This is a genomic window from Pseudomonas gorinensis, assembly GCF_042015035.1.
Lineage (GTDB): Bacteria > Pseudomonadota > Gammaproteobacteria > Pseudomonadales > Pseudomonadaceae > Aquipseudomonas > Aquipseudomonas gorinensis.
Window position 1 is genome coordinate 1,546,155 of the sequence record NZ_CP167125.1, and the last position, 909,705, is coordinate 2,455,859.

Below are 909,705 nucleotides of genomic sequence, written 5' to 3' on the forward strand. Positions count from 1 at the left end.
GTCGGGTTGATCTTTGGCTGGCTGCTGTTCGCGATTTTCCTGACCGGCACCTTGTCCTATTTCAAAGACGAGATCACCCATTGGATGCAGCCTGAAGTGCAGGTGCATGGGGTGGATGACGCCCGCAGCCTCGCGGTGGCGCAAGCCTATCTGGAGCGACAGGCGCCTACCGCTGCGCGCTGGTTTATTACCCTGCCCGACAGCCGCGATCCCGGCTTGTCGGTGATGTGGCAGGACAAGGTCGACCCCGGCAAGCGTGGCAACTTTATCCAGAAAGTCCTCGACCCGGTCAGCGGTCAACCGGTGCAGGTCCGTGAAAGCATGGGCGGCGAATTCTTCTATCGCTTCCACTTCCAGTTGCAAATGCCTCACCCGTGGGGCCGCTGGCTGTCGACCTTTGCCGCGATGGTGATGTTTGTCGCCTTGATCACCGGCATCATCACCCACAAGAAAATCTTCAAGGACTTCTTCACCTTCCGCCCCCGCAAAGGCCAGCGTTCCTGGCTCGATGGGCATAACGCGGTGGGCGTGCTGGTGTTGCCCTTTCACCTGATGATCACCTACAGCAGCCTGGTGATTTTCATGAGCATGGTGATGCCGGCGCCGATCGTGGCCTCTTATGGCGACGACACCCGGGCGTTCTTCAGCGAAGTGTTCCCGGCCACCGACAATGCGCCGGCCCTTGGCCAGCCAGGTAAGTTGCTGCCCCTGGGGCCGATGTACGCCCAGGCGCGGCAGCAATGGGCGGGTGGTCATGTCGGACGTGTGGCGGTGAATAATCCCGGCGACGTGAATGCGTCGGTGAATGTGTTCCGCGCCGGTTCCGACAGCGTGGTGCATGACTTCGGCAGCATCGTGTCGTTCAACGGCACCACGGGAGAGCAGGTGCGTGTCAGTGGCGAGCCGTCGTTGCCCGCTGTTATCGGCGGCAGTTTCTACGGCTTGCACATGGGCCATTTCGCCGGCCCGGTGCTGCGCTGGTTGTACTTTATCTGCGGCCTGGCGGGCACGGCCATGATTGGCTCCGGCCTGGTGATCTGGCTGGGCAAACGCCAGCTCAAGCACGTCAAAAGCGGCGTGATGCCGTTCGAGCTGAAACTGGTGGAGGTGCTGAACATCGCCAGCATGTCCGGGCTGATGATCGCCATCGCCGCGTTCTTCTGGGCTAACCGTTTGCTGCCGGTGAGCGTCGCCGAGCGTTCCACCTGGGAAGTGCAGGTCTTCTTTATTGCCTGGGGCCTGAGCCTGTTGCACGCCATGTTGCGTCGAGGTCGCCAGGGCTGGGTCGAGCAATTGAGTGTCGGTGCGCTGTTGTTTGTCGCCGTACCCTTGCTCAACGCAATCACCACCTCCGAACACCTGGGGGTGTCCCTGGCCAGGGGCGATTGGGCCATGGCTGGCTTCGACCTGACGTGCCTGGGCAGCGGTGTGTTCCTGGCTTGGGCGGCCTGGAAGATGCAACGCCGTGCCGCGCTTCCATCCAAGGCCGAGGGTGTGCCTTCGCTCAAACTCAAGCCGGAGGCGCACTGAATGCTCGTTGCTCTGCTGATGTGTTACGCCGGGTTCACCGCGTTGTGCCTGTCCACCGATCGTCACCATGGCGAGTTGCTGCACAGCAAACCCTCCCCGCGTCGGCGCTTGGGGTTACGCGCCGCCGGCTGGTTGCTGCTGACGGTGTCGATTTGGCCTGCGGTGGTGATCGCGGGGTGGGGCCAGGGCCTGGTGCAGTGGTGCGCGGTATTGATGCTCAGCGCATTACTGCTGGTGTTGCTGTTGCCGTATCGGCCAAGGCTGGCCATGAACCTGGCGGGCATCGGCCTGCTGGCCTGCCCCGTTGCAGCCGTCGCCACGCTCTGAGCCCGCCATGATGATCAGCCCGCCACCCGAACCCCAGGACAGCCCGCACACCGATGCGGCGGGTGGGCGCGCACATTTTCTACAGGTGTTCCTGTCCCAGCGTTCGCAGATGGAAGCCCTGGTCAGCCGTCGCGTGGGCTGTCGCGCGACGGCGGCCGACCTGGTGCAGGACCTGTTCCTGCGCTTCTGGCGCCGGCCCCTGGTACAGGTTGAAGAGCTCAGTACCTACTTGCTGCGCTGCGCCGGCAATATCGCCATCGACCACTTGCGCAGCGAAGGCGCCCGCGTGCGCAGCAACGAAGGCTGGCTGCCGGAGCAGCAGGATAACCAGGGTTCAGAACCCCAGGCGGCATTGGAGGCGGGCAACGACCTGCGCCATGTCGAGGCCGCCTTGCGCAGTTTGCCGGAACGCACCCGGCATATTTTCCTGCTTAACCGCATCCATGGCCGCAAGTACGCGGACATCGCCAAGGCCATGGGGCTGTCCCAAAGCGCGGTGGAAAAACATATGATGCGTGCCCTCGAAGCCTGCAAAGCCAGCCTTCGTGAGCCATCGCCTCCACGCACGCCAGGGAAAGCACCGTGAACGTCACCCCCACGCCCGACCAGGAACACGCCGCACTGGCCTGGCTGAGCCTGCTGCACGACCAGCCCAGCAGCGGCGACCAGGCTACCTTCAGCCGCTGGCTGCGGGCTGACCCGGCGCATGTGGAGGCCTATGCCCAGGCCCAGGTGGTGTGGGAATTGAGCGAAGTGCCGGCGCGCCTGTTGGCCGACGAAGAGGCCCTGGCCTTGCAGGGCTATCTCAATGCCATGAGCGCCAGCAGGCGTTCGCGAGTGGTGCGCTGGTCCGGTGCGCTGGCCACGGCCGCGTGCCTGCTGGTGATGGTGTCGATGGCCGCGGGTTGGCAGCCGTCGCGCTGGATCGATGACTTTGGCGCCGATTATGTGAGCGCGCCGGGGGAAGTGAAGACCGTCACCCTGGCCGACCAGTCCCAAGTCACCCTGGATGCCGACAGCGCCATCGCCGTGGATTTCAGCCAGGGCGAGCGGCATATCCAGCTGCGGCGCGGCGCGGGCTTTTTCAGCGTGACGCACACGGGTGAGCCATTCGTGGTGGCGGCGGGCAGTGGTGAGGCGCGGGTGCTGGGCACGCAATTCGAAGTGCGCCTGCAAGCGGCAGGGGCTCAGGTCACGGTGTTGTCGGGACGGGTGGGTGTGACACCTTCCAGGCAGGCTCAGCAGCAAATTCTTACGGCTGGGCAGCAAGTGGCCTACGCCGAAGGCGTCGCTGAGCCCCTGCACGCGGTCGACAGCGAATCGCGCCTGGCCTGGCGCGACGGCTGGCTCAACTACTACAAGGCGCCCCTGGCGGATGTGCTCAAGGACCTGGGCCGTTACTACCCTGGCCGCATCGTGCTGCTCAACGACGAGATGGGGGCCAAGCGGGTCAGCGGCAGCTTCCCGAGCAAAGACCCGCAGGCAGTACTGAACGCGTTGCAGGCGGTATTGGGCTTCGAACAGCACAGCCTGCTGGGGCGAATGATCGTGGTGCGCTGATTACTTCAGCGCGGCCATGATCTTCTCGGGGCTGTACTCGCGGATCAGCGTGCCGTTCACCGCCACGAACGGAATCCCGCCGCCGCCCAACGCTTCATAGGCCTGGCGTGCCTGGGCGTCCTTTTCGATATCGAGCGCCTGGTACGGAATGCCTTTCTGGTCGAGGAAGCGGCGGATCTGCTTGCAGTAGCCACACCATTGGGTGGCATACAGCACAACGTGGGCCGAAGCCCGCGTCTGCTCCGAGACCACCTGGGACGGGTTGAACAGCCGTTCGACCTTGCCCCAGTTCTGGATCACGACCACCACCAGCAACACCAGCAGGACTTTTTTAAAGACCCCGCCGAGCATCAGTTACGGCGCTTGAGCTGGTCGGTCAGTTGGGTCGGCAAGCCCTTGATGATCAAGGTGCCGGCGGCTTCGTCATACTCGATCTTGTCGCCCAGCAAGTGCGCTTCAAAACTGATGGACAGGCCCTCGGCGCGGCCGGTGAAGCGGCGGAACTGGTTGAGCGTGCGCTTGTCGGCGGGAATTTCCGGCGACAGGCCGTAATCCTTGTTGCGGATATGGTCGTAGAACGCCTTGGGCCGATCCTCATCGATCAAGCTCGACAGTTCTTCCAGGCCCATGGGTTCGCCGAGCTTGGCCTGGCTGCTGGCGTAATCCACCAGGGTCTTGGTTTTTTCGCGGGCAGATTCGTCCGGCAGGTCTTCGCTTTCGACGAAGTCGCTGAAGGCCTTGAGCAGGGTGCGGGTTTCGCCCGGCCCGTCGACGCCTTCCTGGCAGCCGATAAAGTCGCGGAAGTACTCCGAGACCTTCTTGCCGTTCTTGCCTTTGATAAACGAGATGTACTGCTTGGATTGCTTGTTGTTCTGCCACTCGGAGACGTTGATGCGCGCCGCCAGGTGCAGCTGGCCCAGGTCCAGGTGGCGCGATGGGGTCACGTCCAGCTCATCGGTCACCGCCACGCCTTCGCTGTGGTGCAGCAGGGCGATGGCCAGGTAGTCGGTCATGCCTTGCTGGTAGTGGGCAAACAGCACATGACCACCGGTGGAGAGGTTGGATTCTTCCATCAGCTTCTGCAGATGCTCGACGGCGGTGCGGCTGAACGCAGTGAAATCCTGGCCACCTTCGAAATAGTCCTTCAACCAGCCACTGAACGGGTGCGCGCCGGACTCGGCATGGAAGTAACCCCAGGCCTTGCCTTGTTTGGCGTTGTAGCTCTCGTTGAGGTCGGCAAGCATGTTCTCGATAGCGGCCGACTCGGCAAGCTCGGAGTCGCGGGCGTGGAGAACTGCGGGTGTGCCGTCGGGTTTTTTGTCGATCAGGTGGACGATGCAATGACGGATCGGCATAGGCTTCTCGGCTGGTTGAGCGGGGAGCGGTTGGCCTCCCCGAAAAGTTGCCCAGTGTACCGCACCCATTGGCCAAGACACGCGTCGAAGGGGTTTTGGATGCTCTCCGACGGGGTATATGCCTTTTTTTCACGGTTTAGAGCGATAAAGCTGACCAAATGGCTAGGTAGAAGCGGATATTTCCCCGTCTCTGTGCTAGTTTTGCCCCGTCTTACGCCATGACTCGGCGTTAAGCGTGCATTCAGCATCTGTCAGGTCGAACCAATCCCCGTTTCAAGCATCTATAACCCCGATCTCCGTGGTTATAGCCGGGGGTGCCAGGCCATGACGGTCGGGCTCGACGGCTGACACTGCACTCTGCAATATCCATATGAATTTGATAGGGAAGGAACACCACAATGGCTTTGACTAAAGACCAACTGATCGCTGATATCGCTGAAGCTATCGACGCGCCAAAAACCACCGCGCGCGCAGCTCTGGACCAACTGGGCCAGATCGTTGCTGATCAGCTGGAAAACGGCGGCGAAATCACTCTGCCAGGTATCGGCAAGCTGAAAGTGACCGAGCGTCCTGCCCGTACTGGCCGTAACCCTTCGACTGGCGCTGCCATCGAAATCGCTGCCAAGAAAGTTATCAAGCTGGTTGTGGCCAAAAGCCTGACCGACGCTGTTAACAAGTAAGACGCAGCAAAAAAAAACCGTGCTCCGGAGCGATCCGGGCACGGTTTTTTGTTGCCTGCGATTTTTTACCTGTAGGAGCGAGCTTGCTCGCGAAGGCCGTTAACGATAACGCGGCCATCCCGGATGAATGCGGTGTCTTGGCGTTTTTCGCGAGCAAGCTCGCTCCTACAGGTTGGCGTCAGCGCACCCAGCGCTGGCGCCAGATCTGCTGTTCGTTCTTGGTCTGGAAGGTCCAGGCGACAAACCGGCTGGTCTTCTGGCCTTGGGACATTTCCACTACGCGGCTTTCCAGCACGCCGGCTTTTTTCAGTGCCGTTTCGATCGCGGGCAAGTTCGATGCTTTTGATACCAGGGTGCTGAACCACAACACCTTGTGGGCAAAATTCGCGCTTTCGGCGATCAGTTGCGTCACAAAGCGCGCTTCGCCGCCTTCGCACCACAGCTCGGCCGATTGGCCGCCGAAGTTCAACACCGGCAATTTGCGTTTTGGATCGGCCTTGCCCAAGGCGCGCCATTTGCGTTCACTGCCCTTGGTGGCCTCGTCCATGGACGCGTGGAACGGCGGGTTGCACATGGTCAGGTCAAAGCGCTCGCCCGGCTCCAGCAGGCCCAGCAGGATGTGCTTGGGGTTGGTCTGCTGACGCAGTTGGATCACCTTGTTCAGCCCGTTGGACTGCACGATGGCCTTGGCGGCTGCGACGGCTGTCGGATCAATCTCCGAACCGAGGAAGTGCCAGCGGTAGTCGCTGTAGCCAATCAGTGGGTAGACGCAGTTGGCGCCCATGCCAATGTCCAGCACCTTGACCGGCGCACCACGTGGGATCACACCTTCGTTGACGCTGGCCAACAGGTCGGCGAGGAAATGCACATAGTCCGCACGCCCCGGTACGGGGGGGCACAAGTAATCCGCCGGGATATCCCAGTGCTGGATACCATAGAAGGCTTTGAGCAGCGCCCGGTTGAACACCCGCACGGCGTCGGGGCTGGCGAAATCGATGCTTTCCTTGCCGTAGGGGTTGATGATCACGAATTGCGCCAGTTCCGGCGTGGTCTTGATCAGCGCCGGGAAGTCGTAACGACCCTGGTGGCGGTTGCGCGGGTGCAGGGTGGCCTCTTTACGCGGCACCACGGGCTTGGCCGTGGCGGCGGTTTTAGGCTTCTTGCGCGGAGGTTTGGGCGTGCTGGGGGCGGTCATGATGATTCTGGTGTTGGCTCAAAGTGGTGGGCATTGTCACACATTCTTGCGGTGCCCTCGGTCAAATGTGGGAGGGGGCTTGCCCCAAAACCTGTCAGCTAAGGAGGAACACTGTCACTGTGGTGAGCGGGCTTGCCCCGCGTTGGGCTGCGCAGCAGCCCCAAAACCTGGCGATTTAATATGCCTGGATAAACGCGGCGGCCTTATTGGGGCCGCTTCGCAGCCCAATGCGGGGCAAGCCCGCTCGCCACAGGTTGCTGTTTGCTCGCTCTATCTCTTAACTGACTGGCATTAGGGTAAGCCCCCTCTAGCATTGCCTGTATTGTCAGCCAGGGGTTGGGTCGTTCCAGGCAAAAAAAAAGAGACCCGAAGGTCTCTTTTTTACACGGCTCACACCTTACAGGCTGGAAATCCGCGCATGTTGCTCCGCCAATTTGCCCAGGGCCTGTTCAGCCTCGGCCAGCTTGGCGCGCTCTTTCTCGATCACTTCAGCCGGGGCCTTGTCGACGAACGCCGCGTTGGACAGCTTGCCGCCCACCCGCTGCACTTCGCCTTGCAGGCGTGCGATTTCCTTGTCGAGACGGGCCAGTTCCGCGCCCTTGTCGATCAGGCCGGCCATCGGCACCAGCACTTCCATGTCGCCGACCAGCGCGGTGGCGGACAACGGCGCTTCTGCACCTTCAGCCAATACGGTGATCGACTCCAGCTTCGCCAGCTTCTTGAGCAGCGCATCGTTTTCGCTGAGGCGACGCTGGTCTTCGGCACTGGCGTTCTTCACGAACACCGCCAGTGGCTTGCCCGGCCCGATGTTCATCTCGGCGCGGATGTTGCGCGTGCCGAGCATCAAGGTCTTGAGCCATTCGATATCGCTTTCGGCAGCCTCATCGATGCGCGCTTCATTGGCCACTGGCCAAGGTTGCAGCATGATGGTCTTGCCTTGGATACCGGCCAGCGGCGCGAGTCGCTGCCAGATTTCTTCGGTGATGAACGGCATGAACGGATGCGCCAGGCGCAGCGCCACTTCCAGCACGCGTACCAGGGTGCGGCGGGTACCGCGCTGGCGTTCGATCGGTGCATTCTCGTCCCACAGTACCGGCTTGGACAGTTCCAGGTACCAGTCGCAATACTGGTTCCAGATGAACTCGTACAAGGCCTGGGCAGCCAGGTCGAAACGGAACTGGTCGAGCTGGCGGGTCACTTCGGCTTCGGTGCGTTGCAACTGCGAGATGATCCAGCGGTCGGCCAGGCTCAGTTCGACGGCTTCGCCGTTCTGACCGCAGTCTTCGCCTTTATCCAGCACGTAGCGCGCGGCGTTCCAGATCTTGTTACAGAAGTTGCGATAGCCTTCGACGCGGCCCATGTCGAACTTGATGTCGCGGCCGGTGGACGCCAGTGAGCAGAAAGTGAAGCGCAGGGCGTCGGTGCCGTAGCTGGCAATGCCGTCGGCGAATTCGTCGCGGGTCTGTTTCTCGATCTTCTTCGCCAGTTTTGGCTGCATGAGGCCCGAGGTGCGTTTCTGTACCAGGGTTTCCAGGTCGATGCCGTCGATGATGTCCAGCGGGTCGAGGACGTTGCCCTTGGACTTGGACATCTTCTGGCCCTGGCCATCGCGCACCAGGCCGTGGACGTACACGGTCTTGAACGGTACCTGCGGGGTGCCGTCTTCGTTCTTGACCAGGTGCATGGTCAGCATGATCATCCGGGCAACCCAGAAGAAAATGATGTCGAAACCGGTGACCAGCACGTCGGTGGAGTGGAATTTCTTCAGGAATTCGGTCTGTTGCGGCCAGCCCAGGGTGGAGAACGTCCACAGGCCGGAGCTGAACCAGGTGTCCAGTACGTCATTGTCCTGTTGCAGCGCAACGTCCGCGCCCAGGTTGTGCTTGGCGCGTACTTCGGCTTCGTCGCGGCCGACATAGACCTTGCCTGACTCGTCGTACCAGGCCGGAATGCGGTGGCCCCACCACAGTTGGCGGCTGATGCACCAATCCTGGATGTCACGCATCCAAGAGAAGTACATGTTTTCGTATTGCTTGGGCACGAACTGGATACGGCCGTCTTCCACGGCGGCAATCGCCGGCTCGGCCAGCGGTTTGGTGGACACGTACCACTGGTCGGTCAGCCACGGCTCGATCACGGTGCCGGAGCGGTCGCCCTTCGGCACTTTCAGGGCGTGGTCGTCAACGCTGACCAGCAGGCCGGCGGCGTCGAACGCGGCGACGATCTGCTTGCGCGCTTCAAAACGGTCGAGGCCGGCGTATTCAGCCGGGATCTTGCCGTCGATGCTGTCGTTCAGCGTGCCGTCCAGGTTGAACACCTGGCAGGCTGGCAATACGGCGGCGTTCTTGTCGAAGATGTTCAGCAGCGGCAGGTTGTGGCGCTTGCCGACTTCGTAGTCGTTGAAATCGTGGGCCGGGGTGATTTTCACGCAGCCGGTGCCGAACTCCGGGTCGCAGTAATCGTCGGCGATAATCGGGATGCGGCGGCCGACCAATGGCAGTTCGACGAATTTGCCGATCAGCGCCTGGTAGCGCTCGTCGTTCGGGTTCACCGCGACGGCGGCGTCGCCGAGCATGGTTTCCGGACGGGTGGTGGCGACGATCAGGTAGTCGTTGCCTTCAGCGGTCTTGGCACCGTCGGCCAGCGGGTACTTGAGGTTCCACAGGAAGCCTTTCTCGTCGTGGTTTTCCACTTCGAGGTCGGAGATCGCCGTGTGCAACTTGGTGTCCCAGTTGACCAGGCGCTTGCCACGGTAGATCAGGCCGTCTTCATGCAGGCGCACGAAGGCTTCTTTCACGGCTTCCGACAGCCCGTCGTCCATGGTGAAGCGCTCGCGGCTCCAGTCGACGGACGAACCCAGGCGACGGATCTGGCGGCTGATATTGCCACCGGACTGGTCTTTCCACTCCCAGATTTTTTCCAGGAACTTCTCGCGGCCCAGGTCGTGACGGCTCTGGCCGGTGGCTTCGAGTTGGCGTTCCACCAACATCTGGGTGGCGATACCGGCGTGGTCGGTACCCGGCTGCCACAGAGTGTTGCGGCCCTGCATGCGGCGGAAACGGATCAACGCATCCATGATCGCATTGTTGAAGCCATGGCCCATGTGCAGGCTGCCAGTGACGTTCGGTGGCGGAATCATGATGGTGTAGGACTCGCCCGCGCCTTGCGGAGCGAAATAATTCTCGGACTCCCAGGTCTGGTACCAGGAAGTTTCAATAGCGTGCGGCTGGTAGGTCTTATCCATGCGCGGCGGGACCCTAGTTGGCATTAATTCAGGAAAGCCGGCAAGTATAACGAGGGATAAGGCGCAGGGCGAGGCGAAGACAGGCTTAAGGCGCATGCGATCAAGTGTGGGAGGGGGCTTGCTCCCGATGGGGGCGTGTCAGTCGCTGCATGTATTGATTGACCCAGCGCTATCGGGAAGCAAGCCCCCTCCCACAGGGGGGATGCGTAGGGCTCAGGACTGGTATTGGCTGAGCAACCGCTCCATCCGCGCATCCAGCCGGCGCTTGATCTCGGTTTCGATGTGCGGGGCGAAGTCGTCGATCACGTCCTGCATGATCAGTTGCGCGGCGGCGCGCAGTTCGTTGTCCAGGTGCAACAGCAGGGCATCAGGCGCCTTTTCGGTCGCTGGCGCAGCGGGCGCGGTCTCGACCACGGGGGCCACGGCGACAGGCTCCGCAGCGGCAGGATTGCCCCCGACCATGTCGAACAGCAGCGGAATCTGGGGCTCGCCGCTGACGGTCTCGGTTAACAGCGGCGGTTGGAGGTTGTCATCACCCAGCAACTGACGGATCGACTCCAGGTCGTCCAGCAGGTGGTCATCTTTTTTTAGAGGGTTGGGAGTGTCCATCATGTGCTCAAAGTCGTTGTAGCCGGTGATCTTGCAGAGGATAGCCCTGTTCGCGATAGAAACGGAAACTCTCACGCGCGGCCTGACGAATAGCCGGGTCTTCCACCACCACTTCCGCCACGCGGGCGAATGCCTTGGCAAAAACCGGTACTTTCAGGTCGAGGTTGACCAGCAGGTCATGGTGGTCGCCGCAGCTGTCCCCCAAACCCAGGACGACCTGGCCTTCGGGTTCTGATTCGGCGGGACCATGGGGCACGAAGCTCTCGCCCTTGAAGCGCCACAGGCGGGCGTCCAGTTCGTCGCGTTGGCCGGCATCGCTGCAATGCAGGTAGATGCGGTGGCCCATGCGCCAGGCTTTTTCGGTGAGCTTGCAGGCAAAGTCCAGGCGCGCGAGCGGATCGGCGCTGGGCAATATATAGAAGTCAACTTGGGTCATTGCGGTTCCTGGAGCCCGAGGCGGCTATTGCGCCGCCCCGAGGTCACGGTTTTCAGGCCTTGGCGCGATCCAGCAGGTATTGGGTCAGCAGCGGCACCGGACGGCCGGTGGCGCCCTTGTCCTTGCCGCCGCTGGTCCAGGCGGTGCCGGCGATGTCCAGGTGCGCCCAGTTGAAGTTCTTGGCGAAGCGCGACAGGAAGCAGGCCGCGGTGATGGTGCCGGCTTTCGGCCCGCCGATGTTGGCGATGTCGGCGAACGGGCTGTCCAGTTGTTCCTGGTATTCATCGAACAGCGGCAATTGCCAGGCGCGGTCGTCGGCGGCCTTGCCGGCGCTGAGCAGTTGCTCGATCAACTCGTCGTTGTTACCCAGCAGGCCCGAAGTATGGGAGCCCAGGGCAACGATGCAGGCACCGGTCAGGGTGGCGATGTCGATCACGGCCTGTGGCTTGAAGCGCTCGGCGTAGGTCAGGGCATCGCACAGCACCAGGCGGCCTTCGGCGTCGGTGTTGAGGATTTCCACGGTCTGGCCGCTGAGGGTGGTGACGATATCGCCCGGACGGCTGGCACCGCCGCTCGGCATGTTCTCGGCGCAGGCCAGGATGCACACCAGGTTGATCGGCAGCTTGAGTTCCAGTACGGCGCGCAGGGTGCCGAACACGCTGGCGGCGCCGCCCATGTCGTACTTCATCTCGTCCATGCCCAGGCCCGGCTTGAGGCTGATACCGCCGGTGTCGAAGGTGATGCCTTTACCTACCAGGGCATAAGGCTTCTCGGACTTCTTGCCGCCGTTGTATTGCATCACGATCAGGCGGGGTGGCTGGTCGCTGCCCTGGCCCACGGCATAGAACGAGCCCATGCCCAGTTCCTTGATCTTCTTCTCATCCAGGACTTCGACTTTCAGGCCCTTGAACTCTTTGCCCAATGCCTTGGCCTGTTCGCCCAGGTAAGTCGGGTGGCAGATGTTCGGCGGCAGGTTGCCCAGGTCGCGGGTGAACGACATGCCGTTGGCGATGGCCTGGGCATGGCTCACGGCGCGTTCGACTTCAGCCTGGGCGGCCTTGATGGTCAGCAGGGTGATTTTCTTCAGGGCACGGGGTTCGGCTTTCTGGCTCTTGAACTGCTCGAAGCTGTAGCTGCCGTCCACCAGGCTTTCGGCCAGCAGGCGGGTCTTGCCGTAGCTGTCGCGGCCCTTGACGATGATTTCATCGAGTGCCAGGGTCGCATCGCTGCCGCCCAGGCCCTTGAGGGTGTTGAGGATGCCGCTGATGATCTTGCGGAACGGGCGGTCGCCGAGCTCAGCGTCCTTGCCCACGCCGACCAGTAATACGCGGTCGGCCTTGAGGTTGGGCAGGCTTTGCAGCAGCAGGCTCTGGCCGACTTTGCCGGCCAGGTCGCCGCGCTTGAGCACGGCGCTGATGGCGCCCCCGCTCAGTTCGTCGAGTTGTTTGGCGGCGACGCCGAGCTTGCGGCCTTCGCCGATGGCGACCACGAGGGTGGCGGTTTTCAACGTTTCGGGGCTAACGCTTTTTACAACCAATTCCATTTTTCGGGTCCCTTATAAAGGTCGGTGAGCCTGGCGTGTGTACCCAGGCTTTAAAGCTTGGCGGCCAGTAGACCGCCAGCGACAAAGGCCGCAGTTTGAACCTCGCCGGCGGAGCCTGACAACCCTTGCAGCGCGCTTTGTGCATGCGTATGAGCAAGCTCCGTGACAGGCGTGGTCAATCACAGGATAATGCGCCATCTTTTTAGCCGGCCTGCATCAAACGGGCCGACTCAGTAAGCTTGCTTGTTTGGCCGCCTTAGCCTGACAACCCTGGAGTGTCTGGTTTGATCGTCTTCCGTTATCTGTCCCGCGAAGTCCTGTTGACCCTGAGTGCCGTGAGTGCGGTGCTGCTGGTCATCATCATGAGTGGTCGTTTCGTCAAATACCTGGCCCAGGCTGCCTCCGGCGCCCTCGACCCAGGCTCGCTGTTCCTGATCATGGGCTTTCGCCTGCCGGGCTTTTTGCAACTGATCCTGCCCCTGGGCCTGTTTCTCGGCATCCTGCTGGCCTATGGCCGTCTGTACCTCGAAAGCGAAATGACCGTGCTCTCGGCCACCGGCATGAGCCAGCAACGCCTGCTGGGCATGACCATGATCCCCGCTGCCGGTGTCGCCCTGATCGTGGCCTGGTTGAGCCTGAGCCTGGCTCCCCAGGGCGCCATGCAATTCCAGCTGGTGCTGAACAAGCAGGACGCCATGACCGAGTTCGACACCCTCGAACCGGGCCGTTTCCAGGCGCTCAATGACGGTTCCCGGGTGACCTACACCGAGACCCTGAGCGACAACCGCGCCAACCTCGGCGGCGTGTTCATTTCAGAGAAGCGCCTGGGGCAGGACAAGAAAGACCGTGGCATTTCCGTATTGGTCGCCGATTCGGGCCGCCAGGAAGTGCGTCCCGACGGCAGCCGCTACCTGATCCTGGAAAACGGCTATCGCTATGATGGCAGCCCGGGGCAGGCTGATTACCGTGCCATCAAGTACGACACCTATGGCGTGATGCTCGCCCGTCCGGATGTCAGCGACGAGGTCACCGATCGCGATGCCATTCCTACGCAGGAATTGCTCGGCAGCAAGGAGTTGCGCTCCATCGCCGAGCTGCAATGGCGCATTTCCCTGCCGCTGCTGGTGTTTATCGTGACCCTGATGGCCGTGCCGCTGTCTCGCGTCAATCCGCGCCAGGGCCGCTTCCTCAAGCTGTTGCCGGCGATCCTGCTGTACATGGCTTACCTGACCATCCTGATTTCCGCCCGTGGCTCCCTGGAGAAAGGCAAGCTGTCGCCGATCCTGGGCCTGTGGTGGGTACATGGGATGTTCCTGATGATCGGCCTGGGGTTGCTCTATTGGGAACCCATACGCCTGAAAATGAAGAGCCGTAGTGGCCAGAAGGAGTTGGCTCGTGGCTAAGCTCGATCGCTACATTGGTAGCAGCGTACTGATCGCCATCCTGGCGGTATTGGGCATCATTCTGGGCTTGGCGTCGTTGTTCGCCTTCATCGATGAAGTGGGCAACGTCAGCGACACCTACACCGTGTGGGACGTGCTGAGCTACGTGGCCCTTACCGCGCCCCGTCGTCTCTACGACATGATGCCCATGGCCGCGCTGATCGGTTGCCTGATCGGCCTGGGCAGCCTGGCCAGCAACAGCGAGCTGACCATCATGCGCGCCGCTGGGGTTTCCATCGGCCGTATCGTCTGGGCGGTGATGAAGCCCATGCTGCTGCTGATGCTCTGCAGCGTGCTGATCGGCGAATACGTGGCGCCACCGGCCGAAACCACCGCCCAGGCCAATCGCGCCCTGGCCCAGGGGTCGGGGGATGCGCAAAGCTCCAAGCACGGCCTGTGGCACCGCCAGGGGAATGAGTTCATCCACATCAACGCCGTGCAGCCAGGTGGGCTGCTGATCGGGGTGACGCGCTACACCTTCGACAAGGAACGCCACATCCTGTCGTCCAGCTTTGCCAAGCGCGCCCAGTTCGCCAATGAACAATGGCAACTGACCGACGTCACCACCACCTATTTCCGCAATGTCGGCCAGGGCACCAAGACCACCACGGAAGTGATCAATGTGCCGTCCGAACAGTGGGACATCGCCCTGAAGCCGGAACTGCTCAATACCGTGGTGATGATCCCGGAAAGCCTGCCGATCTCCGGGCTGTGGGGCTATATCCACTACCTCAAGGACCAGGGCCTGAACAATGGCCGTTACTGGCTGGCATTTTGGGTCAAGGTGTTGCAGCCAGTGGTCACCGCTGCGCTGGTACTGATGGCGATTTCGTTCATCTTCGGCCCATTGCGCTCCGTAACCCTGGGCCAGCGGGTGTTTACGGGTGTGCTGGTGGGCTTCACCTTCCGCATCGCCCAGGATTTGCTCGGCCCCTCCAGCCTGGTGTTCGGTTTCTCGCCGCTGTTTGCGGTGCTGGTGCCGACCGCCATTTGCGCCCTGGCCGGGTTCTGGCTGTTGCGGCGCGCCGGTTGATGCTGCGCTTATGAACAAAAAATGCCCCGTTCGCAAGACCGGGGCATTTTTGTTCTGGTCAGCAAAGATGACGTTTGGCCTGAGCTTCAGGTACAATTCCCGGCTATTTTTCAGCGGGCAATCTGCCTGCAGCCTTTTTGAGTGTTGATCCGTGAGTGATTTGAGTCATATCCGCAATTTCTCCATCATCGCCCACATTGACCATGGTAAGTCGACGCTGGCCGATCGATTCATCCAGATGTGCGGCGGCCTTGCCGAGCGTGAAATGGAAGCCCAGGTTCTGGACTCCATGGACCTCGAACGCGAGCGCGGGATCACCATCAAGGCCCACAGCGTTACCCTGTACTACACCGCCCGAGACGGCATCAAGTACCAGCTGAACTTCATTGACACCCCAGGCCACGTTGACTTCACCTACGAAGTCAGCCGGTCCCTGGCGGCCTGCGAAGGCGCGTTGCTGGTGGTGGACGCGGGGCAGGGCGTGGAAGCCCAGTCCGTGGCCAACTGCTACACCGCCATCGAGCAGGGCCTGGAGGTCATGCCGGTGCTGAACAAGATCGACCTGCCCCAGGCCGATCCGGACCGCGTGAAGGAAGAAATCGAAAAAATCATCGGCATTGACGCCACCGACGCCGTCGAGTGCAGCGCCAAGACCGGCCTGGGCGTCGACGAAGTGCTCGAGCGCCTGGTCAAGACCATTCCCGCGCCGACCGGCAATATCGAAGATCCGCTGCAAGCGTTGATCATCGACTCCTGGTTCGACAACTACCTGGGGGTTGTCTCCCTGGTACGCGTGCGCCACGGCCGTGTGAAGAAGGGCGACAAGATCCTGGTCAAGTCCACCGGCAAGATCCACCTGGTGGACAGCGTCGGTGTATTCAACCCTAAGCACACCGCCACCGTTGATCTGAAAGCCGGCGAAGTGGGCTTCATCATCGCCGGTATCAAGGACATTCATGGTGCCCCAGTGGGTGACACCCTGACCTTGAGCTCCACCCCTGACGTCGACGTGCTGCCAGGCTTCAAGCGCATCCAGCCGCAGGTCTACGCGGGCCTGTTCCCGGTCAGCTCCGACGACTTCGAAGACTTTCGCGAAGCCCTGCAGAAGCTGACCCTCAACGATTCGTCGTTGCAGTACACCCCGGAAAGCTCCGACGCCCTGGGTTTCGGCTTCCGTTGCGGCTTCCTCGGCATGCTGCACATGGAGATCATCCAGGAGCGCCTCGAGCGCGAATACGACCTGGACCTGATCACCACCGCGCCAACCGTTATTTTTGAGTTGCTGCTGAAAAACGGTGAAACGATTTACGTCGACAACCCGTCCAAGCTTCCAGACCTGTCTTCGATCGAAGACATGCGCGAACCGATCGTGCGCGCCAATATTCTTGTGCCGCAGGAACACCTGGGCAACGTCATTACCCTGTGTATTGAAAAGCGTGGCGTACAGCACGACATGCTGTTCCTCGGTACCCAGGTACAAGTGACCTACGATTTGCCGATGAACGAAGTGGTCCTGGACTTCTTCGACCGTCTCAAATCCACCAGTCGCGGCTATGCTTCGCTGGATTACCATTTCGATCGTTACCAATCGGCTAATCTGGTGAAACTGGATGTGCTGATCAACGGCGACAAGGTCGATGCCCTGGCACTGATCGTGCACAAGGACAACGCGCACTACAAAGGTCGGCAGTTGACCGAGAAGATGAAAGAACTGATTCCGCGCCAGATGTTCGACGTCGCGATCCAGGCCGCCATTGGCGGGCAGATCATTGCGCGGACTTCCGTCAAGGCACTCAGAAAGAACGTACTGGCCAAATGCTACGGTGGCGATGTCAGCCGTAAGCGCAAGCTGCTTGAGAAGCAAAAGGCCGGTAAAAAACGCATGAAGCAAGTGGGCAACGTGGAAATTCCACAAGAAGCCTTCCTTGCGGTGCTCAGGTTGGATAGTTAGGTCCTATGTCGCTAAATTTCCCGCTGTTGCTGGTCATCGCCGTTGCCGTTTGCGGTCTCCTGGCGTTGCTCGATCTGGTGTTCTTCGCCCCGCGTCGGCGGGCGGCTATCGCGTCCTATCAGGGCAGCGTCAGCCAGCCCGATGTCGTGGTGCTCGAGAAGCTGAACAAAGAACCGTTGCTGGTTGAATACGGCAAATCGTTCTTCCCGGTGCTGTTCATCGTGCTGGTGTTGCGCTCGTTCCTGGTGGAGCCGTTTCAGATCCCTTCGGGGTCGATGAAACCGACCCTGGACGTGGGTGACTTCATCCTGGTGAACAAGTTTTCCTACGGGATTCGCTTGCCGGTGATCGACAAGAAGGTCATCGAGATCGGTGACCCGCAGCGCGGCGACGTGATGGTGTTCCGCTACCCAAGCGATCCGAACGTCAACTACATCAAGCGTGTCGTGGGCCTGCCGGGTGACGTGATTCGCTACACCAGCGACAAGCGCCTGTTCGTCAATGGCGAGTCGGTGGCGGAGAAATTGATCGGCACCGAGCCGAACACCTTGGGCAGCGCCGAGCTGTACCGGGAAAAGCTCGGTACGGTAGAGCACGAAATCCGCAAGGAAATGAGCCGCTACCGCGCAATGCCTGATGGCGAGTGGAAAGTGCCTGCCGGGCACTACTTCATGATGGGCGACAACCGCGACAACTCCAATGACAGCCGCTACTGGGATGACCCTACTATTCCCAAGGATCTGCTGGGCATGGTTCCCGACCAGAATATCGTCGGCAAGGCCTTCGCGGTCTGGATGAGTTGGCCGGAACCCAAGCTCAGCCACCTGCCGAACTTCTCGCGGGTCGGGCTGATCAAGTAAGACAGGCGGCGCTGTGATCACAGCGCCGAATGCTTTTCTGGGGCTTGGACATTTCCGGCCTCATGCAGCATCAACCAGGATTTGAATTTGAACACTGCGTCAATCGTCGATGGCCGCCGGTGCCACCAAACAGATATGGGTAAACCGTGAGCGTTTCTTTAAGTCGTCTCGAGCGTCTGCTCGGCTACACCTTCAAGGATCAGGAATTGATGGTCCTTGCCCTCACACACCGCAGCTTTGCAGGGCGTAATAACGAACGCCTGGAATTCCTCGGTGATGCCATCCTCAATTTCGTCGCCGGTGAAGCCCTGTTCGAGCGCTTCCCCCAAGCCCGTGAAGGCCAGCTGTCGCGCCTGCGCGCGCGCCTGGTTAAAGGCGAGACCCTGGCCGTGCTGGCCCGTGGTTTCGGCCTTGGCGAGTACCTGCGCCTGGGGTCCGGTGAGTTGAAGAGCGGCGGTTTCCGTCGTGAGTCGATCCTGGCCGACGCCCTTGAGGCGTTGATCGGTGCGATCTACCTGGATGCTGGCATGGAAGCGGCCAAGGAGCGGGTGACGGCCTGGCTGACGTCGGAAATCGAAAGCCTGACCCTGGTCGACACCAACAAAGATCCCAAGACCCGCCTGCAGGAATTCCTGCAGTCCCGCGGGTGCGAACTGCCACGTTACGAAGTGGTGGATATCCAAGGTGAGCCCCATTGCCGCGTGTTCTTCGTGGAATGTGAAATCACCTTACTGAATGAAAAAAGCCGAGGTCAGGGTGTGAGCCGTCGTATTGCCGAACAGGTAGCGGCCGCCGCAGCACTGATTGCCCTGGGCGTGGAGAATGGCCATGACTGATTCAACCGCAACACGCTGTGGCTATGTTGCCATCGTCGGCCGCCCCAACGTGGGCAAGTCCACGCTGCTGAACCACATCCTCGGCCAGAAGCTCGCGATCACCTCGCGCAAGCCGCAGACCACTCGCCACAACATGCTGGGCATCAAGACCGAAGGCGCCGTGCAGGCGGTCTACGTCGACACTCCAGGTATGCACAAAGGCGGCGAGAAGGCCCTGAACCGCTACATGAACAAGACCGCCTCGGCCGCGTTGAAAGACGTCGACGTGGTGATCTTCGTGGTCGACCGCACCAAGTGGACCGACGAAGACCAGATGGTCCTCGAACGCGTGCAGTACGTCACCGGCCCATTGATCGTCGCGCTGAACAAGACCGACCGTATCGAAGACAAATCCGAACTGATGCCGCACCTGACCTGGCTGCAGGAACAACTGCCCAATGCCCAGATCATGCCGATCTCGGCCCAGCACGGGCATAACCTCGAAGCCCTGGAACGCGTGATCGCCGGCTACCTGCCGGAGAACGAGCACTTCTTCCCGGAAGACCAGATCACCGACCGCAGCAGCCGTTTCCTCGCCGCTGAACTGGTGCGCGAGAAAATCATGCGCCAAATGGGCGCAGAGCTGCCGTACCAGATCACCGTTGAAATCGAAGAGTTCAAGCAGCAGGGCAAGACCTTGCATATCCATGCGCTGATCCTCGTCGAGCGTGACGGCCAGAAGAAAATCATCATTGGCGACAAGGGCGAGCGCATCAAGCGTATCGGTACCGAAGCGCGCAAGGACATGGAATTGCTGTTCGATTCCAAGATCATGCTCAACCTGTGGGTGAAGGTGAAGGGTGGTTGGTCCGATGATGAGCGCGCATTGCGCTCCCTGGGTTACGGCGACCTGTAAGGTCTTGAGTACACCGCAGGACTGAAAGTGTGGGAGGGGGCTTGCCCCCGATAGCGGTGGGTCAGTTGATAGATAAGTGACTGAACCACCGCCATCGGGGGCAGGCCCCCTCCCACATTGGGTTTATGTTGTTTTCAAGATTGCCGTCAGCCGTGAGAACCCCATGTCCTCAACCCCACCTCCTAGCCAACTCGCCTACGTCCTGCACAGCCGCGCCTACCGTGAGACCAGCGCCCTGGTGGACTTCCTCACGCCTCAAGGTCGCCTGCGTGCGGTATTGCGTAGCGCACGGGGCAAGGCGGGCACATTGGCACGGCCCTTCGTGGCGTTGGACGTGGAGTTTCGTGGCAAGGGCGAGTTGAAAAACGTCGGCCGCCTGGAAAGCGTCGGCACTTCAGCCTGGCTCAATGGCGATGCACTGTTCAGCGGCCTCTACCTCAATGAGCTGCTGATCCGCCTGCTGCCCGCCGAAGACCCGCACCCGGCGGTCTTCGATCACTATGCTGCCACCTTGCTGGCCCTGGCCGAGGGTCGCCCCCTGGAGCCATTGCTGCGGGCATTCGAATGGCGCCTGCTCGATGACCTGGGCTACGGTTTTGAGTTGAACAACGACCTGCATGGCGAGCCCATCGCCGCCGACGGCATGTACCGCCTGCAAGTCGATGCTGGCCTGGAGCGCGTGTATCTGTTGCAACCGGGCCTGTTCCAGGGCACCGAACTGCTGGCCATGAGCGAAGCCGACTGGAGCGCCCCCGGCGCCTTGTCCGCCGCCAAGCGCCTGATGCGCCAGGCCCTCGCGGTCCACCTGGGCGGACGGCCGTTGGTCAGTCGCGAGTTGTTTCGAAAGCCCTGACATCCCCGTGTATGCTGTGCACCGTTTCTTTCCCTTTTCAGGAGCGCTTCCGTGACCACCAGCAATCGCATTCTTCTTGGCGTCAACATCGACCACGTCGCTACCCTGCGCCAGGCCCGGGGCACCCGTTACCCTGACCCGGTCAAGGCCGCGCTGGACGCCGAAGAAGCGGGCGCCGACGGCATCACCGTGCACCTGCGCGAAGACCGCCGTCACATCCAGGAGCGCGACGTGTTGCTGCTCAAGGACGTGCTGCAAACCCGCATGAACTTCGAAATGGGCGTCACCGAGGAAATGATGGCGTTCGCCGAACGCATCCGCCCGGCTCACATCTGCCTGGTACCGGAAACCCGCCAGGAACTGACCACCGAAGGCGGCCTCGACGTGGCCGGCCAGGAAGCGCGGATCAAGGCCGCCGTGGAGCGCCTGTCGAAGATCGGCAGCGAAGTGTCATTGTTCATCGACGCCGATGAGCGCCAGATCGAAGCCTCCCGTCGGGTCGGCGCGCCGGCTATTGAACTGCACACCGGCCGTTACGCCGACGCCACCACACCGACCGACGTGGCGGATGAACTGCAGCGCATCATCGACGGTGTGAACTGCGGCCTCACCGAAGGCCTGATCGTCAACGCCGGTCATGGCCTGCACTACCACAACGTCGAAGCCGTGGCCGCGATCAAGGGCATCAACGAGCTGAACATCGGCCATGCTCTGGTGGCCCACGCATTGTTCGTCGGTTTCAAAGGCGCCGTCGCCGAGATGAAAGCCCTGATCCTGGCGGCCGCCAAGCACTAAAAACAGCGAAAATCCAATGTGGGAGGGGGCTTGCCCCCGATGGCGGTGTATCAGTCAGCAAGTCTGTACCTGACCCACCGCTATCGGGGGCAAGCCCCCTCCCACATGAGAAGTCTTACTGTTTAGCCGTTGCAGGTGTATCGTATCTGCCCTTTGCAGGCCCTGCGCCTGCGGCAGATACGTGAGGTTGTTGTGTCCCGATCCTTTTCCCGTCGACAAATCCTGGGTGGTCTTGCAGGCCTGGCCGTAGTGGGCGTCGGTGCCGGTGGCGCCTACCGCTACTGGCTGGGGAAGGTCGCCGAAGCCGAAGCAGGGCACGATTACGAACTGATCGCCGCGCCGCTCGATGTGGAACTGGTGCCGGGGCACAAAACCCAAGCCTGGGCCTTCGGCCCGTCAGCACCGGGTACTGAACTGCGTGTGCGTCAGGGCGAGTGGCTGCGAGTGCGCTTTATCAACCACCTGCCGGTCGCCACCACCATCCACTGGCACGGCATTCGCCTGCCGCTGGAAATGGACGGCGTACCCTACGTCTCGCAATTGCCGGTGCTGCCCGGCGAGTACTTCGACTACAAGTTCCGTGTGCCGGACGCCGGCAGCTACTGGTACCACCCCCATGTGAACAGCAGCGAAGAGCTCGGCCGTGGCCTGGTCGGCCCGCTGATCATTGAAGAGCGCGAACCCACGGGTTTCAAGCACGAACGCACCCTCAGCCTGAAAAGCTGGCACGTGGACGAAGAGGGCGCGTTTGTCGCCTTCAGCATTCCACGCGAGGCGGCGCGGGGCGGTACGGCGGGGCGCCTGTCGACCATCAATGGCGTGTCCCAGGCGGTGATCGACTTGCCGGCCGGGCAGATCACCCGCGTGCGTTTGCTCAACCTCGACAACACCCTGACCTACCGCATCAACATCCCCGACGTCGAAGCGCAGATCTACGCGCTGGATGGCAACCCCATCGAGCCGCGCCCATTGGGCAAGGAATACTGGCTGGGCCCGGGCATGCGCATCTGCCTGGCGATCAAGGCACCGCCGGCGGGCGAGGAGCTGTCGATCCGTAACGGACCCGTACGCCTGGGCACTTTCCGCTCAGTCGCCAACACCGACGCGCCCACCGAGTGGCCACCGGCGTTGCCGGCCAACCCGATTGCCGAGCCCGACCTGGCCAATGCGGAGAAACTCAACTTCAATTTCGAGTGGGTCGGTTCGGTGTCGGTCAACGTCGACAACGGCAAGCCGCCGAGCCTGTGGCAAATCAACGGCCAGGCCTGGGACATCACCGACAAGACCTGCGCCGACCGCCCGATTGCCAAGCTGGAAAAGGGCAAGAGCTACATTTTCGAATTGAAGAACATGACCCAGTACCAGCACCCGATCCACTTGCACGGCATGAGTTTCAAGGTCATCGCCTCGAACCGCCACAAGGTGATCCCGTATTTCACCGACACCTACCTGCTGGGCAAGAACGAACGCGCCCGCGTGGCGTTGGTGGCGGATAACCCGGGGGTGTGGATGTTCCATTGCCACGTGATCGACCACATGGAAACCGGCCTGATGGCCGCGATCGAGGTGGTGTGATGCGCCAGTTTCGCCCCACGGCGATCATCGACCGCAGCCGCGACCAGGACTTCATGCGCGAAGCCCTGGCGCTGGCCGCCCAAGGCGCGGCGCTGGGCGAAGTGCCGGTGGGCGCGGTGCTGGTGCAGGACGGTGAAATCATCGGTCGCGGTTTCAACTGCCCGATCAGCGGCAACGATCCCAGCGCCCATGCGGAAATGGTCGCCATCCGCGCCGCCGCCCAGGCCGTGAGCAACTATCGCCTGCCCGGCAGCACGCTGTATGTGACCCTCGAACCGTGCAGCATGTGCGCCGGCCTGATCGTGCATTCGCGGATTGCGCGGGTGGTGTACGGCGCGCTGGAGCCCAAGGCGGGAATTGTGCAGAGCCAGGGGCAGTTTTTTACCCAAGGGTTTCTCAATCATCGGGTGTTGTTTGAAGGCGGTGTGCTGGCCGAGGAGTGCGGCACGGTGTTGAGCGAGTTCTTCAAGGCCCGCCGAGCCAAGCCCCAAATCTAACCAACACTGAAAATCCAATGTGGGAGGGGGCTTGCCCCCGATAGCGGTGTATCAGCCATAGATGTGTTGGCTGACCGACTGCTATCGGGGGCAAGCCCCCTCTCACATTTGGATTTCTGTTGTTCCAGGAAGATCAGCGGTTACTTCTTGGCGATGATCACCGCCCGCATCGGTGCCGGCAGCCCTTCAATGGTCTTGCTGTGGTCCTCGGGATCGAGGAAGTCACTCAACGACTGATACTTCATCCACGCCGTCCCGCGCTGTTCCTGCACCGTGGTCACGCTCACATCCACGCAGCGCACATCACTGAACCCGGCCCGGCGCAACCACAGCATCAGCGCCGGCACCGACGGCAGGAACCACACGTTACGCATCTGTGCATAACGGTCTTCCGGTACCAGCACCTGTTGTTGATCGCCTTCCACCACCAAGGTTTCCAGGACCAGTTCACCGCCCTTGATCAAGGTGTCCTTCAGCGCCAGCAGGTGTTCGATCGGCGAGCGACGGTGATAGAAAACCCCCATGGAAAACACCGTGTCGAAGCCTTCCAGGTTCGCCGGCAGGTCCTCGAACGGGAATGGCAGGTGCCAGGCCCTGGGTTCGGACAGGTAACGCTGTACGGCCTGGAACTGGCAGAAGAACAGCCAGTTCGGGTCGACGCCGATCACGCTGTCGGCCCCTGCGCCGAGCATGCGCCACATGTAGTAACCGTTGCCGCAGCCCACATCGAGGATGCGCTTGCCTTTCAGGTCCAGATGGGGCGCCACGCGCGACCATTTCCAGTCCGAGCGCCATTCGGTGTCCACATGCACGCCGAACAGATGAAACGGGCCTTTGCGCCACGGGCTCAGGCCCATCAGCGCGGTGTGCATTTGCGCGCGGGTGGCGTCGTCGCAGGCGGTGTCCAACACCAGGCCATTGAGCAGGTCGATCTCGGTGGGCTGGATCTTCGGCAGTGCATCCAGTGCGCTCTGCCAGCGCTCCAGGTCGCCATGGCCCTTTTCCATCTTGCTATCGAGCTGCGCTTGCAGGCCCTGGGCCCAGACAGCCAAGGGAGTGCCGACCAGATGGCGGGCGAGGGGGGACAAATCAATCATGGCAAGGCAATCAACGAGGCAAAGTTAAGACACTGGAACCACGGCACGACTTTCGAAAACCCGGCCGCCAGCAGGCGTTCGCGGTGTTCTTCAAGGCTGTCGGGCTTCATGACGTTTTCGATGGCGCTGCGCTTCTGGGCGATTTCCAGTTCGCTGTAGCCGTTGGCGCGCTTGAACGCGATATGCAGGTCGGTGAGCAGTGCGTGCTCTTCAGGATCATTGAAACGCAGCTTTTCCGAGAGGATCAACGCACCGCCCGGCAGCAGTGCCTGGCGGATGCGCCCAAGCAACGCCAGGCGCTGCTCGGGGGCGATGAATTGCAGGGTGAAGTTCAGGGCCACCACCGAGGCGGGTTGGAATTGCAACCCGAGGATATCGCCCTCGATCACCTCCACCGGCAGCAGCTCCTGGAACATCGAGTCCTGGCCATTGAGGTATTGGCGGCAACGCTCGACCATCGCCGCCGAATTATCCACCGCGATCACCCGGCAGCCGTCAGTGCGCACATGGCGACGCAGGGCCTGGGTCACCGCGCCCAGCGAAGAACCCAGGTCGTAGAGCACGCTGTGGGGCTGGGCAAACTGCGCCGCGAGTACACCGAGGTTTTCGACGATGGTCGGGTAACCGGGCACCGAACGCTTGATCATGTCGGGGAATACCCGCACCACGTCCTCGTTAAAGGCGAAGTCCGGCACCTGGGGCAGGGGCTGGGCGAATAGGCGATCGGGTTCTTTGCTCACGGTTGTTCCGGCGACGAGGGGGAAAGGCCGGCATTTTAGCCAAGTTGCTCATCGGATGCGCGGGTTGTCTGATTTGTGGTAATGAGCGGGCTTGTCGAATCGTCGCACCGCCCCCATCGGGCTGCGCAGCAGCCCCGGACTATCAAGGCCACCGCGGCTTCTGGGTGAATGCCGATGCGGTGATGCCCCACTGTCCCAGCCAGTAAGTCACGATCAATAAATAGGGCGCGGCCTCGAATGACACCACAAATCGATTGATACCGATCAGGGTGTCGGAAAACACAAACGACGCGGCCCCTGCCGCCGCCAATGCGGCTGAACGCTTCGGCACCTCACTGCCCAGTCGGGCCAACGCACGCCAGAGCATGGCGCTGATCACCAGCGCGTAAATCACCACGGGTATCAGCAAATCACCGAGGCCGTGGGCAATCAGAATGCTCAACAAGATCGCGCCCACAGCGAGTGCCAGTACCAGCGGCAGCAGTGCCAGGCGGCGGCAGTCGCTGAAATACGCCTTGAGGTATGCCAGGTGGGCAAACAGAAACGCGCCGAGGCCGAAGATAAAGAGATCGCCCGGCCATGCCAGCAGCACATCGCCGGCCAGGGAAAAAATCAGCCCAAGGCTGATCCAGCGTCGGTAGTCGGTCGGCGGTGCATCATGTAACCAGCCCAGCAGCGCCAGTACCGGCAATGGCTTGACCAGCAAGCAAAGCAGGGTGGCGTGGGTGCTCAGGCCATAGATAAAGGTACCGGCCCCCATCAGCGCAAGAATCAGCCATGGCATATCAGTTCACCGTGATGGCGCAGTCGAAGGTCTCGGCGGGTTCGGCTTCCGGTTCCCAGGGTTGCTGGGAGGTCAGGCGCAAACGTCCCTGGCCGGTGGCAAAGGCCTGGAAGCGCCAGGTGGACTGGCCGCCACCGCCGATCACGCCGGACTCTTTGCTGTTGTAGACCTCGGGGCTCAGGGCACGCAGCACGCCACCCGCCGAATCCTGGATTGCCCAGCGGTAGCCAGTAGTGGGGTTGCTCGGCAGGGTGAGGATCAGGTTTTGCCCAGGTTTAAGCTGGAGCGGGCAGGCGCTCTGTTCTTCCACGGTGACGTTTTGCTTGGGGGCACTGGCGCACGCGGCCAGCAGGGCAAGGCTCAAGGGGAGAAGCAGGCGGGCAGCAGTCATGGGGGCTCCGTTCATTCACGACGAAGGGCGAGCATAACCGAAGATGAGACAAGGTGTGACAAGAGGCAGCAGAGTGCCCTTTGTGGTGGGCACGCTTGTTGTGGTGGGCACGCTTGTTGTGGCGAGCAGGCTTGCCCTGCGTTGGGCTGCGAAGCAGCCCCTCTTAAAAAGACCCCATTCTTCCTGAAAGAATGGGGTCGTTGGTTTTGGGGCTGCTTCGCAGCCCAACGCAGGGCAAGCCTGCTCGCCACAGAGGCCAGCTCAGGGGCTAGAGGTTTATCAGAAGAGCACCTTCGCCACATCCGCAAAACGCTTGGCAAAGTGCACGGTCATCCCTTCCTTCAGATACTCCGGCAATTCCTCGAAACTGCCACGGTTCGGCTCCGGCAGGATCAGCTCGTGGATCTTCTGGCGCCGCGCGGCGATCACCTTCTCGCGCACTCCGCCAATCGGCAGCACATGCCCGGTCAGCGTCAGTTCACCGGTCATCGCCACGCCTTTTTTCGGCGGCTGGTTGCGCGCCAGCGACAGCAGCGCACTGGCCATGGTTACCCCAGCGCTTGGGCCGTCCTTCGGTGTGGCACCTTCCGGCACGTGCAGGTGCACGAAGGCTTCGTCGAAGAATTTCGGGTCGCCACCAAACGACTTCAGGTTGGAGCTGATGTAGCTGTAGGCGATTTCGGCGGACTCCTTCATCACATCACCCAACTGCCCGGTGAGCTTGAAGCCGCGGTTCAGCGTGTGGATGCGCGTCGCCTCGATGGGCAGGGTCGCGCCGCCCATGCTGGTCCAGGCCAGGCCGGTGATCACGCCGGTGCCGGACAGCACTTGCTCGTTGCGGAACACCGGCATGCCCAGGGAGGCCTCCAGGTCCTTGTTGCCGATCTTGATCACCGAGTTTGGCTCATCCAGCAGCTTGACCACGGCCTTGCGTACCAGTTTGCCCAGCTGTTTCTCCAACTGGCGCACGCCGGCCTCGCGGGCATATCCGTCGATCAAGGCGCGCAGGGCGCCGTCGCTGATGGACAGGCTGGTTTTCGCCACGCCGGCTTTTTCCAGCTGTTTGGGCCACAGGTGGCGCTTGGCGATGGCGACTTTTTCTTCGGTGATATAGCCCGACAGGCGAATCACTTCCATGCGGTCCAGCAACGGCCCGGGGATCGAGTCCAGGGTGTTGGCTGTACACACGAACAGCACTTTGGACAGGTCCAGGCGCAGGTCGAGGTAATGGTCGAGGAATTCGACGTTCTGCTCCGGGTCGAGGGTTTCCAGCAGCGCCGAGGCCGGGTCGCCCTGGAAGCTTTGGCCCATCTTGTCGATCTCGTCGAGCATGATCACCGGGTTCATCACTTCCACGTCTTTCAACGCCTGCACCAGCTTGCCCGGCAGGGCGCCGATGTAGGTGCGGCGATGGCCCTTGATCTCGGCCTCGTCGCGCATGCCGCCGACACTGAAGCGATAGAACGGCCGGCCCAGGGACTCGGCGATGGATTTACCCACGCTGGTCTTGCCCACGCCCGGCGGGCCCACCAGCAGCACGATGGAGCCGGAGACCTCGCCTTTGTAGGCGCCCACGGCGAGGAACTCGAGGATACGGCTCTTGATGTCATCCAGCCCCGCGTGGTGCTTGTCGAGCACCTTGCGCGCGTGTTTCAGGTCCAGCTTGTCCTCGCCGTACACGCCCCACGGCACCGAGGTGGCCCAATCCAGGTAGTTGCGTGTGACCGCGTACTCCGGTGAACCGGTTTCGAGGATCGACAGTTTGTTCAGTTCTTCATCAATGCGCTTTTGCGCCTGGGCCGGCAGCACCTTGCCTTCCAGCCGTTGCTCGAATTGTTCGACGTCCGCGCTGCGGTCGTCCTTGGTCAGCCCCAGTTCCTGCTGGATGACCTTGAGTTGTTCCTTGAGGAAGAACTCGCGCTGGTGCTCGCCGATCTTGCGGTTCACCTCGGCGGAGATTTCCTTTTGCAGGCGCGCGACTTCGACTTCCTTGCGCAGCATCGGCAGCACTTTTTCCATGCGCTTGAGCATGGGCACGCAGTCCAGCACTTCCTGCAACTCGTTACCGGTGGCCGAGGTCAGCGCGGCGGCGAAGTCGGTCAGCGGCGACGGGTCGTTGGGGCTGAAGCGGTTGAGGTAGTTCTTCAACTCTTCGCTGTACAGCGGGTTGAGTGGCAACAGTTCCTTGATCGCATTGATCAGCGCCATGCCATAGGCCTTGACCTCATCGGTCGGCTCGGTGGGCTGGTGCGGGTATTCGACTTCCACCAGATACGGCGGGCGGTGGTGCTTGAGCCAGGTGCGAATCCTCACGCGGGTCAGGCCCTGGGCGACGAATTGCAACTTGCCGTTCTCACGGCTGGCGTGGTGCACCTTCACCAGGGTGCCGTACAGCGGCAGGGCGGAGGTGTCGAAGTGCCGTGGGTCTTCCGGCGGGGTGTCCATGAAGAACAGGGCCAGGGAGTGGTGATCGGATTTGCTCACCAGTTCCAGGGTTTCGGCCCACGGCTCTTCATTGACGATCACCGGCAGCACTTGCGCGGGGAAGAACGGGCGGTTGTGGATCGGGATGATGTAGACCTTGTCCGGCAGGTTTTGCCCAGGCAGCGCCAGGCCTGTGTTGGTCGAATGGGATTCAGCGTTTTCGGGGTCGGCGTAATCTTGGAGGTCGATATCCGGCAATTCTTGCTGGTCGCTCATGGGGCACCTGCATAAGTAAGTATGCAGGTTAGATGGGGCGGGTCAGTGGTGGTTTCAATGGCGGGGGCGAGATAGCAACATATTGCATGAAATTACTGCGGCGGCTTGGTCAATGGGAAGGGGAAAGCCCCCTCCCACATTGGGTTCGTGTTGAGTCAGCTGATTTTGTGCAGGTAGACGGGGAGTGGCTGTTCGGGAAGTACCGACAGCACCTTCAAGCGCTGCAACATCCGCTGCCGCGCCCGTTGCAAATGCTCACGCAGGTTCAACGCCGCGGCATCGAATGCGCCATGCAGCAGCAGCTCCAAAATCAAGCGATGTTCGGCGAGCATTGCCGGATCTGCGCCGATCCCCAGCAACCGATAGAAAATCCGGCTGATGATCATCGGGCTCTGGCCCTGGCGAATCAGCGCGGCGATCTTGCGGTTTTGCAGGCCGGCGAGGCAGCGCTGGTGCAGGTCCTCTTCGATCTGCTCGATAGCTTCCAGGCTGCATTGCGGGCTGTCCTGAGCGTCCAGCACGCGTTGCAACATGGCTTCGAGCACCTCGCGGTCGAGGTTGGGCGCGCTCTGGCGCAGGGCTTCGGGTTCCAGGCAGGCGCGCAGTTCGTAGTCTTCGGTGACTTCGCGGGCGGTCAGCGGCCCGGCCAGCCATTGCGAGTAGGGCTCTTTTTCCACCAGGCCACGGTCGCGCAGGCGCATCAGCGCTTCACGCACCACTGCGCGGCTGACGCCGTAGTGGTCGGCGGCGGCCTGTTCGTCCAGGCGGTAATGGCCGAAGGCGATGCAGGTGGAGAGTGCCGCGCCGATTTCCTCGACGATGCGCTCGCCCAGCGGCCGCGTGTCCACCAACTCATCGTCGCCGTTCAGGCCCAGGTGCGCATGGCTCAGGGGCAGGCGCAGCGGCTCCAGGTCCAGCCCCTCGGGGTTGATCAGGTAGCCTCGGCCATTGAAGCGGCAGATCAGCCCCTCGGCATGCAGCAGGTCCAGCGCCTTGCGCACGGGCACGCGGCTGGTGCCGAACAATTCGGCCAGCGGCGCTTCCAGCAGCACCAGGCCATGACGGGCGGTGCCATTGACGATTGCATCACGCAACACCTGGTGAATCATGGCGTACCGGGAGGCCGAGGCGGACACTGCTTTCATCGATTTCTCAAGGGCGTGTAGGACGATGGCCGGGGATTCTCTCATAGATGGGTCTGTCACTCTGCGCCACATCAAGGGCACTTTTTTGGGGCCTTGCCTGTAGGAATGTTACTTTTTGCACCAAAATGTACTTATTAATAAAATATACGTTATTGGGTTAAGGGTTCGCGCCTAAAAGGTGAACCCTTTTTTTTGCCGTGTCGAAAGCATCTATACCGCAGCTCTGGACGAAAAAACCGAATCGCTCTCGCTCACGCACTGACAGACTGGCACGAAAGCTGCCTTTGTAAAATGTACATTTTATTAATATGTACGTTTTATGAGGTTCATGCTGATGTCAGACGCCACTTCACTGGCCGAGGATTTCGCCAGCGGTCGCAGCGACCCGGTGCAAGCCCTCGAACAGGCACTCGATCAAGCGAGCCAGTCGGCGGCTGTGTTTATCTGCCTGACCGCCGAGCGTGCCCGTCGCGAAGCCGAAGCCGCCGCCGCGCGCTGGCGTGCTGGCCAGCCCTTGAGTGTATTCGACGGCGTGCCCCTGGCTTGGAAAGACCTGTTCGACGTGGCCGGCAGCATCACCACCGCCGGTGCTGCGTACCGGCGTCATGCGCCGGCCGCTTTGCTCGATGCGCCGAGCGTGGGCCTGCTGTGCCGCGCCGGCATGGTCAGCGTGGGCAAGACCAACCTCAGTGAGCTGGCCTATTCCGGGCTTGGCCTGAACCCGCATTTCGGCACCCCGCATAACCCCCATGGGCGGGATCAGCCGCGTATTCCCGGTGGCTCGTCTTCGGGGTCGGCGGTGGCTGTCGCCGCCGGCATCGTGCCAATCGCCATGGGCACCGACACCGCGGGTTCCATCCGCATCCCCGCGGCCCTCAACGGCCTGGTGGGGTACCGCAGCAGCAGTCGACGCTACAGCCGCGACGGGGTGTTCCCCCTGGCCCACACCCTCGACAGCCTGGGCCCGTTGACCCGCAGCGTGCGCGATGCGTTGGCCATCGACGACCTGCTCCATGGTCGCACTTCCAACCACCGCGTCCGCAGCCTCAAGGGCCAGCGCTTTGTACTGGAACAGGGCCTGCTGGCCGACGTTGAACCTGCCGTGCGCAATAACCTGCTGCGCGGGGTGGAACGCTTGAAGGCCGAGGGCGCGTTGGTCGAGATGCGCCCCTGCGCCACCTTCCAGGCCACCTTGGCACTGATCCAACAGCAAGGCTGGCTTGGCGCCTTCGAAGCCTTCGCCCTGCATGAAACCCTGCTCGACAGCGCCGACGCCGAACAGCTCGACCCGCGCGTACGCCGCCGCCTCGAAGCCGCGCGTTCCCTGCCGGCCAGCCGGTTGATCCACCTGATCGAGGCCCGTCAGCGCCTGCAACAACAACTGATCGATGACCTCGACGGCGCCCTGCTGATCACCCCCACCGTTGCCCATGTCGCCCCGGCATTGGCAGCGCTGGAAGCCGATGACGACCTGTTCGTCAGCACCAACCTCGCCACCCTGCGCCTGACCATGCCCGGCAGTTTGCTGGACATGCCCGGCGTGACCTTGCCCAGCGGCCATGATGCCCAGGGCCTGCCCACCGGGTTGCTGCTCAGCGCCCCGGCGGGGGAAGACGCACGCCTGTTGCGCGCGGCGTTGTCCGTCGAATCCCAACTGACTATCTAAGGAGACACCCCATGGCTAAAGACATCCTCTGTGCATTTGGCGTCGACGTTGACGCCGTCGCCGGCTGGCTCGGTTCCTACGGCGGCGAAGATTCGCCCGACGACATCTCCCGTGGCCTGTTCGCCGGCGAAATCGGCGCGCCGCGCCTGCTCAAGCTGTTTGAACGCTACGGCCTGCGCACCACCTGGTTTATCCCGGGCCATTCGATGGAAACCTTCCCTGAGCAGATGAAAGCCGTGGCCGACGCCGGGCATGAAATCGGCGTGCACGGCTACAGCCACGAAAACCCGATCGCGATGACCGCCGAGCAGGAAGAAATCGTGCTGGACAAGTCCATCGAACTGATCACCCAGGTCACCGGCAAACGCCCTACCGGCTACGTCGCTCCGTGGTGGGAATTCAGCAAGGTCACCAACGAGCTGCTGCTGAAAAAAGGCATCAAGTACGACCACAGCCTGATGCACAACGACTTCCATCCCTACTACGTGCGCAAGGGGGATACCTGGACCAAGATCGACTACAGCCAGCACCCCGACACCTGGATGAAACCCTTGGTGCGTGGCGAAGAAACCGACCTGGTGGAGATCCCGGCCAACTGGTACCTCGATGACCTGCCGCCGATGATGTTCATCAAGAAAGCCCCCAACAGCCACGGCTTCGTCAACCCGCGTCACCTCGAAGAAATGTGGCGCGACCAGTTCGACTGGGTCTACCGCGAACACGAACACGCGGTGTTCACCATGACCATCCACCCCGATGTGTCTGGCCGCCCGCAAGTGCTGTTGATGCTGGAGCGCTTGATCGAACACATCCAGAGCCATGCCGGCGTGCGCTTCGTCACCTTCGACGAAATCGCCGACGACTTTATCCGCCGCCAACCGCGTACCTGACCCCAACCCTGTAGGAGCGAGCTTGCTCGCGAAAAGCCTGAGAGCACTGCGTGCATTCAGGATGCCCGCGTCATCGTTGACGATTTTCGCGAGCAAGCACGCTCCTACAGAAAGCCCACTCCACCTCCCGAGGCGCGATTATGTCCATCTACAACAAGCTTGACCTGACTGGCTGGAAACCCCGGCAACTGACGTCCCAGGAAGTGCGCTTCGCCACCTGGATCGCGTTTTTCGCCTGGGTATTTGCGGTGTACGACTTCATCCTGTTCGGCACCTTGCTGCCGGAAATCGGCCGGCATTTTGGCTGGGGTGAGGTGGAACAAGCTGAAATCGCGACCTGGGTGGCGGTGGGGACCGCCGTGGTCGCCCTGGCCATCGGGCCAATCGTCGACAAGCTGGGGCGCCGCAAAGGCATCATCTTCACCGTGGCCGGCTCCGCGCTCTGCTCGGCGCTGACCGCCATCGGCGGGGCATGGGGCAAGTCGCCGCTGATCCTGATCCGTTCGCTGGGCGGCCTGGGGTATGCCGAGGAAACCGTCAACGCCACCTATTTGACCGAGCTGTATGGCGCGTCAGAAGACCCGCGACTGACCAAGCGCCGCGGCTTCATCTACAGCCTGGTGCAGGGCGGCTGGCCGGTCGGTGCACTGATCGCCGCAGGTTTGACCGCGCTGTTGCTGCCGGTCATCGGTTGGCAGGGCTGCTTTATCTTCGCCGCGATCCCGGCGGTGGTGATTGCGATCATGGCGCGCAAGCTCAAGGAGAGCCCGCAGTTCCAGATCCACCAGCGCATCAGCGAGTTGCGCAGAAGTGGCGCGGTGAGCGAGGCACAGAACGTCGCCGTGACCTACGGCGTGGATTACGACGAACACAGCAAGGCCGGCCTCAAGGCCGCATTCCGTGGCCCGGCCCGTCGCGCCACCCTGGTGATCGGCGCCGCGCTGTTGCTCAACTGGGCGGCGATCCAGGTGTTCAGCGTGCTCGGCACGTCGGTGATCGTCAGCGTGCACCACATCTCGTTCGAGAACTCGCTGATCATCCTGGTGCTGTCGAACCTGGTGGGTTACTGCGGCTACCTCAGCCACGGCTGGATGGGCGACAAGATCGGCCGCCGTAACGTGATCGGCCTGGGCTGGATGCTCGGCGGCCTGTCGTTTGCCGGGATGCTGTTTGGCCCGAGCAACATGGCGATGGTGGTCGGGCTGTACAGCCTGGGCCTGTTCTTCCTGATCGGGCCCTACTCGGCGGCGTTGTTCTTTATCAGTGAAAGTTTCCCCACCAGCATCCGTGCCACCGGTGGCGCGATCATCCATGCGATGGGCCCGATTGGTGCCGTGGTCGCCGGGTTTGGCGCCACCCAGGTGTTGTCCGCCGGCAGCGATTGGCAGACCGCCGCGCTGTGGTTCGGTGCCGTGCCGTGCTTTTTGTCTGGCGTCCTGATGTTTGCCGCGCGCCATGTGCGCCCGGAAACCGTTCAGTAAGGAGTGATTGATGAGCCGTAAAGTTGCCTTGATTACCGGTGCCGCCAGCGGCATCGGCCAAGCCCTCGCGGTGGCCTATGCGCGCTGCGGCGTGGCGGTGGTGGGTGGGTATTACCCGGCCGACCCCCATGACCCGCACACCACGGTGTCCCTCGTGGAAAACGCCGCTGGCGAATGCTTGATGCTGCCGCTGGACGTGGGCGATAGCGCCTCGGTAGACGCGTTGGCCGCCCAGGCGGTGCAGCATTTTGGTCGCCTCGACTACGCGGTCGCCAACGCCGGCTTGCTGCGTCGCGCACCGTTGCTGGAGATGACGGATGCGCTGTGGGACGAGATGCTCAATGTCGACCTGACGGGGGTGATGCGCACTTTTCGCGCGGCGACGCGGCATATGAAGGAAGGCGGCGCGCTGGTGGCGATTTCGTCGATAGCCGGCGGCGTCTATGGCTGGCAGGAGCACAGCCATTACGCGGCGGCCAAGGCCGGTGTGCCGGGGTTGTGCCGGTCGCTGGCGGTGGAGCTGGCGCCGTTGGGCATTCGTTGCAATGCGGTGATTCCGGGGTTGATCGAGACGCCGCAGTCGCTGGATGCGAAGAGCTCCCTGGGGCCGGAGGGCCTGGCCAAGGCGGCGCGCGCGATTCCATTGGGTCGGGTGGGGAGGGCGGATGAAGTGGCCTCGCTGGTGCAGTTTTTGACCAGTGATGCGTCGAGCTATCTGACCGGACAGAGCATCGTCATCGACGGTGGCCTGACTGTGCGCTGGCCTGACTGATGTACTCGATCCTAATGTGGGAGGGGGCAAGCCTCCCTCTGATCGAGCATAAATAAGGATTAAATCTTTTCATTAATCGACCGAATTTTTGTGGCGAGCAGGCTGTTGTGGCAATCGGGCTGTTCTGGTGAGCGGGCTGTTGTGGCAATCGGGCTGTTGTGGCGAGCGGGCTTGTCCCGCGTTGGGCCGCGAAGCGGCCCCTGACAAAGACACCAGCGCTGTGTCAGGTACGCCTCAGAGGCTGGTTTTGGGGCCGCTTCGCGGCCCAACGCGGGACAAGCCCGCTCGCCACAGAGGTAGTGGGAGCTCCCACATTGAAACTGTGTTTGATTCAGGAGAATTACCTATGCCCCAACTCACCCATCGCCGCGCCGTGATCACCGGCGCCGGCAGCGGCATCGGTGCCGCCATCGCCCGCGCCTACGCGGCTGAAGGCGCACGCCTGCTGCTGGCCGACCGTAATGCCGCCAGCCTTGCCGAAACCGCCATCGCCTGCCGCAACCTCGGTGCCGAGGTCTTCGAATGCCTGGCCGATGTCGGCACTGTCGAAGGCGCCCAGGCCAGTGTCGACCGTTGTGTCGAACACTTCGGCGGCATCGATATCCTGGTCAACAACGCCGGTATGCTCACCCAGGCGCGTTGCGTCGATCTCTCGATCGAGATGTGGAACGACATGCTGCGCGTCGACCTCACCAGCGTGTTCGTCGCCAGCCAGCGTGCCTTGCCGCATATGCTGGCGCAGCGTTGGGGGCGGATCATCAACGTCGCCTCGCAACTGGGCATCAAGGGTGGCGCCGAACTGACTCACTACGCCGCTGCCAAGGCCGGGGTGATCGGCTTTACCAAATCCCTGGCCCTGGAAGTGGCCAAGGACAACGTGCTGGTCAACGCCATCGCTCCCGGCCCGATCGAGACGCCGTTAGTGGGCGGTATCAGCGACGATTGGAAGCGCGCCAAGGCCAAGGAACTGCCCTTGGGGCGCTTCGGCCTGGCGGACGAAGTGGCGCCCACCGCCGTGCTGCTGGCCAGTGAACCGGGTGGCAACCTGTTCGTCGGCCAGACCCTGGGCCCGAACTCCGGCGACGTGATGCCATGAGCGGGCGATAACCATGTGCGGACTCTGCGGACTGCTCGGCGAAGACCTGCACTGGAGCGACCCCCTGGGCGACGAGCTGCCCCGGCGCCGAGAACGCCTGCGCCGGATCGCCGCGATCAACCAGGTACTGGCGGCGTTCCGGCTCAAGGTCGAAGACTTTCAGGGGGCCTCCTACCTGCTGCTGGGCGCTACCGGTAAACAGGCATTGGCCAGCGGGCTGGATCAACTCTGGCAGGCGGCCGAAACCATGCTCGGTCGCCCGCTGGATCCCCTCGACCCCCAACTGCTCGATCACTTGGAAAACAGCCCCCTGTAGGAGCGAGCTTGCTCGCGAAAAACGTCAACGATAACGCGTGTTTCCTGAATGAACGCGGCGCCTGTGAGTTTTTCACGAGCAAGCTCGCTCCTACAGGGTGCGGAGATAAATATGAGCATCGCACTGAATGTCATCACCGGCTTCCTCGGCAGCGGCAAGACCACCTTGCTCAAGCGCCTGCTGCACGGCGAAAGCCTCGGCGACACCGCGTTGCTGATCAACGAATTCGGCGACGTCGGCATCGACCATCTGCTGGTCGAAGAGGTGGCCCCGGACACCGTGCTGCTGCCCAGCGGCTGCGTATGCTGTTCGATCCGTGGCGAGTTGAAAGACGCGCTGCTCGGCCTGTTGCAACGCCGCGAGCGCGGCGAAATCCCGGCCTTCAAACGGGTGATCCTGGAAACCACTGGCCTGGCCGACCCGGCGCCGATCCTGGCCACCCTGAACAACGACGTGCAACTGCGTGGGCGCTTTCACATTGGCCTGATGATCACCCTGGTCGACGCCTGCCACGCCGCCCTGCAAGAACGCCTGCACCCGGAATGGCTGGCCCAGGTCGCGGCGGCGGATCGCTTGCTGCTGAGCAAGACCGACCTGGAAGGCGACTGCGCGCCCCTGCGCTCGCATTTACAGGCGCTCAATGCCGGTACGCCGATCCTCGATACCCATGACATCCACAGCGGCGACCAGTTGCTGCTCGGCGAAGGCTTGCGCAGTGCCGAACCCGTCGTGGAGGTCAGTCGCTGGCAACTGCACCAACCCACGGCCGCCACCCACGGCGCTGCGCAAGTGTGCTGCCTGACCTTCGACCAGCCATTGGATTGGGTCGGCTTCGGGGTCTGGTTGTCGATGCTGCTAAGATGCCACGGCGAACGAATCCTTCGCGTCAAAGGACTGCTCAACGTGAACGCAAGTTTGGCCCCCATCGTTATTCATGGTGTGCAGCACTGCCTGCATGCCCCGGTCCACCTGCCGGCCTGGCCAGGTACCGAGCGGCAATCGCGCCTGGTGTTCATCCTGCGCGGCCTGGACCCGGCGCAGTTGCGTCGCTCGTTCGACGTGTTCTCACGGCGGTTCGCTGCATGATCACATTGCGCGTGCTCGGTACGTCGGTAACGCTGCTCGAATGCCTGCGTGTGCGGGCCGAACAGGAGTTGGGCATTCGCCTGGTGTACCAGGTGCACGATGTCGAACAGGCCCAGCGCATCGCAGTGATGCAGCCCGATAGCTACGACCTGTATGACCAGTGGTTCCACAACGTCGACTTCGTGTGGCCGGCGCGGGCAATCCAGCCCATCGACACCCGGCGCATCGCCCTGTGGCACGAGATCAACGACCTGCCCAAGCGTGGCCGCCTTTCGGCCCATGACCGCCTGGGCAGCGGCAGCGTGCCCAGCGAGCGCCTGTTCGTACAGCACGACGGCAGCCTCGGCAGCACCGTCACCGAACGCATCAGCATGTTGCCCCTGACCCACAATGCCGACAGCTTTGCCTACCGCCCCGAGCGCCTGCCCGAAGGGTTCAGCCACGGCAATGAAAGCTGGGGCTGGCTGCTCGACCCCGCCTGGAGCGCGCGCACCGCGTTGCAAAGCGACGCCGCCATCGGCGCCCTGGACGCCGCGCTGGCGGTGCAGGGCGCCGGGCTGGCGACGTTCAAGGACATCGGCAACATGAGCATCGAAGAGATCGATGTACTCGCTGACATTCTGGTGCGCAAGCAGAAGGAAGGGCACTTCGCGGCGTTCTGGTCGGACGATGAAGAAGCCGCGCAATTGATGCTCAGCCCGAGCATCGATATCCAGAGCCTGTGGTCGCCCACGTTGATGCGCTTGCACCGGGCGGGGGTGAAGTACCGTCTGGCGGTGCCCCGCGAAGGCTATCGCGCCTGGTTCGGCGGCCTGTCCCTGTCGCGGCATGCCCAGGGGGCGGTGCTGGATGCGGCGTATGCGTATCTCAATTGGTGGTTGTCCGGTTGGCCGGGCGCGGTGATGGCGCGCCAGGGTTACTACATCGGCAACCCGGCGCGCAGTCGCGACCACCTGAGCAGCGCCGAATGGGATTACTGGTATGCCGGCAAACCTGCCCGTGAGGAATTGCTTGGCAGCGATGGCTTGCCGCTGATTGATATCGGCGAAGTGCGCGACGGCGGTTCCTATGAGCAACGCATGGGGCATATCGCCGTGTGGAACTCGGTGATGGATGAGCACAACTACCTGGTGCGTCGTTGGGGGGACTTTATGCGCGCCCGTGGCTGACGGCCCGCCCAACGTTTGTCGCCAATAAAATGACAGCGAAGTCCCCGGTTTTATTGGGTGCACTTGTCCTTGCTCCCAGCTAATCTGCTAAAACTGAATATCCATCGACGATGGATATTTTTTTGACGCCAGGTCAGCAGTTCGCGAGGGACGCGCTATGACACAGGGACGCAGTGGCATAAAACGACGAACGCTGCCAGAGGGCACGGCAATGGCGTGGCGCCACACGTTTCAAACTCGTATCGCCGGAGTGCTGGTGTTGCTGCTGCTGGTGGTGGTCGGCGCCACCTACCTCGCCGTCAAGGCCGCCACCTCCCAGGCTGTGGAAAACCAGGCCCAGGTCCAGTTGAAGACCGGCAGCCAGGTCTTCGAACGCCTGCTGGAACTGCGGGGTCGCCGCCTGCAATACGGGCTGGATTGGCTGACCGCCGATGGCCCCTTCAAGCAAGCCGTGGCCGAGGGCCAGGCCACACCGATTCTGGCCGCCGTGCGCCGCCACGACAGCGGTATCCGTTCCAGCCAGGTGTTTGTGCTGGGGCTCGACGGCAAGGTGATCGCCAGTACCTTGCCGCTGCTGAGTCGCGGTCAGCTGTTTCCCTACGATGCGGCGTTGCGCCAGGCACGGCGCAGTGGCTTGCAGATGTTGATCGTGGCCATGGACGGGCGACCCTACCTGCTGGTGCAGGATGAAGTGCTCGACCCGTTGCCCATTGCCCGAGTGGTCATGGGCTTCCCCATGGACAAAGGGTTCGCCCATGAATTGCGCTCCATGAGCAACCTTGAGGTGTCGTTTCTCAGTGTGCAGGACGGCCGTCCCGGCACGCTGTTCAGCACCCAGCCCGACGCCTACCAGGCCACTGTGTTCAACCTGTTACGCGACACACACCTCAAGCGTGACGCACAGATCACGTTGTTTTACGGGCAACGCGTGCTCAGCCAAGTGCTGCCGCTGGCCAATAACGGCGATGGCGATGGCGATGGCGATGACGTGCGCGTGCTGCTGCAAAGTCCGTTGGACCATGCGCTGGAGTCCTTTGCCCCGCTGGACCGGCAGTTCCTCGGGATTGCCCTGGCGGTGCTACTGGTGTCATTGGCCGGCGCGCTGTTCCTGGCGCGCCGTGTGTCACGACCGCTCAATGCGCTGGTGGAGGCGGCCGGACGCATTGGTGCCGGTGATTACCGCACGCCGGTGCGGGTGCGCAGCCACGACGAATTCGGCCTGCTGGCCCGCGCCTTCAACGCCATGCAAAGCGGTATCGCCGTGCGCGAGCGGCAACTGGCGCATAACGCCTTGCATGACCCGCTGACCGGCCTGCCCAACCGCGCCCTGGCCATGGAGCGCCTGGGCAGTGCGATCAGTGCAAGGCGGCCCGTGGTGTTGCTGTACCTGGGCATCGAGAACTACCGGGTGATCAACGAAGGCTTCGGTCCCGAGGGCGTCGAGGAAATGCTGCGCGAAGCCAGCCGCTGTCTGTCCATGAGCCTGTTGGCCAGCGACACGGCCGCGCGCATCACCGGCAGCGAATTTCTGCTGCTGCTGGAAAACACCGAGATCGACCGCGCCGTGGCCCGCGCCGACCGGCTGTATGCACTGCTCACCGAGCCCCAACGCATCGGCAATGACGAACTGCGTCACGAAGTCAGTATCGGTATCGCCGCGTACCCCGCCGATGGCCAGCAGGTGGAAGAGTTGATCGGTCGCGCCGCCATCGCTCGTCACGATGCGGCAGCGCTGCCAGGCTACCTGCAGATCTACCAGCAGGACCGCGACCTTGCGCACCAACGTCAGATCACCTTGATCCGCGACTTGCGCCGGGCCGCCGTCGAAGGCGAACTGTTCCTCTGCTACCAGCCCAAGCTCGATCTCAAACAGGGCGACGTGCGCCAGGCCGAAGCCCTGCTGCGTTGGCAGCACCCGAGCCTGGGCCTGGTGTCTCCGGCCGAATTCATCCCCTTGGCCGAGCGCACCGGCAGCATGCGCGGCCTGACCCAGTGGGTGATCGAAGAAGCCATCCGCCAGGTGGGTGAATGGGCACAGCGCGGTATGTCGATCCAGCTGTCGGTGAATATTTCGGTGGATGATCTGGGCGATGATGACCTGGCCACTCGAGTCACCACCTTGCTGCTGCAATACGGCGTATTGGCCCAGCAGTTGATTTTCGAGATCACCGAAAGCGCGATCATGCACAACCCGCAACAGGCCCTCAGTGTGCTGGACCGGTTGCGTGGTTGCGGCATCAGCCTGTCGGTGGATGACTTCGGCACCGGTTATTCGTCGTTGGCGCAATTGCAGCGCCTGCCGGTGCAGGAGTTGAAAATCGACCAGTCCTTTGTACGCAACCTCGACAGCACCAGTGGCGATGGAGTGATCGTGCGTTCCACCATCGAAATGAGCCACAACCTGGGGCTCAAGGTGGTGGCCGAAGGGGTGGAGTTCGAGCCGAGCCTCAAGCTGCTCAAGCTGTGGCATTGCGACACTGCCCAGGGCTATCTGATCAGCCGGCCGCTCAGTGCCATGGCGTTCGAGATGTGGATGCGGCGCGAGCGGGTACCGCTATAACGACGGGTGCAGTCCACCGCCTCTCCCATATTTTGATTTTCTTCGCTCATGAAAAAGGCGGCTACCTGTGAGGGTAGCCGCCTTGGTTTGCCGCCGATACAGCTTAATCCGGCAGTTTGAACGCCATCACGTAGTCACCCTGCTTGGTGCCCAGGGAACCGTGACCGCCGGCCATGACCAGCACGTATTGCTTGCCGTCCTTGCCGGTGTAGGTCATCGGGGTGGTTTGCGCGCCGGCTGGCAGGCGACCTTCCCACAGTTGCTTGCCGTTTTTCACGTCATAGGCACGCAGGTACTGGTCGAGGGTACCGCTGAGGAACGCCACGCCACCGGCGGTGGTGAAGGTGCCGCCCAGGCTAGGCACGCCCATGGTCAGGGGGATTGGCACGGGCGAGCTGTCGCGCACGGTACCGTTCTTGTGCATCCAGATGGTTTTGTGGGTGGTCAGGTCGACCGCTGCCACATAACCCCACGCCGGTGCCTGGCACGGCAGGCCCATGGGCGACAGCATGGCTTCGAGGATCACGCCGTAGGGCGCGCCTTTGTTCGGCTGTACGCCTTGGGTTTCGCTGATGCGCGGGCCTTGCTTGGCGATATCGGCGGCCGGGATCAGTTTCGATTTGAACGCCATGTAGCTCGGGTTCACGAAGGCAATCTGGCGTACCGGGTCGACGGAAATGCCACCCCAGTCGAACACGCCGAAGTTACCTGGGTACACGATCGAACCTTGCAGCGATGGCGGAGTGAAAGCTCCGTCGTAGCGCATGGACTTGAAGTCGATACGGCACAGCAGTTGGTCGAACGGTGTCACGCCCCACATGTCGCGCTCTTTGAGCGGCGGTGGCATGAAGTTCAGGTCGGACTTCGGTTGGGTCGGCGAGGTATGGTCGCCAGCGACTGCGCCTTGCGGCACTGCCACTTCGTGGATCGGCACCACCGGCTGGCCGGTTGCGCGGTCCAGGACGTAGATGCTGCCTTGCTTGGTCGACGCCATCACCGCTTGCTTCACGCCTTCAGCGGTCTTGATGTCGATCAGCGAAGGCTGGCCGCCCACGTCCATGTCCCACAGGTCATGGTGGGTGAACTGGAAGGTCCACTTCACATGGCCGCTGTCGATGTCCAGGGCTGTCAGGCCGGCGCTGTATTTTTCCGAGTCTTCGGTACGGTCGCCGCCGTATTGGTCAGGCATCTGGTTGCCCATCGGCAGGTAGAGCATGCCGAGCTTTTCATCCACGGCGAACATGGACCACATGTTCGGCGAGTTGCGGGTGTAGGTCTTGCCCTCGGCCAGCGGCGTGGTGTCGTCGGGGTTGCCGCTGTCCCAGTTCCACACCAGCTTGCCGGTGTGCACGTCGAACGCGCGGATCACGCCGCTGGGTTCGTCGGTGGAGACGTTGTCGGTGACGTGGCCGCCGATCACCACCAGGTTCTTGGTCACGGCCGGTGGCGACGTGGAGTAGTAACCGCCTGGGGCGAAGCTGCCGATATTGGCACGCAGGTCGACCTGGCCTTTGTCACCGAAGTCTTCGCACATCTTGCCGGTGTCGGCGTTCAGGGCGATCAGGCGTGTGTCGGCCGTCGGTACGAAGATGCGTTTCGGGCAGGCATTCGGCGCGACGGCGGGGCTGGCGCTTCCGGTGGGGCTCTGCTCGGACGCGTAGACGGCGTCATCGTGATACGACACGCCACGGCAGGTCATGTGCGCCCAACCCTTGAAGTTCTCGGCACCTTCGGTGCTGATCTTCGGATCGAAACGCCAGATTTCCTTGCCGGTATCCGGGTCGAGGGCGATGACTTGGCTGTGCGGGGTGCATACGTAGAGCATGCCGTTGACTTTCAGCGGGGTGTTTTCCGCCGTGGTCTCACCCGGGTCGTTCGGGCCGGGGATGTCGCCGGTGCGGTAGGTCCACGCCGGGACCAGCTTATGGGCGTTTTCCGCTGTGATCTGCGCCAGGGGCGAGTAGCGATCGCCATAGGCGGAACGACCGTAGGAGTTCCAGTCGCCATCGGCCTGGGCCGGTGCCGCGCTGGCCATGCCCGGTACCGCGTCGCGGTCCAACTGGCCTTTGATCTCACCGGGGTTGGTGAACTGGCTGGCGATGGCTGCGGCGCCCGCCAGAACCACGGCCACGCTCAGCGCGCCGGTGCCCAGCGGGGCCGGTTGGCCACGCAGCAACGGACGGCGAAACCATGGGAGCAACATGACGATACCCAGGGCGAACAGCAGTGCCAGGCGCGGCACCAGTTGCCACCAGTCCAGGCCGACTTCCCAAAGTGCCCACACGGTGCTGGCGAACAGCACCAGTGCGTACAGGCCCAGCGCAGCGCGGCGGGTGGCCAGCAGCAAGAGGCCGGTCAAGGTGATGCCGATACCGGCCAGCAGGTAGTACAGCGACCCGCCGAGCATCGTCAGCTTGATACCCCCGGCCAGCAAGGCCAGGCCCATGATCAGCAGCAAGACTCCAAGCAGCCTGGGCAGCAGGCGACTTGGACTTGAGGCACCGTCAGTGCTCATAGTTGTGTTTCTCCGTTACGTTGGAATTATGTAACCCCGTGCTTCACTGTAGATGACGATTCGGCGCGGGCTTGGTTCAGCGTTCATTCGGGTTTTTCTGTGGATAACTGGGTTATCCACAGGCGGGCGATTTATACCCAGGCGCAGGTCGGTGCAAGACAGCGCTGTCTCTGTTGCGAGGGGAATTCTGCAAGATGGGGTCGACCGGAGAATGAAACGTTTCAGTTTATTGCGGCAAGGATAATGGGAGGACGCGCCGAGAGAAAGCGCAAATCGCAAGATGCATCATTTCCGATTTGGTAACAGTGATTGTGGCAAGCCCGAATGCCGTTCAGTTAAGGCAGAACACCGTAACTGTGGCGATCGGGCTGGCCTGTGGCGAGCGGGCTTGTTGTGGCGAGCGGGCTTGCCCCGCGTTGGGGCGCGAAGCGCCCCATTACAGGCAATGTGTTTTTAACTGACACACCGCGTTGCCTGGTTTTGGGGCTGCTGCGCAGCCCAACGCGGGGCAAGCCCGCTCGCCACAACAAGCCCGCTCGCCACACCAAGTCCGCTCGCACAACAAATCCGCTTGCCACACCAGGCCGGCTCGCCAGCTCCCACAGGTAGGATTCGCGGGTTTTTTTAGAAGGTGGTGCGTATGCCGAATTGCACGCTACGCCCCGGTGCCGGTGCGATATCACGCAGGATCGAGCTGGCGTACCGCACGGTCTGGTTGGTCAGGTTCTCACCGTTGACGAACGCCAGCCACTGGCTGCCTCCCACATTGAAGCGATACCCCGCGCTGGCGCCCAGGGTGGTGTAGCCATCGGTGCCGCTTTCGTTATCTGGCACACGGCCTTGGCCTGCGGCATGTTCCAGGTCGATGCGCGCCTGCCAGCGGTCCAGTTCCCATAGCAGGCCGCTGTTCAAGCGCAGCGGTGCAATACGCGGTAAGGCTTCGCCGGTGTCGAGGTTGGTGGCGCGGGTGTAGTCGCCCGACAGTTCCAGCGCGAACTTACCGTAGGCGCTTTCGCCGAGCTTCCAGTGATCCTGGGCTTCGAAGCCGGCGAAACGGGCGCGCACGCCGGAGTATTCATACTCAGGGATGCCGCCTGCGTCTTCTTCGCCTTCGTCGTTTAGCGTACGACCCGTTCCCAGCAGCCCGATGTAGTTGGAGAAGCGGCTGTAGAACACACCGAAGCTGCCCTTGTGGGTGCCATTGTCAAAGCGCAGCGCCAGGTCGCTGGACACCGCTTTTTCTTTCTTCAGGTTGGCATCGCCCAGTTCGTAGGTGCCGGTGGCGACGTGGGCGCCGTTGGCGTACAGCTCATAGAAGGTCGGTGCGCGTTCGGTGTAGCCCAGGGTCGCGGCCACGGACCAGACGGGTGTGAGGGTGTAGACCGCCCCGGACGACAGGCTGCCGGCGGTGAAGTCATTGGCCTTGTCGGCATTGGCGAAGCGCGCGTTGCCTTTGGCGTCCGGGTCCACACGGGTGTGTTCCAGGCGCCCGCCGAGACTGAGTTTCAGGCGTTCGGTGGCCTGCATGTCCTCAAGGATAAACAGCGCGCCAGCGTTGGTGTCGGTTTGCGGTACGAAGGCTTCTTCACCCAGGGCCGAGAACTCATTGCGAGTCACTTGCGCGCCGACCACGCCGTCGAACGGGCCGATTGGCTGGTGGCGCGCTTCAACCCGCGCTTCATAGCCCTTGTTCTTGAAAATCGTGCCGGTTTCACCGCCTTCGATTTCGCGGTGTTCGTAGTCGGTGTAGCCGGCGTCGAGTTTCACCGAGGTAAACGGGCCTTGCAGGTTGCGCATCTCGGAGGCGAACGCGTAGTGATCCTGCTTCATGCGGATGCGCACATCCTGCTCGGCGGGGGAGCCGTAGTTACTGTCATAGCTGCTGTAGGACAGCCCGGCGTAACCATCGTCCCAGGTGTAGGAGCCGCCGACTGCACCGCCGTCCTGGCGCCCGTCACTGTTGCCCAGACGGCCATTTTTACCGGGGCCATCTTCGTTCTCAGGCGCATGGCGGCTGCGGGCAAAGCCTGGGATTTTCAGGTCGTTGAATTCCCGCGCGTTGGCGTCCAGGTGCAGGGCGAAGGTGCCATTGCCGGCTTCCAGTTTGCCGGCGCTGCTGCGCGTGGTGTCGGCGCCGCCGTAGCGCAGTTCACCGGCACCGTGGATGCCTTCGATGGCTTCGGTGGGGATGCGGTTGTCGAAGGTATTGACCACGCCGCCGATGGCGCTGCCGCCATACAAGAGGGCGGCCGGGCCACGCACGATTTCAATGCGCTCGACGTTGACCGGGTCCAGCGGCACCGCGTGGTCGTAGGACAGTGACGACGCGTCCAGCGCGCCGACGCCATTGCGCAGGAGGCGAATGCGGTCGCCGTCCTGGCCGCGAATGATCGGCCGGCTGGCACCGGGGCCAAAGTAGGACGACGACACACCCGGCTGCTTGTTCAGGGTTTCGCCGAGGCTGCCTTTTTGTTGCAGGGTCAGGTTATCGCCTTCGAGCACGGTGGTCGGCGACGCGAGTTGTTCGTTGCCCAGCGGGTTGCCGGTGATGACCTGGGAGGGCAGTTCCAGGGCGTGGGCTTCGGCGCTGATCAACAGGGCGGCGGCCAGGGGGGACAGGCGCCAGAGAGGGGAGCGGGACATCATACATTCCTTGGCAAAACAGCAAAAAAGAGAAGGCTGAAACGGTAGTGAAAGGCTGGATTTTGGTAATTATTGTTACAATATAACATCTCTTTTTTGGCTGAAAAGGGGAACTTTTTCCCAGGGGCTATATTCAATGCGGTGCTTCCACCTGTACGCCCCGTCGGCTAAGGTGCGCGGCTGTGTTTCCTCTTTTTGCAAAAGGCCCGGCATGACCGCGACAAGCAACGACCCCCTCCACGGCGTGACCCTTCAGCACGTCCTCACCACCCTGGTGGAACATTACGAATGGGCGGGCCTCGCCGAGCGCATTGATATCCGCTGCTTCAAGAGCGACCCGAGCATCAAGTCCAGCCTCACCTTCCTGCGCAAGACCCCCTGGGCGCGCGAAAAAGTCGAAGGGTTGTACGTCAAGTTGATGCGCACCAAACGCCCGCTGGACTGATGACATGAAGCGGTATGTGGCGGCAGCGGCGCTGGCCGGTTGGACAGGGTTGGCGATTCAGCAGTACCTGATTTTCTATTCGCGCTGGCAAGCCGGTGCCAGCCTGTTGGGCGGGTTGATCAACTTTTTCAGTTTCTTCACTGTGCTCACCAACACCCTGGTAGTCGTGGTGCTGAGCTATGCGCTGGTCAACCGCGAGTCTGCCGCGAAGCGGTTTTTCCATTCACCCAGGATCAGCAGCGCGATTGCCGCGAGCATCATCGTGGTAAGCCTGGCGTACAACCTGCTGCTGCGGCATTTGTGGAGCCCCACGGGCTTCCAATTCATCGCCGACGAATTGCTGCATGACGTGATGCCGGTGTTGTTTTTTATTTACTGGTGGCGCTGTGTGCCCAAGGGTAGCTTGCGCGTCAGGCACATCGGCGCATGGGTGGTCTACCCGTTGGTGTACTTCGCCTATGCGCTGCTGCGCGGTGACCTGCTCGGGCAATATCAGTACCCGTTCATCGATGTGAGCACCCTCGGTTATCCACAGGTCTTTGTGAACGCGGGGGGGATCCTGGCGGGGTTCGTGGCAATCGCCCTGGGCCTGGTGGGGCTGGACAAAGTCATCAAGCCCCGGTCCTGACTCATTCTTCTTCAGTGCCTTCGGCACGCCAGTAACCGACGGCCTTGAAGAACGCTTGCATCGCCCTGGATCAAATCGCTTTCCTCCAGAAAAGTCAGCGTCGGGTAGATCACGCCTGAGCTGGGGGTGTACGCGCCATCGAACAGGCTTTCGATCTGACAAATCAGCTCATAGCCATGACACGGCTGTTCGACGATCAATGCCGGCAGCAGCAGCTTAAGGTCGCCGGGCAAGCACCTCTGTGTGTATCAATATATAACTTGAGATATATCTTGTTATCTGTCCAAGGGCTACCCGCAGGTGGTCTTGGGAGGGGTGTTAATTATTTAACGCTTAAAGGCAATTAATACCGTCAACGCCCGTGTTTTTTTATCTTGGTGAGAACTTTCTTACATATTCGTTCTGCAAGTCATTCAGATTAATCTTCGAGTAGGCTGTTTCTTACAGTTTATTTTGATGATTTGATCGTGTTCGTTAATTTTCCTACTTCTCTTGGTGTTGCGGGGCTACGCAATGATGAGAAACGTACGGCTTACATAAATCCAATTGTAATAGAAGCTTTCCTGGCCTTGAGCGTGTCCTGATTTGCAATACAAATAATTGGAAAAGTAGTTTTGCGTGCTATTGCATGAATCGCACTTTTACCAAGAGGGAATCAGATACAGACACCTGTTCGGCGCTTGTTTGATAAGTCCTGCGCACTACTTCGGCAGGGTTTCCTTATGACGTTCATTGATGTGTGAGTATTGGCAAATGAAAACCAAAATGAAAACTGCGCTGTTGTCTATTGGCTTGTTGGTAGGGGCGACCTCCGTTGCTCACGCCGCAGATGGAACAGTGACGTTCATCGGTTCGGTCCACTCGGGCGCCTGTTCGATCAAACCTGACTCGGTGGATCAGACCGTTCAACTGGGGGCGATCGCAAAGCATCAGTTGCAGTCGGGAGGGAAATCTACTGCCCGGCCTGTGCGTATTGAACTTGAAGGCTGCGACTTGACCGGCCTTACGGATAAGACGGTGACCACCACCTTCACCGGGGCACCGTCCAGTGCCGTGCCGGGCGCAATCGGCACTGTGGGTGGCGCGGGCGGTGTGGGCGTCATGATGACCCATGGCGGCAAACTCATCGAACTGGGCGTCCCTACAACGCCGCAGGCCATTGGCGTCGGTGACAACACCCTGGAGTTCGGGGCCTACGTACAAGGCGCCGCTACGGATCCGATCATCCCGGGTAGTTTCAGTGCGGTAACCAACTTCACCTTGGCTTATCAGTAAGTTGTTCCCCCGCCACTCAGGTGGCGGGGGACACTGGCGGGAGATAACGGTGAAAACATTCATAAACCTCGCTATCACCTCTTCATTGGCGATGTTCATCAGCCCTTTGGTTTTCGCGCAGGCACCTGCACAAGGTGCTGGAGTCGTCACACTCGGTGGAGAGGTCATCGACTCAGCGTGCGGGCTGGAACTGGCCAGTGTCGATCAATCCATCGAGATGACGCCCGAGCCCATTGGCCGGCTCTTGCGGAACACGATAGGAGCCCCCCACCCCTTCCAGCTACGCCTGGTCAACTGCTCATTGACTCGACCTGACCCGTCGCGTCCGGGGGCAACGCTGCCTGATTGGCAGCACCTGCAAGTCACGTTCGACGGTCCTCGCGATAGAAACGGGCGCTCGTTTGCCGCCCTCGGTGATTCACAGGGGATTGCCATTCATATCTGGGATGCGGCTGGCCAAGAGAGTGTTCCGGGCGAGCCGATGGCTCTGCTTCCGTTGGCGGAAGGTGACATGACACTTCACTACACGCTTCGCCTGGTCGGAAACGGACTGCCGCTGATGCCTGGTGCTCACAGTGCCGCGGTGCGATTCAAGTTGGACTACTTTTGAACAGTGATGGGTTGCTTTCATGTTGAATGCGTCGAAGATCAAAAATAACCTCCGCCCGAGTCTCTTTGGCGGGTTGATGTCCCTGGCAGGCACTGTAGTAGCGGCCGGTGATATCGAGTTCAATACCGATGTTCTTGATCTCAGTGATCGCACCAATATTGACTTGTCTCAGTTTGCGCGTAGCGGGTTTATTCTGCCGGGCACCTACTCGATGGTTGTACAGGTCAATAGCCAGCCTATCGCTGAGCAGTCGGTGGCGTTTTATCCCCCTGACGATGATCCCAAGGGCAGCCAGGCGTGCTTATCGCCCGATCTGGTGGGGCAACTGGGCCTCAAAGAGTCTGGCGCCGCCCCGCTGACGTGGTGGAAAGGCGGCGAATGCCTGGATATTCAGGGGCTGCCGGGCATGGAAGTCAGTGGCGATCTGGCGAGCTCCACGCTGAATATCAACCTGCCCCAAGCTTACCTTGAGTACAGCGCCATCAACTGGGATCCGCCCTCGCGTTGGGATGACGGGGTGCCGGGGTTGCTGGTTGACTACAACGTGACCGCACAATCCAACCACGAGAAGAATGACAGGGTTCGCCATAACGTCAGCGGTAACGGAACATTGGGGGCCAATGCCGGGGCTTGGCGTCTGAGGGCGGATTGGCAGGGACGTGTCGACAAAGACCGCGAGCGCGCGTCCAGCCAACCGAAGCTGGAGTGGAGTCGTTACTACGCGTATCGCGCCATTCCCGAGTTGAAGGCACGACTGGTGGTGGGGGAGGACTACCTGTATTCGGACCTGTTCGACAGCTTCCGCTTTACCGGTGCCGCGCTCAATTCGGATGAAAGCCAGCTACCGCCGAACTTGCGAGGTTATGCGCCTGAAGTGGTCGGCGTGGCCAAAACCAATGCAAAGGTCATCATCAGCCAGCAGGGGCGTGTGCTGTATGAAACGCTGGTGGCGGCAGGACCGTTCCGTATCCAGGACCTTCACGACGCAGTCAGCGGCAGGTTGGATGTGCGCGTGGAAGAGCAGGACGGTTCGGTACATACCTTTCAACTTGATACGGCAGGCGTTCCTTACCTGACGCGTCCGGGACACATTCGTTATAAGTTGGCGAGTGGACGCCCGTCCAATCTTCAGTACGGGGCCGATGGCAATTTCTTCGGCAGCGGCGAGTTTTCTTGGGGGATCAGCAACGGCTGGTCTCTGTATGGCGGCGGTATCACCGATAACAACTACCATGCGGTATCGGGCGGGGTCGGTCGTGACCTGTTGGCGTTCGGCGCCATATCGCTGGATGCGACTCAGTCCCACGCCCGTGTGTGGAACGAGACACTCTCCGGCAAATCGTACCGACTTCAATACTCGAAGAACTTTGAGCAATACGACAGCCAGATCACCTTTGCCGGGTACCGCTTTTCCGAGAAAAACTATTTGAGCATGAGTGAATACCTTGATGCCCGTCATTACGGCAGGAATGGCGAGCGCGCGGGGCTCAATGAGTATGGTGAGTACAACGGAAGTTGGAAACCTATTGGCGGTAGCAAGGCACTTTATACCGCGACGATCAATAAGCAGTTTCGCGACTTGGGCGCGACTGTGTATGCCAGTTACAACAAACAGACTTATTGGTCGCGCCCGGCCACCCATCGCTGGAACTTGTCGGCGTCACGTTATTTTAATGTGGGGAGCGTCAAGAACATGAACATGTCCCTGAATATGTTCCGCACCCAGGAATATAACTATAAGGATAATGGCATGGCGCTGACGGTCAGCCTGCCATTGGGTCCCTCCGGCACGCTGTCGCTGGACGCTAACAGGATTGCCGGCAAGAACAACTTTTCAACGCGCTACAGTGATCGCCTCGATGAGCGTAACAGCTACCAGCTCAGCGCAAGCGACAACGCCGCCAGTGGCTACCTGAGCCATATTGGCGACCAGGCCGACATCGATCTCAGCGTCAGTACACAAGAAGGCAATAAAAGCAGCATCGGTATGTCCGCGCGCGGCGGCGGCACGCTCACGCCTTACGGTGCGGCCCTCCATCGTACCAACAGTACGGGAGGAACACGCCTGATGGTCGATACCGCCGGGGTACCCGATGTGCCTGTGCGGGGTTACGGCACGCCGACCCGTAGCAATGCGTTTGGCAAGGCGGTCATCTCCGATATCGGCAGCTATCAGCGTACGGCGGCCAGTATCGACCTGGAGCGTTTGCCCAACATGGTCGAAGCCACTCAGTCGGTCACGCAACTGACGCTCACCGAAGGAGCTATCGGTTATCGATCCCTGGACGTGATTTCCGGTGCAAAAGCCATGGCAGTGCTTCGCCTGCCTGATGGCAGTTCACCGCCCTTCGGCGCGACCGTGAAAAACACAAAGCAGCAAGACACCGGGATTGTGAACGACGGCGGCAATGTCTACCTCAGCGGTATTCAGGCCGGCGAGCAGATGACTGTCAGTTGGGCAGGGGCCGAGCGATGCGTCCTCACGCTCCCGGTCGTTCTACCGGCTGATGGCTTGACCGATGCCCTGCAACTGGGCTGCCGCATGGTCGCCGCTGATCAATCCTTGCCCGAACCCGCGGACCTGACCGGGAAGCACATCCATACGGAGAACACATCCTCATGATGCTGAATACGCGCCTCACACGCCAGGCTTTCACGCTGCTGGCCCTGGGCTTGAGCCAGAGCGCCCATGCCGCTGTCGGCCTGGATCGTACCCGAGTGATTTTTGATGGTGGCAAAGATGCCACCAGCGTGAACATCACCAATAACAACACGCAGCTGCCGTATCTGGCCCAGGGCTGGATCGAGGATGAAGAGGGCAAGAAAATCACCACGCCCCTGATCGTCCTGCCGCCGGTTCAACGTTTGGAGCCCGGCAAACAAAGCCAGGTGAAAGTTCAGGCGTTACCCGCGGCCAAGTCGCTGCCCCAGGATCGGGAGACGGTGTTCTACTTCAACCTGAGGGAGATTCCACCGCGCAGCGATAAAGCCAATACCCTGCAAATTGCGCTGCAGACCCGGATCAAACTGTTCTATCGACCGCAATCCATTGCGCCCAGCCAGCAAGACTTGTCCAACCCCTGGCAGGAAAAGCTGATCCTGACCCGCGCAGGCGAGCGTTATCAGGTCAACAACCCTACGCCTTACTACGTGACCCTCGTGGATGCACGCAGCACCAAGGACGGCAAAACCGTGCCGGGCTTCGAACCCGTGATGGTCCCGCCCAAAGGTTCGTTGGACCTGGGGCCAACGGCCCAGGTACTCGGCACGAGCCCTTACCTGGCCTACGTGAATGATTACGGTGGCCGTCCGCTACTGGCCTTCACCTGCAGTGGCGACACTTGCAAAGTGAACGCGCACGCTTCAACGCCCAATGAGTAGGGCCTGCTGCCGGAGAACGTCATGAAGTCGCACACTGTGAAGGCCTTGGGTGGCCTGTTGCTGGCCTTTGTGGGGGGCGTGCACGCCGCGGATGATGTCGAAGGCATGAATGGAATGCTGAACATCTCCGGGGCCATGCATGAAACGCCCTGCAGCCTGGAGATGACATCACTGCATCAAACGATTGATCTGGGCGCTGTGTCGACCAGCCGGTTGCAACGCCCCGGCGATCAGGCCACTCCCGTGGCATTTCAACTGCGTTTTACCGACTGCCACCGCACCGCCGGCAGCATCCGTAATGAACGGACGGGGAACCTGACATGGAGTGCCTTTCAACCCGTACTGTCGGTGGCGTTCCTCGCGCCCGCCGATGCCGATGACCCCCGGCTGGTCAAAGTGCAAGGTATCACCGGGATGGGGCTGCGGCTGACCGATGCACTGGGGCGTGACGTGCAGCTGGGGTCAAGGGGCGAACCTTTGTTCTTGCCCCTGGGCGGTAACACCCAGACCTGGCATGTACAGCCCACCCGCACTCCCGCGCCGCTGAGCAGCGGGGCATTCAGGGCCGTGGTGGATTTCAGGCTCAATTATGAGTAGGGGGAGAACGATGGCAACCGCAACCGGCCCGTGGGCCATTCTTATCGGTGCTGGGCTGCTATGGGCGCTTGGCCAGGGTGTGCAAGCTGACACCAGTTTGACCATCCGCGCGACCATCATCGCGCCGCCACCGTGTGTGATCAACAGCGGCAGTACGCTCAATGTGCCGTTTGGCAATGACCTGCTGACGTCGAGGATCGACGGCGTGAACTATCGCCGGAATGTGCCTTACACCGTCAGGTGCGACTCGCCCTTCAGCAACGCGTTGACGCTGGAGCTCAAGGGCACCGGGGCTGCGTTCGACAATCGTGTGCTCGTGACCCGCAAGGCGGACCTGGGGGTCAAGCTGTTCGTCAACGGCGCTGACTGGCCGCTGAATACCGCCGTGAACTTTACCTACCCCAACGTTCCGGTCGTGCAGGCGGTCCCCGTCAAACGCGCGGGCAGCAAACTGACGGGAGGGGCATTCGATGCGGCTGCCACTCTTGTGGTCGATTACCAATGAAGAGAAACGATCAATGACATGTTGGCAGCAGCGAGCGTTGCTCGCCTTGTGGTCGCTCGGCCTTTGCAGTGGTGCATCGGCCAACCTGACGTTCAGCGGAACGCTGAATGAGCCCCCGCCGTGCACGATTGATGCGGGCAACACGATTGAAGTCGATTTTGGCGATGTCGGAATAAAGCGGGTCGACGGGGTGAAATACCGCAGAGGGGTGGGTTACACCATCAGCTGTGGCGCCGACACGCTTCCCTGGCAACTGAAGCTGAGTGTCAACGGTACGGCAACGGCTTATGACCGCTCAGCGGTGCAGACCAGTGTGCCGGCGTTGGGCATTCGGATTTATCAGAACAACCTGCCATTTCAACTCAATACGCCATTGGATATCAGCCTGTCGTCACCGCCGGTATTGGAAGTGGTGCCTGTCAAACAGCCCGGCGCGACCCTGCTTCCCGCAAGGTTTGCCGCGGTGGCCACGCTATTGGCTGAATACGAGTAGGAGCTGAGTCCATGGGACATGAACGCGTTCATAGGGCTTGGCCATGTGCCGGGCTGGTATTACTGCTGACCTTGGGCCTGATGCCCCAGGGGCATGCGGCGGACAACCTGAGGTTCAAGGGCAATCTGGTTGAAGAGGCCTGCACGATCCGTCCGGGTGATGAGGCCATCACGCTGGAACTCTGGGACGTTACCAGCAAGCACCTTTATATCAACACACGTACACAGGGCCGGGGGTTCAAGCTGCACCTGGAGGACTGCGACACCACGATTGGCAACACGGTCACCATCACATTTGGCGGCAGAGAAAACGCCGAGCTCCCCGGATTGTTCGCGCTGGATGGTGGAAGTGGTGCCTCCGGTATCGGGATCGGTTTAGAGACGCCGAGCAACAAGCCTTTGCCCCTGAACACCGTCAGTGACGAACAGCGGCTGAGTAATGGCAGCAACGTGATTGAACTCAAGGCCTATGTGCAGGGTGAGCCTAAGGCCATCAGGGATCAAACCATCGGGCATGGTGCGTACCGGGTGACCTCGACTTTTACCCTGGACTATCCGTAGGTGTGAATCGTCATCCGTAGGCTGGAAATGACCTTAGCCAAACTTCAAATCCCTTCTGGACGGCCAAGGCATGGACCGATGTCCTGCGGGCAGCGTTTGGGTAGAGAAACGACGAGAGATCAACATGAAACGACTATATGGAGTCATGGGGCTTCTTATACTGATGGGTGTTGCGACGACCGTGAGAGCAACTGATTGCCGAGTGAACGGCGGGGTGTGGACATTTGTAGGGGCCGGCGGGACGCTAAACCTGCGAGTTCCCGTCACCGTCCGACTGGGGGCGGACAGAACCCGCATCGTGCTTGAAGGGGTGAGGCTGGAGTGCCGGTTCTCTGGCTTTGGTGGTAGCCAACCCTGGTATACGGATTACTGGGCAACGTCGGCAAGAGTCGGCCCCGCGTGGGTGCCCGGCCCAAAATTCACTCGCGAAGGCACCGGCTTGCGCATCAATGGGACCCACTATAACTCTCCGGTGCCGAACGGTATCCGCATGACGACCATGCCTAATAACGGCGTGGGTTACCCGGTCGATGTCACGCCCTATATTCTGGTACGCAACAGCCCAACGAACCCTATTGATGTTCGAATAGGCGATGTCCTCGGAGGGTTAAATCTTGAGCAGACAAACAATTATAATACCGGCAGCGCAGCGCTTGCCCTGACCTACACTGCCGCCAACAACTTCTCCATCTCCCCATCCACGTGCACGATCAACAATAACAATCCAATCGACATAGACTTCGGCAACGTCCACCAGCGCGCAATCGGCACCGACCCACTGACAACCACCATTCGCAGGGACCGCCGGCTCACCTACTCATGCCCGGATGGCGGCATCAACACACCGATCACCATCAGCTACAAAGGCACCCCATCGGCGTTTGATACACGGCTCCTCAGGATGAGCAATCCGGACGTGGGCACTGCCCTGGTTCGTGGCGGTTCTGCGGTGCAGGTCGGCGGTTCGTTCCTGACCCGTATTACCAACAGCGGGGGCGGTGACGATGTGACGTTTACGCTCGTTCGGCGAGCCGGGTCGCTGCCTGCCGCTGGAGCCATAAGTGGCACCGGCGTACTCGTGATGGGGGTGCCGTGAGCCACGAAGAGGTCAGGTGTTTTTACGCTGGACTCGCGCACTTGTGAGCCTTCATTCATAGGCTGAAAACAGCCTTCGTCAAACTTCAAATCCCTTCCGGGCTGCTTAAAGCCCGGACAGATGTTCCATGGACGGCGTTTGAGTATAGAAACAACGAGAGGTCAAAATGAAACGACTCTGTGGAACCACAGCGCTCCTTATGTTTATGGCGGGGGCTACGAGCGTGAAGGCTGCTGAATGCCGTGTGAATGGAGGCTCGTGGCGGGTGATAGTCGGGGAACTCCCCCTGCAGGTCCCGGTTACAGTTACCCTGGCCGCAGATCGTACGAGGATCATGTTGGAAGGTGCACGGCTTGAATGCAGATTTTCCCGAGGCTCGCAAAGCCCGTCTTCACGACAGGACTACTGGTCAACGGGCAGTTCAACGGGCACGCCCTGGATACCGGGCATCAAATTCAGCGGCGAAGGGGCCGGTTTACGAATCAATGGAGCGTACCGAAATATCCCTATCCCGAGTGGAATACGGGTCACTACGCTGCCTGACAACATTACGGGTTATCCGATCGATATCACGCCTTATATTCTGGTGCGCAACAGTCCGTCCAATCCGCTCGATATTCGAATAGGCGATAATCTCGGACGCCTGCATCTCACTGTCACCAATAACTACAACTCAAGCACAGGCAGGATCAACATTACCTACAACGCTGCCAACAACTTCACCGTCTCCCCATCCACGTGCACGATCAACAATAACAATCCAATCGACATAGACTTCGGCAACGTCCACCAGCGCGCAATCGGCACCGACCCACTGACAACCACCATTCGCAGGGACCGTCGGCTCACCTATTCATGCCCGGATGGCGGCATCAACACACCGATCACCATCAGCTACAAAGGCACCCCATCGGCGTTTGATACACGGCTTCTCAGGATGACCAATGCGGACGTGGGCACTGCCCTGGTTCGTGGCGGTTCTGCGGTGCAAGTCGGTGGTTCGTTCCTGACCCGTATTACCAACAGCGTGGGCGGGGACGATGTGACGTTTACGCTCGTTCGGCGGGCCGGGTCGCTGCCTGCCGCTGGAGCCATCAGTGGCAGCGGCGTACTCGTGATGGGGGTGCCGTGATCCACGGCAAGGCCAAAGCCACCGGTGACCCACGCCGGTGGCTTTGGCATTCCGTTCCGTGAATGCCGCAGGGGCACATCGACGGTGATGGGGCATGAAACGTTATCGAGCTTCACCCTTGCTTCACACTTCGTCGCTGCCGTCGGCGCGCCAATAACCGACTGCCTTGAGGTACGCCTCATCGACGTGATGCGTGTCCAGCAGCACCCGACGTACCTGGCGCGACAGCTTGGTTTCGGTCGCGACAAAACTGTACAGCGAGCCGCCCGGCAGGGTCAGGTTGCGCACCGTATCGAGCAGGTCATCCTGGCCGCGTATCACCCAAATCACCTCCACATCGGCAGCACTGTGCAACGCTTGTTGTTCTGCAGTGTTGTCGATTTCGATTACCGCCAGCACCTTGCGGCCCGCCGGCAATTCTTCCAGGCGCCTTGCGATAGCCGGGATCGCGGTTTCATCACCGATCAACAAGTAGCTGTCGAAGATATCCGGCACGATCAACGAACCCCGTGGCCCGCCGATGTACAGGTGCTGGCCGACCTGTACCTGCTCGGCCCAAGTGGACGCCGGGCCATCGCCGTGCAGCACGAAGTCGATATCCAGCTCGCCGATGCTCGAGTCAAAACTCCGGGGCGTGTAGTCGCGCATGGCCGGTTGCGGGCCATCGCCCTTGACGTTGAAAGTGGGACTTTCCAGCGCGGCTTGTTCGGCGGCGTTCTGCGGGAACAGCAGCTTGATATGGTCATCGGCGCCCAGGCTCACAAAACCTGCCAGCTCAGGCCCGCCCAGGGTGATACGCCGCATGCGCGGGGTGATATCCACCACCCGCAACACTTGCAGGCGACGGCGTTTGATTTCGTGGCTGACGCGATGGATGGTTTGCGTATTCATTGGTTTTTTCCGTCTGCGATGGCTTGAGCGGTGCCGTTGAGCAGTGCCGCGACACGTACGATTTCTTCCGGGGTCCAGCGCCCGTGGTGCAGTTGCAAGGCGTGGCGCAGGTTGTGCACCGCTTCGTGGATCTGTGCCGGTCGATCATGGCCGCGCAGCGAACGCTTGCTCACATCAATGCGCATGCGCACGCCCTCCAGCGCCACGGCCTGCTCATTTAAAGAAAGACGACCGGCGTCGGTGATGGTGTAGCGTTTTTTTCCACCTTCGGCGTCGCCGCTGACCAGCTCGCTTTCTTCAAGGAAGGTCAAGGTCGGGTAGATCACGCCTGGGCTGGGGCTGTAGGCGCCGTCGAACATGGTTTCGATCTGGCGGATCAGGTCATAGCCATGGCACGGCTGCTCGGCGATCAGGGCCAGCAGCAGCAGTTTCAAGTCGCCGGGGGCGAAGACGCGGGGGCCACGTCCGCCGCGTTCGCGGCCGGGGCGTTTCTCGAAGCCGTCACCGTGCTCATGGGGTTCGCGGTGGTGGGGGTGATGCTCTCTCATGGGGATACCCTCTGTTGTCTTAAGATACAACGTAAGATATATCTTTAGCCCGTGCAAGCCTTCGCGACCGACGGTTCACGCTTGCACGGCCAGCGTTGGCATTCTGGGCTAAAAGTTATTATTAGAGTCATTATTCAGGTCGTTGACCCGGTTGAATAAGTTAATGCTTTTTGGCTTAATATCGTAATTCTTGTATTGTAAGTTTCTCCAGTTTGCCCACATGTACTTAGCAAGTAGTCTTGTTCCTACAGTTGAGTTTTAAGTTTTGGCTAAGTGCCATGTTTTTCTATCGAGTGGCGTCTGGCTTGGGCTACGCCTTCATGGGAAGTAGACTGCTTACTTGTGTTTCAACTCCGTGGATGATCTTCTCTCCCCAACTAATGCTCTTGGGGGGAATATGCCGATTTCAAAAAAACATTTGATGTTGGTAGTCCTAATTTGAATAACAGGTAACTTGCTATGTTCAAGAAGTTTGCACTTTCCGTTCCTCTGGCTGTTATGGCGATGAGTGCTTCAGTCACCTTCGCGGCGGGCGAGGCGAGCCATACCGTCACCCTCAAGGCCAACATCCCGACGACCGTGTTCCACGTTCAGCCACGTGACCCCAACTGGGGCCGCGACGAAACCATGAACTACAACCTGGTGAGCGGTGAGCTGGCACCGCTGAGCGCGATTTACGACATGCGTAATACCAACGGTTCCATCCATGCCTACATCGAAGGTGGCCCGGCCGTGCTGTTCAACGGTGATACCACCCAGAACATCCCGCTGACCACGACCCTGAACGGCGTCACCCTCACCGGCACCCCCCAGGAAGTGGTCAATGATGCCGACTCCACACCGGGCATCGGCGCTGAGTTGCGTATTGCAGCAGCCAAGCCTGGCGCCAGCCAGCGTGGTGCCTACACCAGCGTCATGCCATTGGTGTTTGACGCGGTACTGCCTGTAGGCCCTTGAAGGTGACGGGGGCCTGCTGAGTTCCGTGCTCGCAGGTGATGGTTTACAGGTCGGCCGATATTCCCCGGTCTGGCCGGCCTGTTTTTGCCTTGCAATCTGGTAATTAGAGTATCCGTCCATGTTCCCGATGACACCCATCGCGGTTGCCCTTGCGCTATTGATTTGCACGGGCGCCTTGGCGGCGCCGGCCACGCCCGCCATGGCGCCCGGCAGTCTGGTCGCCCAGGCCCAAGGCTTGCCAGCGGGTTTTACCGAGCATTTTTTTGAGGTTCCGCTGGCGGTACGCGTGGAGCTTGATCAGCAACTGTTGGGCGAGGCGTTGATCGTTCTGTCTAAAGACGATCGCGTGACACTGCTTGAGTTTACCGACACGCAGGGCAGCCCGGTGGCCGCGGCAACTCGTGACACCTGGCAAGCGATTCTGGAACAAGGCATTGCCTTGGGCGCATGCACTCAGTCATGCCCGCAGCAACTGGTGTCGGCGTTCTACAGCCTGGAAAGCTCCCAGCTGTCGATCATTACCCAAAACGTGGAGCGCGATGGGACAGCCCCGCGCTTTTACGAACTGCCCGTGGATGGCAGTCGGGGTTTGATACTCAACAACCAGCTCAACCTCAATGGCGGGCAGAGCCAGGATATCGGTGGGCGCTACGGCCTGCAGGCCAGTTCCAGCCTGGGCAACTGGACCCAGATGTTCAACCTGCAAGTGGCACGTCAGAGCGGCGACGAAGAGCACCTGCGCCATGCCATCCATGAGCTATATACCCAGCGTGAGCTGGAAGGGCGCTTCCTGCGCCTGGGCCACTTCACACCCAATTCCGATGGGCTTACCCGCCAGTTGCGCACCTTCGGCGCCAGTCCGGACACCGCGCTGGGCGTGATGTATGGCAGTTCCGACAGCCTGGCCATCAACAGCGCCAGGCCCAGCGTTTACCCGATCTACGTCACCGCGAACCGCCAGGCGGCCGTCGAGATTTATCGTAATGGTCTGTTGATCAATACCCAGGCGGTGGCCGCCGGTTTGCAGACGCTGGATACGCGGCCTTTACCGGGCGGGATATATGAGGTGGAGGTCCGCATGATCGAAGACGGCTTGACCGTCGGCACCACCCAAGAGCTGGTCTATAAGCCGAGTAATTGGCGCAACGTCGAAGACCGTTGGCGCTATAACGTCTTTGCCGGGCGCGAAACCAAACTGTTCAGCAATTGGGACGACCAGGCCTCGGGTGCGCTGACCACGGGCGCGTCGGTCAACTACCTGCTGCATCCACGGGTCATTCTCGGGTTGTCGGCTCGCGAGGTGCGTGAGCAATTGCAATACGGTGGTTCGATAGACTGGACCCTCTCCAACTACTCCAGCGTCTATGCGAACCTCTACAAAACCCAGGACCATGGCACGGGGCTGGACTTGCAGGGCCTGTATACCTTCGGCGCCACCAACCTGGTGTTCAGCCACAATCGCAGCTGGCTGGATACCCGCGATACCTTCGAAACCCTGCCGGACGGCACGCGTTTACGGCGCAACACCTTCGTCGGTGAGGCCAGTAATACGGCGCTGTCGGTGAACCACCGTGTCGATGAAAAAAACACGCTGAATGTGCGCATGGCCTACAGCGAAGGCAACGTCGAAGGCGCCGGCCTGGACCTGGGCTGGAGTCGCCGCGACACACTGCTGGGCAGTGATGCCAACTGGCGCTTTGCGGTATTTGATCGTCCTGGTTCCAGTGCCACGAACGAACAGCGCAACCGGGGGGTGGATATCACCCTGAGCCTGGCGCTGGGCAGCGATGGCCGGCAGATTTCCGGCAGCGTCGGTACCCGCACGGCCCGCGACGGTGGGCGTGATAACAACGCGTCGGTCACCGTCCGACAGGATCTCACCGATCATGTGCTGCAGAGCGTGTCCGCCACCGCCATCACCGACACCTATGGTGTGGGCCTTTCAGGCATGGCCAGTTTCAGTACCGATTCAATCGGCGGCGATGGTTTTATCCAGCGCAGCTCCTTCAATGATGAGCTCACCGGTGGCCTGAACCTGAACAGCACCCTTGTGGCCGGTGCCGGCAAAATGGTGTTGAGCAATCAATACCAGGGCAACGGTGCGGGCATGATCGTCGATGTCGAAACCGACCTGGACGATATTGCCATACGGGCCGATGACCTGAACGGTGGCGGCACGCTTCTGCGTCCAGGGCGTAACTACATGCCGGTATCCGCCTACCGAAGCAGCAGCCTGAGTTTCGATTTCGAGGGCAACCACCCACCGGCGGCCAATATCCAACCGGCGCGCTCCGCTTATCACTTGAACAAGGGCGGCGTGGATTACCGCAAAGTCACGGTGATGAAAACCGTCAGCGTGTTGGGTCGCCTGTTGGACGCCCACGGCACGCCGCTCAAGGGGCATCAGGTGATCAACCACGCCAGCCGAGGCGTCAGCGAAGTGGACGGTTTTTTTTCCATGGAAATGACCACCAGCGCGCCGACCCTGGAAGTGCGTTACCAGAGCCAGTTGTTATGCCGGTTCCGCCTGGACCCGAATAACACGCCTGCCGAAAACGATGTGTTGATGATCGGTGACCTGCGTTGCACGCCCGATTCACTTGCCGACGCCACTCTTCAGGGCGCAACCGCCGGTTGATGGCGACCCAGACACTGCCAGTGGAATTTCTATGAGCCTATTCACAACCCTGAAAAAAACCTCAGCGCCGAGTGCATTGGCGTTGGCCCTGGTGTTTTCAAGCCCATTGGCGCTCGCCTTCGTCGAAGAGGTGACGGCGGTGTTTCGTCCGGATCCCTCCAACCCGATGAGCAACAAGTTTAAAAACACCACCCCGGAAGGCGGCGTGTGCGCCTGGCATCCCCCGGCTATTCCCAAATGCAGGGCGTTAAACATTTTCGGCATCCGCAATACTGGCTTTAGCGCCAGTTCCAGTGGGCCGATTCTGGCCAATCCCACCGATCCACGTCAGGGCGCCTATTTCAAAGTGCCTTCCGAATGGCGTGATCTGCAAGTGACCCATGTGGGTACCGGCGAGGTGGAAACCGTACAGATGCGTATCGCCGGTGTCGGCGCGCGCTGGAATCTGCCACGTCCGCCGGGTGTGTCCGCGTTTATGACGGCCGAGACGCCCGGTTGGTCCACTTACTGGTATGGCGCCCCGGAGCCGTGCCAGCCGATAAACTATTTGGCAGCAGGCAACAACTTTGCGTTGTTTTTCTGGATCGTGCCGGAGGGCGCGGGGGCTTGCAGCGTAAAAAACGGCACCGAAATTCCGTGGTTCACCTATACGCACCTGGAGTACGCCTACGAACTCAAGACCCCCAACCCGCTGACGATGAATACGGGGGAGTACCGTGGTTCACTCACCTATTCCATGGGGCCGGGTGGGGATTTTGACTTCGGCGACATCATGAAACCCGGCGACACAGTCGCCACCTTCAACTTCACCCTGAGCGTTGAGCACCAACTCAAAGTCGATATTCCGCCGGGAGGCAACCGTATCGAACTGTTGCCCCAGGGCGGCTGGCAAGCCTGGCTCAATGCTGGCCGCCGGCCGGACAGGCTGTACCGGGACCAGACGTTCCGCCTGTCGGCGTCCTCGCGTTTCAAAATGCAGATGGAGTGCTCGCTGGTAATCGGCAACACCTGCGGCCTGCGTAACGGCAATGGCGACGAAGTGCCCTTGCAGGTTGCCGTGAGCCTGCCCTATGGCCTGCAGGATGGTCACGACCAAGCGGTGAACAAACGGCCATTGCGCCTGGATGGCAGCGGCACCGAACTGTTCCAGCCGTTGCAGTACGTCAACGATCGGCCCGCCATTCTGCATTTTGAAGTGGACCGGGCGAATGTGAGCCAGATGCTTGAACATCCCGGCACCACCTATTCGGGTGTCGTCACCGTGATTTGGGATTCCCAGGTGTAGGGCCGTTATTCCTACAGTCCATTTATGAGGCGTCGTTGAAATGAAGCATGCAGTGTTGTGGATCGGTGTGTTGCTGTTGTCCGTCAAGGCCCATGCGGGGCCGATGATCAATGTCGGGGTGGTGTATGACTATCTGGAGGCGGATCGCAGTTCCTTTCTCAAGCGGGTATTCAATGGGGGAACCAGCACCGCGTTCGTGAAGGTGGATGTGCTGGAAATCCTCTACAACGCCGATGGCACTTCCCAGGAAGTCGCCCTCCCGTCCCTGGCCGATGCTCAGGGCAACACCACTGGGCGCGATGGCTTGATGGCCAGCCCTGCGCGGTTGATCGTGCCCGCCGGTGGCCGCCAGGGCACCCGGCTGTTGTATAGAGGGGAGCGGGATAAGGAGCGTTACTTTCGGGTGCGGTTCATTCCGGTGGTCCCGCAAAAGGAAGACGATTTTGCTGTGACCGAGCAGGAACGCGCCGACTATAAAAACAACCTGGCGGCGGGCGTGAACGTGATGGCGGGTTATGGCACGGTGTTTTTCGTGCGCCCCAAACAGACGCGTTTCGACACGCAGGTCGACGAGACCGCCAGCGAGTACCGGTTGCACAACGCAGGCAACAGCGTGGTGGTGCTGGACGAATTTCGCGACTGCGCCATCGCTCGGGCCAGCGATTGCGCGCCCACTACCAAGCACCACATTCTGCCTGGCCGGCGCTTGACGTTCGAAAAGAAACCCGATCGTCAATACAGCTTTCAAATGATTGAAGGGCAGCAGAAACAGTCGATGACGGTCAAGGTTAATGGGTGAATACGATGCTCAAGCAACTGACAACCCTTGTCCTTCTGACCTTGCCGACAGTCCCCGTGGCGTGGGCGTCTTTTATTCAGGAACGCCATAGCTTCGACGTGTCGGTAACCATTCCGGTGCGCGACGCTTATGTGCTGCCCTCGGAGTCCAACTGGATGGGCCAGGAGCAAGAGCTGGCCTGGAACCTGGTCACCTCGCAGCTCAGTCGCTTGCGCAAGCACTTCGACGTCAAGAACCTCAGTGGCGGTGTGGCCGCACGGTTGCTGGATACGCCCTATCTGCACAGCGGGCGACACCGTATCGACCTGCAGGTGATGTTCAATCAGGTTCCGCTGACGCTGGACAGCACCGAAGTGGTCGGCGCCGAGGTGGCCAGGACAGGCACGCGCGCCGAGCTGGAGATCGCGGCGATACAGCCCGACGACGGTTACCAGGGCGGCAGCTATTACGGCACCGTACACCTGATGTTCGACTTCCTGGCGCCTTAGGGCGTGTGCCCACCCGGTTGCAAATAGGGCATCAGGATCGGCGCCATGCCCTTGAGCACCTGCACGGGCAGCGCCGAGGTAAACGTGAAGTGCTGCGCCGAAGCGCCGGGCACAAAGGCGGTGAGGGTGCCGAAGTGATGCTCACCGATGTAAAACACAAAGGTCGCGGTGCGGTTGATGGATTTTGAGCTCAGGATCCGGCCGCCGCTGCCCATGGCTTCGATACGGTTATCGCCGGTACCGGTCTTGCCGCCCATGGCCAGCGGCGTGCCGTCGGCCAGGGTGAAACTGCCGGCCACGCGCTTGGCCGTGCCGGCGTCCACCACTTGTGACAACGCGCCGCGCAAGGCGGTGGCCACTTCACTGGGCATTACGCGCTTGCCACGGTTCGGGTCGTTGACCACGTAGGTTTCATACGGCGTGCCCTCGGCAAAGCGCAGGCTGTCGATACGCAGCACCGGCAGGCGTACGCCGTCGTTGAGGATGATGCCCATCAGTTCGGCGAGGGCGGCGGGGCGGTCGCCGGAGCTGCCGATGGCGGTGGCCAGCGATGGCACCAGGTGGTCGAACGGATAGCCCACGGCTCGCCAGCGCTCATGTATCTCCAGGAACGCTTCGATTTCCAGCATGGTGCGGATGCGGCTGTCCCGCGCGCTTTGGTGCCGGCTCTTGAACAGCCAGCTATAGACTTCCTGGCGCTCGAATTCGCTGGCCTTGACGATCTCGCTGAAGGTCGCGTCCGGGTGGTTGAGCAGGTAGCCCAGCAGCCACAGGTCCAGCGGGTGCACCTTGGCGATGTAGCCTTGGTCCGGCAGATCGTAGGCGCCGGGGCCGTAGCTTTGGTAGAGCGTGGCCAGGCGTTCGTCGGTGAGCTTGTCGGTGGTCTTGATGCTTTTCAGGTGTGCGCGCACGAAGCTGTTGAAGCTTTCCTGGCTGGCCTGGGGCATCAGGTAGCGGTGCACGGCGGCCAGGCGGATCGCGGTGGGGTGCAGGCTGTCCATGAAGGTGTCGAGGCGCGACTGGGTGTCTTTGTTGCGGTACTTTTTCCAGAACTTGAGCAGGAACGCCGTACCTTCGTGGTCGGCGAACCTGGCCAGGTATTCCTGGCGGCGCGGGTCGTTGTCGTCTTTGAGCAAGCGCGCGCTGTTGTCTTCGCCGGAGTAGGTGGTGTAGCGCACCAGGTCGCGCATCAGGCGAATGAAGGGCAGGTTGATCGACTCGCGCAGGGCATCGCGCAGGGTCGGGGTGCGGCCGTTGTCTTCGTTGCGAAAGTTATGGAAACGGTGCAGGCCGCCGCCGGTGAAGAACGCCTCGCCGGGGTTGGCCGAGTAGGTGCGGTCGAGGGCGGCGTCGAGCATTTTCGACAGGTCGCGGTCAGTGTTGCGGATCAGGTAGTCCAGGGCCCAGCGGGAGAGTGGGTCTTGCTCGGGGACCGTGACTTTTTTCAACTCGGCGGGTGTCTGTGCGCGGTAGCGATCATGCAGTTCGGTGATAATTTGCAGGTAAGTGGTCAGCACCCGCAGCTTGGCGGTGGAGCCCAACTCCAGCTTGCTGCCTTCGTTGATGTCGAACGGTTGATCGGTGTTGTCGGTTTGCACCCGCACGCGCGCGCCATCGGGTGTCAGTTCGAACAGGGTGAAGCTGTAGCGCACCTGGGGCGTACTTTGCGGGGTGAGCAAACGCGGGCCGAGCAGGCCCGTTTGCCCGGCGAATACCGGGTCGGCCAAGTGCTTGAGGTAGTCGGTGGCCTGGGTTTGCAGGGCGTAGTCAAGGGTGCTGGAGGCGGCCAGGTCAAGGCGGTCGAGGTCATACAGCGGGCGGTTGAGCAAGGTGGCGAGACGGCTGCGAGCGACGTTGATCGCTTTGTTGGTCTCGACCGGTTGGATCGTCGGTTGCTGCTGCCAGTCGCGATAGGTGACGTGGCTGGCGAGGGCGGCCTTGGCCAGCGCCGGATCGATCACGTTGTTCTGCGCCAGCAGGCGGATATGGCTGTCGGTCAGTTGCGCCAGCTCCTCGCGGCCCTTGGTCAAATAATGCGAGGGTCGACGCTGGGCGATCATCAGCGACAGTACCTGGCGCAGCGCCAAGCCTTTTTTGGCCAGGTCTTGCGGTGCGTTGCCGGCCAGCAGGGCATTGACCTGGTTGAAGTCGGCGCCGTACCACACCCGCAGGCCTTCGGCCATGCCATGTACTTCGCCATGGCCCGGCACGGCCGACAGCGGCACGCTGTTGAGGTAGTCGCGCACGATATTCTGCCGGCTGCCCAGGGTGTTTGGCCCTGGCTGATAGGCGCGGACACTGGCGGAAATCATCTGGCGGATTTTTTCGCCGCCCGACAACGTCAGGCCATCGGGTGAATGACGATACTTTTCCAGTTGCGTGGCCAAGGTGCTCCCCCCCGCGGTTTGCCCAGGCAAATGCAGGAGTTTGGCCACCTGCGACCAGGCGGCCTTGGCGAAACGCGGCCAGTCCACCGCCGGGTTGGCCAGGGGTTGCCGGGGATCGAGCAGGTCACGGTCCTCGATAAACAACAGCGCTTGCACCACCAGCGGCGGGACCGCGGCGAAGCTGGGGTAGAGCTGTTGCGGGTAGGTGAAGGCGTACAGCGGCGTGCCGCGACAGTCAGTGATGCTCAGGCCGGCCTGGACTTTTTCCGCGTAGGGTACGAACAGCCCGTGTCGGGCGTAGTCCATTAACGCCGGGGAAAAACGCGCCTGCGCCTGGACCAGGTAATTGTGCTTGAGCAGGCGCGGTAGGAATTCATCGAGGGCGCTGTAACCCAGGCGCCGGTCAAACGGCCCGTCCCCCGGATAAACAACCGCATCGCTGGGGCCGGGCTCCACGCGATAGGTCAGCGATGCCGCAAACGAACTCAGGTATTCGGCTTGCAGGCGCGAGGTGCGCATTTCCTGGTTGGCGGCCCAGGCCAGGGCCACCAGCGCGAGCAGCAGTACCAGCCATGCCACTCGCCACCACATGCTGTGCAAGCGGGGGCTTCGTGGCAATGGCGGTTGATCCGCGCTGTCGGCGTGTGCCACAGCGGGTTTCGAATCGGTTTGCCATAAAGCGCCCATAGTCGATTGATCCATTCACGCAGATTGATCGGACTTGGTTGAAGCTTAGTCGCTGCTGGCGCGGCGTGAAAATATTGTCCAGTCAGGTCTGTGGGCGTTTCAGGGCGGTGCGCAACAAGGTCAGCCAGCCGCGGTCGTGGGCCTGGACCCAGCGATAGGTGCCTCGGTCATTGAAAAATATGGACATGTCCTGAAGATACCAAGTGTGCATTTTGATCGTGAGCTGCGCCATGTAATCCCTGGCAGGGCTCACTATCCCCGCCCATGGATCGCAGATCCACAGGTCCGTCCAGGCGGCCTCACTGAAATCCACCGTGGGCGCCAGTGTTGGCGGCGGTGTACCCACGACCACGAACGCATGGGCGGGTGGCGTCATACCCCATACCCGCGCGGCGCCGCCGTTGAGCCGGATCAGCTCCGTCGCAACGTGGGCCATCTGGTCGCAATTGCCCGCGCCGGTCCTGAGGATCACCTCCGTAAAGTTGGGCTGGCCCACCCGGCTGTACTGCCACATCACCACGGATTCAGCGATATCCAGGCGCGCCATTTCTCCCGCGCCGACTCCGACGACATTGGACGGCCCGATACCGGTACTTTGAAGCAGGGCCACGGTGTGGGTATGGGCCTGTGTGGCGAGGTACTGGTTCAGCGTGTGCCCCGATTGAGGCGCGTAAGGTGCCCAGGTTTGCAGCCGTATCGGTTCGACCGCCACGCTCATCCCCAGGCGCCGGCCTTCGTCGCTGGCGTTCAGCAGCAGTTCGCGCTGCTTTATCACCCGTAACTGGCTGGCTTGTGCGCGAAGGAGTGCAATTTTTTCAGGCGTGAAATTGCGTTTGCTCAACTGCGAGTACAGCACTTCCAGGGTTGGCAGGTTGACCAGGGGGCGGCTTTGGATAAAACCACCGGCGCTCAGATAGTCGAGCTTACGTTTGCAGTACGCTCTGATCAGTTGCTCGTGTACGCCGCCCAGGCTGAAGTCCAGGCGATCGAGCCGCAGCGACGGGGCTGGATCGATGGCGATGACGTCGTAGAAGACGCCGGCATCGGCCTCCACTACCGTTCGCGACCTGGGCGCTGCCCCCGGAGGGTTGAGGTCGATCACCAGTGCGCGCAGGGTCCGGCGGTCATCGACAGCGTCAACCAGCCCCTCCAGTTCGACTACCCGGGTGTCGCGGGTGAGCAGATTGTCCACTTGATTGATGGGCAGGCCAAATTGCGGTTCATTTTCTATGAGTCGCCCGTTTACCTGGGCTTTATAAGCCAGCGGTGCGTTCATGGCCACCGGCGTCATTTCGAAATCGAGCACCTGGGGCGTTGCCTCATACAGCCTGCGGTTGTACACCAGTTTACGTTTGTCGGGGCCGACGGCGGGCGCGGGTATCAGGCGGATGTGCTCGATGGCCTGGGCCCTGCGCTGATGGATCGAGCTATTGAACGCCGCGAGCTTCTTGGTGAAGCAGATCAACGGGATCGGGCTGCGTTTGGTTCGAGTGGCGGCACAGGTGCTGTCGAAACCGTCCGCGGCCTTGAAGTAGGCCGGTGATGCCAGGTCGTCCAAGTGGGTGGGGGCGCGGTGATCGAGGCGCCGCACGGTGTTGCCGTGCAACAGGTCGGTGGCGTCGGAGCGTGGGATGAGCAGGGGCTGAGTCCCGAATAGACGGTCGGTCACCAGCGCCTCATACCCGTTGCTGGTGTGCATTGGGGTCACGCCGAGGGCGCTGTCCAGCCGGAAGTTATCCACCGCAGGGCCATAGGGCTTGGCGCTGAAGGGATGGCAGGCGTGCCAGCGGTTTTTGTGCAGGATGGCGTTGAGGCGTACCAGGTCGCTGGTGTGCAACAGCGAACCGCTGCCAATGTCGGCGCGGGCCAGCAGTTTCAGGTGATCGAGCAGCGGGATGTCGGCTACCAGGCGTTGAACTTGCCCAATGGCCGTATCGAGGATGCGGCGTGCGTCGACGCTGAGCTGGATCAGGCCGTTACGGGCCAGCCGGTAGAGGCCGGGAAGGCCATCCAGGGGGTTCAAGACGCTATGGAGAAAGGCCGTGCTCAAGCGACCTAGTTGGAGCAGCTTGATCGGCAGGGGCATCGTCCTTTTCAAGACCGCCAACGAGGCCTTGAGATAGCGCTGGGTGGGGAACAGCATCGTCAGCAGGTCGATAAAGCACGCATAACTTCCATCGATCATCCGGCGGGTGTCTCTGGAGGCGATGTCTTGGCTGCAGGACCAAAAGGGTACCAGGGATTTGAGACGGTCCAGCACGCGGTCCCAGCGTTGTTGAATGTGTTCGCGCTGTGTCGATCCCCGTGCTTGCCGACGCAAGGCATCGACTTCGAGGAAGAAATGCTGTTGCACGATGGCTTGGGCAATGGCGCGATTGACCGTTGAACCGTAGGTGAGCGGTGCCAACACGAGCGGGTCGGCAGGTGTCGAACGGCGCGACCACAATGTGTGGACGATGACCTTGGAGCGCACTCCCGGCCTGGGCTGGCGTCCGGTCGCGTACGCCTCCCAGTCCAGGGGCAGCTCATTGCCCTGCATCAGTGTGGTGATCGGACGGGTCGAGTGGGCGCCGCCGGTGGTCACCGGTATCGGCGTGCCTCCCTCATTGAATACCAGGGGCGGGCCACGGCGCTTGAGTGCGCGGTTCAACAGCGGGAAAAGCTCGTATTCGCACACCGTGGTGGGGGAGGTGCCGCGCAGGATCACGCCCATGCGGCCAATGCGGGCGATTTCCTGCTCCGGGCTGAGTAGCACGAGATCCTTGCCTGGTTCTTTTTTCAGTATCAGCAGCTGCAAGTCAGCCTGTTGCAGATGCAAGCGGTCGGCCAGGGGCAATTGCGCCAGCAGGTCTTCAATCGTGGCGCTGTAGGCCTCCTTCATGCGCTCGATATAGGCACCGAAGGCGTCGTCGAAGCGCTGATTGATGTCGCCCAGGCGCCCAAACGATTGACGCAGTTTCGCCAGGTCCACCTCAGGGTTGATGGACTGCCAACGGGTGTCGTCCAGCAGGCCATCCAGGTGCAACTCCAGCAGAGAATGCAGGCTGTAGTTGCTGCGGTCGTGATGATGCATTGGGAAGCGTAGGCTGCTGCCGGCGATCGGCGCGACGGGGCGCCATAGGCAGGCCGTGTCCAGCATCGGTTGCCCTGGAAAGACCTTTTCCAGGTCGGCCAGGGCAATGCCGCGACGGGTGGGCAGCTCGCTGGCGAAGGTGATCAGCGCATCTTTCAAGGCCTGCAGGCGCTGAGTGAGGCGTCTTTTCAGGGCCGTGATTTCGTCCACCAGGTAGTGCCCATTCTCGCGCTCGGGCAGTTCGCCCTGGGCGATGGCCCAGTCCAGTAGCGTGCTGGTGGCGGTGTAGTCGCGCCACTGCTGTTGCTGGAGGGTCGCGGGCGGCTGGGACGCCAGGGCGATCATGTCATCGTAGGTCATGTGCTGCGTTGAACCGGGCGCCAGCGCCTGCGCCATCATCACGCCCTGCCTGAAGGTCATCCAGGTGATCGAGGTGCGATAGCGTAGGGTCATGGGCAGCGCCTGCACCAGAAACTCCGGCGCGACGCCGGCCAGCAACAGATGGGCCGCCAGTGGCGCGGCGGCGCTCGAGACTTTACAGGTGCGCACCAGGTGCAGCTCCAGGTCGCGGCGCAGATCGACAGGGGAGTGACCCCAGTGCGTGTCGGCGGCCAGGTTGAAACCGGCCAGTGTGTAACCGCCGTTGCCGGCCCCAGGGTCCAGGTCGAGGATCAGCGCGCTCAGCACCAGCAGGCCAAGGCTTGTCTGGCTGGCTGATTCGTCCGGGTGCTGGCCATACCAGTGCAGCGCCTCGATCAGTTGCTGGCCCAACCGACGCGCAGGCTCGAGGCTCAACAGGTGGGAGAGCAGGGCGTCGGCCTGCCGACGCACCTCGTCAGTGCTTTTGTCGTTCAGCAGCGTGCCGCACAGCCTGTCGAGCAGGCGTGGGGCGTTCTCCGGTTGCCCGTGGTTGACGCGTTGCACAATCGTTTCTCGTGCTTCGGTATTCAGCCGTACCGGGGACGGCGCCGTGGTGCTGAGCAGTGCATGGTAATCGCCGTAGAGGGAGCGTCGGGGCAGGTTCATTCGCAGGCTTTGCAGGGTGTCCTGAGCGTCGCCGGCCGTGTCCGGCGGGTCGAACTGGTGATGCTGCAACAGCTGTTCGAGGGTGAAGGGGCCACAGGCGGGACCGGCAGTGATGGCCGGGTGGCGCATGACACCTGGGTGAAGCACGCTGGAGTTGCGGGCGGGGGTCAGTTCCACGCTGGCGGTATCGATAAGGGCGTCGCTGGGTTGGCCATCGATCAGGCCCGCCAACCCCACGGCCATGATGTCGCGGTCCTGGTCCATGGCCAGCCATTGCAGGTGCTGCATCAGCGCGAGGTCGGAGTCGGCGAGGTCGTTGACCGGCAGTATCGCCAGCGGCGTCGACTGGCGTAGCGTGTTGACCAGTGTGCGGGCCTCTTCCGGGGTGTCGGGCACCGGCAAGTCGTGGCACCTCAGCAGTTGGGCGAGGCTGAACAGGCCGCTCTGGTGGACGAAGGTGCCGAGTTGTTCGGCGACACTGATCAACGAACTCAGCCCGGCTTCTTCGGGCAGCTTCACCAAGTGTTCCACACCGATATCCACCAGCGTGCCCCAGGCGTTCTTGCCGCTGAGGCGCCGCGTGGCGGGATCGAATGTATACGCGCCGGGTTGCAGGCCCTGCACCAGGCCCAGGGCCAGAAATGCCGGTGTAGTGGTCAGGGTGTCGAGCAGGGCTGCACCGGTTTGCTGATGGGTGGCCCAAAACGAACCGGAGTCGAGCTTGAAGTAGGTCTTGTAGGAGGAATACAGGCTGAAATCTTCATCGTCGATCAAACCCTCCAGGCGGTCGGCGATCTGGCGCAGGTCCTGGTCCAGTCGCTTGAGCTGATCGTTCAGGCCCGACCTGGGGTGGGCGAAGGTGTCCAGTTGGTCCAGGGCCTGGGCGATGACCATCCGTTGCCCGCGATGCCGGGGATGGGGGTAACCGTAGAAATTCAGCACCTGTTGCGCCGGCAATTTCAGCTGGGTGGCGTCGCGTTCCACGCCCAGGCTGGCCAGGTCCAGTGGCAGTCGCGTGCGCACGTTCGGGCGGTCGAGCGTTTGCTGGTAGAGCCGCAGCCAGCAACCCAGTGATGAGTGGGCGGGTACCTCCACGGGGGTCGTGCGGGCATTTTTCAGGTGGTGGATCAACTCGGCCATCAGGCTACGGTCGGCTGCCTGGCGTTGTGCCTGGCCCTGCCTGAATACCTCGAGGATGTCTTGCATGGTGTGCCTTCCTGGCAATTGTGAGTCGCCATCGTGAAGGGCCGGCGCCGGGCTGGATATCGCGAAGGTTCCGGTTTGCCTGTGGTCGGGTTCGGTGTTGTCAGTGTGAGGAGCCGGGTTTTATCGATGCCGGGTTTGACAGGGGCAGAGGCATGACTGTGCACCATTGCTGTGCAATACTCGCCGCCGTTTCCGGACGGCCAGGATTCGCTCCTCAAGCAAAAGCACTGGGTAAAAAGCGCTTTTGCCGCGACTTCCCGCTGAATCTTGTCGTTTATAGAGTGAAAAAAACTGGGTTGAGCTTTTTATACTGCCCCCCCACCGATCTGGCCCGACCAGACGCGTTCGCCCACGAGGCGCGCCCGGTGTGATGGCGTCATGGCAAACCCGTCGTGACGTCGTGCACTCGGTGACTCAATCCAATAACAAGACGAGGTTGTACCCCTATGCCAGTTGGCAACCACCTGCCCCATGGCGAGACCGCTCAGGGCGGTCCGCTCAAACGTGAATTGGGCGAACGGCATATCCGCCTGATGGCCCTCGGCGCCTGCATCGGTGTCGGGTTGTTTTTAGGCTCGGCCAAGGCCATTGAAATGGCCGGCCCGGCAATCATGCTTTCCTACATCATTGGTGGCCTGGCGATCCTAGTGATCATGCGCGCCCTCGGTGAAATGGCGGTGCACAACCCTGTCGCGGGTTCTTTCAGCCGTTATGCCCAGGATTATCTCGGCCCGTTGGCAGGCTTCCTTACCGGCTGGAACTACTGGTTCCTGTGGCTGGTGACCTGTGTCGCCGAGATCACCGCGGTGGCGGTGTACATGGGCGTGTGGTTTCCCGACACCCCACGCTGGATCTGGGCCCTGGCGGCCTTGATCAGCATGGGCGCCATCAACCTGATCGCGGTCAAGGCGTTCGGCGAGTTCGAGTTCTGGTTCGCCCTGATCAAGATCGTCACCATCATTGCGATGGTGATCGGCGGTGTCGGCATCATTGCGTTCGGCTTCGGCAATGACGGCGTGGCGCTGGGCATTTCCAACCTGTGGGCCCATGGCGGCTTCATGCCCAACGGTGTGCAGGGGGTGTTGATGTCCCTGCAAATGGTGATGTTCGCCTACCTGGGGGTGGAAATGATCGGCCTCACCGCCGGCGAAGCGAAGAACCCGCAGAAGACTATTCCGAATGCCATCGGTTCGGTGTTCTGGCGCATCCTGTTGTTCTACGTCGGCGCATTGTTCGTGATCCTGTCGATCTACCCCTGGAATGAAATCGGCACCCAGGGCAGCCCGTTCGTGATGACCTTCGAGCGCCTGGGCATCAAGACCGCCGCCGGCATCATCAACTTCGTGGTGATCACCGCGGCGCTGTCGTCCTGCAACGGTGGCATCTTCAGCACCGGGCGCATGCTCTACAGCCTGGCGCAGAATGGCCAGGCCCCGGCGACCTTCGCCAGCACCTCCAGCAACGGCGTACCGCGTCGCGCATTGCTGCTGTCGATCGGCGCACTGCTGCTGGGTGTGTTGCTCAATTACCTGGTGCCGGAAAAAGTCTTCGTCTGGGTGACCTCCATCGCCACGTTCGGCGCGATCTGGACGTGGGTGATGATCCTGTTGGCGCAGCTTACGTTCCGTAAACGCCTGAGCCCGTCGGAACAGGCCGGTCTGAAATACCGCATGTGGCTGTACCCGGTCAGTTCGTACCTGGCGTTGGCGTTCCTGGTGCTGGTGGTGGGCCTGATGGCGTACTTCCCCCAGACCCGTATCGCGCTGTACGTGGGGCCGGTGTTCCTGCTCGTGCTGACGGTGTTGTTCTACGTGTTCAAGTTGCAGCCGACGCAGACGGCCCAGAGTGAGGTCCGCCCGGTTTAACCGCGTGATCCGGGCGGGGTCATTGTCCAGGGGCAGCCACGGCGGCCCCTGGCGTGGTCACGGACGTCGCATGGCGTGAACCGCCGCTTCGGTCAACTGCCTGATCAGGCGCTGGCGTTCGGCGGTTTCCAGGTCGATCAGCGCTTGCAACCGGTCCAGGTATTCATCCGAATGCTTGTCGGGCACTTCCCGGTTCAACTGCTCTTTTTGGTACCGGGTCACGTTTTTGATCGTCATGAACGGTTCGGGGAACCGGCGTTCCAGGTACCTGAGCCAGAAGTCCCGAGTCTTGTACGACTCCAGCAGCAACGAGGGCGTGTCCAACGCGCGCAGCGTCTGTCGGGCGGCGGTGATATCGGCTTCGCGCACACCGTAGGTCTCCACGGTGTACAGCATCTGCTCGGTGGCAATGGGCAGGTTGAATTCCTCGCGTAGCCTGACCCGATAGAACAGTATGATTTCTGCCGGGTCCGGCGGGGTGTAGCGGGGTGTGTCGGCGTACGCTTGATTCAATCGACCGATGTGATTTTCGGCGAGTCGATCCAGGTGCTCGAGGAAATACACCTGCCTGGCCAGGCCCAGCAATTCCCGATCGATCCGATCCTTGTCGTGGCGAGCGAGGGTCTGGTGAGTACGGTACATCAGTTCCATGTTGCTGAAGGTCAGGATGGCGCCGTCGCCACAGGTACCCGCCGCATAGGTGTTGAGAAACACCGTTTCCCGCAGTTCGGTGGAGTCTCCCAGTGCATTGAGCAACCGCCAGACCCGCAGGCTCAGGTTCTTTTTGATCTGCCCGCCTTGCCTGTAATCCAGCGATTGGGTCAAGTCTGCCAGGACGCTGAATACATCATCGGATCGAGCACCTTCATGGCTGGCCAGTGCTTGCCAGAGTTCTGTCGCCGTTCCCCACTGAACCCGGTCCAGGGCATCGAGCCACGGCGTGACATCAGGCGCCACGGCCACGAGGTCCGCCGCAGCGCCCTGCATGCTGTTGCCCATCTGGGCGTTGTACCGCGCGATACGTTGCCGGGTTTGATCCGACAGCGGGTTGCCGCGCAGCTCGATATTGCGGTTTCGCAGGAACGCCCCTGGATGGGTAAAGACCGCTTCGGGGATATCGGTGATCAGATTGTCCCGCAGGTTCAGGCTGGACAACTCGTCATGTGTGGCGGCGCCCACCGGCCATTGGCTGATACCGGTTTCCCTTAGATCGAGGGTATGCAGTTGGGGCATCCGAGTGATATCGGGAGCAATGCCCAGGGGGTTGCCGCTGAGCTGGAGGGCCTTCAGGTTGACCATGCCTGCCAGGCGGGTGGCGGAGTCTGGGGTCAATACAATCGCGTTATCGCTCAGGTTCAGAATGGTGAGGCTGGTCATGTCGGTGACCGAGGTGGGCAGCTCGGTTAACAAGCAGTCGAGGTGCAGGTAGCGAAGCCCGGAAAACTTGGCGAGGAACGCATTGCCGTTGGCGGGGAAGCGGTTGCCTGAGAGCCTCAAGTGTTCGATATGACTGAAACCGGTGGTTCCCGTGAGAAAGGACGCTGGGGGCAGATCGTTCTCGTCGAGCTGCAGTTGCAGCGACGAGGTATACATCAGGTGTTCCACGTATTGCTGCGGTTCTTCGCATCGCCAGGCCCGGCGCAATTGGTTGGCGATGTAGCGACGTTGGCCGAGGTTCAAGCCCAAGGGGTCTACCTGCGGGTCATCGATGGCTTGCGGCGTGTCGCTCCAGCGGGACAGCTCGATGTCCATGGTGCGGAATTCGGCCTGCCGCCGGTCCAGCTCGATCAACAGATCGGGTTCACTCAGGCCCAGGCCGCGGATCAGGGCATTGGCGGTAGTGTTGTCGAACCGGGGATACAATTCCTGCACCCGGCTCACCAGGTCTGGCGCTCGTTGGCCACCGAATGGCCAGAGCCAGCTGAAAACGGGATACGCCAGGAATGAGCGGTCCAGGCCCATGGCCGGTTGCAGCCAGGGTTGCAGATGGGGCAGGCCCAGCAGGCTTTTCATTTCTACGCGCTGGGAGAATGCCAGGTTGGCGATCTGCGCCTGGAGCTCGGAAAGGTCGAGTTCGTCGGTGATCCCCAGTGATGTCCGTTCGCTAGCGCCCAGGGTCTGGACGATGGCCGGGAGCAGGTTGCTGCCGCTGCCGAGCGGAGCGGTAAGGGCCGTGCCTTGAGGGCTGTAGGGGTGGTAGACCGCGCCTTTCTTGACCAGCACTTTGCGGTTCGTGCCGGCCGCGTGTCCCGCACCTTCGATGCTGGGGCCGTTGAAATGCCTGTCGCGTACCTCAATGCGCAGGTCCGCGGGCCAACCGGTTACAGCCTTGAGCAGGTGCAGGGTGATCTTGTCGCTGTCCGGGTTGACCAGGCTGTCCATGTACAAGCCTTCGAAGGCGCGATTCAAGCGCACTTCGTGGGCGGTCAGCCGGGCTTGTTCGGTCAGGCGCAGGCTGGTCTTGCCGTGTTCATGCAGTTGCTTGAGTTCGCGAGGGGTTGCATGGCCCAGGATGCCCTCGATAGCGCTGTTGGGGAGTTCGGCATGTTGGGTCTTGAATTGCTCTCGCAGTGCATGGGGACGGTACTGTTCACTTTCCTTGTAGAGCGAATCGAAGAGTTGGTTCGTGTGATCCTGTGCGAACGTGACGACTTTTTGCACCAGTTTGAACAGCCGCTCGTCAGCCAGGCTGGGCAACTCCCCGAGCAAGGCGTTGATCAGCGCGTCGTGGCGGGTGAGTTCGTTCAGTAACCGGCCTTCTTTGTAGTGTTGCTCGGTCACGTTGATCGTTTCAACGTTGGTCGCCTGCGTCGCGGGGTATTGGTAGCGCACCTGGTTCCGAGGGCCGAGGATCTGCAACCTGTGGCTGTCTGGCCACCCCGGCAACCCGGAGATAATCAACAGTTGCAGCTCCGGGTTGGCGTCCTTGCTGTTGGGGTCCACCCGCAACGCGTCGATGAAGTGTTGGATCTGTTGTTCGATCTTGAAGCGTTTGCTGGTGTCGGCGAGCAAGGGCGGTGCCGGGTGACCGGCGTGGTGGACCTCGCGCAGGACATGCGCCGGGGTGTCGGTCAGGGCCAGGATGCGGTTGGCCTGTTGCTGGGTGACCGCGTAGTGCGGGTGGCCCAGGCGATGGAACAACTGATGAGTGTCCCATACCATCGGCTGCTCGCTGGCCAGCCGCCAGGCGCCCTGGCCGTTGTGCTCCAGAAGCGGGGTGTCGACCCCGAGTTTGCTGGGGTGTTTAAGCCGCCACTTGAACAGGGTTTTATCGAACGTGACCTGGTAAAGGCGGCCCGAAAGTGGCAGGTAGTCCTTGCCCTCAAGGGTGAAAAGCCCGTTGGCGCTGGGCGGGAGGTGCGATGGCAGCATCAGGTCGTGTTCGTACTGCATTAACGATCCATTGAGCAGGCTGACGAAACCTTCGGGGTTGCGCCGGGCGCTCATGGTATCGCCCAGGGTTTTGCGCAGGCCCTTGGCATCGGTGGCGCTGTTCATGCCCAGTAGTTCGCGCTCGTGAGGCTGGAGCACCGAGGCAATGGCCAGGTAAAAACTGTCGTGGGCGGGCGAGACCGGGATCTCTCCACCATTGGCAATGTCGTAGGCCTGGTAGAGACCGTTGGGGTAAAAGCGCAGGTTCACCGTGCGATCGTCCGGGCCGCTGGGCACGTAGGGTTTTCCCAGGGCGACCTCGGTGATCACGAAGGGACGCTTGAGTGTGCCGCGTATCAGGGAGCCGGCGATCTCCCTGGCCCATAGGTCAGTGTCTGCATTGAATTCGCGTGGGTGGTACAGGGCGTCGATGATCGCGTCGATGCGCAATGCGGTGCGGTGATGATCGATGACGTCAACAAACGCAGTGGGCAGTGTGCCGCCCGCGAGAAAAGCCTCCTGCTGGCGCGCCGTCAACGGGTGTTGGCCCAGTATCAGATCCAGGTTGGCGGCGGTCAGGGGCGGGTTGAGGTCGCGCAGTTTTTTCAGCAAGGGCGTGAGGGGGGCCAGGGAACGTGACACCTTGATCGGCAGAAACCGTCGGGCGCCGGGGGCGACGCTCAGTTCGGCTTTTTCGTAGCCCCAGTAATTGAACAGGGCCGAGAACAGGGTGAGCCTCTCGGTGCGTGCCAATGCCGCGACCTGTTGGCGCACGGTGCTGATGCGCTGGGCTTCGGAGGCGCCGGGCTGGCCTTCCTTGCCCAGGCTCGAACCCCCTGGCTGCTGGCGAATGATCAGTTCAAGCAGGTGTTCGTTGCCTTCGGGGCCAATGCTCTGTGGGCTCAGGCCCGTGTAACTGCCATCGTCACGGCGCTTGAGGTTGATGGTGTGCGGGCGCGATGGTGGTTGTCCGGTCTTGCCATAAGTCTCGATCAGCGTGCCTTGTGGGTCGTGGATGTTGAGCAGCGTGTCGGCCGGCCAGCCGCTCAATTGCGTCAGCAGGCAAAAGACCGCGCTGTCGGCATGCGCGGGCCATTGGCCGGGCAAGGGGAACTGCTCGATGACGTGCTGGATGACACGGTCGACTTGCAGGCGCCTGACCCCTTCGATCAGGTTCAGTGGTGCCGCCTCGGCGCGCCAGACGTTATCCAGGGTGGCGCGCGTGGTGGCGGTGCTGCGCAGCATATGTTCAAGGTCTTGCGGAGTGGGGGGCGACGCGCCGTTGGGCAGCATGCGTTGCACCAACTCAAGGTTGGAGAGGGTATGGGCGTTCTGCAAATCGAAGGTCCACGCCTGGGTCGCCGGGTCGAAGACAATCGCCGGGGTATATCCGTCGGTGGCTTTGATGAGTACGTAGCGTTTGCTCAACGGGTCGAACCGGACCTCGACCAGCACGTCCATTTCGCCCTGGCACAGTTTGGCGTAGTGGCGTGCATTGAACGTATAGATGCCCAAGGCGTTGGGGGTGGTCCCGTCGACCAGGCGTTGATTGTCATGGGCATAAGGCTGGGCGTCGGGTTTCCATAGCCCATGGGTGCCGTCGGGACGTGTGATTTTTTGTGGGTGACCGAGTTTTTCCAGGTATTGGAGCATGCGCTGGCGATGGACGCGGCCCGCCGTTGAGATCAATTTGCCGCTGATCGCCAGGTCGGCGACATCGGCCAGCGCCGAGGCAAATCCACTGGCTTCGCCTTTGGCCAACTCATTCACGCCCTGGGCGACGCTGTAGGTCAGGCTGCCCATCACCGCGAGTTGCATGACCCGGTTCATGCCCGTGACGCCGCCGGGCAGGGGTGTCAGCAGCAATTGCAGCACTTCTGCGGCGATGGCTGCCACCGCGTCCTTGAGCGCTTGCCAGTCCTTCTCGGCGCGTGTTTCGGCCAGGGTATCCAGGTCTGCCTGAAAGCGCTGGACCTGCCGGTAGGTATAGGCCTGCACCAGGGAGACTTCACGACTGGGCTTGATATCAGTGCTGAAGCGGATGTTGTCGAGGGTTTTTTTCGGGAACGCGCGGTGAAATGCGTTATAGAGGCTCCCCCCCAGCCAGTTGAACCGTGTGAGCGGCTCCTGTTTGTCGATCAATGCTTTGAACACCGACATGCCGACCAGGGGCAATTGCCGGGCGAACCAGCTCAGGTCTTTGTGCTCGTGACTCTGGTGCAATTGCTCCCGAAACGCGCGTTCGGCAGCCTGGGCGTCTTCGTGGTAGCGCAGCGCGCCGCCGGGGCGGAAGGGGAAATAGGACAGCACGCCCAGGCTGGCCACCCGGATCAAGAACAAGGGCGTGGGTATGCTGGTTTCCCAGGGCACGAAGGGCACCGCGATGATGGGGGTGACGCCGGAACTCAGGCTCAGGGTGTCGAACGGCAACGGTGGGCCGTCGCCGCTGATGGCGGCGTCCAGTCGGTTGAAGTGCTCCAGGGTGACGCCGGTGGTGGCGCGGTTGCGGTAGGCTTCGATGGCCTCGAAGCGCAGGCTGGCTTTGGCGCAAGCGGCGAATAAGGGGCGCAGCGGGCCATCGGCGGCCATGGCGATTTTGGTTTTGTCACGCAATTGGCCGCCCAGATCCAGTTCACGAGCGACCTTGATAAAGGTTGCCGCGTTCAGGCTTCTGTCATTGTCCGGCCCGACCACATAGCTGGCTTCGACCACGCTGAAACCCGAGTCGCCGGGGATGGCGTGGGTGAAGCCAAAGTTCAGACACGCGGCCTCCCACAGCGACAGCTGCTTGAGATGATCGATGTAATGAAAGTCGTATTGGGCCCGACGCCGTCGGGTGGTTCTTCGGGTTAACTCTTCCCTGAGGCTTATCGCCTCATCGGGTGGGTCCCAGGGGAAGGGTTGCTCGCGTTTCTCCTTGTAGCGGGTGAACAGGGTGTATTGCTCGGGGTCGCGCCCACCGAGCTTTTCCCGCAATTGCGCCAGGCCCTCGGCCTTGAAGTCCTGGGTATGGGCTTGCTGGGCGTCTTCCAGGGCCTTGTGGGCGTCCAATGCCTCGCGCTGCAAGGTGAGGTATCGCGTTCGTTCCTGCGCATTCAAGCTGCTCAGGGCTTGAATCACGTTGTGCTGGATCTGCTCGAGGGCCTGTTGTCGGGACCAGGACGCGCTGGATTGCAAGTTTCCTGATAGCCCATTGAGCAGTTGATAAGTGGACATGTGCCATAACCTTTCACGAAAGTGGAAAGGTTCATGGAAGCATCGCCCGCGGCCTCGCTGGCGTTAACTATTTGTTAGGTGGGCCGCGCGGGTGCGCAATGTTTCATCCAGGCACTTGTTGTAGTCCAGCCAGGCCGCCAGCAACGCCATGATCAACACGCCCGATAGCGCACTGAACAACTGCATGGCCAGCGCGTCGCCGGCCAGGGCATTGAGCATGTCAGCCAGCGGTGCCAACAGCACCCCCAGGCAGAACACCTCCAGGGAATAACGGCCCATGCGGCAGCACTGCTGCGCCAGCCAATGGTGGGCCCAGCGGTCATGGGGCAAGAGTTTGGCCGTGACATAAGCCAGGGCCAAAAAGTGCAAGAGACGCACGGGCGACAGGTCGGTTTTGCTGATGGGGTACAGCAGGTCGCCGAGTGCCGCTGGCATCAGGGCGTCATGGAACTCGGGCCAGCGCCAGGAGAGGGTCAGGAGCCCGGCCAGCAGCAAGTAGAGGGCGGCTGCGACAAACAAGGGCTGACGAAGCCGACCCGGGGTTTGCGCCGGATGTGGCTGGCTGGAATGAATCGCCGCAGCGCCGCCGAGCACAAACAGCAACTGCCAGGTGACGGGGTTGAAGTACCACACACCGTCGGCAATCGCCCGCAGATTCCAGCCCAAATGCGGGGCCAGCAGGTAGACCGCCAGCGACACACTGACTACCGCCCACGTGTTGCGCAGCAACAGCGGGAGCACCAGCGGCAACCCCGCCAGCAGCACGATATACAACGGTAGCGGGTCCATCAGGTTGGGCTTGAAGCGCAGCAACAGTTCATCGGTGAGGGCTTGCTGCGGGTGGGTGACGAAGTGCGTCAGGCCCATTTCTTCGACCAGGTCGCGGGTCTCCACATGGCTGTTGGCGAAGAAGACGATGCCCATCAGCATCGCCAACAGGAAGATATGCACCACGTACAACACCCAGGCGCGGCGCAGGATTTTCAACGAAGCCAGCCAGTAGCCGTCGCGTCGCAGGATCTTGCCGTAGGCCAGCACGGCGGCGTAACCGGCGAGGAACACAAACACTTCTGCCGCGTCGCTGAATCCGAAATTGCGCAGGGTGATTTGGCCGAGAGGGTTGTGGGGGACGTGATCCCAGAAAATGAAGATCAACGCCAGGCCCCGAAAAAAATCGATGCGTGGGTCGCGTCCGTTCAGCATGGCAGCGGGCTCTTGAACAATAGGTTTAGTAATGACCGGTGCAGGTGGGAGTTGTCATACGCCGCACGTCGGGCGGGCGCAGGTTGGCGGTATTTGTAAGCAATTGCAAAGGCTGGGTATTTCTGAATGTCTCAAGTCTACGGGTGGGCTACCTGTTAAGTCTGACAGTAGACGTATCGCGTTTGCCGTGGCCTGCTGGAACGGGACGCGACAGGGCAACGGTATGACCAGACTGTGGAAGGGATTCTCCCGCTATACGGCAATTGGTATCGCCAATACGGTGATCCATTGGCAGCTGTTTTTTGTCTTCAGGGTGGCGTTTGAACTCAATCAGGCTGCGAGCAACTTTTTCGCGTTTTGCGCCGCTGCGTCCTTCTCCTTCTATTTGAATGCGATTTACACCTTTGCCATGCCGGTGTCGCTGCCGCGTTATGCACTGTTCATGCTGTGCATGGGAGGGGTGAGCCTGGCCGTGGGTTGGCTTGCCGATCGCTGGCGCCTGCCGGGGCTGGTCACGGTGGTGGCGTTCTCGCTGGTGAGCCTGGTGTGCGGTTTCCTGCTGTCGAAGTGGGTGGTGTTTCGTGAGCGTGGGCAATGAAACTCTCTCTGGTGGTGCCGCTGTTTAATGAAGAGCAGGCGGTGAAAGTGTTTTACCAGGCTGTTCGACAAGAGCCCGCATTGCGCGATTACACGGTCGAGATCGTATTTATCAACGACGGCAGCACCGATCGCACCGCCGAAAACACCCGGGCGATCGCCTTGGTCGACCACGACGTGGTGTTGATCAATTTATCGCGTAACTTCGGCAAGGAAGCAGCACTGTTCGCCGGGCTTGAACATGCCAGGGGGGACGCCGTCATCCCCATGGATGTCGACCTGCAAGACCCGGTCGAAGTGATCCCGCAACTGCTGGCCGAATGGCAGAAAGGCGCGGATGTGGTGCTGGCCAAGCGCCGGGACCGCTCCACTGACGGCTACCTCAAGCGTCACAGTGCGTCGCTGTTCTATCACCTGCTCAACCATATCGCTTATCCCCACATCGAGGAAAACGTCGGCGACTTCCGGTTGATGGACCGCAAGGTCGTGGACGTGATCAAGGCCCTGCCCGAACAGCAGTTGTTCATGAAAGGCGTGTTGTCCTGGGCCGGTTTTGACGTGGCCATCGTCGAATACAACCGCGCCCCGCGTGTAATTGGCCAGAGCAAGTTCAACGCCTGGAAACTGTGGAACCTCGCGCTGGATGGCATCACCTCGTTCAGCACCTTGCCCCTGCGGTTATGGAGCTATATCGGTGGCTGTATTTCGCTGCTGGCATTGGTGTATGCCGGGTACCTGGTGCTCGACAAAGTGCTGTTCGGCAATGCGGTGCCGGGGTATCCGTCGTTGATGACGGCGATCTTGTTCTTGGGCGGCGTGCAGCTGATTGGGATTGGGATATTGGGCGAGTATGTGGGGCGGATTTATATGGAGGCCAAGCATCGGCCGAGGTATGTGGTGAAGGACGTGATACGGAGCAGAGCGACCGAGGAGGGCATGCGTCATGTGGAATGAACCGGTATTGACTAAAAAACAGGTGGTGGTGTTCTTCAGTGTGGTTTCACTGATTTATGTGTACCCCGTCATTCGCGCGGACTATGCCTATATCGATGACAGTTGGCGCTCTTTATTACTGGCGGGAGACGGTTGGAAAAATCAGGGACGAATCTTGCTTGAAGTGCTGCATAAGTTTTTAACCTTCACCGGCGGCACCACCAATATATTTCCTTTGCCATTATTGATTTCTGTATTTGCCATGGTTTTGGCTATGACACGCCTGACGTGCTGGTATTTTCCGACGCCAAGTTGGGTTGCCTGTCTGGTGGTATTGCCTGTTCTATGTAATCCGTTCTTTCTGGGTAATATCGCCTATCAATACGATGGTCCTGGAATGATACTGGCGGTGGCGGCGGTTATTTATGCGATCACCTGTACAGTCGAAAACGTGTTTCTGCGCGGGCTGGTGGCGGCAGTGTCGATGGCTGTAACGCTGGCGTTATATCAGTTGACGATTACCCTGTTCATCGGCCTTTGCTGTATTGAGTGCTTGTGGGGGGTGAGAAACAGGATCGAGGTCAATAGCATCCTGTATACATTGCTCCAGCGCGGGTTGCAGTTGCTCTGCGCAGGCTTGATCTACTATCTGACGGCTTATCAGTTCATCACCAGTCATCGCGGTGACAGTATCCTGTTCGACGCGAACTGGCTCAGTGTCGTACAAAGAAAGTTCCTATTTTCCATGGGTAGTATTTATTCACTGGCGAATGCCTGGAACGCTGCTTTGTTTGTGGGTTTGCTGGTTGTCGCTAGCGTGGGGTTATTATCCTGGCTTGCAAGTATCGCTACGCTGCAAGGCCGTCCGCTGGGGAAAATAGTGGTCTTGATTGCGTGCCTGGGCGTTCTACCGGTTTTGTTGTTATGTGTGCCAGGGGCTATCTTGTTTTTGGCCGAACCTAACTTGGATGCCAGAAACTATATTGGTTTTTCTGCCGTGTTGGTTTTGTTGCTGTTACTGAGTTACGACGTATTAGGCCGGGTCTGGAAACCATTGCGCGTGCTGTTAGTGATGCCGGTGCTGTTCATGTTTTCATTCTGCTACGCCTTTGGGCAGGTATTAATAGCCAAAAAAGAGCTGGAGACGGCCGTGGCCCAATACATTGCCTATGACATTGTTGCTCACGAGTCACTGAGCGCCGCACCGATTTTTTATTATGTCGGTCCCCTAACGGCGGGTAACTGGTTGCCACGAGGTCACGCGGCAATGACGTACATGCCATCCCTGAGGTATCTATTGAGTGATGCTAATACCTTGCTGCATCCTCAATTCATGACCCGGTTAGGCATCAATAATGTGGTGGAGGGTGACCGGGAGAATTTTGAGGCTGCCATCGCTGCTGGCAATCGCTATAGCCGAGTGGTGGACAGAAAGTTCTATTCGATTTACCTGACGGAGCAGGGCGGTTTTATTGTGTTCAAGGAAATTCTCGACCCTGAAGACTACACCCTGCAACTCAATGAAAAATGAGCGCAGGCATGGGCGCCGAAAGCCGGCGTCCATGCCTCTTTAAGCGGCCGCCACCTCATGGGCCTCAAAACTATCCGCCCGCGCCATCTGCCACATGCGCGAATAAAACTCGCCGTTCACTTCCCCAGTCAGCAACTCCCCCGGCTTGAGGAACACATGCAACTGCGAGAACAGCTTGATCTCGGTGGCCGACATGCGTCGCACCAAGTGCTTGGCTGACAGCTGCGACGGATGGTCCAAACCCGCGGCAGCGAGCATTTCGGCGAGGGCCTTGAGGGTGTTGCGGTGGAAGTTGAATACGCGCTGGGCCTTGTCCGGTACCACCAGGGCGCGTTGGCGCAGTGGGTCCTGGGTGGCGACGCCGGTCGGGCATTTGTTGGTGTGGCAGCTTTGCGACTGAATGCAGCCGATGGCGAACATGAAGCCCCGCGCCGAGTTGGCCCAGTCAGCCCCGATGGCCAGCACGCTGGCGATATCGAATGCGCTGACGATCTTGCCGCTGGCGCCCAGCTTGATCTTGTCGCGCAGGTTCAGGCCCACCAGGGTGTTGTGTACGAACAGCAAGCCATCACGCAGCGGTACGCCGATATGGTCGGTGAACTCCACGGGCGCGGCGCCGGTGCCGCCTTCCTTGCCGTCGACCACGATAAAGTCCGGGAGGATGCCGGTCTCCAGCATGGCCTTGGCGATGCCCATGAATTCCCACGGGTGGCCCAGGCAGAACTTGAAGCCCACCGGTTTGCCGCCGGACAGTTCGCGTAACTGGGCGATGAACTGCATCAACTCGATCGGTGTGGAGAACGCGCTGTGGCGCGAGGGCGAGACGCAGTCTTCGCCCATCAGGATGCCGCGTGTCTCGGCGATCTCCTGGGTCACTTTGTGCTTGGGCAGGATACCGCCATGGCCGGGCTTGGCACCCTGGCTCATCTTGATTTCGATCATGCGCACTTGCGGGTTCTGCGCCTGTGCGGCGAAGCGTTCTGGGTCGAAGCGGCCGTCACTGGTGCGGCAGCCGAAGTAGCCGCTGCCCAGCTCCCAGGTCAGGTCACCGCCGTTTTCACGGTGATAGGGGCTGATGCTGCCTTCGCCGGTGTCATGGGCGAAATTGCCCAGCTTGGCGCCCTGGTTGAGCGCGCGGATCGCGTTGGCGCTCAGGGAGCCGAAGCTCATCGCCGAGATGTTGAACACCGACGCGGAATAGGGCTGCGTGCATTGCGGGCCGCCGACCATCACGCGAAAGGTGCTGGGGTCGCTCAGTGGCGCCGGACGCATGGAGTGGCCGATAAACTCAAAGCCCGACTGGTACACATCGATCAGGGTGCCGAAGGGTTTGTCGGCGGTTTCATTCTTGGCCCGTGAGTAGACCAGCGAGCGCTGGGCGCGTGAGAAGGGCAGGGCGTCGCTGTCGGATTCCAGCAGGTACTGGCGGATTTCCGGGCGAATCGCCTCCACCAGGTATCGGATATTGCCCAGGATCGGGTAGTTGCGGCGCACCGCGTGGGGGCTTTGCAGCAGGTCGAACAGGCCGATCAGACTGAGGATGCCGGTGACTATCGTGATGGGCCACAGCCATTCATATTCGATAAAAGGCAGGCTGGCGAGGGTGAAAATGACGCATACGGCAAAGAAGGCGTAACGGCTTAGCAAGGACAGGCTCATACGGTTACCTTGGGTTCGGACTCTTCAGGTCGGTGCCGCATTCTGCTCCCGGAGGGAAAGCCTGGACAACCGCCAAGCGCATTCAGCGTCTGAGCTGCCTCGGGATGGCGGGGCCAAGCGCATGCAGGCGGCGGCTGTCGGTGACCTCAAAGGTGGCTTGATTGTCGGTCGTGGAACTGCCGCCGACGAATAGAGTAAAGGTGCCGGCTTCGACCACGGGCAACAAGTCATCGTCGAGCAGGGCAAAGTCTTCCGGGCCAAGGGTGAACTCGACGATCCGGGCTTCGCCAGGGGCCAGGTGTACTTTGCGAAAGCCTCGCAGTCGGCGGACCGGGCGCGCCACGCTGGCGACATCATCGCGTAGATAGAGTTGGACGATTTCGTCTCCCGCCCGCTGGCCCGTATTGGTCACCGTGACGCGGACGTTCAGGGACTGGGTCGAGGCGAGGCGTTCGGTGCTCAGTTGGGGGGCCGAGTAGGCGAAGGTGGTGTAGCTCAAACCAAAACCAAAGGCATACGCGGGCGTCGAGGGCAAATCCAGGTAGGTGGATTCGTACGGGTTTTGGCCTGTGGCCGGGCGCCCGCTGTTCCTGTAGCCATAGTAGATGGGGACTTGCCCCACACTGCGGGCAAAGGTGATGGGCAGCTTGCCGCTGGGGTTTACATCGCCAAACAGCACGTCGGCCACACCCTGCCCCATTTCACTGCCAAGGAACCAGGACTCCAGAATGGCCGTTGCCTGTTGGGCGCTGTTCGAGAGCGACAGCGGGCGACCGTTCATCAGGATGATCACCACGGGCTTGCCGGTTTCCAGCAGCGTTTGCACGAGCGCGTCCTGGGCGCCGGGCAGGCCAAGGTCGGCGCGACTGGCGGCTTCTCCACTCATGTCGGCGGTTTCGCCGAGTACGGCCACCACCACATCGGCCTTCTGGGCGGCCTGTTGTGCCGCTGCTATGCCTTGGGTGTCCAGGCTGGTAGGCGATGCTCCGGGGATGTAGGTCACTTGGGTAGCAGGGGAGACAGTGCGCTGTATGCCTTCCAGTATCGTCACGCTGTCATTGGCATTTCCAGCCAAGGCCCAAGCGCCCAGCGTGGCTTGGGCATCCGTGGCCAGGCTGCCCACCACCAGCAACGTGTGCAGGTCCTTGGGCAAGGGGAGCAGCGCGCCTGAATTTTTCAGCAGGACGATGGATTTCTGTGCCGCCTCGCGAGCCAGGGCACGGGTTTGCGGGGTCAGGGTCTGGGCGCGTTCTCGAGCAGGGTCGCTGTAGCGATAGGGATTTTCGAACAGGCCCAGCCGCTGCTTGGCCCTGAGGATATGGCGTACGGCCTCATCCACGGTGGTCAGCGACACTTGGCCGTTGCGCACCAGGTCGGGCAGGTTTCGGCTATAGGACTGGCTGACCATGTCAATCTCGACACCGGCGTTCAATGCCTTGCGCGTGGCATCCGCTGGACTGGCCGCCACGCCATGGGGGATGAGTTCATGCACGCCCATCCAGTCGCTGACGATGATTCCGGTAAACCTCCATTGGCCGCGTAACAGACCTTTGAGGAGGGGCGCGTTGCTGTGCATGGGAACCCCCGCGAGTTCCTCGAACCCTGGCATCACGGCATCCGCGCCGGCCTCTACGGCCGCCTGGAACGGCGGCAGGTAGACCTCTTGCAAGGTGCGTTGTGACAGGTCGGCGCTGTTGTAGTCACGTCCGCCTTCGGCGGCGCCGTAAGCGACAAAATGTTTGGCGGTGGACAGCATGAAGGACGTGTTGGGGGGCCCATCGCCGTGAGTCCCTCGGACTCTTGCCACCGCCAGTGCCGAACCCAGGAACGGGTCTTCCCCGGCCCCCTCGACCACCCGCCCCCAGCGTGGGTCGCGGGTGATATCGAGCATGGGGGCAAAGGTCCAATGCAGGCCGCTGGCCGAAGCCTCCATGGCGGCTGCATGGGCAGTGCGTTGCGACAAGTCGGGGTCCCAGGCCGCCGCCTCGGCCAAGGGCACCGGGAATAGGGTGCGAAAACCGTGGATCACATCAAATGCAAACAACAGCGGGATATGCAGGCGCGAACCTTCTACGACGCTCTGCTGCAATTGTCGGGTCCGTTCGGCACCGTAGATGCCGAGCACCGAGCCCACAGTCTGCATCGGCGGGTGGGTCAGGCTGCCCTGGTCAATCACCGGGCCGGTGACGGTGTCCACTGTCCCCAACTGGGTGAGCTGGCCAGCTTTTTCCTCTAGCGTCATTTGCGCCAGCAGCAATTCAACCGGGTCAGTCTGTGCCGAGGCCGATAGCGCAAGGCAGACGAGTAGCAATGCCACGAGACGAATAGCCATGACAGCCTTCCCTGGCGGACAGTGTTTTTTGAGTGTCCAACGGGTGGGCGAAGCCGTCTACTGTCAGAAATGACAGTGCGGGACGGTTTTTTGAGTGGCGTCTGCCGGCGTGGTGTGAGTGGGCGGGGCCGGCTCCTGCTGTTGCCGGTCATTGGTCTTGTGGCGGCTTGTGGTTGAGGGGCCGCCTCGATCGCGTGGCGATTTACCTAGGCTTGGTTTGCGCTTTGGCGTTATTGCAATCGATCTAAAAAAGCCGAGCTGTACGGGGCGACTAGGCCGTCTGCCGAATGGGCAGCACCACCCGGAAGGTGGTGCCTTTGCCCACTTCGCTGCTGACCGTAATAGTCCCGTGATGTTTCTTCACAATCCCATACGACAGCGAGAGCCCCAGCCCCGTCCCTTCACCCACCGGCTTGGTGGTGAAGAACGGGTCGAAAATCTTTTGCAGGGCCTGCGGGGCAATCCCGCAGCCGTTGTCCGCGATTTCCAGCCAGATGGTGTCGCCTTCCACGCCGGTGCTCAGGGTGATGGTGCCGCGCTCCGGCCCCATGGATTGGGCCGCATTGATCACCAGGTTCATCACCACCTGGTTGAGCTGCGAGGCCAGGCACTCGATGTCCGGCAAGGGCTGGTAGTGCTTGACCACGTCGGCCTTGTACTTGAGTTCACTGGCGACGATGTTCAGCGTCGAGTCGATGCCTTGTTGCAGGTTGGCCCACTGCCAGGTCTGGTCGTTGTCCACCCGTGAAAAGTTTTTCAGGTCCCTGACGATCTGCACCACGCGGTTGATGCCTTCCTTGGATTCATGGATCAGGACCGGAATATCCTCCTTGAGAAAATCCAGCTCCAGGCTTTCGCGCAAAGCCTTGAGCTGATCACGCTGCTCGCCCGATTCGATCATCTCCTCAGCCTGCCGGTAAGCGCCCAGCATCTGTTGCAGTTGGCTGAAGTAGCTGTCGAGGGTATTGAGGTTGGACGAGATAAACCCCACCGGGTTATTGATCTCATGCGCGACCCCCGCCGCCAGTTGCCCAAGCGACGCCAGCTTTTCCGACTGCACCAGTTGGCTTTCCAGGTGTTTGCGTTCGTCGATTTCGATTTGCAGCGCCTCGCTGGCGTGGGTCAGCGCCTGGGTGCGCTGCACCACCAATTGTTCCAGGTGGCTGTTTTGCAGCGAGGCACGGCGGGCCATGTCCCATTTGTTGGTCAGGGTGTTGGCCATCTGCTGGACTTCGATGTTGTCGAAGGGTTTTTTCAGGATCAGCAGGCGGTCATGGGCTTGCAGCCGGGCGAGCAAATCTTCCCAGGAATAATCCGAATACGCCGTGCACACCACCACTTGCAGGTCGGGGGCGACTTTCCATAGCTCCTCGATCGTCTTGGCACCGTCCCAGCCCTGGGGCATGCGCATATCGACAAAGGCCAATGCATAGGGACGTTGCTTGGCCATGGCGGTGACGAGCAATGCCAGTCCCTCTTCGCCGCCATAGGCCGAGTCCAGCTCGAATGCCGGGGCGGCCGGTTGGGTACTGTCGCCGAACAGGGCTGACTCCATTTCATCGAGCACCTGGTTGGTCTCGATCGGTGGCGTCAGGATCTTGCGAAAATCGTCGTGGATCGACGGCGTGTCATCGATCAGCAAAATGCGCCGGTTAGGTGGTTGGTTCATGACTGACTTCCGGCCGGGTAAGAGGAATCTTCAAGGTGAATATAGCGCCTTGGCCCGGCCCATCGCTGTGGGCGCTGAGCTGGCCGTTCATTTCCAGGGCGGCCAGGGCACAGCTGTGCAAGCCGAAGCCGTGGCCTTCCTTGCGGGTGGTAAAGCCGTGGGTGAAGATCCGTGTCATGTTCTCTGCGGGTATACCTTCGCCGTCGTCCTTGACGCTGATCTGCAAGGTGTCGCCATCCACGGGCGTGACGGACAGGGTGATGCGGCGTGGCCGGTCGCTCAGGTTGGCCATGGCGTACTTGGCGTTGCTGATCAGGTTGACCATGATCAGCAACAGGCGATGTTTGTCCCCCAGGATCTGCGGCACGGCTGCGTATTCCTTGATCACCGTGACGTTATGACGGCTCAGGGCGCCTGCGTTCATGCGCAAGGCATCTTCCATCAAGGCACTGATATCCAGCGGTTCCAGCAGGCTGGATGCGCCCGCATAGGATTGCTGGGTGGAGACGATGTCCTTGATGTGGTCGACGCTCTTGCTCAGTTGTGCCAGCTCGTCCGTAAGCCCTTGCTGTTCAACGGCAATGGCGTTTACCAGTTGGTTCAGGTAGCCGGGCAACAGCTTGCCCTTTTCATCTTCGGTGAGGAAGGTGCCGAGGTCACCCTGGTGCTCGTTGATCAATTGCATGGCCTTGCCCAGGCCCTGTGCCTTGCTGCTGCGCAGTTTACGGGCAACCAGGTCGGCGGAGATGTTCACGCTGTTGAGCACGTTGCCGACGTTGTGCAGCACATTGGTCGCGATCTCGGCCATGCCGGCCTGGCGGGCATTGTCCATCAGCTCGCTCTGGGCATCCTTGAGCTGTTGAGTGCGCCGCTCGACGCGTTGTTCCAGGGTTTCGTTGGCGGCCTGCAAGGCGCGATTGACGCGGTTTATCTCGGCGACGCTGCGCAGCAGTCGAATCGCCAGGTACAGCAACAAGGCGACCAGCAGGGTCGAGAACACCAGCAGGTAGCGATGGTATTTCTGGTCGATGCGGTCGGCGGCCTGTTGATCCTGATTGAGGTGGGTGGTCAGTTCATCCAGGCGTTCGGCCACCGGGATGGCGGCGATCTGTTCGAGCAAGGTGTTGACCACCGGCTGCTCGCGCAAAATCAGTTCGATGTGATTGCTCAAAATGTCCACGGGGGCCTGGAACGCGCTGGGCAACAGTTCTTTGTTGACGTTCAGCTTGCCCAGGCCGACGAGGATGTCGGCGGCACGCTCGTCACTGGTGATCTGGGCGAACTCCATGCTGCTGAGCAGCAAGTCGTAGGTGTCGGTGGCCACGCTTTGCAGTTGCAGTTTGGCGGGCCCGTTCACCTGGTTGAACTGCGCCTGGATATCGTCTTCGGCCGTCGGCAGGAAGGCCAGGGAGTTACGCAACACCGCATTGTGGGATTTGAACTGGTCGACCCGCCGGGCTTTTTCCTGGATCGCCTCCCGGTAGGCTTGTTGGCTGGCTTGCCAGGCGCGCAGGTCTTCAGGGTTGTGGTATGAGTCATGTGCTTCCAGCTCGGCCCACAGCTGGGTCATTTTTGTGAGGGGCGTCACCAGCGGGTCGTAATTGTGGGTGATGGCGATCCTGGCCTTGAGCACCTCGCTGTCCCACTGCGCGTTGAGTTGCTGTAACTGGCGGATCAGGTCGCGTGACTGGGTGTAGGAGGCGGCCTGGTCGTTGGAGGACTTGATGTACAGAAAGACCAGTATCGAGGCCAGCAACATCGTCATGCACCCCAGGAACAATTGGCTGGCGCGGCGGCGGGAGAGGGTCATGATGGTCGGCTCATAGCGGTTTACCTGCCCATTCGCCGGTCAGTGTCTTGAGAAACTGGATGATCAGGTCTTTATCCTCCGCGGACGGGATACGGCCCAACTGGTACTTGAACATCACGTCGACGGCTTCCTCCAGGGTCTTGGCCGAGGCGTCGTGGAAATAGGGGGCCGTGACCGCGACATTGCGCAGGCTCGGCACCTTGAACACGTGACGGTCCTCTTCATCCTGGGTCAACAGGTAGCGCCCCAGGTCCGACTCGACAGGGTTGCCGCGCGCCTTGAAGTAGTCGCCCATCACACCGAACTTCTGGAACATATTGCCGCCGATGTTGATCCCCTGGTGGCAGGCAATGCAGCCGTAGTCCTTGAAGCGCTGGTAGCCGTACTTTTCCTGGATCGTCAGGATCTCGGTGTTGCCCAGCAGGTATTGGTCAAAGCGCGAATTCGGGGTGAGCAGGGTTCGCTCATAGGTGGCCAGGGCGTTTTGCACGTTGGCCGCAGTCACGCCATCGGGGTACGCGCCTTTGAACGCCGCCTGATAGGCGGGCAGGGCGGAGAGGTTCTGCACCACGGTTTTCCAGTCGTTGCCCATTTCCACCGGGCTGATGACCACTTGTTCGATCTGCGCCTCCAGTGTGTCCACCCGGCCATTCCAGAACTGCTTGAAGTTCAGGCTGGCGTTGAACACCGTTGGGGTGTTGATCGCCACGGGCTTACCGTCGAAGCCCAGGGAGAACGGCTTGTTGTCGGCACCACCGGATTCCAGGCGATGACAGCTGGCACATGACAGGGTGTTATTGACCGACAGGCGCGGCTCGTTGAACAACTGGCGGCCCAGTTCGACCTTGGCCGGGTCGAGTTCCGGAACCGGCGGTAACGGTTTGAGCGCTTCGTCCAGCGGCGCCGCCACCAGCGGGGCTCCTGCGCCCATCCATAACGTGAGCAGGAGGCCAAGACGGTAAATTGGAACTTCGCTCAAGCGAGCACTCCTTGCAGGCACGGGGCTATTGACGGGGCATCAGCGAGTCGCAACCCACCCGCAGCAACTGGGCAAAGTCCTTCGCGGGCAGGGCCTGGCTGAACAGATACCCCTGGCCCTCTTCACATTGGAGCGCCTTGAGGACATTCAACTGTTCGATGGTTTCCACCCCTTCGGCGATGATGTTCAACTCCAGGCTCTTGCCCAGGGCGATGATAGCGCTGATCAGCTGTTTGTCCCGGCTGTTTACAGTCAAGCCGTGCACGAATGATTGATCGATCTTCAGCACATCGATGGGGAAACGGCGCAGGTAGCTGAGGCTGCAGTAACCGGTGCCGAAATCATCCAGCGCCAGGCGCACCCCCATGGCCTTGATTTTCTGCAGGGTTTCGACGGTGTCGTCGACATTCTGCATCAGCACGCTTTCGGTGATCTCCAGCTCCAGCTGGGCGGGCGGCAGGCCGGTCTGTTCGAGGATGGCGGCCAGGTTAGCGACAAAATCCCGCTGGCGGAAGTCGAGGGCCGAGATGTTCACAGAGATGCACAGGGGAAACTGGCCCATCGAGCGCCAGGCCTGTGCTTGCGTGCAGGCTTGGCGCAACACCCATTGGGTGAGGGGGATGATCAGGCCACTGTCTTCGGCAACGGGTATGAAATCGGCTGGGCCGATCCAACCCGATTGCGGTTGAAACCAGCGTAAGAGTGCCTCGGCCCCGACGATGCGGCCGGATGTCAAATCCAGCTTGGGTTGGTAGTGCAGCACAAACTCGTCGCGTTCCAACGCCTGGTGCATCGCGCTTTCCAGGTCTTGCTGGTGCCGGGCGCGCAGGTTCATGTCCTCGGTATAAAACCTGAAGTCGTCCGGGCCATGTTCCTTGCTGGCGTGCATGGCGGTTTCCGCGTGCTTGATCAGCTCGACCGCCGTACCGCTGTCATTGGGATAAATACTGATGCCCAGGCTCGCGGTGACGCTCAGGTCATGGCTCGCGATATGCCGGGTGATGTTGATCGCCTTGAGCAATTTTTGTGCGACGTGCTGGGTTTGCCGAGGGTGCTGAATATCGTTGAGCACGATGACGAACTCGTCGGAGCCATACCGGAACACCGAATCCGACTCACGCACCGCTGCCACCAGGCTTTGGCTGACATGCTTGAGCACCTCGTCACCCACGGGATAACCCAGGGCGTTGTTGATGCGCTTGAACCGGTCCAGGCCAATGAAGATGACGGCCAGTTGAGTGTCGTGACGCCTGCCGAGGGCAATGGCCTGGGTCAATCGGTCGCCCAGCAGTGTGCTGTTGGGCAACTCGGTCAGCGCGTCGTATTGCAGCAGGTGCGACACCTTCAGCAGTTCCTGCACCCGTTCTTCAATGGTGCGCTCCAGGCCAATGACCTTGAGTGCGACGTCCTGGGCGAGCTGCCATTTCCAGGTGAGAGCGCTGGCCATCTGGCGTATTTCCAGGTGGTCGAACGGCTTTTTCAGGATCAACAGTTGGTCGTTGTACTTCAACCGCGCTTCGATCGCTTCAAAGGAATAGTCGGAATAAGCCGTACACAGGGCAATTTGCAGGTGGGGGTCGACGTTCCACAGTTGTTCAATGGTTTGCAGGCCATCCCAGCCAGGCGGCATGCGCATGTCGATGAACACCATGGCATACGGGGCGTCGGCCGCCAGGGCTTGATTGACCAGGGCAAGCGCCTCCTGGCCCTGGTAGGCGGAGTCCAGCTCGAAGGCCTGGCGCAGCACTGGCGCGGTGCCGAACAGGGTTTCCTCGAGGCTGTCCATGGACGGCTCGCCGTTTGGATCGGCACACAGGATCTTGCGGAAGTCCTCATGGATCGAGGCCGAGTCATCGACGATCAGAATGCGACGGTTGGCCCGTCCTGAATCCGGGCTCATGGCGCACTCCCCAACTGCAAACGACTCGACGACATAACGACCCCTTCCCTGAGACTACGTTTAAGCACAGTGTTGGCCTTCGGTGACAGCATAGTCGAGCGCGCTTGAATTTGATGGCCAGTTGGCGTCAAATCACCCCGGTTCCTGCTGCACGATAGGCAACGCCAGTCGACCAGGCACCCGGTGACGGGTCAAGGTGTGACATAAGGGTTCAAGTTCGCTCAATTTTGTTTTATTCGAAGGCAGAGTCGCCATGGACGCACAACTCGCTACGACATCGCCCTATAAACCCACCATTCTGCTGGTTGACGACGAAGAATCGATCCTCAACAGCCTGCGTCGCCTCCTGCGCGGTCAACCCTACGAGGTCATGCTGGCCAGCAGCGGTGCCCAGGCCCTGGACATCATGGCGGCCCATCCCATCGACCTGGTGATGAGCGATGCACGCATGCCGGGCATGAATGGGGCCGAGCTGCTGGCCAGGGTCCATCAGTTGTACCCATCGACCGGTCGCATCCTGCTGACGGGCTACGCTGACCTTCCGACCATCGTCAAGGCGATTAACGATGGGCAGATCGATCGCTATATCAGCAAGCCCTGGAATGACGATGAGTTGCAGTTGACCCTGCGCCAGTGCGTTGAGCACCAGCGCCTGGAGCGCCTGACCCGCGACCAGAACGAGCAATTGAAAGTGCTCAATGCCACCCTGGAAAAACGCGTGGCGGCGCGCACCGCCGAGTTGCAACAGACCGCCGACATGCTCGACCTGGCCTACGACGAGCTCAAGCGCAGCTATGTGACCGGCACCGAGGTGTTTTCGCTGTTGGCCAACCTGCGCTTACCCAAGCAGAAGCAGACCAATCGCCAGTTGATCGAATTGATCCGGGTGTATTGCAGGGCCCAGGCGATCGACGAAGCCAGTGCCCGCGACCTGGCCATGGCCGCCGCGCTCTACAACATTGGCAAGTTGAGCTGGAGCGACAGCATGATGGTCGCGCCATCGGACATGCTGCACAGTACCGATCGCGAGCGTTATCGGGCCTATCCGACCCAGAGCGAGTCGTTGCTGATGACCCTGGAGCCGATGAAGGACGCGGCACGCTTGATCCGCCATCACCAGGAGCGTTGGGACGGCACCGGTTTCCCCGACCACCTCAAGGGCGAGCAGATCCCCTCGGGGTCGCGGTTGTTGAAACTGGCCGTCGACTTTATCGAGTTACAAAAGGGCTTGATCCTCGAGCGGCAGATGAACAGCGATGAAGCGCTGCTCTTCATTCGCAAATATGCCGGCAAGCTCTACGACCCAGATATGCTGGAGGACTTTATCCACGCGTGCGCTGCCTTCCTCAGCGACGTGACGTTGGGCGACCCGAGCGTGAAGGCGCTGACCACCCGCGAACTGACCGAAGGCATGGTGCTGGCGCGCAATCTCAATGCCGATAACGGCATGTTGCTGCTCAACGCCGGCAAGGTGTTGAACCTGCCGCTGGTGGACAAGCTGATTGCGTTTGAAGCGATGGAAGGGGCCAAGTACACCGTGTTTATCAAAGACCCTGAAGAAGGTGCGCTGCTTTCCGATTGAGGCGCTTTCTGTGATCCTTGCGGCCCTTTCATTCGAGGCAGCCTGTACATGACCACTACGATTCGAATCGCCGCGGCCCTGCTGATCGGCGGCGACGGCCAAACCCTGCTGGTGCGCAAGCGTGGCACCCAGGCTTTCATGCAACCCGGCGGCAAGATCGACGCCGGTGAGCAACCTGTTCAAGCCCTGGCCCGTGAGCTGTACGAAGAACTGAACCTGCAGATTGACCCCGGCGCGGCCGTGTACCTCGGCCGCTTCTCGGCCCCGGCTGCCAACGAGCCGGGTTTCACCGTGCAAGCCGAGTTGTTCCAGGTACACATTGATGTACCGGTGAGCCCCGCCGCTGAAATCGAAGAGGTGCGCTGGATTGACCCGGCCGGTGATGGCGGCCTGGCGCTGGCGCCGTTGACCCGTGACCTGATCCTGCCGTTTTATCGCGAATCCCTGGCCAGCACTGTCTGAAGGGGAGAGGGGTTCAGCGCACCGCGCTGACCCCGTCCAGCGTGGAAAACGAAGTGTCCTTGGCCGTCAGCAGGAAGTCGCGCATGTACGGCGCATCCAGCATGTCCGCACGAATCCCCGCATACAACGTGGCAAACAGCCCTTTCTCGCCCAGGCGCTTGGCCTTCACGTAACCGCGCGAGCTGTATTCATGCAGCGCCCAATGGGGCATGCCGCACACGCCACGACCGCTGGCCACCAGTTGCATCATCATCACCGTCAGTTCCGAGGTCCGCACCTGGGCCGGTTCCACGTCGGCCGGCTCCAGGAAGCGGGTGAAGATGTCCAGGCGGTCACGTTCCACCGGGTAGGTGATCAGGGTTTCAGTGAGCAGGTCTTGCGGCACGATGTAGGCTTTGTTCGCCAGCGCATGCTGGTTGGCCACGGCGAGCATCGCTTCGTAAGTGAACAGCGGCACATAGGTAATGCCCGGCAGTTCCAGTGGGTCAGAGGTCACCACCAGGTCCAGGTCGCCGCGAGCCAGGGCCGGCAGGGGGGCGAAGGCAAACCCCGAGGCCAGGTCCAGTTCGACTTCGGGCCAGGCGTCACGGAACTGGTCGATGGTCGGCATCAACCATTGGAAGCAGCTGTGGCACTCGATCGCCATGTGCAGGCGCCCGGCGGTGCCGCCGACCAACCGCGCGATATCGCGCTCGGCACCCCGCAGCAAGGGCAGGGTGGCATCGGCCAGTTGCAGCAGACGCAGGCCGGCGCTGGTGAAACGCACGGGTTTGGTCTTGCGCACGAACAACGGCATGCCCAGGCGCTCTTCCAGCTCCTTGAACTGGTGGGACAGCGCCGATTGCGTCAGGTGCAGGCGCTCGGCGGCTTCCACCAGGCTGTCGGCTTCGCGCAGGGCGTGCAGGGTCTTGAGGTGACGGATCTCGAGCACGGGCTCTCCATGAGGATAGTTTGTGACAAGTTGCGATAGCGTGAGTTTGTCTCATGTTCGCGGGCCTGTCGACCACGACCACCGGGCACTCTTCATCAAACTGTCATGGAAGTGTGGCAGCGCGCTTGAACAAACTTCATCAGACTCGCGCTCTACTGGGGTTCTGCGTTTCGGTGTTTTTCATGCGCGTGTTGTTTTTACTGGCCGCTCTACTATTCGGCCTGCCGTCTTTTGCGGCTTCTCGATGTGATGTCAATGTCCCGACCCAAACGGTCGACCTGGCTCAGGTGAGCATCGCTTACCAGAGCATCGGCCGTGCGTCCGATCCTGCATTGCTGCTGGTGATGGGCCTGGGCGGGCAGTTGATCCACTGGCCGGATGAAGTGGTCGTCGCCCTGTGCCAGCAAGGTTTCCGGGTGATTCGCTACGACAACCGTGACGTTGGCCTGTCCACCTGGCGCCAGGCACCGGCCAGCGCCAACCTGACCTTCGAAGTGCTGCGCTACAAGCTCGGCCTGCCGGTGGCCGCGCCCTACACCCTGACCGACATGGCCGACGATGCCCTGGGCTTGATGGACGCGTTGCAGATCCGCCAATTCCATGTGCTGGGCGCGAGCATGGGCGGCATGATCGCCCAGCACCTGGCCGCCATGGCGCCGCAGCGCGTGGAAAGCCTGACGCTGATCATGACCAGCTCTGGCGCTGAAGGCTTGCCGGCCCCGAATGCAGCGCTGGTGCAGTTGTTGTCGCGACGCAGCGCGCCGAATCGTGAAGTGGCGCTGGAGCAGCAGGCGGATTTGCTCGCGGCGTTGGGCAGCCCGAACGTGAAGGATGATCGCCAGGCGTTGTTGCACCAGGCGGCGCTGTCCTACGACCGCGCCTTCAACCCGGAAGGCGTGAAGCGCCAGATCATGGCGATCCTCGCCGAACCGAGCCGCGTGCCGCTGCTCAACCAATTACGCGTGCCGACCCTGGTGGTCCACGGCACCGCCGACCCGTTGCTGCCGGTGATGCACGGCGTGCACCTGGCGGCGCATATCCAGGGCAGCCAATTGAAGTTGATTCCCGGCATGGCCCACCGTTTCCAGGAAGCGTTCAAGGCGCCGCTGCTGACGGCGGTTCTACCGTACCTGCAAGCCCATCGCGAAGATGCTGCACATTGGGCGCAGATTGACCTGGGCGAGCCTTCGAAGGTGTTGTGACATTGGTGTATCGTGCAACTTTTGTGGCACATGAATGCCAGCGAGGTTGCCTACCATGAGTACTCCCCTGAAAATCGATTTCGTCAGCGACGTGTCCTGCCCCTGGTGCATCATCGGCCTGCGTGGCCTGACCGAAGCCCTCGACCAACTGGGCAGCGAGGTGCAGGCCGAGATCCATTTCCAGCCGTTCGAACTGAACCCGAACATGCCCGCCGAGGGGCAGAACATCGTCGAGCACATCACCGAGAAATACGGTTCCACCGCCGAACAGTCCCAGGCCAATCGTGAGCGCATCCGTGACATGGGGGCCGCGCTGGGCTTTGCCTTTCGTACCGACGGCCAGAGCCGTATCTACAACACCTTCGACGCCCATCGCCTGCTGCATTGGGCCGGGTTGGAAGGCTTGCAGTACAACCTCAAGGAAGCGTTGTTCAAGGCCTATTTCACCGATGGCCAAGACCCGTCCGACCACGCCACCCTGGCGATCATCGCCGAGAGCGTCGGCCTGGACCTCAAGCGCGCGGCCGAGATTCTCGCCAGCGACGAATACGCCGCAGAAGTCCGCGAGCAGGAGCAGTTGTGGATCTCCCGTGGCGTGACGTCGGTGCCGACCATCGTGTTCAACGATCAATACGCTGTCAGCGGTGGCCAGCCGGCCGAAGCCTTTGTGGGGGCGATTCGCCAGATCATCAACGAAGCCAAAAACTGAAGTCGAACCCTGATCCAAATGTGGGAGGGGGCTTGCCCCCGATGGCTTAGTGTCAGCCGACAAAGATGTTGAATGTGCCACTGCTATCGGGGCATGGGTATCTACACAATTTCCAGTGGTCTGTGGCGAGGGAGCTTGGTCCCGTGGCGGCCTTCGGGCCGACCGCTTTTTTGGAGTTTTAGCGAGTACATATCCGTTGCTGCGGTAACGGCGGCTGGCGGTTCCGCCCTTACGGCGGGTCACTTTGGAAAAGAGCCCCAAAGTAACCAAAGGGCTCTTGCCCACCACTCGGCACCTCGCCTAGGCTCGGTGTGCCCTTACTCCGGCTTGAATCCGTGGGCCGCCGTCATGGGCCATCCCTGGCCCAGGACGGCTAACCCGGCGTCCTGCCGGGTTACCCACGGATTCAAGCCTGCGTTCGGCCAGCGTGGTTTAACGGGGCGCCTAAGATCAAAAGCCAGAGCAAAAGCAGAGCAAAAGCAGAATGAGGTCTACCTGACTTATGGAGATATCTGACCTGTGGAGACCCAAATGTGGGAGGGGGCTTGCCCCGATAGCGCCGGGTCAGTTAACAAATAAGTGGCTGACACTCCCTCATCGGGGGCAAGCCCCTCCCACATTTTTACCGAGTACACCAGCTACAAATCCGGTCGGCTCTAAGGCCGCCGCGCTTTGGCTTTTGATCTTCGGCGCCCCGTCAAACACGCTGGCCGAACGCAGGCTTTGGAGCGTGGGTAACCCGGCAGGACGCCGGGTTAGCCGCGCTGGGCCAGGGATGGCCCATCGCGGCGGCCCACGCTCCAGAGCCTGCGTTCGGGCACACCGAGCCTAAGCGAGGTGCCGAGTGTTGGGGCGAAGCGTTTTTGGTTACTTTTGGCGCTCTTCCAAAAGTGACCCGCTGTAAGAGCGGAACCGCCAGCCGCCGTTACCGCAGCAACGGATATGTACTCGGTCAAATCCAACCACATGGTCGGCCCGAAGGCCGCCACGGGACCAAGCTCCCTCGCCACAGACCGCTGAAAAAAGTTGTGTAGATACTTATGCCCCGATGAGGCCGCCATCGGGGCAAGCCCCCTCCCACATCAGTTCTGCGCAGGCTTCAAGCCTTCGCTCGTTCACCCGCTGGCCCGCCCCTTGCATTGACCCCCTAAAGCCCAGCCGGTATCCGGTTGGGCGCTGCCATTAGGGGTGAAACACTACCTTGAATATTCTTGACCTCGACCACAGCCTCACCGGTCAGGCGCCGATTGCCCAACGTTTGGCCAGTGGCCGCGCCAACCGTATCGACTTGCTGGACCTGGGCCCTAAATTACGCCTGTGGTCCACCGAAAAAACCTGGAAGCGCTTCGCCGAACGCCTGGCCCACCGGCCGCGGCCCACCAATGCGCGGCCGGAAATTCTATTTGTCGGCTCCGGCGATTATCACCACCTCACGCCGGCATTCCTCGCGGATTTGAAAGAACCTGTCAGCCTGATCCACTTCGACAACCACCCCGACTGGGTGCGCCTGGCCCCCAAGCGGCACTGTGGTTCGTGGGTCAACCGTGCGCTGAAAATGCCGGCGATCCAACGTATCGTGACCCTCGGCCCGTGCAGCGACGACCTGCATAACCCGCAACTGCGCGGTGGCAACCTTGGCGCCCTCAAGCGCGGGAAATTGCAGCTGTTTCCGTGGCAGCACCCGCCATCGAAGGTCTGGGGCCGGGTGGGCGATGGTGCTGGCCACCAGCAGCAGGAAAACTACCTGCACTGGCGCAACCTGGCGGAGCTCGACTGGGCGGCCTTTCTGGACCAGATGATCACCAGTCTGCCCACCGAGGCGATCTGGATCACCATCGACAAAGATGTGCTGGCCAGTGAAGACGCAGCCACCAATTGGGACCAGGGCGGCATGCGCCTGACCCACCTGCTCCAGGCGCTGCGGGCCCTGGCGGCGCGCAAGCGGATCATCGGCATCGACGTGTGCGGCGAGTTCGCCACGCCGGTGTTCAGTAACGCGTTCAAGCGTTGGGAGGCCAAGTCCGACCAGCCGCCGCCGGAGCGTTGGAGCACGGAGGATTTGCAGCGCAACGCCGCCACCAATGAAGCCCTGATCAACCTGTTTGAGGAGCTGTTCCCGTGACCCTGACCGTGGTGTTGCTGGTGGCCTTTTCCATCGTGCTCGATGTGATCGGCCAACTGTGTTTCAAGATCGGCCTGGACCGCCTGCCAGCGCTGGAGGGTGAGTTTCGCCTGAATGCCTTCTGGGGCCAGGTGTTCAATGCGCCGTTGCTGTGGGCCGGGATCGGCGCCTATGCCATCGAGTTCTTCGTCTGGCTGGAAGCCTTGTCCCGTGCGCCGTTGAGCCTGTTGTTCCCGGCGGCGGCGCTGGCTTATTGCGGGGTGGTGCTGGCAGGCAAGCTGGTGCTCAAGGAAACCGTCAGCCGGCGCCGTTGGCTGGGAACCCTGGTGATTACCCTGGGGGTGATGTTGGTGGCGATTGGGAGTCAGGCATGAATACGCAGGATGTTGTGGTAGTGCGCCCAAGTGGCTGGTTGCACGGGCGCCTCGGCACCGTGGTGCTGTGGGCCTTGCTGATTTGTACCGAAAGCGCCGGGCAGTTGTTTACCAAGGTGGCTGGCAACCAACTGGGCCAGATGGATTTCAACTGGCAGTGGTTGTCCGAGGTGGCGCGCAACCCAGGGATTCTGGCAGCGATCGCCAGTTACATCGGGGCGTTTTTCGTGTGGATGCTGATTCTGCGGCGCAGCAGCCTGTCCCTGGCGTTCCCCCTGAGTTCGTTGGTGTTTGTGGTGGTGCTGCTCGGTTCGTGGCTGGGGCTGGGGGAACACATCAGCCTGCTGCATTGGGTGGGGGTTGCGGTGATTATCGGCGGGATCGCCCTGCTGGCCGAGGGCGAAGAAAACTGAAATCGCCCTTCCCGTAGCAGCTGGGTCACACAGCTGCTACGGGAGGGAGGTCAGGGTTTGCGGTGTGCAACCAAAAAGCCCAGGCCGTGTGACACTGGAATCGACTTGACCCCCGCCGCACGTTGTTGCTCGGCAATCTCCCGATGAAACGCCTTCATCTTGGTCCAGTGCATCTTGGGCCGGTAGTGGTGTTCGGCGTGGTAGCCGTTGTTCATCCAGATCAGGTTGTACAACCGGCTATAGGAACTCACGCCCCAAGCGATCGGCAGGTCCGGGTTGCCGCCGAAGTGCTCATAGTAGCCATTGAGCGATGACAGGCACTGGCCCAGGTACCAGAACGGCAATAACCACAACACCGCCTGCCAGTTGTAGAACGCCAGGGCGATGTAGAACGCCACCGTCACGCCGATCTCGACCTTGACCCAACGCGCATCCGCCGGGCGCTTGCGCTTCATTTCGTCGTAGAACGGCTTGGGGTCGTCACGGAAGAAACTGAGGAAGGTATAGGCCCAGGGATTCTCCGGCTGCCCATCCTTGCCGCGCTGGTAGATCGACAGGGGGTCGATGGTGTGCCCATCCGGCCCCGGCAGATCGGCGTTACCGCGATGATGGCGGTTGTGGATATCGCGGTAGAGCGTCTGGGAAAAGCCGATGGTCACCGACAGCAACAGGTCGAAGGCGCGGTTCATCGCGCGATGGCTGAAGTAGGCGTTGTGGATCTGGTTGTGCGAGATGCTGTTGATGCTCCACGACAGGCTCACCGCGTAGAGCAGCGCCAGGGGCAACAGGGCCCACCCGCTCAGGCTATGAAAGGCGGTCACCAGCCAGATGACAAAAACGAAATGGGCCAGGCCCATCGTGATGGGGACCAGGTCCCAGAGCGAGTGGTGCAGCAGGCGGTAAGCGGGGCGAGCCATGAATAGCGTCCTGAAGAAATGAATTCCGGGGCGTCATTGCAAGGCTCAGACCAGTTTGTAAGAAGGTGTGTGCTTATTAGTCGAACTTGTAGCTGATGGCTGTCTGTACCTGGCCCTGGTTCACGTCCCCGGTCGCCTTGACGATAGTGCTATTGGCCGCCGAGCCCACCAGGTGCACCCAACTGGCGCTGGTCAGCAGCGACCAGTGGGACGCCAGGGGGAATTCAAAACTCTGGGTCAGCGTCATGTTCTGGAAGCCCGCGCTGGCGTTGTAGGCGCGAATGCCGGAGGCCGCGGATTCGTTGGCGTCCACGCCGAAATAGGTCTGGGTCTGGCGGGCGTCGGCAAAGTGCGCCATCAGGCCGGTGCTGCCAATAATCCCGCTGCCCAGTGGGTAACCCAACTCACCGCCGAGCTTACCCAGTACGCCACTTTGATCATGCCCGCCGCCAACGGCCTGGCCCACCTGGGCATACACACGCCAGAAATCGACCGGGGCGTATTGAACAAAGCCACCGATTTCGGCCATGTCCGAGACATTGCGCAGGCCGCGCAGTGAGCCGTTGGCCGTACGCCCCTGCAGGTAATTGATATAGGGGCCGGCGGTAAAACCGTTGGTATTGAGGGCGCTCCAGGTCAGGCCGTCATCGGTGCCCAGGCTGACGCTGCCCCAGTCGAGGTCCACGTAGGGGATTGGCCGCGTTTCGTAGCGACTGCCGGTCGGGTCATGGGGTTGATAAGCGATACCTGCGCCGACTTCGCCAGTGATGCCTTCTGCCAGGGCTGCGCTGGAAAAGCCCCAGAGTCCCAATAAACCGGCGAATACAGCAGAAGTAACCTTGAACATGGAGCGTTTCCTTATCTGGCCATGCGCGCATGAACGCGCGAAGGGGGGCCCTGGCGCAAGCACTCATCTTGTTTGTAGCAAGCTACAAAAATTGTAGCTCCTGCGACACATATCGCCCGAATTACCCGCCAAACCCCCAGCCCTGCTGGGCCCAGGCCAGTTGGCACAGTCCCTGCTCTACCCCTTCTGCAAGCGCACACAGCGCGCTCTTCTTCAAGCCCTCCAACTCAAGGACAGGCAGATGATCCACTGGCATATCGTGTGTGACTTCGACGGGACCATTACCCCCACCGATGTCATCGACAACGTCCTCCAACGCTTCGCGGGTCCCGAATGGGAAACCATCGAGCAGGAATGGTTGGATGGGCATATCGGTTCACGCGAATGCCTGAGCCGCCAACTGGCGCTGATCAAGGCCACCCCCAGCGAACTGCTGGCGTATTTCGACAGCGTCGAGATCGACCCGGACTTCCCGGATTTCGTTGATCACGTCATCGGCCTCGGGGCCTCCGTCGAAGTGGTCAGCGACGGCATCGAGCAGGGTATCGCGCGGATTCTGTCGCGCAACTACGTGACCCTGCTGCCGATCCTCGCCAACCGCCTGCGCCAGGTCGACCAGGACAGCTGGCGCATAGACTTCCCGTATTCCAGCGATGCGTGCCGCGCCGCGTCGGGCAACTGCAAGTGCAAGTCCACGCCGCGCAACAAGCGCGTGCTGGTGATCGGCGATGGCAAGTCCGACATGTGCGTCGCGTCCACCGCCGATTTCGTCTTCGCCAAAGGCAGCCTCGCCCAGTACTGCGAAGCCAACAACATTCCCCACGCGCGCTTCGACACCTTCGCCGAAGTGACCGCATTGCTGGCCAGGCTGCCCCAGGGCATTGCCGCCAACGCCACCACCTTTGCTGCGACTGACCTCTCTATTGAAAATCAGGAACTCTTCCACCATGTCTGATATCCGTATCGCTACCGCCGAAGACCAGGTGCTTCTGGATAAAGAAGCCAAGTACTGCTCGTACGGCGACACTGTCCACTACATCGAGCCGCCGCGCATTTTCAGCCGCTGCGAAGGCTCCTACGTGTGGGACACCGAAGACCAGGCCTACCTCGACCTGCAAATGTGGTACTCGGCCGTCAACTTCGGCTATGCCAACCCGCGTCTGAACAATGCGCTGAAACAGCAGATCGACACACTGCCGCAAATCGCCAGCCAGTACCTGCACAAAGGCAAGATCGAGCTGTCGGAAATGATCGCGGTCGATGCCAAGAAGAAATTCGGCCTCGACGGTCGCGTCCACTTCAACGTCGGCGGTTCGCAGTCGATCGAAGACTCCCTGAAGGTCGTACGTAACGCCACCAACGGCAAGAGCCTGATGTTCGCCTTCGAAGGCGGCTACCACGGGCGCACCCTCGGCGCTTCGTCGATCACTTCCAGCTACCGCTACCGTCGTCGCTACGGCCACTTCGGCGAGCGTGCGCAGTTCATCCCGTTCCCGTACCACTTCCGCGGCCCTAAAGGCATGACCAAGGAAGAATACGGCAGCCACTGCGTGCAGCAATTCGCCCGCCTGTTTGAGACCGAATACAACGGCGTGTGGGACCCGAAAGTCGGCCAGAGTGAATACGCCGCGTTCTACGTCGAGCCGATCCAGGGCACCGGCGGTTATGTGATCCCGCCGATGAACTTCTACAGCGAGCTGAAGAAGGTTCTCGACCAGCACGGCATCCTGATGGTGTCCGATGAAATCCAGATGGGCTTCTATCGCACCGGCAAGCTGTGGTCGATCGAGCACTTCGACGTCAAGCCAGACATCATCGTGTTCGGCAAGGCGCTGACCAACGGCCTCAACCCGCTGGGCGGTATCTGGGCCCGTGAAGAGTTGATCAACCCGAAGGTCTTCCCGCCAGGTTCGACCCACTCCACCTTCGCCTCCAACCCATTGGGCACGGCGGTGGGCCTGGAAATGTTCAAGATGACCAACGAAGTCGACTACGGCGCGATGGTCATGGCCAAGGGCAAATACTTCCTGGAAGGCCTGCAGGACTTGCAGAAACGTTTCCCTATCATCGGCGACGTCGACGGCCTGGGCCTGGCCCTGCGCTGCGAAATCTGCGGCCCGGATGGCTTCACGCCAGACAAGGCGACCCTGGACTACATGGTCGAGGAAGGCATGAAAGGCGACATGGTGGTAGACGGCCGCAAGCTGGGCCTGATCCTCGATGTGGGCGGCTACTACAAGAACGTGATCACCCTGGCACCGTCCCTGGAAATCAGCTACCCGGAAATCGAGCTGGGCCTGAAGCTGCTCGAGCAATTGCTGGTGCGGGCGACCAAACGGTGAAACCGGCAGAGATCGACCTCGGTGAAGGTGATGCCGGCTTCGTTCTCGGTGAAGGTCCGGTCGGGATCCTGTTGATCCACGGCCTGACCGGCACTCCGACGGAACTGCGCCAGGTCGCCAAGGGCCTGGCCAAGGTGGGCAATTGCACGGTGTACGTGCCCACCCTGGCCGGGCACTGCGGTGACAACAGCGACCTGCAGGCTACCGGCTGGCTGGACTGGTACGAAGGTGTGCGCAAGACCTTCGCCCAGGTCAAGCAGCGCCATGCACAGGTGTTTGTCGGTGGCTTGTCCATGGGGGCGGTGATGTCGATGTACGTCGCCGCCGAACACCCTGGGCAAGTCGCCGGGCTGCTGATGTATTCCACGACGTTGAAGTACGACGGCTGGAGCATCAACAAGCTGGCGTTCCTCACGCCGTTGCTGATGAAGATTCCGTTCGGCGTGCATATCTGCCGCTTCGAAGAGAAGCCGCCGTATGGCATCAAGAACGAGCGCCTGCGGGCGATTGTCGAGCGGCAGATGAAGGAAGGGGAGAGCAGCGAAGCCGGTTTGTTGACCATGGAAGGCATCACGGTGCGCGAGTTGCACCGTATGAACGCCGTGGTCAAGAAGCGCATGCCCGAGGTCAAGGTGCCGGCGCTGGTGTTGCATTCCATCGAGGACGACATCACCAGCCGTTGGAACGCTGACTACGTGGAACGCCACCTCGGCGGGCCGGTGACCAAGATCCTGCTGGACAACTGCTACCACATGATCACCGTCGACCTGCAATACCGCCGCGTGATCGAGTTGAGTACGGAGTTTGTCGAGCGACACTCCGCACTCTCCAGCGAGCTGGCGGGTTGTGGTGAGCTGGCTGCTTGTGGCTAACGGGGTTGTTTGCCCTCATGCCGTTCAGTTAAGCGGACATCGCCTTCTGTAGGAGCGAGGGGGACGCCTAGTTCTTGCTCGCGAAAAACGTCAACGATAACGCGTGTTTCCTGAATGAACGCGGCGTCTGTGAGTTCTTCGCGAGCAAGCTCGCTCCTACAAAAAACCTTAACTGAACGGCATTAGGGCAAGCCCGCTCGCCACAACAAGCCTGATCACCATAGCCACAACGCGTCCGCTTGGCACAGGCCATAACAAGGGAAATGATGTGATCACCACCCAAGCTTTCCCGACCGTCCGGGCCATCCCGCGCAGTGCCTGGAACGACTGCTTTCCCGGTGCGCTGGAGGACTGGGACTATTACGTCGCGGTGGAACACGCGGCCATCGCCGATTTTCAATGGCGTTACCTGGCGGTTTTTGAAAACGGCACGCTGGTGGCTGTGGCCGCCGCGTTCATCACCCATTATCGGCTCGACACCACGGTGTCGGGCGCCGGCAAGCGCTTGACCGAGCGTCTGGAGCGACTGTGGCCGGGTGTTTTGCAATTGGGCCTGTATGCCATTGGCTCGCCGGTGGCCGAGCGTTGCGACGCCGGGTTTGCCAGTGACGTGCCGCAGGGGCGACGCCCGCTGTTGCTCCAGCATTTGCTCCAGGCCGCCCGCCAGGATGCCGATGCGTTCGGTATCGGCCTGGTGGCGGTCAAGGATGCGCCGGCCAATGATCCGCACTGGGCCGACAGCTGCCGGGCGGCTGGTTTCCAGAGCATGCCGAGCCTGCCCACCGGGGTATTGCCGCTGCCCTATGGCTCGGTGGACGCCTACCTGGGGTCGCTGGGCAAGTCCACGCGCAAGGATCTGCGCCGCAAACTGCGCGCACCGGGCCCACGTGTCGAGTGGCGACGCAATATCGACGACGTGCTGCCCGAGGTCATGCGCCTGTACGAGGCCACGCTCACCCGCGCCGACCTGCAGTTCGAGCGCCTGCCCGCCGGCTACTTCACCGGCGTGCTCGAACGCCTTGGAGAGCGTGCGGTCTGTGTACTTTACTGGGTGGACGCGCAGTTGGTGGCGTTCAACCTGATCCTGGTAGACCAGCATCGGTTGGTCGATAAGTTCTTCGGGCACGACGTCGAGTACACCCGTGACTACAACCTGTACTTCCGCAGTTGGCTGACCAATGTCGATTACTGTATCCAGCACAATATTGCAGTGTATGAGTGCGGCCAGGCCGGGTATGCCAGTAAGCTGCGCCTGGGGTGCGAGTTCGAAGGCAACAGCCTGTTCTTCCGCCACCGCAATCGGCTGGTGAACACCCTGCTCAAAGTAGTGAAGATTTTTATCCGACCGGATCGTTCCGACCCTGCCATGGCTGCTGCGATAAGCGAAACCTGATGATCACCAAGACCCGCCAGAAAGCCCGTCCCTTTGCCATTTCGCGCTGGAGTGTCCAGCGCAAGCTGGTGCTGGCGTTCTGGTTGGTCAGCGTCATCCCGACCATGATCGCGGCTGAGCTGGCCGCCACCACGTTGTCGCAGATTTTCGACAGCAACGTGCGCATCTGGCTGCAGGAGTCGACCAAGATCGTCAAGGACGAGATCGGTGACATCCTGCATGACAACGCGCGCATGGCTAAATTGTTCCTGCGCTACACCAGCCCGCCCTCCAGCCGGCAGGCAGCCAAGCACGACCGGCTGACCGCCGATATCGCCCAGGCGACGGATATCGACGTGGTGGCGCTGATTCGCACCAGCGACCACAAGCTGGTGTTCAGCACCGCCGCCGACGACATCGTCAAGCAGATCAGCCTGACCAGCAACGCGGTGTTGCAGACCGTGCAAGTGGCGGGGGTGAGTACCGGTATCGTGGTCTCGACCTTCGAGACCACCCGCGACGATGTCGACTATGTGTTGCTGGTGGCGACCTACCTGGACAGCAGCTTCCTGACCAGCGTGGCCGACGTGCATTCCCTCGACCTGCGTTTGTACCTGGCTAATCCGGGCGGCTTTACGGAAATCTTCTCGACCCAGCGCTTTCAGGATCACCCCTCGCGCATTCCGAAGAGTGTCGAGGCCGCATTGCGCAGCACCCGCCAGCCCAGCGAGCAGTTCACCAATAACTACAGCGGGTTGTACTGGCCGATATTCAATGACAATGGCGAGCTGCAAGGGGTGATCTTCAGTGGCCTGCTGCGGCATACCAGCCTGGTGGGGCTGGTGAACCAGAGCAATCTGTTTGTGCTGATTTTCCTGCTCAGTTCGGCGTTGTCCCTGGCGGCGGGGGTGCTGGTGTCGCGGCGCCTGACCCAGCCGTTGCGTGACCTGTCCCAGGGCGTAAGCGCAGTGATTTCGGGCAACTACACACACCGGGTGGTGGTCAGCGGTGGCGATGAGCTGGCGCAATTGAGCAGCACCTTCAACCATATGACCGAGCGCCTGGGCGAGCTGCATCACCTCGAGGCCCAGCTGCGTCGGCGTGACCGCCTGCATGCCCTGGGCGAGGTCGCCATGGGCCTGGCCCATGAAATCCGCAACCCGCTGGGCATCATCAAGACCGCCACCCAGTTGCTGCATCGTCGCTCCGACCTGCCGGAAAGCGACAGGCGCCATTTGGAATACGTGATCAGCGAGGTCAGCCGGATCAACGACCTGATCACCGAATTCCTCGACTTCGCCAAACCCAATCCGCCCTTGCGCGTGTTGCAGGCGGCGCGCCCATTGGTCGAAGAAATCCTCGGCTTCTGCGGCCCGGAGCTGGCGACCCACAACATCCAGGCGCAGATCGACGACCAGGCCCCCGGCGCGACGATCTATGCCGACGCCAAGCAGCTCAAGCAGGCGTGCCTGAACCTGATCCTCAACGCCATCGATGCAATGCCCGAAGGCGGGCGCCTGACCCTGGGCATTCGCACGGTCAACGACAACACCGTCATCAGCATCGCCGACACCGGGCAGGGCATTGCGGCGGATATGATCGAGCGCATCTTCACGCCATTCGTCACCACCAAGGCATCCGGCACCGGCCTGGGCCTGGCTAAAGTCTATTCGATCATGGAAAGTCATGACGGCAGCATCGAATGTGTCAGTGAGAACGATGCGGGCGCCACCTTCAGCCTGTACATTCCGGCTCATGGTGAAGACGACGCTGATGATGAGGAAAGTCATGACGCATAACGTATTGGTGGTCGACGACGAGCCCAAGCTCTGTGACTTGCTGTCCTCCGCCCTGGGCCAGAACGGCATCCAGGTGTTCACCGCGGGCAACGGCCTGCATGCGCTCAAAGTGCTGGAGCAGGAAGACATCGACCTGGTGATCAGTGACTGGCGCATGCCGGGCATGGACGGGCCGGCGCTGCTGGCCGAAATCAAGGTGCGATTTCCCCAGGTACCGGTGATCGTGATGACCGCCTACAGCACGGTAAAAAATGCCGTGCAGTCGATGCGCAACGGCGCCTACGACTACATCGCCAAGCCGTTCGATATCGACGAGCTGGACATCACCGTGGCCAAGGCCCTGCAATTTCGCGACATCATGCGCGACAACGCGCGCATGCGTGCCGAGCTGGATGAACACGCGCAGTTTGACAGCCTGGTGGGCGATAGCCCGGCGTTTCGCAAGGTACTGCACGCCGTGGATTCGGTGCGTGACAGTACCGCAACCATCCTGCTGACCGGCGAAAGCGGCACCGGCAAGGAGATGGTCGCCCGCGCCATCCACAAGCACGGCAGCCGTGCCGACAAGCCTTTCGTGGCGGTCAATTGCGCGGCGATCCCCGAAGGGCTGCTGGAAAGCGAAATGTTCGGTCATCGCAAGGGCGCGTTTACCGGCGCCGTGTCTGATCGGGTAGGGCGCTTTATGCAGGCCGACAAGGGCACGCTGTTTCTCGACGAAGTGGGCGATATGCCCCTGGCGTTGCAAGCCAAGATCCTGCGTGCCTTGCAGGAGCGGGTGATCGAACCCGTGGGTGACCCCCGCGAGCGCAAGGTGGACGTGCGTGTGATCGCGGCCACCAATAAGAACCTGCTGGAGGCGGTGGCCAACAAAGAGTTTCGCGAAGACCTGTACTACCGTCTCAATGTGTTTCCGATCCCGCTGCCGGCCCTGCGTGAACGTGTGGAAGATATCGCACCCCTGGCCCGGCATTTCGCCCAGACCCTCAGCGCCACCGCCGGCAAACGCATCACCGGCTTCAGCGCCGAAGCGTTGCAGGCCATGGCGGCGTATCACTGGCCGGGCAATATCCGTGAGCTGCAGAACTGCGTTGAGCGGGCGACTATCGTGGCCGCAAAGCCGGTGATCGAGGATATCGACCTGCCGGGTTACCTGTTTGCGTCCAAGCCAAGCGAGGGCGGTGTGACGGCGATCCTCAGCGACGGGCCGGGCATTCCCCAGGACCTGGATGCGGCGCTGGCCGAGGTCGAGAAAGCCTACATTCTTGCGGCGTTGCACGAGTGCCATGGCGTGCAGGCTGCGGCGGCGGCGAAGATCGGGATTTCCGAGCGCAGCTTCTGGTATCGGTTGAAGAAACTCGGGATCCAGATCGACAAGATAGTCCGCTGACACAACCGGGATAAAACGGTGGGAGGGGGCTTGCTCCCACAGTTGGATTGAGTGGTGTCAGGCGTGGACGCGTACCCACACGCTGACTAACACCGTCGCGGCCATCAGCCACGCTACCGCTGCTACGGCTAAAGAGGCCTCCAGCCGCATCCGATCCACCATCACGTACAACGTCGCCAGGTACACAAAATACGGAATGATCGACCACATCCCAAACAGGATCGTGGTCTTCAAATCGTCCACCGAGCGGCCCTTGCCGACGATGTAATGGGCGATCAGCGCGAAGGTCGGAAACAGCGGCACCAGCCCGGCGATGTAGTAGTTTCTGGTCTTGGCCAGCGCCGCCAGGATCAGCACCACTGCCGCGCCCAGTGCGGCCTTCAATACAAGATCCATCAGTGGCTCAACCCGTATTTCTTGACTTTGTCGAACAGCGTGGTCTTGGCCATCCCCAGTTCCTGGCTGGCCTGGGTCAGGTTGCCGCCGCTGCGTTGCAGGGCGTCGTTGAGCAGGTTGCGCTCGAAGGCTTCCACGGCCTCGGTAAAGGCCAGGCCCTGGCCGCCGCTGCTGGCGCCGCTTTTCTTGAAGGCGGGCAGGCCCAGGGCGAAGCGTTCGGCGACGTTGCGCAGTTCGCGCACGTTACCGGGCCAGTCGTGGCTCATCAGGCTGGACAGGGTCTGGTTGTCGAGGTCCGGCACGCTGCGGTCAAAGCGCAGTGATGACTGCTGCAGGAAGTGCTCGAACAGTTGCAGGATGTCTTCGCGGCGTTCGCGCAGGGGCGGCAGTTCCAGGGTGACCACGTTGAGGCGGTAGTACAGGTCGCTGCGGAACTGGTTGGCGCGGCTCAGTTCATCGAGGTTGGACTTGGTGGCGGCGATCACCCGGCAATCCACGGCCACGCTCTGGTTCGAACCCAGGCGTTCCAGGGTGCGCTCCTGCAACACGCGCAGCAACTTGATCTGCAGGTTGATCGGCATGCTTTCCACTTCATCGAGAAACAGCGTGCCTTGGTGGGCGTGTTCGATCTTGCCGATGCGACGTTTGCCGGCGCCGGTAAAGGCGTTGGCTTCGTGGCCGAAGATTTCGCTTTCGAACAGGTTTTCCGGCAGGCCGCCACAGTTCAGCGCAACGAACGGGTGATCGTGGCGCCGGCTGAAATCATGCAGGCAGCGCGCGACCAGTTCCTTGCCGGTGCCGGTCTCGCCTTCGATCAGCACGTTGGCCGAGGTGTCGGCGACGTTGGCGATCAATTCGCGCAGGTTCTGCATGGCCGGCGAACGGCCGATGATGCGGCCTTCAAGGGAATCGCGCTCGGCCAACTGGCGGCGCAGCGACCAGACTTCCCGCGCCAGCCCGCGTTGTTCCAGGGCGCGGCGGGCCACATCGACCAGGCGCTCGGGGGAGAAGGGCTTTTCCATGAAGTCGTAGGCGCCGTTGCGCATGGCGCCGACAGCCATGGAGATATCGCCATGCCCGGTGATCAGCACCACCGGCAGGCTTTTATCCAGGGCCTTGAGGCGGGTCAGCAGTTCCAGGCCGTCGATGCCCGGCAGGCGAATATCGCTGATGACGATGCCGGCAAAGTTTTCGTCGACGTGCTTCAACGCCTCTTCGGCACTGGCCACACCGACGCTGGGGATGTCCTCCAGCGCGAAGGCTTGCTGGCAGCCGAGCAGCACATGGGGGTCGTCTTCGACGATCAGGACGGTCAGGTCAGTGTTTTTTTCTACGTTCATGTCGACTCAGTTTTTTGAGCGCCCGCCAAAGGCAGGCAGAGGACAAAGGCCGTACCACCACTGGCTGGGTGTTCCACGGCGAGGTTGCCACCCGTGGCCGCCGCGAGGCTGGCGGACAGGGTCAGGCCCAGGCCGAGGCCTTGCTCGCCGGGTTTGGTGGTGAAGAACGGTTCGAACAGATGCTTGCGTGCCTCGGGGTCGATGCCGTGGCCGTTGTCGCGCACAAGCAGGCGATATTTACCGTCGGCGCTGCTGCCTTCGAGCCACAGTTCGGGGGCAGGTTGTGCCTGCATCGCATCGAGGGCATTGCCGATCAGGTTGACCAGGATCTGTTCCAGGCGCGTCTGGTCGATCTGCAAAAGGGCAGGGGAGAAGTCGCGGTGCAGGGTCAGCGGCAGGCTGTCCAGGCGTGCGCCGAGCACCTGGAACGCGGCGTCCACGGCCTTGCCCAGGTTGGCTTCGCCCTGGTCATCGCCCCGCCGGGCAAAGGAGCGCAGGCTGGCGGTGATGCGGCCCATGCGGTCGATCAGTTCGTTGATGGTCTTGAGGTTGGCGCTGGCGGTATCCAGCGCCCCGCGTTCGAGGAAGCGCACCGTGTTGCCGGACAACGTGCGCAGCGCGGCCAGGGGTTGGTTCAGTTCGTGGGCGATGCTGGTGGACATCTGGCCGATGGCGGCGAGCTTGCCGGCCTGCACCAGTTCATCCTGGGCGCGGCGCAGGGTCTCTTCGGCCTGGCGCCGTTCGCGAATCTGGCCCTTGAGCCGTTCGTTGCTGGCGCGCAGGTCGGCGGTACGTTCGGCAATCCGACGTTCCAGCTGGCTGTTGGCTTCCTGCAATGCCTCCCGAGCGGCGAGGCGGGTGGCGATGACTTTGCGCCGCTCGTTCCAGGCAATCAACAGGAATGCCACCAGGCCAAAGGCGACGGCCACCAGGATGCCCTGGTTGATTGCGGCGCGGCGCAGGTCGTTGAGCGGGGTGAGCAGGGTGAAATTCCAGGGTGTGTCGCTCAGCGGTCGAGTCTGGGCGAGGTAGCTGACCTCCCGCTCGTCCGCCACCACTTCGCTGTTGGCCGGGAAGGTCAGTTTTTCGGTGCCTTCGTTGAGGCGCTCGCGGGCCAGGGGTTCCAGTTCGTTGAGCGTGGCCCAGTAATATTGCAGGCTGTGGGCCAGGCGTTCCTTGGTCTCGTCACTCAGCGGTCGCACGGCCTTGAGGCGGCGGGCCGGGTCGCTGGAGAGGATGATGATGCCGTTCTCATCGCTGACAAATGCTTCGAGGCGTGCGCGCTGCCAGCGTTCTTCCAAGGCTTCGAGGCGCACCTTGACCACGGCGACGCCGATGATCTTGCCGTGCTCTTCCAGGCCGTGGGCCAGGTAGTAGCCGGGTTCGCCGTTGGTGCTGCCGATGCCGTAGAAACGCCCTGGCTGGCCGCGTACCGCGTTCTGGAAATAGGCCCGGAAGGACAGGTCTTCACCCTGGTAGCTGTCGGCGTCGCGCCAGTTGCTGGTGGCCAGCACCCTGCCGGTGGTGTCCATCACGTAGATGGCCCGGCTGCGGCTGCGTCGGTTCAGGCCTTCGAGGTAGTCGTTGACGGTTTTGCGGGTTTCCTGGTTTGGGTCGGCCAGCAGCTTGGAGACACTGGATTCCAGTTCCAGGAGGCTGGGCAGGTAGGTGTATTTGCTCAGTTCACTTTCGACCGTGCGGGCGTGCAACTCCAGTTGGCGCTCGCCGGTATCGCTGAGGGTGCGGATACCGTAGTACTCACTGATCCAGAAGCCGATGTAACCCAGGCCGACCATCAGGGCGATGATCAACGGCGGCAGGAACAGTTGGCGAATCAGGCGGGGCTTCACGGCAAGTGATGGCGGCGCGGCGCGATAGAGGTTGGGGTCGCATTTCATCACAGATGCCTTGGGTCAACCAGTTATGGTGACGATGTTTGTCCTGCTGCGAGCGGACTGATTGTGGCGAGCGGGCTTGCCCCGCGTTGGGCCGCGAAGCGGCCCCAGTACTGAGGAATGCGGTGTGTCAGGCAATCCTCAGTAGCTGGTTTGGGGCCGCTCCGCGGCCCAACGCGGGGCAAGCCCGCTCGCCACAACAAGCCCGCTCGCCACCACAAGACCGCCCGCCCTCGCAGAAGGGAGCGCTGCTGTTTTTAGTGCTGCAGGATTTTCTCAAGGAAGTGCTGCGCACGCTCGGAGCGGGCGCTGATGTCGCCGAAGAATTCTTCTTTCGGGCAGTCTTCGATGATCTTGCCGGCGTCCATGAAGATCACGCGGTCGGCCACTTTGCGGGCGAAGCCCATTTCGTGGGTCACACACATCATGGTCATGCCTTCCTGGGCCAGTTGCACCATCACGTCCAGCACTTCGTTGACCATTTCCGGGTCGAGGGCGGAGGTCGGTTCGTCGAACAGCATGACGATCGGGTCCATGGCCAGGGCGCGGGCAATCGCCACACGTTGCTGCTGGCCACCGGAAAGCTGGCCAGGGTGCTTGTGGGCGTGGGCCGACAGGCCAACACGATCAAGCAGTTGCAGGCCTTTCTTGGTGGCTTCTTCCTTGCTGCGGCCGAGCACCTTGATCTGCGCAATGGTCAGGTTTTCGGTGATGGTCAGGTGCGGGAACAGCTCGAAGTGCTGGAACACCATGCCCACGCGCGAACGCAACTTCGGCAGGTCGGTCTTCGGATCGGCGATGGACGTGCCGTCGACGATCACATCGCCCTTCTGGAACGGTTCCAGCGCGTTGACGCATTTGATCAGGGTGGATTTGCCCGAACCGGACGGCCCGCACACCACGATCACTTCGCCTTTCTTGACCTCGGTGCTGCAATCGGTCAGCACCTGGAAGTCGCCATACCACTTGTTGACATTCTTGATAGAGATCATACGGCAAACCTTTTTTGCAGACGCTTGACCAGCAGCGAGGCGGAAAAGCTGATGATGAAGTAGACGACACCGGCGAAGATCAGGAACTCATTGGAGCGGCCAATGATGTCGCCGTTGGAGCGGGCGGAGTTGAGGAAGTCCACCAGGCCCACGGTGTAGACCAGCGAGGTGTCCTGGAACAGGATGATGCTCTGTTGCAGCAGCAACGGGGTCATCTTGCGGAACGCCTGGGGCAGGATGATCAGGCGCATGGTCTGGCCGTAGGTCATGCCCATCGCTTGTGCGGCGGCCATCTGGCCCTTGGGGATCGACTGCACGCCGGCCCGTACGATCTCGCAGAAGTACGCCGCCTCGAACATCATGAACGCCACGACGCAGGAGGTGAATGCCCCGATTGGCGTGTCCTGGCCGGTGATCCAGCGCAGTACGAACGGTACCGCCAGGTAGAACCAGGTGATCACCAGCAGCAGCGGGATCGAACGGAAGTAGTTCACATAGGCGCCGGCCACGCGGGACAACAGCTTGTTGGACGACAGGCGCATCAGGGCCAGGACGGTGCCGATGATGATGCCGCCGACCACGCCCATGACCATCAGCTTCAAGGTCATGACCATGCCGTTCCACAGGCCCGGGATGGCGGGGATGATGCCGCTGAAATCGAATTCCATTATTTACCCCCCACGGAGATCAGGCCGGGCACTGCGACTTTCTTCTCGACCACGCGCATCAGCAGCATCAGGCTCATGTTCAGGGTGAAGTAGATCAGCGTGGCCAGGGTGAAGGCCTCGAACAGGTTGGCCGAGAACTCGGCGGTCTGCTTGGTTTGCGCCAGCAGTTCCATCAGGCCGATCAAGGACGCCACGGAGGAGTTCTTGAACACGTTGAGGAATTCCGAGGTAAGCGGCGGAATGATGATCCGGTAGGCCTGGGGCAGCAGCACGTTCCAGTAGATCTGCGGCAGCTTGAAGCCCATGGCGCGTGCGGCCGCTTCTTGGCCACGTGGCAGCGCCTGGATGCCGGTGCGCACCTGTTCACACACACGGGCGGCGGTGAACAGGCCCAGGCACACGACAACGCTCAGGTAGGCCGAGGTGGTCGGGTTGAGGTCCTGCTTGTACCAGTCCTGCAGGTTCTGCGGCAGCAGGTCGGGTATCAGGAAGTACCAAATGAACAGCTGCACCAGCAGCGGTACGTTACGAAACAGTTCCACGTAGCAGGTCGCGATGCCCGATACGAGACGGTTTGGCACGGTGCGCATGACGCCCAGAATGGACCCCAGCAGCAAGGCGATAATCCATGCCACGACAGCGATGGCGATGGTCCAGCCCAGGCCGGCGATGTACCAGTCGAGATAAGTCTCGCTGCCCACGCCGGTGGACTTGAAGAACACGCCCCAGTCCCAGTTGTAATTCATTAGGGTCTCCCCTCGAGATCGATCGATGTACAAGCACCCGCTTGGGGAAGATCCTTTCCCGCCTGACGACGAACGTCAGGCACACGCGATCGGCTCGAAAACCGCCAGGTCGAGTGTTCCAAAATACAGCCAGCAGGTAGTAACAGACGCCTGAGGGAGCGTTGGCTCCCTCAGGAGATAAGGTTAGTCAGTATTTAGATCTTTACTTCCGGCGCCGGCTTGTCGGTCGGGTTCTTGATCAGTTCCTTGACCTTTTCGCTCATCGGGAAGTTAAGGTTCAGACCTTTTGGTGGGATCGGGCTTTCGAACCACTTGGCGTAGATCTTGTTGATTTCGCCGGACTTGTACAGGCCGACAATGGCGTCATCCACGGCTTTCTTGAAGGCTGGGTCGTCTTTGCGAACCATGCAGGCATAGGCTTCAAAGGACTGCGGTGTACCGGTAATGACCCAGTCATCCGGCTTCTTGGCCTTGGCCTCTTCACCGGCCAGCAGGGCGTCGTCCATCATGAACGCTACGGCACGGCCGCTTTCCAGCATCTGGAAGGACTCGCCGTGGTCTTTGGCGGAGATGACGTTCATGCCCATCTGCTTGTCGGCGTTCATCGCCTTGATGATGCGCTCGGACGTGGTGCCGGCGGTGGTCACGACGTTCTTGCCTTTCAGGTCGGCAAAGTCGGCGTAGCTAGGCTTGCCTTCCTTGTCTTTCTTGACCAGCAGGCGAGTGCCGATTTCGAAGATGTTGGTGGTGAAGGCGACTTGCTGGGCGCGTTCGGCGTTGTTGGTGGTGGAACCGCACTCGATGTCCACGGTGCCGTTCTGCACCAGCGGGATACGGGTCTGCGAGGTGACCAGGTTGTACTTGGTCTGCAGGTCGGGTTTGTTCAGGTCTTTTTTCAGGGCTTCGACGATGGCCAGCTGGATGTCGTGGGAGTAGCCCACTGGCTTGCCTGAAGCATCCGCAATGTAGGAAAACGGAATGGAGCTGTCGCGGTGCCCGAGGGTGATGGTGCCGGAGTCGTTGATTTTCTTCAGTGTGCCGGTGAGTTCGGCGGCGAAAACTGGAGTGCTGATCAGAGCAGCAGCGATAGCTGCGCCCAAAATATGGGGAACGATGCGCATCAATACTTCCTCGACATTTGTTTTTTTTATGAAGCCGGCTAGACGGCTCTCTTGTACGGCGAATGCCCGTGACGGCTCCTGAGGCGTCCAAGGCAATCGTGAGAGAGTGTAGAGCATGAGTCGTGCCAGACCGGGAGGAAAAGGTTAACCGGTTGATTTATATCGAGATTAACTTTGCGTGACGGCAAATTTGCAACGGTTCGATCCGGTAAACCGAATCGGATGATGGATTGCGTTCGGAAAACCGAATGTGGAGGCCGGCATGAAAAAGCCCCTGGGCCACAGGGCGCAGGGGCTTTTGTACGACGGGTCCGTCAGGCTGCCTGGATGCGGCTACGGTTCTGTTCAACCTTGGACAGGTAACGTTGCACGTTGTCCTGTTCTTCCGGGGTGGTGAACAGGCCGAGCTTGGTGCGGCGCCACAGGATGTCCTGGGGTTGGGTCGCCCACTCTTCGGCACACAGGTAGTCGACTTCGCGGGTGTACAGGCCGCCGCCCAGGTGGTCACCCAGGTCGGCCAGGATGTGCACGCCTTCCAGCAGGCGCCAGGTACGGCTGCCGTAGGTGGTGGACCAACGGCGCGCGATCTCGCTGGGTACCCAGTCGAATTTGGCGCGAATGGCCTCGGCCAGCGCTTCTGGCGTGGTCATGTCCTCGCCACCGGGCAGGCTGGCCGTGGCAGTCCAGCTTGGGCGCATCTGGGTGAAGTACGGTGCCAATTGCGCCATCGCCGATTCGGCGAGCTTGCGATAGGTGGTCAGCTTGCCGCCGAATACCGACAGGATCGGTGCTTCGCCCGTGCCGCCGGAGAGGGACAGGGTGTAGTCGCGGGTGATGGCCGAGGGGTTGTCCGACTCGTCATTGCACAGCGGACGCACCCCGGAATAGGTGTGGACGATGTCGTCGCGGCTCAGCTGTTTCTTGAAGTGGGCGTTGACGACTTTGAGCATGTAGTCGGTTTCGCCTTCGGTAATCGCCACTTTTGCCGGGTCGCCGGTGTACTCGCGGTCGGTGGTGCCGATGATGGTCAGGTGGTTCAGGTAGGGAATGGTGAAGACGATACGCTGGTCTTCGTTCTGCAGGATGTGCGCGTGGGCGCCTTCATACAGTTTCGGCACGATCAGGTGGCTGCCCTGGATCAGGCGGATACCGTAGGGCGAATCGAGCTTCAGGTCTTCCTTGATGAACTTGGCGACCCATGGGCCGGCTGCATTCACCAGCGCCTTGGCGCGGATCGAGAACAGGCTGCCATCGGCGCGTTCCATGTTCATTTCCCACAGGCCCTTGCTGCGGTGGGCGCTGACGCAACGGGTCTGGGTGTGGATATGCGCGCCTTTTTCACGGGCGGCCATGGCATTGAGTACGACCAGGCGGGCGTCATCGACCCAGCAGTCGGAGTATTCGAAGCCTTTGGTGATTTCGCTTTTCAGCGGGCTGTCAGGGCCGAACTTGAGGCTTTTCGAACCGGCGAGCTTTTCCCGCTTGCCCAAGTGGTCATACAGGAACAGGCCGGCACGGATCATCCACGCCGGACGCAGGTGCGGGCGGTGTGGCAGCACAAAGCGCATCTGTTTGACGATGTGCGGTGCCTTGCCCAGCAGCACTTCACGTTCGGCCAGGGCTTCGCGCACCAGGCGGAATTCGTAATGTTCGAGGTAGCGCAGGCCGCCATGGATGAGCTTGCTGCTGGCGGAAGAGGTGTGGCTGGCCAGGTCGTCCTTTTCGCAAAGGAACACCGACAGACCGCGCCCGGCTGCGTCTGCTGCAATGCCGACGCCATTGATCCCGCCACCGATAACGGCAACGTCATAGACTTCGGCAAGCGGTGGAGCAGGCAAGGTAGAAGGGTTCATCGGCTGGCCTCGCGATCTTTTTCGTATTGGAATTCGAACATTAATGTTCATTTGCGAAAATGGTAGCTGATAAACGCGCCCACAGCCACCCGACTTCGATTGAAAAAACTCATCGAAGGGGCGAGAAAAGAAAATTTGTGAACATGAAACCGAGGCAGGCTTAGGTAATGGCCTGTCAGATAGATCGCCATCGGGGGCAAGTCGAATCGTCGCACCGCCCCTCCCACATTTGAGCGGGTTCACACATCAAAGGTGGGAGGAGCTCGCCCCCGATGGCGTCAATGCAGGCGCTAGACCACTTCCAGGCGAACCTTATGCTGGTTCAACAACTGCACCAGCGCCGGCACGGGCTGCTGGTCGGTCACCAGGCAGTCCACCAGGCTGATCGGCCCCAGGCGAATCATGGCATTGCGCCCGAACTTGCTCGAGTCCGCCGCCAGGATCACCTGGCGTGCATTGGCGATGATCGCCTGTGACACCCGCACTTCCTGGTAATCGAAGTCGAGCAGGCTACCGTCCTCGTCAATGCCGCTGATACCCACCAGGGCGAAGTCGACTTTGAACTGGTTGATAAAGTCCACGCTGGCCTGGCCCACCACGCCGCCATCACGGCGCACATTACCGCCGGTCAGCAACACATCGAAGTCGTCCTTGGCACTGAGCATGGTGGCGACGTTGAGGTTGTTGGTGATGATTTTCAGGTGATTGTGGTTTAACAGCGCACGTGCGATGGATTCGGTGGTGGTGCCGATGTTGATGAACAGCGACGCGTGATCGGGGATTTGCGCGGCGATGGCTTCGCCGATGCGGTGTTTCTCGTCGCGCATCTGGTCGGCACGCATGGCGTAGGCGGTGTTTTCGACACTGGAGTCATAGGCCGCGCCGCCGTGGTAGCGGCGCAGCAGATTGGCGTCCGCCAGCTGGTTGATATCGCGGCGGATGGTTTGCGGGGTGACAACGAATAGCTGCGCCATTTCCTCGATACTGACGTAGCCGCGTTCGCGGACCAGTTCGAGGATTTGTTGCTGGCGGGGAGGCAGATTCATGGGGCGTCCTTTGGGCTGCCATACAAAAGTGGCCCATGATGACGCAGGAATCTGCTCCCTGCCAGTTACAACCCTATATGGGTCCTGCGCTTGGCTTATTCAGCGCCTTCGTGGGGTTCCCAATCGCGGGTGCGGCTCACTGCTTTTTGCCAGCCGGCGTAGAGTTTCTCTTTGGCGGCTTCTTCAAGCTGAGGTTCGAATTCGCGCTCGATCACCGCCTTGCCACGCAGTTCGTCCAGGCTACCCCAGAACCCGCAAGCCAGGCCCGCCAGGTAGGCCGCGCCCAGTGCAGTGGTTTCGCGCATTTGCGGGCGCTCGACCTGGGTGCCGAGGATGTCGGCTTGGAATTGCATCAGGAAGTTGTTGGCCACTGCGCCGCCATCCACCCGCAGGGATTTGAGGCGTTCGCCGGAATCCTGCTGCATCGCGTCCAGTACGTCGCGTGTCTGGTAGGCAATCGACTCAAGGGCTGCACGAATAATGTGATCCACGCGTACGCCACGGGTCAGGCCGAACAACGCGCCACGGGCGTAGGGGTCCCAGTAGGGGGCGCCCAGGCCGGTAAACGCGGGTACCAGGTAGACGCCATTGCTGTCCTTGACCTTGCCGGCGAAGTATTCGGTGTCGTGGGCGTCGTTGATGATTTTCAGCTCGTCACGCAGCCACTGCACGGTGGAACCACCGTTGAATACCGCGCCTTCAAGGGCGTAGGCCACTTCGCCACGCGGGCCGCAGGCGATGGTGGTGAGCATGCCGTGCTTGGATTTCACGGCCTTGTCGCCGGTATTCATCAGCAGGAAGCAGCCGGTGCCGTAGGTGTTCTTGGCCTGGCCCGGTTCAACGCACATCTGGCCGAACAGCGCGGCCTGCTGGTCACCGGCGATGCCGCCGATGGCAATGCCGCTCTTGGTGCGACCATAGATTTCCGACGACGACTTGACTTCCGGCAGCATCTCGCGCGGCACATCAAGGATTTCCAGCATCTTCGCGTCCCACTCCAGGGTGTGGATGTTGAAGAGCATGGTGCGCGAGGCGTTGGTGTAGTCGGTGACGTGGGTCTTGCCGCCGGTAAATTTCCAGATCAACCAGCTGTCGACGGTGCCGAACAGCAGTTCGCCGTTGCGCGCACGTTCGCGGCTGCCTTCGACATTGTCGAGGATCCACTTGAGTTTGGTGCCGGAAAAGTACGGGTCGGTGACCAGGCCGGTGGTGTCGCTGATGTATTGCTCGTGGCCGTCACGCTTGAGCTGCTGGCAGATTTCGGTGCTGCGGCGGCACTGCCAGACGATGGCGTTGTAGATCGGGCGACCGGTGACCTTGTCCCAGACCACGGTGGTTTCACGCTGGTTGGTGATACCGATAGCGGCAACCTGGTCATGGTGCAGGCCAGCCTGGGCCAGCGCCTCGACCATTACCGCGCTCTGGGTGGCGAAGATTTCCATCGGGTCATGTTCGACCCAGCCCGCCTGCGGGTAGTGCTGGACGAATTCACGCTGGGCGGTGCAGACCACGTTGGCGTCACGATCAAAGATGATCGCCCGCGAACTGGTGGTGCCCTGATCAAGGGCAATGATGTAGTTCTTATTCTGAATGTCGGTCATGTCGATTGCCTTGGACGAGAAATAAGGGAGTGGGAAACGGCCTGGATCACTAAAAGGGCAGTAGGGCCCAGGCGGTTGCTATCAGGAAATACGCGTTTCGCCGTTGACGGCGGCTTCTTTGGCCTCCGCTGCGGCAGGTGCGGCGCTTGGCAGATGGCGGGCAATCAGCCCGCGATAAGCTGCGGCACCGAGGCAAGCACCGACAATCGGCGCGAAAATCGGAACCAGGAAGTAGGGAATGTCGCGTCCGCCAGTAAAGGCCATTTCACCCCAGCCGGCGAAAAAGGTCATCAGCTTGGGCCCGAAATCCCGCGCAGGGTTCATCGCAAAACCGGTCAATGGGCCCATGGCGCTGCCGATGACTGCGATCAGCAAGCCAATCAGCAGCGGAGCGAGGGGGCCGCGTGGCAAGCCGTTGTTATCGTCGGTCAGGGCCATGATCACGCCCATCAGGATGGCGGTGATGACCATTTCCACCAGGAACGCCTGAGCGGTGCTCAACAGCGCATGGGGGTAGGTCGAAAACACCGAGGCTAGTTCCAGGCTGGCCTGGGTCCCACGCACCAAATGGTGGGTTTGTTCGTAATCGAAAAACAGATTGCTATAGAGCGTGTACACCAGCGCCGCGGAGCAGAAGGCACCGGCGACCTGGGCGAGGATATAGAAGGGCAGTTTACGCTTGTCGAAATCGGCGAAAAGACACAGGGCAATACTCACCGCCGGATTGAGGTGAGCCCCGGAGATACCGGCGCTCAGGTAGATCGCCATGCTGACGCCGATCCCCCAGATGATACTGATTTCCCACAAACCAAAGCTGGCACCCGCGACTTTGAGGGCAGCGACACATCCTGTACCGAAGAAGATCAGAAGCGCAGTCCCCAGGAATTCGGCCATGCATTGGCTCGAAAGTGAAGGCTGTTGAAGTGCAGTTGTCATGGAAAACCTCAATTTGTTGTTCTTGTCAGGCGTCGGGCCTCAACGGGCCTTGCGCGATTTTCACCGTGTCGAGGATCCCCATCCTCGGCGCGGCTTACTGCTCGAATACTGCGGCTGTATTCCTACAGTATTCGGAAACGAAAAAATATAGACAAGAATGACGCCTGTCAAAGGTCGAAAGTGAACTATTAGTCATTTTCCAACTATAGGTTTGATGAATGATCACGCTCGTCACCGCAAGTGTTGACGGGAGTCAGGGGCGTACTAGAGCGTTTTGTGTGGGCTTGGCCTAGAATCTGTCCTCTGTTTGCCACGCCTGGAGCATGCATGACCCCTGCACTGGATTTGTTGAAAAAAGTTCGCGCCGAACATCGCATTCACAGTTATGAACACGATCCCAAAGCGTCGTCGTATGGTCTGGAGGCCGCGGAAAAGTTGGGTCTTGACCCGGCTCAGGTGTTCAAGACCCTGTTGGCGAGCAGCGAAAAAGGCGAGTTATTGGTGGCGGTGGTGCCGGTCGTCGGAAGTCTGGATTTAAAAGCCTTGGCCCATGCGGCCGGGGTGAAAAAAGTCGAGATGGCTGACCCGGCGGCGGCGCAACGGTCGACGGGCTACCTGTTGGGCGGTATCAGCCCGCTGGGGCAGAAAAAGCGCTTGCGCACGTTTATCGATACGACGGCGCAGCCGTTCGCGACGATTTTTGTCAGTGCGGGGAGACGGGGGCTGGAAGTGGAATTGTCCGCCGCAGTGCTGGCGGAACATACCCAGGCCAAATTCGCGCCGATTGGCAGGGCTTGATCAGTTACTTCCTGATCCTGCGTATTGCCTGTAAACCATGCCCCTGGGTTGTACCGGGGCAAGCCCTAATGCCGTTCAGTTAAGCGTACATCGCATTCTGTAGGAGCGAGGGGGACGCCTAGTTCTTGCTCGCGAAAAACGTCAACGATGACGCGTGTTTCCTGAATCAACGCGGCGCCTGTGAGTTTTTCGCGAGCAAGCTCGCTCCTACAAAAAAGCCTTGACTGAACGGCATCAGGGCAAGGGGAGCAGTTTGCTGTGCGACGGTGCTAAGTCGGGGGCCTCCCACATTTCGACCCGGTTTCTTCAAATACTGCTGGCCGGGCTGTAGCGCCGTACGCCTGACTCGGACCGTGGTACCTGCGCCGCGACGCTGCCGCAGGCCTGGAACAGCACCAGGTGTTCAGCCGCGACGCGAATCCCGACATCCGCACCGACCTGATGGTCGGCATGGCTGGGAAAGATCGATTCCAGTTGTGCGCCGGTCGGCAGTTGCAAGCGGTACAAGGTCGATGCGCCGAGGAAGGTCTTGCCGACAATTCGCGCTTTCAAAGCGCTGTCCGGCGCGTAGACGATGTCGTCCGGGCGCAGCAACACGTCCACGGCGCCGCCGGTCGGCCAGGAGTAGGCACGGTTGCCGCGCAGTTCGCCCAGCTCGGTATTGACGGATTCCGGGGTGCTTAGCTGGCCACGAATGAAATAACCCTGGCCAATGAAGCTGGCGACATAGGGCGTCAGAGGTTCGTGATAGAGGTTGTAGGGCGTATCCCACTGCTCCAGGCGGCCTTCTTTGAATACGCCGACATGGTCGCTCACGGCGAAAGCTTCTTCCTGGTCATGGGTTACCAGGATCGCACTGGTGCCGCGGGCTTTGAGGATGTCGCGCACCTCGTGGCTGAGCTTGCGCCGCAGTTCGCCATCAAGGTTGGAGAACGGCTCATCCAGCAGCAGCAGTTGGGGCTCCGGCGCCAAGGCACGGGCGAGGGCTACACGTTGCTGCTGCCCCCCGGAAAGCTCGTGGGGGAAGCGCTTGCCCAGGTTCTTCAGATTGACCAGCTCCAGCAGCTCGGCGACCACGCGGTCTTTCTGCGGGTGCTTGCGAATGCCGAAGGCGATGTTGTCGGCCACGCTGAGGTGAGGGAACAGCGCGTAGTCCTGGAAGACCATGCCAATGCGACGTTTCTCTGGGGCAAGGGTGAAGCCGGCGCTGGAGATGACTTCGCCTGCCAGGCTGATTTCACCGTCGTGCACCGGTTCGAACCCGGCAATCGCGCGCAGGGTGGTGGTCTTGCCGCACCCCGAGGAACCCAGCAGGCAGCCGATGTCGCCGGCATTCAGGTGCAGGTTGAGATTCTGCACCACCCGTTGGTCTTGATAGCCGCATGCCAGATTGCGCAGGTTCAGCAGTAAGGACTGGCTCATGCGTGGTGGTACGCCGGCTCGACCAGGAACTCAAGCAGGGCCTTTTGCGCGTGCAGGCGGTTTTCAGCCTGGTCCCAGGCGACCGAACGTTGATCGTCAAGCAGGTCGAGGCTGATTTCTTCGCCACGGTGGGCGGGCAGGCAGTGCATGAACAGCACATCCGGCGCGGCCAGGTCGAGCAGGGCGCGGGTTACCTGGAATGGCGCAAACAGCGCCAGGCGCTTGGCGGTTTCGTCTTCCTGGCCCATGGAGGTCCAGACGTCGGTGCTGACCAGATGCGCACCGATCACCGCCTCGCGCGGGTCGCGCACAACGGTGACGCGGTCACCCGCCTGTGCCAGGAAGCGGGCGTCAGGCTCGTAGCCTTCCGGGCAGGCGATACGCAGTTGGAAATCGAACTGGATCGCCGCTTCTATATAGCTGTTGCACATATTGTTGCCGTCGCCGATCCAGGCCACGGTCTTGCCCTGGATCGAGCCACGGTGTTCGAGAAAGGTCTGCATGTCCGCCAGTAACTGGCAAGGGTGCAGGTCATCGGACAGGCCGTTGATCACCGGGACGCGTGAGTTGGCGGCAAATTCAGTCAGGGTGCTGTGGGCAAAGGTACGGATCATCACCGCATCGAGCATGCGCGACATGACGATCGCGCAATCGCTGATCGGCTCGCCACGGCCCAGTTGGGTGTCGCGCGGCGACAGGAAGATGGCCTGGCCACCCAGCTGGATCATGCCGGCTTCGAAGGACAAGCGGGTGCGAGTCGACGACTTCTCGAAAATCATCCCGAGCACGCGGTTTTTCAAAGGCTCGAACAGTACGCCGCGGTTACGCAGGTCTTTAAGCTCAATGCCTCGACGGATCACGCTGACCAGCTCTTCGGGCGTGCAATCCATCAGGGAGAGAAAGTGCCTTGCGCTCATCATTAACTACCTTTTTGCAACAGACCGCAGATACTCAAAGCCTTGTTTATTGTGACAACGGGCGAGACCTGCGGCGAAAGCCGCACGGGGCGACGAAATAGGGGAAGGCGCGATCTTATAATTAAATGTCGCGTCTTACCAATAGGGCTACGGTTTTTAGGGGTGTTCAAGAAGGGCGCGAGAGCGCTTTTGAAGACGATTTCCTGACAGCAGCGGGTCATTTGTACACTGGCGTTACGACCTTTTGCAATCTGCGAGGCCGGGCACAGGCCAGGCTGCGTCGCTTTCAGGGGCTGCGCAGGCGTTTTCTGAAACATTTGCTCACGCTTAGCCATGGCTTAGCCTGATGCTCGTCGATTCACAGGACGAACGTTGCTGGCGCCTCTGGCGGTCGCGGCCCATAGTTGGGCCAAAGCCCAATAAAGAGACTGGCCATGACCAAGACTCTCCATCACCGTGCCTGCCATCTGTGCGAAGCCATTTGTGGCTTGACCCTGGAAACCACCCGCGCCGACGACGGTAGCCTGGCAATTACCTCGATCAAGGGGGACCCGCAGGACACGTTCAGTCGCGGCCATATCTGCCCCAAGGCCGTGGCATTGCAGGATATCCAGAATGACCCGGACCGCCTGCACCAGCCTATGTTGCGAGTGGGCAGCGAATGGCAGCCGATCCCCTGGGAAGACGCCTTTGCCCTGGTCGCCGAGCGACTGGCGGGGATCCAGGCGCGGCATGGGCAGAATGCCGTGGCGGTGTATCAGGGCAACCCCAGCGTGCACAACTATGGGCTGATGACCCACAGTAACTACTTTCTCGGCCTGTTGAAGACGCGCAATCGGTTTTCCGCAACCTCGGTGGACCAATTACCCCATCACCTCACCAGTCACCTGATGTACGGCCATGGCCTGTTGCTGCCGATCCCGGACATCGACCACACCGACTTCATGCTGATCCTCGGCGGCAACCCCCTGGCGTCCAACGGCAGCATCATGACCGTGCCTGATGTGGAGAAGCGTCTCAAGGCCATCCAGGCCCGGGGGGGCAAAGTGGTGGTGGTCGATCCGCGGCGCAGCGAGACGGCGGCGATGGCCGACCAGCACATTTTCGTGCGGCCTGGCGGGGATGCGGCGCTATTGTTTGGCTTGCTCAACACGCTGTTTGCCGAGGACCTGACCCGCGACAGCCATTTGCCGGTTGAGGGCCTGGAAGAGGTACGCCGCGCTATCGCCGGATTTACCCCAGAGGCCATGAGCCGTCAGTGTGCGGTGCCTGCCGGGCAGATTCGCCAGTTGGCGCGGGACTTCGCCGCGGCGGACAAGGCCGTGTGTTACGGACGGATGGGGGTTTCGACCCAGGCGTTCGGCACGCTGTGCCATTGGCTGGTGCAATTGATCAACCTGGTGACTGGCAACCTCGACCGCGAGGGTGGTGCGCTCTGCACCAGCCCTGCAGTGGATCTGGTGGCCTCCACCGGCGGTGGGCATTTCAACCGCTGGCAGAGCCGGGTTTCCGGGCGCCCGGAGTACGGCGGCGAGTTGCCCGTGTCGGCACTGGCTGAGGAAATGCTCACCGAAGGCGAAGGACAGATCCGCGCCCTGGTGACAGTGGCCGGTAACCCGGTGCTCTCGACACCCAATGGGCGTCAGTTGGAACAGGCTCTGGACGGGCTCGAGTTCATGGTCAGTGTCGACCTCTATATCAACGAAACCACGCGATACGCCGACCTGATCCTGCCGTCCACCTCGGCGCTGGAAAACGACCATTACGACACCACGTTCAATATGTTCGCCGTACGCAATGTCACCCGTTTCAATCGCGCGATCCTGCCCAAGCCTGAGGGCGCGCTGCATGACTGGGAAATCTTTGTCGGGTTGGCCAAGGCTTTTGCGGCGCGGACCGGTGTGGCACTCAAGCCGACCCTGCCGCCGGCGCAGATGATCGATTTCGGGCTGCGCGCGGGTGCCTACGGTGATGCGTCCGCTCACAAATTGTCGGTGGCAATGCTGGCGGACCATCCCCATGGCGTGGACCTGGGGCCGCTCAAGCCCAATCTTGCCGCGCGACTGAAAACGACCAACGGCCGGGTGCAGGCGGCCCCTGCGGTGATCCTGGCAGACCTGGCGCGTTTTGCGGCGCAGCCGGTACCCGTGGACGACGAACTGCTGCTGATCGGCCGCCGCCATGTGCGCAGCAACAATTCCTGGATGCATAACTATCATCGGCTGGTGAAGGGCAAGCCGCGCCATCAGTTGCTGATGCATCCTGATGACCTGGCCAGCCGTCGGTTGAGTGATGGGCAGCGGGTGAGGGTCAGTTCGCGTATCGGCATGATTGAGGTGGAGGTCGTGGCCAGTTTGGACATGATGCCTGGCGTCGTCAGCTTGCCCCATGGTTGGGGGCATGGGCGTCCGGGGGTACAGATGGCTATCGCCAGCACTCAGCCTGGGGCCAGTGCCAACGACCTGACCGACGAGCGGCAGTTGGATGAGCTGTCGGGGAACGCGGCGCTCAATGGCGTGCCTGTACAGGTCGCGGCCGCATAAGGTGCCCGAGCACCGCGCTGGAATTTTGCGTTACAATGCGCCACCGTGCCGACCTGTGAGTCGCAAAGTTCCAGCCGAGGTGTTCCATGGATATCATCGAAACGATCAAAGAGCAGATTGCCAACAACACCATTCTGCTTTACATGAAGGGCGCCCCAAACGCTCCGCAGTGCGGTTTCTCCGCGAAGGCGTCCCAGGCCGTCATGCAGTGTGGCGAGAAGTTCGCCTACGTGGATATCCTGCAAAACCCGGAAATTCGCGCCAACCTGCCTAAGTACGCCAACTGGCCGACATTCCCACAGCTGTGGGTTGACGGTGAACTGGTCGGCGGCAGCGATATCATCACTGAAATGGCCGCTGACGGTTCGTTGCAGACGCTGATCAAAGACGCAGCGGCAAAAGCGGCAGCCAAGACTGAAGCTTGATGCTGGTGTAAAAGCGCGTAATAAAAAGCCCCGCTTCTCCTGAGAGAGCGGGGCTTTTTTGTACCTGTCGCTAAGGGTTATTCACCCATCTGCGATTGCAGGTAGTTCTCCAGGCTGACCTTGTCGATCAGACCCAGTTGGGTTTCCAGCCAGTCGATATGTTCTTCTTGGTCTTCCAGGATATCTTCCAGCAGTTCACGGCTGCCGAAGTCGCCTTTGGTTTCACAGTGGGCAATGGCGGCCTTGAGGTCGCTGTGGCTCTTGCGCTCGAAGCCCAGGTCGCTGTTGATCATTTCCTGGGTGTGTTCGCCGATGTTCAGCTTGCCCAGGTCCTGCACGTTGGGCAGGCCTTCCAGGAACAGGATGCGCTTGATCAGCGCGTCGGCGTCCTTCATGGCCTTGATCGATTCTTTGTATTCGCGTTTGCCCAGCTTTTCGAGGCCCCAATCGTCATACATGCGTGCATGCAGGAAGTACTGATTGATCGCGACCAGTTCATTGCCAAGGATTTTATTGAGTTGCTGGATGACTGAGATGTCGCCTTTCATGACTGGGGTCCTGCCCTGTAATAGCTGTATATAGGGCGGAGTTTGAGTGTCGAAACCCCTACTGTCAAACCTAAGTTATTGAATAATAAATGAAAATTAATAGGAATAAGAATGTTTGTGTTCCGCGTCTTGACGCTAACTAATTGAAATACGGGCATAAAAAAACCGGACACTCTGTCCGGTTCTTTAAAACACGCTTATTTAAGCGTGTGTAAATTCTGCTGAGTAGGGGAGCGCGGCCTGGGCTGTTTGCAGCTGCGTCAGGGTTTCCCGTACCACTTGCTTGGCGAGGCAGGCGCATTTGCCGCATTGGCTGGCAACGCCGGTGGTTTCACGCACTTCTTTGTAGCTGCAGCAACCTTCATAGATTGCTTCGCGGATTTGTCCGTCGGTGACGCCAGTGCAGAGGCAGACATACATAAGGGAGAACCGTCGCGGGTTGAGGCTTAAGTGCGATGGATCTTAATGTTAACGAGAATGATTGTCAAAGTAGAATCGTAGGTCTTTAGGCTAAACGCCCGCGCGCTGACGAACGGTTTTTTCAGTGTATGATGTTCGGTCTTCACGAAGCGTGACTGCGTCACAGGTCTGTCGCTTAGGTGCGACAGACTCGAGCCCGGTCCTTTTACTTCAATCGTCACCCCTACATCAGGAGATAACCCATGAGCGTACTCGTCGGTAAACAAGCCCCGGATTTCGACGTCCCAGCCGTCCTCGGCAATGGCGAAATCGTTGACAGCTTCAAATTGTCTGAAGCCATCAAAGGCAAATACGGCCTGGTGTTTTTCTACCCGCTGGACTTCACCTTTGTCTGCCCTTCGGAACTGATCGCCCTGGATCACCGCATGGCCGATTTCAAGGCGCGCAATGTTGAAGTGGTCGCCGTTTCCATCGACTCCCATTTCACCCACAACGCCTGGCGTAATACTGCCATCAATGATGGCGGCATCGGCAAAGTCCAATACACCATGGCTGCCGACATGAAGCACGACATCGCCAAGGCCTACGACGTTGAGTCCGAAGGCGGCGTGGCTTTCCGTGGCGCGTTCCTGATCGATGACAAGGGCGTTGTGCGCTCGCAGATCATCAACGACCTGCCGCTGGGCCGTAACATGGAAGAGCTGATCCGTCTGGTCGACGCCCTGCAATTCCACGAAGAACACGGCGAAGTCTGCCCTGCCAACTGGAAAAAAGGCGATAAAGGCATGAACGCTTCGCCTGAAGGTGTTGCGGCTTACCTGACCGAGAACGCTGGCAAGCTGTAAGCCAGATTCCGGGTAAAAAAAACCGGCCTGAGAGGGCCGGTTTTTTTATGCGCGGGCGATGAACTCAGTCGCTGAAGTCTTCCCAGCCACCCATCTGTTTCCAACGGTTGACGATACCGCAGAACAGTTCGGCGGTCTTTTCAGTGTCGTAGCGGGCCGAATGGGCTTCGCGTCCGTCAAAGTCGATACCGGCCGCCTGGCAGGCTTTGGCCAAGACGGTCTGGCCATAGGCCAGGCCGGCCAGGGTCGCCGTGTCAAAGCTGGAGAACGGGTGGAACGGGTTGCGCTTCATGTCCAGGCGTGCCACTGCGGCGTTGAGGAAGCCCAGGTCGAAGCTGCTGTTGTGACCCACCAGGATCGCGCGTTTGCAGCCATTGGCCTTCAATGCCTTGCGCACGCCACGAAAGATATCGGTCAGCGCCGCTTCTTCACTGACTGCCATGCGCAACGGGTGATCAAGCTTGATCCCGGTGAACTCCAGGGCCGCGGCTTCGATATTGGCGCCTTCGAACGGTTCAACCCGGAAGAAGTGCGTGTGTTCCGGGAACACGAAGCCCTGTTCATCCATGCCAATGGTGGTGGCCGCGATTTCCAGCAGGGCATCGGTGGCGCAGTTGAAGCCCCCGGTTTCTACGTCGATGACAACCGGCAGATAGCCGCGAAACCGCTCGGCCATCGGGTGACGGGAACCGCCACCGCTATGTTCGTGTTCGTCGTCGTAATGGTCTTCACTCACTTGCTTTCCTCCAGCAGGCGCCAGCGCAGTGTTTCACCGGCGCGCAGCGGGATAACAGTCAGCTCGCCAAACGGCAGGCTGGCAGGGGCGGTCCAGTCTTCACGGACCAGGGTAATGCGATCGGTATTCGCCGGCAGGCCATAGAAACGTGGACCGTTGAGGCTGGCGAAGCCTTCGAGCTTGTCCAGGGCATTGCGCTGTTCGAATGCTTCGGCATACAGCTCGATGGCGGCATACGCGGTGTAGCACCCGGCACAACCGCATGCGGCTTCCTTGGCGTGCTGGGCATGGGGAGCCGAGTCGGTACCGAGGAAGAACTTCGGGTTGCCGCTGGTGGCGGCGTCCAGCAAGGCCACCTGGTGGGTATTGCGCTTGAGAATCGGCAGGCAATAGAAGTGCGGCCGAATCCCGCCCACCAGCATGTGGTTGCGGTTGTAGAGCAGGTGATGCGCAGTGATGGTCGCGCCCACGTTGGCCGAGGCCTCGGTGACGAACTGCACGGCATCCGCCGTGGTGATGTGTTCGAACACCACCTTGAGCGTGGGGAACAGCTCGACCACGCGGCGCATGTGCTCGTCGATGAAGATCTTCTCGCGATCGAACACGTCGACGTCGCCACGGGTGACTTCACCGTGGATCAACAGCGGCATTCCAACTTCAGCCATGGCCTCGATGGCGGGCAGGATCTTATCGATGCTGGTCACGCCTGAGTCGGAGTTGGTGGTTGCGCCCGCCGGGTACAGCTTGGCGGCGTGCACGAAACCGCAGGCCTTGGCCTCACGAATTTCTTCGGGCTGGGTGCGGTCGGTCAGGTAGAGCACCATCAGCGGTTCGAAGCGGCTGCCGGCCGGCCGCGCAGCGAGGATACGCTGGCGATAGGCGTCGGCTTGCTCGGCATTGCGCACCGGAGGTACCAGGTTAGGCATGATGATGGCGCGGCCAAACGTACGCGCTACATCGGCCACGGTTTGGGGCAACGCAGCACCATCGCGAAGATGAATATGCCAGTCGTCGGGACGCAGCAGGGTCAGGCGGTCGGACATTGGGGATTCCAGGCGGGTCAATCTGGTGGGAATGCTACCGGAAAAGACTCTTGCAGGCACTCGCTATCAAGTTTTGCAGGATGCGACCGATATCCCTGGGTATGCCTTAACGATGTATGACGCTTTGAAGTGTTGTAGAAACCAGTGGAGCCTCCCGTGCGCCAGCATTATCTAGCCCTGCTCAGTGTGTTCGCCAGCCTGCCTGCGATGGCCCTCACGTTCCAGACACGTCTGGAAAATATTGAGTGGAAGGTGGAAGGCGACCAATTCGAGTGCCGCCTGACCCAGCCGATCACCGATTTCGGCTCGGGTGAGTTCGTGCGCCGGGCCGGCGAGCAGGCCACGTTCCGTTTGAAAGCCTACAGCGGCGCGTTGGGCGCGGGCTCGGCCACGTTGCTGGCGGCCGCTGCGCCCTGGCAACCGGGCCGGGGCGATATCAACCTCGGCGCCGTGCACGCGGGCAGTGGCGATGTTCTGTTCAACAGTTCCCAGGCCCAGGCCGGGCGCCTGTTCACCGGTTTGCTCGAGGGGCGCAGCCCGACCGTGCGGCATTACGCCCGCGAGGGCGGCTATTCGGAAATTCGCCTGTTACCGGTGAAATTCAACAAGGCCTATAACGACTATCAACTGTGCACCGCCAAGCTGTTACCGATGAATTACGATCAGGTCAAACAGACCGAAATCGGCTTCCCTGGTGGAGGCATCGAACTGGATGCTGCGGCCAAGCGCAAGCTGGCGGTGATTCTCGCGTTCATGAAAGCCGACCCGACGGTGAACCATATCGAGTTGAACGGCCACTCCGACAACAGCGGCAATCGCCTGACCAACCGCGATGTGTCGCGCCGGCGTGCCCTGGCGGTGATGGACTACTTCAAGGCCAATGGTATCCAGGAGTCGCAGATCACGATGCGCTTCCATGGCGAAAGCTACCCCCTGGCGCCTAATACCAACGCCGCCAACCGCGCCCGTAACCGCCGCGTGAACATTCAGCTCGAGCGCGTTGCCGTTCCGGACAAAACGGCGCCCCAGGCCAAGGCCCCCAGCAACCCTGCTGCCACGTCATAAGGTGCGACCATCGGTCGCTCGGTCGACATAATCTGTCGCTTTATCTTCATTTGCTGTCGCGCCCCTGTAAATTCACGGTTTTGGTCGGTAGAATCGACGCCTTTCCGTAAAACCCCGTGGAGTGATGGCATGGCCGACGTAAACAAGGTCGTTCTCGCGTATTCCGGCGGCCTGGACACTTCGGTGATCCTCAAGTGGCTGCAGGATACTTATAACTGTGAAGTGGTGACCTTCACCGCTGACCTGGGTCAGGGCGAAGAGGTCGAACCTGCACGTGCCAAGGCGCAAGCCATGGGCGTGAAAGAGATCTACATTGACGACCTGCGCGAAGAGTTCGTCCGCGATTTCGTTTTCCCGATGTTTCGCGCCAACACCGTCTACGAAGGTGAGTACCTGCTGGGTACTTCCATCGCACGCCCGCTGATCGCCAAGCGCTTGATCGAAATCGCCAACGAAACCGGCGCTGACGCCATTTCCCATGGTGCCACCGGCAAGGGCAACGACCAGGTACGCTTCGAATTGGGCGCCTACGCGCTGAAGCCTGGTGTGAAAGTGATTGCTCCTTGGCGTGAGTGGGACCTGCTGTCCCGTGAAAAGCTGATGGATTACGCTGAAAAGCACGCGATCCCGATCGAGCGTCATGGCAAGAAGAAATCCCCGTACTCGATGGATGCCAACCTGCTGCACATCTCCTATGAAGGCGGCGTGCTGGAAGACACCTGGACCGAGCACGAAGAAGACATGTGGAAATGGACCGTCTCCCCGGAGAACGCTCCCGACAAGCCGCAATACCTGGAACTGACCTACCGCAACGGCGATATCGTCGCGCTGGACGGTGTCGAAATGACCCCGGCCACCGTGCTGGCGACCTTGAACCGTATCGGTGGCGCGCACGGTATCGGCCGTCTCGACATCGTCGAGAACCGCTACGTGGGCATGAAGTCCCGTGGCTGCTATGAAACCCCGGGTGGCACCATCATGCTGCGCGCTCACCGCGCCATCGAATCCATCACCCTGGATCGCGAAGTGGCTCACCTCAAAGACGAGCTGATGCCCAAGTACGCCAGCCTGATCTACACAGGCTACTGGTGGAGCCCTGAGCGCCTGATGCTGCAACAGATGATCGATGCTTCCCAGGTCCACGTGAACGGCGTTGTACGTCTGAAGCTGTACAAGGGCAATGTGATCGTTACTGGTCGTAAGTCGGATGAATCGCTGTTCGACGCCAATATCGCCACCTTCGAAGAAGATGGCGGCGCCTACAACCAGGCGGACGCGGCAGGCTTCATCAAGTTGAACGCACTGCGCATGCGCATTGCGGCCAACAAGGGTCGCAAGTTGTTCTGAGTCTTTAAGATGGTGTGAAAGATGGCCCCTTTTTCAAGGGGCCATTTTTTTTGCCTTGAAAAAGGTGGGAACCCCATATGTTTAAGCAGTGTTTAATGCGGAATTTTAAGCGCTTAAAAAGTTGAGTTTGCGGGCGTAGCTGTTTTTAAAGGTATGAATGAATTATTTACACCTGATCAGGAACTATGTCTTACAGAAAGTTCACTCACAAAAGTGCGGGGCAGTTGTAAGACGCAGAAAGTTCTGTAGGAAAATTAGGGTGTAAGTAGATATGTTAAATGGAACTGAAAGAGTCAGGCTTTTTTTGCCAGCTCGTACGCGTGAAGGCGACAAACAAGGGGCGTTTCCTGAAACTCCTGTGCGCCACGTTTACCTTCACCCCCTTATGTATTGGATATTTCACTCAAAATATGTGTGCCCCCGGAAAGGTCTGAAAGGCTCCATAAAACTCGATACATCCGCGTTGGTGATTTTTTGTAGGTTAATTCCTATCTGGTTGTGGGTTGGGTCTCTGCTTGCTGTTGCTCAGGGGGGAATGCTATGCCAACTAGGAAACGACTAGGCTATTGTGCTTGCTCTGAATAATTCGAACAGCGAAATTGGACTTTCTCATGAATAAAGTGCTGATCGTGGATGATCATCCCGTCATTCGTCTTGCTGTGCGTATGCTAATGGAACGCCATGGTTATGAGGTCGTTGCCGAGACCGATAACGGTGTCGATGCGTTGCAACTTGCGCGGGAGCATATGCCGGACATTGTCATACTGGATATTGGAATTCCCAAACTGGATGGTCTGGAAGTTATCTGTCGACTGTCCTCCACCAAACAGGCCACGCCGTTCAAGGTGCTGGTGCTGACATCGCAGGCACCCGGGCATTTCTCCATGCGTTGCATGCAGGCAGGGGCGGCCGGCTACGTGTGCAAGCAGCAGGACCTGACCGAGTTGCTGAGTGCTATCAAGGCGGTGCTCTCCGGCTACAGTTACTTCCCGAATCAGGCGCTGAACTCGGTACGTTCCACCATGGGCAACGCCAGTGAGGCGGACATGGTCGAGCGTCTCTCCGGCCGGGAGATGATGGTATTGCAGCAATTGGCGCGTGGTAAAACCAACAAGGAGATTGCCGATGGCATGTTCCTCAGCAACAAGACCGTGAGTACTTACAAAACGCGCTTGCTGCTCAAGCTCAATGCACGCTCCCTGGTCGACTTGATCGAGTTGGCCCAGCGCAACGGGCTGGTATAGGGGAGGGCGTCATCAAGGTAGATCGGCAGAAAAAAGCCTCCGCAAGGGAGGCTTCCGGCCGTCATCGGCTCTATCAGAGGTCGAAATCGTAGTCGGCCAGCTGTTTTTGCAAGCGTCGCTCTTCCAGGAGATTGTCGATAGTGCGGCGTTTGCTTAGATTGGTCTTGGCCACCTCTACTACAGGTGTTTCTGCCCCGTCGTCATCCGACTCAACGAGGTCGTCATCCACTTCCAGTTGTTCTTTGCCAGTGCTCATAAGGTTAACTCCGGGCTAAGACTGCCGTTGGCGCTCCTTATAACGATAATCCATGGATGGGTAAAAAAGATTTTTTCAATCGACTGATCGTAAAAATCAATGATTCCTCAATCGTCGGAGGTTTTTTCCTTGTACTCGCATAGGTCCTCGATGCGACAGCTGCCGCAGCGTGGCTTGCGCGCCTGGCAGACATAACGCCCGTGCAGGATCAGCCAATGATGCGAATCGAGCAGATAGGGCTTGGGAACAAACTTCATCAGCTGCTTTTCCACTTCCACCACGTTCTTCCCGCGTGCAATGCCGGTGCGGTTGCTGACACGAAAAATATGTGTGTCCACGGCCATTGTCAGCTGGCGAAACGCCGTATTGAGCACCACATTGGCCGTCTTGCGGCCCACGCCGGGCAGCGCTTCCAAGGCTTCGCGTGTTTGCGGTACTTCACCGCCATGCCGCTCCACCAGCAGGCGGCAGGTCTCGATGACATTCTTGGCCTTGCTGTTATACAGGCCGATGGTCTTGATGTACTCGGACAAACCCTCAACGCCCAGGGCATAAATCGCCGCGGGTGTGTTCGCCACAGGAAATAGCTTGGCCGTGGCCTTGTTGACGCCCACATCGGTCGATTGGGCCGAGAGAATCACGGCAATCAGCAACTCGAATGGCGATGAGTAGGCCAGTTCGGTCTTGGGTTCCGGATTGTCTTCGTGAAGCCTGCGAAAAATTTCCAATCGTTTTGCGGCGTTCATGGGGCGAGCGGCTCCTTGCTGGCGGTCAGCGTGATTTCGAGTAGTGGGCCCAGGCTTGGCACCCTGCGAGCAGTAACCCGAGCAGGATAAACCCGGCAGGCATGAATGTGGTGGCGGTACCGGCGCGTAGCAACCCCAGCAGTATCAGCAGGGCGGCGAAAAGGCCAAACAGCCGCAGGCGTGCCTTGTGCTGGCCGGCCGCGAAGAAGCCGCCGTGTTCCAGTACTACGCATTGCACGCTGATCATGGCGAGATAGAGGCCCAGTTGCTGATAGGTCGTGAGTGCAAATGCCTGCAACAGTAACTGCACGACACTGACCAGGGTCGCGGCCAGCATCAGGCTGGCAATCAACCGTAAGGGGGCGCTGAGACGGGATCGCACACCTGCCATGACCAGGCCATACAGCGTCACGACTAGCACGGACAGCCCCAGGAAACTCAGGGCCTTGGGCAGCGTGTCACTCACTCCGATCAACGGTGTCAGCATCAGCGTATTGGCCAGGCCAAAGGCTTTAGTCATGGGCCGCGTGCTCCAGCAATGCAGATCGATGTTCGTCGAAAAAACGCAGCGCATCGTGGGCGGCATTGGACACCGCGCGGGAAGTCAGGGTCGCGCCTGCCATCTGATCGAATGTCGGGTCTTTCAGGTCGCTGCGGGTGCGGCCTTTGAAGGCGGCCAGCCAAGGGTTGCCGGGCTCACTGATATGGCCACCAAGGCTTGGGGTTTCCGAGTGCGCCAGCGGTTTGATTGCCAGCAGCTTACCGTCGCGGTCGATGGCCACCAGCAGTTCAATCGGCCCGCCGTAGCCGTTGGCTTGTAACCGCAGGATCACGGCGCTTGCCTGGCCGGCCAGGGTTGCCAGGTAGCCACCTTGAAGCTGGCTGTTTGACAGGGGTTGGGGAGCGATCGCCAGCGCCTGGTCCAAGGGCTGGTTGTCGTAGCGGTCCGCGGGTAGCAGGTCGAGCAGGGCCTGACGCTGTTGCGTCTGGGCTTGGAGCGCGGCATGGCCGGCGGTCAGGTGCTGCAGCCCCAAGGTCAAGGCGATGCCGCCCATGCTAATCAGCAGCGCCAACAGCAGGCCTCGGGTGACTCTCATGCATTCACCTGCGGCTGTTTCGGTGCTACCAGGCGCTCCAGCGCGGGCACGGCCAGGTTCATCAGCAGTACTGCGAAGGCTACCCCGTCCGGGTAACCGCCCCACGTGCGAATCAGATAGGTCAGCGCGCCTACGCCCGCGCCAAAGAGCAGGCGTGCCCGCGGGCTCCTGGGGCCCGACACCGGCTCGGTGATGATGAAAAAGGCGCCGAGAAGGGTGGCGCCGGTCAGCAGATGAAACAGCGGCGAGCCATGGGAATCCGAACCCGACCCGTTCCAGCACAGCAGGCTTATCACAAATAGGCTGCCCAGCATGCCAACGGGTGCATGCCAGCTGAACACGCGCTGCCATAACAGCCAGAGGCCACCCATGAGATAGGCCAGGCCGACCCACTCGCTGGCCCTACCGCCGAAATGCCCAAATGCCGGGCTGCGCGCGAACAGCTCGTCGATGGTCAGGCTCTTGTTGATTCGCAGGGCATCCAAGGCGGTGGCCTGGGCCCAGGCATCCGGCGCCGCGCCGTGCAGGCCCAGAACCTGATTGACGCCGGCCAGCAGGTCCAGGCCATGGGGCGCGGGCCAGTGGCTCATGGGTTGGGGAAAGGCCACCAGCATCAGGGCGTACCCGACCATGGCCGGATTGAATGGGTTTCGATTGCCACCATACAAGTGCTTGCCCAGCAGCAACCCTCCGGTGACAGCGGCTACACACAGCCACCAGGGACAATAGGGTGGCAGGGCCAGGGCCAGCAGTGTGGCGCTGACCAGGCTGCTCAGGTCACGAACGCGCCGTCCTCGCAGGCGGTCGACACCCGCGTCCACGAGCAGCGCGCATCCCCCAGCCAAGATCAAATTGATCAACACCCCCCATCCGTACCACCAGCACAGCGCCACGACGCCCGGCAGCGTTGCGAGCAACACGCGCTGCAAGGCCAGCTGCGGATCAGGCGTTGTCATGGGCGTCCACCAGGCGCTGTGCCTCATCCAGCTTGCCTTGCGCCTCGGCCAATTGCTGCGGGTCGGCCTTCTGATCCTGGGCTCTCTTCAGCTCTGCGCGGCGCATGGCCAGTTGGATCTTGGCGCGCTTGAGTTCGGCGGTATTGCTGGGGGCTGCAGCCTTGGGGGTGCTGTTCAACTCCAGCGCGGCAAGTGCCTGCTCTGCGGCCTCGAAGTGCTGTTGCAGGACGATCAATTGCGACTGCTGCTCAAACGTCGGTGGATGCCCGAACGCCTTCAAGGATTTGTGCAGTTGGGCGCGACTCATGGCCACGCTGATTTTCGCTTGCTTGACCGCTGCCTCCCTCGCCGCCTGGGCTTTATCGACCTGCACTGGCTCCGGCGCAGCGGTGTGTCTGGTCCGGGCCAGGCGTTCGGCGATCTTGAGCGCTTCTTCCCGTCGCAGACGTGCATTGCGTTGCTCAAAGCGCCGTCGTGCACGATCACGCTTGAGGCCGCGCTGACGGCGTTGGTCTTCGTTGGTGGCGAGGCCTCCGACGATGGGTAGCGCCGTGAGCAACGGGTGCATTTCGATGCAATCGACCGGGCAGGGCGCGACGCACAGGTCACAACCCGTGCATTCGTCGATGATCACCGTGTGCATCAGCTTGGCGGCGCCGACGATGGCGTCCACCGGGCATGCCTGGATGCACTTGGTGCAACCGATGCACTCGGCTTCGCGGATATACGCAACCTGCGCGGGTGCCTCGCCCCGCGTGGCGTCCAGTTCCAGCACCGGCACTTTCAGCAACTGTGCCAGCCCGGCGATGGTTTCCTGCCCACCCGGTGGGCACTTGTTAATCGCCTCACCTTGAGCAATACCTTCGGCGTAAGGCTTGCAGCCTGGGTGGCCGCACTTGCCGCATTGAGTCTGCGGCAGCAGCGCGTCGATACGTTGAATCAGGTTCATGCTTTGAACATTGCGTTGAAGCCGAAGAAAGCCACTGCCATCAGCCCGACGCTGATCAGTTCGACCGGCAGGCCGCGAAAAGGCAGGGGGATGTCGTTGTCGGCGATGCGTTGGCGCAAGTCGCTGAACAGGCTCAGCACCAGCCAGAAACCGAGCCCGGCGCCCAGGCTCAATGCGGCCATGTGCACCACGCCTTTATCATTTTGTGTGCCCATCACGACCACGGCCAGTACGCCGGCGTTACCCAGCAGCAGTGGCCACAGACCGTTGGTTACCAGGGCGGGGCGCACGCGCGTCAGCAGGCTGAGCACCGGGTGGATCAACAGCGCGGTCAGCGGCAAAAACACAAATAGCCGCAGTGTCGTCAATGCGAACGGCTGCAACAGATAGTGGTCCAGCAGATAACCCAGCACACCGCTGAGCACCATCAATAGGGTGGTGGCGATCCCGAGGGCATGCAGCCGCTGGCGTGAGGCCAGGGCCAGCACCGGGTCGACCGCCAGCGGCATCTGCAACACGAAGTTGCTGATCAGGGCCGCGCTGACAAGGGTGAGGAACATATCGGTCATGGTCATGCCGGTTAAGCAAACAGGGCCTGATTATCCGGCAAGCGAGAAGGGGGTACTAGCTGAAAAGCCCCGTCGCCGTAACGACAGGGCTGTTTCGCCGGGCTTACTTGATGCGTTGACCCGGCTTGGCGCCGCTGTCAGGGCTCAGCAGGTAGATTTCTTCGCCGCCAGGGCCAGCCGCCATCACCATGCCTTCGGAAACACCGAACTTCATTTTCCGCGGCTTGAGGTTGGCGATCATCATGGTCAGGCGACCATTGAGCTTGGAAGGGTCCGGATAGGCGCTCTTGATCCCGGAGAACACGTTGCGTTGCTCGTCACCGATATCCAAGGTCAGGCGTAGCAGCTTGTCGGCACCTTCAACGGCTTCGGCCTTGACGATCAGCGCAACGCGCAGGTCCACGGCGGCAAAGGCGTCGAACTCGATCTCCGGGGAGAGGGGGTCCTTGGCCAGTTCACCGTTGCCCGCTGGCGTCGATTCGCCGGTATCGGTCTGGCTGGCGACCAGGTCTTCTTTCGAAGCGTCGGTCATGGCCTGGACTTTTACCGGGTCGATGCGGGTCATCAGCGGCTTGAACTCGTTCAGCGGGTGGTTGCCGAGCAGGGTGGCGTGGTCATTCCAGGTCAGCGGCGCGACGTTGAGGAACGCCTCGGCGTCGGCGGCCAGCAATGGCAGCACGGGCTTGAGGAAGATCACCAACTGGCGGAACAGGTTGACGCCGGTGGCGCAGATCGCCTGGACTTCAGCCTGCTTGCCTTCCTGCTTGTTCAGCGACCACGGTGCCTTGTCGGCGATCCAGGCGTTGGCGCGGTCGGCCAGGCCCATGATCTCGCGCATCGCGCGGGCAAAGTCGCGGGCCTCATAGGCATCGGCAATGCTTGGCGCGGCGGCCAGGAAGGCCTCGGTCAGTTCCGGCGCGGCATTTTCCGCCACCATCACACCGGCGTTGCCCTTGTGGATGAACCCGGCGCAACGGCTGGCGATGTTGACGACTTTGCCCACCAGGTCGGAGTTGACCTTCTGTACGAAGTCTTCCAGGTTCAGGTCGAGGTCGTCGACGCCACGGCCCAGCTTGGAGGCGTAGTAGTAGCGCAGGTATTCCGGTGACAGGTGGTCCAGGTAGGTGCGCGCCTTGATAAAGGTGCCACGGGACTTGGACATCTTCTGGCCATTGACCGTCAGGTAACCGTGTACGGCGATGCCGGTTGGCTTGCGGTAGCCCGAACCTTCGAGCATGGCTGGCCAGAACAGGGCGTGGAAGTTGACGATGTCCTTGCCGATGAAGTGGTACAGCTCGGCGGTGGAGTCCTTGCCCCAGAAAGCGTCGAAGTCCAGCTCCGGCGTGCGGGCGCAGAGGTTCTTGAAGCTGGCCATGTAGCCGATCGGCGCGTCCAGCCACACGTAGAAGTACTTGCCTGGCTCGTCGGGGATTTCGAAGCCGAAGTACGGCGCATCGCGGGAGATGTCCCACTGTTGCAGGCCGGCGTCCAGCCATTCGGCGATCTTGTTCGCCACGGCGTCCTGCAGGGTGCCGCTGCGGGTCCAGGTTTGCAGCATCTGCTGGAAATCCGGGAGCTTGAAGAAGAAGTGCTGGGAATCCTTGAGCACCGGGATGGCGCCGGAGATAGCCGAACGCGGGTTCTTCAGGTCAGTCGGTGCGTAGGTGGCACCGCATTTTTCGCAGTTGTCGCCGTACTGGTCTTCGGTGCCGCATTTTGGGCAGGTGCCCTTGATGAAACGGTCGGCCAGGAACATTTTCTTTTCCGGGTCGAAATACTGCGTGATCGAACGCGTGGCAATGTGCCCGGCGTCGCGCAAGCGCTTATAGATCTGGCTCGACAGCTCGCGGTTTTCGTCGGAGTGGGTCGAATGGAAGTTGTCGAAGTCCACCAGGAAGTCGGCAAAGTCGGCGCTGTGTTCAGCCTGCACATTGGCGATCAGTTGTTCCGGGGTGATCCCTTCCTTTTCGGCGCGCAACATGATGGCCGAGCCGTGGGCGTCGTCCGCGCAGACATAGATGCATTGATTGCCGCGATGCTTCTGGAAGCGCACCCACATATCGGTCTGGATGTACTCAAGCATATGGCCAAGATGGATGGAACCATTGGCATAGGGCAGGGCGCTGGTGACGAGGATCTTGCGTGGCTCGGACATGGGGCTCGGCTACTTGATGAAACGGAGGTCGGCCACTATAAAGCGCCGGGAAATTTATTTCACCCCGTGGCGTTGTTTCAGCATCTTCCCTGTCTTCGAAAGCATGCCGTTAAGCCGCTGGAACGGTTAGGATAGCCGCCTGTTTCAGTCAGTCTTTTTTCGGGAGTAGCCCATGAGCGCCGTCAATCGCGCAGCGGTGGAAGCCGTTCTTCGCCAATACACCGACCCCTATTTGAACCAGGACCCGGTCAGTGCTGGCTGTGTACGCGCCATCGAGGTCCAGGGCGATCAGGTGTCGGTCCAGATGGAACTGGGTTATGCCGCCGGCCTGTTCAAGAGCGGCTGGGCGCAGATGCTGCAAATGGCCATCGAAGGCCTGGACGGCGTGGGGGCGGCCAAGGTCGACATTCGGTGCGTGATCGCGCCGCACAAGGCCCAGGCGCAGATCCCAGGCCTGGCCAACGTCAAGAACGTGGTCGCAGTGGCGTCCGGCAAGGGCGGTGTGGGTAAGTCCACCACGGCGGCCAACCTGGCCCTGGCCCTGGCGCGTGAAGGTGCGCGGGTGGGCATTCTTGACGCCGATATCTACGGCCCGAGCCAAGGCGTGATGTTCGGCATTGCCGAGGGCACGCGGCCGAAGGTCAAGGACCAGAAATGGTTCGTGCCGATTGAGTCCATGGGCGTGGAAGTGATGTCCATGGCCTTCCTCACCGATGACAATACGCCGATGGTATGGCGTGGGCCGATGGTGTCCGGCGCACTGCTGCAACTGGTCACGCAGACTGCCTGGGGCGACCTGGACTACCTGGTGATCGATATGCCGCCGGGCACGGGCGATATCCAACTGACCCTGGCGCAAAAAGTCCCGGTGGCTGGCTCGGTGATCGTGACCACGCCCCAGGACCTGGCGCTGCTCGACGCGAAGAAAGGCGTCGAGATGTTCCGCAAGGTCAATATCCCGGTGCTGGGCGTGGTGGAGAACATGGCGGTGCACATCTGCTCCAACTGCGGCCATGCCGAGCACTTGTTCGGTGAAGGGGGAGGCGAGAAGCTGGCGACCCAGTATGGCGTCGAACTGCTGGCCTCATTGCCGTTGTCGATGGGTATTCGCGAGCAGGCCGACGGCGGCAAGCCTACCGTGGCGGCCGAGCCCGATGGCCAGATCGCGATGATCTATCAGGAGCTGGCCCGCCATGTCGGCGCACGAATCGTGCTGCAAGAGGCTGCGACGCAGGCCATGCCGACTATCACTGTCAGTGAAGATTGAGGGGGGCAGGATCGAGTCGGGACTGCCAAAGCGGCGAATTGCGCTTTTACGCAATGGCGCGTGTAAGCATTCGCTTACTTTTACGTAAGTGTTTGGTTTTTTTGCCCGCCCGTTGCGCCTCTAAATACCGGAGTGTTTTTCTATCTGATTGAAATATAACAACTATTTATTGTGTCTCGAGCAATGATAGCTGTCAGTCCAGCGGTTGGATCGCGTTGAACTTCGCCGGGAACTCTCTAAGATCAGCCCTGTGTCCACGGATTGGCACGGCCATCAAGGAACGATGGCTTGAAGGAACGTCGCAGGATGCGATTCATCAGGATGATGAAAAGGAATAAAGGGACTAGGGAAAAAATGTGGGCGGGTCATACCGCCCCTTTTTTTTGCCTGAAGAAAAGTGAGCGTCTACCCCTGAACGCAAAAAAGGCCCGGAAGGGCCTTTTTTTTGGACTGCGACGCTGTCAGCGCTCGAGTTCTTTGATCTTGCCTTTTTTGCCATCCCACTCTTCCGCGTCCGGCAGCGGTTCTTTCTTCTCGGTGATGTTCGGCCAGATTTCAGCCAGCTCGACGTTCAACTGGATAAATTCCTGCATGTCTTCCGGGACTTCGTCCTCGGAGAAAATAGCGACGGCCGGGCATTCAGGCTCACACAGGGCGCAGTCAATGCACTCGTCCGGGTGGATGACCAGGAAATTCGGGCCTTCGTAGAAGCAGTCCACCGGACACACTTCTACGCAGTCGGTGTACTTGCACTTGATGCAGTTGTCGGTGACGACGAAGGTCATTTCTAATTTTCTCCTCAGGCGGCGGCAGCGAAACCCCTTATGGTGGGGCTCGCGAGGTTCGAGAGCGATAGTCTGCGGACCAGGCTAAAAGCCCGCAGCATCCCAAACCGCGCGAGATAATATCAGCTTGCAAGCGTCTGCGTTAGACCCGTGTCTTCAGTGTATAGAGCATTTCCAGCGCTTTTCGCGGCGTCAAGTCGTCCAGGTCAAGCTTTGCCAACTCCTCCAGTACCGGATGGGGCAGGGTGGCGAACATATCACTCTGGTGTGGCGCGCTGGTTTTGCTGTTGGTTTTTTTCGGGCTCGCGACCACGGTTTCGTGGGGCAGGGCCGTGGCCTCCAGGCGGCTGAGGTGCTCGCGGGCGCGGGCGATTACGTCGTTGGGCACGCCCGCCAGTTGCGCCACGGCCAGGCCGTAACTCTGGCTGGCCGGCCCTGGCAGCACATGGTGCAGGAACACGATGCGCTCGTTGTGCTCGGTGGCATTGAGATGCACGTTGGCCACCAACGGCTCGCTTTCCGGCAACACGGTCAGTTCGAAATAGTGGGTGGCGAACAGCGTATAGGCGCGCAGGTGCGCCAGGCGTTCGGCCGCCGCCCAAGCCAGGGACAGGCCGTCGAAGGTGCTGGTGCCGCGACCGACTTCGTCCATCAGCACCAGGCTGCGGTCGGTGGCGTTGTGCAGGATATTCGCGGTTTCGCTCATTTCCACCATAAAGGTCGAACGGCCACCGGCCAGGTCATCGCTGGAGCCGATCCGCGTGAAGATGCGGTCCACCAGGGACAGTTCGCAACTGGCTGCCGGTACGAAGCTGCCAATATGCGCCAGCAGCACGATCAGGGCGGTTTGGCGCATGTAGGTGGATTTACCGCCCATGTTCGGACCGGTGATGACCAGCATGCGCGTATCGTCATCCAGCGACAGGTCGTTGGCGACGAACGGCGTGGTGAGTACCTGCTCCACCACCGGGTGGCGACCTTGCACGATGCGCATGCAAGGCTCGCTGACAAACCGCGGGCAGTTCAAGTCGAGGTTCAGCGCGCGTTCGGCAAGGTTGCTCAGTACATCCAGCTCTGCCAGGGCAGCGGCGGTGTCCTGAAGCGGCGCCAGTTGGCTGATCAGGTCTTCAAGCAGGTTTTCATAGAGCATCTTTTCCCGGGCCAGGGCGCGACTCTTGGCCGACAGCGCCTTGTCTTCGAATTCTTTCAGCTCTGGCGTGATAAAGCGCTCTGCGCCTTTGAGGGTCTGGCGACGCTGGTAATCGATGGGCGCCGACTCGGCCTGCTTGCTCGGCAACTCGATAAAGTAGCCATGCACGCGGTTGTAGCCGACCTTGAGGTTGGCCAGGCCGGTGCGCGCTTTTTCGCGGGCTTCCAGGTCGATCAGGAACTGCCCGGCGTTTTCGCTCAGGGACTGCAATTCATCCAGTTCGCTGTCGTAACCGGTCTTGAGTACGCCGCCATCGCGGATAATTGCCGGCGGGTTGTCGATAATGGCCTTTTCCAGCAACGCCGCGAGTGCCGGGTAGGTGCCGGCTGTGACGGCGAGTTGTTGCAGGTGGGGCGTGTCCAGCTCGGTCATTGCCACTTGCAACTGCGGCAGCGCGCTGAGCGCGTCGCGCAGGCGCGCCAGGTCACGGGGCCGCGCATTACGCAGGCCGATCCGCGCCAGGATGCGCTCGATATCGCCGATTTCCTTGAGCTGCGGTTGCAGCTTTTCAAAGCGATAGCCGTCCAGCAGGCAAGTAATCGACGTCTGGCGCGCTTGCAGGACGGTCAGGTCGCGTAGCGGGCGGTTCAGCCAGCGGGTCAGCAGGCGGCTGCCCATGGCGGTCTGGCAGCGGTCCACTACCGATTGCAACGTGTTGTCGCGGCCACCGGCCAGGTTGGTGTCCAGCTCCAGGTTGCGACGGCTCGCGCCATCGAGCACCACGGTGTCGTCCAGTCGCTCATGACGCAGGCTGCGCAAGTGCGGCAGGGCGGTGCGCTGGGTTTCCTTGGCGTAGCTGAGCAGGCAACCGGCGGCGCCGATGGCCAGGGTCAGGGTTTCACAACCAAAGCCCTTGAGGTCTTGCACCGAGAATTGCTGGCACAGGCTTTTCAACGCCGAATCACGTTCGAAATCCCACGGCGCGCGACGCTTGGTCCCACGACGCTTTTCTGCCGGCAAGTCTTTTGGCCAGTCATCCGGGATCAACAACTCCACCGGGTTGATGCGCTCCAGCTCCGCCAGCAGGTTCTCCCAACCTTTGATCTCCTGCACGCTGAAGTTGCCGCTGGTGATATCCAGTACGGAAAGGCCGAACAAACGCTCATCGCCCAGGACGGCGGCGATCAGGTTGTCACGTCGCTCATCCAGCAGCGCCTCATCACTCACCGTCCCCGGCGTAATAATGCGCACCACCTGACGTTCAACCGGCCCCTTGCTGGTGGCCGGGTCACCGATCTGCTCGCAGATCACCACCGACTCGCCCAGCTTCACCAGTTTGACGAGGTAGCCTTCCAGCGAGTGGTAAGGAATCCCACACATCGGAATCGACTGCCCTGCCGACTGCCCGCGCGCGGTCAGGGTGATGTCCAGCAATTTGGCCGCCTTCTTCGCGTCTTCATAGAAGATCTCGTAGAAGTCGCCCATGCGATAGAACATCAACTGATCAGGGTGCTGGTTTTTCAGGCGCCAGTACTGCTGCATCATCGGGGTGTGGGAGGACAGATCGGACGTGTTTTTACTCATTGGATAGTAGGCAAATTCGTTGAAAGTGGTGGGGCAAAGGGGGCGCTCGGCCCAGCATTTTTTGCGATGGGCGCAAGGTTAACACGCGAGGTCCGGGGTTCGCAGGTCGCAAGCGGGTAGGCGCGGCGGCATGGCATGTGCATAAAATATGCAAATTAGCATTTGCAAACCCAAAAAACTCCCGTCACTATCCGCGTTATGCAAAAACGCAACGTTTCTATCGTCTTAAGAGAGCTGCTGGACCGCGACCGGATCTCCCCCACGGAGCTTCACCGGCGTACCGGCGTGCCTCAATCCACACTGTCCCGGATCCTCAGCGGCAAGATCGTTGATCCGTCGGACAAGCATATTTCCCGCATCGCCGAGTATTTTCGCGTCAGCACCGACCAACTGCGCGGGCGCGCAGCGGTGGGCGCTTTGCGTGATGATGGACGCGACCCGATGCATTCGGAACTCAAGGATATAAGCCTGTGGGATGACGACACCCCTGTGAATGACGACGAGGTGTCGATCCCCTTTCTGCGCGAGGTTGAATTGGCTGCTGGATCAGGAAGATTCGTCATCGAAGAAAGTGAAAAGGCCAGCCTGCGTTTTGGAAAGCGCAGCCTGCGGCATAACGGTGTGCAGTTCGACCAGGCCAAATGCGTGACGGTACGCGGCAACAGTATGTTGCCGGTGTTGCGCGATGGCGCGACGGTGGGGGTGAATGCGGGCAAGAGCGCCATTGGAGACATCGTTGATGGCGACTTGTACGCCATCAATCACAACGGCCAACTGCGGGTGAAACAGCTCTACCGCCTGCCTTCCGGGATTCGCCTGCGCAGTTTCAACCGCGATGAGCACCCGGACGAGGACTACAGCTTCCAGGACATCCAGGATGAGCAAATCAGCATCCTGGGTCATGTGTTCTGGTGGGGCATGTACGCCCGTTAACCACCTTGTGTAAGACAAAGCCCGCTATCGAGCGGGCTTTTTTTCGCCTGCACAAAATCGTCAAACCCTTTGCCCATAAGGCTGAAAATGCATCTATGCATTTCTTTGCTGAAAATAAATGCATTTGTGCATTGACTGTATATGCATACATGCATATTCTTTGTTCCAAGCCAGCCAACAAGGCCTGGTGGAGGCGGCAAGGATGCTGCCAAGGAAGACAAGGAAGGCACGCAACATCGGCAAGGACGCCATCAGAGCGATGGCAAGGATGCCAGGCAACACCGGCAAGGATGCCGACGCTCTTTAGTGACACCGCTTCAACGAACAGGCAGCGATGAATCGGCCTCAACGGTTCAGAGGGTTGGCAACTGACCCGGGTGTGCAGCGTAAAGCACCAGAAGCAGTTATCCGGCAGACAGGGATCGTGGTCGGAAAAACATCGAGGAAAGGTCCGTACCGCGCCAGTAGCGCCGAAAGACCGAGGACCGCATTACTGAAAAGCCCGGGTAACCGGGCTTTTTGGAATGCCTACCTACACATGGAATTACCCAAGCGCCGGCACTCTGCCGGCATTGTTCAGCCAGGAGGCGTGACATGACAAACGAGCAGCAAGCGTTAGCGGAAATGCCTATCTGGCTGGTGATCGTACTGGCCCTGGTCGGCGGGGTCTCCGGCGAAATGTGGCGCGCCGACAAGGAGGGCGCGCGGGGCTGGTCGCTGGTGCGGCGCCTGGCCCTGCGGTCGGGAGCATGCATGGTCTGCGGGGTGTCGGCATTGATGCTGTGCTACGCCGCGGGGATGTCGATCTGGACTGCCGGCGCCATTGGTTGCCTGACCGCCATGGCGGGGGCCGACGTTGCCATCGGCCTCTATGAACGCTGGGCGGCCAAGCGCATCGGGGTCAACGAGACCCCGCCTTCCCGCCCGGATCAGCCGTAACCGTTGCAAGGACGCGACTACATGACACTTATCGAAAAACCTTCCCAGCTCCCCGTGGCGATTGGGGAAGCGCTCAAGCGCGCCTTTCCACTATTGCGCGTCGGCAATCATCAAGACTTCCAGGGCGCCAGCGACAGAACCGGTGTGCTGATTACCGTGGAGCGCAACGGCCCCGACGTTCGCTCCTTTGAAGGGCGCAAGGCCCACGCCTTGGCGGTTTCACTCCGCGTCACGGTTGCCAGCGGGGCTACTGCTTTTGACGCCTGTGACCTGGCCAGCCAATTGATGGACCTGGCGTTGGATAACCGCTGGGGCCTGCCGCCTGATCAGTGCGACCTGCCCACGGCCATCGTCGCGGCACCGACGGTACTCACCGGTAACGAAACGGATTACGACAGCTGGACCGTGTCCTTCACCCAAAACCTCTATTTCGGCCCGTCGCTGCTCGAAGATCCCACAGGTACGCCGTTGTTTGCCTGCACCTGGGAAGTCTCGGACATCGACGATCCGGATCAATATCGCCCGTTGCAGGAGTAGGCCATGTTCGACGCATTGTTACGCATGCAACTGGGGCCGATTATCGAGCGCCTGGCGGAAATGGAAGCCCAGCTCGAAGACCTGTATCGACGCGCGGATAGTTTCTGCCGCATTGGCGTGTGCCAGGAGGTCGACGCCGCCGGCAATACCTGCAAGGTCAGCCACGGTGAGTTGCTCAGCCCGGCGATCCGCTTCTTCAACCCCAGTGCCGGGGCGCAGAGCGAAACCCGCATTCCTTCCGTGGGGGAGCAATGTCTGTTGCTCAACTATGGCGGTGGAGAGGGCGGTGCGCAGTCTGTAGCCCTCTTCGGCCTCAACAGTAGCTTGTTTCCGCCGGTCTCCAGCGTTGCGTCATTGACCCGACGCCGTTATCAGGACGGTACCCAGAGCGATTACGACGACGCCAGCCACACCTTCAACTGGGCCAACGGCCCCACGACCCTCAGCGGTTCCCGCGAACAGGTCGAGGTGAAAGTCGGCCCCGCCACCCTGCAAATGACGGCCGATCACATCGCTGTGCAACTCGGTGCCGTCGGCCTGCTGCTGGACGCTGGCGGTGTGCACTTGAGCGGCCCACTGGTGGATCACCAGGGCCGTGTGATCAGCAGCGCATAAGGATTTGCCATGATCGGAATCGATAGGAACACCGGGGCAGCGGTCGATGACTGGCTGCAATTTGTACAGCGTGCCACCCGAGCGCTGACCACCCCCGTGGGCACTCGCCAGAAGCGCCCGTTGTACGGCTCGCTGATCCCGCAATTGCTCGGCCAGAACCTCGGTGACGATCTGCTGATCCTCGCCCAAAGCCACGCCGCGCAAGCGTTCTACACCACCCAGAACGGCATCGCCGATTTCCAACCTCAGGTCATTGTCGCCACGCGCCAGGGCGCAGGTTTATTGCTGCGTTTTGCCGGTACCTGGAAAAACCGCCAACAATCCTTCGAGGTCGTGACATGAGCATGCTGATCCCTGGCCAGAACCAACTGGCGGAGCCGGCGATTATCGCGGTCGATGAATTCGAACCGCTGCTGGCGGAGTTCAAGGCGTTCGTCGTCGACTACGTCGCCACCCGCGCGCCGCAAACCGCAGCCAAGCTCAAGGTCAGCCTCGATAACGAAAGCGAGCTGCTGACCCTGGCCCTGGAAGCGTTTTGCGTTCGGCTGCAAACTCATGAGCGCAAATACAACGCCCGTATCAAGCAGATGCTGGCGTGGTGGGCCACCGGCAGCAACCTGGATGCGCGCCTGGCCGACATGGGCCTGGAGCGCCAGGTGCTCGACCCCGGCGACCCGGCCGCCTTCCCGCCGGTGCCACCCACCCTGGAAAGCGACGACGATGCGCGCCTGCGCTATTATCTGGCACCCCATGCGCCGGCAGCGGGTTCGCGCATGCAGTACCGCCGCGAAGTGTTCACCCTCGGCGAGCGGCCGTCGGTCAAGGTGCAGAGCGCCACGCCGGGCGTGGTGACCGTCACCTACACCTTCGACCCGGACGGCTACGCAGCCCAGGTCAAGGATGGCAACGGGCGACGTACGGCACCTGGCGAAGTAACGGTCACCGTATTGTCCAGGGACGGGGATGGCACACCTTCCGCCGATTTACTCGACGGCGTGCGGCGACATTTCGCACGGCCGGATGTACGACCGGAAACCGATCTGGTCACCGTGCAGGCTGCGCAGATTCAACGTTACAAAATTCGTGTGGTGGCCAAGATCAATGCCGGACCGGATTCGGGCCTGACTCAAGTGGCTGCGCAGCAACTGCTGCAAACCTACGCCGACTCCTGTCATCGCCTGGAAGGCCGGGTCGACCCAAGCTGGATCGACTACGCCATCCACAGCGCCGGCGCGGCGCAACTGCACATCCTCGAACCGCTGGAGCCGATCATCAGCACGGCGTTCCAGGCCCCGTATTGCACGGGTGTCGAGGTGGAGGTGCGCACGCTATGAGGGATCCCAAAGCAAGCCTGTTGCCGGTCAACAGTTCGCCGCTGGAAAAGGCGTTGGACCTGGGGTTTGGCTATTTGCTGGAGCGCGTTACCCCACCGTTTCCCGAGCTGATGGACCCGGCCCGTACACCCGCGGCGTTCTTGCCTTACCTGGCGGCAGACCGCGCCGTCAACGAATGGAGCAGCACGGCCCCGGAGGCTGAGAAACGCTTGACCGTCAAACTCGCCTGGCCCACCGCGCGCCAGGCGGGCACCCGCCAAGCCCTGGAAAACGCCGCCAGGGGCCTGCAACTCACGCCCGAGGTGCGCGCCTGGTACGAGCAGGAACCGCTGGGCGTGCCCTACAGCTTTGCCGTACGGGCCTGGACCGAATTGCCCTACGGCGAGGTTATCGATGCCCGACTCGACCGCCGCCTGGCCGATGCCAAAAGCGAGCGCGACATCCTGTCGATCTCCGTGGGCCTGAGCGCCTTTGGCCGTCACAGCATAGGTGCCGCCACGCTGTGCGGTGAACTGACCACGATTTATCCCAACGTGCTGGCAGGGGTCGAGGCCTCGGGGCGCGCCTTTATGGCGGCCGGTCTCTACACCGTCGAAACCACCACCCTTTATCCACAGGAGCACTAAATGGCTGACTATTACACCCTGCTCACCAACGCGGGGATCGCCTACGAAACCGCCTGCAAGGCCGCCGGCGTACCGATCAAGCTGGCGCAGATTTCCGTCGGTGACGGCAACGGCGCCGTCTATAACCCCGACGCCAGCGCCAAGGCCCTTAAACGCGAAGTCTGGCGCGGGCCGCTGAACGCGCTATTCCAAGATGAGAAAAATGCCAACTGGCTGATGGCCGAAGTCACCATCCCGTCGGATGTTGGCGGCTGGTATGTACGCGAGGCCGGGCTGTGGACGGATACCGGGATCTTGTATGCGATCGTCAAATACCCGGAGTCGTATAAGCCGGTACTGGCGACGTCGGGATCGGGGAAAGAGTTTTATATTCGCTCGATTTTTGAGACGAGTAATGCGTCGATCGTGACGTTGTTGATTGATGACACCGTGGTGAAGGCGACGCGGGCTTGGGTGATGGATTACCTGGGCGAGCAACTGGCGAAGGGGACTTATACCAAGGCTGAGATTGAGGCGATGATTGCCAAGGCTTCGGCGTTGCCGGTGGGGGTTATGGTGCCGTTTCCACTGGGGACGGTGCCGCCGGGGTATTTGGAGGTGGATAACAGTCTGTTCAAGGATGACCTTTATCCGGATCTTGCGGCGTATTTGGCGAAGAGGTTTAACGTTACTGGTGATGCGGTGGGTTACACACGGTTACCGGAGTCGCGAGGGGAGTTTTTTCGGGGATGGGATCATGGACGCGGTATGGACCCTGGTCGAGCGGTCGGCAGTTACCAGGCTGATGCGTTCAAGAGTCATACCCATACGCCTCCAAATCAAACAGGAATCAGCTCTGCATCAGTCCCGACTGGCGCCAAGTCTCTCGGAGGCAATAATTACGACACGCTCTACAACGTAGGTTTTACAGGCGATACGGAGACCCGACCGCGTAACCTGGCAGTGATGTGGTGTATTAAGGCTTGGAACGCGCCAATCAATCAGGGATATATTGATATTGCAGCTTTGGAAAGTCAGATACGAGAACTCAGCCGCACACTAACAAATCAATTCAAGACAATATCTGATGTTAAGGCATCTAGGGCGATTAACGTCACCTATACCAATGCCACAGAAAGACCCCTCTACGTCAATATTGCCTTTGTTGCTACTGCCGTAAACCAAACTGCTTCAATTGTGGTTGATAGCACTTTGTTTATAGGGTCTTCATTTCCGAGCGCCGGTTTAAGTATGGCGATTTCCGCAATTGTTCCAGCAGGCTCCACTTATAAAGTCCCGTTGGGTAGCTACACTATTAACACATGGACGGAAATGCGCTGATGAACTATTTCATTAATGAAATTGGAGAGATATTTGCTTTTGATCAGGGAGTAAGTGCGCCTGATGGCTTTCGCAATATCTCGGAAGCCGAGGCTATGGCGCTGGCTGCCGGCCCCTCTCCTGCTTTTGATCTTGTAGTTGTTGAGCGAGCATGGCGTGATGATGAGTTGTTGGCGGTGACATGGCTGCGTGACCGTCATCGTGATCAGTTAGAAATGGAGGCGTCTACAACGCTTTCTGATGAGTACTTCATGCAGTTGTTGGTCTATATCCAGGCTCTTCGCGACTGGCCTCAATCGCCCAATTTCCCTAAAGCCGAACTTCGTCCAGTTGCTCCAATCTGGCTCGCTGAGCAAACCGAATAAACCCCATTCATCTGCCCCCCCCAAACCGCCCTTCGCGGTTTTTTTTCGCCTGGAGATTCTCTCTTATGCCCACTCGCCAAACCTACACCGTCCTCATCCCATTCCCCACCCACGCCGGCCACTGGTCCGTCGTCGGCGAGGAATTGGACCTGCTGGACATCGAAGCATCCGCCCTGCGCACCGCTGGCCGCCTGGAACTGACCAGCGTGCTCGCCGCGAAGGACACCACCCCGGCCAAAAAGGCCACCACCAAGAAGGCTGACTAATCATGGCTGAGGTTTTGAACTTCGAGCACAACGGCATCACCGTGAATGCCACTGAATCCCCCGAGGCCATGGGTGGCCTGGGTGACAACGTAATCGGCCTGGTCGGCACCGCGCCGAATGCCCATGCGTCGATCCCGAAAAACGCGCCGTTTCGCATCAACAGCTTCACCACCCAGGCGTTGCTGGACCCGACCGGTGCCGAGACCGGCACGCTGTTCCATGCCGTGTACCAGATCCTCAAAGTGGTGAAGGTGCCGGTCTATGTAGTGATCGTGGAGGAGGGCGCGACCCCGGCCGATACCGTCAACAATGTGATCGGCGGCAACGAGCCGGTCACCGGTCGCAAGTTGGGCCTGGCGGCACTGGCCAGCGTGCCGGAAGACTTGACCATCATCGGCGCCCCAGGCTTCACCGGCACCAAGGCGGTGGCCGGTGAGTTCGCCGCGTTCGGCAAGCGCATCAAGGCCCGCGTGGTGCTGGATGGCAAGGACGCCTCGGTGGCCGACCAGGTGACCTACAGCGGCGAACTGGGCGGTGCCGACCTCGGTTTCGACCGTTGCCTGCTGGTGCACAACATGCCGTCGGTGTACTCCAAGGCGGCGAAGAAGAATGTGTTCCTGTCGCCGTCGTCCCTGGCCATTGCGGCGTTGGCGAAGGTTAAGCAATGGGAAAGCCCAGGCAACCAGGTGACGTTCGCAGAGGACGTTTCCCGCGTGGTCGAGTACAACATCCTCGACACCTCCACCGAAGGCGACCTGCTCAACCGCTACGGCGTGAGCTACTACGCCCGCACCATCCTGGGCGGTTTTTCGCTGCTGGGTAACCGCTCCATCACCGGCAAGTTCATCAGCTACGTCGGCCTGGAAGACGCGATCAGCCGCAAGCTGGTCAAGGCCGGCCAGAAAGCCATGGCCAAGAACCTCACCAAGTCCTTCATGGACCAGGAGGTCAAGCGCATCAACGACTGGCTGCAAACCCTGGTCGCCGACGAAACCATCCCTGGTGGCAGCGTGTACCTGCATCCGGAATTGAACAGTGTCGAGAAGTACAAGAACGGCACCTGGTTCATCGTCATCGACTACGGCCGCTACGCGCCGAATGAACACATGATTTATCAACTCAATGCCCGCGATGAAATCATCGAGCAGTTCCTGGAGGACGTTCTCTAATGTTTACCAACCGAGTCAGACAGGCCATCGCGGCCACCCTTCAAGGCCTGCCGTTGTCCGCGACGGTGGAGGAGTTCACTCCGCCGAAGATCGAGTTCGACATGGAGCCCATGTCCGGCGGGCGCTTTATCGCCGAGGAAATGGCCAAGAGCGGCAAAGTGCTCGGCGCCACGCTGGTGCTGCAAGGCGCCGGCCCGGAAGTCATGCTGGCCCTGGGCGTGCGCCTGGGCGACGACATCCTGCTGAACGTGCGCGAAGCCGGCCAGGACCAGGATGGCAAGACCTACTTCACCTATCACACCGTCGGCGGCAAGCTCAAATCCCTGGCCGAGGCGAAGCTGAAGATGGGCGACAAGCCCACCACCACCCTGGAGCTGTCCTGCCGCACCTACAACCGCTTGGAAAACGGCATTCCGGTGATCGACATCGACGTGCGCACCCAGAAGTTCGTGCTCAACGGCGTCGACATTCTCGGTGATGCGCGCCGTGCTGTGCTGATGCCTTAACCCTTGGGGGCGGGAGTGCTCGCCCCCTATTTCACCAAGGAATAGCCCCATGGCCTGGATGCCACCGCTGCACCTGCTGCTGTCCCCGATCACCGCCGATACCGGCGCGGTGATCGACAAGATTCAACTCAAGCCGCTGTTCTACGCTGCGCAAAAAGAAGCGCTGGCCCGGGCCGGTGACGACGAGGACGACCAGTTTTTCGAACTGGCGAAACTCGCCACCGGCCTGTCGGAAAAAGAGCTCGACCAACTCAAGCGCCCGGACTACGTCAGCATTGCTCAGTACGTACACGAAATGTCGACGCGCCCTGCGTCGTTCTTTCTGGATGAGCGCCAGGAAGTGACCCACGACCAGCCTGTCCATTTGCTGCTGCCTCTCGAGGCCGCCGGTCGCACCCTGACCGAGTTGCCTCTGGAAATGCCTGCGCTGCGCGCCACCAAGGTGATGAAAAAACTCGCCACCAACAAAGAGCGCGCCGAGTTCATCACCGCTCACTGCACCGGCCTGATGATCCCTGACCTTGCCGGCCTGACCGTGCCCGATTGGACCGAATTGCAGGAGCGCATCGACGATTTTTTAAATCAACCGGCGGCCTTCTTTCGCAACGCGACATCGACGTGATCCTCGATGTGGTGCCGCTGGTGTACTCGGTCAATGAAGCGGAGATCCTGGAGTGGGACGCCGCCAAAGCATTGCGCCGCTACGACATTGCGATCACTCGCCTTGGCGTTAAACAGGAGTAGAGCGGGATGCAAGAGACTAAATATGGGATCAAGCTCGCCCAGGAAGACTACCGCTGGATGATCGGCGACGCCGATCTAGGCAATGTGCTTGCACCGTTTTCCACAAGCGCTGTGGCACCCGTGAGCCTGGATGCCGCAGCGCAGCCGCCGTTGGAGCTGCGCTCTGCGTTGGTCACACTTAGTGTGGATATCAACGCATTGACCCAGGAGCAGGTGCGGCTGCGTGAGGCGTTGGAGGCGCTCAACAGCACATTGTTCATCAATGGAAATTCCCTGGCGCCCAAGCAGGCCGACGTCACCGCGAGCGCGCCGGAAGAGAAGGCGAAGGAGCCCGCCGATGGCCCTGTGATGAGCGCGATCAAGGAGTCTGGAGGCGAATTGTGGGACGCGTTCAAAAGCAAGCTCGCCGAAAAAGCCATTGATTTTGTCGCAGGTTCCCTTGGCAAGGTGTTCAAAGGGCGCAAAAACATCAGCGGGCGTAATACAGGATTACGTCGCCTGTTCGAGCAACCCGGCCAGGCTTTGGGCGGCTCGCCAATGGGTTTTCATTCGGGCGCGCCCTCACAAAACTATCCAGCTTTTGCCATGGCTAACCCGCCAGCGTCCGCGGCCAACCTGCCCTCGGGGGCCTTGACCGATGCCCTTGGCAAATTCGAATCCCTCGGCATCCGGCGGCTTGGGCCATTTAGGGTCGCCGAAGCCTCCCTGGACGTGATCCAAGGTGTACGCAACGGCGATGCACATGCCATCGGCTCAGGCCTGAGCACCGCCGGTGGCGCCTGGGCCGGCGCCTCCGCAGGTGCGGCCATTGGCACGATGGTTTTCCCCGGCGTTGGCACCGCTGTCGGCGGCGCAATCGGCGGCCTGCTGGGCAGCGAGGCAGGCGCTTGGATCGGAGACAAATTGTTCGGGTCAAGTGATCGCCTGCCAACACCCGGTGCGGTGAGTAAGGAACTCAGCAGTGCGCGCACGGACAACGTGCAAGTGACCCTCGCCCCGAGTATCCAGATCACCGGCGTCAACCCCGCCGATGCCCAGCAGGTCGTCAACCAGGTGATCCAGGCGCTGCAGTTTCAGTGTCTGCCGATGTTCAGCGACGCCCTCGGCATCCGACGCAATGCAGCACTGGCCGATTCTCCTGGAGGTGATTGATGCGACAACAAATGGTGCTCGGCGACTTTATTTTCGGTTTGTCTCGAGGATTTGCCTATTCCTCGTTGGTCCGTAACAGCGACGGCGGCTGGAGTGACCTGGCTATTATTGCCAGCAAGTCGCAGTCGCGGCAGAGCGGTCAGAAACTGGAAAAACTCACATTCAGCGGCACGGCCATGTACGGCGTAGGCATGCAGCGCCTGGACGAATTGCGCGCGCTGCAAAATGCGCGGGCTCCGTTGCCCCTGGTTGATGGCATCGGCCGTAACTGGGGCTTGTGGCGGATCAATTCGATCGTGGAAACGCAGAGCAATGTGATCGATGACGGCACCGCCATGGTCATGGCCTGGACGCTGGAATTGGAGGAATTCGTCAATGCGTAGAGTGCGAAGTATCGCCGGTGATTCGGTCAACCTGTTGCTTTATCGGGAATTGGGCCGTTGCGATGACGCGGCGGAAGAAACCCTTTGGCGCTTGAACCCCGAGCTTGCCGAATATGGCCCGGTGTTACCGGCCGGCGTGTGGGTGATCGTGCCTGAAATGCACGCGCGGCCGGTGGCGGTTCGCCCCGTTTTGGCCTGGGATTAAGGAGGCTGCATGGCACAGGGATTTACGCCTATCGTGGAGTTTTATGGCGCCAATGCGGCGCTGCTCAATCAGCGCTTGATGCGCTGGATCCACACCGACGCGGCGGGCATTGAGACTGACCGGCTGGAGCTGACCCTCAATATCGAGGGCTTGGACGGCCTGCCCACTCTGAACGGCAAGATCGGCTTGCGTGTCGGTTACCTGGAATCGGGGTTGGTGGAGAAGGGCGAGTTTGTCGTCACCCAACGCACCCCGGTGCTGTTTCCAATGCGCTTGATGATCGTGGCCACGGCAGCGCCCTTCAGCGTGGTCGATGCAACGGGTTACCGTCAGCGTCGATCCGCCAGTTACGGCCCGACAACCCTTGGCGCGCTGTTTCGCCAACTGGTCAGTCGTCACGGCTATTCACCGCGAGTTGCGCCCGCGCTGGAGGGGATTGCGATCGCGCACATCGACCAGTCCAACGAAAGTGACATGGCGTTCATTTCGCGCCTTGCCCGCCTCTATAGTGCGGTCACCAAACCGTTTAACGAGCTCTATGTGTTGGCCGAAGCCGGCCGAGCCAAGTCGCTCTCCGGCCAGTTACTACCGGAAGTGAAGCTGTCGGTGACTGAGGATAACCACCCCGGTGAGCAGAGCTTCATCACCGCCAAGCTCGACGAAAAATCCCGCTCGAAATACGAAGGTTGCCGCGTCAGTTGGTGGGATGCCGCCGCCGGCAGGCAGCGTGTGGTTCAGGTGGGGAATGCTCCGTTCAAAACCCTGCGCCAACGCTACCAGAACGAAGCCGAAGCCCGCGCCGTTGCTGAAGGCGAACTACGCCGTGTGGGGCGTGAAAATTTGAAGTTGGTGATCGATTGCCCGGGCAATCCATTGTTGGCCGCGGAAGGGCTGTTGGTGCTGGATGAGAGCTGGCCGTCTTATATGCAGGGACGATGGTCGATAAAGCAGGTGGTGCATGTCGGCGATCCGGCGACGGGATACCGCAGTTCGATCACGGCGGGTGGGTTGTCGATATAGAGACTTTTCGAGAGTAAAACCAATGGTGATAACACTCCCCCAGCTGCTTGGCGTTATGCCGGATGCCCGCCTGAGAGCGGGCGTTTTTTTAACGCCCTTGAATGCGGCTTTCGTTCGCTTCGAGATTGACCGTGCGAAGCGCATCGCCGCCTTCCTCGCTCAGATCGGCCACGAATCCGGCGAGCTGCGTTACGTCCGTGAACTGGGCAGCGATCAATACCTGAGCAAATACGATACCGGCGGCCTGGCCGTACGCCTGGGCAATAGCCCCGAAGCGGATGGCGATGGTCAGCTGTACCGGGGCAGGGGGCTGATCCAAATTACCGGCCGGCGCAATTACCTGGCCTGTAGCCAGGCCTTGTTTGGCGATGATCGTTTGTTGCGTCAACCGCAACTGCTGGAGCAACCGCAATGGGCTGCCGAGTCGGCCGCCTGGTTCTGGCAGAGCAACGGCCTGAATGAGCTGGCCGACAAGGACCAGTTCACCACTATCACCCGGCGCATAAACGGTGGGCTCAATGGTCTGGAAAACCGCTTGCAGCTATGGGCGCGGGCGAAGGCGGTCTTATGCGTTACCTGACGGTTTGCCGGCTGATCGGCGCTTGCCTGTTGATCGCGCTGACTTGGCAGGTGCAGGCCTGGCGCTATGGTGCGCAGATTGAGCGCGAGGCGTCTGCCCAGGCGCGGGCGTTGAGCCAGCAGCATCTAGTGGCTTTGCGTCAACAACAGGCGGAGAACGACAAACGGCAGGCGTTGGAACAACAGCTCAGCGCCAGCGATCAACAACACGCTCGGGAGTTAAGCGATGCCCAACGTACTCAAGCAGCTCTGCGCGACCGCCTGGCCACTGCTGATGTGCGGTTGTCAGTCCTTCTCGACGCCAGCGACCCCGCCAGAGGCAGTACAATGCCCGCCACCCCCGCCTCCGGCGGCGTGGTTCATGCAGCCCCGCGAGCCCGACTTGACCCGGCGCATGCTCAGCGAATTATCGCCATCACCGACGACGGTGATAACGCCGTGATCGCCTTGCGTGCCTGCCAGGCCTATGTGCGTGCCGTTGCGCGTTAGTCTCTGGATACATGCTGCAACTTGCATGGTCGATAGGCTCCTGTAGGGTAGGCAAACGCCCGCCCACTCCAGGAGACGACCGTGAAAGAAATCACCCAACTTGCCGCTGAACTGGGTCGCCGTTTACAGGTGCTCAATGCCCACGTCACCACGGCTGAATCCTGTACCGGTGGCGGTATTGCCGAGGCTATTACGCGGATTCCAGGGAGTTCGGCGTGGTTCGAGGCTGGCTATGTCACCTATTCCAACCGGCAAAAGACCCGCCAGTTGAACGTGCCTGAGGCGCTGTTCGCCAAAGTCGGCGCGGTCAGCCAGGAAGTGGTGGAGGCGATGGTCCGCGGCGCCCAGGAAAAAAGCCTGGCGCGTTTTGCCGTGGCGGTCAGTGGCGTGGCGGGGCCCGATGGCGGTTCGCCGGAAAAACCGGTGGGCACGGTGTGGCTGGCCTTCGGCGTCGGGGACGAGGTCACCGCTGAGCTTGCGCACTTCCCGGGTAACCGCGACGAGGTCCGCCGACAAACGGTAAAGGCCGCGCTGGAGGGCTTGTTGCGACGAGCTGCAGCAGAAATAGAAAATCAGGGGTAGGCGATCTCTGATCTTTGTGGAACAATACTGTCTACTTATACAGGTGTTGGCCGCCAGGCCTTATTGATTACGTGAGGACTTTAATGGACGACAACAAGAAGAAAGCCTTGGCTGCGGCCCTGGGTCAGATCGAACGTCAATTCGGCAAGGGTGCCGTAATGCGTATGGGCGATCATGACCGTCAGGCGATCCCGGCTATCTCCACTGGCTCTCTGGGTCTGGACATCGCGCTCGGCATTGGCGGCCTGCCAAAAGGCCGTATCGTCGAAATCTACGGTCCTGAATCTTCCGGTAAAACCACCCTGACCCTGTCGGTGATTGCCCAGGCGCAAAAAATGGGCGCCACTTGCGCGTTCGTCGACGCCGAGCACGCCCTTGACCCTGAATATGCCGGCAAGCTGGGCGTCAACGTTGACGACCTGCTGGTTTCCCAACCGGACACCGGTGAGCAAGCCCTCGAAATCACCGACATGCTGGTGCGCTCCAACGCCATCGACGTGATCGTGGTCGACTCCGTGGCTGCCCTGGTACCGAAGGCTGAAATCGAAGGCGAAATGGGTGATATGCACGTGGGCCTGCAAGCCCGCCTCATGTCCCAGGCGCTGCGTAAAATCACCGGTAACATCAAGAATGCCAACTGCCTGGTGATCTTCATCAACCAGATCCGGATGAAGATCGGCGTCATGTTCGGCAGCCCGGAAACCACCACCGGTGGTAACGCGCTGAAGTTCTACGCTTCGGTTCGTCTGGACATCCGTCGTACGGGCGCGGTGAAGGAAGGTGACGAGGTTGTCGGTAGCGAAACCCGCGTCAAGGTCGTGAAGAATAAAGTGGCCCCGCCATTCCGTCAGGCCGAGTTCCAGATTCTCTACGGCAAGGGTATCTACCTGAACGGCGAGATGATCGACCTGGGCGTGCTGCACGGTTTTGTCGAGAAGTCCGGTGCCTGGTATGCCTACAACGGCAGTAAAATCGGCCAGGGCAAGGCCAACTCGGCCAAGTTCCTGCAAGACAACCCGGATATCGCGGCGACCCTTGAGAAGCAGATTCGCGACAAGCTGCTGACCCCTACGCCAGACGTGAAAGCGGCCGCCAATCGCGAGCCGGTTGAAGAAGTAGAAGAAGTCGACACTGACATCTGAAGCAAACGATGACTGTTGTACTGGATACACTTGTCGCCGTTCGGCGCACCGCAATGGACCTGCTTGCTCGCCGCGAGCATGGTCGAGTCGAGCTGACGCGTAAACTGCGTCAGCGCGGCGCGGAGCCTGAGATGATCGAGACCGCCCTTGACCGTTTGACGGAAGAAGGGCTGCTGTCGGAGTCCCGCTACCTCGAAAGCTTTGTCTCCTACCGAGCCCGTTCCGGCTACGGCCCCGCGCGGATTCGCGAAGAGCTGAGCCAACGCGGTTTGCAGCGCGCCGATATAGACATTGCCCTACGTGAGTGCGGTATCAGTTGGCAGTCGCAACTGGAGGACACCTGGCGCCGCAAGTTTGCCGGTCACCTTCCAATTGATGCCAGGGAACGCGCGAAGCAGGGGCGCTTCTTGAGTTATCGCGGTTTTTCGATGGAAATGATCAGCCGCTTACTCAGTGGCCGAGACATGGACGACTGAGCACCTTGCTGTGTGTTGAACAGGCTTGTTGTATGGCGAGCGGGCTTGCCCCGCGTTGGGCTGCGAAGCAGCCCCAATAACCTCACCCTCAATCTAAACCTGAACCACCAAAAACTGCCCCAAAAAAAGGCCCGCTATGAAAATAGCCGGGCCTTTTTGCGTTTCTGGATTCTGCGTCGCGTTTCTGGATTTCACGCCGGCTGCGGCGCTACTCGCTGTTGCGTCTTCCCCTGGGACTGCGCCCAGTTCTCTGGCAAGTTGATGTAGTCCACCAACTCCCGCAGCCGGCCCTGATCGCGTCCGTTGAAGTTGAACACCAGTCGCGTCAAATGGCTGAACCTCGGTTCATCATGCTCCTCGCCGGTATAGGCAAGCTGCTGGAACTCTCCACTCAACCGTAGGCTGGCGAACTCGTTCTGCAAATGAGCCAGCGCACGCTCGCTGAGCGGGTGATTCATGCGCACCACGAATTCACGCTTCAACCAGCGTGTGGAATGGAAGTTGGCATAGAACTGATTGATCTCTTCGACGGCCTCTTCAGCGCTGTACACCAGGCGTATCAGCTTGAGGTCAGTGGGGAGGATATAGCGATTGGCTTCCAGTTGATTGCGGATAAAGTCCAGGGCGCCCTGCCAGAAACCGCCTCCAGGTGCGTCCAGCAGTACCACGGGTACCAGTGGGCTTTTGCCGGTCTGGATCAACGTCAGCACTTCCAGCGCTTCATCCAGCGTGCCGAAACCGCCCGGGCACAGCACCAACGCGTCGGCTTCCTTGACGAAGAACAGCTTACGGGTGAAGAAAAAGTGGAAGGACAGCAGGTTCTCGGTACCATCGATGGTCGGGTTGGCGTGCTGTTCAAATGGCAGGGTGATGTTGAACCCAAGGCTATGTTCCAGGCCTGCGCCTTCGTGAGCCGCCGCCATGATGCCGCCGCCGCCACCGGTGATCACCATCAAGTCTGATCGGGCCAGCGCTGCACCGACTTCACGGGCCAGGGCATACAGCGGGCTCTCTACAGGCGTGCGTGCCGAGCCGAACACCGTGACCTTGCGCCGGCCCTTGAACTGCTCCAGTACACGGAAAGCGTGGTCCAGCTCGCGGATCGCCTGCAAGGTGATCTTGGCGTTCCAGCGGCTACTGTCGTCCTGGGCCATGCGCAGAACGGTCAGGATCATGTCGCGATAAAGGGGGATGTTAGGGCTGTCAGGCGCAATCAGCTGGAGTTGAGCGTCGACCTGCTGTGTGAGGTCAGCTCCGTTTGCTTCAAAATGCTGAAGCAGGCGGTCATTCGGTTCGTAAGGCATTCAACGTCTCCTTCTTCACAGAGGCCAGGTCAACGACGAGATATTCGTCCGTCGCCACGACACTGCATGTGTCGCTGCATGCCCAAGGCAATGAACAATGTTCGCCAAGCGGCAAAGCGGGCTCTGTATGTTCCTTGTGATGTAAAAACCTTTGCACTGCAAGTTGCAGGAGGGCAACCCTCTTTTGCCCTGAAAATGTTACAGGACGGCGTGAAGACCGCTGTAGAAGGGCTGCTGGGATGACTTGATCATGGGCCGAAAAACCCTTGGCTGGCAACCGCTTATTGGTCGCTCATCACGGTAGTTTGACTGCCGCTGGAAACGGAATCGGGGAAATCGGCGCGCCGCTGGACAGCCGCGCGCGAGGGCCAAGCCACATTACTTTTTCTTTTTCGCCGCAGCCGGTGCCGGGCAATCTGCTTCCACGAACTTCACTGATGCCACAGGACGGTTGGTCTTGTTCTCGGTGATTTCGTAGCGCATCACCGCGCCCTTGGCCATCAGCTCGCGGTAGCCCTTGTTCAGGCATACGCTCTGACCCAGCTGGAAATACACTGCCTTGGGGTTGGCGCGCATCTGTTCGGCGCGATCAGGCAGCACGCTGAGGTGGTCGATCAGTTGCATTCCCTCAACGGTGTAGGCCACTTCCAGGGTTTTTTCGTCAATTTCCCGGGGCAGCTCCTTGTTGCTTTCGGCCGCGACGCTTTGCAGCTTCTTGTTCATTTGCGCCTCCAGCAACGAGGCTGCCTGGGCGCCCACAGGCAGGACCAACGCGAGCGCGACGGATGGGGCAACAAGACGCAGCATGGAACGCAGCATGAAACTCTCCTGATTCGGTTACTGGTGCATAGACCAGCCACTGCGCTATGCGTTCAGTGGCGCGCAATTATAGTGGACCCCTTGCCATGACAGCCAGGCGTATCGATGGGAAGTACGACGGGCTCTGGTAAACTGCGGCCACTTAAGCCCTTCTCGAGTTCCCCCAGTGTCGATTTCCTCTTCCGTGTGGCGCATCCAATGAGCCATGCCGTCTCCCGCCTGCGCACCCAACGCCTGGCGCGGGCCGTCAGGCCTTTTGTCAACCGTGGCTCCCGCGCCGAGCGCTGCCCCGGCTGCCGGGTGATCCCGCAATACTGCCTATGTGCCTGGCGGCCTCAGGTCGAGGCCCGGTCTGCGATGTGCCTGTTGATGCACGACGTCGAACCGATGAAACCGAGCAACACCGGCTGGCTGATCGCTGATGTCATCGACGACACCCGTGCATTTGCCTGGTCGCGCACCGAGGTCGATCCTGAACTGCTCATCTTGCTCGCAGATCCGCAATGGCAGCCGTATATCGTATTCCCTGGCGAATTTGTCGCACCTGAGCGAGTGGTCAGCGAAGTCGTCGTAGGGGAGGGCAAGCGCCCGCTGTTTATCCTGCTGGACGGCACTTGGAGCGAAGCGCGCAAGATGTTTCGCAAAAGCCCCTATCTGGAGCATCTGCCTGTCCTGAGCCTGGCCCCGGAGCAACTGTCGCGCTATAAACTGCGGCGTTCCAAGCGGGATGATCACTTCTGCACCGCCGAAGTGGCCGCGCTGTGCCTGGAGCTGGCCGCCGACCAGGCCGCGAGCGAAGTGCTGGATGCTTATCTCGACGTGTTCAGCACCCATTACCTGGCCGCCAAGTTCCAGTTACCGCTGGACTTGGCAGACATCGTCCATACTCGTCTTGCACCCTATATCCCGGCGGTATAACCAGACGACGTTTGCATGATGGCACTGCAGCCCCACAACTCGCTAAAATGCCACGGGCGTAGTGCTTGACCCCCCAGGCTGCGCTGGGCATGCTGGGCGCCGATCAGGGCGCAACCGTGAGTTTTCAACGTCGTTCCAGGTGTTTTTGACGTTGAGCCTGCCCTGTGGCGATGGCTGCCTGGCCATCGCCTTGTGTACTGGCGAACCCTGAACCCATCAGGGCTGCCATAAAAAACAGGATCATTTAATCAATGGCCACATACGAAATCCTGATAGCCGATGACCACCCGCTGTTTCGCAGTGCATTGCATCAGGCGGTAACCCTGGGCCTGGGCCCCGATGTCCGCCTGGTCGAAGTGGCCAGCATTGCCGAGCTGGAAACCCGCCTCACCGAAAAATCCGACTGGGACCTGGTGCTGCTCGACCTGAACATGCCCGGCGCCTATGGTTTCTCTGGGTTGGTGCTGCTGCGCGGGCAATACCCGCAGATTCCGGTGGTGATGGTCTCGGCCCAGGAAGAGGCCGACGTGGTGGTGCGCTCCAAGGAGTTTGGCGCCAGTGGTTTCATTCCCAAGTCCAGTTCCATGGAAGCGATCCAGCGTGCCGTGCGCGCGGTGTTGGAGGGCGATGTGTCCTGGCCGCCGCAAGCGTTTGAAGAAATCAACGTGTCCGACGAGGCCAAGGCCGCCCGTGATGGCTTGGCCAGCCTGACACCCCAGCAGTTCCGGGTGTTGACCATGGTCTGCGAAGGCCTCTTGAACAAGCAGATCGCCTACGAGTTGAGCGTGTCGGAAGCGACCATCAAGGCCCACGTGACAGCCATCTTTCGCAAGCTGGGCGTGCGGACGCGTACCCAGGCAGCACTGCTCTTGCAACAACTTGAGTCAATTTCGCAGCATTAAGCGGTCATTGCTTCACGCTTTTTTGACTTTGCTTGATCTAGTTTCCCCACTCCTTTGGTTCAGTTGCCTACATCTATGTCGCCTTTCAAGGGTCAAACCGGTATCAAACGTATCTTCAATGCAGGGGGCTACTCCCTGGATGGCCTGCGCGCAGCTTTCACCGGCGAGGCGGCTTTCCGTCAGTTGGTGTTGTTGAACGTCATCCTGATCCCACTGAGCTTCTTCCTGCACGTCAGCCGCGTCGAGCGTGCGTTGCTGATTGCGGTATGCCTGCTGGCCTTGATCGTTGAATTGCTCAATTCGGCGGTAGAGGCGGCGATCGACCGCATTTCCCTGGACCGTCATCCCCTGTCGAAAAACGCCAAGGACATGGGCAGCGCCGCGCAATTCGTGGCCCTGACCATGATCACTCTGGTGTGGGCCGTGATCCTGATCTAAGGCTCAGGCAATGCTCGGCAGCACGATCTCGTCGCTGCGCTGTACCCCGGCGGTAAAGGCGCGGCACAGTTCGAGAAACTCGCGCATGGCCGAGGTCTGGTACTTCTGTTTATGCCAGATGAAGTAGAACTGCCGGGCCAGGTCCAGGTCCGGGGTTTCCACGGGCACCAGGCTGCCCCGGCGGAAGGCATCACGCAGCGCCAATCGGGAAATACAGCCAATCCCCAGCCCGGACTCCACTGCACGCTTGATCGCCTCGGTGTGTTCCAGCTCCAGGCGGATATTCAGCGCGCTGCGGTGATGGCGCATGGCCTGGTCGAAGGTCAGTCGTGTACCTGAGCCTTGCTCCCGCAGGATCCAGGCTTCATGGGTCAACGCTTCCATGGTCGCTATGCCGCGCTTGGCCAGGTGGTGCTGCGGCGCGCAAAACACCACCAGTTCATCCTCTACCCAGGTTTGCACCTCGATATCCGGGTGGCTGCAATCGCCTTCGATTAGACCCAGGTCAATTTCATAGTGGGCCACCTGGTGCACGATATTGGCTGTGTTCTGTACATGCAGCTTCACCTGGCTTTCGGGGTGCTGCTGCATAAAGCTGCCGATCAGCAGGGTGGCCAGGTAATTGCCGATGGTCAGGGTTGCGCCGACCGCCAGGGAGCCGAAACCGGACTTGCCGTTGAGCAGGTCCTCGATTTCCTTGGCCTGGTCCAACAGGGCCACCGCCTGGGGTAACAGCTGGTGCCCGAGGGCGTTGAGGCTCAGGCGTTTACCGGCGCGGTCGAACAATTGGCAGCTGGATTGACGCTCCAGCTCGGTAATCGAAGTGCTGGCGGCGGATTGAGATAAGGCCAGGAGACCAGCAGCGCGGGACACGCTTTCCTGCTGGGCGACGGCGACGAAAACTTGCAGTTGACGGAGAGTAAATCGCATATCGATATAACCGATAACCCTTATCTTAATAATCCAGTTAACAGATATTGTCGCCGCCATTAGAATGCTGTGCAATTGCGCACCTATCATTTGGCGCAGACCCATTTCCAGGAGTCCCCCGTACATGAGCAACATGAACCACGAGCGTGTCCTCAGTGTTCATCACTGGAACGACACTCTGTTCAGCTTCAAGTGCACCCGCGATCCGGGCTTGCGCTTCGAGAACGGTCAGTTCGTGATGATCGGCCTGCAACAGCCCAACGGCCGCCCGCTCATGCGCGCATATTCCATTGCCAGCCCGAACTGGGAAGAGCATCTGGAATTCTTCAGCATCAAGGTGCCGGATGGCCCGCTGACTTCCCAATTGCAGCATTTGAAGGAAGGCGACGAGATCATCATCAGCAAGAAACCGACAGGCACCCTGGTGCTTGACGATCTGAAGCCGGGCAAACACCTGTACCTGCTCAGCACCGGTACTGGCCTGGCGCCGTTTATGAGCGTGATCCAGGATCCGGAAACCTACGAGCGTTTCGAAAAAGTGATCCTGTGCCACGGCGTGCGTTACGTCAACGAAGTTGCCTACCGCGAATTCATCACCGAGCACCTGCCGCAGAACGAATTCTTCGGCGAAGCCCTGCGTGAAAAGTTGATCTACTACCCGACCGTGACCCGTGAGCCGTTCGAGAACGAAGGCCGCCTGACCGACCTGATGCGCAGTGGCAAGCTGTTCCGTGACATCGGCCTGCCACCGATCAACCCCGAGGACGACCGCGCCATGCTGTGCGGCAGCCCAAGCATGTTGGACGAGACCAGCGAAGTGCTGAACAGCTTCGGCCTGAAAGTTTCGCCGCGCATGCGTGAGCCGGGTGATTACCTGATCGAGCGCGCGTTCGTCGAGAAGTAAAGCAGTCAGGCCATGTGCTGACTGGGCAACACAGAAGATCTGAATGTGGGAGGGGGCTTGCCCCCGATGACGGTGATTCAGTCAACTTACATGTCGACAGACCCACTGCCATCGGGGGCAAGCCCCCTCCCACATTGGGTTTCCGGTTTATCCAGCCGGCACCACTTCCAGCACACAAATCATCCCAGCCTCGGGATAGTGCCAGCGCACATCCACATCCCAGAACTGCGCTCCATATTCGCGTTCAGGCCCAGGTGTCTGGTACGCCGGCCGTGGATCCTGCGCCAGGCACTGATCGATCAACTCCACCAACGGCTCCCCAAGGCGCTGGGCGTGGCCTTGTGCCTGTTGCAGCGCCGTCTTCAGCCATTGCACCGGAATCAGTTGCGGCGCACCACTGGCGATGCTGTTGGTGGCCGTGTCGATGATGTCGGCGTAGGGCACATACGGCTTGATATCCAGCACCGGTGTGCCATCGAGCAAATCAATCCCGGAAATCCATAGTCGCCCCGGCTCGACCTTGTCCAGCTTCACCACCGACTGGCCAATCCCATTGGGCCGATGGGTGGCGCGGGTGGCAAATACGCCCATGGACGTGTTGCCGCCCAGGCGCGGCGGGCGCACTTTCAAGCGTGGCTTGTCTTCCAGGGCCTGGTGGAACAGAAACAACAGCCAAACATGGCTGACCTGCTCCAGGCCCTGCACCGCCTCGCCCTGGTCGAACGGCGCGACCAGTTCCAGCACGCCCCGTGCGGCAGGCGCCAGTTGCGGCTGGCGCGGAATGGCGAACTTCTCCTTGAAACAGGAGCGCACGAAGCCGACGGGCGAGACGTGGTAACTCATGGTTTACGCGCGAACCCGCAGCGTCAGGCCCTTGAGGAAGTTACGCAGCAACTGGTCGCCGCACGGACGGTAGTTAGTGTGGCCGGCCTTGCGGAACAGCGCGCTCAGCTCCGGCTTGGACACCGGGAACTCGGCGGCCTTGAGGATGGCATGCATGTCGTCTTCCTTCAGTTCGAAGGCCACGCGCAGTTTCTTGAGGATGATGTTGTTGGTCACCGGGGTTTCGATCGGCTGTGGCGGACGGCTTTCGTCCTTGCCACGCTTGAAAATCACCAGGCCATCGAGGAAATGCGCCATGACCTCATCCGGGCAGAACACGAAGCCCTCTTCCTCGTCTTTCTTGAGGTAAGTCAGCAGGTCTTCCTTGGTCACGTCCATGCCGCCGAGCTTGATGATCTCGACCATCTTGTTGTCGCTGATGTCGAGCATGTAGCGCACGCTGCGCAGTACGTCATTGTGAATCATGGTGGGCAATCCTGGTTTTCAACAGTGGGCGCCGCCGGGTGGGGCGGCGCCTGGAAAGGGGGAGTGGCTTAGAACTTCTCTTTGCCGGACAGATAACGCCATTGACCTACCGGCACCTTGCCGATGGACACGCCGCCGATGCGGATGCGGCGGATGGCGATGACCTTCAAGCCAACCGCTTCGCAGAACAGGGCGATCACGCCCGGTTGCGGGTTTTTCATCGCAAAGCGCAGGCGGTTTTCGTTCTGCCAGCTGGCTTTCACCGCCGGCAGCTCTTTGCCTTTGTAGGTTAGGCCATGGTTGAGGCGGTTCAGGCCATGGGCAACCATGTCGCCCTCGACCTCGACCACGTATTCCTGCTCGATCTTGGCGGCATCGGCGGTCAACTTGCGCAGTATCTTCCAGTCCTGGGTGAACACCAGCAGGCCGCTGGCCTTGGCTTGCAAGTCGGCGCTGGCGGTCAGGCGCAGGAAATGCCCCTTGAGCGGGCGCTTGCTGAAGCGGTGCTCTTCGGACAGCGTTTCGGCGCTGATCGAGGCCATGGCCGTCTCGGCATCCACGCCAACCGGCGCGTGCAGCAGGATAGTCACCGGCTCCGGCGCGGTGGCCTTGGCGTCGGGGTCCAATTCGACCTTTTGAGTCGTGACCTTGAACTGCGGCTCGTCGATCACTTCACCGTCCACCGAGACCCAGCCGCCTTCGATAAACAGCTCAGCCTCCCGACGGGAGCAACCGACCAGTTCGATAAGGCGTTTGGAGAGGCGTATGGGGTCAGTCATGACAAGGGCCGTAGCAAAAGGGGGCGGCTATTGTACCTGCCTGGAGCCGGTTAATCCCGGCTCCATTTCATTTAACCCTGGCGCGCCTGCTGCGGCGCCTGGCGCAAACGCAAATGCAGCAACGGATAAGGCTGCCCCAGGCCATCATGCTCTGTGCGTCCGATCACCTCGAAGCCTTGTTTGAAGTAAAAGCCCAGGGCCTGGGGGTTCTGTTCGTTGACGTCCAGCTCATCGGCATTCATGCATTCGATCGCGTACCGCAGCAATTGCCGGCCCAGCCCCTGGCCACGGTATTGCGGGTCGATAAACAACATCTCGACCTTGCCTGCGGCCACCCCGGCAAACCCGGTAATGCGCTGGCGCGAGTCCTTGGTGCAGATCAGCATCACCGAGTCCAGGTAGCGGGTCAGCACCAGGTTTTTCAGCAGCTCGATATAACTGTCCGGCAGGAAATCATGGGTGGCCCGCACCGAGGCCTCCCAGATCCTTGCCAAATGCGCGTAGTCGCTGGTTCTGGGTGTATGGATAACCGAATGCTGACGCATGCCCGCTGCCCCTTGCCGAAATTGGCGTCGATGGGCAAAACGATAGACCTAAAAAAGCCCCGCATCTTGTCCAGAGGCAGGGCTTTTGCACTTTATTTACAGGCGGAAGCGATCAGTCGCGTTTTTCAGCCCACAGGTCGTATTCGTCGGCGTCGGTCACGGTGCACCAGACCTTGTCACCTGGCTTCAAGCCCGTGGCATCGTCGATAAACACGTTGCCGTCGATTTCCGGCGCATCGAAGAAGCAACGGCCAACCGCGCCTTGTTCATCGACTTCGTCGATCAGCACTTCGATTTCCTTGCCGATGCGCAGTTGCAGGCGCGCCGAGCTGATCGCTTGCTGATGCGCCATGAAGCGCTCCCAACGGTCCTGCTTGACGTCATCCGGCACCACGGCCAGGTCCAGCAGGTTGGCCGGGGCACCTTCCACCGGCGAGTACTGGAAGCAGCCGACGCGGTCCAGCTGGGCTTCGGTCAGCCAGTCGAGCAGGTATTGGAAGTCTTCTTCGGTTTCGCCGGGGAAGCCCACGATAAAGGTCGAACGGATGATCAGGTCCGGGCAGATTTCGCGCCAGTTCTTGATGCGCGCCAGGGTCTTGTCCTCGAAGGCCGGGCGTTTCATGGCCTTGAGCACTTTCGGGCTGGCGTGCTGGAACGGGATGTCCAGGTACGGCAGGATCTTGCCGGCGGCCATCAGCGGGATCAACTCGTCCACGTGCGGGTACGGGTAAACGTAGTGCAGGCGCACCCACACACCCAGGCTGCTCAAGGCTTCGCACAGTTCGGTCATGCGGGTTTTCACCGGCGCGCCGTTCCAGAAGCCGGTGCGGTACTTCACGTCGACGCCATAGGCGCTGGTGTCCTGGGAGATCACCAGCAGCTCTTTTACGCCGGATTTGACCAGGCGCTGGGCTTCGTCCAATACATCACCCACGGGGCGGCTGACCAGCTTGCCGCGCATCGACGGGATGATGCAGAAGCTGCAGCTGTGGTTGCAGCCTTCGGAAATCTTCAGGTACGCGTAGTGACGCGGGGTCAGCTTGATGCCTTGCGGCGGCACCAGGTCGATCAGCGGGTTGTGGTCCTGGCGCGGTGGCACGACGTCGTGCACGGCGTTGACCACCTGTTCGTACTGCTGCGGGCCGGTCACCGCCAACACGCTCGGGTGCACATTGCGGATATTGCCTTCTTCCACACCCATGCAGCCGGTCACGATGACCTTGCCGTTTTCCTTGATGGCTTCGCCGATCACTTCCAGCGACTCTGCCTTGGCCGAGTCGATGAAGCCGCAGGTATTGACCACCACCACGTCCGCGTCCTGGTAAGTGGACACCACGTCATAACCTTCCATGCGCAGTTGGGTCAGGATGCGTTCGGAGTCAACCAGGGCCTTCGGGCAACCCAGGGAAACAAAGCCAACCTTGGGGTTGGCCTTTGCGATGGTGGTGGACATGTCTAACCTCGGTATTGAATGACGCCGCCAGTCGGGCATGACAGGGCTGCGGACGGGCGCTTGCTGCGCCTCTGATCAAAAAGTGCGCAATTCTAGCGACGGGCAACGCACTTGACCAGCTTTATGCAGGGAAATGCGACGAGTGCTGCGCTATGCTTCGCGCCGTTGCTCGCGGGGAAAGCCCTGGGTCAATAAAACGTCTGTTACGAGAAGTAAAACAGCGCATGCTAGGGTCAGCTTAGGCGCGTTGTTTATAAAAGACCTCAGGTCAAAGGGCAGGAGTGGTTGATGGGTCAGGCAAGTAGTCAGGCAGCGGGTGCCGAGCATTCAAACGCCAAGCCGATAGGCATGCTGGTGGCGGCGGTCGGGGTGGTGTACGGCGATATTGGTACCAGCCCGCTCTATACCCTTAAAGAGGTGTTTGCCGGGGGGTATGGGGTTTCAGTCAATCATGACGGGGTCTTCGGCATTCTGGCGTTGATTTTCTGGTCGTTGGTCTGGGTGGTGTCGATCAAGTACGTGCTGTTTATCCTGCGCGCCGACAACCAGGGCGAGGGCGGCATCATGGCCCTGACGGCGCTGGCGCGGCGGGCGGCGTCGCCGTATCCCAAGTTGCGGTCGGTGCTGGTGATTCTCGGCCTGATCGGTGCCGCGCTGTTCTACGGCGATAGCATGATCACCCCGGCAATCTCGGTACTCTCGGCGGTAGAGGGCCTTGAACTGGCCTTTGATGGGCTTGAGCGCTGGGTCGTGCCGTTGTCGCTGGTGGTGCTGGTGGGCCTGTTCCTGATCCAGAAACACGGCACCGACCGTATCGGCAAGCTGTTCGGCCCGGTCATGGTGTTGTGGTTCCTGGTGCTGGCGGGCCTGGGGGTGCATGGCATCAGCCAGCATCCGGAAGTGCTCAACGCGCTGAACCCGGTCTGGGGTGTGCGCTTCTTTGTCGTCCACCCCGGCATGGGCGTGGCGATTCTTGGCGCTGTGGTGCTGGCCTTGACCGGTGCCGAGGCGCTGTACGCTGACATGGGCCACTTCGGGCGCAAGCCCATCGCCCGTGCCTGGTTCGCCCTCGTGCTGCCGGCGCTGGTGCTCAACTATTTCGGCCAGGGCGCGTTGTTGCTGGAAAACCCCGAAGCGGCGCGCAACCCGTTCTACCTGCTGGCGCCGAGCTGGGCGTTGATTCCGCTGGTGGTGCTGTCGACCCTGGCGACGGTGATTGCGTCCCAGGCCGTGATTTCCGGTGCGTTCTCCCTGACTCGCCAGGCGATCCAGCTGGGCTACATCCCCCGTATGCACATCCAGCACACCTCCAGCGCCGAGCAAGGCCAGATCTACATTGGTGCTGTGAACTGGTCGTTGATGGTGGGCGTGATCCTGCTGGTACTGGGCTTCGAGTCCTCCAATGCCCTGGCTTCCGCCTACGGTGTCGCGGTGACTGGCACCATGCTGATCACCAGTATCCTGGTGTCGGCGGTGATGCTGTTGCTGTGGAAGTGGCCACCGCTGCTGGCGATTCCGGTATTGATCGGTTTCCTGCTGGTGGACGGTCTGTTCTTCGCCGCCAACGTGCCGAAAATCGTCCAGGGCGGTGCGTTCCCGGTGTTGGCGGGGATCGTGTTGTTTATCCTGATGACCACGTGGAAACGCGGCAAGGAACTGCTGATGGATCGCCTCGACGAAGGCGGCCTGCCACTGCCGATCTTTATCGGCAGCATCCGTGTGCAACCGCCCCATCGTGTGCAGGGCACCGCGGTGTTCCTCACCGCACGGCCCGACGCCGTGCCCCACGCGCTGTTGCACAACCTGCTGCATAACCAGGTGCTGCACGAGCAGGTGGTGTTGCTGACGGTGGTCTATGAGGATATTCCGCGGGTGCCGGCCGCACGGCGCTTCGAGGTGGATGCCTATGGCGAAGGTTTCTTCCGCGTGATCCTGCACTTCGGCTTTACCGATGAGCCGGACGTGCCTGAAGCGTTGAAACTGTGCCATCTGGATGAACTGGATTTCAGCCCGATGCGCACCACGTACTTCCTCAGCCGCGAAACGGTCATCGCCTCGCGGATCAAAGGCATGGCGCGCTGGCGCGAGGGCTTGTTCGCGTTCATGTTGAAGAACGCCAACGGCAACCTGCGTTTCTTCAAGCTCCCGGTCAACCGGGTGATCGAGCTGGGCACCCAGGTCGAAATGTAAGAGGCCACACCACGGGAGCCGGCAATCGGCTCCCGTTTTCGTTTCTGAACCCTGTGCAATCCAGCGTTGTCGACTAGGCTCTAAGCACTGTTGTGTAGGAGCGGGCTTGCCCGCGAAAAACGTTAACGGTAACGCCTCGATCCTCGATAAACGCGGTGTCTATGAGGCTTTCGCGAGCCAGCTCGCTCCTACAGAAGTGCCCAAAAGCCAAGAAGAGGTGCGCCATGAGTCAGCTGCTCGAACCCTATACCCTGCGCCAATTGACCCTGCTCAATCGCATTGCCGTGTCGCCGATGTGCCAATACTCCTGTGTCGATGGCCTGGCTAATGACTGGCACCTCGTCCACCTTGGCAGTCGTGCCGTCGGCGGCGCCGGGCTGATTTTTACCGAAGCCACCGCGGTCACCGCCGATGGCCGTATCACCGCCCAAGACCTGGGCCTGTGGAACGATGAACAGATCGCACCCTTGCAACGCATCACCCGCTTTATCGCCGCCCAGGGCGCGGTGGCCGGCATTCAACTGGCCCACGCCGGGCGCAAGGCCAGCACCCATCGGCCGTGGATCGGCAAGCATGGCAGCGTCAAGCCGGAAGACGGCGGCTGGGTGCCGGTGGGGCCGTCGCCGATTGCCTTTGACCCGAACCACACGCAACCCCGGCAACTGGATGACGCTCAGATCCAGCAAGTGATCAGCGACTTTGTCGCCGCCGCCAAACGTGCGTTGACCGCGGGTTTCGAGGTGGTGGAAATCCACGCGGCGCATGGTTACCTGTTACATCAATTCCTGTCGCCCATCAGCAACCAGCGTCAGGACCAATACGGCGGGTCCTTTGAAAACCGTATCCGCCTGGTGCTGCAAGTGACCGAAGCGGTGCGCGAAGCCTGGCCCCAGGAGCTGCCGTTGTTTGTGCGGGTTTCGGCCACCGACTGGGTGGAAGACGGCTGGAACCCGGATGAAACCGTGGAACTGGCGCGTCGCCTCAAAGACCTGGGCGTGGACCTGATCGACGTGTCCTCCGGTGGCACCGCCGCCAATGCCGAGATCCCCACGGGGCCGGGCTACCAGACACGCTTCGCCGAGCGTGTGCGCAAAGAGTCGGGCATCGCCACCGGCACCGTCGGCATGATCACCGAACCGGCCCAGGCCGAGCACATCCTGCGCACCTGCCAGGCCGATATCATCTTCCTCGCCCGTGAACTGCTGCGTGACCCGTACTGGCCGCTGCATGCCGACGATGATCTCGGTGGGCGCAAGGCAATCTGGCCGGCCCAGTACCAACGGGCGACTCATCGGGACCAGCCGATTCATGAGTCTGATCTCAGGGATTGAGCCTTCATCCGCGCTCACAAAACCCACCCTGGCCCGGTGGGTTTTTTTTGCCCGCAACTGTGGGACAGGGCTGTAGGTATTTATTCCTGACCCAATTATTTAAGTGAATACTCTAAAAAAATCCCACACGTCACGAGATTGTTTCTACGCTTAGGGTAAGTCTGATTCCTGGCCCAGGGAGTCAGCCGGTTTGTCTGCCGAAGCATTGCGCTTCACGGGAGGCGGGTAATGGGCACACGGAGTTTTGATCGATATCAGGAGAAACAGTCCATGGCCAAGTCCTATGGTGTAGCCGGTGTGGTGGTGTCTTTTCTGACCCGCAGGGTGTACTCGCGCGCCCAAAGGTTGAGTTCCGATGAAGCTGAATTGCTGGCGCAGTATCGCGCCCTGACCGAAAGCGATCAGGTGGCGATGCGGTATCTGATTGGCGCGATGAAGAGCGTGTCGCGGTTCTGATTCGCCGCTGAACATGGGTGCGGGCTTGCTGCGGTGAGCAAGCCCACGCCCATGCTCAAGTCAACGCATCATGTGTACTTACGCTGGTCCGGTGCCGGCGGGAAGTACTGGTACAGCCAGGTTTCGCTCAAGGTGCGGTCCTGGGTGCGGATAAACAAGCGCAGTTCCACCGGCTCCACGCTGTCGCTGGTCGGGTACCAGTCGAACAGAATGCGGTAGCCCTTGATGTTGTCGAGCACCAGCACGCTGAAGTCTTTCACTTCACCATGGGAACAGGTGACCACGGGCTCGATACCGGTGCCGGGTGGCAGGCGATCCAGGCCGCCGCCCTTGAAGTCCACGGCGAAACGGCGTGCCCAAACTGGCGGGTAATGCTCGCCCGGTGCCCACCCTTCGGTGAAACCGCCCATGCCGGAACGAGTCGCATCGACTTGCGCCAGCGGCGTGCTCACCGGCGGCAGGGCGCTCCAGTACAGTTTGTAGCCATAATTGAGCGAATCGCCGGCCGCCACGGGTTTTTTCGGCGTCCAGAAGGCCACGATATTGTCGAGGGTTTCGCCGGTGGTCGGGATTTCCAGCAGGTCGATCGAGCCTTCGCCCCAGGCGGTGGTGGGTTCGACCCACAGGCTTGGGCGCTTGCTGTACCAGTCCACGGTGTCCTGGTAGCTGGCGAACTCATGGTCGGTCTGCACCAGGCCGAAACCTTTCGGGTCGGTGTCGGCGAAGGCGTTGAATTGCAGCTTGGCCGGGTTGTTCAATGGGCGGCAAATCCACTCGCCATTGCCACGCCACATCGCCAGGCGGTCCGAGTCGTGGATTTGCGGGTGGATGGTGTCGCACATGCGCCGTTCGTGGGTGCCGCAACTGAACATGCTGGTCATCGGCGCGATACCCAGTTGTTCGATGGCGGTGCGCGCATTGATATTGGCGTCGATGGCCATCACCACCTGGTTGGCCTGGCAGTCGATATCAAAGCGATAGGCGCCGGTGGCACTCGGTGAGTCGAGCAGGGCGTAGACCACGAAACGCGTGGCGTCCTTGTCCGGGGTTTCGAACCAGAACTGCGTAAAGTCGGGGAACTCCTCGCGCTTTTTCGCGTAGGTATCAATCGCCAGGCCTCGTGCGGAAAGGCCGTACTGGCCGGTGGAATCCACCGCGCGGAAGTAGCTGGCGCCGAGAAACGACAGCACGTCGTGGCGATCCAGTTCCGGTGCCTTGAACAGCTTGAAGCCAGAGAAGCCCAGGTCGCCGGTCAGTTGCTGAGTGTCGACCGTGGTTTTTTCATAGTTGAACAGCGAAGGGCGGAAATGCACTTCGCGGGCTTCCCGGGTCTTCGGGTCGACACTGTGCATGCGCACCGGCGTCTTGAAGCCCATGCCAACGTGGAAGAACTGCACGTCCAATTGGCCGTTCAACTCCTTCCACAGCGAATGCTTGCCGTCGTAGCCGATGGCATTGAAATTCTGCGGGGTCATGGTCGCCAGTGTCGGCGGCAGCACCTGTTTGGTGTCTTTATATGCGGTCCCGGCGAGCTGTTTGGCCTGGGCCTTCAGCGTTTCGAAATCGAACGCCACGGCCTTGCCGTCGGCGGCACGGTTCCCGGCCCAGGCCTGCGCGGCCAGCAGGCCACTGGCTGACAATCCGGTGTAAGCCGCAATGGCCATGGATGCTTTAAGCAAATTCCTGCGGTGCATAGACACAACCTGTCGTGAGCAAATCCAGCGCCGTTCCTGGCACGTAACGGATCAAAAATAACGGTTCGGACATGCCTTCGACCAAACGCAACGGACATTAAACAGACGCCGGATAGCTTAAGCGGTTCTATGACGTAGGAAAAATGATTGATATCGGGGTGATGGCGCCGCATATGAAACAAGACATTTCCGGGCTGTGAGTGAACACATTACCCAACCATTATGAAGATCCAAAGGTGGGAGGGAGCAACCGGTATAAACCGGGGACATCGTTTACATCTCTAACCGGGGGAGGGAGATGGCGACGTCGTTGAGGACGTCGCGGTGGGTGATGTCCATGGGGGAAACCTGGGTTTTATCGCTGTAGGTGTTTCAACTGTAGGAGCGAGCTTGCTCGCGAAGAACGTCAGCGATAACGCGGACATTCTGATTGACCGCGGTGCTCTTGCGTTCTTCGCGAGCAAGCTCGCTCCTACAATTAAAGCGTTAAAGCGTTGAAGCGTTAAAGCGTTAAAGCGTTTGGGCGTGGATCAGTGCTTGAACATCACATGGCGAACCGTGGTGTAGTCCTCCAACCCATACATGGACATGTCTTTGCCATACCCCGACAGCTTCTGGCCGCCGTGGGGCATTTCGCTGACGAGCATGAAGTGGGTGTTCACCCAGGTGCAGCCGTATTGCAAACGAGCGGCCAGGCGATGGGCGCGCCCCACATCGGCCGTCCATACGGATGACGCCAGACCGTAGTCCGAATCATTGGCCCAGCCCAGCACCTGCGCCTCATCGGTGAACTTGGTCACCGACACCACCGGCCCGAACACTTCGCGGCGCACGATCTCGTCATCCTGCTGCGCATCAGCCAACACCGTCGGCTCAAAGAAGAAACCGTTGCCTTCGACCGCCTTGCCGCCGGTGACCAGGCGAATATGCGGCTGCGCCATGGCGCGTTCGACAAACCCGGCGACACGGTCGCGGTGCTGTGCGGTGATCAGCGGGCCCAGCTCGGTGCTGGGGTCATCCTGCAAGCCATACTTGATGCTGGCGACGGCGGCGCCGAGCTTTTCGACAAAGGCGTCGTAGATATCGGCCTGCGCATAAATGCGGCAGGCGGCCGTGCAATCCTGGCCAGCGTTATAGAAACCGAAGGTGCGAATGCCCTCGACGGCGGCATCGATATCGGCGTCATTGAAGATGATCACCGGGGCCTTGCCCCCCAGTTCCATGTGCATGCGCTTCACGTTGTCAGCAGTGCTGGCGATGATATTCGCGCCGGTGGCGATGGAGCCGGTCAACGACACCATGCGCACTTTCGGGTGAGTCACCAGGGGGTTGCCCACGGTAGGCCCTCGACCGAAAACCAGGTTGAGTACGCCGGCCGGGAATATCTCCGAGGCGAGCTCGACCAGGCGCAGCGCGGTCAGCGGAGTTTGTTCCGATGGCTTGAGCACTACGGTATTACCCGCAGCGAGGGCCGGGGCGATCTTCCAGGCGACCATCATCAGCGGGTAGTTCCACGGCGCGATGGAGGCGATCACGCCCACCGGGTCGCGGCGGATCATCGAGGTGTGGCCGGGCAGGTATTCGCCGCCGGCCGAACCGCTCATGCAGCGGCTGGCGCCGGCGAAGAAACGAAACACGTCGGCAATCGCCGGGATCTCGTCGTTCAGCGCCGCGCTGTAAGGCTTGCCGCAGTTGTCCGATTCCAGCTTGGCCAGCTCTTCGCCATGGGCTTCGATCACGTCCGCCAGTTTGAGCAGCAACAGCGAACGATCCTTGGGCGCGGTCTGCGACCAGCTTTCAAAGGCCGCATCGGCGGCGCGCACGGCGGCGTCGACCTGGGCTTCGCTGGCTTCCTTGATTTCCACCAGCACGCGGCCGAGTGCCGGGTTGAAGATGGCTTGGATCGGGCCTTCGCCTTCGACCAGGTGGCCGTTGATCAAGAGTTTGGTTTGCATGGTTCAATCCTCCTCAACACTATTGTTATGTCACTGAAAGAACCGGGTTCACATGTGGGAGGGGGCTTGCCCCCGATAACAGTGTGTCAGTCAACACATGGGGGGCTGATGTACCGCCATCGGAGCAAGCCCCCTCCCACATTTGAGCGCGGTGCCTTCAATAAAAAAGTTATTTACCGCCACTACCGGCCACGCTTTCACCGCCGCGCGTCAGGTAATAGGCCCCCAGAATCGGGAACATCGTCACGATCATCACCAGCATCGCCACCACGTTGGTCACCGGTACATCCCGTGGGCGACTGAGCTGGTTGAGCAGCCACAGCGGCAAGGTGCGCTCGTGCCCGGCGGTGAAGGTGGTGACGATGATTTCGTCGAACGACAGCGCAAACGCCAGCATGCCGCCGGCCAGCAGCGCCGAACCGAGGTTGGGCATGATGATGTAGCGGAAGGTCTGCCAGCCGTCGGCGCCCAGGTCCATCGATGCTTCGATCAGGCTGTGGGAGGTGCGGCGCAGGCGAGCGATGACGTTGTTGTAGACGATCACCACGCAGAAGGTCGCATGGCCGACGATGATGGTGAACATCCCAGGCTCGATGCCCAGGGTCTTGAACGTTGCCAGCAGGGCGATACCGGTGATGATCCCCGGCAGTGCAATCGGCAGGATCAGCATCAACGACACGCCTTGCTTGCCAAAGAACTCACGGCGATACAGGGCGGCCGACGCGAGCGTGCCGAGCACCATGGCGATCAGGGTGGCGATGCCTGCAATTTGCAGCGACAGCTTGATCGCTTCCAGCACGTCGGGCCGGGCGAAGGCCACGCTGAACCACTTCAGGGTAAAGCCCTGGGGCGGGAAGCTGAACGCGGCTTCTTCGGTGTTGAAGGCGTAAAGGAAGATGATCAGGATCGGAAAGTGCAGGAACACCAGGCCGCCCCAGGCTGCAATCTTCAAGCCGAGTGATGATTTCTCAGAGTGCATCGAAGGCCCCCAGGCGTTTGACGATGGACAGGTACACCGCGATCAGCACGATCGGCACCAGGGTGAACGCCGCGGCCATGGGCATATTGCCGATGGCGCCTTGCTGGGCATACACCATGCCGCCGACGAAGTAACCCGGTGGGCCGACCAGTTGCGGCACGATGAAGTCGCCCAGGGTCAGCGAAAACGTGAAGATCGAACCGGCGGCAATCCCCGGCACCGACAGCGGCAAGATCACCTGCATGAACGTCTGGCGCGGCTTGGCGCCCAGATCGGCCGAGGCTTGCAGCAGCGACGGTGGCAAACGCTCCAGCGAGGCCTGGATCGGCAGGATCATGAACGGCAACCAGATATAGACGAACACCATGAACCGGCCCAGGTGTGAGGTGCTCAAGGTGCTGCCGCCCACGCCGGGAATGCCCAGCACGAACTGCAACACCGGCTCCAGGCCCAGGTGCTGCACGAACCACTGCGCCACACCGCCCTTGGCCAGCAGCAAGGTCCAGGCATAGGCCTTGACGATATAGCTGGCCCACATCGGCATCATCACCGCGATGTAGAAGAACGCCTTGGTCTTGCCCGTGGTGTAGCGCGCCATGTAGTAGGCAATCGGGGAGGCCACTATCGCGCTGGCGATCGACACCACGATCGCCATGCTCAGGGTGCGCAGGATGATGTCGAAGTTCGACGGCTGGAACAGCGCGGCGAAGTTGGCCAGGGTCAGGTCCGGGGTGACCGCCATGGTGAAGTCGTCAAAGGTATAGAAGCCTTGCCACAGCAGGGTCAGCAACGAACCCAGGTAGATCGCGCCGAACCAGATCAGCGGCGGCACCAGCAGCATCGCCAGGTAAAGGTTGGGCTTGCGGTACAGCAGGTTGGAAAACCTGCGCATCGGTGGTTGGGAAAGGGCCTGGCTCATGTCAGACCTCGCCTGCGATATCGGTCAGCGGAGTCATGGCTCCCCGCGCCCAACGGGCGGTGATGGGCTGGCCGACCTGATGGCCGCTGCTGATGTCCAGCCACTGGTTGTTGGCCTGGCTGATGTTCAGCGCCTGGCCGTTTTCCAGTTTCAATTCATAGCGGGTGGCGCTGCCCTGGTACTGAATGTCATGCAACAGGCCGCTGATCTCCACGTCGCCAGCCCCCAACGGGCCTTCGGCGAACCGCACGTGTTCCGGGCGGATCGAGAACGGCTGCGCACTGCCGCTGAGGCGCTGGGCCAGTTCACCGCGAATCACGTTGGAGGTGCCGACGAACTCGGCGACGAACACGGTGGCCGGCTTCATATAGAGATTGCGCGGCGTATCCACCTGCTCGATGCGACCCTTATTGAACACGGCCACGCGGTCAGACATCGACAGGGCTTCGGTCTGGTCGTGGGTGACGAAGATAAAGGTGATGCCCAGTTGGCGTTGCAGCTTTTTCAGCTCGCTTTGCATCTGCTCGCGCAGCTTGAGGTCGAGCGCACCCAGGGGTTCGTCCAGCAACAATACGCGCGGGCGATTGACCAGGGCGCGGGCAAGGGCCACGCGCTGGCGTTGCCCGCCGGAGAGTTGCACCGGCTTGCGCTCGCCATAGCCACCGAGGGCGACCATGGCCAGGGCTTCTTCGGCGCGCTCGAGGCGTTCGGGCTTGCCCACGCCTTTGACTTTCAGGCCATAGGCCACGTTGTCGAGCACGTTCATATGGGGGAACAGCGCGTAATCCTGGAACACGGTATTGACGTCGCGCTGATACGGCGGCAAGCCCGCGGCTTCCTCGCCGTGAATACGGATCGAGCCTGCGCTCGGCTGCTCGAACCCGGCAATCAGGCGCAGGCAAGTGGTCTTGCCGGAGCCGGAAGGGCCGAGCATGGAAAAGAACTCGCCGTCCTGGATATCGATGGAAACCCGGTCAACGGCTTTCACTTCGCCGAACTGCCGGGAGACGTGGGTGAATTGGACTGCAAGCGTCATGGTGCGGTGCTCCCAAAAGGCGCGGGTCGTCGCAGCGGCCCGGCCTGGACTTCTGAAAAATCAAAACATCTATGAATGCGGTCAATGTGGGAGGGGGCTTGCCCCCGATAGCGGTGGTTCAGTGACAGATAGGTTGGCTGACACATCGCAATCGGGGGCAAGCCCCCTCCCACAGGAGACCTATGTTGTCTGGGAAGCCTCAGCGGCCGCCCATGATCGCGATGTAGTCCTGGGTCCAGCGGCTGTACGGCACGAACTTGCCGCCTTCAGCCTGCGGGGTTTTCCAGAAGGCGATCTTGTCGAACTGGTCGAAGCCGTTGGTCTTGCAACCCTCGGCACCCAGCAGTTCGCTGCCGGTGCAGGCCGCCGGCACCGCCGGCAGCGAGCCGAACCAGGCCGCGACATCGCCCTGGACCTTCGGCTGCAGCGACCAGTCCATCCACTTGTAGGCGCAGTTCGGGTGCTTGGCCTCGCTGTGCAACATGGTGGTGTCGGCCCAGCCGGTGGCGCCTTCCTTGGGAATAGTCGAGGCGATCGGCTGCTTCTCGTTGACCAGGCCGTTGACCTGATAAGGCCAGGCGCTGGAGGCCACCACGCCTTCGTTCTTGAAGTCACTCATCTGCACGGTGGTGTCGTGCCAGTAGCGGTGGATCAGCGGTTGCTGGGCGCGTAACAGCTCAAGCACGGCCTTGTACTGGGTTTCGGTCAGCTCATACGGGCTCTGGATGCCCAGTTCCGGCTTGGTCGACTTGAGGTACAGCGCCGCATCGGCGATGTAGATCGGGCCGTCATACGCCTGCACGCGACCTTTGTTCGGCTTGCCGTCCGGCAGGTTCTGCGCCTCGAAGAGCACGCTCCAACTGGTGGGTGCGGTCTTGAACACGTTGGTGTTGTACATCAACACGTTCGGGCCCCATTGGTACGGCGTGCCGTAGGTTTGCTGCCCGACCACGTACCACGGCGCATCTTTCAGGCGCGGGTCGATGCTCTTCCAGTTGGGGATCAATGCGGTGTTGATTGGCTGCACACGCTTGCCGACGATCAACCGCAGCGACGCATCGCCCGACGCGGTGACCAGGTCGTAACCGCCCTTGGCCATCAAACTGACCATTTCGTCAGAGGTGGCGGCGGTTTTCACATTGACCTTGCAGCCGGTTTCTTTCTCGAAACCTGTGACCCAATCGTAGGCTTTGTCGCTCTCGCCACGTTCGATATAGCCGGGCCAGGCGACGATATCCAACTGGCCTTCACCAGCACCCACCGCCTTGAGCGGCTCGGCGGCGTGGAGACTGACGCTCGTCAGCAGCGCGGTGGTCAGGGCACTGAGCAGTGCGGTCTTGTGCGCGGACATGGGGGTTCCCTCTTCTTTAATTATGGTCGGGGCAGTTTTGTGCAACCGGTGACGCATGAGCTTAGTTGTTGTTTTAGAGGTGCTGGCCGTGGCGCGCCATGATGTGGCGCACCACGCTGTAGTCCTGTAGCGAATCACTGGACAGATCTTTCCCATACCCCGAGCGCTTCAAGCCGCCGTGGGGCATTTCGCTGACCAGCATGAAATGGCTGTTGATCCAGGTGCAGCCGTATTGCAGGCGCGCCGCCACTTGCATGGCCTTGTCCAGGTTCTGGGTCCACACGGAGGAGGCCAGGCCGTATTCCGAATCATTGGCCCAATCCACCGCCTGTTCCAGCTCCTCGAAGCGCGTCACCGTGACCACGGGGCCGAACACTTCGCGCTGGACGATTTCATCGTGCTGCTTACAGCCGGCGAGCAAGGTCGGCTGGTAATAAAAGCCTGCGCCGGAATGCACGGCGGCGCCGGTGATCCGCTCGATATGCGGTTGGCCGAGGGCGCGTTCGACAAAACTGGCGACGCGGTCGCGCTGGCGCGTACTGATCAGCGGGCCGAGTTCGTTGTCGGCATCGCGCTTGCCCGCAAAGCGCAGGCTGCTGACGGCGGCGCCGAGGTCGGCGACCAGTTTGTCGTGAATGCCCGCCTGGGCGTAGATGCGGCATGCCGCAGTGCAATCCTGGCCAGCGTTGTAGTAACCGTAGGCGCGCACGCCCTCGACCACGGCTTGCAAGTCGGCGTCGTTGCACACGATCACCGGCGCCTTGCCGCCCAATTCCAGGTGTGTGCGTTTCAGGGTTTTGGACGCGGCTTGGAGGATTTTCTGCCCGGTGACGATGTCGCCGGTCAGTGACACCATGCGCACCTTCGGGTGGCTGACCAGATGGCTGCCCACCCCTTCGCCGCCGCCACACAGAATATTGATCACTCCGCGTGGCAGCAGCGCTTTAAGGACCGGGGCAAGGGCGAGGATCGACAGCGGCGTGTGTTCCGAGGGCTTGAATACCAATGTATTACCCGCGGCGAGCGCAGGGGCGATCTTCCACGCGGCCATCATCAGCGGGTAATTCCATGGCGCGATGGAGGCAACGACGCCAATCGGATCACGCCGCACCATGCTGGTGTAGCCCGGCAGGTATTCGCCGCTGAGCTGGCCGGTCTGGCACCGCACGGCCCCGGCGAAGAAGCGGAACACATCGACGGTGGCGCTCAAGTCATCCTGGCGCGCCAGGTGCAACGGCTTGCCGCAGTTCAGGGATTCGAGGCGGGCCAGGTAGTCGGCCTGTTTCTCGATGGCTTCGGCAATGCCCAGCAGGATGTTCGACCGCTGCTGCGGCGTGGTCCGCGACCAGCCGGCAAACGCCCGGTGGGCGGCGAGGATGGCGCTTTCGACCTGCTCGGCGCTGGCTTCGGCGATCTGGGTGAGTACTTCGCCGGTGGCCGGGTTGAGGATCGGCTCGGCAAAACCCTGGCCCTGGACCAGTTCGCCGTCGATCAGCAACGCAGTGAGCAGCGGGGTGGGCGCGCCGGACATTTTTCGCGATCTCTTTTCTTGTGTGGCCATGGGCGTTCTCTTACGAGGGCCTGACCTTTCTCTTAGGGGATGAACAGAGACTAGAGGTCAGACGCGAGGTCAACAAATACTAAATACTGAATGCCGCATTCGATTAAATAGATGGCTTGCGCGGGTGTGGCTGCTCACGCGCGACGGTCAGGAACGGATCGACCAGCGCCGGTCGCGCCGTGCCGCGGCGCCAGGCCAGGCCGACGTCAAGGGTCTGGCTGAGGTCGGCGATGGGTCGCGCTTCAATAATGTCGCCTTCCAGGGACCAGGGGCGGTACGTCATATCCGGCTGGATCGACACACCCAGGCCCGCCGCCACCAGGCTGCGCACCGCTTCGGTGGATGCCGTGCGCAGGGTCACGCGCGGATGCAGGCCGGCACCGGCCCATAGGCGTTGGGCGTTGTGGCCCATTTCATCGACGTTCAACTGAATCAACGGCTCGCGCGCGACATCGGCGAGGTTGATGCTGTCGTGCTCCAGCAGTGGATGTTGCGCCGGCAGCCACAGGCGGTGGGGCGAGTGGGTGAGCACTTCGGTCTGCAGGGCGTGGCGGTCTTCGAGGTTGGAGAGGATCAGCACCCCCACATCGATCTCGCCGCTGACCAGCAAATGCTCGATGTACGGGCGCTCGTCTTCCATTACGCGGATTTCCACATTGGGGTAGGCGCGTTGGAAACGGGTGAGCAGGTCGGCCAGGTAGTAGCCGGCCACCAGGCTGGTCACGCCGATGATCAATTGTCCGGCGACCTGGTCGGTGCTCTGTTGCAGGCTGCGCTTGGCGTTGTCGACGGTGGCCAGGATCAAGTGCGCCTGGCGCAGGAACTGATGACCCTGGTGGGTCAGGGTCATGCCCTTGGCGTGGCGGTTGAACAGGTTGACGCCGATTTCCTGCTCCAGTTGCTGGATCGCCAGGGTCAGTGTGGACTGGGAAATGAACGCGGTCTGCGCGGCGGCGGAGATCGAGCCGGTCTCGGCCACGGCGATGAAATGGCGGATTTGACGCAAGGTCATCATGCTGGAATTACCAGTGGGGTGTTTTTATCGATTTTCTCGAGTGTATATCGATTTAACCGAAGGATAGCCGCGTTACATCTGGAAGCACTCTAGATCGGGGGTTTTTGGCACTTAGTTTTACGCTGGGAGCCTATTGGTCCTATGAACCCTAGTGTCTGGAGGCTACGAATGAATACCCGTGGATTGCTCGATCAGTTGCTCAAGTCTGGCCAGGACATGTTGCAGAACAAGGCCAGCGGCCAGCGCAAGTCGGACGACAAAGGTGCCCTTGGCGGGTTGCTCGGCGGTGGCGGGCTCGGCAGCCTGCTCGGCGGCGCGGGCGGCGGCGCCCTGGCGGCCGGGGCCATGGGGTTGTTACTGGGTAACAAGAAAGCGCGCAAATTCGGCGGCAAGGCCCTGACCTATGGCGGGCTGGCGGCGCTGGGTGTGATTGCCTACAAAGCCTACGGCAACTGGCAAGCGCAGCAGGCCAGCGCGCCCCAAGGCGAGCCGCAGACCATCGACCGCCTGCCACCGGCCCAGGTCGAACAACACAGCCAGGGTATCCTCAAGGCATTGGTGGCGGCCGCCAAGGCCGACGGTCATGTAGATGAACGCGAGCGCGCGCTGATCGAAGGGGAATTCACCAAGCTGGACAACGACCGCGAATTGCAAAGCTGGCTGCATGCCGAGCTGAACAAACCCCTGGACCCGGCCGATGTGGCCCGTGCCGCCAGCACCCCGGAAATGGCCGCCGAGATGTACATCGCCAGTGTGATGCTGGTGGATGAGGAAAACTTTATGGAGAAGGCATATCTGGATGAGTTGGCGCGCCAATTGAAGCTTGAGCCTGGCTTGAAGGTTGAGTTGGAAAAACAGGTGAGACTCAACTCGTAGATACAAGGCGTACGTCGTTAAACCTGTAGAAGGGCCCACTCCCTCTTCTACTGGACTCCCTGTAGAGAGCAGGCCTGCTCGCCACAACCGCTCGCTCGCCACAAAAATACGGTCGTTTAAGCAAGATTTTAATTATTTAAAATCAATAACTTATTTTATGTTTGAGCAGGGGTGGCTGGCTCCCGATGGCGCTGCCCCCGTTTGTAGAGACTTCAACTGAACCACCGCTATCGGGAGCAAGCCCCCTCCCACAGGTTTTTTTTTTTACGTTCTGCGCGCGCCACATCAAAACCCATTGATAAATGAGGGCTTCTGCTCAGCTATACTCCCCTCCATTTGAATGGCCCTTCGAGGAAATACTGTGAAGAATTGGACCTTGCGCCAGCGAATTTTGGCGAGCTTTGCGGTCATTATCGCGATAATGCTGCTGATGGTCGTGGTGTCCTACTCACGGTTGCTGAAGATCGAAGCCAGCCAGGAATCGGTCCGCGACGATGCGGTCCCCGGGGTTTACCTCAGTTCGATGATTCGCAGCGCGTGGGTCGACAGCTATTTGCTGACTGTCGACATCATTGGCTTGCGCGACGAAAAGACCCTCACCAGTTCCGACAAGACCGACTACAAGTCCTTCGAAACGCGCATTGAACTGCTGATGGCCAGCTATGAAAAAACCGTTCATGGCCAGGCTGACCGCATGGAGTTCGATAACTTCAAGGCGTCGCACATCAACTACAACAAAGCGCTGGCCGAGGTGCTGGCTCGGATTGAGGCCAACGACCTGCCGGGGGCGAACGTGTTGCTTGAAGAGCAATTGACGCCGATCTGGACCGAAGGGCGCATGAAGCTCAACGACATCATCACTGAAAACAAGGACGTATCCGACCGGGCCACGGCGGCCATCGACGACGCGGTGCTGTCCGCCAAGATCAGCATGGCGGTGTCGCTGATCGTTGCCATCCTCGCCGCCGGCCTGTGTGGCCTGTTATTGATGCGCGCGATCATGGCGCCGATGCACCGCATCGTCGAGATCCTCGGCGTCATGCGTACCGGTGACCTCAGCAAACGCCTGAACCTGGCGCGCAAGGACGAGTTCGGTGAGGTGGAGACCGGCTTCAACGACATGATGACCGAGCTGACTGCCCTGGTTGCCCAGGCACAGCGTTCGTCGGTGCAGGTCACCACCTCGGTCACCGAGATTGCCGCTACCTCCAAGCAGCAGCAGGCCACAGCCACTGAAACCGCGGCAACCACCACCGAAATCGGCGCCACTTCGCGGGAGATCGCGGCCACCTCCAAGGACCTGGTCCGTACCATGACCGAAGTGTCCACGGCTGCCGACCAGGCTTCGGTCGCCGCCGGTTCCGGCCAGCAGGGCCTGGCGCGCATGGAAGAGACCATGCACTCGGTGATGGGCGCCGCCGACCTGGTCAACGCCAAGCTGGCGATCCTCAATGAGAAGGCCGGCAACATCAACCAGGTGGTCGTGACGATCGTCAAGGTCGCCGACCAGACCAACCTGTTGTCCCTCAACGCGGCCATCGAGGCCGAGAAAGCCGGTGAATACGGTCGGGGCTTTGCCGTGGTGGCCACCGAGGTACGGCGCCTGGCCGACCAGACCGCCGTGGCCACCTACGATATCGAACAGATGGTGCGCGAGATTCAGTCGGCGGTGTCCGCCGGGGTGATGGGCATGGACAAGTTCTCCGAAGAAGTGCGCCGGGGCATGTTCGAAGTGCAGCAAGTGGGCGAACAACTCTCGCAGATCATCCATCAGGTGCAGGCCCTGGCGCCGCGGGTGTTGATGGTCAACGAAGGCATGCAGGCCCAGGCCACGGGTGCCGAGCAGATCAACCACGCCCTGGTGCAACTGGGCGATGCCAGCAGCCAGACCGTCGAGTCCTTGCGCCAGGCCAGCTTTGCCATCGATGAGCTGAGCCAGGTGGCGGTCGGTCTGCGCAGCGGCGTGTCGCGTTTCAAAGTCTGATGAGCGACCTCGCGGCTAAACGCGGCGCCGTCCCGGCAGCGAAAAAGGCCTTGTTCCTGGTGTTCCACATCGGTGACGAGCGTTATGCCCTCAGGGCCACTGAGGTGGCCGAGGTGCTGCCGCGCCTGTTGCTCAAACCCATCGCCCATGCACCGCAGTGGGTCGCAGGCATCTTCGCCCATCGGGGCGCGATGGTGCCGGTTATCGACCTGAGCGCCCTGGCCTTCGGCAAACCGGCCCAGGTCCGCACCAGCACACGCTTGGTGCTGGTCAATTACCAGCCCGAACCCTGGCTCCAGGCGCGCTGGCTGGGGCTGATCCTGGAACAAGCCACGGACACCCTGCGTTGCGACCTGGGGGAGTTCAAGCCGTACGGCCTGGACAACCGCGCGGCGCCGTACCTGGGGCCGGTGCGTGAAGATGCCTTGGGCTTGATGCAGTGGATCGGCGTCAACGAATTGCTCACCGATGAAGTGCGCGCCTTGCTGTTTTCCGCCGAGCAGAGCCTATGAGCAACGACCCACGGTTTTTTGCGTTCCTGAAGCAACGCATCGGCCTGGACGTCGCTTCGGTCGGCGAGGCGATCATCGAGCGTGCCGTGCGCCAGCGTAGCCAGGTGAGCCAGGCGCAGACGGCGGATGAATATTGGCAGCACCTGCAACGTTCCCATGATGAACAGCAAGCGCTGATCGAAGCAGTGATCGTCCCCGAAACCTGGTTTTTCCGTTACCCCGAATCCTTCGCGACCCTGGCGCGGCTGGCGGTCGCCCGCCTGGCCGAGATCAAGCAAATGCGCGCATTGCGCATCCTCAGCCTGCCGTGTTCCACCGGCGAAGAGCCCTATTCGATCGCCATGGCCTTGCTCGACGCCGGCCTGGCACCGCACCAATTCAAGGTGCAAGGCATCGACGTCAGCCCGCTGTCGGTGGAGCGTGCCCGGCGCGGCGTATATGGCAAGAACTCCTTTCGGGGAGGGGACCTGGCCTTTCGTGAGCGCCACTTCGTGGAGCACGCCGACGGGTTCCATATCGCCGACCGCGTACGCGAACAGGTACGCCTGCAAGTCGGTAACCTGCTCGACCCCGGATTGCTGGCGAATGAGCCCAGCTACGACTTTGTGTTCTGTCGCAACCTGCTGATCTATTTCGACCAGCCGACGCAAAAGCAAGTGTTCGACGTGCTCAAGGCCCTGACCCACGTGGACGGCGTGCTGTTTATCGGCCCGGCCGAGGGCAGCCTGCTGGGCCGCCATGGCATGCGCTCGATTGGGGTGCCGCAGTCGTTCGCCTTCAGTCGGCAGGGCGCGCCGGACCAACCGGAGCCGGCCTTTGTGCCAAGGCCCATGCCGGCGCCGCCGCGCAGTGCTGCACCGATTCCGCTCAAGCCACGCCCCTTCAGCACGGTTCGCCCCCATGGCGTGCCGATCAAGGCGCCGCCATCCGAGGCCGGTGACTTGCTCAGCCAGATCGCCACCCTGGCCAACGAGGGCAAAAGCGCCGAGGCCCGTGCGGCCTGTGAACGTTATTTGAATGCCCACCCACCGGTCGCTCAGGTGTTCTACTGGTTGGGGCTGCTCAGTGATGTGGCCGGCAGCGCCCTGGAAGCCCAGGGGTATTATCGAAAAGCCTTGTATCTGGAACCGCAGCACGCGCAGGCCTTGATGCACCTGGCTGCGTTACTCGAATCCCAGGGCGACAGCGCGGGGGCACGCCGCTTGCAGGCGCGTGCTGCCCGTAGTGAGCGAGCTGACAGTGAGTCCAAACGATGAGTAGCCCTGACGCGCTCGACACCGCCGGCCTGGACCTGACCCTGGCCGACACCCAGGCCATCGATGATTGCTGGAACCGTATCGGCATCCATGGTGACAAGTCCTGCCCACTGCTGGCCGATCATATTCACTGCCGCAACTGCGCGGTGTACTCCGCCGCCGCCACGCGCTTGCTGGACCGCTACGCCCTGCAACAGGACGACCACCGCCGGGCAGCGGTCGAACTCGATCAGGATATCGTCACCCGTTCGTTGCTGATGTTCCGCCTCGGCGAAGAATGGCTGGGTATCGCCACCCGTTGCCTGGTGGAAGTGGCGCCGTTGCAACCGATTCACTCCCTGCCGCACCAGCGCTCCCGGGCGTTGCTCGGTGTGGCCAATGTGCGCGGCGCGCTGGTGGCGTGCCTGTCGCTGGTGGAACTGCTGGGCCTGGACGCCGCCGGCACCAGCGCCAGCAATGGGCGGAGTATGCCGCGCATGTTGATCATCGCCGCGCAGGATGGTCCGGTGGTGGTGCCAGTGGATGAAGTCGACGGCATCCACGCCATCGATGAGCGTACCTTGAAGGCAGCCTCGGCCTCCGGCACCCAGGCCAGCGCTCGCTTCACCCAAGGGGTGTTGCAGTGGAAAGGCCGCAGCCTGCGTTGGCTGGATGAGGCGCAATTGTTGTCTGCCGTGACCCGGAGCCTCACATGACCCCCGACCAGATGCGTGATGCCTCGCTGCTGGAACTGTTCAGCCTGGAAGCCGATGCGCAGACCCAGGTCTTGAACGCGGGCCTGCTGGCCCTGGAGCGCAACCCGACCCAAGCCGACCAGCTCGAGGCCTGCATGCGTGCCGCGCACTCGCTCAAGGGGGCCGCGCGGATTGTCGGTGTGGACGCTGGGGTCAGCGTGGCGCATGTCATGGAGGATTGCCTGGTCAGCGCCCAGGAAAGTCGCCTGTACCTGCAACCCGAACATATCGATGCGCTTCTTCAAGGCACCGACCTGCTGATGCGTATCGCCACCCCGGGCAACACCGTGGGGCCGGCAGATATCGAGGCCTATGTGGCGTTGATGGAGCGCTTGCTCGATCCGTCGCAGCCCGTGGCGAAAGTCGCCCCACCGCCGGAGCCGGTACCGGTTCCCGCCCCTGTGGTCGAGGCGCTGCCGCCTGAACCCGAGCCCGCGCCGCCTGTTATCGGCGAGCCACCGCGCCACAACAAACGCATGACCGAAGGGGGCGAGCGGGTCTTGCGGGTCACCGCCGAGCGCCTGAACAGCCTGTTGGACCTGTCCAGCAAATCCCTGGTGGAAACCCAGCGGCTCAAGCCTTACCTGGCCAGCCTGCAACGCCTCAAGCGGATCCAGAGCAACAGTGCGCGCGCCCTGGACCATCTCGATGGCCACCTCAAGCCCCTCGGCTTGCCCCTCGAAGCCCTGGAAGCCCTGGCTGACACCCGGCGCCTGTTGAGTGAAGCCCAGGCCCTGCTCGCAGAAAAAACCGCCGAGCTGGATGAGTTCGGCTGGCAGGCCGGGCAACGCGCCCAAGTGCTCTACGACACCGCGTTGGCCTGTCGCATGCGTCCGTTTGCCGATGTGCTGGCCGGGCAGGTGCGCATGGTGCGCGACCTCGGCCGCAGCCTGGGCAAGCAGGTGCGCCTGGAAATCGAGGGCGAAAAAACCCAGGTCGACCGCGACGTGCTGGAAAAGCTCGAAGCGCCGCTGACCCATCTGCTGCGCAATGCCGTCGACCATGGCATTGAACTGCCCGAACAGCGCCTGCTCGCGGGCAAGCCGGCAGAGGGCTTGATCCGCCTGCGCGCGTCCCATCAGGCTGGGCTGTTGGTGCTGGAGTTAAGCGACGACGGCAGTGGCGTCGACCTCGAGCGCCTGCGCGCCACCATCGTCGATCGGCACCTGGCCCCGCTGGACACCGCCCTGCGCCTGAGCGAAGAAGAACTGCTGACGTTCCTGTTCCTGCCGGGCTTCAGCCTGCGGGACAAGGTCACCGAGGTGTCCGGGCGCGGGGTCGGCCTGGACGCGGTGCAGCATATGGTGCGCCAATTGCGGGGGGCGGTGGTGCTGGAGCAGACGCCGGGGCAGGGCAGTCGTTTCCACCTCGAAGTGCCGTTGACCCTGTCGGTGGTGCGCAGCCTGGTGGTGGAAGTCGGCGAAGAAGCCTATGCCTTTCCGCTGGCCCACATCGAGCGCATGTGCGACCTGGCCCCCGACGACATTGTGCAACTGGAAGGGCGCCAGCACTTCTGGCACGAAGGCCGGCATGTCGGCCTGGTCGCGGCCAGCCAGTTGCTGCAGCGCCCGCCGGGGCAAAGCAATGACGAAACCCTGAAGGTGGTGGTGATTCGCGAGCGCGATGCGGTGTACGGCATTGCCGTGGAGCGTTTTGTCGGCGAGCGCACCCTGGTGGTGTTGCCGCTGGATGATCGCCTGGGCAAGGTCCAGGATATTTCTGCCGGCGCCTTGCTGGACGATGGCTCGGTCGTCTTGATCGTCGATGTCGAAGACATGCTGCGTTCGGTGGACAAACTGCTCAACACCGGCCGCCTGGAGCGTATCGCCCGGCGCAGCCGGCAGGCCACCGAAGCGCCACGCAAGCGGGTGCTGGTGGTCGACGACTCGCTCACCGTGCGCGAGTTGCAACGCAAATTGCTGCTCAATCGCGGTTATGAAGTGGCCGTGGCGGTCGATGGCATGGACGGCTGGAACGCCTTGCGCTCGGAAGACTTCGACCTGCTGATCACTGACATCGATATGCCTCGCATGGACGGTATTGAATTGGTCACACTCCTGCGGCGTGACACGCGCTTGCAATCGTTGCCGGTGATGGTGGTGTCGTACAAGGATCGCGAAGAGGACCGACGTCGGGGACTGGACGCTGGCGCCGACTATTATTTAGCCAAAGCCAGCTTTCACGACGACGCCCTGTTGGACGCCGTGGTGGAACTGATTGGAGGGGCCCGGGCATGAGGATTGCGATCGTCAATGACATGCCCATGGCCGTGGAAGCCCTGCGCCGTGCCTTGAGTTTCGAGCCCGCGCACCAGGTGGTGTGGGTTGCCAGCAATGGCCTCGAAGCGGTGCAGCGCTGCGCCGAACTGACGCCGGACCTGATCCTGATGGACCTGATCATGCCGGTGATGGACGGTGTGGAGGCCACCCGGCGGATCATGGCCGAGACCCCGTGCGCGATCGTGATCGTCACGGTCGACCGCCAGGCCAATGTCAGCCGTGTGTTCGAGGCCATGGGCCATGGTGCCCTGGATGTGGTGGATACACCGGCGCTCGGAGTGGGCAACCCCAAGGACGCGGCGGCGCCGTTGTTGCGCAAGATCCTCAATATTGGCTGGCTGATTGGCCAGCGTGGCAGCCGCGTACGCGCCGAAACCGCAGCCCCGCGCAGCACCGGCAAACGCCAGAGCCTGGTGGCGATCGGTTCCTCGGCCGGTGGGCCGGCTGCCCTGGAAATCCTCCTCAAGGGCTTGCCCGGGGACTTTCCCGCCGCCATTGTGCTGGTGCAGCATGTGGACCAGGTGTTCGCCGCCGGTATGGCCGAGTGGTTGAGCAGCGCCTCCGGCCTGCCGGTGCGTCTGGCACGCGAAGGCGAGCCGCCACAAAGCGGCGTGGTGCTGCTGGCCGGCACCAACCACCATATACGCCTGTTGAAAAATGGCACGCTGGCCTATACCGCAGAGCCGGTGAACGAAATTTACCGGCCGTCCATCGACGTGTTTTTCGAAAGCGTCGCCAGCCACTGGAATGGCGATGCCGTCGGCGTATTGCTGACCGGCATGGGCCGTGACGGAGCCCAGGGCCTCAAATTGATGCGTGAACAAGGATATTTGACCATCGCCCAGGACCAGCAGAGTTCGGCGGTGTATGGCATGCCCAAAGCGGCGGCGGCGATTGATGCTGCTGTTGAAATTCGCCCATTGGATAGAATTGCGCCCCGATTGCTGGAGGTGTTTGCAAAATGATCCGTACCTCCGGCTGCTGGTTTGCAGGCAGTAATTCAGGTGACTGCACATGAATGACTTACAGATCGACGACATCAAGACCGACGAAAACGCCGCCATGGTGTTGCTGGTCGACGACCAGGCGATGATCGGTGAAGCCGTACGACGCGGCCTGGCCCACGAAGAAAACATCGACTTCCACTTCTGTGCCGATCCGCACCAGGCGATTGCCCAGGCGATCCGCATCAAGCCCACGGTGATCCTGCAGGACCTGGTGATGCCCGGCCTGGATGGCCTGACCCTGGTGCGCGAATACCGCAACCACCCGGCCACGCAAAACATTCCGATCATTGTGCTTTCCACCAAGGAAGACCCCCTGATCAAGAGCGCGGCGTTCTCGGCCGGGGCCAATGATTACCTGGTCAAGCTGCCGGATAATATCGAACTGGTGGCGCGTATTCGCTACCACTCGCGCTCGTACATGACCTTGTTGCAGCGTGATGCGGCGTACCGCGCGCTGCGGGTCAGCCAGCAACAGTTGCTGGACACCAACCTGGTGCTGCAGCGCCTGATGAACTCCGACGGCCTCACCGGCCTGTCCAACCGCCGCCACTTCGACGAATACCTGGAACTGGAGTGGCGCCGCGCCTTGCGCGACCAGACCCAGTTGTCGCTGCTGATGATCGATGTGGATTTCTTCAAGACCTACAACGACAGCTTTGGCCACGTCGAAGGCGACGAAGCCTTGCGCAAGGTCGCCGCCAGCATCCGTGAAGCCAGCAGCCGCCCCTCGGACTTGCCGGCGCGCTATGGCGGCGAAGAATTCGCCCTGGTGCTGCCCAACACCTCGCCCGGTGGTGCGCGCTTGGTCGCGGAAAAGCTACGCATGGCCGTCGCGGCCCTGAAAATCCCCCATATCGCTCCGACCGAAGGCTCCAGCCTGACCATCAGCATCGGCCTGTCGACCATGACGCCCGTGCAAGGCACCGATTGCCGACAACTGATCATGGCGGCGGACAAGGGGTTGTATACGGCCAAGCATAACGGGCGTAACCAGGTGGGCATCGAGTGACCTGAGGCCGCAACCGATCAAAATGTGTGAGAGGGCGTACCCCCTCCCACATTTAACCCTGCGTAGTCTGCCTTTTCGCCAAGCGGACTGCCGTTTGCACCCGTTTGCCGTTATACTCGCCGGCTTTCAAAAGTTCGCCAACGAGTGCTGCCCGCCATGGAAATCAACCCGATCCTTAACACCATCAAGGACCTGTCCGAGCGCTCCGAAACTATTCGGGGGTATCTTTGACTACGATCAAAAGCATGAGCGTCTGACCGAAGTCAATCGCGAGCTTGAAGATCCGAGTGTCTGGAACAAACCTGAATACGCCCAGGAACTGGGCCGCGAGCGTTCTGCGCTGGCGCAGATCGTCGATACCCTCGACGAGTTGAACACCGGTCTGGCCGATTGCCGCGACCTGCTGGACATGGCCGTCGAAGAGAACGACGAAGGCGCAGTGGGCGATGTCGTCGCCGAGCTGGCCCGTCTCGAGGAAAACCTCGCCAAGCTTGAATTCCGCCGCATGTTCAGCCACGAGATGGACCCGAACAACGCCTACCTGGATATCCAGGCCGGTTCCGGCGGCACCGAAGCCCAGGACTGGGCCAACATCCTGTTGCGCATGTACCTGCGCTGGGCCGACAAGCGCGGTTTCGACGCCACCATCATGGAGCTGTCGGCCGGTGAAGTCGCGGGTATCAAGGGCGCGACCGTGCACATCAAGGGTGAATACGCCTTTGGTTGGCTGCGTACCGAGATCGGCGTACACCGCCTGGTGCGCAAGAGCCCGTTCGACTCCGGCAACCGTCGCCACACCTCGTTCTGCGCAGTGTTCGTCTCGCCCGAGATCGATGACAAGGTGGAAATCGAGATCAACCCGGCCGACCTACGGATCGACACCTACCGCTCCTCCGGTGCCGGTGGCCAGCACGTAAACACCACCGACTCGGCTGTCCGTATTACCCACGTCCCGACCAACACCGTGGTCAGTTGCCAGAACGAACGTTCCCAGCACGCGAACAAGGACACCGCCATGAAAATGCTGCGGGCCAAGTTGTACGAGCAGGAAATGCAGAAGCGCAACGCCGCTTCCCAGGCGCTGGAAGACACCAAGTCGGATATCGGCTGGGGCCACCAGATCCGTTCTTATGTGCTTGATGCGTCGCGGATCAAGGATTTGCGCACTAACATCGAACGCAGTGACTGCGACAAGGTGCTCGACGGCGATATCGACGAATACCTGGAAGCCAGCCTGAAATCGGGGCTGTAAACCGTCAGCCCGACCTCAAGTCCCCCGTCATTGGCGGGGGCAACGAACCTGTGATGGAAAATCTAAAGACATGAGCGACCAACAACTCGACCCGCAAGCCCTGCAACAGGAAGAAAACTCCCTGATCGCCCTGCGCAAGGAAAAGCTTGCTGCCGAGCGCGCCAAGGGCAACGCCTTCCCCAACGACTTCCGTCGCGATGCCTACTGCGAAGACTTGCAGAAGCAATACGCGGACAAGACCAAGGAAGAGCTGGCAGAGGCTGCGATCCCGGTCAAGGTGGCAGGTCGCATCATGCTCAACCGTGGCTCGTTCATGGTGATCCAGGACATGTCCGGGCGCATCCAGGTCTACGTCAACCGCAAGACCCTGCCGGAAGAAACCCTGGCCGCCGTGAAAACCTGGGACCTGGGCGACATCATCGCCGCCGAAGGCACCCTGGCCCGTTCCGGCAAGGGCGACCTGTACGTTGAAATGACCAGCGTGCGCCTGCTGACCAAATCCCTGCGTCCGCTGCCGGACAAGCACCACGGCCTGTCCGACACCGAGCAGCGCTACCGCCAGCGCTACGTTGACCTGATCGTCAACGAAGATGTGCGCCACACCTTCCGCGTGCGTTCGCAAGTGATTGCCCACACCCGCGCCTTCCTGATGAAGCGTGACTTCCTGGAAGTGGAAACCCCGATGCTGCAAACCATCCCCGGTGGTGCCGCAGCCAAGCCGTTCGAAACCCACCACAACGCGCTGGACATGGAAATGTTCCTGCGCATTGCGCCTGAGCTGTACCTCAAGCGGCTTGTTGTTGGCGGGTTCGAAAAGGTGTTCGAGATCAACCGCAACTTCCGTAACGAAGGCGTCTCGACGCGTCACAACCCTGAATTCACCATGTTGGAGTTCTACCAGGCCTACGCCGACTACGAAGACAACATGGACCTGACCGAAGAGCTGTTCCGCGAGCTGGCGCAACTGGTCCTGGGCAGCACCGACGTGCCATACGGCGACAAGGTGTTCCATTTCGGCGAGCCATTCGTGCGCCTGTCGGTATTCGATTCGATCCTCAAGTACAACCCTGAGCTGACCGCCGACGACCTGACCGACATTGACAAGGCCCGTGCCATCGCCAAGAAAGCCGGGGCCAAGGTGCTGGGCTTCGAAGGCCTGGGCAAGCTGCAGGTAATGATTTTCGAAGAACTGGTGGAGCACAAGCTGGAACAGCCGCACTTCATTACCCAGTACCCGTTCGAAGTGTCGCCGTTGGCCCGTCGCAACGATGACAACCCGAACGTCACGGACCGTTTCGAACTGTTCATCGGCGGTCGCGAAATCGCCAACGCCTATTCCGAGCTCAATGACGCGGAAGACCAGGCCGAGCGCTTCATGGCGCAGGTGGCCGACAAGGATGCCGGTGACGACGAAGCCATGCACTACGACGCAGACTTCGTGCGAGCCCTGGAATACGGCATGCCGCCAACGGCCGGTGAAGGCATTGGGATCGACCGCCTGGTGATGTTGTTGACCAACTCGCCGTCGATCCGCGATGTGATCCTGTTCCCGCATATGCGGCCACAAGCGTAACCGTAGCGAAATCCGAAGCCGCCTTTTATAAGGCGGCTTTTTTATGGGGCGTCTATAAGCGTCAAGCAAACAGCGCCAGGTTTTTGAACTGTTCAAGGATGTGTGTCGTGAACCGCGTAACCGCTCAAGAAGGCGCCGCCGGCATTGCCGCTGCCGTGGCTGAAAGCGTCCAGTACCAGGGCCGCAAGGCCAGCCGTCGGGGCAGCGAGCAACGCAGGCAAGACATTCTCGATGCGGCCATGCGCATCGTGGTGCGCGAGGGCGTGCGTGCCGTGCGTCACCGCGCGGTGGCGGCGGAGGCGGGCGTGCCGCTGTCGGCCACCACTTACTACTTCAAGGATATCGACGACCTGCTCACCGATACCTTCGCTCAATACGTTGAACGCAGTGCCGCCTTCATGGGCAAGCTGTGGGTACGTAACGAAGGTTTGTTGCGCGAGATGGTTGCCTACGGCGATGGCAGCCCGCAGTCACGCTCGCAACTGGCGGACGACATCGCGCGGTTGACTGCCGACTACGTGCAGCGCCAACTGACCAACCGTCGTGAGTACCTGATGGCCGAGCAGGCGTTTCGCCAGGAGGCCCTGCTCAACCCGCGCCTGGCTGAGCTGGTGCGTTCCCACCAGCAGATCCTGTTGCAGGGCACCGGGCAGTTTTTTCAGGTATTGGGCTCGCGTGAGCCGCAACAGGATGCCAAAGTGTTGACGGCGATAATCGGTCGGATGGAATATCAGGGCCTGCTTGGCGGGCCAGAGCCTCTGGCCGCCGAAGAGATGCTTGAGATTCTCAAGCGTTACATGCATTTGGTGTTGGCCTCGGTCTGACACCGGGGGATGTTTGATGAATGCCTGGCGTGTCGCGGTAATCGCCTTGTCCTTCCTGCTGCTCAGCGGTTGCCTGGTGACCTTCAAGGACCCGCTGCCGACCCGCGAGGCAGCACCGCAGGCCCTGTTGGGCCAGTGGGCCAGCAAGAATGCCTGGGGCGAACCTCTCAACCTGCGCATCACCCGTGCCGGCGAACACCGTTACAAGGCCGTGAGCTACCCTACAGCCAAGCCCGGCCAGCGTGATGAATACCTGTTCAGCGTGTCGCGCCATGGCAATCGTTGGTACCTGTCGGCGCCGTTACCCGCCAAGTTCGGTGGGCATTATTTCCTGGCAGGGTTCGAGTTCGACGAAAAGCACGAATTGGTGGTCTATAACCTCGACCTTGAGCAAATTCACCAAGCGATAGGCCAGCACGCCTTGCATGGCAGCACCGTGGACACCGTCGAGGGCCCCGGCGTGCAGGTGGACAGCCCCATGGACCAGGTATTTGCGTACCTGGATGACCCGGCCAATGCCGATGTGTTTGTGGAAGCCGTGCGCTACCGGCGCGTGGGCAAATAACGTTTAAAGGGGAAGCACCGGGTGGACGATTACCAGCAGACGATACGCACCTTGTCTGATCGCATTGTGCTGGCGCAAACACCGATCCGCGTCCTCGACGCCGTGAAATGGGACGAGAACATTCGCCAGGGGTTCCTCAAGGCCAAGGGCAAGGCCATGCCCGCCGTGGACCGCGACTACTACCTGAATCGCCCGCTGTCGTTCGATTCCAGCGCGGTCAAGCTGGAGTTCCAGAACATCGAGCGCGATATCACCCGCCGCCTCGGCCAGTTCAGCCCGGTGGGGCAGATCATGCGTCGCATGTGCCGCGAATACCGCATGGTGGTGCGTATGCTTGAGGCCCGTGGCACCGAGGATTTCGGCCTGATTTCCCAGGAACTGTACGGTGCCGCTTCCGATGCCTTCCATGCCGGTGACCCGACCCTGGCCGACCTGGGCCTGATGCTCTCCGACTACCTGAACAATATCGATGGCCGTGGCGACCTCAAGGACGAGGCCAAGACCCTTACCGCCAAGGATGCCGTGGCGTTGCTGCAGACGCGCTTGAACAAGGTGTTTGGCGAGGCCGAAGAAACCATCCGTGTCTTCGAGTCCGACGGGATCGTCGCCGACGCGGCGGCAGGCGCCGACTACATCAAGATCCGCGCCGATGCGATGTTCAATGAGCGTGATGTGCGTGCCCTCGAAGTGCATGAGGGCCTGGTGCACGTCGGCACCACCCTCAATGGCCAGAACCAGCCGATCTGCACCTTCCTGTCCAAGGGCCCGCCGTCTTCCACCGTGACCCAGGAAGGCCTGGCGATCCTGATGGAGATCATCACGTTTGCCTCCTACCCGAGCCGCCTGCGCAAACTGACCAACCGCACCCGCGCCATCCATATGGTGGAGGAGGGCGCCGATTTCCTGCAGGTGTTCGAGTTCTTCCGCGAGCAAGGCTTTGAAATGGCTGAGAGCTATGGCAACGCCAGCCGGGTGTTCCGTGGTTCGGTGCCTGATGGCCTGCCGTTTACCAAGGATTTGTCCTACCTCAAGGGCTTTATCATGGTCTACAACTACATCCAGCTGGCCGTGCGCAAAGGCAAGCTGGAACAAGTGCCGCTGCTGTTCTGCGGCAAGACCACCCTGGAAGACATGCGTACCTTGCGCCAACTGGTCGACGAAGGCCTGGTGGTGCCACCCAAGTACCTGCCCGAGCAGTTCCGCGACATGAACGCGCTGGCGGCGTGGATGTGCTTCTCCAACTTCCTCAACCACCTGAGCCTGGACCGGATCGAGGCGGATTACTCGAATATCCTGTAAAGGATGTACTGACGAAGCCGGCTCGAGAATCTGTGAGGGGCGGTGCGACGATTCGACTATCAGCGAGGCTTCAACGGATGAGAATCCTCGGCATTTTTTGCCTGCTACTCACATTGAGCGGTTGCAGCTCCTTGTTGTTCTATCCCGAGCCCGGCCTGCCGTTCACGCCGGAAAAAGCTCATCTGCCATATCGCGACGTCACCCTCACCACGGCCGACGGGGTCAAGCTGCACGCCTGGTGGCTGCCGGCCAAGCCCGGTGTGCCGCTCAAGGGCACCGTGCTACACCTGCACGGCAATGGCGGCAACCTGGCCTGGCACCTCGGTGGCAGTTGGTGGTTACCGGAGCAGGGCTATCAAGTGCTGCTGCTGGACTATCGCGGCTATGGGCTGTCCGAAGGCAAGCCCTCGTTGCCGGCGATCTATCAGGACCTGGATGCCGCCTTCGCTTGGATCGACAAGGCGCCCGAAACCCAGGCCCAACCCTTGATCGTCCTCGGCCAAAGCTTGGGCGGCGCACTGGCGGTGCATTACCTGGCTGTCCACCCGGAGCGTCAGGCCCGGCTCAAGGCCCTGGTACTGGATGGCGTACCGGCCAGTTATCGTGACGTAGGACAATTCGCCCTGAGCACCTCCTGGTTAACATGGCCGTTTCAGGTGCCGTTGTCCTGGCTGGTCCCAGACGGCGATAGCGCGATCCATGCGATGCCCAAGCTGACCGGTGTACCGAAATTGCTGTTCCACAGCCTGGATGACCCGATCGTGCCGCTGTCCAATGGCATCCGCCTGTATCAGGCCGCGCCGCCGCCGAGGGTGCTGCAACTGACCCGAGGTGGGCATGTGCAGACCTTTGCCGACAAGACCTGGCAAACCGTGATGCTGCGCTACCTGGATGACCCGCAACACTTCAATGGCCTGCGTCGCCTCGGCGAAATTCCGAACTACCCCATTCCTAAAGTTGACTCATCAGAGAGCCCGCAATGAGCGAAGAACGCAACATGATCCCGCTGATTCTCACTGGCATCGGCACTATCATCGGCACCGTTGGTTGCCTGTGGTACTACGGCTACCTGCACTTCGCCAAGCCGGAAGATGCGTTGCTGCTCAGTGACTTCACCATGCTCAAGACCGTGCCGGGCGAGGACTACAAGATCTCCCTGACCCCGGCCGCCCAGGTGGCGCAGTGCGTCGATGGCGTGTTGGTACTGTTTGATACCGAACAAAAAGGCCTGACGGGTGTATTGGTGAATAGCAAGAAACAGGCGGTGCGTTGCATGGGCCAGGAAACGCCACAGTTGCAGGAGTAGGGCCGAAATCTGCTGCCACCGTGTGAGAAACCGGCTTGGAGTGCTAGGAGCAAGAGCCCAAGTAAACCGCAGGTTTATAGTTCAAGGCATGTCAGAACCGAGAGTCGCCGGAACCATTTACAGTCGATTACCACAGATTTCGGACTGATCAGCGTCGCTGAATCGGTTCGTTCTAATTCATTAATCCGGAGTCGACTATATGAGCATAGGTGGTGTTGGCGGCAATTCTCCAATGGACGGTGTCGGTTCTCAGGGCAGTGGTTCGGGCCAAAATGAACTCGGCGCGCTCAAACAGCTGGCTGAGGCGCTGAAAAAGCAGATTGAAGCGATGCAAAGCCAGGGAGGTGGGGGCGCCGAAGGCGGTGGCGAACTTGATGAACTGAAGAAACTGCTCAAGGAGCTGATGGAAAAGATCGAGAAGCTGCAAGGCGGCCAAGGCGCCGATGGAAACAAGTCTGGTGCAGAAGGTGATTCAGGCAAAGTCCAGGCGACGGTCGAGCAGAGTAAAGTGTCGATCGCTTTCTGATGAATGTATCGTCACCAAGAACCCCGCCTATTGGCGGGGTTCTTTATGCTGCGTCAGACGATCAGTAGGCGACGGACGAGCGCGGCTTGACCGGCTGGTTATCGTTGGAGATGGTCACTTCAACGCGGCGGTTCATGGCGCGGCCCGACACGCTGCCGTTATCGGCAACCGGGTATTCCTTGCCGTAGCCGGTGGTCACGATGCGGCGTGGGTCAACGCCCATCTTGATCAGTGCAACCTGCACCGAAGCGGCACGGCGCTCCGACAGGCTCTGGTTGTAGGCATCACTGCCGGTGCTGTCTGTGTAACCTTCGACGATCACCTGGCGATCCGGGTTTTCCTGAAGGAACTGAGCCAGCTTGTTGATGTTGACCAGGCCGCTGGCCTTCAGGTCGGCCTTGTTGGTAGCGAACAGCACATCACCAAAGGTCACCAGGGTGCCGCGCTCGGTTTGCTTGGCGTTCAAGCTGTCCTGAAGTTGCTTGATCTGTGCATCACGGGCTTCGAGCAGTGCACGGGCACGTTCGTCTCCAGCGTTTTTCAGCTTGGCTTCGGATTCGCGCAGCGCGATGGTGTCTTTGGCCACTTCAACGCGCTGGTTGGTCAGGTAGGCCAGTTGGTCAACTTTCTTCTGGTCTTCCTTGTCGCGGTAAGCCTTGTCGGCTTTGTCCAGCCAATCCTGGGCGTCCTTGGTTTCCAGGGCCGCTACTTTGGTGGCATTCGGGTTGGCTTGCAGGGCCGAGAAATTGGTCCGTGCGTTTTCCAGGTTCGCGTTTGGCGGGGTGGAGCAGGCCGCCAGGGCAACGCTCATCGCCAGCAGGGCAGGGATCATCAATTGTTTACGCATAGTCGTGTCGTCCTTTCAATTCGATATCGGGTGCAATGCAATCAGGTGCGGCGCTTTATTTCTGCTGGATAGCAGCCGGGCGCATGCCTTCCTGACGCAGCTCCTGAACAGCTTTCTGGGAATCCTTCACAGCCTGTTCGGCCTTGGCGGCCTGGGCTTTACGCTCGGCGACGCGAGCGTCCCACTCAGCTTGTTCGGCCAGGCGACGGGCTTCGTCGTAGTTCTTGTCGTGCATGGCGATCTCGGCTTGCTTGAGCTTGTCCTGGGCCGATTTCATTTCAACTGCTGCGTACTCGGTGCCGCCGGCGCTGACTGCGCTGTTTACCGCGGACTGAGTCACCGCGTATTGCTCGGTTGGCGGGTTGCCGGCGCAACCAGCCAGAACGAAGCTGGTGCCGATCGCCAGCGCGGCCAATTTAAGCCCGCGCAGGTGGTTAAACGAGGATTTGGCTGTGCTGGTCTTCATCGTCTTCAACTCCATTGGATAACTCCTGAAAAACATCAAAATCCATGTCACTGGTCAGTGGTTGCGGCGGCTGGCGGTAAAGCAACCAGTGCCCTTTCAAACGACTGTTCCAAGTGATGGCTTACTGGTTGTGACCGGAGGCTTTTTTCAAAAGTTCAGACGAGATGGCTATTTGCCTAAAAATAAATCTGACCGATTGGTCAGCGAATAAAAGATGGAACTTTTGCCGCGCGCAGGGGTACGCCGAGCCTCTGAGAGGCCCGGAATACCGGGGTTAAACGGGGGAGGAAAGGAGGGGGCTCAGTGCTTCTGCTCGTCGGTACTGGCCGACAAATCGTGCAGATAGCGTCGCGATAGACTCAGGAAGCGCGGGGTCGGGCCGACGTCTTCGTACAGCGGATCGCCCTCTTCGTCGGTGGCAATCACATGCTGGCCCTTGATGTAGGGAAAGCTGGCTTCCAGCTCTTCGAGGGCGGCACCGATCAGCTCGCCGAGCAGTTCTTCGGTGTTGCGTTTGGGGTACATTTCGGCAATGGCCGCCAGCCTTGCGGCGGCCTCCACATCCAGATGGATCGCATATTCGGTCTTGGTCAAGCGACCCTTGGCGTTCTCTTCCCAATGCTGGGCCAGTTCTCGAATTTTCATGGCAACCTCAATAAAGCCTGCGGTAGCGGGCGGTGATGAGTGACCAGTCGCTCGCATGGATAACGCGACGACTCACAGTTGAGACTAGCTGCAAGTCACAAGGTTTAAAGTCTTGTCATAAAACCAGGCTGGCGGCACTCTGACAGATCTGCGCGTCCCGGATTTCTGGCTGGAGATTGGCTGATGAGTGATATCGATGCACGCTTGCGCGAGGATGTTCACCTGCTGGGTGAGCTGTTGGGCAATACCATTCGAGAGCAGTACGGCGATGATTTTCTCGCCAAGATCGAGCAGATCCGCAAAGGAGCCAAGGCTGACCGGCGCGGCGCCGTCTCGGATAAAACGGCTGGCGATGAACTGAGCAGCAGCTTGAACCAGTTGCAGGAAGACGAACTGCTGCCCGTCGCCCGGGCCTTCAACCAGTTCCTTAACCTGGCCAATATTGCCGAGCAGTACCAATTGATTCATCGGCGCGATGAGTCGCAACCGGCGCCCTTCGAAGCACGCGTATTGCCGGAGTTGCTGGCCCGCCTGCAACGCGAAGGCCACAGCAACGAGTCGCTGGCCCGCCAATTGGGGCGCCTGGAAATCGAGCTGGTGCTCACCGCCCACCCCACTGAAGTGGCGCGGCGCACCCTGATCCAGAAATACGATGCGATCGCCGCGCAACTGGCGCTGCAGGATCACCGCGACCTCACCACGGCCGAGCGCGAGCAGATCCGCGAGCGCCTGCAGCGGTTGATCGCCGAAGCCTGGCACACCGAAGAAATCCGCCGTACCCGGCCCACTCCGGTGGACGAGGCCAAATGGGGTTTTGCGGTGATCGAGCATTCGCTTTGGCATGCGATCCCCAATTACCTGCGCAAGGCCGACCATGCGCTGCATGCGGCTACCGGCCTGCACTTGCCACTGGAAGCCGCGCCGATCCGCTTTGCGTCCTGGATGGGCGGCGACCGTGACGGTAACCCGAATGTCACCGCGCCGGTCACCCGTGAAGTGCTATTGCTGGCCCGCTGGATGGCCGCCGACCTGTATCTGCGCGATATCGATCAATTGGCCTCGGAACTGTCGATGCAGCACGCCAGCCCGGCGTTGCAAGCCAAGGTCGGTGACAGCGTCGAACCCTATCGGGCGTTACTCAAGCAACTGCGTGACCGCTTGCGCGCGACCCGCAGTTGGGCCCAGGCCTCGCTGACTGTCGCCACCCCGGCGAGCGCAGACGTGTTGCAACACAACCGTGACCTGCTCGAGCCGCTGGAGCTTTGTTACCAGTCGCTGCATGAGTGCGGCATGGGCGTGATTGCCGATGGCCCATTGCTCGATTGCCTGCGTCGTGCGGTCACCTTCGGCCTGTTCCTGGTCCGCCTGGACGTGCGCCAGGACTCCAGTCGGCATACGGCGGCCATGACCGAGATCACCGATTACCTCGGCCTGGGTCGTTATGAAGACTGGAATGAGGAGATGCGCATCAGCTTCCTCATGAAAGAGCTGGCCAACCGTCGCCCCCTGTTGCCGGGCTATTTCAAGCCGTCGGCGGACACGGCCGAAGTGTTGAATACCTGCAAGGAAGTCGCCGCCGCACCGGCCGCTTCCCTGGGTTCGTACGTCATCTCCATGGCCGGGGCCGCCTCGGATGTGCTGGCGGTGCAACTGTTGCTTAAAGAGTCGGGCGTGCAACGGCCGATGCGGGTGGTGCCGCTGTTCGAAACCCTGGCCGACCTGGATAACGCGGGCCCGGTGATCGAGCAACTGTTGCTGTTGCCGGGTTACCGCGCACGGTTGCAGGGCCCGCAGGAAGTCATGATCGGTTACTCGGACTCAGCCAAGGATGCCGGCACCACTGCCGCTGCCTGGGCGCAGTACCGTGCCCAGGAACGCTTGGTGGATATCTGCCGTGAGCAACAGGTGGAACTGCTGTTGTTCCACGGTCGCGGTGGCACCGTGGGCCGTGGCGGCGGCCCGGCCCACGCGGCGATCCTGTCGCAGCCACCGGGGTCGGTGGCGGGGCGTTTCCGTACCACCGAACAAGGGGAAATGATCCGTTTCAAATTCGGCCTCCCAGACATTGCCGAGCAGAACCTCAATCTCTATCTGGCTGCCGTGTTGGAAGCGACGCTGCTGCCACCGCCGCCACCGGAGCCTGCGTGGCGGCATTTGATGGATGAATTGGCGGCAGACGGTGTCAGCGCCTATCGCGCCGTAGTGCGGGAAAATCCGCAGTTCGTCGAGTACTTCCGCCAGTCGACGCCGGAGCAGGAACTCGGTCGCTTGCCTCTGGGCAGCCGCCCGGCCAAGCGCCGTGCCGGTGGTATTGAAAGCCTGCGGGCGATTCCGTGGATCTTTGGCTGGACCCAGACCCGCCTGATGTTGCCCGCCTGGCTGGGCTGGGAAGCGGCCCTGAGCAAGGCGCTGGAGCGTGGCGAAGGCGAACTGCTGGGGCAAATGCGCGAGCAGTGGCCGTTCTTCCGCACCCGCATCGATATGTTGGAAATGGTGCTGGCCAAGGCCGATGCCGACATCGCGCGGCTGTATGACGAGCGCCTGGTGCAGCCGGACCTGCTGCCATTGGGTGCGCATTTACGCGACCTATTGTCGCAGGCGTGCCAGGTGGTACTTGGCCTGACTGGCCAGTCGCAACTGCTGGCGCATAGCCCCGACACCCTGGAGTTCATCCGCCTGCGCAATACCTACCTGGACCCTTTGCACCTGTTGCAGGCCGAACTGCTGGCACGCTCCCGTCAACAGGAAGCGGCGCAGGACAGCCCTCTGGAACAAGCGCTGCTGGTGTCCGTGGCCGGTATCGCCGCCGGGTTGCGTAACACCGGCTGAGGTTTTTTGCGCGTTCTCGACGCCTTGCCGGTAAACCGTGACGACCGCCCTGAACGGGCGGTCGTTGTTTGAGCGGCCGGGTTGCACCCAGGCACACCCTACCTATGACGTATGCGCGGCGCGGGTTCCTCCGACTTTTGGCGGCTTGTGTGGTTAGGGCCTGCTGTGTATCTTGATCAGCCTTTGGCCGTTTGGGCGGCTTGGGCCCATATTTTTATGAGCCATATTTTTACGAGATTGGCCCCACGCGGCGAATCCGAGCGTCATCTCTATAAAAAATTGAGGAGCACATCGATGCGCGTCATTCTGCTGGGAGCTCCCGGGGCCGGTAAAGGTACTCAGGCAAAGTTCATCACTGAAAAATTTGGCATTCCACAAATCTCCACCGGTGACATGCTGCGCGCTGCGGTAAAAGCAGGCACCGAGCTGGGCGTTAAAGCCAAAAGCATCATGGATGCCGGTGGCCTGGTGTCCGATGACCTGATCATCGCATTGGTCAAGGACCGTATCGCGCAACCTGACTGCGCCAAGGGTTTCCTGTTCGACGGCTTCCCACGCACCATTCCCCAGGCTGAAGCCCTGGTGACGGCTGGTGTCGAGTTGGACGCCGTGGTCGAAATCGCGGTTGAAGATGAAGAAATCGTCCAGCGTATTGCTGGTCGTCGCGTTCACGAAGCCTCGGGGCGCGTGTACCACACCGTCTACAACCCGCCGAAAGTGGCAGGCAAGGACGATGTCACCGGTGAAGACCTGGTGCAGCGCAAGGACGACACCGAAGAAACCGTGCGTCATCGCCTGTCCGTCTACCATTCCCAGACCAAGCCGCTGGTGGATTTTTACCAGAAGCTGTCGGCTGCCCAAGGCAAGCCGAAGTACAGCCATATCCCTGGCGTTGGCTCGGTTGAAGCCATCACCGCCAAGGTGCTGCAAGCACTGAGCTGATCAAGTGATCGGCTTCATCGACAACGGCCCGCTTGCGGGCCGTTGTTGTTTATACTGGCGCACTTTTTTTCGACTTGGACACCGACACCGATGAGCACCCTGCTGGCCCTGGACACCGCGACTGAAGCTTGCTCCGTTGCCTTGCTGCACGATGGCAAAGTTACAAGCCACTACGAGGTGATCCCGCGTCTGCATGCGCAGAAGCTGTTGCCGATGATCAAGCAATTGCTTGAAGAGGCGGGCATTACCCTGTCTGCCGTGGATGCCATTGCCTTCGGCCGTGGCCCGGGGGCCTTTACCGGTGTGCGTATCGCCATCGGCGTGGTCCAGGGCCTGGCCTTTGCGCTGGAGCGCCCGGTATTGCCGGTGTCCAACCTTGCGGTGCTGGCACAGCGCGCCTTGCGTGAACACGGCGCGCAGCAGGTCGCGGCGGCCATCGATGCCCGCATGGATGAAGTGTATTGGGGCTGCTACCGCCAAATCGCTGGCGAAATGCGCCTGGTGGGGGTGGAAGCTGTACAGCCACCGGAGGCAGCGGTTTTGCCGGAGGATGCCAGCGGTGATTGGTTCGGTGCTGGCACTGGTTGGGGGTATGGCGAGCGCATGGGTGTGCCGCTGGTGGCCCAGGATGCCACCATGTTGCCCCACGCCGAAGACCTGCTGACCCTGGCGCGCTTTGCATTCGAGCGTGGCGAGGCGATTCCGGCCGATCAAGCCGCGCCTGTGTACCTGCGCGACAAGGTGGCGCAAACCAAGGCTGAGCGCGGGATAATTTGACGCCAAAAATGATGGCAATTTGGGGCAAAAGTCGCCAATCGTCAGAATTTGCCCGCGTTTTTAAACCTTTTTCAAATTATGTGTTCTAGTTATCACCAGAGCATTTGCGCGCCACGGATCGCGCCACTAAAATGCCATCACCGATACCGAGTTCGCATGTATGCGCATAGACGGCTTTTCCTCACAGTCCTACCCCCTCAAGCGTAAGCCACGTAAGGCGAACGTCACGGTAGACGATTCCGTTGAGGACTCGCCGGACTTCATCGATGTCCAGTCTGAGGCATCGTCCAGCGCCCAAGGCTCCGCCAGCGCCCGTACCAGCGGTCTTCCCGCCCGTCAGCAAGATATGGTCTTCCCTCGCTCCATGAGCAAAAGCGTTGCCACCGCACTGGCCAGCTACCTGACCACCGCCGGTTTTGTTGAATGGGATATGGAAGTGCTGGGCCTCGATATTCATATCTGATGCGCCTGCCTTACTACATTGGCTGCCCGTCCTGGAGCGAAAACGCCTGGCGCGAGTACCTGTACCCTGTCGATGCGCGTTCCAGCGATTACCTTGCCCTGTATTCCCAGGTCTTCAACGCCGTTGAAGGCAATACCACGTTTTATGCTCGCCCCTCGGCCGCCACTGTGCAGCGCTGGGCCGAAATCATGCCTGGGGATTTTCGTTTCACCGCTAAATTCCCGGGTGATATCAGCCATGGCGGCGACTTGCGTGAGCAGTTGCCGGCGGCGGAAAGTTTTGTCGGCCTGATGAGCCCGCTGGGTGAGCGCGTCGCGCCACTGTGGCTGCAACTGTCGGCGAGTTTTTCACCGCAACGCCTGGGCGAACTGGCCGGGTTTATCGATGGCTTGGAGCGGCCCATGGCGGTGGAAGTGCGGCATCCGGAGTTCTTCGCCAAGGGCGATGCCGAGCGCATGCTCAACCGCCTGCTGCGTGACCGTGGTGTCGAGCGGATCTGCCTCGACCCGCGCGCCTTGTTCAGTTGCACATCCACCTCGGCTGCGGTGCTGCACGCACAATCGAAAAAACCCAAGGTGCCACCACGCCCGGCGGCACTGACGCTGTTTCCCCAGGTACGGTTTATCGGTCATCCGGAGCTTGAGGCCAACGACCCGTTCCTGCTCCCGTGGGTGGAAAAAATCGCCGGTTGGATTGAAGAAGGGCGCACGCCCTACATGTTCCTGCACACCTCCGATAACCGCCTCGCCGCGCAGTTGGCCCTGCGTTTTCACGACCAGCTGATGGCGCGCTTGCCGGGCCTGCCAGGCTTGCCGACCTTGTATCGGGAACCCGCAGCGGAGCAACTGGGGTTACTCTAGGGCTCCTTTCCCCGCCAGGAGTCAGTCATGGATGCCCAAACCCTTCGCGCCGAAACCTTCAAGGCCCTGCACGAGCGCGATCGCGCGTTCGTGATGCCCAACCCGTGGGACGCCGGCTCGGCGATCATGCTCGCCAGCCTCGGCTTTGAAGCCCTCGCCACCACCAGTGCGGGTTACGCGTTCAGCCTGGGCCGCCCGGATGCCGAGGGTGCATTGTCATTGGACGACACCCTGGTGAATGCCGGCATGATTGCCTGGGCCACAGCGTTGCCAGTGGCAGCCGACCTCGAAAACGGTTTCAGCGACACGCCCGAAGGCTGTGCCCAGACCATCCTGCGTGCGGCGGCGACCGGTATCGTCGGCGGCTCTATCGAAGATGCCACGGGCATTGCCGTCGACCCGATCTATCCTTTTGATTTGTCTGTCGAGCGTGTGGAAGCGGCTGTTGCCGCGGCCCGTAGCCTGCCGTTTCCCTTCATGCTGACGGCGCGCGCAGAAAACCTGCTGCATGGTCGCCTGGATCTGCCCGATACCCTGCGCCGCCTGCAAGCCTACGCCGAGGCCGGCGCCGACGTGTTGTACGCACCGGGCCTGCGCAGTGCCGAGGAGGTGCTGGCGGTGGTCAAGGCCGTTGCGCCCAAGCCGGTGAATGTGCTGATGTCCGGCGGCCTGAAACTCAGCGTGGCGCAACTGAGCGAGATGGGCGTCAAGCGCATCAGCGTTGGCTCCGCCATGGCGTTGGCGGCCTATGGTGAGTTCTACCGGGCGGCGCAGGAGGTGTTTGAGTCGGGCACTTTTACCTTCACCGAGCGTTCGATGTCGTATAGCCAGGCCAGCCAATTCTTCAAGAAATGATCGGGGCGTTGTTTCAAGTTCACGCGTGGGCTGCTGTTGCTGGCGGCTGCCTGCGCGTTGGGCTTACGCCGCCAGGCGCAGGTTCTGGGTGACCAGTGGGCGTGCCCAGTAGTAGTCGAAGTCCAGGGCCTTCTGCTGGGCCGCGAGTTCTTCGCTCGGGTACGGCGTGGCCGGTGGTGGCAGCAAGTCCAGTTCGAACTCGGCAATCGGCAGGTGCAGTGGACGCGGTTCCGGCGCTGGGCCTGGCTCGGGTAGCGGCTGGCCTGCGGTCAGGACAAGCGGGCGTACCCAGCTGCTTTCAAAGTCTTGCTGGCGCTGCTGGGCGACGATTTCTTCCGCTGGAAACGGGCTGGCCGGCGGGGGCAGCAAGTCGGTTTCGAATTCCGCGATCGGCAGGAACAATGGCTCAGGTGGGGCGATTTCGGTGTCTTTTACATCGCATTCACGCTGGGTGAGGATTTGCGACAACAGGTCCGCGCCTTCGCTGGGTTCAACCGCAGGATCCACCGGAGCCGGCGCCTTGGCGGCGAGCGCGTCCGGCGTATCGCCGAGCTGCTCGGCCAACGCTCGGGCGAAGAAGTCCTGCCATACATGACTCACCCCGGCCAGCGCTTGAGTATTGCGCAGGCCGTAGTGGTTATGGGTGGGCAGTACACCGATGGTTAGGGGAAGAATGTCTGACATTTTTCTCGGTCGACGCTCAGCTCTGGCAAAATACCTGACTGTTGTTTTTATCGGCCGTTGTTTGCCGATCCTTAATATTTTTGAGCGTAGCGATTGATGAGCGAACAACCAGCGGCCAGCCGCATTCGGGTCGAGGCCTTGGCCGAGGGTTTCCAGGCCCGCGCCGAGCAGTGGGCTGAGCAGCTTGGCTTGCCTCTGCAACTGACGGAGGCGGATTTCTCCCTGCAAGTGGGTGAGCATGGCCTGCAATTGCAACAGCTCGGGCCCGAGGCGCCGGGGCCGGTGCGTGTGGATTTTGTCGAAGGGGGAGCGGCCCATCGGCGCTTATACGGCGGGGGCAGCGGGCAAATGATCGCCAAGGCCGTGGGCGTTGCCCAAGGCGTGCGCCCACGGGTGCTGGATGCTACGGCGGGGCTGGGCAAGGACGCGTTCGTACTCGCCAGCCTGGGTTGTACCATGAGCCTGATCGAGCGCCAGCCGCTGATCGGCGCCTTGCTCGAAGATGGCCTGGCGCGCGGTGCGCAGGACTTTGAAGTGGCGCCGATCGTGGCACGCATGGCGTTGCTCAAGGGCAATTCCATCGATGTAATGCTCAATTGGCAGGGCGAGCCGCCTCAGGTGATCTATCTCGATCCGATGTTCCCACACCGTGAGAAAACTGCCCTGGTTAAGAAGGAAATGCGCTTGTTCCGGCCATTGGTGGGGGATGATCCGGATGCGCCGGCCTTGCTCGCGGCGGCGCTGGCGCTGGCCAGCCATCGGGTGGTGGTCAAGCGCCCGCGCAAGGCTCCATGTATCGAAGGACCGAAGCCGAGCCATGCGTTGGATGGCAAGTCCAGCCGGTATGACATTTATCCCAAGAAAGCGCTCAAGCCTTAAACGTATCCAGAGTGTCTTTGTGGCGAGCGGGCTTGCCCCGCGTTGGGCTGCGCAGCAGCCCCAGTAAGAACACCACGTTTACTCAGGTAGACCTAGGCGTAGGGTTTTGGGGCTGCTGCGCAACCCAACGCGGGGCAAGCCCGCTCGCCACAACAAGCCTGCTCAAGCCCACTCAAGCCCACTCAAACCCACTCAAACCCGTTCAAGCCTGCTCACGCCCGCTCAAACTCTATAGGCCCGCATAAACAACCCCACTACCTCCTGCACATGAGCTTCGGCCGCTTCTTCGCTCAGCCGGTCACCACAGCCATACAGCAAACAGAAATTCGCCGCGCCCTTGAGCAGGCAGAAGAAGTGCTCGGCCGCGACCAGCGGTTTATCGATGTTCAGGGCACCGCTCTGATCAATCCGGCTGAGCAGGCGCTCCATGCCCTGCAACATGCGCATGGGCCCGGCTTCAAAGAAAATCTGTGAGAGTTTCACGTCCTGGTTGCCGGTGGTCATCATCAGGCGATGCAGGTTCACCGACTCCTCGCTGTTGATCAGTCGATGGAACCCGCGCGCGATATTCAGCAGCACCGTCTGCACAGGCACGCCCTCCGGCAGCTCGAAATACATTACCGGCAACTGTTCTTCGCACTTGGCCACCACGGCCGCGGTGAACAAGGTCTCTTTGTCGGTGAAGTGGCTGTAGACGGTCAGTTTCGACACGCCGGCCTCAAGGGCCACGGCATCCATGCTGGTGTTGGCGTAGCCATTGCTCAAAAACAGGATTTTCGCTGCTTCGAGGATTGCCTGGCGTTTTGCCATGTCCTTGGGACGCCCAGGGCTATTGGTGGATACAGGATTGTCGGACATTTTTACCTTTAATACTGGACTGGCGAGTTTGGTATTAATAACATACCGGCAAGTATAATTATTCCTAGCTCCATTTGCGAAAGGTCCTTCAGCATGCGCAGCTCTTTCCTGCCTCTTGCGTTGCCAGCCAGCCTGGTCTTCCTATTGGCCGCCTGTGGCCATGAAGAAGCGACCCCAACGTCCATTCGCCCGGCCATGGTGGTGCAACCGCAGCCATCGGCGCAGGCGATGGACAGCTATCCCGGGGAGGTGCGCGCCCGTTATGAGCCTGACCTGGCCTTTCGCATCGGCGGCAAAGTCAGCAAGCGGCTGGTGGAGGAGGGCGAGCGCGTCAAGGCCAACCAGGCGCTGGCGGAACTCGATCCCCAGGATGTGCGCCTGCAATTGGAGGCCACCCGTGCCCAAGTCGCGGCCGCCGAGGCCAACCTGAGCCTGGTGCGTGCCGAGCGTGATCGCTACAAGACCCTGATGGACCGTCAGATGGTCAGTCGCTCCCAGTACGACAATTCGGAAAATCTCTACCGCTCAGGTGTTGCACGCCTCAAGCAGATCAAGGCCGAGTTCGACGTGGCCAATAACCAGGCCGGCTACGCCGTGTTGCGTGCGCCACAGGACGGTGTGGTCGCCAAGCGCGTGGTGGAAGTCGGCCAAGTGGTATCCGCCGGCCAGACCGTGTTTACCCTCGCCACCGACGGTGAGCGGGAAGTGCTGATCAGCCTGCCCGAACAAGGCTTTGGTCGGTTCAAGGTCGGCCAACCGGTAGCGGTCGAGTTGTGGAGCCAGCCAGACCAGCGGTTTGCCGGACGTATACGTGAACTGTCCCCCGCCGCCGATCCAAAATCACGCACCTTTGCCGCCCGAGTCGCGTTCACCAGCGGCAAAGTCCCGGCCGAACTGGGCCAGAGTGCTCGCGTATTCATACAGGCCGACGGCGTTGTTCCGCTGTCGGTCCCGCTGTCTGCCCTCAGCGCGGAAAACGGTGCTTCCTACGTCTGGCGCGTACTGGCGGACAACTCCCTTAAGCGCACCCCGGTTCGCATCGGCGCCTTCGGTGAAAAAAACGTGCCGGTTCTGGAAGGGCTGAGCCCCTCTGACTGGGTGATTGCCGCCGGCGTGCACGTGCTCCATGAGGGCCAGCAAGTGCGCCCGGTGGATCGCTCCAACCGTGTCGTGAACCTGGCGGCCAACAAGGAGTAGTCCCCGATGGGTTTCAATCTTTCCGAATGGGCGTTGCGTAATCGCCAGATCGTACTGTTCCTGATGATACTTCTGGCAGTGGTCGGCACCTTGTCCTACACCAAGCTGGGGCAAAGCGAAGACCCGCCGTTTACCTTCAAGGCCATGGTGATCAAAACCAATTGGCCGGGGGCCACCGCCCAGGAAGTCTCGCGCCAGGTTACCGAGCGCATCGAGAAAAAGCTGATGGAGACCGGCGAGTACGAACGCATCGTTTCGTTCTCGCGCCCCGGTGAGTCCCAGGTCACTTTTATCGCCCGTGACGCCATGCGCTCGGCGCAGATTCCCGAGCTGTGGTACCAGGTGCGCAAGAAGATCAGCGATATTCGCCAGACCTTGCCGCCGGATATCCAGGGGCCGTTTTTCAACGACGAGTTCGGTACCACGTTCGGCAATATCTACGCCCTGACTGGCGACGGCTTCGATTACGCCGTGCTCAAGGACTACGCCGACCGCATCCAGATTCAGCTGCAACGCGTACCCGATGTGGGCAAGGTGGAGCTGCTGGGCCTGCAGGACGAGAAGATCTGGATTGAACTGTCCAACCTCAAGCTTGCCACCCTCGGCTTGCCCCTGGCGGCGGTGCAACAGGCGTTGCAGGAACAGAATGCGGTCTCCACCGCCGGTTTCTTTGAAACGCCGAGTGAACGTGTGCAGCTGCGGGTCTCCGGCAACTTCAAGACGGTCGAAGAGATCCGTGATTTCCCGATTCGTGTGGGTGATCGGACCTTCCGTATCGGCGATGTCGCCGAGATCCACCGCGGCTTCAACGACCCACCGGCACCGCGCATGCGCTTTATGGGCGACGACGCCATCGGCCTGGCGGTGGCGATGCGCGACGGTGGCGACATCCTGGTGCTGGGCAAGGCGCTGGAAGGGGAATTCGCACGCTTGCAGAAGAATCTCCCGGCAGGCATGCAGTTGCGCAAGGTGTCGGACCAGCCGGCGGCGGTGAAAACCGGTGTCGGAGAATTCGTTCAGGTGCTGGCCGAAGCGTTGGCCATTGTATTGCTGGTGAGTTTCTTCTCCCTCGGCGTACGCACTGGCATGGTGGTCGCCCTGGCGATTCCGTTGGTGCTGGCGATGACCTTTGCCACCATGTATTACCTCGGCATCGGCTTGCACAAGATTTCCCTCGGCGCCTTGGTATTGGCCCTGGGCTTGCTGGTGGATGATGCAATTATCGCCGTGGAAATGATGGCGATCAAAATGGAGCAGGGCTACGACCGGCTCAAGGCCGCCAGTTTCGCCTGGACCAGCACCGCATTCCCGATGCTCACCGGTACGTTGATCACGGCGGCCGGCTTCCTGCCCATTGCTACGGCGCAATCGAGTACCGGCGAATACACCCGCTCGATCTTCCAAGTGGTGACCATTGCGCTGCTGGCGTCATGGGTGGCGGCGGTGGTGTTTGTGCCGTATCTGGGGGAAAAACTCCTACCGGACCTGGCGAAGATTCATGCGGCCAAACACGGCGTCGACGGCCCGGATCCCTACGGCACGCCGTTCTACCAGCGCGTCAGGCGTTTGGTGGAGTGGTGCGTGCAGCGGCGTAAAACCGTCATTGTGCTGACCCTGCTGCTGTTTATCGGCTCGGTGGCGCTGTTCCGTTTTGTACCGCAACAGTTCTTCCCGGCTTCTGGCCGCCTGGAACTGATGGTCGACCTGAAACTCGCCGAAGGCGCTTCCCTGAGCAGCACCGCCGACCAGGTCAAACGGCTCGAAGCCTTGCTGAAGGAACATGCCGGCATCGACAACTACGTGGCCTATGTGGGCACCGGTTCGCCGCGGTTCTACCTGCCTCTGGACCAGCAATTACCCGCCGCCAGCTTTGCCCAATTTGTGGTGCTGGCCAAAACCATCGAAGAACGCGAAAGCCTGCGCACCTGGCTGATCGAAACCCTCAACGAACAATTCCCCGCCCTGCGCTCGCGCGTTACCCGCCTGGAGAACGGCCCTCCCGTGGGCTACCCGGTGCAGTTTCGCGTGACCGGTGAACATATCGAAGAGGTCCGCGCCCTGGCACGCAAGGTGGCGGCCAAGGTGCGCGAAAATCCCCACGTGGCCAATGTGCACCTGGACTGGGAAGAGCCGAGTAAAATCGTCTACCTCAATATCGACCAGGACCGCGCCCGTGCCCTTGGCGTGAGCACCGCCAACTTGTCGAAGTTCCTGCAGAGTTCCTTGACCGGCTCCAGCGTCAGCCAATTCCGGGAGGACAACGAGTTGATCGAAATCCTCCTGCGCGGCACCGTGCATGAACGTACAGAACTGTCGTTGCTGCCGAGCCTCGCCGTGCCCACCGACAACGGCAGGAGCGTGGCCCTGTCGCAGATCGCGACCCTCGAATATGGCTTCGAAGAAGGCATCATCTGGCACCGCAACCGCCTGCCGACGGTGACCGTGCGCGCGGACATCTACGGTAAGGAACAACCGGCGACCCTGGTCCAGCAGATCCTGCCGACCCTGGAAGGCGTACGTGCCGAGTTGCCGGACGGCTATCTGTTGGACGTCGGCGGTACCGTCGAAGACTCCGCCCGTGGGCAGAACTCGGTCAAGGCCGGCGTGCCGCTGTTCATCGTGGTAGTGCTGACCCTGCTGATGCTGCAATTGCGCAGTTTCTCACGCACGGCGATGGTATTTCTGACGGCGCCGTTGGGCTTGATCGGCGTGACATTGTTCCTGTTGGTATTCCGCCAACCCTTCGGTTTTGTGGCCATGCTCGGCACTATCGCGTTGTCGGGGATGATCATGCGTAACTCGGTGATCCTGGTGGATCAGATCGAACAGGACATCAAGGCTGGCCTGGCGCCGTGGCAGGCGATTATCGAAGCCACCGTCCGACGCTTCCGGCCGATCGTTCTCACAGCGCTGGCGGCGGTGCTGGCAATGATCCCGCTGTCTCGCAGTGTGTTCTTCGGGCCGATGGCGGTGGCGATCATGGGCGGGTTGATTGTGGCGACGGCGTTGACGCTATTGTTCCTGCCGGCCCTGTATGCTGCGTGGTTCCGAGTGAGGAAGGACGACGCGTAATCATGTTGGCCACCGTTTCAGCCTTGATGTTGCTACTGCTTGCCCCTGGCCCCACCAACACCCTGCTGTTCCGTGCCGGGGTGTTGTTCGGGTTCAGGGCGTCATGGCGGTTGGCGTTTATCGAATGCCTGGCTTACCTGCTGCAGGTCACGGTATGGGGCGTTGCATTGCTCTATCTGGCCGCCTATTCACCGTGGGCGCTGAAGGCGACACAACTGGCCGCGGCTTGCTACCTGCTGTATGTGTCTTGCAAGCTCTGGCAACGTAAAAGCAGTGACGTGGGTGCGGGCAAGGACCGCTTCACCGGGCTGTATTTCTTTGCCATGACGGTCATGAACCCAAAGGGTTTGCTGATGGTGTCGTTTATTGCGCCAGCCGACGCCTTTACTACTGCGCCAGGCTATGTCGCCTTCATGGGGACTTTGGCGTTGGTGGTGGTCCCGGTGGGGGCTGCGTGGGTGCTACTGGGAAGCCGATTCGAAGGGATGCCGAAGAGCTGGCTGACGCCATTGAAGATCAACCGTGCGACATCGGTTGCGATCGGTTGCTTCGCCACCCTGATGATGGGGCGACTGGCTGATTCGGTCATGCATTAGGATCGTTCCCCGTTGCAGGGAACGATCCTCTCGCAGCTTACAACGCGCCAAACACCTTCTTCGCCAAACTGGTGGCCGCCGCCGCCGGGTTCTTGCGAATGGTTTCTTCCTGTTGCGCAATCATCTTGAACAAACCGTCCAGCGCCTGCTCGGTCACGTAGTTCTCGACATTGGCGCTCTTGGCGTCGACCGCACCGAAGGCCGCAGCCTTGCCAGCCAGGGCGTTGTACTGCTGGGCCACGCCGACCTTGTCGGTGGCGGCCTTGACGATCGGCAGGAACTTGGCGCGAATTTGTTCGCGGCTGCTTTTGTTCAAGTACTGGGTGGCCGAGTCCTGGCCGCCGGTGAGGATGCCCTTGGCGTCGGTCACGCTCATGTTTTTCACGGCGTTCACCAGGATCGGCTGGGCTTGGGTCACGGCCGTTTCAGCCGCTTTGTTCATGCTGTCTTCCAGTTGAGTGACCTGATCACCCAGCCCGAACATTTTCAGCTTGTCGGCGACTTTGCCCAGCTTGCCCGGCAAGCCGATCTTCACTTCGGGGTTGTTGCTGAAGCCACCGGGCACGCCCAGCTGTTTCACGGCAATCTGTGCGCCTTGGGTCAGTGCGTCCTTGAGGCCGCCGCTGGCGTCGCCCTGGGACAGGCTGCCAAGGTCCAAGGCCATGGCGTTGGCGCCGAGCAGCAGGCCGGCGCACAGGGCAGTGAGGCGAAGGGAGTTACGGAGCATGGGCGCTTCCTTATGTTCGATGAATTCAGTGAGCGACCGCGTCAACCCGCAGGCGCAGCGGTTGTGGGTCTTGGCCGTTGAGCTGCACGGCGTGCCGTTCGGTGGTGATAAACAGTAGCTTGCCATCCAGTTCGATGCGAGCGCTGAGCGAATAACTGTGGCCGGGCTTGACCTGGGCGGGGTCGTAGCTCAGGTGAAACGGCAACGGCACCTGGCCTTTGACCGGGCCTTTTTGCTCGGCCAGGGTCACGGCGGGCGCATCCGCCAGGGACGCGTCCTGCAGGCTGACACTCAAGGTCGCGGTCGGCGGCAGGGCGATGCGTTGCAGGTAGAAGACCTCGCCGTCGAGGCTGGCCTTGGGCGCAGGGTGCATGGATTGGCAGGCTCCGAGCAGGGCGGTGAGGCCCAGGAGAATGATTTTTTTCATGGTGCGGCTCCTTGTAAGCGGCACCGGAATCCTTCCGGCACCTTATTCAATCTAGCGGCTTTCTTCAGGCTTGAGCGGGGCAGGTTCGACTGGCGCCTCCCCAGCACCATCCACGCGATGCAAGGCCACCTGGCGGATCGACAAGCGAATTTCGGCCGGCAGCACGCGCTTGGCGGCGCCTTCAGCCAGTTCGCCGAGCAGGTCGTGATAGCTCAATTTGCCGGCTTCATCGCGGCGCAGCACATCCTGCTCCAGCAGCGTCTGGATAAAATGTCGGAAAAGGCTCTTGTCGAAGAACTCCGGAGCATTGAGGCCATGCAGGATCGACAAGCGCTGGGCCATGATCGTGCACAGGTCTTCCAGCTCTTCGGCGCTGATACTGTTCTGGCCACTGTTGAGCAACAGCGAGATCGCCATGTAGAAGCGTTGCAGGGTCTGGGCGATGCTCTTGGACAGCAGCGTCAGCAATACAAAGTGCCGTGAACTCGGTGCCGGGCGCAGGTATACGTCGTTTTCGAAGCGCAGCAGCCCTTGCTCGATGAACGCTTCCAGCCACTGGTCGATCACCGTATCCAACTCTTCCAGCGACCAGCGGATAAACAGCTCCGATTGCAGGTACGGATACAGCGCGTGGGTGTAGCGCAGGATCTGCTCGCGGCTCATGCGCGAACTGCTCTGGAAGAAGCTCGCCAGCAGCGCCGGCAGGGCGAAGATGTGCAGTACGTTGTTGCGGTAGTAGGTCATCAGGACAGCATTCTGCTCGTCCAGGTACAGGATTTTGCCCAGGGCATCGCTCTGTTCCGACAACAGGTCCATGTCCTTGACGTGCTTGATCAGCGCCATGCCGTCGCCTTCGGGCAGCGTGGTATGGGGCGAGTAGGGCACGCGGCGCAACAGCGCCAGGTACAGGTCCAACTGACGGGCCATGGCCTGTTCGTCCAGGGCCAGGCGCGTGGTGGACAGCAACGCCAGGGCCACCAGGTTCACCGGGTTGACTGCCGCGGCTTCGTTCAAATGCCGCGCTACCTGTTCGCCGAGGCGGTTGGTGGTTTCGTTGAGCCACGCCGGCTTGTAGTTCGGGCCGAGCTCCTGGGCGCGCCAGTCGGGTTGCTCGGCATCGAGGAATTCCGCCAGCTTGATCGGCTCGCCAAAGTTGACCGCGACTTGGCCAAAACGCTGCTTGAGCGCGCCGACCACTTTGAAAATATCGAAGATCGATTCTTTCTTTTTGCTCGCGCCACGCAGTTCGCCGAGGTAAGTGCGGCCTTCGAGTACGCGCTCATAGCCGATATACACCGGCACGAACACAATCGGCATGCGCGAGGAGCGCAGGAAGCTGCGCAGGGTGATTGCCAGCATGCCGGTTTTCGGTTGCAGCATGCGCCCGGTGCGCGAGCGCCCGCCTTCGACGAAGTACTCCACCGGGAAGCCCTTGGTGAACAGGGTGTGCAGGTATTCGTTGAACACCGAGGTGTACAGCGGGTTGCCCTTGAAGGTGCGGCGCATGAAAAACGCACCGCCACGGCGCAGCAGGCTGCCGATCACCGGCATGTTCAGGTTGATCCCGGCGGCGATGTGCGGCGGGGTCAGGCCGTTCTTGAACAGCAGGTAGGACAGCAGCAGGTAGTCGATATGGCTGCGGTGGCATGGGACATAGATAACTTCGTAGCCCTGGGCAACTTTTTGCACGCCTTCGATGTTATTGACCTTGATGCCGTCGTAGATCTTGTTCCAGAACCAACTCAGCACCACTTCCAGGAAGCGGATCGCGGTGTAGGTGTAGTCCGAGGCAATCTCGTTGCCATAGCGCAACGCCTGGGCCTTGGCCTTTTCGGGGCTGATCTTTTCGCGCTCGGCTTCGTCGGCGATGGCTTGGCGCACCAGCGGCATATTCACCAGGCCCTTCACCAGGTTGCGGCGGTGGGACAGGTCGGGGCCGATGACAGCGGTTTTCAGGTTACGAAAGTGCACACGCAGGATGCGCTGGGCCATTCGCACGGTGCGTTCGTGACCTTTATTGTGCTCGATCAATTCACGCAGGTTGATGGGCGCGGAGAATTGCACGCGGGTCTTGCGCCCGAGGATCAGGATGCTCAACAAACGACGCAGACGCCCGGTGACCGCCCAACTGTCGGCAAACAGCAGTTTCCACGGGCTGGACTCGCTCTCGGGTGACTGCCCCCAGAACACGCTGACCGGAATGATTTGTGCATTCTCTTCGGCGTGCGCGGTGAGGGTGTCGACCAGGCGGGTCAGGGTTGGCGGCGCGCCGCGCTTGTCCTGGCGGCCGAGCCAATCGGGCTCGGGCGTGAGGTAGAAGAATGCCGCGGGCTCCATCAGCGGGCCCACCGACACCGGCAACACCGGGCGCGGCAGGCCGGCCTTGGTGCACTCGGCGTCGACTACGGCCAGTTCGGTCAGGGAGGGCGATTGCAGGACATAGAACACCGGTCGGCTGCGGTCGAGGTTAAGGGTTAGGGACGACTGGTTGATCGTCTCCGAGCGAACCCAGAGGTACAGCAGTCGGCGCAAGGTGCCAAACACCAGACGGCGGAACGGGGAGCGGGTCATAGGCGAGCTGCTTCAAGTGGGAAAAACCGAGCAGGCGCTCGGGCGGGTAGTGTGCCGTATTCGCCGAAAATCGGCAAAAAAGCAGCGATGTAAACTTGAGTTGATCGTTTTTGAGCCTGTCTTATACTCGGCAGTTCAACGCGACCGACTCAACAATAACAATCAAGTGGGGGTGAACAGATGGCAACGCGTGAAACCGGTAATGTGAAGTGGTTCAACGACGCCAAGGGCTATGGCTTTATCCAGCGTGAAGATGGCAAGGATGTGTTTGTGCACTACCGCGCCATTCGTGGCGAGGGCCATCGTTCCCTGGCCGAGGGCCAGCAGGTGGAATACGCCGTGGTGAGCGGCGAGAAGGGCTTGCAGGCAGAGGATGTGGTCGGTTTGTAATGCGGATTTGTTACACCGCAGGACCCATGTGGGAGGGGGCAAGCCCCCTCCCACATGTTGATTGTGGTTTACCGCTCAGGCTCAGGCAGTTTTCCAGGTGATCTGCTCTTCACCGTCTGTGCTGATGCGAATCCAGGTGTCGGCGCTTTCCTCACCTTCCTCCTCGACCCAGCTCCCTGGCGCGCAGCGCACTTCCACATTCAGCGCAGCAAACGCAGCGCGGGCGCAGGCAATGTCGTCTTCCCACGGCGTCTGGTCACTTTCCAGATACAGGCTGTTCCACTTGCCTACGGCTTTCGGCAGCCAGGTCACGGGCACGTTGCCGGCCTTGCACTTGTAGGTCTGACCCTTCTGCACCCAGTCGCTGCACGGGCCGAGGGCGGCGCCCAGCCAGGCGGCAATGGCCTTGTGGTCGACGTCGGCGTCCTTCAGGTAAATCTCGATATCGGGTTGGCGCATGGATGTTCCTCGTTGCGGGATTCGAAAATCCATTCGCGGATGTTTAAAAGTCGGTTATTGAAGCACGAAATAATCGTAACGCATCGATACGGTGACCCGCAGCGGTTCGACGGCCTCAATCACCTCGCTACGGCGCTCGGCACTGGCGCGCCAGCCGTGGGGCGTCATGGCCAGCAGGTTAGCGCGGTCCTTGGGCTCAGCCAGGCTAAGGGTGAACTCCAGGGTCTCGCTGTGCGCCAGGCTCATGCCGTCCGGTACCAGGGCCAGGTGCTTGTCGTCGGTGTATTCGCGCACTTCGTCGTACAGACGCTCGCGCAGTTCCATCAGGTGGCCGCGGGTGGGGCCGACTTTCATCAAGCCGCCGCCGGGGCTGAGCAGGCGTTTGGCCTCTTGCCAGTCCAACGGGCTGAACACACTGGCGAGAAACTGGCAGCTGGCATCGGCCAAGGGTACGCGGGCCATGCTGGCGATCAACCAGGTCAGCGCCGGGTTGCGCTTGCACGCACGCTTGACCGCTTCCTTGGAGATATCCAGGGCGTAGCCGTCGGCGTGGGGCAGGGCGTCGGCGATCTGTGCGGTGTAGTAACCCTCGCCACAGCCGATATCCACCCAGCGTTGCGGCGCGCGTTCGGCGGCCAGTTCGGCCAGGCGCTTGGCCACCGGGGCGTAGTGCCCGGCGTTGAGGAAGTCGCGGCGCGCCTCGACCATCGCCAGGTTATCGCCCGGGTCGCGGCTGTTCTTGTGCTGCACCGGCAACAGGTTCAGATAACCCTGGCGCGCACGGTCAAAACGGTGCCCGGCGGGGCACGCCACGCCATTGTCCACCGCGTTGAGCGGTGCGCTGCAAATGGGGCAGGCCAGCATCAGGCGAGCAACTTGATCAGGGTCTGGTAGTAGATTTCGGTGAGCACGTCGAGGTCGCTGGCCAGGATGCGTTCGTTGACCTGGTGGATCGTCGCGTTCACCGGGCCCAGTTCGACCACCTGGGTACCCAGCGTGGCGATGAACCGTCCATCGGAGGTCCCGCCGCTGGTGGACGCCTGGGTCTCACGGCCGGTGATCGCCTTGATGCTCGCCGACACGGCGTCGAGCAGCGCGCCTGGCTCGGTGAGGAACGGCAGGCCCGACAGCGCCCATTCCACATGCCAGTCCAGGCCATGCTTGTCGAGAATCGCCGCGACCCGTTGTTGCAGGCCTTCGACGGTGGATTCGGTGGAGAAGCGGAAATTGAACACCGCCGTCAGGTCACCCGGGATCACGTTGGTGGCGCCAGTGCCGGAGTTGAGGTTGGAGATCTGGAAGCTGGTCGGCGGAAAGAAGGCGTTGCCGTTGTCCCAATGCTCGGCGGCCAGTTCAGCCAGGGCTGGCGCGGCCAGGTGAATCGGGTTCTTTGCCAGGTGCGGGTAGGCCACGTGGCCTTGTACGCCGCGCACGGTCAGGGTGGCGCCGAGGGAGCCGCGACGGCCGTTCTTGACCACGTCGCCCACCAGAGCAGTGCTCGACGGTTCGCCGACGATGCACCAGTCCAGGCGTTCCTTGCGTGCCGCCAGGCGCTCGATCACGGCCTTGGTTCCGTGGTGCGCCGGGCCTTCTTCATCGCTGGTGATCAGGAAGGCGACCGAGCCCTTGTGGTCCGGGTAGTCCTTCACAAAGCGCTCGGAGGCAACCAGCATCGCGGCCAGGCTGCCTTTCATATCCGCCGCGCCGCGCCCGCAGAGCATGCCGTTTTCGTCGATCAGTGCGTCGAACGGGTCGTTTTGCCACGCCTGTACCGGGCCGGTCGGCACCACGTCGGTGTGGCCGGCAAAGCACAATACCGGGCCGTCATGCTTGCCGTGGGTGGCCCAGAAGTTGTCCACGTCTTCGATGCGCATCGGCTCCAGCGCAAAACCGGCGTCGCCCAGGCGCTGCATCATCAGCTTCTGGCAATCGGCGTCGATCGGCGTCACCGAGGGGCGACGGATCAGGTCGATGGCAAGTTGAAGGGTCGGCGAAAGATCGGCATGGGCCGTCATGGTAAAACTCCGGAAAGCGTGTAATGGGCGCAGGACGTAGGGTGGCGCAGATTCAGTGTGGGAGGGGGCTTGCCCCCGATGGCTGAGTGTCAGTCACTGCATCTGTTGACTGGCCCACCGCCATCGGGGGCAAGCCCCCTCCCACACAAAGCATTGGCCGAGGCCAAGACTCATAAAACGGCCGTTATCTTATAGCAAAACGGCGGCCAGAGGCCGCCGTTTAGTGCATTGCGCAAGTTTTTACGCGACGGTGACAGGCTCCACCTTCGGCGCCGGTTTCGGCAGCGACGACAGGAACGCCATGATCAATGCCGCCACGTACGGCAGCGATTGCACCAGCAGCATCACCACCCAGAAACGCATGTCATTGCTCGGCAGGCCCTGCACCAGGTAGATCCCCAGCGCCGCGCCCCACAACAGCAGCATGATGAACATTTCTTCGCGCGCTTCGGAAATCGCGACCCAAAAGCCGTGGTTATCCGCGTTTTTCGGTGTGCGAAAGAACGGAATGCTGGTGGTGAAGAAGCCATACAACACCGCCTTGGCGATGGTGTGGGACAACGCCAGGCCAGCCAGTGCGGCGCAGAACGCATCCTTGAGGTTCACCCCTACCGCACGGCGATACAGGAAAATGATCTTGCCAACCTTGAACACAAACAACGCCAACGGCGGGATCGCGAAAATCAACAGCGGCGGGTCGACCCGCGTCGGCACGATGATCATCGCCGCCGACCACAACAGTGCGCCGACGGTGAAGAAGATATTCATGCCATCTGCCACCCACGGCAACCAGCCCGCGAGGAAGTGGTAGCGCTGGCCACGGGTCAGCTCAGTGTCCTTGCCGCGCAACAGGCTGGCGGTGTGACGCTTGATGATCTGGATCGCGCCATAGGCCCAGCGGAAGCGCTGTTTCTTGAAGTCGATAAAGGTATCCGGCATCAGGCCCTTGCCGTAGCTGTCGTGGTAGTACGCCGCCGACAGGCCTTTCTCGAATACCCGCAGGCCCAGTTCGGCGTCTTCGCAGATGCACCAGTCGGCCCAGCCCAGTTCTTCGAGCACCGAGCGTCGGGTCATGGTCATCGTGCCGTGCTGGATGATCGCGTCGCGGTCGTTACGGGTGACCATGCCGATATGGAAGAAGCCTTTGTACTCGGCGTAGCAGAGCTTCTTGAAGGTGCTTTCGTTCTGGTCGCGGTAATCCTGCGGCGACTGCACCACGGCGATTTTCGGGTCAGCGAAGTGCGGCACCATGTGCTTGAGCCAGTTCGGCGACACGCAGTAGTCCGAGTCGATCACGGCGATCACTTCGGCATCCTTGGCGGTGTGCGGGATCAGGTAGTTCAGCGCGCCGCCCTTGAAGCCGGCCAGTGGGGCCACGTGGAAGAACTTGAAGCGCGGGCCGAGGGTGGCGCAATAGTCGCGCACCGGTTCCCACACGGCCGGGTCCTTGGTGTTGTTGTCGATGATCAGGACTTCGTAGTCCGGGTAATCGAGGGCGGCCAGGGCGTCGAGGGTCTGTTTGACCATATCCGGCGGCTCGTTGTAGCACGGCACATGGATCGACACTTTCGGGCGGTAGTCCGAATCCCCCACTACCGGCAGGAATTCACGCCGACGCTTGTGGGTCCATACCGCTTCTGCCAACTCGTGGGCTTCGGTCAGCAACACGATGAACACGCCCAGCGCGCCCAGGGCCAACAAGATGCCGACGGTCACGCTGAACCAGGTGCTGTATTGCTGGCTGTAGTCGTAGCCGATCCACACCAATACCGAACCGCAGAGGAACGCGATAAAGGTCAGGAAGGTGCGGCCACGCTGGCGCAGGGCCGAGCCGTCGATCATCAATAGGGTCAGGGACAGCAGTGCAAGCACCACCGATCCGATCGCCAGGACGCGCCATTGCGGGATCGCAACTACCGGCCCTTCGAAGTTGAACTTCTGCTGGCGCGCGGCGTTGTACACGCCCCAGTAAGCGCCGGCCGAACCTTCGTCGCTGACTTTCCAAGGCTGGTCGAAAGCCTCGATCACGAAGTAGTTATAGCCCTGGCGGTTCAGCTTGTTCACCAGCGTACGCAGGTAAATCGCCTGGTCTGCCGGGGACGATTCATTACCTCCGCGCATACGGCCATTACTTGGCCAGCCAACTTCCGACAATAGCAGCGGCTTTTTCGGGAACAATTTCTTCAGATCCCTGGCGCGGTCGAGTACGTACTGGCCGGCCTTGTCCATCGGGATGTATTCCCAGAACGGCAGGATGTGCGCGGCAATCAGGTCGACGTGCTTGGCCAGTTGCGGGTTCTTTTCCCAGATATGCCATTGCTCGGAAGTGGTCACCGGTACTTTTACGGCGGCGCGCACCCGATCCAGCAGCACAATCAGCGCCTCGGGGGTGATCTCTTCACGGAACAACGCTTCGTTACCCACGACAACCCGCACGACGCTGCGCGAGCTGTTGGCGATCTCGATAGCCCGCTGGATTTCACGCTCGTTGCGTTCCAGGTCCGGGCTGATCCAGATCCCCAGCGTTACCCGCAGGCCGAACTCTTCCGCCAGCTTGGGGATGTCCCCCAGGGTGCCGTCGACCGAGTAGGTACGGATGTTGTCCGTCAGCTTGCTCATGATCTCCAGATCGCGACGCATCTGGTCGTCGGTCGGGTATTGGTCTTTCTGCGGGTACTGGCCTTGTTGAAACGGCGAGTAAGAAAAACCGGAGATCTGTTCAGGCCAGTTGGGGGTAGTGACCGGGCGGTTGATCAGCGCCCAGAAGCCGGTGAATAGCGCGGCAATTGCCAGCACCACCACCAGGTTGAGTCCAAATTTACGCGATGACATGGCGATTTCGGGTTCCAAAGGGTGTGGAACGAAAAGAGGTGTCGGCCTGCGCCGAACGGCGCGCATCCTACACCGGCGTCTCACTGAGCGTATAGCGGACAGCGAAAAGCCGGACGTTAGTCCGCGAATGTTCACCTAAGTTCTTTACTTGTAGCTTGAAGCTTAGAACTTGTCGCGGTGTGGCCCTATAATGCGCGCCGGTTTTTGGGGTAATGGTCATGAGCACAGAAGATCCGCGGTTTGCAGGCGTCGCCCGTTTGTATGGCATTGAAGGCCTGGACCGCTTGAAGGCGGCCCATGTGGCGATCGTCGGCGTCGGCGGTGTCGGCTCTTGGGCGGCGGAAGCCATCGCCCGTTGCGGCGTAGGAGAGATATCGCTGTTCGACCTGGACGATGTCTGCGTCAGCAACAGCAATCGCCAGTTGCACGCTCTCGACAGTACCGTGGGCAAGCCCAAGGTCGAGGTCATGGCCGAGCGCCTGCGCGGCATCAACCCGGACTGCACCGTGCATGCGGTAGCAGACTTCGTGACCCGTGACACCATGGCCGAGTACATCACGCCGAACATTGATTGCGTGATCGACTGCATCGACGCGGTCAACGCCAAGGCCGCACTGATTGCCTGGTGCAAGCGCCGCAAGATCCAAATCATCACTACCGGTGGCGCCGGCGGGCAGATCGACCCGACGCTGATCCAGGTGTGCGACTTGAACCGTACCTTCAACGATCCCCTGGCCTCGAAAGTGCGCTCGACCCTGCGCCGTGACTATGGTTTCTCGCGTACCGTGACTCGTCATTACAGCGTGCCGTGCGTGTTTTCCACCGAGCAACTGCGCTATCCGAAGCCGGACGGCAGCATTTGTTTGCAGAAGAGCTTTGTCGGTGATGGCGTGAAACTGGACTGCGCCGGCGGGTTTGGCGCGGTGATGATGGTGACCGCGACCTTCGGCATGGTCGCGGCGACCAAGGCGGTGGACAAGATCGTGGCCGGGGTGCGTAGGCCCTCGGAGCGGGTCAAACCCAGCTGAATCTCAGAACTTTACACCGTTCAAAATGTGGGAGGGGCCTTGCCCCCGATGAGCATGGGTATCTACGCAACTTTTCAGCCCCTGACAAATCTCCCTGTGGCGAGCGGGCTTGTCCCGCGTTGGGCTGCGAAGCAGCCCCAAAACCAGCCGCTACAGAGTGTCTGATACACCGCGTTTTTCTTGACTGGGGCTGCTTCACAGCCCAACGCGGGACAAGCCCGCTCGCCACAACAGCCCTATCTGCCGCGCGTTCAGCGTTGAGCCAAAGTTGTGTAGATACCCATGCTCATCGGGGGCAAGCCCCCTCCCACATTCAGTTGTGTGTATGGCTGAGTTCGCGCATGCGCTGCAAGACCGCGTTCAGCCCATTGCTGCGCGACGGCGACAGCTGGCGGGAAAGCCCCAACTGATTGAACCAGTCGGGCAAGTCGACCGCCTGCAATTCAGCCGCCGATAATCCGTTGACCCGCGCCAGCAGCAACGCCACCAAGCCACGGATCATCCGCGCATCGCTGCTCGCGGCGAATTGCCAATGACCCTGCTCCAGGCGCCCCACCAACCACACCAGGCTCTCACAGCCCTGCACCAGGTTGGCATCGACCTTATCCTCATTCGCCAATGCGGGCAGACGTTCACCCCACTGCATCAACATTCGCGCGCGTTGTTCCCAGCTGCCGACAGACTGGAAGGCTTCCAGCGCAGCCAGCGCATCCACTGGCAGGCTCACCGCAACATATCCAGCGCCTGGTCCAGGGCTTCAAAGAAGCGTTCCAGGTCATCGGAGTCGTTATACAGCGCCAGGGATACACGGATCGCTCCCGACAAATGCATCGCCTTGAGCAGCGGCATTGCGCAATGATGGCCGGCGCGCACTGCAATGCCTTGCTCAGTCAGCAGGTGGGCAAGGTCGGCGTTGTGCACGCCTTCGACTACAAAGCTGACCAACGCCACCTGTGGCGCTCCCAGTACGCGTACGCCGTTGCGAGCTTTCAGCCCGCGCAGCAGGTAGTCATGCAGGGCCGCTTCATGGGCGACCACCGCCGGCAGATCCAGGGAGTTCAGGTAGTCCAGGGTCGCGCCCAGGCCAATCACGCCGGCAATCGGCGGGGTACCGGCCTCGAAACCCAGCGGGGCAGGGCGAAAGCTGGCGCTGTGGTAGTCGGCCTGTTGCACCATTTCGCCGCCGAATTGCCAGTGGCGCAGGTGATGCAGGGCTTCGTTGCGGCCATACAGCACGCCGACGCCATCCGGGCCATACAGCTTGTGACTGGAAAATACATAGAAGTCGCAACCCAGGGCCTGCACATCATGCCGGCCATGGACGATGCCCTGTGCCCCGTCCACCACCGTCAGGGCGCCGTGGGCGCGGGCCAGCGGTAGCAGGGCTTCCAGCGGCTGCCAGGCACCGAGGACGTTGGATAACTGGCTCACCGCCAGCAGTCGCGTGCGCGGGCCGATCAATGCGGCGGCGGCTTCAAGGTCAATCACGCCATCATCGCCCAGCGGCAATACCAACAGTGTGAGCGCGCGGCGTTTGGCCAACTGCTGCCAGGGCAGCAGGTTGGCGTGGTGTTCCAGGGCGCTGATGACAATTTCATCGCCCGCGTTGAATAAGTGCTCAAGGCCATAGGCCAGGAGGTTCAGCGCCGAGGTTGCGCCGTGGGTAAAGATAATTTGCCCGCTGTCGCCTGCATTCAGCCATTGCGCGACCTTGCTGCGGCTGTCCTCGAACGCCTGTGTTGCATGGGCCCCCGGCAAATGCTGGGCACGGTGCACGTTGGCAGCGCCATTGACGTAGTAATGGCCGATGGCATCCAGCAGGGCTTGAGGTTTTTGCGTGGTGGCGGCGTTATCCAGATAGGTCTGGTCTTGCCGTTGCAGGGTGGCGATGGCCGGAAAGTCGGCGCGCCAGGGAGAGGGCACAAGCATGGGGTCAAGACTCGTATAAGCGAACCGCGCCTCGAAGGCGCGGCCCGCTAGTGGCATCGAGTGGCTGCTTAGTTGTGAGCGTGCAGCGCTTCGTTCAGTTCGATGGCCGATTTGTGGGTTTTGCATTCCACGGCACCGGTCTCGGAGTTACGGCGGAACAGCAGGTCCGGTTGGCCGGCCAGTTCGCGCGCCTTGACCACCTTGACCAGTTGGTTCTTCTCGTCGAGCAGCGCAACCTTGGTGCCGGCGGTCACGTACAGGCCAGATTCCACGGTATTACGGTCGCCCAACGGGATACCGATACCGGCGTTGGCGCCGATCAGGCAGCCTTCGCCGACCTTGATCACGATATTGCCGCCGCCCGACAGGGTGCCCATGGTGGAGCAACCGCCGCCCAGGTCCGAACCCTTGCCGACGAACACACCCGCCGACACACGGCCTTCGATCATGCCCGGGCCTTCGGTGCCGGCATTGAAGTTGACGAAACCTTCGTGCATCACGGTGGTGCCTTCGCCCACATAGGCGCCCAGGCGGATACGCGCGGCGTCAGCGATACGCACGCCGCTCGGCACTACGTAGTCGGTCATTTTCGGGAACTTGTCCACCGAGAACACTTCCAGCACTTCGCCGCGCAGGCGTGCTTCCAACTGGCGTTCGGCCAGTTCATTGATGTCGATTGCGCCCTGGCTGGTCCAGGCCACGTTCGGCAACTGTGGGAACACACCGGCCAGGCTCAGGCCGTGAGGCTTGACCAGGCGATGGGACAGCAGGTGCAGCTTGAGGTAGGCCTCAGGCGTGGAGGTCAACGCGGCGTCTTCGGCCAGCACGGTGGCGACCAGCGGGTTGTGGCTTTCCGCCAGGCGGCTCAGCAAGGCTGCCTGGGTGGCATCGACGCCTTTGAGCGCATCCGCCAGTTGCAGGGCCTGGGCGACGGTGAAGGTGATCGCCTGGTTGCCTTCGCTGTAGCCAAGGATCGGCGCGATGGCGGCAACGATTTCGGCCGATGGGTTGAGCAAGGGTTGTGCGTAAAACACTTCCAGCCAAGCACCTTGGCGGTTCTGAGTGCCGACGCCGAAGCCCAGGCTGAACAGGGAATTGGACATGCTGTTACCTCTACAAAAATGGAAGGGCTGGCCTACTTGAGGGCCGCCGAATAACTATCTGGCTTGAAGCCAATCAGGGTTCTGTCACCGAGATCAAGCACCGGGCGCTTGATCATCGAGGGTTGTGCGAGCATCAGTTCAATGGCTTTCGACTGATCGAGATCGGCTTTGCGTTCGTCTTCGAGTTTGCGAAAGGTGGTGCCCGCACGGTTCAAAACCACCTGCCAACCGTGCTCGTTGCACCATTGGGTCAAGTGTTCGCGGTCGATGCCGGCCGTTTTGTAGTCGTGGAACTCATAGCTGACACCGTGCTCATCGAGCCAGGTGCGCGCCTTTTTCATGGTGTCGCAGGCTTTGATGCCGAAAAGGTGCAACGTTTTGCTTGAAGCGGTCAAGGAATTGCCCCCTTTTGGACAAATGAAACTGAAAGGTCACGGATTATGCCACGACCAGCGGCTTTGGGTGCCGCTCGTCAGCACCGTGCGACTATTGTGCAAAAGCCAGCACGCAGCATAGGTGGGTAACATACCCAGGTAATATGGCACTTCAACGGCCAGTTGTTGCCTGATGTGTGTCGTTGCAAGTCGATCGTCCGGGAAACCCGCGTTATGCAAACCGCCTACACCGTTCTTATCCTGCTGATGCTGGTCAGCGTTTCGCGTCTGGTGGGGCGCATCATCCCGCTGCCGTTACCCCTGGTGCAGATTGCGGCGGGTGCCTTGCTGGCCTGGCCCACGCTGGGGCTGCATGTGGCGCTGGACCCGGAGTTGTTCCTGTTTCTGTTCCTGCCACCGTTGTTGTTCTCGGATGGCTGGCGCATGCCCAAGCGTGAGTTGTGGCGCCTGCGTGGCCCGATCCTGACGTTGGCGGTGGGGCTGGTGCTGTTCACCGTGGTCGGTGCTGGCTACTTCATTCACTGGCTGTTGCCTGCGATTCCGTTGCCGGTGGCCTTCGCCCTGGCGGCGGTGTTGTCGCCGACGGACGCCGTGGCGGTGTCGGCCATTTCCCAGAACCGTTTACCTACACCCCTGATGCATATGCTCCAGGGCGAGGCGCTGATGAATGATGCGTCGGGCCTGGTGACCTTCAAGTTCGCCCTGGCGGCAGCGTTGACCGGCGTGTTTTCACTGGCGGATGCCAGCCTCACCTTTGTCCTGGTGGCCATGGGTGGGCTGGCGGTCGGGGTGGCGTTGAGCTGGCTGGTTGGCCGATTGCGCGCCTGGATGATCGCCCGCGGTTGGGATGATCCGGCCACCCACGTGGTTTTCATGCTGCTGCTACCGTTTGCCGCGTATGTGCTGGCCGAACGCTTGGGGGCTTCGGGGATTTTGTCGGCGGTGGCGGCGGGCATGATGCAAAGCTGGCTTGATCTGCTGCCGCGCCAGACCAGCACGCGCTTGCTCAACCGCAGTGTGTGGTCGTTGCTGGAATTTGCCTTCAATGGCCTGATCTTCCTGCTGCTCGGCCTGCAACTGCCAGACATCATCAAGGCCGTGGTAAGCCATGAAGCCACGCTCTGGCCGACGTTGTTGTACCGCTGCCTGGACGTGATCGCGATTTTCCTGGTGCTGCTGGTGTTGCGATTTATCTGGGTACAGAGCATATGGCGGCTGTCGGGCCTGTTGCGGCGGCTACGGGGGAAAAGCGAGCTGACGTTGGTGCCTACTGCCCGTTCCTGTTGGCTGTTGACCATCGGCGGTGTGCGCGGGGCGGTGACCTTGGCCGGTGTGATGTCGGTGCCTTTGCTGTTGGCGCCGGGGCATGACTTCCCGGAGCGTGACCTGCTGATTTTCATCGCCGCCGGGGTGATCCTGCTCTCGCTGATCGCCGCCTGCATCGCCTTGCCGTTGTTGCTGCGCGGCATCGAAAAGAGCCCGGATGAAAAGCGCCACAACGAAGTGCGTGAGGCCTGGAAAAAAACCGCCGTCGCGGCCATCCATGCCCTGGAGGCAGATGAACCCTCTGAAACCGAAACCCAGGATGCCGCCCAGGCCGCGCTCGCCACTGAGCTCAAGGCGCGGTTGATGTCGGAATACCGTCATCAATTGGAGGTGTTCAACGATTCGGCCGAGGCCCAGGCGCTCGCTCAGCAGATGGATCTGCTTGAGCGCAAGCTTCGGCTCAAGGCGCTGCGTGCGCAGCGCTTGGAGTTGTACAGCTTGAGCCGTCATCACCAGATTGGTGATGACGTCTTGAGGGAGGTATTGGCGGATCTGGATATGAGTGAGGCAAACCTGGGTCAAGTGAAATGACCCGTGAGGGGCTTACCGGCGACGCTGAATGAAATCCCGAATCCGCTCGGCCGCTTCCACGCACTCGGCCAATGGCGCAACCAGCGCCAGGCGCACACGGCCGGCGCCGGGGTTGAAGCCATCCACTTCGCGTGACAGGTACGAGCCCGGCACCACGGTGACGTGTTCTTCCACGAACAGGTCGCGGCAGAATGCAGCATCGTCGCCTTCCACGTTCGGCCACAGGTAGAAACCACCGTCCGGGCTTTGCACGTCCAGTACCGGCTTGAGGATTGCCAGCACCGCGTCGAATTTCTCGCGGTACAGGTCACGGTTGGCCTTTACGTGGGCTTCGTCGTGCCAGGCGGCAATGCTGGCCAATTGGGTCTGCACCGGCATTGCACAGCCGTGGTAGGTGCGGTAAAGCAGGAATGCCTTGAGGATATCGGCGTCGCCGGCGACAAAGCCGGAGCGCAGGCCTGGCAGGTTGGAGCGTTTGGACAGGCTGTGGAACACCACGCAACGCTTGAAGTCCTCGCGGCCCAGTTCCACGCAGGCGCTGAGCAGGCCTGGCGGCGGGGTTTGTTCGTCGAAGTAGAGCTCGCTGTAGCATTCGTCGGCGGCAATGACGAAGTCATACTCGTCGGCCAGCGCGATCAGTTTTTTCAGGGTTTCAACCGGGATCAGCGCGCCGGTCGGGTTGCCGGGGGAGCACAGGAACAGGATCTGGCAGCGTTTCCAGATGTCCGGCGACACGGCGTCGAAATCCGGGTTGAAACCGTTCGCATCCAGGCATGGCAGGTAGTGCGGCTTGGCCCCGGCCAGGAAGGCGGCGCCTTCGTAGATCTGATAGAACGGGTTGGGGCTGACCACCAGGGCATCGTCGCCGCGGTTGACCACGGTCTGGGTGAAGGCGAACAGTGCTTCGCGGGTGCCGTTGACCGGCAGGATATTGCGCGCCGGGTCGAGCCAGCCCTTGGGTACATTGAAGCGACGTTCGCACCAGGCACCGATGGCCTCGCGCAATGCCGGGAGGCCCAGGGTGGTTGGGTAGACCGCCATCTGGTCGAGGTTATCTGCCAGCGCCTTGGCCACGAATTCCGGGGATTTATGCTTCGGTTCGCCGATGGACAGCGCGATCGGGCGTTTGCCTGGGTTGGGCGTGACGCTGCCGAGCAGGGCGCGCAGTTTCTCGAACGGGTAGGGCTGCAGCTGGTTCAGGGCGTTGTTCATCGGTGGATCTCGTGCAAGGCGTTAAAAACTGGGGGCGGCGCTTTAAATGGTCAGTCGTGTCAGTTCGACACCGGGTTCCTGGGTCACGCTCAGCTGCTGGACGATCGCGTCCTGCAGGCGACGGCACAGCTCCGGGTCGGACAGCGGCTGGTTATCGGCGTCGGTGATGAAGAACACGTCTTCCACGCGCTCGCCCAGGGTCGCAATCTTGGCATTCTGCAACGACAGGTCGAACTCCAAAAAGATGCCGCCGATCCGTGCCAACAGGCCCGGACGGTCCGGCGCGCTGAGCTCCAGCACGGTCACCGGGCGCTGTGCATCGTTGGAGATGGTCACCTGGGGGGCGAAGGCAAAATGCTTGAGCTGGCGAGGTACCCGGCGCTGGATGATGGTCGGGTAGTCATCCGGGTTGCGCAGCGCTTCGGTGAGCCCTTCGCGAATCTTTTTGACCCGCGCCGGGTTGTCGCCAATCGACTCGCCTTCGGTGTCGAGCACGATGTAGGTGTCGAGGGTGAACTGGCTGCTGGAGGTGATCACACGGGCGTCATGGATGTTCAGGTTGAGCTGGTCCATGGCGGCCACGGTCACGGCGAAGAAGTCGTGCTGGTCGGGCGCGTAGATGAAGATCTGCGTGCCGCCCTCGAATTCGCGCTGGGTGGTTTCTTTGATCAAGACCAGCGGGCCGCCATCGGCGGGTTGCTGGAGGATGGCGTCGCTGTGCCAGGCCACATCGCCGGCAGTGTGGCGCAGGAAATAATCATCACCCAGTTGCGACCAGAGCTGTTCGACGTCGTCCGGGTCGTTGCCGCCGCGCACCAGGATATCCAAGGCCGCGCTTTGGGTACGGCGGATCTGTTCTTCGCGGTCCACCGGGTTTTCCAGGCCGCGACGCAGGGCGCGCTTGGTCTCGGTGTAGAGTTGGCGCAACAGGCTGGCGCGCCAGGAGTTCCACAGCGTCGGGTTGGTGGCGTTGATATCGGAGACGGTCAGTACGTACAGGTAGTCGAGGCGGGTTTCATCGCCGACGATCTGTGCGAAATCGTGGATCACCTGCGGGTCGGATAAGTCCTTGCGCTGGGCGGTGGTCGACATTATCAGGTGGTTCTGCACCAGCCAGACAATCAGGCGGCTGTCCCACAACGGCAACTGATGGCGCTGGCAGAAGGCCTCGGCGTCAACCGCACCGATTTCCGAGTGATCGCCATGCCGGCCTTTGCCAATGTCGTGATACAGGCCGGCCAGGTAGATCAGCTCGGGCTTGGGCAGCTTGGCCATGAGCTTGCTGGCCAGCGGGAATTTTTCTGAGACCTGGGTGTACTGCAACTTACGCAGGTGCTTGATCAGGTTCAGGGTGTGGGCGTCCACCGTGTAGATGTGGAAGAGGTCGTGCTGCATCTGCCCGACGATAAAGCCGAACTCCGGCAGGTAACGCCCGAGGATCCCGTAGCGGTTCATCCGCCGCAGGTTGCGGTGGATGCCGATCTTGCATTTGAACAGTTCGATAAACAGGCTGGTGTTGCGGATGTCATTGCGAAAATCATCGTCGATCAGGTGACGGTTTTCCCGCAACAGGCGGATCGTATCGGCACGCACGCCTTTGATTTCCGGCTGCTGGGCCATCAGCACGAAGATTTCCAGCATGGCGAACGGGGTGCGGCGGAACACGTTGTCGCTACGCGCCTCGATATAGCCGTCGTGCAGCTGGAAACGCGCATTGATCGGCTGCGGCGGTGCTTCGTCTTCCGGGGCCAGGATCACTTCTTCGAAGTGCTGGATGATCAGGTCGCTGAGCTGGGCAATGCTCATGACCACCCGGTAGTACTGCTGCATGAAGCTTTCGATGCTGGTCTTCGCGTCTTCGCCTTCAAAACCGAGCAGGGTGGCGATGGACCGCTGGTGGTCGAACAGCAGGCGGTCTTCGGAGCGCCCGGCGAGCATGTGCAGGGCGTAGCGCACTTTCCACAGGAATTCCTGGGACGAGGCCAGCAGGGCGTTTTCGCTTTCCACCAGAAAACCCTCGCCGGCCAGGGCGCGCAGGTTCAGGGTGCCGTACTGGCGGCGGGCGACCCACAGGATGGTCTGGATGTCCCGCAGCCCGCCCGGCGAGCCTTTGACGTTGGGTTCCAGGTTGTATTCGGTGTCGTTGTACTTGTGGTGCCGGGCTTTCTGCTCGGCACGCTTGGCCAGGAAGAAATCCTTGCTGGGCCACATGTGTGCGGTGCTCGTGACTTCGAGCATGCGCTGGCGCAGGCGCTCGGGGCCGGCGATGGTGCGGCTTTCCATCAGGTTGGTGATGACGGTCAGGTCGGCACGGGCTTCTTCGGCGCATTCGTCGACCGAGCGCACGCTCTGGCCGACTTCAAGGCCGATATCCCACAACAGCGTCAGAAAACGCTCGATGGAATCGCGAAAGATCTCATGATCGGCACTGTCCAGCAGGATCAGCAAATCGATGTCGGAGTAGGGGTGCAGTTCACCACGGCCATAGCCGCCGACCGCGACCAGGGCGATATCGGCGTCTTCGCTCCAGGTGAACTGTTCCCAGGCCTTTTGCAGGATGTTATCGATGAACCAGGCGCGATCCTCGATCAGCCGGCGAATGTCCCGGCCGCTGCGAAAGCGCTCGTCGAGCACCTCGCGGGCCTGGCGGATAGCCTTCTTGAAGGCGGCGATAGGGCTCGCCTTCAGCGCCAGTTCGGCCTGGAACTGGCCACGGTCGAAGAGTTCGGGATCCACCTGGGGCATTGATCGGCTTTCCTTTCTATCTATCAGTCAGTCAGAACACAGTGGGGGAAAACCTGGGCAGCCGTTACGCCGAAGCCGCACCCGAAATGCGTGGGATCGTGTCGTCCGCACGCAGGGTGAAGATTTCGTAGCCGGTGTCGGTGACCAGCAGGGTGTGTTCCCACTGGGCCGAGAGCTTGCGGTCCTTGGTGATGGCGGTCCAGCCGTCGCCCAGAACCTTGGTGTCGGCCTTGCCCTGGTTGATCATCGGCTCGATGGTGAAGGTCATGCCTGCCTTGAGTTCCATGCCGGTGCCGGCGCGGCCGTAGTGCAGGATCTGCGGTTCTTCGTGGAACACCTTGCCGATACCGTGGCCGCAGAATTCGCGGACGACCGAGAAACCGTTCTTTTCCGCGTGCTTCTGGATCACTTCACCGATGTCGCCCAGGCGGCAGCCAGGCTTGACGATCTCGATGGCCTTGTACATGCATTCCTGGGTGACCTGGGACAGGCGCTCAGCCCAGACCGGTACGGTGCCGACGTGGAACATGCGGCTGGTGTCGCCGTGGTAGCCATCCTTGATCACGGTGACGTCGATGTTCAGGGTGTCCCCGTCTTTCAACGGCTTATCGCCGGGAATCCCGTGGCATACCACGTGGTTGATCGAGGTGCAGATCGACTTGGGGAAGCCCTTGTAGTTCAGCGGCGCAGGGATGGCCTTTTGCACGTTGACTATATAGTCGTGGCAGATACGGTCCAGCGCTTCAGTAGTGACGCCTGGCTTGACGTGTTCGGCGATCATTTCCAGCACGTCGGCAGCCAGTTTGCCGGCAACGCGCATGCCTGCGATGTCTTCGGCGGTTTTCAAAGTGACGGTCATACAGGCTCTCTCTAGCGCGACGCGCTGAAATCAATACGGTTTGCGGGCGTGCGACAAAAGGTTACAGAATTCGCACAAGCCCAAAAAACGCGATTCTACCAGACGCGGGTGGCAAATCATGAGCGTCTGGTGATCGGTTCTCTCTATAAGGTGGGGCTATATTGGCTCTATTCAAAGGCTTGCGCAAAAGACGTCGTTGGCAAATGTGATTGCGGGTTTCGTTTTCGCCCTTGCTGTGGTATAAAATGCGCCGCTTTCCGGGGATACCCCGCAAAGCTTAAATCCACACACGTGTCGACACGATGACCTGGGTGCCGGAGGCCTTGATGCCGCTGGTTGGTCATTGGGATACGTGGAGGCCAAACCCGACTTATTAAGGAACTATCATGTCCCAAGTCAACATGCGCGATATGCTGAAGGCCGGTGTGCACTTCGGTCACCAGACCCGTTACTGGAACCCGAAAATGGGTAAGTACATTTTCGGCGCGCGTAACAAGATCCACATCATCAACCTTGAAAAAACCCTGCCAATGTTCAACGAAGCGCTGACTTTCGTAGAGCGCCTGGCCCAGGGCAAAAACAAGATTCTGTTCGTTGGCACCAAGCGTTCCGCTGGCAAGATCGTTGCTGAAGAAGCAGCACGTTGCGGTTCGCCGTACGTCGATCACCGCTGGTTGGGCGGCATGCTGACCAACTTCAAAACCATCCGTGCTTCCATCAAGCGTCTGCGTGACCTTGAAGTGCAAGCCGAAGACGGTACTTTCGCCAAGCTGACCAAGAAAGAGGCGCTGATGCGCACTCGCGACCTGGAAAAGCTCGATCGTTCCCTGGGTGGTATCAAGGACATGGGCGGTCTGCCTGACGCACTGTTCGTTATCGACGTTGATCACGAGCGCATCGCGATCACCGAAGCCAACAAGCTGGGCATCCCTGTTATCGGCGTAGTCGATACCAACAGCAGCCCGGAAGGCGTTGACTACATCATCCCAGGCAACGATGACGCCATCCGCGCTATCCAGCTGTACATGGGTTCGATGGCTGACGCTGTTATCCGTGGTCGCAACCACGTTGCTGGTGGCACCGAGCAGTTCGTTGAAGAAGCTCCGGTAGCCGCAGCTGAGTAATTGACGCCCTGGCGTTGACTCAGTAAGCAAAAAGGGGGCTTGGCCCCCTTTTTGCCACCTCGAAAACCATTTGTCGGCAGCGCAGCTACATCATCTGTAACGTGCAGCGGCCTACAAGGGAGATTCGGGAAGAATTGATCGCCCGTTTGATCGGGTGGAATGGTTGAAAACCTATCCAAGAGGATTTTGAAATGGCAGAGATTACTGCAGCGTTGGTCAAAGAACTGCGTGAGCGTACCGGCGAAGGCATGATGGATTGCAAAAAGGCCTTGACCAAGGCCGGCGGCGACATCGAAAAAGCCATTGATGACATGCGTGCTTCCGGCGCCATCAAGGCTGCCAAGAAAGCAGGCAACGTTGCTGCTGAAGGCGCTATCGCCCTGAAGGAAGACGGTAAATCCGCAGTCCTGCTGGAAGTGAACTCGCAGACTGACTTCCTGGCCCTGCAGGACGACTTCAAGGCATTTGTTGCTGCCAGCGTTGAGAAAGCGTTCGCCGACAAACTGACTGACGCCGCTCCGCTGATCGAAGCTCAAGAAGCAGACCGTCTGGTACTGGTCGGCAAGGTTGGCGAAAACGTCAACATTCGTCGCCTGGTTCGCGTTGAAGGTGATGTTGTTGGTGGTTACCTGCACGGCAACAAGATCGGTGTAGCTGTTGTTCTGAAGGGCGGCACTGTTGAGCTGGCCAAAGACATCGCTATGCACGTAGCGGCCAGCAACCCTGAGTTCCTGCTGCCATCGGAAGTGTCTGCTGACGCAATCGAGCGCGAAAAAGCTGTGTTCCTGAGCCTCAACGCTGACAAAATCGCTGGCAAGCCAGAGAACATCGTTGAAAACATGATCAAAGGCCGTATCAGCAAGTTCCTGGCTGAAGCAAGCCTGGTTGAGCAGGCGTTCGTCAAGAACCCTGAAATCAAGGTTGGCGAACTGGCCAAGAAAGCCGGTGCTGAAATCGTTTCCTTCACTTACTTCAAAGTAGGCGAAGGCATCGAGAAGCCGGTCGACAACTTCGCTGAAGAAGTTGCTGCCCAGCTGGCTGCCGCCAAGCAATAAGACAGGTTCCAACTGTCGCCCGAAAGAGGCTGCCCGCTCACGCGCGCAGCCTCTTTTCAAATGGGAAGGCTAATTTTATTTGGCTTCCCCTCGGAACTGGCTTACAAAGCCGTGATCCGATGGCGCTGTGATAGCGTCCAGCTAGAGTGAACGCAAGCCGTAAACGGCTCGCCAAGAATTTTTAAAAATACGCCGCAGGAGAGATTCGCAATGGCTCAGCAGGGCAGTGGTTATCAGGCTCGCTATAAACGCATTCTACTCAAGCTTAGCGGCGAGGCCCTGATGGGCTCGGAAGAGTTCGGGATCGATCCCAAGGTGCTCGATCGCATGGCGCTGGAAGTCGGCCAACTGGTCGGCATCGGTGTCCAGGTCGGCCTGGTGATCGGGGGTGGTAACCTGTTCCGCGGCGCGGCACTGAGTGCGGCCGGTATGGATCGGGTCACGGGTGACCACATGGGCATGCTGGCCACTGTGATGAACGCCCTGGCCATGCGCGACGCCCTGGAGCGTGCCAATATCTCGGCAATCGTGATGTCGGCTATTTCCATGGTTGGTGTGACCGATCACTATGATCGCCGCAAAGCCATGCGTCACTTGAACTCCAAGGAAGTGGTGATCTTCGCCGCCGGTACTGGCAATCCATTCTTTACCACGGATTCGGCTGCTTGCTTGCGCGCCATCGAAATCGATGCTGACGTAGTGCTCAAGGCCACCAAGGTGGATGGCGTATACACCGCAGACCCATTCAAAGACCCGCATGCCGAGAAGTTCGATCATCTGACCTACGATGAAGTGCTGGATCGCAAGCTGGGCGTGATGGACCTGACGGCTATTTGCCTGTGCCGCGACCATAAGATGCCGCTGCGCGTATTTAACATGAACAAGCCCGGCGCCCTGCTGAATATCGTACACGGCGGCGCGGAAGGGACTCTGATCGAGGAAGGCCAACAATGATCAATGACATCAAGAAAGACGCCCAAGCGCGTATGCAGAAATCCCTGGAGTCTCTGAGCCACGCATTCGGCCAGATTCGTACCGGCAAGGCGCACCCGAGCATCCTGGGTAGCGTGATGGTGCCGTATTACGGCGCCGACACCCCCCTGAGCGGTGTGGCCAACGTAACCGTAAAAGATTCGCGCACCCTGCAAGTCGTGGCTTTCGAGCGCAACATGCTCGCTGCTGTCGACAAAGCCATCCAAAGTGCCGGCCTGAACCTCAACCCGACCAACCTGGGCGAGTTGTTGCTGATCTCCATGCCGGCACTGACCGAAGAAACCCGCAAGGGCTTCACCAAGCAGGCGCGCAGTGCTGCTGAAGACGCGCGTGTTGCCGTGCGCAACATCCGTCGTGATGCGTTGGGTGACCTGAAGAAGCTGGTCAAGGACAAGGAAATCAGCGAAGACGAAGAGCGTCGCGCTATTGCCGATATCGACAAGCTGACTAAAGAAGCCGAGGCCCAGATTACCAAGGCTACCGAAGAAAAAGAAAAGGACCTGATGGCCGTATAAGGGGTCAGGACGCCTTCATGGAAAAGACCAAGCAGACTGTGCCCTCTGTGGTGCCGCGCCATGTCGCGATCATCATGGATGGGAATAATCGCTGGGCGAAGAAACGCTTTCTGCCTGGTGTCGCCGGGCATAAAGCGGGTGTCGATGCGGTGCGGGCGGTGATTGAGGTGTGTGCCGAGGCCAAGGTCGAAGTGTTGACCCTGTTCGCCTTCTCCAGTGAAAACTGGCAGCGGCCTGCCGAGGAAGTCAGTGCCCTGATGGACCTGTTCTTCAAGGCCTTGCGTCGTGAGGCCAAGCGTCTCAACGACAATAAAATCAGCCTGCGCATCATCGGTGATCGTTCGCGATTCCATCCGGATTTGCAGGCCGCCATGCGCGAAGCCGAGGCGATCACAGCTGGCAGCGACCGCTTTGTACTGCAGATCGCCGCCAACTATGGCGGCCAGTGGGATATCGCCCAGGCTGCGCAGCGGCTGGCTCGCGAAGTGCAGGCCGGCCATCTGCGCCCGGACGACATCACGCCCGAACTGTTGCAAACCTGTCTGGTGACCGGCGACCTGCCGTTGCCGGACCTGTGTATCCGCACCGGTGGTGAGCACCGCATCAGTAACTTTCTATTGTGGCAATTGGCCTACACCGAGTTGTACTTCTCCGACCTGTTCTGGCCGGACTTCAAACACGATGCCATGCGTAAAGCGCTGGCCGATTTCGCTTCCCGTCAGCGTCGCTTCGGTAAAACGAGCGAGCAGATCGAAGCTGGAGCCCGGGTTTAAATGCTTAAACAACGAATCATCACAGCACTGATCCTGCTGCCGATTGCCTTGTGTGGATTTTTCCTGCTCGACGGTTCCGGCTTTGCGCTGTTTATTGGCCTGGTTGTAATCCTCGGGGCCTGGGAATGGGCGCGCCTGGCAGGGTTCAGTACGCAGTTGCCACGCCTGGTCTATGCGGCGGTGGTAGCGCTGTTGCTGTTCCTGATGTACATCCTGCCGGACATCGCGCCCTGGGTATTGGGGGCGGCGGTGTTGTGGTGGGCGCTGGCGACGTTCCTGGTGCTGACCTATCCGCGCACCAGTGCCCAGTGGTCCAGTGTCGCCTGCAAATTGGTGATTGGCTTGCTGATCCTGCTGCCGGCCTGGCAAGGGCTGGTGGAGATAAAGCGCTACCCGATTGGTAATGAGCTGATCCTCGCGGTAATGGTGCTGGTCTGGGGGGCTGATATTGGCGCCTACTTTTCCGGCCGGGCCTTTGGCAAGCGCAAGCTGGCACCCGCCGTCAGCCCGGGCAAAAGCTGGGAAGGCGTGTATGGCGGCCTGGCGTTGACACTGGTGATCACGCTTGTTGTTGGTGTCGTGCGCGAATGGTCGATGAAGGAAGTCTTCCTGGCCCTGCTGGGTACGGCCATTGTCGTATTCATCTCGGTGGTGGGTGACCTCACTGAAAGCATGTTCAAGCGCCAGGCCGGGATCAAGGACAGCAGCAACCTGCTGCCGGGTCATGGTGGCGTGCTGGATCGCATCGACAGCCTCACGGCCGCGATCCCGATCTTTGCCGTGCTGTTGTGGATGAGCGCCTCGTGAGCCGCCTGCAACAGGTCACCGTGCTGGGCGCGACCGGTTCGGTAGGGTTGAGCGCCCTGGACGTGATTGCTCGTCACCCGGAACGCTATCAAGTCTTCGCGCTGACCGGCTTCAGCCGCTTGAGTGAGTTGCTGGCCCTGTGCGTGCGCCATGCGCCGCGCTTTGCCGTCGTACCCGAGGCTACGGCTGCGCGGGGTTTGCAGGATGATCTGCGCGCCGCGGGTTTGGCTACCCAGGTGCTGGTGGGGGAGGAAGGTTTGTGCCAGGTCTCGGCCGATGCCGAGGTGGATACCGTTGTCGCTGCTATCGTCGGTGCTGCTGGCTTGCGCCCGACCCTGGCGGCTGTCGACGCCGGCAAGAAGATCCTGCTGGCTAATAAAGAAGCGCTGGTGATGTCCGGCGCATTGTTTATGCAAGCGGTGCGTAAGAGCGGGGCGGTGCTGCTGCCCCTCGACAGTGAGCACAACGCGATCTTCCAATGCATGCCGGGCGACTTTGCTCGCGGCTTGAGCCAGGTCGGCGTGCGTCGGATCTTGCTGACGGCCTCGGGTGGTCCTTTCCGGCAGACGCCGTTGACTGAGCTGGAGCATGTCTCTCCGGACCAGGCTTGCGCCCATCCGAACTGGTCCATGGGGCGCAAAATTTCCGTCGACTCGGCGAGCATGATGAACAAAGGCCTGGAGTTGATCGAGGCATGCTGGCTGTTCGACGCGCGGCCTGAGCAGGTCGAGGTGGTGATTCACCCGCAAAGTGTGATTCATTCCCTGGTCGACTACGTGGACGGTTCGGTATTGGCGCAGTTGGGCAACCCCGATATGCGTACGCCGATCGCCAACGCCCTGGCTTGGCCGGAGCGTATCGACTCGGGTGTCGCGCCTCTGGACCTGTTCGCTATTGCCCGCCTGGACTTCGAGGCGCCGGACGAGCAGCGCTTTCCCTGCCTGCGTTTGGCGCGGCTGGCGGCCGAGGCGGGTAACAGCGCACCGGCAATGCTCAATGCGGCCAATGAAGTTGCGGTGGCGGCGTTTCTCGAACGGCGCATCCGCTTTCCGCAGATCGCGAGTATCATCGAGGATGTTCTAAGTCTTGAACCCGTGGTGGCAGTGAATGATTTGGGGGCAGTGTTCGAGGCGGATACCAAGGCCCGGACCCTGGCCGAACAATGGTTGAACCGCAACGCGCGTTAGTCTTTGGGCGCGTTTTAGCCTTCAGGCACTGGATTGGAATGCGGAGAAATTAGATGAGTGCGCTTTACATGATTGTCGGCACCCTGGTTGCTCTGGGTGTGCTGGTTACCTTCCACGAATTCGGCCACTTCTGGGTGGCGCGTCGTTGCGGCGTCAAGGTACTGCGCTTTTCCGTTGGTTTCGGCATGCCGCTGCTGCGCTGGCACGACCGCCGTGGCACCGAATTCGTGATTGCGGCGATCCCCCTGGGTGGCTACGTCAAGATGCTCGATGAGCGCGAAGGCGAAGTGCCGGCGGATCAGCTCGATCAATCCTTCAATCGCAAGACGGTTCGTCAGCGTATTGCGATTGTCGCTGCTGGCCCGATCGCCAATTTCCTGCTGGCCATGGTGTTCTTCTGGGTCCTGGCCATGCTCGGTAGCGAGCAGATTCGCCCGGTCATCGGTGCGGTTGAGTCGGACAGCATCGCCGCCAAGGCTGGATTGGTCGCCGGGCAGGAAATAGTTTCCATTGATGGCGAGCCGACCACTGGTTGGGGTGCGGTCAATTTGCAGCTGGTGCGTCGCTTGGGTGAGAGCGGCACCGTCAAGGTGGTGGTACGCGAGCAGGATTCCACTGCCGAGTCCCCGCGTGAGCTGGCCCTGGACCATTGGCTCAAGGGGGCCGACGAGCCGGATCCGATCAAGTCCCTGGGGATTCGACCCTGGCGCCCGGCCTTGCCGCCGGTCCTGGCCGAGCTGGACCCGAAAGGTCCCGCCCAGGCCGCAGGTCTGAAAACCGGTGATCGCCTGTTGGCCCTTGATGGTCAGGCGCTGGGCGAATGGCAGCAAGTGGTCGACCTGGTGCGTGTACGCCCTGATACCAAAATTGTGCTGAAAATTGAGCGCGATGGTGCTCAAATCGACGTCCCTGTCACCCTGGCGGTGCGGGGCGAAGCCAAGGCGGCCGGGGGTTACCTCGGTGCCGGCGTGAAAAGTCCGGACTGGCCGCCATCGATGGTGCGCGAGGTCAGTTTCGGGCCAGTGGCCGCGATTGGCGAGGGTGCAAAACGTACTTGGACCATGAGTGTGCTGACCCTCGAGTCCCTCAAGAAAATGTTGTTCGGCGAGCTCTCGGTAAAAAACTTGAGTGGGCCGATAACCATTGCTAAAGTGGCGGGCGCTTCTGCCCAGTCGGGTGTCGCGGATTTCCTGAATTTCCTGGCTTATCTGAGTATTAGTCTTGGGGTTCTGAATTTGCTGCCCATTCCGGTATTGGATGGGGGGCATCTGTTGTTTTATCTGGTCGAGTGGGCGCGTGGTCGCCCCTTGTCGGATCGGGTGCAGGGTTGGGGGATACAGATTGGTATCAGTTTGGTGGTCGGGGTGATGTTGTTAGCCTTGGTCAACGATCTGGGACGTCTGTAACGCTTCGCTGAATTGCGAATCTGCCGCATTTTGCGGCAGTTTGTTTATTGCCAGTTGGAATAAGAAAGGACTTCATGAAACGTCTGCTGCTAACTGCGGTTCTCACCGTATTGATGATCGCCGAAGTTCACGCCGAGTCCTTCACCATCTCCGATATTCGCGTCAACGGCCTCCAGCGGGTTTCCGCGGGTAGCGTCTTTGGTGCCTTGCCGTTGAACGTCGGGGAACAGGCTGATGACCGTCGCCTGGTGGAATCCACTCGTGCGCTGTTCAAAACCGGGTTCTTTCAAGACATCCAACTGGGTCGCGAAGGCAACGTCCTGGTCATCACCGTCGTCGAGCGACCCTCCGTCGCCAGTATCGAGATCGAAGGCAACAAGGCGATCTCCACTGAAGACCTGATGAAGGGCCTCAAGCAATCCGGCCTGGCCGAGGGCGAGATCTTCCAGCGCGCGACGCTTGAAGGTGTGCGTAACGAGCTGCAACGCCAGTACGTTGCCCAGGGTCGCTACTCCGCAACCGTTGAAACCGAAGTGATCCCGCAGCCTCGTAACCGTGTGGGCCTGAAGGTCAACATCAACGAAGGCACCGTGGCGGCCATTCAGCACATCAACGTGGTGGGTAACACCAAGTTCGCTGATGAAGACCTGATCGACCTGTTCGAACTCAAGACCACCAACTGGTTGTCGTTCTTCAAGAACGACGACAAGTACGCTCGTGAAAAACTCTCCGGTGACCTGGAACGCCTGCGCTCCTACTACCTGGATCGCGGCTATATCAACATGGATATCGCTTCGACCCAGGTGTCCATCACCCCGGACAAGAAGCACGTCTACATCACAGTCAACGTCAACGAAGGCGAGAAGTACAAGGTTCGTGACGTCAAGCTCAGCGGCGACTTGAAAGTGCCTGAAGACCAGGTCAAGGCGCTGTTGCTGGTGCAGAAGGACCAGGTGTTCTCGCGCAAGCTGATGACCACCACCTCCGAGCTGATCACCCGTCGCCTGGGTAACGAAGGCTATACCTTCGCCAACGTCAACGGTGTACCGACCCCGCACGATGATGACCACACCGTGGATATCACCTTCGTGGTCGACCCGGGCAAGCGTGCCTATGTGAACCGCATCAACTTCCGTGGCAATACCAAGTCAGCGGACGAAGTGCTGCGTCGTGAAATGCGCCAGATGGAAGGTGGCTGGGCGTCGACTTACCTGATCGACCAGTCCAAGACCCGTCTTGAGCGCCTGGGCTTCTTCAAGGAAGTGAACGTTGAAACCCCGGCCGTACCGGGTGTCGACGACCAGGTTGACGTGAACTACGCCGTAGAGGAACAAGCATCGGGCTCGATTACCGCCAGTGTCGGTTTTGCTCAGAGTGCCGGTCTGATCCTGGGCGGTTCGATCACCCAGAACAACTTCCTCGGTACCGGTAACAAGGTTTCCATCGGCCTGACCCGAAGCGAATACCAGAGCCGCTATAACTTCGGTTATGTCGACCCCTACTGGACAGCTGACGGTGTGAGCCTGGGCTACAACGCCTTCTATCGCACCACCGACTACAAAGACCTCGACGTTAACGTAGCAAGCTATGCGATCGACAGCCTGGGTGCGGGTGTCAACATCGGCTACCCGATCAGCGAGACCTCGCGCCTGACCTTCGGCCTTACCGCGCAGCAGGATGAGATCAAGACCGGTGTGTACACCGTGGATGAGATCTTTGACTTTACCCGTCGTGAAGGCGATAAGTTCCTGAACTTCAAGGCCTCTGCCGGCTGGTCCGAGTCGACCCTGAACAAAGGTGTACTGGCAACCCGAGGTCACTCCCAGAGCCTGACCCTGGAAACCACCACGCCTGGCAGCGACCTCTCGTTCTTCAAGCTCGACTACCGTGGCCAGTTGTTCCAGCCGCTGAGCGATAACTACACCATGCGCCTGCACACTGAGCTGGGTTATGGCGACGGCTATGGTTCGACCAACGGCCTGCCGTTCTATGAGAACTACTATGCCGGTGGTTTCAACTCGGTGCGTGGCTTCAAGGACAGCACACTGGGCCCGCGTGGTACCCCGAGCCGTGGCGCTGCCGTGACCGGTAACACCGGAACCGTGGCGGACACCGATACTAGTGCGCTGCCATTCGGTGGTAACGTGTTGATCCAGGGTGGTGCGGAAATTCTCTTCCCTCTGCCGTTCGTCAAAGATCAGCGGTCCCTGCGTACTTCGGTTTTCTGGGATGTGGGTAACGTGTTCGATTCCAAGTGCGAGCAGGTCACCAACCCAACGGGCGTGAAGTCCAACACCCAATGTAACGATGTGAGCCTGAGTAACATGGCGAGCTCCGTGGGTGTCGGCGTGACATGGGTGACTGCGCTTGGTCCGTTGAGCTTTGCTCTGGCCATGCCGATCAAGAAACCGGATAACGCTGAAACCCAGATTTTCCAATTCTCCCTCGGCCAGACGTTCTAAGCGTCTGACCCAAGATAACGACAACGGATTCTGTAGGAGTACATCGTGCGTAAGTTGACTCAATTGGTTCTGCTGGCAACTGTGCTGGTAGCCACCCCGGCCTTCGCCGAAATGAAAATTGCCGTCCTGAACTATCAGATGGCCCTCCTGGAATCCGATGCGGCCAAGAAGTACGCAGTGGATGCAGAGAAAAAATTCGGTCCGCAACTGACCAAGCTGAAAACGCTGGAAAGCAGCGCCAAGGGCATCCAGGATCGTCTGGTAGCCGGCGGTGACAAAATGCAGCAAGGCGAGCGCGAGCGTCTGGAGCTTGAATTCAAGCAAAAGGCTCGTGACTACCAGTTCCAGTCCAAGGAGCTGAACGAAGCCAAGGCTGTTGCCGACCGCGAAATGCTCAAGCAGCTCAAGCCCAAGCTCGACAGCGCCGTGGAAGAAGTCATCAAGAAAGGTGCCTTTGACTTGGTGTTCGAGCGTGGCGCCGTGATTGACGTCAAGCCTCAATACGACATCACCCGCCAGGTGATCGAGCGCATGAATCAGCTGAAGTAAGCCATGACCGCGACTATCAAGCTCGGCGAGTTGGCCGAGTTCCTGGGAGCTACCTTGCGTGGCTCCCCGGAGAAAGAAATCACTGGGCTAGCCACCTTGCAGGAGGCTGGCCCAGCTCAGTTGAGCTTCCTCGCAAATCCCCAATACCGTAAATACCTGGTCGACTGCCAGGCCGCAGCCGTGTTGCTGAAGGCCGCTGACGCCGAGGGTTATGCCGGGGATGCGCTGGTAGTAGCCGACCCATACCTGTCGTACGCGAAAGCATCGCATCTGTTTGATCCGAAGCCCAAGGCCGCTGGCGGTATCCATCCGTCGGCGGTGATCGCCGATGATGCCCAAGTCGACCCTGCCGCCAGTATTGGCGCGTTTGCAGTGATCGAGAGTGGTGCACGCATCGCTGCCGGTGTGACGGTCGGCGCACACTGCTTTATCGGTGCACGCTGCGAAATCGGCGCCGATGGCTGGTTGGCTCCGCGCGTTACCCTGTACCACGATGTGCGTATCGGGCAGCGCGTAGTGATCCAGTCGGGCGCCGTGATCGGTGGCGAAGGTTTTGGTTTTGCCAACGCCAAAGGTGTCTGGCACAAGATTGCCCAGGTTGGCGGTGTATTGATTGGCGATGACGTGGAAATCGGCGTCAACACGGCTGTCGATCGCGGGGCCCTGGCCGATACCGTGATCGGTAACGGCGTGAAGCTCGACAACCAGATCCAGATTGCCCACAACGTGCAGATTGGCGATCACACCGCCATGGCAGCCTGCGTGGGGATTTCCGGCAGCACCAAGATCGGCAAGCATTGCATGCTCGCTGGCGGTGTAGGGCTGGTAGGGCATATCGATATTTGCGACAACGTCTTCATCACCGGCATGACCATGGTCACCCACTCGATTACCGAGCCCGGTGCCTATTCTTCCGGTACTGCCATGCAGCCTGCGGCTGAATGGCGCAAGAGTGCAGCACGTTTGAGGCAGCTCGACGACATGGCTCGACGCCTCAAGCAGCTGGAAAAGCGTGTTGGGGACGTGACCCCTGGCGGTAATGCTTCATCAGAAGGCTGATACCATTTCCATATCAAGTGTGCACAGCCGCTAGACTGCCTCCTTGATTTGCTAGCGGGGCGTGCGTTTAGTTCGCTCGCCCCCAATCTTTATTACAGGCTTCCCCCCGAAATGATGGACATCAACGAGATTCGCGAATACCTGCCTCACCGTTACCCGTTCCTGCTGGTGGACCGTGTAGTGGACCTGAACATTGAGGAAAAGCGCATTCGTGCCTACAAGAATGTCAGCATCAACGAACCATTCTTCAATGGTCACTTTCCCGCGCATCCGATCATGCCCGGCGTGTTGATCATCGAAGCAATGGCCCAGGCTGCCGGTATCCTTGGTTTTAAAATGCTCGACCTCAAGCCTGCCGACGGCACGCTTTACTATTTCGTGGGCTCCGACAAGTTGCGTTTCCGCAACCCCGTCACCCCGGGTGACCAGCTGATCCTGGAAGCCAAGTTCATCAGCTGCAAGCGCCAGATCTGGAAGTTCGAATGCCAGGCCTCGGTGGATGGCAAGCCGGTGTGCTCCGCAGAGATCATCTGTGCGGAACGCAAACTATGAGTTTGATTGACCCTCGCGCAATCATCGATCCGTCGGCCGTTCTGGCCGCCGACGTTGAGGTCGGCCCCTGGTCGATCATCGGCGCAGGTGTGGAAATCGGCGAGGGGACTGTCATCGGGCCGCACGTGATCCTCAAAGGTCCGACCCGCATTGGCAAACACAATCGCATCTACCAGTTCTCCTCGGTAGGCGAAGACACCCCGGACATGAAGTACAAAGGTGAAGAGACGCGCCTGGTAATCGGTGATCACAACATCATCCGTGAAGGCGTGACCATTCACCGTGGCACCGTGCAGGATCGTGCCGAAACCACGCTGGGTGATCACAACCTGGTCATGGCCTATGCCCACATCGGCCATGACAGCGTTATCGGCAACCACTGCATCCTGGTCAACAACACTGCGTTGGCGGGCCATGTGCATGTTGATGACTGGGCGATCCTGTCCGGCTTCACCCTGGTGCATCAGTACTGCCATATCGGCGCCCACAGCTTTTCCGGCATGGGCACTGCCATCGGCAAGGACGTCCCGGCATTCGTCACGGTCTTCGGCAACCCGGCCGAAGCCCGCAGCATGAACTTCGAAGGCATGCGCCGTCGTGGTTTCAGCGAGGAGGCGATCCACGCCCTGCGTCGCGCCTACAAGGTGGTTTACCGCCAGGGGTTGACGGTCGAACAGGCCTTGAATGAACTGACCGAGCCGGCTGCGTTATTCCCGGAAGTCGCGGTGTTCCGTGACTCGATCCAGGCGTCGACTCGCGGCATTACCCGCTGATCATGGCCAATCTGCGTATTGCGTTGGTCGCCGGAGAAGCTTCCGGCGACATCCTGGGTGCGGGCCTTATGCGGGCGTTGAAGGCCCAGCATCCGGCGGTGGAGTTCATCGGTGTGGGAGGCCCGCTGATGCAGGCCGAAGGGCTCACGTCATACTTCCCCATGGAGCGCCTGTCGGTCATGGGGCTGGTGGAAGTGCTGGGCCGTCTGCGCGAGCTGCTGGCTCGACGCAAGCTGTTGATTCAGACGCTGATCGAAGAAAAGCCCGACGTCTTTATCGGTATCGATGCACCGGACTTCACCCTCAATATCGAACTCAAGCTGCGTCAGGCCGGGATCAAGACCGTGCATTACGTCAGTCCGTCGGTGTGGGCGTGGCGGCAGAAACGTGTACTGAAGATCCGTGAAGGCTGCGACCTGATGTTGACCTTGCTACCGTTCGAAGCCAGGTTCTACGAAGAGAAGGGCGTGCCGGTACGGTTTGTTGGCCACACGTTGGCCGATACCATCCCCCTGCAGGCAGATCGCGCCGCAGCGCGTGCCGAACTGGGCTTGGCCGACGGTCCGCTCGTTGCATTGATGCCCGGCAGTCGCGGTGGCGAAGTCGGTCGCCTGGCCAGTGTGTTTTTCGATGCGGCCGAGCGCCTTCAGGCGCTGAAGCCTGGCATACGCTTCGTATTGCCGTGTGCCAGCCCGCAACGTCGTGCGCAGATCGAAACACTGCTGGAGGGGCGCAACCTGCCGCTGACGCTGCTTGACGGCCAGTCGCACCTGGCCCTTGCGGCGTGTGACGCGGTGCTGATTGCCTCGGGCACCGCGACCCTGGAAGCCTTGCTCTACAAGCGTCCGATGGTCGTGGCCTATCGCCTGGCGCCGCTGACCTATTGGATTCTCAAGCGCATGGTCAAGAGCCCCTATATCTCCTTGCCCAACCTCCTGGCCCAGCGCCTGTTGGTGCCGGAGTTGTTGCAGGACGATGCAACGCCCGAGGCGTTGGCACAAACGCTACTACCCTTGATCGACGGCGGCGAAGAGCAGACCCGTGGTTTCGATGACATCCACCGCACCCTGCGCCGTGATGCTTCGAACCAGGCGGCTGATGCCGTGCTGACCTTGATTGGCCAACAACAGGAAGCCTTATGAGCACGCAAATGGGCCTGGATTTCAGTCTGGTTGCCGAAGCCCATGCGCTGGTGGCTGGCGTTGATGAAGTCGGGCGTGGCCCGCTGTGTGGCGCGGTGGTCACCGCGGCGGTGATCCTAGATCCGAGTCGCCCGATCCTGGGTCTCAACGATTCGAAAAAGCTCACCGAAGCGCGCCGTGAAAAACTCTACGACGAGATCTGTGAAAAAGCCTTGAGCTGGCATATTGCCCGGGCCGAAGTCGAAGAGATCGACGAACTGAATATCCTCCACGCCACCATGCTGGCCATGCAGCGCGCTGTCGAGGGCCTGCATATCACGCCCAAACTGGCGATGATCGACGGCAACCGCTGCCCGAAACTGGCGATGCCGGCCGAAGCGGTGGTCAAGGGGGATAGCAAGGTGCCGGCGATTGCCGCAGCTTCGATCCTGGCCAAGGTCAGCCGCGACCGTGAAATGGCCGCGTTCGAATTGATCTACCCCGGTTATGGCATCGGTGGTCATAAAGGCTACCCGACCCCCGTTCATCTGGAAGCCCTGGCTCGCCTCGGTCCCACCCCGATCCACCGGCGCTCGTTCGCCCCGGTGCGCCAGGCCTACGAGCTGCGCGAGAGCCCCAGCGAGGTTTAGTCGCGAGGCTGATGTTTTTGCCCAGGCCCGGTACAATCCCGGGCCTTGTTGTTTCTAAGTTTCTGGACAGGATCACTATGCCGGCTTCATTCGTTCACCTGCGCCTGCACACTGAATACTCCCTGGTCGACGGCCTGGTACGGATCAAACCCCTGGTCAAAACCCTGGTGGGCATGAATATGCCCGCGGTGGCGGTTACCGATCAGAACAACATGTGCTCCCTGGTCAAGTTCTACAAGAACGCCATGGGCGCTGGTATCAAGCCGATCTGCGGCGCCGACCTGTGGCTGTCCAACAAAGACCCGGATAACCCCCTGAGCCGCATCAGCCTGTTGGCGATGAATGGCGTGGGTTATCGCAACCTCACCGAATTGATCTCCCGCGGCTTTATCGACGGTCAGCGCAACGGCTCGATCATCATCGAGCGTGAGTGGGTAGCCGAAGCCAGCGAGGGCTTGATCATGCTCTCGGCTGCCAAAGAGGGCGAAATCGGTATCGCGCTGCTTGGCGGCAACCCGCAGGAAGCTGAAGTGCTGGCCCGCGAGTGGATGGCTGTCTTCCCCGACCGTTTCTACCTGGAAGTCCAGCGTACCAACCGTCCCAACGATGAAGAGCATCTGCACGCCGCCGTGGCGCTGGCCGACAAGCTGGGTGCACCGTTGGTGGCGACCAACGATGTGCGCTTTATCAAGAAGGAAGATTTCGAAGCCCACGAAACCCGTGTGTGCATCGGTGAAGGCCGGGCCCTGGATGACCCGCGTCGCTCGAAGAACTACAGCGAAGAGCAGTACCTCAAGAGCGCCGAGGAAATGGCCGAGCTGTTCAGCGACCTGCCCGAGGCCCTGGAAAACTCCGTCGAGATTGCCAAGCGCTGCAATATCGAGGTGAAGCTGGGCAAGCACTTCCTGCCCAACTTCCCGATTCCCGATGGCATGACCATCGACGAATACTTCCGCAAAGTCTCGTTCGATGGGCTTGAGGAGCGGCTCTCGGTCCTGTTGCCCAAGGACACCACCGAAGATTACGAAGCCAAGCGCCAGGTCTACGTCGACCGCCTGAATTTCGAGCTGGATATCATCATCCAGATGGGGTTCCCCGGTTACTTCCTGATCGTGATGGACTTTATCCAGTGGGCCAAGAACAACGGCGTGCCGGTAGGTCCGGGCCGGGGGTCAGGTGCCGGCTCGCTGGTGGCCTATGTGCAGAAGATCACCGACCTCGATCCGTTGGAGTATGACCTGCTGTTCGAGCGGTTCCTCAACCCGGAACGGGTCTCCATGCCCGACTTCGACGTCGACTTCTGCATGGACGGTCGCGACCGTGTGATCGAGTACGTGGCCGAAAAATACGGCCGCAACGCGGTCAGCCAGATCATCACCTTCGGTTCGATGGCCGCCAAGGCGGTAATCCGCGACGTTGCGCGGGTACAAGGCAAGTCCTACGGCCTGGCGGATCGCCTGTCCAAGATGATCCCGTTCGAAGTCGGCATGACCCTGGAAAAAGCCTACGAACAGGAAGAAATCCTGCGCGACTTCATCAAGGTCGATGAAGAGGCTGCCGAAATCTGGGAAATGGCGCGCAAGCTCGAAGGCGTCGTCCGTAACGTCGGTAAGCACGCCGGTGGTGTGGTGATCGCACCGACCAAGCTGACCGACTTTTCGCCGATCTATTGCGATGAAGAAGGCGGCGGCCTGGTCACCCAGTTCGACAAGGACGACGTCGAGGCTGCCGGCCTGGTGAAGTTCGACTTCCTCGGCCTGCGAACCCTGACGATCATCGACTGGGCGCTCAAGACCATCAACCGTGACCGTGCCAAGGTCGGTGAAGAACCGCTGGATATCGCGTTTATCCCGCTGGACGACAAACCGACCTATTCACTGCTGCAAAAAGCCGAAACCACGGCGGTATTCCAGCTGGAATCCCGTGGCATGAAGGAGCTGATCAAAAAGCTCAAGCCCGACTGCCTGGAAGACTTGATCGCACTGGTCGCCCTGTTCCGTCCGGGCCCGCTGCAATCGGGCATGGTGGATGACTTCATCAACCGTAAGCACGGTCGCGCCGAACTGGCCTACCCGCACTCCGACTACCAGTACGAAGGCCTCAAGCCGGTATTGGCGCCGACGTACGGCATCATCCTGTATCAGGAACAGGTGATGCAGATCGCCCAGGTGATGGCCGGCTACACCCTGGGTGGTGCGGACATGCTGCGTCGCGCCATGGGTAAGAAAAAACCCGAGGAAATGGCCAAGCAGCGCGGTGGTTTCATTGAAGGTTGCGCCACCAACAATATCGACGCGGACCTGGCCGGTAACATTTTCGACCTGGTGGAAAAATTCGCCGGTTACGGTTTTAACAAATCCCACTCCGCCGCCTACGGCCTGGTCTCATACCAGACCGCCTGGCTGAAAGCCCACTACCCGGCGCCCTTCATGGCGGCGGTACTCTCGGCGGATATGCACAACACCGACAAGGTCGTGACCTTGATCGAGGAAGTGCGCACGATGAAGCTGCGTCTCGACGCGCCGGACGTGAACGCCTCGGAGTTCAAGTTCACGGTCAACGACGAGGGCCGTATCATCTATGGCCTAGGCGCGATCAAGGGCGTCGGCGAAGGCCCGGTGGAAGCCATTACCGAAGCGCGCCAAGACGGCCCGTTCAAGGACCTGTTCGACTTCTGTGCCCGGGTCGACCTCAAGCGCATCAATAAACGTACCCTTGATGGCTTGATCCGCAGCGGCGCACTCGACCGTCTTGGCCCGTACTTCCATGATGAGCCGAAGGCCTACCAGGCCAATATCGACCGTAACCGCGCGGTGCTGTTGACCGCCATGGAAGAAGCGATCAAGGCCGCCGAGCAGACCGCCCGTACCCACGACAGCGGCCACGCCGACCTGTTTGGCGGGCTGTTCGTCGAAGACGACGCGGATGTCTATGCCAACCATCGCAAGGCCAAGGAGCTGACCCTCAAGGAGCGCCTCAAGGGTGAAAAAGACACCCTGGGCCTGTACTTGACCGGTCACCCGATTGACGAATACGAAGGTGAAATCCGTCGTTTCGCCCGTCAGCGCATCATCGACCTGAAACCGGCGCGCGACACCCAGACCGTCGCCGGCATGATCATCGCGCTGCGCGTGATGAAAAATAAAAAGGGCGACAAGATGGGCTTTATCACCCTCGACGACCGCTCGGGCCGGATCGAAGCATCGCTGTTTGCCGATGCCTTCCACTCCGCCCAGTCGCTGTTGCAGACCGACGCCATGGTGGTGGTGGAAGGGGAGGTCAGCAACGATGACTTCTCCGGTGGCCTGCGCCTGCGGATCAAGCGGGTGATGAGCATGGAGGATGCGCGCACCAACCTGGCCGAAAGCCTGCGCCTGAAGGTGAAAACCGAAGCGCTCAAGGGCGATCAGCTACGCTGGTTGGGTGACCTGCTAAAACGTCACCGTGGCGCGTGCCCGGTGACCATGGAGTACACCGGTAACGACGCGAAGGCGATGTTGCAGTTCGGCGAGACCTGGCGAATTGATCCCGCTGATGGCTTGATTCAAGCTTTGCGTGACCAGTTTGGGCGAGACAACGTCTTCCTCCAATACCGTTGATGGCTCGGTAGATAGCCAGTTGCTGGCAATGAGCCTGATTGACGAAACATTTAATCTCGACCTAGACGCGCCTCTCCCTTAAGGTAGGGCGCGAATAGATAACCGGCTGGCCAGGCACCCCTTGGCCGTCGACCCAAGACGGACGCTTATGAACCCGAATTTTCTTGATTTCGAACAGCCGATCGCTGACCTGCAAGCCAAGATCGAAGAACTGCGCCTGGTCGGCAATGACAATTCGCTGAATATCGGCGATGAGATCGCTCGCCTGCAAGACAAGAGCAGCACGCTCACCGAAGACATCTTCGGCAAGCTGACCAGCTGGCAGATCGCGCGCCTGGCCCGCCACCCGCGCCGTCCCTACACCCTGGACTACATTCAGCACATCTTTACCGAATTCGACGAGCTGCATGGCGACCGCCACTTCTCCGACGACGCGGCCATCGTGGGCGGTATCGCCCGCCTGGACGGCCAGCCGGTGATGGTGATCGGTCACCAGAAAGGCCGTGAAGTGCGCGAGAAAGTGCGTCGCAACTTCGGTATGCCGCGTCCGGAGGGCTACCGCAAGGCCTGCCGCCTGATGGAAATGGCTGAACGCTTCAAGATGCCGATCCTGACCTTCATCGACACCCCGGGTGCCTACCCGGGTATTGACGCTGAAGAGCGCAACCAGAGTGAAGCGATCGCCTGGAACCTGCGGGTCATGGCCCGCCTGAAAACCCCGATCATTGCCACTGTGATTGGTGAAGGCGGTTCCGGCGGTGCGCTGGCCATTGGTGTCTGCGATCAGCTGAACATGCTGCAATATTCGACCTACGCGGTGATCTCGCCAGAAGGTTGCGCGTCGATCCTGTGGAAAACCGCCGAGAAAGCGCCGGACGCCGCTGAAGCGATGGGCATTACCGCTGATCGCCTCAAGGGCCTGGGGATTGTCGACAAAGTGATCGCCGAGCCATTGGGCGGTGCTCACCGTGACCCAGTTGCCGCTGCCGCGACCATCCGCGCCGAGCTGGGCTCGCAACTGGCGATGCTCAAGAAGCTGGATAACGAAGCGCTGCTGGCCCGTCGTTACGAGCGGTTGATGAGCTACGGTCTCTAAGACCGCCGCAATACCAACATGTGGGAGGGGGCTTGCCCCCGATTGCAGAGTGTCAGTCAATGTAGCCAGTGACTGACTCACCGCTATCGGGGGGCAAGCCCTCTCCCACATTTGCTTTGTGTATGCTTGGCGAACGTATTCCAGATCAGAGGCGGTAACCTGTTATGAAACCGGCTCTGCCCGCCAGACTCTTGCAAACCCTGGCGCCCTGGCGCAACGCTCCGGCCTGGCATATCGCATTCTCCGGTGGCCTTGATTCCACTGTCCTGCTGCACCTTTTGGCCACCCTGGCAAAATCCGAAACATTGCCGCCCCTCAACGCTATCCATGTCCACCATGGCCTGCAGGCTGTCGCCGACGCCTGGCCAATTCATTGCCAGTCGGTGTGCGACAGCCTGGGCGTACCCTTGCGGGTCATGCGCGTGCAGGTGCAGTCCGGCGCCAGCCTTGAGCGTGCCGCCCGTGAGGCGCGTTACCAGGCGTTTACCGAGGTGACTGGGGTGGGGGAGGTGGTACTCACCGGCCAACATCGCGATGATCAAGCCGAAACGCTGCTGTTTCGCCTACTGCGCGGCGCGGGGGTGCGAGGGCTTGCCGCAATGCCTGCGCATCGCCCGTTGGCAGGTGGTTATCTGGCGCGGCCATTGCTGGATGTCTCGCGCGCCGAGTTGGAAGCCTATGCCAGTGATCATCAGCTCAAGTGGATTGACGATCCTTCCAACGCCGACCCACGCTTCTCCCGTAATTACCTGCGTCACCGCGTGATCCCAACGCTGACCGAACGTTGGCCTCAAGCCGTCTCCAATCTGGCCCGCACGGCCGAACACCTCAGTGAAGCCCAGGCGTTGCTGGGCGAGTTGGCCTGCATGGACCTGCACGCCGCCGATCAGCCTTCAGCGTTTCCTTGGCTGGTTTTGCCGTCATTGGACCTCGGCCCACTGCGCGAACTTTCCGATGCCCGCCAGCGCAATGCCCTGCGCCACTGGCTGACACCGCTGACGCGCTTGCCAGACAGCGACCACTGGGCAAGTTGGTTCTCTCTGCGAGATGCCAAGGCCGACGCTCAGCCCCTTTGGCGCCTGGCCGACGGTGAATTACATCGTTGCGGCGAGCGCATTTGGTGGCTGCCCTCCACTTGGTCGGATTTTTCCGACGCATCGGTGAGCTGGTCGCTGCCGCAAAACCCGCTGGTGTTACCCGGCAATGGGCGGCTGGAATTTATCGGCAAGGCGCCCGACGGTCCTCTGGAGGTCCGTTATCGCCGCGGCGGTGAAATGCTTGAGGTGCCGGGGCGTGGCCGGCGTGACTTGAAGCGTCTGCTTAACGAAAGCGGGCTGCCAGGCTTTGTCCGTGGCAGATTGCCGCTGCTGTACCAGGGCGAGCAATTGCTGGGTGTGCCCAGCCTCGCGGGGCTCTGGCCAGTAGCGAGTGATAGCTGGCAATTGCACTGGATGCCACAGACCTGCGATCAAGGTTTGAGCTGATAGAGCCTTTCCGGTAGACTACGCTCCCTTCTTGATACAACTTCTGTGGATTCGCCTGAATCGCAGCAGTTGCCGATTACCAAGCAGTCTTTGCTGGGCGATTCCAAAAAATGTGTAGCGATCAACGTACCGGTGTTTCATTGCTGGTCTGTCACCACGCGGCGGTTTTTTTGAAAGGTGCACTGTGATTAATGCAGGTGATCGGGGGCTTCGGCCTTCCTTCGCTTTCCCCGGCGGCTCGGACCGCTTTAACGCAGACTTCTAGGGTTTTTCATGACGCGCTACATATTCGTCACGGGCGGTGTTGTTTCTTCATTGGGGAAAGGCATTGCCTCCGCTTCATTGGCGGCCATCCTGGAGGCGCGGGGACTTAAGGTCACCATGCTCAAGCTGGACCCGTACATCAACGTTGACCCGGGCACCATGAGCCCGTTCCAGCACGGTGAAGTGTTCGTCACCCACGACGGCGCCGAGACCGACCTGGACCTGGGCCACTACGAGCGGTTCATCCGCACGACCATGACCCAGAACAACAACTTCACCACCGGCCGTGTCTACGAACACGTGCTGCGCAAGGAGCGTCGTGGTGACTACCTGGGTGCAACCATCCAGGTGATCCCGCACATCACCGACGAAATCAAGCGCCGTATCATCAAGGGTGCGGGCGATGCCGACGTGGCGATGGTCGAGATCGGTGGCACCGTGGGTGACATCGAATCCCAACCGTTCCTCGAAGCCATCCGCCAGTTGCGTTTCGAAGTCGGCGCCAAGCGCGCGATGCTGATGCACCTGACCCTGGTGCCGTACATCGCCACCGCGGGCGAGACCAAAACCAAGCCAACCCAGCACTCGGTCAAGGAACTGCGTTCCATCGGCTTGCAGCCGGACGTGCTGGTGTGCCGCTCCGATCACCCGATCGATATCTCCTCGCGTCGCAAGATCGCGCAGTTCACCAACGTTGAAGAACGTGCGGTGATTGCCCTGGAAGACGCCGACACCATCTACAAGATCCCAGGCATCCTGCATTCCCAGGGCCTGGACGATTTTGTGGTCGAACGTTTCGGCCTGCAATGCAGCGGTGCTGACCTGTCCGAGTGGGAAGCCGTGGTTGACGCCAAGCTCAACCCTGAGCACGAAGTCACCATCGCCATGGTCGGCAAGTACATGGAGCTGCTGGACGCTTACAAGTCGCTGATCGAAGCGATGAGCCACGCCGGCATCAGCAACCGTACCAAGGTCAACCTGCGCTATATCGATTCCGAAGACATCGAGAACCAAGGCACCGCGCTGCTCGAAGGCGTTGATGCGATCCTCGTTCCCGGTGGTTTCGGCCTGCGTGGCGTGGAAGGCAAGATCACTGCCGTGCAGTACGCCCGTGAGAACAAGGTGCCGTACCTGGGGATCTGCCTGGGCATGCAGGTGGCCGTTATCGAGTTCGCCCGTAACGTGCTGGGCTGGAAGGACGCCAACTCCACTGAGTTCGATCACTCCAGCGGCCACCCGGTCGTGGGTCTGATCACCGAGTGGGAAGACGCCACCGGCGCCGTTGAAACCCGTACCGAAACCTCCGACCTGGGCGGCACCATGCGCCTTGGCGCACAGGACTGCCTGCTGGAAGCGGGTTCGTTGGTTCACGACTGCTACGGCAAGGATGTGATCGTCGAGCGTCACCGTCATCGCTACGAAGTGAACAACAACCTGCTGCCGCAGATCAAAGCCGCCGGCCTGAAAATCTCCGGTCGCTCGGGTGATGGCAAGCTGGTTGAAGTGGTCGAGGCGCCGGATCATCCGTGGTTCGTGGCCTGCCAGTTCCACCCTGAGTTCACCTCGACACCGCGCGACGGTCACCCATTGTTCAGCGGTTTCGTCAAAGCAGCACTGACGCAACATCAGAAGAAGGCGTAAACCTGATGGCCCAGAAGATCATTCGCGTTGGCGATATCGAGATTGCCAACGACAAGCCCATGGTGCTGTTCGGCGGCATGAACGTGCTGGAAAGCCGCGACATGGCGATGCAGGTCTGTGAAGAGTACGTAAAGGTGACCCAGAAACTGGGTATCCCTTACGTGTTCAAGGCCAGCTTCGACAAGGCCAACCGCTCGTCCGTGACCTCCTACCGGGGCCCGGGCCTTGAGGAAGGCATGCGGATCTTCCAGGACATCAAGCAAGCCTTCGGCGTGCCGATCATCACCGACGTCCACGAGCCTGAACAGGCTGCCGTGGTCGCCGAGGTGTGTGACATCATCCAGTTGCCGGCCTTCCTGTCGCGCCAGACCGACCTCGTGGTCGCCATGGCCAGGACCGGCGCGGTGATCAATATCAAGAAAGCCCAGTTCCTCGCGCCTCAGGAGATGAAACACATCCTGAACAAGTGCGTGGAAGCGGGTAACGACCAGTTGATCCTCTGTGAGCGCGGTTCGAGCTTCGGCTACAACAACCTCGTGGTGGACATGCTCGGTTTCGGCATCATGAAACAGTTCGAATACCCGGTGTTCTTCGACGTGACCCACGCGCTGCAAATGCCAGGTGGCCGCGCCGATTCCGCGGGTGGGCGTCGTGCCCAGGTATTGGACCTGGCCAAGGCGGGCATCAGCCAGTCCCTGGCCGGGCTGTTCCTGGAAGCCCACCCGGACCCGGACAACGCCAAGTGCGACGGCCCCTGCGCCCTGCGCCTGGACAAGCTGGAGCCATTCCTGGCCCAACTCAAGCAGTTGGACGAACTGGTCAAGAGTTTTCCGACGGTAGAGACCGCGTAAGCGCCATTTCTCCGTGTAGGAGTCGAGCTTGCTCGCGATGAGGCCCGATAGGGCACTATTACTGGCAAGTTTGTTCCAAGTATTGCAATGTGCGCGACAAGTTAAATCGAGCGGTATAGAGCGTTTTCGTCAACTTTGGAGTGTTTACAACAATGGCAAAAATCGTCGACATCAAAGGTCGTGAAGTTCTCGACTCCCGTGGCAACCCCACCGTCGAAGCCGACGTGCTTCTCGATAACGGCATCATCGGCAGCGCCTGCGCGCCGTCCGGTGCTTCCACCGGTTCGCGCGAAGCGCTGGAACTGCGTGATGGCGACAAGAGCCGTTACCTGGGCAAAGGTGTACTGAAAGCGGTAGCCAACATCAACGGCCCGATCCGTGACCTGTTGCTGGGCAAGGACCCGCTGGACCAGAAAGCCCTGGACCACGCGATGATCAAGCTCGACGGCACTGAAAACAAAGGCAGCCTGGGCGCCAACGCCATCCTCGCCGTGTCCCTGGCCGCTGCCAAGGCCGCCGCCCAGGACCAGGATCTGCCGTTGTACGCCCACATCGCCAACCTCAACGGTACTCCAGGCGTGTACTCCATGCCGGTGCCGATGATGAACATCATCAACGGCGGCGAGCACGCGGATAACAACGTTGATATCCAGGAATTCATGGTGCAGCCGGTTGGCGCCAAGACCTTCTCCGAAGGCCTGCGCATGGGCACCGAGATTTTCCATCACCTCAAGGCTGTACTGAAGGCCCGTGGCCTCAGCACGGCGGTGGGTGACGAAGGTGGTTTCGCACCGAACCTGGCGTCCAACGAAGATGCACTCAAAGTGATCTCCGAAGCCGTGGCCAACGCAGGCTACAAGCTGGGCACCGACGTGACCCTGGCCCTGGACTGCGCGGCCAGCGAGTTCTATGAAGACGGCAAGTACAACCTGTCCGGCGAAGGCCAGGTGTTCAACTCCGAAGGTTTCGCTGAATACCTGAAGGGCCTGACCCAGCGCTACCCGATCATCTCGATCGAAGACGGCCTGGACGAGTCCGACTGGGATGGCTGGAAAATCCTCACCGACAAGATCGGCGAGAAAATCCAGCTGGTGGGCGACGACCTGTTCGTGACCAACACCAAGATCCTGAAAGAAGGCATCGACAAGAAGATCGCCAACTCGATCCTGATCAAGTTCAACCAGATCGGCACCCTGACCGAAACCCTGGAAGCCATCCAGATGGCCAAGGCTGCGGGCTACACTGCCGTGATCTCCCACCGCTCCGGCGAAACCGAAGACTCGACCATTGCCGACCTGGCCGTGGGCACCTCGGCGGGCCAGATCAAGACCGGTTCCCTGTGCCGTTCCGACCGCGTGTCCAAGTACAACCAATTGCTGCGTATCGAAGAGCAACTGGCAGGTAAAGCCAAGTACAACGGTCGCGGTGAGTTTCGCGGCTGATCAGTAAATGGTAAAAAGTCGTCGGGTTGCGTCGGAAAGATCACGACAGTGTGAATTTCAACGCTAATCTGGTGGCTATCAAGCACAAGCCTGGTTCTTCCAGGCTTCGTGCTATCAGTTGCTGTAAAAGTTTTGCATGGCGGTCTTTTTTCACTGGATACCCGATATTCGATGCGCAGTCCCAATTGGTTGTTCCTCGTCTTGCTCTTGTTGCTGGCTGGCCTGCAGTACCGCCTATGGGTGGGTAATGGCAGCTTTGCGCAGGTAAAAGACCTGACCCAGCAAATTGCCGACCAGCACGCCGAAAATGAACGCCTGCTGGAGCGTAATCGCGTGCTCGATGCCGAAGTGCTTGAGCTGAAAAAAGGCACGGAGACCGTTGAAGAGCGGGCTCGTCATGAATTGGGCATGGTCAAGGAGGGCGAAACCCTCTACCAGTTGGCCCAATGAACAACCGCTTGCCGGCCTTCTGGGCCGTGATTCCTGCCGCGGGCGTCGGTGCCCGTATGGCCGCGGACCGTCCCAAGCAATATCTGCAATTGGGCGGGCGCACTATTCTCGAACACAGCCTTGGCTGTTTCCTCGACCACCCATCGCTCAAGGGCCTGGTGGTCAGTCTTGCTGTTGATGACCCTTATTGGCCCAACCTGGCGTGTGCCGCCGACCCGCGTATTCATCGCGCGGACGGTGGCTCTGAGCGCTCGGGTTCGGTACTCAATGCACTGCTGCACCTCAATGCCCTGGGTGCCAGCGATGACGATTGGGTACTGGTGCACGATGCCGCGCGGCCCAACCTGAGCCGTGATGATCTCGACAAACTGCTGGGCGAGCTCGCGGACGATCCGGTGGGTGGCTTACTCGCCGTGCCAGCCCGCGACACCCTCAAGCGCGTGGATAAGCATGGCCGTGTGGTGGAAACCGTCGACCGCAGCCTGATCTGGCAAGCCTATACGCCACAGATGTTCCGCCTGGGGGCCTTGCACCGTGCGTTGGCTGACAGCCTGGTCGCCGATGCGCTGATCACCGACGAAGCCTCGGCCATGGAATGGTCCGGCCAGGCGCCGCGCCTGATCGAAGGGCGCTCGGACAATATCAAGGTGACCCGGCCGGAAGACCTGGAGTGGCTGCGGTTGCGGTGGGTGAATCGTTCACTGTAGGAGCGAGCTTGCTCGCGAAAAACGTCAACGATAACGCAGGATTCCTGGATTAACGCGGCGCTCTCAGGATTTTCGCGAGCAAGCTCGCTCCTACAGGGTTTTGCTAAGCCTCTACGCTGTACTCCGGCCGCTCGGCCAGCCCCTCCTTCAAGAAATCCACCAGCTTCCTGACCTTCGGCGACAAATGCCGCTGCTGTGGATACAGCGCCCACACCGCCGTATTCGGCGGTTGATGCGCCTCCAGCAACGACACCAGCGCGCCGCTGTGCAGATGCTCCAGCACGTAATAATCCGGCAGTTGGCACAGCCCCGCCCCTTGCAGCGCCGCATCCAGCACTGCCTGGCCACTGTTGCAGCGCCAGTTGCCCTGCACGCGTTGGGAAAATTCCCGCCCATCCTGGGCCAGTTGCCAGATATCCGAGCTGCCAATCAGGCAGTTATGCCGACTCAATTCCGACAGGCTATGTGGCCGACCATACCGCGCCAGGTAAGACGGCGACGCGCACAGGTACATACGCCTCGGGGCCAGCCGGCTGGCGACCATGCGTGAGTCTTGCAGGCGTCCCAGGCGGATCGCCAGGTCAAGGCCTTCGTGCACCAGGTCCAGTTGCCGATTGCTCAATTCGATATCCACCCGCAGTTGCGGATAGAGCGCCATGAACCGTGTCACCTGCGGCACGATAAAGCGTTCGCCATAGGCCACGGCGCACGTCATGCGCAGCATGCCCTTGGGTTCGCTACCCAGGTCGCCGACCGCGCGCAGGGCTTCTTCGCGACCGTCCTGCAAGCGCTGGCAATGTTGCAGGAAGGTCTGGCCGGCTTCGGTCAGGGTGACCTTGCGCGTGCTGCGGTACAGCAACCGCGTTTGCAGGCGTTCTTCCAGGCGCGCCACTTGCCGGCTGATATGGGACGAGGACACCCCCAGTCGCTCGGCTGCCGCAGTGAATTGGCTGCATTCAGCGACGGCGACGAACTCATCGATGCCTTCCCAGCGGTTCTCCAGCATGGTGATTGTCCCTGTACAGCAATAAAGTTTTGCTTTCGCTTGGATTATTAATCAGCGGAGCATGTTTTACACTCACCGTCTAAGTTTTTAACTCCCAGGAGAAACCCGGATGATCAAGTCCCGTGCCGCCGTGGCCTTCGAAGCCAAGAAACCCCTTGAGATCGTTGAAGTGGATGTCGCCATGCCCAAGGCCGGCGAAGTGCTGTTGCGCGTGGTCGCGTCCGGCGTTTGCCATACCGATGCCTACACCCTGTCGGGGGCTGACCCTGAAGGCATTTTCCCGTCGATCCTGGGGCACGAAGGTGGCGCGGTGGTTGAAGCCATCGGCGAGGGCGTGACCTCGGTCGCGGTCGGCGATCACGTGATCCCGCTGTACACCCCGGAATGCGGCAAATGCAAATTCTGCCTCTCGGGCAAGACCAACCTGTGCCAGGCCATCCGTTCGACCCAGGGCAAGGGCCTGATGCCCGATGGCACCACGCGTTTTTCCTACAAGGGTCAGCCGATTTTCCACTACATGGGCACCTCGACCTTCTCGGAGTACACCGTGCTGCCGGAAATTTCCGTGGCCAAGATTCCTAAAGAAGCACCACTGGAAAAAGTTTGCCTGCTCGGTTGCGGCGTCACCACCGGCATTGGCGCGGTGATCAACACCGCCAAGGTCAAGCCGGGCGACACCGTGGCCATTTTCGGCCTGGGCGGTATTGGCCTGTCAGCGGTGATTGGTGCGGTAAAGGCCAAGGCCGGTCGCATCATTGCCATCGACATCAACCCCGCCAAATTCGAAATCGCCAAGCAATTGGGCGCCACCGACTGCATCAACCCGAAAGACTACGACCGCCCGATCCAGGACGTGATTGTCGATTTGACGGACGGTGGCGTGGACTTTTCCTTTGAGTGCATCGGCAACGTACAGCTGATGCGTGCCGCCCTTGAGTGCTGCCACAAAGGCTGGGGCGAGTCGGTGATCATCGGCGTGGCCGGCGCCGGCCAGGAAATTTCCACGCGTCCATTCCAACTGGTGACCGGGCGCGTCTGGCGCGGTTCGGCCTTCGGTGGCGTGCGCGGCCGGACGGAATTGCCAAGCTACGTGGAAATGGCGCAGACCGGCGAGATCCCGCTGGACACGTTCATCACCCATACCATGGGCCTGGAAGACATCAACAAAGCGTTTGACCTGATGCATGAAGGCAAGAGTATTCGTACCGTCATCCACTTCTGAGGTCGGCCATGAGTCTGGAAAACCTGTCGTGCCAGAAAAGCTTCGGTGGCTGGCATAAACGCTATAAGCATCACTCCGACGTGCTCGGTTGCGACATGACCTTCGCCGTCTACCTGCCGCCACAGGCGGAGCAGGGCGGCAAGCTGCCGGTGCTGTATTGGCTGTCCGGATTGACCTGCACCGATGAGAACTTCATGCAGAAAGCCGGCGCCCAGCGCATGGCGGCCGAGCTGGGGCTGATCATCGTTGCGCCCGACACCAGCCCTCGTGGCCCTGGGGTGCCGGGTGATCCGGACAACGCCTGGGATTTCGGCCTGGGCGCCGGCTTCTATCTGAATGCCACCCAGGAACCCTGGGCCAAGCACTATCGGATGCATGACTACGTGGTGCAGGAATTGCCCGCATTGGTTGAAGCGCATTTCCCGGCTTCGGGCAAGCGCGGGATCAGCGGTCACTCCATGGGTGGCCACGGTGCGCTGGTGTGCGCCTTGCGCAACCCTGGGCGGTACCTCTCGGTGTCGGCGTTTTCGCCGATCAACAACCCAATGGATTGCCCGTGGGGTCAGAAAGCCTTTTCCCGCTACCTGGGCGAAGAGCGCTCCAAGTGGCGCGAATGGGATGCCTGCGCACTGATCAGCGAAGCCTCGGAAAAGCTGCCTCTGCTGGTTGACCAGGGCGACCGCGACGACTTCCTCGAGGTGCAGCTCAAGCCTGAGGCCTTGCGGCAGGCGGCGAAAGCGGCCAGCCACCCGCTCGAACTACGCCTGCAGCCCGGCTATGACCACAGCTACTTCTTTATCGCCAGCTTCATCGAAGATCATTTGCGACATCATGGTCGTGCTTTGCTCGGTTAATGTGAGGCAAAAGTAGGTAGAATCACGCCCTGAATTAAATCGGGGCGTTTTTTTATGCGTATTGGCCACGGCTATGATGTGCACCGTTTCGCTGAAGGCGATTTCATCACCCTGGGCGGCGTGCGCATCGCACACCACCATGGGTTGCTGGCTCATTCCGACGGCGATGTCGTGCTGCATGCCTTGAGCGATGCTTTGCTCGGCGCGGCTGCACTGGGTGATATCGGCAAGCATTTTCCGGACACCGACCCGACGTTCAAGGGCGCGGACAGCCGTGTCTTGTTGCGCCATGTGGTCGGACTGATCCATGCCAAGGGCTGGAAGGTCGGCAACGTCGATAACACCATCGTCGCCCAGGCGCCAAAAATGGCCCCCCATATTGAAGCGATGCGCGCACTGATTGCTGCGGATCTGCACATTGAACTGGATCAAGTGAACGTGAAAGCCACCACCACCGAGAAGCTCGGGTTTACCGGTCGTGAAGAGGGCATTGCGGTGCACTCCGTCGCCTTGTTGCTGCGCGCATGAATGACCTGCAACTGCTGGGCCCACGGGCCTACGGCGAGGCCTTGGGCAGCGCGGTACTGAAGGCGACGGCCGAAGATTTCCAGGTCGACGAAGTGCTGGATATCCCATTGACCGGCGAGGGCGAACACCTGTGGTTGTGGGTGGAGAAACGCGGCCTCAATACTGAAGAAGCTGCACGGCGTATCGCCAAGGCCGCTGGCGTCCCGTTGCGTACCGTCAGCTACGCCGGGCTCAAGGATCGCCAGGCGCTCACCCGCCAATGGTTCAGCGTGCAGTTGCCGGGCAAGGCTGATCCGGATATGAGCGCGGCGGAAAACGACACCCTCAAGATCCTGAAAACCGCTCGCCATAAACGCAAGCTGCAACGCGGTGCGCATTCGGCCAACGGCTTTACCCTGCGCCTGACGCAGTTGGCAGGTGATCACGCGGCTATCGACGCACGCTTGCAACTGATCGCCCAGCACGGCATTCCCAACTATTTCGGTGCGCAACGGTTTGGCCACAATGGGGGCAATGTGGTGGACGCGCGTGAGTGGGCGGTCCGCAAGGCCTTGCCGGAGCAGCGCAATGTGCGTTCGCGCCTGCTGTCCACTGCGCGCAGTTTCCTGTTCAACAAAGTGTTGGCTGCCCGTGTCGCGGATGGCTCCTGGCAACGCGCCCAGGTGGGTGATTTGCTGGCCTTTACCGACAGCCGCAGTTTTTTCCCGGCGGGGGAGGCTGAATGCAGCGACCCGCGCCTGGCGATCCTCGACCTGCACCCGACAGGGCCACAGTGGGGCGAGGGCGACTCACCGACGACCGGCGCAACCCATGAACTGGAACAGGCCGTCGCCGCCAGTGAACCCGAGCTGCGCGATTGGCTGGTGAATGCCGGCATGAGCCAGGAACGTCGCATTCTGCGACTGCCCATTGGCGGGTTGACGTGGCATTATCCCGGGCCTGACATTCTGCAATTGGAATTCGTCCTGCCGGCCGGATGCTTCGCCACTGTCTTGGTGCGCGAGCTTGTTGATCTGGTGCCGGTGGGGCAGACGGACAGCCCATGCGTATTCTGATATCAAACGATGACGGTGCCACCGCACCCGGTCTTGCCGCGCTTCATGCTGCGCTGGTGGATTATGCCGAGTGCGTGGTGGTCGCCCCGGACCAGGACAAGAGTGGCGCCAGCAGTTCGCTGACGCTCGATCGTCCGCTGCACCCGCAGATCCTGGCCAATGGCTTTATCAGCGTGAACGGTACCCCCACCGACTGCGTGCACCTGGCCATCAACAGCCTGTTGGAACAAGAGCCTGACCTGGTTGTGTCGGGCATCAACCTCGGTGCGAACCTGGGCGACGACGTGCTGTATTCCGGTACCGTGGCGGCGGCCCTTGAAGGCCGCTTCCTCGGGCGTACCTCGTTCGCGTTCTCGTTGGCCTCGCGCCAACTGAGCAATTTGCCGACCGCGGCCTATTTCGCGCGCAAACTGGTGGAAGCCCACGGCTCCCTGGACTTGCCACCGCGTACGGTGCTCAACGTCAATATTCCCAACCTGCCCCTCGAGCATATTCGCGGCATCCAGCTGACGCGCCTGGGTCACCGCGCCCGCGCGGCGGCGCCGTTGAAAGTGGTCGACCCGCGTGGCAAGGAGGGTTACTGGATCGCCGCCGCAGGCGACGCCGAAGATGGCGGCCCCGGCACGGACTTTCATGCGGTGATGCAAGGCTATGTCTCGATTACCCCGTTGCAACTCGATCGCACCTTCAGTGATGCCTTCAGTAGTCTCGATGGCTGGCTGGAGGGCCTGCGCTGATGGCTCGTGAACAAGACGACCTGCTGCGTCGTGGCATCGGGATGACTTCCCAGCGTACTCGTGAGCGTTTGATCCAGCGTCTGTACGAAGAGGGCTTGTCCAACGCCCAGGTACTCGAAGTGATCCGGCGCACGCCTCGGCACCTGTTTGTCGACGAAGCCCTGGCCCATCGTGCTTATGAAGACACGGCGCTGCCGATCGGCCATAACCAGACGATCTCCCAGCCGTACATGGTCGCGCGCATGAGCGAACTGTTGCTGGCGGCGGGCCCGCTGGACAAGGTGCTGGAGATCGGCACCGGCTCCGGCTACCAGACGGCCGTGCTGTCACAGTTGGTGGAGCGCGTCTTCTCGGTGGAGCGGATCAAGGTGTTGCAGGATCGCGCCAAGGAGCGCCTGGTGGAACTCAACCTGCGCAATGTGGTGTTCCGCTGGGGCGATGGCTGGGAAGGTTGGCCGGCGCTGGCGCCTTACAACGGCATTATCGTCACGGCGGTGGCCACGGATGTGCCGCAGGCGTTGCTCGACCAGCTGGCTCCTGGCGGCCGCTTGGTGATCCCGGTGGGTTCCGGCGAAGTGCAACAATTGATGCTCATTATCCGTGAGGACGAAGGCTTCTCCCGGCATGTGCTCGGGGCGGTACGGTTTGTGCCGCTGCTCAATGGCCCGCTGGCCTGATCATTTGTGCGCGAGCAGTGAATTCTGTTGGCGGGGATGTGTCTTACGGCGGGGTCTATTGAGTCAACATCATCGGCAGCGGCCTTAAACATGATGCGTTTTTCGTTTCGGTCGTGTGCCGGTAAAAAGCCAATGCCCAGTTATACTTGCGTCATATTTCCAGCCTGATACAGGCGTTCATGTTCAGCCACCATAAAGGGAGCGGCGGGTGAGTCTCACAGGTCTTGCGCAGCGTATGAGTAAAACAAGCTTTCAGCGACTGGTGCTTGGCCTTGTCTTTAGTTCCTTATTGGCAGCCTGCTCGAGCGCGCCATCCGGTGGCGCGCGCGTGGTAGACCGTAATAACGCGGTGCCGCAAAAACCGACGGTTACCACTGGTCAGTATGTAGTACGAAAGGGGGACACGATGTTCTCGATCGCCTTTCGCTACGGCTGGGATTACAAGGCGCTTGCCGCCCGCAACAACATCCCTGTGCCCTACACGATACATCCGGGTCAGACCATTCGTTTCGATGGACGCACCGGTTCAACGCCTACGACAGTTGTGACAAGCTCCGGATCCTCGCCGTCGTCTTCGAGCAAAACCACGATCATCACTCGGCCTGCAGGCAGCGCCACGCCTACGGTTGCGAGCAAGCCGGCGCCCGCGCCGTTGCCGCCTGCGGGGCCTGCGCCGACCGGTTGGGGATGGCCCTCAAACGGAGTGTTAATTGGAAAATTCTCTTCAAACGGTAGTTTGAATAAAGGCATTGATATCGCCGGGGATTTGGGACAGCCTGTTTTAGCTGCGTCTGATGGGACAGTGGTGTACGCCGGGAGTGGTTTACGGGGCTACGGCGAGCTGGTCATCATCAAGCACAGCGATACCTACGTCAGTGCCTACGGTCACAACCGCAGGCTGTTGGTTCGGGAGGGGCAGCAGGTCAAAGTCGGACAGACAATTGCCGAAATGGGATCAACTGGTACGGACCGGGTGAAACTGCACTTTGAGATTCGCCGTCAAGGGAAGCCTGTAGATCCGCTGCAATTCCTACCCCGTCGTTGATATGTTGCACAGCCTGTTCCCTCACGTAGAAGGAACAGGCTCCAGCGTTGCCAAGGATAAAGGCGCCGCTTGAGCTTGAGGTCGAACTCACCAAAGGACTATAACAATGGCTCTCAGTAAAGAAGCGCCGGAGTTTGACATCGACGATGAGGTTCTCCTTATGGAGACCGGCATCGCTACGGAATCGATGTCGAATGAGGGACCTGCTGTACCTTCAGTTCGCACCAAATCCAAGAACTCCGCTGCGTTAAAGCAACACAAGTACATTGACTACACGCGGGCGCTAGACGCCACCCAGCTGTATCTCAATGAAATCGGCTTTTCCCCTTTGCTGACTCCCGAAGAAGAAGTCCATTTTGCGCGCTTGTCGCAAAAGGGTGATCCGGCTGGGCGCAAGCGCATGATTGAAAGCAACCTGCGTCTGGTGGTGAAAATCGCCCGACGCTACGTCAATCGTGGACTGTCCCTGTTGGACCTGATCGAGGAGGGCAACCTGGGCTTGATCCGGGCCGTGGAGAAGTTCGACCCTGAGCGGGGCTTCCGCTTTTCGACCTACGCCACCTGGTGGATTCGTCAGACCATCGAACGGGCGATCATGAATCAGACCCGAACGATCCGGTTGCCGATCCACGTGGTCAAGGAGCTCAACGTCTACCTTCGGGCGGCGCGTGAGCTCACACAAAAACTCGATCATGAACCTTCACCCGAAGAAATCGCCAACCTGCTGGAGAAGCCGGTAGGGGAGGTCAAGCGTATGCTCGGACTTAACGAGCGCGTGTCTTCGGTCGATGTCTCGCTGGGTCCGGATTCGGATAAAACCCTGCTGGATACCCTGACGGATGATCGTCCGACAGATCCTTGCGAACTGTTGCAGGACGATGATCTTTCCCAAAGCATTGACCAGTGGCTCTCTGAGCTCACGGACAAGCAGCGTGAAGTGGTGATACGTCGCTTCGGCCTGCGTGGTCATGAGAGCAGTACCCTGGAGGACGTAGGCCTGGAGATCGGCCTGACCCGTGAGCGGGTGCGGCAGATCCAGGTGGAAGGGCTCAAGCGCCTGCGTGAGATCCTGGAGAAGAATGGCTTGTCGAGTGAGTCGTTGTTTCAGTAACGACGCAGCTTGAATGCTTGAATGTGGGAGGGGGCTTGCCCCCGATGGCGATGGTTCGGTCAACTCTGGATTGACTGGCACACTGCAATCGGGGCAAGCCCCCTCCTACATTTTTTTGTGCCAGGCATCAGGTTGGCACCAGTACCAAATCCCAGGCATAAAAAAACCCCGCTTTTAAGGGCGGGGTTCTTTCGACTAAGTCAGTACAAGTTAGATAACTTGAACTTCTTCAGCTTGCATGCCTTTCTGACCGCGGGTAGCGATGAAAGAAACCTGTTGGCCTTCTTTCAGGCTTTTGAAGCCGTCGGATTGGATAGCTTTGAAGTGAACGAACAGGTCGTCACCGGATTGTGGAGTGATGAAGCCGAAGCCTTTTTCATCGTTGAACCACTTAACGGTACCAGTTTGGCGATTAGACATGGTGTATCTCCTTGGACAAAGTTAACTGCGACTCAGGAAAAGCCCTGGCCGAGACTGAGTGCAAAGAGCAGGAAAAATTCTTGGAGATGGTTGGATCGAAATTCAACATATCGTGTAGAGATTCTCAGTGACACAAGCAGCACAGTGGCGCCACCTTAACCCTTTTTCCGGAACGTGCCAATGGTATTTCCGAAGGTTTCTCTATTTTCGTGACTGGCGGTGGTATTTACAGTCGCCTGATGCGGTACGCCGGGCGCCGGCCCCGCGGGTTGCGGCTTATTGCAGGGCGCACATTCATCAACAAAAAACCTGCGCCCTTTGAACCCCAACGCCGGCCCCGGTAAGATGCCCCACAGAATTTTTCCACCTCGCTATTCAGGACACCGCCATGAGCATCAAATCGGACAAGTGGATTCGCCGCATGGCGCAAGAGCACGGCATGATCGAACCGTTCGTTGAGCGCCAGATTCGCGGTGAAGGCGATGAGCGCGTGATTTCGTACGGTGTGTCCAGCTACGGCTACGATGTGCGCTGCGCCGATGAGTTCAAGGTGTTCACCAATATCAATTCGGCGATCGTCGATCCGAAGAACTTCGACGAAAAGAGCTTTGTCGACGTCAAGAGCGACGTATGCATCATCCCGCCAAACTCCTTCGCCCTGGCGCGCACCGTGGAGTTCTTCCGTATTCCCCGCGACGTGCTGACCATTTGCCTGGGTAAAAGTACCTACGCTCGCTGCGGCATTATCGTAAACGTGACGCCACTTGAGCCAGAGTGGGAAGGCCACGTGACCCTGGAGTTCTCCAACACCACCACCCTGCCTGCGAAGATCTACGCCAACGAAGGCGTGGCGCAGATGCTGTTCCTGCAGTCTGACGAGGCCTGTGAAGTGTCCTACAAAGACCGCGCCGGCAAGTACCAGGGCCAGCGCGGCGTCACCTTGCCACGCGCTTGATCGAAAGGTCTTACACGTCTAGGGAATTAGTCTGAGGGAAGTGACTCTATTGGGTGTACTGCCTCGGTACGTGCAAAACGTACCGAGCCACGCTTGAGGAGTACCTTATGAAGATCAATCCGCGAATCAGCGCCGAACTTGCCCGGCTTGAACCCAACCAGATTGGCGTTCTGGCCTGGTCCCTGATGGCCGATCCTGCTTATGCGGGCGGCATCCCCGGTCAACCCGATCCGGATTACCCGCAGCCCAGCGAACCCGGTGAACCGACACTGCCGGACGAGCCACCACCCGCGCCAGTTGCCTGAGATCTAACCGACTGGCCAGACCTCATGATCGCCGATAACAAATGTTCGGCGGTCATTCGCCCGTTCCACTGCAAAGCCACCGGTGAACGCGCCAAATGCCGGCAGCAGGCTGACGCGTGCGCCAAGCTGGAAGCACGGCAGGCGCAGACTCTGGCGGCCCTTGCCGCGCAAGCGATACACCGGATGCACATGCCCAGCCAACACGTGGTGGCTGGGGTGGGCGTGCGGTTCGTGTTGCAGGGCGAACGGACCCATCAGCAACGGCTCGGGGACCACCTCCATTCCCAGGTCGGCTGGCGGGTCGCCGGCGCGTTTGTCGTGATTGCCACGAATCAACGTCAGGCTCATACCCGCATGGCGCACGCGCCATGCCCTCAGCGCCTCCAGCGTGCCACTGGCGTGGGATCCGGGGCCGTGCAGGAAATCGCCAAGAAAGATTACTTGCACGCACGGTAGTGTTGATAGCAGTCGATCCAGGCGCCGCAGGTTCTCGGTGGTGGTTCCCTGCGGTACCGGCTGCCCCAGGCTGCGATAGGCTGAGGCTTTGCCGAAATGCGCATCGGCAATTAACAGGCACCGGTGTGCAGGCCAAAAGACAGCCCTGTCCGCCAGCAACCACAGTTCTTCTCCCTCAAGTGTCACCGAGCAAACCATCAGCGCTTCCCGTTATCCGCGACTTTTTCCAGGTCCTTGACCATCCGCGCAATGCGCTCCGAGAGTTTTTCCGAACTCAGGCTCTCGCGCATCCGTTCCACCAGCAGGGGAAAGGCCAGCGGCGTAGGCCGTTCGATCAGGTGCAGGTCCAGTTTCAGCGCCGACAGATGAAGCAACGTTTCTTCGAGTCGGCGAATATCCAACTCATCACGCAGGACTTCTTCCCCTGCCTGGGCCAGCAGCAGATTTTGTGGGTCATATTGCTTGAACACTTCAAAAAACAAACCACTGGAAGCCTGGACCTGGCGCGTGCTTTTCGGCGCGCCGGGGTAACCTGCGAATACCAGCCCGGCGATGCGCGCGATTTCGCGAAAGCGGCGCAGAGCCAGTTCCCCGGCGTTCAGGCTGGCGATAACGTCCGTCAGTAAGTCCGCGGGGCTCAGTAATGCTTCGTTCAGCCTCAATGGCCAATCCACTTCAGTGGCGCTCAATAGCTCCAGCCCGTAATCATTGACGGCAATCGAAAACGTCACCGCCTGCTCTTGGCTGACCCGCCACGCCAGCAAGCTTGCCAATCCCAGGTGCACCTGACGTCCGGCAAACGGGTAAAGAAACAGGTGCCACCCCTCCCGCGACTTGAGGGCTTCGGCCAGCAGATGATCACGGGTCGGCAGCCCGGACCAGCGCAACTGCGTCTGCAGCAGGGGGCGCACCGCCTGCATCTCCGGGCCTTGGAAGTGGCCCTGTGCGGCCGCATCAAAACGCTCGACGACGGCCTGCGCCAGCTCATTGGAGAGCGGCATGCGCCCGCCATTCCAGCGTGGCACAGCGGCTTTTTTCGCGGTGCCGCGGCGCACATAGGCGGTCATGTTTTCCACGCGCACCAGCTCCAGCAAGCGCCCGGCAAACAGGAAGCCATCACCCGGCTTGAGCCGCGCGATAAAACCTTCCTCGACACTGCCCAAGTGCTTGCCGCCGCCGCCCTTGCTCCAGAACTTCAGCTGGATACTGGCGTCGCTGACGATGGTACCTACGCTCATGCGGTGCCGACGCGCCAGCCGGGCATCCGGGACGCGCCAGATGCCGTGCTCGTCCGGCTCGACACGGCGGTAATCCGGGTAGGCGGTCAGCGATAGGCCGCCATGGCGAACAAACCCCAGTGCCCACGCCCAATCGGCGTCCGTGAGGTCGCGATAGGCCCAGGCCCCGCGGACTTCCGCCAGCAGCGCGTCGGGCGTAAAACCACCGCCCAGGGCCATGCTCACCAGGTGCTGTACGAGGACATCCAATGGTTTGTACGGCGATTCGCGCGCTTCGATGCGTCGCTGGGCAATCGCATCCTGGGCCGCTGCCGCTTCTACCAATTCCAGGGTATGGGTCGGCACCAGTGTCACCCGTGATGGTCGCCCTGGCGCATGCCCCGAGCGTCCGGCGCGCTGCATCAGGCGCGCGACGCCTTTGGCGGAGCCAATCTGCAACACGCGCTCCACCGGCAGGAAATCCACGCCCAGGTCCAGGCTCGACGTGCACACCACGGCCTTGAGTTGCCCATCTTTCAGCGCACGCTCCACCCAGTCTCGGGTTTCCCGTGCTAGCGAGCCGTGGTGCAGGGCAATCAAACCGGCCCAATTCGGACGCGCATCCAGAATGGCCTGATACCAGATTTCTGACTGCGCCCGCGTATTGGTAAACACCAGGCAACTGCTGCAGGCATCTACCTCGGCCACCACCTGCGGCAGCATCTTCAAGCCAATATGCCCGGCCCAGGGGAAGCGCTCAGCGACGGGCGGCAGCAAGGTGTCGACCTGCAAGGGCTTGCTGGTTTGCCCCTGGACGTTGATGCCACCGCCTTGTGGGACCAAGACCTCCAAGGCGTGGGCCTGGTTGCCCAGGGTCGCTGAAATCCCCCATACCATCAGCTCAGGGTGCCAGCACCGCAACCGTGCCAACGCGAGTTGCAACTGCACGCCGCGCTTGTTGCCGATCAATTCATGCCATTCGTCCACCACCACCAGGCGCAACTGCGCCAGGCTCGCCTCGCTGTCGGCGCGCGCCAGCATGAGGGTCAGGCTTTCCGGGGTGGTGACCAGGGCGGTGGGCTGACGCCGCGTTTGGCGCGCGCGCTCGTTGCTGCTGGTGTCGCCGGTGCGCAGGCCAACGCTCCAGGGAATCTGCAACGCCTCCAGCGGTGCTTCCAGGGCACGCGCCGTGTCGGCGGCCAGGGCGCGCATGGGCGTGATCCACAACACCGTCAACGGTTCAGCCGGGGCTTTGCGCTTGCCGTTGGTTGGCGGGCGGGTGATGGCGAAGCGATTGAGCGCGGCAAACCACAGGGCGTAGGTTTTACCGGCACCGGTGCTGGCATGCAGCAGCCCCGACTGCCCATGCTTGACCGCCGCCCACACGTGTTTTTGAAAGTCGAACGGCTTCCAGCCTTTGGCGGCAAACCATTTCTTGGCGAAGTCGATGGGTTTTGCCATGCGGCGGCTGATATTCCGGAGGGTCTATTTCCACAGACCCTCCAGGCATCGCAAAGGTTTACTTCAAATTGCCACTCAAGAACTGCTGCAGGCGCTCACTCTTTGGATTGCCCAGCACATCCTCCGGGGCGCCTTCCTCCTCCACCAGGCCCTTGTGCAGGAACAGCACCTGGCTCGACACCTTGCGCGCAAAGCTCATCTCGTGGGTGACCATGATCATGGTGCGGCCTTCCTCGGCCAGGCCCTGGATCACCTTCAGCACTTCGCCCACCAACTCGGGGTCGAGGGCCGAGGTGGGTTCGTCGAACAGCATCACCTCCGGCTCCATCGCCAGCGCACGGGCGATCGCTACCCGCTGTTGCTGGCCGCCGGAGAGGAACGCCGGGTATTGATCGGCCACGCGCGCCGGCAGGCCGACTTTGTCCAGGTAGCGGCGGGCGCGGTCTTCGGCGTCCTTCTTGCTGCAACCCAGCACCCGGCGCGGGGCCATGGTGATGTTCTCCAGCACGCTCATATGGCTCCACAGGTTGAAGTGCTGGAACACCATTGCCAGCCGCGTGCGCAGGCGTTGCAGCTCAGCATCGTCGGCCACGCGCATGCCGTGGCGGTCGCTGACCATGCGGATTTGCTTGCCATCGAGGGTCATGGCGCCGTCGTTGGGGGTTTCCAGAAAGTTGATGCAGCGCAGGAAGGTGCTCTTGCCCGAGCCGCTGGCGCCGATCAGGCTGATCACGTCACCGGTCTTGGCCTTGAGCGAGACACCTTTGAGCACTTCATTGTCGCCATAGCTTTTATGCAGGCCTTCAACGGTCAGTTTGTACATGGGGCATGCATCCTCAAGGCGAAAGTAGGTAGCCGCTGCGGTAGGCCTCTGAGCCTGCGACATGGCCGATGACCATCCCCGCAGTGGCCATGCGTCGCAGCGAACGGGCGTAAAGCAGGCCGGCCTGCTGGCAGTGCACCGGCGTTACGCGGTCAGTGATGGGGTCGATGATTTCGGCAATCAGTTGCCCGGCCTCCAGGTATTCGCCCGGCAAGGCACTGAACACCAGCAAGCCGCCCACCGGCGTCGCCACAGGCTCGACGCCCGCCAGCGGCGTGGCCGGGTAGGGCAGGTCGGGCAGCGGGGCGACGTCGCCGTCGATCGCACCGAAGTGAATCAGGTAGTCGATGATCGCCTGGCAATCGAGGCGGGCCAGGCCGTGGTTGACGTCACCTTGGCCGCGCAACTCGACCGTCACCGAAAAGCTGCCCATGGGAATCGGGAAGCGTTCGCCAAAGCGTTGCTGCAACTGCCACCACACCAGGGTGAAACACTCATCGAAGGACTGTCCGCCGGAGTCAGTGGCCAGCAAATTGGCTTCTGAGCCGATATAGCGCGCCAGCGGCTCCACCCGTGGCCAGGCTTCTGGCGTGGTGTACAGGTGCGCCACGGCTTCGAAGTCGCAATGCAGGTCCAGCACCATGTCCGCATCGCAGGCCAGGCGTTGCAGTGCGAGGCGCTGGGATTGCAATTGGGTCTCGGCGTTTTGCGCGGCCAACGCGGTGGACAGCGCGGTGCGGATCAGTTCGACGTTGTGCCGCGGGTCATCGCCCAGCAAGGCCTCGACCTGGTTGCCCACGTCTTCGCTGAGATCGACGAACAGGCGATTGAAGTTCTGCCCGCTTTCCAGTTCATAACGGCCCAACGGGATATCCATCAGCACTTGTTCCAGGCCCACCGGGTTGGCGATGGGCACCAGTACGACTTCGCTGCGCAAGCGGCCGGCCGCCGCCAGCTGCCCCAGGCGCACCTTGAGGTGCCAGGCCACCAGCATGCCTGGCAGCTCGTCGGCATGCAGCGACGACTGAATGTAGATCTTGCCTTCGGCCTGCTCCGGGCCGAAATGAAAGCTGTGAATCTGCCGCGCCGTGCCGGGCACTGGCGCGATCAGCTCATGAATCTGATGACGCATGAAGGCTCCTTAGTGACTCGGCCCGAGAAACGCCAGCCAGCGGCGCTCCGCCAGACGAAACAGACCGACCAGGGCAAAGGTCACGGTCAGGTAGATCAGCGCAGCGATGCCGAAAGATTGAAAGGTCATGAAGGTGGCCGAGTTGGCGTCCCGCGCGACTTTCAGGATGTCCGGGATCGTCGCGGTAAAGGCCACTGTGGTCGAGTGCAACATCAGGATCACTTCGTTGCTGTAGTAGGGCAGCGAGCGACGCAACGCCGACGGCATGATCACATAGGCGTACAGCTTCCAGCCGCTGAGGCCGTAAGCCTTGGCCGCTTCGACTTCGCCGTGGGCCATGCTGCGGATCGCCCCGGCGAAGATCTCCGTGGTGTAGGCGCAGGTGTTGAGGGCAAAGGCCAGGACGGTGCAGTTCATTGCATCGCGAAAGAACGCATCAAGGACCGGTTGCGCGCGCACGGCGGCAATGCTGTAGATGCCGGTGTAGCAAATCAGCAGTTGGATATACAGCGGCGTGCCCCGAAACAGGTAGGTATAGAACTGCACCGGCCAGCGCACCAGCGGGTTGCGCGATACCCGGGCGATGGACAGCGGGATCGACACCAGGAAGCCGATGACCAGCGAGGCGCTGAGCAGCCACATGGTCATGGCCAGGCCGGTAATGTGCTGGCCGTCGCTGTAAAGGAAGGGGCGCCAGTATTGCTGCAAGAGTTCGATCATCGCACAGCCTCCCGTGAGCCTGCGGAGTAGCGACGTTCAAGACGACGCAGGACAAAGTTCGATGCGCTGGTGATCAGCAAGTAGATCAGCGCAGCGAGCACCAGGAAGTAAAACAGTTGATAGGTGCTCTTGCCGGCATCCTGGGCAGCCTTGACCAGGTCGGCCAGGCCGATGATCGACACCAGCGCGGTGGCCTTGAGCATCACCATCCAGTTATTACCGATACCCGGCAGGGCAAAGCGCATCATCTGCGGGAAGGTCACATAGCGGAAACGTTGCCCGCGCTTGAGGCCATAAGCCGTGGCGGCTTCCAATTGGCCGCGGGGGACGGCGAGGATCGCACCGCGAAACGTCTCGGTGAAGTAGGCACCGTAGATAAAGCCCAGGGTGATCACCCCGGCGCTGAAAGGGTCGATCTCGATGTATTCCCATTCCATGAAGTCGGTAAGACCGGTCAGCCAGGTTTGCAGGCTGTAGAAAATCAGCAGCATCAGTACCAGGTCGGGTACACCGCGAATCAGGGTGGTGTAGAGCTGGGCGGGGATGCGCAGGAAGGGCAGGCTGGAGAGTTTGGCACTGGCACCGAGCAAGCCCAGCAACACGCTGACGGCCAACGACAGCACCGATAGCTTCAGGGTCATCCAGGTGCCTTGCAGCAACAGCGGGCCGAAACCCTTCAAGCTGAATGCGCTCAGCCCGAGGGTTTGCAACAGATCTTCGAACATAAATCAGGACCTATGGCGATAAAAAAGCGCCCCTTCAACGAAGGGGCGCCCCAGGCATTATTTGCCGCTGTACAGGTTCAGATCGCCAAAGTGTTTCTTCTGGATGGTGGCGTAGGTGCCATCATCGTGTAACGCTTTGATACCTTTATCCAAAAGGGCCTTCAGTTCAGTGTTACCTTTTTTGATACCGACCGCGGTTTTCGACGGCAGCAACGGGTCATCGATGGCTGCGCTGACTTCGTAGCCCGCCCCGGCTGGTGACTTCAGGAAGCCCAGTTCGGCTTGCAGCATGTCCTGCACGGACGCGTCGAGGCGACCGGAGGTCAGGTCGGCGTAAACCTGGTCCTGATTGGCGTAGGCCTTGGTGGTTACACCGGCTTTATCCAGCACGGCCTTGGCGTAGGCTTCCTGGATGGTGCCTTGCTCGTAGCCCACGGATTTGCCTTTGAGCGACTCTGGTGTCGAGTAGCCGGCGCCTTTCTTGAAGACCAGCGAAGTCGGGCCGGAGAACAGCTCGTTGGAGAAGTCGATGGCCTTCATACGGGCCTCGGTGACAGTCATCGAGGAAATCACACCGTCGAACTTGTTGGCTTTGAGGCCCGGAATCATGCCGTCGAAATCACTTTCGACCCACTTGCACTTCACTTTCAGTTCGGCGCAGATCGCGTTGCCCAGGTCGATATCGAAGCCCACCAGGCTGCCGTCGGCAGCTTTGGACTCGAACGGCGCGTAGGAAGGATCGACACCAAAACGCAGTTCCTTGTATTCCTTGGCCAGCGCGGTACCGGCGGCCATGCACAGAGCCAGTGCAGAAAGGGTCAGCAATGCTTTTTTCATTATGTAATCCCTGGAAACCAAGATAAGCGCTTGTGGCGCGTTTAGGACTGTTACTGAACGGTGTCAGACGGATCACAAGTAGCAATTTCTGCACCATAGTTCCGAATGATCGTTTTAAAAGGTGGGAAGAGGGAGTTATAAGTATAGGAGATGCCCGAAAATGGGCATTGAAAACTGAGCGCACCATTTCGGAACATTTGCAGATCCCATTGTGGGTGGGCGCTAGCTCCCACAGGTGTTCTGCGTCAGGCCAGTAAGTCCTGCAGGGTGGCAAGGTTATCCGCCTCATCCACCGCCTTGTCCTGGCGCCAGCGCAACATCCGCGGGAACCGCACCGCTATCCCGCTCTTATGCCGCTTGGACAGGGCAATGCCTTCGAACCCCAACTCGAACACCATGCTTGGCGTTACGCTGCTGACCGGGCCGAACTTCTCCACAGTGGTCTTGCGCACGATGGCGTCGACCTTGCGCATTTCTTCATCGGTCAATCCTGAATACGCCTTGGCGAACGGTACCAAGGTACGTTCGCTGCCGGCCGGGCCGTCCCATACTGCAAAGGTGTAGTCGCTGTACAGGCTGGCGCGTCGACCATGGCCGCGCTGGGCATAGATCAACACCGCATCGACGCTGAACGGGTCGACTTTCCACTTCCACCACACGCCCATGTCCTTGGTGCGGCCTACTCCGTACAGGCCTTCGCGCGCCTTGAGCATCATGCCTTCCACCCCAAGCTGGCGGGAGGCTTCGCGTTGCTGGGCGAGGTCCTGCCAGGTGGTACCCGTCAGCAAGGGCGATGCCAGCAGCACGGGTTGGTTGCACTGGGTAATCAGCCGTTCAAGTTGGGTGCGGCGTGCCGCCTGGGGTTGGTTGCGCCAGTCGTCGCCCTGATGCTCCAGCAGGTCGTAGGCCAGGACCGCGACCGGAGCATCGTCGAGCACTTTTTTGCTCAAGGTCTTGCGGCCAATGCGCTGTTGCAGCAGCGCGAACGGTTGCACCGCGTCCTTCCACACCACGATCTCACCATCGATCACCGTGCCATCGGGCAGGCCGCTGGCCAGGCTGTGCAGTTCGGGAAAACGCTCGGTCACCAGTTCTTCACCCCGGGACCAGATCCACAGGCGGCCCTCACGCTTGACCAGTTGCGCGCGAATGCCGTCCCACTTCCATTCCACCTGCCAGTCGGCGGGCGAACCGAGCAGGGTGTCGAATTGCTCGACCGGCTGAGACAGTCCGTGGGCGAGAAAAAACGGATAGGGCTGTCCGCCCCGTTGGGCATGTTCGTCGGACGATTCGGCGGCGATCAGCTTGAGGTAGCCTTCGGCCGTCGGCCGGTTGGACAGGTCGGTGTAGCCCACCAGGCGCTGGGCCACGCGCTTGCTGTCCAGATCAGCCAGGGCGGCGAGGGCGCGGGTGACCAGCAACTTGGACACCCCCACGCGAAAGCTGCCGGTGATCAACTTGACGCACACCATCAGGCTCGGTTGATCCAGTTGCGCCCACAACGCGGGTAAGCGTTCGGCCAGGTCCTGGGGCGACAGGCCACGCAGCGGCAGGAGCTTTTCTTCGATCCACACCGCCAGGCCGTCATGGGAGGTGTAGGCCGATTCTGGCAATAACAGCGAAATCGTCTCGGCCAGGTCACCCACCGATTGGTAGCTTTCCTCAAACAGCCACGGGGCGATCCCTGAGGCTTCGGTGGCCATGTCTCGCAGCAGGCGGGTGGGTACCAATTGCCGAGGACGCCCGCCGGACAGGAAATACACCGCCCACGCGGCGTCTTCGGGCGGGGCCTGCAGGAAGTAGGCTTGTAATGCGGCAAGCTTGGCGTTGCTGGAGGTGGTGGCGTCGAGGTTGGCGTACAGCTCGGCAAAGGCTTTCATGGCGTGGTCTCTTCTTCGTCATCTCCGTATTCGGTGCTGAAGCTCTGGGCGTCCAGGCCTTTTTCCCGCAGGTGGCGCACCAGAACGCCGACGGAGCCATGGGTGACCATTACCCGTTCGGCGCCGGTTTGTTCAATGGCCCACAACAGTCCGGGCCAGTCGGCGTGGTCCGACAGCACAAAACCCCGGTCCACCCCGCGCCGCCGCCGTGTACCACGCAGGCGCATCCAACCGCTGGCGAAGGCATCGCTGTATTCGCCAAAACGGCGTATCCAGCTACTGCCGCCGGCGGAGGGCGGCGCGATGATCAGGGCTTGGCGCAGCAACGGGTCGGTCTTTTTGAAGTCGCCGGCGTAAAGGGTTTCGGGAATGTAGATACCGGCTTCGCGGTACACCCGGTTCAGCGGTTCGACTGCGCCGTGGCTGAGGATCGGACCGATGCTGGCGTCGATGCCGTGCAGGATGCGTTGGGCCTTGCCGAAGGAATAACAGAACAACACGCTGGCCTTGCCGGCCGCGATATTGGCCTGCCACCAATCATTGATGCCGGCAAAGATCTGCGCCTGGGGCTGCCAGCGGTAGATCGGCAGGCCAAAAGTGGATTCGGTGATGAAGGTGTGGCAGCGCACTGGCTCGAATGGCGCGCAGGTGCCATCGGGTTCGACTTTATAGTCGCCGGACGCCACCCAGACTTCGCCCTGGTATTCCAGGCGTACCTGGGCGGACCCAAGCACATGCCCGGCCGGGTGGAAGCTCAAGGTGACGCCGTGATGCACCAGTGGCTCGCCGTAGGCCAGGGTTTGCAGGTTGATGTCCTGGCCCAGGCGCGAGCGCAGGATGCCTTCGCCGGGACCTGCGGCGAGGTAGTGCTGGTTACCGGTTCGGGCGTGGTCGCCGTGGGCGTGGGTAATGACCGAGCGTTCCACCGGGCGCCACGGGTCGATGTAGAAATCACCGGCGGGGCAGTAGAGGCCTTCGGGCCGGGCGATGACAAGGTCCATGGGGCGTGCCGGGGGCAATGGGCTTATCAGTAGGAGGCAGGGGGCAGCGCAGAAGTTCTATCTGAATGCATGGGGGGCAAATGTGGGAGGGGGCAAGTCGCATCGTCGCACCGGCCCTCCCACATTTTGAAGCGTTTACTTGCCTGGGGTCAGGGTCAACCTGGCCTTCCCGTACACCTTATCGAAGTTCTGCGGCTGCATCGGGAAGCTCAGGTATTGCGCCTTGAGCGCGGCGTCGATGCCGTTGGCGTAGTGGGGGCTGGCGGGGTTGCCGGACTGGCCAATGCCACCCTGGCCCATCATCGGTTCCGCCTGGCCGAAATCGACGATCATGCGCAATGCCGGCACCTGGGTGGTGTTGAAATCCTGGCCCCAGCTGTACGGTGCCGGGTTCAAGGTGGTGTGGTCGCCACCGGACGCCAGTGGTCCGCGAATCACTTGGCCGCTGGTGTTTTTCCAGGTGGTGCTGTGCAGCTTGCCCCATTGCCAGGCCTTGTGATCACTACCCAACTGGCTGTTGCCGGCCGTGATCGCGGCGGCCAGGCTGCGGGCGAGGATCGCCGGTTTGTCTTCTTTTTGCGCGGTGCGCACGTCATCCCAGAACGGGCTGTCTTCGCGGCCCAGCAGGTGGTCGGCCTGGGCGGCGTAGGACAAGCTGGCGTTACTGACAAAGGCTTTCCAGCTTGCGCTGTTTTCCGGGCCGAGTTCGTCGAGGAAGATCTGTTTGCTGCTTTCCTGCAGGAACAGCTCGTAGATCGCCGCGTCGGCGGAGGTGGGGGCCAGGCGACCGTCAAAGGCCATCAGGCGATTCAGCGCTTCCCGCGCCTTGGCCTGTTCAGCGGCTGGCAATGCATCGATCGCCTGTTTCAGGGGCTGGGCCATGCCCGGTGCCTGGAACATGTTCTTGAGCTTGGCGGCGAACGTGGTGGTCTGGTCGTATTGCATGGCAATCATGCTGCGGCTGTCATGCTTGCCGGCATTGGCCAGTTGCGCCAGGCGCTCGCTGCGCTCCGGCGCATCCCACGAGTTCGACAATTGCATGCCATAGCCACGCGGCGCGGTGCGCTGGTTGGCGGTGCCGATCCAGCCCTGGGCCGGATCCTGGTCGTACGGGTGCAGCATGGCGTCGGCGTAACCGTCCCAGTCGAAGCGCGCATCCCAGCCCGGCGAGGGCAACAGGCCTTCGCCTTCGCGACGGTTGGGGAAGCGGCCAGTGACCTGCCAGCCAATGTTGCTGGCGTCGGCGAACACCATGTTCAAGGCGATGGCGCGAATCTCGCGGGTCGCGTCCGAGGCTTTGCCGGCATTTTGTGCACGGGACAGGTCGAAGAACGCGTCCAGGCTTTTGTCGTCCTTGAAGTCGGCGGTTTGCAAGGCCAGGCCAAAACCACTGGCCAGTGCCTGGCTGCTGTTAAGCAGGGCGCCGTGGCGGGTTTCGTACACCACTTCGCGAATCGAACGTTGGCCCTTGATGAAGAAGGTTTCGTTACGCACCCCAGCCGGTAGCCATTTGCCGTTGTTCTCGTAGTACAGCGCGCTGCCTTGGCGTTTGACCTTCTCCAGGAACAGGTCCTGGGTGTCGCCCTTGACGGCGCTCATGCTCCACGCGACTTTGCCGTTGAACCCCGACAACAGAGTTGGCAGACCGGCGATCGAGGCGCCGACCGCCTGGTATTTCGGGGCGCGGATCTGCACGTAGTTCCACGGCGAAGGCGCTTGCGGCTGGGCCGCGAGGTCGTTGGCCAGCAGGCTTTTACCGCTGCGGCTGCGTTGCGGGCCGATGGCCCAGTTGCTTGAAGTCGTCACCGCCAGGGAATTGAGTGTGCTCAATTGCTGGCTGACCGTGTCCAGCCCGGCCAGGCCGGTGATCTGGCTGAGGTTCACGCCCTTGAGCTTCTCCGCTTCGGCCAGGGGGATCGGTTCATCCGGTGCGCTTGGGGTGAGCCAGGCGAGTTTGTCGGCGCCGACTCTCTGGGCGAGTACCAGGGACGCCAGTTCTTCCTGCAGGTTGGTTGCCTCGCTGAAATTCAGCAGGCAGAACAACAGCGCCGAATCTTCCGGTTTCCAGTACTCGGGCTTGTAGCCGGTCTGGGCCAGGTCCGGCGGCAGCTTGTCGCGGTAGCGGAACAGGTAGGCGTTGACGCCACGGGCATACACTTCAAAGAAACGCTTGAGGCGCGGCGACGAGGCGTTATACAGCTCGCCCGCACTTTTCCTGAGGTTGACCGCGCGCATGAAGCGGTCGACATCCAGCACGTCTGCACCGGACATTTCCGCCAGGCGGCCTTGGGCCAGCAGGCGCAGCGTGACCATCTGGGTGATCCGGTCGCTGGCGTGTACATAGCCGAGGCTGAACAGTGCGTCGTGGAAGGTGTTGCTTTCAATCAGCGGCATGCCCTGGGCATTGCGGCGTATCGAAACGTTCTGCGCGAGGCCCTTGAGCGGCTGCACGCCGGCAACGGGGGGCAGGGTGTCCTGGGTGCTCTGGAGCTGGCAACCGGCCAGGCCCAAGGCACTGGCCACTGCCGCGGCAACGCCGAACCGGGGAAGAAAATGTGAGAGGGCTGGCGAGGCCATGGCAAAGCTCCTGCGGGGGGGTAGCGTCAGTAAAGGCGCTACGTTAGTGAGCGCGGCGATACGACGCAAGCGGGAGTTTGGGGAAAGCGTCAGATCTTGAGTCTGTTCAAATCAAATGTGGGAGGGGCGGTGTGACGATTCGACTTGCACCCGATGGCGGCCTCTGGGCCGACCAGGATGTTGGGGGAATGGGGACATATCCATTGCTGCGGTAACGGCGACTTAGGGTTCCGCTCTTACAGCGGGTCACTTTTGGAAAAGAGCCCGGGATGCCGGCCCAGCCAAAAGTAACCAAAAGGGCTCTTGCCCCACCACTCGGCACCTCGCCTAGGCTCGGTGTGCCCGAACACAGGCTTGAATCCGTGGGCCGCCGTCATGGGCCATCCCTGGCCCAGGACGGCTAACCCGGCGTCCTGCCGGGTTACCCACGGATTCAAGCCTGCGTTCGGCCAGCGTGGTTTAACGGGGCGCCTAAGATCAAGATCAAAAGCCAAAGCCAAAGCCAAAGCCAAAGCCAAAGCCAAAGCCAGAGCAATTGAGCATTTCGGCACTGTTATCGAGCGTTTCGGCACAGTAACCACGCTTTGCTCAACCTAGACTCGAGCTTCACTTTAGGACTCAGATGGAGTTGCGATGAAAATCAGATTAATCCTGCCTGCACTTTCCATGGCAGTGACATTCAGTGGATACGCTGCCGATTTCGTACTGACCAGCCGGGATATTGCTGACAATCGTCCGCTGACCAGTCGCGAAGTGTTCCAGGGCTTCGGGTGCGAAGGTGGCAACACGTCTCCTGAGCTTTCCTGGAAAGACGCCCCTGCGGGGACTAAAAGCTACGCGATCACTGTTTACGATCCCGATGCACCCACCGGTAGCGGTTGGTGGCATTGGACGGTGGTTAACCTGCCAGCTTCCACCCATAGCTTGCCAAGAGGTGTAGGGGTGAACTTGCCCGCAGGTGCCGTACAAGGGCGAACCGATTATGGCCAGCCGGGGTTCGGTGGCGCTTGCCCACCTGTCGGAGATAAACCCCATCGCTATCAATTCACCGTGTGGGCATTGAAAGCCGATAAGCTACCGCTCGACAACCAGGCCAGCGGAGCCTTGGTAGGTTACATGCTCAACGCCAACGTCCTGGCCAAAGCGACCATTACTTCAACGTACGGACGTTAAGAACGATGCGCCCTTGTGACGGCATACAGCACCGGGAAAACATTATCGATGCATGTGTCATACGGGCGCGACAACCCCTCACCTTGCCAAGGGTGCCGGTGTTCGTGACCACCTTGTGTCGAGTGCGACAGGGGGAAAAACTGTTGCAATGGGATGACCGGGAGATGCGCGCGGGGCCTCAGCATCTGATTCTGATGCCGGCCGGGCGCGAGCTTGGTATCTCCAACTTCCCTGGCCCTCACGGTCACTACATCGCCGATGCGGTGACCTTTCCCGTCTCGACATTACGTAACTTCAGCACCCGATATAGCCAGCAGATTATGAGCGGGCGCGGTGCACTGAAGACCGATCTATGCGTTCCTCTGGACAGGCACACAACCCAGGCATGGGAGCAGTTGTTGGCCGCCATCAATGGGAACGCCCCACAGGCGTTATGCACACATTATGGGGAAGCGGTTCTTCTGAGCCTATGCCTTGGCGGCCAGGTCGGGCCTCTGCTGATGGGGCGCAACGATCCACTGTGTGAACGTGTGCAGCAACTGGTAATGGCCAGGCCGGAGAGAGATTGGACGGTCGCGAGCATCGCACAACACATGAACCTGGGTATGTCGACATTGCGCCGCCAACTGGCGAAAGAGGGTAATAGTTTCAGGAATATTTTGGAGGGTGTTCGACTGTCGACAGCATTACAACGGTTGCAAACAACTTCTCGCCCGATCGGTGAAATTGCCGGCGCCTGCGGTTATGCCTCGGCCTCACGTTTTGCTGTGCGCTTTCGCTCACACTATGGCCTGTCACCGCGTGAATTGCGGGCGGCGATTTGAGCATTTTCCTTCCCCTGCTTCGTACAGCCCGCCAATCGAGTGAAGCGCCTGCTCAGCTTGCCGTTCCAACTGCACCGATTCGTTGCCAGGGCAATCCAAGTACCCGTGCCTGAAGTGGCAAAACTTTGTAGCAGCTTACCGTCGGCTGCTACAAAGCTTTCGTGGATACCCATGGTTATCCGGGGCAGGCCCCCACATGTGACCGGGTGGGTTTCAAGAATAATGCTCAGGACTTGGGCGGGTTGACCTTTTGCACCAGTTCGTAAGCGCGCAGGGTTGCCGGGCGTTCCTTGATACTGTTGAACCAGCGATGAACGTGTGGGAAATCTTCCAACCGCTGGCTCTGCCACTTGTGGGAAACGATCCAGGGGTAAATGGCCATGTCGGCAATGCTGTAGGCCTCACCCGCCACGAACGGACGATCCGCCAGGCGTCGATCCAGTACCCCATACAAACGCGCGGTTTCATCCACATAACGCTTGATCGCGTAGGGGAGCTTCTCCGGTGCAAATTGGCTGAAGTGATGGTTCTGGCCCGCCATCGGCCCCAACCCGCCCATTTGCCAGAACAGCCATTGCAGTACTTCCTGGCGACCGCGCAGGTCCTGGGGAATGAACTGGCCGGTTTTTTCTGCGAGGTACAGCAGTATTGCACCGGATTCAAACAGTGAAATCGGCGCGCCGCCGTCGTTCGGGTTCTGGTCGACGATGGCCGGGATGCGGTTGTTGGGAGCGATCTTCAGGAAGTCAGGCTTGAACTGGTCGCCCTGGCCGATGTTGATCGGGTGCACCTTGTAGGGCAGCCCGGCTTCTTCCAGGAACAGCGATACTTTGTGACCGTTAGGGGTGGTCCAGTAATACAGGTCGATCATGAAGCTCTCCAAATGAGCGAATGCCTGCATGTATAGGTGATGATCGACGGGTCATAATTCAATGAAACATTTACGTCTAAGGTTAGAAGCCTTTCAGGCTGCGCTGTCTGCCCACACCCGCAGTGGCGGTTGCGCGCAGCACACCATAGCCTTCGGCTGAAAGCGTGGGGGCGCCTCCATTGCCTGGGCACATGGGGGGGAGCTTGATTCGTCGGGAGACGGGGGGAGGGGGTTGCAGTGCCAGCGCAAGTCCTGGACTTGGAGCGCCGTCAAGCATGTGGGAGTTTTGCTGCCCCTCGCAGGGAGTGACTCAATAAAGCCACCAGGACAGTTGCTCCCACATTTTGGGCTACCGCGCGGCTTACGCCCCGTGGCACTTCTTGAATTTTTTCTCACTGCCGCATGGGCACGGATCGTTGCGACCAACGTCCTTCAACGCATTGCGCACTGGCTCCTGGTGAGCGTGGCCGCAGTTCGGGCCGTGGACATGGCCGTGGTCGTGATCATGATGATCGTGATCGTGGTTGCAGTCAGGACCATGGACATGGGGTTGCTGAGTCATCGATGTCGCTCCGGAATAAAATCGCCGGGTATTATCTCGCCATTGTGGGCCACCTGCACGTCATACTCGATGAATAATCCGGTTTTCAGCTCGCCGTCCAGGCGATAAGGCACGGGCTGGTCGGGTTTTTTCAGCATCTGCACCACATCGCGTATCTGCGGCCATAGGTTGGTGCGCACCGACACCTTGAAGAACGCGTGGCCGCGCGGCGGTACGGTGAGCCACTCATTGGACTCGCCCTCGGTCAGCACAAAGTCGCCCAGGGTGACCTTGTAGATCAGGCCGCGCACGGTCAGGTCTGCGTCGTCGCGGTTGTCCACGCGGAAATACAGCTTGAATTTCTGCTCAAGCAACTTGGCCCGTACCACCTCCACTTTCACCAGGGAGACGTGGGGCGGCGGCGAGTCGTCTTCAAACCAGGAGGCGCAGCCCGTCAGAGTGAGGGTCAACGCCAGCATTAAGCTGTACATCCGGTGCATGGCGCTGTCCTGTCATGGGGTTAGAGGTAGCTGGCGCAGCACTTCTTGAACTTCTGCCCGCTGCCGCACGGGCAGGCATCATTGCGCCCGGCCTTCACGTCCACGGTCGGGTCGATGAAGTACCAGCGCCCCTCATTCTGTACGAAAGAAGACTGCTCGCGGTGGCTATGTTCGCCGGTGCTGTCATGCCAGCGCGCGGTAAACGTCACAAAGGCGTGTTCCGGCTGGCCGCCGAATACCTCGGAGCTTTCGACCTCAAGGCCCAGCCAGGTGCTCTGCAAGCTCCAGGCACTGATGGCGTCGCGGTCCAGGCCGGCCTGTTGCGCAGGCAATGTGGTGCTCACCAGGTAGTCGACCAGGCCCAGCACGTAGGCGCTGTAGCGCGAGCGCATCAGGGCGCTCGCGCAGGGCGCCGGGTGGCCAGCGTGATAATGGCCGCAGCAGGCATCCAGCAGGTTACCGCTGCCGCAGGGACATATGGATGTACTCATCGGGTTACCACCAATACTTTCCGAAGTTTTCCGGGTTGGCCCAGAAGCGTGCGTTGAGCCAGTCCGGCACCTGTTTATAGTCAAGCAGATCATAGGTGAACAACGTCAGGACCTGATCAAGGCGCTGGAAGCGCTCGCCGGCCTGCAGGGCTAGGGAGAAGAAGTCGGTGTCCTTCCAGTCGCAGGCGGCCAGGTCTACCAGTACCGCAATGCGGCTGGCGTTGAGGTTGCGAATGCCGCCAAGCAAGGTCAGTCCTTGAGGTTTTGACAGGTGCTCCAGGCAGTCGACCACCAGTGCCAGGTCAAAACGCTGCGCTGCCAGTTCCGCGGGCAATGCCCCAGGCTGTGCGATGAACACCTGGGTGTCTGGGTGCGCCGCCTCAAAGGCCTCCAGTGCCGGGAATTGGCTGGAGCCCAACAGCAGCAGGCGTTTGGGCTGGTGCAGATCGAGCAAAGCGGCCAGCGCTTGCTGGGGCGTACGGGAAGAAATACCAGCGGTCATCAGAGATCCTCACATCATGACCCTAGAGACTAGCGCGGCTGAGCGTGCGGGCCTAGAGCGGGCGGTAGCAAAAAGTCCTACAAGTACGGCGATCCTCAATGAATACGGGGGCGTGGCGTAGTGGCGCAGTTGAAAAGAGCCGTCTTTACTCCACCCATCGGCCCCCGCCGATCCCTCAGGAGAAATCAGATGAGCATCATGCGGACAGTTCTACCTTTGGTTCTGCTAACCGGAGTATTGACAGGTTGCGCAGGCTTGCAAAAAACCGATTGGCCCACCTGTGCCGCTGTCGGCGGCGTGACCGGCGCGGCGATTGGCGCGACGGAAAGCTCGGCCTACGCCGGTTATGGCGCATTGCTGGTCGGCGGCATGGCCGGCGCGTATTGCTGGGTTCATGGCGACGCGGATGAAGACGGCGATGGCGTGCCGGACAGCCGTGACAAGTGCCCGGGTACTCCGAAGGGCGTGCAGGTCGACGCCAATGGCTGCCCACCTGCGCCGCCAGCGGCGGTGGTAGAGGAAGTGGTGGTGGCCAAGGAAGAAACCATCGTGATTCGCGATGTGCACTTCCAGTTCGACTCGGCCAAATTGACGGCTGCGGACAAGACCAAGCTCGACACCATCGCCACTCGCCTGAAAAAGGAGGCCCCAAGTGCCCAACTGCGGGTCAGCGGCCATACCGACAGCGTCGGCAAAGACGCCTACAACCAGAAACTCTCGGAAAAACGCGCGCGCTCGGTCACCGACTACCTGATCAGTGCCGGCGTGCCTCGCAGCAACTTTGTGTCCGTGACCGGCGCGGGTGAAAGCCACCCGGTGGCCGACAACAAAACCGCTGAAGGCCGCGCATTGAACCGCCGCGTGGAAATCCAGATCAACCGCTGACAGCCCTTGCCCCTGTGGGATTCCACAGGGGCATTGTTGGCGATCTTCGTTGAAATCGCTCCTTTCTCAAGTTTTTTGATCCTTCACTGGCAAATCGCCTGTAGAAGTCGTTACTGTGCGCCCAAAGAAAAATTTGAAAACACTCAGGAGCCCCATGATGCGTAAGGTTTTTCTGTTGGCCCTGTTGGTCAGCCCCGTTGCCCTGGCCCAGAGCGTCAGTGTTGAAACCAATTCGTTGATGCGCCTGCCTTCCAGCACCAGCGTGTTGCAACTGGAGCGCCTGGACGTGGCGGATTACGGCACCTTGCTGATCCCGGCCACGATCAGCCAGGTCACGGTGGATCAACTGCACCTGGGCCGTGAGGCGCGCATTACCATCGCGCCGGGCAACACAGGGTTGCAGTTGCAAGTGCGCCAGGCGCAGTTGGAACACGGCAGCCAGATCACCTCGCGCGGTGCCCCTGGCACCCATGAAAAACCGGCCAAGGCCGGGCGCGACCTGACCTTGCGTATCAATGCACTGGCCGCTGAAACATTGTCGGTGGATGCCCGTGGCGGCGCGGGTGCACAAGGGTATGCCGGCCTGGATGGCGCCAACGGTGAAGACCCGGGTTGTACCTGGGGTTCGGCCGGGCGGGGGGCCAATGGAGATAATGGCGGCGACGGCCTTCCCGGCGCAGCGGGAGCGCAAGTACGCCTCGAGCTGCCGCAGGACTTTCCGAGCGAGCGGATCAAGGTCTGGGTCGATGGTGGCCCGGGCGGCTTGGCCGGTACGGCGGGTAAACCTGGCAAGGGCGGGCAATCCAAAGGCTGCCTGGTGTACCGCGCTGATGGCGGCGAAAAAGGCCGCCCAGGTTTGGAAGGCCAGCCGGGGCCAGCTGGGCCTGCGGGCTCTGTGACCATCCAACGACTTTGAGTCGTCGGGTCTGACGCCCTCGGGAGCACGTCGCACCGACCTGCTCCCGAGCCAGGTTGAAGGTCGCCTCAGAACATCGGCCGCGCCGAAGCAATCGCCACCAGCAACAACCCCACGATCAAATTGATCCCCACCAACTTGCGAATCTGCCCCAGCGCCGCCGCGCCCGCCGGCCAGTCTTCAGCCGCTACCGCCGTGCGCAGTTCCGGGAACTTCAACGCCTGGATGCGGATAAACAGCGCGGTCATCACCACATACAAGCCCATCATCACCTGCACATAGCGCGGTGCGGTCTCGAACCCGCTGAAGCGCAGGTGCAGCAGGCCAACGCCGCTGATCGGCAAAACCAGCACCGCCACCCAGACCCACACGAAAAAACGTTGAAACACATTTGCCCACAACTTGAGTCGGGCAGGGCCCTCAAGGGCCGCCACAGCGGCGGGGCGCAGGATCATCCAGGCGAAAAACATGCCGCCGACCCAGATCAGGGCGGCCAATACATGCAGGGTGTAGACGAGGCTGAAGACGGTCATTGTGGTACTCCGTTCTGCGCGGGATTAATTAGCGGGGTATGATAGCGGCCGATTCGAACCACTGAAAATTTATCCAGCGTTTTTTGCGCCCGACTATCCATGATCAGCACTGAACTCAAAACCACGATCCAGGGCGCCTATACGCGTTTTCTCGAAGCCAAGAGCTTGAAACCGCGCTATGGCCAACGCCTGATGATCGCCGAAGTGGCCAAGGTCCTCGGGGATATCGACACCGACGACGAAGGTCGCCGCGAAGGTGAGCCTGCGGTCGTGGCCGTCGAAGCCGGCACCGGTACCGGCAAGACCGTGGCCTACAGCCTGGCCGCGATCCCGACCGCCAAGGCCGCCGGCAAGCGCCTGGTGATCGCCACCGCCACCGTCGCCCTGCAGGAGCAGATTGTCTACAAAGACCTGCCCGACCTGATGCGCAACAGCGGCCTGAACTTCACCTTCGCCCTGGCCAAGGGGCGTGGCCGCTATATGTGCCTGTCCAAGCTCGACGTGCTGTTGCAGGAAGGCCATGCGCAAACCGCCACGGCGTCGCTGTTTGAAGAAGAAGGCTTCAAGATCGAGGTTGATGAAGTCAGCCAGAAGCTGTTTACCAGCATGATCGAGAAATTGGCTGGCAATAAATGGGACGGCGACCGCGACAGCTGGCCCACCGCCCTGGAAGATGCCGATTGGGCGCGCCTGACCACCGACCATAGCCAATGCACCAACCGCCATTGCCCGAACTTCGGCCAGTGCGCCTTCTATAAGGCACGGGAAGGTATGGGCAAGGTCGATGTGATCGTCACCAACCACGACATGGTCCTGGCCGACCTGGCCCTGGGCGGCGGCGCTGTACTGCCGGACCCACGCGACACGCTCTACGTCTTCGACGAAGGCCACCACCTGCCCGATAAGGCCATCGGCCACTTCGCTCACTACACGCGCCTGCGCTCCACCGCCGACTGGCTGGAGACCACCGCCAAGAACCTCACCAAGTTGCTCGCCCAGCACCCCTTGCCCGGCGACCTGGGCAAGCTGATCGAACAGGTGCCGGAGCTGGCGCGCGAGATCAAGACCCAGCAGCAGTTCATGTTCAGCGCCTGTGAACAGGTGGCCGACTTTAAACCTGGCGAAGACGTGGAGGGCCGAGAGCGCCCGCGCCATCGTTTTGTGGGTGGGCTGATCCCCGAGCACATGCGCGAAATGGGCGTTGAGCTCAAGAAAGGCTTTTCGCGCCTGACCGACCTGTTCACCCGCCTGACCGACCTGCTCAAGGAGGGCATGGACGGCGAGGTGAATATCGGCATCGCCAGCAACCAGGCCGAGGAATGGTACCCGCTGTTCGGCAGCCTGCTGTCCCGTTCCCAGGGCAACTGGGAGTTGTGGACCGCGTTTACCGCCGAAGACCCGGAAGACAACCCGCCCATGGCGCGTTGGCTGACCCTGTCGGAAAGCGGCGCGCTGTTCGATATCGAGGTCAATGCCAGCCCGATCCTGGCTGCCGAAATGCTGCGCCGCAACTTGTGGAATGTCGCGTATGGCTGCCTGGTAACCTCGGCCACGCTGACCGCCCTGGGCACCTTCGACCGCTTCCGCATGCGCGCCGGCCTGCCGAAAAAGGCGGTGACTGCTGTGGTGCCGAGCCCGTTTCATCATGCCGACGCCGGCGTGCTGCGCGTGCCCGACCTCAAGGCCGACCCTCGGGATGCTCCGGCTCACACGGCCGCCATCATCCGTGACCTGCCGTCCCTGGTGGAAGGTTCACGCGGCACCCTGGTATTGTTTTCCTCACGCAAACAGATGCAGGACGTGTTCGATGGCCTCGACCGCGACTGGCGCAAGCAAGTGTTTATCCAGGGCAACCTGTCCAAGCAGGAAACCCTGAACAAGCACAAGGCGCGGGTCGATGGCGGGGATTCCAGCGTGCTGTTCGGCCTGGCCAGTTTTGCCGAAGGCGTGGACTTGCCCGGTGCCTACTGTGAGCACGTGGTCATCGCCAAGATTCCGTTCTCGGTGCCGGATGACCCGGTCGAGGCTGCCTTGGCCGAGTGGATCGAGGCGCGGGGCGGCAACCCGTTCATGGAAATCTCGGTACCGGATGCTTCACTGAAGCTGGTGCAGGCCTGCGGGCGCTTGCTGCGTACCGAAGAAGACCGCGGCACCATCACGTTGCTCGATCGGCGCCTGGTTACCCAGCGCTATGGCAAAGCCATCCTGAATGCGTTGCCGCCATTCAGGCGCGAAATTTCTTAAGCCACCGTGGGCGAATTCGCCCACTTCGTGGTCTATCTCACTGCTATCGCTTTATGTCATCAGGCCATTCACCGGCCGTTTGGGAGAACCTTGCTCGTATGATTCGCACGCTGCCCGCCCTTTTTGCCCTGCTGTTCGCCGCGCCCTTGATGGCCGCGCCCAGCGGGCAACAAACATTGTTCAACTTCGTCCGGCCTGCCGATGTGGTCAAGGTGGCGACCCAGGACGCCAGCCTGCCGCAATACAACGCCGAACAAACCCCGGAAGGCGAGGTGCTGCGCCGCATCACGTTCAACCCGGCCGCCGAACCGAGCCTGGTGCTGAGCCCGCAAAGCGGCGTGTGGGACTGGTCGCAGTCCGGCGCCATGAGCCTGCGTATCCAGAGTGCCATGGACTGGGCGTTGACCCTGTACGTCAAGGTGCAGAGCAACGACGGCAAGACCCTGGTCAGTCGCATCGACCTGCCTGCGGGCCCGGCCCAGACCCTGCTGGTTCCGTTGCAAGCCAACTCGCCGCTGAGCCAGGGCATGAAGGCGGGCCCGCCGATGCCGATCACCGTCGACGGCCAGCGCGTGTTGCTGGCCAGCAGCGCCGGGGAGATCGACCGCAGCCAGGTGGTCTCGGTGACCCTGTCGATGATCAAGCCCAATGTTGCGCAAAGCATCCTGCTGGAGCGCTTCGGCGTGCAGGACAGCGAGCCAGCGTTCAAGGCTGCCTACAGCAACCTGGTGGACGCCTATGGTCAATCCACGCGTGCGCGCTGGCCGGAAAAGGTCAGCAGCGACGAACAACTCAAGGCCGCCGCTGCCAAGGAGCAGCAACAGCTCAAGACGTGGCTGGCCGAGCGGGATAAGTCCGCACTGGATCAATACGGCGGTTGGAACAAAGGGCCGGCGTTCGATGCCAGCGGCTTTTTCCGCACCGAGAAACGTGACGGTCGCTGGTACCTGGTGACGCCGGAAGGCCACCCGTTCTACTCCCTGGGCGTGAACACCGTGGCGTCGGATAACAACCAGACCTACGTGGCGGGTCGTGAATGGATGTTCGGGGCGTTGCCCCAGGCTGGTGAACCCTTCGACAAGTACTATGGCAGCAGCGATCATCGCACCGGCAATGGCGCAGGCGAAGGCCGCAGCTTTGCGGCGGGGCGCTGGTACGATTTCTACCGCGCCAACCTGCAGCGTACCTACGACACTGATGGTTACGACCAGAAGCGCTGGATCAGCCACACCCTCGACCGCCTGCAGGCCTGGGGCTTCAACACCATCGGCAACTGGAGCGCCGCGGACCTGGCCACCGCCGACCGCGTACCGTACACCTTGCCGCTATCGATCGTCGGCGATTACGCCAGCATCAGCACCGGTACCGATTGGTGGGGCGGCATGCCCGACCCGTTCGACCCTCGCTTCGCCATGGCCACTGAGCGCGCCGTAGCCATCGCTGCCCGCGATCACCGCGATGACCCGTGGCTGATTGGCTTCTTTGCCGACAACGAATTGGCCTGGGCCGGCCCCGGTGATGATCCCAAGTCACGCTATGCCCTGGCCTACGGCACGTTGCGCATGACCACCGACGTCCCGGCCAAACGTGCGTTCCTCAAGCAATTGCGCGACAAGTACCGCAATGAAGAAGGCCTCTCCAGGGCCTGGGGTATCCACCTGGCGGGCTGGGAGTTGATGGAAGACCCAGGCTTCGAACCGCCGATGCCGAGTCCTGAGCACCCGGAAATCGAAGCCGACTTCAAATATTTCCAGAAAACCTTCGCCGACACCTATTTCAAGACCATTTCCGATTCGTTGAAGTGGCATGCCCCCAACCAGTTGCTGCTGGGTGGCCGTTACGCCGTGAGTACGCCGGAAGCCGTGGCCTCCTGTGCGCAGTATTGCGACGTGTTGAGCTTCAACATGTACACGCTCAAGCCTCAGGACGGTTATGACTTCGCTGCGTTGCGCGCATTGGACAAGCCCGTATTGATCACCGAATTCAACTTCGGCTCTGCAGACCGTGGCCCGTTCTGGGGCGGTGTGACGCAGTTGGCCAGGGAAGAAGACCGGGGGGCGGCGTATGCGACCTTCCTCAAGCAGGCCATGGCCGAGCCGTCGATCGTCGGCGTGCATTGGTTCCAGTACCTGGACCAACCGGTTACCGGTCGCCTGCTGGACGGTGAAAACGGCCACTTCGGCTTGGTTGGCATTACCGATATCCCATTCCAGGGGTTTGTCGACAGCGTGCGCAAGAGCAACCTGGCGGCGGTCGACCAACTGGGCAAGGAAGCCGAAAAGGCCAAGGCGGCCAGTGCGGTGCATGAGCACGAAGGCGGCAACGCGCATGATGGCAAAGGTGCGGGGCAGGGCGCTGGGCACGCCGGCGGGCACTCTGGAAATGGTCATTGATTCAGTGGTGACGGGTTCACAAATCCTACAAGGGCTGGAACAATGTCAGCCACTTTTTATGGCGTTTTCCGAGGGGGCTTAGGTGCAGGTTCAGGGTCATTACGAACTTCAGTTCGAAGCGGTACGTGAAGCGTTCGCCGCCTTGTTCGATGACCCGCAGGAGCGTGGTGCCGGGCTTTGCATCCAGATCGGCGGGGAAACGGTAGTCGACCTGTGGGCCGGTACCGCCGACAAGGATGGTGCCGAGGCCTGGCACAGCGACACCCTCGTCAACCTGTTCTCGTGCACCAAGACGTTTACTGCGGTCACGGCCCTGCAATTGGTCGCCGAAGGCAAGCTGAAGCTGGATGCGCCAGTGGCCGATTATTGGCCGGCGTTTGCGGCGGCGGGGAAGGAAACCATCACCCTGCGCCAGTTGCTCTGCCACCAGGCCGGATTGCCGGCGATCCGCGAAATGCTGCCCGCCGAAGCGCTATACGACTGGCAACGCATGGTCGACACCCTGGCGGCCGAAGCGCCGTGGTGGACACCGGGCCAAGGCCATGGCTACGAGGCAATCACCTATGGTTGGCTGGTCGGCGAATTGCTGCGCCGTGCCGACGGGCGCGGCCCGGGTGAATCCATCGTGGCGCGGGTTGCGCGGCCGTTGGGACTGGACTTCCATGTAGGGCTGGCGGATGAAGAGTTTTATCGCGTGGCTCATATAGCGCGCAGTAAAGGCAATATGGGCGATGAAGCCGCACAACGTTTACTGCAAGTAATGATGCGTGAACCGAACGCCATGACGACGCGGGCATTTGCCAACCCACCTTCTATTCTGACCAGCACCAATAAACCCGAATGGCGACGCATGCAGCAGCCGGCGGCAAATGGTCACGGTAATGCGCGCAGCCTGGCGGGTTTTTATAGCGGTTTGTTGGACGGTAGTTTGCTGGAAAGCGACATGCTCGAACAATTGACTCGTGAACACAGTATTGGGCCGGATAAAACCTTATTGACTCAGACCCGTTTTGGCCTGGGCTGCATGTTGGATCAACCGCAGTTGCCCAATGCAACCTTCGGCCTTGGCCCGCGTGCGTTTGGGCACCCTGGCGCGGGTGGTTCGGTGGGGTTTGCCGACCCTGAACATGATGTTGCGTTCGGTTTTGTGACTAATACGTTGGGGCCGTATGTACTTATGGACCCTCGTGCGCAGAAGTTGGTCGGAATATTGGCCGGTTGTCTGTAAACCCCTTGCTGTTTCACGTTTTTTTGTTACAAATGCAAGTATAAGAAGACGCTGAGCGAAATGTTGTAACTTTAATGTTCTGGAAGCGTCTGTTTAACGGGTCATCCAGACCCCCGGTTTTTTTCTCATTTTGTGGATATCTCATGTTATCGAACAAGTCTTTGGCACTGGCGCTGTGCCTCACTATTACTGGTTGCGCACAAACTCCACAAAATGATGCCGAAGGGGGGCATTGGTGGTCATTTGGATCTGATAAGGCTGCCACCAAGGACGCAGTGAGCCAAACCGACGCCAAGCCGGACGCTAAACCTGCCGCTGGCGCCAAGCCTGCTGCCCCGGTCGCTGCTGCTGCTGCCCCGGCCGCAGCCCCAGCGCCGGTTGCCAAGGCTGACACCGGCTCCAGCTGGTGGCCGTTCTCCTCCAAGAGCGCTGACGAAAAGGCCGCCGATGCCAAGGCTGACCTGACGGCCGACCTCAAGGCCGCGACGCCGGCACCCGCCGCCGCGCCAGCTGTCGCCAAGAATGACACCGAAACCCACTGGTGGTGGCCGTTCGAAAGCAAGCCCAAGCCACTGGCCAAGGTCGACGTGACCAACGTACCGATGCCCGACCCGAAAATCACCCAGGCCTGGCTGGACGACTATGAACCGCGCCTGCGCGCCGCTATCAAGGACAGCAACCTGCAACTGGAGCGCCGCGATAACGTATTGGTGGTGATTGCCCCGGTAGACGGCTCCTACAACCCGAAACGCCCGGCGATGTTGTTGCCGGTTACCCTGGGCCCGTTCACCCGCGTTGCCAAGGCTGTTGAAGCCGATCCGAAAACCGCCGTACTGGTGCTGGGCCACGTGGATGCCACCGGTTCCGCTCCGGCCAGCCAGGCGTTGACCAAGGAGCGCGCGCAGTCCATCGCTTCGATTTTCAGCCTCAGCGGCCTGAAGCAAGACCGCTTGATGCTGCGTGGCATGGGCGACCTTATGCCGCGTGCCGCCAACGACAGCAATCAGGGGCGTGCGCTGAATCGTCGCATGGAAATCATGTTCACTCAGCGTACAACGATGTTGGCCTTGCTGAGTAAGTACAACTCCGGCAAGACGCCACCTGTCGCTGAAATGGTTGCCGTGCAGGATGTTCCAGCGCCGGCACCGGCTGCCAAGACTGCGGCGAAAAAGGCGCCTGTCGCCAAGAAAGCCGCCGCCAAGCCAGCTGCCAAAAAGGCCCCAGCCAAGCCGGCTGCGAAGAAACCGGCTCCGGCCAAAGCCAAGGCTGCTACGCCGGCGGCGAACGACCAGGCGAAAAACTGATCCGTTGAACCAGAAGGATAAAGCCGCATGACCCAGGCACTGGCCGATATGCGCCGTGACTACACACGGGACGGTTTGAGCGAGGCCCAGGCCCCGGATGAGCCGTTTGCCTTGTTTCACCAGTGGTTTGCCGATGCGGTGAAAACCGAGCAGCCACCGGTGGAGGCCAATGCCATGACCCTGGCGACGGTTGACCAGGACGGTCGTCCGCACTGTCGCATCCTGTTGCTCAAGGGCCTGGATGCACAGGGCTTTACCTTCTTTACCAACTATCAGAGCGCCAAGGGCGAACAGCTTGCGGCGCGGCCGTTCGCGGCCATGACCTTTTTCTGGCCGACCCTGGAGCGCCAGGTGCGCATTGAAGGGCGGGTCGTCAAGGTGACGCCCGAAGAGTCGGACGCCTATTACCAGGTCCGCCCCCTGGGCAGTCGCCTGGGCGCGTGGGCTTCCCCGCAGAGCCAGGTCATTCGTGATCGCGAGGCGCTGCAGGAACTGCTCAAGGCTACCGAACAGCGTTTCAGCGACACCCAGCCCGACTGCCCCGAGCACTGGGGTGGCTACCGTTTGCTGCCCGAGCGTATCGAGTTCTGGCAAGGCCGCGCCAGCCGCCTGCATGACCGCCTGAACTATCGCCTGCAAGGCGCGGACTGGACCCGCGAGCGCCTGGCGCCCTGAGCGGCACCTTTCGTCATCTCTCCTGAATCAAGCCGATCACACCGAAGTCTCTGTTCAAGAGTCTTCGGGCGTGTAGTGCTGTGCGGCGTTCTTTAGCCAGAGCGGCAGGTCGTTCCGCTTGATCTTCAAGGCCCGGGCCTTCTCTAGCTGTTGCAGCATAAAGGCGCGCTTGTGCAGGTCGTTGCCCGCCAGGGACAGCGCCAGGTCGCGGTCTATCCAACGCCTGATGCGCACGTACAACCAACCATGGAAGTACAGACCAGCGGCGGTAATGACTACAATGATGAAATAATCCATGAAGTTCCTGGTTATGTTGAGCGTGCTACCGTTCGTCGGTATTTTGGGTACTGGCAGTCTGTACTCAGGCTGAATGAAAGCAATTTTCTGCCGGGCTTGCCGTGACAGGCGTCAAGCTGCAGCGTCTAATGAATACCTGTCCTTTGGAGTTGATGCTATGCGTAAGTCCGTTTTACTGGTTGCCTGCTTTACCACCCTGTCGCTGCTGCTGGGTGGCTGCGCTTCGAGTCTGACCGGCGACTCGTACTCCCGTGACGAAGCGCGTCGTGTGCAGACCGTTCGCATGGGGACCATTGAATCCCTGCGTCCGGTGAAAATCGAAGGCACCAAGACCCCAATCGGCGGCGCAGCGGGTGCAGTCATCGGCGGTGTCGGCGGCAGCGCCATCGGCGGCGGCCGTGGCAGTATCGTTACCGCAGTCATCGGCGCCGTTGCTGGCGGCCTGCTGGGTTCGGCCACTGAAGAAGGCCTGACCCGTACCCAGGGCGTGGAAATCACCGTTCGTGAAGACGACGGCAGCATGCGCGCCTACGTACAGGCCGTGCAGGAAAATGAAATCTTCCGCATCGGCGACCGCGTGCGCATCATGACCGTTGATGGCACCAGCCGCGTGACTCGCTAAACGTCAGTCGTAGAAACACAAAACCCCAACCGGGTGACTGGTTGGGGTTTTTTTATGGGGGCGGCCAGTGCGCGGCTGGCGTTGTGTCTGTCCAGGTACGCACGACCTGTGACGAGGGAGCAAGCTCCCTCGCTACAATGATGCGCGTCGCCGAACCTCTCAGGCCTTCTTGCGACTTGCCATCGCCGTCACGCCATACCCAATACATGCCGCCAATATCGACCCGGTCAGGATCCCCATTCGATCTTCCCCGGCAAACTCGCTGGCGCCCGGCACAAAGGCCAGTGAGCCGACAAACAGGCTCATGGTGAAGCCGATACCGCACAGGATCGCCACGCCAAATACCTGGCCCCAGTTGGCACCGCTGGGCAGGGCAGCGAGGCCGGTCTTGATGGCCAGCCAGGTGAGGCCGAACACGCCGATGGTCTTGCCGATCAGCAGGCCCAGGGCGATGCCCATGGGCACATGGTGGGTAAAGCTTTCCAGGCTGACGCCGTTGAGGGACACGCCGGCGTTGGCGAAGGCGAACAGCGGCAGGATGCCGTAGGCCACCCATGGGTGAAGCGCGTGTTCCAGGGTCAGCAGCGGCGAAGGTTCGGCATTCTTGGTACGCATCGGGATGCAGAACGCCAATGTCACGCCGGCCAAGGTGGCATGCACGCCACTTTTCAGCACGCACACCCATAGGATCAACCCGATGATCAGGTAAGGCGCGAGCTTGATCACACCTAGGCGGTTCATGGCAATCAAGGCGATCAAGCACATCCCCGCGCCGGCCAGGGCGGCACCGGAGAGGTCCGCGGAATAGAACACGGCAATCACGATGATCGCGCCAAGGTCGTCAATAATTGCCAGGGTCATCAGGAACAGCTTCAGCGACACCGGCACACGCTTGCCCAGCAGGGCCAGCACGCCCAATGCGAAAGCGATGTCGGTGGCCATGGGGATGGCCCAGCCGGAGAGCGCCGCCGGGTAATCCTTGTTGATCGCCCAGTAGATCAGCGCCGGTACCACCATACCGCCGATGGCCGCAGCGCCCGGCAGGACCACTTGCGATGGCTTGGACAAGTGGCCGTCCAGCAGCTCGCGCTTGACCTCCAGGCCGATCAGCAGGAAAAACAAGGCCATCAGGCCGTCGTTGATCCACAACAGCGCGGGCTTGGCGATGTTCAACGCGCCAATCTGGGCCACCACCGGTACCTCGAGAAAGGCCCCGTAGAGGTGGGACAGCGGTGAGTTGTTGATGATCAGCGCCAAGGCGGCCGCCGCGATCAATAACAGACCGCTGGCGGCTTCCAGCTGGAAGAAACGGGTAAAAGTGCTACGCAGAGCCAAGGGGTGCTCTCCAATCCAGATTCAATAGGTGGGTACCCTAACCCGTACTGTTAGTTGTTAAAACAAAAGTTATATTCTTATTTGTTATAAGGGATGGGGTACCCTGGCATTGCGCCAAAGCCTAGCAATTGTGTGTCCAATTGAGTCGTCACTGTATCTGTGTGCAGTGTAGGAAACATCCTAAGATTGGGGCTGAAATTCTTAGAGATCTTCCCTTATGAGTGACCATCGTCCCTGGGCCCGCGAAGCCATTCGCATCATTGAAGCGGACTTCCAGCGCAGCGCTGACACGCACTTGATACCTCTGCCGCTGCCGGGCTTTCCGGGTATCGAGTTGTACTTCAAGGACGAGTCCAGCCATCCCACCGGGAGCCTGAAGCATCGCCTGGCGCGCTCGCTGTTTCTGTATGCGCTGTGCAATGGCTGGCTGAAGCCGGGAGCACCGGTGATCGAAGCATCCAGCGGTTCGACGGCGATTTCGGAAGCCTACTTTGCGCGCCTGCTCGGCCTGCCGTTTATTGCGGTGATGCCTGCCACCACCTCCCAGGAAAAGATCGCCCAGATCGCTTTCTATGGTGGCAAGAGCCATCTGGTACAGGATCCGACGCAGATCTATGCCGAGTCCGAACGCCTGGCGAAGGAAAGTGGTGGTCACTTCATGGACCAGTTCACCTACGCCGAGCGCGCGACCGATTGGCGGGCAAACAACAACATCGCCGAGTCGATCTTCCAGCAGCTGCGCTTTGAGCGACATCCGGAACCGAGCTGGCTGATTTCCAGCCCCGGCACTGGCGGTACCACTGCGACCCTAGGGCGCTACGTGCGCTATCGCCAGCATTGCACCCGCGTATTGTGTGCCGATGCCGAGCGCTCGGTGTTTTTTGACTACTACCTCAGCGGTGACGCCAGCCTGCGCCTGGACTGCGGCTCGCGGATCGAAGGGATTGGTCGCCCACGGGTCGAGGCGTCGTTCCTGCCCAAGGTGATTGATGCGATGGTCAAGGTGCCGGACGCACTGTCGTTGGCGGCCATGCATTACCTGGCCGAGCGTTTGGGGCGGCGGGTCGGGGGTTCCAGCGGGACCAACCTGATTGGCGCATTGGTGGCGGCGCAGCAGATGAAGGCGGCAGGGGAGTCAGGTTCGATCGTGGCGATCTTGTGTGATGGGGGCGAGCGCTATGCCACCACCTATTACGACCAGGCGTGGCTGCTGGGGCAGGGATATGAATTGGATGGCTTGCTTACAGCCGTTGCGGCCAGTGTGGAGCGGGGCGAGCCGTTGCCGGCCAACATCCTGCGCGCAAATATCTGATCCGACGCAAAGCCTGATGTGGGAGGGGTAGGTTCCTCCGGCGTGAAATAACTTATTGATTATTAAGGATTAAATATTTCCTTTGATGATCGGTTTTTTGTGGTGATCGGGATTGTTGTGGGGCGCGGGTTCGTTGTGGGGGCTGGCTTGTTATGGGGGGGGCTGGCTTGCTGTGGGGGGCTGGCTTGTTGTGGCGAGCGGGCTTGCCCCGCGTTGGGCTGCGAAGCGGCCCCAATAAGGCCGCCGCGTTTATCCAGGCATATTAAATCGCCTGGTTTCGGGGCCGCTTCGCGCCCCAACGCGGGGCAAGCCCGCTCGCCACAACAAGCCAGCCCGCCACAACAAGCCCCCTTGCCACAGGGGGCCAGTTTGCTAGAGGTCGTGGGTGCGGTGTTCTCAGGCTTCGATGCCGAGCATATCCCGCGCCAACGCCTCGGCAATCCGAATCCCATCAACCCCTGCCGACAGAATCCCGCCCGCATAGCCAGCGCCTTCACCGGCCGGGAACAGGCCTTTGACGTTCAAGCTCTGCATCGATTCGTTACGGGTAATCCGCAACGGCGATGAGGTGCGGGTCTCGATGCCGGTCAGGACTGCGTCGTGCAGCGAATAGCCCTTGATCTGCTTTTCAAAGGCCGGCAACGCTTCGCGGATCGCTTCGATGGCGAAGTCCGGCAAGGCCAGGGCCAGGTCGCCCAGGCGCACGCCTGGCTTGTAGGAGGGTTCCACACTGCCAAGCGTGGTGGACGGCTTGCCAGCGATGAAATCACCCACCAGTTGTGCCGGTGCCTCGTAGTTGCTGCCGCCCAGGATGTAGGCGTGGGACTCCAGGCGCTCCTGCAACTCGATACCGGCCAGCGGGCCACCGGGGTAGTCCACTTCCGGCGTGATACCGACGACGATGCCGGAGTTGGCATTGCGCTCGTTACGCGAGTACTGGCTCATGCCATTGGTGACCACGCGATTCGGCTCGGAGGTGGCGGCCACCACCGTACCCCCCGGGCACATGCAGAAGCTGTAGACCGAGCGGCCGTTCCTGGCGTGGTGCACCAGCTTGTAGTCGGCGGCGCCGAGTTTCGGATGCCCGGCGTATTTGCCCAGGCGTGCGGCGTCGATCAACGATTGCGGGTGTTCGATACGGAAGCCGACCGAGAACGGCTTGGCCTCCATATACACGCCCCGGTCATGCAGCATGCGGAAGGTGTCACGGGCGCTGTGGCCAAGGGCGAGAATCACATGCTTGGACAGGATCTGTTCGCCGCCATCGATGACCACCCCGTTCAGCTGGCCGTCTTCGATCAGCACGTCGGTGACCCGCTGTTCGAAGCGCACCTCACCGCCAAGGGCAATGATCTGCTCACGCATGTTTTCCACGACGCCGGTCAGGCGGAAGGTGCCGATATGCGGCTTGCTGACATAGAGGATTTCTTCCGGGGCACCGGCCTTGACGAACTCGTGCAGTACCTTGCGACCGTGGAATTTCGGGTCCTTGATCTGGCTGTAGAGCTTGCCATCGGAAAAGGTCCCGGCGCCGCCTTCGCCGAACTGCACGTTGGACTCAGGGTTGAGCACGCTTTTACGCCACAGACCCCAGGTGTCCTTGGTGCGTTGGCGCACTTCCTTGCCGCGTTCGAGGATGATCGGCTTGAAGCCCATCTGCGCCAGCAACAGCCCGGCGAAGATACCGCACGGGCCGAAGCCGACGACGATAGGACGCTCGCTCAAGCCTTCCGGCGCACGGCCCACCACCTTGTAGCTGACGTCCGGCGCCGGGTTGACGTTGCGGTCATCGGCGAACTTGAGCAGCAGGGCTGCTTCGCCCTTTACGTTCAGGTCGATGGTGTAGATGAAGCACAGCTCCGACGATTTCTTGCGGGCGTCGTAGCTGCGCTTGAACAGGGTGAAATCGAGCAGGTCATCACTGGCGATGCCCAGGCGCTGCACGATGGCGGGCCGCAGGTCTTCTTCGGGATGGTCGATGGGCAGCTTGAGTTCGGTGATTCGTAACATGACAGGATCCGGTGTGCGGCGTTTGGTGGGGCCGGCGGTTTTGCAAACCGGCGATTATAAGCCCCAACCGAGGTTTCCCGTCATGTTAAAACAGCGCAGGCGCCAATCAATCGTCGCGCGAACCGCCGAAAGCCGCGCAGCCGCGCTGCACTTGACCGTTGATCCGCAATTCGGCGGTCATGTGTTGCAGGCTGCCGCTGACGCTGTCGATACAGCGTTGCGGGGCGACCCACAGTTCGATGTGTTGGTTATTGGCTTCGGTCATCAGGTTGAAACGGCCGTCCCCCAATTGCTCTTCGACATAAGGCACCGCGAGAGGCGGCTGGCCTTCGCGCTCCAGCACCATGCCCTTGGCCGTGACGTTCATTGCCCAGGCCGGCTTATGGCCGTTTGCCCGCAGGATCATGCGCTTGAAGTCCGGGTCGTTGCAGGCCGATGTCGAGCGCTCGACGCGATACAACTGTTGCAGGTCCACCGAGCCCTGGGTGCCGCTGGCGACGCCGGAGAACTTGCCGCGCAAATCGGCAAACAGTGCGCCTTGCTGGCCGGCCAGGGAAGCGGCTTCCTGCAGGACACTGGTGCCGCCGGTGTCGTTGACGACGTAATCGCGTTGGTCGTTGCAAGGCTTGAACAGCAGTTTGCCGCCGACGGCGGTCAATTCGCCCTGCATACGGGTCAGCCCGGCGGTAGAGGGCTTGGCGGGCTCGCTTTCGAACATCTGGCAGGCGGCAAACAGGGGGAGCAAGGCAAATAAAGCAAAGGTACGGGCGGCACGCATTATCGGGTCTCCTGACAAGTGCCGCCACGTTACGCAGGCTGGCGATGCATCACAAGCCCGCGGCCCAGGTTCAGGCAATTCTTACAACGTGCCGATTCAGCCCACGATAAAGGTTTGGCCGGTCTGTAACCCTTCAACGCTTTTCGCGTAGGCCAACGCCACATCCGCGCCTGGCGCCGGTTTATAGCCACGGAAATACGGCGCGTAGCTGCCCATGGCTTCCAGCAGTACGGTCGGGCTGACGGAATTGATGCGCAGGCCCCGCGGCAACTCGATGGCTGCCGCTTTGACAAAGGCGTCGATGGCACCGTTGACCAGCGCCGCCGAGGCGCCCGTGCGGATCGGATCGCGGTTGAGAATGCCGCTGGTAAAGGTGAAAGAGGCGCCATCGTTGGCGTACTCGCGGCCGATCAGCAGCAGGTTGACCTGCCCCATCAGCTTGTCGCGCAGGCCCAGTTCAAAATCGGTTTCGCTCATCTCGCCCAGCGCTGCAAAGGTGACGCTGCCTGCGGCACATACCAGGGCGTCGAACTTGCCGGTCTGTTCGAACAGCGCGCGGATCGAGGTGCTGTCGCTGATGTCTACCCGGAAGTCACCGCTGTTGCGACCGATGCTGATCACCTCGTGTCGCTGCGCCAGCTCTGCCTTGATTGCTGAGCCGACCGTGCCGCTGGCACCAATCAATAGGATTTTCATCGTGCGGTTCCTCCAGGGGGTAAGTGAAGGTTCAGTCTAGGCTGGCTTTTGAGGTGGATAAACGTGCTAATAGGCAACCTTTGGTTTTCAAATGGAAACAATCCATGAGCGAGATGGATGACCTGGCCGCCTTTGCGGTGTTGATCGAGGCCGGCAGTTTCACCCTGGCGGCGGAGCAGTTGGGTTGCAGCAAGGGGCAACTGTCCAAGCGCATCAGCCAGTTGGAAGCGCAGTTTGCGGTGATATTGCTGCACCGCACCACGCGCAAGCTGAGCCTCACTGCCGCCGGCGCAGCGTTGTTGCCCCAGGCCCAGGCATTGGTGGTACAGGTGGATCGCGCCCGCCAGGCGCTGGCCCGGCTCAAGGACGATCTGTCGGGGCCTGTGCGTATGACGGTGCCGGTGTCGTTGGGCGAAACGTTCTTCGATGGCCTGTTATTGGAGTTTTCCAAGCAGTACCCACAGGTGCAGATTGAGCTGGAACTCAACAATAGCTACCGGGATTTGGCGCGGGACGGTTTTGACCTGGGCGTGCGCTCGGGGGCGATCGAACATGAGCGCCTGGTGGCCAAGCCGCTGCTGGCCTGGCATGAGATGACCTGCGCGAGCCCGGCCTACCTGGAGCAGCACGGCGAACCCCTGACCCCGGCGGACCTGGCCGCGCACAGCTGTTTGCTCAACAGTCACTACAGTGGCCGTGAAGAGTGGTTGTACCACCAGCAGCACGAATTGCTGCGGGTCCGCGTGAGCGGCACCTTTGCCTCCAATCATTACAACCTGCTGAAAAAGGCCGCACTGGTGGGGGCCGGTATCGCCCGCCTGCCGTCCTATGTATTACCCGCGGAACTGGCTGACGGCCGATTGCGCTGGCTCCTGCGCGATTATCAGACACGCAGCCTGCCGATGTACCTGGTCCACCCCTACCAAGGTGGCCTGCCACGCCGAACCCAGGTCTTGGCCGACTACCTGGTGGACTGGTTCAAGCGCAGTGGCGAGGCCCTGGACCGCCTCTAGCGATAGCGACGGGCGACCAGGTGATCGATGGACAGTCTGCCTGGCCCTTTGGCGACCAACAGTAGCAGCAGCGCGAGCCAGGTGCCGTGGGTGGGGTAGGCGTCGGGGTAGACGAACAGTTGGATGGTCAGGGTCATGCCGATCAGGGCCAGGGCCGAGAAGCGTGTGGCGAACCCGACCAGGATCAACACCGGGAAGAAGTGCTCGGCAAATGCCGCCAGATGCGCCGCCACTTCCGGCGACAACAGGGGCAGTGCGTATTCAGTGCGAAACAGCGGCAATGTCGAGGCTGCCAGTTTCGGTGCGCCGAATTGAAAAGTGCCGCTGACCAGGTCAATGGCAAAGCCTTCGACCTTGGTTTGCCCCGACTTCCAGAACACCGCCGCTATGGAGAAGCGCGCGATAAAGGCGATCAGGCTGTAGGGGATTTGTTCGAACAGATGGACGGCCTGTTTGATCAGGCGAGCTGCGCTGGTGCTCATGGCGATACCTCGCGTCATATGTGCAGGTGAGTGATGGCCTGGTGGCTGATCAGCAGCGACAGGCATTGGTGCAGGTCGAATTCGGCCGAGGCTTCAAGGGCCTCTTCCACGGCCCTTTGCAGCCCTGTGCCGTGCTTCAGGCGGTTGATAAAGGCTACCGAGCCGCTGTCGATGGCGAAGACCTTGACCTCCAGCCCTTGGCGCAGGACCAGGGCGCTTTGGGCATGCCAGGGGTTCAAGGAGGCGATGGCGCCTTCGGTCTGGTGCGCCGCCCATACCGCCACGACGGCGTAGGGGGAGGTCAGCGTGGAGACGGACGGGTGCAGTTGCAGGCGTAAGTGTCCCAGGCCTGTTCGTCCCTGCAGTTGCCCAACCACCGCCTGCGCGTCCAACGGATCGGTGTCTGCCGCGTGATAGGCGCGAACCCGCAGGCGTTCCAGTCGTGCGACATCCGCCAGGTAAGGCACGCTCGCCGCAGGTTCGAAACCCTCGATAAAGCTGGCCAGTGTGCCGCCATATTCGCTGATCAGCGGGCTGTCGGGAGGGCATGCCTGGACGTAGAGGCCCGCCATGGCACGGAAAAAAGCATCGCCCACCAGTTGCGCCGTCACCGGATACGCGGTGGCCAATGCCTGGATCAATGAGCTGTGGACGTTGTTGCGATACACCGCAAAACGGCTGCCCGGGTCGGCGCCGTTGCTGCTGAACAGGCCGTCAGGGCAGGCAGGCTCAGGTGCCAGCAGGGCGGTGGTGAATGCATCGTGGAGGCTCATGGGGTCACCTGCGACAGATGCCATTGGGCCTGTTGCGCTTCAGCCATCAGCCTGTTGAAGGCCGGTACCTGGTGGTCCCGCTCGATCAACGTGGCGACCGGGCCAGTGCGTGCCAGTACCTGTTCGTACAGCTGCCAAACGGCGTTATCGATGGGAGCGCCGTGATCATCGATCAGCAGTCGGTCACCCAGGCTGTCGGTGTCTTCGGCAAAACCGGCCAGGTGAATCTCGCCGACCGCCTGCAAGGGCAGGGCGTCGATATAGGCTTGCGGGTCACGTTGATGGTTGATGCACGACACGTAGGCGTTGTTGACGTCGAGCAGCAGGCCGCAACCGGTGCGGCGGATGATTTCGCTGATGAAGTCCGTCTCGTCCAGGGTTGAGCGCTGGAACTGCAGGTAGGTCGACGGGTTCTCCAGCAACATCGGGCGCTTGAGCGCACTTTGCACGTGATCCACGTGTTCGCACACCCTGTTCAAGGTCGCGACGTCGTAGGCCAGGGGCAGCAGGTCATTGAGAAACACCGGGCCGTGGCTGGACCAGGCCAGGTGTTCGGAGAACGAGTGGGGTTGATAGCGTTCGATCAGTTTGGCCAACCGCGCCAGGTGTTCACGGTTGAGTGGGCTTTCGCCGCCAATGGACAGACCCACGCCATGCAGCGACAACGGGTAACGCTCGCGGATCAGGCCCAGGTAGTGATGAAAAGGACCGCCGGCCACCATGTAGTTTTCGGCGTGTACTTCAAAGAAACCGATATCGGGAGAGGTCTCGAGCACTTCGATGAAATGCTCGTTTTTCAGCCCCAGCCCGACCCGCGGCGGAAGGCCGGGCACCTGAGCCAGTGAGACCGTTTGCAAGGATGAAAGCGTCATCATCAGTACTCAGGCTGGGCGGGGATCAGGACTTGGCGGTGAAGGCGGCTTCCTGGCCGAAACCGGTCGGCGAGGTGGAGCTGGGGGTTTGGGTGCAGGTACCGGCGGGGACCAGTTTCCAGGCGTTGGCCTGGTCCTTGGTTTTTGAAGTGCCGGCGCAGGAAGTACCGGCGCCGGCGGCGCAATCGTTCTTGCCGGCTTCGGCGACGCCGAAGCATTTCTGCATGTCGTCGGCAGCGTGGGCGGTGGTGGTCAGGGCAGACAGGCTCAAGGCCGAGCCCAGGGCGAGGACGAGGGTAGCGGCGGACAGTTTGGTCGTCATGGTGGATCTCCAGCAGTAGGTTGAGGAGCGGGCTTGAATGCCTGCTTGCACCACTAGAGACGGGAGGGCGATGTTCGTTACAGGGCCAGACGAAATAATTTCAAACACTGCAAAAAAATGTGGGAGGGGCGGTGCGACGATTCGACTTGCTCCCGATGGCGGCACATCAGTCACATTCTCTGTGCCTGACACACTGCTATCGGGAGCAAGCCCCTCCCACATTGCAACCGGGTGTTAACCGCCCAGGTACGCCTCGCGAACCTTTGGATCGGTCAGCAACTGTTCACCCGTGCCTTGCATCACCACCCGACCGTTTTCCAGCACATAGGCGCGGTCAGCGATTTTCAGCGCCTGGTTGGCGTTCTGTTCTACCAGGAACACCGTCACTCCGTCCTTGCGCAGCTGTTCGATGATGTCGAAGATCTGCTGGATGATGATCGGGGCCAGGCCGAGGGAGGGCTCGTCGAGCAGCAACAGCTTGGGTTTGCTCATCAGCGCCCGGCCGATGGCAAGCATTTGCTGCTCGCCGCCGGACATGGTGCCGCCACGCTGGCTGAAACGCTCCTTGAGCCGGGGGAACAGGTGCAGCACCTTGTCCATCTGCTCCTGGTAGTCGCCCTTGTCGGTAAAGAACCCGCCCATGGCCAGGTTTTCCTCCACGGTCAGGCGCGAAAACACCCGTCGGCCTTCCGGCACCACGGCAATGCTCTTGCGCATGATGTGTGACGACTGCTGGCCCACCAGTTCCTCACCCATGTAGCGGATGCTGCCGCTATGGGCCTGGGGCGAACCGCACAGGGTCATCAGCAAGGTCGACTTGCCAGCACCGTTGGCGCCGATCAGCGTCACGATCTCACCCTGTCGCACTTCCACGTTGACGCTGTGCAGGGCCTGGATCTTGCCGTAGAAAGTGGAAACGTTTTCGAATTGCAGCATTTTACGCTTCCCCCAGATAGGCTTTGATCACTTCAGGATTGTCGCGGATCTGCTCCGGCGTCCCGTCGGCCAGGGGCGTGCCCTGGTTGATCACCACGATATGGTCGGAAATGCTCATGACCAGTTTCATGTCGTGTTCGATCAACAGCACCGTGGCGTTGTTTTCCTCACGCAACACGCTGATCAGCGCCTTGAGGTCTTCGGTTTCCTTGGGGTTCAGGCCAGCGGCCGGTTCGTCGAGCATGAGGATCCGCGGGCGGGTCATCATGCAGCGGGCGATTTCCAGGCGACGTTGCTGACCATAGGCCAGGGTGCCGGCAGGCCGGTTGGCGAACTCGGTGAGGTTGACCTTGTCCAGCCAGTACTCGGCGTACTCCATGGCCTCGCGCTCGCTCTTGCGGAACGCCGGGGTCTTGAACAGGCCTGCGAAGAAGTTGGTGTTCAGGTGACGGTGCTGGGCGATCAACAGGTTCTCGACCGCCGTCATGTCCTTGAACAACCGCACGTTCTGGAACGTGCGCACCACACCCTTGCGGGCAATTTCGTGACCGGCCAGGCCCTGGATCGGCTGGCCGTCCAGCAGGATGCTGCCACCACTGGGCTTGTAGAAGCCGGTGAGGCAGTTGAACACCGTGGTCTTGCCGGCACCGTTGGGGCCGATCAACGCCACGACCTGTTTCTCTTTCACGGTCAGGGCGACGCCATTGACCGCCAGCAAGCCGCCGAAGCGCATGCTCAAGTTTTCGACTTTCAGGATCTCGCGGCTCATTTGCGCAGCTCCATGTGTGGACGTTGCATGGGCAGCAGACCCTGAGGGCGCCAGATCATCATCAGCACCATCAAGGCGCCGAACATCAACATGCGGTATTCGCTGAACTCACGCATCATTTCCGGCAGCAGGATCATCACGATCGCGGCCAGGATCACGCCCAACTGCGAGCCCATGCCACCCAATACCACGATGGCGAGGATGATCGCCGACTCGATAAAGGTGAATGACTCCGGGGTCACCAGGCCTTGGCGAGCGGCGAAGAAACTGCCGGCGAAACCGGCGAATGCAGCGCCCAGGGTGAACGCGGAGAGCTTGATGATGGTTGGGTTCAGGCCCAGGGCGCGGCAGGCGATTTCATCTTCGCGCAGGGCTTCCCAGGCGCGGCCGATCGGCATGCGCAGCAGGCGGTTGATCACGAACAGCGCAGCCAGGGCCAGCAACAGGGCAACCAGGTACAGGAATACCACCTTGCTCACCGGGTTGTAGTCGATCCCGAAGTACTCATGGAAGGTCTGCATGCCTTCGGCGGCGGTACGGTCGAACGACAACCCGAAGAACGTTGGCTTGGGGATGCTGCTGATACCGTTGGGGCCACCGGTGATGTCGGTGAGGTTACGCAGGAACAGACGGATGATTTCCCCGAAACCCAGGGTCACGATCGCCAGGTAGTCACCGCGCAGGCGCAACACCGGGAAACCCAGCAGGAAGCCGAACGTCGCGGCCGCCATGCCGGCCAGGGGCAGGCAGATCCAGAAGCTCCAGCCCAGGTAGTGCGACAGCAGCGCGTAGGTGTAGGCACCCACGGCATAGAAGCCCACATAACCCAGGTCGAGCAGGCCGGCGAGCCCCACCACGATATTCAGGCCCAGGCCCAGCAACACGTAGATCAGGATCAGCGTGGCGATGTCGACCGCACCGCGTGAACCGAAGAACGGCCAGATCAACGCGGCCACGATCAGGCCGATGATGATGTAGCGCTGGGTGCGCGGCAGGGTGAGGAACTGGCTGACCTTGGGCGAAACCAACGGGCCACGGTTGCCTTTGAACAGGGCACCGACCTGCTGGGTAAACAGCACGCGCAGGAACATCAGCACCGAGCACAGGGCGATGATGGTCAGGGTCACGGGGCCAGTGCCATGCACTTCCAGGTTGATGCCGACAATGCTCAGCTTGAGGCCGAGTACCGGAAAGGCAACCGCCCATACCAACAAGGCGCTGAAAAACGCCGATTTAAGATATCTGCTCATACTTTCTCAACCTCCGGACGGCCCAGGATGCCGGTCGGACGGAACAACAGCACCAGAACCAACAGGCCGAACGCCACGACGTCCTTGTACTGGTCGCCGAAGATATCGGCGCCAAACGCTTCGGCCACACCCAGCACCAGGCCACCGAGCATCGCGCCCGGGATACTGCCGATGCCGCCCAGGACCGCCGCGGTGAAGGCCTTGAGGCCCACCAGGAAACCGGCGTTGGGGTTGATCACGCCGTACTGCATGCTCAGCAACACGGCCGCGACAGCTGCCAGCGCGGCACCGATCACGAAGGTCAGGGCAATGATGTTGTTGGTGTTGATGCCCAGCAGGTTGGCCATCTTGATGTCTTCGGCACAGGCCCGGCAGGCGCGCCCCAGACGGGAGCGAGAGATGAACAGGGTCAGGCCCAGCATGGCCACCAGGGTGACCACGAAGACCAGGATCTGCATGTAGGAAATCAGGACTTCTTCCGCGCCGCCCGGGCCGAAGGAGAAGCTCCCCGGGATCAGGTTGGGGATGGATTTATCCTTGGAGTCCTGGGACAGCAATACGGTGTTTTGCAGGAAAATCGACATGCCGATGGCGGAAATCAACGGGATCAAACGGTTGCTGCCCCGCAAGGGACGGTAGGCGACCCGCTCGATACTGTAGCCATAGGCACTGGTTACGACGATCGACGCAAGGAATGCAGCGGTCATCAACAGCGGCAGTGAGTGGATACCCATCATGGCCAGCCCGGCAAGGGCGATGAAGGCCACGTAGGAGCCAATCATGTATACCTCGCCATGGGCGAAGTTGATCATTCCAATGATGCCGTAAACCATTGTGTAGCCAATGGCTATCAAGGCATAGGTGCTGCCAATGGTCAGGCCATTAACCAGCTGTTGGAAAAAATGATAGATCTCAGGCATTACAACGCTCCTAAAAACCCGATACGCATTTCACTGGTGGAGTCATGTTCCGGCCCTGTGCTGTGTTCTGTGAGCACATTTGCACAAAGCGTTTGCCAGCGAACCGCTGGTGACGGTTTTAAGATTTTCAGGTGAGCCAGCGCCCGGATCGCGGGTGACAGGCCCATAAACCTCGTAAAACAAAGCCCACTGCTCTCACAGTGGGCTTGTTGACCAGTAACGCCTGGCTTACTGAGGGGAAACTTCGGTTTTTGGTTTACCGAAGTGCCATTCGTAGACCACGAACTTGAAGTCCTTCAGGTCGCCCTTGGCGTCGAAGCTCAGGTCGCCGGTAGGGGTCTTGAAGGTGCCCGCGTGGATGGCGGCTGCCACTTTGGCGGTGTCTTCGCTCTTCGCGGCAGCGATACCGCCAGCGATGACTTCAACAGCGGAGTAGGCCGGGAACACGAATGGGCCACTCGGGTCCTGCTTCTTCTCGGTGAACTTCTCGACGATGGCTTTGTTGGCCGGGTCGGCGTCGAAGGATTTCGGCAGGGTGACCAGCAGGCCTTCGGAGGCGCCTTGGGCGATTTGCGAGATGGAGTCGTTGCCGACGCCTTCTGGGCCCATGAACTTGGCGTTCAGGCCTTTTTCCTTGGACTGGCGCAGGATCAGGCCCAGCTCTGGGTGGTAGCCGCCGTAGTAGACGAAGTCGACGTTGGCTTGCTTGAGCTTCTGGATGATCGAGGAGAAGTCTTTGTCGCCGGCGTTCAGGCCTTCGAAGACGGCAACTTTTACGCCTTTCTTCTCGAGGGTCTGTTTGACGGCGGTGGCGATGCCTTCACCGTATTGCTGCTTGTCGTGCAGCACGGCAACGATTTTCGGCTTCACGTGGTCGGCGATGTAGTTGCCAGCCGCTGGGCCTTGGGCGCTGTCCAGGCCGATGGTGCGGAAGATCAGCTTGTAGCCACGGGCGGTGATTTCCGGGCTGGTGGCAGCCGGGGTAATCATGATCACGCCTTCATCTTCATAGATGTCGGACGCTGGTTGAGTGGAGCTGGAGCAAAGGTGGCCGACCACGAACTTGACGCCGTCGTTGACCACTTTGTTGGCTACGGCAACGGCTTGTTTAGGGTCGCAGGCGTCGTCGTATTCCTTGGCTTCCAGCAATTTGCCGTCTACACCGCCTTTGGCGTTGATGTCTTCGATGGCTTGTTTGGCGCCCATGAACTGCATGTCGCCGTACTGGGTCACAGGGCCGGTTTTAGGGCCGGCAATACCGATCTTGATGGTGTCAGCTGCGAACGAATGGCCGGCAACCCCAGCCAGGACCATAGCGGCAAACAGTTTGGAAATCTGCTTAGTAGCCTTATTCATAGTGCTCCACTCTTACTGTTGTATTTTTTATAGTTCTAGCGGCCTTGTGAGCTGCTGAACCGGATCAGATATCTCGGATATCCCCCCGGCAGTGCCCTGGCAACTGTACCGGTACAGTGTAGAGCGCCGGTTGATCGCTTGAAAAGCTGGCTGCTGGGGGCAAAACCCGGACGTGTCGCTTAAATGAAAGAAAAAGACAGAATTGCGGCGGGGTGATGCCAGAGTCTCGGGCAATCCTTGGCTTTCCTGACAGTTTCAATCGTTGACTCATTTGCAACTGGGTTTTTCTACAAGAGCCGCGACGTTATGATTGCGCCGATTTTTACTCAGGTGAACTCCCATGACGCAAGAACCTAGCACCCTCTATGCCAAGCTGCTCGGTGAAACCGCCGAAATTTCCTGGAAGGAGCTTGAACCGTTCTTTGCCAAGGGTGCCCTATTGTGGGTCGACGCCAGCGTGGATTTGATCGAGGCGGCCGAAGGCATGGCCGAGGATAATCGTGACAAAGTCGCTGCCTGGCTGGCCTCGGGGAGCCTGGGCGAGGTGTCTGCGACGCGGGCACTGGACCTGGTGGAGCGTGATCCGAGCCTGTGGGCCGTGGTGGTATCGCCGTGGATTCTGATCCAGGAAAGGGCGGCGTAAGAAAAGGTTGCACCGAAAAGGTGCGTCTTTTGTGCCCGCCTAAGTGTGTAGCGGAGTAACCGCCGGGCCGGTGATGGCATCTTGCCGTAGAGAAAGGTCACAGGTGAGGGTGACGTGCGCGTCATGGGAACAGTTTTGCGGGGGCTGAAACGCCGTAGGAATTGTTTCCGGGTGTGAGTCGATCAGGGTGGCGAGGGAGCAGGCTCCCTCGCCACACCAGCCTAGCCGGTCTTGCCGGTATGGTTATTCAGCGAGATCACCTTGGTCTTGCCGATCCGGTGACGGTAGATCTCACGCAAATACTTGATCGCCTTCTTCACGCAATCCCGTGACAGGCGAATGTCATTGATCGAGACAAACTTGTCTTTGTCATTGATCAGCTCCCGGTACTTCTTCTCGTACATCGGCTTGATCGCGTACCAGTTGGTATCGAGGATCTTCGCCGGGTTTTCAAACTCGTTGAGCAGTTGATCGATCCGGTCTTCGTCGAAATCCTCGTGGATGATGAAGTCCAGGATCGAGTTGTCCAGCGTGTCATCGAAACGGTACGGGTTACGCGCAAAGCAGCGTTTGATAAACGCCACGATCAGCGTCAGGAAGTCATCCGACAGGCACGGGCTCTTGGCGATCAGGGTGGTCAGCGACAGGTTCGCCGAGGCGCCGATTACCAGTGCGTAGCGTTTCAGGGTGGTGTTGGGGAACAGGCTGTTGAGGTGGGTCTTGAGCCGGTTCAGGTCCATGTAGGACAGCTTGTAGTCCTTGGGCAGCGAGACGATGGACACCACCGACGAGCAGTTCTTGAAGAAGTGCAGGTCATGCAGCGCCGCCGCGTCGTAGCCGGAGTTCTTGTACTGCTCCAAGGAGGCCTTGTAGCGCTTGGACTCGATCGGCAGCAGGCTGATGCCTTCGATGGCCTGGGTGACCTTGTTGAAGTGCGGCAGGTCGATCGAGCGGAAGAACAGGTCGTCGATGTTCAGGCGCTGCGGCTCTTTTTCGAAGACCTTGAACTTGTCATTCGACGGCGCCGGCGTTTCCGGGACCACCGATTCGGCGTAGGCAATCGCCACCGGCCCGGCCAGGCTCATGAACAGGTCGTTGGCGTCGAGGCGGATAGTCTCGCCAATGTCGATGCCGGCACGACGGAAGTAGTTCTGGTCGTAGTCGGTGGTCACCGCCTGGGCGGTCAGGATGTTGAAGATCTGCTGGGAGATGTACTGGTTGGCGTGTTTTTCCATGGCATTGACATCAATGTTCTGGATATTGCCGTCGTCGCTCTCTTCGGCGTAACGCATGATGTCGTTGGAGATCAGCATCATCGCGTTCCAAGGGCGAATACGCCCCTTCACACTGGCTTCGCTGCTGTCTTCATTGTCGAAGTTGTATGAGAAGTCCCATTCTTCCGACAGGTACTTGCACAGCAGTCGCCCAGCGTTGATATGCAGCGCCTCGGACATTTCGCTGCGGTGGTCGGAAATATTCGGCAGCACACAGATGCCGCTGGTGAAGATCGGCTCGAAGACAAAGGCGTGGCCGCTCTTGCTGTCGTGTTCGTCGGCAGGCTTGGTGTCGAACGTCTTGTTCATGTACGAGTGTTGCTGGGCCAGGCCGAATTCGGACGCCATGCCCGAGCCGGTACCACCGCCGGCACTGAAGATCGAGAAGTACAGGCGCGATTGGTTGGCCTTGATGCCACAGGAGTCGATGAGGTACGAGTGGATCATCTTCCAATCGGGGCTGGAAAAGCGCTGGGTGTCTTTATTAAGGATGATCTTGGCCAGGTATTGGCCAAGGATCGGCGCGTTACCGGCGCCACCGGCATGGACTTCCGAGAGGTCCATGATTTTCATCTTGCTGTAGTCGCGCAGAAAGCCGCTTTTCTCGCCCTTGCGTGAGAAACGGATGCGCCCGGCGATGTCCTTGTCCAAGTCACCCAGCATCACCAGCGGCTCCACCAGGAACACGGGTTTGCTGGCCTTGCCGCCGCCCAGGCGCAGGTTGTTGCGGATCCATTGGGCCGGGCTGTAGCCCTTGTCGAGGGTTTTATCTTCGGTACTGAATTCGTTCAGGTAGAACTTGCGCGCGTTGTACACCAGTTCCGCCACGTCCAATGCGATGTTCGAACCGCAGCGGCCCAGGCCGATCAGGCACACCGACGGGAATTCCTGGTCGCTGTGTGGCTCGCCGTCGCCTTCCAGGTGGGCTGGCCGCGGGAACACCATGTCGCGCAGGCCATCGAGGTTATCGAGGATGCGGTCGGTATTGGTTTCGGTGAAGTACAAGTATTGCTGGGCGGCCAGCGGGCGGGCGCTGCTCAATGACTTTGAGCCTGGGGTTTTTTCCGCAGGGGCTGTCGGCAACACGTCGGAGACCACGGTGGCAGGGTTATTTTTAGAAGTCATTGGGCGCCATGTACCTGGACGGACGGCTGAAAAATATCAAATAGCCATCAATGAATGAGAGTTCGCGACTTTGCAGTGCGTCCTTATCCGGTGTAGTCGGGTTTAACCCTAGTTTTTTAAGGGAAATCCTGGCCGGACTCTGATTAATCGGCCGTTTGTCGGCGTTCTTTAGGTAAGTGATGGCGAAATGCCAAAGAATCGGCGTCATCGGATTGGCCTGATGACCGAGGTGGAGCCGGTACGAGCGGTGGCGGGATCCTTCGGCGATGGCGTGTCCTTGGCGCCGGCAACACTGAAGGGGGAGAGCGGAGTGCGCCTGTGGATACCTTGGATGACCCCGATGATATCGCGGGCAGGCACCGCCGGACTCAGCAGGTAGCCTTGGATGAAGTCACAGCCATGCTTGAGCAGCAGTTCGAATTGCGCCTGGGTTTCCACCCCTTCGGTCACGACCTGCAGGTGCAGGGTGTGGGCCATGCCGATAATGGCCTGGACGATTTCGATATCGGCGTTGGACTTGGGGATGTCCTGGATGAACGAGCGGTCAATCTTCAAGGTGTTGAGCGGCAGGCGCTTGAGATAGGCGAGGGAAGAATAGCCGGTGCCGAAGTCATCGATGGCCAGGGACACACCCAGGGCGCGGATCTGTCGCAACAGTGCCAGGGTGCTGCTGATATTGCCCATCAATGCATTTTCGGTGACTTCCAGTTCCAGGCGGTTGGCGGCGATCCCGCTGAACCGCAGGGCATCTTCGATTTCATCGGCCAGCTCATCACGTGTCAGGTTCAAGGCTGAGCAGTTCACGGCCATGGTCAGCTCGGCGTAACCCTTGTCCGACAACAGGCTCAAGTCGTGGCAGGCCTGGCGCAGTACCCAGTGGTCCAGTTCGGCAATCAGCCCGTTGCTTTCGGCAATGCCGATAAAGCGCTCGGGTGTCAGCAAACCGTGTTGTGGGTGCTGCCAGCGTACCAAGGCTTCCAGGCGGGTGACCTTGCCCCGTTTCATGTCGAAAATCGGTTGGTAGAACAGCACCAGTTCGTTGCGGGCACGCAGGGCAGCGCGCAACTGTTCTTCCAGTTGCAGTTCGAGGAAGGCGCGGGTCTTCAGGTTGGAGCTGAAGAAGTTCAGGCTGTTACGGCCTGAATCCTTGGATTGGTACAGCGCCAGGTCGGCGGTTTTCAGCAGTTCTTCGCAGGTCAGTCCGTCGTCGGGAAACAGGCTGATACCGATGCTGGTGGTCATCACCATGCGCCTGCCGGCGAGTTCGACGGGCTCTTTCATTTTTTGCATGATGCGCTGGGCCAAATGCTGCGCTTCGTCGCGGTGGTGGATGTTGATGAGGATGCAGAACTCATCGCCGCCAAACCGCGCGACCACATCGGCGTGGCTGCGCACCGAGCTCTTGATATGGCCGGCCAGTACGCTGAGCAACTGGTCGCCCGCGTCATGCCCGAGGCTGTCATTGATGCGCTTGAAATGGTCGATATCGAGGAAAATTACCGCCAACATGCCGTCGTGAGCGGTTTTTTCCGCGAGTTTCTCCGCGAAAATCTGATTGAAGCCGCGGCGATTGAGCAGGCTGGTCAGCGCATCGTAATGGGCCACCTGTTGCAGCGAGGCGCGGGCCTGGTCCAGTTCGTCGAGCAGGGCGTTGACCCGGCGCAGGTCACGTTCCTTGTGTTGCAACTTCTTGTCCGCCAGGGCCGCGCTGATGCTGCTACCAATCACCAGCAGCGTGATCACCGCCACTGACAAGCCCAATTGGATGGGGTTATTGTCCAGCGGCAACGAAAGGTCGGCCCCGGCGGGTACCAGCATTTGCATGGCAGCCATGCCGGTGAAATGCATGCTCAGGATACCGGTGCCCAGCATCAGGCTGGCGGCGTATTTGAGCAGTTGATGGAAGGTGCCCATGCCATTGCGCAGGCAGATCGACAGCAGCAACGCCGCGAGGCTCGCGGCAATGGCGATCCCTACCGAAGCCATGAACAGTCCCGGTTTGAAGTACAACTTGGCCTCGGAATCCATGGCCGACATGCCCACGTAGTGCATCAGCGCGATGCCCAGGCCCATCCAGACCGATGCCAGCAGGTACTGGTGAAGGCGCAGTTGCGCGTGACTGAGGGTTTGCATGGCGAACAGCGAGGCGATCAGGGCGATCACCAACGAGGCGAACGTCATGATCAGTTCGTAATGAATGGCAATGGGCGCCTGGAACGCCAGCATGCTGATGTAATGGGTAGACCAGATACCGCCCGCCAGGCAACCCGCGCCCAGCCAGCGCCAGTGGCGGCGGGCGGTGGGGTCTTCGACATGGCTGACACGTTCTGCCATGTCCAAGGTGCCGAAACCGGCCGCACAGGCGACCAGGTAGGCCAACAGCACCAGAAAGGGGTTATGGCTGCAATTGAGTAGTAGGTGCCCGTTCCCTGGAAGATCGATAAAAAAGTGCAGACCCAGCCATTCCATAGCGTGTCCTGTCATAGCGTCTCGTCACTGCCTACGGCGATGACCTATGAGGTCGAGTATAGAAGCCTCGCGGAATTTGCCATCAATAATGGCACTTTGCTTTGAATGATTTTGGCATGCCGTCCATAGCGTTTGATGCTAAGCGCTGATGGGCAACTCCAGCTCGAAGGGCGGTGCCTCCAGCGGTGCCAGACCAAACGCGGCGCGGGCGGCGTCGCAATCGAGGTTTTGCACGCCTTGGTTCCACGACGAATCGAACTCACGGCACACGCTGGAGCGCTGCTCGTAGATCGTGCAACGGGTGGCCTGGCCCACTTCGCCCTCAAGGCTGCAGCAGCGTGCGGGTTTCTGGTCGGTACCGATCATCGCCACGCGCGTGGGGTTGATCTGGACCACCAGGTCATCGGGCACGGTGCCTCCTGACGAGGCGCACTCCCCCCAGAAGAAAGACACACGAAAGTGTGAACAACAGGCACCGCAATTCAGACACGGACTGGCTTCGGACATGGGCGTCATCGATTAGAAAGGGAAGTGGGGTTGTGACAGGAAGGCTCGCCATTCTAATCGTGCCGTGGCCATTGGGAAGAGGGGAGCGCGCTTATATTTTCCGTAGGGAAAGTCCCGTAGTTCCGGGTGAAATCATGCCCTATCAGCTTTACGAATCATTACAGACAACCGTGACGTGTCTGACTATGTTGCAGGGACCTGAGCAGGATGCATCGGGCATCGCAGCTCTCATAACAATAAAAGAGACGGACCCATGCAGAACTCGACCCAAGCGGAGAATGCCTGGCGCATTCTGTTCCTGCTGTTCCTCGCCAACCTGTTCAATTTCTTCGACCGCACCATTCCTGCGATCATCATCGAGCCGATCCGCATGGAATGGCACCTGAGCGACTTTCAGCTCGGCATCATCGGCACCGCCTTCACCATCGTCTACGCCATTGCCGGCCTGCCGCTCGGGCGCCTGGCCGACACCGGTTCACGCAGCAAACTCATGGGCTGGGGCCTGTTCGCCTGGAGCGGGCTGACGGCGATCAATGGCATGGTCGGCAGTTTTTGGACCTTCCTGCTGGTGCGCATGGGCATCGGTATCGGCGAAGCCAGTTATGCGCCGGCGGCCAACTCGCTGATTGGTGACCTGTTCCCGGCCCACCGCCGCGCACGGGCCATGGGGATCTTCATGCTGGGCCTGCCCTTGGGCCTGCTGCTGGCGTTCTTTACCATTGGCGCGATGGTCAAGGCGTTCGACAGTTGGCGTGCGCCGTTCTTTATCGCGGCGGTGCCGGGGCTGATCCTGGCGGTGTTCATGTTCTATATCAAGGAACCCAAGCGCGGCGCGGCAGAAACCGTGCAGGTCTCCCAGGAGCGCGTCGACCGCCCGATCCGCCGCGTGTTGGCGGTGCCGACCTTCCTCTGGCTGGTGCTGGCCGGGCTGTGCTTCAACTTCGCCACCTATGCCTGTAACTCATTCCTGGTGCCGATGCTGCAGCGCTATTTCCTCATGCCATTGCAGGAAGCGGCCGTTGCCACAGGGATGATTGTCGGCGTCACCGGCTTGGTGGGCCTGACCTTGGGCGGCTGGATTGCCGACAAGATCCATCAGCGCATTGCCAATGGTCGCCTGCTGTTTGCCGCGTTCAGTTTGATCATCTCCACCGTCACCACCGCCTGGGCCTTGCATGCCGGGCGTATTGAAATCGGTGTGTTCGTCGCACTGTTCAGCGTGGGCTGGCTGTTTGCCTACAACTTCTATACCTGCGTGTACACGGCGATCCAGGACGTGGTCGAACCGCGACTGCGGGCCACGGCGATGGCGCTGTTTTTCGCTGGGTTGTACCTGCTGGGCGGCGGCATGGGGCCGATTGTGGTGGGGGGCTTGTCCGATCACTTTGCGCATTCGGCGATGTATGCGGCGGGGGCCGAGCAGATGACTGAGGCTTACAAAGCGGTGGGGTTGCATGACGCCATGTATCTGATCCCGGTGGCGCTGTTCCTGACCATGCTGTTTCTGTTCCAGGCCTCGCGCAGTTTTGTGCGCGATGCCAAGCGGATGAAGGAGGGGTTGGCGGCGGTGGAGGTGCCGGCTGCTGCTGCGACGGCGTGAAACCGTGGTGACTCTATCGGGGGCAAGCCCCCTCCCACATTGATCAGTCAACTCGGTCAACTGTGGGAGGGGGCTTGCCCCCGATGAGGCCCGCAAAGCCAAAGCTGTTCTCAAGTGAATAAAAAAGGCCCGCATTGCGCGGGCCTTCTATTTAGCAGGGCAGGGCAGCAATCAACCTGCCACCAACACCCGAATCGCTTCCAGTCGCAGCGCCGCCTTGTCGAGCATGGCCAGGCCTTGTTCGCGTTGCTGGCGCAGGGCAACCAGTTCGCTGTCACGCACGGTCGGGTTGACCGCTTGCAACGCGGTCAGGCGCGCCAGTTCTTCGTCGGTGTCCGCTGCCAGGCGGCGCTTGGCCTCGGCCACACGCTCGGCGTGGCGCGGGGTGATTTTCTCTTCACCGGCATTGATGCGTGGTGTGAGTTGGTCGCGCTGGGCCTGGACGAACTTGTTGGCGCTGGCTCGTGGCACGCTTTCGAGCTGGTCGTTCAGGGTTTCGAACGAGACGCGACCGGACAGGTCATTGCCGTTGGCGTCCAGCAGGCAGCGCAGCGCGGCCGGTGGCAGGTAGCGGCCCAGTTGCAGCGAGCGCGGGGCAACCACTTCGCTGACGTAGAGCAGCTCCAGCAGTACGGTGCCCGGCTTGAGCGCCTTGTTCTTGATCAGCGCCACGGCGGTGTTGCCCATGGAGCCGGACAGCACCAGGTCCATGCCGCCCTGCACCATCGGATGTTCCCAGGTGATGAATTGCATGTCTTCGCGTGACAGCGCCTGGTTGCGATCGTAGGTGATGGTCACGCCTTCGTCGTCGCCCAGGGGGAAGCTGGCGTCGAGCATTTTTTCGCTGGGCTTGAGGATCAGCGCGTTTTCCGAATGGTCTTCGCTGTCGATGCCGAACGCGTCGAACAGGGTTTCCATGTAGATCGGCAGGGCGAACTGGTCGTCTTGCTCAAGAATGGCCTCCACCAACGCATCGCCTTCACCCGCACCGCCGGAGTTGAGCTCCAGCAAGCGGTCGCGGCCGGTATGCAGTTCCTGCTCCAGGCGCTCGCGTTCGGCACGGGCCTCGTCGACCAGGGATTGCCATTCGCCATCGTCGGCGTTTTCCAGCAGCGGCAGCAGGCGCGGGCCGAACTGATGCTGCAAGGCGTTGCCGGTCGGGCAGGTGTTGAGGAAGGCGTTCAGTGCTTCGTGGTACCACTGGAACAGGCGCTCTTGCGGGCTGGTTTCCAGGTAGGGCACGTGCAACTCGATCACATGCTTCTGGCCGATCCGGTCCAGGCGGCCGATGCGCTGTTCGAGCAGGTCGGGGTGGGACGGCAGGTCGAACAGCACCAGGTGGTGGGAGAACTGGAAGTTGCGGCCTTCACTGCCGATCTCCGAGCAGATCAGCACCTGGGCGCCAAACTCTTCATCGGCGAAGTAGGCGGCGGCGCGGTCACGCTCGAGGATGTTCATGCCCTCGTGGAACACCGTGGCCGGGATGCCGGAGCGCACACGCAGGGCGTCTTCCAGGTCCATGGCGGTTTCGGCGTGGGCGCAGATCACCAGGACCTTGGTGCGCTTGAGCATTTTCAGTTGGTCGATCAGCCACTCGACCCGTGGGTCGAAACGCCACCAGCGGTTTTCTTCCTCGACGTCCGGCTGCGACTGGAAGCTGACTTCCGGGTACAGCTCGGCGTGTTCGCCCAGTGGCAATTCGAGGTATTCGTCCGGGTTCGGCAGCGGGTAGGCGTGCAGCTTGCGCTCCGGGAAACCTTGTACGGCGGCACGGGTGTTGCGGAACAACACGCGACCGGTGCCGTGGCGGTCGAGCAACTCGCGCACCAGGCGCGCGCTGGCTTCGGTGTCGCCATCGTTGACGGCGGTCAGCAGCGCTTCGCCTTCATTGCCGAGGAAACCCTGGATAGTCGTGTGCGCGGCCGGGGAGAGGCGGCCCTTGTCGAGCAGCTCCTGCACGGCTTCGGCCACCGGGCGATAGTTCTCGCTCTCGGCGCGGAAGGCCTGCAGGTCGTGGAAACGGTTCGGGTCGAGCAGGCGCAGGCGCGCGAAGTGGCTGTCCTGGCCCAGTTGTTCCGGGGTGGCGGTGAGCAGCAGCACACCGGGAATCACTTCGGCCAGTTGCTCGACCAGGCTGTATTCCGGGCTGGCCTTGTCTTCATGCCACACCAGGTGGTGGGCTTCGTCGACTACCAGCAGGTCCCAGCCGGCGGCGAACAGCGCGTCCTGGGCTTTCTCGTCGTCCACCAGCCACTCAAGGGCGACCAGGGCCAGTTGGGTGTCTTCGAACGGGTTGGCGGCATCGCTTTCGATAAAGCGTTCTTCGTCGAACAGCGCAACCTGCAGGTTGAAGCGGCGGCGCATTTCCACCAGCCACTGGTGCTGCAGGTTTTCCGGGACCAGGATCAGCACACGGTTGGCGCGGCCGGACAGCAGTTGGCGATGGATCACCAGGCCGGCTTCGATGGTCTTGCCCAGGCCCACTTCGTCGGCCAGCAGTACCCGCGGCGCGATACGGTCGGCGACTTCGCGGGCGATGTGCAATTGGTGGGCAATCGGCTGTGCACGTACGCCACCCAAGCCCCACAGGGAGGATTGCAGCTGGCGGCTGGTGTGTTCCAGGGTGTGGTAGCGCAGCGAGAACCAGGCCAGTGGGTCGATCTGCCCGGCGAACAGGCGATCGCTGGCCAGACGGAACTGGATGAAGTTCGACAGCTGGGTCTCCGGCAGGGTGACCTGTTCGTTGTGCCCATTGAGGCCGTGGTAGACCAGCAGGCCGTCGACGTCGTCGACTTCTTGCACGGTCATTTTCCAGCCTTCGAAATGGGTGATGCTGTCGCCCGGCGAGAACCTCACGCGGGTGAGGGGCGCATTCCGTAGCGCATACTGGCGCGTATCGCCAGTGGCCGGATAGAGCACGGTCAACAAGCGGCCGTCCTGTGCCAGAACGGTGCCTAACCCCAGCTCTGCTTCGCTGTCACTAATCCAGCGTTGCCCCGGTTGATACTGCTGCGCCATGCTGCCTGACTCCCGCCGTGAAAAAGCCGACTATCTTAACGGAACAAGGCCCTCATCCAAAGGACTCTGACAAAAACTACTGCGTTTGCACGGTGGTCCGCTGCTGAATCGACGGGTGGCGGGCACTTGCGAGTGTCGACTGGGTCACAGGTTGGCGTGCTTGAGCTCAAGTCGCCCTGCAACCCGCCGACAGCCTGTTGATCAGGAGAATAATCACTATGCTGCCACCCATGCTGCCCGTCAGTGTTGTGCCGGTCACGTCACAACTCGACCCGGTGCGCCAGAAGCCGGACATCCCGCCCGTGGTGCCCGTGCAGGCGGGCTCGAACGAAAGCACCATCGACCTGAAAAAGGGCGATGCCGAGCAGTCGACCTTTTTGCTGCGCGAAGAACAGCGCCGCCAGCAAGAGCAGCAAAAGCGCCGGCGTGAAGCCGACGCGGACGCGGAGCAGCACCTGGCCATTCCTGGTGACGTGCTCAACGCCGACAACACCGTACCGGTGGTGCCGCTGATTGAAGACGCGCCGCGCCAGGGGCTGTGGGTGGACGTCGAGGTTTAATCGCGCAACTCGCGCAAGGCTGTCAGCAGCACCTCGATATCGTGGTCGTTGTTGAAGGGGCTGACGGAGATGCGCGCGATGCTGCTCAGGCCGCGGGCCTGCATATCCAGCGGGGTGTAGGCCACACCGTTGGCGCCGATGTTGATTCGCTTCAATCCCAGCCGCCGCTTGAGTTCGAAGGCGTCCCAGCCGGCGAGGTTGAAGGCGATCAAGCCTGAGTGCGTAGCGCCCAAGTCATGCAAGGAAATGCCCGGTATCTGGCGCAGTGCTTCACGGATCCGCGCGCTGGTCTGCCTGACGCGTTCCCAGGCCCGCTCGATCCCCAGTCGATTGATCTCCTGCAGCGCGTTACCCAGCCCCGCCAACAAGGCGGCGGACACTTCGCTGGTTTCAAAGCGCCGGGCGTCGTTACGCAAGTCGTAGCCGTTGGCGTTCCAGGGGGCCGAGAACACATCGCGCTGGGCGGGGTTCAGGTGCTGGAGAAACGCTGGCCGCACATACAGCAGCGCCGTGCCGCGCGGCCCGCGCAGGTGCTTGCGGCCGGCCGATTTGAGCACATCGCAGTGCAGCGCCTGCACATCCACCGGTACCTGGCCGACAGCTTGACCCGCGTCGACAAAGTAGGGAATGCCATGGCGCCTGGCGACGGCGCCAATGGCTTGGGCGGGATTGATCAGGCCGCCATTGGCCGGGAGCCAGGTCAGGTCGATCAGCTTCACGTTTGTATCGATCATCGCTTCCAGGGCCACCGGGCAGACCGCGCCGGTTTCATCGCAGGGGATGACCTCGACCCGTGCGCCGGCGTGCACCGCCAGTTCCATGCTCGCCAGGTTACCGCCCCATTCGTGGCGGCCCACCAAAATGCGCTCGCCCGGCTGCCAAGGGCCGAGTGCCTGGAACGCCATGCTCCAGGCCGTTGAGCCGCTGCTGGCAAAGGCAATCGACGAGGCGGGCGCATTGAGCAATTGCCCGGCGGCGCGGCGGGCTTGCTCTATCAGGGCCGCACCGTGTTCGCCGGCTTCCATGGGGCCGTCGCGAGCTTCACGCTGTAATTGTTCGATGATGGCATCGAGGGTTGCCTGGCTGGGTAAGGACGCGCCGGCGTGATTGAAATGCACGATGCCGGATAGGCAGCCAGGGGTGTTGTCCCGCAGTTGCTGGACTTCAAGCGGGCTCACGGTTGCAACTCGAAAATGGCGTCCACTTCCACCGCCACGCCGGCGGGCAGGCTGGAAACGCCGACGGCGGTGCGTACATGCCGGCCTTTTTCGCCAAGGGCATTGACCAGCAGGTTGGATGCGCCGTTGGCGACGCCACTCTGCTGCTTGAAGTCGGCGTTGCTGGCGATAAACACACCCAGGCGCACTGTGCGCACCAGGCGCGACAGGTCGTCTTCCAGCGCCGCGCTCAATTGCCCCAGCAGGCCCAGCGCCGCCAGTTCTGCCGCCTGGGCGCCTTCCTCATCGCTGAGGGATTCGCCCAGCCGGCCCACATAGGCAGGTTTGCCCTCCACCATGGGAATCTGTCCGGAGATGAACAGCTGGTTGTGGCTGATGACATGATTGATGTAGTTGGCCGCCGGTTGGCTGGGGGAAGGCAGCGTCAAGCCAAGGGCGTGCACACATTGGCGGATGGAAGTGCTCATGTTGAATCCTCTTGGGTCGGGAGGATTCAGCATGGTGGCCGTGGTGTTCGGCGACAAACGGATAGATCTCATGGGACGTATCGAAATAACTCACGCGTCGGTGCAGGCTTGCTGCAACCACTCGCTGAAACAGCGGGCGGCCTCATTGGCAGGGCCCTGGGGGGTAATCAGCCAGTAACCGATCGCGCTGTGATAGGGCGGCCAGTCGAACGCCTCCACCAGGCTGCCGTCCTGGAGCCTGCGCTCGATCAAACGGTGACGCCCCATGGCGATGCCCTGGCCGGACACGGCGGCTTCGACCACGATGTTGTAGTCGTGCAGCATCACGCGGGGGTGTTGATCGAGGTCGACTCGATAATGCGCGGACCAATCCGTCCATTCGAATGGCCGGTGCGAGGTGGCCATCAGCAAGGGACCGTGATGCAGTTGGCTGGCTTTGAATGCCGGGCTGCATACCGGTGAGAGTATTTCGGGCATCAGCCGTATGGCCTGCACGTCGGGCCAATCGCCCTTGCCGTAACGGATGGCCAGGTCGATCGTTGTTCCGTCGACGTTCGCCAATTGAATCGCCGGCAACAGTTCCACCTGGATATGCGGGTAACGGTTGAGAAACCCGGCCAGGCGCGGTGCCAGCCATAAGGTGGCAAAGGATGCGAGCAGGCCAATGCGCAACACTGTGGCGCCAGGGGCGACCCGTTGGGTGCGGGTGGCGGCGGCGATGGCATCGAGGGCGGGGCGGATTTCGTCGTAATAACGCTGGCCGTCGGCTGTCAGGTCGATCGCGCGGGTACGCCGGATAAACAGCGGCTTGCCCAGGTGCTGTTCGAGTTTTTGCACCTGGTGGCTCAAGGCGCTCTGGGTGACCGACAACTCATTGGCCGCCTTGATAAAACTCAAGTGCCGTGCCACTGCTTCAAAGGCGCGCAGGGCGAGCAATGGGGGAAGGTCCTTGAACAGTGCCACCTGGGGGGCCTCCGGGTGCGGGCTTAAAGTGCCGATTTTGGGCGATGCCTCGCCTTTTGTCGCTCGCTGATTTGCCGCCGGACGGGGGAGGCCGCATTATTGAGGCACTCCCGCCATAACGTAGCCAAGCCATGAGTGATGACGACAAGCTGATCGACCTGAATGCCGAACGTGCCAAACGTGTGCATGACCTCAATGACAAACGCCTGAATGAAGTGCGCCAGGCATTTGAACAGGCGATGCCCTTGGGGAAAGTTAAGAAAAAGCCGAAGAACAAACCGAAAAAGCGTTGAAAGGGCCTGCATTTATTGATGCAGGTCAGTTATTACCCTTCTTTACGCCCCGTTGAGGGCGACATTGATCCTCGTCAATTTTCCAGAGTGCCTTCTCCATTAACTTAGCCCTATCGCAACAGGGCAAGTGCAGGAGGCCGGTCATGTTTTTCGATAATGTGGTGTTCGCCGGGGTGCTGACTGTAAGCCTCATGGTGATGTTTTTTGTAGGGTTTGGATTTTTTATCTGGAAAGACGCACATAAGCGTAAAAAACCATAAGTTTTTCCGGATTACATGAGCACGCAAGGCATTTTGGGCGACTTCGGTCGCCCTTTTTTTTGCCTGCGATTTAATCAACACCCCATTTGAACTGAGTCCGGTGGCGCAGCAGTTTAAGGACGGGACACACGCATAAAAAAAGGTGCGACCCTCGCAGGTCGCACCTTTATTTTTTGCGGGTTGGCTATCAGCTACCCAGTGCCTTGGACGCCAACCAGAACAACCCGGCCGACAGGCCTACGGTGGCTGGCAGGGTCAACACCCAGGCCATCAGGATGGTCTTTACGGTACCGCCTTGCAGGCCGCTCTTGTTGGCAACCATGGTGCCGGCGACACCGGAAGACAGTACGTGCGTGGTCGAAACCGGCAGGCTGAAGATGTTGGCCAGGCCGATCATGCTGGCGGTGGTGATCTGCGCCGACATGCCCTGGGCGTAGGTCATGCCCTGCTTGCCGATCTTCTCACCGATGGTCAGTACCACACGCTTCCAACCCACCATGGTGCCGAGGCCCAATGCCAGGGCGACCGCGAGGATTACCCAGAACGGCGCGTACTCGGTCGTGGCGGTCAGGTCTTTGCGCAGCTTGTCGAGGTCGGACTTCTCACGCGCATCCAGGCCCGGCAGCTTGCCGACTTTCTTCGCGGTGTCATCCAGGCATAGCAGGTAGCGACGTACCTCAATGCGCTGGTCGGCATTCAGCGAGTGGTAATCGGAAACGCCTTTCAAGGTGTCCACGAGCGCGTTGATGGTCGGCTCGGTCTGCTGCGGGTTGCAGCGGAACTTGCCCGGCAAGTCATCCTTCACGCTTTTCCCCAAGGCCAGGAACTCGCCCAGGGTTTCGTGGTTGCGCTGGTAGAACTGATTCAAGTGCACGGTGGCGTCGCGGGTGCGCTCGATCTGGTAGGTGGTGCTGCCCAGGTCGAGGACGAACTGTGCCGGTACGATGCCGATCAGCACCAGCATGATCAAGCCGATACCTTTCTGCCCATCGTTGGAGCCGTGCACGAAACTCACGGCCATGGCGGAAATCACCAGGACCAGGCGGTTCCAGAACGGCGGGTGTTTCTTGTCGTCGAGCTTGCGGCGCTGGTCCGGGGTCTTGTGCATCTTCGACAGCGGGCGCCACCACTTCAGGCCGAGCAGCACCAGGGCGGCAACCAGGAAGCCGGCCATCGGCGAGAACACCAGGGACGCGCCGATATCGATCGCTTTCTGCCAGTTCACCCCGTCAGCCAGGGGAATGTCATTGATCAGGGCGTTGGCCAGGCCGACACCAAGGATCGAACCGATCAGGGTGTGGGAGCTGGAGGCGGGGATACCGAAGTACCAGGTGCCCAGGTTCCAGGTGATCGCCGCCGCCAATAAAGAGAAGACCATCGCCAAACCATGGCCGGTGTTCACATTGATCAGCAACTCCACCGGCAGCAAGTGCACGATGGCGTAGGCGACACCGACACCACCGAGCAACACGCCGAGGAAGTTGAACACCCCGGAGAAGAACACGGCCAGGTGCGGCGGCATGGCTTTGGTATAGATGACTGTGGCCACCGCATTAGCGGTGTCATGAAAGCCATTGATGAACTCGAAGGCGAGGACAAAGGCCAGGGCGAGCAACAGGCTCACGAGAACCCAAGCATCCAGTCCGCTGAATAAATCGATCATGAAGGTTTTCTGACCCGGTCGTAAGGGGGCGCGATTATGCCAGAAAACCTCGGTAATCGATGCACTAGCTGCTCATTGGTAACAATCTTCATTGAAAAAACACGGGCAAAAGGTGCTCATCCCAGGCTTTTCGGGGCTTTGGCAAGTCTTTGATTTATAAAGCGCACAGCTGAAAAGGTGCGGTTTTGTCACCTTATCGTCATGTCTGAAACATTTGTACGAAATTTCCCTGGGGCGGCAGGGTGCTGAGCCGTGGAGGCTCATGCAAGGTGCCCTCCGCCGGCAATAAGCCGGCAGAGACAGCAAGACCCTGAGGACTCGAACCGAAGTGCTTATGGCTCTTCGGCCTTGAGTTCCTGTTCAATCTTTTGGATTTCCTGGGCAAAGGCCTGATCGAGCAGACTGGCTCGTTTGCGCCATGGCTTGCGTTCTGGCTCAGGCTGGGCGGCGTAGGTGGTGACTTCCCCGCCGTAAACGTCCTTGTAACGTTGCTCCTGGCGCTCAAGTTCCGCGCGCAGTTCATCTTTCGTCACAGTGCTACCTAATTGAGTTGAGTTTAATTACCGTGCAGCGGTGGAGCTGAAAATTGCCCTCGGCGTATTTCAATGTTGAACAGTCAAACTGTTCAAGTTTGAATAATTGACCAAAGGTGACTTCGTTAAACCGGTAGTGATAACCGGCGACGCGTTCCGCATGCACCGCCTGCGAGCTCCGATCCCGATAGTGATACCGGGCTGACCTCTGCACAGGTTGCATTATAGCGGCGCATTTGAATAACTCTATCACCATAAAGTTAAAAAACGTCAACTTGCTGTGAGAGTTTTGTTACATGTACGCGTCAGTATTTCGCTGGAAAACCGGCGCCATCATTTTTGCGCTCTTGTAAAAGTTGTCGCGGCCTGTCCGATATTTCTCTACGTCCAGGTTGATTGCGATAATCGAATGATCGTCCGATAATCGCCCAATGTTGTTGGCCCAAGCTTGTGCCTCGCGTCTGGCACGGCTTTCAATAGTGATCAACCCTTCCAGCGGTTGAAAATAAGAGAAAGGATCCGGAAATGAACGATCAATTGCGCAACTCCTTCGCGTCAGCGGCGCCGCCGATCGTGGCTTCGCCCGCCAAGCGCATCCAGGCGTTTACCGGTGATCCAGACTTCATGACCTCCCTGGCCCGTGGCCTGGCCGTGGTGCAAGCGTTTCAGGAGCGCAAGCGGCACCTCACCATCGCCCAGATCAGTCACCGCACCGAAATCCCCCGCGCCGCCGTGCGACGTTGCCTGCATACCCTGATCAAGCTCGGCTACGCCACCACCGATGGGCGTACTTATTCGCTGCTGCCCAAAGTCCTGACCCTGGGTCATGCCTATTTGTCCTCCACGCCCCTGGCGGTCTCCGCGCAACCTTACCTGGACCGTATGAGCGAGCAGCTTCACGAAGCCTGCAACATGGCGACCCTTGAGGGCGACGACATCCTCTATATAGCCCGTTCCGCCACGACCCAGCGCCTGATTTCCGTGGACCTGTCGGTGGGCGGGCGCTTGCCGGCATATTGCACGTCCATGGGCCGCATCCTGCTTGCCGCGTTGGATGACGCCTCGCTGCAGGACTACCTCGACCACGCCGACCTGCAAACCAAGACCAGCCGCACCCTGACCACCCCCGAAGCCTTGCTCGAATGCCTGCAACAAGTACGGCAGCAGGGCTGGTGCATCGTCGACCAGGAGCTGGAGCAGGGCCTGCGCTCCATCGCCGTACCGGTGTACGACGCCTCGGGCCAGGTATTGGCCGCGTTGAACGTCAGTACCCACGCCGGGCGGGTCAGCCGCAGCGAGTTGGAGCAGCGCTTCCTGCCGAGCATGCTCAGCGCCAGCCGCGAGTTGAGTGCGCAATTGTTTGCTTAAGCTGTTCGGTGACCGCACAGATCCCGGTTTGATGAATTGACGGTGTTTCCCCTGGCTTATTACTGTGCGGCAGCGCTCTAGCGCCACAATAATAACGACGACCCCAGGTCGTCAGCCCGCCATCGGTGTGGAATAAAAACAATGAATCAACCTTCTGTCGGCACCACACTGGACGTCCAGGCCTTTATCAATGCCCAACCCTTGTCACGTTATCAGTGGCGCGTGGTGATCCTGTGTTTCCTGATTGTCTTCCTCGATGGCCTCGACACGGCTGCCATGGGGTTTATCGCGCCTGCATTGTCCCAGGACTGGGGTATCGACCGCGCCAGTCTCGGTCCGGTGATGAGTGCCGCATTGATCGGCATGGTGTTCGGCGCCCTGGGCTCCGGGCCACTGGCTGACCGCTTCGGGCGCAAAGTGGTGCTGGTGGGGGCCGTGCTGGTGTTTGGTGCCTTCAGCCTGGCCTCGGCCTACAGCACCGATGTCGATCAATTGCTGGTGCTGCGCTTCCTGACCGGGCTGGGCCTTGGCGCCGGCATGCCGAACGCCACGACCCTGCTCTCGGAATACACCCCGGAGCGCCATAAATCGCTGCTGGTCACCAGCATGTTCTGCGGCTTCAACCTGGGCATGGCCGGCGGCGGGTTTATCTCCGCCAAGCTGATTCCGGCATTCGGCTGGCATAGCCTGTTGATGATCGGCGGTATCTTGCCGTTGATCCTGGCGCTGGTACTGCTGGTGTGGCTGCCGGAATCGGCGCGTTACCTGGTGGTGCGCAATCGCGGCACCGACAAGGTGCGCAAGACCCTGTCACCCATTGAACCCAGCCTTGTCGCCCAGGCCATGGCCTTCAGTGTCCCCGAGCAAAAAACCGTCAAGGCGCGCAACGTGTTTGCGGTGATCTTCTCCGGCACCTACAGCGCTGGCACCTTGTTGCTGTGGCTCACCTATTTCATGGGCCTGGTGATCGTGTACCTGCTGACCAGTTGGCTGCCGACCCTGATGCGCGACAGCGGCGCCAGCATGGAACAGGCAGCGTTTATCGGTGCGTTGTTCCAGTTTGGTGGTGTATTGAGCGCGGTGGGCGTGGGCTGGGCGATGGACCGCTTCAATCCCCACAAGGTCATTGGCACTTTCTACTTGCTGGCCGGAGTGTTTGCCTACGCGGTAGGGCAGAGCCTGGGCAATATCACGTTGCTCGCGACCCTGGTGCTGATCGCCGGGATGTGCGTCAACGGCGCGCAGTCGGCAATGCCGTCCCTGGCTGCGCGCTTCTACCCGACCCAGGGCCGCGCCACCGGTGTGTCCTGGATGCTCGGCATCGGCCGCTTCGGTGCGATCCTCGGTGCCTTGATGGGCGCCACCTTGCTGGGCCTGGGCTGGAATTTCGAGCAGGTACTCACGGCGCTGGTGATCCCGGCGGCATTGGCCACGGCTGCGGTGGTGATCAAGGGCATGGTCAGCCACGCCGACGCAACCTGAGGCCTGGCACGCTCAAATGTGGGAGTGGGCTTGCCCCGACAGCAGTGGGGCGGCCAATACATCGGGTGGCGGATACACCGCTCTCTGGGGCAAGCCTCCTCCCACATTGACCGCGTTTGGCTGAATGATTAGCGAGGTAACAATCTGTTCGATAATCGAACGCTGAGTCGATTATCGGATTGTTTGGCCCATTTCCCCGGCTTAATCTTCAAGCACTTCGGCGCCACCTCAGCGCCTTTACGATCAACACCGGGAGCCCAACCCCATGGCTGAAATTCTCACCTTGCGTGATGCGGTCAAGCGCTTCGTGAATGACGGCGATACCGTCGCCCTCGAAGGCTTTACCCATCTGATCCCTACGGCGGCAGGTCATGAAATCATTCGTCAGGGCAAGAAAGACCTGACGCTGGTACGCATGACGCCTGACCTGATCTATGACCAGTTGATCGGTGCCGGCTGCGCACGCAAGTTGATTTTCTCCTGGGGTGGCAACCCCGGCGTGGGGTCCTTGCACCGCCTGCGTGACGCGGTCGAGAAGCAATGGCCGCAGCCGCTGGAAATCGAAGAACACAGCCACGCCGACCTGGCCAATGCCTACGTCGCCGGTGCCTCTGGCCTGCCGTTCGCGGTACTGCGCGCCTACGCCGGTTCCGACCTGCCCAAGGTCAACCCGCTGATCAAGACCGTCACCTGCCCCTTTACTGGCGAAGTGCTGGCGGCGGTGCCATCGGTGCGTCCGGACATCACCGTGATCCACGCGCAAAAGGCTGACCGCAAGGGCAACGTATTGCTCTGGGGCATTCTCGGCGTGCAGAAGGAAGCGGCCCTGGCCGCCAAGCGCTGCATCGTCACCGTGGAAGAGATCGTCGACGACTTGAACGCGCCGATGAACAGCTGCGTGTTGCCGACCTGGGCCCTGACTGCGGTGTGCCATGTGCCCGGTGGTGCGCATCCGTCCTACGCCCACGGCTACAACGAGCGTGACAATCGTTTCTACCAAGCGTGGGATCCAATCGCCCGCGATCGTGGGACCTTTACCGCCTGGATCGATGAATACATCCATGGCACTGCCGACTTCAGTGAATTCCAGACCAAGCTGGCTACCGCGCAGGAGGCCAAGTAATGGCTTACTCGACCAACGAAATGATGACCGTCGCCGCCGCCCGCCGCCTCAAGAACGGCTCGGTATGCTTTGTGGGCATCGGCCTGCCATCCAAGGCGGCCAACCTGGCGCGCCTGACCTCGTCGCCGGACGTGGTGCTGATCTACGAGTCCGGTCCGATTGGCGCCAAGCCCAGCGTACTGCCCCTGTCTATCGGTGATGGCGAGCTGGCGGAAACCGCTGACACGGTCGTGCCGACCGGTGAGATTTTCCGCTACTGGCTGCAAGGTGGGCGCATTGACGTGGGCTTTCTCGGTGCAGCCCAGGTCGACCGCTTCGGCAATATCAACACCACCGTGGTCGGTGACTACCACCAGCCCAAGGTACGCCTGCCGGGTGCCGGTGGCGCGCCGGAAATCGCCGGCTCGGCCAAGAGCGTGCTGATCATCCTCAAGCAGTCGTCGCGTTCGTTTGTCGACAAGTTGGACTTCATCACCTCCGTCGGCCACGGCGAAGGCGGCGATTCGCGCAAACGCCTGGGCCTGCCGGGTGCCGGCCCCGTCGGAATTATCACCGACCTGTGCATCATGGAGCCGGAAGAGGGCACCCATGAGTTCGTGGTCACGGCGCTGCACCCTGGCGTTACCCGCGAGCAAGTGGTGGCGGCCACCGGTTGGCCCATCCGCTTTGCCGACCGGGTGGATACCACTGAGGAACCCACCGAGGTCGAACTGACCGCGCTACGTGATCTGGAAACTCGCACCGCCGCCGCCCACGGCCAAGCACCGGGAGAAGCCTGATGCGTGACGTCTTTATCTGTGATGCGATTCGTACCCCTATCGGCCGGTTTGGCGGGGTCTTGGCCACGGTGCGTGCCGATGACCTGGCGGCGCTGCCGATCAAGGCACTGATCGAACGCAACCCTTCGGTGGACTGGAGCGCGGTCGACGAAGTATTCCTCGGCTGCGCCAACCAGGCGGGTGAGGATAATCGCAACGTCGCACGTATGGCGCTATTGCTGGCGGGCCTGCCTTCAAGCATTCCCGGTGTGACCCTCAACCGGCTGTGCGCCTCGGGCATGGATGCGATCGGCACCGCGTTTCGTGCGATTGCCAGCGGTGAAATGGAGTTGGCGATTGCCGGCGGCGTCGAGTCGATGTCCCGTGCGCCCTTCGTGATGGGCAAGGCCGATGCAGCGTTCTCGCGCAGCATGAAGCTGGAAGACACCACCATTGGCTGGCGCTTTATCAACCCATTGATGAAGGCCCAGTACGGTGTCGACGCGATGCCGCAGACCGCCGATAACGTCGCCGATGATTACCACGTGTCCCGCGCCGACCAGGACGCCTTTGCCCTGCGCAGCCAGCAACGTACCGCTGCCGCCCAGGCGGCCGGGTACTTCGCTGAAGAAATCGTGCCGGTGCGGGTCGCCCATAAAAAAGGCGAAACCGTGGTCGATCAGGATGAGCACCCACGCGCAGACACCACCCTGGAAACCCTGGCGCGGCTCAAACCGGTGAACGGCCCGGACAAGACCGTCACCGCCGGTAATGCTTCTGGCGTCAACGACGGTGCCGCCGCGCTGATCCTGGCATCCGCCGACGCGGTGAAAAAACATGGCCTCACTGCCCGCGCTCGTGTATTGGGCATGGCCAGTGCCGGTGTCGCACCCCGGGTCATGGGCATCGGTCCGGTGCCGGCGGTGCGCAAGCTGGTGGAACGCCTGGGCCTGGCGGTTACCGACTTTGACGTGATCGAACTCAACGAAGCCTTCGCCAGCCAAGGCCTGGCGGTGCTGCGTGAATTGGGCATCGCTGACGACGCGCCCCAGGTCAACCCGAACGGCGGCGCTATCGCCCTCGGCCATCCCCTGGGCATGAGCGGTGCACGGTTGGTGTTGACGGCTTTGCACCAGTTGGAAAAAACCGGTGGCCACAAAGGCCTGGCGACCATGTGTGTGGGCGTCGGCCAAGGCTTGGCCCTGGCGATTGAACGCATCTAATAAGAGAGGACAGCTCCATGACTGATAAGCCCGGTTACCGGCGCCCGCAAGCGGGCACCCAACCTGAGTACCTGCACCCGCCCTACCAGTCGACGAACCTGCGTTCGCCGTCCAAGCCGTTGGTGTTCCTGCCCCATTCGCTGTCGGAAATAACCGGCCCGACCATCGGCGCCGAGCGAGTCAGCGAGAAGGATAACGACCTCACCGCCCAACACGACGGCGAGCCCCTGGGTGAACGCATCATCATTCACGGTCGCGTGGTGGATGAAAACGGCCTGCCGGTGCCGGGCATCCTCGTGGAGATCTGGCAAGCCAACGCTGCCGGTCGCTACAACCACAAGCGCGACCTGCACGACGCGCCGCTGGACCCGAACTTCACCGGCACCGGGCGCACGGTTACCGACGCCGACGGCTGGTACCAGTTCCAGACCATCAAGCCCGGCGCCTACCCGTGGGGTAACCACCACAATGCGTGGCGCCCTGCGCATATCCACTTTTCGCTGTTCGGGTCGAGCGTGCTGACGCGCCTGGTCACGCAGATGTATTTCCCCGGCGACCCGCTGCTGGAATACGACCCGATCTACAACTGCGTGCCGGACACCAGCGCCAAAGAGCGCCTGATCGCGCGTTTCGATCTGGAAAAAACCATTCCTTCCTATGCCCTCGGCTACCGCTGGGACATCGTCCTGCGTGGCCGTGATGCCACGCCGATGGAGAAATGAGATGACACTCAATGCGACCACGTCCCACACCGTCGGGCCGTATTACCACATTGGCCTGACCTGGCTGAATCGCGAAGCCCTGGCCAACGCCGACACCCTCGGCGAACGCGTGGCGATCAGCGGGCAGGTGGTGGACGGCAACGGTGATGTCGTCAACGACGCCATGCTCGAAGTCTGGCAGGCCAATGCCGCCGGCAAGTACGACCACCCGGAAGATGAGCAGGACAAGGCTGTCGATCCCAACTTCGAAGGTTTTGGCCGCGTACCGGTGGACGCCGAAGGGCGGTTCCGCTTTACCACCATCAAGCCGGGCAGTGTGCCGGGGCTGAAAGGCACCACCCAGGCGCCGCACCTGGTGGTGCTGGTGTTTGCCCGTGGCCTGGTGAAGCATTTGCTGACGCGGATCTATTTTGACGGCGAGGCGTTGAACGGGGATGACCCGTTGCTGGCGTGTGTGCCTGCCGAGCGGCGGGGTACCTTGATTGCCAAGACCGATGCGGACGGTGTGTATCAGTGGAATGTGATTTTGCAAGGGACAGATAAGGAAACGGTGTTTTTCGATTATTGAGTCGCTTGTCAGGGCCCTATCGGGGGCAAGCCCCCTCCCACATTTGATAGGCGGCGCGGTCAAAATGTGGGAGGGGGCTTGCCCCCGATAGGGCCGGTTCAGGCACTGAGTACTCAAATGTCTGCTTGCGGAACATGGTTGTTGCAAAGTATGTCTAGGCTATAACCGTTCCCACTGAGTGAAAAAACATGACAGCAACGACAAGTCACTACACCGGAGAAGAACGCAGCAAACGGATCTTTGCCATCGTCGGCGCTTCCTCCGGCAACCTCGTCGAATGGTTCGACTTCTACGTCTACGCCTTCTGTGCCATTTACTTTGCCCCTGCGTTTTTCCCCTCGGACGACCCTACGGTCCAACTGCTCAACACCGCTGGCGTATTCGCCGCCGGGTTCCTGATGCGACCCATCGGCGGCTGGCTGTTTGGCCGGGTTGCCGATAAGCACGGGCGCAAGAATTCGATGATGATCTCGGTGCTGATGATGTGCGCCGGCTCCCTGGTCATCGCCTTCCTGCCCACCTACAAGGATATCGGCGCCTGGGCGCCGGCCTTGCTGCTGGTGGCGCGGCTGTTCCAAGGCTTGTCGGTGGGGGGGGAATACGGCACCACCGCAACCTACATGAGTGAAGTCGCGCTCAAGGGCCAGCGTGGGTTCTTCGCCTCCTTCCAGTACGTGACCCTGATCGGCGGGCAACTGCTGGCGGTGTCGGTGGTGGTGATCCTGCAACAGATCCTCAGCGAAGAGGAACTGCGCGCCTGGGGCTGGCGCATTCCGTTCGTGATTGGCGCCATCGCGGCGGTGATCTCCCTGCTGCTGCGTCGCAGCCTGAAGGAAACCACCAGCAAAGAAATGCGTGAAGACAAGGACGCCGGCAGCATCGCCGCGCTGTTCCGTGACCACAAGGCCGCGTTTATCACCGTGCTCGGCTACACCGCCGGCGGTTCGCTGATTTTCTACACCTTTACCACCTACATGCAGAAGTACCTGGTGAACACTGCCGGGATGCACGCCAAGACCGCCAGCTACATCATGACTGGCGCGCTGTTCCTGTACATGTGCATGCAGCCGCTGTTCGGCATGCTGGCTGACAAGATCGGCCGGCGTAACTCGATGCTGTGGTTCGGCGCCCTGGGGACCCTGTGCACGGTGCCGATCCTGCTCAGCCTGAAAACCATCAGCAGCCCGTTCCTGGCGTTTGTATTGATCACCCTGGCCTTGGCCATCGTCAGTTTCTACACCTCCATCAGCGGCCTGGTGAAAGCTGAAATGTTCCCGCCACAAGTGCGCGCCCTCGGCGTGGGCCTGGCCTATGCGGTGGCCAACGCGATCTTCGGCGGCTCGGCGGAATACGTAGCCTTGGGCCTCAAATCCATGGGCATGGAAAACACCTTCTATTGGTACGTCACCGGCATGATGGCGGTGGCGTTCCTGTTCAGCCTGCGCTTGCCAAAACAGGCGGCGTACCTGCACCACGATCTGTAAGGGACGAGTTATGACACTGCGCACGAGCAACCAATTGTTCGACGCTTACTTCACCGCCGACAGCATGGCCGAGGTGTTCTGCGACCAGGGACGCTTGCAGGGCATGCTGGATTTCGAAGCCGGGTTGGCGCGGGCCGAGGCCCGGGTTGGGTTGATCCCGCAGGCCGCCGTGGCGCCGATTGCCCAGGCGTGCCTGGCATCGCTGTATGACGTGGATGCCCTTGGGGTGGCGATTGCCACCGCGGGTAATTCGGCGATTCCCTTGGTGAAGGCACTGGGCAAGTTGATTGCCGCTGAAGACCCGAGTGCCGAGCGTTATGTGCACCTGGGGGCGACCAGCCAGGACGTGATGGACACCGGCCTGGTTTTGCAGTTGCGGCGCGCGGTGGCACTGATCGAAGCGGACTTGGTGCGCTTGGGCGACGTTCTCGCCGCCCAGGCGCAGCGTTATGCCGCCACACCGCTGGCCGGGCGTACCTGGCTGCAGCACGCGACGCCGGTCACCCTGGGCATGAAGATCGCCGGTTGGCTGGGAGCGGTGACGCGCAGTCGCCAGCGCCTCACGCAACTCAAGCCACGCCTGCTGGTGCTGCAGTTCGGCGGCGCCTCGGGCACATTGGCCGCGCTCGGCGTCCAGGCCATGCCGGTAGCCGAGGCCCTGGCCGCCGAATTGCAACTGAGCTTGCCGGAGCAACCCTGGCACACCCAGCGTGATCGCCTGGTGGAACTGGCCAGCGTGCTCGGTTTGATCGCCGGCAGCCTCGGCAAGTTGGGACGGGATCTCAGCCTGCTGATGCAGACCGAAGCGGCGGAAGTGTTCGAGCCATCGGCACCGGGCAAAGGTGGCTCGTCAACCATGCCCCACAAACGCAACCCGGTGGGCGCCGCTGTGCTGATCAGCGCCGCTACCCGCGTGCCCGGCCTGGTGGCGACGATGTTCAGTGCCATGCCCCAGGAGCACGAACGCAGCCTGGGCTTGTGGCACGCCGAATGGGAAACCCTGCCGGAAATATGCCGACTGGTCTCCGGCGCCTTGCAACAGGCGTTACTGGTGAGCGAAGGCTTGGAAGTCGACCCCGAGCGCATGACGCACAACCTCGACCTGACCCAGGGCCTGGTGCTGGCCGAAGCCGTCAGCATCGTATTGGCCCAACGCCTGGGCCGCGATACCGCGCACCATCTGTTGGAGCAATGCTGCAAGCGCGCCGTTGCAGAAGGTCGCCACCTGCGTGCGGTACTGGCGGACGAAGCGCAGGTCACTGCCGAACTCTCGGCGGCTGAACTGGACCGCTTGCTCGACCCGGCGCATTACCTGGGCCAGGCCCATACCTGGGTCAGCCGCGCTGTCACCGAACACTTTGCATTGACTGCCTGAGGAGGCCACTGTGGCATTTGTACAACTCGCCGAAGGCGAACTGCATTACCAACTGGACGGGCCTATCGACGCACCGGTACTGGTGCTGTCCAACTCACTGGGCACCGACCTGCACATGTGGGACATCCAGATCCCGGCCTTTACCCAGCATTTTCGCGTACTGCGTTTTGACACCCGCGGGCATGGCAAATCGCTGGTCACCGAGGGGCCCTACAGCATCGAGCAGCTTGGCCACGATGTGATCGCGCTGCTGGATGCGCTGGATATTCAGCGCGCTCATTTTTGCGGGCTATCCATGGGGGGCCTGATCGGCCAATGGCTGGGGATTAACGCAGGCGAGCGTTTGCAGCGCCTGGTGGTGTGCAACACCGCTGCCAGCATCGGCACGCCGGAGATCTGGAACCCACGGATCGAGATGGTCCTGCGCGACGGCGCGGCAGCCATGGTGGCCTTGCGCGATGCATCGATTGCACGCTGGTTCACCGCCGATTTTGCGACGGCCAACCCGCACCAGGCCAAGCAGATCACCGATATGCTTGCCGCGACTTCGCCCCAAGGTTACGCGGCCAACTGTGCCGCCGTGCGTGATGCGGATTTCCGTGAGCAGTTGTCGAAGATCAAGGCGCCCACCCTGGTGATTGCCGGTACCGAAGATGCCGTCACCCCACCGGCCGGTGGTCACTTTATCCAGCACCATGTGCAGGGCGCCGAGTACGCCGAGTTCTACGCCGCGCACCTGTCCAATGTGCAGGCCGGCGCTGCATTCAGTGACCGGGTGATCAAATTCCTGCTGGCCCGCTGAGGCCGCTGTTGTGGCGAGCGGCTTGTTGTGGGGGCTTGCTGTGGCGAGCGGGCTTGCCCCGCGTTGGGCTGCGAAGCAGCCCCAATACGGACGCCGAATTATTTCAGACAGACCGTGGCACCTGATGTGGGGCCGCTTCGCGCCCCAACGCGGGGCAAGCCCGCTCGCCACAGGTGATCGAGTTGAAATCTAATTGAACCAGGAGTTTTTTGTGGACGAGAAACAACGTTATGCCGACGGCCTGCAAGTGCGCCGCGAAGTGTTGGGCGATGCGCATGTCGACCGCAGCCTCAACGCCCTGACTGAGTTCAACAGCGAGTTCCAGGAAATGATCACCCGCCACGCCTGGGGTGATATCTGGACCCGCCCGGGCCTGCCACGGCATACCCGCAGCCTGATCACCATTGCCATGCTGATCGGCATGAACCGCAGTGAAGAACTCAAGCTGCACCTGCGCGCCGCCGCCAGCAACGGGGTAACCCGTGCCGAGATCAAGGAAGTGCTGATGCAGAGCGCGATCTACTGCGGGATTCCGGCAGCGAATGCCACGTTTCACCTGGCGGAGTCTGTATGGGATGAGCTGGGTGTCGAGTCGCGGGAGTGATCAGTGGGCGTCGGCATCCCATACCCAATTCCATACGCCCGGCAGATGCACCGGTTCGTTCACATCCTTGACCGTACGCGCTAGCGCCGCGCGTTCCAGCACGGCATGGTCGGTGTAGAACGGTTCGGCGGCGGTCTTGATACCGTTGATCCGCGCGCTGTCCATCAGGATCTGCAGGTACTCCTGCAGATGCCGCGCGGTGTAGCGGTTGATGTCGTGGAAGGTCACGACCACCGGTATCACGCCGTCCACCGTTGGCAGTTCGCCCAGGGCAATACGTTCGCGCACCACTGACAGTTGCCGGTACAGGTTGGCGCGGCGCCGTGGGCTGGCGTTGAAGCCCCAGATCTTGCCGTCGTTGGCGCTCAAGTCGGTCAACAGCACCTGCATGCCATGGCGCTGGTAGGCGGCATAGGTGCGTCGGTCGTAGTTCCAGAATGGTGGGCGGACCAGGGTCGGCGGCGTGCCGGTGATCGCGGCGATGTCGGCTGCGCCCTGGCTGAGGGTGCGTTCCAGCTCTGCATCGCTCAGCCAGCGATGGTTGGTGTGAAAAGCCGTGGCCGTGTGGAACGCCAGGACATGGCCACCCGCGTATTCACGCTCCATGGTCTTGCGGCCCCGCGCACTGCCACCGGAGCGGGCCGCTTCGGTCTGCAGGAAGAACACCGCCTTGATGCCCGGTAACACCGGGTTGTTTGCCAGGTCAGCCAACACTGAACGGCTTGGGTTGTTGTAGCCCGAGGCGCTGGGCCCGTCATCGAAGGTCAGCAGGAAGCGGATCGGCGCCTGGGCTTGCAGGCGCTGTTCGGTCTGCGGTGTCAGGGCGATGGGCGCACTGATGCAGCCGCCGAGGCTCAAGGCCAGGCTCAGTAGGAGGGAAGCGAGGACGAAGGATTTCATGGTGTGGGCTGGCTCGTCTGGAGGCCGCCATTGAGTGAACTCAGTGGCGGCAGGCGCGCACCATACCGTAAGTACGGCGCCGGTTTACAGCAGACTTATCGGGTAGCTGACGATCAACCGGTTTTCATCGAATTCGTTGTTGCTGTAGTCGCGGCGCATGCTGGAATTGCGCAAGCGCATATTGAGGTTTTTCAACGCGCCGCTCTGCACGGTATAGCCCAGTTCGGTCTCGCGGCCCCATTCCTTGCCGTCGGTGATCGTGCCGGTGTGTACGTTGCTGCCGCTGATATAGCGGTTCATCAGGGTCAGGCCGGGCACGCCGAGGGCGGCGAAGTTGTAGTCGTGACGTACTTGCCAGGACTTCTCTTGGGCGTTGTCGTAGCTGGAGTTGTAGCTGTCGTTGGCCAGGGTGCCGCCGCTGGTGCCGTTGACGCGCATCCACGCGCTGTTGCCGGTGAGTTTTTGCAGGCCGACGTAGAAGGTGTTGCCGCCGTACTTGGCGGAGAACAGACCGGACCAGGTTTTGTTGTCCAGGTCGCCTGCGCGAGCGCTGCCGTCGTCCTTGCCATAGAAGAACCCGAGGTTGGCGCCGAGGGTCCAGTCGCCAATGGGCTGGCTGTGGATCAGGTTGACGAACTGCTGGCTGTAGATGTCCTTGAGCTGGGCGTTCCACAGGCCGATCTGGGTGCGTTTGTCATTGAACAGGTATTCGCCGCCCTGGAAGTTGAAGCGGTCCGAGGTGAACGCGGCTTTGCCGAACATCGACATGTCGCTCATGCTGCTGTCGTCACGCGGGCTGTTGGCGCGGAACTGGCCGCCGTAGAGGGTCAGGCCGTCGATCTCTTTGGAGGTGATCTGCCCGCCACGCAGGGTTTGCGGCAGCGAGCGGCCGTCGTCGGCGCGCAGGATCGGCAGCACCGGCATCCACTCGCCGACCTTCAGTTCGGTCTTGGACATACGCGCCTTGAACGCCACGCCCAGACGCCCGAATTCATCCGCAGGGCGGCCATCGTGGTCCAGCGGCAACAGCTGGGTGCCACCCGTACCGCGTCCGCCATCGAGCTTGAGCGAGTACAAGCCCAGCACATCCACGCCAAACCCTACGGTGCCCTGGGTGAACCCGGATTTGGCGTCGAGAATGAAACTCTGCGTCCACTCCTGTGCACCGCCCTGGGCCTTTGTAGGGTTGGTGTAATTGCGGTTGAAGAAGAAGTTGCGCAGGTTGAGGTTGGCATTGGCGTCTTCCAGGAAACCGTGTTCTTCGGCGGCGACGGGAAGGGCAAGGCTGGCGACAGCGGTAGCCAGCAACAGCTGGCGAGGGTGGAAAGTGCTCATGGCGTTGGACCTGTTGTTATTGGGGGTTATGCAGGTGGCGGCCATGGTGCGGGGCGTTGTGGGGGCGATGAAAGTGGGGCTGGGCGGGTTTTGGGCGATGATCGAACGCAAGTTGCCGGGCGCTGGGGCCCGGCATTTGCGGGTTATCGTTTGGGCAGGTCGAAGTGGGTCCAGGGCACCGCCGGCAGGTAGTGTTGCGCCGCGACGATCAGCGCCACCATCACCACCAGGAACACCACTTGCAGGGGGCTCCAGAAGGCCCAGTGCAAACCGTTCAGCCACGGGTAGCCTTCGCTGAATTTCTGGCTCATCTGACCGATACGCGTCTTGTGCAACAGGTTGATCAGGACCATGCCCGCGTAGGTGAACATGCCCAGCACGCCGAGCATCAAGCCGCAGGCCACCAGCATGATCGCCTGCGGTACCCCGTGGCGAATGATCAGCCAGTAGCCATTGGGGTTGATTCGCTTGGGGATCAGGTACTGGCTCAGCCACACATCCAGAACCCGATAGGTTGAACTCATCCCGGCCCACATTTGGGTGACGCGAAAGCCAACGGCCGCCGGCACGAACGCCATCAGCATGAAAATGACCAGCGACATCCCGTCCATTCTGTCTGGCTTAGCGTGGGCGATGCTCAGGCCAAGCCCCAGGGCGAAGATGGCCCACAGCCGGATAAACACCTGGGTGTAGATCGGCCGGGGCACGAATTTGCGCCAGAAGAACAGATCGCTGTGGGGCAGTCGTTCAGCCAACTGCGGGTAACGCCAGGTCAATACCTGCGCCAGGTGCTGGCAGGCGTTCCATTCGTTTTCGCCAAAGCCGTCGATCATGCGTTTGTGTTGCGTGGCCGACATGGGCGTCAGCAGTAGACGCGCCGCCAACGCATCCGGGGATGTGCGCCGCAGATCCTGAGCCTTGTCCTGCAGGTTGGCAAAGAAACTTTCCTGCTCGCAACGCGACACCAATTCGCGCCACATCCACGCCGGTTCCGGGTACACGCCTTTCTCGTCGTCCCAACCGAATGCCTGGCACACGCGCTCGAACAGCGGCACGCTCCATTGGGTGTCATGCAGCAGGTGCAGGACGATGCGCTGCCACTGCTGTTGCAGGTCGAACACCCGCAGCCAGGGCTGGTTGGTGTATTGAGTGAGCTGGGTGATGAACTCGCGCTCGGCCTTTTGCTCCAGCAGTTCCTGCAGGGTGCGGCGGTAGTCTTGCAGCAGCTCGCCGGTCAGCGCTTCGTATTGCCACGGGGTCATGGCCACCTGCTGCCAGGGGGTCAGCCATTCCAGGTGTTGCACGGCCCAACCGACGATGGCACTGCGTTCGCCCGGTGCTTCGAAACAATGGCGCAACAGCCCGGCCTGGAATGCATCGGTGCAGCCCTGTTGCCGAGCCTGCGCCCAGCGTTCATCGAGGTTGTGCGCGTTAAGGCCGCCAAGTAATGCCTGCGCCGCGTCCGGTGTGGGGGCTTCGAGGGGCGCGGGGGTGACGGGGCTGACGTCCATCAGTTCGGCCAGGTCGTTCAGGTTTCCGTAGACCGCTTCGGCCACGGGCGCCTGGACGCGTTCTTCCCCTTCGTTATCAGCCCGCCAGCGTGCTTCACTCAACGCGTGTTCATAGGCTTCGCGCAGGCGCTGGAAGCCTTGGGCATCGTCGTCCGGGCGGCAGCTTTTGAGCAGCCGCGCATAGCTGCGCTTGATGCTGCGCTCGTCGGCGTCATCCGGCAGTTGCAGTACGTTCCAGCAATCCATCGGTATTCCCTCAGCGCCAGAACCCGTTGTCGAGTTGCTCAAGTTGACGGGTCAGTTCGCTGCGGGCATCGCGGATGCGGCGTTCGTCCTGGGTGTCGAGTACCTGCTGGAACTGCGCCGCCCAATGCCCGAGCTGTTCGCGCAGTTCGCCGAGGTTTTCCTGGTAGAGCCGTTCGAGGCGGGCGACGAGCACGGTGTTGACCTGCTGGTCGCGTGGGTGAACCTTCAATTGCGCCAGGGCTTGCAGGCGTTGCTGGATCTCCTGCGGGCTGAGCACGCCGGGGTTGTTCTCGATCACCAGTGAATGCTGCTCGCCGGTCAGCGGGATATTCACCTGGGCTTCCAGCAGGCCGTTGTTGTCGTAGGTGAAGCGCACGTCCAGGGAGACCTCGCCGGCCTTGCGCTTGGGCACAGGAATATCCAGTTGGCCCAGCTCGATGTTGTCTTTGACCAGGCGGCTTTCGCCCTGGTAGATCTTCAGCAGCACGTGGGTCTGGTCATCGCGCAGGGTGACCACGTTTTTGACCCGGCTGACCGGCACGCTGCTGTTGCGTTCGATCAATGGCAGGTAATGGCCGCTTTCGATATAGCCGCCGTACTGGTTCGAGATTTCGATGCCCAGGGTGTAGGGGCACACGTCGGTCAGCACCACTTCTTCGAGGGCGGCGGAGCGCGCCTTGAGTGCGGCCTGGATCGCCGCGCCGTGGGCCACCACCTGATCGGGATCGAGGCTGATGGAAGGGAAGCGCCCGAACAGGCCAGCGGCGAGCTTACGTACCAGGGGCATGCGCGTGGTACCGCCCACCAGCAGGATTTCATCCAGGTCGCCGACCCGGATCCGCGCGTCGCGCAGGGCGCGTTCGATCGGTGCGCGCAGGCGTTCCAGCAGTGGCGTGTAGAGCTTGGCCAGTTCCTGCTGGGTGATGGTCTTCACCCATTGCTGGCCGTCGACGCGCAGGGCGAATTCGGCGCTGTCATCCTGGCCCAGGGCTTTGCGCACGCGCTCGGCTTCGCGGCGCAGGGCTTGCAGCACAGTGCTGGTGGGCGGGAAACCCGTGGCGTTACGTTGGCTGTCGACAAAGTGTTCGAGCAACAGGGTGTCGAAGTCTTCGCCACCGAGGAAGTTGTCGCCGGCGCTGGCGCGTACTTCCATCACCCCGTCGAACAGCTCGATGATCGACACGTCGAAAGTGCCGCCGCCCAGGTCGAAGACCAGGAACGAGGTTTCTTTATCACGTTGATGCAGGCCGTAGGCCAAGGCCGCGGCGGTCGGTTCGTTGATCAGTTTTTCAACGTTGAGCCCCGCCAGTTCACCGGCGATGCGCGTGGCCTTGCGTTGGCCGTCGCTGAAGTAGGCGGGCACGCTGATCACCGCGTCTGTGACGGTTTGGCCGTAGGTGCGCTCGATGTCTTCCTTGAGGCTTTTGAGCACCAGCGCCGAGAGTTCTTCGGGGCGGAACGAGCGGTCGCCCAGGCGCACTTCGGTGGCGCTGCCCATGTAGCGCTTGAACAACGAGGTCGTCAGGTGCGGGTGGGTGTGCAGGCGCTCTTTGGCGGCCTGGCCTACCAGGACACGGCCTTGGTCGTCCAGCCCGACCACGCTTGGGGTCAGCAACTGGCCCAGGGCATTGGGCACCATTTCGGCGGCATCACCGCGCCAGACTGCAGCGAGACTGTTAGTGGTCCCCAGGTCGATTCCTACGATCATTACGACAAGCTCCCTCTGTGGTCTGTAAGAATCTGTGACAGATTTTACCCTGAAAGGTTGAGCGGAAAGCAAGGCGGGAGAGCGTGGGGACGAGTGCGATTATGGTGCTGAGCCCGCTCGCCACAAAACATTCCGGTTAGAGCAGGCACCGATGACCAGGCATAAAAAAACCGCTTCCTGCGAGGGAAGCGGTTTTGTTTTACAGCGCTGCTATCAGAACAACTTCAGCTTCGGCGCTTCTTCTTTCAACGGCTCGTTCTTCGCCGTCTGCTCGTTCCAACCACCGCCGAGGGCCTTGTACAGGTTGACCTCGCTGGTCAGTTGCGCAAGGCGATCGGTGATCAGCGATTGTTCGGCGCTGAACAGTTGGCGCTGAGCGTCGAGGAACGTCAGGTTGCTGTCGACACCGATGCGGTAGCGACGCTCGGCCAGGCGGTAGTAATCCTGGTTGGCCGCGACGAAGCCGCGTTGGGCATCCAGTTGCTGCTTGTAGGTCTCACGTGCGGCGAGGCCGTCGGAGACTTCCTGGAAGCCGGTCTGGATCGCCTTCTCGTAGTTGGCCACGTTGATCTCTTTCTGGATCTTCGAGTAGTCCAGGCTTGCGCGCAGGCTACCGGCGTTGAAGATCGGGATGTTGATCTGCGGAGCAAACGACCAGGTACCCGAACCGCCCTTGAACAGGCCGCCCAGGGTCGGGCTTGCGGTACCGGCGCTGGCGGTCAGGCTGATGCTTGGGAAGAACGCTGCACGGGCCGCGCCGATATTGGCGTTAGCCGCCTTGAGGTTGTACTCGGCCTGCACAATGTCGGGACGACGTTGCAACAGGTCCGAAGGCAAACCAGCCGGCACTTCGCTGAGCAGGTCATCCGACAGCGGCTTGCTGGCGAGATTCGCTGGCAGCCCGGTGCCCAGCAGCAGGGTCAGGCTGTTTTCGTCCTGGGCCACCTGGCGGGTGTAGCGTGCCAGTGCCACGCGGGCGTTTTCCACCGAGGTCCGCGCCTGGCTCAGGTCGAGAGCCGAGGCCACGCCAACTTCGTTGCTGCGCGAGGTGAGCTTGAAGCTCTGCTCGTATGCGCCCAGGGTGTCCTGGGTGAGCTTGAGCAGTTCCTTGTCGGCCTGCCAGGTCAGGTAGGCGTTGGCCACGCTGGCCACCAGGCTGATCTGGGTACTGCGCCGTGCCTCTTCGGTGGCGAAGTACTTTTGCAGGGCTTCTTCGCTCAGGCTGCGTACGCGACCGAACAGGTCCAGCTCATAGGAACTGATCCCGAGGCCGGCCGAGTACTGGCTGGCGATAGTCGCTTCGCCGCTCTGCGACAGCTTGGCCGGGGTGCGCGAACGGCTGCCGCTGCCTGTAGCCGACACAGCGGGGAACAGATCAGCACGCTGGATCTGGTACTGCGCGGCATAGGCGTCGATGTTCAGGGCCGCGACACGCAGGTCACGGTTGTTCACCAGTGCGGTCTGGATCAGCTGTTGCAGGGCAGGGTCATGGAAAAACTGCTTCCAGCCCTGCTCGGCAGCGGCCTGGCCCGGCGCCTGGGCCGACGAATACGCCGGCCCTTGTGGGAACTGAGCTGCCACCGGCGCTTCGGGGCGCTGGTAGTCAGGGATCAGCGAGCAGCCACTGAGCACGAATGCCGTGACCGCCAGGGAAAGTAGCGACTTGCTCATTGGCCAGCCTCTTTAGGGGTTTCAGTAGTAACAGTCTTTTTACGCTCGCCAGCAGCGGACACGGTTGCGAAGAACAGTGGCACCCAGAAGATCGCGAGCACAGTTGCGGTGATCATACCGCCAATTACGCCGGTACCGATTGCATGCTGGCTGCCCGAACCCGCGCCCGTGGACACGGCCAGCGGCAGTACGCCGAGCATGAACGCCATGGACGTCATGATAATCGGGCGCAGACGCATGCGGGACGCTTCGATGGCAGCCTCGACGATACCTTTGCCCTGCTCATGAAGTTCCTTGGCGAACTCCACGATCAGGATGGCGTTTTTCGCCGCCAGGCCCACCGTTACCAGCAAGCCCACCTGGAAGAACACGTCGTTGGACAGGCCGCGCAGGCTGGTGGCGATCAGAGCACCGATGACACCCAGCGGTACCACCAGAATCACCGCGATCGGGATCGACCAGCTTTCGTACAGTGCCGCGAGGCACAGGAACACTACCAGCAGCGACAGGGCGTACAACGCAGGTGCCTGGGAGCCGGACAAACGTTCTTCATACGACAACCCGGTCCACGAATAACCAACACCCGCTGGCAGGTCCTTGGCGATACGCTCGACTTCCGCCATCGCGTCACCGGTGCTGTAGCCCGGTGCCGGAGTACCGAGGATTTCCATCGCCGCTACACCGTTGTATCGCGAGAGCTTCGGCGAACCGAAGATCCACTTGCCCGACGAGATGGACGACAGCGGCACCATCTTCCCGGAGGTGCTGCGCACGTACCATTTGTCCAGGTCTTCCGGGGACATACGGCTGGCGGCATCGCCCTGTACATACACCTTCTTCACACGACCACGGTCGATGAAGTCGTTGATGTAGCTGCCCCCCAAGGCAATTGCCAAGGTCTGCTGGATGTCTGCCAGGCTGATGCCCTGGGCACTGGCTTTCTCGTCATCGACGCTCAGCTCGTACTGCGGCTCATCGTTCACGCCGTTGGGACGCACGCCTGCGAGGATCTTGCTTTGGGCGGCCGCACCGAGGAACTGGTTACGCGCTGCCATCAGCTTGTCGTGGCCGACGCCACCCTGGTCTTGCAGGAACACGTCGAAACCGGTGGCGTTACCCAATTCCAGAACCGAAGGCGGCACGATGGCAAATACCATGGCGTCCTTGAAGGCACCGAAGAAGTAGCCCTGGGCACGCTTGGCCACTTCAAACACCGACTGGGTCGCGTCACGCTCGTCCCACGGCTTGAGCATCACGAAGGCGAGGCCCGAACTCTGGCCACGGCCGGCGAAGTTGAAGCCGTTTACGGTAAATACCGACTTCACGGCCTTGCCTTCGCCTGGCTCGCCTTCCTTGTCGTTCAGCAGGAAGGCACGCATATCGTCGATGACTTTTTGTGTGCGTTCAGCCGAAGAGCCGACGGGGGTCTGCACCTGGGCAAAGATCACACCCTGGTCTTCATCGGGCAGGAACGCACTTGGGATACGGGTGAACATCCAGATCATGCCCAGCAGGATCAGCGCATACACCAGGAACGCTGGAACCTTGTGCTTGATCATGGAACCGACGCCGCGCTCGTACTTCTGTACGCCGCTATCGAAGGTGCGGTTGAACCAGCCAAAAAAGCCGCGCTTGGGTTGGCCGTGCTTTTCCGGATCGATCGGCTTGAGCATGGTGGCGCACAAGGCCGGGGTGAAGATCAGGGCAACCAGTACCGACAACGCCATGGCCGAAACGATGGTGATGGAGAACTGTTTGTAGATCACACCGGTGGAGCCGCCGAAGAACGCCATCGGCAACAGGACCGCCGACAGTACCAGGGCAATACCCACCAGGGCGCCCTGGATCTGGCCCATGGATTTGACCGTCGCCTCCTTCGGCGACAGGTGCTCCTCGGCCATGACCCGCTCGACGTTTTCGACCACCACGATGGCATCGTCCACCAGCAGGCCGATGGCCAGGATCATGCCGAACATGGTCAGGGTGTTGATGGTGAAGCCGAATGCCGCGAGGATCCCGAAGGTACCCAGCAATACCACCGGTACGGTCATGGTGGTGATGATGGTGGCGCGGAAGTTCTGCAGGAACAGGAACATCACCAGGAACACCAGCACGATCGCTTCGACCAAGGTGTCAACCACACCGGAGATCGACTCGGTCACGACCGGCGTGGTGTCATAAGGCACCACGGCCTTCATGCCAGGCGGGAAGAACGGTTCCAGCGATGCCACGGTGGCGCGGATGGCCTTGCCAGTGTCCAGGGCGTTAGCACCCGCCGCCAGCTTGATTGCCATCCCGGATGCCGGCTTGCCGTTGAACTGCGCACTGATGCTGTAGTTCTGGCCGCCCAGTTCGATACGGGCAACGTCGCCCAGGCGAACCTGCGAGCCGTCGGCGTTCACCTTCATCAGGATCTTGGCGAACTCATCTGCACTTTGCAGGCGTGTCTTGCCAATGATGGTGGCGTTCAGCTGAGTGCCGGGCAGGGCGGGCAGGCCACCCAATTGGCCAGTGGCAACCTGGACGTTCTGGGCCTGGATGGCGTTGCTGACATCCACCGGCGTGAGCTGGTAGTTGTTCAGCTTGGCCGGGTCGAGCCAGATACGCATGGCGTACTGCGAACCGAAGACCTGGAAGTCACCTACACCCGCAGTCCGGGAAATCGGGTCCTGGATGTTGGACACGATGTAGTTGGACAGGTCGTCCTTGGTCATGCTGCCGTCTTCCGACACCAGGCCGATCACCATCAGGAAGTTCTTCACTGACTTGGTTACGCGGATACCCTGCTGCTGCACTTCTTGCGGCAGCAGTGGGGTCGCCAGGTTCAGCTTGTTCTGCACCTGGACCTGGGCGATGTCCGGGTTGGTACCCTGGTTGAACGTCGCAGTGATGGTCATGCTGCCGTCGGAGTTACTGTCCGAGGCGACATAACGCAGGTTGTCGATACCGTTGAGCTGTTGTTCGATGACCTGCACCACGGTGTCCTGCACGGTTTGTGCAGACGCGCCTGGGTAGGTCACCTGGATGTCGATGGCGGTTGGCGCAATGGCCGGGTACTGGTTGATGGGCAGCTTCAGGATCGAAAGTGCCCCGACCAGCATGATCACCAGGGCAATTACCCAGGCGAAAATGGGACGGTCGATAAAAAATTTCGACATGGATTACTCCCCTTTGCCAGCAGCGGCAGCAGGAGCAGCGGTGCCAGCGGGCTGGGCGTTGCCGGCGTCCTTGACCTTGACTTCGATGCCCGGCTTGATGAATTGCAGGCCTTCGGTGATCACACGGTCACCGGCGTTCAAGCCTTTTTCCACCAGCCAGTAGGCACCCGTCGTACGGTTGGCCACCAGTTCACGTTGCTCGACCTTGTTGTCGGCATTGACGATCAGCGCTGTCGGGGTGCCCTTGAGGTCGCGGGTCACGCCTTGCTGCGGCGCCAGGATGGCCTTGCTGTTCACGCCGGCTTGCAACTGGGCATGTACGAACATGCCCGGCAGCAGGGTGTGGTCAGGGTTGGGGAACACCGCGCGCAGGGTCACCGAGCCGGTGGTCTGGTCGACCGACACTTCGGAGAACTCCAATTTACCGTCCAGGCCGTAGCTGCTGCCGTCTTCCAGGGTCAGTTTGACCTTGGCGGCGTTGGCGCCGGCTTTCTCCAACTGGCCGCTTTCCAGGTCGCGGCGCAGTTTCAGCATTTCAGCCGAGGACTGTGTGACGTCGACATAGATCGGGTCCAGTTGCTGGATCACGGCCATGGCATCGGCCTGGCCATTGCTGACCAGCGCGCCCTCGGTCACCGAGGAACGGCCAATACGCCCGGAAATCGGCGCGAACACCTTGGTGTAGCGCACGTTGATCTGGGCGGTTTGAACGTTTGCTTCGGCGGTCATGCGGTTGGCGACAGCGGTGTCGTATTCCTGACGGCTGACGGCTTGTTCGTCGACCAATTGCTTGTAGCGATCCGAGATCGACTTGGTCTGCGTCAGGCTGGCTTGTGCGCTTTTAAGGGTGGCCTCATAGACCGAGGGATCGATCTGATAAAGCTGCTGGCCTTCTTTCACATCCCCGCCTTCCTTGAACAGGCGCTTGAGGATGATGCCACTGACCTGAGGGCGAACTTCCGCGATGCGGTAGGCGGTGGTGCGGCCTGGCAGCTCGGACGTCAGGGTGAAGGCTTGCGGTTGAAGGGTGACCACGCCGACCTGAGGAATTTGAGCGGGCGGAGCCGCCTCTTCCTTTTTACATCCGCTGAGCAGCGATGCCAGGGCGACGGCAGTGACCAGAGCGGTAACAGCTGGCTTAAGTTGCATGAAGATCCTCGGGTCAGGCGCGCAGGGTGCGCACAAGAAGTGTGGAAGGGTAAAAAACAGGTTGTGAGTAGATAAGTAGCTTGCTACGCAATATACTTACGTTCATGGTTGTTTGTAAACTCTTGACAGGTTTCGCGCAATGTTGACAAAGCAACGCCCAAAGCCTCGATTCTAGTACGTTCGGCGCCCATGACGGTGTCGTCCCACAATTTATTCAGATGATCGTTACCGCCTATTAAAGCCGCGTTACCGATAGTCTCAAGTATCCCGATTGAGGTTTTACTGCCATGGTTCGTCGCACCAAAGAGGAAGCTCAGGAAACGCGCAACCAGATTCTCCAAGCCGCCGAGCATGCCTTTTACGAGCGCGGTGTTGCGCGGACCACGCTGGCGGATATCGCGGCGTTGGCCGGGGTGACGCGGGGCGCCATCTATTGGCATTTCAGCAATAAGGCCGATTTGTTGCAGGCGATGCTGGAAACCCTGCACGAGCCCCTGGATGAATTGGCGCGCGCCAGTGAAAGCGAGGATGAGGTTGACCCGTTGGGGTGCATGCGCAAGTTGCTGATTCATCTGTTTCATCAAGTGGTTCTGGACCCGAAAACCCGACGCATCAATGAGATTTTGTTTCATAAGTGTGAATTCACCGATGAAATGTGTGACATGCGCCGCCAACGCCAGACCCACACCCTCGAATGCAACCTGCGCATCGGCCTGACACTGCGTAACGCGGTGAACCGCGGGCAACTTCCGGAAAACCTCGACACTGTCCGAGGGGCAGTGTGCCTGCATGCCTACATCGACGGGCTGCTCTGGCAATGGCTGCTGGTGCCTGACAGCTACGCGTTGCATCAGGAGGCAGAGCGTTGGGCCGACATAGGGTTGGATATGCTGCGCCTGAGCCCTAACCTGCGCAATTAAGACAAAATGTGTAATTGCGTCAGATTGTGTCAACAGTAAAGCGTAAGGACAGTCAATCGTCCTTCTGCCTGATTGATGGAGTGACTTTATATGCGGGCTGGCGGGCGGTTGATAGGTAGCCGCCTAAGTATTTTGTAGCGATTTTGTTTCGGTTCTGTGAAGCAATGTAGCCAGAACCTGCACGCAGCCAACAATGAGGGAGGGGGCTTGCCCCCGATGGCAGTGGTTCAGTCAACACATACTGTGACTGACGCACCGCCATCGGGGGCAAGCCCCCTCCCTCATTTGGTCTTAGGTTTCGGCCGATTACAGCGGCAGGGTCGGGTAGTCGATGTAACCAACTGGCCCTTTGCCGTAGAAGGTTTCCGGGTGCGCTTCGTTCAACGGCGCATCGGCCTTCAGGCGAGCCGGCAGGTCCGGGTTGGCAATGAACGGTATGCCGAAGGCCACCGCATCCGCCTTGCCCGAGGCCAGCCAGGCATTAGCGCTGTCCTTGGTGAAACGTTCGTTGGCGATATAGGGGCCGCCGAAGGCTTTTTTCAGTTGCGGGCCGAGGCTGTCGGCACCTTCCTTTTCACGCGAACAGATAAAGGCGATGCCTCGCTTGCCCAGTTCGCTGGCGACGTAGGTAAAGGTTTCCGCCAAGTTGTCGTCACCCATGTCATGGGCGTCGGCGCGGGGGGCCAGGTGCACGCCCACACGGCCGGGGCCCCAGACTTCGATGGCGGCATCGGTCACTTCCAGCAACAGCCGTGCGCGGTTTTCCAGGGAGCCGCCGTATTGATCGGTGCGCTTGTTGGTGCTGCTTTGCAGGAACTGGTCGAGCAGGTAGCCGTTGGCGCCATGGATTTCCACGCCGTCGAAGCCGGCGGCCTTGGCGTTCTCGGCACCGGTGCGATAGGCGTCGACGATGTCGGCGATTTCAGCGGTTTCCAGCGCGCGTGGTGTCGGGTAGTCGGCCAGTGGGCGCACCAGGCTGACGTGGCCTTTAGGCTGGATGGCGCTCGGGGCAACCGGGGTCTCACCGTTCAGGTAGGACTCATGGGAGATGCGGCCAACGTGCCACAGTTGCAGGAAGATCTTGCCGCCCGCGCCATGCACCGCCTTGGTCACATTGGCCCAGCCGCGCACCTGGTCGTTGGACCAGATGCCCGGGGTGTCCGGGTAGCCCACGCCCAGCGGCGTCACGGAGGTGGCTTCGCTGAGGATCAGCCCGGCGGAAGCCCGTTGCACGTAGTACTCAGCCATCAGCGCGTTGGGTACGCGGCCGGCATCGGCACGGCAGCGGGTCAGTGGCGCCATGATGATGCGGTTCGACAGTTCCAGGTCGCCCAGTTTGATCGGATCGAAAATAGTCGTCATGGGATAACACCCTTCTGTTTGAAGTTGATCAGTTGGTCGCAGGGGCCAGGTCGGCATCGCCGCTCTGACGGAAAGTAATCAGGGTTACCAGCAGGGCCAGGATCGCCAGGGCCGCAGCCGCCAAGGGCACGCTGGTCAGGCCGAAACCGTGGGCAATCACGCTGCCGCCGACCCAGGCGCCGAGGGCGTTGCCGATGTTGAAGGCGCCGATGTTCAGGGTGGACACCAGGTTCGGTGCGGCCTTGCCGAAGGTCACCACGTTGATCTGCAGCGCAGGTACGGCGGCAAATGAAGCGGTGGCCCACAGGAACAGGGTGATCTCGGTCGGGATCACGGCGACGCTGGTCCAGGTCAGTGCGGTGGAGACCACCGCCATGCTGATGAATACGCCAATCAGGGTGGCCGCCAGGCGTTTGTCCGCCAGCTTGCCGCCGATGATGTTGCCCACGGTGAGGCCCAGGCCGATCAGCAGCAGGGTCCAGGTCACGCCCTTGGGCGATACGCCGGTGACATCACCAAGCAGTGGTGCCACGTAAGTGAAAAGGGTGAACATCGACGCGGCGAACAGTGCCGTCATGCTCAGCGACAGCCAGATGCCAGCCCCTTTGAGGGCGGCCAGTTCGGCACGCATGTCGAGTTTTTCTTCGTCCCGCTTGGCCGGCAGGAAGCGGATCAGGCCGATCAAGGCGATCACGCCAATGACGGTCACCGCCCAGAAGGTCGAGCGCCAGCCGGCTTGCTGGCCCAGGGCGGTACCCAATGGCACACCGAGTACGTTGGCCAGGGTCAGGCCGGTGAACATCAAGGCGACGGCCGAAGCGCGTTTGTTGGCCGGCACCAGGTTGGCCGCCACCACCGAACCGATACCAAAGAACGCACCGTGGCACAGCGCGGTGACCACACGGGCAAACATCAGCACGTTGTAGTCACTGGCCAGGGCGCAAAGCAGGTTGCCGATAATGAAGATGCCCATCAACGCTACCAGGGCAGCCTTGCGTGGCAGCTTGGCGGTCGCCAGTGCCATGAACGGTGCGCCGATCGCCACGCCCAGGGCGTAGCCGGTGACCAGCCAGCCGGCACCGGGAATCGACACACCCAGGTCCGCCGCCACATCGGGCAACAGGCCCATGATGACGAACTCGGTGGTGCCGATGGCGAAGGCGCTCAGGGCCAGGATGAGGAGCGAGAGGGGCATTTGGGTTTCCTTGTTAAAGCGGTGCGCGCATTTCAGAACTGACTTCAGGGCTGAGTTCAGTAACGAGTGCCGCGAGAAAAGCCTGGATGGTTTCCTCGTTGCGTTTGAAAAAGTGCCACTGCCCGGCCTTCTGGCTGCTGATCAATCCCGCCCGTTGCAAGGTGGCCAGGTGGGCCGACACGGTGGACTGGGACAAGCCGCAACGCTGGTCGATCTGGCCGGCGCAGATACCGTATTCGTGGTTGTGCAGTTGCTCGGGGAACTGCACTTTCGGGTCTTTGAGCCAGGTGAGAATGTCTCGTCGTACTGGGTGTGCCAGAGCTTTTATTATTTCGTCGAGGTCAATGGACATGGCAGTTGCTCGGTTTCGTAAAGCGTTATATCGCGATGAAGCGAACTTTAAATCGATACATCCCGATATACCAATATGATTTCGGTCTTAGCCAAGACTGAATCGGTATATCGGGTTATAACGATACGTGGGTCGCAGTGATAGACTGCGCACCATGAATTATCTCGCACATCTGCACCTGGGCGGCCAACTTCCTGCTCAACTGCTGGGCAGTCTGTATGGCGACTTTGTCAAAGGCCGCCTGCAAGGCCAGTTCAGCCCGCCCATCGAAGCGGCGATCCAGTTGCATCGCTCGATCGACCGCTTTACCGACAGCCACCCGTTGGTCGGCGAGGCGTTGTCGCGCTTCAGCCTGACCCGCCGGCGCTACGCCGGGATCGTCCTCGATGTGTTTTTCGATCATTGCCTGGCGCGGGATTGGGCGCTGTATGCCGAGCAGCCCCTGGAGCGCTTCACCTCGCAGGTGTACCGCGTGCTCGCGGCCGAACCGCAATTGCCGGGACGGTTGGCGCAGATTGCACCCTTTATGGCGGCGGATGATTGGCTCGGTTCGTACCGGGAGTTCGCGATGATGGAGCCGGTGTTGCGCGGGATTTCGCGGCGGCTCACGCAGCCTGATGAGCTGGGGCATGCGATGCAGGAATTGCGGATTCTGTATGAGCCGCTGAGCAAAGACTTCAGTGCGTTCTACCCGGAGCTACAGGCGTTCGCACAACGCCAACTGAATACCGGGATCTAAATGTGGGAGGGGGCTTGCCCCCGATAGCGGTGTGAAGTGCGCCCCAAAAGCTGGACAGCTGTTGGTTAGGCTACAGCGGACCGGGTCCTGTACGCTACAGGGCTCAGTCCGCCAAGCTTCACTTTGATTCGCTTATGGTTGTAGTAATGGATGTACTCATCCAGCCCCGCTTGCAACTGCTCCACGCTTTCAAAGCTTTCCCGATAGTAGAACTCTGACTTCAGCGTGCCGAAGAAACTCTCCATTGTGGCGTTGTCATGGCAGTTTCCTTTGCGTGACATGCTTTGCTCCAGCCCTGCTTTTTCTAGCCTCTCCCGGTACTTTGGATATCGATAGTGCCAGCCTTGATCTGAATGCAGCATTGGCTTGCCGCCCTCAGGTAAGCCTTCAATAGCTTTTTCCAGCATCTCGCCCACCAAGGCATATTGGGGACGTATTGCCGTCTGATAGGCCACGATTTCTCCGTTGTACAAGTCCAAAACTGGGGACAAGTACAGCTTTTTGCCGGCCACTTTGAACTCGGTGACATCCGTCACCCATTTCTGATTCGGTTGCTCAGCCTCGAACTGACGAGCCAAGGTGTTGGGCGACACTTCGCCCATCGGCCCTTTATACGACCTGTATTTCTTAGGCCGCACCGTGCATTTCAGACCCAGCTCCCCCATCAGTCGTCGTACCGTTTTACCGTTGATCAGCGATCTTTCTTTACGTAGTTCTAGCGTCATCCGACGGTAACCAAAGCGGCCCTTATGCTCGTTTTGGATGGTCTGGATAGAAGCTTTGATCGAGGAAAATCGGTCCGCAACGCCCATTGCCTTGAGTTGGTAGTAGTACGTACTTCGCGCAAGGCTCACTAGCTTGAGCAAGTCACGCAAGGGAAAGTGTTGCTTAAGCTCACTGACTAATCGGGCTTTTTCTTCTGTTCTTTCTCCCGCCTCATCACCGCCTCGCCTAACTCCCCAAGCTTTTTTAGATAAGCGTTCTCCATCCGTAGGTATTGGAGCTCATCAAGTAACGTCTTGTGCTCAGGCTCAGGGCTGGTGAGTGGGGCAGCGGTTTTGCGTGGTTTAGCAGGTGGTTTAGGCATAGCGGTGCTCAGTCCTCTTTTCCCTGACTCCAGGGCTTCAATACCGCCACTGTAATACTGCTGTTGCCATCTGCCCACCTGAGTGGAATCCCCCAAGTTGAAAAGCGCCGCTGCGCGGCGCAAGGAAAGGGAGTCATCCCACATGCGCCGTAGAACAGAGAACTTGAACAAGGCACTGTAACGCTGGCCGGTACTGCTCAAGCTGGCCTCACCGTGTAATCGATAAGCCTCGACCCAACGACGAAGCAAGGTGGGGTCCATTTGAAATTGAGCGGCGACCCGGCGAAACCCTCGGCCTCGCTCAAGGAAAGCGGTGATGGCAGATAGCTTGAACTGCGTGGTGTACTTGCTCATGAAAACGCCCCAGAAATTGGATGGGTGTCCAACTTCTGGGGCGCACTTCAGTGGTTCAGCCAATGAATCTGTTGACTGACACACTGCCATCGGGGGCAAGCCCCCTCCCACATTGTTGCCCGTGCCCGCTTCAGGCCGCGAAGGCCGGCCGAACCGCAATCTGTTCTGTTTCCGGCAGGGCCCCAAACAACGCCTTCTGCACCGCCTGCTGCGCCTGGAACGCCAGCGCCGCGCGTTCCTGCCCGGCGCAGGCAATCGGCTTGAGCACATGGATTTCCACGTCGCCCTGGTCATTGCCGAACAGGCGCATCAGGTGCGAGAGCAAATCATCATCGCCAATAAACGGTGCCAGCGGGTCCACTTGCCCGTCGCGCAGATAACGGATCGCCACCGGTTGCAGCGATACATCGGCATCGATCGCACTGGCCAGCAAGCGCCCGTGAAAGGTACGCAGGCTGCGCCCGTCGGTGGTGGTGCCTTCGGGGAACATAAGCAGCGGGTGCTGTTGCTCCAGGTGGCGGGTCATTTGCTTGCGGATCAACTGGCTGTCGCCCGAACCGCGACGGATAAATAAGCTACCGGCCTTCGCCGCCAACCAGCCGGCCACCGGCCAGGTGCGCACTTCGGCCTTGGACAAAAACGACATCGGCGTGACCATGCCCAGCAGCGGGATATCGGTCCACGACACGTGATTGCTCACCCACAGCATCGGTGTCTGCGGCAACTCGCCGTGCACCGTCACCCGGAAGGGCAGGGCATTGGTCAATCGCGCCATAAAGAACCGCGACCAACGTTGGCGCCGCACCATCGAGTTAGCCACGCCCAGGCGCTCGAACACACCAAACACACTGGCCATGCTCAAGCCCAGCGCCACCACCAGCAGCACGCGGGCGATGCGCCCGTACACGCGCAGGCGGCGCATCACATGGCCGCCTTGAAGTGGCGTGCGTAACGCGGGCACAGTTCATCGCGCTTGAGCAGGATAAACACGTCGGCCACTTGGAAATCCTCATCCCAGCACGGCTCGCCGCAGATCTTCGCACCCAGGCGCATATAGGCCTTGAGCAGCGGCGGCATTTCCGCGATCACGTTGGACGGCAGATCCAGCGCCGGCAGAGGTTTTTTCGGCTCGGCGCGCAGATGTTCGTTGCACAGGTAGCGTTCACGCAGGCGTTGCATGATGGCGTGGGCCTGGATGCCGCCGTCGTGCATCGGGATGCTCGCACACCCCATCAGGTAGCTGTAGCCACCCTGGTTAAGCACCTCGGCCAACTCGCCCCATAACACGGCGATGGTGCCGCCGTTGCGGTAGGCGGGGTCGACACAGGTGCGACCGATTTCCAGGATCGGGCCCTGTAAATGCAGGAGGCCATGCAGGCTGAATTCTTCTTCGCTGTAGAACCGGCCCAGGCTGCTGGCGGCCTGGTGGTCGAGTAAACGGGTGGTGGCGACCAGTCGACCGCTGTTCAAATCCCGCACGCCGATGTGGCTGCAGTGAACATCATAGTCATCCATATCCAGCCCCAATTCCGCGCCTTTCAGCTTGGCGTTGAATTCGCCGCTGAACACGTTGAACCGCAGGGCCTGGGCTTCCTGCAAAGCCTTTGCGCCAACCAGGCGTTCGGCTTGCAGACGGCGTTCATTGCCGGTGTCGCTGATGCGGGCGATCTGAGTCATGGCGAATCTCCGAGTGCCAGCCACCTTTCGGCCGGTCGACTTGTTTGTCCAAACTCAGGCTATGTAGGCTCGGTGTCATCTCCATGAAGTTCCGGTGACGCTTAGATGACAGCCCTCCGTGTCGCCAATCTGTCATCGGCCTCGGCTAGGCTCGCGGGCTTGAACGCCCCCTTGAGTTTGTGTCCATGGTCCGAGGCCTGTTGTGCGTTGCCCTGCTGTCAGTCACCGTTACTGCCCACGCTGAAACCTGGCCTGACAAGGAGTGGGCCAAGGCCCCGCCGCTCTCCGGTCCTGCTGTCGATGCCTTGAATGCCTATGCATTCCCCGCGCGTGACGACACCCATCGCCAAGGTATTCGAACCGACGCGCTGCTGGTGATTCGCGATGGCGCAGTCGTCTATGAGCGCTACGCCGAACCCACCACCGCGAGCACGCCGCACTTGACCTGGTCGGTCAGCAAAAGCCTGATGGCGACGGTGCTCGGCGTGGCCTATGGCGAAAAACGCTTCAAGTTGACTGACCCGGTGGCGCGCTTCTATCCGCCAATGAAACAGCACCCGACGGTCAGCATGGCCGACCTGCTGCACTGGGCCTCGGGCCTGGATTGGCAGGAAGACTACGAGTTCGCCCCGCTGAAATCCTCGGTCGTCGCGATGCTCTATACCCGTGGCCGCGCCGACATGGCGGAATTCACCGCCGGCATGGACGCCGCCAGTGCACCGGGCCGGGTCTTCCGTTACTCCAGCGGCGACAGCAACCTATTGTCCGCGGCCCTCAAAGGGATGCTCGGCCACAAGGCCTACATGAGTTACCCCTGGGATGCGTTGTTCAAGCCGTTGGGTATTCACAACGCCACCTGGGAAACCGATGCCGACGAAACCTTTGTCGCCTCGTCCTACGCCTACCTCACCGCGCGCGACCTGGCGCGCGTCGGCCTGCTGATGGCGCGCGACGGACGCTGGGGCGATCAACAATTGCTGCCCGAAGACTGGGTTGCTTTCAACCGTAAACCTTTCGACCCATACAAGGCCGGCCAGGACGAAGCCGTCCCCGGCGGCCATTGGTGGCTCAATCGCGAAGTGCAGGGCGCTGCCCGACCCTGGCCCGATGCCCCCGCCGATACCTTCGCCGCCCTCGGGCACTGGGGGCAGGCGCTGTATGTGATGCCGGATGAGCACCTGGTGATCGTGCGCTATGGCGATGATCGCGACGGCAGCTACCGCCATAACGAACTGCTCAAGCGCGTGCTTGCGGCGGTGCAACCATGATTCGTCGTCGGCCGTTCACCAGCCTTTTTCTCGTGCTGTTGCTTGCCCTGGTGGGCTGGGTCTGGCGCGAGCGCGTCAACCTGCAAGCCTTCCCCGACATCATCGCGGCGTATACGGCCAAGGAGTACTGCTCGTGCCGGTATGTGGCGGACAATCCAGCCGAGTATTGCCGGGGGTATGTGAAGCAGTACGTGCCGATCAGTGCGTTCACCGATGACCCGAAGCGCAGTGAAGTCACCGCCAGTGGATTGGGGCGTACCCATACCGCCAGATGGTTGGGCGAACACCAGGGGTGCCGCCTCATCCCCTGAAACGTCATACCCGATGTGGGGGCGGCTGCGTCAGTTACATTGCGCCCGGCAGGCGGCACAGTTAAGGTTCGTTCAGGTTTTTCGCCCCACGAGTCCTTAATGTTCAACGCGTCTGTCATCAAACCCCTGGCCTTCGCCGTGCTGGCCGCTGCCGCAGTGCCTGCCCATGCCGACTGGTACCTGGATAACGAATCCTCACGCCTGTCGTTCGTCACCACCAAAAACACCGAGATCGCCGAGGTGCAGCGCTTCCTGGTGCTGCACGGCAAGGTCGACAGCAAGGGCGCTGCACAATTGGAGGTGGAGCTGGAGTCGGTCAACAGTGGCATCCCGCTGCGTGATGAGCGCATGCGCAATCAACTGTTCGAGATCAAGACCTTCCCTGAAGCGCTGATCAGTGCGCAGATCAACCTGCAACCCATCAATGACCTGGCCCCTGGCGCGCAATTGGAACTGCGTTTGCCAATGAGCGTCACGTTGCATGGCAAGACCCAGACCTACAACGCCGAGCTGCTGGCCACGCGCCTGGATGACCGGCGTTTCCAGGTGGTCACCCTGGAACCGTTGGTGTTGCACGCCGAGGATTTCGACCTGGCACCCGGTGTGGCGGCATTGCGCAAGGTGGCTGGGCTCAAGTCGATCAGTTTGTCGGTGCCGGTGGGTGCGGTGCTGATCTTTACGGCGCGCTGACGTGAGCGGCGCAGTGTTCCCGTGGCGCAGCGCCAACCGGTTCGAGTTGTTGATCGACGGCCCGCAGTTTTTTCCGCAGATGCTGGTGGGCATTGCCCGGGCAGAGCGTCAGGTGGAGCTGGAGCTGTACCTGGTGGAAGCCGGGGCCTGCGCCGAAGCCATGGTGCAGGCGCTGGTGTTGGCGGCTGGGCGTGGCGTGCGGGTGCGTTGCTTGTTTGATGATTACGGCAGCCTGGCGTTTACCCTCGGGTTGCGCAAACGCTTGACGGATGCCGGGGTGGAACTGCGCTTTTACAATCGCTTGAGCTGGCGGCGCTGGATGCGCAACCTGTATCGCGACCACCGCAAGCTGTTGCTGATCGACCAGCAAATCGCCGTAGTCGGCGGCACGGGCGTGACCGATGAATTCTGGACCCCAGGGCAAGACACCGCTGACTGGCATGAAGTGATGGTGCAGATCAGCGGGCCGCTGGTGCTGGATTGGCAGGCGTTGTTCGACCGGCAATGGCACGCGAACAGCGCGCGCCGGGAGTGGAAGCCCGCCACTCATTTCGGTTTGCCGCGCCTGCCCAAGGTGCCCGCGACGGGGCCAGGCCTGGGGCGCGTGGCGTATGCCGATGCGCGCCAGCACCGCGACATCCTGCAATCGTTGATTCGCGCCTTGAACAGCGGCAAGCACCGCATCTGGTTGGCCACCCCATACTTCCTGCCCACCTGGGGGGTACGCCGTGCCTTGCGCCGAGCGGCGGGACGCGGGGTCGATGTGCGTCTGCTGCTCACCGGGCCACGCACCGATCACCCCTCCGTACGCTATGCCGGGCACCGTTATTACCCGCGCCTGCTGCGCTCGGGTGTGCAGATATTCGAGTACCAGCCGTGCTTCCTGCACCTGAAGATGGTGTTGGTGGATGACTGGGTCAGCATCGGCTCATGCAATTTCGACCACTGGAACCTGCGCTTCAACCTGGAAGCCAACCTGGAAGCGTTGGACCCTGAGTTGACGCGGGACGTGGTGGACAGCTTCGAGCGGGATTTTACCCAGAGCCAGGCGGTGAGCCTGGAAGCGTGGAAATCGCGGCCGTTGTGGCGGCGGGTGAAGCAGCGGGTGTGGGGCTGGATTGATCGCTTGGTGGTGAACGTGCTGGATCGGCGCGGCTAGCAAGAACACTGAGATCAAATGGGGGAGGGGGCTTGCCCCGATAGCGGTGATTCAGCGACAGATCTGCTGTCTGATACACCGAAATCGGGGGCAAGCCCCCTCCCACATTTTTTGACTGCGTCAGGCTTTAGAGCAGTTCGAAGGTCTGCTGCTGCACATCCTGGGAATCCAGCCCGATCTGGACATTGAACTCGCCCGGCTCCGCTGCGAACTTGAGCTGGGTGTTGTAGAACTTCAGGTCTTCCTCGGTGATGGTGAAGTGCAGCGTGCGCTCTTCACCGGCCTTGAGCATGATTTTCTGGAAGTTCTTCAGCTCCTTGATCGGGCGGATCATTGAGCCGGCCACGTCCTGGATATACAACTGCACCACGGTTTCGCCGTCCACCTTGCCGGTGTTGGTCACGGTGACACTGGCGTCGAGCTTGCCGGTCTTGTTCAGGGTGGTGGAAGACAGCGCCATGTCCGAGAGGCTGAACGTGGTGTAGCTCAGGCCATAACCGAACGGGAACAGGGGCCCAGTGGTGTCATCGAAGTACTGCGAGGTGTAGTTGCCCGGCTTGCCTGGGGTGAAGGGCCGGCCAATGGTCAGGTGGTTGTAGTAGGTTGGAATCTGCCCCACCGAACGTGGGAAGGTGATCGGCAGCTTGCCCGACGGGTTGTAGTCACCGAACAGCACGTCGGCGATGGCATTGCCGCCCTCGGTGCCGGCGAACCAGGTTTCCAGGATCGCGTCGGCTTGCTGGTTCTCTTCGAGAATCGACAGCGGGCGGCCGTTCATCAGTACCAGCACCAATGGCTTGCCGGTGGCCTTGAGCGCCTTGATCAGGTCGCGCTGGCTTTGCGGGATATTCAGGTCGGTGCGGCTCGACGATTCGTGGGACATGCCACGGGATTCACCCACGGCGGCGACCACCACATCGGCATCCTTGGCGGCCTTGACCGCTTCATCGATCATCACCTGGGCAGGGCGCGTGTCATCCACCACTTCCGGGGCATCGAAATTGAGGAAGTTGAGGTAGTCGACCACGGCCTTGTCATTGGTGATGTTGGCGCCACGGGCATAGATGATCTTGCCTTTTTCGCCGATCACCGCGTTGAGGCCGTCGAGCAGGGTCACCGATTGTGCCGGCTTACCGGCGGCGGCCCAGCTGCCCATCATGTCGATGGGCGCCTTGGCCAATGGACCCACCAGGGCAATGGTCGCGGATTTCTTCAGCGGCAGGGTACCGTTCTGGTTCTTCAGCAAGACCATGCTGCGGCGCGCCACGTCACGCGCTTCGGCGCGGTGCAGGCGGCTTTCGGCATAGGTGTCGGCCGGGTCGTCCTCGGCCTTGCCGATACGCAGGTACGGGTCTTTGAACAGGCCCATGTCGTACTTGGCGCCAAGCACCTCGCGCACGGCGTTGTCGATGTCGCTTTGCTCGATCTCACCGGACTTGAGCAGCCCTGGCAATTCCTTGCCGTACAGCGAGTCGTTCATGCTCATGTCGATGCCGGCCTTGATCGCCAGCTTGGCGGCTTCACGCCCGTCCTTGGCCACGCCGTGCTTGATCAGCTCGAAGATCGCACCGTGGTCGCTGACGGCCAGGCCCTTGAAGCCCCAGTCCTTGCGCAACAGGTCGTTCATCAGCCAGGTGTTGGCGGTGGCGGGTACGCCGTTGATCGAGTTGAGCGCCACCATCACGCCGCCGGAACCGGCCTTGATCGCCGCGTGGTACGGGGGCAGGTAGTCCTGGTACATCTTGACCGGGCTCATGTCGACCACGTTGTAGTCGCGCCCGCCTTCCACGGCGCCATACAGGGCGAAGTGCTTGACGCTGGCCATGATGCTGTCGGCATTCGCGGGGCTGGTGCCCTGGAATGCCTTGACCATCACTTCGGCGATGCGCGAGACCAGGTAGGTGTCTTCGCCGAAGCCTTCGGAGGTACGGCCCCAGCGCGGGTCGCGGGAGATGTCGACCATCGGCGCGAAGGTGATGTCGAGGCTGTCGGCGGCGGCTTCCTGGGCGGCAATGCGCCCGGACCGGCCGATGGCGTCCATGTCCCAGCTGGAGGCCAGGGCCAGGCTGATCGGGAAGATCGTGCGGTGGCCGTGGATCACGTCATAGGCGAAAAACATCGGGATCTTCAACCGGCTGCGCATGGCCGCGTCCTGCATCGGACGGTTTTCCGGGCGCGTGATGGAGTTGAACGTGCCACCGATGCGGCCGGCGGCAATTTCCTTGCGGATCAGCTCACGGGGCATTTCGGGGCCGATGCTGATCAGGCGCAATTGGCCGATTTTTTCATCGAGGGTCATCTGCTTGAGCAGGTCGCTGACGAAGGCGTCCTTGTCTTTAAGCGCAGCAGGCTTTGTTTCTGCCCAGACGGGGTGGGTGGCCAGAGTGGCAACAAGGCCGAGCAAACACAGCTTCTTCATGAATATCCTTTTTCGGCTCACTGCACAGCGCTAGCGCTGATCGGCCAAAATGTGGGGAGCGTCTATTGTTGTTCGGGTGTTGTTCAGATAAATGCAGCACACTCTGAACTCTTTTTCGCGCTGGGCATCTTTGTAGCTGATTGGCTCGATGCATTCCAGTGGTGGCGGATTATGCCCCAAGCGCGCGGTTTATAGGGTTAGTCGTCAAATTCCATCAAGATTGGCCAGGAGAAACACCATGCAAGCAGCACAAGGTTACCGCTGGGGCTTGAAAGCCGCGGCGTTGTTATTGATCAGCAGCGTGCTGAGCGGTTGCGGTATCAATACCATTCCGACCCTGGATGAGCAGGCCAAGGCGGCCTGGGGCCAGGTGCAGAACCAGTATCAACGGCGTGCCGACTTGATCCCCAACCTGGTGGAAGTGGTCAAGGGCTATGCCACCCATGAGCAGGACACCCTCACTGCGGTGATTGAGGCGCGGGCCAAGGCCACCTCGATCCAGGTGGATGCCAGTACCCTGGATAACCCGGAAAAACTCAAGCAATTCCAGCAAGCCCAGGACGGTTTGAGCAGTGCACTCAGCCGCTTGATGGTGGTGTCCGAGCGCTACCCGGACCTGAAGGCCAACCAGAACTTCCTGGCCCTGCAATCCCAGTTGGAAGGCACGGAAAACCGTATCGCCGTGGCGCGTCGCGACTTTATCCAGGCGGTGCAGGCCTACAACACCGAGATCCGCACCTTCCCTGGCCGCCTGTGGCACAGCGTGATGTACAGCGACCTGCCGATCCGCGCCACGTTTGAAGCCACCAGTGCCGATGCCGATAAAGCGCCGCAAGTGAAGTTCAAATAAGGCTGCATTGAGGTGTCGATGCGTTTATTACGGATAGGCCTGGCGCTGTGGTTGCTGGCATGCGTCGCTTCGGCCCAGGCGGCGTTGACCTTCCCGGCACTGACCGGGCGGGTGGTGGATAACGCCCAGATGCTCGACCCGGCGACGCGCCAGCAATTGACCGAGCAGTTGCAGGCGCTGGAGCAAACCACCGGCGACCAGATCGTGGTGGTCACGGTGCCCGACCTGCAAGGCGTGCCTATTGAGGACTACGGTTACCAATTGGGCCGCCAGTGGGGTATTGGCCAGAAGGGCAAGGACAACGGCGCGTTGTTGATCGTTGCCCGCGATGAGCGCAAGTTACGCATCGAAGTCGGTTACGGCCTGGAAGGTACGCTGACCGATGCGCAGTCCTGGGTGATCATCAACCAGGTGATTGCACCCAAGTTCAAGGCCGGCAATTTCAGCCAGGGTATCAGCGACGGTGTAGCCGCCATGATCCAGGTGGTGGGCGGTCAGCCGCTGGCAGTGCCGGCCCATGTGGCGGATGCCAACTTTGCCAAGGATAATCCCGGGTTTTCCATCGGCTTGTTTGTCCTGCTGATCGGCGTGTTGTGGTTGTGCAATCGCCTGGGCCTGCCGGTGGGGGCGATCCTGCTCGCGATCCTCAGCAGCAGTGGACGCGGCGGTGGGGGCGGTGGCGGCGGCGGCGGCGGTTTCCGAGGCGGCGGTGGTGGCTTCGGCGGCGGCGGCGCGTCGGGCGGCTGGTAATGACAATAACTAGAAAAGAGCATCTACAACCATGGCATTACTGACTGAACACGAGCAGCGCCAGGTCGCCGAAGCGATCGCCCGGGTCGAAAAAACCACCGACGCCGAACTGGTGACCGTGCTGGCTGCCCGTGCCGACGATTACGCCTATATCCCATTGCTGTGGGCCAGCCTGATCGCGTTGGTGGTGCCGGGCGTGGTGCATTACCTGTCGGGCTACCTGACCATGTACACCTTGCTGCTGGCGCAATGGGCGACGTTCATCGTGCTGTGCCTGGTGTTTCGCCTGCCCAAGGTCACCACGCGCCTGATCCCGCGTTCGGTGCGCCATTGGCGCGCGTCGAACCTGGCGCGCCGGCAGTTCCTGGAGCAGAACCTGCACCACACGCTGGGCAGCACCGGGGTGCTGATTTTTGTCAGCGAGGCCGAGCGTTATGTGGAAATCCTGGTGGACGATGGCATCTCCAGCCGCCTGGATGACAGCCATTGGGAGGGGATCGTCAAGGCGTTTACCCAGCAGGTCAAACAGGGGCAGACGCTGGCTGGGTTTATTGCTTGTATCGAGGCGTGTGGCGAGTTGCTCAAGGTGCATGTGCCGGTGACTCAGACACGTAATGAACTGCCCAACCGCCTGGTCGTGCTCGAATAGAACATCCAACACTGGAGATCAAATGTGGGGGAGGGCTTGCCCCTCCCACATTGGGTCCCAAGTGGTCAGGCGCAGTACCGTTGATCAAATAACCCCGTGCCCTAAACCCCCATCCCCCCTAAAATGCCCGGCATTCCCTGCCCGAGGCGTTTTTGTTCATGTCCGTTACCGCTCAACCTGCCCGCCCTGCGCCGGATCATCATGCCCAGTTCATCGAACTGCTGAGCGCAAGCCTTCAGCACGACGCTTTTATCAAGCTGGTGCTGGCCAAGTACGTGGGTGAGGACGCCGAGCTGCAACGGCTGATCATCAAGCCGGTGACGGTCAAGGAACAGCCGTGCCTGTCCTTCGTATACCGCTACAAGACCCGCGACATTACCAAGAACCTCCCGGTGGCCGACGGCGTGGCGGCGATTGCCGAGCTGTTGCCGGCTTCGTTCAAGAACGCTCACTTGCTGGCACTGACCGACGAAGCCCAGCTCGAATACAGCAAAAAGAACAAAAGCTCGCTGTTCAAAAGCAAACCCCAGCAATTGCGCGAAGCGCCGTCGGCCGAGCATAACCGCGAGAAGCATCGTTTCCTCGAGTTGAGCCGACCGTTCCTCTTCGACCTGGGCGTGACCGACGCCAAGCACGCGCTGATCCCGTCGATGTCGCGCAAGTGGAAGCAGATCAACAAGTTCATCGAAGTGTTCAGCCATGCGCTGACCTCGTCACCGCTGCGGCTGGACGGGCCGGTGCGCGTCGCTGATTTCGGTTCGGGCAAGGGCTACCTGACGTTCGCCATCCATGACTACTTGCGCAACACGCTCAATGTCGAGGCTGAGGTCACTGGCGTTGAATTGCGCGAAGACATGGTGACCTTGTGCAACACCGCTGCTGCGCGCCTGGACCACCCAGGGCTGGTGTTCAAGTGCGGTGACGTGCGCAGCGTGGCACCGAGCGAGCTGGACGTCATGATCGCCCTGCACGCCTGCGACATCGCCACGGATTACGCCATCCACACCGGTATTCGTTCCGGTGCGTCGATCATCATGTGCTCGCCGTGCTGCCACAAACAGATTCGCCTGCAGATCCAGAGCCCGGTGCTGTTGAAGCCTATGCTGCAATACGGGTTGCACCTGGGCCAGCAGGCGGAAATGGTCACCGACAGCCTGCGCGCCTTGTTCCTTGAAGCCTGTGGTTATGAGACCAAGGTGTTCGAGTTCATCTCCCTGGAACACACCAACAAGAACAAGATGATCCTGGCGGTCAAGCGCGCCGAACCGCTGGACAATGCGCAGTTACTGGAAAAAATCCAAGAGCTAAAGGCGTTCTACCACATCACTGAGCATTGCCTGGAAACCCTGCTGCGTGCGGATGGCTACCTGTCCTGAACGCGGTCCAAATGTGGGAGGGGGCTTGCCCCCGATGAGGGCGTGTCAGCTGATGCATCTGCCACTGACCCACCGCCATCGGGGGCAAGCCCCCTCCCACATTTAGACCGTGCTCGGTTTAGAAGCTGGCGCAGCCTGCACCGCCGTCTTGCGCCCCAGCATCACCGTCACGATCACCCCACAGGCGAACAGCCAGGTAATCGGTTCGATATGTTCCCCAAAGAACAACGCCGAAAATGCAATGGTGAAGAAGATCTGCAGCAGCTGAATCTGGCTGACCCGCGCAATGCCGCCCATGGCCAACCCGGCGTACCAGGCAAAGAATCCCAGGAACTGCGAGAACAGCGACACATAGCCGAACGCCCACCAGGTGCGCATCGAAATCGCGCCCTGGTGCTGCGCCGCCAGGTACCACACCGGGCCGATCAGCACCGGGGTCGACAGTACCAGCGCCCAGCAGATGACCTGCCACCCGCCCATCTCCTTGGCCAGCCGACCGCCTTCGGCATAACCCAGGCCGCCCACCGCAATGGCGCCGAGCATCAACAGATCGCCGGCTTGAATGCTGCCGGCACCGGTAATCAGCGCATAGCTCAATACCAACGCGCTGCCCAGTGCGGCGCAGGCCCAGAAGGCTTTCGACGGCCGCTCATGGGACAGCCACGCGGCATACAAGGCCACGCACAGTGGTTGCAGGCCGTTGACCAGCGCGCCATGGGAGGCCGGTAACGTTTGCATGGCCCAGGCTGACAGCACCGGGAAACCGAGGATCACGCCTGCGATCACCAGGCACAAACCGCGCACCTGGCGCCAGGTTGGCCAACGCTCGCGGCGCCACAGCAACAGCGCCGCCGCCGGAATCGCCGCGAACAACGCACGGCCCAGGCCGTTGAGCAACGGGTGGATTTCCTGCACCACGATGCGGGTGAAGGGCAGGGTCAGGCTGAAGATGATGACGCCCAGCAGGCCGAGGGCCATGCCGGTGTTTTCGCGCGAGCTCATGGGGAGAACCGAAATCTAGAGGGCTTCAAGGGAAGCCCATCTAGCCACAACCCCCGGCGATTGCGGGCCTACAGCTGGGTGCGGATTTATCCGTACAGTTGCTGTTGGGTGGGCGCACCGCAGACTCACTGATAAACCGCGTCGCCTGTATCGCGGGCAAGCCCTAATGCCAGTCAGTTAAGAGATAGAGCGGGCAAACAGGTCGCCTGTGGCGAGCGGGCTTGCCCCGCGTTGGGCTGCGAAGCGGCCCCAAAACCAGGCACCGCGGTGTGTCAGTTAAAAACACATCGCCTGTAATGGGGCTGCTTCGCAGCCCAACGCGGGGCAAGCCCGCTCGCCACAACAAGCCCGCTCTTCACAACAAGCCCGCTCTCCACAGTTGCAGTGCCAGTCTTCAGAAGAAACGTGTGACGCTGATCTTGGCATCGCGCCCTTTGGTGTAGGCACGATCACCGCTCAGCGCCGGACGGAAGTTGTTGTTGAACAGGTTGTCCACGGTGAAGTTCACCTCGGTGCCTTTCAGGTAAGCCTGTTGCGGTGCCCATTTCGCGAACAGGCCCTGGGTGTTGTAGCGCTTATTGCCATACTGGTCGTAGAACAAGTCGCCGACACTGCTGCCGGGGCCGCCGGAGTATTTGTCGCTGGGCAGGCGAGTGGTTGCGCCGATGAACTGCCCCGTCCACCCCACCTGGGCATCCCAGGCCGGGATGTGGGTCCCCACCACCAGCACCCACTTGGTCGGCGGAATATCGCGGGCCGCCACATCCGGGCCCCAAGGGTTGGTATAGGCACCCTCGTGTTGGCCGGTGGCATAGGCGAACGATGCCGAGCCGAACAGGTAGGTGGAGTTATAGAGCGTTTCGAACTCGAAGCCCTTGATGGTCAGCGCGCCGATATTGCGGTAGTTGGACATCGCCCCCGGTGGGCAAGCGTTGGCAATTGTGCCCCCGTTGATGGCCTGGTTCTGGCAGCCCACGCCCGTGGCCTTGAAGATTTCGTCTTCGACTTTGTTGTGGAACAGAGTGGTGCGCAGTTGCAGGTTGTCGTCCTGGGCGATCAGGTTGTCGAAGCGGGTGATGTTACCCAGGGTGATCGAGGTGATGCGCTCCGGGTCGAGGTCGACGCTGGTGGCTGTGCGGTTGCCCAGGCCCTGCACTTCGTATTGCTCGTCGATCACTGGCGCCCGCCAGGTCTGGCTCCAGTTGGCGAACAGGCCGACGTTCGGGGTCACCGTCCAGAACAACGCCAGGCGCGGCGACCAGCCGGTGTAGGTGCGGTCGCTGTAGTCATGGCCGACGGCGGGGTCGGGGTTGCTGTAGTACGGTGCATCGTTGGCCTCGCCGCGATTGCGTACATGGTCGTAGCGCAGCGACGGGGTGATCGTCACATCGCCCAGGGTCACGGCGTCCTGGATGAAGAAACTGTTGGTATCCACCTTGCCGTGGGGCATGAAGCCCGGTTGAAAGTGCCCATAGTTGTAGCGTGGCGTGTTGTAGGTGGTGCCTGGCATCCACATCTCGGTTTCGCGGATGTGCTTGCGCAACTGCCCACCGATAGTCACCGCATGCTGCAACGGCCCGGTGTCAAACAGGCTGACGTTACGGATGTCGAGGTTCTTGTCGGTGTAGGACGTGTCCATCTTGCGCCCACCCGTGGCCAACTGGAAAAACGCCGTGGCGTCGCGCTCGTCAGTCTGCTCGGTGTTGGACTGAGAGTACTTGACGGTCAAGTCCACCAGCGGGTTGTCCAAGGGTTGGTATTCATACTTGCCCGACCAGGTGGTGTCGACGGTGTCGCGGTGTGCCAGAAAGCGCTTCAACGCGCCTTCGTAGCCGTAGCGGTTGATGTTGGCCTGGGTCGGCGGTGTCGGGTAGCTCGCGGCGGAAAAGGGTGTCCAGCGATTGCTGTGGGAACGCGAGTACGACAGGCCGAGACTGTGTTCATCGGTGAAGTGGGCATTGACCTTGAACAGCTTGCCGTCCACGTCCTGGGCGGTGTTAGGCAGGCGTTGGGGGTTGATCGGGTACTGGTTGTTCTCATTGGGCAGCTTGGCGGCCACCTTCATGTCACCACCGTCGCGTTGGGTCAGGTAAGCCAGCGCATCGAACCGGCCATCGTCGGTGCGGCCATACACGGCGCTGCTATAGACCTGTTCATGGTCGTTGCTGGAGTAACCGTACTTGAGCATCGCACCGCTGTTGCGACCGTCCTTGAGCAAGTCCGGGGCGTCCTTGGTGGTCATGTTGACCGTGCCGCCAAAACCGCCGTTGCCGGTAAACGGCGAATTGGGGCCTTTCTCGACCTCGATGCTTTTGATCAGCTCGGGTTCGATAAATACCGTGCCTTGCTGGTAGCGCTCGAAGCCGCTCTTGGTGGCACCGTCGACGGTCATCGGTACATCCTCGGCATCGCCGAAACCACGGATGTTGATGGTCTGGCCACCGGGTTTCAGCGAGCCACCCTGGCTGACCCCTGGCAGGGTCTGCAACAGGCTGGGGATGTTGTTGGCTTGGTAGCGGTCGATGTCGGCCTGGCTCAGGGTGGAGCGGTTCACGGTGCTGGAGTCGACTTCATTGCCCGTGCCGATCACGCTCAAGGTGTCCAGCTGGATCGCGCCGCTCTGGGTAGTCTTGCCCGTATCGGGGCGTACGACGTAGGTAGTGCCGACCTTGATCAGGGTGAATTCACCAGGGGCCAGCAGGGTGCGGATCGCCACTTCCGGGGTGAAGTCACCATTGAGGGCCTGTGCCTGCACGTTCTTGAGCAGTGTTTCATCGAACAGCAGCTGGATCTTCGTCTGCTGCGCCACCTCGCTCAGTGACGTGGCCAGCGACTGGGCCGGCAGGTGCAGCGTGAACGACTCGGCCTGGGCCGTGAGGCTGAACGCCAGGCAGGTGGCAAGCAGGGTCGGTTGAAGCAACAGGTGCGAAGCGTGGCAAGGCGCGCGAAACATGAAATCCCCCGGGTGGCCAGATAGCCAAAAAGGTGTGCGTATCAAACACAGTCGGGAGGAAGACGGGGCAGGCTAAAAAAACCACACGTGCAAATGCAAAATATTCTCAAGTACGGTTTTTGTATTATTTGCTCGGCTCAATGCTTATCACGCCATCGGCTGAAGCCATGACTTTTACCGGCAGCAGGGCGGGCAGGGCATTGAGTAAGGCGTCTGGATCATTCACATCGAGATTGCCCGAGACCTTCAGGTGTGCCACTGCATTGCTCACCTGCAACGGTGCCTGCGGGCGGTAAAGGCTCAGTTCATCGATCAGGCTGGCCAGCTCGCGGTTGCGGAACGACAGGTGTCCACTGCGCCAGTCGGCCACGTCTTCGGACGTGAGGGGTTGTTGCTGCACGGTGCCCTTGGCGTAGTGGTAGATGGCGCGTTGCTGGGCGCCGAGCAAGGTGACGGCGTTTTTGGCGTCCGGCTCGAAGGCGACCTGGCCATGGGCGACGCTGACCACCAGTTGCTGCGGGCTGCGGCGCACATCAAAAGCCGTGCCCACCACCCGCACATTCGCTTCGCCGGCTTGTACGAACAACGGCCGTTCCTTGTCAGCAGCGACCTCGATATACAACTGGCCCTTGTCCAAATGGATGATGCGTTGGTAGGCGGTGAAGTCGACGCGCAAGCGGGTGTTGGCATTCACATACAAGGTGCTGCCATCGGGCAGGTCCAGGGTACGCACGCCCTTGGCGTGGGCCGCGACCTGGCTGTGATACAACTCGCGCGGTGCACCCAGGTGCGTGGCCAGTACGGCACAGAGCACGGCGGCGGCGGCGGCGAGGGCCGGGCGCCACAAGGCTGGTTTGCGCGGGGGCAGCGCCACGGGTTTGCTCCGTTGCTGCAACTGGGCGAGGTCCGCCCACAGCTGCTCGAATTCGGCATAGGCGCGGGCGTGGGCCGGCACGGCTTGCCAGGCGGCAAAAGCCTTGCGGTCGGCGCGCCCCGCATCGCTACGGTTGCGTGCAAACCAACTGGCGGCTTGGGCATCAATGGCGTCGCTCGCTTCGATGTCCAGGGCGTCGATGTCGCTCAGGCGGTTCATTCGGGCTGCTCCGTGCCGAGGTCGGGTTGAAGGCGTCGCTTGCAATGCAGCAGGGCAAAGGCGATGTGCTTTTCCACCATGCTGGTCGAAATGCCCATGCGCTCGGCGATCTGTACCTGGCTCAGGCCTTCGAAGCGGTGCAGCATAAGGGCTTCTCGCCTGCGCGGCGAGAGCTCGGCGAGGACTTCTTTCAACTGTTCCAGGCGTTGCAGGCGTTGTGCGGCGACCATGGGGTCGTTCTGCTCGTCAATGACCGGCTCGGCATCCTTTTCGGCCTGATCGGCGTGGACGGTTTGTCGTACCTTCTGTTTGCGCCAATGATCGCGCAGCAGGTTGCGCGCCATCTGGAACAGAAACGCCCGTGGCTGCTCGACCTTGGCCCGGTCGCGGTAGTCCAGCCACTGAGTAAAGACATCCTGGGTCATGTCGGCCGCGTCGCTGGCGTTGTCCGTGCGTTTGCGCAGGAAATACAGAATGTCTGCATAAAACCCGCGAAAGGCATCGGCCGACAACGGGTCGGGCTTGGGACGAGACATGGATATCCTTCTTGACGAAGCACGACGTGGAAAAGTCGTGAATTCTATCGAGAATCATTATCATTTGTCTCTATTTAAAATGTGGGAGGGGGCTTGTCAGTCAGTTAAGGAGGAACACTCTAACTGTGACGAGCGAGCTTGTTGTGGTGAGCGCGCTTGTCGTGGCGAGCGGGCTTGTTGTGGCGAGCGGGCTTGCCCCGCGTTGGGCTGCGAAGCAGCCCCAATAAGGCCACCGCGTTTATCCACGCATATTGAATCGCCAGGTTTTGGGGCCGCTTCGCAGCCCAACGCGGGGCAAGCCCGCTCGCCACAGGTTACGGTTTGCTCGTTCTATCTCTTAATTGACTGGCACTGGGTCAAGCCCCTCCCTCATTGGATCGCGGCGTCAGCGCAGCAATGTTTTCAGCTGTTCGATTCCGGCTTCGCCCAGCGGGAATACCGGCAAGCGGGGATCACCCACCTCCAACCCGGTCAAGCGCAACCCGGCCTTGATCGTCGCCGGCAACCCGCCCTTGAGGATGAACTCCAGCAACGGCAACTGCCGATAAAACAGTTCGCGCGCCTTGCTCAGGTCATTGGCCAACACTGCCGCATACAAATCCAGGTTCAGTTGCGGGATCAGGTTTGGCGCCGCCGTGCACCAACCCTTGGCCCCGGCCGTGAAGGCTTCCAGTGCCAACGGGTTGCAGCCGTTGTAGAACGGCACGTCGCTGCGCTGGTGCAACTGGTGCATGCGCTGAATATCCCCGGTGCTCTCCTTGACCATGGTGACGTTGGCGACCTGTTTGATAATGCGCAGGATCAAGTCCACCGACATGTCCGTGCCGCTGGTAGCCGGGTTGTTGTAGAGCATGATCGGCAAACCGATGCTGTCGCCAATCGTGGCGTAGTGGGCGAGGATTTCCGCCTCGCTGAGTTTCCAGTACGAGGCCGGCAGCACCATCACCACATCGGCGCCATGGGCCTCGGCGTAACGCGCGCGGCGTACGGCCTTGGCGGTGGTCAGGTCGGACACGCTGACAATCGTGGGCACGCGCCTGTCGACTTTTTGCAGGCTGTAGGCGCTGACTTCGTCCCACTCGGCCTCGCTCAGATAAGCGCCTTCACCGGTGCTGCCCAAAGGCGCGATGGCATGCACGCCGCTGGCGATCAAGCGGTCGATGGAGCGGCCCAGGGCGTCGAGGTCAATGCGTTGGCCGTCGGTGCTGAATGGGGTGATGGTGTAGCCGATGATGCCGTGAATGGTTGGGCTGGACATGGGAGGTCTCCGGTCGAAAAAGGGCAATCAATTCAGGCAGTCGGCGTGCTTGCGCAGGTTCTGCCGGGCGTAGTAATTGAACGCAGCGCCATGACGCTTGGGCTTTGAGATCCAGTCATGGGCCTCGCGTCCCAATGCCGGCAGGATCGGCTTGAGGGTGCCGGCGGCCATCGCCAGCAATTGCAACTTGGCCGCACGCTCGATCAACTGCGCGATCACGCAGGCTTCCTCGATATTTGCCCCGGTCGACAACTGGCCGTGGTGCGAAAGCAAAATCGCGCGCTTGTCAGCCAGTGCCGTGGTGATGATTTCCCCTTCTTCATTGCCCACCGGCACCCCTGGCCAGGCTTCCAGGAACGCGCAGTCCTCGTACAGCGGGCACAGGTCCATATGGGATACCTGCAGCGGCACTTCCAGCATCGACAGGGCGGCGATGTGCGTCGGGTGGGTGTGAATGATGCAGTTCACATCCGGCCTTCCACGGTAGACCCAGGTGTGAAAACGGTTGGCCGGGTTGGGGATGCCGTGGCCTTCCAGCACCTCGAGGTCTTCGTTGACCAGCAGCAGGTTGCTCGCGGTGATTTCGTCAAAGCCCAGGCCCAGTTGCTGGGTGTAATAGGTGCCAGGCGTGGGCCCGCGCGCGGTGATCTGCCCGGCCAGGCCGGAGTCGTGGCCGTATTCGAAGAGGATGCGACATGTGAGCGCCAGCTTTTGCCGGTCGGTCCACGTATTATCCGCCAGGGTGTTTTGCATCTGGATCAGCGCTTGCTTGACCAGTTGGTCTTTGGGGAGTGCTAATGTCTTGGCCATATCGGTGTCCTTTGGGTGGTTCAATGGACGTCGGATTTGCTGGTCCCCCGCTGCTCGCAAGGTCGTTGGGTGAGGCAAATGACACTAAAGATGCTATATGACACTTTGTGTCATTAGCAAGCACAGCTCTTCGCTTTCTGCATGGATTAACCGCAGCGCATGTCTATCCGTTTGAAATTATTGAGAAAAAAACTCGGCGTGACGTTGGAAAACCTGGCCGAAAAATCCGGGATGACCAAGAGTTATCTGTCGAAAGTCGAGCGCGGGCTCAACACACCGTCGATTGCCGCTGCGTTGAAACTGGCCAAGGCGTTGAACGTGAAAGTGGAAGAACTGTTCAGCGAAGACAGCGTCAGTCTCGACAGCTACAGCCTGGTGCGCTGCCATGAGCGGCCCGACACCGCGCCGGGTTATGCGGTGCTGGCCCATCAGGTCAGTGAACGCAGCCTGTTGCCTTTCATCATTTACCCGCCGGCGGAGTTCACCGACAAGACCTTCAAGGAACACGTGGGGGAGGAATTCCTGTTCGTGCATGAAGGCCAGGTGGAAGTGGACTTCATGAATGAACGGGTGATCCTGGAGCGGGGCGATGCCCTGCATTTCAATGCACAGAAGCCCCATCGGCTTCGCTCGGTGGGGGATGTGCAGGCACAGTTGTTGGTGGTGGTGCACAGCGCTGAAGAGTGACCGCGCTGACGGCTTGAAAGGCGATCAATGTGGGCGGGGGGCCAGCTCCGTCCCATAGGTTGCTCAGCGTTCCACCGGTACCGACAGTGCTGGATGACCCAACGGATGCGTGCGCGCCGCAAAAAACTTCAGCTCCACGCCGCTGCCGTCAAACAACTGCGAATACCGCCGCTTCTGCTGGCGAATGAACCCGTCGCTGCGTCCCGACACCGAGATCGCCAGGGTGGTCGGGCTGGCCTGGCGAATCGCATCCACCAGGTGTTTATCCTGCGGCCCCAGGTCGTGGCCGAAGATGCACAGCGCGCCGGCATGGGTGAGCAACTGCTCATAGCAGAACGACAGGTAATCCGAACTGCGGATGGTCTTGAGCTTCTCCTGCACCTTGCCTTCGCTGACGAACAACGGCACATCGTCCAGGGTCTTGATCGTGTTGTTGATTGCGAAACTGCTGAGCAGGGTGCTGTCGGTGCTCGGCAATTTGCGCGCGGTGCCGTCGAGGTTGCGCACCAGGTGCAGGCCGCCGTGCAGGTAGAGAATGCGCGGTGCATCGGTGCGGGTATTGCGCAGGTCGAAGCTGGCGTCTGCGCTGCGGAACAGGTCGTCGATGCCCGGCGTGTGCAGGATCGCCCAGTAGTTGAGCAGGTCGTAGTTGCTGGTGAAGACCGTGGGGTAGCTGGCCAGCTCGGCGTTGATCGTCGCCAGCGTCGACGGCTGCACCAGGCGCCATGGGATGTGCACGGCGTGGATGGTGTTGATCAGCGCTTCCTTGATTGCGTAATAGCGATTGCGCGGCGCCGCCGAGCTGACGGCCAGGGCCTTGTTGACCCGGCTGGTGGTTTTCAAGGCGCCCAGGGCCTGTTCGAAGCTGCGGGTTTGCAGGGCGTCGAACACACTCAGCTCGGATTGGCTCAGGGGTTTTTCTTCGACGGTGCGGGCGTTTTCGAACAGCGAGTCGTAGGCAAAGTCCTCCCAAATCGCCCGGCTGGCGCCGTTGCCGATCAGAATCCCACTGAAGTCGATGGTGCTGCGCAGCGCGCTCCAGTCTTCAAGGTGGGCATCAATATCCTGGAAATCCTTCATCGCGGTGGGTCTACTCGAAATCGGCTGGACGCAGACTTTATCATGAGCGAGGGTTGATCCTGGTCAAGGTGCACCATGCGCTCTCAGTGGATTCTGTCGGCATAACGCCTCTGAGGATTCGCCATGAGCAGTACCTTCTTCATTCCCGCCGTCAACATCATGGGCACTGATTGCCTCGACGAAGCGATGGTTGCCATCCGCAACTACGGTTTTCGCAAGGCCCTGATCGTCACCGACGCCGGCTTGGCCAAGGCCGGCGTGGCCAGCATGATCGCCGAGAAACTGGCGATGCAGGACATCGACTCGGTCATCTACGATGGCGCCAAGCCCAACCCCAATGTGGAAAACGTCGAGAAAGGCCTGGCGCTGTTGCAGCAAAGTGCCTGCGATTTTGTCGTGTCCCTGGGCGGTGGTTCGCCCCATGACTGCGCCAAGGGTATCGCCCTGTGCGCCACCAACGGCGGGCATATCGGCGACTATGAAGGGGTCGACCAATCCAGCAAGCCGCAACTGCCACTGGTGGCCATCAACACCACCGCCGGCACCGCCAGCGAGATGACCCGGTTCTGCATCATCACCGACGAAACCCGCCACGTGAAAATGGCCATCGTCGACCGCAACGTCACGCCGCTGCTGTCGGTCAACGACCCCTCGCTGATGGTCGGCATGCCCAAGGGGCTTACCGCCGCCACCGGCATGGATGCGTTGACCCACGCCATCGAAGCCTACGTATCCACGGCCGCTACGCCGATCACCGACGCCTGCGCGATCAAGGCCATCGAGCTGATCAGCGCCAACCTGCGCCTGGCCGTACGCGACGGTACTGACAAAGCCGCGCGGGAAAACATGGCGTATGCCCAGTTCCTCGCCGGCATGGCCTTCAACAATGCTTCCCTGGGGTTCGTGCATGCCATGGCTCACCAACTGGGCGGCCTGTACGACCTGCCCCACGGCGTGTGCAACGCGGTGTTGCTGCCCCATGTGCAAAGCTTCAATGCCAGCGTCAGCGCCAAGCGCCTGAGCGATGTCGGCCGTGCACTGGGCGCGGACATCAAGGGGGGCTGTGCGGAAGAGGGCGCCCAGGCTGCCATTGCCGCGATTCGTACATTGGCCCTGGACGTCGAAATCCCAGCGGGCCTGCGTGAGCTGGGGGCCAAGTTGCAGGATATCCCGCTGCTGGCGGCCAATGCGTTGAAGGATGCCTGTGGGCTGACCAACCCACGACGGGCTGATCAGCGTCAGATCGAGGAGATCTTCCGCAGCGCATTCTGATCCTTGCTGTGGTGGGCGGGCTTGCCCTAATGCCGTTCAGTTAAGCGTACATCGCCTTCTGTAGGAGCGAGGGGGGACGCCTAGTTCTTGCTCGCGAAAAACGTCAACGATAACGCGTGTGTCCTGGATGAACGCGGCGCCTGTGAGTTCTTCGCGAGCAAGCTCGCTCCTACACAAAAGCCTTAACTGAATGGCATTAGGGCAAGCCCGCTCGCCACGCCCCCACTCATCATCGTCAGCCACCCTGTGGGCGCGACGAAGTGATTGAGCATCAACGTCTCTACCCGATACGCCTCTCCCCAACCCGCCATATCGTGCTGCAATCCACTCGAAACGCCCTGCAAAATCAACGGTGCGCGGGTGTTGAACACAATGATCGCCCCATCGCCTGAACCTTGCGCCAATGCCGCGTGCAAATTGCGGCTGATGCCGACTGGGGCAAGGAGGGCCGCGCTGCAAGCAAGGGCGGGGTGGTGGTGCGTTTCAAGAACGGACGATTCCTATTTGGGCGCTAAGCTACTGGCAGCACGCTACAAGCTGTTAGTGTATTTGTCTTTAGCGTGCCGTTGATGGCAGGCCATTGAAGGTAAAACCTTATGAGAGTCTTATTATTCGGTGCCACCGGCATGGTCGGCCAGGGCGTCCTCCGTGAGTGCCTGCTGGCCGCGGATGTGCAGGAAGTCGTGGCCGTCGGCCGCACGCCGCTGGCCCAGGAGCACGGCAAGCTGCATCAGGTGTTGCACAGCGACATGCTGGATTTCCAACCCCTGGAAAACCTGTTGCAAGGTTTTGATGCTTGCTTCTTCTGCCTCGGCGTTTCGTCGGCTGGCATGAATGAAACCAAGTACACCCACCTCACCTATGACCTCACCCTTGTCGCCGCCAGTACCCTGGCTCGGCTTAATCCGCAGATGACCTTTATCTACGTGTCCGGCGCGGGTACCGACAGTTCCGAGGCGGGCAAGTCGATGTGGGCGCGGGTCAAGGGCAAGACCGAGAACGCCTTGCTGCGCCTGCCGTTCAAGGCGGTGTACCTGTTCCGGCCGGGGGTGATCCAACCGTTGCATGGCGTGCGCTCGAAGACGCCGTTGTACCAGTTGTTCTACACGGTGCTCGGGCCGTTGCTGTCGGTGGTGCGTGGGATCAAGCCGGGCTGGGTGGTCAGCACCGAGACCGTGGGGCGGGCGATGCTGGCGGCGGTGCGTAACGGCGCGCCGCAAGCGGTGGTGGAACAGGCCGAGATCAATCGACTGGCTCGCGATACACCCTGAGCCCTGTGCACCCGTGCGGATCAGCCTGCCGTCGCCAGTGTGCGGGCGGGTGTGGCACTGAACTGGATCAACGCCACGCCGCCTATCAACAAGAGCGCTCCCAGCACCCGGGGCGTGGTCAGTTGCCGTTCTACCAGGCCAAACAGGCCGAAGTGATCCAGCAGCAGCGACGCTAGAATCTGCCCGGCCATGGCCAGGGCGATAAACCCCGATGCACCCAGCTTGGGCAGCAGTATCAGTGCCAGCGAGATAAAGCACACACCCAATGCGCCACCGGCCCACATCCACAGCGGTGCCTTGCTGATAAACGCCAGGTTCGGCAACGGCAGGCGCAGTGCGACGATCACCGGCAGCAGCACGATAATGCTCACCAGCAACGACGCCAGCGTCGCCCACAGTGGGTGGCCGAGACCGCGACCGAGGTTGGCATTGATCGCACTTTGAAACGGCACCACCGCCCCGGCGATCACCGCCAATAGCAACAAACCAGCCCAATGCAACGTCGTCATGTCGAATCTCCCAGAGGTTTTGCTGGACTCTAGGCTATTCGTCACGCAAATTTAAATTCCAATTCCTTATGCCAGGCATGCAGCTGATGAATGATCTACGGCGCATCGACCTCAACCTGTTGGTGATCCTCGACGCCTTGCTTGCCGAGCAGCACGTCACCCGTGCGGCGGCGCGCCTGCACCTGAGCCAGCCGGCGGTCAGCCATGCGTTGGCGCGCTTGCGTGATGTGCTCGGTGATCCCTTGCTGGTGCGCCAGGGAGGCACGTTGGTGCCGACTGCCCGCGCGCTGGAATTGGCGACTCCGTTGGCCGAGGCCCTGGCCCAGGTGCAGGCACTGCTGGCACCGAATCAGTTTGACCCGGCCTCGGCCAAGCGTCGGTTTCGCGTGGCGATGTCGGACTACAGCGCGGCGATTTTCCTACCGGGGCTGGTGCGAACCTTGCGTCACGAAGCGCCGGGTATCGACCTGCAGATTGTCCAGGCCAGCCGCGAAGGCATGGTGGAGGGCGTGCTCAATGGCGACCTCGACCTGGCCGCTGGTGTGTTCCCCGATATGCCCGCCGAACTGCGCAGCTCGCCGTTGTTCGAAGAGCATTACACCTGCCTGGTGGACCGCGACAGCCTGCCGGAGGGCGGCATCCTCGACTTGCCTACCTACCTGTCGCGGCCCCATGTGTTGCTGGAAATGCGCGGCAGCGGCACGCCGGAAATCGAGCGCGCGTTGACGGCGATTCGTGAGCGGCGGCATGTGGCGATCAGCCTGCCGCACTGGGGCGTGGCACCGCAGTTGATTCGCGGCACGGACCTGATCCTGACGGTGTCATCGCGGGGGTTGCTCAACATCGACCATCAGCACCTGCTGACCGTGCCGCCGCCGTTTCCTATTCCCTCGTTTGCCTTTGAGCTGGTGTGGCATGGGCGGCGGGGCGGGGATTCGGGGTTGCAGTGGTTGAAAGACCAAATGCAGGGTGTATTGTCCGAAAACCACCGCTAACACGGAAAAAACAACATGCTCACCGGCCTCAACCACCTGACCCTGGCCGTCACCGATCTGCCTCGCAGCGTCAGCTTCTACCATGGGCTGTTGCAACTGAAGCTCGAGGCCACCTGGGACAGCGGCGCCTATTTGTCATTGCCGGGCCTATGGCTCTGTTTGTCCCTCGATCCTTTACGCGACTCGAATCCGACGGCCGACTACACCCACGCTGCGTTTACCGTCGCAGCGTCAAATTTCACCGCATTGGTCGAGCGCCTGTGCGCCGCCAACGTACAGGCGTGGCGCGACAACCGCAGCGAAGGCGCCTCGTTCTATTTTCTCGACCCCGACGGCCACAAGCTTGAAGCCCATGTGGGCGACCTGGCCTCGCGCCTGCAAGCCTGCCGCGACAAACCCTATGTCGGCATGAAGTTTTACCCTTAGTACTGGAACGTGCAGAATCCAGCCACCTCCACATCCTCTGTCAGAGTCGCGCCCATGACCCTTTCCTTGCTGTTCGCTGTGCTCGCTTCGGGTTTTATCTACGGGATTACGCCGGGGCCGGGGGTACTGGCCGTATTCGGCATCGGCGCCGCCCGTGGTCGTCGGGCCGGGGCGGGGTTCCTCTGCGGGCACCTGCTGGGCGATGTGCTGTGGTGCAGCACCGCGCTGGTGGCGATTGTCGGCGCGCGGGAAGTCGGCAGCAGCGCGTTCGATGTGCTGGGCGTGCTCAGCGGCCTGTACCTGTTCTGGCTCGGCTGGCGCGCGATTCGGACCCAGCGTCGCAACGGCGATGCCCCCCAGGGCGCGGCGCGCCATCCGTTCTGGCACGGTATTGTGTTCGGCCTGACCAACCCCAAGGCTTACCCGGTGGCCGTGGCGACGTTCACTGCGCTGCTCTCCAGCCGTGCCGAGTTGCTGACGTGGTCGATGTTGCCGTCGTTGATCTTCCTGAGCTTCGTCGGTGGCCTGCTGGCCTATGCCATTCTGATCGGTGTGGTGGGTGCCCAACGGGTGCGCACGGTGTATCAACGCCATGAAATCCTGATCACCCGACTGTGCGGCGTGATGTTCATCGGCTTTGCTATAAACGCCCTGGCCCATGCGTTACCGGGGCTGTTTGGCAGCAAACCGGCTTGAGGTGGCGACGACCGTTCGTCGCAACGGCAAGTTTTTTCTAAACCTTTGCCGCCCAGAAAATTCGAATCCAGGGTGGGGTGTATTCCCCCCGCACCTATTTTTGCCCTGGAGGAACCCATCATGAGCCGCATGGCTATCCGGTTACGCACCGCCAGTTTCGCGATGCTGCTGGGCCTCGGCGCCAGCAATGCTTTCGCCCAGTCGCCTGCTGAGTTCATCGAGCAGGCTTCGGCCAAAGGTATGGCCGATATCGAGACCAGTCGCATGGCCCACGCCAAAACCTCGTCCCAGGAAATCAAGGACTACACCATCGAGGTGATCAACGAGCGCACCCTGGCCAACCAACATTTGGCGGCGATTGCCAAGAAGCTCGACTTGCCGGTGGCCCCACGGGAGAAGATCGTCGACAAAGCTGAAACCCTGATGCCCGAACTCAAGGAGGGTGACTCCTTCGACGCCGCCTACACCGCACAACAGGTCAAGGAAAACGAAGAGGCCATCGCCCTGTTCAAGCGCGAAGGCGCCGCGTCCGATGTCCCGGAAATAAAAGCGCTGGTGGATGAAACGCTGCCCAAGCTGGAAGAGCGCCTGCAAAAGGCTCGTGCCCTGGCATCCACCTACGGCAAAGGTCATCAAGGCGATGGTTGAGGCCTTTACTGCTTAGGAAAAACGGCGGTTGGAGCTGATCCAACCGCCGTTTTTCATGCCTGGTTCAAATCGGTCTTGGTGGGGGCCGCATCGTCGGCAGCGTGACCGCAGCTGCTGTTCAGGCTGACGCTGCCGGTTTTGCCAATGCTGCGGTATTCCTGGCGTAGCTTTTCCAGTTCTTTGCGGTCCAGGCCGTCCAGGCTCAACACGGCATTTTGCGCGTCCTTGGACACGCGCAGCAGTTCATCGATCTTGATGTGCAGGATGTCGTTATCGCGGTTTTGCGTGTTTTGGATCAGGAACACCATCAGGAAGGTGATGATGGTGGTCGAGGTATTGATGATCAGTTGCCAGGTGTCGTTGTAGTGGAAATACGGCCCGCTCAGGCTCCACAGGAAAATCAGCGCGACGGCCGCGTAGAACGTCCGGGCACTGCCAGCCCAGCGGGACAGGGATTGTGAGACTGCGGAGAATTTCATGACCGGTTTCCTTAAGGGGAGGTGATGAAGTGATGGACCGCAGCGCAGTGCTGAAATTTCTTTTTACAACTGGTCTCATGAACAAAGGGGACGTTTTTGCCGCGGCGCGTTTCAGAACACCAGTTCGGCCTGGCCGCCGCCTTCCAGCGCGAGCAAGTATTGCTTGGCCTCCAGCCCGCCAGCGAATCCGGTCAGCCCGCCTGACGCGCCGATCACCCGATGGCACGGAGCAATGATCGAGATCGGGTTGCGACCATTGGCGGCTCCCACGGCACGCACGGCTTTCGGGTTGCCAATCTGCTGGGCGATCTGGCTGTAGCTGCGGGTTTCGCCAAAAGGGATCGTCAGCAATGCCTGCCACACCGATTTCTGAAAATCGGTGCCGGTGAAGTCCAGTTCCAGCTCGAACCGGTGACGGCTGCCGGCGAAGTATTCGTGCAATTGGCGCTTGGTTTCCAGCAACACCGGGTTGTGATTGGCCTCATGCAATTCACCCAGGCGTACGCGGTTGGCGCGCTCGCATTCCCACAGGATGGCGCTGAGCTTGCCATTGCGCGCCACCAGGGTGAGCTCGCCGACGGGGGAGGGTATGAGTGTGTATTCGTAGCGCATGAGTGGGCTCCTCGACAGGCGGCGTTAAAAGGTTCAGCGCTACTGTAGCGCCATCGGCTTGCCTGGAAACTGCGCTTCTTGCGGTCAAATTCGCCTTGAGACTAAAAATTCCAGTAAAGCCAGTTGGCGAAATACGGCCACCAGTAGAGTCGCGCGAGCATGTAGAGCGCCATGAGTACTGAGGCGGTGCTCAGCATGACCCATGAAACGGCATTGAGCAGAGTGACTATCAGCGCGAACATCGTCACGCGTCGACTGGCGTGGTGCCAGGCAAACCTTACGCCATAGGCCGACGCTGCAATCACTCCCAGCGCCAGGAACAGGCCAAAGGGAAATGGCAGCCTCACCCATGAGACCAGGAAGGGCAGAACCAGCACCCAACCGACCACCTGGCGCAGTACAGGTTTGGGGGTGGATTGTTCAGGCTCAAGCATTGCGGGTATCTCACTCTCACGGCTAACGGGTTGACAGTATTACGGTGCTCATTTGTGGGTGCATTCAGACTTTGCTGGCGTTGCAGCTACCTCATCGATCACCGCCATAAAGGCCTGGACCGACAGGTTCGACTCCTCCTTGCGCGTCAGCACCAATAACTTTGCACAGGCATCCACCTCCACCAGTGGCCGATACGTCACCCCCTTGTTCATCAAGCTTTGCGTACAGGCCGGCACCAGCGCCACTCCTTGCCCGGCTGCCACCAGCGCAATGATCGAGGTGATCTGCCGCCCGGTCGGCCCCGCGTACAGGGGCACGCCGTGGTGGCGGTACAACTGCTCGATGGACTGGTTCAGCCCCGAGCCGTAATCGGCCGGGAACAGAATCAACGGAAATGCGCTGAGCCGCGCCAGGCTGATTTCGGCCTGGCTGGCCAGCGGGCTGTCACTCGACACCGCTGCCACCAAGCGTTCCTCGCCCAACGACAGCGCTTGCACCGCGTCGTTTTGCGGCAACAGCCGGCTCAAGCCAATATCCAGCCGCCCGTCGGCCACTTGCGCACCAAGGCTGCCGGAGGCGCATTCCACCAGGGTCAGTTGCACATCGGGAAAGCGCTGGGCAAAGGCCTGGATCGCTTGGCTGAACAGGTCCGACAGGGCGATTGAACTCACATAGCCCAACGCCAGTTGCCCGGCCGTGCCCGCAGCCAATTTAGTGGCGATCACTTGTGCCAACTCAACCTGTTCCAACACGCCACGGGCGTAGGGCAGGAACGAGCGGCCCTGGGCGGTGAGCGTCACCGTGCGGCTGGTGCGATCGAACAGCTTGAAGCCCAACTCTGCCTCCAGCGCTGAAATCTGCCGGGTCAACGGCGGCTGGGCGAGGTGCAGGCGCAGGGCGGCGCGGCCGAAGTGCAATTCTTCGGCGACCGTCAGAAAGTAACGCAGCTTGCGTAGGTCGAGCATCCTGGTCCTTGGGTATTGATCGGTCGGAAAACGGTATTGGTCACGATCATGCCGCTCATTCTATAAAAGCGTCACAAAATAAAACGAGAGCTTTCATGAAACCGCGCCTGCATTGTGCCCGCCTTGCCCTGTTCCTGTGTGGCTGCGCGGCGTTTCTCAACCTCTATGCGACCCAGAGCATTCTCCAGACGTTTGCCGAGTACTTTCATATCAGCGCCAAGGTCGCGGGCTGGAGCATTACCGTCACCACCCTGGCGGTGGCCGTCACGGCGCCGTTTGTCAGCCGTCTGACCGGGCGCTTCGAACAGCGCACGGTGATCGCCGTGGCTGCGCTGCTGTTGGCGGTGCCGGCGTTGATGACGGCCTATGCAGACAGCTTCGCCGAAGTGCTGGTGTGGCGCTTGATCGAAGGCATGTTGATTCCGGTGGTGTTCGCCACCAGCGTGGCCTACATCGGCGATCGCTGGCAGGGCGGCACGGTGACTGAAGTCACCAGCTTGTATGTTGCAGGCACCGTATTGGGTGGGTTCGCCGGGCGCTTCGTCACCGGCGTGATGACCGAATATGTAGGCTGGCGCGAAGCCTTTGAGTTGCTCGCGGTGCTGAGCTTGATGGTCGGCGGTTTTATCCAGTTTTTGTTGCCGGCCAACAACCGGCCACGCACCGAGCAGGCTAAAGGCTCTTCGTCAGGTGGGTTTCGCCGGCCGTTGCTGGCCGCTTATGCCGTAGGTTTCTGCGTGTTGTTTTCGCAAGTCGCGGCGTTTACCTACGCAGGTTTGTACTTGGGCCTGCCGCCATTCAACCTTGGGCCGGCGGCGTTGGGGACGCTTTACATGGTCTTTCTGCTGGCCCTGTTCGTGATCCCCATCGCCGGGCGCCTCAGCAAAGCTCGCCCTCACGCCGAACTGCTCAGTGTCGCTGCCATGCTGGGTGTCAGTGGCTCGGCCCTGACCCTGCTGCCGTCCCTGTGGTGCATCGTAGTGGGCCTGGCGCTCAGTTCCACCGGCGTGTTCTTGGCCCAGGCTGCCGCCAATGCGTTTATCACCGCCACCGCGCGCTATAACAAGACGGGCGCTGTCGGGGTGTATCTCACCTGTTATTACCTGGGCGGCAGTTGCGGCGCCATCGTCCCGGCGCTGATCTGGGATCGCTGGGGCTGGGGCGGCTGCGTGGTGCTGATCATCGCTTTCCAATTGCTGACCTTGTTGATCGCCTTGACCGGCTGGAAGCCCCTTAAACCTGAGCTGATTCCTACACCATGAACGACACTGTCGCTTTGCCTGCTTGCGAAACGTCCCGCCGCCGCCGTGCGTTGATCGCCGGTTGCAGCGCCCACGCCGTGCATGATGGCCTGACCGATGTCATCTACGTCCTGTTGCCGATCTGGCAGGCGCAATTTGCCTTGTCCTATGCTCAGGTCGGCCTGTTACGCGGTGCCTACTCCGGGGCGATGGCCGTGTGTCAACTCATGGCCAGCCGCGCCGCCAAACGTTGGGGGCGGTTACCGATGCTGATCGGCGGTACCGCGCTCGCGGGCGTCGCTTATTTGCTGGTGGGCCAAGCCACCGGGTTGACGCTCTTGTTGCTCGCGCTGCTCCTCGGTGGGCTCGGCGCCAGTACTCAACATCCATTGGCTTCCTCGATGATCACCGATGCCTATGAAGAGGGCGGCGGGGTCAAGCAGGCCCTGTCGCAGTACAACTTCTCTGGCGATATCGGCAAAACCCTGATCCCCGGCCTGGTCGGCTTACTGCTCACCGTGGTCAGTTGGCAGGCCAGCGCCACCGCTCTGGGGCTGCTCGGCCTGGCGGCCGCGGGACTGCTGTGGTGGCTTATCCCCACCCAGGTATCCGCGTCCACGGTCACGAAAAAAGCCAAGCCCCTCAGCGGCAACGGCTCTGCCACCGGCCTGCGCGCGCTGATCCTCATGGGCACCCTCGACAGCGCTGTGCGCATGGGTTTCCTCACCTTCCTGCCGTTTCTGCTGCAAGCCAAAGGCGCCGGTACCGCCGGCATCGGCCTGGCCCTGACCCTGCTGTTCATCGGCGGCGCCTTTGGCAAGCTGCTCTGCGGCTACCTCGGTGTACGCATCGGCATGATGACGACCGTGTGGATCACCGAAGCCAGCACCGCGCTGCTGATTGTCGCGGCGGTGTATCTGCCGCTGAGCGGGTTGATGGTGATGTTGCCGCTGCTGGGGTTGGTACTGAATGGCACCTCCTCGGTGCTGTACGGCGCCGTGCCCGACCTTGCCGGCGCGGGCCAGCGCGAACAGGCGTTTGCGCTGTTCTACACCGGTACGATTGGGGGTGGCGCGCTGGCGCCGGTGGCGTTTGGCGCAGTGGGGGATGCGCTGGGCGTGCCGGTGGCGGTGATGGTGTTGGCGGGGATGTTGTGTGTGACGTTGCCGTTGGCGTGGGTGGTGCAGAGGGGCGGTGTTGAGGTTTAAAAGGCTCACTCTCCAGTACTTGGCATTTTTTGCTTAAATGCCACGGAGTCGAACGGCTGAGGTTCTCGACTGGACTCACCCATCGCCAGTTCTGCCCGAATTTTCTCACGGGCTTTGGCCGCAAAACCGGCAGCCCTTAGGCGCTCTGATTTATCACCCTCTGCAATAACCTGAGAAAGGTATTCGTGGATGGCTTCCTCGCTGTCGAGCAGGTCAACAAGATCGAAAGCGGTCAATGGCTGAGTCATGATTAAACCTGCGTATGCATTTTTGGTGGGGTGGGGCTATCGAGAATGATGTGGGTGGTAGATTGAATTCAAACGGTCTTCAACGGCTATTTGTTGCCAAAAGCTTCAATTTCTTCACGCTTTGAGCATGGGTTTTAACCTTGCGGCATTGCCTACATAACGATCAGACTCGTCCGAGTTGTGCGCCTTGGGCGACCTCTTTAAGGTTCGTCAGCCGCTGCCCATCAGCGGTCGGGTTTAGTAGCCCGATACGATCAACGGCGTACAGCTGCTCTTATGGTGGCTGCACGCAGGGCGTCTTCGGGCGCGCCGGTTTCGTTGATTCGCCGGTCTACTAACCTGCGTACAGCCGCCACCCATTGTTTAGTAGCTCTGGTATGCGGTCCCTAACGAGGATCAACAGATGTGTACTGATTCATGCAACCCTGCCGTAAAACTGTTCAGCGTCCGTCCCGAAATCGACACTCAAGCGCTGCTCGCCAACGCCTACGAAACCATCGCCGGTGCAGGTGCCATGACCCACGAGTTCGTCGAAAGCCTGCCCTCTCAACAGCGCTACCTGGCCCTGGCCATTGAGCAAATGATTGAACTGGGCCTGCTGCTGGTCGAGGCTGTTCAGGACCGCGTGGACCGAGCCGCGTAGGTCACCCGTACGGTGTAAACGGCTTGCCTTCCCAGGCCGCCCATACCACGGGGGAGGGGAGCCAGCATTTAGAGTGTCGCCGCCAGCGAAAACGGAACGCGCAACGCACCAATAGGCCCTTCACGCGTGCCGCACATTTCATCGTGAACGCAGTGTTGCACCAGTACGCAAGGAAACGGCGGAACCCGCTGCAACAGGTCGCGTAAATGCGTGGTGGACCCAATGCGCATCGGCTTGCCGTGATCGTCCAGTAACGTCGCCTCGACGTGCTCCAGCCTGATGCGAGCGATATAGAAACCGCCCTCCAGGGACAGCAACTCCAGCTCACGTATTTCGCCTTTCTCGGCCAGCTCGGTGAGCATTTGCATATTCATGATTTACCCTCGCTCGGGGTTCATTGGCGACGAAAGAACAACGTGACCTGGCCCCACTCGACACCGAACTTGGACATGCTCGAGCGGTTGATCAAGGTGTCCTCGTCCATCAGGTACATCCAATCGTCAAAGCTGACTTCATACACCGAGCCATCCACCGGCAGATTGAGCCGGTAGCGCCAACGCAACGTATTACCCGCTACTTCGCCGATGGCCTCGCCCACCACATCCCCAGCTCGTCCGCGCCAGCGCCCTGGGCCGTCCGGCGTCAGCGTCCACACCCGTTGCTGGCGTGTGCCATCGCTGTACAGGAAGCGCTCATCCAGAATCAACGCGTTGCCCTCGTGCCGGCTGGCAATATTCACCTCAAAGCGCTTGGCCACTTCCCCGGAACGCTTCTGGAAGATGCCCCAGGCTTTCACGGGTTTACTGAAGAAACGCTCCAGATCCAGTTTCGGTTGCTGGTCGGCGTAGTGGTCGACCTCAACGTTGCTGCAACTGCTCACACTCAATGCCAGCAACAGTGAAACCCATAGACGCGTCATGACCAGGCTCCTTGAACGTGCGAGGCGCGATGCCAACGCCCAGGTCTGATACTTGTACATATTTTATTGTTTGTACATGTTTTTGAGTGCGAGAGGGATATTGAAGTTTCGGGCATTGCCTACGCAATCATCGGAAGCGTCGGTGTTGTGCGTGTTGGACGAGGTACTTATGGTTTGCCAGCGACTACCTGCGCTTGACCGCGGCTGTATGCAGGGCATCTGGAACGTGCTGGTATCCGGAAAAAAGCCACCCCGCTTGCCCACCTGCGTGCAGTTGCTAACCCCATGGATCAAATGAGAATGGGTGGAGCAGGCCTTACAAAGCACCAGAGGGGAGAGGAGTGGTGGAAAAAGTCTTATGTGATCGTTTGGTGCAAAGTCTGTGGCAGATGGGCGAAGTCGTTCGAAGTGAACATGGGTGCGTATCGCGTTCTACCTCACTCAATAGGGGCAAGTCCGGGAGACGAGGCCTGAGGATAGGCGTCAAGTCGGATGTGCTAGGATTCACTGATACAGAGGGATGCATCGTGAACAAACCGGTTCAACCAAAAAGCGCGCAGCTGACCGCCGACAAGGTGTCGGCTGCTTTGTCAGACGCCGACGCGGTGGTTGAGCGACATGCCTCGAAAAGCCTGGCAAGTAGTGCGCTCAGTCGCACGAGTGGGCTTAGGACTCGTTCAATGCGTGCTATGCATCTTTCGAATGTGGAACGCGAGTTGGCAGAACTCAAGAAAGTTGTAGCAGCACTGGCTGTGCGCTCTGTCGTCCATGAAGAAATGGCTTTTGATTTGGACCATTACGGCGTCACTGTGCTTGATGTGGGTACCGCACACCAACTGTTGGATACACCACCGGAGCCGACAGAGGCTCTTCAAAAATTGCTCGCCTTGCGCTAAGGCCGCTCAATGGATTTTATTACCGTTGATTTCAACAAGTCGATTGACCGTTCTGCTTTCGATTGTGAAATTCACCCAGCGCTAAACACTTATATCGCCCAACATGCAGGGCAAGACGAAAAACGCAACGTTTCTCGAACCTTCATGTATATCGAAAAGGGTATTTTGCTGGGCTACTACGCTTTGGCCAATGCATCTGTTGCAGTTGACGAATTGAATGAAGACCAAAAAAGAAGAATGCCCGGATACCCCATGCCGGCGGTGCTTTTGAGTCGCTTGGCGATTGATAAAAGCAGGCAGGGCGTGGGGCTGGGCCAGCGGCTCATGTCTGACTTCTTCAGGCGGGTTTACACGGTGTCCAAACAGTCGGGCGTAGCATTTGTCGTCGTCGATGCGAAAGATCAGAGGGCTGCGAGTTATTACCAGGCTAAGTTGGGTTTCGTGGCGTCAACGAATAACCCCAGGCGTCTGATATTGTCCACGGCAACTCTGATAAAAGGATTCCGAGCTCTGGCTTGAGCTGCTGGTGAGCAGGAAGAATAAGCAGGGGCGTTCCCCAATAAAAAGCTGATTCTGGAAAACCCATAAAAAAACCGGTCACCAAGGACCGGTTTTTTATGCATCCCCCGCCAAAACCCTGCTGGCGTGGAATCTATGTCTGAGTGGAGCGGGTGAAGGGAATCGAACCCTCGTTATCAGCTTGGGAAGCTGGAGTAATGCCATTATACGACACCCGCTCAGAGCGGCTGACTTTGTACCAGATGTGCGCCTGGATTTGAAGTTTTTCTTCGAAAAATGTGCAAGTTGCAGGCACTTGCCCTGGCGACGAACGGAGCCGATGTAGGAGCGAGCTTGCTCGCGAAGAACTCAAGAGCGCCGCGTTCAACCAGGGAGCGCACGTCATCGTTGGCGATCTTCGCGAGCAAGAACTAGGCGTCCCCCTCGCTCCTGCACGGTATTTCAGAGAGCAAAGGCATGCTGCGTCTGGCCTTGGTGATAACGCAATCGGCCGACCTTGCGCTCAGGTTTCAGGAAGCCCACCACCGCCTTCCGAGTGTCCCGGCACGCCGCCTTGTGCTCCATGTCCAGGAAGTGCCCGGTGGCCTGGATGGTGCTGAAGCTGCTCTTGGCCACGTATTGGCCGAACTGCGTGGCATCCTCGGCGCTGGTGTATTCGTCCCATTCGCCGTTCAGGAACAACACCGGTACGTCGATTTGCCGCGCGGCCTTGAGGTAGCAAAGGCGATCGCTGTGCAGCACCTGGCTGATGTGAAAGTGCATCTGCCCATATTCGTGCTCGGCCAGGCTGCTGACATGCTTGTAGTTGAAACGCTTGAACAGCGACGGCAGGTGTTTACCGATGGTGCTGTTGACCAGGTGACCCACGCGGTCGCGGTCGAGGCTGCCGAGGTAGTCGACGCCACGCTCGAGGTAGTCGCGCATCGGTGCGTTGATCACCGGCGAGAACGAGCTGATCACGGCCTTTTCCACGTGGCGCGGGCGGGCGGCGAGGGCGACCAGGGTGGCGGCTCCGCCCCAGGAAAACGACAGCACATGTTCGGCGGCGAAGTGGTCGATGAGTTCCAGGAGGATCTGGCCTTCAACTTCCTTCGTCAGCATCTGCTCATGACGGTTATGGATTTTGGAACGGCCGGCGTAGGGCTGGTCGTACAAAACCACATTGAACTGCGGGTACAGGCTTTTCACGGTTTGGGCGAAGGATGCCGTGGTGGCCATCGAGCCGTTGACCAGGATGATGGTCTTTTCAGCAGCATCCGCGCGATAGAACTCCGTGTAAACCCGATACTGACCCTGTATATCCAACACAGCGATTTCTGGCCTCATGTCGTAAGACTCCTGGCAAGCGGGTAGGGCGCACAGATCACTCTGCACGAGCTTTGTGACAGGTAGGCATACGCCTGGAAGATGAGGGCCCATGTCGATCCGATGACGGCTGGCCGACGGGTGTTGTTATGGCGGGCTGTTTGCCTGGGAGGCCCGTAGATCAAGCGCGGGCGGGGCAAGGTGTTTCTTGGAGGTTATAGGCGACTCGTCAGTCATAATTTGGCTGACGATTTGATTCAAGCAGTAGACCTGGGATGCCGCAAGTCACACAAATGGGTTTTTGCCATCACCGGCCGAACGGTCGTCAGACCTGTCGGATTTCTTCCTCGGACAGCGTCCGATACTCGCCCGGCGCCAGGGCTGCATCCAGTACCAATGGGCCCATTCGCTCACGGTGCAGGCCGACCACTTTGTTGTTGAAGTGCCCGAACATGCGCTTCACCTGGTGGTAGCGGCCTTCGATGATGCTCAATCGTGCCAGGCGTGGCCCCAACAGCTCCAGCTCGGCCGGTTGAGTCGTCAGGTCTTCAAACGCGAAATACACGCCTGCCGCAAAGGTTGCCGCGTATTCGGGGCCGATGGCCTGCTCCGTCTCTACCCGATAGACCTTGGGCAGCTTGGTCTGCGGTTGCGTCAGGCGCCGCGACCACTGGCCGTCGTTGGTGATCAGCATCAGGCCGGTGGTGTTGAAATCCAGACGACCGGCGATATGCAGCTCGCTTTTGTCCGGTTCATCCAGCCAGTCGAGGACCGTCGGGTGTTGCGGGTCCGAGGTGGCGCTGACGCAGCCCTGGGGTTTGTGCAGCATGAAATAGCGCGCCGGTTTGCCTGTCTGTAGCACCTCATCGTCAACACACACACGGCTGAATTCGCGTACTTCATGGTGAGGGTCACTGACTGCCACGCCATCTACCGTCACCCGCCGCTCGACCAGTAACACGCGCACTTGCTGGCGATTGAAACGCGGCAGGTTGCTGAGGAAACGGTCAACGCGCATGGCGAAGCTGCTCATCCACCTGAGCGCAGCGCGGGCACAGGCAGGCCTGGTTGCGCACGTCATCGGGCAGCGCTTCAAGCACCGCCGGGTCGATGGTGACGCTGTAGCACCAGCAAGGCTGGTCGGCGGTGCGTGGGTCGGCCAGGGTGCAATCGTTGCGGGCACCACAGGCGGGGCAAAGGGTTGGCGTGGTCATGGTCGGTGGGGGCAGGGCCTCGAAAGTCCCTGCACGATACAGCGCCGGTCAGTCCCGTTCCAGCACCACGACCCGTTGCCCGGCGCCAATGCCGCTGCCCGGTTGCACCGGGATTTCCCGCACCGCTCCGGCAAAGGGCGCCAGCACGGGGATCTCCATTTTCATCGACTCCAGAATCACCAACACATCACCGGCCGCCACCCGCGCGCCCACGCTCACCTGCACCTGCCAGAGATTGCCGGCGATAGGGCTGTCGATGCTGTGTTCATTGGTCTTGAGCGGCGTGTCTTGCGCCGCTGGCGCCGCGAGCTCCTCGCTGTCGAAATGCGCCTGGCCGCTGGCAATCCAGCGTTCGCGTTCGGCATTGAAGGCGTGCTGCTGGTGCTCACGAAACGCGTCGATGCTGGCGGCTTCCCGTGCGAGAAACGCTTGGTAATCCGCCAGGTTCAGCGTGCTTTGTTCGATGCTCAGCTCGAAGCGTCCCAGGGGGAAATCCCGGCGAATCCGCACCAGCTCATCCGCGCTCACGGGATAGAACCGAATTTGATCGAAGAAGCGCAGCAGCCAGGGTTTGCCGTCAAACGCCGCCACTTCGCGATAACGGTTCCACATCTGCAACGTGCGCCCGACAAACTGATAACCGCCGGGGCCTTCCATGCCGTACACGCACAAATACGCGCCGCCGATGCCCACCGAATTTTCGGCGGTCCAGGTGCGGGCCGGGTTGTACTTGGTGGTCACCAGCCGGTGGCGCGGGTCCAGCGGCGTGGCCACCGGCGCGCCGAGGTAGACGTCGCCCAGGCCCATCACCAGGTAGCTGGCATCGAACACGGTGTGGCGCACCTCGTCGAGGTTGGCCAGGTCGTTGATGCGGCGGATGAACTCCAGGTTGCTCGGGCACCAGGGCGCGTCCTTGCGCACAGTGGTCATGTATTTGTCGATGGCCAGCTGGCACGCCGGGTCGTCCCAGGACAGCGGCAGGTGGACGATGCGCGACGGCACTTGCAGGTTTTGCCGGGTGCACACCGCGGTCCATTCGTGGCCGATCAGTGTCAGCAGGTCGGCCAGGGGCAGTTGTTCCGGCTGGTAGTGGATCTGCAACGAGCGGATGCCCGGGGTCAGGTCGATCACACCCGCCAGTGCGCGGGCTTCCAAGGCTTGCATCAGGGCATGACCGCGAAAGCGCAGCACCAGGTCCAGCTCGGGCGCGCCGATTTCCAGGAGCAGGTGGGTGTCGCCGGCGAGGCGGGCGACCAGGCGGGTGTCGGCTTGGCCGATGTCCAATACCACCGGTGATTCAATCGCACAGTGAGACTGAGTCGCCTGCGTCGCGGGCAAGCCCGGCTCCCACGTTTGATCCCATTTCAGGGCAAGGTCGCGGGCGGTCTTGAGGTCCACCGGTTCAAAACGAATCTTGTCCCCAGCCTTGAGCTGGCCGAGCTGCCAGAGGTCCGCCTCGATCACCGTTACCGGGCACACAAAACCGCCCAGGCTCGGCCCATCCGGCCCCAGGATCACCGGCATGTCTCCGGTGAAGTCTACCGCGCCGATGGCATAGGGGTTGTCATGGATGTTTGAGGGATGCAGCCCCGCTTCGCCGCCATCCGTACGTGCCCAAAGAGGCTTTGGCCCGATCAGCCGAACACCGGTGCGGCTGGAGTTGAAATGCACTTCCCACTGCGTGGCGAAGAAGGTGTCGATGTACGCTGGCAGGAAGTATTCCGGCGCGCCGTGGGGGCCATAGATCACCCGCAGCGTGCGGACCTCGGGCAGCGCTTGCGCGACCTGTTGTTGCCCGGCGTTCAGGTCTTCCAACGGCAACAGATGCAACACATCGCCCGCCCGTAAAGCGCGCCCACCATGCCCGCCGAACTGGCCGAGGGTAAAGGTGCTTTTGCTGCCCAGGTAGTCTGGCACTTGCAGCCCACCACGCAGGCACAGGTAACTGCGCGCACCGGCGCCGGCGAGGGTGCCCAGGCTCAGGACCGATCCGGCCTCAATCAACAGCGCGGTGTTCATTGGCACTGCTCGATCATTCAACAGCAGCGGGATTTGCGCTCCCGTCACCGCAACAACCGCCACGCAATTGAAGCGCAATATCGGCCCGCTCATGGTGATTTCCAGCGCCGCGGCCCCCTCGGCGTTGCCCAGCAGGCGATTGCCCAGGCGCAGCGCGCGGCTGTCCATCGGCCCCGACGGCGGCACGCCCACGGCCCAGTAGCCGAGGCGGCCGGGATAGTCCTGCACACTGGTTTGCGTGCCTGCACTGATGACTTCAACCGTGTTGGCCACGTAGACCAGATCCTCCAGGCAACGGGTCCACGGCTGGCCATTGGCGAAGGGCGCGGCGAGCAGGATCTGGCGCAGGTAATCGCGGTTGGTTTCCACGCCGTAGAGCTGGCTATCGCTCAGTGCCTGATGCAGATCCAGGCGCGCCTGTTCGCGGGTGGGCGCCCAAGTGATGAGCTTGGCGATCATCGGGTCGAAGTAGGGCGGGATCTCACAACCGGCCTCCACCCAGGTGTCGATCCGCAAGCCCTCGGCCACCGGGAAATCCACACAGGTCAGCAAGCCGGGGCTCGGCTGGAAATCCCGCCCTGGGTCTTCGGCATACAGGCGCGCCTGGATCGCATGGCCTTGGGGTTGCAAGACCAGCGTCTGCAACGGCGGCATTTCACCCGCCGCCAGTTGCACCATCCAGCGCACCAGGTCCACGCCCCACACCTGTTCGGTGACGCCGTGTTCCACCTGCAAGCGCGTGTTCACTTCGAGGAAGTAGAAGCGCCCGTCAGCACTGTCATAGATAAATTCCACGGTGCCGGCGCTGCGGTAATTCACGGCCTTGGCCAGGGTGATGGCGGCTGTGCACAGGGCCTCTGCCATGCCGTCGGGCAGGTTTGGCGCCGGGGTTTCTTCGAGGACCTTCTGGTTGCGCCGTTGCACCGAGCAGTCGCGTACGCCGAGGGCGATCACTTCACCCGCGCCGTCGCCGAACACCTGCACTTCCAGGTGGCGCGCATGCTCGATGTACTTCTCGATAAACACGCCCGCGTCGCTGAAATTGTTCTGCCCCAAGCGCTTGACCGCCTCGAACGACTCGCCCAACTCCAGCGCACTGCGGCATACGCGCATGCCGATGCCGCCACCGCCGGCCGTGCTTTTGAGCATCACCGGGTAGCCCACGGTGTCAGCGGCCAGCAAGGCGGCTTCAAGGCTGTCGAGCAACTCGGTGCCTTCCAGCAAAGGGATCTGATGTTGCCTGGCCAGGGCACGAGCGGTGTGTTTGAGACCGAACACCCGCAGCTGTTCAGGCGTGGGCCCGACAAAGGCGATGCCTGCCTGTTCACAGGCCTCGGCGAAGGCTGCGTTTTCGGAAAGAAAGCCGTAGCCGGGATGAATCGCCGTGGCGCCGCAGGCCTTCGCTGTGGCGAGGATTTTTTCCACCGCCAGGTAAGTTGCGGCTGCTGCGCCTTCACCGAGGCTGTAGGCCTCGTCGGCTTGCTGGATATGCAGGCTCGCCGCATCGGCTTCGGCGTACACGGCGATGCCTTTGACTTGCAACTCGCGCAAGGTGCGCAGGATGCGGCAGGTGATGGCGCCACGGTTGGCGATCAACAGTTTTTCGAACATGGCAAAACCCTGCGGGCCGTCCCGCAAAGTGAGGGAGCACTGCGGTCGTCCGCAGTGTGTGGTTAGTGTGGGAGGGGGCCACCGCTATCGGGGGCAAGCCCAATGCCTGTAGGAGCGAGGGGGACGCCTAGTTCTTGCTCGCGAAAAACGTCAACGGTAACGCGTGCATTCTGGATAAATGCAGTGCCTGTGAGTTCTTCGCGAGCAAGCTCGCTCCTACAGTGCATTAGGGTTCCCTCCCACATTGGATCTCTAGCGTTTTTGCAGGCATTGCCCGGCTCGGGATTGGCACAGGGCAAACAACCATTTACGCAGGCGCTTGAGTTTCAGTTCCATACCAACAGCTCCGCCGGGGTCGGGTTGTAGGCGTTGCACGGGTTGTTCAACTGCGGGCAGTTGGAAATCAGCACGATCACATCCATCTGCGCACGCAGGTCGACGTACTTGCCGGGCGCGGAAATCCCGTCTTCAAAGGTCAGCCCGCCGTCTGCCGTCACCGGCACATTCATAAAGAAATTGATGTTCGGCCCGATGTCGCGTTTGCCCAAGCGACCATCGTGGGCGCAGGCGCGCAGGTAGTTGTCGCGGCAACTGTGCATGTAGCGTTTTTCCAGGGCGTAGCGCACGGTGTTGCTCTCTTGGGCGCAGGCGCCGCCGAGGGTGTCGTGGCGCCCGCAGGTGTCCTCGACGATGGTCAGCATCGGTTGGCCGAGGTTGGAATACAGCACGCTGCCGGTGCCCAGGTACACGCTGTTCTGCCGACGCAAGGTGCGCTGTACATCGTAGCGTTCACGCGGGTTTTTCACGCTGTAGAACAAGGTGTCGACCGCCTGGTTGCCCTCAAGATCGAGGATGCGCAGGGTCTGCCCGGCCTTGACCTCCATCAGCCACGGCTCGCCGGCGGGAATGGTTGCGCGGTACACCGCCGCATCAGGTTGTTTCATTGCGATAGACATGACAGTTCCTCAGGCGAACAGGCGGTCGGTGTTGATAAAGCCACGCTCGTTTTCCGGGCGCGAAGTGCGGCAGTGTTCGGCGACACTTTTGTCGGCGTTCATCCAGCTGAGTTTCAGCGGTTGTGGGGCGTATTGCGGGTTGGGGTCCATCGGGTGTTGCAGCGCGGTGAGCACCACCAGGGTGTCCATCGGCGCGTAGAGTTCGATGTAGTCGCCGGCCTTGGAATTACCCGGCACAAAGTGCAGGCCACCGTCGCTGTCCACGGTGACTTTGCTGAACAGGTTGAGGGTCATCAGCAGGTCGGACAGGCCCAGCCCCCATTTACCCAATTCCACCAACAGGTTGTCGGTGCCGTTGCGGAAGAAGCCGTTGCGCAGTTCCTGATAACGGCCCTGGCCGTACTTCTCGGCGACTTCGGCGGCGCACAGCACGCCGCCGATGCTGTCGCTCCAGCCGCAGGTGTCGGCGGTGATCGCGGCCAGCACGCGGCCCATGTCCGAGTACAGGCAGTGGCCGGTGGTGAGCTTGGCGGTGTGTTGGCATTTGAGGCTGTCGGGCAGGTTCAGGCGCTCGGTTTTTTCGTTGGCGTTGAGCAGGGTCAGGCTGACGTTGGCGCCGCCGCGAAGATCGGTAAGGCGCAGCAGTTGGCCGCGCTTGAGCACGAACGAACGGTGGCCGCCGCCAGGCAGCATTTCTTCGGCGAAGGGTGGGAACAGTAGGGTGGAATCGGTCATTTGGAAGTGGCTCCAAGTTCGGCGGCGAGCGCCTTGCGGCGTTCGCTGTTCAAAGGGATGTCGTAGGTGATGCGCGCGCCATAGGCGCCGGGGGCGTGGGGGTCGACGCGCACCTTGTCGAACACCAGCAGGCGCGTGCCGAGGCTGAAGCCTTCGCTCAGGTCATGGGTGACCATGAACACCGTCAGCCGGGTTTCGCGCCACAGTTCCAGCAGCAGCTGGTGCATGTCTTTGCGAATTCCCGGGTCGAGGGCGCCGAAGGGTTCGTCCAGCAGCAATACGCGGGGCTTCATGATCAGGGCCTGGGCGATGGCCAGGCGTTGTTGCATGCCGCCGGAGAGCTGCGCCGGGTATTTGTCCAGGGCGTGGCCGAGGCCGACCTTCTGCAACAGCGCGGCAGCCTGTTCGCGGGCGTCCTTCTTGGCTTTACCGAATAACCGGCCCAGCAAGGGAGAACGCGGCAGCTCCAGGCCGAGGGCGACGTTATCCAGCACGGTCAAGTGCGGGAACACCGAGTAGCGCTGGAACACCACGCCACGGCTGGCATCCGGCTCGGCGGCGAGCGGTTGGCCATCCAGCAGGATCTGGCCCTTGCTCGCGGTTTCCTGGCCCAGCAGCAGGCGCAGGAACGTCGACTTGCCGCAGCCCGAAGTGCCGACCAGCGTGCAGAACTCGCCCTCGGCGACCTGCAGGTTCAAGCCTTCCAGCACCACTTGATCACCGTAGCGCTGCCACACATTGTTGACGCTGATAAAGCTCATGCGCGCGCTCCTTCGTACCAAGGGAACGCATGCCGGGTCAGGGCCTTGAGGCCCCAATCCATCAACCAGGCGAGCAGGGTGATCCACACCACGTAAGGCAGGATCACGTCCATCGCCAGGTAGCGACGTACCAGGAAGATCCGGTAGCCCAAGCCGTCCGTGGAGGCGATGGCTTCAGCGGCGATCAAAAACAGCCACGCCGAGCCGAGCATCAGTCGCAGTGAGATCAGCAGGCGTGGCAGCAATTGCGGCAACACCACGCGCAGCATCAGGGTCCAGGTGGAGGCGCCGAGGGTTTGTGCCTTGACCAGCAGTTCCACCGGTATTTCCCGCGCGCGCTGTTCCAGGTCACGGGCCAGGCAGGGGGTGACGCCGATGACGATCAGCATCACTTTGGACAATTCCCCCAGCCCGAACACGATGAACAGAATCGGCAGGATCGCCAGCGGCGGTACCATCGACAGCACGGTCAGCAACGGTGACAACGGCGCGCCAAACAGCGGCAACGTGCCGGCGGCAATCCCCAGGCACAGGCCGGCGAGGGCGCTGATGCCCAGGCCGATCGCCAGGCGGCGCAGGCTCGATGCGCTGTCCTGCCAGAGCACGTACTCACCGGTACGGGCGTCGGCGTTGAACGCCAGGCGCTTGACTGCGTCAATCATTTGCCCGGCACCGGGCAGCAGCTTGTCGTTGGGGTTTTCCGCCAGGCGCTCGGCCGAGCCCACGAAGTAGGCGAACAGCAGCAGGGTGAACGGCAGCACGACCAACAGCAAGCGGCTGGAGCGCTCCGGAACACGGTTGATCAGGCGCATGGCCAGGTCCTCTTACAGCTTGCCGTCGGCGGCCATCTGCACGTAGCTGGGGTCGAATTGCAGCTTGAGGTTGGCTTTGTCACCGCTGGTCACGCCGTTGGCGAAGCGCATACCCACCGCGCTGGCGTCCTTGGCGCCTTCACCCAGCAAGCCGTGTTTGAACGAGAACTCGGCGACTTTGCCCATGGTGGCGGGCAACTGTGGGCTGGTGGCGAAGGCCAGGGCTTCCTTGGGCGTGGCGAACAACTTGGTGGTGTCCAGTTGCGACTGGAAGCCCGCAAGGTCGGTGCCGGAAGCCTTGGCCATATGTTCCAGGGCTTCGGTGCTGGCGGCGCCCTTGGCATTCATCAGGGCGACCACTTCAAACCAGGCGCCGGTCAGTGCTTTGCCCAGCTTGGGGTTGTCCTTGAGGACCTGGGTGTTGACCACCATCATGTCCATGATTTCGCCGGGCACTTTGCTGGAGTCGAACACTTGGCTCACGCCAGGCTTGGCCTTGATCTCCGAGAGCATCGGGTTCCAGGTGGTGACGGCCTGGACCTGGTCGGTGTTGAAAGCGGCGGCAATATCGGCGTCGGAGGTGTTGACCACTTTCAGGTCTTTTTCGCTGAGGTCCGCCGACTCCAGTGCGCGGGCCAGCAGGTAGTGAGATACCGAAAGTTCCACCAGGTTGACGTTCATGCCCTTGAGGTCGGCCACGGTCTTGCCGGTGCCCTTGATCACCACGCCGTCGTTACCATTGGAAAAGTCGCTGATCACCAGCGCGGTGCTGTCTACGCCACCGGCGGCGGGGATGGTCAGGGCGTCCATGTTGGTCATGGTGCAGCCGTCGAACTGGCCGGCGGTGTACTGGTTGATCGATTCGACATAGTCATTGAGTTGCACCATGTCGATGGTGATGCCGTACTTCTTGGCCCACTTGTCGAGGATGCCTTGGCTGCCGGCATACTCCCATGGCATCCAGCCGGCATAGATCGTCCAGCACACGCTGAAGTGGTCTTTGGCAGCGGCTTGGGTCTGGAAGCTCAGCACGGCGGCGAAGGCGGCGGCGAGCAGGGCGGGTAAACGGATCGAGGGCATTGGGGCTTCTCCAGTTGATCAAGGGCGAGCAGGAGCAACGCGGCACCGTGAACGGTGGCTTGTCTCCCGGGCTTTTATCCCGCCGTGTAACCTCAACTGGAGGTCGCCAACTCTCGGACCAGCCACTCGCTTTTCGCGAGCCGGAACCCTAGTCGGCCATTGCAAATTGTGGTGCCGCGAACCTGTATCAATCCTGCACGCAAGAGATAAAGCGAGAGTCGTGCCAAGTGGCTTCGATGCCCGGCTGTTCAGCCGGGCGGGCGGGAGAGGAAGGCGTAGAAGCGGGGGGTGTGCGCCACGCGGGTGCGCCGGCGCACTGCTATGAGGCGCTTACAGCTGGAATTTGCTGACCAGCATATTGAACGAGGTGGCCAGCCGCGACAGGTCCTGGCTGGAGGCGTTGGTCTGGTTGGCACCGGCGGCGGTCTGGGTCGACAGGTCCTGAATGTTGAGCAGGTTGCGATCCACTTCACGGGCCACCTGGGCCTGTTCCTCGGACGCTGAGGCGATCACCAGGTTGCGCTCGTTGATACTGGCCACGCTGGCAGTGATGCGCTCCAGCGCCTGGCCGGCATTTTGCGCCAGGGTCTGGGTGTTGTTGGCCCAGCTCAGGCTCTTGTTCATGGCGGCCACGGCGCCATCGGCGCCTGCCTGGACTTCACCGATCATTTTCTCGATGTCCACCGTGGAGGTCTGGGTGCGATGGGCCAGCGCCCGCACTTCATCGGCCACCACCGCAAAACCGCGACCTTGCTCACCGGCACGGGCGGCTTCGATGGCGGCATTGAGGGCCAGCAGGTTGGTCTGGTCGGCAATACTGCGGATCACATCAATCACCTTGCCGATTTCGCGCACCTGGCCGGCGAGGTCGGCGACCGATTGGGTCGAATCGTTGATCTCCACCACCATCGCGCTCATGCCGGACACGGCCTGCTCGACTTGCTGGCGGCCGTCCTCGGCTTCGGTGGTAGCCTGGCGCGACGCTTCCGAGGTCGATACGGCGTTGCTCGCCACTTCGTCGACCGCTGCGGTCATCTGGTTGACAGCGGTGGCAGCTTGTTGGATTTCGTCATTCTGGCGGGTCAGGCCACGGGTGCTTTCATCGGTGACCGCGCTCAGCTCTTCGGCTGCCGAAGCGAGCTGGTCGGAGGCGTTGGCGATTTCCGTCAGCGTACTTTTCAGGCCGCCTTGCATATCGGATAAAGCCATCAGCAATTGCCCCGCTTCGTCGGTGCGGTCGGTCGTGATGGCTTGGGTCAGGTCACCCTTGGCGATGCGCTGTGCGTTCTCAACCGCTTGTGCGATAGGACGGGTGATCAGGCGCGTGATCAGCACACCGGTGATGATCGCAATGATGAAGGCCAGGACAATGCCGCTGATCATCCAGGTCAACGCGCTGTCACGCAGCTCGTCGGCGGCGGCAGCGCCTTCCTTGATCTGGCGGTTATTGGAATCGACCATCACGCGGATCAAATCGCGCGCCTGGCGGAACAATTCATTGTTGGTGCTGTTCAGCTGTGCGCGGGCCTGCTCGATCTGGCCACTGTCGAGCATCGACATAATGTGTTCGGAGTTGCTGGTGTAGGTTGGCCAGATCTGGTCGAGCTTGTCGCCGGCCGCCCGTTCGTCGTCTTCCAGGGGCGTGGCGCGGTAGGTGGCGTAGGCGCTCTGGCTGCGTTTGAGTTCGTTGGTGATGTCCTGGCGCACACGGTCGCGGTCTTGTTGGGAGACGTCGCCTTGGCTCGCATCCATCAAGCGGTACAAACCGCGGTTGTGGGCCACCAGGCCATTGAGGGTAGCGGAGGTGCTGCTGACGGACACCAGGTTATTGGAGAACGTCAGTTCCAATGCATTGGCGAGGCGGACCACGCTTTTGATACCCAGCAGCCCGACCCCGAGGGTGACCAGTGCACACAATAAAAATGAAAGCAGCAGTTTGGTTGAGATTTTCATGGCTCGGATCCGGCAAAAGTGGCGAAGGGCGCACGTTAGAGCCTCCCTGGCTTGCGCGATGTCATAGTGACATCATCGCAATCGAGAAAGTTTCGGGCCAGAAAAATTTACTGAATCGATAAATCTGGTGGGTGGATAAGCGCTATGTCGCAGCGCGTCTGAAGGGGTGTGGCCGCACTTGGCATTGATGTATCAACTTGTAACCAAAACGCACCAGATTCGGTTTTTGATGTCAGATGTTTCGTCATTCAGTGAAAGCTGAATGCCGCCCCCCAGCGTCGCTGGAGGTGCTCTTTCGCGGTCCAGGAGGCCGCCATGTATCGACGACTGCTGATCAGCGCTTTACTCGGTCTGACCCTTTCCGCTTGTGTGCCTTACTACGATGGAGGCCAAAGCTACTACCGTTCCGAGGTCTACACCTCGCCGGCGCCGGTTTATTACTACGGCGGCGGACCTGTGTACCGGCGCGACTATTATCCGTCGCCTCGCTACTACGCGCCGGCACCGCGTTATTACTCAGCGCCACGTTATTACCAGCCAGCACCTCGCTATTACCCGTCAGGACCAAGGGCGGGTTACCGGCCTTACCCGAACCAGGGCTGGGGTGATCGTTGGAACAATGGCGGGCATGGACGCGGTGGCGATCATGACCGTGGAGGTGGCCGCGGCGGTCACCGTTGACAGGCCCATACCATAACTGTGGCGAGCGGGCTTGCCCCGCGTTGGGCTGCGAAGCGGCCCCAAAACCTGGCGATTTAATAGGCCTGGATAAACGCGGTGGCCTTATTGGGGCTGCTGCGCAGCCCAACGCGGGGCAAGCCCGCTCGCCACAGCAAGCCCGCTCGCCGCAACGAGCCCGCTCGCCACAGCAAGCCCGCTCGCCGCAACGAGCCCATTCACCACAACAAGCCCGTTCGCCACAGGCTTATTGTTTGCTCGTTCTATCTTGGCATTCGTGCTTGAAACGCCGTTTTTTATGGGCGCAAAGCGTCAGTAATCGGATAAGTCCGCCAGTGGATGCCGGCCTTCCCACGCCTTGGTGAAATGCGCCTGCACCACGGCGTCCGGGATGGTATTGATATCCGGCCAATGCCAATGGGGTGTCTGGTCCTTGTCGATCAATCGCGCACGTACCCCTTCACTGAATTCCGGGTGGCGGCAGCAGTTCAGGCTCAAGGTGTATTCCATCTGGAACACCTCGGCCAAGGACAGGTGACGGGCACGCTGGATCTGTTCCCACACCAGGTGTGCAGTCAGCGGGCAGCCTTCGCTCAATGTCTTGCCGGCGCGGTTGAACAGCGGGTCGGCGTGGTCGCGCAGCGGGCTCAAGGCGCGCCAGGCACTGCGTACATCACCGACGTCCAGCCACGCGTCGATCTGCGCCCGGCGTGGCAGCCATTGGGCTTCTGGTTGCTGGCCGACGGCTTCCTGGGCCAGGGCCTTGAGCAGGCTGTTGAGTTGCATCGCGGTCTGTTCCTGCCAATTCAGTTGCAGCAGGCCTTCGATCAACTCGTCCTGTTGGTCATCGCGCAGAAAGCGGTCGGCCAGGCCCAAGTCCAGCGCGTCACGGCCATTGATGTGCGCGCCGGTAAGGCCAAGGAACAACCCCAGCTTGCCCGGCAGGCGCGACAGGAACCAACTGGCGCCCACATCCGGGTACAGGCCGATGCTGATCTCGGGCATGGCCAGGCGGCTGCTCGGCGTGACAATCCGTATGGCCGCGCTTTGCAGCAGGCCCATGCCACCGCCCAGCACGTAACCGTGGCCCCAGCAGATCAGCGGTTTAGGGTAAGTGTGCAAGCGGTAGTCGAGGCGATATTCCGCGGCAAAAAACTGTGCGGCCAGGGCGGGCACTTCCCCCGGCTGCTCGCGGCAGGCCTGGGCCAGGCTGCGCACTTCGCCGCCGGCGCAAAACGCCTTGGGCCCGTTGCCACGCAGCAGCACGCAGACGATGTTCGGGTCTTTGGCCCAGGCCTCCAGGCGATCAGTCAGGGCCAGGATCATCGGCAGGGAGAGCGCGTTGAGGGACTTTTCAGCGTCAAGGCTGGCGATGCCGACGCGGGCGCCGTTGCTGCCGGTCAGTTCTTCGAAGTGCAGGTTCATCGTGACCTCAATCGAGAAGGTGAAGGATCAGTATGATCGCTTCGTGGGAAAGTGCCGGTGGTGTGTCAGATCAATTGACAAGCAGGGCCGGCTTTCCTAGGGTTCGCCTCATTCTTTTTTACAAGACAATTCGAACATGACTGAAGGCGACCGTATCAAACTCGAACCCAGCTGGAAACACGCCCTGCGTGATGAGTTCGATAAGCCCTACATGGGCCAGTTGCGCGAGTTCCTGCGCCAGGAACATGCCGCCGGCAAAGAGATCTACCCGCCCGGCCCGCTGATCTTCAACGCGCTCAACTCCACACCGCTGGACAAGGTCAAAGTGGTAATCCTCGGCCAGGACCCGTACCACGGCCCCGGCCAGGCCCACGGCCTGTGCTTCTCGGTGCAACCGGGGGTGCCGGCGCCGCCGTCGCTGGTCAATATCTATAAAGAGCTCAAGCGCGACCTGAACATCGACATCCCCAACCACGGCTACCTGCAAAGTTGGGCCGACCAGGGCGTGCTGATGCTCAACACCACCATGACCGTGGAGCGGGCCAACGCCAACGCCCATGCGGGCAAGGGCTGGCAGTTCTTTACCGATCGGATTATCGAGGTGGTCAGCGAGCACCAGCCGCACCTGGTGTTCCTGCTATGGGGCGCCCATGCACAAAGCAAGCAGAAGCTGATCGATGCGACCAAACACCTGGTGCTGACCTCGGTGCACCCGTCGCCGTTGTCGGCGTATCGCGGGTTTCTGGGTTGCGGGCATTTCAGCAGGACCAACAAGTTCCTGGAGCAGAATGGCGAGGCCCCGATCGAGTGGCGTCTACCGCCGCTCTAGGGCCAAGCACATCCAGAATGTTGGAGGGGCAAGCCCCCCCCTCCCACATTTGAAGGTTTAGGTCTTTTGCGGCTGACGGTTCCAATGCCTGAACAACGGTTCCGCCAAAAACAGCACAAACAACAACCGCATCACCTGCATGGCCGTCACCAACGGCACCGACAGTTGCAGGGTCTCGGCCGTAAGGCTCATTTCGGCAATCCCGCCGGGCATCATGCCCAGGGTCAGCGAGCGCAGGTCCAGCTGGGTGAGGGCGCTCAAACCCAGCGCCGCCAATGTCGCCAGCGCCATGGTCAGGGCCGTGCCGATCAAGGTGCGGCCCATGAATGAGGGGGCGCTGCGAAAGAACTGCCGATTGAAGTGGCAGCCCAACCCGCTGCCAATCAGCCATTGGCCGATCTGGCTGCCGCCGTCGGGCAAGCCGATATGCAGGTCCCACACCACACTGGCCGTCGCACTCACCAGCAACGGGCCGAACAGCCATGGGTTGGGCTGGTGTAGACGTTGCCAGCCCCACGCCACCAGTGCGCCGATGGGGAACAACAACGCCAGCCATGCCCAGCTCACGGGCGCCGGATGAAACTGCGGTGCGCCGCCGTCGAGCAGATACTTGAAGATCGCCGGCACACACAGCACCACCACCAGCACGCGCAAACTCTGCCCCGCCGCGACCCGGCTGAGCACCGCGCCATTGCGCGCGCCGAGGTTGACCATTTCACCGGAACCGCCCGGCATGCTGGAGAAAAACGCGGTGGCGCGGTCTTCACCGCTGCGGCGCATCAACCACACGCTGACCACGCTCGACAGGCTGGTGACCAACGCGCCGAAGAAGATCAGGCCGAAGTGGCTCATCACCTGTTCGATCACCAGTGGGGTGAAGTGCAGGCCGATGCCGATACCCACCACCCATTGGCCGCATTTGCGCCCGCCGGGAATCTCCGCCAACTGCCACGGCGTCAGGCAACGCACCAGGATAATCGCCAGCAGCGAGCCGACCATATACGGCAAAGGCCAGCCCACCAGGCTGGCCAGGTAACCGCCGGCCAAGCCGACCAGCGGTGTTCCCCACCATTGCTTGAAGGTGACCTCAGACATCGGCCACGGTACGACGCTGTTGCGCCCGTTTGCGCCAGATACGCAGCAGCGGCATGAACAGCATGATGGCGGTCAGTATCCACACGCCAAAGGTGATCGGGCTCGACCAGAGGATCTCCAGCGCGCCGTTGGAGATCGACAGCGCACGGCGCAGGTTCTGCTCCATCAGGCCGCCAAGGATAAAACCGAGCAGTACCGGCGACAGCGGGAAGTCCAGCTTGCGCAGGATGTAGCCGAAGATGCCGATACCGACCATCAGGAACAGGTCGAAGGTGGTGGCGTGCACCGCGTACACCCCGATCGCGGTGATGATGGCAATCACTGGCACCAGCGCCCAGTTCGGCACGGCGAGGATACGTGTGAAGATGCGGATCATCGGGATGTTGAGGATCACCAGCATGATGTTGGCGATGAACAGCGAAGCGATCAGGCCCCAGACGATGTCTGGTTGCTGTTGGAACAACAGTGGGCCTGGGGTGATGTTGTACAGCGACAGCGCGCCGATCATCACCGCCGTGGTGCCCGAGCCGGGAACGCCGAGGGTCAGCATCGGCACCAGGGCACCGCAGGCGGACGCACCGATGGCGGTTTCCGGCGCTGCCAGGCCGCGCATGTCACCCTGGCCGAACTTGCCACTGGCACCGGCCAGGCGTTTTTCGGTCATGTAGGCCACGGCCGAGGCCAAGGTGGCACCGGCACCCGGCAGTACACCCATGATGAAGCCCAGCAGGCCGCAACGAATGTTCACTACGAACACCGAACCCGCTTCCTTCAGGTTGAACATCATCCGTCCGGTGGCTTTGACTGCTTCCTGGCCACGGTGGGTTTTTTCCAGCAGCAACAGGATCTCGCTGATGGAGAACAAGCCGAGTACCAACACCACGAACTGGATGCCGTCGGTGAGGTGGATGTTATCCCCGGTAAATCGGTACACGCCGCTGTTGGCGTCGATGCCCACCGCTGACAGGAACAGGCCGATCAGTGCCGCGACAAACGTCTTCAGCGGCTTGTCGCCGGCCATGCCGCCGAGGCAGACAATCGCGAACACCATCAGCACGAAATATTCCGCCGGGCCGAAGGCAATCGCCCACTTGGCCAGCAGCGGCGCAAACAGCACCATGCCGCAGGTGGCGATGAACGCGCCGATGAACGAACTCCACGCCGACAACGACAGGGCGACGCCGGCCAGGCCTTTGCGGGCCATCGGGTAGCCGTCGAGGGTGGTCATCACGGTGGAGGCTTCGCCTGGGATGTTGAGCAGGATCGAGCTGATACGGCCGCCGTATTCACAGCCCAGGTACACGGCTGCCAGCAGGATCAACGCCGATTCCGGCGGCAGGCCCAGGGCAAATGCGATGGGGATCAACAGCGCCACGCCGTTGATCGGGCCCAGGCCCGGCAGCAGGCCGACCACGGTGCCGATCAAGGTGCCACACAACGCGGTCACCAGGTTGTAGGGGGACAGCGCAACGCCGAAGCCCTGGCCCAAATAGCCAAAAGTATCCATATCAGTTCTCCAGAACGTCGAGCAGGCCGAGGGGCAGCGGAACATCCATGGCTTTATCGAACAGCAGATAAAGACCGATGGCCATCAGGCTGACGATCACCATGCTGGGCACCCAGCGGCCGCCATACAGGCGCGCCATCGGAATGCCGATCAGCATGCTGCTGAGGATGAAACCCAGCGATTCGAAGGTGGTGGCAAACACGATCAACAGTGTCACGCACACACCGATCTTGATCAGGGTTGCGCGGTCCAGCGCCGGTTCTTCCTCGGTGTGCTTGGTTGGCTGCGGGCGGAACAGCATGTAGATCAGCGCCAGGCTCATCAGCCCGAGCATCAGCAGCGGGTAGGCCCGAGGTCCCACGGGCTCGTAGGAAAAAGACGCCTGATACGGCCAGGCCATCAAGGCCAGCGCGGCGCATGCCACGAGCAGCATGGCGGCGAAAATGCGTTGTAAGAGCATTGGAAACTCCTTGGAGACTCTTGTCGGCGCGAGCTTGCTCACGAAGAACGCAAGGACGCCGCGTGTATCCAGGTAGCACGCGTCATCGTTGAAGTTTTTCGCGAGCAAGCCCGCTCCCACAGAGGGGCGATTACTGGATCAGGCCGAACTCTTTGGCCAGCACTTTGTAGTCAGCCACCTGTTTCTTCACGTAGGTGTCCAGTTCCGGGCCGGTCATGGCGAACGGGAACAGTTCGCGCTGGTCACGCAGCTTGGCAAAGTCGTCGGAGGCCAGCAGTTTGTCGAACGCGTCTTTCCACCAGGCATAGTCCGCATCGCTGACCTTTGGCCCGAGGTAGAAGCCACGCACCACTGGCCAGACGATGTCGTAGCCTTGCTCTTTGGCGGTCGGAATATTCTTCATTTCCGGCTCGTCCAGGCGCTCTTCGGAGAATACCGCCAGCAGGCGCATGTCACCGCTGAGGATATGCGGCATGGAGTCGGAGATGTCGGTGCTGCCCACCTGGATATGCCCACCGAGCAGGGCCGTGGCGATTTCGCCGCCGCCTTCGAGCGCCACGTAGCGCAGCTCGCGCGGGTTGATCCCGGCCGCCTTGGCGATCAGCGCGGTTTGCATCCAGTCCTGGCTGCCGACGGTGCCGCCGGAGCCGATGACCACGCTGCCTGGATCTTTCTTCAGGGCCTTTACCAGATCATCGAGGGTCTTGTAGGGCGAATCGGCTTTTACCGCGATGGCGCCGTAGCTGGTGCCGACTGCCGCCAGCCAACGTACGGCGCTCTCGTCGAAACGCCCGAACTTGCCCTGCGCCAGGTTCAACAGCGAACCGCTGGACCAGGCCACCAAGGTGCCGCCATCCGCCGGGCGCTGGGCGACCACCGCGTTGTAGGCCACCGCGCCCACGCCTCCGGGCATGTAGGTCACGCGCATCGGCTTGCTCAGCAGCTTTTCGTTGACCAGCGCGCTTTGCGCCAGTTTGCAGGTCAGGTCAAAACCGCCGCCGGGGGAAGCCGGGGCGATGCATTCCGGGCGCTTGGGTTCGTCAGCGGCCAGCAGTTGGCCAGCGAACAGCATGCAGCCGGCGGCGAGGGCAAATTTACGCAGTGAAGGGGTCATGGTTATCTCCGTCGTTGTTGTTATGAGTGGCTTACCAGGCACTACTTACCAAAGCGCGACGCTGTAGCTGACCAGCAGGCGCATTTCATCCGCATCACGGGCTGAATAGTTGGAGCGATAAGTCGCGTTGCGCAGGCGCACGGCCACATCCTTGAACGTGCCGCTTTGCACCACGTACTTGATCTCGCTGTTGCGTTCCCACTCCTTGCCGGTATCGCCGTTCTTGAGCTTGATGTTGTCACCCGAGAGGTAACGGCTCATGAAACTCAGGCCGGGAATGCCCAGCTTGGCGAAGTCATAGTCGTAGCGTGCCTGCCAGGAGCGCTCTTCAGCGCCGGCAAAGTCGTTGATCTGCACGAAGTTGACCAGGTACGGGTCGCTGCCATCCACATAGGGAAACGCGCTGTCGCCGGACATGTGCTGGTAGCCGGCGCTGAGCTTATGGCCATTGAGGGCATAGCTGAACAGGCCGTTGAGGGAGGTGTTGTCGATCTTGCCGCCACGCGCGCTGCCGGTGTCATCGCTGACGGCCAGGCGCAGGTCGGCGCCGAAGGTGCCGGGGCCCATCGGGCGCGCGGCAACCAGGCCGAGGAAGTGCTGGCGGTACACATCGTCGAGCTGGGCAAAGTGGTAGCTGCCGGTGATCTTGTCAGCGAACTTGTAGTCCACGCCGCCGAAGTTGAAGTGCTTGCCGGTGGCGCCGCTGAGGAAGCGGCTGTTCTTGTTGTTGAGGGCGATGTCCTCGTAGTTGGTATCGTCGCGGTCCTTGGCTTTGTCCAGGCGGCCGCCGGTGAAGACCAGGTTCTTGAATTCCTTGGAAGTGACCAGGCCACCGTTGAAGGTCTGCGGCAGGATGCGGCCGTCGTTGGGCTTGAGGATCGGCAGCTCGGGCATCAGTGCACCGATCTTCAGCTCGGTGGCGGAGATCTTCATTTTCCCGGTCAGGCCCAGCTTGGCGTACTCGTTGGCGGCGCGGCCGTCGTCGTGGGTGGGCAACAGGCCGGTGCCGGTGCGGTCGGGGCTGGAGTCGAGCTTGACCCCGAGCATGCCCAGCGCATCTACGCCAAAGCCCACGGTGCCGTCGGTGTAGCCCGATTGCAGGTTGAGCATGAAGCCCTGGGCCCATTCGTCGCGCTTGGATTGCTGGGCGCTGGTGCCGTCGCGAAAGTCACGGTTGAAGTACATGTTACGGGTTTCCAGGGTCGCGCTGCTGTCTTCGAAGAAGGCAGCCTGGCTAAGCGGCGAAAAGCCGGCAAAGGCAGCGGCACTGGCAAGGGCGGTGTGGGTCAGGCGGGAAAAACGTACAGGCGGGAAAGCCTGGGGCTGTGTCGACAGCATCGTTGTGCACTCCGTTATTGTTCTTATTTTGGCGAAAACGCTTCGAGGCGTTTTTCGGTCGCTACGGATCAGGTAGCGCGGCAGGCATGACCTACCGTGGCTGGATGCTAAAGGGCGAAGCTTTCACTAACCTTTCAGTTGGCTTTCAATGTTTTCGGGCTTCACAGGCCAGGCCGCGCCTGTAAACTGCCCCGCAAAGCGTGGCGCCGACCACCCCCGAACGAGGTAGAAATCCATGCGTGTCCTCCTGGTTGAAGACCATCTGCAACTGGCCGAAAGTGTCGCCCAAGCGCTCAAGAGCACGGGGTTGACTGTCGATGTGCTGCACGATGGGGTGGCTGCGGACCTGGCCTTGAGCAGTGAGGAATACGCAGTGGCCATCCTTGATGTCGGCCTTCCGCGCATGGACGGTTTTGAGGTGCTGGCGCGCTTGCGGGCGCGTGGGAAAAATCTGCCGGTGTTGATGCTGACTGCGCGCAGTGACGTGAAGGACCGCGTGCATGGCCTGAACCTGGGGGCCGATGATTATCTGGCCAAGCCATTTGAGCTGACGGAGCTGGAAGCGCGGGTCAAGGCGTTGTTGCGGCGCAGCGTCCTGGGCGGCGAGCGTCAGCAAACCTGCGGTGTGCTGGTCTATGACCTCGACACCCGCCGCTTCACGGTAGGCGGCGAGCTGATGACGTTGACCTCCCGCGAGCAAGCGGTGCTTGAAGCGCTGATCGCGCGGCCCGGCCGAGTCATGAGCAAGGAACAACTGGCCTCCCAGGTTTTTGGCCTCGACGAAGAGGCCAGCCCCGATGCCATCGAAATCTACGTACACCGCCTGCGCAAGAAACTCGATGGCCAACCCATCGCCATCGTGACCTTCCGTGGCTTGGGCTACCTGCTGGAAGCCCGCGATGCATAAGCCCAGCAGCCTGCGCTGGCGGTTGCTGTGGAACCTGGCACTGCTCATGGTGCTGTTGATGCTCGCCAGCGGCATGAGTGCCTACTGGAACGGTCGCGAAGCCGCCGACACCGCCTATGACCGCACGCTGCTGGCCTCGGCACGCACCATTGCCGCCGGCTTGACCCAGGTGGATGGCACCCTCAGCGCCAATGTGCCGTATGTGGCCCTGGACACCTTTGCCTACGACAGCGCCGGTCGCATCTATTACCAGGTCAATGACATCGACCAGAAGCTGATCTCCGGTTATGAAAACCTCCCCGGCCCGCCACCCGGCACGCCGCGTACCGACGATTACCCGGCGTTGGCGCGCTTCTATAACGCCACGTACCAGGGCCAGCCCGTGCGTGTGGTCAGCCTGCTCAAGGCTGTCTCCGAGCCGAACATGAACGGCATGGCGGAAATTCGCGTGGCCGAGACCGATGAAGCCCGGGTCAGCATGGCCCGCAGCCTGATGGCCGACACCTTGCTGCGCCTGGGCATGCTCGGCATTGGCGCGTTGCTACTGGTGTGGTTTGCCGTGAGTGCGGCGCTGCGCCCGTTGGAGCGCCTGCGTACGGCCGTGGAAGAGCGCCAGCCCGATGATTTGCGGCCGTTACCGTTGGTGGAAGTGCAGCTTGAGTTTGGCCCGCTGGTGCGCTCGCTCAACCATTTCACCGAACGCTTGCGCGGGCAGTTCGAGCGCCAGGCGCAGTTTATTGCCGACGCCGCCCATGAACTGCGGACCCCTTTGGCGGCGCTCAAGGCCCGCCTTGAACTGGGCCTGCGCAGCGACGCCCCTGCGACCTGGCGTAGCACTCTGGAAAGCGCGGCCCAAGGCACCGACCGCCTGACCCATCTGGCCAATCAATTGCTGTCGTTGGCCCGTATTGAAAACGGCGCGCGGGCGATTGCCGAAGGCGGCGCGCAGTTGCTGGACCTCAGCCAATTGGCCCGTGAACTGGGTATGGCGATGGCGCCGTTGGCCCATGCGCGTGGGGTTGCATTGGCCTTGGAGGCGGATGAGCCGGTGTGGCTGCGCGGTGAACCGACGTTGCTCAATGAGCTGCTCAGCAACCTGGTGGATAACGCCCTGGCCCATACGCCTCCCGGCGGTAATGTGATCCTGCGGGTCACGGCGCCGGCGGTACTGGAAGTGGAAGACGATGGCCCTGGCATCCCGCTGGATGAACGGGATCGGGTGTTCGAACGCTTCTATCGACGTAGCCAACAGGGCATGGGGTCCGGCCTGGGGCTGGCGATTGTCGGCGAGATCTGTCGGGCGCACCTGGCGCAGATCAGCTTGCACGACGGGGAGCAGGCAGGGTTGAAGGTGCGGGTGAGTTTTATCGCCGGTTGATCAATCAAACATCGAGCGCGCTTCATCGAGCTCGGCGCGCAAGGCATCGCTGTAAGGATCGACTTGCAGCTTTTTCATCGCCGGTACGCTGGAGATGGGAACGTCGGCCAGGGGATGATCGGTACCGCGATAGCAGTACAGCACCGCGACTTGGACGATGTCGACGTAATCGAGGTGGGCAGAGTCGCGCTCCAGGTCCAGGTATTGGCCGGGCAGTTTTGCCAGCATCTCCGGGAAGTCCCACCGACCGAGGAGTTTGTCCCCCAGTTGCGGGTGGATGCTGTCAATCACGTGGTTAAGGCTGACCGGGTCTGAGAGCAGCTCGTAGTGGTCTTCGGCGTAGGTCAGGATCGGCAGCACGCCGATCTGGTGGACCAGGCCACCCAAGGCCGCCTGGTCTGGCTTGAGCTGGCTGTGGTTGCGGCACAAGGCATAGCTGACACCGGCCACTTCCAGGCTGCGGCGCCATACGTCGCGCATTTTCTGTTCAACCACATCGGAGCGGGCGTGGAAGATCTGTTCCATCACCAGGCCGATAGCCAGGTTGCTGCTGTAGTTGGTGCCCAGCAGAGTGATGGCTGTGTGAAGGTCGGTCACTTCCTGGGTCGCGCGCAGCAGCGGGCTGTTGACCACTTTGATCAGGCGTGCCGACAGCGCGGTGTCGCGACCGATCACCTTGCTCAAATGGCTGATGCTGATTTCCGGGTCTTCAGCGGCCTGACGAATGTTCAGGGCCACTTCCGGTAATGTCGGCAGAACCAGGTCATCGTTGTCGATGGCCTTCACCAAAGCCTGTTGGACTTTTTCCTCCAGCTTGTTCATTCATGCTCTCTAGGGTGTTGCAAAAGGGTACGGCGATCAGCGCTGGATCTCTCGATCCCGGTCGAGTAGGTAAGGCAGATCAAGCAGTTGCAAACCGGGGCCTTCCAGTGTGCCTACATGAACATCGCCACTCTCGGCTGCTTCGGCTTGCAACACGGCCAGAAGTTCAATCCCCTGGTGTGCTTTTGCCGCGATTACCACTTCGCCGATCGCACTGGTGTGGCTGGGGGCAAACAGTGGAGTGCCTGGCTCGGGCAGTTCAGCGGCATCCAGGCTCAGGCGGTACAGGCGGCGCTTGAGCTTGCCCAGGTACTGCATGCGCGCGACGATTTCCTGGCCGGTGTAGCAGCCTTTCTTGAAGCTGACGCCGCCAACGGCTTGCAGATTGAGCATCTGTGGAATGAACAGTTCGCGGGTTTGCGCCATCACCTGGCCGATACCGGCGCGGACCTGGCCCAGCAGCCATTCATTCAAGGCTGATTCTTTCAATTGAGCGCTCAATTGGCTGCGCACGGCTTCTGCCTGCTCGGCAGGTACCCAGAGCTCAGCGCGGCCGGGGGAGACGCGAATGGCGATCAGCGCTTCGGTACGCGCCACGCTATCGGTCTCGGTGGGCAGCACCAGGCCCAGGCTGGCGAGGGCCGCGTCTGCATCCGACAGGCCGAACCGTACCCAGGCGGCACTTTCGTCGGTGAGCTTGGATTTTGAGAACACCGCGTACTTTTTCAAGTCCGCCAGTTGCGGCTCCAACAGCTCGGTCGCCATGGCCAGCAACACCCCGTCACCTTGCAACAGGATGCGGAAGCTCGACTGCATGCGCCCTTTTTGGGTGCAGCGCGCGCCGAGGCTGGCCTGGGTATCGCTCAGGTAATTGAGGTTGCAGGTCAGTTGTCCCTGCAAGAACTTGGCAGCGTCGGAGCCGCGGACGGCGAGAACGCCTTCGTGGGACTGGGGGCAGAAAAAAGCAGAGTCAGCCATGGGTCATCGCAGGTCAAAAAGTCATGGGTGCATCATAGAGGGGCGCCCGGCAAATGGATAGTTTCTGTAAGGGCGACCAAAGCCGACTGTTCCGGTGCCGTCGGGCCTGTATACTTGCGCTCTATTTGAGGAGCGCTCCATGGTCGAAGATGTAGAACTCAATCGCCTCTACTGGCACAGCCGCCGCGGCATGCTTGAACTGGACGTGTTGCTGGTGCCATTCGTCAAAGAGGTTTACGCCACTCTCAACGAGGCGGATCGCGCCTGTTACGTGCGGCTGCTGGAATGCGAAGACCAGGACATGTTCGGCTGGTTCATGGAGCGCGCAGAGTCCGAAGACCCGGAACTGCAACGCATGGTTCGGATGATCCTGGACCGTGTCCAGCCCAAGTAATCGCTTTGAATGCCGCTGGCAGGCCTCACGGCTGATGCTGGCGGTGTATCTCCTGGCCCAGCTGTTCGCGTTGGGTGCCTTGCTCGTTATCGACCTACCGTTCTCCAGCCTGGCTGGCTTGCTGTGCCTGGCGCATGGGGCTTGGGTTGTGCCGCGCCATATCCTGCTGACACACCGCTCGTCGATTCGTGGCCTGCGCCGCGACGAAGACGGCTGGCAGTTGTGGAGCGCGGCGCGAGGCTGGCACAGCGTGCAGTTGCGCCCGGACAGCCTGGCCTTACCGCTGATCGTGGTGTTGCGCTATCGCGTGCAGGGGGAGTGGCGAGTCCGTTCGACCTGCGTGCCGAGGGATTCGCAGGGCGCCGATGTGCACCGGCGCCTGCGCGTTCGCTTGAAATTCAGCCGCCGTAGGTGGTTGGCACCAGGATAGTGTCGCGGGCCTCGGGCAGCATCTGTGGGTAGTCGAGGGTGTAGTGCAGACCCCGGCTTTCCTTGCGTTCCATGGCCGAGCGGATCATCAGTTCCGCAACCTGGGCCAGGTTGCGCAATTCGATCAGGTCACGGCTGACCTTATAGTTGCTGTAGAACTCATCGATCTCATCCAGCAGCAGGCGCACCCGGTGTTGAGCCCTTTGCAGGCGCTTGTTGGTGCGCACGATCCCCACGTAGTCCCACATGAAGCGCCGCAGCTCGTCCCAGTTGTGGGCGATGATCACGTCTTCATCCGAATCGGTAACCTGGCTGGCGTCCCAGCGGGGCAGGGCGGCAGGCACAGGAATGCGCGGCAGTTGGTCCAGGATGTCCGCCGCGGCCGAGCGTGCGTAGACGAAGCATTCGAGCAGCGAGTTGCTGGCCATGCGGTTGGCGCCGTGCAGGCCGGTGAAGCTGGTTTCGCCGATCGCGTACAAGCCAGGTACGTCGGTGCGGCCATGTTGGTCGACCACCACGCCGCCGCAGGTGTAGTGCGCGGCCGGCACTACCGGGATCGGGCCCTTGGTGATGTCGATGTTGAAGGCCAGGCAGCGCTCGTAGACCGTTGGGAAGTGGGTCTTGATGAAGGCTTCGGGCTTGTGGCTGATATCGAGATAGACGCAGTCGATGCCCAGGCGCTTCATTTCATGGTCGATGGCGCGGGCGACGATATCCCGCGGCGCCAGCTCGGCGCGCGGGTCAAAGCGTTGCATGAAGCGCTCGCCATTCGGCAGTTTCAGGTGGGCGCCTTCGCCGCGCAGAGCCTCGGTGATCAGGAAACTCTTGGCCTGCGGGTGATACAGGCAGGTGGGGTGGAACTGGTTGAATTCCAGGTTGGCCACCCGGCAGCCTGAGCGCCAGGCCATGGCAATGCCATCGCCGCAGGCCCCGTCGGGGTTGCTGGTATAGAGGTATACCTTGGCCGCGCCACCCGAGGCGAGGATGGTGAAACGCGCGCCGTAGGTATCGACTTCGCCGCTGGTGCGGTTGAGTACGTAGGCGCCGAGGCAGCGTTCGCCTTCCAGGCCCAGGCGTTTTTCGGTGATCAGGTCGACGGCGACGCGTTGCTCGAGCAATTCGATGTTGGGGCGTTGGCGGGCCTGGTCGAGCAGGGTCTTGAAGATTGCAGCGCCGGTGGCATCGGCCGCATGAATGATGCGTCGATGGCTGTGGCCGCCTTCGCGGGTCAGGTGGAATTCGAAACCACCGTCGTCGCTCCCCGCGTGTTCATCGCGGGTGAATGGCACGCCCTGGTCGATCAGCCATTGGATCGCTTCGCGGCTGTGCTCGACGGTGAACCGCACCGCGTCTTCGTTGCACAAGCCGGCGCCCGCGTTGAGGGTGTCTTCGACGTGGGATTGCACTGTGTCGGTGTCGTCCAATACCGCGGCGACACCGCCCTGGGCCCAGAATGTCGAGCCGTTGGCCAGGTCGCCTTTGCTCAGTACGGCAATGCGCAGGTGGCTGGGGAGGGTCAGTGCAAGGCTCAGGCCGGCCGCGCCGCTACCGATCACCAGGACATCGTGTTGAAACTGTTGGCTCATTGGAAGGATTCCGCAAAAAGCGATCCGAAGGATTGGCGCAAACAGGACGCCTGGATCGGCGAATCAAAGGGGCACACGGGCCACTAGTATATAGAGGGGGGGAGCGGCACAATAGTCGGGCATTCGTGGCAATGTGAGATTACGGTGCACGGCCAGGGTAAAATCGGCCAGTTATTGAAACGGGAACTTTTTGCATAAGCCCCGACTCAATAGCAGGTTGCCCGGAAGCTGGGAAAACGTTGAGTTTATTGGCCCGTCGGGAGCATTGGACGCGTCAGAAAACCGACGACAAGATTATTCGCGCAGTCGGCGTTGCCCGTACTGCGTTTTTCGTGTGTGCCAAATCAGTGCATGCCGGAAACTTGCTTGGAGGGGGAGAACTTTTGCGAAAAGTCCTAGTCTATGTTTGCAAGCCTGATCGTTTAGTTATGCAAGCCTCCTTCAAGTACAACGAGGAGTGTTCATGCTAACCCAGGAAGAGGATCAGCAGCTGGTCGAGCGCGTTCAACGCGGCGACAAGCGAGCTTTTGATCTGCTAGTGCTGAAATACCAGCACAAAATTCTCGGGTTGATCGTGCGGTTTGTGCACGACACCCATGAAGCGCAGGACGTTGCACAGGAAGCCTTTATCAAGGCATACCGTGCACTGGGCAATTTTCGCGGTGATAGTGCGTTTTACACGTGGCTATATCGCATCGCCATCAACACGGCGAAGAACTATCTGGTGTCTCGCGGACGCCGCCCACCGGATAGTGATGTAAGTTCAGAAGATGCAGAATTTTACGATGGTGATCACGGCCTCAAAGATCTCGAGTCGCCGGAGCGTGCATTGCTGCGCGACGAGATCGAAGGAACCGTTCATCGCACAATTCAGCAACTGCCAGAAGATTTGCGTACGGCGTTAACTTTACGTGAATTCGATGGTCTGAGTTACGAAGACATTGCGAGCGTCATGCAGTGTCCGGTGGGGACTGTAAGGTCACGGATTTTCCGGGCCCGGGAAGCCATCGATAAAGCCTTGCAACCGTTGTTGCAGGAAAACTAAAGACAGCGGCGACAGCCAAGAGAGGAACCGCCATGAGTCGTGATGCCCTGCAGGAATCGCTGTCCGCAGTGATGGATAACGAAGCGGATGAACTGGAACTTCGTCGAGTGCTCAACGCATTTGATGATGCCGAAACCCGTGACACCTGGTCTCGTTACCAAGTTGCTCGGGCGGTGATGCACAAGGATCTCCTAATCCCTCGTCTGGATATTGCTGCGGCCGTTTCTGCTGCACTGGCTGATGAAGCCGTTCCGGCAAAAGCTGCACGTGGACCGTGGCGTAGCCTGGGTCGTCTGGCAGTGGCTGCTTCGGTGACTGTTGCCGTATTGGCCGGTGTTCGCCTGTACAACCAGGACGAGATCGCCGGTGCCGAACTGGCCCAGCAGACCCAGCAGCCGGTCATGGCCGGTCCGCAAGTCAAGGGCCCGGCTGTACTGGCCGGCTACAAGGAAAGCTCCGAAACCACTGGCCCAATGGCCAATGGCGTTCTTCAAGGGCAATCCGGCTGGCAGGACCAGCGTCTTCCAGGCTACCTGCGCCAACACGCCCAGGAATCGGCCTTGAAAGGCACTGAAAGCGCTTTGCCATACGCTCGCGCAGCAAGCCTGGAAAACCGCTGAACCGTTAAGGAGCCCTATGCGCGCCATACCGCTCCTTACGCTTTTGCTTAGTGGCTGGTTTGCACTCCCCGCCCACGCCGATGAAGCCCAAGACTGGCTGACTCGACTTGGGCGTGCAGAGCAGCAGCAAAGCTTTCAAGGGACGTTCGTCTACGAGCGTAACGGCAGTTTCTCTACCCATGACATCTGGCATCGTGTCCAGGATGGCCAAGTCCGTGAGCGGCTTTTGCAGCTTGACGGTTCGGCTCAGGAAGTCGTGCGCGTAGATGGCCGGACACAGTGCGTCAGTGGCACATTGGTCGCAGGTCTTGGTAATTCGCGTGACGCGCCTTCGCGTACGCTTGATCCGCAAAAACTCACTCAATTCTACGAACTGGCCGTTATCGGCAAATCTCGCGTGGCCGGTCGTAATGCAGTGATTGTGTCGATCACCCCGCGCGACCAATACCGTTATGGGTTCGAGTTGCATCTGGACCGTGAGACTGCCTTGCCGCTCAAGTCCCTGCTGCTCAATGACCAGGGCCAATTACTCGAGCGCTTCCAGTTCACGCGACTGAACACTGCGGTCCTGCCAGATGACCGTGACTTGCAGCCCAGCAGCGAATGCACGCCTATTGCAGTCGTCAACAGCAAGGCGCCTGAAGTCGAGGCCACGGAGGCCTGGCACCTTGAATGGCTGCCTCCCGGATTTCAGTTGACCAGTCGCAGTACCCGTAAAGACACCCAGACCAAAGCAACCGTCGATAGCCTGATGTACGAAGATGGGCTGGCGCGTTTTTCGGTGTTTCTTGAGCCGATCAGCGACGTAAGCGTGTCGGAAACTCGTACACAGCTAGGCCCTACGGTTGCTGTGTCTCGCCGCCTGAACACGGTGGAGGGAGAAATGATGGTGACGGTCGTCGGCGAAATCCCGATTGGCACTGCCGAGCGCATCGCGCTGTCGGTACGCGGTGATAAAAAGCCAGTGACCAAGCCGTGAGTCGTTAATCTTATGTTCATCCTGACCTTTCACTCTAAGTCCCTGCCAGGTTGGTTGCCGAGAGACATGAAATGTCCGGATCAGCATTTTCACTTGCAAAAATCCCTCATGTTTTTTATAGGTCAGGGCATGTCGGCTCTGGCCTTGTTTTGTTCGCGGAACAAAGATGTCGGTCGCAGTTTCCGGCGTTTTTTGAACCCTGTCGCTCAACCCTGCTCGTCGTAACGGGAGCTGTATGTCGATACCACGTTTGAAGTCTTACCTATCCATAGTCGCCACGGTATTGGTGCTGGGTCAGGCCGTGTCCGCGCAAGCGGTCGAGCTGCCTGACTTCACTCAACTGGTTGAGCAAGCCTCGCCTGCCGTGGTGAATATCAGTACCACGCAGAAATTGCCGGATCGCAAAGTCTCGAACCAGCAGATGCCCGACCTGGAGGGGTTGCCGCCGATGCTGCGCGAGTTCTTCGAGCGTGGCATGCCACCGCAACAGCGATCCCCCCGTGGCGGCGGTCAGCGTGAAGCGCAATCCCTGGGCTCTGGCTTCATCATTTCGCCGGATGGCTACATCCTCACCAACAACCATGTGATTGCCGACGCTGACGAGATTCTGGTGCGCCTGGCCGACCGCAGTGAGTTGAAAGCCAAGCTGGTCGGCACCGATCCTCGTTCCGACGTGGCCTTGCTGAAAATCGATGGCAAGGACCTGCCGGTGCTGAAACTGGGCAAGTCCCAGGACCTGAAGGCAGGGCAATGGGTAGTGGCAATCGGTTCGCCGTTTGGCTTTGACCATACGGTGACCCAAGGTATTGTCAGCGCCATCGGTCGCAGCCTGCCGAACGAAAACTATGTACCGTTCATCCAGACCGACGTGCCGATCAACCCGGGCAACTCCGGTGGTCCACTGTTCAACCTGAACGGTGAAGTGGTGGGGATCAACTCGCAGATCTACACCCGTTCCGGTGGGTTCATGGGCGTGTCGTTCGCCATCCCGATCGACGTGGCCATGGATGTTTCCAACCAGCTGAAAAGCGGTGGCAAGGTCAGCCGTGGCTGGTTGGGCGTAGTGATTCAGGAAGTGAACAAAGACCTGGCTGAATCCTTCGGCCTCGACAAACCGGCGGGTGCCCTGGTCGCGCAGATCCAGGACGACGGCCCTGCTGCCAAAGGCGGCCTGCAAGTGGGCGACGTGATCCTGAGCATGAATGGCCAGCCGATCATCATGTCGGCAGACCTGCCGCACCTGGTGGGCGCACTCAAGGCAGGTAGCAAGGCCAAGCTGGAAGTGATCCGTGAAGGCAAGCGCCAGAACGTTGAACTGACCGTTGGCGCGATCCCTGAAGAAGGCGCGACCCTCGACGCCCTGGGTAACACCAAGCCGGGCGCCGAACGCAGCAGCAATCGCCTGGGTATTGCCGTGGCCGAGCTGACCGATGAGCAGAAAAAGACCTTCGACCTGAAAAGCGGCGTGGTGATCAAGGAAGTCCAGGACGGCCCTGCGGCGTTGATTGGCCTGCAGCCAGGTGACGTGATTACTCACCTGAACAATCAGGCGATCGACAACACCAAGCAGTTCACCGACATCGCCAAGGCGCTGCCGAAGAACCGTACGGTATCGATGCGGGTATTGCGTCAGGGCCGTGCCAGCTTCATTACCTTCAAGCTGGCTGAGTAACACAGCCCAATAAAAAAGCCCCGCCTTCGTTCAGCGAAGACGGGGCTTTTTTGTGGGCGATGGGTTTAACTCATCATCCCTTTGACCAGGCGTTCCTGCTCGATCAGCTCGCGCTGGCGTGCATCGATGCGGGATGACAGGGGGAAGTTGTTGCCGGCGCGGCGCTTGGCAAAGTCCAGCTGCTGGATCGCCTGCTGGAAATCGCCCACCAGTGCAAAGTACTCGGCGCGAGCCTGATGCAGGCCGATGATGTTGCCGGACAAGCCGCGCGTCTCCGCGACCTGATACCACACGTCCGGATCGTCCGGGCGGGACTTGAGCAAGCCGTCCAGGGCTTTTTCTGCATCGGCGGTGCGGTTCTGCTTGAGCAGCAAGTCAACCCGCACCTGGTTCAGCGGATAGTTGCCGGGGTACTGGGTAAGCATCCGGTCGGTCCGTTGCTGGGCATCCGGCAAGTGATTGCTGGTGATGTCCAGCTCGATTTGCGCAAGGTTGTAGGTGATATCGTTGGGGGCCTTGGCCAGCAAAGGGGCCAGGTTTTCCCGGGCTTGCTTGAGCTGGGTGCCCTTGATCTGGGCAATGGCCAGGCCATAGCGCGCCACATCGTTCTTCGGGTTCTCGTCCAACTGTGCCTGAAAGCGCTTGGCGGCCAGCCCAGGCGTGTCTTCGTATTGCAACTGCACCCGTGCGCGAATCAACTGATAGCGCAGACTGTCTTCCTTGCCACCGGGCTTGGCTTGCTCCGCGCGGTTGCGGGTGTCGGCGATCCGCGATTCGGTTACCGGGTGAGTCAGCAGGAATTCAGGGGGCTTGGCGTCGAAGCGGTATTGGCGCATCAGGCGCTCGAACATGGTCGGCATGGAGCGCGGGTCATAACCGGCTTTTTCCAGGTTGAGGATGCCGATACGGTCGGCCTCTTGCTCATTCTGGCGAGAGAACCTTCGTTGTTCCTGGATCGCGGCGGCCTGGGTGCCGGCGATCGCGGCAATACCGGCATCGCCGGCACCTGCGGCGGCAGCAATGATGCCGCCAAGCAGGGCGGCCATCATCGGGATCTGCATGCGTTGCTGTGCTTCCACGCCTCGGGCGAAATGGCGTTGCGACAAGTGAGCCAATTCGTGAGCCAGCACTGAAGCGTACTCACCTTCGGTCTGCGCATTCAGGAACAGGCCGCCGTTGACCCCCACAATGCCGCCAGGTGCGGCAAAGGCGTTGAGCTGCGGGCTGTCGATCAGGATGAACTCCAGGCGCCGGTCATTGACCTGGCTGGTCTCCACCAGCTTGTACACGCTGGTTTCGACGTAATCCTTGAGCTGCGGATCGTTAAGCTGTGAGACCTGGCCGCGCAGGTAAGCCAGCCAGGCACGACCCAGTTGGTATTCCTGTTGTGGCGAGACAATGGCAGAGCTGGCGTCGCCAAGTGACGGCAGGTCGTCAGCGAAGCCTGGAGAGGCCAGCAGGCAAGCCAGCGTCAGCAGGGTGGGGCGCAAGAAAGTCATGCACAGAGCCTTTGGACAAAGAGCTTACTGTAGCCGGACACTGAGCTTCGGACCAGATATTCTAAGCACCCCGAACGCTGCCCGGAGTAAAACCATGACCGACGCTGTAGCCTTTGATGCCGAACTCGATGCCAGCGGCCTCAATTGCCCGTTGCCCTTGCTCAAGGCCAAGTTGGAACTCAATCGTTTGGCCAGTGGCGCAATACTCAAGGTGATCGCCACGGACGCAGGCTCCCAGCGTGACTTTCGCACCTTTGCCAAACTGGCAGGCCACACGTTGTTGCATGAAGAAGATGCAGCCGGCGTCTACTGTTACTGGTTGCGCAAGGCCTGAGCCGTTTGCCCCCCATTGTCTGAGGTTGATTGATGTTCAAGGTGTTACGAGACTGGATTCAGCGTTACTTTTCCGATGAAGAAGCCGTGGTGCTGGCGGTCCTGCTCTTCCTCGCGTTCACCGCCGTACTCACCTTGGGCGGCATGCTCGCGCCGGTGCTGGCGGGGATGGTGCTGGCCTACCTGATGCAAGGCCTGGTTACCACCCTGGAGCGTCTGCGCTTGCCGGGCGCGGCGGCGGTGGGCTTGGTGTTTGCCTTGTTCATGGGGTTGCTGCTGGTCTTTATCGTGATCGTGGTACCGCTGTTGTGGCACCAATTGATCACCCTGTTCAACGAGCTGCCGGGCATGCTCGCCAAATGGCAGTCACTGTTGCTGCTGTTGCCGGAGCGCTATCCGCACCTGGTATCGGACGAGCAGGTGCTACAGGCCATCGAAGTGGCCCGTGGCGAGATCGGAAAATTCGGCCAATGGGCGCTTACTTTTTCCCTGTCCAGCCTGCCGCTGCTGGTCAATATCATGATCTACCTGGTGCTGGTGCCGATCCTGGTGTTCTTCTTCCTTAAAGACCGCGCAATGATCGGTCGCTGGGTCAGTGGCTACCTGCCGCGCGAGCGGGCGCTGATTACCCGGGTGGCTGAGGAGATGAACCGGCAGATTGCCAACTACATTCGGGGCAAGGTCATTGAGATCATTATCTGTGGGGGCGTGACCTACATCGCCTTTATCGCCCTGGACTTGAACTACGCAGCGCTGTTGGCCTTGCTGGTCGGCATTTCCGTGGTGGTACCGTATGTCGGCGCCGTGGTGGTGACGGTACCGGTCACATTGATCGCCCTGTTCCAGTGGGGGTGGAGCGACCAGTTCATCTACCTGATGGCGGTGTACGGGATTATCCAGACCCTGGACGGCAACGTGCTGGTGCCGCTGCTGTTCTCCGAAGCCGTCAACCTGCACCCGGTGGCAATCATCTGCGCGGTATTGTTGTTCGGCGGGTTGTGGGGATTCTGGGGGGTGTTCTTTGCGATTCCCCTGGCAACGCTGTTCAAGGCGGTGTTGGACGCGTGGCCGCGGCAGGAGCCGGTGGTGGCGCCTTTGTTATAGCGGCAGGGCGAATTGTGACGAGGGCGCTTGCTGCCTTTTTATCGGAGCTGCTTCGCAGCCCAGCGGGAGCAAGCGCCCTCGTTACAGTGGCTCGCACTGCTGATCAGGCCTTGTTCAAAGCCTGCGCCGCCGCCAACACGGCGTCCACATGCCCCGGCACTTTCACGCCACGCCATTCCTGACGCAGCACTCCTTCGCTATCGATCAGGAACGTGCTGCGATCCACACCCAGGTATTCCTTGCCGTATAGCTTCTTCAGCTTGATGACATCGAACAGTTGGCAAACCGCCTCGTCCTTGTCGCTGATCAGCTCAAAGGGGAATGCCTGCTTGCCCTTGAAGTTCTCGTGGGACTTCACGCTGTCGCGCGACACGCCAAACACCTCGGTGTTGGCGGCCTTGAACGCTGCGTACTGGTCACGGAAACCCTGGCCTTCAGTGGTGCAGCCCGGGGTGCTGTCCTTCGGGTAGAAGTAGATCACCACTTGCTTGCCCTTGAGGGCTTTGATGCTGAAGGTCTGGCCGCTGGTGGCCGGGGCTTCGAAATCGGCTACGGGTTTGTCGATGACTACCGCCATGGAGGGTTCCTTACATTGGGTTCTGTGGGCGCCAAGGCTCGATCAGCGCGTCAAGGTTCAAGGCATCGGCGAAGTCCAGGAACTGGTCGCGCAACCAGCTGATCTGCACGCCGGCCGGCAAGGTCACGGTGAAGGTGGCATTGAGCATGGTGCCGCCGGTTTGCGGGGCCTGGTACGTGTCGCAGGTCAGGTTCTCCAGTTCGACGTTATGGTCGATAAAGAACTGGCACAGCTCATTGACGATGTCCGAGCGATAGGCCGAGCTGACATACGCGACATAAGGCAGGGCCTGGGGACGGTTCTCCAGGGCGGCGCTGCGCACCACGTTGACGGTGAAGTCGTGCTTCTTGGCCAGGCCCGGCAGGCCAGTCTCAAGGCGCGCCAGGGCGTCCCAGGTGCCGGAGATCTGCAACACCAGCGCACTGCACTCGCCATGGCGGGTCAGGCGCGAGGTCACGACGGCGCAGCGGTTTTCATGGCTGGCGCGGCACAGGACGTTGGTCAGCTCCATGGGGTTGGCGCCGAGGGCACTGATAACAAGGAATTGTTCGCGAACTGTGGGGGTGGACATGCAGCCTTCCTAAAACGATGAGCGGTCGATACGGTGAGGGCTGTATCGATCAAAGCATGAAGGGTAGCGAAAAGCGTCGCCAAGGGATAGGAGGTGGCGTTTTCATTGCGTGATCGGCGGGTTTTTACCCCACCGCGACCCCCACTTTCGCGCAATGATGGCATTGCCCGTCGTTTAGTTGATCCAGAACGCATCCTCAGGCGGTACTTCGCTTGTACAAGCATCTTGGCGCCAGTACCATTACGGCTCTCTTTTTCCGGCAGGAGCGGTTGCATGATTGCGGGCAGTATGGTGGCACTGGTCACACCCATGGATGCACAAGGTCATCTCGACTGGGACAGCCTTGGCAAACTGGTGGACTTCCACCTGCAAGAAGGCACCAACGCCATCGTGGCGGTCGGCACCACGGGTGAATCGGCCACCCTCGATGTGGAAGAACACATCCAGGTGATCGAATTCGTGGTCAAGCGTGTCGCGGGCCGTATCGCCGTGATCGCCGGTACGGGCGCCAATTCGACGCGTGAAGCCATCGAGCTGACCAGGAACGCCAAGAAAGCCGGCGCAGATGCCTGCCTGCTGGTGACCCCGTACTACAACAGGCCGACCCAGGAAGGCCTGTACCAGCACTTCCGTACCATTGCCGAAGCCGTCGATATTCCGCAGATCCTCTACAACGTACCGGGCCGCACCGCGTGCGACATGAAGGCTGAGACCGTGATCCGCCTGTCCACCGTGCCGAACATCATCGGCATCAAGGAAGCCACCGGCGACCTGCAACGTGCCAAGGACATCCTGGCCGGCGTGCGCAGCGACTTCCTGGTGTATTCCGGTGACGACGCCACGGCAGTCGAGCTGATCCTGCTGGGCGGCAAGGGCAACATTTCCGTGACCGCCAACGTGGCCCCCCGCGCCATGAGCGACATGTGCGCAGCCGCCCTTGCTGGCGATGCCGTGACTGCCCGTGCGATCCACGAGAAGCTGATGCCACTCAACAAGACACTGTTTATCGAATCCAACCCTATTCCCGTGAAATGGGCGCTGTTCGAGATGGGCATGATGCCGGACGGTATCCGTCTGCCGCTCACCCGTCTCAGCGAAGCCTTTCACGAACCGCTGCGACAGGCCCTGCGCCAGTCCGGCGTCCTGGTTTAATTGAGGAAGCACTACGCATGAAGCGATTGGCCGGACTTTCCGCACTTGCCTTGATTATCTCCAGCACCAGTGGCTGCGGTTGGATCTGGGGCCCGGAAGGCTACTTCCGTGACCGCGGCAGCGATTACCTGGAAGCACAAGCAACCAAACCGATGCAATTGCCACCGGACGTCAATGTTGCCAAGCGCCTTGACCCGTTGCTGCCGATCCCGCGTAACGTGGCCGACGACACCACCAAGGGTGAGTACGTAGTGCCACGTCCACAGCCGATCTCGGCCGTGGCGGATGCCAGCGACTACAGCTTGCAGAAGAGCGGTGACTCGCGTTGGATCGTGGCGCAGCGCCCACCTGCCGAAGTCTGGCCGGTGGCCGTGCAGTTCTTCCAGGACAACGGTTTCCGCATCGACGAGCAGCGCCCGCAGACCGGTGAGTTCACCACCGCATGGCAGCAAGGCAGCGAGCTGTCCGCCAACATGGCCAAGCGCCTGCAGGCCGGTGGCGTCGCGGCTGACAGCGAAGCCCGTGTGCGTGTGCGCATCGAGCCTGGCGTACAGCGCAATACCAGTGAAGTCTATGTGGTCAGCGCCGAGCGTCCTGCCGGCAGCACGTCCAACGTCGAGTTCACCAACCGCTCGGTCAACACCGGCGTCGATGCCGCCTTGGTCGACGAGATGCTGGCCAGCATGAGCCGTATTTCCGAGAAGGGCGGTTCCGTTTCCCTGCTCGCGGCACGTGATTACGACACCCCTAGCCGCGTCAGTCTCACCGAGGACGGTAGCGGCAACGTGGTGCTGAACCTGGGTGAAGACCTGGACCGTGCCTGGGCCAGTGTGGGTCGTGCTTTGGAACAAGGCCCTTGGCGCGTTGAAGACATCAACCGCAGCCTCGGCCTGTACTACATCAACGTGGCTGAAAAAGCCGAGAAGAAAGACGACGAGCCTGGTTTCTTCGGCAAGTTGTTCGGCAGCAAGCCGACCAAGGAAGAGATCGAAACCCGCGCCGAGCGTTATCAGGTTCGCCTGAGCAAGGTTGGCGAAACCGTACAAGTCACCGTCGAGAAAAACATCAACACTGTTGCGCCCGCTGAAACAGCGCGCAAAGTGTTGGGCGTGATTCAAGACAACCTGGGCTGATCCGGTGCGTTTTGCCGTTCTCGGCAGCGGTAGCCAAGGGAACGGTACGCTGGTCGCCCACGACGACACGTACGTGCTGGTTGATTGTGGTTTCTCCTTGCGGGAAACCGAGCGGCGCCTGCTGCGCCTGGGGGTTCACCCCTCGCAGCTGAGCGCGATCCTGGTGACCCACGAACATGCCGACCACGTGCATGGCGTGGGTTTGCTGTCTCGGCGCTACAATCTTCCGGTGTACCTCAGTCGCGGTACGTTGCGCGGGATGCGCAAACCCGTTGAACCCGCAGGTTTCCTGGCGGGTGGCGAGCAACTGCAGATTGGCGCGTTGAGCATCAATGTGATTGCCGTGGCGCACGACGCCCAGGAACCTACGCAGTATGTATTCAGTGATGGGGAGCGGCGCTTCGGCGTGCTCACCGACCTGGGCTCCTACTGTGCCAAGGTGCTGGACGGTTACCGGAACCTCGATGCCTTGATGATCGAGTCCAACCACTGCCGAGACCTGCTGGCTCGCGGTCACTACCCGTACTTTCTCAAGCAGCGGGTGGGGGGCGAACTGGGACATTTGAACAACCACCAGGCGGCGTACCTGGTGTACGAGTTGGGCTGGCAAGACCTGCAACACCTGGTCCTGGCCCACTTGAGCAGCAAGAACAACCTGCCGACGCTTGCCCGGCAATGTTTTGTCGACACCCTTGGGTGCGACCCGGACTGGCTGCAACTGGCCGATCAAGATTCAGGGCTCGACTGGCGACACATCGCCTAGCCCACCTCACTCAAAGCGGAGCCCATCATGGAAAAACGTGAAGAACTCTACCGCGGCAAAGCCAAGTCGGTGTACAAGACCGACGACGCCAACCGCCTGATCCTGCTGTTTCGCAACGACACCTCGGCGTTCGACGGCAAGCGCATCGAGCAACTGGATCGCAAGGGCATGGTGAACAACAAGTTCAACGCCTTCATCATGCAGAAACTCGAAGCGGCCGGCATCCCGACCCAATTCGACAAACTGCTGAGCGACAACGAGTGCCTGGTCAAGAAGCTGGACATGATCCCGGTGGAATGCGTCGTGCGTAACTACGCCGCCGGCAGCCTGGTCAAGCGCCTGGGCGTGGAAGAGGGCCTCAAGCTCAACCCTTACACGTTCGAGCTGTTCCTGAAGGACGACGCCAAGGGCGACCCGTTCATCAACGAATCCCACGTCGTGGCGTTCGGTTGGGGCACCGCTGAGCAACTGGCGCGCATGAAGGAGTTGTCCCTCAAGGTCAACGACGTGCTGAGCAAGCTGTTCGACGACGCGGGCCTGTTGCTGGTGGACTTCAAGCTGGAATTTGGTGTGTTCCACGACGGCTCTATCGTCCTGGGCGACGAATTCAGCCCGGACGGCTGCCGCCTGTGGGACAAGGACACCAAGAAGAAGATGGACAAAGACCGCTTCCGCCAGGGCCTCGGTGATGTGATCGAAGCCTACGAAGAAGTCGCCCATCGTCTCGGCGTACCGCTGTAATCGACGCAAGCATCTGATAGCACGGAAAAAAATCTCTATTCGAGCTTTGCTTCCACGAAACAGGCTGTTATGATGCGCGCCGTTGGAGAGATGCCAGAGTGGCCGAATGGGACGGATTCGAAATCCGTTGTACCTTCACCGGTACCTAGGGTTCGAATCCCTATCTCTCCGCCATTACATAGAAAAAGCCCCGTAGCTGAATAAGCTACGGGGCTTTTTCGTTTCCGGGTATTCGCTTGGCAACGGCTGAAGCACATCTATTTTTTTTGCGCCTCACCGAATAACTTTCCCCGCTGCGGTGTTCACTACTCACACCATCAGGGAATGCCCATGAACATACCGACCGACCGCTACGACCGTTGGACCCGCATCTTCCACTGGCTCACCGCTGCCGTGGTGATCTTCATGTTTGCCAGTGCCCATCTCTGGGAAAACCTGGAGAAGGGCACGCCGCTGCGCAAAGGCCTGCAATCGCTGCATATCTCGCTCGGCATTGCGATGGCACTGTTGATTGTCGTGCGGATCGCCTGGCGATTGATTGCGGGTCATCATCCAAAGTCCGACAGTCCCCGGGCGCTTAACCTGCTGGCGAAAATGGCGCATGGTTGCCTGTACCTGTTGCTGTTGGCGCAGATCGTCCTGGGCTTTATATTTCGCTGGGCTCAAGGCGAGCCGTTCAATTTCTTCGGGCTGTTCCCCATTCCTGCTCCCGTTGTGATTGATCACGAATGGAGGGGCGCCCTGGGTGGTCTGCATGACAATGTGGCATGGGCGATCATCCTGCTGGCGGGCCTGCATGCCGCGGCTGCGCTCTGGCATCACGTTGTCGTCGGCGACAACACGCTGCGCCGTATGTTGCCCGGTTCAGGTAATGCGCTTCAAAAGTGATGTTCGCTGTTGCACCTCCCCATCGTTACGGAGCATGACAACCATGAAAAACCGCCACGAACACCCCGTCACTTACCGCACCGCGCTGTTCTTCAGTGCTTGCCTGGCCGCCGCTTTACTCGCAGGCCCAGCTCACGCCTCCGGTGACGAATCGGCCCCGCCCAAGCCTAACTGCCCGAAAGGCCAGGTCTGGGATACCAAGAGCGGAAAATGCGTGCTGCAAACCAGCAAAGCCACTTCGGACGCCGACCGTACCGATTACGCCTACCGCCTGGCCAAAGATGGGCGCTACGACGAAGCCCTGGCATTGCTCGATACCCTGCAAAACCCGAACACCGCCAAGGCTCTCAACTATCGCGGCTATGCCACGCGCAAACTGGGGCGCACCGATGAAGGCATCGGTTATTACCTGAAGTCCGTCGCGCTCGACCCCAACTACGCGCAGGTTCGCGAGTACCTGGGCGAGGCCTATGTGATCAAAGGGCGCGTCGACCTGGCGCAAGAGCAACTGGTGAAAATCAAAGCCTTGTGCAGCACCACCTGCGAAGAGTACCAAGACCTCGCCGAAGCTATCGCCGCCGCGCCACAGGCTTGAAACCGATGAGTGAACCGACAGGGGGCAGCCATCACCAGAGAGGCTGAGTTTCGTCGCGAGCTGGGCCTGTTGTTGCCGCGTTTATGGCGATATGGGTTGGTGTTGTCGCGGCAAAAGCATCTGGCCGAAGACTTGGTGCAGGCGACCTGTGTGCGAGCATTGGAGCGTGCCGGGCAGTTCGCGGCCGGCACGCGCCTGGACCGCTGGCTGCTGTCGATCATGCATTCCATCTGGCTCAACGAGGTGCGTTCGCAACGGGTACGCCAGGGGCAGGGGTTTGTCGAGGGGGAACAGGCGTTGTCCTTCGATGGCGAGAGCCAGGCTCAGGATCAGGTATTGGCCGCGCAAGTGATCAAGCTCGTTAACGGGTTGCCTGAAGCACAGCGGGAAACAGTGTTTCTGGCGTACGTCGAAGGGCTTTCCTACAAGGAAATTGCCGAGGTGCTGCATATTCCCGTCGGGACTGTGATGAGCCGGTTGGCCGCCGCCCGCTTGAAACTGGTGCAGACCACACCCTCTACGGCCCAGCAGGATAAATCCAGCGGAGAACGGCGATGACTCAGACTAACGTACCGTCCGATGAGTGGTTGGTGGCTTATCTGGATGGCGAGCTGGAGGTGGAGCAGCGGGCGTTCATCGCCGATCAGGTCCGCACGGACCCGGTGCTGGCCGCACGCCTGGAGGCTTTGCAGTGCGCTGACTTACCCTTCAAGGCCGCCTTCGACTCGGTGCTGGGTCAAGCACCTACCGCGCGGATGCAGGCAATGCTCAACGCCTTGCCAGCGGCACAAGCCCCAGCGCTGAGTCGACGTCGCTTCCTGGCCGTAGCCGCCGGTTTTGCCGTGGCAGGCGCAGTTGCCGACCGCCTGTTCATCAGTTGGCCTCGCGCGCAATCCGCTCAAGGCTGGCGTGCCTCGGTTGCCGAATACATGGCCCTGTACACACCGCAGACCCTGGAAAACCTCAGCGCTGATCGCGCCTCTCACATCGCCCAACTCAATGGCGTGGGGGCACAATTGGGGCTGCCGTTATCTCCAGAGGCGGTAACTCTGCCCGGCGCCGAGTTCCGGCGTGCGCAGATCCTCGACTATGAAGGCGTAGTGATCGGCCAATTGACCTACCTGGATCCGCGCCATGGTCCATTGGCACTGTGTATCACCGCCAGCCAAAAGGGCGCGCAGCCCGTCGCTACCGAGCAGCGCCGAGGCATGAATGTGGTGTATTGGGCCAGCCTGTCCCATGGCTTCATGCTGATCGGGAGAAACACATTCGAGGATTTGCAGATCATGGCCAGCCGCGTCGAACGGACGTTAATAGCTTGAACCCGGTGAGCCGGCATCGTCTGCTGCACTCGCCAACCGCCCCAACAGCGACTCAATGAACACCGTTTCCGCTCGACTCATCTTCTGCTCCCGATGCCACAGCAAGTGGATATCCACATCGGCAATCCCCTCATCCGGCGGCAGCCGCCACAGCAGCCCGTTCTTCACATCTTCCGCCACCACGTGAACCGGCAGGCAGCCCAAACCAAACCCGGCGATCACCAGGCGGCGTACCTCTTCCAGGCTGGACGACGACGCCACGATCCGCCCGCTGAAGCCCTGCTGATCACGAAAGATCGTCAGCGGCGATAGCATCCCGCCGATTTGATCACTGGTGAAACTCACGAAGTTCTCCGACTGCAAATCCCCCTCCGCCAATCCGCTGCGTCCGAACAGGGCATGGTGCTGTCCGCAAAAGAACGCGTAGCGCTGGCGCAGGAACAGATGCTGCTCCAGCCGTGGCTGTGGTCGACGGTTGAGGCTCAGGCCCAGGGTGGCGGTTTTTTCCAGCAGGGCGGCGACGATGTCGGAGCTGCGCATCACCTCGACTTCCAGGTCGACCCGTGGATGTTCACGATGAAAGTCCGCGAGAAACTCATCGAAAAGGTCCGAGTTGATCCGACTGATCATCAGCAAACGCACCTTGCCGATCACTTCATCGCCAGGTTTCTGCAGGGCGTTGCTCATCTGCGAGACCTGGCCGTACATCTCGCCGGCAATGGCGAAGATCTGTTCACCGGCCTCGGTCAGTACGAAGCGCGGGCCACGGCGGGCGATGAGTTGGCAGTCGAGTTGTTCTTCCAGGCGCTTGAGGGCCTGGCTGATCGCCGGTTGGGTCAAATGCAGGCGGGCGGCGGCGCGGCTGATGCTCAGTTCCTGGCCGATCACGCGGAAGGTGCGCAGCAGGTTCCAGTCCAGGCGGTCGTTGAGCAGGGGGTGAATATCGCGACGGGGTTCGGACATGGCGCGGCTCAATAATAAGCAGAATTTATAATTGGAATAATAAATAGAAAATTGACTAATCATAGCCCCGCGACGATAAATCACCCCTGACAAGCGCCATCAGAGCGCATGCGTTCGACCTTTCTCCTGCCAAAAAAATAACCAAAGGAGCCCGCCCCATGAAGCCTTCCGCTTCGCCCCAGCCTCGCCGTGCTGCGGCCGCCGCTTTTATCGGCACCATGATCGAGTGGTACGACTTCTACATCTATGCCACCGCCGCGGCGTTGGTGTTCGGTCAGCTGTTTTTCCCTTCCGAAGACAAATTGTTCAGCACCATGGCTGCGTTCGGCACTTTTGCCGTGGGCTTTTTCGCGCGGCCGTTGGGCGGCATCGTGTTCGGGCATATCGGCGACCGCATTGGCCGCAAGAAATCCCTGGTGATCACCCTGGTCATGATGGGCGTGGTCACCGTGTGTATCGGGCTGCTGCCAACTTACGCGCAGATCGGCGTCGCGGCGCCGGTCATGCTGGTCCTGCTGCGCATCGTGCAAGGTATTGCCGTCGGTGGCGAGTGGGGCGGTGCGGTGCTGATGGCCGGTGAGCATGCGCCCAAAGGGCGGCGGAACTTCTTCGCGTCCTTTGCCCAACTGGGCAGCCCGGCAGGGTTGATCCTGTCGCTGCTGGCGTTCAGCGCGGTGACGCGTTTGCCGGAAGAAGACCTGCTCAGTTGGGGCTGGCGCCTGCCGTTCCTGGCCAGTGCCTTGCTGCTGATCGTGGGCCTGGCGATTCGCCTGGGCGTAAACGAATCCCCTGAGTTCCTCGAAGACCAGGCGCTGGCGCAAAAGGCCCGGGCGATCAAGCCCGACCAGGCCCCGGTGATCGAAGTGCTGAAAACTGCGTGGCGCCCGTTGTTGCTGTGCATTGGCGCCAACACCCTGGGCATCGCCGGCGTGTATTTCACCAACACGTTCATGATTGCCTACAGCACTCAGCAACTGGGCTTACCGCGCTCGTTGATTCTGGAGTGTTTGTTCTTCGTTGCCATCATCCAGTTCTGTGTCCAGCCGCTGGCGGCCTGGGTGGCGGAGAAGGTCGGCGCCACGCGGTTTCTCTGCGCGATGACGGTACTGGCGATGGCTTCGCCGTACCCGATGTTCGTGCTGGTGAGCAGCGGCCAGGCGCCGTTGATCATCCTCGGCATCGCCCTGGCCGTGGTGTGCATGGCCTCGTTTTATGCGGTCATCGCCGGCTTTGTCAGCGGCCTGTTTGAAACCCGTGTGCGCTATACCGCGATTTCCCTGGCCTATCAGGTGTGCGGTGCGCTGGCCGGAGGTCTGACGCCATTGATCGGCACCTGGCTGGCCCACGCCTACCAGGGCCAATGGTGGCCGATGGCGGTGTTTTACAGCCTGATCGCGGCGGTCTCGCTGGTGTGCGTATTGGCGTTATCGCGCCGCCACGCCACCGCCCACCGTCTCGAAATGGCCCCAAGTGTCTGAGGGGAGATGGGTAATGTTGAAGATTAATGGCCCGCGCCTGTGGGCCAGCCTGATGGCCATGGCTGAAGTGGGCGCGACCGCACGCGGTGGCAGTTGCCGCCTGGCCTTGAGCGCAGAGGACCAGGCCGGTCGCGAGCTGTTCAGCCACTGGTGCACTGCGGCGGGGCTGACCTTGAGCGTGGATGCCATCGGCAACCTGTTCGCCCGCCGCGCCGGGACGGAGGAGGACGCCGCCCCGGTGATGATGGGCAGCCACCTCGACACTCAGCCGGAGGGCGGGCGTTTCGATGGTGTCTACGGTGTGCTGGCTGGCCTGGAAGTGATCCGCAGCCTTGACGACCACGGCATTCAAACGCGTAAACCGTTGGAAATCGCCGTATGGACCAACGAGGAGGGCGCCCGGTTTACCCCGGCGATGCTTGGCTCGGCGGTCTTCACTGGCGCCCTGGCGTTGGACAAGGCCCTGGCCAGTGTCGACGTGGACGGCATCAGTGTGGCCGAGGCCTTGCGCGCCATCGGCTACCACGGTGAGCGCGCGTCAGGTGGTGCGGTGGATGCGTATTTCGAAGCGCATATCGAGCAAGGCCCAATCCTGGAAGACAACGCCAAGAGCATCGGCGTGGTCACCGGTGGCCAGGCGATTCGCTGGCTCGACGTGCGCGTCACCGGCATGGCGGCGCACGCCGGCACGACGCCGATGCCGTTGCGCAAGGACGCGCTGTATGGCGCTGCGCAAATGATCCAGGCGCTGGAAAGCCTGGCCAAGGATTTCGCTCCCGAGGGCCTGACGACCGTTGGTGAATTGAGCATCGCCAAATCCTCCCGTAACACCATCCCCGGGCTGCTGCATTTTAGCGTCGATCTGCGCCATCACCGCGACACCGACCTTGATGCCATGGAACAGCAGGTGCACAAACAGTTGCAGGCCATCGCCGCGCAACGTGGGCTGGACGTCACCATCAGCCCCCACTGGATCAGCCCGGCGACACCGTTCGATGCGCAATGCGTGGCCTGCGTGCAAGCCGCGGTGGACGCCTTGGGCTACAGCCAGCAGCGGATCGTCAGCGGCGCCGGTCACGACGCGATTCACCTGGCACGCTATTGCCCCACCGCAATGGTCTTCATCCCCTGCGTCGGCGGCCTCAGCCACAACGAAGCCGAAGATGTATTGCCCGAAGACGTGCGCCAGGGCACCGATGTATTGCTTAACGCCGTGTTGGCTCGCGCCGGCCAGGCCACATGACCACTCATACCTGAAGACTGGCGCCGTCCCGCTCAAACAGGGGCGCAGTGTTCATCCAGGAGCCTCTTATGCGTACGTTTTTCCACCCCGAACAGCTGCTGCACCATCCGCGCAGCTACTATTCCCGCGGCCAGATGCGCACGCCGCAGGAAGTCCCCGAGCGTGCCCGCAACCTGCTGCTGGCCGCGCAAACCCTTGGCTTCGACATTCAACAACCGCAGGATTATGGACTTGAGCCCCTGCTGGCCGTCCACGGCGCGTCTTACCTGACTTTCCTCCAGCAAGCCCACGCGCTCTGGAAAGAAATCCCCGAGGACTGGGGCGACGAAGTCATGTCCAATATCTTCGTGCGCGAGCCCAACGCCCTGCGCGGCGTCCTGGCCCAGGCTGCGCGCTACCTGGCCGACGGCAGTTGCCCGGTGGGTGAACTCACCTGGCGCTCGGCGTATTGGTCAGCCCAAAGCGCCGTCGCCGCCGCCAGGGCCATCCTCGACGGGGCGCCCGCAGCCTATGCACTGTGTCGCCCGCCAGGTCATCACGCGCGCTTCGATGCGGCAGGCGGCTTCTGCTACATCAATAACGCGGCCGTCGCGGCACAGGCGTTGCGCGAAGGCTTCCAGCGCGTCGCCATCCTCGACACCGACATGCACCACGGCCAGGGCATCCAGGAGATTTTCTACGACCGCGACGATGTGCTCTACGTGTCGATCCACGGCGACCCCACCAACTTCTACCCCGGCGTCGCCGGCTTCGCCGAAGAGCGTGGCAACGCCGCCGGTGAAGGCTTCAACCTCAACCTGCCGATGGCGCACGGTGCCAGCGAGGCGGTGTTTTTTGCACAACTGGAGCGGGCACTCAAGGCAGTCAAAGACTTCTCGGCGCAGGTGCTGGTGTTGTCCCTGGGCTTCGATATCTACGAACTCGACCCGCAAAGCAAAGTCGCGGTGACGCGCCAGGGGTTTGCGCAGTTGGGAGCCTGCATCCGTGGGCTGGGGTTGCCCTGTGTGATCGTGCAGGAAGGGGGGTATCACCTGGAGACGCTGGACAGTAATGCCCAGGCGTTTTTCGACGGCCCACAGGCTTGGAGCATGTAATCAGGCAACTTTTCAGGAGCTGAAACTGAAACGCCTGCTGGGCTCCATGCCCCGCCGGCGTTAAGGGGTTGCCAACCAACGTGGAACTCGTTGGCAACACTTTTTTTCGTGGGGCTAAAGTACTGCCCCGGCAGGCCGAAACGCTCTCATACGATGTCATATCCCTAAAAAGAGAGCCGCCAAACATGTCCCTTCGCAGCCTGTCCATCGCCCGTCGCGCGGGCTTGGGTTTTGCCCTGATTGCCTTGCTCGTCGCCCTGCTGGGTTTTTTCGCGCTCTCGAACATGGCCAGCATTCGTGCCAGTGCGGTGCAGGTGGAAAGCGGGCTGGTGCCCAAGATGCGCATGGTGGCGGACATTCGCGAAATCATGCTGCGCATTCGTACGATTTCTTTGCGCATGGCGCTGGACCCGAACCCCGCGAGCATCCCGCAATACCGCAGCCAGATGGACACTCGTAGCCAGGACCTGGCCAAGCGGCTGGCCGACCTCAACGCGGTGATCGACACCCCCGAGGTGCGCGCGTTGTATGAGCAGTTCCAGGTCTCGCTGCGCCAATACCAGCAGGGGCTGGCCCAGTCGTTTGTCCTGGCCGACCAGCAGCAGGGCGCCGAGCTCAACAAGTTGCTGCTGGTGGACATGAAAACCGTGGTGGATGGCTCCGGAGCCCAACTCAACGCCCTGGCCGACTACTACAACGCGCAGATCAACCAGCAGGGCCAGGCGGCTGAGGCGCAGTACGGCCGGTCGCGCACGATGGTCTTCGGTTTTGTGCTGCTGGCCGCGTTGAGCACCGTGGCGCTGGCGTGGTTGCTGACGCGCAGCATCATCGGCCCCCTGAGCCATGCAGTGCGGACCGCAGAAAACGTTGCCCGAGGCGACCTGACCCAAACGGTGGCGGTGACCGGCGACGATGAAGTGACCCGCCTGCTCGTGGCACTCCAGAGCATGCAAGCCAGCCTGCGCGGGACCTTGCAACTGATTCGCCAGTCGGCCGGTCAGTTGGCGTCTTCCGCCACCGACCTCAATGGCATCACCGACCAAAGCAGCCGCAGCCTGCAAAAACAAACCGCTGAAATCGAGCAGGCCGCCACGGCGGTCAACGAGATGACCTCGGCCGCAGATGAGGTGGCGCGCAATGCGGTGTCCACCTCCGAATCCACACGCCTGTCCAATGAAACGGCGCGCGAGGGCCAGCACCGAGTGGGCGAAACCGTCAGCGCCATTGAAGCCCTGAGCACCAACATCGGCGAAACCTCGACCCTGGTACAGAACCTCGCCGAGCAATCGCGGGATATCGGCAAGGTGCTCGACGTGATTCGCTCCATCGCCGAGCAGACCAACCTGCTGGCCCTCAATGCCGCTATCGAAGCGGCGCGGGCCGGTGAGTCCGGGCGTGGTTTTGCGGTGGTGGCGGACGAAGTGCGTGCACTGGCCCACCGTACCCAGCAATCGACCCTGGAAATCGACCAGATGGTCACCGCGATGCGCACGGGTTCCGACCAGGCACTGACATCGATGCAGTCGAGTACCCAGCGCGCCACTGACACGTTGGCCCTGGCTGAAGGAGCCGGTGGTGCATTGAGCCAGATCACCGACTCCATCGACCAGATTCACCAGCGCAACCTGGTGATCGCCAGCGCCGCCGAGGAGCAGGCCCAGGTGGCCAAGGAGGTCGATCGCAACATCGTTAATATTCGCGACCTGTCTGCCCAGTCGTCTTCCGGCGCCGGGCAGATCAATGGGTCGAGCCGTGAATTGGCGCAGTTGGCGGTCGCCCTCAACGAGGCGGTGGCACGCTTTCAGCTGTAGTGACGTGCGCCGTGAGTGGCGGCGGGCAGGAAGGCGCTAATTCAGCGTCGGTTCTTCCTCGATCTTTATATTGACCGCTTGCCACTCACCCCCCGGCCCCCGTTCCAATTCGTAGCTGACGATTTGCCCCTCGCGCAGCACTCGACCGCCCTGGGCGGTGCTGCTACGAAAGAACACGTCTTGCGTATCGTGGACGGCAGTTTCGCTGCTGATGAAAATTGCAGTCTGTGGAGTTGTTCTGGACATGGCCGTTCTCCTTTTTCAGTGCAATACATGGCCCGTGGTGGGCGGGGTGAAGCGGTCATCCAACGGTTTATCAACCGACCACTTGGACTTTGTCGGCCTGCATGCCTTTTTGCCCTTGCACCGCTTCGAAGCTGACTTTCTGTCCTTCTTTCAATGACTTGAATCCAGTGCCTTCAATCGCCCTGAAGTGTACGAACAGGTCGGGCCCATCATCCGGAGTGATAAACCCATAGCCTTTTTCATCATTGAACCACTTCACCGTGCCGTTCTGTCTGTTGCTCATTGTTCGTACCCTCTAAACCCTTGTGTCCTGATGCGCGCCGATGCAACGCGACATACTTAATAAAAGCCCCGCGCCCGCCAGTCGTCAACACGGCGCGAGACCAACGGTACTGTCATTTCTGACAGGTTTTCAGGCCTTCAAAGCGCGCCATACTGCGCAGTTTCATGCTGAAGACCCGCAGTGTTCGGGCGGCCGTCCGCGCGCGCATGGCGCCCTGTCGTCGCCCATACGATAATGCCGGCATTCCGATTCCCACTGGCCATCCTCCGTGATCATCAATTTCGACCTCAACGACCTCCAAGCCTTCCGCGCCGTGGTAGACAAGGGCAGTTTTCGCGCCGCCGCCGAGGCCATCCGGATTTCGCAGCCGGCCCTCAGCCGCCGTATCGAAAAGCTTGAATCCGCCCTCGATGTGAAGCTGTTCGAACGCACCACGCGCCGGGTCAGCCTGACCATGGTCGGGCGTGCATTCCTGCCTCAGGTCGAGCGCATGCTCGACGACCTCGACATTGCCCTGATGGGCATCAGTAACGTGGCGTCCACGCGCATGGGCGACGTCACCATCGCCTGCGTGCCGTCTACGGCGTATTACTTCATGCCCCACGTGATTTCCGAGTTCCACAAGCTGTACCCGAAGATTCGCCTGCGGGTGCTGGACGCCAGTGCCGGTGAGGTGTGCAGCGCAGTGGGGAGTGGCGAGGCGGATTTTGGCGTGAGTTTCAGCGGCAGCCTGGCCGATGAAGTGGAATTCGAGTTGCTGATGCAGGAGCGCTATGTACTGGCGTGTCGTCGGGACCACCCGTTGGCCGGACGCGACAGCGTGACCTGGGCCGAGGCCTACGAGCACGACTACATCACGGTGGACAAGACGTCGGGCAACCGCGCCCTGCTGGACCAGGCCTTGCACGGCGTGCGGGTGAAAAAACCGAGCGTCTGCGAGACACACCACGTGACCACGATGATCGGCTTGGTGGAGGCGGGGCTGGGGGTGGCGATGGTGCCGTCGATCGCCATGCCGGCGGGCGAACACCCGATTCTGGTGAGTGTGCCGCTGGTCGAGCCGCCGGTGATGCGCAACGTGGGCTTGATCAAGCGTCGCGGGCGGACATTGCCGCCCGCGGCGCTGGAGTTGGAGCGGTTGGTGCGGGAGATGCCGTTTCGGTCAGCGTGACACCGAGTCCAGGCCGGTGGATTGCACCAGCGGTTGTGCCTCGGGCGAGGCCAGGTACTGCAACAGTGCCTTGGCCTGGGCCGGGTGTTCGGCGTTAACCGGAATGCCCGCCGCAAAGCGTGTCACCGACTGCACGTCTTCCGGGATCTTGCCCACGTAAGTCACCCCCGGCACCGGCAACAGTTCCGCGACCTGTTGCAAGCCCACCTCGTATTCACCCTTGGCAACCTTCTCGGCCACCGGGATGCGTTCGATCATGCTGCCCTTGGCGGGCATGCCGAGTTTCTTGAACAGCTCCTTCTCGACATACACACCGCTGGCGCTGTCCGAATACGCTATGGACTTGGCCTTGAGCAGCACGGCCTTGAGCTCGGCGTCGGTGCCAATCGCCGGTTTCGCCGCGCCTTCTTTCACCACCAGGCCGATGCGCGAATCCGCCAATTCCACGCGGGACGCCGGGTCGACTTTGCCTTGCTTGATCAACTCATCCAGGGCGTAGCCGACCATAATCACCACGTCGGCGTGTTCGCCACGGGCCAGGCGGTTGGGAATCGCTTCCGGCGCCTTGCCCATCGAGGGGCCGAGGATCGTGTCGAGGGTATCGCCGCTCTGTTTGGCATATTGCGGGCCCAGCAATTTATACGCCGCAGTGAAGCCACCCGAGGTCATGACCTTGAGTTCTTCGGCCTGGGCCGTCAGTGCCAGGGTGCCGAGGGTCAGGGTCGTCAGGGTCTTGAATAGCGTCTTCATCACACGGCCTCCTGCATCACTTGCCCACGGGTGTTGGCCCGGCGATACAGCGCCAGGGTCGAGCACAAGGCGCACAGCGCGGCAAACATCATCCAGTAGGCCGGGGAGGCCTTGTCTTCGGTGAGGTGGATGAACCAGGTGGAAATCGCCGGAGTGAAACCGCCAAAGAGTGCGGTCGCCAGGCTATAGGCCAGGGAGAAACCCGCCACGCGCACTTCCACCGGCATGATTTCGGTCAGCGCCGGGATCATTGCGCCGTTGTACATGCCATAGAGGAAGGAGAACCACAGCAGGACTTCCAACATATGCGCAAAGCTCGGCGCGTTGACCACGTAGGACAACGCCGGGTAAGCAGTGAGAACCGTCAGCACGGTCATGGCGACCAGTACCGGCTTGCGGCCAAAGCGGTCGCTCAAGGTGCCGCCGATGGGCAGCCAGACAAAGTTCGACACGGCCACCAGCAAGGTCACCAGCAGTGCATCGGAGGTGCTCAGTTGCAGCACGGTCTTGCCGAAGGTCGGCGCGTACACGGTGATCAGGTAGAACGCCGTGGTGGTCATGGCGACCATCAGCATGCCGCCGATGACCACAGTCCAGTTCTTCGCCAGGGTCGCCAACACTTCGCGCATGGTGGGGCGATGTTTGCGGTTGGCGAACTCTTCGGTTTCCTCCAGGTTGCGGCGTAGCACGAAGATGAACGGGATGATCACGCAACCGAAGGCGAACGGGATACGCCAGCCCCAATCGGCCACCACGGCCGGTTCCATCCACACATTCAGGCCATAACCCAATGCGGCGGCCACCACGATGGAGATCTGTTGGCTGCCCGATTGCCAGCTGGTGTAGAAGCCCTTGCGGCCGGGCGTGGCCATTTCGGACAGGTACACCGACACACCGCCCAGTTCTGCGCCGGCCGAGAAACCTTGCAGCAGGCGGCCGACCAGTACCAGCAACGGGGCCCACAGGCCAATGCTGTGATAACCGGGCACCAACACGATCAGCAGCGTGCCGCTGGCCATGATCGAAAGGGTCACGATCAACCCTTTGCGGCGACCGACGTCGTCAATGTAGGCGCCCAGAATGATCGCGCCCAATGGCCGCATCAGGAAGCCTGCGCCGAACACGGCGAAGGTCATCATTAATGACGCAAACTCATTAGCGGCGGGAAAGAACGCGGCAGCAATGTAGGTGGCATAGAAGCCGAACAGAAAGAAGTCGAACTGTTCGAGGAAGTTGCCCGAAGTCACGCGGAAAACCGCACCAATTTTCGAGCGAGCGGCGTCAGGCCGAGAAGGGCTATTCATGGTTTTGTGTCTCCAGCGTTCTTTTAAAGTGCTTGTTTCGCTTAAGACCGCGGATAGTGGCTGACACATTTAGAAATGATAAGTGAGTTATTTGGATGTATTGATGCGTGCAGATTATCAATCCGCGAGCCCGCCCCAAATGACTGCCGTGTTCTATGCTTGCAGGTGTGTCCAATTCTTACGGATGGGAGGTGGCTATGGGTAATGAACAGAAGCGTCAAGAGCAGCCGAAGCGTGAGCAACCCCGGCGACACGAAGAGGAAAAACCCCAGACCTGGAAGCATCCGGACGACGGAACAGAGCTGTCCGAGCGGGATCAGGAACGTCCGCTCAAGCCCTGATCAATCTTCGACCGAGGGCAAAAAGCAACCTTGATGGGCCATGAACTGCCTCCACGAATAGCGCTCCGTGGGGGCAGGTGTTACCTGGGTCGGGGTCTCGAATTTAACCAGCGAAGCACCGGTATCGGCATTAATCACCTCAACGCGACACCAGCCGCTGTCGCTGTCCGCAATCCCGCCTTTGAGCAGGTAACGCCCCTGGGCGGCGAACTCAGTGTTGAACTCGATCACACAGCGCCGCCCGGCGCTCGCCAGGCCCGACACGATCAGGTGCAGCGCTTGGTTGGCGGCGATGTCCACGTAACCGTCGGGGCGCGAAGTGGTGCCGTGCACGGCAAATAATGCGGTTTCCTGACTCGGCGTTCCCACCCTGCCTTCCAGGCACTCATGATCCGTCGAAACGCTGACAGACAGCCCTTCGTTGTAGCTGTCGTGGGTGCTCAATTCACTTTTGACCTGTGCTCGGGGGCCGTCGAGCGGTGCCTTATAGGGCGCCATGGCCGTGCATCCGGCCAACAGCAGCGGGAGCACAACGCAGTGGATTTTCATCAGGGGGTCAGCGTCCATTCCAGAGGGTATTCATGATCAACAGGGGCCAACTCTGTGACAAGTGTGCTGTCGTGGGTTTGGGAAATTATTTGACATATTTGATTTGTGATCACATATTGTCGCCATAAGAACGACAACACAGGTTTGCCTCATGACAGATGGTCCGCTTCTCCTGCCCACCCTGCGCCAGGTGTCCCGCGATACCTTGCAAGACCAGGTCTATCGCCAGATCCGCGAAGCCTTGATGAGTGGCCGTTTCCAGCCTGGCCAGAAACTCACCATCCGTGGCCTGGCCGAAGCGCTTGGCTCCAGCCCCATGCCAGTGCGCGAAGCGCTGCAACGCCTCAGTGCCGAAAACGCCTTTGAAGTCACGGAAACCTCCCGTCTGCGCGTACGCATGATGACGGTCGAACGCCTGCGCGAAATTCGCGATGCGCGGGTCGCCCTCGAAGGGCTGCTGGCGGAAAAGGCCGTGTTGCTCCTGCAAAAGGTTGACCTCGACGAAATCACCGACCTGTGCGAGCAGATGCAGCACGCCGCCGATGAAGTCGACGTGTCGCGCTACCTGTGGACCAACTTCGCGTTCCACCGGCGCATCTACGCTGTGGCCCAGGCCGAATTGACCATGGCCGCCGTGGAAAACTTCTGGCTGCACATGGGCCCCTGCTTTGCCCTGGTCGCCCCCGATAAAGCTCACCTGCAACGCTCGATGGAGGCGCATACGCGCATCGTTGAGGCCCTGGCTGCCCGCGATGGCGCCGGTGCCCGCGCGGCGGTGACCGATGACATCATGCAGGCCGCCGACTCCCTGGCGCGCCTGCTCGTCAAGAACGACCGTTCGCGGTCGTCTGCTTCAGGAGGTAAACGGGCATGAGTGTCCTACAACGGTTGCAGCCCTATCCTGGGTTACGTGTGTTGATTTCCGGCGGGGCTGCCGGCATCGGTGAAGTCGTGGCGGCGGCGTACCTCGAAGCCGGCGCCCAGGTGCATGTGTGTGATGTCAGCGAACCGGCCCTGGCGGCCTTTCGCGATAAATACCCAGGCACCGTCGCCACGCGTGCCGACGTCAGCGAGGCCGCGCAGATCGAAGCCGTGTTCACGGTGCAGCGCGAGCAATTCGGCGGCCTGGATGTGCTGATCAACAATGCCGGGATCGCCGGGCCCACCGGCGGGATCGATGCGATCAGCGACGCCGAATGGCAAGCCACCATCAACATCAACCTGACTGCGCAATATCGGTTTGCCCACCACGCGGTGCCGATGCTCAAGGAATCCTCCCACGGCCACCTGTTGCATATCGCCTCGGTGGCGGGGCGCCTGGGCTACGCGTGGCGCACGCCGTATGCGGCGACCAAATGGGCGATTGTCGGCCTGATGAAATCCCTGGCCTCGGAGTTGGGCGAGAGTGATATCCGCGTCAACGCCTTGCTGCCTGGCATCGTCGAAGGCCCGCGCATGGACAGTGTGATTCGCGCCCGTGCCGAACAGGTCGGCGTGCCGGAAGCCGAGATGCGCCAGGAGTACCTCAACAAGATTTCCCTCAAGCGCATGGTCACCGCCGAAGACGTCGCGGCCATGGCCTTGTTTCTCTGTTCGCCCGCCGCCCGCAACGTGACCGGCCAGGCGATCAGCGTCGACGGTAACGTCGAGTACCTGTAAGCCGCACGCGCTTCGCCAAGGAAGAACCCACCGCTGCACCGGGATTTTTTTTCATAAGAATAAAAGTCGGAGAATCGTCATGCCCAAAAATCGCCCTGTGATCATTACCTGCGCCGTCACCGGCGCCATTCATACGCCGTCGATGTCGCCGCATTTGCCGATCACAGCCCAGGAAATCGCCGCCGCCGCCATCGGTGCCGCCCAAGCGGGTGCGGCCATTGTCCACCTGCATGCCCGCGACCCGCTTGACGGTCGCCCCAGCCAGGACCCGGCGCTGTTCGCTGAATTCCTGCCGCACATCAAGGCCGCCAGCGACGTGGTGATCAACATCACCACGGGTGGCGCGCCCACCATGGGCGTGGAAGAACGCCTGCAACCGGTGATGCAGTTCAAGCCGGAACTGGCCTCGCTGAACATGGGCTCGATGAACTTCGGCCTGTACGAAATGCTCAACCGCTTTACCGAGTTCAAGCACGACTGGGAACGCCCGTACCTCGAAGAAAGTGACGACCGGATCTTTCGCAATACCTTCCGCGACATCGCCCATATCCTCAATTCGTGCGCCGAGAACCGCACCCGTTTCGAGATCGAGTGCTACGACATCGGCCACCTCTACACCGCCGCGCACTTCCTGGAGCGGGGCCTGCTCAAGCCGCCGTTGTTTATCCAGTCGGTGTTCGGCCTGCGGGGCGGCATCGGTGGTCACCCCGAAGACCTGGCGCACATGCGGCGCACCGCCGACCGCCTGTTTGGCGATGACTACGTGTGGTCGATCCTCGGTGCCGGGCGTGGGCAAATTCCGCTGGCGACCATGGGCCTGTCCATGGGCAGTAACGCCCGTGTCGGCCTGGAGGATTCGTTGTGGGACGGCCCAGGCAAGTTGGCGGCGTCGAATGCCGACCAGGTGCGGCGCATTCGCACGGTGATCGAAGCCCTCGGCCATCGCGTCGCCACGCCGGATGAAGCGCGGGAAATCCTCGGGCTCAAGGGGCGTGACCAGGTCAACTTCTAACCCACAACTGAGGTCGCGCCCCGGTGATATTCACCGATCCACTGTAGTAGCGAGCTTGCTCGCGAAAAACGCCAAGACACCGCGTTACACCAGGCAGCACGCGTTATCGTTGACGTTTTTCGCGAGCAAGCTCGCTCCTACAAGGGGTTACCCATCTGGGCGTGGCCTGCATCCCGCACAATAACAATAAGGGGATCACACCATGCGTATCGAAGTGCTTGTGGACGTCAAGACCACCCTGGGCGAAGGCCCGGTGTGGGACGTCGAACAACAACGGCTGTACTGGATCGACAGCGCCGACGGCCGCATCCTGCGCTGCACCGAAGACGGCCGCGAACTGCGGGCCTGGGACGTGGGCCAGAAGATCGGCTCCATGGCCCTGCGCCATACCGGCGAGGCGGCCATCGTTGCCCTGCAAAACGGCGTGCACAGCCTGGACCTGGCCAGTGGCGAACTGGCCCTGATCCAGGACCCGGAATCGCACCTGCCGAACAACCGCCTCAACGACGGCAAGGTCGACCGCCAGGGCCGCTTTGTCTTCGGCTCCATGGACACCCTGGAAGACAGCCCCAGCGCCAAGCTCTATCGCCTCGACCCCGACCTGAGCCTGCACACCCTGGACGAAGGCATCATCGTGTCCAATGGTCCGTGCTGGAGCCCGTCCGGCGAAACCTTCTATTTCTGCGACACCTGGTCCGGCGAGATCTGGGCGTATGACTACGACCTCGCCAGCGGCGCCGTGAGCAACCGACGCACCTTCGCCAAGGTCGATACCGCCGCTGGCGGCGCGGCCGACGGCTGCACCGTGGATGCCGAAGGCTGCCTGTGGCAGGCGCTGGTCTATGCCGGGCAACTGGTGCGCTACACCCCTGATGGGCAGGTCGATCGGGTGATCCCGATGCCGGTGAAAAAGGTCACCAGCCTGACCTTCGGCGGGCCAAACCTGGACACCCTGTTCGTGACCTCCATGGCCAGGCCGCCGCTGCCGCGTTTTCCGGCCGACGGTCAGCAGCGCGGTGCGTTGTTCGCGATCAGCGGGCTGGGCGTGCAAGGAATAGCCGAGCGAAGGTTCGCCAGCTAGCGCGTTTTTTCAACCAGGCACCTTCCTTCCGCAACCTTGTGTCAGTGCGCGCCCTCGCGCGCCAGGAGAGGCCCATGGCAACTTTAAAAAAAGCGTCGCTGCGCAGCATTCACCGGCATTCCTGGGTGTCGCTGCTGGTCTGCTGGATGATCTGGATCCTCAACGCCTACGACCGTGAGATCGTGTTGCGGCTGGGGCCGACCATCTCCAAGCATTTCGATTTGTCGGCTGATCAGTGGGGCACCGTGGCCACGGTGGTCATGCTCGCGCTGGCCTTGCTGGATATCCCCGGTTCGATGTGGAGCGACCGCTACGGCGGGGGGTGGAAACGTGCGCGGTTCCAGGTGCCGTTGGTGCTCGGCTACACGGCGATTTCGTTTCTGTCGGGCTTCAAAGCCTTGAGCGGCAACCTCGCGACGTTTATCGCCCTGCGTGTCGGCGTCAACCTTGGCGCCGGCTGGGGCGAGCCGGTCGGCGTGAGCAACACCGCCGAATGGTGGCCGGTGGAGCGGCGCGGGTTTGCCCTGGGCGCGCACCACACCGGTTACCCGATCGGCGCGATGCTCAGTGGCATCGTCGCCAGCTTTGTCATCACGGTGTTTGGCGAGGACAACTGGCGCTACGTGTTCTTCTTCGCTTTCGTGGTCGCGCTGCCGCTGATGATCTTTTGGGCGCGATATTCCACTGCCGAGCGCATCACCGCGCTGTACGTCGACATCGCCGCCAAAGGCATGACCCCACCGGACAACACCCCGGCCAGCCAGATCAAGGGTGATGCCTGGCGCACCTTTGTCGCCACCTTGCGCAATCGCAACATCGCCCTGACGGCGGGTAACACGATGCTCACGCAGGTGGTGTACATGGGCGTCAACATCGTGCTGCCGGCCTACCTCTACAACATCGCCGGGCTGTCGCTGGCGGAGTCGGCGGGGATGAGCGTGGTGTTCACGCTCACCGGCATTCTCGGGCAACTGGTGTGGCCGTCGCTGTCGGACATCATCGGCCGCCGTACCACCCTGATCATCTGCGGGCTGTGGATGGCGGCGAGTGTCGGCGCGTTTTACTTCGCCAACACCCTGACCCTGATCATCGTCGTGCAACTGCTGTTCGGCCTGGTGGCCAACGCGGTGTGGCCGATCTACTACGCAGTGGCCTGTGACTCGGCCGAGTCGTCGGCAACCTCCACCGCCAACGGCATCATCACCACGGCGATGTTTATCGGCGGTGGCCTGGCGCCGGTGCTGATGGGCAGCCTGATCGCCATGGGCGGCGGCTGGACCACCTTGCATGGCTACACCGTGTGTTTCTTCGTGATGGCCGGCTGCGCCCTGGGCGGTGCTGTGCTGCAACTGTTTTCCCATCGCCCGCGGGCCATGGCCGTGCAACTTCAACCCTAGAACAACATTGATGCGCCCCCCAGCCAGGCTGGCGGGGCGCCAGGAGGAACTGCCCGATGACTACCGCCACCCCGGCCCGCGAACCGCAGGCGCTGAACAAGCTGATGTTCGCCAAGCTGATGCCCTTGCTGATCATCGCCTACATCCTGAGTTTCCTCGACCGCACCAACATCGCCCTGGCCAAGCACCACCTGGACGTCGACCTGGGCATTTCCGCCGCGGCCTACGGGCTGGGGGCGGGGCTGTTTTTCCTCACGTATGCCCTGTCGGAAATCCCCAGCAACCTGATCATGCACAAGGTCGGCGCGCGGTTCTGGATCGCCCGCATCATGGTGACCTGGGGCCTGATCTCGGCGGCCATGGCGTTTGTGCAGGGCGAGACCTCGTTCTACGTGTTGCGCCTGCTGCTGGGCATCGCCGAAGCCGGTTTGTTTCCCGGCGTCATGCTCTATCTGACGTACTGGTTCAACCGTGAACAGCGGGCGCGGGCCACTGGCTATTTCCTGCTCGGCGTGTGCTTTGCCAACATCATCGGCGGCCCGGTGGGCGCGGCGTTGATGCGCATGGACGGCCTGCTCGGCTGGCACGGCTGGCAGTGGATGTTCCTGCTCGAAGGCTTACCGGCGGTGGCATTTGCCTGGGTGGTATGGCGCAAGTTGCCGGACCGTCCGAGCAAGGCCCCGTGGTTGACGGCGGACGAGGCGCGCGGGATCGAACAGCGTATTGCCCAAGAAACGGAAGAGGGCGCCGGCGAAGGCGGGCACTCGTTGAAAAACTGGCTGACCCCACAAATCCTGCTGGCGATCTTTGTGTATTTTTGCCATCAGATCACCGTCTACACCGTGATCTTTTTCCTGCCGAGCATCATCAGTAAATACGGTGAACTGAGCACCATGAGCGTCGGCCTGCTGACCTCGTTGCCGTGGATCGCGGCGGCACTCGGCGCGGTACTGATCCCGCGGTTTGCCACCACGCCGGGGCGTTGTCGTCGACTGTTGGTCACGGGGTTGCTGACCATGGCGCTGGGCCTGGGCATTGCGTCGGTGTCGGGGCCGGTCTTCAGCCTGTTGGGCTTCTGCCTGTCGGCGGTGATGTTTTTCGTGGTGCAGTCGATCGTGTTTCTCTACCCGGCGTCGCGGCTCAAGGGCGTGGCGCTGGCTGGTGGCCTCGGGTTCGTCAACGCCTGTGGCCTGTTGGGCGGGTTTGTCGGGCCTTCGGTGATGGGGGCGATCGAGATGAGTACCGGCAACGCGATGAACGGTTTGAAGGTGATCGCCGTGGTGCTGGTGGTCGCCGCGCTGGCTGCGCTGCGTTTGCGTCAGGGCCAGGAGGTGTATCAGACGAGCAATGAGGTCGGAAACCCCGAAGCGAGTACCAGGTAAGCCACCACGGCTGCCAGGCATAAACCGACGAACACGCGCAGCAATGTCCTGGCAGTGGGGTGGGCGATGAACTTGATGGCCCACAGCAAAACCCCGCTGACCAGGACGCTTAAGGCGAAAATGAACAGCACGACAGTATTCCTGTGACCCTGGACTGCTGATTTATAGTCCCAAAGCCCCAGGATGAACAGTGCGCGCATAGACGCAGCTCCTCGAGCTTTCTAAACTGCGGCTTGTCGTGGGGAAAGGGCAGGCGCCGATGAATCGCAATGAATTACGCAAGGCCGACATCAACCTGATGGTGGTCTTCGAAGCACTGATGCTCGAGCGCAATGTGACGAGGGTGGCGGAGAAGCTGTTTCTCGGCCAGCCGACCATCAGTTCGGCGCTTAACCGTCTGCGGACCTTGTTCAACGACCCCCTGTTCATTCGTGTCGGCCACCGCATGGAGCCCACGGCCCGCGCCGAGGAGATCATCCAGCATCTGTCACCGGCCCTGGATTCACTGTCTTCGGCCCTGAGCCTGACCCATGATTTCGACCCGTCCATCAGCACCATGACCTTTCGCATCGGCCTGTCCGATGATGTGGAGTTCGGCCTGTTGCCGCCGTTGCTGCGTGCCTTGCGCCAGGAAGCGCCGATGGTGGTGTTCGTGGTGCAGCACGTGGACTACTGGCGTATCCCCGACCTGCTGGCCTCCGGCGATATCACCGTCGGCATCACCCAGACCCGTGGCCTGCCGGCCAACGCCAAGCGCAAGCTGCTGCGCCATATCCGCCCACGCCTGCTGCGTGCCGACGCTTCTGACAGGCCGCTGACCCTCGATGAATATTGCGCGCGGCCCCATGTGCTGGTGTCCCACACCGCCAACGTGTCGGGGTTCGCCGATGAGTGGCTGGCGGAAATCGGCCGCAAGCGCCATGTGGTGCTGTCGGTGCCGCAATACAGCGCGCTGCCTGCACTGCTGGCCGGTACTGACCTGATCGCCAGCCTGCCGGACTACACCGCCGAAGCCATGGCCGTGTCCGGCAACCTGTTCTGTGAGCCGTTCCCGTTCGAGACGCCGACCCTGGACTTGTCCATGGTCTGGCTCAGCCATGTGGACACCGACCCGGCCGAGCGTTGGGTGCGTTCGCGGCTGGAGGCGTTCATGAGTGATCGCGGCCTGGGGAAGAAGGCCTGAGGCTTTTATCCGTGGTATATCTACGAACCTTCCTACGAATGACTCGGAGTCATCCATGCCACACCTGAACCTGGAATACACCGCCAACCTGACCAACCTGGCCGTCGAGAAGACCCTGTTGCGGCTCAACAATGTGCTGATGGCGTCCGGGCAGTTCGGTTCCGAGTTCGATATCAAAAGCCGCGCCGTGAAGGTCGAGAGTTTTCAGGTGGGTACCTCCCTCAGCCCACGCGGTTTCGTCGCGGTGAAGCTGTCGCTGCTCAGCGGGCGGTCGCCGCAGGTCAAGCAGCAATTGTCGCAAAGCCTGCTGACCGCATTGCAGGATCTGGGCGACTGGCCGGCGGATATACAGGTTCAGCTCAGCGTGCAGCTGGTCGACATGGATCGCGATTCCTACAGCAAAGTCGCTATCGGCTAACCCCCCCACAGGGGGTTAGAGTAATCCCTGGTCCGCGCACACCTTCACCACCTGTTCCCTGAACCAGGTATTGGCGCTGTCCTGCCCACTGCTTTCATTCCATTGCATATCCAGGGTGAACCCCGGCAACCCGTTGGGCGCCTCGCAATGGCCGAACACCTCCGGCTGTGCCAGCAGCTTCTGCACGCGGCGCGGCAGGGTGACGATAAAGTCGGTGCCGGTGATCATCTTCAAGGCGGCGCTGTAGCTGTTGGCCCGGGCGATCACCTGGCGCTTGTGGGCCTGGCGCGCCAGCCAGCCGTCGATCATGTTGGTGTCGGAGGTCCACGGCGTGGGGAACACATGGCGTCGTTCGACGAAGGATTGCAGGCTGAACGTGGACTCCCGGGGCGCCGCGCATTTGTCGAAAACGCACACCAGGTCGTCCTCCAGCAGCATCTGGGTCTTGAAGTCCTTGTGGGCGCGATGAAAGTGCGGGCCGAAGCAGATCACCAGGTCGAGGCGGCCTTCGCGCAGGTCATCGGCGGGGATATCGGCTTCCAGCTTCTGCACATTGACGATCACCGGCAGGTCGGCCTGGTCGAAGTTTTTCAACAGGCGCGGCAGGATCAGTTGTTCGAAATATTCCGGGGCACAGACATTGAAGGTCACCGCCTTCTGCGTCGGGTCGAAGGCCTGGCCACCGGCGTGGCACAGGTTGATGCTCTCGAGGATCTTCTGCACATGGCCGTACATGGTGGTGGCCTTGTACGTCGGACGCATGCCCGCCCGCGTGTTGATAAACAGCTCGTCTTCGAAGCTGGTGCGCAGCTTTTTCAAGCTGTAGCTCACGGTGGACTGGCTGACGAACAGCGTTTCTGACACCTCGGTAACGCTGCTCTGGTCGTAGACGGCGATAAACACCATCAAGTCCTGCATATCAAGCTTTCTGAGCAAGTTACTGTTTAGCATCCATTCCATCCGGTAAGCCTTGGCACTGTGGCAGCGCGCGACGAGGGCAAAAGCTTAACGGAACGGACGTACCAATAGAAAGCTCTGTAGGTCGTTTCTATGTTTCGTGTGGGACAAATACTGTTTGCAACACGACCTCAGCGAATATGTTGTGCGTACTGCTTGGGGTTGAAGCGCGTGACGATCAGCAGCATCACCACGATCACTGCCGTCAGCGACCACCAGGCCCATTCGAAGCTGCCCAGTTGATCGCGGATCATCCCGGCGATCAGGGGGGACAGGCCGGCGATCAGGTAGCCAATGCCTTGCACAAACGCGGTGAGGCCGCCGGCGCGGCGGGGGTTGTCGAGGTGGTCCAACGACAGGATCAGGCTCATCGGGAACAGCCCGCCAATGCCTAGGCCCAGCAGGCACGGCCACAGCAGGCTGAGGTGTTGCGGGCTGATGATCAAGCCGCAGAAACCGAGGATGATCAGCACCAGCAACACGGCCACCACCCCGCGTTTGTCCTGGCGGCGGTTGGCGATGGCCGGGGTGACCAGGCCGGACACCACCTCCATGGCGGTCAGGAACCCCAGCAGCAACCCGGCGTGCTGTTCGCTCCAGCCTTGCTCCACGTAGTACGGCGCCAACCACGCCAGCACGCAGGTGTAGGACGCGGTGCCCAGGCCAAAAAAGACCGCCAGCAACCAGGCGCGACCATTGCCGAAAAATGATTCCTGCGGGCCGCCGCTGGCCTGGGGCAACGGCGCCAGGCCCGAGCGCTGCCCACACCAGAACACCACGGCCACCAGCGCGAGCAGCGCCCAGATGGCCAGGCCGATACGCCAGCTGCCGGTGTGTACCTGCACGAACGGCGAGAACGACGCCGCCAGCGCCGCGCCGCCCATGATGGCGGTGACGTACAGGCCCATGAACAGCGAAACGTTGTCACTGAACCGCGACTTGATCAGCGCCGGCATCAACGCCTGGATCATCGCGATACCCACGCCGGCAGCGATGGCGCTGACGATCAGTTCGAGCGCCGAATCCAGGAACAGCCGCGACACCGTCGCCAACCCAATCACCAGCAGCGACAGCACAATGCTGCGATGCTCGCCAAAACGCTTGGCCAGGCCCATGCCGAAAAACATCGCCAGGCCCATGGCCATGACCGGCAACATGGTCAGCAACGCCGCACTGCTGAAGCTCAACGGCACCTCGCCGCGAATCGACGACAACAACGGCCCCACGGCGGCCATCGATGGGCGCAGGTTAAGGGCGACGAGTACCACGCTGATCATCAGCCAAACGGCGGTGGTGGGTTTTGCCTGAACGTTTTCCATGGGCCTGCCTTGTGGGAACAAGGGCGAATCAGGCCACGCATGGGGGAGGGGGGCAAATGAGAAAGTCGCTGGGGCTATCTAAAAATTGCAGTTAACGGACACACCGCCAATCAAAATGTGAGAGGCCCACCACCTGTTTGACATAGCGCTGCAACCCCTGTGGCGAGCGGGCTTGCCCCGCGTTGGGCTGCGCAGCAGCCCCAATACAGCAGAATGCGGTGTATCAGACGTTGCAGGGGCGGCTGGTTTTGGGGCTGCTGCGCAGCCCAACGCGGGGCAAGCCCGCTCGCCACAATAAGCTCGCTTGCCACAGGGGCTGCCGTTTGCTCTGCGCCGTCAGTGAGACCGAATCACATGCTTGATCTCCTGAAACGTCGCCAGCCCCCACGGGCCCAGCTCACGGCCGATACTGCTCTGCTTGTAACCACCCCACGCGGTTTGCGGGAAGATCACCTGCGGGGCGTTGATCCACACCATCCCGGCCTGCAAGGCATTCGCCACGCGCTCGGTGGTCTCGACGCTACGGCTGACCACGCTGGCCACCAGGCCGAACTCGCTGTCGTTGGCCAGGGCAACGGCCTCTTGCTCAGTGGCAAAAGGTCGTACACACAGCACCGGGCCGAAGATTTCTTCGTTCCACAACGCACTGTTCAATGGCACGTCGGTAAACACCGTCGGGCGAATGAAGTAGCCCTTCGCCAGATTCGCCGGGCGTTCACCGCCACACAACAAGCGCGCGCCAGCCTCAACGCCGCGCTGGATATGCCCCAGCACCCGCTGATACTGCGCACGGTTGATCAGCGCGCCCATTTCCACGTCCTCGGCAAACGGGTCGGCCACGCGAATGCTGTCAGCCCGAGCCTGCAAACGTTGCAGGAATTCATCCGCCAGGCTGTCCGCCACCAGCACGCGACTGGTGGCCGAACACATCTGCCCTGCGTTGAAAAAACCACCGCCACAGGCCAGTTCCACCGCCAGGTCGAGGTCGGCATCCGCCAGCACCAGCAATGAGGATTTACCGCCCAACTCCAGGCTCACACCCTTGATGGTTTCGGCGGCGCGTTGCATCACCTGCACGCCCACGGCGTTGCTGCCGGTGAAGGAAATCTTGGCCACGCGACGGTCTGCTGCCAGCGGCGCGCCCACGGCCAAACCGGTGCCGCAGACCAGGTTGAACACACCCGCAGGGAAGCCGGCGGCGGCAATGATGCGCGCCAGTTGCAACTCCGCCAAGGGGGTGACTTCCGACGGCTTGAGCACCACGCAGCAGCCGGCGGCGAGGGCTGGGGCGAGTTTCCAGGCGGTGGTGACCATCGGGAAATTCCACGGCACGATCAGCCCCACCACGCCGCACGGTTCGCGGCGCAGGCGGGCGCTGAAGGCATCGCTGGGCAACGCCACCGGACAGTCCTGCGCGGCATCCATCCCTTCGGCGACAGTGGCGTAGTACTCGAAGGTGGCGATCACGTCGTCCACATCGATCCCCGCTTCAAACAGGGGCTTGCCGTTGTTGCTCGACTGCAACTGCATCAGGGGTTCACGTTGCTCGCTGACACCCTGGGCGACTTTGCGCAACAGCGCGCCGCGCTCGCGCCCGGTGGTTTTTGCCCAGTCGATAAATGCCGCGCTGGCGGCGTCGACCGCCTGGGTCACGGCGCGCGCGTCACCCACGCTGACCTGCGCCAGGCAGGCCTCGGTGGCCGGGTTGATCACCTCCAGCACCTCATGGCCCGCGCGCCACGCGCCATCGATATACACACCGTTCAATACTGCACTCATACCGCCACCTCGTTCATCCACAGCCCTTGGTCGATTTCAATCAGTGTCGGCCCCTCGCGATCAGCCGCGGCGCGCAAGGCCATGCGCAGCGAAGCGGAGCCTTGGATGCGTTCGGCGGCACAGCCCAGCCCCTTGGCCACGGCGACGAAGTCCGGGGTGTAGATGTCTACGCCGACCGGTTCGATGGCACGGTTGAGCATGTATTTCTTGATTTCTTCATAGCCCTGGTTATTCCACAGCAGCACGATAATCGGCGTGCGCGCTTCCACCGCGCTGGCCAGTTCCGGCAGGCTGAATTGCAGCCCGCCGTCGCCGATCAGGCACACCACCGGCTGCCCATCGCCACGCCCGAGCCAGGCGCCGATGGCGGCGGGGAGGGCGTAGCCCAAGGTGCCGTAGCCGGTGGACGAATTGAACCAGCGGCGTGGGTGGTCGGGGTTCAGGGTCAGGTTGCCGCTGTACACCGGTTGGGTGGAGTCACCCACGATCACCGCGCCGGGCAGCGCTTGCAGGACCGTGTTGAGAAACACGCTTTGCGCGCGGGTGGCGGCGTCCCAGGTCGGCGTCAGGTCGGCCCACAGCCGCGTCACGCGTTGAGCGCCCCAGTCGTTGCGGCGAGGCGGCAGGGGTTGGCGGTTGAGTTCGGCCAGCAAGGCGTCGGCGGCGATGTGTGCGTCGGCCACCAGGGCCACCTGGGGCGGGTAGTTGCGCACGGTCTGGTCGGGGTCGATATCGATGCGCAGCAATGCGCCAGGGATCTCGAAGCCGCCGGCGAAGGTGACGTCATAGTCGGTCTCCGCCAGCTCCGTGCCGATGGCCAGCACCACATCGGCTTCGGCAACCAGGGCGCGGGTGGCCACCAGGCTTTGCGTGGAACCGATCAACAACGGGTGCGCGCCGGGCAGCATGCCCTTGGCGTTGATCGTCAGGGCGACCGGTGCGCCGAGGGTTTCGGCCAGGCGGGTCAATGCCGGGGCGGCATCGATGGCGCCACCACCGGCCAGGATCAACGGGCGTTGGGCGGCGGCGAGCAACTGGCTCATCTGCCGGATCGCCGCCGGCGCCGCACCGGCACGCGCGATGCTGATTGGCGCGGTGCCCAGCAGCGCATCGGCGTTTTCCACCAACACATCCAACGGAATTTCGATATGCACCGGGCGCGGCCGAGCGGCCTGGAACAGTGCAAACGCGCGCGCCAGTACCGCGGGCAATTCTGCCGCCGACATCAGGGTATGGGAGAACGCCGCCACGCCGGCCATCATCGCGCCCTGGTTCGGCAGTTCATGCAGTTTGCCGCGCCCGCCGCCCAATTGGCTGCGCGATTGCACGCTGGAAATCACCAGCATCGGGATCGAGTCGGCATAGGCCTGGCCCATGGCCGTGGTGATATTGGTCATGCCGGGGCCGGTGATGATGAAACACACCCCCGGCTTGCCGCGGGTGCGCGCATAACCGTCGGCCATAAAGCCGGCACCTTGCTCATGACGCGGGGTCACGTGGCGGATGCTGGAGCGGGCCAGGCCGCGGTACAGCTCCACGGTATGTACGCCGGGGATACCAAACACCTGTTCCACGCCGTAGCGTTCCAGGAGGTGGACCAATACTTCGCCGCAGGTCGCCATTGATGTCGCTCTTGTCGGGGATTCGAGGCGGTATTGGAACGGTTGGCCCGTAGCGGTAACAATCGATAAAAAGTCATACTAGCCATGTCCCCACGTCATGGCTCAGCCCTTATGAAACGCCTCCCGCCGCTGCCCGCGTTGCATACCTTCTGGGTCACTGCACAGTGCTGCAATTTCACCCGTGCTGCCGAGCAACTGCACATTACCCAGGGCGCGGTGAGCCGACAGGTCGCCGGGCTGGAAAGCCACCTGGGTTATGCGCTGTTCCTGCGCCAGGCACGCGGCCTGAGCCTGACCGACGAAGGTCGCGAATGGTCGCTGCGTGCGCAACAGGTGTTTGGCCTGCTGGGGGATGCGGTGGAGCAGATCGGCAGCCGCCGCGCGACCCTGCAACTCAAGGCGTCCACCTGCGTGATGCGCTGGCTGTTGCCGCGCTTGATGCAATGGCAACGGGAGCGCCCGGATGTGCCGGTGGAACTCACCACCACCGTGGCTTACACCGTGGATTTTCGCCGGGAGCGATTCGATGCGGCGGTGATCTACGCGCCCATCGCCGAGCAATCGGCCGAAGCGCGGCATTTGTTCGATGAGCAACTCACCCCGGTCTGCGCACCGGCGCTGCTCGCCGGTTTGCACACCCCGGCGGATTTACAGCAACAGGTGTTGCTGCACCCCACGAGGGATGAGCGCGATTGGGCGAGGTGGCTCAAGGCGGCGGACACGCGGTTGAGCAATTTGAGCCAGGGGCATCATTTCGAGACGTTGGATTTGGCGATGAATGTTGCCTCGCAGGGCTCCGGGGTTGCGATGGGCGACAGTGCGTTGATGGGCGAGGATCTCAAGGCGGGGCGGTTGGTGATGCCGTTTGAACTGCGGGTGCCGACGGGGAAGGGGTATTACCTGGTGTATCCACCGGGAACGGTGCCGTCGGCCGGGCTCGAAGCGCTGATGGATTGGTTGGTGAGCCAGGCACAATTTCCAGAACACTGAAGGGCAATGTGGGAGGGGGCTTGCCCCCTCCCACATTCCTTGACCGAGTTGTCTCAGTAACCGACGGTAAAGCGCTGGCGCGAGTGCTTCGGTGTTTCCACTTCGTCAATCATCGCGATGGCGTAGTCGGCAAAGCTGATTGAGCTTGTACCCTCACTGCTCACCAGCAAGTCGTCCTGGCCCAGGCGGAATTTACCGGTGCGTTCGGTGCCATCGAACAAGGCCGACGGCGACAGGAACGTCCAATCCAGCTCTTTTTCCTGGCGCAGCACGTCGAGGAACGCCGCACCGGCACTGGCTTCGGCTTTGTATTCGGCAGGGAAGCCCTCGCTGTCGATCACTCGACCGCCACCCGGCAACAGCAGCGAACCCGCACCGCCCACCACCAGCAAGCGTTTTACCCCGGCTTTCTTCACCGGCCCGATCACGGCGCTGGCGGGCAGGGTGGCGAAGTGAGCCGCGCTGATGACCACGTCGCTGCCCGTGATGGCCTGTTGCAAGGCTTCGGCATCCAGTGCATCGACTTGTTTGACCGTGACGCCTGGGCGCACGGCCAGCTTGTCGATGTTGCGCGCCAGGGCGATGACGCTGTGCCCACGACGCAGTGCTTCTTCCAGCAGTTGGCTACCGGCGCGGCCGGTGGCTCCAATGATTGCGATCTTGCTCATGACGTTCTCCAGTACGGTTAAGGTTTGAAACGCTTCACCACTTCATTTCGCCCTTGGCGACCTTGGCGCTCAGGTCCAGCGAGCTTTCGTCGGCGAGGGTCGGGTAACGCTTTTTCATCGCCGCGATCAGCGCGGCGGAATCCTTGGCCTTGGCAGTCTCGGCGTCGAAGGCCTTGATGTAGTCGGCGGTGAAGGCCACCGACTTCAGCGACGGGTTACCCAGGAAGTGCCCCGGAATCACCGTGCGCGGTTTCAGGTCTTCGATGCGTTGCAGGGTGGCCAGCCAATCCTGGTGGGATTGTGCGCTTTGGGTGTCCGCCATCCACAGGTGGATGTTGTCGGCGACGACCACACCGCCGACCACGGCCTTGATCGACGGAATCCAGACAAAGCTGCGATCCGGCTGCGGGCCGTCCAGGCCGATGACCTGCAGTGACTGCCCTTCAAGGCTCAGGCTATGGCCTTTCAACACCTGCGGCACGACGGTTTTGCCTGGCTTGTCGGCGCCCATTTTCGGGCCCCAGAATGCCAGCTTGCCGGCCACGGTGGCGTTGATATGGTCGACCACCGGTTGTGGCGCGACCACCTGGGCGTCGGGGAACGCAGCGGTCAGGGTGTCAAGGCCGAAGTAGTAGTCCGGGTCGCCATGGCTGATATAGATGGTGGTCAGGTGTTTGCCGCTGGCGCGGATTTTCTGCACCAGTTGTTCGGCCTGGCCCTTGCCGAATTGCGCGTCGACGAGAATCGCGTCTTTCGCACCGCTGACCAGCACCGAGCTGACGGGGAAGATCGCCGCCTCGCCGGGGTTGTACACGTCGAGGCTCAGGTCGGCCGCCGCAGCATGGGCGGCGAAGGCCAGGGCGGCGGTGGTCAGGGTCAAGCGCTTGAGGGTCGAGAGCATCGGGCAGTCCAGTCATCGGTAAAGGATGCACAGAGCTTAGTTGCACCAAACCCAACAAAAAATGCGATGCTGGGACATAGTTTGTTTCTAAAATCGGGCAAATCATGGATCGTCTTCAAGCAATGCGCGTGTTTGTCACGGTGGTGGATTTGGGCAGCCAGTCTGCCGCGGCCGACCATCTGGACCTGTCGCGCCCGGTGGTGTCGCGCTACCTGGCCGAACTCGAAGACTGGATCGGCGCGCGCTTGCTGCACCGCACCACACGCAAGCTCAGCCTGACGGCGGCCGGGAGTGAAACCCTGCCGCGCTGCCGACAGCTGTTGGAACTGTGCAGCGACATGCAGGCCGCCGTCAGCGAGCCGGATGACGCGCCCCGGGGCCTGCTGCGCCTGAGTGTGAGCACCTCGTTCGGCCAGGCGCAACTGGCCGAAGCGATCGCCGAGTACGTCCAGCGCTACCCGTTGGTGACCGTCGACCTGCAGATGCTCGACCGCACGGTGAACCTGGTGGACGAGCGCATCGACCTGGCCATTCGCACCAGCAATGACCTGGACCCCAACCTGATCGCTCGGCGCCTGACCATCTGCCGTTCTGTGGTGTGCGCCACGCCGGCGTATCTGCGCGAACATCCGGCCCCGCAGAAAGTCGAGGACCTGGCCCGGCACAACTGCCTGACCCACTCGTACTTCGGCAAAAGCCTGTGGCATTTCGAAGAACACGGCGAACATGTATCGGTGCCGGTGCACGGCACTATCACCGCCAACGAAGCCAGCACGTTGTTACGCGTGACGCTGGCCGGGGCGGGGGTGGCGATGTTGCCCAGCTACCTGGCTGGCGATCATATCCGCCGTGGCGAGCTGGTACGCCTGTTGCCCGAGGCCGAACCGCGACACCTGAACATCTACGCGGTATATGCCTCGCGCAAACACATGCCCTCGGCGTTGCGCAGCCTCCTGGATTTCCTGGTGCAGAGGTTTCCGGAAGAGCCTTCGTGGGACAAGGGGCTCTGACGCAACATCAGCCGGTTGAATGGCGTCCAATAATGGCAACTTGCCCTGGCTGGCCTATGCTTTAAACAGCACCTTCCAATGTTGTTCAGAGGTGAGGGCCATGACCATAAAAACCAGAAAATACCTGATGATTTTTACCCTCAGCGCATTGGCCACGGCGCTGTACGGGACTGCCGCCTACCGCGTCGAGCAAACCCGTATGCAGCCGAGCTTTGCGATCAGTTGCCATCAGGATCAATGCGTTCCGCACACCGGTAGCTTCAGCGCCTTGCGTTGAAAAGCGCAGTCGGTGTGGCTGGCTGTTATTGGGGACGCTTCGCGCCCCCAGCGTAAGCGAGCCAGCTGCCAGCGTCAGGTGTGTGCCGTTTCGGACTTGAGCTGCTCGCGAAACGCCTTGGGCGAAAACCCGACACGCCGGCGAAACAGCCGGGAGAAGTTGGTCGGGTCGGAAAACCCCAATACCTCCGACATCTCATTGATCGTCATGCTGGTGTAGGTCAACAGGCGCTTGGCCTCCAGCAATTGGCGGTCATGCATGATCTGCAACGCGGGCTGCCCGCCCAATTCCCGACAGGTGCCGTTCAAGTGTGAGACCGATATCCCCAGCTTGTGAGCCAGGTCTTCGATCTTCGGGTGCTCGCGGTAGTGCTGCTCCACCAACTGGGTAAAGCGCCGAAAGTATTCACGCCCCCGTGGTGCCCGTGGGTGGCGGCGCTGGATGGCCTGGCGACTGATCCATACCAGCAGCACGCTGACCAGGGCGTGCATCATCATGTCCCGGGCCGGTTGTTCATCGGCATATTCGTCCTGCAGGCGGGCGAACAGGTTGTTGAGGTAGTCGCTGTCCTCGCTGGCCGGGTAATTGCCCAGGATCTGCAAGCCGTCCACCGCCGCGCCCAGTTGCGCTTGCAGGTGGCTGACCAGCGGCGCCGCCAAAGTCACCACGTAACCTTTCACGTCTTCGGCAAAGCGAAACCCATGCACACACAGCGGTGGCAGCACCTGCAAGGTCGCTTCGTTGAGCGTGGTGCGCTGGCCTTCGATTTCCAGTTGCGCCTGGCCTTGGTGCACGTACAGCAACTGGCACAGATCCGCATGCCGGTGGGGCTGGATTTCCCACTGGTATTCCCGACTGCGCCGAGAAATGGTTTCGCAGTGCAACAAATCAGGCGTCGGCCATTGCTGGCTTTCCCCGTAAAGCTTGAAGACCGGAATCGCGGAACTGGCAGGTTTGGTCATGGTTTCAATCCGATACTCAGGATAGTGGTTCGGTAATCGCACCGATTGGCAAAAAGCGCAGACTTTGACGCAGTTTTCACCTTCTTATAGCGGGCACTCAAGTGAAAAATGTTCGCAGCAAGACCAATGACAACTCTTTCACCTGATCCGTTCGGGTGAAGCTGGCGGGCCATAAAAATAATGAAAACGTTGAAAACCCAAGTCGCCATTATTGGCGCCGGTCCCTCCGGACTGCTACTCGGTCAACTGCTGCATAACGCCGGTATCCAAACCCTCATCCTTGAGCGCCAGAGCGCCGATTATGTGCAGGGCCGCATCCGTGCGGGGGTGCTGGAACAAGGTATGGTCGACCTGCTGCGCGAGGCGGGTGTGAGCCAGCGCATGGACGCCGAAGGGTTGGTCCATGACGGCTTCGAACTGGCGCTTGATGGCCAGCTTACCCACATCGACCTCAAGGCGCTCACCGGCGGCCAGTCGGTGATGATCTACGGCCAGACCGAAGTCACCCGCGACCTGATGGAAGCGCGTGCCGCTGGCGGTGCCATCACCCTCTACGAAGCCCGTGACGTCCAGCCCCATGACCTCAAAAGTGATCGACCCTGGCTGACTTTCGAGCATCAGGGGGAGACGTTCCGCCTGGAGTGCGATTACATCGCCGGGTGCGATGGCTACCATGGCATCGCTCGCCAATCGATCCCGGCCGAATCGTTGAAGGTGTTCGAGCGGGTTTATCCCTTTGGCTGGCTGGGTATCCTGGCCGATACGCCGCCGGTACATGCCGAACTGGTGTACGCCAAGCATCCACGCGGCTTTGCCCTGTGCAGCATGCGCTCACCGACGCGTAGCCGGTATTACCTGCAAGTGCCCGCCGACGAGCCCCTGGGTGAATGGTCGGACGAGCGTTTCTGGGATGAACTCAAGACCCGCCTGCCCAGTCACCTGGCCGAGCAGTTGGTGACCGGGCCATCGATCGAGAAAAGTATCGCGCCGCTGCGCAGTTTCGTGGTGGAACCGATGCAATACGGACGCCTGTTCTTGCTCGGGGACGCGGCCCATATCGTGCCGCCCACCGGGGCCAAGGGCCTGAACCTGGCGGCGAGCGATGTGAGCACGCTGTATCGCATTTTGCTCAAGGTGTATGGCGAGGGGCGGGTGGAGTTGCTGGAAAACTACTCGGCAATCTGCCTGCGGCGGGTGTGGAAGGCCGAGCGGTTTTCCTGGTGGATGACCTCCATGCTGCATCAGTTTCCCGAGGCGGACGGGTTCAGCCAGCGCATTGCCGAGAGCGAGCTGGCCTACTTCAGCAGTTCACAAGCCGGTCGCAGAACCATCGCCGAAAATTACGTCGGACTTCCTTACGAAGCTATCGAATAGCCTGCTATCGTATCCAGCATTCCCGCGGGCCGCCTTTTCCCGCGGGGCTTGCTCGAAGGTTCTGCCGTGACCCAGCTCAATCAGCCCGCTCCCTCCGTTCCCGCCGTGCGCAGTGTTCTCGTCTCGTTGATGATGGCGATCTTCCTTGGTGCCCTGGACCAGACCATTGTCGCCGTGTCCATGCCGGCCATCTCTGCGCGGTTCCACGACGTTGACCTGCTGGCCTGGGTGATTTCCGGCTACATGGTGGCAATGACCGTGGCGGTGCCGATCTACGGCAAGCTCGGCGACCTGTACGGGCGCCGGCCGATGATGCTGATCGGCATGGGGTTGTTCACGCTGGCGTCGCTGTTCTGCGGCATGGCGCAAAGCATGGAGCAACTGGTGTTGGCGCGGATTCTCCAGGGCATTGGCGCCGGCGGGATGATTTCGGTGAGCCAGGCGATCATCGGCGACATCATCCCGCCACGCGAGCGCGGGCGCTACCAGGGCTATTTCAGCAGCATGTACGCGGTGGCCAGCGTGGCCGGGCCGGTGTTGGGCGGCTACATGACGGAGTACCTGTCGTGGCGTTGGGTGTTCCTGATCAACCTGCCCTTGGGCGCCGGCGCCTGGTACGTGGCCCATCGCACCCTGGTGGGGCTGCCGTCGCCGCAACGCAAGCCGATCATCGATTACCTTGGCACCGTGCTGATGATCATCGGCTTGACCGCGTTGTTGCTGGGCATCACCGAAATCGGCCAAGGCCATCCGTGGCGCGACGATGATGTGCTGGGGTTGCTGGCGTGTGCACTGCTGGCGTTGAGCGTGTTTGTCTGGCATGAGCGCCGCGCGCCAGAGCCATTGCTGCCGATGCACCTGTTTGCCAACCGCAGCGCGGTGCTGTGCTGGTGCACGATTTTCTTCACCAGCTTCCAGGCCATTTCCCTGACGGTGCTGATGCCGCTGCGGTTCCAGACGGTGACCGGTTCCGGTGCTGACAGCGCGGCCCTGCACTTGCTGCCGCTGGCGATCGGCTTACCGATAGGCGCCTACTGTGCCGGGCGCATGACCTCGGTGACCGGCCGCTATAAACCGATGATCGTCAGCGGCGCGTTGCTGAGCCCCTTGGCGATTCTCGGCATGGCTTTCAGCGCGCCCCAGGCGGTGGGGGTGACAGCGCTGTTCATGCTGTTGTGCGGGATCGCCGGCGGCATGCAGTTCCCCACCTCGTTGGTGGGTGCGCAGAACTCGGTGGAACAGCATGATATCGGTGTTGCCACCAGCACCACCAACCTGTTCCGTTCCCTGGGAGGCGCGGTGGGGGTGGCCTGCATGTCGGCGCTGTTGCTGGCGCTGCTGCAGGACTCGAGCTTCGCTCACCTGGCCAGTGGCGCGCTGATGGTCGAGGGCAGCTCCGGCAACGTGCTGCTCGATGGCCTGAACGCCGCTCCAGGCCCGGCGCAGGATGCCCTGCGCGGCGAGTTGGCCGTGACGTTTCGGCATTTGCTGATGGTCAGTGCGGCGGTGTCGCTGCTGGGGTTGGCGGCGGCGATTGCGATGCCGAACCGGGTGTTGCGTGGTCGTGAAGACAAGGCTAAATGACTGACGGGGCGTGGTTAAAAGGGTGGGAGCTGATAAGTCAGTTCTTATTAAGACTTAAAAGTTTTCCCTGAACGGCCGGATTTTTGTGGTGAGTGGGTTGTTGTGGCCAGCGGGCTTGTTGTGGCAAGCCCGCTCGCCACAACAAGCCCGCTCGCCACAACCACAGGGGGGCAAGCGGGACTTCCCATTCAAGTCCCCTCAGGGGCTGTAGTAACCCACCGCCACCATGAAATGCCCGGTCTTGCGCACATACGCATGCTTGTGTTCGACCTTATTGGTCACCGGATTCTTCCAGCGGTATTTGTATTCACCCTGGCCCTGCTCCGCCATCATCTTCAGGATCGGCTCGCCCACCGGCTTGCCATCCGGGTCCTTGATCTTGCTGAAGTCGGTATTGATCAGTCGCAGGTTGGTGCCATGGGCGACATAACGCTGGGTGTTCAGGTCCACGACGAACACGTAGAGATCATCTTGCAGGAAGCCACCCTGCAACGAGTTGATCGCCTTGAGCGTGCCGGCTTCATCCTTGACCAGCGCCGTCACTGCCTTGTCCCGCAGGGCCCGGGCCTGTTCCGGCGTGGCCCGCGGCAGGTAGTAACCCACCGCCACGATGCGTTCGCCCACGCGTTGGTAAAACACATGCTTGTGCTCGACCTTGCCGTCGTTCCAGTTCTGCCAACGGTAGTCGGCCTGCTGGATACCCTGGCCTTCCGGCACCTTGAGCGCGTCCTTGAACGACTGGCGCAAATCCGGCCCCAGCACCTCGGACACATCGCGACCGATCAAGGCCGAGGAGGGCCCGCCGCTGGCCAGCAATACGCCTTGGGTGTCGACCACGAACACGTAGCGGTCATGGTCGACAAACTCACCCTGGCGGCTGAAGGCTGCGAAGGCCTTGTCGCCATTACTCTGGTAGTAAGCCAAGGCTTTTTCCAGCAGGGCCTTGGCGGCATGCGCGTCTTCATCCTGAGTGGTGGTGGCGTGCACCTGGCTCATACCCAACAGCAGCAGCCAGGTGATGCGCAGCAGTCCCTTCATGACCCATCCCTCATTCTTATTGATGTGACCACAGCTTAGACGGCTGTGGCTCAGGGCGCCGCCAGCCATTGATTGACGATGCCATCGTAGACCCCGGTGGCCACGCTCAGGTGCAACCACTGGTCGACGTAACTCTTCCACGCCACATCATCGCGGGGCAGCAGGAAGGCTTTCTCGCTGTACTGCATCTGCCGCTCGGGGTTGACCGCGCACAGTCCGGGCTTGAGCTTCTGTTGGTAACGCGCTTCGCTGGCGTCGGTGATCATCACGTCAGCCTTGCCCGCTAGCAGTTCGTCGAAGATCGTCACGTTGTCATGCAGGCGTATCTGCGCCTGGCCCAGGTGGGCGCGGGCGAACACTTCGTTGGTGCCGCCTGCCGGTTCGATCACCCTGACCTGGGGTTGGTTGATCTGCTCGACGGTCTGGTAGCGCTGCACGTCCGCGCAGCGCACCAGCGGAATCTTGCCGTCTACGCCGAGCGCCTGGCTGAAGAAGGCCTTTTTCTGGCGTTCCAGCGACACCGAAATGCCACCCACGGCGATGTCGCAACGTTGGGCGAGGAAGTCCGGCATCAAGGTTTTCCAGGTGGTAGGCACCCACTTGATCTGCGCATTGAGGCTCTTGGCCAGGGATTCGGCCATGGCGATATCAATGCCTTCATACCCGCCATCGGCACGCAATGAGGTGTAGGGCTTGTAGTCGCCGGTGGTGCAGACGGTCAGCGTGCCGCGCTGGAGCACGTCGTCGAGGCGCGAGGAGGGGGTGTCGGCCAGGGCGCTGGTCGTCACGCTTGCCAGTACACACAGGGCTAGAGAAGCTTTCATGCGATCTTGTCCTCGGGGGCGTTTTTTTGTAGGCGCGAGCTGGCTCGCGAAGAACTCAAGGGCGCTGAGTTTAGCCTGGCTACTGGCGTGATCGTTAACGACCTTCGCGGGCAAGCTCGCTCTTCCAGGGCGACGCGCAGCAGGGGGGCGAATGTTTAGCCAACGCGCAACCAAACTCCGTCAAGCCTGAATTTAACCGCCTGTGCAGGCATGTGACGCTGCCGGGCATCTCCCTCACTGTGATTCACCCATGGACGGTTCCCCCGACACTTACCTCGAGACCTTGCCTGGCGCGTGTGCGCCGGGCGGTCCGACCGATGTCGAGGCGTTACCCTCCGAACTGGCTTTCTGGGCCCTGTTCCACTGCCGACATGCGCGCCCACCAGATACCCCTCTCCTACGCTGACCCTCCCCATGGATGACGCACACGTGTGCGCATCTGCCCGGCGGCGCCCGTGCGCCTGCCTGACGCAACCGTATGAGAAACCCCATGAGTGTGTTTGCCTGCCTGCACGAAGCCCAGTCTTTCCTTGAACAGCACCCGCACATCGAGATGTTCGAGCTGTTTATCCTCGACAACAACGGTGTGCCGCGCGGCAAGTTATTGCATCGCGACGAACTGCTGGCGGTGTATGAAAGCGGTCGCCCGTTGCCCAGCACGATCCTGGGCCTGACCATCAACGGCGATGACGTGGAAAATTCCGGCCTGGTGTGGGACGTCGGCGATATCGACTGTCGCGCCTACCCGATCAGCGGCAGTCTGCAACCCATGCCCTGGCGTCTGATTCCCACGGCGGCGGTGCAAGTCAGCATGCACCCCACCGAAGGTTTGCCCGCGACCGTGGCCGACCCCCGGCATTTGCTGGCCAGAGTGATCGACGGACTCAAGGCCGACGGCTACTACCCGGTGATGGCCGCAGAGCTGGAGTTCTACCTGCTCGACCAGAAACCCGACAGCCACGGCCGCCCGCAGCCTGCACGGGATGTGGATGGCGGTCGGCCGCGCTCGACCCAGGTCTACGGCCTGCGCGAGCTGGAGCAGATCGAACCGTTTCTAGCCGACCTCTACAGCGCTTGCAAGCTGCAAGGCATTCCGGCACGCACGGCGATTTCCGAATACGCCCCGGGCCAGGTGGAGATCACCCTGGAGCATCGCTACGACGCCCTGCAAGCGATGGACGAGGCGGTGCGCTACAAACGCCTGGTCAAGGGCGTGGCCCATCAGCACGGCATGACGGCCTGCTTCATGGCCAAGCCATTCGACGACCTGGCGGGCACCGGCATGCACATGCACGTCAGCCTGGCCGACGCCGACGGCAACAACCTGTTCGCCAGCGATGCCGCCGACGGTACGCCGCTGCTGCGCCACGCCGTGGGCGGCATGCTCAGCACCTTGCTCGATTCGCTGCTGATGTTTTGCCCCAACGCCAACTCCTATCGCCGCTTCCAGACCAACAGCTATGCCCCCCTGGCCGCCACCTGGGGCGTGGATAACCGCACCGTCAGCCTGCGCGTCCCCGGCGGCCCGGCTCACTCCCGGCATATCGAACACCGCATTTGCGGCGCCGACGCCAACCCCTACCTGGCCGCTGCCGCGATCCTGGCTGGCATTCACCGTGGCCTCCGCGAACAACGCGACCCCGGCGCCCCGGTGGAAGGCAACGGCTACGCCCAGGCCCAGGAATTGCTACCCACCGACTGGCTCACCACCCTGCGCGCACTCGAAGGCTCAAGCTGGGCCCAGGAGGCGTTTGGCCGTGAGTTTCTGGGGGTGTACCTGGCGGTGAAGCGCGCCGAGTACCGGCAGTTCATGGGGGAGGTGGGAGAGCAGGATTGGCGCTGGTATCTGCATCAGGCCTGACCGGATTGACGGTAGTGGCGCCTTCGACCTTTTTTTCACGTTGCGATGGGTAAGCTGCGAATCAAGGTCGTTCACTACTGTTTCACTCATATGAGCCTGTGATGTCGTCACAACCCCTTTCTTCGATCGAGATTGAATACGCCGAACGCTGCGACCGTGAGCATGCCAGGGTCTGCGGCGACACGCGCCCGCCCGGGCTGCGTCGGCGCCTGGCATCGTGGCGCGACCAGTGGTTGGTGCGCCAGGCGCTGAAAGTCGCTGGCGAGCCCGGCCTGATCCTTGACCTGGCCTGTGGCTCGGGGCGGTTCTGGCCGGTGTTGGCCGAGCACGTCAACCGGGTGATCCTGGCTTCGGACAACTCCCAGGGCATGCTCGACCATGCCTGCACCCATCACCCGGCGTCGTTGCTCAAACGGGTCAAGACCTTCCAGGGTTCGGCGTTTTCCATCGGGTTGTCGGCAAATGCGGTGGATTGCATTTTCTGCCTGGAATTGTTTCGCCATGTACCCAACAGCGAAGCGCGCCTGGCATTGCTGAGCGAGTTTCATCGGGTCAGTCGCGACACAGTGATCGTGTCGGTGGCCTCCCGTGACCGTGTGGAAGGCGAGTTCCGCGAAGCCGGCTTTAAAGTCCTGAGCTACCAGGAGTTCCTGCCGGGCTCAAGCCTGTGGCGGGTCTACGTACTGCGCAAGAAAGGATAATTCGATTCTGTCGGACTATTCTTCACGTCCTGTCGGAGTTTTCATGGTTGCGTGTGCACTGCGGGTGCTCGCAAGTCCCCTTCGCGATATATACTGCGCGCCATTCTTCAAGGGAGAGCCGTGTGGCCATCGATATTCACTGGATCTGCGACAACGATAGCCTCGGCCAGCATTGCGCCGAATGGCAGCAGTTGCCATTCGTCGCCCTCGACACCGAATTCATGCGGGTCGATACCTTTTATCCCATTGCCGGGCTGATCCAGATTGGCGATGGCCAGCGTGCTTACCTGATCGACCCCCTGACCATCGACAATTGGCAACCCCTGGCGGCCTTGCTGGAAAACCCGGCGGTGATCAAGGTGGTCCACGCGTGCAGCGAAGACCTGGAAGTGTTGCTGCGCCTGACCGGCAGCCTGCCGGTGCCGTTGTTCGACACCCAATTGGCCGCGGCGTACCTGAACCTCGGGTTCTCCATGGGCTATTCGCGCCTGGTGCAAGCCGTGCTCGACATCGACCTGCCCAAGGGCGAGACCCGCTCGGACTGGCTGCAACGCCCCTTGTCCGAGACCCAGGTGAGCTACGCCGCCGAAGACGCGGTGCACCTGGCCGAGGTCTACATCCGCCTGCGCCCGCAACTGTCGGATGACAAATACGCCTGGGTCCTGGAAGACGGCGCCGAGCTGGTGGCCAACCTGCGCCGCGAAGTCGACCCGTACGAGGTGTACCGCGAGGCCAAGCTGGCGTGGAAATTGTCCCGTGCCCAACTCGCCGTATTGCGCGAGCTGTGTGCCTGGCGCGAGCAGCAAGCGCGTGCCCGCGACCTGCCACGCAACCGCATCATCCGCGAACACTCGTTGTGGCCCCTGGCCAAATCCCAGCCGGATAACCTCGCCGCGCTGGGCAAAATCGAAGACATGCACCCGCGCACCGTGCGTCAGGACGGCCAGTTCCTGCTGGACCTGATCAAGCGTGCCGGCAGCGTGCCCATGGACCAATGGCCGCCCGCCGTGGCTGAACCGCTGCCGGTGGACGCCGCCACGCTGATCAAGCAACTGCGCGCCCTCGGCCAGGCGTTCGCCGAGCGCCTGGACATGGCGCCGGAACTGATGCTGCGCAAGAAAACCCTCGAAGCCCTGGTCAAAAGTGGCTACCCCGATGGGCCTTATAAACTGCCAGACTCGCTGCGTGGCTGGCGCCGCGAGTTGATGGGCCAGGTGCTGCTCGACAGCCTGGCCACTGCCGGAGAACAGCCTTGAAACGTATCTGCTCCATCTATCGCAGCTTGAAAAAAGACGGCATGTACCTCTACGTGCTGAAAAGCGACGCTCTGGAGCGCGTGCCGGAGCCGTTGATGGTTGCGTTCGGCAAGCCGCACCACGCCTTCGACATGGTGCTGACGCCGGAGCGCAAGCTGTCGCGCGAAGACATCATTGTCGTGCTGGAAAACCTCGACAAGCAGGGCTACCACCTGCAAATGCCGCCGGCCGAGGACGAGTACATCGAGCACTTGCCCGAAGAGCTGTTGCGACGCAACGATCCGATGTGATCGGTCAGTGCCCTGTCCAGGGCACCGTATTCAACGCAATCGTATGAGTGGGCGGTGGCCGTAGGGAAGCGGGCGGCCGTCTGCACTGTTTTTGAAAGGTTTGAACCATGCGTGTTCTGATTGCTGAACAGGATCACCCGCTCTACGCCCAGTTGCTGAGCGAAGCGGCCCCTGACCTTGAGGTGTTGACCAGCGGCGATTCGGCCGAACTGTCGCGCCTGGCCGCCGACTGCCCGGTGTGGCTGGGCCAGCCGGACCTGCTGGCGACCCTACTGCGCCAAGGCCATCACCCGCAGTGGCTGCAGTCGACCTGGGCCGGCATTACGCCGCTGCTGGCCGACGGCTTGCCGCGCGACTATCGCCTGACCCGCGCCGTGGGCATTTTTGGCCAGGTCATGGCGGAGTTCGTCCTCACCTACATGCTTGGCCATGAACGCGAAGTGCTGGCGCGCCTGGTCAGCCAGGTCGAGCGCAAGTGGGACAACCGCATGGGCCAGAGCCTGGCGGGGCGCACGGCGCTGATCGTCGGCACCGGTGATATCGGCCAGCGCGTGGCCGAGTTCCTGGTGCCGTTTGGCGTCAAGCTGTACGGCGTCGCCAGCACCGCTCGGGAGCAGGCGCCGTTTATCGAAGTGGCCGGGCCTGATCAGTTGGGCCGCCTGGTGGGGGAGGCGGATTATGTGATCAACCTGCTGCCCAACACGCCCAATACCCATGACCTCTACGACGCGGCACTGTTCAAGCAATTCAAGCCGACCGCTTTGTTTATCAACGTCGGGCGCGGTGTGGCCGTGGTCGATGCCGACCTGGTCGAGGCCTTGAAGGAAGGGCACCTGGCCGGCGCGGTCATCGACGTCTGCCGCCAGGAACCGCTGCCGCAACGCCACCCGTTCTGGACCGCCTGGGGCCTGCTGTTGACCGGGCACAGCTCGGCGCCAACCTCGCCACGGATGATGGTGGATCTGTTCGTGCAGAACGTGCGCGCGTATCAGGCCAAGCAGGCCTTGCGCGGCGAAGTGGATTTCGAGCGCGGTTACTGACCTGACGCGGGAAAGAATGTGGGAGGGGGCAAGCCCCCTCCCACAGTTTCAGAGGCTGAAGTCACCTTCCGATACCAGCTCGCTCAACGGCTTGCGCGGGCTCGGCACTTCACGGCCTTGCAGGTACTCAGGCAGGGTCGACTTGTCGCCCAGCTTGCCCACGGCTACCGCCGCATGCAGTGCGTAACCCTCAGGAATCTTCAGCTCTTTGCGGGTCAGCTCCTGATCGAAGCCGGCCATGCCGTGGGTGTACCAGCCGCTGAGGCTGGCTTGCAGCGCCAGGTGGCCCCAGGCCGAGCCGGTGTCGAAGGTGTGCCACAGCGCCGGGGTTTCTTCCGTGGCGCCGGGGGCGATGAAGTCGGTCTTCGAGGCGATGATCACCAGGGCCGACGCATGTTGTGCCCAGCCACGGTTGAATTCGTTCAGCAGGCCGAGGAAACGCTCCCAGTCCGGCGTGTCACGGCGCGCATAGAGAAAGCGCCATGGCTGCGAGTTGTAGGCCGACGGCGCCCAGCGGGCGGCTTCGAAGAAACTCAGCAAGGTTTCCTGCGGAATGCTTTCACCGGTAAAGGCGCGCGGCGACCAGCGTTCGGTGAACTGGGTGTGGATCGGGTAATCGGCAACGCGTGGGTTTGTGCTCATGAACAGTTCCTGACGACGATGATGGGTACGGTTGGACAGGCAGGCGCAGATTCAAAAAAACGGCGCACCGATGCGCTCGGCGAAGGTTTTTTCAAGGCTCCATAGGGCATCGGGGCAATGCGGTCACGCATTTATGGCTCACGACACGGGGCCTTTGCGGCCCACAAAGCTACTGCGATGAATAGTCGCTGACAAGTCTTGCAACACCGCCAGTCGTAAGCGCTTGGCCGCGGGGGCCATGGGCACTAGACTGGCGGCCTTTTCACATTCCGATACTGATGTAGAGCCATGGCCGCCAAAGTCGAACCCTTCTGGATACGCAAAACCCTTGAGCAGCTCGACCAAGAGGAGTGGGAGTCGTTGTGCGACGGCTGTGGCCTGTGCTGCCTGCAAAAGCTTGAGGACGAAGACGACAACAGCGTCTATTACACGCGCATCGCCTGCAAACTGCTGGACCTGAAAACCTGCCAGTGCACCGACTATCCCAACCGCCGCGACTCGGTGCCTGACTGCATCCAGCTCACCCCGGGCCAGGCCGACCAGTTCAAATGGTTGCCACCCACCTGCGGCTATCGCCTGGTCAGCGAGCGCAAGGACCTGCCGCTGTGGCACCACCTGGTCTGCGGCGACCGCGACGCCGTGCACCACGAACGCATTTCCCAGTCGGGGCGCATGCTCAGCGAAGGCAGCGTGCCCGAAGATGACTGGGAGGATTACCTGATCTTCCGCGCCGGCTGAAAAAGGAGTGTGTATGACCGTGGGAACCAAGCTGGCGACAAGCCTGGTGTTGCTGACGCTGAGCATGCCGGCGTGGTGCGCGAAGAAAGTCGACCTGGATTATCACGTCAAGCTGCTGCCCCTGAGCGATCAGGCCGAGGTCCGCGTGAGCCTGTCCCAGGGTTCGGCGGTGCGCAGCCTGAACTTCGACCTGGGCCATGACGGCGACTACAGCGACTTCAAGGCCGATGGGCAATGGAAAGTCAGTGGCCACCGTGGCGTGTGGCAGCCCAGCGCCGACAAGGCCAGCCTGACCTACCGCGTACGCCTCACCCACGCACGCAAGCCGGGCCTGTATGACACACGGATGACGCCGAGCTGGGCGCTGTTTCGCGGTGAAGACCTGGTGCCCACTGCACGGCTTGACCAGCAGGATGGTGTCGAGCTGGTGTCGCGCCTGGCGTTCGAGCTGCCGGCCGGCTGGAAGAGCGTCGAAACCGCCTGGCCGCGCATTGGCAAGAACAAGTTCCGCATTGACAACGTTTCACGCCTGTTCGACCGCCCCACTGGCTGGATGCTCGCCGGCAACCTGGGCAGCCGCCGTGTGCGCCTGGGCGAAACCGAAGTCACAGTGGCCTCGCCCAAGGGCCAGGCCATGCGCCGCATGGATGTGCTGACGCTGCTGACCTTCGTCTGGCCGCAAGTGGAAACCGCCTTTCCACGCCATCCCGCCAAGCTCCTGGTGGTCGGCGCCAGCGACCCGATGCGCCGGGGTGTGTTCTCTTCGCGTGACTCGATCTACCTCAACAGCCGCACGCCGTTGGTCAGCGAGAATGGCAGCAGCCCGTTGATTCGCGAAGTGGTGCAGGCAATTGGCCGTTTCAACGACCATGACACCAGTGACTGGATCAGCGAAGGCCTGGGAGAGTACTACGCCATTGAACTGGTGCGCCGTGCCGGAGGTATCACCGATGAACGGTATGCGGCGATACAGGCCAGGCTGGCCAAGGAAGGCAAGGACGTCACCAGCCTGCGCGGCGAGCACGTCAGCGGAGCGATTGTGGCGCGGGCCGTGGTGGTGATGCAGGAGCTGGACCGCGAGATCCGCGTGAAAACCCACAACAAGCGTTCCCTCGATGACCTGGCCCAGGCGGTGATGCGTGCGAACAGCATCACTACCGCGGAGTTTGTGCAGTTGGCCGAGAGCATCATCGGCGAATCGTCGGTGGTGCTCGACAGCAAGTTGTTACGCTGAAATCCGAGCCATGCACCAAGCAACATGTGGGAGGGGGCAAGTCCCTTCCCACATTTGGATCCCCACCTCACCGAAGGCTTGGATCACCCCGCCGTTTTTGTAGCCTTCTCAGCCGCCACTTCGGCCTTGGTCTTGAGGTTTTTCAGCTCTGCACCGGCGCGTTCGATCTTGGTGCGTACGCTGTTCATTTCCTGGCGACCTTGTTCCAGCTTGTCCTTGAGCGTGCTGTGTCCGGTAAAACCACGGGTCAGTGCCACACCCCCAATGGCCACCTGAATCAGCCCGAAAATCCCGCCACGACGCAGGCCTTTGCCAACCATTATCACGCCACCCGCCACCGAGCCGATGCGTTCCCAGCCATGCACGTTCTGTGTGGGGCGGGTTTCAAAAGGGGTGTGTTCGATGATGGGTCGCAGGGATTTGCTGTCGCTCATGATCTGTCTCCAACAAGGGCTAGTGATATGCAGCTGACTGTTTGCAGGCGGCGGATGTTCCCGAAAAATCAGTACTTGGGCCCCGAGCGGGTATTATTGCCCTTGGCCAGGCGGTCGTAGAGCACCACGTTGACAGTGGCGGCAAGGTTCATGCAGCCGGTGGTCGGGATGTAGATCACGTCTTCGCACCAGTCGCGAATCTCTTTATCCAGCGAGCCGTCTTCCGGGCCGAAGATATACAGCGCGCGGTCTGGGTGGGTGTATTCGGGCAGCGGGCGGGCGCCCTCCACCAGCTCGACGGCGACGGGGATGCAACCGAGCGGCAGGATCTTCTTCAGGTCATCGATACCGATCAACGGAATGTCGTGGTGGACCTTCTTGGTGTCGGTGATGAAATCCCGGGCGCGCTCGTAACGCTTGCCGGTGTAGAACACCGAGGCCACGCCGTAGCAGCCGGCGGCACGCATCACCGAGCCGACGTTTTCGGGGGATTTTGGGTTATACAGACCGATGCAGCTGTAGCGTTTATTGCCCACGGGGAAGGGTGCCTTGGATAAAAGCGGCGATTATACGGGCAATGGCGACGACTTTGGGCCGAGCAGGCTTTCTGTGGTGAGCAGGCCTACTGTGGCGAGCAGGTTTGTTGTGGCGAGCGGGCTTGCCCTAATGCCGTTCAGTTAAGGCTTTTTTTGTAGGAGCGAGCTTGCTCGCGAAGAACTTACAGGCGCCGCGTTCATTCAGGAAACACGCGTTATCGTTGACGTTTTTCGCGAGCAAGAACTAGGCGTCCCCCTCGCTCCTACAGAAGGCGATGTACGCTTAACTGAATGGCATTAGGGCTTGCCCCGCGTTGGGCTGCGCAGCAGCCCCAATAAAGCAAAATGCGGTGTATCAGATATTGCAGGAGCGGCTGGTTTTGGGGCTGCTGCGCAGCCCAACGCGGGGCAAGCCCGCTCGCCACAAATAGATAGCGCTGTGCCCGCCACAACAAGCCTGCTCACCACAAGGATTTCAGTCGTCTTTCTTCATCAACCCCGCCAACGCCGCAAACGGGTTGTGCGTGGCCTTGGCAATCGTCGGGCTGCTGGTGGAGCCTTCGCCGAAGTACTGCTGGTCGGTGTAGCGCGAGTGTTCGTTGTCGTGGCAATACAAGCAGAGCAGTTCCCAGTTGGAGCCGTCCTGGGGATTGTCATCATGATTGTGGTTACGGTGGTGTACGGTCAGTTCACTCAAGCGTTTGCCGGCGAACTCACGGGCGCAACGGCCGCACACGTGGGGGTACATTTTCAGGGCTTTGTCGCGGTAGCCCATTTCCCGGTCGCGTTGGGCATCGGCAAGGATGCGGTCCAGCTTGGCGGTGTGGGAGGGCGGGTTGGTCGAGCTCATCATGGCTCCTGGCTGTTTGGTGGGTCACGGATAGCGTTGATTCTAGCCGCTTGCGGGGCAAATGACCGCTGGCTTTTTCAGCAACCGTACAGCCTGGCGCCGGCGATCGTTTGTAGTATCGGTTCACTCAATTCATAAGGATCTGAAACCTATGCGTTTACCTACATGGACAGTTGCACTTCTACTCTGCGCCCTCACGGCGCAAGCCCAGGCGTTCTCCACGCCCAAGCCCGGCCAGGTGATCGAGGTGGCCCTCGACCAGTTGCACCCCACCCAGGCCGTGGTGGGGTTCGACCAGATCTACTACAGCCTGGGGCTGTTTGCCGACAAGCCCGCCAAGGTCTTCGATGAGTACTGCGAAACCAATGGCCAGGGCGAGGCCGACAAGGTGCCCGGCAAGGCTGACCTGCACCAGCCCGACAGCTTCACCTGCAAGGACCCGGTGGGCACCCATCCCGAGGACATGAAAACCGTGGTGGTCGGCCCAGCCGGGCAGCTGTACCTGACCGACGGTCACCACAGTTTCACCACCTTGTGGGAAGTGCCCGGCGGCGGCCCGCGCTTGAAGATGTGGGTCAAGGTCACCGACGACTTCAGCAACAGCCCGAACATGGCGAGCTTCTGGCAGCGCATGGAAGCGGCCCGCAAGGTCTGGCTCAAGGACAACCGAGGCCAGACCCTGCCACCGGAGCAACTGCCGGCGCACCTGGGGTTCAAGAACCTGCAGGACGACACCTTCCGCAGCCTGGTGTATTTCACCCGCAAGGCCGCCTATGGCAAGCCGGATGCTGGGGAGATCGCGCCGGAGTTCCTGGAGTTCTATTGGGGTAACTGGCTGCGCACGCAGGTGGACCTGGGCCAGTACAACCTGAACAAGAAAGGCGGCTACAAGGATGCCATCGAAGCGGTGGCCAAGCGCATGGTCAGCCTGGCGCCGGGTTCACAGGTGGGGGATAGCGGCTTTACCGCCCATCAACTGGGCGGCATGCCCCAGTTGGACCGCGATGAGCTGGAGAAGACCTTCGACAAAAAAGTGCCGTATGTGATCGATTACCGCAAATCCCACCACTGATCGGGGATCAAAAATGTGGGAGGGGGCTTGCCCCCGATAGCGATGGATCAGTCACTGCACCTGGCACTGATAGACCGCCATCGGGGGCAAGCCCCCTCCCATATTGGATTTTCAGCGTTTGGTTAATGGTGCTCAGCCCTTGAGCTTTTCCGCAATCCAGATGGTGTGCCGGGTGCCCTTGTTGCCATGGGCGAACACCTGCACTTCCTCGGCCTTGAAACCGGCCTTGCGCAGTTTGTCGCTGAACAGCTTGTCGGCACTGGCCGACCATACGGCCAACACGCCCTTGGGCCGCAGGGCCTTGGCGCAGGCCGCCAAGCCACCGGCGGAGTAAAGCCAGCTGTTGGCTTTTTGCGTGAGGCCTTCGGGGCCGTTGTCCACATCGAGCATGATCGCGTCAAAGCCCTGGGGCTCGGCCTGCAGCACCTTGGCCACGTCTTCCAGGCGAATCAGCGTGCGCGGGTCGAGCAGCGGGCGCCCGGCTTTTTCCCCCAAGGGCCCGCGGTTCCACTCCACGACGCCCGGCACCAGTTCAGCCACCACCACCTCGGCGGTCTTGCCCAAATGCTTGAGCGCCGACGCCAGGGTGAAGCCCATGCCCAGGCCGCCAATCAATACCCGCGAACCGGGGCGGCCGGCGACTTTTCGGCAAGGAATTTCCGCCAGGGCGTCTTCGGAACCGTGCATGCGCGTGTTCATCAACTGGCCGCCGTCACCGCCCTGGATCTTGATGACAAAATCTTCACCGTACTCGAACAGGCACAAGGCACCGCCGTTATCGGGGATCGGGGTGGTGTCGAGCAGAACGAAACGTTTCATGGAAATCTCATTGGGAAGGGCATTCTTGCGCGGTTGGGAGTAGCCTTACGACATTCCGGTCAGGCCATGGAGCCATCGATGAAGTGCAGCATTCTAACGGTCATTGTGTTGAGCGCGCTCGCATTGGGTGCGGCGCAGGCTCAGGAGTTACAAACCGTACCGGTCGCGCCAGCGCCAACCCCAGGCGCACCGGGCACCCCGACGCCGACGTTGTACCCGCAAGTCACCCCGCCGGCCGTGCCCAAGACCAACGGCTCCCCCGCCTTGGCGCCGATCGTATTGCCGACGCCGCCGAAGGACCAGACGGTGCCCGGCTTGCAGCAGAACGACAGCAAGCCGAAGTCGCCCGGCGGTTAAAACTGTTGGGACAGTAATTGCCCATCGGCCATGCGCAGGCGCTTGGACAATGCGATGGCGATTGCGCGGATGATCTTAGCCGCCACACGGGGCGTTTCATTGAGCATCTTTTCCAGGGCGTCCTTGCCCAGGCTCAACAAGACGCAGTCGCTGGCGGCCACGCAGCTGGCGGAACGTCGCTCGCCGTCGAGCACTGCCATTTCACCGAAGGCCCGGCCACTGCGCAGGGTGGCGATGGTCAGGCGTTGGCCATTGTGGTTGGTTTTCTGTACCGCCACCTGGCCACTGTGGAGGATGCACATGAAGGTGCCAGCATCGCCCTCGAGGAAAATCACCTCGCCCTCGGCAATGCTGCTGATATTGAAGTAGCCGGCGGCGACGTGAAAGTCTTCCGGCAACAACGGGTCGAACAGGCCGCAGTCCATGAGCATGTCGCGGATTTCGGTGTTCATTAGCGTCGGTAGTGCCATGGCTGCAATCTTGGTCCATCAAAGGTGGCGGTCCTGTGTTCAGACAGGACCGCTCCGCGAAGTTCCTTACACCAGCCCCAGCACCTTGAATACAAATGCATATTCGAGTGCTACGTCACGAATTCCCTGGTAGCGACCGCTCATCCCGCCGTGGCCGGCGCCCAGTTCGGTCTTGAGCAGCAGCAGGTTGTCGGAGGTGGCGGTCGCCCGCAGCTTCGCCACCCACTTGGCCGCTTCCCAGTACTGCACGCGGCTGTCGTTGTAGCCAGCGATCACCAGCGTGGCCGGGTAGGCCTGGGCGCTGACGTTTTCGTACGGCGCGTAGGCCTTGATGCGTGCGTACACCTCGGGCTCCTCGGGGTTGCCCCACTCGTCGTACTCGGTGATGGTCAACGGCAGTTCCGGGTCGAGCATGGTATTGAGCACGTCGACGAACGGCACTTCGGCAATCGCCGCCTGGAACAGCTCGGGGCGTTGGTTGAGCACCGCGCCGATCAACAGGCCACCGGCACTGCCGCCGCTGATCACCAGTTGCTGGGCGGTGGTCAGGCCCTCGGCGATCAGGTGTTCGGCACAGGCAATAAAGTCGCTGAAGGTGTTCTGCTTATGTTCCTGCTTGCCGTTGCGATACCAGGCTTCACCCAGCTCGCCGCCGCCGCGCACATGGGCAATGGCGAACGCCACGCCACGGTCCAGCAGGCTCAGGCGGGCGTGGGAGAACCACGGGTCGAGGCTCTGGCCGTAGGCGCCGTAACCGTAGAGGTACAGCGGCGTCGGCTTGCCGAGTTGGTCGCGCTTGACCACCAGGCTGATCGGCACCTGGGTGCCATCGGCGGAGGTGGCCCACAGGCGCCGGCTGACGTAGTCATCGGCGTTGAACACGCCGAGTACCGGGGTTTCCTTGAGCACTTGCTGCGCGCCGCTGGCCAGTTCCAACTGGCGGACCTGGGCCGGGCGGTTCAGGGCTTCATAGCGCAGGCGGATCTTGTCGCTGACGAATTCCAGGCTGTTCTGGACGTAGAGGCTGTAGGCGGCGTCGGGTAATTCCACGCGATAGGCCGGCACGCCTTGGGGGTGCACTTCGATCACCGGCAGGCCGCCGATGCGCAGGCTCAGGGTCATGGCGTAGGCGTTCAGGCTGACGCCGTCGAGCATCACCTCGTCGCTGTGGGGGATCAGGTTCTGCCACTCATCCTCGGTTGGCACGTCGCCAATGTCGGTCGCCACAAACAGGGCGTAGTTGATGCCGTCACGGTTGCTGCGGATAAACCAGGTCCACGCGCCATTCAGTTGGCCGTGGTCGACATCGTATTCATGGTCCTCGACCCGCGGTGCCAGGCAGGTGAAGTCCAGGTGCGGCTGGTTGGCGTCCAGGGCCCAGATTTCGCTGGTGGTCTTGCTGCCCAGGGCCAGCAGCAACTGGCGCTCTGAGCTGGAGCGGTAGCAGTGCAGGAAGAAACGCCCGTCGGGCTCATGGAACACTTCCTGCGCGGCCGTACCATCCAGGCGGTAGCGATACAGCTTGTGTGGGCGGTGGGTGTCATCCAGCTCGCCGAAGAACAGGGTCAGGCTGTCATTGGCCCAGGTCATGCTGCCGTCGCAGTTGTCGAACGCCAGTTCGCTGACTTTGTCGGTGGCCAATTCCTTCACGTACAGGGTGTAGATCTCTTCGCCATTGGTGTCGAGGCTGTAGGCCAGGCGCTGGTGGTCGGGGCTGATGCTGAACGCGCCGAGGGAGAAGAAGCCACCATTGGCCAGGGCGTTGGGGTCCAGCAGCAGCTCTTCGCTGCTGGCGTCCACCTGGTTGCTGTCGTCGGCCGGGCGGCGGCAGCGGTAGTGGCGGGCATACTCGTCACCGGCGGTGGTGCGTGTGTAGTACAGGTACGGGCCCCAAGGGGAGGGCAGCGACAGGTCGGTTTCGAGGATGCGCCCCTTGATCTCCTCGAACAGGGTTTCGCGCAGGGCCTGCTGGTCGGCGAGTTGGGCTTCCAGCCAGGCGTTTTCGGCCTTGAGGTAATCGAGCACTTCAGCGCTGTCACGCTCTTGCAGCCAGGCGTACGGGTCCTGGCCTGGGGCTTTGCGGGCAATCGGGGCGGCAGTGATGTGGGTCGATGAAGGCATGGATCACTCTCTGTCTGGCGGATGGTGGCAGCCATTGCAGCCGCGACACGCAAAAGCCGTTATCATAGCCGCCTGTTTGCCTACGTTGCCATGGACACCATGACCGAGAACGACTATCTGACCGCTTGGGGCCTTTACGCCTTCGCCGCTTTGGGCTGCCTGTTGGTGTGGTGGCGCATGACCCGCTGGATCTGGCGTTGGTTGCGCGAGCCGCTGCAATTGCTGATGGCGGTGCTGCTGTTCAGCCCGACCATCGTCGATCCGGTCAAGACCCAGTTCGCCCCGGCCGTGGCCATCACCGCGATGGACCTGGTGCTCAAGGTCGGCAATAACGCCTGGCGGGCCGTCTCCGATCTGTTCATGTACACGATGATCGCCTTTGGCGTGTATATCGTCATCGTGTTGATCCGTTGGCCCATCGAGCGTGCCGCCAAGGCCCGCCGTGAGCGCAAGGCCGCGGTCGATGCCGCCTTGGCTGCCGAGCCGGAAGACGAAGACGATGAACCGTTCCGTCGCCCGGCGCCGGTGAGCGGTATGCGGGTCGAACCGCGCCTTTAACGTAGTCCGCCCTGCAGCGAGAGCCCTGGCATGTGTGAATTATTGGGCATGAGTGCCAACGTCCCCACCGATATCGTATTCAGCTTTACCGGGCTGATGCAGCGCGGCGGGCGTACCGGGCCCCATCGCGACGGTTGGGGCATTGCCTTCTACGAAGGCCGTGGCCTGCGCCTGTTCCAGGACCCGGCCGCCAGCAGCGAATCGGAAGTCGCCCTTCTGGTGCAGCGTTATCCCATCAAGAGTGAAGTGGTGATCGGCCATATCCGCCAGGCCAACGTCGGCAAGGTGAGCCTGGCCAACACCCACCCGTTCGTGCGCGAACTGTGGGGGCGCAACTGGTGTTTCGCCCATAATGGCCAGTTGGCGGACTTCAACCCGCGCGCCACGTTCTACCGCCCGGTGGGTGATACCGATAGCGAGGCGGCGTTCTGCGACCTGCTTAACCGCGTACGCGAGGCATTCCCGGAGCCAGTCGATATTGAGCAGATGCTGCCGGACCTGATCGCCGCCTGCGCCGAATACCGCAGCAAAGGCGTGTTCAACTGCCTGCTCAGCGATGGCGACTGGTTGTTCTGCTACTGCTCGACCAAACTGGCGCAGATCACCCGGCGCGCCCCGTTTGGCCCGGCACGCCTGAAAGATGTCGACGTGATTGTCGATTTTCAGGCCGAAACCACCCCCAATGATGTGGTCACGGTGATTGCCACCGAGCCGCTGACCGACAACGAAAACTGGACCCGCTACGAACCGGGCCAATGGAGCCTGTGGCGACGCGGTGAATGCGTCAGCCAGGGCATTACCGAGTAGGGACATCGATTATGTTGCTCAGCTATTTGCGACTGGTGCTGTTTGCCATTGGCTTGTTGGTCGGTGTGCAAGTGCCGGGGTTTATCAACGACTACGCCAAGCGCGTCGAAGCCCACCTGATCGAGGCCCAGACCGGCCTGCGCGGGTTTGAGTCCACTGCGCAGCAGTTCTTCAATGGCGACTTGCAGGCCCTGGTGGCCCACTACCGCGCCAGCGACGACCCGGTGTTCCAGAGCGATGCCAAGAGCCTGGGGGCGATGCTCGATCGCCAGGTGGCGTTGGACAAGCAATTCCAGGCCATGCAAGGCCCGTGGTACATCCGCGCCCTGCAAGTGGCGGTGGCCGCCGACCCGGATATCCGCCTGGAAACCTGGAACGGCTACAGCTACCAGATCCTGCTGACCCCCGAGGCCATGGGCTGGGGCCTGGGTGGGGCGATGTTGCTGTCGTTTGGCCTGGAGTGCCTGTTCCGCTTGATCGACTGGGTGGTGTTGGGCGGCAAGCGCCTGCGTCAGAGCCGGCCGATTGAAGAGCGGGACCTGAAAGGTCTCTAACCAACACCTGGGGCAACTGTGGGAGGGGGCTTGCCCCCGATGGCAGTGGTTCAGTCACTGATGTATTGACTGACACGCTGCTATCGGGGGCAAGCCCCCTCCCACATTGGATTGGGTTCCTTCAGTTGCTGAGCACCATCCGCTCTTCGCCAACCTCTTCGGCATACCTGGCCACCACCTTCTGGCACAACCCCACAATTTCCTCCACCAACTCCACCCCCACGCGCCACGACACCACCACCTGCAAGTTCGGCAGTTTCTGCGCCATGGGCAACATCACCAATTCACCGCGTGCCAGTTCTTCGATGACCAGCACGGGGGGCAGTGCGCCAATCCCGAAGCCATCGCGCAGCAGGCGGGTAATCGCCGACACCGAATTCACACAGTTCATCCGTGGCGCGGCAACGCCATTGGCCTGCATCAGGCTGAGCACGTCCTGATGGGGGTGGGAGTTTTTTGAGTAGGTGATGATGCGTTCCTGGGCCAGTTCGGCGAGGGAAGCGTAGTCGCGGTTGTAGATCGATTGGCTGGCGACGATCCAGGCCATGGGGTGGCTGGCCAGTTCCAGGCTGCGCACGGTCTCCAGGCGGAGCAGGTCAGTTTGCAGGATCAGGTCGAGGAAGCCTTTTTGCAGCTGATCGCTGAGGTTGAGTGCGGTATCGGCGATCAATTCGATTTCCACCCGGGGGAACTGGTCCATCAATTCGGCGACCAATGGGCTCAGCCAGGTGTGGATCACCGTGTCCATCGCGCCGATACGGATGCGCCCGACCTTGCTGCTGGTGGTCTCCAGGGACTGCTTCAGGCCCTGCATGGTCACCATCATCTGCTCGGCATAATCGAGCACCTTCAAGCCTTCCGGGGTCAGGCTCACGCCCCGCGAATCACGCAGAAACAGCTTCACCCCCAGTTCGCTCTCCAGCACCGCAATGCGGCTGGAAATCGAGGCCTGGGTGGTGAACAGCTTCTCGGCGGTCAGGCGAAAACTCTTGAGCTTGGCCACCCAGACGAAGGTTTCGAGGAACTTCAAATTCATGGGATCAACTTTTTCTTATGCATGGATCGGTTTTTATTAGTTGGACGCCGCACCGCGCAAACGCCAAAAATCGAGCCATTCCACGATAAGCGTCGTTGGGGTATGAGGACAAGTTGCGAGTTCTGTGTAAAAAATCCCACACTACAAAAAAACAAAGCCTACAGGAGCAACCACCGTGAGCCGCCTGCTATTGAACTGCGACATCGGCGAAAGCTTTGGCAACTGGACCCTGGGTCTGGATGCCGAGGTCATGCCGTTCATCGATTGCGCCAACGTGGCTTGCGGTTTTCATGCCGGCGACCCGAGCATCATGCGCAAGACCGTCAGCCTGGCCCTCAAACACGGCGTACAGGTCGGCGCGCACCCGGCGTACCAGGACCTGCAAGGTTTCGGCCGCCGCTCCATGGCCTACACCCCCCAGGAAATCCAGGACCTGTTGCACTACCAGATCGGCGCGCTGGAGGGCATCTGCCGTGCCCAGGGCGGGCGTGTCAGTTACGTCAAACCCCATGGCGCGATGTACAACGACATGATGGCCAACCCGGCGCAGTTGCGTGCAGTGATCCAGGCCGTGGCCGCCTACGGCGACCTGCCGCTGATGCTGCTGGCCACCCGCGACAACAGCGCGGCCCAGGCACTGGGTGACGAATATGGGGTGATCCTGTGGTTCGAGGCCTTCGCTGACCGTGCCTACGACCCCAACGGCCATCTGGTTTCGCGTCAATTGCCGGGTGCGGTGCACCACGATCCGGAGGTCATCGTCCAGCAATCCTTGACCCTCTCCCGTGGCGAACCCCTGACCGCCAGCGACGGCAGCCCCTTGGTCTTGCAGGCCAATACCCTATGTGTGCACGGTGACAACGCCAGTTCGATCGCCGCCGTGCAGCGCATCCGCGAGGCATTGAAGTCAGCATGAAGCCACGGATTGAAGTGGTGGCGATCGACTGCCTGATGGTGCGTCTGTTCGAGGTGATTGCCGAAGCCAACATGCCGTGGATGCTCGCCGCCACCCAGCGCTTGCGCAGCGGTTTTGGCACGGCGCTGGTGGATCTGGTGCCGTCCTACACCACCTTGATGGTGCATTACGACCTCACTGCGTTGAGCCCGGCGCAAGCACGGGGATTGATCGACCAGGCGCTGACCGACCTGCAACCCCAGGCCCAGGGCAGTGGCCAGTGCCATGTGCTGCCGGTGTGGTATGACCTGAGCGTCGGGCCTGAGCTGAGCTTGCTCAGCCGGCGCAGCGGCCTTTCGGTGGAGGATGTCATCCGCCGCCACAGTGCCCACGAATACCAGGTATTTGCCCTCGGCTTCGCTCCCGGTTTTGCCTTTATGGGCTTGGTGGACGAAGCCCTCGCCACTGCGCGTCTCAACACCCCGCGCAAACGCGTGGCGGCCGGCAGCGTGGGCATTGCCGAACGGCAAACCGCCGCCTATCCGGTGGTCTCCCCTGGTGGTTGGAACCTGATTGGCCGCACCCCGGCCAAGTTGTTTGACCGCGAGCGCGACGGCTACAGCCTGATGCAACCGGGCGACACGGTGCGTTTTGCCGCCGTCAGCCACGCCGAGTTTATCAACCTGGGTGGCGATGACACGCCGTTGGAGGCGCAGGCATGAGCCGCTTGATCATCGAGGCCAGCACCCCGCTGTGCCTGTTGCAGGACGCCGGACGTTTTGGCGTGCGCCACCTGGGCGTGACCCAGGGCGGTGCGCTGGATTGGGTGTCGATGTCCTGGGCCAATTGGCTGCTGGACAATGTGCTGGATGCGCCGGTGGTGGAAATTACCCTCGGCGGCTTTACCGTACAGGCCGAGGAATATTGCTTGCTGGCCTTGGCCGGCGCGGACCTGGGCGCCTACATCGATGAGCGTGCGATCAGCCCTGGGCGCAGTTTTATCCTGCAAAAGGGTCAGCGTTTGCGCTTTACCCAACCGTTCAGCGGCGCGCGGGCTTACCTGGCTGCACCGGGTGGGTTTGATGCGCCGGATGTGCTGGGCAGTTGCGCCACCGTGGTACGGGAGGAACTGGGTGGCTTGAACGGCTTTGGCGAGGCGTTGGCCGAAGGCGCGCGGTTGGCCTATTCCGGTACCGGCGGAGCGATGAAAGTGCTGAGCACGCCGGCGTTGCCAGCCAAGGCGCCGCTGGATGTGATCGTCGGCGCCCAAATCGGTCAGTTCAGCGGCCAGAGCCTGTTTGATGCCTTCAATACCGACTGGACTCTGGACAGTCGCGCCGACCGCATGGGCATGCGCTTGCTGGGCACGCCGTTGCAGTACCAGGGGCCGTCACTGATTTCCGAAGGGATTCCGTTGGGCGCGATCCAGGTGCCGCCGGATGGGCAGCCGATTGTGTTGCTCAATGATCGGCAGACGATCGGCGGCTATCCGCGCCTGGGCGCGTTGACGCCACTGGCGTTGGCGCGCCTGGCGCAGTGCCTGCCGGGGGAGAAGGTGAGGCTGGCGCCGGTGGTGCAGGAAACGGCGCATCGGCAGCAGGTGGATTTTTTACGCCGGTTCATTTGAGCGCTGTTATGGCGCCCGAATGACGGTCAGGATTAGTCTCACATGCCTGATGGGCATTGCCGTCTTGGTTCGAGTGGGTGCATGTGGAAGTCTTAGTGCTTCATTCACTAGGGTTCCAACATGCGCTACTTGAAAATCTATGCACAGGATGTCCTCGATAATGATGTGCCCGATGTGGTCAGTCTGGAGTTTCATGACGATACCCACACCCCGACTCTCGTCCGGCAGGCCACGGCCTTCGATATTACCGATGACGGGCAGCTGGATTGGGTGATTGCCGATGATGTGAACCAGGATGGCGTCATCGATGCCGTCGACCGGGCACTGGCAATTGAACTGGCCCAATTGTTTGTTGAGTTCAATTGGTTCAGCCTCGACGCACCTTTCGACAAATACTTAAAGGTGTTTGCCCGCGACTTTGGCGGCAACGGCATACCCGACACCGTGCGTCTGCACTTTCACCAGGGCGAGGGCGCACCTACGGATGAAAGCATTGTCTACACCGCGGCGATTTACGGGGACGACAATGGCCTAGGCAGTGTTTCGATCAATCAGGATGTCAATAATGACGGCAAGGTCACCCACAAGGATGCTGAATTGCTCAAACAGTTTTCCGCGCTGTTTCTGAAGTTCTGTTGGATCGACGCCGAGCGCTGCTGAAAGCAAACCTGTAGCTTCGAGGGCTACAGGTTGCGGCTACTTCGACAAAAACCGCATCCCTTCTTCCAGCCCGCGCAAGGTGAGCGGATACATCTGATCCTCGACCAGCTCCCGCACAATCCCCGTCGATGCCGTATAACCCCACGTATCCTTGGGATACGGGTTAATCCAGATCAGCTTCTTGTACTTGGCCATGAAGCGCTGCATCCACACATACCCCGGCTCTTCATTCCAGTGTTCGACGCTGCCGCCGGCCTGGGTAATTTCATACGGTGCCATCGACGCATCGCCGATAAAGATCACTTTGTAGTCGGCGCCATACTTGTGCAGCAGATCCTGGGTGGAGGTGCGTTCCGACGTGCGGCGCTGGTTGTTCTTCCACACCGACTCGTACACGAAGTTGTGGAAGTAGAAATACTCCAGGTGCTTGAACTCGGTCTTGCACGCCGAGAACAGTTCTTCGCAGATTTTTACGTGGGCATCCATCGAGCCGCCGATATCGAACAGCAACAATAGCTTGATGGTGTTACGCCGTTCCGGGCGCATCTGGATATTCAGCAGCCCGGCATCGCGGGCGGTGTGGTCGATGGTACCGTCGATATCCAGCTCTTCGGCAGCGCCCTGGCGCGCGAACTTGCGCAGGCGGCGCAGGGCGATCTTGATATTGCGCGTACCCAACTCGACCTGATCGTCGAGGTTCTTGTACTCGCGCTGATCCCAGACTTTTACCGCCTTGCCCTGGCGCTTGCCAGCGTCGCCGACGCGAATGCCTTCAGGGTTGTAGCCGCCGGAGCCGAACGGGCTGGTACCGCCGGTGCCGATCCACTTGTTACCGCCTGCGTGACGTTCCTTCTGTTCTTCCAGGCGTTTCTTGAACGCTTCGATCAGCTTGTCCAGGCCGCCCAGGGACTGGATCTGCGCGCGCTCTTCATCGCTCAGCGAGCGCTCGAATTCCTTGCGCAGCCAGTCTTCGGGGATCAGCGCCTGCAGGTGGTCGTCGAGCTTTTCCAGGCCGTTGAAATAGGCACTGAAGGCGCGGTCGAACTTGTCGAAGTGCCGCTCGTCCTTCACCAGGATCGCCCGGGCCAAGTAGTAAAACTCGTCCATGTCGGCGAAGGTCACGCGCTGCTTGAGCGCGTTGATCAGGTCGAGCAGCTCGCGCACCGACACCGGCACCTTGGCGGCACGCATCTCGTTGAACAGGTTGAGCAACATTAGCGATTACCGCGACGGCTCATGAACGCCAGACGTTCCAGCAATTGCACGTCTTGCTCGTTCTTCACCAGAGCGCCAGCCAGGGGCGGGATGGCCTTGGTCGGGTCGCGTTCGCGCAGCACGGCTTCGCCGATATTGTCGGCCATCAACAACTTGAGCCAGTCCACCAGTTCGGAGGTGGAGGGCTTTTTCTTCAGGCCCGGTACTTTGCGGACGTCGAAGAACACGTCCAGCGCTTCGCTGACCAGGTCTTTCTTGATGTCGGGGTAGTGCACGTCGACGATCTTTTGCAGGGTGGTGCGGTCGGGGAAGGCGATGTAGTGGAAGAAGCAGCGGCGCAGGAACGCGTCCGGCAGCTCTTTTTCGTTGTTGGAGGTAATGATGATGATCGGGCGTTTCTTGGCCTTGATGGTCTCGTCGATTTCGTAGACGTAGAACTCCATCTTGTCGAGTTCTTGCAGCAGGTCGTTGGGGAATTCGATGTCGGCCTTGTCGATTTCATCGATCAGCAGGATCACCCGCTCTTCGGACTCGAAGGCTTCCCAGAGCTTGCCCTTCTTCAGGTAGTTGCGCACGTCGTGCACCTTGTCCACACCCAATTGCGAGTCGCGCAGCCGGCTGACCGCGTCGTACTCATACAGGCCCTGGTGGGCCTTGGTGGTGGACTTGATGTGCCAGGTGATCAGCTTGGCACCGAAGGATTCGGCCAGTTGCTCGGCGAGCATGGTCTTGCCGGTGCCCGGCTCACCCTTGACCAGCAACGGGCGCTCCAGGGTGATGGCAGCGTTGACGGCCAGTTTCAGGTCATCGGTGGCAACGTAGGCCTGGGTGCCTTCGAACTTCATCGGTCATTCCTCGAATTCATCAATGCCCGGACTATACCGCGCGGCCCCGGCGACTGTGAACGCAGACGGGTTATTCAGTCTCTGAATGGCGGGTCACACATCCATTAGGCGCGTGGTTCAGTCAGCACTGGGCTTGGGCTGTTCATAGCGCGCATTGAATGCTTGGATAAAACCGTTACGCAAAATCGCCAAAAATGCAGAGAACGCGCTGACATTTTGCTGATGCACGCTGCCACTGAGTTCCACGCGGGTGGCGAACTGGTTCTTCGCCTGGTTCTTCAGCACGGTCTCGCTGGTGCCCACCACGGCCTCCCAGATCGAACGAAAGATGTTCTTGTCCTTGTTCTCCACATCCTGCTGCCAGTCGAAGACCTCTACATCACGCAGCAGCGGCTTGATGTACCCGGTCAATTGGCCTTTTTCCGCCTGGGCCTCGATCACCACATCCCCGGTACCGGCCTTGAAGTCGAACTTGCCATAGGCCGAGGCGAAGTCATTCATGCGCTTGAGCTGCAAGTCCCTGGCGCGAAAGCGAAACTCGAAATTCTCGAAATTGCTCAGCGGGTCGAAGGTGGCGGTGGCTTCCAGCGGGGCCTGGCCTTGCAGCAGGGCCTTGCCGTCGAACCGCGCGTCGCGCCGGCCTTTGACGTTCACCACATTGGTCAGGTTGTAGAAGCTGGCGTTGACGTCGGTCGCGTCGATCTTCACCACGGGTTTGGAACTGAAGTTGTGGAAGGCGATCTTGCCGTCCTCAATACGCACCTCATCGAGGGTGATGGGGGCCAACTTACTCAGCTGCTCGCGCCAGTCGGTGCCTTTACCGGTCTGGGAGGCTTGCTTGTTGGCGCCGCCGTCGACGAAGTTCACTTCGGGCTGGATAAACAGCACTTTGGCCACCACCGCGTGGTCGTACCAAAGAGAGTGCCAGCTTACTGCCAGGTCGATCAGCGGCGCCTTGACGAACGGGACGGGCACCTTGCCGTCGACCTTGATGATCTCAAGGCCGTTGATCCTGTACGCGCCACGCCACAGCGCGAGGTCCACGTCGGTAACCTGGCCGCGGTAATCGCCCATGTCGGCGAGCTTGTCATTCAGGTAGTTACGCACCAGATAGGGCAGCGCGATGCTCACGGCGACCAGGACCACCAGTAATCCGGCAATGGTCCAGAGTGGCCAGCTGTAGCGACGTTTCATGGGGCAGTTCTCCTTGCGGGTAGGAGATGGACTGTTGGGACACGCGCAACGTTCCTCTGACTGGACGCTTGGCGGCACGAGGCATACCCTTGGAACCTTTCTTGAAATCGCCCAATAGGACCCGCCATGAGCCGCATTTTTGCAGACAACGCGCACTCCATCGGTAACACGCCCCTGGTTCAGATCAACCGTATCGCACCGCGTGGCGTGACCATCCTGGCCAAGATCGAAGGGCGTAACCCAGGTTATTCGGTGAAGTGCCGCATTGGCGCAAACATGATCTGGGACGCCGAAAGTACCGGCAAACTCAAGCCGGGCATGACCATTGTCGAACCGACTTCCGGCAATACCGGTATTGGCCTGGCCTTCGTCGCCGCGGCCCGTGGCTACAAGTTGGTGTTGACCATGCCAGCGTCCATGAGCATCGAGCGGCGCAAAGTGCTCAAGGCCCTGGGTGCCGAACTGGTGTTGACCGAACCGGCTAAGGGCATGAAGGGCGCGATTGAGAAAGCCGGCGAAATCCTCGCCAGCGACCCGGCCAGCTACTTTATGCCGGCCCAGTTCGACAACCCGGCCAACCCGGCGATCCACGAGAAAACCACCGGCCCGGAAATCTGGAACGACACCGATGGCGCCGTGGATGTATTGGTGGCGGGGGTGGGGACGGGCGGCACCATTACCGGTGTGTCGCGTTACATCAAGAACATCGCGGGCAAGCCGATCCTGTCGGTGGCCGTCGAACCCATGGTGTCGCCGGTGATCACGCAGGCGCTGGCCGGTGAAGAGATCAAGCCCAGCCCGCACAAGATCCAGGGCATCGGTGCCGGGTTCGTGCCGAAAAACCTCGACCTGTCGATGGTTGACCGTGTGGAACTGGTGACCGATGAGGAATCCAAGGCCATGGCCCTGCGCCTGATGCAGGAAGAGGGCATCCTGTGCGGTATTTCCTGCGGCGCGGCCATGGCCGTGGCCGTGCGCCTGGCGGAAAAACCGGAAATGCAGGGCAAGACCATCGTGGTGATCCTGCCAGACTCCGGTGAGCGCTACCTGTCGAGCATGCTGTTCAGCGATTTGTTTACCGACCAGGAAAACCAGGCTTGATGTGATCGCCTGTGGCAAGTAGATGGGTTTATTGTGGGATGAGCAGGCTTGTTGCGGCGAGCGGGCCTGTTGTGGCGAGCGGGCTTGCCCCGCGTTGGGCTGCGTAGCAGCCCCAAAACCACGCACGCGGTGTGTCAGTTAAAAACACATCGCCTGTAATGGGGCCGCTTCGCGCCCCAACGCGGGGCAAGCCCGCTCGCCACAAGAGGTGGGCTTACCATAACAAGCCCGCTCGCCACAGCAGCGTCGCTTGCAATGTTTGATTTGTGTCAGCCGGCCCGCCCGGGCCTTCTGCATAATGGCCCAAGTGTTTATCATGGCCGGCTGCTACGTCTGGTTTCCCGTTGACGGGAGGTTGCTGGCCAGGCGCTTATTTCCAGGAGTTGCTGCATGACCTTTTCTTTGGCCGCCAAACTGTCGGTGTTGCTGGTGTTTATCGGCAGCACGCTGTATGTGCATCTGCGCGGCAAGGCCCGTTTGCCGATGTTGCGTCAGTTCGTCAACCATTCGGCGCTGTTCGCCCCGTATAACGCCTTGATGTACCTGTTCTCGGCGGTGCCGTCCAAGCCGTACCTGGACCGTAGCAAGTTCCCGGAACTGGACGTGCTCAAGGACAACTGGGAAGTGATCCGCGAAGAGGCCATGCACCTGTTCGACGAGGGTTACATTCGCGCCGCTGAAAAGAACAATGACGCCGGTTTCGGTTCGTTCTTCAAGAAGGGCTGGAAGCGTTTCTACCTCAAGTGGTACGACAAACCGCTGCCATCGGCCGAGGCGCTGTGCCCGAAGACCGTGGCATTGGTCAGCAGCATTCCCAACGTCAAGGGCGCAATGTTTGCGCTGTTGCCCGGTGGCAGCCACTTGAACCCGCACCGCGATCCGTTTGCCGGGTCCCTGCGTTATCACTTGGGGCTGTCCACGCCGAACTCCGACGACTGCCGCATCTTTGTCGACGGCCAGGTCTATGCCTGGCGCGACGGTGAGGACGTGATGTTCGACGAAACCTACGTGCACTGGGTCAAGAACGAGACCGAGAAGACTCGCGTGATCCTGTTCTGCGATATCGAGCGGCCGTTGAGCAACCGCCTGATGACCCGCATCAACCGCTGGGTCAGCCAGCAACTGGGGCGCGCCACGGCACCGCAGAACCTGGATGATGAACGCGTCGGCGGCATCAACCAGGCCTACGCCTGGAGCAAGTCCTTCAGCGACAAGTTCAGCGGTGTGGTCAAGCAGTGGAAGCGCAAGCACCCGAAGGCTTACCGCATTGCGCGGCCGGTGCTGGCGGTGGTCGTCCTGGTACTGCTGTGGAAATGGCTGTTCGGCTGATCTGATGTGGGAGGGGGCTTGCCCCCGATGGCGGTGTGTCAGGCTAAATATTTTTGCCTGATCCACCGCTATCGGGGGCAAGCCCCCTCCCACATTTGATCTCCTGTGTTCTTAGTTCTTAGGACGCGATTAACTGGCGCAGCACATAGTGCAAGATGCCCCCGGCCTTGAAGTATTCCACTTCATTGAGGGTATCGATCCGGCACAACACCTCGACCTTCTCGCTGCTGCCATCCTCCCGGGTAATCACCAGCGTCAGGTTCATCCGCGGCACGATCTCCACGTTTGTGAGCCCCAGAATGTCGATCTTCTCCTTGCCGGTCAGCTTCAGCGCCTTGCGGTTCTGATCCAGCTTGAACTGCAGCGGCAGCACGCCCATGCCCACCAGGTTGGAACGGTGAATCCGTTCGAAACTCTCGGCGATCACCGCCTTGACGCCCAGCAGGTTGGTGCCCTTGGCGGCCCAGTCGCGGCTTGACCCGGTGCCGTATTCCTGGCCGGCGATCACCACCAGTGGCGTGCCGCTGGCCTGGTACTGCATGGCGGCGTCGTAGATCGACATTTTCTCGCCCGTGGGGATATATAGCGTGTTGCCGCCTTCTTCGCCACCGAGCATTTCATTGCGGATACGGATATTGGCGAACGTGCCGCGCATCATCACTTCGTGGTTGCCCCGGCGTGAGCCGTAGGAGTTGAAGTCGCGCGGTTCCACACCCTGTTCACGCAGGTAGCGGCCGGCAGGGCTGTCGGCCTTGATATTGCCGGCCGGGGAGATGTGGTCTGTGGTCACCGAGTCGCCCAGCAGCGCCAGCACGTTGGCGCCCTTGATGTCTTTGATCACCGGCAGTGGCCCGCCAATGTCATCGAAGAACGGTGGGTGCTGGATGTAGGTGGAGTCCTTCTGCCACACGTAGGTCGCGGCTTGCGGCACTTCGATCGCTTGCCACTGCTCGTCACCGGCAAACACTTCGGCGTATTCCTTGTGGAACATGACGGTGCTGACCTGGGCCACGGCGTCGGCGATTTCCTGGCTGCTCGGCCAGATGTCCTTGAGGTACACCGGATTGCCATCCTGGTCGTTACCCAAAGGCTCGCTGCTGATATCGATGCGTACCGTGCCGGCCAGGGCATAGGCCACCACCAGGGGCGGGGAGGCCAGCCAGTTGGTTTTCACCAGCGGGTGCACGCGGCCTTCGAAGTTACGGTTGCCGGACAGCACCGAAGCGACGGCGAGGTCGGCTTTCTGGATGGCTTTTTCAATCGGCTCGGGCAACGGCCCGGAGTTGCCGATACAGGTGGTGCAACCGTAGCCCACCAGGTCGAAGCCGAGCTTGTCGAGGTATTGGGTAAGGCCGGCGGCCTTGTAGTAGTCGGTGACCACCTTGGAACCCGGCGCCAGCGAGGTTTTTACCCAGGGTTTGCGGGTGAGACCTTTCTCCACGGCCTTTTTTGCCACCAGCCCGGCAGCCATCATCACGCTGGGGTTGGAGGTGTTGGTGCAAGAGGTGATGGCGGCGATCACCACGGCGCCGTTTTTCAGGCGATAGGTGTGGCCGTCGTCCTCATAGTCGGTTTCGCCGACCAGATCGGCATTGCCCACGGCGACACCACCGCCGCCTTCACTTTCCAGGCGGCCTTCTTCCTTGTTGGTGGGTTTGAATTGCAGGTCGAGGAAGTCACTGAAGGCTTGGCCGACATTGGGCAGCGATACCCGGTCCTGCGGGCGTTTTGGCCCCGCCAGGCTGGCCTCGACGCTGCCCATGTCCAAGGCCAGGCTGTCGGTGAACACTGGCTCCTGGCCGGCGTTGCGCCACAGCCCCTGGGCCTTGGTGTAAGCCTCGACCAATTTGACGGTTTCAGCCGGGCGACCGGATAGACGCAGGTAGTCCAACGTCACGTCGTCCACCGGGAAAAAACCGCAGGTGGCGCCGTATTCCGGGGCCATATTGGCGATGGTGGCGCGGTCCGCCAGGGGCAGGTCGGCCAGGCCGTCGCCGTAGAATTCGACGAATTTGCCCACCACGCCTTTTTTACGCAGCATCTGGGTAACGGTCAGCACCAGGTCGGTGGCGGTGATGCCTTCTTTCAGCTTGCCAGTGAGCTTGAAGCCGATCACTTCCGGGATCAGCATCGATACCGGCTGCCCGAGCATCGCGGCTTCCGCTTCGATACCGCCCACGCCCCAGCCCAATACGCCAAGGCCGTTGATCATGGTGGTGTGGGAGTCAGTCCCGACCAGGGTGTCGGGGAACGCATAGGTACGGCCGTCTTCGTCCTTGGTCCACACAGTGCGGCCAAGGTATTCGAGGTTGACCTGATGGCAGATGCCGGTGCCCGGCGGCACCACGCTGAAGTTGTCGAAGGCGCTCTGGCCCCAGCGCAGGAAGGCATAGCGTTCGCCGTTGCGCTGCATTTCGATGTCGACGTTCTGTTCGAAGGCACGGGTAGTGCCAAACTTGTCGACCATCACCGAGTGGTCGATGACCAGGTCCACGGGGGAGAGCGGGTTGATACGTTGCGGGTCGCCACCGGCCTTGGCCACGGCAGCGCGCATGGCGGCGAGGTCGACCACGGCGGGAACGCCGGTAAAGTCTTGCATCAATACCCGGGCCGGGCGGTACTGGATCTCTCGGTCGGACTGGCGCTCTTTGAGCCAGGCAGCGATGGCCTTGAGGTCGGTGCCGGTGACGGTCTTGTCGTCTTCCCAGCGCAGCAGGTTTTCCAGCAGCACTTTGAGGGACATCGGCAGCTTATCCAGGTCGCCCAGGCTCTTGGCGGCTTCGGGCAGGCTGAAATAGTGATAAGTCTTATCGTCGATTTGCAGGGTTTTAAGGGTTCTCAGGCTATCAAGGGATGACATTACATGACTCCTTATGGTCCGCACGGCTACGGACCTGACGGGACTAACAGAGCTATCAAACTAGCCCTGTTTTCAGTAGCTGGCTAATTACTGGACTCTATGGACAGAACCAAGGTTCCGAACTCGGCTATCATGCGCGCGTTTTCATGACAGGCATTGCGATAGCGCAAGTCAGTTGATTCACCAGGAGAGTCGATGAACACCCTTTTTATGCACTGCCGTCCGGGGTTTGAGGGCGAAGTCTGTTCCGAGATCGCGGAGCACGCCGCACGCCTGAATGTTTCGGGCTACGCCAAGGCCAAGACCGGCAGCGCCTGCGCCGAATTTGTCTGCACCGAAGAAGACGGCGCCCAGCGCCTGATGCACGGCCAGCGTTTTGCCGAGCTGATCTTCCCCAGGCAGTGGGCGCGCGGGGTATTTATCGATTTGCCGGAAACCGATCGCATCAGCGTGATCCTCACGCACCTGCGCGATTTCCCGGTGTGCGGCAGTGTGTGGCTGGAGATGGTCGATACCAACGATGGCAAGGAACTCTCGAACTTCTGCAAGAAATTCGAAGTGCACCTGCGCAAAGCCCTGTTGGGGGCCGGCAAGCTGGTGGACGACCCGAGCAAGCCGCGCCTGTTGCTGACCTTCAAGAGCGGCCGCGAAGTGTTCATGGGCCTGGCCGAGTCGAACAACTCGGCAATGTGGCCGATGGGCATCCCGCGCCTGAAATTCCCGCGTGACGCGCCCAGCCGCTCGACCCTGAAGCTGGAAGAGGCCTGGCACCACTTTATCCCCCGCGACCAGTGGGATGAGCGCCTGCATGGCGACATGACCGGTGTCGACCTCGGTGCCGCCCCCGGTGGCTGGACCTGGCAACTGGTGAACCGTGGCATGCTGGTGACCGCCATCGACAATGGCCCCATGGCCGAAAGCCTGATGGACACCGGCCTGGTGCAACACTTGATGGCTGATGGCTTCACTTTTGTGCCCAAGCAGCCCGTGGATTGGATGGTGTGCGACATCGTCGAGAAGCCGGCGCGTAACGCCGCGCTGCTGGAAACCTGGATCGGCGAAGGCTATTGCCGCGAGGCCGTGGTGAACCTGAAGTTGCCGATGAAGCAGCGTTACGCCGAAGTGAAGCGCCTGCTCGAACGCATCGAAGAGGGCTTCAAGGCGCGTGGTATTCGGGTGGAGATCGGCTGCAAGCAGCTGTACCACGATCGTGAAGAAGTGACCTGCCACCTGCGTCGGTTGGTGGATGTGAAGAAAACCAAGGCCCGCTAAACTGAGCGCCGGTTTCAGGAGTAGACAATGAGCGATATTTTCGACACCGCCGTTGATGGCACCCTCGACGCAACGGGCCTCAACTGCCCGGAGCCGGTGATGATGCTGCACCAGCACATCCGCGACCTGCCGCCTGGCGGCTTGCTCAAGGTGATCGCCACCGACCCGTCGACCCGCCGCGATATTCCCAAGTTCTGCGTATTTCTCGACCATGAACTGGTGGAGCAGCAGGAACGGGCCGGGACCTACCTGTACTGGATTCGCAAAAAGGTTGATTAAGCCCGTGCCTTGTCCAGGCGAATGCGCCGCCGCGCGCTGCGGGCCAGGCGCACCACCAGCATCCCCGCCGCGCAGCTGAGGCCGACGATCAGCCCCTGCCACAAGCCGCTGGGGCCGTTGGGCGCGCCCAGCCATTCGGTCAGCCCGAGGGCATAGCCGACCGGCAGGCCCACGCCCCAATAGGCAAACAACGTCAGCACCATGGTCACCCGCGTGTCCTGATACCCACGCAGGGCACCGGCGGCGGTGACCTGGATCGCATCGGAAAACTGGAACAGCGCGGCAAACACGATCAGCATCGATGCCACCTGTACCACCCGTGGGTCCGCTGTATAGATCGTGGCGATCTGCTCACGAAACAGCAGCATCAGGCTGCACGACAGGCAGGCATAGGCCAGCGCAGTGCCCATGCCGACCCCGGCCGCGAAGCGTGCCTCTCGCGGTTCCCCGCGCCCCAGGGCCTGGCCGACGCGCACGGTGACCGCCATGCTCAGGGAGTAGGGGATCATGAACACCAGCGAACTGAAGTTCAGCGCGATCTGGTGCCCGGCCACCACGGTGGCGCCGAGGCTACCGATCAACAGGGCGATCACCGCGAAGATGCTCGATTCGGCAAAGATCGCAATACCGATCGGCAGGCCGATGGCCAGTACGCGCTTGATCACCGCCCACTGCGGCCAGTCGAAACGCTTGAACAACTCGCTGCTCTGATAGGCCGGCGCCCAACGGGTCCAGGCCGCCATGCCGAGCATCATTACCCACATCACGATTGCCGTGGCCCAGCCACAGCCGACGCCACCCATGGCCGGCACGCCGAAATGGCCGTAGATGAACACGTAGTTCAGCGGAATATTCAGCGCCAGCCCGCACAGGCCCATGACCATGCTGGGGCGCGTTCGGCCCAGGCCATCGCTGAAGCAGCGTAGCACGTAGTACAGCGCGACCGCTGGCATGCCCGAGGCGATGCCATGCAGGTACCCCATGCACGGCTTGATCAGCGCGGGGTCGACGTTCATCGCGTGCAGGATCGGTTCGGCGCTGATCAGCATCAGCAACGCGGTCAAGCCGACTATCAGCCCCAGCCACAATGATTGGCGCACCAGCGGGCCGATTTCCCGGAACGTGCCCGCGCCGAAGCGCTGGGCGACTTTGGGCGTGGTGGCCAGCAGGGTGCCGGTCATCAGCAGGAACACCGGAATCCAGATCGAGTTACCCAGGGCCACGGCCGCCAGGTCCATCGGGCTGACACGCCCGGCCATTACCGCATCGACAAAGCCCATGGCAGTGGTTGCCAGTTGGCCGATCATGATCGGCAGGGCCAGAGTCAGCAGGCTGCGCACCTCGCGGTTGATGCGGGCGGGGCGTGTGAGGGGGGCGGTGATGGCAGCGTTCACGTACGGGGTGTCCAGGAAAGAGCACAGGACGGCGGATTCTACGCCTTGACGCGATAGTCAGGAAAAAACCTGTGTTAGGGATTTGTAAACGATCCTCCAGGCACTCTTCACTCCTGGGATCCACGGTGTGACACCGAGCGCATCCCTGTACACTGCTGATCCGCGAAAGGAGCCTGCCATGCTGATTGTTGCCGACGAAAATATCCCGCTGCTCGATGCCTTCTTCGAAGGGTTTGGCGAAATTCGCCGGGTACCCGGGCGCTCCATTGACCGTGCCACGGTCGAGCAGGCCGATGTGCTGCTGGTACGTTCGGTCACCAACGTCAACCGCGCCTTGCTCGAAGGTTCGGCGGTGCGTTTTGTCGGCACCTGCACCATCGGCACCGACCACCTGGACCTCGATTACTTCAAGCAGGCCGCGATCCAGTGGTCCAGCGCCCCCGGCTGCAATGCTCGCGGCGTGGTGGACTACGTCCTTGGCAGCCTGCAAACCCTGGCCGAGATCGAAGGCGCCGACCTCAATCAACGCACCTACGGTGTGGTGGGTGCCGGTGAAGTCGGCGGTCGCCTGGTCAAGGTGCTCAAGGGCCTGGGCTGGAACGTGCTGGTGTGCGATCCGCCGCGGCAGATCGCCGAGGACGGTGACTACGTCAGCCTGGAACAGATCATCGAACAGTGCGACGTGATCAGCCTGCACACGCCACTGACCAAGTCCGGCAACGGTTCCACCTGGCACCTGCTGGACCGCCAGCGGCTCAACCGCCTCAAGCCTGGCACCTGGCTGATCAATGCCAGCCGTGGCCCGGTGGTCGACAACGCAGCCCTGCGCGACGTGCTGCTTGAACGCGAGGACCTGCAAGCGGTGCTGGATGTATGGGAGGGCGAGCCGGAAGTGGACGTCGACCTGGCTGACCTCTGCGTGCTGGCTACGCCGCATATCGCCGGCTACAGCCTGGATGGCAAGCAGCGTGGCACGGCGCAGATCTACCAGGCGTTCTGTGCGCATCTGGGCCAGGAAGCGAGCATTCAACTCAGCGATTTGCTGCCGCCGCCCTGGCTGGCCGAGGTGCACTTGAATGCATCGACCGATCCCGCCTGGGCTTTGGCGACGTTATGCCGCAGCGTGTATGACCCGCGTCGGGACGACGCAGATTTCCGGCGTAGCCTCGTAGGAACCGTCGAGGAGCAGCGCAAGGCATTCGACCTGTTGCGCAAGCACTACCCTGAGCGTCGCGAGATTGACGGCTTGAAGGTGCGCATCAACGGGGAGTCGGCGGTGTTGGCGAATATCGTCCAGGCATTGGGCGCAAGCGCCCTGTAGGAACGCTATTACTGTGGCGAGGGCGCTTGCTCCCGTTGAACTGCGCAGCCGTCCCATTGTTTGGGGCCACTTCGCGGCTCAATGGGAGCCAGCAGCCTGGCCACAAAAAAAACCGGCCACCAGGACCGGTTTTGAAAGAGTTCAGGCGCTTCAGCCTTGCTGCGCAGGCTTGACCAGGCGTTGTTCCAACTCGCGGCACGCTTGCTGGATCATCTCTTCGGTAATCTGCACTTCGTGGCCCTTGGCGTCGATGTACGAGCAAGGCAACTGCTGCGGTTGGCGGATCACTTCAATCTTGGCATCGCTGCTATTTTGCAAGGTCATAGCCTGTCTCCTCATCAGGTTGTGTACCTACTGTAAAACCCCCGCGTGACCGCGCTATTACAACTCCTTGCACAATCACCGGTTCGAGCCCCCAGTCCAGCAGAAACCTCCGCGGATTTCCAGCGGGACGTTAGACCGATAGCCTCTAGGCATCAGTATCGGTGGGCATAATTAATCTGACTCATTGCTGTTACGAAAGTTGTTATTTGCCCAAGTTCCCCCCATGTGGTGTACACGTTCCTCAACGGTGATGCCCTCCATGTTCTCAGTCCGACAGCGCCGCGCGATTCGCCTGGCCAGCCGCTTTATCGCGCCCTACCGCTGGCAGGCCCTCGGTGCCCTGTTGGCGCTGATCGTTACCGCCGGCATCACTTTGTCCATGGGGCAGGGCATTCGCCTGCTGGTGGATCAGGGCTTCATGACCCAGTCGCCACACCTGCTCAACCAGTCCATCGGGCTGTTCATGATTCTGGTGCTGGGCCTGGCGGTGGGTACGTTTGCACGCTTCTACCTGGTGTCGTGGATCGGCGAGCGGGTGGTGGCCGATATTCGTCGCCAGGTGTTCAATCACTTGATCTACCTGCACCCCGGCTTCTATGAAAACAACCGCAGTTCGGAAATACAGTCGCGACTCACCACCGACACCACCTTACTGCAATCGGTGATCGGCTCGTCGCTGTCACTGTTCCTGCGCAATGGGTTGATGGTCATCGGCGGCATCGTGTTGTTGTTCATCACCAACCCCAAGCTCACCAGCATCGTTGTGGTCGCACTGCCGTTGGTGCTGGCGCCGATCCTGATCTTTGGCCGCCGCGTACGCAGCCTCTCGCGCCTGAGCCAGGACCGCATCGCCGATGTAGGCAGTTATGTGTCCGAGACCCTCGGCCAGATCAAGACCGTACAGGCCTATAACCACCAGGTGCAGGACGAACGACGCTTTGCCGTGACCGTCGAGGAAGCGTTCAACACCGCACGCAAACGCATCGCCCAACGCGCCTGGTTGATCACCCTGGTGATCATGCTGGTGCTGGGGGCCGTGGGCGTGATGTTGTGGGTCGGCGGCATGGACGTGATCAGTGGGCGCATTTCCGGCGGCGAGCTGGCGGCGTTCGTGTTCTACAGCCTGATTGTGGGCAGCGCCGTCGGCACCCTCAGCGAAGTGCTCGGCGAACTGCAGCGCGCTGCCGGTGCTGCGGAGCGAATCGGCGAGTTGTTGCAGTCGAGCAACGATATCCGGGCTCCCGCCACCGGCACGGTGCAGTTGCCGGCGCGGGTCAGCGGCCGCATGGAACTGCAAGACCTGCGCTTTTCCTACCCCTCGCGGCCGGACAGCTACGCCATCGACGGGTTGAGCCTGACCATCAACCCCGGTGAAACCCTGGCGCTGGTGGGGCCGTCCGGTGCCGGCAAGTCGACGATTTTCGATCTGTTGCTGCGCTTTTACGACCCCCAACAAGGCCGCATCCTGCTCGAAGGCCACCCCTTGACCGAGCTGGACCCGCTGGACCTGCGCCGCCACTTCGCCCTGGTGTCGCAAAGCCCGGCGCTGTTCTTCGGCAGCGTCGAGGAGAACATCCGCTACGGCAACCTGGCGGCGACCCGTGAGCAGGTCGAAGCCGCGGCCCGTATTGCCCACGCCCATGATTTCATCCTGCAAATGCCCGACGGCTACCAGACCCACCTCGGCGACGGCGGCATGGGCCTTTCCGGCGGCCAACGACAACGCCTGGCCATCGCCCGCGCATTGCTGGTGGACGCGCCGATCCTGCTGCTGGACGAAGCCACCAGCGCCCTCGATGCGCAGAGTGAACACCTGATCCAGCAGGCGTTGCCGCAATTGATGCAGGGCCGTACCACGCTGGTGATCGCACATCGCCTGGCCACGGTGAAGAACGCCGATCGGATTGCGGTGATGGACCAGGGCAAGCTGGTGGCGGTGGGTACGCATCAGCAGTTGATTGCGAACAATCCGCTGTATGCGCGGTTGGCGGCGTTGCAGTTCAGTGACGCCGTAGAGGTCGCAAAAAACCAGGCCTAGCGTGATCTACGCAGGGGAGGCTGTTGTGGCGAGCGTGCCTGTTGTGGCGAGCGGGCTTGCCCGCGTTGGGCTGCGAAGCAGCCCCAATAAGGCCACCGCGTTTATCCAGGTATTTTAAATCGCCAGGTTTGGGGCTGCTTCGCAGCCCAACGCGGGCAAGCCCGCTCGCCACAACAAGCCTGCTTGCCACAACCCGCCGTGCTAGCCACTACAAAGCCCGCTCGCCACAGGCTTTTCGTCAGCCATTGTCACTGATCATCAAAATACCGCTCATGCCAATCCACCAGCGGCTGTGGTGAGTTGAGCTTCTGTCCGTAGATCACCGAATAAGACAGCACGTTTTGTACATATTGACGGGTTTCATCGAACGGAATGCTTTCCACCCACACGTCGAAACTCAGGTGGTCGGCGCCGCGCAGCCATTGACGCACGCGGCCGGGGCCGGCGTTGTAGGCGGCGGAGGCGAGCACGCGGTTGCCGTTGAACTGGCTGTGTACCTGGCTGAGGTAGGCGGCGCCGAGCTGGATGTTTTTATCCGGGTCCAGTACCTGGGCGGGTGAGGCCAGGGGGATACTGAACTTGCGCGCGGTGTCCTTGGCGGTGCCGGGCATCAGTTGCATCAGGCCGCTGGCACCGACGCCGGAGCGGGCGTCGTCCATGAAGGCGCTTTCCTGGCGGGTGATAGCGAACACCCAGCTCGAATGCAGGCCGCGTACCTTGGCTTCGCGCACCAGGGTGTCGCGGTGGGCCATCGGGAAGCGGATGTCCAGGTCGTCCCAGTACTGAGCCTGGCTGATGGTGCGAATCGCCGGGAAGTACCACTTCATGTCATAGGCCAGCTTGGCCTGGGCGACCATTTCGTCACGGTCAAAGTGACGGCTGACGTGGTACCACTCGCGGCGACCGTCCACCACCTGGCCACGGGCATAGAACTCGAGGGCACGGCGCACGCCGGGGGTGTTGCGCACTTTGTTGATCAGCGCCTGGCTCATCAACAGCGGCTTGTTGATCAACTGGTACGGCGCCTTGGAGCGGTCAGCGGCGAGGAAACCGTAGAAATCCCGCTCCCTCGCCAGGTTCTTGTACAGCACCAGGGCTTGCGGGTTTTTCGGCTCGGCCAGTTCCAGGCTGCGGGCCTGCCAGTAGCGCCAGCGATTGGTGGTGGCCAAGTCTTGTGGGAGTTTTCGCGTCAACTGATAGGCATCTTCCCAGCGGGCCAGGCGCAGCAGCAGGCGCAGGCGCCATTCGGACACGGTGTTGTCGCGCAGTTCGGGGTCGTACTTGGTCATCACCTCAAGGGCGCGTGGATCGAAGCGCTTGGCCAGGGTCAGGCCGATTTCACGAGCGATCGCCACTTTTTCGTCACGGGAGAAGTGCATGCTGCTGGCATAGCCGTCGAGCAGGGCCATGGCCTTGTCCGGGTCCTGGCGAGCCAGGCGGCGCAGGCCCAGGCCCACGGCGTCAGACATGGCTTCGGTGGCCGGCAGGAAGCGCGAAGGATCACTGAGCATGTCGGGCTTTTGCGCCACGTCGACCATCAGGCGGCCTTGGGCGCCGAGGGTCGGCAGGGTTTTCACCAGGCTGTTGGCCAGCGCGTAGTTGCGCGCTTCGGCAGCGAGCTTGGCGCGGTCCCAGATTTTTTGCTCGGTGAGCTGGCCGTCGGCGGCCCATTGACTAAAGGTGGCATCGCACGCGGCGGGCTGGGATTTGCCGGTCATCCACAGTTTTTCGGTGGTCTTGTAGCCTTCGGCTTTCAAATTGTGGGTGAGCTGGAACTGGCCATGCAGGCAGTCCAATTCAACGAAATTGAGCTGGGCATCGTAGTACTTTTCAAAGGTCTGCCAATCACCACGATCGGCCAGCCAGCGCAACCAGCGCAGTTTCATCCAGTTGGCCTGGGGCAGGTCGCCGTTTTTCGCAAGGAACTGTTCGATTTCCTCGTTGCTGGCGGTCTTCAGGCGGGCGGTCAGCTCGTCGTACGCCAGGTAGGGCGTCAGCGGGTAGTCGGCCAGGGCCTGGCTGTATTGCATGTAGGGGCCGGTATCGCCCTTGGCTAGTGCACGCTTGGCTTCATCGTAATATTGACGTTGAGTGGTGAGGTCCACGGCCTGCGCGGATTGAACGGCCGTGGCGGAAAGAAGCAGACAAGATAAAAAGTTGAAAAGGCGACTGCGCATGAGACGTCCGTGCAGAGAAATCACGACTAGCGCCGGCACCGCCGACACTGATTGCCCCTAGCTTAGCCTTTTGCCAGCGGCCGGTGAAAGCTTTGCCGGCCGGTTGGTTGAAGATCGCCGGAAATGTCCTACAGAACGTATCAGCAGAGAAAATGGCGACCGCATCCAGCCCTCAAGTCAGGTAGAATGCGCGCCCAGTTTTTGGAGAAGCGTATGACCCTGCTCAAATTCAGCGATGTGTCCCTTGCTTTCGGCGCTATGCCGTTGTTGGACAAGGTGTCCTGGCAGATCGCCCGTGGTGAGCGGGTGTGTATCATCGGCCGCAACGGCACCGGCAAGTCCAGCATGATGAAGCTGGTAAAAGGCGATCAGAAGCCCGACGACGGCTCTGTGTGGCGTGCCCCGGGCCTCAAGATCGGCGAATTGCCGCAAGAATTGCCGGTGGCCGACGGACGGACCGTGTTCGACGTGGTTGCCGAAGGCCTGGACGGCGTTGGTGAGTTGCTTGCGCAGTACCACCACCTGGCGCAGAACTGCGTCACCGAAGAAGACCTGGACAAGCTGATGCACGTCCAGCAAGACCTCGAAGCCCGCGACGGCTGGCGCCTGCAGCAACTGGTGGACAGTACCCTGAGCCGCCTGCAACTGCCGGCCGACAAGACCCTCGCCGAATTGTCCGGCGGCTGGCGTCGCCGGGTGTTGCTGGCCCAGGCGCTGGTGTCCGAGCCGGACCTGCTGCTGCTCGACGAACCGACCAACCACCTGGACATCGGCGCCATCGCCTGGCTGGAAGAAGCCCTCAAGGATTTCCAGGGGGCCGTGCTGTTCATCACGCACGACCGTTCCTTCCTGCAAAACCTCGCCACGCGCATCCTCGAACTGGACCGTGGTGGCCTGATCGACTGGAACGGCGACTACGCCAGCTTCCTGGTGCACAAGGAAGCCGCACTGTCCGCCGAAGAAACCGCCAACGCCCTGTTCGACAAGAAACTGGCCCAGGAAGAAGTCTGGATCCGCCAGGGCATCAAGGCGCGCCGTACCCGTAACGAAGGCCGCGTACGTGCCCTGAAAGCCCTGCGCGTCGAGCGCAGCGAACGCCGCGAGCGCACCGGCAAGGCCAATATCCAGCTGGATACCGCCGACAAGTCGGGCAAGCAAGTGATGGTGCTGGAAAACGTCAGCTTCCATCACCCGGACGGTCCGTTCCTGATCAAGGACTTCTCCATGGTCCTGCAACGCGGCGACCGTATCGGCCTGCTGGGCGCCAACGGTACCGGCAAGACCACCTTGCTCAAGCTGATGCTCAACGGCCTGCAACCGACCAGCGGCACCGTGGAAGAGGGCACCCGCATCGACGTGGCCTACTTCGATCAGTTGCGTCACCAGCTGGACCTGGAAAAGACCGTGATCGACAACGTTGCCGAAGGTCGCGACTTTATCGACATCGACGGCCAGAGTCGCCACGTTCTGAGCTACCTGGGCGACTTCCTGTTCAGCCCGCAGCGTGCCCGCACACCCGTCAAGGCCTTGTCCGGTGGTGAGCGCGCGCGCCTGCTGCTGGCCAAGCTGTTCAGCAAGCCGGCCAACCTGCTGGTACTCGACGAACCGACCAACGACCTCGATGTGGAAACCCTCGAACTGCTGGAAGAGGTCTTGCTGACCTTCAACGGCACTGTGCTGATGGTCAGCCACGACCGGGCATTCCTCGACAACGTGGTCACCAGTACCCTGGTCTTCGAAGGGGAAGGCAAGGTGCGTGAGTACGTCGGTGGTTACCAGGACTGGCTGCGTCAGGGCGGTTCACCGCGCCTGCTGGGCGTGACCGAGAGCAAGTCCGGCAAGGCCGACCTGACCTCCGCCGTTGTCGCCCCGGTGGCCGCTGCCCCGGCCCAGGAAGCTGCCCCGGCGGCCAAGAAGAAGCTCAGCTACAAGCTTCAGCGTGAGCTGGAAGCCTTGCCGGGTGATATCGAGGCCAAGGAGCAACAGATCGCGGCTGTGGAAGCGCAAATGGCCGACGCGGGTTTCTACCTGCGCCCGGCGGCGGAAACCGCCAAGGTCATCGCTTCCCTGGAGACGTTGAACCAGGAGCTGGAAGCGCTGGTTGAGCGTTGGGCTGAGTTGGATGCCTGACTGATCCAGATGCATTAAAAAACCCGGTGTTCATTTGGATGAACACCGGGTTTTTCATATGAAATGCGATTCAAAATGTGGGAGGGGGCTTACGAGCTTTTGACCAGCCTTACCGCCAGGACATCGCACGGCGCGCCATGCAGCACGTCATTGGCCGTGGAGCCCAGCAACAGCGCCAAACCATGACGGCCATGGCTACCGACCACGATCAGGTCACAACCCTTTTCTTTGGCCAGGTGGTGGATTTCCTGGCGAGGTTGGCCGTAGGTCAGGTGGCAGTCTTCCTTTTTCAGGTGCGGGTACTTGAGAATCAAACGGTCCAGACGCTCCTTGGCCTGGTCGAATTGTTGTTGCTGCAATTGGGAAAGGTCCATCGGCACGTCACCGCCAAAGGCCATGGCCATGGGCTCGACGATATGCACCAGCGACAGTACGGCACCATTGGCCAATGCGGATTCCTGCGCGCGCTTGATCACTGGATCGCACTCTTCGGTCAGATCGACAGCGACCAGAATATGTTGGTAGGGCATGAGGCGTTCCTCTAGGGGGACTGCAATAGATTCAGTATGGCTGCTTTCAAGCGGATAGGGTTGCGTGAGATCAAATCCGCTCATCTAGAAATTCGGGAGTACACATATGACGGTCTGGATAGTGGTGTCAATCCTTGTGGTGGTTCTGAGCCCCCTGGCATGGCTGCGCCCGTCGCGCCACCAGAGCGGGCGCATGGCCCTGCGCATGGAGGCGCGACGCATCGGCCTGGCCATGCAACTGGCACCTCAGGAGTGGCCGCACTGGCTCAAGCAGGAGCCGCCGAGCCCTTGTGCGCAGTACCACCGGCCGCGACGTGGCCGTACGCCAGACACCTGGAGTTACTGGCAGCTGGAGCCGGGTGTGTGGGTCAATCAGTGGCAGGAGGTGTGCGTCGATGAGAAGCTGTTGCCGCATTTCGCAACGCTGCCGGCCAACGTCTATAAAGTCGAGGCGGATCGTCAGATGGTCACTTTGTACTGGGGTGAGAAGGGCGAGGCGAGTGACTTGCAGGCCATTGATAAAGTGCTCAAGGCCCTGGCATGAGGCCTTCGGGTAAAACATAGGCAATAAAAAGCCCGACATCATCATCGGGCTGGAGTTGGCCAGGCAGGCCGGTAAATCTGTGTTTCATGCGTCGGATGTTCATCCAGGCGCGTTACGGTTGTCGCTAGCCTAGCGGCATATCCCGATCTGTACAGCGTTTTCCCGCACTTTTTTGATTATTGATTTCGTGAATATTGAAATATTGACGAGGCGCAGGCCTGGGGCGGGGGTTCTGAAATGACTGGAAAGTCGCGTTTTTCCTAGCCTTTCGAGCGATTGACAATTGCCTGGAATTGGATGAAGGTGACGTACCCAAATCAAACGGGCGTATGAATTGAGCGTTTGTCTGTCAGACGTCTCATACAGAATCCCGACTATCGCATTGGCGGGTGTGCCTGGCGCATTGGGGTGAGCATTGACGAAATGATCAATGTCTAACCAGAGGCCAGCGTCCGGTGTGTACTGTTCAGCTTCCATATCGTGGAGATCAGTTGATGATTTACGAAGGTAAAGCCATCACGGTTAAGGCTCTTGAAAGTGGCATCGTCGAATTGAAATTCGACCTCAAGGGTGAGTCCGTCAACAAGTTCAACCGTCTAACCCTGAACGAACTGCGTCAGGCCGTAGACACCATCAAAGCAGATGCTTCGGTCAAGGGCGTGATCGTCTCCAGCGGCAAGGACGTGTTTATCGTCGGCGCTGACATCACCGAATTCGTCGACAACTTCAAGCTGCCCGATGCCGAGCTGGTGGCTGGCAACCTCGAAGCCAACAAGATTTTCAGCGATTTCGAAGACCTCAACGTGCCGACCGTTGCCGCCATCAATGGCATCGCCTTGGGCGGCGGCTTGGAAATGTGCCTGGCCGCAGACTTCCGCGTCATGTCGGCCACTGCCAAGATCGGCCTGCCTGAAGTCAAGCTGGGCATCTACCCAGGCTTCGGCGGTACCGTGCGTCTGCCGCGCCTGATCGGTGCCGACAACGCCATCGAGTGGATCGCCGCCGGTAAGGAAAATAAAGCTGAAGACGCGCTGAAAGTCGGTGCCGTCGACGCTGTGGTTGCCCCGGACAAACTGGCCGAAGCTGCACTGAACCTGATCAAAGGCGCCATCAGCGGCGAATTTGACTACAAGGCCAAGCGTCAGCCGAAGCTGGAAAAACTCAAACTCAACGCCATCGAACAAATGATGTCGTTCGAAACCGCCAAGGGTTTCGTGGCCGGCCAGGCCGGTCCGAACTACCCGGCGCCGGTTGAAGCGATCAAGACCATCCAGAAGGCCGCGAACTTCGGTCGCGACAAAGCCCTGGAAGTGGAAGCGGCGGGTTTCGTCAAACTGGCCAAGACCTCTGCTGCCCAGAGCCTGATCGGCCTGTTCCTGAACGATCAGGAACTGAAGAAAAAGGCCAAGGCCTACGACGAAATCGCCAAGGACGTGAAACAGGCAGCCGTACTCGGTGCCGGCATCATGGGTGGCGGTATCGCCTATCAGTCGGCGTCCAAAGGCACGCCGATCCTGATGAAAGACATCAACGAACACGGTATCGAGCAGGGCCTGGCGGAAGCCGCCAAGCTGCTGGTGGGCCGCGTTGATAAAGGTCGCATGACCGCTGCGAAAATGGCTGAAGTGCTTAACGGCATTCGTCCTACGCTGTCCTACGGCGATTTCGGCCATGTCGACCTGGTGGTCGAAGCGGTTGTCGAGAACCCGAAGGTCAAGCAAGCCGTACTGGCTGAAGTGGAAGCGCAGGTCAAAGACGACACCATCCTGGCGTCCAACACCTCGACGATCTCCATCTCGCTGCTGGCCAAGGCGCTCAAGCGTCCGGAAAACTTCGTCGGCATGCACTTCTTTAACCCGGTGCACATGATGCCGCTGGTGGAAGTGATCCGTGGCGAGAAGTCCAGCGAGTTGGCCATCGCCACCACCGTTGCCTACGCCAAGAAAATGGGCAAGAACCCGATCGTGGTCAATGATTGCCCGGGCTTCCTGGTCAACCGCGTGTTGTTCCCGTACTTCGGCGGTTTCGCCAAGCTGGTCAGCGCCGGTGTGGACTTCGTGCGCATCGACAAGGTCATGGAAAAATTCGGCTGGCCCATGGGCCCGGCGTACCTGATGGACGTCGTCGGCATCGACACCGGCCACCACGGCCGCGACGTGATGGCTGAAGGCTTCCCGGACCGTATGAAAGACGACCGGCGCTCGGCGATCGACGCGCTCTACGAGGCCAAGCGCCTGGGTCAGAAAAACGGCAAGGGCTTCTACGCCTACGAGACCGACAAGAAGGGCAAGCAGAAGAAGGTCGCTGACCCGTCGGTCCACGAGGTGCTTGCGCCGGTCATCTATGAACAGCGTGAGGTGTCCGACGAGGACATCGTCAACTGGATGATGATCGCCCTGTGCCTGGAGACCGTGCGTTGCCTGGAAGACGGCATCGTCGAGACCGCTGCCGAAGCCGATATGGGCCTGGTATACGGTATTGGTTTCCCTCCATTCCGTGGTGGTGCGCTGCGTTACATCGACTCGATCGGTGTAGCCGAATTCGTTGCCCTGGCTGATCAATACGCTGATTTGGGCCCGCTGTACCACCCGACCGCGAAGCTGCGTGAGATGGCCAGGAATGGCCAGAGCTTCTTCGGTTAAGTGCCCAGACGACTAGAGCGAGAATATTTATGAGCTTGAATCCAAGAGACGTCGTGATTGTCGACTTCGGTCGCACACCGATGGGCCGCTCCAAGGGCGGCATGCACCGCAACACCCGCGCTGAAGATATGTCGGCGCACCTGATCAGCAAATTGCTGGAGCGCAACGTCAAGGTCGACCCGAACGAAGTCGAAGACGTGATCTGGGGCTGCGTCAACCAGACCCTGGAGCAGGGCTGGAACATCGCGCGCATGGCGTCGCTGATGACCCAGATCCCGCACACGGCCGCCGGCCAGACCGTCAGCCGTTTGTGTGGCTCCTCGATGAGCGCCCTGCACACGGCCGCCCAGGCGATCATGACGGGTAACGGGGATGTGTTCGTGGTCGGTGGCGTGGAGCACATGGGCCACGTCAGCATGATGCACGGCGTCGATCCCAACCCACACATGTCGCTGTACGCGGCAAAAGCCTCGGGCATGATGGGCCTGACCGCGGAAATGCTCGGCAAGATGCACGGCATTACCCGTGAAGCCCAGGACGCGTTCGGCCTGCGCTCCCACCAGTTGGCCCACAAGGCAACGGTGGAAGGCAAGTTCAAGGATGAAATCATCCCGATGAACGGCTACGACGAGAACGGTTTCCTGAAACTGTTCGACTACGACGAAACCATTCGTCCGGACACCACCCTGGAAAGCCTGGCGGCCCTCAAGCCTGCCTTCAATCCGAAGGGCGGCACCGTGACGGCGGGTACTTCGTCGCAAATCACCGATGGTGCCTCGTGCATGATCGTGATGTCGGCGCAGCGTGCCCAGGACCTGGGTATCCAGCCGCTGGCGGTGATTCGTTCGATGGCCGTGGCGGGTGTGGACCCCGCAATCATGGGCTATGGTCCAGTACCGGCGACACAAAAAGCCTTGAAGCGTGCGGGCTTGACCATCTCCGATATCGACTTCTTCGAACTCAACGAAGCTTTCGCTGCACAGGCCCTGCCGGTGCTGAAAGATTTGAAAGTGCTCGACAAGATGAACGAGAAGGTTAACCTGCACGGCGGTGCGATTGCCCTGGGCCACCCATTCGGTTGCTCCGGTGCGCGTATTTCCGGCACTTTGCTTAACGTGATGAAGCAAAATGGCGGTAACCTCGGGGTTGCAACCATGTGCATTGGTCTTGGCCAAGGCATTTCCACCGTCTTCGAACGCGTCTAAGCGTTGAGTTGACGGAAGCCGGGGCCCAGTGCCCCGGTTTTTGTTTTTTGGAATTTTTAATATTTTTTTTCAACAAATTTTGTAAGGGGGCCAGAGCATGAAAGTCGAACCAGGGCTCTACCAACATTATAAAGGTCCGCAGTACCGCGTTTTCAGCGTGGCACGGCATTCCGAGACCGAAGAAGAAGTGGTGTTCTACCAAGCACTGTATGGCGATTACGGCTTTTGGGTGCGCCCCTTGAGCATGTTCCTCGAGACCGTCGAAGTTGACGGCGAGCAGGTCCCGCGCTTTGCTTTGGTCCAGGCCGAACCCAGTCTTTTTTCAGGGCAATAACGGCAGGCCGCGCAGAATGCTGCGCTTGACCTCACCTTGTTGCCACTATATATAGCGTTGCCGCGTCAGGCGCCAACTGCCTTTCACTTCTCGAATTCAGGAATTTTCCGATCCATGGGCAAATCGCTGGTCATTGTGGAATCCCCGGCTAAGGCCAAGACCATCAACAAGTACTTGGGCAACGAGTACGTGGTGAAGTCGAGTATCGGCCATATCCGAGACCTGCCCACCAGCGGTTCGGCTAGCGCCAGCAAGGAGCCTGCCGCCAAGCGCGGCAAGGCGGCCGCGGGCGAAGGTCCGGTGCTCAGCCCTAAAGAGAAAGCGCGCAAGCAGCTGGTCTCGCGCATGGGGGTGGATCCGGAACATGGCTGGAAGGCCAAGTACGAAATCCTTCCGGGCAAGGAAAAGGTCATCGAAGAGCTGCGTCGGCTCGCCAAGGATGCTGACACCATCTATCTCGCAACGGACTTGGACCGCGAAGGGGAAGCCATTGCCTGGCACCTGCGGGAAGCCATCGGCGGTGATGACAGCCGCTACAAGCGTGTGGTGTTCAACGAAATCACCAAGAAAGCCATCCAGGAAGCCTTCTCCAAGCCGGGCGAGCTGGACATTGACCGCGTCAACGCCCAGCAGGCCCGTCGTTTCCTCGACCGCGTCGTGGGCTACATGGTCTCGCCACTGCTGTGGGCCAAGATCGCCCGCGGCCTGTCCGCCGGCCGTGTGCAATCGGTAGCGGTCAAGCTGGTGGTGGAGCGTGAGCGTGAGATCCGTGCGTTCAACCCCGAAGAATACTGGGAAGTCCACGCCGACCTGGGCACTGCCAAGGGCGCCAACGTGCGCTTCGAAGTGGCCCGTGAGAAAGGCGAGGCGTTCAAGCCGCTGAACGAAGCCCAGGCCATGGCCGCGCTGGAGAAGCTCAAGGCTTCCAGCTACAGCATCGTCAAGCGTGAAGACAAACCGACCAGCAGCAAGCCGTCGGCACCGTTCATTACCTCTACCTTGCAACAGGCCGCGAGCAACCGCCTGGGCTTCGGGGTGAAGAAGACCATGATGATGGCCCAGCGTCTGTACGAAGCTGGCTACATCACCTATATGCGTACCGACTCCACCAACCTGTCGCAAGACGCGGTGGCCATGGCGCGCACTTATATTGAAAGTGAGTTCGGCAAGAAGTACCTGCCGGAGAAGCCGAACGTCTACAGCAGCAAAGAGGGCGCCCAGGAGGCTCACGAAGCGATTCGTCCTTCCGACGCCAACACCGAGCCAAGCAAGCTGAGCGGCATGGAACGCGACGCTGAGCGCCTCTACGAGCTGATCTGGCGCCAGTTCCTGGCCTGCCAGATGCTGCCGGCGCAATACCTGTCCACCACCGTCAGTGTGGGCGCTGGCGACTTCGAGCTGCGCGCCAAGGGCCGTATCCTCAAGTTCGACGGCTATACCCGCGTGATGCCGCAGATCGCCAAGCCGGGCGACGACGATGTACTGCCGGACATGGCCCAGGGCGATACGCTCAAGCTGATCAAGCTCGACCCGTCCCAGCACTTCACCAAGCCGCCGGCGCGTTATTCGGAAGCCAGCCTGGTGAAAGAGATGGAAAAACGCGGTATCGGTCGTCCTTCGACCTACGCCGCGATCATCTCGACGATCCAGGACCGTGGCTACGTTGCCCTGCACAACCGTCGTTTCTATTCGGAAAAGATGGGCGATATCGTCACCGAGCGTCTGTCCGAGAGTTTCTCCAACCTGATGGACTACGGCTTCACCGCCGGCATGGAAGAGAACCTCGATGACGTGGCCCAAGGCGAGCGCGACTGGAAAAACGTGCTGGACGAGTTCTACGGCGACTTCAAGAAGAAACTCGAAGTGGCCGAAAGCCCCGAGAGCGGCATGCGCGCGAACCAGCCGGTGATGACCGACATCCCGTGCCTGACCTGCGGCCGTCCGATGCAGATCCGTACCGCTTCCACCGGCGTTTTCCTCGGTTGCTCGGGTTACAGCCTGCCACCGAAAGAGCGCTGCAAGGCCACCGTCAACCTGGTGCCGGGAGATGAAATCGCCGCCGACGACGAGGGGGAATCCGAATCGCTGGTACTGCGTGGCAAGCACCGCTGCCCGATCTGCAACACGGCGATGGATGCCTATCTGCTCGATGAGAAGCACAAGCTGCATATCTGCGGTAACAACCCGGATTGTGACGGCTATGAGATCGAAGAGGGCAGCTACCGCATCAAGGGCTACGAAGGCCCGAGCCTGGAATGCGACAAGTGCGGCAGTGAGATGCAGCTCAAGACCGGCCGCTTCGGCAAGTTCTTCGGTTGCACCAACCCGACGTGCAAGAACACCCGCAAACTGCTGAAAAGCGGTGATGCGGCGCCGCCGAAGATGGACCCGGTGAAGATGCCCGAACTCAAGTGCGAGAAGGTCAACGACACCTACATCCTGCGTGATGGTGCTTCGGGCCTGTTCCTGGCCGCCAGCCAGTTCCCGAAAAACCGCGAGACCCGTGCACCATTGGTGCTGGAAATCGTGCCGCACAAGGACGAGATCGATCCTAAGTACCACTTCCTGTGTGAGGCGCCGAAGAAGGACCCGGATGGTCGCCCAGCCGTGATCCGCTACAGCCGCAAGACCAAGGAGCAGTACGTGCAGTCCGAAGTGGACGGTAAGCCGACCGGTTGGAAGGCGTTCTACGACGGCGGTAAGTGGAAGGTTGAGGACAAGCGCCAGGGCGCTTGATCCTATACTCTGCTAACGCTAAAAGCCGTCTGTATAGACGGCTTTTGCTTGCTGCGGGATCGAGGAGGGTGCTTGGTCCTTACTCGCGAAGGTTGTTGATGATTACGCGAAAAACCTGATGCCGAACGGCGCTCTGAAGTTTTTCGCGAGCAAGCTCGCTCCTACATAGCCAGCATCACGCTTATTCGTTGTGGAGATTGCCGTTATGGCCAACGAACTCTATACCCGTACCAACCAGAAAATTTACTTTGCGGGTTTGTCCCTGGAAGCCCTTGGCCGTGCCGAGCAAGGCAAGGAGATGAACGCGATTGCGCTGGTTCAGGCTGGGCGTGAAGCCGCGTTGTTCCACTTGTATGGTGCGTTACTGGGCTTGTGTCATGAGATCGCGGGGTTCTACCGCTTGCCCCAGGCCGGTTCGCCCCGTGCGGAAATGATCATGAATCGTGAAGTGCTGGAAAGCATGGCGATCCCTGAACTGGCCGAGTTGGTGGAAATGGCCCAGAGCCCCGACAGCTGGGTCGCGCGTCTGCTCAAGGCCCATGCGGATATGTTTCAGCCGCCCCGTGTTCCCCATGTGCCCAAGGGCGATGTGACCCAGCCCTTGATCGTGGCGGTTGCGTTGGAGGAGGAAGAGCCCAAGCCTCTGAGTCGTGAAGAGTTGGAAGGCTGGCGTCAGGAGCTGAAAAAGATGGCGTTGCGCTTTCGTGAAGGTTTGAACGAGTGCTGAACGTTGGTCGGATTCGTATGACACCGTTCATCAAGCCGTAAAGAAACCTCTTCAGAACCTCAACGAAGCCGGGCGGATGACTGATATAATCCCGGCCTTTCGTGGAGAACAGACTTTTATGCCAACGTCCTTTCTGGAAATTGTTGAATTGCCTGACGGCCGAATCGAGCTGCGCCGGGCGGAGGACGAGGGTTCTCTGGTTATTCTGGATTTTTCCGAGGATGCCAAGGTGTTCCTGCAAGGCCAGCACGTGGAAGTGGCAAAAGCCATGTTGAGCGTCGGTGTTCAGATGGCAGGCCGCTTGGCAGAAGGCGAACCTGAGAAGGAAGACGGCCCACGGGTTCTTCACTGAGTCCTGTGAGGGTCGGGCTTGCTAGGGCAGGTGGGTTTGTCGTGGTGAGCGGACTTGCTGTGGCAGGTGGGTTTGCTGTGGCGAGCGGGCTTGCCCCGCGTTGGGCTGCGAAGCAGTCCTAAATAGATCAATGCGGTATATCAGGTATTCCACGGTGTCTGGTTTTGGGGCCGCTTCGCAGCCCAACGCGGGGCAAGCCCGCTCGCCACAGCAAGCCCGCTCGCCACAGCAAACCCACCTGCCACAGCAAGCCCGCCTGCCACAACGAGTCCGCCTGCCACAACGAGCCCCTCCGCAGGCTCATCGCATTATCCCAATCGAATATTCAAGCTCTGAGCATCACCTGTGCGCGCAGCACTGATCAGCTGCTGCTTGGCGCTGGCATTCAATGGGTTCAGCCAGCTCACCACTGTATGGCTACGACCCAGGCGCAAGGCTTCGCAGGTCAACTGCTGGGCGCTTTGCGCGCCGCGCGGTTGCAGCAGCAGGATGCGCTCGCGGTTCAGGCCGGCGTCCCGCAGCCAGGCCTGGGTCAGGCTGGCAGGCGGGGCGATCAGTGTCAGCCAGCGCGCGTCCTGTTCCTCGCTCAGTTCGCGCAGGATTGGCGCCAGCAGGCTCAGGCAGCTCCCGGCAGCACCGCGCAACGACAATTCACTGAACGCCTCAGGCTCGGCGCTCCAGGGCGCCTCGACCGTTTCCTTGAGGAGGGGCGCAAGGGGTTGGGCCATGAAGGCCTCGAACAGCGACAGTTGTGTGTGTTGTGGGGTGTGCACGAGCTGCATGATGCCTCCTTTAGCGGCGAATGACGCCGACGCTCAGGCCTTCGATCACCAGGTCCTGGTCTTTCAGGTTCACTTCAATCGGGGCGAACTCAGGGTTCTCGGCTAACAGCCAGACCTTGCTGCCTTCGCGCTTGAAGCGTTTGACGGTGACTTCATCGCCGATGCGGGCCACCACGATCTGGCCGTTACGCGCTTCGCGGGTGGTATGGACGGCCAGCAGGTCACCGTCGAAAATGCCCACGTCCTTCATGCTCATGCCATGGACCCGCAACAGGTAGTCGGCGCGAGGATGGAAGAAGGTCGGGTTGATGTTGCAGGATTCCTCGACGTGCTGCTGCGCCAGGATCGGCGCACCGGCGGCGACGCGACCGATGATCGGCAGTGTCGATTCGTCGGCCTTGGCTTCGAAGCCAGGGATGCGAATGCCGCGCGAAGCGCCTGGGGTCATCTCGATCGCGCCCTTGCGAGCAAGGGCCTTGAGATGCTCTTCGGCGGCGTTGGGGGATTTGAATCCCAGTTCCAGCGCAATCTCCGCTCGCGTCGGCGGGTAGCCGTTGTCATCGAGGCAGCGCTTGATAAAAGCCAGAATCTCAGCTTGGCGTGGCGTCAGTTTTAGCATGTTGATCGCTCTGTCTTTTTATACAGTGACTGGGATTATATACAGTGAACTGCGCTTGGCAATCATCCTTTTCTGCCATGGCGCCGGACGGTCATTCGTCAGCCGTCCTACAAGGCATAGGTAGCGCTGCCTACAGACCTGGAAGGATGTGATTAAATAGCGCCGAAACAGATGACTGCCCGGCCGGAAAGCGAACCTGCAGGCTTGACAAGACACAACTTGAAACGTATGTTTCAAACAAGTGTTTGTCAGGCGGAGTAGCCATGGCCCAGTCGGAAACCGTTGAACGCATTCTCGATGCTGCCGAGCAGTTGTTCGCGGAAAAAGGATTTGCTGAAACTTCATTGCGGCTGATCACCAGCAAGGCCGGGGTCAACCTCGCCGCAGTGAACTACCATTTCGGCTCGAAAAAGGCCCTGATCCAGGCGGTGTTCTCGCGTTTCCTCGGGCCGTTCTGCGCCAGCCTGGACCGTGAGCTCGAACGACGCCAGGCCAAGGCCGATCCTAAGCCAAGCCTGGAAGACCTGCTGGAAATCCTCGTCGAACAAGCCTTGGTGGTTCAACCACGCAGTGGCAACGACTTGTCGATCTTCATGCGCCTGTTGGGCCTGGCGTTCAGTCAGAGCCAGGGCCACCTGCGCCGCTACCTTGAAGACATGTACGGCAAGGTGTTTCGTCGCTATATGTTGCTGGTCAACGAGGCCGCACCGCGCATCCCGCCGATCGAGCTGTTCTGGCGCGTACATTTCATGCTCGGTGCGGCGGCGTTCAGCATGTCCGGGATCAAGGCATTGCGTGCGATTGCCGAGACCGACTTTGGCGTGAACACCTCGATCGAGCAGGTGATGCGCCTGATGGTGCCTTTTCTCGCCGCGGGCATGCGCGCCGAAAGCGGTGTCACCGATCCTGCCATGGTCGCCGCTCAATTGCGCCCGCGCAGCAAATCCATTCCCATCCCCGCCAAGGTTTGACCGCCCTGGGTGTGCGTGGCCGCTAGCATCCGCTAAGCTAGCCGCCCATGCCGAATTCAGCTATTTACACACAACCCGTTACTCCCGCCGCGTTGATCGCGCCGCGTGAGGGTAGCGGGTTGTGTGCGTTATTTAAGGAAGGTTTATGACTGCTGCCCTGCAAGGTTCTTTGATGGTCGACGTAGCCGGCACCTGGCTGACGGCCGAGGATCGCCACCTGCTGCGCCAGCCGGAGGTGGGCGGGTTGATCATTTTCGCGCGCAATATCGAGCATCCACGCCAGGTGCGAGAGCTGAGCGCGGCGATCCGTGCCGTGCGCCCGGACCTGCTGCTGGCGGTCGACCAGGAAGGGGGGCGCGTGCAGCGCCTGCGCCAAGGCTTCGTGCGCCTGCCGGCCATGCGTGCCCTGGCGGATAACCCCAACGCCGAGTACCTGGCCGAACAATGTGGCTGGATCATGGCCACTGAAGTGCTGGCTGTCGGTCTTGATCTCAGCTTCGCCCCTGTGCTGGACCTGGACTACCAGCGCAGTGCCGTGGTCGGCACGCGCGCCTTCGAGGGTGACCCAGCGCGTGCCGCGGTGCTTGCCGGTGCCTTTATCCGCGGTATGAACAGCGCCGGCATGGCCGCCACCGGCAAGCACTTCCCCGGTCACGGCTGGGCTGAAGCCGATTCCCATGTCGCCATTCCTACTGACGAGCGCAGCCTGGAGCAGATTCGCAGCCGTGATCTGGTGCCCTTCGCGCGCCTGAGCCAGCAATTGGCGGCCGTGATGCCCGCCCATGTTATCTACCCGCAGGTTGACGCGCAGCCCGCCGGCTTCTCGCGTCGCTGGTTGCAGGACATCCTGCGCGGTGAGTTGCAGTTTGACGGGGTGATTTTCAGCGATGACTTGTCTATGGCCGGCGCCCATGTGGTGGGAGACGCTGCCAGCCGTATCGAGGCCGCGCTGACGGCGGGCTGCGATATGGGCCTGGTGTGTAACGATCGTGCGGCGGCTGAACTGGCGCTGAGTGCGGCCCAGCGGATGAAAGTCACGCCATCGCCGCGGATTGCACGGATGCGCGGGCAGGCGATGGCTTCGACGGAGTATAAGCAGGACCCGCGTTGGCTGGTGGCGCTCGGTGCGCTGCGGGATGCGCAGTTGATCGATTAAGTGTCGCGTCCATCGCGGGCGTGCTCGCGATGGCGCTCTTGCCGTCAGCGCTTCTCTTGCTTATTAGGCAGCGGTGCAAAGAGCGCCTCGATGTCGTCATTGCCCAACTGCCAATCCCCGGTCGTCCGACCGTCCAGCACGCCCGCCGCCAGGTCGGACTTTTCCTTCTGCAGATGCTGAATTTTCTCTTCCACCGTGCCGCGGGCAATCATCTTGTACACAAACACCGGCTTTTCCTGACCGATGCGATACGCCCGGTCGGTGGCCTGGTTTTCCGTGGCGGGGTTCCACCACGGGTCGTAGTGAATCACCGTGTCCGCTTCTGTCAGGTTCAGGCCCACACCACCGGCTTTCAGGCTGATCAGGAAAATCTGCAGCTTGCCGCTCTGGAAGTCCTTCACCGGAGTGCGCCGATCACGGGTCTGGCCGGTGAGCAGTGCATAGGCGACACCGCGCTTTTTCAGTTCGGCTTCGATCAGGCCCAGCATCGAGGTGAACTGGGAAAACAGCAGGATCCGGCGCCCCTCGGCAAACAACTCTTCGAGCATCTCCATCAAGCTATCGAGCTTGCCCGAACTGCTGCCACGGGCGGGCAGGCTGGCGTCGTTGATCAGTCGCAGGTCGCAGCACACTTGGCGTAACTTGAGCAGGGCTTCGAGAATGATGATCTGGCTGCGTGCCACACCCTTGCGGGTAATTTCGTCGCGGACCTTTTTATCCATGGCCAGGCGCATGGTTTCGTACACGTCGCGCTGGGCTTCGTTGAGGTCGACCCAGTGGATGATCTCGGTCTTGGGCGGCAACTCCGTCGCCACCTGCTCCTTGGTGCGGCGCAACAGGAAGGGTTTGATCCGGCCGTTGAGGTGTTGCAGTCGCACATCGCTGCCGCGCTTTTCGATGGGCGCGCGGTAATCGCGGTTGAAGCTTTTAACGTCACCCAGCCAGCCCGGCAGCAGGAAGTGGAACAGCGACCACAACTCACCCAGGTGGTTTTCCAACGGCGTGCCGCTCAGGCACAGGCGCTGCCGTGCATTGAGCTGACGTGCTGCCTGGGCCGCCTTGCTCGAAGGGTTCTTGATGTACTGGGCTTCATCGAGGATCAGCACATGCAGGGGCTGGGTGGCGAGGTGTTCGATGTCCTTGGGCAACAGCGCATAGGTGGTCAGCAGCAGGTCATAGTCCTGCAATGTGGCGAAGTGCTTTTTGCGCGCGGCACCGTACAGCGCCAGCACCTTGAGTTGCGGGGTGAAGTGTGCGGCTTCATCGAGCCAATTGGGTATCAGGCTGGTGGGCATCACCACCATGCAAGGCCGGTCCAGGCGCCCGGCGATTTTCTCGCTGAGAATATGCGCCAGGGTTTGCAGGGTTTTGCCCAGGCCCATGTCATCGGCAAGAATCCCGCCGACGTCCAGTTGGCGCAGTGACTGCATCCAGCTCAAGCCTTCCAGCTGATAGGGGCGCAACGTCGCGTTCAAGCCTTCGGGCGCGACACAGGTGAAGTCCTTGATATCCCGCAGACGCTGGGCGAAGTTGCGGATTTTTTCGCCGCCTTCCCATTGCAGGGGCAGGTCTTCCAGCGGGTTCAGGCGAATCGCATCGGCCTTGGCCAGGCGCAGGGTGGTGGTGCCGGGGTCCTGCAGGTAGAACTCGCCCAAGGTGGCCAGCACGGGTTTCAAGCGGCCATAGGGCAATGCCACTTGCAGCGGGCCATGGCCGCCATTGGGCAGGCCGGGGATATTCACCAGGATCAACTCTTCGTCGCGGCGCCGTGCGAGTTTCTCCGGGTTGAGAAGCTCGGTGTGCGAGCGCATCAGGTTGAGCAGGATCGGCAGCAGGCTCAGCCGCTCGCCATTGACGATGATCCCCAGTTCCAGGTCGAACCAGTCACGTTCCGGCGCTTCATCGACGGTGGCGTACCAGTCGTCCACCGGGCTGAGGTCGAAGCCGAAGTCCTCGTCGATCTGCAACTCCCAGCCTTCGGCGCGCAGCGTCGGCGACGAGTTGAGCGTGAAGTTCAGCCAAGCGCTGTCATTGACCATCTCGAACAGTTCGCCGGCGCTTTCCGGCAGGGCCTTGCTCTGGCGCGTGGCGATCTTGAAACCGAGCAGGCGCAGTTGTTCGCGATAGGGCTGTTCCAGCTCGGGATGACGCTTGATACGCAGGCTTTGGGTTTCCTGGCGCACGATGATGTCGGCGTTCTTTTGCCCGCTGACATAGTTGCCCAGATAGTTGAACGACAGTGCCGCACGGTGCTGGATATAGCGCTGCATCTTGCCGTTGCGCGGCTCGAACGCGCTGAATTCGACGCTGGCCAGCCACAGCCGTGGCACTGGCAGCACGTCCTCCATCACCACCTGCGGCAGTACCACGCGGTTATCCAGCACCGCCTGGAGTTTTCCCAGCAGTTCGGCATCCTGGGCGGCGGCGGGGTAGGCCAGGGTTTCCTGGACCTTGAGCAACACCGCCGCGATATGTTTGCAGTTGGTATGGACCGGGCAGGTGCAGCGGCTGTCCACCAGGATCAGCATGCCCTTGGCGGACTCGCGCAGTGAAATGGTCTGCCGATAGACGTTGCTGCCCGAGCCTTCGCAACTGGCGATGATCGTGCTGTCACCGGATTCGACTATACGTACGCGGTTCTCCAGGGCGTAGCGCCGCCCACGCTCCAGGCTTTGCTCTTTGAAGCGATTGGCCCACGAAGGGGCCAGGGGTTTGGTCAGCGACGACGTCAGGGGCATGGCGCTGGATCAGTCCTGAATATCGGGCGGTGGTGCGCTGGGTTGTTTGACGGTCAACGAGGTGATCTTGATCAGCAGCGCCAGGCGGCCGCCGTCCAGGTAGTTGAGCTGGTTGTTCTTGGTGCGCACGTCCTTCTGGCTCAGGTGTTCGCTGGCGATCACGCTGCCGTTGCTGTCGAACTGGTTGACCCAGAAGTCGGCATCGATATCGGTAAAGCGCCCCAGTTGCAGGCTCAATACCCCTTCGATGGGGAATTGGCCAAACTGTTCCGCCCCCTCGGCGATCGCGATTTTTACCGGCTGCTCACCCAGGTTCTGTTCCCAGGCTTTATGGGCGAGCACGGTGTAGTTGGCGTCGGCGCGCAGTTTGTCGGCGATGTTGGCCAGGCGCGGCGGGCTCATTCTGTCGCCCAGGCGCACCGCGCCGGCATCCCAATCTTCCGGTGCGGCGCGGTTGCTCATCTCTGGCTCCGCGTTCTGGCGTATCAGGATCATTTCAACTTGGTACAGGCTGTCGGCAAATGCCGAGGGTGCAAGTACCACTAACAACAGGCTCAGAATGCGGAACACGCGCATTGGGGCGTCCTTCAAACAGATTTCGGGATGAGGCGCTCGAACAGCGCCTCCAGGGTATTGAAGCGTTCTTCGGCGCGCTCCATCGGCACCATGAACTTGAACAGCGTAGCCCCTTCGAACTTGTAGCGGTTGGGCTGGCCCTGGATCAACTTGATCAGTACCAACGGGTCCACCGGCGTCTGCGCTTCGAACTCGATGCGCCCGCCTTGCGGCCCCGCGTCGACCTTCTTGATCCCCAGTTGCTCGGCCTGCAATTTGAGCAAGGTCAGGCGCACCAGGTTCTTGGTCGGCTCGGGCAACAGGCCGAAGCGGTCGATCATTTCCACCTGCAGGTCCTTGAGGCCTTCTTCGTCGGTGGCCGAGGCGATGCGCTTGTACAGGATCAACCGCGCATGCACGTCCGGCAGGTAGTCCTCGGGAATCAACGCCGGCAGGCGCAGGTTGATCTCCGGGCCACCGCCCAGGGGTTGGTCGAGGTTCGGTTGCTCGCCCTTGCGGATGGCTTTCACCGCGCGTTCGAGCATCTCCATATAGAGGGTGAAACCCACGGCCTGGATCTGCCCGCTCTGGCCATCGCCGAGCAGTTCGCCGGCGCCGCGGATTTCCAGGTCGTTGGTGGCCAGCACAAAACCGGCACCGAGGTCCTGGGTGTTGGCGATGGCTTCCAGGCGCTTTTCGGCGTCGCCGGTAATTTGTTGGCGCGGTGGTGTCAGCAGGTAGGCATACGCCTGGTGGTGACTGCGCCCGACCCGGCCGCGCAACTGATGAAGTTGTGCCAGGCCGAACTTGTCCGCGCGTTCGATGATGATGGTGTTGGCGCTCGGCACGTCGATGCCGGTCTCGATGATGGTCGAGGCGATCAGCACGTTGAAGCGCTTGTGATAAAAGTCGCTCATCACCTGTTCGAGATCGCGTTCGCGCATCTGCCCATGGCCGATGGCAATGCGTGCTTCCGGCACCAGTTCGGCGAGTTCGGCCGCGCATTTCTCGATGGTCTTCACGTCGTTGTGCAGGTAGTACACCTGGCCGCCGCGCAGCAATTCGCGCAGGAGGGCTTCCTTGACCGTGCTTTTGTTCTGCTCCATCACGAAGGTGCGCACCGACAGTCGGCGTGCCGGCGGCGTGGCGATGATCGACAGGTCGCGCATGCCCGACACCGCCATGTTCAGCGTGCGCGGAATCGGTGTGGCGGTGAGGGTGAGAATGTCCACCTCGCTGCGCAGGGCCTTGAGCTGTTCTTTCTGGCGCACCCCGAAGCGGTGTTCTTCGTCGATGATCACCAGGCCCAGGTTCTTGATCTTCACATCGTCCGACAACAGCTTGTGCGTACCGATCACGATGTCGATCTTGCCTTCCGCCAGGTCGGCGACGGCGGCATTCACTTCCTTGGCCGACTTGAAGCGGCTCATCACTTCCACGGTCACCGGCCAGTCGGCAAAGCGGTCGCGGAAGCTGTTGTAGTGCTGCTGGGCGAGCAGGGTGGTGGGTACCAGGATCGCCACTTGTTTGCCGCCGTGCACCGCGATGAAGGCTGCGCGCATGGCCACTTCGGTCTTGCCAAAGCCCACGTCGCCGCACACCAGGCGGTCCATCGGCTTGGGCGCGAGCATGTCGGCGCGCACAGCTTCGATGGTGGTTTGCTGGTCTGGGGTTTCTTCAAAAGCGAAGCCGGCGCTGAAGGTGGCGTAGTCGGCTTTCGGGTCGGCGAACGCGTAGCCTTCGCGCGCCGCACGCCGCGCATAGATGTCGAGCAACTCGGCGGCGACGTCGCGCACCTGTTCGGCGGCCTTGCGCTTGGCTTTCTGCCAGGTTTCGGAGCCCAGGCGGTGCAATGGCGCCAGAGCGTCGTCGCTGCCGGTGTAGCGCGCGATCAGGTGCAGGTTGGCCACCGGTACATAGAGCTTGGCGCCTTCGGCGTACTCCATGGTGAGGAATTCGGCGGCCTGGTTGTCGATTTCCAGGGTCTGCAGGCCCAGGTAGCGACCGACACCGTGGTCGATATGCACCACCGGCGCGCCTTCGCGCAGCTCGGTGAGGTTCTTGATTACCGCGTCGTTGTTGGCGTCGGCGCGTTTTTCGCGACGGCGACGTTGCATCACGCGCTGGCCGAACAGGGGGCTTTCCGCGATCAGCGCCAGGGCCGGATCGTCCAGCAGCAAACCTTCATCCAGTGGCGCGATAGTGATCGCCAGGCGGTCCTTGCTGGCGACGAAGTCCGGCCAGCTGTCGACGGTTTTCGGACGCAGCTTCAGGCGTTCGAGCAGTTCAAGCAGGACTTCGCGACGGCCGGCGGATTCGGCGGTAAACAGCACGCGGCCAGAGAAGTCGCCAAGGAAGTTGGACAGTGCTTCCAGGGGCTGGTTGGCCTTGGCCTGGATCGCCAGGTCCGGCAGCACGTGCGCGGGGAAGCGCTCACGGCCGACGCCGGGCTCCACGTCCTGTTGGCTGGCGACCACGCGCGGCCAGTTTTTCAGGCGGGCGAAGCAGTCTTCCACCGGCAGGAACAGCTCGGCGGGCGGTAATAAAGGACGGGATGGATCGACGCGGCGTTCTTCATAGCGGTTGCGCACATCGTTCCAGAAGTTTTCCGCCGCTTGCTCGATGCCAGGCAGCGAGAACACCTGAGTGTCCTGAGGCAGGTAATCGAAGAGGGTGGAGGTTTCGTCGAAGAACAGCGGCAGGTAGTACTCGATACCGGCCGGGGTAATCCCGCTGCTCAGGTCCTGGAAGATCGGGCAGCGACGGAAGTCGACGTCGAAGCGCTCACGAAAGCGCGCCTTGAAGCGGGTCACCGCGTCCTTTTGCAGCGGGAATTCCCGTGCCGGCAGCAGCTTGATCGACTCGACTTTATCAATGGAGCGCTGGTTCTCCGGGTCGAAGGTGCGCAGGGTCTCGATTTCGTCATCGAACAGGTCGATGCGGTACGGCAACTTGCTGCCCATCGGGAACAGGTCGATCAGCGCACCGCGTACCGCGAACTCACCGTGTTCGTACACCGTGTCGACGCAACGGTAGCCGCTGGCTTCCAGGCGCGTGCGCATCTGTTCCACATCGAGCTTCTGGCCGATATCCAGCACCAGGCTGCTGCCCAGCAGGAACTTGGTCGGCGCCAGGCGGTGCAGGGCGGTGGTGATCGGCACCACCAGCACGCCGTGGGCCAGTTCCGGCAGGCGGTACAGGCTGGCGATGCGCTGGGAGATGATGTCCTGGTGCGGCGAGAACAGATCGTAGGGCAGGGTTTCCCAGTCAGGAAAATGCAGCACCGGCAAATCGGGGGCGAAGAAGCTCAGCTCCTGCTCCAACCGTTCGGCGCTTTGGCTGTCGGCGGTGAGCAGCAGGGTAAAGCGCTTGGCTGCGCTGGCAGCCTCGGCAATGGCCAGGCTCAGGGCGGCACCGGGCAGGTTGCCCCAGTGCTGTTTACCTGCCGCGGCAGGGAGTAGCGGTAGACGCAGAACGGGCACGGAAGGTTGAGCTCCAAGCGTTGCGACAAAGTCGGTAATTGTAACGGCCCAAGGTGCCGCCTGTCAGTTGCTGACTGTGCCTATTACGGTTTGTAGGAAATGTGGTGGCTAAGACAAACAATGCCGGGTTTTGACTCAATATGTAGTGCCAAAATGTACGTGGTTTTCGGAGGGTTACGGACAAGTCGCCTGACTCGCTCCACTAGTGGCCTTCTGAAACCCGCGTATTTACTGGGCTGCAGCGGGGTGGCTTTTTCAGGGTGGGGCTTTTTGTTGTAGGAGGCGCATTGCTCCGGGGGCGGTCGGGCGGCATAATGTAGCCCCTTTTTTCAGCCCCTACATGTGGAAGGTTCCCGTGACTCAGAAGCCCGACCAGTGTCTTGGTGAATGGATCGACCGTGAAGCACTCGCAGAAGCGATGATCCCGCTTATCGGTCAGCTGTACCGCAATAACAATGTGGTGAGCTCGATCTATGGCCGCAGCCTGATCAACCAGTCAGTCATCGCGATTCTCAAGGCGCATCGCTTTGCTCGCCATCGTTCTGCCGACGACAGCGAACTCTCCGTCCACGAAACATTCCCCCTGCTCAAGGCCATGAGCGAGCTCAAGCTCGGCGCGGCTTCGGTGGACCTGGGCAAGCTGGCCTATAAATTCCGCAACGAAGGCAATGGCCGTACCGCCGAGCAGTTCGTCCGCGAAGAATTGGCCGACGTGGTTGGCCAGCAAAACGCCTCGGCCCGCAAAGGCACCGACGTGGTGCTGTACGGCTTCGGTCGTATCGGCCGCCTGCTGGCGCGCATCCTGATCGAAAAAACCGGTGGCGGCGACGGTCTGCGCCTGCGGGCCATCGTGGTGCGCAAAGGCGCCGAGAACGACCTGACCAAGCGCGCCAGCCTGCTGCGTCGCGATTCGGTACACGGCCCGTTCAACGGCACCATCGTCATCGACGAAGAAAACAACACCATCACCGCCAACGGCAACCTGATCCAGGTGATCTACGCGAAGAACCCGACTGAGGTGGACTACACCCAGTACGGCATCAAGGACGCCCTGCTGGTGGACAACACCGGTGTTTGGCGTGATGCCGAGGGCCTGGGCCAGCACCTGACCTGCCCGGGTATCGCCCGTGTCGTGTTGACCGCGCCTGGCAAAGGCAAGCTCAAGAACATCGTTCACGGCATCAACCACACTGAAATCACCGCTGACGACAAGATCGTGTCCGCCGCTTCCTGCACCACCAACGCCATCGTGCCGGTGCTGAAAGCAGTGAATGACAAGTTCGGCATCGTTAACGGCCACGTCGAAACCGTTCACTCGTACACCAACGACCAGAACCTGATCGACAACTTCCACAAGGGCGATCGCCGTGGCCGTAGCGCCGCGTTGAACATGGTGATCACCGAGACCGGTGCTGCCACCGCCGCTGCCAAGGCCCTGCCTGAGCTGGCTGGCAAGCTGACCGGTAACGCGATCCGTGTGCCGACGCCGAACGTGTCGATGGCCATTCTCAACCTGAACCTTGAGAAGGCCGCTACCCGTGAAGAAATGAACGAGTACCTGCGCTACATGGCGCTGCACTCCGATCTGCATAAGCAAATCGACTTTGTTAATTCGCAGGAAGTGGTATCGACCGACTTCGTTGGCTCGCGTCACGCGGGTGTAGTCGACGCCGAAGCGACCATCAGCCAGGACAACCGCGTTGTGCTGTACGTGTGGTACGACAACGAGTTCGGCTACAGCTGCCAGGTGGTTCGCGTGATGGAAGACATGGCTGGGGTCAACCCGCCGGCATTCCCGCGCTAAGCATCAGCAGAATATGAAAAAGCCCCGACTGGTTCGGGGCTTTTTCATGTCTGCAGGTTCTGTGGTAGCCGGTCGGGCCTCTTGATCAGGCGCCGCCAGCCACCGAAGCCTGCGCCGTGCGCAGTTCATGCCGATTGCCCTTGAACAGCACCAGGGTCGCAATCAACCCCAGCACTGCCGCGCCACTCAGCCAGATCCCCGGCGCCGCCTTGTTATCCAGCACGTGGATCAAGTAAGTGCAGGCTGCCGGCGTAAACCCACCAAAGGTGGCCGTTGCCAGGCTGTAGGCCAGGGAGAATCCGGTGGTGCGCACCTCGATCGGCATGATCTCGGTCAGCGCCACCACCATGGCGCCGTTGTACGAGCCATACAGGAACGACAACCACAGCAGCACAATCAGCAGATGGCTGAAGCTCGGGTTGGCCACCAGCCACGACAGCGCTGGATAAGCCGTGAGGATGGCCAGGATGGTCGCCGCCAGCAGCAGCGGTTTGCGCCCGATCTTGTCGGACACCGCGCCCATCACCGGCAGCCAGATAAAGTTGGAGATGCCCACGCACACCGTCACCAGCAATGCATCGAAGTCTGACAGGTGCAGTTCGGCCTTGCCGAAGGTCGGGGTGTAGGCGGTGATCAGGTAAAACGACACGGTGGTCATTACCACCAGCGCCATGCCTGCGATGACGATGCCGAAGTTCTGACCAATCGAGCGCACAATTTCCTGCAGGGTGGGGCGGTGTTTACGCGCCTGGAATTCAGGGGTTTCTTCCAGCGAGCGGCGGATCACAAAGATCACCGGCACAATCAGGCAGCCGATCAGGAACGGTACGCGCCAGCCCCAGTCACCCATTTGTTCCGGGCTGAGCCAGTGGTTCAGGCCGACGCCCAACAGGCCGGCGAAGACCACCGCCGCTTGTTGGCTCGCGGACTGCCAGCTGACGAAAAAGCCCTTGCGGCCGGGCGTGGCGATTTCCGCCAGGTACACCGACACGCCGCCGAGCTCGACACCCGCCGAGAAACCTTGCAGCAGTCGGCCCAGCAACACCACCAAGGGTGCGGCGACGCCCAGGGTGGCATACCCGGGGACGCAGGCAATCAGGATGGTACCGGCGGCCATCAGCGCCAGGGTGATCACCAGGCCTTTCTTGCGGCCGTGGCGGTCGATGTAGGCGCCGAGGAAGATGGCGCCCAACGGGCGCATCAGGAAGCCGGCGCCGAAGGTGGCCAGGGACAGCATCAGCGAGGCGAAGGCGCTGTCGGTGGGGAAGAAGGTCTTGGCGATGGCCGTGGCGTAGAAGCCGTAGACCATGAAGTCGAACATTTCAAGGAAGTTACCGCTGACAACGCGAAAGATCGCTTTGCCTTTGCCCGTGGTCGTGGCCATGGTCATTCACTCATCTGGCTTTCTTATGGGTAGTCCTGGGTCGCTACTCGTCCTGGCTGTAATATTGAGCAGTTTTGTAACAATATGTGTATCGGCCCCTACAGGCAACAGAAACCGTTGGCAAGCGGGCTAATTGCCGCAGGCGTCGCGCTGGAAAGAGATCAGTGTGGGTTCAATTGAGAAGGGTGTTGCGCACACTGTCGGACAGGCCGTTTGGTGCGAGCCATATGCCCAGGTAAGCCTTGGCCAACTCGTCATTGCGACTGCTGAACACCACCTGGCCGTTGATCTCCAGGCTCAAGCCACGCCCTCGATGCAGCTCCAGCGCGTAACGGTCACCGTTGCGGATATCGCGGAAGGTGCCGTGCAGCTTGTCCACCTCAGGCTTCAGGCGGGCGAGGGCGTCTGGGGGCTGCTGGCGCGTCAGGGTGGTCGTGGCGGCCTTGATTACATCGTTGCGGTCGATATCGCGGAAGTAGTACAGCGCCAGGCGCAGGTCCTGTTGCTGGTCCCAGGCCTGCTTGGCGCTTGCATTGGCCGGGGCATACAGCGCGGCCGCGTAGACATCCGCCCAGAGATACGTCAGCACCGTCTGGTTTTTCAGCACCAGCGTCGGGGAGTGCGCGGGGAAGTTTGCCAGGGTGAGACGATCTGCCTCATTGGCCTGGGCCGGGACTGTGAGCATCAACAATAAACAGATCAATACATGCCGCATAATGGCCCGTCCTGAAGGGGTGACTGCCTGCAGGTTAATTCAATTTTGGACGACGAAGCGCTTTATGGACAACCTGAGGCAACTGGCGATTTTTTGGGGATGTGTGCTGCTGGCAGGGTGTGGCGGCGACACGCTGGAGCACTTTGGCGGCCCGACCATGGGCAGTACGTATTCAATCCAGTACGTCAGGACATCCGCTACCCCGGGGCCGGAGGCGGTCCAGCGTGAGGTGGAAAGCATCCTGCAAACCGTCGACCGGCAGATGTCGACCTACCGCAGTGACTCCGATATCGAGCGTTTCAATCAATTGCCGGCCCACAGTTGCCAGCCCATGCCCGCATCGATCCTGCAGCTGGTGCGCACGGGCGAGCAATTGTCCCAGGCCAGTGACGGTGCCTTTGACCTGACCGTCGAGCCGCTGATCAACCTGTGGGGCTTCGGCCCCCAGGCTCGCCAGGTCAAAGTCCCCGACGCCGCGACCCTGGCCCAGGCCCGCGAGCAGGTCGGCTACCAACACCTGCGTATCGATGGCCAGCAGTTGTGCAAGGACGCCGCCGTCGAAATTGACTTCAACAGTATCGCCGCCGGCTACGCGGTGGACCGCATTGCCGAGCGCCTGGCTGCCCTGGGCATCCGCAGCTACCTGGCCGAGGCCACCGGCGAACTCAAGGCGGCCGGGCGAAAACCTGATGGTTCGGCGTGGCGCATTGCGCTTGAAGAGCCGCGGGATGACCTGCAGGTCGCGGAAAAAATCATCAACGTTGACGGCTTCGGTGTGTCCACATCGGGTGACTATCGTAATTATTTCCAGCAGGATGGTCGGCGTTATTCCCACACCCTCGATGCGCGCACCGGCGCACCGATCACTCATCAACTGGCGTCGGTGACCGTGTTGCACCCATCGGCGCTGATGGCCGACGGGCTGTCCACGCTGCTGCTGATCCTCGGGCCGCAGCAAGGCTGGGAATACGCCGAGCAGCACCAGGTGGCGGCATTTTTTGTGATGCGCGAGGGGGATGGTTTCGTCACACGCAGTAACAACGCATTCGAGCAGTTGACGGCGGTGAAACCGTAACGAGTGCTGTGTAGTAAAGGCAAAACTGGCCTACGACGCGACCAAGGGTTAATGTGCGCGGCGTTGAGCCTTATATAGACTGTGCCCCGGTTCACACACTTGAGCCAAATTGTCCTTCATGACCGCTGGCCGCGGCATGATTTAGCCAGGCGTCCAACCGTACGCCTGGCCTGTTCTGAGGAGTACGCATGGCTGTCTACAACTACGACGTGGTGGTACTGGGTTCCGGCCCGGCTGGAGAAGGTGCGGCGATGAACGCTGCGAAGGCAGGGCGCAAGGTGGCGATGGTCGATAGCCGTCGCCAGGTCGGCGGTAACTGCACCCACCTGGGTACCATCCCGTCCAAGGCATTGCGTCACTCCGTTCGCCAGATCATGCAGTTCAACACCAACCCGATGTTCCGGGCCATTGGCGAGCCGCGCTGGTTCTCGTTCCCGGATGTGTTGAAAAGCGCTGAAAAAGTCATCTCCAAGCAAGTCGCCTCGCGTACCGGCTACTACGCCCGTAACCGCGTCGACCTGTTCTTCGGTACCGGCAGCTTCGCCGACGAGCAAACCGTCGAAGTGGTCTGCGCCAATGGCGTGGTCGAGAAACTGGTGGCCAAGCACATCATCATTGCCACCGGCTCGCGCCCGTATCGCCCGGCGGATATCGATTTCCACCACCCACGTATCTACGATAGCGACACCATCCTCAGCCTGGGCCACACCCCACGCAAACTGATCATCTATGGCGCCGGCGTCATTGGCTGTGAATACGCCTCGATCTTCAGCGGCCTGGGTGTGCTGGTCGAGCTGGTCGACAACCGCGACCAGTTGCTGAGCTTCCTCGACTCGGAAATCTCCCAGGCGTTGAGCTACCACTTCAGCAACAACAACATCACTGTGCGCCACAACGAAGAGTACGATCGGGTCGAAGGCCTGGACAACGGGGTGATCCTGCACCTCAAGTCCGGCAAGAAGATCAAGGCCGACGCCTTGCTGTGGTGCAACGGCCGTACCGGCAACACCGACAAGCTGGGCATGGAAAACATCGGGGTCAAGGTCAACAGCCGTGGCCAGATCGAGGTGGACGAAAACTACCGCACCTGTGTGACCAACATCTATGGCGCCGGTGACGTGATCGGCTGGCCGAGCCTGGCCAGTGCCGCCCATGACCAGGGCCGTTCGGCCGCTGGCAGCATCGTCGACAACGGCAGCTGGCGCTATGTGAACGACGTACCGACCGGGATCTACACGATTCCGGAGATCAGCTCGATCGGCAAGAACGAACACGAACTGACCAAAGCCAAGGTGCCTTACGAAGTGGGCAAGGCGTTCTTCAAGAGCATGGCGCGTGCGCAGATCGCCGGTGAGCCGCAAGGCATGCTGAAGATCCTGTTTCACCGCGAGACCCTGGAAGTCCTCGGCGTGCATTGCTTCGGCTACCAGGCTTCGGAGATCGTGCACATCGGCCAGGCCATCATGAACCAGCCGGGCGAGCAAAATACCCTCAAGTATTTCGTCAACACCACCTTCAACTACCCGACCATGGCCGAAGCCTATCGGGTAGCGGCCTACGATGGCCTCAACCGGCTTTTTTGAGCGGCTCCGGCCGGTGGCCTGAGCCGGCCGGGGAGACCGATTTCAGTAATTCTCGAGGGTGGCAGTGGCCAAACCGGGAAAGTCTGTAATCAGGCTATCTACGCCGAAGTCGGCGAGCCTGCGCATCAGCGCAGGTTCGTTGACTGTCCACACGGACACGTGCAAACCCTGGCGCTGGGCTTTTTCCAGGCGTTCGGGGGTGCACAACGTCCAGTTCAATGCCAGAAACTCACAGCCGTAGTTTTGCGCGACCTTCAAAGGATCGAGCCAGGCGTACTCCGCCACCAGCCCGCGTGACAGGTCTGGGGTGAGTTCAACCGCCGCTTTTAATACTTCCCGCGAGCTTGAGGTCACGGTGACCTTGTCCATGATGCCGAAACGCACGGCCATTTCTCGAATCGCCAGCACGGTGGTCGCGGCGCGGGTGCGCGAGGCACTTTTGACTTCCAGTTGCCAGTGATCGAAGTCGCACTTTTCAAATAGCTCCTCCAGGCGCGGGATCGGGCACGGGTTGACCCAGCCGGGGCCGCCTTTGCGCGCGTCCATCTTCGTAAGGTCTGCCGCCGAATACTCGACGACTTTGCCACGCCGATCGGTGGTGCGCTTGAGGGTTGGGTCGTGGATGACCATCAGCTCACCGTCCATGGACAGGTGCAAATCCAGTTCGCAGCGGCGTACACCGTGCTTGAGGCACTGCTGGAAGCTGGTCAGGGTATTTTCCGGTGCTTCGCCTTTGGCTCCGCGGTGGCCGTAGATCAGGGTCACAGTTGCTCCTTTACGCCAGGTTTTCTGGCAGGGTCATACGAATTCAGGTGTCTTTGGCGTCGCTTTGTTCCCGCGCCAGGCGGCGTTCCTGTGCCTGTTTCTGCAGGATATAGCGCGCCAGCAATTGGCGTTGGGCATCGGTCATGGATTCGAATTCCGTGCCCACGTCAAAACCGTCGCCCTTGGGGTCGCAATGGGTAACGCGCGCGCGCAGCAGCAGGCCGAGTGCCTGGGGCATCAGCACCAGCTTGACTGCCAGGTGAGCGCCGATGGCGAGGGGCGTGGGGTGCTGGAAGTCGATCCCGCCTTCGGAAATGATCACCGGCTGTGGGGCACCGACTTCATCGCGCAAGCTTTGCGCCATGATTTGGCTAAGCAGGTCCAGGCGTTTGTTCTGGACTTTGAGGAAGGCCGCGAGGGTACGATCTTTATCACTGAGCTGACGTAACAGGTGCTGGGCTTCGAATTCGCTCAGGTGCAGTTCACTGAGCAGATTGAATAGTGGGGAAGCATCCAGCAACACTTCCTTGCTCGCCGCTTCCGGGGCAGACAGGCTTTTGATTTGAAGTGCGATCATGTCGTCGATACGGTAGTATTCGCGGCGCTCTTCTTCATCTAATGTCGACATGGCGAACCCCAGGTAACGGTAATGGTCTGAGTGTAAAGCTGCTTACCAGACCCCGCCACCGGGACGTCTTCTTTTCCTCCGAACAAGCCCCGACATGTTCAGACCTCTCTTCGTATTTATCGGCACGCGTTATACCCGTGCAAAGCGTCGCAATCATTTTGTGTCGTTTATTTCCTTGACCTCGATGATCGGTCTCGCCCTCGGCGTGGTCGTGATGATCGTGGTGCTGTCGGTGATGAACGGCTTCGATCATGAGATGCGCACCCGCGTGCTGGGCATGGTGCCCCACGCCACCATCGAGTCGGGTGAACCGATCAGCGACTGGCAAAGCCTGGCCGACAAGGTCAAGCAGAACCCCGAGGTGCTGGCGGTTGCGCCGTTCACCCAGATGCAGGGGCTGCTGACCAACGACGGCAAGGTGCAGAAGATCCTGCTCAATGGCATCGATCCGGTCCAGGAACGCAAGGTCTCGATCATCGACAAGTTCATGTTGCAGGGCAAACTGGACGACTTGTCGCCCGGCAGCTTTGGCATCGTGATCGGTGACAAGGCCGCGGCCAAGCTGGGCGTGGGCATTGGCGACAAGCTGACCTTCGTCGCCCCGGAAGTCACCGTGACTCCCGCCGGCATGTTCCCGCGCATGAAGCGCTTTACCGTGGTGGGTACCTTCCACGTCGGCGCCGGCGAGATTGACGGTTATCTCGGCCTGACCAACCTCACCGACCTGGCTCGCCTGCAACGTTGGCAGCCAGACCAGGTGCAGGGCCTGCGCCTGAAGTTCAACGACCTGTTCGACGCACCGCGCGGCGCCTGGGAAATCGCCCAGCACCTGGGCGAAAGCCAGTACTACGCCCGCGACTGGACCCGTACCCACGGCAACCTGTACCAGGCCATCCGCATGGAAAAAGCCATGATCGGCCTGCTGCTGCTGCTGATCGTCGCCGTTGCGGCCTTCAACATCATCTCCACCCTGGTGATGGTGGTGAACGACAAGAAGGGCGATATCGCTATCTTGCGGACGCTGGGCGCCACGCCGGGGCAGATCATGGCGATCTTCATGGTGCAGGGCACGGTGATCGGCGTGGTCGGCACCTTGATCGGTACCGTCGTCGGGATCTTGGCCGCGCTGAATGTCAGCGCCGCCATCGCCGGCCTGGAAACCCTGATCGGCCACAAGTTTCTCAACGCTGACGTCTACTTCATCGACTACTTGCCGTCCCAGGTTCAGGCCCCGGACGTGCTGATGGTCGGCGGCGCCGCGTTGGTCCTGAGTTTCCTTGCCACCCTATATCCAGCCTGGCGCGCGGCACGTACCCAGCCAGCACAGGCCTTACGTTATGAGTGAATCGGGCATGAGTGAAAAAGCAATCCTGAGCTGCCGCAACCTGGGCAAATCCTACGAGGAAGGCCCGGAATCGGTTGTGGTGCTGTCCAACCTGCAACTTGAACTGCACCCCGGCGAGCGCGTGGCAATCGTCGGCAGTTCCGGTTCCGGCAAAAGTACCTTGCTTAACCTGTTGGGCGGCCTCGATACGCCGTCCCAGGGCAGCGTATGGCTGGCTGGCGAAGAGTTGTCTGCCTTGAATGAAAAGGCCCGTGGCCAACTGCGCAACCGCTCCCTGGGCTTTGTGTACCAGTTCCACCACCTGCTGCCGGAGTTCACCGCCCTGGAAAACGTGTGCATGCCGTTGTTGATCGGCAAGACCGCGATCCCGGAAGCACGCCAGCGGGCCAAGGCCCTGTTGGAGCGTGTCGGCCTCGGCCACCGCCTGGAGCACAAACCGGCCGAATTGTCCGGTGGCGAGCGTCAGCGTGTGGCGATTGCCCGTGCCCTGGTGAACAACCCAGGCCTGGTGATGCTCGACGAGCCCACCGGCAACCTCGACTCCCACACCGCCCAGGGCATCAAGGACTTGATGCTGGAGCTGAGCACCCAGATGCGCACCGCGTTCCTGGTGGTGACCCATGACATGAGCATGGCCCGGCAGATGGACCGCGTATTGCACCTGCAGGAAGGTCATCTGGTCGCCATCTGACCTGTTTCAAGCCTGGCGCCGGGCGCCGGGCTTTTTCATTTTTTCAGGCGGTGCAAGCGAATGTTCAGACCGTTATCGATTTTCATCGGCACGCGCTATACCCGCGCCAAGCGCCGCAACCGTTTTGTTTCGTTTATCTCGATGACCTCGATGATCGGCCTCGCCTTGGGCGTGCTGGCGATGATCGTGGTGTTGTCGGTGATGAATGGCTTCCAGCGTGAAATGAGCTCGCGCATCCTCGGCATGGTGCCCCACGCGACTATCGTCGGCGTGAACCCGATCGACGATTGGCAGCCGGTGGCCGCCGCCGCGATGAAGAATCCCGAAGTGACTGCCGCCGTACCGTTCACACAGATGGATGGTATGTTTTCCTACAAGGGGGCGATGCAGCCGATCGAGATCAGTGGCGTCGACCCGGCCCAGGAAGGCAAGGTGTCGATCGTGGCCCAGCATATCGTCAAGGGCAAACTGGAAGACCTGAAGCCCGGCGAGTTTGGCGTGGTGGTGGGGGAGATCACCGCGCGGCGTTTTCGCCTGAACGTGGGTGACAAGCTGACCCTGATCGTTCCGGAAATCAGCAGCGCGCCGGGTGGCATCACGCCGCGCATGCAGCGTTTGAATGTGGTCGGCATCTTCAAGGTCGGCGCCGAGCTGGATGGCTCCATGGCCTTGATCCATATGGCCGACGCCGCGGAAATCCAGCATTGGCAGCCGAACCAGGTGCAGAGCGTGCGCCTGGCGGTGAAGGACTTGTACGCAGCGCCCAAGGTGTCGGCGGACATTGCCAGCAGCCTGGGCGCGGCCTACAAGGCTGACGACTGGACCCACACCCAGGGCAGCCTGTTCAGTGCGATGAAAATGGAAAAGACCATGATCGGCCTGCTGTTGCTGATGATCGTCGCCGTGGCCGCGTTCAATATCATCGCCACGCTGATCATGGTGGTGAACGATAAGGGCGCGGACATCGCGATCCTGCGCACCATCGGCGCCACGCCAGGGCAGATCATGGCGATCTTCATGGTGCAGGGTACCGTGATCGGGATCGTGGGTACCTTGATCGGTGGCGTGCTGGGGGTGATTGCGGCACTGAACGTCAGTGAGCTGGTGGGCTGGCTGGAGCGGGTAACCGGGCAGCATATCTTCAGTTCAGACGTGTATTTCGTCAGTAACCTGCCTTCGGAACTGCAAGGTGGGGATGTGTTGTTGATTTGCTCGGCAGGGTTTGTGTTGAGCTTTTTGGCGACGATTTACCCGGCGTATCGGGCGGCTAAGATTGAGCCGGCGCATGCCCTGAGGTATTCGTAATATTCAAGACCGTTATCGGGGGCAAGCCCCCTCCCACAGGTTGAATGTATTCACAAATCAAAATGTGGGAGGGGGCTTGCCCCCGATAGCGCCGGTACAGCGTGCATCAATCTCCGGCGGGCAACTCAATCACAAACCTTGTCCACCCCGCCTCAGACTCACAATAAATCCTCCCCCCATGCGCCCGCACAATCGACTGGGTAAGCGCCAGCCCCAGCCCCGCATGTTCGCTGCTGCCTTCATGCCGCGCCGGGTCCGCTCGGTAGAACCGGTCGAACAACCGCGGTAATACGTCCGCCGGTATGCCTTCGCCGCTGTTCTCCACTGTCAGCGTCACGCCTTGTGCGCCTTCCTCCAGATGCACCCGCACCTCGCCGCCCGCCGGCGTAAAGCGCAGCGCGTTATCCAACAGATTCGACAATGCCCGGCGCAGCATGCCGCGATCGCCGGTGGTGTGGGCCGTTCCCTCGCGTACCAGGCTGACCTGCGCGTCTTCCGCCAGCAAGACGAAGAACTCCAGCAGCGCATCCACTTCGTCCGCCAACCTCAACGGCTCGCGCTTGGGCGTCAGCAACCCATGATCAGCCTTGGCCAGGTACAGCATGTCATTCACCAGCTGCGCCATCCATTGCAGCTCTTCCAGATTACTGTGCAGCGCTTCGCGGTAGTCCTCCAGCGGGCGCGGCTGGGTCAGGATGACTTGGGTCTGGGTCAACAGGTTCGACAGGGGCGTGCGCAGTTCATGGGCAATGTCGGCGGAGAAGGCCGAGAGGCGTTGGAATGCATCGTCCAGGCGGCCGAGCATGGCGTTGAAGGCTTGGGCCAGTTCCGCCAGTTCCACCGGCATCTGCTGCTGGGGCAGGCGTTGGGTCAGGGAGTGGGCCGACACGCCGGCGGCCACTTCACTCATGCGCCGCAAGGGGCGCAAGCCACTGCGCGCGGCCCAGGCGCCGAGCAGTGCGGTGGCCAGGGCCGAGAGGCTGACGGTGAGCCAGATCAAATGTTGCATGCGTTGCAGGAAGTGCTGGTGGTGGGTGATGTCGAGCATCAGGCTCAGTTGCGGTGAGTCGGGTTGGCCTGGGCTCAGTGGCGCGTTGTACACACGGTAGTCGGTTCCGGCGTTTTGCAGGCTGTACAGGCCAGGCTTCTCGGGCAGGGGAATGTTCGGCGCGCCGTCAAACCAGCGCTGGCCGGCGGCACTGATGCGCAAGGCGAGGTCGGGTTGGCGGTTGAGTTCGGCGCGCAGTTGCGCTTCGCGTTGTACGAATGACTGCACGGAGTCGACGCCCTGCAAGGTGCTGCGCAGCGCGACCAACTTGCTGTCGAGCAGTTGCTGGTCCAGCTCGACGAAGTGCGCTTCGCTGGCCTGGTTGAACAGCACCCCGGCAATCAACGACACCACGGCGGTGCAGGCGGCAAACAGCAGGGCCAGCCGACTGGCCAGGGACAGGCGCTTGATCAACTGCATCGTTCTTCCAGTACATAACCCATGCCGCGCACGGTGTGGATCAGCTTGGTGGGGAAGTTGTCGTCGATTTTCAGGCGCAAGCGGCGGATCGCGACTTCGATGATGTTGGTGTCGCTGTCGAAGTTCATGTCCCACACCTGGGAAGCGATCAGCGACTTGGGCAGCACTTCGCCCTGACGGCGCAGCAGCAGCTCGAGCAGGGCGAATTCCTTGGCGGTGAGGTCGATGCGCTGGCCGCTTCGCTCAACCCGGCGGCGGATCAGGTCCAGGCGCAGGTCGGCCAGTTGCAGCGCGGTGTCCTGGGGGGCGCTGCTGCCACGGCGTAACAGGCTGCGCACCCGCGCCAGCAGTTCGGAGAAGGCGAACGGCTTGACCAGGTAGTCGTCAGCGCCCAGTTCCAGGCCGTGTACCCGGTCTTCCACCGTGTCGCGGGCGGTGAGGAACAGCACCGGGATATCCAGGCCGGCGCTGCGTACCGCCTGCAGGATCTGCCAGCCATCGCGACCGGGCAGCATCACATCGAGGATCAACAGGTCGTAGTCGCCCGTCAGTGCCAGGTGCTGGCCGCTGGTGCCGTCGGCCACCAACTCGGTGGTAAAACCGGCCTCGGCCAGGCCTTGGCGCAGGTATTGGCCGGTCTTGGGTTGGTCTTCGACGATCAGCAGTTTCATGGGCAGCTCTTGGCAGCGGGTCACGACGGGCTTTATACCGCGCTCGGCAGGGCAGGGGCGCAACCTGACAAAGTTGTAATCTAGCAGTCAGCTGGCTGGCAGCGAGGTCATCTTAGAGTGCTATCCAGGCTGATCCCACACCTTTGGAGAATTGAGATGGTATTGCGTAACCCCCTGTTGTTAGCGGGCTGCCTGTTGGCCTTGAGTTTCGGGGCGGCGGCTGAAACGGCTCACACCTATGCATTTGGCCAGCCAGCGGCTGCCGACAAGGCCACGCGCACCGTGGAAGTTACATTGCAGGATATTTCCTTTTCGCCCAAGTCGTTGGACGTAAAGGCCGGTGAGACCGTGCGCTTTGTGCTGGTCAACAAGGGCCAGTTGCTCCACGAATTCAACCTGGGTGATGCCGCGATGCATGCCGAGCACCAGAAGGAAATGCTACAGATGCAGGCCAGCGGCATGCTGAATGCCACCGGTATGGGCAAGATGGATCACAGCGCCATGGGGCACGGTGATATGGGCGGCATGGGTGGTATGGGGGGCATGAAGCACGATGACCCTAACAGCGTGCTGGTCGAGCCCGGCAAAACCGCCGAGCTGACCTGGACGTTCACCAAGGCCACTGGCCTGGAGTTCGCCTGCAACATACCCGGGCATTACCAGGCGGGCATGGTCGGCAAGCTCAACGTCGAATGAGCGCTTGTTAAGGGCGGGGGCAAAGGCTGGTAGACTGGCGCGGTTTATTTAGCCAGGTTTCCGCCATGCATCCCGCTGCCGAACATTCGCCGCTGGGCAAGTCCAGTGAATACATCTCCACCTACACCCCTTCGTTGCTGTTCCCGATTCCGCGCGCCGCCAAGTGGGCCGAACTGGGCCTGAGCGCCGAGACCCTGCCGTACAAAGGCGTGGACTTCTGGAACTGCTTCGAATTGTCCTGGCTGCTGCCCTCGGGCAAACCGGTGGTGGCCATCGGTGAATTCAGTATTCCGGCTGACTCGCCGAATATCATCGAGTCCAAGTCCTTCAAGCTGTACCTCAACTCGCTGAACCAGACCGCGTTTGCCGACACGCAGAGCCTGGAAGCCACGTTGCGCACCGATCTCAGCGCCGCAGCCGGCAAACCGGTGGGCGTGCGCATCCGCAGCCTGGGCGAGGTGGAAGCCGAAGGCGTGGTGGCCCTGCCGGGCACTTGCATCGATGATCTGGATATCAGCGTCAGCAACTACGAGCACCCGCGCCCGGAACTGCTGCGTTGCGACGATTCGCGTGTGGTGGAGGAAAGTGTGCACAGCCACTTGCTCAAATCCAACTGCCCGGTCACCAGCCAGCCCGATTGGGGCAGCGTGGCGGTGGAATATCGGGGGGCGGCGCTGGATCACGCCAGCCTGTTGGAATACCTGGTGAGCTTTCGCCAACACTCAGATTTCCATGAGCAGTGCGTGGAGCGGATCTTTCTCGACCTGCAGCGTTTGCTCAAGCCAGAGAAGCTGACGGTGTATGCGCGCTATGTGCGGCGGGGTGGGTTGGATATCAATCCGTACCGCAGTACTGAGGATGTGGCGTTCCAGAACGTGCGCCTGGCCCGTCAGTAAACACGTGTGGGAGGGGGCTTGCCCTAATGCCAGTCAGTTAAGCGTACATCGCCTTCTGTAGGAGCGAGGGGGACGCCTAGTTCTTGCTCGCGAAAAACGTCAACGATAACGCGTGTTTCCTGAATGAACGCGGCGCCTGTAAGTTCTTCGCGAGCAAGCTCGCTCCTACACAAAAGCCTTAACTGAACGGCATTAGGGCTTGCCCCTCCCACATTTTGGTTCTGTGTCTGGCTTGGGGTCGGGTCAGATGCCCATATTGCCCAAGGTGATCATAATATTTCGCAATGTCCCGGAAATCACCGGGTGCTCAGCGTCGAACTCTATGGCAGCTTGACTCACATCGTCGGAAATACTAGGTGGCTGGGTGGCCGGTTCCAGCTCCAGTTGTACTTCGAACTTGGCGAGCAAGGCTTCCAGCGCTTCACGTTTTTCGGCTGGCAGCGGCGGTTCCTGTTCCAGTTGCTCGCGCAGGATATTGACCTGTTCTTGCAATTTTTCGCGGGCAGGCATGGCGTTCTTCCTTTTATCGATAGGCACTGGCATAGACCACGGCACGCCGAGAAAGGTCTACGGACTGACCGGTAGATTAATCCACCGGGGCCGAATGTGCATGATCTCGATCAGGGCTTCTCGCCTTTGAGCTGGCGCAGGCTGATGTCCGCCAGGCAGGTGCCGAGCTCGCCGAGATGATCGATCACCGAATGCACCCCCAACCCATACAGTGCCACGGTAGCCTTGCCGCGCTTGTATTCGCGCTGCTGCTCGGTCAGCGCCTGCCATTGCTCGGGCGCCAGGCCGCACAGTGAACCGCAGGACGCCAGGCCGATGGTCCACAACCCGGCATTCAGGCCCGATTGCAGCAAGCGCGGCTCGCCGCTGACCAGCACGCAGCCTTCCAGGCGTGGGATATTCAATTCCATCAGCGCTTGCCAGCACGCATGGGGCGCCGGCCAGCGGATGGAGGAGGGGGATGCGGCCTTGACCCAATCGGGCAGGGCCGCAGCCAGCGGGGTGGTCACCGAGGGTGGCAATTCATCCAGCCAGGCGCAGGGCACGCCTTGCTCTTTCAGGCTGCGCAGAATCTTCAGCGCGCCGGGCGTAGCTTCGGAGTGCGGGGAGAACGAATCGGTGCGCGCCTGGGAACCGAAATCCACCAGGCAGCCACTCAGGCCAAATAACACGGCAGTCAAGGCGGGAGCGGTGGCGACGGCAATTTCGGCGTGAGGCATTTCTACATCCCTGAAATAGCTCCAACGCTATCGGGGGGGGATGACAAGTCGATGACACTGGCGTTAATTGTAGGAAAATTGTCCATTTCAGAGCCTGTCGTTTCTTGGCAGCTGCCTAAATCCACACTTCCGTCATATACTGACGGCCTTATTCAGGGCATAGCGCCCATGACAGACCATTCAAGGAGCAAAAGCTATGCGCTGGAGCCACTACTTCGCTCAGTTGTCGGTGTGTGCCACTGTCCTGCTGGTGCCATTCGCCGCACAGGCAGCGTCGGAAGATGACCCATGGGAAAGCGTCAACCGCCCGATCTTCACTTTCAACGACACCGTTGATACCTACGCCCTCAAGCCATTGGCCCAGGGCTATCAGTTTGTGACCCCGCAATTCATGCAAGACGGCGTGCACAATTTCTTCCGCAACATCGGCGATGTCGGCAACCTGGCCAACAACGTGTTGCAGCTCAAGCCGCACGCCGCTGGCGTGGACACCGCTCGCTTGCTGATGAACACCACCTTCGGCGTGCTGGGCTTTATCGATGTCGGCACCAAAATGGGGCTCAAGCGCAGCGATGAAGACTTCGGCCAGACCCTGGGTTACTGGGGCGTGGGCAGTGGCCCATACGTGATGCTGCCGTTGCTGGGTCCAAGCACCCTGCGCGATGCGCCGTCCAAGTATGTGGACACCTACACCCAGCCATATCGCTATATGAACGATATCGGCTGGCGCAACAGCACCATGGGCCTGAATATCGTTGATACCCGCGCCAGCCTGCTCGAGAGCGAGAAGCTGATCACCGGCGACAAGTACACCTTTATTCGTAACGCCTACCTGCAGAACCGCGAGTTCAAGGTCAAGGACGGCAAGGTCGTCGACGACTTTTAAGCTGTGATATTTTGAAATGAAAAAAAAGGCGACCCTGGCGGTCGCCTTTTTTATGTGCGGTTTCAGCGCATTTTCAAGATCTTAAGCCCCAGTTGTTGCTCTTCGCCTGCCGTTTTGGTCCATACCACTTCGGTGTCAGCCTCCAGGCCTTTGAGAGCCGCGTGCTCTGAATCAATGCGCACGGTGAGCAGGTCTCCCACGTTGAACTGACGCGGTGCCTGCACCTGCATCCCGGAGCTGGAAAGGTCCACGCAAACCCCGGCAATCTCTTGGCCCGCGTGGATCAACGCCACGTCGGCATCCACTCGCATGCGGATGAAGTCGCGTTTTTCAGCGTAGTCGCGCTCGTATTCGCTCACAGCTTCCATCCTTACATTGTGTTGTGGTTTTAAGGGTTCTTATAACTCCCGGTGATTTGCGATGTAAAGACGCCCGGCGACCATCGGCATGAGCTTGAAACACCAGGCGGATGGGAGTACCGTCTGCGCCTTAGAAGGGCACCTCTGCTTTACAGTTGTGCGTGGGCAAAAAGCCTATGCTTTGTAGGACAGAGAGGCTAGAAAGCGAATCCAGTAGAGTGAGCCCGGCCTTTGCCGAGTCGCCTACGCCAACCTAATTCTGGCGCCGTTTGCCCACATGCAAAAAACCAGTGCCACGCTGCTGATAATCGATGACGACGAAGTAGTGCGCGCAAGCCTTGCGGCCTATTTGGAAGACAGTGGCTTCAGCGTCCTGCAGGCCAGCAATGGCCAACAGGGTCTCCAGGTATTCGAGAGCGACCAGCCCGACCTCGTGATCTGCGACCTGCGCATGCCCCAGATGGGCGGCCTCGAGCTGATCCGCCAGGTGACCGAGCGCGCCCCGCAGACGCCGGTGATTGTCGTGTCCGGCGCCGGGGTCATGAACGACGCTGTCGAGGCCTTGCGCCTGGGCGCCGCCGATTACCTGATCAAGCCCCTGGAAGACCTGGCGGTGTTGGAGCACTCAGTGCGCCGTGCCCTGGATCGTGCACGCCTGCTGCTGGAAAACCAGCGTTACCGCGAAAAGCTCGAAACCGCCAACCGTGAACTCGAAGCCAGCCTGAACCTGCTCCAGGAGGACCAGAACGCCGGTCGCCAGGTGCAGATGAACATGCTGCCGGTCAGCCCCTGGACCATCGACGAGTTCAAGTTTGCGCACCAGATCATTCCGTCGTTGTACCTGTCGGGTGATTTTGTCGACTATTTCCGTGTCGACGAGCGCCGCGTGGCGTTCTACCTGGCCGATGTCTCCGGCCACGGTGCTTCCTCCGCTTTTGTGACTGTGTTGTTGAAATTCATGACCACACGGCTGTTGTTTGAATCCAAGCGCAATGGCACCTTGCCGGAGTTCACTCCCTCCGAGGTGCTGGGCCACATCAACCGAGGCTTGATCAGCTGCAAGCTGGGCAAGCACGTGACGATGGTGGGCGGCGTGATCGATGAAGAAACCGGTCTTTTGACCTACAGCATTGGTGGTCACCTGCCGATGCCGGTTTTGTACACACCTGACAGTGTGCGCTACCTGGAAGGACGGGGTCTGCCCGTTGGCTTGTTCAATGAAGCCACCTATGAAGACCACATCCTGGAGCTGCCACCGACCTTCAGCCTGACGCTGATGTCCGATGGCATCCTGGACCTTCTTCCAGAGCCTACACTCAAAGAGAAAGAAGCCGCCTTGCCCCAACGGGTCAAGTCGGCGGGCGGCAGCCTGGATGGCCTGCGGCAGGTTTTTGGATTGGCCACGCTAGGGGAGATGCCGGATGATATCGCCCTATTGGTGTTGAGCAGGAATCTTTGATGAGTACCGGAAGAATCCAATTCGCCGAGCAAGACGGGACCTTTGTCTTGAAGTTTGTCGGTGAAGTGCGCCTGACCTTGTGTTCGGCGCTGGATGCGACGATTGAGCGGATTTTCACAGCGCTGAACTTCTCGGCGATCGTGATCGATCTGACCGAAACCCGCAGCATCGATAGCACCACCCTTGGGCTGTTGGCCAAGTTGTCCATTCTGTCTCGGCAGAAGGTCGGCCTGTTGCCCACCGTCGTCACCACCCACGAAGACATCACCCGGCTACTGCAGTCCATGGGCTTCGACCAGGTGTTCAACATCGTTGACCGCCCGATCCCTTGCCCGGAATGCCTCACCGACCTGCCGGTCCAGGACCAGTCCGAGGAGGTTGTGCGGGTCAAGGTACTGGAAGCGCACAAAATCCTGATGGGCCTCAACGAGTCCAACCGCGAAGCCTTCCACGACCTCGTCAACGCCCTCGAGCGTCACTGATCCCTCTGTAGAACACATTCCAAATGTGGGAGGGGGCTTGCCCCCGATAGCGCAATGTCCGGCCATGTATTCCTCGCTGACCCACCGCCATCGGGAGCCCCCCCTCCCACAGTTGAACTGAGATCGGCTTGCGATCGATACAAAAAAGGGCGGTACCCTCACAGGTACCGCCCTTTTTGCCGTCTCTGTCCGTTTACAGCTTGGCGGACAACAGCGCCTCAAGCTTCTCCTGGTCCCGAGCAAACTGACGAATACCCTCTGCCAGCTTCTCAGTCGCCATTGCATCCTCGTTGGACTCCCAACGGAACTGCGCTTCAGTCAAATGTACCCGCGCCTCTCCGGCATGGCCAGGCGACAACTTGCGCTCCAGCTTGCCTTCATCCGCCGCCAGCTTCTCCAACAGGTCCGGGCTGATCGTCAGGCGATCACACCCAGCCAACTCTTCGATCTGACTCAGGTTACGGAAGCTCGCCCCCATCACCACGGTCTTGTAGCCGTTGGCCTTGTAGTAGTTGTAGATGCGCGTCACCGACTGCACGCCAGGATCATCCGAGCCGGTGTAGTCGTTGCCATTGGCTTTCTTGTACCAATCGTAGATCCGGCCTACGAATGGCGAAATCAGGAACACACCCGCTTCCGCGCAAGCCACAGCCTGGGCAAACGAGAACAGCAGGGTCAGGTTGGTCTGGATGCCTTCTTTTTCCAGCTTCTCCGCCGCGCGGATGCCTTCCCAGGTGGAGGCGATCTTGATCAATACGCGGTCGCGGCCGACGCCGGCCTTGTCATACAGGTCGATCAGACGGTGCGCGCGCTTGAGTACGGCGTCAGTGTCGAACGACAGGCGGGCATCCACTTCGGTGGAAATACGGCCTGGTACAACTTTGAGAATCTCTTGACCCACCGCTACCGCAAACCGGTCGCTGGCCAGGCCGACATCACCGTTGCAGTCCTGCACACACTCATCCAGCAGCTTGGCATAGCCCGGAATCGACGCGGCCTTGAGCAGCAGGGAAGGGTTGGTGGTGGCGTCTTGTGGCTTGAGCTTGGCGAGGGTGGAAAAATCGCCGGTATCGGCTACGACGGTGGTGAACTGCTTGAGTTGTTCCAGCTTGGAAGTCATGGGCGTGCTCTGTCCTATGGGTCTGATGACATTACCCGAGCGCCGACAGGCGCTCAAGGGCGCAAATGCGTTCGATCGTTTGCGAGGGCAACAACCTGAAAACAGCCGTTTGAATGACGGGCCTTGCTGCTGAATAGGAGGCCAGAACGGCCCACAGGTTCAACCCAATTGCCCGATGACACTTGGATAACGCCTTCATGCCAACTGACGCCTTCCCTGGACACACTGCACCCAATGTGAGAGGGGGCTTGCCCCCGATGGCAGTGTGTCAGTTCATCAATAACCAACCGACGCCCTGCAAGCTATCCAATCAACGCCCTTCCAACAACGCCCCTGCCTGATCCAACAATGCCAACGGATCCGCAGCCTTATGAATATCCACCGACAACAACTGCCTGAATCTGCGCGCCCCAGGGAAACCGGTGCCCAATCCCAACACATGCCGCGTAATGTGATGCATCGCCCCACCCGCCGCCAAATGCTCAGCGATATAAGGCCGCAACTGCGCCAACGCCTCCGCCCGGCTGATCACTGGCGCTTCACTGCCAAACAACTGCTGATCCACCTCCGCCAGCAGATACGGATTGTGATAAGCCTCCCGGCCCAGCATCACCCCATCAAACGTCTGCAAATGTTCATGGCACTGCTCCAGCGTCTTGATGCCGCCGTTGAGAATAATCTCCAGCGCAGCGAAGTCCTGCTTCAACTGCGCCGCCACGTCATAGCGCAAGGGTGGAATGTCGCGGTTCTCCTTTGGCGACAACCCTTCCAGAATCGCAATCCGAGCATGCACCGTAAAACTGCTGCAGCCCGCGTCCTTCACCGTCCCGACAAAGTCACACAACTCGGCATAACTGTCCCGCCCATTGATCCCGATACGGTGCTTGACCGTCACCGGAATCGACACCGCATCGCGCATCGCCTTCACACAATCGGCCACCAAGGTCGGGTGAGCCATCAGGATCGCGCCGATCATATTGTTCTGCACCCGGTCGCTCGGGCAGCCGACATTCAGGTTCACTTCGTCGTAGCCAGCGGCCTCGGCCATACGCGCACAGGCGGCCAGGTCAGCGGGGACACTGCCGCCAAGCTGGAGCGCCAGAGGGTGCTCGGCTTCGTTATGGCGCAGGAAGCGGTCATGGTCGCCATGCAGGATTGCGCCGGTGGTGACCATCTCGGTGTAGAGCAGGGCGTGTTTGGAGAGCAGGCGCAGGAAGAACCGGCAGTGACGGTCGGTCCAGTCCATCATGGGTGCAACGCTAAAGCGCCGAGACAGTGCGGGGCTTGATTCTGCTGGGCTAAAGCTCTGTTTTTGAACCATTTTACTCAACGTGTTTTTCGGCAGGGTTTAGGGCGTTTTCAGGCCGTTTTAGGGCTCGTTGGTAAGATGTACCACCCAAAACTGACGCGTACCACTTTCGATGGCGACTATCAGGGCAAGAAAACTGGCGGATGGGACTGTGAGCTACACGGCTCAGGTCCGCATCCAGCGCGACGGAGTGCAAGTCTACCAAGAGAGCCAGACTTTCGCCTGAAAACAGGCCACCTAGGCCTGGACGCTTAATCGCGAGTCGGAGCTGGATGAGCCTGGTGTGATCGAGCGAGCGAATCGCAAGGGCACCGTGCTCAAAGACATGATCAATCGCCACCTGGTAGCGGTTGAGAAAGCCCGGCGACTGGGGAAGACCAAGTGCGACACTCAATGCTATCGGTGAGGCGTACCTAGGCGAGCTGACCGAGCACTACAAGCCGTTTGCCATGCGGTTGTTCAGCGAGTGTTCTGGCCTGATGGTGATCGCTCTGCCGCTGGTGCCAGGTGGCAAGTTCCGGGTGCTGGAGCGTCACCAATTCCGCGGCATGGACTTCGCGGCGCAGGCCAGCGTGATCAAAGCCGTCTGTGACCGCTACTGGGTGACGTATATCGGGATCGACGTAACCGGGCTGGGCAGCGGCGTGGCGCAGCTGGTACGCCAATTCTTCCCCAACGTCACCACCTTCAGCTACTCCCCCGAGGTGAAGACGCGCCTGGTGCTGAAGGCCTACGACGTGATCCACCGCGGCCGGCTGGAGTTCGATGCCGGCTGGACCGACATGGCGCAGTCATTGATGGCTATCCGCAAGACCATCACCGCAGGCGGTCGCCAGTTCACCTACACCGCCGGCCGCAACGACAACACCGGCCACGCCGACCTGGCGTGGGCGCTCTTTCACGCATTGCACAACGAACCGCTGGAGGGGCAGACCACTGCCAATACCGGTCGGATGGAGATTTTTTGATGTCGAACCGCCACAGAAATACCAAGCAAGTGGCCCAGGCTTCCACGGTTGCAGCGCAGGAGTTCATTCCGCGCAGTGATAGCAAGATGGAGGCGTTCAGCTTCGGCGATCCATCACCGGTGCTGAGTGGCCGGGAGGTTTTTGATTATCTGGAGTGCTGGTTTAACGGGCGGTGGTACGAGCCGCCGCTGTCTCTGGATGGCCTGGCACGTTCGGTGGGTTCCAGCGTGCATCTGCATTCGGGGCTGATGTTCAAGCGCAACCTGTTGAGCAAGACGTTTATCCCGCACCGGCTGCTGTCGCGCGCGGCGTTCGAGCAGTTCGCCCTGGACTTTCTGTGCCTGGGCAACGGCTATCTGGAAGGGCGACGCTCGATGCTCGGCCCGGTGCGCGAGTTGGTACCGCCGCTGGCGAAGTACATGCGCTCGGGCAAAGACGGGCGGCAGTTCATGGTCCAGGGCTGGAAGGAAGAGCACGAATTTGAACCGGGCACCGTTTTCCATCTGCGGGAAGCGGATCTGCACCAGGAGGTGTACGGCCTGCCTGAGTGGATCAGCGCCTTGCAGTCGGCGTTGCTGAATGAGTCGGCCACGCTGTTCCGCCGCAAGTATTACGAGAACGGCAGCCATGCCGGCTTCATCCTCTACATGACCGACGCCGCGCAGAACGAAGCGGATGTCGACTCCCTGCGCAAGGCGCTCAAAGATTCCAAGGGGCCGGGTAACTTCCGCAACCTGTTCGTGTACTCGCCGAACGGCAAAAAGGACGGGTTGCAGATCATTCCGGTCAGTGAAGTGACGGCCAAGGACGAATTCAACTCGATCAAAAACCAGACCCGCGACGACGTGCTGGCCAGCTTACGCATTCCGCCGCAGCTGATGGGCATTGTGCCGCAGAACGCGGGGGGGTTTGGGTCAATCAGGGAGGCGGCGCAGATCTATGCGGCCAATGAGCTGGAGCCGATTCAGGCGCGTATGGCGCAGGTGAATGACTGGCTAGGGGAGGAGGTCGTGCGGTTCAAACCCTATGAAATTCCCGTGGGGGCGTAAAAGTAAGAATGGGAAGTGGGCCGAACTCAATACTTTTTACCTTTTGGAGCATGTGGACGGGGTGTTTGCTACAGTTGGGTAGGCCAGTCCCATAATACTTTTGTGAGAATAATATGGATTTTTTTACTCCAGTTGTAGAAGAGGCAAAGCAGAATAAAAACTTCAAATCTGTACTGGCTGGATTTAGAGCTGCTGAGCGGGAACTTTTTACAGAATGGGCGAAAGGGTTTGAGGACAGGGATGGGAAGATCGTTAAGGAGTTTCAAACAACATTTAACTCTTCTTTTTGGGAGGTGTATTTGCATGCGTGCTTTCGAGAATATGGATTTTCTCAGGATTGGAAAAACGCAACTCCTGATTTTTGCCTATCCTCGAACGGATATGAATTTATAGTCGAAGCCACAACTGGGAATGCGGCCCAAGGAAAACCTAATGAGTGGGATAAGACTTATAGTCCTGAGGAATTAAAGTCTGTCCGTCGATTTAGAGACTTGAATAAAGAAGCAGTCATACGGCTGTCAAACGCGATTGTTGGAAAGGCGAGGAGGTACGATGAGTTTTATAAGACACTGAGCTATGTTCAAGGTAAGCCATTTGTTATAGCGGTGGCACCGTATGAGCAGCCTCATTTTAACTTGCAATATGACAGACCTATTAGGGCGTTGCTTTATGACTACTACGTTGACGAAGATGCATATCTAGATAATCCAGCGCTCTATCCCAACGGCCCTCCTGCTATAAACCTCGGTTATGTTGAAAAGGAAAATGGGTCTGAGGTTCCGCTGGGGATATTTGATAGTTCAGAAATGATAGATGTTAGTGCTGTAGTATTTAGTTGTGTCGCGACATGGGGCAAGCTTAGTGCAATGTCTACTAATAACGAAACTGTTACGCAGGTTATGTCCTTGTGGGCCACTCCTCCTCTTGGAGTCCCTGAGGAACGAGTAGGGCCACCTTCAGAATGTGGTGAGACAATATTGGATGGTCTTCAAGTTTTTCATAATCCAAACGCGAAATTTCCGTTGTCACCTGAGGGAAACTCTGAAAAAGACTTTCTGATTTGGCAAAATACCGCGACCCCACCCACCGAGTTTCCCGATGAAGCAGATGACCTTCGCCGACGCCGAGTACGCTGGCAAGCGCAAGCAAACCCGCAAGGAGTTGTTCCTGATCGAGATGGATCGGGTGGTGCCGTGGAAGGGCTTGATTGCTTTGATCGAGCCACATTATCCGAAAGGTGAAGGTGGCCGTCCGGCCTACCCGTTGATGGCGATGCTGCGTGTGCATCTGCTGCAGAACTGGTTCGGCTACAGCGATCCAGCGATGGAGGAAGCGCTGTACGAAACCACGATCCTGCGCCAGTTTGCCGGGCTGAACCTGGAGCGCATCCCCGACGAAACCACCATTCTCAACTTCCGCCGCTTGCTGGAGAAACACGAGCTGGCGGCCGGCATCCTCGCTGTCATCAATGGCTATCTGGGCGACCGCGGCCTGTCGCTGCGCCAGGGCACCATCGTCGATGCAACGCTGATCAATGCGCCCAGTTCGACCAAGAACAAGGACGGCAAGCGCGACCCGGAAATGCACCAGACCAAGAAGGGAAACCAGTATTATTTTGGCATGAAGGCCCACATCGGCGCCGATGACGAATCGGGTCTGGTGCACAGCGTAGTGGGCACGGCGGCCAATGTGGCGGATGTCACCCAGGTGGACAAATTGCTGCATGGCGACGAAAACGTGGTCTGCGCCGATGCAGGCTACACCGGTGTCGAAAAGCGGCCCGAGCATGAAGGACGTGAAGTTATCTGGCAGGTGGCGGCACGCCGCAGCACCTACAAAAAACTCGATAAGCGCAGCGTGCTGTACAAAGCCAAGCGCAAGATTGAAAAGGCCAAGGCTCAGGTGCGCGCCAAGGTCGAGCATCCGTTCCGGGTAATCAAGCGCCAGTTCGGTTACACCAAGGTGCGCTTTCGCGGCTTGGCCAAAAACACGGCGCAACTGGTGACACTGTTCGCTCTGTCGAACCTGTGGATGGCGCGCCGACATTTACTGACGAATGCAGGAGAGGTGCGCCTGTAATGCGGGAAATGGCCACCGGAGTGGGGTCCGGGTGGCGAAAACGTAAGAAATACTCGTCGAATTGATTGTTTTTTGATCATTTGGCGAGTTTAAAAGTTGCGCTAGGTGGTATGCCGGGGAAATACATGGCTACTTCAGACCATCCCTGAGGTTTTTAGAAACGATAGAGTGGTGCAGCATTATTTTGACGAAAATTCTGGCGAATGGATCTATGAAGGTAGGCTGAATTCACTCCATTATCGTCAAGTATATGCAAGGGGTAAACGCCCTCCGAAGAATTCATAGTTGAGTTATACCTCTTGTTATATATGTAGTGGCTCTATTAGAAGTTTCATTTAATTTTTGCTATTGCCTACCGAGTTAGCGACTTTGAACCATTCAAAGGCCTCGGCCGGCTCGCCCTGGTGCAACACCATCTGCTCGGCACGCTCTTTAGGCGTTGCCGGGTCCAGCCATTCGCGGGCAAGATCCGGCGTCAGTACCACGGGCCTTCGGTCGTGAATGTCCACCATGCCGCCGGCACTGTCGGCGGTGATGATCACAAAGCCGTCATGTTCGCCTGGGCCTTCATCTGCGTCTGGTAATTGGCCGATGGCCGCGCACAAGATCGGCGCGCCGTCCCGCCTGCGGATCAGGTAGGGCTGTTTCTTCGGCCCACCTTCATCCACCCACTCAAACCAATTGTCGATAGGCGTGATCGCCCGGTGCGGCCATATCGCCCGGAAGAATGGGCCGTGGGCGACCTTTTCGACGCGTGCATTGATCGGTGCGGCGCGGTCTTTTGCCCAATGCGGTCGCCACCCCCAGCGAACTGGATCAGCGTGCAGCAGTTCACCTTGCAGGTGCAGCAATGCCACCTGGGTCGTCGGAGCAACGTTGTACCGCTCGATCGGTTGGTCACCCACCGAGTTTGCCAGGGCGTTGGGCATGCTCAGCGCCGCAACGAAGTCGTGGATACCCCTGTACTGCGACAGCCTTCCGCACATAGCCAAGCCCTCCTTCCGTTTGATCTTAGACAATCGTGGTCGGTCGAGGTCTCATCTCGTTGACGATTCGCTTCAGGCCTTCGGCTTCACGCTGACTTACGATCAGTGACGTCGTCAGGGTGTCGATCTGCTTTCGCATCTCAGCCGCTTCGCCGCCTCTCTGACGGAGGTATCCAGCGAACTCGGCGTTCTTCGCCTGGGTAGCCAGCAGCATCTGGCTGATTCCAAAGACATCCTCCCGTGCTTTGCGCAGTTGCACGTTCAGGTCCTGGATCTCGTTCTCCAGGAGGCGGCAGTGCTGCCGGTACATTTGCAATGGGGTAGGGAGGCCAAGCCAGCCGAGGGTGTCTTCATCGTTATTCATGGGGGCGAATCCAATACTGTATGTGCATACAGTAATCGAGGTTTGCTCATGACGCGATTTGAGGCGACGAACTGTAGGAGGGAGGGGGGCTTTGGGTCAGAAAAAGTCAGCTGGAATAGATGAAAGTTTGCCCTTCAGCAGCATGAAAAAACCCAATTCAACATAGCATTTGCAGGGTGTCACGGCAAGCCAAAGCGGCCGCGCGGACCAATAAACACGGGGCTTCGGGGGCTGCGTGGTTGGCACCCAGGAAGCTGCCGATAGTTCGGGGAGTTGGCGTGCCACAAATAGGGCTACAGGCGTGCCACAACGGGGCAGTGACGTGCTTCACCACCCGGCGCGCGCCGTCGTCCCCCCACCTCGCCTGCGGGCTAAATGGGGCGTTTTTTCTGCGACCCTGCGGACCACTCTCGGCGGCTCAGGCTGGGCGCATGCTTGGCGTTTTAGTGGGGACAGAAACCTGCGGAACCCTGCGAAGGTGGATGTTTTTCGCAACGGTTTCAAGCACGCAAAGACAGCTGAATTCAGTAAGTGCCTCGGGAAAAAGGTTAGTTTTTTTTGAGGGGGGGTGTTGTGACTTGGAACGCCCGTGTTTGTTGGGCTTGAGACCTAACTTTGATGGGTTAGGTTGGGTTAGGTTAAAGGTTATAAATTCATAACTGGCTGTTTTTAAAGGAATTAATATACTGAATATTTAATACTAATAAAGGTTAGGAAATAACCAGACCTAACCAAGAAGCTAACCTTGCCAACCCTTCGAAAAGCCATGCCAAACAAGGCTTTCAGGGCACCCAGCAAAAAACTAACCCTTCTAACCTCTTTCCCGTGGGTCAACATGAAAACGCGAGATGTGCCTAGGTCGGCGCGCTTTTGACGCTGCGTGCTGCATTGCGCAGCACTCACGACGTTTCCGTTGACGCGCCCGCACTCACACTCACACAGCGTCAGATGGTGAGGTTTACAGGCGATGTTGGGATTGGAGAGAGCATTTTCCTAGCCGCTTGAGATGCTTCAATACAGTCAGGCGAGAATTGGTGCACAGGTCCTGCAGGAGGTGGTCTCCATGCCTATAAAAAGGGGCCTGCGTACCGAGGCGTACATTCTGCCTACCAATCACTTACGACCACAATCGGCCGTAAGCTGCGCTCACCCTCAAGCACTGGAAGATAGGAGTTAAAATTTAATCGGCGAGGCCAAGCTTTCTGCTAAACCAGTGATAATGTGTGTAGTCAAATTTATCTCCATACAATTCATCTATTCTCGCCTTGATAATCGTATAATCATGACGAGCACGGCCTCTATCGTGGCACTGAGGGTTGTTTTCAATTTGTTCGGCTAGATACTTAATTGAGTTTTCGTTAAACAATTTTATGTACTGAGGGATCGCCACTTGAAAGCGGGAGTCGGCCTGATCATAATTGGTACTGACTCCGTAGTATGTTGATGCGATCATACAGAACTTCTCTTGCCACTCCTCAGAGTCAGAAAGCTGAAGTATGTAATCAAATTGATCTGAGCTAAATACTGGCCTATCTTTTACAATCCACTCCTTCAGGTCGTCTCCGTGCTTGAAAATGTTCTCCTTTACAAACCAACCAGCAGTTTTGCATACAGGGTCTTTCTCTATGTAGTGTTCAATCTTCAAGCGAGCAGCGTCACTTAATAATGGGAATAATTCGTGATTTTGAGAAAGAAAGAAAATGAAATATTGTAGAGGGCTGCCAGTACTAGCCAAATTACTAAAGAAGTCGACATCTCCTCGTATTGTTGCAGGCAGTGAAGCTTTGTTTCTGCTAGCTATCACCTCAAGAACATGAAGGTTGATTAGTCTGTTATTTTCGCATTGTTCGTTTTCAATCCTAAATACTATTTTCCATAGGGATCGGAATATATTTAGCTCAACTTGCTCAGTGGTTCTATCAAAGTACCGGTTTACAACGTATTTTTTTACTTTTGATCTGGTATTCAGTATTTCGCGAGACTCTGAGATGTCATCAAGCAATTCTTGAAGAATATGCTGGGTATAAAAAGGTGGTTTGGTTAAAACATCGGTCAATGTGTTTCGGATCAATGCTCTAACGGTTTCGTGGTTCGGTGAGTGCAGTTCGCGCTCCCTGTTTAGTACAGGATGCGCTGACAAATGTCTTTGCTTTTGCAAATATCTCAAATTTTCATATTCGGAACTATCTAGCAAATTTGTTTTGTCATTTACTTCGTCTATTAATTTTAGCTCCCAAGCGGCTGATTTCTGGTCTACATCTTGAATTCTACTCACTTCATCTAATATTGCTTTGGCTGATGCATCATCATAGAGGTCGATTAGGTTTTGTAGCTTGTAAACAATGTCGCATATCGCTACCGACCAAAGCATTACCACTGCGGATCTATAGTTTCCGTTGTGGTATGAAGATAAAACTTCTCTGAAGTATTCTTTTGTCTTGCCGTAGTGAATGCTATCTGACATTTTTTCTAACGAGAACTCGTCCATAAAATTTCCGCTTGTTAGTTTGGTAGCTAGGTGCTTTAACTTACAGATCTAAAGCGCGTCAATGAAAAAGAGGTTTTTTCACTCTGCTAACATTTGCTCGACGCTGATGCTTAAGCTTTTTTCTCATTCCATGTCTCTAACACAAAGGCTGCAATGGTGTGTGCCGCATGAATTGCAAGTTTTGCATGCCGCGGCTTCAATTTATAAGGTTTCTTTCCTGCTCCATGTGCAGCGCTTGCATGAGTTCGTAACGCGCCAATCCCATTCACCGTGGCCATAATACCGCTCACTATTTCTTGTAAATCCCTTTCTTCCAGTTTAGAAGCGTCCAGCCCTAGATCTGTTTTGACTACCTTCCAAACAGACTGTAGATCCTGTTTTGCTGGCATTTGAAGGTGGTTATGTTCTTCTATATAAACCTTAAATAGTGATTCGAGTATGTTGCAAGCTGCGGAAACTGCCTCTCTAGGGCTTAGTTGTACATTTTTTATCGCGCGTTCAAATTCTTGATCAATTGCTTGGATATTCTTTTTCTTTATAAGTTCGGATAGTGTTTTTGTAGCCAACCCCTCGCCTTTAGATATTATTCCTCCGGTCGAGTAGGAGAGTCCCGCGCGCTCAAGCGCTTTTCTTATCTTTTCTATATTGGCTTTTTCTTTCTCTATCATTTCTTCAGAACGCCAAAATGTCGGTGCGGTCTCGACATCTGTCTCCATATACTTTTCGATAATTCTCCCAATGATAGTCAGTGTTTCGGAGCCACTTACTTTATTAATTCTTCTGAGCCACTCTAAAGCTTTAACTGCTTTTGAACCTTCAGGTGGTTCGCCAGGTGCTTCGGCATACATAAATAAACTATCTAGGCTCGCATGGGTTTCGTTTTCTGAAACAGTTTCTGCGATGGTCGAAATTACATATGAGGGAACCGTATAGTTTTCCAACTTAAATCCTTTTCGCTGCCTGAATTCATAGAATAAGCGCAACGCTTGAAACGAGAGGCAGAGAGCCAGCCACCGGTAGAATCCAGGCTCTCACACCGAAGGATTCAAGCGCAGATGACTACGCATTACCGGCAGCTGACTCAGGGACAACGTTACCAGATTGAGGCTGGCTTGAGCGCCGCAGAGAGCCAGGCGAGCATTGCAAAGCGGGTCGGCGTGCATCCCTCGACGATCAGTCGCGAGGTTCGCCGCAACAGCACCCAGAATATCTACAAGGCTGTTTCTGCGGCCCATGAAAGTGATGCTCGTCGAGCGGGTGCGCGCAAGTTTTGCAAGCCGGCGACATGGCTCAGCCATCATCTCCCGGTGTGGCTCAAGCATGGCATGAGTCCGGAGCAGATCGCCCAGCGGTTGAAGCAGGAGCAGCCAAGCCGGGCGGTCAGCCATGAGTGGATTTATCGGTTCATTGCCGCCGAACAGCGCGCCGGTGGTGAGCTTTATACCTATCTGCGACATCGCCGAAAGCGCTACCGGAAACGCTATGGAAGCCACGATCGGCGCGGGCAGCTGCGTAATCGCGTGTCAATCAGTGAACGCCCAGCCGAGGTCGAAAGCCGCGAGCGCCTGGGGGACTGGGAGGGCGATACGGTACATGGACTGGGCGGTAACCTGGTGACCCTGGTTGATCGCAAAAGCGGCTATCTGAGCGCCTATCCGGTCAAGCGCAGAACGCGCCGGCAGGTAACGCGGGCGATCAATCTGATGCTTCAGGGCCATGCCGCTCACACGCTGACGCTGGATAACGGAAGGGAGTTTGCCGGGCATGAACGCATCGCGCTACGGAGCCAGTGCCAGGTCTTTTTTGCAGACCCCTATTCATCCTGGCAACGTGGCACCAATGAAAACACCAACGGTCTGCTCCGCCAGTATTTCCCCAAGGGCAGCGACTTCAGCAAGCTGACCGTCGAAGCCGTCAATCGGACAGTAGCGAGGATCAATCTACGCCCGCGCAAGCGCTTGGGCTGGAAGACGCCGTACGAAGTGCATACAGGGGTGAGCGTTGCACTTATGTGTTGAATTCAGGCTGGGAGGTCAGAGTGCAGCATACCTGTTAGCTGCCTATGGTAGGTAGTTTTGGAAGAGGGGAAGTGACGTGCTACATGAGAGCTGTCGGATTTTTTGAACCCCTGGGCACGCACTCTCCCGCACACAGCTTCAGTTTTGGCGTTTGCAATTGGTATCAGGACTGGAGTCGGAGGGAGAGCGTACCTATAGCTACCATTTGACAGAAATCGAAAGGCTGTCTTGGTAGGTGTTCTGTGCATATGCTTAGGGATATTCAAATGGAGCAAAACGGTCATGATCGACGATGATTACGGATACAACCGAGATGACGAGCCTACCTATCTCACCCCGGACCAGATCCCTCAGTACGCACTACGTGAGGCTCTTAAATCACTCAGTCTTTTTGCCACTGATATGAATCTTGTGAGTCAGGCTATGAACCTGACCATCGTCGATGAATTCATAACGGGGCTGGAGTACGATTATCGTCTCGCCAAATTTAACGAGTCTTCAAGTCCCTACGATTCGATCTTCCTGGCTGCCCAGTCGCAGATGTGGATTTTCAGTGCTTATGAAGTCATGCGGACGTGGGTTGAGAAAGCTAAGAGCTATGTCAAAACCGCTGAGAACTCAGGACTTCATCTAAAACTCAAGGAGCTGAAACGTGACCGTGGATATATCAATTACACGGCTCTACAGAAGGCTAGAGAGATTCAGGCTCTGATTGAAGATCCGAAATTGCTGGGGAATCTCCAGGACGACTTAGCGCGTATCCAGTTCTTGTTCATCAGGGTTGAGATGATCCGCGTTGCCCTTGCTAAGCATGAGGTCAGGAAGCGAGAGGGAGCAATGCTAGCTAACGGTTTGGTTGGGTTTATGAACCGAGAATGCGGCTCACTTTCCTACCAAATGAATACGGGAATGGTCATCCAGGGAGAGATCAATCGTAGGGATATTGCAGATGGAATTCGATCGATCCCTGATTACGCAGTGCCTACACCAGAAGACGTGAAAAGCTATGACAAGTTCATGCGTGGACTTTCGGATAACGAAGCAATAGAGCTTTTCAAAGATGTCACACAGCATCCACCAAGTGAGTGAAGGGGATTGCTATTTCCAGCGAGGGCGGTGGTTGGAATCCAGGGCGTCGTATTGGTGTTGGTACGAAAGTGGTACGGGATTTTTAGAAAGGTTCTGGAAGGCACGTATTGAGTGGCATAGAGGATTAGTAGCTCCAATCCATCATCGGGGCGACGGAGAAGCGGCGGGAGAGTGGGGCGGTTTGTAGGGGCATGGGGGATCTGAGTTAGCGAGGCGAATGTGGCGCAGTTTATCAGGGATGCATCGTGGGTGTCGGGGAGGCGTGTTTCGCGCCATTCACTACGGGACTGTCAGATATTTTGTGTGCGGGCCGGTAACGGCCTGCCGTCAGGCAGGCCATGCTTTACCAGGTTGGCCTGATAAATCGATCTCCGTACAGAATCGCAAATTGATTCATCGCACTTTTCCAGTCATGGGCCGCGGAGCCCCAGTTTGCGGTGATATTGCGCAGTCCAAGCCAGATCAGTTTTGTCGCCGCATCGTCGGTCGGGAAGTGACCTCGGGTCTTGATGATCTTGCGCAACTGAGCGTTGATGCTCTCAATGGCGTTGGTCGTGTAGATCACTTTTCGAATCGCCGGCGGGAACACGAAAAATGGGATCACACGATCCCAAGCGCGGCGCCAGGCAGCCACTACCGTCGGATACTGCTTGCCCCATGGCCCGCTTTCAAACGCATCCAGCGCCTGCTCGGCTGCTTCGGCGGTCACCGCCTGATAGATCGGTTTGAGCGCCTTGGCCAGTTCGCGACGCTTGTCCCAGGCCACGTAATCAAGACTGTTGCGGATCAGATGAACAATGCATGTTTGCAGTGTCGTGTCTGGAAATACGGCGTTGAGAGCCTCTGGCATGCCTTTCAGTCCATCGGTCACAGCAATCAACACGTCTTCGACGCCGCGTGTCTTGAGGTCGTTGAAAACTTTCATCCAGAACTTGGCGCCCTCGGTATTTTCTATCCAGATGCCGAGAATATCGCGTGTTCCGTCAGGCAAAACGCCCAGGGCCAAGTAAATCGCCTTGTTGCGAACCAGCCCCTCTTCGCGAATTTTGACCCGTAGAGCATCGAAGAAAATAACCGGATACATCGGCTCCAAAGGCCGCTGTTGCCATGCACCGATCTCTGCCATGACCTCGTCGGTTACAGAGCTGATGAAGTCGGGAGAAACGTCAGTACCGTACTGCTCGGAAAGAAACGCTCGGATCTCTCTGACCGTCATTCCACGGGCATACATGGCGATGATCTTGTCGTCGAAACCGGTGTAGCGGCGTTCGTGCTTGGGGATCAAAATGGGCGAAAAACTGCCGTCCCGGTCGCGGGGAATATCCAGTCGGAGCGGACCGTCGCCGGTTAGAACCGTCTTGCCGCTTTTGCCATTGCGCTGGTTGGTTTCATCCTCTGGGCGCTGCGCGCCCGGCGGATAGCCCAAGTGGTGACCTAGCTCTGCACTCAGCGCTCGCTCGATCAAAGCCTTCTTGAACGCCGCAGACGCGTCCTCGATAGCTTCAGCGGTCATCGGTCCATCGGTGAATTGCTCGAGCAGCTCTTTCGGGATTTTCGGCAGCTCTCGCAACGCGGGTTTCTTTTTGGTTGGCATACATGCACCTCTTACTCATGTTATGCCCGAACACAAAATTTCTGACACCCCCTTCACTACTCAACAGCTAATAGACCTGAGCGCTCTACTCGTCAGCCGAGCCCAGGAGCACGTCGCGCCTACCGCCACCACGGCCACAGCCTGACACCCAACCCCGCCGCCTTACCCCAAGGCGGCAACCTGAACCCTCCCTGTCACCCGGTAAAGTTTCATAATTCCCTTCGCCTTTGAGGTCTACGATCGTCCCCAAGAGAGGCCCCCCGCGCCTCCAGTCCACAGGGAACTGAAAACATGATCTCGAGCCTTGTCAAAGTCGTGATGATTGCTGGCACGTTGCTGTTGGGCGCTTGCTCTTCGGGTTCGTCTGGCGTGAGCAGTGACCCTTGCTTTTCGGGCGGGTGCCAGGCGTTTGGTGACCACAGCCCCAGCAAGGCCGCGAAGATGAATTTTGGCGGCAGTGGGCTGGGGAGTAGTTATGGGGAGTATGGGTCGGGGTTGTTGCATGATGATTGATGGGGTGGTGGGTCAGGCGTTGGTGTGTTGACTGACCCACTGCTATCGGGGGCAAGCCCCCTCCCACATTCGATCTGTGGTGGGGGCAGAATTGTGGGTTTTAGTGCCCGCCCTGCATGCGCCGCGCGACCAGGTAGATACCCAGGCCGACCAGTGCCGTAGCCGCGCCGATGTAGCCAGTGCTGGTCCAGCCAAACCCAGCTGTAATCGCCATGCCGCCAAACCACGGCCCCAGTGCATTCGCCAGGTTGAACGCCGCGTGGTTCGACGCAGCTGCCAGGCTCGGTGCCTCATGGGCAATATCCATCAAGCGGATCTGCAACGGTGCGGCCAGCGACACCATGGTGCCCACCAGGCCCATGCTCAGCAGCACGCCCCATAGCGATGAGGCCGCGAAGGGGAAGAACAACAACACCGCCATCGACCACACCAGAATCCAGCCCACCGCGCGAAACTGCATGCGATCAAACAGCTTGCCGCCGGCGATGTTGCCGATAATTCCACCGACGCCAAACGCCGCCAGGCCAAATGGAATCCATTGTGGCGAGACTTTGGTCACTTCCAGCATGGTCGGCGCCAGGTAGCTGAATACGCAGAACATCCCGGCAAAACCGATGGCGCCAATCGACAGCGCCATCCACACCTGGGGTTTGGTGAAGGCGCGCAGTTCCTTGCGCGGGTCGCTGCGTTGTTCGTCGTGGCGGTGGGGGACGAATTGCCAGACCAGGGCGATGGTGAGGAGGGCTATCACGCTGACCAAGGCAAATGCAGAACGCCAGCCCAGGTATTGGCCGAGGAAGGTGGCGATGGGGTTGCCGAGCAGCATGGCCAGGGTCAGGCCCATCATGACCCGCGCCACGGCGCCGGCGCGTTTGTGGTTGGGCACCATGCTGGAGGCGACCACGGCGGCGATGCCGAAGTAGGCGCCGTGGGGCAGGCCGCTGATGAAGCGGAAGGCGACCAGCGAGCCGAAGGTCGGGGTGAAGGCGGTGGCGAGGTTGCCCAGGGCGTACAGGCCCATCAGCAACAACAGCATATGTTTACGCAGCAGCTTGGCGCCGAGGATGGCCAGCAGCGGTGCGCCGACCATCACGCCCAGGGCGTAGGCGCTGATGGCGTGACCGACCTGGGGTTCACTCAGGTTCAAGTTGCGGGCGATGTCGGGCATCAGGCCCATGATGGCGAATTCGCCAGTACCGATCGCGAAGGCGCCCACGGCCATGGCAGCTTCCATTTTGGCGGCACTGCGCGCGGGCAGCACGTGCCCGGGTGTTTGCTGGATAGTCATGGGTAACTCTATTGGGATGAACGGCACGAAGGACAGCCGCCGATGCTACGCAAGCAGCGACGAAGGTGTCTAGAACAGCCTTTTTTGACAGAGTTCAGTTTGATTAAACACCCTGTGACCCCACGTCGCGCTTGCCACGCTTGACAGCGGCGCGGCAAAACCCGCGATTTAGAGCTGTCAATTGGCCAAACGACGCATAAACGCCGTTTAGCGTGATATTCTGCGCGCCATCTTGGTCTGGTCTTTCCCCGGTACGTACACCCGTATACGTCCCGGCGGTCGGCTGTCGCCCAGGTAGCTGAAGCCAATAATGATAAGAAGTCAGCGCAGAAGGGACATAAAAGTGAGGTCGATACGTCGGCCTTGTGTGCCCACCCTGCGGTCTCGAAGTGAATGCGCAAACCCCACGTTGCGTTGCCTGGCGCAGCGTGAACGAGGGTTGCCCATCATCAGGGGCAGTGGGGCGGATGGCGTTTTATCATAGGTGCTACCGATGTTTAAGAAAGTAAACACGGCCCTGCTGGGGCTGGCTTTGTCGATGGGGATCACGTCCGTTCACGCGGAAGAGGCAAAGAAAGTCGATGTGCTGCTGATCGGCGGCGGCATCATGAGTGCGACCCTGGGTGTATGGCTCAATGAGCTGGAACCAGGCTGGTCGATGGAAATGGTCGAGCGCCTCGACGGCGTCGCCGAAGAAAGCTCCAACGGCTGGAACAATGCCGGTACCGGTCACTCGGCCCTGGCCGAGCTGAACTACACCCCGGAAGACAAGAACGGCAACGTTGAGATCCCGAAAGCGGTCGAGATCAACGAAGCGTTCCAGATTTCCCGTCAGTTCTGGTCCTGGCAGGTCCAGCAGGGCGTGCTGAAGAACCCGCGTTCGTTCATCAACTCCACACCGCACATGAGCTTTGTGTGGGGCGATGACAACATCAAGTTCCTCAAGAAGCGCTACGAAGCCCTGCAGGCGAGCCCGCTGTTCGCCGGCATGCAGTACTCCGAAGACCCGGCGCAGATCGCCAAATGGGTTCCGTTGATGATGGAAGGGCGTGACCCGAACCAGAAAATCGCGGCCACCTGGACCCCGATCGGCACCGACGTGAACTTCGGCGAGATCACCCGCCAGTTCGTCGCTCACCTGCAAACCACGCCGAAGTTCGACCTGAAGCTGTCGAGCGAAGTGCAGGACATCACCAAGAACGCCGACGGCTCGTGGCGTGTCAGCTACAAAAACCTGAAAGACGGCACCAAGACTGAAACCGATGCCAAGTTCGTGTTCATCGGCGCTGGCGGCGGTGCCCTGCACCTGCTGCAGAAGTCGGGCATTCCGGAAGCCAAGGAATACGCGGGCTTCCCGGTTGGCGGCTCGTTCCTGGTCACCGATAACCCGGCCATTGCCGAGCAGCACCTGGCCAAGGCCTACGGTAAAGCTTCGGTTGGCGCGCCACCGATGTCGGTTCCGCACCTGGACACCCGCGTGCTGGATGGCAAGCGCGTGATCCTGTTTGGCCCATTCGCGACCTTCTCGACCAAGTTCTTGAAAGAAGGCTCGTACCTGGACCTGCTGACCAGCACCACCACCCACAACATCTGACCAATGACCAAAGTCGGTATTCGTGAATACCCGCTGGTCGAGTACCTTGCCGGCCAACTGATGCTGTCGGATGACGACCGCTACAACGCCCTGAAAGAGTACTTCCCGAACGCCAAGAAAGAAGACTGGCGCCTGTGGCAAGCCGGTCAGCGCGTGCAGATCATCAAGCGTGACGAAGAGCAGGGCGGCGTCCTGAAACTCGGTACCGAAGTGGTCAGCTCCGCCGACAACACCATTGCCGGCCTGTTGGGTGCATCGCCAGGCGCATCGACTGCGGCGCCGATCATGCTGACCGTGCTGCAGAAAGTGTTCAAGGACAAGGTTGCGACCCCTGAGTGGCAGACAAAACTGCACCAGATCGTGCCAAGCTACGGCACCAAGCTGAACGACAGTCCTGAGGCTGTTGCCAAGGAATGGGCCTACACCGCCGGTATCCTGCAACTGACCCCACCGCCTGCGATTCCGCAACTGACTGCTCCAAAAGCCACCGAGGCTGCCAAGCCTGCGGCCGCGCCGAGCAAGCCAGCGTCTGACCTGGCGCTGTAAGCAACGCCTGATATCAGGTAACGCTTAAAAAATCTATGGTCCCCCCATTTTTGCAATACTGATTAACGGGCGATGTGGTTGGCTTGCTTAAATCTATCCGGCGTCTGTTTGGGGCTTGCCCCAGCGCCACGATGAGAGTCGCGCCTGACGATCCTTAAAAGCCCGTCGGCTTCTGAAGCCGATTTTTATGTCAGGATCTTCGCCAGGCCGGTAGGCCGTTCACGTCATCCGTTGTTCAGCTATCGCAAAACCTGAAGGGTGAATTGTGGTACTGCAACAACCGCAGGGTCAGGCGTTCAAGGCGTCTGGCCCTGCTTCATATTGCGCATGGTGAGCCGCTATCGCCCAAGCGATACGCGCCAGTTTGTTGGCCAGGGCACAGGCCACCACATTCGAGTGTCGTCGGCGCAGCAGCGCTCGCACCCAGTCGGCCAAAGCCCCCTTCTGATGATCCAGCCTCTGCATGTAAACCCTGGAGCATTGCACCAGCAGTTGCCGCAGGTGCTTGTCACCCCGCTTGCTGATCCCCAACAAATTGGCTTTGCCGCCCGTGCTGTACTGTCGCGGCACCAAGCCCACTGAAGCCGCAAAATCGCGACTGCATCGGTATTGCTTGCCATCGCCCATTTCTACAGCCAGAAGGCTGGCGGTGATCGGACCGACACACGGCATGCTAAGCAAACGGCTCCCCAGATCATCGTCGGCCAGCTGGCAAGCCAGTTGTTTGTCCAGTTCCTTGATCTGTTCATCCAGGTAAACGAAGTGATCGTGCAGGCGTTGCAACAGCACTGTCAGCCGCACAGGCAGCTCATGCTCGGCCAAAACAGCTGCCAAACGCTTCATGATGGCTGAGCCTTTGGGCAGGCTGATGCCAAATTCCAGCAGGAAACCGTGCATCTGATTGGCTGTCTTGGTGCGGTCATGCACCAACGACTCGCGCATGCGATGCAGGACAGACAGGGTTTGCTGAGACTCGGTTTTAGGCGTAACGAAGCGCATGGACGGACGGGAAGCCGCCTCGCAAATGGCCTCTGCGTCGATAAAGTCATTTTTGTTGCCCTTGACGAAAGGGCGGACAAACTGCGGTGAAATCAACTTGGTCGTATGCCCCATCGCCGCAAGCTGACGGGCGATGAAGTGAGAGCCGGCACAGGCTTCCGTTACCACGACGCAGCTCGGCAAGTTGCCGAAGAACCGCATCATCTGCGCTCGCGAGAGCTTTTTGCGAAACACCTCGCGGCCCGATTTGTCTTGGCCCAGAAGGTGGAAATTATGTTTGCCGAGATCGATCCCGATCAGTGCTGACTCGCTCATGATGATGGCCTCCAAAAACAAAACACCCTGCGAAAGCGTAGCCCTCGCAGGGTGTGGGGGTGACCATCTCATTAGCCCGCTGAACCGGTAACGGTCAGCGGGCTTTTTGTGCGCGGCTGTTTAACTGTGGGTGTGCTCCCGGCTGACCGGAGGCAGTTCAACCGTGCGCTCGGCCGCGGCCAGGGCCGCCCTCAACCCGGCCTGGTCCAGCGGCACGCAATACGCCGGTTTGGCGCGCTCGAACCGCCAGCTGTCATCCAGGTTGCCGGCGTCCACGGCATCGAAGCCCAGCTCGTCGAGTAAGCCGATCACCTGTGCTTTCGCGCCAGCATCATCGGCGGCCACCGGCAATGCGCGGCGGTCAGGGGCACCGTGGGGGCGGGCATGCTCGGTCAGGTCGGTCGCGAAGATCGCATTGAACACCTTGACCACCTTCGAATGGGAAAAATGCTCGGCGAGCAGCCGGCTGGTGGTGGTTTCAAAACGGTCGAGCGCGGGGAAATGCCCGTCACGCTCGGGGTAGTAGTTGTTGGGATCCAGTATTGTCTTGCCCTCCAGCCACTGCGCGGGAATGCTGCGGTAATGTTCAAACGGAATCGCCACCAGCACCACGTCACCGAACTGCGCGGCATCTTGCGCACTGCCCACTTTGACGCCGCGAATACCGCTGAGCACGCTGCTCATGGTCTGCGGGCCACGGGAGTTGCTCAGCATCACCTCATGGCCGGCAGCTAAAGCCAGCTGGGCCACGGCACGCCCGATAAAGCCCGCGCCAATCACGCCAATCTTCATGGTCTTGCTCCTTTTGAACAGGGGGAGCCGTTATGATGATTGGCAACTGTTTGGCGATAAATAATTGTTATGGCGTGGGTGTTGTTACTGGGAGTGGGGAATGATCGACCGTCTATCCAGCATGAATGCCTTTGTGGTCGCCGCCGAGTTGGGCTCATACGCCCGCGCTGCCGAGCGCTTGAACATGTCGGCGCAGATGGTGGCCAAACACGTTGCCGCGTTGGAGCAGCGCCTGGGCGCGCGCTTGCTCAATCGCACCACGCGTCGACAAAGCCTCACCGAGTTGGGCAGCGCGTATTACGAGCGGTGCAAACATATCCTGACAGAGGCCGAGGCGGCTGATTCCCTGGCGCAGATCATGAATGACACGCCGCGTGGCAAGCTGAAAATCACCGCGCCGGTCACTTTCGGCTCCTACAGCCTGATGCCGCTGATTACCGCTTTTTTGCGCGATAACCCGCAGGTGCAAATCGACCTGCACCTCACGGATCGTTTCGTCGATTTGGTGGAGGAGGGCTATGAAGCGGCGTTTCGCATCGGCCCGCTGGCCACCACCGGTTTGACCGCCCGGCCACTGGCGCCTTACCGCCTGGTGGCCTGCGCGGCGCCGGCGTACTTGGCGGCCCGCGGCATGCCGCTGGCGCCGGCCGACCTGGAGCACCACGAATGCCTGGGCTACGCCTTCTGGTCACGCCCCGCGGATCGCGAATGGGTGTTTTACCAAGGCTCGACACCGCACACAGTGAAGGTCGCCAGCCGGTTGCAGATCAATGAAAGCCGGGCGTTGATGACAGCCGCGCTGGACGGTTTTGGCATCGTCCTGGGCCCGGAAGACTTTCTGCGCGCGGCATTGGCCAGGGGCGAGTTGGTGCAGGTGCTGCCGGACTTCGAGGCTCCCAGCCGGCCAATGCATCTGGTCTACACCGCCCACCGCCAGCGTACCGCCAAGTTGCGAGGGTTTGTCGAGGCGGTGCTGGAGCGTTTCGGCCCGGCATGAGGGCGAAGAGGTGCAAACGCCGCGGTGTTGCGGGTACGCCTGAAGCGACCGGCCGTCGCGTGCGCTTTTTGAGGCGAGTGGGTTCAGCAACCTGACAGACACCACCTGTTAAAAAAGAACCCAGGCCATGCAGGAGCGCGGCTGGAACCAGGGGGCATTTTTTACTGATACAGGTGTTGGGTGTTAGCGCCCGAGGGGTTTGTATGTTGTTACGTTATGCAGCATTGGCGGCCATGGTTGTCGCCGCATCCGGGTGTGTGCAAGAGCGTGTCGTGCATGAGCGGCGCCCGGTGCAACGTGAGTATGTCGAGGTGGTCGCGCCACAGCCGCCGCCGGTTCAAGTGATTGAAGTCGAGCCTGCGCCACGCTACGGCTATATATGGTCGCGCGGTTACTGGCGTTGGGACGGTGGGCGCTACGTCGCGGTGCATGGCCATTGGGAGCCTGTGCGCGAAGGCTATCGCTACGTGCATCCGCACTGGGTGCAACGCAATGACGGTTTCCACTGGCAGGTGGGTGGCTGGGTTCGCTGAAGCCCTGCCTAGGTCGGCTTCTTCGTACCCAGGAGCCGAACCTCCCGCAACAGTGCCGCCCCCAGTTGGTCGGTGCCCAGTTCCCGATAGCCCACGGCCTTGACCTCACCGTTTTCCTCGGCCTGGATGAGGATCACCGGGGTTTCCTTGCCGGTCGTTTCATCCACATGCATGGCGTACTGGGGAATATCCACTTTGATCGGGGTGCCCGCCGCCTGGCCTTTGACATTGATCAGGAAGGCGGCACACCCGCTGTCGACATCCGCACTCGTGGCGGAGCGGCCGCTGACAAAGCAGGTGGGCGGCAAGTCGGGCCAGGCGATGGTGTCAGCCAGGACGAGGGTCGGCGTCATGACCAGGGCTGCGAGAAGAAGCGTGCGCACGTGAGGCGTTCTCTGGATCAAGGGAAGATGCGGTTTTACCAAAGCCTGCTCGCTGCCGCAACGCGGCGATCGCGGGTGGGCCGCAGGGTCTCCAGTACCCGCCCCCACTCCACGATTGCCTGGGCCGCTTTCTGGATGTGGGTGAGTCCGAACAGGTCAAACCCTGGACCGAACTTCACTCACACCCTTCCATCGGGTTCCCAGCGATACAAACCATGGCCGAGCGCAGTGCCGGTTTATTGCACCACGCGGTAGCACGGCACATAGGCCGCGCCGCCTGGCAGCTTCATGCGGTGCTGGGCGACGAAGGCCTGTAGCAGCTCGTCCAGCGGTTGCATGATGGCCGGGTCGCCGTGGATCTCGTACGGGCCGTTCTGTTCGATCAGGCGAATGCCCTTGTCCTTGACGTTACCCGCCACGATCCCCGAAAACGCACGACGCAGGTTGGCCGCCAGCTCATGGGGCGGCAGCGCGTGGCTCAGTTGCAGGCTGGCCATGTTTTCGTGGGTCGGGTCGAACGGGCGCTGGAAGCCTTCGTCGATCTTCAACAGCCAATTGAAGTGAAACGCGTCGTTGCGCTCGCGCCGGAACTGCTTCACCGCCTTGAGCCCGGCGGTCATCTGGCGAGCCACTTCGGCCGGGTCATCGATGATGATCTGGTAGTGCGCCTGCGCTGCTTCGCCCAGGGTTGCGCCGACGAAGGCGTGCAGTTGCTGCAGGTACGGCGCGGCGTGTTTCGGCCCGGTGAGGATGACCGGAAATGGCAGGCCACGGTTGTCCGGGTGCATCAAAATACCCAGCAGGTACAGGAACTCTTCGGCCGTGCCGGCACCGCCTGGGAAGATGATGATGCCGTGGCCGACGCGCACGAAGGCTTCCAGGCGCTTCTCGATATCCGGCAGGATCACCAGCTCGTTGACGATCGGGTTCGGCGCTTCGGCGGCGATGATGCCGGGCTCGGTCAGGCCTAGGTAGCGCCCGCCGGTGATGCGTTGCTTGGCGTGGGAAATGGTCGCGCCCTTCATCGGCCCTTTCATTACGCCGGGACCGCAGCCGGTGCACACATCGAGGCTGCGCAGGCCCAGTTCGTGGCCGACCTTCTTGGTGTATTTGTATTCTTCGGTGTTGATCGAGTGCCCGCCCCAGCACACCACGATCTTCGGCTCGACACCCGGGCGCAGCGTGCGCGCATTGCGCAGCAGGTGGAACACGTAGTCGGTGATGCCCTGTGAGTTGCTCAGGTCGATGCGCTGGCTGTCCAGCTCGTTCTCGGTGTAGACGATGTCACGCAAGGCGCTGAACAGCATCTCGCGGGTGCTGGCGATCATTTCGCCATCGACGAACGCATCGGCCGGCGCGTTCAACAGTTCCAGGCGTACGCCACGATCCTGCTGATGAATGCGCACTTCAAAGTCTTTATAGGCGTCGAGGATGGTCTTGGCGTTGTCGATATGCGCGCCCGTATTGAGGATGGCCAGGGCGCATTGACGGAACAGGGTATAGATGCTGCCGGAGCCGGCTTCGCTCAGTTGCTGGACTTCACGTTGGGAGAGTGTTTCGAGGCTGCCCTTGGGGCTGACGGAGGCGTTGATGACTTGACGTTGGGGCATTCTGGTTCCTTGAAAGCGCAGCCACCGCGCCCTTCAGCGGGGCGATGGCTTGAGAATGGTGGGCGCCGAATTCGGTCGCACGAGACGGTTATTCTGGCCGCCTCGCGGGCAGGGCGCAAACACCGTCCAGCGCCATCATGCCGCAGAACTTACTGAATCAGCTTCCAGTTTTTGTAGAAAACCCGACGCAGGGTGAATACCAGGCCGGCAAAACCCGCGATCACGGCGTTGAGGACCGAGGGCAGCAAGGTCGGCCGCACGATATCAATGAACAGGCAGTAACGTTTTGCGTCGTTCTTGTTGAAGGACGCATGCATCAACGTGTCATCGAAAATAAACAGCGGGTCGTCGTGCCAGTAATGCTTGTGCTTGCCGACCTGGATATACACGCCGTCATGGTGAGGCGCCGGCGCCATGTTGTAGAGCACCCGGAACATCATGCGCAGGGGCCCGAAGTGAAAGGACGTCGAGCGGTTTTCGTTGAACACCGAAACCCCGATGGTCTTCACGAACGGCAGCTTTTTACGCAGTTCCGGGATGTCCAGGGTGGTTTCGATCGGGCGGCCATACCACTGGAAAAACAGCATGCCGCGTTTCTTCTCGGCCATGCGCTCGTCCAGGTAGCCGATGATTTCATCCTTGTGGGCCATGGCATCGTTGATCACCTGTTGCAGGTCTTCACGCCAGGCGGGTGGCAGGTCGCGCATCGTGTAGACATGGCGATTGCGGCTGCTCAGCAGGTCGAACAGGGTGTTGAACGGCGCCAGCAGCCAGGTATTGCGGCCGCTGCCGATGAAGTATTTCTTGAAGGTATCGCGGTCATACAAGCCGTTACGCAGGAAGTCATAGACACCGCAGACCAGTACCAGGCCGAGAAAGACCGCCGTGGTCAGGGGGAACAGGAAAATAAACAGCAGCACGCCGAGCACCCAGGCGATCGACACTGCTTTCTTGCGTAACGCGGACTTGCTCATGAAACTCAGCTCCAGCTGGACGCCATTCGACAGGTACGGTTCCGTGGCTGCGAGTGGTGGGGTTTTGAAACATATTGAAACAACCCCGCCATGATAAGGCGTTATCAGTCGGTTGGGCGTTTTAAATATTGCAAAATTGTGAAGGGATTGAACAAATTTTCACGAATAGCGTTTGCTGCGAAAACGGCGCAGGACGCGTGGCGATACCCCGGACGTTAGCAGGGATGCGCAGAAAAGCGCGGCGCCGATTGGATTTTGTAAACAGAAGATTTGCGACTATCGTGACGCTTCGGTTTTTTGGACGTCATAGACCGGTACGATTGAAGTTGAATGGCCACCATTGGCCTTCGGCACCTTGGAAGAGGCAGAAATTTTATGATCATCAAACCGCGGGTTCGTGGCTTCATCTGTGTGACCGCTCACCCTGTTGGCTGTGAAGCGAACGTCAAGGAACAGATCGACTACGTGACTCAACACGGCGTCATCGAAGGCGGCCCGAAAAAGGTGCTGGTCCTCGGTGCTTCCACCGGTTATGGCCTGGCTGCGCGCATCAGTGCCGCGTTTGGCTGCGGTGCCGACACCCTGGGCGTGTTTTTTGAGAAAGAAGGCGAAGAGGGCAAGTTGAGTTCCGCCGGCTGGTACAACAGCGCCGCGTTCGAGAAGTTTGCCGTCGAAAAAGGCCTGTACGCCAAGAGCATCAACGGTGATGCGTTCTCCGACGAGATCAAGCGCCTGACCATCGACACCATCAAGAAAGACCTGGGCAAGATCGACCTGGTGGTCTACAGCCTGGCCGCGCCACGCCGTACCGACCCGCAGGGCGTGGTGCACAACTCCACCCTCAAGCCGATCGGCAAAGCCGTGACCCTGCGTGGGATCAACACCGACAAGGGCGTCGTGGTCGACACCACCCTGGAACCGGCGACCCAGGAAGAAATCGACGGCACCGTGAAAGTCATGGGTGGCGAAGACTGGCAGCTGTGGATCGACGCCCTGCGTGACGCCGATGTACTGGCCGAAGGCGCCAAGACCACTGCGTTCACCTACCTGGGTGAGAAGCTGACCCAGGACATCTACTGGAACGGTTCCATCGGCGAAGCCAAGAAGGACCTGGACAAGAAAGTCCTGACCCTGCGCGACAACCTGGCTGCGCTGAAGGGCGACGCTCGTGTGTCGGTACTCAAGGCGGTGGTGACCCAGGCCAGCTCGGCGATCCCGATCATGCCACTGTACCTGTCGTTGCTGTTCAAGGTGATGAAAGAGCAGGGCACCCACGAAGGTTGCATCGAGCAGGTCTACGGCCTGTTCAAGGACAGCTTGTACGGCAGCCAGCCGAAGCTCGACGCCGACGGCCGCCTGCGCGCCGACCTGGCCGAACTGGAGCCGAAGGTCCAGGACGCCGTGGCAGCACTGTGGAACCAGGTGACCGACGACAACGTCAACGAGATCAGCGATTTTGCCGGCTACAAGGCTGAGTTCCTGCGCTTGTTCGGCTTTGAGATCGATGGCGTGGACTACGAGGCTGACGTGAATCCGACCGTTAAGATCAACGGCCTGGTCCAAGCCTAAACACGCTCGAAAAAAATGTGGGAGCGGGCTTGCCCGCGATCGCGGTTTGTCAGTGCTGGATGTTTCGGCTGACACCCTGCAATCGTGGGCAAGCCCGCTCCCACATTCGTTGTGTGTTAAGCCTTTGCCGCTGCCGCCATCGATCTGCCAGACTCCATCGGCTATCAACTCACGCTAACGGAGGATCTGATGACGATTCGTGCAGTCGTTTTTGATTTTGGCGGTGTCCTGTTCGATTGGAACCCGCACCACCTGTACCGCAAGCTGATTGCCGACGATCACGAACGGCAGTGGTTCCTCGACACCATCTGTACCCAGGCCTGGAACACCGAGCAGGACGCGGGTCGTACCCTGGCCGAGGCTACGCGCAGCCTGGTCGCGCAATACCCCCAGCACGAAACCTTGATCACGGCCTATTACGACCGCTGGCATGAAATGCTGCGCGGCCCGTTACCGGAGGGCGTGGCCATTCTCGAGGCGTTGCATCACGCCGACATGCCGCTGTTCGGGCTCACCAACTGGTCGGCCGAGACGTTCCCCTATGCGCGGGCCAACTACCCGTTCCTGCAGTGTTTTCGCGACATCGTGGTCTCCGGCGAGTTGAAGCTGATCAAGCCGGATGCCGCGATCTATCACGCCAGCCTCGCCCAGGTGCGTGCTCATCTGCCGGATATCCAGCCGAGCGAAGTGGTGTTCATCGACGACGTCGCCGGCAATATCGAGGCGGCTGTCGCCTTGGGTTGGCAGGGCATTCATCATGTGTCCGCCGAACGCACGGCCGCGCGCTTGCGGGAATTGGGCGTGGGCTTCTAGCGCGCCCACTGTTCCATGACGAAATCCACAAAGGCGCGCAACTTGGGCAGGCGATAGCGGTCCTGTGGGTACAGCAGGTGCATGGGGCGGCTGGGCAGTTGGTAGGTGGTCAATAGGGCCACCAGCTTGCCGGTTTGCAGGTCGGGCTGCACCAGGGCATCCGGCAGCATAACGATGCCCATGCCTTGCACTGCGGCCTGGCGCAGGGCTTGCGAGCTGTTGATGGTCAACGAGCCCGATACTGGAATCTCCACCTCGCCCTCATCCCCGGTCATGCGCCACAGTTTGTCGGCGTTGCGCCAATCGTCGGTCGACGGGTAGGCGAATGCCAGGCAGTCATGCTGTTGCAGATGCTCGGGCACCTGTGGCATGCCGTGTCGCGCCAGGTAATCCGGCGAGGCGCACAGGGTCATGGTGTAATCCTGCATGGGCCGTGCGATCAAGCTTGAGGGTTCCAGTTCACCCAGGCGGATCGCCACGTCGAAACCGCTGTCGACCAGGTCCATGCGCTGGTTGCTGAGCACCACGTACAGCTTGATCTGCGGGTAGCGCCGGGAGAACTCGCTCAAGGCCGGTGCCAGGCGTTCGGTGCCGAAGGCGGGGGGCGCCGTGATGCGCAGAGTGCCGCGGGGGACGTCGCTGTGGGCCTGTTCGGCCAATTGCTCGGAGTCGGCCACCAACCCCAGCACTTCCAGGCAACGCTGGTAATACTGCCCACCGAACTCCGTCAGGCTTTGCTTGCGCGTGGTGCGCTTGAGCAGGCTGACTCCCAGCCGTTGCTCGAGCGCGCGCAGGTGGTTGCCGACCATGGTGGTCGATATTCCGCAGGCGTGGGCGGCGGCGGTCATGCTGCCGCTCTCGACCACTTTCACATACACCGACATCGCCTGGAATAAATCCATTATCAAGCCCTGGTTCAAAGTCATTGCAGGAAAGTGCAGTTTATCCAGCTCAGGTGGCTAACGATACTGGGATCGTCCCCAAGATGCCCTGGAGCTTGCCACCATGACCGCCGCCTGCCTGATGACCACCTACCAACCCCTGGCTCTGAGCTTTACCCGTGGCTTGGGCACGCGCCTGTGGGACCAGCAGGGGCGTGAATACCTGGACGCGGTGGCGGGCGTGGCGGTGACCAACGTTGGGCACTCCCACCCAAAACTGGTAGCAGCCATCAGCGAACAGGCCGGCTTGCTGTTGCACACCTCCAACCTCTACAGCATCGACTGGCAACAACGACTGGCCCTGCGCCTGACCCGGCTGTCCGGCCTGGACCGCGCCTTCTTCAACAATTCCGGTGCCGAAGCCAATGAGACGGCACTGAAGCTGGCGCGCCTGCATGGCTGGAAAAAGGGCATCGAGCAGCCGTTGGTGGTGGTGATGGAAAACGCCTTCCACGGCCGCACCCTCGGCACCATGGCTGCCAGTGACGGACCGTCGGTACGCCTGGGCTTCCAGCGTTTGCCGGGGGATTTTCTCAAGGTGGGTTTTGGCGACCTGGCAGCCCTGGAGGCGCTGACTCAGCAGTTCGGCCCGCGGATTGCCGCGGTCCTGTTGGAGCCTATCCAGGGCGAAAGCGGCGTGATGGTCGCGCCGCCGGGTTACCTGAAAGCCTTGCGCGATCACTGCTCGCGCCATGGCTGGCTGATGATGCTCGATGAAATCCAGACCGGCATCGGACGTACTGGCGCTTGGTTTGCCTTCCAGCATGAAGGCATTGTTCCGGACGTGATGACCTTGGCCAAAGGCCTCGGCAACGGCGTGCCCATCGGCGCGTGCCTGGCTCGGGCTCACGTGGCCGAGCTGTTCACACCGGGCAGTCACGGCAGTACTTTTGGCGGCAATCCGCTGGCGTGTCGCGTCGGCTGCACCGTGCTCGACATTATCGAAGAGCAGGGGCTGTTGCAGAACGCCGCGCAACAGGGGGAGCGCCTGCTGGCGCGGTTACGGGTGGAATTGAATGAGCACCCGCAAGTGCTGGCGATTCGCGGGCAAGGCCTGATGATCGGGATCGAGTTGGCCAGCCCTTATCGCGACCTGGCCCAGCGTGCCGCCCAGGAGCATGGTCTGCTGATCAATGTGACGCGGGGCAAGGTCATTCGGCTGCTGCCGCCGCTGACTCTGGAGGCCAAGGAGGTCGAGATGATCGTGCGCGCCATCACGCGTTTACTGGATTGAAATGGGATCTGATGCCCGTCAGTTAAGCGTACATCGCCAGCGGGCTTGCTCGCGAAAAACGTCAACGATAGCGCGTGCTTCCTGAATGGACGCGGCGCCTGTGAGTTTTTCGCGAGCAAGCTCGCTCCTACAAAAAACCTTGACGGACTGGCCCCCCCCACACAACGGATCCCGGTGATCTTCAACGGTCACTCCCATTCAACCACTCCTGGTTCATCGTCTCGGTGTCGCCCAAGTACTCCAGCAACCAACGCATGGCGGGGGACACCTTGTTCTGCGCCCACGCCACGCACGACGGGCTGGCGGGGAAGGGGCGGCTCAATTGCAGGGCCACCAGTTCACCGCGTTCGATCCAGGGCAGCACTTGATGCGCTGGCGCCATGCCAACGCACAGGCCATCGCGCAGGCAGTCGATCGCCGAGGCCCAGTTAGGCACCACCAGGCGGCGCTGGTTGTCCAGGGTCCAGGTGTCGCGCTTGGGCAGGTTGCGTGACGTATCGGTCATGCACAGCGAGGCGAAGGGGCGCAGTTGGTCGTCATTGAGCAAGCCTTCGATGCCGGCGAGCGGATGCTGGCTGCTGACCACGCACAGCCAGTTCAACAGCCCCATGTCGCGAAAGGTGAAGTGACTGGCCACCGGCACCGCGCTGGTGGCGCCGATCACAATGTCGGTACGTTCATCGGCCAGGGCGTCCCACACGCCGTTGTACACCTCGTATTCCAGCAGCAATTCCACCTCGGGAAACTGTCGATAGAAATCCAGCACCAATTGCCGGCAACGCTGGGGTTTGACGATGGAATCCACCGCGACCTTCAACTGGCCGCTCCAGCCGTTGGCCACCTGCTGGCACAAGCGCCTTGTGCCGAGCATTTTTTTCATCACGCCCCGCGCTTCATCTATAAATAGACGGCCAGCGGGGGTGAGTTCGACATCGCGATGGCGCCGCACAAACAACGGCACGGCCAGCCACTCTTCCAGTTGGCGCACCGTATAGCTGATGGCCGATGGCACGCGGTGCAGTTCCTGGGCCGCAGCGCTGAAGCTGCCGTGGCGCGCGACCGCATCAACCACATCCAGGGAGTATTCGGACCACATACACACTGCCTTCAAAAATATTGATAGATGTGTCCAATTATTATCGCTTCACAGGGATGTTACCAGCTTCATAATGGGCAGTAGTCAGCAAATAGTTTGATGGCAGGATCTATAAGGCTTCAATGAAAAACTCTTTTGGTTTCACCTGGTATCTGGCGGGGCTGAGCATGCTCGGTTACCTCGCCATGGACATGTACTTGCCGGCGTTTGGCGCCATGGGCGAGCAATTGCAGATCGGCGCCGGCGCGGTGGGCGCCAGCCTGAGTATTTTCCTCGCCGGCTTTGCGGTGGGGCAGTTGCTGTGGGGGCCGTTGTCTGACCGACTCGGGCGCAAACCGATCCTGGTCACCGGCCTGAGCCTGTTCGTGCTGGGCTGCGCGGGGATGTTCTGGGTCGAGACGGCGCCGCAGCTGCTGGCCTTGCGTTTTATCCAGGCGATTGGCGTGTGTTCCGCCGCGGTCAGTTGGCAGGCCTTGGTGATTGACCGTTATCCGGCTGACAAAGCCCACCGTGTATTCGCCAGTATCATGCCGCTGATGTCATTGTCGCCGGCCCTGGCCCCGCTGTTGGGCGCGATGGTGTTGAATCACTTTGGCTGGCAGGCGATTTTCGCGGTGTTATTGGGTGTCTCGCTGCTGTTGCTGCTGCCTACGTTATTCCTACGTGCCTTGCCCAAACGCCCTGCCGCAGAGGGCGAGCCTGCGCGCCTGGGCTACGGGCAGTTGCTCGGCTCTCGGGTATTCACCGGCAACGTCATGATCTTTGCGGCGTGCTCCGCCAGTTTTTTCGCCTGGCTGACCGCGTCGCCCTTCATCCTCGGTGACATGGGCTACAGCCCCAATGACATCGGCTTGAGCTATGTGCTGCCGACCCTCGCCTTCCTGGTCGGTGGCTACAGTTGCCGCAGCGCCTTGCAGCGTTTCCAGGGCAAGACACTGCTGCCGTGGTTGTTGGTGGCCTATTGCATCAGCATGGTGGCGTTGTACCTGGTCGCCACCTTGACCGTGCCGACCCTGACCACCTTGCTGATCCCGTTCTGCCTGATGGCCCTGGTCAATGGCGCCAGCTATCCGATCGTGGTGGCGAATGCGCTGATGCCCTTTGCAGAAAATTCCGGCAAGGCCGCAGCGCTGCAAAACACCCTGCAATTGGGGCTGTGCTTTCTCAGCAGCCTGGTGGTGTCGTCGATGCTTGAGCAGCCGCTGTTGATCACGGCACTGGTGATGCTGGCGACTGCGCCGTTGGCGGTGCTGGGTTACTGGCTGGCGCGGCCGAAAGCAGGCCGCTCGGAACTGGCAACGGATCTGAACCTGGAGTGACACTGCGTTTCAGTCTGTGGGAGGGAGCGAGCCCCCTCCTGCATTTGACTCCCCCTAGAAGGTCACTTCCATATTCACCGTCGGCGTCGATGTGCGGCTGCCCCGGCCGCCATCCACACCGAATTTGTTATGCCAGTACTCGTAGCCCACCCCCAGATACAGGTTCGGCTTAACACTTTTACCCGGCCGCACCGCCACCATCAGCGCGGTGCGCAGCAGGGTTTCGGCTGCGGTATCGCGGCCGTGGAAGTCCTCGCCCTTGTCTCCGACGTGGTTGATGAACCCCTGGAACCTGGCCCCGTGGTTGCCGATCTCGAACGGGCGCATCCAGGTCAGGTTGAGCAGGTAAGTGTCGTCAAACGTGTGGTTCGACTCTTTCGCGCCGGGAATGCCGGTGTGGTTCCGTTCCTTGTAGTACATCAGGCTCAGGTCCAGCACGCCGACGGTGTTGAACTTCAAGGTCGGGCCGAGCACCAGTGCGCGTTTCCTGGCTGAGGCGAAGTTGTTGTTGCGGTTGGCATCGAAGCCCAGGGTGAAGGCGTAATCCTTGATCAACCCGGTACCCAGCGGCGTATCGAAGACGCGAGAGGCATACAACTGGTGCCGATACACCGCGTACACCTCACTGCCGCCGTGGTCGGTGCCCTTGCGCGGGTCGCGGCTGTCGGACAGGAACACATCCAGGTTCAGGAAGTGACTGCCGTACTGGTAGCCGCTGGCGTGGGTAAAGCTGTAGATGCGTTTACTGAATGCATTGGGGTTGTTCGGATTGGTGAACTGCTGGCCGTAGCGAAATCCTACGCTGTTGTTCATCCATTCCATCGCGACGGCCTCCCCACCGCCGAGGAGCGTCAATGCCACGGTTGCGCCCTGTAGTGCCTTTTTCATGGTTTTAGTGTCCTTTGGCGTTCTGGCTCATGTCGGCCGGATTGTTTTTGTAACGCCGATGGAGGGTATCTTGTTCGATTGATTGTATACAACTCTATGGACATCCAGTCCTTACATTGCATACAGTGGCCGCACAACAAAAACAGAGAACCCCTCACCATGACTATCCCGAAGGCGTCACCGCAGCGGCCGGAAGATGAGAATCTTGGCGTCGCCGCCAACCTGGCTTACGGCCTGCAGCATGTGCTCACCATGTACGGCGGCATCGTTGCCGTACCGTTGATCGTCGGCCAGGCGGCTGGGTTGTCGCCGGCGGATATCGGCCTGTTGATCGCCGCGTCGTTGTTTGCCGGTGGCCTGGCCACCTTGCTGCAAACCCTTGGCCTGCCGTTTTTTGGCTGCCAGTTGCCGCTGGTACAGGGCGTGTCGTTTGCCGGTGTGGCAACCATGGTGGCGATTGTCGGCAGTGATGGCGCTGGCGGGGTGCCGGCGATTCTGGGGGCGGTGATGGCGGCGTCCTTGATCGGGCTATTGATTACCCCGGTGTTCTCGCGGATCACCCAGTTTTTCCCACCGCTGGTGACCGGTATCGTGATCACCACCATCGGCCTGACCCTGATGCCCGTCGCGGCGCGGTGGGCCATGGGCGGCAACAGCCGCGCAGCCGACTTCGGCAGCATGCCGAACATCGGCCTGGCCGCGCTGACCCTGGTGCTGGTGTTGCTGCTGAGCAAGATCGGCAGTGCGACTATCTCGCGGTTGTCGATCCTGCTGGCGATGGTGATCGGCACGCTCATTGCGGTATTGCTGGGCATGGCCGACTTCTCCGGTGTCACCCAGGGGCCGATGTTCGGTTTCCCCGCGCCATTCCATTTCGGCATGCCGACCTTTCATGTGGCGGCGATCATTTCCATGTGTATCGTGGTGATGGTGACCCTGGTGGAAACCTCGGCAGATATCCTGGCGGTGGGTGAGATCATCGACACCAAGGTCGACTCCAAACGTCTCGGTAATGGCCTGCGTGCCGATATGCTGTCGAGCATGTTCGCGCCGATCTTCGGTTCGTTCACCCAAAGTGCATTCGCCCAGAACGTCGGCCTGGTGGCGGTGACGGGGGTGAAGAGTCGGTTTGTGGTGGCGACCGGTGGGCTGTTCCTGGTGATTCTCGGCCTGCTGCCCTTCATGGGGCGTGTCATTGCGGCCGTACCGACCTCGGTACTGGGCGGTGCCGGGATCGTGCTGTTCGGCACCGTGGCGGCCAGTGGTATTCGCACGCTGTCCAAGGTGGATTACCGCAACAACATGAACCTGATCATCGTCGCCACGTCCATCGGTTTCGGCATGATCCCCATCGCTGCGCCGAGTTTCTACGATCATTTTCCCAGCTGGTTCGCGACCATTTTCCACTCGGGCATCAGCTCGTCGGCGATCATGGCGATCCTGCTGAACCTGGCGTTCAACCACATCACCGCCGGTAACTCAGACCAGCAATCAGTGTTCGTGGCAGGGACGGAGCGCAGTTTGTGCTTCCAGGATGTGGCGGCCTTGCGCGAGGGGGATTACTTCAGCGGCGGCAAGTTGTTTGATGCACAGGGTCAGGAGATTCCACTGGTGGCGCAGGTGTCGAACAAAGCCGCGAGGCCGGAGACCAGCGACGTCTAGACGGTGGGCGGGGGCGAGCTGCAGTGGCCAGTGGGCTTGTTCAGGCAAGTTGGCTGATTGTGGCGAGCGGGCATGTTGTGGCCAGCGGACTTGCTGTGGCGAGCGGGCTTGCCCCGCGTTGGGCTGCGAAGCGGCCCTAAAACCTGGCGATTTTATATGCCTGGATAAACGCAGTTGGCCTTATTGGGGCTGCTTCGCAGCCCAACGCGGGGCAAGCCCGCTCGCCACAGCAAGCCCGCTCGCCACAGGGATATTCCAATTTACTGAGCGACAGCGCTAAGTGGCCCTGCACATTTTTACCTCAGCCAGCCTTGAGGGCTGTGTGCGGCGTCGAGCACGCCTCATCCAGGAACTTCACCACCGTGCCCATGCACGCCTGGCGCTCTTCCACATGGGGCATGTGGCTGGAGTCTTCAAACAATGCCCAGCGCACATCCGCGATTTCGTCCAGGAACGGCTTGACCACCAGCGGCGTCGCCTCGTCATGCCGGCCGGAAATCACCAGGGTCGGCACCTTGATCGCCGACAGGCGGCCGATCACGTTCCAGTCCTTCAGGCTGCCAATCACGTGGAACTCGGTAGGGCCGCTCATGGCGTGGTACACCGTCGGGTCGGCATCGACCGCGGCGAAGGTGCGGGCTACCTCTTCAGGCCAGGGGTTGACCCGGCACACGTGCTGGTCATAGAAAATCCGCGAGGCGGCGAGGTATTCCGGGTCTTGGTAGGTGCCGGCGGCTTCATGCTTGAGCAGGGTTTCATGCACGCCTTCGGGCAGCAGTTTGCGCAGGCGGTTGGCTTCGCTGACCCAGGTGCGCATGCAGGTGGGCGAGTTGGCCGGGATGAAGGCGCGCAGGCCCTTGGGTTGCAGGATCGCATGCTCACTGCCGAGCATACCGCCCCAGGATTGCCCGAGGATCGCGTAGTCATCGCTGATTTGCAGGTGGTCCAGCAGGTTGTTCAACTCATCGAGGAACAGGCTGACGGTCCAGAAGGAGGGGTCTTTGTCGGGCAAATGGGTGGAGCGCCCATTGCCCAGTTGATCGTAGTGGATCACGGCATGACCGCTGGCGGCGACGTCCTTGAAGGCGTCGACGTAGTCATGGGTGCAGCCGGGGCCCCCATGGATGATCACCAACGGTGTGCGGCCGGTGGTCAGGTCGCCAGTGATGCGGTACCAGGTCTGGTAAGCGCCAAAGGCCGCATACCCTTCGCGGATTTTTTCGATGAATTCCATTTCGTACCCTGCTCTGAAAAAAAGGATCAGGGACACGATAATCGGCACGCGATGTTTAGGTAACTAGCAAAACAGCTAGGTTTTGCCGAAGGTTCAGTCTTCCAGCAAGCGATAGTGGGTTGCGCGAACCACTGCCTGGACCCGGTTCTTTGCGCCTAATTTGTGCATCGCCGACGCCAGGTGCAGGGTGACCACTGCCAGGGAACGGCTCAATTGGGTGGCGATTTCGGCGGCGGTCAGGCCATCGGCGGCCCATTTCAGGCACTCGCGCTCACGTTTGGTCAGGCGAATATGCGGGTAGGCACGTAGCTCCTTGCTGAATAATGGGTAGGCCGCTTCCTGCAAGGCATGGGTAATCAGGGCGAAATCCGACAGAGTCTGCTGCGCATCCCGCAGCACCACGCTCGCCTTGCCGGTGCGCAGACCGGTCAGCGAGGCAAAGCCGCCGCGGGGCAGGTGGATCGGCACGCTGACGCCGCAGGTCAGCTGGCGGTCATGCAGGTAAGAAGACACGGGTGCGTGGCAGGGGTCGATGATCTGCTGCAGGGCGGTCTGGGCTTTGGCGTCATAGGACCAGACAAACGGCGAAACCGTGCTCAAGGCCAAGTGCTGCACGGGGTCGATCTGGTAGAACCCTTCGCTGCACCACAAGGCATGCCAGTCGGGCGGGGTGTTGCGCAATTCCAGCACCGAGGGGGTGATGAGCTCGCCATTGAGGTCGATGGGCACCGGGGTGTAGTCATACACCAGCGCATCGAAGCCCAACTGCTGGGCGAGGTCGAACGTATTGTCCATCTGTTCATCCAGGCTCCTGCCCGGCATCAGACGGTTATTGAACGCAGTTAGCTTGGCCAGCATCCGTTCTGCTCCCGAATTCATTTGAATCTCGACTTGCGGCAAGTAGAATGCCACGCCCCGGCGAAGGACTGCCAGGCCAAACCTATAAGAAATACTAGGTTATGGACACACGGCATCCTCGGTAGTGTTGGCCTGATTAACGGCCGCTACCCGCCAGGCCGATACAACACAAGGAATGTATGCATGTGGCGTGAAATTGCCCCCGACCAGCAGTACAACGTGCAAGTCGACGGCCATAACCTCGTGGCCTACAGCTTTGGTGACGGCGATGAGGTGCTGCTGTGCCTCAACGGCGGTCCTGGCCTGCCGTGTGACTACTTGCGTGACGCCCATGGCTGGCTCAAAGACCATAACCTGCGAGTGGTTGCATTCGATCAGCTTGGCACTGGCGCTTCAGCCAGACCGACCGATGTTTCCCTGTGGGAAATCCGCCGTTATGTCGAAGAAGTCGAAACCGTGCGCCAGGCCCTGGGCCTGGGCCGTGTGCATTTGCTCGGCCATTCCTGGGGCGGCTGGCTGGCGATCGAATACGCTATCCATTACCCCGCTGCCCTGAAAAGCCTGATCCTGGAAAACACCGTCGGCGACATCCCGCACCTGTCCCAGGAACTGGAACGCCTGCGCGGCGCCCTGGGCAGCGAAACCGTGGCGATGATGCAACGCCATGAAGCCATGGGCACCCTGGACCACCCGCAGTACCAGGCGGCGATCACCTTGCTCAACTACCGCCACGTGTGTCGTCTGGACGAGTGGCCGGCACCGGTCAAGCGCTCCCTGGATGACTGGAACATGGGGCCCTACGAAACCATGCAGGGGCCGAATGAATTTCTCTATATTGGCAACCTCAAGGACTGGAACCGCATCCCCGAGATGGCCGATTTCAAGATGCCGATGCTGATCACCACCGGTCAGCATGATGAACTGACCCCGGCCTGCGCCATGCGCATGAAGCTGGCGGCTCGCCACGCCGAGCTGCATGTGTTCCCCAACAGCAGCCATATGCCCTTTTATGAAGAGCCTCACGCGTACTTCCCGGTGCTGCTGGACTTTCTTGCTCGCCATCGAGGCTGACGAATGAACCTGGCGCGCTACCGTTTTGTACTGTCCCGGCCCCTGCAATTGTTGCCGGTGCTGTTTGGCATCAGCCTGATCACCTTTGTGCTGGTACGCTCGATTCCCGGCGACCCCGCCCGCGCGCTGCTGGGCTCGCGCAGCACCCCGGACGCCTTGCTGAAAATCCGCGCGCAGTTCGGCCTCGACCAGCCGTTGTGGCTGCAATATTTCTACTTTCTCAAAAACCTGCTCAAGGGCGACCTCGGCCAATCGCTGCTGTACAAGGTCGATGCCCTGAAGCTGATCGTCACCCGCATCGAGCCGACGTTGGTGCTGGTCCTTGGCAGCGTGGTGCTGGCGCTGTTGATCGCGATACCGCTGGCGACCTTGGCGGCGCGGCATAAAGGTGGCTGGGCCGACAACCTGATCCGCGTATTCACCACGGTCGGCCTGGGCATGCCGGCATTCTGGCTGGGCTTGATGCTGATCCTGTTGCTCAGCGTGCAATGGGGCTTGTTCCCGGTGTCGGGCTACGGCCGCACCTGGCTGGACAAGGCGCACCATATGGTCCTGCCATGCCTGACCATCGCCCTGGCGTTGTCCGCGGTGCTGGTGCGCAACCTGCGGGCGAGCATGTTGATGGAGTTGCAGGCCGACCATGTCACCGCCGCCCGCGCCCGTGGGTTGTCGGAGGCTGCGGTGTTTCGCCGGCATGTGTTGCCCAATTCCCTGGTGCCGGCGGTCAACCTGCTGGCGGTGAACATCGGTTGGTTGATCAGCGGCACGGTGGTGATCGAAAGCCTGTTCGCCATTCCCGGCATCGGCCAGTTGCTGGTCCGTGGCATCTTTACCCGCGACTACATGGTGGTGCAGGGGGTGGCCATGGTGCTGGCCTGTGCGACGGTGGTGGTCAACTTTGTGGCGGATGTCGTGACCGTCGCCCTCGACCCACGGGTGAAAATGCAATGAACAGCCGCTCGTTGATTGTGCCCTGGCGCTTGCGCTTGCGGTTTGGCTTTCGCAATGGCCGGCTGACCGCCGCGTGGGGCCTGGCGATTCTGTTGGCGTGGTTTGCCTTGGCGCTGTTCGCGCCGTGGATCGCGCCCTATGACCCGATTGCGCAGAACACGGATCTGAGCCTGCTGGGGCCAAGCCTTGCCCATCCGTTTGGCACGGACAATTATGGTCGTGACATCCTTTCGCGGGTGATCTGGGGCGCGCGCATTGACCTGCAATTGGCCATTGTCGGGGTGATTTTCCCGTTCATGATCGGCACCTTTGTCGGTGCGGTTTCCGGCTACATCGGCGGGCGTTTCGACAATTTCTGCATGCGCGTGATCGACGTGGTCCTGGCGTTCCCGTTCCTGGTATTGATGTTGGCGATCATGGCCATCCTCGGCCCGGGCTTGAAGAGTTTTTATATCGCCATGGCGCTGGTGGGCTGGGTGTCGTATGCGCGGCTGATCCGCTCGCAGATCCTAGTGCTCAAGGAAAGCGACTTTGCCCTGGCGGCCAAGAGCCTGGGCTTTGGCCACGGGCGCATCCTGTTTCGGCATTTGCTGCCCAACGCCCTGTTTGGCTCGATTGTGTTTTCCATGTCTGACGCCGTGCTGGTGCTGCTCAATGGGGCGGCGGTGAGCTACCTCGGCCTGGGTGTACAACCGCCGACCGCCGAATGGGGCACCATGGTGGCCGAAGGGCAGGCCTTTATCACCACGGCCTGGTGGCTCTGCACCTTCCCGGGCCTGGCCATCGTGACCCTGGCCATGGGCTTCAGCCTGTTGGCCGACGGTGTGGCGCAAGTGCTGGGGGATCGAACATGAGTCTGCTTCAGGTACAGGACTTGAGTGTGATCGCCCATAACGCCGGGCGTGATGTCACCCTGGTCGATCGTGTGTCCTTTGACCTGGCCGAAGGTGAAATCCTCGGCCTGGTGGGTGAAAGCGGCTCGGGCAAGACGATGGCCTGTCGCGGGCTGATGCGCTTGTTGCCGTCGCCCAACCTGCGGGTGCAAGGCGGGGCCGTGCGCCTGGCCGGTCGCGATTTGTTGCAGCTGGATGACGCCGGCATGCGCGCAGTGCGTGGCGGGCAACTGGGCATGATCTTCCAGAACCCCAGCAGCCACCTCGACCCGCTGATGCGCATTGGCGAGCAGATCGCCGAGGGGATTCGCCTGCATCAAGGTGCGTCGAAGAAAGGCGCGCGCCTGCAAGCCATCGACGTGCTGCGCCAGGTGGGGATCCCTGATCCCCAGGCGCGGGTCGACAACTATCCCCATGAGTTTTCCGGCGGCATGCGCCAGCGCGCGATGATCGCCGTGGCCCTGGGCTGCAACCCGCAGGTGTTGATCGCCGATGAGCCGACCACGGCCCTCGATGTGACCGTGCAGGCGCAAATCCTGCGCCTGTTGCTGGACCTGCGCGACCAGCGTGGCCTGTCGATCATCATGATCACCCACGACCTCGGCGTGGTGGCGCAGACCTGCGACTCCATCGCCGTGATGTACGCCGGTCGCCTGTGCGAGCACGGCAGCAAATACGACCTGCTGGCCCACCCCCGGCATCCTTACACCGCTGGGCTGATCGACTGCCAGCCTGCCCACAGCAGCGGGCATGCGTTGCTGCGCACCATTCCAGGCCAGCCGCCGCTGCTGGATGCGTTGCCCGCCGGGTGTCGCTTCAACCCACGCTGCCCGCAGGTCGGCGACCTATGCACCCAGCAGCTGCCTGAAGGCTCGCGTGTGGCCTGTCACTATCCTTTGGGAGATCGGCCATGAGCCTGTTGCAGATCAAAGACCTGGAGGTGCGCTTTGCCGCGTCTGGCACTGGCGTGTTGGGTTTGAACAAGCAGTGGGTGAGGGCGGTGAACGGGGTATCGCTGAACCTGGCGGCGGGCGAGACCCTCGGCCTGGTGGGCGAATCCGGCAGCGGCAAGAGCACTCTGGGCCGTGCGATTCTGCACCTCAACCCGATCAGCGCCGGCCAGGTGTTGTTCGACGGTATTGATATGGTCCACGGCAGTGCCATCGATATCGCCCGGCTGCGCCATGAAACCGCGATGATTTTCCAGGACCCGTATGCCGCGCTGAACCCGCGCCACACCATTGGCGAAACCATTGCCGAGGTGCTGCGGGTGCAACGCAAGGTCCCCGCGCAACAGATTCCGGCTCGCGTCAACGAACTGCTCGACCTGGTCGGCCTGCGTCCCGAACTCGCCGAGCGCAAACCCGGCGCGCTCAGCGGCGGCCAGTGCCAGCGCGTGGGCATCGCCCGGGCGCTGGCGGTGGAGCCGCGCTTGATCATCGCTGATGAGTGTGTGGCGGCGCTGGATGTGTCGATCCAGGGCCAGATCATCAACCTGTTGCTGGAGCTGCAACAGCGCATGAACCTGGCGATCCTGTTCATCGCCCATGACCTGGCCATCGTGCGCCGCCTGTGCGACCGGGTGGCGGTGATGTACCTGGGCAAGATCGTCGAGGAGGGCCCGGTGGAGGCGGTGTTCACCTCGCCGCGCCATCCGTATACGGCGGCGCTGATCCAGGCGATCCCGGAGATCGATCCGCATCGGCCATTGCCTACGGAACCCTTGCCGGGTGAGCCACCCAGCCCATTGAATGTGCCCGCCGGCTGTGCGTTTCACCCGCGTTGCCGGTATGCCAAGGCCCTGTGTTCCATGGTGTTGCCGCCGACCCATTTCCTGCACGAGCATCGGTACAGTTGCGTGCTTGAAGAACCGTTGACCCTTTCTGCCGTCCATAAACAAGGAGTTATGACATGCAATCCCGCCACTTGAAGTTGCTCGCTGCTGCGACGTTAACCGCCTGGTCCCTCACTGCCGGGCTGGCCCAGGCCGCCGGCGTACTGACCATCGGTTGCCGTGAAGACAGCACCACGTTTGACCCGATCAAAAGTGCGCAGAACCGCGACACCTGGGTATTCGCCAACGTCTACGACACCCTGGTGCGTGTCGATAACCTGGGGACCAAGATGGAACCGGGGCTGGCCGAAAGCTGGGATATCTCCAAGGACGGCCTGACCTACACCTTCAAACTGCGCGAGGCGAAGTTCTCCGACGGCTCGCCGATCACCGCTGAGGATGCGGCGTTCAGCCTGTTGCGTATCCGCGACAACAAGGCTTCGCTGTGGAGCGACCCGTTCAGCCTGATCAATACGGCCAAGGCCACCGACCCCAAAACCCTGGTCGTGACGCTGAAAACCCCTGCGGTCGCCTTCCTCTCGCAACTCGCGTCGCCGACGGTATCGATCCTGTCGGAAAAAGCCATGACCAAGATGGGCGAAGACGCCTACGCGGAAAACCCGGTGACTTCCGGTGCGTTTACCGTGGACGAATGGCGCAAGGGCGATCGGGTGATCCTGAAAAAGAACCCGAACTTCTGGCAGGCCAAGAACGTGAGCCTGGATGGCGTGGAGTGGGTGTCGGTCACTGACGACAACACGCGCATGCGCATGGTGCAGAACAACGAGCTGGACACGGCGATCTTTGTACCGTTCTCCCGGGTGGAAGAGCTGAAAAAAGACAAGAACGTGGTGATCCACTCCGACCCGTCGACCCGTGAAGACCACCTGCTGATCAACCACGAGCACGGCCTGTTGGCCAAGCCGGAAGTGCGTCAGGCGCTGGACATGGCCATCGATAAACAATCGCTGGTGAAGACCGCCACTTACGGTCAAGGCACCGTGGCCTATTCCTACATTCCAAAAGGCTCGCTGTACCACTACGCCAACAACCTGCAGCGCCCGTATGACCCCGCCGCCGCCAAGAAGCTGCTGGCCGATGCCGGCGCCAAGGACTTGAAGCTCAACTATGTGGTCAACGCCGGTAACGAGGCCGACGAGCAGATTGCGGTGATCATCAAGGATCAACTGGCCAAGGTCGGCGTCACCGCCAACCTGCAGAAAGTCGACCCGACTCAAAGCTGGCAGATGCTGGTGGACGGTACTTACGATATTTCAGTGATGTACTGGACCAACGACATCCTCGACCCGGACCAGAAGACCACCTTCGTACTGGGCCACGACACCAACCAGAACTACATGACCCGCTACAAGAACGACCAGGTCAAGGCGCTGGTGGCCGCGGCCCGCATCGAGGCCGACCCGGCCAAGCGTGAGCAGATGTATATCGACCTGCAGAAACTGGCGAAACAGGATGTGAACTGGATCGACCTGTACTACAGCCCGTACATCAACATCTCGCGCAAGAATGTGAGCAACTTCCTGCAAAACCCACTGGGACGCTTCACCCTTGAGGAAGTGGTGAAAAACTAAGGTCCAGAGAACACCGCAATAGAAATGTGGGAGGGGGCTTGCCCCCGATGGCAGGGTGTCAGTCACTGTATCTGTGGCTGACCCACCGCCATCGGGAGCAAGCCCCCTCCCACATTTGGTTTTACTGCGCGTCGAACGCCTGCCCATTGATCCCGGTACTGTCCGGCCCCATCAGGTACAGGTACACCGGCATGATTGCTTCCGGTGCCGGGTTATCCGCCGGGTTTTCCCCTGGGTACGCCTGGGCCCGCATGCTGGTGCGCGTGGCGCCTGGGTTGATGCTGTTTGCCCGTACGGGCGCAACTGTGTCGAGCTCGTCGGCCAGGGTTTGCATCAGGCCTTCAGTGGCGAATTTCGACACGCCGTAAGCCCCCCAATACGCACGGCCCTTACGCCCGACGCTGCTGGAGGTGAACACCACCGACGCGTCCTGGGACAGCTTGAGCAGGGGCAGCAGCGTACTGGTCAACATGAACATGGCATTCACGTTGATGTGCATCACCCGCATGAAGTTCTCGCCGGACAACTGCTCGATCGGCGTGCGTGGGCCGATGATCGAGGCGTTGTGCAGCAGGCCATCGAGGTGGCCGAATTCTTTTTCGATCATCGCGGCCAGCTCATCGTATTGATGGGGCAGGGCGGTCTCCAGGTTGAACGGGATGACCACCGGTTGTGGGTGGCCGGCGGCTTCGATCTCGTCATACACCTGGGCCAGGTTGGCTTCGGTCTTGCCTAGCAACAGCACGGTGGCGCCATGGGCCGCGTAGGTTTTCGCTGCCGCCGCGCCAATCCCGCGACCCGCACCGGTCACCAGGATGACCCGGCCTTTGAGCAGTTCTGGACGTGCAGAGTAATCAAACATAAAAAGCCTCGACAGAATTCAGTAGGTTGCAAACACCCACATTGGATCTTCCTTAGTCAGTAGAGCGAGTGAGCCATCAGCAACTGCACAGCGCGTTATCCAGCACCTTGCGCAGTTCCAGCGGGTGATCCACTACCACGTCCGCGCCCCAGTGACTTGGGTTGTCGTCCGGGTGGATATAGCCATAGGTCACCGCTGCAGTGCGGGTGCCGGCATCGCGGCCGGATTCGATGTCGCGCAGGTCATCGCCCACGAACAGCACGCTGGCCGGGTCCAGGTCGAGCATCTTGCACGCCAGGATCAGCGGCTCGGGGTGCGGCTTGCTGTTCGTCACGTGGTCCGGGCAGATCAGCAACGCCGACCGCTCGGCCAGGCCCAGTTGCTGCATGATCGGTTCGGCAAAGCGCACCGGCTTGTTGGTGACCACGCCCCAGATCAGCTTGGACTTCTCGATATCTTCCAGCAGCTCGGCCATGCCGTCGAACAACGCGCTGTGAATCGCGCAGCCCTTGAGGTAGCGCTCCAGGAATTCCTGGCGCAGCTCTTCAAAGCCTGGGGATTCCGGGTCCATGGAGAAGGTCACGGCGACCATCGCCCGTGCACCGCCGGAAATTTCATCGCGGATGTGCTGGTCGTTGACCGGCGCGAGGCCGCGGTCAGCGCGCATGGCCTGGCAGATGGCGATAAAGTCTGGCGCGGTGTCCAGCAAGGTACCGTCCATATCGAAGAGAACCGCTCGCAACTTCACAGGCTCACTCCTCGCGCAGGGTCTGGATCATGTAGTTGACGTCGACGTCGCTGGCCAGCTTGTAGTGCTTGGTCAGCGGGTTGTAGGTCAGGCCGATGATGTCCTTGACGGTCAGCCCGGCCTGGCGGCTCCACGCGCCCAGTTCGGATGGGCGGATAAATTTCTTGAAGTCATGGGTGCCGCGCGGCAGCAGCTTCATGATGTATTCAGCGCCAATGATCGCGAACAGGTAAGCCTTGGGATTGCGGTTGATGGTGGAGAAGAACACCTGGCCGCCCGGCTTGACCATGCGGAAGCAGGCGCGGATCACCGAGGACGGGTCCGGCACGTGTTCCAGCATCTCAAGGCAAGTGACCACGTCGAACTGCTCGGGCAACTCGTCGGCCAGGGCTTCGGCAGTGATCTGGCGGTATTCCACGCTCACCCCGGACTCCAGCTGGTGCAACTGGGCCACGGCCAGCGGCGCTTCGCCCATGTCGATACCCATCACGGTCGCGCCGCGCTGGGCCATGGCTTCACTGAGGATGCCGCCACCGCAACCGACATCCAGCACCTTCTTGCCGGCCAGGTTGACGCGCTCGTCAATCCAGTTGACCCGCAGGGGGTTGATGTCGTGCAGGGGCTTGAACTCGCTTTCGCGGTCCCACCAGCGGTGCGCCAAGGCTTCGAATTTGGCGATTTCGGCGTGGTCAACGTTGCTCATGGTGCATCCTCTAAAACTGATAAATCGGTTTGTCGGTGCTGAACGCACGGGTTCAGTACCGGCGTTATGCTTAGTGCCCGCTGATGCGTTTACCCCAGGCAATGGCCGTGGCGGTCAACTGTTGTTCATCCATGCGGGTCAATTGCCGGTCGTCGAGCAACTGCTTGCCGGCGACCCAAAGGTGTTTCACGCAATCGCGTCCGGTGGCATATATAAGTTGTGAGACCGGATCGTAGATCGGTTGTTGCGCCAACCCTGAAAGATCGAAGGCCACGATATCCGCTGCCTTGCCGACTTCCAGCGAACCTATCTCGCTCTCCAGGCCCAGGGCCCGGGCGCCGTTGAGGGTCGCCATGCGCAGGGCGCGATGGGCGTCCAGCGCGGTGGCCGAGCCGGCAACGGCCTTGGCCAGCATTGCAGCCGTGCGGGTTTCGCCCAACAGGTCCAGGTCATTGTTGCTGGCGGCGCCATCGGTGCCGATGGCCACGTTGACGCCAGCCTGCCACAGACGCTCCACCGGGCAGAAGCCGCTGGCCAGTTTCAGGTTCGATTCCGGGCAATGGATCACGCTGGTGTTGCTTTCTACCAGCAAAGCCAGGTCATCCTCGCTGATTTGGGTCATGTGAACGGCCTGGAAGCGCGGGCCCAGCAGGCCGAGGCGGCCCAGGCGTGCCAGCGGGCGTTCGCCGGTCTGCTCCACCGCCTGTTGCACCTCATGCGCGGTTTCGTGCACATGCATATGGATTGCGGCGTCCAGCTCCTCGGCGATCACCCGGATCTTTTCCAGGTTGGCATCGCTCACGGTGTAGGGGGCGTGGGGGCCGAAGGTGATCCTGATGCGTGGGTGATGCTTGAGGTCGCCGAACAGCTCGATGCCCTGGCGCAGAGCTTCATCGGCGGTGCTGGCGCCGGGAATCGGGAAGTCGAGGATCGGAACCGCGATCTGTGCGCGCATGCCGCTGTTGTGCACGCACTCGCTGGCGACCTTGGGGTAGAAGTACATGTCCGAGAAACACGTAATGCCGCCCTTGAGCTGTTCGGCGATGGCCAGGTCGGTGCCGTCGCGCACGAAGGCTTCGTCGACCCACTTGGCTTCGGCGGGCCAGATGTGTTTTTCCAGCCAGGTCATCAGTGGCAAGTCGTCGGCCAGGCCGCGAAACAGGCTCATCGCCGCATGCCCGTGGGCGTTGACCAGGCCCGGGCTGAGCAGCATGCCCGGCAGCTCGCGGACTTCACGGGCCGAAAGCTTCAAGGCCGTCGCCCGTGGCCCGATAAAGGCAATGCGCCCATCGCGGATGCCCAGGGCATGCTCCTTGAGCACCACGCCGGCAGGTTCGACAGGTACCAGCCAGGTCGGCAGTAGCAATAAGTCGAGCGGGGCGGCAGTGGGGGTCATCGAAGGCTTCTTCCTGGGCAGCTATAAAAGAAGCGCGAAGTATACCCGAGCGTCCTGGCTGGCGGATCGCTATAATCGGCGGCTTTTGTTCATGAGAGCGGGGTGAGGGATGCGCGATCGACTGTTGGCCGCGGAGAAAGTGAAGGCCATCGATTGGCGTGATGGCGCACTGCACCTGCTCGATCAGCGTGTGTTGCCCTCGCGGGAAAGCTGGGTGAGCTGCTCCACGGTGGAGGAGGTGGCTGCGGCCATTCGCGCCATGGTGGTGCGCGGCGCCTCGGCCATCGGCATCAGCGCCGCCTATGGCCTGGTGCTCGCCGCCCGCGAACGCATCGCAGAAGGCGGCGACTGGCAGGCCGCGTGGGAAGAAGACTACGCACTACTGGCCGCGACTCGCTCGACCGCCTCGAACCTGTTCTGGGCCCTCAAGCGCATGCGCGACCGCCTGGACCGCGTCAAAAAGCACGCCGACCCGCTGGCGATGCTGGAAGCCGAGGCTATTGCAATCCATGAAAGCGATCGTGAAGCCAACCTTGTCATGGCCCAACTGGGCGTCGAACGGATTCGCAAGCACCAAGGCAATGCCCAGGCGATCCTGACCCATGGCAACGCCGGCGCGTTGGCCACGGGAGGCTTCGGCACGGCCCTCGGCGTGATTCGCGCGGCCTTCCTGGAGGGGTTGGTCGAACAGGTCTACGCCAACGAAACCCGGCCCTGGTTGCAAGGCTCGCGCCTGACCGCCTGGGAATTGGCGGGCGATGGTGTTCCGGTGATGGTCAATGCGGATTCGGCGGGCGCGCATATTCTCAAGACCAAGGGCGTCACCTGGGTCGTTGTCGGCGCCGACTGTATCGCGGCCAATGGCGATGTGATCGGCAAGATCGGTACCTATCAACTGGCGGTGTGCGCCATGCACCACGGCGTACGGTTTATGGTGGTGGCGCCGAGCTCGACCCTCGACCTGATGATGGCGACCGGCGATGACGTGGCGCTGGAAGAGCGTGATGCCGATGAATTGCTGGAAGTCGCGGGCCAGCGCTTCGCCGCCGATGTGAGTGCCTATAACCCGGTGTTTGACGTGACCCCGGCCGACCTGATCGATGTGATCGTGACCGAAAAAGGCATCGTCGAGCGTCCTGACACGGTCAAGCTGGCCAAGTTGATGTGTCGTAAACGCCTGCATTGATGGCTGCGGTGTTTGTGAAAATGGCTATCGGGGGCAAGCCCCTCCCACACTTGAATGGTGAACACAGTCAAAATGTGGGAGGGGGGCTTGCCCCCGATTGGCCCTGAAAGTCAATAAAACCCTCCGATCCGCCCTCAAAAAAAAGCACCACCCCATCTCTGAGCCCCTCTCGTCCTCTTCAAGCCTGTCATCCGTCAAATTACTAGTCTCCATGCGCATCAGGGGGATAGGTGCGTGGCGGCGATTGTGATAACATCCGGCGGTTTCCAGGGTCGCCCCGAGGGGGGATCCTTAACGCGCAGATCCGTGTCATAACTCGTTGATTTGTCGTAAGTCGTTGTCAGGCACCATGCCGGCAGCGACGAGCTTCGTTCGTCCCATATGGATGTGACGAGGTTTCACCCGAAAAAGGAATCAGGCTTCTCATGGGCGAACTGGCCAAAGAAATCCTCCCGGTCAATATCGAAGACGAGCTGAAACAGTCCTACCTCGACTACGCGATGAGCGTAATTGTCGGTCGGGCACTGCCTGATGCGCGCGATGGCTTGAAGCCCGTGCACCGGCGTGTGCTGTTCGCGATGAGCGAGCTGGGTAACGACTGGAACAAGCCGTACAAGAAATCTGCCCGTGTTGTCGGTGACGTGATCGGTAAGTATCACCCTCACGGCGACACCGCGGTGTACGACACCATCGTTCGGATGGCCCAGCCGTTTTCCCTGCGCTACCTGCTGGTAGACGGCCAGGGCAACTTCGGTTCGGTCGACGGCGACAACGCCGCGGCCATGCGATACACCGAAGTGCGCATGACCAAGCTGGCGCACGAGCTGCTGGCCGACCTGCATAAAGAAACCGTGGACTGGGTGCCGAACTACGACGGCACCGAAATGATCCCGGCGGTCATGCCGACCCGTATTCCCAACCTGCTGGTCAACGGCTCCAGCGGTATCGCCGTGGGCATGGCCACCAACATCCCGCCGCACAACCTCGGTGAAGTCATCGACGGTTGCCTGGCCCTCATCGACAACCCTGAGCTGACCGTCGATGAGCTGATGCAATACATTCCCGGTCCGGACTTCCCGACCGCCGCGATCATCAACGGTCGCGCCGGCATCATCGAAGCCTACCGCACCGGTCGCGGCCGCATTTACATGCGTGCCCGCTCGATCATCGAAGACATCGACAAGGTTGGTGGCCGCCAGCAGATCGTTATCACTGAGCTGCCTTACCAACTGAACAAGGCGCGCCTGATCGAGAAGATCGCCGAGCTGGTCAAAGAGAAAAAACTCGAAGGCATCACCGAACTGCGCGACGAGTCCGACAAAGACGGTATGCGCGTGGTGATCGAGCTGCGTCGCGGCGAAGTGCCCGAGGTGATCCTCAACAACCTCTATGCCCAGACCCAGCTGCAAAGCGTGTTTGGTATCAACGTGGTTGCACTGATCGACGGCCGCCCACGCATCCTGAACCTCAAGGACCTGCTGGAAGCCTTCGTGCGTCACCGCCGCGAAGTGGTCACCCGCCGTACCGTGTTCGAACTGCGCAAGGCTCGCGAACGCGGCCACATCCTGGAAGGCCAGGCGGTTGCGCTGTCGAACATCGACCCGGTGATCGCCCTGATCAAGGCCTCGCCGACGCCGTCGGAAGCTAAAGAAGCGTTGATCAAGATGCCGTGGGAATCCAGCGCCGTAGTGGCCATGGTTGAACGCGCGGGTGCCGACTCTTGCCGTCCAGAGACCCTGGACCCGCAATACGGCCTGCGTGACGGCAAGTACTTCCTGTCGCCGGAACAGGCCCAGGCCATCCTTGAGCTGCGCTTGCACCGCCTGACTGGCCTGGAGCACGAGAAGCTGCTGGCCGAGTACCAGGAGATCCTCAACCAGATCGGCGAGCTGATCCGCATCCTCAACAGCGCCGTGCGCCTGATGGAAGTGATCCGCGAAGAACTGGAAGTGATCCGTGCCGAATACGGCGATGTGCGCCGCACCGAAATCCTCGATGCGCGCCTCGACCTGACCCTGGGTGACATGATCCCGGAAGAAGAGCGCGTCGTGACCATCTCCCACGGCGGCTATGCCAAGACCCAGCCATTGGCTGCGTACCAGGCCCAGCGTCGTGGCGGTAAAGGTAAGTCGGCTACCGGCGTGAAGGATGAGGACTACATCGCTCACCTGCTGGTCGCCAACAGCCACACCACGCTGCTGCTGTTCTCCAGCAAGGGCAAGGTGTACTGGCTGAAAACCTACGAAATCCCGGAAGCCTCCCGTGCCGCCCGTGGTCGTCCGTTGGTCAACCTGCTGCCGCTGGACAGTGATGAATACATCACCACCATGTTGCCGGTCGAGGAATACACCGAAGGTCATTTCATCTTCATGGCCACCGCCAAAGGCACCGTGAAGAAGACCCCGCTTGAATCCTTCAGCCGTCAACGCAGCGTGGGCCTGATCGCCCTGGAGCTGGACGAAGGCGACGTATTGATCAGCGCGGCCATCACCGATGGCGAGCGTGAAGTCATGCTGTTCTCCGACGGTGGCAAGGTGACGCGCTTCAAGGAATCCGACGTTCGCGCCATGGGCCGTACCGCCCGCGGTGTGCGTGGTATGCGCCTGCCGGAAGGGCAGAAGCTGATTTCGATGTTGATCCCGGAAGAAGGCAGCCAGATCCTCACCGCTTCCGAGCGTGGTTATGGCAAGCGTACGGCCATCAGCGAGTTCCCGGAGTACAAGCGTGGCGGCCAGGGCGTGATCGCCATGGTCAGCAACGATCGCAACGGCCGTCTGGTCGGCGCGGTCCAGGTGCTCGATGGCGAGGAAATCATGCTGATTTCCGACCAGGGCACCCTGGTGCGTACCCGCGTAGCTGAAGTCTCGAGCCTGGGCCGTAACACCCAGGGCGTGACGCTGATCAAGCTGGCCAAGGACGAAAAACTGGTCGGCCTGGAGCGTGTCCAGGAGCCGTCGGAAGTCGAAGGTGAAGAGCTGGAAGGTGAAGAGTTCGAAGGCGAGGTGATCGCAAGCGGCGATGACAACGTCGACGAGCCAACCCTCGACGCTGCCGCAGACGAAGAAGAACCGCAGGAATAAGCGGACACACAGGGGGCGGATGAAGATTCGCCCCCTTGTTGTTTGTCCCCTTTGAAATAACAACGCCGCCCCCTGTAGGAGCGAGCCTGCTCGCGAAAATCGTCAACGATAACGCGGGCTGACTGATACGCCCTTGCGCTCTCGGGTTTTTCGCGAGCAAGCTCACGCCTACAGTGTTTGATTTCAGTCCCACCAGATCAGAGAGATTGGATGTGAGCAAGAGAGCCTATAACTTCTGTGCCGGTCCCGCGGCGCTTCCTGAAGCAGTCCTGCAGCGTGCGCAGGGTGAACTCCTCGACTGGCATGGAAAAGGCCTCTCCGTGATGGAAATGAGCCATCGCAGTGATGAGTTCGTGTCCATTGCCACCAAGGCCGAGCAGGACCTGCGCGACTTGCTGGACATCCCTTCCGACTACAAAGTGCTGTTCCTGCAAGGCGGCGCGAGCCAGCAGTTCGCCCAGTTGCCGCTGAACCTGCTGCCGGAAGACGGCACTGCCGACTATATCGACACCGGTATCTGGTCGCAGAAAGCCATTGAAGAGGCTTCGCGCTACGGCCATGTCAACGTTGCCGGCACCGCCAAACCCTACGACTACTTCGCGATTCCAGGTCAGAACGAATGGAAGTTGTCGAAGGACGCGGCCTACGTGCACTACGTGCAAAACGAAACCATTGGTGGCCTGGAGTTTGACTGGGTGCCTGAAGTGGGGGATGTCCCGCTGGTGTGCGACATGTCTTCGGACATTCTTTCGCGCCCTATCGATGTGTCCAAGTACGGCATGATCTACGCCGGCGCGCAGAAGAACATCGGCCCGAGCGGCATCCTGGTCAACATCATCCGTGAAGACCTGCTGGGTCGTGCCCGTTCGGTGTGCCCGACCATGCTCAACTACAAGGTCGCAGCTGATAACGGCTCGATGTACAACACCCCGCCGGCGTTCGCCTGGTACCTGTCGGGCCTGGTGTTCGAGTGGCTGAAAGAGCAGGGCGGCGTGGCTGCCATGGGCAAGCTCAACGAAGAGAAGAAGCGCGTCCTGTACAACTTCATCGACGCCAGCGGCCTGTACAGCAACCCGATCAACCTGACCGACCGCTCGTGGATGAACGTGCCGTTCCGCCTGGCCGATGACCGCCTGGACAAGCCGTTCCTGGCCGGTGCCGACGCGCGTGGCCTGCTGAACCTCAAGGGCCATCGCTCAGTGGGCGGTATGCGCGCCTCCATCTACAACGCTGTCGACATCAACGCGATCAACGCGCTGGTGGCCTACATGGCAGAGTTCGAAAAGGAACACGGCTAATGTCTGAGCAAGAACTCAAGGCCCTGCGCGTGCGCATTGACAGCCTGGACGAGAAAGTCCTGGAGCTGATCAGTGAGCGCGCGCGGTGCGCCCAGGAAGTGGCACGGGTGAAGATGGCGTCCCTGGCTGAAGGCGAAGTGCCGGTGTTCTACCGCCCTGAGCGCGAGGCCCAGGTACTCAAGCGCGTGATGGAGCGTAACAAGGGGCCGCTGGGCAACGAAGAGATGGCGCGGCTGTTCCGCGAAATCATGTCGTCGTGCCTGGCCCTGGAGCAGCCGCTGAAGGTGGCGTACCTCGGTCCCGAGGGCACGTTCACCCAGGCCGCCGCCATGAAGCACTTCGGTCACGCGGTGATCAGCAAGCCGATGGCCGCCATCGACGAAGTGTTCCGCGAAGTGGCCGCCGGCGCGGTGAACTTTGGCGTGGTGCCGGTGGAAAACTCCACCGAAGGCGCGGTCAACCACACGCTGGACAGCTTCCTCGAGCACGACATGGTGATCTGCGGCGAAGTCGAGCTGCGCATCCACCACCACCTGCTGGTGGGCGAAAACACCAAGACCGACAGCATCAGCCGTATCTATTCCCACGCCCAGTCCCTGGCCCAATGCCGCAAGTGGTTGGACGCCCATTACCCGAATGTCGAGCGCGTGGCGGTGTCCAGCAACGCCGAAGCGGCCAAGCGGGTCAAGGGCGAGTGGAATTCGGCGGCGATTGCCGGTGATATGGCCGCTGGCCTGTACGGCTTGACGCGCCTGGCCGAGAAAATCGAAGACCGTCCGGACAACTCCACGCGCTTCTTGATGATCGGCAGCCAGGAAGTACCGCCGACCGGCGACGACAAGACGTCGATCATCGTCTCCATGAGCAACAAGCCTGGCGCGCTGCATGAGCTGCTGGTGCCGTTCCACGACAACGGGATTGACCTGACGCGCATCGAGACCCGTCCTTCGCGCAGCGGTAAATGGACGTATGTGTTCTTTATCGACTTCATCGGCCACCACCGTGATCCGCTGGTCAAAGGCGTGCTGGAGAAGATCAGTCAGGAAGCCGTGGCACTCAAGGTGCTGGGCTCTTACCCGAAAGCGGTTTTGTGAGGCTTTAACATGAGTGGCAACTTCCTCGCCCTGGCGCAGCCGGGCGTGCAACAACTGTCGCCTTACGTTCCGGGCAAGCCTGTGGACGAGTTGGCGCGTGAGTTGAACCTGGACCCGGCGAAGATCGTCAAGCTGGCGAGTAACGAGAACCCACTGGGTCCGAGCCCCAAGGTATTGGCGGCGATTCGTGAAGAACTGGCCGAACTGACCCGTTATCCGGATGGCAACGGGTTTGCCCTCAAGTCCTTGCTGGCGCAAAAGTGCCGGGTCGAGCTGAACCAGGTCACCCTGGGCAATGGTTCCAACGACATCCTTGAGCTGGTGGGGCGTGCCTATCTGGCACCTGGCTTGAACGCGGTGTTCAGCGAACACGCATTTGCGGTCTACCCGATCGTCACTCAGGCCGTCGGTGCCGAGGCGCGCGTGATTCCTGCCAAGGATTGGGGGCACGACCTGCCGGCGATGCTGGCGGCTATCGACGCCCAGACTCGCGTGGTTTTTATCGCCAACCCGAACAACCCGACCGGTACCTGGTTCGACGCGCAGGCGTTGAATGACTTCCTGCAAGACGTGCCTGAGCACGTGCTGGTTGTTCTGGACGAAGCCTATATCGAGTACGCCGAGGGCAGTGACCTGCCGGACGGCCTGGATTTCCTGGCGGCCTACCCGAACCTGCTGGTGTCGCGCACCTTCTCCAAGGCTTACGGCCTGGCGTCTCTTCGGGTCGGCTACGGCCTGTCGACGGCGGTCGTCGCTGATGTGCTGAACCGCGTGCGCCAACCTTTCAACGTCAACAGCCTCGCCCTGGCGGCGGCCTGTGCGGCGGTACAGGATACCGAGTACCTGGAAGAAGGGCGCCGCACCAATGAAAGCGGCATGCTGCAATTGCAGGAAGGCTTCCGTGAGTTGGGCCTGGGCTGGATTCCGTCCAAGGGCAACTTCATCTGCGTCGACCTCGGCCAGGTGGCCGCGCCAATCTTCCAGGGCCTGCTGCGCGAAGGCGTGATCGTTCGCCCGGTGGCCAACTACGGCATGCCGAATCACCTGCGTATCACCATTGGCTTGCCGGCTGAAAACAGTCGCTTCCTGGAGGCGCTGGCCAAGGTTCTGGCTCGTGGTTGATGTCACTGCATTGCAACCTGTTGTGCCTATGATCGGTCGCCTGGTGGTGGTCGGCCTGGGTTTGATCGGTGGTTCCTTCGCCAAGGGCCTGCGTGAAAGTGGATTGTGTGGCGAAGTGGTGGGTGTGGACCTCGACCCGCAATCGCGCAAGCTGGCGGTAGAACTGGGCGTCGTGGATCGCTGCGAGGCGGACCTGGCGCTCGCGTGCCAGGGCGCGGACGTGATCCAGCTCGCCGTGCCGATCCTGGCCATGGAAAAACTGCTGGCGCTGTTGGCCGGTATGGACCTGGGCCAGGCGATCCTGACGGACGTCGGCAGTGCCAAGGGCAATGTGGTGCGTGCAGCGCAACAGGCCTTTGGCGGCATGCCGTCGCGTTTTGTACCGGGCCATCCGATTGCCGGTTCCGAGCAGAGCGGGGTGGAAGCCTCCAATGCGCAGCTGTTCCGCCGCCATAAAGTGATCTTGACGCCGCTGGAGCAAACCGACCCGGCCGCGCTGGCCGTGGTGGATCGTCTCTGGCGTGAGTTGGGGGCGGATGTGGAGCATATGCAGGTCGAGCGCCACGACGAAGTGCTGGCGGCGACCAGTCACCTGCCTCATTTGCTGGCGTTTGGCTTGGTGGATTCGCTGGCCAAGCGCAACGAGAACCTGGAAATTTTCCGCTACGCCGCGGGTGGCTTCCGCGATTTTACGCGGATTGCCGGCAGCGACCCGGTGATGTGGCACGACATCTTTCTCGCCAATCGCGAAGCGGTGTTGCGCACCTTGGACACCTTTCGCAGTGACCTCGACGCCTTGCGCGACGCGGTGGATGCCGGGGATGGCCATCAATTATTGGGCGTGTTCACCCGTGCGCGGGTGGCACGTGAACATTTCAGCAAGATCCTGGCGCGCCGGGCCTATATGGAAACCGCAGTGAATGCCGATGACCTGACTTTCATCGCCAACCCGGGTGGCCGCTTGAGCGGGCGCATCCGGGTGCCGGGTGACAAGTCGATCTCCCATCGTTCGATCATGCTCGGTTCGTTGGCCGAGGGCGTGACGGAAGTCGAAGGGTTCCTTGAGGGCGAGGATGCCTTGGCGACTTTGCAGGCGTTTCGCGACATGGGCGTGGTGATTGAAGGGCCGCACCATGGGCGCGTGACTATCCATGGTGTGGGGCTGCATGGCTTGAAGCCGGCGCCAGGGCCGATCTATCTCGGCAATTCCGGCACTTCGATGCGACTGCTGTCCGGCTTGCTGGCGGCGCAGCGCTTCGACAGCGTCCTGACCGGCGATGCTTCGCTGTCCAAGCGCCCGATGAACCGCGTGGCCAAGCCGTTGCGGGACATGGGCGCGGTGATCGAGACCGGACCGGAAGGGCGTCCGCCGTTGACCATTCGCGGCGGGCAGACGCTGAAAGGCCTGGCCTATGCGATGCCGATGGCGAGTGCGCAGGTCAAATCCTGCCTGTTGCTTGCCGGGCTGTATGCCGAAGGTAAGACGTCGGTGACCGAGCCAGCGCCGACCCGTGACCATACCGAACGGATGCTGCGCGGCTTTGGTTATCCGGTGGTGGTGGAGGGCGCGACGGCGTCGGTGGAATCAGGCCATGGGCTGACCGCTGCCCACATCGAGGTGCCGGGGGATATTTCGTCTTCGGCGTTTTTCCTGGTGGCGGCGTCGATTGCCGAGGGGTCCGAGTTGTTGCTGGAGCATGTGGGCATCAATCCGACGCGTACCGGTGTGATCGATATCCTGCGGCTGATGGGCGCAGATATCAGCCTCGAAAATCAGCGGGAAGTGGGCGGTGAGCCGGTGGCTGACCTGCGGGTTCGTGCTGCTGTACTCAAGGGTATCGAGATTCCCGAGGCGCTGGTGCCCTTGGCGATCGACGAGTTTCCCGTGCTGTTTGTCGCCGCGGCTTGCGCCACTGGGCGAACCGTCTTGCGCGGTGCCGAGGAGCTGCGGGTCAAGGAGTCTGACCGCATCCAGGTCATGGCCGATGGTCTGCTGGCGCTGGGCGTGAAGTGTGAACCCACCCCTGATGGGATTATCATTGAGGGTGGTCCGATGGGGGGGGGTGAAGTCCATGCCCACGGCGATCATCGGATTGCCATGGCGTTCAGCGTGGCGTCCCTGCGGGCGACGGCGCCGATTCGTATCCGTGACTGCGCCAATGTAGCTACATCTTTTCCGAACTTTCTTACACTGTGTGCCCAAGTCGGCATCCGTGTTGCCCAAGAGGCTCAATTGTGAATATCAAAGCACCGGTGATTACCATCGACGGGCCAAGCGGCTCGGGCAAAGGCACGATCGCCGGCATCCTGGCCAAGCGCCTCGGCTGGTGCCTGCTGGACTCCGGCGCGCTGTACCGCCTGCTGGCATTTGCCGCACGCAACCATGGCGTCGACCTGACCAACGAAGAATCCCTGAAACTGCTGGCGGCGCATCTCGATGTGCAGTTCGTCGGCGCGACGGAAGGTCATCCGCAGCGCATCATCCTGGAAGGCGATGATGTGACCGACGACCTGCGTAATGAACAAGTCGGTTCCTGGGCTTCCCAGGTCGCCGCGCTGCCGGCCGTACGCGATGCACTGCTGCAGCGCCAGCGGGCATTCCAGGAGCCACCGGGCCTGGTGGCAGACGGTCGCGACATGGGGACCGTGGTGTTTCCTGAGGCACCGCTGAAGATTTTCCTGACCGCCAGTGCCGAGGAACGTGCTCGCCGCCGCTACTTGCAGTTGAAGGGCAAAGTCGATGGTGTTAGTCTGTCGAGTCTGCTAGATGAGATCCGTGCACGCGATGAGCGTGATACCCAGCGCGCAGTAGCCCCGCTCAAACCGGCGGCTGATGCCATACAGCTGGATTCCACGGAGTTGTCCATCGAGCAGGTGCTGGAACGCATCTTGAGTGAAATCGCCATTCGCGATATCGCCGGGTGATCAAGAAGGCCGCAGGGGACCAGTCATAGTCCTGCGGTGGCTTCTTTTAACTGAAACTGACCCACACCGTCTGGGGTGTGGAGATGGGCGTATTCTTCGCCCTTATCAACAGGAATTAAAATGAGCGAAAGCTTTGCGGAACTCTTTGAAGAAAGCCTAAAAACCCTGAACCTTCAGGCAGGCTCCATCATCACCGGTGTTATCGTTGATATCGATTACCAAGCTCGCTGGGTAACCGTTCACGCTGGTCTGAAGTCTGAAGCTCTGATCCCGCTGGAACAGTTCTACAACGATGCTGGTGATCTGACAATTAATGTCGGTGACGAAGTTCACGTTGCTCTGGACTCGGTTGAAGACGGTTTCGGTGAAACCAAGCTGTCCCGTGAAAAAGCCAAGCGCGCTGAATGCTGGATTGTTCTCGAAGCAGCCTTCGCAGCTGAAGAAGTGGTCAAGGGCGTTATCAACGGTAAGGTTAAAGGCGGCTTCACAGTCGACGTTAACGGCATCCGTGCGTTCCTGCCAGGTTCTTTGGTCGACGTTCGTCCAGTGCGCGACACCACGCACCTGGAAGGCAAAGAACTCGAATTCAAAGTCATCAAGCTCGACCAGAAGCGCAACAACGTTGTCGTTTCCCGTCGCAGCGTGCTGGAAGCAGAGAACTCCGCCGAGCGTGAAGCTCTGCTGGAATCCCTGCAGGAAGGCCAACAAGTCAAAGGTATCGTCAAAAACCTCACCGACTACGGCGCATTCGTCGACCTCGGCGGCGTGGATGGCCTGCTGCACATTACCGACATGGCTTGGAAGCGTATCAAGCATCCTTCCGAAATCGTCAACGTTGGCGACGAGATCGATGTCAAGGTTCTGAAATACGATCGCGAGCGCAACCGTGTTTCCCTGGGCCTGAAGCAACTGGGTGAAGATCCATGGGTTGCTATCAAAGCCCGTTACCCAGAAAGCACTCGCGTCACCGCGCGTGTAACCAACCTGACCGACTACGGCTGCTTCGCAGAGCTGGAAGAAGGCGTGGAAGGCCTGGTACACGTTTCCGAAATGGACTGGACCAACAAGAACATCCACCCTTCGAAAGTCGTACAAGTCGGCGACGAAGTGGAAGTTATGGTTCTGGACATCGACGAAGAGCGTCGTCGTATCTCCCTGGGCATCAAGCAGTGCAAATCTAACCCATGGGAAGATTTCTCTGGCCAGTTCAACAAGGGCGATAAAATCTCCGGCACCATCAAGTCGATCACCGATTTCGGTATCTTCATTGGTCTGGACGGCGGCATCGACGGCCTGGTTCACCTGTCCGACATCTCCTGGAACGAAGTGGGCGAAGAAGCTGTTCGTCGCTTCAAGAAGGGCGACGAGCTGGACACCGTTATCCTGTCGGTTGACCCAGAGCGCGAGCGCATCTCCCTGGGTATCAAGCAGCTGGAAAGCGATCCGTTCTCCGAGTACGTTCAAGAGAACGACAAAGGCGCAATCGTTAAAGGCATCGTGAAAGAAGTTGACGCTAAAGGCGCCATCATCACTCTCGCCAACGATATCGAAGCAACTCTGAAAGCCTCCGAAATCAGCCGTGACCGCGTTGAAGACGCGCGCAACGTTCTGAAAGAAGGCCAGGAAGTAGAAGCCAAGATCATCAGCGTTGATCGTAAGAGCCGCGTGATTCAGCTCTCCATCAAGTCGAAAGACGAAGTGGAAGAGAAAGAAGCTATCCAGAGCCTGAAAGCTGCTCCGGAAGCTGAAAAAGGCGAGACCACCATGGCCTCCCTGCTGCGCGAAGCAATGGCTAAGCAGAACTAAGTTCTGTAACGCTATAAAAAGGGGCGACTTCGGTCGCCCCTTTTTTTGCCTGAAATTTGTTGAATCAACCATCTAGAACCAAGACGTGTTGGCGGCGGTCTGAAGTGGCTATAGTCTTCGGAAGCGATCCCCGTGTTGCTGACTCAATAAGGATTTGGATGAACAGGCTTATCGTCATATGTGCAGTGGTAATGCTTGCAGGCTGCTCCGCCACCAGCGCCAAGACCCACGCCAAGCGCGGTGCCAGCGGTATCGAGGTCGACTGCTCGGGCCTTGGCAACAACTGGGATAAGTGCGAGAAGCGCGCCGCCCGTGAGTGCAAGATGCAGGGCTACAAGGTGATCACCCGGTCCAGTGACGCCAAGGATGAGGGGGGTGACTATCTGTTCGGCTGGAACCCGGCAGGGGCGGTGACTCGGACGATGTTGGTGATCTGCAATTGAGGGCGCAATGGGTGTCTTGCGGCTGTTTATCCATCCTGGAGATAAGTTGATACATGGGCTGTTCAAATTCATCAAGTCATGCTAAAACCTTCGAAGCGCTTTTCCTAGCTGCTTGAAAAAGAAGGGAAAAATATGACGAAGTCGGAGTTGATCGAACGAATTGTCACCCATCAAGGGCTGCTCTCATCCAAGGATGTAGAGCTGGCTATCAAGACTATGCTTGAACAGATGTCGCAGTGCCTAGCTACCGGCGATCGGATTGAGATCCGTGGGTTTGGGAGCTTTTCGCTGCATTATCGTGCGCCTCGTGTAGGTCGTAATCCTAAAACAGGTCAGTCCGTAAGTCTCGACGGTAAATTCGTACCTCACTTCAAGCCGGGCAAGGAATTGCGCGACCGGGTGAACGAAGATGAGGAAGAAGGCGTTTGAATGTTTTAGGGTGGGAAAGTTATGCGTAGGGTTAAGCGCGTCATTGTAGTGCTGATGGTGCTGGTTGTTGCGCTGCTGGTGTTAGCATTTGTGCTGGAAAATCAGCAGAATGTGTGTCTTTCGTTGCTGGGCTTCAGTATTGGGCAGATGCCAGTGTCGGTGTTTGTGGTTGTAGCGTTGGTTGTTGGAATGCTTTTAGGGCCATTGTTAGGTATTTTGGTGAACAACCGGCGTCCTAGGTCTTCTCTGTTGGGCGAAGTTAAAGAATAGTGTTTAATGAAAATTGGCAAACGGCTTCATGAGCGCTTATCAGAAAATTTTGCTTTCCCTGCAAAGTTGTTTTGTGTTGGTGTTGTAATTCGTTTGGCTCCATGGCGTTCTTCAGACAAAAAAACCGACAAGTGCCGGGTTTGGTTGCAGGATATTTCTCAGCTGTTAGAGGGATGCAGTAACTGCTTAAGCTTCGGTGCAAGAATTGTTCGTCCTACGTACAACGACGCCGAAGGAGTCAGGTGACCGTAGTCCACCGCCATTAGCGACTTCCCCTCATCGACCTTGGCCAAACACGCCAAGCCTTTACATACACCGCCGATAACAGAAATGTAGTCGATCACACTCGGATCGAGTTTTTCCTTGAGCAATGCGTCAGTTTTGAGGATCCGTTGATCCAGCCCCTGATCGACGATCTGACTGTCAGCGGAATTCCAGTGACGCTTAGTGATCACCAGTGGCAAGGACGGTTGCCATTGCGGTACTGGCCCGACCAGCACGACCTCTTTAACTCCGAGTGTTTTGAGATGCCGAGCAATTTCATTCCAATCCGTAAGCTCGTGAGAATTCTGTTGAGCCATCACGACCATCTCAGGTTGAATCCGAGCAATTTCCTTTAATGCCAAGGCATTGGATGCATTGCAGGTAGCTTGGAACGCCACAGGAGACTTGTTCTGACCTAGGGTTGCTCCACAAGCAGATGAGGTGACTTGATAGAAAGGAACACCGGCAGGCAAATTGCTCCGAATTCCGAATGAAAGCGCTTCAGCGTGCGAGTCGCCCCAAAGAAAAACGCCCCCCATCCCTTTCTTTTCAGTGCAAGAAGCGTCAATATTTTTAGCACCGGTAGCGGCAAACACCTCATAAGAATTACATTTAAGCCAGTATGCCTCACCAAGATTCTTATGCAGTGCTGCATAACTATCCACGAATTTTGTTTTCTCAGTGATGCTCTCACCTCTTATATCCGAGTTGAGGCCATCGGATTTAAAAACTAAAACACTGAGTAACACGAGACTTACGAAACCGCCACACCAAGCCAAAGAACGAGCGCCGCTCTTAGATTTGCCCCTCTTACGTTCAATCAATGCATAGGAGGCATAACCGAACGCCAGTGAAATAACAATACCTATCAAGGCGCTGGAAAAACCATCGAGCTGCCCCGAATAAGTCATGTAGACCATGACAGGCCAGTGCCAAATGTAAATCGAGTACGAGCACAAGCCCACGCGCTGAAACACCCAATTTCCGGTCAACCGAGAATTCTGTCTATTGGCGAGGATTACCATCAGTGTTCCGATGACCGGCATGAGTGCGTAATAGCCGGGCCAGACCACAGTTTTCGATATCACGATATAGCCACACAGGATCAGCACTAACCCTGCCCATTCGAGGATACGGCTTTTGGCCCTGTCCAATGCGAGAGGGAATAGGAACGCAAGCCCACCGGCGCAAAGCTCCCAGGCGCGGGTTTTCAACAGATAAAACGCTTGTTCTGGATACCGTGGAGAAAGTATGAGCGAGTAAATAAATCCAATCAAAACCGCCGCCAGCACAAACCAACGGATAGCCCTAAGTCCAAATACTTTTCTCAGGACCAGTAGCACAATTGGATAGACAATATAGAACTGCCACTCAACAGAAAGCGACCAGGTGTGAAGCCGCCAATTTCTCGTTAGTGCTTGCGGCAAAATACCCTACTTCCTTCAGATAAACAGTATTCGAATAAAACCCAAGACTACTATAAACGTGCTGCGCCATTTGCTTGTATTCGGTCGCTAAAAAGTTGAACCAACCAAACACCATTAACGCAAAACACATAACAGCTAGGACGGGAATGATCCGCTTAGCCCGCGCAATATAGAAACGAACCAAACTGAAATCATCGCCACTCAACCCACGGCAAATAATCGCCGTCATCAAATAGCCGGAGATAACAAAGAACACATCTACCCCAGCAAACCCGCCCGGCAGCCATAACGCATTGAAGTGGTAAATGACAACAGCCAGTACAGCTAGCGCTCTTAAACCATTTATATCTTTTCTAAAATCCATTATTTGCTATCTGATGACTGTCTTTTCACGAGGCATATGACTTGATATTTTGGGGGTGACGGCTGACTCCCAAACTCGTCGCGGGCGAGATATTACAGGATTCTCCGTACTTGAGCATCATACTTATCAATACACCAACACATTGACTTCTTTTGGTTTTTTCTTTTTCTTGCTTGCGGCGCTAGCTTTGTCTTTCTTTTCGGGATCGCAACTCATCGTGTTGCTCCAACCAGCTTGGGTAAACATCTGCGCTACCGGTTCAATTAGCTGCTCCCCATACAGCCTCTTCTTGAGCGCTTGCGCATTGATCGGTCGTTCAGCAGGCAGGGCGGAACATGTCCCAACGTCTCCGGCCGAACGCTTGATAGTCGCGAGACGTACGCAGCAGATCTGTTCGGATGATGTGCCGGTCGGTTAGGGGCGGAGGCAAATCAAGCGGCGCGATGTTGTGTGGGGGTAAGTTGACTCGCCCACCTATTTTTCAGCGCTTTGCTGTCATAACCTAGACAGATTTAAATCGAAGCTCCTTTTTAAGGAGTACTAGGACGCGTAGGTGCGAAGGCGGTCGTTGACCGGCGCCGAAATGTCTAATCTATCAATAAATATTTAAAATCCTCGAAAAAGGTAGGTGCTTATATATGAACTCGAAATAACTGAAAACTACTAGTAAGTAGAAGGCTATCAAAAGCAACAGTGCTTTTCGGAGGGGGTAACGAAAGGGCATGTTTCGTTGCACTCAGCTAAAACCGGTTTGAGTTTTATGCGCGTAGAAAATCAGTAATTATCCGCGATCATCGAAGGCAGGAGCTCGCGATGGCCAAACAATAAGAACTTCCCTATGCGACCTGGAATTGCTTGTGGGTATTTTTCAATGAGCAGAGCACCCAAAGGACTCCTGCTAACAGATGAGCGTCTGATACTCGGCGGCGTCTTTCGGTTGCTCTGCTCCTGCGCCGTCTGGTGTGATATGCCTGGGCGCTTTCGCCGTCAGAGGTTCTGCATATCGTGCCATAATGTGTGAACTCCAGACTAAAGGTTGTTTGCTTGAGCCAGACTTCTCCAGCCACCATAGCGCTCTGCCTGTCCTCCAGGCTGCGCACGCGCCAGTTGCCTGAGCCCACCTTTGAGCGCGGGCGAAACGAACCTATCTGCCGGAGAGAGTTGGCCAATTCACCATCGCGCCAGGATGCTCCCCGCGCCTTTCAGGCAAGGTCATTGCGGAACAAGTATCTGCGGAGCGCGGTGGAAAGGGGGGCTAAAGCGTCGGTTTTTGGTATCCAGGGTCTTTCGTGGTCTAATAATGAATATTTTTCTGCGATCTGACGTCGTACTGGCAAATTGGCATGAATCGTGATTTTGAGAGGGATCTAAATGAGTTTGGTGGATTTGGTCGACCTGCAAGTACTAGGCGATGAGCGTGGACAGCTGGTTGTTCTAGAAGCACAAAAAAATGTCCCATTTGACATTAAGCGGGTTTATTTTCTCATGGGTACGCGACCTGGCGTATCGCGTGGTTTTCATGCTCATCGAGAGCTGCTGCAGGCGGCTATCTGTGTCTCGGGTCAGTGTCGCATGCTGATGAATGATGGCTTAAAAATTGAAGAGGTTATTCTAAATAGCTCGAGTAAGGCTATATTTATAGATAAAATGATATGGCATGAGATGCACGACTTCTCATCAGATTGCGTTCTTTTAGTGTTAGCCAGCGATTTTTATAACGAGCAGGACTATATTCGGGATTATTCAGAATTTATAGGGCTTTTGAATCGTGCCTAAAATACATGAGCTTGCAGATGTAAAAAGCCAGGATATAGGCGAGGGAACACGGATTTGGCAATTTTGTGTCGTACTTGAAGGCGCGAAAGTTGGTAAAGGCTGCAATCTGTGTGCACATACACTGGTGGAAGGTGATGTCGTCATTGGTGACAATGTCACCCTGAAGTCGGGTGTGTATTTGTGGGATGGAACTCGTATAGAAGATAATGTTTTTATTGGGCCTAATGCAACATTTACTAATGATTCAATGCCTCGCTCGAAAGTATATCCAGGGAAGTTTGAAGGGATTATTGTCAGGTTTGGCGCCAGCATCGGAGCGAATGCGACTATCCTCCCAGGTGTTACCATTGGTCGCTCTGCTATGGTGGGTGCGGGAGCTGTTGTGACTAAAGATGTGCCCGATTTTTCAGTAGTGGTCGGCAATCCAGCTAAAGTAATTCGGTATCTAACAGTATGATTAAGTTTCTAGACCTGAAAGCTATTAATCACGATCTGCGAAATGAGTTGTTGGTAGCGTGCGCTCGTGTTATTGACTCTGGTTGGTATATTGGCGGGGCTGAGCTGCATCGCTTTGAACAAGAGTTTGCAGAGTATTGTGGAGTTAAGCACTGTGTGGGCGTCGCTAATGGTTTGGATGCTTTAAGTTTGACATTACGTGCCTGGAAAGAACTGGGCCGCCTTCAAGATGGTGATGAAGTAATTGTTCCGGCTAACACTTATATTGCAAGTGTTCTTGCGATTACCGAAAATGGTCTGGTTCCGGTTTTGGTCGAACCAGATCCGGCGACATATAACTTGAATGTAAACAATATTGAGCAAGCGATTACCCCGAGAACGAAGGTCCTGCTACCTGTACACCTTTATGGGTTGCTTGCTGATATGCCTGCATTGCTATCAATTGCAAAAAAACATGGGCTTTTGGTGCTGGAAGATTCTGCGCAATCGCATGGTGCAAGCCATAAGGGGCGAAAGGCAGGGGCTTGGGGAGATGCTTCAGGTTTTAGCTTTTATCCTGGCAAAAATTTGGGGGCGCTCGGCGATGCAGGAGCCATCACGACTAACGATGAGGAGCTAGCTCAAGTGCTACGCGCTCTTCGAAATTACGGATCGCACGAGAAGTATCAGAATCTGTATCGAGGTGTAAACAGCCGCCTGGATGAGCTGCAGGCCGCTGTGTTATCTGTAAAGCTGAAGTACTTGGATGCTCAGGTAACACAGCGTCGTGAAATCGTACAAACTTATTTGCAAGGTATCAAAAATACCCAAATAGTTTTGCCATTGTCTGCGGGTACTCGGGTGATGGCGTTCGAAGAACATGTCTGGCATTTGTTCGTCATTCGAACAGCCCATCGTGAGGCGCTTCAAAAGCACCTTCAAGGCTTGGGTGTTCAAACGCTGATCCATTATCCAATACCTATCCATAAACAAAAAGCGTATGCCGAAATTTCAGAATTGTCTTTGCCTATTACTGAAGCCATCCATGAAGAAGTGTTAAGCCTCCCCTTAGGTCCTACGTTGACTCTGGAAGAGGCGCAAAAGGTCGTATCAGCATGTAATAGCTTTAGTATCGGCAGCTGCTAATGACACTGATAAAGACGGGGTTGTTGAATAGCATTGCTGTCACAATAAAAATTTTGACGCTCTTGGGGATCAATAAGGTTCTTGCTATCTACGTTGGGCCTAATGGATATGCCGCGCTTGGGCAGTTTCAGAACGCTATACAAATGATTACGACCTTTGCAAGTGGCGCTATTAATACTGGAGTCACTAAGTATACCGCTGAGTACATCGATGACGAGATAGCACAGCGCAAGGTGTGGGGGACCGCCGGTACATTAGCTATTGCCGGATCCTTATTGGGCGCACTTATAATTGTAACGTGCAATGAAACGTTGGCGAGATGGTTTTTGAACAGCCAAGAGTATGGAGGTGTATTCATATGTTTTGCTGCCTCGCTGGTATTTTTCTCATTTAATACACTTCTGCTGGCTGTTTTGAACGGAAAAAAAGAAATAGCTCGATATGTGCTTGCTAATATAGCGGGAAGTGTTTTTTCCCTCGTTATCACCTCGTTTATGGCTATTAACTCTGGGCTGTATGGTGCCTTAGTCGCTCTTGCGGTTTATCAGTCATTCGCATTTATAGTAACGCTTGTGCTGTGTTGTCGGTCAACTTGGTTTAAGTTTGCATATTTCTTTTCGGGTTTTGATGTATCTATTGCTTTAAATTTGAGTAAGTATGCGTTGATGGCATTAGCTTCGGCTGCTTGCGTTCCAGTAAGTCATATGGTCGTACGCGAATACCTCGGCAATACGTTCGGTTTGCAGGCGGCCGGTTATTGGGAGGCGATGTGGCGTTTGAGTGCGGCCTATTTGATGCTCGTGACAACAACGTTGAGTGTATATTACCTCCCCAGACTATCCGAGCTTAAGCGCGTGGACGAAATCAAAGTCGAAATAATGCAAGGCTATCGTATTATTTTGCCGATCGCTGCTGTTAGCGCGTTGATTATTTACCTGCTGAAAGATTTTATAATTATTACTTTGTTTACCAGGGATTTTCTACCCATGCGCGAGTTGTTCGCCTGGCAAATGCTCGGTGATACTTTAAAGATAGGTGGGTGGATATTGGCTTATCTTATGCTAGGTAAGGCTATGGTGAAACTCTTTATCATTTCAGAGGTGATTTTTGCAGCTGGTTTTGTGGTCTTCACTTGGGCGTTTACCAAAATATTCGGTTTTCAGGGGGTCGCAATAGCACATGCTGTGAATTATTTGCTTTACTGGTTGGTCATGGCTTTTTTTGTTTGGCGTAATCTGCTGGATCAGCAAGCTTTTATGGACAATAAGATTAGCTGTTAGTCTAGTTGAAAGTTTTGTGAGTGAAGTCGGAGTAATACATGGCGGCAAAAAGGACAGTATTGATTTTAACTCAAGGACGTTTCGGCGGGACGGATTTCCTTCTCGCACGTCTCAGTAACTGGTTGAAATTGAATCATTACGATGTTGACGTTGTCACGCCTGCTGAGACAGCGAGATTGAGGGAATACGATATTGTCTTTCTTCCAACCTCCGAGATCAGTCGGCTTTGGTTTTTTTCAGTAACGTCTGTAAAATTTAAACATGTCTGCATCTGGTGTATGGGCTATGCAGCATTTCGCGGATCGTACATATCCATTTCTGATGAAGAATACTCCCAGAATATTGGCTCGAAAGGCCTCAAAGTCAGAGTGATCGAGGCTTTGAAAAGAAGGGCCCAGCGTGCGCTGGCTACATTCCTTAAGTGTAAATCAGTAGTATTTACCGATGAGGTTGGGGCATTTGCTGATCTTGGCGACTTGGCTATTCAAAGAAATATACAAGATATCATTTGCCCGATCGTCATAGATAAGAGCCCCGTCATGCATTTTGAATACAGTGCTCCAATGAGCGTGCTTCGACTTGGCTGGGTTGGTCGTGTCGACATGGACTTTAAATTTCATGCCTTAGAGCGAGTTATACTTGATATTCGCTCTCTTCGAGAAAAATCGCTAAAACGGTATAGTAAGATTGTTTTCTATGTGGTCGGCAGTGGTGATGCTATTGATGCTCTGAAGGCACTTACGTTTTCTGATTTAAGTATGGAATACCAGCTTATTCCCTCGGTTGATAAAGACGAGCTTAGCGGGTTTATCCGTGAGAACATCGACCTGATGTTCGCTATGGGAACCTCATCGTTGGAGGCGGCCAAAAATAAAATTCCTACCATAGTCGTTCCTCCCAGAGCGCGCAGAAATGACAGTCAGGTTCCTCCATATAGATGGGTGTCTGAGTCTAAAGGTTATTCATTAGGTGAGTTAAGCTATGCCGGTGTAAAGCCAGTACAGCAATCAAGTTCTATGGAAGTTCTGGTCGAACAATTTGTCGACGATGCCTATGGTATTTCATGCGCGGCGTACGAATACTCTAAACTCTTTGATGCTGAACTGGTTTTTAAGAAAATTTTTGATTTGGCGGAGAAAAGTTCCCCCTCACGCATAATGTATGTGAGGTCTTTTGAGCTGTTTTTGCTGAATAAGTTAAAAGCAGTCGCTAAGGCACTTCAGAGGCGGTCTTTATGATAATTGTTAATCGACGTGAGCTTTTATTTGGCTTGTTTTTGTTGCTTAACTTTATCTTGGCTGTCTTCGTGTTTCTAGCTTCAGATGACGTGAATAGTTATATTGGTGATTTAATATTTAATGTATTTTTGGTGTCTGTGACAGCGCTTTTAGTTTTGTTTTGCTTTCAGGGTAACTATAAGGGCGCGTTGAGTATCGCCTCGCTTGTGTCAATTTCGATATTTTTTTTCATGTGGGCTCGTCCATTTTTGACATTGTTTTTTGACAAGGATGTGGTTGAGGCTGGAATAGTGTTGGGCGAAAGCTCAGTCCGTAAATCTATCGTTATTCTGGCGTTGGGATTTATATTTATAGCTTCTGGATACCTTTTTAGTCGGAGATTAAGTTTTAGGCTGGCAAAAGGTCTGATAAGAATTCCAGTTTATAAGTTGCCTCGCCTAGCCAATGGTGCTTTCATATTTCTTGCGCTATGCAGCGGGATATTCTTTTTAGCCAAATCATTTGCCGTTGCTCAAAAGTATATGGTGGGTGATTATTTTGCTGCATTGGAAAATCCTGAGTTTCATGCTCATATTATTACATTTTTTATTGCGAAAAATATTTTGTTGTTATGGGGGGTTTTTGGGCGACATCCTAATCGGTTATTGATTATTTCATTTGTGTGGGTTTTTTTTGCTCTCGGATTTTTAATGATCGGTCTTCGAGGCTACTTTTTTGCATATTTGTTTTTGTTCGTATTTGTTTATGGTCTGGAACGACGAATAAATTATTTTTTTCTATTGGTATTAGGCGTAGGATCACTATTTTTTGCAAATATATTGCTTGAATATCGATTGGGCTTTCAAGTCGCAAATGGTGTGATGGCTAAGATATCTCAAACATTGCATGGACAAGGCGCATCGTTCGAGGTTTTGTACGGGGCTGTAAATTTCGATGGTGCGGTGAATGACTGTTTGAACTCTACAAATCAGTCGTTTGGTGTATGTGTTGATCAGGCTCGTCGTATAAATTTCGTTAGTGGCGGTTTTTCTACAAGCTTTTTTGCTGAAGCTTATTATCGAGGATGGTTGTTCTATCTGTTTTGGTGTCTCCTCTTTGGGTGCTTGGTTCGCACGTTGGACGGAGTGGTCGCAATGTATAAAGAAAGCAATATGGCATCAGAGAAACACGGGGGGGGGATTCTTGTAGTTCTGTCAGTTTTGCCGAATCTTGTATATTTCTCTCGCTCAAATATGTATGAGTTTTTACTAAAATTCCTACAGGTTGCAATAGTGCTGGTGGTCATGGCAATCGTCTTGGCGTACGTTAAAAGATATCGCGGAGTACCTAGGTGAATATGCATATGACCGTTTTGCTTCAGGGTGGTTTGGGTAATCAGCTGTTCCAGTTGGCGTGGGCTAAGTATATCGAATCTGTTTCAGCTGACACGGTATCGTGTAACAGCGAGATGCTTCTCGGCAAAGGTATTCATGGTGGTATACGGCTATCAGATTTGATTGACTTTGATCATAGTCAGTCGTCGGAGAGCTGCATTTTTTTTGAAAACGGTATCGTTGCAAAAATTGTCCGGTTGATTTTCAGAAAGGCGCATATACGTCAGTTGGGTGGTCACCTGCTTTATGATTACGATGCGGATACAAGTTTTGATCAGGCATGCAATGCGATAAATTCTAAGTTTCATTTTGGATATTTTCAGTATGTTCAAAGTGCTTTGTATTTTCGAGAAGAGCTTCGCTCGCTGATACTTAAGAAGCATGTTACGTTGCTCGCTGAGGGGAAAGAGCTCTATTCCACCAGTGTTGGCGTTCATGTTCGTCGAGGCGATTTTCTGTTATCAACAGATCCGCATCATAAGGTGATGGATGAAGACTATTATTTCAAGGCGATTGAAAGGTTCAAAGGCCGTCACTTCGTTATATTTACGGATGATAAAGATTGGTGCGAGGCAGTCTTCAAGGGACAGGACTTTGAGGTTTGTGGCTTGCTTGGGACTGATGTCAAGCCTGCGATTGCCGATTTTTTGAGCTTGATTTGTTGCAAGGATTATATAATAGGCACCAGCACTTTCGCCTGGTGGGCTGCGTTTCTAAGTTTCAACAGTAATCCGATGGTTTATATGCCTCGCGTAAAACTTCCATTTCAGTCGGAAGAAAGTAATCAGCTAATTGGGTGGAATTATATTTTGAGTGAGTAGTACCCAGTAATTTTGACACCTAGTTGATAGAGAGGATGGACGGTGTTTTCTTGTGGTCAAGACTGCCCAGCTGTTTATTTGTGGGGGGGCCTTTGCGACGTTGAGTGCCATTCGGGCGATTGAGTCGAACTTCTTCGCTAGAGTGAACTCATTTTCTTTGACTGCCGAGTTAAGCGCTGATGCTCTGGGGGCAGAATTGACGCGTTTTCGATGATTGAGGTGGCGTGCTCAGGTTACACGTGGATCATTGTCTGCTCGTCAACACGAAGGGTCGTAACTCTTGCTTGAAAACCACCACCATACTCGCATAATGGGTCAGTTACGTCGTGTCTGCATCCATTCACAGGTTTCATAAATTTTTGCTGATCAGCGACATTTGGCATGCTCACTGTAGATCCCATCTCACCACGCTGCTCGGTTTCGTATGCGACGTCATAAGCCCCCTCGAAGGTAATCAAAGGACGATATCAATGTTTGTTCCAATTATTATGGCGGGTGGTTCGGGCACTCGCTTGTGGCCTTTGTCTCGTCAGCTTCACCCAAAACAGTTTCTTCCACTGGTAGATAGCCAATTTTCGATGCTGCAAGCCACGATCAAGCGCTTGGCTGGCCTGACCCACGCATCGCCGCAATTGATTTGCAACGAAGAGCATCGTTTTTTGGCGGCAGAGCAATTACGTCTGCTTGGGCTCCAGGATGTTAATATCCTGCTTGAGCCAATGGGCCGTAATACGGCTCCAGCGATTGCTCTGGCGGCGCTTCAGGTGACGGCCGAAGGCGCTGACCCCCTGATGTTGGTATTGGCTGCTGATCACCTCATCCAAAATATTGAAGCCTTCCATGATGGGATACGGACTGCGATGGTATTGGCTGAGGCGGGTAAACTGGTTTCCTTCGGTATCACGCCCACAAGGCCTGAAACCGGCTATGGCTATTTGCGGCAGGGACCTTCAGTTGGAAATGGAGGGTTTGAAGTTACTCGTTTTGTTGAGAAGCCCAACACCGAAACTGCGCAGGTCTACCTTTCTGACGGCGGTTATTATTGGAACAGCGGCATGTTTATGTTCAGGGCAAGCCGTTATTTGGAGGAGTTGCAGGCCTTCGAGCCCGACATTCTTTTCTGGTGTCGTGAGGCACTGGCGAAGGGGCAGCGTGACATGCATTTTACTCGGATCGACCGCGAAGCGTTCTCGCAATGCCCTGATAATTCGATTGATTATGCAGTGATGGAGAAAACTCAGCAAGCTGTCATGGTTCCACTGGATGCAAACTGGAGCGATATCGGCTCGTGGGCGGCCCTGTGGGAGGCTGGTACTCATTCCGAAGATGGCAATTTACTGACAGGCGATGTGATCTCGGTAGGCACTTCTAACAGTTATGTTTATTCGGAAAGCCGCTTGGTTTCAACGGTTGGTATTAATGATCTTATCGTTGTCGAAACCAAAGATGCGGTACTTGTAGCTCATAAAGATCATGTTCAGGATGTAAAAGAAATAGTTGAAAAATTGAAGGCGGACGGAAGGAAAGAGCATATGTCTCATCGCGAGGTCTACAGACCTTGGGAAACTCTGAAAAAGACTTTCTGATTTGGCAAAATACCGCGACCCCACCCACCGAGTTTCCCGATGAAGCAGATGACCTTCGCCGACGCCGAGTACGCTGGCAAGCGCAAGCAAACCCGCAAGGAGTTGTTCCTGATCGAGATGGATCGGGTGGTGCCGTGGAAGGGCTTGATTGCTTTGATCGAGCCACATTATCCGAAAGGTGAAGGTGGCCGTCCGGCCTACCCGTTGATGGCGATGCTGCGTGTGCATCTGCTGCAGAACTGGTTCGGCTACAGCGATCCAGCGATGGAGGAAGCGCTGTACGAAACCACGATCCTGCGCCAGTTTGCCGGGCTGAACCTGGAGCGCATCCCCGACGAAACCACCATTCTCAACTTCCGCCGCTTGCTGGAGAAACACGAGCTGGCGGCCGGCATCCTCGCTGTCATCAATGGCTATCTGGGCGACCGCGGCCTGTCGCTGCGCCAGGGCACCATCGTCGATGCAACGCTGATCAATGCGCCCAGTTCGACCAAGAACAAGGACGGCAAGCGCGACCCGGAAATGCACCAGACCAAGAAGGGAAACCAGTATTATTTTGGCATGAAGGCCCACATCGGCGCCGATGACGAATCGGGTCTGGTGCACAGCGTAGTGGGCACGGCGGCCAATGTGGCGGATGTCACCCAGGTGGACAAATTGCTGCATGGCGACGAAAACGTGGTCTGCGCCGATGCAGGCTACACCGGTGTCGAAAAGCGGCCCGAGCATGAAGGACGTGAAGTTATCTGGCAGGTGGCGGCACGCCGCAGCACCTACAAAAAACTCGATAAGCGCAGCGTGCTGTACAAAGCCAAGCGCAAGATTGAAAAGGCCAAGGCTCAGGTGCGCGCCAAGGTCGAGCATCCGTTCCGGGTAATCAAGCGCCAGTTCGGTTACACCAAGGTGCGCTTTCGCGGCTTGGCCAAAAACACGGCGCAACTGGTGACACTGTTCGCTCTGTCGAACCTGTGGATGGCGCGCCGACATTTACTGACGAATGCAGGAGAGGTGCGCCTGTAATGCGGGAAATGGCCACCGGAGTGGGGTCCGGGTGGCGAAAACGTAAGAAATACTCGTCGAATTGATTGTTTTTTGATCATTTGGCGAGTTTAAAAGTTGCGCTAGGTGGTATGCCGGGGAAATACATGGCTACTTCAGACCATCCCTTGGGGAGTCTATGATGCTATCGATAGTGGTCTGCGGTACCAGGTAAAAAGAATAACGGTTAAGCCAGGGCACAAGTTATCAGTACAAATGCACCACCACCGTGCTGAACATTGGATCGTCGTCAGTGGTACTGCAAAAGTTACAAATGGAGAAAAGACTTACCTCGTGACTGAAAATCAATCTACCTATATCCCGATAGGTGGAGTCCACGCGCTGGAAAATCCGGGGGTCATACCACTTGAACTTATTGAAGTGCAGTCGGGGTCCTACCTCGGAGAGGATGATATTGTCAGGTTTTCAGATAGTTACGGGCGGTGTTGAAATGGCGGAGTTTGACGATGCTCAGCAGCCTTTTTTCAGTGTTGTAATGTGTTGTAATCGCGATGATGGGTATATTCATCAGGCGATTGAAAGTGTTTTGGCGCAAAGTTTCAGTTCTTTTGAGTTTATTATCGTCTTGAATCGGTGTTCGGATGAATTATATGATTCTGTTGTCGAGATAAAAGATTCGAGAATTTTATTGCTTCGTACAGAAATAGGTCAGTTATCCTTTAATTTGAACTTTGGTGTCAATAGTGCGAAGGGTAAGTATATAGTTAGATTTGATAGTGACGATATCTGCCATGTGGATAGGCTTGAGGAGTCTTATAAGCTTATTCTAAAGGATCCTGCTACAGATATTGTTGCTGGATCTTGCCGAATAATTGATGCTGCTGGTAGAGTCATCGGCGCTCGCGTGTTGGAAGAGCACAATTGGCGTTCTAAAGTTTCTTACTCTAACCCTTTTGTCCATCCGGCGATGGTAATCAGGAGGGACCTGATTTTATCTGTCGGAGGGTACTTGGGTGGTTTTCAGAGTGAGGATTATGATCTTTGGATACGCTTGGCGAAGCGTATTGATGTAAAGTGTGTATTTACGTCATTTCCAATGATTGATTATAGGGTTTCCGATTTTCAATCAAAAGGCAGCCGTCAGGCCTACGCAGAAGTTGCTTCATATTTTTTGAGAGAGTTTTTGATCGAGCCTAGTCTCAGTAGGCTGCTCAATGTGTTTTTGTCGGTGTTTAAAGTTTTTTTAAAGTCAAAAAAATAGTTCGGGTGTGAGGTGGTGTCTTGAAAACGGTTTTAGTTACTGGAGGGGCCGGTTATATTGGTTCTCATACACTTGTAGAGTGTCTTCAAGTGGGCTACCAAGTGGTTGTCCTTGATGATCTAAGTAATAGTTCTAGTGAAGTGCTGGTTAGAATCAAAGATATTACCGGTGTTAGCCCTATCTTCTTTGAGGGGAGTGTCTGCGATGCCGAGTTACTCACTAAACTATTTAGCAACTACTCGATTGATTTTGTGATTCATTTTGCAGGCGCTAAAGCGGTAGGCGAAAGTGTTGAACAGCCTCTGAAGTATTATACTAATAACGTGCTTGGTTCGATTGTGCTCTGTCAGATCATGGCCAGTATGAATGTTTATAAGTTGGTATTCAGCTCTTCTGCGACCGTATATGGCGATTCTCGTGAAATGCCGCTTCGGGAAGACTCTCGCAGCGCTTTGCCCATCAACCCTTATGGGCGCTCTAAGTTGATGGTCGAGCAGATGTTGTTCGATTTGGCTCATTCCGACGCACAATGGTCTATCGCCATTCTGCGTTATTTTAATCCTGTAGGTGCTCACGCAAGCGGATTGATAGGAGAGCATCCCAAGGGTACACCTAACAACTTGTTTCCTTACATTAGCCAGGTTGCTGTTGGTCTACGTCCCTCCGTGTTTATTTTTGGCAATGATTATCCGACGCCCGATGGCACCGGTATTAGAGACTATATCCATGTCGTGGATCTGGCCAAGGGACATTTGGCTGCCTTGAGTTATCTTGATACGCATAGCGGCTGCTTCTTGTGGAATTTGGGTACGGGGAGTGGCTATTCGGTTCTGGAGGTAATCAACGCTTTCTCTACAGTTAGCCAAGTAGATATACCCTTTCAATACCTTACGCGTCGTCCTGGTGATTTAGCCGAGTGCTGGTCCGATCCGTCCAAAGCAAAAAGAGACCTGGGTTGGGTCGCATCGTTGGATTTGAATGCAATGGTTGCAGATTCCTGGCGTTGGCAAACTCTGAATCCCTATGGTTATGGTGGGGAGGAAGAAAATTGAGAGTTTTGTATGTTATTACCCGTTCCGATGTCATTGGTGGGGCGAGTGTCCACCTTCTTGATCTCGCCGCCGGCGCCCAAGCTGCAGGACATGACGTAGTCATCGTTGTCGGCGGCTTCGGGGTTTTTGTCGATCGGGCCAGAGAGCGAGGGCTTGCATGCATTAGCGCGACACATCTGGTTCGACCTTTGAATGTAATCAGCGATTTTCGCTTTTATTTGGAGCTAAGGCGTATTGTGTTGGAATGGAAGCCAAACCTTATTCACGCGCATTCTTCAAAGGCCGGAATAATAGGGCGTTTGGTTGCAAAAGCACTGTCCATTCCATGTGTTTTTACAGCCCATGGTTGGGCTTTTACCGAAGGTGTATCAAGGTCCCGGCGCATTTTGTATCGTTGTATTGAGCGTGCGGTTGCGAACCTCGCCAGTAAAATTATTACCGTCTCTGACTATGATCGTTCTTTGGCGCTAAGGTCAGGCGTGGGCGATGCAGATCTAATTGTCACGATTCATAATGGAATGCCTTCGTTAAAGGAAAAATCTTCCGTCGTGAGAGAGTGCGATGTAACGCGGCTCATAATGGTCGCTAGATTTGATATACCCAAAGACCATGTATTTTTAGTCCGTGCCTTGGCGTCATTGGCTCGCAGTGATTGGACTATGGATTTCGTGGGGGACGGCCCGACTATGCCGCAGGTTAAACGCCTCGTAACTGAACTGGGTTTGGAGGATAAAATTTTCTTCCCAGGAGCTTGTTCTGATGTCTCTGAACGGTTGTCTAAATCTGATGTTTTTTGCCTTATTTCAAATTGGGAAGGGCTGCCATTAACTGTATTAGAAGCGATGCGTTCTGGTTTGCCGGTAATCGCGTCGCGCGTAGGTGGCGTTCCTGAGGCTGTTACGCAGCATGAAACCGGAATATTGGTGGACAAGCATGATCATGATGGCCTGGTATCCGCATTGAGCACTTTAATCGGTTCGCGAGATTTGCGTGCGAGGATGGGCATCGTGGCTAAATCGAGATTTTTTAATGATTTCACTTTTGAGTTGATGCTTCAGCGAACAATCAACGTTTATTCAGACGTGACCAAGGTGTGATATGCGTGTTCTGGTAACGGGAGCCACTGGATTCGTTGGGCGCGGTTTAATTCGTGCGTGCGCAGATTCTGACGGGATTGATATAGTGGCCGCGCTGCGTAACTCTCAGAGCTACAGCGAGCCGCACGTTGATGTTGTTGTCATGGGAGACATCAGCGAAGGGGTTGATTGGACACGTGCGCTTGAGGGGGTGGATGTAGTTGTCCATTTGGCCGGTCGGGCGCATGTCATAGGTGAGGCGGCTGCGGACGCACTTGCAAAGTTTAGGGCCGTAAATCTTGAAGGAACCACGGCGCTTGCCAGACAAGCGCGTGATGCCGGGGTGAAGCGCTTTATCCTCATTAGCTCGATTGGGGTCAATGGTGCTCGCACCATCGATAAACCATTTGAGGAGGAATCTATCCCCACACCTCATGCAGACTATGCCGTTTCCAAGTTGGAGGCCGAGCAGGCACTACGTCAAACAGCTCAAGGCTCTACGATGGAGTGGGTGATTGTTCGGCCTCCACTCGTCTATGGTGCCCAGGCTCCTGGGAACTTCGGGCGACTGCTTAAATTGGTATCATACGGTTTGCCTTTGCCTTTTGCTTCGGTGAAAAACTCAAGAAGTATGATCTCCCTAGAGAATCTGGCGCACTTTTTGCGCCAATGCATCACTCACCCGGGTGCTGCGAATCAGCTATTTCTCATTTCTGACGGCATTGCACTGTCAACGGCAGAGATAATTTCGCACCTAGCTATTGGAATGGGCGTGAAAACTCGTTTGCTTCCTTGTCCGCCGGTGTTGATGCGATGGGGGGCAAATATGCTTGGCAGGCCGGGTATGTATACACAGTTATGTGAGTCTCTGGTTATTGACTCATGCAAAGCCAACTCTCTGCTCGACTGGGTCCCGCCGCTGCTCCCCGGGTTTGCTCTGCAAGAATGTGGTCGCGCATTTCGGGCGCTAAGGCCATGAAATTAACTTTCTGTAGCTTTAAGGGCGTGACTTTTATATGAGTGTATGGCTTTTATTTCCTCTTGCTGTCGTTTCGTCCGCGTTGTTGACTGGTGGCCTTCGCCGTTACGCCCTTAGTCGAAGCCTCATCGACGTTCCTAACTCACGCAGTTCGCACTCGGTTCCTACACCTAGAGGCGGTGGAGTCTCGATAGTGCTGGTTTTTTTGCTGTTCGTGCCTATCTTCGGTGTAATAGGGGATTTGGAATGGCCCGCGATCTGGTCCGTGCTCGGAACAGGTTTAGGCGTCGCAGCCCTAGGATTTCTTGATGATCATGGTCATATTGCGGCCCGCTGGCGGCTGCTTGGTCACTTTCTGTGTGCCGTATGGGCATTGTACTGGCTGGGAGGCCTTCCCCCAATTGAGTTTTGGGGGGGCGTGATTGATCTGCAATGGTTCGGCGTAATTGTGTCTGCCTTCTACCTTGTATGGTTGTTGAATCTATATAACTTTATGGATGGTATAGATGGACTCGCAAGCGTAGAGGCTATATGTACTTGTGTTGGGGTTTGTATTATTTACTGGTTAACCGGCTTTGCAGGTTTAATTGGGCCGCCTTTGCTCTTGGCAATGGCCGTCAGTGGATTTCTTGTCTGGAATTTCCCGCCAGCACGTATTTTTATGGGCGATGCAGGCAGCGGATTTTTGGGGGCGGTGATGGGAGTTTTCTCGCTTTACGCTGCTTGGAAAAGCCCGGTTTTTCTGTGGGTATGGTTGGTTCTTTTAGGTGTATTTGTAGTTGATGCAACGTTCACTTTATTTTCTCGCTTGTTACAAGGGCATAGGGTGTATGAGGCTCATCGGAGTCATGCTTACCAGCATGCGGCACGTAAAGCCGGTAATCACTTGTCGGTGACCGGGATTGTTGCCGCTATCAATATATTATGGCTGTTCCCAATAGCTATTTGTATAGCTGTCTTTGGACTAAATGGTCTATTGGGAGTCGTTATTGCTTATCTGCCGTTGGTAGTCTTAGCTTATAAGTATGGTGCTGGTAAAATAGATGGTTAGACGTCTTGAGCGAGATTTATCATTTCTCGAGTGACCGTCGAGATGCTGGTTCAAAGGAATCAATGGCTTGTTGCATTAGATTCAGGGGGCTCATAAGGTATTGAAAATTATGGAAAAAGTCAGAGAGTTATTGCTGAGCCTACCACGTAGGCAAAAGCGCATCCTCCAAGTTGTAGCTGATATTTTGCTGGTCTGGGTCGCGCTATGGATGGCTTTTTTGGTGCGATTGGGTCTGGATGAGTTGATCAATCCCTTTACTACGCACTTTTGGTTGTTTTTGAGCGCACCTATCGTAGCGATCCCGCTTTTTATACGCTTTGGAATGTACCGCGCTGTTATGCGCTATTTTGGTAACGACGCACTTATTGCCATTATCAAGGCTGTCAGTTTATCGTCGTTAATTCTGGGTGTTGTTGTCTATTGGTATAGTAACCACCAGAATGTGATTCCTAGATCTATCGTTTTTAACTACTGGTGGCTCAGCTTGATCCTGGTCGGCGGGCTGCGAATGGCAATGCGCCAGTATTTTCTTGGGGATTGGTTTGCTGCAGCGCAGCATATGCCCTTCACCAGCCGTGAGGATGGTCTGCCCAGGGTTGCTGTTTACGGTGCGGGCGCCGCTGGTAACCAATTGGTTGCGGCATTGCGCATGGGGCGTGTCATGCGTCCTGTCGCTTTCATTGATGACGACACCAGTATTTCCGACCGAGTAATTTCTGGATTGCAGGTTTATAAGCCCAAACATATTCAGCGCATGATTGATGCAACAGGCGCTCAGGAAATTTTACTCGCCATTCCTTCCTCCAATCGCGGTCGCCGACGGGAAATTCTGGGTTTTCTCGAAGGTTTCCCTTTACATGTTCGAAGTGTTCCAGGATTTATGGATCTCGCCAGTGGGCGTGTAAAAGTAGATGACATCCAGGAAGTTGATATAGCGGATCTACTTGGACGGGACGCAGTGCCGGCTCAAAGCGACTTGCTGGAGCGCTGTATCAAGGGGCATTGTGTATTGGTTACAGGGGCAGGAGGCTCAATTGGCTCTGAACTCTGTCGACAGATACTGAATTTACACCCAACAACATTGTTATTATTCGAGCACAGTGAGTTTAACTTATATAGCATTTTGTCCGAATTGGAGTTGCGAATTACCAGGGAGTCTTTGCCTGTCAAATTGCTTCCAATTTTGGGCTCTGTGCGTAATGAGAAAAAACTAGTGGACGTTATGAGGACCTGGCGCGTTGACACAGTCTATCATGCTGCTGCCTATAAGCACGTGCCTATGGTTGAGCACAATATCGCAGAGGGCGTATTAAATAATGTAATTGGGACACTCAACACTGCCCAGGCAGCATTGCAGGTGGGCGTCGCGAATTTTGTACTGATCTCTACTGACAAAGCCGTCCGCCCTACCAACGTCATGGGTAGCACAAAACGCCTAGCTGAGTTGACGCTGCAAGCTCTTAGTCAGGAGTTGGCTCCTGTGTTGTTCGGGGAAATGTCCAACATTTCACGGGTCAATAAGACGCGTTTTACTATGGTTCGCTTTGGAAACGTTCTTGGTTCTTCTGGTTCAGTTATCCCGTTATTTTACAAACAAATCAAATCGGGTGGCCCGCTCACTGTCACCCACCCGAAAATCACTCGTTATTTTATGACGATTCCCGAAGCCGCCCAATTGGTGATCCAGGCAGGCTCCTTGGGGCAAGGCGGGGATGTTTTTGTTTTGGATATGGGAGAGCCAGTAAAGATTATCGAACTAGCCGAGAAGATGATTCATCTTTCTGGTTTGAGCGTTCGCTCAGAGAAAAAACCTCATGGAGATATTTCAATTGAATTCTCTGGTTTGCGACCTGGAGAAAAACTCTACGAAGAGTTGCTCATTGGTGACAACGTCGTCGCAACGCAGCACCCGATGATTATGAGAGCCAATGAAGATTATTTATCTTGGGAGGCCCTTAAGGTTAAACTCGCTGATTTGCTTGTGGCGGTGGATAAAGATGACTATGCCCGTGTTCGGCAGCTACTACGTGAAACAGTCAGCGGTTATGCACCAGATGGGGAAATCGTTGATTGGATTTATCAGCAGCGTCGATTCGAACCTTGAAATTTAGCTGCCTGTGTGGCTATGAGATTGAGTTTTGGTTGGGGCATCGCTTGAGCATGAAAAGTAAAATGTATGAGAACTTTGCAGGTCTCGGAAATTTTAAGTTACCCAAGGCGGATCTTTATTTTCTTGATTCTATAAAGCATCTTCGATGTTAGGTGAAATTCCGAAATTGCGGGCGATGAAGCGTTTGATTTTCGAGCGGTTTTCAGCGACCGGTGCGGGAAAGTTTACAGACGACAATTATGATTGTCGTGGCTGTAAAATCCTGCACCTTTCCTGGCGTGTTATGGTGCTTTAAAATTGAGTCAGGCTCGGATGCTGTTAAGCAGTGAGAATGCCTCCGAGATCGAATAGTGGTGATTGCCAACAAACAGGCCAAATTTATCGATATGTTCGGCGTTCTTCAGTTCACCATGAACCTCAGAATCAAAATACTTTACCACCTCGTTTTTAGCGAAGTTTCCGGCCACGATAGGGCGGCATTCAAATCCAAGTTCGTTCAGCTTTTCTACAAGAGTCTTGCGCGTCAACTTGCTTCCTGGACGTATTACTAAGCTGAAACCAAACCAACTGGATTCGCCAATCTCTTCTTGAATAATGATTTCCGGGTGAGCTGCCATGGCTGCTTGTAGTAGAGCGCCGTTTTTGCGCCGCTCCTGAATGAGTGTTGGAAGACGCTTGACCTGCTCTACGCCTAGCGCGCCCTCGAGCTCCAGTGGTCGGACATTGTAGCCAGGCAAAACGAAACGAAATGACTCCTCGAATGGATCATCACTTTTTTCGCTACATATAAGGTTTTGCTTGGGCAGATTTCGAGTCCAGCCATGGGCCCGTAGGGAGAGTAAAATTTGATACAGCTCTTCGTCGTCGGTGACTATCAAGCCTCCTTCCATCGTCGAAATGTGATGGCTGAAAAAGGAGCTGAAACTACCCATGACGCCGAAGGTGCCAGCTTGTTTGCCGTTGTAAGTTGCTCCCATAGACTCACAGTTGTCTTCAATCAGAACAATCTTGCGGTCACCGATGATCTCCTGAATGCGTTCGAAGTCGTTTGGGTTGCCGAGAAGGTTTACGGCCATAATGGCTCGAGTCTTATCAGTTACCGCAAGGGCCAGCTGTTCAAGATCATAATTTAAGGTGTGAAGATCAATATCAACGAACTTGATTTTCAAGCCGTATTGATAAAGCGGGTAATAGGTAGTGCTCCATGATACGGCAGGCACGATGATTTCATCACCGCGTTGCAGTTTCAAATCAGCGTTTTTAGTATAAAAAAGGGCGGCGACGATCAGCAGGTTTGCGGAGGATCCGGAGTTGACCATTACACAATGCTTACTGCCTACGAACTGCGCAAAATCTTTTTCAAATGCTTTTACGTTTTCGCCCATTGTGAACATACCGGTGGCAATGACACGTTGCATTGCGTCGAGTTCTTCTTTTTCCCAGGAAGAAGCAGCTAGAGGAAATTTAATGCTCATTGTTGATGCTCCAGATAATAGCTGTAGGTCTTTTCAATGCCCTCTTGCAGGGTATGGCGCGGCTTCCAGCCCCACAGCGACTGGCGTTCAATACTCACTAGTTTGCGAGCCATTCCAACGGGTTTAGTAGTGTCATGCATGAATTGGCCTTTGTAGTCCATCACTGCGGCAGCGGCGTGATAATACTCGTTAATTGAGTGGTCGTGTCCTAGGCCTATGTTCATATTTAAGGGGAGCGAGTCAAATTTGCTTGTTGCCTGCATGATAGCGTCAGCCAGATCTCCACCATACATAAACTCACGCCTAGCGGTGCCGTCGCCCCATATTTCCACGGTTGGATCATTATTCATCTTTGCTATGTGAATCTTATGGATGATCGCAGGCAGTAGATGTGAGTGTGAAGGCTCGAATTTGTCAAAGCGGCCGAAAATATTACATGGGATTAAGGTCTTGTATTGAAAGTTAGCATTCTCGCGCGCGATATATTCACATAGGCGAGCTGTAGTTACTTTAGCTAGCGCGTATCCCTCATTGGTTGGCTCCAGCTCGCCTTTCAACACCATATCTTCGCTAAGAGGCTCAGAATGGTTGCGTGGGTACATGCAGGAACTACCCAGGTTGATTAGGCGTTTTACGCCAGCCGTGCGAGCTGCCCATACGATATTACGACCCATATCAAGGTTGTCCAGAAGAAACCTTACAGGCTCTCTGATATTGGCTTGAATACCACCAACTTTACCCGCTGCATGGATTATCAAGTTTGGCTCATATCGCTCGAGATATTCCTGAACTGCATTGAAATCAAGTAGGTTTAACTCGCTACTTGCCGGAGCGAGCACTTCAAAATTGTCAATGCAGGAGTGCTCGAGGAGATTTCGTCCCACCATGCCGCTGCCACCGGTCAACAATATTCGTATCTTATTCATCTAATAGATTGCCAAATACAGTTATTCATTATAGCTGAATGTAGGGTATCCGTGCTGTTTGATCAGCTCATCTCGTTGGGCACTTTTCAGGTCTTCATGTACCATTTCATTGACGAGTTCAGCAAACGTGATCTTTGGGCTCCAGCCAAGCTTCTCCTTCGCTTTAGACGCATCACCCAACAGCGTTTCAACTTCGGTAGGACGGAAGTACCGTGGATCAACTGCAACGATGCATTTGCCAGCATCGTCATAGCCTTTTTCATCCTCGCCTTCACCTTTCCAAGTGATGGCTATACCCAGCTCTTTAGCGGCAGCGTTTACAAAATCACGTACGCTGTATTGGACGCCCGTTGCGATGACGAAGTCTTCGGGTTTTTCCTGTTGAAGCATCAACCACTGCATTTCGATGTAGTCTTTGGCGTGGCCCCAGTCTCTAAGCGAATCCATATTGCCTAGATAGAGACATTCTTGCAGGCCAAGTTTGATGCGGGAGAGAGCACGGGTAATTTTACGTGTTACAAAAGTCTCACCGCGAATCGGGCTTTCATGATTGAACAAAATACCATTGCAAGCGTAAATGCCATAAGCTTCGCGATAATTGACGGTGATCCAATAGGCATACAGCTTCGCGACTGCATAAGGGCTACGTGGGTAAAAAGGCGTAGTTTCTTTCTGTGGTGTTTCTTGAACCAAGCCATAAAGCTCTGAGGTTGACGCTTGGTAGAACCGGGTTTTTTTCTCGAGGCCAAGAATCCGAATTGCTTCTAGGATACGCAGGGAGCCGAGTGCGTCTGAGTTTGCGGTATATTCAGGTTCTTCAAACGAGACCGCCACATGACTTTGCGCTGCAAGGTTGTAGATCTCATCCGGTTGAACTTTCTGAATTATGTGGGTCAGGCTTGATGAGTCGGTCATGTCTCCGTGATGGAGGAAAAAAGGTAACCCTTTGTCGTGAACATCATGAAAAAGATGGTCGATTCGAGCGGTGTTGAATAGTGAGCTACGGCGTTTAATACCGTGAACTTCGTAACCTTTATTCAGTAAGAATTCTGCAAGATAAGCGCCATCTTGTCCTGTAACACCGGTAATGAGTGCTTTCTTAATCATTTGTTCTTCCATAATTGTTTTCGAAACTTTGAGTATTGACTTTGCCAATGGATGTTCGCCTGAATAATGATGTCTATCTCAAGTATTTCAGGTTGTTAATAGCGACGGGCACCACAGCATCGTGATAGCGTCTTTTGCATACTGGCTGTGTTTTTCTAGTCCCATCGTGAAAACGGTCTCCGTTTGGGGCTCGAGTTGTTGCGGCTGTTATCCAGAGTGGTTGAGCCAAACTTGAAATCATAAAATTGTGTTTCACTCAGCCTAGCCGCATGCCCAACGCCATAGCTTACCCCACATCAGGGACCTGACAAATTTTAACTCATACCATGACTCGAGACCATTTTTCACTGAAAGGTCTTTACTGTGCCGTTCGCATCGTTCAACGCTCGATGCATTCATGCCGCTGAGCATGCCAGTGAACGAGCGTCTACTTCGCGGTTCTACATGTCTTGTAACCGAGTCTTTTTTGACGGCCTGCCAACATCACCTAATTTAGAAAAGCAGCTTCGGAAAGCTGCTTTTCTCTTACCAATGTCATGGAGCGTCACCAATGCAAAACACCTACCTCTCCTCCCTAATCTTCGCCTTCCTCACCACGCTCTCCGTCACCACCACCGCTGCCCCGTCGATCAAACCCGAACCCCCAACCCCCATGGCGGCGCAGATGGTGCAGGTCGAGCAAGCCGCCAAGGTCAACCTGAATGCCGCCGACGCCGAAACCCTGCGTCGTGATCTCTTCGGCATCGGTGCCGCCAAGGCCAAGGCGATCATTGCCTACCGCGAAAGCAACGGGCCGTTCGCGGCGGTGGATGAGTTACTGGAGGTAAAGGGCATCGGCAAGGCGCTGTTGGAGAAGAACCGCGAGAGGCTCTCGATCAACTAAGGGGAGGAGGCCGGTCACTGACCGGCCTTTTCGTTTTCTGGAATCTGCGCCTTCAGGCTCTCACGTGCCACTTCCATGATGCGCGCGGACAGTTCCGTATTCTCGACACTCCTGGCCAGTACCAATGCACCCACCAGGGTCGACATCATCACCAGGCTTTGCGCATCGCCACGTCCATCACCTAACGCCGTTTCAATCTGCTTGAGCCTTGCGCCAAGCACGTCGTCGGTGGTTGTACTCGGTTGGCCCCTCAGGCCCAGTTCCGAAGACATGGTGGGCAGCGGGCATCCCTGATCCGGTGAGGTCAGGTGCCATTCCGACAGGTAGCTATCAATAAATGCCTGCAGCGGCCGTTCCTGGCTGAACAGCATTTCGCAATGGGCATCCAACTCCGCCGCGGCTGCCTGCAGAGCTTTCTCCACCAGTTCATCCTTGGATTTGAAGTGCGCATAGAACCCACCGTGGGTCAGGTTCAGCGCTTTCATCAGCGGCTGCAGGCCGGTGGCGCTTATACCGTCGCGGCGAAAGCGTGCGGAGGCTTCCTTGATGATGCGTTGGTGGGTCTGGGCTTTACGGTCGGGTGAGTAACGCATGAGGTTGCCTCGTGAGACGTGGCGGCACTTTAACGAAAGTTGTTTCTTTTTACACATCTACTCGGCGCTATAGGCTTTGGCATGAAACGTGATTACGTCTTCCGCATGGATTGTTCAACAATCGTGAGGTGATGATGACGCTCAGTTTGTCTTTAGCTGACCAGATTGCCCTGGAGCTGCGGGCCGACATTATCGGTGGCCGGCTTTTGCCAGGGATGGCGTTGGTCGAGGCGGATCTGGTCAGGGCCTACAACGCGTCGCGCAATACGATTCGCGAGGCGTTGCATCGTTTGGGGCAGGAGGGCTTGACCCGCTATGTGCGTAACAAAGGGGTGATGGTCCGCCGGTTGGAGCGCGAGGAAGTGCGTGATCTGTTTGTCGTCCGCCGCACCTTGGAGTTGCAGGCTATTGTCCAGAGCGGCGTGCTGACGGGGGATCAATCCGAGCGCATGCAGAACGCGATCGAGGCCACGACCCTGGCTCGCGAGCGCGAGGATTGGCGGGCGGTGGCGACCCACAGCCTGTTGTTCCATCAACAGATTGTCGGGCTGATGCGCAGCCCTTTGTTCGATGAGTTTTTCGCCCAGGTGATCGCTCAGTTGCGCCTGGTGTTTTGCGCGGCGCCCGATGAGCAGCGCTTCCAGTCGCCCTGGCTGGAGCGCGATCGTGAGATCTACGCGTTACTGGTCCAAGGCGATAAACCCGCGGCAGGTGATGCGATGCGCGTGTACCTGGAGGATTCGGAACGCCTGTCGTTGGCCCTGTTTACCCACCCCTGATCGAGGATCTGAATCATGTACAAAGACTATCCGGCCGCTTATCAGGTCAGCAAAGGTTCGGCGTTGCAGGTCGACGTGGCATTTTACGAGCGCATTCGTGAACGAAAAGACCAGCGTACGTTGATCGAGCAGTTCGAGGTGCCGATTCGCACGGGGAGGGCGTGGAAGGTGCCGGCCGGGCATGTGTTTCGTGTCACCACGCCGGTGGGGCCGCAGGTGGGTGACTTCAACGTGTGGAACGCCAACGACCCACGCGAACGTCTGTGGGCGGCGCGCACGCGTCAATTGCAGGGCGCGCATGTCACCACCCATGACCGGCTATGGTCGAACCTGCCATTCCTGCGACCCCTGGTGACCATCACCGATGACAGCCTGGCGAGTTATGGCATCGACGAGCATGGCGGTCGCCTGCACGATTTGCTCGGCACGCGCTGTGATCCCTATGTGAACCGCATGCTCACGGGGGAGGATTTCCATCATCACTGTCACTCAAACCTGACTCGCGCGGTGCTGCCCCACGGCCTGACGGAATTCGACGTGCATGACGTACTGAATATTTTCCAGTGCACAGGCCTCAATCACGACGATATGTACTTCATGAAAGCCTGCCCAGCGCAGAAGGGCGATTACCTGGAGTTTTTTGCCGAGATTGATTTGCTGTGTGCGCTATCGACCTGCCCGGGTGGCGATCTGTCGTTGCCGATGTGGGGGCCGGATGCACAGGACCCGCTGACGGTGTGCCGGCCGCTGGGGGTTGAGATCTATCGGTTGGAGGATGAGTTGTTGAACGGCTGGAGCCAGCCGGAGCGTGCTGCCTATAAGGGGCAGCACGGGTTGCATATTGCCAAGGCGGCTTGGGAGTAACCCAAGGTTCAGCGATCCTGCGCATCCTTGGCATCGGCCTGGGCGTTGCGTTCGGCCACGCGTTTGCGTTGTTCGTCGGTAAGTTCCACCTTGTTGGCGCTGTCACGCAGCATCATCAACCCACCGACGATCGACCCGATCGCAACCACCAAAATCAACCATGCGTACCACGGCATAACGCTCTCCTTGAGGCAGATTGCCGTGGGAGAGTTTTCCCACGGTAATAACTGCTTTGAGTAACAGGCTTTCTGAGTAGTTCAGTGTAGGCCTGTTCCGCCTCATTAACCTTAGAGCCCGGTCAACATTGCGTCCGCTGGCGCATCCGCACGATCCTGCGCGGTCAACTGGAAGTAGATGAAACCCGCCACCATGAAACCCAGGAAGATCAAGCCGATCAGCGCGTTGAACCAGGCCATGGCCACCAGGCATACCACCGCCAGCATCAGCGCAATGCCCGGCACGATCGGGTAACCCGGTGCGCGGAAGGTGCGCTCCAGCAGCGGCTCGGTTTTGCGCAGTTTGAACAGGCTGAGCATGCTCATGATGTACATCACGATGGCGCCGAACACCGCCATGGTGATCATCGCCGCAGTCAGTGTCATGCCGCCGAGGTTGATCAGGCCGTCGCTGTAGATCGCCGCGATGCCGACCACGCCGCCAGCGATGATTGCCCGGTGCGGTGTCTGAAAGCGTGACAGTTTGGCAAGGAAAGACGGCAGGTAACCGGCACGGGCCAGGGCGAAGAACTGGCGCGAGTAGCCCAGGATGATGCCGTGGAAACTGGCCACCAGCCCGAACAGGCCGATCCATACCAGCATGTGCAGCCAGCCGGAGCTTTCACCCACCACGGTTTTCATCGCCTGTGGCAGCGGGTCGTTGATATTCGACAGGGTGCGCCAGTCACCCACGCCGCCGGCGAAGAACATCACGCCCATGGCCAGGATCACCAGGGTCAGGATGCCGCTGATGTAGGCCTTTGGAATGGTGCGCTTGGGATCTTTTGCCTCTTCAGCCGCCATGGCCGCACCTTCAATGGCGAGGAAAAACCAGATGGCGAAGGGGATCGCGGCAAACATCCCGGCAATCGCCGGGGCGCCGAAGGTGTCGGAACCGGCCCAGCCGTTCAGTGCGAAATTGCTGAAGCTGAAGGCCGGGGCGACCACGCCCATGAACACCAGAAGCTCGGCGACAGCGAGCACGCACACCACCAATTCGAAGGTGGCGGCGAGTTTCACGCCGAGGATGTTCAGGCCCATGAAGACGATATAGGCGCCGACGGCCGCGTGTTTCGGGTCCAGTGCTGGAAATTGCACATTCAGGTAGGCGCCAATGGCCAATGCGATGGCGGGCGGGGCGAAGACAAATTCGATCAGGGTCGCCAGCCCGGCGATCAAGCCACCTTTCTCACCAAAGGCGCGACGGCTGTAGGCAAACGGCCCACCCGCATGAGGAATCGCCGTCGTCAGCTCGGTGAAACTGAAGATAAAGCAGGTGTACATCGCCGCGACCATCAATGAGGTCACCAGGAAGCCCAGGGTCCCGGCAACGCCCCAGCCATAACTCCAGCCGAAGTATTCACCGGATATCACCAGCCCGACGGCGATGCCCCATAAGTGCAGGGTGCCTAGGGTGGGTTTGAGTTGTGTGTTCATCGTGATGCGCTCCGTGAACGGTTTGGAATGTGATTCAAGGTGTTGCAGCGGACATGCCATGCCTCCCAACCGTGTCGTAAAGCGGCGCAACTGTCGTCTGGGGGATGGTTTGGCGTTTGAAATTTTCCGGTATTGCACCAGATAAGTGCGGGGGTGGCTGGGAGGGCCTCATCGGGGGCAAGCCCCCTCCCACATTTTGACCGGTGTACGCAGGCCAAGTGTGGGAGTGGGCTTGCCCCCGATGAGGCCCTGCAATCCAGCACAACCCCCCCTGTAAACCCCGCATAAACCCACTCTTTACGCCGTCTTTACGCCCCGACCACCCCGTCGCTCTCGTTCCTTTACACCACTCCTGCCGACAATTGCCCCACACGCGGCACTCGCCGCTAAACGGAGAGACTTCCATGAGCGTTCTGGACGGGGTGTCACTGCTATTGGCCGTGGCGCTGTTCATTTATCTGCTGGTTGCGCTGTTACGCGCGGATCGGAACTAGGAGCGGGCTATGCACAGTTATGACTATTGGCTGATCATCGCCTTCTTCGCCGTGGTGCTGGTGCCGGCGCCGTTTCTGGGTCGGTTCTACTACAAGGTGATGGAAGGCCAGCGCACTTGGCTCACCCCCGTGTTCGGCCCGGTCGAGCGTGCGTGTTATCGCATTGCCGGGGTAGATGAGCAGCAGGAACAAAGCTGGCAGAAATACATGCTGGCCTTGCTCGCGTTCAACCTCGCGGGCTTTTTGCTGTTGTTCGCGATCCTGCTGTTCCAGGACTATCTCCCACTGAACCCGCAGAAATTGCCGGGTCAGGAATGGACCCTGGCCTTCAACACCGCGGTCAGTTTCATGACCAACACCAACTGGCAGTCCTACAGCGGTGAAGCCTCTCTGAGCTACCTCAGCCAGATGGCCGGGTTGACCGTGCAGAACTTTGTCAGTGCCGCCACCGGCCTCGCCGTCTTGGTCGCGCTGTGCCGTGGGATCGGTCGCAAATCCACCCAGACCCTGGGTAACTTCTGGGTCGATATGACCCGCGCCACTCTCTATGGTCTGTTGCCGTTGTGCCTGGTGCTGGCGCTGTTCCTGGTGTGGCAGGGCGTGCCGCAAACCTTCGCCCATTACGTGGATGCCGTGACCCTGCAAGGCGTGGATCAAGTGATCCCCCTGGGCCCGGCGGCGAGCCAGATTGCGATCAAGCAATTGGGCACCAACGGTGGCGGTTTCTTCGGCGTCAACTCGGCACACCCGTTTGAAGACCCGACCGCCTGGGCCAACCTGTTCGAGCTGGCCTCGATCATCCTGATCCCGGTGGCGCTGGTGTTCACCTTCGGCCACTACGTCAAAGACCTGCGTCAGAGCCGTGCGATCCTCGGCTGCATGCTGGCGCTGTTCCTGATCGGCGGCGCGACGTCGCTGTGGGCCGAGTACCAGCCCAACCCGGCGCTGAACAACCCGGCCGTGGAACAGACCGCACCGCTGGAAGGCAAGGAAGCGCGCTTCGGCACCACCGGTACCGTGCTGTGGTCGGTGACCACCACCGCGGCGTCCAACGGTTCGGTCAACGGCATGCAGGACAGCCTCAACCCGCTGAGCGGGATGGTGGCACTGGTCAACATGATGGTCGGCGAAGTGATCTTCGGCGGCGTCGGCGCCGGCATGTACGGGATGCTGCTCAACGTGTTGATTGCCGTATTCCTCGCCGGCCTGATGATCGGTCGTACCCCGGAATACCTGGGTAAGAAGTTGCAAGCCAAGGAAGTGCAGTTGCTGGTCGTGACCTTGATGGTGATGCCGATTGGTGTGCTGGTGCTGGGTGCTATTGCCTCCAGTTTGCCTGGCCCGGCCGGTGCCATCAGCAACCCTGGCCCTCACGGCTTCAGCCAGTTGCTTTACGCCTACACCTCAGCCAGTGCCAACAACGGTTCGGCGTTTGGCGGTTTCAGTGCCAACACCCCGTTCCATAACTTGATGTTGGGCCTGGGCATGTTGATCGGTCGTTTCGGCTACATCCTCCCGGTACTGGCCCTGGCCGGCAGCCTGGCGATGAAGAAAACCGCACCGATTGGCCAGAACAGCTTCCCCACCCACGGCCCGCTGTTCGTGACCCTGTTGACCGTGACCATTTTGCTGGTGGGCGGCCTGACCTTCCTGCCAACGCTGGCGCTGGGCCCCATTGCTGAACACTTGAGCATGGGTTTCTGAGGGATATGAAAATGAATATGCCTGCAAAAAACGCGACCCCGGTCAAACACCAGGAACCCGCCAAAACCGCTATTTCCGCCCTGTGGCGCCCGGCGCTGGTCCAGGCGTTCGTCAAGCTCGACCCACGCCAGTTGCAACGCTCGCCGGTGATGCTGGTGGTCGAGCTGACCGCGATCCTCACCACCGTGCTGTGCTTTGTGCCGGACACGGCGGTGCCGACCTTCGTCGCCGTGCAGATCGCCGTGTGGCTGTGGTTCACCGTGCTGTTCGCCAACTTCGCCGAAGCCTTGGCCGAAGGGCGTGGCAAGGCCCGCGCCGACAGCCTCAAGGCTGGCAGCGAGGGCTTGAGCGCGCGCCGCAAGGAAGCCGATGGCAGTTTCAAGGTCGTGCCCGCCACCAGCCTGCGCAAAGGTGATGTGGTGCGCGTCGCCGCCGGGGAAATGATCCCCGGCGACGGCGAGGTCATCGAAGGTATCGCGGCGGTCAACGAAGCGGCGATCACCGGTGAATCCGCCCCCGTGATCCGCGAGTCCGGCGGCGACCGTTCCGCCGTCACCGGCAACACACGCCTGGTCTCGGACTGGCTGCTGATCCGCATCACCGCCAACCCTGGCGAGTCGACCCTGGACCGCATGATTGCCCTGGTGGAAGGGGCCAAGCGCCAGAAAACCCCCAATGAAGTCGCGCTGGATATCCTGCTGATCGGCCTGACCCTGATCTTCCTGCTGGTGGTAGTGACGCTGCAACCGTTCGCTCACTTCGCCAATGGCAGCCTGCCCTTGGTGTTCCTGGTCGCCCTGCTGGTAACGTTGATTCCGACCACCATCGGGGGCTTGTTGTCGGCCATCGGTATCGCTGGCATGGACCGCCTGGTGCGCCTCAATGTCATCGCCAAGTCCGGCCGCGCCGTGGAAGCGGCGGGGGACGTGCATGTGTTGCTGTTGGACAAGACCGGCACCATCACCTTTGGTAACCGTCGCTGCTCGGCCGTGGTCGCGGCACCGGGTGTGAGCGGACGGGAGTTGGCCGAAGGCGCACTGCTGGCCTCGCTGGCGGATGACACGGCGGAAGGCAAATCCATCGTCGAATACCTGCGGGCCTTGCACCCTCAGGCCGAGCCGTCCCTGGATGAATTGACCGCCGTCCCGTTCACCGCTGAAACCCGCTTGTCGGGCGTCGACTACCAGGGGCGCGTGTTCCGTAAAGGCGCCGTGGATTCGCTGCTGGCGTTTATCGGTCAACCACGCAGCGACCTGCAACCCGCGCTATCGCGGGAGATCGACAAGATCGCCCAGAGCGGTGGCACACCGTTGCTGGTGTGCGCCGATGGCAAGTTGCTGGGGGCGATCCATCTCAAAGACGTGGTCAAGCCTGGCATTCGGGAACGTTTCGCCGAACTGCGCAAGCTGGGGATTCGCACCGTGATGGTGACCGGCGACAACCCGCTGACCGCTGCTGCGATTGCGGCCGAAGCCGGCGTGGATGACGTACTCGCCGAAGCCACTCCAGAGAAAAAACTCGCACGCATTCGCCATGAGCAAAATGACGGTCGCTTGGTTGCCATGTGCGGCGACGGTGCTAACGACGCCCCGGCGCTGGCCCAGGCGGACGTCGGCATGGCCATGAACGACGGCACCCAGGCCGCTCGCGAGGCCGCCAACATGGTCGACCTCGACAGCGACCCGACCAAGCTGCTGGACGTGGTGCAGATCGGCAAGGAATTGCTGGTGACCCGTGGCGCGCTGACAACCTTTTCCATCGCCAACGACGTGGCCAAGTACTTTGCGATCCTGCCGGCGCTGTTCGCCTCGATCTACCCGCAATTGGGTGTGCTCAACGTGATGCACTTGCAGAGTCCGCAAAGCGCGATCCTCTCGGCCATCGTGTTCAACGCGTTGATCATCGTGGTGTTGATCCCCCTGGCCCTGCGCGGTGTACGGGTGCAAGCGGCGAGTGCGGCGGCATTGCTGCGGCGCAATCTGTTGATCTACGGGTTGGGCGGGATCCTGGTGCCATTCGTGGGCATCAAGGCGATCGACATGCTGCTGACTGCGCTGCACCTGGTTTGACCCGATACCCGTGGGCACCATCCCCGTGCCCACAGGTTGCAAAGACCGAATTGAGGAGTTTGAAATGTCCAACATAATCCGCCCGGCCCTGAGCCTGCTGGTGCTCATGACCCTGATCACCGGCGTCGCCTACCCACTGGTGGTAACCGGTGTCGCCCAAGTTGCCTTCCCGGACCAGGCCAACGGCAGCCTGGTGCGCGACGCCAGCGGCAAGGTGCGTGGCTCCAGCCTGATCGCCCAGGATTTTACCGGTGACAGCTGGTTCCACCCACGCCCTTCGGCGGGCGCGTTTGCTACCGTGTCCAGCAGCGCCAGCAACCTTGGCCCAAGCAATCCGGCGCTGGCCACCCGCGTGTTCGACGACGCGAACAAGCAACTGGTGCCGAGCCAGGGCCCAGTGCCTCTGGTGTCGCTGACTACCTCTGGCAGCGGTCTTGATCCACACTTGCCACCCGAGGCGATTGCCTATCAACTGGCGCGGGTAGCGGCCGCGCGGAATGTGCCGGTGTCCACGCTGCAACGCTTGCTGGATGCGCATATCGAAAGCCCGCTGGTGGGGCCGCCAGTGGTGAATGTGCTGGCGCTGAACATGGCGTTGGAAAAACTATGATCCTCTGTAGGCACGTGCTTGCTCGCGAAGGTCGTTAACGATGACGCGGGCGTCCAGCATGAACGCGGCGCTCTTGAGTTTTTCGCGAGCAAGCTCGCTCCTACCCTAAATTGTTGAAGGACCCCTGCATGAGCGACTCCGGCCGCGCCGATGCTTTCCTAGCCGATCTGCCCCGGGACGGGCGTGGTCGGCTCAAAGTCTTCCTCGGCGCCGCGCCGGGGGTAGGCAAGACCTACGCCATGCTCCAGGCGGCGCACACCCAGTTGCGCCAGGGCGTCAAGGTGATCGCCGGCGTGGTCGAAACCCACGGCCGCGCCGAGACCGAGGCCTTGCTCAGTGGCCTGCCGCAACAACCGTTGCTGCGCAGTGAATACCGTGGCGTGATGCTCGAAGAGATGGACCTCGACGGCCTGCTCGCCGCCAAGCCCCAACTGGTGCTGGTGGACGAGCTGGCCCACAGCAACGCCCCTGGCAGCCGCCATGAAAAGCGCTGGCAAGACATCCAGGAGCTGCTCGCGGCTGGCATCAACGTGTTCACCACGGTCAACGTCCAGCATCTGGAAAGCCTCAACGACCAAGTGCGCGGCATCACCGGCGTACAGGTGCGCGAAACCCTGCCGGACTGGGTGCTGCAAGAGGCCGACGAACTGCTGCTGATCGACCTGCCGTCCCGCGAGTTGCTGGAGCGCCTGCGTGACGGCAAGGTGTATGTGCCCGAGCAGGCCCGCGCGGCCATCGATGCATTTTTCACCCAGACCAACCTGATGGCCTTGCGCGAGCTGGCGATGCAAACCGCCGCCGCCCACGTCGATGATGACCTGGCCCAGGGGTATCGCCAGCTCGGCCAGGCCGCGCCAGCGGTGCGTGGTCGTTTACTGGTGGGGATTGATGGCGATGCACAAGCCGAGCGCCTGGTGCGACATGCCAGCCGCGTGGCCCAGCGTCGGCATTTGCCGTGGAGCCTGGTGCATATCGACAACGGCCGCGCACGGGACGAACAATCGCGCCTGCGCCTGCAAAATGCCCAGCAACTGGCCGAACGCCTGGGCGGTGAAGTGGTACTGCTGCGCGCGGGCGAGGTGGCCAAGACGTTGATCCAGCATGCCGCCGAACGTCGCGCCAGCCTGTTGCTGGTGGGGCAGTCACGGCCACGCTGGCGGCGCCGGCTGTTCGGTGGGGGGCTGGCCGCGCGGTTGTTGCGGAATGCGCACGGCCTGGAAATCAGCGTGCTCTACAGCGACGACATGCCGCCGCCGCCTCGCCTGCCCGAGGTGCATGGGCTGGTGTGGTTCGATTACGCTTTGGCGGTTGTCGCGACGGTCGTCGCGGCGGCCGTGGCCTGGGGCGTGTCCAGTGTGTTGCCGCTGCCGAATATCTCGCTGGTGTTTCTCGCTGCGGTGTTGCTGGTGGCGGTGCGTAGCAGCCTGGGGCCGTCACTGGTGTGTGCGGCGTTGTCGTTCCTGACGTACGACTTCCTGTTTATCCCACCCCGTTTTTCCTTCGCCATCCAGCGTGAAGAGGACGTGCTGACGTTGCTGTTCTTCCTGCTGATGGCGGCGCTCACCGGCAATCTTGCTGCGCGACAACGCCGGCAGCTGCAGGCTTTGCGCGATACCCAGGAAGAAACCAGCGAACTGCTGGACCTGTCGCGCAAGCTTACGGCGGCCACGGATCGCCAGGCGGTGATCAGCGCGGCGGCCCATCATCTGGAAGGCTGGAGCGACCTGGACTTGTGCCTGGTCAATCGCGACGGCCAAGGCGATTGGAAAGTGGAGACCGGTGGCCCACTGGTCTTCACCGAAGCCGAGCGCGCTGCCGCTGATTGGGCCTGGCAGCACGATCAACCCGCCGGCAAAGGCACTGGCACCTTGCCACTTGGGCGCTGGTGGTGGTGGCCGCTGTCAGGTGAAGAGGGCCCGCTGGGCCTGCTCGGTGTCAGTGCAAAACCGGGCCTGGAATTGAGCGGCCAACGCCGTCGCCTGCTGACGGCCTTGAGTCAACCGCTGGCGCAGGCGTTGGCGCGGGCGCAACTGGCGCAGGAACTGGAGTCGGCGCGCCTGCACGGCGAAACCGAGCAACTGCGCAGCGCCTTGCTCGCCTCGGTGTCCCATGATTTGCGTACGCCGTTGACCTCCATGCGTGGCAGCATCGACAGCCTCCTGGCGCTGGGTGAAGCTATCCCGCTGGAGGATCGCCGCGAGTTGCTCGAAGGTACCCGTGACGAAGCCGAGCGCCTCGACCGCTACATCCAGAACCTGCTGGACATGACGCGCCTGGGCCACGGCGCGCTGAAGCTGGCGCGGGATTGGGTGTCGCCCGGCGATATCGTCGGCAGTGCCCTTGGCCGTCTGCGTGCGGTGCTGGCGCCTTTGCAGGTGAGCACTGATGTGCCGCCGGAACTGCCGTTGCTCTATGTGCATGCGGCCTTGATCGAGCAAGCCCTGGTCAACGTGCTGGAAAATGCCGCGCGGTTCTCGCCGCCCCAGGGACGTTTGCAACTGAGCGCCGGAGTGTCTGGCAACCAGCTGTTTTTCGCCGTGGCCGATGAGGGGCCGGGGATTCCCGAGGACGAGCGCGCGAAGATTTTCGATATGTTCTACACCGCTGCCCGGGGCGATCGGGGCGGGCAGGGCACCGGGTTGGGCCTGGCGATCTGCCAGGGCATGGTCGGCGCCCATGGCGGGCATATCAGCGTCGCCGATGGCATTGACGGGCGGGGCACCTGCATCACCTTGTTCCTGCCGTTGCCGGCACAGCCTGGCCTGGAGCGCGAGGCGTGAGCTACTCTCTTTTTTTTATGGATTTTGATTGGACACCATGAGCCAGACCGCGACGATTTTGGTCATCGATGACGAACCGCAGATCCGCAAATTCCTGCGCATCAGCCTGGCCTCCCAGGGGTACAAAGTGATCGAGGCCGGCAGCGGCAACGAAGGCCTGGCGCAGGCGGCATTGAGCAAGCCGGACTTGCTGGTGCTCGACCTTGGCCTGCCGGATATGGACGGCCAGCAAGTGCTGCGCGAGTTTCGCGAATGGTCGACGGTGCCGGTCCTGGTGTTGTCGGTACGGGCCAGTGAGATACAGAAGGTCGAGGCCCTGGATGGAGGCGCGAACGATTACGTCACCAAACCCTTTGGCATCCAGGAGTTTCTCGCCCGGGTGCGTGCATTGCTGCGTCAGGCGCCCGCGGGAGAAGCCCAGGAAGCGGCCTTGAGTTTCGGCCCGCTGACGGTGGACCTGGCTTATCGTCGCGTGTTGCTGGATGGCGAGGAAGTGGCACTGACCCGCAAGGAGTACGCGGTTCTGGCACAACTGGCACGCCACCCCGGGCGGGTGATTACCCAACAGCAATTGCTCAAGGACATCTGGGGCCCCACCCACATCGAAGACAGCCATTACCTGCGAATCGTGGTGGGCCATCTGCGCCAGAAACTGGCGGACGATCCGACGCAGCCACGGTTTATCGTAACCGAGGCGGGGGTAGGGTATCGGTTGTTGGGGGCTTAGCCCTCAGCCCCAGCACACCGTTCAGCGCTGTTCACTTTCATAGCGATCCAGCGTATCGCTGGCAATCTCCCTGCCCAGGGCGATCAACTCCGGCGCCTTGTAGAACTCGAAAAACCGACACACCCGTTTCGGCACGTTGATCAGGATATCCGGCGGATAGCCGGCGATCTTGTACTGCGCCAACGACGTCTGCATCACCTCGAAGCTCTGGTTGATCAAGTCCAGCAGCGACGCCGGCCCGACGTTATCGATGATGAACGAGCCCGTGGCCGATTTCGGCGCCCCGGCCTTTTCGGGCGCGGCGGCAGGTTGCTGGGATTCGGGTTCAGCCGATTCCAGCCATGGGTTGATCTCGGCCGCCTGGGCCTGCAAGGCTTCCTGTTCCAGCTTCATCAGTTGCTCGGCCTGCTTGCGGCGAAACGGCAGGTGCGAACCCAGTGACTTCGCCAGGCTGTTGAACCGGCTCTTGAATGCCGGCGGGCGTGGGATCACGGGTAAATGGTAGTGCTTCTGGTTGGTGGCGTTGAGGTTCACCGCGATGATCAGGTCGCAATGGCTCGACACCACGGGCACGATCGGCAGCGGGTTGAGCAGGCCGCCGTCCACCAGCATGCGGTTGCCCTGCATCACGGGCGTAAACAGGCTGGGGATCGCCGCCGAGGCACGCATGGCCTGGTGCAGGCAGCCTTCCTGGAACCAGATTTCCTGCTGGTTGGTCAGGTCGGTGGCCACGGCCGTGTAGGGGATGCGCAGTTCTTCGATATTGATTTCGCCAACGATCTTGCGGATTTGCCCGAAGACTTTCTCGCCACGGATCGCACCGAGACGAAAACTGACGTCCACCAAGCGCAAGACATCCAGGTAGTCGAGGCTTTCGATCCAGTTTCGATACTCATCGAGCTTGCCGGCGGCGTAGATCCCGCCCACCACCGCGCCCATGGAACAGCCTGCGATACAGGCGATGTCGTAGCCGCGCCGTTCGATTTCCTCGATTACCCCGATATGGGCATAGCCCCGGGCCCCGCCGGAGCCCAGCACCAAGGCAACACGCTTTTTCATGGTCGATGTCCTTCATTAAGCAGGCGCTCACAATGCACCCATTGAGGGGGCTGCTTCAATCTTCATGAACCGTGCAATAATTTTCCAAAATAGCGCCTCGGCTCGGGTATGCTCTGGCAATAGGCGCTTCTGATTTCAGGCTATGGATAAGGCACTTTTCCTTGTAGGCAACGTCTACACCGTACGACTGTTTTTCTTATTTTGAGGTGTCATCGATGAAAGCCTGGATGTGTGTGCCTGTGATCATGTTGGCCCTGGCCGGTTGCGCCGGGAAAACCGCATACCGCGACAGCTGCGGCACCCAATTGGATGCAGCGTGGAAAGAGTTGGACCTGGCCAAGGCCGAAGGCTTTGCCGGCACCGTGAGCTATTCCAAGGCCTTGTCCCTGTTGACAGGCGCGAAGACCCAGCAACAGTTTGAAGCGTTCGAAGGCTGCTCCAACAAAGCTGAAAAGGCGCGGTTCTATATTCGTGAGTCGCGCGCTGGGCGTTGATCCCAGGGAGCGAATAGGGTTTTTCATCGAGAAGTGAGGGCAGGATGTCAGCTTTGGTCGATCAGTTAGTCGCTCAGGTCATTGGCCTGGAAGTAGGGTTACTGAGCTGCCAGGCTCGCCTTGCCGCCGTTACCGATGATGAAGCCCTGCATGATTTGCGCACTACCGTGCGACGCCTGCGCAGCTTGTTGCGCCCTTTGCGTGGGCTGCCGGGCGTCGAACACCTTGAATTGGCCGCCAGCACGGTCGGCCAATTGACCACTCCGCTGCGTGACCGTGAAGTACTGGCCGCCTACCTGCACCAGCATGGTCACCACGACGCCGCCGACCGCCGCCTGCGGCTGCAGCCCGATGCCTACCGCCAGGTGGCTCAAGGTCCTGAGTTGGCTCACCTGCTGCAAATTCTCGATGCATTCCCACGGTTTATCCGAGCGTCCCAACACCAGAAATTGCTCAAGGGCTTGCGCCTGCGCATCGAGAAACGCCTGGCCAAGCAATGGCAGAAACTCGACGAAGCACTGAAGGATCCCAGCCATGATCGCCACCGTTTGCGGTTGCTGATCAAGCGCGTGCGCTATGCCGCCGAAGCCTATCCCGAACTGGACAAGCTCCCGGCCAAAGCCCTGTCGCGCCTGAAGGATGCCCAAGGCGCGCTTGGCGATTGGCATGATTGCTGGCAATGGTTGGCCCAGGCCGAACATCAAGCCGATCTGCAGCCGTGTGTCGCAGTATGGCAACGCACCATGGTCAAGGCTGAAGGGCAGGCGGACCGAGTGCTGGATAAGCTCAGCGTCGATTGTTTTTAAACCGGTCCGGCTTTTGGCCGGAATAGGCGCTGTACCTGGCCGTCACGATGGTTAAGATCCAGCATCGGTTTTCTTGATGTGAGGTCGCCATGCGCTTTAGTGATTTGCTCGACGCTGCCCGTAGCCACCCGTTGGATATCACCATCCCCGCAGAATGGGCCCAGGGCCGTGCGACCTTCGGCGGCCTGGTCGTCGCTTTACAATACGAAGCTTTGCGCGCCCACGTGCCTGCCGATCGGCCATTACGCTCGCTGGCGGTTACCTTCGTCGGTCCGGTTGCGCCCGATGTACCCGCAAGCTATCAAGTCGAAGTGCTGCGCGAAGGCAAGGCGGTCAGCCAGTTGCTCGGTCGTGTGGTGCAAAACGGCGAGGTTGCGACGCTGGTGCAGGCCAGTTTCGGCGCGTCCCGCGAGTCGCAGATCTTGGTAGATAGCGAACCGCCACCGACGTTCAAACATTGGGATGAGTGCCAGGAACTGCCGTATATCAAGGGCGTCACCCCCGAATTCATGCGGCACCTGGCGATGCGTTGGAGTGTCGGCGGCCTGCCATTTACCGGCAATAAATCCCGTGACATGGGCGGCTGGGTTCGATTACGTGGGGATGTGAAAGAAGAACCACTGACCGAAGCGCACATCCTCGCACTTGTCGACGCGTGGCCACCGGCCTTGCTCCCGCACCTGAAGAAACCGGCGCCGGGCAGCACCCTGACCTGGACCATCGAATTCATCCAGCCGCTGCAAAACCTCACCACCCTCGACTGGTGCCAGTATCTCGTCAACATCGAACACGCCCGCGACGGCTACGGCCACGCCGCCGCTGCGCTATGGAGCCCGACCGGCGAACTGATCGCAATCAGCCGCCAGACCGTGGTGGTCTTCGCCTAAGCCGGCTATCAGTGGTGGTGGCGCTGACGCCAGGCGCGCCACCAGCCGCCGCTCAACACAAAGCGTGGGAAGGTCACGAACTGCTCGACGACCAGGCGCTGTACGGCGTCTTTACGGTCACTGAACGGCTCGCTGGCTTGAACTTCCAGGCGATGACCCTGCCGCTGCAAGCCCAGGCCGGCGAGGATACCGACAACACCCACCGCAAAACTGGCCAAGCTCAGGCTGAACACACCGGAAACGATCAACAGGAAGCCGATGATAAACAGCGGCACGGCGATCAGGTGCAGCGCCAGGTTGGTCGGGTGCTGATGGTTTTGCGGGTAGTTGCGCCATTGCCAGGCGGGGAGATTGGGATGACGTTTGCCCATGATGGTGAATCCTCTGTCCGTTGAAATAACATGGGGAGAGTTTAGGTGGGGGTGGGCGGGGGAGCGAATTGGCGTTTGCTATGACACTCATAGTTAGCGTTCAGTGCATCGATGCTTTGTTTTTACTAAATTTCGTCCGACCAGTCGTAATCTTCTGGTCCAGGACAGTTCATATAAACCGAGGGACCGGATAGGGAAAGCCATCTGGTCTTGAATTCAATAGAGGCATTTTTAGATTTTGCAGCTAAGAAAAAGTACTCGTTTTCTTGCTTTATTGTTATGAGAAAAACTTCCCTAATGGGTAGGTTTATTATTTTCAAGTCGCTAATTTCTGAGCAGGTCAGTCCAATTCGGCATGCGTTGTATCCTTTATCTTTCCATTTTTCAGGCAGGCATTCAGGAAATTCTGGTATGTCAAAACCTATGCCCAAGTCATTGTTATCATTTTCTATTCGCAGTGAATGTATATAAGTTTTTCCGATTTCAACTGGTTGCTTGAAAAGCTTGTTGAAAAAAATAGTTCCATCAAGATCATTCCAATGCTTCATTTTTTTCCTTGAAAGTGTGGGCGGCGGGGCCTGGGGCAACGCGGACGGATTTATTTAATGGAGCAGTGAATAGAATGTTCAGACTGTAAAAAAGTTCTGATCCCTTCCTAGTCCTGTTTTTCTGTTGTGCTCGTTTTTATGTGTTTTTTGTGCGGTTTATGTAGAAGTGAATATCTTCAATATTTATTTTGTTAAAGAGGTTTCTTATTTTTTCGAGAATGATTTCATTCTCGTGGCTGGTTTTATAGAAGAACTGAGCTGCGGCATGTGTTTCTGAATCGTAAAATCTGCATAACAATATATTGGCATGCGACTCCAAAAAGACCCTGATTTTCTCAGGGGTGATGAGATTTTCAAATACTGTCATTTTGAACCAAAGTTCCTCTATTTCTGTTTCGGATTTTTGAATAACTAGAACGGCGTTGTGTGATCCCTCTAAAGCTAGGTTTTGTATTTTTCTAGGGTTGCTTGGGCGGTTTTTAATTATGGAGTAGATGTTGCTGTTTTCATTTTTTTTACAGAGGTCTCCAGTGGTAAGTGTATTGGATATATATTTTTTAAATAGGTATTCTTCGGCTTTAGAATTAAACCCTACAGCTGTTGTTGATGTCCACTCTCTTTTTATAGGCCATTCTTCTGAAAGGTGGTCCATTACGCTGCACCACGATTCCCACACACTATTGAAGTCGTAATCTACTAGTGTGGTAGTTGTGAATCTTGCATCATTTATTGGGTGTATGCTTTCCCATGGTCTTACTCCAGATTCGTTTATATATACAGTCTTCATTTTTTATCTCTTGAAATACGTGTGTGAATCATCGCCAAGCTTCAGGGGGACCTTAATTTCATGTACTGTGTTTTTAGTGTTGAAATGTGGGCCATGATTACCCTCTGTGTGGCCTAGCGAATGCTCAAAGATTTAGGCGGATAGGGACAGGTTTATTTGATCGAAAATAGTGAGTCGGATATTTAGCCTGTAAATAGTTCTGTCCCCTTCCTGCTTCCTTTCTGCTTCGTCGATGCGGGGCATGCGCGTAATGTCTCCGCTGGACTCGCCGCCGATGACAACGATATTTTTATCCATCGTATTTTTTAGTGCTGTATTAATTGAGATTGTGCATGGAGAAGTAGCTTGCCTAGCGTATCAATTGATTGCGTGGTGAGAGTTAGAGTCGGTGAGTCCCAGTCATAGTCTTTGACGACCTTTATTTGGAAGTGGCCTTTTGCATCGAATGAAGGAAACCAACCTACGTCAAGTAAGAAACCGTCCGGATACTCCACCTGAAGCATATCCTCCTTCAAGTTGTGTACTTGATCCTCAATCGCAGAATCCTCCAGCAAAGAAAGCTCATCATAGGTGATGTTGCCTTGTATGAAGCCTAACGAGATCATTTGGTTAATCTCCTGAATTCTTGCTCCGAAATAGGATGGCCGTGAATTGTTTTTGCGCTTAATTCTATGCGTATCCAGCGGCTCGGGGCCCCCTCGCTCGCGCCGATGCTTTCAGCGTACTCCATCACCTTCCAAGGTTTTCCATTAGTAGTCATCCTTCCGTTTTTATAGGCTTCTCTCTCCAGGTTTTCAATATCTATCCCTGGCCTGTACTTGGCTGGACCAGATTTTGTCGTTGTCAAAATATCTTTCCAAGACATTTTCTTTGAGGGACTGTGCTTATAGCCATGAGCCGTCCATTCAATATCTTCAGGGGAAGGAAGCGGTGGTTGGCCTTCATTGACGTTCGCGTTGCTCGGAGAGCTTTCAGGACTTTTAGCGGGATCACAGTTGCCCGGGCACCTGCTCAGCCCCAGTGGATCCACCCAACCCGTAGGGTTAGGCACGTATTGGTACGCGTTGATCCCACCCGCCAACTTCACCGGATCCGGCGTCAGGTAACGACCAATATCCGGATTGTAGTAGCGATGGCGGTTGTAGTGCAGCCCACTTTCCTGATCAAAGTACTGACCCTGAAAACGCAGTGGGTTGTCGACTGTTCCGATGTCGAACCGGGTGATTTCGCCGTAGGCGCGGTAGTGGGCGGACCAGACGATTTCACCGTCGGGGGCGGTGAGCTCCTGGGGTGTGCCGAGGTGGTCGAGTTGGTAGTGATAAGGCTTCGTTTCTTTTGGACCGAAGCCTTCCAGTAGCGCCAGTGGGCGGAAGCTGTCCGGTTCGTAGAGATAGCTGCGATGCTTTTCGGCGTGGTGCTCGGCGATGAGTTTGTCGCCTTGCCAGAAAAACTCCGTGGTGATGTTGTCGACCGTCTTGCTGATGCGCCGCCCAAACGGGTCATAGCGATAGCTCGCGGTTTGGCCGTCGGGCTGGGTAATGCCGATCAGCCGATGCTGGCAGTCGTAGCGATACTCGGTGACGAGTTGATGGTCTTTGCCGCGGCGTTCGCGGATCAGGTTGCCGAAGGCGTCGTAGTCGTAGTGGCGGTCGCCCTGGATCATCAGGCGGTTGCCGGCGACGATGTCGGGGCCGGGGCGGTCTTGCATCAGCAGGTTGCCGGCCGGGTCGTGGGCGAAGCGTTCGTGCGGGGCTTGCGAGTGGTCGGCGCGGGTGAGGCGGGCGAGGGGGTCGTAGTGGTAGTGGTAGTGGTGTTCGCCTTTGCGGCTGTCGACTAAACGGGTGAGGTTGCCGCTTTTGTCGTAGTCGTAGTGGCGTTGGTAGAGGGGGATGTCCTGTTGCGCGACGGTGTGGGCGTGCAGGCGGTGTTGTTCGTCGTAGTGGTAGTGGCTGAGGAGCTGGCCTTGTTGGCGTTGGTGTTCTTGGCCGGCCTTGAATAGATGAGAGGTCAGCAGTGCGCCATTCAGTTCGACGGTGGCGAGGTGGCCGCCTTTGCTGTGGTTGAACACCGCGCGGTTGTTGTCGGGCAGGCGCAGGTTTTGAAGCTGACCGCAGGCGTCGTAGCCATAGCGCAAGGTGCCCCAGCCTTGGTGTTCGGCGGTGAGACGGTTTTGGCTATCGTATTCGTAGGCTAACGCCCAGTGACCGTCGTCGACGCTGAGGAGGTTGCCTTGGCGGTCGTAGGTATATTCAACAAGGTTGCCGTCGGGCAGGGTTTTTCGTACGAGGCGTCCGGCGTGGTCTCGCTCATAACGAGTAACGAGCTGACTGCCATCGTCGCCGTGTTCGGTCTTTTCCTGCAGGTTGCCATTGAGGTCATAGGCATAAGCCGTACGCTGCCCATCAAACCCGACTTCCTGTTGAATCAGGCCGTTGGGGTGATAGGCAAGCCGATAGGTCTCGCCGACCTCGTTTTCGATCTCGGTCAGCAGTAACCGGGGGTTGTCGTAGCGGTAGTGGACCTGGGTGCCATCGGCATTGATACGGCGGCTGATCAGGTGTAACCCATCGGCATATTCGTAGCGGGTGACGCGCCCGAGTTCATCGCGTTCGGCGGTGATTTTTCCGTAGGGGTTGTAGCTGTATTCGCGCGTAGCGCCGTCCGGTTGAGTTAGCTTGACCAGGCGCCCGGCGGCATCCCATTGGTACTGGGTCAGCGCGCCATGCTCATCCTCGCGGGCAATCTGTCGACCCAAGTCGTCATAGCGATAGCGCCGCACACCGCCATTGGGCAGCGTCTGCTCCAGCAGTTGCCCGCGCTCATTCCACACCAGTCGCTGACAACTGTGATCCGGGTACCAAACCCCCACCAGTTGTCCGTATTGGTCGTAGCTGTAGTCGGTGACATGGCCGTCGGGATCGGTCTTACGCGTAATGTCGCCTTGGTCATTACGCTCGTACTTCCAGACCGCCTGACCCCGGCGCACCACGCGTACGAAGCTATTGTCATGCTCGTAGGACGTCGGCTCGTCATCCCCCGGAAACAGCGCGACCAAGCGCCCGGCTTCATCGTACTGATACGCCGTCACCGCCCCCAACGGGTCCTGCTCGACCGTCAGCCGACCTTTGTCATCGTAGGATTTGAAGTGCTGCGCACCGTCCGGATCAATCCGCTGCACCAGCCGCGCCCGGTGGTCATGGACATACACTTCCTGACTGCCATCGGCGTTGTGCACCGTGACGCGCCCGTCGTCACTCCACACATAGCGCGTGTCCATCTGCGAAAAGCTGGCCCAATGCCGGACACATCGCGCCGCCTTGCCAGACCGTTCCCACGCCCAGAAGAAACTCGCCCCACCGGCCAAGCCACGCTCAAGAATCACGTGCTGCTCGTCGTACCGATACGCCTCGCTTTCGCCGACGGCATTGGTCGCCGAGACCAGCCGTCCAGCGTCGTCATAGGCGTAGGCAACAACGTGCTGCTCCGTCACCCAGACGTAGGGTTCATGCCCCTTGGCGCGCTGAACCTGGTAGTCCACCGCCACAATGCGGCCCCGTTCATAGCGCAAAAACAGCGACCGGCCCGCGCCGTTATCCAACCGCTCAATGCGCCCCAATACGTCGCGGAAAATTCGCAGGCGGTTGTCATACGCGTCACTGATCGAGACCAATACACCGTCGCGAAAGTGATAAAACCGCGCCGCCTGGGCCAGCACCAGTTCATCCGGCGAAGCGCCCAGATAGATCGCCGCTTCAGCCAGGCTGTTGGTGATCGCGGGGCGAGCCGCGGTGGGCAGCGGGAACTCAGTCGTGCGGTTTTCATGGTCAATCCAGACGACCGAATCGCCCACCACAGAAAGCCTGTGCGCCAGCGAATGACTCCAGCCAAACCCCAACCCGCAATCCACTTCCACCGCACTGGTGCGGTACAACCGGGTCCACTCGAACGGCAAAATCCCGTCCAGCGTGCCATCGGTCAGGGTGAGCAGCTCCTCGCCGGTAACCATCGACACCGGGCAGCCGTTGGTGACGGTCTTGTCCGAAGACGCGGCAGCATCCCCCGCAGGGTTTTTCCCCGAAACAGGCACATCATCGACAGGCTCCTGCCTGACCAACACCGTCTTCTGTGTCTTGTTACGAACCGCCGGCACTGGGTTCGAAACCACGTGCTTCCCAGCCTTCAACGGCGCCACCGGTACAGTCTTGATCGCCGTCGCCGGTCCACCGAGCAGCAAAGGCTTCAACGCCTCGGCATGCGCGTCCAACTTCGGCCCCAGCAACTGATCGGCCAGCATCTCCAGCCACTGGCGCGCTCGTCCGGATTTGATATGCCCCAGCACCTGAGCGCCCAGGCGAATCTGCACGCCCATGCCACGGGTCGCCCAGATCAGCAATAGATTGATCAACACTTCGCCGGTGATCTCGCCCAGCACTTCATACATCTCGGGCGGCGGTAGCAGGCGTATCCAACTGACCATGGCCGACACGTAGATAAACAGCAGCGGCTCATCGCTGAGCACCAACAGCCCCTTTGCGAGGGTGTCGTTGCCCAGTCTCAGCAATTCATCAAGTTCGGCCTGGGTGATGTACTGCAGCAATTTCTCGCCGTTGGCTTTGAGGTTCGCCAACAAGTCATACAGCTGCGTAATGTTGTCCCACAGGTTGTAGAGCGCCTTGGCTATCCCGGTGGAAAAGGCCAAGCGCTGCATCGCGCTGCGCTCGAACCGCGTAGCGTTGGCGAAGTCGTCCCACTGGGGCTGGAAGGTCTTGGTCCATTCGTCACGCAGGTGACCTTCCAAGCCCGCGATCACCGACTGATAAGACGCATACAGCGCCTTGACGTGATCCTTGGAAACGTTGGGATAGAAGGTGATTTGGTACTGCTGGTTGCGATCACACTCGGTGATTTCGAGGATGCCGCTGGGACCGATGGTTCTATGGAGTGGTGCGCCGAGCGGGCCGCCGTCCTGGGTAATGGCTTGCAGCATCACCGGCGTATTGCCGATCGGCACAAACCGAGTGCTTTCGAACATATGCACCAGAGTCAACGATCCCTGGGTATTGCACATGGCGACCGTTTTACTTGGGGCGTTGGAAGAAGCCGGCGCCACCAACGCCACCTCTTCCCCAACTTTGAACACCTGCTCCACTGCCAGTGCCGAAACGCTCCAGAAGCTCTCGGCCCACTCATCAAAGGTGTTCAGGCAACCGCGCAAGTCACGAAAGACGCGCTCAACGTCCGGCGCCTCGGCATCCATGGGGGCCAGGACAAAACTGGCAATGACGGGAATCAAGAGGCAGCCCCGACAACCGGGGCATTAACGGGTGGGTACATCGGCGGTCCCTCGCACTGAATGATCAGGCGAGAGACTTTGGAGAGGTTCGTCAGGTAAAGAAGTCGGCGCTATTCGCCAGGACGGCTAGGAGGGTTCGCCAAAACTTCGGGTAAACGGGGAGTCGATCGTAGGAGTCGGATTACAGGTGGAGAAGCCTTACAGCTTCAGTTGCCCAATCGCCTTGCTCAACTCCCCAGCCAAGGTCGCCAGCTCATTGCTGGTGGTCGCCGAATCCACCGTCTGTTGCACGGTGTTTTCGGTCACATCACGAATGCTCACTACCGCTCGGTTCATTTCTTCGGCCACATGGCTTTGCTGCTCGGCGGCAACGGCGATCTGGGTGTTGCTTTCACGCATCTGCGCCACGGCGCCGGTGATTTCGGCCAGTGCTGCGCCGGCTTCCTGGGCCTGCTGTACGCAGTCGTCGGCCTTGAACGAGCTTTCCTGCATAAAGTCTACGGCGTCGCGGGTGCCGGCCTGGAGGGCCGAGACCATGCGGGTGATTTCGTCGGTGGAACTCTGCACGCGCTTGGCCAGGTTACGCACTTCGTCGGCGACCACGGCGAAACCCCGGCCCATTTCACCGGCGCGGGCGGCTTCGATGGCGGCGTTGAGGGCGAGCAGGTTGGTTTGTTCGGCAATGCTGTGGATCACGCCGACCACGCTGTTGATCTTCTGGCTGTCTTCGGCGAGTTTCTGGATCATCTCGGCGGTCTGCTGCACGCCGCTGGACAGCCCGGCAATCGAGTGTTGCACCCGGGTCACGACTTCCTGGCCGCTGCCGGCGAGGGTGTCGGCGGTCTGGGACAGGTCACGGGTCGCGCCGGCATGTTGGGCGATGTGGTAGACGGTGGCGGTCATCTCGTTGATCGCGGTGGCGGCCTGGTCGGTTTCGCTTTGCTGGCCGAGCATGCCGTGCTGCACCTCGTTCATGCTGCTGGCCAACCGTGCGGCGCCGTCGTCCAGGAGCTTGGCGGTGCGCGCCACGGTGTTGACCACCCGCTGGTAGCCGGCTTGCATGGCGTTGAAGGCGCTGGCCATCTGGCCGACTTCATCTTTGCAGGCCAGAGGCACGCGGGCTGAGAGGTCGCCGGTCTTTTCGACGTGCAGCATCACATCCTTGAGGGTGTTGAGCTGGCTGAGCAGGAAGCGAATCAGCAACTGCGAGGCGCAGAGCATCGCCAGCATCAGGATCAGCACGGCGATGGCGTAGTTGGCGAAGCGTTCACTGAACACCTGGCTCAGGCTCGGTGCGTAGGCGAGCACGGCGACCTGTTGCCCATCGGCGCGCGTGATGACTTCGGCGCCCATCAGTGGGTTTTCGCCGAACAATGGCAGGTGATTGAGTTCGACCCAGCCGCTGGCGCTGTTCAGGGCTGACAGGTCTTGATCGGCCATTTGTGGGGCTTGGCCACGGGCAAATGTCAGCCAAGACTCACCCTTGGGCAGCGCCTTGTCGGCTGGCCACGCACCGAGCAGGCGCGCCTCGGTTTGTGCCGCGGCTTGGGATGCATGGCTGCGCGACTGCTGTTCCAGATGCACTGCATACAGCACCAGGAGCAGGGTGGTGATAAAGGCGACCGCGTTGACGGCCCAGAATTTGTACTTCAGCGAGATATTGCTAAGCCAGGCACCCATGGAAGGTTTTCTCTGATAGCGGAAACAGCATTGGCAAGGTGCCATTATAGTGCCGCTATTGAGGAAAATCATTTTGACGTGGGTCAATGCGCCGCATCAATCCACGACAGGCAGCCCGAAAAAGGCGCGGGCGCAGGCGGTGCTGTGTCGGGCCAGGTCTTCCATGCTTTCGTTGCGGTGCAGGGCAACTTCGCGCAGCACTTCTGGCAGGTAGGCCGGTTCATTGCGACCGTTTTTTGGCTTGGGGCGCAGCGTGCGCGGCAGCAGGTAGGGCGCATCGCTCTCCAGCATCAGGCGGTTTCGGGGTATTTCCCTGACCAGTGGGTGCAGGTGTGTGCCACGGCGCTCGTCGCAGATCCAGCCGGTGATGCCAATGTGCAAATCGAGGTCGAGGTAGCTGAACAGCGCTGACTGTTCGCCGGTAAAGCAATGCACCACGGCGGCAGTCAGGTGGTCGCGGTAGTCCTTGAGGATGTCCAGCAGGCGCTGGTTGGCGTCACGTTCGTGCAGGAACACTGGCAACTTCAGTTCGACGGCCAGGGCCAGGTGTGCCTCCAGGACTTTCTCCTGCTGCGGGCGCGGGGAAAAATCACGATTGAAATCCAACCCGCATTCGCCTACGGCGCGAACGCGCGTTTCGTTGAGTAAGCCGCGCAGGCGCTGGTCGCTATCACCGTTCCAATCGCTGGCGGCGTGGGGATGGATGCCGGCGGTGCTGAACAGGCGTTGCCCGCTTTCATCGAGCTTTATGCACAACTCCAGCGCTTGTTCGCTACCCTCGATGCTGGTGCCGGTGAGCACCAATTGTTGCACGCCAGCGGCATAGGCTCGGTCAAGAACGGCCTGGTGCTTCTCGTCGAAACTGGGGTTGGTCAGGTTGACGCCGATATCAATGAGTTGCATGGTGCTATCTCCGCCTGCGGCCGGAAAGCATATCAGAGCTGTAGATTTATAAGAAAAACGAAGAACTACAACGAGTTATAGCTGTCTTTGAACGTCGCAAGCGACATTGTGGTTGGCGAGTCGCCCTGCCTGATGCCGCCGTTGCGTGCCTTGCCAGCGCATAAAGCGCTCTGTTTCTGACCTCCAGTCCTGCGTTTTTCGCGAAGGTGCTGGCCAGTATTCTTTCCGGAGAGCGGATGATCCGACCCTCGGCGTTGCTTATATTGTGCCTGACGTTACTGCTGCCCATGGCGGCGGTCGCGCGTCTGGACGGGCCGCTGGAAGTGACCAAGCCCAGCAAGGTCCGCGACCTGGCGGAGATTCGCTCCAGTCGCACCCTGCGCGTGCTGGTCAACCAAAGCCGCAACAGTTCCGGTGAGATTCAGGGCCAAGCCATTGGTGTCGAATACCATCGCCTGCGCGCCTTCGAGCAATACCTCAATGGCCATGCCCGTGACGGCCAGGAAATCAACCTCAAGATCATCCCCAAGGCCAAGGATCAACTGCTCGGTGCGCTGGCGCGTGGCGAAGGCGACCTGGTGGCGCCAGGTGAGTTGCTGGATATGAAGGCGGCCCACAGGATCAGTACGAGTGACCCGATCGCCAGCGGTGTGCCGTTGTGGCTGGTCGGGGTGAAGGGCGAGCGACGGTTTACCAAGCTGGAGCAACTGTCCGGGCGCACCCTGGCGCTGACCACCGGCAGTGCAGCGGCGGATGCCATCAGCCAGGTCAATCAGAAACTGGCCCTGCACAAGCAGCCGCCGATCAAGGTGGAATGGGTCGACCCGACGCTGGCCGTGGAGGATGTGCTGGAGATGGTCCAGGCCGGGATATTCCACCTGACCATTGTCGAGAAGCCGATTGCCGAGCGCTGGTCAAAGATCCTGCCCAAATTGCGCTTCGACAAACAGGTGGTTATCAACGAGCCGGGTGATGAGTACTGGTTCGTGCGCCAGGATGCTTCGATGCTGCGGGCGAGTATCGATCGTTTCCTCAAGAGCTACCGAACCCCTTCCGATCAGGATGTGGCGTTCCAACGGATCTACCGTCGCCTTTATCAAGTACGTAACCCATTGGCCCGGATCGACCGCCAGCGCCTGGAGAAACTGCGCCCCATCCTGCAAAAACACGCGCGCGAGCAGGGCATGGATTGGCTGAACCTCGCCGCGCTCGCCTTCAAGGAGTCGGCACTCGACCCGGGCGCGCGTAACAGCGGCGGGCCCACGGGGTTGATGCAGATCACGCCTTCGGCGGCGCAGCGGGTGGGGGTCAATAATATCGAAAGCCTCGACAGCAACGTGCAGGCGGGGGCGCGCTACCTGGCGATGATCCGCCGCAAGTTTTTCGCCAGCCCCAAGCTTAACGAGCGCGAACGCATGGCTTTTGTCCTGGCGGCCTACAACATGGGGCCGGAGCGGGTGCAGGGCATGCGCACCGAGGCGAAACGCCGGGGGCTTAACCCCAACCAGTGGTTCTTCCAGGTTGAACGCATTGCCATGGAGCAGGTGGGGATGAGCGGCGTCAGCTATGTTAATAGCGTCAATAAGTACTATCTGGCGTTTGATCGGGAACGGGAGTCCCTGGAGCCGTCGGGGCCAAAAATCGCCTCACGAAAATAATCGAATATATCGATATTTATAAGGCATTTTTTCGGCTTTTATCATTGCCTAAACTGATTAATATAGCGGCCAACCAACCCCTACTTTAAAAAGGATTCGCACCATGAGCCCACTGATCAAAAACCTCCTGTCCACCCGTGCCGGTTATGGCCTGACCATTCTACGCATCGTCGTCGGCATCATCTTTGCCGCCCACGGATCGCAAAAGCTCTTTGGCTGGTTCGGTGGCTACGGCTTGGCGGGCACTGCCCAATGGATGGAAAGTATTGGCCTGGCGCCAGGCACCTTGATGGCGCTGTTGTCGGGAGGGACCGAGTTCTTCGCTGGCTTGGCGTTGATCATTGGCCTGTTGGCACGCCCAGCGGCATTGGGCCTGACCATCCTGTCGCTGGTGGCGATCTTCTCGGTGCATATCCACAACGGTCTGTTCATGGCCAACAACGGTTATGAGTTCGCACTGGCCCTGTTGGGCGGCTCGCTGGCGGTGCTGCTGGAAGGCGCTGGCAAACTGTCTGCCGACCGCGCCATCGCCCACTGATCCTTGCGCAAAACCCTGGAAAGGCCCGCCTGTGCGGGCCTTTTCGTTGCCTGGGATTCTTGACACCGCCCCACCGGCTTCTCTAGGATGCTGCCCATGCGCCGATTTAAACAGCTAATTGCGGGGCGCCACAGGGACTCGATGCAGCCCGACAGAAGTCAGCTCTCATTCAAGGAGCGTGCTTCGAAATACCGCTAAAGCGCTGGTTCGGTGTTGCCTCTCACCTGCCCGCAGACTTTTGAGGCAGAGACTCGACACGATGAATGCACTACGCCCCCTCATACGCCTGGCCCCGATCACCGCGGACCTCACCCAACGCAATCCAAAAATACTCCTGGGCGGTAAGCACCAGCCGACGCTATTGCGTTACCTGGACGGCTGGCCACGTCGCACCGGCCGGCCTTCGGCATTCCTGATCCAGTTTGTCGAAGATGGCGATTCCCTCGCACGCTTCGCCAGCAACAGTTTTGACCTTGCGGTGATCCAGGCCCCCACTGCTGGCGACGCTGCCGAGGTGATTCGCCAGTTGACGCGCATTGCACGACAAGGCCTGATTGCGCGCCGTTGAGCCTTCAGTACAGCGCGGTGGCAGGTATCGGCCGATGGCGACGCTGCCATCGAAACAGCCCCGCGGCGAGCAAGCAGAGCAATGCAGGCATGGGTGCTATCACCAACCATTTCACCTTGCGCTCCAGGCGATGCAGCGGCGCGTAGGCCTCCATCCTCAGCGCATGCAGTTCCATCGGTAAGCGCAAGCGCTCTTTGTTGAGTGCTTGCAACTGGGTATTGGTGTCGACCACCTCGGTGCCGAGGGCTGTCGCCTCGGGGTTCAGGCGCTGCCATTCCTTTTCGGTTTGCGCCAGTCGTCGCTCAAGATCGTTCGCCCGAGTTTGATAGGCGTGTGCGGTGGTTTCGCGCAGGTTGGCCAGTGTTTGCAACGAACGCGTCATCACGCGTGGTCGAATGTCCGCAAGTACAGAAGGGGCTGCCAGGTTATCCAGGGTGTTCAGTACAAACAGGCTGTTGCCGTGTGGTGCCGAACTGCTGATTTCCTCGCTGAGTACATCCGTGTCGGCAACCACCACGACATGGATCTGGGCGGCTTTTTGCAGGCCGGGTGGCCGCCCGTCAATGCCGTCAGGAAACGCCGAATAAGCCGCCCCCTCAATGCGAGCCGCGATGACGTGATGTTCGCCTTGTGGGACGATTTCGCTGTCCGGTGCGCCCGGTTCCAGCAAGGCTGATTGCTTGGAGCTTTGCAACAGCGGGGTGAAGGTGGTCCGGCTGTTGTCCAGGGGAAGAAGGGCACCGCTGTTTGACACCGTCACCGATTCCAGTTTCCAGGTGCTGACGTCGCTCTCGTTCATCGCTTCTCGCGGCAGCGTCAGCAGGCCGGGTTCATGCTCCGATGAGGCGTAGGTACGATCGAGCAGTATCTTGTCGCTTTGCATATGGATACCCCACGCAACAAGCAGCCCGTCAAGCCTGGAGGCAGTGGGGGGTGTCTCGGGATCCATATCGCTCAGTGGATCGATAAACATCAATAACTTGCCGCCCCCCAGTACAAACTGATCTACCGCGTAAAGGGTTTGTTCGGACAGCATGCGCGGGTGCACAAGCATCAGGGTTTTGATACGCGCAGGGATAGGGTGGGCACTCGCCTCCAACTCGATAAGGTCAAAGTGGCCACGCAGTTCTTGCACGAGCGGCTCGATCAGCTCTCCTGCAGGCAGCCCTGATAGCAGTCCGATAACAGGAGGGGTGGGGTGGAGCAACTGGCTGATCAGGTGGCTGATTTCATACTCCAGTAAGTGTTCCCTGTCCGGTCTGAATGATTCGATGCGCTGTGCGGCGTGACCGTCGCGGGTGCCGATCAGGCCCAGGAAACCCTGCTGATCGTCGAGGCCATAAAGCCCCGCTTTGTAGGCGTCCTCTGAAAAAGGTGCGGGATCAATAATATGCAGGTTGATCCTGCCTCTGGCCGCTTGTTCGAAGGCCTTCAGTTTTGCTTCGACGCGTTTGCCGTACTGTTTCAACGTATTGCTCTTCAAGGCGGGCTTGCTGGCGTTGAAATAGTAAAAGTCCAGTGGGCTGTCCAATGTGGCAAGTAATTGCATTACGGCAGGCGACAACGAATTGTTTTTTTGTTGTGAAAAGTCCCAGCGTAGATCAGGAAGTTTAACAACCCACACCAGATTGAATGCCAGGAAAAGTAACAATATGACACTCAGCGTCATACCGGTGCGCAGAGCGGATCGCATCGAGAACGCTCCTTCTCAGCTGTTTTTATAGTTGAGGGTAATAGTTGTCGCGCAGAGAAAGGCAAACATCATACTGATGAAGTAAAGGCTTTCATGGAGGGTCAGCAAGCCGTGATCAATGATGCTGAAGCGCAACGATGGACTAAGGGACATCAAACTGTCGAGAGCCCATATTGGCGCTTGATGTTCAAGAGCATCAAGTACGGAGGCCAAACCACTGGCCGCCGACAGCAGGCTCAGCGTCAATAGGAAAATGACCAGGCGCCGGCTGGTTAATACGCAAATAAAACAACCTACAGACAGGTAACTGCCGGCCAACAACCAACTGGCCAGGAATTGCGAGGCAATCAGCATGTTATCCGCCGGTCCCAGTACATTGACTGCCATCACCATCGGAAACATCAGCACTAATGCCACGCCAGTAACAACCCAGGCTGCGAGAAATTTCCCCATCACCAGTGGGGTGGGTTTGATAGGCATTGTTTTTATCAGGTCGCCAAAGCCGCTCCCGTGCTCGTCCGCCCAGAGTTGCGTCGACAGGGCTGGGATCAGTAACAGGTACAGCCAGGGGTGCCATTCAAAGACGGCCTGCAAATCACTGCTGTTTCGCTCCAGCAGTTCGCTGGTGTGCAACCCCAGTGATGCCGAAAGCACCAGGAAGATGGCGATGCTCAGGTAGGTGGCCGGTGAAGAAAAATAGCTTGCAAGCTGGCGCTTGAAAACGGGGAGCAGCAGTTTCAAAGGGAAGCCTCTTGGCTCAAGTGATGAACAACATCATTCAGGCGGCCTGGCTCCAGTTTCAGTGAGTGTATTGGCCAGTACCGGTCGGTAATCAGTGCGCTGACAGAGGGGTAAATGGTGTGGCCTGGCATTGCGAGAACGGTCACCGTGCCAGGGCTGTGGCGATCCTCTTCGATACCTGCAACGCCTGGTAGTACCGCGAGGGCCAGTAAATCAGGCGCGGACTCCGAGGCCAGGGTCACGGCGCGGAAGTGCCGGGAGCTACGCTGCAACTCGGGCATCGGCGCATCCGCCAGCAGGCGTCCACCGCCGATGACCAGGGCGCGGGTGCAGATGCCGGCCAGTGCTTCGCAATCGCGTGAAGCGACGATGACGGTCATTTCTTCGGTCAGGGACTGGATAAGTGTCCTGAGCTTGCCTTGCTGATGCGGCGCCAGGCCGTCAAAGGGTTCGTCCAGCAACAGGACCCCTGGGTCATGCAGGATGGCCTGGGCAATCGCGACTTTGCGCTTGAGACTCGGGGGCAGTGTGTGGATCGGATAGCTGAGTACCGATGACAATTCGAGCCGGGTGACGGCGCGTTCCACCCGACTGCGCTTTTCGGCACCCTGGAATCCGCGGAGGGAGGCGATGTAGTCGAGCAGGTCCCTGATGGACATCCTGAGGTGGTTGATGCCGGACTCGGGCTGATAACCGACGGCCATGCGGGCTTGGTGTGCATGGGTTTGGGGATCGAACCCCAGAATGTTCACCTGCCCTGAAGACGGGCGGAGTGAACCCGCTATCATCTTCAGAAGTGTGGTTTTACCTGCGCCCTCCATTCCAAATAATCCAAGGCATTCTTGGCGCTGGGCAGAAAATGAAACATTACTGATGACAGTCTTTTTGCCCTGGTATTTGGTCAGGCTGCTTATCTCGATCATTATGTTTTTCTGCTGATTGTTCGGGGTGTATATGAAGAGGAAAGCGCCTTGGTTGAGAGGGGCAGGGGCTCGGATTTAAAAATGGTACTTTTAATGTCTGAGATTGAAAATGCTGAATTACGTTAATAAGACAAGTCCTACGTTCAGGATTAGAGTGCGCTGAAACAATCGTTCGGTGACTAATGCGTATTAATGGTCAGATGTTTATCTGATGTTTAAATAAGACTTGCTTATCGTCATGAGGCCCGACAACCATGATGCTTTTACGTACCCTTGTTCTTGAACGCTCCGGTGAGGATGCTCCGGTCAACGGTGCACTGCTCTGTGGTTTCGCTGTTCCTCAAATTGCCTCGAACTTTCTTGTCTACAGTCTCGATGAAGAAACGGAGCCTGGGAACTCGCGGGTATACGTCGCCGCATTGCGTAAGAAACTTGAGCGGTATTTTCTGGGCGGCGTCGACGCTCAGGAAGACCTGCAAGTTGCAATGCGGGTATTTAAACAAATATTGACCCTGGCAGCGTCAGGTGCCAGATCCGGCAACGCTACTGAAACCCAGATTCCCTATCACTTTGTCGATTTGAAAGGCTGCAAGTTGCCCCCTGCCAGGCCAGAGGATCATCATTCCGTAATTATCAAGAAAGCGTTGGTGATGAAGGTGATCACCCTGGGCACTTCTGCTCCTGCATCACCGGCCATCGAAAGTGCCACTTTGATTGTGCCGTCCATTCGTTTTTCTTCGCAGATGGTCTCGCCGCCCAAGGTGGCGAGCCAGCCTGACTCGGCCCAGCCGCCCCTGCTTGAACAACTGGCGGAGCCTCAGCCGGAACCCCAGCCGGAGCCTCCCATAGTCCCTGCATCAACTGAGCTGGCGCCTGTTCCTCCGGTGCTTGGTGCGCGACCGACGTTGGGCGCCCAGCCGGAACACAATTCGTTGTTTGAGGTGGACAGCACCCTGACGAACCTTGCACGCGTTGCCCAGGATTTGACGCAACAGAAACAGGTTGTTCTCAAGCAAGAGGAGGCACTTGAGCAATGGCGCGTCCGGTTGCAACAGGACCAGGCGGATCTGGAGCAGAAACGTCAGGAACTGGTTAACCGAACATTGGAAAAAGAAGCCACCCTGCAGTTGCAGGCCCAGGCGCTGGACAGCCGTGAAGCCCAGTTGGCGAATGATTCGAGCGCGCAGCAGCATGAGCAGCGCCAACTTGATGAGCGTGCTCATGCCCTTGAAAAGCGTGTCTCCGAGATCAAAAGCCAGGAGTCGTTGGTTCACCTGCGGGCAGAGAAGGTGTCGGTTACGATTGCGCAACTGTCTGGCCTGCGACAAAACCTGCACGCAATGCTGACCGAACTGGATCAGACCCTGGACTGTCTCGCCAAGACTGAGCTGGCTCAACCCAGCGACGATTTTTGGGCGATCTCGGTTTGACCTGATAGTGACCGTCGGCCTGGCAACTTTGTCGCGTTCATTTATCATCACTCTCTGTTCGCTGACGCCTGGCCTTGATGCTGCGGCGTATTGGAATCAATGGACATTGCCTGGGGATGCACGCGTTTGAGTACCAAGCTGATTACCAAAGAAGGTCATGAGGCGCTGAAGAAAGAGCTGGATTACCTGTGGCGAGAAAAGCGGCCGGACACCACACGCAAAGTGACCTGGGCCGCTTCCTTGGGAGACCGCAGCGAAAACGCGGACTACCAGTACAACAAGAAGCTGCTGCGTGAGATCGATCGGCGGGTGCGCTACTTGCGCAAGCGCCTGGAAGACATGCGCGTGGTCGAGTACATGCCCGAGCAGGAAGGGCGAGTCTTTTTTGGTGCCTGGGTCGATATTGAAAACGAGCAGGGTGAGACCAAGCGTTTTCGTATTGTCGGCTATGACGAGATTTATGAGCGGATGGATTACATTTCCATCGATTCGCCCATGGCTCGCGCGTTGTTGCGCAAGCAAGTCGATGATGAGGCCATCGTACAGACCCCGAGTGGCGAAGTGTGCTGGTGGATTACCGGTATCGAGTATGTGAAGTAGGCAAGGATGGCCCGTGCTCTGTGAAGAGCACGGGCCATCGGCGTTTCAGCCTTCGCGTAATACCGTCAGTGGACTGGCATTCAGCGCGCGGCGCGTTCCGAAGACCCCGGCGCCACCGATCAACACGGCACCGATCAATGGCAGGAGCAACAACCAGGGGTGCGGGTGCCAGACCAGGTCGAAGGCATAACGGTACAACACCCAGGTCACCAACTCGGTGCCCAGTGCCGCAAGCAAGCCACTGACTGCACCCAGCAAGCCGAATTCGATGCGCCGTGCCTTGACCAGCAACTTGCGTTCCGCGCCTAGCGCACGCAATAACGCGCCCTGACGGATTCGCTCATCCAAGGTCGCCTGCAAGCCGGAGAACAGCACCGCCATCCCCGCGGCCAGGACAAACAGCAGCACATATTCCACCGCCAGGGTCACTTGGGCGAGGATGCTGCGCAGTTGTTCCAGCAGGGCTTCGACCTGCAGGATCGTCACGGCCGGAAAGGCGCGTGACAGGTCGACGATCTGCTGGTCGTGGCCGGGGGCCAGGTAGAAGCTGGTCAGGTAGGTGGCTGGCAAGTCCTTCAAGGTGCCCGGCTGGAAAATCATGAAGAAATTGGGCTGGAAGTTATCCCAATTGATGGTGCGCAGGCTGGTGACCCGCGCTTCACGATTTTCACCGCCGACACTGAACACCAGATGGTCATCAAGCTTGAGCTTCAAGCTTTGTGCGACCTTGGCTTCTACCGAGACCCCGGGGATATCATCGGGCGCTTGTTGCGCCCACCAGGCGCCGGCGGTGAGGGTGTTGCCCGGTGGCAGGTCGGCAGCCCACGTCAGGCTCAGGTCACGTTGCACGGCACGATCGCCGCTGGAGTCCTTGCTGACAATTTCCTGTACCGGTTCGCCATTGATGCTGATCAGTCGGCCTGGCACCACCGGATACAGCGGCGCCGATTGCGCCTGCAGGTCCAGCAGGCGTGCACCAAAGGCTTCCTTGTCGGCGGGCAGGATGTTCAGCGCGAAGTAGTTGGGGGCGTCCTTGGGCAACTGGTTTTGCCAGGTGTCGAGCAACTCGCCGCGCAGCAGGGCGATCAAGCCCATGGACAAGAGGATCAGGCCAAACGCCAGGGACTGGCCGGCCGCCGCCAATGGGTGTCGCAGCAACTGGCCCAGGCCCAGGCGCCAGGGCAGGGATGCGCGGGCCAACAGGCGGCGCAGGCTTTGCAACAGCAGCAGGAGCAGGCCGCCGAGGATCAGCGCGGCGACCACGCCTCCGCCCAGCAAGGCGAAGGTCAGCACCAGGTCAAGGCTCAGGCGCCACATGATCAGGCCCAGGGCGAACAGCGCCGCGCCATAGACCATCCAGGTGCTGGAAGGAATAGGCAGCAGGTCGCGCCGCAGCACGCGCAGCGGCGGTACACGGCCCAGCGCCGCCAGTGGTGGCAGGGCGAAGCCGGCGAGGGCAACCAGCCCGGTGCCGATCCCGGCAACCGCCGGTAACAGCCCGCCCGGTGGTACGTCTGCGGGGAGCAGGTCGTGGAGGAAATAGAACAGGCCGAACTGCGCCAGCCAGCCGAGCACGGCGCCGGTCAGGCTGGCCAGCAGTCCCAGTACGCTCAGTTGCAGGCTGAACAGCAGCATGGTTTCGCGGCGTGACAAACCGAGACAACGCAACAACGCGCTGGCATCGAAACGTCGGCTGGCAAAACGGTTGGCCGATAGCGCTACGGCGACCCCCGCCAGCAGCACGGCCACCAGGCTGGCCATGTTCAGGTAGCGTTCGGCCTTGCCCAGGGCGCCGCCGATCTGCTGGTTGCCGTCCCGCGAATCCTGCAGGCGCTGGTTGGCGGCGAGCCCCGGCTTGACCAGGTCACGATAGGTTTGCAACGCCGTGCTGCCTTGCGGCCCACGCCACAGTTCGCGGTAGCTGACACGGCTGCCGGGTTGCACCACGCCAGTAGCGTCCAGGTCCGCCAGGTTGATCATCACCCTCGGTGTGAGGCTGTAGAAATTGCCGGCGCGATCCGGTTCGTAGGTCAGTATGCGGGCCAGGCGTAGGGTCTTCATGCCGACATCGATGCTGTCGCCAACCTTGAGGCCCAGTGCCGTCAGCAACCGCGCTTCCACCCAGGCTTCACCAGGTTTCGGGCCGCCGCCTGGGGTTTCATCCCCAAAGGGAGCGGCTGCGCTCTTCAGCTCGCCGCGCAGCGGGTACTGCTCGTTGACCGCCTTGATGCTGGAGAGTTGGATGCCGCTGTCGGCGGCGATGACGCTGGAGAACTCCACGACGCGCGCGTGATCGAGGCCCAGTTCGGTGCCGGAGCGGATCTGCTCCGGGCGTGCGGGCGAGCTGCCTTCAAGTACCAGGTCGGCGCCAAGAAACTCGGTGGCCCGCAACATCATGGCGCCGTTGAGGCGCGCACCGAAGTAACCGATGGCGGTACTGGCCGCCACGGCCACCAGCAAGGCGAAGAACAATACGCGCAATTCGCCGGCGCGGGCATCGCGCAGTAATTGGCGCATGGCAAGACTGAACAGGCGCAACAGCGGCAAACGTGCCATCAAGGCTCCAGGGGCGCGACCATCAGGCCGGCTTCAAGGCGGATCAGGCGTCGGCAACGATGGGCCAGACGCTCATCATGGGTGACGAGCACCAGGGTCGTGCCGTTCTCTTTATTGAGCTCGAACAGCAGGTCGCTGATTCGCTCGCCGGTATGGCTGTCGAGGTTGCCGGTGGGTTCATCGGCAAACAACACGTCCGGTTCGGCGGCGAACGCGCGGGCGATGGCCACACGTTGTTGCTCGCCCCCGGACAGCTGGCGCGGCGAGTGGGTCAGGCGTTGGCCCAGGCCGACGCGTTCGAGCAAGTGCTTGGCGCGCTCGCGAGCGTCTTTGCGGCCATCGAGTTCCAAAGGCAGCATGACGTTTTCCAGGGCGTTGAGGCTGTCGAGCAACTGGAAGGATTGGAAGACGAAACCCACGTGCTCGGCGCGGATGCGCGCGCGCTGGTCTTCGTCGAGGCTGCTCAGGGCTTGGCCGGCAAGGGTGACTTCGCCGCTGCTGGGCAGGTCGAGCCCGGCCAATAGGCCGAGGAGGGTGGATTTGCCGGAACCCGAGGCGCCGACGATAGCCAGGCTATCGCCCTGGTTCAGTTCCAGGCTCAGTTCGTGCAGGATAGTCAGTTCACCTTCCGCGCTGGGAACCACTTTGCTAAGGTTTCGCGCGGTGAGAATGCTTGCGCCCATGGAGAATCCGATGCGAATGTGGTTTTTGAGTGCTGGCCTGGCCTTGATGTGCATGGCCCAGAACGCAGCGGCGGGTACAGTCCTGATCGTTGGCGATAGTATCAGTGCCGGTTTCGGACTGGATACCAGCAAAGGGTGGGTAGCCTTGCTGGAACAACGGCTCAAGCACGAAGGTTTCGACGACAAAGTGGTCAACGCCTCCATCAGTGGCGATACCAGTGCCGGAGGCCTGGCGCGGCTGCCGGCGGCGCTTGCAGCGCATCAGCCGGACGTTGTGATCATCGAACTGGGAGGCAATGACGGCTTGCGTGGGCAGCCTCCCGCACAATTGAAACAAAATCTTGCATCGATGATCGACCAGTCCAAGTCCAAGGGCGCCAAGGTGCTGCTGTTGGGCATGCAGTTGCCACCCAACTACGGCCCGAGATACACCCAGGCGTTCGCCGAAGTCTACGGTGCGCTGGCCAAGGAGAAGAGCGTCCCGTTGGTGCCGTTTTTTCTCGACGGGGTCGGTGGCCATCCCGAGTTGATGCAGGCCGATCAACTGCACCCGGCGGTCGGCGCCCAGGGTAAGTTGCTGGAAAATGTATGGCCGACGCTAAAACCGCTGCTATGACGCTTTTCTACCGGCAGGCTTTCGGCTAAGGTGGCGCCCCCCCGATTTGGAGCCCTCGATGTCGCGTCCTGCCTGGTCCTTGTTTAACTACCAACTGATCGAGCCGGACGAGCAGCTGGATCTGTTCGCCTGCCAGGAAGTCCGGGTGCATCTGGTCGCGCGTCAACTGGAGCTGGGGGGCTCGATCGACCGCACGCTCTGCGGCACGTTATTGCCTGCGCAGCCACGCTGGTCGTCGGTGGATCGCTCGATCTTCCAGGACCAGCGGCTGTGCCCTCTGTGCCGGGCGATCCTCGAATCCCAGAAGCGCGGCACGCCGCCAATCTGGCCGGAGCTGCGTTTCGAGCTGTAGGGGCCGCGACAAGCTTGCAGCTAGCCGCCCGCTTCACGTATACAATCGATTTTTACCTACCCGTCGTTCTGCGAAGGATTTACCGGATGTTGTCGCGCCTTTCCGTCGTCACCTGCTGCCTGTCTCTTGCTGCCCTGTGTGCGTCTGGCTCTGCCGCCGCCTTGCAGTTGCCCTTGCCACCACCCGGTGAAGACATCGTCGGCCAGGTCCAAGTGATCAAGGCCAAATACGAAGACACCTTTGCCGACCTGGGTACCACCTACGACCTCGGGTACTCGGAGATGGTCGCCGCCAACCCGGGCGTCGATGCCTGGTTGCCCGGCGCGGGCACCGAGATCGTGCTGCCGACGCAATTCATCCTGCCGCCAGGCCCTCGCGAAGGTATTGTGATCAACCTCGCCGAATACCGTCTCTACTACTATCCGAAGGGCCAGAACGTCGTCTACACCTTCCCGCTGGGGATTGGTCGTGAAGGCTGGGGCTCGCCGGTCGCCCATACCAGCATTATCGCCAAGACGCCGAACCCGACCTGGACCCCGCCCGCCTCGATCAAGGCTGAGCATGCCGCCGAGGGCGACCCGCTGCCGAATGTTGTGCCCGCCGGCCCGGACAACCCCCTGGGGCCGTTCAAGTTCACGTTGGGCACGCCGGGTTACCTGATCCACGGTTCCAACAAGAAGTTCGGTATCGGTACGCGTACCAGCCATGGCTGCTTCCGCATGTTCAACAACAACGTGCTGGAGATGGCCAGCATGGTGCCGGTGGGCACGTCGGTGCGCATCATCAACGATGCCTACAAGTTCGGCAGCCGCGGTGGCAAGGTGTACCTGGAAGCGCATACGCCCCTGAACGACGACGGCACCCCTTCGGTGGTCGACAAGCATACGGCGGTGATCAACGCCCTGCTCAAGCGTGAAGACCTGGCCAATCACCTGCGGGTGAACTGGGATCAGGTGCGTGATGTGGTGGCTGCCGAAGATGGCCTGCCGACTGAGATCGGTGTGCCGAGCGCAGCGCCGATGGTGTCGAGCACGCCGATCGACCTGCAGCAGTAAGCCTGCTTGACCCAAATCCCGCTTCGGCCTTGCGCCGGGGCGGGATTTTTATTGCCTGTTCCCGCCGGGAGCGTGAAATTCAGGCAATAAAAAAGCCGATCCAAAAATGGATCGGCTTGATAACAACCCCGAAGGATTATTACTTCTTGCTTGCTTTTTCAAGCATGCGCAGAGCGCGCTCGTTAGCTTCGTCAGCAGTCTGTTGTGCTTTTTGAGCAGCAGCCAGAGCTTCATCAGCTTTACGGTAGGCTTCGTCTGCACGAGCCTGGGAGCGAGCTGCTGCGTCTTCAGTTGCAGTCAGACGAGCTTCGGTTTCTTTGGAGACGCTGCTGCAACCGGTAGCCAGAACTGCGGCCAGAGCCAGAGCAGAGAATTTCAGAACGTTGTTCATCGTGTTCCCCTTCAAGGACTTTCTATTAAATGGCTACTTTCTCAGGGTGAGCTAATAGCCGGCGTACATACTACCCATTACTTGTAGTAAGTAAACTGACGTAGCGCAAGAAGCAAAAAAAATTCTTGTGCCGAATCTATTTTGGCTAATCTTTTGGCAGTTTGTATAAAAAGTGTTCAATTTTTTGCAGTCGCAGGAGGATTGAGGCCGGGCTGAAATCGCCGCCCCGCATGCGTTAGGCCTTGTAAATAGATGAAGATTTATATAAAGAAGCTGACACTTTCGTTCCGGTCGCCGTTACCGCCCCAGGCATCTTTTGCGCATGTAGAGGTGACTTTAAGAGCGGCAGTTCGTCTCAAGGTTCAACTGCCGGCAATGTTCAGGCTATCGGTCACCGGTTGATCGAGGCTCTTTCTATATCCACCAGTGGCAGGGATGACGAGCGCGCCTTGAGCAATTGCGGGATTGGTGCCTACTATTCTCTACGTGCTGGTTGTGAGCGCTCAGGGTTTTCTCGTTGTCGAAACCGGCACGGGGTGGCGTAGATGTTCCTTCGCCGGAAAAACATCGGTAAGGTAGGGGTCAAAATTCAAGACCCGCGAGGAGTAGTGATGAGCGAGGCGTTGTCCATCCACCATGACCAGGCTGGTCATCAGTTCGAGACCAATGTGGACGGTCATCGTGCCTACCTGACCTACATGGACCTCGGGAAGCAGACCCTGGATATCTATCGGACCTTCGTGCCCAACGCACTGCGAGGCCGTGGCATTGCGGCCGCGTTGACCGAGGAGGCGCTGAAGTTCGCCGAAGAAGCCGGTTATACGGTGATCCCGTCGTGCTCCTATGTCGAACGCTACATGGAGCGGCATCAGCGCCATGCCGCTAAACTGTAAGGCAGTGACAGCACCATGAAAAACGCCGGGCCATGGCCCGGCGTTTTTGTGTGCGCCCAATTCAGATACAGGTGCGGTCTCAGTTGCGTTTGCGCTTGGGCAATACGTCCTTGAGCTTGGCATGCATGCTGCGCAGGGTGTTCTCGGTGGCAGTCCAGTCGATGCAGGCATCGGTGATCGACACGCCGTACTGCAGGTCGGCGAGGTCCTTTGGAATCGCCTGGCAACCCCAATTCAGGTGGCTCTCGACCATCAGGCCAATGATCGACTGGTTGCCCTCGAGAATCTGGTTGGCAACGTTTTCCATCACCAACGGTTGCAGGGCCGGGTCCTTGTTGGAGTTGGCGTGGCTGCAATCGACCATGATGTTCGGCTTGATCTTGGCCTTGGCCAGCGCCTGTTCGCACAGCGCAACGCTGACCGAATCATAGTTGGGCTTGCCGTTGCCACCGCGCAGTACCACGTGACCGTAGGCGTTGCCCTTGGTGGTGACGATGGAGACGCCGCCTTCCTGGTTGATCCCCAGGAACCGGTGAGGGCTGGAAACCGATTGCAGCGCGTTGATCGCTACGGTCAGGCCGCCGTCGGTGCCGTTCTTGAAGCCCACGGCTGAGGACAGGCCGGACGCCATTTCGCGGTGGGTCTGGGATTCAGTAGTGCGCGCGCCGATCGCCGACCAACTGATCAGGTCCTGCAGGTACTGCGGGGAGATCGGGTCGAGGGCTTCGGTGGCAGTGGGCAGGCCCATTTCGGCCAGGTCCAGCAGCAACTTACGACCGATATGCAGACCGTCCTGGATCTTGAACGAGTCGTCCAGGTACGGGTCGTTGATCAAGCCTTTCCAGCCGACGGTGGTACGCGGCTTCTCGAAATACACGCGCATCACCAGGTACAAGGTGTCGGACACTTCCGCCGCCAGCACCTTGAGGCGCTCGGCGTATTCGTGGGCAGCCTTGAGGTCGTGGATCGAGCAAGGCCCGATGACGACGAAGAGGCGGTGGTCAGTGCCGTCGAGAATGTCACGGATGACTTCGCGACCCTTGGTGACGGTCTGCAGGGCAGCGTCGCTCAAGGGGATTTCGCGCTTGAGCTGATCAGGTGTGATCAGCGTCTCGTTGGATTCGACGTTAAGGTCATTGATCGGTAAATCAGCCATCGTGTTACTCGTCAGGGTCACGGGTGCCGGCCGCCAGCCATCCCCGTGCGGCGGAGCACAGCATGATTTGAATGCAGGGGGGAGGAACCTTAGCGCGTAACACGGGCCCGCGACAATGGGCAAAGCCGGCTTTAATCCAGTGCTGGCTGCACAAGCGCCTCATGGGAGAACTCGCCGGCATGGCGCGAAACCCATTCGCGGGCCAGTGCCTCGACCTGCTGGGGCGTCGGCTCGGTATCTACGTGCAGGCGGCAGTAGCGTTCGATCTGGCACACTTGCTCGCCCATTCTTGCGCCGAACAAGGCATGTTCATCGGTAAAGGCAACCCCCACGCGATAGCCACTGCCAGCCTTGCGACACCACGCCACATAGCCCGGATAACGGGCGCTGGCGCCCAGTGAGGGAATGCGAAACTCGATCGCGGTACCCTGGCGCCAGGCGCACGGGCAATTGCAGGCGATGCCACTCAGGCCGATAGTGTGCAGGCGTTGGCGGGGAAGGGGGGGAGCGGGACGTTGGATCAACAGGGCAGCGACATCATCAGGGTGAGGTAAAAAACGACCCATGTACACGGACTCCGAGCACCGTTCAGTTGACGGCGGTGGCAGCAGTATAGTGAAGGAACAGGTATTGACCGACCTGGATATTGACCAGCAATTGCTGGCTTTGCCAGGCATTTCGCTCGTCGTGTTCGTCAGCGAGGGGTGTTCCAGTTGCCGCTGGGCACGCCAGCAGGTGCCGGGCTGGCGTTTGCCCGTGGACCGGGTGTGCTGGGTCGATGCCGGGCACAACGGCGGTGCGGTGGAACGCTACGAGATCTTTCATTTGCCGGCGCTGTTCGTGGTGTGCGAGGGTCAATTCCTTGGGCAAATACACACACCGATCGTGGCTGCCGAGCTTGCCGACGCCATTAATCAAGCACTTACCCGTACTCCAGAGGATTTGCCATGACCGTACAGTCGCCCCGCATCGGTATTATCGGCACCGGTGCCATCGGTGGTTTCTATGGCCTGATGCTGGCGCGCGCCGGGTTCGACGTGCACTTCCTGCTGCGCAGCGAATATGCGGCGGTCAGCGAACGTGGCCTGCACCTCAACAGTACGGTGCATGGCCGCTTGCACCTGCACCCGGTGCAGGCCTATGCCCGCGCCGCTGACATGCCGCCGTGCGACTGGCTGCTGGTGGGCACCAAATCCACCGGTAACCCGGAGTTGGCCCCCACCCTTGCTCAGATCGCGGCGCCGGACGCCAAGGTCGTGTTGCTGCAAAACGGCCTCGACGTCGAAGACAGCCTGCGCGAGCACTTGCCGTCGTCGCTGCATCTGCTCGGCGGCCTGTGCTATATCGGCGTGCATCGCTCCGGGCCCGGCGTCGTCGAGCATCAGGCCCTGGGCCGGGTCAACCTGGGGTACCACAGCGGTACTGCGGCCAACGATGAAGCTCGTCAGAAAGCGATTGTCGAAGAGGGCGCCGCGTTGTTTCATCAGGCGGGCATTGAGTCTCAGGCCATGGCCAACGTGCACCTGGCGCGCTGGCATAAACTGGTGTGGAACGTGCCCTACAACGGTCTCTCCGTGCTGTTGGGCGCGGGAACCACGGCCATGATGGCGGACGAATCCAGCCGGGAACTGATCCAGGCGCTGATGGCCGAAGTGGTGCAGGGCGCCCATGCCTGCGGCCATCAAATTCCGGCCAGCTATGCCGAGCAGATGTTCACCATGACCGAGACCATGGACGACTACCTGCCGAGCATGTACCACGACCACGTGCACAAACGCCCGTTGGAGCTGGCCGCTATCTACGCCCGGCCACTGGCCGCCGCCAAGGCCGCCGGTTGCGAATTGCCGCGGATGCAGGCGCTGTACCAGGCCTTGAGTTTTATTGATCGGCATAACCGCTGATTCGGAGGAAAGCACATGGCGAATGGACTGGGCGACAAACTGGTGCTGGCGATTTCATCGCGGGCGCTGTTCGACCTGAGCGAGAGCCATAAGGTCTACCTGGCCGAAGGGGTCGAGACCTACCGCAAATACCAGATCGAACATGAGGAAGAAATCCTGGAGCCCGGTGACGCCTTCCCGCTGGTCAAGAAGCTGCTGAGCCTCAATGCCAGCCTGGGCCGCGCCCGGGTCGAGGTGGTGCTGGTGTCGCGCAACAGTGCCGACACTGGGTTGCGCGTGTTCAATTCGATCCAGTATTACGATCTGGATATTTCCCGCGCAGCCTTCGTAGGAGGGCGTAGTCCTTATCCTTATTTGGCGGCATTTGGTTGCCATCTGTTTCTTTCCACCCATGCTGAAGATGTGCGCAGTGCCCTTGACGCCGGGTTTGCCGCTGCGACGATTCTGTCGGGCGGTGCACGCCGGGCGTCGAGCGAGGAATTGCGGATCGCGTTTGACGGGGATGCGGTGCTGTTTTCCGATGAGTCCGAACGTGTCTACCAAAGCGGTGGCTTGGCGGCATTCCAGGCCAGCGAGCGCGAGTCGGCGCGCCAACCGTTGCACGGTGGTCCGTTCAAAGGCTTCCTCGCCGCACTCAACCTGTTACAGCGTGAGTTTCCCGACGAGGCGTGCCCGATTCGCACGGCCTTGGTCACAGCCCGTTCAGCACCGTCTCACGAGCGCGTGATTCGTACCTTGCGCGAATGGGATATTCGCCTGGACGAATCGTTGTTTCTTGGCGGGTTGGAAAAATCCGCGTTTCTGGAGGCCTTCGCCGCCGATGTGTTTTTCGATGACCAGGCCGGTCATTGTGAGAAAGCCAGAGAGGTGGTGGCCACCGGGCATGTGCCCCATGGCATCAGTAATGAGGTGAAGATTCAGGCCGAGAGCTAAGTCAGTCGAACTCGCCGAGGCGCTGCTAAGCTCATTCAATCCCCGCCATCCTGGCAGTCCAGGAGGTTCTATGATTCGTTCGATGCTGTACGCCACGGACCTTGGTCTGTATGCGCCTTATGTGATGCAACATGCACTGGCGCTGGCGCGAACGTTCAAGGCCGACCTGTATGTGATCCATGTGGTCGAGCCCATCGGCTTGTTCGCCGAATCGGTGTTGCAGAGCTACCTTGATGAGAAAGCCCTGAACGAATGGCAGAGCCAGGGGCTGACCACGGTGATGGCGACGATCGAGCAGCGTGTGCTGGAGAGCTTTCGCGAAGAGTTGGGGGAAGGTGCGCTGGACCTGAAGTTGATCCGTTCGGTACGAGTGATCCAGGGTGACCCTTGCGAAGTGATCCTTGGTCAGTCACAGAAACTCTCCGTGGATTTGCTGATCGTAGGTAGTCATACCCAAACCGTCGGGGTGGCAACACCCTTGGGGCGAACCGCTGCGCGAGTGCTCCAGTTGTCCCAGGTACCGGTCTATCTGGTACCGCTGTTGCAGCGTCGGCGCAGTGATGACATGTGATCGGTCAATGAAGGATAAAAAGTTCTAGATTTATCTGTCGAACCTTTAATATAGTTATATACCGTCGCTGATACCCGTGGCGTCTATCTGCTTTGAGGGACACATATGAAGCTTCAACAACTGCGCTACATCTGGGAAGTGGCGCACCACGACCTCAACGTTTCCGCTACCGCTCAAAGCCTTTACACCTCGCAACCCGGTATCAGCAAGCAGATCCGCCTGCTCGAAGACGAGTTGGGCGTCGAAGTGTTCGCACGCAGCGGCAAGCACCTGACCCGTGTCACTCCAGCCGGTGAGCGCATCATTACCACCGCTGGCGAGATCCTGCGCAAAGTCGAGAGCATCAAGCAGATCGCCCAGGAGTTCTCCAACGAGAAGAAGGGGACCCTGTCGATCGCCACCACCCATACCCAGGCGCGTTATGCATTGCCGCCGGTGATCCGCGATTTCATCAAGCAGTACCCGGACGTGGCCCTGCACATGCACCAGGGTTCGCCGATGCAGATCGCCGAAATGGCGGCTGACGGCACCGTCGACTTTGCCATTGCCACCGAGGCCCTGGAGTTGTTTGGCGACTTGGTGATGATGCCGTGCTACCGCTGGAACCGCTGCGTTGTCGTGCCCCAAGGTCACCCGTTGGCCAAGCTGCCGAAGCTGACCCTGGAAGCCCTGGCGGAATACCCGATCGTGACTTACGTGTTCGGTTTTACCGGCCGTTCCAAGCTCGACGAAGCCTTCAGCCATCGCGGTCTCACGCCGAAAGTGGTGTTCACCGCAGCCGATGCCGACGTGATCAAAACCTATGTTCGCCTGGGCCTGGGCGTGGGGATTGTCGCCAAGATGGCGGTCGACACGCAACTCGATAAAGACCTGGTCGTGCTCGACGCCAGCGAGTTGTTCGAGTCCAGCGTGACCAAGATCGGTTTCCGTCGCGGTACTTTCCTGCGTGGCTTCATGTGCGACTTCATCGAGAAGTTCGCTCCGCACCTGACCCGCGAAGTCATGGCCAAGGCGATCCAGTGCCACAACAAGCAGGAACTGGAAGAGCTGTTCGACGGCGTAGAATTGCCCGTCCATTAAGTGGTTTATCTGGCCTCGGTAACCGTAAAGTGTTGCCGGGCGCCTGCCACCAGAATCTCCACCTCGTCACCTTCGAACTTGCCCAGCAGGCTTTTGCCCAGCGGGGAGCGCGGGGTGATGACGGTCACCGGTTGCCCCACCACATCCACCTTCAAGCCCGCCGCATCCGGTGCCAGGAACAGCCACTGCTGGCGGCCGTTCTCGTCCTCCAGGCCCAGTAGCGTGCCGACTTCTATGCCACGTTGATCATCGTACGCACGCAGTGGCAGGTTCTGGCACAGCGCCAGCGACTGCTTGATTTCCTCGACGCGTTTGGCCTGCCCGGCCGCCAGGTAAGATGCCTCCAGTCCGAGGGTGTCGTATTTGTTTTCGGCGATATTTTCTTCGTGGGTCGCGGTTTCGTAGGCGGTCTGCGCGGCGCGCTGTGCAATATCGAGGTCGACGGTGAGCTTTTCCAGAATCAACTGGAGGACGGCGTGTTTATTCATGGCTGTGCTTGATCATTCGCAAAATTGCAGGACATTGGCCTTGCTCTTTTCATTCGGCGAGTTCTGGTCCTGTTGCAACCAGAACTGGCATTTTGGGTTGGACAGGTTGCGCGCATTGTTGCGCGCCTGGTCCAGGGTCTGCTGTTGTTCCTGCTTGCGAAGGTTGTCTTGATACTGCTCGAACATACGGTTGGGTGGTTCCGGTGCAGCAGGGGCCGGTTTGCCGAGTTGCTGAACGGCCTGGGCCACGGGGGCCAGGCTTTGCGGGAACAGGTAGCGCGACGCCAGCCAAGTGGTCAACGCAATGGCGATGAACCCCAGCCACACGCCGAGGGCGATGGCGACACACAGCTTGAGCAACGACAATGGGCGATCAGACATGGCGGCCTCCTGGCAGGCATTTGTGGCGTGGCGGCGATTGTCGCACAGCCACTGTGCAGAATAATCGCGATCAAGCCTTCTGCATCAGGGCATTTATGCGGACAATCGAGCCTTTGAGCGTTGGAGCCCGGAATGAAAGCCCGCTGGGATATTTTTTGCAGCGTCGTCGACAACTATGGCGACATCGGCGTGACCTGGCGCCTGGCCCGGCAACTGGTGGTAGAGCACGGTTGTGATGTGCGTTTGTGGGTCGATGACTTGCGGGCGTTCGAGCGCCTGTGCCCTGAGATTGACGTGCAGTCGGGGCAGCAATGGCAAGAGGGCGTTGACGTGCATCATTGGCCGGCGGATTGGGCTGCCACGCCGTCCGCCGATGTGGTGATCGCCGCTTTTGCCTGCCAATTGCCCCCTGACTACATGGAAGCCATGGCCGCGCGCGCGCGTCCGCCGTTATGGATGAACCTCGACTACCTCAGTGCCGAGGACTGGGTGGTGGGTTGCCATCGCCTGCCTTCGGTGAAGTTCAAAGGGGTACAGAAGTACTTCTTTTTCCCCGGTTTTCGGCCGGGTACCGGTGGTCTGTTGCGCGAGGCCGGTTTGCTGCAACAGCGCCAGGCGTTTCAACAGGATGCCGCTGCGCAGCAACAATTCCTGCGCTCCTTGGGCGTACTTCCTGCAACCGGTACGCGGCTGATGTCACTGTTCGCCTACGAAAATGCCGGCCTCGCCAGCTGGCTTGACGTTCTTTCGACGGATGGGCGTGCCACTCATCTGTTGGTTCCGGAAGGCCGCATCCTCGGTGATGTGCAGCGTTGGCTCGGGGTCGATGGGTTGGAGGCGGGGGACGTCCACCAGCGCCAAGCCCTGACCGTGCAGGTGCTGCCCTTCGTGCGCCAGGAGCAATATGACCGCCTGCTGTGGTGCTGCGAGTTCAATGCCGTACGTGGCGAAGACTCCTTCGTGCGCGCCCAGTGGGCCGGGCGTCCTTTGCTGTGGCACATCTATCGCCAGGACGAAGACATCCATCTGGACAAGCTCGACGCCTTCCTGCAGTTGTACACCGCTGCATTATCGCCGGCCGCCAGGGCGGCGTTGGTTGCGCTTTGGCAGGCCTGGAATACGGACGGCGATATGGCGCAGCCGTGGAAAAGACTGCTGGAACACTGGCCGGAAGTGAGCGCACACGCCGAAACGTGGTGTCTGGAACAAGGCTTGCAGGCCGATCTTGCGACGGCGCTGGTACAGTTTTATGAAAGTTGGATATGATACGCGACCTTGATTTTTGTAAACCCCATCCAAATTTCGGATATCTGCAATGAAAACTGGTAAAGAACTGAAACCCGGTATGGTGATCCGTATCGACAACGATCCTTGGTTGGTTCAGAAAGCTGAGTTCACCAAGTCGGGCCGTAACAGCGCGATCATGAAGACCAAGCTGAAGAACCTGCTGACCGGTTACAAGACCGAAACCGTTTACAGCGCCGATGACAAGCTGGACGACGTGATCCTCGACCGTAAAGAAGCGACCCTGTCGTTCATCAGCGGCGACGCCTACACGTTCATGGACACCACTGACTACACCATGTACGAGCTGAACGCTGAAGACATCGAAGCCGTTCTGCCGTTCATTGAAGAAGGCATGACCGACGTCTGCGAAGCTATTTTCTTCGAAGAGCGCCTGGTTTCCGTAGAGCTGCCGACCACCATCGTGCGTAAGGTTGCCTACACCGAAGGTTCCGCTCGCGGCGACACTTCGGGCAAGGTGATGAAGCCTGCCAAGCTGGCTAACGGTACCGAGCTGCAAGTTGCCGATTTCATCGAAATCGACGACCTGATCGAAATCGACACCCGCGAAGGTGGTTCGTACAAAGGCCGCGCCAAGAAGTAATTCTGGCCCCGCTGATACGAAAAAAAGCCCGACCTTGAGTCGGGCTTTTTCGTGGGCGCTGCTTTTTACTTCAGGTGTTGCTTCAGCTCCTGCGATGCCTGCAGCAAGGCCGAACGCACCGCTGGCACTTGGCTGACCACATTGAGCAAGCCGTAGTCGTGGATCATGCCGTTATAGCGCACGGCGGTCACCGGGACGCCGGCCTGGTCCAGCTTGCGCGCATAGGCTTCGCCCTCGTCCCGCAGCACGTCGGCACCGGCCGTCTGAATCAGCGCGGGCGGCAAGCCCTTGAGCTGATCGGTGGTCGCCCGCAACGGCGAGGCGTAGATCTCGGCCCGCTGCTTGGCGTCGGTGGTGTAGTTATCCCAGAACCACTTCATCATGTTCCTGGTGAGGAAGTGCCCTTCGGCGTACTGGTTGTAGGACGCTGTCTCGAAGTTGGCATCGGTCACCGGCCACAGCAGCAACTGGAACTTGATCGCGGGTGTGCCCTTGTCCTTGGCCATCAGGCTGACGGCGGCTGCCATATTGCCGCCGACGCTATTGCCCGCGATCGCCAGGCGTTTGCCGTCGACGTTGATGTCCTTGCCGTGCTCGGCGACCCATTTGGTTGCGCCATAGGCCTGGTTGATCGCCACCGGGTAGTGCGCTTCCGGTGAAGGCGTGTAGTTGACGAAGACCGCCACGGCTCCCGAACCCACCACCAGATCGCGCACCAGGCGCTCGTGAGTCGGGTAATCGCCCAATACCCAGCCGCCGCCGTGGAAGAACATGAACACCGGCAATGTGCCCTTGACCCCGGCTGGCCGCACGATGGTCAGGCCCAGCGGCTGGCCATCGACCTGGATGGTCTTCTGGCTGACGTCCGCCTTGGGCAAGGTCAACTTCACACCCGCCTGGGCTCCCGTCAGCACGGCACGGGCGTCCTTGGGCGTCAGTTGCTCCATCGGCTTGCCGGTGCCGGCGTTCAAGACATCGAGGAATGCCTGGGTGTTGTGCTCGACATCATCCGTCGCCGCGAACGCGTGGGTGATGGACAGGGCGAGCAGGGTGCCAGTAAGCGCTTTGCCAAATCTGTTCATGTTCTTCTCCAGGTGTCGCAGCAGGGTTAGACGGTTACGTGCAGGCGCACATCGACGTTGCCACGGGTGGCGTTGGAGTAAGGGCAAACCTGGTGAGCCGCGTCGACCAGGCTTTGCGCATCGTCCTGAGCCAGGCCGGGCAGGCTGATGTGCAGGTCGATGTCCAGGCCGAAACCGCCGGGGATCTGGCCGATACCGACATGAGCCGTGATCGAGGCGTCATCCGGGATCTTGCGTTTGGTCTGGCTGGCGACGAATTTCAGGGCGCCGATAAAGCAGGCCGAGTAGCCGGCGGCGAACAGTTGCTCAGGGTTGGTGGCCTGGCCACCGGCACCGCCCAGTTCTTTAGGTGTGGAGAGTTTGACGTCGAGGATGTTGTCGCTGGAAACAGCACGACCGTCACGGCCGCCAGTGGAAGTGGCTACTGCGGTGTAGAGAGTTTGCATGGTGTGGTCCTCTTGGTTTGTAACGCTAAATGTTTGCGCGCTAAGTAGTTGGTGAGGTGAATGTATAGCGCTAATGTTTTGTGCGCAAGATAAATTTACAAATATTTTTGTGGGGCGCTACAAAGCAATATGGGAGGGCGCTTGCTCCCGATGGTGGGGGGTCAGTCAATAGATTGGTTGACTGACCCACCACCATCGGGAGCAAGCGCCCTCCCACATGTTGAGTGTTTTGCTGTTGTGTTTAGATCGCGTTCTGCAGGTTGCCTCGCAACGCAATCAAATCCGCCTGCAACTTGCGCAGTTGCTCCAGCTCCAAGCCGCTGGCACCGAGGATGCACTGTGGGACCCCCATGGCCTTTTCCTGCAAGGTACGCCCGGCCTCGGTCAGTTCCACGACGACCACGCGTTCATCTTCGCGGCTACGAGTGCGGCTGAGCAGGCCCTCGGCCTCCAGGCGCTTGAGCAGGGGCGTCAGCGATCCTGGATCAGTCAGCAGGCGGCTGCTGATTTCGCCGACGGTCAAGCCATCTTCTTCCCACAACACCATCATTGCCAGGTACTGCGGGTAGGTCAGGCCAAGCGCTTGCAGCAGTGGCTTGTAGACCTTGGTCATCAGCAATGACGTGGAGTGCAGGGCGAAACACAGCTGGTTGTCCAGCAGCAGGGATTCGCAAGGGGCGGGATTTTTGCTCATGGCGGGGCCTCGAAAAAGCGTCAATGGCCTGGAATCTAGCGGGCAAATCTTTAATGCGCCAGATAATTCTGGCCGAGCGGTCAGGCCAGTCCGCTTTGCAATGCCAGATCCCAGGGCGGCACGGGGCTGAAACGGGATTTCAGGTATTCCAGCAACAACCGGCTGCGTGCATTCGGCTGTTGCTCCAGGCGCAGCGCATAGATCCCGGTGGTTTCCGGGCTGGGCAGGCCGTTTTCACAAAACAGTGGCAACAATTCGCCACGCACCAGGTATTCACTGGCCAGCCAGGTCGGCAGGTGGGCGATACCCAACCCGGCGAGGGCCCCTGACAGCAGGGCTTCAGCGTTGTTGGCGCTCATGCGGATACGTTGCGGGCGATAGGTGGCGCGACGCCCGTCCAGTTCGAAGCGCCAGGCAAACATCGGCGCCAGGCCATCCCAGTCCAGGCCGTCGTGTTCGCTCAGTTCCCGCGGATGAGTCGGCGTGCCGCGGCTTTTCAGGTAGGCCGGGCTGGCACAGGCGATGCGCACGATACTGGCGAGCGGCGTGGCAATCAGCCGGGTATCGACGATATGCCCGGCGCGCAATATCAGGTCGACCTTGCCCAAATGCGCGCCCTGCATATCGACAAAACTGTCGATCAAATGCAGGTGCACATCCAGTCCCGGATACACATTCAGGAAGTCTGCAATCACCGGTGCCAGATGCCGTCGCCCGAAAGCCGCCGGGGCGTCCACGCGAATCAATCCTTCCGGCGCGTGGCTCAGGGAGACCGCTTCGGCTCGCGCCAGTTGCAACTCGCTGACAATCCGCCGCGCCCGCTCGGCAAAGGCCAGGCCGGCCGGTGTCGGCACCACCGCATGGGTGCTGCGCTGGAACAAGCGGCTGCCCACCGAATTTTCCAGGCTGTCGATGCGCCTGGCCACCGCCGAGGGCGTCAGTGGATGGCGGCGTGCGGCCGCGGAGAAGCTACCCGACTCCAATACATCGAGGAACAGGCTCAGTTGGTCGGTGAGGGTATTGGGGTTCATGGGCAAATGCTTGTGCGAGATTGGCACAGCCATTGTGCGTCGCTATGCGTATCCGCGCCAGGGCCGACTGCGTAGCATGCAAGGCCTGGGATTTGTGGAGTGGCAAGTGGTGTTGGATTTAGCGATGTACTTGGTATTGGGCGCGGCCCTGGGCACGATGGGCGGTTTGTTTGGCATCGGGGGCGGGCTGATTGCCATCCCGGTGCTCGGCGTATGGTTCGGCCTGGATCAGCAGATTGCCCAAGGCACTGCCCTGGTGATGGTGGTGCCCAACGTGATGCTCGCCCTGTGGCGCTATCACCAGCGTAACCGTATCGAGCTGCGCCACGCATTGCCGCTGGGTGTGATGGGTTTCAGCTTTGCCTGGCTGGGCTCGATCTGGGCGGTGGGCCTGGATGCCGGCGCGATGCGTATCGGTTTTATTGTCTTTCTGGTGGCATTGTCGGCCTACAACCTGGTGCGCATGTTCACGCGTAATGCACCGCCGACTGCGCAGATGCGTTATTCCTGGCCATGGCTCGGGGTGTTGGGTGCCGTCTCCGGGTCCATGGGCGGCTTGTTTGGCGTGGGCGGCGCAGTGGTTGCCACGCCGGTGCTGACCAGTGTGTTTGGCACCACTCAGGTGGTCGCCCAAGGGTTGTCCCTGGCCCTGGCGCTGCCGAGCACGAGCGTCACCCTGGCCACCTATGCCTGGCACCATGAGGTCGACTGGATGATCGGCATCCCGCTGGCGGTCGGTGGCCTGCTCAGCATCAGTTGGGGCGTGAAAGTCGCCCATGCGCTGCCGGAGCGGTTATTGCGCGGGTTGTTCTGCGGCTTCCTGGTGGTGTGCGCGGTGATGCTGACCTTTAAAGTTTGAAACCTTCGACGATGTAATCGGCCAGGCAATCGGTGATGGGCGAGGCCATCAGCGGGTTACGCAACAAGCGCAGGTTCATCGACGGCAAGGGGGGGAAGCCGTCGTCGCTGCCGAGCACACGCAGGTCGTCGGTGACCAGGCTTTCCATGCTGACCATGGCCGCGAGGCCGGCGCTGACCACGGCCTGGATCGCCGCCCCGTTGGAGCTGTGATAGGCCAGGCGATAATCCCGTCCGGTCGTCTCCAATGCTGCGCAGGCCCACTGGGTGTAAAGGCAGTCGTCGCCAGAAACGGCCAGTGGCAAGGCGTCGTGTTCGTCCGTGCAGAAGCACGGCGCTGCCGCCCACACCATGCGCTCGGTGCGCAACAACTCACCGAGATCGTTGCCCGGCTCGCGACTGATCACCGTCAACGCCAAGTCCTGTCGCTGCATCAGCACCGTTGAGGACTCACAGTGCATCTCGATCTGGATCAGTGGGTAAGCCTTGGAAAACTGTTTGAGAATGCCAGGTAGAAAACGCATCACGTAGTCATCTGGTGTGCCGATCCGTACCAGCCCGACCATATGGGGCTCGCGCAACGTGTTGAACACTTCGCTGTGCAGTTTCAGGATGCGCCGCGCATACCCCAGCAGCACCTGGCCTTCGGGCGTCAGCCGTACCTGGCGACCGTCGCGCTCGAATAACTTGCGCTGCAACACATCCTCTTCCAGGCGCTTCATCTGCATGCTCACCGCCGACTGGGTGCGGTTGACTCGTTCACCTGCACGGGTAAAACCGCCCAGGTCGGCGATGGCGACGAAGGTGCGTAGCACTTCGGTGTCGATGCTGGGGTAGCCGGACAATTGATCAATCTCCGAGATGTATTGCATAAGAAACATTCGTTGGATTGATCATAAGGCCAGGTACACACTCGCGTCATCCCCACGGGAGGGCGAGAAGATGAAAGGTCAAAGAGGTTTTGTGTGGCTGGCGAAGCGGCCGCTCTTCGGGCTGTTGCAGACGCTCGTGCGTTGGCAGACGCTGCGTCATGAGCGTCAGCTGTTGGCGACGTTGAGCGACGCGGCGCTCAAGGATATCGGGCTTAGTCGTGCCGACGTGGTGCGGGAAAGCCACTGGCATTTCTGGGAAGACCCGCTGCGAAAATGACCTGGGATGCAGTAGGGTAGGTCGCGAGCACCCAAGGAGATGTCCATGCCCGCTGAACTGTCCTTTTCCCTCAAGCAAGCTCGACGCATGGCGCTGGCCGCCCAGGGATTTTCCGGGCGCCCGGCGCCTGCGCTGATCAGGGCCGCGCACCTCAATCGTGTGATTGAGCGCCTCGGTGTGTTGCAGATCGATTCGGTGAACGCCGTGGTGCGCTCCCACTACCTGCCGCTGTTTTCCCGCTTGGGCACTTACTCCCCTTTGCTGCTTGAACAGGCCGCCTGGAGCCAGGAGCGACGGCGCTCGCTGTTCGAGTATTGGGGGCATGAAGCTTCGCTGCTGCCGATGGCGTTGTACCCGTTGATGCGTTGGCGCATGCAACGGGCGCAGCAGGGGCAGGGGATCTATCAGCAGATGGCGCGGTTCGGGCGTGAGCAGCAGGCCACGATCCAGCGCGTTCTGAAGATCGTCGAGCAACAGGGCGCCCTGGGTGCTGGCAGCCTGTCTACCCGCGAAGAGCGTGCCGGCCCCTGGTGGGATTGGAGTGATGAAAAGCACGCGCTCGAATGGCTGTTTGCCGCAGGCCTGGTCACCGTTGCCGGCCGGCGCGGGTTTGAGCGGCTCTATGATTTGCCGGAGCGGGTGATTCCGGATGAGGTGCTTCAAGCCTCGGTGAGTGAAGCCGACGCCCAGCGTGGTTTGTTATTGCACAGCACGACCGCGTTAGGCATCGGGACTGAAAAAGACCTGCGCGATTACTTCCGTCTGGAGCCTGCCGACAGTCGCAGTCGCCTGGCTGAACTGGTGGAGGACGGGCAATTACTGAGCTGTCGGGTGCAAGGTTGGAAGCAGCCGGCGTATTGCCTGCCCGAGCCGAAGGTGCCACGCAAGGTGTCGGCCAGCGCATTGCTGTCGCCGTTCGATTCGCTGATCTGGGAGCGTAGTCGCACCGAGCGGCTGTTCGATTTCCGTTATCGGTTGGAGATCTACACCCCGCAGGACAAGCGGGTGTACGGCTACTACGTGCTGCCGTTCTTGCACAACGAGCGCATTGCCGCGCGAGTCGACCTGCGTGCCGAACGCGCCAATGGGCGCCTGGCCGTGCACGCGGTGCACGAGGAAGAGCCGGGGCTGGATGAGGAGGGGATGCAGGCGTTGGCGCTGAACCTGCGGCAAATGGCCGACTGGCTGGGGCTGGAACACCTCCAGCTCAATTGCCAGCGGCCCAGTGCCGCCCGGTTGCGGATAGCCATGCTGCACTTGTAGGCGCACGGCACTTGTGTGGTGAGCAGGCTTTTTTAGTGAGCAAGCGTGTTGCGGCAAGCGGGTTTGATTGTGGCGAGCGGGCTTGCCCCGCGTTGGGCTGCGAGGCCGCCCCAATAAGGCCACCGCATTTCTTCTGGTAGAACCGGGAGACTGGTTTTAGGGCCGCTACGCGCCCCAACGCGGGGCAAGCCCGCTCGCCACAGTTACAGCGTGTCTGCTTAACTGACTAGCGTTTGACCTGTTTCAGTGTTTCGGCAATCAGGAACGCCAGCTCCAGCGACTGATCGGCATTCATCCGTGGGTCGCAGTGGGTGTGGTAGCGATCCGACAAGCCATCCTCGGTAATCGGCCGCGCGCCGCCGATGCATTCGGTGACATTCTGTCCGGTCATCTCGATATGAATCCCGCCGGCATAGGTGCCTTCGGCTTCATGCACTTGGAAGAACTCCTTCACCTCACCCAGGATCTGCGCGAAATCGCGGGTCTTGTAACCGCTGCTGGCCTTGATGGTGTTGCCGTGCATCGGGTCGGAGCTCCACAGCACCTGCTTGCCTTCGCGCTGCACCGCACGCAGCAGCGCAGGCAGGTGGTCACCGACCTTGTTGGCACCCATGCGCGCGATCAGGTTCAGGCGGCCGGGGTCGTTGTCTGGGTTGAGGATGTCGATCAAGCGGATCAGGTCATCCGGGTTCATGCTCGGGCCGACCTTGACCCCGATCGGGTTGTTGACCCCGCGCAGGAACTCGACATGGGCGCCATCCAACTGGCGGGTGCGATCGCCGATCCACAGCATATGGGCCGAGCAGTCGTAGTAATCGTTGGTCAGGCTGTCACGGCGCACAAAGGCTTGTTCGTAATTGAGCAGCAGGGCTTCGTGGGCGGTGAAGAAGCTGGTTTCGCGTAATTGCGGCGAACTGTCCATGCCGCAGGCGCGCATAAACGCGAGCGTTTCATCGATGCGGTCCGCCAGCTGACTGTACTTCTCGGCCAGGGCCGAGTTGGCGATAAAGTCCAGGTTCCACTTGTGCACCTGGTGCAGGTCGGCAAACCCACCCTGGGCAAATGCACGCAGCAGGTTGAGGGTGGCGGTGGACTGGTGGTAGGACTGCAGCAGGCGGTCCGGGTCCGGCACACGGCTTTTTTCGTCGAAGCCGATGCCGTTGACGATATCGCCACGGTAGGCGGGCAGGGTGATGCCGTCGATGGTTTCATCGTTGGATGAGCGCGGCTTGGCGAACTGGCCGGCCATGCGCCCGACTTTCACCACCGGGCAACCGGCGGCGAAGGTCATCACGATCGCCATCTGCAACAGCACCTTGAAGGTGTCGCGGATTTTCGCGGCGGAGAACTCGGCGAAGCTCTCGGCGCAGTCGCCGCCTTGCAGCAGGAATGCACGACCCTGGGTCACTTCGGCAAACTGACGGCGCAACTCGCGGGCTTCCCCGGCGAACACCAGCGGCGGGTAGCTGGCCAGGTTCTGCTCCACTTGCAGCAAGTGTGCAGCGTCCGGGTACTGGGGTTGTTGCTGGATCGGCAGGGCGCGCCAGCTGTCGGGGCTCCAGGGTTGGCTCATCATGAACTCGATTGGCTGATTGACGGTCGGACGCCAATGTTATCAGCAATTAGTGCGTGACCTGTTGCCGCCGGTTGGCTGACAATCGCGCCTTTGCCATGCGGTAAACCCTTTTAGGAGTAGTGATGACCGAGGAGCGTGTCGAGCGCCTGCTGGCCGAAGTCCATGATGATTTCGGCATGATCCGTGTGCTCGAAGTGGCCGATTACCGTTTTCTCGAGTTCGGCGATGCCATCGAGCAAAGCTGTGTGTTCACTGCCGACCCGAGCTGGCTGGAGTACGACTACACCCGCGCGATGCTGATTGGCGCGTTGTGCCATGAACAGCCGGAGAGCGCGTTGTTCCTCGGTTTGGGCGCCGGTACGTTGACCCAGGCCTGCCTCAGGTTCCTGCCGCTGGAGGATGTCGAAGCCATCGAGCTGCGCCCCGATGTGCCGCGCCTGGCCATCGAGTTCCTGGGGCTGGACGATGACCCGCGCTTGTACATCCGTATCGGCGATGCCCTGGAGTTGCTGGATACTGCCGAAACGGCAGACCTGATTTTCGTCGACCTGTACACCGATGTCGGTCCAGGTGTCGGGCACCTGGCCTGGACATTCCTGGAAAACTGCCAGAAGAAACTCAACCCCGGCGGCTGGCTGGTCATCAACCAGTGGGCCACCGACGATGGCAAGCCGCTGGGTGCGGCCTTGCTGCGTGGGTTGTATCACCGGCATTACTGGGAACTGCCGGTGAAGGAGGGCAATGTGATCCTGCTGGTGCCGTCGGAGCTGGATCAGGTATTGGACATCGACGCACTGACGGCCCGCGCCGAAGCCTTGGCGCCGCGCTTGGGGTATTCGTTGCAGCCATTGATCAAGGCGATTCGGCCCGCGACGTAGTTGTCTGTAGCGACGCCATCGGGGGCAAGCCGAATCGTCACACCACCCTCCCATATTTGAAATGAGTTCCAAATGTGGGAGGGGGCTTGCCCCCGATGGCGTCGCTACTACCAACTCAAATGCCTTTGAACACCCCCGGCCGCTTCTCGACCATCGCCCGCACGCCTTCTTTGGCATCCTCGCTGTTCAGCAATTTATCCACCATCGGCGGTAACGCAGCCGCCGCCACGGTTTCGCCTTCCATCCGCGCCAGGCGTGCCGACATCAAGGTGGCCTGCACGCCTAGCGGTGCCTGGCGCGCAATACGGCTGGCCAGTTCAATGGCGCGGGGCAGCAGGTCTTCGCTGGCCATGACCTCTTGCACCAACCCCAGGCGCAGGGCTTCGTGGGCGTCGAACTCATCGCCGGTGAGCAGCCAGCGCATGGCGTTACCCCAGCCGGCGATCTGATGAAAGCGCAACGTCGCACCGCCAAAGGGAAAGATCCCCCGCTGGACTTCCATCTGCGCGAAGCGGGTGTTGCTGGCGCAGAGATTGATATCCGCTGCCAGCATCAACTCGATACCGATGGTCAGGCAGTAGCCCTGTGCGGCGACGATCACCGGTTTGCTGACCCTGGGGCCGGCGAATACCCCCCACGGATCACAGCCCCCCAGCGGGGGCTGCCAACCCCCCGCCATCACGCCGCTGACATTGGCCAGGTCCAGCCCGGCGGTGAAGTGGTCGCCATGGGCAAAGACCACCGCCACCCGAGCCTCATCGTTTCGATCAAATTCGCCATAGGCCAGGCTCAGCTCATTGAGCAGATCCAGGTCAAAGGCGTTGCGCTTGGCTACCCTGTCCAGGCCTAACAGCAGGACATGGCCCCGGAGTTCACGGCTGACGCGGCTGCTGCTGGCTTGATTCATCGGGTGTGCCCTCGGGCGCAGGGAAAGGTTTCAGACCAAAGGTCTCACGGGGGAGGTGAACCGTTTAAGTGTTCTGGCCAACAGGGCCGGGCCTTTGAAAAATAGACCCTGCCGCACTTAACTGCAAAGGCTGTGACGCGGTGCGGTTTATCGGCGCTTGGCGATAAAAAAAGCTCCCTTTTTCAGCTATTTCCGGTATAGTGCGCGCCGGCCTTTAACCGGGCCGCGTTTAGGTAGCGCAATTCCCCGAAGTCAGCTTCGGCTGCACGTCCGCACAGCGGACTCTTCCTTGACGAATCTTTTTCATTCATTCGTTTTCGCAAATCCCCGCCGACAAAGCAGCCAGGGCGACTCTTGAGTCTCAACACGGCATGCGCAGCTTTGGAGCATGGGTCTTTGCGGATGCACTTAGAGGCAGACCCATGACCCAGGAAACCGGCGGCTTCGCCGCTTTTAATCTTAACCCGAACATTCTTGCTGCCGTCATTGCGACCGGCTACGAAGAACCTTCGGCGATTCAGCAGCAATCGATCCCGATCATCATGGCCGGCCAGGACATGATTGGCCAGGCGCAAACCGGTACCGGCAAAACCGCCGCGTTCGCCCTGCCTATCCTGCACTGCATCGATCCTGCCAAGCGCGAACCGCAAGCCCTGATCCTGGCGCCAACTCGTGAGTTGGCGCTGCAAGTAGCAACCGCTTTTGAAACCTACGCCAAGCAAATGCCGGGCGTTACCGTTGTGGCCGTCTATGGCGGTGCGCCAATGGGCCCACAACTGAAAGCAATCCGTAATGGCGCACAGATCGTTGTCGCCACCCCGGGTCGCCTGTGTGACCACCTGCGTCGTGACGAGAAAGTCCTGTCGACCGTGAACCACCTGGTTCTGGACGAAGCTGACGAAATGTTGAAGCTGGGCTTCATGGATGACCTGGAAGTCATCTTCAAGGCGCTGCCACCGACCCGTCAGACCGTACTGTTCTCGGCCACCCTGCCACAGTCGATCCGTGCCATTGCCGAACGCCATCTGCGCGATCCGCAACACGTGAAGATCCAGACCAAGACCCAGACCGTTACCGCGATCGAACAGGCTCACCTGTTGGTTCACGCTGACCAGAAGACCTCGGCTGTATTGAGCTTGCTGGAAGTCGAAGACTTCGACGCCCTGATCATGTTCGTGCGCACCAAGCAAGCGACCCTGGACCTGGCCAGTGCCCTCGAAGCCAAAGGCTACAAAGCCGCTGCGCTGAACGGTGACATCGCCCAGAACCAACGTGAGCGCGTGATCGACTCCCTCAAGGATGGCCGTCTGGACATCGTTGTGGCGACCGACGTTGCTGCCCGTGGCCTCGACGTTCCACGTATCACCCACGTGTTCAACGTTGACATGCCTTACGATCCAGAGTCCTACGTTCACCGTATTGGCCGTACTGGCCGTGCCGGTCGCGAAGGTCGTGCACTGCTGCTGGTGACTCCGCGTGAGCGCCGCATGCTGCAAGTGATCGAGCGTGTCACCGGCCAGAAGGTTGCCGAGGTCCGCCTGCCGGATGCCCAGGCCGTTCTCGATGCCCGCATCAAGAAACTGACCAACAGCCTGGCGCCGCTGGTGGCTGACGCTGAGTCGACCCACGGCGACCTGCTGGACCGCCTGACCGCCGATATCGGTTGCACCCCGCGTGCCCTGGCCGCAGCCCTGCTGCGCAAGGCCACCAACGGTCAGGCCCTGACCCTGGCAGCCATCGAGAAAGAACGTCCACTGGTTCCGAACAGCGCGCCACGCGGTGATCGTCCAGAGCGTTCGGGCGACCGTCCAGACCGTGGTGATCGTGAGCGTCGTGCTCCGGTCCCATTGGCTGAAGGTCGTGCTCGTTGCCGTACCGCGCTGGGCGCGCGTGACGGTATCGCGGCCAAGAACCTGCTGGGCGCTATCCTCAACGAGGGTGGCCTGGCACGTGAAGCCATCGGTCGTATCCAGGTCCGTGACAGCTTCTCCTTGGTGGAACTGCCGGAAGACGGTCTGGAAAAACTGCTGACCAAGCTGAAAGACACTCGCGTTGCCGGTAAGCAGCTCAAACTGCGTCGCTACCGCGAAGATTGATCCGCCCTTGGGCTGATTGATCGCACATAAAAAATCCCCGACTGGTTCGGGGATTTTTTATGTCATGTGGAAAAGGGGTGGGCCCCCACATTTAGATCTCCATCAGCCAAAACGATAGATGTCCATGCCCAGGGCCCCCAGGGTGAAGCCTTGGTGCGCCACGCTGAAGGGCCCCCCGGCACCCCGCGCGAAGTACAGGGGCAACAAATGCTCATCGCTGGGATGGCTGCGCACTGCATGGGGCGCCTGGCGGCGATAATCGTGCAGCGCGGCTTCGTCATTGGCAGCGAGCTTGTCCACCACCCAATCGCGGAACTCCCGCGCCCACGGTTCGATGCTCTCGGGGCCGGCGTGCCAGTTCAGTTCACCCAGGTTGTGGGTGATGCTGCCGGAGCCGATCAGCAGCACACCTTGTTCGCGCAGGCTGGCCAGAGCATGCCCGACTCGTGTCTGCAGGGCAGGGCCCATGCGACTGGGGAGGGAGACCTGTACCACTGGAATATCCGCCGCCGGGTACATCAGCGACAACGGTACCCATGTGCCATGGTCGAACGGGCGATGCTCGTCGATGCGGGCATTCAGGCCATCGGCATGCAACAGTTCGACAATTTCGGCGGCCAGTTGCGGATCGCCCGGCGCTGGGTATTGGACCGCGAACAATTCGCGCGGGAAGCCGCCGAAGTCATGCCAGGTTTCGGGGGCGGCGCCGCCGCTGACCAGTAGTTCCTGGCTCTCCCAATGCGCCGACACCACCACGATCGCCTTGGGCCGTGGCAGTTCAGCGGCCAGGCGCTGCAGGGCCGGGCCGCTGGCACCCGGTTGCAGGGCGAGCATGGGCGAACCGTGAGAGATAAATAGGCTGGGGAACATAGGAGGGATCCTGAGCGTTAATATGGCGCTATCTTCAATCAGATCATTGATCTAAATCTAATATAAGTTTTAGCGCCTTTTGATCGAATTTTCAGGGTGATTTATGGAGCCTACATTTTGGCGGGAGCGCTGGGCGCGCAATCAGATCGGATTTCACTTGCCGCAGGTCAATCCACATCTGCAACGGCATTGGCCGCAACTGGGCTTGGCGGATGGAGCAAAAGTGTTGGTGCCGCTGTGTGGCAAAAGCCTGGACCTGGTGTGGCTGGCCAGCCATGGGCACCCCGTGCTGGGGGTGGAGTTGTCGGAGCAGGCGGTGCAAGCCTTCTTCAGCGAGCAGGGGCTGACGCCACGTATCAGCCAGCATGGCGTGTTCAGCGTGTATCAGGCTGATGTGATCGAGGTGTGGTGCGGCGACTTCTTCGCCCTCGATGCTGAGGCCGTGGCCGATTGCTGCGCGCTCTATGATCGCGCGGCGTTGATTGCACTGCCGCCGCTGATGCGGGCGCAATACACCGAGCATCTCAATCGCCTGCTGGGTTCGGGCTGCAAGGGGCTGCTGATCACCCTCGATTACGATCAGACGCAAAAGGCCGGCCCGCCCTTTGCGGTCACCGATGAAGAGGTGAAAGTATTGTTGGGCGCACATTGGACCTTGGACATCCTCGAGGAGCAGGACATCCTGGGCGATAGCTGGAAGTTCGTTCAGGACGGCGTCACGCGCCTTGAAGAGCGTGTCTACCGCCTGACCAAGGGGTAAATCGCACGCACAAAAAAAGGGGCGATCAGATCGCCCCTTTTTGCGTGACTGCGGGTTATCAGCCGCGACGACGCAGTGCGTCGATCCGCTCTTCCAGCGGCGGGTGGCTCATGAACATGCGTGCCAGGCCCTGCTTGATACCGCCGTTGATGCCGAATGCGGTCAGGCTGTCCGGCATATGCACCGGCAGGCCCTGTTCGGAGCGCAGGTGTTGCAGGGCTGCGATCATCGCCCCGGTACCGGCCAGGCGGGCCCCCGCTTCGTCTGCGCGGAATTCGCGTTTGCGCGAGAACCACATCACGATCGCGCTGGCCAGGAAGCCCAGCACCACTTCGGCGAAGATGGTCGCCACGAAATAGGCAATGCCACGGCCTTCTTCGTTCTTGAAGATCACCTTGTCGACAAAGTTGCCGATGATCCGCGCGAAGAACATCACGAAGGTGTTCACCACGCCCTGGACCAGCGCCAGGGTGACCATGTCACCGTTGGCCACGTGGCCGATCTCGTGGGCCAGTACCGCCTTCACTTCATCGTACGAGAAGCGTTCCAGCATGCCCTGGCTCACTGCAACGAGCGCGTCGTTCTTGTTCCAGCCGGTGGCAAAGGCGTTGGCTTCATAGGCCGGGAAGATCCCGACCTCGGGCATCTTGATGCCTGCCTCGCGGGACAACTGCTCAACGGTTTGCAGCAGCCATTGCTCGTGGCGGGTACGTGGCTGGGTGATGACCTGGGTGCTGGTGCTCATCTTCGCCATCCACTTGGAAATGAACAGCGAGAACAGCGAGCCGGCAAAACCAAAGACCGCACAGAAAATCAGCAGCTGATTGAGGTTCAGATCAACCCCGTTGGCCGCCATGAACCCGTTGAAGCCGAAAAGGCTCAGGGTGATGCTGGCAATCAGCACGACCGCCAGGTTAGTGGCCAAGAACAGCAGGATGCGCATCATGGTTGTAGAGTTCTCCTCATGCTTAATATGTCGCGTACTGCGGGGTATATAAGGTGCGGCCTGGGGTGATTCAACCGAGCGACTATTTCAAACTGTGTCCTACAGCCTGAATGTAAAGCCTTGAAAGGATTTTCCGACAAGAAATCTCGCATGTTATCGGTCTCCCATCCCCTTGCCGCCCTGTAATTACAGGGGGTAGATGCTTTGCAGGGGGCAACGAACCTGCCGGGGAGAATGAAGGCAAAGAAGTGTTGCCAGATAATCGCTGTACGACCGAATGCCGGTCGTACAGCGCCATGGCCCTTACTGGCGATAGGACTTGAGGAAGTTGCCGATACGACCAATGGCCATTTCCAGGTCATCCACACGCGGCAAGGTCACCACGCGGAAGTGATCCGGCCACGGCCAGTTGAACGCTGTGCCTTGCACCACCAGCAGCTTTTCCGACAGCAGCAGGTCGAGTACGAACTTCTCGTCGTTGAGAATCGGGCAGACCTTCGGGTCGATCCGCGGGAAGGCATACAGCGCGCCCATTGGCTTCACGCAACTGACTCCTGGGATATCGTTGAGCAGTTCCCAGGTGCGGTTGCGCTGTTCAAGCAGGCGGCCCTGGGGCAATACCAGGTCGTTGATGCTCTGGTAGCCACCCAGCGCCGTCTGGATCGCATGCTGGCTCGGTACGTTGGCGCACAGGCGCATATTGGCCAGCATATCGATGCCTTCGATGTAGCTCTGGGCATTGTGCTTGGGACCGGAGATGGCGATCCAGCCGGAGCGGAAGCCCGCCACGCGATAGGACTTGGACAGGCCATTGAAGGTCAGGCACAGCAGGTCCGGCGCCAGGGACGCGGTGCAGATATGCACGGCGTCGTCGTAGAGGATCTTGTCGTAGATCTCGTCGGAGAACACTACCAGGTTGTGTTGGCGTGCGAGTTCGAGCATGCCCTGCAACACTTCCCTGGAGTACACCGCGCCAGTGGGGTTGTTCGGGTTGATGATCACCAGGGCCTTGGTGTTCGGGGTGATCTTGGCCTTGATGTCGGCCAGGTCCGGGAACCAGTCGGCGCCCTCGTCGCACAGGTAATGCACCGGATGGCCACCGGCCAGGGTCACCGCAGCGGTCCACAGCGGGTAGTCGGGCGCTGGCACCAGCACTTCGTCGCCGTTGTTGAGCAAGGCCTGCATCGACATCACGATCAGCTCGGACACGCCATTGCCCAGGTAGATGTCTTCAATGCCAACACCTTCGACCTGCTTCTGCTGGTAGTACTGCATGACCGCCTTGCGCGCACTGAACAGTCCCTTGGAGTCGCTGTAGCCTTGGGCGGTGGGCAGGTTGCGGATCACATCCTGGAGAATTTCGTCCGGTGCTTCGAAACCAAAGGGCGCCGGGTTGCCAATGTTCAGCTTGAGGATGCGATGGCCTTCCTCTTCCAGGCGCTTGGCGTGCTTGAGCACTGGGCCGCGAATGTCGTAGCAGACGTTGGCGAGCTTGTTCGATTTGCTGACCTGCATGGCGATGTGATCCTGAAAATGAACGATCCAGACGGTGCGGAGCCTACCGTGCCGGGAATCCTGCGTTGGTGCACCCATAAATACGTTTGAATGCCGCTAACGCGGGTGCCAGACTGGCGTGTTGAAGAGGCGCAATCATACGTGCCGCCTGGTTCATGGAAAAGACACAGATCAGGCTTTTTAAGTTGCCGAGGTGTATCGATGGAAAAGTTGCAAAAAACGGTTGAAGAGTGGAAGGCAATGCTCGATCCAGAGCAGTACAACGTGTGCCGGCTCAAAGGCACCGAGCGGCCTTTCAGCGGTAAGTACAACGACACCAAGACGGACGGCGTGTACCACTGCATATGCTGCAATGAGCCACTGTTCGACTCCAAGGCCAAATTCGACTCCGGGTGCGGCTGGCCGAGCTTTTATGAGCCGATCGCCGACAGCGCGATGATCGAGATCCGCGATGTCAGCCACGGCATGATCCGCACCGAAGTCACCTGCGCCAAGTGCGATGCGCACCTTGGGCATGTGTTTCCCGACGGTCCGCCGCCGACGGGCCTGCGTTATTGCATCAACTCGGTGTGCCTGGACCTGGTGCCACGTTGAGCGTGAGGCGTCCCTGTGATGTCGGCAGGGACGATCTATGGCGAGGTATCAGTCCGATCAATTAAATTGCACGCAATTGAATTGAGCGCTATGTTTTCGCTTCTCTCCCGATTCGAGGCACTGCCATGAGCGACAACCTGCTGAGTATCCCTTGCACCACCATCAAGGGTGAGCAAAAGACCTTGGCCGATTACGCCGGCAAGGCCATCCTGGTGGTCAATACCGCCAGCAAGTGCGGTTTTACCCCGCAGTACAAGGGGCTGGAGCAGCTTTGGCAGACCTATAAGGACAAGGGCCTGGTGGTGCTGGGGTTCCCCTGCAACCAGTTCGGCAAGCAGGAACCGGGCAACGAAGGCGCGATTTCCGAGTTCTGCGAGCTGAACTTCGGCGTCAGCTTTCCACTGTTCAAGAAGATCGATGTCAACGGCAGCGCGGCCCATCCCCTGTTTGTGCAGTTGAAAAAACAGGCGCCGGGCCTGCTGGGCTCCAAGGGCATCAAGTGGAACTTCACCAAATTCCTGATCGGCCGCGACGGTCAGGTCGTCAAGCGCTTTGCCCCGACGACCAAGCCGCAGGACTTGACCCAAGAGATCGAAGCCCTGCTCAAATGACTGGCGTACCTTCCGTGTCCCTGGCCCTGGACGACCAGCTGTGTTTCAAGCTCTACGCGGCGTCGCGGGCGGTGACACGCGCCTACAAGCCGATGCTGGACCAGTTGGGCCTGACGTACCCGCAATACGTTGTGATGCTGGTGCTGTGGGAATGGCATGACGCAGCGGCGACCCAAGCCACGGTCAAGGCCCTGGGTGAGCGCCTGATGCTCGATTCGGGCACCTTGACGCCGTTGCTCAAGCGCCTGGAGCAGCTTGGCGCCGTGAAGCGCCAACGCAGCCTGCGCGATGAGCGTGAAGTGCATTTGAGCCTGAGCGAAGCCGGGGTGCAATTGCGCGGCCAGGCCCATCAATTGAAAACCCGATTGCTGTGCGACAGCGGCGTCGACCTCAACCAGGCCGACGCCCTGCGCGACGGCCTGGACCAATTGCTGGCTCAGATCAGAGCGTTGTCGCCTTAGGCACCCACAGGTCCAGCAGGGCGTTGAGTTCTTCCCGGCGGAACGGCTTGGCCAGGTAATCATTCATTCCCGCGGCACGGCAACGCTCGCGCTCCTCCGACAGCGCGTTGGCCGTCAAAGCGACAATGGGCAGGTCTGGCCAGCGTCCGCTGCGGCGAATCTGCCGGCTGGCTTCGTAACCGTCCATCACCGGCATGTTGCAGTCCATCAGCACCATGTCGAAGGGGCGCTCTTCGAGGCACTTGAGCGCCTCGCCACCATGGGCGGCGACGATCACTTCGCAACCCAGCTTGCTCAGCATGCCCTTGGCCACCAGTTGATTGACCGGGTTGTCCTCCACCAGCAGGATCCGCGCGCGGTTTGCAGGCGGCGTGGCGTCGAGCGGGATGGACTCAAGGATCAGTTGTGGATCACTGCGCAGGTTGCGTTGCAGGATCTGGTACAGCGCGGTACGGCTCAACGGGCGAGCCTGTTGCTGTAATGGCGCCAGCGCCGCGACTTCTTCGCTGGGCATGAAATTGCCATAAGCGGTCACCAGCAGGATCGGCGCCGTGATCGCCGGCCGCAGGCGAAACAGGCACTCCGGGCAGTCGGTGATCAGCAGGTCCGGGGCTTGCCCGCTCAAATCATCATCCAGGGCACGACAATGGGCGGTCAGCCCCCAGTGGGGCAGCAGGGTAGTGAGCAGTTCCGTCAGGCCGCTGCCGGCGTTGGTAATGACCAGCACTTCACCTTTGAGCGGCGGTTGCCGGGTGGCGGGCAAATGGGCTGGCAGGGGCAGGTCGGCGCAGAACTGGCTGCCAAAGCCGACCTCCGAACTGATGCTCAACCGCCCCTTCATTGCCTCGCACAGGTTATGGGTCAGTGCCAGGCCCAGGCCGGTGCCGCCAAACTGCCGGGTAATCCCCGCGCCGGCCTGGGTGAACGGTTGGAAGATCTTGACCTGTGCGTCCTGGGCAATGCCGATACCGGTATCGCATACATCAATTTTGACCCGGCCATCGTGGGCGCTGAGGCGAACATCCACACGGCCAAATCGCGTGAACTTGAGGGCGTTGGACAGCAGGTTACTGACGATCTGCCGCACGCGCGTCGGATCGCCGAGCACCTGGGCCGGAAACTGCGGGTCGATCAGGCACGTCAGTTCGACACTGGGCGCGGCGTTCTGCGACAGCAGGTTGGCGGTGTCTTCCACCAGCGAGCCCAGGTCGAAGGGGATGCGTTCCAGCTCCAACTGGCCGGCGTCGAACTTGGACAGGTCGAGAATATCGTTGAGCAATTCCACCAGTACTTTGCCGGAGTCGTGGGCGATCGACAGTTGTTGGCGCTGTTCGGCGGTCAGCGGGCTGTCCAGGGACAGTGCGATCATGCCCAGCAAGCCATTGAGCGGTGTGCGGATTTCGTGGCTCATATTCGCCAGGAACGCCGCCCGCGCCTGGGCCATGTTCAGGGCGGTCAGCTTTGCCGCCTGCAGTTCCTCGTTGGACTGGCTCAGGCGCTGGTTGCTGGCCTTGAGCTCAAGGGTGCGGGCGGACACGATGTCCTCGAGTTGCCCCAGATACTCGGTGAGACGGTCCTCGGCGTGGCGACGCTGCTGTATCTCGGTTTCCATGTTTTCGAATTGCTGGTTGGCGACGTTGACCAGCACACCGATTTCATCGTGTTCATGCCCTGGCGGGCAGTCCAGGCGTGCCTGTTTACGGGTGCTCAGCTCACGAATGATGCGCACCAGGGGCTGGGTCAGCATGGTGTAGAACAGGCCCAGCAAGATCCCCGTCAGCAGCAGGCTGCGCGCGAAGCCGTTGAGCAAGGTGATTTCGGCGCGACGCAGGAAGCGACTGCCAAAAGCGTAGGTGTCAACGTCCAGGCGCAACACGCCCAGGGCTTCGTTGGGCATATGGCTGAGGAAAAGGCGGTCTTCAAACTGGCGGTTGGCGCCGAACAGGAAGTCGCTGAAGGGCCGATACGGGCTTTCCTTGCGCGGTCGGTCGACGTCGGCCAGCACCACGCCGTTGTTGTCGATCAACTGTGCGTGGATGATAGCGGGGGAATGCAACAAACCCAGGGTCAACTCCTGGGCCAGTTCGGCGTCAATGTTGTAGGCAATGCGAGACGCGGGGTTATGGCTGATTTCGATCAGGGAACGAATTTCACGGTTGATGGATGCGTCTTCGCTGGCATAATCAATGCCGATTTGGATAAGGCTGAGCAAGGTTCCCAAGACGAAACCGACCAGCACCGTCAATCTGGCTTGTTTATAAGACAAGCGGTGGGCGAACTTGATATCCATCGAGTGTTGAACCACTTCACGTGTCCCTTCGCCCGGCAAGCATAGCTGAACATCCACAGGCTCTGGCTTGCCCGGCACGAATCGTTAGGTTTTATGGGGGCAGCCCCCAGCAGTCAGCCGTAGGGTTGCCAATACGCCATCTTTTGCAAGAACTTGCCAGAGGAATAGTCGTGGATTCTCGATTGAATGCCTTTCTTGAGCGTGCCGACGCTGTGCTCGCTCGCCTGGAACCCTTGTTACCCGCTCCGCGCCAAACCATCGACTGGAACCAGTGCCTCGCCGCCCGGTGGCAGCGTGACGGTCGCAGCGGCTTTTTGCTGCCCCTGGACGTGAGCCTGGACATGCGCTTGTCTGACTTGATCGGCGTCGACAAGCAGCGTGAACAACTGGCGCGCAACACCCAGCAGTTTCTCGACGGCTTGCCGGCCAACCATGCGTTGCTGTGGGGGTCGCGCGGCACCGGTAAATCGTCCATGGTGCGTGCCTTGCTCGCCCAGCACGCCAAGGCCGGCTTGCGCCTGATCGAGATCGAACGTGATCACCTGGCTGACCTGCCGCGCGTGGTCGAGCAATTGCTCAAGTTGCCGCAGCGTTTCATCCTGTTCTGCGATGATTTGTCGTTCGAGGCTGGCGAAGGTGACTACCGCGTACTCAAGAGCGTGCTCGACGGCTCCCTGGAGCAGGCCCCGGAGAACGTGTTGCTGTACGCCACGTCCAACCGTCGTCACCTGGTGCCGGAAAACCAGAGCGACAACGACAATTGGAAGCGCGTGGATGGCGAGCTGCACCCCAGTGAAGCGGTGGAAGACAAGATCGCCTTGTCCGACCGTTTTGGCCTGTGGTTGTCGTTCTACCCGTTTTCCCAGGAACACTTCCTTAACGTGGTCGAGCACTGGATCGGTGAACTGGCGAACAAGGCCGGCTTGCCGTGGCAGCGCGATGAAGCCCTCGACATCCTCGCCGTACGCTGGGCCACCGGGCGTGGCAATCGCAACGGCCGGTGCGCGTATCAGTTCGCCCGTTACTGGGTGGGCCTTAAATTGCTGGAGCGTCAACCATGATCGATTTGCAACAGGCCGGTACCGGTCTGGATGGCTATGCCCTGTTGTGCGCGCAGCTGGAGTCGCTGTTGGCCGATGAGCGGGATTTCATCGCCAATAGCGCGCAGTTTTCTGCGTTCTTGTTCAACCAGCTGGACGACCTGAACTGGGCCGGCTTTTACTTCAACCGCAATGACGAATTGGTGCTCGGCCCGTTCCAGGGCCAGATCGCCTGCGTGCGTATCCCCTTCGGTCGTGGCGTATGTGGGGCGGCCGCGGCAACGCGGCAAACCCAGCGAGTGGAAGACGTGCACGCGTTCCCCGGGCATATCGCCTGTGACAGTGCCTCGAACAGTGAGCTGGTGGTGCCGCTGGTCAAGAACGGCCAACTGATTGGCGTCCTCGACCTCGATAGCCCTTCGCTGGCCCGCTTTACCGTGCAGGACCAGGCCGGTATCGAACAGTTGGCGGCGATTTTCCTGCGGTTGACCGACTGCTGATAGGTGGCGGCAGGCGCGAGCGGTCAAGCTCGCGTCTGCCTATCCCGATGAATTCAGGCTGTTGAGCTGCATGTGCAGCATTCTCTCCATTTCCAGCATGCATTTCTCCAGGGCCTTGATACCGGTTTCGATCACGCGGTGGTCATCGCCTCGGGCGCATGCCTGTTCCAGCGCTTCGCACTGACCGGCCAGCCCGACGGCTTGCACGATGCGGGCGGCGCCCTTGATCTTGTGGGCTTGCTCGATGATGTCCTGGGGCGAGGCCTGTCGAACCAACATCGCGACGAGTTCCTGGCGGTCATGGGCGCTGCTGCTCAATAACTCCTCAAGTAGGCGTCGACTCAACTGTGGGTCGCCTCCCGTCAGGGCATCGAGGCTGGTGAGGTCCAGCTGCATGGCCGGCCGTTGTGGCTCGATCTGCGCCAGTTGCCGCTCCAATGCCGTGAGGCTGATGGGCTTGAACAGGCAATCATTCATGCCCGCTTCGGCGCAGCGCAGTTTCTCTTCGGGCTGGGCATTGGCGGTAAAGCCCAGCACGACACAAGCGGGCAGTTGCTCTCGCTGCTCATATTCGCGGATCGAGCGGCAGAGCTCATAGCCGTTCATGATCGGCATGTTGCAGTCGGCGATGACCAGGTCGAAGTGTTCCTGGCGCCAGGCCTGGAACCCGGCCGCGCCGTGCTGGGCGGCGGTGAACTGATGGCCGAGGTAACCGAGTTGCTGGCACATCAGCAGGCGGTTTGCGGGGTGATCGTCCACCACCAGCACATTGAGCACCGGCGCCGGTGCCGCTGCTATGGGCTTGGATTCGTCCGCGGCCTCGACCGGCAGCAGGCGGTTCATCTTCAGGCTGACATGCACTTGGGTGCCCACCATCGGCACGCTGCTCAGGCTCAGTTGCCCGCCCATCATTGAACACAGGCTACGGCAGATGACTAGCCCAAGACCCGCGCCACTCCTGGCCAAGTGGCCGGAATTGTCGGCCTGGGCGAAGGGCTCGAACAGGCGTAGCTGGTCGTCCCGGCTGATGCCGATGCCGGTGTCCTCGACCACCAGCTTGAGCTCGACCTGCTGGGGCATTTCGGTGGCTTGAACGTCCACCTTGATCTTTACCTGGCCACGTTCGGTGAATTTGATTGCATTGCTCACCAGGTTGGACAGCACCTGCTTGAAGCGCAGTGGGTCGATCAGCACATCGGTGTCTTCGAGTTCAGGCTTGAACTCCAGCAACAGACTCAAGGTTTTCTGACGCGCCAGGCCGTCGAACACGCGGACCACCGATTCGATCACTTCCTTCAGGTTGACCCGCTCGGGGGCCAGGCTCAAGCGGCCGGATTCGATGCGCGCGATGTCGAGGATGTCGCCGATCAGCTCCAGCAAGTCCTTGGCCGAGTTGTAGGCGACCTCGATGGCCGGTCGATCGAGGTGACCCTGGTCGGCGCGCTTGAGGGTCAGCTCCAGCATGCCGATCACCGCGTTCATCGGCGTGCGGATTTCGTGGCTCATGGTCGCCAGAAACGTGCTTTTGGCCCGGTTGGCCTCGTCGGCCTGCTCCTTGGCGGCGCGTAGTTCATCGAACAGTTGGCGCCGTTCGCTGATGTCGATCCAGCCACCGATAATGCCTTGCACCTCACCGGTTGAGTCGCGGTAGGGCAGGATCCAGTGGTAGATCGTCAGTTTTTTTCCACGGATGTGCAGCGGGCGATCCAGGATCATTGGGTCGCCCTGTGCCACGACGCGCAAATAGTCCGCATGGTATTGCGCGGCCTCCGTTTCCAGCGCCGTACCGATCTGCACCACACTTTTGCCGATCACGTCCTCGCGCTTGGCGTCGAACACCTGCAGGTAGCTGTCGTTGCAGGTCTGCAGCAGGCCGTTGCGGTCGCGTACATAAATCGGGTGGGGCGTTTCGTTGACCAGCGCGCGCATGAACTCGAACTGATCGTTAAGGGCGCGCTCAGCCATTTGGCGGTGCTTGATCTGGCGACGCATGTAGGCGTTCCAGGTCAGGGAAATCAATAGCAACAAGCCGGTGCCGATGATGATCTGGGCGATCAAGTGGTGGTAATTGCGCCAGTAGCTGTCGGAGGCGGCGGTGTAGCCCCGCCAGCGACTGTTGATCACGCCCAGTTCATCCGGGGCGATGCTCAGCAGGGCCTTGTCGAGGATTGAACTCAGTTCGGTGGCATGGCGTGAGGTCGCCAGGGAAAAGGTGGCCGGAAGAGTGCCGATGCTGGTGCTGATTTGCAGTTTGTCCTGGAACATCGGCGATGACAGGAAATAGTTGGCGATCACCAACGAATTCACCGCACCCTCCACCTGGCCCTGGGCGAGCAGCTCCGAGGCTTTGAAGGTGTCACTGGTCTCCACCAGGCGGATCAGTGGAAAGTCCCTGCGCAGGACTGCATGCAGCGGGTTGCCCTGGGTAATCGCCAGGCGCTTGCCTGCCATCTGCTCCAGGTTCGAGGGCGCGCCGGGCTCTTTGCGTGTCAGCAGCACGTAGGAGTTTTCCAGGTAGGGCCGGCTGAAATCCAGTTGCGCTTCCCGTTCGACACTGGGCGTCATGGCCCCGATGATGTCGGCGTCGTGGTTGCTGACCTGTTCGATCATCGCGTGCACATCCCGCCCGCGCTGGATCTCGAAGCGCAGGCCGGTGCGCAGGCGGATCAGCTCCAGGAGGTCGGCGGTAATGCCGCGAAAATTGCCGTCCGCGTCGAAAAAGGTCAGGGGCGCGAAGGTTTCGTTCACCAGCACTTTCACCACGGGATGCTCTTTGAGCCAGCGCTCCTCGCGCGGGGTCAATTGCAGTTTCTTGTCGGTCAGCAAAATATCGCTGCCGGCGCTCCAGCGCTTGGCGATGCTCTCGCGTTCGTTGGTGGGCACGGCCGCCAGCACTGCGTTCACAATGCCCAGCAACACGTGCTGGTCCCGGCGCAGGGCAAAACTGAAGCCATAGGCTTCATGTTTGCCGAAGTTGGCCATGTGAATGTTCTTCAGGTAGCCCTTGTTGATCATGTAGTGGGTCGAGATGGTATCGCCGAGAAACACGTCTGCCTGGTCGAACGCCACCGCATTCAGGGCATTTTGATAAGAGGGATAGGTGCTGATGATTGCATCGGGGTACAGCTTCTCCACTTCGCTCAGGGGCAGGTAATGGTAGACCAGGCTCAGGCGCAGCCCAGCCAGGGCCTCGCTGAGGCTGCGTGTCTCACCCTCCCGAGTGACCAGCACCGGTTGATCCACGGCATAGGGGGCTGACAGGACCAGGTTCGGATTCGCGGCCTCGAAGCCGTTGGAGGAGCCCAACAAGTCAATCTCGCCTGCTTCGAGGGCCTGGATGGACTTTTCCCGTGACGGGTAGCGCATCACCTTGATCGGCAAGTCCAGCGCTTTGGCCAGCAACCCGGCGTAGTCGGCAGTCAGCCCTTCGTAGTCGCGACCACTGGAGGTGAGGTCGAAGGGCGGGTAGTCAGGTGCCGCAGTGCCTAACACCAGTTCGCGTTTGTTCTGTAGCCACTGCCGCTGGGCAGTGTCCAGTTGGGAGTCCAGTTGAACGCCGACTGCGCGACTCAACAAGGTGAAGTGTTCCGGTTCTGTTTGAACGGCGAGCACGGCGGTGCTCAAGCACATGCCTGCGCTCAATATGATCAAATAGTCCTTTATACGCCTGGGCATCCGCTTTCTCACACTAGCGCGTTTCGTTTTGCCAACTCGATAAGTTCTACCAAGGACTTGGCTTTGAGTTTTTGCATAAGCCTCTTTTTATAGGTGCTGACGGTCTTGTTACTTAGAAACATGCCTTTGGCGATTTCTTTATTGGTGCGGCCTTGTGCAAAAAGTTGCAAAACCATTAATTCCCGGTCATTAACGGCCTTGAACAGTTCCAGCTCTTCGGAATTACCTTCCGAGCCGCAAGCGTTCAATGCCTGGCTCGGGAAATAGTTATAACCCGATAATACCGCGCGAATCGCACTCAGCAATTCACTCAGGTCGCCCTCCTTGCACACATAGCCGTCGGCGCCAGAGCGCATACAGCGGGTGGCAAACAGGGTTGGGCATTGTGCCGTCAGGATGAGGGTTTTCATCGGGGTGTTCATGGCGTTGAAGCGGCAGAGTACTTCGAGGCCATCAAGTTTCGGAATACTGATATCCAGAATGATCAAATCCGGAAGGCATTCGCGAACCATTTGTATCGCATCACAACCATTATCCGTTTCGCCGACGACCTTATAACCTTCATGTTCCAACAACATTCGAATCGCCAGCCTGATAACAGGGTGGTCATCGATGATGAAAACTGTGTTCATAATCACATTCCATGCAAGTGCAAATAAAGCGGGCACATTAGCTCAGAAGCTGAGGAAGGAGCATGAAGCTCAAGGGGAATAGGTACAAAACAGGAAAAATCCTACATTAAAAAAGGTATCGTCTTACGAGTTGCTGAGGCTTTGTGGGTGTTTGTGTCTGAGCATGGGGAGCGACGGGGCTCCTGTCGCTGCCAATGTTTTAGTAGCCGGGTTGTTGTAAGTTTTTCTTATATGAACATGTTTAAATTCCTACATTTAGAGTGGCGGGTATCAAGTCAATCAGTTCGTCGCGGTTTAACGGCTTTGCCAAGTAACCCAGCAATGGCAAGTTACGTTGCAGGGCTTGGGTATTCAGGTTTTCCAGTTCGAGTGCGGGCAAGCCGCTGAGCAAGATGGCTCCCACGATAAAACCTCCGCGACTGGCGATTTCGACCAACTCCAGCCCTGGCAGGTCGGGCAGGCATTGGTCGCACAGCATCAGGTCGAAGGGCTGTTCGCACTGCGTCATCAGCCGGATCGCCTGTTCGGCGTTTTCAGCCAGGGTCAACCGGTCGAAACCGAAGCTGTTGAGCAGGCACTGGGTCGCCAGCAGCTGAAAAGGGTGATCCTCCACCAACAGGAGGCGAAGGCGATATCTAGGCATAAGAAGGGCACACGGTGAGTCAAGCGGCGATTGGGCGGGGCGTAGGAACGTCTCGCCATGCCCCCTAAGAGGGTGCGTGATTATTCATCGGCGGTTTGTACGAATTCGATCAGGCCGCTCTGTTCCCATCGTAGGGAGATTCTTTTCAGGGAACAGACGCGTGATCGAAAACATTATTGAGGGCTTGAGCGTCCGGTCATTTCCCGCGCCATCTCAGTGGCGTAGCTGTCGGTCATGCCGGCGATGAAGTCAATCATTCGCAGGAACGAGGCGTGCAGCGACCAAGCCGGATCCGGTGCGCTATTGCCGAGCAGATCGAGGATGCGTCGGTTCTTGAACGACGGCGTGCGCCCGCCATGTTGCTCAAGGGCTGCCCCACAGAAGGCGTTGAGGAGAATTTCCAGCGTGGTGTAGGCGCCGATTTCATGCAGGGTCTTGCGTTTGTCCTGGAAGATCTTCTTGCGCGCCATGTCTTTGGCATCCAACACGCAACGCTTGGCGGGGCCGTGCATATGCTCGACCAGGTCACCGGGCAGCATGCCTGCCAGCAAGGCGTCCTGCTGTTCGACAAAGGCCCGCGCCGCCGCATTGGTCAGGTGTTCGATGGCCTTGCCGCGCAGGATCGCCAGTTTGCGTCGGCGCGAATCCTGGGCGCCGAGTTGCCGATAGGTCTGCGGCAGGTCGTCGCCCACCAGGTCGAGGAGCAGCGACTCGACCTCGGCGTATTGCAGCAAGTCCATTTCCAGGCCGTCTTCCAGGTCGATCAAGGCGTAGCAGATGTCGTCCGCCGCTTCCATGAGGTACACCAGCGGGTGGCGGGCCCAACGTTGTTCTTCGAGTTGCGGCAGGCCGAGCTTGTGGGCGATCTGTTCGAGGATCGGCAGTTCGCTTTGATAGCAGCCGAACTTGTGCTTCTTGTAGCCCAACGAGTCCGCGTGGCGAGCGGTCCAGGGGTATTTCAGGTAGGTGCCCAACGTGGCGTAGGTCAGCCGGGTACCGCCGTCGAACTGGTGGTATTCCAGCTGCGTGAGTACCCGAAAGCCCTGGGCGTTGCCTTCGAAATTGAGGAAGTCGTTGCGCTCGGCCGTGCTCATGTCGTCCAGCCAGCCGCGCCCGGCCGCCTGCTGGAACCAATGGCGAATCGCATCTTCGCCGGAATGCCCGAACGGCGGGTTGCCGATGTCATGGGCCAGGCAGGCTGATTGCACCACCATGCCCAGGTCGCTCGGGTCGCACCAGTCGGGCAGGGCGCTGCGTAGCGTTTCGCCCACGCGCATGCCCAGTGACCGTCCGACGCAGCTGACTTCCAGTGAATGGGTCAGGCGCGTGTGGATATGGTCGTTGCTCGACACAGGGTGCACTTGGGTCTTGCGGCCCAGGCGGCGAAACGCGCCGGAGAAAATGATGCGGTCGTGGTCTTTGTGAAACGGGCTGCGGCCCAGTTCTTCCGGGCTGTGCAGCGGTTTACCAAGACGTTCGCGGGTCAGCAGGGTGGGCCAATCCAAGGCGGGTACTCTCCGTGCGGTGAATGACCCGCCCAGCTTCCCGGTTCCGCCTTGGCGGGGCAAGCAAAAATCTACAGGCCGGCCGCGTCGATATCGATCAACAGCAAGCGCTGGCCATTATCGAAGAATTGTCCGGCGGTCAGGCAATACTGGTTGGTGGTGGCATCGCGGTAGGTCGAGGACAGCGTCAGGCGCCGCTCCTCCCAGCCTTCAGCCAGCAGATGATAGAAGTATGGGCGCCACGACCAGTTGTGGCCCAGATAGCGGCTGTCGGCTTGCCAGGCGTCCTGGCGCCATTCGAAGTTGGGCGTCAGTTGGGTGCCATGGCGGTCGCATTGGTAAAAGCGCAACAACCATGGATAGTCCGGCAGTTGCGGCAGCTGGCTCAGTGGCGCCTGGCCCTGGGCCCAGGCTTGCAGGATGCTCATCAGCTCGGCCAATTGCCGGCGCAGTTGCATGACGCGCCCGCGCTCCGCCAGTTTCTGCTGGACGTACGCGGCACGCAGTTGGGCAAAGCGCGGCACGAAGGCATCGGTGGCAAACCAGTCCAACTGGGCCTGGGCGAACAGATAACCTTGCACATAACGCGAGCCACACTCCAGGGCGAAGCTCAACTGCGCCTCGGTTTCTACCCCCTCGGCGATGATCCAGCAGCCGGTTTTTTCCGCCATTTGCGCCAGGGCGCGCACCACTTCGCTGCTAGGGCCTCCGCGGGCGGCTTCCTGGAACAGGCGCATGTCCAGCTTGAGAATGTCCGGCTGCAAGGCCAGTACCCGGTCGAGCTGGGAATAACCAGCGCCGAAGTCATCGATGGCAATGCGCGCGCCGGCCTCGCGATAGCGCGCCACCACATCGGCCAGGCGCTGGATATCGCCGCCCAGTTCAGTGATCTCGAACACGATACGGGCCGGGTCGACGTCATGGGCTTTGAGCTGTTGCAGGCTGGGCAAGGCCTGGCCGACGCGCAAGCGGTTGATCCAGCGCGGCGAGATGTTCAGGCTGAGGAACCAGTCCTGCGGCACCTCATGCAGGCGGCTCAAGGCGTTGTCACGAATCTGCCGGTCCAGGCGACGCAATGCTCCGCCTGGGGTGCGCGGGTCGGCAAAGAGCGGGCCGACGGAGAGCAGGCGGCCATCAGCCTGGCGCAGGCGGCCGAGGGCCTCAACGCCGGCAATGCGTCCGGTGGCGGTGTCGATAAACGGCTGGAAGCAGGCGAGCGGTTGCCCGTCAATCACGGGGCCTCCTTAAAAGCGTTGGCGAAAAAAGACCCGGCCCTCGCAGGAGGGCCGGGTCGTTTCTGTTTGCAAGAATGCAGCCAGCAGGGCTCAACCTTTGCGTGAAGCGCCTTGCATGGCCAGTTTGATCAGTGGAATCAAGCCAGCGCCCAGTCGCACCAGGCGGGTCAGGCTACTGATGCTGCCGCCCTTGGCACCCTTGCCGGTAAAGAAGCCGATCAGCGTCACCGCCGCCACGCCCCACAGCGGCGCGTGCTTGATGCCGAGGCTGTCCTGCCAGTTATGACTCATGTTGCGCACCTTGGTCAGGGGCAGCATCAGTTGCTGGGACTCGTGGCGGATTTCCTGGCGGTGCATTTCCATGCGCAGGCGGATCAACGCCTTGCGCATTTCCCGACGGGTCGTGGAGGGCGGGATTTCATTCAGGCTCATGGCAACAGGCGCTCCCGATCATTGGCCAGCTCTTCGAGCGTGGCGTGGAACGGCGTGGACTCATCGAACACCGCTGCTTTCAGGCGCACGCCGCAAAAGGCTGCCGCCAGGGTATAGAACACGCAGAGGCAGACGATCCCGGTCAGGCGGTAGCCGGTGTCCCACACCAGGATCATCACCAGGGTCGACAACCCCACCAGCAACAACAGGGCAAACACCAGCGCCAGGCCGGCAAACAGCAGCAGGCTGACCGTGCGCGCCTTCTGTTCCTGCAATTCGATACCAAACAGTTCGACATGGCTGTGCAGCAAGCCCAGCACAGCCGCACCCAGGCGCCGTGAGGTAGAACTTGGGCCCGTTGACGAGCCGGATTCGCCGATAGACATGATTTAGCGCCTTGTAGCCAACAGGCCGATCAGAAAGCCCACGCCGGCGGCAATGCCCACCGACTGCCAGGGGTTGGCCTGCACGTAATCTTCCGTTGCCGTGACGGCGGCCTTGCTGCGCTCGCGCAGGGAATCTTCGGTCAGTTGCAGGGTTTCGCGGGCCTTGAGCAGGCTGTCGTGGATCTTGGCGCGCAGCTCGTCGGCCTGGTCGCCGGCCAGGATGGCGGTGTCGTCGAGCAACTTTTCGGTATCGCTGACCAGGGTTTGAAAATCCGCCATCAGTATTTCTTGAGCCGTCTTCGTCGTTTTGCTGGCCATGGTTATCTCCGTGAGTGGCTGATCTATGCGTGTGGTTTCGAGTCACCGGTGTCGGTGAAGGTTCATTGCAATTGTGTGGTACAGCTTTTGCTTTGCCTTGGTGCGCCTGCCCCTGGGCCTGCGCTGAATCTGGGCGGTCGGGGCTCAAGCCTACAAAAACCTTACCCAAAATAACTGAAACTCGCGGAAAAACCCTGTCGGGGATGGCCCGTTGTGCTGATCGCTGCGCTAAAGCGGTTCACACCCTCGCAAGAGGGGTGGGGCCGCTGGTGCCAATTTAGTGCGCGATTCGCTGGCTTGAACCGCTTTGGTGCTTTTTGCCTTTAATGCAGGCCTGCCAACCTCCATGGAAAATTTGCAAAGCGCGGTGGACACTCTTGTCCATAGCTCCAACACTCTGTTCATCCTGATTGGTGCGGTCATGGTCCTGGCCATGCATGCCGGTTTCGCCTTCCTCGAAGTCGGCACCGTGCGCCAGAAGAACCAGGTCAACGCCCTGTCGAAGATCCTCAGCGACTTCGCCATCTCGACCCTGGCCTATTTCTTTATAGGCTATTGGATCTCCTATGGCGTGAGTTTCATGCATCCGGCCGCGGTGATCAGTGTCGATCATGGCTATGGCCTGGTGAAGTTCTTCTTCCTGCTGACCTTTGCCGCCGCGATCCCGGCGATCATTTCCGGGGGCATTGCCGAGCGTGCAAAGTTCGCTCCGCAGTTGTGCGCGACGGCGTTGATCGTAGCCTTCATCTACCCGTTTTTCGAAGGCATGGTGTGGAACGGCAATTTCGGCCTGCAAGCCTGGTTGCTCGCGACCTTTGGTGCCCGCTTCCATGATTTTGCCGGGTCGGTGGTGGTGCATGCCATGGGCGGCTGGCTGGCGCTGGCGGCGGTGCTGTTGCTGGGGCCGCGCAATGGACGTTATCGCGAAGGGCGCCTGGTGGCGTTTGCGCCGTCGAGTATTCCGTTCCTGGCGCTGGGCTCGTGGATTCTGATCGTCGGCTGGTTCGGCTTTAACGTGATGAGCGCCCAGACCCTGGACGGGGTCAGCGGCCTGGTGGCGGTCAATTCGTTGATGGCCATGGTCGGTGGCACCGTGGCGGCCCTGGTGATCGGTCGCAACGACCCCGGCTTCCTGCACAACGGCCCGCTGGCCGGGCTGGTGGCGATCTGCGCCGGTTCCGACCTGATGCACCCGGTGGGCGCTCTGGTCACGGGGGTAGTGGCCGGTGGCCTGTTTGTGTGGTGCTTTATCGCCGCCCAGGATCGTTGGAAAATCGACGATGTACTGGGCGTGTGGCCGCTGCATGGCCTGTGCGGCGTGTGGGGCGGCATTGCCTGCGGCATCTTCGGCCAGGCGGCCCTGGGCGGTTTGGGCGGCGTGAGCCTGCTCAGCCAGTTGATCGGTACGGCCCTCGGCGTGGTCGTGGCGCTGGGCGGCGGCCTGCTGGTGTATGGCGTGATCAAGCACGTACATGGGCTGCGCCTGAGCCAGGAAGAGGAGTATTACGGCGCGGACCTGTCGATCCACAAGATCGGCGCAGTCAGTCAGGATTGATCGGCGCCTCTTCGTCAGTGCCCGGGTGCGAATAAAAGCCGTGCAGCAGGCGGTAGCGGTTATGTCGCACTTCATCCACCCGCGCCTGCACCTGATGGTCCGGCAGGCCCAGCAGGATCAAGGCGTGGGAGGCGAGCATCAGGCTCGACTCCAATAGCTCCGGCACCACTTCGCTGGCGCCGGCGGCTTTCAGCTCGGCCAGTTGGCTGTCGTCGCGGGTGCGCACCAGGATCGGTACCTGCGGGTTGATCCGGCGCGCCTCCTTCAGCACCGCCAGGGCCACATCGGTATTGTCCACCGCGATCACCACCAACCGCGCCCGCTCCAGGCCGACCGCGCTGAGCAAGGCGCCACGGCGGCAGTCGCCGTAGTGCACGCTGCTGTCTTCGGTGGCGGCTTCCTGCACCCGTTCCGGGTCATCATCCAGGGCGATGTAAGCCTGTTGTTCCCGACGCAGGAAACGCCCGATGGATTGGCCGACCCGCCCGTAGCCACAGATCACCGCATGCCCGTGCAATTGGGCGTTGAGCGCGGTGATGGCTTCCAGTTGTACTTGCTGGTTGGGTTTACGGTGCAGACGCAGGGCGATGGCCGGTGCGGCGCGCAACAGCAGTGGGGTCAGCAGCATCGAGCAGAAGGTCGCGGCGAGCAGCAGGCCGTTGAATTCATCGGGTATCAGCCGGCCCTGTTGCATCTGCGCCATCAATGCAAAACAAAATTCGCCGCCCTGGGCCAGGGCCAGGCCACTGCGCCAGGCGGTTTCGCTGTCGCTGCCACGCAGCTTGACCAGTGCGGCCACCACACACCCTTTGACCAGCATCAGCGTGAGGGTCAGGCCGAGGATCAGCAGGCTGTGGCTAAGGAACAGTTGCAGGTCGATCAGCATGCCGATGCTGACGAAAAACAGCCCCAGCAGGATGTCGCGAAACGGCCGGATATCCGCTTCGATCTGGTGCCGGTAGTGGCTTTCTCCCAGCAGCATGCCGGCCAGAAAGGCGCCGAGGGCAGGGGAGAGCCCAAGCAAATGGGTGAGCCAGGCCGTCAGCAGGACGATCACCAAGGCCAGCAGCACGAACAGCTCAGCCGAGTGGGAGGCGGCGACTTCATGGAACAGGCGTGGCAACAACCAACGGCTGGCGAGCAACAGGCCAATGAACAGCACCCCGGTCTTGCCCAGGGTCAGTGGCAGCGCCCAGTACCAGGCCTGTTCACTGCTGCCGGTAAACACCGGCACCAGCGTCAACAGCAGCACCGCGACCACATCCTGGAACAGCAACACGCCAATCGCATTCTGGCCATGGCTGCTGAAGATTTCTCCGAGGCTGGTCAGCTCCTTGCTGACGATGGCCGTGGAGGACAAGGCCAGCCCGGCGCCGAGCAACAGTGCGACGCCGGGCGCGAGCCCAAACCCCATCAACAGGCCTCCCAGCAGCATCCCGCAGCCCACTACCTGCAAGCTGCCCAAGCCAAACACCACGTGGCGCAGGGCGAGCATCTTGGTCAGGGAAAACTCCAGGCCCAGGGAAAACAGCAGGAACACCACGCCGAGTTCGGCCAGGTCGGGCAATGCTTCACTGTCATTCACCCAGTCGAGGGCGGTCGGTCCTACGGCCAGGCCCACGCACAGGTAGCCCAGCACCGGGGGCAATTGCAGCCGGCGAAACAGCGCAATCACCACTAGGGATGAGGCCAGAATGATCAGCAGGTTGGCGAACACAAGCATCTCCGTTGCGGGGCGAGCGGACAAAAGGCCGTGAGAGTGGCTGAGTCAGTTATAGGCCATGGTGATCTGGGTCAGGGTTTTATTGTGGTCGGCGGGCTTATTGTGGTCGATGAGCTGCCGTGGCAAGCGGGCCTATTGTGATGTTTGTGGCGAACGGGCTTGTTGTGGCGAGCGGGCTTGCCCCGCGTTGGGCTGCGTAGCGGCCCCAATAGAACCCCCACGTTCCCTCAGGCAGAAATACGGTGTTTGGTTTTGGGGCTGCTGCGCAGCCCAACGCGGGGCAAGCCCGCTCGCCACAGGCAGTTTGCTCAACGCAGTAAGCCTGCCACAACGGGCTGCCTCGCCACAGGTTTTCGTCAGGCTTAGAATGCTCGTCTACTTACTGATCAGGTCCATTCGTCATGCTTCCTGAATGCCAGCTGTTCGGCACCCTGGGTTGCCATCTTTGTGAAATTGCCGAGGCCGAAATCATTCCGCTCGTCGAACACGGGTTGCTGGTCGAGTTGGTTGATATCACCGACCCCGAAGACCTGACCGACGCCTACGGCCTAAGGATTCCGGTGCTTCGACGGGTAGATACCGGAGCTGAACTGGATTGGCCTTTCGACACTGAGCAGGTTGTCGCCTTCCTGCGCTGACGTTTATGCGATGGCGAGTTTCCGAATATTACGTTACTGTATGTTTGTACAGCGATTGAATAGAGGGAACGCCCGTGGTGAATGTTGAACAACTGAAAAGCAGCGTCAATCGCATGTCCGCCGATGTCGTGCGCGACGCGGTGAACGAGCTGCGCCTCGACGGCCTGGTCACGGAAGGCAAGACGCCGTTTAACAAAGTGCATTTCAATACCTGCTTTGCGGAGATCGAGGCGTTGTTCCAGCGCGCCGGTTACCACAAGCAGCTGGATGTGGTGGGTTACCAGGGCTTGCTCTACGCGTTGTACGACCCCGGCCGCTGGGAGGCGGTGGACGTGCTGCGCTGGCTCAAGGAGTTCACCGAGGCGGCCAGTGCCTCGCCGATCCTGCGCGCGGAATTGGCCAAGGCCTGAGATCCGCCCTAGGCTTGATCCCGCTCCATGCGGGATAATGCCGGCCTGTTTTTCCAGGTTTCGAGCATCGGCATGTCCACTTCCGGTTTTTCCGCGTCCCAGCACCAAGCCAGCACTTTGTATTTGCCTCCCGGCTCTTGGGCGACGGTCCTGGAGTGCCTGTGCGGGCATTTCCCGGCGATCAGTCGTGAACATTGGCTGGACCGCATTGCGCGTGGTCGGGTGCTGGATATCAACGGCCGCCCGATTCCGCTGGACCTGGCCTACAAGGAAGGCCTGTGCATCTATTACTTCCGTGAAGTGCCCAACGAAAAAGTGATCCCGGTGCAGGAAACCATCCTGTATGCCGACGAGCACTTGGTGGTGGCCGACAAGCCGCATTTCCTGCCCGTGACCCCGGCCGGTGAATATGTCGAGCAAACCCTGTTGCGTCGCCTGATTCGCCGTCTGGATAACCCGTCGTTGGTGCCCCTGCATCGCATCGACCGGCATACGGCGGGGCTGGTGCTGTTCTCGGCCAATCCCCACAGCCGTTCGGCCTACCAGCAACTGTTCCCCACGCGCCGGATCGATAAATTCTACGAAGCCATCGCCCCGGCCTTGCCGAACCTGGCCTTCCCCCTCGTGCATAAAAGCCGCCTGGTCGATGGCGAACCGTTCTTCCGCATGCAGGAAGGCGAGGGTGCCAGCAACACCGAAACGGCGGTTGAAGTGCGTGAAAAACACGGCGACTTATGGCGCTACGGCCTGTTCCCTGTGACCGGTAAGAAGCATCAGCTGCGCGTGCACATGACAGCGCTGGGGGCGAGTATCTGCAACGACCCGTTCTACCCAGAGGTGATCAAGGATGCCGTGGACGACTACGCCAACCCCTTGAAACTGCTGGCCCAGGGGGTGCGTTTTATCGACCCGGTCAGCGGTGAGGCGCGCAGTTTCCGCAGCCAGATCACCCTCCACTGGTAACCCCCGGAAACGACAAGGCCCGCACGCGGCGGGCCTTGGGTGCAAGCGCTGGGCTTACAGGTCTTTAACGGTGCGAACCTGGTCTTTGTTGATGCGGGTGCGCTTGCCGTCAAGCTGTTCGAATTCGTAGAAACCCGTATCTTCATTGTATTTCGGGGTGTCGACGGCCTGGATTTCGCGACCGTCATTCAGGGTGATCACTGTTGGCGAGGCGCAACCGGCAAGGGTAGCGAGGCCCAGTGCAAGCATGAGAGCGGCGATGGTCCGTTGAGTCATGAGTGTGTCTCCGAGAGAATTCTTTTTGAGTGCTGACTCTGTGACGTGTAAGGCGTCGACAAAGTTCCTTGTGCGAGGTTCATTCTGACACGCCAGGCTGCGTGTGTAACAGCGCGGGTGTGTTCAGGTTGGCCAGGCGCGGGTCATCGGGCGGGCAGTCCAACCCCACGCCACCCAGTTGCAGGAAGAGCTTGCGCGGACTGCGCTCACCGGCTTGCCAACCCCGTTCTACCTCGGTTTGCAGGCTGGTCGGGATGATGCAGATCAAGGGTTCCCAGAACTCACCGTGACGCACCATCACCGGCAGCTGTGGATGCTGTTGTGCAATCCTACGCAGGTCGGCGAGCAGTTGGGCATCGAGGTGCGGGACATCGCACGGCAAAACCAGCAAATGTTCATGGCGTGCGGCGGCTAATCCCGCGCGGACACCCGCCAGCGGCCCGGGAAAGTCCGGGCTGTCGTCATTCACCAGTTGGTCGGCGTAGGGCGCATACCGGTCCTGGTTGCGATTGCACGAGATGATCAGGTCGTCGGTCAGCGGCCGGACCAGGCGCTGCAAGTGCGCGATCAACGGCGCGCCGTGCCATTGGAGCAGACCTTTGTCCTGGCCGCCCATGCGTTGGCCGCGGCCACCGGCCAGCAGCAGAATCGAACAGGGCAGGGGCGAAGAATCATCGGGCATGTGGGTTCCGCAGCGGCAGGTAAATGGGGGCCTGTGATATAACATCGGGCTGTTCCTTCGACAACCGGACCGTGCCATGAAAGCCAAGGCAGATGCGCCCTTCGTACCCCTGAATATCGCTGTACTGACCGTCAGCGACACCCGCACCCTGGACACCGACACGTCGGGCCAGGTGTTCGTCGACCGCCTGATCGCCGCCGGCCACCACCTTGCCGAACGCGTGCTGCTCAAGGACGACCTCTACAAGATCCGCGCCCAGGTCGCCCACTGGATCGCCGAAGACGTGGTGCAAGTGGTGTTGATCACCGGTGGCACTGGCTTCACCGGTCGCGACAGCACCCCGGAAGCCGTGAGCTGCCTGCTGGACAAACAGGTCGACGGCTTCGGTGAACTGTTCCGGCAGATCTCCGTGGCCGATATCGGCACCTCCACCGTGCAATCCCGCGCCCTGGCCGGCCTGGCCAATGGCACCCTGGTGTGCTGCCTGCCCGGCTCTACCAACGCCGTGCGCACCGGGTGGGACGGTATCCTCGCCGAGCAGTTGGACAACCGTCACCGCCCCTGCAACTTCGTGCCGCACCTCAAGCAGGCCGAACCCTGTGAATCCCGTGGATAAGCCGGGCAAGACCGGTGCCCTGATGCCGGTGGAAGACGCGCTGCGGCAATTGCTGGACATGGCTGAAGCGGCACCGATCCGCGAGCAGGAAGTATTGCCCCTGGCCGAGTGCGACGGTCGGGTATTGGCGCAAGACATGGTCTCGACCCTCGACCTGCCGCCCTGGCCCAACAGCGCCATGGACGGTTACGCCGTGCGCCTGGCGGACTGGACGGGAGAGCCGCTGGTGGTGAGCCAGCGCATTTTCGCAGGGGCCGCGCCGCAGCCCTTGGCCCTGGGGACCTGTGCGCGCATCTTCACGGGAGCGCCAGTGCCCGAAGGCGCGGACTGCGTTGAGATGCAGGAAAACGCCGAGGTCCATGCCGATGAGCGCGTCAGCTTTACCCAGCCGCTGCACGTCGGCCAGAACATTCGCCCCCAGGGCCAGGAAACCACGGTGGGCGAACGGGTACTGTCCGCTGGCACACGCCTGGGCCCGATCGAACTGGGCCTGGCGGCGTCGCTGGGCCACGACTGCTTGAGCATCGTGCGCCGTGTGCGCGTCGGGGTGCTGTCCACCGGCGACGAATTGATCGAGCCGGGTTTGCCGTTGGGCCCAGGCCAGATCTACAACAGCAACCGCCGCGTGCTATGCAGCTGGCTCGAACGCCTGGGCTGCGATGTGATCGATGCCGGTATTCTTCCCGATGACCTGGAGCAGACGCGTACCCGCCTGGCGGGCCTGGGCCATGTCGACCTGATTCTGTCGACCGGCGGAGTGTCGGTGGGCGAGGCGGACTTCCTTGGCATCGCCTTGCGTGAAGAGGGTGAACTGGCCTTGTGGAAGCTGGCGATCAAGCCGGGCAAGCCGCTGACCTTTGGTCACTTCCGCGGCGTACCGGTGATCGGCCTGCCGGGCAACCCGGCATCGACCCTGGTGACCTTTGCCCTGTTGGCACGGCCTTACCTGTTGCGCTGCCAAGGTGTGGCAGAAGTTGAGCCGCTGCGTTTCGAAGTGCCTGCGGGCTTCACCTGGCCCAAGCCGGGCAACCGCCGCGAATACCTGCGCGGGCGCATCGAGCAGGGCCGGGCGATCATCTATCGCAACCAGAGCTCCGGCGTGCTGCGCAGCGCGGCGTGGGCGCAAGGGTTGGTGGAGGTGTTGGAGGGTACGACGCTGGAGATGGGGGACCGCGTCAATTTCATCCCCCTGAGCGAAGTCCTGAATTGACCTCAAGCTGAATGTCGACTTAGCGCTGTCGCGCAGTAACCATGGACCCCCTGTGGTGAACGGGTTTGCTGTGGTGAACGGGCTTGTTGTGGCGAGCGGGCTTGCCCCGCGTTGGGCTGCGCAGCAGCCCTAAAACCAGGCACCGCGGTGTGTCAGTTAAAAACACATCGCCTGCAATGGGGCTGCTTCGCAGCCCAACGCGGGGCAAGCCCGCTCGCCACAACAAACCCGCTCGCCACAACAAGTCCACTGGCCACAATAAGTCCGCTGGCCACAAAGATGCGTACATTCAGTAATCGTCGCCACGCTCGGTCACATCCCGCTCCACGGGCCCGGCATCCGGGTCGTACCCCACCGGAAACTTGCCCTTCAACGTCCAGGCAAACGCAATGATCTCGGCGATCGTGCGGTACAACTCCTCCGGGATACTGTCCCCCAGTTCCATGCGCGCGAGCAGCTTTACCAGCTCGGCGTTTTCATAGATCGGCACTTCATTTTCCCGGGCCAACTTGAGTATCGCTTCGGCCAGGGCGTCGTCGCCCTTGGCGGTCAGGGTCGGCGCTTGCTGGCCGTCGTATTTGAGCGCAATTGCCTGGCGCGGCGGGTTGGAGTTTTTCATGCGGTTTCATCCACCCAGCGTTGTTCCAACCCGGTTTTTGGCCCACGGGGTGGCGTGCCCAGGTGGCAATCCAGATCGCCGACGTTGAGCCCCGATGACACCAGGCGCTCGCGCAGGCTGCCTAGGTGGCTCTCGATCAGGCTGGCGGTGAAGGGGCGCGAGGCCCACAACTGGCTGGACAGCTTGCCTTGGGTCAGTTGCGCCTGGACCTGCAACGGCCCCAGCGGCTCCATATCGAAGGCCAATTCGACGCGCCAAAGCATCTGCTTGGGGTCCTTCTTTTCTTTACGTTCAGGCTGTTCCTTGTCCGGCGTCGGCTCTTCACGCTGGAACTTGACCTGCAACGGCACGATGTCTTGCAACGTGCGCATGGGGATTTCCAGTTGCCAGGTGGTTTGCAGCCGGCCATCGGCAGTGGTACCGGTTTGCTCCAGGCTCGACAGCTGGTGGCTCTGCAGGCGCGAGATCGCCCCGGCGGCCAGGCGCAGCAGGTTTTCCAAGTCGCCTTCACCCTCCAGCTTTGCCATGAGCCGTTCGGGCAGCGGGAAACTGGCGGGTATTTGTCGGGCGCTGACCTGGCCCAGGGTGTTCAGCGGGCTACGCACAAAGTTCGGTAAGACCTGGGCCAGGGTGTTGGCAGCGAGGATGGCACTCAAGTTGGTGTTGGCCGGCAGGGCCGGTACCAGGTCGGCGACCAGGCGCAGCAGCGCGCCCTTCATATCCAACGGCGGTACCTGCGGGTTTTGCCCCGCGAGTAATTTGGCTTCGAGAAAGGCCCCGCTGTTCTGGATCACCTGCGCCAGCACCTTGGGGTTGCTGACCTGCGCCAGGTCGGGCAACGCGGCCAGCAAACGCTCGGCCGCCGCGCGCAGGTCGGCCGAGGTGCTGTCACTTTTCGGCAGGTTTTGCAGCGCAGTGAACACCACATCCAGCGAGCCCTGGCGACTTTGCTGGGTGGCGAGTTGCTGGGTGACCGCCAATTGATCCTTGAGCCCACTCAACGGCACGAAGTTCAGGGTTTGCGCGTTCTGCACCACGGCGCTGAGCAAACTGCCCACGCGCAAGGGTTGCGGGCTTTCCACGGTCAGCGTTGCGCCAGCCAAGGCGTTATTGAGCACGGTCACCAGCGATCGATAGATCGCCGGCTGCGTGGTGCCCTGGGGCAGGGCCTGGGTGGTCAGCACCTTGGCCTGCAGCAGGGTGCCTTCCGGCAGCTTGGACGTATCGATACGGGTCAGTGCGGCGACATTGGCGCTCAAGGCTTGTTGCAGGCTGATGGCCAGGTTGCCGGCCGGGGTCTGGCTGACCGATACGTTAGTGCCCAGCGGCAAGGGCTGCGGGCTGCTGGCCTGCACCAGGGTCTGGCGGCCACCGTCCAGGGTCAATTTGAGCAACAGCTGAAACGCCTCGCCCCCTTGTTTCAGGGCGAGAACCTCGGCGTTCACGGTTTTACCCGGGTCGATCAGCCCGATTTGCGGCTCCAGCAGTTTGAGCAAGGCGCCTGGGGCAGGCGCGGGGCTTTGCCCGGCCACCGGGGCGGGAGGAAGCGTAGGAAGGTTGATCTCACCGGTCATCGCGCGCGTCGTCTCTGGGAAATTGCCCTCTTTAGCGTAGGGCATCGCATGTATAATGCCGCCCGTCTGCAAAGAGAGCGGTAAAAACCTCACAACTATTTGATCCAGCTCTCTAAAATCGGTCGCCAAAGCCGTTATTGTGCTTCTTTCTATAACGGCCGCTGCACCGCCGACTTGAACCGTAAAGGCCCGCGATCTCTTGACCAGCCCTCTTCTTGAAGCCGTAGCGCTTGCCTGTGAACGCGACCTGCGCCTGCTGTTCGAACACCTCGAATTGCGTCTGGCGGGCGGTGACATGGTGCAGATCAGCGGCCCCAATGGCAGCGGCAAGACCAGCCTGTTACGCCTGCTGGCCGGGCTGATGCAGCCGACGGCCGGTGAAGTCCGGCTCAATGGCAAGCCGTTGAATGAACAGCGCACCGAGCTGGCCCGCAACCTGGTCTGGATCGGCCACGCCGCCGGTATCAAGGACGTGCTCAGCGCCGAAGAAAACCTCAGCTGGCTCAGCGCCCTGCATCACCCTGCCTCCCGCGATGCCATCTGGCAGGCCCTGGCCGCAGTCGGCCTCAAGGGCTTTGAAGACGTTCCCTGTCACACCCTGTCCGCTGGCCAACAGCGTCGCGTGGCCCTGGCGCGCCTGTACCTGCCGGGCCCGCCGTTGTGGATTCTCGACGAACCGTTCACCGCCCTCGATAAACAAGGCGTCGCCCAGCTCGAAGAGCACCTGGCCCGTCACTGCGAGCAGGGCGGCATGGTGGTGCTGACCACCCACCACACGCTGGTGCGTATGCCCGCCGGCTACCGTGACCTTGACCTGGGCCGGTGGTCGCTATGAGTGTGTTCGCCCTGCTGGTCGCACGCGAAGCGCGGTTGTTGTGCCGTCGCCCGGCGGAACTGGCCAACCCGCTGGTGTTCTTCGCGATTGTGATCGCATTGTTCCCGTTGGCCGTTGGCCCCGAGACTAAACTGTTGCAAACCTTGTCGCCGGGGCTGGTGTGGGTGGCGGCGCTTTTATCCGTCCTGCTCTCGCTGGATGGCCTGTTTCGCAGTGATTTCGAAGACGGTTCCCTCGAACAGTGGGTCCTTTCGTCGCACCCCCTGCCACTTCTGGTACTGGCCAAGGTACTGGCACACTGGGCTTTTTCCGGCCTGGCGCTGGTGCTGCTCTCGCCGTTGCTGGCGATGATGCTAGGGTTGCCCACTGAGTGCCTGCCGGTGTTGCTGCTTTCCTTGTTGCTCGGCACGCCGACCCTCAGCCTGTTGGGGGCGGTAGGCGCGGCGCTGACGGTAGGTTTGAAGCGCGGAGGCCTGTTGCTGGCGCTGTTGATTCTGCCGTTGTATATCCCGGTGTTGATCCTGGGCAGCGGCGCTTTGCAAGCCGCGCTCATGGGCATGCCGGCGACCGGTTACCTGCTGTGGCTGGGTAGCCTGACCGCCCTGGCGGTAACCCTGACACCCTTTGCTATAGCGGCCGGCCTGAAGATCAGCGTCGGCGAATAATGAGGTCTGGCCAAGCGTTCTAAACCTTAGCCAGTAAAGACCCTGAGCTTCCCGTGACGACGGGCAGCAACCGTGATGGAAACAGCAATGAACTGGACCTGGTTTCACAAGCTCGGCTCGCCTAAGTGGTTTTACGGCATCAGCGGCAAGCTGCTGCCGTGGTTGAGCGTCGCCGCCATTTTGCTGATCGGCATCGGCCTGGTCTGGGGCCTGGCCTTCGCGCCGCCGGACTACCAGCAAGGCAACAGCTTTCGCATCATCTATATCCATGTGCCCACCGCGATGCTGGCCCAATCCTGCTACGTGATGCTGGCGGTGTGCGGCATCGTCGGCCTGGTGTGGAAGATGAAGCTGGCGGACGTCGCCCTGCAATGCGCCGCACCCATCGGCGCGTGGATGACCGCCGTGGCGCTGGTCACGGGCGCGATCTGGGGCAAACCCACCTGGGGGTCGTGGTGGGTGTGGGATGCACGACTAACGTCCATGTTGATCCTGCTGTTCCTGTACTTCGGTCTGATTGCCCTGGGCAACGCGATCAGCAATCGTGACAGCGCCGCCAAGGCCTGCGCGGTGCTGGCGATTGTCGGCGTGATCAATATCCCGATCATCAAATACTCGGTGGAGTGGTGGAACACCCTGCACCAGGGCGCCACCTTCACCCTCACCGAAAAACCGGCCATGCCCGTGGAAATGTGGGCACCGCTGCTGCTGATGGTGCTGGGGTTCTACTGCTTCTTCGGCGCCGTGCTGCTGATGCGCATGCGCCTCGAAGTGCTCAAGCGTGAAGCCCGCACCACGTGGGTCAAGGCCGAAGTGCAAGCCAGCCTGGGAGCGCGTGGATGAGTTTTGCTTCTTTCAGTGATTTTCTCGCCATGGGCCACCATGGCCTGTATGTCTGGACGGCCTATGGCATCTGCCTGGCGGTGCTGGCCCTCAACGTCGCCGCGCCGATCCTGGCTCGCAAGCGTTACCTGCAACAAGAGGCGCGTCGTCTGCGCCGGGAGACCGAAAAGTGAATCCGCTGCGTAGAAAGCGTCTGTTGATCATCCTTGCCATCCTGGTGGGCGTCGGCATTGCCGTCGGCCTGGCCTTGAGTGCCCTGCAACAGAACATCAACCTGTTCTACACCCCGACCCAGATCGCCAATGGCGAAGCCCCGCAGGACACGCGCATCCGCGCCGGCGGCATGGTGGAGAAGGGCTCGCTCAAACGCTCCGGTGATTCCCTTGACGTCACCTTCGTGGTCACCGACTTCAACAAGGCCGTGACCATCACCTATCGCGGCATCCTCCCGGACCTGTTCCGCGAAGGCCAGGGCATTGTCGCCCTGGGCAAGCTCAACGCCGACGGCGTGGTGGTGGCCGATGAAGTGCTGGCCAAGCACGACGAGAAGTACATGCCGCCCGAGGTCACCAAGGCGTTGAAAGACAGCGGCCAACCCGCTCCAGCACCCGTCAAGGAGGGCTAAGTGATGACGTCCGCACTGTTTATTCCAGAGTTGGGCCAGTTGGCGATGATTCTCGCCCTGTGCTTTGCCATCGTGCAGGCCGTGGTGCCGTTGCTCGGCGCCTGGCGCGGCGATCGCCTGTGGATGAGCCTGGCGCAGCCGGCCGCCTGGGGCCAATGTGCATTCCTGGTCTTCGCGTTCGGCTGCCTGACCTACGCCTTTATGACCGACGACTTTTCTGTCGCCTACGTGGCCAATAACTCCAACAGCGCCTTGCCCTGGTACTACAAGTTCAGCGCCGTGTGGGGCGCCCACGAAGGGTCGTTGCTGCTGTGGGCCTTGATTCTCGGCGGCTGGACGTTCGCCGTGTCGATCTTCTCGCGGCAATTGCCACAGGTGATGCTGGCGCGGGTGCTGGCGGTGATGGGCATGATCAGCATCGGCTTCCTGCTGTTCCTGATCATGACCTCCAACCCGTTTACCCGCATCCTGCCGCAGATCCCGGCGGACGGGCATGACCTCAACCCGTTGTTGCAGGACATCGGCCTGATCGTGCATCCCCCGATGCTCTACATGGGGTACGTGGGTTTCTCGGTGGCTTTTGCCTTCGCCATTGCCGCCTTGCTCGGCGGGCGCCTGGATGCGGCCTGGGCGCGCTGGTCGCGGCCCTGGACCATCGTGGCCTGGGCCTTCCTCGGCATTGGCATCACCCTCGGCTCCTGGTGGGCCTACTACGAGCTCGGCTGGGGCGGCTGGTGGTTCTGGGACCCGGTGGAAAACGCCTCGTTCATGCCGTGGCTGGTGGGCACCGCGCTGATTCACTCCCTGGCCGTCACCGAAAAACGCGGCGTGTTCAAGAGCTGGACCGTGTTGCTGGCCATCGCGGCATTTTCCCTCAGCCTGCTCGGCACCTTCCTTGTGCGTTCGGGCGTACTGACTTCGGTGCATGCGTTCGCGTCTGATCCTGCGCGCGGCGTGTTTATCCTGATCTTCCTGCTGTGTGTGGTGGGGGGCTCACTGACCCTGTTCGCCCTGCGCGCGCCCGTGGTCAAGAGCCAGGTGGGCTTTAACCTGTGGTCGCGGGAAACCCTGTTGCTGGGCAATAACCTGGTGCTGGTGGTGGCCGCCTCGATGATCCTGCTCGGCACCCTGTACCCGCTGGTGCTGGATGCGCTGAGCGGCGCCAAGCTGTCCGTCGGCCCGCCGTACTTCAACGCGTTGTTTATCCCGTTGATGGGCCTGTTGATGGTGGTGATGGCGGTCGGCGTGCTGGTGCGCTGGAAAGACACCCCGGTCAAATGGCTGGCGGGCATGCTGATGCCAGTGCTGCTGGGCAGCGTCGCCTTGGCGGTGATCGCCGGAATCGCCTATGGCGATTTCAACTGGGCGGTACTGGCCACCTTCCTGCTCGCCGCCTGGGTGTTGCTGGCCGGTGTGCGCGATATTGTCGACAAGACCCGGCACAAGGGCCTGATCAATGGCCTGCCGACCCTGACCCGAAGCTACTGGGGCATGCAGATCGCCCACATCGGCATCGCCGTGTGCGCCCTGGGCGTCGTGCTCTCCAGCCAGAACAGCGCCGAGCGCGACCTGCGCCTGGCACCGGGCGAGTCCATGGACCTGGCCGGTTATCACTTCATCTTCGAAGGCGCCAAGCACTTCGAAGGGCCGAACTTCACCTCCGACAAAGGCACCATCCGCGTGGTGCGCAACGGTAAGGAAGTGGCCGTGCTGCACCCGGAAAAACGCTTGTATACCGTGCAGAGCTCGATGATGACCGAAGCCGGGATCGACGCCGGTTTCACCCGTGACCTCTACGTCGCCCTGGGTGAGCCACTGGGTGATGGCGCCTGGGCGGTGCGCGTGCATGTCAAACCGTTCGTGCGCTGGATCTGGTTCGGTGGGTTGATCACGGCGGTCGGTGGTTTGCTCGCGGCGCTGGACCGGCGCTATCGGGTCAAGGTCAAGAGCCGGGTGCGTGAAGCCCTCGGTCTGCAAGGAGCGGCGGTATGAAACGTTGGTTGATGGTCGTGCCGCTGGCGGTGTTCCTGCTGATGGCGGTGTTCCTGTATCGCGGGTTGTACCTGAACCCGGCCGAGTTGCCCTCGGCCATGATCGGCAAGCCGTTCCCTACCTTCAACCTGCCGACGGTACAGGGCGATAAAACCCTGACCCAGGCCGGCCTGCTGGGCAAACCGGCGCTGGTCAACGTGTGGGGCACCTGGTGCATCTCCTGCCGCGTCGAACACCCGGTGCTGAACAAGCTCGCCGAGAAGGGGGTGGTGATCTACGGCATCAACTACAAGGACGACAACGCGGCGGCCTTGAAATGGCTGGCCGAGTTCCACAACCCATACCAGTTGGATATCCGCGATGAAGACGGCAACCTCGGTTTGAACCTCGGCGTCTACGGTGCCCCGGAAACCTTCTTTATCGACGCCAAGGGTGTGATTCGCGACAAATACGTCGGCGTGATCGACGAGGTGGTGTGGCGTGAGCAACTGGCCGCCAAGTACCAGGCACTGGTCGACGAGGCCAAGCCATGAAGCGTCTGTTAGCCGCTGCCGTACTGGCGCTGGGCTTGGCCGGTGTGGCCCATGCCGCCATCGACACGTACGAATTTGCCAAGGACGCTGACCGCGAACGTTTCCGCGAATTGACCAAGGAACTGCGCTGCCCCAAGTGCCAGAACCAGGACATTGCCGATTCCAACGCGCCGATCGCCGCCGACCTGCGCAAAGAGATCTTCCGCATGCTGGGGGAGGGCAAGGACAACCAGCAGATCATCGACTTCATGGTCGACCGCTACGGTGATTTCGTGCGCTACAAACCGGCCCTCACCGGCAAGACCGCGCTGCTCTGGTTCGGCCCCGCCGGGCTGCTGCTGACCGGGGTGGTCGTCATGGCCGTGATTGTCCGCCGTCGCCGCGCCGCGCCTACCGATGGCTCCGACGCGCTATCCCCCGAAGAGCGTAAACGCCTCGACCAATTGCTGGACACCAAGACTGATGATTGATTTCTGGCTCGCAGCCGGGTTGCTGCTTCTGATTGCCCTGAGTTTCCTATTGATCCCTGTGTTGCGCGGCCGCCGTGCCCAGCGTGAAGAGGACCGCACCGCGCTGAACGTGGCGCTCTACCAAGAACGCGTGGCCGAGCTGCAAGTGCAGCAGGACGAAGGCGTACTCAACGCCGCGCAACTCGACACCGGCCGCGCCGAAGCTGCCCGCGAGCTGCTGGCCGACACCGAAGGCGTGGAAAAACCCCGCGAGTCGCGCCTGGGCAAACCCTTGCCATTGTTGGCGGCGTTCCTGGTGCCGGTGCTGGGCGTTGTGCTTTACCTGCATTATGGCGCCAGCGACAAGGTCGAACTGACCCGCGAATTCTCCCAGCCGCCGGTGTCCATGCAAGACATGACCCGCCGCCTGGAACGCGCTGCCGCCGCGCAACCGGACTCTGCCGAAGGCCTGTACTTCCTCGGGCGTGCCTACATGGCACAAGACCGTTCGGCCGATGCCGCCAAAGTCTTCGAGCGCACCGTGGCCCTGGCCGGGCGCCAGCCTGAGCTGTTGGGGCAATGGGCCCAGGCCCAGTACTTCGCCGACAACAAACAGTGGTCGCCCAAAATCCAGGCCCTGACCGACGAAGCCCTGAAGCTGGACCCCAAGGAAGTCACCAGCCTCGGCCTGCTCGGTATTGCCGCGTTTGAAGGCCAGCGCTATCAGGAAGCGATCGACTACTGGAGCCGCCTGCTGGCCCAACTGCCCCCGGAAGATAATTCCCGTGTCGCCCTGCAAGGCGGGATTGACCGCGCGGCAGAGAAGCTGAAAGAGAGCGGTGGCACCGTCGCCCAAGCGCCTAAGGCGACGCTGAAAGTTCGCGTGGATCTGTCCGCCGACGTGAAGGCCAAATCCCTGCCGGGCGACAGCGTTTTCATCTTCGCCCGCGCGGTCTCTGGCCCGCCGGCGCCTTTGGCGGCCAAGCGCGTGACCGTCGCCGACTTGCCCGTCACCGTCGAACTGGGCGATGCCGACGCGATGATGCCGCAGTTGAAACTGTCCAACTTCCCCGAAGTCCAACTGGTTGCGCGCATATCCCGGGCCGGTCAACCGACCACAGGCGAATGGATCGGCCGCAGCCAACCCCTGGCCAGCAGCACCACTGCGCTGCAGCAGCTGACCATCGACAGTCCGGACCAGTAATTCGAGGAAACGCCTATGACCGCATTTGCACGTATCACCTTGCTCAGCCTGGTACTGGGGCTGAGCGCTTGTGCGGTCCACCGACCTCCCGCGCCCACCGGCCCGACCATCCCCCCGGGCCCATCGACCCAGCCGAGCACCAGGCCCTCCGGCCCGGTGACCCCGGCACCGAAACCTGTGCCAACCTCGTCACCCACCTTCGCCCCGCCCCCCGGCGCCGCCAGCCACTGGGACGGCAAGATGCAGGTATACGTACTGGACGACCAGCCTGACACCTTCTACCGCCAGCGCACCTACTACCGCTGGAGCAACGGCTGGAGCCGTTCCATCAGCCCGAACGGGCCTTGGGAAGACACCGACGTGCACGGCGTGCCGCCGGGGTTGAGCAGGCAGTACGCCCAATGACAAAAGGCGACCTTCGGGTAATGCCAGTCATTACCCTGTAACTGTGCCGAGCGTGCTTGTTGTGGCGAGCGGGCTTGCCCTAATGCCGTTCAGTTAAGGCTTTTTTGTAGGAGCGAGCTTGCTCGCGAAGAACTCACAGGCGCCGCGTTCACTCAGGAAACACGCGTTATCGTTGACGTTTTTCGCGAGCAAGCTCGCTCCTACAGAAGGCGATGTACGCTTAACTGAACGGCATTAGGGCTTGCCCGCGTTGGGCTGCGAAGCAGCAGCCAAAACCTGGCGATTTAATATGCCTGGAGAAACGCGGTGGCCTTATTGGGGCCGCTTCGCAGCCCACGCGGGGCAAGCCCGCTCGCCACAACAAGCCCGCTCGCCACAGGTTACTCTTTGTTCGTTCTATCTCTTGACTGACTGGCATCAGGGTTTAGATCTGCGCGCTATCAAGCCACGGCGCGGTGAGGTGATCGAACGCCACCCGAAATCTGTGTAGGGCCGGTCCTAACGATGAGGCGGCATAAGAAAGAACGAGCCGTACGCAGATTGGGCGCCGGGGGATGGAAACCCGGCAGGGGCATGCCCTCCTGCGTACAGCTCGCTCGACATCATGCGTGCCCGATCCAGGGTGAGCCGTAGGAAAAGTCTTGTTTTGCCCCGGCTCAGGCTATATCGGCGGATCTGCCGGCATTCCCTCGCTGCTGGGTCGGTATGGAATCGACCGCTTTCGCCCAATGATGGCCGCGTCGAACGTGATGCGCGGTGGGGCGTACTCGGGTAGTGTGGCCACCTCCGGCCTGGCGACCCAACGGTTGCTGGATAGACTTTCCAGTGATGACGACGCGAGCAGCCGACGGCAAGCCCAGAGCTGTAAAGGCGTCCTGTAGTGCAATACATATGGCGACAAGCAAAGAGGGTGTTTTCATGGCAGGCAGGTTGATCTATCTCATCGGGCCATCGGGTTCGGGCAAGGACAGCCTGCTGGATGCGGCACGACCCCGCTTGGCCGAGCGCGGCTGCCGCTTGGTGCGCCGCGTGATTACCCGTTCGGCGGAAGCCGTGGGCGAGGCCGCGCAAGGGGTAAGCCCCGAACAGTTTGCCGCGATGGAGGCCGAGGGCGCGTTTGCCCTGAGCTGGCAGGCCAATGGGCTGTCCTACGGGATTCCCAGGCAAATTGACGAGTGGCTGGCGGCGGGGGAGGACGTGTTGGTCAATGGCTCCCGTGCGCACCTGGCGCAAACCCGTGAGCGCTACCCGACGTTGCTGGTGTTGTTGCTGACGGTTGACCAGGTCGTGTTGCGCCAGCGCCTGATTGCGCGTGGGCGTGAGTCTTTGCCAGATATTGAAGAACGCCTGGCGCGCAATGCGCGGTTCACCGCGCAACTGATCGCCGGCAATGAGGCAGGACTGTTTGTGCTGGATAACTCCGGCCCATTGGAGCACACCGTCGAGCGTCTGCTGTGCTGCCTCGACCAAGGGCACTCGGCGTGTGCTTGACCCTGCTGGGCCGGTAACGCGCGGCAAATCCCGGTCGAGTGCGCCGGCGCGTACCGGGGGTTTTCAGGGTGTGCCCCATGCCGACCCTTACGACTATTACGCACGTTTGCGCCGCGTCGACGAGCTGCTATTCGACAAGTTTTAAGGAGAGCATTCATGCAATACCCAATCTGTATCGAATGAGGCGATGACTTCACCGCTACCGGTATCCAGATCCCCGATATTCCAGGCGCCGTCACTGCCGGGGACAGTTTTGAAGAGGCGTACAACGCTGCTGTGGAGGTCGCGCACATCCGGCTGCAGGAGATCGCCGCAGAGGGTGGGGTGATTCCGATGCCCACGTCGGTGGCCGATCATTACGCCCACGCAGACTATGCGGGGATGGGCTGGGGGATGCTGGAGTTGGACATCTCGCCCTATCTGGGCAAGACCGAGAAGGTCAATGTGACCTTGCCCGGCTATGTCATCCAGCGCATCGACCGGTATGTGCGCGAGCACAAGGTCAAAAGCCGCTCGTCATTTCTGGCGGACGCGGCTTTGGAGAAGTTGGTGCGCTCTTAGGCGGTGGCGACCGCCGCCTGCCGCGATGCACTGAGGAAGCGCAGTAACGCCAGCAACGGAAACGCGCTGCCTACCAGCATCACGCCCAGCCAGCCGCCGTGTTCGTACACGCTGCTGGCAATCGCCGAACCGAAGGCGCCGCCGATGAAAATGCTGGTCATGTACAGCGCGTTCAGGCGGCTGCGGCTGTTGGCGTCAAGGGCGTAGATGGCGCGTTGGCCGAGGACCATGTTCATCTGTACGCAGAAGTCCAGGACCACGCCGGTCACCGCCAGGCCGATCACGCTGTACAGCGGGTGGACGAAGGCCGGCAGGAAGCTCAACACCGCAAAGATCATGGCCAGCAGCGAAGCACGGTGGGTGTGGCCGGCATCGGCCAGGCGCCCGGCGATGGGGGCGGCGATGGCACCGATGGCGCCGACCAGGGCGAAGATCGCAATCTGGGTCTGGCTCAGGCCGTGGTTGCGCACCAACTCCAGCGGGGCGGCGGTCCAGAACAGGCTGAAGGTGGCGAACATGCAGCCTTGATAAAAGGCGCGTTGGCGCAGCAGCGGTTGATCACGCAGCAAGGTGCCGAGGGAGCGCAGCAGTTGGCCGTAACTGGCGGAGTGATCCGGTTGACGCTTGGGGATGGTCAGCATCAGCACCACGCTGATAAACGCCATCAACGCTGCCGCCGCCATGAACATCGCCCTCCAGCCAAAATGATCCGCCACCACGCTGGACACCGGCCGTGCCAGCAGGATGCCCAGCAGCAGGCCGCCCATGATGCTGCCCACCACCCGTCCCCGCGACTCGGCCGGCGCCAGGTGCGCGGCCAATGGGATCAGGATCTGCACCGACACCGAACTGAAGCCGATCAGCAGCGACACCAGCAGGAACAAGTTCGGCTGCTCGGTGAACGCCGCGCCCAACAGGCTGGCAATGGCTACCACGGTGGTGGCGATCATCAGCTTGCGGTTCTCCAGCAAGTCACCCAGGGGGACCAGGAAAAACAGGCCCAGGGCGTAGCCGATTTGCGTCAGCGATACGATCAGGCTGGCCATCGCCGGCGTCAGGCCGATGTCCGGTGCGATGAGTTCGATGATCGGTTGTGCATAGTAGATATTGGCGACGATGGCGCCGCAGCAAAACGCAAACAGCATCACCATCCCGCGGGTCATGGTGCTTGCAGCGTGTGAGGTAGCGTTCATGGTGTTCTCATAAAAGCGAAGGAAGATGGCGAGCGAGAATAAAGACAAGGCCCGGCGGGCAGTAGGCCGTTTGTGGTGATAACACTCATGCCGGGCATTAATGACTGAAACGTTAATTTTCGGGTCGAAGGGCAATGATACATTCAGTCATAACTGCCGAAACAGGAAATCCAGTGCCATGAAGATCACGCTGAACAAGATGCTCCTGGCGTCAAGCCTGGCCGCCGCGATGGCCGTCGGCCTCGCCCACGCCGCGGAGGCGCCGCGGGTTGGCGTGCGCGGCGCCATCACCGCGATGGACGGCGACGCCATGCACGTCAAGGTCAACAGTGGTGAAGAGGTGACTGTGCACCTGACCCAGGCCACCCAGGTCCGCGCCGTGACCCTGGCCAAGATCGATGAGATCAAACCGGGCAGCTACATCGGCTCGGCCGCCATGCCCAACGCCGACGGCACCCTGACCGCCCTGGAAGTCCACGTGTTCCCACCGGCGATGGCCGGCACGGGTGACGGGCATCGGGCGTTCGACCTGAAGGAAGGCAGCAGCATGACCAACGGCACCGTCGGCGACCTGGTCGTCAGTAACGGGCGCACGTTGACGGTGAAGTACAAGGGCGGCGAGCAGAAGATTGTGGTGCCGGAGGATGTGCCGATCGTCAACCTGGAGCCAGGAGACCGTAGCTTGCTCAAACCGGGGGTCAAGGTGGTGTTGTTCGCGGCACAGGGCAAGGATGGAACGATCACGGCCCAGGCGATTTCCGCCGGCAAGGATGGCGTGACACCACCGATGTAACACCAACCACAAAACTAAATGTGGGAGGGGGCTTGCCCCCGATGGCGGAGTGTCAGTCGACAGATGTCTCACTGATGCACTGCCATCGGGGGCAAGCCCCCTCCCACATGTTTACCGCGTTTCTTCAGTTATTGACCGGAATAGATCTGGTCGAACACCCCACCATCATTGAAGTGGGTCTTCTGCACGGTACGCCAGTCACCAAAGGTCTTCTCCACCGACAGGAAGTCGACTTTCGGGAAGCGGTCGGTGTACTTGGCCAGCACCTTCGGGTCACGTGGGCGCAGGTAGTTGTTGGCCGCGATTTCCTGGCCTTCTGGCGACCACAGGTACTTCAGGTAATCTTCAGCGGCCACGCGGGTGCCTTTTTTCTCGACCACTTTGTCGACCACGGACACCGGCGGCTCGGCCTCGGCGGAGACGCTTGGGTAGATCACTTCGAATTGATCACGGCCGAATTCACGGGCGATCATTTCCGCTTCGTTTTCAAAGGTCACCAGCACGTCGCCGATCTGGTTGGTCATGAACGTGGTGGTGGCTGCACGGCCGCCGGTATCCAGCACTGGCGCTTGCTTGAACAGCTTGCCGACAAACGCCTTGGCCTTCTCTTCATCACCGCCGTTCTTGAGCACATAACCCCAGGCCGACAGGTAGGTGTAGCGGCCGTTACCCGAGGTTTTCGGGTTGGGCACGATCACTTGCACGCCATCCTTGAGCAGGTCAGGCCAGTCTTTCAGGGCTTTGGGGTTGCCCTTGCGCACGATAAACACGGTGGCGGAGGTGAACGGCGCGCTGTTGTTCGGCAGGCGCGTTACCCAGTTGTCCGGTACCAGCTTGCCGTTGTCGACCAGGGCGTTGATGTCAGTGGCCATATTCATGGTGATCACGTCAGCCGGCAGGCCGTCGATCACCGAGCGCGCTTGTTTGCTGGAACCGCCGAAGGACATCTGCAACGTCAGCTTGTCGTTCGGGTGTTCGGCTTCCCAGTGCTTCTGGAAGGCGGCGTTGTAGTCCTTGTAGAAGTCGCGCATCACGTCATAGGAGACGTTGAGCAGGGTGACCGGTGCAGCCTGGACGGCGCCCGCCAGGGCAAGGCCGGCGGCCAGGAGAGAGGCGCTAACGAATTTTTTCACTGCTCATTCCTTGTTGTTCGAGAAGAGGGGGAGGCACATTGCCAGCGACTATAGCTGGGGCGGCATAGTCGTTTAAAGATTAAAAAGAACTTTGCTTATTCCACTTTCTTAAAAAGATTGCTGCCGCAGCGCGAGCAAAATGCTGCGTTGGGCTCGTGGCTGTCCTTCTTGCACACCGGGCAGTCGGTGTGCAGTTGCTCGCCACGCATGGCACTGGCCAGCTCCGCGGTAAAAATACCCGTGGGCACGGCAATGATCGAGTAACCGGTGATCATCACCAGCGAGGAAATCACCTGGCCCAGCGGTGTCTTTGGCACGATATCGCCGAAGCCCACGGTGGTCAGGGTCACGATCGCCCAATAGATGCCTTTGGGGATACTGGTAAAGCCGTGTTCCGGGCCTTCGATCACGTACATCAAGGTGCCGAACACCGTCACCAGGGTGCACACGCTCACCAGGAACACCACAATCTTCTGCTTGCTGCCGCGCAGCGCCGCCATCAGGTAGTTGGCCTGCTTGAGGTAGGGGCTGAGCTTGAGCACGCGGAAAATCCGCAGCATGCGGATGATGCGGATGATCAGCAGGTACTGCGCGTCGCTGTAATACAGCGCAAGGATGCCGGGCACGATGGCGAGCAAATCCACCAGCCCGTAAAAGCTGAAGGCGTAGCGCAACGGCTTGGGCGAGCAGTACAGGCGCAACCCGTACTCGATCAGGAAGATCAGCGTAAAGCCCCATTCAATGTAGGCCAGCACATCGGCGTAGTTCTGGTGGATCTGGTCGATGCTGTCGAGCATCACGATCACCAGGCTGGCGAGGATGATCAACAGCAGGATGCCGTCGAAGCGCCGTCCGGCGACGGTGTCGCTCTGAAAAACCATGACGTAGAGTCGCTGGCGCCAGTCGTTGTTGCTGTCCATAAAGCCCGCCTGAATCGAATATCGAGCAAGCCTAGGGGGATTCAAAGGGGCTGTCCATGCGCGGTTTCCGAAGCGCGCGAAGGCTGGCGCGCACCAGCCAGCAGGCGAGGATGAACGGCGCGGTCAGCGCTGGCAGGTGCAGGGCGGCAAAGCCGGGCGCGAGGATGATGGCCAGCAGGATGCCAAGCAGCGGCAGCCACGCTTGGCAACGCACCTGGCTGAGCGCCAACGCCGCCAGCGCGGGGTTGTAGCTGTGCAGGCCGAGCAGGGCGCTGGTGGGCTCCTTCAGCCACAGCGCAAGCAGCACGCCGGCACTGGTGCCGGTCAAGGCCCATATCGCGGAGCGTCGATTCGCCAGCCACAGGCCGAGGGCAATCAGGGCGCCGGCCTGGGGCTGATCCAACAGCATGATTTGCGCGAGCCCGGTCAACGGCGCGGCGCTGAGGGAAACGATGTCGGGTTGGGCCGTGGTAAGCGTGCTCGCGGGGACTGTTCCCAGCAGCAACCAACCCAGGCCGACAAAAGGCGCGGTATAGGCCGGCAAGTCATCGGGCTGGCTGGCGCGTTTCAACCATTGCCGCATCAGGATCGCACTCAAGCCGCTGCACGCCAGGATCAACGGTGGCAGCACGGCCGTCCAGGCGAACTGCTGACTGATCAACACGCCCACTAACACGCCGTTGTAGCTATAAAGCCCGGCCTGGCGCTCAGCCTTGGGATAACCGCGACGCTGGGCCGTGAGCAAGCCCGCCACGCCACCCAGCAGCGCGCCACCGAGCAAAGCCGGGGCGCCGATCAGGATCGCCAGCAGGCACAGCAGGCCGCACAGCGGATGGCGTTGCAGGACAATCTGGCTGAAGCCGTTGAGCAGGGCTTCGGCCCAATCGGGGCAGGTTGGGTTGGGCATGGTGGGTATTCAGTGGGACCGAGTTGCCCCCGATGGGGCCCTGACAGGCGCTAGATCAGCGTCTCGATGCGCAGCGAGTTGGTCGACCCCGGCTGCCCAAATGGCACCCCGGCGGTAATCACCAAGGTATCCCCGCGTTGCGCCATGCCCTGGGCCTGGGCGATCTCCAGCGCCGTCGAGCACACTTCATCCACCTGGCGCAGCCGGTCATTGACCACCGAGTGCACGCCCCACGCCACGCTCAAACGTCGCGCGGTCGAGAGGTTCGGCGTGAGGTTGAGGATCGGCGCCACCGGCCGTTCCCGCGCCGCGCGCAAGCTGGAGCTGCCCGACTCGCTGTAGTTCACCAGCACCGCCACCGGCAGGATGCTGCTGATGCGCCGGATCGCGCAGCTGATGGCATCCGACACCGTGGCATCCGCCTTGGGCCGGCTGACGTCGAGTTGGGCCTGGTAGTCCGGGCCGTTTTCCACCTGGCGGATGATCTTGCTCATCATCTGCACGGCTTCCAGTGGGTACTCGCCCGACGCCGTCTCCGCCGACAGCATCACCGCATCTGCGCCTTCGGCTACCGCATTGGCAACATCGGTGACTTCGGCGCGGGTCGGCGCCGGGGAGAAGCGCATGGATTCAAGCATCTGCGTGGCCACCACCACCGGTTTGCCCAACTGGCGGCAGGTGCTGATGATGTCCTTCTGGATTTGCGGCACGCTTTCGGCCGGTACCTCCACGCCCAGGTCGCCTCTGGCCACCATGATCGCATCGCTCAGTTCGGCAATTTCGTGCAGGCGCTGCACGGCCGAAGGCTTCTCGATCTTGGCCATCAGGAAGGCTTTGTCGCCAATCAGCTCGCGGGCTTCGCGGATGTCTTCCGGGCGCTGTACGAATGACAGTGCCACCCAGTCCACGCCCAGCTCCAGGCCGAAACTCAGGTCACGACGATCCTTGGCGGTCAGCGGGCTGAGTTCCAGCAGCGCCTGTGGGACGTTCACGCCTTTGCGGTCAGACAGTTCGCCGCCATTGAGTACGGTGGTGTCGATGGCATCGGTGTGCCTGGTGATCACCCGCAGGCGCAGTTTGCCGTCGTCCAGCAGCAGGTCCATGCCCGGTTCCAGGGCCTTGATGATTTCCGGGTGGGGCAGGTTGACCCGGCACTGGTCGCCCGGCGTCGGGTCCAGGTCCAGGCGCAACGCCTGGCCACGCACCAGTTGCACTTTGCCCTCGGCAAAACGCCCGACCCGCAGCTTCGGCCCTTGCAGGTCCATGAGGATGCCCAACGGGTAATTGAGCTGGCGCTCCACCTGGCGAATCCATTGGTAGCGCTGGGCGTGATCGGCATGCTCGCCGTGGCTGAAGTTGAGGCGGAAGATATTCACCCCGGCTTCCACCAGTTCGCGGATGTGATCGATACCGTCGGTGGCCGGGCCCAGGGTGGCGAGGATTTTGACTTTCTTGTCAGGCGTCATGTTGGGCAGTCTCAAGAATCAGAATGGCGCGAAAATCGTTGACGTTGGTGCGGGTCGGTTCGGTGATGATCAAGCCGTCGAGGGCGGCGAAGTAGCCGTAGCCGTTGTTGTTATCCAACTCATCGCTGGCTGAAAGGCCCAGCGCTTCGGCACGCGCGTAACTGCACGGGGTCATGATGGCGCCGGCGTTGTCTTCCGAGCCGTCGATGCCGTCAGTGTCGCCGGCCAGGGCGTACACGCCGGGCAAGCCCTTGAGGCTATCGGTGAGGCTCAGCAGGAATTCCGCATTGCGCCCGCCACGGCCATCGCCACGTACGGTGACGGTGGTTTCGCCCCCCGAGAGGATCACGCACGGCGCCGCCAGCGGTTGGCCGTGCTGCACGATCTGCCGCGCGATACCGGCGTGCACCTTGGCCACCTCCCGCGCTTCGCCTTCGAGGTCGCCGAGGATCAGCGGGCTGAAACCGGCCTGGCGCACTTTAACCGCGACGGCTTCCAGGGATTGCTGGGGGCGGGCGATCAGTTGGAAGTGGCTGCGGGTCAGTATCGGGTCGCCGGGCTTGATGGTTTCTGACGCCGGGTTTTGCAACCAGCTGCGCACGGATGCCGGGGTGTCGATGCCGTAGCGGTTGAGGATCGCCAGGGCCTGTTGTGACGTACTTGGGTCGCCAACGGTCGGGCCGGAAGCGATGACCGTGGCCTGGTCACCCGGCACATCGGAAATTGCATAGGTATAGACCGTCGCCGGCCAGGCGGCCTTGGCCAGCCGCCCGCCCTTGATCGCCGAGAGATGCTTGCGTACGCAGTTCATCTCGCCGATGGTCGCGCCGGACTTGAGCAGGGCCTTGTTGACGGCCTGTTTGTCGGCCAGGCTGATGCCTTCGGCGGGCAGGGCCAGCAGGGCAGAGCCGCCGCCAGAGAGCAGGAAGATCACGCGGTCGTCTTCGCCAAGGTGGCTGATCAGTTCGAGCACTCGCTTGGCCACGGCCAGTCCGGCCGCATCCGGGACCGGATGTGCGGCTTCGACCACTTCGATTTTCTGGCACGGCGCGCCGTGGCCATAGCGGGTGACCACCAGGCCGCTGACTTCACCTTGCCAGCAATTTTCCACCACCAGCGCCATGGCGGCCGCGGCTTTGCCGGCGCCGATCACGATCACCCGACCGCTGCGGTCGGCGGGCAGGTAGGGTTCAAGGACTTGCCGGGGGTGGGCAGCGTCGATGGCTGTGGCAAACAGCTCGCGAAGCAGGTGTTGCGGATCGACCGACATAAGCGGGCTCCGGGGAATTTTTATTATTGGAAAGGTGGTGCAACCTGTAGGAGCGAGCTTGCTCGCGAAGGTCGTTAACGATAACGCGGGTAACCTGATACCCAGTGGCGCTCTCGGGTTTTTCGCGAGCGCGCTCGCTCCTACAGGGGGCTGTGTAGAGGGGTTATTTATCGCGAATCGAGAAATTCGCCATATGCTCCAACCCCTTGATCAACGCCGAGTGATCCCAGTTACCGCCGCCAATCGCCGTGCAGGTGCTGAATACCTGTTGGGTGCCGGCGGTGTTCGGCAGGTTGATCCCCAGTTCCTTGGCCCCGGCCAGCGCCAGGTTCAGGTCCTTCTGATGCAGGTTGATGCGAAAGCCCGGATCGAAGGTGCCCTTGATCATGCGTTCGCCGTGCACTTCGAGGATCTTCGACGAGGCAAAGCCACCCATCAGCGCTTCACGTACCTTGGCCGGGTCGGCGCCGTTTTTGGCCGCGAACAGCAGCGCTTCGGCCACCGCCTGGATATTCAGCGCGACGATGATCTGGTTGGCCACCTTGGCGGTCTGGCCATCGCCATTGCCACCGACCAGGGTGATGTTCTTGCCCATGGCCTGGAACAGCGGCAGGGCACGCTCAAAGGTCTGCGGTTCGCCGCCGACCATGATGCTCAAGGTGCCGGCCTTGGCGCCGACTTCACCGCCGGACACCGGGGCATCCAGGTACTGTGCGCCGGTCTCGTTGATCTTGGCGGCGAACGCTTTGGTCGCAGTGGGCGAGATCGAGCTCATGTCGATCACCACCTTGTTCGGCGACAACCCGGCAGCCACGCCGTCGGCGCGGAACAGCACGTCATCGACCTGCGGAGTGTCGGGCACCATGACGATGATGAACTCGGCTTCCTGGGCAACTTGCTGCGGGTTGGCCAGGGCCACGGCACCGGCTGCGATCAGTGCTTCTGGCGCCTTGCCGTGATGCTCGGACAGGAACAGTTGGTGACCGGCTTTTTGCAGGTTGGCAGCCATGGGTTGGCCCATGATGCCGGTGCCGATAAATCCGATTTTAGCCATGATGAAATCCTCTTTTTATTAGTGCGGTCCGCCAGACACCGCAGATTCAAGGTGGGAGGGGGCTTGCTCCCGATAGCGGTGTGTTAGACGAAATGGTGTTGACTGACTCGCCGCCATCGGGGGCAAGCCCCCTCCCACATTTTGGTTTTGGGTGGTGCCTGTCAGATGGCGTTATGGGTTTTGAGCCAACCCAAACCCGCTTCGGTGGTGGTCAACGGCTTGTACTCACAGCCCACCCAACCCTGGTACCCAATCCGATCCAGATGTTCGAACAGGAAGCGATAGTTGATCTCCCCAGTCCCCGGCTCATTACGCCCCGGGTTATCCGCCAGCTGGATATGGTTGATCTCACCCAGGTGCGCGGCCATGGTGCGGGCCAGATCACCTTCCATGATTTGCATGTGATAGATGTCGTATTGCAGGAACAGGTTGGCACTGCCCACCTGCTCGCGGATCGATAGGGCCTGGGCGGTGTTATTCAGATAGAACCCTGGAATATCACGGGTATTGATCGCCTCCATCACCAGCTTGATGCCCACTGCTTGCAGTTTGTCGGCGGCGTACTTGAGGTTGGCGACAAAGGTTTTTTCCAGGGTTGCATCATCAACGCCCTGGGGCCGGATACCCGCCAGGCAGTTGACCTGCGTATTACCCAGCACCTGGGCATAGGCGATGGCCAAGCTGACCCCCGCGCGGAATTCCTCGACCCGATCCGGGTGGCAGGCCAGGCCGCGTTCGCCCTTGGCCCAGTCACCGGCCGGCAGGTTGAACAGCACTTGGGTCAGGCCATGGGCATCCAGCTGCGCCTTGATGTCGGCTGAGCTGAACTCGTAGGGGAACAGGTATTCCACCCCACTGAAGCCTGCCTCGGCAGCGGCTTTGAAGCGAGCAAGAAAGTCCTGTTCGGTAAACAGCATGGACAGGTTGGCGGCGAAGCGCGGCATAGGGTTCTCCTTAATCGAGCAGGGAAATGGCGGTCGGCGCATCATTGCCGACCAAGGCCAGGTCTTCGAATTCATTGACGGCGTTGATCTCGGTGCCCATGGAAATATTGGTCACGCGCTCCAGAATAATCTCAACGATCACCGGGACCTTGAATTCTTCGATCATCGCCTCGGCCTTGCGCAACGCCGGCGCAATCTGGCTCGGCTCGAACACGCGCAGGGCCTTGCACCCCAGGCCTTCGGCAACCGCGACGTGGTCCACGCCATAGCCGTTGAGTTCCGGGGCGTTGAGGTTGTCGAAGGACAGCTGCACGCAGTAGTCCATTTCAAAGCCACGCTGGGCCTGGCGGATCAGCCCCAGGTAGGAGTTGTTCACCACCACGTGGATGTACGGCAGCTTGAACTGCGCGCCCACGGCCAGCTCTTCGATCATGAACTGGAAGTCATAGTCGCCGGACAGCGCCACCACTTTGCGGCTCGGGTCGGCCTTGACCACGCCCAGCGCTGCCGGGATGGTCCAGCCCAATGGGCCAGCCTGGCCGCAGTTGATCCAATGGCGTGGCTGGTAGACGTGCAGGAATTGCGCGCCGGCAATCTGCGACAGGCCGATGGTGCTGACGTAGCAGGTGTCTTTGCCGAACACCTGGTTCATCTCTTCGTACACCCGTTGCGGCTTGACCGGCACGTTGTCGAAGTGGGTCTTGCGGTGCAGGGTGGCTTTGCGCTGCTGGCAATCATGCAGCCAGGCGCTGCGGTCCTTGAGTAAGCCTGCGGCTTTCCACTCGCGGGCCACTTCGATAAACATCGTCAGGGCGGCGCCCGCGTCGGAAACAATACCCAGGTCGGGGGTGAAGACGCGGCCGATCTGCGTCGGCTCGATGTCGACGTGAATGAATTTACGCCCCTGGGTGTACACCTCCACCGAGCCCGTGTGGCGGTTGGCCCAGCGGTTGCCGATGCCCAGCACCACATCTGACTTGAGCAGCGTGGCATTGCCGTAACGGTGGGAGGTTTGCAGGCCGACCATGCCCACCATCAGCGGGTGATCGTCCGGGATGGTGCCCCAGCCCATCAGGGTCGGGATCACTGGAATGCCGGTCAACTCGGCGAACTCCACCAGCAGCTCGCTGGCGTCGGCGTTGATCACGCCGCCACCGCTTACCAGCAGCGGGCGTTCGGCCTGGTCCAGCAGTGCCAGGGCTTTCTCCACCTGGATGCGTGTGGCCAGGGGTTTGGCCAGGGGCAGTGGCTGGTAGGCGTCGATATCGAATTCGATCTCGGCCATCTGCACGTCGAACGGCAGGTCGATCAGCACCGGACCGGGGCGGCCGGAGCGCATTTCGTAGAAGGCTTTCTGGAACGCGTAGGGCACCTGGCCGGGTTCCAGGACGGTGGTTGCCCATTTGGTCACCGGCTTGACGATGCTGGTGATGTCCACGGCCTGGAAGTCTTCCTTGTGCATGCGTGCCCGCGGCGCCTGGCCGGTGATGCACAGGATCGGGATCGAGTCGGCCGAGGCGCTGTAGAGGCCGGTGACCATATCGGTGCCCGCCGGGCCCGAAGTGCCGATGCACACGCCGATATTGCCGGCCTTGGTGCGGGTGTAGCCCTCGGCCATGTGCGAGGCGCCTTCAACGTGGCGAGCAAGGACGTGATCGATGCCACCCACTTTCTGCAAGGCCGAATACAGTGGGTTGATCGCGGCGCCTGGGATACCGAAGGCGGTGTCCACGCCTTCACGGCGCATCACTAAAACGGCGGCTTCGATTGCTCTCATTTTGCTCATTGTTTTTGTGCCTCTTGCGTTTTGTAATTGTATACAAGTGGTGTTTGTCCAAAGTGTATTCACGGCGAGCGACATAGGTCAATGCATTTTATGTGCGGTCCTTTGCGTTCGTCGGAAGGCAGTTTTTCGACGGATGGAGGGTTTGTTAAGAAATATTGTATACAATAAATAAAATAATTGTGTTCTATTTGTTTGATCGAGCATCTGATCAAACAGACCTCCACGGCGTTACCCATAACAAGATAAGGACGGCACCATGAGCGCTTTAACCTTGAAAATTGCCACCCAACTGGCCAGCCAGGCCCTTACCGCTGGCCGTACGATTTCAGCCGCGCCGCTGACCATCGCGGTACTGGACAGCGGCGGTCACTTGATCACCTTGCAACGGGAAGACGGTGCCAGCCTGCTGCGCCCGCAAATCGCCATCGGCAAGGCCTGGGGGGCGATCGCCTTGGGCAAAGGCTCACGCCTGCTGGCGCTGGATGCGCAGCAGCGCCCGGCGTTTATCGCGGCGTTGAACAGCCTGGGGCAGGGCAGCGTGGTGCCGGCACCGGGCGGGGTGTTGATTCGCGATCAGGCGGGGTTGGTGTTGGGGGCGATCGGGATCAGTGGGGATACGTCGGATATTGACGAGCAGTGTGCGATCACGGCGATCGAGGGGGTGGGGTTGATGGCGGATGCGGGGGTGTCAGCTTGAGGATTGGGTGACTGTCAGGGCCTCATCGGGGGCAAGCCCCTCCCACATTTTGAACTGCGAACATGGTCAAAATTGTGGGAGGGGGCTTGCCCCCGATTGGCCCAGGCCCCCCGGTGTATCAGTCCGGCTCACACCCCTTGAGCACCAACCGAATAATCGTCTGCGCCGCGGCTTCATAATCGGCCTCATCCAGCTTGGCTTTGCCGGTCACCGCCGAGATCTGCCAGTCAAAATCCGCATATGTCTGCGTCGCCGCCCAGATGCTGAACATCAGGTGATTTGGATCGATCGGTGCAATCAACCCGCGATCCACCCAGCTCTGGATGCAGTCGATATTGTGCTTGGCCTGGGCGTTGAGCTGTTCAACCTGCTCGGTGCTCAGGTGCGGGGCGCCATGCATGATTTCGCTGGCGAACACCTTGGAGGCGAACGGCAGGTCGCGGGAGATACGGATTTTCGAGCGGATGTAGTTGCTGAGCACCACCGAAGGCTCACCCTCGGGGTTGAACGGCGTGGAAGCCGCCAGGATCGGCTCGATAATGCTCTCGAGCACCTCGCGGTAGAGGTTGTCCTTGGACTTGAAGTAGTAATAGACGTTGGGCTTGGGCAACCCGGCCTTGGCGGCGATGTCGCTGGTCTTGGTCGCGGCGAAGCCCTTGTCGGCAAACTCCTCGCTGGCCGCCCGCAGGATCTTTTCTTTGTTGCGCTCGCGAATGGTGCTCATAAAGTGCTCAGTCTCACAGATACTGTTTTTTTTTGACGGCGTCTGTTGCCGCCATTCTGCGTCGCCGCTCCTCCCCCTAGCGAGCTATGAGTCGTCGCGGCTCCTTGCCTGACGACAACAGCCACTCGCCAAAAGAGAAACGTATCTATGAAACTGAGCACGGGATGTTTCCTTGCCAGGACAGGCGGTCGGGCATGGTAGCACCGGCTTCGCGCGAGCCTCAAGAATGCGCCATTGCCGCGCTTTCCCTGGGCTGCGTTTGCCATTACCGTATCGGCTCTTTTGCAGTGGGCGATTGCCGATGGACACCTCTGAAAAAAACGTGATTACGTCCCTGGATGTGGCCCGGCATGCCGGTGTTTCGCGCTCGGCGGTGTCGCGAACGTTCACCCCGGGTGCCAGCGTGGCCCCCGCCACCCGCGAAAAGGTGCTGGCCTCGGCCAAGGCCCTGGGTTATCAGGTCAATATGATTGCCCGCACCATGAACAAGGGCAGCAGCAACTTTGTCGGTGTGGTCACTGCCGGTTTCGACAGTGCGTTTCGCGCCAGCCTCTTGAGCCCCATCGCCCATAGCCTGAGCCGTCGTGGCTTGATGCCCTTGTTGATGAATGCCGATGACCCGGCGCAGCTTGAGCAGTCGTTGCATGCGTTGCTCAGCTACCAGATTGCCGGGGTGATCCTGACCTCGGCCTCGCCGCCGTTGTCGGTGGTCCAGCATTACCTGGATCGGCAGATTCCGGTGGCGATGATCAACCGTGGCCATGAACTGGCCGGGGCTGAAGTGGTGGGCAGTGATAACCGCGCCGGTGGGCGTATGGCTGCCGATGCCTTGCTCAAGGGCGGCGCGCGGCGCCTGGCGTTTGTGGGCCAGGGCGCGCATAACTTCAGCAGCCGCGAGCGCTGGCTGGGGTTTTCCCAGCGCCTGGCCGAGGTGGGGGTCGAGGCGCAGACGGTGTTTAATGAAACCCCGGGTTATCAGGGCGGCATGCAGGCGTTGCTGGCGTTGTTCAGCCAGGGGGAGGGACCGGACGCGATCTTCTGTGCAACCGATATGCTGGCACTCGGGGTGATGGACGCATTGCGCTTTACGTTGCACCTCCAGGTGCCGCAACAGGTGCAGGTGATCGGCTTTGACGATATCGCTCAGGCTGCGCAATTGGCCTACGACCTGACCACCGTGCGCCAGGACAGTGTGCAACTGGCGCAACGCGCCGTCGGTGCTATCGTCGCGCGGGGGGAGAACTTCATGCGGGTCGCTGAATTCGAGCCGGTGCCTGTGACCTTGATCGAACGCGGCACGACGAAAATTCAGAAATAAAATTTCAATAATAGCTTGAAGAGAAAATTTATTTCGTGTTGTATGGGCAGTAATCGGTGAATGGCCGGCCTCCCCAAAAAGGCGTGCCTTCACTTTTTTTTCCCGAACGATTGCACACGTGTGCAATCGACGCTGAAGGTAAGGCTTATGACACAAGCAGAGACATTACCGCGCCTCGATCATCTGGCCGCGCGTTACGCGCTGGTGCGTCAGGTCGCGATGGAAGCCGCGCGGCGTGGCATGACGTATTACCAGCAGCGCGAGCAATTGCATGTTGAACATAAAGGGGCTGTCCCCCAGGACGTGGTCAGCATCGCCGACCGCGAGTTGGAGGTGTTTATCAAGGCGCGCCTGGCCGAGCAGTTTCCCGAGGATGGCTTCGTGGGCGAGGAGGGCGGCGCGGCCGGCTTGCAAGCGCGTTGTGTGTGGGTGGTCGACCCCATTGACGGTACCAGTTGCTTCGTCAATGGCCTGCACACCTGGTGCGTGTCCATCGGCCTGCTGGTGGACGGTCAACCCTGGCTCGGTGCCGTGGCCGACGCCAACCACAACGAGCTGTTCCACGCCTGCCGCGGCCTGGGCGCCTATGTGAATGACACGCCGATCCGGGTCAGCCCGGCCGCCGATATTCGATACGGTGTGACCGGCGTCGGCACCTCCCACCGGCGTGGCAAGGAGCACTTCATCCCGTTTCTCACTGGCTTGCTGGAGGGCGGCGGCATGTTTATTCGCAATGGTTCCGGCGCGCTGATGATCGCCTACGTCGCGGCTGGGCGCCTGGTGGGCTACTACGAAACCCATATCAACAGTTGGGATTGTGCGGCGGGGTTGGTGCTGGTCAGTGAAGCCGGTGGCCGTTGCAGCGATTTCCTGCGCGGTGATGGTCTGCTCGGCGGCAACCCGTTGCTGGTGGCCAGCGCCCAGGTGTACCCGCAACTGGCCGAGTTGATCGGCCCGTCACTGGAGGCTTGAGCCCTTTTTACGATCTGCGTTTGAACGTACAGCGAATAATAACAATAGGAGACTGTCCGCCATGAATTCCCTGCTGTCCTTGTTCCATGCCGCGCCTGCGCGACCTCTGGTGGCCGACCCCGATGGGCGACGTTTTCGCCGGGTGCGTTGGCTGACCTTTTTATCCATGTCCCTGAGCTATGCGCTGTTCTACGTGTGCCGGCTGTCCTTCAATGTGGCCAAGCCGGCGCTGGTGGGGCAGAACCTGCTCAGCCCAACGCAACTGGGCATGATCGGTTCCGCGCTGTTCTTCACCTATGCCGTGGGTAAGCTGGTCAACGGCTTCCTGGCCGACCATGCCAATGTGCGGCGCTTCATGATGCTCGGGTTGTTGATCAGCGCGGTGGTCAACGCCTGCATGGGCCTGACCACCAACGCGATCATTCTCACCCTGGCCTGGGGTCTGAACGGTTGGGCCCAGTCCATGGGCGTGGGGCCGTGCGTGGTGTCGTTGTCGCGCTGGTACGCCGACAAGGAGCGCGGCACGTTCTATGGCTTCTGGTCGATTGCCCACAGCCTGGGCGAGGCGTTGACCTACATCGCAGTCGCCGCCGTGATCGTCACCTGGGGCTGGCAGTACGGCTATTTCCTGGCGACTGCCATGGGCGTGCTCGGTATGTTGCTGATCTACCTGTTCATGGCCGACTCGCCGCAGAGCGCAGGCTTTGCAGAAGTGGACGGTGGCCGCGAAGAAGTGCTGTTGAAGACCGTCGGCAAGTGGGGCGCGCAATTGGCACTCCTGAAAAATCCGGCGCTGTGGCTGCTGGCCCTGGCCTCCTGCCTGATGTATATCGGCCGCTATGCGGTGATTTCCTGGGGCGTGTTCTTCCTTGAAAACGCCAAGGGCTACAACACATTGTCGGCTTCGGCGCTGATCTCCATCACCGGTGTATTCGGCATTGTCGGCACGGGCCTCAGTGGGCTGGTGTCCGATCGCTTCTTCGATGGCCGGCGTCATGGCCTGGCGATCCTGTTCGGCTTGATGAACAGTGCGTCGCTGGGGATGTTTCTGTTCCTGCCTGGGGGCCACTACTGGCTGGATGCGCTGGCCATGATGTTGTTCGGCCTTTCCATGGGCGCGTTGCTGTGTTTTCTCGGCGGCTTGATGGCCGTGGACATTGCCGCCAAAAGCGCAGCCGGTGCAGCGCTGGGCATGATCGGCATTGCCAGCTACGCCGGGGCAGCGGCGGGCGAGATTCTCACCGGGGTGTTGATCGAACACGGCACCACCCTGGCCCAGGACGGCAGCAAGCTGTACGACTTCCATACCCTGTCGCTGTTCTGGCTGGGCGCTTCGCTGATTTCGGTATTGATGACCGCGCTGTTTTCCGGGCAAGTTCACCGCCGTAAACGAAAACAACAGCTTTTGATCGATACCCCGTTAACTAACTGACTACCTCTTGGTTTCACCCGTTCCGAGTCATCGGAAGCCGTACCGCTGTGCGCGTAAAACAGCAAAGTTGTCGTGTCATCCACAATAAAAATAACAGGTAAAAACATGAAGAAATTGAGCGCTGGACATCATAAGAAAGCATTAAGGCGATATTCGTTTATTGGTCTGGTCATTGCCTCTAGCACCACCCAGGCGCTGGAACTGGACTACCAGCACCAGTATTCGGAAGTGGAGCGTGAGCATAAGGACAAGGTGATGCTGACCCAGGCCCTGGACAATGGCCTGGCGTTCTCCTTCGAAGCGGTGATGGCCACCGCGCCTGACAGCGACGGCCAGCCGGGCAAGGCGTTTTCGCGGCTGACCAAGGACGAACTCAAGGCCAAGGTCAAGTACAGCCACAAGTTGGGGGCCAAGTGGAAGGTCAAGCCCAAGTTCACCTATGCCGACGGCAAGGATAAGAAATCCTATAAGCCGTCGTTGAAAGTATCCTATGCCATCACTGATAAGTTCTCCATTACCCCGGGGTATTACCACAAACTCACGCGGTATGACGAAGAGGGCAAGGCGGATAAACACGACGATGCGCTGGAGTTGGGCGCCAAGTACAAGTTTGGCCTGTTGTCGGTCGGTGTCGGGCGCAAGCAGATATACAGCAATCAGATTGTCTTCGACGGTACACGCCAGAATTACAGCAATAAGCTGCTGTTCGAATACAAACTCACCAACTACTTGACCCCATACCTGGAAGTGGCCGACGTGTATGTCGATAAGAACACTGACCAGCGCCAGGCCCGCTACCGCGTGGGCTTCTCCTACGAATTCTGATGAAAGGAACCTGAGCATGACCCTATTCAATCGTATGGGCCTGGCTGCGGCTGCGCTGACGCTATGCACCGGCCTCCAGGCTGCCGAAGCCAGCCATTACGTGCTGGAAAAAGCCGTGCAGGTCAGCCGCCATGGCGTGCGCTCACCCACCGATACCGACAAGCTGGTCAAAGCCACCGGCCGTGCCTGGACCCCATGGCTGGTGCAGGATGGCGAACTGACCGGCCATGGCTACCTGGCCGCCAGTTACATGGGCGCCTGGCAAGCGGCGTATTACCGCGATGCCGGCCTGTTGGCCAGTGGCTGTCCGCAAGCTGGGAGCCTGGTCGCCGTGGCCAGTCCCAAGCAGCGCACGCGTTCCACCGCCGCCGCGCTGCTCGATGGCATGTTCCCCGGCTGCGGTGAAAAAGCCCTTGCACGCAACAAGCCAGACCCGTTGTTCCAGACAGATGAAATGCCTTTCGCCAAGATCGACCCGGCCATCGCCAAGGCCCAGATCCTGCAAGCCCTGGGCGGTAACCTGCAAGCCGCCGAGGAGCGCCTGCGCCCGGACCTGGAGCGCCTGAAAAACGCGGTGTGCGAAGTGGGCAAGGCGTGCCCGTTCTTCGACACGCCATGGGCCTTGAAAGAAGGGGATGGCGGGCGGTTCAAGATCAAGGGGCTGGATAAGGCGTCGTCGATGGCCGAGACCATTCGCCTGCAGTACAGCGAGGGCATGCCCCTGACCGATGTCGCCTTCGGCCATGCTCGCGATGCTGCGCAAGTCTCGGCCCTGGGGCGTCTGCACCGGGCCAAATACGACTTCATCAACGACACGCCGCACATTGCCAGCCGTGGCGGCTCGCAGTTGATGAACCAGATTGTGCTGGCCCTGGAACAGGGCACTCCCTTGGAGAAAAATGATCCGCTGGGCAACCCGCCGCCGGCGCGCCTGTTGATGCTGGTGGCCCACGACACCAATATCTCGCACCTGCGCACGATGCTCGGGTTTACCTGGCAACTTGGCGAGTATCAGCCGGGCAATATCCCGCCCACCGGCACCTTGGCGTTCGAGCGCTACCGCGACACCCAGACCGGTGAGCGCTTTATCCGCACGCGGTTTATCACCCAGGGCATGGATCAGATACGCGCCCTGCAACGTCTGGGGCCTGAGCATCCACCGTTGCAAGCCGACTTCGATCAGCCAGGCTGCCAGCACACCGCTGTTGGTACCCTGTGCCCGATGGCGCAGTTTGTCGAGCGCACGGGTCGCGCCATTGACCGCACGGCGCTGACCGCTTACCGCTATCCCTGATCCGGCATGGCCATTCCCGTTCGTCCAGCGTGGGAATGGCCCTCCGTAGACCCGACACAGGACACCGTTATGTTCGCTTGCTTCGTACGATTGACCCCCTTGTTACTGGCCGGTCTGGTTTCACTCCAGACCCAGGCCGCGCCCGCCGACGGTTTTGTGCTGGACAAGGTGGTGCAGGTCAGCCGCCACGGCGTACGCCCGCCCACCGACAGTGCGAAACTGGCCAAGGTCACCGGTCGCGGGTTGCCCAATTGGTCGGTGCCGGATGGGCATTTGACCGGCCACGGTTACGCAGCGGCCGTGGAGATGGGCCGCTATCGTGGCCAGGTCTTGCGCGCCGCCGGCCTGCTGCCCAATGGCTGCCCGGCGCCCGGTGAAGTGTTTGTGCGCGCCAGCCCCCTGCAACGCACCCAGGCCACGGCGTCGGCGTTGCTCGATGGCCTGTTTCCTGGCTGCGGGTTGCAACCGAGCGTGGTGCAGGGCGATAAGGATGCGCTGTTCCAGGCCGACAAAATGCCTTTCGCTCGCCTGGACCCGCAGCGCGCTGAAGACAGCGTGCTGGCCCGCATGGGCGGTAGCGTGGCCGGTGCTCAAGCCCGTTACCACGAGGCTGAACAGCAATTGCGCAAGGTGATCTGCGGTACGTCCGGCGCGTGTGCCTACGCGGCTGAGCCTTGGCAATTGACCCAGGATGAAGACGGTCGCCTGGCGATCAAGGGGTTGAACACCCAAGCCAACCTCGGCGAGACCTTTCGCCTGGAGTACAGCGAAGGCTTGCCGCTGGATCAAGTCGCCTTTGGCCATGGGCGCAGTGCGCAGCAGGTGTCTCAACTGACTGCGCTGACCAAGGCCAAGTACGACTTCATCAACGACAGCCTGTACATCGCCAGCCGCGGTGGTTCGCAACTGATGAACCAGATTTCCCTGGCGCTCAAACAAGGCACGCCACAGGCCGCGCCAGACCCCCTGGGCATGCCGCCCGACGCGCGTTTCACCCTGCTGGTGGCCCATGACACCAATATTTCCTACCTGCGCACGCTGCTGGGGTTTCGCTGGACCCTGGGGGACTACTTGGAGGGCAATATCCCGCCGGTGGGCAGCCTGCAATTCGAGCGCTACAAGCAGGTCGCGAGCGGGCGCTATTTCCTGCGGGTGGCGTTCGAGGCGCAGTCCCTGGAGCAGATTCGTCAGTTGACGCCGTTGTCGATGTCTCAGCCGCCGTTACACGCCGATATGGCCGGTGCTGAGGGCTGTGTCGACACAAACGCGGGCGTACTGTGTCCATTAGCCAGTGCCTTGCAACGGCTGGATCGAAACATCGATCGCACCGCGCTGACGCCTTACCACTATCCATAACCCCCCGAGCCTCCTATCCTCGGCAAAACTTTTCCGAGGAGCGGAACATGGCAGGAAGCAGCTTACTGGTACTGATCGACGACATCGCCGCCGTCCTCGACGATGTCGCCCTGATGACCAAGATGGCCGCCAAGAAGACCGCCGGCGTGCTCGGCGATGACTTGGCGCTCAACGCCCAGCAAGTTTCCGGTGTGCGCGCCGAACGGGAAATTCCGGTGGTGTGGGCGGTGGCCAAGGGCTCGTTTATCAACAAGTTGATCCTGGTGCCCACTGCGCTGTTGATCAGTGCCTTCGCGCCCTGGGCGGTGACGCCGTTGTTGATGCTCGGCGGCGCCTACCTGTGTTTCGAAGGCTTTGAGAAACTCGCGCATAAATTCCTGCACAGCAAAGCTGAAGACCAGGCCGAACACACGCAATTGGTCGAAGCCGTGGCCGACCCGGCAACCGATCTGGTGGCCTTTGAAAAGGACAAGATCAAAGGGGCGATCCGCACCGACTTTATCCTCTCGGCGGAAATCATCGCTATTACCCTCGGCACCGTGGCCGATGCGCCCTTGATGCAACAGGTGATCGTGCTGTCGGGCATTGCCATTGTCATGACCATCGGCGTCTACGGACTGGTGGCCGGTATCGTCAAGCTGGATGACTTGGGCCTGTGGCTCACCCAGAAGCCCGGCCAGATGGCGCGCAGTATCGGCGGCGGGATCCTGCGGGCGGCGCCGTACATGATGAAGAGCTTGTCGGTGATAGGGACGGCGGCGATGTTCCTGGTCGGCGGCGGCATCCTGACCCATGGCGTGCCGGTGGTGCATCACTGGATCGAGGGCGTGAGCCAGAGCACCGGTGGATTGGCGTGGTTGATGCCGACGTTACTGAATGCGGTGGCGGGGGTTATCGCTGGGGCGCTCGTATTGGCGCTGGTCAGCGTGGTGGGCAAGATCTGGAAAGCGCTCAAGGCATAAATCGCCGACACAAAAAAAGGCCATTCAATCGAATGGCCTTTTTTGTCGGCGTTATTTACTCGGCAATCTGCAACTTGCGTGATTCGGTATAGATGTAGCGCACCTTCTCGTACTCGAACGGCGAGTTCATCTGACCGTAGCGGAAGCTGGTCTGGTAGCGCTTGTCCACGGCACGCAGGGCCCAGATTTCCGGGTGGTTGGAGCTGACTTCGGAGACGTTCAGGAAGTTGATCTCGGTTTCGGCACCGTAGTCGACGATCAGGCCGGTGGTGTCGCGCAGGTTCGACGGGCCGAAGATCGGCAGCACCAGGTAGGCGCCGCCGGGTACGCCGTAGAAGCCCAGGGTCTGGCCGAAGTCTTCGCTCTGGCGCGGCAGGCCCATGGCGGTAGCCGGGTCCCACAGGCCGGCGATGCCGATGGTGGTGTTGAGCAACAGGCGCCCGGTGGTTTCCAGGGAGCGATGGCCCTTGAGCTGCAACAGGCTGTTCAACAGATTGGGGACGTCGCCCAGGTTGTTGAAGAAGTTGCTCACGCCGGTCCGCAGGAAGCTTGGGGTGACGTAGCGGTAACCGTCGACCACCGGCAGGAACACCCATTGGTCGAAGCGGTAGTTGAAGTGGTAAACGCGGCGGTTCCACGACTCCAGCGGGTCATACACGTTGAGTGCAGTGAGCGACGAACGCTCGAACTCGCGCTGGTCCAGGCCCGGGTTGAACTTGAGTTTGGTCAGCGGTTCCTTGAAACCGTCGGAATCTACTACGGTCGGTGTGTGGGCCTTGCTGTTGTCGGCATTGGCCACGCCTGCGCACATTAAAGCGGCGAGCAGAAGAAGATATTTAGCCACGGAAGAACTCCAGCATGGCGTCGGCGTTGACGCGGTAATTGAGGTTGCCGCAGTGGCCGCCCAGTGGGTAGACGGTCAAGCGATCGCCGAAGGTTTTACGCAGGAAACCGAGGTCGCCGGGGCCCAGGATCACGTCGTCGGCATTGTGCATGACGGCAATTTTCGGGCTGTCGTGCAGGTAGTCCTTGAGGGCGTACAGGCTGACCTGGTCAACCAGTTGCAACAGACTGCCGCCATCGGAGCGGGCGCGCCACATCGGGATTACCTGCTCAGTGAGGTAGCAGTCGAAGTCGCATTGCAGCGCACGCTTGAGGAATGGCGTGAGGCTGGTGCCTTCGGTGATCGGGTACTTCGGCGGGATGATCAGGCCGCGGCGGTTGATCAGGTCCGAGGTGAAGGCGATGTCGGCCGCCGAGAAGCGAAACGAGGTGCCGATCAGCATGGCCATCTGTTCGTTGGTCAGGTGCTGCTTGGAGTTCTGGAAGTCGTAGAGCAGGGCATCGTTGAGGTCGATGTAGCCCTTTTGCTGGAAGTAGCGGGTCAGTTTATTCAGCACCAGCTCATAGAAAGTGGTGGTGTTGTTGATGCCCTTGACCTCGGTCTGTACCAGCTTGTCGAGGTTGGTGACCGAGGTATACAGGTTGACCGGTGGGTTAAGCAGCAGCACTTTCTTGAAGTTGAAGCTGCGACGGGTCTCGTCGAGCTTGCTGACAAACGCCGCGTCCAGGGCGCCAAGGCTGTAGCCGGTAAGGTAGAAGTCGGTCACCGGCAGCGAGGCGTTCTGTGCGCGCACGGCCTGCATCACGCGGTACATATCTTCGGCATCTTCCTGGCTGATGCCGGGGGTGGCGAAGCGCGAAGCCGAGGCGATGAAGTCGAAGCTGGTCGGCGAAGACAACTGCACCACATGGTAGCCGGCCTGGTAATACAGCTTTTTCAGGTACTCGTTGATGCTGCTGTCAAAGCGCGCGCCGGTGCCGGCGATCAGAAAGATCAGCGGCGCGGCGCGATCCTGCTTGGCGATGCGGTAGGTCAGTTTCTTCACCGCCCAGAAATTGTCGGGCAGGCTGAATTCGCGCTCGGGGCGCATGTTCAGGGTGTAGTCGGACTGGTTGATCTCGTCGTCGGTCGGCAGTTTGGGCCGAAGGTCAGGCGGGGTGGTGGCGATGGTCGCTTCGAACGGGTTCGTCAAAGGGAAGCCATAGCTGGCTTGGTCAATGTCGACGGCCAGTGCTGACGCACTCAAAAATAGGCTGCCCAGCAAGGCAGCACAGCGCAAGGAACGGAGCATGACTTAATCCCTAAGAGGAAACGTGCTGAATGAAGTTCGCAGGCTATGACCACCGCGTTGCCACCGAAGTGCCAGCCTTCGGCACGAAAAGTCGGAAAAAAACGTCGGAATCGGGGCCTGAATTCAACACATAAGTGCAACGCTCACCCCTGTATGCACTTCGTACGGCGTCTTCCAGCCCAAGCGCTTGCGCGGGCGTAGATTGATCCTCGCTACTGTCCGATTGACGGCTTCGACGGTCAGCTTGCTGAAGTCGCTGCCCTTGGGGAAATACTGGCGGAGCAGACCGTTGGTGTTTTCATTGGTGCCACGTTGCCAGGATGAATAGGGGTCTGCAAAAAAGACCTGGCACTGGCTCCGTAGCGCGATGCGTTCATGCCCGGCAAACTCCCTTCCGTTATCCAGCGTCAGCGTGTGAGCGGCATGGCCCTGAAGCATCAGATTGATCGCCCGCGTTACCTGCCGGCGCGTTCTGCGCTTGACCGGATAGGCGCTCAGATAGCCGCTTTTGCGATCAACCAGGGTCACCAGGTTACCGCCCAGTCCATGTACCGTATCGCCCTCCCAGTCCCCCAGGCGCTCGCGGCTTTCGACCTCGGCTGGGCGTTCACTGATTGACACGCGATTACGCAGCTGCCCGCGCCGATCGTGGCTTCCATAGCGTTTCCGGTAGCGCTTTCGGCGATGTCGCAGATAGGTATAAAGCTCACCACCGGCGCGCTGTTCGGCGGCAATGAACCGATAAATCCACTCATGGCTGACCGCCCGGCTTGGCTGCTCCTGCTTCAACCGCTGGGCGATCTGCTCCGGACTCATGCCATGCTTGAGCCACACCGGGAGATGATGGCTGAGCCATGTCGCCGGCTTGCAAAACTTGCGCGCACCCGCTCGACGAGCATCACTTTCATGGGCCGCAGAAACAGCCTTGTAGATATTCTGGGTGCTGTTGCGGCGAACCTCGCGACTGATCGTCGAGGGATGCACGCCGACCCGCTTTGCAATGCTCGCCTGGCTCTCTGCGGCGCTCAAGCCAGCCTCAATCTGGTAACGTTGTCCCTGAGTCAGCTGCCGGTAATGCGTAGTCATCTGCGCTTGAATCCTTCGGTGTGAGAGCCTGGATTCTACCGGTGGCTGGCTCTCTGCCTCTCGTTTCAAGCGTTGCGCTTATTCTATGAATTCAGGGGGTAATAGTCGGCAGACGATACACTTTGCCACGTATTGGTGAACACTAATTGTGTGTATGTATCTTGCTAACGGCCGCTGGCGCATTAAGCTGAGCGCCGTTTTTGCCTTTCGGAGTGCCCCATGTCCCGCCGCTTGCCGTTGATCCTGCTGCTTATCGCCCTGCCGTTATGGCTGGCTGCCAGTTATGCCGCACGTTACGGCTTCATGGAGGATGGCCAGTGGGTTGGCATCTGTGCCGATGAGGCCAGCCGTTGGGAATGCCAGGTGCGGTCGAACCTGGGCTTGATGATTCACTTCAAAGTGATGGGCTGGGCTGCGTTGGTGACCTCGGTGCTGGCGTTTTTCGTGCCGGGTCGTGCGGGGTGGGGCTTGGCCGTGTTGGGCCTGGTGTTCGGGTTCCCGGCCCTGGCGTTGTACAACACCACGTTTGCGGTGTTTGCGGTAGTGATTGCGGGGTTGCGGTTGGTCAGGCAGCCGCGGGGCGCCTGATAGGGCTGATCCGAAGCGTAGCCCCCTCCCACATTTGTAAGGAGAGGGCGACAGCCGATGGCGGTCTTAAGCCTTGCGCATCCGCAAGCACCGCCACAAGGCCACTACCATCAACACGCTGACCAGCGCCCAGCCCCATGCCTGCTGGTTGAACAGCCCTTCGCGGTACAGCTGCGGCGCAATGCCGGCACCGATGATAAAGGTCAGCAGGGCAATTTCCCGGCGCGGCCCGGTCACTGGGCGAACCAGATAGACCAAGGCGGGCAGTACCAGCGCGGCACTTGGGAAGCTGCGATAACGTGGGTCGAACACCAGTGCCAGCATCATCACCGCGCCCGCGAACCCGGCCGTCGCCACCAGCCAACCGGCGCGGTGCTCCAGCCAGTCGAAGGCACGCGCGCGCCAACCATGGCGAGTGCTCAGGGCCAGGGCGGCATGGGCCAGCACCAGCAGGTTCAGCGCCACCAGCAAGCCGGCCCATACCCACTCATCATTAAAGCGTGCGGTCACGCGGGTGAGTTCGGCCCAGGTGCCGATAGAGCAGGCCGCGACGCCCCCCAGCAGCGGCAACAACCAGGCAGCGCGGGTGCTGCGGACGCGGCCACCGAGCACCAGGGTACCCAGCAGGATAAGCCCGCCCATGCCCAGCCATAGTGGCCAGTACGGCACATTGGTCACCGGGCCAGCAAGGATGCCCTTGTCCTGGCGATCCGCATCGAACAGGCCCCAGTAACCGCCTACGGCGCCTTCGCTGGCGCGCTTCCACGGTTGGTCGAAGGCTTCGATCAGGTTGTAGCGCCAGCCGTTGGCCTCAGCCATGGCGACAAAACCACGCATGAACTTGGCTTCATTGACTCGGCTCGGCACGGCGGTTTCGCGCTGGCGGCCTTCGCTCGGCCAGCCGGTCTCGCCGATCATCACGTCCTTGGGGGCGAACTTATTGCCGAAGGTCTGGCGCACATCCCCTACATGCTTGAGCGCCTGGTCGATGCCCGACGGGTCATCTTCCCAGTACGGCAGCAGGTGAATGGTCAGGAAATCCACCGCCGGGGCAATTTCCGGGTGTTGCAGCCAGAACTCCCAGACATCGGCGTAGGTGACCGGCTGCTTGATCTGGCTTTTGACTTTATGGATCAGCTTCACCAACTGCGCGGCGGTGACTTCCTTGCGCAGCAGGGTTTCGTTGCCGACGATCACCGAGGTCACCACGTCGGCGTTGGCATTGGCCGAGGCGATCAGGGCGTCGACTTCTTTCTCGGTGTCGACGGGGTTGCTGTTGACCCAGGCGCCGATCATCAACTTCAACCCATGCTTGCGCGCCAGGTCCGGCAAGGCTTCCAGGCCGGTCATGGAATAGGTGCGGATGCATTCGAAGCGGGTGGCGAGCAGGGCCAGGTCGGCGTCCATGCGCTCGGGGCGCAGCGTGAACGGCTGGTCGAACGGCGATTGGTCCTTGTCGAATGGCGTGTAGGACGCACATTGCAGCTTGTGGCTGGCGCTGGCGACGTCCGGCAGGACCACCGGCCGGCCGAGGCCATACCAGTAGCCGACAAGGGCAAGCACGGCAAGGATCAGGGCGAAGCAATAGGGCAGGGCAGGGAAGCGGGCATTGGCGGGCATGGTCGGCTTATCTGGGGGAGCAAAGGCGCGCATCTTACCCGGATTTAGCCCGTCCCAGTGCAGCAGCATAATTTTGACATGCAAAGTTCGGGCGGGATTGTGGCGCTATGTCCTACAAAATGACTTGCTGGCGATGTGATGTCGTTTCTTGCTTACCTGAGGTCGCGGACAGAGCAGGTCGAAGATTGGCGCAGGTTGATGATCGAAGTGTCAGCACTCCACTGATGTCGCAACAGCCGAATCGATGCGCGTGAAGGGGGCGCGGTGCACCACATAACAACAGGTTGACGTCGCTCGGCATCCGTCGGGCGCAGCACTTTCGGGGAAGTACTATGAAGATGCGACGACTCTTGGGCGCAGCTGCCACTCTGGTAGTTGCGATGGGCTCCACACTGGCCAGCGCCGACAGCAAGACCCTGAGCATCGGCTACGTGGACGGCTGGTCCGACAGCGTTGCCACCACCCATGTGGCGGCAGAGGTGATCAAGGAAAAGCTCGGTTATGACGTGAAACTGCAAGCGGTCGCCACCGGGATCATGTGGCAGGGTGTGGCCACCGGCAAGCTCGACGCCATGCTCTCCGCCTGGCTGCCCGTGACGCACGGTGAGTACTGGGCCAAGAACAAGGACAAGGTGGTCGACTACGGCCCCAACTTCAAGGATGCGAAGATCGGCCTGATCGTGCCGGAGTACGTCAAGGCCAAGTCCATCGAAGACCTCAAGACCGATACCACCTTCAAGAACAAGATCGTTGGGATTGACGCCGGTTCAGGCGTGATGCTCAAGACCGACGAAGCCATCAAGGCTTATGGTCTGGACTACAAGCTGCAAGCCAGCTCCGGCGCCGCAATGATCGCCGAACTGACCCGTGCCGAAGACAAGCAGGAATCCATCGCGGTCACCGGTTGGGTGCCACACTGGATGTTCGCCAAGTGGAAACTGCGTTTCCTGGACGATCCAAAAGGGATTTATGGTGCTGCTGAAACCGTCAACAGCATCGGCAGCAAGGGCCTGGAGAAGAAAGCGCCGGAAGTCGCGGCCTTCCTGAAGAAATTCCAATGGGCCTCCAAGGACGAAATCGGCGAAGTCATGCTGGCCATTCAAGAGGGCGCCAAGCCTGATGCAGCGGCCAAGGATTGGGTTGCAAAGCACCCTGAGCGTGTAGCCGAGTGGATCGGTAAGTAACAGACCCTGATATACCCTTGTGGGAGGGGGCTTGCCCCCGATGGCAATCTGTCAGCTATCGATGTGCTGGCTGACACACTGTCATCGGGGGCAAGCCCCCTCCCACATTAATTTCATCCCCTGCAAATCCTCCTGCATTCTCCCGATCCCTCGCTACACTCGATCTAAGACTAAGGTCGTCTGGAACCTCTACGGCAGCCGCATACAGTGGATACGTTCCAATAATAAAAAAGCTGTGCTGCGAGGATAAAAACAATGAACGACAGCATTTACCTCTCGATTCAAAACAGCCCGCGCTTCAAGGAGCTGGTGAGAAAAAGGGAAAGGTTCGCCTGGATTCTCTCGGCGATCATGCTAGGGCTTTACTCCGGATTCATCCTGTTGATCGCCTACGGGCCGCAAATACTGGGCGCCAAACTCAGCCCCGGTTCATCCATCACCTGGGGAATTCCCATCGGTGTCGGGCTGATTGTCTCGGCCTTTGTCCTCACCGGCATCTACGTACGACGCGCCAACGGCGAATTCGACGACCTGAACAATGCGATTCTCAAGGAGGCTGCGCAATGATCCGTCGTCTATTGGCTGTATTCGGCGCTTCGGTCTTCGCGCCCGCTGTCTGGGCGGCGGATGCATTGACCGGTGAAGTGCACAAACAACCGCTGAATATTCCAGCGATCCTGATGTTCGTGGCCTTTGTCGGCGCGACATTGTGCATTACCTATTGGGCATCCAAGCGCAACAAGTCGGCGGCCGACTACTACGCGGCCGGCGGCAAGATCACCGGTTTCCAGAACGGCCTGGCGATTGCCGGCGACTATATGTCGGCCGCGTCCTTCCTGGGGATTTCCGCACTGGTCTACACCTCTGGCTACGATGGCCTGATCTACTCGATCGGCTTCCTGGTGGGCTGGCCGATCATTTTGTTCCTGATCGCCGAGCGCCTGCGTAACCTGGGCAAATACACGTTTGCCGACGTGGCGTCCTACCGCCTCGGGCAAACCCAGATCCGCAGCCTGTCGGCATGTGGCTCGCTGGTGGTGGTTGCGTTCTACCTGATTGCGCAGATGGTTGGCGCGGGCAAGCTGATCCAACTGCTATTCGGCCTGGATTACCATGTGGCGGTGATCCTGGTGGGTATCCTGATGTGCATGTACGTGCTGTTCGGCGGCATGCTGGCAACCACCTGGGTGCAGATCATCAAGGCCGTGCTGCTGTTGTCCGGTGCCTCGTTCATGGCGCTGATGGTGATGAAGCACGTCAACTTCGACTTCAACATGCTGTTTTCCGAGGCGATCAAGGTTCACCCTAAAGGTGAGGCGATCATGAGCCCCGGCGGTTTGGTGAAAGACCCTATCTCGGCATTGTCCCTAGGCCTGGCGCTGATGTTCGGTACCGCCGGCCTGCCGCACATCCTGATGCGCTTCTTCACGGTGAGCGATGCCAAGGAAGCGCGTAAGAGCGTGCTGTATGCCACTGGCTTTATCGGCTACTTCTACATCCTGACCTTCATCATCGGCTTCGGCGCGATCCTACTGGTCAGTACCAACCCGGCGTTCAAGGATGCGGCAGGTGCCTTGCTGGGCGGTAACAACATGGCGGCGGTGCACCTGGCCAATGCGGTGGGCGGCAGTATCTTCCTGGGCTTCATCTCGGCCGTGGCGTTTGCCACCATCCTGGCAGTGGTAGCCGGCTTGACCCTCGCGGGTGCCTCGGCGGTGTCCCATGACCTGTACGCCAGCGTGATCAGGAAAGGCAGGGTCAACGAGAAGGACGAGATCCGCGTCTCGAAGATCACCACCATCGCCCTGGCGGTGCTGGCTATCGGCCTGGGTATCCTGTTCGAAAGCCAGAACATTGCGTTCATGGTCGGCCTGGCGTTCTCCATCGCCGCCAGCTGTAACTTCCCGGTGTTGCTGCTTTCCATGTACTGGAAGAATCTCACCACCCGTGGCGCGATGATCGGCGGCTGGTTGGGTCTGGTCAGCGCGGTGGGCCTGATGATCCTGGGGCCAACCATTTGGGTCTCGATCCTGCACCATGAGAAAGCGATCTTCCCGTACGAATATCCGGCGTTGTTCTCGATGATCATTGCGTTCATCGGTATCTGGTTCTTCTCCATCACCGACAAGTCGGCGGCGGCAGTCAAGGAACGTGCGCTGTACTTCCCGCAGTTTGTGCGTTCGCAGACTGGCCTGGGGGCGAGTGGGGCGGTTTCTCACTAAGGTAGTAGCTGGATAAGGAAATGCCCCGGTCGAAAGGCCGGGGCATTTTTTTGTCTGGGGTTCCGGGTTGTCTGTACCAATGTCATCGGGGGCAAGCCCCCTCTCACCGTTAACCGAGTACAACATTTGGAATGCAGTTCAATGTGGGAGGGGGCTTGCCCCCGATGGCGGTAGACCAGGCGGCACAAACAAAAACGGCCTCCACTGAGGGAGGCCGTTTTCGGTGCAACTAAGCGATGCTTACTTGCGATCTTCCAGCTTGGTGATGTCACGCGACTCGTAGCCGGTGTACAGCTGGCGCGGGCGGCCAATCTTGTACGGGCTGGAGAGCATTTCTTTCCAGTGGGAGATCCAGCCCACGGTCCGCGCCAGGGCGAAGATCACGGTGAACATGCTGGTTGGAATGCCGATCGCCTTGAGGATGATCCCCGAGTAGAAGTCGACGTTAGGGTACAGCGAGCGTTCGATGAAGTACGGGTCGGTCAGGGCGATCTCTTCCAGGCGCATGGCCAGTTCGAGTTGCGGATCGTTGTTGATGCCCAGTTCCTTCAACACTTCGTCGCAGGTCTGCTTCATGACGGTGGCGCGTGGGTCGCGGTTCTTGTAGACCCGGTGACCGAAGCCCATCAACTTGAACGGATCGTTCTTGTCCTTGGCCTTGGCGATGAACTTGTCGATGTTCGAGACATCGCCGATTTCATCGAGCATGGTCAGTACGGCTTCGTTTGCACCGCCGTGGGCAGGGCCCCACAGTGCGGCGATACCGGCGGCAATACAGGCGAACGGGTTGGCACCCGAAGAGCCTGCCAGGCGCACGGTAGAGGTGGAGGCGTTCTGCTCGTGGTCGGCGTGGAGGATGAAGATCCGGTCCATTGCCTTGGCGAGTACCGGGCTGATCGGTTTGATCTCGCACGGGGTGTTGAACATCATGTGCAGGAAGTTTTCCGCGTACGTCAGGTCGTTGCGCGGGTACATCATGGGTTGCCCCATGGAGTACTTGTAAACCATTGCGGCCAGGGTCGGCATCTTGGCAACCAGGCGGATCGCGGAAATTTCGCGATGCTGCGGGTTATTGATGTCGAGGGAGTCGTGATAGAAGGCAGACAGGGCGCCAACCACACCGCACATGACGGCCATCGGGTGGGCGTCGCGGCGGAAGCCGTTGAAGAAGGTCTTCAACTGCTCGTGAACCATGGTGTGGTTCTTGACGGTGCTGACGAACTGGGCTTTTTGCTCGGCTGTTGGCAGTTCGCCATTTAGCAGCAGGTAGCAGGTTTCCAGGTAGTCCGATTTTTCAGCCAGTTGCTCGATCGGGTAGCCCCGGTGCAGCAAAATGCCATTATCGCCATCGATATAGGTGATCTTCGACTCGCAAGAGGCGGTCGACATGAAGCCTGGGTCGAAAGTGAAACGGCCCGTGGCCGTCAGGCCCCGTACGTCGATAACATCGGGACCAACGGTGCCGGTTAAAATGGGCAGCTCGACGGGGGCTGCGCCCTCGATGATCAACTGCGCTTTTTTGTCAGCCATGTGGCCTCCTATTTATGCTTCAAATCATCAGACAGACCCCCCACGCAGGGCCCGCACCACTATAGTGAGATAAATTCAGATGTCAATTTGCCTAAAGTCTTGCTCCAGAAGGCTTTAACCGTACTTTTTCCTCGAAATTGACTGCCATTTACGCCTTTTATCCCGCCAGCGCAATCCGCTATTAGGGTGAGGTGCGCGCGTTGTCATTAGTAACCTAACTGTCTATACTCGGCCACCGACCGCCAAGGGCTTTTGGGCTTGCTTTCATTGGGGGTCGCACTCCCTGGGTGGTGCTTACCTGACCAGTGCACTCCCCTACAACTTTGCCCTGATTGTTAGGGGCTCTTCAGTGTGAAAAAAAAGCCGTGAAGAATAGCCAACGACCTGTAAACCTTGACCTAAGGACCATCAAACTCCCCATCACCGGCGTTACGTCGTTCCTGCACCGTGTTTCCGGCATCATCCTGTTCCTGGGCCTGGGCATCATGCTTTATGCATTGAGCAAATCCCTGGGTTCCGAGGAAGGTTATGCCGAGGTGAAGGCATGCTTGACCAGCCCGCTGGCCAAGTTCGTAGCATGGGGCCTCCTGTCCGCTCTGCTTTATCACCTGGTAGCCGGCGTGCGCCACTTGATTATGGATATGGGCATCGGTGAGACGCTGGAAGGCGGCCGCCGCGGCTCGAAAATCGTCATCGCCATTTCCGTGGTGCTGATCGTTCTGGCAGGAGTTTGGATATGGTAACCAGCGTAACGAATCTGTCGCGTTCGGGCCTCTATGACTGGATGGCACAGCGTGTGTCTGCGGTCGTTCTCGCGGCTTATTTCATTTTCCTGATCGGATACCTCGTCGCAAACCCGGGCATTGGCTATGAGCAATGGCACGGGTTGTTTTCCCACAATGCGATGCGAATCTTCAGTCTGCTGGCCCTTGTAGCCCTGGGCGCTCACGCCTGGGTCGGCATGTGGACCATCGCGACCGACTACCTGACGCCGATGGCGCTGGGCAAGCCCGCGACCGCAGTACGGTTTCTCTTCCAGGCAGTATGCGGCGTCGCGATGTTCGCTTACTTCGTCTGGGGTGTGCAGATTCTTTGGGGTATCTGATCCATGGCTAACATTCCAACTATTTCCTTCGACGCCATCATTATTGGTGGTGGCGGTGCTGGCATGCGCGCAGCGCTGCAGCTGGCTCAGGGCGGTCACAAGACTGCCGTGATCACCAAGGTGTTCCCGACGCGTTCCCATACCGTATCGGCCCAGGGTGGCATCACCTGCGCCATCGCGTCTGCCGACCCGAACGATGACTGGCGCTGGCACATGTACGATACCGTCAAGGGTTCCGACTACATCGGTGACCAGGACGCTATCGAATACATGTGTCAGGAAGGCCCGGCCGCGGTGTTCGAGCTGGACCACATGGGCCTGCCGTTCTCCCGTACCGAGCAGGGCCGTATCTACCAGCGTCCATTCGGCGGCCAGTCGAAGGATTACGGTAAAGGCGGCCAGGCTGCCCGTACATGCGCCGCCTCCGACCGTACCGGTCACGCGTTGCTGCACACCCTTTATCAGGGCAACCTGAAAGCCGGCACCACGTTCCTGAACGAGTACTACGCGGTTGACCTGGTGAAAAACCAGGACGGCGCATTCGTCGGCGTGATCGCCATCTGCATCGAAACCGGTGAAACCACCTATATCCGCGCCAAGGCGACTGTTCTGGCGACCGGTGGTGCAGGTCGTATCTACGCTTCGACTACCAATGCCCTGATCAACACCGGTGACGGCGTCGGCATGGCACTGCGTGCTGGCGTGCCGGTACAGGACATCGAAATGTGGCAGTTCCACCCGACCGGTATTGCCGGCGCTGGTGTACTGGTTACCGAAGGTTGCCGTGGTGAAGGTGGCTACCTGATCAACAAGAACGGCGAGCGTTTCATGGAGCGCTATGCTCCGAACGCGAAAGACCTTGCCGGTCGTGACGTTGTAGCCCGTTCGATGGTCAAGGAAATCATTGCCGGTAACGGCTGTGGCCCGAATGGCGATCACGTGCTGCTCAAGCTCGATCACCTTGGCGAAGAAGTGCTGCACAGCCGCCTGCCAGGTATTTGCGAGCTGTCCAAGACCTTCGCGCACGTTGATCCGGTCGTTGCCCCGGTTCCGGTTGTTCCGACTTGCCACTATATGATGGGCGGTGTTCCGACCAACATTCATGGCCAGGCGATCACCCAGAACGCAGACGGTGTGGACGAGATCATCCATGGTCTGTTCGCCGTGGGCGAAGTGGCTTGCGTATCGGTTCACGGCGCCAACCGCCTGGGCGGCAACTCGCTGCTCGACCTGGTGGTATTCGGTCGTGCTGCTGGCCTGCACCTGGAAAAGGCGCTGACCGACGGCATCGAATACGATGACGCTACCGACGCCAACATCGAAGCGGCCCTGGCACGTCTGACCGCTCTGAACGAGCGTACTGATGGCGAGGACGTGGCTACCCTGCGTCGCGAGCTGCAAAGCTGCATGCAGAACTACTTCGGTGTATTCCGTACTGGCGAATACATGCAGAAGGGTATTGCCCAGCTGGCTGACCTGCGCAAGCGTATCGCCAACGTCAAGATCAACGATAAGAGCCAGGCGTTCAACACCGCTCGTATCGAAGCCCTTGAGCTGCAAAACCTGCTGGAAGTGGCCGAAGCGACTGCGATTGCCGCTGAGGTTCGTAAGGAATCCCGTGGTGCTCACGCTCGTGAGGACTATGAAGATCGCGACGACGAGAACTGGCTGTGCCACACCCTGTACTTCCCGGGTGAAAAGCGCGTTGCCAAGCGTGCCGTGAACTTCTCGCCGAAGACGGTTCCGACGTTTGAACCGAAGATTCGGACTTACTAAGGGTGGCTGCCATGTTGAAAGTCAGTGTTTATCGCTACAACCCTGATCAGGACGCTGCGCCGTTCATGCAGGAGTTCCAGGTCGATACCGGTGGTAAAGACCTGATGGTGCTGGATGTATTGGCCCTGATCAAAGAGCAGGACGAAGGTTTCTCCTATCGTCGCTCTTGCCGTGAAGGTGTGTGCGGGTCCGACGGCATGAACATCAACGGCAAGAACGGCCTGGCGTGCATCACGCCGCTGTCCGCCGTTGTTAAAGGCAACAAGCTGATCGTTCGTCCACTGCCAGGTTTGCCGGTTATCCGTGACCTGGTCGTCGATATGAGCATCTTCTACAAGCAATACGAGAAAGTTAAGCCATTCCTGCAGAACGACACGCCGGCTCCGGCCATCGAACGTCTGCAGTCCCCGGAAGAGCGTGAAAAGCTCGATGGCCTGTACGAGTGCATCCTGTGCGCTTGCTGCTCGACGTCGTGCCCATCCTTCTGGTGGAACCCGGACAAGTTCCTGGGCCCAGCCGCTCTGCTGCAAGCGTACCGCTTCCTGGCAGACAGCCGTGACACCAAGACTGCCGAGCGTCTGGCTTCACTGGATGACCCGTTCAGCGTATTCCGCTGCCGCGGGATCATGAACTGCGTCAACGTATGTCCCAAAGGCTTGAACCCGACTAAAGCCATTGGTCACATCCGTAACATGTTGCTGCAAAGCGGCGTGTAACTGACGTTGTAGCAAAGCAGGACCGTTGTGCCCGTAAATGCTGCGGCGCAGGCTTCAACCGGCGCCGTAGTTTTAACTTGAGCAGCGACTTACAAAGCCGCGGCTCTTATTTTGAAGAAATGAGACAAGCAGGGGCATTCGGGTTGGTACCCGAACTATCAGCGTGATCCTAAGTGGCTTGTTTTGGTCGCTGCACTTGGCCTTTTGCAAGCAAACTCGGTGTTTTCGCCGGTGGTGTCCCCAAATCGAGGGTGACCAAGCATGCAAGAAAGCGTGATGCAGCGCATGTGGAACAGCGGCTATCTTTCAGGTGGTAACGCTGCCTATGTGGAAGAGCTTTATGAGCTCTACCTGCACGACCCTAACGCTGTGCCAGAAGAATGGCGCACCAAATTTCAGACGTTGTCTTCAGACGGCAACGCTGCCACCGATGTATCGCACGCAACAATTCGCGATCAGTTCGTGCTGCTGGCAAAGAACCAGCGCCGCGCCCAGCCGGTTTCCGCCGCAAGCGTGAGCAGTGAGCACGAGAAGAAGCAAGTTGAAGTACTGCGACTGATCCAGGCCTACCGTATGCGTGGCCACCAGGCGGCCCAGCTCGACCCGCTGGGGCTCTGGAAGCGTCCTGCACCTGCAGACCTGTCGATCAATCATTACGGCTTGACCAATGCCGATCTTGATACGACCTTCCGTGCCGGCGACCTGTTCATCGGCAAAGAGGAAGCGAGCCTACGCGAAATTCACGAAGCGTTGCAGCAGACATATTGCCGCACCATCGGCGCTGAGTTTACGCACATCACCGATTCCGAACAGCGCCACTGGTTCCAGCACCGTCTCGAAGGCGTGCGTGGCCGTCCGGTGTTGTCCGCCGATGTGCGCAGCCACCTGCTTGAGCGTGTGACCGCAGCCGAAGGTCTCGAGAAATACCTGGGCACCAAATACCCGGGCACCAAGCGTTTCGGCCTGGAAGGCGGCGAGAGCCTGATTCCGATGCTCGATGAGCTGATCCAGCGTTCCGGTTCCTACGGCACCAAGGAAATCGTGATCGGCATGGCCCACCGTGGCCGCTTGAACGTGCTGGTCAACACCTTTGGCAAGAACCCGCGCGAGCTGTTCGACGAGTTCGAAGGCAAGAAGAAGGTCGAGCTGGGTTCCGGTGACGTTAAATACCACCAGGGCTTCTCGTCCAACGTGATGACCACCGGTGGTGAAGTTCACCTGGCCATGGCCTTCAACCCATCCCACCTGGAAATCGTTTCTCCAGTGGTCGAGGGTTCGGTCCGTGCTCGCCAGGATCGTCGTAACGATTCCACCGGTGAAAAGGTCCTGCCGATTTCCATCCACGGTGACGCGGCATTCGCCGGTCAAGGCGTGGTCCTGGAAACCTTCCAGATGTCGCAGACTCGCGGCTTCAAGACCGGCGGCACCGTTCACATCGTCATCAACAACCAGGTGGGCTTCACCATCAGCAACCCGTTGGACGCGCGTTCCACCGAGTACGCCACCGACGTTGCCAAGATGATCCAGGCGCCGATCCTCCATGTGAATGGTGATGATCCGGAAGCCGTGCTGTTCGTGACCCAACTGGCTGTCGACTACCGCATGCAGTTCAAGCGTGACGTGGTGATCGACCTGGTTTGCTACCGCCGTCGCGGTCACAACGAAGCCGATGAACCAAGCGGCACCCAGCCGTTGATGTACCAGCAGATCACCAAGCAGCGCACCACCCGTGAGCTGTATGCCGAAAGCCTGATCAAGGCCGGTATCGTTGATGATGCGCGTGTTCAGGCGAAGATCGATGAATACCGCAACGCGCTGGACAATGGTCTGCATGTAGTAAAAAGCCTGGTCAAAGAGCCGAACAAAGAGTTGTTCGTTGATTGGCGTCCGTACCTGGGTCACACCTGGACGGCGCGTCACGACACCTCGTTCGATCTGAAGACCCTGCAGGAACTGTCCGCCAAGCTGCTGGAAATCCCGGATGGCTTCGTGGTACAGCGCCAGGTTGCGAAGATCTACGAAGACCGTCAGAAGATGCAAGCCGGCGGCCTGCCGATCAACTGGGGTTATGCCGAAACCATGGCGTACGCGACCCTGGCGTTCGAAGGTCACCCGATCCGCATGACCGGCCAGGACATCGGCCGTGGTACGTTCTCGCACCGTCACGCGGTATTGCACAACCAGAAAGACGCGGGCACCTACATCCCGTTGCAGAACCTGTACGAAGGCCAGCCACGTTTCGACCTGTACGATTCGTTCCTGTCCGAAGAAGCCGTACTGGCGTTCGAATACGGTTACTCGACCACTACGCCTAACGCGCTGGTGATCTGGGAAGCCCAGTTCGGCGACTTCGCCAACGGCGCACAGGTGGTGATCGACCAGTTCATCACCAGCGGTGAGCACAAGTGGGGCCGTCTGTGCGGTCTGACCATGCTGCTGCCACACGGTTATGAAGGTCAGGGCCCGGAGCACTCCTCGGCCCGTCTGGAGCGTTACCTGCAGCTGTGCGCCGAGCACAACATCCAGGTGTGCGTGCCGACCACCCCGGCGCAGATCTACCACTTGCTGCGTCGCCAGGTGATCCGCCCGCTGCGCAAGCCGCTGGTAGTGCTGACCCCGAAATCGCTGCTGCGTCACAAATTGGCCATCTCGACCCTGGAAGATCTGGCGGATGGTTCGTTCCAGACCGTGATTCCAGAAATCGATACGCTGGACGCCGCCAAGGTCACTCGCCTGATCCTGTGCAGTGGCAAGGTCTACTACGATCTGCTGGAAAAACGCCGTGCCGAAGGCCGCGAAGACATCGCCATCGTGCGTATCGAGCAGCTTTACCCGTTCCCGGAAGATGACCTGATGGAGATCATCGCGCCTTACACCAACCTCACGAATGTCGTGTGGTGTCAGGAAGAACCGATGAACCAGGGCGCGTGGTACAGCAGCCAGCATCACCTGCGTCGCAGCATCGGTAACCACAACAAGGCCCTGGGCCTGGAGTATGCCGGTCGTGATGCTTCTGCTGCACCTGCTTGTGGTTATGCGTCGATGCACGCCGAGCAGCAGGAAAAACTGCTGCAAGATGCTTTCACTGTTTAACGCCTTCGCGCTGACTGAAACCGAATTTTAAGGACCCACAGATAATGGCTATCGAAATCAAAGCCCCGTCATTCCCGGAATCGGTTGCCGATGGCACCGTTGCCACCTGGCACAAGAAACCGGGCGAGGCCGTCAAGCGTGACGACCTGATCGTCGACATCGAGACTGACAAAGTCGTACTGGAAGTGTTGGCCGAAGCCGACGGCGTCCTGGGCGCAATCGTTGCCAACGAGGGCGACACCGTCCTGTCCAACCAGGTCCTGGGCTCGATCGAAGAGGGCAGTGCCGCCGCCGCTCCAGCCGCCGCTGCACCGGCTGTCGCTGCTTCGGCTCCAGCTGCCGCACCGGCTGCTGGTGGTGAAGACCCAATCGCTGCCCCGGCTGCGCGTCAGCTGGCGGAAGAAAACGGCATCAACCTGGCTTCCATCAAAGGCACTGGCAAAGACGGCCGTGTGACCAAGGAAGACGTGGTTGCTGCAGTTGAAGCCAAGAAAAACGCTCCGGCTGCCGCGCCTGCCAAGGCTGCTGCCCCAGCCGCCGCTGCGCCTGTGTTCGCTGCTGGCGACCGCACCGAGAAGCGCGTACCGATGACCCGCGTGCGTGCCACCGTGGCCAAGCGCCTGGTTGAAGCCCAGTCGAACATGGCGATGCTGACCACGTTCAACGAAGTCGACATGACCGAAGTCATGGCCCTGCGTTCGAAGTACAAGGACCTGTTCGAGAAGTCCCACAACGGCGTGCGCCTGGGCTTCATGTCGTTCTTCGTGAAAGCGGCCACCGAAGCGCTGAAGCGCTTCCCGGCAGTCAACGCTTCCATCGACGGCAGCGACATCGTCTACCACGGCTATGCAGACATCGGCGTTGCCGTGTCCAGCGACCGTGGCCTGGTGGTTCCGGTTCTGCGTAACGCCGAGCTGATGAGCCTGGCTGAAATCGAAGGCGGCATCGCCGGCTTCGGCAAGAAGGCCCGTGACGGCAAGCTGACCATCGACGAGATGACCGGTGGTACCTTCACCATCACCAACGGTGGTACCTTCGGTTCGATGATGTCGACACCGATCGTCAACCCGCCACAAGCCGCAATCCTGGGCATGCACAACATCATCCAGCGTCCGATGGCCATCAACGGCCAAGTCGTGATCCGCCCAATGATGTACCTGGCGCTGTCGTACGATCACCGCCTGATCGATGGTAAAGAAGCCGTGACTTTCCTGGTGACCATCAAGAACCTGCTGGAAGACCCGGCTCGTCTGCTGCTGGATATCTGATAGAAGCAGCTGCAGGCCTCGAGTGACAGGCTGCCGGAGAAGGCAGCCGGGCTTGGGGCTTGCGGCTTGAAAGCTTGCTGCTAAATAGAGGAACTATTTTCATGTCGCAGAAATTTGACGTTGTAGTGATTGGTGCAGGCCCTGGCGGCTATGTTGCCGCCATCAAGGCCGCACAATTGGGCCTCTCGACTGCTTGCATCGAAAAATACACCGACAAGGAAGGCAAACTGGCATTGGGCGGTACCTGCCTGAACGTTGGTTGCATTCCTTCCAAGGCGCTGCTGGACAGCTCCTGGAAATTCCACGAAGCGCAAAGCGGTTTTGCCATCCACGGCATCAACCACGCTGGCGTGACCATGGACGTACCCGCGATGGTCGGCCGTAAAGCCAACATCGTCAAAGGCCTGACCTCTGGCGTTGCGACCCTGTTCAAGGCCAACGGCGTCACTTCCCTGCAAGGCCACGGCAAACTGCTGGCCGGCAAGAAAGTTGAAATCACCAAGCCAGATGGTTCGGTAGAAATCATCGAAGCCGAGAACGTGATCCTGGCGCCAGGTTCGCGTCCAATCGACATTCCACCGGCACCTGTTGACCAGAAAGTCATCGTTGATTCGACTGGCGCCCTGGAATTCCAAGCCGTGCCTAAGCGCCTGGGCGTGATCGGCGCTGGCGTGATCGGCCTGGAGCTGGGTTCCGTCTGGTCCCGCCTGGGTTCCCAGGTCACCGTGCTCGAAGCCCTGGACACGTTCCTGCTGGCCGCCGACACCGCGGTGTCCAAGGAAGCGCTGAAAACCCTGACCAAGCAAGGTCTGGACATCAAGCTGGGCGCTCGCGTGACCGGCTCGAAGGTTAACGGCGAAGAAGTCGTTGTGACCTACACCGACAAGGATGGCGAACAGACCATCACGTTCGACAAGCTGATCGTCGCCGTGGGTCGCCGTCCAGTGACCACCGACCTGCTGGCTTCCGACAGCGGCGTGAACATCGACGAGCGTGGCTTCATCCACGTTGACGATCACTGCGCTACCACCGTTCCTGGCGTCTACGCCATTGGCGACGTGGTTCGCGGCATGATGCTCGCGCACAAGGCTTCCGAAGAAGGCATCATGGTTGTCGAGCGCATCAAGGGCCATAAAACCCAGATGAACTACGACCTGATCCCATCGGTTATCTACACCCACCCGGAAATTGCATGGGTCGGCAAGAACGAACAGCAGTTGAAAGCTGAAGGCGTTGAAGTTAACGTCGGCACCTTCCCGTTTGCCGCTTCTGGCCGTGCCATGGCAGCCAACGACACCGGTGGTTTTGTCAAAGTCATCGCTGATGCCAAGACTGACCGCGTATTGGGCGTCCACGTGATTGGCCCAGGCGCAGCAGAGCTGGTTCAGCAGGGCGCAATCGGTATGGAATTCGGCACCAGTGCCGAGGACATCGGCATGATGGTCTTCTCCCATCCGACCCTGTCCGAAGCGTTGCACGAAGCCGCGCTGGCAGTGAATGGCCATGCCATCCACATCGCCAACAAGAAGAAGCGCTGAACGAGATAATAAGAAACCACGGCGGTTGCCCGTCGTGAGCCTTGCGCGCAAGACTCACCGCGGAATATCCGCTGGACGCAGTCTTGCGCAGCTTGACCGGGCCCAAGTCCGGCAAGTTGCGTAAGCAGCAGTCACAGGTGGCGCGGCACTCATAATGAGCGCAGCGCCGAATGCGCAGTACCTAACGAAGACGGTAAAAAGCATGAATCTTCACGAGTATCAGGGTAAGCAGCTGTTCGCTGAATACGGCCTGCCAGTTTCCAAGGGCTACGCAGTAGACACCCCGGAAGCAGCAGCAGAAGCTTGCGACAAAATCGGCGGCACTGAATGGGTTGTCAAAGCCCAGGTCCACGCTGGTGGTCGCGGTAAAGCGGGCGGCGTTAAGCTGGTTCGCAGCAAAGAAGACGCCAAGGCCTTCGCACAGCAGTGGCTGGGCAAGCGTCTGGTGACTTACCAGACTGATGCCAATGGCCAGCCAGTCACCAAGATCCTGGTTGAATCGTGCACTGATATCGCTAAAGAGCTGTACCTGGGCGCTGTCGTTGACCGTTCGAGCCGTCGCATCGTGTTCATGGCTTCCACCGAAGGTGGCGTGGACATCGAGAAGATCGCTCACGAAACCCCAGAAAAAATTCTGAAAGCCACGATCGATCCACTGGTTGGCGCTCAGCCATTCCAGGGTCGCGAGCTGGCTTTCCAGCTGGGCCTGGAAGGCAAGCAAGTTGCCCAGTTCGCCAAGATCTTCGTAGGTCTGGCCAAACTGTTCCAGGATCACGATCTGGCCCTGCTGGAAGTGAACCCGCTGGTGATCAAGGCTGACGGCGATCTGCACTGCCTCGACGCCAAGATCAACATCGACGCCAACGCCATGTACCGTCAGCCTAAGCTGAAGACTTTCCACGATCCGTCGCAGGACGATCCGCGCGAAGCGCACGCTGCCAAGTTCGAACTGAACTACGTAGCCCTGGAAGGTAACATCGGTTGCATGGTCAACGGTGCCGGCCTGGCCATGGGTACCATGGACATCGTCAACCTGCATGGCGGCAAACCAGCCAACTTCCTCGACGTAGGCGGTGGTGCTACCAAAGAACGCGTAACCGAAGCCTTCAAGATCATCCTGTCCGACTCCAACGTCGCTGCAGTACTGGTCAACATCTTCGGCGGCATCGTTCGTTGCGACATGATTGCCGAAGGCATCATCGGTGCAGTGAAAGAAGTCGGCGTTAAAATCCCGGTTGTTGTTCGCCTTGAAGGCAACAACGCTGAACTGGGCGCTAAAGTACTGGCAGAAAGCGGTTTGAACATCATCGCGGCTACCAGCCTGACCGACGCTGCTCAACAAGTTGTCAAAGCTGCGGAGGGCAAATAATGAGCGTCCTGATCAATAAAGACACCAAAGTTATCTGCCAGGGTATTACCGGTTCGCAAGGTAGTTTCCACACCCAGCAAGCCATCGAATACGGCACCAAGATGGTTGGCGGCGTAACGCCGGGCAAAGGCGGCACCGAGCACCTGGGCCTGCCCGTGTTCAACACCGTGAAAGACGCTGTAGCTGCCACTGGCGCCACCGCCAGCGTGATCTACGTTCCAGCTCCTTTCTGCAAGGACTCGATCCTGGAAGCGGCATTCGGCGGCATCAAGCTGATCGTGTGCATCACCGAAGGCATTCCTACCCTGGACATGCTGGACGCTAAAGTTAAGTGCGACGAGCTGGGCGTAGTCCTGATCGGCCCTAACTGCCCAGGCGTGATCACTCCAGGCGAATGCAAGATCGGCATCATGCCAGGTCACATTCACTTGCCAGGTAAAGTCGGTATCGTTTCCCGTTCCGGCACCCTGACCTACGAAGCTGTGAAGCAGACCACTGACGCCGGTTTCGGTCAGTCGACTTGCGTCGGCATCGGCGGTGACCCGATTCCAGGTTCGAACTTCATCGACATCCTGAAATTGTTCCAGGAAGACCCGAAGACCGAAGCGATCGTGATGATCGGTGAGATCGGCGGTTCGGCTGAAGAAGAAGCGGCTGCCTACATCAAGGCACACGTGACCAAGCCGGTTGTTTCCTACATCGCTGGTGTGACTGCCCCTGCTGGCAAGCGCATGGGCCATGCTGGCGCAATCATCTCTGGCGGCAAAGGCACTGCAGACGAGAAATTCGCTGCACTGCAAGACGCAGGCGTTAAAACCGTGCGTTCGCTGGCAGACATCGGCAAGGCCCTGGCCGAGCTGACCGGTTGGGCTGTCAAGTAAGCCTCGCGCTTAACTGACGCTTTACCAGGCAAAGGCCACCTTCGGGTGGCCTTTGTGCGTTCTGAGTTTGTTCATTTGCCTGTATTGCCAAATTAGGTATGAAAACGCGACATGAAAGTGTCGCTTATCGGACAGTCCGCCCCGCAACAGTGCGTTCGTCAGGCTAATTCTGTACCCTAGCCGCCTCTTTATGCGCCGACATCCCAAAAGGAAGCCGCGCGCTAGACCCGTCGGTCCCCATAAGGGCCGGCCGTATTTCCCTCATCCATAGGGAATCCCTCTCTAAATTCCGATTCAGTAGTGTGGTATTTCCTCAAATGAAAGTGTTGAAAAGCCAGGATATCCTGGCGTTGGGCTTCATGACTTTTGCCCTGTTCGTGGGCGCTGGCAACATCATTTTCCCGCCTATCGTTGGTTTGCAGTCCGGGCCTCATGTCTGGATGGCGGCGTTGGGCTTCCTGATCACTGCGGTCGGCTTGCCGGTGGTCACCGTGATTGCCCTGGCCAAGGTCGGTGGCGGCATGGACGCATTGAGCAGCCCGATCGGCAAGATCGCCGGTGGCCTGCTCGCGGCAGCGGCGTACCTGGCGGTAGGGCCGCTGTTCGCCACTCCGCGTACCGCGACCGTGTCCTTTGAAGTGGGCCTGGCGCCGCTGACCGGCGAGAGCCCGCTGGCGTTGTTCCTCTACAGCTCGGTGTATTTCCTGGTGGTGTTCTTTGTCTCCCTGTACCCAGGCCGGCTCCTGGACACCGTGGGTCGCTTCCTGGCGCCGCTGAAGATCATCGCGCTGGCCATCCTCGGCATTGCCGCGTTTGCCCTGCCGGCCGGTGAGGTGGGTGTCGCCACCCCGGAATACGTTGCTGCACCGTTCTCTCAAGGCTTTATCAATGGTTACCTGACCATGGATACCCTGGGGGCGCTGGTGTTTGGCATTGTGATCGTCAATGCGATCCGTTCCCGTGGTGTTGAATCGCCCAAGTTGATCACCCGCTACGCGATCATTGCCGGGTTGATTGCGGGCGTAGGTTTGGCGCTGGTGTACATCAGTTTGTTCCGCCTCGGGGCGGGCAGCCATGAAGTCGCTGCTGGCGCAGCCAATGGTGCGGCTGTATTGCACGCCTATGTGCAACACACCTTCGGCTCCCTGGGCAGTGGTTTCCTGGCGGTGTTGATTTCGCTCGCGTGCCTGGTCACCGCCGTCGGCCTGACGTGCGCTTGCGCCGAATACTTCAGCAAAATCCTGCCACTGTCCTACAAGACCCTGGTGGTGATCCTGGCGCTGTTCTCGCTGTTCGTGTCGAACCTGGGGTTGACCAAGCTGATTGCGTTCTCGATCCCGGTACTCACCGCGATCTACCCGCCGTGCATCGTGCTGGTGGCCTTGAGCTTCTGCAAAGACTTCTGGCAGGAGCAGGGCCGTATCGTCGGGCCGGTGATGCTGGTGTCGTTTATCTTTGGCTGCATCGACGCGCTCAAGGGCGCCGGCCTGGCGGGCTGGATGCCTTCGCAGCTGGCGAACCTGCCGCTGAGCGAGCAAGGCCTGGCCTGGCTGGTGCCGTCGGTGATGACGCTGGGTGTGGCGGTCGTCATTGATCGCATGCTGGGTAAGCGCAGCGAAGCCATCGCGTAACACGCGGGTTTCATGCGGTATAGAAATGCCCCGTATCAATCGATACGGGGCATTTTTTATGCTTTATGAAACTACACCTTCTAAAGTTGGAACTGGATCAGTGTGGGAGGGGGCAAGCCCATCCCACCTTTGAACCGCATTCCGCCATCATTCACCCTGTAATAGGACCCGCATGTCGTTCGTCGAAGCCAATCAGATCCACCTGCTTGCTGCCCTCTGGTTCATCCTGTGTTGGGGCGGCTACACCCGTTATGCCACCTGGAAAGCCCGAGACACCGCGTGCCTGGCCAGCGTGCTGCATTTGTATCGCGAGGACTGGATGCGCCGCATGCTGTTGCGTGACAACCGGATCGCCGACGCCAGCGTGATCGGCAATCTGGAGCGTAATGCCTCATTTTTCGCCTCCAGCACCTTGATCATCCTCGCCGGCATTCTCACGGTGCTGGGTGCTTCCGAGCGGGCGGTGTCATTGCTGGCGGACATCCCCATGGTGCAGCAGGCCTCCCAGGGCATGTCGGAGATCAAGCTGCTCTGCCTGGCGCTGGTCTTCGTCTATGCCTTCTTCACCTTCAGTTGGTGCATGCGTCAGTACAACTTTGCAGCGGTGCTGGTAGGTTCGGCACCGATGATCGGCGAGCGGCATGTGTCCGAGCAGGAGCGAAAGGCATTTGCCTTGCGAGCGGCACGGGTTATCTCGATGGCAGCCAATCAGTTCAACTTCGGCCTGCGTTCTTATTACTTCGGCATGACCATGCTGGCGTGGTTTGTCAGCCCGTGGTTATTCATGTTGATGAGCGGCGGGGTGGTGCTGGTGCTGTATCGCCGAGAGTTTCATTCCGACGTACTGCAAGTGATGGTGTATACCCAGACGGATACGCCACCTCCGGAAGCGCTCAAAGAAGTGGCTTAGGCTGGATCAGCGTATTAATACGGAGAGTAAAGAACAGCAGACAAAGTAAAGCCCGCTATTTAAGCGGGCTTTCTTTTTGCAGCGAAGCTAATTCAAGCCGCGGTCTCAAGAACCGGTGGCAGGGGTAGCGGGTGCAGCTTCTTTCGCAGCGGCGGCGTTCGATTCAGCCTGAGCTTTGGCAGCATCGGCGTTTTCTTTCGCAGCGTCGTTCACTTTATCCTGAGCTTTGGCCATATCTTTCTGAGCTTGCTCAGAATGCGCGGCGGCATCTTGGGCTTTGTCTTCGGATTTTTTATCGCAGGCAGCGAGACCGAGGGCAGCGGCCAACATCATGGAAATAGCTAAAGTCTTGCGCATGGGGTGTTTCTCCTTATTGAAGATATCTACTGGCCTTTCGAACGTGGGGGGCCAGCATTAGTTCCTTTTATTGCGTAGATATATAAACCTCGCGCGCCAAGGAACTTTCGCCCGTGGCGCCCACTCCGCGGATCAACACTAATAAGAGTCTGGAACGAATGACCGAAAATCCACTGTTAGCGCGTGCCACACGCTTTGTATCGGCGTTGCGCCATTGTCAGGTCCTGGGTATTACCGTTCATCACGCAGATGGAGAGGGTATGACGCTGGTCCTGCCCTACGGGCCGCACATAGTCGGAGACCCCCTGAGCGGGGTGATCCATGGCGGCGCCTTGACCTCGTTGATGGACACTGCCTGCGGCATGGCCACCCTGTGTGTCTTGCCGGAATTCGAGGTGTGTCCGACCCTGGATTTGCGTGTGGACTACATGCATCCGGCCGAACCGCACAAGCCGGTGTACGGCTTCGCCCAGTGCTACCGGGTGACCAGCGACGTGATCTTTACTCGGGGCTTCGCCTATCAGGACGACCCCCAGCAGCCCATTGCCCATGTGGTGGGCACGTTCATGCGCATGGGTAAACGCCTCAAGGGCACGCAGGGATTGGGCAGCACTGTCCAGGGAGAGAAAGCATGACGCACCGGTTCAAAACCCGACTCGAACAAGCCCATCAGCGCGGTAACTACGCGGTGCTGCTCGACCTGATCCCCTACGCCAGGCTGATCGGCATCGAGTGCACCCGCCTGGGCGATGAATTGTTGTTCCGCATGCCGGCCAACCAGGACAACATTGGTAACCCCATATTGCCGGCACTGCACGGTGGCGTGATTGCCGGCTTTATGGAACTGTCGGCGGCGTTGCACCTGCTGGTGTTTACCGGTGCGCCGGGGCTGCCGAAGATTATCGATTTCTCCCTGGATTACCTGCGCGCCGGGCAGTTTCGCGACACCTATGCCAAATGCCAGGTATGGCGCCAGGGCCGTCGCGTGGCCAATGTGGCGATCACCGCCTGGCAAAGCACCCCAGCGGAACCGATTGCCACTGCGCGTGCGCATTTCAAGATTGAGGAAGTGGCCCGCCCTTGAAATCCTGGTCTTAGCCCCCAACTTTGATGACAACCCGCCGCCAACCCTCTAGGGCGCGGCCACTGCCATCCAATTGGAGTTTGATGACCATGAGTGTGGAAACTCAAAAGGAAACCCTGGGCTTCCAGACCGAGGTGAAGCAACTGCTGCACCTCATGATCCATTCGCTGTATTCCAACAAGGAAATCTTCCTTCGCGAATTGATCTCGAACGCCTCTGACGCTGTCGACAAATTACGTTTCGAAGCCCTGTCCAAGCCTGAGTTGCTGGAAGGCGGCGCGGAACTGAAAATCCGTGTGAGCTTCGACAAGGACGCCAAGACCGTCACCCTCGAAGACAACGGTATCGGCATGAGCCGCGAAGAAGCGATTACCCACCTGGGGACCATCGCCAAATCCGGCACCGCTGACTTCATGAAAAACCTCTCGGGCGACCAGAAGAAAGATTCGCACCTGATCGGCCAGTTCGGCGTGGGCTTCTACTCCGCCTTCATCGTCGCCGACAAGGTCGAAGTGTTCAGCCGTCGCGCCGGCCTTGACGCCAGCGAAGGCGTGCATTGGGCTTCGAAAGGCGAGGGCGAGTTTGAAATCGCCACGATCGACAAGGCTGACCGCGGTACCCGCATCGTGCTGCACCTCAAGCCCGGTGAAGACGAGTTCGCCGATGGCTGGCGCCTGCGCAACATTATCAAGAAGTACTCCGACCACATCGCTCTGCCGATCGAATTGCCGAAAGAGCAGGCTGCTGCCGAAGGCGAAGAAGCGCCAGCGGTTGAGTGGGAAACCGTCAACCGCGCCAGCGCGCTGTGGACCCGTCCGCGTACCGAGATCAAGGACGAGGAATACCAGGAGTTCTACAAGCACATCGGTCACGACTACGAAAACCCGCTGAGCTGGAGCCACAACAAGGTTGAAGGCAAGCTGGAATACAGCTCGCTGCTGTACGTGCCGGCCCGTGCGCCGTTCGACCTGTACCAGCGTGAAGCGCCGAAGGGCCTGAAGCTCTACGTGCAGCGGGTGTTCGTGATGGACCAGGCAGAGTCGTTCCTGCCGCTGTACCTGCGCTTTATCAAGGGCGTGGTCGACTCCAATGACCTGTCGTTGAACGTGTCGCGGGAAATCCTGCAGAAAGATCCGATTATCGACTCCATGAAGTCGGCGCTGACCAAGCGCGTGCTCGACATGCTGGAAAAACTGGCGAAGAACGAGCCTGAGCAATACAAGGGCTTCTGGAAAAACTTCGGCCAGGTCATGAAAGAAGGTCCGGCAGAAGACTTCGCTAACAAGGAAAAAATCGCCGGCCTGCTGCGCTTCGCATCCACCCAGGGTGACGACGGCGAGCAAGTGGTGTCCCTGGCCGAGTACCTGGCGCGCGCCAAGGAAGGCCAGGACAAGATCTACTACCTGACTGGCGAAACCTACGCTCAGGTCAAGAACAGCCCGCACCTGGAAGTCTTCCGCAAGAAAGGCATCGAAGTGCTGCTGCTGACCGACCGCATCGATGAGTGGCTGATGAGCTACCTCAACGAATTCGACGGCAAATCTTTCGTCGATGTGGCGCGTGGCGACCTGGACCTGGGTAACCTGGACTCTGAAGAAGAGAAGAAAGAAGCCGAAGAAGTCGCCAAGGCCAAAGAAGGCCTGGTTGAGCGGATCAAGGCGTCCTTGGGGGATGCGGTCAGTGAAGTGCGGGTCTCCCACCGTCTGACCGACTCCCCGGCGATCCTGGCTATTGGTGAGCAGGACCTGGGCATGCAGATGCGCCAGATCCTCGAGGCCAGCGGCCAGAAGGTGCCGGATTCCAAGCCGATCTTCGAATTCAACCCGGCTCACCCGCTGATCGAGAAACTCGACGGCGAGCAGAGCGAGGAGCGGTTTGGCGACCTGTCGCACATCCTCTTCGACCAGGCGGCCCTGGCCGCTGGCGACAGCCTGAAAGACCCGGCCGCCTATGTGCGCCGACTGAACAAGCTGTTGGTTGAACTGTCGGTTTAACACCGTTGTAGAAAAACCCGCTTCGGCGGGTTTTTTCGTTTGGAGGCGCGAGCAAGCTCGTTCCTACAGCCCATTTCCGTTCTAGTGATCTTCAACTGGAGAAAATGATGAGCCAAGTCACCGTGCGTTCCGTGGTCTATCAGATTGATGGCCAGTCTTATGAAAGCCGCCTGGCGTTTGATGCCAGCCACAAAGGTCCGTTGCCAGGCCTGCTGATGGCGCCGAACTGGATGGGTGTGAGTGCGGGTGCCGAGGAGATCGCCAAGCGCGTTGCCGCCAAGGGCTACGTGGTGCTGATCGCCGACCTGTATGGGCAAAAGGTTCGCCCATCGAATGGTGATGAAGCCGGCGCGGCGATGATGCCATTGAAAAACGACCGCCCGTTGCTGAATAAGCGTATGCAGGCAGCCTTGGAGCAGTTGCAGGGCCAGGCCGAAGCCGCCGTGGATACCTCGAAGCTGGCGACCTTCGGTTTCTGCTTTGGTGGTTGCTGCTCGTTGGAACTGGCGCGTACCGGTGCGCCGTTGAAGGCTGCCGTGTCGTTCCACGGCACCCTCGATACGCCGAACCCGGCGGATGCCAAGAACATCAAGGGCTCGGTGCTGGTGTTGCATGGCGCTAGCGACCCGTTGGTGCCCAAGGAGCAGTTGCCGGCCTTCGAAGATGAAATGAACGCGGCCGGTGTGGATTGGCAACTGCTGAGCTACGGCGGCGCGGTGCATTCTTTCACCGATCCGCACGCCAATGTGCCGGGCATGATGATGTACGACGCGAAGACCGCTGCGCGGGCTTTCCAGTCGATGCACAACTTGCTGGATGAAGTGTTCAAGGGCTAAATCTTCAGCGTCTGTTCCGGCCTGATCGGGGGCACGCGCCTTCCCACACTTGATTGGATTCACACGGTCAAAATGTGGGAGGGGCGGTGCGACGATTCGACTTGCCCCCGATAGCTATCTCACAGGCAACTCAATTCTTTCTGACTCCCCCGGCACCGTCGGCCAATCCCCTGCGGCCCAGCGCTGCCTGGCCTGCTCAATCCTGGCCGGGTCACTCGCGACAAAATTCCAGTTGATCCTTCGCGGCCCATCCAGCGGCGCACCGCCAAACACCACCAAGTGGCAGTCGCTTTCGACAGACAGCGTCATTTCCTGGCCGGCTGGCAATACCACCAGGCTGTGCACCTCAAGTGGCTCACCGTCCAACTGAGCTTCACCCTCCAGTACGTACACCGCGCGTTCCTCGTGTTCATCCGGGATCAGCAAGGTAGTGGCCGGCTGCATCTGCACCTCGGCATACAACGTGGGCGATAGCACCGGTACCGGCGATGTGAGGCAGAAGCCACTGCCGGCGATCAAGCGGATCTGTACGCCCAGATTGTCACTCACTGGCAGGCTTGCCGCGGGGTGATGGCTGTAATGGCCAGGTCCGCTCTCATGATCCTTGGGCGAGGCCAGCCACACTTGCAGGCCGTGCAGGTTGGATCCCTTGGTCTTGAGCGGCTCCGGCGTGCGTTCGATGTGGGCAATCGCGCTGCCGGCGGTCATCCAGCTGACATCGCCAGCTTGCACCACCTGGTCCGACCCTAGGCTGTCCTTATGCTGCAATGCGCCGTCGAACAGGTAGGTGAGGGTGGACAGCCCGATATGCGGGTGCTGGCGGACATTCATGCCGCTGCCCGGTGCATAGTGGGTGGGCAGCATATGGTCGAAGAACACAAAGGGCCCGACACTGCGGCATTCGCGCGACGGCAGCGGGCGCAGGATGGGTTGGCCTTCGACATCTTCGGCGCGAGGGCGGATCACGGTGAGGGTGGTCATGGTGCGTCCCAGTCTGAGCGGGTTAGATGATGCAGAGCATAACCCGCTCGACGGGAGGTTGCTGCTATTGGCTGAAGGCGCCTTCGGACAATTGAGTCTCAATGGTGACTTCGGCGGTAGTCATCAGCTTGTGTACCGGGCAACGGTCGGCAACACGGTGCAATTCGTTGCGCTGCTCGTCGGTGAGCACGCCCTTGAGGGTCAGCTTGACGTTGAGCTTGTACTTGCCCTTTTGCTCCTCGGTCGCATCGTGGGTGACTTCCACGGTGACGCCCGTCAGCGGGATGTCCTTTTTCTGTGCATAGAGCTTGACGGTCAAGGCCTTGCAGGACGCCAGTGCGGCATCGAAATAATCGTGGGGAGAGGGCGCTGAATCGTCGCCCCCAAGGCTTTTGGGCAGGTCGGTGAACAGCTCATGGTTATTGATATTGACGCTGTGACGAAAGTTATCGTGGTTCAGCGTGTTGACGGTAACAGGCATGGCAAACCTCACTAAGGGGGCAGGATGAAGGTCTTGCAGTTATAGAGCATGCTGGCACTTAGGTGTTCCGTGTTTTTCGTGATGAACCCGGATGTATCACCCACGGTCTACCCGTATCAGCCCCTATCGAGGTGTTACCGTGCCCTGGACCCGCCTGAGTCTAGCCCTGTTGCTCGCTGCCAGCAGCCTTGCCGTACAGGCTCGCGATTATGCCTACAGCGATGCGCACCTGCATTACGTGGACTTCTTCCAGGAAACGGCGGGCATGGACAAGCTGCTCAAGGCGATGGCGGATAATCGCATTGAGCATGTGATGATTTCCGGCATCCCTGTGGCGAAGAAATGGCACGAAGACGAACCCAAGCGCCCGCGCTACTACGCCGGCGATGACGCGGATGCCTACTGGTACAGCGCCACCGATGTCATCGTCGCGGCAGCGATCAATGCACTGACGCCGGAGCAACGCTCGCGCTTTCATCCGTTTCTTTCCGGCTTCAACCCCAACGACAAGAATTCCGCCGCCCATATCCAACGCATGCTCGACCTCAACCCGGGGCTGTGGCAGGGCATTGGCGAAGTGTTTACCCGGCATGATGACCTGACCGCGCTGACTTCCGGTGATACACCGCGGGCCAATAACGAAGCCATGACGCGCATCTATCACCTGGCCGCCGAAAATGACCTGCCGGTGATGTTGCATTCCAACATCACCTCCAAGCGCGAGCGCAACCCGCTGTACCTCGCTGAAGTCGAACAACCGCTGCGTAATCATCCGCACACTCGGTTTATCTGGGCCCATGCCGGCACCAGCAAGGAAATCCATCGCCATCAGGTGCAGATGGATTTTTTGCTGCCTACGCTGAGCCGCCTGCTGGAGGCATACCCCAATCTGTATATCGATCTGTCCTGGAGCATGCTCACACCGTATTTGCTCGATGAGGCGGGTAAGCCCCGGCCGGAATGGGTTGCGCTGGTAGAGCGCTTCCCGGAGCGCTTTATGCTGGGGTCGGATGTGGTAGGGCGTTTCAACAAGCTGGGTAAGGAAATGCGGGGCTTTGATCCCTTCCTGAATGCGTTGCCTGAAGAGGTTGCGCACAAGGTGGCGCGGGATAACTTTCTGGCCATCCTGCCCAAGCCCCGTCGCGGCGGTTAGATTGAGGCGGGCTTGCTCGCGATGCAGTCGACACCGTCTGAGATTTCATCAGCCAAAAAAAAGCCCCGAACCAGTCGGGGCTTTTTCATGTGATCAACCTGCGGGGCTTACTTGCCCTGCCAGCGTTTCAGCACCAGGGTGGCGTTAGTGCCACCGAAGCCGAAGCTGTTGCTCATCACGGTGTCGACTTTTACGTTTTCCACGGTCTTGGTCAGGATCGGCATATCGGCCACGACCGGGTCGATCTCTTCGATATTGGCCGAACCGGCCATGAAGTTGCCTTCCATCATCAGCAGGCAGTAGATCGCTTCGTGAACGCCGGCGGCACCCAGGGAGTGACCGGACAGGCTCTTGGTCGAGCTGATGGCCGGGGCCTTGTCACCGAATACCGCACGTACGCCTTCCATTTCCTTGGCATCGCCGACCGGAGTCGAGGTGCCGTGGGTGTTCAGGTAGTCGATCGGGGTATCCACGGTTGCCATTGCCATCTGCATGCAGCGGATGGCGCCTTCGCCGCTTGGCGCAACCATGTCGTAACCATCGGAAGTGGCGCCGTAGCCGACGATTTCCGCGTAGATCTTCGCACCACGGGCCAGGGCGTGTTCCAGCTCCTCGACTACGACCATGCCGCCGCCGCCGGCGATGACGAAACCGTCACGCTTGGCGTCGTAGGCGCGGGAGGCTTTTTCCGGGGTGTCGTTGTACTGGGTGGACAGGGCGCCCATGGCGTCGAACAGGAACGACTGGCTCCAATGTTCTTCTTCACCGCCACCGGCGAACACGATGTCCTGCTTGCCCAGTTGGATCTGCTCAACGGCAGTACCGATGCAGTGAGCACTGGTCGCGCATGCGGAGGAGATCGAGTAGTTCACGCCCTTGATCTGGAACGGCGTGGCCAGGCAGGCGGAAACGGTGCTGCCCATGGTCCGCGTAACGCGGTACGGGCCAACGCGCTTCACGCCTTTTTCGCGCAGGATGTCCAGCGCTTCCATCTGGTTCAGGGTGGACGCGCCGCCGGAGCCGGCGATCAGGCCGGTGCGCACGTTCGAGACCTGGTCAGCGCTCAGGCCGGAGTCGGCGATCGCATCTTTCATGGCCAGGTAGGCGTAGGCGGCAGCGTGGCCGACGAAGCGGTAGATCTTGCGATCAATCAATTCTTCGAGGGGCAGGTCGATGGAGCCGGAAACCTGGCTACGCAGACCCATTTCGGCATATTCCGGGTTGAATCGGATGCCAGGGCGACTTGCACGCAGGTTAGCGGTGACGGTCTCTTTGTCATTGCCCAGGCAAGAAACGATGCCCAGACCAGTGATAACGACGCGGCGCATGCGGATAACCCTTAAAAGTTGTCAGTGGAAGTGAATACGCCGACCCGAAGGCCTTCGGCAGTATAGATCTCGCGACCGTCGACGCTCACCGAACCATCGGCGATGGCCAGGTTCAGCTTGCCCCGGAGGACGCGCTTGATCTGAATGTTGTAGGTGACTTTCTTGGCGGTCGGCAGGACCTGGCCAAAGAACTTCACTTCGCCCGAACCCAGGGCGCGACCGCGGCCCGGCAGACCTTGCCAGCCGAGGAAGAAACCGACCAGCTGCCACATGGCGTCAAGGCCCAGGCAGCCCGGCATGACAGGATCGCCTTCGAAATGGCAGGCGAAGAACCACAGGTCCGGGGTGATATCCAGCTCGGCGACCAATTCACCTTTGCCGTACTTGCCACCCTCTTCGCTGATATGGGTGATGCGATCCACCATCAGCATGTTCGGGGCGGGCAGTTGCGCGTTACCTGGGCCGAACAGCTCACCGCGACTGCAGCGCAGCAGGTCTTCCCGAGTAAAGGCGTTTTGTTTGGTCATGCGAGCTCCTCAATAATCCCATGCGGCAGGGTAGGGCAAATCTTCCCGAACCGACTGAAGCGTTCATGCCTCATCTCGGCAGCCTACACATAGACTATTGCGTTGTAGTGAAAGTCACAGCGTCAAGGCACTGAATGTACACTTGTTCACTGAAATTTTAAACCGGACCCGTTTATAGGCCCGTTCGGGTGCCTAAGACTGCCGCACTTTCGTGTTTCACGCCAGTCGGACTTGGCTGATGGCGCTGCGCTATTGCACCCAGCGCTGCAGGATTTGCTGCAAATCCGTGCGTTTGAACGGCTTGGCCAGGTAATCGTTCATTCCGGCAGCGAGGCAGGCTTCACGGTCGCCCTGCAAGGCATTGGCGGTGAGGGCGATTATCGGCAGGTCGGCGCAGCCCGGCAGTTGGCGAATCTGCCGGGTGGCCTCGTAGCCGTCGATCAGCGGCAGTCGGCAATCCATCAGGATCGCGGTGAATATGAGGCTCTCGGCGCTGCGGATCGCTTCGGCGCCGTCGGTGGCCAGGCTCACCTCGAATCCGAGGCTGCGCAGCATGGCTTCGACCACCGTGCGGTTGACCGGGTTGTCCTCCACCAGCAGCACGTGCCGGCCTTCGCCGGCGCCGGCTTTGCCTTCGGCATCCTGGGCAATGGCCGGCAGGCTGTGCTGGTCGATGGCCAGGGGGATTTCCAGGGTAAACACCGAGCCACGGCCTTCTTCGCTCTGGGCCCGCAGGGTGCCCCCCATGCGTTCGGCCAGGGTCCGGGCGATTGGCAGGCCCAGGCCGGTGCCGCCGTAACGTCTTGAAATGGAACTGTCAGCCTGCTGGAACGCGTCGAACATCAACTCCAGGCGCTCGGCAGAAATGCCGATGCCGCTGTCGCGCACGGTGCAGGTAAACCATAGCAGTTCATGGTCGAGGGTTTGCCATTGGGGTTCGACGCTGACCGTGCCGTGCTCGGTGAACTTCAGGGCATTGCCGATCAGGTTCACCAGGATCTGGCGGATACGCGTGGGGTCGCCCAGCACCCGCAACGCCCCCATGCCTGGCGGAATCGGCAGGGTCAGGGCCAGCCCGCGCTGTTGGGCGCTGTGCTGGAAGGCCTGGGCACAGCTATTGATCAGGTCCGCCAGGTTGAATGGAATATGTTCCAGCTCCAGGGCGGCGCGTTCGATGCGCGAGAAGTCGAGGATGTCATTGATGACCTTGAGCAAATGCTCGGTGGACTCGGACGCCAGCGCCGCGTATTCGGTCTGCTCCTCGGTCATTTCGGTGGTTTCCAGCAGTTGCAGCATGCCCAGCACCCCGTTCATGGGCGTGCGCAGCTCATGGCTCATCATTGCCAGGAATTCCGACTTGGCGTTGTTTGCCCGTTCAGCTTCCTCCCGGGTCTGGATCAACTGGGCCATGGCCTGCTGCTGTTCGCGACTGGCCTGGTTGAGGCCTGCGGCCAGGTTGTTGATATGCCGCGACAGGTCGCCCAGCTCCGAATCATCCACAATCGGCAGCGGCGTCTTGTAGTCGCCTTGTTGGATGGCTTTTACCGCGTTGCCCATCGCGCTGATCGGTTGCGACAGGCTCGCCGCCAGGCGCCTGGCGAGCAGGAAGGTAAACAGCAGGGCGAAGAGGGCCAGGATGCCGGCCTTGAACAGGATCTCCTGCTGGCGCTGGCTGAAGGCGTCGTTGGACATGCCGACGATCACCCGACCCAGGTAGTCGGCGCGGGGAGCCTTGGGTTCGTTGAGGTTGTCCTGGAAAAAGTCATTGCCCAGCTGGATATGTTGCAGGCGAATCGGTGCCTGGAACACTTTTACCGACAGCGAGCGGTCGTGTTTTTCCGAGGGTTGTTCGACGTACACCAGGATGTTCTCAGCGCTGTCCTGGATCTCCAGGAAGCGCACATGGGGGGTGGCCAGCGTCGCGCGCAGCAGGCTGTCGAGCACGTCGTTGTTGCCGGAGATCACCCCGTATTCGGTGGCGGGGGCCAGTTGGTTGGCGATCAATTGGCCGGTGTGGTCCAGTTCCTGGCGCAGGTCCTGGATACGCACGAAGGTGAAAAAACTGATCAGCAGCAATGTCAGCAACAGCGCCGGGCCCAGGGTGATGAGCTGTGTGCGGGTGTTGATGTCCCAACGACGACGCAGAGTCATGGGCGTTTTTCTCCTTCGGCCAGGCGGGCGGCGACGTTGGCTTCGTCGACCTGTTCGATGCCCAGTGAGCGTGCGACTTGCGGGTTGCCCACCACTTTGAAGTGTTCCGGGTACAGCGCGCGTGGCCAATTGGCCGGCGAATGGTCAAGCAGGCGGTCGAGCACGGCGAGCCAGTCGGCCTGGTCACTGTAGGTGCTGGCCAGGCTGCCAGCCTTGACGAACCCGGCGTTGGGGCCCACCAGCGGCAATTGCCGGGCGTAGCTGCTCAGCAGCAGGTTCTTCGCGGTTTTCGGGTTATACAGCTGCGGGTCGTCGAGGCCGAGCAGCACGTCACTGTTCTTGAACAGGTTCAACAACGGCCGGCTGTCATTAATGTTGTCCCACCGCTGCGGCACGATCTCCAGGCCCAGGGGCGCTGCGTACTGGGTCAGCTCAGGGAGCAGGAATTCGCTGTCGGTGCCGTAGAGCACGCCGATGCGCCGCGCCTGAGGCAGGATGCCGGTGATCAGGCGTAACTGACGATCCAGGGGCGGGTCGCTCCAGAGCAGGCTGATCCTGGCGGGCAGGTTGCTGCCCAGGCGTTGCCGGGCTTGCAGGCGGCTGATACGCAAGACCAGGGTCGGCGGGCCCTGGGTGTCCTGCAGGCGCCAGTCGAGGCCGGGCAGGTCCAGCAGGATCAGGCGGGTGCCGGCGGGCAAACGGTTTGGCGCCGGCAGGTCCTTGAGGGGAGTAAAGGTCACGTGGTCTTCGGGACGCTGGCGGGCCAGTGCCTGGGCGAAGGCCTGGACGCCCGTGCCGTCTTCGGCGGCGGTCAGCAGGATGTCGGCACCCCAGGCCGACCCGGTCAGCAGCAGGCATGCCAGCAGCACACAGCGCTGGCAAAACCTTGAGATAAAAAAGAGGGTCATCCTTGACTGATCGCCCATGTCAGAACTCTAACTCCGCGCTGAAGTAGAGTACGTGGCGATGGTCATAATTGTTATCGGCCCAGGTGGTGGGCTGGTTGTCGAGGCGTGTTTGCAACATGCCGGCCAGCTCCACGTTGGCTTTGCCCAGGGCAAGGCGCTTGGCCACCCGCAGGTCGACCCGTTCGAAGCGATATTGGTTGAGTGCGTCGTCGCCATAGTAGAACAGCGCGCTGGACCAGCCTTGCCCCCATTCGCGCAGCCAGCCCGCCGAGCCGCTGTTGCGCGCGGTCTGTGCCTTGTCCCGCGGGTTGCTGGTGGTGGCGTCGACGTAAGCGTAGGTGAGCCGCAGGCGGTCGGCGTTGCTCATGCGCCAGTCGAACTGTGATTCGGCGCCGGTAAACCGCGAACTGTTGGCGTTGCTGGCAATGTATTGGTTATTGCGCAACGGCGAGCTGATCATGTCGGTGATTTCGTCGTAGAACAGTTTCACGTCCATGTTCAGTCCGAGGTCGGCAAAAAAGCCGTTATAGCCCAGTTCCCGTGATTTCATCAGCTCTTTATCGAGGTTTCCGGGGCCGCGTGTCACTACAAAGTATTGCCCGGAATTCTGCCCGTAGGTCGGGGAGCTGAGGTTGGTGACGCGGTAGCTCCAGTTGACGTTGTTCTCGAACATGTCCGGGGAACGGATGGCTTCGGAGTACACCGCGCGCAGGCCGTGGCGCGGGTTGATCAGGTAGTTGACCGCCACCCGCGGCGTCAGCGAGTTGCCGCTCAGGTGGGTGTCTTCATACATGGCACCGCCTTGCAGCAACCAGTGTTCGCTGGCGCGCCATTCCAGTTGGCCGAACAGGCGCCAGGTGGTGTCGTCCAGGGTGCCATTGAAATAGGTGTCGGAGTCGGCGCGGTCGTAGCGATAGTTCATGCCGCTGACCAGGCGCAGGCTGTCGGAGAGGCTCAGGGTGTCCTGGACCTCCAGGTCGTAGCGGCTTTCGCGAGTGCTCTGGTCGATATTGCCGCATACGCTCTGGTTGGCGCCGTTGCGCCACTGGTCCAGCACTTCGTTGGCCAAGGCTTGCTCGGCGGCGCCACCGGGCGGGGCGGTGCCCTGGCTGTAGGTGTCCATGTGCCGGGCCAACTGTTCGGCGTAGTTGGGGTTCAGTTGCCACAGGCGGGTCAGCTCCGGGCTGAACGACACCTTGGCGTCACAGGCTTTCCAGACCTGCCGGCGGTCCCATTGTTGCGCTGAGCCCTGGATGTACAGGCTGTGCTCGGGGTTGAAATCGAAGTTCCAGCGCAGCGAGCCGGCATAGTCCTTGGCAGTGACGTCGGAGTTGTCACCGCCTTCGGTAATCCCGGCAAATACAGGTGTGTAGGTATAGGGACGCTGGTTGGTCCCTTCCTTGGCGTTCAGTTGCCAGTCGATACTCTGTTGCGCGTTCAACGTCTGGCTGACTGCCAGGCTGAAGCGGTTAAGACGCCGACCGTCACGGCGGTCGGCGCCCACGGCATCGCTGTCGAAGCCATCGTCCTGCTGCCCGGACATGGACAGGCGCAAGTCACCGGTTTCCCAGCCCACGCCCTGACTGGCATAGAAATCGTTGATCCCCCGTTCGCCACGAACCACTTTCACCCGCGTGCCATGGCTATTGGCCGGCGCGCGCGTGAGGATATTGACCACGGCCATCAACGCGTTGGCGCCGTAACTGACCGTATTGGGCCCACGGAACACTTCGATGCGCTCGATATCCTCCATGGCCACCGGGATATCGCTCCAGTCCACGGTTGCCAGGCCCGCGCGGTACACCGAGCGTCCGTCGATCAGCACTTGCATGCGTCGCGCATCGCTGGCGCTGGTGCCGTGGTAGTTCACTGCCGCCTGGTTACCGGTGGTGTAGCCCACCATCATCCCCGGCACCAGCCGCAGCAGCTCGGCGATGTCTCGCGCACCACTGGCCTTGATCAGCTCGCTGTCGATCACGGTCATGCTGCCGGGCACGGCGGCGGCCGATTGCTTGAGGCGCGTGGCGGTGAGGACCTGGGGCAGCGGCTGGCTGTCGAGGAACAGGTCGTCGGCACACACAGCGCCGCTGAACAGCAGCAACCACCACAGGGATGAACGGGGAGGAGGGCCCAAATACACGGCACGGCCTTGATAATTACGGATAGCCGCCCATGTTAACTGAGGCGGGGCCATTTGCCAGTCGCCACCCTTGCAATTACTTCACACAGGCATGGCATTTTCCGACAGGCGTGCGAATTGACACGGGGGCTGGCCGCAAGCGGGTCGGCCCGTATAATGCCGCCATCGCCACTGGTATGGATTAACGGATTGCATATGACTGAACAGCGCCCTATTGCGGTCCTGGGAGGCGGAAGTTTTGGTACCGCCGTGGCTAACCTGCTGGCTGAGAACGGTCACCCGGTGCGTCAGTGGATGCGTGATCCCGAGCAGGCCGAGGCCATTCGCGTGCATCGGGAAAACCCCCGTTACCTCAAAGGCATCAAGATTCATCCGGCGGTCGAGCCGGTGACCGACTTGCAGGCCACGCTGGAGGCGTGCGAGCTGTGCTTCGTCGCGCTGCCTTCCAGCGCCTTGCGTTCGGTGCTGGCGCCGCATGCCGAGCGCCTGGCGGGCAAGCTGCTGGTCAGCCTGACCAAGGGCATCGAAGCGCACACCTTCAAGCTGATGAGCGAAATTCTCGAGGAGATCGCTCCGCAGGCGCGCATTGGCGTGTTGTCCGGGCCGAACCTGGCGCGGGAAGTGGCGGAGCACGCGCTGACCGCCACGGTGATCGCCAGTGAAGACGAAGCGCTCTGCGAGCGTGTCCAGGCGGTACTGCATGGCCGGACCTTCCGGGTCTATGCCAGTGGCGACCGCTTCGGTGTCGAACTGGGCGGTGCGCTGAAAAACGTCTACGCCATCATCGCCGGCATGGCGGTGGCCCTGGGCATGGGGGAAAACACCAAGAGCATGCTGATCACTCGCGCCCTGGCGGAAATGACCCGTTTTGCAGTGAACCAGGGGGCCAATCCGATGACCTTCCTGGGCCTGGCGGGCGTGGGCGACTTGATCGTCACCTGTTCGTCGCCCAAGAGCCGTAACTACCAGGTTGGCTTTGCGCTCGGCCAGGGTTTGAGCCTGGAAGACGCCGTCACACGCCTGGGTGAAGTGGCCGAAGGGGTCAATACCCTCAAGGTGCTGAAGGCCAAGGCCCAGGAAGTCGGGGTGTATATGCCGCTGGTGGCCGGCTTGCATGCGATCCTGTTTGAGGGGCGCACCTTGAACCAGGTCATCGAGTTGCTGATGCGCGCCGAGCCGAAAACCGATGTCGACTTTATTTCCACCAGTGGTTTCAACTGAGGAACGCGTCATGAACGATCCGAAAGCAGCTCCCAAGTACGAATCCATTGCCTTGCGCATCCTGTGGATGCTGGTGTTTGCCCTGGTGTGGCAAGTGGCGCAGTTCCTGCTCGGCGCGCTGGTGGTGGTGCAGTTGGTTTACCGCCTGGTCTACGGCGCACCGAACCTGGGCCTGATGAACTTTGGCGATAGCCTCAGCCAGTTTCTCGCGCAGATCGGCCGCTTTGGTAGTTTCCACACCGAACAAAAGCCATGGCCGTTCGCCGATTGGCCAACCCCGCGCGCGCCGGAAGGTGAAGCCGCCCACAGCGTGCCGCCGGCACCGCACCCGGTGCGCGACGAGGAGCCGAAGCTATGAAGTTGTGGGTGTTGCGTCACGGTGAGGCCGAGGGCCATGCCCGTACCGATGCCGAGCGCGAACTCACCGAGCATGGCCGTGCCGAGGTGTTGCGCAGTGCGGCGCACCTGATCGGCCAGCCTGTGGACGCGATCATTGCCAGCCCGTACGTGCGGGCGCAGCAAACTGCACAGTTGGTGCGGCAGGCGTTGGGTTTTGAAGCGGACATCCGCACGGTGCCTTGGCTCACGCCGGAGGGCAATCCGCTGGAGGTTCTGAACAAGCTCGACAGCGATGACAATGTGCTGCTGGTCAGCCATCAGCCCCTGGTCGGCAGCTTGATCAGCTTTCTGCAGCATGGTCATCAGCGTCAGCCGCAGCCCATGCACACCGCCAGCCTGGCGGAGCTAGAGGGCGACTTCCCGTTGGCGGGGCTGATGAGCCTGGTCAGTGTGAAGAATCCGTAGGCTTTCTCGCGGCTTTGTGTGTGCTATATAGTCAACCAAGCAAGTGCTTGGTTGGCTATCGCCGGATCACAAAGGAGCGCGTCCCATGCCTGTCGCTTTTCGTTTGCCGTTGCAAGTCTTCTACGAACGTGAAGCGCGGCACCCGCGCCAACCTTTTCTTGTCCAGCCCATCGGGGGGGGCGCGGTACAGACCCTCACCTGGGGCGATGTCGGCCACCAGGCACGCTGCGCCGCGCATTGGCTGCGCGCCAGGGAGCTGCCCCAGGGCTCGCACATCGCTCTGATCTCGAAAAACTGCGCGCACTGGATCATCGCTGACCTCGCGATATGGATGGCCGGGCATGTCTCGGTGCCGCTCTATCCCAACCTCACCGCCGATTCCGTTACCCATGTGCTGCAGCATTCCGAGGCCGTGCTGGTATTCATCGGCAAGCTCGATGACTGGCCGACCATGGCCCCCGGCGTGCCTGCCGGCGTGCCCACCATCAGCCTGCCGCTTTGCCCGGCCGGCGACTTTGATTACCGCTGGGCCGACCTGCAAGGCTGTTCACCGATCCAGGATGACCCGCTACCGCCGGCCTCGGCCCTCGCCACCATCATTTATACCTCCGGCACCACCGGCCTGCCCAAAGGCGTGATGCACAGCTTCGGCGCCCTGGGCTTTGCCGCTACGCACGGCACTGAGTTGTTTGGCCTGGGGGAGGGCGACCGGCTGTTGTCCTACCTGCCGCTGTGCCATGTGGCGGAGCGGATGTTTGTGGAAATGGCTTCTATCTATACCGGGCAAACCGTTTATTTCGCTGAAAGCCTCGATACTTTTCTGACGGATCTGCGTCGGGCGCGGCCCACGGCGTTGTTTGGCGTACCGCGTATCTGGACCAAATTCCAGATGGGCGTCTATGCCAGGATCCCGGGAAAGCGCCTGGACAGGTTGTTGCGCCTGCCATTTATCGGTAAGCGCGTGGGCCATAAAGTCCTCGCCGGCCTGGGGCTCGACGCGCTGCGCATTGCACTCTCCGGCGCGGCGCCGGTGCCTGAGGCCCTGCTGCGCTGGTATCAGCGCCTGGGCCTGGATGTGCTGGAGGTGTATGGCATGACCGAGAACTGTGGCTACTCCCATGTGTGCCGCCCTGGCCAGCAGAAGATCGGCTGGATCGGCCTGCCGTGCCCCGGCGTTGAAGTGCGCATTGACCAGGCCGGTGAAGTGCAGGTGCGTAGTGGCGCGACCATGCTGGGCTACTTCAAGGACGCGCAAAGAACGGCTGAAGTGCTGACCGAAGATGGCTTCCTGCGCACTGGCGACAAGGGGGAGCAGGATGCCGACGGCCGCCTGCGCCTGACCGGACGGCTCAAGGAAATCTTCAAGACCAGCAAAGGCAAATACGTGGCCCCGGCACCGATTGAAAACCGCCTGGCCGAACATGCGCGCATCGAACAGGTATGTGTGGTCGGTGACGGCCTTACCGCGCCCATGGGCCTGTGCGTGCTGTCAACGGTGGGCCAGCCCGAGGCGCGCCATGCCTTGCAGGACAGCCTCGAGCGTTGGCTGGAGCAGGTCAACGCGGCCTTGGACAAACATGAGCGTTTGCGGCAACTGGTGGTGGTAAAAGACACCTGGGCGGTAGAAAACGGCTTTCTGACGCCGACCCTGAAGATCAAGCGCAACGTGATTGAATCGACTTACGGTCCACAGTTTCAGGTGTGGAGCGAGCGCACCGAAGTGATTCTGTGGCAGGATTAGGGCCATCATAAAACCAACAAGGACAACGGTATGAGCCTGTGGCGCACCCAACCCAATATCGAGCAACTCAACGCGAGCCAGAAAAACACCATTGGTGAGTTGCTGGATATTCGTTTCGAAAGTTTCGACGACGAGTCCCTGACCGCCAGCATGGTGGTTGACCATCGCACCCACCAGCCTTACGGCCTGCTGCACGGCGGGGCGTCGGTGGTGCTGGCCGAAAGTGTCGGCTCCATGGCCGCCTACCTGTGCATCGATGCCAGCAAGTTCTATTGCGTGGGCCTGGAGGTCAACGCCAACCACCTGCGCGGGGTGCGCAGCGGGCGGGTGACGGCGGTGGCCAAGGCGATTCATATCGGCCGCACCACGCAGGTGTGGGACATCCGCCTGACCAACGATGAAGGCAAGACCAGTTGTGTCTCGCGCCTGACCATGGCCGTGGTGCCCCTGGGCGAGACCCCGCCGGCGCGATAGGCGTGGCGTGAGTGTCATCATTCCTGGCGGTTACGGTCATTGCTGTCCGAGCCAGGCGTGGGACAATCAGTGTCTGTTTTTTGTCGATGGAACCGGTATGTCGCAGCCTGTGTTTTTTGCCCACGCCAATGGCTTTCCTTCCGCTACCTACGGCAAGCTGTTTGCCGCCCTGGCGCCGGAATATGCCGTGGCCCATCTGCCGCAGCACGGCCACGACCCCAGGTTCCCAGTGGACGATAACTGGCAGAACCTGGTGGACGAACTGATCCACCATCTGGAGCAACAGCCAGAACCGGTGTGGGGGGTAGGCCATTCCCTGGGCGGTGTACTGCATTTGCATGCGGCCATGCGCTGCCCGCAGCTGTATCGCGGCGTGGTGATGCTCGATTCGCCAGTGCTGACCCGCGCGGACCGTTGGGTGATCCGTGCCGCCAAGCGCTTTGGCTTTATCGATCGCCTCACGCCGGCCGGGCGCACCCTGGGGCGTCGCGAAGAGTTCACAGACCTGGAGGCCGCGCGCAGTTATTTCGCGGGCAAGACCCTGTTTCGCGGCTTCGACCCGGAATGCTTCGACGCCTATCTGCAACACGGCCTGCACCAGGTGGGTGATCGCCTGCGCCTGCGCTTTGACCCCGCTACCGAAATCAGCATCTACCGAGGCGTGCCCCACACCAGCCCAGGTCAGGTGCGCCAGTTGAAAGTGCCCTTGGCAGTGGTGCGCGGTCGCCAGAGCCGGGTGGTGATGCGTCACCATGCCAGCGGCGTCGACCGCTTGCCCATGGGCGAAATGCTCACCATGCCGGGCGGCCACATGTTTCCCCTTGAACGCCCCCAGGACACTGCAACCTTGATCAAGAACCTGTTCACTCGTTGGCAGACCCGCGAGCGCAGTTGCGCATGAGTACGCCGGTCGAAGAGGTTCGCCTGAGCTTGCCGCATATCGAATTGGCGGCGCACCTGTTCGGCCCCGAGGATGGCGTGCCGGTGATCGCCCTGCATGGCTGGCTGGATAATGCCAACAGCTTTGCGCGGTTGGCGCCGAAGCTGCAGGGCTTGCGCATCGTCGCACTGGACATGGCCGGGCACGGGCATTCGGCGCATCGCCCTGTCGGAGCCGGTTATGCCTTGTGGGATTATGTCTTTGATGTGCTGCAAGTCGCCGAGCAACTGGGCTGGAAACGTTTTGCATTACTTGGCCACTCCCTAGGCGCCATCGTCTCGTTGGCACTGGCCGGCGCCTTGCCGGAGCGCGTGACGCACCTGGGGTTGATCGACGGCGTGATCCCGCCGACCGCCAGTGGCGAGAATGCCGCTGAGCGCCTGGGCATGGCGTTGCAGGCGCAACTGAACCTGCGGGACAAGCGCAAACCGGTCTACAGCACCCTGGAGCGTGCGGTCGAGGCGCGCATGAAAGGGGTGGTGGCTGTCAGCCGCGAAGCCGCGGAACTGCTGGCCCAGCGCGGTTTGATGCCGGTGCCGGGCGGTTACACGTGGCGTACCGACAGCCGCCTGACCCTGGCGTCGCCGATGCGTCTGACTGATGAGCAGGCGATGGCGTTCGTGCGCAGAGTGAGTTGCCCTACGCAATTGGTGGTCGCGGCTGACGGCATGCTGGCGAAACATTCCGAATTGCTTTCTCAACTACCCTTTACGGTCACAACGCTGCCGGGAGGCCATCATTTACACCTGAATGATGAGCCGGGCGCGGTCCTTGTTGCAGACTGTTTCAATCGGTTCTTCCACGCGCCTTGACTTGGCGCGGGCAACTGCCGAGGCTGGGCGGATTGAAAGGGAGTCAACCATGTACGATCTCAACACCGATCTTGAAACTGCTGTGACCTCCGATGGCCAGGGCTTGCCGATCCGATGAGCCTGCGTAAAGGATGTATCCGTGCCCTCGGCCTGTGCTGTTTCAGCCCCTTGGTGTTCGCCGCCGATGTGCCGGGAAGCCAGGATTTACCTGCCGTGTCCCGCCAGGTTGATGCGCAAATCGTCGATTACCGCCCCGCTGAAGAAAAGGAACGCATCTACCCCATGGGCGCGATCCGCAAGATCAGCGGCCAACTGCGCTACGAAGGCCAGGCCACTGCCCGCGGGCGAACCACGGCGATCACCTATGAACTGCCCGCCGAACACACCTCCAGCGCCGCTTTCACTGCCACGCGCGAAGCCTTGCAGGCCAAGGGCGCGCAACTGCTGTTCTGGTGTCAGGCCCGCGATTGCGGCGAAAGCAGCCTGTGGGCCAATGAAGTGTTCGGCAATGCCAAGCTGGTCGGCGCCGACGGCCAGCAGGAGTACCTGCTCTTGCGCCTGGCCGCCCCGCAGGAAAACTCCCTCGTGGCGCTGTACGGCATCACCCGGGGCAATCGCCGGGCTTATCTGCATGTCGAGCAAATAGACGCCGGCGCACCGCTCGGCGAGCTGCTGCCAACCTCCGCCACGCTGTTGCGAGAGCTGAAAAGCACCGGCGAACTGGACTTCCCGACCTTGGGCACAGACCCTGACGCCACCTGGTTGACCTTGATATCCCGCGGGTTGAACCTCGACACTACCTTGCGTGTCAGTTTGACCGGCCCTACTGCCGAAGCGTGGCGCCAGGCCCTGGTTGACAGCGGTGTGCGGGCTACGCGGCTGGAGACCGGCACGGATCAAGCCAAGGGTCTGCACCTGCATCTGATACGCTGACCGTAACAGGGCGAACGGACCCGTGCCGTTCGCCTAAGCTCTCCTCCTACAGCCTTTTGCTAGAGATACCCCATGCTCAATAACGATCGCCTGCTGGTGCAAATCCTGCTGCTGGTGCTGTTCGGTGCCAGCTTCTGGGTGATGGCGCCGTTCTGGTCGGCGCTGTTCTGGGGCGCGGTGCTGGCGTTTGCCAGTTGGCCGCTGATGCGTCTGCTCACCCGTTGGCTCGGCGGTCGTGAATCCCTGGCCGCCGGCATCCTGACCCTGGGCTGGATGCTGCTGGTGGCGGTGCCATTGGTGTGGCTCGGGTTCAACCTGGCGGACCATGTACGTGATGCGGTGGCGCTGATCAAGGATATTCAGGTCGACGGTTTGCCCGCGGCGCCAACCTGGCTGGGTTCGATCCCGTTTGTCGGCGAGCGGTTGGTGGCGATGTGGGACAGCATTGACCAGCAGGGCGCGGCGCTGATGGTCAGCCTCAAGCCGTACCTGGGGCAGGTCGGGAATTGGCTGCTGGCGCGCAGTGCGCAGATCGGCGGCGGCATTCTGGAGCTGACCCTGAGCCTGGTGTTCGTGTTCTTTTTCTATCGTGATGGGCCGCGCCTGGCGATGTTCGTGCACCGCTTGCTGGAGCGCCTGATTGGTGACCGTGCCGGTTATTACATCGAGTTGGTGGCTGGCACCGTGCAGCGCGTGGTCAACGGCGTAATCGGTACCGCCGCCGCCCAGGCGTTGCTGGCGCTGATCGGCTTCCTGATCGCCGGTGTGCCGGGCGCACTGGTATTGGGTATTGTCACCTTCCTGCTCAGCCTGATCCCCATGGGGCCACCGCTGGTGTGGATTCCGGCCACGGCCTGGCTGGCGTGGAAGGGCGATTACACGTATGCGGTGTTCCTCGGCGTGTGGGGCACGTTCATCATCAGCGGCGTGGACAACGTGCTCAAACCGTACCTGATTAGCCGTGGAGGCAACCTGCCGCTGGTTATCGTGCTGCTTGGGGTGTTCGGCGGGTTGATCGCCTTTGGCTTTATCGGCCTGTTTATCGGCCCGACCCTGTTGGCGGTGGCGTACAGCCTCTTGATGGATTGGAGCGCGACCCAGGCCCAGGGGCGGCGTGATGACAAAACGCTGTAGAGGCTTGCAGTCGCTACGGCTTCAACTCCCCCTAGCGGCGGGGGAGCCACATGACGGCGGTGAGGCCGCCGCCCGGAGTGTCTTCCAGGTTCAGGCGGCCGCCGAGGCGCTCCACCGCGTCCTTGGCGATTGTCATCCCCAGGCCGACGCCGCCGGAGTTGCGGTTGCGTGAGCCTTCCAGCCGATAGAACGGTTCGAACACCGCTTCGCGTTTATCCGCCGCAATCCCCGGCCCGTGGTCGATCACACGGATAATCAGGGCCTCGCGGCTATCCTGCAGTTCCACACGCGCCGTGCCAGCGTAGCGCAGGGCGTTGTCGATCAGGTTGTTCAGGCAGGAGCGCAGCGCCATGGGCTGCACCTGCAAAGGCGCGCAGGTGCCGGCAAACTGCACATCGGAACCTTGGTCCTGGGCGTTCTCGCTGAGGGACTCCACCAGTGCCTGGACGTCGAGCCAATGTCGGGTTTCGCTGGTGCGCTGTTCATGCAGGTAGCTCAGGGTAGCGTCGAGCATGCCGATCATGTCGTCCAGGTCCTGGCGCATCTGGCCTTGCAGCTTGGTGTCTTCGATCTGCTCCAGGCGCAGCTTGAGGCGTGACAGCGGGGTGCGCAAGTCATGGGAGACCGCGCCGAGCATGCGTGCACGCTGGCTGACCTGCTCGCGAATGCGCTTTTGCATCAGGTTGAAGGTCGATGCCGCCTGTCGGGCTTCCCTGGGGCCGGATTCGTCGAGGGGCGGGCTGTCGAGGTCGAGGCTCAAGCGTTCGGCCGCCGCACTCAGGCGCTGGATCGGTCGGCTCAACAGTTTGGCGCCGTACCAGGCCGCGATGATCAACGAGATGAACTGAAACGTCAGCGGTACCACCGGGCCACCAAACCACGGGCGACGATGCTTGTGCAGGGGCTTCATCGTGCCATCGGGCTGCTGCACGAAGGTTTCTGCAGGCGGTGGCGGCGGCGGGCCGTAGTGGTGAAACCAAAAGAACGCCAGGCCATGGGCCAGCACAATCGCAATCAGCAACACGCCGAACAGCCTGCCGAACAGCGTGTTGAAGGTGTTGCGCATCAGCCGATATCCCGCGCGTCGAACAGGTAGCCTTCACCACGCACGGTCTTGATCAATTGCGGTGCCTTCGGGTCATCGCCCAGCTTCTGGCGCAGGCGTGAAACCAGCAAGTCGATGCTGCGATCAAACGCCTCGATAGAGCGCCCACGGGCGGCATCCAGCAATTGTTCGCGGCTGAGCACCCGACGCGGCCGCTCGATAAATACCCACAGCAGGCGGAATTCGGCGTTGGACAGCGGTACCACCAGGCCATCGTCGGCCACCAGTTGGCGCAGCACACTGTTCAGGCGCCAACTGTCGAAGCGGATGTTGGCGCGCTGCTCAGTGCGGTCATCGCGTACCCGGCGCAGGATGGTCTGGATACGCGCGACCAGCTCACGGGGTTCGAAGGGCTTGGACATATAGTCGTCGGCGCCCAGCTCCAGGCCGATGATGCGGTCAGTGGGTTCGCAGCGGGCGGTAAGCATCAGGATCGGGATATCCGATTCGGCGCGCAGCCAGCGGCACAGCGACAGGCCGTCTTCGCCCGGCAGCATCAGGTCGAGCACCACCACGTCGAACGTTTCCGCTTGCATGGCCACGCGCATCGCGGCGCCGTCGGTCACGCCGCTGGCGAGAATATTGAAACGCGCCAGGTAGTCGATCAGCAGTTCTCGGATCGGCACATCGTCGTCTACGATCAGCGCTCGGGTATTCCAGCGCTTTTCATCGGCGATCACCGCGCTTTTTTGCTCGTCATTCACAGAAGCCGAAGGGGTATGCATAGTGCGATCATCTGCCTGGTTGTAGCGGTCAGCATAGGCGCCCAGCCCCATGGCTGGAAGTGCTGCACGGTGGGTCGTGCGGGCGAGCCTAGCCTTGGGGCGTGTTGAGGGCATGTCGTGAATGTATCGGCTTTGAAATAATTCGCCGAAAAGGCCTGTCCGACGGCGCCTGGTCAGTATTTACCGATCATCGGATCCCGCAACGGCGCCGCTTGCGCTACAATCCGCGCCGATTTCGACTTGCCTGAGAGCCTATTCCAATGTCCGTCTGCCAGACTCCTATCATCGTCGCCCTGGATTACCCCACCCGTGACGCCGCACTGAAGCTGGCTGATCAGTTGGACCCGAAGCTTTGCCGGGTCAAAGTCGGCAAGGAACTCTTCACCAGTTGCGCCGCGGAAATTGTCGGCACCCTGCGTGACAAAGGCTTCGAAGTGTTCCTTGACCTGAAATTCCACGACATCCCCAACACCACTGCGATGGCGGTCAAGGCTGCGGCTGAAATGGGCGTGTGGATGGTCAACGTGCACTGCTCCGGCGGCCTGCGCATGATGACAGCCTGCCGCGAAGTGCTGGAACAGCGCAGCGGCCCCAAACCCTTGCTGATCGGTGTCACCGTGCTGACCAGCATGGAGCGTGAAGACCTGGCCGGCATCGGCCTGGACATCGAGCCTCAGGAACAAGTGCTGCGCCTGGCCGCCCTGGCCGACAAAGCCGGCCTGGATGGCCTGGTTTGCTCGGCGCTGGAAGCCCGGGCCCTGAAGACCGCTCACCCGTCGCTGCAACTGGTGACCCCGGGCATTCGCCCGGCGGGCAGTGCCCAGGATGACCAGCGTCGTATCCTGACGCCGCGTCAGGCACTGGATGCAGGCTCTGATTACCTGGTGATCGGCCGTCCGATCAGCCAGGCAGCCGATCCGGCCAAAGCGTTGGCGGCGGTAGTGGCCGAGATCGCCTGATCAGTCACCGATCAAAAATATGGGAGGGGGCAAGCCCTTCCCATATTTACAGCGGTTGTCGATCAGTCGACCTTGAGCACCAACTTGCCAAAGTTTTCCCCGTTGAACAGCTTCATCAGCGTCTCCGGGAATGTCTCCAGCCCCTCCACGATATCTTCCTTGCTCTTGAGCTTGCCCTGGGCCATCCAGCTGGCCATTTCCTGCCCGGCCGCCGCAAAGTTCGCCGCATGGTCCATCACCACGAAGCCTTCCATACGCGCGCGATTGACCAGCAATGACAGATAATTGGCCGGACCTTTCACGGCCTCCTTATTGTTGTACTGGCTGATGGCGCCGCAAATCACCACACGGGCTTTGAGTGCCAGGCGGCTGAGCACGGCGTCGAGAATATCGCCGCCGACGTTATCGAAATACACATCCACGCCTTTGGGGCACTCGCGCTTGAGAGCGGCGGGCACGTCTTCGTTTTTGTAGTCGATGGCGGCGTCGAAGCCCAGCTCATCCACCAGGAACTTGCACTTGTCGGCACCGCCGGCAATGCCTACCACGCGACAGCCTTTGATCTTGGCGATCTGCCCGGCAATGCTGCCGACCGCGCCGGCCGCGCCGGAGATCACCACCGTTTCGCCAGCCTTGGGCGCGCCGGTGTCCAGCAGGGCAAAGTAGGCGGTCATGCCGGTCATGCCCAGTGCCGAGAGGTAGCGGGGCAGGGGCGCGAGTTGCGGGTCGACCTTATAGAAACCACGCGGCTCGCCCAGAAAGTAATCCTGCACGCCCAGGGCACCGTTTACGTAGTCCCCCACTGCAAAGTTCGGGTTGTTCGAGGCAATCACCTTGCCCACGCCCAGCGCACGCATGACTTCGCCGATACCGACGGGGGGAATGTAGGATTTGCCCTCATTCATCCAGCCGCGCATGGCCGGGTCGAGGGACAGGTATTCGTTGTGCACCAGCACCTGCCCTTCCTGGGGCGTGCCCACGGGCACTTCCTGGTAGGTGAAGGTTTCCCGCGTGGCTGCGCCGACCGGGCGTTTGGCAAGCAGGAACTGGCGGTTGGTCTGGGCGGTCATGGCAAGGACTCTTTAGAAATGAACCTGAGTGATAGACCCAAGATGGCCTGGAAGCAAGGTTGTCCGAGGCGGGCGAATGCCCGCCGATAGGCCGTGATGATAGTGCACCACGACGCCTTATCACTGCGACGCATACAGCCTCAACCGGCCTTCTGATAGTGCTGACGCGCCTGTCTGGCTGTTGGCTAGACTCGTCCCACGGTAACTTTTCCTAAAGGACATCCTCCATGAGCATGACGTTTTCCGGCCAGGTCGCCCTGGTCACTGGCGCCGCCGCCGGTATCGGCCGCGCGACCGCCCTGGCATTCGCAGGTGAAGGCTTGAAGGTCGTGGTAGCCGACTTGGATGTGGCAGGGGGCGAGGGCACCGTCGAGCTGATCCGGCAGGCCGGTGGTGAAGCGCTGTTTGTGCGTTGCAACGTCACGCTTGAAGCGGATGTGCAGCAACTGATGGCGCAGACCGTCGCCGTGTATGGCCGCCTGGACTATGCCTTCAACAATGCGGGCATCGAGATCGAGAAGGGCAAGCTGGCCGACGGCAGCCTGGATGAGTTCGACGCCATCATGGGCGTCAACGTGAAAGGGGTTTGGCTGTGCATGAAGTACCAACTGCCGTTGCTGCTGGCCCAGGGCGGCGGTGCGATCGTCAATACCGCATCGGTGGCGGGGTTGGGCGCGGCGCCGAAGATGAGCATCTACGCTGCCTCCAAGCATGCGGTGATCGGCCTGACGAAGTCGGCGGCCATCGAATATGCGAAAAAGAAAATTCGTGTCAACGCGGTATGCCCGGCGGTGATTGATACCGATATGTTCCGCCGTGCCTATGAAGCCGACCCGCGCAAAGCCGAATTTGCAGCGGCCATGCATCCGGTAGGGCGCATCGGCAAGGTCGAGGAAATCGCCAGCGCCGTGTTGTACCTGTGCAGTGATGGGGCCGCCTTCACAACTGGCCATGCGCTCGCGGTGGACGGTGGCGCGACGGCAATCTAGGACTCCGTGCAGCGCGCCATTCGAAAAGGCATGAGGCGCTGTGGGGCGTTTCCAGAGCTGGCAAAGCGCCGCGGGTGAATGTGTATCACCAGGTAAATAAGCTAATAAAATCAATACTTTAATAAAGGTTGTCGGCCAGTTTGGCTGGGCTTCTGTGCTTAACTGTTTGAGGTTGAATAACAGACAGTTGAAGTGAGTGGCTCATGGATTTAGGGATCGATCGACAAGCCCTTGTACCGGTGGTGCAGCAAATCGTCAGTGCGGTGGCGGAATGGATTCGCAAGAGCGGGGTCAGCCCCGGTACCCGCTTGCCGTCCATCCGCCAGTTGGCTCTCGACAACTTGCTCAGCCAGTCCAGTGTCATCGAGGCATTCGAACGCATGGTGGCCCAAGGGGTGCTGGCCTCGAAACAGGGGGCGGGGTTCGTGGTCGCGCGTCCTCCTACCGTCCAGGAATACCACTGGTATGAAGGCGCGGAACGGGAATGGGGGGACTTTACCGATAGCTGTATGGACCGGACACATGGTTGACGGGTGTGCGGGGACATGGTGGACACTTTTCGGCGAGCCAATTTCGCCGGAAAGCCATCATGCCCTGGGACACGAGAGATGCCATGAGCCTGAAAGAAGAGTTTGTTGCCTTAGCAGGGCAACCCGGCAGCAACAAACGAGAACTATGCCGACGGTTCGGTATCAGTCCGCAGACGGCTTACAAGTGGCTTAACCGCTACGCGACGCTCGGCCATTCAGGGCTGCAAGATAAATCCCGAAAACCGGCTACCAGCCCCAAGCTGACCACGCCGGCCCTGGAAGCGCAGGTCATAGCGCTCAGACAAGACCATCCAGCATGGGGTGGGCGCACGATCAGCAGCCTCTTGAAAAAGCAGATTGCTCCCAGCACCGTTACCAATGTCCTGCACCGGCACGGGCTGATTCAGCCGACTACGAAGGAGCAAGAGGCAAAGCTGAGGTTTGAACACGAGGCGCCCAACAATCTTTGGCAGATGGATTTCAAAGGGCATTTCCCGACGCAAGAAGGCAGATGCCATCCCCTGACTTTACTGGACGACCATTCACGTTTCAGTTTGGCTATTCAAGCTTGTGATAACGAGCGTGGAGCCACGGTGAAAGAAAGGTTGACCGAGGTATTCCAGCGCTTCGGATTACCGGCTCGCATCAACGTTGATAACGGACCGCCTTGGGGCTCTCCACGTAACCCTGGTGAAATCACAGAGCTGAGTATCTGGTTGATTCGTCTGGGTATTCGGATCAGTTTCAGCCGCCCTTACCACCCACAAACCAATGGAAAGATTGAGCGTTTCCATCGCTCACTCAAGGCCGAAGTACTTGAAGGGCGTCAGTTTTCCACGCTCAAGGAAGCTCAAGCAGCATTTGATCGGTGGCGTGATGTTTATAACCTGCAACGGCCCCATCAGGCGCTGGACTACAAGGTGCCTATGGACCGGTATAGAGCCAGCCCATGGGCTTATCCGCAACAGTTACCAACCTTTGAGTACGGACCGGACGACGTATTAGCCAAGGCTTATCACAGCCGTTTTCGTTTTCAGAAACGCTACTTCAGCATCGCCAAAGGTTTGGCTGGGCATCACATCGCAATACGGCCCAACACTGAAGGTGATGGACTGTTTGACGTGTTTTTCTGCCATCACTTCCTACGAACGATCGACGTGAGCAAACCTGACTATGGTCCATAATGTGTCAACCATGTCCCCGCACATGTGTCCACCATGTGTCCGGTCCATACACGATAGCCCATTGGGTGAACTGAAACTGGGGTGTGGCTGGTTGCCGGACGCCTGGCGCGAAAGTGATGACATCAGCTATGCGATTCGCGAAATCTGTCGCACCGATACCGGCGGTTTGTTCAACTACAGTACGCCGCTGGGGTTGCCGGCGTTGCGCGAGCAGTTGCTCAAGCGCCTGACCCAGATCCGCGTGGCCACCAGCCTCGATCGCATTCTCACCACCCAGGGCGCCAGCCATGCCCAGGACCTGTTGATACGCACCTTGCTCAAGGCGGGCGACACCGTCGTGGTCGAGACCCCAGGCTATGGCAACCTCTATCGCCAATTGGCGCATCATGGCGTCACGTTGCTGGAAGTGCCTCGGACCCGTGGCGGCCCGGACATCCCGGCGCTGGAGGCGCTGCTGCAACGGCATCACCCCACGTGCCTGTTCATCAACAGCCTCTATCACAACCCCACCGGCACCAGCCTGTGCCGCGCGGTCGCCGAGCGTTTGATCGAGCTGGCACGCCGTGAGGATTTCCTGATCATCGAAGAGGATGTCTACGGCGACCTGCAACACGCCAGCTGCACGCGACTGTCGGCGCTGCCCCATGATGACCGGGTCATCTATGTCTCGAGTTTTTCCAAGACCCTCAGTAGCGCCTTGCGGGTGGGCTACCTCAGCGCCAGCACTGCGCTCATTGCCCGCTTGGCTCACCTCAAGACCCTGACCGGCATCGGTACTTCGCGCTTTGCCGAGGCGGTGGTGGCCACGTTGCTGGCCAATGGTACCTACCGCAAGTGGGTGCAGCGCCTGCGCAAACGCCTGGGCACGCAGATGACCGCCACCTTGCAGGTACTGGAGGATGAGGAATGGCAGGTCTTTGCCGTGCCTGCCGGCGGGATGTTCCTGTGGGCGCGGCCTGCCGTGGCGGATCGTTCGCGGCTGCAGGCATATGCGCGCAAGTTCGGCGTCTTGTTGTCACCGGGGGCGCTGTTCAACCCGACGGGTGAATCCAGTGAGTGGCTGCGCATCAATGTGGCCTATGCTGATGATCAACGGGCACTTGCGTTATTCCGCGCCTTGGGCCCTACCAGATCGACCTCGACCATTCTGAAAACGACGAGCGTGTAGCTTTTTGCCATTATTCCGGCGCCAACAGCTTGTGCTCAATGCCTTGGGGTTGCGAATCTCGCTTCTTGTAAACCGGGCTTATGGCATCTGCCATTGCAAGAGGATTCAAGTGCAATGATTTCGGCCGTGCAACGACGTTTCGCCAACCTCGGTATGGCGAAAAAACTGGGCTTGGGCTTCCTTCTTGTCCTGCTGCTGACAGCTTTGGTGGCGGCCATCGGTGTGTGGTCCCTGCAAACCGTTGGCCAGCGTTTCGAAGGCCTCAAGGCAATGTCTTCGCTCAACAGCGGCCTGTTCAAGGTGCGCTTGATCGAGCAGGACTACGCGCTGCACGCCGACCCCAAGGCTGTCGATGCCCTGCATGAGAGCGTCGACGCGTTGGCGGCGCTGGCGGCCAGGCTCAAGGCAGAGTCCGCCGCCAATGTGCCAGTGATGACCGATGTGGAGCAGGCCCTGGCGGCTTATCGCAAGGCATTCGATGAGTTTGTCGAGCTGACCCAAACCAAGGACCTGGCCCTGGAAATGGCCACCTGGTCGGTGTCCAGCGTGGCCAATAACCTCGACGTGTTGCAGGCCGGCCTGGCGGACGATGGCGCGTATGGTCTCAAGGAGAGCCAGGGCAAGGAAGGTGCCGAGTTTATCGAGCAGGCGGGGCAGGTCAGCCAGGTCTCGCGCTTGATGTTGCAAGCCATGAACGAAGCCCATGTGCGCCTCGACCAGAGCCGCAAGGCCGACGCCGATGACTCTCAGCAGGGCAAGATCGAGCAGGCCGACCAGGCCCTGGCCCAGGTCGAACAACTGAAAACTTCGGTCAAGGACCCGGGTTACCAGACGGTGCTTAACGAAGTGTCCGGGCATATTGCCTCGTTCAGTGAAAAGCTCGGTGAATACACCGGCCTGCTGGCCCAGGAAAAGGTGGTCTACAAGCAGTTGCATGACCGCGCCGATCAAGTGGTCAGCCGAGTCAACCAGGCCTACGCCACCGAAGACCAATCGATGCAGGCGCAACTGAAGGAAAGCGCGATGTTGATCGTTGGCTCGTCAGCCTTGGCATTGTTGGTGGGGCTGATCGCTGCCTGGGTGATCACCCGGTTGATCGTGGCGCCGCTGCGCAGTGTGATTGCGGTGGCCCAGCAGATTGCCGCCGGAGACCTGAGTGGGCGCATGGAGGTTGATCGCCGCGATGAGATCGGCCAACTGATGCAGGCCATGCAGCAGATGGGCAATGGCCTTAGCCACATGGTCAGCGGGTTGCAGGCGGGTATTGAGCAACTGGCCAGTTCGGCGCATACGTTATCCAGCGTGACTGAGCAGACCAACGTCGAGGTCAGCAGCCAGAAGGAAGAAACCGAGCAAGTGGCGACCGCGATGAACCAGATGACCGCCACGGTGCACGATGTGGCGCGCAACGCCGAGGAGGCTGCACAAGCGGCGCAGACGGCGGATGACAAGGTCGACAGTGGCCAGCAGGTGGTACGCCAGAGTTTGCAGCGCATAGAGTTGCTGGCCACTTCCAGCGCCCATGCCAGTGCCAGCATCGACAGCCTGAGTACGGAAATCCAGAACATCGGCACGGTGTTGAGCGTGATCAAAAGCGTGGCCGAACAGACCAACTTGCTCGCCTTGAATGCGGCAATCGAAGCGGCCCGGGCCGGCGAGCAAGGCCGTGGTTTTGCGGTGGTGGCCGATGAAGTGCGCGCGCTGGCCAAGCGCACCCAGCAGTCGACCGAGGAAATCGAGCGTCTGGTCAGCACCCTGCGCGCTGCGGCGCAGTCGTCGGTGCAGCAGATCCAGCAGAGTGGCGAGCTGGTGAAACTGGCGGTGAGCGATGCGCTGGAAACCGAAAGCGCCTTGGGCAGCATTGCCGTCGCGGTGTCATTGATCCAGCAGATGAACCAACAGATCGCCGCCGCCGCCGAGCAGCAGAGCTCGGTGGCCGAAGAGATCAATCGTAGCGTCACCAGCATCCGCGCGAGTGCCGATCAATCGGCATTGAGTATGCAAGGCAACGCCGCGTCGAGCATCCAGCTGGCGCAGTTGGGGGCGGAGCTGAAGGGGATGGTGGGGCACTTCCGCCTTTGATCGCCGCGTGCTGGCGGCGATCAAAAGGCAGGGCGATCAGGCGTGGTTGGCGAGGAAGGTCAGCAGGGCTTCATTGACGAAGTCCGGATTCTCCCGGCTGGAGATATGCCCGGCGTCTGGGATCAGGGTCAGGCTGCAGCCAATCAACTTGGCCATGGCGTCGGACTCGGCGGGTGGGCGCGGTTTGTCCTGCTCGCCGCACATCACCAGGGTGGTGTCGGCATCCAGGCGTGGCAATTGCTCCAGCACATCCGAGCGGCTGAAGATCAGCCGGCCCAGGGGCACGATGCTGTGCAGCAGGCGTTCCCGGGAGAATGACTGCAGGGCCCTGCGATAGTCCTGGTACAGCGCGGATTCGCGGTCGATGCCGGGGCGGAAGAAGATCGGTGCGATGACATCCAGCAAGGGCTCGGGGATCGCGCCGGTGTCTTCGATCATCTTGAACAGCGAGAAATAGTACTGGCGCGTGGCTTCGGGCTCGGCGCCGAGGTAGGTGTCCATCAGCACCAGGCTGTTGACGCGCCCAGGTGCCTGCAACGCCAGGCGTGCGCCCCACATGCCGCCGACCGACAGGCCGACCAGGTTGACCTGGGCAATTTCCAACTGATCGAGCAGGGCCAGGGCCTGGCGCGCCAGGTCGTCGAGGGAGCGGGTTGACGCGGGCAGCGGGCCCGACTCGCCGTGCCCCCACAGTTCGGGGACGAGCACGCGGTACTGTTGCGACAGGGCTTCAATCTGCGGCGCCCACATATCGCGATCCCACAGGTAGCTTGAACCCAGGAGCACCGCTGGGCCGTTACCCAGGTCGAGATAGTGCAGCGGTTGTCCATCAATCACGGCGACAGGCATAGCAGGCCTCTAACTTCACGGAGTGAGGGGCACTTTTTTACGCTAGTCGAGAGCGGGGGGATAGGTACAAAGTGATGGCATGTGGCGACGGCGGTCGCCACATGGCGGTGGGGATCAGTCGTAGATGACTTTCTTCTTCCACTCGGCGTCGGCGTCGACGACTTTCAGGCCTTCCGTCAGTTCGTTGACTTCGTCTTCGGCAGGCTTGCTGTTGGTCAGCACCGTGGAGTTGGCGCGAGCCAGCTGCGACTCCAGCAATTGCAGCTGCGCACTGTACAGCACCGGTTCGGGCTGTTTGCGCAGGTACTGTACGCCACGTTCGAAGGCCAGGCGTGCCTGGCCCGGCTGGCCTTGCTGCAAGGCATGCTGGCCGAGGTTATTGAAGAACTCGATATGCAGCAGCACCAGGATATGCCGAATTTCCTTTATCCAGTGCTTGGCCTCGTTGGTCGGCAGGAAACCATCCTGGGCGGCGCGGGTGACCTGGCCGTGCAGGGCTTCCAGCAGGAAACGCACGTCCTTGGCTTTGGTTTCGGTCTGGATCGGGGCGGGCGGGTTGTTGACCGGAATCGACTCACCCTGGGCCACCAGGGCATTGAGCTCGGCGATCCGTGCCTTGACCGCGGCGTTGGTCCTATTGAGGTGCAACAGGCGTTGGTTGACGTTGAGTTCCAGGCGGGTCAGCAACAACTTGAGCGCCGGGGTCATCAACTGGCCAGGGAAAGTCTCGGTGATTTCACCGCAGCGACGCAGCCGATCATTGAGTTCGATCTCGGTGCGCTTCTTTTCCAGTTTGTTGTTTTCCACCACGTGGTTCATGTAGCCAATGGCGATCAGTATTACGATCCCGGCTATTACCAGCAGGGTGATCATGAGTGGTGTCACCGGTGTGACCTCTTTATAGGGTTTGCTGTTGAGTGTAGTGACTGGAACAACCGACGGATAGGACTCTTCGACCAGTTGCCCAGGTAGTTTCTTCTATATAGGTCAGCGCTCCCTGCATGGATGCACATTGCCATCATTTGCTGGAGCGAACTATAGCGTCTTGTAGGGCGTCAGAATATAGGCGTCAAGGGGCGGACGGGCAGAATGCCTGAGCAGGCCGGTAAACGGGGGCGAAGTCATTGATTTAAATAAATTTATCCTTGGGGGTTGACGACCTTTCAATCCATCCATAGAATGCGCGCCACTTACAGCGTAAAGCACACAGCGAAACGCGGTAGGGAGTGAATGTTGTACGTGTGTCCCCTTCGTCTAGTGGCCTAGGACACCGCCCTTTCACGGCGGTAACAGGGGTTCGAGTCCCCTAGGGGACGCCAATGCGGGAATAGCTCAGTTGGTAGAGCACGACCTTGCCAAGGTCGGGGTCGCGAGTTCGAGTCTCGTTTCCCGCTCCAATTTTTAAGCAGTGTTGCCCTCGGGCGGCACTGAGTGAAACCAGGACCACATCTTCGGGTGAGGCCTCTGGGCACTGGAATACACACCATGTGTTTCAGTAGCGTGTCCCCTTCGTCTAGTGGCCTAGGACACCGCCCTTTCACGGCGGTAACAGGGGTTCGAGTCCCCTAGGGGACGCCAATGCGGGAATAGCTCAGTTGGTAGAGCACGACCTTGCCAAGGTCGGGGTCGCGAGTTCGAGTCTCGTTTCCCGCTCCAAATTTTGATCCACAGACTTCTACTGGGGTCTGTAGGTCATTGAAAAAAGGAGCTTCGGCTCCTTTTTTCATTCCAGCGAGTGCCACGGAAATCCACCCACAGCTACCGTTTTTGAGTGACCAAATAAGGCACAAGAATACGGGTGGGTCGGCTACCGGATAGTTGCTGGGGCTGAGCGGGGACCATGACGAGCATAGGGCCTAAGTCATTACTTAGGAGTCTCGAAATGGCGCTCTCTGATCTGACCGTCCGGCAGGCGAAGACCACCGGAAAACGCTACACCCTCTCCGACAACGACTGCCTGGGCCTGATGGTCTCAGCCGCAGGCGGCAAGTCATGGCAATTCCGCTACTACTGGCTGGGCAAGCAAAAGCGCCTGTGCCTGGGCGGCTATCCTGCTCTCAGCCTGCGCGAGGCCCGGATCGAGCGAGACAAGGCCCAGGCCCTGCTCGCCAGGGGGATCGATCCTCAGGTCGAGCGCGACCAGAAACGGCACGCGGCCAAGCTGGCGGGCGAATACACCTTCAAGACCGTCTTCGATGCCTGGGTCGAGCATCGCCGCAAGGAACTCAAGGAAGGCCGTCAAAGCACGCTGTCGCAGATCCTGCGCATCTTCAACAAGGACGTGTTGCCCACCCTGGGAAGAATGTCGATCTACGACATTCGCCGCCCCCAACTCCTGGGCGTCTTGGCGGCGATCGAGAAACGCAAGGCGTTCACCACCGCCGAGAAGGTCCGCACCTGGTTCAACCAGTTGTTCCGCTATGCCCTGGTCATTGCCGAGGGGTTGGAAGTCAACCCGGCCGCCGACCTGGACGTGGTGGCAGAGCCCAAGCCCCCCGTAGCCCACAATCCCTACCTGCACCTGCCCGAGATGCCCGAGTTCCTCCAGAAGCTCCGGCTCTACAACCCCCGTGGCTGGCAGACCCAGCTTGGCGTCCGGCTGCTGTTCCTGACCGGGGTGCGCACCGGCGAACTGCGATTGGCCGAACCCGAACAGTTCGACCTCGACAGGGGCTTGTGGATCATCCCACCGCAGATCGTCAAGCAGCTCCAGGATGAAATGCGCAAGGCAGGGAAGCGGCCGCAGGATGTGCCCCCCTATATCGTGCCGCTATCCCTGCAGGCCATCGAGATCGTGCGCTATCTCCTGGGGGTGATGCGGCCGGCGCAGAAGTACTTGCTGTCACACCGCAGCGAACTCAAGAAGCGCATCAGCGAGAACACCCTCAACAAGGCCGTGCAGCTCATGGGCTATGAGGGGCGCCTGACCGGCCACGGCATCCGCGGCACTATCTCGACGGCGCTCAACGAGATTGGCTACCCGAAGATTTGGGTGGACGCGCAGCTTTCCCATTCCGACCCCAACAAGGTGAGTTCGTCCTACAACCACGCCAAGTACGTTGAGCCGCGCCGTCGGATGATGCAGGACTGGGCCGATCGGCTCGACCTGCTCGAACAGGGCGAAGTGGAAGCCGCGAGCGCGCATCTGACCATCCGTATCGACGGGGTGCCGGCGATGGCAGAAGTGGAGGAAGCGGTGGATGCGACCCTCGCGATGGCCGAGCCCACTCCTCCCGGCGTCCCGCCCGTCGTGGCCACGCCTATTGTCGTAACCCCGAGCAACGGCGGCATCACGTTCCAGCGGCTGTCTCAGGTACCGCCGCCTCCGACGCATGCCCCAGAGCCGGAAGTGTCCGCGATCCAGCGCGAGCGCGAGGAAATGCTGACCATCTACGAGTCTCCAAGCAGCTTGCCGGTCCCGCTGTTCGGCAAGCTGGCCGGAAAGTCCAAGGACCAGATCAACCGCGAACTGAAAGCGGGCAAGTTGCTGTCCATCAGTTTGGGCAATCGGGGGCAGCGTGTTCCCGATTGGCAACTGGTGCCGCTCAAGCACAAGCTGGCCCAGGTGCTCATGAACCAGTGCCCGCACGCGGATTCGTGGGATCTGTACCGCATGCTGACCCAGCCGCACCCTGACCTGGGGGACCGCGCGGCCATTGATGCGGTCACGCCGACCAACGTGCCGGCGATCATCCAGGTCATCATGGGCGACTACCAGCACTATGCGGATATGCCCGAGGCCATTGCCCCGTACCCCATCCCCGAGGATGTGCGGCAAAGCGTTCGTCGGCTGGTGGATAGCGCAGTAGTTCTAGACGGAGCATAGGGCTCTCAAACCTTGCAGGGGCCTTGCGGCCCCTGCATTACGCTTGCACCGCCTCCACGAGTTCGCTCAGCGTGCGCGGTGCGGGAGCGAAGAACACGGCGCCGGTGTGCGCCGTCGAGAAATCGAGCAGGCGGTCGTGCATGCCTGGCGGATCGCCGAGGAACATGCGCTCCAGCATCTTCTGCGTCACCCACAGATGCCTGGAGTAGCCGATGAAGTAGGTGCCATATTCGCCCTGGCCGGGGCGGCCGAAGGGCATGTTGTCGCGCAGGATGTCGTGCTCGGTGCCGTCGTCGTCCACGATCGTGGCGAGGGTCTTGTGCGATTTCTGGCCGCTCGTCGCGTCGGGCAATTCGACATTGCTGACGATCTCCCGGCCGATGATCCGCTCTTGCTCGTCCTTGGCGAGCCGAGCCCACGGCTGCATTTGGTGCAGATACTTCTGCACCACCAAGTAGCTGCCGCCGGCGAACGCCTGATCTTCACTGCCGACCAGCGTCGAGGCGCCGATGTCGTGCCCGGTCGGGTTGGCCGTGCCATCGACAAAGCCAAGCAGGTCGCGGGAGTCGAAGTAGCGAAAACCGACCACCTCGTCGGCCACCGTCACGCTGCTGCCCAGTTGGTCCAGCAGCAGGCGCTCGAATTCAAAACAGAGGTCCTCGCGTTCGGCACGGATGTGAAAGAACAGGTCGCCGGGCGTGGCAGGCGCGGTGTGCTTGGCACCCTCGATGGGCACGAAGGGCCGTAGTTCCTTCGGGCGCTTCCCGGTCTGGAAACGGTCCCATAGCGCCGATCCCAGTGCAGTGATGCACGACAGCCGGCCGTTGAGATCGCGGAAGCCCACCGTTTTGATCAGGTCGTCCAGCCCGTCCAAGACGCCGGCGACCGCCTGAAGGGCCTCGTGGCCCTCGGCGACTGTCAACGTGAGAAACACCGCCGCGCGCGACAGCGGCGCATCGATGCTTTGCGAGTCAATTGGTACTCGATCCCAACCACTTCCAACCATTCGTGCCTCCAAAGACCATGTTAATTCATCATATTGCCAGAGATGGAAGCGCTATCACTGGCGCGCTAACAGGCGCGTGCCGCTGCAATTACCCGCACGCAGCCTCGGCGAGAGCGGGCTATGGGGTATTCGAGCAAGCCGCCCTGTCCCTGGCAACCAACATTGCCCTGTGCTCGAACCGCTCAGAAACAACATTGGCTCGTCCGTGGGGCCGCTGCAGATATGTCACGATCTCGTAGGGGCCGTCTGAAAGCGGTCGCATAGTGATCCCCCACGCATGGGCACGCTCAATGCGCGATTGCGCGGAGAGCCCCACTCCGTAGCCAGCGGTCACCCAAAGCGCCATCATCTCGAACGAAGTCACGTGCTGAATGCTCTGCTGGCTCAACGGAAGAAAGGACAGTCGCTGATCCAGCAGTAGGCAAGCCTCCGCCGGCCAGCGAAACACCGGATAGTCCAGAAGCTCGGCAAGCGTGATCTTCGCCTGGGCAACTAAGGGGGACCCCAGCGGCACTGCAACAGCCACGTTCTCCACCCAGAGCGGTTGGCTTTTCACGGCCGGAGCACCAGCGTTCCGAAGCGTCATTCCAGCGTCGTAGCGGCCTTCCTCAAGGCCCGTCAACAGATCATCGGCTGAGGTCTCAAAGAACGTGATGGTGACTTCTGGTTCCTCCGCGCGCTGTAGGGCAAGAAGCGTTGTGAGGCAAGAGGATGGCACTCCGGGCGCGATAGCAAGCCTGAAATGGGAAAACTGGCTGGTGGCGTCATGCATGAGGGCCCCCAATAAGCGATCTGTCCAGAAAGGCAAACCAGCGTTGCAGGAAAGAGTGAAGTTTAACGTCGTTATCTTTAACGTGGTTAATTGTGGCAGATTGTTTGACGCTTCTGCTAATGCAGAAATCAACAATTCAGCCAGGCCGTCCTTCTGGCACATCGACGTATGAATCCGAGTCGGCGTTAGCCTTCGGACAGGCCGTGCGCGCTGCGCGCGTCGCTCAAGGAGTCGCGCAAGACGAGTTCGCATCTCGGGCAAGCATTTCGCGTTCTCACATGGGTAAGATCGAGCGTGGTGAGCACGTGCCCACGCTTCCGCTCATACTGAAAATTTCTACGGCACTTGGAATAAGCGCGGCTGACCTGATGACGGCGACCGAACGCAATCTGCGTGCCGACACTGATCCCTGAGTGTCTAGCCTGCCAGGCTCCGTCAACCGTCCGAAGAGTCGCGAAGGCGAACGATAAATCGCTCCACCGAAGCCGATAAATTGCCGCCGTCGGGCCGAAGCAGGTAGGTGGTGATCACGGCAGAATCCATCGCCAAGGGGCGGATCACCACATCCGGCCGTTGGGAGATGGGAATCTTGGTCGCCGTCATGAAGCCGATGCCGTAGCCGGCGCCGACCAACGTGAGCATCATGTCCAGCGAGGACACTTCCTCGACAACATTCAGCTTGTGCTCCAACGTGTTGAGCAGCCGCTTGAGTTCGCGGCAATAGCCCTCGCATACCTGCGGGTCGCACAGGACAAGTGGATGGCCTTGAAGTTCTTGAAGTGGCACCTCCTTGTAGGTGAGCAATGAGTGACGAGCTGGCACCGCAATCACCAGCGGGTCGTGCCAGATTGGTTCGGCAGCGATACCGTCGCCGACATCGCCCGTGTGCGCGAACCCGATCATGAAGTCGCCCGAACGCAAGCCACGCACTTGCTCTGCCAGAGGCACTTCTGACAAGCGTATTTCGATCTCCGGCTCCTCGGCGCGGCAACGAGCCAGAAATGCCGACAGCCGTGGATCGATAGCCCCATCTGATACAGCGATGCGCAGGCTACCGCGCAAGCCCGATGCCACAGCCTTGGCATTTTCACGAGCCTGTTCCAGCACTGTGAATAGACGGCGAACATCTTGCAAGAAGACCGCGCCCGCCGCCGTTAGAACTGTTCCTCGTCGGTTTCGGTCGAAGAGCACTACGCCCAACTCGTCCTCAAGTTCCTTGATGGCTCGTGATAGCGGTGGTTGTTCGATATGCAGGCGCTCAGCCGCCCGCGTGAAATGTAGCTCCTCAGCAAGAACTACGAAGCAGCGAAGATGGCGCAGCTCCATAGGCCACCCTCCCGTTCCGACTTATCCAACACTGTGCTATCTCCCTATAGAAGTGACTGCCATTCTGGCGGCGGCGAGTTCGGCCACATCATTGGAAACTTCTGGCTGAATGAGCCAGGGCTGGGTTGACCGTGCGATGGCCCGAGGCAGGCACAACACCAGGCGAGCCTGTCAAGTCCGTGGGGTGATAAGGATCAGACGAAGGCTATCTCCAGCCACGCACGTCAATGGATGCCGTGCATCGTCCCCGTCTGACCCTTGGCCGATTGCGAACCAAGCGCTTGAACACGCTTGCGGTTGATCATCACCTGCGGATTGCTGAGGCTCTGCTCCTGGTCCGAGCCAAGGCAAGTACCCTGGGGCAGACGGCAAATGCCGGCGAAAATATTCGCCGGCTCCAGTTGCTGCCCGGAGACTGGCGGGACCAGAATGCCTCTCACCAGAAAGTGTGAGACATCCTGATGCTTAGCCCGCGCCGGATGCTTAATGCCGCACTGAACCATGCGGGTCGATGACGTACTTGTATGCAGAACCCGCGTCGAACTCTTTGTACGCGGCGGGCGCGTCTTCGAGCTTGATGAACTTAGTGTTCATCATCGGCGAAAGGTAAGGCATGCGATCGTTCAGTATCGCCCGCATTAACGCGTGGTTGTAGTTGGCCGTCGGAGATTGACCAGCCGACATTCGCGGCGACTTGATCCAGGCGTTGGACCATTCCAGATCCATATGGCCTTTCTTGGCTTTCGGGTCTTTCGAGATCGGGTTTGCGCAGTACACACCGACCGTACTGGTCATTCCGCCGAAGCGGACATATTTGAGCATTGCGTTGGTAACAGCGCTCTCCACGATCTTGTCAGCCTCCGCGCCAAACCCGCGGCAGTCCACACCAACATAGTCGATGACGCGATCCACCTCCCTGTGCCCGGTAATGCGTTCGAGATGCTCCTCGATCGGCACGCCGTCGGAAAGGTTGATGGTTTCCACGCCGTGTGGCTTGAGAAGGTCCAGCCGCTCTTGAATGTAATCGGCAACGATGATGGCGCCTGCACCCAGAAGTCTGGCGCAGGCGGCACCCGCTCTGCCGACCGGCCCGGCACCGAAGATCAGGATGTTTTCGCCGACGACGTAGGCCGGCGCGGCTGGCCAGTCTGGGCCAGCGAACCCATGGAAAGCTGTGGGTAATACGTCAGAGAGAAGGGTCAGGTCGCGGATTTTTTCCATGGCGGCATCCTTGTCAGGGAAGCGAAGGAGATTGAAATCCGCATACGGTACGAAGAGATAATCACCTTGCCCCCCCGTCCAGCCACCGAGGTTGAACCCGTAGGCTCCGCAGTCGATTTCGGGGTTGGTGTTCTCGCATACATCGGAGCGCATATGCTTGCAGTTGTAGCAACGCCCACACCCCACATTGAAGGGAACGGAAACGATGTCGCCCTTCTTCACGACTTCGACGTCTGATCCCACTTCGATCACTTCGCCGGTCATTTCATGGCCCATGGTCATTCCCTTGGGAACAGCAAACGAACCGCGATAAATGTGAAGGTCGCTGCCACAGATATTTGTGGTAACTATTTTGAGGATAGCGCCATGGGGTGCGCTTTTCCCTTGAGGGGTTATCAGCTCTGGAAATTTGAAGGTGTTGACCTTCATTTCCAAGGGCTTCTCGAAAGTCACGATTCGGTTACCGGTCGGAGTCATTTCGTCACCTCTGTGCGTTAATGTTTCCATCTTCTAAATCGAAGTGGGAAACGAAATTTACCGCTGTCAAGAAGAACGATCGTGGTATTGCCTAGCCGTTGGTCGCGTCTCCTTCTGCGGTCTTGACAGCATCGGATCAAGCTCAGAAGTGGTCAAACTGGAATAATCTATGTGCAGATAGGCACGATCTATCTACGCGGGATCGTCGAGCCGTGCTCGTCTCCTAGCCGGGAGAGGGCAACGATCATCGCTACATCGCGCCTCCTAGCTTGATCTAGGAACAGTCAGCTCGACCCAGCGAGACATGAGGAGGCCGCATGCAGCAGGTACTCCTGCCCCCCGAGTTGCCCCTGGACCTAGTGGCCTTCGATGGGTTGCTCAGCACGTGGCGCCTGTTAGCGGCGCACACGGCATGCCTGCAATCTTCGCCTGGTTGAAGCAATACAGAGTTGCTCTTCAAGACTCGCTATTTCAGGGGGCTTTGAGATGAGTCTGCTTTGGGCTGGAACCGACGATGGATCGATATAACGGATTGAAGAGTGGCGGCGAGTTCGGGGGTGTGCACCATTTCGAGCAATGCACGCGATGACGGTGCCTCGAACGCATTTTTCCCAGCAACGAATCCGACATTTGAGTGCGACATTGGTCCATTGATTGCGATTGCGTGGAGATTTGGAATGTGCGCGAGTTGGCCGGCGAGAGATTGCGGAAGAACTGCCGAATATTTTCCTGTCGCCACGTGTGCCGATAGCACGTCAATTGAATCAGTGCGAATAGTCTGCGCGGTACATTGCATCAGCCTATCTTGAATGGGTTCAGGTACTGCCGAGTTCAGCACGCAGAGTTGTCTATTGAGAACATGGTCCCACGTTGTGCTTCGGGGTTGCTGTGTTCTCGCGGCGTGAAAAAGGAAAATGCGTTCACGGTACAGAAGGTGAGTATCGAAGTCTTCCCCTGGGATATCCTCCAAATGCATGAGTGCGATATCCAAATTGTTTTCTCGAATCGCCTGTAGCAGGGAAGAAGCGCCGGAAACCAGAACTGATTGTTGAAGTAAGGGTGTTTTTTCAGCAAGGGCGATGCTTAATGTGGGCGCTACACCGGCAGTTCCTGGGAGTATCCCTAGCCGGAATTGCCCCTCTATACCTCGCCGTAGTGCGGAGAGTTCTCGCTCCAGCCCTTTGCAGTCGTCATACATCTGCTGAGCCCAAGACAGTACGCGCATCCCTTCAGAAGTGAGGCCGTCATAGCGTCGGCCATGACGCACGATCTCGACACCCATGTCTTCCTCCAATTGCTTAATGCCCGCGGAGAGTGTCGGCTGAGAAACATTGCAGCTTTTGGCCGCGTTGCCAAAATGGCCTTCACGGTGCAAAGCAAGCAAGTATTCAAAGTTTCTTACGATCATATATTTTCTTCTGATAAAGTTGATTGGATTTTATACTTTCACGAAAAACCCTGCGCACGCTTCGATCCGCGTCCAACCTTGGGCACGTAGCTGGCACGCATGAAAGGCTGCCGCGCGCAGTGTCCATACAGTAGGTTCGACTCGTCATCGACGGTCAGCACCACAACGCACGGGACAGCCAATAGCGCGAACACAGGTGCTTTGCGCTGTGGGCGAGTCGTCCTCATGTAGCTTAGCAGTTGGCGCGTTCTGGAAGGGAGTAAGCGTGAGTGGTGAGGCACGCAACCGCAAAAGGCGGTGCTAAGCTCTTGAGCTGTTCGGGTCGTGGCCGTTGAAGCGGCGAGAGAATGGAGCCTGCCATGGCCGTTGTGGCGCAGCTAGTACACCATGCCCCCAGCGTTTCCTTAGCTGCGATTGACGGGCATGCCTGGCGGTAGCTCAATAACAGCCATTTATGGATGAAGGAACGAGGGGAATAAGGCAGATGAAGATATTCACGATTGGATTCACTAAGACCTCCGCGCGGTCCTTCTTCACCAAGTTAAGTGCTTCTGGTGCCAAGCGCCTTGTCGATGTTCGCCTGAATAATGTTTCGCAATTGGCCGGATTCGCTAAACGCGAGGATCTTCGATATTTTTCCGAGGCGTTGTGTGGGATGGAATATGAACATCTACCAGCACTTGCTCCAACCAAAGACATGTTCGAGGAATATAAAATAAAAGGGGGAGATTGGGATATCTACGCCAGTAAATTTCTGGATTTAATGTCGTCCCGAAAGATTGAGTCAATCGATAAAGAAAAGATTGATAACAGTTGCCTGCTTTGCAGCGAAGACAAGCCCCATCACTGCCATCGGAGGCTAGTGGCCGAGTACCTTGCAGGCAAATGGCCGAATGTTGAGATCGTGCATCTTTAGAGGGGCGACGTAGCTCCCAATGTCATCAACTTAAGCCCCCAGCCCTGGCCGGGGCAAGAAATCCCGGGGCTTGGACGCGCGGTTGCAGCAGTGCCTTCACTGGTTTTGCTCCCCAGTTCAGCGCATGTGCGACCCAGACGCCAGCTTAATGGATGCCGGTTCGCCTCGGCGGGCGGGATTTCTCGTTTTCCGGGCGAGCGCGTGCCGGCCGCTGTCTGGCCAGCTTTTTTGCGGTGCAGTTCGGGTGCTGCTTGTTCTTAGCGCGTCGGTTTGTAGCCCTCGCAGCCGCGACTGGCCAGGCGCATACGCTGGCGCGGGAAGCTGCGGCCCGGGCGCACAGCGCTGAGGCTGTTGGCCATCAACTCCATCACGTTGGCCAGCCCCTGCACACCGGGGCGTACCAGCAGGTCGACCAGGGTGTTCTTGAGGCGTGACACCCCTTGGGTGAAGTTGACCTTCCAGCGCAGCTTGCGGCCTTTGTGGCGCTGCTCGATGACCGGTTGCAGCAGATGTTGCATCAGCAGCGCTAGGTTTTTCAGCAGTTGCCCGGCATGAAAGTCCTGCTTCACGGCCGTCACGCTACGGCCGCTAAAGTTGTCGAGGCAGAGGGTCTGCTTGAGGCGGCGGTAGTCCGTTTCGATGCCCCAGCGGCGGTGGTAAAGATCCGCGAACACCTCGGCCGGGAAGGCCTGTCGATCCAGCAGGGAGGTCAGCAGCACTTCGCTTTCACCGCTGGCTAGCTCGACCCGGATCAGGCGCAATTCGACCCGGCCCGCGGGATCGACGCCGGCCTCGGTACAGAACAGGCGCGCCTCGGGATGACTGGCAGAGAAGAACTGCGTGTCTTCTGTCTGCCCCGAGCGGAGAAACTGTTTGACCTGCGCGTTGTAGCCACACGGCAGGCGCATCAGGAAATGTCGCCGGTGCTGCTCGAACAGCGCAAACAGCCAGTGTCCGGGGTAGCCGCGATCAAACAACGTCAGGCTGTCAGCGGGCAGATGCTCGAGGTGCAGATGGGCGCAATCGCGCTCGCCGACTGCGGATGGCACGATCAGGCTGTGTAGCGTCTGGCCGTCGGCGACGTCGTAGAGCATGGACAGACGGGCAACGGGAAACTCGCTATGGCAGCCGAAAAAGCGCGTCATGACCGACTCCAGCGGTAAATGGACGGTCGAGCCGTCCACGGCGAGTACCCGTAACCCGCGCCACGTCTGGCGCAGCCCGAGGCTGTCGAGCTGTTGCTGAAGGGTTTGGTTGAGGCTCTCGAAGACCTCGGGCTTGAGCTTGCCGCGCGCCTTGCTGAAGGCCTGCGCGGTGACCACCTGGGTCTCGGCCGAGGCCTGGTTGAGCACGCGATAGAACTGATCGAGCTCGGTTTGCAGGGCGGTGCGTGGCTGATTGAGCAAAAACAGGACGAGGTTCTTGAAGGTCAGTTGGCGTCGGCGGGTAAAGTCGTGAGGGCGCTGGCGGTGGGTATCGATGAAGTCGGGACAATCGAGCTGACTGGTTATTTTTTGTACAATTTTCAAGCCAGGGTTTGCTGGGCGGTGTCAAACGGTGTGGAATGAGGGGCCAAAAGGGTTTCTCCTATGCGCTGAATTTAGCGCTAATTATATGATATTTATAGGAAAAATTCCTTAAGTTGATGACATTGACGTAGCTCCACGTTTCCAACGCCTCGTCTGGAGGGCTGAGAGAGACAAAGGCGCGTATCGGCGGGAGCCGGCGCCACACATTGGGCGTACAGAGCAACCTCGCCCGCCACGGCTCGATGTCAGCGCTCAACGAGGCGAGTGGCTCCAGGTGCATTGGCAGACGGGCCGCTGGCTGACGTCGTGGCGATCGGCGGATATGCACTGGGAAGCCCGCCCATGTGCTGGGCTATCATGTTGGCGACGCCTACGCCCAGGTGGGGCGCGGCAGGATCGCCGTCATTTACACCCCAGTTTGGTACTGCTATAGGTCTTCTGGAATAGCCGATACATCAGGACAAATTGAAGTAGCTCAATTAGGAGATATCTAATGTCAACCGGTATGTTTATTCTGCACTCCAACTATACGCCGGCGGGGGACCAGCCAGAGGCGATAGCGCGCCTGCTGTCGGACATAGAAGAAGGTGCGACGCACCAGACGCTGAAAGGTATCACCGGCTCAGGTAAGACCTTCACCATGGCCAATGTGATTCATCGTCTGAAGCGGCCTACGTTGATCTTGGCTCCTAACAAGACGTTGACCGCGCAGCTTTATGGTGAAATGAAGCACTTCTTTCCTGAGAACGCGGTCGAGTACTTCGTTTCCTACTACGATTATTTTCAGCCCGAAATCTATATGCCGGGCACCGATCGTTTCATTCCAAAGGACTCGGCCATCAATGACCACCTTGAGCGCCTGCGCCTGTCCACGACCAAATCCTTGATTGAGCGTCGTGACGTGATCGTCGTCGCTTCGGTGTCTTCAATCTACGGCCTGGGTGATCCAGATGCATACCGAGCGCTACAGATCGCTCTGTCCCCTGGGGTCAAACTAAACCAGAGAGAGCTAATTCGTCGCTTGGCTTTGCTGCAATATGATCGCACGGAGCGCACTCTCAAGCGTGCAACGTTCCGCGTCCAAGGTGATGTGATTGACATTTTCCCCGCTGATTCCGAGTACAGGGCGGTTCGGGTGGAACTGTTGGATGACACTGTTGCGTCTGTCCAATGGATGGACCCTGTTACCGGCAAGACGTTGGGAGAGATAGACCATTATTTGGTTTCGCCAAAAACGCTTTTCGCGCCGCCCACGAACAAAATAGATTCTGCATCCAAAAAGATACTCGCTGATATGGAAGAGCGGGTTGCCGAGCTGAACAGGAATAATCGCTTGGTCGAGGCAATCAGGCTGTACGAGCGGATCACGCATGACGTGGAAATGATGCGCGAGGTCGGCTATTGCTCGGGGATGGAGAATTATTCCTGCTACTTCAGCGACCGAGACGCAGCTTCTCCTCCGATCACGTTGCTGGATTATTTGCCGAAAGACGGGCTGCTGTTCGTCGATGAATCTCATGTCATGGTGCCACAGATATCCGCAATGTACCGGGGGGATCAGGCGCGCAAGGACACGCTGATCGATTACGGGTTCCGTTTGCCTTCATCGAAGAACAACCGGCCATTGAACTTTGACGAGTTCGAGAAGGTCAAGCCTCAGACCATCTTTGTTTCCGCTACTCCGGGCGACTACGAGCTGAGGGTGTCGAAAGGCAGGGTTGTCGAACAGGTTATCAGGCCAACGGGACTGCTTGACCCCAAGGTTGAAGTGCGGAAAGCGGATGGATACATAGATGACCTGCTTGCCGAAATATCGAAGTGCGTGAAGAGAAAGAATCGAGTGCTTGTGACTACGCTGACGAAGGTCAGTGCAGAAGAGCTAACGGATTTCTTGACGGACAACGGGATTCGAGCGCGCTACATGCATTCGGACATAAAAGCGGAGGATCGTGTTGAGATCATCAATGGCCTGCGCGCAGGAGAGTTCGATGTTTTGATTGGGATTAGTCTTTTGCGCGAAGGGCTGGATATTCCAGAGGCATCATTGGTTGCCATTCTCGATGCAGACCGTGCAGGGTTCTTGCGTTCGGCCCATGCGCTCATTCAGATGATCGGTCGAGTCGCTCGGAATGAAAACGGCAAGGCGATCTTGTACGCCGACGCGGTGACGCCGGCGATGAAGCAGGCGATCGATGAGACCAATAGGCGCAGGCAGCTTCAAATTGCCTTTAACGAGGAAAATGGGATTTCTCCAGCCTCGTCTGTGCGAAAACTAGCAGGGGAAGAGACGAATACGGAGGAGCCCACCGTTCATTCCGAGGCTTTCTGCGAGAACTTGTCCGACCTTTGCGATCAGATCACTGCCAAGGAACAGCAGCTACTCGAATTTACCGATACCGGTGACGAGCAGCGCGTCGAAGACATTCGTCGTCAGTTGGATGGGTTGTACCGGCAATTCATTTACATCTAATCGTTCGCCGGCATTGGGTTGCATGGCCGACCGATCTGCATCTGGGGCAAGCGGGCAGACGGTCGGTTCATCATTCAACCGGAGGGGTGAGCCGCCGAGGCTCAGTGCCCCGCTTTCCAAGATGTGTGCCCTACAGCGTCTTGCGACGTGTCAGCGCAAAGCTGGCAACGATCCAACGGCGACCAGCATTTCATCAAATACCGCTCGAACCCTTCCCGGAATGGGGCCACGCTGAGGCCGATAGACGTACAACCCCCATGCCGGAGGTTCTTCGTTCTCCAGCACTCGCACGAGCTTCCCGCTGGCAATGTAGGGGGCGGCCATGTAGTCCGCCAGTTGCGCGAACGCGATCCCGGCCAGCGCCGCTCCCATTTCCATGTCGGCATTGTCGGCGACGAGAGTGGGTGCGGTAGGTGTCCACTGGCGTCCCGCCTTGAAGTGCCAAGGCCAGGGACGGCCGGTATTGATATCCAAGGCCACGGTAACTGGCAGGCTGCTTAGCGCATCGATGTTTGCAGGTACGCCCACTTTCTTGATCAGGCGCGGAGCGGCAACGATGGGGAGTCTCATGTCGGCGGCCTTGCGTGCGACGAAGCGGCTATCGCGCATGAATCCGACCCTGATCCCGACGTCAATCCCTTCGTCAACCGTATTGCTGATGCGATCGGACAGGCGCACATCCAGCGTGATGCCGGGATGACGCGCGGCCACGCGCTCCAGTGCCGGTAGCACCGCTCTGGTGCCCAAGCTGTGCGGTGCGGTGATGCGAACCGTACCGGACAGAGAGGCCTGCTGGTCGGAGCTAGGCGTTCGCCACAGATCCTCGAACCGCTCCAATGCGGGGCGCACTTGGTCTAGCAGCCCTTCGCCGAAGGCGGTGATGCGCACCTGGCGCGTGCTTCGATGAAACAACACCTCGCCGTAGTGTTGCTCCAGTTGCTGGATGGCACGGGTTACACCTTGCGGAGAAGTCCCCAGCCGGACGGCCGCATCGCGAAAACTGCTGCTTTCGGCCGCCACCCGAAAGATGCGCAGTAGTTCCATTTCTTTGTTCATGACGCACGCCTCATGGCCGGTTTCGCTGCTCGTTAATTGTTCCAGATTGTGGAATTATAAAATCGCAACAATTCCATATACAAGGAGAGCGCGGTTGCCCAGACTGACAACACCCCGGAATGCTCCGCTCCGAACAACCCAACAAGGAACGCGAATGAACGCTGCGACTCTCATCACTGCCTACTACGACGCCTTCAACCGCGGCGACCGCGAGGCCATGCTGTCAATGTTGACCGATGACGTCGCGCACGACTTGAACCAGGGCGCTCGTGAGGTCGGTCGCGAAGCCTTCCGCGCCTTCCTGCAGCGCATGGACCGCTGCTATGGCGAGCAACTGCGCGGGATCGTGGTGATGGTCAGCGCCGACGGCCTGCGTGCAGGCGCGGAGTACGTGGTGCATGGCGAATACAAGGTGACGGACGACGGGCTGCCGGAAGCCCAGGGCCAGCGCTACGTGCTGCCGGGCGGCGCGTTCTTCGAGATCCGCGATGGCAAGATCGCTCGTGTCACCAACTACTACAACCTCGGCGACTGGATCGCACAGGTTGGAGGGGACGCCTGAAATGACCAGCGACGTGCAGGTGCTGGTTCGTCGTGGCCCGGACATTGCCGAATGGTTCGATGCCGTGGCAGGCCTGCGGGCGAGCGTCTTCCGCAGCTTTCCTTACCTGTACGAGGGCGACACCGAATACGAGAAGCACTACCTCGCCATGTACGCCCGTTCGGCAGACAGCCTGCTGGTACTCGCGCTCGCTGATGATGTGGTCGTGGGTGCGTCCACGGGGTTGCCGCTCGGCGATGCGGAGCCGGCCTTCCATGTGCCGTTCGCCGATCGAGGAATCCCGGTGGAGGCAGTGTTTTACTGTGGCGAATCAGTCCTGCTCCCGGCCTTCCGGGGCCTTGGCCTGGGCCATCGCTTCTTTGACGAGCGCGAAGCGCATGCCCGTTCGTTGGGCGGCATGCAGTGGGCATCGTTCGCGTCGGTGGATCGTGCAGACGACGATCTCCGGCGTCCTTCCAACTACCGCAGTAATGACCCCTTCTGGACCCGTCGCGGCTACGTGCGGCAGTCGGACATGAAGGTTACGCTGCCCTGGAAGCAGGTGGGTGAGCCGAGCGAAACCGAGCAGACGCTCACGATGTGGCTGCACTCCCTGGAGAACGCGAAATGAAAGTAGCAGTTGCGAAATACTCAGTGGGTCAGCCCGCGGGCTTCGAGGCATTTGCTGCGCGGCAGCGGCTGGTTCTGGAGGAGGCGCGCCGTGGCGGGGCGGAACTGGCCGTGTTGCCCGAGTATCTATCCCTCGAACTGGCTGCAACGTTCGAGCCTGGCATCCGCCATGATTTCAACGCCTCTCTGGCCGCGCTGCAGGCCTTGCAGCCTGCGTGGCTGGCACTGTATGCCGACCTGTCGCGCGAGTTGTGCATGACCATTCAGGCCGGTACGTTTTTGACCCAGGTTGGATTGGACCGCTACCGCAACCGGGCTTGGTGGTTTGCGCCTGACGGCACACGCGACTACCAAGACAAATTGCAGTTGACGGGGTTCGAGAAAGACGCCGGCGTCATCGAGGGTGGCGACGAACTGAAGGTGTTCGATTTGAAAGGCGTGCGTGCCGGCATCGCTGTTTGCTATGACAGTGAGTTTCCATTGCCCGTGCGAGCCCAGCGAGAGGCGGGAGTGCGCCTGCTGCTGGTCCCGAGCTGTACCGACACCCAAGCAGGTGCAACCCGGGTCCGTGTGGGCTGCATGGCGCGGGCACTGGAGAACCGAATGTTCATCGCGCAGGCCGTGACGACCGGAGCTGCTGACTGGAGCCCGGCGCTGGACACGAATACTGGCGAGGCCACGATCTATGCACCCATGGATCGCGGATTCCCGGAGGATGGCATTCTCGCGACGACTTGCGGCACGCAGACATGGGCGATTGCTGATCTGGACGTTGAAGCCCTCGAACGAAACCAGGAACAGGCCCAGGTTGCGGTCGATCGTGACTGGGACGGCCAGATGTTGCCTGCACTGAGGAAGGCTCGGTACTCGGGTCGTCAGGTCGCCTAGCCGGTCTCATCTTGATAGCTTCAGCTCGATGAGTTGGCTTAGATAGGCCATATCTATCTGCGCATAGATTTTTCCAGTTTGACCGGTTTTGAACTTGCCCCGATGCTGTCGATACATGCAAGAAATATTCATTGATTTGAATGTTTTGCGCTTCTTGGGAACAAATCTGTACTAGCCTGTAATAGTGCTCGAAGAGCACAGAATTTGTGGCGAAGTTCGGCCGCATATACTATGGTGGAGTATTGTATAATGCGGCGGTGTACCCAAGTAGAGAGGTGTTCGATGCCACACAGCCCGGAAGAAAAGAAGCAAGCCCTGACGCGCATCCGGCGCATCAAAGGTCAGGTAGCGACTCTTGAGCAAGCGCTCGATGCAGGTGCGGAATGCCCTGCAATTCTTCAGCAGCTTGCGGCCGTTCGTGGGGCAGTCAACGGATTGATGGCAACCGTTCTGGAGAGCTATCTGCGGGAAGAGTTTCCCAGTAGCGAAATCAGGAGCGATTCGCAGAACAAGTCCATTGACGAGACCATCTCTATCGTCCGCTCCTATCTGCGGTAGAGGCACCAGGGTGCCCTCGGTGAGGGCAAATTTAGTTAGCTAGTAAAGGAAGCGACATCATGAAATCACGTGCAGCAGTTGCCTTCGGGCCAGGAAAGCCGCTGGAAATCGTCGAGATCGACGTCGAGCCGCCGCGCAAGGGCGAGGTGCTCATCAAGATCACGAACACCGGCGTTTGCCATACCGACGCCTTCACCCTGTCGGGCGACGACCCCGAAGGTCTCTTCCCGGTCGTGCTGGGTCATGAAGGTGCGGGTATCGTCGTGGAGGTGGGTGAAGGTGTGACCAGCGTGAAGCCTGGCGATCACGTCATTCCCCTCTATACCGCCGAGTGCGGCGAGTGCCTGTTCTGCAAGTCCGGCAAGACCAACCTGTGTGTCGCGGTGCGCGCCACCCAGGGCAAGGGCGTGATGCCCGATGGCACCACCCGCTTCAGCTACAACGGCCAGCCGATCTACCACTACATGGGCTGCTCGACCTTCAGCGAATACACGGTGGTGGCCGAAGTCTCGCTGGCCAAGATCAACCCGGACGCCAATCCCGAGCATGTCTGCCTGCTGGGTTGCGGTGTGACCACCGGCATCGGCGCTGTTCACAACACGGCCAAGGTTCAGCCGGGTGACTCTGTGGCCATCTTCGGCCTCGGCGGCATCGGGCTCGCTGCGATTCAGGGGGCACGCCAGGCCAAGGCAGGTCGCATCATCGCCATCGACACCAATCCAGCGAAGTTCGAGCTGGCTCGTACCTTCGGCGCGACCGAATGCCTCAACCCGAAGGACTTCGACAAGCCGATTCACGAGGTTCTCATCGAGATGACCGGTTGGGGTGTCGATCACACCTTCGAGTGCATCGGCAACGTCAACGTGATGCGCTCGGCACTAGAAGCAGCACATCGTGGCTGGGGCCAGTCGATCGTCATCGGCGTGGCTGGTGCAGGCAAGGAAATTTCGACGCGCCCGTTCCAGTTGATCACCGGTCGCACCTGGAAGGGCTCGGCTTTCGGCGGGGTCAAGGGCCGCACTCAACTTCCCGGCATGGTGGAGGACGCAATGAAAGGCGAGATCGATCTCGCCCCGTTCGTCACCCACACCATGGGCCTCGACGACATCAACAAGGCCTTCGACCTGATGCATGAAGGCAAGTCGATTCGCACGGTGATCCACTACTGACCGCCCACTACCCATTCAACACCAACCACCAAGGAAATTAATCATGTCCACTCCTGTCATTTCTGGCGATGGCATCTTTTCGCACATTTTTATCGGCGCTGCCGACCTTCAGAAGTCGGTCGCGTTCTACGACGCCGCTCTGGGTGCTCTTGGCATCAAGAACCTCGGTCCTTTCAACAACGGATGGGTACTTTTCGGTCGCGAAAAGCCGGCTTTCATCATCGCCCGTCCGGGCAATGGTGAAGCGCCCTCCAGCAACGGCGTGACGATCGGCTTTGCGGCCGCCACTCCCGCCGAAGTGGATGCCTTCCATGCTGCCGGCCTTGCCGCAGGCGGCACCGACGAGGGCCAGCCTGGCGCACGTGGTCACCTGCCGGGTGCCTATGCGGCCTACCTGCGTGATCCGGCGGGCAACAAGGTCTGCTCGTACACCTTCGTCTGAAAGCAAGGAAGCTGAGGGCGTTCTGAAAGGGCCAGCACAAGCCTCTATACGGCGAGCCTATTAGACGGACCGTGTAGAGCGGTGCCTGCTCATGAAGATCGGCCCGCAGCCATGTGCGAAACGCATGGCTGCGGGCATTTGCTTTGAAGCGTGTTTTTCAACCAATGAGAAATGAGGTCGTTATGCAAGAGCCGGCCAACATCAATGCGACGACCGTACAACCCGCCCCGACCGCCACCGTGTACGGCATGCCGGCCTATGCCGATCGTGCTGCGGCCGTGGGTGAAGTGCATGCGCGCCCGCATCTGTTGATTCAGGCCCCCCGCGGCATATTGCAGCTCGCTTTCATGACCGAAGGCGATCAGGCCAGGGATCAGATGGCGATGAGTGAGTTGTCTCATCGCTTCGGCGTTGCCGAGCCCGACCACGCTACGCCGCTTCACGGCATGACATGGGATGAGGGAGACCTGCACTGTGAAAAGCACACCGAGTTCTCAACGTATCTCTGGTGCGCTTCGCTGGATTCCGAGACGGGAGAGCCGTGCGGCGAAAATCCGTTCAAGCATGGATTTGTTCCTCCCGGCCCGGTCGTATCCGGCATCCGTTTGAGACTTCTTCCATGGACGCCGGAAACGGAGAAGGAGGCCGATCGCTTCGATCCTGCCAGCCTGTGCTACTCGCTGGTGGAGAACGGCTCTGCCGCCATCCTCACCGACTTCCGACAGGATGAGGATGGCCTGACGCAGATCCTCGTCCTTGCCCGCGATTTGACCCCGGCGCGGGCGGGTGCGCTGGCTCAACGTCTGCTGGAGATCGAGACCTACCGTACCTTGGCGTTGCTGTCCTTGCCGTTGACGCGGTCGATGACGTCGGAGCTGCGGCGCATGGAGTCGCGCCTTGCGGCGATCACCGACGAGATGTGTACGAGCTTGGTGGAACGGCGCGACAGCGACGTGCTGCTGTCCGAATTGACCGGCCTGGCTGCCGAACTGGAAGCTGGCGTTGCGGCGAATCTCTATCGCTTCGGCGCCAGTCGTGCCTACTACGAGATCGTCGAGGAAAGGCTGGCAGCGCTTTCGGAAGAGGCCGTATCCGGGTACTGCACCTGGGCGGATTTCCTGCAGCGTCGCATCGCTCCCGCCATGCGGACATGCCAATCCGTAAAGGAGCGCCAGACCAAGCTCTCCGACAAGCTGACCCGGGCCATCGCGTTGCTGCGTTCCTGGATCGACGTCGAGCTTGAACGCCAGAACCGCGATCTGCTTGCGTCGATGAACAACCGGGCCAAGATGCAATTGCGCCTTCAGCAAACCGTCGAAGGCCTGTCGGTCGCGGCAATTTCTTATTACGTCGTGAGTCTTCTCGGCTATTTGCTCAAGGGCATTCCGATGGTTCACGACAGCGTGGCGCCGGTGATGGCGGTTCTGGTGCCTGCGGTGATGCTGACGATCTGGTGGATCGTGCGCAGGATCAGACACGCCCACGGCGACACGGCAGCGGAAGAGAAATCTTCCTGACGAGCTGCCGTCCTGGCGCGCGAGAGCTGCGCCGTTCCTTTGAACATAGGAGAACTACATGGAACGCATCGAACATCACGCCAGCTTTGATGGTTGGCAGGACGTTTATCAGCATGAATCCACGACGCTCGGTTGCACGATGAAGGTCGGCGTCTATCTGCCTCCGCAGGCACAGCACGGCAAGGTGCCGGTGCTGTACTGGCTTTCAGGCCTCACCTGCACCGAGCAGAACTTCATCACCAAGGCCGCCGTCCAGCGCTACGCGGCCGAACATGGCATTGCCGTCGTCGCGCCCGATAGCAGTGCTCGCGGCGAAGGCGTTGCCGACGATCCTGCCTATGACCTCGGACAGGGGGCGGGTTTCTACGTCAACGCCACACAGGAACCCTGGGCTGCGAATCATCGGATGTACGACTACGTCGTGCAGGAATTGCCGGCGCTGATCGAGGCCCACTTTCCCGTGACAGCGGAGCGGAGCATCAGCGGCCATTCCATGGGAGGACACGGCGCTCTGGTCATCGCCCTGCGCAACCCGGGCCGTTATCGAAGCGTCTCGGCCTTCTCGCCCATCGTCGCCCCCACCCAGGTTCCCTGGGGGCACAAGGCCTTCGAGGCGTACCTGGGCAGCGATCGGGAAGTGTGGAAGCAGTACGACACCGTGGAGCTGATTCGCACCGTGCAGGAGCGTTTGCCGTTGCTGGTTGATCAGGGCTTGGGCGACGAGTTCCTGGAGAGCCAGCTTCAGCCCGACCTGCTGCGCAAAGCCTGCGACGAGACGGGGCACCCGCTCACGTTGAATCTGCGCCCAGGCTACGACCACAGCTACTACTTCATTGCCAGCTTCATTGGCGAGCATATGGCACACCACGCATCGGCGCTGAAACGCTGAGAGAGGAGATCAGGTCATGACAAAGACCTCCAAAAACCGACATCACGTCGTCATTATCGGAGCGGGCTTCGGCGGGATCGAGGTTGCCAACCAGCTTGCTGGTGTCGAGGTCGATGTGACGATCATCGATCGGCGCAATCATCACCTGTTCCAACCCTTGCTTTACCAGGTCGCAGGTGCGTCACTTTCGACATCCGAGATCGCCTGGCCTATTCGCTATCTCTTCCGAAATCGCCCGGAAGTGAACACCTTGATGGCGGAAGTGGAAGGTATCGACCAGGACGCGCGTCAGGTCATTCTCAACAATGGAATGCGGCAAACCTACGACACGCTCGTGCTCGCGACAGGTGCTACCCATGCCTACTTCGGACACGACGAATGGGGGGCTTTCGCGCCGGGGTTGAAGACGCTGGAAGATGCCACGACCATTCGGGGCCGAATCCTCGCGGCTTTCGAGGAAGCTGAGCGCACGAGCGATCCTCAGCAGCGTGCCGCGCTGCAGACGTTCGTCATCATCGGTGGTGGTCCCACCGGGGTTGAATTGGCCGGAACCATCGCCGAGCTGGCACGAGACACGCTGGCGCGTGACTTCCGCTCGATCGACCCGAGCACATCGCGGGTTGTACTGATCGAGGCTGGCCCGCGTCTGTTGTCGGTCTTTCCAGAGGATCTTTCGGCCTATACGCGCCAGGCACTCGAAAAACTCGGGGTCGAGGTCGTGCTGGGTACTCCGGTCACCGAATGCTCGGCCGACGGCGTGGTGTATGGCGGCAAGCCCCTTTCGGCCAAGACCATCGTCTGGGCCGCCGGAGTCCAGGCGTCTCCCGCGGCTCGCTGGTTGGGCGCTGCGTCTGATCGTGCTGGTCGAGTGGTCGTTGGCCCTGACCTGACGGTGGCCGGTCGCCCGGAGGTCTTCGCCATCGGCGATACAGCCTCGTGCACCATGGCCGATGGGAAGCCCGTGCCGGGCATCGCCCCGGCCGCCAAACAGCAAGGGAAGTACGTCGCTAACCTGATTGGACGGCGTTTGAAGGGCAAGCCCGCTGACGGGCCTTTCAAATACCGGCATCAGGGGAACCTGGCCACCATCGGCCGCAGCCTGGCGGTGATTGACATGGGGCGGGTGAAGCTGCGTGGTGCCTTTGCGTGGTGGATCTGGAAGCTGGCGCACATCTACTTTCTGATCGGCACGCGAAATCGTCTCAGTGTCGCTTTGAGCTGGGTATGGAACCACAGCATCGGCTACCGCGGCTCTCGCATCATCATGCATGCGATTGCCGACAAAGAGCCCACGGCGTTGGATAAATCCGGCTCTCTGGATTGAGGTGCCCACCTTATCGGAACGTCAACTATCAGAAATGCCAGGGAGAGGAACTTGACCGATCTATTCACGACAAAGCCCAAGCCTCCCTTGGCCGAACTCCTGCGGCCCAAGACGCTGGACGAATTCGTCGGGCAACGGCACTTGCTCGGCCCCGGCAAGCCGCTGCGTCTCGCGTTCGAGGCGGGCAAGTTGCACTCGTTCATCCTCTGGGGGCCGCCAGGCGTGGGCAAGACCACCCTAGGGCGCCTGGCCGCCAGTGCGACCGACAGCCGATTCATCGCCATCTCGGCCGTGCTGGCCGGGGTGAAGGACATCCGGCAAGCCATCGACGAGGCCCAGGCCGAACTGGACAACCATGGTCGATCGACGGTGCTTTTCGTCGATGAGATCCATCGCTTCAACAAGGCGCAGCAGGATGCCCTGCTGCCCCATGTCGAGTCGGGGCTCCTGACCCTGGTGGGGGGGACGACCGAGCATCCGGGGTTGGCGGTCAATTCCGCACTGCTCTCGCGCGCGCAGGTCTATACCCTCGAACCGCTGTCCAGCGACGAACTGAACCAACTCTACGAACGCGCACTGCCGCATCTCCAGGGCGTCACGTTGGACGCGGACGCGCTGGATCTGCTCAAGGGCTTTGCCGATGGCGATGGCAGGCGCTTCCTCAATCTGCTTGAGCAGGTGACGAATGCGGCGTCGGGCGCTGGCAAGACCGTGGTCGATGGCCAGTCCGCCAAGCTGTCCACCAGTCCATCGCTGCGCAGGTTCGACAAGGGCGGTGACGAGTTCTACTGGCAGCTCTCAGCCTTCCACAAGTCGCTACGGGGCTCCGACCCTGATGCGGCCCTGTATTGGCTGGCCCGCATCCTTGACGGTAGCGGCGACGTCAGCCAGGTGACCCGCCGCATGGTGGTAGTGGCCAGCGAAGACATCGGCAATGCCGACCCGCAGGCGCTGCAACTGGCGCTCAATGCCGCGCTGGCTTATGAGAGGCTGGGTTCCCCCGAAGGCGAAATACCGATTGCCCACGCGGCGACCTACCTTGCTGCCGCCCCCAAGTCGAACGCTGCCTATGCCGCCTGGAACAAGGCGAAGACCTTCGTCAAGAACAGCGGCTCCCTGCCTGTGCCTCTCCATCTTCGCAATGCGCCGACGAAGCTGATGCAGCAGATGGGGTATCACGAAGGCTACCGCTACGCTCCTGACGAGCCCAACGGCTACGCCGCTGGGCAAAGCTACTTTCCCGAGGGCGTGGCGCGGCCGGGCTGGTATCAGCCAACGGACAGAGGTGTTGAGCGCAGGCTGGGAGAATGGCTTACTTGGCTGCGCTCGCTGGATGATGGGACGCTGCCAGAGGCGGACGCCTGACCGGTCGCCTCCGAAACCTGCCCATCGTGATCTCACAAACTACAGGATAAGCACATGCCAGCCTCTTCTTTTGGTGAGTCCTCGGCGCATATCAGACGGAGACGCGTTGCCCACTATCTACGCACGGAGTCTGGCGCTGCGGTGCTGCTGGTGATCGTCACGGTTGTGGCGCTCGTGTGGGCGAACTCGCCGCTATCTAACGCCTATTTCGAGTTGTGGCACCTAGACGTCGGGTTCAACTTCGGGCCACTGCGCCTACACATGGATCTGCATCACTGGGTCAACGACGGCCTGATGGTCGTCTTCTTCTTCCTGATCGGACTGGAGGTGCGTCAGGAGTTCGCCCACGGATCGCTCCGTGACCGCAGCCGTGCCCGCCTCGCCCTGATCGCGGGGGTCACGGGAGTCGTGCTTCCCGCGCTGGTGTATGTCCTGATCGTGAAACTAGCCGGAAGTGAGGGCCTGCACGGGTGGGGTGCGGTGGTCGGCACCGATACGGCGTTCATGCTGGGCACCTTGGCGATCGTCGGCCCGCGGCTATCGGGTCAGTTGCGCGTGTTCCTGCTCACCCTGACCGTGGTCGATGACTTCCTCGCAGTGTCCATCATCGGCATCGTCTATAGCGAGGAGATCCGGATCGTCCCGTTGCTTATCGCCCTCGCCAGCCTCGTTGGATTGTGGTTGTTGGGGCGCACCCGCCAGTGGCGGGCGACGCCGTATGTGTTGATCGTGATCGTGCTGTGGTTCGCAACCGTGTATTCCGGCATCCATGCCTCCCTCGCCGGGATGGCCGCGGGGCTGCTGATCCCCGCCTATGCGACGCAACGTCACGGGGTCGTTGCGGCAAGACAGTTGTTCCGTGACTTCTGGCAGTCGCCGAGTGCCGCATCGGCCCGCGCGGTGGACTGCGGGCTGTCCCGGGGTATCTCGGTGAACGAGCGATTGCACGAGTTCCTGCGGCTGCCGACGGCGCTGCTGATCGTGCCGATCTTCGCCTTGGCGAACGCCGGGGTGGACGTGCGTGGCGGGCTGCTCGCCGAGGCCTTTGGCTCGCCAGTCACGTGGGGCGTCATCGCAGGGCTCGTGCTCGGCAAGCTCTTGGGCATCGGGCTCACCACGCTCGTCGCCGTCCGTCTCGGCCTGGGCCGGCTGCCCGAGGGCGTCGGGGTGGGGAGCGTGTTCGGTGGGGCGGCGCTGTCCGGGATCGGCTTCACCGTGTCGCTGCTGATCATCGGGCTCGCGTTCGGCACGACCTCCGACCTGGGCCGCCAGGCGACGGTCGGCGTGCTCGTGTCGATGGTGTTCGCCACGTTGCTCGGGTGGCTGATCTTCAAGGTCGCCGCCCAGCGGTGGGGTGAGAAGACCGCTGACCTGCCGATGGTGCTTGAGCCGCCGGTCGATCCGGAGATCGATCACATCCGCGGGCCGGAGGACGCCCAGCTCACACTCGTCGAGTACGTGGACTTCGAGTGCGCGTACTGTGCGCACGCCACCGGTTCGTGGGACGATCTTCGCGCCCACTTCGGTGACGACCTGCGGTATGTGGTGCGCCATCTGCCGCACCACCCGCACGGGCCGATTGCCGCGCGGGCGTCCGAGGCAGCGGCGAACCAGGGGATGTTCTGGCCGTGGCTGGACTTCGTGTTCACCCGTCAGCATGCGCTGGAGCGCGAGCATCTGATCGGCTACGCCGCCGAGCTTGGGCTCGACGTCGAACGGTTCATCGCGGATCTCGACAGCCCTGCGGTGATCGAGCGTGTCGAGCGCGACCTCGCCAGTGCGGTCGCCAGCGGTGCGCACGCCACGCCGACGTTCTTCGTCGAGGGTCGTCGTCTGCGCGGCAGCTACGACGCCCGCACTGTCACCGCAGTGCTCGAAGCCAGCCGCCGCGGCACCCGAACTCAGGAAGTCCCGTCCTGAGCGGGACGAACTACAGGATAAAAACTTGCCAAACAATTCTTTCGGTGAATCCTCTTGTACCGCTGCGGCCAGCGGCATGGTGGAAGTGCGCGGTGCGCGCGAGAACAACCTCAAGGAGGTGGACGTCTCCATCCCGCGTAACGCGCTGGTGGTGTTCTCGGGTGTCTCCGGCTCCGGCAAGTCCTCGCTGGCCTTCGGCACCATCTATGCCGAGGCCCAGCGACGCTACTTCGAGTCGGTGGCCCCCTATGCGCGGCGACTGATCGAGCAGGCCGGCGTGCCGGACGTCGATGCGATCGACGGCCTGCCGCCGGCGGTGGCGCTGCAGCAGCAGCGGGGCTCCAGCAACGCGCGTTCCTCCGTGGGCAGTGTGACCACCTTGTCCAGCCTGGTGCGGATGATGTATTCGCGCGCCGGCGCCTATCCGGCCAACCAGCCGATGCTGTACGCCGAGGATTTTTCGCCCAACACGCCGCAGGGAGCGTGCCCGACCTGCTACGGCCTGGGCCATGTGTACGAGGTGACCGAGGCCATCATGGTGCCCGATCCCTCCCTGAGCATCCGCGAGCGGGCGATCGCCTCCTGGCCCCCCGCCTGGCAAGGCCAGAACCTGCGCGACATCCTGGTCAGCATGGGCTACGACGTTGACCGACCGTGGAAGGACCTGCCGAAGAAGGATCGCGACTGGATTCTGTTCACCGAGGAAACACCGACGGTGCCGGTGTACGCCGGCTTCACGCCCGCCGAAACCCGCGCCGCGCTCAAGCGCAAGATGGAGCCGAGCTACATGGGCACCTTCACCGGCGCCAGGCGCTACGTGCTGCACACCTTTGCCAACACCCAGAGCGCGTTGATGAGAAAGCGCGTGTCCCGGTTCATGGAGGGCAAACCGTGCCCCACCTGCCACGGCAAGCGGCTCAAGCCCGAGGCGCTGTCGGTCACCTTCGCCGGCGTGGACATCGGCGCGTTCATGCAGATGCCGCTGGACCAGTTGGCGGCCTTGCTCGAACCCATCGCCCAGGGCGATTTCCGCGCCCATGCAGCGGGGGCGGCTACGGACAAGGAAGCGACCCGACGCGACCGTGCCGAACGCGCGGCCTCCGGCCGCGCCGTCCATGCGGTATCGCCCGACGTGCGCCGCACCTCGGCGCTATCGGAAGAAAAGCGCCTCGCCGCGCAGCGCCTGGCCGGTGGCGTGATGGCACGCCTGCGCCAACTGCGTGGGCTGGGCCTGGGCTACCTGACGCTGGACCGGGCCACGCCGACGCTTTCGGCCGGCGAGTTGCAGCGCCTGCGGCTGGCCACGCAATTGAGTTCCCTGCTGTTCGGTGTCGTGTACGTGCTCGACGAGCCCTCCGCGGGCCTGCACCCCTCCGATAGCCAGGCCCTGTACGACGCGCTCGACCGGCTGCGCGACGCCGGCAACTCGGTGTTCGTGGTGGAGCACGACTTGGACCTGATGCGCCGCGCGCAATGGCTGGTGGATGTCGGGCCGGATGCTGGGGAGCGTGGCGGCCGCGTGCTCTACAGCGGCGAGCCGGATGGCCTGCGCAAGATTGCCGAATCGCGTACTGCACGCTACCTGTTCGATGAGATCCCCGCGCCGGGAAGCCGGGCACGCGAAGCGACCGGCTGGCTGGAGCTGCAGGACATTCACCGCCACAACCTGCATGGCGTGAATGCGCGCATTCCGCTGGGCGTGCTGACGGCCGTCACCGGCATCTCCGGCTCGGGCAAGTCCAGCCTCGTCGCGCAGGCCCTGCCGGAGCTGGTGCTGCTGCACCTGGGCCACGAGCCGGAAGACGATGTAGCCGAAAGCGCCACCAGCGAAGGGCCGGCAGTGATCGAAGCGACCGGCGGCCATCTGGCGGGCGACGTGGACGCCGTACAGCGTCTGGTGCAGGTGGACCAGAAACCGATCGGGCGCACGCCGCGGTCGAACCTGGCCACCTACACGGGCCTGTTCGACCATGTGCGCAAGCTGTTCGCTGCCACGCCCGATGCTCGACGCCGCCGCTATGATGCCGGACGGTTCTCGTTCAACGTCGCCAAGGGGCGCTGCGAGACTTGCGAGGGCGAGGGTTTCGTTAGCGTGGAACTGCTGTTCATGCCCAGCGTGTACGCGCCGTGCCCGACCTGCCATGGCGCGCGCTACAACGAGGCCACGCTGAAGGTGCAGTGGAACGGGCGCAACATCGCCGAGGTGCTGCAGATGACCGTGGACGAGGCCAGCGAATTCTTCGCGGGTGAAGACGCGGTGGCAAGGCCCCTGCAACTGCTGCGCGACATCGGACTGGGCTATCTGCGCCTGGGACAACCAGCCACTGAGCTTTCCGGTGGCGAGGCGCAGCGCATCAAGCTGGCGACCGAGCTTCAGCGCAGCCAGCGCGGCCGAAGCCTGTACGTGCTCGACGAGCCGACTACCGGGCTGCATGCGTCGGACGCCGACCGGCTGCTGGTGCAGTTGCAGCGCCTGGTCGATGCCGGCAATACCGTAGTGATGATCGAACACGATATGCGCGCGGTGGCCCAGGCCGATTGGGTGATCGACGTGGGGCCTGGTGCAGGCGCTGCCGGCGGCAGCATCGTGGTGGCGGGCTCCCCTCAGCAGGTGGCCCGAACGTCTGGCAGCAGAACCGCTCCGTTCCTTGCACAGGAGTTGGCGCGGGCCGAGTAGCTCAGTTCGCCAAATGTTGCCAATTTTCGCGGGGCATTGATCGTCGCCACACGACGGTGGCGATCAATGCCCGAATCGCGTCATCCTTCCTGAGTCAGAGCAAGATAGGGATTGTTGGGCGGTATTTCGGCGAGTGCCAAGGACCCATCTTCGAGGAGGTAGCCATGCAGTCGGCGGGACTTCCTCGGGCCCGTGACTTCACAGGTCCAAATGTTCAGGCCATTGGGCTGCTTTCGATGTAGCTGCAGCTTCTCGAAGCGCTTCTGCACCCACTGCCAATCCTGTTGATTCTCCTGCTTGGCGAGTGCGGCCACTTCGGGATGCTCCTGCGCATAGCGTTGGAACACACCCGGGCTGACCAGGTAGGCCGTCTCATTCACCGTATGCACGAGTGCCTTCGCGTCGTTGATGATGAGCCGTCGTGAGGCGATTCCCTGCTTCAGCCAAACCATGAACTGTTCCCCGGATGGCTTCGTTGCCGATGACCCAGGCGTAGGCGCGGGTGCAGGTGCAGGCGATGGAATGGACGTCGCGGCTGTTGCTGGCGCGGGGGTGTGGAGGAACTCCTCGGCATCCTGGCCAACGCCGGCCGACTCACCCAAGCCCACCATCGCGAGCAAATCCTCCATGACGTCGGGCACGGGCTGGGCTGCGGGCGGTGAAACGATGGTGGTGCTGTCGCCCTCCCAAATCGGAGGCTCTTGACCTCCCTGCGCTGGGTTCACCGAGACGGTAGGCGCGGGAGCCGACATGCAGGCGTCGTTTTCCGCGGGCGTCGCGTCGATCTCTACCGTGCCCGCGAAAGGTGCTGGTCGCTCGCCAGACTCCCAGATCAGCGCGGGAGCGAGACGCAACAGGGTGAACGAATGGGACCAGCCGGTCGTGCTGGTCACGGTCGCGCGCCAGACCGCTTTGCCGTCCGAGGTGGGCTGGAGCATGCCGTGGTCTTGCAGCACGTTGAACACGGCGGTGTTGTTCGCAGGAATGCCATCGATCCCCTGAGACAGGAGGTGTGCGCGCAGTTTGTCCGAAACCGTCTTGCTCACCAGCCACAAACCATCCTCGGTGAGCCAGCCATCGGAGGCTTCCGGCTGGTTCAGCTTCAACTCTTCCTTGAGCAGATAACGCAGCCCGTCGAGCAGCTTGCGTTGCAGTGCGTGCTTGGGTGCTGCCATGACGCGGGCCGGATCACCACCCAGCTCCTGAGCCACAGAAGCGCGATCAGCCTGCACGACAAGCTCGCCCAGGACCCCGGCATGCTCGTACTGTCCGGCCAAGACGTAGAGCAGCGGGGCCCATAGCGCCGGGTAGCCACTGAGCCAGTCCAAGACGTGCCGATCGAGCAGTTGGCGGTAGAGCAGACCTGTTGCAGCACTATGCAAGCGGTATTCACGATCCTCACGATAGCGGAAGCGGTACGGCTGGAGCAGCGGCCCGTGCCAGGGATGCCAGGTGTTGCCGTCGGCGAGTTCGACGTGCAGATCGACAGCGATCTTGCCGATGTCGTGCAGTAGTGCCGCGTAGGCGACGGCGGCGGTCCAGGCCTCGGACTGCGCCGCCTGGTCCTCGGGGCTGGCACCGATGGGCAGCAGATGGGACTGGCGCAGCTTCAGGCTGTAGGCGACGATTTCCAGGCCGTGGTCGAGCATGCCGCCCGGGTAAGCGTGATGGTGGCTTTCGGAAGCGGGAAATTGCTGGACCAGCTCGGCATATCGTTCCAGCGGCGTGCGGTACAGGGTGACGAACTGCTTGCGCGAGAGGGAGGTGCGCTGCCAGATGTATTCCAGCAGCTTCTGCCGGCGCGGCGTGGCCAGCAGCGATGCGGCCGACTCGGGCCGCAGCAGCCCTTTCGGGAGATCGAGGGCGGGCGCTGGCGACGGAGCGGCAGCGACCGGAGGTCGTTTCCGCTGGAACAGAAAGAGCATGCGGGTGTCCTGGTGGTGGGCCGAGCGGGGGGCCTTTTCGCCTTTTCGAGGTAGGGCCTTTCCCCTTGCACCCCATTCCCTTGCCCTTTCGGCCCTTTAGCCTTTAACCATTTGGGTATAGGGCGTGGGGCATTGACCGTCCACGGCCAATGCGAGGTTCGGCGGGCCGGATTGATGCGTGAAGGCTTGGTGTTCCCGCCCTACGATGGGCCGATTCTTGGACTCGGGAGGACGCCATGAGACCCCATATTGACATGGTAAGGAATATTCCTTACCATCAGGGCATCGCTATTAGGAGAACGGCCATGCCTGCCATTCATGAAGTTGCCACGCTGACCTCCAAAGGCCAGATCACGCTGCCCAAGCCCATCCGGCAGGCGCTCGGTGTCGATGCCGGCGGCAAGGTTGCGTTCGACCTGCGTGACGGAGAAGTCGTCGTGACCCGTGCCGACGCCGAGCACGAGGACCCCGCCATCGGTGCGTTCCTGAGTCTGCTGGCCCGCGACATCGAGGCGGGCCGGAACGTCCATGGTCTGCCCGAGGATCTAACTCGCGCCATGCTGGAGCAAGCGGGTCACGGCGTGAAGCTGGACGAGGAAATCGACGGCGAAGTGGAACTCTGATGCAACGGCATGGCTGGGCATTGCTGTTCCACGACTGTGTGATCGAGCAGTTGCAGAAGCTGCACGCAGCCGCACGGCGCGCGCAGGAGAACGACCCGGAGGGCTTCGAGTCCAACGCCAACGTCAAGCTCTTCCGGGCCTTGAACCAGTTGATATTAGATGTGGTGCCCGGTGATCCGGCACGCGACGAGTACCGCCAGGGCAACACCCTGGGGCTGGCCCACCGGCACTGGCGAAGGGCCAAGATCGGAAGGCGGTTCCGGTTGTTCTTCCGGTACGACTCGAAGGCCAAGGTCATCGTGTACGCCTGGGTCAATGATGAGCAGACCTTGCGGTCTTCGGGGAGCAAGTCAGATCCCTATGCCGTGTTCGAGAAAATGCTCGGACGTGGAAATCCACCAGACGATTGGAACGTATTGGTGCAGGCAAGCAAGCAGGATTGGAGCAAACTGGAATAGGCATTCCTCATGTAGCAGGAGACGACCATGAACACGACAACCCGCATCAGCACCGCAGAACGCCTCGGCCGCAGCGTTGGCCGTGGATGGCGCGCCTATGCGCGCGGCGAGCGAAGGTTGTCGTGTTGGCTCGCCTCCAAGGGGATGCCGCTTGCCGGGGCCACCGTGCTCGTATGGGTAGTGAAGCTGGTCGCGCTGGGATTGCTGTTCTACGCCGCGTTCTGGCTGGCGTTGGTGCTTCTGGTTGGGGTTGCCGCAGCATGGACGGCCAGCAATTCGACGGTCAATGATGATCGCTGGACGCAACCGGACGAACTGCGAAACGGCGAGGCAGGCTTTGGCCTGTATTCGTCCAGCGGTCAGCGGATCGACCCGCACGACCCGAACGATCCGTTCAACGACTGAAATGGGCGACCGATCAAAGCACCTTGCCGGTAACCTTGTTTACGCCTGATCCCGCGCTGTCGCGTGCTTCCTTGGAACCGACAGCCAGGTTCTGAGCGATTACCCCGGCTTTTACTCCGACCCACCCAAGCGCTGCCACCCAGAAAGTCGGCAGGACCAAGAACATCGTGCCGGTGACGAACATCAAAAGCATGTCGCCGAAGGCATTGTTCAGCCCCACCAGCGGGTCGAAGTTGGTATGCGGCCGGTTCCAGCCAAAGCCCCACCCGTAGAGCGCATCGAGGATGGTGCTGTCGATCCAGCGTGCGAGCTGAAACCAGAAGTCCGTGAAGAACAGCGCGAACTGGACGGTGCTGACGGTGACGACCATCTTCAGGTCATAGGTGCCCACGACCAGCACTAGCGGAATGCAGATCACGAGCGCCATCTTGAGCAGCGCGAGCACCATGGGCAGTGCTTGGCGCACTACGTCCATTGCCGGGAAGGCGGCGAGAGCCCCAACCGCCAAGCCAACATCGCTGGTGGCACGGTTGACGACATTGGGCAATGTCTTGTCGATCTGACCGCCGTAGTCCGTATAGACGCTGCCTTGGTTCAATTTCTGCTGCCGCGGTGACGCGATGGCGCGGATCACGGAGTCGTCCACCTCGGCCCGGCTCAGGAATCCAGCCCAGCCCGCCAGGCGATTCAGCAGGCTTGGGTCCACTTGCCCCAGCAGCCGCGCGCGCAGTCCGTTACTGCCGTCGGACCACCACTGCCTGCAGGTCGGGTAGCCGCCACCATTGGCAACCTGCGCAAGCCCAGCGTCGCGGGTGTCGTCATAGGGCCATGCCTCGCGCGCCGTGCTAGAGCGGTAGCTGTCGTAGTAACCGCCCGTGTCCGTGAAAAACCTCGAACCGATCCAGGTCACATCGTTCATCTGCGTTTCGTCCAGCTCCGGCCGCGCCATGAACAATTTGGCGCGAGCCGGTCCATAGCAATCGTGCGTGAAATCCGCCACTTCTTGGGCCAGCACCGGGTCGTCGATGCGTGTGGCATCGATCTCCATCCGCATCTGCCGCAGATCCGTGCCGCACGGGATCGCAGCCACCGAGGCGCTCGTGACGGCGCGCGAAAGCGCGTGCATGAAAGCCCACCAGACCGGAACCTTCGCCGACTGGTTGTTGATGGTGCTGAAGGACTGCGACCAGCCAGTTTGCGCGGGCTGCGGCACGCTGACCTGGCACTGCGCCGAGCGCGAGCTGTCGTACTGGATAGTGCTGAGGTCGACGTCGATGAACGGAATGCCGGCGAACATCACGACCACGATGGCCACAAATACTCGGTTCTCGATGCGCGCCGCCGAGAGCACGCCCTTGTTGCCTTCGTCGGCGCCCTCCGCTCTGGCCTTGAGCCATTCCTGGATGACGATCGCCACAAAGGGCAGCGCAAACACCCCGCTGGACACCAGCACGGCCCAGATGCCGTTGTTGACGATCCAGGACACGAGGGTGAGGTAGTACTCCAGGTAGTCGGTCGTGAAAAGCGTCATTGCCTCGATCTCCCCTCAAGCGGCCTGCATCAACAGGCTGGCTTCGAGCGCCACAATGGCAAGGACGCCGGCGACCTCTGCGCGGATCAGCCGACGTCGCGCCTGCGTGCTGTCTTCGCGGGCCAGCAGCCGACGGCGCATCCAGACCCATCCATAGGCCGTACCGCCGTACAGGCACAGTCGCCAGATGAAGAAATACCCTGCGGACGCCGCCAGCCACCGCTCCCAGGCCGCGACACTGCCGACCAGGTAGATGCCCGCGACGTTGGCCCCTACGGCGGCGGCCACGACCAGCACAAGCCATAGCAGGGTTTTCGCCGCGTGCCGGCTGAACAGCCAGCGTAGTGGACGCCAAGTCATGCGAGCCTCGCTCATGGCCGACCTCCCGGATTGCCCTTCTGGAGTTGGTCGAGACGGTCGGGCACCGGATCGCCCTCGTAGATGCCGCGCGAACCCGAAGCGCGCGTGCTATGGCGCTGAATGATGGCCATCGGCGAGTTGTTGGCCAGCTCGCGGCGCAGTTCCAGTTCCGTTTTGAGGTTCTGGATCTCGCGGTCGAGCGTATCGCTCTCCTTGTTCACGGCCTCCACCGCAAGCTCGTTGGCCGCGACGTTGGGCTCTTTCTTGCCCGTGAGCAGCGTGCGCTGTAGCAACAGCGCCTTCTCCAGCACGGAGGACAGCGCGACCTCGGACGCCAGGCGCTGCGACAGCAGGTGCTGGTCCGGCTCGTCACGCAGCGCCTCGATCACGCCGCGGGTGATGGGCAGCGATGCACTGCCAGCCTCGCGCAGGTTCTCGGGCGTCGTGTTCTTCGCCTTGGACACCAGATCCTGGAGCGCCTGCAGCTTGGCGTCGTATTCTTCTTGGATCAACGGCGTCAGCCCTACGCCGGGCGTCGTCTCGGTCTTGGTGCAGGCATCGCAAGTGCGCTGTTCCTTCTCGCCGAGTACGCGCGTGGCCCACTCGACGGCGGCCTGCGGCGAGGTCCAGGTCTGGCACGAGAGACTGCTGCAACTGGTCGGTGCGATGGACGATGTATCGGTCACGCCGCGGCCGTTGACCAGGTTGTAGCCGGCGCGGGTGACATCGCCGACGACCTTGATCGCGGGCTGGCCGGAGCCTCCCGCGTTGCTGCCCCCGACCCACGGCACACCGTCATTGCCGCGGCGCGTCTCGGCCTGCTCGACGGCCGAGACCGCATCCGTGCTCGACACCGCATCGCGCAGCGCCAAGCCTTCTGCCATCTGGCTCCAGCCGAGCTGCCCGCCCGCCGTCTCGGCCATCCTCTCCGCCATGGCACGGCACGTCAGCTTGGAGCGGTCGAAATCGAGCCGTGCCTGCAACACGCCATTGGTGAGCAGGTTGTAGAGGCCGGGATCGGCCCGCTGAATGATCAGTGCCGGCAACGACGCCACCGCGCTGGTGGCGCTTTGGATCACCGATGACATGATTTGCTGGAAGCCGTTGGTGACGCCGTTGAGCTGATTCTTCAACGTGGTCTGGATGCTCATGTCACCGCAGATCAAGTTGCTGTTCCAGCCCACGCCGACCCCGAGAGAGCGCATGCCAGCCGCACGTCCCATCGACACGGCGTTTCCGCCGCCGATCGAGTACATGACGTCATCGCCGATGACACTGCCGCCGGTCTGGTAGCCCAGTTGGCTCCAGGCCACACCGCTCGTCAGCGCGAGCGCACCGGCCACCGCCATGACGATCCTCGTGCGACGTACCCGGCGGGAGAACGGATTGAATGCAGGACGGAACTTCATGGCACCACCTCAGAGGAAATCGACGCTGCCGAGAAACACCTGGCCCCGGCGTTCGCAGCACGCATAGGGCCGCCACAGCGCCCAGGCGTAATCGCCTTGCCGGGCCTGTGTCAGGGCGCCGCTGCGCGGGAAGACCGAGCAGGACGAGGACAGGACTGGCGTGAGTTCCTGCCACTTGCCCGTCGAGGCATCGCTCTCCATGAGCGCGCCAGCCGGCCAGTAGCCATCGCGGGAGTTGGCGAGCAGCGGCTGATAAACGTGGATCTGTCCCCGGCGCGTGACGACATCGCCTGCGCGCTGGGCCACCACTGCACTGGCCTTGTGGTCGTCGGTCTGGTGCAGGAAACCCCCGCGGGGATACACGTTGCCCCAGAGGTTCATCGTGGTGCGTGCACCGACCTCACGCATGCCGGGAATTAGCGCCTCCGGGTAGGCCATCTCGGGCACGTTGTAGCGCCAGGCCAGCGTGTCCAGGGTGCCGAGCAAGTACGGCATGAACGCCGTGCCCGCACCCTCGCAGAAGTAGCCCGAGGACGACACGAACTGGTTGAACACCTCGACGCCCGGGTGCCCGATGACGTCCGCGTTCTTGAACTTGGCGAGGTTGTTTTCGTGGTCCTCGTTCGTCGTTCCGTCCCCGCCGGTTTGGGCGGATGGGTTGGGCGTGCTCATCGGCCGGACTTCGATCCAGGGGTTTTCGCCGGTGTTGCTGTAGCTGGAGACGATCGCATCGGGGATGTAGTGGCGGACCTTGATGGACGTGCGTACCGTACAGCCCGTCCAGGTGCAGTAGAGCCAGTAGCAGATCCCGACGACGCGGTATTCGAGGCAGTCTGGCGATGCCACCGAGCCGACGATGGTTGCGGTGTTGAGCGCGTAGCTGCCCGTGGCGCTGAGCAGCAGAACGGACGCCACGCCAGCACGCAGGCGGCGCATCAGGTCGAATGGGCGGGTCACGGCTGGGCCCTCCAGTGCTGCTCGATGCGAGCGACTGCGCGGGCCACATCCGGTTCGCCATAGACGACGTAGCGTTGATCCACCACGACGGCCGGGATGCTGGTGATGCCCAGGCTCCACGCGTCGGTGACGCCCTGGTAGGCGGAAGCGATGCGGCGTTGGAGATCGGTGCCGCCGCTGTTCAGTCGGCGCTTGACGATGGCGGTCGCCTGCTCGGGTTCGGCGGGCAGTTCCGCAGAAAGCTCCGCTTCGATCCGGTGCGCTTCGTCCAGCTCGATCAGCCGCTCGCCGCCCATGGTCTTGACCGGATGGCGGCTGTCGGTGATGACCAGCACATCGGCAGCGAATGTGGCCGGACTAAAGACACCCAAGGACACCGGCAGTGCAACGGCCAGGCCAAGGGCTCGCCAGCTTGGCGCGAACCTGGGAAAAGATGCTGGCATGACACGTGCCCCGGAAGTTGATCAGGGCCATAGTCAAACGCCGAATCCGGTGCAGCCCCCACAAACAATGCGCATCGCGGACACCCCGCATACCTGCTTGCTTCGGGGCAAGGAAGAAACGGAGGCCGAAGCCCCCGTTGTGATCAATGAACGATGCGCTACAGCAAGCTGTGCTCCGCGAAGGAGTACGGAATCCCCTGGCCAACGATGATGTGATCCAGTACCCGAACATCGATCAGCGCCAGCGCTGCCTGCAGTTGCTGGGTCAGCGCACGATCGGCGCTCGACGGCTCAGTGACACCCGAGGGGTGCTGGTGCGCGAAGACCACTGCGGCGGCTTTCAGCTCCAATACACGCTGCACGACGACACGGGGATAGACCGCAGTCGAATTGATCGTGCCCCTGAACATCGGCTCGTAGGCCAACACTTGGTGCATGCTGTCCAGGAAAACGATTGCGAATACCTCGTTGGGCTCAGCGACCAGTTTTAGACGCAGGTAGTCCCGCACGGCGGCCGGTCGGCTGAGGCACGGTCCGACTTTGAAGATCCGTCTCTCCAGCAGCGCGATAGCCTGCTGGATGATCCAGTCCTCACGCTGGGCTGCGACAGCGGAAAGCGACTCCACGCAGGAGTCATTGACGACGAGAGACATGGCGAACCTCCGGATGATGAGATCAGAGGGCGCACGCCCTGGGAGGGCAAGCCCTCCTGGGGATGAGAACAACGGAACAAGGTGCATCCACCACCACGCAGAGGTGATTGTTCGCGGCCAGGATGCGGAGCGAACGGGGAGCGGTCAGCGCAGAAGACTGCGCCGTAGCCTCAAGGACCGCGGGCTACCTGGGCATGTCGCCGACAACGTCGGCAGGCATTTCGGTGGCGGGTGTGGCGGGTGGTTCATCAGCGGACAGCATGTCCATGGCCGACAGCAAGGCATCGCCTTCGATCGGTCCCTGCAGCAGGATGGACTGACCCGTCTGGCGATCGAGCAGGCGCAGCGACGGCGTGGCCGTCACGCCGCTTTTCGTGGCTTCCGCGGCCTGGGCGCGGATGGCCGCGTCGACCCGCTCGCTTGCCATGCACTGCTCGACGGCCGGCGTCGATTCGGGGTAGCGCAGGCCATCGGGCAGTCCCAGGCCGTCGCTGCGCGTGTGGGCATAGACCCACTCGACGGCTCGCCAGAAGGCAGCATGCCCGCCGGCTTCGGCGACGCACTCGACCAGACGCGCCTCGGCCAACGCGGCCGGCTCGTGCGCAGCCAGCGGCTGGTGATGCCATTGCAGGGTCACGTCGGCGTTGCTGCCGACCCAGCGCTTGAGCTGCGGGAAGTACTCCCGGCAGAACGGACATTCCAGATCGGCATAGAGCGTCAGTGTGAAACGGCCCTCGGGGTTGCCCATTTTCCAGGGCGGCCCGGCCATCTGCGCCGTGCTAGCCGGCGTGGGCGACTGCGATGAGGATTCGCCGGGCGACCGGGACACGAGCCAGATCAGCAGCAGCGCGACCAGCGCAGCAGTCAAGGCCCAAGGCCAGCGGGGCCGCCTGTGGCGACGGCGGAACGCCTGGACTTGTATCGGAATGGAAGGACGCTTCTGCTCCATGGTGTTCTCCGGCTTACGACAGTTCCAAGGCCGGCGACTCGATGCCGCGTGCCTGGTCGATCTTCTCGGCGACCTTGAAAGCTGCTTCCAGCTCGGTGCAGCCGTATTGCTGCATGAGCTGGTAGCGCTCTGCCTTCTCTTCGGGTTCGGTTTGCGCGAGCGCGAGGTACAGGCTCGGCGGCACGGCGCGGAACAGCACTTCCATGCTCTTGGAGAGGATGACGCCCTCGGTGAATTTCCCCGCCTCTTTGCGCGCCGAAAGCATCAGCGCTTTCTGCGCCGGCGAGAGTTCGCGGAACCTGGCGATCTTCTCCACTTCGTCCGGCGGCATCGACAGGCACACCCACCACTCGATCATGTTGAGCATGGGCTCTGCGGCGCGCGGCAGATCGTCGATGTTTTGCGTCGCCAGCCAGAACCAGGCGCCCAACTTGCGCCACATTTTTGTAATTTTCACGACATAGGGCGCGAGCAGCGGGTTCTTGGTGATGATGTGCCCTTCATCGGTCACGTTGATGATCGGGCGGCCCAGGTACTGGTCGCGCTCGGCGATGTTGTTCACCGTGCTGATCAGGCTGATGTAGGCGATGGAAAGCTGCGCGTTGTAGCCTTCGCGGGCATAGGTCGCCAGATCGACCAGGGTGATGTCGGCCTCGGGCCACGGCGTGCCGTCGCGGTCGAACATTTCGCCATCGGTGCCTTGACAGAACATGTCCATGGCATCTGCCATCTCCAGCAGCCGCACGCGCCGCATCTCTGGCAGCGTTGGGTCCTGGCCGCGCTCGCGCAGCGCGTTGCGCACGTCGCGCGTGAGCACCGTGCGCTTCTCGGCCACGCAATGCTCGGCGGCGTCGAGGATGCACTGGCGGATGAGCGAGCGATCGGCCCGCGTCATCCGGGCCTCTTCTTTATCCTCGCCGCCGGTGATCATCAGCCGTGCGGTGATTTCCAACTCGCCGAGTACGTCGCGCTGCTCGTCCGCTTCCATGGCCGATGCATCGGGTGGCATGTCCTCGTCCAGCACATCGGCATCCAGCGTCTGCACGTCGCTCGGCGTTTCGATCAGCCGACGCGCGTCGGCGAACGGCGCCAGGCTGATGCCCGAGCCAGGGGCCAGCTTGACCCGGTTCACAGTCAGGCCCAGGCGCTTGGCGAAATCGCTGAACAAGCCGAAGCTGTTGCCGGCTTCCACGATGAAGAGGCGCGGCCGGTAGATGGCCGTGACCTGGTTCAAGAGGTTGTTGAGCGTTGCGCTTTTGCCGGAGCCGGTGGGGCCGAACAGGAACAGGTGCGCGTTCATCTGCCGATCCAGGCGGTTGAGCGGGTCAAAGGTGATCGGCCCGCCGCCTCGATTGAAGAACGTATTACCCGGATGGCCCGTGCCCTGGCTGCGGCCCCAGGCCGGTGAGAGGTTCGCCACGTGCTGGGCGAACATCAGTTGGGTGAACCAGTTCCGTCGATCCTGGCTCGGGTTGTAGCAGCACGGCAGCCAGCGCAGATAACTGTTCAAAGGCGCGACTTCATCGTCCTCGCGCACGGGCTGCAAACCGGCGTTAAGCATCACGTTCGCCAGATCAAGGCCGCGCCGGTCCAGTTCGGCTTCATCCCGGCCGCGCAAATAGAACGCCAGTGTTCCCCGGTACAGCTTGTGCGCGCTGCCGATCAGCGAGCGGGCCTCCTGCACATCCTTGAGCGTCTGTTCCGATGCCAGTGTTTCGCCGACTGCCTTCTTCGCCAGGTGGTTCAGGTGCGATTCGAGGATGTCCTGGGGGGTCGCCACCATGGTCAGACACATCGTCGTGTCCTCGGGCATCTGATCGAACAGCGTATTGATCGCATCGCCTTTGCGAGTTTCGCCAGTCAAATGCCCCGTGCCGGGCGGCATGCGCAGCCGGTCAGTGACCAGCACACGATGCGGCATGCCGTCGAAGTGCCAGGTGCCGTGCTCCGCGTCCGAACGTGGCTGGCTGAAGAAAAGCCGCTGGCTGAAATCCCGTCCGCTCGCCAGCTCGATCTCACCGTCTTCTGTCTCGTCGGGGTAGCGTGCCAGCGCATAGAAGCGTTCGCGGTCCTCGACCCCAGGGCCGAGCAGCGTGGGACGCGGGTTAAACCACCGCAGTAGCCAGTCATGGACGTCGGCCGCGACCATGCGCCGGGCCTGGATGCCGGCGTTCGCCAGCCCGCCACACAGGCGATCACAGACGATGTTCAGCATCTGCTCGGGCGTCTGGCCGCGGCGGCTCGCCTGCCCGGTGGCCCGGCGATAGACGACCATGCGCACGCGCCGCGTCTGGCCGCGCCAACGCAGCCGCGTGACCACCGTGTCCTCGAACAGCCCGCCCGGCTTCGCTACCGCGCGCAGGTGGTGTCCGAAGAAGCGAAGGTAGAACTCGGTGAAAGCCGTATTGCGGGCGCGCGGCTGCACGTAGTCGCGCAGGGTCTGCATGTACTGGTCGAAGCTGGGTTCGTCCTGGGCGTAGAGCTGGAGTACCCAGGGGTTCTCGTCCAGTTCATCGAACGAGTCCTGGAGCGCGTTCTCCAAGGCGTCGCGGGCATGCGCGAGCCAGCCGGATTCCCGGCCCTCGGTGCCCAGCGGCACCAGCTCGTAGAATGCCGCGACCGATTGCCCGTCTTCCAGCAGCATGGACTTCGAATCGGGCAGGAACTCCACCCAGGGCAGGAATTCCGCGAACGACGGCGCGACGTCGTACAGCGCCTGCTCGTCGGCCACGGTCGCCGGCCTGCGGCCATGGACCGCCGTGCCGGGTTCTGGGATGCCGGCCTGGCGCAAGGCCTCGACGTGGCGTTGCCAGCCCTCCGGCCGCTCGTCATCGCCTGCGCCGGATGCGGCCAGCTTCGGCGCGGCCGACTTGTGCCAGGGGAGTTTCCAGCGCATCAGTAGTCCTCCACGCGCTCGCCCGGCATGGCGTACTGCACGCGCTGGTACAAGGGAAAAACCGTCGTATAGCCCGGCACGGGCACCGGGTCCGTGCCTGCCAGGTGCGGGTACACGTACATCACCAGGTCGGGATTCGGCAGGCGCTGGAACTGGCGATAGACCTCGTTGCGCGCTGTGCGCGTGTAGCGCATCTGCTCGGCGGGCGCGGCCTGTACATCCATCTCGGTCAGCGGCCGGCGCAGGCTCTGGCGCGCGTCGAGCAATTGCCTGCGTGCCACCTGGCCGGCGCCACCGCCGCCGTCACCGGCGTTCTGCTGCCAGATGTCCATCATCGTGCTGTCGCCGTGGGGCAGCAGCTTTTCCTTGCTGGTGGCGCAGCCGCCGAGCACCGCGACGGCAAGGGCCAGCGCCAGGCCCTTATTCAAGTTCGAGAGCATGGCTTTCTCCTGCACGGTGATCGACCTTGCGACCTTCGGGATCGAAATCGATGGCGAGCGGCTTTTCGAGGTGGACGGCGACCTTTGCGCCGGGTTGGACATAGACGGCGGCGAAGGCCTGGCCGTACAACTTGTTCACCCAATCGGCCATGTCGCGCACGCCACCGGCCAGGATGCGACCTACGGCCTCGTTGCTGGAAATGCCGACGCTGCCGATGGAACCGTCTGCGCCCACGTAGGACATCTGACCGCTGTCGCTGTCGATGAGCGAGGCCACGCCAGCACCCGCCGCGGTGATCAGCGCCTGCGAACCGAGGTACTGCTGGGCGTTGCTGCGCCGCTCTCCGCTGACGCAGGGAATGCCATAGGGATCGCTGATCCAGCCCAGGCCCCCACTTTGAGAGTTCTGCTGCTGGTTGTTCTGCTGGTTGCCGTCGCGGTCTTCGGGAATCGTCCGAATGGTCCCGTCATGGAACACAAAGGTGATGCTGCGCACCTGGCCGCGCACGCAAGAGAGCGTCCAGTCGCCCGAGGCCGTGCCGGAAAACACGGCGCCCGCCACGTCGGGAATGTCGATACCGTTTGCCGTGAGATTGTCGGGACCGACCAGGACTTTGAACGGATACGGATCGTTGACCGTACCGTCGATCGGCACGCGGCCGATCAGCGCCGTCATTGCCACCGATCCCATCAGCGTCGAGTTGGTCGGCACCGTATAGACCGGCTTGGCGCTCTTGACGCCTGCGGCGCGGGCGCCCGCGTTCGCCACGGTTTGTGCCGTGGTTTCCAGCGTGCTCTGCGCGGGGCCGAAGCTCGTCGGAAAGCTCATGCCGCCACCCGTGCCGCGACTGCCGTTACGCCCATCAGCGGGCTTCGCGTCGTCCGGCTCGACCCAGCGCACGCCGCCTTCCATGCCTGCCTCGTCGCCGTTACGCAGCCCCAGGCCCACGGGTAGATCGGCGTGGCCGCCGCCGCGCCCGCCGATGCCTTCCAGGCGCCGCTGCAGGTCGGCGAGCAGTCCCTCGGTCTGCTGGCGTTCGCTGGCTGCCTGCTGCTGGTCGCGGCGCAGGTTGGAGCGCTCGGTCTCCAGCGCCGAATTGATGCGCTGGTCGATCGAGTTCTCGCGTTGGCGCAGGCGCTGGTTCTCTTCGCGCTGGGACTTGTTGTCGGACAGCGCCGTCTGCAGTTCGGTGCGCAACTGCTTCACTTGCGCCACGAGCGTCGCCACGGTATCGCGGGGGGTATCGCCCTCGATGCCCAGCGCCTTCATCTCCTCCGGCGTGAGCTTGGCGCCGGCATCCGCAGCGGGCGGCGCCGACGAGCCTCCACCCGAAAACAGCCGGATGGCGACGAACAGCACCAGCAGGGCCACGGGGATCATTAACCACTTCAGGAGTCCGTTACTGCGCATGGCGGGCCTCCTTGTCGTCGGTGGCCTCGGCTTCGGGCTGCGGCAGATGCACGGCTGGGTCGAAGCGGTTGATCGCCGGCAGCAGCGATTGCGCGAGGCCGTGCCCCCGCGTCACCAAGTACAGGACGGTCGTGTCCTCTGGCGTCCCGCGCGGGCCGAGTGCTTCGTGCTGGAAGGTGGCGGTGAGGAAATCGCCCTGCAACACGCGCGGGTCCAGGGTGATCCAGCCGCCGCTGCTATTGGTGAGGCGCACGGCTGTGACCCACTGGTCTTCCAGACGCCACGAGGCGAGCGCAACTGCGCGCACCGGCAGCGTCGGCACCAGCGTGCCGAGGTCGAGATCGCGGCGCAGGTTCACCCGCATGACGCCCGGCAGCGGCTCCACGGTGCGCAGCGGTGCGTAGAGGTTCTGCGCGGCGAAGCGCGTCAGCACGACCGGAACCGGGGTTTCACGCCGCGCTGCCCGCGCGCCTGCCTGGTCCTGGGCGCGCGCCGGGGCGTCGTCTGCTCCGTCGGCTTGATCGCCATAGCGCGTCGGGGCGCTGTCGCCCTCGACGATGCGCACCGGCTCCAACTCGGCTTCGCCGTCCTTGGCCGGCTCGGCCGCGATATCGAGCAGAATCAGCGCGCCCGTGTCGGCATCCTGCAATTGCAGCCGTGTGGGCTCGATCGGCTCGCTCGCGCGCAGGTACACCGCGCCGCCCGCACTCTGCACCCGCAAGCGCTCGCCGACGCCCGCGGGCACGCCCACGCGGACGTTCCGGTTGATAAACACGACGCGCTCCTGCCCGACACGCAGGGGCACGGCCAGGGGCATGCGTTCCCAGCGAAGGATCTCCACGGCCTGGGCAAAAGGAGCCGAGGCGACGGCCAGCAGCCCCAGCAGTGCGAGTACAAGGTGCTTCATGGGGTTTCTCCTTGAGGCGCTTGCGGAGACAGGCCGCCAGGTGCCGGGCGCGACGGCTCCGGTGTGCTGATGCGCTGGGGCGCACCCTCGTAGCAGTCGAGCGCCAGGCCAAACGGATTGCGAGCGGGATCGATGTCCACCCGCGTGACTTTCACGGGGTAGCGCACCAAAGCCCGCTTGACTTGTTCCGCCCCGTAGTACTCGTCTGCGGTGATGTCCAGCGTCACCACCCAGTCGCGGTCGGACACCACGCGCACGCGCGCCGTGGGGTCGTCACCGTAGCCGCGACCGGGGATTTCGTAGATGCCGCGCACGCGCTGACGCAGCTCGCCCGTGGAGCGGCGATAGTCGTAGTCCGCCCGCAGGAAGGCCTGGCAGGATGGGGTGAGGTACGGCGAGAGCGTGTGGAGATTACGCGCATAGTCCTCTTCGCCATTCGTCGGCCAGCGGTTGAGGGTCTGAAACACGTAGAACGTGAACGCATAGACCGATTCGGGCGGCACTTCCCACCACTTGCGGGTACTGCCGGAGCGCAGATCAGGCGGGACGTGGATGGTCAGGTCGCGCGGAGCGCTCCACCAGCCGCCGCCCATGACCAGGGCGACGATGACCAGCGCGCCAGCACCCAGGCGAAGCGTCTTGATGTGCGCCTGCAGATGGGTGATCTCGTTCTTGAAGCGGCTCATCGTGCCCCCCTTGCAGCAGACCTTCGGGTGGTCCAGAAGCCGGAGCGTGAGATCAGCACATGGCCGCCCACCCAGCCCGCCACCAGCGGATAGCGCGTGGCGATGCGCCACTGGAGTTGCCGATACAGCCAGGTGTCGGGACGCCCACGCTTGAGGCGACGCAGGATGCCGCCCCCGATGAACACGCCGAAGGCCACGCCCAGCACGACGAACGTGGGCGCGAGCGCGATCGTGCGGAACACCCAGGACAGCGGCGCACCGACCAGCAGGCCGGCGGCGCCGGACAGGCCGCAGCAGATCCACAGCTCGTCGGCGGTGAGGCCGCGCACGACAACGGGATGGCGGTTGAGCCGGTGCGGAAGGAACGTGACCGTCCCGTCAGCACGGACGTGCTGCTGCTCGGACATACCGGCCTCGCCTTACAGGATGCCGGTGGCTTCGGTGAGCAGCCAGATGCCGATCACGAGCAGCACCGCGCCGATGGCGACCGTGAGGCCGAATTGGCCCCAGGTTTTGCGACCAGTGTGGATTTCCGCGTAGGTGCCGTAGGCGTGGTAGCACACGCCAATGAACATCGACGCCACAACCAGCAGGGCCACGAGCATGATGATGTCGTAGCCGTAGTTCCTGATCGTTTCCATGATGCCGTTGCCCGTGCCGCGGGTCGGGTTCTCCAGTTGCGGCAACCCCTGCGCGAACGACAGCGCGGGCAGCGCGGCGGCGCCCAGAGCCACGGTGGCGCGCTGGACAAAACGGGAAGTGAGGATGCGGTTTTGCATGGTCAGGCCTTTCAGGTCAGGAGAGGAGGAAGAAACTCAGGACGAGGTACATCGCGACGAAGCGGATGCAGACGCCGAGGAACTGGCGCTGGTTGAGGTGGCTCTCGGACCACCCCACGTAGGCCGTTCGGATGGCCCAGACGCCCCAGACGAGCAGGACCGCGAACACGACGCCGACCAAGACGGTCGCCATCGCGGAAGGCGCGATGCCGCTGTTGGCTTGAAATGCCGAGACCTGGGCGCCGTTCATGGCTTGACCTCCGCGGTCGTCGGCGATGGCTCGACGGCCCGCTCAGTGCGGTAGTCGCCGGCCAGTTCGGAGGGGTCGCGCGGCTGGGCACGCGAAGGTGAGAGGTGGGCCTGGATACCGGCGCGCACGCGCGCTAGGTCAGCCAGCAGCCGCGGGTAATCGAAGTGGTAGCGCTCTCCCGGCTGGATGGGGGCATGCGCGGCGCTGTCGGCGACGGTGCGCTCCAGCGCGTCGAGCTGGCGCAGCGCCGCGACCAGTTCCTGGCGCTGCGTGGGGGGCTCGGCCAACGCCATCGGGGACTGGCCCAGCAGGAGGGCCGTCACGAGAAAAGTGGGCACGCCGCGATGCGCGGCGCGCAGCCAGATCGGAGCCAACATCGCGCCATTCCTGTGAAATCAGCAATGGCTTGATCGTGGAGATCAGGGCTGCTTTAGGCCACAAACAATAGGAACTGGGGCCGACCGGATTAGGTGCGCAGCGATCCGCAAATACAGGAGCGAACGACGCTTTGTTCTACAGTGCGTCCCAAGAAGATGGCTGTCCAGCACCCGGCCACAAACCCAGGGCGACGAGCCGTTGTTCCTTATCAGGCCACTCTTGTTTGCTGCGGCATGCGACTGTCCATCGCGCCGCGGCAACGCTGGGCTGCTGAAGGAGCGCCTGGAAGTAGATCGCATCCACGGGGGACAGAGAGTGGCCAAGCACGACGACCTTCTGGATGGCTCCCAACGCCTGAAAAAACGTCCTATGCTGGGCGATCAGTTCCTCGGAACGCTTGAAGGTGGCTGAGAAGTAGTCGTCGATGATGTCGTTGGCTTCAGCCACCCGGGTATCGATCTCCTCGATATCCGGACGGTCGTTGAGCGAGGGGCGGGATTGGGGATTCCAGGCGTGGCCCAAGACCAACTCATCGTCTGCCGCATCGGATCGGCCGTGGATGTGCAGAACACGTGCCAGATCGATGCCATAGAGAGTGTCCAACGTGCTCGTGTAGTTGAAGGTCAGGAACAGCGCCTGTGGATCCAGCGTCGCAAGCCGTCGCGGGGCGGTGTCGTGTGTCGGGATGGGCAAGTCTCGGATCCATTCGGCAAAGCGCGTCCGAAGCCCCTTGGACAGTCGCTCGACGACGTTCCCCACCTCGTACTGAAAGTCGTGGTGCCCTGAATCACTCCAGTCCTCGGCACCATAGGCCCCCATGAAGTGCCCCAAGTTGTCGACCAGCATATCGGCATCCAGTTCAGCCAGGGCTAATTCCAAGTCGCACCAGTCGTCTCCGGCTGGAAGGTAGTCCTCGACCTCGCGATGAATGTCCCGGTCTGTGGCCAGGACATACTCCTTGAACTGTCCGAGGCCCGATGGAATGCCGTGCCACAGGTCGAATCCATTGCCGACTACATAAAGCGTGGTGGGGTGCACGGTGTGCTCCTTAGGTCCCAAGAATCCGAAGTGTCTGGGCATTGAAGGTTATGGTCGATATAGTAATATCAAATAGCGTAAATAACCCATTTGAGGAGTCAGTCATGAGCGTCGTTGCAGACCGTCTCGGCGTGTCGACCCTTGTGGGTACGCCCAAAGAGATTCAGGCTCAACTCGCTCGGTCGCAGGCTGACCACGTGCTGGTGGTGGCGTTCGACCACATCAAGCCCAGTGTTTTCGCGGCATTGGCGGAAAACTTCACCAACGTCGCTTCATCCATGTTCGAGGTGCTGCTTGAACGTCAGGACCGCGAATCGCTCGAACGGCTGGCAGAAATGCTCGTGCCGCGCAATCCGCTGTCGCCCCGGCTGCTCAAGGAAGCGAGCCTGCTGGTGCAGGCGCGTAAGGCGGTGTTGGAAAGTGGAGACTGGTTGACCGCCGCGAACATCGCACAACTCGCGGAACTGAGCACCCGGAACCCGAGCGCTCAGCCCAATAAGTGGAAGAAGCAACGCCAAATCTTCGCTATCAACCACGGTGGCATCGATTACTTTCCGGACTACGGGCTGGATCGTGACGCTGGTTTCCGTCCACTGAAATCGCTGGCCAAAGTGATTGAAACCTTCGAAGGACACAAAGACGGCTGGGGCATGGCTTATTGGTTCCGCTCCGAAAACAGCTTCCTGGGTGGAAATCGTCCCCAGGATCTACTCGCTTCGGCACCGGACCGTGTCATTGCGGCCGCTGTGGATGAAATTCTTGAAATGACCCATGACTAAGCGATGCGCCAATCTGCCCGCCGATGGCGAGCCACCTAGTGAACCATCCTCGGCCGCGTCTGAGCCTTCGCACAACGACGTCGGTGCCTACGATGCCGTGCTCGAATTGGCCGACAGGATCGGAGTGTCCATTGTCCAGGGGAAGAGTTGAATGGAATGCTTCCGGATCGATGAAAGTGGTTATACCGGCTTTGACCTGATGAACCCTGAGCAGCGGTTCCAAGGAGCGACGGCCATCGCCATTGAGGATGACGAGGCCGGGCGCCTGATCCGGGAGCACTTTCCCAAGCTTCAGGCGGACGAACTCAAGTACCGGGCGTTGGCTCGGCGCCCAGCCAATCACCCCCGTCTGATGGCGCTGCAGCGCGACTTGCTAACCGACCACAAGTGCGTGACCTACGTCTGCGACAAGCGCTACCTGTTGCTGCTGATGTTCCTGGACTACGCGGTCGAGCCGTTCTACTACGAGCGCGGCATGGACTTCTACGAAGACGGGCAGAACTACTCGCTTGCGTCGCTGCTGTATACGGTTGGACCGACGCTCCTCGGCAAAGGCGCGCTCGACCGGCTGTTGGTCAGCTTCCAGCGCGCGGTGAAGGAAAAGAGCTCGGAGGCGCTTGGGAACCTGATCGATGCGGCGTGCGCATCGCGCTGGTGGGAACTGCCGGAAGCGCTTGGCCCGCTTGCGCAGTTCGCTGCCCCTGAATGCCTGAAGGCGATCGTCACGCCGGGCGTCAACACCGATGCTGCTTTCGTGGTGCTGCAGTCCCTGGTCAGTCGGATGGAAATCATGGCTGACGGCCCGTATCGGGTCGAGCACGATCAGTCCAAGAACCTGCTCACTTATCACGACCTGCTGCAGCGGTACATCCGCCATGAGAAACCGATCACGTTTCGTCAATCGGAGATCGCCAGCATCACCTTTCCGCTCAAGCTTCAGTCCGTGACTCAGATCGATTCAAAGCACAGTCCTGCAGTGCAAGTGGCGGACGTGATGATCGGCGCGGCCATCGAAGCGGCGAATACGCTTACCGGACAACGCGCCGGGGTACTGGATGCCGAGAAGGTCATGGCGCTGTACGCCGATCATCAACTGATCCATATGCTGCCCTCGATCGACTTCGAGGAGCAAAAGCGTTTCCGTCAGGGATCCCAAGCGGGGCAGGTCATCGACTATTTTGCTGAGAACTTCCACAAACCGTAATAGCGAATGGAAGCATGACCCGCCTGTGCCTACTGCGCTGGCGACCGATCAACATCATCAAGGACGCCATCGAAGCGTCTTCCTGTGTAGAGGGGGCTGCATGGCAAGCATTCATTCGGAGTACCACCGCTTCTTGGCGCACTTGGCGCAACGCCAGGTGCATGACGACGTGTGCCGGCTCGCGCATCTGGTGCTTGATCACCTGCAACCTCTGGCTGAAGTTGGTGCAGCGCGCCGTGGACGCTCCACCCGCATGGCGCCACTGGCCGTCGCCCATTTGGCGCAGATGCCGGTCGCGTACCAGGGAGATGGCCACGGACCCGAAGTCGGGCCGGCGCTGGGGCGCCTGCGCCAGCTTGAGGTGGGACCGTTTCGCGGATTCATGCGGCAAGAGACATTCGACCTCAGCCACGACATCACTTTGGTCTATGGCGCCAACGGTACCGGCAAGAGCAGCTTCTGCGAGGCGCTGGAAGTGGCGATGCTCGGCTCCATCAGCGAGGCCCAAGTCAAGCGGGTCGACCAACGGACATACTGCAACAATGCCCGGTTGCGTCGCCATGTCGCGCCCGTCCTGTCTTCCGGAGCACCAGACCAGGCCCAGGCTGTGCAGCCCAACGAAGCGGAGTACCGCTTCTGCTTCATCGAAAAGAACCGCCTCGATGACTTCGCCCGCATCGCGGCGCGTACTCCGGGCGATCAGCGGCAGCTCATCGCTACCTTGTTTGGCGTGGATCAGTTCAGCGACTTCGTGCGCGGCTTCAATCCCGCGCTCGACCAAGACCTGATGCTCGTCGGCGCCCAGGCTACTCAACTCGCGCAGCGGCGCTTGCAGTTGGCGAACTCTGAACAGACGATCGCTGCTTATCCGCAAAAGATCGCGGCGGTGGAGAACTCCGAGCAAGCGCTGGCGCAACGAATGTCGCCCGGCGCGACGTACCAGGCTTGCGTTGACTGGCTGCTCGGCACACCGGAGCAGCAAGGGCGGCTGCCGTACGTCCAGGCGCAACTGGTTGCCGTCCCACCTGCCGTTCATGAGGTGAGCCAAGCGCGGCTGCAGACGCTGCTGGATGAGGCTTATCACCTTCAAGGCCTGTGGCAGGCGGCCACCGGACAGCTTTCGGCGCGTGCTGGGGAAGTGTCGTACGCTAAGCTCTACGAGGCTGTGCTGGCCTTGACTGACGGGGCGACCACCTGTCCCGCATGCGGAACCGGATTGGCTGCTGTCGCACAGGATCCTTTCGCCAAGGCCCGCACGGGCCTGGAGCAGCTCGCGCAGTTGGCCACCCTCCAGCAGCAGGAAGCCGGCCTACGGACGCAGTTGAGCGAGGCGGTGCGGGCGCTGTGGGACGAGATGCGTCGGGTAGTCGCGGTTGGCGCAAACGCTTGTCCTGCACAGTTGCAGGCAGCAGGCCTGCCTCCATTGCCGCCTACCTCGACAGGCGCCTGGCTTGGCGCATGGGTCGATGGCGACCGGCGTGCCTGGAACGCTCTGCTGCAGGTCACGGAAATCATCGAGCGCGCCGACGCGCAAGCCCGCGAAGCGCATGCCCTGCGCGGGGCGCTGGCCCGGGAGCGGGACGCACTGGACCAGCACCGGCTGGAGATCGAACGGCTGCGGACCATACGCATGACAGCCGACCAAGAAATGGCCGCTGCCCGCCAGACCGTGGCCCAATTTGACGAGGCGAACCGTGAGTTGATCGAGTCGGTCGCAACCGAAGTGCCGGTAGTCGCGCACCACCTGCGGGTCAAGGCCGCCTACGACGGCTTCTTGCCCGAAATCCAAGCCTACTTGGCCGCATTGCCGGGCGTGCTGCTCCAGGGCCTCGGAGAACAGGCACGCAATCTGTACAACGCATTCAATCGTGCTGATCCGCCTGGCGACCTCTTGCACGCGTTGTGGCTGCCTGTCGCCGAAAACGGCAAGATCGAAGTAGAGTTCACCGGTGAGCCTGGCGTGCGCTATGACGCGCTGGTGGTCTTCAGCGAAGGGCATATCAAGTGCCTGGGTCTGGCGATTCTGCTGGCGAAGAACATCGCGCAGGGGTGCCCCGTGGTCATTTTCGATGACGTCGTCAACGCGATCGACGATGACCATCGTGACGGAATCTGGCGTACCTTCTTCGAGGATGGCTTGCTCGTCGGCAAGCAGGTCATCCTCACCTCACACGCCGAGGAGTTTCTGCACCGGATCCAGCAGGAATTGGGCGCCCGGCGGGCCGGGTCCATCAAGCGCTACAAGTTCCTCCCGCACCAGGGCGAGCATGAGCTGCGCGTTGACAGCGATCCACCGACGAAGAACTACGTCCTGTTGGCCCAGCAGGCGTTGGCAGCCGATGAGAAGCGTGAGGCGCTGCGCCAGGCGCGGCCCGCGCTGGAGAGTCTGACTGACCGTCTCTGGACTTGGCTGGGCCGGCGAGCAGATGGGCGCATCGAACTCAAGCTAGGCGGGCCACGCTCCCCCTGGGAATTGAACAACAAATGCGCAAAGTTGAGATCAGCCGTCGATCGCATCTCCGCGCAGCATGCTGGCGCGCCAGACGTCGTTGTCGCTTTGACCCGGCTGCTTGGTGTTGGTGCAGGAAGCATTGAATGGGGGTGTCTCAACAGCGGTGTCCACGATTCCCAGCGAGACCACGAGTTCGACCGCTCCTTAGTGAGAGTCATTGTCGAATCGATTACGGCGTTGGACGCTGCGTTAGATGTTCTGCAGAACCGATGAGCACTACAGCCACGCGGGACAGCATTCGCCTAAAGGTATTTCTTGAAGCTGCCCGCGGTCAGGCTCACGGCCAGCCCCAGCAAGGCGGCGCTCGGCAGCAGAATCAGCAGTGGATGCACCGAGATCGGCAAGGCCAGGTACGTGACCCAGGGCAGAACGGCCAGCGGCATCAGGCTTGCTTTCGCGCGGTGGTAGATGAAGCCCGATTCGCGGCCCGCGCCGAACCGGCGCACGTCCCTCCGCACTAGGCCGTCGATCAGGCCGACGAATGCCGCGGTGAGGATCAGCGGCAACGTGAGCACCAGGACCAGCAGGCGCACAAGGAAGGTCAGCGTCGTGAAGGCTGCGGCGATCAGGTAGCTCTCGGTCCAGACATAGGCCTGGCTGATGTAGTAGCGAAAGTTGCGTGTCTGCCCGTGGCTGGGTGCACGGGCGCGCTCGGCGGTCTGGCTCATGCGCTCCAGCAAGCCCGAGCGCACGAACACCCATTCGTATCCGGTATCCACCAGCTCGTGCGCCGTGCGCCCCGGTTCCTGCACGACCACGCTGCGCGTGAAGTGGTTGGACAGGTGCCCCAACTCGTACTGCAACATCTGCTGGGAGTGTCGCCAGCCCTCGTCCTTCCAGAACAGGTGCATTCCGACGCACTCCACGACAATGGAGAACAGCAGCGAGCCGATCAGCACCCCCAGCAGCCGGAACGGCAAGGTGATGGTGCCGACGATCAGGCCTTGGCGCTGGTTCTGCTCCCGCTGCGCGGTCGAGGCGGCATCCTTCATGGCGAGGCCTCATTGCCGGCGCTGTCGTCGGTGGCCACCGGGCCAGGTTCGGCCGCAGCGGCATCATCCAACAGGTCGTCGGGCAAGGCCCCGTCCTGCAACGCCGGGGAACTGGTGAACTCCCACCACTGCGTGGCCTCGCTGTAGCTCTGGCGCATGTAGCCCGCCAGTTGTTGCAGATCCTGCGGCATGACCTCATCGGGGTCCGGTGCCGGCAGCGGCATGCGAACCTTCCAAAGCTGGCCGCCCTGCAACAATGCGAAACATTGGCCCTTGGGTAAGGCGACGACGTGCGACGGCTCGATCATCGGCACGCTGGACATGCTGATGCGGTCCTGCGTGTTGCTGGTGAAGTCCGTCGCGCCGCGGATGTCCGAGCTGTCGGTCGCGCCGGAGACGATGGTGGTCGTATAGACCTCGACCTTCGGCAATTGCCGGGTCAGCAGTTCGGCGGTGGCCGTCTCCCTGACCCTCAGCATGAACAGATTGTTGAAATTGCCAATCACTTGACCCGCTTTGGCGCGGTTCCCGATACGGGCCTCGATGTCCGAAAGCGTCTGCGTGTACGCGGTGACCTGCAGACCGGCGCCGCCGCCTTTGTTGATCAGCGGCACGAACTCGTCACCCATCAGTTCATTGAATTCATCCGCGTGGACGTTGATCGGCACGCGCGTGCCAGCCGATGCGCCCGGCAGGCCGTCATCGATCCCGTGCTTGTAGATATGGCCTGCCACCGAAACGAGATCGCTGAACATCGAGTTGCCGACCGCTGCGGCGACCTCGGCATCGGATAGCGCGTCCAGGCCCACATAGACGACTGCGCGCTTTCGGATGACCTGCATCCAATCGAAGATCGGGCGGGGGTCGGCCAGGTCGGAATAGTTCGGCGCCAGAAGCTGGGAAATCTTCCCGCTGGTGAGCTTCTCCAGCAGCGGCAGCAAAGACGCGACGATCTTGTCGAAATACGTCTTGTCGTAGCGAACCGCCGAGCGCAGGCCGTCGAGCACCGGGTCGTAGTTACGGGCCTGGGATAGGTACTGCTCCAGCGCCACCACGCGCTTCTCGCGCCCAATCATGTTGCGCGGGATGTTCTTCTCGTTGAGCTTGGCCTCGATCTGGACGATCACCTCCCAGGCTTTGGGCTCGGTCTTGGCGAAGTAGTGCTGGGCGTACTCGATGAACAGCGCGTCGATGTTGATGACGTGCCGCTGGATCAGCATGTAGTCCGGGCGCTGCCCCAGTTCCACCAAGGCGCGGGCAATGATGTTGACGAAGCGCCACGCGAATTCCCTGAAGGCTGCGCTGTTGCCTTCGCCGGAGAGCTGCCCCGCGATGCGGGTGGCGACTTCCGAGATGCGACCGAATCGGCCTACGGCGTTGTAGCGTGCCGAAATGTCCGGCCACCCCAAATGGAAGACATAGAACTCGCCTTCGCGGCCCGCGCGCTTGGCCTCGACATACATCCGCTTCAGGAGATCGGCATCTCCTTTGGGGTCGATGACGATCACGACCTCGTGTTCGCCCGCGGCGTTCCTCCGGCGGATGTCTTGAGTGACGAAGAGTTCGGCCAAACGTGTTTTGCCCACCCTTGTCGTTCCCAAAACCAAGGAGTGGCCCACGCGCTCACCCAGCGGCAGGCTGACGTCCACCTCGTCGGGTTCGATGCCGTGCAGGCGCGGCAGGCCGCCCACTGGCGGCAGCGGCCGCACCGGATTGAAAGGCACGTCCCAGCCGGTGAGTTTCGATAGCCGGGACAGCGGGAACGGCGCGAACTCCAGCCGTTCCTCCAGGCGCCGGGCCAGCCGATAGGCCGGCGTCGGCTCGACGTAGCGCCGAAACTCTGGCCGGTACGTCTGCATGAGCCTATGGGTGTGTTTCTGCTCCCAGAGGAACCCGCGCCCCACGAACAGCCGCTGCTGGCTGACCGGCACGTCCCTGCTCGTCATCACGTAGCGCGGCAGGCGCCGGATGTTGCGCCGGTAGCACAGGATGACGCGCGCATCGCGGTAGCGGATCGCGCCGTAGGCGCCGAACGCCAGCGCGCTGCCGACGCCCATGGCCGGACTCAGCGCGAGCGACCATGGGGCCACCAGGCACAGAAACGCGGCGCCTGCACACGCCGCGATGGTGTATAGCTCCACCGCTGGGCGTAGCAGAACCTCGACCGGCTGTTTGCCTGACATGGCTTCATTGCTCGATGCCGGAGGCCGTGATCAGCGCCGGGTAGTGCCGCAGGCCCAGGCGATCGGCCAGGTCGTCGCCGGCCACGGGCGCGAGCGGCACGCCCGGCACGAGGGCGCGCATCCGTGCCAGGCCCTGCGCGGTCTCGACGTTGACCACCAGGCCGACCGCGCCGCGTTCGCGCAGAGCCGCGGCGCGGCGCTGCAACCAGGCCCGGGAAGCCTCGTCGTCGCCGATGACCACGAACGGCCGCAGGCCGGGCGCTTCGATCACCCGTCGCGCGACGGTGCCGGGCGTGAGCTTGGCGCTGCGCACCGGCAGCATCGCGGCTTCGTCCGCTGGCGTAGCAGGAACCTGGGGCGTCGGGATGGGCGGCCGCGCCGGTGCGTTGGCGCGCGGCTGGAGGTTGAGGGCCTCGTAGTACGGCAGCACCGACGTGCCGCCACGGTCCTCGACCACGATCAGCGGCTCGCCGGCGCGCGAGGCCAGCGGCAGGCCTGACAGCAGCACGAGCAGGCTCGTGAGCGCGAGATGCGCCGGATGGGGTTTCGTCATGGGGAAGTCTCCTGGCGCGCGGCGAGGACCGCGGCGGTTGGGCGCGTGCCCTGCACGCGGGCAAGGTGGCGCGACACGCTGCGCCGATAGCGGGCGGCGGGCTCGCCGCCCGCGGGGCGGTGGTAGCGGCCGATCGCCAGCAGCCAGTCCTCGCCGGGGGTGTGCTGCTCCTTCAGGATCTCGGCGGCGATGGCGAGGTTGCGGTACGGGTCCAACAGATCGCACGGGCTCGTGAAGCGGTGCTTGTGGTAGCCGAGGTTGATCTGGCCCAGGCCTGCGTCGATGCGCGTGTGCGGCGTGGCGCGCATCGCCTGCTGCAATCCGGCGCAGGCGTCGGCGCGCGTGGCGAAGCGGCGCGATTGGCCTGCGACGTTGAGGGACCACGGCCACGGGACGATGCGTCCGTTGCGCCGGATGCCGCTCTCCTGCAAGGCCACGGCGTAGAGCACGGTCGAGGGGATGCCTGCGCGCTGGGCAGCGAGTTGGTAAGCCGGTGGCGGAACCTCCTGGGCCAGGGCGGCACCGGCATACAGGCTGGCAGCGAGCACCAGTGCGCGCAGGGGCATGGCTACGGCTGGCGCTGCCATTGGCCGTTCACTTCGCGCACGGCGGCGGGCAGATCGCCAGGCAGGCCCAGCGACAGCCAGCGGCCGCCGTCGTGGTTGAGCGTGATGCTGCCGGCGCGCACGCGCGCCGGGTCGATCTGCGCGCGCTTGGCCCAGTCGCGGATGCGCGCGTCATCCTGGCGGCTGCCCACCATGTACAGGTCGAACTCCGCGCCCGAGGATTGCAGGCGCTGCACGAGCTGCCCGCAGGCCGTGCAGCCGTCCTTGACGAACACCGCCATGCGGCCGCTGCCGCGCAAGGGACTGCTGGATGTGCCGGCGCCCGGCTTGTCGTCGGGCAGGTTCACGCGCTGCATGCCGGGGTTCAGGCGCTGCCAGGCCTCGTCGTAGGCGCGCTGGTAGGCGAGCAGCTTCTCGACGCGGCGCGCTTCCACCTGCACCTGCAGCTCCGCATAGCGCCGCCGCTCTTCGTCGGTGCGTGCCTCGATGCCCAGGGCGGACAGCGGGTCCAGTTTGGGCGAATAGATGCCCAGCGGCCCGTCCATCAGCTCGCGGTAGCGTGTCCATTCCTGCGGTTGCAGGCCCCATTCGCTGGCCGTGCGGTCGTCCAGCACGCGGGCGGCCAGCGGGCGCTCCTGGCTTTGCGCATTGCGCGCCGGGGCCGTGGCGGGCTGCTGCTGCGCCCAGGCGGGCCATTGCGCCGACGCCAACAGGACCGCGAAAAGGAGGATCGACGGCTTCATGGGGTGCTCCGGTCAGGGAATCGCCACACGGCGGGTCTGGTTGCCGGCCTGGAACACTGCGGTGTTGCCCTCGATCGCCTGCAGACGCCACGGGCCGACCGCATCCCCGGGCAGCAGCACCTGAAGTTGGGCGGGCGTGAAGTCCCCGGTGCTCGGCGCGACGGACACGCTGCGCTGGCCGGCGCGCAGTTCGGCGCCGACGACGCGGAACGGCAGCGGCGGCGGCTCGGTCTTGGAGGCGGCGGGCGTGCGCGATGCGCGCGGCTGGGCGGGTGCGGTGGCACGTGCGGCGGCCTGGTGCGCCTTGATCTGCTCGACCTCCGTGCGCAGCGCCTGGAGGTCGTCGGCCGCTGCGTAGCCACTCAGAGATTTCTCGACCTGGGCCGCGCGTGCTTCCAGTATCTGGCGGGTGTCCTTGAGGTCAGCGGCCGTTGCGACGGCTGGGCGCTGCTGGATGGCCTCGATCGTCTCGGCCAGGCCAGTCGCCTGCGCTTCGAGGCGTTGCAGGCGGGAATCTAGGCGCTCCTGGTCGGTTTGATCGCGCATCGCCAGGTAGCCCAGTGCCACGATGACGCTGAGGCCGATCAGCCAAAGCCAGAAGAGGCTCTGTACGACAACCGCGGCGGTTGAGCGTTGGGCCGGATGCGGGGCATTCATGGCTGGCCTCCCGAAGCCGCGGGCGCCAGCGGGAACGTCTGCACCGCCTCGGTGGCGGGCGGCTCGGATGTGTGCTCGGCGATCGCGCGGTCGCCGGGCCGCTCGAAGCAGATTTGCCGTGCGCGGTCATCCGCGTGCAGTTCCCAGGCCGGTCCAGCCAGCGTGAGCAGCGCATCGCGCAAGGTCATGGGGCCGAGGTGCAGGTGCGCCGCCGGCAACGGCAGCGCGTACAGTTCGATCACAGCATGCGCGGTCTGGCACAGGCCGTAGCCGCTGCGCTTGAGTACATGCCGCAGCCCGTCGCCGACTGTGGCTCGGGCGTCCTCGGGCATGGCCACGTCGATGACCTGCATCAGCAGATCGCGCTGCGCTGCAGTGGGTGTCATCTCCACGAGGGTGTAGCGGCCGTAGCGCACGACGGGAATGAACTCGGGTGCGCTGGCTTCCGGCGTGGCCGACACGTCCTCGATGGGATCGGGTGCGGCTGGCGTCGTGGTCGTTGCGCAGCCGCCCGCCAGCGCCGACCACAGCAGGCCGAGAAATCCCGCCAGAAGGCGGCGTTCGGGATGGTGAAACCACGGTGGAGAGGGGCACATAGCTCGGCGTCCTGAAACATCGAGCCCTCACCATCGCCGGTCAGCTTGCATGCGGCAGCAAACAATGCGAACCGCACGGCATCCGATTTGCCGGGAGCGAAAAAAAACGGCCCCGAAGGGCCGTAAGTGGAACGTGTCATGCGGCGACGAGCTGTCGGGCCAGTGCGACCTCGACGGAATCGCCGTCCTGGTTCAGGACATCGAGCCCAGATTCGGGCACGTCGCCCGAGGTGGACTGCGAGACCATGATCTTCTTGGCCATCAGCTCCAGGCAGGTCATCTGCGAGGAGCCGGCGTAGCCGAGGTAGATCACGCGCACGGGCTGCTTCTGCCCGATGCGCCAGGAGCGGCGTGCCGCCTGCTGGAGCGAGTACACGTTGTAGCCCGACTGCATGAACACGATCGTCGGGAACTCCAACAGGTCCAGCCCCGTCTTGACCAGCTCGGGGTTGGTGATGAGCACGTCGATGCCACGGTCCAGTTGCTCGGCGATCCAGTCTTCGCGGCGGCTGGCGTCCACGCTCGCGCGCAGCACCGCCACCTTGAAGCCTTCCTGCTCCAGCAACACCTTCAGGCGCGACGTGGTGTCGCGCGTGCCGGTATAGACCGTATAGGCCAGGACCTTGCGCCCCTGGGCCTTCTCCTCTTTGCAGGTGTCGATCAGCTCACGCTCCTTGGGGCTGATCTCGAACTCGTTGAACTGAGCCGGGACAAACGCCAGGGTGTTGCGCGTGCGCGGATGCACCACGGTCTCCGACCGGAAGCAGCAATCCGGCCAGGCCAGCAGCACGTTGAGGACCACGCCCAGCAAGGTCGTATCGCGTCGCGCCAGAGCCTGTTTCAGCTCCGCGGTCAGCCGACCCGCCATGTCGCGGTAGGCCGCGGCTTGCGCCGTGTCCATCGCGACTTCGCGGAACTCCTCGTCATACGGCGGCAGGACGTTGCCGCCGATGTCCTTGAGTTTGAGGAAGATGGTGAACGGCAGGATGCAGCGCAACACGCCCTTGGGGCCGAAGCCTGGGGCCTTGACCGTTCTGACACTGACTTTCGTGCCCTTCGCGGTCTTGTGCGCCGTGCCGGTGCTCTCGGAATAAATATCCTTGAGGACCCCGTGGTCCCTCATGAACGCCATGGCGGCCGACGTCATGCTGCCGCTCGTGGTCGGGCGGTAGCCGTCTTCGATCATCCGCCCAGGCAAGGCGCGGAACAGCAGATAAAAGAGGTCATCCCCGTAGCCGCCCATCAGCGTGCCGGTCAGCAGCAAGGTCTTGCGAGCCTTCGCCGCCAGCACGCCCATGGCCTGACCTTGGGCACTGCCACCGTTCTTGTACTCATGCGCTTCATCAGCGATGAGCAGATCGAACGTGCCTTGCGGCAAGTACCGCTTGATGAACTCGGACGGCTGATAGCCGCCCTCGCCAAAGCCGAACTCCATGTTGGCCATCGCACGTTCCATGCGCGTGGCCTGACGGTCAGAAAACACCAGATCGCCGTTGCCGTCCATCAAGTTGATGAAATCGTGGATGTTGTCGCCGAGCATCGAGGCCAGGAAGCCGTCACCGAACTTCTGCATCAGCTTCTGCGCGGTGACTTCCCCGATGGTCGGGATGCGCTTCAAGGCTTTGAGCACGGCCGAGGACTGGTCGCTGCCGGACAGGCTGCGCGGGCGGATCAGTGTCCACAGGGGCGCGGCGCAGTGGCCGCACTTCCTGCGGGACTCCTCGGCTTGGAGCGCGACCGGGTTGACCGGCTCGCCGTCGAGGTCGGTAATGACCGTGCCGCAGTCCGGGCAAGCCGCCACGTCGCCGTGGCGGGTGCGTCGCTGGGTGAAGACCGGCTTCCAGTTAAAGCCCATCCGCATCCGCACGCGCCCCAGGACGAAGAACTCCTGGCCCGTGGGCTGCACGCCCAACTGCTCGCGCAGCTTGATGAGCTTGACGAGCGTATCCGGCCCGTTGAGTACCCACACCTTGGCACCGGCCACCGTCTCCTGGATCTCGCGCCGCCACTTGTAAACCAGGTGCGGTGGCGACAGGACCAGGGTGCGGCGGTAGCCTTCGGCGTTGAGCACGGCAGCCGCGGCGATGCCGACGGTCGTCTTGCCGCAGCCCATCTCGCCATTGACGATCGCGGCGCGTTCACCACGGTCGATCAGCAGCTCGGCGGCGGCGTGGACGACTTCGGCCTGGGCTGGGAACAGCTTGCGCTTGAGGCTGGCGACGATGAGCTGCCGGTGCGCCTGCGGTTGGCCGGTATAGACCGGTGGGTTGGCGCTGTTGAGGGCGTCGAGCAGTTCGTCGCCGAACTCGCCGACGAAATCCTGAAGGCTCAGGGTCAGAGGGGAAGATTCCGCGTCGAGCAGTTCGCCTTGGACGGGCACGGCGTCTGCGGCAGTGGTTTCGAGATCGAGGGACATGGTGATGCTCCAAAGAAAATGGGGCATGCACCACCCCCAGCGGGGCAATGGCATGCCCCGTGGTGGGAAGAGAATCGACGCGTGGCCGAAGGTGGTTGAAGATGCTGGCCTGGGTGGCCCGCGGGTGAACCGTGCTCAGTCCTCGGACGGCAGCACGATGGCGGTGATGCTGCGCCCCGCATCGGTGATGATGCGAATGGCGAGTCTCGGGTGGATCAAGTAGTGAGATTCCAGCGGCGCGCCCGATTGAAGCGCGCTGCTGTTCGTCTGCCATTGCTGGATGTTGACGTCGCTCCAGTCGCCACGGGTGTGGCGCCTGAAGTACGGGATCGGGTCAAGGCGACCCGCGCGGACCAGGCGGTCAACACCTCTGCTGAAGATGAGCGCCCCGATCGGGAACGCCAGCCGCTGGCAGTAGGTTTCGATGCGATGCGATGCCATGGGCTCCTCCTTGATGGGTTATTGAGCCACGACACCCCTGCCGGAGTGAAGTGGCTCCGTCAGGTGGATAAGGATGACGATGTGGTGCCGTCAGATCAGGTCTTGCTCTTCGGGAAGCTGGACCACCGTGGTCTGGTGGTCCTCGCTGGTCTTGACGATCAGCGCCAGGTCCGGCGTGATCCTGAACTGCGAGATCATCAGGTTGTCCTGTTGGATCGCGACGTCGTTGGCTTGGCGGGTGGCCTCATCGATCTCACCCCAGTCCCCACACACATGGCGCTGGACATAGGCCAAGGGGTCGATCAGGCCTCTTCGAGCGAGCCAATGCACTTTCTCGCTCAACTTCAGCGTACTCGGTGCGAACAACGGTTGCTTGTGCGGCGCAGGCCGCTTGAACGGATTGGGGAACATGGTGTTTCTCCTTCGATGTGGTACAGCAGGACGGCAGCGCGTCCGGTGGATCAGCGAATGGTCAGCACCTCGCCCCTTGTCGGGGAGCCAGGCGTCATGTCCCACGCGCGGATAACGGGCACAAACTTGTCGGTGAGGATGCGCGTCTCGGCGATGGAGCCGTCTTCGCGTTCGGTGAATTCCCGCTGGAGCGTCTTGTCCTTGTGGGTGTCACCTTTGACGACGAGTAGGCGCCCGGTCTTGGAGCGCACAACCCCCGAAATCGCGCCCGCGGCCAGAGCCAGGGCGAGATGCCAATGGGACAAGGCCCGCGCCGGTGGACGCAGCGATTGCTGCGCGGCCCCCAGGTGCGTATCCAGCGACGGCCAGAGGCCTTGCAGCCTGCCAACCTCGCCGGCGAACTGCTCCGGCTCCATCGTCACGCGGAAGAAATGCTCCGGCTCGGCCGGACTGGCGGGGACGATGTACGGCAGGAACGGCCATTCGCTCGGCAGCTCCTCGGCTTCGATCTCGCCTTGCCCAACTTGCAGCAGCAGAATGCGCATGGCCTTGACGCCATCGGGGGCCTGCTCGCGCTGGCGTACCCGGCGTCCGAAGATCACCACCTGCTTGAACTGCGTCTCCACCGCTCGGTAGATCCGCAGATCGGTGTAGTGGCGCGTCAGCCAGCCGACCAGCTCCGCGTCGAGCACGTAGCCGGGGACAATGAAGACCAGCACGCCGCCGTATTGCAATAGCGACAGGCTGCGCTGATAGAACAGCTTTTCCAGGCGAGCACGGCCCTGGCCCTGATAGCCGATGTTGCCGTTGATGTCCTTGGACAGGTCGCCATACGGCGGGTTGAGCCAGAGCAGCCCGAAGGACTGCTTGGAGATCATGGTGTCCATCAAGTCTGCGTGCAGGCAGTGATCGACCAGGCCGCGAGCATGGCGCGCCCGCTCTGCGTCGAACTCGACAGCGAATGCCTTGGCCTGCTCGCGCCCGAGGGCATGGGCGGCTTCGGCGATCGCCACGCCTTCGCCGGCGCACGGATCGAGGATGCACATAGTCCCGTCGCTGGGCATCAGTGCGTTGAGGGCTCTTTCAAGCGTGGGTTCGTCCGTGGGGAAGTACCCGTTCTTCACGAAATTGCGGGCAAGCCGCGGGAACATGAGGGCCATGGAAGTCTCCTGGTTGGCGAGATGAAGAGCGGAAGCACGCCAAGGCGTGCCTCCGCGGGTGGGTCAAGCCGCTACCGCTTCCGGCGTCCAAATCTTGGCCGGATAGGGATAGGCGGTGAGCACGTCACTGCGGATCAGGGAGCCCAGCGCCAGGGTCAGCGCCGGGACGTCGATGGCGAGCCGATGGCCTTCCAGCGGCCCGAGGGCGAACGGAAGGCGGGCCAGCATCTCGTGGTTTTGCAGCAGTTCCAGCACGGTCTCGCGCCAGTGGTCGAGTAGCGGTAACGGGCAGGTATCCCGCACCAACGTCCACAAGCGGTCGAGCCGGTGGGCGCTGTCGCGTGGCAGCAGTGCCAATGCGCTGGCGTTGGCCCTATCGGGCTTGACGCAGCGCCGGTCGAACAGCCACACGTTGGACAGCGAACCGAACAGCGTGCGTCGGTAAGCGCGCGTGATGCGCTTCTCCAGACGATCGACGTTGCCGATGAACACCGGGACGCTGCCGCCCTCGTCGGTGATGATGTGGAACTGGTCCAGTCCCTGCTCGTCGCGCCCGAGGGTCAGGCGGGCAAGGAACTGCTGGACGGCGGTGTCGCGCGCCCAGATGGACAGGAAGATCAGGTTGCCCTGGTCATCGCCGACGCAAGCGTCGGCCATCACGTCCGGGCATTCGTCGATGTGGAACAGCGTGGTGGATGAAGTGTGTGCGTGCATGGTGGTGTCCTCGATGAAATGAGGGGCAGCACCGCCCGCAGGGGCAGCGAATGCCCCGTTAGGGATGAAGGAATGCGGATAAGGTGTTCGATCCGCTTGGGCGTTCAGAACGTCTGTTCGGTGAACGAGCCGTCGGCCTGATGCTTGACTACACGGTTGCCAACGTTGCCCTCGCAGTCCTGTTGGACTTCGGTGAACATGCTTTCGGGCACGTCGATGTGGAAATGGCGCAGGACCACTCGGTAGTAGTCCAGGTAGTGGTTGAACGGGTCGCTCTCGTGCAGGTTGCTGTACAAGAAGTCGTCGCTCTCGACCTTCGCGGTATCGTCGATCAGCTCGGCCGGCTTTTCGATGAATAGGAAGAAGTAATTTGCCGGCCGGTCCCAGCCCAGTACGACGGTGATGGGAAAGCCCTTGTGAACGGTGTCGAAGTAGTGCCGACTCATGGTGATGTCCTCGGTGAATCGGAAACAGCACCGCCCCTGAGGCAGGTGCTGCCCCAAGGGGTGGAGAAAAGCCGCGCAAGCGGCGATGACGTGTGCCGGACCTCAATAGTCCGAATCGCAACCGGACGGGCAATAACCCAGTTCGATTCCGTGCGAGCAGTAGCCGTTTTCGGCGTTCCAGTCCTGGGTTTCCTGCCTTTCGGCCGGTGTGGCGTAGCCCCATTCCTGTGCGATCTGCAGCGCCTGTGCGCGTTGCTCTTCCGGCAATCGACTGGCTTGCGCGTCGATCTCCGAACTGAAAAGCGTGACCCAGTGGTCCCAGGACAGGCCACAACCACGCTGGGCGTGCTCGGCGGCTGTCTTGCAAACAGCTCGCCACGCGGGTTCACCCAGCGAAGAACGGGGTGTATCGCAATCGATGGTGGACATGATGGAGACCTCCAGAAGAAAGCCGGGGGCCTCCCCGCATAGGGAAAGAGCCCCGGCGGGTGGATGAAGAACACCGCGCATGCGGTGTCTGCGATCACGCAGGTTGCAGTTCGGCCTGGCGGCTCCACTCCTGCGTTTTGAAGTCCAGCGCGTAGCCCAGATCGCCCAGGCGGGCGATCTGCGCGCGCAGGGCGCGGCGGTCGATGGTCGAATCCAATTTCACGGAATCGCCCAGCGGCCAGAGCAAGCCGAACAAAGCAACGTCGCCCTCTTCGGTGCTGCCAGGGGCAGCCGCCGCAGCGGGCGTCGGTGCATCCACACCGAAGGGCGTGGTATCGACCAGCGGGTCCGCCGAGGCCTGCACGGGTGCGGGCTTGGCGGGTCTGGAGGCCTTGGCGGGCTTGGCCGGCGTTTCCGCAGGCTGCGTCCCCAGCTCTTCATCGAGTGGGTCGACTTCCTGGGTGGCGAAGCTGCGGGCCTCATCACGACTCAGTTTGTCGATGCCGTTGAGCGTCATGCCGTCGAGGTTTGCGCGCACTTCAAACCGCGCGCCGCCCGCGACCGGATAGGACTTCGCGAAGATGTAGCGAATGACGAAATCCCCGTCGTACTTTCCTTCGGGGTACTGCTCCAACTCCGCGTCTTTAACCGCGAACTCGCCGATGGGGGTAGAAAGGCGCCCAACCGTGAACGGGCCGTTCTTGCCCCGGATGGTCCGCAACGTGAGCTGGCCCGGGACGACGATGGGTAGGGCTGATCTCGTAGGTGCCGATGTGGCTGCCATGATGGTTCTCCTTGGACGAATAGGAAAAAGGCAAGGCCCCGTGAGGGGCCGTGCCGGATCAGAACGAAGCAGCCAATGCCGGCTCCTGCTCCTCGACTGCACATTCGGGCTCGCGCTCGGCGGGCTCGGCAGATTGGTAGGAAACGGCGTCGGCGGCAGTGTCGATGGCGTTGGCGGCTTCGGACGCGGGTGCGTCCTCCGCTGGCGCTGCCTCGGCATGCGCCTGGCTCGTCGGATAGACCTGGGTGCCGTCGATCTTGATCAGACCGATGTGGACCAGCGTCGATTCCAGGCTTGCGGCCGGTTCCCCAGCGTGCTCGCCCTTGGTGCGGATGTACGGATCGATCTTCATGTCGTTCAGACGAAAGGCGATCAGCACCTTGCGATCCCCTTCGATGGCCTGCACGCATCGGCGAACCAGATGCTCGGCTTCAGGGGTGGCGACGATCGTGTCGAAGTACCGATATTCCGGTTCATCGACAGGTCCGGCCAGCGCGGCGATGGAGCACGACAGGAACGGGTCACCATCCTTGGGGGTGACGTCCTTCGGACGGTTGAGGTAGCCGATGCCACGGGTGATCAACTCGTGCTGCTCGATCGAAGCCAGTTCGGCCCGCTCGATCAGCTCGGCCTTGAGCAGTCGCGCCTTGAGGGATGCGGCGGCCTGGCCTTTCTGTTCGCCCTTGTCGCGGATGTAGGCATCGCCCCAGAGGTCGCCGAGGCGAAAGCGCACCAGCGGTCGCTGCTTGGAATCGTCAACGCCGATGTAGCGCTGAACGAGCTTCTTGGCCTCGGCACCCGAGACCTTGACGTCGAAGTAGCGGTAGCTCGGGTCCCTGGCGGGGCCGACCAGCGCGGCGATGGTGCAGGCCAGGAAGGGCTGCGCACGGCGGCCGCCCCTGACGGGCACCTCACGGACACGCTGGAGGTAGCCGATGCCCGAGGTGTGGAGGTCGAAATACGATTTCTCGTTGGAAGTGGTGTTCATGGTGAATCTCCATAGGGAAAAGCGGAGACACACCGAGCCCACGCATGCGGGGAAAGGTGCGTAACCCCGCGGTGGGTTGATAAGGCGAAAGCATCCGCCACCAGGGACTGGTGGCCGCTCGCGGATGGATGCGGTGCGAGCTGGCTCGGTCACGCAGTGGAAACTGCGCCGCAACCTCGAAGACCGATGGTTGCCTGGCATGTCGCTGACAGCGTCAGCAGGCATGGGGTCAGCATGGCCGGGCCTCGCGCGCGCGACAGCAATCAATTGGCATCCGCGCGTTTCCCTTTGTCCACGCAGCCCGGCTCAGCGCAAAAGAAAGCCCCCGGTGTGGGGGGCTGCGAGAGTCGAGTGGCGGTTGCCGCGCTATGCGGGAGGCACCACCTCCAGCGACAGATGTGTGGCGGTGGCCGACAGCATCAGGTCGTCTTCGGTGTGCAGGATGCGCGTGAATACGCCGTCCTTCGGGTCGAAGTACTCCCCGAAGTCGTCGCCGCCCAGTTCGGCGCGCGCCAGTTCCCACCAGTCGTCGAACGGGTCGGTATCCGGGTTGCAGCCGACGGCATAGGCCAGCAGCTTCACACGCCCATCCGGGCGGCGCTCTCCCTGCTCGGCGAGGAAGTACACGCCCTGGTCCTTGACCAGGATGACGCGGCATTGGCTGGCGATGGCCTCGGTCAGCACGGGGCGCAGGTCGGAGCCTTTGAATCGCAGTGACATGGTTGAAATCTCCTATGTGGAATAGAGAAAAGGCCCTCCATCCGCATGGATGGAGGGCCTGTGGGCACATGGCCCATGGGCGAAACTTCGTGGCGGGACCCACGGGTCAGCCGTAGAACCGGCAGGATTCAGTTTCCGGCGTCATGCCGGCACCGCCTGGCGCTGCCGGGTAGCCTTGGCGTCGATCACGCTCACATCGATCAGGCGCCAACGTCCGTCGTCGATGAGTCGCTCCAGCACTTCGCCGAGCATGTCGAAATACACCTCGTCATGCCGATCGACCAATTCGCCGTCGCGATGCAGCTCCACCACGTAGGTGTCGCCGCCTCGGTCGTACAGCACCGTCACCCGGCCCTCGAACTTCGCGGTCGAGACCGTGAAGCTGATCGCCGGAGGCGTCTCGATGATCTTGGACGGCGTCGGATCGACCCAGGTGAAATCCCGGGCACCCGCATCGACCAGCATGTGGGTGATGCGCCGGAAGCCATCGGGCGCCGGCATTTCCTCCAACTGCTGGATGAGCTGACCCAGCTCCATGCACTGCGGCTCGGGAATGGGCAGCTTGGCCGGCGCGGAGCCGAGGATGTGCGTCTTGACGGTGTAGGGAATGCCGTCGGACGTCATCTCGGTGCGCTCTTCCGGCGTGTCCGCCCGCAGCCCATCGAAACGGCGCCGTGCGTAGGGTTGGACATGCACCTTGGCGCCTTCGTCGGGGACGGTGGTCACCAGCTTGGAATCGAGCACAGCGAACTCGCTCGGCTTGAGCTTGACGACGATGGCATCGTCGGTGATGGCGACTACCTTCCCGTCGAAGGGCTGGGGGTCGACGGCGAAGCCCAATGTCGAAGATTGCGGCTGATCGTCGAACACGCGGTACTTGAACGACCGCACGTTGCGGGGCACGTGGCCTGCGACTAGCGAAGGCATCATGGATTTGATGAGGGAACGGTCCATGGGAATCTCCTTGAGGAAGAAACAAGGGATTCCCCGCCCGCAAGGGAGAGGTCCCTTGTGGGTGGTGTGGATGGACGCGGTACGTCCGTGGAAAACATCGACCAGCACGGCTTCCCGTGCTTGCAGCCTTGAAGGTCTTGGCTGCCTGGGCATGTGTCGGCAACGCCGACGAACATGGGGCAAGAATGGCCCGGGAGTAAGCGGCCCGCTTGCAGGAAACGGCACCCCATCGCACCCGCTTTCCAGCGCTGCGGGCGAGAAAAAGCCCCTCGAAAGGGGCTTGGGGGTCAGGCTTCGTACACGAAGTAGTGTTCTCGCTGACGCGGGAAGAACACGTGCTTCCACGTGTCGCCGCTTGTGTTGCCACCGTCGAATACGACCATTTCGTAGTCGTCAATGTCGGTGTCCACCAGATCGGCGCTGTCGATATGGCGCATGTGCAGCGTACCGCTCATGCGCTCGAACACCAGGATCTGGCCGATGGCGTCGTCCTGGCTCATGGCGTTGACGCAGGCTCCAAGCTGATTCTCGAAGTCGGGCGTGGGCAAGATGAGATCGGGGAACATGAGATTGCTCCTATGGAATTGAACCAGCCCGGCTCCTGGTGGGAGGCGGGCTGGCATATGGGGGATAAAGGGGAAGGCTTGCGCGTCGCGTGTCTGCTAGGTCTCGGCCAGTGGCAAGCCCAGTAGCGCGGGTGCGTCGGCATCGAGGATGAGGATGCGCACATCTGCCTGGCCGGCCAGTTCAAGGATGTTCGCCAGGTCGTCAGGCATGCCCTTGTCGCGGTGCTCCTGTCGAAGCTGCTCAGCACTGATGCCCTCGGCATATTCCAGGTTCTTGTCTGTCCAGGGCGTGGAGATCAGCTTGACGCCAATCGCCGGGCTGTACGGAACCCGAAAGGCGATGAACAGAAAAGCCTCCGGCGTGGCGAGGTCTGCCAGGTTGGCGAGGTACTGGCCGGTTTCCTGGCAGATGTGCGCGCTGCTGACTTCCCAGCACCGGCTGTAATAGCCGGTCTCGAAACTCAACCGCTGCACCACGTCTCGCGCGGCTTCGGCCGAATAGGTATCACCGACATGGACCGGGCGGCCGTCGAGGTCGTCGCCATGGATGGCATAGACCACGGCGCCCACCACGCCTTCGCCGTTGATGCCTTCAACAGCATCACATTCAGCAATCAGCTCGTCGCTGATGGCGTCAGTGCCGCTTTTGATCAACGCGAAGTCGCTGGTGACGATGCAAGGCGATGAGATCAGGTCGTTGTCGGAAAGATGCGCTTGGCTCGTGTGGATGGATCGCCAGACATGCGGGCTTCCGTCCCCGTAGCAGATGCACAGCGTTCGGACGACTCTCAGATTCCAGTAGCCGCGTACAAAGGGATTGGGATTCTGGGTCATGGAATTTCTCCAGATTGAATAATGGAGCCAATTCCCGCCACCGGGAATTGAACCCCGGTGGGTTGAAAGTGGAAAAAGCGTCAGGCGGCACTGATCGAGGGCTTTGGGCCAATCGGCGCAGGCTGACGGAAGAAAAATCGAGGGACATGGCCGCGTGGACGCATGTCCCTCATGGGCAGTGAACAAAAAGACGGTGGTATGCCGCAGACCGGCTCACCAACCGCTGTAGTTCACCAACAGATCGGCGATGACCTTGCGGCGTTGCAGATCGAGACCATCGAAGTCCGACAGTCCTTGGAAGTGGCAGCGCTTGAGCATGGCACCGCCCTCGCGCGCGTTGTAGAAGCTGAACATGGCGGACAGGAACATGCGTTCCCCGCTGCTCAGGACGCCGAGTGCGTCGTTGGCACGCAGCATGTCGGGACGCAGATCCCACTTGCTCTTTGCCTGGTTCAGGCCTTCGCGCGTGCCGTCGCCAAACCATTGCGGGCCTGCGATCTCGACGCCGCGCTTCCAGACCTCGAAGAAGGCTTGGGGCGCGGCGGCGAAATGCTGCTCTTCCCGCATGATCTGATCGACGACTTCCTGGGGCAAAAGCTGGTTCATGACGTGGTTCCTCCAGTTGGATCAGGGTGTGGCGAGCTGGGACCAGCCGCCTCTTTCGAGGGCACGTTGAGCCGCGGCATAGCTGCGGAAGTACTGGCAGGATTCCCGCGAAACGGGACCTTCTGTATCGCGCGTGCCGATGTAGTGGCCGGCGGCGCTATGCAGGATTTCGAGCGGCAGGAACTTGCCGCAATGGATCAAGGCCAACTGGCCGAAAGAGGCTTGCTGGGACATGGACGGGCTCCTTGGAAAAAGCGGGGCCTCGTCCCTCACGGGATGGCAGCTCCCGCACGCGGTTGAGAAAAAAGCATCGGCGTCACGGGTGACGCGCGTCCGCAGACTCGATGCGATGGCGGACTGGCGGGTAGCGCGGAAAGAATCCGCGGCAGCCTGGAAACTCTGGCTGCTGGCATGGTGCTGACGAATCAGCGACACATGCGGGCAGCTTCATGCGCGAGGCGAGCCGCGTCAGCCGGAAATCGGCATTTGCAACAGCCCCGATTGGCGAACGCGGAAAAAAGAAAGCCCCGCAATAAGTGCGGGGCTGTCAGGAGGATGAGGCGAAACTGGGTCAGCGAGGCCTGTCGCCCAGTACATGCTGCTTCCACAGGGCGAATGCCTCGTCCGGTCCCAGCTCTGCGAGGATGACGATGGGCTGGCCCCGACGGGCACGCAGCGATGCGAAATACGCTGGCCGGTCGGCGATGGCGTTGAGCTTGATGCCCTTTAGGAACAGCAACTGGCGGGGGCGAACTTTGGTGGTAACGCAGGCATGATTGCGCTTGTTTGGGGCAAAAGGGCCAGCGAAGCGGGCGGACACGGCCAGAAAACCGCGACGAACTACTTGTACTTGCCAGGCGAGGCGAACGGGTGACATCAGCATATCGCTATGCGGTAAAGAAGACCGTCCTAAAGCTTGCAGGATCCCGGCATAGCTTCATCATCACCTCTCCGTGACGGCTCATTGGAACGAAAAAGGCCAGCATCGCCGTGATGGACTTTCATAATTGCCAGGTCAACTGGCTTGCGTGCTGTTTATTCACAGCAAGGCATTGCGACGTCGTTGCAGCAATCGCCGCCATCGCAACAGGGCGTTGCAGCAAAAGCGGCGGTGGGCGCTAGCATGAGGGCCAAGCCGCGGCCGCTCATGCTGGGGGCCGTTCTCTTCAGATTGGTGTCCTGCACCGTGTGCATTGCGAATTTCCGGATCGTCCCAATGTCACTGGGACTCCTTTGTGGCGGCCGGGTTCTCCACGCTCATGAACGACTGGGCCACCAGCGCGATCGCCCCGCCCACGATGGCCATGTCAGCGATGTTGAAGGCGGGCCAGTGCCAGCCGTGCAGGTGAAAGTCGATGTAGTCGATAACGTGCCCGCGCGTGGCGCGGTCGAACGCGTTGCCCAATGCGCCGCCCAGAATGAGGCTGTACGAAAGGCCTTCCGTTTTGCGCAGCGGCCGGGAGAGCAGCCATGCGAGCCATGCCGATATTGCGAACGCGATCGCCAGAAAAAACCACCGCTGCCAGCCGCCCGCGCCAGCAAGGAAGCTGAACGCCGCGCCGGGATTGAGAGCGTGAACTAGGTTGAAGAATGACGCCACCTCGTGCGACCAACCCAAGGGAGTTGTCGCGTCAATGTAGCTCTTAGCTGCCTGATCGCCGGCGAATATAACGATCGCGAGTGAGTACCACTGCGTCTTGCGAAGAGATGGTTCATCCATTGTTCATGCCGCCTTGAACTTCAGGAGGCGCAGCCCATTGACGACAACCAAAAGACTTGCCCCCATGTCAGCGAACACAGCCATCCACATGGTGGCATGCCCTGTGAACGTCAACGCAAGGAACACCGCCTTGATGCCAAGGGCCAGAACGATGTTCTGCGTGAGGATCGCCGCAGTGCTACGCGACAGCCGGATGAAGGCGGGGATCTTGCGCAGGTCGTCGTCCATCAGGGCGACGTCGGCTGTTTCGATCGCGGTGTCGGTGCCGGCCGCGCCCATGGCGAAGCCGATGTCGGCACGGGCGAGCGCGGGCGAATCGTTGATGCCGTCGCCCACCATGCCCACCTGGCCCTCGCCGCCGACCAGGCTTTCGATGGTCTTGAGCTTGTCTTCGGGCAGTTGGTCACCACGGGCTTCAGAGATTCCGACCTGGGCAGCGATGGCCGCGGCCGTGTGCTGGTTGTCCCCCGTCAGCATCAGCGTGCGCACACCCAGCGCCTGCAGGTCGGCCACCGCCTCACGGCTGGTTTCCTTCACGGTGTCGGCCACTGCAAAAATGCCGAGCACGGTCGCATCGTCCATCAGCAGGATCGCTGTCTTGCCTTGGCGCTCCAGGGTCTCCAGCCGAGCCTGGAGCGTCGCTTCGCTCAGGCCCAGCTCCTGGGCGAGCCTGTGGTTGCCCATGTGCAACATGCGCCCGGCGACGCGGCCGCGCACGCCGCGGCCAGGCAGCGCCGCGAAGTCGTCGACCTCGTGCAGCGCGATGCCGTCACGGTTCGCCTTGCGGGCGATGGCCTGAGACACAGGATGGTCCGAGCGTGCCGCGAGGCTTGCGGCCCAGGCGGCAACTTCCTGCGCCTCGCCGATCAGCGGCACGAAGTCGGTCTGCTCGGGCTTGCCATGTGTGAGTGTGCCGGTCTTGTCCAGGGCCAACGCCTTGAGCTTGCGCCCGCCCTCCAGGTAGACGCCACCCTTGATCAGGATGCCGCGTCGGGCGGCAGCGGCCAAGCCGCTGACGATGGTGACCGGCGTGGAGATGACCAGAGCGCAGGGGCAGGCGATCACCAGCAGTACCAGGGCCTTGTAGACCCAGTCAAACCATGCGCCGCCGAAGGCGAGCGGCGGCACGACGGCAACCAGCACGGACACCGCGAACACCGCCGGCGTGTAGACGCGGGCGAACTGGTCGACGAAGCGCTGCGTGGGCGCACGGCTGCCCTGCGCGGACTCCACGGCATGGATGATGCGCGCGAGCGTCGAGTCGCTGGCGCCTGCGGTCACCTTGTATTCGAAAGAGCCGGTCTCATTGATGGTTCCGGCGAAGACCTGGTCACCTTCGGCCTTCTCGACGGGCAGGCTCTCGCCGGTGATGGGCGCCTGGTTGATGGCCGATCGACCCGAGGTGATCAGGCCGTCCAGTGCGATGCGCTCGCCAGGACGCACGCGGACCACCGCGCCCTTTGCGACCTCCTTGGCCGGCAGCTCTGTCCATGAGCCATCGGCCTGCCGCACGGTCGCGGTCTCGGGCGCCAAGTCCATCAGCCCCCGAATGGCGTTGCGGGCGCGGTCCAGCGACTTCGCCTCGATCACTTCCGCCAACGCGAACAGGAACATGACCATGGCGGCCTCCGGCCAGTGGCCGATCGCCATGCCGCCGGTGACCGCGATGGCCATCAGGGCGTTCATGTTCAGGTTGAGGTTCTTCAGCGCGATCCAGCCCTTCTTGTAGGTGCTGAGGCCGCCGGTGAAGATCGAAACCAGTGCCAGCACGATCACGGCCCAATGATTGCCGTCGTTGACCCAGTACACGCCTTCGGCGGCCACCGCCGCAACGCCCGAAACCGCCATCGGCCACCAATTGGTCTTGTGCGCGGCCACCGGGGCATCGCGCGGCTCATCAGTCCTCTGGACCTCGGCTTCCATGCCCAGCGATTCGATGGCTTCGACTGCCGGCTTGATCGCGTCGGGTGTGTGCCGAACCGTGAGCGTGCGCTGCATCAGGTTGAAATCCATTCCCTGCACGCCCGGCATGCCTTGCAGCTTGCCGCGGATCAGACTTTCCTCGGTCGGACAGTCCATCTTCGCGATGCGAAGTACCGTGGTGGCTGTCTGCATGTCCTGCCGCGCAGCCTGCATTCCAATGGAAGCAAGCGCCTTCTCGATCGGCGCTGAGGTCGCCAGCGTGTGCTGGACTCCCAGCACACGCTGCATCAGATTGAAGTCGAGCGCGGTCACACCCGGCAGCTTGCCCAGCCGGTCGCGGATCAGCGCTTCTTCCGTCGGGCAATCCATGTTCTCGATCCGGTACGTCACCCGCTCGCCGATCGGCGGCGCGGAAACGGCAGCGGTTGGTTGCTGCTGCAGGGCCGAGGATGGGATCACAGCCGCGGCTTCGATCGGCCCCGTGTGGCCGAAGGTCTGCTCCTTGGCGCGCATGCCGATCGAGGCCAGGACCTGCTCCATCTGCGCGCGTGCCTGAGCGAGGTGTTTCACCGACAGGGTGCGCTCAGCGAGGTCGAAGTCGAGGTCCTGAATTCCCTCGACTGCCCCGAGGTGCGAGCGGATGAGTTTCTCCTCGCTCGGGCAGTCCATGTTCTCGATGCGGTAGGTGGTCGACACGGCGGCGTCTCGGACAGCCTGAGCCTTCATGCCCACCGAATTCAGCGCTTGCTCCAAGGCATCGGCCGAGACTTCGCGGTGCGAAATGGTCAACAAACGCTGCGGAAGATCGAACAGGAGCCGCTCGACACCGGGCATGCCCTCCAGCGTTCGCCGCACCAGTGCTTCCTCATTGCGGCAATCCATGTTGCTCACGTGGAAAACGGTGGTTTCAGTGCTGGCCTGCTCACTGGCGCACGCCGTCTGTTGGCCATTGCCGCCGGAGCAGGCGCATGGGCTGGAAGGTTCTTTGTTCATAGATCGCTCTTCATTGACAAGGTTTTCCCCGGATGCCATCATTAGAAAACCTCTAGTAGATATAGAGTCAAGTTTTTTATAGGAAGCAACCATGATGCGGATCGGTGAACTGGGCAAGAAGGCAGATTGCTTGGTGCAGACCGTGCGCTTTTACGAGTCAGAAGGCTTGCTGCCCGAGCCTGCACGTAGCGAGGGCAACTTCAGGCTCTATGACGAAGTCCATTTGCAGCGCTTGCTGTTCATCCGCCGCTGCCGGGCGAAGGACATGACGCTGGATGAGATCCGTCAACTGCTGAACTTACGGGATCGGCCAGAGTTGGGCTGCGGCGAGGTGAACGCGCTGGTCGACGCTCATATCGCGCAAGTGCGGACCAAGATGAAGGAATTGCGCGCCTTGGAGCGCGAGTTAATGGATCTGCGACGCTCCTGCGATAGCGCCCGAACCTCGCGCGAGTGCGGCATTCTCAACAGCTTGGCCGAGCCCGCCTGAAGCTCGAGCGTGTCATCGGTGCTGGAAGTGATCGGGTCCAGTTCTGAGAGCCACGTGCCGCGCTCCATCATGCGAAAGCGCGCGGTTCTGACGTTTTGAGACGGCGTGCGACCGAGGGCGTGGCCCACAGGAGCCAGCGCGAGCCGGACGACCTGCGCGCCGCAATCTCCGCCACCTTACGGGTTCTCCAGGCCAGACCGAGCATCGCGGCGTGGCTGCGCAGGTGCAGGTGCAGGCCAAGGTAGCAGTGCGCCACGACGCGGCCCGACTCATGGGCACGCCACGCAACTCGCGATCGCTTCGCAAGAAGCCGCAAGGCCCGACTCGCGCAAGAATGCGACGTGGGCAAGATCGTATAGCCAGCAGCGCAAGCGTTTGCCGCTGCTGGCCGGCTCCGGAAGGGATAGACAAGCTGCGGGCCGTAGTCCATTGGAAAGTCCATCTTTCTTGAGTGTCACTCTTTGGCGCCCAGCGTGTGCTTTTGCGACCGGAAAGCGCTGAACAAGTGGCCCCCGGGCATCCAGAAATCGCCGTAGTTGACTTGGGCGTCTTCGTGCTCACGCTTGTGATGCCAGCGATGGGCTTCAGCCACCCCGATCAACAATCCCAACGGCCCGACCCGGTATCCCAGATTGGAGTGCTGGAAGGCCAGATGCACGACCAAGAAGCCGAGCCATGCGCCGACGGCCAACCACAGCTTGGAACGCCGCTACTGGCTCAACGGGGAGTGGAAAGGCCGCCCGCCCTCTAGCAAGGCGGCACAAGCGAGCGCGACGATCACTGTGAGTAGCTCCGTCGGAAAAGACGGCCGGCCGGTCGCGAGCTCGCCGAAGAGCACAACCGCAGTGGCGCCACGGATCAGTGGATAGCAGCCATACCGGATGACAGTCGCAATGAAGGGGGCGCATTGGTGCTCATCTGTTCTGTCCTAAAGCTCTGACTGGATTGGAAAACCTTCTAGCTACGGTAGAGTCAAGGGCGTCCGGGAAGACCCTGTGGCAAGTTCGTTGCATCTGCGCCTTGACTCTCCAGCCGCTACAGGCTTCAGCATCCATCGATTTGGAAGGAACAATGCATGGCTGAAAACCACAGAAATCACGAAAACGACGAGTTGGGCCGCCTAGATGCGAGCGATGCGAAGGACCGAAAGATTCTTCTGACTGTGTTGCTGATCAACCTGACGCAGTCCGCCGCCGGCATTGCCCTTGGCATCTGGGCTGGCTCTACGGCGCTGATGGGCGCCGGGTTGGACAACCTCGCCGATGCGTCGGTCTATGCGGTTAGCCTGTATGCCGTCGGTCGTGCGGCAACGGTCAAGGTGGGCGCGGCCCGCTTGTCGGGTTTCTTGCTAATCGGCCTGGCCGCGCTGCTGCTGTTGGAAGTCCTACGCCGCTTCGCTGGAGGGGAAGAGCCTGTCGGCCCAGCCATGATGGCCATGGCCGCGCTGAACGCGGCTTTGAACCTAGTGTGCCTCAGACTACTGCGCCGCCATCGCGGGGAAGATGTGAACTTCAAGGCGTCAGCGATCTTTACCAGCAACGACTCCATCGTCAATGGTGCGATTGTGCTGTCCGGGGTGCTGGTGATGGGGTTCGGGTCGAACATCCCGGATCTGGTGCTGGGCGTCATCGTGGCCGCAATCGCAGCGAATGGGGGGCGGGAAATCCTGCGCGAAGCATCGGAAACAGCTCGCCGTAAGGCGGGCACATAAGGCATGTTTTCGCCCAGTTCATCCCGAGGTTTACCTCTGCAAAAGAGGTAGTCCAGCCTTTGGGCTACGGCCTCGGCTGCAGCCGAGCGTACCATTGGCGATGGCCGCGCGATAGGCGGGCATGCCGTTCTCGACCTCCGTCTGCCGTACAGCAGCGGTGCGCAAGGTTGAGGGTGCATGTCGTCTCTCCTGTTCGTGTGGCCCAGGCCAATGGCCGGGCCGGGACGTTGATGGGCAGGAGAATGGCGCCGAAGGCCCAACGGCCTTCGGCTCGGGAGAAAAGAGGAACCACCCGTGGGCTGATTGGCAGGCCCGGTCGTCGCTAGAACCGTCTGCTCATCAAGCAATCACACCCGGCCCATGTCGTGGCTGGGGCCGGCATCGTCTGGCGCACATCCGCGCACAAAGGGAGCCCGTTTTTGCACCGGCGGGCACCGGCACCGATTACCGCTGACCACGAAGGGTCTCCCGGTGGCTCGTGCAGCCTGGCAAGCCACCGGGAGACCCTTCGCAGAGGGCGGAAGAAACGCAGATCAACAGAACGCGCGTGGTGCGGCTCGCAGAGAAGCTACCTTCAGGTCCCGCGGCCGGGGACGGCTGGGCGGGACGCGCACACGGATCAAGAAGGCGTTGCGCGCTGGGCGTCCCGCAGGGCATGCGGCGGAGTGCGGGACAGGGGCCACGCCGCCGAAGGCGGGCACGGCTCACGGGGAACGGGGGCGGTCAGGAGCCTTTGCGGCCGCTACGGCGCGGGCGCGAGGCGCCGCGCTTGGAGCTGCCGGATTCGACTGGCAGCGTGCCTTTGCAGTCCGGGTAGCGGCTGCACGACCAGAACGGGCCGCTCTTGCCGCTGCGCTGGCGCGTGGGTGCGCCGCACTGCGGGCATGCCGGCCCTTGGGGAACCTTGATGGACAGGGAGGCGCTGCCGTACTGCGCAATCAACTGCGAAATCCACGCGGCCTGCTTGCCGATGAACACGTCCAGGGTGAGCTGTCCGGCCTCGATCATGTCGAGCGCCTGTTCCCAGACGGCGGTGGTGCCAGGGTCGGCAATCGCCGCAGGCACGGCATCGATCAAAGTGAAAGCCGCATCCGAGGCGCGGATGGCGCGCCCCTTCTTCACGAGGTAGCCGCGAGCGATCAGGCCGCCGATGATGTTGGCCCGCGTCGCTTCGGTGCCGATGCCAACCGTATCCTTGAGCTTCTGCTTCAGGCGGGGATCGGACACCAGCTTGGCGACGCCTTTCATGGACTTGACCAACTCGCCTTGCGTGTACGGTTTGGGCGGCAGCGTCTTGAGTGCCTTGAGATCGACGTCGGCCACCTGGCATGCCAGGCCCTCATACAGTTTCGGCAGCGCGGGCAGCACCTGGGCGCGGACCGCAGTATCGCCCTCGCCATCACCGTCTTCGGCCTGCGGCTCGGCGAGCACCTGGCGCCAACCCGGGATGACAACCTGCTTGCCCGTGGCCGCCAGGTTCTGCCCCCCGCACGAAAACTTGGCCACAGTGCGGTCGAACTCGTGGTGAGGGAGGAACTGCGCCAGGTAATGCGACCGGATGAGCCTGTACACGGCCAGTTCCTTCTCGCTCATGGCGGAGAGCTTCGCCGGTTCGAGCGTCGGGATGATGCCGTGGTGCGCCGTGACCTTGCCATCGTTCCAGGCGCGCGAGCGCTGCGAGCGGTCGAGCTGGCCCATGATCGAGCGCAGCGAGGGATCGGTCTTGAGCAGGCTGTCGAGAACGGTGGGCACTTCGGCAAACATGCTCTCGGGCAGGTAGCCGGAGTCCGAGCGGGGGTACGTCGTGGCCTTGTGCGTCTCGTACAGGGCTTGGGCAATCTCCAAGGTTTCCTGCACGTCCAGCCCAAGCTGCTTGGAACACACTTCCTGCAAGGTGCCCAGGTCGAACGGCAGCGGCGGGCCTTCGCGGACACGCTCAGTCTCCACCGACACGACGTGGGCACTGCCCGCAGCGCGGATCTGCTGCATGGTCTGCTGTGCGACCGGCTGCCGCAGGCAGCGGCCTGCGTCGTCGGTGCACGCATCGGGTGGAACCCATTGCGCGGCGAAAGTCGAACCGCCTGCGAACAGGGACACGGCGATGGCCCAGTATGGTACGGACACGAAGCGCGCGATCTCGCGGTCGCGGTCCACAACGAGCTTGAGCGTCGGGGTCTGTACGCGGCCGACCGACAGCACGCCGTCGTAACCCGCCTGTCGCCCCAGCACCGTGAACAGCCGGCTCAGGTTCATGCCCACGAGCCAATCCGCACGGGAGCGCGCCAGCGCCGAGTGGTACATCGAAAGCGTCTCGGCCGAAGGCCGCAGCTTGCCCAGTGCCGCCCGAATGGACGCATCGTTGAGCGCCGACAGCCACAGGCGTTCGATGGGGCCGCGGTAGCCGCAAAGCTCCACGATCTCGCGGGCGATCAATTCGCCCTCGCGGTCGGCATCGGTGGCGATAACCAGGTGAGTCGCCTTCGCCAAGAGCGCCTTGACGACCTTGAATTGCGTGGCGGTCTTCGGTTTGACCTCGACCCGCCAGTGCTGGGGAATGATGGGCAACTGCTCAACGGACCATCGTTTGAGCTGCTCGTCGTAGGCCTCGGGCGGCGCCGCCTCCACGAGATGGCCGATGCACCAGGTGACCGTGACGCCGGAACCGTTGAGGCAGCCTTCACCGCGCTGCGTGGCGCCGAGAATCCGGCCAATGTCTTTGCCCTGGGAGGGCTTCTCGCACAAGAACAGCCGCATATCCGTCCATCCCGATTCCTGTTGTTCATGGAGTTGCTGGGATCGAGGATGCCGAGCGCAGCCCCTGGCAGCAGCAAACAAGCCGCATGCGGCAGCGACCGCTTTCACGCCGATGAAATGGCGAGTGCGGGGAAGGTGCGTGGCCGGAAGTGTGCGGGCCGAGAGCCGCGATTTCCGGGAGCGCGCGTGGAACTCGGTGGACGTTGGTGGAGCTATCCCCTGGGGATAATTCGCAGCGCATGGAGGGCGGCGAAGCACTGCGGCAGCCGCCCTCCATGCCCGATCACTTCCTGCGCTTGGTCTCTTTCGGCGCCGTCGATTCCTGGGTGGCCTGGGGCTTCGGCTCTGCCTCCTGTGGCTTCGGGCTGAGGGCCACAGACTCGATGCGGTACGGCAGGATGCCGACACTGCGCGCGTTGACCTGCCAAGTCTCACGCGGCTGATCTTCGTTGTCCGTCCAGGGGTCGCGCTCCATGCGGCCGACGACCAGCACCCGCATGCCCTTCTGGTAGAGCTGCTGCCAGCGGTCGGCGTCGTGGTGCCAGAGTTCCACCGGCGCCCAGAAGCCGCCGCGGTCCTCGAACTCGCCGCCCTTGGTGGGGACGGGGTTGTCGAAGTACACGTTCAGCCGGAGCAACCGGCGAGGATCGTCGTTGCCATTGGGGAATTCGCGGTACTCGGGAGGCGATCCGATGTTGCCCTCGCCGATGAATTGTGTGCTCATGTTGGAATCTCCGTGGTGGTTGAAATACCCGTGCCTCGTTGGGCTCGGGCGCGTGCTCGGATGGCAGGCGCAATCACCGATCGCGCACTGCGGCAGGAACGGACGCGAGCCGGCGCAGGTAGGTGTTGTCCGCCTGCGCGGCCTTGCTGGCGCATTCCTGTGCTTGCCTGCCCAGGGTGTGCAGCAGGCTGATCTGCATGTTCAGCATGACGCGCTGCAGTTCGATCTCGTGCAGGTCGTGCAGCAGGTTGACCGGCGTGCTGGGGCTCGCCATCAGCTCCTGCCACAACGCCACGCCCATGGCCGATCGATCGTGCTTGCGCCAGCGAAGAAAGGTCGTGCCTGCGCCAGTGGTCTGCTGGGCCAGCTCGACGGGAAGCAGGTGGAAGGGATGCCCGCACGCCTGTGGCAGCACCTGTCGCTGCGCCAGGGCAATCAACTCGTCGCGCATGGCGAAGCACTGGCTGGCCCAGGCCTCGAAGTCCCCTTTACCTTTAAAAGGCTTTAAAAGGCCTTTTAGAGAGGCCGCGTGTTCCAGCCGCATGAAGGCTGGCTGTTCCAGACGACGGAAGTAGCGCGGTTCGCGGTTCGGGTCGCTCATGCCGGTTCGTCCTCGCCGGCGGCTGTGGACTTGGCCTCGGCCGAATCGGCGGCAGCGCCTTCGTCGGTGGGAGATGCGGCTGCGGCAGCGCTATCACCACGCTGTTGCAGACCACGGCGCACGACGGGCGGCGCAAACTTCGAGCGGCGCATGCCTTCGAGCACGTCCTGCGGCAGTTCGCCGAACTTCTCCAATGCTGCCCGAGCTGCGGCGTTCTTGGCCGCGAAGTCGTCGCGGGTGCAGCCCGAGTAGCGGTATTGCTGGGCCAGGCTGAACAGGCTGCGCAGCGCGTGGGCACCTTCGTTGAGCCAGCGCTCCAACGTCGAGCGATCGATCAGCGCGGTGTGGTGGGCGAGGATCAGCTTGCGCGCGATGTCGTCGTAGTCGGCCAGGAGATAGACGGCGGCAAAGCCCAACTGCGCATTGACGAACAGCGGAAGCTTGACGGGCTGCACGTTGAGGTTCTCGCCCAGGGTCAACGCGGCGGGCACGCCGGCCAGGGCCTGGTCCACCTGGTCGCGCAGCGTCTGCAGCGTGGTCCTGGTCTGGTCGAGCTTGTCTTCGATGCGAAGCATCCACCAGTCGCTGTATGGGTCGTCCTGCTCCGAGCCGCGCTTCATCTTGTTCATGACGGCGATGTAGCCGTTCAGGCCGACGATGCCCGGTCGCCCCTCGGCGGCGGCGCGGCCATGCCAGATGCGCGAGGCGTGGTGGGTGTGCAGCGTCAGCGACATCGCGCTGCGCAGGGAGCCGAGGTTGAGTTGCAATGGTTCGTTGCTGGTTGCCATGGTGATCGCTCGCTGGTGGACAGGGAGCCGCCAGCATCCGCATGCAGCGGAAGGCAGTCAGTCAACAAACCGAAATGAGCCGACCCCCGGTTCTGTGCGCGCTGGCGGCGCAGCGCGCAACGGTCCCCTGGGGACCGCTCCGCAGATGGGCACTCACATCGGCGTTCCCGTCCTCGGTTGTTGACGGTATGCGTGCTGCACCGCACGTCGCGCTGCCGTTCGACACGATCCTTCGCCGCGCAGCCGTCCCCAGGGGACCGTTCCGTTGAGCGCCATGGAGGTCTGCTTCATGGTCTTGCATGCGCTCTACTCAGGTTTTGCGCAGCATGTCGCGCCGTCGCCCGGCGCTTCACCGCACAGCCGTCCCCAGGGGACCGTTTCTGCCGACCGCCATGGAGATCTACTTCACGGCTTTGACAAGCCCTGTGCTCAGGATTTGCGCAGCAGATCGCGCAGGCGCTCGATGTGCTGCCGGGCCACCTCGGGCGGCACGACGTTGCGCGGCGGCTCGGTTGGTGGCGCTCGCGCCGCCGATGGTGTTGGCGGTGCCGGGCCGGTCTGCTTGGCCCAGGCATTGAACTCGCCGCGCATGGCGCGCTGGATGATGCCGAACAGATAACCGGCGGGGTTGCGGATGCCATGCTTGCCGCACCGTGCGGCCCATTCGTCCAGCACGGCCTGCCGCAGGGCAGCGTCCACCTGCTGCAACGCCATCTTGGCTCCGGCCTGCTGTTCCGCCTTCAGTTCCGCGAAGCGCTTGGGCCATTGCAGGTCGCCCAGCGCACGCGCCTGCGCGGTAGTACGTACTTCATCAATACGACTACTACGTACTGTACGGTCCTGCTTCGGATTCCGAAGAGCGCCGTCTGGCGCGGGTTTCGGCCCTGCTTCGGATTCCGAAGATGGGCGATCGCCATTCCGAAGAAGGCTCGCGGGCCCTTCTTCGGAATCGTGGACCGCATCCTCCTGTGGATAACTTTCGGAGGCGGTGATGCCCTGGTCGGCCAGGCGCTCGGCGAGCACTTGCAGCCGCGACGGCAAGGTGCGTCCGGACAGCATCGGGTCGTCCGCGATCTCCTGGAGGGTGTTGAGTCCCACCACCTGGACGGCCTTGGCCGAATGCCCCAGCGACTGGCTGACCAGGGCCAGGTAGTCGGCGTCGAGTTGCATCGCCTCGAACGGCGTCAGCGGTTCGTCGTGCAGGACGTAGAGGTTGCCGAGGATGCGACCGGTCTTGGGGTCGCGCCGTCGTCGCACGAGGCTCAGCCAGCGCGTCAGGCGCAGCAGCGTCAGCGCCCGCGCCACGGTCTCATGGGAGGCCTGGCCTGCGCAGGGCATCGACGCCAGCCAGGGGCGCAACTGCTCATAGGTGGGAAATGCCGTGACGCCATCGTCGTTGAGCATCAATCGGAACACCTGCCAGGCGTTGCGCTCCAGCGGTGTCAGGCGGCGGTCGAGGAACAGCCGCCGCGGCACGCTCTCGTGCCGATTGCCACTGAACAGGAAGGCGTCGCCGGACGTAGGAGGCGTGGGCGTTGGAGCAGGCAGGGACGCGGGAGCGCCAGAGCTGGACTTGGGCGCGAGGTCCTTCAGCGCAGCGTCGAACAGGTCGGCGAGTGCGATGGGGCCAGGGCGCTGGGCTCGTGGGGCGGTGTCGTCCACGGCCATGGCCTAGCCCAATCCCTGATCGACCCAGTTCCTGATCGCGGCCCAGACCACCGAGAGCGGCAGCGACATGCCCTCGGCCAGGTCCATGGCCGCATCGAGAATCGAGGTCTCGTCCTCCAGATCGACGTTCCTGCTGCTGGTCACGGCTTTCCATTGCCGCCACAGTTCGGTGTCCTGGGTCTCGTCCAGGACGGGGTGGCGCCCCTTGCGCTTGGGCAGGCCGAGGATCTCCCGCCGCAGGGCGACTTCCTGATGGGTCAGGCCATAGAAGCGGCTGACCATCTCCGTGCTGGCCCCCAGCCGCAGCATGCGATCGACCGTGGCGATTTCCTTCTCCACGTCCTGTGCCTGGTTGAGCAGGCGCTGCAGCACTTCGCGGTTGACCGTGACCGAGCACCACGAGACGCTGGCGTTGGCCAGCACGCTGATCAGCGCGGGGTGCTTGAGCGCATCCAGCTCGGCCTCGCCGAAGCCCATGGCCTTGCAGCGGCGCAGTTGGCCGTTGCGAAGGTCATACAGCGCCTGGGCAATCACGGCCTGGTTGAGCGGATGCGATGTGGACATGCGGCCTCCCTCGCTCACGTCCCGGGCGCCGTGGTGCCGGCTTCCAGGTCCAGCAGACGCCGGGCGAGGCGCAGCAGCCGAAAGAGCTTGACCAACGCCGTGTCGCTCAAGCGCCTTGCGCCGCTGCCATGGCCTTGGCTCTGGCCGTGCAACAGGGTCGGCAGGTCGGCGGCGAGCTGCGCGCCGTCCAGGCCCGCTTCGGCGACGGGCTGACCCGTCAGGGAAGTGAGCAGCGTCAGCACCGCGCGGCCGAGCGGCGACGGGGCTTGGCCGCGGGCGCGGCACACAAACCCGATGCCATCGGCGCGATCCTCGATGCACTCGTCCAGGCCTGCCTCCCCGGCGATCTCGCGCGCGAACTGCGCGATGTGGATGCGCAGCCGATCGGGCGTGTCCAGGCCGGCGTCGATGTACCAGACGTCGGAGATCGGATAGAGTCCGCCGGCTTGCACCGGGATGGACTGCAGCACGCTCGCCGAGAAGTCGGGCGGCAGCGCATCGCCCAACTGGTCGGCGACCATGCGCTGGATCGATTGGAGCCGTTCTGTCGTCGGTGCTGGCGAGACGATGTGCTCGCGAAGCAGATCGCCCGGTGCGGCCGGCTGGCTTCCCGTGGCCGCTTCGCCAACCGCCGTGTCGTCGTGGCGCAAGGTGGGCTCGGACGCCGGAGGGCTGGCGGGTGGAGGACCGGCCGCCGCTGCAGGCGTGGCGATGGACGATGCTGCGCCCGGCGGAGTCGGCGTGCCGGCGGTGGGCGAAGGCAACGCCGGCTGCGCCGCAGGTGGCGTCGGGTCACTGACCAGCGCCCGGTGGCGGCTTTCCGATTCGGTCAGGTCCAGCGCCAGCACGTCGTAGCCGATGCCCAGCAGCTCGGACATCTGGCCGATCAGCTCGTCTTGCACGCGCTGCGGCGCGAACTCGTCGCCCTGCGTGTCGAACTGCGCCAGCACCTCCTGAAAGAAACTGTCGAAGTCCAGCGGCAGCGAACGGTCCTTGGCGTAGTGCTCCCAGGTGCGTTTGCAGGCCGTGCGCATGACCGACAGCCGCTCGACCTGGTGGCGCCCCAGGCCGCCATAGAGCACAGTGGGAATGGCGGGCAGCAGGTAGCGCACCGCGTCGGCCATGCGGGTGATGTGCGACCGCTGGACGGGGAAGCCATCGGCCGCCAGGCGGCGGGCCAGTTCCGACTGGCTCAGGGCGGCGCCGCTCTCCTGCTCGTAGAACTCCCGTGCTTTCTCGACGCCGAGCGCGCGCTCGATGAACGTGAGGCCGCCGCGCAGTTCGTTCTCGGCAAGATGCCCGGTCAGCGCGACGATTTCACCGCGCTCCGGCCATGGTCGGAACAGGCACGATATGCGGAAGAAGCGTTCTTCCTTGGTCTCCGACCAGAGTTCGCGCAGGATCGCCAGTCGCGTGTTGCCGCCGTTGCGGATGATGTAGTGGTCCTCGCCGGGCCTGCGCGTGATGGCCGGCGCCGCGTCCAGGCCGCGCTCGCGGATGGATGCCTTGATTTCCTCGTAAGCCGGGTTGCGCTTCATGCGCGGGTCATGGTCGTAGGGCCGCAACTGGTCCAGCGTCACGACCATGGGCGTGTCCGCGATCGGGTCGCTCAAGGCCGTAGCCGCTGGGCCGCTGCGCTCGAAGCCGGCCGCGAGCAGCTTGCCTGCCATGTCCTGCGAGGTCATGTCAGCCATGGCCGCACCCCTCGCAGTCCCCACGACCGCCGGCCGGCGCCATGCGGGCCTCTCGCTCGGCGCGGCGGATCTGCGCACGGGCGTTCAATTCGGCCCGGTGGTCACTCGCTGTCGAACTCGTGTAGATCGCCGCGCAGCCGGCCTTGGTGAACTTGAGGTGCCCGCCCGGCGTGCGCTT

General features: G+C 60.7%; 845 protein-coding genes, 6 tRNA genes, 13 pseudogenes and 1 riboswitch (2 of these 865 running past the window's edge). Of the genes and pseudogenes, 472 read left to right on the forward strand and 392 right to left on the reverse strand.

Going from position 1 to position 909,705, the window contains the following annotated elements:
• The 4 genes in view from AB7933_RS07015 to AB7933_RS07030 are tightly spaced (at most 7 nt apart) and all read left to right on the forward strand, a layout consistent with a single transcriptional unit that may run on beyond the window.
• A protein-coding gene (locus AB7933_RS07015) for a PepSY-associated TM helix domain-containing protein (protein ID WP_024073607.1) crosses the window boundary here: on the forward strand, window positions 1-1,530 show its 3' portion. It extends 45 nt beyond the left edge of the window; only the last 1,530 of its 1,575 coding nucleotides appear in the window; its start codon lies off the left edge, out of view; the stop codon is at window positions 1,528-1,530.
• Window positions 1,531-1,857: a DUF3325 domain-containing protein gene (locus AB7933_RS07020; protein ID WP_024073608.1), complete on the forward strand. Its 327-nt coding sequence runs from the start codon at window positions 1,531-1,533 to the stop codon at window positions 1,855-1,857.
• Window positions 1,858-1,864: 7 nt separating this feature from the next.
• On the forward strand, window positions 1,865-2,443 hold the full coding sequence (locus AB7933_RS07025) for an RNA polymerase sigma factor (protein WP_024073609.1): 579 nt from the start codon (window positions 1,865-1,867) through the stop codon (window positions 2,441-2,443).
• The gene (locus AB7933_RS07030) at window positions 2,440-3,417 is read left to right on the forward strand and encodes a FecR family protein (RefSeq protein ID WP_024073610.1); all 978 of its coding nucleotides are present in this window, start codon (window positions 2,440-2,442) and stop codon (window positions 3,415-3,417) included. The genes AB7933_RS07025 and AB7933_RS07030 overlap by 4 nt, the downstream gene beginning before the upstream one ends.
• Here AB7933_RS07030 and AB7933_RS07035 read toward each other — a convergent pair whose 3' ends face one another.
• On the reverse strand, window positions 3,418-3,768 hold the full coding sequence (locus AB7933_RS07035; protein WP_024073611.1) for a glutaredoxin family protein: 351 nt from the start codon (window positions 3,766-3,768) through the stop codon (window positions 3,418-3,420).
• On the reverse strand, window positions 3,768-4,772 hold the full coding sequence (gene yejK, locus AB7933_RS07040; protein ID WP_024073612.1) for a nucleoid-associated protein YejK: 1,005 nt from the start codon (window positions 4,770-4,772) through the stop codon (window positions 3,768-3,770). The genes AB7933_RS07035 and yejK overlap by 1 nt, the downstream gene beginning before the upstream one ends.
• Before the next feature lie 398 nt (window positions 4,773-5,170).
• Between yejK and AB7933_RS07045 the strand changes: the two genes are divergently transcribed.
• Complete coding sequence (locus AB7933_RS07045; protein WP_024073613.1) at window positions 5,171-5,452, forward strand: HU family DNA-binding protein; 282 nt, start codon at window positions 5,171-5,173, stop codon at window positions 5,450-5,452.
• Between the two features lie 178 nt (window positions 5,453-5,630).
• On the opposite strand, the gene rlmF is transcribed toward AB7933_RS07045, so the two are convergent.
• The 5 genes from rlmF to AB7933_RS07070 form a co-directional block, all read right to left on the reverse strand.
• Window positions 5,631-6,647, reverse strand: a complete 1,017-nt coding sequence (gene rlmF / locus AB7933_RS07050; RefSeq protein ID WP_024073614.1) for a 23S rRNA (adenine(1618)-N(6))-methyltransferase RlmF — start codon at window positions 6,645-6,647, stop codon at window positions 5,631-5,633.
• Window positions 6,648-7,044: 397 nt separating this feature from the next.
• Window positions 7,045-9,891, reverse strand: a complete 2,847-nt coding sequence (locus AB7933_RS07055; RefSeq protein WP_024073615.1) for a valine--tRNA ligase — start codon at window positions 9,889-9,891, stop codon at window positions 7,045-7,047.
• 213 nt (window positions 9,892-10,104) lie between these two features.
• A complete protein-coding gene (locus AB7933_RS07060; protein WP_024073616.1) occupies window positions 10,105-10,500 on the reverse strand; it encodes a hypothetical protein in 396 nt (131 codons plus the stop codon).
• 7 nt (window positions 10,501-10,507) lie between these two features.
• Complete coding sequence (locus AB7933_RS07065; protein ID WP_024073617.1) at window positions 10,508-10,936, reverse strand: DNA polymerase III subunit chi; 429 nt, start codon at window positions 10,934-10,936, stop codon at window positions 10,508-10,510.
• A 52-nt stretch (window positions 10,937-10,988) separates the two neighbouring features.
• A complete protein-coding gene (locus tag AB7933_RS07070; protein WP_024073618.1) occupies window positions 10,989-12,479 on the reverse strand; it encodes a leucyl aminopeptidase in 1,491 nt (496 codons plus the stop codon).
• Between the two features lie 284 nt (window positions 12,480-12,763).
• On the opposite strand from AB7933_RS07070, the gene lptF reads away from it, so the two are divergent.
• The 10 genes from lptF (at window position 12,764) to tadA (ending at window position 23,216) form a co-directional block, all read left to right on the forward strand.
• Window positions 12,764-13,882, forward strand: a complete 1,119-nt coding sequence (lptF, locus tag AB7933_RS07075) for an LPS export ABC transporter permease LptF (RefSeq protein ID WP_024073619.1) — start codon at window positions 12,764-12,766, stop codon at window positions 13,880-13,882.
• Window positions 13,875-14,954: an LPS export ABC transporter permease LptG gene (gene lptG, locus AB7933_RS07080; RefSeq protein ID WP_024073620.1), complete on the forward strand. Its 1,080-nt coding sequence runs from the start codon at window positions 13,875-13,877 to the stop codon at window positions 14,952-14,954. The genes lptF and lptG overlap by 8 nt, the downstream gene beginning before the upstream one ends.
• A 151-nt stretch (window positions 14,955-15,105) precedes the next feature.
• Window positions 15,106-16,905, forward strand: a complete 1,800-nt coding sequence (lepA, locus tag AB7933_RS07085; protein ID WP_017526267.1) for a translation elongation factor 4 — start codon at window positions 15,106-15,108, stop codon at window positions 16,903-16,905.
• A gap of 5 nt (window positions 16,906-16,910) precedes the next feature.
• A complete protein-coding gene (lepB, locus tag AB7933_RS07090; RefSeq protein WP_024073621.1) occupies window positions 16,911-17,765 on the forward strand; it encodes a signal peptidase I in 855 nt (284 codons plus the stop codon).
• 146 nt (window positions 17,766-17,911) lie between these two features.
• The gene (rnc, locus tag AB7933_RS07095) at window positions 17,912-18,601 is read left to right on the forward strand and encodes a ribonuclease III (RefSeq protein WP_024073622.1); all 690 of its coding nucleotides are present in this window, start codon (window positions 17,912-17,914) and stop codon (window positions 18,599-18,601) included.
• Window positions 18,594-19,496, forward strand: a complete 903-nt coding sequence (era, locus tag AB7933_RS07100) for a GTPase Era (protein ID WP_024073623.1) — start codon at window positions 18,594-18,596, stop codon at window positions 19,494-19,496. Before rnc ends, era begins: the two co-directional genes overlap by 8 nt.
• 163 nt (window positions 19,497-19,659) lie before the next feature.
• Complete coding sequence (recO, locus tag AB7933_RS07105) at window positions 19,660-20,349, forward strand: DNA repair protein RecO (RefSeq protein ID WP_024073624.1); 690 nt, start codon at window positions 19,660-19,662, stop codon at window positions 20,347-20,349.
• A 51-nt stretch (window positions 20,350-20,400) separates the two neighbouring features.
• Window positions 20,401-21,144 (forward strand): pyridoxine 5'-phosphate synthase, encoded by a 744-nt coding sequence (gene pdxJ, locus AB7933_RS07110; protein WP_024073625.1) that lies wholly within the window; start codon window positions 20,401-20,403, stop codon window positions 21,142-21,144.
• Between the two features lie 192 nt (window positions 21,145-21,336).
• Window positions 21,337-22,719: a multicopper oxidase family protein gene (locus tag AB7933_RS07115; RefSeq protein ID WP_041161105.1), complete on the forward strand. Its 1,383-nt coding sequence runs from the start codon at window positions 21,337-21,339 to the stop codon at window positions 22,717-22,719.
• Entirely contained in the window at window positions 22,719-23,216 is a 498-nt protein-coding gene (gene tadA, locus AB7933_RS07120; RefSeq protein WP_024073627.1) for a tRNA adenosine(34) deaminase TadA, read from the forward strand. The genes AB7933_RS07115 and tadA overlap by 1 nt, the downstream gene beginning before the upstream one ends.
• A gap of 140 nt (window positions 23,217-23,356) precedes the next feature.
• Here tadA and cmoB read toward each other — a convergent pair whose 3' ends face one another.
• The 6 genes from cmoB to AB7933_RS07150 form a co-directional block, all read right to left on the reverse strand.
• A complete protein-coding gene (cmoB, locus tag AB7933_RS07125; protein ID WP_024073628.1) occupies window positions 23,357-24,313 on the reverse strand; it encodes a tRNA 5-methoxyuridine(34)/uridine 5-oxyacetic acid(34) synthase CmoB in 957 nt (318 codons plus the stop codon).
• A complete protein-coding gene (cmoA, locus tag AB7933_RS07130; RefSeq protein ID WP_024073629.1) occupies window positions 24,310-25,053 on the reverse strand; it encodes a carboxy-S-adenosyl-L-methionine synthase CmoA in 744 nt (247 codons plus the stop codon). The genes cmoB and cmoA overlap by 4 nt, the downstream gene beginning before the upstream one ends.
• A gap of 142 nt (window positions 25,054-25,195) precedes the next feature.
• Window positions 25,196-25,837, reverse strand: coding sequence for a lysoplasmalogenase (locus tag AB7933_RS07135; protein ID WP_024073630.1), 642 nt, complete (start codon window positions 25,835-25,837; stop codon window positions 25,196-25,198).
• Window position 25,838: 1 nt separating this feature from the next.
• Entirely contained in the window at window positions 25,839-26,228 is a 390-nt protein-coding gene (locus tag AB7933_RS07140) for a protease inhibitor I42 family protein (protein ID WP_024073631.1), read from the reverse strand.
• Between the two features lie 279 nt (window positions 26,229-26,507).
• Complete coding sequence (gene lon, locus AB7933_RS07145; RefSeq protein ID WP_024073632.1) at window positions 26,508-28,928, reverse strand: endopeptidase La; 2,421 nt, start codon at window positions 28,926-28,928, stop codon at window positions 26,508-26,510.
• Window positions 28,929-29,083: 155 nt separating this feature from the next.
• Window positions 29,084-30,073, reverse strand: coding sequence for a GntR family transcriptional regulator (locus AB7933_RS07150; RefSeq protein WP_024073633.1), 990 nt, complete (start codon window positions 30,071-30,073; stop codon window positions 29,084-29,086).
• A gap of 334 nt (window positions 30,074-30,407) precedes the next feature.
• On the opposite strand from AB7933_RS07150, the gene AB7933_RS07155 reads away from it, so the two are divergent.
• The 9 genes from AB7933_RS07155 (at window position 30,408) to AB7933_RS07195 (ending at window position 41,109) form a co-directional block, all read left to right on the forward strand.
• Complete coding sequence (locus AB7933_RS07155) at window positions 30,408-31,739, forward strand: amidase (RefSeq protein WP_041161106.1); 1,332 nt, start codon at window positions 30,408-30,410, stop codon at window positions 31,737-31,739.
• A gap of 11 nt (window positions 31,740-31,750) precedes the next feature.
• Window positions 31,751-32,629 carry a polysaccharide deacetylase family protein gene (locus tag AB7933_RS07160; protein ID WP_003210406.1) on the forward strand — a complete coding sequence of 293 codons (879 nt, stop codon included), beginning with the start codon at window positions 31,751-31,753 and terminating at the stop codon, window positions 32,627-32,629.
• 140 nt (window positions 32,630-32,769) lie between these two features.
• A complete protein-coding gene (locus AB7933_RS07165) occupies window positions 32,770-34,110 on the forward strand; it encodes an MFS transporter (protein ID WP_024073635.1) in 1,341 nt (446 codons plus the stop codon).
• A gap of 10 nt (window positions 34,111-34,120) precedes the next feature.
• Window positions 34,121-34,882: an SDR family NAD(P)-dependent oxidoreductase gene (locus tag AB7933_RS07170; RefSeq protein WP_024073636.1), complete on the forward strand. Its 762-nt coding sequence runs from the start codon at window positions 34,121-34,123 to the stop codon at window positions 34,880-34,882.
• A gap of 346 nt (window positions 34,883-35,228) precedes the next feature.
• The gene (locus tag AB7933_RS07175; protein WP_024073637.1) at window positions 35,229-35,978 is read left to right on the forward strand and encodes an SDR family NAD(P)-dependent oxidoreductase; all 750 of its coding nucleotides are present in this window, start codon (window positions 35,229-35,231) and stop codon (window positions 35,976-35,978) included.
• 13 nt (window positions 35,979-35,991) lie between these two features.
• Window positions 35,992-36,294, forward strand: a complete 303-nt coding sequence (locus AB7933_RS07180) for a hypothetical protein (RefSeq protein WP_024073638.1) — start codon at window positions 35,992-35,994, stop codon at window positions 36,292-36,294.
• A gap of 111 nt (window positions 36,295-36,405) precedes the next feature.
• Entirely contained in the window at window positions 36,406-37,380 is a 975-nt protein-coding gene (locus AB7933_RS07185) for a CobW family GTP-binding protein (protein WP_041160848.1), read from the forward strand.
• Window positions 37,377-38,549, forward strand: a complete 1,173-nt coding sequence (locus tag AB7933_RS07190) for an ABC transporter substrate-binding protein (RefSeq protein ID WP_024073640.1) — start codon at window positions 37,377-37,379, stop codon at window positions 38,547-38,549. Before AB7933_RS07185 ends, AB7933_RS07190 begins: the two co-directional genes overlap by 4 nt.
• A 211-nt stretch (window positions 38,550-38,760) precedes the next feature.
• On the forward strand, window positions 38,761-41,109 hold the full coding sequence (locus AB7933_RS07195; RefSeq protein ID WP_024073641.1) for a putative bifunctional diguanylate cyclase/phosphodiesterase: 2,349 nt from the start codon (window positions 38,761-38,763) through the stop codon (window positions 41,107-41,109).
• A gap of 103 nt (window positions 41,110-41,212) precedes the next feature.
• Here AB7933_RS07195 and AB7933_RS07200 read toward each other — a convergent pair whose 3' ends face one another.
• A complete protein-coding gene (locus tag AB7933_RS07200) occupies window positions 41,213-43,624 on the reverse strand; it encodes a glucose/quinate/shikimate family membrane-bound PQQ-dependent dehydrogenase (RefSeq protein ID WP_024073642.1) in 2,412 nt (803 codons plus the stop codon).
• Window positions 43,625-44,248: 624 nt separating this feature from the next.
• Window positions 44,249-46,267 (reverse strand): TonB-dependent receptor, encoded by a 2,019-nt coding sequence (locus tag AB7933_RS07205; protein WP_024073643.1) that lies wholly within the window; start codon window positions 46,265-46,267, stop codon window positions 44,249-44,251.
• Between the two features lie 211 nt (window positions 46,268-46,478).
• Here AB7933_RS07205 and AB7933_RS07210 point away from each other — a divergent pair, with 211 nt between their 5' ends.
• Complete coding sequence (locus AB7933_RS07210) at window positions 46,479-46,712, forward strand: VF530 family DNA-binding protein (RefSeq protein WP_024073644.1); 234 nt, start codon at window positions 46,479-46,481, stop codon at window positions 46,710-46,712.
• Between the two features lie 4 nt (window positions 46,713-46,716).
• On the forward strand, window positions 46,717-47,340 hold the full coding sequence (locus AB7933_RS07215; RefSeq protein ID WP_024073645.1) for a Pr6Pr family membrane protein: 624 nt from the start codon (window positions 46,717-46,719) through the stop codon (window positions 47,338-47,340).
• 56 nt (window positions 47,341-47,396) lie between these two features.
• Here AB7933_RS07215 and AB7933_RS07220 read toward each other — a convergent pair.
• Window positions 47,397-47,573, reverse strand: a pseudogene (locus AB7933_RS07220) (PadR family transcriptional regulator); the annotation flags it as partial.
• A 532-nt stretch (window positions 47,574-48,105) separates the two neighbouring features.
• On the opposite strand from AB7933_RS07220, the gene AB7933_RS07225 reads away from it, so the two are divergent.
• The 10 genes from AB7933_RS07225 (at window position 48,106) to AB7933_RS07270 (ending at window position 56,989) form a co-directional block, all read left to right on the forward strand.
• A complete protein-coding gene (locus AB7933_RS07225) occupies window positions 48,106-48,615 on the forward strand; it encodes a fimbrial protein (protein WP_041160849.1) in 510 nt (169 codons plus the stop codon).
• 49 nt (window positions 48,616-48,664) lie between these two features.
• The gene (locus tag AB7933_RS07230; RefSeq protein WP_024073648.1) at window positions 48,665-49,225 is read left to right on the forward strand and encodes a fimbrial protein; all 561 of its coding nucleotides are present in this window, start codon (window positions 48,665-48,667) and stop codon (window positions 49,223-49,225) included.
• A gap of 19 nt (window positions 49,226-49,244) precedes the next feature.
• Window positions 49,245-51,848 carry an outer membrane usher protein gene (locus AB7933_RS07235; protein ID WP_305453111.1) on the forward strand — a complete coding sequence of 868 codons (2,604 nt, stop codon included), beginning with the start codon at window positions 49,245-49,247 and terminating at the stop codon, window positions 51,846-51,848.
• Entirely contained in the window at window positions 51,845-52,606 is a 762-nt protein-coding gene (locus AB7933_RS07240; RefSeq protein WP_024073650.1) for a fimbria/pilus periplasmic chaperone, read from the forward strand. Before AB7933_RS07235 ends, AB7933_RS07240 begins: the two co-directional genes overlap by 4 nt.
• A gap of 21 nt (window positions 52,607-52,627) precedes the next feature.
• The gene (locus AB7933_RS07245; RefSeq protein ID WP_024073651.1) at window positions 52,628-53,203 is read left to right on the forward strand and encodes a fimbrial protein; all 576 of its coding nucleotides are present in this window, start codon (window positions 52,628-52,630) and stop codon (window positions 53,201-53,203) included.
• A gap of 10 nt (window positions 53,204-53,213) precedes the next feature.
• Window positions 53,214-53,708: a fimbrial protein gene (locus AB7933_RS07250; RefSeq protein ID WP_024073652.1), complete on the forward strand. Its 495-nt coding sequence runs from the start codon at window positions 53,214-53,216 to the stop codon at window positions 53,706-53,708.
• Between the two features lie 13 nt (window positions 53,709-53,721).
• Window positions 53,722-54,201: a fimbrial protein gene (locus tag AB7933_RS07255; RefSeq protein WP_024073653.1), complete on the forward strand. Its 480-nt coding sequence runs from the start codon at window positions 53,722-53,724 to the stop codon at window positions 54,199-54,201.
• Window positions 54,202-54,212: 11 nt separating this feature from the next.
• Entirely contained in the window at window positions 54,213-54,761 is a 549-nt protein-coding gene (locus AB7933_RS07260; protein ID WP_024073654.1) for a fimbrial protein, read from the forward strand.
• A 124-nt stretch (window positions 54,762-54,885) separates the two neighbouring features.
• Window positions 54,886-55,857: a fimbrial protein gene (locus AB7933_RS07265; RefSeq protein WP_041161109.1), complete on the forward strand. Its 972-nt coding sequence runs from the start codon at window positions 54,886-54,888 to the stop codon at window positions 55,855-55,857.
• A 166-nt stretch (window positions 55,858-56,023) separates the two neighbouring features.
• Window positions 56,024-56,989 (forward strand): fimbrial protein, encoded by a 966-nt coding sequence (locus AB7933_RS07270; RefSeq protein WP_024073656.1) that lies wholly within the window; start codon window positions 56,024-56,026, stop codon window positions 56,987-56,989.
• A 123-nt stretch (window positions 56,990-57,112) separates the two neighbouring features.
• On the opposite strand, the gene AB7933_RS07275 is transcribed toward AB7933_RS07270, so the two are convergent.
• Entirely contained in the window at window positions 57,113-57,880 is a 768-nt protein-coding gene (locus tag AB7933_RS07275; RefSeq protein ID WP_024073657.1) for a siderophore-interacting protein, read from the reverse strand.
• Window positions 57,877-58,428 (reverse strand): PadR family transcriptional regulator, encoded by a 552-nt coding sequence (locus AB7933_RS07280; protein WP_024073658.1) that lies wholly within the window; start codon window positions 58,426-58,428, stop codon window positions 57,877-57,879. Before AB7933_RS07280 ends, AB7933_RS07275 begins: the two co-directional genes overlap by 4 nt.
• 459 nt (window positions 58,429-58,887) lie before the next feature.
• Here AB7933_RS07280 and AB7933_RS07285 point away from each other — a divergent pair, with 459 nt between their 5' ends.
• The 5 genes from AB7933_RS07285 to AB7933_RS07305 all read left to right on the forward strand — a co-directional run bounded on the left by AB7933_RS07285 (window position 58,888) and on the right by AB7933_RS07305 (window position 64,595).
• Entirely contained in the window at window positions 58,888-59,385 is a 498-nt protein-coding gene (locus AB7933_RS07285; protein ID WP_024073659.1) for a CS1 type fimbrial major subunit, read from the forward strand.
• Window positions 59,386-59,503: 118 nt separating this feature from the next.
• The gene (locus tag AB7933_RS07290; RefSeq protein ID WP_024073660.1) at window positions 59,504-62,023 is read left to right on the forward strand and encodes a CS1-pili formation C-terminal domain-containing protein; all 2,520 of its coding nucleotides are present in this window, start codon (window positions 59,504-59,506) and stop codon (window positions 62,021-62,023) included.
• A gap of 31 nt (window positions 62,024-62,054) precedes the next feature.
• Window positions 62,055-63,308, forward strand: coding sequence for a hypothetical protein (locus tag AB7933_RS07295; protein WP_024073661.1), 1,254 nt, complete (start codon window positions 62,055-62,057; stop codon window positions 63,306-63,308).
• Window positions 63,309-63,348: 40 nt separating this feature from the next.
• Window positions 63,349-64,107, forward strand: a complete 759-nt coding sequence (locus AB7933_RS07300) for a p pilus assembly chaperone (protein ID WP_024073662.1) — start codon at window positions 63,349-63,351, stop codon at window positions 64,105-64,107.
• A 5-nt stretch (window positions 64,108-64,112) separates the two neighbouring features.
• Window positions 64,113-64,595, forward strand: a complete 483-nt coding sequence (locus AB7933_RS07305; protein WP_024073663.1) for a CS1 type fimbrial major subunit — start codon at window positions 64,113-64,115, stop codon at window positions 64,593-64,595.
• On the opposite strand, the gene AB7933_RS07310 is transcribed toward AB7933_RS07305, so the two are convergent.
• Complete coding sequence (locus tag AB7933_RS07310; RefSeq protein WP_024073664.1) at window positions 64,592-67,669, reverse strand: transglycosylase domain-containing protein; 3,078 nt, start codon at window positions 67,667-67,669, stop codon at window positions 64,592-64,594. The two genes, AB7933_RS07305 and AB7933_RS07310, sit on opposite strands and share 4 nt — an antisense overlap.
• Window positions 67,670-67,751: 82 nt before the next feature.
• A complete protein-coding gene (locus AB7933_RS07315; protein WP_024073665.1) occupies window positions 67,752-72,974 on the reverse strand; it encodes a hypothetical protein in 5,223 nt (1,740 codons plus the stop codon).
• A gap of 446 nt (window positions 72,975-73,420) precedes the next feature.
• On the opposite strand from AB7933_RS07315, the gene AB7933_RS07320 reads away from it, so the two are divergent.
• Window positions 73,421-74,839: an amino acid permease gene (locus AB7933_RS07320; protein WP_024073666.1), complete on the forward strand. Its 1,419-nt coding sequence runs from the start codon at window positions 73,421-73,423 to the stop codon at window positions 74,837-74,839.
• 57 nt (window positions 74,840-74,896) lie between these two features.
• On the opposite strand, the gene AB7933_RS07325 is transcribed toward AB7933_RS07320, so the two are convergent.
• Window positions 74,897-81,427, reverse strand: coding sequence for an NEL-type E3 ubiquitin ligase domain-containing protein (locus AB7933_RS07325; RefSeq protein WP_024073667.1), 6,531 nt, complete (start codon window positions 81,425-81,427; stop codon window positions 74,897-74,899).
• A gap of 63 nt (window positions 81,428-81,490) precedes the next feature.
• Window positions 81,491-82,630, reverse strand: coding sequence for an OpgC family protein (locus AB7933_RS07330; RefSeq protein ID WP_024073668.1), 1,140 nt, complete (start codon window positions 82,628-82,630; stop codon window positions 81,491-81,493).
• Window positions 82,631-82,853: 223 nt separating this feature from the next.
• On the opposite strand from AB7933_RS07330, the gene AB7933_RS07335 reads away from it, so the two are divergent.
• From AB7933_RS07335 to AB7933_RS07345, 3 genes are read left to right on the forward strand one after another with little or no spacing between them, the layout of a single operon-like run.
• The gene (locus AB7933_RS07335; protein WP_024073669.1) at window positions 82,854-83,228 is read left to right on the forward strand and encodes a GtrA family protein; all 375 of its coding nucleotides are present in this window, start codon (window positions 82,854-82,856) and stop codon (window positions 83,226-83,228) included.
• Window positions 83,225-84,181: a glycosyltransferase family 2 protein gene (locus AB7933_RS07340; RefSeq protein ID WP_024073670.1), complete on the forward strand. Its 957-nt coding sequence runs from the start codon at window positions 83,225-83,227 to the stop codon at window positions 84,179-84,181. The genes AB7933_RS07335 and AB7933_RS07340 overlap by 4 nt, the downstream gene beginning before the upstream one ends.
• Window positions 84,171-85,691, forward strand: a complete 1,521-nt coding sequence (locus AB7933_RS07345; protein ID WP_024073671.1) for a glucosyltransferase domain-containing protein — start codon at window positions 84,171-84,173, stop codon at window positions 85,689-85,691. The genes AB7933_RS07340 and AB7933_RS07345 overlap by 11 nt, the downstream gene beginning before the upstream one ends.
• A 39-nt stretch (window positions 85,692-85,730) precedes the next feature.
• On the opposite strand, the gene AB7933_RS07350 is transcribed toward AB7933_RS07345, so the two are convergent.
• The 6 genes from AB7933_RS07350 to AB7933_RS07375 all read right to left on the reverse strand — a co-directional run bounded on the left by AB7933_RS07350 (window position 85,731) and on the right by AB7933_RS07375 (window position 96,040).
• Entirely contained in the window at window positions 85,731-87,350 is a 1,620-nt protein-coding gene (locus AB7933_RS07350; RefSeq protein WP_024073672.1) for an FMN-binding glutamate synthase family protein, read from the reverse strand.
• 82 nt (window positions 87,351-87,432) lie between these two features.
• Window positions 87,433-89,682 carry a beta-glucosidase BglX gene (gene bglX / locus AB7933_RS07355; RefSeq protein ID WP_024073673.1) on the reverse strand — a complete coding sequence of 750 codons (2,250 nt, stop codon included), beginning with the start codon at window positions 89,680-89,682 and terminating at the stop codon, window positions 87,433-87,435.
• A gap of 271 nt (window positions 89,683-89,953) precedes the next feature.
• The gene (locus tag AB7933_RS07360) at window positions 89,954-91,351 is read right to left on the reverse strand and encodes an ATP-binding protein (RefSeq protein WP_024073674.1); all 1,398 of its coding nucleotides are present in this window, start codon (window positions 91,349-91,351) and stop codon (window positions 89,954-89,956) included.
• Entirely contained in the window at window positions 91,335-93,161 is a 1,827-nt protein-coding gene (locus tag AB7933_RS07365) for a DAHL domain-containing protein (RefSeq protein ID WP_024073675.1), read from the reverse strand. The genes AB7933_RS07360 and AB7933_RS07365 overlap by 17 nt, the downstream gene beginning before the upstream one ends.
• A gap of 10 nt (window positions 93,162-93,171) precedes the next feature.
• The gene (locus AB7933_RS07370) at window positions 93,172-94,092 is read right to left on the reverse strand and encodes a cytochrome-c peroxidase (protein WP_370531111.1); all 921 of its coding nucleotides are present in this window, start codon (window positions 94,090-94,092) and stop codon (window positions 93,172-93,174) included.
• Between the two features lie 73 nt (window positions 94,093-94,165).
• Window positions 94,166-96,040, reverse strand: a complete 1,875-nt coding sequence (locus AB7933_RS07375; protein WP_024073677.1) for a putative bifunctional diguanylate cyclase/phosphodiesterase — start codon at window positions 96,038-96,040, stop codon at window positions 94,166-94,168.
• Between the two features lie 253 nt (window positions 96,041-96,293).
• Between AB7933_RS07375 and AB7933_RS07380 the strand changes: the two genes are divergently transcribed.
• Together AB7933_RS07380 and AB7933_RS07385 are read left to right on the forward strand one after the other, a co-directional pair.
• Window positions 96,294-97,622 (forward strand): HD domain-containing phosphohydrolase, encoded by a 1,329-nt coding sequence (locus tag AB7933_RS07380; RefSeq protein ID WP_024073678.1) that lies wholly within the window; start codon window positions 96,294-96,296, stop codon window positions 97,620-97,622.
• 48 nt (window positions 97,623-97,670) lie between these two features.
• Entirely contained in the window at window positions 97,671-98,084 is a 414-nt protein-coding gene (locus AB7933_RS07385; RefSeq protein WP_024073679.1) for an NUDIX hydrolase, read from the forward strand.
• A gap of 13 nt (window positions 98,085-98,097) precedes the next feature.
• Here AB7933_RS07385 and metR read toward each other — a convergent pair whose 3' ends face one another.
• Window positions 98,098-99,015: a transcriptional regulator MetR gene (gene metR / locus AB7933_RS07390; RefSeq protein ID WP_024073680.1), complete on the reverse strand. Its 918-nt coding sequence runs from the start codon at window positions 99,013-99,015 to the stop codon at window positions 98,098-98,100.
• Between the two features lie 182 nt (window positions 99,016-99,197).
• On the opposite strand from metR, the gene AB7933_RS07395 reads away from it, so the two are divergent.
• The 5 genes from AB7933_RS07395 to AB7933_RS07415 all read left to right on the forward strand — a co-directional run bounded on the left by AB7933_RS07395 (window position 99,198) and on the right by AB7933_RS07415 (window position 103,835).
• On the forward strand, window positions 99,198-100,217 hold the full coding sequence (locus AB7933_RS07395; RefSeq protein ID WP_041160850.1) for an alpha/beta fold hydrolase: 1,020 nt from the start codon (window positions 99,198-99,200) through the stop codon (window positions 100,215-100,217).
• A gap of 55 nt (window positions 100,218-100,272) precedes the next feature.
• Complete coding sequence (locus AB7933_RS07400) at window positions 100,273-100,926, forward strand: DsbA family oxidoreductase (protein WP_024073682.1); 654 nt, start codon at window positions 100,273-100,275, stop codon at window positions 100,924-100,926.
• Between the two features lie 1,201 nt (window positions 100,927-102,127).
• Window positions 102,128-103,048 (forward strand): arginase family protein, encoded by a 921-nt coding sequence (locus tag AB7933_RS07405; protein WP_024073685.1) that lies wholly within the window; start codon window positions 102,128-102,130, stop codon window positions 103,046-103,048.
• The gene (locus AB7933_RS07410) at window positions 103,045-103,422 is read left to right on the forward strand and encodes an EamA family transporter (protein ID WP_024073686.1); all 378 of its coding nucleotides are present in this window, start codon (window positions 103,045-103,047) and stop codon (window positions 103,420-103,422) included. Before AB7933_RS07405 ends, AB7933_RS07410 begins: the two co-directional genes overlap by 4 nt.
• Window positions 103,419-103,835, forward strand: a complete 417-nt coding sequence (locus AB7933_RS07415; RefSeq protein WP_024073687.1) for an EamA family transporter — start codon at window positions 103,419-103,421, stop codon at window positions 103,833-103,835. The genes AB7933_RS07410 and AB7933_RS07415 overlap by 4 nt, the downstream gene beginning before the upstream one ends.
• A 50-nt stretch (window positions 103,836-103,885) precedes the next feature.
• Here the strand turns inward: AB7933_RS07415 and AB7933_RS07420 are convergent, their stop codons facing one another.
• Window positions 103,886-104,752 carry a fatty acid desaturase family protein gene (locus AB7933_RS07420; protein ID WP_024073688.1) on the reverse strand — a complete coding sequence of 289 codons (867 nt, stop codon included), beginning with the start codon at window positions 104,750-104,752 and terminating at the stop codon, window positions 103,886-103,888.
• Window positions 104,753-104,828: 76 nt separating this feature from the next.
• Window positions 104,829-105,599, reverse strand: coding sequence for a MipA/OmpV family protein (locus tag AB7933_RS07425; RefSeq protein ID WP_024073689.1), 771 nt, complete (start codon window positions 105,597-105,599; stop codon window positions 104,829-104,831).
• A 241-nt stretch (window positions 105,600-105,840) separates the two neighbouring features.
• Between AB7933_RS07425 and AB7933_RS07430 the strand changes: the two genes are divergently transcribed.
• From AB7933_RS07430 to AB7933_RS07455, 6 genes are all read left to right on the forward strand, one after another.
• Window positions 105,841-106,554, forward strand: coding sequence for an MtnX-like HAD-IB family phosphatase (locus tag AB7933_RS07430; protein WP_024073691.1), 714 nt, complete (start codon window positions 105,841-105,843; stop codon window positions 106,552-106,554).
• Window positions 106,547-107,941: an aspartate aminotransferase family protein gene (locus AB7933_RS07435; RefSeq protein WP_024073692.1), complete on the forward strand. Its 1,395-nt coding sequence runs from the start codon at window positions 106,547-106,549 to the stop codon at window positions 107,939-107,941. Before AB7933_RS07430 ends, AB7933_RS07435 begins: the two co-directional genes overlap by 8 nt.
• Entirely contained in the window at window positions 107,938-108,813 is an 876-nt protein-coding gene (locus tag AB7933_RS07440) for an alpha/beta hydrolase (RefSeq protein WP_024073693.1), read from the forward strand. The genes AB7933_RS07435 and AB7933_RS07440 overlap by 4 nt, the downstream gene beginning before the upstream one ends.
• A gap of 268 nt (window positions 108,814-109,081) precedes the next feature.
• Window positions 109,082-110,206 carry a GNAT family N-acetyltransferase gene (locus AB7933_RS07445; protein ID WP_024073694.1) on the forward strand — a complete coding sequence of 375 codons (1,125 nt, stop codon included), beginning with the start codon at window positions 109,082-109,084 and terminating at the stop codon, window positions 110,204-110,206.
• Window positions 110,206-111,984, forward strand: a complete 1,779-nt coding sequence (locus AB7933_RS07450; RefSeq protein WP_024073695.1) for a sensor histidine kinase — start codon at window positions 110,206-110,208, stop codon at window positions 111,982-111,984. The genes AB7933_RS07445 and AB7933_RS07450 overlap by 1 nt, the downstream gene beginning before the upstream one ends.
• Window positions 111,974-113,371 carry a sigma-54-dependent transcriptional regulator gene (locus tag AB7933_RS07455; RefSeq protein WP_024073696.1) on the forward strand — a complete coding sequence of 466 codons (1,398 nt, stop codon included), beginning with the start codon at window positions 111,974-111,976 and terminating at the stop codon, window positions 113,369-113,371. The genes AB7933_RS07450 and AB7933_RS07455 overlap by 11 nt, the downstream gene beginning before the upstream one ends.
• 57 nt (window positions 113,372-113,428) lie before the next feature.
• Here the strand turns inward: AB7933_RS07455 and AB7933_RS07460 are convergent, their stop codons facing one another.
• From AB7933_RS07460 to AB7933_RS07510, 11 genes are all read right to left on the reverse strand, one after another.
• A complete protein-coding gene (locus AB7933_RS07460) occupies window positions 113,429-113,767 on the reverse strand; it encodes a GlpM family protein (protein ID WP_024073697.1) in 339 nt (112 codons plus the stop codon).
• Entirely contained in the window at window positions 113,767-115,107 is a 1,341-nt protein-coding gene (locus AB7933_RS07465) for a sigma-54-dependent transcriptional regulator (protein ID WP_024073698.1), read from the reverse strand. Before AB7933_RS07465 ends, AB7933_RS07460 begins: the two co-directional genes overlap by 1 nt.
• On the reverse strand, window positions 115,104-117,005 hold the full coding sequence (locus tag AB7933_RS07470; protein ID WP_041160851.1) for a sensor histidine kinase: 1,902 nt from the start codon (window positions 117,003-117,005) through the stop codon (window positions 115,104-115,106). Before AB7933_RS07470 ends, AB7933_RS07465 begins: the two co-directional genes overlap by 4 nt.
• Window positions 117,006-117,259: 254 nt before the next feature.
• A complete protein-coding gene (locus AB7933_RS07475; protein ID WP_024073700.1) occupies window positions 117,260-117,994 on the reverse strand; it encodes an amino acid ABC transporter ATP-binding protein in 735 nt (244 codons plus the stop codon).
• A complete protein-coding gene (locus AB7933_RS07480; RefSeq protein WP_024073701.1) occupies window positions 117,991-118,662 on the reverse strand; it encodes an amino acid ABC transporter permease in 672 nt (223 codons plus the stop codon). The genes AB7933_RS07475 and AB7933_RS07480 overlap by 4 nt, the downstream gene beginning before the upstream one ends.
• A complete protein-coding gene (locus tag AB7933_RS07485) occupies window positions 118,662-119,408 on the reverse strand; it encodes an amino acid ABC transporter permease (protein ID WP_024073702.1) in 747 nt (248 codons plus the stop codon). Before AB7933_RS07485 ends, AB7933_RS07480 begins: the two co-directional genes overlap by 1 nt.
• A gap of 194 nt (window positions 119,409-119,602) precedes the next feature.
• Window positions 119,603-120,529: a glutamate/aspartate ABC transporter substrate-binding protein gene (locus AB7933_RS07490; protein ID WP_024073703.1), complete on the reverse strand. Its 927-nt coding sequence runs from the start codon at window positions 120,527-120,529 to the stop codon at window positions 119,603-119,605.
• Between the two features lie 314 nt (window positions 120,530-120,843).
• Window positions 120,844-122,382, reverse strand: coding sequence for a glycerol-3-phosphate dehydrogenase (glpD, locus tag AB7933_RS07495; protein ID WP_024073704.1), 1,539 nt, complete (start codon window positions 122,380-122,382; stop codon window positions 120,844-120,846).
• 290 nt (window positions 122,383-122,672) lie between these two features.
• The gene (locus AB7933_RS07500) at window positions 122,673-123,428 is read right to left on the reverse strand and encodes a DeoR/GlpR family transcriptional regulator (RefSeq protein WP_024073705.1); all 756 of its coding nucleotides are present in this window, start codon (window positions 123,426-123,428) and stop codon (window positions 122,673-122,675) included.
• Window positions 123,429-123,523: 95 nt separating this feature from the next.
• Window positions 123,524-125,029 carry a glycerol kinase GlpK gene (gene glpK, locus AB7933_RS07505; protein ID WP_024073706.1) on the reverse strand — a complete coding sequence of 502 codons (1,506 nt, stop codon included), beginning with the start codon at window positions 125,027-125,029 and terminating at the stop codon, window positions 123,524-123,526.
• 81 nt (window positions 125,030-125,110) lie between these two features.
• A complete protein-coding gene (locus AB7933_RS07510; RefSeq protein ID WP_024073707.1) occupies window positions 125,111-125,965 on the reverse strand; it encodes an MIP/aquaporin family protein in 855 nt (284 codons plus the stop codon).
• Between the two features lie 327 nt (window positions 125,966-126,292).
• Here AB7933_RS07510 and ybaK point away from each other — a divergent pair, with 327 nt between their 5' ends.
• On the forward strand, window positions 126,293-126,763 hold the full coding sequence (gene ybaK, locus AB7933_RS07515) for a Cys-tRNA(Pro) deacylase (RefSeq protein ID WP_024073708.1): 471 nt from the start codon (window positions 126,293-126,295) through the stop codon (window positions 126,761-126,763).
• A 306-nt stretch (window positions 126,764-127,069) separates the two neighbouring features.
• On the opposite strand, the gene AB7933_RS07520 is transcribed toward ybaK, so the two are convergent.
• On the reverse strand, window positions 127,070-128,185 hold the full coding sequence (locus AB7933_RS07520) for an ABC transporter ATP-binding protein (protein ID WP_024073709.1): 1,116 nt from the start codon (window positions 128,183-128,185) through the stop codon (window positions 127,070-127,072).
• Window positions 128,182-129,102, reverse strand: coding sequence for an ornithine carbamoyltransferase (gene argF, locus AB7933_RS07525; protein ID WP_024073710.1), 921 nt, complete (start codon window positions 129,100-129,102; stop codon window positions 128,182-128,184). The genes AB7933_RS07520 and argF overlap by 4 nt, the downstream gene beginning before the upstream one ends.
• Before the next feature lie 434 nt (window positions 129,103-129,536).
• Here argF and AB7933_RS07530 point away from each other — a divergent pair, with 434 nt between their 5' ends.
• The gene (locus tag AB7933_RS07530; protein ID WP_024073711.1) at window positions 129,537-131,645 is read left to right on the forward strand and encodes a molybdopterin oxidoreductase family protein; all 2,109 of its coding nucleotides are present in this window, start codon (window positions 129,537-129,539) and stop codon (window positions 131,643-131,645) included.
• Window positions 131,646-131,731: 86 nt separating this feature from the next.
• Window positions 131,732-132,070 (forward strand): Grx4 family monothiol glutaredoxin, encoded by a 339-nt coding sequence (gene grxD / locus AB7933_RS07535; protein WP_024073712.1) that lies wholly within the window; start codon window positions 131,732-131,734, stop codon window positions 132,068-132,070.
• A gap of 77 nt (window positions 132,071-132,147) precedes the next feature.
• Here grxD and bfr read toward each other — a convergent pair whose 3' ends face one another.
• Both bfr and AB7933_RS07545 read right to left on the reverse strand, forming a co-directional pair.
• Window positions 132,148-132,618 carry a bacterioferritin gene (gene bfr, locus AB7933_RS07540; RefSeq protein WP_024073713.1) on the reverse strand — a complete coding sequence of 157 codons (471 nt, stop codon included), beginning with the start codon at window positions 132,616-132,618 and terminating at the stop codon, window positions 132,148-132,150.
• 201 nt (window positions 132,619-132,819) lie between these two features.
• Window positions 132,820-133,038, reverse strand: coding sequence for a bacterioferritin-associated ferredoxin (locus AB7933_RS07545; protein ID WP_010564137.1), 219 nt, complete (start codon window positions 133,036-133,038; stop codon window positions 132,820-132,822).
• Window positions 133,039-133,280: 242 nt separating this feature from the next.
• Here AB7933_RS07545 and AB7933_RS07550 point away from each other — a divergent pair, with 242 nt between their 5' ends.
• Window positions 133,281-133,883, forward strand: a complete 603-nt coding sequence (locus AB7933_RS07550; protein WP_024073714.1) for a peroxiredoxin — start codon at window positions 133,281-133,283, stop codon at window positions 133,881-133,883.
• Window positions 133,884-133,947: 64 nt separating this feature from the next.
• Here AB7933_RS07550 and rnt read toward each other — a convergent pair whose 3' ends face one another.
• Entirely contained in the window at window positions 133,948-134,619 is a 672-nt protein-coding gene (rnt, locus tag AB7933_RS07555) for a ribonuclease T (RefSeq protein WP_024073715.1), read from the reverse strand.
• Window positions 134,616-135,662: a dihydroorotase gene (gene pyrC / locus AB7933_RS07560; protein ID WP_024073716.1), complete on the reverse strand. Its 1,047-nt coding sequence runs from the start codon at window positions 135,660-135,662 to the stop codon at window positions 134,616-134,618. The genes rnt and pyrC overlap by 4 nt, the downstream gene beginning before the upstream one ends.
• Window positions 135,663-135,818: 156 nt before the next feature.
• On the opposite strand from pyrC, the gene AB7933_RS07565 reads away from it, so the two are divergent.
• The 3 genes from AB7933_RS07565 to AB7933_RS07575 all read left to right on the forward strand — a co-directional run bounded on the left by AB7933_RS07565 (window position 135,819) and on the right by AB7933_RS07575 (window position 139,318).
• Window positions 135,819-136,727: a flagellar protein MotY gene (locus AB7933_RS07565; protein ID WP_024073717.1), complete on the forward strand. Its 909-nt coding sequence runs from the start codon at window positions 135,819-135,821 to the stop codon at window positions 136,725-136,727.
• Window positions 136,728-136,856: 129 nt separating this feature from the next.
• The gene (locus AB7933_RS07570) at window positions 136,857-138,074 is read left to right on the forward strand and encodes an argininosuccinate synthase (RefSeq protein WP_024073718.1); all 1,218 of its coding nucleotides are present in this window, start codon (window positions 136,857-136,859) and stop codon (window positions 138,072-138,074) included.
• Window positions 138,075-138,685: 611 nt separating this feature from the next.
• Window positions 138,686-139,318, forward strand: a complete 633-nt coding sequence (locus tag AB7933_RS07575; RefSeq protein ID WP_017844627.1) for a response regulator transcription factor — start codon at window positions 138,686-138,688, stop codon at window positions 139,316-139,318.
• A 73-nt stretch (window positions 139,319-139,391) separates the two neighbouring features.
• On the opposite strand, the gene AB7933_RS07580 is transcribed toward AB7933_RS07575, so the two are convergent.
• The 8 genes and pseudogenes from AB7933_RS07580 to metG all read right to left on the reverse strand — a co-directional run bounded on the left by AB7933_RS07580 (window position 139,392) and on the right by metG (window position 146,046).
• Window positions 139,392-139,574, reverse strand: coding sequence for a PA3496 family putative envelope integrity protein (locus AB7933_RS07580; RefSeq protein ID WP_024073719.1), 183 nt, complete (start codon window positions 139,572-139,574; stop codon window positions 139,392-139,394).
• A 107-nt stretch (window positions 139,575-139,681) separates the two neighbouring features.
• Window positions 139,682-140,320: an endonuclease III gene (nth, locus tag AB7933_RS07585; protein ID WP_024073720.1), complete on the reverse strand. Its 639-nt coding sequence runs from the start codon at window positions 140,318-140,320 to the stop codon at window positions 139,682-139,684.
• Between the two features lie 25 nt (window positions 140,321-140,345).
• Window positions 140,346-140,840 carry an Rnf-Nqr domain containing protein gene (locus AB7933_RS07590; RefSeq protein ID WP_024073721.1) on the reverse strand — a complete coding sequence of 165 codons (495 nt, stop codon included), beginning with the start codon at window positions 140,838-140,840 and terminating at the stop codon, window positions 140,346-140,348.
• Entirely contained in the window at window positions 140,833-141,417 is a 585-nt protein-coding gene (locus tag AB7933_RS07595; RefSeq protein ID WP_024073722.1) for an RnfABCDGE type electron transport complex subunit G, read from the reverse strand. Before AB7933_RS07595 ends, AB7933_RS07590 begins: the two co-directional genes overlap by 8 nt.
• Entirely contained in the window at window positions 141,414-142,373 is a 960-nt protein-coding gene (locus AB7933_RS07600) for an RnfABCDGE type electron transport complex subunit D (protein ID WP_024073723.1), read from the reverse strand. The genes AB7933_RS07595 and AB7933_RS07600 overlap by 4 nt, the downstream gene beginning before the upstream one ends.
• Window positions 142,374-142,929: 556 nt before the next feature.
• A pseudogene (rsxB, locus tag AB7933_RS07605) lies at window positions 142,930-143,301 on the reverse strand (electron transport complex subunit RsxB); the annotation flags it as partial.
• A gap of 17 nt (window positions 143,302-143,318) precedes the next feature.
• Window positions 143,319-143,891, reverse strand: coding sequence for an Rnf-Nqr domain containing protein (locus AB7933_RS07610; RefSeq protein ID WP_041161112.1), 573 nt, complete (start codon window positions 143,889-143,891; stop codon window positions 143,319-143,321).
• Between the two features lie 103 nt (window positions 143,892-143,994).
• The gene (gene metG, locus AB7933_RS07615; protein ID WP_024073726.1) at window positions 143,995-146,046 is read right to left on the reverse strand and encodes a methionine--tRNA ligase; all 2,052 of its coding nucleotides are present in this window, start codon (window positions 146,044-146,046) and stop codon (window positions 143,995-143,997) included.
• 172 nt (window positions 146,047-146,218) lie between these two features.
• Between metG and apbC the strand changes: the two genes are divergently transcribed.
• A complete protein-coding gene (gene apbC / locus AB7933_RS07620; protein ID WP_024073727.1) occupies window positions 146,219-147,313 on the forward strand; it encodes an iron-sulfur cluster carrier protein ApbC in 1,095 nt (364 codons plus the stop codon).
• A gap of 461 nt (window positions 147,314-147,774) precedes the next feature.
• On the opposite strand, the gene fdxA is transcribed toward apbC, so the two are convergent.
• Both fdxA and mutS read right to left on the reverse strand, forming a co-directional pair.
• Window positions 147,775-148,098 (reverse strand): ferredoxin FdxA, encoded by a 324-nt coding sequence (fdxA, locus tag AB7933_RS07625; protein ID WP_024073728.1) that lies wholly within the window; start codon window positions 148,096-148,098, stop codon window positions 147,775-147,777.
• A gap of 142 nt (window positions 148,099-148,240) precedes the next feature.
• A complete protein-coding gene (gene mutS / locus AB7933_RS07630; RefSeq protein ID WP_024073729.1) occupies window positions 148,241-150,832 on the reverse strand; it encodes a DNA mismatch repair protein MutS in 2,592 nt (863 codons plus the stop codon).
• Window positions 150,833-151,030: 198 nt separating this feature from the next.
• Here mutS and AB7933_RS07635 point away from each other — a divergent pair, with 198 nt between their 5' ends.
• The 23 genes from AB7933_RS07635 (at window position 151,031) to recX (ending at window position 166,214) form a co-directional block, all read left to right on the forward strand.
• On the forward strand, window positions 151,031-151,765 hold the full coding sequence (locus AB7933_RS07635) for a LexA family transcriptional regulator (RefSeq protein ID WP_024073730.1): 735 nt from the start codon (window positions 151,031-151,033) through the stop codon (window positions 151,763-151,765).
• Between the two features lie 594 nt (window positions 151,766-152,359).
• Window positions 152,360-152,704 (forward strand): phage holin family protein, encoded by a 345-nt coding sequence (locus AB7933_RS07640; protein WP_024073732.1) that lies wholly within the window; start codon window positions 152,360-152,362, stop codon window positions 152,702-152,704.
• 21 nt (window positions 152,705-152,725) lie between these two features.
• On the forward strand, window positions 152,726-153,241 hold the full coding sequence (locus tag AB7933_RS07645) for a hypothetical protein (RefSeq protein WP_024073733.1): 516 nt from the start codon (window positions 152,726-152,728) through the stop codon (window positions 153,239-153,241).
• A gap of 3 nt (window positions 153,242-153,244) precedes the next feature.
• On the forward strand, window positions 153,245-153,856 hold the full coding sequence (locus AB7933_RS07650) for a phage baseplate assembly protein V (protein WP_024073734.1): 612 nt from the start codon (window positions 153,245-153,247) through the stop codon (window positions 153,854-153,856).
• Between the two features lie 9 nt (window positions 153,857-153,865).
• Entirely contained in the window at window positions 153,866-154,198 is a 333-nt protein-coding gene (locus tag AB7933_RS07655; RefSeq protein ID WP_024073735.1) for a phage baseplate protein, read from the forward strand.
• Window positions 154,195-155,190, forward strand: a complete 996-nt coding sequence (locus tag AB7933_RS07660) for a baseplate J/gp47 family protein (RefSeq protein WP_024073736.1) — start codon at window positions 154,195-154,197, stop codon at window positions 155,188-155,190. The genes AB7933_RS07655 and AB7933_RS07660 overlap by 4 nt, the downstream gene beginning before the upstream one ends.
• Complete coding sequence (locus AB7933_RS07665) at window positions 155,187-155,816, forward strand: phage tail protein I (protein WP_024073737.1); 630 nt, start codon at window positions 155,187-155,189, stop codon at window positions 155,814-155,816. Before AB7933_RS07660 ends, AB7933_RS07665 begins: the two co-directional genes overlap by 4 nt.
• The gene (locus AB7933_RS07670) at window positions 155,817-157,136 is read left to right on the forward strand and encodes a phage tail protein (RefSeq protein WP_024073738.1); all 1,320 of its coding nucleotides are present in this window, start codon (window positions 155,817-155,819) and stop codon (window positions 157,134-157,136) included.
• The gene (locus AB7933_RS07675) at window positions 157,136-157,501 is read left to right on the forward strand and encodes a phage tail assembly chaperone (RefSeq protein ID WP_024073739.1); all 366 of its coding nucleotides are present in this window, start codon (window positions 157,136-157,138) and stop codon (window positions 157,499-157,501) included. The genes AB7933_RS07670 and AB7933_RS07675 overlap by 1 nt, the downstream gene beginning before the upstream one ends.
• A 65-nt stretch (window positions 157,502-157,566) precedes the next feature.
• On the forward strand, window positions 157,567-157,767 hold the full coding sequence (locus AB7933_RS07680; protein WP_024073740.1) for a hypothetical protein: 201 nt from the start codon (window positions 157,567-157,569) through the stop codon (window positions 157,765-157,767).
• Between the two features lie 2 nt (window positions 157,768-157,769).
• Window positions 157,770-158,936, forward strand: a complete 1,167-nt coding sequence (locus tag AB7933_RS07685) for a tail protein (RefSeq protein ID WP_024073741.1) — start codon at window positions 157,770-157,772, stop codon at window positions 158,934-158,936.
• Window positions 158,936-159,442: a phage major tail tube protein gene (locus tag AB7933_RS07690; protein ID WP_024073742.1), complete on the forward strand. Its 507-nt coding sequence runs from the start codon at window positions 158,936-158,938 to the stop codon at window positions 159,440-159,442. The genes AB7933_RS07685 and AB7933_RS07690 overlap by 1 nt, the downstream gene beginning before the upstream one ends.
• 49 nt (window positions 159,443-159,491) lie before the next feature.
• Window positions 159,492-160,064, forward strand: coding sequence for a phage tail assembly protein (locus AB7933_RS07695; protein WP_024073743.1), 573 nt, complete (start codon window positions 159,492-159,494; stop codon window positions 160,062-160,064).
• A complete protein-coding gene (locus tag AB7933_RS07700) occupies window positions 160,061-160,186 on the forward strand; it encodes a hypothetical protein (protein ID WP_024073744.1) in 126 nt (41 codons plus the stop codon). The genes AB7933_RS07695 and AB7933_RS07700 overlap by 4 nt, the downstream gene beginning before the upstream one ends.
• A gap of 57 nt (window positions 160,187-160,243) precedes the next feature.
• Entirely contained in the window at window positions 160,244-161,338 is a 1,095-nt protein-coding gene (locus AB7933_RS07705) for a hypothetical protein (RefSeq protein WP_310650379.1), read from the forward strand.
• Window positions 161,338-161,721, forward strand: coding sequence for a phage tail protein (locus AB7933_RS07710; protein WP_024073746.1), 384 nt, complete (start codon window positions 161,338-161,340; stop codon window positions 161,719-161,721). The genes AB7933_RS07705 and AB7933_RS07710 overlap by 1 nt, the downstream gene beginning before the upstream one ends.
• A complete protein-coding gene (locus tag AB7933_RS07715; RefSeq protein ID WP_024073747.1) occupies window positions 161,714-161,926 on the forward strand; it encodes a tail protein X in 213 nt (70 codons plus the stop codon). The genes AB7933_RS07710 and AB7933_RS07715 overlap by 8 nt, the downstream gene beginning before the upstream one ends.
• A 9-nt stretch (window positions 161,927-161,935) precedes the next feature.
• A complete protein-coding gene (locus AB7933_RS07720) occupies window positions 161,936-162,946 on the forward strand; it encodes a contractile injection system protein, VgrG/Pvc8 family (protein ID WP_024073748.1) in 1,011 nt (336 codons plus the stop codon).
• Between the two features lie 22 nt (window positions 162,947-162,968).
• Window positions 162,969-163,526, forward strand: coding sequence for a glycoside hydrolase family 19 protein (locus tag AB7933_RS07725; protein WP_024073749.1), 558 nt, complete (start codon window positions 162,969-162,971; stop codon window positions 163,524-163,526).
• The gene (locus AB7933_RS07730) at window positions 163,514-164,014 is read left to right on the forward strand and encodes a lysis system i-spanin subunit Rz (protein WP_024073750.1); all 501 of its coding nucleotides are present in this window, start codon (window positions 163,514-163,516) and stop codon (window positions 164,012-164,014) included. Before AB7933_RS07725 ends, AB7933_RS07730 begins: the two co-directional genes overlap by 13 nt.
• An 81-nt stretch (window positions 164,015-164,095) precedes the next feature.
• The gene (locus tag AB7933_RS07735) at window positions 164,096-164,596 is read left to right on the forward strand and encodes a CinA family protein (RefSeq protein ID WP_024073751.1); all 501 of its coding nucleotides are present in this window, start codon (window positions 164,096-164,098) and stop codon (window positions 164,594-164,596) included.
• 83 nt (window positions 164,597-164,679) lie between these two features.
• Complete coding sequence (gene recA, locus AB7933_RS07740; protein WP_024073752.1) at window positions 164,680-165,738, forward strand: recombinase RecA; 1,059 nt, start codon at window positions 164,680-164,682, stop codon at window positions 165,736-165,738.
• 8 nt (window positions 165,739-165,746) lie between these two features.
• Window positions 165,747-166,214: a recombination regulator RecX gene (recX, locus tag AB7933_RS07745; RefSeq protein WP_024073753.1), complete on the forward strand. Its 468-nt coding sequence runs from the start codon at window positions 165,747-165,749 to the stop codon at window positions 166,212-166,214.
• A gap of 191 nt (window positions 166,215-166,405) precedes the next feature.
• On the opposite strand, the gene AB7933_RS07750 is transcribed toward recX, so the two are convergent.
• Window positions 166,406-167,518 carry a TIGR00730 family Rossman fold protein gene (locus AB7933_RS07750; RefSeq protein WP_024073754.1) on the reverse strand — a complete coding sequence of 371 codons (1,113 nt, stop codon included), beginning with the start codon at window positions 167,516-167,518 and terminating at the stop codon, window positions 166,406-166,408.
• Window positions 167,519-167,596: 78 nt separating this feature from the next.
• Between AB7933_RS07750 and AB7933_RS07755 the strand changes: the two genes are divergently transcribed.
• The gene (locus AB7933_RS07755; RefSeq protein WP_155766381.1) at window positions 167,597-167,761 is read left to right on the forward strand and encodes a hypothetical protein; all 165 of its coding nucleotides are present in this window, start codon (window positions 167,597-167,599) and stop codon (window positions 167,759-167,761) included.
• A gap of 135 nt (window positions 167,762-167,896) precedes the next feature.
• Here AB7933_RS07755 and AB7933_RS07760 read toward each other — a convergent pair whose 3' ends face one another.
• Window positions 167,897-168,337, reverse strand: a complete 441-nt coding sequence (locus tag AB7933_RS07760) for a PA3611 family quorum-sensing-regulated virulence factor (protein ID WP_024073755.1) — start codon at window positions 168,335-168,337, stop codon at window positions 167,897-167,899.
• Between the two features lie 198 nt (window positions 168,338-168,535).
• Between AB7933_RS07760 and AB7933_RS07765 the strand changes: the two genes are divergently transcribed.
• From AB7933_RS07765 to AB7933_RS07775, 3 genes are all read left to right on the forward strand, one after another.
• Window positions 168,536-169,255 carry a tRNA-uridine aminocarboxypropyltransferase gene (locus tag AB7933_RS07765; RefSeq protein ID WP_024073756.1) on the forward strand — a complete coding sequence of 240 codons (720 nt, stop codon included), beginning with the start codon at window positions 168,536-168,538 and terminating at the stop codon, window positions 169,253-169,255.
• Between the two features lie 251 nt (window positions 169,256-169,506).
• A complete protein-coding gene (gene erdR, locus AB7933_RS07770; protein ID WP_024073758.1) occupies window positions 169,507-170,157 on the forward strand; it encodes a response regulator transcription factor ErdR in 651 nt (216 codons plus the stop codon).
• A 75-nt stretch (window positions 170,158-170,232) separates the two neighbouring features.
• The gene (locus AB7933_RS07775; protein WP_017137081.1) at window positions 170,233-170,595 is read left to right on the forward strand and encodes a diacylglycerol kinase; all 363 of its coding nucleotides are present in this window, start codon (window positions 170,233-170,235) and stop codon (window positions 170,593-170,595) included.
• A 3-nt stretch (window positions 170,596-170,598) separates the two neighbouring features.
• On the opposite strand, the gene AB7933_RS07780 is transcribed toward AB7933_RS07775, so the two are convergent.
• On the reverse strand, window positions 170,599-171,525 hold the full coding sequence (locus tag AB7933_RS07780; protein WP_024073759.1) for a LysR family transcriptional regulator: 927 nt from the start codon (window positions 171,523-171,525) through the stop codon (window positions 170,599-170,601).
• 124 nt (window positions 171,526-171,649) lie between these two features.
• Here AB7933_RS07780 and fpr point away from each other — a divergent pair, with 124 nt between their 5' ends.
• Window positions 171,650-172,429: a ferredoxin-NADP reductase gene (gene fpr / locus AB7933_RS07785; protein WP_024073760.1), complete on the forward strand. Its 780-nt coding sequence runs from the start codon at window positions 171,650-171,652 to the stop codon at window positions 172,427-172,429.
• 147 nt (window positions 172,430-172,576) lie between these two features.
• Here the strand turns inward: fpr and tsaA are convergent, their stop codons facing one another.
• The 5 genes from tsaA to rimO form a co-directional block, all read right to left on the reverse strand.
• Complete coding sequence (gene tsaA / locus AB7933_RS07790; protein WP_024073761.1) at window positions 172,577-173,272, reverse strand: tRNA (N6-threonylcarbamoyladenosine(37)-N6)-methyltransferase TrmO; 696 nt, start codon at window positions 173,270-173,272, stop codon at window positions 172,577-172,579.
• A gap of 3 nt (window positions 173,273-173,275) precedes the next feature.
• Complete coding sequence (locus tag AB7933_RS07795) at window positions 173,276-173,737, reverse strand: DUF1456 family protein (RefSeq protein ID WP_024073762.1); 462 nt, start codon at window positions 173,735-173,737, stop codon at window positions 173,276-173,278.
• Between the two features lie 68 nt (window positions 173,738-173,805).
• Window positions 173,806-174,516, reverse strand: a complete 711-nt coding sequence (locus tag AB7933_RS07800; protein ID WP_024073763.1) for an rRNA pseudouridine synthase — start codon at window positions 174,514-174,516, stop codon at window positions 173,806-173,808.
• Between the two features lie 71 nt (window positions 174,517-174,587).
• Window positions 174,588-175,061, reverse strand: a complete 474-nt coding sequence (locus AB7933_RS07805) for a GNAT family N-acetyltransferase (protein WP_024073764.1) — start codon at window positions 175,059-175,061, stop codon at window positions 174,588-174,590.
• 112 nt (window positions 175,062-175,173) lie between these two features.
• Complete coding sequence (gene rimO, locus AB7933_RS07810; RefSeq protein ID WP_024073765.1) at window positions 175,174-176,514, reverse strand: 30S ribosomal protein S12 methylthiotransferase RimO; 1,341 nt, start codon at window positions 176,512-176,514, stop codon at window positions 175,174-175,176.
• Window positions 176,515-176,802: 288 nt separating this feature from the next.
• Between rimO and AB7933_RS07815 the strand changes: the two genes are divergently transcribed.
• The 3 genes from AB7933_RS07815 to AB7933_RS07825 all read left to right on the forward strand — a co-directional run bounded on the left by AB7933_RS07815 (window position 176,803) and on the right by AB7933_RS07825 (window position 180,491).
• Window positions 176,803-178,704 carry a potassium transporter Kup gene (locus tag AB7933_RS07815; protein ID WP_024073766.1) on the forward strand — a complete coding sequence of 634 codons (1,902 nt, stop codon included), beginning with the start codon at window positions 176,803-176,805 and terminating at the stop codon, window positions 178,702-178,704.
• Window positions 178,705-178,928: 224 nt separating this feature from the next.
• Window positions 178,929-180,035 (forward strand): NADH:flavin oxidoreductase/NADH oxidase, encoded by a 1,107-nt coding sequence (locus tag AB7933_RS07820; protein WP_024073767.1) that lies wholly within the window; start codon window positions 178,929-178,931, stop codon window positions 180,033-180,035.
• A gap of 270 nt (window positions 180,036-180,305) precedes the next feature.
• Complete coding sequence (locus tag AB7933_RS07825; RefSeq protein WP_024073768.1) at window positions 180,306-180,491, forward strand: hypothetical protein; 186 nt, start codon at window positions 180,306-180,308, stop codon at window positions 180,489-180,491.
• Window positions 180,492-180,559: 68 nt separating this feature from the next.
• Here AB7933_RS07825 and AB7933_RS07830 read toward each other — a convergent pair whose 3' ends face one another.
• From AB7933_RS07830 to AB7933_RS07865, 8 genes are all read right to left on the reverse strand, one after another.
• Window positions 180,560-182,185, reverse strand: coding sequence for a glucan biosynthesis protein D (locus AB7933_RS07830; RefSeq protein ID WP_024073769.1), 1,626 nt, complete (start codon window positions 182,183-182,185; stop codon window positions 180,560-180,562).
• Window positions 182,186-182,715: 530 nt separating this feature from the next.
• On the reverse strand, window positions 182,716-184,140 hold the full coding sequence (locus AB7933_RS07835; protein ID WP_024073771.1) for a gamma-aminobutyraldehyde dehydrogenase: 1,425 nt from the start codon (window positions 184,138-184,140) through the stop codon (window positions 182,716-182,718).
• 169 nt (window positions 184,141-184,309) lie between these two features.
• Window positions 184,310-185,119 carry an ABC transporter permease gene (locus AB7933_RS07840; RefSeq protein WP_024073772.1) on the reverse strand — a complete coding sequence of 270 codons (810 nt, stop codon included), beginning with the start codon at window positions 185,117-185,119 and terminating at the stop codon, window positions 184,310-184,312.
• Window positions 185,109-186,038: an ABC transporter permease gene (locus AB7933_RS07845; protein WP_024073773.1), complete on the reverse strand. Its 930-nt coding sequence runs from the start codon at window positions 186,036-186,038 to the stop codon at window positions 185,109-185,111. Before AB7933_RS07845 ends, AB7933_RS07840 begins: the two co-directional genes overlap by 11 nt.
• A 1-nt stretch (window position 186,039) precedes the next feature.
• Window positions 186,040-187,074: an ABC transporter ATP-binding protein gene (locus AB7933_RS07850; protein ID WP_024073774.1), complete on the reverse strand. Its 1,035-nt coding sequence runs from the start codon at window positions 187,072-187,074 to the stop codon at window positions 186,040-186,042.
• 199 nt (window positions 187,075-187,273) lie between these two features.
• A complete protein-coding gene (gene ydcS, locus AB7933_RS07855; protein ID WP_024073775.1) occupies window positions 187,274-188,425 on the reverse strand; it encodes a putative ABC transporter substrate-binding protein YdcS in 1,152 nt (383 codons plus the stop codon).
• A 73-nt stretch (window positions 188,426-188,498) separates the two neighbouring features.
• A complete protein-coding gene (locus AB7933_RS07860) occupies window positions 188,499-189,956 on the reverse strand; it encodes a gamma-aminobutyraldehyde dehydrogenase (protein ID WP_024073776.1) in 1,458 nt (485 codons plus the stop codon).
• 133 nt (window positions 189,957-190,089) lie between these two features.
• A complete protein-coding gene (locus tag AB7933_RS07865) occupies window positions 190,090-191,001 on the reverse strand; it encodes a LysR family transcriptional regulator (RefSeq protein WP_024073777.1) in 912 nt (303 codons plus the stop codon).
• A gap of 168 nt (window positions 191,002-191,169) precedes the next feature.
• Between AB7933_RS07865 and AB7933_RS07870 the strand changes: the two genes are divergently transcribed.
• The 16 genes from AB7933_RS07870 to AB7933_RS07945 all read left to right on the forward strand — a co-directional run bounded on the left by AB7933_RS07870 (window position 191,170) and on the right by AB7933_RS07945 (window position 208,003).
• The gene (locus AB7933_RS07870; RefSeq protein ID WP_024073778.1) at window positions 191,170-191,877 is read left to right on the forward strand and encodes a tellurite resistance TerB family protein; all 708 of its coding nucleotides are present in this window, start codon (window positions 191,170-191,172) and stop codon (window positions 191,875-191,877) included.
• A gap of 361 nt (window positions 191,878-192,238) precedes the next feature.
• Window positions 192,239-193,861, forward strand: coding sequence for a methyl-accepting chemotaxis protein (locus AB7933_RS07875; protein WP_024073779.1), 1,623 nt, complete (start codon window positions 192,239-192,241; stop codon window positions 193,859-193,861).
• Complete coding sequence (locus AB7933_RS07880) at window positions 193,861-194,373, forward strand: chemotaxis protein CheW (protein ID WP_024073780.1); 513 nt, start codon at window positions 193,861-193,863, stop codon at window positions 194,371-194,373. The genes AB7933_RS07875 and AB7933_RS07880 overlap by 1 nt, the downstream gene beginning before the upstream one ends.
• Complete coding sequence (locus tag AB7933_RS07885; RefSeq protein ID WP_024073781.1) at window positions 194,370-195,629, forward strand: CheR family methyltransferase; 1,260 nt, start codon at window positions 194,370-194,372, stop codon at window positions 195,627-195,629. Before AB7933_RS07880 ends, AB7933_RS07885 begins: the two co-directional genes overlap by 4 nt.
• Window positions 195,626-196,324 carry a chemotaxis protein CheW gene (locus AB7933_RS07890; protein ID WP_024073782.1) on the forward strand — a complete coding sequence of 233 codons (699 nt, stop codon included), beginning with the start codon at window positions 195,626-195,628 and terminating at the stop codon, window positions 196,322-196,324. The genes AB7933_RS07885 and AB7933_RS07890 overlap by 4 nt, the downstream gene beginning before the upstream one ends.
• A complete protein-coding gene (locus tag AB7933_RS07895; protein WP_024073783.1) occupies window positions 196,321-198,600 on the forward strand; it encodes a hybrid sensor histidine kinase/response regulator in 2,280 nt (759 codons plus the stop codon). The genes AB7933_RS07890 and AB7933_RS07895 overlap by 4 nt, the downstream gene beginning before the upstream one ends.
• Window positions 198,597-199,607, forward strand: coding sequence for a chemotaxis response regulator protein-glutamate methylesterase (locus tag AB7933_RS07900; protein ID WP_024073784.1), 1,011 nt, complete (start codon window positions 198,597-198,599; stop codon window positions 199,605-199,607). Before AB7933_RS07895 ends, AB7933_RS07900 begins: the two co-directional genes overlap by 4 nt.
• Before the next feature lie 49 nt (window positions 199,608-199,656).
• Window positions 199,657-200,658, forward strand: a complete 1,002-nt coding sequence (locus AB7933_RS07905) for a response regulator (protein ID WP_024073785.1) — start codon at window positions 199,657-199,659, stop codon at window positions 200,656-200,658.
• Between the two features lie 156 nt (window positions 200,659-200,814).
• Window positions 200,815-201,910 (forward strand): peptide chain release factor 2 gene (gene prfB / locus AB7933_RS07910; RefSeq protein WP_102625207.1). Its coding sequence is split into 2 segments (ribosomal slippage): window positions 200,815-200,886 and window positions 200,888-201,910, totalling 1,095 coding nucleotides; the frame shifts between segments, so codons are not numbered across the junction.
• A gap of 70 nt (window positions 201,911-201,980) precedes the next feature.
• Window positions 201,981-203,483, forward strand: a complete 1,503-nt coding sequence (gene lysS, locus AB7933_RS07915; RefSeq protein ID WP_024073787.1) for a lysine--tRNA ligase — start codon at window positions 201,981-201,983, stop codon at window positions 203,481-203,483.
• Window positions 203,484-203,590: 107 nt separating this feature from the next.
• A complete protein-coding gene (locus AB7933_RS07920; RefSeq protein ID WP_024073788.1) occupies window positions 203,591-204,307 on the forward strand; it encodes a TetR/AcrR family transcriptional regulator in 717 nt (238 codons plus the stop codon).
• 16 nt (window positions 204,308-204,323) lie between these two features.
• Complete coding sequence (locus AB7933_RS07925; protein ID WP_024073789.1) at window positions 204,324-204,872, forward strand: hypothetical protein; 549 nt, start codon at window positions 204,324-204,326, stop codon at window positions 204,870-204,872.
• Window positions 204,873-204,893: 21 nt separating this feature from the next.
• The gene (locus tag AB7933_RS07930; RefSeq protein ID WP_024073790.1) at window positions 204,894-206,171 is read left to right on the forward strand and encodes a flavohemoglobin expression-modulating QEGLA motif protein; all 1,278 of its coding nucleotides are present in this window, start codon (window positions 204,894-204,896) and stop codon (window positions 206,169-206,171) included.
• A 77-nt stretch (window positions 206,172-206,248) separates the two neighbouring features.
• Window positions 206,249-207,154 carry an alpha/beta hydrolase gene (locus tag AB7933_RS07935; protein ID WP_024073791.1) on the forward strand — a complete coding sequence of 302 codons (906 nt, stop codon included), beginning with the start codon at window positions 206,249-206,251 and terminating at the stop codon, window positions 207,152-207,154.
• On the forward strand, window positions 207,151-207,477 hold the full coding sequence (locus AB7933_RS07940) for a hypothetical protein (RefSeq protein WP_024073792.1): 327 nt from the start codon (window positions 207,151-207,153) through the stop codon (window positions 207,475-207,477). Before AB7933_RS07935 ends, AB7933_RS07940 begins: the two co-directional genes overlap by 4 nt.
• Before the next feature lie 199 nt (window positions 207,478-207,676).
• Window positions 207,677-208,003, forward strand: a complete 327-nt coding sequence (locus AB7933_RS07945) for a hypothetical protein (RefSeq protein WP_024073793.1) — start codon at window positions 207,677-207,679, stop codon at window positions 208,001-208,003.
• A 61-nt stretch (window positions 208,004-208,064) separates the two neighbouring features.
• Here the strand turns inward: AB7933_RS07945 and AB7933_RS07950 are convergent, their stop codons facing one another.
• The 3 genes from AB7933_RS07950 to AB7933_RS07960 all read right to left on the reverse strand — a co-directional run bounded on the left by AB7933_RS07950 (window position 208,065) and on the right by AB7933_RS07960 (window position 209,961).
• Window positions 208,065-208,850, reverse strand: a complete 786-nt coding sequence (locus AB7933_RS07950) for an OmpA family protein (RefSeq protein ID WP_024073794.1) — start codon at window positions 208,848-208,850, stop codon at window positions 208,065-208,067.
• 55 nt (window positions 208,851-208,905) lie between these two features.
• A complete protein-coding gene (locus tag AB7933_RS07955) occupies window positions 208,906-209,331 on the reverse strand; it encodes a DUF4398 domain-containing protein (RefSeq protein WP_041160854.1) in 426 nt (141 codons plus the stop codon).
• A gap of 285 nt (window positions 209,332-209,616) precedes the next feature.
• Window positions 209,617-209,961 carry a hypothetical protein gene (locus AB7933_RS07960; RefSeq protein ID WP_024073796.1) on the reverse strand — a complete coding sequence of 115 codons (345 nt, stop codon included), beginning with the start codon at window positions 209,959-209,961 and terminating at the stop codon, window positions 209,617-209,619.
• Between the two features lie 183 nt (window positions 209,962-210,144).
• On the opposite strand from AB7933_RS07960, the gene ppc reads away from it, so the two are divergent.
• From ppc to AB7933_RS07990, 6 genes are all read left to right on the forward strand, one after another.
• Complete coding sequence (gene ppc, locus AB7933_RS07965; RefSeq protein ID WP_024073797.1) at window positions 210,145-212,790, forward strand: phosphoenolpyruvate carboxylase; 2,646 nt, start codon at window positions 210,145-210,147, stop codon at window positions 212,788-212,790.
• Window positions 212,791-213,084: 294 nt separating this feature from the next.
• Window positions 213,085-213,732: an adenylate kinase gene (gene adk / locus AB7933_RS07970; protein WP_024073798.1), complete on the forward strand. Its 648-nt coding sequence runs from the start codon at window positions 213,085-213,087 to the stop codon at window positions 213,730-213,732.
• Window positions 213,733-213,822: 90 nt separating this feature from the next.
• Window positions 213,823-214,509, forward strand: a complete 687-nt coding sequence (tsaB, locus tag AB7933_RS07975; RefSeq protein ID WP_024073799.1) for a tRNA (adenosine(37)-N6)-threonylcarbamoyltransferase complex dimerization subunit type 1 TsaB — start codon at window positions 213,823-213,825, stop codon at window positions 214,507-214,509.
• A gap of 160 nt (window positions 214,510-214,669) precedes the next feature.
• Window positions 214,670-214,972, forward strand: a complete 303-nt coding sequence (locus AB7933_RS07980) for a hypothetical protein (RefSeq protein ID WP_024073800.1) — start codon at window positions 214,670-214,672, stop codon at window positions 214,970-214,972.
• Window positions 214,972-215,832: a DUF72 domain-containing protein gene (locus AB7933_RS07985; protein ID WP_024073801.1), complete on the forward strand. Its 861-nt coding sequence runs from the start codon at window positions 214,972-214,974 to the stop codon at window positions 215,830-215,832. Before AB7933_RS07980 ends, AB7933_RS07985 begins: the two co-directional genes overlap by 1 nt.
• 27 nt (window positions 215,833-215,859) lie before the next feature.
• Entirely contained in the window at window positions 215,860-216,687 is an 828-nt protein-coding gene (locus AB7933_RS07990) for an isocitrate lyase/PEP mutase family protein (protein WP_024073802.1), read from the forward strand.
• 63 nt (window positions 216,688-216,750) lie between these two features.
• Here AB7933_RS07990 and AB7933_RS07995 read toward each other — a convergent pair whose 3' ends face one another.
• Window positions 216,751-217,371: a hypothetical protein gene (locus tag AB7933_RS07995; RefSeq protein WP_024073803.1), complete on the reverse strand. Its 621-nt coding sequence runs from the start codon at window positions 217,369-217,371 to the stop codon at window positions 216,751-216,753.
• A gap of 96 nt (window positions 217,372-217,467) precedes the next feature.
• Between AB7933_RS07995 and AB7933_RS08000 the strand changes: the two genes are divergently transcribed.
• Window positions 217,468-218,250, forward strand: coding sequence for a class I SAM-dependent methyltransferase (locus AB7933_RS08000; RefSeq protein ID WP_024073804.1), 783 nt, complete (start codon window positions 217,468-217,470; stop codon window positions 218,248-218,250).
• Between the two features lie 222 nt (window positions 218,251-218,472).
• Here AB7933_RS08000 and AB7933_RS08005 read toward each other — a convergent pair whose 3' ends face one another.
• On the reverse strand, window positions 218,473-219,108 hold the full coding sequence (locus tag AB7933_RS08005) for a TetR/AcrR family transcriptional regulator (protein ID WP_024073805.1): 636 nt from the start codon (window positions 219,106-219,108) through the stop codon (window positions 218,473-218,475).
• 93 nt (window positions 219,109-219,201) lie between these two features.
• Between AB7933_RS08005 and AB7933_RS08010 the strand changes: the two genes are divergently transcribed.
• Genes AB7933_RS08010 through AB7933_RS08020 form a run of 3 tightly spaced genes read left to right on the forward strand, consistent with a single transcriptional unit; the run spans window position 219,202 to window position 223,973 of the window.
• Entirely contained in the window at window positions 219,202-220,305 is a 1,104-nt protein-coding gene (locus tag AB7933_RS08010; protein WP_024073806.1) for an efflux RND transporter periplasmic adaptor subunit, read from the forward strand.
• A gap of 6 nt (window positions 220,306-220,311) precedes the next feature.
• Window positions 220,312-223,377: an efflux RND transporter permease subunit gene (locus AB7933_RS08015; RefSeq protein ID WP_024073807.1), complete on the forward strand. Its 3,066-nt coding sequence runs from the start codon at window positions 220,312-220,314 to the stop codon at window positions 223,375-223,377.
• Between the two features lie 2 nt (window positions 223,378-223,379).
• The gene (locus tag AB7933_RS08020) at window positions 223,380-223,973 is read left to right on the forward strand and encodes a LysE family translocator (protein WP_024073808.1); all 594 of its coding nucleotides are present in this window, start codon (window positions 223,380-223,382) and stop codon (window positions 223,971-223,973) included.
• Window positions 223,974-224,010: 37 nt separating this feature from the next.
• Here the strand turns inward: AB7933_RS08020 and AB7933_RS08025 are convergent, their stop codons facing one another.
• Genes AB7933_RS08025 through plsB form a run of 3 tightly spaced genes read right to left on the reverse strand, consistent with a single transcriptional unit; the run spans window position 224,011 to window position 227,698 of the window.
• Complete coding sequence (locus AB7933_RS08025; protein WP_024073809.1) at window positions 224,011-224,700, reverse strand: DUF4197 domain-containing protein; 690 nt, start codon at window positions 224,698-224,700, stop codon at window positions 224,011-224,013.
• Between the two features lie 25 nt (window positions 224,701-224,725).
• A complete protein-coding gene (locus AB7933_RS08030) occupies window positions 224,726-225,127 on the reverse strand; it encodes a YbaY family lipoprotein (RefSeq protein WP_041160855.1) in 402 nt (133 codons plus the stop codon).
• A gap of 51 nt (window positions 225,128-225,178) precedes the next feature.
• Window positions 225,179-227,698 (reverse strand): glycerol-3-phosphate 1-O-acyltransferase PlsB, encoded by a 2,520-nt coding sequence (plsB, locus tag AB7933_RS08035; RefSeq protein WP_024073811.1) that lies wholly within the window; start codon window positions 227,696-227,698, stop codon window positions 225,179-225,181.
• A gap of 180 nt (window positions 227,699-227,878) precedes the next feature.
• Between plsB and AB7933_RS08040 the strand changes: the two genes are divergently transcribed.
• The gene (locus tag AB7933_RS08040) at window positions 227,879-228,088 is read left to right on the forward strand and encodes a cold-shock protein (protein WP_024073812.1); all 210 of its coding nucleotides are present in this window, start codon (window positions 227,879-227,881) and stop codon (window positions 228,086-228,088) included.
• An 81-nt stretch (window positions 228,089-228,169) separates the two neighbouring features.
• On the opposite strand, the gene AB7933_RS08045 is transcribed toward AB7933_RS08040, so the two are convergent.
• The 4 genes from AB7933_RS08045 to AB7933_RS08060 form a co-directional block, all read right to left on the reverse strand.
• The gene (locus AB7933_RS08045; protein ID WP_024073813.1) at window positions 228,170-228,547 is read right to left on the reverse strand and encodes a hypothetical protein; all 378 of its coding nucleotides are present in this window, start codon (window positions 228,545-228,547) and stop codon (window positions 228,170-228,172) included.
• 54 nt (window positions 228,548-228,601) lie between these two features.
• A complete protein-coding gene (locus tag AB7933_RS08050; protein ID WP_024073814.1) occupies window positions 228,602-229,411 on the reverse strand; it encodes a putative RNA methyltransferase in 810 nt (269 codons plus the stop codon).
• On the reverse strand, window positions 229,411-230,562 hold the full coding sequence (gene dapE, locus AB7933_RS08055; RefSeq protein WP_024073815.1) for a succinyl-diaminopimelate desuccinylase: 1,152 nt from the start codon (window positions 230,560-230,562) through the stop codon (window positions 229,411-229,413). The genes AB7933_RS08050 and dapE overlap by 1 nt, the downstream gene beginning before the upstream one ends.
• Window positions 230,563-230,802: 240 nt before the next feature.
• A complete protein-coding gene (locus AB7933_RS08060; RefSeq protein ID WP_024073816.1) occupies window positions 230,803-233,394 on the reverse strand; it encodes a glycosyltransferase in 2,592 nt (863 codons plus the stop codon).
• A 218-nt stretch (window positions 233,395-233,612) separates the two neighbouring features.
• On the opposite strand from AB7933_RS08060, the gene tcdA reads away from it, so the two are divergent.
• A complete protein-coding gene (gene tcdA, locus AB7933_RS08065; RefSeq protein ID WP_069081314.1) occupies window positions 233,613-234,422 on the forward strand; it encodes a tRNA cyclic N6-threonylcarbamoyladenosine(37) synthase TcdA in 810 nt (269 codons plus the stop codon).
• A 313-nt stretch (window positions 234,423-234,735) separates the two neighbouring features.
• On the opposite strand, the gene AB7933_RS08070 is transcribed toward tcdA, so the two are convergent.
• The 4 genes from AB7933_RS08070 to AB7933_RS08085 form a co-directional block, all read right to left on the reverse strand.
• Window positions 234,736-235,149, reverse strand: coding sequence for a SufE family protein (locus AB7933_RS08070; protein ID WP_024073818.1), 414 nt, complete (start codon window positions 235,147-235,149; stop codon window positions 234,736-234,738).
• Complete coding sequence (locus AB7933_RS08075; RefSeq protein ID WP_041160856.1) at window positions 235,146-236,351, reverse strand: aminotransferase class V-fold PLP-dependent enzyme; 1,206 nt, start codon at window positions 236,349-236,351, stop codon at window positions 235,146-235,148. The genes AB7933_RS08070 and AB7933_RS08075 overlap by 4 nt, the downstream gene beginning before the upstream one ends.
• Before the next feature lie 68 nt (window positions 236,352-236,419).
• Window positions 236,420-237,454: a 2,3,4,5-tetrahydropyridine-2,6-dicarboxylate N-succinyltransferase gene (dapD, locus tag AB7933_RS08080; RefSeq protein WP_024073820.1), complete on the reverse strand. Its 1,035-nt coding sequence runs from the start codon at window positions 237,452-237,454 to the stop codon at window positions 236,420-236,422.
• 32 nt (window positions 237,455-237,486) lie between these two features.
• A complete protein-coding gene (locus tag AB7933_RS08085) occupies window positions 237,487-237,795 on the reverse strand; it encodes an arsenate reductase (RefSeq protein ID WP_229999207.1) in 309 nt (102 codons plus the stop codon).
• A gap of 267 nt (window positions 237,796-238,062) precedes the next feature.
• Here AB7933_RS08085 and AB7933_RS08090 point away from each other — a divergent pair, with 267 nt between their 5' ends.
• Window positions 238,063-239,706 carry a Na+/H+ antiporter gene (locus tag AB7933_RS08090; RefSeq protein ID WP_041160857.1) on the forward strand — a complete coding sequence of 548 codons (1,644 nt, stop codon included), beginning with the start codon at window positions 238,063-238,065 and terminating at the stop codon, window positions 239,704-239,706.
• A gap of 12 nt (window positions 239,707-239,718) precedes the next feature.
• Here AB7933_RS08090 and dapC read toward each other — a convergent pair whose 3' ends face one another.
• From dapC to map, 3 genes are all read right to left on the reverse strand, one after another.
• Entirely contained in the window at window positions 239,719-240,918 is a 1,200-nt protein-coding gene (dapC, locus tag AB7933_RS08095) for a succinyldiaminopimelate transaminase (protein ID WP_024073822.1), read from the reverse strand.
• 42 nt (window positions 240,919-240,960) lie between these two features.
• Window positions 240,961-243,663, reverse strand: a complete 2,703-nt coding sequence (locus tag AB7933_RS08100) for a [protein-PII] uridylyltransferase (protein WP_024073823.1) — start codon at window positions 243,661-243,663, stop codon at window positions 240,961-240,963.
• A gap of 64 nt (window positions 243,664-243,727) precedes the next feature.
• Window positions 243,728-244,522: a type I methionyl aminopeptidase gene (gene map, locus AB7933_RS08105; protein WP_024073824.1), complete on the reverse strand. Its 795-nt coding sequence runs from the start codon at window positions 244,520-244,522 to the stop codon at window positions 243,728-243,730.
• 386 nt (window positions 244,523-244,908) lie between these two features.
• On the opposite strand from map, the gene rpsB reads away from it, so the two are divergent.
• From rpsB to ispD, 23 genes are all read left to right on the forward strand, one after another.
• Entirely contained in the window at window positions 244,909-245,646 is a 738-nt protein-coding gene (rpsB, locus tag AB7933_RS08110) for a 30S ribosomal protein S2 (RefSeq protein ID WP_003219330.1), read from the forward strand.
• A gap of 191 nt (window positions 245,647-245,837) precedes the next feature.
• The gene (gene tsf, locus AB7933_RS08115) at window positions 245,838-246,701 is read left to right on the forward strand and encodes a translation elongation factor Ts (protein WP_024073825.1); all 864 of its coding nucleotides are present in this window, start codon (window positions 245,838-245,840) and stop codon (window positions 246,699-246,701) included.
• Between the two features lie 210 nt (window positions 246,702-246,911).
• The gene (gene pyrH, locus AB7933_RS08120) at window positions 246,912-247,655 is read left to right on the forward strand and encodes a UMP kinase (RefSeq protein ID WP_003189161.1); all 744 of its coding nucleotides are present in this window, start codon (window positions 246,912-246,914) and stop codon (window positions 247,653-247,655) included.
• Entirely contained in the window at window positions 247,652-248,209 is a 558-nt protein-coding gene (frr, locus tag AB7933_RS08125) for a ribosome recycling factor (RefSeq protein ID WP_024073826.1), read from the forward strand. Before pyrH ends, frr begins: the two co-directional genes overlap by 4 nt.
• Before the next feature lie 17 nt (window positions 248,210-248,226).
• Window positions 248,227-248,982, forward strand: coding sequence for a polyprenyl diphosphate synthase (gene uppS / locus AB7933_RS08130; RefSeq protein WP_024073827.1), 756 nt, complete (start codon window positions 248,227-248,229; stop codon window positions 248,980-248,982).
• Window positions 248,983-249,789, forward strand: coding sequence for a phosphatidate cytidylyltransferase (locus AB7933_RS08135; RefSeq protein WP_024073828.1), 807 nt, complete (start codon window positions 248,983-248,985; stop codon window positions 249,787-249,789).
• Window positions 249,786-250,976, forward strand: a complete 1,191-nt coding sequence (ispC, locus tag AB7933_RS08140; protein WP_024073829.1) for a 1-deoxy-D-xylulose-5-phosphate reductoisomerase — start codon at window positions 249,786-249,788, stop codon at window positions 250,974-250,976. The genes AB7933_RS08135 and ispC overlap by 4 nt, the downstream gene beginning before the upstream one ends.
• A 53-nt stretch (window positions 250,977-251,029) precedes the next feature.
• Complete coding sequence (gene rseP / locus AB7933_RS08145) at window positions 251,030-252,382, forward strand: sigma E protease regulator RseP (RefSeq protein WP_024073830.1); 1,353 nt, start codon at window positions 251,030-251,032, stop codon at window positions 252,380-252,382.
• Window positions 252,383-252,456: 74 nt separating this feature from the next.
• The gene (gene bamA / locus AB7933_RS08150) at window positions 252,457-254,844 is read left to right on the forward strand and encodes an outer membrane protein assembly factor BamA (protein ID WP_024073831.1); all 2,388 of its coding nucleotides are present in this window, start codon (window positions 252,457-252,459) and stop codon (window positions 254,842-254,844) included.
• Window positions 254,845-254,889: 45 nt separating this feature from the next.
• Window positions 254,890-255,393, forward strand: coding sequence for an OmpH family outer membrane protein (locus tag AB7933_RS08155; protein WP_003219314.1), 504 nt, complete (start codon window positions 254,890-254,892; stop codon window positions 255,391-255,393).
• Between the two features lie 3 nt (window positions 255,394-255,396).
• Window positions 255,397-256,452, forward strand: a complete 1,056-nt coding sequence (lpxD, locus tag AB7933_RS08160; protein ID WP_024073832.1) for a UDP-3-O-(3-hydroxymyristoyl)glucosamine N-acyltransferase — start codon at window positions 255,397-255,399, stop codon at window positions 256,450-256,452.
• 111 nt (window positions 256,453-256,563) lie between these two features.
• Window positions 256,564-257,004: a 3-hydroxyacyl-ACP dehydratase FabZ gene (gene fabZ, locus AB7933_RS08165; protein ID WP_016976866.1), complete on the forward strand. Its 441-nt coding sequence runs from the start codon at window positions 256,564-256,566 to the stop codon at window positions 257,002-257,004.
• The gene (gene lpxA / locus AB7933_RS08170) at window positions 257,001-257,777 is read left to right on the forward strand and encodes an acyl-ACP--UDP-N-acetylglucosamine O-acyltransferase (RefSeq protein ID WP_024073833.1); all 777 of its coding nucleotides are present in this window, start codon (window positions 257,001-257,003) and stop codon (window positions 257,775-257,777) included. The genes fabZ and lpxA overlap by 4 nt, the downstream gene beginning before the upstream one ends.
• A gap of 2 nt (window positions 257,778-257,779) precedes the next feature.
• Entirely contained in the window at window positions 257,780-258,919 is a 1,140-nt protein-coding gene (gene lpxB / locus AB7933_RS08175; RefSeq protein ID WP_024073834.1) for a lipid-A-disaccharide synthase, read from the forward strand.
• Window positions 258,916-259,548: a ribonuclease HII gene (rnhB, locus tag AB7933_RS08180; RefSeq protein ID WP_024073835.1), complete on the forward strand. Its 633-nt coding sequence runs from the start codon at window positions 258,916-258,918 to the stop codon at window positions 259,546-259,548. The genes lpxB and rnhB overlap by 4 nt, the downstream gene beginning before the upstream one ends.
• 77 nt (window positions 259,549-259,625) lie before the next feature.
• Window positions 259,626-263,147 (forward strand): DNA polymerase III subunit alpha, encoded by a 3,522-nt coding sequence (gene dnaE / locus AB7933_RS08185; protein ID WP_024073836.1) that lies wholly within the window; start codon window positions 259,626-259,628, stop codon window positions 263,145-263,147.
• Between the two features lie 148 nt (window positions 263,148-263,295).
• Window positions 263,296-264,243 (forward strand): acetyl-CoA carboxylase carboxyl transferase subunit alpha, encoded by a 948-nt coding sequence (gene accA, locus AB7933_RS08190; protein ID WP_024073837.1) that lies wholly within the window; start codon window positions 263,296-263,298, stop codon window positions 264,241-264,243.
• Between the two features lie 164 nt (window positions 264,244-264,407).
• Window positions 264,408-265,727, forward strand: a complete 1,320-nt coding sequence (gene tilS / locus AB7933_RS08195) for a tRNA lysidine(34) synthetase TilS (protein WP_024073838.1) — start codon at window positions 264,408-264,410, stop codon at window positions 265,725-265,727.
• Between the two features lie 273 nt (window positions 265,728-266,000).
• On the forward strand, window positions 266,001-267,632 hold the full coding sequence (locus AB7933_RS08200) for a CTP synthase (RefSeq protein WP_024073839.1): 1,632 nt from the start codon (window positions 266,001-266,003) through the stop codon (window positions 267,630-267,632).
• Between the two features lie 5 nt (window positions 267,633-267,637).
• Entirely contained in the window at window positions 267,638-268,483 is an 846-nt protein-coding gene (gene kdsA / locus AB7933_RS08205; protein WP_024073840.1) for a 3-deoxy-8-phosphooctulonate synthase, read from the forward strand.
• Window positions 268,484-268,635: 152 nt separating this feature from the next.
• Window positions 268,636-269,925 (forward strand): phosphopyruvate hydratase, encoded by a 1,290-nt coding sequence (gene eno, locus AB7933_RS08210; RefSeq protein WP_024073841.1) that lies wholly within the window; start codon window positions 268,636-268,638, stop codon window positions 269,923-269,925.
• A gap of 171 nt (window positions 269,926-270,096) precedes the next feature.
• Window positions 270,097-270,375 (forward strand): cell division protein FtsB, encoded by a 279-nt coding sequence (gene ftsB, locus AB7933_RS08215; protein ID WP_003172294.1) that lies wholly within the window; start codon window positions 270,097-270,099, stop codon window positions 270,373-270,375.
• Window positions 270,372-271,082, forward strand: a complete 711-nt coding sequence (gene ispD / locus AB7933_RS08220; RefSeq protein ID WP_024073842.1) for a 2-C-methyl-D-erythritol 4-phosphate cytidylyltransferase — start codon at window positions 270,372-270,374, stop codon at window positions 271,080-271,082. The genes ftsB and ispD overlap by 4 nt, the downstream gene beginning before the upstream one ends.
• A gap of 103 nt (window positions 271,083-271,185) precedes the next feature.
• On the opposite strand, the gene AB7933_RS08225 is transcribed toward ispD, so the two are convergent.
• Window positions 271,186-272,088: a LysR substrate-binding domain-containing protein gene (locus AB7933_RS08225; protein ID WP_024073843.1), complete on the reverse strand. Its 903-nt coding sequence runs from the start codon at window positions 272,086-272,088 to the stop codon at window positions 271,186-271,188.
• A 109-nt stretch (window positions 272,089-272,197) separates the two neighbouring features.
• Between AB7933_RS08225 and AB7933_RS08230 the strand changes: the two genes are divergently transcribed.
• The 8 genes from AB7933_RS08230 (at window position 272,198) to rpoS (ending at window position 279,317) form a co-directional block, all read left to right on the forward strand.
• On the forward strand, window positions 272,198-273,310 hold the full coding sequence (locus AB7933_RS08230; protein ID WP_017137160.1) for an S-(hydroxymethyl)glutathione dehydrogenase/class III alcohol dehydrogenase: 1,113 nt from the start codon (window positions 272,198-272,200) through the stop codon (window positions 273,308-273,310).
• An 8-nt stretch (window positions 273,311-273,318) separates the two neighbouring features.
• Entirely contained in the window at window positions 273,319-274,164 is an 846-nt protein-coding gene (gene fghA, locus AB7933_RS08235) for an S-formylglutathione hydrolase (RefSeq protein WP_024073844.1), read from the forward strand.
• 54 nt (window positions 274,165-274,218) lie between these two features.
• Window positions 274,219-274,692 (forward strand): 2-C-methyl-D-erythritol 2,4-cyclodiphosphate synthase, encoded by a 474-nt coding sequence (ispF, locus tag AB7933_RS08240; RefSeq protein ID WP_024073845.1) that lies wholly within the window; start codon window positions 274,219-274,221, stop codon window positions 274,690-274,692.
• Window positions 274,689-275,747, forward strand: a complete 1,059-nt coding sequence (gene truD, locus AB7933_RS08245) for a tRNA pseudouridine(13) synthase TruD (protein WP_024073846.1) — start codon at window positions 274,689-274,691, stop codon at window positions 275,745-275,747. The genes ispF and truD overlap by 4 nt, the downstream gene beginning before the upstream one ends.
• The gene (gene surE, locus AB7933_RS08250) at window positions 275,735-276,484 is read left to right on the forward strand and encodes a 5'/3'-nucleotidase SurE (RefSeq protein WP_024073847.1); all 750 of its coding nucleotides are present in this window, start codon (window positions 275,735-275,737) and stop codon (window positions 276,482-276,484) included. The genes truD and surE overlap by 13 nt, the downstream gene beginning before the upstream one ends.
• A 41-nt stretch (window positions 276,485-276,525) precedes the next feature.
• The gene (locus AB7933_RS08255; RefSeq protein ID WP_169850588.1) at window positions 276,526-277,161 is read left to right on the forward strand and encodes a protein-L-isoaspartate(D-aspartate) O-methyltransferase; all 636 of its coding nucleotides are present in this window, start codon (window positions 276,526-276,528) and stop codon (window positions 277,159-277,161) included.
• A 208-nt stretch (window positions 277,162-277,369) separates the two neighbouring features.
• A complete protein-coding gene (locus AB7933_RS08260; RefSeq protein WP_024073848.1) occupies window positions 277,370-278,206 on the forward strand; it encodes a peptidoglycan DD-metalloendopeptidase family protein in 837 nt (278 codons plus the stop codon).
• A 106-nt stretch (window positions 278,207-278,312) separates the two neighbouring features.
• On the forward strand, window positions 278,313-279,317 hold the full coding sequence (gene rpoS / locus AB7933_RS08265) for an RNA polymerase sigma factor RpoS (RefSeq protein ID WP_024073849.1): 1,005 nt from the start codon (window positions 278,313-278,315) through the stop codon (window positions 279,315-279,317).
• Between the two features lie 210 nt (window positions 279,318-279,527).
• Here rpoS and AB7933_RS08270 read toward each other — a convergent pair whose 3' ends face one another.
• A complete protein-coding gene (locus tag AB7933_RS08270) occupies window positions 279,528-279,737 on the reverse strand; it encodes a cold-shock protein (RefSeq protein WP_002554837.1) in 210 nt (69 codons plus the stop codon).
• A gap of 388 nt (window positions 279,738-280,125) precedes the next feature.
• Here AB7933_RS08270 and dcd point away from each other — a divergent pair, with 388 nt between their 5' ends.
• Window positions 280,126-280,692: a dCTP deaminase gene (dcd, locus tag AB7933_RS08275; protein WP_003189215.1), complete on the forward strand. Its 567-nt coding sequence runs from the start codon at window positions 280,126-280,128 to the stop codon at window positions 280,690-280,692.
• 107 nt (window positions 280,693-280,799) lie between these two features.
• Window positions 280,800-280,997, forward strand: coding sequence for a hypothetical protein (locus AB7933_RS08280; protein WP_024073850.1), 198 nt, complete (start codon window positions 280,800-280,802; stop codon window positions 280,995-280,997).
• A gap of 3 nt (window positions 280,998-281,000) precedes the next feature.
• On the opposite strand, the gene pdeM is transcribed toward AB7933_RS08280, so the two are convergent.
• The 10 genes from pdeM to AB7933_RS08330 form a co-directional block, all read right to left on the reverse strand.
• Window positions 281,001-281,651 (reverse strand): ligase-associated DNA damage response endonuclease PdeM, encoded by a 651-nt coding sequence (pdeM, locus tag AB7933_RS08285; protein ID WP_024073851.1) that lies wholly within the window; start codon window positions 281,649-281,651, stop codon window positions 281,001-281,003.
• On the reverse strand, window positions 281,651-284,131 hold the full coding sequence (locus AB7933_RS08290) for a ligase-associated DNA damage response DEXH box helicase (protein WP_024073852.1): 2,481 nt from the start codon (window positions 284,129-284,131) through the stop codon (window positions 281,651-281,653). Before AB7933_RS08290 ends, pdeM begins: the two co-directional genes overlap by 1 nt.
• A 58-nt stretch (window positions 284,132-284,189) precedes the next feature.
• Window positions 284,190-284,954, reverse strand: a complete 765-nt coding sequence (locus tag AB7933_RS08295; protein ID WP_024073853.1) for an ABC transporter ATP-binding protein — start codon at window positions 284,952-284,954, stop codon at window positions 284,190-284,192.
• 13 nt (window positions 284,955-284,967) lie between these two features.
• The gene (locus AB7933_RS08300) at window positions 284,968-286,086 is read right to left on the reverse strand and encodes a succinylglutamate desuccinylase/aspartoacylase family protein (protein WP_024073854.1); all 1,119 of its coding nucleotides are present in this window, start codon (window positions 286,084-286,086) and stop codon (window positions 284,968-284,970) included.
• A gap of 9 nt (window positions 286,087-286,095) precedes the next feature.
• Window positions 286,096-286,806: an ABC transporter permease gene (locus AB7933_RS08305; protein ID WP_024073855.1), complete on the reverse strand. Its 711-nt coding sequence runs from the start codon at window positions 286,804-286,806 to the stop codon at window positions 286,096-286,098.
• On the reverse strand, window positions 286,803-287,531 hold the full coding sequence (locus tag AB7933_RS08310) for an ABC transporter permease (RefSeq protein ID WP_024073856.1): 729 nt from the start codon (window positions 287,529-287,531) through the stop codon (window positions 286,803-286,805). The genes AB7933_RS08305 and AB7933_RS08310 overlap by 4 nt, the downstream gene beginning before the upstream one ends.
• 57 nt (window positions 287,532-287,588) lie before the next feature.
• Entirely contained in the window at window positions 287,589-288,368 is a 780-nt protein-coding gene (locus AB7933_RS08315) for a transporter substrate-binding domain-containing protein (RefSeq protein ID WP_024073857.1), read from the reverse strand.
• 245 nt (window positions 288,369-288,613) lie between these two features.
• Window positions 288,614-290,248 (reverse strand): ATP-dependent DNA ligase, encoded by a 1,635-nt coding sequence (locus tag AB7933_RS08320; protein WP_024073858.1) that lies wholly within the window; start codon window positions 290,246-290,248, stop codon window positions 288,614-288,616.
• Window positions 290,245-291,249 carry a ligase-associated DNA damage response exonuclease gene (locus tag AB7933_RS08325; protein WP_024073859.1) on the reverse strand — a complete coding sequence of 335 codons (1,005 nt, stop codon included), beginning with the start codon at window positions 291,247-291,249 and terminating at the stop codon, window positions 290,245-290,247. Before AB7933_RS08325 ends, AB7933_RS08320 begins: the two co-directional genes overlap by 4 nt.
• A gap of 135 nt (window positions 291,250-291,384) precedes the next feature.
• Entirely contained in the window at window positions 291,385-293,826 is a 2,442-nt protein-coding gene (locus AB7933_RS08330; RefSeq protein ID WP_024073860.1) for a penicillin acylase family protein, read from the reverse strand.
• 633 nt (window positions 293,827-294,459) lie between these two features.
• Here AB7933_RS08330 and AB7933_RS08335 point away from each other — a divergent pair.
• Together AB7933_RS08335 and AB7933_RS08340 are read left to right on the forward strand one after the other, a co-directional pair.
• Window positions 294,460-294,999 (forward strand): kinase inhibitor, encoded by a 540-nt coding sequence (locus AB7933_RS08335; protein WP_024073861.1) that lies wholly within the window; start codon window positions 294,460-294,462, stop codon window positions 294,997-294,999.
• Window positions 295,000-295,004: 5 nt separating this feature from the next.
• A complete protein-coding gene (locus AB7933_RS08340) occupies window positions 295,005-295,823 on the forward strand; it encodes a helix-turn-helix transcriptional regulator (RefSeq protein WP_024073862.1) in 819 nt (272 codons plus the stop codon).
• 226 nt (window positions 295,824-296,049) lie between these two features.
• Here the strand turns inward: AB7933_RS08340 and AB7933_RS08345 are convergent, their stop codons facing one another.
• From AB7933_RS08345 to AB7933_RS08365, 5 genes are all read right to left on the reverse strand, one after another.
• Window positions 296,050-296,694 (reverse strand): glutathione S-transferase N-terminal domain-containing protein, encoded by a 645-nt coding sequence (locus AB7933_RS08345; RefSeq protein WP_024073863.1) that lies wholly within the window; start codon window positions 296,692-296,694, stop codon window positions 296,050-296,052.
• A gap of 361 nt (window positions 296,695-297,055) precedes the next feature.
• Window positions 297,056-297,256 (reverse strand): SEC-C metal-binding domain-containing protein, encoded by a 201-nt coding sequence (locus tag AB7933_RS08350; protein ID WP_003189235.1) that lies wholly within the window; start codon window positions 297,254-297,256, stop codon window positions 297,056-297,058.
• Entirely contained in the window at window positions 297,253-297,735 is a 483-nt protein-coding gene (locus AB7933_RS08355; RefSeq protein WP_024073865.1) for an LEA type 2 family protein, read from the reverse strand. The genes AB7933_RS08350 and AB7933_RS08355 overlap by 4 nt, the downstream gene beginning before the upstream one ends.
• A 20-nt stretch (window positions 297,736-297,755) precedes the next feature.
• Window positions 297,756-298,226: a YchJ family protein gene (locus tag AB7933_RS08360; RefSeq protein ID WP_024073866.1), complete on the reverse strand. Its 471-nt coding sequence runs from the start codon at window positions 298,224-298,226 to the stop codon at window positions 297,756-297,758.
• A 4-nt stretch (window positions 298,227-298,230) separates the two neighbouring features.
• Window positions 298,231-298,728, reverse strand: coding sequence for a DUF6231 family protein (locus AB7933_RS08365; RefSeq protein ID WP_024073867.1), 498 nt, complete (start codon window positions 298,726-298,728; stop codon window positions 298,231-298,233).
• Window positions 298,729-298,917: 189 nt separating this feature from the next.
• Between AB7933_RS08365 and AB7933_RS08370 the strand changes: the two genes are divergently transcribed.
• Both AB7933_RS08370 and AB7933_RS08375 read left to right on the forward strand, forming a co-directional pair.
• On the forward strand, window positions 298,918-299,613 hold the full coding sequence (locus AB7933_RS08370; RefSeq protein ID WP_024073868.1) for an OmpA family protein: 696 nt from the start codon (window positions 298,918-298,920) through the stop codon (window positions 299,611-299,613).
• Window positions 299,614-299,770: 157 nt separating this feature from the next.
• Entirely contained in the window at window positions 299,771-300,529 is a 759-nt protein-coding gene (locus tag AB7933_RS08375) for a hypothetical protein (protein WP_041160858.1), read from the forward strand.
• A 68-nt stretch (window positions 300,530-300,597) separates the two neighbouring features.
• Here the strand turns inward: AB7933_RS08375 and AB7933_RS08380 are convergent, their stop codons facing one another.
• Window positions 300,598-301,062: a CopD family protein gene (locus AB7933_RS08380; RefSeq protein ID WP_024073870.1), complete on the reverse strand. Its 465-nt coding sequence runs from the start codon at window positions 301,060-301,062 to the stop codon at window positions 300,598-300,600.
• 99 nt (window positions 301,063-301,161) lie between these two features.
• On the opposite strand from AB7933_RS08380, the gene dinG reads away from it, so the two are divergent.
• The 5 genes from dinG to pdxH all read left to right on the forward strand — a co-directional run bounded on the left by dinG (window position 301,162) and on the right by pdxH (window position 308,906).
• A complete protein-coding gene (gene dinG / locus AB7933_RS08385; protein WP_024073871.1) occupies window positions 301,162-303,306 on the forward strand; it encodes an ATP-dependent DNA helicase DinG in 2,145 nt (714 codons plus the stop codon).
• A 98-nt stretch (window positions 303,307-303,404) separates the two neighbouring features.
• The gene (locus tag AB7933_RS08390) at window positions 303,405-305,699 is read left to right on the forward strand and encodes a beta-galactosidase (protein ID WP_024073872.1); all 2,295 of its coding nucleotides are present in this window, start codon (window positions 303,405-303,407) and stop codon (window positions 305,697-305,699) included.
• A gap of 82 nt (window positions 305,700-305,781) precedes the next feature.
• Window positions 305,782-306,927: an EstA family serine hydrolase gene (locus AB7933_RS08395; RefSeq protein WP_024073873.1), complete on the forward strand. Its 1,146-nt coding sequence runs from the start codon at window positions 305,782-305,784 to the stop codon at window positions 306,925-306,927.
• Between the two features lie 143 nt (window positions 306,928-307,070).
• Complete coding sequence (locus AB7933_RS08400; protein WP_024073874.1) at window positions 307,071-308,231, forward strand: OmpA family protein; 1,161 nt, start codon at window positions 307,071-307,073, stop codon at window positions 308,229-308,231.
• 27 nt (window positions 308,232-308,258) lie between these two features.
• The gene (pdxH, locus tag AB7933_RS08405) at window positions 308,259-308,906 is read left to right on the forward strand and encodes a pyridoxamine 5'-phosphate oxidase (protein WP_024073875.1); all 648 of its coding nucleotides are present in this window, start codon (window positions 308,259-308,261) and stop codon (window positions 308,904-308,906) included.
• A gap of 54 nt (window positions 308,907-308,960) precedes the next feature.
• Here pdxH and AB7933_RS08410 read toward each other — a convergent pair whose 3' ends face one another.
• Window positions 308,961-309,203: a hypothetical protein gene (locus AB7933_RS08410; protein WP_024073876.1), complete on the reverse strand. Its 243-nt coding sequence runs from the start codon at window positions 309,201-309,203 to the stop codon at window positions 308,961-308,963.
• Window positions 309,204-309,360: 157 nt separating this feature from the next.
• Between AB7933_RS08410 and AB7933_RS08415 the strand changes: the two genes are divergently transcribed.
• On the forward strand, window positions 309,361-309,825 hold the full coding sequence (locus tag AB7933_RS08415) for a glycine zipper 2TM domain-containing protein (protein WP_003189251.1): 465 nt from the start codon (window positions 309,361-309,363) through the stop codon (window positions 309,823-309,825).
• Window positions 309,826-309,984: 159 nt separating this feature from the next.
• Here AB7933_RS08415 and nhaA (AB7933_RS08420) read toward each other — a convergent pair whose 3' ends face one another.
• Entirely contained in the window at window positions 309,985-311,160 is a 1,176-nt protein-coding gene (gene nhaA / locus AB7933_RS08420; protein WP_024073877.1) for a Na+/H+ antiporter NhaA, read from the reverse strand.
• 217 nt (window positions 311,161-311,377) lie between these two features.
• Between nhaA (AB7933_RS08420) and AB7933_RS08425 the strand changes: the two genes are divergently transcribed.
• Window positions 311,378-312,472, forward strand: a complete 1,095-nt coding sequence (locus AB7933_RS08425) for a PLP-dependent cysteine synthase family protein (RefSeq protein ID WP_024073878.1) — start codon at window positions 311,378-311,380, stop codon at window positions 312,470-312,472.
• Window positions 312,473-312,868: 396 nt separating this feature from the next.
• On the opposite strand, the gene AB7933_RS08430 is transcribed toward AB7933_RS08425, so the two are convergent.
• The 3 genes from AB7933_RS08430 to AB7933_RS08440 form a co-directional block, all read right to left on the reverse strand.
• Window positions 312,869-314,482: an NAD(P)/FAD-dependent oxidoreductase gene (locus AB7933_RS08430; protein WP_024073879.1), complete on the reverse strand. Its 1,614-nt coding sequence runs from the start codon at window positions 314,480-314,482 to the stop codon at window positions 312,869-312,871.
• Between the two features lie 106 nt (window positions 314,483-314,588).
• On the reverse strand, window positions 314,589-315,260 hold the full coding sequence (locus AB7933_RS08435; protein ID WP_024073880.1) for a COG3650 family protein: 672 nt from the start codon (window positions 315,258-315,260) through the stop codon (window positions 314,589-314,591).
• 96 nt (window positions 315,261-315,356) lie between these two features.
• Window positions 315,357-315,956: a short chain dehydrogenase gene (locus tag AB7933_RS08440; RefSeq protein ID WP_024073881.1), complete on the reverse strand. Its 600-nt coding sequence runs from the start codon at window positions 315,954-315,956 to the stop codon at window positions 315,357-315,359.
• A gap of 104 nt (window positions 315,957-316,060) precedes the next feature.
• On the opposite strand from AB7933_RS08440, the gene AB7933_RS08445 reads away from it, so the two are divergent.
• The gene (locus tag AB7933_RS08445; protein WP_024073882.1) at window positions 316,061-316,969 is read left to right on the forward strand and encodes a LysR family transcriptional regulator; all 909 of its coding nucleotides are present in this window, start codon (window positions 316,061-316,063) and stop codon (window positions 316,967-316,969) included.
• Here the strand turns inward: AB7933_RS08445 and AB7933_RS08450 are convergent.
• The 9 genes from AB7933_RS08450 to AB7933_RS08490 all read right to left on the reverse strand — a co-directional run bounded on the left by AB7933_RS08450 (window position 316,966) and on the right by AB7933_RS08490 (window position 324,649).
• Window positions 316,966-317,451 carry a DoxX family protein gene (locus AB7933_RS08450; protein WP_024073883.1) on the reverse strand — a complete coding sequence of 162 codons (486 nt, stop codon included), beginning with the start codon at window positions 317,449-317,451 and terminating at the stop codon, window positions 316,966-316,968. The two genes, AB7933_RS08445 and AB7933_RS08450, sit on opposite strands and share 4 nt — an antisense overlap.
• 14 nt (window positions 317,452-317,465) lie before the next feature.
• Window positions 317,466-318,224, reverse strand: a complete 759-nt coding sequence (locus AB7933_RS08455; protein ID WP_024073884.1) for a DNA-binding domain-containing protein — start codon at window positions 318,222-318,224, stop codon at window positions 317,466-317,468.
• Window positions 318,221-319,099 (reverse strand): DUF692 domain-containing protein, encoded by an 879-nt coding sequence (locus AB7933_RS08460; protein ID WP_024073885.1) that lies wholly within the window; start codon window positions 319,097-319,099, stop codon window positions 318,221-318,223. Before AB7933_RS08460 ends, AB7933_RS08455 begins: the two co-directional genes overlap by 4 nt.
• Before the next feature lie 22 nt (window positions 319,100-319,121).
• The gene (locus AB7933_RS08465; protein WP_024073886.1) at window positions 319,122-319,418 is read right to left on the reverse strand and encodes a DUF2282 domain-containing protein; all 297 of its coding nucleotides are present in this window, start codon (window positions 319,416-319,418) and stop codon (window positions 319,122-319,124) included.
• 234 nt (window positions 319,419-319,652) lie between these two features.
• Window positions 319,653-320,354 (reverse strand): ABC transporter ATP-binding protein, encoded by a 702-nt coding sequence (locus AB7933_RS08470; protein WP_017844798.1) that lies wholly within the window; start codon window positions 320,352-320,354, stop codon window positions 319,653-319,655.
• A gap of 1 nt (window position 320,355) precedes the next feature.
• Entirely contained in the window at window positions 320,356-321,123 is a 768-nt protein-coding gene (livG, locus tag AB7933_RS08475; protein WP_016975067.1) for a high-affinity branched-chain amino acid ABC transporter ATP-binding protein LivG, read from the reverse strand.
• Complete coding sequence (locus AB7933_RS08480; protein WP_024073887.1) at window positions 321,120-322,373, reverse strand: high-affinity branched-chain amino acid ABC transporter permease LivM; 1,254 nt, start codon at window positions 322,371-322,373, stop codon at window positions 321,120-321,122. The genes livG and AB7933_RS08480 overlap by 4 nt, the downstream gene beginning before the upstream one ends.
• On the reverse strand, window positions 322,370-323,293 hold the full coding sequence (gene livH, locus AB7933_RS08485; protein WP_003172375.1) for a high-affinity branched-chain amino acid ABC transporter permease LivH: 924 nt from the start codon (window positions 323,291-323,293) through the stop codon (window positions 322,370-322,372). Before livH ends, AB7933_RS08480 begins: the two co-directional genes overlap by 4 nt.
• A 228-nt stretch (window positions 323,294-323,521) precedes the next feature.
• Window positions 323,522-324,649: a branched-chain amino acid ABC transporter substrate-binding protein gene (locus AB7933_RS08490; protein WP_024073888.1), complete on the reverse strand. Its 1,128-nt coding sequence runs from the start codon at window positions 324,647-324,649 to the stop codon at window positions 323,522-323,524.
• Window positions 324,650-324,989: 340 nt separating this feature from the next.
• Here AB7933_RS08490 and AB7933_RS08495 point away from each other — a divergent pair, with 340 nt between their 5' ends.
• Window positions 324,990-325,292, forward strand: coding sequence for a DUF2288 domain-containing protein (locus tag AB7933_RS08495; protein WP_024073889.1), 303 nt, complete (start codon window positions 324,990-324,992; stop codon window positions 325,290-325,292).
• A 221-nt stretch (window positions 325,293-325,513) separates the two neighbouring features.
• Here AB7933_RS08495 and AB7933_RS08500 read toward each other — a convergent pair whose 3' ends face one another.
• The 3 genes from AB7933_RS08500 to AB7933_RS08510 form a co-directional block, all read right to left on the reverse strand.
• Window positions 325,514-327,691, reverse strand: coding sequence for a hypothetical protein (locus AB7933_RS08500; RefSeq protein ID WP_024073890.1), 2,178 nt, complete (start codon window positions 327,689-327,691; stop codon window positions 325,514-325,516).
• 204 nt (window positions 327,692-327,895) lie between these two features.
• Window positions 327,896-330,160, reverse strand: a complete 2,265-nt coding sequence (locus AB7933_RS08505; protein ID WP_024073892.1) for a putative bifunctional diguanylate cyclase/phosphodiesterase — start codon at window positions 330,158-330,160, stop codon at window positions 327,896-327,898.
• A gap of 138 nt (window positions 330,161-330,298) precedes the next feature.
• A complete protein-coding gene (locus AB7933_RS08510) occupies window positions 330,299-330,667 on the reverse strand; it encodes a YkgJ family cysteine cluster protein (RefSeq protein ID WP_024073893.1) in 369 nt (122 codons plus the stop codon).
• Window positions 330,668-330,920: 253 nt separating this feature from the next.
• Here AB7933_RS08510 and AB7933_RS08515 point away from each other — a divergent pair, with 253 nt between their 5' ends.
• Window positions 330,921-332,267, forward strand: coding sequence for a spinster family MFS transporter (locus tag AB7933_RS08515; RefSeq protein WP_024073894.1), 1,347 nt, complete (start codon window positions 330,921-330,923; stop codon window positions 332,265-332,267).
• 171 nt (window positions 332,268-332,438) lie between these two features.
• Here the strand turns inward: AB7933_RS08515 and rapA are convergent, their stop codons facing one another.
• On the reverse strand, window positions 332,439-335,285 hold the full coding sequence (gene rapA, locus AB7933_RS08520) for an RNA polymerase-associated protein RapA (protein ID WP_024073895.1): 2,847 nt from the start codon (window positions 335,283-335,285) through the stop codon (window positions 332,439-332,441).
• A 218-nt stretch (window positions 335,286-335,503) separates the two neighbouring features.
• On the opposite strand from rapA, the gene AB7933_RS08525 reads away from it, so the two are divergent.
• Window positions 335,504-335,845, forward strand: a complete 342-nt coding sequence (locus AB7933_RS08525; RefSeq protein ID WP_024073896.1) for a hypothetical protein — start codon at window positions 335,504-335,506, stop codon at window positions 335,843-335,845.
• On the opposite strand, the gene AB7933_RS08530 is transcribed toward AB7933_RS08525, so the two are convergent.
• The 3 genes from AB7933_RS08530 to AB7933_RS08540 form a co-directional block, all read right to left on the reverse strand.
• On the reverse strand, window positions 335,842-337,023 hold the full coding sequence (locus AB7933_RS08530) for an aminotransferase class V-fold PLP-dependent enzyme (RefSeq protein WP_024073897.1): 1,182 nt from the start codon (window positions 337,021-337,023) through the stop codon (window positions 335,842-335,844). The two genes, AB7933_RS08525 and AB7933_RS08530, sit on opposite strands and share 4 nt — an antisense overlap.
• Window positions 337,020-337,490 carry a RidA family protein gene (locus AB7933_RS08535; protein WP_024073898.1) on the reverse strand — a complete coding sequence of 157 codons (471 nt, stop codon included), beginning with the start codon at window positions 337,488-337,490 and terminating at the stop codon, window positions 337,020-337,022. The genes AB7933_RS08530 and AB7933_RS08535 overlap by 4 nt, the downstream gene beginning before the upstream one ends.
• Window positions 337,491-337,580: 90 nt before the next feature.
• Window positions 337,581-338,453: a LysR substrate-binding domain-containing protein gene (locus AB7933_RS08540; RefSeq protein ID WP_024073899.1), complete on the reverse strand. Its 873-nt coding sequence runs from the start codon at window positions 338,451-338,453 to the stop codon at window positions 337,581-337,583.
• Between the two features lie 131 nt (window positions 338,454-338,584).
• Here AB7933_RS08540 and AB7933_RS08545 point away from each other — a divergent pair, with 131 nt between their 5' ends.
• Window positions 338,585-338,746: a hypothetical protein gene (locus AB7933_RS08545; RefSeq protein WP_017844811.1), complete on the forward strand. Its 162-nt coding sequence runs from the start codon at window positions 338,585-338,587 to the stop codon at window positions 338,744-338,746.
• 143 nt (window positions 338,747-338,889) lie between these two features.
• Window positions 338,890-339,006: a cytochrome c oxidase subunit CcoM gene (gene ccoM, locus AB7933_RS08550; protein WP_024073900.1), complete on the forward strand. Its 117-nt coding sequence runs from the start codon at window positions 338,890-338,892 to the stop codon at window positions 339,004-339,006.
• Between the two features lie 187 nt (window positions 339,007-339,193).
• On the opposite strand, the gene AB7933_RS08555 is transcribed toward ccoM, so the two are convergent.
• Window positions 339,194-340,669 carry an inorganic phosphate transporter gene (locus tag AB7933_RS08555; RefSeq protein WP_024073901.1) on the reverse strand — a complete coding sequence of 492 codons (1,476 nt, stop codon included), beginning with the start codon at window positions 340,667-340,669 and terminating at the stop codon, window positions 339,194-339,196.
• Window positions 340,670-341,001: 332 nt separating this feature from the next.
• Window positions 341,002-341,202 (reverse strand): hypothetical protein, encoded by a 201-nt coding sequence (locus tag AB7933_RS08560; protein WP_003172389.1) that lies wholly within the window; start codon window positions 341,200-341,202, stop codon window positions 341,002-341,004.
• 525 nt (window positions 341,203-341,727) lie between these two features.
• Here AB7933_RS08560 and pcaR point away from each other — a divergent pair.
• The 11 genes from pcaR (at window position 341,728) to pcaC (ending at window position 352,711) form a co-directional block, all read left to right on the forward strand.
• Window positions 341,728-342,570: a pca regulon transcriptional regulator PcaR gene (gene pcaR / locus AB7933_RS08565; protein ID WP_024073903.1), complete on the forward strand. Its 843-nt coding sequence runs from the start codon at window positions 341,728-341,730 to the stop codon at window positions 342,568-342,570.
• A 141-nt stretch (window positions 342,571-342,711) separates the two neighbouring features.
• Window positions 342,712-344,052, forward strand: a complete 1,341-nt coding sequence (locus AB7933_RS08570; RefSeq protein WP_024073904.1) for an MFS transporter — start codon at window positions 342,712-342,714, stop codon at window positions 344,050-344,052.
• A gap of 265 nt (window positions 344,053-344,317) precedes the next feature.
• The gene (locus AB7933_RS08575; RefSeq protein ID WP_024073905.1) at window positions 344,318-345,175 is read left to right on the forward strand and encodes a CoA transferase subunit A; all 858 of its coding nucleotides are present in this window, start codon (window positions 344,318-344,320) and stop codon (window positions 345,173-345,175) included.
• A complete protein-coding gene (locus AB7933_RS08580) occupies window positions 345,175-345,954 on the forward strand; it encodes a CoA-transferase subunit beta (RefSeq protein WP_024073906.1) in 780 nt (259 codons plus the stop codon). The genes AB7933_RS08575 and AB7933_RS08580 overlap by 1 nt, the downstream gene beginning before the upstream one ends.
• Entirely contained in the window at window positions 345,951-347,156 is a 1,206-nt protein-coding gene (gene pcaF / locus AB7933_RS08585; protein ID WP_173860578.1) for a 3-oxoadipyl-CoA thiolase, read from the forward strand. Before AB7933_RS08580 ends, pcaF begins: the two co-directional genes overlap by 4 nt.
• Window positions 347,157-347,173: 17 nt before the next feature.
• Entirely contained in the window at window positions 347,174-347,878 is a 705-nt protein-coding gene (gene pcaH / locus AB7933_RS08590; RefSeq protein ID WP_024073908.1) for a protocatechuate 3,4-dioxygenase subunit beta, read from the forward strand.
• A gap of 1 nt (window position 347,879) precedes the next feature.
• Window positions 347,880-348,446 (forward strand): protocatechuate 3,4-dioxygenase subunit alpha, encoded by a 567-nt coding sequence (gene pcaG, locus AB7933_RS08595; RefSeq protein WP_024073909.1) that lies wholly within the window; start codon window positions 347,880-347,882, stop codon window positions 348,444-348,446.
• 188 nt (window positions 348,447-348,634) lie between these two features.
• The gene (locus AB7933_RS08600; RefSeq protein ID WP_024073910.1) at window positions 348,635-349,930 is read left to right on the forward strand and encodes an MFS family transporter; all 1,296 of its coding nucleotides are present in this window, start codon (window positions 348,635-348,637) and stop codon (window positions 349,928-349,930) included.
• A gap of 10 nt (window positions 349,931-349,940) precedes the next feature.
• Entirely contained in the window at window positions 349,941-351,305 is a 1,365-nt protein-coding gene (locus AB7933_RS08605) for a 3-carboxy-cis,cis-muconate cycloisomerase (RefSeq protein WP_024073911.1), read from the forward strand.
• Window positions 351,306-351,315: 10 nt separating this feature from the next.
• A complete protein-coding gene (gene pcaD / locus AB7933_RS08610; RefSeq protein WP_024073912.1) occupies window positions 351,316-352,107 on the forward strand; it encodes a 3-oxoadipate enol-lactonase in 792 nt (263 codons plus the stop codon).
• 211 nt (window positions 352,108-352,318) lie between these two features.
• Entirely contained in the window at window positions 352,319-352,711 is a 393-nt protein-coding gene (gene pcaC / locus AB7933_RS08615; protein WP_024073913.1) for a 4-carboxymuconolactone decarboxylase, read from the forward strand.
• On the opposite strand, the gene AB7933_RS08620 is transcribed toward pcaC, so the two are convergent.
• The 7 genes from AB7933_RS08620 to AB7933_RS08650 all read right to left on the reverse strand — a co-directional run bounded on the left by AB7933_RS08620 (window position 352,712) and on the right by AB7933_RS08650 (window position 364,389).
• Entirely contained in the window at window positions 352,712-353,611 is a 900-nt protein-coding gene (locus AB7933_RS08620) for a polysaccharide deacetylase family protein (RefSeq protein WP_024073914.1), read from the reverse strand.
• 84 nt (window positions 353,612-353,695) lie between these two features.
• Window positions 353,696-354,946, reverse strand: coding sequence for an OprD family porin (locus tag AB7933_RS08625; RefSeq protein WP_024073915.1), 1,251 nt, complete (start codon window positions 354,944-354,946; stop codon window positions 353,696-353,698).
• 143 nt (window positions 354,947-355,089) lie between these two features.
• Window positions 355,090-356,703, reverse strand: a complete 1,614-nt coding sequence (locus AB7933_RS08630; protein ID WP_024073916.1) for a J domain-containing protein — start codon at window positions 356,701-356,703, stop codon at window positions 355,090-355,092.
• A 10-nt stretch (window positions 356,704-356,713) separates the two neighbouring features.
• Window positions 356,714-358,411, reverse strand: a complete 1,698-nt coding sequence (locus tag AB7933_RS08635; protein WP_024073917.1) for a molecular chaperone HscC — start codon at window positions 358,409-358,411, stop codon at window positions 356,714-356,716.
• A gap of 213 nt (window positions 358,412-358,624) precedes the next feature.
• Window positions 358,625-360,082, reverse strand: a complete 1,458-nt coding sequence (adeC, locus tag AB7933_RS08640; RefSeq protein ID WP_024073918.1) for an AdeC/AdeK/OprM family multidrug efflux complex outer membrane factor — start codon at window positions 360,080-360,082, stop codon at window positions 358,625-358,627.
• A complete protein-coding gene (locus AB7933_RS08645) occupies window positions 360,079-363,240 on the reverse strand; it encodes an efflux RND transporter permease subunit (protein WP_024073919.1) in 3,162 nt (1,053 codons plus the stop codon). Before AB7933_RS08645 ends, adeC begins: the two co-directional genes overlap by 4 nt.
• 3 nt (window positions 363,241-363,243) lie before the next feature.
• A complete protein-coding gene (locus AB7933_RS08650; RefSeq protein WP_024073920.1) occupies window positions 363,244-364,389 on the reverse strand; it encodes an efflux RND transporter periplasmic adaptor subunit in 1,146 nt (381 codons plus the stop codon).
• 287 nt (window positions 364,390-364,676) lie between these two features.
• Between AB7933_RS08650 and AB7933_RS08655 the strand changes: the two genes are divergently transcribed.
• Window positions 364,677-365,309: a TetR family transcriptional regulator gene (locus AB7933_RS08655; RefSeq protein WP_024073921.1), complete on the forward strand. Its 633-nt coding sequence runs from the start codon at window positions 364,677-364,679 to the stop codon at window positions 365,307-365,309.
• 306 nt (window positions 365,310-365,615) lie between these two features.
• Here AB7933_RS08655 and AB7933_RS08660 read toward each other — a convergent pair whose 3' ends face one another.
• From AB7933_RS08660 to AB7933_RS08670, 3 genes are read right to left on the reverse strand one after another with little or no spacing between them, the layout of a single operon-like run.
• Window positions 365,616-366,671 (reverse strand): alkene reductase, encoded by a 1,056-nt coding sequence (locus AB7933_RS08660; protein WP_024073922.1) that lies wholly within the window; start codon window positions 366,669-366,671, stop codon window positions 365,616-365,618.
• Between the two features lie 28 nt (window positions 366,672-366,699).
• Window positions 366,700-367,866, reverse strand: coding sequence for an MFS transporter (locus AB7933_RS08665; RefSeq protein ID WP_024073923.1), 1,167 nt, complete (start codon window positions 367,864-367,866; stop codon window positions 366,700-366,702).
• 13 nt (window positions 367,867-367,879) lie between these two features.
• Entirely contained in the window at window positions 367,880-368,218 is a 339-nt protein-coding gene (locus AB7933_RS08670; RefSeq protein WP_024073924.1) for an ArsR/SmtB family transcription factor, read from the reverse strand.
• Window positions 368,219-368,372: 154 nt separating this feature from the next.
• Between AB7933_RS08670 and AB7933_RS08675 the strand changes: the two genes are divergently transcribed.
• Window positions 368,373-368,957: an ACP phosphodiesterase gene (locus tag AB7933_RS08675; RefSeq protein ID WP_024073925.1), complete on the forward strand. Its 585-nt coding sequence runs from the start codon at window positions 368,373-368,375 to the stop codon at window positions 368,955-368,957.
• A 65-nt stretch (window positions 368,958-369,022) separates the two neighbouring features.
• On the opposite strand, the gene AB7933_RS08680 is transcribed toward AB7933_RS08675, so the two are convergent.
• The 3 genes from AB7933_RS08680 to olsB all read right to left on the reverse strand — a co-directional run bounded on the left by AB7933_RS08680 (window position 369,023) and on the right by olsB (window position 372,075).
• Window positions 369,023-370,398, reverse strand: a protein-coding gene (locus tag AB7933_RS08680) for an IS3 family transposase (protein WP_404943211.1) whose coding sequence is annotated in 2 segments (ribosomal slippage) — window positions 369,023-369,904 and window positions 369,907-370,398 — 1,374 coding nt in all. Because the reading frame shifts where the segments join, the coding sequence is not laid out codon by codon here.
• A 130-nt stretch (window positions 370,399-370,528) separates the two neighbouring features.
• Window positions 370,529-371,320 (reverse strand): lysophospholipid acyltransferase family protein, encoded by a 792-nt coding sequence (locus AB7933_RS08685; protein WP_041160860.1) that lies wholly within the window; start codon window positions 371,318-371,320, stop codon window positions 370,529-370,531.
• A complete protein-coding gene (olsB, locus tag AB7933_RS08690) occupies window positions 371,320-372,075 on the reverse strand; it encodes an L-ornithine N(alpha)-acyltransferase (protein WP_024073928.1) in 756 nt (251 codons plus the stop codon). The genes AB7933_RS08685 and olsB overlap by 1 nt, the downstream gene beginning before the upstream one ends.
• Window positions 372,076-372,260: 185 nt before the next feature.
• On the opposite strand from olsB, the gene AB7933_RS08695 reads away from it, so the two are divergent.
• The 4 genes from AB7933_RS08695 (at window position 372,261) to AB7933_RS08710 (ending at window position 375,503) form a co-directional block, all read left to right on the forward strand.
• Window positions 372,261-373,343 carry a serine hydrolase domain-containing protein gene (locus AB7933_RS08695; protein ID WP_024073929.1) on the forward strand — a complete coding sequence of 361 codons (1,083 nt, stop codon included), beginning with the start codon at window positions 372,261-372,263 and terminating at the stop codon, window positions 373,341-373,343.
• Window positions 373,340-373,654: a hypothetical protein gene (locus AB7933_RS08700; protein ID WP_024073930.1), complete on the forward strand. Its 315-nt coding sequence runs from the start codon at window positions 373,340-373,342 to the stop codon at window positions 373,652-373,654. The genes AB7933_RS08695 and AB7933_RS08700 overlap by 4 nt, the downstream gene beginning before the upstream one ends.
• Before the next feature lie 99 nt (window positions 373,655-373,753).
• The gene (locus tag AB7933_RS08705; RefSeq protein WP_024073931.1) at window positions 373,754-374,344 is read left to right on the forward strand and encodes a YceI family protein; all 591 of its coding nucleotides are present in this window, start codon (window positions 373,754-373,756) and stop codon (window positions 374,342-374,344) included.
• Between the two features lies 1 nt (window position 374,345).
• Window positions 374,346-375,503: a phospholipase D-like domain-containing protein gene (locus AB7933_RS08710; RefSeq protein ID WP_024073932.1), complete on the forward strand. Its 1,158-nt coding sequence runs from the start codon at window positions 374,346-374,348 to the stop codon at window positions 375,501-375,503.
• A 127-nt stretch (window positions 375,504-375,630) separates the two neighbouring features.
• Here AB7933_RS08710 and bglX (AB7933_RS08715) read toward each other — a convergent pair whose 3' ends face one another.
• Complete coding sequence (gene bglX, locus AB7933_RS08715; RefSeq protein ID WP_024073933.1) at window positions 375,631-377,922, reverse strand: beta-glucosidase BglX; 2,292 nt, start codon at window positions 377,920-377,922, stop codon at window positions 375,631-375,633.
• A 238-nt stretch (window positions 377,923-378,160) separates the two neighbouring features.
• On the opposite strand from bglX (AB7933_RS08715), the gene AB7933_RS08720 reads away from it, so the two are divergent.
• The 4 genes from AB7933_RS08720 to AB7933_RS08735 all read left to right on the forward strand — a co-directional run bounded on the left by AB7933_RS08720 (window position 378,161) and on the right by AB7933_RS08735 (window position 381,547).
• Complete coding sequence (locus tag AB7933_RS08720) at window positions 378,161-378,772, forward strand: LemA family protein (protein WP_041160861.1); 612 nt, start codon at window positions 378,161-378,163, stop codon at window positions 378,770-378,772.
• Window positions 378,773-378,790: 18 nt separating this feature from the next.
• Window positions 378,791-379,522, forward strand: a complete 732-nt coding sequence (locus AB7933_RS08725; protein ID WP_024073935.1) for a TPM domain-containing protein — start codon at window positions 378,791-378,793, stop codon at window positions 379,520-379,522.
• Window positions 379,523-379,553: 31 nt separating this feature from the next.
• Window positions 379,554-380,171, forward strand: coding sequence for a TPM domain-containing protein (locus AB7933_RS08730; protein ID WP_024073936.1), 618 nt, complete (start codon window positions 379,554-379,556; stop codon window positions 380,169-380,171).
• A gap of 158 nt (window positions 380,172-380,329) precedes the next feature.
• Window positions 380,330-381,547, forward strand: a complete 1,218-nt coding sequence (locus AB7933_RS08735) for a class I SAM-dependent methyltransferase (RefSeq protein ID WP_024073937.1) — start codon at window positions 380,330-380,332, stop codon at window positions 381,545-381,547.
• Between the two features lie 102 nt (window positions 381,548-381,649).
• Here AB7933_RS08735 and AB7933_RS08740 read toward each other — a convergent pair whose 3' ends face one another.
• From AB7933_RS08740 to AB7933_RS08765, 6 genes are all read right to left on the reverse strand, one after another.
• Window positions 381,650-382,549, reverse strand: a complete 900-nt coding sequence (locus AB7933_RS08740) for a DMT family transporter (protein ID WP_024073938.1) — start codon at window positions 382,547-382,549, stop codon at window positions 381,650-381,652.
• 394 nt (window positions 382,550-382,943) lie between these two features.
• Window positions 382,944-385,502 (reverse strand): TonB-dependent receptor, encoded by a 2,559-nt coding sequence (locus AB7933_RS08745; protein ID WP_024073939.1) that lies wholly within the window; start codon window positions 385,500-385,502, stop codon window positions 382,944-382,946.
• Window positions 385,503-385,626: 124 nt separating this feature from the next.
• Window positions 385,627-386,595 carry a FecR family protein gene (locus AB7933_RS08750; RefSeq protein WP_024073940.1) on the reverse strand — a complete coding sequence of 323 codons (969 nt, stop codon included), beginning with the start codon at window positions 386,593-386,595 and terminating at the stop codon, window positions 385,627-385,629.
• Window positions 386,592-387,131 (reverse strand): RNA polymerase sigma factor, encoded by a 540-nt coding sequence (locus tag AB7933_RS08755; RefSeq protein WP_024073941.1) that lies wholly within the window; start codon window positions 387,129-387,131, stop codon window positions 386,592-386,594. The genes AB7933_RS08750 and AB7933_RS08755 overlap by 4 nt, the downstream gene beginning before the upstream one ends.
• Window positions 387,132-387,516: 385 nt before the next feature.
• A complete protein-coding gene (locus AB7933_RS08760) occupies window positions 387,517-388,389 on the reverse strand; it encodes a dihydrodipicolinate synthase family protein (RefSeq protein WP_024073942.1) in 873 nt (290 codons plus the stop codon).
• Window positions 388,390-388,416: 27 nt separating this feature from the next.
• Complete coding sequence (locus AB7933_RS08765) at window positions 388,417-389,199, reverse strand: aldolase (protein WP_024073943.1); 783 nt, start codon at window positions 389,197-389,199, stop codon at window positions 388,417-388,419.
• 159 nt (window positions 389,200-389,358) lie between these two features.
• On the opposite strand from AB7933_RS08765, the gene AB7933_RS08770 reads away from it, so the two are divergent.
• Entirely contained in the window at window positions 389,359-389,886 is a 528-nt protein-coding gene (locus AB7933_RS08770; RefSeq protein WP_024073944.1) for a helix-turn-helix domain-containing protein, read from the forward strand.
• A gap of 63 nt (window positions 389,887-389,949) precedes the next feature.
• Here AB7933_RS08770 and AB7933_RS08775 read toward each other — a convergent pair whose 3' ends face one another.
• A complete protein-coding gene (locus AB7933_RS08775; RefSeq protein WP_024073945.1) occupies window positions 389,950-390,966 on the reverse strand; it encodes a DUF4917 family protein in 1,017 nt (338 codons plus the stop codon).
• 123 nt (window positions 390,967-391,089) lie between these two features.
• Here AB7933_RS08775 and yiaY point away from each other — a divergent pair, with 123 nt between their 5' ends.
• Both yiaY and AB7933_RS08785 read left to right on the forward strand, forming a co-directional pair.
• Complete coding sequence (gene yiaY / locus AB7933_RS08780) at window positions 391,090-392,238, forward strand: L-threonine dehydrogenase (protein ID WP_024073946.1); 1,149 nt, start codon at window positions 391,090-391,092, stop codon at window positions 392,236-392,238.
• A 596-nt stretch (window positions 392,239-392,834) separates the two neighbouring features.
• Window positions 392,835-393,509 carry an NAD(P)H-binding protein gene (locus AB7933_RS08785; RefSeq protein ID WP_024073948.1) on the forward strand — a complete coding sequence of 225 codons (675 nt, stop codon included), beginning with the start codon at window positions 392,835-392,837 and terminating at the stop codon, window positions 393,507-393,509.
• Between the two features lie 20 nt (window positions 393,510-393,529).
• Here the strand turns inward: AB7933_RS08785 and AB7933_RS08790 are convergent, their stop codons facing one another.
• Complete coding sequence (locus AB7933_RS08790; RefSeq protein ID WP_024073949.1) at window positions 393,530-394,018, reverse strand: DMT family transporter; 489 nt, start codon at window positions 394,016-394,018, stop codon at window positions 393,530-393,532.
• A 77-nt stretch (window positions 394,019-394,095) separates the two neighbouring features.
• Between AB7933_RS08790 and AB7933_RS08795 the strand changes: the two genes are divergently transcribed.
• The 4 genes from AB7933_RS08795 to AB7933_RS08810 all read left to right on the forward strand — a co-directional run bounded on the left by AB7933_RS08795 (window position 394,096) and on the right by AB7933_RS08810 (window position 396,783).
• Window positions 394,096-395,013, forward strand: coding sequence for a LysR family transcriptional regulator (locus AB7933_RS08795; protein ID WP_375156320.1), 918 nt, complete (start codon window positions 394,096-394,098; stop codon window positions 395,011-395,013).
• A 15-nt stretch (window positions 395,014-395,028) separates the two neighbouring features.
• Window positions 395,029-395,439, forward strand: coding sequence for a fosfomycin resistance glutathione transferase (fos, locus tag AB7933_RS08800; protein WP_024073951.1), 411 nt, complete (start codon window positions 395,029-395,031; stop codon window positions 395,437-395,439).
• Window positions 395,440-395,493: 54 nt separating this feature from the next.
• Window positions 395,494-396,135 (forward strand): LysE family translocator, encoded by a 642-nt coding sequence (locus AB7933_RS08805; RefSeq protein ID WP_024073952.1) that lies wholly within the window; start codon window positions 395,494-395,496, stop codon window positions 396,133-396,135.
• Between the two features lie 120 nt (window positions 396,136-396,255).
• Window positions 396,256-396,783, forward strand: a complete 528-nt coding sequence (locus tag AB7933_RS08810) for a DUF4142 domain-containing protein (protein WP_024073953.1) — start codon at window positions 396,256-396,258, stop codon at window positions 396,781-396,783.
• 53 nt (window positions 396,784-396,836) lie between these two features.
• On the opposite strand, the gene AB7933_RS08815 is transcribed toward AB7933_RS08810, so the two are convergent.
• The 4 genes from AB7933_RS08815 to AB7933_RS08830 form a co-directional block, all read right to left on the reverse strand.
• Window positions 396,837-397,262 (reverse strand): low affinity iron permease family protein, encoded by a 426-nt coding sequence (locus tag AB7933_RS08815; RefSeq protein WP_024073954.1) that lies wholly within the window; start codon window positions 397,260-397,262, stop codon window positions 396,837-396,839.
• Window positions 397,263-397,373: 111 nt separating this feature from the next.
• Complete coding sequence (locus AB7933_RS08820; RefSeq protein ID WP_024073955.1) at window positions 397,374-397,874, reverse strand: methylated-DNA--[protein]-cysteine S-methyltransferase; 501 nt, start codon at window positions 397,872-397,874, stop codon at window positions 397,374-397,376.
• Window positions 397,875-397,975: 101 nt separating this feature from the next.
• Window positions 397,976-398,308, reverse strand: a complete 333-nt coding sequence (locus AB7933_RS08825) for a hypothetical protein (RefSeq protein WP_024073956.1) — start codon at window positions 398,306-398,308, stop codon at window positions 397,976-397,978.
• 48 nt (window positions 398,309-398,356) lie between these two features.
• Window positions 398,357-399,274, reverse strand: a complete 918-nt coding sequence (locus AB7933_RS08830) for a LysR family transcriptional regulator (RefSeq protein WP_024073957.1) — start codon at window positions 399,272-399,274, stop codon at window positions 398,357-398,359.
• A gap of 95 nt (window positions 399,275-399,369) precedes the next feature.
• Here AB7933_RS08830 and AB7933_RS08835 point away from each other — a divergent pair, with 95 nt between their 5' ends.
• Window positions 399,370-400,536, forward strand: coding sequence for an MFS transporter (locus tag AB7933_RS08835; RefSeq protein ID WP_024073958.1), 1,167 nt, complete (start codon window positions 399,370-399,372; stop codon window positions 400,534-400,536).
• Window positions 400,533-401,723, forward strand: a complete 1,191-nt coding sequence (locus AB7933_RS08840) for an MFS transporter (RefSeq protein ID WP_024073959.1) — start codon at window positions 400,533-400,535, stop codon at window positions 401,721-401,723. The genes AB7933_RS08835 and AB7933_RS08840 overlap by 4 nt, the downstream gene beginning before the upstream one ends.
• Before the next feature lie 5 nt (window positions 401,724-401,728).
• Here the strand turns inward: AB7933_RS08840 and AB7933_RS08845 are convergent, their stop codons facing one another.
• Window positions 401,729-401,971, reverse strand: coding sequence for a hypothetical protein (locus AB7933_RS08845; RefSeq protein WP_024073960.1), 243 nt, complete (start codon window positions 401,969-401,971; stop codon window positions 401,729-401,731).
• A gap of 403 nt (window positions 401,972-402,374) precedes the next feature.
• Here AB7933_RS08845 and AB7933_RS08850 point away from each other — a divergent pair, with 403 nt between their 5' ends.
• The gene (locus tag AB7933_RS08850; RefSeq protein WP_024073961.1) at window positions 402,375-402,614 is read left to right on the forward strand and encodes a DUF6124 family protein; all 240 of its coding nucleotides are present in this window, start codon (window positions 402,375-402,377) and stop codon (window positions 402,612-402,614) included.
• Window positions 402,615-402,682: 68 nt separating this feature from the next.
• Here the strand turns inward: AB7933_RS08850 and AB7933_RS08855 are convergent, their stop codons facing one another.
• Both AB7933_RS08855 and AB7933_RS08860 read right to left on the reverse strand, forming a co-directional pair.
• A complete protein-coding gene (locus AB7933_RS08855) occupies window positions 402,683-402,988 on the reverse strand; it encodes a DUF6482 family protein (protein ID WP_024073962.1) in 306 nt (101 codons plus the stop codon).
• Window positions 402,989-403,008: 20 nt separating this feature from the next.
• Window positions 403,009-403,533 (reverse strand): DUF3833 domain-containing protein, encoded by a 525-nt coding sequence (locus AB7933_RS08860; RefSeq protein WP_024073963.1) that lies wholly within the window; start codon window positions 403,531-403,533, stop codon window positions 403,009-403,011.
• Window positions 403,534-404,060: 527 nt separating this feature from the next.
• Between AB7933_RS08860 and AB7933_RS08865 the strand changes: the two genes are divergently transcribed.
• Both AB7933_RS08865 and AB7933_RS08870 read left to right on the forward strand, forming a co-directional pair.
• Window positions 404,061-404,429: a hypothetical protein gene (locus tag AB7933_RS08865; protein WP_143036937.1), complete on the forward strand. Its 369-nt coding sequence runs from the start codon at window positions 404,061-404,063 to the stop codon at window positions 404,427-404,429.
• 9 nt (window positions 404,430-404,438) lie between these two features.
• Window positions 404,439-404,948 carry a GNAT family N-acetyltransferase gene (locus AB7933_RS08870; protein ID WP_024073965.1) on the forward strand — a complete coding sequence of 170 codons (510 nt, stop codon included), beginning with the start codon at window positions 404,439-404,441 and terminating at the stop codon, window positions 404,946-404,948.
• 144 nt (window positions 404,949-405,092) lie between these two features.
• On the opposite strand, the gene AB7933_RS08875 is transcribed toward AB7933_RS08870, so the two are convergent.
• The 11 genes from AB7933_RS08875 to AB7933_RS08925 all read right to left on the reverse strand — a co-directional run bounded on the left by AB7933_RS08875 (window position 405,093) and on the right by AB7933_RS08925 (window position 417,394).
• A tRNA-Gly gene (locus tag AB7933_RS08875) sits at window positions 405,093-405,166 on the reverse strand.
• Between the two features lie 223 nt (window positions 405,167-405,389).
• On the reverse strand, window positions 405,390-406,274 hold the full coding sequence (locus AB7933_RS08880) for an alpha/beta fold hydrolase (RefSeq protein ID WP_024073966.1): 885 nt from the start codon (window positions 406,272-406,274) through the stop codon (window positions 405,390-405,392).
• A 304-nt stretch (window positions 406,275-406,578) separates the two neighbouring features.
• Window positions 406,579-407,271, reverse strand: a complete 693-nt coding sequence (locus AB7933_RS08885) for a 16S rRNA pseudouridine(516) synthase (RefSeq protein WP_024073967.1) — start codon at window positions 407,269-407,271, stop codon at window positions 406,579-406,581.
• Complete coding sequence (locus AB7933_RS08890) at window positions 407,261-407,467, reverse strand: cysteine-rich CWC family protein (RefSeq protein WP_024073968.1); 207 nt, start codon at window positions 407,465-407,467, stop codon at window positions 407,261-407,263. The genes AB7933_RS08885 and AB7933_RS08890 overlap by 11 nt, the downstream gene beginning before the upstream one ends.
• A gap of 48 nt (window positions 407,468-407,515) precedes the next feature.
• On the reverse strand, window positions 407,516-411,097 hold the full coding sequence (uca, locus tag AB7933_RS08895; protein ID WP_024073969.1) for an urea carboxylase: 3,582 nt from the start codon (window positions 411,095-411,097) through the stop codon (window positions 407,516-407,518).
• 326 nt (window positions 411,098-411,423) lie between these two features.
• Complete coding sequence (locus AB7933_RS08900; protein WP_024073971.1) at window positions 411,424-412,053, reverse strand: urea amidolyase associated protein UAAP2; 630 nt, start codon at window positions 412,051-412,053, stop codon at window positions 411,424-411,426.
• Between the two features lie 9 nt (window positions 412,054-412,062).
• Complete coding sequence (locus AB7933_RS08905) at window positions 412,063-412,788, reverse strand: urea amidolyase associated protein UAAP1 (RefSeq protein ID WP_024073972.1); 726 nt, start codon at window positions 412,786-412,788, stop codon at window positions 412,063-412,065.
• The gene (locus tag AB7933_RS08910) at window positions 412,785-413,549 is read right to left on the reverse strand and encodes an ABC transporter ATP-binding protein (RefSeq protein WP_024073973.1); all 765 of its coding nucleotides are present in this window, start codon (window positions 413,547-413,549) and stop codon (window positions 412,785-412,787) included. The genes AB7933_RS08905 and AB7933_RS08910 overlap by 4 nt, the downstream gene beginning before the upstream one ends.
• The gene (locus AB7933_RS08915; RefSeq protein WP_024073974.1) at window positions 413,546-414,361 is read right to left on the reverse strand and encodes an ABC transporter permease; all 816 of its coding nucleotides are present in this window, start codon (window positions 414,359-414,361) and stop codon (window positions 413,546-413,548) included. Before AB7933_RS08915 ends, AB7933_RS08910 begins: the two co-directional genes overlap by 4 nt.
• A gap of 12 nt (window positions 414,362-414,373) precedes the next feature.
• Window positions 414,374-415,441: a putative urea ABC transporter substrate-binding protein gene (locus AB7933_RS08920; RefSeq protein ID WP_024073975.1), complete on the reverse strand. Its 1,068-nt coding sequence runs from the start codon at window positions 415,439-415,441 to the stop codon at window positions 414,374-414,376.
• Window positions 415,442-415,502: 61 nt separating this feature from the next.
• Window positions 415,503-415,604: riboswitch (guanidine-I (ykkC/yxkD leader) on the reverse strand.
• A 167-nt stretch (window positions 415,605-415,771) separates the two neighbouring features.
• Window positions 415,772-417,394, reverse strand: coding sequence for a methyl-accepting chemotaxis protein (locus AB7933_RS08925; protein ID WP_024073976.1), 1,623 nt, complete (start codon window positions 417,392-417,394; stop codon window positions 415,772-415,774).
• A 315-nt stretch (window positions 417,395-417,709) separates the two neighbouring features.
• Between AB7933_RS08925 and AB7933_RS08930 the strand changes: the two genes are divergently transcribed.
• Window positions 417,710-418,075, forward strand: coding sequence for a hypothetical protein (locus AB7933_RS08930; protein ID WP_024073977.1), 366 nt, complete (start codon window positions 417,710-417,712; stop codon window positions 418,073-418,075).
• Between the two features lie 309 nt (window positions 418,076-418,384).
• Here AB7933_RS08930 and AB7933_RS08935 read toward each other — a convergent pair whose 3' ends face one another.
• Window positions 418,385-419,497 (reverse strand): enoyl-CoA hydratase/isomerase family protein, encoded by a 1,113-nt coding sequence (locus tag AB7933_RS08935; RefSeq protein WP_024073978.1) that lies wholly within the window; start codon window positions 419,495-419,497, stop codon window positions 418,385-418,387.
• A 136-nt stretch (window positions 419,498-419,633) separates the two neighbouring features.
• Between AB7933_RS08935 and ung the strand changes: the two genes are divergently transcribed.
• The gene (gene ung, locus AB7933_RS08940) at window positions 419,634-420,326 is read left to right on the forward strand and encodes a uracil-DNA glycosylase (RefSeq protein ID WP_024073979.1); all 693 of its coding nucleotides are present in this window, start codon (window positions 419,634-419,636) and stop codon (window positions 420,324-420,326) included.
• Window positions 420,327-420,383: 57 nt separating this feature from the next.
• Here the strand turns inward: ung and AB7933_RS08945 are convergent, their stop codons facing one another.
• The 5 genes from AB7933_RS08945 to AB7933_RS08965 form a co-directional block, all read right to left on the reverse strand.
• The gene (locus tag AB7933_RS08945; protein WP_024073980.1) at window positions 420,384-421,421 is read right to left on the reverse strand and encodes an AbrB family transcriptional regulator; all 1,038 of its coding nucleotides are present in this window, start codon (window positions 421,419-421,421) and stop codon (window positions 420,384-420,386) included.
• Window positions 421,414-422,928 (reverse strand): tripartite tricarboxylate transporter permease, encoded by a 1,515-nt coding sequence (locus AB7933_RS08950; protein WP_024073981.1) that lies wholly within the window; start codon window positions 422,926-422,928, stop codon window positions 421,414-421,416. Before AB7933_RS08950 ends, AB7933_RS08945 begins: the two co-directional genes overlap by 8 nt.
• A 1-nt stretch (window position 422,929) precedes the next feature.
• A complete protein-coding gene (locus AB7933_RS08955; RefSeq protein ID WP_024073982.1) occupies window positions 422,930-423,388 on the reverse strand; it encodes a tripartite tricarboxylate transporter TctB family protein in 459 nt (152 codons plus the stop codon).
• Between the two features lie 130 nt (window positions 423,389-423,518).
• Window positions 423,519-424,502 carry a Bug family tripartite tricarboxylate transporter substrate binding protein gene (locus tag AB7933_RS08960; protein WP_024073983.1) on the reverse strand — a complete coding sequence of 328 codons (984 nt, stop codon included), beginning with the start codon at window positions 424,500-424,502 and terminating at the stop codon, window positions 423,519-423,521.
• A 45-nt stretch (window positions 424,503-424,547) separates the two neighbouring features.
• Window positions 424,548-425,840: an OprD family porin gene (locus AB7933_RS08965; protein ID WP_024073984.1), complete on the reverse strand. Its 1,293-nt coding sequence runs from the start codon at window positions 425,838-425,840 to the stop codon at window positions 424,548-424,550.
• Window positions 425,841-426,075: 235 nt separating this feature from the next.
• On the opposite strand from AB7933_RS08965, the gene AB7933_RS08970 reads away from it, so the two are divergent.
• Window positions 426,076-426,747 (forward strand): response regulator, encoded by a 672-nt coding sequence (locus tag AB7933_RS08970; protein WP_024073986.1) that lies wholly within the window; start codon window positions 426,076-426,078, stop codon window positions 426,745-426,747.
• Window positions 426,740-428,125: a sensor histidine kinase gene (locus tag AB7933_RS08975; protein ID WP_024073987.1), complete on the forward strand. Its 1,386-nt coding sequence runs from the start codon at window positions 426,740-426,742 to the stop codon at window positions 428,123-428,125. The genes AB7933_RS08970 and AB7933_RS08975 overlap by 8 nt, the downstream gene beginning before the upstream one ends.
• Here the strand turns inward: AB7933_RS08975 and AB7933_RS08980 are convergent, their stop codons facing one another.
• Together AB7933_RS08980 and AB7933_RS08985 are read right to left on the reverse strand one after the other, a co-directional pair.
• On the reverse strand, window positions 428,126-428,947 hold the full coding sequence (locus tag AB7933_RS08980; RefSeq protein WP_305453145.1) for an HDOD domain-containing protein: 822 nt from the start codon (window positions 428,945-428,947) through the stop codon (window positions 428,126-428,128).
• Between the two features lie 36 nt (window positions 428,948-428,983).
• Complete coding sequence (locus tag AB7933_RS08985; RefSeq protein ID WP_024073989.1) at window positions 428,984-429,925, reverse strand: YgfZ/GcvT domain-containing protein; 942 nt, start codon at window positions 429,923-429,925, stop codon at window positions 428,984-428,986.
• A 139-nt stretch (window positions 429,926-430,064) separates the two neighbouring features.
• Between AB7933_RS08985 and AB7933_RS08990 the strand changes: the two genes are divergently transcribed.
• Window positions 430,065-430,319 carry a succinate dehydrogenase assembly factor 2 gene (locus tag AB7933_RS08990; protein WP_024073990.1) on the forward strand — a complete coding sequence of 85 codons (255 nt, stop codon included), beginning with the start codon at window positions 430,065-430,067 and terminating at the stop codon, window positions 430,317-430,319.
• Complete coding sequence (locus AB7933_RS08995; RefSeq protein ID WP_024073991.1) at window positions 430,303-430,749, forward strand: protein YgfX; 447 nt, start codon at window positions 430,303-430,305, stop codon at window positions 430,747-430,749. Before AB7933_RS08990 ends, AB7933_RS08995 begins: the two co-directional genes overlap by 17 nt.
• On the opposite strand, the gene nadB is transcribed toward AB7933_RS08995, so the two are convergent.
• Window positions 430,718-432,334: an L-aspartate oxidase gene (gene nadB, locus AB7933_RS09000; RefSeq protein ID WP_024073992.1), complete on the reverse strand. Its 1,617-nt coding sequence runs from the start codon at window positions 432,332-432,334 to the stop codon at window positions 430,718-430,720. The genes AB7933_RS08995 and nadB overlap by 32 nt on opposite strands.
• 463 nt (window positions 432,335-432,797) lie before the next feature.
• Here nadB and rpoE point away from each other — a divergent pair, with 463 nt between their 5' ends.
• From rpoE to AB7933_RS09020, 4 genes are all read left to right on the forward strand, one after another.
• Entirely contained in the window at window positions 432,798-433,379 is a 582-nt protein-coding gene (gene rpoE / locus AB7933_RS09005) for an RNA polymerase sigma factor RpoE (RefSeq protein WP_003172477.1), read from the forward strand.
• Window positions 433,380-433,411: 32 nt separating this feature from the next.
• The gene (locus tag AB7933_RS09010) at window positions 433,412-433,999 is read left to right on the forward strand and encodes a sigma-E factor negative regulatory protein (protein ID WP_024073993.1); all 588 of its coding nucleotides are present in this window, start codon (window positions 433,412-433,414) and stop codon (window positions 433,997-433,999) included.
• Window positions 434,000-434,015: 16 nt separating this feature from the next.
• Complete coding sequence (locus AB7933_RS09015; RefSeq protein WP_024073994.1) at window positions 434,016-434,978, forward strand: MucB/RseB C-terminal domain-containing protein; 963 nt, start codon at window positions 434,016-434,018, stop codon at window positions 434,976-434,978.
• 235 nt (window positions 434,979-435,213) lie between these two features.
• A complete protein-coding gene (locus AB7933_RS09020; protein WP_024073995.1) occupies window positions 435,214-436,650 on the forward strand; it encodes a DegQ family serine endoprotease in 1,437 nt (478 codons plus the stop codon).
• Window positions 436,651-436,715: 65 nt separating this feature from the next.
• Here AB7933_RS09020 and AB7933_RS09025 read toward each other — a convergent pair whose 3' ends face one another.
• Window positions 436,716-438,149, reverse strand: a complete 1,434-nt coding sequence (locus tag AB7933_RS09025) for a M48 family metalloprotease (protein WP_024073996.1) — start codon at window positions 438,147-438,149, stop codon at window positions 436,716-436,718.
• Window positions 438,150-438,243: 94 nt separating this feature from the next.
• Between AB7933_RS09025 and AB7933_RS09030 the strand changes: the two genes are divergently transcribed.
• Window positions 438,244-438,483 carry a sulfurtransferase TusA family protein gene (locus AB7933_RS09030; protein ID WP_024073997.1) on the forward strand — a complete coding sequence of 80 codons (240 nt, stop codon included), beginning with the start codon at window positions 438,244-438,246 and terminating at the stop codon, window positions 438,481-438,483.
• A 32-nt stretch (window positions 438,484-438,515) separates the two neighbouring features.
• Entirely contained in the window at window positions 438,516-439,586 is a 1,071-nt protein-coding gene (locus tag AB7933_RS09035; RefSeq protein ID WP_024073998.1) for an AI-2E family transporter, read from the forward strand.
• A gap of 103 nt (window positions 439,587-439,689) precedes the next feature.
• Here the strand turns inward: AB7933_RS09035 and AB7933_RS09040 are convergent, their stop codons facing one another.
• The gene (locus AB7933_RS09040; RefSeq protein WP_024073999.1) at window positions 439,690-440,163 is read right to left on the reverse strand and encodes a peroxiredoxin; all 474 of its coding nucleotides are present in this window, start codon (window positions 440,161-440,163) and stop codon (window positions 439,690-439,692) included.
• Window positions 440,164-440,173: 10 nt separating this feature from the next.
• Window positions 440,174-440,734, reverse strand: coding sequence for a glycine cleavage system protein R (locus AB7933_RS09045; protein WP_003172487.1), 561 nt, complete (start codon window positions 440,732-440,734; stop codon window positions 440,174-440,176).
• Window positions 440,735-441,007: 273 nt separating this feature from the next.
• Here AB7933_RS09045 and dapA point away from each other — a divergent pair, with 273 nt between their 5' ends.
• The 9 genes from dapA (at window position 441,008) to AB7933_RS09090 (ending at window position 447,328) form a co-directional block, all read left to right on the forward strand.
• Window positions 441,008-441,886 (forward strand): 4-hydroxy-tetrahydrodipicolinate synthase, encoded by an 879-nt coding sequence (gene dapA / locus AB7933_RS09050; protein ID WP_024074000.1) that lies wholly within the window; start codon window positions 441,008-441,010, stop codon window positions 441,884-441,886.
• Window positions 441,887-441,903: 17 nt separating this feature from the next.
• Complete coding sequence (gene bamC / locus AB7933_RS09055; protein WP_024074001.1) at window positions 441,904-443,019, forward strand: outer membrane protein assembly factor BamC; 1,116 nt, start codon at window positions 441,904-441,906, stop codon at window positions 443,017-443,019.
• 4 nt (window positions 443,020-443,023) lie between these two features.
• Window positions 443,024-443,782, forward strand: a complete 759-nt coding sequence (locus tag AB7933_RS09060) for an MBL fold metallo-hydrolase (RefSeq protein WP_024074002.1) — start codon at window positions 443,024-443,026, stop codon at window positions 443,780-443,782.
• A 27-nt stretch (window positions 443,783-443,809) separates the two neighbouring features.
• A complete protein-coding gene (purC, locus tag AB7933_RS09065; protein WP_024074003.1) occupies window positions 443,810-444,523 on the forward strand; it encodes a phosphoribosylaminoimidazolesuccinocarboxamide synthase in 714 nt (237 codons plus the stop codon).
• An 84-nt stretch (window positions 444,524-444,607) separates the two neighbouring features.
• Window positions 444,608-444,697 (forward strand) — tRNA-Ser (locus AB7933_RS09070).
• Between the two features lie 156 nt (window positions 444,698-444,853).
• Window positions 444,854-445,411 carry a cytochrome b gene (locus AB7933_RS09075; protein ID WP_024074004.1) on the forward strand — a complete coding sequence of 186 codons (558 nt, stop codon included), beginning with the start codon at window positions 444,854-444,856 and terminating at the stop codon, window positions 445,409-445,411.
• A 43-nt stretch (window positions 445,412-445,454) separates the two neighbouring features.
• Window positions 445,455-446,006, forward strand: coding sequence for a tetratricopeptide repeat protein (locus AB7933_RS09080; RefSeq protein ID WP_024074005.1), 552 nt, complete (start codon window positions 445,455-445,457; stop codon window positions 446,004-446,006).
• 60 nt (window positions 446,007-446,066) lie between these two features.
• Window positions 446,067-446,564, forward strand: coding sequence for an RNA polymerase sigma factor (locus AB7933_RS09085; RefSeq protein WP_041161116.1), 498 nt, complete (start codon window positions 446,067-446,069; stop codon window positions 446,562-446,564).
• Window positions 446,561-447,328, forward strand: a complete 768-nt coding sequence (locus tag AB7933_RS09090; protein ID WP_024074007.1) for an anti-sigma factor family protein — start codon at window positions 446,561-446,563, stop codon at window positions 447,326-447,328. The genes AB7933_RS09085 and AB7933_RS09090 overlap by 4 nt, the downstream gene beginning before the upstream one ends.
• Here the strand turns inward: AB7933_RS09090 and AB7933_RS09095 are convergent.
• Window positions 447,317-448,291 (reverse strand): LysR family transcriptional regulator, encoded by a 975-nt coding sequence (locus tag AB7933_RS09095; protein WP_024074008.1) that lies wholly within the window; start codon window positions 448,289-448,291, stop codon window positions 447,317-447,319. The two genes, AB7933_RS09090 and AB7933_RS09095, sit on opposite strands and share 12 nt — an antisense overlap.
• Window positions 448,292-448,449: 158 nt before the next feature.
• On the opposite strand from AB7933_RS09095, the gene AB7933_RS09100 reads away from it, so the two are divergent.
• The 5 genes and pseudogenes from AB7933_RS09100 (at window position 448,450) to AB7933_RS09120 (ending at window position 453,917) form a co-directional block, all read left to right on the forward strand.
• Window positions 448,450-449,769 (forward strand): MFS transporter, encoded by a 1,320-nt coding sequence (locus AB7933_RS09100; RefSeq protein ID WP_024074009.1) that lies wholly within the window; start codon window positions 448,450-448,452, stop codon window positions 449,767-449,769.
• Between the two features lie 13 nt (window positions 449,770-449,782).
• On the forward strand, window positions 449,783-451,012 hold the full coding sequence (locus AB7933_RS09105) for a Zn-dependent hydrolase (protein ID WP_024074010.1): 1,230 nt from the start codon (window positions 449,783-449,785) through the stop codon (window positions 451,010-451,012).
• A 68-nt stretch (window positions 451,013-451,080) separates the two neighbouring features.
• The gene (locus tag AB7933_RS09110) at window positions 451,081-452,106 is read left to right on the forward strand and encodes a histone deacetylase family protein (RefSeq protein WP_024074011.1); all 1,026 of its coding nucleotides are present in this window, start codon (window positions 451,081-451,083) and stop codon (window positions 452,104-452,106) included.
• A gap of 185 nt (window positions 452,107-452,291) precedes the next feature.
• Window positions 452,292-453,059 (forward strand): annotated as a pseudogene (locus AB7933_RS09115) (MCP four helix bundle domain-containing protein); the annotation flags it as partial.
• The gene (locus AB7933_RS09120) at window positions 453,054-453,917 is read left to right on the forward strand and encodes a methyl-accepting chemotaxis protein (protein ID WP_370531108.1); all 864 of its coding nucleotides are present in this window, start codon (window positions 453,054-453,056) and stop codon (window positions 453,915-453,917) included. The pseudogene AB7933_RS09115 and the gene AB7933_RS09120, both read left to right, overlap by 6 nt.
• Window positions 453,918-453,953: 36 nt before the next feature.
• On the opposite strand, the gene AB7933_RS09125 is transcribed toward AB7933_RS09120, so the two are convergent.
• Both AB7933_RS09125 and AB7933_RS09130 read right to left on the reverse strand, forming a co-directional pair.
• Window positions 453,954-454,163: a cold-shock protein gene (locus tag AB7933_RS09125; RefSeq protein WP_024074013.1), complete on the reverse strand. Its 210-nt coding sequence runs from the start codon at window positions 454,161-454,163 to the stop codon at window positions 453,954-453,956.
• A 70-nt stretch (window positions 454,164-454,233) separates the two neighbouring features.
• Entirely contained in the window at window positions 454,234-454,446 is a 213-nt protein-coding gene (locus AB7933_RS09130) for a cold-shock protein (RefSeq protein WP_024074014.1), read from the reverse strand.
• Window positions 454,447-454,714: 268 nt separating this feature from the next.
• On the opposite strand from AB7933_RS09130, the gene AB7933_RS09135 reads away from it, so the two are divergent.
• Window positions 454,715-455,617 carry a LysR family transcriptional regulator gene (locus AB7933_RS09135; RefSeq protein WP_024074015.1) on the forward strand — a complete coding sequence of 301 codons (903 nt, stop codon included), beginning with the start codon at window positions 454,715-454,717 and terminating at the stop codon, window positions 455,615-455,617.
• Here the strand turns inward: AB7933_RS09135 and AB7933_RS09140 are convergent.
• Together AB7933_RS09140 and AB7933_RS09145 are read right to left on the reverse strand one after the other, a co-directional pair.
• Window positions 455,609-456,367: a substrate-binding domain-containing protein gene (locus AB7933_RS09140; protein WP_024074016.1), complete on the reverse strand. Its 759-nt coding sequence runs from the start codon at window positions 456,365-456,367 to the stop codon at window positions 455,609-455,611. The genes AB7933_RS09135 and AB7933_RS09140 overlap by 9 nt on opposite strands.
• A complete protein-coding gene (locus AB7933_RS09145) occupies window positions 456,367-457,671 on the reverse strand; it encodes an MFS transporter (RefSeq protein WP_024074017.1) in 1,305 nt (434 codons plus the stop codon). Before AB7933_RS09145 ends, AB7933_RS09140 begins: the two co-directional genes overlap by 1 nt.
• A 197-nt stretch (window positions 457,672-457,868) precedes the next feature.
• Here AB7933_RS09145 and AB7933_RS09150 point away from each other — a divergent pair, with 197 nt between their 5' ends.
• Window positions 457,869-458,012: a hypothetical protein gene (locus AB7933_RS09150; protein ID WP_173860561.1), complete on the forward strand. Its 144-nt coding sequence runs from the start codon at window positions 457,869-457,871 to the stop codon at window positions 458,010-458,012.
• Here the strand turns inward: AB7933_RS09150 and AB7933_RS09155 are convergent, their stop codons facing one another.
• Window positions 458,013-458,579, reverse strand: coding sequence for a hypothetical protein (locus tag AB7933_RS09155; protein WP_024074019.1), 567 nt, complete (start codon window positions 458,577-458,579; stop codon window positions 458,013-458,015).
• A 133-nt stretch (window positions 458,580-458,712) separates the two neighbouring features.
• Here AB7933_RS09155 and AB7933_RS09160 point away from each other — a divergent pair, with 133 nt between their 5' ends.
• The 6 genes from AB7933_RS09160 (at window position 458,713) to AB7933_RS09185 (ending at window position 465,092) form a co-directional block, all read left to right on the forward strand.
• Window positions 458,713-459,435 carry a GntR family transcriptional regulator gene (locus tag AB7933_RS09160; protein ID WP_024074020.1) on the forward strand — a complete coding sequence of 241 codons (723 nt, stop codon included), beginning with the start codon at window positions 458,713-458,715 and terminating at the stop codon, window positions 459,433-459,435.
• Window positions 459,432-460,220, forward strand: a complete 789-nt coding sequence (locus AB7933_RS09165) for an SDR family oxidoreductase (protein ID WP_024074021.1) — start codon at window positions 459,432-459,434, stop codon at window positions 460,218-460,220. The genes AB7933_RS09160 and AB7933_RS09165 overlap by 4 nt, the downstream gene beginning before the upstream one ends.
• A gap of 79 nt (window positions 460,221-460,299) precedes the next feature.
• Window positions 460,300-461,232 carry a 3-keto-5-aminohexanoate cleavage protein gene (locus tag AB7933_RS09170; protein WP_024074022.1) on the forward strand — a complete coding sequence of 311 codons (933 nt, stop codon included), beginning with the start codon at window positions 460,300-460,302 and terminating at the stop codon, window positions 461,230-461,232.
• Between the two features lie 202 nt (window positions 461,233-461,434).
• Window positions 461,435-462,313: an SMP-30/gluconolactonase/LRE family protein gene (locus AB7933_RS09175; RefSeq protein ID WP_024074023.1), complete on the forward strand. Its 879-nt coding sequence runs from the start codon at window positions 461,435-461,437 to the stop codon at window positions 462,311-462,313.
• Window positions 462,314-462,387: 74 nt separating this feature from the next.
• A complete protein-coding gene (locus tag AB7933_RS09180; protein ID WP_024074024.1) occupies window positions 462,388-463,710 on the forward strand; it encodes an MFS transporter in 1,323 nt (440 codons plus the stop codon).
• 56 nt (window positions 463,711-463,766) lie between these two features.
• A complete protein-coding gene (locus AB7933_RS09185) occupies window positions 463,767-465,092 on the forward strand; it encodes an MFS transporter (RefSeq protein WP_024074025.1) in 1,326 nt (441 codons plus the stop codon).
• Here the strand turns inward: AB7933_RS09185 and AB7933_RS09190 are convergent.
• Entirely contained in the window at window positions 465,047-465,292 is a 246-nt protein-coding gene (locus AB7933_RS09190; protein ID WP_069075450.1) for a hypothetical protein, read from the reverse strand. The genes AB7933_RS09185 and AB7933_RS09190 overlap by 46 nt on opposite strands.
• A 59-nt stretch (window positions 465,293-465,351) precedes the next feature.
• Here AB7933_RS09190 and AB7933_RS09195 point away from each other — a divergent pair, with 59 nt between their 5' ends.
• Window positions 465,352-466,275: a LysR substrate-binding domain-containing protein gene (locus AB7933_RS09195; protein ID WP_024074026.1), complete on the forward strand. Its 924-nt coding sequence runs from the start codon at window positions 465,352-465,354 to the stop codon at window positions 466,273-466,275.
• 55 nt (window positions 466,276-466,330) lie between these two features.
• A complete protein-coding gene (locus tag AB7933_RS09200; protein ID WP_024074027.1) occupies window positions 466,331-466,693 on the forward strand; it encodes a 5-carboxymethyl-2-hydroxymuconate Delta-isomerase in 363 nt (120 codons plus the stop codon).
• A gap of 15 nt (window positions 466,694-466,708) precedes the next feature.
• Here AB7933_RS09200 and AB7933_RS09205 read toward each other — a convergent pair whose 3' ends face one another.
• The 4 genes from AB7933_RS09205 to AB7933_RS09220 form a co-directional block, all read right to left on the reverse strand.
• The gene (locus AB7933_RS09205) at window positions 466,709-467,644 is read right to left on the reverse strand and encodes a LysR family transcriptional regulator (protein WP_041161118.1); all 936 of its coding nucleotides are present in this window, start codon (window positions 467,642-467,644) and stop codon (window positions 466,709-466,711) included.
• 137 nt (window positions 467,645-467,781) lie between these two features.
• Window positions 467,782-468,969 carry a cyanate transporter gene (locus AB7933_RS09210; protein ID WP_024074029.1) on the reverse strand — a complete coding sequence of 396 codons (1,188 nt, stop codon included), beginning with the start codon at window positions 468,967-468,969 and terminating at the stop codon, window positions 467,782-467,784.
• 336 nt (window positions 468,970-469,305) lie between these two features.
• Window positions 469,306-470,748 (reverse strand): aldehyde dehydrogenase family protein, encoded by a 1,443-nt coding sequence (locus tag AB7933_RS09215; RefSeq protein WP_024074030.1) that lies wholly within the window; start codon window positions 470,746-470,748, stop codon window positions 469,306-469,308.
• Complete coding sequence (locus tag AB7933_RS09220; protein WP_024074031.1) at window positions 470,745-472,370, reverse strand: 5-guanidino-2-oxopentanoate decarboxylase; 1,626 nt, start codon at window positions 472,368-472,370, stop codon at window positions 470,745-470,747. The genes AB7933_RS09215 and AB7933_RS09220 overlap by 4 nt, the downstream gene beginning before the upstream one ends.
• Before the next feature lie 111 nt (window positions 472,371-472,481).
• Here AB7933_RS09220 and AB7933_RS09225 point away from each other — a divergent pair, with 111 nt between their 5' ends.
• Window positions 472,482-473,360 (forward strand): LysR substrate-binding domain-containing protein, encoded by an 879-nt coding sequence (locus AB7933_RS09225; RefSeq protein WP_024074032.1) that lies wholly within the window; start codon window positions 472,482-472,484, stop codon window positions 473,358-473,360.
• Between the two features lie 53 nt (window positions 473,361-473,413).
• Here AB7933_RS09225 and AB7933_RS09230 read toward each other — a convergent pair whose 3' ends face one another.
• Complete coding sequence (locus AB7933_RS09230) at window positions 473,414-474,028, reverse strand: NAD(P)-dependent oxidoreductase (protein ID WP_024074033.1); 615 nt, start codon at window positions 474,026-474,028, stop codon at window positions 473,414-473,416.
• Between the two features lie 34 nt (window positions 474,029-474,062).
• Window positions 474,063-474,929 carry an MBL fold metallo-hydrolase gene (locus tag AB7933_RS09235; protein ID WP_024074034.1) on the reverse strand — a complete coding sequence of 289 codons (867 nt, stop codon included), beginning with the start codon at window positions 474,927-474,929 and terminating at the stop codon, window positions 474,063-474,065.
• Window positions 474,930-475,033: 104 nt separating this feature from the next.
• Between AB7933_RS09235 and AB7933_RS09240 the strand changes: the two genes are divergently transcribed.
• On the forward strand, window positions 475,034-475,939 hold the full coding sequence (locus AB7933_RS09240; protein ID WP_024074035.1) for a LysR family transcriptional regulator: 906 nt from the start codon (window positions 475,034-475,036) through the stop codon (window positions 475,937-475,939).
• 100 nt (window positions 475,940-476,039) lie between these two features.
• Window positions 476,040-476,216, forward strand: a complete 177-nt coding sequence (locus tag AB7933_RS09245) for a hypothetical protein (protein WP_168232272.1) — start codon at window positions 476,040-476,042, stop codon at window positions 476,214-476,216.
• A gap of 74 nt (window positions 476,217-476,290) precedes the next feature.
• On the opposite strand, the gene AB7933_RS09250 is transcribed toward AB7933_RS09245, so the two are convergent.
• Window positions 476,291-477,178 (reverse strand): helix-turn-helix domain-containing protein, encoded by an 888-nt coding sequence (locus AB7933_RS09250; RefSeq protein ID WP_024074037.1) that lies wholly within the window; start codon window positions 477,176-477,178, stop codon window positions 476,291-476,293.
• A 189-nt stretch (window positions 477,179-477,367) separates the two neighbouring features.
• Here AB7933_RS09250 and pobA point away from each other — a divergent pair, with 189 nt between their 5' ends.
• Both pobA and AB7933_RS09260 read left to right on the forward strand, forming a co-directional pair.
• Window positions 477,368-478,552, forward strand: a complete 1,185-nt coding sequence (gene pobA, locus AB7933_RS09255) for a 4-hydroxybenzoate 3-monooxygenase (protein WP_172831376.1) — start codon at window positions 477,368-477,370, stop codon at window positions 478,550-478,552.
• A gap of 66 nt (window positions 478,553-478,618) precedes the next feature.
• Window positions 478,619-480,136 (forward strand): MDR family MFS transporter, encoded by a 1,518-nt coding sequence (locus tag AB7933_RS09260; RefSeq protein WP_024074039.1) that lies wholly within the window; start codon window positions 478,619-478,621, stop codon window positions 480,134-480,136.
• A 198-nt stretch (window positions 480,137-480,334) separates the two neighbouring features.
• Here AB7933_RS09260 and AB7933_RS09265 read toward each other — a convergent pair whose 3' ends face one another.
• A complete protein-coding gene (locus AB7933_RS09265) occupies window positions 480,335-481,174 on the reverse strand; it encodes a cache domain-containing protein (protein WP_024074040.1) in 840 nt (279 codons plus the stop codon).
• A gap of 50 nt (window positions 481,175-481,224) precedes the next feature.
• Window positions 481,225-481,998, reverse strand: coding sequence for a transporter substrate-binding domain-containing protein (locus AB7933_RS09270; RefSeq protein ID WP_024074041.1), 774 nt, complete (start codon window positions 481,996-481,998; stop codon window positions 481,225-481,227).
• A gap of 490 nt (window positions 481,999-482,488) precedes the next feature.
• On the opposite strand from AB7933_RS09270, the gene AB7933_RS09275 reads away from it, so the two are divergent.
• The 5 genes from AB7933_RS09275 (at window position 482,489) to AB7933_RS09295 (ending at window position 487,146) form a co-directional block, all read left to right on the forward strand.
• Window positions 482,489-483,859: a glutamine synthetase family protein gene (locus tag AB7933_RS09275; RefSeq protein WP_024074042.1), complete on the forward strand. Its 1,371-nt coding sequence runs from the start codon at window positions 482,489-482,491 to the stop codon at window positions 483,857-483,859.
• Between the two features lie 101 nt (window positions 483,860-483,960).
• Window positions 483,961-484,560, forward strand: a complete 600-nt coding sequence (locus AB7933_RS09280) for a class I SAM-dependent methyltransferase (protein ID WP_024074043.1) — start codon at window positions 483,961-483,963, stop codon at window positions 484,558-484,560.
• Between the two features lie 122 nt (window positions 484,561-484,682).
• Window positions 484,683-485,816 (forward strand): ribonuclease D, encoded by a 1,134-nt coding sequence (gene rnd, locus AB7933_RS09285; protein ID WP_024074044.1) that lies wholly within the window; start codon window positions 484,683-484,685, stop codon window positions 485,814-485,816.
• Window positions 485,813-486,106 (forward strand): YcgL domain-containing protein, encoded by a 294-nt coding sequence (locus tag AB7933_RS09290; protein WP_024074045.1) that lies wholly within the window; start codon window positions 485,813-485,815, stop codon window positions 486,104-486,106. Before rnd ends, AB7933_RS09290 begins: the two co-directional genes overlap by 4 nt.
• Window positions 486,107-486,213: 107 nt before the next feature.
• Window positions 486,214-487,146, forward strand: coding sequence for a D-2-hydroxyacid dehydrogenase (locus tag AB7933_RS09295; RefSeq protein WP_024074046.1), 933 nt, complete (start codon window positions 486,214-486,216; stop codon window positions 487,144-487,146).
• A 48-nt stretch (window positions 487,147-487,194) separates the two neighbouring features.
• Here the strand turns inward: AB7933_RS09295 and AB7933_RS09300 are convergent, their stop codons facing one another.
• Complete coding sequence (locus AB7933_RS09300) at window positions 487,195-487,788, reverse strand: nitroreductase family protein (RefSeq protein WP_024074047.1); 594 nt, start codon at window positions 487,786-487,788, stop codon at window positions 487,195-487,197.
• Between the two features lie 288 nt (window positions 487,789-488,076).
• Between AB7933_RS09300 and AB7933_RS09305 the strand changes: the two genes are divergently transcribed.
• The gene (locus AB7933_RS09305) at window positions 488,077-488,526 is read left to right on the forward strand and encodes a YcgN family cysteine cluster protein (protein WP_024074048.1); all 450 of its coding nucleotides are present in this window, start codon (window positions 488,077-488,079) and stop codon (window positions 488,524-488,526) included.
• Between the two features lie 13 nt (window positions 488,527-488,539).
• Complete coding sequence (locus AB7933_RS09310; protein ID WP_024074049.1) at window positions 488,540-489,760, forward strand: hypothetical protein; 1,221 nt, start codon at window positions 488,540-488,542, stop codon at window positions 489,758-489,760.
• Between the two features lie 83 nt (window positions 489,761-489,843).
• Here the strand turns inward: AB7933_RS09310 and AB7933_RS09315 are convergent, their stop codons facing one another.
• From AB7933_RS09315 to AB7933_RS09325, 3 genes are all read right to left on the reverse strand, one after another.
• The gene (locus tag AB7933_RS09315; protein WP_024074050.1) at window positions 489,844-490,194 is read right to left on the reverse strand and encodes a YgaP family membrane protein; all 351 of its coding nucleotides are present in this window, start codon (window positions 490,192-490,194) and stop codon (window positions 489,844-489,846) included.
• A gap of 68 nt (window positions 490,195-490,262) precedes the next feature.
• On the reverse strand, window positions 490,263-490,730 hold the full coding sequence (locus AB7933_RS09320; RefSeq protein ID WP_003210674.1) for an RNA methyltransferase: 468 nt from the start codon (window positions 490,728-490,730) through the stop codon (window positions 490,263-490,265).
• Window positions 490,731-491,205: 475 nt separating this feature from the next.
• On the reverse strand, window positions 491,206-491,580 hold the full coding sequence (locus AB7933_RS09325) for a YajD family HNH nuclease (protein WP_003210675.1): 375 nt from the start codon (window positions 491,578-491,580) through the stop codon (window positions 491,206-491,208).
• Window positions 491,581-491,731: 151 nt separating this feature from the next.
• Here AB7933_RS09325 and AB7933_RS09330 point away from each other — a divergent pair, with 151 nt between their 5' ends.
• Window positions 491,732-492,652: a ParB/Srx family N-terminal domain-containing protein gene (locus AB7933_RS09330; protein ID WP_024074051.1), complete on the forward strand. Its 921-nt coding sequence runs from the start codon at window positions 491,732-491,734 to the stop codon at window positions 492,650-492,652.
• A 132-nt stretch (window positions 492,653-492,784) separates the two neighbouring features.
• Here AB7933_RS09330 and AB7933_RS09335 read toward each other — a convergent pair whose 3' ends face one another.
• A complete protein-coding gene (locus tag AB7933_RS09335) occupies window positions 492,785-493,471 on the reverse strand; it encodes a spermidine synthase (RefSeq protein WP_024074052.1) in 687 nt (228 codons plus the stop codon).
• Between the two features lie 78 nt (window positions 493,472-493,549).
• Between AB7933_RS09335 and AB7933_RS09340 the strand changes: the two genes are divergently transcribed.
• A complete protein-coding gene (locus AB7933_RS09340; RefSeq protein WP_041160864.1) occupies window positions 493,550-493,828 on the forward strand; it encodes a hypothetical protein in 279 nt (92 codons plus the stop codon).
• Here AB7933_RS09340 and AB7933_RS09345 read toward each other — a convergent pair.
• Both AB7933_RS09345 and AB7933_RS09350 read right to left on the reverse strand, forming a co-directional pair.
• Window positions 493,825-494,298, reverse strand: coding sequence for a cyclic nucleotide-binding domain-containing protein (locus AB7933_RS09345; protein WP_024074054.1), 474 nt, complete (start codon window positions 494,296-494,298; stop codon window positions 493,825-493,827). The genes AB7933_RS09340 and AB7933_RS09345 overlap by 4 nt on opposite strands.
• A gap of 66 nt (window positions 494,299-494,364) precedes the next feature.
• Window positions 494,365-496,419, reverse strand: coding sequence for a S9 family peptidase (locus AB7933_RS09350; RefSeq protein ID WP_093235542.1), 2,055 nt, complete (start codon window positions 496,417-496,419; stop codon window positions 494,365-494,367).
• 21 nt (window positions 496,420-496,440) lie between these two features.
• Here AB7933_RS09350 and AB7933_RS09355 point away from each other — a divergent pair, with 21 nt between their 5' ends.
• The 3 genes from AB7933_RS09355 to AB7933_RS09365 are packed head-to-tail and all read left to right on the forward strand — an operon-like array spanning window position 496,441 to window position 498,338.
• Window positions 496,441-496,977 (forward strand): hypothetical protein, encoded by a 537-nt coding sequence (locus tag AB7933_RS09355; protein ID WP_024074056.1) that lies wholly within the window; start codon window positions 496,441-496,443, stop codon window positions 496,975-496,977.
• A gap of 30 nt (window positions 496,978-497,007) precedes the next feature.
• Window positions 497,008-497,784, forward strand: coding sequence for a class II glutamine amidotransferase (locus AB7933_RS09360; RefSeq protein WP_024074057.1), 777 nt, complete (start codon window positions 497,008-497,010; stop codon window positions 497,782-497,784).
• Between the two features lie 11 nt (window positions 497,785-497,795).
• Window positions 497,796-498,338 carry a DUF2937 family protein gene (locus AB7933_RS09365; RefSeq protein ID WP_024074058.1) on the forward strand — a complete coding sequence of 181 codons (543 nt, stop codon included), beginning with the start codon at window positions 497,796-497,798 and terminating at the stop codon, window positions 498,336-498,338.
• A gap of 121 nt (window positions 498,339-498,459) precedes the next feature.
• On the opposite strand, the gene AB7933_RS09370 is transcribed toward AB7933_RS09365, so the two are convergent.
• Window positions 498,460-499,374, reverse strand: a complete 915-nt coding sequence (locus tag AB7933_RS09370) for a LysR family transcriptional regulator (protein WP_024074059.1) — start codon at window positions 499,372-499,374, stop codon at window positions 498,460-498,462.
• 175 nt (window positions 499,375-499,549) lie between these two features.
• On the opposite strand from AB7933_RS09370, the gene AB7933_RS09375 reads away from it, so the two are divergent.
• The 4 genes from AB7933_RS09375 (at window position 499,550) to AB7933_RS09390 (ending at window position 502,556) form a co-directional block, all read left to right on the forward strand.
• Window positions 499,550-500,290 carry a 5-oxoprolinase subunit PxpA gene (locus AB7933_RS09375; RefSeq protein ID WP_024074060.1) on the forward strand — a complete coding sequence of 247 codons (741 nt, stop codon included), beginning with the start codon at window positions 499,550-499,552 and terminating at the stop codon, window positions 500,288-500,290.
• Window positions 500,287-500,991, forward strand: coding sequence for a 5-oxoprolinase subunit B family protein (locus AB7933_RS09380; protein WP_024074061.1), 705 nt, complete (start codon window positions 500,287-500,289; stop codon window positions 500,989-500,991). The genes AB7933_RS09375 and AB7933_RS09380 overlap by 4 nt, the downstream gene beginning before the upstream one ends.
• A complete protein-coding gene (locus AB7933_RS09385; RefSeq protein WP_024074062.1) occupies window positions 500,988-501,896 on the forward strand; it encodes a biotin-dependent carboxyltransferase family protein in 909 nt (302 codons plus the stop codon). The genes AB7933_RS09380 and AB7933_RS09385 overlap by 4 nt, the downstream gene beginning before the upstream one ends.
• Window positions 501,897-502,016: 120 nt before the next feature.
• Window positions 502,017-502,556, forward strand: coding sequence for a hypothetical protein (locus tag AB7933_RS09390; RefSeq protein WP_024074063.1), 540 nt, complete (start codon window positions 502,017-502,019; stop codon window positions 502,554-502,556).
• 36 nt (window positions 502,557-502,592) lie between these two features.
• On the opposite strand, the gene AB7933_RS09395 is transcribed toward AB7933_RS09390, so the two are convergent.
• The 3 genes from AB7933_RS09395 to AB7933_RS09405 form a co-directional block, all read right to left on the reverse strand.
• A complete protein-coding gene (locus tag AB7933_RS09395) occupies window positions 502,593-503,771 on the reverse strand; it encodes a vWA domain-containing protein (RefSeq protein ID WP_024074064.1) in 1,179 nt (392 codons plus the stop codon).
• Window positions 503,771-504,616: an AAA family ATPase gene (locus tag AB7933_RS09400; protein ID WP_003210690.1), complete on the reverse strand. Its 846-nt coding sequence runs from the start codon at window positions 504,614-504,616 to the stop codon at window positions 503,771-503,773. The genes AB7933_RS09395 and AB7933_RS09400 overlap by 1 nt, the downstream gene beginning before the upstream one ends.
• 117 nt (window positions 504,617-504,733) lie before the next feature.
• Window positions 504,734-505,810 (reverse strand): DUF748 domain-containing protein, encoded by a 1,077-nt coding sequence (locus AB7933_RS09405; RefSeq protein WP_024074065.1) that lies wholly within the window; start codon window positions 505,808-505,810, stop codon window positions 504,734-504,736.
• Window positions 505,811-505,936: 126 nt separating this feature from the next.
• Here AB7933_RS09405 and cysK point away from each other — a divergent pair, with 126 nt between their 5' ends.
• On the forward strand, window positions 505,937-506,911 hold the full coding sequence (gene cysK, locus AB7933_RS09410; RefSeq protein WP_024074066.1) for a cysteine synthase A: 975 nt from the start codon (window positions 505,937-505,939) through the stop codon (window positions 506,909-506,911).
• Between the two features lie 390 nt (window positions 506,912-507,301).
• The gene (locus tag AB7933_RS09415) at window positions 507,302-508,240 is read left to right on the forward strand and encodes an aspartyl/asparaginyl beta-hydroxylase domain-containing protein (RefSeq protein WP_024074067.1); all 939 of its coding nucleotides are present in this window, start codon (window positions 507,302-507,304) and stop codon (window positions 508,238-508,240) included.
• A gap of 118 nt (window positions 508,241-508,358) precedes the next feature.
• Here AB7933_RS09415 and acnA read toward each other — a convergent pair whose 3' ends face one another.
• A complete protein-coding gene (acnA, locus tag AB7933_RS09420) occupies window positions 508,359-511,100 on the reverse strand; it encodes an aconitate hydratase AcnA (RefSeq protein ID WP_024074068.1) in 2,742 nt (913 codons plus the stop codon).
• A 195-nt stretch (window positions 511,101-511,295) separates the two neighbouring features.
• Here acnA and rlmM point away from each other — a divergent pair, with 195 nt between their 5' ends.
• Both rlmM and tusA read left to right on the forward strand, forming a co-directional pair.
• Complete coding sequence (gene rlmM / locus AB7933_RS09425) at window positions 511,296-512,372, forward strand: 23S rRNA (cytidine(2498)-2'-O)-methyltransferase RlmM (protein WP_024074069.1); 1,077 nt, start codon at window positions 511,296-511,298, stop codon at window positions 512,370-512,372.
• 27 nt (window positions 512,373-512,399) lie between these two features.
• Window positions 512,400-512,651 carry a sulfurtransferase TusA gene (gene tusA, locus AB7933_RS09430; protein WP_024074070.1) on the forward strand — a complete coding sequence of 84 codons (252 nt, stop codon included), beginning with the start codon at window positions 512,400-512,402 and terminating at the stop codon, window positions 512,649-512,651.
• On the opposite strand, the gene AB7933_RS09435 is transcribed toward tusA, so the two are convergent.
• Complete coding sequence (locus tag AB7933_RS09435) at window positions 512,648-514,045, reverse strand: MATE family efflux transporter (RefSeq protein ID WP_024074071.1); 1,398 nt, start codon at window positions 514,043-514,045, stop codon at window positions 512,648-512,650. The two genes, tusA and AB7933_RS09435, sit on opposite strands and share 4 nt — an antisense overlap.
• A 178-nt stretch (window positions 514,046-514,223) precedes the next feature.
• Here AB7933_RS09435 and pdxB point away from each other — a divergent pair, with 178 nt between their 5' ends.
• Entirely contained in the window at window positions 514,224-515,366 is a 1,143-nt protein-coding gene (gene pdxB, locus AB7933_RS09440) for a 4-phosphoerythronate dehydrogenase PdxB (protein WP_024074072.1), read from the forward strand.
• Between the two features lie 150 nt (window positions 515,367-515,516).
• Here pdxB and AB7933_RS09445 read toward each other — a convergent pair whose 3' ends face one another.
• The gene (locus tag AB7933_RS09445; protein WP_041160865.1) at window positions 515,517-515,690 is read right to left on the reverse strand and encodes a PA1571 family protein; all 174 of its coding nucleotides are present in this window, start codon (window positions 515,688-515,690) and stop codon (window positions 515,517-515,519) included.
• A gap of 250 nt (window positions 515,691-515,940) precedes the next feature.
• Here AB7933_RS09445 and AB7933_RS09450 point away from each other — a divergent pair, with 250 nt between their 5' ends.
• A complete protein-coding gene (locus AB7933_RS09450; RefSeq protein ID WP_162163590.1) occupies window positions 515,941-517,728 on the forward strand; it encodes an ABC transporter transmembrane domain-containing protein in 1,788 nt (595 codons plus the stop codon).
• A gap of 248 nt (window positions 517,729-517,976) precedes the next feature.
• Here AB7933_RS09450 and AB7933_RS09455 read toward each other — a convergent pair whose 3' ends face one another.
• A complete protein-coding gene (locus AB7933_RS09455; RefSeq protein ID WP_041160866.1) occupies window positions 517,977-519,905 on the reverse strand; it encodes a transglycosylase SLT domain-containing protein in 1,929 nt (642 codons plus the stop codon).
• Window positions 519,906-520,118: 213 nt separating this feature from the next.
• On the opposite strand from AB7933_RS09455, the gene AB7933_RS09460 reads away from it, so the two are divergent.
• Window positions 520,119-522,035 carry an ATP-binding cassette domain-containing protein gene (locus AB7933_RS09460; protein WP_024074076.1) on the forward strand — a complete coding sequence of 639 codons (1,917 nt, stop codon included), beginning with the start codon at window positions 520,119-520,121 and terminating at the stop codon, window positions 522,033-522,035.
• 89 nt (window positions 522,036-522,124) lie between these two features.
• Here the strand turns inward: AB7933_RS09460 and AB7933_RS09465 are convergent, their stop codons facing one another.
• The gene (locus AB7933_RS09465; RefSeq protein ID WP_024074077.1) at window positions 522,125-522,565 is read right to left on the reverse strand and encodes a universal stress protein; all 441 of its coding nucleotides are present in this window, start codon (window positions 522,563-522,565) and stop codon (window positions 522,125-522,127) included.
• Window positions 522,566-522,671: 106 nt separating this feature from the next.
• Between AB7933_RS09465 and AB7933_RS09470 the strand changes: the two genes are divergently transcribed.
• The 7 genes from AB7933_RS09470 to AB7933_RS09500 all read left to right on the forward strand — a co-directional run bounded on the left by AB7933_RS09470 (window position 522,672) and on the right by AB7933_RS09500 (window position 531,105).
• Window positions 522,672-523,109 carry a hypothetical protein gene (locus AB7933_RS09470; protein WP_024074078.1) on the forward strand — a complete coding sequence of 146 codons (438 nt, stop codon included), beginning with the start codon at window positions 522,672-522,674 and terminating at the stop codon, window positions 523,107-523,109.
• Between the two features lie 494 nt (window positions 523,110-523,603).
• Entirely contained in the window at window positions 523,604-525,751 is a 2,148-nt protein-coding gene (fadB, locus tag AB7933_RS09475) for a fatty acid oxidation complex subunit alpha FadB (protein ID WP_024074079.1), read from the forward strand.
• A gap of 29 nt (window positions 525,752-525,780) precedes the next feature.
• Window positions 525,781-526,956, forward strand: a complete 1,176-nt coding sequence (gene fadA / locus AB7933_RS09480; protein ID WP_024074080.1) for an acetyl-CoA C-acyltransferase FadA — start codon at window positions 525,781-525,783, stop codon at window positions 526,954-526,956.
• A 97-nt stretch (window positions 526,957-527,053) separates the two neighbouring features.
• Entirely contained in the window at window positions 527,054-527,290 is a 237-nt protein-coding gene (locus AB7933_RS09485; RefSeq protein WP_010212074.1) for a DUF1653 domain-containing protein, read from the forward strand.
• Between the two features lie 114 nt (window positions 527,291-527,404).
• On the forward strand, window positions 527,405-530,026 hold the full coding sequence (gene topA / locus AB7933_RS09490; protein ID WP_024074081.1) for a type I DNA topoisomerase: 2,622 nt from the start codon (window positions 527,405-527,407) through the stop codon (window positions 530,024-530,026).
• 205 nt (window positions 530,027-530,231) lie between these two features.
• A complete protein-coding gene (locus tag AB7933_RS09495) occupies window positions 530,232-530,753 on the forward strand; it encodes a DUF6586 family protein (RefSeq protein ID WP_024074082.1) in 522 nt (173 codons plus the stop codon).
• A 118-nt stretch (window positions 530,754-530,871) separates the two neighbouring features.
• Window positions 530,872-531,105 (forward strand): hypothetical protein, encoded by a 234-nt coding sequence (locus tag AB7933_RS09500; RefSeq protein WP_010212068.1) that lies wholly within the window; start codon window positions 530,872-530,874, stop codon window positions 531,103-531,105.
• A gap of 308 nt (window positions 531,106-531,413) precedes the next feature.
• Here AB7933_RS09500 and sulA read toward each other — a convergent pair whose 3' ends face one another.
• Both sulA and lexA read right to left on the reverse strand, forming a co-directional pair.
• Window positions 531,414-531,887 carry an SOS-induced cell division inhibitor SulA gene (sulA, locus tag AB7933_RS09505; protein ID WP_024074083.1) on the reverse strand — a complete coding sequence of 158 codons (474 nt, stop codon included), beginning with the start codon at window positions 531,885-531,887 and terminating at the stop codon, window positions 531,414-531,416.
• 10 nt (window positions 531,888-531,897) lie between these two features.
• A complete protein-coding gene (gene lexA / locus AB7933_RS09510; protein ID WP_003172575.1) occupies window positions 531,898-532,506 on the reverse strand; it encodes a transcriptional repressor LexA in 609 nt (202 codons plus the stop codon).
• Between the two features lie 263 nt (window positions 532,507-532,769).
• Between lexA and AB7933_RS09515 the strand changes: the two genes are divergently transcribed.
• Both AB7933_RS09515 and nagZ read left to right on the forward strand, forming a co-directional pair.
• The gene (locus tag AB7933_RS09515) at window positions 532,770-533,477 is read left to right on the forward strand and encodes a TetR/AcrR family transcriptional regulator (protein WP_024074084.1); all 708 of its coding nucleotides are present in this window, start codon (window positions 532,770-532,772) and stop codon (window positions 533,475-533,477) included.
• 145 nt (window positions 533,478-533,622) lie between these two features.
• Window positions 533,623-534,633: a beta-N-acetylhexosaminidase gene (nagZ, locus tag AB7933_RS09520; protein ID WP_024074085.1), complete on the forward strand. Its 1,011-nt coding sequence runs from the start codon at window positions 533,623-533,625 to the stop codon at window positions 534,631-534,633.
• A gap of 44 nt (window positions 534,634-534,677) precedes the next feature.
• On the opposite strand, the gene AB7933_RS09525 is transcribed toward nagZ, so the two are convergent.
• The 3 genes from AB7933_RS09525 to mfd are packed head-to-tail and all read right to left on the reverse strand — an operon-like array spanning window position 534,678 to window position 541,408.
• The gene (locus AB7933_RS09525) at window positions 534,678-537,371 is read right to left on the reverse strand and encodes a DEAD/DEAH box helicase (RefSeq protein WP_024074086.1); all 2,694 of its coding nucleotides are present in this window, start codon (window positions 537,369-537,371) and stop codon (window positions 534,678-534,680) included.
• 9 nt (window positions 537,372-537,380) lie between these two features.
• On the reverse strand, window positions 537,381-537,947 hold the full coding sequence (locus AB7933_RS09530) for a CsiV family protein (RefSeq protein WP_024074087.1): 567 nt from the start codon (window positions 537,945-537,947) through the stop codon (window positions 537,381-537,383).
• Window positions 537,948-537,958: 11 nt separating this feature from the next.
• Window positions 537,959-541,408: a transcription-repair coupling factor gene (gene mfd, locus AB7933_RS09535; RefSeq protein WP_024074088.1), complete on the reverse strand. Its 3,450-nt coding sequence runs from the start codon at window positions 541,406-541,408 to the stop codon at window positions 537,959-537,961.
• A 340-nt stretch (window positions 541,409-541,748) separates the two neighbouring features.
• Here mfd and AB7933_RS09540 point away from each other — a divergent pair, with 340 nt between their 5' ends.
• Window positions 541,749-543,212: a glyceraldehyde-3-phosphate dehydrogenase gene (locus AB7933_RS09540; RefSeq protein ID WP_024074089.1), complete on the forward strand. Its 1,464-nt coding sequence runs from the start codon at window positions 541,749-541,751 to the stop codon at window positions 543,210-543,212.
• Window positions 543,213-543,297: 85 nt separating this feature from the next.
• On the opposite strand, the gene AB7933_RS09545 is transcribed toward AB7933_RS09540, so the two are convergent.
• Both AB7933_RS09545 and AB7933_RS09550 read right to left on the reverse strand, forming a co-directional pair.
• Window positions 543,298-544,596: an MFS transporter gene (locus AB7933_RS09545; protein WP_041161119.1), complete on the reverse strand. Its 1,299-nt coding sequence runs from the start codon at window positions 544,594-544,596 to the stop codon at window positions 543,298-543,300.
• A 172-nt stretch (window positions 544,597-544,768) separates the two neighbouring features.
• Window positions 544,769-545,311 (reverse strand): chalcone isomerase family protein, encoded by a 543-nt coding sequence (locus AB7933_RS09550; protein WP_024074091.1) that lies wholly within the window; start codon window positions 545,309-545,311, stop codon window positions 544,769-544,771.
• A 64-nt stretch (window positions 545,312-545,375) separates the two neighbouring features.
• On the opposite strand from AB7933_RS09550, the gene AB7933_RS09555 reads away from it, so the two are divergent.
• Together AB7933_RS09555 and sthA are read left to right on the forward strand one after the other, a co-directional pair.
• Window positions 545,376-546,386, forward strand: coding sequence for an FAD:protein FMN transferase (locus tag AB7933_RS09555; RefSeq protein ID WP_024074092.1), 1,011 nt, complete (start codon window positions 545,376-545,378; stop codon window positions 546,384-546,386).
• A gap of 188 nt (window positions 546,387-546,574) precedes the next feature.
• A complete protein-coding gene (gene sthA, locus AB7933_RS09560; RefSeq protein WP_024074093.1) occupies window positions 546,575-547,969 on the forward strand; it encodes a Si-specific NAD(P)(+) transhydrogenase in 1,395 nt (464 codons plus the stop codon).
• A gap of 42 nt (window positions 547,970-548,011) precedes the next feature.
• Here sthA and AB7933_RS09565 read toward each other — a convergent pair whose 3' ends face one another.
• Together AB7933_RS09565 and AB7933_RS09570 are read right to left on the reverse strand one after the other, a co-directional pair.
• Window positions 548,012-548,734: a glycerophosphodiester phosphodiesterase gene (locus tag AB7933_RS09565; protein WP_024074094.1), complete on the reverse strand. Its 723-nt coding sequence runs from the start codon at window positions 548,732-548,734 to the stop codon at window positions 548,012-548,014.
• Window positions 548,735-548,777: 43 nt separating this feature from the next.
• Window positions 548,778-549,362 carry a PilZ domain-containing protein gene (locus tag AB7933_RS09570; protein WP_024074095.1) on the reverse strand — a complete coding sequence of 195 codons (585 nt, stop codon included), beginning with the start codon at window positions 549,360-549,362 and terminating at the stop codon, window positions 548,778-548,780.
• A gap of 94 nt (window positions 549,363-549,456) precedes the next feature.
• On the opposite strand from AB7933_RS09570, the gene AB7933_RS09575 reads away from it, so the two are divergent.
• Genes AB7933_RS09575 through AB7933_RS09585 form a run of 3 tightly spaced genes read left to right on the forward strand, consistent with a single transcriptional unit; the run spans window position 549,457 to window position 552,703 of the window.
• Window positions 549,457-550,707 (forward strand): lipoprotein-releasing ABC transporter permease subunit, encoded by a 1,251-nt coding sequence (locus tag AB7933_RS09575; RefSeq protein ID WP_024074096.1) that lies wholly within the window; start codon window positions 549,457-549,459, stop codon window positions 550,705-550,707.
• 7 nt (window positions 550,708-550,714) lie between these two features.
• On the forward strand, window positions 550,715-551,398 hold the full coding sequence (gene lolD, locus AB7933_RS09580) for a lipoprotein-releasing ABC transporter ATP-binding protein LolD (protein WP_024074097.1): 684 nt from the start codon (window positions 550,715-550,717) through the stop codon (window positions 551,396-551,398).
• 60 nt (window positions 551,399-551,458) lie between these two features.
• On the forward strand, window positions 551,459-552,703 hold the full coding sequence (locus AB7933_RS09585) for a lipoprotein-releasing ABC transporter permease subunit (RefSeq protein ID WP_024074098.1): 1,245 nt from the start codon (window positions 551,459-551,461) through the stop codon (window positions 552,701-552,703).
• A gap of 106 nt (window positions 552,704-552,809) precedes the next feature.
• Here the strand turns inward: AB7933_RS09585 and AB7933_RS09590 are convergent, their stop codons facing one another.
• The gene (locus tag AB7933_RS09590) at window positions 552,810-554,165 is read right to left on the reverse strand and encodes a heavy metal sensor histidine kinase (RefSeq protein WP_041161121.1); all 1,356 of its coding nucleotides are present in this window, start codon (window positions 554,163-554,165) and stop codon (window positions 552,810-552,812) included.
• Window positions 554,162-554,842 (reverse strand): heavy metal response regulator transcription factor, encoded by a 681-nt coding sequence (locus tag AB7933_RS09595; protein WP_024074100.1) that lies wholly within the window; start codon window positions 554,840-554,842, stop codon window positions 554,162-554,164. The genes AB7933_RS09590 and AB7933_RS09595 overlap by 4 nt, the downstream gene beginning before the upstream one ends.
• A 156-nt stretch (window positions 554,843-554,998) precedes the next feature.
• Between AB7933_RS09595 and AB7933_RS09600 the strand changes: the two genes are divergently transcribed.
• Window positions 554,999-555,538 (forward strand): cupredoxin domain-containing protein, encoded by a 540-nt coding sequence (locus AB7933_RS09600; protein ID WP_024074101.1) that lies wholly within the window; start codon window positions 554,999-555,001, stop codon window positions 555,536-555,538.
• Between the two features lie 65 nt (window positions 555,539-555,603).
• A complete protein-coding gene (gene queF, locus AB7933_RS09605; RefSeq protein ID WP_024074102.1) occupies window positions 555,604-556,434 on the forward strand; it encodes an NADPH-dependent 7-cyano-7-deazaguanine reductase QueF in 831 nt (276 codons plus the stop codon).
• 243 nt (window positions 556,435-556,677) lie between these two features.
• On the opposite strand, the gene AB7933_RS09610 is transcribed toward queF, so the two are convergent.
• Both AB7933_RS09610 and AB7933_RS09615 read right to left on the reverse strand, forming a co-directional pair.
• Window positions 556,678-556,944 (reverse strand): DUF4404 family protein, encoded by a 267-nt coding sequence (locus AB7933_RS09610; protein ID WP_024074103.1) that lies wholly within the window; start codon window positions 556,942-556,944, stop codon window positions 556,678-556,680.
• 110 nt (window positions 556,945-557,054) lie between these two features.
• Complete coding sequence (locus tag AB7933_RS09615; protein WP_024074104.1) at window positions 557,055-557,663, reverse strand: phosphatase; 609 nt, start codon at window positions 557,661-557,663, stop codon at window positions 557,055-557,057.
• Between the two features lie 196 nt (window positions 557,664-557,859).
• Here AB7933_RS09615 and AB7933_RS09620 point away from each other — a divergent pair, with 196 nt between their 5' ends.
• Window positions 557,860-558,549, forward strand: a complete 690-nt coding sequence (locus tag AB7933_RS09620) for an MlaA family lipoprotein (RefSeq protein WP_024074105.1) — start codon at window positions 557,860-557,862, stop codon at window positions 558,547-558,549.
• A 62-nt stretch (window positions 558,550-558,611) separates the two neighbouring features.
• Here the strand turns inward: AB7933_RS09620 and AB7933_RS09625 are convergent, their stop codons facing one another.
• Entirely contained in the window at window positions 558,612-558,908 is a 297-nt protein-coding gene (locus tag AB7933_RS09625; RefSeq protein ID WP_024074106.1) for a PilZ domain-containing protein, read from the reverse strand.
• A 277-nt stretch (window positions 558,909-559,185) separates the two neighbouring features.
• On the opposite strand from AB7933_RS09625, the gene rssB reads away from it, so the two are divergent.
• Window positions 559,186-560,367 carry a two-component system response regulator RssB gene (rssB, locus tag AB7933_RS09630; RefSeq protein ID WP_024074107.1) on the forward strand — a complete coding sequence of 394 codons (1,182 nt, stop codon included), beginning with the start codon at window positions 559,186-559,188 and terminating at the stop codon, window positions 560,365-560,367.
• Complete coding sequence (gene rssC, locus AB7933_RS09635; RefSeq protein WP_024074108.1) at window positions 560,367-560,849, forward strand: anti-sigma factor antagonist RssC; 483 nt, start codon at window positions 560,367-560,369, stop codon at window positions 560,847-560,849. The genes rssB and rssC overlap by 1 nt, the downstream gene beginning before the upstream one ends.
• Window positions 560,850-561,042: 193 nt before the next feature.
• On the opposite strand, the gene tal is transcribed toward rssC, so the two are convergent.
• The gene (gene tal, locus AB7933_RS09640; protein ID WP_024074109.1) at window positions 561,043-561,969 is read right to left on the reverse strand and encodes a transaldolase; all 927 of its coding nucleotides are present in this window, start codon (window positions 561,967-561,969) and stop codon (window positions 561,043-561,045) included.
• Window positions 561,970-562,279: 310 nt separating this feature from the next.
• Window positions 562,280-563,290 carry a tRNA dihydrouridine(20/20a) synthase DusA gene (dusA, locus tag AB7933_RS09645; RefSeq protein ID WP_024074110.1) on the reverse strand — a complete coding sequence of 337 codons (1,011 nt, stop codon included), beginning with the start codon at window positions 563,288-563,290 and terminating at the stop codon, window positions 562,280-562,282.
• Between the two features lie 100 nt (window positions 563,291-563,390).
• Here dusA and AB7933_RS09650 point away from each other — a divergent pair.
• From AB7933_RS09650 to AB7933_RS09670, 5 genes and pseudogenes are all read left to right on the forward strand, one after another.
• Window positions 563,391-563,709, forward strand: a pseudogene (locus AB7933_RS09650) (site-specific integrase); the annotation flags it as partial.
• A pseudogene (locus AB7933_RS09655) lies at window positions 563,707-564,246 on the forward strand (terminase); the annotation flags it as partial. The pseudogenes AB7933_RS09650 and AB7933_RS09655, both read left to right, overlap by 3 nt.
• A complete protein-coding gene (locus tag AB7933_RS09660) occupies window positions 564,246-565,295 on the forward strand; it encodes a phage portal protein (RefSeq protein ID WP_024074112.1) in 1,050 nt (349 codons plus the stop codon). The pseudogene AB7933_RS09655 and the gene AB7933_RS09660, both read left to right, overlap by 1 nt.
• Before the next feature lie 113 nt (window positions 565,296-565,408).
• Window positions 565,409-566,536 carry a hypothetical protein gene (locus AB7933_RS09665; RefSeq protein ID WP_375156325.1) on the forward strand — a complete coding sequence of 376 codons (1,128 nt, stop codon included), beginning with the start codon at window positions 565,409-565,411 and terminating at the stop codon, window positions 566,534-566,536.
• Window positions 566,457-567,374 carry an IS5 family transposase gene (locus AB7933_RS09670; RefSeq protein ID WP_236695150.1) on the forward strand — a complete coding sequence of 306 codons (918 nt, stop codon included), beginning with the start codon at window positions 566,457-566,459 and terminating at the stop codon, window positions 567,372-567,374. Before AB7933_RS09665 ends, AB7933_RS09670 begins: the two co-directional genes overlap by 80 nt.
• Before the next feature lie 335 nt (window positions 567,375-567,709).
• Here AB7933_RS09670 and AB7933_RS09675 read toward each other — a convergent pair whose 3' ends face one another.
• From AB7933_RS09675 to AB7933_RS09690, 4 genes are all read right to left on the reverse strand, one after another.
• The gene (locus AB7933_RS09675) at window positions 567,710-568,360 is read right to left on the reverse strand and encodes an SOS response-associated peptidase family protein (protein WP_024074114.1); all 651 of its coding nucleotides are present in this window, start codon (window positions 568,358-568,360) and stop codon (window positions 567,710-567,712) included.
• A 25-nt stretch (window positions 568,361-568,385) separates the two neighbouring features.
• Window positions 568,386-568,724, reverse strand: coding sequence for a hypothetical protein (locus AB7933_RS09680; protein WP_024074115.1), 339 nt, complete (start codon window positions 568,722-568,724; stop codon window positions 568,386-568,388).
• A 1,180-nt stretch (window positions 568,725-569,904) separates the two neighbouring features.
• Window positions 569,905-571,212 (reverse strand): hypothetical protein, encoded by a 1,308-nt coding sequence (locus tag AB7933_RS09685; protein ID WP_024074116.1) that lies wholly within the window; start codon window positions 571,210-571,212, stop codon window positions 569,905-569,907.
• Window positions 571,213-571,322: 110 nt separating this feature from the next.
• Complete coding sequence (locus tag AB7933_RS09690) at window positions 571,323-572,153, reverse strand: abortive infection family protein (RefSeq protein ID WP_024074117.1); 831 nt, start codon at window positions 572,151-572,153, stop codon at window positions 571,323-571,325.
• Window positions 572,154-572,267: 114 nt separating this feature from the next.
• On the opposite strand from AB7933_RS09690, the gene AB7933_RS09695 reads away from it, so the two are divergent.
• Together AB7933_RS09695 and AB7933_RS09700 are read left to right on the forward strand one after the other, a co-directional pair.
• Complete coding sequence (locus tag AB7933_RS09695; protein WP_004577240.1) at window positions 572,268-573,230, forward strand: IS30-like element ISPpu17 family transposase; 963 nt, start codon at window positions 572,268-572,270, stop codon at window positions 573,228-573,230.
• A gap of 282 nt (window positions 573,231-573,512) precedes the next feature.
• Window positions 573,513-574,319: a hypothetical protein gene (locus AB7933_RS09700; protein WP_024074118.1), complete on the forward strand. Its 807-nt coding sequence runs from the start codon at window positions 573,513-573,515 to the stop codon at window positions 574,317-574,319.
• Between the two features lie 343 nt (window positions 574,320-574,662).
• Here the strand turns inward: AB7933_RS09700 and AB7933_RS09705 are convergent, their stop codons facing one another.
• Window positions 574,663-575,913 carry an IS256 family transposase gene (locus AB7933_RS09705; protein ID WP_024074675.1) on the reverse strand — a complete coding sequence of 417 codons (1,251 nt, stop codon included), beginning with the start codon at window positions 575,911-575,913 and terminating at the stop codon, window positions 574,663-574,665.
• Between the two features lie 291 nt (window positions 575,914-576,204).
• On the opposite strand from AB7933_RS09705, the gene AB7933_RS09710 reads away from it, so the two are divergent.
• Entirely contained in the window at window positions 576,205-576,426 is a 222-nt protein-coding gene (locus tag AB7933_RS09710) for a hypothetical protein (RefSeq protein WP_024074119.1), read from the forward strand.
• A gap of 100 nt (window positions 576,427-576,526) precedes the next feature.
• Here the strand turns inward: AB7933_RS09710 and AB7933_RS09715 are convergent, their stop codons facing one another.
• Window positions 576,527-577,714 (reverse strand): MFS transporter, encoded by a 1,188-nt coding sequence (locus tag AB7933_RS09715; protein ID WP_024074120.1) that lies wholly within the window; start codon window positions 577,712-577,714, stop codon window positions 576,527-576,529.
• A gap of 493 nt (window positions 577,715-578,207) precedes the next feature.
• On the opposite strand from AB7933_RS09715, the pseudogene mqo reads away from it, so the two are divergent.
• Window positions 578,208-579,854, forward strand: a pseudogene (gene mqo / locus AB7933_RS09720) (malate dehydrogenase (quinone)).
• A gap of 288 nt (window positions 579,855-580,142) precedes the next feature.
• Here mqo and AB7933_RS09725 read toward each other — a convergent pair.
• Complete coding sequence (locus AB7933_RS09725) at window positions 580,143-581,168, reverse strand: IS110 family transposase (RefSeq protein ID WP_024074122.1); 1,026 nt, start codon at window positions 581,166-581,168, stop codon at window positions 580,143-580,145.
• 120 nt (window positions 581,169-581,288) lie between these two features.
• Window positions 581,289-581,960, reverse strand: a complete 672-nt coding sequence (locus AB7933_RS09730; RefSeq protein ID WP_024074123.1) for an NADPH-dependent F420 reductase — start codon at window positions 581,958-581,960, stop codon at window positions 581,289-581,291.
• 100 nt (window positions 581,961-582,060) lie between these two features.
• Between AB7933_RS09730 and AB7933_RS09735 the strand changes: the two genes are divergently transcribed.
• Window positions 582,061-582,957, forward strand: a complete 897-nt coding sequence (locus AB7933_RS09735; protein ID WP_024074124.1) for a LysR family transcriptional regulator — start codon at window positions 582,061-582,063, stop codon at window positions 582,955-582,957.
• Between the two features lie 203 nt (window positions 582,958-583,160).
• Entirely contained in the window at window positions 583,161-583,490 is a 330-nt protein-coding gene (locus tag AB7933_RS09740; RefSeq protein ID WP_041160867.1) for a YXWGXW repeat-containing protein, read from the forward strand.
• Window positions 583,491-583,498: 8 nt separating this feature from the next.
• On the opposite strand, the gene AB7933_RS09745 is transcribed toward AB7933_RS09740, so the two are convergent.
• The 3 genes from AB7933_RS09745 to AB7933_RS09755 all read right to left on the reverse strand — a co-directional run bounded on the left by AB7933_RS09745 (window position 583,499) and on the right by AB7933_RS09755 (window position 586,457).
• Window positions 583,499-583,873, reverse strand: coding sequence for a hypothetical protein (locus tag AB7933_RS09745; RefSeq protein WP_024074126.1), 375 nt, complete (start codon window positions 583,871-583,873; stop codon window positions 583,499-583,501).
• A gap of 236 nt (window positions 583,874-584,109) precedes the next feature.
• The gene (ppnN, locus tag AB7933_RS09750) at window positions 584,110-585,483 is read right to left on the reverse strand and encodes a nucleotide 5'-monophosphate nucleosidase PpnN (protein WP_024074128.1); all 1,374 of its coding nucleotides are present in this window, start codon (window positions 585,481-585,483) and stop codon (window positions 584,110-584,112) included.
• 149 nt (window positions 585,484-585,632) lie between these two features.
• A complete protein-coding gene (locus AB7933_RS09755) occupies window positions 585,633-586,457 on the reverse strand; it encodes an aspartyl/asparaginyl beta-hydroxylase domain-containing protein (RefSeq protein WP_024074129.1) in 825 nt (274 codons plus the stop codon).
• 375 nt (window positions 586,458-586,832) lie between these two features.
• On the opposite strand from AB7933_RS09755, the gene fabV reads away from it, so the two are divergent.
• Together fabV and AB7933_RS09765 are read left to right on the forward strand one after the other, a co-directional pair.
• The gene (gene fabV / locus AB7933_RS09760) at window positions 586,833-588,026 is read left to right on the forward strand and encodes an enoyl-ACP reductase FabV (protein ID WP_024074130.1); all 1,194 of its coding nucleotides are present in this window, start codon (window positions 586,833-586,835) and stop codon (window positions 588,024-588,026) included.
• Window positions 588,027-588,215: 189 nt separating this feature from the next.
• Entirely contained in the window at window positions 588,216-588,839 is a 624-nt protein-coding gene (locus tag AB7933_RS09765) for an HAD family hydrolase (protein ID WP_024074131.1), read from the forward strand.
• Here AB7933_RS09765 and AB7933_RS09770 read toward each other — a convergent pair.
• Window positions 588,836-589,741: a LysR family transcriptional regulator gene (locus tag AB7933_RS09770; RefSeq protein ID WP_024074132.1), complete on the reverse strand. Its 906-nt coding sequence runs from the start codon at window positions 589,739-589,741 to the stop codon at window positions 588,836-588,838. The genes AB7933_RS09765 and AB7933_RS09770 overlap by 4 nt on opposite strands.
• Before the next feature lie 103 nt (window positions 589,742-589,844).
• Here AB7933_RS09770 and AB7933_RS09775 point away from each other — a divergent pair, with 103 nt between their 5' ends.
• A complete protein-coding gene (locus AB7933_RS09775) occupies window positions 589,845-591,014 on the forward strand; it encodes an aspartate aminotransferase family protein (RefSeq protein ID WP_024074133.1) in 1,170 nt (389 codons plus the stop codon).
• 181 nt (window positions 591,015-591,195) lie between these two features.
• Here AB7933_RS09775 and punR read toward each other — a convergent pair whose 3' ends face one another.
• Window positions 591,196-592,110: a DNA-binding transcriptional activator PunR gene (gene punR, locus AB7933_RS09780; RefSeq protein ID WP_024074135.1), complete on the reverse strand. Its 915-nt coding sequence runs from the start codon at window positions 592,108-592,110 to the stop codon at window positions 591,196-591,198.
• A 122-nt stretch (window positions 592,111-592,232) separates the two neighbouring features.
• On the opposite strand from punR, the gene punC reads away from it, so the two are divergent.
• Window positions 592,233-593,429 (forward strand): purine nucleoside transporter PunC, encoded by a 1,197-nt coding sequence (gene punC / locus AB7933_RS09785; protein ID WP_024074136.1) that lies wholly within the window; start codon window positions 592,233-592,235, stop codon window positions 593,427-593,429.
• Window positions 593,430-593,483: 54 nt separating this feature from the next.
• On the opposite strand, the gene AB7933_RS09790 is transcribed toward punC, so the two are convergent.
• Window positions 593,484-594,317 (reverse strand): hypothetical protein, encoded by an 834-nt coding sequence (locus AB7933_RS09790; protein ID WP_024074137.1) that lies wholly within the window; start codon window positions 594,315-594,317, stop codon window positions 593,484-593,486.
• A gap of 159 nt (window positions 594,318-594,476) precedes the next feature.
• Between AB7933_RS09790 and AB7933_RS09795 the strand changes: the two genes are divergently transcribed.
• The gene (locus tag AB7933_RS09795; protein WP_024074138.1) at window positions 594,477-595,979 is read left to right on the forward strand and encodes a nucleobase:cation symporter-2 family protein; all 1,503 of its coding nucleotides are present in this window, start codon (window positions 594,477-594,479) and stop codon (window positions 595,977-595,979) included.
• Window positions 595,980-596,280: 301 nt separating this feature from the next.
• Here AB7933_RS09795 and AB7933_RS09800 read toward each other — a convergent pair whose 3' ends face one another.
• Entirely contained in the window at window positions 596,281-597,213 is a 933-nt protein-coding gene (locus AB7933_RS09800) for a proline iminopeptidase-family hydrolase (protein ID WP_024074139.1), read from the reverse strand.
• Between the two features lie 93 nt (window positions 597,214-597,306).
• Window positions 597,307-598,071, reverse strand: a complete 765-nt coding sequence (locus AB7933_RS09805) for a LuxR family transcriptional regulator (RefSeq protein WP_024074140.1) — start codon at window positions 598,069-598,071, stop codon at window positions 597,307-597,309.
• A 183-nt stretch (window positions 598,072-598,254) separates the two neighbouring features.
• Here AB7933_RS09805 and AB7933_RS09810 point away from each other — a divergent pair, with 183 nt between their 5' ends.
• From AB7933_RS09810 to AB7933_RS09835, 6 genes are read left to right on the forward strand one after another with little or no spacing between them, the layout of a single operon-like run.
• Complete coding sequence (locus AB7933_RS09810; RefSeq protein ID WP_024074141.1) at window positions 598,255-599,142, forward strand: proline iminopeptidase-family hydrolase; 888 nt, start codon at window positions 598,255-598,257, stop codon at window positions 599,140-599,142.
• A gap of 3 nt (window positions 599,143-599,145) precedes the next feature.
• On the forward strand, window positions 599,146-600,093 hold the full coding sequence (locus tag AB7933_RS09815; protein WP_024074142.1) for an ABC transporter permease: 948 nt from the start codon (window positions 599,146-599,148) through the stop codon (window positions 600,091-600,093).
• Window positions 600,090-600,947: an ABC transporter permease gene (locus AB7933_RS09820; protein WP_024074143.1), complete on the forward strand. Its 858-nt coding sequence runs from the start codon at window positions 600,090-600,092 to the stop codon at window positions 600,945-600,947. The genes AB7933_RS09815 and AB7933_RS09820 overlap by 4 nt, the downstream gene beginning before the upstream one ends.
• The gene (locus AB7933_RS09825) at window positions 600,944-601,900 is read left to right on the forward strand and encodes an ABC transporter ATP-binding protein (protein WP_024074144.1); all 957 of its coding nucleotides are present in this window, start codon (window positions 600,944-600,946) and stop codon (window positions 601,898-601,900) included. The genes AB7933_RS09820 and AB7933_RS09825 overlap by 4 nt, the downstream gene beginning before the upstream one ends.
• The gene (locus tag AB7933_RS09830) at window positions 601,897-602,916 is read left to right on the forward strand and encodes an ABC transporter ATP-binding protein (protein ID WP_024074145.1); all 1,020 of its coding nucleotides are present in this window, start codon (window positions 601,897-601,899) and stop codon (window positions 602,914-602,916) included. The genes AB7933_RS09825 and AB7933_RS09830 overlap by 4 nt, the downstream gene beginning before the upstream one ends.
• Window positions 602,898-604,412, forward strand: coding sequence for an ABC transporter substrate-binding protein (locus tag AB7933_RS09835; RefSeq protein ID WP_024074146.1), 1,515 nt, complete (start codon window positions 602,898-602,900; stop codon window positions 604,410-604,412). Before AB7933_RS09830 ends, AB7933_RS09835 begins: the two co-directional genes overlap by 19 nt.
• A gap of 121 nt (window positions 604,413-604,533) precedes the next feature.
• Here the strand turns inward: AB7933_RS09835 and AB7933_RS09840 are convergent, their stop codons facing one another.
• From AB7933_RS09840 to AB7933_RS09855, 4 genes are all read right to left on the reverse strand, one after another.
• Window positions 604,534-605,274, reverse strand: coding sequence for a YciK family oxidoreductase (locus AB7933_RS09840; protein ID WP_024074147.1), 741 nt, complete (start codon window positions 605,272-605,274; stop codon window positions 604,534-604,536).
• Between the two features lie 76 nt (window positions 605,275-605,350).
• On the reverse strand, window positions 605,351-606,022 hold the full coding sequence (mupP, locus tag AB7933_RS09845) for an N-acetylmuramic acid 6-phosphate phosphatase MupP (RefSeq protein ID WP_024074148.1): 672 nt from the start codon (window positions 606,020-606,022) through the stop codon (window positions 605,351-605,353).
• Window positions 606,023-606,026: 4 nt separating this feature from the next.
• Entirely contained in the window at window positions 606,027-606,725 is a 699-nt protein-coding gene (ubiG, locus tag AB7933_RS09850; RefSeq protein WP_024074149.1) for a bifunctional 2-polyprenyl-6-hydroxyphenol methylase/3-demethylubiquinol 3-O-methyltransferase UbiG, read from the reverse strand.
• A 70-nt stretch (window positions 606,726-606,795) separates the two neighbouring features.
• A complete protein-coding gene (locus tag AB7933_RS09855; RefSeq protein ID WP_024074150.1) occupies window positions 606,796-608,121 on the reverse strand; it encodes a TRZ/ATZ family hydrolase in 1,326 nt (441 codons plus the stop codon).
• A gap of 109 nt (window positions 608,122-608,230) precedes the next feature.
• On the opposite strand from AB7933_RS09855, the gene mtnA reads away from it, so the two are divergent.
• The 11 genes from mtnA to AB7933_RS09910 all read left to right on the forward strand — a co-directional run bounded on the left by mtnA (window position 608,231) and on the right by AB7933_RS09910 (window position 621,774).
• Complete coding sequence (gene mtnA, locus AB7933_RS09860) at window positions 608,231-609,307, forward strand: S-methyl-5-thioribose-1-phosphate isomerase (RefSeq protein ID WP_024074151.1); 1,077 nt, start codon at window positions 608,231-608,233, stop codon at window positions 609,305-609,307.
• Window positions 609,308-609,732: 425 nt separating this feature from the next.
• Entirely contained in the window at window positions 609,733-612,387 is a 2,655-nt protein-coding gene (gyrA, locus tag AB7933_RS09865; protein ID WP_024074152.1) for a DNA gyrase subunit A, read from the forward strand.
• Window positions 612,388-612,599: 212 nt separating this feature from the next.
• On the forward strand, window positions 612,600-613,685 hold the full coding sequence (serC, locus tag AB7933_RS09870; protein WP_024074153.1) for a 3-phosphoserine/phosphohydroxythreonine transaminase: 1,086 nt from the start codon (window positions 612,600-612,602) through the stop codon (window positions 613,683-613,685).
• Window positions 613,685-614,779, forward strand: coding sequence for a prephenate dehydratase (pheA, locus tag AB7933_RS09875; RefSeq protein ID WP_003172650.1), 1,095 nt, complete (start codon window positions 613,685-613,687; stop codon window positions 614,777-614,779). The genes serC and pheA overlap by 1 nt, the downstream gene beginning before the upstream one ends.
• Before the next feature lie 9 nt (window positions 614,780-614,788).
• Window positions 614,789-615,901, forward strand: a complete 1,113-nt coding sequence (hisC, locus tag AB7933_RS09880; RefSeq protein ID WP_024074154.1) for a histidinol-phosphate transaminase — start codon at window positions 614,789-614,791, stop codon at window positions 615,899-615,901.
• 28 nt (window positions 615,902-615,929) lie between these two features.
• Window positions 615,930-618,140 carry a bifunctional prephenate dehydrogenase/3-phosphoshikimate 1-carboxyvinyltransferase gene (locus tag AB7933_RS09885; protein WP_041160869.1) on the forward strand — a complete coding sequence of 737 codons (2,211 nt, stop codon included), beginning with the start codon at window positions 615,930-615,932 and terminating at the stop codon, window positions 618,138-618,140.
• On the forward strand, window positions 618,137-618,826 hold the full coding sequence (gene cmk / locus AB7933_RS09890) for a (d)CMP kinase (RefSeq protein ID WP_003172653.1): 690 nt from the start codon (window positions 618,137-618,139) through the stop codon (window positions 618,824-618,826). The genes AB7933_RS09885 and cmk overlap by 4 nt, the downstream gene beginning before the upstream one ends.
• A gap of 120 nt (window positions 618,827-618,946) precedes the next feature.
• Window positions 618,947-620,632: a 30S ribosomal protein S1 gene (rpsA, locus tag AB7933_RS09895; protein ID WP_024074156.1), complete on the forward strand. Its 1,686-nt coding sequence runs from the start codon at window positions 618,947-618,949 to the stop codon at window positions 620,630-620,632.
• Between the two features lie 158 nt (window positions 620,633-620,790).
• Window positions 620,791-621,075, forward strand: a complete 285-nt coding sequence (locus AB7933_RS09900; protein WP_024074157.1) for a hypothetical protein — start codon at window positions 620,791-620,793, stop codon at window positions 621,073-621,075.
• A gap of 132 nt (window positions 621,076-621,207) precedes the next feature.
• Entirely contained in the window at window positions 621,208-621,504 is a 297-nt protein-coding gene (gene ihfB / locus AB7933_RS09905; RefSeq protein ID WP_003218804.1) for an integration host factor subunit beta, read from the forward strand.
• A gap of 21 nt (window positions 621,505-621,525) precedes the next feature.
• Window positions 621,526-621,774: a lipopolysaccharide assembly protein LapA domain-containing protein gene (locus tag AB7933_RS09910; protein WP_024074158.1), complete on the forward strand. Its 249-nt coding sequence runs from the start codon at window positions 621,526-621,528 to the stop codon at window positions 621,772-621,774.
• 158 nt (window positions 621,775-621,932) lie between these two features.
• Here AB7933_RS09910 and AB7933_RS09915 read toward each other — a convergent pair whose 3' ends face one another.
• On the reverse strand, window positions 621,933-623,465 hold the full coding sequence (locus AB7933_RS09915) for an acyltransferase family protein (protein WP_256335410.1): 1,533 nt from the start codon (window positions 623,463-623,465) through the stop codon (window positions 621,933-621,935).
• Window positions 623,410-623,829 carry an acyltransferase family protein gene (locus AB7933_RS09920; RefSeq protein ID WP_051448873.1) on the reverse strand — a complete coding sequence of 140 codons (420 nt, stop codon included), beginning with the start codon at window positions 623,827-623,829 and terminating at the stop codon, window positions 623,410-623,412. The genes AB7933_RS09915 and AB7933_RS09920 overlap by 56 nt, the downstream gene beginning before the upstream one ends.
• 1,371 nt (window positions 623,830-625,200) lie before the next feature.
• On the opposite strand from AB7933_RS09920, the gene AB7933_RS09925 reads away from it, so the two are divergent.
• From AB7933_RS09925 to AB7933_RS10000, 16 genes and pseudogenes are all read left to right on the forward strand, one after another.
• Complete coding sequence (locus AB7933_RS09925; protein WP_024074159.1) at window positions 625,201-625,605, forward strand: sugar 3,4-ketoisomerase; 405 nt, start codon at window positions 625,201-625,203, stop codon at window positions 625,603-625,605.
• Window positions 625,598-626,062: an acyltransferase gene (locus AB7933_RS09930; protein WP_024074160.1), complete on the forward strand. Its 465-nt coding sequence runs from the start codon at window positions 625,598-625,600 to the stop codon at window positions 626,060-626,062. Before AB7933_RS09925 ends, AB7933_RS09930 begins: the two co-directional genes overlap by 8 nt.
• The gene (locus AB7933_RS09935; protein WP_024074161.1) at window positions 626,059-627,186 is read left to right on the forward strand and encodes a DegT/DnrJ/EryC1/StrS family aminotransferase; all 1,128 of its coding nucleotides are present in this window, start codon (window positions 626,059-626,061) and stop codon (window positions 627,184-627,186) included. The genes AB7933_RS09930 and AB7933_RS09935 overlap by 4 nt, the downstream gene beginning before the upstream one ends.
• A 23-nt stretch (window positions 627,187-627,209) precedes the next feature.
• Window positions 627,210-628,466, forward strand: coding sequence for an O-antigen translocase (locus tag AB7933_RS09940; RefSeq protein WP_236646003.1), 1,257 nt, complete (start codon window positions 627,210-627,212; stop codon window positions 628,464-628,466).
• A 38-nt stretch (window positions 628,467-628,504) separates the two neighbouring features.
• Window positions 628,505-629,704 carry a hypothetical protein gene (locus AB7933_RS09945; protein WP_024074163.1) on the forward strand — a complete coding sequence of 400 codons (1,200 nt, stop codon included), beginning with the start codon at window positions 628,505-628,507 and terminating at the stop codon, window positions 629,702-629,704.
• A complete protein-coding gene (locus AB7933_RS09950) occupies window positions 629,701-631,038 on the forward strand; it encodes a hypothetical protein (RefSeq protein WP_024074164.1) in 1,338 nt (445 codons plus the stop codon). The genes AB7933_RS09945 and AB7933_RS09950 overlap by 4 nt, the downstream gene beginning before the upstream one ends.
• 8 nt (window positions 631,039-631,046) lie before the next feature.
• Window positions 631,047-631,898 carry an alpha-1,2-fucosyltransferase gene (locus tag AB7933_RS09955; RefSeq protein ID WP_024074165.1) on the forward strand — a complete coding sequence of 284 codons (852 nt, stop codon included), beginning with the start codon at window positions 631,047-631,049 and terminating at the stop codon, window positions 631,896-631,898.
• A gap of 470 nt (window positions 631,899-632,368) precedes the next feature.
• Window positions 632,369-633,460: pseudogene (locus AB7933_RS09960) on the forward strand (mannose-1-phosphate guanylyltransferase/mannose-6-phosphate isomerase); the annotation flags it as partial.
• Between the two features lie 63 nt (window positions 633,461-633,523).
• On the forward strand, window positions 633,524-634,504 hold the full coding sequence (locus AB7933_RS09965) for an IS5-like element IS1384 family transposase (RefSeq protein ID WP_010466230.1): 981 nt from the start codon (window positions 633,524-633,526) through the stop codon (window positions 634,502-634,504).
• Window positions 634,505-634,648: 144 nt separating this feature from the next.
• Window positions 634,649-634,972 (forward strand): annotated as a pseudogene (locus AB7933_RS09970) (cupin domain-containing protein); the annotation flags it as partial.
• Window positions 634,938-635,744, forward strand: a complete 807-nt coding sequence (locus tag AB7933_RS09975) for a glycosyltransferase (RefSeq protein WP_256335409.1) — start codon at window positions 634,938-634,940, stop codon at window positions 635,742-635,744. The pseudogene AB7933_RS09970 and the gene AB7933_RS09975, both read left to right, overlap by 35 nt.
• Before the next feature lie 20 nt (window positions 635,745-635,764).
• Window positions 635,765-636,796: a UDP-glucose 4-epimerase GalE gene (galE, locus tag AB7933_RS09980; RefSeq protein WP_024074168.1), complete on the forward strand. Its 1,032-nt coding sequence runs from the start codon at window positions 635,765-635,767 to the stop codon at window positions 636,794-636,796.
• Complete coding sequence (locus AB7933_RS09985; RefSeq protein ID WP_024074169.1) at window positions 636,793-637,893, forward strand: glycosyltransferase family 4 protein; 1,101 nt, start codon at window positions 636,793-636,795, stop codon at window positions 637,891-637,893. The genes galE and AB7933_RS09985 overlap by 4 nt, the downstream gene beginning before the upstream one ends.
• A 1-nt stretch (window position 637,894) precedes the next feature.
• On the forward strand, window positions 637,895-638,851 hold the full coding sequence (locus tag AB7933_RS09990; protein ID WP_024074170.1) for an NAD-dependent epimerase/dehydratase family protein: 957 nt from the start codon (window positions 637,895-637,897) through the stop codon (window positions 638,849-638,851).
• A 37-nt stretch (window positions 638,852-638,888) separates the two neighbouring features.
• Window positions 638,889-639,902 (forward strand): MraY family glycosyltransferase, encoded by a 1,014-nt coding sequence (locus tag AB7933_RS09995; RefSeq protein WP_024074171.1) that lies wholly within the window; start codon window positions 638,889-638,891, stop codon window positions 639,900-639,902.
• 109 nt (window positions 639,903-640,011) lie between these two features.
• Window positions 640,012-642,006, forward strand: a complete 1,995-nt coding sequence (locus AB7933_RS10000; protein WP_024074172.1) for a polysaccharide biosynthesis protein — start codon at window positions 640,012-640,014, stop codon at window positions 642,004-642,006.
• A gap of 308 nt (window positions 642,007-642,314) precedes the next feature.
• On the opposite strand, the gene AB7933_RS10005 is transcribed toward AB7933_RS10000, so the two are convergent.
• Genes AB7933_RS10005 through gmd form a run of 3 tightly spaced genes read right to left on the reverse strand, consistent with a single transcriptional unit; the run spans window position 642,315 to window position 645,520 of the window.
• Complete coding sequence (locus AB7933_RS10005; protein WP_024074173.1) at window positions 642,315-643,487, reverse strand: DegT/DnrJ/EryC1/StrS family aminotransferase; 1,173 nt, start codon at window positions 643,485-643,487, stop codon at window positions 642,315-642,317.
• Window positions 643,484-644,413: a GDP-L-fucose synthase family protein gene (locus tag AB7933_RS10010; RefSeq protein ID WP_024074174.1), complete on the reverse strand. Its 930-nt coding sequence runs from the start codon at window positions 644,411-644,413 to the stop codon at window positions 643,484-643,486. Before AB7933_RS10010 ends, AB7933_RS10005 begins: the two co-directional genes overlap by 4 nt.
• Before the next feature lie 21 nt (window positions 644,414-644,434).
• Complete coding sequence (gene gmd / locus AB7933_RS10015) at window positions 644,435-645,520, reverse strand: GDP-mannose 4,6-dehydratase (RefSeq protein WP_024074175.1); 1,086 nt, start codon at window positions 645,518-645,520, stop codon at window positions 644,435-644,437.
• A 550-nt stretch (window positions 645,521-646,070) separates the two neighbouring features.
• On the opposite strand from gmd, the gene AB7933_RS10020 reads away from it, so the two are divergent.
• A complete protein-coding gene (locus AB7933_RS10020; RefSeq protein ID WP_024074176.1) occupies window positions 646,071-646,403 on the forward strand; it encodes a ComEA family DNA-binding protein in 333 nt (110 codons plus the stop codon).
• Window positions 646,404-646,417: 14 nt separating this feature from the next.
• Here the strand turns inward: AB7933_RS10020 and AB7933_RS10025 are convergent, their stop codons facing one another.
• A complete protein-coding gene (locus AB7933_RS10025) occupies window positions 646,418-646,996 on the reverse strand; it encodes a TetR/AcrR family transcriptional regulator (protein ID WP_024074177.1) in 579 nt (192 codons plus the stop codon).
• Between the two features lie 134 nt (window positions 646,997-647,130).
• On the opposite strand from AB7933_RS10025, the gene AB7933_RS10030 reads away from it, so the two are divergent.
• Window positions 647,131-647,775: a GntR family transcriptional regulator gene (locus tag AB7933_RS10030; protein ID WP_041161123.1), complete on the forward strand. Its 645-nt coding sequence runs from the start codon at window positions 647,131-647,133 to the stop codon at window positions 647,773-647,775.
• A 15-nt stretch (window positions 647,776-647,790) separates the two neighbouring features.
• Complete coding sequence (locus AB7933_RS10035; protein ID WP_024074179.1) at window positions 647,791-648,639, forward strand: urea carboxylase-associated family protein; 849 nt, start codon at window positions 647,791-647,793, stop codon at window positions 648,637-648,639.
• Window positions 648,640-648,647: 8 nt separating this feature from the next.
• Here the strand turns inward: AB7933_RS10035 and AB7933_RS10040 are convergent, their stop codons facing one another.
• Both AB7933_RS10040 and eat read right to left on the reverse strand, forming a co-directional pair.
• Window positions 648,648-648,815 (reverse strand): DUF2897 family protein, encoded by a 168-nt coding sequence (locus AB7933_RS10040; RefSeq protein WP_012722955.1) that lies wholly within the window; start codon window positions 648,813-648,815, stop codon window positions 648,648-648,650.
• Window positions 648,816-648,926: 111 nt separating this feature from the next.
• The gene (eat, locus tag AB7933_RS10045) at window positions 648,927-650,291 is read right to left on the reverse strand and encodes an ethanolamine permease (protein WP_024074180.1); all 1,365 of its coding nucleotides are present in this window, start codon (window positions 650,289-650,291) and stop codon (window positions 648,927-648,929) included.
• 404 nt (window positions 650,292-650,695) lie between these two features.
• Here eat and kdpF point away from each other — a divergent pair, with 404 nt between their 5' ends.
• The 6 genes from kdpF to AB7933_RS10075 all read left to right on the forward strand — a co-directional run bounded on the left by kdpF (window position 650,696) and on the right by AB7933_RS10075 (window position 658,675).
• Complete coding sequence (kdpF, locus tag AB7933_RS10050; protein ID WP_003218754.1) at window positions 650,696-650,785, forward strand: K(+)-transporting ATPase subunit F; 90 nt, start codon at window positions 650,696-650,698, stop codon at window positions 650,783-650,785.
• Between the two features lie 9 nt (window positions 650,786-650,794).
• A complete protein-coding gene (gene kdpA / locus AB7933_RS10055) occupies window positions 650,795-652,489 on the forward strand; it encodes a potassium-transporting ATPase subunit KdpA (protein ID WP_024074181.1) in 1,695 nt (564 codons plus the stop codon).
• An 11-nt stretch (window positions 652,490-652,500) separates the two neighbouring features.
• On the forward strand, window positions 652,501-654,558 hold the full coding sequence (kdpB, locus tag AB7933_RS10060) for a potassium-transporting ATPase subunit KdpB (RefSeq protein ID WP_370694633.1): 2,058 nt from the start codon (window positions 652,501-652,503) through the stop codon (window positions 654,556-654,558).
• Window positions 654,559-654,622: 64 nt separating this feature from the next.
• Complete coding sequence (gene kdpC / locus AB7933_RS10065) at window positions 654,623-655,168, forward strand: potassium-transporting ATPase subunit KdpC (RefSeq protein WP_024074183.1); 546 nt, start codon at window positions 654,623-654,625, stop codon at window positions 655,166-655,168.
• A 128-nt stretch (window positions 655,169-655,296) separates the two neighbouring features.
• Window positions 655,297-657,948, forward strand: coding sequence for a sensor histidine kinase (locus tag AB7933_RS10070; protein ID WP_024074184.1), 2,652 nt, complete (start codon window positions 655,297-655,299; stop codon window positions 657,946-657,948).
• 37 nt (window positions 657,949-657,985) lie between these two features.
• A complete protein-coding gene (locus AB7933_RS10075; RefSeq protein WP_041160871.1) occupies window positions 657,986-658,675 on the forward strand; it encodes a response regulator in 690 nt (229 codons plus the stop codon).
• A 21-nt stretch (window positions 658,676-658,696) separates the two neighbouring features.
• Here the strand turns inward: AB7933_RS10075 and AB7933_RS10080 are convergent, their stop codons facing one another.
• Window positions 658,697-659,734 carry a patatin-like phospholipase family protein gene (locus tag AB7933_RS10080; RefSeq protein WP_024074186.1) on the reverse strand — a complete coding sequence of 346 codons (1,038 nt, stop codon included), beginning with the start codon at window positions 659,732-659,734 and terminating at the stop codon, window positions 658,697-658,699.
• Window positions 659,735-659,949: 215 nt separating this feature from the next.
• On the opposite strand from AB7933_RS10080, the gene AB7933_RS10085 reads away from it, so the two are divergent.
• From AB7933_RS10085 to AB7933_RS10095, 3 genes are all read left to right on the forward strand, one after another.
• Window positions 659,950-660,228, forward strand: coding sequence for a hypothetical protein (locus AB7933_RS10085; RefSeq protein WP_024074187.1), 279 nt, complete (start codon window positions 659,950-659,952; stop codon window positions 660,226-660,228).
• A 44-nt stretch (window positions 660,229-660,272) separates the two neighbouring features.
• Window positions 660,273-661,034, forward strand: a complete 762-nt coding sequence (locus tag AB7933_RS10090) for a CHAD domain-containing protein (protein WP_024074188.1) — start codon at window positions 660,273-660,275, stop codon at window positions 661,032-661,034.
• An 89-nt stretch (window positions 661,035-661,123) separates the two neighbouring features.
• Window positions 661,124-661,921, forward strand: coding sequence for an acyl-CoA thioesterase (locus AB7933_RS10095; protein WP_024074189.1), 798 nt, complete (start codon window positions 661,124-661,126; stop codon window positions 661,919-661,921).
• Window positions 661,922-661,929: 8 nt separating this feature from the next.
• Here AB7933_RS10095 and AB7933_RS10100 read toward each other — a convergent pair whose 3' ends face one another.
• The 7 genes from AB7933_RS10100 to AB7933_RS10130 all read right to left on the reverse strand — a co-directional run bounded on the left by AB7933_RS10100 (window position 661,930) and on the right by AB7933_RS10130 (window position 671,503).
• Entirely contained in the window at window positions 661,930-662,292 is a 363-nt protein-coding gene (locus AB7933_RS10100; RefSeq protein WP_024074190.1) for an Mpo1-like protein, read from the reverse strand.
• Window positions 662,293-662,417: 125 nt separating this feature from the next.
• Window positions 662,418-662,840: an Imm50 family immunity protein gene (locus tag AB7933_RS10105; RefSeq protein ID WP_024074191.1), complete on the reverse strand. Its 423-nt coding sequence runs from the start codon at window positions 662,838-662,840 to the stop codon at window positions 662,418-662,420.
• 136 nt (window positions 662,841-662,976) lie between these two features.
• Window positions 662,977-663,627, reverse strand: coding sequence for a hypothetical protein (locus AB7933_RS10110; RefSeq protein WP_024074192.1), 651 nt, complete (start codon window positions 663,625-663,627; stop codon window positions 662,977-662,979).
• A gap of 305 nt (window positions 663,628-663,932) precedes the next feature.
• Window positions 663,933-664,232, reverse strand: coding sequence for a hypothetical protein (locus tag AB7933_RS10115; RefSeq protein WP_024074193.1), 300 nt, complete (start codon window positions 664,230-664,232; stop codon window positions 663,933-663,935).
• Window positions 664,229-668,920 (reverse strand): RHS repeat-associated core domain-containing protein, encoded by a 4,692-nt coding sequence (locus AB7933_RS10120; protein WP_024074194.1) that lies wholly within the window; start codon window positions 668,918-668,920, stop codon window positions 664,229-664,231. Before AB7933_RS10120 ends, AB7933_RS10115 begins: the two co-directional genes overlap by 4 nt.
• Window positions 668,921-669,118: 198 nt before the next feature.
• On the reverse strand, window positions 669,119-670,600 hold the full coding sequence (locus AB7933_RS10125) for a methyl-accepting chemotaxis protein (protein ID WP_024074195.1): 1,482 nt from the start codon (window positions 670,598-670,600) through the stop codon (window positions 669,119-669,121).
• 96 nt (window positions 670,601-670,696) lie between these two features.
• Window positions 670,697-671,503, reverse strand: coding sequence for a TatD family hydrolase (locus AB7933_RS10130; RefSeq protein WP_024074196.1), 807 nt, complete (start codon window positions 671,501-671,503; stop codon window positions 670,697-670,699).
• Window positions 671,504-671,739: 236 nt separating this feature from the next.
• Between AB7933_RS10130 and AB7933_RS10135 the strand changes: the two genes are divergently transcribed.
• The 3 genes from AB7933_RS10135 to AB7933_RS10145 all read left to right on the forward strand — a co-directional run bounded on the left by AB7933_RS10135 (window position 671,740) and on the right by AB7933_RS10145 (window position 674,267).
• Entirely contained in the window at window positions 671,740-673,161 is a 1,422-nt protein-coding gene (locus tag AB7933_RS10135) for a transglycosylase SLT domain-containing protein (protein WP_024074197.1), read from the forward strand.
• Between the two features lie 103 nt (window positions 673,162-673,264).
• Window positions 673,265-673,699 (forward strand): DoxX family protein, encoded by a 435-nt coding sequence (locus AB7933_RS10140; protein WP_024074198.1) that lies wholly within the window; start codon window positions 673,265-673,267, stop codon window positions 673,697-673,699.
• Window positions 673,700-673,958: 259 nt separating this feature from the next.
• On the forward strand, window positions 673,959-674,267 hold the full coding sequence (locus tag AB7933_RS10145) for a hypothetical protein (protein WP_041160873.1): 309 nt from the start codon (window positions 673,959-673,961) through the stop codon (window positions 674,265-674,267).
• A 4-nt stretch (window positions 674,268-674,271) separates the two neighbouring features.
• Here AB7933_RS10145 and AB7933_RS10150 read toward each other — a convergent pair whose 3' ends face one another.
• Genes AB7933_RS10150 through AB7933_RS10160 form a run of 3 tightly spaced genes read right to left on the reverse strand, consistent with a single transcriptional unit; the run spans window position 674,272 to window position 677,624 of the window.
• Window positions 674,272-675,960 carry a Gldg family protein gene (locus tag AB7933_RS10150; RefSeq protein ID WP_024074200.1) on the reverse strand — a complete coding sequence of 563 codons (1,689 nt, stop codon included), beginning with the start codon at window positions 675,958-675,960 and terminating at the stop codon, window positions 674,272-674,274.
• Between the two features lie 15 nt (window positions 675,961-675,975).
• On the reverse strand, window positions 675,976-676,701 hold the full coding sequence (locus AB7933_RS10155) for an ABC transporter permease (protein ID WP_024074201.1): 726 nt from the start codon (window positions 676,699-676,701) through the stop codon (window positions 675,976-675,978).
• Complete coding sequence (locus AB7933_RS10160; RefSeq protein WP_024074202.1) at window positions 676,698-677,624, reverse strand: ABC transporter ATP-binding protein; 927 nt, start codon at window positions 677,622-677,624, stop codon at window positions 676,698-676,700. The genes AB7933_RS10155 and AB7933_RS10160 overlap by 4 nt, the downstream gene beginning before the upstream one ends.
• Window positions 677,625-677,878: 254 nt before the next feature.
• Here AB7933_RS10160 and AB7933_RS10165 point away from each other — a divergent pair, with 254 nt between their 5' ends.
• The gene (locus AB7933_RS10165; RefSeq protein ID WP_024074203.1) at window positions 677,879-679,054 is read left to right on the forward strand and encodes a hypothetical protein; all 1,176 of its coding nucleotides are present in this window, start codon (window positions 677,879-677,881) and stop codon (window positions 679,052-679,054) included.
• Window positions 679,055-679,180: 126 nt separating this feature from the next.
• Window positions 679,181-679,654 (forward strand): transcription elongation factor GreB, encoded by a 474-nt coding sequence (gene greB / locus AB7933_RS10170; protein ID WP_041161124.1) that lies wholly within the window; start codon window positions 679,181-679,183, stop codon window positions 679,652-679,654.
• A 45-nt stretch (window positions 679,655-679,699) separates the two neighbouring features.
• Here greB and AB7933_RS10175 read toward each other — a convergent pair whose 3' ends face one another.
• The gene (locus tag AB7933_RS10175; RefSeq protein ID WP_024074205.1) at window positions 679,700-682,210 is read right to left on the reverse strand and encodes an ABC transporter permease; all 2,511 of its coding nucleotides are present in this window, start codon (window positions 682,208-682,210) and stop codon (window positions 679,700-679,702) included.
• On the reverse strand, window positions 682,210-682,893 hold the full coding sequence (locus tag AB7933_RS10180) for an ABC transporter ATP-binding protein (RefSeq protein WP_024074206.1): 684 nt from the start codon (window positions 682,891-682,893) through the stop codon (window positions 682,210-682,212). The genes AB7933_RS10175 and AB7933_RS10180 overlap by 1 nt, the downstream gene beginning before the upstream one ends.
• Before the next feature lie 10 nt (window positions 682,894-682,903).
• Here AB7933_RS10180 and AB7933_RS10185 point away from each other — a divergent pair, with 10 nt between their 5' ends.
• The 3 genes from AB7933_RS10185 to AB7933_RS10195 all read left to right on the forward strand — a co-directional run bounded on the left by AB7933_RS10185 (window position 682,904) and on the right by AB7933_RS10195 (window position 684,916).
• The gene (locus AB7933_RS10185) at window positions 682,904-683,509 is read left to right on the forward strand and encodes an arylesterase (protein WP_024074207.1); all 606 of its coding nucleotides are present in this window, start codon (window positions 682,904-682,906) and stop codon (window positions 683,507-683,509) included.
• Between the two features lie 58 nt (window positions 683,510-683,567).
• The gene (locus AB7933_RS10190) at window positions 683,568-683,861 is read left to right on the forward strand and encodes a hypothetical protein (protein ID WP_016972348.1); all 294 of its coding nucleotides are present in this window, start codon (window positions 683,568-683,570) and stop codon (window positions 683,859-683,861) included.
• Window positions 683,862-683,947: 86 nt separating this feature from the next.
• Window positions 683,948-684,916 (forward strand): L,D-transpeptidase family protein, encoded by a 969-nt coding sequence (locus AB7933_RS10195; RefSeq protein ID WP_024074209.1) that lies wholly within the window; start codon window positions 683,948-683,950, stop codon window positions 684,914-684,916.
• Between the two features lie 139 nt (window positions 684,917-685,055).
• Here the strand turns inward: AB7933_RS10195 and oprI are convergent, their stop codons facing one another.
• Complete coding sequence (gene oprI, locus AB7933_RS10200) at window positions 685,056-685,307, reverse strand: outer membrane lipoprotei OprI (protein WP_024074210.1); 252 nt, start codon at window positions 685,305-685,307, stop codon at window positions 685,056-685,058.
• Between the two features lie 611 nt (window positions 685,308-685,918).
• On the opposite strand from oprI, the gene AB7933_RS10205 reads away from it, so the two are divergent.
• Window positions 685,919-686,200, forward strand: coding sequence for a GNAT family N-acetyltransferase (locus AB7933_RS10205; RefSeq protein ID WP_003189869.1), 282 nt, complete (start codon window positions 685,919-685,921; stop codon window positions 686,198-686,200).
• 79 nt (window positions 686,201-686,279) lie between these two features.
• On the opposite strand, the gene AB7933_RS10210 is transcribed toward AB7933_RS10205, so the two are convergent.
• On the reverse strand, window positions 686,280-687,356 hold the full coding sequence (locus tag AB7933_RS10210) for a 3-deoxy-7-phosphoheptulonate synthase (RefSeq protein ID WP_024074212.1): 1,077 nt from the start codon (window positions 687,354-687,356) through the stop codon (window positions 686,280-686,282).
• 131 nt (window positions 687,357-687,487) lie between these two features.
• Window positions 687,488-687,922 (reverse strand): PilZ domain-containing protein, encoded by a 435-nt coding sequence (locus AB7933_RS10215; RefSeq protein ID WP_024074213.1) that lies wholly within the window; start codon window positions 687,920-687,922, stop codon window positions 687,488-687,490.
• Here AB7933_RS10215 and AB7933_RS10220 point away from each other — a divergent pair.
• The 5 genes from AB7933_RS10220 (at window position 687,921) to cysB (ending at window position 691,841) form a co-directional block, all read left to right on the forward strand.
• Complete coding sequence (locus AB7933_RS10220; RefSeq protein WP_024074214.1) at window positions 687,921-688,307, forward strand: hypothetical protein; 387 nt, start codon at window positions 687,921-687,923, stop codon at window positions 688,305-688,307. The genes AB7933_RS10215 and AB7933_RS10220 overlap by 2 nt on opposite strands.
• Window positions 688,304-689,257, forward strand: a complete 954-nt coding sequence (locus AB7933_RS10225; protein ID WP_024074215.1) for a putative 2-dehydropantoate 2-reductase — start codon at window positions 688,304-688,306, stop codon at window positions 689,255-689,257. The genes AB7933_RS10220 and AB7933_RS10225 overlap by 4 nt, the downstream gene beginning before the upstream one ends.
• Window positions 689,258-689,272: 15 nt before the next feature.
• Window positions 689,273-690,190 carry a 5'-nucleotidase gene (locus tag AB7933_RS10230; protein ID WP_024074216.1) on the forward strand — a complete coding sequence of 306 codons (918 nt, stop codon included), beginning with the start codon at window positions 689,273-689,275 and terminating at the stop codon, window positions 690,188-690,190.
• Window positions 690,191-690,260: 70 nt separating this feature from the next.
• Window positions 690,261-690,761 (forward strand): universal stress protein, encoded by a 501-nt coding sequence (locus AB7933_RS10235; protein WP_024074217.1) that lies wholly within the window; start codon window positions 690,261-690,263, stop codon window positions 690,759-690,761.
• Window positions 690,762-690,866: 105 nt separating this feature from the next.
• The gene (gene cysB / locus AB7933_RS10240) at window positions 690,867-691,841 is read left to right on the forward strand and encodes an HTH-type transcriptional regulator CysB (protein ID WP_017849520.1); all 975 of its coding nucleotides are present in this window, start codon (window positions 690,867-690,869) and stop codon (window positions 691,839-691,841) included.
• 5 nt (window positions 691,842-691,846) lie between these two features.
• Here cysB and AB7933_RS10245 read toward each other — a convergent pair whose 3' ends face one another.
• Complete coding sequence (locus tag AB7933_RS10245; RefSeq protein ID WP_024074218.1) at window positions 691,847-692,329, reverse strand: GreA/GreB family elongation factor; 483 nt, start codon at window positions 692,327-692,329, stop codon at window positions 691,847-691,849.
• A gap of 12 nt (window positions 692,330-692,341) precedes the next feature.
• A complete protein-coding gene (locus tag AB7933_RS10250) occupies window positions 692,342-692,710 on the reverse strand; it encodes a hypothetical protein (protein WP_024074219.1) in 369 nt (122 codons plus the stop codon).
• Window positions 692,711-692,842: 132 nt separating this feature from the next.
• Here AB7933_RS10250 and earP point away from each other — a divergent pair, with 132 nt between their 5' ends.
• A complete protein-coding gene (gene earP, locus AB7933_RS10255) occupies window positions 692,843-693,976 on the forward strand; it encodes an elongation factor P maturation arginine rhamnosyltransferase EarP (protein WP_024074220.1) in 1,134 nt (377 codons plus the stop codon).
• Window positions 693,977-694,025: 49 nt separating this feature from the next.
• The gene (locus AB7933_RS10260; RefSeq protein ID WP_024074221.1) at window positions 694,026-694,598 is read left to right on the forward strand and encodes an elongation factor P; all 573 of its coding nucleotides are present in this window, start codon (window positions 694,026-694,028) and stop codon (window positions 694,596-694,598) included.
• Between the two features lie 65 nt (window positions 694,599-694,663).
• Here the strand turns inward: AB7933_RS10260 and AB7933_RS10265 are convergent, their stop codons facing one another.
• From AB7933_RS10265 to AB7933_RS10280, 4 genes are all read right to left on the reverse strand, one after another.
• Window positions 694,664-695,680 carry an alpha/beta hydrolase gene (locus AB7933_RS10265; RefSeq protein ID WP_024074222.1) on the reverse strand — a complete coding sequence of 339 codons (1,017 nt, stop codon included), beginning with the start codon at window positions 695,678-695,680 and terminating at the stop codon, window positions 694,664-694,666.
• A gap of 26 nt (window positions 695,681-695,706) precedes the next feature.
• Window positions 695,707-696,126 (reverse strand): organic hydroperoxide resistance protein, encoded by a 420-nt coding sequence (locus tag AB7933_RS10270; protein WP_024074223.1) that lies wholly within the window; start codon window positions 696,124-696,126, stop codon window positions 695,707-695,709.
• Between the two features lie 241 nt (window positions 696,127-696,367).
• On the reverse strand, window positions 696,368-696,820 hold the full coding sequence (locus tag AB7933_RS10275) for a MarR family winged helix-turn-helix transcriptional regulator (RefSeq protein ID WP_024074224.1): 453 nt from the start codon (window positions 696,818-696,820) through the stop codon (window positions 696,368-696,370).
• An 80-nt stretch (window positions 696,821-696,900) separates the two neighbouring features.
• Window positions 696,901-697,851, reverse strand: coding sequence for a LysR family transcriptional regulator (locus tag AB7933_RS10280; RefSeq protein WP_024074225.1), 951 nt, complete (start codon window positions 697,849-697,851; stop codon window positions 696,901-696,903).
• Between the two features lie 109 nt (window positions 697,852-697,960).
• Here AB7933_RS10280 and AB7933_RS10285 point away from each other — a divergent pair, with 109 nt between their 5' ends.
• The gene (locus tag AB7933_RS10285; protein ID WP_041161125.1) at window positions 697,961-698,710 is read left to right on the forward strand and encodes a sulfite exporter TauE/SafE family protein; all 750 of its coding nucleotides are present in this window, start codon (window positions 697,961-697,963) and stop codon (window positions 698,708-698,710) included.
• Here AB7933_RS10285 and AB7933_RS10290 read toward each other — a convergent pair.
• Window positions 698,700-699,581 (reverse strand): LysR family transcriptional regulator, encoded by an 882-nt coding sequence (locus tag AB7933_RS10290; RefSeq protein WP_024074227.1) that lies wholly within the window; start codon window positions 699,579-699,581, stop codon window positions 698,700-698,702. The two genes, AB7933_RS10285 and AB7933_RS10290, sit on opposite strands and share 11 nt — an antisense overlap.
• Window positions 699,582-699,651: 70 nt before the next feature.
• Here AB7933_RS10290 and AB7933_RS10295 point away from each other — a divergent pair, with 70 nt between their 5' ends.
• Together AB7933_RS10295 and AB7933_RS10300 are read left to right on the forward strand one after the other, a co-directional pair.
• A complete protein-coding gene (locus tag AB7933_RS10295) occupies window positions 699,652-699,858 on the forward strand; it encodes a DUF1127 domain-containing protein (protein ID WP_024074228.1) in 207 nt (68 codons plus the stop codon).
• 45 nt (window positions 699,859-699,903) lie between these two features.
• Window positions 699,904-701,121, forward strand: coding sequence for a winged helix-turn-helix domain-containing protein (locus tag AB7933_RS10300; protein WP_024074229.1), 1,218 nt, complete (start codon window positions 699,904-699,906; stop codon window positions 701,119-701,121).
• Window positions 701,122-701,347: 226 nt separating this feature from the next.
• Here AB7933_RS10300 and AB7933_RS10305 read toward each other — a convergent pair whose 3' ends face one another.
• Complete coding sequence (locus tag AB7933_RS10305) at window positions 701,348-702,694, reverse strand: class II 3-deoxy-7-phosphoheptulonate synthase (RefSeq protein ID WP_041160874.1); 1,347 nt, start codon at window positions 702,692-702,694, stop codon at window positions 701,348-701,350.
• Window positions 702,695-702,819: 125 nt separating this feature from the next.
• Between AB7933_RS10305 and AB7933_RS10310 the strand changes: the two genes are divergently transcribed.
• Entirely contained in the window at window positions 702,820-703,575 is a 756-nt protein-coding gene (locus AB7933_RS10310; protein WP_024074231.1) for a spermidine synthase, read from the forward strand.
• Window positions 703,576-703,690: 115 nt separating this feature from the next.
• Here the strand turns inward: AB7933_RS10310 and AB7933_RS10315 are convergent, their stop codons facing one another.
• Window positions 703,691-704,482, reverse strand: coding sequence for a crotonase/enoyl-CoA hydratase family protein (locus tag AB7933_RS10315; protein WP_024074232.1), 792 nt, complete (start codon window positions 704,480-704,482; stop codon window positions 703,691-703,693).
• A 422-nt stretch (window positions 704,483-704,904) separates the two neighbouring features.
• On the opposite strand from AB7933_RS10315, the gene AB7933_RS10320 reads away from it, so the two are divergent.
• The gene (locus AB7933_RS10320; RefSeq protein WP_024074233.1) at window positions 704,905-706,578 is read left to right on the forward strand and encodes a DEAD/DEAH box helicase; all 1,674 of its coding nucleotides are present in this window, start codon (window positions 704,905-704,907) and stop codon (window positions 706,576-706,578) included.
• Window positions 706,579-706,680: 102 nt separating this feature from the next.
• On the opposite strand, the gene AB7933_RS10325 is transcribed toward AB7933_RS10320, so the two are convergent.
• Window positions 706,681-707,448, reverse strand: coding sequence for a DODA-type extradiol aromatic ring-opening family dioxygenase (locus AB7933_RS10325; protein WP_024074234.1), 768 nt, complete (start codon window positions 707,446-707,448; stop codon window positions 706,681-706,683).
• 103 nt (window positions 707,449-707,551) lie between these two features.
• On the opposite strand from AB7933_RS10325, the gene AB7933_RS10330 reads away from it, so the two are divergent.
• The gene (locus AB7933_RS10330; protein WP_024074235.1) at window positions 707,552-708,208 is read left to right on the forward strand and encodes a thiopurine S-methyltransferase; all 657 of its coding nucleotides are present in this window, start codon (window positions 707,552-707,554) and stop codon (window positions 708,206-708,208) included.
• A 58-nt stretch (window positions 708,209-708,266) separates the two neighbouring features.
• Here AB7933_RS10330 and htpX read toward each other — a convergent pair whose 3' ends face one another.
• Window positions 708,267-709,154, reverse strand: a complete 888-nt coding sequence (gene htpX, locus AB7933_RS10335; protein WP_024074236.1) for a protease HtpX — start codon at window positions 709,152-709,154, stop codon at window positions 708,267-708,269.
• A 303-nt stretch (window positions 709,155-709,457) separates the two neighbouring features.
• Window positions 709,458-710,669 carry a pyridoxal phosphate-dependent aminotransferase gene (locus AB7933_RS10340; RefSeq protein WP_024074237.1) on the reverse strand — a complete coding sequence of 404 codons (1,212 nt, stop codon included), beginning with the start codon at window positions 710,667-710,669 and terminating at the stop codon, window positions 709,458-709,460.
• 201 nt (window positions 710,670-710,870) lie between these two features.
• On the opposite strand from AB7933_RS10340, the gene msrB reads away from it, so the two are divergent.
• From msrB to AB7933_RS10355, 3 genes are all read left to right on the forward strand, one after another.
• Window positions 710,871-711,263 carry a peptide-methionine (R)-S-oxide reductase MsrB gene (gene msrB / locus AB7933_RS10345; RefSeq protein ID WP_024074238.1) on the forward strand — a complete coding sequence of 131 codons (393 nt, stop codon included), beginning with the start codon at window positions 710,871-710,873 and terminating at the stop codon, window positions 711,261-711,263.
• A 125-nt stretch (window positions 711,264-711,388) separates the two neighbouring features.
• Complete coding sequence (locus AB7933_RS10350) at window positions 711,389-711,874, forward strand: glutathione peroxidase (protein ID WP_024074239.1); 486 nt, start codon at window positions 711,389-711,391, stop codon at window positions 711,872-711,874.
• On the forward strand, window positions 711,871-712,335 hold the full coding sequence (locus AB7933_RS10355) for a MarR family winged helix-turn-helix transcriptional regulator (RefSeq protein ID WP_024074240.1): 465 nt from the start codon (window positions 711,871-711,873) through the stop codon (window positions 712,333-712,335). Before AB7933_RS10350 ends, AB7933_RS10355 begins: the two co-directional genes overlap by 4 nt.
• Here AB7933_RS10355 and AB7933_RS10360 read toward each other — a convergent pair.
• On the reverse strand, window positions 712,316-714,625 hold the full coding sequence (locus AB7933_RS10360) for a hybrid sensor histidine kinase/response regulator (protein WP_041160875.1): 2,310 nt from the start codon (window positions 714,623-714,625) through the stop codon (window positions 712,316-712,318). The two genes, AB7933_RS10355 and AB7933_RS10360, sit on opposite strands and share 20 nt — an antisense overlap.
• A 170-nt stretch (window positions 714,626-714,795) precedes the next feature.
• On the opposite strand from AB7933_RS10360, the gene AB7933_RS10365 reads away from it, so the two are divergent.
• Both AB7933_RS10365 and AB7933_RS10370 read left to right on the forward strand, forming a co-directional pair.
• Window positions 714,796-715,686, forward strand: a complete 891-nt coding sequence (locus AB7933_RS10365; protein WP_024074242.1) for an ATP-binding protein — start codon at window positions 714,796-714,798, stop codon at window positions 715,684-715,686.
• Window positions 715,683-716,165, forward strand: coding sequence for a GAF domain-containing protein (locus AB7933_RS10370; protein ID WP_024074243.1), 483 nt, complete (start codon window positions 715,683-715,685; stop codon window positions 716,163-716,165). The genes AB7933_RS10365 and AB7933_RS10370 overlap by 4 nt, the downstream gene beginning before the upstream one ends.
• A 39-nt stretch (window positions 716,166-716,204) precedes the next feature.
• Here AB7933_RS10370 and AB7933_RS10375 read toward each other — a convergent pair whose 3' ends face one another.
• The 8 genes from AB7933_RS10375 to AB7933_RS10410 form a co-directional block, all read right to left on the reverse strand.
• Window positions 716,205-719,840: a transporter substrate-binding domain-containing protein gene (locus tag AB7933_RS10375; RefSeq protein ID WP_041160876.1), complete on the reverse strand. Its 3,636-nt coding sequence runs from the start codon at window positions 719,838-719,840 to the stop codon at window positions 716,205-716,207.
• A gap of 8 nt (window positions 719,841-719,848) precedes the next feature.
• Window positions 719,849-720,472, reverse strand: coding sequence for a response regulator transcription factor (locus AB7933_RS10380; RefSeq protein ID WP_024074245.1), 624 nt, complete (start codon window positions 720,470-720,472; stop codon window positions 719,849-719,851).
• A 241-nt stretch (window positions 720,473-720,713) separates the two neighbouring features.
• On the reverse strand, window positions 720,714-721,115 hold the full coding sequence (locus tag AB7933_RS10385; RefSeq protein ID WP_024074246.1) for a response regulator: 402 nt from the start codon (window positions 721,113-721,115) through the stop codon (window positions 720,714-720,716).
• Between the two features lie 173 nt (window positions 721,116-721,288).
• Window positions 721,289-722,620 carry a deoxyguanosinetriphosphate triphosphohydrolase gene (locus AB7933_RS10390; RefSeq protein ID WP_024074247.1) on the reverse strand — a complete coding sequence of 444 codons (1,332 nt, stop codon included), beginning with the start codon at window positions 722,618-722,620 and terminating at the stop codon, window positions 721,289-721,291.
• A 71-nt stretch (window positions 722,621-722,691) separates the two neighbouring features.
• On the reverse strand, window positions 722,692-723,855 hold the full coding sequence (locus AB7933_RS10395; protein ID WP_024074248.1) for an EAL domain-containing protein: 1,164 nt from the start codon (window positions 723,853-723,855) through the stop codon (window positions 722,692-722,694).
• A 90-nt stretch (window positions 723,856-723,945) separates the two neighbouring features.
• Window positions 723,946-724,287 carry a hypothetical protein gene (locus tag AB7933_RS10400; RefSeq protein WP_024074249.1) on the reverse strand — a complete coding sequence of 114 codons (342 nt, stop codon included), beginning with the start codon at window positions 724,285-724,287 and terminating at the stop codon, window positions 723,946-723,948.
• Window positions 724,284-724,673: a phage holin family protein gene (locus AB7933_RS10405; RefSeq protein WP_024074250.1), complete on the reverse strand. Its 390-nt coding sequence runs from the start codon at window positions 724,671-724,673 to the stop codon at window positions 724,284-724,286. The genes AB7933_RS10400 and AB7933_RS10405 overlap by 4 nt, the downstream gene beginning before the upstream one ends.
• Before the next feature lie 3 nt (window positions 724,674-724,676).
• Window positions 724,677-724,991, reverse strand: a complete 315-nt coding sequence (locus AB7933_RS10410) for a DUF883 family protein (RefSeq protein WP_024074251.1) — start codon at window positions 724,989-724,991, stop codon at window positions 724,677-724,679.
• A 346-nt stretch (window positions 724,992-725,337) separates the two neighbouring features.
• On the opposite strand from AB7933_RS10410, the gene AB7933_RS10415 reads away from it, so the two are divergent.
• On the forward strand, window positions 725,338-726,546 hold the full coding sequence (locus AB7933_RS10415) for an ammonium transporter (protein ID WP_041161126.1): 1,209 nt from the start codon (window positions 725,338-725,340) through the stop codon (window positions 726,544-726,546).
• Here the strand turns inward: AB7933_RS10415 and AB7933_RS10420 are convergent.
• A complete protein-coding gene (locus AB7933_RS10420) occupies window positions 726,533-728,269 on the reverse strand; it encodes a cation:proton antiporter (protein WP_024074253.1) in 1,737 nt (578 codons plus the stop codon). The two genes, AB7933_RS10415 and AB7933_RS10420, sit on opposite strands and share 14 nt — an antisense overlap.
• Window positions 728,270-728,670: 401 nt before the next feature.
• Between AB7933_RS10420 and AB7933_RS10425 the strand changes: the two genes are divergently transcribed.
• The 3 genes from AB7933_RS10425 (at window position 728,671) to AB7933_RS10435 (ending at window position 730,280) form a co-directional block, all read left to right on the forward strand.
• Window positions 728,671-728,907 (forward strand): glutaredoxin family protein, encoded by a 237-nt coding sequence (locus AB7933_RS10425; protein WP_024074254.1) that lies wholly within the window; start codon window positions 728,671-728,673, stop codon window positions 728,905-728,907.
• A gap of 74 nt (window positions 728,908-728,981) precedes the next feature.
• Window positions 728,982-729,317: a hypothetical protein gene (locus AB7933_RS10430; protein WP_010565034.1), complete on the forward strand. Its 336-nt coding sequence runs from the start codon at window positions 728,982-728,984 to the stop codon at window positions 729,315-729,317.
• Between the two features lie 72 nt (window positions 729,318-729,389).
• A complete protein-coding gene (locus AB7933_RS10435; protein WP_041161128.1) occupies window positions 729,390-730,280 on the forward strand; it encodes a pseudouridine synthase in 891 nt (296 codons plus the stop codon).
• Between the two features lie 54 nt (window positions 730,281-730,334).
• Here the strand turns inward: AB7933_RS10435 and AB7933_RS10440 are convergent, their stop codons facing one another.
• The gene (locus AB7933_RS10440; RefSeq protein ID WP_024074256.1) at window positions 730,335-730,556 is read right to left on the reverse strand and encodes a YgdI/YgdR family lipoprotein; all 222 of its coding nucleotides are present in this window, start codon (window positions 730,554-730,556) and stop codon (window positions 730,335-730,337) included.
• A 79-nt stretch (window positions 730,557-730,635) separates the two neighbouring features.
• Entirely contained in the window at window positions 730,636-731,238 is a 603-nt protein-coding gene (mobA, locus tag AB7933_RS10445) for a molybdenum cofactor guanylyltransferase MobA (RefSeq protein WP_024074257.1), read from the reverse strand.
• 76 nt (window positions 731,239-731,314) lie between these two features.
• Here mobA and moaB point away from each other — a divergent pair, with 76 nt between their 5' ends.
• Complete coding sequence (moaB, locus tag AB7933_RS10450; protein ID WP_024074258.1) at window positions 731,315-731,854, forward strand: molybdenum cofactor biosynthesis protein B; 540 nt, start codon at window positions 731,315-731,317, stop codon at window positions 731,852-731,854.
• Entirely contained in the window at window positions 731,838-733,064 is a 1,227-nt protein-coding gene (glp, locus tag AB7933_RS10455) for a gephyrin-like molybdotransferase Glp (protein WP_024074259.1), read from the forward strand. The genes moaB and glp overlap by 17 nt, the downstream gene beginning before the upstream one ends.
• A 289-nt stretch (window positions 733,065-733,353) precedes the next feature.
• Here glp and AB7933_RS10460 read toward each other — a convergent pair whose 3' ends face one another.
• Together AB7933_RS10460 and AB7933_RS10465 are read right to left on the reverse strand one after the other, a co-directional pair.
• Complete coding sequence (locus AB7933_RS10460; RefSeq protein WP_024074260.1) at window positions 733,354-733,683, reverse strand: EscU/YscU/HrcU family type III secretion system export apparatus switch protein; 330 nt, start codon at window positions 733,681-733,683, stop codon at window positions 733,354-733,356.
• The gene (locus AB7933_RS10465) at window positions 733,680-735,257 is read right to left on the reverse strand and encodes a flagellar hook-length control protein FliK (RefSeq protein WP_024074261.1); all 1,578 of its coding nucleotides are present in this window, start codon (window positions 735,255-735,257) and stop codon (window positions 733,680-733,682) included. The genes AB7933_RS10460 and AB7933_RS10465 overlap by 4 nt, the downstream gene beginning before the upstream one ends.
• Window positions 735,258-735,456: 199 nt before the next feature.
• On the opposite strand from AB7933_RS10465, the gene ccmA reads away from it, so the two are divergent.
• The 12 genes and pseudogenes from ccmA (at window position 735,457) to AB7933_RS10525 (ending at window position 744,860) form a co-directional block, all read left to right on the forward strand.
• Window positions 735,457-736,092 (forward strand): cytochrome c biogenesis heme-transporting ATPase CcmA, encoded by a 636-nt coding sequence (gene ccmA, locus AB7933_RS10470; RefSeq protein WP_024074262.1) that lies wholly within the window; start codon window positions 735,457-735,459, stop codon window positions 736,090-736,092.
• Complete coding sequence (gene ccmB / locus AB7933_RS10475) at window positions 736,089-736,757, forward strand: heme exporter protein CcmB (protein ID WP_024074263.1); 669 nt, start codon at window positions 736,089-736,091, stop codon at window positions 736,755-736,757. Before ccmA ends, ccmB begins: the two co-directional genes overlap by 4 nt.
• 87 nt (window positions 736,758-736,844) lie before the next feature.
• On the forward strand, window positions 736,845-737,600 hold the full coding sequence (locus AB7933_RS10480; protein ID WP_024074264.1) for a heme ABC transporter permease: 756 nt from the start codon (window positions 736,845-736,847) through the stop codon (window positions 737,598-737,600).
• A complete protein-coding gene (gene ccmD, locus AB7933_RS10485; RefSeq protein ID WP_003172771.1) occupies window positions 737,597-737,773 on the forward strand; it encodes a heme exporter protein CcmD in 177 nt (58 codons plus the stop codon). The genes AB7933_RS10480 and ccmD overlap by 4 nt, the downstream gene beginning before the upstream one ends.
• Window positions 737,770-738,225, forward strand: a complete 456-nt coding sequence (gene ccmE, locus AB7933_RS10490) for a cytochrome c maturation protein CcmE (protein WP_024074265.1) — start codon at window positions 737,770-737,772, stop codon at window positions 738,223-738,225. The genes ccmD and ccmE overlap by 4 nt, the downstream gene beginning before the upstream one ends.
• A gap of 3 nt (window positions 738,226-738,228) precedes the next feature.
• Window positions 738,229-740,217 (forward strand): heme lyase CcmF/NrfE family subunit, encoded by a 1,989-nt coding sequence (locus tag AB7933_RS10495; RefSeq protein WP_024074266.1) that lies wholly within the window; start codon window positions 738,229-738,231, stop codon window positions 740,215-740,217.
• A complete protein-coding gene (locus tag AB7933_RS10500; RefSeq protein WP_024074267.1) occupies window positions 740,214-740,750 on the forward strand; it encodes a DsbE family thiol:disulfide interchange protein in 537 nt (178 codons plus the stop codon). Before AB7933_RS10495 ends, AB7933_RS10500 begins: the two co-directional genes overlap by 4 nt.
• Window positions 740,747-741,220: a cytochrome c-type biogenesis protein gene (locus AB7933_RS10505; RefSeq protein WP_024074268.1), complete on the forward strand. Its 474-nt coding sequence runs from the start codon at window positions 740,747-740,749 to the stop codon at window positions 741,218-741,220. Before AB7933_RS10500 ends, AB7933_RS10505 begins: the two co-directional genes overlap by 4 nt.
• A complete protein-coding gene (gene ccmI / locus AB7933_RS10510; protein WP_024074269.1) occupies window positions 741,213-742,403 on the forward strand; it encodes a c-type cytochrome biogenesis protein CcmI in 1,191 nt (396 codons plus the stop codon). The genes AB7933_RS10505 and ccmI overlap by 8 nt, the downstream gene beginning before the upstream one ends.
• Window positions 742,404-742,418: 15 nt before the next feature.
• Window positions 742,419-742,808: a hypothetical protein gene (locus AB7933_RS10515; protein ID WP_024074270.1), complete on the forward strand. Its 390-nt coding sequence runs from the start codon at window positions 742,419-742,421 to the stop codon at window positions 742,806-742,808.
• A gap of 918 nt (window positions 742,809-743,726) precedes the next feature.
• Window positions 743,727-744,299: a phosphonate metabolism protein/1,5-bisphosphokinase (PRPP-forming) PhnN gene (phnN, locus tag AB7933_RS10520; RefSeq protein ID WP_024074272.1), complete on the forward strand. Its 573-nt coding sequence runs from the start codon at window positions 743,727-743,729 to the stop codon at window positions 744,297-744,299.
• A 156-nt stretch (window positions 744,300-744,455) separates the two neighbouring features.
• Window positions 744,456-744,860, forward strand: a pseudogene (locus AB7933_RS10525) (type II toxin-antitoxin system HicB family antitoxin).
• Here the strand turns inward: AB7933_RS10525 and AB7933_RS10530 are convergent.
• Window positions 744,857-746,053 carry an MFS transporter gene (locus tag AB7933_RS10530; protein WP_024074273.1) on the reverse strand — a complete coding sequence of 399 codons (1,197 nt, stop codon included), beginning with the start codon at window positions 746,051-746,053 and terminating at the stop codon, window positions 744,857-744,859. The pseudogene AB7933_RS10525 and the gene AB7933_RS10530 sit on opposite strands and share 4 nt — an antisense overlap.
• 178 nt (window positions 746,054-746,231) lie before the next feature.
• On the opposite strand from AB7933_RS10530, the gene AB7933_RS10535 reads away from it, so the two are divergent.
• A complete protein-coding gene (locus AB7933_RS10535; RefSeq protein ID WP_024074274.1) occupies window positions 746,232-746,846 on the forward strand; it encodes a DUF5666 domain-containing protein in 615 nt (204 codons plus the stop codon).
• Between the two features lie 128 nt (window positions 746,847-746,974).
• On the opposite strand, the gene AB7933_RS10540 is transcribed toward AB7933_RS10535, so the two are convergent.
• The 8 genes from AB7933_RS10540 to gcl form a co-directional block, all read right to left on the reverse strand.
• Window positions 746,975-747,979, reverse strand: a complete 1,005-nt coding sequence (locus tag AB7933_RS10540; RefSeq protein WP_024074275.1) for a sulfate ABC transporter substrate-binding protein — start codon at window positions 747,977-747,979, stop codon at window positions 746,975-746,977.
• 95 nt (window positions 747,980-748,074) lie between these two features.
• On the reverse strand, window positions 748,075-748,899 hold the full coding sequence (locus AB7933_RS10545; protein WP_024074276.1) for an ion transporter: 825 nt from the start codon (window positions 748,897-748,899) through the stop codon (window positions 748,075-748,077).
• A gap of 31 nt (window positions 748,900-748,930) precedes the next feature.
• Complete coding sequence (locus AB7933_RS10550; protein WP_024074277.1) at window positions 748,931-749,806, reverse strand: urea transporter; 876 nt, start codon at window positions 749,804-749,806, stop codon at window positions 748,931-748,933.
• A gap of 50 nt (window positions 749,807-749,856) precedes the next feature.
• Window positions 749,857-751,272: a pyruvate kinase gene (gene pyk / locus AB7933_RS10555; protein WP_024074278.1), complete on the reverse strand. Its 1,416-nt coding sequence runs from the start codon at window positions 751,270-751,272 to the stop codon at window positions 749,857-749,859.
• Window positions 751,262-752,542 (reverse strand): glycerate kinase type-2 family protein, encoded by a 1,281-nt coding sequence (locus tag AB7933_RS10560; RefSeq protein WP_024074279.1) that lies wholly within the window; start codon window positions 752,540-752,542, stop codon window positions 751,262-751,264. Before AB7933_RS10560 ends, pyk begins: the two co-directional genes overlap by 11 nt.
• Window positions 752,543-752,705: 163 nt before the next feature.
• Entirely contained in the window at window positions 752,706-753,596 is an 891-nt protein-coding gene (locus tag AB7933_RS10565; RefSeq protein WP_024074280.1) for a 2-hydroxy-3-oxopropionate reductase, read from the reverse strand.
• 161 nt (window positions 753,597-753,757) lie between these two features.
• The gene (gene hyi, locus AB7933_RS10570; protein WP_024074281.1) at window positions 753,758-754,540 is read right to left on the reverse strand and encodes a hydroxypyruvate isomerase; all 783 of its coding nucleotides are present in this window, start codon (window positions 754,538-754,540) and stop codon (window positions 753,758-753,760) included.
• A 10-nt stretch (window positions 754,541-754,550) separates the two neighbouring features.
• Window positions 754,551-756,326, reverse strand: coding sequence for a glyoxylate carboligase (gene gcl, locus AB7933_RS10575; protein ID WP_024074282.1), 1,776 nt, complete (start codon window positions 756,324-756,326; stop codon window positions 754,551-754,553).
• A gap of 256 nt (window positions 756,327-756,582) precedes the next feature.
• Between gcl and AB7933_RS10580 the strand changes: the two genes are divergently transcribed.
• Window positions 756,583-757,023 carry a GlcG/HbpS family heme-binding protein gene (locus AB7933_RS10580; protein WP_024074283.1) on the forward strand — a complete coding sequence of 147 codons (441 nt, stop codon included), beginning with the start codon at window positions 756,583-756,585 and terminating at the stop codon, window positions 757,021-757,023.
• 118 nt (window positions 757,024-757,141) lie between these two features.
• Here the strand turns inward: AB7933_RS10580 and AB7933_RS10585 are convergent, their stop codons facing one another.
• Complete coding sequence (locus AB7933_RS10585) at window positions 757,142-757,747, reverse strand: TetR/AcrR family transcriptional regulator (RefSeq protein ID WP_024074284.1); 606 nt, start codon at window positions 757,745-757,747, stop codon at window positions 757,142-757,144.
• A 301-nt stretch (window positions 757,748-758,048) separates the two neighbouring features.
• On the opposite strand from AB7933_RS10585, the gene AB7933_RS10590 reads away from it, so the two are divergent.
• The 7 genes from AB7933_RS10590 to AB7933_RS10620 all read left to right on the forward strand — a co-directional run bounded on the left by AB7933_RS10590 (window position 758,049) and on the right by AB7933_RS10620 (window position 765,906).
• Entirely contained in the window at window positions 758,049-759,065 is a 1,017-nt protein-coding gene (locus AB7933_RS10590; protein WP_024074285.1) for a LacI family DNA-binding transcriptional regulator, read from the forward strand.
• 147 nt (window positions 759,066-759,212) lie between these two features.
• A complete protein-coding gene (locus AB7933_RS10595) occupies window positions 759,213-760,037 on the forward strand; it encodes an inositol monophosphatase family protein (protein ID WP_024074286.1) in 825 nt (274 codons plus the stop codon).
• A 61-nt stretch (window positions 760,038-760,098) separates the two neighbouring features.
• A complete protein-coding gene (locus AB7933_RS10600; RefSeq protein WP_024074287.1) occupies window positions 760,099-761,469 on the forward strand; it encodes an MFS transporter in 1,371 nt (456 codons plus the stop codon).
• 105 nt (window positions 761,470-761,574) lie between these two features.
• A complete protein-coding gene (locus tag AB7933_RS10605; RefSeq protein WP_024074288.1) occupies window positions 761,575-762,294 on the forward strand; it encodes an oligogalacturonate-specific porin KdgM family protein in 720 nt (239 codons plus the stop codon).
• Between the two features lie 16 nt (window positions 762,295-762,310).
• The gene (locus AB7933_RS10610; RefSeq protein ID WP_024074289.1) at window positions 762,311-763,588 is read left to right on the forward strand and encodes a histidine-type phosphatase; all 1,278 of its coding nucleotides are present in this window, start codon (window positions 762,311-762,313) and stop codon (window positions 763,586-763,588) included.
• 69 nt (window positions 763,589-763,657) lie between these two features.
• On the forward strand, window positions 763,658-764,944 hold the full coding sequence (locus tag AB7933_RS10615; RefSeq protein ID WP_041160877.1) for a histidine-type phosphatase: 1,287 nt from the start codon (window positions 763,658-763,660) through the stop codon (window positions 764,942-764,944).
• 47 nt (window positions 764,945-764,991) lie between these two features.
• Window positions 764,992-765,906, forward strand: coding sequence for a DUF808 domain-containing protein (locus AB7933_RS10620; protein WP_069075579.1), 915 nt, complete (start codon window positions 764,992-764,994; stop codon window positions 765,904-765,906).
• A 55-nt stretch (window positions 765,907-765,961) separates the two neighbouring features.
• Here AB7933_RS10620 and AB7933_RS10625 read toward each other — a convergent pair whose 3' ends face one another.
• The 3 genes from AB7933_RS10625 to AB7933_RS10635 form a co-directional block, all read right to left on the reverse strand.
• The gene (locus AB7933_RS10625; RefSeq protein ID WP_024074292.1) at window positions 765,962-766,750 is read right to left on the reverse strand and encodes an MlaA family lipoprotein; all 789 of its coding nucleotides are present in this window, start codon (window positions 766,748-766,750) and stop codon (window positions 765,962-765,964) included.
• A complete protein-coding gene (locus AB7933_RS10630) occupies window positions 766,743-768,041 on the reverse strand; it encodes a serine protein kinase PrkA (RefSeq protein WP_024074293.1) in 1,299 nt (432 codons plus the stop codon). The genes AB7933_RS10625 and AB7933_RS10630 overlap by 8 nt, the downstream gene beginning before the upstream one ends.
• A gap of 123 nt (window positions 768,042-768,164) precedes the next feature.
• On the reverse strand, window positions 768,165-769,127 hold the full coding sequence (locus AB7933_RS10635) for an IS30-like element ISPpu17 family transposase (RefSeq protein ID WP_004577240.1): 963 nt from the start codon (window positions 769,125-769,127) through the stop codon (window positions 768,165-768,167).
• 219 nt (window positions 769,128-769,346) lie between these two features.
• On the opposite strand from AB7933_RS10635, the gene AB7933_RS10640 reads away from it, so the two are divergent.
• Complete coding sequence (locus AB7933_RS10640; RefSeq protein ID WP_024074294.1) at window positions 769,347-769,715, forward strand: hypothetical protein; 369 nt, start codon at window positions 769,347-769,349, stop codon at window positions 769,713-769,715.
• 66 nt (window positions 769,716-769,781) lie between these two features.
• On the opposite strand, the gene AB7933_RS10645 is transcribed toward AB7933_RS10640, so the two are convergent.
• Window positions 769,782-771,335, reverse strand: a complete 1,554-nt coding sequence (locus tag AB7933_RS10645; protein ID WP_024074295.1) for a glycosyl hydrolase family 17 protein — start codon at window positions 771,333-771,335, stop codon at window positions 769,782-769,784.
• 332 nt (window positions 771,336-771,667) lie between these two features.
• Here AB7933_RS10645 and AB7933_RS10650 point away from each other — a divergent pair, with 332 nt between their 5' ends.
• From AB7933_RS10650 to AB7933_RS10660, 3 genes are all read left to right on the forward strand, one after another.
• Window positions 771,668-772,519, forward strand: coding sequence for a glycine betaine ABC transporter substrate-binding protein (locus AB7933_RS10650; protein WP_024074296.1), 852 nt, complete (start codon window positions 771,668-771,670; stop codon window positions 772,517-772,519).
• A 255-nt stretch (window positions 772,520-772,774) separates the two neighbouring features.
• The gene (locus AB7933_RS10655; protein ID WP_024074297.1) at window positions 772,775-773,086 is read left to right on the forward strand and encodes a DUF485 domain-containing protein; all 312 of its coding nucleotides are present in this window, start codon (window positions 772,775-772,777) and stop codon (window positions 773,084-773,086) included.
• A complete protein-coding gene (locus AB7933_RS10660; protein WP_024074298.1) occupies window positions 773,083-774,741 on the forward strand; it encodes a cation acetate symporter in 1,659 nt (552 codons plus the stop codon). The genes AB7933_RS10655 and AB7933_RS10660 overlap by 4 nt, the downstream gene beginning before the upstream one ends.
• Before the next feature lie 240 nt (window positions 774,742-774,981).
• Here the strand turns inward: AB7933_RS10660 and gltA are convergent, their stop codons facing one another.
• Window positions 774,982-776,271: a citrate synthase gene (gene gltA, locus AB7933_RS10665; RefSeq protein WP_003222994.1), complete on the reverse strand. Its 1,290-nt coding sequence runs from the start codon at window positions 776,269-776,271 to the stop codon at window positions 774,982-774,984.
• Window positions 776,272-776,603: 332 nt separating this feature from the next.
• On the opposite strand from gltA, the gene sdhC reads away from it, so the two are divergent.
• The 11 genes from sdhC to AB7933_RS10720 all read left to right on the forward strand — a co-directional run bounded on the left by sdhC (window position 776,604) and on the right by AB7933_RS10720 (window position 790,558).
• On the forward strand, window positions 776,604-777,014 hold the full coding sequence (gene sdhC / locus AB7933_RS10670) for a succinate dehydrogenase, cytochrome b556 subunit (protein WP_172831341.1): 411 nt from the start codon (window positions 776,604-776,606) through the stop codon (window positions 777,012-777,014).
• Window positions 777,008-777,376, forward strand: a complete 369-nt coding sequence (gene sdhD / locus AB7933_RS10675; RefSeq protein WP_024074300.1) for a succinate dehydrogenase, hydrophobic membrane anchor protein — start codon at window positions 777,008-777,010, stop codon at window positions 777,374-777,376. The genes sdhC and sdhD overlap by 7 nt, the downstream gene beginning before the upstream one ends.
• Before the next feature lie 3 nt (window positions 777,377-777,379).
• Window positions 777,380-779,152 carry a succinate dehydrogenase flavoprotein subunit gene (gene sdhA / locus AB7933_RS10680; RefSeq protein ID WP_024074301.1) on the forward strand — a complete coding sequence of 591 codons (1,773 nt, stop codon included), beginning with the start codon at window positions 777,380-777,382 and terminating at the stop codon, window positions 779,150-779,152.
• Window positions 779,153-779,163: 11 nt separating this feature from the next.
• Window positions 779,164-779,868 (forward strand): succinate dehydrogenase iron-sulfur subunit, encoded by a 705-nt coding sequence (locus AB7933_RS10685; RefSeq protein ID WP_024074302.1) that lies wholly within the window; start codon window positions 779,164-779,166, stop codon window positions 779,866-779,868.
• Between the two features lie 261 nt (window positions 779,869-780,129).
• Window positions 780,130-782,961, forward strand: a complete 2,832-nt coding sequence (locus AB7933_RS10690) for a 2-oxoglutarate dehydrogenase E1 component (RefSeq protein WP_024074303.1) — start codon at window positions 780,130-780,132, stop codon at window positions 782,959-782,961.
• Window positions 782,962-783,005: 44 nt separating this feature from the next.
• Complete coding sequence (gene odhB / locus AB7933_RS10695; protein WP_024074304.1) at window positions 783,006-784,229, forward strand: 2-oxoglutarate dehydrogenase complex dihydrolipoyllysine-residue succinyltransferase; 1,224 nt, start codon at window positions 783,006-783,008, stop codon at window positions 784,227-784,229.
• A gap of 101 nt (window positions 784,230-784,330) precedes the next feature.
• On the forward strand, window positions 784,331-785,767 hold the full coding sequence (gene lpdA / locus AB7933_RS10700) for a dihydrolipoyl dehydrogenase (RefSeq protein ID WP_024074305.1): 1,437 nt from the start codon (window positions 784,331-784,333) through the stop codon (window positions 785,765-785,767).
• Between the two features lie 202 nt (window positions 785,768-785,969).
• Complete coding sequence (gene sucC, locus AB7933_RS10705) at window positions 785,970-787,136, forward strand: ADP-forming succinate--CoA ligase subunit beta (RefSeq protein ID WP_003233235.1); 1,167 nt, start codon at window positions 785,970-785,972, stop codon at window positions 787,134-787,136.
• On the forward strand, window positions 787,136-788,017 hold the full coding sequence (gene sucD / locus AB7933_RS10710; RefSeq protein WP_003172813.1) for a succinate--CoA ligase subunit alpha: 882 nt from the start codon (window positions 787,136-787,138) through the stop codon (window positions 788,015-788,017). Before sucC ends, sucD begins: the two co-directional genes overlap by 1 nt.
• Before the next feature lie 317 nt (window positions 788,018-788,334).
• On the forward strand, window positions 788,335-789,648 hold the full coding sequence (gene brnQ / locus AB7933_RS10715; RefSeq protein ID WP_024074306.1) for a branched-chain amino acid transport system II carrier protein: 1,314 nt from the start codon (window positions 788,335-788,337) through the stop codon (window positions 789,646-789,648).
• 172 nt (window positions 789,649-789,820) lie between these two features.
• Entirely contained in the window at window positions 789,821-790,558 is a 738-nt protein-coding gene (locus AB7933_RS10720) for a DUF599 domain-containing protein (RefSeq protein WP_024074307.1), read from the forward strand.
• A gap of 105 nt (window positions 790,559-790,663) precedes the next feature.
• Here the strand turns inward: AB7933_RS10720 and AB7933_RS10725 are convergent, their stop codons facing one another.
• Window positions 790,664-790,915, reverse strand: a complete 252-nt coding sequence (locus AB7933_RS10725; RefSeq protein WP_012723095.1) for a hypothetical protein — start codon at window positions 790,913-790,915, stop codon at window positions 790,664-790,666.
• 158 nt (window positions 790,916-791,073) lie between these two features.
• On the opposite strand from AB7933_RS10725, the gene AB7933_RS10730 reads away from it, so the two are divergent.
• From AB7933_RS10730 to AB7933_RS10745, 4 genes are all read left to right on the forward strand, one after another.
• The gene (locus AB7933_RS10730) at window positions 791,074-791,550 is read left to right on the forward strand and encodes a PaaI family thioesterase (protein ID WP_024074308.1); all 477 of its coding nucleotides are present in this window, start codon (window positions 791,074-791,076) and stop codon (window positions 791,548-791,550) included.
• A complete protein-coding gene (locus AB7933_RS10735; protein ID WP_024074309.1) occupies window positions 791,547-791,999 on the forward strand; it encodes a PaaI family thioesterase in 453 nt (150 codons plus the stop codon). The genes AB7933_RS10730 and AB7933_RS10735 overlap by 4 nt, the downstream gene beginning before the upstream one ends.
• Window positions 792,000-792,088: 89 nt before the next feature.
• On the forward strand, window positions 792,089-793,993 hold the full coding sequence (gene htpG, locus AB7933_RS10740; RefSeq protein WP_041161130.1) for a molecular chaperone HtpG: 1,905 nt from the start codon (window positions 792,089-792,091) through the stop codon (window positions 793,991-793,993).
• A gap of 107 nt (window positions 793,994-794,100) precedes the next feature.
• A complete protein-coding gene (locus AB7933_RS10745; RefSeq protein ID WP_024074311.1) occupies window positions 794,101-794,829 on the forward strand; it encodes a dienelactone hydrolase family protein in 729 nt (242 codons plus the stop codon).
• A 114-nt stretch (window positions 794,830-794,943) separates the two neighbouring features.
• Here the strand turns inward: AB7933_RS10745 and AB7933_RS10750 are convergent, their stop codons facing one another.
• Window positions 794,944-795,810 carry a pirin family protein gene (locus tag AB7933_RS10750; RefSeq protein WP_024074312.1) on the reverse strand — a complete coding sequence of 289 codons (867 nt, stop codon included), beginning with the start codon at window positions 795,808-795,810 and terminating at the stop codon, window positions 794,944-794,946.
• A gap of 64 nt (window positions 795,811-795,874) precedes the next feature.
• Complete coding sequence (locus AB7933_RS10755; protein ID WP_024074313.1) at window positions 795,875-796,291, reverse strand: OsmC family protein; 417 nt, start codon at window positions 796,289-796,291, stop codon at window positions 795,875-795,877.
• 139 nt (window positions 796,292-796,430) lie between these two features.
• Here AB7933_RS10755 and AB7933_RS10760 point away from each other — a divergent pair, with 139 nt between their 5' ends.
• Window positions 796,431-797,444, forward strand: a complete 1,014-nt coding sequence (locus tag AB7933_RS10760; protein WP_024074314.1) for an amidohydrolase family protein — start codon at window positions 796,431-796,433, stop codon at window positions 797,442-797,444.
• A gap of 107 nt (window positions 797,445-797,551) precedes the next feature.
• Here AB7933_RS10760 and fabB read toward each other — a convergent pair whose 3' ends face one another.
• The 5 genes from fabB to AB7933_RS10785 all read right to left on the reverse strand — a co-directional run bounded on the left by fabB (window position 797,552) and on the right by AB7933_RS10785 (window position 804,498).
• Window positions 797,552-798,772, reverse strand: coding sequence for a beta-ketoacyl-ACP synthase I (gene fabB, locus AB7933_RS10765; protein ID WP_024074315.1), 1,221 nt, complete (start codon window positions 798,770-798,772; stop codon window positions 797,552-797,554).
• 11 nt (window positions 798,773-798,783) lie between these two features.
• The gene (fabA, locus tag AB7933_RS10770) at window positions 798,784-799,299 is read right to left on the reverse strand and encodes a 3-hydroxyacyl-[acyl-carrier-protein] dehydratase FabA (RefSeq protein WP_024074316.1); all 516 of its coding nucleotides are present in this window, start codon (window positions 799,297-799,299) and stop codon (window positions 798,784-798,786) included.
• A gap of 249 nt (window positions 799,300-799,548) precedes the next feature.
• Complete coding sequence (locus tag AB7933_RS10775; protein WP_024074317.1) at window positions 799,549-801,450, reverse strand: ATP-binding protein; 1,902 nt, start codon at window positions 801,448-801,450, stop codon at window positions 799,549-799,551.
• Window positions 801,447-802,376 (reverse strand): ABC transporter substrate-binding protein, encoded by a 930-nt coding sequence (locus AB7933_RS10780; RefSeq protein WP_024074318.1) that lies wholly within the window; start codon window positions 802,374-802,376, stop codon window positions 801,447-801,449. The genes AB7933_RS10775 and AB7933_RS10780 overlap by 4 nt, the downstream gene beginning before the upstream one ends.
• Before the next feature lies 1 nt (window position 802,377).
• Complete coding sequence (locus tag AB7933_RS10785) at window positions 802,378-804,498, reverse strand: TonB-dependent receptor plug domain-containing protein (RefSeq protein ID WP_051448875.1); 2,121 nt, start codon at window positions 804,496-804,498, stop codon at window positions 802,378-802,380.
• 195 nt (window positions 804,499-804,693) lie between these two features.
• Here AB7933_RS10785 and AB7933_RS10790 point away from each other — a divergent pair, with 195 nt between their 5' ends.
• From AB7933_RS10790 to AB7933_RS10830, 9 genes are all read left to right on the forward strand, one after another.
• Complete coding sequence (locus AB7933_RS10790; RefSeq protein WP_024074320.1) at window positions 804,694-805,719, forward strand: NAD(P)H-dependent glycerol-3-phosphate dehydrogenase; 1,026 nt, start codon at window positions 804,694-804,696, stop codon at window positions 805,717-805,719.
• A 10-nt stretch (window positions 805,720-805,729) separates the two neighbouring features.
• A complete protein-coding gene (locus AB7933_RS10795) occupies window positions 805,730-806,077 on the forward strand; it encodes a DUF4389 domain-containing protein (RefSeq protein WP_024074321.1) in 348 nt (115 codons plus the stop codon).
• Entirely contained in the window at window positions 806,074-806,523 is a 450-nt protein-coding gene (gene sixA / locus AB7933_RS10800) for a phosphohistidine phosphatase SixA (RefSeq protein WP_024074322.1), read from the forward strand. Before AB7933_RS10795 ends, sixA begins: the two co-directional genes overlap by 4 nt.
• A gap of 85 nt (window positions 806,524-806,608) precedes the next feature.
• Window positions 806,609-808,264 carry an AMP-binding protein gene (locus AB7933_RS10805; RefSeq protein WP_024074323.1) on the forward strand — a complete coding sequence of 552 codons (1,656 nt, stop codon included), beginning with the start codon at window positions 806,609-806,611 and terminating at the stop codon, window positions 808,262-808,264.
• Window positions 808,265-808,294: 30 nt separating this feature from the next.
• On the forward strand, window positions 808,295-808,738 hold the full coding sequence (locus AB7933_RS10810; protein WP_024074324.1) for a hotdog fold thioesterase: 444 nt from the start codon (window positions 808,295-808,297) through the stop codon (window positions 808,736-808,738).
• A 97-nt stretch (window positions 808,739-808,835) separates the two neighbouring features.
• Complete coding sequence (locus AB7933_RS10815) at window positions 808,836-809,639, forward strand: alpha/beta fold hydrolase (RefSeq protein ID WP_024074325.1); 804 nt, start codon at window positions 808,836-808,838, stop codon at window positions 809,637-809,639.
• A complete protein-coding gene (locus AB7933_RS10820) occupies window positions 809,636-810,490 on the forward strand; it encodes an alpha/beta hydrolase (protein ID WP_024074326.1) in 855 nt (284 codons plus the stop codon). The genes AB7933_RS10815 and AB7933_RS10820 overlap by 4 nt, the downstream gene beginning before the upstream one ends.
• 114 nt (window positions 810,491-810,604) lie before the next feature.
• Complete coding sequence (locus AB7933_RS10825; protein ID WP_024074327.1) at window positions 810,605-811,423, forward strand: DUF4892 domain-containing protein; 819 nt, start codon at window positions 810,605-810,607, stop codon at window positions 811,421-811,423.
• Window positions 811,424-811,495: 72 nt separating this feature from the next.
• On the forward strand, window positions 811,496-812,557 hold the full coding sequence (locus tag AB7933_RS10830) for an AI-2E family transporter (RefSeq protein ID WP_024074328.1): 1,062 nt from the start codon (window positions 811,496-811,498) through the stop codon (window positions 812,555-812,557).
• Between the two features lie 31 nt (window positions 812,558-812,588).
• Here AB7933_RS10830 and AB7933_RS10835 read toward each other — a convergent pair whose 3' ends face one another.
• The gene (locus AB7933_RS10835) at window positions 812,589-813,623 is read right to left on the reverse strand and encodes a sensor histidine kinase (RefSeq protein WP_024074329.1); all 1,035 of its coding nucleotides are present in this window, start codon (window positions 813,621-813,623) and stop codon (window positions 812,589-812,591) included.
• Window positions 813,623-814,387 (reverse strand): response regulator, encoded by a 765-nt coding sequence (locus tag AB7933_RS10840; RefSeq protein WP_041161131.1) that lies wholly within the window; start codon window positions 814,385-814,387, stop codon window positions 813,623-813,625. The genes AB7933_RS10835 and AB7933_RS10840 overlap by 1 nt, the downstream gene beginning before the upstream one ends.
• 260 nt (window positions 814,388-814,647) lie before the next feature.
• On the opposite strand from AB7933_RS10840, the gene pyrF reads away from it, so the two are divergent.
• Window positions 814,648-815,346, forward strand: a complete 699-nt coding sequence (gene pyrF, locus AB7933_RS10845; protein ID WP_024074331.1) for an orotidine-5'-phosphate decarboxylase — start codon at window positions 814,648-814,650, stop codon at window positions 815,344-815,346.
• A gap of 62 nt (window positions 815,347-815,408) precedes the next feature.
• Here the strand turns inward: pyrF and AB7933_RS10850 are convergent, their stop codons facing one another.
• Window positions 815,409-816,416 carry an NADP-dependent oxidoreductase gene (locus tag AB7933_RS10850; RefSeq protein WP_024074332.1) on the reverse strand — a complete coding sequence of 336 codons (1,008 nt, stop codon included), beginning with the start codon at window positions 816,414-816,416 and terminating at the stop codon, window positions 815,409-815,411.
• Between the two features lie 227 nt (window positions 816,417-816,643).
• Here AB7933_RS10850 and AB7933_RS10855 point away from each other — a divergent pair, with 227 nt between their 5' ends.
• From AB7933_RS10855 to AB7933_RS10880, 6 genes and pseudogenes are all read left to right on the forward strand, one after another.
• Window positions 816,644-817,405 carry an SDR family oxidoreductase gene (locus AB7933_RS10855; protein ID WP_024074333.1) on the forward strand — a complete coding sequence of 254 codons (762 nt, stop codon included), beginning with the start codon at window positions 816,644-816,646 and terminating at the stop codon, window positions 817,403-817,405.
• A 203-nt stretch (window positions 817,406-817,608) separates the two neighbouring features.
• A pseudogene (locus AB7933_RS10860) lies at window positions 817,609-817,911 on the forward strand (GntR family transcriptional regulator); the annotation flags it as partial.
• Window positions 817,912-817,994: 83 nt separating this feature from the next.
• Complete coding sequence (locus AB7933_RS10865; RefSeq protein ID WP_024073683.1) at window positions 817,995-819,119, forward strand: IS481 family transposase; 1,125 nt, start codon at window positions 817,995-817,997, stop codon at window positions 819,117-819,119.
• A 52-nt stretch (window positions 819,120-819,171) separates the two neighbouring features.
• Window positions 819,172-820,287: pseudogene (locus tag AB7933_RS10870) on the forward strand (PLP-dependent aminotransferase family protein); the annotation flags it as partial.
• Between the two features lie 1,023 nt (window positions 820,288-821,310).
• Window positions 821,311-821,508 (forward strand): annotated as a pseudogene (locus AB7933_RS10875) (HAMP domain-containing protein); the annotation flags it as partial.
• Between the two features lie 18 nt (window positions 821,509-821,526).
• The gene (locus tag AB7933_RS10880; RefSeq protein ID WP_371858394.1) at window positions 821,527-822,369 is read left to right on the forward strand and encodes a methyl-accepting chemotaxis protein; all 843 of its coding nucleotides are present in this window, start codon (window positions 821,527-821,529) and stop codon (window positions 822,367-822,369) included.
• Window positions 822,370-822,405: 36 nt separating this feature from the next.
• Here the strand turns inward: AB7933_RS10880 and AB7933_RS10885 are convergent, their stop codons facing one another.
• Entirely contained in the window at window positions 822,406-823,218 is an 813-nt protein-coding gene (locus AB7933_RS10885; RefSeq protein WP_024074337.1) for an alpha/beta fold hydrolase, read from the reverse strand.
• A gap of 114 nt (window positions 823,219-823,332) precedes the next feature.
• Window positions 823,333-824,103 carry a hypothetical protein gene (locus AB7933_RS10890; RefSeq protein ID WP_024074338.1) on the reverse strand — a complete coding sequence of 257 codons (771 nt, stop codon included), beginning with the start codon at window positions 824,101-824,103 and terminating at the stop codon, window positions 823,333-823,335.
• A 358-nt stretch (window positions 824,104-824,461) separates the two neighbouring features.
• Here AB7933_RS10890 and AB7933_RS10895 point away from each other — a divergent pair.
• From AB7933_RS10895 to AB7933_RS10915, 5 genes are all read left to right on the forward strand, one after another.
• Window positions 824,462-824,537 (forward strand) — tRNA-Glu (locus AB7933_RS10895).
• Between the two features lie 2 nt (window positions 824,538-824,539).
• Window positions 824,540-824,615, forward strand: a tRNA-Gly gene (locus AB7933_RS10900).
• A 105-nt stretch (window positions 824,616-824,720) separates the two neighbouring features.
• Window positions 824,721-824,796 (forward strand) — tRNA-Glu (locus AB7933_RS10905).
• A gap of 2 nt (window positions 824,797-824,798) precedes the next feature.
• Window positions 824,799-824,874: transfer RNA gene (locus tag AB7933_RS10910), tRNA-Gly, on the forward strand.
• Between the two features lie 226 nt (window positions 824,875-825,100).
• A complete protein-coding gene (locus tag AB7933_RS10915) occupies window positions 825,101-827,044 on the forward strand; it encodes a tyrosine-type recombinase/integrase (RefSeq protein ID WP_009876631.1) in 1,944 nt (647 codons plus the stop codon).
• A 37-nt stretch (window positions 827,045-827,081) separates the two neighbouring features.
• On the opposite strand, the gene AB7933_RS10920 is transcribed toward AB7933_RS10915, so the two are convergent.
• The gene (locus AB7933_RS10920; RefSeq protein ID WP_020924940.1) at window positions 827,082-828,050 is read right to left on the reverse strand and encodes a Dyp-type peroxidase; all 969 of its coding nucleotides are present in this window, start codon (window positions 828,048-828,050) and stop codon (window positions 827,082-827,084) included.
• 118 nt (window positions 828,051-828,168) lie between these two features.
• Window positions 828,169-828,822 carry a substrate-binding domain-containing protein gene (locus AB7933_RS10925; protein WP_023106332.1) on the reverse strand — a complete coding sequence of 218 codons (654 nt, stop codon included), beginning with the start codon at window positions 828,820-828,822 and terminating at the stop codon, window positions 828,169-828,171.
• A gap of 119 nt (window positions 828,823-828,941) precedes the next feature.
• On the opposite strand from AB7933_RS10925, the gene AB7933_RS10930 reads away from it, so the two are divergent.
• Window positions 828,942-829,235: a helix-turn-helix domain-containing protein gene (locus AB7933_RS10930; RefSeq protein ID WP_009459591.1), complete on the forward strand. Its 294-nt coding sequence runs from the start codon at window positions 828,942-828,944 to the stop codon at window positions 829,233-829,235.
• Between the two features lie 22 nt (window positions 829,236-829,257).
• On the opposite strand, the gene AB7933_RS10935 is transcribed toward AB7933_RS10930, so the two are convergent.
• From AB7933_RS10935 to AB7933_RS10945, 3 genes are all read right to left on the reverse strand, one after another.
• On the reverse strand, window positions 829,258-830,148 hold the full coding sequence (locus AB7933_RS10935) for a LysR family transcriptional regulator (RefSeq protein ID WP_023103878.1): 891 nt from the start codon (window positions 830,146-830,148) through the stop codon (window positions 829,258-829,260).
• A gap of 483 nt (window positions 830,149-830,631) precedes the next feature.
• The gene (locus AB7933_RS10940; protein ID WP_023093406.1) at window positions 830,632-831,846 is read right to left on the reverse strand and encodes a glutathione-independent formaldehyde dehydrogenase; all 1,215 of its coding nucleotides are present in this window, start codon (window positions 831,844-831,846) and stop codon (window positions 830,632-830,634) included.
• Window positions 831,847-832,312: 466 nt separating this feature from the next.
• Window positions 832,313-833,254: a LysR family transcriptional regulator gene (locus tag AB7933_RS10945; protein ID WP_028698648.1), complete on the reverse strand. Its 942-nt coding sequence runs from the start codon at window positions 833,252-833,254 to the stop codon at window positions 832,313-832,315.
• 484 nt (window positions 833,255-833,738) lie between these two features.
• On the opposite strand from AB7933_RS10945, the gene AB7933_RS10950 reads away from it, so the two are divergent.
• A complete protein-coding gene (locus AB7933_RS10950; RefSeq protein ID WP_023835768.1) occupies window positions 833,739-834,170 on the forward strand; it encodes a DUF488 family protein in 432 nt (143 codons plus the stop codon).
• A 257-nt stretch (window positions 834,171-834,427) separates the two neighbouring features.
• On the opposite strand, the gene AB7933_RS10955 is transcribed toward AB7933_RS10950, so the two are convergent.
• On the reverse strand, window positions 834,428-835,699 hold the full coding sequence (locus AB7933_RS10955) for an IS4-like element ISPa45 family transposase (protein WP_020924943.1): 1,272 nt from the start codon (window positions 835,697-835,699) through the stop codon (window positions 834,428-834,430).
• A 493-nt stretch (window positions 835,700-836,192) separates the two neighbouring features.
• Here AB7933_RS10955 and uvrB point away from each other — a divergent pair, with 493 nt between their 5' ends.
• The gene (gene uvrB / locus AB7933_RS10960) at window positions 836,193-838,169 is read left to right on the forward strand and encodes an excinuclease ABC subunit UvrB (protein WP_020924944.1); all 1,977 of its coding nucleotides are present in this window, start codon (window positions 836,193-836,195) and stop codon (window positions 838,167-838,169) included.
• Window positions 838,170-838,319: 150 nt separating this feature from the next.
• Here the strand turns inward: uvrB and AB7933_RS10965 are convergent, their stop codons facing one another.
• Window positions 838,320-839,225, reverse strand: coding sequence for a LysR family transcriptional regulator (locus AB7933_RS10965; protein ID WP_020924945.1), 906 nt, complete (start codon window positions 839,223-839,225; stop codon window positions 838,320-838,322).
• Window positions 839,226-839,379: 154 nt separating this feature from the next.
• Between AB7933_RS10965 and AB7933_RS10970 the strand changes: the two genes are divergently transcribed.
• The 12 genes from AB7933_RS10970 to AB7933_RS11025 all read left to right on the forward strand — a co-directional run bounded on the left by AB7933_RS10970 (window position 839,380) and on the right by AB7933_RS11025 (window position 853,145).
• Window positions 839,380-839,787, forward strand: coding sequence for a ketosteroid isomerase-related protein (locus AB7933_RS10970; RefSeq protein WP_017514126.1), 408 nt, complete (start codon window positions 839,380-839,382; stop codon window positions 839,785-839,787).
• Between the two features lies 1 nt (window position 839,788).
• Complete coding sequence (locus AB7933_RS10975) at window positions 839,789-840,397, forward strand: GNAT family N-acetyltransferase (protein WP_007182546.1); 609 nt, start codon at window positions 839,789-839,791, stop codon at window positions 840,395-840,397.
• On the forward strand, window positions 840,394-841,284 hold the full coding sequence (locus AB7933_RS10980; protein ID WP_007182547.1) for a carbon-nitrogen hydrolase family protein: 891 nt from the start codon (window positions 840,394-840,396) through the stop codon (window positions 841,282-841,284). Before AB7933_RS10975 ends, AB7933_RS10980 begins: the two co-directional genes overlap by 4 nt.
• A 282-nt stretch (window positions 841,285-841,566) precedes the next feature.
• Complete coding sequence (frmR, locus tag AB7933_RS10985) at window positions 841,567-841,842, forward strand: formaldehyde-responsive transcriptional repressor FrmR (RefSeq protein ID WP_007182548.1); 276 nt, start codon at window positions 841,567-841,569, stop codon at window positions 841,840-841,842.
• 59 nt (window positions 841,843-841,901) lie between these two features.
• Complete coding sequence (locus AB7933_RS10990) at window positions 841,902-843,011, forward strand: S-(hydroxymethyl)glutathione dehydrogenase/class III alcohol dehydrogenase (protein ID WP_007182549.1); 1,110 nt, start codon at window positions 841,902-841,904, stop codon at window positions 843,009-843,011.
• Between the two features lie 43 nt (window positions 843,012-843,054).
• A complete protein-coding gene (locus tag AB7933_RS10995; protein WP_017514589.1) occupies window positions 843,055-843,453 on the forward strand; it encodes a VOC family protein in 399 nt (132 codons plus the stop codon).
• Between the two features lie 182 nt (window positions 843,454-843,635).
• Window positions 843,636-844,970: a DUF3422 family protein gene (locus tag AB7933_RS11000; protein WP_023106334.1), complete on the forward strand. Its 1,335-nt coding sequence runs from the start codon at window positions 843,636-843,638 to the stop codon at window positions 844,968-844,970.
• A gap of 58 nt (window positions 844,971-845,028) precedes the next feature.
• Complete coding sequence (fghA, locus tag AB7933_RS11005) at window positions 845,029-845,859, forward strand: S-formylglutathione hydrolase (RefSeq protein WP_011871465.1); 831 nt, start codon at window positions 845,029-845,031, stop codon at window positions 845,857-845,859.
• A 16-nt stretch (window positions 845,860-845,875) separates the two neighbouring features.
• Window positions 845,876-847,183 carry an NAD(P)/FAD-dependent oxidoreductase gene (locus tag AB7933_RS11010; RefSeq protein WP_011871464.1) on the forward strand — a complete coding sequence of 436 codons (1,308 nt, stop codon included), beginning with the start codon at window positions 845,876-845,878 and terminating at the stop codon, window positions 847,181-847,183.
• A gap of 51 nt (window positions 847,184-847,234) precedes the next feature.
• Window positions 847,235-848,548: a replication-associated recombination protein A gene (locus AB7933_RS11015; protein WP_023106336.1), complete on the forward strand. Its 1,314-nt coding sequence runs from the start codon at window positions 847,235-847,237 to the stop codon at window positions 848,546-848,548.
• A 54-nt stretch (window positions 848,549-848,602) separates the two neighbouring features.
• Window positions 848,603-850,468: a Na+/H+ antiporter NhaA gene (gene nhaA, locus AB7933_RS11020; RefSeq protein ID WP_011871462.1), complete on the forward strand. Its 1,866-nt coding sequence runs from the start codon at window positions 848,603-848,605 to the stop codon at window positions 850,466-850,468.
• 25 nt (window positions 850,469-850,493) lie between these two features.
• Window positions 850,494-853,145, forward strand: coding sequence for an excinuclease ABC subunit UvrA (locus AB7933_RS11025; protein ID WP_020924950.1), 2,652 nt, complete (start codon window positions 850,494-850,496; stop codon window positions 853,143-853,145).
• A gap of 80 nt (window positions 853,146-853,225) precedes the next feature.
• Here AB7933_RS11025 and mobH read toward each other — a convergent pair whose 3' ends face one another.
• A complete protein-coding gene (mobH, locus tag AB7933_RS11030; protein ID WP_009876620.1) occupies window positions 853,226-855,070 on the reverse strand; it encodes a MobH family relaxase in 1,845 nt (614 codons plus the stop codon).
• A 305-nt stretch (window positions 855,071-855,375) separates the two neighbouring features.
• On the opposite strand from mobH, the gene AB7933_RS11035 reads away from it, so the two are divergent.
• Genes AB7933_RS11035 through AB7933_RS11045 form a run of 3 tightly spaced genes read left to right on the forward strand, consistent with a single transcriptional unit; the run spans window position 855,376 to window position 856,556 of the window.
• Window positions 855,376-855,693, forward strand: coding sequence for a type II toxin-antitoxin system PrlF family antitoxin (locus AB7933_RS11035; protein WP_009876619.1), 318 nt, complete (start codon window positions 855,376-855,378; stop codon window positions 855,691-855,693).
• Window positions 855,693-856,151 (forward strand): type II toxin-antitoxin system YhaV family toxin, encoded by a 459-nt coding sequence (locus AB7933_RS11040; RefSeq protein ID WP_009876618.1) that lies wholly within the window; start codon window positions 855,693-855,695, stop codon window positions 856,149-856,151. The genes AB7933_RS11035 and AB7933_RS11040 overlap by 1 nt, the downstream gene beginning before the upstream one ends.
• Before the next feature lie 27 nt (window positions 856,152-856,178).
• Complete coding sequence (locus AB7933_RS11045) at window positions 856,179-856,556, forward strand: DUF3742 family protein (RefSeq protein WP_011871459.1); 378 nt, start codon at window positions 856,179-856,181, stop codon at window positions 856,554-856,556.
• A 13-nt stretch (window positions 856,557-856,569) separates the two neighbouring features.
• Here AB7933_RS11045 and AB7933_RS11050 read toward each other — a convergent pair whose 3' ends face one another.
• The 17 genes from AB7933_RS11050 to AB7933_RS11130 all read right to left on the reverse strand — a co-directional run bounded on the left by AB7933_RS11050 (window position 856,570) and on the right by AB7933_RS11130 (window position 871,643).
• Window positions 856,570-858,087: a conjugal transfer protein TraG N-terminal domain-containing protein gene (locus AB7933_RS11050; RefSeq protein WP_009876616.1), complete on the reverse strand. Its 1,518-nt coding sequence runs from the start codon at window positions 858,085-858,087 to the stop codon at window positions 856,570-856,572.
• A gap of 15 nt (window positions 858,088-858,102) precedes the next feature.
• Window positions 858,103-858,462 (reverse strand): hypothetical protein, encoded by a 360-nt coding sequence (locus tag AB7933_RS11055; RefSeq protein ID WP_009876615.1) that lies wholly within the window; start codon window positions 858,460-858,462, stop codon window positions 858,103-858,105.
• Window positions 858,459-859,796: an integrating conjugative element protein gene (locus tag AB7933_RS11060; protein ID WP_009876614.1), complete on the reverse strand. Its 1,338-nt coding sequence runs from the start codon at window positions 859,794-859,796 to the stop codon at window positions 858,459-858,461. Before AB7933_RS11060 ends, AB7933_RS11055 begins: the two co-directional genes overlap by 4 nt.
• Window positions 859,797-859,865: 69 nt before the next feature.
• Window positions 859,866-860,813, reverse strand: coding sequence for a TIGR03756 family integrating conjugative element protein (locus AB7933_RS11065; protein WP_009876613.1), 948 nt, complete (start codon window positions 860,811-860,813; stop codon window positions 859,866-859,868).
• Window positions 860,810-861,256: a TIGR03757 family integrating conjugative element protein gene (locus tag AB7933_RS11070; protein ID WP_011871456.1), complete on the reverse strand. Its 447-nt coding sequence runs from the start codon at window positions 861,254-861,256 to the stop codon at window positions 860,810-860,812. Before AB7933_RS11070 ends, AB7933_RS11065 begins: the two co-directional genes overlap by 4 nt.
• 158 nt (window positions 861,257-861,414) lie before the next feature.
• Window positions 861,415-861,909, reverse strand: a complete 495-nt coding sequence (locus AB7933_RS11075; protein WP_009876611.1) for a JAB domain-containing protein — start codon at window positions 861,907-861,909, stop codon at window positions 861,415-861,417.
• A gap of 184 nt (window positions 861,910-862,093) precedes the next feature.
• Entirely contained in the window at window positions 862,094-862,858 is a 765-nt protein-coding gene (locus tag AB7933_RS11080; protein WP_011871455.1) for a DsbA family protein, read from the reverse strand.
• 13 nt (window positions 862,859-862,871) lie between these two features.
• Entirely contained in the window at window positions 862,872-865,754 is a 2,883-nt protein-coding gene (locus AB7933_RS11085; protein WP_305453178.1) for a conjugative transfer ATPase, read from the reverse strand.
• On the reverse strand, window positions 865,754-866,194 hold the full coding sequence (locus AB7933_RS11090) for a TIGR03751 family conjugal transfer lipoprotein (protein ID WP_003158644.1): 441 nt from the start codon (window positions 866,192-866,194) through the stop codon (window positions 865,754-865,756). The genes AB7933_RS11085 and AB7933_RS11090 overlap by 1 nt, the downstream gene beginning before the upstream one ends.
• Window positions 866,175-867,605, reverse strand: coding sequence for a TIGR03752 family integrating conjugative element protein (locus tag AB7933_RS11095; RefSeq protein ID WP_011871453.1), 1,431 nt, complete (start codon window positions 867,603-867,605; stop codon window positions 866,175-866,177). Before AB7933_RS11095 ends, AB7933_RS11090 begins: the two co-directional genes overlap by 20 nt.
• Window positions 867,595-868,512, reverse strand: a complete 918-nt coding sequence (locus tag AB7933_RS11100; RefSeq protein WP_009876606.1) for a TIGR03749 family integrating conjugative element protein — start codon at window positions 868,510-868,512, stop codon at window positions 867,595-867,597. Before AB7933_RS11100 ends, AB7933_RS11095 begins: the two co-directional genes overlap by 11 nt.
• Window positions 868,509-869,198 carry a PFL_4703 family integrating conjugative element protein gene (locus AB7933_RS11105; protein WP_009876605.1) on the reverse strand — a complete coding sequence of 230 codons (690 nt, stop codon included), beginning with the start codon at window positions 869,196-869,198 and terminating at the stop codon, window positions 868,509-868,511. The genes AB7933_RS11100 and AB7933_RS11105 overlap by 4 nt, the downstream gene beginning before the upstream one ends.
• Window positions 869,195-869,605: a TIGR03750 family conjugal transfer protein gene (locus tag AB7933_RS11110; protein WP_003158639.1), complete on the reverse strand. Its 411-nt coding sequence runs from the start codon at window positions 869,603-869,605 to the stop codon at window positions 869,195-869,197. Before AB7933_RS11110 ends, AB7933_RS11105 begins: the two co-directional genes overlap by 4 nt.
• Before the next feature lie 12 nt (window positions 869,606-869,617).
• Window positions 869,618-869,977 carry a TIGR03745 family integrating conjugative element membrane protein gene (locus AB7933_RS11115; protein WP_009876604.1) on the reverse strand — a complete coding sequence of 120 codons (360 nt, stop codon included), beginning with the start codon at window positions 869,975-869,977 and terminating at the stop codon, window positions 869,618-869,620.
• Between the two features lie 16 nt (window positions 869,978-869,993).
• A complete protein-coding gene (locus AB7933_RS11120) occupies window positions 869,994-870,227 on the reverse strand; it encodes a TIGR03758 family integrating conjugative element protein (RefSeq protein ID WP_009876603.1) in 234 nt (77 codons plus the stop codon).
• Window positions 870,224-870,604, reverse strand: a complete 381-nt coding sequence (locus AB7933_RS11125; protein WP_009876602.1) for an RAQPRD family integrative conjugative element protein — start codon at window positions 870,602-870,604, stop codon at window positions 870,224-870,226. The genes AB7933_RS11120 and AB7933_RS11125 overlap by 4 nt, the downstream gene beginning before the upstream one ends.
• Window positions 870,605-870,740: 136 nt before the next feature.
• Window positions 870,741-871,643, reverse strand: coding sequence for a bacteriophage abortive infection AbiH family protein (locus tag AB7933_RS11130; RefSeq protein WP_017514686.1), 903 nt, complete (start codon window positions 871,641-871,643; stop codon window positions 870,741-870,743).
• A gap of 104 nt (window positions 871,644-871,747) precedes the next feature.
• Between AB7933_RS11130 and AB7933_RS11135 the strand changes: the two genes are divergently transcribed.
• The 3 genes from AB7933_RS11135 (at window position 871,748) to AB7933_RS11145 (ending at window position 876,351) form a co-directional block, all read left to right on the forward strand.
• Complete coding sequence (locus tag AB7933_RS11135; protein ID WP_011871451.1) at window positions 871,748-872,422, forward strand: hypothetical protein; 675 nt, start codon at window positions 871,748-871,750, stop codon at window positions 872,420-872,422.
• Between the two features lie 151 nt (window positions 872,423-872,573).
• Window positions 872,574-873,626: a DUF3800 domain-containing protein gene (locus AB7933_RS11140; protein ID WP_011871450.1), complete on the forward strand. Its 1,053-nt coding sequence runs from the start codon at window positions 872,574-872,576 to the stop codon at window positions 873,624-873,626.
• Between the two features lie 100 nt (window positions 873,627-873,726).
• Window positions 873,727-876,351 carry an ATP-binding protein gene (locus AB7933_RS11145; RefSeq protein WP_011871449.1) on the forward strand — a complete coding sequence of 875 codons (2,625 nt, stop codon included), beginning with the start codon at window positions 873,727-873,729 and terminating at the stop codon, window positions 876,349-876,351.
• Between the two features lie 29 nt (window positions 876,352-876,380).
• On the opposite strand, the gene AB7933_RS11150 is transcribed toward AB7933_RS11145, so the two are convergent.
• The 25 genes and pseudogenes from AB7933_RS11150 to AB7933_RS11270 all read right to left on the reverse strand — a co-directional run bounded on the left by AB7933_RS11150 (window position 876,381) and on the right by AB7933_RS11270 (window position 898,533).
• Complete coding sequence (locus tag AB7933_RS11150) at window positions 876,381-877,130, reverse strand: TIGR03747 family integrating conjugative element membrane protein (RefSeq protein WP_009876598.1); 750 nt, start codon at window positions 877,128-877,130, stop codon at window positions 876,381-876,383.
• The gene (gene traD, locus AB7933_RS11155; protein WP_305453181.1) at window positions 877,127-879,313 is read right to left on the reverse strand and encodes a type IV conjugative transfer system coupling protein TraD; all 2,187 of its coding nucleotides are present in this window, start codon (window positions 879,311-879,313) and stop codon (window positions 877,127-877,129) included. Before traD ends, AB7933_RS11150 begins: the two co-directional genes overlap by 4 nt.
• Before the next feature lie 4 nt (window positions 879,314-879,317).
• A complete protein-coding gene (locus AB7933_RS11160) occupies window positions 879,318-879,866 on the reverse strand; it encodes an integrating conjugative element protein (protein WP_049271510.1) in 549 nt (182 codons plus the stop codon).
• Window positions 879,863-880,453, reverse strand: a complete 591-nt coding sequence (locus AB7933_RS11165; protein ID WP_003090147.1) for a transglycosylase SLT domain-containing protein — start codon at window positions 880,451-880,453, stop codon at window positions 879,863-879,865. The genes AB7933_RS11160 and AB7933_RS11165 overlap by 4 nt, the downstream gene beginning before the upstream one ends.
• Window positions 880,435-881,175, reverse strand: coding sequence for a TIGR03759 family integrating conjugative element protein (locus AB7933_RS11170; protein ID WP_043496218.1), 741 nt, complete (start codon window positions 881,173-881,175; stop codon window positions 880,435-880,437). Before AB7933_RS11170 ends, AB7933_RS11165 begins: the two co-directional genes overlap by 19 nt.
• A 12-nt stretch (window positions 881,176-881,187) precedes the next feature.
• Complete coding sequence (locus AB7933_RS11175; RefSeq protein WP_043496221.1) at window positions 881,188-881,832, reverse strand: hypothetical protein; 645 nt, start codon at window positions 881,830-881,832, stop codon at window positions 881,188-881,190.
• Window positions 881,829-882,428 (reverse strand): PilL N-terminal domain-containing protein, encoded by a 600-nt coding sequence (locus AB7933_RS11180; protein ID WP_042113999.1) that lies wholly within the window; start codon window positions 882,426-882,428, stop codon window positions 881,829-881,831. The genes AB7933_RS11175 and AB7933_RS11180 overlap by 4 nt, the downstream gene beginning before the upstream one ends.
• 136 nt (window positions 882,429-882,564) lie before the next feature.
• Window positions 882,565-884,844, reverse strand: coding sequence for a helicase-related protein (locus AB7933_RS11185; RefSeq protein WP_043496223.1), 2,280 nt, complete (start codon window positions 884,842-884,844; stop codon window positions 882,565-882,567).
• A gap of 135 nt (window positions 884,845-884,979) precedes the next feature.
• Window positions 884,980-885,285 (reverse strand): hypothetical protein, encoded by a 306-nt coding sequence (locus tag AB7933_RS11190; RefSeq protein ID WP_049271503.1) that lies wholly within the window; start codon window positions 885,283-885,285, stop codon window positions 884,980-884,982.
• 90 nt (window positions 885,286-885,375) lie between these two features.
• A complete protein-coding gene (locus tag AB7933_RS11195) occupies window positions 885,376-885,696 on the reverse strand; it encodes a hypothetical protein (RefSeq protein WP_003090130.1) in 321 nt (106 codons plus the stop codon).
• 50 nt (window positions 885,697-885,746) lie between these two features.
• A pseudogene (locus tag AB7933_RS11200) lies at window positions 885,747-886,880 on the reverse strand (DUF6094 domain-containing protein); the annotation flags it as partial.
• Window positions 886,881-886,919: 39 nt separating this feature from the next.
• Window positions 886,920-887,570: a hypothetical protein gene (locus tag AB7933_RS11205; RefSeq protein WP_043496226.1), complete on the reverse strand. Its 651-nt coding sequence runs from the start codon at window positions 887,568-887,570 to the stop codon at window positions 886,920-886,922.
• 104 nt (window positions 887,571-887,674) lie between these two features.
• Entirely contained in the window at window positions 887,675-888,016 is a 342-nt protein-coding gene (locus tag AB7933_RS11210) for a hypothetical protein (RefSeq protein WP_006226014.1), read from the reverse strand.
• A 102-nt stretch (window positions 888,017-888,118) separates the two neighbouring features.
• Window positions 888,119-888,445 carry a hypothetical protein gene (locus AB7933_RS11215; RefSeq protein ID WP_006226013.1) on the reverse strand — a complete coding sequence of 109 codons (327 nt, stop codon included), beginning with the start codon at window positions 888,443-888,445 and terminating at the stop codon, window positions 888,119-888,121.
• A 94-nt stretch (window positions 888,446-888,539) separates the two neighbouring features.
• A complete protein-coding gene (locus tag AB7933_RS11220; RefSeq protein ID WP_006226012.1) occupies window positions 888,540-889,229 on the reverse strand; it encodes a DUF3275 family protein in 690 nt (229 codons plus the stop codon).
• A gap of 58 nt (window positions 889,230-889,287) precedes the next feature.
• Entirely contained in the window at window positions 889,288-890,217 is a 930-nt protein-coding gene (locus AB7933_RS11225; RefSeq protein ID WP_006226011.1) for a DUF3577 domain-containing protein, read from the reverse strand.
• Between the two features lie 366 nt (window positions 890,218-890,583).
• Window positions 890,584-890,937, reverse strand: coding sequence for a DUF3085 domain-containing protein (locus AB7933_RS11230; RefSeq protein ID WP_006226010.1), 354 nt, complete (start codon window positions 890,935-890,937; stop codon window positions 890,584-890,586).
• A gap of 141 nt (window positions 890,938-891,078) precedes the next feature.
• On the reverse strand, window positions 891,079-891,891 hold the full coding sequence (locus tag AB7933_RS11235; RefSeq protein WP_006226009.1) for a hypothetical protein: 813 nt from the start codon (window positions 891,889-891,891) through the stop codon (window positions 891,079-891,081).
• Between the two features lie 287 nt (window positions 891,892-892,178).
• Window positions 892,179-892,457 (reverse strand): hypothetical protein, encoded by a 279-nt coding sequence (locus tag AB7933_RS11240; RefSeq protein ID WP_003108989.1) that lies wholly within the window; start codon window positions 892,455-892,457, stop codon window positions 892,179-892,181.
• 96 nt (window positions 892,458-892,553) lie between these two features.
• Complete coding sequence (locus tag AB7933_RS11245) at window positions 892,554-893,291, reverse strand: hypothetical protein (protein WP_003098947.1); 738 nt, start codon at window positions 893,289-893,291, stop codon at window positions 892,554-892,556.
• A gap of 213 nt (window positions 893,292-893,504) precedes the next feature.
• A complete protein-coding gene (locus AB7933_RS11250) occupies window positions 893,505-893,897 on the reverse strand; it encodes a hypothetical protein (protein ID WP_003098949.1) in 393 nt (130 codons plus the stop codon).
• A gap of 21 nt (window positions 893,898-893,918) precedes the next feature.
• On the reverse strand, window positions 893,919-894,131 hold the full coding sequence (locus tag AB7933_RS11255; RefSeq protein ID WP_003116833.1) for a hypothetical protein: 213 nt from the start codon (window positions 894,129-894,131) through the stop codon (window positions 893,919-893,921).
• 337 nt (window positions 894,132-894,468) lie between these two features.
• On the reverse strand, window positions 894,469-894,780 hold the full coding sequence (locus AB7933_RS11260) for a hypothetical protein (RefSeq protein ID WP_003108988.1): 312 nt from the start codon (window positions 894,778-894,780) through the stop codon (window positions 894,469-894,471).
• 336 nt (window positions 894,781-895,116) lie between these two features.
• Window positions 895,117-895,617, reverse strand: a complete 501-nt coding sequence (gene lspA, locus AB7933_RS11265; protein WP_003098955.1) for a signal peptidase II — start codon at window positions 895,615-895,617, stop codon at window positions 895,117-895,119.
• A gap of 3 nt (window positions 895,618-895,620) precedes the next feature.
• Window positions 895,621-898,533 (reverse strand): heavy metal translocating P-type ATPase, encoded by a 2,913-nt coding sequence (locus AB7933_RS11270; protein WP_003098961.1) that lies wholly within the window; start codon window positions 898,531-898,533, stop codon window positions 895,621-895,623.
• 91 nt (window positions 898,534-898,624) lie between these two features.
• On the opposite strand from AB7933_RS11270, the gene cadR reads away from it, so the two are divergent.
• A complete protein-coding gene (gene cadR / locus AB7933_RS11275) occupies window positions 898,625-899,023 on the forward strand; it encodes a Cd(II)/Pb(II)-responsive transcriptional regulator (protein ID WP_003098965.1) in 399 nt (132 codons plus the stop codon).
• Window positions 899,024-899,090: 67 nt separating this feature from the next.
• Here the strand turns inward: cadR and AB7933_RS11280 are convergent, their stop codons facing one another.
• Together AB7933_RS11280 and AB7933_RS11285 are read right to left on the reverse strand one after the other, a co-directional pair.
• Window positions 899,091-899,465, reverse strand: a complete 375-nt coding sequence (locus tag AB7933_RS11280; protein WP_055312603.1) for a DUF3703 domain-containing protein — start codon at window positions 899,463-899,465, stop codon at window positions 899,091-899,093.
• 12 nt (window positions 899,466-899,477) lie between these two features.
• A complete protein-coding gene (locus AB7933_RS11285; protein ID WP_023657334.1) occupies window positions 899,478-899,681 on the reverse strand; it encodes a hypothetical protein in 204 nt (67 codons plus the stop codon).
• A gap of 417 nt (window positions 899,682-900,098) precedes the next feature.
• Between AB7933_RS11285 and AB7933_RS11290 the strand changes: the two genes are divergently transcribed.
• Window positions 900,099-900,734, forward strand: a complete 636-nt coding sequence (locus tag AB7933_RS11290; RefSeq protein WP_003098972.1) for a cation transporter — start codon at window positions 900,099-900,101, stop codon at window positions 900,732-900,734.
• 723 nt (window positions 900,735-901,457) lie between these two features.
• Here AB7933_RS11290 and AB7933_RS11295 read toward each other — a convergent pair.
• The 8 genes from AB7933_RS11295 to AB7933_RS11330 all read right to left on the reverse strand — a co-directional run.
• Window positions 901,458-903,488 (reverse strand): DNA topoisomerase III, encoded by a 2,031-nt coding sequence (locus AB7933_RS11295; RefSeq protein WP_003116834.1) that lies wholly within the window; start codon window positions 903,486-903,488, stop codon window positions 901,458-901,460.
• 283 nt (window positions 903,489-903,771) lie between these two features.
• A complete protein-coding gene (locus AB7933_RS11300) occupies window positions 903,772-904,212 on the reverse strand; it encodes a single-stranded DNA-binding protein (protein WP_003098976.1) in 441 nt (146 codons plus the stop codon).
• Between the two features lie 73 nt (window positions 904,213-904,285).
• The gene (locus tag AB7933_RS11305) at window positions 904,286-904,813 is read right to left on the reverse strand and encodes a DUF3158 family protein (RefSeq protein WP_003098978.1); all 528 of its coding nucleotides are present in this window, start codon (window positions 904,811-904,813) and stop codon (window positions 904,286-904,288) included.
• Window positions 904,810-905,601: a PFL_4669 family integrating conjugative element protein gene (locus AB7933_RS11310; protein ID WP_003098981.1), complete on the reverse strand. Its 792-nt coding sequence runs from the start codon at window positions 905,599-905,601 to the stop codon at window positions 904,810-904,812. The genes AB7933_RS11305 and AB7933_RS11310 overlap by 4 nt, the downstream gene beginning before the upstream one ends.
• Before the next feature lie 429 nt (window positions 905,602-906,030).
• Window positions 906,031-907,269: an STY4528 family pathogenicity island replication protein gene (locus AB7933_RS11315; protein WP_006226008.1), complete on the reverse strand. Its 1,239-nt coding sequence runs from the start codon at window positions 907,267-907,269 to the stop codon at window positions 906,031-906,033.
• A 3-nt stretch (window positions 907,270-907,272) separates the two neighbouring features.
• Complete coding sequence (locus tag AB7933_RS11320; protein WP_003090097.1) at window positions 907,273-907,833, reverse strand: DUF2857 domain-containing protein; 561 nt, start codon at window positions 907,831-907,833, stop codon at window positions 907,273-907,275.
• 14 nt (window positions 907,834-907,847) lie between these two features.
• Complete coding sequence (locus AB7933_RS11325; RefSeq protein WP_305453186.1) at window positions 907,848-909,527, reverse strand: ParB family protein; 1,680 nt, start codon at window positions 909,525-909,527, stop codon at window positions 907,848-907,850.
• On the reverse strand, window positions 909,520-909,705 hold the 3' portion of the coding sequence (locus tag AB7933_RS11330) for a hypothetical protein (protein WP_003050422.1). Its footprint extends 84 nt past the window's final position; 186 of the gene's 270 nt are visible here — the last part of the coding sequence; its start codon lies off the right edge, out of view; its stop codon occupies window positions 909,520-909,522. Before AB7933_RS11330 ends, AB7933_RS11325 begins: the two co-directional genes overlap by 8 nt.

Bases quoted from the DNA above. Each gene is read 5' to 3' on its own strand.
- AB7933_RS07020 (WP_024073608.1), top strand. From the start codon at position 1,531: ATGCTCGTTGCTCTGCTGATGTGTTACGCCGGGTTCACCGCGTTGTGC.
- AB7933_RS07025 (WP_024073609.1), top strand. From the start codon at position 1,865: ATGATGATCAGCCCGCCACCCGAACCCCAGGACAGCCCGCACACCGAT.
- AB7933_RS07035 (WP_024073611.1), bottom strand. From the start codon at position 3,768: ATGCTCGGCGGGGTCTTTAAAAAAGTCCTGCTGGTGTTGCTGGTGGTG.
- yejK (WP_024073612.1), bottom strand. From the start codon at position 4,772: ATGCCGATCCGTCATTGCATCGTCCACCTGATCGACAAAAAACCCGAC.
- AB7933_RS07045 (WP_024073613.1), top strand. From the start codon at position 5,171: ATGGCTTTGACTAAAGACCAACTGATCGCTGATATCGCTGAAGCTATC.
- rlmF (WP_024073614.1), bottom strand. From the start codon at position 6,647: ATGACCGCCCCCAGCACGCCCAAACCTCCGCGCAAGAAGCCTAAAACC.
- AB7933_RS07055 (WP_024073615.1), bottom strand. From the start codon at position 9,891: ATGGATAAGACCTACCAGCCGCACGCTATTGAAACTTCCTGGTACCAG.
- AB7933_RS07060 (WP_024073616.1), bottom strand. From the start codon at position 10,500: ATGGACACTCCCAACCCTCTAAAAAAAGATGACCACCTGCTGGACGAC.
- AB7933_RS07065 (WP_024073617.1), bottom strand. From the start codon at position 10,936: ATGACCCAAGTTGACTTCTATATATTGCCCAGCGCCGATCCGCTCGCG.
- AB7933_RS07070 (WP_024073618.1), bottom strand. From the start codon at position 12,479: ATGGAATTGGTTGTAAAAAGCGTTAGCCCCGAAACGTTGAAAACCGCC.
- lepB (WP_024073621.1), top strand. From the start codon at position 16,911: ATGTCGCTAAATTTCCCGCTGTTGCTGGTCATCGCCGTTGCCGTTTGC.
- era (WP_024073623.1), top strand. From the start codon at position 18,594: ATGACTGATTCAACCGCAACACGCTGTGGCTATGTTGCCATCGTCGGC.
- recO (WP_024073624.1), top strand. From the start codon at position 19,660: ATGTCCTCAACCCCACCTCCTAGCCAACTCGCCTACGTCCTGCACAGC.
- tadA (WP_024073627.1), top strand. From the start codon at position 22,719: ATGCGCCAGTTTCGCCCCACGGCGATCATCGACCGCAGCCGCGACCAG.
- cmoB (WP_024073628.1), bottom strand. From the start codon at position 24,313: ATGATTGATTTGTCCCCCCTCGCCCGCCATCTGGTCGGCACTCCCTTG.
- AB7933_RS07135 (WP_024073630.1), bottom strand. From the start codon at position 25,837: ATGCCATGGCTGATTCTTGCGCTGATGGGGGCCGGTACCTTTATCTAT.
- AB7933_RS07140 (WP_024073631.1), bottom strand. From the start codon at position 26,228: ATGACTGCTGCCCGCCTGCTTCTCCCCTTGAGCCTTGCCCTGCTGGCC.
- lon (WP_024073632.1), bottom strand. From the start codon at position 28,928: ATGAGCGACCAGCAAGAATTGCCGGATATCGACCTCCAAGATTACGCC.
- AB7933_RS07150 (WP_024073633.1), bottom strand. From the start codon at position 30,073: ATGAAAGCAGTGTCCGCCTCGGCCTCCCGGTACGCCATGATTCACCAG.
- AB7933_RS07155 (WP_041161106.1), top strand. From the start codon at position 30,408: ATGTCAGACGCCACTTCACTGGCCGAGGATTTCGCCAGCGGTCGCAGC.
- AB7933_RS07160 (WP_003210406.1), top strand. From the start codon at position 31,751: ATGGCTAAAGACATCCTCTGTGCATTTGGCGTCGACGTTGACGCCGTC.
- AB7933_RS07165 (WP_024073635.1), top strand. From the start codon at position 32,770: ATGTCCATCTACAACAAGCTTGACCTGACTGGCTGGAAACCCCGGCAA.
- AB7933_RS07170 (WP_024073636.1), top strand. From the start codon at position 34,121: ATGAGCCGTAAAGTTGCCTTGATTACCGGTGCCGCCAGCGGCATCGGC.
- AB7933_RS07175 (WP_024073637.1), top strand. From the start codon at position 35,229: ATGCCCCAACTCACCCATCGCCGCGCCGTGATCACCGGCGCCGGCAGC.
- AB7933_RS07180 (WP_024073638.1), top strand. From the start codon at position 35,992: ATGTGCGGACTCTGCGGACTGCTCGGCGAAGACCTGCACTGGAGCGAC.
- AB7933_RS07185 (WP_041160848.1), top strand. From the start codon at position 36,406: ATGAGCATCGCACTGAATGTCATCACCGGCTTCCTCGGCAGCGGCAAG.
- AB7933_RS07190 (WP_024073640.1), top strand. From the start codon at position 37,377: ATGATCACATTGCGCGTGCTCGGTACGTCGGTAACGCTGCTCGAATGC.
- AB7933_RS07195 (WP_024073641.1), top strand. From the start codon at position 38,761: ATGGCGTGGCGCCACACGTTTCAAACTCGTATCGCCGGAGTGCTGGTG.
- AB7933_RS07200 (WP_024073642.1), bottom strand. From the start codon at position 43,624: ATGAGCACTGACGGTGCCTCAAGTCCAAGTCGCCTGCTGCCCAGGCTG.
- AB7933_RS07205 (WP_024073643.1), bottom strand. From the start codon at position 46,267: ATGTCCCGCTCCCCTCTCTGGCGCCTGTCCCCCCTGGCCGCCGCCCTG.
- AB7933_RS07210 (WP_024073644.1), top strand. From the start codon at position 46,479: ATGACCGCGACAAGCAACGACCCCCTCCACGGCGTGACCCTTCAGCAC.
- AB7933_RS07215 (WP_024073645.1), top strand. From the start codon at position 46,717: ATGAAGCGGTATGTGGCGGCAGCGGCGCTGGCCGGTTGGACAGGGTTG.
- AB7933_RS07225 (WP_041160849.1), top strand. From the start codon at position 48,106: ATGAAAACTGCGCTGTTGTCTATTGGCTTGTTGGTAGGGGCGACCTCC.
- AB7933_RS07235 (WP_305453111.1), top strand. From the start codon at position 49,245: ATGTTGAATGCGTCGAAGATCAAAAATAACCTCCGCCCGAGTCTCTTT.
- AB7933_RS07240 (WP_024073650.1), top strand. From the start codon at position 51,845: ATGATGCTGAATACGCGCCTCACACGCCAGGCTTTCACGCTGCTGGCC.
- AB7933_RS07245 (WP_024073651.1), top strand. From the start codon at position 52,628: ATGAAGTCGCACACTGTGAAGGCCTTGGGTGGCCTGTTGCTGGCCTTT.
- AB7933_RS07250 (WP_024073652.1), top strand. From the start codon at position 53,214: ATGGCAACCGCAACCGGCCCGTGGGCCATTCTTATCGGTGCTGGGCTG.
- AB7933_RS07255 (WP_024073653.1), top strand. From the start codon at position 53,722: ATGACATGTTGGCAGCAGCGAGCGTTGCTCGCCTTGTGGTCGCTCGGC.
- AB7933_RS07260 (WP_024073654.1), top strand. From the start codon at position 54,213: ATGGGACATGAACGCGTTCATAGGGCTTGGCCATGTGCCGGGCTGGTA.
- AB7933_RS07265 (WP_041161109.1), top strand. From the start codon at position 54,886: ATGAAACGACTATATGGAGTCATGGGGCTTCTTATACTGATGGGTGTT.
- AB7933_RS07270 (WP_024073656.1), top strand. From the start codon at position 56,024: ATGAAACGACTCTGTGGAACCACAGCGCTCCTTATGTTTATGGCGGGG.
- AB7933_RS07275 (WP_024073657.1), bottom strand. From the start codon at position 57,880: ATGAATACGCAAACCATCCATCGCGTCAGCCACGAAATCAAACGCCGT.
- AB7933_RS07280 (WP_024073658.1), bottom strand. From the start codon at position 58,428: ATGAGAGAGCATCACCCCCACCACCGCGAACCCCATGAGCACGGTGAC.
- AB7933_RS07285 (WP_024073659.1), top strand. From the start codon at position 58,888: ATGTTCAAGAAGTTTGCACTTTCCGTTCCTCTGGCTGTTATGGCGATG.
- AB7933_RS07290 (WP_024073660.1), top strand. From the start codon at position 59,504: ATGTTCCCGATGACACCCATCGCGGTTGCCCTTGCGCTATTGATTTGC.
- AB7933_RS07295 (WP_024073661.1), top strand. From the start codon at position 62,055: ATGAGCCTATTCACAACCCTGAAAAAAACCTCAGCGCCGAGTGCATTG.
- AB7933_RS07300 (WP_024073662.1), top strand. From the start codon at position 63,349: ATGAAGCATGCAGTGTTGTGGATCGGTGTGTTGCTGTTGTCCGTCAAG.
- AB7933_RS07305 (WP_024073663.1), top strand. From the start codon at position 64,113: ATGCTCAAGCAACTGACAACCCTTGTCCTTCTGACCTTGCCGACAGTC.
- AB7933_RS07310 (WP_024073664.1), bottom strand. From the start codon at position 67,669: ATGGGCGCTTTATGGCAAACCGATTCGAAACCCGCTGTGGCACACGCC.
- AB7933_RS07315 (WP_024073665.1), bottom strand. From the start codon at position 72,974: ATGCAAGACATCCTCGAGGTATTCAGGCAGGGCCAGGCACAACGCCAG.
- AB7933_RS07320 (WP_024073666.1), top strand. From the start codon at position 73,421: ATGCCAGTTGGCAACCACCTGCCCCATGGCGAGACCGCTCAGGGCGGT.
- AB7933_RS07325 (WP_024073667.1), bottom strand. From the start codon at position 81,427: ATGTCCACTTATCAACTGCTCAATGGGCTATCAGGAAACTTGCAATCC.
- AB7933_RS07330 (WP_024073668.1), bottom strand. From the start codon at position 82,630: ATGCTGAACGGACGCGACCCACGCATCGATTTTTTTCGGGGCCTGGCG.
- AB7933_RS07335 (WP_024073669.1), top strand. From the start codon at position 82,854: ATGACCAGACTGTGGAAGGGATTCTCCCGCTATACGGCAATTGGTATC.
- AB7933_RS07340 (WP_024073670.1), top strand. From the start codon at position 83,225: ATGAAACTCTCTCTGGTGGTGCCGCTGTTTAATGAAGAGCAGGCGGTG.
- AB7933_RS07345 (WP_024073671.1), top strand. From the start codon at position 84,171: ATGTGGAATGAACCGGTATTGACTAAAAAACAGGTGGTGGTGTTCTTC.
- AB7933_RS07350 (WP_024073672.1), bottom strand. From the start codon at position 87,350: ATGAGCCTGTCCTTGCTAAGCCGTTACGCCTTCTTTGCCGTATGCGTC.
- bglX (WP_024073673.1), bottom strand. From the start codon at position 89,682: ATGGCTATTCGTCTCGTGGCATTGCTACTCGTCTGCCTTGCGCTATCG.
- AB7933_RS07360 (WP_024073674.1), bottom strand. From the start codon at position 91,351: ATGAACCAACCACCTAACCGGCGCATTTTGCTGATCGATGACACGCCG.
- AB7933_RS07365 (WP_024073675.1), bottom strand. From the start codon at position 93,161: ATGACCCTCTCCCGCCGCCGCGCCAGCCAATTGTTCCTGGGGTGCATG.
- AB7933_RS07370 (WP_370531111.1), bottom strand. From the start codon at position 94,092: ATGGGCGCAGGAGCCCCGCTGGTGGCGGCGCCGCTGGACGAAGCGCTC.
- AB7933_RS07375 (WP_024073677.1), bottom strand. From the start codon at position 96,040: ATGAGCCCGGATTCAGGACGGGCCAACCGTCGCATTCTGATCGTCGAT.
- AB7933_RS07380 (WP_024073678.1), top strand. From the start codon at position 96,294: ATGGACGCACAACTCGCTACGACATCGCCCTATAAACCCACCATTCTG.
- AB7933_RS07385 (WP_024073679.1), top strand. From the start codon at position 97,671: ATGACCACTACGATTCGAATCGCCGCGGCCCTGCTGATCGGCGGCGAC.
- AB7933_RS07395 (WP_041160850.1), top strand. From the start codon at position 99,198: ATGCGCGTGTTGTTTTTACTGGCCGCTCTACTATTCGGCCTGCCGTCT.
- AB7933_RS07400 (WP_024073682.1), top strand. From the start codon at position 100,273: ATGAGTACTCCCCTGAAAATCGATTTCGTCAGCGACGTGTCCTGCCCC.
- AB7933_RS07415 (WP_024073687.1), top strand. From the start codon at position 103,419: ATGAATACGCAGGATGTTGTGGTAGTGCGCCCAAGTGGCTGGTTGCAC.
- AB7933_RS07420 (WP_024073688.1), bottom strand. From the start codon at position 104,752: ATGGCTCGCCCCGCTTACCGCCTGCTGCACCACTCGCTCTGGGACCTG.
- AB7933_RS07425 (WP_024073689.1), bottom strand. From the start codon at position 105,599: ATGTTCAAGGTTACTTCTGCTGTATTCGCCGGTTTATTGGGACTCTGG.
- AB7933_RS07430 (WP_024073691.1), top strand. From the start codon at position 105,841: ATGATCCACTGGCATATCGTGTGTGACTTCGACGGGACCATTACCCCC.
- AB7933_RS07435 (WP_024073692.1), top strand. From the start codon at position 106,547: ATGTCTGATATCCGTATCGCTACCGCCGAAGACCAGGTGCTTCTGGAT.
- AB7933_RS07450 (WP_024073695.1), top strand. From the start codon at position 110,206: ATGATCACCAAGACCCGCCAGAAAGCCCGTCCCTTTGCCATTTCGCGC.
- AB7933_RS07455 (WP_024073696.1), top strand. From the start codon at position 111,974: ATGACGCATAACGTATTGGTGGTCGACGACGAGCCCAAGCTCTGTGAC.
- AB7933_RS07460 (WP_024073697.1), bottom strand. From the start codon at position 113,767: ATGGATCTTGTATTGAAGGCCGCACTGGGCGCGGCAGTGGTGCTGATC.
- AB7933_RS07465 (WP_024073698.1), bottom strand. From the start codon at position 115,107: ATGAACGTAGAAAAAAACACTGACCTGACCGTCCTGATCGTCGAAGAC.
- AB7933_RS07470 (WP_041160851.1), bottom strand. From the start codon at position 117,005: ATGAAATGCGACCCCAACCTCTATCGCGCCGCGCCGCCATCACTTGCC.
- AB7933_RS07475 (WP_024073700.1), bottom strand. From the start codon at position 117,994: ATGATCTCTATCAAGAATGTCAACAAGTGGTATGGCGACTTCCAGGTG.
- AB7933_RS07480 (WP_024073701.1), bottom strand. From the start codon at position 118,662: ATGGAATTCGATTTCAGCGGCATCATCCCCGCCATCCCGGGCCTGTGG.
- AB7933_RS07485 (WP_024073702.1), bottom strand. From the start codon at position 119,408: ATGAATTACAACTGGGACTGGGGCGTGTTCTTCAAGTCCACCGGCGTG.
- AB7933_RS07490 (WP_024073703.1), bottom strand. From the start codon at position 120,529: ATGCGCATCGTTCCCCATATTTTGGGCGCAGCTATCGCTGCTGCTCTG.
- glpD (WP_024073704.1), bottom strand. From the start codon at position 122,382: ATGAACCCTTCTACCTTGCCTGCTCCACCGCTTGCCGAAGTCTATGAC.
- AB7933_RS07500 (WP_024073705.1), bottom strand. From the start codon at position 123,428: ATGAATCTGCCTCCCCGCCAGCAACAAATCCTCGAACTGGTCCGCGAA.
- glpK (WP_024073706.1), bottom strand. From the start codon at position 125,029: ATGACCGACATTCAGAATAAGAACTACATCATTGCCCTTGATCAGGGC.
- AB7933_RS07510 (WP_024073707.1), bottom strand. From the start codon at position 125,965: ATGACAACTGCACTTCAACAGCCTTCACTTTCGAGCCAATGCATGGCC.
- ybaK (WP_024073708.1), top strand. From the start codon at position 126,293: ATGACCCCTGCACTGGATTTGTTGAAAAAAGTTCGCGCCGAACATCGC.
- AB7933_RS07520 (WP_024073709.1), bottom strand. From the start codon at position 128,185: ATGAGCCAGTCCTTACTGCTGAACCTGCGCAATCTGGCATGCGGCTAT.
- argF (WP_024073710.1), bottom strand. From the start codon at position 129,102: ATGAGCGCAAGGCACTTTCTCTCCCTGATGGATTGCACGCCCGAAGAG.
- AB7933_RS07530 (WP_024073711.1), top strand. From the start codon at position 129,537: ATGACCAAGACTCTCCATCACCGTGCCTGCCATCTGTGCGAAGCCATT.
- grxD (WP_024073712.1), top strand. From the start codon at position 131,732: ATGGATATCATCGAAACGATCAAAGAGCAGATTGCCAACAACACCATT.
- bfr (WP_024073713.1), bottom strand. From the start codon at position 132,618: ATGAAAGGCGACATCTCAGTCATCCAGCAACTCAATAAAATCCTTGGC.
- AB7933_RS07545 (WP_010564137.1), bottom strand. From the start codon at position 133,038: ATGTATGTCTGCCTCTGCACTGGCGTCACCGACGGACAAATCCGCGAA.
- AB7933_RS07550 (WP_024073714.1), top strand. From the start codon at position 133,281: ATGAGCGTACTCGTCGGTAAACAAGCCCCGGATTTCGACGTCCCAGCC.
- pyrC (WP_024073716.1), bottom strand. From the start codon at position 135,662: ATGTCCGACCGCCTGACCCTGCTGCGTCCCGACGACTGGCATATTCAT.
- AB7933_RS07570 (WP_024073718.1), top strand. From the start codon at position 136,857: ATGGCCGACGTAAACAAGGTCGTTCTCGCGTATTCCGGCGGCCTGGAC.
- AB7933_RS07575 (WP_017844627.1), top strand. From the start codon at position 138,686: ATGAATAAAGTGCTGATCGTGGATGATCATCCCGTCATTCGTCTTGCT.
- AB7933_RS07580 (WP_024073719.1), bottom strand. From the start codon at position 139,574: ATGAGCACTGGCAAAGAACAACTGGAAGTGGATGACGACCTCGTTGAG.
- nth (WP_024073720.1), bottom strand. From the start codon at position 140,320: ATGAACGCCGCAAAACGATTGGAAATTTTTCGCAGGCTTCACGAAGAC.
- AB7933_RS07590 (WP_024073721.1), bottom strand. From the start codon at position 140,840: ATGACTAAAGCCTTTGGCCTGGCCAATACGCTGATGCTGACACCGTTG.
- AB7933_RS07595 (WP_024073722.1), bottom strand. From the start codon at position 141,417: ATGAGAGTCACCCGAGGCCTGCTGTTGGCGCTGCTGATTAGCATGGGC.
- AB7933_RS07600 (WP_024073723.1), bottom strand. From the start codon at position 142,373: ATGACAACGCCTGATCCGCAGCTGGCCTTGCAGCGCGTGTTGCTCGCA.
- AB7933_RS07610 (WP_041161112.1), bottom strand. From the start codon at position 143,891: ATGACCGATATGTTCCTCACCCTTGTCAGCGCGGCCCTGATCAGCAAC.
- metG (WP_024073726.1), bottom strand. From the start codon at position 146,046: ATGTCCGAGCCACGCAAGATCCTCGTCACCAGCGCCCTGCCCTATGCC.
- apbC (WP_024073727.1), top strand. From the start codon at position 146,219: ATGAGCGCCGTCAATCGCGCAGCGGTGGAAGCCGTTCTTCGCCAATAC.
- fdxA (WP_024073728.1), bottom strand. From the start codon at position 148,098: ATGACCTTCGTCGTCACCGACAACTGCATCAAGTGCAAGTACACCGAC.
- mutS (WP_024073729.1), bottom strand. From the start codon at position 150,832: ATGAGTAAAAACACGTCCGATCTGTCCTCCCACACCCCGATGATGCAG.
- AB7933_RS07635 (WP_024073730.1), top strand. From the start codon at position 151,031: ATGCAAAAACGCAACGTTTCTATCGTCTTAAGAGAGCTGCTGGACCGC.
- AB7933_RS07640 (WP_024073732.1), top strand. From the start codon at position 152,360: ATGACAAACGAGCAGCAAGCGTTAGCGGAAATGCCTATCTGGCTGGTG.
- AB7933_RS07645 (WP_024073733.1), top strand. From the start codon at position 152,726: ATGACACTTATCGAAAAACCTTCCCAGCTCCCCGTGGCGATTGGGGAA.
- AB7933_RS07650 (WP_024073734.1), top strand. From the start codon at position 153,245: ATGTTCGACGCATTGTTACGCATGCAACTGGGGCCGATTATCGAGCGC.
- AB7933_RS07655 (WP_024073735.1), top strand. From the start codon at position 153,866: ATGATCGGAATCGATAGGAACACCGGGGCAGCGGTCGATGACTGGCTG.
- AB7933_RS07660 (WP_024073736.1), top strand. From the start codon at position 154,195: ATGAGCATGCTGATCCCTGGCCAGAACCAACTGGCGGAGCCGGCGATT.
- AB7933_RS07665 (WP_024073737.1), top strand. From the start codon at position 155,187: ATGAGGGATCCCAAAGCAAGCCTGTTGCCGGTCAACAGTTCGCCGCTG.
- AB7933_RS07670 (WP_024073738.1), top strand. From the start codon at position 155,817: ATGGCTGACTATTACACCCTGCTCACCAACGCGGGGATCGCCTACGAA.
- AB7933_RS07675 (WP_024073739.1), top strand. From the start codon at position 157,136: ATGAACTATTTCATTAATGAAATTGGAGAGATATTTGCTTTTGATCAG.
- AB7933_RS07680 (WP_024073740.1), top strand. From the start codon at position 157,567: ATGCCCACTCGCCAAACCTACACCGTCCTCATCCCATTCCCCACCCAC.
- AB7933_RS07685 (WP_024073741.1), top strand. From the start codon at position 157,770: ATGGCTGAGGTTTTGAACTTCGAGCACAACGGCATCACCGTGAATGCC.
- AB7933_RS07690 (WP_024073742.1), top strand. From the start codon at position 158,936: ATGTTTACCAACCGAGTCAGACAGGCCATCGCGGCCACCCTTCAAGGC.
- AB7933_RS07695 (WP_024073743.1), top strand. From the start codon at position 159,492: ATGGCCTGGATGCCACCGCTGCACCTGCTGCTGTCCCCGATCACCGCC.
- AB7933_RS07705 (WP_310650379.1), top strand. From the start codon at position 160,244: ATGATCGGCGACGCCGATCTAGGCAATGTGCTTGCACCGTTTTCCACA.
- AB7933_RS07710 (WP_024073746.1), top strand. From the start codon at position 161,338: ATGCGACAACAAATGGTGCTCGGCGACTTTATTTTCGGTTTGTCTCGA.
- AB7933_RS07715 (WP_024073747.1), top strand. From the start codon at position 161,714: ATGCGTAGAGTGCGAAGTATCGCCGGTGATTCGGTCAACCTGTTGCTT.
- AB7933_RS07720 (WP_024073748.1), top strand. From the start codon at position 161,936: ATGGCACAGGGATTTACGCCTATCGTGGAGTTTTATGGCGCCAATGCG.
- AB7933_RS07725 (WP_024073749.1), top strand. From the start codon at position 162,969: ATGGTGATAACACTCCCCCAGCTGCTTGGCGTTATGCCGGATGCCCGC.
- AB7933_RS07730 (WP_024073750.1), top strand. From the start codon at position 163,514: ATGCGTTACCTGACGGTTTGCCGGCTGATCGGCGCTTGCCTGTTGATC.
- recA (WP_024073752.1), top strand. From the start codon at position 164,680: ATGGACGACAACAAGAAGAAAGCCTTGGCTGCGGCCCTGGGTCAGATC.
- recX (WP_024073753.1), top strand. From the start codon at position 165,747: ATGACTGTTGTACTGGATACACTTGTCGCCGTTCGGCGCACCGCAATG.
- AB7933_RS07750 (WP_024073754.1), bottom strand. From the start codon at position 167,518: ATGCCTTACGAACCGAATGACCGCCTGCTTCAGCATTTTGAAGCAAAC.
- AB7933_RS07755 (WP_155766381.1), top strand. From the start codon at position 167,597: ATGCCCAAGGCAATGAACAATGTTCGCCAAGCGGCAAAGCGGGCTCTG.
- AB7933_RS07760 (WP_024073755.1), bottom strand. From the start codon at position 168,337: ATGCTGCGTTCCATGCTGCGTCTTGTTGCCCCATCCGTCGCGCTCGCG.
- AB7933_RS07765 (WP_024073756.1), top strand. From the start codon at position 168,536: ATGAGCCATGCCGTCTCCCGCCTGCGCACCCAACGCCTGGCGCGGGCC.
- erdR (WP_024073758.1), top strand. From the start codon at position 169,507: ATGGCCACATACGAAATCCTGATAGCCGATGACCACCCGCTGTTTCGC.
- AB7933_RS07775 (WP_017137081.1), top strand. From the start codon at position 170,233: ATGTCGCCTTTCAAGGGTCAAACCGGTATCAAACGTATCTTCAATGCA.
- AB7933_RS07780 (WP_024073759.1), bottom strand. From the start codon at position 171,525: ATGCGATTTACTCTCCGTCAACTGCAAGTTTTCGTCGCCGTCGCCCAG.
- fpr (WP_024073760.1), top strand. From the start codon at position 171,650: ATGAGCAACATGAACCACGAGCGTGTCCTCAGTGTTCATCACTGGAAC.
- tsaA (WP_024073761.1), bottom strand. From the start codon at position 173,272: ATGAGTTACCACGTCTCGCCCGTCGGCTTCGTGCGCTCCTGTTTCAAG.
- AB7933_RS07795 (WP_024073762.1), bottom strand. From the start codon at position 173,737: ATGATTCACAATGACGTACTGCGCAGCGTGCGCTACATGCTCGACATC.
- AB7933_RS07800 (WP_024073763.1), bottom strand. From the start codon at position 174,516: ATGACTGACCCCATACGCCTCTCCAAACGCCTTATCGAACTGGTCGGT.
- AB7933_RS07805 (WP_024073764.1), bottom strand. From the start codon at position 175,061: ATGCGTCAGCATTCGGTTATCCATACACCCAGAACCAGCGACTACGCG.
- rimO (WP_024073765.1), bottom strand. From the start codon at position 176,514: ATGTCCACCACCATCGCAAAGGCCAACCCCAAGGTTGGCTTTGTTTCC.
- AB7933_RS07815 (WP_024073766.1), top strand. From the start codon at position 176,803: ATGGGTCAGGCAAGTAGTCAGGCAGCGGGTGCCGAGCATTCAAACGCC.
- AB7933_RS07820 (WP_024073767.1), top strand. From the start codon at position 178,929: ATGAGTCAGCTGCTCGAACCCTATACCCTGCGCCAATTGACCCTGCTC.
- AB7933_RS07825 (WP_024073768.1), top strand. From the start codon at position 180,306: ATGGCCAAGTCCTATGGTGTAGCCGGTGTGGTGGTGTCTTTTCTGACC.
- AB7933_RS07830 (WP_024073769.1), bottom strand. From the start codon at position 182,185: ATGCACCGCAGGAATTTGCTTAAAGCATCCATGGCCATTGCGGCTTAC.
- AB7933_RS07835 (WP_024073771.1), bottom strand. From the start codon at position 184,140: ATGCAAACCAAACTCTTGATCAACGGCCACCTGGTCGAAGGCGAAGGC.
- AB7933_RS07840 (WP_024073772.1), bottom strand. From the start codon at position 185,119: ATGCACTCTGAGAAATCATCACTCGGCTTGAAGATTGCAGCCTGGGGC.
- AB7933_RS07845 (WP_024073773.1), bottom strand. From the start codon at position 186,038: ATGAGCCAGGCCCTTTCCCAACCACCGATGCGCAGGTTTTCCAACCTG.
- AB7933_RS07850 (WP_024073774.1), bottom strand. From the start codon at position 187,074: ATGACGCTTGCAGTCCAATTCACCCACGTCTCCCGGCAGTTCGGCGAA.
- ydcS (WP_024073775.1), bottom strand. From the start codon at position 188,425: ATGTCCGCGCACAAGACCGCACTGCTCAGTGCCCTGACCACCGCGCTG.
- AB7933_RS07860 (WP_024073776.1), bottom strand. From the start codon at position 189,956: ATGTCCGGCGCGCCCACCCCGCTGCTCACTGCGTTGCTGATCGACGGC.
- AB7933_RS07865 (WP_024073777.1), bottom strand. From the start codon at position 191,001: ATGATGACCTTGCGTCAAATCCGCCATTTCATCGCCGTGGCCGAGACC.
- AB7933_RS07870 (WP_024073778.1), top strand. From the start codon at position 191,170: ATGAATACCCGTGGATTGCTCGATCAGTTGCTCAAGTCTGGCCAGGAC.
- AB7933_RS07880 (WP_024073780.1), top strand. From the start codon at position 193,861: ATGAGCGACCTCGCGGCTAAACGCGGCGCCGTCCCGGCAGCGAAAAAG.
- AB7933_RS07885 (WP_024073781.1), top strand. From the start codon at position 194,370: ATGAGCAACGACCCACGGTTTTTTGCGTTCCTGAAGCAACGCATCGGC.
- AB7933_RS07890 (WP_024073782.1), top strand. From the start codon at position 195,626: ATGAGTAGCCCTGACGCGCTCGACACCGCCGGCCTGGACCTGACCCTG.
- AB7933_RS07895 (WP_024073783.1), top strand. From the start codon at position 196,321: ATGACCCCCGACCAGATGCGTGATGCCTCGCTGCTGGAACTGTTCAGC.
- AB7933_RS07900 (WP_024073784.1), top strand. From the start codon at position 198,597: ATGAGGATTGCGATCGTCAATGACATGCCCATGGCCGTGGAAGCCCTG.
- AB7933_RS07905 (WP_024073785.1), top strand. From the start codon at position 199,657: ATGAATGACTTACAGATCGACGACATCAAGACCGACGAAAACGCCGCC.
- lysS (WP_024073787.1), top strand. From the start codon at position 201,981: ATGAGCGACCAACAACTCGACCCGCAAGCCCTGCAACAGGAAGAAAAC.
- AB7933_RS07925 (WP_024073789.1), top strand. From the start codon at position 204,324: ATGAATGCCTGGCGTGTCGCGGTAATCGCCTTGTCCTTCCTGCTGCTC.
- AB7933_RS07935 (WP_024073791.1), top strand. From the start codon at position 206,249: ATGAGAATCCTCGGCATTTTTTGCCTGCTACTCACATTGAGCGGTTGC.
- AB7933_RS07940 (WP_024073792.1), top strand. From the start codon at position 207,151: ATGAGCGAAGAACGCAACATGATCCCGCTGATTCTCACTGGCATCGGC.
- AB7933_RS07945 (WP_024073793.1), top strand. From the start codon at position 207,677: ATGAGCATAGGTGGTGTTGGCGGCAATTCTCCAATGGACGGTGTCGGT.
- AB7933_RS07950 (WP_024073794.1), bottom strand. From the start codon at position 208,850: ATGCGTAAACAATTGATGATCCCTGCCCTGCTGGCGATGAGCGTTGCC.
- AB7933_RS07955 (WP_041160854.1), bottom strand. From the start codon at position 209,331: ATGGAGTTGAAGACGATGAAGACCAGCACAGCCAAATCCTCGTTTAAC.
- AB7933_RS07960 (WP_024073796.1), bottom strand. From the start codon at position 209,961: ATGAAAATTCGAGAACTGGCCCAGCATTGGGAAGAGAACGCCAAGGGT.
- ppc (WP_024073797.1), top strand. From the start codon at position 210,145: ATGAGTGATATCGATGCACGCTTGCGCGAGGATGTTCACCTGCTGGGT.
- adk (WP_024073798.1), top strand. From the start codon at position 213,085: ATGCGCGTCATTCTGCTGGGAGCTCCCGGGGCCGGTAAAGGTACTCAG.
- tsaB (WP_024073799.1), top strand. From the start codon at position 213,823: ATGAGCACCCTGCTGGCCCTGGACACCGCGACTGAAGCTTGCTCCGTT.
- AB7933_RS07980 (WP_024073800.1), top strand. From the start codon at position 214,670: ATGCGCATAGACGGCTTTTCCTCACAGTCCTACCCCCTCAAGCGTAAG.
- AB7933_RS07985 (WP_024073801.1), top strand. From the start codon at position 214,972: ATGCGCCTGCCTTACTACATTGGCTGCCCGTCCTGGAGCGAAAACGCC.
- AB7933_RS07990 (WP_024073802.1), top strand. From the start codon at position 215,860: ATGGATGCCCAAACCCTTCGCGCCGAAACCTTCAAGGCCCTGCACGAG.
- AB7933_RS07995 (WP_024073803.1), bottom strand. From the start codon at position 217,371: ATGTCAGACATTCTTCCCCTAACCATCGGTGTACTGCCCACCCATAAC.
- AB7933_RS08000 (WP_024073804.1), top strand. From the start codon at position 217,468: ATGAGCGAACAACCAGCGGCCAGCCGCATTCGGGTCGAGGCCTTGGCC.
- AB7933_RS08005 (WP_024073805.1), bottom strand. From the start codon at position 219,108: ATGTCCGACAATCCTGTATCCACCAATAGCCCTGGGCGTCCCAAGGAC.
- AB7933_RS08010 (WP_024073806.1), top strand. From the start codon at position 219,202: ATGCGCAGCTCTTTCCTGCCTCTTGCGTTGCCAGCCAGCCTGGTCTTC.
- AB7933_RS08015 (WP_024073807.1), top strand. From the start codon at position 220,312: ATGGGTTTCAATCTTTCCGAATGGGCGTTGCGTAATCGCCAGATCGTA.
- AB7933_RS08020 (WP_024073808.1), top strand. From the start codon at position 223,380: ATGTTGGCCACCGTTTCAGCCTTGATGTTGCTACTGCTTGCCCCTGGC.
- AB7933_RS08025 (WP_024073809.1), bottom strand. From the start codon at position 224,700: ATGCTCCGTAACTCCCTTCGCCTCACTGCCCTGTGCGCCGGCCTGCTG.
- AB7933_RS08030 (WP_041160855.1), bottom strand. From the start codon at position 225,127: ATGAAAAAAATCATTCTCCTGGGCCTCACCGCCCTGCTCGGAGCCTGC.
- plsB (WP_024073811.1), bottom strand. From the start codon at position 227,698: ATGACCCGCTCCCCGTTCCGCCGTCTGGTGTTTGGCACCTTGCGCCGA.
- AB7933_RS08040 (WP_024073812.1), top strand. From the start codon at position 227,879: ATGGCAACGCGTGAAACCGGTAATGTGAAGTGGTTCAACGACGCCAAG.
- AB7933_RS08045 (WP_024073813.1), bottom strand. From the start codon at position 228,547: ATGCGCCAACCCGATATCGAGATTTACCTGAAGGACGCCGACGTCGAC.
- AB7933_RS08050 (WP_024073814.1), bottom strand. From the start codon at position 229,411: ATGCTGGCCTGCCCCATTTGCAGCGCACCGCTCAACGCGGTGGACAAT.
- dapE (WP_024073815.1), bottom strand. From the start codon at position 230,562: ATGACGGCCCATGCCGATCTTTCGCCGACCCTTCAACTTGCCATCGAC.
- AB7933_RS08060 (WP_024073816.1), bottom strand. From the start codon at position 233,394: ATGTCATCGCGTAAATTTGGACTCAACCTGGTGGTGGTGCTGGCAATT.
- tcdA (WP_069081314.1), top strand. From the start codon at position 233,613: ATGAGCACAGAAGATCCGCGGTTTGCAGGCGTCGCCCGTTTGTATGGC.
- AB7933_RS08075 (WP_041160856.1), bottom strand. From the start codon at position 236,351: ATGCTTGTGCCCTCTCCCTGGCGCGCCGACTTTCCGGCCATCGCCACC.
- dapD (WP_024073820.1), bottom strand. From the start codon at position 237,454: ATGTCCAATTCCCTGTTCAGCCTGGGCTTCGGCGTCGGCACTCAGAAC.
- AB7933_RS08085 (WP_229999207.1), bottom strand. From the start codon at position 237,795: ATGAAAAAGGCGCGCACCTGGCTCGATGAGCACGGTGTCAGCTATGAG.
- AB7933_RS08090 (WP_041160857.1), top strand. From the start codon at position 238,063: ATGCAAACCGCCTACACCGTTCTTATCCTGCTGATGCTGGTCAGCGTT.
- dapC (WP_024073822.1), bottom strand. From the start codon at position 240,918: ATGAACAACGCCCTGAACCAGCTGCAGCCCTACCCGTTCGAGAAACTG.
- AB7933_RS08100 (WP_024073823.1), bottom strand. From the start codon at position 243,663: ATGCCCCAGGTGGATCCCGAACTCTTCGACCGTGGCCAGTTCCAGGCC.
- map (WP_024073824.1), bottom strand. From the start codon at position 244,522: ATGACCGTCACTTTGAAAACCGCCGAAGACATCGCAGGCATGCGCGTT.
- rpsB (WP_003219330.1), top strand. From the start codon at position 244,909: ATGTCCCAAGTCAACATGCGCGATATGCTGAAGGCCGGTGTGCACTTC.
- tsf (WP_024073825.1), top strand. From the start codon at position 245,838: ATGGCAGAGATTACTGCAGCGTTGGTCAAAGAACTGCGTGAGCGTACC.
- pyrH (WP_003189161.1), top strand. From the start codon at position 246,912: ATGGCTCAGCAGGGCAGTGGTTATCAGGCTCGCTATAAACGCATTCTA.
- frr (WP_024073826.1), top strand. From the start codon at position 247,652: ATGATCAATGACATCAAGAAAGACGCCCAAGCGCGTATGCAGAAATCC.
- uppS (WP_024073827.1), top strand. From the start codon at position 248,227: ATGGAAAAGACCAAGCAGACTGTGCCCTCTGTGGTGCCGCGCCATGTC.
- AB7933_RS08135 (WP_024073828.1), top strand. From the start codon at position 248,983: ATGCTTAAACAACGAATCATCACAGCACTGATCCTGCTGCCGATTGCC.
- rseP (WP_024073830.1), top strand. From the start codon at position 251,030: ATGAGTGCGCTTTACATGATTGTCGGCACCCTGGTTGCTCTGGGTGTG.
- bamA (WP_024073831.1), top strand. From the start codon at position 252,457: ATGAAACGTCTGCTGCTAACTGCGGTTCTCACCGTATTGATGATCGCC.
- lpxD (WP_024073832.1), top strand. From the start codon at position 255,397: ATGACCGCGACTATCAAGCTCGGCGAGTTGGCCGAGTTCCTGGGAGCT.
- fabZ (WP_016976866.1), top strand. From the start codon at position 256,564: ATGATGGACATCAACGAGATTCGCGAATACCTGCCTCACCGTTACCCG.
- lpxA (WP_024073833.1), top strand. From the start codon at position 257,001: ATGAGTTTGATTGACCCTCGCGCAATCATCGATCCGTCGGCCGTTCTG.
- lpxB (WP_024073834.1), top strand. From the start codon at position 257,780: ATGGCCAATCTGCGTATTGCGTTGGTCGCCGGAGAAGCTTCCGGCGAC.
- rnhB (WP_024073835.1), top strand. From the start codon at position 258,916: ATGAGCACGCAAATGGGCCTGGATTTCAGTCTGGTTGCCGAAGCCCAT.
- dnaE (WP_024073836.1), top strand. From the start codon at position 259,626: ATGCCGGCTTCATTCGTTCACCTGCGCCTGCACACTGAATACTCCCTG.
- accA (WP_024073837.1), top strand. From the start codon at position 263,296: ATGAACCCGAATTTTCTTGATTTCGAACAGCCGATCGCTGACCTGCAA.
- tilS (WP_024073838.1), top strand. From the start codon at position 264,408: ATGAAACCGGCTCTGCCCGCCAGACTCTTGCAAACCCTGGCGCCCTGG.
- AB7933_RS08200 (WP_024073839.1), top strand. From the start codon at position 266,001: ATGACGCGCTACATATTCGTCACGGGCGGTGTTGTTTCTTCATTGGGG.
- kdsA (WP_024073840.1), top strand. From the start codon at position 267,638: ATGGCCCAGAAGATCATTCGCGTTGGCGATATCGAGATTGCCAACGAC.
- eno (WP_024073841.1), top strand. From the start codon at position 268,636: ATGGCAAAAATCGTCGACATCAAAGGTCGTGAAGTTCTCGACTCCCGT.
- ftsB (WP_003172294.1), top strand. From the start codon at position 270,097: ATGCGCAGTCCCAATTGGTTGTTCCTCGTCTTGCTCTTGTTGCTGGCT.
- ispD (WP_024073842.1), top strand. From the start codon at position 270,372: ATGAACAACCGCTTGCCGGCCTTCTGGGCCGTGATTCCTGCCGCGGGC.
- AB7933_RS08225 (WP_024073843.1), bottom strand. From the start codon at position 272,088: ATGCTGGAGAACCGCTGGGAAGGCATCGATGAGTTCGTCGCCGTCGCT.
- AB7933_RS08230 (WP_017137160.1), top strand. From the start codon at position 272,198: ATGATCAAGTCCCGTGCCGCCGTGGCCTTCGAAGCCAAGAAACCCCTT.
- fghA (WP_024073844.1), top strand. From the start codon at position 273,319: ATGAGTCTGGAAAACCTGTCGTGCCAGAAAAGCTTCGGTGGCTGGCAT.
- ispF (WP_024073845.1), top strand. From the start codon at position 274,219: ATGCGTATTGGCCACGGCTATGATGTGCACCGTTTCGCTGAAGGCGAT.
- truD (WP_024073846.1), top strand. From the start codon at position 274,689: ATGAATGACCTGCAACTGCTGGGCCCACGGGCCTACGGCGAGGCCTTG.
- surE (WP_024073847.1), top strand. From the start codon at position 275,735: ATGCGTATTCTGATATCAAACGATGACGGTGCCACCGCACCCGGTCTT.
- AB7933_RS08255 (WP_169850588.1), top strand. From the start codon at position 276,526: ATGACTTCCCAGCGTACTCGTGAGCGTTTGATCCAGCGTCTGTACGAA.
- rpoS (WP_024073849.1), top strand. From the start codon at position 278,313: ATGGCTCTCAGTAAAGAAGCGCCGGAGTTTGACATCGACGATGAGGTT.
- AB7933_RS08270 (WP_002554837.1), bottom strand. From the start codon at position 279,737: ATGTCTAATCGCCAAACTGGTACCGTTAAGTGGTTCAACGATGAAAAA.
- dcd (WP_003189215.1), top strand. From the start codon at position 280,126: ATGAGCATCAAATCGGACAAGTGGATTCGCCGCATGGCGCAAGAGCAC.
- AB7933_RS08280 (WP_024073850.1), top strand. From the start codon at position 280,800: ATGAAGATCAATCCGCGAATCAGCGCCGAACTTGCCCGGCTTGAACCC.
- pdeM (WP_024073851.1), bottom strand. From the start codon at position 281,651: ATGGTTTGCTCGGTGACACTTGAGGGAGAAGAACTGTGGTTGCTGGCG.
- AB7933_RS08290 (WP_024073852.1), bottom strand. From the start codon at position 284,131: ATGGCAAAACCCATCGACTTCGCCAAGAAATGGTTTGCCGCCAAAGGC.
- AB7933_RS08295 (WP_024073853.1), bottom strand. From the start codon at position 284,954: ATGTACAAACTGACCGTTGAAGGCCTGCATAAAAGCTATGGCGACAAT.
- AB7933_RS08300 (WP_024073854.1), bottom strand. From the start codon at position 286,086: ATGCGTCATCAGATTCATGAGCTGATCGCGCCAGTGCCCGGCACGGCG.
- AB7933_RS08305 (WP_024073855.1), bottom strand. From the start codon at position 286,806: ATGATCGAACTCTTGCAGCAATACTGGCGCCCCTTCCTTTACAGCGAC.
- AB7933_RS08310 (WP_024073856.1), bottom strand. From the start codon at position 287,531: ATGTTCGAAGATCTGTTGCAAACCCTCGGGCTGAGCGCATTCAGCTTG.
- AB7933_RS08315 (WP_024073857.1), bottom strand. From the start codon at position 288,368: ATGAAAAAAGCATTGCTGACCCTTTCTGCACTGGCTCTGTGCATGGCC.
- AB7933_RS08320 (WP_024073858.1), bottom strand. From the start codon at position 290,248: ATGAAAGCCTTTGCCGAGCTGTACGCCAACCTCGACGCCACCACCTCC.
- AB7933_RS08325 (WP_024073859.1), bottom strand. From the start codon at position 291,249: ATGGACCTTGTCATCGCCCGGCCCGAAGGCCTCTACTGCCCCGCCGGT.
- AB7933_RS08330 (WP_024073860.1), bottom strand. From the start codon at position 293,826: ATGGCCTCGCCAGCCCTCTCACATTTTCTTCCCCGGTTCGGCGTTGCC.
- AB7933_RS08335 (WP_024073861.1), top strand. From the start codon at position 294,460: ATGAAAATCAGATTAATCCTGCCTGCACTTTCCATGGCAGTGACATTC.
- AB7933_RS08340 (WP_024073862.1), top strand. From the start codon at position 295,005: ATGCGCCCTTGTGACGGCATACAGCACCGGGAAAACATTATCGATGCA.
- AB7933_RS08345 (WP_024073863.1), bottom strand. From the start codon at position 296,694: ATGATCGACCTGTATTACTGGACCACCCCTAACGGTCACAAAGTATCG.
- AB7933_RS08350 (WP_003189235.1), bottom strand. From the start codon at position 297,256: ATGACTCAGCAACCCCATGTCCATGGTCCTGACTGCAACCACGATCAC.
- AB7933_RS08355 (WP_024073865.1), bottom strand. From the start codon at position 297,735: ATGCACCGGATGTACAGCTTAATGCTGGCGTTGACCCTCACTCTGACG.
- AB7933_RS08360 (WP_024073866.1), bottom strand. From the start codon at position 298,226: ATGAGTACATCCATATGTCCCTGCGGCAGCGGTAACCTGCTGGATGCC.
- AB7933_RS08365 (WP_024073867.1), bottom strand. From the start codon at position 298,728: ATGACCGCTGGTATTTCTTCCCGTACGCCCCAGCAAGCGCTGGCCGCT.
- AB7933_RS08370 (WP_024073868.1), top strand. From the start codon at position 298,918: ATGAGCATCATGCGGACAGTTCTACCTTTGGTTCTGCTAACCGGAGTA.
- AB7933_RS08375 (WP_041160858.1), top strand. From the start codon at position 299,771: ATGCGTAAGGTTTTTCTGTTGGCCCTGTTGGTCAGCCCCGTTGCCCTG.
- AB7933_RS08380 (WP_024073870.1), bottom strand. From the start codon at position 301,062: ATGACCGTCTTCAGCCTCGTCTACACCCTGCATGTATTGGCCGCCCTG.
- dinG (WP_024073871.1), top strand. From the start codon at position 301,162: ATGATCAGCACTGAACTCAAAACCACGATCCAGGGCGCCTATACGCGT.
- AB7933_RS08390 (WP_024073872.1), top strand. From the start codon at position 303,405: ATGATTCGCACGCTGCCCGCCCTTTTTGCCCTGCTGTTCGCCGCGCCC.
- AB7933_RS08400 (WP_024073874.1), top strand. From the start codon at position 307,071: ATGTTATCGAACAAGTCTTTGGCACTGGCGCTGTGCCTCACTATTACT.
- pdxH (WP_024073875.1), top strand. From the start codon at position 308,259: ATGACCCAGGCACTGGCCGATATGCGCCGTGACTACACACGGGACGGT.
- AB7933_RS08410 (WP_024073876.1), bottom strand. From the start codon at position 309,203: ATGGATTATTTCATCATTGTAGTCATTACCGCCGCTGGTCTGTACTTC.
- AB7933_RS08415 (WP_003189251.1), top strand. From the start codon at position 309,361: ATGCGTAAGTCCGTTTTACTGGTTGCCTGCTTTACCACCCTGTCGCTG.
- AB7933_RS08425 (WP_024073878.1), top strand. From the start codon at position 311,378: ATGAGTGACCATCGTCCCTGGGCCCGCGAAGCCATTCGCATCATTGAA.
- AB7933_RS08430 (WP_024073879.1), bottom strand. From the start codon at position 314,482: ATGTTACGAATCACCGAACTCAAGCTGCCCATCGACCATCCCGAAGAA.
- AB7933_RS08435 (WP_024073880.1), bottom strand. From the start codon at position 315,260: ATGCGTGCCGCCCGTACCTTTGCTTTATTTGCCTTGCTCCCCCTGTTT.
- AB7933_RS08440 (WP_024073881.1), bottom strand. From the start codon at position 315,956: ATGAAAATCCTATTGATTGGTGCCAGCGGCACGGTCGGCTCAGCAATC.
- AB7933_RS08445 (WP_024073882.1), top strand. From the start codon at position 316,061: ATGAGCGAGATGGATGACCTGGCCGCCTTTGCGGTGTTGATCGAGGCC.
- AB7933_RS08450 (WP_024073883.1), bottom strand. From the start codon at position 317,451: ATGAGCACCAGCGCAGCTCGCCTGATCAAACAGGCCGTCCATCTGTTC.
- AB7933_RS08455 (WP_024073884.1), bottom strand. From the start codon at position 318,224: ATGAGCCTCCACGATGCATTCACCACCGCCCTGCTGGCACCTGAGCCT.
- AB7933_RS08460 (WP_024073885.1), bottom strand. From the start codon at position 319,099: ATGATGACGCTTTCATCCTTGCAAACGGTCTCACTGGCTCAGGTGCCC.
- AB7933_RS08465 (WP_024073886.1), bottom strand. From the start codon at position 319,418: ATGACGACCAAACTGTCCGCCGCTACCCTCGTCCTCGCCCTGGGCTCG.
- AB7933_RS08470 (WP_017844798.1), bottom strand. From the start codon at position 320,354: ATGCTGCAATTCGAAAACGTTTCCACTTTCTACGGCAAGATCCAGGCC.
- livG (WP_016975067.1), bottom strand. From the start codon at position 321,123: ATGAGCCGCGAGATCCTGAAAGTCGAAAACTTGAGCATGCGCTTCGGC.
- AB7933_RS08480 (WP_024073887.1), bottom strand. From the start codon at position 322,373: ATGAGCAGATATCTTAAATCGGCGTTTTTCAGCGCCTTGTTGGTATGG.
- livH (WP_003172375.1), bottom strand. From the start codon at position 323,293: ATGCCTGAGATCTATCATTTTTTCCAACAGCTGGTTAATGGCCTGACC.
- AB7933_RS08490 (WP_024073888.1), bottom strand. From the start codon at position 324,649: ATGAATAAGGCTACTAAGCAGATTTCCAAACTGTTTGCCGCTATGGTC.
- AB7933_RS08495 (WP_024073889.1), top strand. From the start codon at position 324,990: ATGACGCAAGAACCTAGCACCCTCTATGCCAAGCTGCTCGGTGAAACC.
- AB7933_RS08500 (WP_024073890.1), bottom strand. From the start codon at position 327,691: ATGACTTCTAAAAATAACCCTGCCACCGTGGTCTCCGACGTGTTGCCG.
- AB7933_RS08505 (WP_024073892.1), bottom strand. From the start codon at position 330,160: ATGGAATGGCTGGGTCTGCACTTTTTTATCGATCTTCCAGGGAACGGG.
- AB7933_RS08510 (WP_024073893.1), bottom strand. From the start codon at position 330,667: ATGTCCGAAGCCAGTCCGTGTCTGAATTGCGGTGCCTGTTGTTCACAC.
- AB7933_RS08515 (WP_024073894.1), top strand. From the start codon at position 330,921: ATGCAGAACTCGACCCAAGCGGAGAATGCCTGGCGCATTCTGTTCCTG.
- rapA (WP_024073895.1), bottom strand. From the start codon at position 335,285: ATGGCGCAGCAGTATCAACCGGGGCAACGCTGGATTAGTGACAGCGAA.
- AB7933_RS08525 (WP_024073896.1), top strand. From the start codon at position 335,504: ATGCTGCCACCCATGCTGCCCGTCAGTGTTGTGCCGGTCACGTCACAA.
- AB7933_RS08535 (WP_024073898.1), bottom strand. From the start codon at position 337,490: ATGAGCACTTCCATCCGCCAATGTGTGCACGCCCTTGGCTTGACGCTG.
- AB7933_RS08545 (WP_017844811.1), top strand. From the start codon at position 338,585: ATGAGTGATGACGACAAGCTGATCGACCTGAATGCCGAACGTGCCAAA.
- ccoM (WP_024073900.1), top strand. From the start codon at position 338,890: ATGTTTTTCGATAATGTGGTGTTCGCCGGGGTGCTGACTGTAAGCCTC.
- AB7933_RS08555 (WP_024073901.1), bottom strand. From the start codon at position 340,669: ATGATCGATTTATTCAGCGGACTGGATGCTTGGGTTCTCGTGAGCCTG.
- pcaR (WP_024073903.1), top strand. From the start codon at position 341,728: ATGAACGATCAATTGCGCAACTCCTTCGCGTCAGCGGCGCCGCCGATC.
- AB7933_RS08570 (WP_024073904.1), top strand. From the start codon at position 342,712: ATGAATCAACCTTCTGTCGGCACCACACTGGACGTCCAGGCCTTTATC.
- AB7933_RS08575 (WP_024073905.1), top strand. From the start codon at position 344,318: ATGGCTGAAATTCTCACCTTGCGTGATGCGGTCAAGCGCTTCGTGAAT.
- AB7933_RS08580 (WP_024073906.1), top strand. From the start codon at position 345,175: ATGGCTTACTCGACCAACGAAATGATGACCGTCGCCGCCGCCCGCCGC.
- pcaH (WP_024073908.1), top strand. From the start codon at position 347,174: ATGACTGATAAGCCCGGTTACCGGCGCCCGCAAGCGGGCACCCAACCT.
- pcaG (WP_024073909.1), top strand. From the start codon at position 347,880: ATGACACTCAATGCGACCACGTCCCACACCGTCGGGCCGTATTACCAC.
- AB7933_RS08600 (WP_024073910.1), top strand. From the start codon at position 348,635: ATGACAGCAACGACAAGTCACTACACCGGAGAAGAACGCAGCAAACGG.
- AB7933_RS08605 (WP_024073911.1), top strand. From the start codon at position 349,941: ATGACACTGCGCACGAGCAACCAATTGTTCGACGCTTACTTCACCGCC.
- AB7933_RS08620 (WP_024073914.1), bottom strand. From the start codon at position 353,611: ATGAAATCCTTCGTCCTCGCTTCCCTCCTACTGAGCCTGGCCTTGAGC.
- AB7933_RS08625 (WP_024073915.1), bottom strand. From the start codon at position 354,946: ATGAGCACTTTCCACCCTCGCCAGCTGTTGCTGGCTACCGCTGTCGCC.
- AB7933_RS08630 (WP_024073916.1), bottom strand. From the start codon at position 356,703: ATGGATTGCTGGAACGTACTGCAACTGCCGGATGACGCCGACGAGCGC.
- AB7933_RS08635 (WP_024073917.1), bottom strand. From the start codon at position 358,411: ATGATCGTAGGAATCGACCTGGGGACCACTAACAGTCTCGCTGCAGTC.
- adeC (WP_024073918.1), bottom strand. From the start codon at position 360,082: ATGAGCAAGTCGCTACTTTCCCTGGCGGTCACGGCATTCGTGCTCAGT.
- AB7933_RS08645 (WP_024073919.1), bottom strand. From the start codon at position 363,240: ATGTCGAAATTTTTTATCGACCGTCCCATTTTCGCCTGGGTAATTGCC.
- AB7933_RS08650 (WP_024073920.1), bottom strand. From the start codon at position 364,389: ATGCAACTTAAGCCAGCTGTTACCGCTCTGGTCACTGCCGTCGCCCTG.
- AB7933_RS08655 (WP_024073921.1), top strand. From the start codon at position 364,677: ATGGTTCGTCGCACCAAAGAGGAAGCTCAGGAAACGCGCAACCAGATT.
- AB7933_RS08660 (WP_024073922.1), bottom strand. From the start codon at position 366,671: ATGACGACTATTTTCGATCCGATCAAACTGGGCGACCTGGAACTGTCG.
- AB7933_RS08665 (WP_024073923.1), bottom strand. From the start codon at position 367,866: ATGCCCCTCTCGCTCCTCATCCTGGCCCTGAGCGCCTTCGCCATCGGC.
- AB7933_RS08670 (WP_024073924.1), bottom strand. From the start codon at position 368,218: ATGTCCATTGACCTCGACGAAATAATAAAAGCTCTGGCACACCCAGTA.
- AB7933_RS08675 (WP_024073925.1), top strand. From the start codon at position 368,373: ATGAATTATCTCGCACATCTGCACCTGGGCGGCCAACTTCCTGCTCAA.
- AB7933_RS08685 (WP_041160860.1), bottom strand. From the start codon at position 371,320: ATGCGCCGCCTGCGCGTGTACGGGCGCATCGCCCGCGTGCTGCTGGTG.
- olsB (WP_024073928.1), bottom strand. From the start codon at position 372,075: ATGACTCAGATCGCCCGCATCAGCGACACCGGCAATGAACGCCGTCTG.
- AB7933_RS08695 (WP_024073929.1), top strand. From the start codon at position 372,261: ATGGTCCGAGGCCTGTTGTGCGTTGCCCTGCTGTCAGTCACCGTTACT.
- AB7933_RS08700 (WP_024073930.1), top strand. From the start codon at position 373,340: ATGATTCGTCGTCGGCCGTTCACCAGCCTTTTTCTCGTGCTGTTGCTT.
- AB7933_RS08705 (WP_024073931.1), top strand. From the start codon at position 373,754: ATGTTCAACGCGTCTGTCATCAAACCCCTGGCCTTCGCCGTGCTGGCC.
- bglX (WP_024073933.1), bottom strand. From the start codon at position 377,922: ATGAAGAAGCTGTGTTTGCTCGGCCTTGTTGCCACTCTGGCCACCCAC.
- AB7933_RS08720 (WP_041160861.1), top strand. From the start codon at position 378,161: ATGCAAGCAGCACAAGGTTACCGCTGGGGCTTGAAAGCCGCGGCGTTG.
- AB7933_RS08725 (WP_024073935.1), top strand. From the start codon at position 378,791: ATGCGTTTATTACGGATAGGCCTGGCGCTGTGGTTGCTGGCATGCGTC.
- AB7933_RS08730 (WP_024073936.1), top strand. From the start codon at position 379,554: ATGGCATTACTGACTGAACACGAGCAGCGCCAGGTCGCCGAAGCGATC.
- AB7933_RS08735 (WP_024073937.1), top strand. From the start codon at position 380,330: ATGTCCGTTACCGCTCAACCTGCCCGCCCTGCGCCGGATCATCATGCC.
- AB7933_RS08740 (WP_024073938.1), bottom strand. From the start codon at position 382,549: ATGAGCTCGCGCGAAAACACCGGCATGGCCCTCGGCCTGCTGGGCGTC.
- AB7933_RS08745 (WP_024073939.1), bottom strand. From the start codon at position 385,502: ATGTTTCGCGCGCCTTGCCACGCTTCGCACCTGTTGCTTCAACCGACC.
- AB7933_RS08750 (WP_024073940.1), bottom strand. From the start codon at position 386,595: ATGAACCGCCTGAGCGACATCGACGCCCTGGACATCGAAGCGAGCGAC.
- AB7933_RS08755 (WP_024073941.1), bottom strand. From the start codon at position 387,131: ATGTCTCGTCCCAAGCCCGACCCGTTGTCGGCCGATGCCTTTCGCGGG.
- AB7933_RS08760 (WP_024073942.1), bottom strand. From the start codon at position 388,389: ATGTCCAGCCCAACCATTCACGGCATCATCGGCTACACCATCACCCCA.
- AB7933_RS08765 (WP_024073943.1), bottom strand. From the start codon at position 389,199: ATGGCCAAGACATTAGCACTCCCCAAAGACCAACTGGTCAAGCAAGCG.
- AB7933_RS08770 (WP_024073944.1), top strand. From the start codon at position 389,359: ATGTCTATCCGTTTGAAATTATTGAGAAAAAAACTCGGCGTGACGTTG.
- AB7933_RS08775 (WP_024073945.1), bottom strand. From the start codon at position 390,966: ATGAAGGATTTCCAGGATATTGATGCCCACCTTGAAGACTGGAGCGCG.
- yiaY (WP_024073946.1), top strand. From the start codon at position 391,090: ATGAGCAGTACCTTCTTCATTCCCGCCGTCAACATCATGGGCACTGAT.
- AB7933_RS08785 (WP_024073948.1), top strand. From the start codon at position 392,835: ATGAGAGTCTTATTATTCGGTGCCACCGGCATGGTCGGCCAGGGCGTC.
- AB7933_RS08790 (WP_024073949.1), bottom strand. From the start codon at position 394,018: ATGACGACGTTGCATTGGGCTGGTTTGTTGCTATTGGCGGTGATCGCC.
- AB7933_RS08795 (WP_375156320.1), top strand. From the start codon at position 394,096: ATGCAGCTGATGAATGATCTACGGCGCATCGACCTCAACCTGTTGGTG.
- fos (WP_024073951.1), top strand. From the start codon at position 395,029: ATGCTCACCGGCCTCAACCACCTGACCCTGGCCGTCACCGATCTGCCT.
- AB7933_RS08805 (WP_024073952.1), top strand. From the start codon at position 395,494: ATGACCCTTTCCTTGCTGTTCGCTGTGCTCGCTTCGGGTTTTATCTAC.
- AB7933_RS08810 (WP_024073953.1), top strand. From the start codon at position 396,256: ATGAGCCGCATGGCTATCCGGTTACGCACCGCCAGTTTCGCGATGCTG.
- AB7933_RS08815 (WP_024073954.1), bottom strand. From the start codon at position 397,262: ATGAAATTCTCCGCAGTCTCACAATCCCTGTCCCGCTGGGCTGGCAGT.
- AB7933_RS08820 (WP_024073955.1), bottom strand. From the start codon at position 397,874: ATGCGCTACGAATACACACTCATACCCTCCCCCGTCGGCGAGCTCACC.
- AB7933_RS08825 (WP_024073956.1), bottom strand. From the start codon at position 398,308: ATGCTTGAGCCTGAACAATCCACCCCCAAACCTGTACTGCGCCAGGTG.
- AB7933_RS08830 (WP_024073957.1), bottom strand. From the start codon at position 399,274: ATGCTCGACCTACGCAAGCTGCGTTACTTTCTGACGGTCGCCGAAGAA.
- AB7933_RS08835 (WP_024073958.1), top strand. From the start codon at position 399,370: ATGAAACCGCGCCTGCATTGTGCCCGCCTTGCCCTGTTCCTGTGTGGC.
- AB7933_RS08840 (WP_024073959.1), top strand. From the start codon at position 400,533: ATGAACGACACTGTCGCTTTGCCTGCTTGCGAAACGTCCCGCCGCCGC.
- AB7933_RS08845 (WP_024073960.1), bottom strand. From the start codon at position 401,971: ATGACTCAGCCATTGACCGCTTTCGATCTTGTTGACCTGCTCGACAGC.
- AB7933_RS08850 (WP_024073961.1), top strand. From the start codon at position 402,375: ATGTGTACTGATTCATGCAACCCTGCCGTAAAACTGTTCAGCGTCCGT.
- AB7933_RS08855 (WP_024073962.1), bottom strand. From the start codon at position 402,988: ATGAATATGCAAATGCTCACCGAGCTGGCCGAGAAAGGCGAAATACGT.
- AB7933_RS08860 (WP_024073963.1), bottom strand. From the start codon at position 403,533: ATGACGCGTCTATGGGTTTCACTGTTGCTGGCATTGAGTGTGAGCAGT.
- AB7933_RS08870 (WP_024073965.1), top strand. From the start codon at position 404,439: ATGGATTTTATTACCGTTGATTTCAACAAGTCGATTGACCGTTCTGCT.
- AB7933_RS08880 (WP_024073966.1), bottom strand. From the start codon at position 406,274: ATGAGGCCAGAAATCGCTGTGTTGGATATACAGGGTCAGTATCGGGTT.
- AB7933_RS08885 (WP_024073967.1), bottom strand. From the start codon at position 407,271: ATGCGCGTTGACCGTTTCCTCAGCAACCTGCCGCGTTTCAATCGCCAG.
- AB7933_RS08890 (WP_024073968.1), bottom strand. From the start codon at position 407,467: ATGACCACGCCAACCCTTTGCCCCGCCTGTGGTGCCCGCAACGATTGC.
- uca (WP_024073969.1), bottom strand. From the start codon at position 411,097: ATGTTCGAAAAACTGTTGATCGCCAACCGTGGCGCCATCACCTGCCGC.
- AB7933_RS08900 (WP_024073971.1), bottom strand. From the start codon at position 412,053: ATGTCTATCGCAATGAAACAACCTGATGCGGCGGTGTACCGCGCAACC.
- AB7933_RS08905 (WP_024073972.1), bottom strand. From the start codon at position 412,788: ATGACCGATTCCACCCTACTGTTCCCACCCTTCGCCGAAGAAATGCTG.
- AB7933_RS08910 (WP_024073973.1), bottom strand. From the start codon at position 413,549: ATGAGCTTTATCAGCGTCAACAATGTGTGGCAGCGCTACGGTGATCAA.
- AB7933_RS08915 (WP_024073974.1), bottom strand. From the start codon at position 414,361: ATGCGCCTGATCAACCGTGTTCCGGAGCGCTCCAGCCGCTTGCTGTTG.
- AB7933_RS08920 (WP_024073975.1), bottom strand. From the start codon at position 415,441: ATGCCCTCGATCCGTTTACCCGCCCTGCTCGCCGCCGCCTTCGCCGCC.
- AB7933_RS08925 (WP_024073976.1), bottom strand. From the start codon at position 417,394: ATGAAAATCTCAACCAAACTGCTGCTTTCATTTTTATTGTGTGCACTG.
- AB7933_RS08930 (WP_024073977.1), top strand. From the start codon at position 417,710: ATGTATCGACGACTGCTGATCAGCGCTTTACTCGGTCTGACCCTTTCC.
- AB7933_RS08935 (WP_024073978.1), bottom strand. From the start codon at position 419,497: ATGAACCTGCACTTCGAAGAACTGACCGGCAGCAACGGCGCCCGCGTC.
- ung (WP_024073979.1), top strand. From the start codon at position 419,634: ATGACTGAAGGCGACCGTATCAAACTCGAACCCAGCTGGAAACACGCC.
- AB7933_RS08945 (WP_024073980.1), bottom strand. From the start codon at position 421,421: ATGTCTGAGGTCACCTTCAAGCAATGGTGGGGAACACCGCTGGTCGGC.
- AB7933_RS08950 (WP_024073981.1), bottom strand. From the start codon at position 422,928: ATGGATACTTTTGGCTATTTGGGCCAGGGCTTCGGCGTTGCGCTGTCC.
- AB7933_RS08955 (WP_024073982.1), bottom strand. From the start codon at position 423,388: ATGCTCTTACAACGCATTTTCGCCGCCATGCTGCTCGTGGCATGCGCC.
- AB7933_RS08960 (WP_024073983.1), bottom strand. From the start codon at position 424,502: ATGACCCCTTCACTGCGTAAATTTGCCCTCGCCGCCGGCTGCATGCTG.
- AB7933_RS08965 (WP_024073984.1), bottom strand. From the start codon at position 425,840: ATGCTGTCGACACAGCCCCAGGCTTTCCCGCCTGTACGTTTTTCCCGC.
- AB7933_RS08970 (WP_024073986.1), top strand. From the start codon at position 426,076: ATGCGTGTCCTCCTGGTTGAAGACCATCTGCAACTGGCCGAAAGTGTC.
- AB7933_RS08975 (WP_024073987.1), top strand. From the start codon at position 426,740: ATGCATAAGCCCAGCAGCCTGCGCTGGCGGTTGCTGTGGAACCTGGCA.
- AB7933_RS08980 (WP_305453145.1), bottom strand. From the start codon at position 428,947: ATGAACAAGCTGGAGGAAAAAGTCCAACAGGCTTTGGTGAAGGCCATC.
- AB7933_RS08985 (WP_024073989.1), bottom strand. From the start codon at position 429,925: ATGGCTGACTCTGCTTTTTTCTGCCCCCAGTCCCACGAAGGCGTTCTC.
- AB7933_RS08990 (WP_024073990.1), top strand. From the start codon at position 430,065: ATGGTCGAAGATGTAGAACTCAATCGCCTCTACTGGCACAGCCGCCGC.
- nadB (WP_024073992.1), bottom strand. From the start codon at position 432,334: ATGAGCCAACAGTTTCAACACGATGTCCTGGTGATCGGTAGCGGCGCG.
- rpoE (WP_003172477.1), top strand. From the start codon at position 432,798: ATGCTAACCCAGGAAGAGGATCAGCAGCTGGTCGAGCGCGTTCAACGC.
- AB7933_RS09010 (WP_024073993.1), top strand. From the start codon at position 433,412: ATGAGTCGTGATGCCCTGCAGGAATCGCTGTCCGCAGTGATGGATAAC.
- AB7933_RS09015 (WP_024073994.1), top strand. From the start codon at position 434,016: ATGCGCGCCATACCGCTCCTTACGCTTTTGCTTAGTGGCTGGTTTGCA.
- AB7933_RS09020 (WP_024073995.1), top strand. From the start codon at position 435,214: ATGTCGATACCACGTTTGAAGTCTTACCTATCCATAGTCGCCACGGTA.
- AB7933_RS09025 (WP_024073996.1), bottom strand. From the start codon at position 438,149: ATGACTTTCTTGCGCCCCACCCTGCTGACGCTGGCTTGCCTGCTGGCC.
- AB7933_RS09030 (WP_024073997.1), top strand. From the start codon at position 438,244: ATGACCGACGCTGTAGCCTTTGATGCCGAACTCGATGCCAGCGGCCTC.
- AB7933_RS09035 (WP_024073998.1), top strand. From the start codon at position 438,516: ATGTTCAAGGTGTTACGAGACTGGATTCAGCGTTACTTTTCCGATGAA.
- AB7933_RS09040 (WP_024073999.1), bottom strand. From the start codon at position 440,163: ATGGCGGTAGTCATCGACAAACCCGTAGCCGATTTCGAAGCCCCGGCC.
- AB7933_RS09045 (WP_003172487.1), bottom strand. From the start codon at position 440,734: ATGTCCACCCCCACAGTTCGCGAACAATTCCTTGTTATCAGTGCCCTC.
- dapA (WP_024074000.1), top strand. From the start codon at position 441,008: ATGATTGCGGGCAGTATGGTGGCACTGGTCACACCCATGGATGCACAA.
- bamC (WP_024074001.1), top strand. From the start codon at position 441,904: ATGAAGCGATTGGCCGGACTTTCCGCACTTGCCTTGATTATCTCCAGC.
- purC (WP_024074003.1), top strand. From the start codon at position 443,810: ATGGAAAAACGTGAAGAACTCTACCGCGGCAAAGCCAAGTCGGTGTAC.
- AB7933_RS09075 (WP_024074004.1), top strand. From the start codon at position 444,854: ATGAACATACCGACCGACCGCTACGACCGTTGGACCCGCATCTTCCAC.
- AB7933_RS09080 (WP_024074005.1), top strand. From the start codon at position 445,455: ATGAAAAACCGCCACGAACACCCCGTCACTTACCGCACCGCGCTGTTC.
- AB7933_RS09090 (WP_024074007.1), top strand. From the start codon at position 446,561: ATGACTCAGACTAACGTACCGTCCGATGAGTGGTTGGTGGCTTATCTG.
- AB7933_RS09095 (WP_024074008.1), bottom strand. From the start codon at position 448,291: ATGTCCGAACCCCGTCGCGATATTCACCCCCTGCTCAACGACCGCCTG.
- AB7933_RS09100 (WP_024074009.1), top strand. From the start codon at position 448,450: ATGAAGCCTTCCGCTTCGCCCCAGCCTCGCCGTGCTGCGGCCGCCGCT.
- AB7933_RS09105 (WP_024074010.1), top strand. From the start codon at position 449,783: ATGTTGAAGATTAATGGCCCGCGCCTGTGGGCCAGCCTGATGGCCATG.
- AB7933_RS09110 (WP_024074011.1), top strand. From the start codon at position 451,081: ATGCGTACGTTTTTCCACCCCGAACAGCTGCTGCACCATCCGCGCAGC.
- AB7933_RS09120 (WP_370531108.1), top strand. From the start codon at position 453,054: ATGCAAGCCAGCCTGCGCGGGACCTTGCAACTGATTCGCCAGTCGGCC.
- AB7933_RS09125 (WP_024074013.1), bottom strand. From the start codon at position 454,163: ATGTCCAGAACAACTCCACAGACTGCAATTTTCATCAGCAGCGAAACT.
- AB7933_RS09130 (WP_024074014.1), bottom strand. From the start codon at position 454,446: ATGAGCAACAGACAGAACGGCACGGTGAAGTGGTTCAATGATGAAAAA.
- AB7933_RS09140 (WP_024074016.1), bottom strand. From the start codon at position 456,367: ATGAAGACGCTATTCAAGACCCTGACGACCCTGACCCTCGGCACCCTG.
- AB7933_RS09145 (WP_024074017.1), bottom strand. From the start codon at position 457,671: ATGAATAGCCCTTCTCGGCCTGACGCCGCTCGCTCGAAAATTGGTGCG.
- AB7933_RS09150 (WP_173860561.1), top strand. From the start codon at position 457,869: ATGGGTAATGAACAGAAGCGTCAAGAGCAGCCGAAGCGTGAGCAACCC.
- AB7933_RS09155 (WP_024074019.1), bottom strand. From the start codon at position 458,579: ATGGACGCTGACCCCCTGATGAAAATCCACTGCGTTGTGCTCCCGCTG.
- AB7933_RS09160 (WP_024074020.1), top strand. From the start codon at position 458,713: ATGACAGATGGTCCGCTTCTCCTGCCCACCCTGCGCCAGGTGTCCCGC.
- AB7933_RS09165 (WP_024074021.1), top strand. From the start codon at position 459,432: ATGAGTGTCCTACAACGGTTGCAGCCCTATCCTGGGTTACGTGTGTTG.
- AB7933_RS09170 (WP_024074022.1), top strand. From the start codon at position 460,300: ATGCCCAAAAATCGCCCTGTGATCATTACCTGCGCCGTCACCGGCGCC.
- AB7933_RS09175 (WP_024074023.1), top strand. From the start codon at position 461,435: ATGCGTATCGAAGTGCTTGTGGACGTCAAGACCACCCTGGGCGAAGGC.
- AB7933_RS09180 (WP_024074024.1), top strand. From the start codon at position 462,388: ATGGCAACTTTAAAAAAAGCGTCGCTGCGCAGCATTCACCGGCATTCC.
- AB7933_RS09185 (WP_024074025.1), top strand. From the start codon at position 463,767: ATGACTACCGCCACCCCGGCCCGCGAACCGCAGGCGCTGAACAAGCTG.
- AB7933_RS09190 (WP_069075450.1), bottom strand. From the start codon at position 465,292: ATGCGCGCACTGTTCATCCTGGGGCTTTGGGACTATAAATCAGCAGTC.
- AB7933_RS09195 (WP_024074026.1), top strand. From the start codon at position 465,352: ATGAATCGCAATGAATTACGCAAGGCCGACATCAACCTGATGGTGGTC.
- AB7933_RS09200 (WP_024074027.1), top strand. From the start codon at position 466,331: ATGCCACACCTGAACCTGGAATACACCGCCAACCTGACCAACCTGGCC.
- AB7933_RS09205 (WP_041161118.1), bottom strand. From the start codon at position 467,644: ATGCTAAACAGTAACTTGCTCAGAAAGCTTGATATGCAGGACTTGATG.
- AB7933_RS09210 (WP_024074029.1), bottom strand. From the start codon at position 468,969: ATGGAAAACGTTCAGGCAAAACCCACCACCGCCGTTTGGCTGATGATC.
- AB7933_RS09215 (WP_024074030.1), bottom strand. From the start codon at position 470,748: ATGAGTGCAGTATTGAACGGTGTGTATATCGATGGCGCGTGGCGCGCG.
- AB7933_RS09220 (WP_024074031.1), bottom strand. From the start codon at position 472,370: ATGGCGACCTGCGGCGAAGTATTGGTCCACCTCCTGGAACGCTACGGC.
- AB7933_RS09225 (WP_024074032.1), top strand. From the start codon at position 472,482: ATGAAACGCCTCCCGCCGCTGCCCGCGTTGCATACCTTCTGGGTCACT.
- AB7933_RS09230 (WP_024074033.1), bottom strand. From the start codon at position 474,028: ATGAGCAAGATCGCAATCATTGGAGCCACCGGCCGCGCCGGTAGCCAA.
- AB7933_RS09235 (WP_024074034.1), bottom strand. From the start codon at position 474,929: ATGCTCTCGACCCTCAAGCGCTTGACCCTGACCACCGCCGCCCTGGCC.
- AB7933_RS09240 (WP_024074035.1), top strand. From the start codon at position 475,034: ATGGATCGTCTTCAAGCAATGCGCGTGTTTGTCACGGTGGTGGATTTG.
- AB7933_RS09245 (WP_168232272.1), top strand. From the start codon at position 476,040: ATGACCATAAAAACCAGAAAATACCTGATGATTTTTACCCTCAGCGCA.
- AB7933_RS09250 (WP_024074037.1), bottom strand. From the start codon at position 477,178: ATGACCAAACCTGCCAGTTCCGCGATTCCGGTCTTCAAGCTTTACGGG.
- AB7933_RS09265 (WP_024074040.1), bottom strand. From the start codon at position 481,174: ATGAAGGGACTGCTGCGCATCACCTGGCTGCTGCTGTTGGGTATGAGC.
- AB7933_RS09270 (WP_024074041.1), bottom strand. From the start codon at position 481,998: ATGAAAGCTTCTCTAGCCCTGTGTGTACTGGCAAGCGTGACGACCAGC.
- AB7933_RS09275 (WP_024074042.1), top strand. From the start codon at position 482,489: ATGAGTGTGTTTGCCTGCCTGCACGAAGCCCAGTCTTTCCTTGAACAG.
- AB7933_RS09280 (WP_024074043.1), top strand. From the start codon at position 483,961: ATGTCGTCACAACCCCTTTCTTCGATCGAGATTGAATACGCCGAACGC.
- AB7933_RS09295 (WP_024074046.1), top strand. From the start codon at position 486,214: ATGCGTGTTCTGATTGCTGAACAGGATCACCCGCTCTACGCCCAGTTG.
- AB7933_RS09300 (WP_024074047.1), bottom strand. From the start codon at position 487,788: ATGAGCACAAACCCACGCGTTGCCGATTACCCGATCCACACCCAGTTC.
- AB7933_RS09305 (WP_024074048.1), top strand. From the start codon at position 488,077: ATGGCCGCCAAAGTCGAACCCTTCTGGATACGCAAAACCCTTGAGCAG.
- AB7933_RS09310 (WP_024074049.1), top strand. From the start codon at position 488,540: ATGACCGTGGGAACCAAGCTGGCGACAAGCCTGGTGTTGCTGACGCTG.
- AB7933_RS09315 (WP_024074050.1), bottom strand. From the start codon at position 490,194: ATGAGCGACAGCAAATCCCTGCGACCCATCATCGAACACACCCCTTTT.
- AB7933_RS09325 (WP_003210675.1), bottom strand. From the start codon at position 491,580: ATGAGCTCGACCAACCCGCCCTCCCACACCGCCAAGCTGGACCGCATC.
- AB7933_RS09330 (WP_024074051.1), top strand. From the start codon at position 491,732: ATGCGTTTACCTACATGGACAGTTGCACTTCTACTCTGCGCCCTCACG.
- AB7933_RS09335 (WP_024074052.1), bottom strand. From the start codon at position 493,471: ATGAAACGTTTCGTTCTGCTCGACACCACCCCGATCCCCGATAACGGC.
- AB7933_RS09340 (WP_041160864.1), top strand. From the start codon at position 493,550: ATGAAGTGCAGCATTCTAACGGTCATTGTGTTGAGCGCGCTCGCATTG.
- AB7933_RS09345 (WP_024074054.1), bottom strand. From the start codon at position 494,298: ATGGCACTACCGACGCTAATGAACACCGAAATCCGCGACATGCTCATG.
- AB7933_RS09350 (WP_093235542.1), bottom strand. From the start codon at position 496,419: ATGCCTTCATCGACCCACATCACTGCCGCCCCGATTGCCCGCAAAGCC.
- AB7933_RS09355 (WP_024074056.1), top strand. From the start codon at position 496,441: ATGGTGGCAGCCATTGCAGCCGCGACACGCAAAAGCCGTTATCATAGC.
- AB7933_RS09360 (WP_024074057.1), top strand. From the start codon at position 497,008: ATGTGTGAATTATTGGGCATGAGTGCCAACGTCCCCACCGATATCGTA.
- AB7933_RS09365 (WP_024074058.1), top strand. From the start codon at position 497,796: ATGTTGCTCAGCTATTTGCGACTGGTGCTGTTTGCCATTGGCTTGTTG.
- AB7933_RS09370 (WP_024074059.1), bottom strand. From the start codon at position 499,374: ATGAATTTGAAGTTCCTCGAAACCTTCGTCTGGGTGGCCAAGCTCAAG.
- AB7933_RS09380 (WP_024074061.1), top strand. From the start codon at position 500,287: ATGAAGCCACGGATTGAAGTGGTGGCGATCGACTGCCTGATGGTGCGT.
- AB7933_RS09385 (WP_024074062.1), top strand. From the start codon at position 500,988: ATGAGCCGCTTGATCATCGAGGCCAGCACCCCGCTGTGCCTGTTGCAG.
- AB7933_RS09390 (WP_024074063.1), top strand. From the start codon at position 502,017: ATGCGCTACTTGAAAATCTATGCACAGGATGTCCTCGATAATGATGTG.
- AB7933_RS09395 (WP_024074064.1), bottom strand. From the start codon at position 503,771: ATGTTGCTCAACCTGTTCAACGAGATGCGTGCCGCCAAGGTGCCGGTG.
- AB7933_RS09400 (WP_003210690.1), bottom strand. From the start codon at position 504,616: ATGAAGTTCGAAGGCACCCAGGCCTACGTTGCCACCGATGACCTGAAA.
- AB7933_RS09405 (WP_024074065.1), bottom strand. From the start codon at position 505,810: ATGAAACGTCGCTACAGCTGGCCACTCTGGACCATTGCCGGATTACTG.
- cysK (WP_024074066.1), top strand. From the start codon at position 505,937: ATGAGCCGCATTTTTGCAGACAACGCGCACTCCATCGGTAACACGCCC.
- AB7933_RS09415 (WP_024074067.1), top strand. From the start codon at position 507,302: ATGACCTTTTCTTTGGCCGCCAAACTGTCGGTGTTGCTGGTGTTTATC.
- acnA (WP_024074068.1), bottom strand. From the start codon at position 511,100: ATGTCATCCCTTGATAGCCTGAGAACCCTTAAAACCCTGCAAATCGAC.
- rlmM (WP_024074069.1), top strand. From the start codon at position 511,296: ATGAACACCCTTTTTATGCACTGCCGTCCGGGGTTTGAGGGCGAAGTC.
- tusA (WP_024074070.1), top strand. From the start codon at position 512,400: ATGAGCGATATTTTCGACACCGCCGTTGATGGCACCCTCGACGCAACG.
- pdxB (WP_024074072.1), top strand. From the start codon at position 514,224: ATGCTGATTGTTGCCGACGAAAATATCCCGCTGCTCGATGCCTTCTTC.
- AB7933_RS09445 (WP_041160865.1), bottom strand. From the start codon at position 515,690: ATGACCTTGCAAAATAGCAGCGATGCCAAGATTGAAGTGATCCGCCAA.
- AB7933_RS09450 (WP_162163590.1), top strand. From the start codon at position 515,941: ATGCCCTCCATGTTCTCAGTCCGACAGCGCCGCGCGATTCGCCTGGCC.
- AB7933_RS09455 (WP_041160866.1), bottom strand. From the start codon at position 519,905: ATGCGCAGTCGCCTTTTCAACTTTTTATCTTGTCTGCTTCTTTCCGCC.
- AB7933_RS09460 (WP_024074076.1), top strand. From the start codon at position 520,119: ATGACCCTGCTCAAATTCAGCGATGTGTCCCTTGCTTTCGGCGCTATG.
- AB7933_RS09465 (WP_024074077.1), bottom strand. From the start codon at position 522,565: ATGCCCTACCAACATATTCTGGTCGCTGTCGATCTGACCGAAGAGTGC.
- AB7933_RS09470 (WP_024074078.1), top strand. From the start codon at position 522,672: ATGACGGTCTGGATAGTGGTGTCAATCCTTGTGGTGGTTCTGAGCCCC.
- fadB (WP_024074079.1), top strand. From the start codon at position 523,604: ATGATTTACGAAGGTAAAGCCATCACGGTTAAGGCTCTTGAAAGTGGC.
- fadA (WP_024074080.1), top strand. From the start codon at position 525,781: ATGAGCTTGAATCCAAGAGACGTCGTGATTGTCGACTTCGGTCGCACA.
- AB7933_RS09485 (WP_010212074.1), top strand. From the start codon at position 527,054: ATGAAAGTCGAACCAGGGCTCTACCAACATTATAAAGGTCCGCAGTAC.
- topA (WP_024074081.1), top strand. From the start codon at position 527,405: ATGGGCAAATCGCTGGTCATTGTGGAATCCCCGGCTAAGGCCAAGACC.
- AB7933_RS09495 (WP_024074082.1), top strand. From the start codon at position 530,232: ATGGCCAACGAACTCTATACCCGTACCAACCAGAAAATTTACTTTGCG.
- AB7933_RS09500 (WP_010212068.1), top strand. From the start codon at position 530,872: ATGCCAACGTCCTTTCTGGAAATTGTTGAATTGCCTGACGGCCGAATC.
- sulA (WP_024074083.1), bottom strand. From the start codon at position 531,887: ATGCAGCTCGTGCACACCCCACAACACACACAACTGTCGCTGTTCGAG.
- lexA (WP_003172575.1), bottom strand. From the start codon at position 532,506: ATGCTAAAACTGACGCCACGCCAAGCTGAGATTCTGGCTTTTATCAAG.
- AB7933_RS09515 (WP_024074084.1), top strand. From the start codon at position 532,770: ATGGCCCAGTCGGAAACCGTTGAACGCATTCTCGATGCTGCCGAGCAG.
- nagZ (WP_024074085.1), top strand. From the start codon at position 533,623: ATGACTGCTGCCCTGCAAGGTTCTTTGATGGTCGACGTAGCCGGCACC.
- AB7933_RS09525 (WP_024074086.1), bottom strand. From the start codon at position 537,371: ATGCCCCTGACGTCGTCGCTGACCAAACCCCTGGCCCCTTCGTGGGCC.
- AB7933_RS09530 (WP_024074087.1), bottom strand. From the start codon at position 537,947: ATGCGCGTGTTCCGCATTCTGAGCCTGTTGTTAGTGGTACTTGCACCC.
- AB7933_RS09540 (WP_024074089.1), top strand. From the start codon at position 541,749: ATGTGGAAGGTTCCCGTGACTCAGAAGCCCGACCAGTGTCTTGGTGAA.
- AB7933_RS09545 (WP_041161119.1), bottom strand. From the start codon at position 544,596: ATGGCCACGACCACGGGCAAAGGCAAAGCGATCTTTCGCGTTGTCAGC.
- AB7933_RS09550 (WP_024074091.1), bottom strand. From the start codon at position 545,311: ATGCGGCATGTATTGATCTGTTTATTGTTGATGCTCACAGTCCCGGCC.
- AB7933_RS09555 (WP_024074092.1), top strand. From the start codon at position 545,376: ATGGACAACCTGAGGCAACTGGCGATTTTTTGGGGATGTGTGCTGCTG.
- sthA (WP_024074093.1), top strand. From the start codon at position 546,575: ATGGCTGTCTACAACTACGACGTGGTGGTACTGGGTTCCGGCCCGGCT.
- AB7933_RS09570 (WP_024074095.1), bottom strand. From the start codon at position 549,362: ATGTCGACATTAGATGAAGAAGAGCGCCGCGAATACTACCGTATCGAC.
- AB7933_RS09575 (WP_024074096.1), top strand. From the start codon at position 549,457: ATGTTCAGACCTCTCTTCGTATTTATCGGCACGCGTTATACCCGTGCA.
- lolD (WP_024074097.1), top strand. From the start codon at position 550,715: ATGAGTGAAAAAGCAATCCTGAGCTGCCGCAACCTGGGCAAATCCTAC.
- AB7933_RS09585 (WP_024074098.1), top strand. From the start codon at position 551,459: ATGTTCAGACCGTTATCGATTTTCATCGGCACGCGCTATACCCGCGCC.
- AB7933_RS09595 (WP_024074100.1), bottom strand. From the start codon at position 554,842: ATGAAACTGCTGATCGTCGAAGACCAACCCAAGACCGGCCAATACCTG.
- AB7933_RS09600 (WP_024074101.1), top strand. From the start codon at position 554,999: ATGGTATTGCGTAACCCCCTGTTGTTAGCGGGCTGCCTGTTGGCCTTG.
- queF (WP_024074102.1), top strand. From the start codon at position 555,604: ATGCATCCCGCTGCCGAACATTCGCCGCTGGGCAAGTCCAGTGAATAC.
- AB7933_RS09610 (WP_024074103.1), bottom strand. From the start codon at position 556,944: ATGCCTGCCCGCGAAAAATTGCAAGAACAGGTCAATATCCTGCGCGAG.
- AB7933_RS09615 (WP_024074104.1), bottom strand. From the start codon at position 557,663: ATGCCTCACGCCGAAATTGCCGTCGCCACCGCTCCCGCCTTGACTGCC.
- AB7933_RS09620 (WP_024074105.1), top strand. From the start codon at position 557,860: ATGCGCTGGAGCCACTACTTCGCTCAGTTGTCGGTGTGTGCCACTGTC.
- rssB (WP_024074107.1), top strand. From the start codon at position 559,186: ATGCAAAAAACCAGTGCCACGCTGCTGATAATCGATGACGACGAAGTA.
- rssC (WP_024074108.1), top strand. From the start codon at position 560,367: ATGAGTACCGGAAGAATCCAATTCGCCGAGCAAGACGGGACCTTTGTC.
- tal (WP_024074109.1), bottom strand. From the start codon at position 561,969: ATGACTTCCAAGCTGGAACAACTCAAGCAGTTCACCACCGTCGTAGCC.
- dusA (WP_024074110.1), bottom strand. From the start codon at position 563,290: ATGGTTCAAAAACAGAGCTTTAGCCCAGCAGAATCAAGCCCCGCACTG.
- AB7933_RS09660 (WP_024074112.1), top strand. From the start codon at position 564,246: ATGTCGAACCGCCACAGAAATACCAAGCAAGTGGCCCAGGCTTCCACG.
- AB7933_RS09665 (WP_375156325.1), top strand. From the start codon at position 565,409: ATGGATTTTTTTACTCCAGTTGTAGAAGAGGCAAAGCAGAATAAAAAC.
- AB7933_RS09675 (WP_024074114.1), bottom strand. From the start codon at position 568,360: ATGTGCGGAAGGCTGTCGCAGTACAGGGGTATCCACGACTTCGTTGCG.
- AB7933_RS09680 (WP_024074115.1), bottom strand. From the start codon at position 568,724: ATGAATAACGATGAAGACACCCTCGGCTGGCTTGGCCTCCCTACCCCA.
- AB7933_RS09685 (WP_024074116.1), bottom strand. From the start codon at position 571,212: ATGGACGAGTTCTCGTTAGAAAAAATGTCAGATAGCATTCACTACGGC.
- AB7933_RS09695 (WP_004577240.1), top strand. From the start codon at position 572,268: ATGACTACGCATTACCGGCAGCTGACTCAGGGACAACGTTACCAGATT.
- AB7933_RS09700 (WP_024074118.1), top strand. From the start codon at position 573,513: ATGATCGACGATGATTACGGATACAACCGAGATGACGAGCCTACCTAT.
- AB7933_RS09705 (WP_024074675.1), bottom strand. From the start codon at position 575,913: ATGCCAACCAAAAAGAAACCCGCGTTGCGAGAGCTGCCGAAAATCCCG.
- AB7933_RS09710 (WP_024074119.1), top strand. From the start codon at position 576,205: ATGATCTCGAGCCTTGTCAAAGTCGTGATGATTGCTGGCACGTTGCTG.
- AB7933_RS09715 (WP_024074120.1), bottom strand. From the start codon at position 577,714: ATGACTATCCAGCAAACACCCGGGCACGTGCTGCCCGCGCGCAGTGCC.
- AB7933_RS09725 (WP_024074122.1), bottom strand. From the start codon at position 581,168: ATGAGCGAGTCAGCACTGATCGGGATCGATCTCGGCAAACATAATTTC.
- AB7933_RS09730 (WP_024074123.1), bottom strand. From the start codon at position 581,960: ATGAAGATTGGCGTGATTGGCGCGGGCTTTATCGGGCGTGCCGTGGCC.
- AB7933_RS09735 (WP_024074124.1), top strand. From the start codon at position 582,061: ATGATCGACCGTCTATCCAGCATGAATGCCTTTGTGGTCGCCGCCGAG.
- AB7933_RS09740 (WP_041160867.1), top strand. From the start codon at position 583,161: ATGTTGTTACGTTATGCAGCATTGGCGGCCATGGTTGTCGCCGCATCC.
- ppnN (WP_024074128.1), bottom strand. From the start codon at position 585,483: ATGCCCCAACGTCAAGTCATCAACGCCTCCGTCAGCCCCAAGGGCAGC.
- AB7933_RS09755 (WP_024074129.1), bottom strand. From the start codon at position 586,457: ATGAGCAAGTCCGCGTTACGCAAGAAAGCAGTGTCGATCGCCTGGGTG.
- fabV (WP_024074130.1), top strand. From the start codon at position 586,833: ATGATCATCAAACCGCGGGTTCGTGGCTTCATCTGTGTGACCGCTCAC.
- AB7933_RS09765 (WP_024074131.1), top strand. From the start codon at position 588,216: ATGACGATTCGTGCAGTCGTTTTTGATTTTGGCGGTGTCCTGTTCGAT.
- AB7933_RS09770 (WP_024074132.1), bottom strand. From the start codon at position 589,741: ATGGATTTATTCCAGGCGATGTCGGTGTATGTGAAAGTGGTCGAGAGC.
- AB7933_RS09775 (WP_024074133.1), top strand. From the start codon at position 589,845: ATGACCGCCGCCTGCCTGATGACCACCTACCAACCCCTGGCTCTGAGC.
- punR (WP_024074135.1), bottom strand. From the start codon at position 592,110: ATGTGGTCCGAATACTCCCTGGATGTGGTTGATGCGGTCGCGCGCCAC.
- punC (WP_024074136.1), top strand. From the start codon at position 592,233: ATGAAAAACTCTTTTGGTTTCACCTGGTATCTGGCGGGGCTGAGCATG.
- AB7933_RS09790 (WP_024074137.1), bottom strand. From the start codon at position 594,317: ATGAAAAAGGCACTACAGGGCGCAACCGTGGCATTGACGCTCCTCGGC.
- AB7933_RS09795 (WP_024074138.1), top strand. From the start codon at position 594,477: ATGACTATCCCGAAGGCGTCACCGCAGCGGCCGGAAGATGAGAATCTT.
- AB7933_RS09800 (WP_024074139.1), bottom strand. From the start codon at position 597,213: ATGGAATTCATCGAAAAAATCCGCGAAGGGTATGCGGCCTTTGGCGCT.
- AB7933_RS09805 (WP_024074140.1), bottom strand. From the start codon at position 598,071: ATGCTGGCCAAGCTAACTGCGTTCAATAACCGTCTGATGCCGGGCAGG.
- AB7933_RS09810 (WP_024074141.1), top strand. From the start codon at position 598,255: ATGTGGCGTGAAATTGCCCCCGACCAGCAGTACAACGTGCAAGTCGAC.
- AB7933_RS09815 (WP_024074142.1), top strand. From the start codon at position 599,146: ATGAACCTGGCGCGCTACCGTTTTGTACTGTCCCGGCCCCTGCAATTG.
- AB7933_RS09820 (WP_024074143.1), top strand. From the start codon at position 600,090: ATGAACAGCCGCTCGTTGATTGTGCCCTGGCGCTTGCGCTTGCGGTTT.
- AB7933_RS09825 (WP_024074144.1), top strand. From the start codon at position 600,944: ATGAGTCTGCTTCAGGTACAGGACTTGAGTGTGATCGCCCATAACGCC.
- AB7933_RS09830 (WP_024074145.1), top strand. From the start codon at position 601,897: ATGAGCCTGTTGCAGATCAAAGACCTGGAGGTGCGCTTTGCCGCGTCT.
- AB7933_RS09835 (WP_024074146.1), top strand. From the start codon at position 602,898: ATGCAATCCCGCCACTTGAAGTTGCTCGCTGCTGCGACGTTAACCGCC.
- AB7933_RS09840 (WP_024074147.1), bottom strand. From the start codon at position 605,274: ATGTTTGATTACTCTGCACGTCCAGAACTGCTCAAAGGCCGGGTCATC.
- ubiG (WP_024074149.1), bottom strand. From the start codon at position 606,725: ATGAGCAACGTTGACCACGCCGAAATCGCCAAATTCGAAGCCTTGGCG.
- AB7933_RS09855 (WP_024074150.1), bottom strand. From the start codon at position 608,121: ATGACCCCCACTGCCGCCCCGCTCGACTTATTGCTACTGCCGACCTGG.
- mtnA (WP_024074151.1), top strand. From the start codon at position 608,231: ATGCGCGATCGACTGTTGGCCGCGGAGAAAGTGAAGGCCATCGATTGG.
- gyrA (WP_024074152.1), top strand. From the start codon at position 609,733: ATGGGCGAACTGGCCAAAGAAATCCTCCCGGTCAATATCGAAGACGAG.
- pheA (WP_003172650.1), top strand. From the start codon at position 613,685: ATGTCTGAGCAAGAACTCAAGGCCCTGCGCGTGCGCATTGACAGCCTG.
- hisC (WP_024074154.1), top strand. From the start codon at position 614,789: ATGAGTGGCAACTTCCTCGCCCTGGCGCAGCCGGGCGTGCAACAACTG.
- AB7933_RS09885 (WP_041160869.1), top strand. From the start codon at position 615,930: ATGATCGGTCGCCTGGTGGTGGTCGGCCTGGGTTTGATCGGTGGTTCC.
- rpsA (WP_024074156.1), top strand. From the start codon at position 618,947: ATGAGCGAAAGCTTTGCGGAACTCTTTGAAGAAAGCCTAAAAACCCTG.
- AB7933_RS09900 (WP_024074157.1), top strand. From the start codon at position 620,791: ATGAACAGGCTTATCGTCATATGTGCAGTGGTAATGCTTGCAGGCTGC.
- ihfB (WP_003218804.1), top strand. From the start codon at position 621,208: ATGACGAAGTCGGAGTTGATCGAACGAATTGTCACCCATCAAGGGCTG.
- AB7933_RS09910 (WP_024074158.1), top strand. From the start codon at position 621,526: ATGCGTAGGGTTAAGCGCGTCATTGTAGTGCTGATGGTGCTGGTTGTT.
- AB7933_RS09920 (WP_051448873.1), bottom strand. From the start codon at position 623,829: ATGGATTTTAGAAAAGATATAAATGGTTTAAGAGCGCTAGCTGTACTG.
- AB7933_RS09925 (WP_024074159.1), top strand. From the start codon at position 625,201: ATGAGTTTGGTGGATTTGGTCGACCTGCAAGTACTAGGCGATGAGCGT.
- AB7933_RS09935 (WP_024074161.1), top strand. From the start codon at position 626,059: ATGATTAAGTTTCTAGACCTGAAAGCTATTAATCACGATCTGCGAAAT.
- AB7933_RS09945 (WP_024074163.1), top strand. From the start codon at position 628,505: ATGGCGGCAAAAAGGACAGTATTGATTTTAACTCAAGGACGTTTCGGC.
- AB7933_RS09950 (WP_024074164.1), top strand. From the start codon at position 629,701: ATGATAATTGTTAATCGACGTGAGCTTTTATTTGGCTTGTTTTTGTTG.
- AB7933_RS09955 (WP_024074165.1), top strand. From the start codon at position 631,047: ATGACCGTTTTGCTTCAGGGTGGTTTGGGTAATCAGCTGTTCCAGTTG.
- AB7933_RS09965 (WP_010466230.1), top strand. From the start codon at position 633,524: ATGAAGCAGATGACCTTCGCCGACGCCGAGTACGCTGGCAAGCGCAAG.
- AB7933_RS09990 (WP_024074170.1), top strand. From the start codon at position 637,895: ATGCGTGTTCTGGTAACGGGAGCCACTGGATTCGTTGGGCGCGGTTTA.
- AB7933_RS09995 (WP_024074171.1), top strand. From the start codon at position 638,889: ATGAGTGTATGGCTTTTATTTCCTCTTGCTGTCGTTTCGTCCGCGTTG.
- AB7933_RS10000 (WP_024074172.1), top strand. From the start codon at position 640,012: ATGGAAAAAGTCAGAGAGTTATTGCTGAGCCTACCACGTAGGCAAAAG.
- AB7933_RS10005 (WP_024074173.1), bottom strand. From the start codon at position 643,487: ATGAGCATTAAATTTCCTCTAGCTGCTTCTTCCTGGGAAAAAGAAGAA.
- AB7933_RS10010 (WP_024074174.1), bottom strand. From the start codon at position 644,413: ATGAATAAGATACGAATATTGTTGACCGGTGGCAGCGGCATGGTGGGA.
- gmd (WP_024074175.1), bottom strand. From the start codon at position 645,520: ATGATTAAGAAAGCACTCATTACCGGTGTTACAGGACAAGATGGCGCT.
- AB7933_RS10020 (WP_024074176.1), top strand. From the start codon at position 646,071: ATGCAAAACACCTACCTCTCCTCCCTAATCTTCGCCTTCCTCACCACG.
- AB7933_RS10025 (WP_024074177.1), bottom strand. From the start codon at position 646,996: ATGCGTTACTCACCCGACCGTAAAGCCCAGACCCACCAACGCATCATC.
- AB7933_RS10030 (WP_041161123.1), top strand. From the start codon at position 647,131: ATGACGCTCAGTTTGTCTTTAGCTGACCAGATTGCCCTGGAGCTGCGG.
- AB7933_RS10035 (WP_024074179.1), top strand. From the start codon at position 647,791: ATGTACAAAGACTATCCGGCCGCTTATCAGGTCAGCAAAGGTTCGGCG.
- AB7933_RS10040 (WP_012722955.1), bottom strand. From the start codon at position 648,815: ATGCCGTGGTACGCATGGTTGATTTTGGTGGTTGCGATCGGGTCGATC.
- eat (WP_024074180.1), bottom strand. From the start codon at position 650,291: ATGAACACACAACTCAAACCCACCCTAGGCACCCTGCACTTATGGGGC.
- kdpF (WP_003218754.1), top strand. From the start codon at position 650,696: ATGAGCGTTCTGGACGGGGTGTCACTGCTATTGGCCGTGGCGCTGTTC.
- kdpA (WP_024074181.1), top strand. From the start codon at position 650,795: ATGCACAGTTATGACTATTGGCTGATCATCGCCTTCTTCGCCGTGGTG.
- kdpB (WP_370694633.1), top strand. From the start codon at position 652,501: ATGAATATGCCTGCAAAAAACGCGACCCCGGTCAAACACCAGGAACCC.
- kdpC (WP_024074183.1), top strand. From the start codon at position 654,623: ATGTCCAACATAATCCGCCCGGCCCTGAGCCTGCTGGTGCTCATGACC.
- AB7933_RS10070 (WP_024074184.1), top strand. From the start codon at position 655,297: ATGAGCGACTCCGGCCGCGCCGATGCTTTCCTAGCCGATCTGCCCCGG.
- AB7933_RS10075 (WP_041160871.1), top strand. From the start codon at position 657,986: ATGAGCCAGACCGCGACGATTTTGGTCATCGATGACGAACCGCAGATC.
- AB7933_RS10080 (WP_024074186.1), bottom strand. From the start codon at position 659,734: ATGAAAAAGCGTGTTGCCTTGGTGCTGGGCTCCGGCGGGGCCCGGGGC.
- AB7933_RS10085 (WP_024074187.1), top strand. From the start codon at position 659,950: ATGAAAGCCTGGATGTGTGTGCCTGTGATCATGTTGGCCCTGGCCGGT.
- AB7933_RS10090 (WP_024074188.1), top strand. From the start codon at position 660,273: ATGTCAGCTTTGGTCGATCAGTTAGTCGCTCAGGTCATTGGCCTGGAA.
- AB7933_RS10095 (WP_024074189.1), top strand. From the start codon at position 661,124: ATGCGCTTTAGTGATTTGCTCGACGCTGCCCGTAGCCACCCGTTGGAT.
- AB7933_RS10100 (WP_024074190.1), bottom strand. From the start codon at position 662,292: ATGGGCAAACGTCATCCCAATCTCCCCGCCTGGCAATGGCGCAACTAC.
- AB7933_RS10105 (WP_024074191.1), bottom strand. From the start codon at position 662,840: ATGAAGCATTGGAATGATCTTGATGGAACTATTTTTTTCAACAAGCTT.
- AB7933_RS10110 (WP_024074192.1), bottom strand. From the start codon at position 663,627: ATGAAGACTGTATATATAAACGAATCTGGAGTAAGACCATGGGAAAGC.
- AB7933_RS10115 (WP_024074193.1), bottom strand. From the start codon at position 664,232: ATGATCTCGTTAGGCTTCATACAAGGCAACATCACCTATGATGAGCTT.
- AB7933_RS10125 (WP_024074195.1), bottom strand. From the start codon at position 670,600: ATGGGTGCCTGGCTTAGCAATATCTCGCTGAAGTACAAATTCTGGGCC.
- AB7933_RS10130 (WP_024074196.1), bottom strand. From the start codon at position 671,503: ATGCAACTCATTGATATCGGCGTCAACCTGACCAACCCCAGTTTCGAC.
- AB7933_RS10135 (WP_024074197.1), top strand. From the start codon at position 671,740: ATGATCCGACCCTCGGCGTTGCTTATATTGTGCCTGACGTTACTGCTG.
- AB7933_RS10140 (WP_024074198.1), top strand. From the start codon at position 673,265: ATGAGCCCACTGATCAAAAACCTCCTGTCCACCCGTGCCGGTTATGGC.
- AB7933_RS10145 (WP_041160873.1), top strand. From the start codon at position 673,959: ATGAATGCACTACGCCCCCTCATACGCCTGGCCCCGATCACCGCGGAC.
- AB7933_RS10150 (WP_024074200.1), bottom strand. From the start codon at position 675,960: ATGCGATCCGCTCTGCGCACCGGTATGACGCTGAGTGTCATATTGTTA.
- AB7933_RS10160 (WP_024074202.1), bottom strand. From the start codon at position 677,624: ATGATCGAGATAAGCAGCCTGACCAAATACCAGGGCAAAAAGACTGTC.
- AB7933_RS10165 (WP_024074203.1), top strand. From the start codon at position 677,879: ATGATGCTTTTACGTACCCTTGTTCTTGAACGCTCCGGTGAGGATGCT.
- AB7933_RS10175 (WP_024074205.1), bottom strand. From the start codon at position 682,210: ATGGCACGTTTGCCGCTGTTGCGCCTGTTCAGTCTTGCCATGCGCCAA.
- AB7933_RS10180 (WP_024074206.1), bottom strand. From the start codon at position 682,893: ATGGGCGCAAGCATTCTCACCGCGCGAAACCTTAGCAAAGTGGTTCCC.
- AB7933_RS10185 (WP_024074207.1), top strand. From the start codon at position 682,904: ATGCGAATGTGGTTTTTGAGTGCTGGCCTGGCCTTGATGTGCATGGCC.
- AB7933_RS10190 (WP_016972348.1), top strand. From the start codon at position 683,568: ATGTCGCGTCCTGCCTGGTCCTTGTTTAACTACCAACTGATCGAGCCG.
- AB7933_RS10195 (WP_024074209.1), top strand. From the start codon at position 683,948: ATGTTGTCGCGCCTTTCCGTCGTCACCTGCTGCCTGTCTCTTGCTGCC.
- oprI (WP_024074210.1), bottom strand. From the start codon at position 685,307: ATGAACAACGTTCTGAAATTCTCTGCTCTGGCTCTGGCCGCAGTTCTG.
- AB7933_RS10205 (WP_003189869.1), top strand. From the start codon at position 685,919: ATGAGCGAGGCGTTGTCCATCCACCATGACCAGGCTGGTCATCAGTTC.
- AB7933_RS10210 (WP_024074212.1), bottom strand. From the start codon at position 687,356: ATGGCTGATTTACCGATCAATGACCTTAACGTCGAATCCAACGAGACG.
- AB7933_RS10220 (WP_024074214.1), top strand. From the start codon at position 687,921: ATGTACACGGACTCCGAGCACCGTTCAGTTGACGGCGGTGGCAGCAGT.
- AB7933_RS10215 (WP_024074213.1), bottom strand. From the start codon at position 687,922: ATGGGTCGTTTTTTACCTCACCCTGATGATGTCGCTGCCCTGTTGATC.
- AB7933_RS10225 (WP_024074215.1), top strand. From the start codon at position 688,304: ATGACCGTACAGTCGCCCCGCATCGGTATTATCGGCACCGGTGCCATC.
- AB7933_RS10230 (WP_024074216.1), top strand. From the start codon at position 689,273: ATGGCGAATGGACTGGGCGACAAACTGGTGCTGGCGATTTCATCGCGG.
- AB7933_RS10235 (WP_024074217.1), top strand. From the start codon at position 690,261: ATGATTCGTTCGATGCTGTACGCCACGGACCTTGGTCTGTATGCGCCT.
- cysB (WP_017849520.1), top strand. From the start codon at position 690,867: ATGAAGCTTCAACAACTGCGCTACATCTGGGAAGTGGCGCACCACGAC.
- AB7933_RS10245 (WP_024074218.1), bottom strand. From the start codon at position 692,329: ATGAATAAACACGCCGTCCTCCAGTTGATTCTGGAAAAGCTCACCGTC.
- AB7933_RS10250 (WP_024074219.1), bottom strand. From the start codon at position 692,710: ATGTCTGATCGCCCATTGTCGTTGCTCAAGCTGTGTGTCGCCATCGCC.
- earP (WP_024074220.1), top strand. From the start codon at position 692,843: ATGAAAGCCCGCTGGGATATTTTTTGCAGCGTCGTCGACAACTATGGC.
- AB7933_RS10260 (WP_024074221.1), top strand. From the start codon at position 694,026: ATGAAAACTGGTAAAGAACTGAAACCCGGTATGGTGATCCGTATCGAC.
- AB7933_RS10265 (WP_024074222.1), bottom strand. From the start codon at position 695,680: ATGAACAGATTTGGCAAAGCGCTTACTGGCACCCTGCTCGCCCTGTCC.
- AB7933_RS10270 (WP_024074223.1), bottom strand. From the start codon at position 696,126: ATGCAAACTCTCTACACCGCAGTAGCCACTTCCACTGGCGGCCGTGAC.
- AB7933_RS10275 (WP_024074224.1), bottom strand. From the start codon at position 696,820: ATGAGCAAAAATCCCGCCCCTTGCGAATCCCTGCTGCTGGACAACCAG.
- AB7933_RS10280 (WP_024074225.1), bottom strand. From the start codon at position 697,851: ATGAACCCCAATACCCTCACCGACCAACTGAGCCTGTTCCTCGATGTA.
- AB7933_RS10290 (WP_024074227.1), bottom strand. From the start codon at position 699,581: ATGCAATACATCTCGGAGATTGATCAATTGTCCGGCTACCCCAGCATC.
- AB7933_RS10295 (WP_024074228.1), top strand. From the start codon at position 699,652: ATGAAAGGTCAAAGAGGTTTTGTGTGGCTGGCGAAGCGGCCGCTCTTC.
- AB7933_RS10300 (WP_024074229.1), top strand. From the start codon at position 699,904: ATGCCCGCTGAACTGTCCTTTTCCCTCAAGCAAGCTCGACGCATGGCG.
- AB7933_RS10305 (WP_041160874.1), bottom strand. From the start codon at position 702,694: ATGAGCCAACCCTGGAGCCCCGACAGCTGGCGCGCCCTGCCGATCCAG.
- AB7933_RS10310 (WP_024074231.1), top strand. From the start codon at position 702,820: ATGACCGAGGAGCGTGTCGAGCGCCTGCTGGCCGAAGTCCATGATGAT.
- AB7933_RS10315 (WP_024074232.1), bottom strand. From the start codon at position 704,482: ATGAATCAAGCCAGCAGCAGCCGCGTCAGCCGTGAACTCCGGGGCCAT.
- AB7933_RS10320 (WP_024074233.1), top strand. From the start codon at position 704,905: ATGACCCAGGAAACCGGCGGCTTCGCCGCTTTTAATCTTAACCCGAAC.
- AB7933_RS10325 (WP_024074234.1), bottom strand. From the start codon at position 707,448: ATGTTCCCCAGCCTATTTATCTCTCACGGTTCGCCCATGCTCGCCCTG.
- AB7933_RS10330 (WP_024074235.1), top strand. From the start codon at position 707,552: ATGGAGCCTACATTTTGGCGGGAGCGCTGGGCGCGCAATCAGATCGGA.
- htpX (WP_024074236.1), bottom strand. From the start codon at position 709,154: ATGATGCGCATCCTGCTGTTCTTGGCCACTAACCTGGCGGTCGTGCTG.
- AB7933_RS10340 (WP_024074237.1), bottom strand. From the start codon at position 710,669: ATGCAGGTCAGCAAATCGAACAAGCTCGCCAACGTCTGCTACGACATT.
- msrB (WP_024074238.1), top strand. From the start codon at position 710,871: ATGGAAAAGTTGCAAAAAACGGTTGAAGAGTGGAAGGCAATGCTCGAT.
- AB7933_RS10350 (WP_024074239.1), top strand. From the start codon at position 711,389: ATGAGCGACAACCTGCTGAGTATCCCTTGCACCACCATCAAGGGTGAG.
- AB7933_RS10355 (WP_024074240.1), top strand. From the start codon at position 711,871: ATGACTGGCGTACCTTCCGTGTCCCTGGCCCTGGACGACCAGCTGTGT.
- AB7933_RS10360 (WP_041160875.1), bottom strand. From the start codon at position 714,625: ATGGATATCAAGTTCGCCCACCGCTTGTCTTATAAACAAGCCAGATTG.
- AB7933_RS10370 (WP_024074243.1), top strand. From the start codon at position 715,683: ATGATCGATTTGCAACAGGCCGGTACCGGTCTGGATGGCTATGCCCTG.
- AB7933_RS10375 (WP_041160876.1), bottom strand. From the start codon at position 719,840: ATGCCCAGGCGTATAAAGGACTATTTGATCATATTGAGCGCAGGCATG.
- AB7933_RS10380 (WP_024074245.1), bottom strand. From the start codon at position 720,472: ATGAACACAGTTTTCATCATCGATGACCACCCTGTTATCAGGCTGGCG.
- AB7933_RS10385 (WP_024074246.1), bottom strand. From the start codon at position 721,115: ATGCCTAGATATCGCCTTCGCCTCCTGTTGGTGGAGGATCACCCTTTT.
- AB7933_RS10400 (WP_024074249.1), bottom strand. From the start codon at position 724,287: ATGAGCCTGAATGAAATCCCGCCCTCCACGACCCGTCGGGAAATGCGC.
- AB7933_RS10405 (WP_024074250.1), bottom strand. From the start codon at position 724,673: ATGTCTATCGGCGAATCCGGCTCGTCAACGGGCCCAAGTTCTACCTCA.
- AB7933_RS10410 (WP_024074251.1), bottom strand. From the start codon at position 724,991: ATGGCCAGCAAAACGACGAAGACGGCTCAAGAAATACTGATGGCGGAT.
- AB7933_RS10415 (WP_041161126.1), top strand. From the start codon at position 725,338: ATGGAAAATTTGCAAAGCGCGGTGGACACTCTTGTCCATAGCTCCAAC.
- AB7933_RS10420 (WP_024074253.1), bottom strand. From the start codon at position 728,269: ATGCTTGTGTTCGCCAACCTGCTGATCATTCTGGCCTCATCCCTAGTG.
- AB7933_RS10425 (WP_024074254.1), top strand. From the start codon at position 728,671: ATGCTTCCTGAATGCCAGCTGTTCGGCACCCTGGGTTGCCATCTTTGT.
- AB7933_RS10435 (WP_041161128.1), top strand. From the start codon at position 729,390: ATGTCCACTTCCGGTTTTTCCGCGTCCCAGCACCAAGCCAGCACTTTG.
- AB7933_RS10440 (WP_024074256.1), bottom strand. From the start codon at position 730,556: ATGACTCAACGGACCATCGCCGCTCTCATGCTTGCACTGGGCCTCGCT.
- mobA (WP_024074257.1), bottom strand. From the start codon at position 731,238: ATGCCCGATGATTCTTCGCCCCTGCCCTGTTCGATTCTGCTGCTGGCC.
- moaB (WP_024074258.1), top strand. From the start codon at position 731,315: ATGAAAGCCAAGGCAGATGCGCCCTTCGTACCCCTGAATATCGCTGTA.
- AB7933_RS10460 (WP_024074260.1), bottom strand. From the start codon at position 733,683: ATGAAAAACTCCAACCCGCCGCGCCAGGCAATTGCGCTCAAATACGAC.
- AB7933_RS10465 (WP_024074261.1), bottom strand. From the start codon at position 735,257: ATGACCGGTGAGATCAACCTTCCTACGCTTCCTCCCGCCCCGGTGGCC.
- ccmB (WP_024074263.1), top strand. From the start codon at position 736,089: ATGAGTGTGTTCGCCCTGCTGGTCGCACGCGAAGCGCGGTTGTTGTGC.
- AB7933_RS10480 (WP_024074264.1), top strand. From the start codon at position 736,845: ATGAACTGGACCTGGTTTCACAAGCTCGGCTCGCCTAAGTGGTTTTAC.
- ccmD (WP_003172771.1), top strand. From the start codon at position 737,597: ATGAGTTTTGCTTCTTTCAGTGATTTTCTCGCCATGGGCCACCATGGC.
- AB7933_RS10495 (WP_024074266.1), top strand. From the start codon at position 738,229: ATGACGTCCGCACTGTTTATTCCAGAGTTGGGCCAGTTGGCGATGATT.
- AB7933_RS10500 (WP_024074267.1), top strand. From the start codon at position 740,214: ATGAAACGTTGGTTGATGGTCGTGCCGCTGGCGGTGTTCCTGCTGATG.
- AB7933_RS10505 (WP_024074268.1), top strand. From the start codon at position 740,747: ATGAAGCGTCTGTTAGCCGCTGCCGTACTGGCGCTGGGCTTGGCCGGT.
- ccmI (WP_024074269.1), top strand. From the start codon at position 741,213: ATGATTGATTTCTGGCTCGCAGCCGGGTTGCTGCTTCTGATTGCCCTG.
- AB7933_RS10515 (WP_024074270.1), top strand. From the start codon at position 742,419: ATGACCGCATTTGCACGTATCACCTTGCTCAGCCTGGTACTGGGGCTG.
- phnN (WP_024074272.1), top strand. From the start codon at position 743,727: ATGGCAGGCAGGTTGATCTATCTCATCGGGCCATCGGGTTCGGGCAAG.
- AB7933_RS10530 (WP_024074273.1), bottom strand. From the start codon at position 746,053: ATGAACGCTACCTCACACGCTGCAAGCACCATGACCCGCGGGATGGTG.
- AB7933_RS10535 (WP_024074274.1), top strand. From the start codon at position 746,232: ATGAAGATCACGCTGAACAAGATGCTCCTGGCGTCAAGCCTGGCCGCC.
- AB7933_RS10545 (WP_024074276.1), bottom strand. From the start codon at position 748,899: ATGGACAGCAACAACGACTGGCGCCAGCGACTCTACGTCATGGTTTTT.
- AB7933_RS10550 (WP_024074277.1), bottom strand. From the start codon at position 749,806: ATGCCCAACCCAACCTGCCCCGATTGGGCCGAAGCCCTGCTCAACGGC.
- pyk (WP_024074278.1), bottom strand. From the start codon at position 751,272: ATGACGCCTGACAAGAAAGTCAAAATCCTCGCCACCCTGGGCCCGGCC.
- AB7933_RS10560 (WP_024074279.1), bottom strand. From the start codon at position 752,542: ATGTCGGTCGATCCGCAACACCTGCTTCGCGAGCTGTTTGCCACAGCC.
- AB7933_RS10565 (WP_024074280.1), bottom strand. From the start codon at position 753,596: ATGGCTAAAATCGGATTTATCGGCACCGGCATCATGGGCCAACCCATG.
- hyi (WP_024074281.1), bottom strand. From the start codon at position 754,540: ATGCCGCGCTTCGCCGCCAACCTGTCCATGCTGTTTACCGAACAGGAC.
- gcl (WP_024074282.1), bottom strand. From the start codon at position 756,326: ATGAGCAAAATGAGAGCAATCGAAGCCGCCGTTTTAGTGATGCGCCGT.
- AB7933_RS10580 (WP_024074283.1), top strand. From the start codon at position 756,583: ATGAGCGCTTTAACCTTGAAAATTGCCACCCAACTGGCCAGCCAGGCC.
- AB7933_RS10585 (WP_024074284.1), bottom strand. From the start codon at position 757,747: ATGAGCACCATTCGCGAGCGCAACAAAGAAAAGATCCTGCGGGCGGCC.
- AB7933_RS10590 (WP_024074285.1), top strand. From the start codon at position 758,049: ATGGACACCTCTGAAAAAAACGTGATTACGTCCCTGGATGTGGCCCGG.
- AB7933_RS10595 (WP_024074286.1), top strand. From the start codon at position 759,213: ATGACACAAGCAGAGACATTACCGCGCCTCGATCATCTGGCCGCGCGT.
- AB7933_RS10600 (WP_024074287.1), top strand. From the start codon at position 760,099: ATGAATTCCCTGCTGTCCTTGTTCCATGCCGCGCCTGCGCGACCTCTG.
- AB7933_RS10605 (WP_024074288.1), top strand. From the start codon at position 761,575: ATGAAGAAATTGAGCGCTGGACATCATAAGAAAGCATTAAGGCGATAT.
- AB7933_RS10610 (WP_024074289.1), top strand. From the start codon at position 762,311: ATGACCCTATTCAATCGTATGGGCCTGGCTGCGGCTGCGCTGACGCTA.
- AB7933_RS10615 (WP_041160877.1), top strand. From the start codon at position 763,658: ATGTTCGCTTGCTTCGTACGATTGACCCCCTTGTTACTGGCCGGTCTG.
- AB7933_RS10620 (WP_069075579.1), top strand. From the start codon at position 764,992: ATGGCAGGAAGCAGCTTACTGGTACTGATCGACGACATCGCCGCCGTC.
- AB7933_RS10630 (WP_024074293.1), bottom strand. From the start codon at position 768,041: ATGCTCCGTTCCTTGCGCTGTGCTGCCTTGCTGGGCAGCCTATTTTTG.
- AB7933_RS10635 (WP_004577240.1), bottom strand. From the start codon at position 769,127: ATGACTACGCATTACCGGCAGCTGACTCAGGGACAACGTTACCAGATT.
- AB7933_RS10640 (WP_024074294.1), top strand. From the start codon at position 769,347: ATGTCCCGCCGCTTGCCGTTGATCCTGCTGCTTATCGCCCTGCCGTTA.
- AB7933_RS10645 (WP_024074295.1), bottom strand. From the start codon at position 771,335: ATGCCCGCCAATGCCCGCTTCCCTGCCCTGCCCTATTGCTTCGCCCTG.
- AB7933_RS10650 (WP_024074296.1), top strand. From the start codon at position 771,668: ATGAAGATGCGACGACTCTTGGGCGCAGCTGCCACTCTGGTAGTTGCG.
- AB7933_RS10655 (WP_024074297.1), top strand. From the start codon at position 772,775: ATGAACGACAGCATTTACCTCTCGATTCAAAACAGCCCGCGCTTCAAG.
- AB7933_RS10660 (WP_024074298.1), top strand. From the start codon at position 773,083: ATGATCCGTCGTCTATTGGCTGTATTCGGCGCTTCGGTCTTCGCGCCC.
- gltA (WP_003222994.1), bottom strand. From the start codon at position 776,271: ATGGCTGACAAAAAAGCGCAGTTGATCATCGAGGGCGCAGCCCCCGTC.
- sdhD (WP_024074300.1), top strand. From the start codon at position 777,008: ATGGTAACCAGCGTAACGAATCTGTCGCGTTCGGGCCTCTATGACTGG.
- sdhA (WP_024074301.1), top strand. From the start codon at position 777,380: ATGGCTAACATTCCAACTATTTCCTTCGACGCCATCATTATTGGTGGT.
- AB7933_RS10685 (WP_024074302.1), top strand. From the start codon at position 779,164: ATGTTGAAAGTCAGTGTTTATCGCTACAACCCTGATCAGGACGCTGCG.
- AB7933_RS10690 (WP_024074303.1), top strand. From the start codon at position 780,130: ATGCAAGAAAGCGTGATGCAGCGCATGTGGAACAGCGGCTATCTTTCA.
- odhB (WP_024074304.1), top strand. From the start codon at position 783,006: ATGGCTATCGAAATCAAAGCCCCGTCATTCCCGGAATCGGTTGCCGAT.
- lpdA (WP_024074305.1), top strand. From the start codon at position 784,331: ATGTCGCAGAAATTTGACGTTGTAGTGATTGGTGCAGGCCCTGGCGGC.
- sucC (WP_003233235.1), top strand. From the start codon at position 785,970: ATGAATCTTCACGAGTATCAGGGTAAGCAGCTGTTCGCTGAATACGGC.
- sucD (WP_003172813.1), top strand. From the start codon at position 787,136: ATGAGCGTCCTGATCAATAAAGACACCAAAGTTATCTGCCAGGGTATT.
- brnQ (WP_024074306.1), top strand. From the start codon at position 788,335: ATGAAAGTGTTGAAAAGCCAGGATATCCTGGCGTTGGGCTTCATGACT.
- AB7933_RS10720 (WP_024074307.1), top strand. From the start codon at position 789,821: ATGTCGTTCGTCGAAGCCAATCAGATCCACCTGCTTGCTGCCCTCTGG.
- AB7933_RS10725 (WP_012723095.1), bottom strand. From the start codon at position 790,915: ATGCGCAAGACTTTAGCTATTTCCATGATGTTGGCCGCTGCCCTCGGT.
- AB7933_RS10730 (WP_024074308.1), top strand. From the start codon at position 791,074: ATGACCGAAAATCCACTGTTAGCGCGTGCCACACGCTTTGTATCGGCG.
- AB7933_RS10735 (WP_024074309.1), top strand. From the start codon at position 791,547: ATGACGCACCGGTTCAAAACCCGACTCGAACAAGCCCATCAGCGCGGT.
- htpG (WP_041161130.1), top strand. From the start codon at position 792,089: ATGAGTGTGGAAACTCAAAAGGAAACCCTGGGCTTCCAGACCGAGGTG.
- AB7933_RS10745 (WP_024074311.1), top strand. From the start codon at position 794,101: ATGAGCCAAGTCACCGTGCGTTCCGTGGTCTATCAGATTGATGGCCAG.
- AB7933_RS10750 (WP_024074312.1), bottom strand. From the start codon at position 795,810: ATGACCACCCTCACCGTGATCCGCCCTCGCGCCGAAGATGTCGAAGGC.
- AB7933_RS10755 (WP_024074313.1), bottom strand. From the start codon at position 796,291: ATGCCTGTTACCGTCAACACGCTGAACCACGATAACTTTCGTCACAGC.
- fabB (WP_024074315.1), bottom strand. From the start codon at position 798,772: ATGCGCCGCGTCGTTATCACTGGTCTGGGCATCGTTTCTTGCCTGGGC.
- fabA (WP_024074316.1), bottom strand. From the start codon at position 799,299: ATGACCAAACAAAACGCCTTTACTCGGGAAGACCTGCTGCGCTGCAGT.
- AB7933_RS10775 (WP_024074317.1), bottom strand. From the start codon at position 801,450: ATGACTCTGCGTCGTCGTTGGGACATCAACACCCGCACACAGCTCATC.
- AB7933_RS10780 (WP_024074318.1), bottom strand. From the start codon at position 802,376: ATGGGCGATCAGTCAAGGATGACCCTCTTTTTTATCTCAAGGTTTTGC.
- AB7933_RS10790 (WP_024074320.1), top strand. From the start codon at position 804,694: ATGACTGAACAGCGCCCTATTGCGGTCCTGGGAGGCGGAAGTTTTGGT.
- AB7933_RS10795 (WP_024074321.1), top strand. From the start codon at position 805,730: ATGAACGATCCGAAAGCAGCTCCCAAGTACGAATCCATTGCCTTGCGC.
- sixA (WP_024074322.1), top strand. From the start codon at position 806,074: ATGAAGTTGTGGGTGTTGCGTCACGGTGAGGCCGAGGGCCATGCCCGT.
- AB7933_RS10805 (WP_024074323.1), top strand. From the start codon at position 806,609: ATGCCTGTCGCTTTTCGTTTGCCGTTGCAAGTCTTCTACGAACGTGAA.
- AB7933_RS10810 (WP_024074324.1), top strand. From the start codon at position 808,295: ATGAGCCTGTGGCGCACCCAACCCAATATCGAGCAACTCAACGCGAGC.
- AB7933_RS10815 (WP_024074325.1), top strand. From the start codon at position 808,836: ATGTCGCAGCCTGTGTTTTTTGCCCACGCCAATGGCTTTCCTTCCGCT.
- AB7933_RS10820 (WP_024074326.1), top strand. From the start codon at position 809,636: ATGAGTACGCCGGTCGAAGAGGTTCGCCTGAGCTTGCCGCATATCGAA.
- AB7933_RS10825 (WP_024074327.1), top strand. From the start codon at position 810,605: ATGAGCCTGCGTAAAGGATGTATCCGTGCCCTCGGCCTGTGCTGTTTC.
- AB7933_RS10830 (WP_024074328.1), top strand. From the start codon at position 811,496: ATGCTCAATAACGATCGCCTGCTGGTGCAAATCCTGCTGCTGGTGCTG.
- AB7933_RS10835 (WP_024074329.1), bottom strand. From the start codon at position 813,623: ATGCGCAACACCTTCAACACGCTGTTCGGCAGGCTGTTCGGCGTGTTG.
- AB7933_RS10840 (WP_041161131.1), bottom strand. From the start codon at position 814,387: ATGCATACCCCTTCGGCTTCTGTGAATGACGAGCAAAAAAGCGCGGTG.
- pyrF (WP_024074331.1), top strand. From the start codon at position 814,648: ATGTCCGTCTGCCAGACTCCTATCATCGTCGCCCTGGATTACCCCACC.
- AB7933_RS10850 (WP_024074332.1), bottom strand. From the start codon at position 816,416: ATGACCGCCCAGACCAACCGCCAGTTCCTGCTTGCCAAACGCCCGGTC.
- AB7933_RS10855 (WP_024074333.1), top strand. From the start codon at position 816,644: ATGAGCATGACGTTTTCCGGCCAGGTCGCCCTGGTCACTGGCGCCGCC.
- AB7933_RS10865 (WP_024073683.1), top strand. From the start codon at position 817,995: ATGCCCTGGGACACGAGAGATGCCATGAGCCTGAAAGAAGAGTTTGTT.
- AB7933_RS10880 (WP_371858394.1), top strand. From the start codon at position 821,527: ATGGTCAGCGGGTTGCAGGCGGGTATTGAGCAACTGGCCAGTTCGGCG.
- AB7933_RS10885 (WP_024074337.1), bottom strand. From the start codon at position 823,218: ATGCCTGTCGCCGTGATTGATGGACAACCGCTGCACTATCTCGACCTG.
- AB7933_RS10915 (WP_009876631.1), top strand. From the start codon at position 825,101: ATGGCGCTCTCTGATCTGACCGTCCGGCAGGCGAAGACCACCGGAAAA.
- AB7933_RS10920 (WP_020924940.1), bottom strand. From the start codon at position 828,050: ATGGTTGGAAGTGGTTGGGATCGAGTACCAATTGACTCGCAAAGCATC.
- AB7933_RS10925 (WP_023106332.1), bottom strand. From the start codon at position 828,822: ATGCATGACGCCACCAGCCAGTTTTCCCATTTCAGGCTTGCTATCGCG.
- AB7933_RS10930 (WP_009459591.1), top strand. From the start codon at position 828,942: ATGCAGAAATCAACAATTCAGCCAGGCCGTCCTTCTGGCACATCGACG.
- AB7933_RS10935 (WP_023103878.1), bottom strand. From the start codon at position 830,148: ATGGAGCTGCGCCATCTTCGCTGCTTCGTAGTTCTTGCTGAGGAGCTA.
- AB7933_RS10940 (WP_023093406.1), bottom strand. From the start codon at position 831,846: ATGACTCCGACCGGTAACCGAATCGTGACTTTCGAGAAGCCCTTGGAA.
- AB7933_RS10945 (WP_028698648.1), bottom strand. From the start codon at position 833,254: ATGATCGTAAGAAACTTTGAATACTTGCTTGCTTTGCACCGTGAAGGC.
- AB7933_RS10950 (WP_023835768.1), top strand. From the start codon at position 833,739: ATGAAGATATTCACGATTGGATTCACTAAGACCTCCGCGCGGTCCTTC.
- uvrB (WP_020924944.1), top strand. From the start codon at position 836,193: ATGTCAACCGGTATGTTTATTCTGCACTCCAACTATACGCCGGCGGGG.
- AB7933_RS10965 (WP_020924945.1), bottom strand. From the start codon at position 839,225: ATGAACAAAGAAATGGAACTACTGCGCATCTTTCGGGTGGCGGCCGAA.
- AB7933_RS10970 (WP_017514126.1), top strand. From the start codon at position 839,380: ATGAACGCTGCGACTCTCATCACTGCCTACTACGACGCCTTCAACCGC.
- AB7933_RS10975 (WP_007182546.1), top strand. From the start codon at position 839,789: ATGACCAGCGACGTGCAGGTGCTGGTTCGTCGTGGCCCGGACATTGCC.
- AB7933_RS10980 (WP_007182547.1), top strand. From the start codon at position 840,394: ATGAAAGTAGCAGTTGCGAAATACTCAGTGGGTCAGCCCGCGGGCTTC.
- frmR (WP_007182548.1), top strand. From the start codon at position 841,567: ATGCCACACAGCCCGGAAGAAAAGAAGCAAGCCCTGACGCGCATCCGG.
- AB7933_RS10990 (WP_007182549.1), top strand. From the start codon at position 841,902: ATGAAATCACGTGCAGCAGTTGCCTTCGGGCCAGGAAAGCCGCTGGAA.
- AB7933_RS10995 (WP_017514589.1), top strand. From the start codon at position 843,055: ATGTCCACTCCTGTCATTTCTGGCGATGGCATCTTTTCGCACATTTTT.
- AB7933_RS11000 (WP_023106334.1), top strand. From the start codon at position 843,636: ATGCAAGAGCCGGCCAACATCAATGCGACGACCGTACAACCCGCCCCG.
- fghA (WP_011871465.1), top strand. From the start codon at position 845,029: ATGGAACGCATCGAACATCACGCCAGCTTTGATGGTTGGCAGGACGTT.
- AB7933_RS11010 (WP_011871464.1), top strand. From the start codon at position 845,876: ATGACAAAGACCTCCAAAAACCGACATCACGTCGTCATTATCGGAGCG.
- nhaA (WP_011871462.1), top strand. From the start codon at position 848,603: ATGCCAGCCTCTTCTTTTGGTGAGTCCTCGGCGCATATCAGACGGAGA.
- mobH (WP_009876620.1), bottom strand. From the start codon at position 855,070: ATGCTCTTTCTGTTCCAGCGGAAACGACCTCCGGTCGCTGCCGCTCCG.
- AB7933_RS11035 (WP_009876619.1), top strand. From the start codon at position 855,376: ATGCCTGCCATTCATGAAGTTGCCACGCTGACCTCCAAAGGCCAGATC.
- AB7933_RS11040 (WP_009876618.1), top strand. From the start codon at position 855,693: ATGCAACGGCATGGCTGGGCATTGCTGTTCCACGACTGTGTGATCGAG.
- AB7933_RS11045 (WP_011871459.1), top strand. From the start codon at position 856,179: ATGAACACGACAACCCGCATCAGCACCGCAGAACGCCTCGGCCGCAGC.
- AB7933_RS11050 (WP_009876616.1), bottom strand. From the start codon at position 858,087: ATGACGCTTTTCACGACCGACTACCTGGAGTACTACCTCACCCTCGTG.
- AB7933_RS11055 (WP_009876615.1), bottom strand. From the start codon at position 858,462: ATGAGCGAGGCTCGCATGACTTGGCGTCCACTACGCTGGCTGTTCAGC.
- AB7933_RS11060 (WP_009876614.1), bottom strand. From the start codon at position 859,796: ATGGCGGTGGCCGGTGCGCTCGCGCTGACGAGCGGTGTGGCCTGGAGC.
- AB7933_RS11070 (WP_011871456.1), bottom strand. From the start codon at position 861,256: ATGCCAGCATCTTTTCCCAGGTTCGCGCCAAGCTGGCGAGCCCTTGGC.
- AB7933_RS11075 (WP_009876611.1), bottom strand. From the start codon at position 861,909: ATGTCTCTCGTCGTCAATGACTCCTGCGTGGAGTCGCTTTCCGCTGTC.
- AB7933_RS11080 (WP_011871455.1), bottom strand. From the start codon at position 862,858: ATGGAGCAGAAGCGTCCTTCCATTCCGATACAAGTCCAGGCGTTCCGC.
- AB7933_RS11085 (WP_305453178.1), bottom strand. From the start codon at position 865,754: ATGCGCTGGAAACTCCCCTGGCACAAGTCGGCCGCGCCGAAGCTGGCC.
- AB7933_RS11090 (WP_003158644.1), bottom strand. From the start codon at position 866,194: ATGCTCTCGAACTTGAATAAGGGCCTGGCGCTGGCCCTTGCCGTCGCG.
- AB7933_RS11095 (WP_011871453.1), bottom strand. From the start codon at position 867,605: ATGCGCAGTAACGGACTCCTGAAGTGGTTAATGATCCCCGTGGCCCTG.
- AB7933_RS11100 (WP_009876606.1), bottom strand. From the start codon at position 868,512: ATGAAGCACCTTGTACTCGCACTGCTGGGGCTGCTGGCCGTCGCCTCG.
- AB7933_RS11105 (WP_009876605.1), bottom strand. From the start codon at position 869,198: ATGAGCCGCTTCAAGAACGAGATCACCCATCTGCAGGCGCACATCAAG.
- AB7933_RS11110 (WP_003158639.1), bottom strand. From the start codon at position 869,605: ATGTCCGAGCAGCAGCACGTCCGTGCTGACGGGACGGTCACGTTCCTT.
- AB7933_RS11115 (WP_009876604.1), bottom strand. From the start codon at position 869,977: ATGCAAAACCGCATCCTCACTTCCCGTTTTGTCCAGCGCGCCACCGTG.
- AB7933_RS11120 (WP_009876603.1), bottom strand. From the start codon at position 870,227: ATGAACGGCGCCCAGGTCTCGGCATTTCAAGCCAACAGCGGCATCGCG.
- AB7933_RS11125 (WP_009876602.1), bottom strand. From the start codon at position 870,604: ATGTTGGCTCCGATCTGGCTGCGCGCCGCGCATCGCGGCGTGCCCACT.
- AB7933_RS11135 (WP_011871451.1), top strand. From the start codon at position 871,748: ATGAGCGTCGTTGCAGACCGTCTCGGCGTGTCGACCCTTGTGGGTACG.
- AB7933_RS11140 (WP_011871450.1), top strand. From the start codon at position 872,574: ATGGAATGCTTCCGGATCGATGAAAGTGGTTATACCGGCTTTGACCTG.
- AB7933_RS11145 (WP_011871449.1), top strand. From the start codon at position 873,727: ATGGCAAGCATTCATTCGGAGTACCACCGCTTCTTGGCGCACTTGGCG.
- AB7933_RS11150 (WP_009876598.1), bottom strand. From the start codon at position 877,130: ATGAAGGATGCCGCCTCGACCGCGCAGCGGGAGCAGAACCAGCGCCAA.
- traD (WP_305453181.1), bottom strand. From the start codon at position 879,313: ATGTCAGGCAAACAGCCGGTCGAGGTTCTGCTACGCCCAGCGGTGGAG.
- AB7933_RS11160 (WP_049271510.1), bottom strand. From the start codon at position 879,866: ATGACGAAACCCCATCCGGCGCATCTCGCGCTCACGAGCCTGCTCGTG.
- AB7933_RS11165 (WP_003090147.1), bottom strand. From the start codon at position 880,453: ATGGCAGCGCCAGCCGTAGCCATGCCCCTGCGCGCACTGGTGCTCGCT.
- AB7933_RS11170 (WP_043496218.1), bottom strand. From the start codon at position 881,175: ATGAAGCCGTCGATCCTCCTTTTCGCGGTCCTGTTGGCGTCGGCGCAA.
- AB7933_RS11175 (WP_043496221.1), bottom strand. From the start codon at position 881,832: ATGAATGCCCCGCATCCGGCCCAACGCTCAACCGCCGCGGTTGTCGTA.
- AB7933_RS11180 (WP_042113999.1), bottom strand. From the start codon at position 882,428: ATGTGCCCCTCTCCACCGTGGTTTCACCATCCCGAACGCCGCCTTCTG.
- AB7933_RS11185 (WP_043496223.1), bottom strand. From the start codon at position 884,844: ATGTCCCTCGATCTCGAAACCACTGCCGCAGACGCCGTGCCCGTCCAA.
- AB7933_RS11190 (WP_049271503.1), bottom strand. From the start codon at position 885,285: ATGGCATCGCATCGCATCGAAACCTACTGCCAGCGGCTGGCGTTCCCG.
- AB7933_RS11195 (WP_003090130.1), bottom strand. From the start codon at position 885,696: ATGTTCCCCAATCCGTTCAAGCGGCCTGCGCCGCACAAGCAACCGTTG.
- AB7933_RS11205 (WP_043496226.1), bottom strand. From the start codon at position 887,570: ATGCACGCACACACTTCATCCACCACGCTGTTCCACATCGACGAATGC.
- AB7933_RS11210 (WP_006226014.1), bottom strand. From the start codon at position 888,016: ATGAGTCGGCACTACTTCGACACCGTTCACAAGGGCTTTCCCATCACC.
- AB7933_RS11215 (WP_006226013.1), bottom strand. From the start codon at position 888,445: ATGTCCACCATCGATTGCGATACACCCCGTTCTTCGCTGGGTGAACCC.
- AB7933_RS11220 (WP_006226012.1), bottom strand. From the start codon at position 889,229: ATGGCAGCCACATCGGCACCTACGAGATCAGCCCTACCCATCGTCGTC.
- AB7933_RS11225 (WP_006226011.1), bottom strand. From the start codon at position 890,217: ATGAACACCACTTCCAACGAGAAATCGTATTTCGACCTCCACACCTCG.
- AB7933_RS11230 (WP_006226010.1), bottom strand. From the start codon at position 890,937: ATGTCACTGCGATTCAAAGGCTCCGACCTGCGCCCCGTGCTGACCGAG.
- AB7933_RS11235 (WP_006226009.1), bottom strand. From the start codon at position 891,891: ATGGACCGTTCCCTCATCAAATCCATGATGCCTTCGCTAGTCGCAGGC.
- AB7933_RS11240 (WP_003108989.1), bottom strand. From the start codon at position 892,457: ATGTTCCCCGATCTCATCTTGCCCACGCCCGACTTCGAGAATCAGCTT.
- AB7933_RS11245 (WP_003098947.1), bottom strand. From the start codon at position 893,291: ATGACCCAGAATCCCAATCCCTTTGTACGCGGCTACTGGAATCTGAGA.
- AB7933_RS11250 (WP_003098949.1), bottom strand. From the start codon at position 893,897: ATGAACCAGCTTTTGCCCCAGGAAGTCGTCGATCAGATCATGCGGGAA.
- AB7933_RS11255 (WP_003116833.1), bottom strand. From the start codon at position 894,131: ATGTCCCAGCAAGCCTCTTTCGGCCAGTTGGCCTTGATCCATTGCGGC.
- AB7933_RS11260 (WP_003108988.1), bottom strand. From the start codon at position 894,780: ATGCTGATGTCACCCGTTCGCCTCGCCTGGCAAGTACAAGTAGTTCGT.
- lspA (WP_003098955.1), bottom strand. From the start codon at position 895,617: ATGGATGAACCATCTCTTCGCAAGACGCAGTGGTACTCACTCGCGATC.
- AB7933_RS11270 (WP_003098961.1), bottom strand. From the start codon at position 898,533: ATGAACAAAGAACCTTCCAGCCCATGCGCCTGCTCCGGCGGCAATGGC.
- cadR (WP_003098965.1), top strand. From the start codon at position 898,625: ATGATGCGGATCGGTGAACTGGGCAAGAAGGCAGATTGCTTGGTGCAG.
- AB7933_RS11280 (WP_055312603.1), bottom strand. From the start codon at position 899,465: ATGGACTTTCCAATGGACTACGGCCCGCAGCTTGTCTATCCCTTCCGG.
- AB7933_RS11290 (WP_003098972.1), top strand. From the start codon at position 900,099: ATGGCTGAAAACCACAGAAATCACGAAAACGACGAGTTGGGCCGCCTA.
- AB7933_RS11295 (WP_003116834.1), bottom strand. From the start codon at position 903,488: ATGCGGCTGTTCTTGTGCGAGAAGCCCTCCCAGGGCAAAGACATTGGC.
- AB7933_RS11300 (WP_003098976.1), bottom strand. From the start codon at position 904,212: ATGAGCACACAATTCATCGGCGAGGGCAACATCGGATCGCCTCCCGAG.
- AB7933_RS11305 (WP_003098978.1), bottom strand. From the start codon at position 904,813: ATGAGCGACCCGAACCGCGAACCGCGCTACTTCCGTCGTCTGGAACAG.
- AB7933_RS11310 (WP_003098981.1), bottom strand. From the start codon at position 905,601: ATGGCAACCAGCAACGAACCATTGCAACTCAACCTCGGCTCCCTGCGC.
- AB7933_RS11315 (WP_006226008.1), bottom strand. From the start codon at position 907,269: ATGGCCGTGGACGACACCGCCCCACGAGCCCAGCGCCCTGGCCCCATC.
- AB7933_RS11320 (WP_003090097.1), bottom strand. From the start codon at position 907,833: ATGTCCACATCGCATCCGCTCAACCAGGCCGTGATTGCCCAGGCGCTG.
- AB7933_RS11325 (WP_305453186.1), bottom strand. From the start codon at position 909,527: ATGGCTGACATGACCTCGCAGGACATGGCAGGCAAGCTGCTCGCGGCC.